Origin of the sequence: Microbacterium murale (genome assembly GCF_030815955.1) — a bacterium.
Classification (GTDB): domain Bacteria; phylum Actinomycetota; class Actinomycetes; order Actinomycetales; family Microbacteriaceae; genus Microbacterium; species Microbacterium murale_A.
The window spans coordinates 3,228,735-4,111,363 of the sequence record NZ_JAUSXK010000001.1 but is presented as its reverse complement, the minus strand read 5'-3'; the positions used below and the strand labels follow the sequence as shown (position 1 = coordinate 4,111,363).

The 882,629-nt window shown below is 65.9% G+C and carries 850 protein-coding genes, 17 tRNA genes, 2 other RNA genes and 8 pseudogenes (1 of these 877 only partly in view); 414 read left to right on the top strand and 463 right to left on the bottom strand.

The features are described from left to right. The 7 genes from QFZ46_RS19980 to QFZ46_RS19950 form a co-directional block, all read left to right on the top strand. Nucleotides 1-851: dipeptidase (locus tag QFZ46_RS19980; protein ID WP_307364425.1), on the top strand; the 851-nt coding region annotated here is incomplete at its 5' end. Continuing rightward, nucleotides 851-2,470 (top strand): ABC transporter substrate-binding protein, encoded by a 1,620-nt coding sequence (locus QFZ46_RS19975; RefSeq protein WP_307364423.1) that lies wholly within the window; start codon nucleotides 851-853, stop codon nucleotides 2,468-2,470. The genes QFZ46_RS19980 and QFZ46_RS19975, both read left to right, overlap by 1 nt. A gap of 29 nt (nucleotides 2,471-2,499) precedes the next feature. Beyond that, entirely contained in the window at nucleotides 2,500-3,462 is a 963-nt protein-coding gene (locus QFZ46_RS19970) for an ABC transporter permease (RefSeq protein ID WP_307364420.1), read from the top strand. Then, nucleotides 3,459-4,355 (top strand): ABC transporter permease, encoded by an 897-nt coding sequence (locus QFZ46_RS19965; protein ID WP_307364418.1) that lies wholly within the window; start codon nucleotides 3,459-3,461, stop codon nucleotides 4,353-4,355. Before QFZ46_RS19970 ends, QFZ46_RS19965 begins: the two co-directional genes overlap by 4 nt. Before the next feature lie 12 nt (nucleotides 4,356-4,367). Then, the gene (locus tag QFZ46_RS19960; RefSeq protein WP_307364416.1) at nucleotides 4,368-5,549 is read left to right on the top strand and encodes a M24 family metallopeptidase; all 1,182 of its coding nucleotides are present in this window, start codon (nucleotides 4,368-4,370) and stop codon (nucleotides 5,547-5,549) included. 34 nt (nucleotides 5,550-5,583) lie between these two features. Then, the gene (locus tag QFZ46_RS19955; protein ID WP_307364414.1) at nucleotides 5,584-6,489 is read left to right on the top strand and encodes an alpha/beta fold hydrolase; all 906 of its coding nucleotides are present in this window, start codon (nucleotides 5,584-5,586) and stop codon (nucleotides 6,487-6,489) included. Next, a complete protein-coding gene (locus QFZ46_RS19950; RefSeq protein ID WP_307364412.1) occupies nucleotides 6,486-7,532 on the top strand; it encodes an Lrp/AsnC family transcriptional regulator in 1,047 nt (348 codons plus the stop codon). Before QFZ46_RS19955 ends, QFZ46_RS19950 begins: the two co-directional genes overlap by 4 nt. 47 nt (nucleotides 7,533-7,579) lie before the next feature. On the opposite strand, the gene QFZ46_RS19945 is transcribed toward QFZ46_RS19950, so the two are convergent. Next, nucleotides 7,580-7,652 (bottom strand) — tRNA-Ala (locus tag QFZ46_RS19945). A 141-nt stretch (nucleotides 7,653-7,793) separates the two neighbouring features. On the opposite strand from QFZ46_RS19945, the gene QFZ46_RS19940 reads away from it, so the two are divergent. From QFZ46_RS19940 to QFZ46_RS19925, 4 genes are read left to right on the top strand one after another with little or no spacing between them, the layout of a single operon-like run. Further along, on the top strand, nucleotides 7,794-8,867 hold the full coding sequence (locus QFZ46_RS19940; protein ID WP_307364410.1) for an NAD(P)-binding domain-containing protein: 1,074 nt from the start codon (nucleotides 7,794-7,796) through the stop codon (nucleotides 8,865-8,867). 45 nt (nucleotides 8,868-8,912) lie between these two features. After that, on the top strand, nucleotides 8,913-9,704 hold the full coding sequence (locus QFZ46_RS19935; RefSeq protein ID WP_307364408.1) for a hypothetical protein: 792 nt from the start codon (nucleotides 8,913-8,915) through the stop codon (nucleotides 9,702-9,704). Further along, nucleotides 9,701-10,234 (top strand): hypothetical protein, encoded by a 534-nt coding sequence (locus QFZ46_RS19930; RefSeq protein WP_307364406.1) that lies wholly within the window; start codon nucleotides 9,701-9,703, stop codon nucleotides 10,232-10,234. The genes QFZ46_RS19935 and QFZ46_RS19930 overlap by 4 nt, the downstream gene beginning before the upstream one ends. Nucleotides 10,235-10,259: 25 nt before the next feature. Continuing rightward, nucleotides 10,260-10,916, top strand: coding sequence for an SDR family oxidoreductase (locus QFZ46_RS19925; RefSeq protein WP_307364404.1), 657 nt, complete (start codon nucleotides 10,260-10,262; stop codon nucleotides 10,914-10,916). A 33-nt stretch (nucleotides 10,917-10,949) separates the two neighbouring features. On the opposite strand, the gene QFZ46_RS19920 is transcribed toward QFZ46_RS19925, so the two are convergent. Next, nucleotides 10,950-11,498, bottom strand: coding sequence for a DUF805 domain-containing protein (locus tag QFZ46_RS19920; RefSeq protein ID WP_307364402.1), 549 nt, complete (start codon nucleotides 11,496-11,498; stop codon nucleotides 10,950-10,952). A 63-nt stretch (nucleotides 11,499-11,561) separates the two neighbouring features. On the opposite strand from QFZ46_RS19920, the gene QFZ46_RS19915 reads away from it, so the two are divergent. Beyond that, nucleotides 11,562-12,767 (top strand): glycoside hydrolase family 3 N-terminal domain-containing protein, encoded by a 1,206-nt coding sequence (locus QFZ46_RS19915; RefSeq protein WP_307364400.1) that lies wholly within the window; start codon nucleotides 11,562-11,564, stop codon nucleotides 12,765-12,767. Here QFZ46_RS19915 and QFZ46_RS19910 read toward each other — a convergent pair. From QFZ46_RS19910 to QFZ46_RS19900, 3 genes are read right to left on the bottom strand one after another with little or no spacing between them, the layout of a single operon-like run. Further along, a complete protein-coding gene (locus QFZ46_RS19910; protein WP_307364398.1) occupies nucleotides 12,671-13,621 on the bottom strand; it encodes a 3-methyladenine DNA glycosylase in 951 nt (316 codons plus the stop codon). The two genes, QFZ46_RS19915 and QFZ46_RS19910, sit on opposite strands and share 97 nt — an antisense overlap. A 4-nt stretch (nucleotides 13,622-13,625) precedes the next feature. Next, on the bottom strand, nucleotides 13,626-14,654 hold the full coding sequence (locus tag QFZ46_RS19905) for an App1 family protein (RefSeq protein WP_307364396.1): 1,029 nt from the start codon (nucleotides 14,652-14,654) through the stop codon (nucleotides 13,626-13,628). 4 nt (nucleotides 14,655-14,658) lie between these two features. Beyond that, nucleotides 14,659-15,342, bottom strand: coding sequence for a DedA family protein (locus QFZ46_RS19900; protein ID WP_307364394.1), 684 nt, complete (start codon nucleotides 15,340-15,342; stop codon nucleotides 14,659-14,661). A 42-nt stretch (nucleotides 15,343-15,384) separates the two neighbouring features. Here QFZ46_RS19900 and QFZ46_RS19895 point away from each other — a divergent pair, with 42 nt between their 5' ends. The 6 genes from QFZ46_RS19895 to holA all read left to right on the top strand — a co-directional run bounded on the left by QFZ46_RS19895 (nucleotide 15,385) and on the right by holA (nucleotide 23,614). Beyond that, complete coding sequence (locus QFZ46_RS19895) at nucleotides 15,385-15,981, top strand: hypothetical protein (protein WP_307364391.1); 597 nt, start codon at nucleotides 15,385-15,387, stop codon at nucleotides 15,979-15,981. Next, the gene (locus QFZ46_RS19890) at nucleotides 15,893-16,696 is read left to right on the top strand and encodes an anthranilate synthase component I family protein (RefSeq protein WP_307364705.1); all 804 of its coding nucleotides are present in this window, start codon (nucleotides 15,893-15,895) and stop codon (nucleotides 16,694-16,696) included. Before QFZ46_RS19895 ends, QFZ46_RS19890 begins: the two co-directional genes overlap by 89 nt. 71 nt (nucleotides 16,697-16,767) lie before the next feature. Beyond that, nucleotides 16,768-19,347, top strand: a complete 2,580-nt coding sequence (leuS, locus tag QFZ46_RS19885) for a leucine--tRNA ligase (protein WP_307364388.1) — start codon at nucleotides 16,768-16,770, stop codon at nucleotides 19,345-19,347. A gap of 212 nt (nucleotides 19,348-19,559) precedes the next feature. After that, nucleotides 19,560-20,198 (top strand): ComEA family DNA-binding protein, encoded by a 639-nt coding sequence (locus tag QFZ46_RS19880; protein WP_307364386.1) that lies wholly within the window; start codon nucleotides 19,560-19,562, stop codon nucleotides 20,196-20,198. Continuing rightward, nucleotides 20,195-22,567, top strand: coding sequence for a ComEC/Rec2 family competence protein (locus tag QFZ46_RS19875; protein ID WP_307364383.1), 2,373 nt, complete (start codon nucleotides 20,195-20,197; stop codon nucleotides 22,565-22,567). The genes QFZ46_RS19880 and QFZ46_RS19875 overlap by 4 nt, the downstream gene beginning before the upstream one ends. A 9-nt stretch (nucleotides 22,568-22,576) precedes the next feature. Then, the gene (holA, locus tag QFZ46_RS19870) at nucleotides 22,577-23,614 is read left to right on the top strand and encodes a DNA polymerase III subunit delta (RefSeq protein WP_307364381.1); all 1,038 of its coding nucleotides are present in this window, start codon (nucleotides 22,577-22,579) and stop codon (nucleotides 23,612-23,614) included. Between the two features lie 215 nt (nucleotides 23,615-23,829). Here the strand turns inward: holA and rpsT are convergent, their stop codons facing one another. Beyond that, nucleotides 23,830-24,090, bottom strand: a complete 261-nt coding sequence (gene rpsT, locus QFZ46_RS19865; RefSeq protein WP_033107283.1) for a 30S ribosomal protein S20 — start codon at nucleotides 24,088-24,090, stop codon at nucleotides 23,830-23,832. 196 nt (nucleotides 24,091-24,286) lie between these two features. Between rpsT and QFZ46_RS19860 the strand changes: the two genes are divergently transcribed. Together QFZ46_RS19860 and QFZ46_RS19855 are read left to right on the top strand one after the other, a co-directional pair. Beyond that, nucleotides 24,287-25,639, top strand: coding sequence for a GH1 family beta-glucosidase (locus tag QFZ46_RS19860; protein ID WP_307364379.1), 1,353 nt, complete (start codon nucleotides 24,287-24,289; stop codon nucleotides 25,637-25,639). Beyond that, nucleotides 25,636-26,898, top strand: coding sequence for an MFS transporter (locus QFZ46_RS19855; RefSeq protein WP_307364377.1), 1,263 nt, complete (start codon nucleotides 25,636-25,638; stop codon nucleotides 26,896-26,898). The genes QFZ46_RS19860 and QFZ46_RS19855 overlap by 4 nt, the downstream gene beginning before the upstream one ends. Here the strand turns inward: QFZ46_RS19855 and QFZ46_RS19850 are convergent. The 5 genes from QFZ46_RS19850 to QFZ46_RS19830 form a co-directional block, all read right to left on the bottom strand. Then, entirely contained in the window at nucleotides 26,837-27,571 is a 735-nt protein-coding gene (locus QFZ46_RS19850) for an alpha/beta fold hydrolase (RefSeq protein ID WP_307364375.1), read from the bottom strand. The genes QFZ46_RS19855 and QFZ46_RS19850 overlap by 62 nt on opposite strands. A 69-nt stretch (nucleotides 27,572-27,640) precedes the next feature. Then, a complete protein-coding gene (locus QFZ46_RS19845) occupies nucleotides 27,641-29,347 on the bottom strand; it encodes an ABC transporter family substrate-binding protein (protein WP_307364373.1) in 1,707 nt (568 codons plus the stop codon). Between the two features lie 132 nt (nucleotides 29,348-29,479). Next, nucleotides 29,480-31,408 (bottom strand): ABC transporter ATP-binding protein, encoded by a 1,929-nt coding sequence (locus QFZ46_RS19840; protein ID WP_307364371.1) that lies wholly within the window; start codon nucleotides 31,406-31,408, stop codon nucleotides 29,480-29,482. Further along, on the bottom strand, nucleotides 31,405-32,334 hold the full coding sequence (locus QFZ46_RS19835; protein ID WP_307364369.1) for an ABC transporter permease: 930 nt from the start codon (nucleotides 32,332-32,334) through the stop codon (nucleotides 31,405-31,407). Before QFZ46_RS19835 ends, QFZ46_RS19840 begins: the two co-directional genes overlap by 4 nt. Nucleotides 32,335-32,336: 2 nt before the next feature. Beyond that, the gene (locus QFZ46_RS19830; RefSeq protein ID WP_307364367.1) at nucleotides 32,337-33,320 is read right to left on the bottom strand and encodes an ABC transporter permease; all 984 of its coding nucleotides are present in this window, start codon (nucleotides 33,318-33,320) and stop codon (nucleotides 32,337-32,339) included. 173 nt (nucleotides 33,321-33,493) lie between these two features. Between QFZ46_RS19830 and lepA the strand changes: the two genes are divergently transcribed. From lepA to hemW, 3 genes are all read left to right on the top strand, one after another. Next, nucleotides 33,494-35,344: a translation elongation factor 4 gene (gene lepA / locus QFZ46_RS19825; RefSeq protein WP_307364365.1), complete on the top strand. Its 1,851-nt coding sequence runs from the start codon at nucleotides 33,494-33,496 to the stop codon at nucleotides 35,342-35,344. Nucleotides 35,345-35,405: 61 nt separating this feature from the next. Next, complete coding sequence (locus QFZ46_RS19820) at nucleotides 35,406-36,059, top strand: DUF1990 family protein (RefSeq protein WP_307364363.1); 654 nt, start codon at nucleotides 35,406-35,408, stop codon at nucleotides 36,057-36,059. Nucleotides 36,060-36,072: 13 nt separating this feature from the next. After that, entirely contained in the window at nucleotides 36,073-37,290 is a 1,218-nt protein-coding gene (gene hemW / locus QFZ46_RS19815; protein WP_307364361.1) for a radical SAM family heme chaperone HemW, read from the top strand. Here hemW and QFZ46_RS19810 read toward each other — a convergent pair. Next, nucleotides 37,287-38,708, bottom strand: coding sequence for a carboxylesterase/lipase family protein (locus tag QFZ46_RS19810; RefSeq protein ID WP_307364359.1), 1,422 nt, complete (start codon nucleotides 38,706-38,708; stop codon nucleotides 37,287-37,289). The two genes, hemW and QFZ46_RS19810, sit on opposite strands and share 4 nt — an antisense overlap. A gap of 70 nt (nucleotides 38,709-38,778) precedes the next feature. On the opposite strand from QFZ46_RS19810, the gene hrcA reads away from it, so the two are divergent. From hrcA to QFZ46_RS19765, 9 genes are all read left to right on the top strand, one after another. Then, nucleotides 38,779-39,813 carry a heat-inducible transcriptional repressor HrcA gene (gene hrcA / locus QFZ46_RS19805; protein WP_307364357.1) on the top strand — a complete coding sequence of 345 codons (1,035 nt, stop codon included), beginning with the start codon at nucleotides 38,779-38,781 and terminating at the stop codon, nucleotides 39,811-39,813. Between the two features lie 41 nt (nucleotides 39,814-39,854). Further along, on the top strand, nucleotides 39,855-40,970 hold the full coding sequence (dnaJ, locus tag QFZ46_RS19800; RefSeq protein WP_307364355.1) for a molecular chaperone DnaJ: 1,116 nt from the start codon (nucleotides 39,855-39,857) through the stop codon (nucleotides 40,968-40,970). A 14-nt stretch (nucleotides 40,971-40,984) separates the two neighbouring features. Next, complete coding sequence (locus QFZ46_RS19795; protein WP_307364353.1) at nucleotides 40,985-41,713, top strand: 16S rRNA (uracil(1498)-N(3))-methyltransferase; 729 nt, start codon at nucleotides 40,985-40,987, stop codon at nucleotides 41,711-41,713. An 86-nt stretch (nucleotides 41,714-41,799) separates the two neighbouring features. After that, a complete protein-coding gene (locus tag QFZ46_RS19790; RefSeq protein WP_307364351.1) occupies nucleotides 41,800-42,147 on the top strand; it encodes an HIT domain-containing protein in 348 nt (115 codons plus the stop codon). A gap of 49 nt (nucleotides 42,148-42,196) precedes the next feature. Then, the gene (locus tag QFZ46_RS19785) at nucleotides 42,197-43,225 is read left to right on the top strand and encodes a PhoH family protein (protein ID WP_307364703.1); all 1,029 of its coding nucleotides are present in this window, start codon (nucleotides 42,197-42,199) and stop codon (nucleotides 43,223-43,225) included. Then, nucleotides 43,219-43,680: an rRNA maturation RNase YbeY gene (gene ybeY / locus QFZ46_RS19780; protein ID WP_259062230.1), complete on the top strand. Its 462-nt coding sequence runs from the start codon at nucleotides 43,219-43,221 to the stop codon at nucleotides 43,678-43,680. The genes QFZ46_RS19785 and ybeY overlap by 7 nt, the downstream gene beginning before the upstream one ends. After that, nucleotides 43,677-44,954 carry a hemolysin family protein gene (locus tag QFZ46_RS19775; RefSeq protein WP_307364349.1) on the top strand — a complete coding sequence of 426 codons (1,278 nt, stop codon included), beginning with the start codon at nucleotides 43,677-43,679 and terminating at the stop codon, nucleotides 44,952-44,954. The genes ybeY and QFZ46_RS19775 overlap by 4 nt, the downstream gene beginning before the upstream one ends. Then, nucleotides 44,947-45,843 carry a GTPase Era gene (gene era / locus QFZ46_RS19770; RefSeq protein ID WP_307364346.1) on the top strand — a complete coding sequence of 299 codons (897 nt, stop codon included), beginning with the start codon at nucleotides 44,947-44,949 and terminating at the stop codon, nucleotides 45,841-45,843. The genes QFZ46_RS19775 and era overlap by 8 nt, the downstream gene beginning before the upstream one ends. A gap of 1 nt (nucleotide 45,844) precedes the next feature. Next, complete coding sequence (locus QFZ46_RS19765) at nucleotides 45,845-46,780, top strand: zinc-binding dehydrogenase (protein ID WP_307364344.1); 936 nt, start codon at nucleotides 45,845-45,847, stop codon at nucleotides 46,778-46,780. Nucleotides 46,781-46,810: 30 nt separating this feature from the next. Here the strand turns inward: QFZ46_RS19765 and QFZ46_RS19760 are convergent, their stop codons facing one another. Continuing rightward, on the bottom strand, nucleotides 46,811-47,464 hold the full coding sequence (locus QFZ46_RS19760; protein WP_307364342.1) for a hypothetical protein: 654 nt from the start codon (nucleotides 47,462-47,464) through the stop codon (nucleotides 46,811-46,813). A 225-nt stretch (nucleotides 47,465-47,689) separates the two neighbouring features. Between QFZ46_RS19760 and leuA the strand changes: the two genes are divergently transcribed. Next, nucleotides 47,690-49,444 carry a 2-isopropylmalate synthase gene (gene leuA, locus QFZ46_RS19755; protein ID WP_307364339.1) on the top strand — a complete coding sequence of 585 codons (1,755 nt, stop codon included), beginning with the start codon at nucleotides 47,690-47,692 and terminating at the stop codon, nucleotides 49,442-49,444. Here the strand turns inward: leuA and QFZ46_RS19750 are convergent. Continuing rightward, nucleotides 49,441-50,127 (bottom strand): trimeric intracellular cation channel family protein, encoded by a 687-nt coding sequence (locus QFZ46_RS19750; RefSeq protein ID WP_307364337.1) that lies wholly within the window; start codon nucleotides 50,125-50,127, stop codon nucleotides 49,441-49,443. The genes leuA and QFZ46_RS19750 overlap by 4 nt on opposite strands. Before the next feature lie 36 nt (nucleotides 50,128-50,163). Here QFZ46_RS19750 and recO point away from each other — a divergent pair, with 36 nt between their 5' ends. Both recO and QFZ46_RS19740 read left to right on the top strand, forming a co-directional pair. Beyond that, the gene (recO, locus tag QFZ46_RS19745; RefSeq protein ID WP_307364335.1) at nucleotides 50,164-50,907 is read left to right on the top strand and encodes a DNA repair protein RecO; all 744 of its coding nucleotides are present in this window, start codon (nucleotides 50,164-50,166) and stop codon (nucleotides 50,905-50,907) included. Beyond that, nucleotides 50,904-51,701 (top strand): isoprenyl transferase, encoded by a 798-nt coding sequence (locus QFZ46_RS19740; RefSeq protein ID WP_307364333.1) that lies wholly within the window; start codon nucleotides 50,904-50,906, stop codon nucleotides 51,699-51,701. Before recO ends, QFZ46_RS19740 begins: the two co-directional genes overlap by 4 nt. A 134-nt stretch (nucleotides 51,702-51,835) precedes the next feature. On the opposite strand, the gene QFZ46_RS19735 is transcribed toward QFZ46_RS19740, so the two are convergent. Continuing rightward, a complete protein-coding gene (locus QFZ46_RS19735) occupies nucleotides 51,836-52,402 on the bottom strand; it encodes an AAA family ATPase (protein WP_307364331.1) in 567 nt (188 codons plus the stop codon). Between the two features lie 52 nt (nucleotides 52,403-52,454). On the opposite strand from QFZ46_RS19735, the gene QFZ46_RS19730 reads away from it, so the two are divergent. Further along, the gene (locus QFZ46_RS19730; RefSeq protein ID WP_307364329.1) at nucleotides 52,455-53,156 is read left to right on the top strand and encodes a DsbA family oxidoreductase; all 702 of its coding nucleotides are present in this window, start codon (nucleotides 52,455-52,457) and stop codon (nucleotides 53,154-53,156) included. On the opposite strand, the gene QFZ46_RS19725 is transcribed toward QFZ46_RS19730, so the two are convergent. Further along, nucleotides 53,153-53,647: a glutathione peroxidase gene (locus tag QFZ46_RS19725; RefSeq protein WP_307364327.1), complete on the bottom strand. Its 495-nt coding sequence runs from the start codon at nucleotides 53,645-53,647 to the stop codon at nucleotides 53,153-53,155. The genes QFZ46_RS19730 and QFZ46_RS19725 overlap by 4 nt on opposite strands. Before the next feature lie 61 nt (nucleotides 53,648-53,708). Here QFZ46_RS19725 and dusB point away from each other — a divergent pair, with 61 nt between their 5' ends. The 5 genes from dusB to QFZ46_RS19700 all read left to right on the top strand — a co-directional run bounded on the left by dusB (nucleotide 53,709) and on the right by QFZ46_RS19700 (nucleotide 59,105). Then, the gene (dusB, locus tag QFZ46_RS19720; RefSeq protein ID WP_307364325.1) at nucleotides 53,709-54,863 is read left to right on the top strand and encodes a tRNA dihydrouridine synthase DusB; all 1,155 of its coding nucleotides are present in this window, start codon (nucleotides 53,709-53,711) and stop codon (nucleotides 54,861-54,863) included. Further along, nucleotides 54,856-56,262, top strand: coding sequence for a deoxyguanosinetriphosphate triphosphohydrolase (locus tag QFZ46_RS19715; RefSeq protein WP_307364322.1), 1,407 nt, complete (start codon nucleotides 54,856-54,858; stop codon nucleotides 56,260-56,262). Before dusB ends, QFZ46_RS19715 begins: the two co-directional genes overlap by 8 nt. Further along, the gene (gene dnaG, locus QFZ46_RS19710; RefSeq protein WP_307364320.1) at nucleotides 56,262-58,121 is read left to right on the top strand and encodes a DNA primase; all 1,860 of its coding nucleotides are present in this window, start codon (nucleotides 56,262-56,264) and stop codon (nucleotides 58,119-58,121) included. The genes QFZ46_RS19715 and dnaG overlap by 1 nt, the downstream gene beginning before the upstream one ends. Before the next feature lie 37 nt (nucleotides 58,122-58,158). Then, nucleotides 58,159-58,935 carry an ATP-binding cassette domain-containing protein gene (locus QFZ46_RS19705; protein WP_307364317.1) on the top strand — a complete coding sequence of 259 codons (777 nt, stop codon included), beginning with the start codon at nucleotides 58,159-58,161 and terminating at the stop codon, nucleotides 58,933-58,935. Nucleotides 58,936-59,029: 94 nt separating this feature from the next. After that, nucleotides 59,030-59,105 (top strand) — tRNA-Asn (locus QFZ46_RS19700). A gap of 125 nt (nucleotides 59,106-59,230) precedes the next feature. On the opposite strand, the gene QFZ46_RS19695 is transcribed toward QFZ46_RS19700, so the two are convergent. After that, nucleotides 59,231-59,773 (bottom strand): septum formation family protein, encoded by a 543-nt coding sequence (locus QFZ46_RS19695; protein ID WP_307364314.1) that lies wholly within the window; start codon nucleotides 59,771-59,773, stop codon nucleotides 59,231-59,233. 119 nt (nucleotides 59,774-59,892) lie between these two features. Beyond that, on the bottom strand, nucleotides 59,893-60,459 hold the full coding sequence (def, locus tag QFZ46_RS19690; RefSeq protein ID WP_307364312.1) for a peptide deformylase: 567 nt from the start codon (nucleotides 60,457-60,459) through the stop codon (nucleotides 59,893-59,895). A 61-nt stretch (nucleotides 60,460-60,520) separates the two neighbouring features. Between def and QFZ46_RS19685 the strand changes: the two genes are divergently transcribed. Beyond that, nucleotides 60,521-61,507: a DMT family transporter gene (locus QFZ46_RS19685; protein WP_307364700.1), complete on the top strand. Its 987-nt coding sequence runs from the start codon at nucleotides 60,521-60,523 to the stop codon at nucleotides 61,505-61,507. On the opposite strand, the gene pgl is transcribed toward QFZ46_RS19685, so the two are convergent. From pgl to tkt, 6 genes are read right to left on the bottom strand one after another with little or no spacing between them, the layout of a single operon-like run. Beyond that, nucleotides 61,501-62,280, bottom strand: a complete 780-nt coding sequence (gene pgl / locus QFZ46_RS19680; protein WP_307364310.1) for a 6-phosphogluconolactonase — start codon at nucleotides 62,278-62,280, stop codon at nucleotides 61,501-61,503. The two genes, QFZ46_RS19685 and pgl, sit on opposite strands and share 7 nt — an antisense overlap. A 5-nt stretch (nucleotides 62,281-62,285) precedes the next feature. Further along, nucleotides 62,286-63,221 (bottom strand): glucose-6-phosphate dehydrogenase assembly protein OpcA, encoded by a 936-nt coding sequence (locus QFZ46_RS19675; protein WP_307364308.1) that lies wholly within the window; start codon nucleotides 63,219-63,221, stop codon nucleotides 62,286-62,288. Next, nucleotides 63,218-64,765, bottom strand: coding sequence for a glucose-6-phosphate dehydrogenase (gene zwf / locus QFZ46_RS19670; protein WP_307364306.1), 1,548 nt, complete (start codon nucleotides 64,763-64,765; stop codon nucleotides 63,218-63,220). Before zwf ends, QFZ46_RS19675 begins: the two co-directional genes overlap by 4 nt. A 22-nt stretch (nucleotides 64,766-64,787) precedes the next feature. Next, nucleotides 64,788-66,395 carry a glucose-6-phosphate isomerase gene (locus QFZ46_RS19665; protein WP_307364304.1) on the bottom strand — a complete coding sequence of 536 codons (1,608 nt, stop codon included), beginning with the start codon at nucleotides 66,393-66,395 and terminating at the stop codon, nucleotides 64,788-64,790. Continuing rightward, a complete protein-coding gene (gene tal / locus QFZ46_RS19660) occupies nucleotides 66,392-67,504 on the bottom strand; it encodes a transaldolase (protein ID WP_307364302.1) in 1,113 nt (370 codons plus the stop codon). Before tal ends, QFZ46_RS19665 begins: the two co-directional genes overlap by 4 nt. Further along, nucleotides 67,501-69,603, bottom strand: a complete 2,103-nt coding sequence (gene tkt, locus QFZ46_RS19655) for a transketolase (RefSeq protein WP_373457661.1) — start codon at nucleotides 69,601-69,603, stop codon at nucleotides 67,501-67,503. Before tkt ends, tal begins: the two co-directional genes overlap by 4 nt. Nucleotides 69,604-69,821: 218 nt before the next feature. Between tkt and QFZ46_RS19650 the strand changes: the two genes are divergently transcribed. Beyond that, entirely contained in the window at nucleotides 69,822-70,742 is a 921-nt protein-coding gene (locus QFZ46_RS19650) for a heme o synthase (protein WP_373457686.1), read from the top strand. Nucleotides 70,743-70,754: 12 nt separating this feature from the next. Here QFZ46_RS19650 and QFZ46_RS19645 read toward each other — a convergent pair whose 3' ends face one another. Beyond that, entirely contained in the window at nucleotides 70,755-71,417 is a 663-nt protein-coding gene (locus QFZ46_RS19645; RefSeq protein ID WP_307364298.1) for a response regulator transcription factor, read from the bottom strand. Continuing rightward, a complete protein-coding gene (locus QFZ46_RS19640) occupies nucleotides 71,398-72,678 on the bottom strand; it encodes a sensor histidine kinase (protein ID WP_307364296.1) in 1,281 nt (426 codons plus the stop codon). Before QFZ46_RS19640 ends, QFZ46_RS19645 begins: the two co-directional genes overlap by 20 nt. A gap of 123 nt (nucleotides 72,679-72,801) precedes the next feature. Here QFZ46_RS19640 and QFZ46_RS19635 point away from each other — a divergent pair, with 123 nt between their 5' ends. The 3 genes and pseudogenes from QFZ46_RS19635 to QFZ46_RS20035 form a co-directional block, all read left to right on the top strand. Then, a complete protein-coding gene (locus tag QFZ46_RS19635) occupies nucleotides 72,802-73,554 on the top strand; it encodes an ABC transporter ATP-binding protein (protein ID WP_307364295.1) in 753 nt (250 codons plus the stop codon). Beyond that, nucleotides 73,551-74,879 carry an FtsX-like permease family protein gene (locus tag QFZ46_RS19630; protein WP_307364294.1) on the top strand — a complete coding sequence of 443 codons (1,329 nt, stop codon included), beginning with the start codon at nucleotides 73,551-73,553 and terminating at the stop codon, nucleotides 74,877-74,879. Before QFZ46_RS19635 ends, QFZ46_RS19630 begins: the two co-directional genes overlap by 4 nt. A 7-nt stretch (nucleotides 74,880-74,886) precedes the next feature. Next, nucleotides 74,887-74,985 (top strand): annotated as a pseudogene (locus QFZ46_RS20035) (heme o synthase); the annotation flags it as partial. Here the strand turns inward: QFZ46_RS20035 and QFZ46_RS19625 are convergent. Both QFZ46_RS19625 and QFZ46_RS19620 read right to left on the bottom strand, forming a co-directional pair. Next, nucleotides 74,940-75,389 (bottom strand): hypothetical protein, encoded by a 450-nt coding sequence (locus QFZ46_RS19625; protein WP_307364292.1) that lies wholly within the window; start codon nucleotides 75,387-75,389, stop codon nucleotides 74,940-74,942. The pseudogene QFZ46_RS20035 and the gene QFZ46_RS19625 sit on opposite strands and share 46 nt — an antisense overlap. Before the next feature lie 100 nt (nucleotides 75,390-75,489). Then, nucleotides 75,490-76,593, bottom strand: a complete 1,104-nt coding sequence (locus QFZ46_RS19620; protein WP_307364290.1) for a COX15/CtaA family protein — start codon at nucleotides 76,591-76,593, stop codon at nucleotides 75,490-75,492. A gap of 232 nt (nucleotides 76,594-76,825) precedes the next feature. On the opposite strand from QFZ46_RS19620, the gene sufB reads away from it, so the two are divergent. From sufB to QFZ46_RS19585, 7 genes are read left to right on the top strand one after another with little or no spacing between them, the layout of a single operon-like run. Continuing rightward, nucleotides 76,826-78,244, top strand: a complete 1,419-nt coding sequence (gene sufB / locus QFZ46_RS19615; RefSeq protein ID WP_307364287.1) for a Fe-S cluster assembly protein SufB — start codon at nucleotides 76,826-76,828, stop codon at nucleotides 78,242-78,244. Next, on the top strand, nucleotides 78,245-79,450 hold the full coding sequence (gene sufD / locus QFZ46_RS19610; protein WP_307364285.1) for a Fe-S cluster assembly protein SufD: 1,206 nt from the start codon (nucleotides 78,245-78,247) through the stop codon (nucleotides 79,448-79,450). After that, entirely contained in the window at nucleotides 79,447-79,773 is a 327-nt protein-coding gene (locus QFZ46_RS19605; protein ID WP_307364281.1) for a non-heme iron oxygenase ferredoxin subunit, read from the top strand. The genes sufD and QFZ46_RS19605 overlap by 4 nt, the downstream gene beginning before the upstream one ends. Further along, the gene (gene sufC / locus QFZ46_RS19600; RefSeq protein ID WP_307364278.1) at nucleotides 79,774-80,544 is read left to right on the top strand and encodes a Fe-S cluster assembly ATPase SufC; all 771 of its coding nucleotides are present in this window, start codon (nucleotides 79,774-79,776) and stop codon (nucleotides 80,542-80,544) included. Between the two features lie 9 nt (nucleotides 80,545-80,553). Beyond that, on the top strand, nucleotides 80,554-80,883 hold the full coding sequence (locus QFZ46_RS19595; protein WP_188437294.1) for a metal-sulfur cluster assembly factor: 330 nt from the start codon (nucleotides 80,554-80,556) through the stop codon (nucleotides 80,881-80,883). Nucleotides 80,884-80,890: 7 nt separating this feature from the next. Next, nucleotides 80,891-82,048: a MalY/PatB family protein gene (locus tag QFZ46_RS19590; protein WP_307364276.1), complete on the top strand. Its 1,158-nt coding sequence runs from the start codon at nucleotides 80,891-80,893 to the stop codon at nucleotides 82,046-82,048. Further along, complete coding sequence (locus QFZ46_RS19585) at nucleotides 82,045-83,406, top strand: MFS transporter (protein WP_307364274.1); 1,362 nt, start codon at nucleotides 82,045-82,047, stop codon at nucleotides 83,404-83,406. The genes QFZ46_RS19590 and QFZ46_RS19585 overlap by 4 nt, the downstream gene beginning before the upstream one ends. On the opposite strand, the gene QFZ46_RS19580 is transcribed toward QFZ46_RS19585, so the two are convergent. The 4 genes from QFZ46_RS19580 to QFZ46_RS19565 form a co-directional block, all read right to left on the bottom strand. Continuing rightward, the gene (locus QFZ46_RS19580; RefSeq protein ID WP_307364272.1) at nucleotides 83,328-84,659 is read right to left on the bottom strand and encodes an acyltransferase family protein; all 1,332 of its coding nucleotides are present in this window, start codon (nucleotides 84,657-84,659) and stop codon (nucleotides 83,328-83,330) included. The genes QFZ46_RS19585 and QFZ46_RS19580 overlap by 79 nt on opposite strands. A gap of 98 nt (nucleotides 84,660-84,757) precedes the next feature. After that, nucleotides 84,758-85,426 carry a response regulator gene (locus QFZ46_RS19575; protein WP_307364270.1) on the bottom strand — a complete coding sequence of 223 codons (669 nt, stop codon included), beginning with the start codon at nucleotides 85,424-85,426 and terminating at the stop codon, nucleotides 84,758-84,760. After that, the gene (locus tag QFZ46_RS19570; RefSeq protein ID WP_307364268.1) at nucleotides 85,423-86,679 is read right to left on the bottom strand and encodes a sensor histidine kinase; all 1,257 of its coding nucleotides are present in this window, start codon (nucleotides 86,677-86,679) and stop codon (nucleotides 85,423-85,425) included. Before QFZ46_RS19570 ends, QFZ46_RS19575 begins: the two co-directional genes overlap by 4 nt. Further along, nucleotides 86,676-87,347 carry a DedA family protein gene (locus tag QFZ46_RS19565; protein ID WP_307364266.1) on the bottom strand — a complete coding sequence of 224 codons (672 nt, stop codon included), beginning with the start codon at nucleotides 87,345-87,347 and terminating at the stop codon, nucleotides 86,676-86,678. Before QFZ46_RS19565 ends, QFZ46_RS19570 begins: the two co-directional genes overlap by 4 nt. A 192-nt stretch (nucleotides 87,348-87,539) precedes the next feature. On the opposite strand from QFZ46_RS19565, the gene QFZ46_RS19560 reads away from it, so the two are divergent. Together QFZ46_RS19560 and QFZ46_RS19555 are read left to right on the top strand one after the other, a co-directional pair. Continuing rightward, nucleotides 87,540-89,138: an ABC-F family ATP-binding cassette domain-containing protein gene (locus QFZ46_RS19560; protein ID WP_307364263.1), complete on the top strand. Its 1,599-nt coding sequence runs from the start codon at nucleotides 87,540-87,542 to the stop codon at nucleotides 89,136-89,138. Nucleotides 89,139-89,168: 30 nt separating this feature from the next. After that, complete coding sequence (locus QFZ46_RS19555) at nucleotides 89,169-89,906, top strand: class I SAM-dependent methyltransferase (RefSeq protein ID WP_307364262.1); 738 nt, start codon at nucleotides 89,169-89,171, stop codon at nucleotides 89,904-89,906. A gap of 84 nt (nucleotides 89,907-89,990) precedes the next feature. Here the strand turns inward: QFZ46_RS19555 and QFZ46_RS19550 are convergent, their stop codons facing one another. Then, nucleotides 89,991-90,584, bottom strand: a complete 594-nt coding sequence (locus QFZ46_RS19550; RefSeq protein WP_307364260.1) for a histidine phosphatase family protein — start codon at nucleotides 90,582-90,584, stop codon at nucleotides 89,991-89,993. Nucleotides 90,585-90,636: 52 nt separating this feature from the next. After that, the gene (gene map / locus QFZ46_RS19545; RefSeq protein ID WP_307364257.1) at nucleotides 90,637-91,419 is read right to left on the bottom strand and encodes a type I methionyl aminopeptidase; all 783 of its coding nucleotides are present in this window, start codon (nucleotides 91,417-91,419) and stop codon (nucleotides 90,637-90,639) included. A 98-nt stretch (nucleotides 91,420-91,517) separates the two neighbouring features. Here map and QFZ46_RS19540 point away from each other — a divergent pair, with 98 nt between their 5' ends. The 9 genes from QFZ46_RS19540 to QFZ46_RS19500 all read left to right on the top strand — a co-directional run bounded on the left by QFZ46_RS19540 (nucleotide 91,518) and on the right by QFZ46_RS19500 (nucleotide 98,550). Further along, nucleotides 91,518-92,021, top strand: coding sequence for an MFS transporter permease (locus QFZ46_RS19540; RefSeq protein WP_307364255.1), 504 nt, complete (start codon nucleotides 91,518-91,520; stop codon nucleotides 92,019-92,021). Nucleotides 92,022-92,187: 166 nt separating this feature from the next. Next, on the top strand, nucleotides 92,188-92,532 hold the full coding sequence (gene rplS / locus QFZ46_RS19535; RefSeq protein ID WP_307364253.1) for a 50S ribosomal protein L19: 345 nt from the start codon (nucleotides 92,188-92,190) through the stop codon (nucleotides 92,530-92,532). A gap of 124 nt (nucleotides 92,533-92,656) precedes the next feature. After that, on the top strand, nucleotides 92,657-93,388 hold the full coding sequence (gene lepB / locus QFZ46_RS19530) for a signal peptidase I (RefSeq protein ID WP_307364251.1): 732 nt from the start codon (nucleotides 92,657-92,659) through the stop codon (nucleotides 93,386-93,388). Continuing rightward, a complete protein-coding gene (locus QFZ46_RS19525; RefSeq protein WP_307364249.1) occupies nucleotides 93,385-94,044 on the top strand; it encodes a ribonuclease HII in 660 nt (219 codons plus the stop codon). Before lepB ends, QFZ46_RS19525 begins: the two co-directional genes overlap by 4 nt. Nucleotides 94,045-94,064: 20 nt before the next feature. After that, entirely contained in the window at nucleotides 94,065-94,391 is a 327-nt protein-coding gene (locus QFZ46_RS19520; RefSeq protein ID WP_033107234.1) for a DUF2469 family protein, read from the top strand. 92 nt (nucleotides 94,392-94,483) lie between these two features. Continuing rightward, nucleotides 94,484-94,846, top strand: coding sequence for a YraN family protein (locus QFZ46_RS19515; protein WP_307364246.1), 363 nt, complete (start codon nucleotides 94,484-94,486; stop codon nucleotides 94,844-94,846). After that, on the top strand, nucleotides 94,843-96,372 hold the full coding sequence (locus QFZ46_RS19510) for a YifB family Mg chelatase-like AAA ATPase (protein WP_307364244.1): 1,530 nt from the start codon (nucleotides 94,843-94,845) through the stop codon (nucleotides 96,370-96,372). The genes QFZ46_RS19515 and QFZ46_RS19510 overlap by 4 nt, the downstream gene beginning before the upstream one ends. Continuing rightward, complete coding sequence (gene dprA, locus QFZ46_RS19505; RefSeq protein WP_307364242.1) at nucleotides 96,369-97,550, top strand: DNA-processing protein DprA; 1,182 nt, start codon at nucleotides 96,369-96,371, stop codon at nucleotides 97,548-97,550. Before QFZ46_RS19510 ends, dprA begins: the two co-directional genes overlap by 4 nt. A 97-nt stretch (nucleotides 97,551-97,647) precedes the next feature. Then, nucleotides 97,648-98,550, top strand: a complete 903-nt coding sequence (locus tag QFZ46_RS19500) for a tyrosine recombinase XerC (protein ID WP_307364240.1) — start codon at nucleotides 97,648-97,650, stop codon at nucleotides 98,548-98,550. Here QFZ46_RS19500 and QFZ46_RS19495 read toward each other — a convergent pair. Beyond that, nucleotides 98,513-99,097 (bottom strand): M23 family metallopeptidase, encoded by a 585-nt coding sequence (locus QFZ46_RS19495; RefSeq protein WP_307364238.1) that lies wholly within the window; start codon nucleotides 99,095-99,097, stop codon nucleotides 98,513-98,515. The two genes, QFZ46_RS19500 and QFZ46_RS19495, sit on opposite strands and share 38 nt — an antisense overlap. A 298-nt stretch (nucleotides 99,098-99,395) precedes the next feature. On the opposite strand from QFZ46_RS19495, the gene rpsB reads away from it, so the two are divergent. From rpsB to QFZ46_RS19450, 9 genes are all read left to right on the top strand, one after another. Continuing rightward, nucleotides 99,396-100,352, top strand: a complete 957-nt coding sequence (gene rpsB / locus QFZ46_RS19490) for a 30S ribosomal protein S2 (protein ID WP_307364236.1) — start codon at nucleotides 99,396-99,398, stop codon at nucleotides 100,350-100,352. 41 nt (nucleotides 100,353-100,393) lie between these two features. Next, complete coding sequence (tsf, locus tag QFZ46_RS19485) at nucleotides 100,394-101,221, top strand: translation elongation factor Ts (protein ID WP_307364234.1); 828 nt, start codon at nucleotides 100,394-100,396, stop codon at nucleotides 101,219-101,221. A 94-nt stretch (nucleotides 101,222-101,315) separates the two neighbouring features. Next, complete coding sequence (pyrH, locus tag QFZ46_RS19480; RefSeq protein WP_307364232.1) at nucleotides 101,316-102,032, top strand: UMP kinase; 717 nt, start codon at nucleotides 101,316-101,318, stop codon at nucleotides 102,030-102,032. Nucleotides 102,033-102,117: 85 nt separating this feature from the next. After that, nucleotides 102,118-102,672, top strand: a complete 555-nt coding sequence (gene frr, locus QFZ46_RS19475) for a ribosome recycling factor (RefSeq protein WP_307364229.1) — start codon at nucleotides 102,118-102,120, stop codon at nucleotides 102,670-102,672. A 220-nt stretch (nucleotides 102,673-102,892) separates the two neighbouring features. Then, nucleotides 102,893-103,783, top strand: a complete 891-nt coding sequence (locus tag QFZ46_RS19470; protein WP_307364226.1) for a phosphatidate cytidylyltransferase — start codon at nucleotides 102,893-102,895, stop codon at nucleotides 103,781-103,783. A 20-nt stretch (nucleotides 103,784-103,803) separates the two neighbouring features. After that, entirely contained in the window at nucleotides 103,804-104,370 is a 567-nt protein-coding gene (locus QFZ46_RS19465) for a DivIVA domain-containing protein (protein WP_307364224.1), read from the top strand. 134 nt (nucleotides 104,371-104,504) lie between these two features. Beyond that, the gene (locus QFZ46_RS19460; RefSeq protein ID WP_307364222.1) at nucleotides 104,505-105,122 is read left to right on the top strand and encodes a transglycosylase SLT domain-containing protein; all 618 of its coding nucleotides are present in this window, start codon (nucleotides 104,505-104,507) and stop codon (nucleotides 105,120-105,122) included. 9 nt (nucleotides 105,123-105,131) lie between these two features. After that, nucleotides 105,132-105,419 carry a hypothetical protein gene (locus QFZ46_RS19455; RefSeq protein ID WP_307364220.1) on the top strand — a complete coding sequence of 96 codons (288 nt, stop codon included), beginning with the start codon at nucleotides 105,132-105,134 and terminating at the stop codon, nucleotides 105,417-105,419. Between the two features lie 2 nt (nucleotides 105,420-105,421). Continuing rightward, nucleotides 105,422-106,153 carry an alpha/beta hydrolase gene (locus tag QFZ46_RS19450; protein ID WP_307364697.1) on the top strand — a complete coding sequence of 244 codons (732 nt, stop codon included), beginning with the start codon at nucleotides 105,422-105,424 and terminating at the stop codon, nucleotides 106,151-106,153. On the opposite strand, the gene QFZ46_RS19445 is transcribed toward QFZ46_RS19450, so the two are convergent. Then, nucleotides 106,128-107,183: an AI-2E family transporter gene (locus QFZ46_RS19445; RefSeq protein WP_307364218.1), complete on the bottom strand. Its 1,056-nt coding sequence runs from the start codon at nucleotides 107,181-107,183 to the stop codon at nucleotides 106,128-106,130. The genes QFZ46_RS19450 and QFZ46_RS19445 overlap by 26 nt on opposite strands. A 174-nt stretch (nucleotides 107,184-107,357) precedes the next feature. On the opposite strand from QFZ46_RS19445, the gene QFZ46_RS19440 reads away from it, so the two are divergent. The 3 genes from QFZ46_RS19440 to QFZ46_RS19430 all read left to right on the top strand — a co-directional run bounded on the left by QFZ46_RS19440 (nucleotide 107,358) and on the right by QFZ46_RS19430 (nucleotide 110,195). Then, the gene (locus QFZ46_RS19440; protein WP_307364216.1) at nucleotides 107,358-108,380 is read left to right on the top strand and encodes a hypothetical protein; all 1,023 of its coding nucleotides are present in this window, start codon (nucleotides 107,358-107,360) and stop codon (nucleotides 108,378-108,380) included. An 85-nt stretch (nucleotides 108,381-108,465) separates the two neighbouring features. Beyond that, the gene (locus QFZ46_RS19435) at nucleotides 108,466-109,239 is read left to right on the top strand and encodes a hypothetical protein (RefSeq protein ID WP_307364214.1); all 774 of its coding nucleotides are present in this window, start codon (nucleotides 108,466-108,468) and stop codon (nucleotides 109,237-109,239) included. After that, nucleotides 109,236-110,195, top strand: a complete 960-nt coding sequence (locus tag QFZ46_RS19430; protein WP_307364213.1) for a tetratricopeptide repeat protein — start codon at nucleotides 109,236-109,238, stop codon at nucleotides 110,193-110,195. The genes QFZ46_RS19435 and QFZ46_RS19430 overlap by 4 nt, the downstream gene beginning before the upstream one ends. 4 nt (nucleotides 110,196-110,199) lie before the next feature. On the opposite strand, the gene glgB is transcribed toward QFZ46_RS19430, so the two are convergent. The 3 genes from glgB to glgX all read right to left on the bottom strand — a co-directional run bounded on the left by glgB (nucleotide 110,200) and on the right by glgX (nucleotide 116,621). Then, nucleotides 110,200-112,377, bottom strand: coding sequence for a 1,4-alpha-glucan branching protein GlgB (gene glgB, locus QFZ46_RS19425; RefSeq protein WP_307364211.1), 2,178 nt, complete (start codon nucleotides 112,375-112,377; stop codon nucleotides 110,200-110,202). Then, complete coding sequence (locus QFZ46_RS19420) at nucleotides 112,374-114,383, bottom strand: alpha-1,4-glucan--maltose-1-phosphate maltosyltransferase (RefSeq protein ID WP_373457685.1); 2,010 nt, start codon at nucleotides 114,381-114,383, stop codon at nucleotides 112,374-112,376. The genes glgB and QFZ46_RS19420 overlap by 4 nt, the downstream gene beginning before the upstream one ends. Nucleotides 114,384-114,551: 168 nt before the next feature. Continuing rightward, nucleotides 114,552-116,621 (bottom strand): glycogen debranching protein GlgX, encoded by a 2,070-nt coding sequence (gene glgX / locus QFZ46_RS19415; RefSeq protein WP_307364207.1) that lies wholly within the window; start codon nucleotides 116,619-116,621, stop codon nucleotides 114,552-114,554. A 90-nt stretch (nucleotides 116,622-116,711) separates the two neighbouring features. Here glgX and QFZ46_RS19410 point away from each other — a divergent pair, with 90 nt between their 5' ends. Genes QFZ46_RS19410 through QFZ46_RS19395 form a run of 4 tightly spaced genes read left to right on the top strand, consistent with a single transcriptional unit; the run spans nucleotide 116,712 to nucleotide 121,817 of the window. Further along, entirely contained in the window at nucleotides 116,712-117,887 is a 1,176-nt protein-coding gene (locus tag QFZ46_RS19410; RefSeq protein ID WP_307364205.1) for a cysteine desulfurase family protein, read from the top strand. A 9-nt stretch (nucleotides 117,888-117,896) separates the two neighbouring features. Continuing rightward, nucleotides 117,897-118,994, top strand: a complete 1,098-nt coding sequence (gene mnmA / locus QFZ46_RS19405) for a tRNA 2-thiouridine(34) synthase MnmA (protein ID WP_307364203.1) — start codon at nucleotides 117,897-117,899, stop codon at nucleotides 118,992-118,994. Between the two features lie 43 nt (nucleotides 118,995-119,037). Continuing rightward, nucleotides 119,038-121,353 (top strand): NAD-dependent DNA ligase LigA, encoded by a 2,316-nt coding sequence (gene ligA, locus QFZ46_RS19400; RefSeq protein ID WP_307364201.1) that lies wholly within the window; start codon nucleotides 119,038-119,040, stop codon nucleotides 121,351-121,353. Beyond that, on the top strand, nucleotides 121,350-121,817 hold the full coding sequence (locus QFZ46_RS19395) for a hypothetical protein (RefSeq protein WP_307364199.1): 468 nt from the start codon (nucleotides 121,350-121,352) through the stop codon (nucleotides 121,815-121,817). Before ligA ends, QFZ46_RS19395 begins: the two co-directional genes overlap by 4 nt. Before the next feature lie 55 nt (nucleotides 121,818-121,872). Here the strand turns inward: QFZ46_RS19395 and QFZ46_RS19390 are convergent, their stop codons facing one another. From QFZ46_RS19390 to QFZ46_RS19380, 3 genes are all read right to left on the bottom strand, one after another. Then, nucleotides 121,873-122,148: an acylphosphatase gene (locus QFZ46_RS19390; RefSeq protein WP_307364197.1), complete on the bottom strand. Its 276-nt coding sequence runs from the start codon at nucleotides 122,146-122,148 to the stop codon at nucleotides 121,873-121,875. Nucleotides 122,149-122,238: 90 nt separating this feature from the next. Then, nucleotides 122,239-124,053, bottom strand: coding sequence for a DEAD/DEAH box helicase (locus tag QFZ46_RS19385; protein WP_307364196.1), 1,815 nt, complete (start codon nucleotides 124,051-124,053; stop codon nucleotides 122,239-122,241). 70 nt (nucleotides 124,054-124,123) lie between these two features. Further along, nucleotides 124,124-125,824 carry a long-chain-fatty-acid--CoA ligase gene (locus QFZ46_RS19380; protein WP_307364194.1) on the bottom strand — a complete coding sequence of 567 codons (1,701 nt, stop codon included), beginning with the start codon at nucleotides 125,822-125,824 and terminating at the stop codon, nucleotides 124,124-124,126. Nucleotides 125,825-125,895: 71 nt separating this feature from the next. Between QFZ46_RS19380 and gatC the strand changes: the two genes are divergently transcribed. The 6 genes from gatC (at nucleotide 125,896) to QFZ46_RS19350 (ending at nucleotide 131,565) form a co-directional block, all read left to right on the top strand. Then, the gene (gatC, locus tag QFZ46_RS19375) at nucleotides 125,896-126,195 is read left to right on the top strand and encodes an Asp-tRNA(Asn)/Glu-tRNA(Gln) amidotransferase subunit GatC (protein ID WP_307364192.1); all 300 of its coding nucleotides are present in this window, start codon (nucleotides 125,896-125,898) and stop codon (nucleotides 126,193-126,195) included. Continuing rightward, nucleotides 126,192-127,709 carry an Asp-tRNA(Asn)/Glu-tRNA(Gln) amidotransferase subunit GatA gene (gatA, locus tag QFZ46_RS19370; RefSeq protein WP_307364190.1) on the top strand — a complete coding sequence of 506 codons (1,518 nt, stop codon included), beginning with the start codon at nucleotides 126,192-126,194 and terminating at the stop codon, nucleotides 127,707-127,709. The genes gatC and gatA overlap by 4 nt, the downstream gene beginning before the upstream one ends. Beyond that, nucleotides 127,709-129,241, top strand: a complete 1,533-nt coding sequence (gatB, locus tag QFZ46_RS19365) for an Asp-tRNA(Asn)/Glu-tRNA(Gln) amidotransferase subunit GatB (RefSeq protein ID WP_307364187.1) — start codon at nucleotides 127,709-127,711, stop codon at nucleotides 129,239-129,241. Before gatA ends, gatB begins: the two co-directional genes overlap by 1 nt. A 144-nt stretch (nucleotides 129,242-129,385) precedes the next feature. Continuing rightward, the gene (gene dinB, locus QFZ46_RS19360) at nucleotides 129,386-130,642 is read left to right on the top strand and encodes a DNA polymerase IV (protein WP_307364185.1); all 1,257 of its coding nucleotides are present in this window, start codon (nucleotides 129,386-129,388) and stop codon (nucleotides 130,640-130,642) included. A 37-nt stretch (nucleotides 130,643-130,679) separates the two neighbouring features. After that, a complete protein-coding gene (locus QFZ46_RS19355; protein WP_307364183.1) occupies nucleotides 130,680-131,000 on the top strand; it encodes a hypothetical protein in 321 nt (106 codons plus the stop codon). Then, a complete protein-coding gene (locus QFZ46_RS19350) occupies nucleotides 130,984-131,565 on the top strand; it encodes a hypothetical protein (RefSeq protein WP_307364181.1) in 582 nt (193 codons plus the stop codon). Before QFZ46_RS19355 ends, QFZ46_RS19350 begins: the two co-directional genes overlap by 17 nt. A 16-nt stretch (nucleotides 131,566-131,581) precedes the next feature. On the opposite strand, the gene QFZ46_RS19345 is transcribed toward QFZ46_RS19350, so the two are convergent. Genes QFZ46_RS19345 through QFZ46_RS19320 form a run of 6 tightly spaced genes read right to left on the bottom strand, consistent with a single transcriptional unit; the run spans nucleotide 131,582 to nucleotide 134,243 of the window. Continuing rightward, on the bottom strand, nucleotides 131,582-131,926 hold the full coding sequence (locus QFZ46_RS19345; RefSeq protein ID WP_307364179.1) for a YciI family protein: 345 nt from the start codon (nucleotides 131,924-131,926) through the stop codon (nucleotides 131,582-131,584). 35 nt (nucleotides 131,927-131,961) lie between these two features. Further along, nucleotides 131,962-132,471: a DUF2017 family protein gene (locus QFZ46_RS19340; RefSeq protein WP_307364177.1), complete on the bottom strand. Its 510-nt coding sequence runs from the start codon at nucleotides 132,469-132,471 to the stop codon at nucleotides 131,962-131,964. Further along, nucleotides 132,468-132,764 carry an ATP-dependent Clp protease adapter ClpS gene (gene clpS / locus QFZ46_RS19335; protein ID WP_307364175.1) on the bottom strand — a complete coding sequence of 99 codons (297 nt, stop codon included), beginning with the start codon at nucleotides 132,762-132,764 and terminating at the stop codon, nucleotides 132,468-132,470. Before clpS ends, QFZ46_RS19340 begins: the two co-directional genes overlap by 4 nt. Further along, a complete protein-coding gene (locus QFZ46_RS19330) occupies nucleotides 132,761-133,108 on the bottom strand; it encodes a metallopeptidase family protein (protein WP_373457684.1) in 348 nt (115 codons plus the stop codon). The genes clpS and QFZ46_RS19330 overlap by 4 nt, the downstream gene beginning before the upstream one ends. 28 nt (nucleotides 133,109-133,136) lie before the next feature. Next, nucleotides 133,137-133,766 (bottom strand): LysE family translocator, encoded by a 630-nt coding sequence (locus tag QFZ46_RS19325; RefSeq protein WP_307364171.1) that lies wholly within the window; start codon nucleotides 133,764-133,766, stop codon nucleotides 133,137-133,139. 21 nt (nucleotides 133,767-133,787) lie between these two features. Next, a complete protein-coding gene (locus tag QFZ46_RS19320) occupies nucleotides 133,788-134,243 on the bottom strand; it encodes a DUF2000 family protein (protein WP_307364169.1) in 456 nt (151 codons plus the stop codon). Between the two features lie 48 nt (nucleotides 134,244-134,291). Between QFZ46_RS19320 and QFZ46_RS19315 the strand changes: the two genes are divergently transcribed. After that, on the top strand, nucleotides 134,292-135,074 hold the full coding sequence (locus tag QFZ46_RS19315; protein WP_307364167.1) for a helix-turn-helix transcriptional regulator: 783 nt from the start codon (nucleotides 134,292-134,294) through the stop codon (nucleotides 135,072-135,074). A 69-nt stretch (nucleotides 135,075-135,143) separates the two neighbouring features. Here the strand turns inward: QFZ46_RS19315 and QFZ46_RS19310 are convergent. The 5 genes from QFZ46_RS19310 to QFZ46_RS19290 all read right to left on the bottom strand — a co-directional run bounded on the left by QFZ46_RS19310 (nucleotide 135,144) and on the right by QFZ46_RS19290 (nucleotide 136,785). Then, a tRNA-His gene (locus tag QFZ46_RS19310) sits at nucleotides 135,144-135,219 on the bottom strand. A gap of 36 nt (nucleotides 135,220-135,255) precedes the next feature. Further along, a complete protein-coding gene (gene orn, locus QFZ46_RS19305; protein WP_307364165.1) occupies nucleotides 135,256-135,882 on the bottom strand; it encodes an oligoribonuclease in 627 nt (208 codons plus the stop codon). Between the two features lie 36 nt (nucleotides 135,883-135,918). Continuing rightward, nucleotides 135,919-135,993: transfer RNA gene (locus tag QFZ46_RS19300), tRNA-Arg, on the bottom strand. 309 nt (nucleotides 135,994-136,302) lie between these two features. Next, nucleotides 136,303-136,491, bottom strand: a complete 189-nt coding sequence (locus tag QFZ46_RS19295; RefSeq protein WP_307364162.1) for a hypothetical protein — start codon at nucleotides 136,489-136,491, stop codon at nucleotides 136,303-136,305. A gap of 24 nt (nucleotides 136,492-136,515) precedes the next feature. Further along, nucleotides 136,516-136,785: a hypothetical protein gene (locus QFZ46_RS19290; RefSeq protein WP_307364160.1), complete on the bottom strand. Its 270-nt coding sequence runs from the start codon at nucleotides 136,783-136,785 to the stop codon at nucleotides 136,516-136,518. A 199-nt stretch (nucleotides 136,786-136,984) separates the two neighbouring features. Between QFZ46_RS19290 and QFZ46_RS19285 the strand changes: the two genes are divergently transcribed. The 3 genes from QFZ46_RS19285 (at nucleotide 136,985) to QFZ46_RS19275 (ending at nucleotide 139,070) form a co-directional block, all read left to right on the top strand. Next, nucleotides 136,985-137,152 (top strand): single-stranded DNA-binding protein, encoded by a 168-nt coding sequence (locus QFZ46_RS19285; RefSeq protein WP_307364158.1) that lies wholly within the window; start codon nucleotides 136,985-136,987, stop codon nucleotides 137,150-137,152. 87 nt (nucleotides 137,153-137,239) lie between these two features. Beyond that, nucleotides 137,240-138,166, top strand: a complete 927-nt coding sequence (locus QFZ46_RS19280) for a hypothetical protein (RefSeq protein ID WP_307364156.1) — start codon at nucleotides 137,240-137,242, stop codon at nucleotides 138,164-138,166. Between the two features lie 91 nt (nucleotides 138,167-138,257). Continuing rightward, entirely contained in the window at nucleotides 138,258-139,070 is an 813-nt protein-coding gene (locus QFZ46_RS19275) for a hypothetical protein (RefSeq protein ID WP_307364155.1), read from the top strand. Nucleotides 139,071-139,080: 10 nt separating this feature from the next. Here QFZ46_RS19275 and QFZ46_RS19270 read toward each other — a convergent pair whose 3' ends face one another. The 11 genes from QFZ46_RS19270 to QFZ46_RS19220 all read right to left on the bottom strand — a co-directional run bounded on the left by QFZ46_RS19270 (nucleotide 139,081) and on the right by QFZ46_RS19220 (nucleotide 148,085). Then, nucleotides 139,081-141,258: a phage tail protein gene (locus QFZ46_RS19270; RefSeq protein ID WP_307364153.1), complete on the bottom strand. Its 2,178-nt coding sequence runs from the start codon at nucleotides 141,256-141,258 to the stop codon at nucleotides 139,081-139,083. 65 nt (nucleotides 141,259-141,323) lie between these two features. Continuing rightward, the gene (locus QFZ46_RS19265) at nucleotides 141,324-141,464 is read right to left on the bottom strand and encodes a hypothetical protein (RefSeq protein WP_307364151.1); all 141 of its coding nucleotides are present in this window, start codon (nucleotides 141,462-141,464) and stop codon (nucleotides 141,324-141,326) included. 15 nt (nucleotides 141,465-141,479) lie between these two features. After that, nucleotides 141,480-141,794: a hypothetical protein gene (locus QFZ46_RS19260; protein ID WP_307364149.1), complete on the bottom strand. Its 315-nt coding sequence runs from the start codon at nucleotides 141,792-141,794 to the stop codon at nucleotides 141,480-141,482. Between the two features lie 33 nt (nucleotides 141,795-141,827). Continuing rightward, on the bottom strand, nucleotides 141,828-142,196 hold the full coding sequence (locus QFZ46_RS19255; protein ID WP_307364147.1) for a hypothetical protein: 369 nt from the start codon (nucleotides 142,194-142,196) through the stop codon (nucleotides 141,828-141,830). Next, complete coding sequence (locus tag QFZ46_RS19250) at nucleotides 142,193-142,594, bottom strand: hypothetical protein (RefSeq protein ID WP_307364145.1); 402 nt, start codon at nucleotides 142,592-142,594, stop codon at nucleotides 142,193-142,195. Before QFZ46_RS19250 ends, QFZ46_RS19255 begins: the two co-directional genes overlap by 4 nt. After that, the gene (locus QFZ46_RS19245; RefSeq protein ID WP_307364143.1) at nucleotides 142,591-143,001 is read right to left on the bottom strand and encodes a hypothetical protein; all 411 of its coding nucleotides are present in this window, start codon (nucleotides 142,999-143,001) and stop codon (nucleotides 142,591-142,593) included. Before QFZ46_RS19245 ends, QFZ46_RS19250 begins: the two co-directional genes overlap by 4 nt. 20 nt (nucleotides 143,002-143,021) lie before the next feature. Then, on the bottom strand, nucleotides 143,022-143,393 hold the full coding sequence (locus tag QFZ46_RS19240) for a hypothetical protein (protein WP_307364141.1): 372 nt from the start codon (nucleotides 143,391-143,393) through the stop codon (nucleotides 143,022-143,024). After that, nucleotides 143,390-143,710, bottom strand: a complete 321-nt coding sequence (locus QFZ46_RS19235; RefSeq protein ID WP_307364139.1) for a hypothetical protein — start codon at nucleotides 143,708-143,710, stop codon at nucleotides 143,390-143,392. Before QFZ46_RS19235 ends, QFZ46_RS19240 begins: the two co-directional genes overlap by 4 nt. A 3-nt stretch (nucleotides 143,711-143,713) precedes the next feature. Continuing rightward, on the bottom strand, nucleotides 143,714-145,285 hold the full coding sequence (locus QFZ46_RS19230; protein ID WP_307364137.1) for an HK97 family phage prohead protease: 1,572 nt from the start codon (nucleotides 145,283-145,285) through the stop codon (nucleotides 143,714-143,716). Further along, the gene (locus QFZ46_RS19225) at nucleotides 145,282-146,430 is read right to left on the bottom strand and encodes a phage portal protein (RefSeq protein WP_307364135.1); all 1,149 of its coding nucleotides are present in this window, start codon (nucleotides 146,428-146,430) and stop codon (nucleotides 145,282-145,284) included. Before QFZ46_RS19225 ends, QFZ46_RS19230 begins: the two co-directional genes overlap by 4 nt. 185 nt (nucleotides 146,431-146,615) lie before the next feature. Next, complete coding sequence (locus QFZ46_RS19220) at nucleotides 146,616-148,085, bottom strand: terminase large subunit domain-containing protein (protein WP_307364132.1); 1,470 nt, start codon at nucleotides 148,083-148,085, stop codon at nucleotides 146,616-146,618. 26 nt (nucleotides 148,086-148,111) lie between these two features. On the opposite strand from QFZ46_RS19220, the gene QFZ46_RS19215 reads away from it, so the two are divergent. Next, nucleotides 148,112-148,492 (top strand): hypothetical protein, encoded by a 381-nt coding sequence (locus QFZ46_RS19215; RefSeq protein WP_307364130.1) that lies wholly within the window; start codon nucleotides 148,112-148,114, stop codon nucleotides 148,490-148,492. Between the two features lie 8 nt (nucleotides 148,493-148,500). On the opposite strand, the gene QFZ46_RS19210 is transcribed toward QFZ46_RS19215, so the two are convergent. The 8 genes from QFZ46_RS19210 to QFZ46_RS19175 all read right to left on the bottom strand — a co-directional run bounded on the left by QFZ46_RS19210 (nucleotide 148,501) and on the right by QFZ46_RS19175 (nucleotide 155,040). Beyond that, nucleotides 148,501-148,758, bottom strand: a complete 258-nt coding sequence (locus tag QFZ46_RS19210) for a hypothetical protein (protein WP_307364128.1) — start codon at nucleotides 148,756-148,758, stop codon at nucleotides 148,501-148,503. A gap of 95 nt (nucleotides 148,759-148,853) precedes the next feature. Beyond that, a complete protein-coding gene (locus QFZ46_RS19205; protein ID WP_307364126.1) occupies nucleotides 148,854-149,141 on the bottom strand; it encodes an HNH endonuclease in 288 nt (95 codons plus the stop codon). After that, complete coding sequence (locus QFZ46_RS19200; protein WP_307364124.1) at nucleotides 149,138-149,857, bottom strand: hypothetical protein; 720 nt, start codon at nucleotides 149,855-149,857, stop codon at nucleotides 149,138-149,140. The genes QFZ46_RS19205 and QFZ46_RS19200 overlap by 4 nt, the downstream gene beginning before the upstream one ends. Before the next feature lie 189 nt (nucleotides 149,858-150,046). Further along, entirely contained in the window at nucleotides 150,047-151,894 is a 1,848-nt protein-coding gene (locus tag QFZ46_RS19195) for an AAA family ATPase (protein WP_307364122.1), read from the bottom strand. Next, entirely contained in the window at nucleotides 151,891-152,271 is a 381-nt protein-coding gene (locus QFZ46_RS19190; RefSeq protein WP_307364120.1) for a hypothetical protein, read from the bottom strand. Before QFZ46_RS19190 ends, QFZ46_RS19195 begins: the two co-directional genes overlap by 4 nt. A gap of 252 nt (nucleotides 152,272-152,523) precedes the next feature. After that, on the bottom strand, nucleotides 152,524-152,775 hold the full coding sequence (locus tag QFZ46_RS19185) for a hypothetical protein (protein WP_307364118.1): 252 nt from the start codon (nucleotides 152,773-152,775) through the stop codon (nucleotides 152,524-152,526). A 368-nt stretch (nucleotides 152,776-153,143) separates the two neighbouring features. Then, the gene (locus QFZ46_RS19180) at nucleotides 153,144-153,395 is read right to left on the bottom strand and encodes a hypothetical protein (RefSeq protein ID WP_307364116.1); all 252 of its coding nucleotides are present in this window, start codon (nucleotides 153,393-153,395) and stop codon (nucleotides 153,144-153,146) included. A 94-nt stretch (nucleotides 153,396-153,489) separates the two neighbouring features. After that, the gene (locus tag QFZ46_RS19175; RefSeq protein ID WP_307364114.1) at nucleotides 153,490-155,040 is read right to left on the bottom strand and encodes a recombinase family protein; all 1,551 of its coding nucleotides are present in this window, start codon (nucleotides 155,038-155,040) and stop codon (nucleotides 153,490-153,492) included. 4 nt (nucleotides 155,041-155,044) lie between these two features. Between QFZ46_RS19175 and QFZ46_RS19170 the strand changes: the two genes are divergently transcribed. From QFZ46_RS19170 to QFZ46_RS19155, 4 genes are all read left to right on the top strand, one after another. Continuing rightward, nucleotides 155,045-155,443 carry a single-stranded DNA-binding protein gene (locus QFZ46_RS19170; protein ID WP_307364112.1) on the top strand — a complete coding sequence of 133 codons (399 nt, stop codon included), beginning with the start codon at nucleotides 155,045-155,047 and terminating at the stop codon, nucleotides 155,441-155,443. 153 nt (nucleotides 155,444-155,596) lie between these two features. Next, complete coding sequence (locus QFZ46_RS19165) at nucleotides 155,597-156,028, top strand: DUF6993 domain-containing protein (protein WP_307364110.1); 432 nt, start codon at nucleotides 155,597-155,599, stop codon at nucleotides 156,026-156,028. Nucleotides 156,029-156,086: 58 nt separating this feature from the next. Then, nucleotides 156,087-157,766: an energy-dependent translational throttle protein EttA gene (gene ettA, locus QFZ46_RS19160; RefSeq protein WP_307364108.1), complete on the top strand. Its 1,680-nt coding sequence runs from the start codon at nucleotides 156,087-156,089 to the stop codon at nucleotides 157,764-157,766. Beyond that, a complete protein-coding gene (locus QFZ46_RS19155) occupies nucleotides 157,759-158,253 on the top strand; it encodes an acyl-CoA thioesterase (RefSeq protein ID WP_307364106.1) in 495 nt (164 codons plus the stop codon). The genes ettA and QFZ46_RS19155 overlap by 8 nt, the downstream gene beginning before the upstream one ends. A gap of 28 nt (nucleotides 158,254-158,281) precedes the next feature. Here QFZ46_RS19155 and QFZ46_RS19150 read toward each other — a convergent pair whose 3' ends face one another. Further along, a complete protein-coding gene (locus tag QFZ46_RS19150; protein ID WP_307364104.1) occupies nucleotides 158,282-159,169 on the bottom strand; it encodes an acyl-CoA thioesterase in 888 nt (295 codons plus the stop codon). A 50-nt stretch (nucleotides 159,170-159,219) separates the two neighbouring features. Here QFZ46_RS19150 and QFZ46_RS19145 point away from each other — a divergent pair, with 50 nt between their 5' ends. After that, nucleotides 159,220-159,885, top strand: coding sequence for a hypothetical protein (locus QFZ46_RS19145; RefSeq protein ID WP_307364102.1), 666 nt, complete (start codon nucleotides 159,220-159,222; stop codon nucleotides 159,883-159,885). A 21-nt stretch (nucleotides 159,886-159,906) separates the two neighbouring features. Here QFZ46_RS19145 and QFZ46_RS19140 read toward each other — a convergent pair whose 3' ends face one another. The 4 genes from QFZ46_RS19140 to pepN (QFZ46_RS19125) all read right to left on the bottom strand — a co-directional run bounded on the left by QFZ46_RS19140 (nucleotide 159,907) and on the right by pepN (QFZ46_RS19125) (nucleotide 165,742). After that, nucleotides 159,907-161,565 carry an FAD-binding dehydrogenase gene (locus QFZ46_RS19140; protein WP_307364100.1) on the bottom strand — a complete coding sequence of 553 codons (1,659 nt, stop codon included), beginning with the start codon at nucleotides 161,563-161,565 and terminating at the stop codon, nucleotides 159,907-159,909. Next, nucleotides 161,562-162,014 carry a globin gene (locus tag QFZ46_RS19135; RefSeq protein ID WP_307364098.1) on the bottom strand — a complete coding sequence of 151 codons (453 nt, stop codon included), beginning with the start codon at nucleotides 162,012-162,014 and terminating at the stop codon, nucleotides 161,562-161,564. Before QFZ46_RS19135 ends, QFZ46_RS19140 begins: the two co-directional genes overlap by 4 nt. Further along, nucleotides 162,011-163,093, bottom strand: a complete 1,083-nt coding sequence (locus tag QFZ46_RS19130) for a mechanosensitive ion channel family protein (protein ID WP_307364695.1) — start codon at nucleotides 163,091-163,093, stop codon at nucleotides 162,011-162,013. Before QFZ46_RS19130 ends, QFZ46_RS19135 begins: the two co-directional genes overlap by 4 nt. Nucleotides 163,094-163,174: 81 nt before the next feature. Further along, a complete protein-coding gene (pepN, locus tag QFZ46_RS19125) occupies nucleotides 163,175-165,742 on the bottom strand; it encodes an aminopeptidase N (protein ID WP_307364096.1) in 2,568 nt (855 codons plus the stop codon). Between the two features lie 123 nt (nucleotides 165,743-165,865). Here pepN (QFZ46_RS19125) and QFZ46_RS19120 point away from each other — a divergent pair, with 123 nt between their 5' ends. The 7 genes from QFZ46_RS19120 to QFZ46_RS19090 all read left to right on the top strand — a co-directional run bounded on the left by QFZ46_RS19120 (nucleotide 165,866) and on the right by QFZ46_RS19090 (nucleotide 174,473). Beyond that, nucleotides 165,866-167,047, top strand: a complete 1,182-nt coding sequence (locus QFZ46_RS19120) for a ferrochelatase (protein WP_307364093.1) — start codon at nucleotides 165,866-165,868, stop codon at nucleotides 167,045-167,047. 37 nt (nucleotides 167,048-167,084) lie between these two features. Next, the gene (locus tag QFZ46_RS19115) at nucleotides 167,085-167,570 is read left to right on the top strand and encodes a ribose-5-phosphate isomerase (protein WP_307364091.1); all 486 of its coding nucleotides are present in this window, start codon (nucleotides 167,085-167,087) and stop codon (nucleotides 167,568-167,570) included. A 1-nt stretch (nucleotide 167,571) separates the two neighbouring features. Continuing rightward, entirely contained in the window at nucleotides 167,572-168,588 is a 1,017-nt protein-coding gene (locus tag QFZ46_RS19110; RefSeq protein WP_307364089.1) for an Fpg/Nei family DNA glycosylase, read from the top strand. 59 nt (nucleotides 168,589-168,647) lie between these two features. Then, nucleotides 168,648-170,141, top strand: a complete 1,494-nt coding sequence (locus tag QFZ46_RS19105) for an alanine/glycine:cation symporter family protein (protein WP_307364086.1) — start codon at nucleotides 168,648-168,650, stop codon at nucleotides 170,139-170,141. A 27-nt stretch (nucleotides 170,142-170,168) separates the two neighbouring features. Continuing rightward, nucleotides 170,169-170,813, top strand: a complete 645-nt coding sequence (locus QFZ46_RS19100; RefSeq protein ID WP_307364083.1) for an FMN-binding negative transcriptional regulator — start codon at nucleotides 170,169-170,171, stop codon at nucleotides 170,811-170,813. Continuing rightward, nucleotides 170,810-172,288: an amidohydrolase gene (locus QFZ46_RS19095; protein WP_307364080.1), complete on the top strand. Its 1,479-nt coding sequence runs from the start codon at nucleotides 170,810-170,812 to the stop codon at nucleotides 172,286-172,288. The genes QFZ46_RS19100 and QFZ46_RS19095 overlap by 4 nt, the downstream gene beginning before the upstream one ends. Nucleotides 172,289-172,355: 67 nt before the next feature. Continuing rightward, on the top strand, nucleotides 172,356-174,473 hold the full coding sequence (locus QFZ46_RS19090) for an acyltransferase family protein (RefSeq protein ID WP_307364078.1): 2,118 nt from the start codon (nucleotides 172,356-172,358) through the stop codon (nucleotides 174,471-174,473). Nucleotides 174,474-174,549: 76 nt separating this feature from the next. Here QFZ46_RS19090 and QFZ46_RS19085 read toward each other — a convergent pair whose 3' ends face one another. After that, a complete protein-coding gene (locus QFZ46_RS19085; protein ID WP_307364076.1) occupies nucleotides 174,550-175,035 on the bottom strand; it encodes a Dps family protein in 486 nt (161 codons plus the stop codon). 131 nt (nucleotides 175,036-175,166) lie between these two features. Here QFZ46_RS19085 and QFZ46_RS19080 point away from each other — a divergent pair, with 131 nt between their 5' ends. The 3 genes from QFZ46_RS19080 to QFZ46_RS19070 all read left to right on the top strand — a co-directional run bounded on the left by QFZ46_RS19080 (nucleotide 175,167) and on the right by QFZ46_RS19070 (nucleotide 176,511). Beyond that, nucleotides 175,167-175,703, top strand: coding sequence for a gamma carbonic anhydrase family protein (locus QFZ46_RS19080; RefSeq protein ID WP_307364074.1), 537 nt, complete (start codon nucleotides 175,167-175,169; stop codon nucleotides 175,701-175,703). A 33-nt stretch (nucleotides 175,704-175,736) separates the two neighbouring features. Next, a tRNA-Ile gene (locus QFZ46_RS19075) sits at nucleotides 175,737-175,811 on the top strand. A 241-nt stretch (nucleotides 175,812-176,052) separates the two neighbouring features. Then, complete coding sequence (locus QFZ46_RS19070; protein WP_307364072.1) at nucleotides 176,053-176,511, top strand: hypothetical protein; 459 nt, start codon at nucleotides 176,053-176,055, stop codon at nucleotides 176,509-176,511. A gap of 7 nt (nucleotides 176,512-176,518) precedes the next feature. Here QFZ46_RS19070 and QFZ46_RS19065 read toward each other — a convergent pair whose 3' ends face one another. Then, nucleotides 176,519-177,415: an SDR family oxidoreductase gene (locus QFZ46_RS19065; protein ID WP_307364070.1), complete on the bottom strand. Its 897-nt coding sequence runs from the start codon at nucleotides 177,413-177,415 to the stop codon at nucleotides 176,519-176,521. Between the two features lie 153 nt (nucleotides 177,416-177,568). Here QFZ46_RS19065 and QFZ46_RS19060 point away from each other — a divergent pair, with 153 nt between their 5' ends. Beyond that, nucleotides 177,569-178,192: a cyclodeaminase/cyclohydrolase family protein gene (locus QFZ46_RS19060; protein ID WP_307364068.1), complete on the top strand. Its 624-nt coding sequence runs from the start codon at nucleotides 177,569-177,571 to the stop codon at nucleotides 178,190-178,192. Nucleotides 178,193-178,219: 27 nt separating this feature from the next. Here QFZ46_RS19060 and QFZ46_RS19055 read toward each other — a convergent pair whose 3' ends face one another. Together QFZ46_RS19055 and QFZ46_RS19050 are read right to left on the bottom strand one after the other, a co-directional pair. After that, on the bottom strand, nucleotides 178,220-178,516 hold the full coding sequence (locus QFZ46_RS19055) for a hypothetical protein (protein ID WP_307364066.1): 297 nt from the start codon (nucleotides 178,514-178,516) through the stop codon (nucleotides 178,220-178,222). Beyond that, the gene (locus QFZ46_RS19050) at nucleotides 178,516-180,513 is read right to left on the bottom strand and encodes a DUF262 domain-containing protein (RefSeq protein ID WP_307364065.1); all 1,998 of its coding nucleotides are present in this window, start codon (nucleotides 180,511-180,513) and stop codon (nucleotides 178,516-178,518) included. The genes QFZ46_RS19055 and QFZ46_RS19050 overlap by 1 nt, the downstream gene beginning before the upstream one ends. A gap of 177 nt (nucleotides 180,514-180,690) precedes the next feature. Here QFZ46_RS19050 and QFZ46_RS19045 point away from each other — a divergent pair, with 177 nt between their 5' ends. After that, nucleotides 180,691-181,464 carry a hypothetical protein gene (locus QFZ46_RS19045; RefSeq protein WP_307364062.1) on the top strand — a complete coding sequence of 258 codons (774 nt, stop codon included), beginning with the start codon at nucleotides 180,691-180,693 and terminating at the stop codon, nucleotides 181,462-181,464. Nucleotides 181,465-181,638: 174 nt separating this feature from the next. Next, nucleotides 181,639-182,142 (top strand): DUF3145 domain-containing protein, encoded by a 504-nt coding sequence (locus tag QFZ46_RS19040; RefSeq protein WP_307364059.1) that lies wholly within the window; start codon nucleotides 181,639-181,641, stop codon nucleotides 182,140-182,142. 145 nt (nucleotides 182,143-182,287) lie between these two features. Here QFZ46_RS19040 and QFZ46_RS19035 read toward each other — a convergent pair whose 3' ends face one another. Beyond that, nucleotides 182,288-183,691, bottom strand: a complete 1,404-nt coding sequence (locus QFZ46_RS19035) for an aminotransferase-like domain-containing protein (protein WP_307364057.1) — start codon at nucleotides 183,689-183,691, stop codon at nucleotides 182,288-182,290. A gap of 95 nt (nucleotides 183,692-183,786) precedes the next feature. On the opposite strand from QFZ46_RS19035, the gene yczE (QFZ46_RS19030) reads away from it, so the two are divergent. Further along, a complete protein-coding gene (yczE, locus tag QFZ46_RS19030) occupies nucleotides 183,787-184,452 on the top strand; it encodes a membrane protein YczE (protein WP_307364054.1) in 666 nt (221 codons plus the stop codon). Between the two features lie 45 nt (nucleotides 184,453-184,497). On the opposite strand, the gene QFZ46_RS19025 is transcribed toward yczE (QFZ46_RS19030), so the two are convergent. The 7 genes from QFZ46_RS19025 to aceE all read right to left on the bottom strand — a co-directional run bounded on the left by QFZ46_RS19025 (nucleotide 184,498) and on the right by aceE (nucleotide 192,577). Continuing rightward, nucleotides 184,498-184,959: an ASCH domain-containing protein gene (locus QFZ46_RS19025; RefSeq protein ID WP_307364052.1), complete on the bottom strand. Its 462-nt coding sequence runs from the start codon at nucleotides 184,957-184,959 to the stop codon at nucleotides 184,498-184,500. Further along, nucleotides 184,959-186,194 (bottom strand): beta-ketoacyl-[acyl-carrier-protein] synthase family protein, encoded by a 1,236-nt coding sequence (locus QFZ46_RS19020; RefSeq protein ID WP_307364049.1) that lies wholly within the window; start codon nucleotides 186,192-186,194, stop codon nucleotides 184,959-184,961. Before QFZ46_RS19020 ends, QFZ46_RS19025 begins: the two co-directional genes overlap by 1 nt. Before the next feature lie 99 nt (nucleotides 186,195-186,293). Continuing rightward, on the bottom strand, nucleotides 186,294-186,542 hold the full coding sequence (locus QFZ46_RS19015) for an acyl carrier protein (protein WP_259062007.1): 249 nt from the start codon (nucleotides 186,540-186,542) through the stop codon (nucleotides 186,294-186,296). 68 nt (nucleotides 186,543-186,610) lie between these two features. Then, a complete protein-coding gene (locus tag QFZ46_RS19010) occupies nucleotides 186,611-187,612 on the bottom strand; it encodes a beta-ketoacyl-ACP synthase III (RefSeq protein ID WP_307364046.1) in 1,002 nt (333 codons plus the stop codon). Next, nucleotides 187,609-188,529, bottom strand: coding sequence for an ACP S-malonyltransferase (locus QFZ46_RS19005; RefSeq protein WP_307364044.1), 921 nt, complete (start codon nucleotides 188,527-188,529; stop codon nucleotides 187,609-187,611). The genes QFZ46_RS19010 and QFZ46_RS19005 overlap by 4 nt, the downstream gene beginning before the upstream one ends. Nucleotides 188,530-188,625: 96 nt before the next feature. After that, the gene (locus tag QFZ46_RS19000) at nucleotides 188,626-189,819 is read right to left on the bottom strand and encodes a PucR family transcriptional regulator (RefSeq protein WP_307364691.1); all 1,194 of its coding nucleotides are present in this window, start codon (nucleotides 189,817-189,819) and stop codon (nucleotides 188,626-188,628) included. Between the two features lie 31 nt (nucleotides 189,820-189,850). Then, nucleotides 189,851-192,577, bottom strand: coding sequence for a pyruvate dehydrogenase (acetyl-transferring), homodimeric type (gene aceE, locus QFZ46_RS18995; protein WP_307364042.1), 2,727 nt, complete (start codon nucleotides 192,575-192,577; stop codon nucleotides 189,851-189,853). A gap of 153 nt (nucleotides 192,578-192,730) precedes the next feature. On the opposite strand from aceE, the gene QFZ46_RS18990 reads away from it, so the two are divergent. Continuing rightward, nucleotides 192,731-192,803 (top strand) — tRNA-Val (locus QFZ46_RS18990). Between the two features lie 18 nt (nucleotides 192,804-192,821). On the opposite strand, the gene QFZ46_RS18985 is transcribed toward QFZ46_RS18990, so the two are convergent. The 3 genes from QFZ46_RS18985 to QFZ46_RS18975 all read right to left on the bottom strand — a co-directional run bounded on the left by QFZ46_RS18985 (nucleotide 192,822) and on the right by QFZ46_RS18975 (nucleotide 195,088). Next, on the bottom strand, nucleotides 192,822-193,463 hold the full coding sequence (locus tag QFZ46_RS18985; protein WP_307364040.1) for a LysE family translocator: 642 nt from the start codon (nucleotides 193,461-193,463) through the stop codon (nucleotides 192,822-192,824). A 28-nt stretch (nucleotides 193,464-193,491) separates the two neighbouring features. Beyond that, nucleotides 193,492-194,520 (bottom strand): NADPH:quinone reductase, encoded by a 1,029-nt coding sequence (locus tag QFZ46_RS18980; protein WP_307364038.1) that lies wholly within the window; start codon nucleotides 194,518-194,520, stop codon nucleotides 193,492-193,494. Between the two features lie 67 nt (nucleotides 194,521-194,587). Further along, on the bottom strand, nucleotides 194,588-195,088 hold the full coding sequence (locus QFZ46_RS18975) for a MarR family winged helix-turn-helix transcriptional regulator (protein ID WP_307364036.1): 501 nt from the start codon (nucleotides 195,086-195,088) through the stop codon (nucleotides 194,588-194,590). 80 nt (nucleotides 195,089-195,168) lie between these two features. Here QFZ46_RS18975 and QFZ46_RS18970 point away from each other — a divergent pair, with 80 nt between their 5' ends. Continuing rightward, nucleotides 195,169-195,960 carry an SDR family NAD(P)-dependent oxidoreductase gene (locus QFZ46_RS18970; RefSeq protein WP_307364034.1) on the top strand — a complete coding sequence of 264 codons (792 nt, stop codon included), beginning with the start codon at nucleotides 195,169-195,171 and terminating at the stop codon, nucleotides 195,958-195,960. Nucleotides 195,961-195,986: 26 nt separating this feature from the next. On the opposite strand, the gene QFZ46_RS18965 is transcribed toward QFZ46_RS18970, so the two are convergent. Then, nucleotides 195,987-196,826, bottom strand: a complete 840-nt coding sequence (locus QFZ46_RS18965; RefSeq protein ID WP_307364032.1) for an aldo/keto reductase — start codon at nucleotides 196,824-196,826, stop codon at nucleotides 195,987-195,989. A gap of 50 nt (nucleotides 196,827-196,876) precedes the next feature. Between QFZ46_RS18965 and QFZ46_RS18960 the strand changes: the two genes are divergently transcribed. The 5 genes from QFZ46_RS18960 to QFZ46_RS18940 all read left to right on the top strand — a co-directional run bounded on the left by QFZ46_RS18960 (nucleotide 196,877) and on the right by QFZ46_RS18940 (nucleotide 201,081). Further along, nucleotides 196,877-197,251 (top strand): YchJ family protein, encoded by a 375-nt coding sequence (locus tag QFZ46_RS18960; RefSeq protein ID WP_307364030.1) that lies wholly within the window; start codon nucleotides 196,877-196,879, stop codon nucleotides 197,249-197,251. 120 nt (nucleotides 197,252-197,371) lie between these two features. Further along, nucleotides 197,372-198,103: a zinc ribbon domain-containing protein gene (locus tag QFZ46_RS18955; RefSeq protein WP_307364028.1), complete on the top strand. Its 732-nt coding sequence runs from the start codon at nucleotides 197,372-197,374 to the stop codon at nucleotides 198,101-198,103. After that, the gene (locus tag QFZ46_RS18950; protein ID WP_307364026.1) at nucleotides 198,100-199,794 is read left to right on the top strand and encodes a bifunctional 3'-5' exonuclease/DNA polymerase; all 1,695 of its coding nucleotides are present in this window, start codon (nucleotides 198,100-198,102) and stop codon (nucleotides 199,792-199,794) included. The genes QFZ46_RS18955 and QFZ46_RS18950 overlap by 4 nt, the downstream gene beginning before the upstream one ends. Before the next feature lie 14 nt (nucleotides 199,795-199,808). Further along, an RNA gene (rnpB, locus tag QFZ46_RS18945) (RNase P RNA component class A) lies at nucleotides 199,809-200,176 on the top strand. 371 nt (nucleotides 200,177-200,547) lie between these two features. Further along, complete coding sequence (locus QFZ46_RS18940) at nucleotides 200,548-201,081, top strand: hypothetical protein (RefSeq protein ID WP_307364025.1); 534 nt, start codon at nucleotides 200,548-200,550, stop codon at nucleotides 201,079-201,081. Here QFZ46_RS18940 and QFZ46_RS18935 read toward each other — a convergent pair. Then, entirely contained in the window at nucleotides 201,078-201,467 is a 390-nt protein-coding gene (locus QFZ46_RS18935) for a hypothetical protein (RefSeq protein ID WP_307364023.1), read from the bottom strand. The genes QFZ46_RS18940 and QFZ46_RS18935 overlap by 4 nt on opposite strands. A gap of 257 nt (nucleotides 201,468-201,724) precedes the next feature. Here QFZ46_RS18935 and QFZ46_RS18930 point away from each other — a divergent pair, with 257 nt between their 5' ends. Both QFZ46_RS18930 and QFZ46_RS18925 read left to right on the top strand, forming a co-directional pair. Beyond that, nucleotides 201,725-202,564 carry a GNAT family N-acetyltransferase gene (locus QFZ46_RS18930; protein WP_307364021.1) on the top strand — a complete coding sequence of 280 codons (840 nt, stop codon included), beginning with the start codon at nucleotides 201,725-201,727 and terminating at the stop codon, nucleotides 202,562-202,564. Nucleotides 202,565-202,575: 11 nt separating this feature from the next. Next, nucleotides 202,576-202,767, top strand: coding sequence for a hypothetical protein (locus tag QFZ46_RS18925; RefSeq protein WP_307364019.1), 192 nt, complete (start codon nucleotides 202,576-202,578; stop codon nucleotides 202,765-202,767). Nucleotides 202,768-203,107: 340 nt separating this feature from the next. On the opposite strand, the gene QFZ46_RS18920 is transcribed toward QFZ46_RS18925, so the two are convergent. Together QFZ46_RS18920 and ppgK are read right to left on the bottom strand one after the other, a co-directional pair. Then, entirely contained in the window at nucleotides 203,108-203,590 is a 483-nt protein-coding gene (locus QFZ46_RS18920) for a hypothetical protein (RefSeq protein WP_307364017.1), read from the bottom strand. Between the two features lie 92 nt (nucleotides 203,591-203,682). Beyond that, nucleotides 203,683-204,441 (bottom strand): polyphosphate--glucose phosphotransferase, encoded by a 759-nt coding sequence (gene ppgK, locus QFZ46_RS18915; RefSeq protein ID WP_307364014.1) that lies wholly within the window; start codon nucleotides 204,439-204,441, stop codon nucleotides 203,683-203,685. A 68-nt stretch (nucleotides 204,442-204,509) separates the two neighbouring features. On the opposite strand from ppgK, the gene QFZ46_RS18910 reads away from it, so the two are divergent. Genes QFZ46_RS18910 through QFZ46_RS18895 form a run of 4 tightly spaced genes read left to right on the top strand, consistent with a single transcriptional unit; the run spans nucleotide 204,510 to nucleotide 210,007 of the window. After that, nucleotides 204,510-204,725 carry an SPOR domain-containing protein gene (locus QFZ46_RS18910; protein ID WP_307364012.1) on the top strand — a complete coding sequence of 72 codons (216 nt, stop codon included), beginning with the start codon at nucleotides 204,510-204,512 and terminating at the stop codon, nucleotides 204,723-204,725. Between the two features lie 13 nt (nucleotides 204,726-204,738). Beyond that, a complete protein-coding gene (locus tag QFZ46_RS18905) occupies nucleotides 204,739-206,076 on the top strand; it encodes a glutamine synthetase family protein (RefSeq protein ID WP_307364010.1) in 1,338 nt (445 codons plus the stop codon). A gap of 4 nt (nucleotides 206,077-206,080) precedes the next feature. Beyond that, nucleotides 206,081-209,056 (top strand): bifunctional [glutamine synthetase] adenylyltransferase/[glutamine synthetase]-adenylyl-L-tyrosine phosphorylase, encoded by a 2,976-nt coding sequence (locus tag QFZ46_RS18900; RefSeq protein WP_307364008.1) that lies wholly within the window; start codon nucleotides 206,081-206,083, stop codon nucleotides 209,054-209,056. Between the two features lie 36 nt (nucleotides 209,057-209,092). Next, a complete protein-coding gene (locus tag QFZ46_RS18895) occupies nucleotides 209,093-210,007 on the top strand; it encodes a diacylglycerol/lipid kinase family protein (protein WP_307364006.1) in 915 nt (304 codons plus the stop codon). A gap of 10 nt (nucleotides 210,008-210,017) precedes the next feature. Here QFZ46_RS18895 and QFZ46_RS18890 read toward each other — a convergent pair whose 3' ends face one another. The 3 genes from QFZ46_RS18890 to glnA form a co-directional block, all read right to left on the bottom strand. Beyond that, on the bottom strand, nucleotides 210,018-210,329 hold the full coding sequence (locus QFZ46_RS18890) for a DUF7882 family protein (protein WP_307364005.1): 312 nt from the start codon (nucleotides 210,327-210,329) through the stop codon (nucleotides 210,018-210,020). 39 nt (nucleotides 210,330-210,368) lie between these two features. Continuing rightward, on the bottom strand, nucleotides 210,369-211,250 hold the full coding sequence (locus tag QFZ46_RS18885) for a CPBP family intramembrane glutamic endopeptidase (RefSeq protein ID WP_307364002.1): 882 nt from the start codon (nucleotides 211,248-211,250) through the stop codon (nucleotides 210,369-210,371). 230 nt (nucleotides 211,251-211,480) lie between these two features. After that, on the bottom strand, nucleotides 211,481-212,905 hold the full coding sequence (gene glnA / locus QFZ46_RS18880) for a type I glutamate--ammonia ligase (protein WP_307364000.1): 1,425 nt from the start codon (nucleotides 212,903-212,905) through the stop codon (nucleotides 211,481-211,483). A 121-nt stretch (nucleotides 212,906-213,026) separates the two neighbouring features. On the opposite strand from glnA, the gene QFZ46_RS18875 reads away from it, so the two are divergent. Next, entirely contained in the window at nucleotides 213,027-213,422 is a 396-nt protein-coding gene (locus tag QFZ46_RS18875; protein ID WP_307363998.1) for an RDD family protein, read from the top strand. A gap of 11 nt (nucleotides 213,423-213,433) precedes the next feature. Here the strand turns inward: QFZ46_RS18875 and QFZ46_RS18870 are convergent, their stop codons facing one another. After that, nucleotides 213,434-213,922: an ATP-dependent zinc protease family protein gene (locus tag QFZ46_RS18870; RefSeq protein ID WP_307364689.1), complete on the bottom strand. Its 489-nt coding sequence runs from the start codon at nucleotides 213,920-213,922 to the stop codon at nucleotides 213,434-213,436. A gap of 17 nt (nucleotides 213,923-213,939) precedes the next feature. On the opposite strand from QFZ46_RS18870, the gene QFZ46_RS18865 reads away from it, so the two are divergent. After that, entirely contained in the window at nucleotides 213,940-215,124 is a 1,185-nt protein-coding gene (locus QFZ46_RS18865; protein WP_307363996.1) for a RimK family alpha-L-glutamate ligase, read from the top strand. Nucleotides 215,125-215,154: 30 nt separating this feature from the next. Here the strand turns inward: QFZ46_RS18865 and QFZ46_RS18860 are convergent, their stop codons facing one another. Beyond that, entirely contained in the window at nucleotides 215,155-215,865 is a 711-nt protein-coding gene (locus QFZ46_RS18860; protein WP_307363994.1) for a DUF4191 family protein, read from the bottom strand. 146 nt (nucleotides 215,866-216,011) lie between these two features. Here QFZ46_RS18860 and QFZ46_RS18855 point away from each other — a divergent pair, with 146 nt between their 5' ends. Then, the gene (locus QFZ46_RS18855) at nucleotides 216,012-217,562 is read left to right on the top strand and encodes a hypothetical protein (RefSeq protein WP_307363992.1); all 1,551 of its coding nucleotides are present in this window, start codon (nucleotides 216,012-216,014) and stop codon (nucleotides 217,560-217,562) included. A 13-nt stretch (nucleotides 217,563-217,575) separates the two neighbouring features. Here the strand turns inward: QFZ46_RS18855 and sucB are convergent, their stop codons facing one another. The 3 genes from sucB to QFZ46_RS18840 all read right to left on the bottom strand — a co-directional run bounded on the left by sucB (nucleotide 217,576) and on the right by QFZ46_RS18840 (nucleotide 222,271). Then, the gene (gene sucB / locus QFZ46_RS18850) at nucleotides 217,576-219,357 is read right to left on the bottom strand and encodes a 2-oxoglutarate dehydrogenase, E2 component, dihydrolipoamide succinyltransferase (protein ID WP_307363990.1); all 1,782 of its coding nucleotides are present in this window, start codon (nucleotides 219,355-219,357) and stop codon (nucleotides 217,576-217,578) included. 65 nt (nucleotides 219,358-219,422) lie between these two features. Continuing rightward, nucleotides 219,423-220,796: a dihydrolipoyl dehydrogenase gene (lpdA, locus tag QFZ46_RS18845; protein ID WP_307363987.1), complete on the bottom strand. Its 1,374-nt coding sequence runs from the start codon at nucleotides 220,794-220,796 to the stop codon at nucleotides 219,423-219,425. Continuing rightward, nucleotides 220,796-222,271, bottom strand: coding sequence for a leucyl aminopeptidase (locus QFZ46_RS18840; protein ID WP_307363985.1), 1,476 nt, complete (start codon nucleotides 222,269-222,271; stop codon nucleotides 220,796-220,798). Before QFZ46_RS18840 ends, lpdA begins: the two co-directional genes overlap by 1 nt. A 102-nt stretch (nucleotides 222,272-222,373) precedes the next feature. Between QFZ46_RS18840 and QFZ46_RS18835 the strand changes: the two genes are divergently transcribed. The 4 genes from QFZ46_RS18835 to murJ all read left to right on the top strand — a co-directional run bounded on the left by QFZ46_RS18835 (nucleotide 222,374) and on the right by murJ (nucleotide 227,111). Continuing rightward, nucleotides 222,374-223,318, top strand: a complete 945-nt coding sequence (locus QFZ46_RS18835; protein WP_307363983.1) for a proteasome assembly chaperone family protein — start codon at nucleotides 222,374-222,376, stop codon at nucleotides 223,316-223,318. A gap of 195 nt (nucleotides 223,319-223,513) precedes the next feature. After that, a complete protein-coding gene (locus QFZ46_RS18830) occupies nucleotides 223,514-224,758 on the top strand; it encodes an RNA polymerase sigma factor (protein ID WP_307363981.1) in 1,245 nt (414 codons plus the stop codon). After that, the gene (locus QFZ46_RS18825) at nucleotides 224,755-225,465 is read left to right on the top strand and encodes a coenzyme F420-0:L-glutamate ligase (RefSeq protein WP_307363978.1); all 711 of its coding nucleotides are present in this window, start codon (nucleotides 224,755-224,757) and stop codon (nucleotides 225,463-225,465) included. Before QFZ46_RS18830 ends, QFZ46_RS18825 begins: the two co-directional genes overlap by 4 nt. 56 nt (nucleotides 225,466-225,521) lie before the next feature. Beyond that, on the top strand, nucleotides 225,522-227,111 hold the full coding sequence (gene murJ / locus QFZ46_RS18820) for a murein biosynthesis integral membrane protein MurJ (protein ID WP_307363976.1): 1,590 nt from the start codon (nucleotides 225,522-225,524) through the stop codon (nucleotides 227,109-227,111). A gap of 22 nt (nucleotides 227,112-227,133) precedes the next feature. Here murJ and QFZ46_RS18815 read toward each other — a convergent pair whose 3' ends face one another. Beyond that, the gene (locus QFZ46_RS18815; protein ID WP_307363974.1) at nucleotides 227,134-228,168 is read right to left on the bottom strand and encodes a sugar-transfer associated ATP-grasp domain-containing protein; all 1,035 of its coding nucleotides are present in this window, start codon (nucleotides 228,166-228,168) and stop codon (nucleotides 227,134-227,136) included. A 95-nt stretch (nucleotides 228,169-228,263) separates the two neighbouring features. Between QFZ46_RS18815 and QFZ46_RS18810 the strand changes: the two genes are divergently transcribed. The 3 genes from QFZ46_RS18810 to QFZ46_RS18800 are packed head-to-tail and all read left to right on the top strand — an operon-like array spanning nucleotide 228,264 to nucleotide 231,024. After that, entirely contained in the window at nucleotides 228,264-229,295 is a 1,032-nt protein-coding gene (locus QFZ46_RS18810) for a sugar-transfer associated ATP-grasp domain-containing protein (RefSeq protein ID WP_307363972.1), read from the top strand. Then, on the top strand, nucleotides 229,292-229,984 hold the full coding sequence (locus QFZ46_RS18805) for an alanine racemase C-terminal domain-containing protein (protein WP_307363970.1): 693 nt from the start codon (nucleotides 229,292-229,294) through the stop codon (nucleotides 229,982-229,984). Before QFZ46_RS18810 ends, QFZ46_RS18805 begins: the two co-directional genes overlap by 4 nt. Then, nucleotides 229,984-231,024, top strand: coding sequence for an alanine racemase (locus tag QFZ46_RS18800; RefSeq protein WP_307363968.1), 1,041 nt, complete (start codon nucleotides 229,984-229,986; stop codon nucleotides 231,022-231,024). Before QFZ46_RS18805 ends, QFZ46_RS18800 begins: the two co-directional genes overlap by 1 nt. A gap of 25 nt (nucleotides 231,025-231,049) precedes the next feature. Here the strand turns inward: QFZ46_RS18800 and QFZ46_RS18795 are convergent, their stop codons facing one another. Next, entirely contained in the window at nucleotides 231,050-231,268 is a 219-nt protein-coding gene (locus tag QFZ46_RS18795; protein WP_307363966.1) for a DUF7455 domain-containing protein, read from the bottom strand. Nucleotides 231,269-231,451: 183 nt separating this feature from the next. Between QFZ46_RS18795 and QFZ46_RS18790 the strand changes: the two genes are divergently transcribed. Next, the gene (locus QFZ46_RS18790) at nucleotides 231,452-233,530 is read left to right on the top strand and encodes a DNA gyrase/topoisomerase IV subunit B (RefSeq protein ID WP_373457660.1); all 2,079 of its coding nucleotides are present in this window, start codon (nucleotides 231,452-231,454) and stop codon (nucleotides 233,528-233,530) included. Continuing rightward, nucleotides 233,527-234,492 carry an arginase family protein gene (locus QFZ46_RS18785; protein ID WP_307363964.1) on the top strand — a complete coding sequence of 322 codons (966 nt, stop codon included), beginning with the start codon at nucleotides 233,527-233,529 and terminating at the stop codon, nucleotides 234,490-234,492. The genes QFZ46_RS18790 and QFZ46_RS18785 overlap by 4 nt, the downstream gene beginning before the upstream one ends. Before the next feature lie 30 nt (nucleotides 234,493-234,522). Here the strand turns inward: QFZ46_RS18785 and QFZ46_RS18780 are convergent, their stop codons facing one another. After that, nucleotides 234,523-236,967 (bottom strand): DNA gyrase/topoisomerase IV subunit A, encoded by a 2,445-nt coding sequence (locus QFZ46_RS18780; RefSeq protein WP_307363961.1) that lies wholly within the window; start codon nucleotides 236,965-236,967, stop codon nucleotides 234,523-234,525. Nucleotides 236,968-237,062: 95 nt separating this feature from the next. Between QFZ46_RS18780 and QFZ46_RS18775 the strand changes: the two genes are divergently transcribed. After that, on the top strand, nucleotides 237,063-238,139 hold the full coding sequence (locus QFZ46_RS18775; protein WP_307363960.1) for an alkaline phosphatase family protein: 1,077 nt from the start codon (nucleotides 237,063-237,065) through the stop codon (nucleotides 238,137-238,139). A 24-nt stretch (nucleotides 238,140-238,163) separates the two neighbouring features. Here the strand turns inward: QFZ46_RS18775 and sepH are convergent, their stop codons facing one another. Further along, complete coding sequence (sepH, locus tag QFZ46_RS18770; protein ID WP_307363958.1) at nucleotides 238,164-239,222, bottom strand: septation protein SepH; 1,059 nt, start codon at nucleotides 239,220-239,222, stop codon at nucleotides 238,164-238,166. A gap of 198 nt (nucleotides 239,223-239,420) precedes the next feature. Here sepH and QFZ46_RS18765 point away from each other — a divergent pair, with 198 nt between their 5' ends. After that, nucleotides 239,421-239,714 carry a DUF4193 domain-containing protein gene (locus QFZ46_RS18765; RefSeq protein ID WP_033107339.1) on the top strand — a complete coding sequence of 98 codons (294 nt, stop codon included), beginning with the start codon at nucleotides 239,421-239,423 and terminating at the stop codon, nucleotides 239,712-239,714. Between the two features lie 118 nt (nucleotides 239,715-239,832). Here the strand turns inward: QFZ46_RS18765 and QFZ46_RS18760 are convergent, their stop codons facing one another. Further along, nucleotides 239,833-240,315 carry a DUF3093 family protein gene (locus tag QFZ46_RS18760; protein ID WP_307363957.1) on the bottom strand — a complete coding sequence of 161 codons (483 nt, stop codon included), beginning with the start codon at nucleotides 240,313-240,315 and terminating at the stop codon, nucleotides 239,833-239,835. 12 nt (nucleotides 240,316-240,327) lie between these two features. On the opposite strand from QFZ46_RS18760, the gene dut reads away from it, so the two are divergent. From dut to dxs, 5 genes are all read left to right on the top strand, one after another. Further along, nucleotides 240,328-240,801 (top strand): dUTP diphosphatase, encoded by a 474-nt coding sequence (gene dut, locus QFZ46_RS18755; protein WP_307363955.1) that lies wholly within the window; start codon nucleotides 240,328-240,330, stop codon nucleotides 240,799-240,801. Next, a complete protein-coding gene (locus QFZ46_RS18750) occupies nucleotides 240,798-241,388 on the top strand; it encodes a DUF3710 domain-containing protein (protein WP_307363953.1) in 591 nt (196 codons plus the stop codon). The genes dut and QFZ46_RS18750 overlap by 4 nt, the downstream gene beginning before the upstream one ends. Further along, nucleotides 241,385-242,125 carry a DUF3159 domain-containing protein gene (locus tag QFZ46_RS18745; RefSeq protein WP_307363951.1) on the top strand — a complete coding sequence of 247 codons (741 nt, stop codon included), beginning with the start codon at nucleotides 241,385-241,387 and terminating at the stop codon, nucleotides 242,123-242,125. Before QFZ46_RS18750 ends, QFZ46_RS18745 begins: the two co-directional genes overlap by 4 nt. A gap of 152 nt (nucleotides 242,126-242,277) precedes the next feature. Beyond that, on the top strand, nucleotides 242,278-245,109 hold the full coding sequence (locus tag QFZ46_RS18740; protein ID WP_307363948.1) for an aconitate hydratase: 2,832 nt from the start codon (nucleotides 242,278-242,280) through the stop codon (nucleotides 245,107-245,109). A gap of 169 nt (nucleotides 245,110-245,278) precedes the next feature. Continuing rightward, the gene (gene dxs, locus QFZ46_RS18735; protein WP_307363946.1) at nucleotides 245,279-247,219 is read left to right on the top strand and encodes a 1-deoxy-D-xylulose-5-phosphate synthase; all 1,941 of its coding nucleotides are present in this window, start codon (nucleotides 245,279-245,281) and stop codon (nucleotides 247,217-247,219) included. Nucleotides 247,220-247,234: 15 nt separating this feature from the next. On the opposite strand, the gene QFZ46_RS18730 is transcribed toward dxs, so the two are convergent. From QFZ46_RS18730 to QFZ46_RS18700, 7 genes are all read right to left on the bottom strand, one after another. Then, nucleotides 247,235-247,543, bottom strand: coding sequence for a hypothetical protein (locus QFZ46_RS18730; RefSeq protein WP_307363944.1), 309 nt, complete (start codon nucleotides 247,541-247,543; stop codon nucleotides 247,235-247,237). Nucleotides 247,544-247,561: 18 nt separating this feature from the next. Then, on the bottom strand, nucleotides 247,562-247,735 hold the full coding sequence (locus QFZ46_RS18725; RefSeq protein ID WP_307363942.1) for a hypothetical protein: 174 nt from the start codon (nucleotides 247,733-247,735) through the stop codon (nucleotides 247,562-247,564). Nucleotides 247,736-247,871: 136 nt separating this feature from the next. Then, entirely contained in the window at nucleotides 247,872-248,567 is a 696-nt protein-coding gene (locus QFZ46_RS18720; RefSeq protein ID WP_307363940.1) for a hypothetical protein, read from the bottom strand. Nucleotides 248,568-248,719: 152 nt separating this feature from the next. After that, the gene (locus tag QFZ46_RS18715; protein WP_307363938.1) at nucleotides 248,720-250,867 is read right to left on the bottom strand and encodes a 3-hydroxyacyl-CoA dehydrogenase NAD-binding domain-containing protein; all 2,148 of its coding nucleotides are present in this window, start codon (nucleotides 250,865-250,867) and stop codon (nucleotides 248,720-248,722) included. An 8-nt stretch (nucleotides 250,868-250,875) separates the two neighbouring features. Then, a complete protein-coding gene (locus QFZ46_RS18710) occupies nucleotides 250,876-252,081 on the bottom strand; it encodes a thiolase family protein (RefSeq protein WP_307363936.1) in 1,206 nt (401 codons plus the stop codon). A 73-nt stretch (nucleotides 252,082-252,154) separates the two neighbouring features. Beyond that, nucleotides 252,155-253,348 (bottom strand): ribonuclease D, encoded by a 1,194-nt coding sequence (locus tag QFZ46_RS18705; protein ID WP_307363934.1) that lies wholly within the window; start codon nucleotides 253,346-253,348, stop codon nucleotides 252,155-252,157. Further along, nucleotides 253,341-253,922 (bottom strand): DUF3000 domain-containing protein, encoded by a 582-nt coding sequence (locus QFZ46_RS18700; RefSeq protein WP_307363933.1) that lies wholly within the window; start codon nucleotides 253,920-253,922, stop codon nucleotides 253,341-253,343. The genes QFZ46_RS18705 and QFZ46_RS18700 overlap by 8 nt, the downstream gene beginning before the upstream one ends. A gap of 25 nt (nucleotides 253,923-253,947) precedes the next feature. On the opposite strand from QFZ46_RS18700, the gene QFZ46_RS18695 reads away from it, so the two are divergent. Further along, nucleotides 253,948-255,105, top strand: coding sequence for an alpha/beta hydrolase family protein (locus QFZ46_RS18695; protein WP_307363930.1), 1,158 nt, complete (start codon nucleotides 253,948-253,950; stop codon nucleotides 255,103-255,105). Here QFZ46_RS18695 and QFZ46_RS18690 read toward each other — a convergent pair. Both QFZ46_RS18690 and QFZ46_RS18685 read right to left on the bottom strand, forming a co-directional pair. Further along, a complete protein-coding gene (locus QFZ46_RS18690; RefSeq protein ID WP_307363928.1) occupies nucleotides 255,089-255,520 on the bottom strand; it encodes a SufE family protein in 432 nt (143 codons plus the stop codon). The genes QFZ46_RS18695 and QFZ46_RS18690 overlap by 17 nt on opposite strands. Nucleotides 255,521-255,539: 19 nt before the next feature. Beyond that, nucleotides 255,540-256,436, bottom strand: a complete 897-nt coding sequence (locus QFZ46_RS18685; RefSeq protein ID WP_307363926.1) for a sulfurtransferase — start codon at nucleotides 256,434-256,436, stop codon at nucleotides 255,540-255,542. A gap of 129 nt (nucleotides 256,437-256,565) precedes the next feature. Here QFZ46_RS18685 and zapE point away from each other — a divergent pair, with 129 nt between their 5' ends. From zapE to QFZ46_RS18670, 3 genes are all read left to right on the top strand, one after another. Continuing rightward, on the top strand, nucleotides 256,566-257,612 hold the full coding sequence (zapE, locus tag QFZ46_RS18680) for a cell division protein ZapE (protein ID WP_307363923.1): 1,047 nt from the start codon (nucleotides 256,566-256,568) through the stop codon (nucleotides 257,610-257,612). Between the two features lie 116 nt (nucleotides 257,613-257,728). Further along, entirely contained in the window at nucleotides 257,729-258,967 is a 1,239-nt protein-coding gene (locus QFZ46_RS18675; protein WP_307363921.1) for an ammonium transporter, read from the top strand. Between the two features lie 43 nt (nucleotides 258,968-259,010). Further along, the gene (locus QFZ46_RS18670; RefSeq protein WP_307363919.1) at nucleotides 259,011-259,568 is read left to right on the top strand and encodes a type II toxin-antitoxin system PemK/MazF family toxin; all 558 of its coding nucleotides are present in this window, start codon (nucleotides 259,011-259,013) and stop codon (nucleotides 259,566-259,568) included. A gap of 15 nt (nucleotides 259,569-259,583) precedes the next feature. On the opposite strand, the gene QFZ46_RS18665 is transcribed toward QFZ46_RS18670, so the two are convergent. Further along, nucleotides 259,584-260,009: a GIY-YIG nuclease family protein gene (locus QFZ46_RS18665; RefSeq protein ID WP_307363917.1), complete on the bottom strand. Its 426-nt coding sequence runs from the start codon at nucleotides 260,007-260,009 to the stop codon at nucleotides 259,584-259,586. Between the two features lie 94 nt (nucleotides 260,010-260,103). Here QFZ46_RS18665 and QFZ46_RS18660 point away from each other — a divergent pair, with 94 nt between their 5' ends. Further along, complete coding sequence (locus QFZ46_RS18660; protein WP_307363915.1) at nucleotides 260,104-260,913, top strand: MerR family transcriptional regulator; 810 nt, start codon at nucleotides 260,104-260,106, stop codon at nucleotides 260,911-260,913. On the opposite strand, the gene QFZ46_RS18655 is transcribed toward QFZ46_RS18660, so the two are convergent. Then, nucleotides 260,894-262,000, bottom strand: a complete 1,107-nt coding sequence (locus QFZ46_RS18655) for a DUF1611 domain-containing protein (protein WP_307363913.1) — start codon at nucleotides 261,998-262,000, stop codon at nucleotides 260,894-260,896. The genes QFZ46_RS18660 and QFZ46_RS18655 overlap by 20 nt on opposite strands. 323 nt (nucleotides 262,001-262,323) lie before the next feature. Here QFZ46_RS18655 and QFZ46_RS18650 point away from each other — a divergent pair, with 323 nt between their 5' ends. Next, entirely contained in the window at nucleotides 262,324-262,515 is a 192-nt protein-coding gene (locus QFZ46_RS18650) for a multidrug transporter (protein ID WP_307364683.1), read from the top strand. 92 nt (nucleotides 262,516-262,607) lie between these two features. Next, a complete protein-coding gene (locus QFZ46_RS18645) occupies nucleotides 262,608-262,988 on the top strand; it encodes an SPW repeat domain-containing protein (protein ID WP_307363911.1) in 381 nt (126 codons plus the stop codon). Between the two features lie 42 nt (nucleotides 262,989-263,030). Here the strand turns inward: QFZ46_RS18645 and QFZ46_RS18640 are convergent, their stop codons facing one another. Together QFZ46_RS18640 and QFZ46_RS18635 are read right to left on the bottom strand one after the other, a co-directional pair. After that, nucleotides 263,031-263,690, bottom strand: coding sequence for an SAM-dependent methyltransferase (locus QFZ46_RS18640; RefSeq protein ID WP_307363909.1), 660 nt, complete (start codon nucleotides 263,688-263,690; stop codon nucleotides 263,031-263,033). Continuing rightward, entirely contained in the window at nucleotides 263,687-264,688 is a 1,002-nt protein-coding gene (locus tag QFZ46_RS18635; RefSeq protein ID WP_307363908.1) for an NAD(P)/FAD-dependent oxidoreductase, read from the bottom strand. Before QFZ46_RS18635 ends, QFZ46_RS18640 begins: the two co-directional genes overlap by 4 nt. 67 nt (nucleotides 264,689-264,755) lie before the next feature. Between QFZ46_RS18635 and QFZ46_RS18630 the strand changes: the two genes are divergently transcribed. Further along, nucleotides 264,756-265,349 carry a helix-turn-helix domain-containing protein gene (locus tag QFZ46_RS18630; RefSeq protein ID WP_307363905.1) on the top strand — a complete coding sequence of 198 codons (594 nt, stop codon included), beginning with the start codon at nucleotides 264,756-264,758 and terminating at the stop codon, nucleotides 265,347-265,349. Between the two features lie 24 nt (nucleotides 265,350-265,373). Here the strand turns inward: QFZ46_RS18630 and QFZ46_RS18625 are convergent, their stop codons facing one another. Both QFZ46_RS18625 and QFZ46_RS18620 read right to left on the bottom strand, forming a co-directional pair. After that, nucleotides 265,374-265,931, bottom strand: a complete 558-nt coding sequence (locus tag QFZ46_RS18625; RefSeq protein WP_307363903.1) for a dihydrofolate reductase family protein — start codon at nucleotides 265,929-265,931, stop codon at nucleotides 265,374-265,376. A 24-nt stretch (nucleotides 265,932-265,955) separates the two neighbouring features. Beyond that, nucleotides 265,956-266,031: transfer RNA gene (locus QFZ46_RS18620), tRNA-Val, on the bottom strand. Nucleotides 266,032-266,180: 149 nt separating this feature from the next. On the opposite strand from QFZ46_RS18620, the gene QFZ46_RS18615 reads away from it, so the two are divergent. The 3 genes from QFZ46_RS18615 (at nucleotide 266,181) to QFZ46_RS18605 (ending at nucleotide 266,477) form a co-directional block, all read left to right on the top strand. Then, a tRNA-Gly gene (locus QFZ46_RS18615) sits at nucleotides 266,181-266,252 on the top strand. A 54-nt stretch (nucleotides 266,253-266,306) separates the two neighbouring features. Next, nucleotides 266,307-266,377: transfer RNA gene (locus QFZ46_RS18610), tRNA-Cys, on the top strand. Nucleotides 266,378-266,405: 28 nt separating this feature from the next. Continuing rightward, nucleotides 266,406-266,477: transfer RNA gene (locus tag QFZ46_RS18605), tRNA-Val, on the top strand. Between the two features lie 77 nt (nucleotides 266,478-266,554). On the opposite strand, the gene QFZ46_RS18600 is transcribed toward QFZ46_RS18605, so the two are convergent. Next, nucleotides 266,555-266,794, bottom strand: a complete 240-nt coding sequence (locus QFZ46_RS18600) for a hypothetical protein (protein ID WP_307363901.1) — start codon at nucleotides 266,792-266,794, stop codon at nucleotides 266,555-266,557. A gap of 21 nt (nucleotides 266,795-266,815) precedes the next feature. Between QFZ46_RS18600 and QFZ46_RS18595 the strand changes: the two genes are divergently transcribed. Next, the gene (locus QFZ46_RS18595; protein ID WP_307363899.1) at nucleotides 266,816-267,016 is read left to right on the top strand and encodes a hypothetical protein; all 201 of its coding nucleotides are present in this window, start codon (nucleotides 266,816-266,818) and stop codon (nucleotides 267,014-267,016) included. A 113-nt stretch (nucleotides 267,017-267,129) separates the two neighbouring features. Beyond that, nucleotides 267,130-267,465, top strand: a complete 336-nt coding sequence (locus tag QFZ46_RS18590) for a hypothetical protein (RefSeq protein ID WP_307363897.1) — start codon at nucleotides 267,130-267,132, stop codon at nucleotides 267,463-267,465. A gap of 17 nt (nucleotides 267,466-267,482) precedes the next feature. Here QFZ46_RS18590 and QFZ46_RS18585 read toward each other — a convergent pair whose 3' ends face one another. Next, the gene (locus QFZ46_RS18585; protein ID WP_307363895.1) at nucleotides 267,483-267,692 is read right to left on the bottom strand and encodes a hypothetical protein; all 210 of its coding nucleotides are present in this window, start codon (nucleotides 267,690-267,692) and stop codon (nucleotides 267,483-267,485) included. 47 nt (nucleotides 267,693-267,739) lie between these two features. Between QFZ46_RS18585 and QFZ46_RS18580 the strand changes: the two genes are divergently transcribed. After that, on the top strand, nucleotides 267,740-268,177 hold the full coding sequence (locus QFZ46_RS18580; RefSeq protein ID WP_307363893.1) for a hypothetical protein: 438 nt from the start codon (nucleotides 267,740-267,742) through the stop codon (nucleotides 268,175-268,177). A 380-nt stretch (nucleotides 268,178-268,557) separates the two neighbouring features. Here the strand turns inward: QFZ46_RS18580 and QFZ46_RS18575 are convergent, their stop codons facing one another. Genes QFZ46_RS18575 through QFZ46_RS18565 form a run of 3 tightly spaced genes read right to left on the bottom strand, consistent with a single transcriptional unit; the run spans nucleotide 268,558 to nucleotide 270,096 of the window. Then, on the bottom strand, nucleotides 268,558-268,716 hold the full coding sequence (locus tag QFZ46_RS18575) for a hypothetical protein (RefSeq protein ID WP_307363891.1): 159 nt from the start codon (nucleotides 268,714-268,716) through the stop codon (nucleotides 268,558-268,560). Between the two features lie 51 nt (nucleotides 268,717-268,767). Then, nucleotides 268,768-269,088, bottom strand: coding sequence for a hypothetical protein (locus QFZ46_RS18570; protein ID WP_307363889.1), 321 nt, complete (start codon nucleotides 269,086-269,088; stop codon nucleotides 268,768-268,770). A 54-nt stretch (nucleotides 269,089-269,142) separates the two neighbouring features. Further along, nucleotides 269,143-270,096, bottom strand: a complete 954-nt coding sequence (locus QFZ46_RS18565; protein WP_307363887.1) for an alpha/beta hydrolase — start codon at nucleotides 270,094-270,096, stop codon at nucleotides 269,143-269,145. Nucleotides 270,097-270,260: 164 nt separating this feature from the next. Here QFZ46_RS18565 and QFZ46_RS18560 point away from each other — a divergent pair, with 164 nt between their 5' ends. The 4 genes from QFZ46_RS18560 (at nucleotide 270,261) to QFZ46_RS18545 (ending at nucleotide 274,864) form a co-directional block, all read left to right on the top strand. After that, the gene (locus tag QFZ46_RS18560) at nucleotides 270,261-271,418 is read left to right on the top strand and encodes a sensor histidine kinase (protein WP_307363885.1); all 1,158 of its coding nucleotides are present in this window, start codon (nucleotides 270,261-270,263) and stop codon (nucleotides 271,416-271,418) included. Then, nucleotides 271,415-272,083, top strand: a complete 669-nt coding sequence (locus QFZ46_RS18555) for a response regulator (RefSeq protein ID WP_307363883.1) — start codon at nucleotides 271,415-271,417, stop codon at nucleotides 272,081-272,083. Before QFZ46_RS18560 ends, QFZ46_RS18555 begins: the two co-directional genes overlap by 4 nt. 262 nt (nucleotides 272,084-272,345) lie before the next feature. Continuing rightward, nucleotides 272,346-274,274: a threonine--tRNA ligase gene (thrS, locus tag QFZ46_RS18550; protein ID WP_307364681.1), complete on the top strand. Its 1,929-nt coding sequence runs from the start codon at nucleotides 272,346-272,348 to the stop codon at nucleotides 274,272-274,274. An 89-nt stretch (nucleotides 274,275-274,363) separates the two neighbouring features. Continuing rightward, on the top strand, nucleotides 274,364-274,864 hold the full coding sequence (locus QFZ46_RS18545; RefSeq protein ID WP_307364679.1) for an HIT family protein: 501 nt from the start codon (nucleotides 274,364-274,366) through the stop codon (nucleotides 274,862-274,864). A 12-nt stretch (nucleotides 274,865-274,876) separates the two neighbouring features. On the opposite strand, the gene pdxY is transcribed toward QFZ46_RS18545, so the two are convergent. Both pdxY and QFZ46_RS18535 read right to left on the bottom strand, forming a co-directional pair. Further along, entirely contained in the window at nucleotides 274,877-275,728 is an 852-nt protein-coding gene (gene pdxY, locus QFZ46_RS18540; protein ID WP_307363881.1) for a pyridoxal kinase PdxY, read from the bottom strand. Nucleotides 275,729-275,767: 39 nt separating this feature from the next. Further along, the gene (locus tag QFZ46_RS18535; RefSeq protein WP_307363879.1) at nucleotides 275,768-277,075 is read right to left on the bottom strand and encodes an aminotransferase class I/II-fold pyridoxal phosphate-dependent enzyme; all 1,308 of its coding nucleotides are present in this window, start codon (nucleotides 277,073-277,075) and stop codon (nucleotides 275,768-275,770) included. Between the two features lie 96 nt (nucleotides 277,076-277,171). Between QFZ46_RS18535 and pdxS the strand changes: the two genes are divergently transcribed. Together pdxS and pdxT are read left to right on the top strand one after the other, a co-directional pair. Beyond that, complete coding sequence (gene pdxS, locus QFZ46_RS18530) at nucleotides 277,172-278,071, top strand: pyridoxal 5'-phosphate synthase lyase subunit PdxS (RefSeq protein ID WP_307363877.1); 900 nt, start codon at nucleotides 277,172-277,174, stop codon at nucleotides 278,069-278,071. Then, nucleotides 278,061-278,657 carry a pyridoxal 5'-phosphate synthase glutaminase subunit PdxT gene (gene pdxT / locus QFZ46_RS18525; protein ID WP_307363875.1) on the top strand — a complete coding sequence of 199 codons (597 nt, stop codon included), beginning with the start codon at nucleotides 278,061-278,063 and terminating at the stop codon, nucleotides 278,655-278,657. The genes pdxS and pdxT overlap by 11 nt, the downstream gene beginning before the upstream one ends. Here pdxT and QFZ46_RS18520 read toward each other — a convergent pair. Then, nucleotides 278,654-279,577 (bottom strand): phosphotransferase, encoded by a 924-nt coding sequence (locus QFZ46_RS18520; protein ID WP_307363873.1) that lies wholly within the window; start codon nucleotides 279,575-279,577, stop codon nucleotides 278,654-278,656. The genes pdxT and QFZ46_RS18520 overlap by 4 nt on opposite strands. A 135-nt stretch (nucleotides 279,578-279,712) precedes the next feature. On the opposite strand from QFZ46_RS18520, the gene QFZ46_RS18515 reads away from it, so the two are divergent. The 8 genes from QFZ46_RS18515 (at nucleotide 279,713) to QFZ46_RS18480 (ending at nucleotide 288,337) form a co-directional block, all read left to right on the top strand. Beyond that, the gene (locus tag QFZ46_RS18515) at nucleotides 279,713-280,471 is read left to right on the top strand and encodes a YebC/PmpR family DNA-binding transcriptional regulator (protein ID WP_307363871.1); all 759 of its coding nucleotides are present in this window, start codon (nucleotides 279,713-279,715) and stop codon (nucleotides 280,469-280,471) included. A gap of 46 nt (nucleotides 280,472-280,517) precedes the next feature. After that, entirely contained in the window at nucleotides 280,518-281,102 is a 585-nt protein-coding gene (gene ruvC, locus QFZ46_RS18510) for a crossover junction endodeoxyribonuclease RuvC (RefSeq protein ID WP_307363869.1), read from the top strand. A 9-nt stretch (nucleotides 281,103-281,111) separates the two neighbouring features. Then, complete coding sequence (ruvA, locus tag QFZ46_RS18505; protein WP_307363867.1) at nucleotides 281,112-281,735, top strand: Holliday junction branch migration protein RuvA; 624 nt, start codon at nucleotides 281,112-281,114, stop codon at nucleotides 281,733-281,735. A gap of 43 nt (nucleotides 281,736-281,778) precedes the next feature. Beyond that, entirely contained in the window at nucleotides 281,779-282,768 is a 990-nt protein-coding gene (gene ruvB / locus QFZ46_RS18500; protein ID WP_307364677.1) for a Holliday junction branch migration DNA helicase RuvB, read from the top strand. A gap of 71 nt (nucleotides 282,769-282,839) precedes the next feature. Continuing rightward, nucleotides 282,840-283,262 carry a preprotein translocase subunit YajC gene (locus QFZ46_RS18495; protein ID WP_307363865.1) on the top strand — a complete coding sequence of 141 codons (423 nt, stop codon included), beginning with the start codon at nucleotides 282,840-282,842 and terminating at the stop codon, nucleotides 283,260-283,262. 43 nt (nucleotides 283,263-283,305) lie between these two features. Further along, a complete protein-coding gene (secD, locus tag QFZ46_RS18490) occupies nucleotides 283,306-285,033 on the top strand; it encodes a protein translocase subunit SecD (RefSeq protein WP_307363862.1) in 1,728 nt (575 codons plus the stop codon). Further along, complete coding sequence (secF, locus tag QFZ46_RS18485) at nucleotides 285,033-286,022, top strand: protein translocase subunit SecF (protein WP_307363860.1); 990 nt, start codon at nucleotides 285,033-285,035, stop codon at nucleotides 286,020-286,022. Before secD ends, secF begins: the two co-directional genes overlap by 1 nt. Before the next feature lie 65 nt (nucleotides 286,023-286,087). Next, a complete protein-coding gene (locus QFZ46_RS18480) occupies nucleotides 286,088-288,337 on the top strand; it encodes a RelA/SpoT family protein (protein WP_307363858.1) in 2,250 nt (749 codons plus the stop codon). Here the strand turns inward: QFZ46_RS18480 and QFZ46_RS18475 are convergent. Both QFZ46_RS18475 and QFZ46_RS18470 read right to left on the bottom strand, forming a co-directional pair. After that, nucleotides 288,307-288,900, bottom strand: a complete 594-nt coding sequence (locus QFZ46_RS18475; RefSeq protein WP_307363856.1) for a type IV toxin-antitoxin system AbiEi family antitoxin — start codon at nucleotides 288,898-288,900, stop codon at nucleotides 288,307-288,309. The genes QFZ46_RS18480 and QFZ46_RS18475 overlap by 31 nt on opposite strands. Before the next feature lie 54 nt (nucleotides 288,901-288,954). Further along, complete coding sequence (locus QFZ46_RS18470) at nucleotides 288,955-290,319, bottom strand: DUF349 domain-containing protein (protein WP_307363854.1); 1,365 nt, start codon at nucleotides 290,317-290,319, stop codon at nucleotides 288,955-288,957. A gap of 231 nt (nucleotides 290,320-290,550) precedes the next feature. On the opposite strand from QFZ46_RS18470, the gene nirB reads away from it, so the two are divergent. Genes nirB through QFZ46_RS18445 form a run of 5 tightly spaced genes read left to right on the top strand, consistent with a single transcriptional unit; the run spans nucleotide 290,551 to nucleotide 296,600 of the window. Then, nucleotides 290,551-293,106 carry a nitrite reductase large subunit NirB gene (nirB, locus tag QFZ46_RS18465; RefSeq protein WP_307364675.1) on the top strand — a complete coding sequence of 852 codons (2,556 nt, stop codon included), beginning with the start codon at nucleotides 290,551-290,553 and terminating at the stop codon, nucleotides 293,104-293,106. Continuing rightward, the gene (gene nirD / locus QFZ46_RS18460) at nucleotides 293,103-293,525 is read left to right on the top strand and encodes a nitrite reductase small subunit NirD (RefSeq protein ID WP_307363852.1); all 423 of its coding nucleotides are present in this window, start codon (nucleotides 293,103-293,105) and stop codon (nucleotides 293,523-293,525) included. Before nirB ends, nirD begins: the two co-directional genes overlap by 4 nt. Continuing rightward, nucleotides 293,522-294,793, top strand: a complete 1,272-nt coding sequence (gene cobA / locus QFZ46_RS18455) for a uroporphyrinogen-III C-methyltransferase (RefSeq protein WP_307363850.1) — start codon at nucleotides 293,522-293,524, stop codon at nucleotides 294,791-294,793. The genes nirD and cobA overlap by 4 nt, the downstream gene beginning before the upstream one ends. Next, on the top strand, nucleotides 294,790-295,923 hold the full coding sequence (locus QFZ46_RS18450) for a uroporphyrinogen-III synthase (protein ID WP_307363848.1): 1,134 nt from the start codon (nucleotides 294,790-294,792) through the stop codon (nucleotides 295,921-295,923). The genes cobA and QFZ46_RS18450 overlap by 4 nt, the downstream gene beginning before the upstream one ends. Continuing rightward, a complete protein-coding gene (locus tag QFZ46_RS18445) occupies nucleotides 295,920-296,600 on the top strand; it encodes a sirohydrochlorin chelatase (RefSeq protein ID WP_307363846.1) in 681 nt (226 codons plus the stop codon). The genes QFZ46_RS18450 and QFZ46_RS18445 overlap by 4 nt, the downstream gene beginning before the upstream one ends. A gap of 111 nt (nucleotides 296,601-296,711) precedes the next feature. Here the strand turns inward: QFZ46_RS18445 and QFZ46_RS18440 are convergent, their stop codons facing one another. Together QFZ46_RS18440 and QFZ46_RS18435 are read right to left on the bottom strand one after the other, a co-directional pair. After that, nucleotides 296,712-297,680, bottom strand: coding sequence for a formate/nitrite transporter family protein (locus QFZ46_RS18440; RefSeq protein ID WP_307363844.1), 969 nt, complete (start codon nucleotides 297,678-297,680; stop codon nucleotides 296,712-296,714). A 146-nt stretch (nucleotides 297,681-297,826) separates the two neighbouring features. After that, nucleotides 297,827-298,114 (bottom strand): hypothetical protein, encoded by a 288-nt coding sequence (locus QFZ46_RS18435; protein ID WP_307363842.1) that lies wholly within the window; start codon nucleotides 298,112-298,114, stop codon nucleotides 297,827-297,829. Between the two features lie 95 nt (nucleotides 298,115-298,209). Here QFZ46_RS18435 and QFZ46_RS18430 point away from each other — a divergent pair. The 46 genes and pseudogenes from QFZ46_RS18430 (at nucleotide 298,210) to pyk (ending at nucleotide 352,140) form a co-directional block, all read left to right on the top strand. Beyond that, nucleotides 298,210-299,549 (top strand): annotated as a pseudogene (locus QFZ46_RS18430) (replication-associated recombination protein A). A gap of 169 nt (nucleotides 299,550-299,718) precedes the next feature. Continuing rightward, the gene (gene rpsD / locus QFZ46_RS18425; protein WP_307363840.1) at nucleotides 299,719-300,348 is read left to right on the top strand and encodes a 30S ribosomal protein S4; all 630 of its coding nucleotides are present in this window, start codon (nucleotides 299,719-299,721) and stop codon (nucleotides 300,346-300,348) included. A gap of 108 nt (nucleotides 300,349-300,456) precedes the next feature. After that, entirely contained in the window at nucleotides 300,457-300,645 is a 189-nt protein-coding gene (locus tag QFZ46_RS18420; protein ID WP_307363838.1) for a hypothetical protein, read from the top strand. A gap of 67 nt (nucleotides 300,646-300,712) precedes the next feature. Beyond that, on the top strand, nucleotides 300,713-303,373 hold the full coding sequence (alaS, locus tag QFZ46_RS18415; protein ID WP_307363836.1) for an alanine--tRNA ligase: 2,661 nt from the start codon (nucleotides 300,713-300,715) through the stop codon (nucleotides 303,371-303,373). Further along, on the top strand, nucleotides 303,370-303,843 hold the full coding sequence (gene ruvX / locus QFZ46_RS18410; protein ID WP_307363834.1) for a Holliday junction resolvase RuvX: 474 nt from the start codon (nucleotides 303,370-303,372) through the stop codon (nucleotides 303,841-303,843). Before alaS ends, ruvX begins: the two co-directional genes overlap by 4 nt. Before the next feature lie 2 nt (nucleotides 303,844-303,845). Further along, a complete protein-coding gene (gene mltG / locus QFZ46_RS18405; protein ID WP_307364672.1) occupies nucleotides 303,846-305,237 on the top strand; it encodes an endolytic transglycosylase MltG in 1,392 nt (463 codons plus the stop codon). 4 nt (nucleotides 305,238-305,241) lie between these two features. Further along, the gene (locus QFZ46_RS18400; RefSeq protein ID WP_307363832.1) at nucleotides 305,242-306,066 is read left to right on the top strand and encodes a shikimate dehydrogenase family protein; all 825 of its coding nucleotides are present in this window, start codon (nucleotides 305,242-305,244) and stop codon (nucleotides 306,064-306,066) included. A 57-nt stretch (nucleotides 306,067-306,123) separates the two neighbouring features. Then, nucleotides 306,124-307,353 carry a chorismate synthase gene (gene aroC, locus QFZ46_RS18395; protein ID WP_307363830.1) on the top strand — a complete coding sequence of 410 codons (1,230 nt, stop codon included), beginning with the start codon at nucleotides 306,124-306,126 and terminating at the stop codon, nucleotides 307,351-307,353. Next, nucleotides 307,340-307,858: a shikimate kinase gene (locus QFZ46_RS18390; RefSeq protein WP_307363828.1), complete on the top strand. Its 519-nt coding sequence runs from the start codon at nucleotides 307,340-307,342 to the stop codon at nucleotides 307,856-307,858. The genes aroC and QFZ46_RS18390 overlap by 14 nt, the downstream gene beginning before the upstream one ends. Continuing rightward, complete coding sequence (aroB, locus tag QFZ46_RS18385; RefSeq protein ID WP_307363826.1) at nucleotides 307,855-308,943, top strand: 3-dehydroquinate synthase; 1,089 nt, start codon at nucleotides 307,855-307,857, stop codon at nucleotides 308,941-308,943. Before QFZ46_RS18390 ends, aroB begins: the two co-directional genes overlap by 4 nt. After that, complete coding sequence (locus QFZ46_RS18380; RefSeq protein WP_307363824.1) at nucleotides 308,940-309,482, top strand: GNAT family N-acetyltransferase; 543 nt, start codon at nucleotides 308,940-308,942, stop codon at nucleotides 309,480-309,482. Before aroB ends, QFZ46_RS18380 begins: the two co-directional genes overlap by 4 nt. After that, entirely contained in the window at nucleotides 309,479-309,931 is a 453-nt protein-coding gene (gene aroQ / locus QFZ46_RS18375; protein ID WP_307363822.1) for a type II 3-dehydroquinate dehydratase, read from the top strand. Before QFZ46_RS18380 ends, aroQ begins: the two co-directional genes overlap by 4 nt. A 75-nt stretch (nucleotides 309,932-310,006) precedes the next feature. Continuing rightward, nucleotides 310,007-310,567, top strand: coding sequence for an elongation factor P (gene efp / locus QFZ46_RS18370; protein WP_307363819.1), 561 nt, complete (start codon nucleotides 310,007-310,009; stop codon nucleotides 310,565-310,567). A gap of 3 nt (nucleotides 310,568-310,570) precedes the next feature. After that, complete coding sequence (gene nusB / locus QFZ46_RS18365; protein WP_307363816.1) at nucleotides 310,571-310,981, top strand: transcription antitermination factor NusB; 411 nt, start codon at nucleotides 310,571-310,573, stop codon at nucleotides 310,979-310,981. A gap of 74 nt (nucleotides 310,982-311,055) precedes the next feature. Next, the gene (locus tag QFZ46_RS18360) at nucleotides 311,056-314,310 is read left to right on the top strand and encodes a DEAD/DEAH box helicase (RefSeq protein ID WP_307363814.1); all 3,255 of its coding nucleotides are present in this window, start codon (nucleotides 311,056-311,058) and stop codon (nucleotides 314,308-314,310) included. 122 nt (nucleotides 314,311-314,432) lie between these two features. Then, nucleotides 314,433-315,884: an MFS transporter gene (locus QFZ46_RS18355; protein WP_373457659.1), complete on the top strand. Its 1,452-nt coding sequence runs from the start codon at nucleotides 314,433-314,435 to the stop codon at nucleotides 315,882-315,884. Nucleotides 315,885-315,886: 2 nt separating this feature from the next. Then, nucleotides 315,887-317,509, top strand: a complete 1,623-nt coding sequence (locus QFZ46_RS18350) for an FAD-dependent oxidoreductase (RefSeq protein ID WP_307363811.1) — start codon at nucleotides 315,887-315,889, stop codon at nucleotides 317,507-317,509. Then, a complete protein-coding gene (locus QFZ46_RS18345) occupies nucleotides 317,506-319,608 on the top strand; it encodes a molybdopterin oxidoreductase family protein (protein ID WP_307363809.1) in 2,103 nt (700 codons plus the stop codon). The genes QFZ46_RS18350 and QFZ46_RS18345 overlap by 4 nt, the downstream gene beginning before the upstream one ends. Nucleotides 319,609-319,701: 93 nt before the next feature. Beyond that, complete coding sequence (locus QFZ46_RS18340; RefSeq protein ID WP_307363807.1) at nucleotides 319,702-321,279, top strand: Rieske 2Fe-2S domain-containing protein; 1,578 nt, start codon at nucleotides 319,702-319,704, stop codon at nucleotides 321,277-321,279. Between the two features lie 84 nt (nucleotides 321,280-321,363). Further along, nucleotides 321,364-321,894 (top strand): bifunctional pyr operon transcriptional regulator/uracil phosphoribosyltransferase PyrR, encoded by a 531-nt coding sequence (pyrR, locus tag QFZ46_RS18335; RefSeq protein WP_307363804.1) that lies wholly within the window; start codon nucleotides 321,364-321,366, stop codon nucleotides 321,892-321,894. Further along, nucleotides 321,891-322,856 carry an aspartate carbamoyltransferase catalytic subunit gene (locus QFZ46_RS18330; RefSeq protein ID WP_307363802.1) on the top strand — a complete coding sequence of 322 codons (966 nt, stop codon included), beginning with the start codon at nucleotides 321,891-321,893 and terminating at the stop codon, nucleotides 322,854-322,856. Before pyrR ends, QFZ46_RS18330 begins: the two co-directional genes overlap by 4 nt. Beyond that, a complete protein-coding gene (locus QFZ46_RS18325) occupies nucleotides 322,853-324,157 on the top strand; it encodes a dihydroorotase (RefSeq protein WP_373457658.1) in 1,305 nt (434 codons plus the stop codon). The genes QFZ46_RS18330 and QFZ46_RS18325 overlap by 4 nt, the downstream gene beginning before the upstream one ends. Continuing rightward, nucleotides 324,154-324,663 (top strand): PH-like domain-containing protein, encoded by a 510-nt coding sequence (locus QFZ46_RS18320; RefSeq protein ID WP_307363798.1) that lies wholly within the window; start codon nucleotides 324,154-324,156, stop codon nucleotides 324,661-324,663. The genes QFZ46_RS18325 and QFZ46_RS18320 overlap by 4 nt, the downstream gene beginning before the upstream one ends. Beyond that, complete coding sequence (gene carA, locus QFZ46_RS18315) at nucleotides 324,660-325,802, top strand: glutamine-hydrolyzing carbamoyl-phosphate synthase small subunit (RefSeq protein WP_307363796.1); 1,143 nt, start codon at nucleotides 324,660-324,662, stop codon at nucleotides 325,800-325,802. Before QFZ46_RS18320 ends, carA begins: the two co-directional genes overlap by 4 nt. Then, a pseudogene (gene carB / locus QFZ46_RS18310) lies at nucleotides 325,802-329,090 on the top strand (carbamoyl-phosphate synthase large subunit). Before carA ends, carB begins: the two are co-directional and overlap by 1 nt. After that, nucleotides 329,087-329,932 (top strand): orotidine-5'-phosphate decarboxylase, encoded by an 846-nt coding sequence (pyrF, locus tag QFZ46_RS18305; RefSeq protein ID WP_307363794.1) that lies wholly within the window; start codon nucleotides 329,087-329,089, stop codon nucleotides 329,930-329,932. The pseudogene carB and the gene pyrF overlap by 4 nt, the downstream one beginning before the upstream one ends. After that, nucleotides 329,925-330,830, top strand: a complete 906-nt coding sequence (gene gmk, locus QFZ46_RS18300) for a guanylate kinase (protein WP_307363792.1) — start codon at nucleotides 329,925-329,927, stop codon at nucleotides 330,828-330,830. The genes pyrF and gmk overlap by 8 nt, the downstream gene beginning before the upstream one ends. A gap of 65 nt (nucleotides 330,831-330,895) precedes the next feature. Next, nucleotides 330,896-331,153: a DNA-directed RNA polymerase subunit omega gene (rpoZ, locus tag QFZ46_RS18295; protein WP_033107065.1), complete on the top strand. Its 258-nt coding sequence runs from the start codon at nucleotides 330,896-330,898 to the stop codon at nucleotides 331,151-331,153. Nucleotides 331,154-331,167: 14 nt separating this feature from the next. Beyond that, complete coding sequence (metK, locus tag QFZ46_RS18290) at nucleotides 331,168-332,364, top strand: methionine adenosyltransferase (protein WP_307363786.1); 1,197 nt, start codon at nucleotides 331,168-331,170, stop codon at nucleotides 332,362-332,364. 43 nt (nucleotides 332,365-332,407) lie between these two features. After that, a complete protein-coding gene (locus QFZ46_RS18285) occupies nucleotides 332,408-334,348 on the top strand; it encodes a primosomal protein N' (RefSeq protein ID WP_307363784.1) in 1,941 nt (646 codons plus the stop codon). A 23-nt stretch (nucleotides 334,349-334,371) separates the two neighbouring features. Further along, entirely contained in the window at nucleotides 334,372-335,292 is a 921-nt protein-coding gene (locus QFZ46_RS18280) for a methionyl-tRNA formyltransferase (RefSeq protein ID WP_307363781.1), read from the top strand. Nucleotides 335,293-335,408: 116 nt separating this feature from the next. After that, on the top strand, nucleotides 335,409-336,794 hold the full coding sequence (locus QFZ46_RS18275; protein ID WP_307363779.1) for an RsmB/NOP family class I SAM-dependent RNA methyltransferase: 1,386 nt from the start codon (nucleotides 335,409-335,411) through the stop codon (nucleotides 336,792-336,794). A gap of 4 nt (nucleotides 336,795-336,798) precedes the next feature. Continuing rightward, nucleotides 336,799-337,479: a ribulose-phosphate 3-epimerase gene (rpe, locus tag QFZ46_RS18270; RefSeq protein WP_307363777.1), complete on the top strand. Its 681-nt coding sequence runs from the start codon at nucleotides 336,799-336,801 to the stop codon at nucleotides 337,477-337,479. Next, nucleotides 337,476-337,739: a phosphoribosyl-ATP diphosphatase gene (locus QFZ46_RS18265; protein ID WP_307363775.1), complete on the top strand. Its 264-nt coding sequence runs from the start codon at nucleotides 337,476-337,478 to the stop codon at nucleotides 337,737-337,739. Before rpe ends, QFZ46_RS18265 begins: the two co-directional genes overlap by 4 nt. Before the next feature lie 37 nt (nucleotides 337,740-337,776). Beyond that, nucleotides 337,777-338,616 carry an ATP phosphoribosyltransferase gene (gene hisG, locus QFZ46_RS18260; protein ID WP_307363773.1) on the top strand — a complete coding sequence of 280 codons (840 nt, stop codon included), beginning with the start codon at nucleotides 337,777-337,779 and terminating at the stop codon, nucleotides 338,614-338,616. A gap of 13 nt (nucleotides 338,617-338,629) precedes the next feature. After that, nucleotides 338,630-339,391 carry an imidazole glycerol phosphate synthase subunit HisF gene (gene hisF / locus QFZ46_RS18255; protein ID WP_307363771.1) on the top strand — a complete coding sequence of 254 codons (762 nt, stop codon included), beginning with the start codon at nucleotides 338,630-338,632 and terminating at the stop codon, nucleotides 339,389-339,391. Then, on the top strand, nucleotides 339,388-339,762 hold the full coding sequence (gene hisI, locus QFZ46_RS18250; RefSeq protein ID WP_307363769.1) for a phosphoribosyl-AMP cyclohydrolase: 375 nt from the start codon (nucleotides 339,388-339,390) through the stop codon (nucleotides 339,760-339,762). The genes hisF and hisI overlap by 4 nt, the downstream gene beginning before the upstream one ends. Next, nucleotides 339,759-340,349 (top strand): Trp biosynthesis-associated membrane protein, encoded by a 591-nt coding sequence (locus QFZ46_RS18245; protein WP_307363767.1) that lies wholly within the window; start codon nucleotides 339,759-339,761, stop codon nucleotides 340,347-340,349. The genes hisI and QFZ46_RS18245 overlap by 4 nt, the downstream gene beginning before the upstream one ends. Nucleotides 340,350-340,396: 47 nt before the next feature. After that, nucleotides 340,397-340,642 (top strand): HGxxPAAW family protein, encoded by a 246-nt coding sequence (locus QFZ46_RS18240; RefSeq protein WP_307363765.1) that lies wholly within the window; start codon nucleotides 340,397-340,399, stop codon nucleotides 340,640-340,642. A 2-nt stretch (nucleotides 340,643-340,644) separates the two neighbouring features. Beyond that, nucleotides 340,645-341,421, top strand: a complete 777-nt coding sequence (trpC, locus tag QFZ46_RS18235; RefSeq protein ID WP_307364669.1) for an indole-3-glycerol phosphate synthase TrpC — start codon at nucleotides 340,645-340,647, stop codon at nucleotides 341,419-341,421. Further along, nucleotides 341,418-342,686 (top strand): tryptophan synthase subunit beta, encoded by a 1,269-nt coding sequence (gene trpB, locus QFZ46_RS18230; protein ID WP_307363763.1) that lies wholly within the window; start codon nucleotides 341,418-341,420, stop codon nucleotides 342,684-342,686. Before trpC ends, trpB begins: the two co-directional genes overlap by 4 nt. Continuing rightward, on the top strand, nucleotides 342,683-343,486 hold the full coding sequence (gene trpA / locus QFZ46_RS18225; RefSeq protein WP_307363761.1) for a tryptophan synthase subunit alpha: 804 nt from the start codon (nucleotides 342,683-342,685) through the stop codon (nucleotides 343,484-343,486). Before trpB ends, trpA begins: the two co-directional genes overlap by 4 nt. A 10-nt stretch (nucleotides 343,487-343,496) precedes the next feature. Beyond that, complete coding sequence (gene lgt, locus QFZ46_RS18220; RefSeq protein WP_307363759.1) at nucleotides 343,497-344,519, top strand: prolipoprotein diacylglyceryl transferase; 1,023 nt, start codon at nucleotides 343,497-343,499, stop codon at nucleotides 344,517-344,519. Nucleotides 344,520-344,608: 89 nt separating this feature from the next. After that, on the top strand, nucleotides 344,609-349,174 hold the full coding sequence (gltB, locus tag QFZ46_RS18215) for a glutamate synthase large subunit (protein WP_307363758.1): 4,566 nt from the start codon (nucleotides 344,609-344,611) through the stop codon (nucleotides 349,172-349,174). Continuing rightward, nucleotides 349,167-350,633: a glutamate synthase subunit beta gene (locus QFZ46_RS18210; protein ID WP_307363755.1), complete on the top strand. Its 1,467-nt coding sequence runs from the start codon at nucleotides 349,167-349,169 to the stop codon at nucleotides 350,631-350,633. The genes gltB and QFZ46_RS18210 overlap by 8 nt, the downstream gene beginning before the upstream one ends. 58 nt (nucleotides 350,634-350,691) lie before the next feature. Continuing rightward, nucleotides 350,692-352,140: a pyruvate kinase gene (gene pyk / locus QFZ46_RS18205; protein WP_307363753.1), complete on the top strand. Its 1,449-nt coding sequence runs from the start codon at nucleotides 350,692-350,694 to the stop codon at nucleotides 352,138-352,140. A gap of 61 nt (nucleotides 352,141-352,201) precedes the next feature. On the opposite strand, the gene QFZ46_RS18200 is transcribed toward pyk, so the two are convergent. Further along, a tRNA-Leu gene (locus QFZ46_RS18200) sits at nucleotides 352,202-352,284 on the bottom strand. Between the two features lie 103 nt (nucleotides 352,285-352,387). Between QFZ46_RS18200 and QFZ46_RS18195 the strand changes: the two genes are divergently transcribed. Beyond that, the gene (locus QFZ46_RS18195) at nucleotides 352,388-353,014 is read left to right on the top strand and encodes an ANTAR domain-containing response regulator (protein WP_033107049.1); all 627 of its coding nucleotides are present in this window, start codon (nucleotides 352,388-352,390) and stop codon (nucleotides 353,012-353,014) included. Next, nucleotides 353,011-353,553, top strand: coding sequence for a GNAT family N-acetyltransferase (locus QFZ46_RS18190; protein ID WP_307363751.1), 543 nt, complete (start codon nucleotides 353,011-353,013; stop codon nucleotides 353,551-353,553). The genes QFZ46_RS18195 and QFZ46_RS18190 overlap by 4 nt, the downstream gene beginning before the upstream one ends. Nucleotides 353,554-353,561: 8 nt before the next feature. Here QFZ46_RS18190 and QFZ46_RS18185 read toward each other — a convergent pair whose 3' ends face one another. After that, nucleotides 353,562-353,948: a hotdog fold thioesterase gene (locus tag QFZ46_RS18185; protein ID WP_307364666.1), complete on the bottom strand. Its 387-nt coding sequence runs from the start codon at nucleotides 353,946-353,948 to the stop codon at nucleotides 353,562-353,564. A gap of 84 nt (nucleotides 353,949-354,032) precedes the next feature. On the opposite strand from QFZ46_RS18185, the gene polA reads away from it, so the two are divergent. From polA to QFZ46_RS18145, 8 genes are all read left to right on the top strand, one after another. Beyond that, entirely contained in the window at nucleotides 354,033-356,666 is a 2,634-nt protein-coding gene (polA, locus tag QFZ46_RS18180) for a DNA polymerase I (RefSeq protein WP_307363749.1), read from the top strand. A gap of 49 nt (nucleotides 356,667-356,715) precedes the next feature. Continuing rightward, nucleotides 356,716-358,392, top strand: a complete 1,677-nt coding sequence (locus QFZ46_RS18175; protein WP_307363747.1) for a DUF885 domain-containing protein — start codon at nucleotides 356,716-356,718, stop codon at nucleotides 358,390-358,392. 6 nt (nucleotides 358,393-358,398) lie between these two features. Continuing rightward, nucleotides 358,399-359,424 carry an LLM class flavin-dependent oxidoreductase gene (locus tag QFZ46_RS18170; protein ID WP_307363745.1) on the top strand — a complete coding sequence of 342 codons (1,026 nt, stop codon included), beginning with the start codon at nucleotides 358,399-358,401 and terminating at the stop codon, nucleotides 359,422-359,424. After that, on the top strand, nucleotides 359,421-360,773 hold the full coding sequence (locus QFZ46_RS18165) for an MFS transporter (protein WP_307363744.1): 1,353 nt from the start codon (nucleotides 359,421-359,423) through the stop codon (nucleotides 360,771-360,773). The genes QFZ46_RS18170 and QFZ46_RS18165 overlap by 4 nt, the downstream gene beginning before the upstream one ends. Nucleotides 360,774-360,808: 35 nt before the next feature. Then, nucleotides 360,809-361,564, top strand: a complete 756-nt coding sequence (locus tag QFZ46_RS18160; RefSeq protein WP_307363742.1) for an SGNH/GDSL hydrolase family protein — start codon at nucleotides 360,809-360,811, stop codon at nucleotides 361,562-361,564. Then, nucleotides 361,561-362,190 (top strand): membrane protein YczE, encoded by a 630-nt coding sequence (gene yczE, locus QFZ46_RS18155; protein ID WP_307363740.1) that lies wholly within the window; start codon nucleotides 361,561-361,563, stop codon nucleotides 362,188-362,190. Before QFZ46_RS18160 ends, yczE (QFZ46_RS18155) begins: the two co-directional genes overlap by 4 nt. After that, complete coding sequence (locus QFZ46_RS18150; RefSeq protein ID WP_307363738.1) at nucleotides 362,187-362,930, top strand: formylglycine-generating enzyme family protein; 744 nt, start codon at nucleotides 362,187-362,189, stop codon at nucleotides 362,928-362,930. The genes yczE (QFZ46_RS18155) and QFZ46_RS18150 overlap by 4 nt, the downstream gene beginning before the upstream one ends. A 151-nt stretch (nucleotides 362,931-363,081) precedes the next feature. Next, nucleotides 363,082-363,345 (top strand): DUF6458 family protein, encoded by a 264-nt coding sequence (locus tag QFZ46_RS18145; RefSeq protein ID WP_307363735.1) that lies wholly within the window; start codon nucleotides 363,082-363,084, stop codon nucleotides 363,343-363,345. Between the two features lie 28 nt (nucleotides 363,346-363,373). On the opposite strand, the gene QFZ46_RS18140 is transcribed toward QFZ46_RS18145, so the two are convergent. The 3 genes from QFZ46_RS18140 to QFZ46_RS18130 all read right to left on the bottom strand — a co-directional run bounded on the left by QFZ46_RS18140 (nucleotide 363,374) and on the right by QFZ46_RS18130 (nucleotide 365,719). Continuing rightward, nucleotides 363,374-363,793 carry a GNAT family N-acetyltransferase gene (locus tag QFZ46_RS18140; protein WP_307363733.1) on the bottom strand — a complete coding sequence of 140 codons (420 nt, stop codon included), beginning with the start codon at nucleotides 363,791-363,793 and terminating at the stop codon, nucleotides 363,374-363,376. Continuing rightward, on the bottom strand, nucleotides 363,790-365,040 hold the full coding sequence (locus QFZ46_RS18135; protein WP_373457683.1) for an MFS transporter: 1,251 nt from the start codon (nucleotides 365,038-365,040) through the stop codon (nucleotides 363,790-363,792). The genes QFZ46_RS18140 and QFZ46_RS18135 overlap by 4 nt, the downstream gene beginning before the upstream one ends. Before the next feature lie 91 nt (nucleotides 365,041-365,131). After that, nucleotides 365,132-365,719, bottom strand: a complete 588-nt coding sequence (locus QFZ46_RS18130; protein ID WP_307363729.1) for a GNAT family N-acetyltransferase — start codon at nucleotides 365,717-365,719, stop codon at nucleotides 365,132-365,134. Nucleotides 365,720-365,782: 63 nt separating this feature from the next. Between QFZ46_RS18130 and QFZ46_RS18125 the strand changes: the two genes are divergently transcribed. Both QFZ46_RS18125 and QFZ46_RS18120 read left to right on the top strand, forming a co-directional pair. After that, on the top strand, nucleotides 365,783-366,103 hold the full coding sequence (locus QFZ46_RS18125; RefSeq protein WP_307363727.1) for a hypothetical protein: 321 nt from the start codon (nucleotides 365,783-365,785) through the stop codon (nucleotides 366,101-366,103). A gap of 52 nt (nucleotides 366,104-366,155) precedes the next feature. Further along, nucleotides 366,156-366,653, top strand: coding sequence for a GNAT family N-acetyltransferase (locus tag QFZ46_RS18120; protein ID WP_307363725.1), 498 nt, complete (start codon nucleotides 366,156-366,158; stop codon nucleotides 366,651-366,653). Here the strand turns inward: QFZ46_RS18120 and QFZ46_RS18115 are convergent. After that, nucleotides 366,616-367,548 carry an aminoglycoside phosphotransferase family protein gene (locus QFZ46_RS18115; RefSeq protein WP_307363723.1) on the bottom strand — a complete coding sequence of 311 codons (933 nt, stop codon included), beginning with the start codon at nucleotides 367,546-367,548 and terminating at the stop codon, nucleotides 366,616-366,618. The two genes, QFZ46_RS18120 and QFZ46_RS18115, sit on opposite strands and share 38 nt — an antisense overlap. Next, complete coding sequence (locus QFZ46_RS18110; RefSeq protein WP_307363721.1) at nucleotides 367,545-368,177, bottom strand: TetR/AcrR family transcriptional regulator; 633 nt, start codon at nucleotides 368,175-368,177, stop codon at nucleotides 367,545-367,547. Before QFZ46_RS18110 ends, QFZ46_RS18115 begins: the two co-directional genes overlap by 4 nt. A 121-nt stretch (nucleotides 368,178-368,298) precedes the next feature. Here QFZ46_RS18110 and QFZ46_RS18105 point away from each other — a divergent pair, with 121 nt between their 5' ends. The 3 genes from QFZ46_RS18105 (at nucleotide 368,299) to QFZ46_RS18095 (ending at nucleotide 370,268) form a co-directional block, all read left to right on the top strand. Beyond that, nucleotides 368,299-368,841, top strand: coding sequence for a dihydrofolate reductase family protein (locus QFZ46_RS18105; protein WP_307363719.1), 543 nt, complete (start codon nucleotides 368,299-368,301; stop codon nucleotides 368,839-368,841). Between the two features lie 84 nt (nucleotides 368,842-368,925). Beyond that, a complete protein-coding gene (locus QFZ46_RS18100; RefSeq protein WP_307363717.1) occupies nucleotides 368,926-369,462 on the top strand; it encodes a VOC family protein in 537 nt (178 codons plus the stop codon). Between the two features lie 5 nt (nucleotides 369,463-369,467). Then, complete coding sequence (locus QFZ46_RS18095) at nucleotides 369,468-370,268, top strand: MerR family transcriptional regulator (RefSeq protein WP_307363716.1); 801 nt, start codon at nucleotides 369,468-369,470, stop codon at nucleotides 370,266-370,268. A 48-nt stretch (nucleotides 370,269-370,316) separates the two neighbouring features. Here QFZ46_RS18095 and QFZ46_RS18090 read toward each other — a convergent pair whose 3' ends face one another. Beyond that, nucleotides 370,317-370,601: a DUF1905 domain-containing protein gene (locus QFZ46_RS18090; RefSeq protein WP_307363714.1), complete on the bottom strand. Its 285-nt coding sequence runs from the start codon at nucleotides 370,599-370,601 to the stop codon at nucleotides 370,317-370,319. A 27-nt stretch (nucleotides 370,602-370,628) separates the two neighbouring features. Next, nucleotides 370,629-371,009 carry a DUF1761 family protein gene (locus tag QFZ46_RS18085; RefSeq protein ID WP_307363712.1) on the bottom strand — a complete coding sequence of 127 codons (381 nt, stop codon included), beginning with the start codon at nucleotides 371,007-371,009 and terminating at the stop codon, nucleotides 370,629-370,631. A gap of 78 nt (nucleotides 371,010-371,087) precedes the next feature. Here QFZ46_RS18085 and QFZ46_RS18080 point away from each other — a divergent pair, with 78 nt between their 5' ends. Beyond that, entirely contained in the window at nucleotides 371,088-371,711 is a 624-nt protein-coding gene (locus tag QFZ46_RS18080; RefSeq protein WP_307363710.1) for a TetR/AcrR family transcriptional regulator, read from the top strand. A gap of 129 nt (nucleotides 371,712-371,840) precedes the next feature. Here the strand turns inward: QFZ46_RS18080 and QFZ46_RS18075 are convergent, their stop codons facing one another. From QFZ46_RS18075 to QFZ46_RS18055, 5 genes are all read right to left on the bottom strand, one after another. Beyond that, nucleotides 371,841-372,134, bottom strand: a complete 294-nt coding sequence (locus tag QFZ46_RS18075; RefSeq protein WP_307363708.1) for a transcriptional regulator — start codon at nucleotides 372,132-372,134, stop codon at nucleotides 371,841-371,843. After that, on the bottom strand, nucleotides 372,131-372,577 hold the full coding sequence (locus QFZ46_RS18070) for a hypothetical protein (RefSeq protein ID WP_307363706.1): 447 nt from the start codon (nucleotides 372,575-372,577) through the stop codon (nucleotides 372,131-372,133). The genes QFZ46_RS18075 and QFZ46_RS18070 overlap by 4 nt, the downstream gene beginning before the upstream one ends. Before the next feature lie 99 nt (nucleotides 372,578-372,676). Continuing rightward, entirely contained in the window at nucleotides 372,677-375,034 is a 2,358-nt protein-coding gene (locus QFZ46_RS18065; RefSeq protein ID WP_307363704.1) for an excinuclease ABC subunit UvrA, read from the bottom strand. A 42-nt stretch (nucleotides 375,035-375,076) separates the two neighbouring features. After that, nucleotides 375,077-375,487 (bottom strand): VOC family protein, encoded by a 411-nt coding sequence (locus QFZ46_RS18060; protein WP_307363702.1) that lies wholly within the window; start codon nucleotides 375,485-375,487, stop codon nucleotides 375,077-375,079. A gap of 5 nt (nucleotides 375,488-375,492) precedes the next feature. Then, nucleotides 375,493-375,891 carry a helix-turn-helix transcriptional regulator gene (locus QFZ46_RS18055; protein ID WP_307364664.1) on the bottom strand — a complete coding sequence of 133 codons (399 nt, stop codon included), beginning with the start codon at nucleotides 375,889-375,891 and terminating at the stop codon, nucleotides 375,493-375,495. 131 nt (nucleotides 375,892-376,022) lie between these two features. On the opposite strand from QFZ46_RS18055, the gene QFZ46_RS18050 reads away from it, so the two are divergent. Next, nucleotides 376,023-376,625, top strand: a complete 603-nt coding sequence (locus QFZ46_RS18050) for an HdeD family acid-resistance protein (protein ID WP_307363701.1) — start codon at nucleotides 376,023-376,025, stop codon at nucleotides 376,623-376,625. A gap of 67 nt (nucleotides 376,626-376,692) precedes the next feature. Here QFZ46_RS18050 and QFZ46_RS18045 read toward each other — a convergent pair. Beyond that, a pseudogene (locus tag QFZ46_RS18045) lies at nucleotides 376,693-377,458 on the bottom strand (SDR family oxidoreductase). Between the two features lie 121 nt (nucleotides 377,459-377,579). Here QFZ46_RS18045 and QFZ46_RS18040 point away from each other — a divergent pair. The 4 genes from QFZ46_RS18040 to QFZ46_RS18025 all read left to right on the top strand — a co-directional run bounded on the left by QFZ46_RS18040 (nucleotide 377,580) and on the right by QFZ46_RS18025 (nucleotide 380,282). Next, complete coding sequence (locus QFZ46_RS18040; protein WP_307363699.1) at nucleotides 377,580-378,053, top strand: NfeD family protein; 474 nt, start codon at nucleotides 377,580-377,582, stop codon at nucleotides 378,051-378,053. 8 nt (nucleotides 378,054-378,061) lie between these two features. Further along, nucleotides 378,062-378,994 (top strand): SPFH domain-containing protein, encoded by a 933-nt coding sequence (locus tag QFZ46_RS18035; protein ID WP_188436643.1) that lies wholly within the window; start codon nucleotides 378,062-378,064, stop codon nucleotides 378,992-378,994. Beyond that, nucleotides 378,991-379,785, top strand: coding sequence for a glycerophosphodiester phosphodiesterase family protein (locus tag QFZ46_RS18030; protein WP_307363696.1), 795 nt, complete (start codon nucleotides 378,991-378,993; stop codon nucleotides 379,783-379,785). Before QFZ46_RS18035 ends, QFZ46_RS18030 begins: the two co-directional genes overlap by 4 nt. A 113-nt stretch (nucleotides 379,786-379,898) precedes the next feature. Next, entirely contained in the window at nucleotides 379,899-380,282 is a 384-nt protein-coding gene (locus QFZ46_RS18025) for an RNA polymerase-binding protein RbpA (protein ID WP_307363694.1), read from the top strand. Here the strand turns inward: QFZ46_RS18025 and lnt are convergent. From lnt to QFZ46_RS17980, 9 genes are all read right to left on the bottom strand, one after another. Then, nucleotides 380,279-381,847, bottom strand: coding sequence for an apolipoprotein N-acyltransferase (lnt, locus tag QFZ46_RS18020; RefSeq protein ID WP_307363692.1), 1,569 nt, complete (start codon nucleotides 381,845-381,847; stop codon nucleotides 380,279-380,281). The genes QFZ46_RS18025 and lnt overlap by 4 nt on opposite strands. A gap of 11 nt (nucleotides 381,848-381,858) precedes the next feature. After that, the gene (locus QFZ46_RS18015) at nucleotides 381,859-384,333 is read right to left on the bottom strand and encodes a DEAD/DEAH box helicase (RefSeq protein ID WP_307363690.1); all 2,475 of its coding nucleotides are present in this window, start codon (nucleotides 384,331-384,333) and stop codon (nucleotides 381,859-381,861) included. Beyond that, nucleotides 384,330-385,091 (bottom strand): twin-arginine translocase subunit TatC, encoded by a 762-nt coding sequence (gene tatC, locus QFZ46_RS18010; protein WP_307364662.1) that lies wholly within the window; start codon nucleotides 385,089-385,091, stop codon nucleotides 384,330-384,332. The genes QFZ46_RS18015 and tatC overlap by 4 nt, the downstream gene beginning before the upstream one ends. A 62-nt stretch (nucleotides 385,092-385,153) precedes the next feature. Beyond that, nucleotides 385,154-385,414: a Sec-independent protein translocase subunit TatA gene (gene tatA / locus QFZ46_RS18005; protein WP_307363688.1), complete on the bottom strand. Its 261-nt coding sequence runs from the start codon at nucleotides 385,412-385,414 to the stop codon at nucleotides 385,154-385,156. 49 nt (nucleotides 385,415-385,463) lie between these two features. Then, entirely contained in the window at nucleotides 385,464-386,435 is a 972-nt protein-coding gene (locus QFZ46_RS18000) for a helix-turn-helix transcriptional regulator (protein WP_307363685.1), read from the bottom strand. Beyond that, a complete protein-coding gene (locus tag QFZ46_RS17995) occupies nucleotides 386,435-387,454 on the bottom strand; it encodes a helix-turn-helix transcriptional regulator (RefSeq protein WP_307363683.1) in 1,020 nt (339 codons plus the stop codon). The genes QFZ46_RS18000 and QFZ46_RS17995 overlap by 1 nt, the downstream gene beginning before the upstream one ends. Next, nucleotides 387,454-388,428, bottom strand: a complete 975-nt coding sequence (locus QFZ46_RS17990; protein WP_307363680.1) for an FKBP-type peptidyl-prolyl cis-trans isomerase — start codon at nucleotides 388,426-388,428, stop codon at nucleotides 387,454-387,456. The genes QFZ46_RS17995 and QFZ46_RS17990 overlap by 1 nt, the downstream gene beginning before the upstream one ends. A gap of 10 nt (nucleotides 388,429-388,438) precedes the next feature. Continuing rightward, nucleotides 388,439-389,455, bottom strand: a complete 1,017-nt coding sequence (locus QFZ46_RS17985) for a tRNA (adenine-N1)-methyltransferase (protein WP_307363678.1) — start codon at nucleotides 389,453-389,455, stop codon at nucleotides 388,439-388,441. Further along, entirely contained in the window at nucleotides 389,452-390,141 is a 690-nt protein-coding gene (locus QFZ46_RS17980; protein WP_307363676.1) for an HAD family hydrolase, read from the bottom strand. Before QFZ46_RS17980 ends, QFZ46_RS17985 begins: the two co-directional genes overlap by 4 nt. Nucleotides 390,142-390,231: 90 nt before the next feature. On the opposite strand from QFZ46_RS17980, the gene QFZ46_RS17975 reads away from it, so the two are divergent. Then, nucleotides 390,232-391,086 carry a PAC2 family protein gene (locus tag QFZ46_RS17975; protein WP_307363674.1) on the top strand — a complete coding sequence of 285 codons (855 nt, stop codon included), beginning with the start codon at nucleotides 390,232-390,234 and terminating at the stop codon, nucleotides 391,084-391,086. Between the two features lie 27 nt (nucleotides 391,087-391,113). On the opposite strand, the gene QFZ46_RS17970 is transcribed toward QFZ46_RS17975, so the two are convergent. Then, the gene (locus QFZ46_RS17970) at nucleotides 391,114-391,941 is read right to left on the bottom strand and encodes an undecaprenyl-diphosphate phosphatase (RefSeq protein ID WP_307363672.1); all 828 of its coding nucleotides are present in this window, start codon (nucleotides 391,939-391,941) and stop codon (nucleotides 391,114-391,116) included. 28 nt (nucleotides 391,942-391,969) lie between these two features. Continuing rightward, nucleotides 391,970-393,265, bottom strand: a complete 1,296-nt coding sequence (locus tag QFZ46_RS17965; protein ID WP_307363670.1) for a M20/M25/M40 family metallo-hydrolase — start codon at nucleotides 393,263-393,265, stop codon at nucleotides 391,970-391,972. A 118-nt stretch (nucleotides 393,266-393,383) separates the two neighbouring features. Between QFZ46_RS17965 and QFZ46_RS17960 the strand changes: the two genes are divergently transcribed. Beyond that, nucleotides 393,384-393,466 (top strand) — tRNA-Leu (locus QFZ46_RS17960). Nucleotides 393,467-393,539: 73 nt separating this feature from the next. Here the strand turns inward: QFZ46_RS17960 and QFZ46_RS17955 are convergent. From QFZ46_RS17955 to QFZ46_RS17945, 3 genes are all read right to left on the bottom strand, one after another. Continuing rightward, the gene (locus QFZ46_RS17955) at nucleotides 393,540-394,841 is read right to left on the bottom strand and encodes an MFS transporter (RefSeq protein ID WP_307363668.1); all 1,302 of its coding nucleotides are present in this window, start codon (nucleotides 394,839-394,841) and stop codon (nucleotides 393,540-393,542) included. Between the two features lie 30 nt (nucleotides 394,842-394,871). Next, entirely contained in the window at nucleotides 394,872-395,972 is a 1,101-nt protein-coding gene (locus QFZ46_RS17950; protein WP_307363666.1) for a VIT1/CCC1 transporter family protein, read from the bottom strand. Nucleotides 395,973-396,120: 148 nt separating this feature from the next. Further along, the gene (locus QFZ46_RS17945) at nucleotides 396,121-397,863 is read right to left on the bottom strand and encodes a DEAD/DEAH box helicase (protein ID WP_307363664.1); all 1,743 of its coding nucleotides are present in this window, start codon (nucleotides 397,861-397,863) and stop codon (nucleotides 396,121-396,123) included. Between the two features lie 136 nt (nucleotides 397,864-397,999). On the opposite strand from QFZ46_RS17945, the gene QFZ46_RS17940 reads away from it, so the two are divergent. Further along, nucleotides 398,000-398,842 (top strand): SGNH/GDSL hydrolase family protein, encoded by an 843-nt coding sequence (locus QFZ46_RS17940; protein ID WP_307363662.1) that lies wholly within the window; start codon nucleotides 398,000-398,002, stop codon nucleotides 398,840-398,842. Here QFZ46_RS17940 and QFZ46_RS17935 read toward each other — a convergent pair. Then, a complete protein-coding gene (locus QFZ46_RS17935) occupies nucleotides 398,775-399,644 on the bottom strand; it encodes a TrmH family RNA methyltransferase (protein ID WP_307363660.1) in 870 nt (289 codons plus the stop codon). The genes QFZ46_RS17940 and QFZ46_RS17935 overlap by 68 nt on opposite strands. Before the next feature lie 84 nt (nucleotides 399,645-399,728). Here QFZ46_RS17935 and QFZ46_RS17930 point away from each other — a divergent pair, with 84 nt between their 5' ends. Then, nucleotides 399,729-400,568 (top strand): Sir2 family NAD-dependent protein deacetylase, encoded by an 840-nt coding sequence (locus QFZ46_RS17930; protein ID WP_307363658.1) that lies wholly within the window; start codon nucleotides 399,729-399,731, stop codon nucleotides 400,566-400,568. Next, the gene (locus QFZ46_RS17925) at nucleotides 400,565-401,149 is read left to right on the top strand and encodes a histidine phosphatase family protein (protein ID WP_307363656.1); all 585 of its coding nucleotides are present in this window, start codon (nucleotides 400,565-400,567) and stop codon (nucleotides 401,147-401,149) included. Before QFZ46_RS17930 ends, QFZ46_RS17925 begins: the two co-directional genes overlap by 4 nt. 40 nt (nucleotides 401,150-401,189) lie before the next feature. On the opposite strand, the gene QFZ46_RS17920 is transcribed toward QFZ46_RS17925, so the two are convergent. The 5 genes from QFZ46_RS17920 to QFZ46_RS17900 are packed head-to-tail and all read right to left on the bottom strand — an operon-like array spanning nucleotide 401,190 to nucleotide 407,158. After that, complete coding sequence (locus QFZ46_RS17920; protein ID WP_307363654.1) at nucleotides 401,190-401,999, bottom strand: HpcH/HpaI aldolase/citrate lyase family protein; 810 nt, start codon at nucleotides 401,997-401,999, stop codon at nucleotides 401,190-401,192. After that, nucleotides 401,989-402,474, bottom strand: coding sequence for a MaoC family dehydratase (locus QFZ46_RS17915; RefSeq protein WP_307363652.1), 486 nt, complete (start codon nucleotides 402,472-402,474; stop codon nucleotides 401,989-401,991). The genes QFZ46_RS17920 and QFZ46_RS17915 overlap by 11 nt, the downstream gene beginning before the upstream one ends. 9 nt (nucleotides 402,475-402,483) lie before the next feature. Next, nucleotides 402,484-403,635, bottom strand: a complete 1,152-nt coding sequence (locus QFZ46_RS17910; protein WP_307363650.1) for an acyl-CoA dehydrogenase family protein — start codon at nucleotides 403,633-403,635, stop codon at nucleotides 402,484-402,486. Next, the gene (locus tag QFZ46_RS17905; protein WP_373457657.1) at nucleotides 403,632-405,599 is read right to left on the bottom strand and encodes an acetyl/propionyl/methylcrotonyl-CoA carboxylase subunit alpha; all 1,968 of its coding nucleotides are present in this window, start codon (nucleotides 405,597-405,599) and stop codon (nucleotides 403,632-403,634) included. The genes QFZ46_RS17910 and QFZ46_RS17905 overlap by 4 nt, the downstream gene beginning before the upstream one ends. 5 nt (nucleotides 405,600-405,604) lie before the next feature. Then, nucleotides 405,605-407,158, bottom strand: coding sequence for a carboxyl transferase domain-containing protein (locus tag QFZ46_RS17900; protein WP_307363646.1), 1,554 nt, complete (start codon nucleotides 407,156-407,158; stop codon nucleotides 405,605-405,607). 94 nt (nucleotides 407,159-407,252) lie between these two features. Between QFZ46_RS17900 and QFZ46_RS17895 the strand changes: the two genes are divergently transcribed. Beyond that, on the top strand, nucleotides 407,253-407,840 hold the full coding sequence (locus tag QFZ46_RS17895; RefSeq protein ID WP_307363644.1) for a TetR/AcrR family transcriptional regulator: 588 nt from the start codon (nucleotides 407,253-407,255) through the stop codon (nucleotides 407,838-407,840). A 61-nt stretch (nucleotides 407,841-407,901) separates the two neighbouring features. Here the strand turns inward: QFZ46_RS17895 and QFZ46_RS17890 are convergent, their stop codons facing one another. Genes QFZ46_RS17890 through pdhA form a run of 3 tightly spaced genes read right to left on the bottom strand, consistent with a single transcriptional unit; the run spans nucleotide 407,902 to nucleotide 411,393 of the window. Beyond that, entirely contained in the window at nucleotides 407,902-409,272 is a 1,371-nt protein-coding gene (locus tag QFZ46_RS17890) for a dihydrolipoamide acetyltransferase family protein (RefSeq protein WP_307363643.1), read from the bottom strand. Then, nucleotides 409,269-410,279, bottom strand: coding sequence for an alpha-ketoacid dehydrogenase subunit beta (locus tag QFZ46_RS17885; protein ID WP_307363641.1), 1,011 nt, complete (start codon nucleotides 410,277-410,279; stop codon nucleotides 409,269-409,271). Before QFZ46_RS17885 ends, QFZ46_RS17890 begins: the two co-directional genes overlap by 4 nt. Before the next feature lies 1 nt (nucleotide 410,280). Further along, nucleotides 410,281-411,393, bottom strand: a complete 1,113-nt coding sequence (pdhA, locus tag QFZ46_RS17880; protein WP_373457682.1) for a pyruvate dehydrogenase (acetyl-transferring) E1 component subunit alpha — start codon at nucleotides 411,391-411,393, stop codon at nucleotides 410,281-410,283. A gap of 168 nt (nucleotides 411,394-411,561) precedes the next feature. Here pdhA and QFZ46_RS17875 point away from each other — a divergent pair, with 168 nt between their 5' ends. Continuing rightward, nucleotides 411,562-412,035 (top strand): Lrp/AsnC family transcriptional regulator, encoded by a 474-nt coding sequence (locus tag QFZ46_RS17875; RefSeq protein ID WP_307363637.1) that lies wholly within the window; start codon nucleotides 411,562-411,564, stop codon nucleotides 412,033-412,035. Here QFZ46_RS17875 and QFZ46_RS17870 read toward each other — a convergent pair. Next, nucleotides 412,007-412,942, bottom strand: coding sequence for an alpha/beta fold hydrolase (locus QFZ46_RS17870; protein ID WP_307363635.1), 936 nt, complete (start codon nucleotides 412,940-412,942; stop codon nucleotides 412,007-412,009). The two genes, QFZ46_RS17875 and QFZ46_RS17870, sit on opposite strands and share 29 nt — an antisense overlap. Before the next feature lie 60 nt (nucleotides 412,943-413,002). Between QFZ46_RS17870 and QFZ46_RS17865 the strand changes: the two genes are divergently transcribed. Together QFZ46_RS17865 and QFZ46_RS17860 are read left to right on the top strand one after the other, a co-directional pair. Beyond that, nucleotides 413,003-413,728 carry a 3'-5' exonuclease gene (locus QFZ46_RS17865; protein ID WP_307363633.1) on the top strand — a complete coding sequence of 242 codons (726 nt, stop codon included), beginning with the start codon at nucleotides 413,003-413,005 and terminating at the stop codon, nucleotides 413,726-413,728. Nucleotides 413,729-413,770: 42 nt separating this feature from the next. Beyond that, complete coding sequence (locus tag QFZ46_RS17860) at nucleotides 413,771-414,061, top strand: hypothetical protein (RefSeq protein WP_307363631.1); 291 nt, start codon at nucleotides 413,771-413,773, stop codon at nucleotides 414,059-414,061. A gap of 87 nt (nucleotides 414,062-414,148) precedes the next feature. On the opposite strand, the gene QFZ46_RS17855 is transcribed toward QFZ46_RS17860, so the two are convergent. From QFZ46_RS17855 to glgA, 3 genes are all read right to left on the bottom strand, one after another. Then, nucleotides 414,149-414,403, bottom strand: coding sequence for a type B 50S ribosomal protein L31 (locus QFZ46_RS17855; protein ID WP_307363629.1), 255 nt, complete (start codon nucleotides 414,401-414,403; stop codon nucleotides 414,149-414,151). A gap of 85 nt (nucleotides 414,404-414,488) precedes the next feature. Beyond that, nucleotides 414,489-415,274, bottom strand: coding sequence for an ABC transporter ATP-binding protein (locus QFZ46_RS17850; RefSeq protein ID WP_307363627.1), 786 nt, complete (start codon nucleotides 415,272-415,274; stop codon nucleotides 414,489-414,491). Between the two features lie 17 nt (nucleotides 415,275-415,291). Continuing rightward, nucleotides 415,292-416,476 carry a glycogen synthase gene (gene glgA / locus QFZ46_RS17845; protein ID WP_307363625.1) on the bottom strand — a complete coding sequence of 395 codons (1,185 nt, stop codon included), beginning with the start codon at nucleotides 416,474-416,476 and terminating at the stop codon, nucleotides 415,292-415,294. 46 nt (nucleotides 416,477-416,522) lie between these two features. On the opposite strand from glgA, the gene glgC reads away from it, so the two are divergent. From glgC to QFZ46_RS17830, 3 genes are read left to right on the top strand one after another with little or no spacing between them, the layout of a single operon-like run. Continuing rightward, nucleotides 416,523-417,767 (top strand): glucose-1-phosphate adenylyltransferase, encoded by a 1,245-nt coding sequence (glgC, locus tag QFZ46_RS17840; protein ID WP_307363623.1) that lies wholly within the window; start codon nucleotides 416,523-416,525, stop codon nucleotides 417,765-417,767. A gap of 22 nt (nucleotides 417,768-417,789) precedes the next feature. Further along, nucleotides 417,790-418,425 (top strand): phosphoserine phosphatase SerB, encoded by a 636-nt coding sequence (gene serB / locus QFZ46_RS17835; protein WP_307363621.1) that lies wholly within the window; start codon nucleotides 417,790-417,792, stop codon nucleotides 418,423-418,425. Between the two features lie 49 nt (nucleotides 418,426-418,474). Then, nucleotides 418,475-419,167, top strand: a complete 693-nt coding sequence (locus QFZ46_RS17830) for an alpha/beta fold hydrolase (RefSeq protein ID WP_307363619.1) — start codon at nucleotides 418,475-418,477, stop codon at nucleotides 419,165-419,167. 9 nt (nucleotides 419,168-419,176) lie between these two features. Here QFZ46_RS17830 and QFZ46_RS17825 read toward each other — a convergent pair whose 3' ends face one another. Then, nucleotides 419,177-419,887 carry a beta-ketoacyl-ACP reductase gene (locus QFZ46_RS17825; protein ID WP_307363617.1) on the bottom strand — a complete coding sequence of 237 codons (711 nt, stop codon included), beginning with the start codon at nucleotides 419,885-419,887 and terminating at the stop codon, nucleotides 419,177-419,179. Nucleotides 419,888-420,018: 131 nt separating this feature from the next. Here QFZ46_RS17825 and QFZ46_RS17820 point away from each other — a divergent pair, with 131 nt between their 5' ends. The 4 genes from QFZ46_RS17820 (at nucleotide 420,019) to QFZ46_RS17805 (ending at nucleotide 422,192) form a co-directional block, all read left to right on the top strand. Next, nucleotides 420,019-420,672 (top strand): DUF4190 domain-containing protein, encoded by a 654-nt coding sequence (locus QFZ46_RS17820; protein ID WP_307363615.1) that lies wholly within the window; start codon nucleotides 420,019-420,021, stop codon nucleotides 420,670-420,672. A gap of 76 nt (nucleotides 420,673-420,748) precedes the next feature. Then, nucleotides 420,749-421,177 (top strand): DUF3099 domain-containing protein, encoded by a 429-nt coding sequence (locus QFZ46_RS17815; protein ID WP_307363613.1) that lies wholly within the window; start codon nucleotides 420,749-420,751, stop codon nucleotides 421,175-421,177. Further along, nucleotides 421,174-421,371: a hypothetical protein gene (locus tag QFZ46_RS17810; RefSeq protein WP_307363611.1), complete on the top strand. Its 198-nt coding sequence runs from the start codon at nucleotides 421,174-421,176 to the stop codon at nucleotides 421,369-421,371. The genes QFZ46_RS17815 and QFZ46_RS17810 overlap by 4 nt, the downstream gene beginning before the upstream one ends. Beyond that, entirely contained in the window at nucleotides 421,368-422,192 is an 825-nt protein-coding gene (locus tag QFZ46_RS17805) for an SURF1 family cytochrome oxidase biogenesis protein (protein ID WP_307363609.1), read from the top strand. Before QFZ46_RS17810 ends, QFZ46_RS17805 begins: the two co-directional genes overlap by 4 nt. Before the next feature lie 15 nt (nucleotides 422,193-422,207). Here QFZ46_RS17805 and trmD read toward each other — a convergent pair whose 3' ends face one another. The 4 genes from trmD to rpsP are packed head-to-tail and all read right to left on the bottom strand — an operon-like array spanning nucleotide 422,208 to nucleotide 424,216. Continuing rightward, entirely contained in the window at nucleotides 422,208-422,894 is a 687-nt protein-coding gene (gene trmD, locus QFZ46_RS17800) for a tRNA (guanosine(37)-N1)-methyltransferase TrmD (RefSeq protein ID WP_307363607.1), read from the bottom strand. Nucleotides 422,895-422,914: 20 nt separating this feature from the next. Next, on the bottom strand, nucleotides 422,915-423,565 hold the full coding sequence (gene rimM / locus QFZ46_RS17795) for a ribosome maturation factor RimM (protein ID WP_307363605.1): 651 nt from the start codon (nucleotides 423,563-423,565) through the stop codon (nucleotides 422,915-422,917). Beyond that, nucleotides 423,549-423,779, bottom strand: a complete 231-nt coding sequence (locus QFZ46_RS17790; protein WP_033106992.1) for an RNA-binding protein — start codon at nucleotides 423,777-423,779, stop codon at nucleotides 423,549-423,551. The genes rimM and QFZ46_RS17790 overlap by 17 nt, the downstream gene beginning before the upstream one ends. A gap of 5 nt (nucleotides 423,780-423,784) precedes the next feature. Then, nucleotides 423,785-424,216, bottom strand: coding sequence for a 30S ribosomal protein S16 (gene rpsP / locus QFZ46_RS17785; RefSeq protein WP_307363603.1), 432 nt, complete (start codon nucleotides 424,214-424,216; stop codon nucleotides 423,785-423,787). A 202-nt stretch (nucleotides 424,217-424,418) separates the two neighbouring features. Between rpsP and QFZ46_RS17780 the strand changes: the two genes are divergently transcribed. Then, complete coding sequence (locus QFZ46_RS17780) at nucleotides 424,419-425,570, top strand: glutamate--cysteine ligase (protein WP_373457656.1); 1,152 nt, start codon at nucleotides 424,419-424,421, stop codon at nucleotides 425,568-425,570. A 2-nt stretch (nucleotides 425,571-425,572) separates the two neighbouring features. Here the strand turns inward: QFZ46_RS17780 and glpK are convergent, their stop codons facing one another. Together glpK and QFZ46_RS17770 are read right to left on the bottom strand one after the other, a co-directional pair. After that, entirely contained in the window at nucleotides 425,573-427,072 is a 1,500-nt protein-coding gene (gene glpK / locus QFZ46_RS17775) for a glycerol kinase GlpK (RefSeq protein ID WP_307363599.1), read from the bottom strand. 106 nt (nucleotides 427,073-427,178) lie between these two features. Then, nucleotides 427,179-428,144, bottom strand: coding sequence for a sugar-binding transcriptional regulator (locus QFZ46_RS17770; RefSeq protein ID WP_307363597.1), 966 nt, complete (start codon nucleotides 428,142-428,144; stop codon nucleotides 427,179-427,181). Between the two features lie 88 nt (nucleotides 428,145-428,232). Here QFZ46_RS17770 and QFZ46_RS17765 point away from each other — a divergent pair, with 88 nt between their 5' ends. After that, nucleotides 428,233-429,951, top strand: coding sequence for a glycerol-3-phosphate dehydrogenase/oxidase (locus QFZ46_RS17765; RefSeq protein ID WP_307363596.1), 1,719 nt, complete (start codon nucleotides 428,233-428,235; stop codon nucleotides 429,949-429,951). 56 nt (nucleotides 429,952-430,007) lie between these two features. On the opposite strand, the gene ffh is transcribed toward QFZ46_RS17765, so the two are convergent. The 4 genes from ffh to QFZ46_RS17745 form a co-directional block, all read right to left on the bottom strand. Continuing rightward, the gene (ffh, locus tag QFZ46_RS17760; RefSeq protein WP_307363593.1) at nucleotides 430,008-431,558 is read right to left on the bottom strand and encodes a signal recognition particle protein; all 1,551 of its coding nucleotides are present in this window, start codon (nucleotides 431,556-431,558) and stop codon (nucleotides 430,008-430,010) included. 13 nt (nucleotides 431,559-431,571) lie between these two features. Beyond that, nucleotides 431,572-432,075: an RNA polymerase sigma factor gene (locus QFZ46_RS17755; protein ID WP_307363591.1), complete on the bottom strand. Its 504-nt coding sequence runs from the start codon at nucleotides 432,073-432,075 to the stop codon at nucleotides 431,572-431,574. Further along, entirely contained in the window at nucleotides 432,072-432,671 is a 600-nt protein-coding gene (locus tag QFZ46_RS17750; RefSeq protein ID WP_307363589.1) for a hypothetical protein, read from the bottom strand. The genes QFZ46_RS17755 and QFZ46_RS17750 overlap by 4 nt, the downstream gene beginning before the upstream one ends. A 65-nt stretch (nucleotides 432,672-432,736) precedes the next feature. Then, a complete protein-coding gene (locus tag QFZ46_RS17745; protein WP_307363587.1) occupies nucleotides 432,737-433,324 on the bottom strand; it encodes a TetR/AcrR family transcriptional regulator in 588 nt (195 codons plus the stop codon). A gap of 79 nt (nucleotides 433,325-433,403) precedes the next feature. Between QFZ46_RS17745 and lipB the strand changes: the two genes are divergently transcribed. Both lipB and lipA read left to right on the top strand, forming a co-directional pair. Beyond that, entirely contained in the window at nucleotides 433,404-434,042 is a 639-nt protein-coding gene (gene lipB / locus QFZ46_RS17740) for a lipoyl(octanoyl) transferase LipB (protein WP_307363584.1), read from the top strand. Further along, entirely contained in the window at nucleotides 434,039-435,031 is a 993-nt protein-coding gene (gene lipA / locus QFZ46_RS17735) for a lipoyl synthase (RefSeq protein ID WP_307363582.1), read from the top strand. Before lipB ends, lipA begins: the two co-directional genes overlap by 4 nt. A 24-nt stretch (nucleotides 435,032-435,055) precedes the next feature. On the opposite strand, the gene QFZ46_RS17730 is transcribed toward lipA, so the two are convergent. Together QFZ46_RS17730 and ftsY are read right to left on the bottom strand one after the other, a co-directional pair. Further along, nucleotides 435,056-435,556 carry a DUF2004 domain-containing protein gene (locus QFZ46_RS17730; RefSeq protein WP_307363580.1) on the bottom strand — a complete coding sequence of 167 codons (501 nt, stop codon included), beginning with the start codon at nucleotides 435,554-435,556 and terminating at the stop codon, nucleotides 435,056-435,058. A 21-nt stretch (nucleotides 435,557-435,577) separates the two neighbouring features. Beyond that, entirely contained in the window at nucleotides 435,578-436,453 is an 876-nt protein-coding gene (gene ftsY, locus QFZ46_RS17725) for a signal recognition particle-docking protein FtsY (protein ID WP_307363578.1), read from the bottom strand. A gap of 33 nt (nucleotides 436,454-436,486) precedes the next feature. On the opposite strand from ftsY, the gene QFZ46_RS17720 reads away from it, so the two are divergent. Then, nucleotides 436,487-437,185 (top strand): hypothetical protein, encoded by a 699-nt coding sequence (locus QFZ46_RS17720; RefSeq protein ID WP_307363576.1) that lies wholly within the window; start codon nucleotides 436,487-436,489, stop codon nucleotides 437,183-437,185. A 99-nt stretch (nucleotides 437,186-437,284) separates the two neighbouring features. On the opposite strand, the gene smc is transcribed toward QFZ46_RS17720, so the two are convergent. Further along, entirely contained in the window at nucleotides 437,285-440,836 is a 3,552-nt protein-coding gene (gene smc, locus QFZ46_RS17715; RefSeq protein ID WP_307363574.1) for a chromosome segregation protein SMC, read from the bottom strand. Nucleotides 440,837-441,363: 527 nt separating this feature from the next. Here smc and QFZ46_RS17710 point away from each other — a divergent pair. From QFZ46_RS17710 to QFZ46_RS17690, 5 genes are all read left to right on the top strand, one after another. Continuing rightward, nucleotides 441,364-441,648, top strand: a complete 285-nt coding sequence (locus QFZ46_RS17710; RefSeq protein WP_307363572.1) for a hypothetical protein — start codon at nucleotides 441,364-441,366, stop codon at nucleotides 441,646-441,648. Between the two features lie 25 nt (nucleotides 441,649-441,673). After that, a complete protein-coding gene (locus tag QFZ46_RS17705) occupies nucleotides 441,674-442,762 on the top strand; it encodes a GNAT family N-acetyltransferase (protein WP_307363570.1) in 1,089 nt (362 codons plus the stop codon). Then, nucleotides 442,759-443,835: a GNAT family N-acetyltransferase gene (locus QFZ46_RS17700; protein ID WP_307363568.1), complete on the top strand. Its 1,077-nt coding sequence runs from the start codon at nucleotides 442,759-442,761 to the stop codon at nucleotides 443,833-443,835. The genes QFZ46_RS17705 and QFZ46_RS17700 overlap by 4 nt, the downstream gene beginning before the upstream one ends. Nucleotides 443,836-443,945: 110 nt before the next feature. Beyond that, nucleotides 443,946-444,641 (top strand): ABC transporter ATP-binding protein, encoded by a 696-nt coding sequence (locus tag QFZ46_RS17695; protein WP_307363566.1) that lies wholly within the window; start codon nucleotides 443,946-443,948, stop codon nucleotides 444,639-444,641. Continuing rightward, a complete protein-coding gene (locus QFZ46_RS17690; RefSeq protein ID WP_307363564.1) occupies nucleotides 444,638-445,957 on the top strand; it encodes a permease in 1,320 nt (439 codons plus the stop codon). The genes QFZ46_RS17695 and QFZ46_RS17690 overlap by 4 nt, the downstream gene beginning before the upstream one ends. A gap of 57 nt (nucleotides 445,958-446,014) precedes the next feature. Here the strand turns inward: QFZ46_RS17690 and QFZ46_RS17685 are convergent, their stop codons facing one another. The 4 genes from QFZ46_RS17685 to QFZ46_RS17675 are packed head-to-tail and all read right to left on the bottom strand — an operon-like array spanning nucleotide 446,015 to nucleotide 448,701. Then, nucleotides 446,015-446,632, bottom strand: coding sequence for an HAD family hydrolase (locus QFZ46_RS17685; RefSeq protein ID WP_307363562.1), 618 nt, complete (start codon nucleotides 446,630-446,632; stop codon nucleotides 446,015-446,017). 9 nt (nucleotides 446,633-446,641) lie between these two features. Then, nucleotides 446,642-446,710 (bottom strand): zinc finger domain-containing protein, encoded by a 69-nt coding sequence (locus tag QFZ46_RS20030; protein ID WP_373457681.1) that lies wholly within the window; start codon nucleotides 446,708-446,710, stop codon nucleotides 446,642-446,644. Between the two features lie 42 nt (nucleotides 446,711-446,752). After that, a complete protein-coding gene (locus tag QFZ46_RS17680) occupies nucleotides 446,753-447,481 on the bottom strand; it encodes a response regulator (protein WP_307363560.1) in 729 nt (242 codons plus the stop codon). Then, nucleotides 447,478-448,701, bottom strand: coding sequence for a sensor histidine kinase (locus QFZ46_RS17675; protein WP_307363558.1), 1,224 nt, complete (start codon nucleotides 448,699-448,701; stop codon nucleotides 447,478-447,480). Before QFZ46_RS17675 ends, QFZ46_RS17680 begins: the two co-directional genes overlap by 4 nt. A gap of 199 nt (nucleotides 448,702-448,900) precedes the next feature. On the opposite strand from QFZ46_RS17675, the gene QFZ46_RS17670 reads away from it, so the two are divergent. From QFZ46_RS17670 to QFZ46_RS17650, 5 genes are read left to right on the top strand one after another with little or no spacing between them, the layout of a single operon-like run. Beyond that, nucleotides 448,901-449,632 carry an ABC transporter ATP-binding protein gene (locus tag QFZ46_RS17670; RefSeq protein WP_307363556.1) on the top strand — a complete coding sequence of 244 codons (732 nt, stop codon included), beginning with the start codon at nucleotides 448,901-448,903 and terminating at the stop codon, nucleotides 449,630-449,632. Further along, the gene (locus QFZ46_RS17665; RefSeq protein WP_307363554.1) at nucleotides 449,629-450,972 is read left to right on the top strand and encodes an FtsX-like permease family protein; all 1,344 of its coding nucleotides are present in this window, start codon (nucleotides 449,629-449,631) and stop codon (nucleotides 450,970-450,972) included. The genes QFZ46_RS17670 and QFZ46_RS17665 overlap by 4 nt, the downstream gene beginning before the upstream one ends. A gap of 1 nt (nucleotide 450,973) precedes the next feature. Next, nucleotides 450,974-451,885, top strand: a complete 912-nt coding sequence (locus QFZ46_RS17660) for a hypothetical protein (RefSeq protein ID WP_307363552.1) — start codon at nucleotides 450,974-450,976, stop codon at nucleotides 451,883-451,885. 8 nt (nucleotides 451,886-451,893) lie between these two features. Then, complete coding sequence (locus tag QFZ46_RS17655; protein ID WP_307363550.1) at nucleotides 451,894-453,108, top strand: glycosyltransferase; 1,215 nt, start codon at nucleotides 451,894-451,896, stop codon at nucleotides 453,106-453,108. Next, nucleotides 453,098-453,973 carry an alpha/beta fold hydrolase gene (locus QFZ46_RS17650; RefSeq protein WP_307363548.1) on the top strand — a complete coding sequence of 292 codons (876 nt, stop codon included), beginning with the start codon at nucleotides 453,098-453,100 and terminating at the stop codon, nucleotides 453,971-453,973. Before QFZ46_RS17655 ends, QFZ46_RS17650 begins: the two co-directional genes overlap by 11 nt. A gap of 184 nt (nucleotides 453,974-454,157) precedes the next feature. On the opposite strand, the gene mutM is transcribed toward QFZ46_RS17650, so the two are convergent. From mutM to QFZ46_RS17620, 6 genes are all read right to left on the bottom strand, one after another. Next, nucleotides 454,158-455,021, bottom strand: coding sequence for a bifunctional DNA-formamidopyrimidine glycosylase/DNA-(apurinic or apyrimidinic site) lyase (gene mutM / locus QFZ46_RS17645; RefSeq protein WP_307363547.1), 864 nt, complete (start codon nucleotides 455,019-455,021; stop codon nucleotides 454,158-454,160). Then, nucleotides 455,014-455,706 (bottom strand): ribonuclease III, encoded by a 693-nt coding sequence (gene rnc / locus QFZ46_RS17640; RefSeq protein WP_307363545.1) that lies wholly within the window; start codon nucleotides 455,704-455,706, stop codon nucleotides 455,014-455,016. The genes mutM and rnc overlap by 8 nt, the downstream gene beginning before the upstream one ends. A 17-nt stretch (nucleotides 455,707-455,723) precedes the next feature. After that, a complete protein-coding gene (rpmF, locus tag QFZ46_RS17635) occupies nucleotides 455,724-455,933 on the bottom strand; it encodes a 50S ribosomal protein L32 (protein WP_033104540.1) in 210 nt (69 codons plus the stop codon). A gap of 2 nt (nucleotides 455,934-455,935) precedes the next feature. Then, complete coding sequence (locus QFZ46_RS17630; protein WP_307363542.1) at nucleotides 455,936-456,433, bottom strand: YceD family protein; 498 nt, start codon at nucleotides 456,431-456,433, stop codon at nucleotides 455,936-455,938. A gap of 107 nt (nucleotides 456,434-456,540) precedes the next feature. Beyond that, nucleotides 456,541-457,038 carry a pantetheine-phosphate adenylyltransferase gene (gene coaD / locus QFZ46_RS17625; protein ID WP_307363540.1) on the bottom strand — a complete coding sequence of 166 codons (498 nt, stop codon included), beginning with the start codon at nucleotides 457,036-457,038 and terminating at the stop codon, nucleotides 456,541-456,543. Between the two features lie 27 nt (nucleotides 457,039-457,065). Then, entirely contained in the window at nucleotides 457,066-459,246 is a 2,181-nt protein-coding gene (locus QFZ46_RS17620; protein ID WP_307363538.1) for an ATP-dependent DNA helicase RecG, read from the bottom strand. A gap of 44 nt (nucleotides 459,247-459,290) precedes the next feature. Between QFZ46_RS17620 and rsmD the strand changes: the two genes are divergently transcribed. Next, nucleotides 459,291-459,869, top strand: coding sequence for a 16S rRNA (guanine(966)-N(2))-methyltransferase RsmD (rsmD, locus tag QFZ46_RS17615; RefSeq protein WP_307363536.1), 579 nt, complete (start codon nucleotides 459,291-459,293; stop codon nucleotides 459,867-459,869). On the opposite strand, the gene thiL is transcribed toward rsmD, so the two are convergent. Then, a complete protein-coding gene (thiL, locus tag QFZ46_RS17610; protein ID WP_307363534.1) occupies nucleotides 459,839-460,834 on the bottom strand; it encodes a thiamine-phosphate kinase in 996 nt (331 codons plus the stop codon). The genes rsmD and thiL overlap by 31 nt on opposite strands. A gap of 23 nt (nucleotides 460,835-460,857) precedes the next feature. Here thiL and QFZ46_RS17605 point away from each other — a divergent pair, with 23 nt between their 5' ends. After that, the gene (locus QFZ46_RS17605; protein ID WP_307363533.1) at nucleotides 460,858-461,370 is read left to right on the top strand and encodes a DUF3515 family protein; all 513 of its coding nucleotides are present in this window, start codon (nucleotides 460,858-460,860) and stop codon (nucleotides 461,368-461,370) included. Between the two features lie 24 nt (nucleotides 461,371-461,394). Here the strand turns inward: QFZ46_RS17605 and QFZ46_RS17600 are convergent, their stop codons facing one another. From QFZ46_RS17600 to QFZ46_RS17570, 7 genes are all read right to left on the bottom strand, one after another. Then, entirely contained in the window at nucleotides 461,395-462,483 is a 1,089-nt protein-coding gene (locus QFZ46_RS17600) for a D-alanine--D-alanine ligase family protein (protein ID WP_307363531.1), read from the bottom strand. Next, entirely contained in the window at nucleotides 462,389-463,522 is a 1,134-nt protein-coding gene (locus QFZ46_RS17595) for an NAD(P)H-dependent glycerol-3-phosphate dehydrogenase (protein WP_307363528.1), read from the bottom strand. The genes QFZ46_RS17600 and QFZ46_RS17595 overlap by 95 nt, the downstream gene beginning before the upstream one ends. Further along, nucleotides 463,512-464,267: a lysophospholipid acyltransferase family protein gene (locus QFZ46_RS17590; protein WP_307363526.1), complete on the bottom strand. Its 756-nt coding sequence runs from the start codon at nucleotides 464,265-464,267 to the stop codon at nucleotides 463,512-463,514. Before QFZ46_RS17590 ends, QFZ46_RS17595 begins: the two co-directional genes overlap by 11 nt. Nucleotides 464,268-464,272: 5 nt before the next feature. Continuing rightward, nucleotides 464,273-465,640 (bottom strand): UDP-N-acetylglucosamine 1-carboxyvinyltransferase, encoded by a 1,368-nt coding sequence (murA, locus tag QFZ46_RS17585; RefSeq protein ID WP_307363524.1) that lies wholly within the window; start codon nucleotides 465,638-465,640, stop codon nucleotides 464,273-464,275. Nucleotides 465,641-465,719: 79 nt separating this feature from the next. Further along, complete coding sequence (gene leuD, locus QFZ46_RS17580; protein WP_307363522.1) at nucleotides 465,720-466,316, bottom strand: 3-isopropylmalate dehydratase small subunit; 597 nt, start codon at nucleotides 466,314-466,316, stop codon at nucleotides 465,720-465,722. Between the two features lie 2 nt (nucleotides 466,317-466,318). After that, the gene (gene leuC / locus QFZ46_RS17575) at nucleotides 466,319-467,776 is read right to left on the bottom strand and encodes a 3-isopropylmalate dehydratase large subunit (protein WP_307363520.1); all 1,458 of its coding nucleotides are present in this window, start codon (nucleotides 467,774-467,776) and stop codon (nucleotides 466,319-466,321) included. A 175-nt stretch (nucleotides 467,777-467,951) separates the two neighbouring features. After that, nucleotides 467,952-468,941 carry a TerC/Alx family metal homeostasis membrane protein gene (locus QFZ46_RS17570; protein ID WP_307363518.1) on the bottom strand — a complete coding sequence of 330 codons (990 nt, stop codon included), beginning with the start codon at nucleotides 468,939-468,941 and terminating at the stop codon, nucleotides 467,952-467,954. 184 nt (nucleotides 468,942-469,125) lie between these two features. On the opposite strand from QFZ46_RS17570, the gene QFZ46_RS17565 reads away from it, so the two are divergent. From QFZ46_RS17565 to QFZ46_RS17540, 6 genes are all read left to right on the top strand, one after another. Next, on the top strand, nucleotides 469,126-469,773 hold the full coding sequence (locus tag QFZ46_RS17565) for a TIGR00645 family protein (RefSeq protein WP_307363516.1): 648 nt from the start codon (nucleotides 469,126-469,128) through the stop codon (nucleotides 469,771-469,773). 189 nt (nucleotides 469,774-469,962) lie between these two features. After that, the gene (locus QFZ46_RS17560) at nucleotides 469,963-472,104 is read left to right on the top strand and encodes a catalase (protein WP_307363514.1); all 2,142 of its coding nucleotides are present in this window, start codon (nucleotides 469,963-469,965) and stop codon (nucleotides 472,102-472,104) included. 109 nt (nucleotides 472,105-472,213) lie between these two features. Continuing rightward, on the top strand, nucleotides 472,214-472,792 hold the full coding sequence (locus tag QFZ46_RS17555) for an RNA polymerase sigma factor (RefSeq protein ID WP_307363512.1): 579 nt from the start codon (nucleotides 472,214-472,216) through the stop codon (nucleotides 472,790-472,792). Continuing rightward, nucleotides 472,789-473,859, top strand: coding sequence for a DUF4349 domain-containing protein (locus QFZ46_RS17550; RefSeq protein ID WP_307363510.1), 1,071 nt, complete (start codon nucleotides 472,789-472,791; stop codon nucleotides 473,857-473,859). The genes QFZ46_RS17555 and QFZ46_RS17550 overlap by 4 nt, the downstream gene beginning before the upstream one ends. A gap of 59 nt (nucleotides 473,860-473,918) precedes the next feature. Beyond that, a complete protein-coding gene (locus QFZ46_RS17545) occupies nucleotides 473,919-474,473 on the top strand; it encodes a winged helix-turn-helix domain-containing protein (protein ID WP_307363508.1) in 555 nt (184 codons plus the stop codon). 2 nt (nucleotides 474,474-474,475) lie between these two features. Continuing rightward, nucleotides 474,476-475,720: an MFS transporter gene (locus tag QFZ46_RS17540; protein ID WP_307363506.1), complete on the top strand. Its 1,245-nt coding sequence runs from the start codon at nucleotides 474,476-474,478 to the stop codon at nucleotides 475,718-475,720. Between the two features lie 22 nt (nucleotides 475,721-475,742). Here QFZ46_RS17540 and QFZ46_RS17535 read toward each other — a convergent pair whose 3' ends face one another. The 4 genes from QFZ46_RS17535 to QFZ46_RS17520 are packed head-to-tail and all read right to left on the bottom strand — an operon-like array spanning nucleotide 475,743 to nucleotide 479,683. Next, nucleotides 475,743-476,948, bottom strand: coding sequence for a cytochrome P450 (locus tag QFZ46_RS17535; RefSeq protein ID WP_307363505.1), 1,206 nt, complete (start codon nucleotides 476,946-476,948; stop codon nucleotides 475,743-475,745). Next, a complete protein-coding gene (locus tag QFZ46_RS17530) occupies nucleotides 476,945-478,165 on the bottom strand; it encodes an NAD(P)/FAD-dependent oxidoreductase (protein WP_307363502.1) in 1,221 nt (406 codons plus the stop codon). The genes QFZ46_RS17535 and QFZ46_RS17530 overlap by 4 nt, the downstream gene beginning before the upstream one ends. Then, nucleotides 478,162-478,356 carry a ferredoxin gene (locus tag QFZ46_RS17525; protein ID WP_307363500.1) on the bottom strand — a complete coding sequence of 65 codons (195 nt, stop codon included), beginning with the start codon at nucleotides 478,354-478,356 and terminating at the stop codon, nucleotides 478,162-478,164. The genes QFZ46_RS17530 and QFZ46_RS17525 overlap by 4 nt, the downstream gene beginning before the upstream one ends. A gap of 13 nt (nucleotides 478,357-478,369) precedes the next feature. After that, a complete protein-coding gene (locus QFZ46_RS17520) occupies nucleotides 478,370-479,683 on the bottom strand; it encodes an ABC transporter substrate-binding protein (RefSeq protein WP_307363498.1) in 1,314 nt (437 codons plus the stop codon). Between the two features lie 89 nt (nucleotides 479,684-479,772). Between QFZ46_RS17520 and QFZ46_RS17515 the strand changes: the two genes are divergently transcribed. Next, complete coding sequence (locus tag QFZ46_RS17515; protein ID WP_307363496.1) at nucleotides 479,773-480,693, top strand: AraC family transcriptional regulator; 921 nt, start codon at nucleotides 479,773-479,775, stop codon at nucleotides 480,691-480,693. Here QFZ46_RS17515 and QFZ46_RS17510 read toward each other — a convergent pair. Further along, entirely contained in the window at nucleotides 480,690-481,292 is a 603-nt protein-coding gene (locus tag QFZ46_RS17510; protein ID WP_307363494.1) for a TetR/AcrR family transcriptional regulator, read from the bottom strand. The genes QFZ46_RS17515 and QFZ46_RS17510 overlap by 4 nt on opposite strands. A gap of 115 nt (nucleotides 481,293-481,407) precedes the next feature. On the opposite strand from QFZ46_RS17510, the gene QFZ46_RS17505 reads away from it, so the two are divergent. After that, a complete protein-coding gene (locus QFZ46_RS17505; RefSeq protein WP_307363492.1) occupies nucleotides 481,408-482,427 on the top strand; it encodes an aldo/keto reductase in 1,020 nt (339 codons plus the stop codon). A gap of 69 nt (nucleotides 482,428-482,496) precedes the next feature. Here QFZ46_RS17505 and QFZ46_RS17500 read toward each other — a convergent pair. After that, nucleotides 482,497-482,569 (bottom strand) — tRNA-Glu (locus tag QFZ46_RS17500). A gap of 152 nt (nucleotides 482,570-482,721) precedes the next feature. On the opposite strand from QFZ46_RS17500, the gene QFZ46_RS17495 reads away from it, so the two are divergent. Both QFZ46_RS17495 and QFZ46_RS17490 read left to right on the top strand, forming a co-directional pair. Beyond that, a complete protein-coding gene (locus tag QFZ46_RS17495) occupies nucleotides 482,722-483,360 on the top strand; it encodes an MBL fold metallo-hydrolase (RefSeq protein WP_307363490.1) in 639 nt (212 codons plus the stop codon). Nucleotides 483,361-483,362: 2 nt separating this feature from the next. Further along, on the top strand, nucleotides 483,363-484,271 hold the full coding sequence (locus tag QFZ46_RS17490; RefSeq protein WP_307363489.1) for an aminoglycoside phosphotransferase family protein: 909 nt from the start codon (nucleotides 483,363-483,365) through the stop codon (nucleotides 484,269-484,271). Here QFZ46_RS17490 and pepN (QFZ46_RS17485) read toward each other — a convergent pair. Further along, nucleotides 484,249-486,726, bottom strand: coding sequence for an aminopeptidase N (gene pepN, locus QFZ46_RS17485; RefSeq protein ID WP_307363487.1), 2,478 nt, complete (start codon nucleotides 486,724-486,726; stop codon nucleotides 484,249-484,251). The two genes, QFZ46_RS17490 and pepN (QFZ46_RS17485), sit on opposite strands and share 23 nt — an antisense overlap. A gap of 294 nt (nucleotides 486,727-487,020) precedes the next feature. On the opposite strand from pepN (QFZ46_RS17485), the gene QFZ46_RS17480 reads away from it, so the two are divergent. Together QFZ46_RS17480 and QFZ46_RS17475 are read left to right on the top strand one after the other, a co-directional pair. Next, complete coding sequence (locus QFZ46_RS17480; RefSeq protein WP_033104556.1) at nucleotides 487,021-487,224, top strand: cold-shock protein; 204 nt, start codon at nucleotides 487,021-487,023, stop codon at nucleotides 487,222-487,224. Nucleotides 487,225-487,631: 407 nt separating this feature from the next. Next, nucleotides 487,632-488,456, top strand: a complete 825-nt coding sequence (locus QFZ46_RS17475) for a M23 family metallopeptidase (RefSeq protein WP_307363484.1) — start codon at nucleotides 487,632-487,634, stop codon at nucleotides 488,454-488,456. Nucleotides 488,457-488,483: 27 nt separating this feature from the next. Here the strand turns inward: QFZ46_RS17475 and QFZ46_RS17470 are convergent, their stop codons facing one another. The 10 genes and pseudogenes from QFZ46_RS17470 to QFZ46_RS17425 all read right to left on the bottom strand — a co-directional run bounded on the left by QFZ46_RS17470 (nucleotide 488,484) and on the right by QFZ46_RS17425 (nucleotide 499,209). Further along, complete coding sequence (locus tag QFZ46_RS17470) at nucleotides 488,484-489,464, bottom strand: DNA topoisomerase IB (RefSeq protein WP_307363482.1); 981 nt, start codon at nucleotides 489,462-489,464, stop codon at nucleotides 488,484-488,486. Nucleotides 489,465-489,555: 91 nt separating this feature from the next. Continuing rightward, a tRNA-Gln gene (locus tag QFZ46_RS17465) sits at nucleotides 489,556-489,630 on the bottom strand. 118 nt (nucleotides 489,631-489,748) lie between these two features. Further along, nucleotides 489,749-491,255 (bottom strand): annotated as a pseudogene (gltX, locus tag QFZ46_RS17460) (glutamate--tRNA ligase). 43 nt (nucleotides 491,256-491,298) lie between these two features. Beyond that, nucleotides 491,299-492,069 (bottom strand): class I SAM-dependent methyltransferase, encoded by a 771-nt coding sequence (locus QFZ46_RS17455; protein WP_307363478.1) that lies wholly within the window; start codon nucleotides 492,067-492,069, stop codon nucleotides 491,299-491,301. Further along, nucleotides 492,066-493,322: an MFS transporter gene (locus tag QFZ46_RS17450; RefSeq protein WP_307363476.1), complete on the bottom strand. Its 1,257-nt coding sequence runs from the start codon at nucleotides 493,320-493,322 to the stop codon at nucleotides 492,066-492,068. The genes QFZ46_RS17455 and QFZ46_RS17450 overlap by 4 nt, the downstream gene beginning before the upstream one ends. Next, complete coding sequence (locus tag QFZ46_RS17445; protein ID WP_307363474.1) at nucleotides 493,319-494,095, bottom strand: fumarylacetoacetate hydrolase family protein; 777 nt, start codon at nucleotides 494,093-494,095, stop codon at nucleotides 493,319-493,321. The genes QFZ46_RS17450 and QFZ46_RS17445 overlap by 4 nt, the downstream gene beginning before the upstream one ends. A gap of 140 nt (nucleotides 494,096-494,235) precedes the next feature. Beyond that, entirely contained in the window at nucleotides 494,236-495,216 is a 981-nt protein-coding gene (locus QFZ46_RS17440) for a hypothetical protein (RefSeq protein WP_307363472.1), read from the bottom strand. A 202-nt stretch (nucleotides 495,217-495,418) separates the two neighbouring features. Next, a complete protein-coding gene (locus QFZ46_RS17435; RefSeq protein ID WP_307363470.1) occupies nucleotides 495,419-496,513 on the bottom strand; it encodes a branched-chain amino acid aminotransferase in 1,095 nt (364 codons plus the stop codon). 45 nt (nucleotides 496,514-496,558) lie between these two features. After that, nucleotides 496,559-497,608: a 3-isopropylmalate dehydrogenase gene (locus QFZ46_RS17430; RefSeq protein ID WP_307363468.1), complete on the bottom strand. Its 1,050-nt coding sequence runs from the start codon at nucleotides 497,606-497,608 to the stop codon at nucleotides 496,559-496,561. 68 nt (nucleotides 497,609-497,676) lie between these two features. Then, entirely contained in the window at nucleotides 497,677-499,209 is a 1,533-nt protein-coding gene (locus QFZ46_RS17425) for an MFS transporter (RefSeq protein WP_307363467.1), read from the bottom strand. A gap of 48 nt (nucleotides 499,210-499,257) precedes the next feature. Here QFZ46_RS17425 and QFZ46_RS17420 point away from each other — a divergent pair, with 48 nt between their 5' ends. Next, on the top strand, nucleotides 499,258-499,800 hold the full coding sequence (locus QFZ46_RS17420) for a TetR/AcrR family transcriptional regulator (protein WP_307363465.1): 543 nt from the start codon (nucleotides 499,258-499,260) through the stop codon (nucleotides 499,798-499,800). Nucleotides 499,801-499,878: 78 nt separating this feature from the next. Here QFZ46_RS17420 and serA read toward each other — a convergent pair whose 3' ends face one another. The 3 genes from serA to QFZ46_RS17405 form a co-directional block, all read right to left on the bottom strand. Beyond that, on the bottom strand, nucleotides 499,879-501,483 hold the full coding sequence (gene serA / locus QFZ46_RS17415; protein ID WP_307363463.1) for a phosphoglycerate dehydrogenase: 1,605 nt from the start codon (nucleotides 501,481-501,483) through the stop codon (nucleotides 499,879-499,881). A gap of 140 nt (nucleotides 501,484-501,623) precedes the next feature. Continuing rightward, entirely contained in the window at nucleotides 501,624-501,959 is a 336-nt protein-coding gene (locus QFZ46_RS17410) for a hypothetical protein (RefSeq protein WP_307363461.1), read from the bottom strand. Beyond that, a complete protein-coding gene (locus QFZ46_RS17405) occupies nucleotides 501,956-502,438 on the bottom strand; it encodes a hypothetical protein (RefSeq protein ID WP_307363459.1) in 483 nt (160 codons plus the stop codon). Before QFZ46_RS17405 ends, QFZ46_RS17410 begins: the two co-directional genes overlap by 4 nt. A gap of 70 nt (nucleotides 502,439-502,508) precedes the next feature. Between QFZ46_RS17405 and QFZ46_RS17400 the strand changes: the two genes are divergently transcribed. Beyond that, nucleotides 502,509-503,453, top strand: coding sequence for a hypothetical protein (locus QFZ46_RS17400; protein ID WP_307363457.1), 945 nt, complete (start codon nucleotides 502,509-502,511; stop codon nucleotides 503,451-503,453). Between the two features lie 2 nt (nucleotides 503,454-503,455). On the opposite strand, the gene QFZ46_RS17395 is transcribed toward QFZ46_RS17400, so the two are convergent. Beyond that, complete coding sequence (locus QFZ46_RS17395; RefSeq protein WP_307363454.1) at nucleotides 503,456-504,109, bottom strand: GntR family transcriptional regulator; 654 nt, start codon at nucleotides 504,107-504,109, stop codon at nucleotides 503,456-503,458. A gap of 63 nt (nucleotides 504,110-504,172) precedes the next feature. Here QFZ46_RS17395 and QFZ46_RS17390 point away from each other — a divergent pair, with 63 nt between their 5' ends. Beyond that, nucleotides 504,173-507,022 (top strand): FAD-binding and (Fe-S)-binding domain-containing protein, encoded by a 2,850-nt coding sequence (locus tag QFZ46_RS17390; protein WP_307363452.1) that lies wholly within the window; start codon nucleotides 504,173-504,175, stop codon nucleotides 507,020-507,022. Here QFZ46_RS17390 and QFZ46_RS17385 read toward each other — a convergent pair. The 7 genes from QFZ46_RS17385 to QFZ46_RS17355 are packed head-to-tail and all read right to left on the bottom strand — an operon-like array spanning nucleotide 507,009 to nucleotide 514,767. Further along, nucleotides 507,009-507,728, bottom strand: a complete 720-nt coding sequence (locus tag QFZ46_RS17385; RefSeq protein WP_307363450.1) for a copper homeostasis protein CutC — start codon at nucleotides 507,726-507,728, stop codon at nucleotides 507,009-507,011. The two genes, QFZ46_RS17390 and QFZ46_RS17385, sit on opposite strands and share 14 nt — an antisense overlap. After that, nucleotides 507,725-509,077 carry an alpha-L-fucosidase gene (locus tag QFZ46_RS17380; protein WP_307363449.1) on the bottom strand — a complete coding sequence of 451 codons (1,353 nt, stop codon included), beginning with the start codon at nucleotides 509,075-509,077 and terminating at the stop codon, nucleotides 507,725-507,727. The genes QFZ46_RS17385 and QFZ46_RS17380 overlap by 4 nt, the downstream gene beginning before the upstream one ends. 5 nt (nucleotides 509,078-509,082) lie before the next feature. After that, entirely contained in the window at nucleotides 509,083-510,612 is a 1,530-nt protein-coding gene (locus QFZ46_RS17375) for a M81 family metallopeptidase (RefSeq protein WP_307364660.1), read from the bottom strand. Between the two features lie 29 nt (nucleotides 510,613-510,641). Then, on the bottom strand, nucleotides 510,642-511,619 hold the full coding sequence (locus QFZ46_RS17370) for an ROK family protein (protein ID WP_307363448.1): 978 nt from the start codon (nucleotides 511,617-511,619) through the stop codon (nucleotides 510,642-510,644). A 31-nt stretch (nucleotides 511,620-511,650) separates the two neighbouring features. Further along, the gene (locus tag QFZ46_RS17365) at nucleotides 511,651-512,565 is read right to left on the bottom strand and encodes a carbohydrate ABC transporter permease (RefSeq protein ID WP_307363447.1); all 915 of its coding nucleotides are present in this window, start codon (nucleotides 512,563-512,565) and stop codon (nucleotides 511,651-511,653) included. After that, nucleotides 512,555-513,460 (bottom strand): carbohydrate ABC transporter permease, encoded by a 906-nt coding sequence (locus QFZ46_RS17360; protein ID WP_307363446.1) that lies wholly within the window; start codon nucleotides 513,458-513,460, stop codon nucleotides 512,555-512,557. The genes QFZ46_RS17365 and QFZ46_RS17360 overlap by 11 nt, the downstream gene beginning before the upstream one ends. 47 nt (nucleotides 513,461-513,507) lie before the next feature. After that, nucleotides 513,508-514,767, bottom strand: coding sequence for an ABC transporter substrate-binding protein (locus QFZ46_RS17355; RefSeq protein ID WP_307363445.1), 1,260 nt, complete (start codon nucleotides 514,765-514,767; stop codon nucleotides 513,508-513,510). A 195-nt stretch (nucleotides 514,768-514,962) separates the two neighbouring features. Between QFZ46_RS17355 and QFZ46_RS17350 the strand changes: the two genes are divergently transcribed. Further along, complete coding sequence (locus QFZ46_RS17350) at nucleotides 514,963-516,126, top strand: ROK family transcriptional regulator (RefSeq protein ID WP_307363444.1); 1,164 nt, start codon at nucleotides 514,963-514,965, stop codon at nucleotides 516,124-516,126. Between the two features lie 18 nt (nucleotides 516,127-516,144). Here QFZ46_RS17350 and QFZ46_RS17345 read toward each other — a convergent pair whose 3' ends face one another. The 8 genes from QFZ46_RS17345 to QFZ46_RS17310 form a co-directional block, all read right to left on the bottom strand. Beyond that, entirely contained in the window at nucleotides 516,145-517,413 is a 1,269-nt protein-coding gene (locus QFZ46_RS17345) for an alpha-L-fucosidase (protein WP_373457655.1), read from the bottom strand. A 116-nt stretch (nucleotides 517,414-517,529) separates the two neighbouring features. Next, on the bottom strand, nucleotides 517,530-518,558 hold the full coding sequence (gene ilvC, locus QFZ46_RS17340) for a ketol-acid reductoisomerase (RefSeq protein ID WP_307363442.1): 1,029 nt from the start codon (nucleotides 518,556-518,558) through the stop codon (nucleotides 517,530-517,532). Nucleotides 518,559-518,602: 44 nt separating this feature from the next. Next, entirely contained in the window at nucleotides 518,603-519,112 is a 510-nt protein-coding gene (gene ilvN, locus QFZ46_RS17335) for an acetolactate synthase small subunit (RefSeq protein WP_307363441.1), read from the bottom strand. Between the two features lie 3 nt (nucleotides 519,113-519,115). Continuing rightward, a complete protein-coding gene (locus QFZ46_RS17330; protein ID WP_307363440.1) occupies nucleotides 519,116-520,918 on the bottom strand; it encodes an acetolactate synthase large subunit in 1,803 nt (600 codons plus the stop codon). Between the two features lie 48 nt (nucleotides 520,919-520,966). Beyond that, nucleotides 520,967-522,688, bottom strand: coding sequence for a dihydroxy-acid dehydratase (gene ilvD / locus QFZ46_RS17325; RefSeq protein ID WP_307363439.1), 1,722 nt, complete (start codon nucleotides 522,686-522,688; stop codon nucleotides 520,967-520,969). Between the two features lie 9 nt (nucleotides 522,689-522,697). Further along, on the bottom strand, nucleotides 522,698-523,495 hold the full coding sequence (gene otsB, locus QFZ46_RS17320; RefSeq protein ID WP_307363438.1) for a trehalose-phosphatase: 798 nt from the start codon (nucleotides 523,493-523,495) through the stop codon (nucleotides 522,698-522,700). A gap of 39 nt (nucleotides 523,496-523,534) precedes the next feature. Continuing rightward, a complete protein-coding gene (locus QFZ46_RS17315) occupies nucleotides 523,535-524,947 on the bottom strand; it encodes an alpha,alpha-trehalose-phosphate synthase (UDP-forming) (RefSeq protein ID WP_307363437.1) in 1,413 nt (470 codons plus the stop codon). 36 nt (nucleotides 524,948-524,983) lie between these two features. After that, complete coding sequence (locus QFZ46_RS17310; protein ID WP_307363436.1) at nucleotides 524,984-526,219, bottom strand: MFS transporter; 1,236 nt, start codon at nucleotides 526,217-526,219, stop codon at nucleotides 524,984-524,986. A gap of 133 nt (nucleotides 526,220-526,352) precedes the next feature. Between QFZ46_RS17310 and QFZ46_RS17305 the strand changes: the two genes are divergently transcribed. Next, nucleotides 526,353-526,634: a hypothetical protein gene (locus tag QFZ46_RS17305; RefSeq protein ID WP_307363435.1), complete on the top strand. Its 282-nt coding sequence runs from the start codon at nucleotides 526,353-526,355 to the stop codon at nucleotides 526,632-526,634. A gap of 26 nt (nucleotides 526,635-526,660) precedes the next feature. Here QFZ46_RS17305 and QFZ46_RS17300 read toward each other — a convergent pair whose 3' ends face one another. From QFZ46_RS17300 to QFZ46_RS17290, 3 genes are read right to left on the bottom strand one after another with little or no spacing between them, the layout of a single operon-like run. Further along, a complete protein-coding gene (locus QFZ46_RS17300) occupies nucleotides 526,661-527,839 on the bottom strand; it encodes an acetyl-CoA C-acetyltransferase (protein WP_307363434.1) in 1,179 nt (392 codons plus the stop codon). Then, the gene (locus QFZ46_RS17295) at nucleotides 527,836-528,489 is read right to left on the bottom strand and encodes a 3-oxoacid CoA-transferase subunit B (protein ID WP_307363433.1); all 654 of its coding nucleotides are present in this window, start codon (nucleotides 528,487-528,489) and stop codon (nucleotides 527,836-527,838) included. Before QFZ46_RS17295 ends, QFZ46_RS17300 begins: the two co-directional genes overlap by 4 nt. A 1-nt stretch (nucleotide 528,490) precedes the next feature. Then, entirely contained in the window at nucleotides 528,491-529,309 is an 819-nt protein-coding gene (locus QFZ46_RS17290) for a CoA transferase subunit A (protein WP_307363432.1), read from the bottom strand. Between the two features lie 104 nt (nucleotides 529,310-529,413). Between QFZ46_RS17290 and QFZ46_RS17285 the strand changes: the two genes are divergently transcribed. The 4 genes from QFZ46_RS17285 to QFZ46_RS17270 are packed head-to-tail and all read left to right on the top strand — an operon-like array spanning nucleotide 529,414 to nucleotide 532,466. After that, the gene (locus tag QFZ46_RS17285; protein WP_307363431.1) at nucleotides 529,414-530,199 is read left to right on the top strand and encodes an IclR family transcriptional regulator; all 786 of its coding nucleotides are present in this window, start codon (nucleotides 529,414-529,416) and stop codon (nucleotides 530,197-530,199) included. A 53-nt stretch (nucleotides 530,200-530,252) separates the two neighbouring features. Beyond that, entirely contained in the window at nucleotides 530,253-530,696 is a 444-nt protein-coding gene (locus QFZ46_RS17280; protein ID WP_307363430.1) for a MarR family winged helix-turn-helix transcriptional regulator, read from the top strand. Then, on the top strand, nucleotides 530,693-531,925 hold the full coding sequence (locus QFZ46_RS17275; RefSeq protein WP_307363429.1) for an MFS transporter: 1,233 nt from the start codon (nucleotides 530,693-530,695) through the stop codon (nucleotides 531,923-531,925). The genes QFZ46_RS17280 and QFZ46_RS17275 overlap by 4 nt, the downstream gene beginning before the upstream one ends. A gap of 37 nt (nucleotides 531,926-531,962) precedes the next feature. Continuing rightward, nucleotides 531,963-532,466, top strand: coding sequence for a YbaK/EbsC family protein (locus QFZ46_RS17270; protein WP_307363428.1), 504 nt, complete (start codon nucleotides 531,963-531,965; stop codon nucleotides 532,464-532,466). Here the strand turns inward: QFZ46_RS17270 and QFZ46_RS17265 are convergent. Continuing rightward, nucleotides 532,453-532,854 (bottom strand): hypothetical protein, encoded by a 402-nt coding sequence (locus tag QFZ46_RS17265; protein WP_307363427.1) that lies wholly within the window; start codon nucleotides 532,852-532,854, stop codon nucleotides 532,453-532,455. The genes QFZ46_RS17270 and QFZ46_RS17265 overlap by 14 nt on opposite strands. A gap of 135 nt (nucleotides 532,855-532,989) precedes the next feature. Continuing rightward, a tRNA-Lys gene (locus QFZ46_RS17260) sits at nucleotides 532,990-533,062 on the bottom strand. Nucleotides 533,063-533,165: 103 nt separating this feature from the next. Between QFZ46_RS17260 and QFZ46_RS17255 the strand changes: the two genes are divergently transcribed. Together QFZ46_RS17255 and QFZ46_RS17250 are read left to right on the top strand one after the other, a co-directional pair. Next, a complete protein-coding gene (locus QFZ46_RS17255) occupies nucleotides 533,166-533,975 on the top strand; it encodes an inositol monophosphatase family protein (RefSeq protein ID WP_307363426.1) in 810 nt (269 codons plus the stop codon). 13 nt (nucleotides 533,976-533,988) lie between these two features. Next, entirely contained in the window at nucleotides 533,989-534,561 is a 573-nt protein-coding gene (locus QFZ46_RS17250) for a hypothetical protein (RefSeq protein ID WP_307363425.1), read from the top strand. Nucleotides 534,562-534,598: 37 nt separating this feature from the next. On the opposite strand, the gene arr is transcribed toward QFZ46_RS17250, so the two are convergent. Next, nucleotides 534,599-535,009, bottom strand: a complete 411-nt coding sequence (gene arr / locus QFZ46_RS17245; protein ID WP_307363424.1) for an NAD(+)--rifampin ADP-ribosyltransferase — start codon at nucleotides 535,007-535,009, stop codon at nucleotides 534,599-534,601. 94 nt (nucleotides 535,010-535,103) lie between these two features. Beyond that, nucleotides 535,104-535,471: a transfer-messenger RNA gene (gene ssrA, locus QFZ46_RS17240) on the bottom strand. Nucleotides 535,472-535,622: 151 nt separating this feature from the next. Between ssrA and QFZ46_RS17235 the strand changes: the two genes are divergently transcribed. After that, nucleotides 535,623-536,282 carry an SIMPL domain-containing protein gene (locus tag QFZ46_RS17235; RefSeq protein ID WP_307363423.1) on the top strand — a complete coding sequence of 220 codons (660 nt, stop codon included), beginning with the start codon at nucleotides 535,623-535,625 and terminating at the stop codon, nucleotides 536,280-536,282. Nucleotides 536,283-536,320: 38 nt separating this feature from the next. Here QFZ46_RS17235 and hflX read toward each other — a convergent pair whose 3' ends face one another. Next, nucleotides 536,321-537,826 (bottom strand): GTPase HflX, encoded by a 1,506-nt coding sequence (gene hflX / locus QFZ46_RS17230; protein WP_307363422.1) that lies wholly within the window; start codon nucleotides 537,824-537,826, stop codon nucleotides 536,321-536,323. 59 nt (nucleotides 537,827-537,885) lie between these two features. Here hflX and QFZ46_RS17225 point away from each other — a divergent pair, with 59 nt between their 5' ends. After that, nucleotides 537,886-538,527, top strand: coding sequence for a class I SAM-dependent methyltransferase (locus QFZ46_RS17225; RefSeq protein WP_307363421.1), 642 nt, complete (start codon nucleotides 537,886-537,888; stop codon nucleotides 538,525-538,527). Between the two features lie 30 nt (nucleotides 538,528-538,557). On the opposite strand, the pseudogene QFZ46_RS17220 reads toward QFZ46_RS17225, so the two are convergent. The 15 genes and pseudogenes from QFZ46_RS17220 to dapA all read right to left on the bottom strand — a co-directional run bounded on the left by QFZ46_RS17220 (nucleotide 538,558) and on the right by dapA (nucleotide 553,850). Then, nucleotides 538,558-539,941 (bottom strand): annotated as a pseudogene (locus tag QFZ46_RS17220) (LLM class flavin-dependent oxidoreductase). Between the two features lie 80 nt (nucleotides 539,942-540,021). Further along, complete coding sequence (gene dapF / locus QFZ46_RS17215) at nucleotides 540,022-540,894, bottom strand: diaminopimelate epimerase (RefSeq protein ID WP_307363420.1); 873 nt, start codon at nucleotides 540,892-540,894, stop codon at nucleotides 540,022-540,024. A gap of 30 nt (nucleotides 540,895-540,924) precedes the next feature. Next, on the bottom strand, nucleotides 540,925-541,383 hold the full coding sequence (locus tag QFZ46_RS17210; protein WP_307363419.1) for a GNAT family acetyltransferase: 459 nt from the start codon (nucleotides 541,381-541,383) through the stop codon (nucleotides 540,925-540,927). Between the two features lie 27 nt (nucleotides 541,384-541,410). Further along, nucleotides 541,411-541,935, bottom strand: coding sequence for a dihydrofolate reductase family protein (locus tag QFZ46_RS17205; RefSeq protein ID WP_307363418.1), 525 nt, complete (start codon nucleotides 541,933-541,935; stop codon nucleotides 541,411-541,413). Between the two features lie 32 nt (nucleotides 541,936-541,967). Continuing rightward, nucleotides 541,968-542,879 carry a tRNA (adenosine(37)-N6)-dimethylallyltransferase MiaA gene (gene miaA, locus QFZ46_RS17200; RefSeq protein ID WP_307363417.1) on the bottom strand — a complete coding sequence of 304 codons (912 nt, stop codon included), beginning with the start codon at nucleotides 542,877-542,879 and terminating at the stop codon, nucleotides 541,968-541,970. Continuing rightward, entirely contained in the window at nucleotides 542,872-544,425 is a 1,554-nt protein-coding gene (gene miaB / locus QFZ46_RS17195; protein WP_307363416.1) for a tRNA (N6-isopentenyl adenosine(37)-C2)-methylthiotransferase MiaB, read from the bottom strand. Before miaB ends, miaA begins: the two co-directional genes overlap by 8 nt. A gap of 32 nt (nucleotides 544,426-544,457) precedes the next feature. After that, entirely contained in the window at nucleotides 544,458-545,231 is a 774-nt protein-coding gene (locus QFZ46_RS17190; RefSeq protein WP_307363415.1) for a regulatory protein RecX, read from the bottom strand. Next, entirely contained in the window at nucleotides 545,231-546,286 is a 1,056-nt protein-coding gene (gene recA, locus QFZ46_RS17185) for a recombinase RecA (protein WP_307363414.1), read from the bottom strand. Before recA ends, QFZ46_RS17190 begins: the two co-directional genes overlap by 1 nt. 271 nt (nucleotides 546,287-546,557) lie before the next feature. Further along, nucleotides 546,558-546,782, bottom strand: coding sequence for a DUF3046 domain-containing protein (locus tag QFZ46_RS17180; RefSeq protein WP_307363413.1), 225 nt, complete (start codon nucleotides 546,780-546,782; stop codon nucleotides 546,558-546,560). Between the two features lie 24 nt (nucleotides 546,783-546,806). Next, nucleotides 546,807-547,115 (bottom strand): helix-turn-helix domain-containing protein, encoded by a 309-nt coding sequence (locus QFZ46_RS17175; protein ID WP_033104592.1) that lies wholly within the window; start codon nucleotides 547,113-547,115, stop codon nucleotides 546,807-546,809. Nucleotides 547,116-547,271: 156 nt separating this feature from the next. Further along, nucleotides 547,272-547,754, bottom strand: coding sequence for a CinA family protein (locus QFZ46_RS17170; protein WP_307363412.1), 483 nt, complete (start codon nucleotides 547,752-547,754; stop codon nucleotides 547,272-547,274). Further along, nucleotides 547,751-548,329, bottom strand: a complete 579-nt coding sequence (pgsA, locus tag QFZ46_RS17165; protein WP_307363411.1) for a CDP-diacylglycerol--glycerol-3-phosphate 3-phosphatidyltransferase — start codon at nucleotides 548,327-548,329, stop codon at nucleotides 547,751-547,753. Before pgsA ends, QFZ46_RS17170 begins: the two co-directional genes overlap by 4 nt. Further along, the gene (locus QFZ46_RS17160; protein WP_307363410.1) at nucleotides 548,329-551,064 is read right to left on the bottom strand and encodes an FtsK/SpoIIIE family DNA translocase; all 2,736 of its coding nucleotides are present in this window, start codon (nucleotides 551,062-551,064) and stop codon (nucleotides 548,329-548,331) included. Before QFZ46_RS17160 ends, pgsA begins: the two co-directional genes overlap by 1 nt. A gap of 63 nt (nucleotides 551,065-551,127) precedes the next feature. Further along, on the bottom strand, nucleotides 551,128-552,804 hold the full coding sequence (locus QFZ46_RS17155) for a ribonuclease J (RefSeq protein ID WP_307363409.1): 1,677 nt from the start codon (nucleotides 552,802-552,804) through the stop codon (nucleotides 551,128-551,130). 68 nt (nucleotides 552,805-552,872) lie between these two features. After that, entirely contained in the window at nucleotides 552,873-553,850 is a 978-nt protein-coding gene (gene dapA / locus QFZ46_RS17150) for a 4-hydroxy-tetrahydrodipicolinate synthase (RefSeq protein WP_188436794.1), read from the bottom strand. 55 nt (nucleotides 553,851-553,905) lie between these two features. On the opposite strand from dapA, the gene QFZ46_RS17145 reads away from it, so the two are divergent. Next, complete coding sequence (locus QFZ46_RS17145) at nucleotides 553,906-554,439, top strand: NUDIX domain-containing protein (protein ID WP_307363408.1); 534 nt, start codon at nucleotides 553,906-553,908, stop codon at nucleotides 554,437-554,439. Nucleotides 554,440-554,446: 7 nt separating this feature from the next. On the opposite strand, the gene QFZ46_RS17140 is transcribed toward QFZ46_RS17145, so the two are convergent. The 3 genes from QFZ46_RS17140 to QFZ46_RS17130 are packed head-to-tail and all read right to left on the bottom strand — an operon-like array spanning nucleotide 554,447 to nucleotide 556,511. Beyond that, nucleotides 554,447-555,208 (bottom strand): SDR family NAD(P)-dependent oxidoreductase, encoded by a 762-nt coding sequence (locus QFZ46_RS17140; RefSeq protein ID WP_307363407.1) that lies wholly within the window; start codon nucleotides 555,206-555,208, stop codon nucleotides 554,447-554,449. Then, on the bottom strand, nucleotides 555,208-555,684 hold the full coding sequence (locus QFZ46_RS17135) for a dihydrofolate reductase (protein WP_307364658.1): 477 nt from the start codon (nucleotides 555,682-555,684) through the stop codon (nucleotides 555,208-555,210). Before QFZ46_RS17135 ends, QFZ46_RS17140 begins: the two co-directional genes overlap by 1 nt. A 17-nt stretch (nucleotides 555,685-555,701) precedes the next feature. Further along, nucleotides 555,702-556,511: a thymidylate synthase gene (locus QFZ46_RS17130; protein ID WP_307363406.1), complete on the bottom strand. Its 810-nt coding sequence runs from the start codon at nucleotides 556,509-556,511 to the stop codon at nucleotides 555,702-555,704. Nucleotides 556,512-556,624: 113 nt separating this feature from the next. Between QFZ46_RS17130 and QFZ46_RS17125 the strand changes: the two genes are divergently transcribed. The 3 genes from QFZ46_RS17125 (at nucleotide 556,625) to QFZ46_RS17115 (ending at nucleotide 558,128) form a co-directional block, all read left to right on the top strand. Next, nucleotides 556,625-557,065 (top strand): TlpA family protein disulfide reductase, encoded by a 441-nt coding sequence (locus QFZ46_RS17125; protein WP_307363405.1) that lies wholly within the window; start codon nucleotides 556,625-556,627, stop codon nucleotides 557,063-557,065. Next, nucleotides 557,062-557,631, top strand: a complete 570-nt coding sequence (locus tag QFZ46_RS17120) for a DUF4395 domain-containing protein (RefSeq protein ID WP_307363404.1) — start codon at nucleotides 557,062-557,064, stop codon at nucleotides 557,629-557,631. The genes QFZ46_RS17125 and QFZ46_RS17120 overlap by 4 nt, the downstream gene beginning before the upstream one ends. Nucleotides 557,632-557,702: 71 nt before the next feature. Continuing rightward, entirely contained in the window at nucleotides 557,703-558,128 is a 426-nt protein-coding gene (locus tag QFZ46_RS17115) for an OsmC family peroxiredoxin (RefSeq protein WP_307363403.1), read from the top strand. A 22-nt stretch (nucleotides 558,129-558,150) separates the two neighbouring features. On the opposite strand, the gene QFZ46_RS17110 is transcribed toward QFZ46_RS17115, so the two are convergent. After that, complete coding sequence (locus QFZ46_RS17110) at nucleotides 558,151-558,591, bottom strand: hypothetical protein (RefSeq protein WP_307363402.1); 441 nt, start codon at nucleotides 558,589-558,591, stop codon at nucleotides 558,151-558,153. Then, a complete protein-coding gene (gene dapB, locus QFZ46_RS17105; protein WP_307363401.1) occupies nucleotides 558,591-559,337 on the bottom strand; it encodes a 4-hydroxy-tetrahydrodipicolinate reductase in 747 nt (248 codons plus the stop codon). The genes QFZ46_RS17110 and dapB overlap by 1 nt, the downstream gene beginning before the upstream one ends. A gap of 70 nt (nucleotides 559,338-559,407) precedes the next feature. Between dapB and QFZ46_RS17100 the strand changes: the two genes are divergently transcribed. Next, nucleotides 559,408-559,872, top strand: a complete 465-nt coding sequence (locus tag QFZ46_RS17100; RefSeq protein ID WP_307363400.1) for a GNAT family N-acetyltransferase — start codon at nucleotides 559,408-559,410, stop codon at nucleotides 559,870-559,872. A gap of 13 nt (nucleotides 559,873-559,885) precedes the next feature. Here the strand turns inward: QFZ46_RS17100 and QFZ46_RS17095 are convergent, their stop codons facing one another. The 5 genes and pseudogenes from QFZ46_RS17095 to QFZ46_RS17080 form a co-directional block, all read right to left on the bottom strand. Continuing rightward, nucleotides 559,886-560,488, bottom strand: a complete 603-nt coding sequence (locus tag QFZ46_RS17095; protein ID WP_307363399.1) for a histidine phosphatase family protein — start codon at nucleotides 560,486-560,488, stop codon at nucleotides 559,886-559,888. Nucleotides 560,489-560,578: 90 nt separating this feature from the next. Beyond that, a complete protein-coding gene (locus QFZ46_RS20025; protein ID WP_373457654.1) occupies nucleotides 560,579-560,842 on the bottom strand; it encodes an aldo/keto reductase in 264 nt (87 codons plus the stop codon). Nucleotides 560,843-560,924: 82 nt separating this feature from the next. Then, nucleotides 560,925-561,452, bottom strand: a pseudogene (locus QFZ46_RS20020) (aldo/keto reductase); the annotation flags it as partial. A gap of 370 nt (nucleotides 561,453-561,822) precedes the next feature. Continuing rightward, nucleotides 561,823-564,117 carry a polyribonucleotide nucleotidyltransferase gene (locus QFZ46_RS17085; protein ID WP_307363397.1) on the bottom strand — a complete coding sequence of 765 codons (2,295 nt, stop codon included), beginning with the start codon at nucleotides 564,115-564,117 and terminating at the stop codon, nucleotides 561,823-561,825. Between the two features lie 147 nt (nucleotides 564,118-564,264). After that, nucleotides 564,265-566,190, bottom strand: coding sequence for a GDSL-type esterase/lipase family protein (locus tag QFZ46_RS17080; protein WP_307363396.1), 1,926 nt, complete (start codon nucleotides 566,188-566,190; stop codon nucleotides 564,265-564,267). Between the two features lie 154 nt (nucleotides 566,191-566,344). On the opposite strand from QFZ46_RS17080, the gene QFZ46_RS17075 reads away from it, so the two are divergent. Further along, entirely contained in the window at nucleotides 566,345-566,965 is a 621-nt protein-coding gene (locus tag QFZ46_RS17075) for a DedA family protein (protein ID WP_307363395.1), read from the top strand. Nucleotides 566,966-566,974: 9 nt separating this feature from the next. Next, nucleotides 566,975-567,154: a DUF5302 domain-containing protein gene (locus tag QFZ46_RS17070; RefSeq protein ID WP_188436807.1), complete on the top strand. Its 180-nt coding sequence runs from the start codon at nucleotides 566,975-566,977 to the stop codon at nucleotides 567,152-567,154. A 65-nt stretch (nucleotides 567,155-567,219) separates the two neighbouring features. On the opposite strand, the gene QFZ46_RS17065 is transcribed toward QFZ46_RS17070, so the two are convergent. Beyond that, nucleotides 567,220-568,656, bottom strand: a complete 1,437-nt coding sequence (locus QFZ46_RS17065) for a cation:dicarboxylate symporter family transporter (protein WP_307363394.1) — start codon at nucleotides 568,654-568,656, stop codon at nucleotides 567,220-567,222. A gap of 153 nt (nucleotides 568,657-568,809) precedes the next feature. Here QFZ46_RS17065 and QFZ46_RS17060 point away from each other — a divergent pair, with 153 nt between their 5' ends. Together QFZ46_RS17060 and QFZ46_RS17055 are read left to right on the top strand one after the other, a co-directional pair. Continuing rightward, nucleotides 568,810-570,108 (top strand): sensor histidine kinase, encoded by a 1,299-nt coding sequence (locus QFZ46_RS17060; RefSeq protein WP_307363393.1) that lies wholly within the window; start codon nucleotides 568,810-568,812, stop codon nucleotides 570,106-570,108. Continuing rightward, nucleotides 570,105-570,785 carry a response regulator gene (locus QFZ46_RS17055; protein ID WP_307363392.1) on the top strand — a complete coding sequence of 227 codons (681 nt, stop codon included), beginning with the start codon at nucleotides 570,105-570,107 and terminating at the stop codon, nucleotides 570,783-570,785. Before QFZ46_RS17060 ends, QFZ46_RS17055 begins: the two co-directional genes overlap by 4 nt. 7 nt (nucleotides 570,786-570,792) lie before the next feature. On the opposite strand, the gene QFZ46_RS17050 is transcribed toward QFZ46_RS17055, so the two are convergent. Both QFZ46_RS17050 and QFZ46_RS17045 read right to left on the bottom strand, forming a co-directional pair. Continuing rightward, nucleotides 570,793-571,437, bottom strand: a complete 645-nt coding sequence (locus tag QFZ46_RS17050) for an FMN reductase (protein ID WP_307363391.1) — start codon at nucleotides 571,435-571,437, stop codon at nucleotides 570,793-570,795. A 2-nt stretch (nucleotides 571,438-571,439) separates the two neighbouring features. Beyond that, nucleotides 571,440-572,666, bottom strand: a complete 1,227-nt coding sequence (locus tag QFZ46_RS17045) for an LLM class flavin-dependent oxidoreductase (protein ID WP_307363390.1) — start codon at nucleotides 572,664-572,666, stop codon at nucleotides 571,440-571,442. Between the two features lie 129 nt (nucleotides 572,667-572,795). Here QFZ46_RS17045 and QFZ46_RS17040 point away from each other — a divergent pair, with 129 nt between their 5' ends. Continuing rightward, complete coding sequence (locus QFZ46_RS17040; RefSeq protein ID WP_307363389.1) at nucleotides 572,796-573,932, top strand: acyltransferase family protein; 1,137 nt, start codon at nucleotides 572,796-572,798, stop codon at nucleotides 573,930-573,932. Between the two features lie 11 nt (nucleotides 573,933-573,943). On the opposite strand, the gene efeB is transcribed toward QFZ46_RS17040, so the two are convergent. Genes efeB through efeU form a run of 3 tightly spaced genes read right to left on the bottom strand, consistent with a single transcriptional unit; the run spans nucleotide 573,944 to nucleotide 577,464 of the window. Continuing rightward, nucleotides 573,944-575,251, bottom strand: a complete 1,308-nt coding sequence (gene efeB, locus QFZ46_RS17035; protein ID WP_307363388.1) for an iron uptake transporter deferrochelatase/peroxidase subunit — start codon at nucleotides 575,249-575,251, stop codon at nucleotides 573,944-573,946. 21 nt (nucleotides 575,252-575,272) lie between these two features. After that, nucleotides 575,273-576,505, bottom strand: coding sequence for an iron uptake system protein EfeO (efeO, locus tag QFZ46_RS17030; RefSeq protein WP_307363387.1), 1,233 nt, complete (start codon nucleotides 576,503-576,505; stop codon nucleotides 575,273-575,275). Beyond that, a complete protein-coding gene (efeU, locus tag QFZ46_RS17025; RefSeq protein ID WP_307363386.1) occupies nucleotides 576,502-577,464 on the bottom strand; it encodes an iron uptake transporter permease EfeU in 963 nt (320 codons plus the stop codon). Before efeU ends, efeO begins: the two co-directional genes overlap by 4 nt. A 185-nt stretch (nucleotides 577,465-577,649) precedes the next feature. On the opposite strand from efeU, the gene QFZ46_RS17020 reads away from it, so the two are divergent. Next, entirely contained in the window at nucleotides 577,650-578,654 is a 1,005-nt protein-coding gene (locus QFZ46_RS17020) for an isopenicillin N synthase family dioxygenase (RefSeq protein ID WP_307363385.1), read from the top strand. Nucleotides 578,655-578,773: 119 nt separating this feature from the next. Here QFZ46_RS17020 and rpsO read toward each other — a convergent pair whose 3' ends face one another. Beyond that, a complete protein-coding gene (rpsO, locus tag QFZ46_RS17015) occupies nucleotides 578,774-579,043 on the bottom strand; it encodes a 30S ribosomal protein S15 (protein ID WP_033104617.1) in 270 nt (89 codons plus the stop codon). A gap of 164 nt (nucleotides 579,044-579,207) precedes the next feature. On the opposite strand from rpsO, the gene QFZ46_RS17010 reads away from it, so the two are divergent. After that, nucleotides 579,208-580,491 carry an MFS transporter gene (locus QFZ46_RS17010; RefSeq protein ID WP_307363384.1) on the top strand — a complete coding sequence of 428 codons (1,284 nt, stop codon included), beginning with the start codon at nucleotides 579,208-579,210 and terminating at the stop codon, nucleotides 580,489-580,491. 27 nt (nucleotides 580,492-580,518) lie between these two features. Here the strand turns inward: QFZ46_RS17010 and QFZ46_RS17005 are convergent, their stop codons facing one another. The 3 genes from QFZ46_RS17005 to QFZ46_RS16995 form a co-directional block, all read right to left on the bottom strand. Then, nucleotides 580,519-581,073: a YceI family protein gene (locus tag QFZ46_RS17005; protein ID WP_307363383.1), complete on the bottom strand. Its 555-nt coding sequence runs from the start codon at nucleotides 581,071-581,073 to the stop codon at nucleotides 580,519-580,521. Between the two features lie 147 nt (nucleotides 581,074-581,220). Continuing rightward, complete coding sequence (locus tag QFZ46_RS17000; protein ID WP_033104619.1) at nucleotides 581,221-581,589, bottom strand: FKBP-type peptidyl-prolyl cis-trans isomerase; 369 nt, start codon at nucleotides 581,587-581,589, stop codon at nucleotides 581,221-581,223. Nucleotides 581,590-581,832: 243 nt separating this feature from the next. After that, nucleotides 581,833-583,113: a PrsW family intramembrane metalloprotease gene (locus QFZ46_RS16995; RefSeq protein ID WP_307363382.1), complete on the bottom strand. Its 1,281-nt coding sequence runs from the start codon at nucleotides 583,111-583,113 to the stop codon at nucleotides 581,833-581,835. Between the two features lie 60 nt (nucleotides 583,114-583,173). Here QFZ46_RS16995 and QFZ46_RS16990 point away from each other — a divergent pair, with 60 nt between their 5' ends. Further along, entirely contained in the window at nucleotides 583,174-584,043 is an 870-nt protein-coding gene (locus tag QFZ46_RS16990; RefSeq protein WP_307363381.1) for a fumarylacetoacetate hydrolase family protein, read from the top strand. 40 nt (nucleotides 584,044-584,083) lie between these two features. On the opposite strand, the gene QFZ46_RS16985 is transcribed toward QFZ46_RS16990, so the two are convergent. The 3 genes from QFZ46_RS16985 to QFZ46_RS16975 form a co-directional block, all read right to left on the bottom strand. After that, a complete protein-coding gene (locus QFZ46_RS16985; RefSeq protein WP_307363380.1) occupies nucleotides 584,084-585,544 on the bottom strand; it encodes an aspartate ammonia-lyase in 1,461 nt (486 codons plus the stop codon). 104 nt (nucleotides 585,545-585,648) lie between these two features. After that, nucleotides 585,649-585,984, bottom strand: coding sequence for a peptidase (locus tag QFZ46_RS16980; RefSeq protein ID WP_307363379.1), 336 nt, complete (start codon nucleotides 585,982-585,984; stop codon nucleotides 585,649-585,651). Further along, nucleotides 585,981-587,270 carry an inorganic phosphate transporter gene (locus QFZ46_RS16975; protein ID WP_307364656.1) on the bottom strand — a complete coding sequence of 430 codons (1,290 nt, stop codon included), beginning with the start codon at nucleotides 587,268-587,270 and terminating at the stop codon, nucleotides 585,981-585,983. The genes QFZ46_RS16980 and QFZ46_RS16975 overlap by 4 nt, the downstream gene beginning before the upstream one ends. A 157-nt stretch (nucleotides 587,271-587,427) precedes the next feature. Between QFZ46_RS16975 and QFZ46_RS16970 the strand changes: the two genes are divergently transcribed. Further along, nucleotides 587,428-589,521 carry a S9 family peptidase gene (locus QFZ46_RS16970; protein WP_307363378.1) on the top strand — a complete coding sequence of 698 codons (2,094 nt, stop codon included), beginning with the start codon at nucleotides 587,428-587,430 and terminating at the stop codon, nucleotides 589,519-589,521. Between the two features lie 57 nt (nucleotides 589,522-589,578). Next, a complete protein-coding gene (locus QFZ46_RS16965; RefSeq protein WP_307363377.1) occupies nucleotides 589,579-590,694 on the top strand; it encodes an acyltransferase family protein in 1,116 nt (371 codons plus the stop codon). Nucleotides 590,695-590,759: 65 nt separating this feature from the next. On the opposite strand, the gene QFZ46_RS16960 is transcribed toward QFZ46_RS16965, so the two are convergent. The 8 genes from QFZ46_RS16960 to truB all read right to left on the bottom strand — a co-directional run bounded on the left by QFZ46_RS16960 (nucleotide 590,760) and on the right by truB (nucleotide 598,982). Further along, nucleotides 590,760-592,253 (bottom strand): glycosyltransferase, encoded by a 1,494-nt coding sequence (locus QFZ46_RS16960; protein WP_307363376.1) that lies wholly within the window; start codon nucleotides 592,251-592,253, stop codon nucleotides 590,760-590,762. A gap of 73 nt (nucleotides 592,254-592,326) precedes the next feature. Beyond that, nucleotides 592,327-593,355: a 6-phosphofructokinase gene (locus QFZ46_RS16955; protein WP_307363375.1), complete on the bottom strand. Its 1,029-nt coding sequence runs from the start codon at nucleotides 593,353-593,355 to the stop codon at nucleotides 592,327-592,329. 216 nt (nucleotides 593,356-593,571) lie between these two features. Next, nucleotides 593,572-595,707: a DEAD/DEAH box helicase gene (locus tag QFZ46_RS16950; protein ID WP_307363374.1), complete on the bottom strand. Its 2,136-nt coding sequence runs from the start codon at nucleotides 595,705-595,707 to the stop codon at nucleotides 593,572-593,574. Between the two features lie 158 nt (nucleotides 595,708-595,865). Further along, entirely contained in the window at nucleotides 595,866-596,237 is a 372-nt protein-coding gene (locus tag QFZ46_RS16945; protein WP_307363373.1) for a hypothetical protein, read from the bottom strand. Between the two features lie 48 nt (nucleotides 596,238-596,285). After that, a complete protein-coding gene (locus QFZ46_RS16940; protein WP_307363372.1) occupies nucleotides 596,286-597,242 on the bottom strand; it encodes a bifunctional riboflavin kinase/FAD synthetase in 957 nt (318 codons plus the stop codon). Continuing rightward, entirely contained in the window at nucleotides 597,239-597,676 is a 438-nt protein-coding gene (locus QFZ46_RS16935) for a hypothetical protein (protein ID WP_307363371.1), read from the bottom strand. The genes QFZ46_RS16940 and QFZ46_RS16935 overlap by 4 nt, the downstream gene beginning before the upstream one ends. Nucleotides 597,677-597,723: 47 nt before the next feature. Beyond that, nucleotides 597,724-598,092 carry a hypothetical protein gene (locus tag QFZ46_RS16930; protein ID WP_307363370.1) on the bottom strand — a complete coding sequence of 123 codons (369 nt, stop codon included), beginning with the start codon at nucleotides 598,090-598,092 and terminating at the stop codon, nucleotides 597,724-597,726. After that, nucleotides 598,089-598,982 carry a tRNA pseudouridine(55) synthase TruB gene (gene truB / locus QFZ46_RS16925; RefSeq protein WP_307363369.1) on the bottom strand — a complete coding sequence of 298 codons (894 nt, stop codon included), beginning with the start codon at nucleotides 598,980-598,982 and terminating at the stop codon, nucleotides 598,089-598,091. The genes QFZ46_RS16930 and truB overlap by 4 nt, the downstream gene beginning before the upstream one ends. A gap of 85 nt (nucleotides 598,983-599,067) precedes the next feature. Between truB and QFZ46_RS16920 the strand changes: the two genes are divergently transcribed. Beyond that, nucleotides 599,068-599,967 (top strand): A/G-specific adenine glycosylase, encoded by a 900-nt coding sequence (locus QFZ46_RS16920; RefSeq protein WP_307363368.1) that lies wholly within the window; start codon nucleotides 599,068-599,070, stop codon nucleotides 599,965-599,967. A gap of 11 nt (nucleotides 599,968-599,978) precedes the next feature. Here the strand turns inward: QFZ46_RS16920 and rbfA are convergent, their stop codons facing one another. From rbfA to QFZ46_RS16895, 5 genes are all read right to left on the bottom strand, one after another. Beyond that, nucleotides 599,979-600,410, bottom strand: a complete 432-nt coding sequence (rbfA, locus tag QFZ46_RS16915) for a 30S ribosome-binding factor RbfA (RefSeq protein ID WP_307363367.1) — start codon at nucleotides 600,408-600,410, stop codon at nucleotides 599,979-599,981. Nucleotides 600,411-600,469: 59 nt separating this feature from the next. Beyond that, nucleotides 600,470-603,214 (bottom strand): translation initiation factor IF-2, encoded by a 2,745-nt coding sequence (infB, locus tag QFZ46_RS16910; RefSeq protein WP_307363366.1) that lies wholly within the window; start codon nucleotides 603,212-603,214, stop codon nucleotides 600,470-600,472. A 59-nt stretch (nucleotides 603,215-603,273) separates the two neighbouring features. Beyond that, nucleotides 603,274-603,546: a YlxR family protein gene (locus QFZ46_RS16905; protein ID WP_307363365.1), complete on the bottom strand. Its 273-nt coding sequence runs from the start codon at nucleotides 603,544-603,546 to the stop codon at nucleotides 603,274-603,276. Between the two features lie 41 nt (nucleotides 603,547-603,587). After that, entirely contained in the window at nucleotides 603,588-604,571 is a 984-nt protein-coding gene (nusA, locus tag QFZ46_RS16900; protein ID WP_307363364.1) for a transcription termination factor NusA, read from the bottom strand. 198 nt (nucleotides 604,572-604,769) lie between these two features. Then, nucleotides 604,770-606,824 (bottom strand): PhoX family protein, encoded by a 2,055-nt coding sequence (locus QFZ46_RS16895; RefSeq protein WP_307363363.1) that lies wholly within the window; start codon nucleotides 606,822-606,824, stop codon nucleotides 604,770-604,772. A 268-nt stretch (nucleotides 606,825-607,092) separates the two neighbouring features. Between QFZ46_RS16895 and QFZ46_RS16890 the strand changes: the two genes are divergently transcribed. Beyond that, the gene (locus QFZ46_RS16890) at nucleotides 607,093-609,636 is read left to right on the top strand and encodes a LamG-like jellyroll fold domain-containing protein (protein ID WP_307363362.1); all 2,544 of its coding nucleotides are present in this window, start codon (nucleotides 607,093-607,095) and stop codon (nucleotides 609,634-609,636) included. A gap of 71 nt (nucleotides 609,637-609,707) precedes the next feature. Here QFZ46_RS16890 and QFZ46_RS16885 read toward each other — a convergent pair whose 3' ends face one another. Genes QFZ46_RS16885 through QFZ46_RS16875 form a run of 3 tightly spaced genes read right to left on the bottom strand, consistent with a single transcriptional unit; the run spans nucleotide 609,708 to nucleotide 613,309 of the window. Continuing rightward, entirely contained in the window at nucleotides 609,708-610,739 is a 1,032-nt protein-coding gene (locus QFZ46_RS16885) for an LOG family protein (RefSeq protein ID WP_307363361.1), read from the bottom strand. A gap of 1 nt (nucleotide 610,740) precedes the next feature. Next, nucleotides 610,741-612,495: a proline--tRNA ligase gene (locus QFZ46_RS16880; protein ID WP_307363360.1), complete on the bottom strand. Its 1,755-nt coding sequence runs from the start codon at nucleotides 612,493-612,495 to the stop codon at nucleotides 610,741-610,743. A gap of 43 nt (nucleotides 612,496-612,538) precedes the next feature. Continuing rightward, nucleotides 612,539-613,309 (bottom strand): isocitrate lyase/PEP mutase family protein, encoded by a 771-nt coding sequence (locus QFZ46_RS16875; protein WP_307363359.1) that lies wholly within the window; start codon nucleotides 613,307-613,309, stop codon nucleotides 612,539-612,541. A 52-nt stretch (nucleotides 613,310-613,361) separates the two neighbouring features. On the opposite strand from QFZ46_RS16875, the gene QFZ46_RS16870 reads away from it, so the two are divergent. The 3 genes from QFZ46_RS16870 (at nucleotide 613,362) to QFZ46_RS16860 (ending at nucleotide 616,228) form a co-directional block, all read left to right on the top strand. Then, the gene (locus tag QFZ46_RS16870) at nucleotides 613,362-614,786 is read left to right on the top strand and encodes an RNB domain-containing ribonuclease (RefSeq protein WP_307363358.1); all 1,425 of its coding nucleotides are present in this window, start codon (nucleotides 613,362-613,364) and stop codon (nucleotides 614,784-614,786) included. A gap of 59 nt (nucleotides 614,787-614,845) precedes the next feature. Next, entirely contained in the window at nucleotides 614,846-615,700 is an 855-nt protein-coding gene (locus tag QFZ46_RS16865; RefSeq protein ID WP_307363357.1) for an aminoglycoside phosphotransferase family protein, read from the top strand. A 69-nt stretch (nucleotides 615,701-615,769) separates the two neighbouring features. Continuing rightward, nucleotides 615,770-616,228 carry a GNAT family N-acetyltransferase gene (locus QFZ46_RS16860; RefSeq protein WP_307363356.1) on the top strand — a complete coding sequence of 153 codons (459 nt, stop codon included), beginning with the start codon at nucleotides 615,770-615,772 and terminating at the stop codon, nucleotides 616,226-616,228. An 11-nt stretch (nucleotides 616,229-616,239) separates the two neighbouring features. Here QFZ46_RS16860 and QFZ46_RS16855 read toward each other — a convergent pair whose 3' ends face one another. The 4 genes from QFZ46_RS16855 to ispG form a co-directional block, all read right to left on the bottom strand. Further along, the gene (locus tag QFZ46_RS16855) at nucleotides 616,240-617,034 is read right to left on the bottom strand and encodes a hypothetical protein (protein ID WP_307363355.1); all 795 of its coding nucleotides are present in this window, start codon (nucleotides 617,032-617,034) and stop codon (nucleotides 616,240-616,242) included. A gap of 71 nt (nucleotides 617,035-617,105) precedes the next feature. Further along, nucleotides 617,106-617,438, bottom strand: a complete 333-nt coding sequence (locus QFZ46_RS16850; RefSeq protein ID WP_307363354.1) for a nuclear transport factor 2 family protein — start codon at nucleotides 617,436-617,438, stop codon at nucleotides 617,106-617,108. A gap of 10 nt (nucleotides 617,439-617,448) precedes the next feature. After that, complete coding sequence (locus tag QFZ46_RS16845; RefSeq protein WP_307363353.1) at nucleotides 617,449-618,057, bottom strand: SIMPL domain-containing protein; 609 nt, start codon at nucleotides 618,055-618,057, stop codon at nucleotides 617,449-617,451. Nucleotides 618,058-618,064: 7 nt separating this feature from the next. After that, nucleotides 618,065-619,216, bottom strand: a complete 1,152-nt coding sequence (ispG, locus tag QFZ46_RS16840; RefSeq protein WP_307363352.1) for a flavodoxin-dependent (E)-4-hydroxy-3-methylbut-2-enyl-diphosphate synthase — start codon at nucleotides 619,214-619,216, stop codon at nucleotides 618,065-618,067. Nucleotides 619,217-619,452: 236 nt separating this feature from the next. Here ispG and QFZ46_RS16835 point away from each other — a divergent pair, with 236 nt between their 5' ends. Further along, the gene (locus tag QFZ46_RS16835; protein ID WP_307363351.1) at nucleotides 619,453-621,378 is read left to right on the top strand and encodes an anthranilate synthase family protein; all 1,926 of its coding nucleotides are present in this window, start codon (nucleotides 619,453-619,455) and stop codon (nucleotides 621,376-621,378) included. 18 nt (nucleotides 621,379-621,396) lie between these two features. On the opposite strand, the gene QFZ46_RS16830 is transcribed toward QFZ46_RS16835, so the two are convergent. Beyond that, a complete protein-coding gene (locus tag QFZ46_RS16830) occupies nucleotides 621,397-623,094 on the bottom strand; it encodes an HNH endonuclease signature motif containing protein (protein WP_307363350.1) in 1,698 nt (565 codons plus the stop codon). Between the two features lie 131 nt (nucleotides 623,095-623,225). Then, complete coding sequence (locus tag QFZ46_RS16825; protein WP_307363349.1) at nucleotides 623,226-624,536, bottom strand: M50 family metallopeptidase; 1,311 nt, start codon at nucleotides 624,534-624,536, stop codon at nucleotides 623,226-623,228. A gap of 51 nt (nucleotides 624,537-624,587) precedes the next feature. Between QFZ46_RS16825 and QFZ46_RS16820 the strand changes: the two genes are divergently transcribed. The 3 genes from QFZ46_RS16820 to QFZ46_RS16810 all read left to right on the top strand — a co-directional run bounded on the left by QFZ46_RS16820 (nucleotide 624,588) and on the right by QFZ46_RS16810 (nucleotide 627,608). After that, nucleotides 624,588-625,157, top strand: a complete 570-nt coding sequence (locus QFZ46_RS16820; protein ID WP_307363348.1) for a hypothetical protein — start codon at nucleotides 624,588-624,590, stop codon at nucleotides 625,155-625,157. Between the two features lie 108 nt (nucleotides 625,158-625,265). Further along, complete coding sequence (locus tag QFZ46_RS16815) at nucleotides 625,266-625,919, top strand: YcnI family copper-binding membrane protein (RefSeq protein WP_307363347.1); 654 nt, start codon at nucleotides 625,266-625,268, stop codon at nucleotides 625,917-625,919. Between the two features lie 72 nt (nucleotides 625,920-625,991). Then, nucleotides 625,992-627,608, top strand: coding sequence for a Mur ligase family protein (locus tag QFZ46_RS16810; protein WP_307363346.1), 1,617 nt, complete (start codon nucleotides 625,992-625,994; stop codon nucleotides 627,606-627,608). Nucleotides 627,609-627,632: 24 nt separating this feature from the next. On the opposite strand, the gene dxr is transcribed toward QFZ46_RS16810, so the two are convergent. Both dxr and QFZ46_RS16800 read right to left on the bottom strand, forming a co-directional pair. Further along, nucleotides 627,633-628,715 carry a 1-deoxy-D-xylulose-5-phosphate reductoisomerase gene (gene dxr / locus QFZ46_RS16805; RefSeq protein WP_307363345.1) on the bottom strand — a complete coding sequence of 361 codons (1,083 nt, stop codon included), beginning with the start codon at nucleotides 628,713-628,715 and terminating at the stop codon, nucleotides 627,633-627,635. 51 nt (nucleotides 628,716-628,766) lie between these two features. After that, on the bottom strand, nucleotides 628,767-629,714 hold the full coding sequence (locus QFZ46_RS16800; protein WP_307363344.1) for an FKBP-type peptidyl-prolyl cis-trans isomerase: 948 nt from the start codon (nucleotides 629,712-629,714) through the stop codon (nucleotides 628,767-628,769). A gap of 145 nt (nucleotides 629,715-629,859) precedes the next feature. Between QFZ46_RS16800 and QFZ46_RS16795 the strand changes: the two genes are divergently transcribed. Further along, complete coding sequence (locus tag QFZ46_RS16795) at nucleotides 629,860-630,663, top strand: lysophospholipid acyltransferase family protein (RefSeq protein ID WP_307363343.1); 804 nt, start codon at nucleotides 629,860-629,862, stop codon at nucleotides 630,661-630,663. Here QFZ46_RS16795 and QFZ46_RS16790 read toward each other — a convergent pair. After that, a complete protein-coding gene (locus QFZ46_RS16790; protein WP_307363342.1) occupies nucleotides 630,632-631,123 on the bottom strand; it encodes an OsmC family protein in 492 nt (163 codons plus the stop codon). The genes QFZ46_RS16795 and QFZ46_RS16790 overlap by 32 nt on opposite strands. A gap of 61 nt (nucleotides 631,124-631,184) precedes the next feature. On the opposite strand from QFZ46_RS16790, the gene QFZ46_RS16785 reads away from it, so the two are divergent. Both QFZ46_RS16785 and ald read left to right on the top strand, forming a co-directional pair. Continuing rightward, nucleotides 631,185-632,180, top strand: a complete 996-nt coding sequence (locus tag QFZ46_RS16785; protein WP_307363341.1) for an asparaginase — start codon at nucleotides 631,185-631,187, stop codon at nucleotides 632,178-632,180. A gap of 53 nt (nucleotides 632,181-632,233) precedes the next feature. Continuing rightward, nucleotides 632,234-633,346: an alanine dehydrogenase gene (gene ald, locus QFZ46_RS16780; RefSeq protein WP_307363340.1), complete on the top strand. Its 1,113-nt coding sequence runs from the start codon at nucleotides 632,234-632,236 to the stop codon at nucleotides 633,344-633,346. A 15-nt stretch (nucleotides 633,347-633,361) separates the two neighbouring features. On the opposite strand, the gene QFZ46_RS16775 is transcribed toward ald, so the two are convergent. The 17 genes from QFZ46_RS16775 to prmC all read right to left on the bottom strand — a co-directional run bounded on the left by QFZ46_RS16775 (nucleotide 633,362) and on the right by prmC (nucleotide 650,188). Then, a complete protein-coding gene (locus tag QFZ46_RS16775) occupies nucleotides 633,362-636,169 on the bottom strand; it encodes an FtsK/SpoIIIE domain-containing protein (protein ID WP_307363339.1) in 2,808 nt (935 codons plus the stop codon). Between the two features lie 57 nt (nucleotides 636,170-636,226). Next, nucleotides 636,227-637,069: a PP2C family protein-serine/threonine phosphatase gene (locus QFZ46_RS16770; protein ID WP_307363338.1), complete on the bottom strand. Its 843-nt coding sequence runs from the start codon at nucleotides 637,067-637,069 to the stop codon at nucleotides 636,227-636,229. Between the two features lie 70 nt (nucleotides 637,070-637,139). Next, nucleotides 637,140-638,123 carry an aldo/keto reductase gene (locus tag QFZ46_RS16765; RefSeq protein ID WP_307363337.1) on the bottom strand — a complete coding sequence of 328 codons (984 nt, stop codon included), beginning with the start codon at nucleotides 638,121-638,123 and terminating at the stop codon, nucleotides 637,140-637,142. A gap of 77 nt (nucleotides 638,124-638,200) precedes the next feature. After that, nucleotides 638,201-639,034 (bottom strand): DUF5684 domain-containing protein, encoded by an 834-nt coding sequence (locus QFZ46_RS16760; RefSeq protein ID WP_307363336.1) that lies wholly within the window; start codon nucleotides 639,032-639,034, stop codon nucleotides 638,201-638,203. Between the two features lie 144 nt (nucleotides 639,035-639,178). Further along, nucleotides 639,179-639,925 carry a YaaA family protein gene (locus tag QFZ46_RS16755; RefSeq protein ID WP_307363335.1) on the bottom strand — a complete coding sequence of 249 codons (747 nt, stop codon included), beginning with the start codon at nucleotides 639,923-639,925 and terminating at the stop codon, nucleotides 639,179-639,181. A 73-nt stretch (nucleotides 639,926-639,998) separates the two neighbouring features. Beyond that, nucleotides 639,999-640,259, bottom strand: a complete 261-nt coding sequence (locus QFZ46_RS16750) for a F0F1 ATP synthase subunit epsilon (protein ID WP_307363334.1) — start codon at nucleotides 640,257-640,259, stop codon at nucleotides 639,999-640,001. A gap of 2 nt (nucleotides 640,260-640,261) precedes the next feature. Next, nucleotides 640,262-641,713 (bottom strand): F0F1 ATP synthase subunit beta, encoded by a 1,452-nt coding sequence (atpD, locus tag QFZ46_RS16745; protein ID WP_307363333.1) that lies wholly within the window; start codon nucleotides 641,711-641,713, stop codon nucleotides 640,262-640,264. Between the two features lie 23 nt (nucleotides 641,714-641,736). Further along, nucleotides 641,737-642,639 (bottom strand): F0F1 ATP synthase subunit gamma, encoded by a 903-nt coding sequence (locus tag QFZ46_RS16740; protein WP_307363332.1) that lies wholly within the window; start codon nucleotides 642,637-642,639, stop codon nucleotides 641,737-641,739. A gap of 19 nt (nucleotides 642,640-642,658) precedes the next feature. Next, nucleotides 642,659-644,299: a F0F1 ATP synthase subunit alpha gene (gene atpA / locus QFZ46_RS16735; protein WP_307363331.1), complete on the bottom strand. Its 1,641-nt coding sequence runs from the start codon at nucleotides 644,297-644,299 to the stop codon at nucleotides 642,659-642,661. 52 nt (nucleotides 644,300-644,351) lie between these two features. After that, complete coding sequence (locus QFZ46_RS16730; RefSeq protein ID WP_307363330.1) at nucleotides 644,352-645,140, bottom strand: F0F1 ATP synthase subunit delta; 789 nt, start codon at nucleotides 645,138-645,140, stop codon at nucleotides 644,352-644,354. Beyond that, nucleotides 645,140-645,691 carry a F0F1 ATP synthase subunit B gene (locus QFZ46_RS16725; protein ID WP_307363329.1) on the bottom strand — a complete coding sequence of 184 codons (552 nt, stop codon included), beginning with the start codon at nucleotides 645,689-645,691 and terminating at the stop codon, nucleotides 645,140-645,142. Before QFZ46_RS16725 ends, QFZ46_RS16730 begins: the two co-directional genes overlap by 1 nt. A 29-nt stretch (nucleotides 645,692-645,720) precedes the next feature. After that, nucleotides 645,721-645,969, bottom strand: a complete 249-nt coding sequence (atpE, locus tag QFZ46_RS16720; RefSeq protein ID WP_033104658.1) for a F0F1 ATP synthase subunit C — start codon at nucleotides 645,967-645,969, stop codon at nucleotides 645,721-645,723. A gap of 39 nt (nucleotides 645,970-646,008) precedes the next feature. Then, nucleotides 646,009-646,809, bottom strand: coding sequence for a F0F1 ATP synthase subunit A (gene atpB, locus QFZ46_RS16715; RefSeq protein WP_307363328.1), 801 nt, complete (start codon nucleotides 646,807-646,809; stop codon nucleotides 646,009-646,011). Between the two features lie 139 nt (nucleotides 646,810-646,948). Beyond that, nucleotides 646,949-647,431, bottom strand: a complete 483-nt coding sequence (locus tag QFZ46_RS16710) for a hypothetical protein (protein WP_307363327.1) — start codon at nucleotides 647,429-647,431, stop codon at nucleotides 646,949-646,951. Then, on the bottom strand, nucleotides 647,428-648,594 hold the full coding sequence (locus tag QFZ46_RS16705) for an MraY family glycosyltransferase (protein ID WP_307363326.1): 1,167 nt from the start codon (nucleotides 648,592-648,594) through the stop codon (nucleotides 647,428-647,430). The genes QFZ46_RS16710 and QFZ46_RS16705 overlap by 4 nt, the downstream gene beginning before the upstream one ends. Continuing rightward, on the bottom strand, nucleotides 648,591-649,280 hold the full coding sequence (locus tag QFZ46_RS16700; protein WP_307363325.1) for an L-threonylcarbamoyladenylate synthase: 690 nt from the start codon (nucleotides 649,278-649,280) through the stop codon (nucleotides 648,591-648,593). Before QFZ46_RS16700 ends, QFZ46_RS16705 begins: the two co-directional genes overlap by 4 nt. Nucleotides 649,281-649,327: 47 nt before the next feature. Next, nucleotides 649,328-650,188 (bottom strand): peptide chain release factor N(5)-glutamine methyltransferase, encoded by an 861-nt coding sequence (prmC, locus tag QFZ46_RS16695; protein ID WP_307363324.1) that lies wholly within the window; start codon nucleotides 650,186-650,188, stop codon nucleotides 649,328-649,330. Nucleotides 650,189-650,296: 108 nt separating this feature from the next. Here prmC and cysK point away from each other — a divergent pair, with 108 nt between their 5' ends. Both cysK and epsC read left to right on the top strand, forming a co-directional pair. Then, the gene (gene cysK, locus QFZ46_RS16690; RefSeq protein WP_307363323.1) at nucleotides 650,297-651,235 is read left to right on the top strand and encodes a cysteine synthase A; all 939 of its coding nucleotides are present in this window, start codon (nucleotides 650,297-650,299) and stop codon (nucleotides 651,233-651,235) included. A 7-nt stretch (nucleotides 651,236-651,242) separates the two neighbouring features. Further along, the gene (gene epsC, locus QFZ46_RS16685; RefSeq protein WP_307363322.1) at nucleotides 651,243-651,815 is read left to right on the top strand and encodes a serine O-acetyltransferase EpsC; all 573 of its coding nucleotides are present in this window, start codon (nucleotides 651,243-651,245) and stop codon (nucleotides 651,813-651,815) included. 25 nt (nucleotides 651,816-651,840) lie between these two features. Here epsC and QFZ46_RS16680 read toward each other — a convergent pair whose 3' ends face one another. From QFZ46_RS16680 to lysA, 6 genes are all read right to left on the bottom strand, one after another. Continuing rightward, nucleotides 651,841-652,242, bottom strand: a complete 402-nt coding sequence (locus tag QFZ46_RS16680; protein ID WP_307363321.1) for a phage holin family protein — start codon at nucleotides 652,240-652,242, stop codon at nucleotides 651,841-651,843. 30 nt (nucleotides 652,243-652,272) lie between these two features. Next, nucleotides 652,273-653,352, bottom strand: coding sequence for a peptide chain release factor 1 (gene prfA, locus QFZ46_RS16675; protein WP_307363320.1), 1,080 nt, complete (start codon nucleotides 653,350-653,352; stop codon nucleotides 652,273-652,275). 24 nt (nucleotides 653,353-653,376) lie between these two features. Continuing rightward, complete coding sequence (gene rho, locus QFZ46_RS16670) at nucleotides 653,377-655,422, bottom strand: transcription termination factor Rho (protein ID WP_307363319.1); 2,046 nt, start codon at nucleotides 655,420-655,422, stop codon at nucleotides 653,377-653,379. 167 nt (nucleotides 655,423-655,589) lie between these two features. After that, entirely contained in the window at nucleotides 655,590-656,540 is a 951-nt protein-coding gene (gene thrB / locus QFZ46_RS16665; protein ID WP_307363318.1) for a homoserine kinase, read from the bottom strand. After that, nucleotides 656,540-657,898 (bottom strand): homoserine dehydrogenase, encoded by a 1,359-nt coding sequence (locus QFZ46_RS16660; protein WP_307363317.1) that lies wholly within the window; start codon nucleotides 657,896-657,898, stop codon nucleotides 656,540-656,542. The genes thrB and QFZ46_RS16660 overlap by 1 nt, the downstream gene beginning before the upstream one ends. Continuing rightward, nucleotides 657,895-659,304: a diaminopimelate decarboxylase gene (gene lysA, locus QFZ46_RS16655; RefSeq protein WP_373457680.1), complete on the bottom strand. Its 1,410-nt coding sequence runs from the start codon at nucleotides 659,302-659,304 to the stop codon at nucleotides 657,895-657,897. Before lysA ends, QFZ46_RS16660 begins: the two co-directional genes overlap by 4 nt. A gap of 138 nt (nucleotides 659,305-659,442) precedes the next feature. On the opposite strand from lysA, the gene QFZ46_RS16650 reads away from it, so the two are divergent. Continuing rightward, a complete protein-coding gene (locus tag QFZ46_RS16650) occupies nucleotides 659,443-660,495 on the top strand; it encodes a YihY/virulence factor BrkB family protein (protein WP_307363315.1) in 1,053 nt (350 codons plus the stop codon). On the opposite strand, the gene QFZ46_RS16645 is transcribed toward QFZ46_RS16650, so the two are convergent. Next, nucleotides 660,492-661,328, bottom strand: coding sequence for an LmeA family phospholipid-binding protein (locus tag QFZ46_RS16645; RefSeq protein ID WP_307363314.1), 837 nt, complete (start codon nucleotides 661,326-661,328; stop codon nucleotides 660,492-660,494). The two genes, QFZ46_RS16650 and QFZ46_RS16645, sit on opposite strands and share 4 nt — an antisense overlap. 31 nt (nucleotides 661,329-661,359) lie before the next feature. After that, nucleotides 661,360-663,024: an arginine--tRNA ligase gene (argS, locus tag QFZ46_RS16640; protein WP_307363313.1), complete on the bottom strand. Its 1,665-nt coding sequence runs from the start codon at nucleotides 663,022-663,024 to the stop codon at nucleotides 661,360-661,362. 69 nt (nucleotides 663,025-663,093) lie between these two features. Here argS and QFZ46_RS16635 point away from each other — a divergent pair, with 69 nt between their 5' ends. Beyond that, the gene (locus QFZ46_RS16635) at nucleotides 663,094-663,894 is read left to right on the top strand and encodes an SGNH/GDSL hydrolase family protein (protein WP_307363312.1); all 801 of its coding nucleotides are present in this window, start codon (nucleotides 663,094-663,096) and stop codon (nucleotides 663,892-663,894) included. Nucleotides 663,895-663,958: 64 nt separating this feature from the next. On the opposite strand, the gene QFZ46_RS16630 is transcribed toward QFZ46_RS16635, so the two are convergent. Then, nucleotides 663,959-664,031, bottom strand: a tRNA-Arg gene (locus QFZ46_RS16630). Between the two features lie 121 nt (nucleotides 664,032-664,152). Here QFZ46_RS16630 and QFZ46_RS16625 point away from each other — a divergent pair. The 7 genes from QFZ46_RS16625 (at nucleotide 664,153) to QFZ46_RS16595 (ending at nucleotide 670,660) form a co-directional block, all read left to right on the top strand. Beyond that, nucleotides 664,153-664,596, top strand: coding sequence for a MarR family winged helix-turn-helix transcriptional regulator (locus QFZ46_RS16625; RefSeq protein WP_307363311.1), 444 nt, complete (start codon nucleotides 664,153-664,155; stop codon nucleotides 664,594-664,596). A 25-nt stretch (nucleotides 664,597-664,621) separates the two neighbouring features. Then, on the top strand, nucleotides 664,622-665,044 hold the full coding sequence (locus QFZ46_RS16620) for an organic hydroperoxide resistance protein (RefSeq protein ID WP_307363310.1): 423 nt from the start codon (nucleotides 664,622-664,624) through the stop codon (nucleotides 665,042-665,044). Next, the gene (locus QFZ46_RS16615; RefSeq protein WP_307363309.1) at nucleotides 665,044-666,021 is read left to right on the top strand and encodes a zinc-binding dehydrogenase; all 978 of its coding nucleotides are present in this window, start codon (nucleotides 665,044-665,046) and stop codon (nucleotides 666,019-666,021) included. Before QFZ46_RS16620 ends, QFZ46_RS16615 begins: the two co-directional genes overlap by 1 nt. 65 nt (nucleotides 666,022-666,086) lie before the next feature. Next, nucleotides 666,087-667,205 (top strand): MerR family transcriptional regulator, encoded by a 1,119-nt coding sequence (locus QFZ46_RS16610; protein ID WP_307363308.1) that lies wholly within the window; start codon nucleotides 666,087-666,089, stop codon nucleotides 667,203-667,205. Beyond that, on the top strand, nucleotides 667,202-668,398 hold the full coding sequence (locus tag QFZ46_RS16605; protein ID WP_307363307.1) for an MFS transporter: 1,197 nt from the start codon (nucleotides 667,202-667,204) through the stop codon (nucleotides 668,396-668,398). Before QFZ46_RS16610 ends, QFZ46_RS16605 begins: the two co-directional genes overlap by 4 nt. Before the next feature lie 102 nt (nucleotides 668,399-668,500). Continuing rightward, nucleotides 668,501-669,925, top strand: coding sequence for a threonine synthase (thrC, locus tag QFZ46_RS16600; protein ID WP_307363306.1), 1,425 nt, complete (start codon nucleotides 668,501-668,503; stop codon nucleotides 669,923-669,925). 114 nt (nucleotides 669,926-670,039) lie between these two features. Then, nucleotides 670,040-670,660: a GyrI-like domain-containing protein gene (locus QFZ46_RS16595; protein WP_307363305.1), complete on the top strand. Its 621-nt coding sequence runs from the start codon at nucleotides 670,040-670,042 to the stop codon at nucleotides 670,658-670,660. A 6-nt stretch (nucleotides 670,661-670,666) separates the two neighbouring features. On the opposite strand, the gene QFZ46_RS16590 is transcribed toward QFZ46_RS16595, so the two are convergent. The 4 genes from QFZ46_RS16590 to QFZ46_RS16575 are packed head-to-tail and all read right to left on the bottom strand — an operon-like array spanning nucleotide 670,667 to nucleotide 673,561. Beyond that, nucleotides 670,667-671,059, bottom strand: coding sequence for a DUF1304 domain-containing protein (locus QFZ46_RS16590; RefSeq protein WP_307363304.1), 393 nt, complete (start codon nucleotides 671,057-671,059; stop codon nucleotides 670,667-670,669). 28 nt (nucleotides 671,060-671,087) lie between these two features. Then, entirely contained in the window at nucleotides 671,088-671,969 is an 882-nt protein-coding gene (locus QFZ46_RS16585; RefSeq protein WP_307363303.1) for a CPBP family intramembrane glutamic endopeptidase, read from the bottom strand. Further along, nucleotides 671,966-672,691 (bottom strand): tRNA (guanosine(46)-N7)-methyltransferase TrmB, encoded by a 726-nt coding sequence (gene trmB / locus QFZ46_RS16580; protein ID WP_307363302.1) that lies wholly within the window; start codon nucleotides 672,689-672,691, stop codon nucleotides 671,966-671,968. The genes QFZ46_RS16585 and trmB overlap by 4 nt, the downstream gene beginning before the upstream one ends. 27 nt (nucleotides 672,692-672,718) lie before the next feature. Next, a complete protein-coding gene (locus tag QFZ46_RS16575; RefSeq protein WP_307363301.1) occupies nucleotides 672,719-673,561 on the bottom strand; it encodes a DUF3097 domain-containing protein in 843 nt (280 codons plus the stop codon). A 136-nt stretch (nucleotides 673,562-673,697) separates the two neighbouring features. Between QFZ46_RS16575 and QFZ46_RS16570 the strand changes: the two genes are divergently transcribed. From QFZ46_RS16570 to QFZ46_RS16555, 4 genes are all read left to right on the top strand, one after another. Further along, entirely contained in the window at nucleotides 673,698-675,731 is a 2,034-nt protein-coding gene (locus QFZ46_RS16570) for a TPM domain-containing protein (RefSeq protein ID WP_307363300.1), read from the top strand. 76 nt (nucleotides 675,732-675,807) lie between these two features. Then, nucleotides 675,808-676,542 carry a PspA/IM30 family protein gene (locus QFZ46_RS16565; RefSeq protein WP_307363299.1) on the top strand — a complete coding sequence of 245 codons (735 nt, stop codon included), beginning with the start codon at nucleotides 675,808-675,810 and terminating at the stop codon, nucleotides 676,540-676,542. 60 nt (nucleotides 676,543-676,602) lie between these two features. Next, nucleotides 676,603-677,400 carry an arginase family protein gene (locus QFZ46_RS16560; protein WP_307363298.1) on the top strand — a complete coding sequence of 266 codons (798 nt, stop codon included), beginning with the start codon at nucleotides 676,603-676,605 and terminating at the stop codon, nucleotides 677,398-677,400. Next, a complete protein-coding gene (locus QFZ46_RS16555; RefSeq protein WP_307363297.1) occupies nucleotides 677,397-677,852 on the top strand; it encodes a Fe-S oxidoreductase in 456 nt (151 codons plus the stop codon). The genes QFZ46_RS16560 and QFZ46_RS16555 overlap by 4 nt, the downstream gene beginning before the upstream one ends. Nucleotides 677,853-677,856: 4 nt before the next feature. On the opposite strand, the gene QFZ46_RS16550 is transcribed toward QFZ46_RS16555, so the two are convergent. Genes QFZ46_RS16550 through QFZ46_RS16540 form a run of 3 tightly spaced genes read right to left on the bottom strand, consistent with a single transcriptional unit; the run spans nucleotide 677,857 to nucleotide 679,557 of the window. After that, nucleotides 677,857-678,327 (bottom strand): SIP domain-containing protein, encoded by a 471-nt coding sequence (locus tag QFZ46_RS16550; protein WP_307363296.1) that lies wholly within the window; start codon nucleotides 678,325-678,327, stop codon nucleotides 677,857-677,859. A 49-nt stretch (nucleotides 678,328-678,376) separates the two neighbouring features. Further along, a complete protein-coding gene (locus tag QFZ46_RS16545; protein ID WP_307363295.1) occupies nucleotides 678,377-679,084 on the bottom strand; it encodes a tyrosine-protein phosphatase in 708 nt (235 codons plus the stop codon). After that, nucleotides 679,081-679,557 carry a carboxymuconolactone decarboxylase family protein gene (locus QFZ46_RS16540; RefSeq protein WP_307363294.1) on the bottom strand — a complete coding sequence of 159 codons (477 nt, stop codon included), beginning with the start codon at nucleotides 679,555-679,557 and terminating at the stop codon, nucleotides 679,081-679,083. Before QFZ46_RS16540 ends, QFZ46_RS16545 begins: the two co-directional genes overlap by 4 nt. Before the next feature lie 160 nt (nucleotides 679,558-679,717). Here QFZ46_RS16540 and QFZ46_RS16535 point away from each other — a divergent pair, with 160 nt between their 5' ends. The 6 genes from QFZ46_RS16535 (at nucleotide 679,718) to QFZ46_RS16510 (ending at nucleotide 685,706) form a co-directional block, all read left to right on the top strand. Then, complete coding sequence (locus QFZ46_RS16535; RefSeq protein WP_307363293.1) at nucleotides 679,718-680,653, top strand: alpha/beta fold hydrolase; 936 nt, start codon at nucleotides 679,718-679,720, stop codon at nucleotides 680,651-680,653. Nucleotides 680,654-680,761: 108 nt separating this feature from the next. Beyond that, nucleotides 680,762-682,279 (top strand): ABC transporter substrate-binding protein, encoded by a 1,518-nt coding sequence (locus QFZ46_RS16530; protein WP_307363292.1) that lies wholly within the window; start codon nucleotides 680,762-680,764, stop codon nucleotides 682,277-682,279. A gap of 7 nt (nucleotides 682,280-682,286) precedes the next feature. Then, the gene (locus QFZ46_RS16525) at nucleotides 682,287-683,237 is read left to right on the top strand and encodes an ABC transporter permease (RefSeq protein ID WP_307363291.1); all 951 of its coding nucleotides are present in this window, start codon (nucleotides 682,287-682,289) and stop codon (nucleotides 683,235-683,237) included. Continuing rightward, a complete protein-coding gene (locus QFZ46_RS16520; RefSeq protein ID WP_307363290.1) occupies nucleotides 683,237-684,103 on the top strand; it encodes an ABC transporter permease in 867 nt (288 codons plus the stop codon). The genes QFZ46_RS16525 and QFZ46_RS16520 overlap by 1 nt, the downstream gene beginning before the upstream one ends. Beyond that, entirely contained in the window at nucleotides 684,100-684,891 is a 792-nt protein-coding gene (locus QFZ46_RS16515; RefSeq protein WP_307363289.1) for an ABC transporter ATP-binding protein, read from the top strand. The genes QFZ46_RS16520 and QFZ46_RS16515 overlap by 4 nt, the downstream gene beginning before the upstream one ends. 53 nt (nucleotides 684,892-684,944) lie before the next feature. Then, on the top strand, nucleotides 684,945-685,706 hold the full coding sequence (locus QFZ46_RS16510) for an ABC transporter ATP-binding protein (RefSeq protein WP_307364654.1): 762 nt from the start codon (nucleotides 684,945-684,947) through the stop codon (nucleotides 685,704-685,706). On the opposite strand, the gene QFZ46_RS16505 is transcribed toward QFZ46_RS16510, so the two are convergent. Genes QFZ46_RS16505 through QFZ46_RS16495 form a run of 3 tightly spaced genes read right to left on the bottom strand, consistent with a single transcriptional unit; the run spans nucleotide 685,660 to nucleotide 687,779 of the window. Continuing rightward, a complete protein-coding gene (locus QFZ46_RS16505; protein ID WP_307363288.1) occupies nucleotides 685,660-686,277 on the bottom strand; it encodes a GNAT family N-acetyltransferase in 618 nt (205 codons plus the stop codon). The genes QFZ46_RS16510 and QFZ46_RS16505 overlap by 47 nt on opposite strands. A 9-nt stretch (nucleotides 686,278-686,286) precedes the next feature. After that, nucleotides 686,287-686,988: a uracil-DNA glycosylase gene (locus tag QFZ46_RS16500; protein WP_307363287.1), complete on the bottom strand. Its 702-nt coding sequence runs from the start codon at nucleotides 686,986-686,988 to the stop codon at nucleotides 686,287-686,289. A 5-nt stretch (nucleotides 686,989-686,993) separates the two neighbouring features. Then, the gene (locus QFZ46_RS16495) at nucleotides 686,994-687,779 is read right to left on the bottom strand and encodes an SDR family oxidoreductase (RefSeq protein ID WP_307363286.1); all 786 of its coding nucleotides are present in this window, start codon (nucleotides 687,777-687,779) and stop codon (nucleotides 686,994-686,996) included. Nucleotides 687,780-687,927: 148 nt separating this feature from the next. Between QFZ46_RS16495 and QFZ46_RS16490 the strand changes: the two genes are divergently transcribed. Continuing rightward, nucleotides 687,928-689,250, top strand: coding sequence for a bifunctional o-acetylhomoserine/o-acetylserine sulfhydrylase (locus tag QFZ46_RS16490; RefSeq protein WP_307363285.1), 1,323 nt, complete (start codon nucleotides 687,928-687,930; stop codon nucleotides 689,248-689,250). Between the two features lie 81 nt (nucleotides 689,251-689,331). Here QFZ46_RS16490 and QFZ46_RS16485 read toward each other — a convergent pair whose 3' ends face one another. Beyond that, nucleotides 689,332-689,904, bottom strand: a complete 573-nt coding sequence (locus QFZ46_RS16485) for an endonuclease domain-containing protein (protein WP_307363284.1) — start codon at nucleotides 689,902-689,904, stop codon at nucleotides 689,332-689,334. Nucleotides 689,905-690,611: 707 nt separating this feature from the next. Here QFZ46_RS16485 and metX point away from each other — a divergent pair. Continuing rightward, nucleotides 690,612-691,820: a homoserine O-acetyltransferase MetX gene (gene metX / locus QFZ46_RS16480; protein WP_307363283.1), complete on the top strand. Its 1,209-nt coding sequence runs from the start codon at nucleotides 690,612-690,614 to the stop codon at nucleotides 691,818-691,820. A gap of 17 nt (nucleotides 691,821-691,837) precedes the next feature. Here the strand turns inward: metX and QFZ46_RS16475 are convergent, their stop codons facing one another. Genes QFZ46_RS16475 through QFZ46_RS16455 form a run of 5 tightly spaced genes read right to left on the bottom strand, consistent with a single transcriptional unit; the run spans nucleotide 691,838 to nucleotide 696,195 of the window. After that, a complete protein-coding gene (locus QFZ46_RS16475; RefSeq protein WP_307363282.1) occupies nucleotides 691,838-692,497 on the bottom strand; it encodes an NUDIX hydrolase in 660 nt (219 codons plus the stop codon). 52 nt (nucleotides 692,498-692,549) lie between these two features. Beyond that, complete coding sequence (locus QFZ46_RS16470; protein WP_307363281.1) at nucleotides 692,550-693,761, bottom strand: MFS transporter; 1,212 nt, start codon at nucleotides 693,759-693,761, stop codon at nucleotides 692,550-692,552. Nucleotides 693,762-693,770: 9 nt separating this feature from the next. After that, a complete protein-coding gene (locus QFZ46_RS16465; protein ID WP_307363280.1) occupies nucleotides 693,771-694,088 on the bottom strand; it encodes a thiamine-binding protein in 318 nt (105 codons plus the stop codon). A 50-nt stretch (nucleotides 694,089-694,138) separates the two neighbouring features. Further along, on the bottom strand, nucleotides 694,139-695,362 hold the full coding sequence (locus QFZ46_RS16460) for a hypothetical protein (RefSeq protein WP_307363279.1): 1,224 nt from the start codon (nucleotides 695,360-695,362) through the stop codon (nucleotides 694,139-694,141). Beyond that, the gene (locus tag QFZ46_RS16455; protein ID WP_307363278.1) at nucleotides 695,359-696,195 is read right to left on the bottom strand and encodes an ADP-dependent NAD(P)H-hydrate dehydratase; all 837 of its coding nucleotides are present in this window, start codon (nucleotides 696,193-696,195) and stop codon (nucleotides 695,359-695,361) included. The genes QFZ46_RS16460 and QFZ46_RS16455 overlap by 4 nt, the downstream gene beginning before the upstream one ends. Before the next feature lie 51 nt (nucleotides 696,196-696,246). On the opposite strand from QFZ46_RS16455, the gene QFZ46_RS16450 reads away from it, so the two are divergent. Continuing rightward, nucleotides 696,247-697,314, top strand: a complete 1,068-nt coding sequence (locus QFZ46_RS16450; RefSeq protein ID WP_307363277.1) for an NADH:flavin oxidoreductase/NADH oxidase — start codon at nucleotides 696,247-696,249, stop codon at nucleotides 697,312-697,314. Nucleotides 697,315-697,331: 17 nt separating this feature from the next. Here QFZ46_RS16450 and QFZ46_RS16445 read toward each other — a convergent pair whose 3' ends face one another. The 3 genes from QFZ46_RS16445 to QFZ46_RS16435 form a co-directional block, all read right to left on the bottom strand. Next, nucleotides 697,332-698,393 carry a hemolysin family protein gene (locus QFZ46_RS16445; RefSeq protein ID WP_307363276.1) on the bottom strand — a complete coding sequence of 354 codons (1,062 nt, stop codon included), beginning with the start codon at nucleotides 698,391-698,393 and terminating at the stop codon, nucleotides 697,332-697,334. Next, nucleotides 698,390-699,709, bottom strand: coding sequence for a hemolysin family protein (locus QFZ46_RS16440; protein ID WP_307363275.1), 1,320 nt, complete (start codon nucleotides 699,707-699,709; stop codon nucleotides 698,390-698,392). The genes QFZ46_RS16445 and QFZ46_RS16440 overlap by 4 nt, the downstream gene beginning before the upstream one ends. Nucleotides 699,710-699,858: 149 nt before the next feature. After that, nucleotides 699,859-701,319 (bottom strand): GuaB1 family IMP dehydrogenase-related protein, encoded by a 1,461-nt coding sequence (locus tag QFZ46_RS16435; protein ID WP_307363274.1) that lies wholly within the window; start codon nucleotides 701,317-701,319, stop codon nucleotides 699,859-699,861. Between the two features lie 155 nt (nucleotides 701,320-701,474). Between QFZ46_RS16435 and QFZ46_RS16430 the strand changes: the two genes are divergently transcribed. Next, nucleotides 701,475-705,170: a multifunctional oxoglutarate decarboxylase/oxoglutarate dehydrogenase thiamine pyrophosphate-binding subunit/dihydrolipoyllysine-residue succinyltransferase subunit gene (locus QFZ46_RS16430; protein ID WP_307363273.1), complete on the top strand. Its 3,696-nt coding sequence runs from the start codon at nucleotides 701,475-701,477 to the stop codon at nucleotides 705,168-705,170. A gap of 18 nt (nucleotides 705,171-705,188) precedes the next feature. Here QFZ46_RS16430 and QFZ46_RS16425 read toward each other — a convergent pair whose 3' ends face one another. From QFZ46_RS16425 to QFZ46_RS16415, 3 genes are read right to left on the bottom strand one after another with little or no spacing between them, the layout of a single operon-like run. Further along, the gene (locus QFZ46_RS16425; RefSeq protein ID WP_307363272.1) at nucleotides 705,189-706,481 is read right to left on the bottom strand and encodes a GNAT family N-acetyltransferase; all 1,293 of its coding nucleotides are present in this window, start codon (nucleotides 706,479-706,481) and stop codon (nucleotides 705,189-705,191) included. A 45-nt stretch (nucleotides 706,482-706,526) separates the two neighbouring features. Then, nucleotides 706,527-706,772 carry a zf-HC2 domain-containing protein gene (locus QFZ46_RS16420; protein ID WP_307363271.1) on the bottom strand — a complete coding sequence of 82 codons (246 nt, stop codon included), beginning with the start codon at nucleotides 706,770-706,772 and terminating at the stop codon, nucleotides 706,527-706,529. After that, nucleotides 706,769-707,431, bottom strand: coding sequence for a sigma-70 family RNA polymerase sigma factor (locus QFZ46_RS16415; RefSeq protein ID WP_373457653.1), 663 nt, complete (start codon nucleotides 707,429-707,431; stop codon nucleotides 706,769-706,771). Before QFZ46_RS16415 ends, QFZ46_RS16420 begins: the two co-directional genes overlap by 4 nt. A gap of 48 nt (nucleotides 707,432-707,479) precedes the next feature. Between QFZ46_RS16415 and aroA the strand changes: the two genes are divergently transcribed. The 3 genes from aroA to bcp are packed head-to-tail and all read left to right on the top strand — an operon-like array spanning nucleotide 707,480 to nucleotide 710,368. After that, nucleotides 707,480-708,805 (top strand): 3-phosphoshikimate 1-carboxyvinyltransferase, encoded by a 1,326-nt coding sequence (gene aroA / locus QFZ46_RS16410; RefSeq protein WP_307363270.1) that lies wholly within the window; start codon nucleotides 707,480-707,482, stop codon nucleotides 708,803-708,805. Beyond that, a complete protein-coding gene (rsgA, locus tag QFZ46_RS16405) occupies nucleotides 708,802-709,881 on the top strand; it encodes a ribosome small subunit-dependent GTPase A (protein WP_307363269.1) in 1,080 nt (359 codons plus the stop codon). The genes aroA and rsgA overlap by 4 nt, the downstream gene beginning before the upstream one ends. A gap of 10 nt (nucleotides 709,882-709,891) precedes the next feature. Then, a complete protein-coding gene (gene bcp, locus QFZ46_RS16400; protein WP_307363268.1) occupies nucleotides 709,892-710,368 on the top strand; it encodes a thioredoxin-dependent thiol peroxidase in 477 nt (158 codons plus the stop codon). Between the two features lie 28 nt (nucleotides 710,369-710,396). Here the strand turns inward: bcp and QFZ46_RS16395 are convergent, their stop codons facing one another. After that, nucleotides 710,397-710,783, bottom strand: a complete 387-nt coding sequence (locus QFZ46_RS16395) for a hypothetical protein (RefSeq protein WP_307363267.1) — start codon at nucleotides 710,781-710,783, stop codon at nucleotides 710,397-710,399. 209 nt (nucleotides 710,784-710,992) lie between these two features. On the opposite strand from QFZ46_RS16395, the gene QFZ46_RS16390 reads away from it, so the two are divergent. Then, nucleotides 710,993-711,241, top strand: a complete 249-nt coding sequence (locus QFZ46_RS16390) for a WhiB family transcriptional regulator (protein WP_033104713.1) — start codon at nucleotides 710,993-710,995, stop codon at nucleotides 711,239-711,241. A gap of 51 nt (nucleotides 711,242-711,292) precedes the next feature. Here the strand turns inward: QFZ46_RS16390 and QFZ46_RS16385 are convergent, their stop codons facing one another. Beyond that, a complete protein-coding gene (locus tag QFZ46_RS16385) occupies nucleotides 711,293-712,777 on the bottom strand; it encodes a sensor histidine kinase (RefSeq protein WP_307363266.1) in 1,485 nt (494 codons plus the stop codon). A 31-nt stretch (nucleotides 712,778-712,808) separates the two neighbouring features. Continuing rightward, nucleotides 712,809-713,195, bottom strand: a complete 387-nt coding sequence (locus tag QFZ46_RS16380) for an Rv3235 family protein (RefSeq protein WP_307363265.1) — start codon at nucleotides 713,193-713,195, stop codon at nucleotides 712,809-712,811. A gap of 124 nt (nucleotides 713,196-713,319) precedes the next feature. Here QFZ46_RS16380 and QFZ46_RS16375 point away from each other — a divergent pair, with 124 nt between their 5' ends. Beyond that, nucleotides 713,320-713,922 carry a hypothetical protein gene (locus tag QFZ46_RS16375; RefSeq protein ID WP_307363264.1) on the top strand — a complete coding sequence of 201 codons (603 nt, stop codon included), beginning with the start codon at nucleotides 713,320-713,322 and terminating at the stop codon, nucleotides 713,920-713,922. Between the two features lie 35 nt (nucleotides 713,923-713,957). Here QFZ46_RS16375 and QFZ46_RS16370 read toward each other — a convergent pair whose 3' ends face one another. Further along, nucleotides 713,958-714,233 carry a helix-turn-helix domain-containing protein gene (locus tag QFZ46_RS16370; RefSeq protein ID WP_307363263.1) on the bottom strand — a complete coding sequence of 92 codons (276 nt, stop codon included), beginning with the start codon at nucleotides 714,231-714,233 and terminating at the stop codon, nucleotides 713,958-713,960. A 99-nt stretch (nucleotides 714,234-714,332) separates the two neighbouring features. Here QFZ46_RS16370 and QFZ46_RS16365 point away from each other — a divergent pair, with 99 nt between their 5' ends. Then, complete coding sequence (locus QFZ46_RS16365; RefSeq protein ID WP_307363262.1) at nucleotides 714,333-714,953, top strand: SAF domain-containing protein; 621 nt, start codon at nucleotides 714,333-714,335, stop codon at nucleotides 714,951-714,953. Beyond that, the gene (locus tag QFZ46_RS16360) at nucleotides 714,950-716,212 is read left to right on the top strand and encodes an AAA family ATPase (RefSeq protein WP_307363261.1); all 1,263 of its coding nucleotides are present in this window, start codon (nucleotides 714,950-714,952) and stop codon (nucleotides 716,210-716,212) included. The genes QFZ46_RS16365 and QFZ46_RS16360 overlap by 4 nt, the downstream gene beginning before the upstream one ends. Here the strand turns inward: QFZ46_RS16360 and QFZ46_RS16355 are convergent. Both QFZ46_RS16355 and secA read right to left on the bottom strand, forming a co-directional pair. Continuing rightward, a complete protein-coding gene (locus tag QFZ46_RS16355) occupies nucleotides 716,127-717,353 on the bottom strand; it encodes a pyridoxal phosphate-dependent aminotransferase (RefSeq protein WP_307363260.1) in 1,227 nt (408 codons plus the stop codon). The genes QFZ46_RS16360 and QFZ46_RS16355 overlap by 86 nt on opposite strands. Nucleotides 717,354-717,418: 65 nt before the next feature. Further along, nucleotides 717,419-720,232: a preprotein translocase subunit SecA gene (secA, locus tag QFZ46_RS16350; protein WP_307363259.1), complete on the bottom strand. Its 2,814-nt coding sequence runs from the start codon at nucleotides 720,230-720,232 to the stop codon at nucleotides 717,419-717,421. Nucleotides 720,233-720,404: 172 nt separating this feature from the next. Between secA and QFZ46_RS16345 the strand changes: the two genes are divergently transcribed. Then, on the top strand, nucleotides 720,405-721,019 hold the full coding sequence (locus QFZ46_RS16345; protein WP_307363258.1) for a PadR family transcriptional regulator: 615 nt from the start codon (nucleotides 720,405-720,407) through the stop codon (nucleotides 721,017-721,019). A gap of 60 nt (nucleotides 721,020-721,079) precedes the next feature. Then, nucleotides 721,080-722,414, top strand: a complete 1,335-nt coding sequence (locus tag QFZ46_RS16340; protein ID WP_307363257.1) for a hypothetical protein — start codon at nucleotides 721,080-721,082, stop codon at nucleotides 722,412-722,414. 48 nt (nucleotides 722,415-722,462) lie between these two features. Here QFZ46_RS16340 and hpf read toward each other — a convergent pair whose 3' ends face one another. The 5 genes from hpf to mtrA form a co-directional block, all read right to left on the bottom strand. Beyond that, on the bottom strand, nucleotides 722,463-723,119 hold the full coding sequence (hpf, locus tag QFZ46_RS16335) for a ribosome hibernation-promoting factor, HPF/YfiA family (protein WP_307363256.1): 657 nt from the start codon (nucleotides 723,117-723,119) through the stop codon (nucleotides 722,463-722,465). Between the two features lie 98 nt (nucleotides 723,120-723,217). Then, complete coding sequence (locus QFZ46_RS16330) at nucleotides 723,218-723,727, bottom strand: ComF family protein (protein WP_307363255.1); 510 nt, start codon at nucleotides 723,725-723,727, stop codon at nucleotides 723,218-723,220. Nucleotides 723,728-723,974: 247 nt separating this feature from the next. After that, nucleotides 723,975-725,687 (bottom strand): LpqB family beta-propeller domain-containing protein, encoded by a 1,713-nt coding sequence (locus tag QFZ46_RS16325; RefSeq protein WP_307363254.1) that lies wholly within the window; start codon nucleotides 725,685-725,687, stop codon nucleotides 723,975-723,977. Next, nucleotides 725,684-727,390 carry an MtrAB system histidine kinase MtrB gene (gene mtrB / locus QFZ46_RS16320; protein WP_307363253.1) on the bottom strand — a complete coding sequence of 569 codons (1,707 nt, stop codon included), beginning with the start codon at nucleotides 727,388-727,390 and terminating at the stop codon, nucleotides 725,684-725,686. Before mtrB ends, QFZ46_RS16325 begins: the two co-directional genes overlap by 4 nt. 9 nt (nucleotides 727,391-727,399) lie before the next feature. Then, complete coding sequence (mtrA, locus tag QFZ46_RS16315; protein ID WP_307363252.1) at nucleotides 727,400-728,080, bottom strand: MtrAB system response regulator MtrA; 681 nt, start codon at nucleotides 728,078-728,080, stop codon at nucleotides 727,400-727,402. 174 nt (nucleotides 728,081-728,254) lie between these two features. Here mtrA and QFZ46_RS16310 point away from each other — a divergent pair, with 174 nt between their 5' ends. The 8 genes from QFZ46_RS16310 to aqpZ all read left to right on the top strand — a co-directional run bounded on the left by QFZ46_RS16310 (nucleotide 728,255) and on the right by aqpZ (nucleotide 736,740). Next, entirely contained in the window at nucleotides 728,255-729,646 is a 1,392-nt protein-coding gene (locus tag QFZ46_RS16310; RefSeq protein WP_307363251.1) for a hypothetical protein, read from the top strand. After that, the gene (locus tag QFZ46_RS16305; RefSeq protein ID WP_307363250.1) at nucleotides 729,643-730,293 is read left to right on the top strand and encodes a DUF4129 domain-containing protein; all 651 of its coding nucleotides are present in this window, start codon (nucleotides 729,643-729,645) and stop codon (nucleotides 730,291-730,293) included. The genes QFZ46_RS16310 and QFZ46_RS16305 overlap by 4 nt, the downstream gene beginning before the upstream one ends. Continuing rightward, complete coding sequence (locus QFZ46_RS16300) at nucleotides 730,290-731,489, top strand: DUF4350 domain-containing protein (protein WP_307363249.1); 1,200 nt, start codon at nucleotides 730,290-730,292, stop codon at nucleotides 731,487-731,489. The genes QFZ46_RS16305 and QFZ46_RS16300 overlap by 4 nt, the downstream gene beginning before the upstream one ends. Nucleotides 731,490-731,548: 59 nt before the next feature. Then, entirely contained in the window at nucleotides 731,549-732,472 is a 924-nt protein-coding gene (locus tag QFZ46_RS16295; RefSeq protein WP_307364650.1) for an AAA family ATPase, read from the top strand. A 1-nt stretch (nucleotide 732,473) separates the two neighbouring features. Then, on the top strand, nucleotides 732,474-733,781 hold the full coding sequence (locus QFZ46_RS16290) for a DUF58 domain-containing protein (RefSeq protein WP_307363248.1): 1,308 nt from the start codon (nucleotides 732,474-732,476) through the stop codon (nucleotides 733,779-733,781). 75 nt (nucleotides 733,782-733,856) lie between these two features. Next, on the top strand, nucleotides 733,857-734,297 hold the full coding sequence (locus QFZ46_RS16285; protein WP_307363247.1) for a Fur family transcriptional regulator: 441 nt from the start codon (nucleotides 733,857-733,859) through the stop codon (nucleotides 734,295-734,297). Then, nucleotides 734,298-735,794, top strand: a complete 1,497-nt coding sequence (locus tag QFZ46_RS16280) for a catalase (protein WP_307363246.1) — start codon at nucleotides 734,298-734,300, stop codon at nucleotides 735,792-735,794. Nucleotides 735,795-735,975: 181 nt separating this feature from the next. Continuing rightward, nucleotides 735,976-736,740 (top strand): aquaporin Z, encoded by a 765-nt coding sequence (gene aqpZ, locus QFZ46_RS16275; RefSeq protein ID WP_307363245.1) that lies wholly within the window; start codon nucleotides 735,976-735,978, stop codon nucleotides 736,738-736,740. A 63-nt stretch (nucleotides 736,741-736,803) separates the two neighbouring features. On the opposite strand, the gene QFZ46_RS16270 is transcribed toward aqpZ, so the two are convergent. Next, nucleotides 736,804-737,796 (bottom strand): stage II sporulation protein M, encoded by a 993-nt coding sequence (locus QFZ46_RS16270; protein ID WP_307364647.1) that lies wholly within the window; start codon nucleotides 737,794-737,796, stop codon nucleotides 736,804-736,806. A 16-nt stretch (nucleotides 737,797-737,812) separates the two neighbouring features. On the opposite strand from QFZ46_RS16270, the gene QFZ46_RS16265 reads away from it, so the two are divergent. Next, entirely contained in the window at nucleotides 737,813-738,622 is an 810-nt protein-coding gene (locus QFZ46_RS16265; RefSeq protein ID WP_307363244.1) for an RDD family protein, read from the top strand. Between the two features lie 2 nt (nucleotides 738,623-738,624). On the opposite strand, the gene QFZ46_RS16260 is transcribed toward QFZ46_RS16265, so the two are convergent. From QFZ46_RS16260 to QFZ46_RS16245, 4 genes are read right to left on the bottom strand one after another with little or no spacing between them, the layout of a single operon-like run. Beyond that, on the bottom strand, nucleotides 738,625-739,839 hold the full coding sequence (locus QFZ46_RS16260; RefSeq protein WP_307363243.1) for an ABC transporter permease: 1,215 nt from the start codon (nucleotides 739,837-739,839) through the stop codon (nucleotides 738,625-738,627). Further along, nucleotides 739,836-740,576, bottom strand: a complete 741-nt coding sequence (locus QFZ46_RS16255; protein WP_307363242.1) for an ABC transporter ATP-binding protein — start codon at nucleotides 740,574-740,576, stop codon at nucleotides 739,836-739,838. Before QFZ46_RS16255 ends, QFZ46_RS16260 begins: the two co-directional genes overlap by 4 nt. Then, nucleotides 740,573-741,532, bottom strand: coding sequence for an efflux RND transporter periplasmic adaptor subunit (locus QFZ46_RS16250; RefSeq protein ID WP_307363241.1), 960 nt, complete (start codon nucleotides 741,530-741,532; stop codon nucleotides 740,573-740,575). The genes QFZ46_RS16255 and QFZ46_RS16250 overlap by 4 nt, the downstream gene beginning before the upstream one ends. A gap of 26 nt (nucleotides 741,533-741,558) precedes the next feature. Then, nucleotides 741,559-741,834, bottom strand: a complete 276-nt coding sequence (locus QFZ46_RS16245; RefSeq protein ID WP_373457652.1) for a DUF3499 family protein — start codon at nucleotides 741,832-741,834, stop codon at nucleotides 741,559-741,561. On the opposite strand from QFZ46_RS16245, the gene QFZ46_RS16240 reads away from it, so the two are divergent. Further along, entirely contained in the window at nucleotides 741,833-742,264 is a 432-nt protein-coding gene (locus QFZ46_RS16240; protein ID WP_307363240.1) for a hypothetical protein, read from the top strand. The two genes, QFZ46_RS16245 and QFZ46_RS16240, sit on opposite strands and share 2 nt — an antisense overlap. Here QFZ46_RS16240 and QFZ46_RS16235 read toward each other — a convergent pair. The 4 genes from QFZ46_RS16235 to manA all read right to left on the bottom strand — a co-directional run bounded on the left by QFZ46_RS16235 (nucleotide 742,255) and on the right by manA (nucleotide 748,531). Continuing rightward, complete coding sequence (locus tag QFZ46_RS16235) at nucleotides 742,255-743,628, bottom strand: DUF5719 family protein (RefSeq protein ID WP_307363239.1); 1,374 nt, start codon at nucleotides 743,626-743,628, stop codon at nucleotides 742,255-742,257. The two genes, QFZ46_RS16240 and QFZ46_RS16235, sit on opposite strands and share 10 nt — an antisense overlap. Next, nucleotides 743,625-746,798 (bottom strand): glycosyltransferase, encoded by a 3,174-nt coding sequence (locus QFZ46_RS16230; RefSeq protein ID WP_307363238.1) that lies wholly within the window; start codon nucleotides 746,796-746,798, stop codon nucleotides 743,625-743,627. Before QFZ46_RS16230 ends, QFZ46_RS16235 begins: the two co-directional genes overlap by 4 nt. Nucleotides 746,799-746,872: 74 nt before the next feature. After that, nucleotides 746,873-747,190 (bottom strand): WhiB family transcriptional regulator, encoded by a 318-nt coding sequence (locus tag QFZ46_RS16225; RefSeq protein WP_307363237.1) that lies wholly within the window; start codon nucleotides 747,188-747,190, stop codon nucleotides 746,873-746,875. 219 nt (nucleotides 747,191-747,409) lie between these two features. Further along, a complete protein-coding gene (manA, locus tag QFZ46_RS16220) occupies nucleotides 747,410-748,531 on the bottom strand; it encodes a mannose-6-phosphate isomerase, class I (protein WP_307363236.1) in 1,122 nt (373 codons plus the stop codon). 67 nt (nucleotides 748,532-748,598) lie between these two features. On the opposite strand from manA, the gene QFZ46_RS16215 reads away from it, so the two are divergent. Further along, nucleotides 748,599-750,020: an O-antigen ligase family protein gene (locus QFZ46_RS16215; RefSeq protein ID WP_307363235.1), complete on the top strand. Its 1,422-nt coding sequence runs from the start codon at nucleotides 748,599-748,601 to the stop codon at nucleotides 750,018-750,020. Further along, on the top strand, nucleotides 750,017-751,318 hold the full coding sequence (locus QFZ46_RS16210; protein WP_307363234.1) for an O-antigen ligase family protein: 1,302 nt from the start codon (nucleotides 750,017-750,019) through the stop codon (nucleotides 751,316-751,318). The genes QFZ46_RS16215 and QFZ46_RS16210 overlap by 4 nt, the downstream gene beginning before the upstream one ends. Before the next feature lie 5 nt (nucleotides 751,319-751,323). Here QFZ46_RS16210 and galE read toward each other — a convergent pair whose 3' ends face one another. Continuing rightward, nucleotides 751,324-752,313: a UDP-glucose 4-epimerase GalE gene (galE, locus tag QFZ46_RS16205; protein WP_307363233.1), complete on the bottom strand. Its 990-nt coding sequence runs from the start codon at nucleotides 752,311-752,313 to the stop codon at nucleotides 751,324-751,326. A gap of 150 nt (nucleotides 752,314-752,463) precedes the next feature. Between galE and QFZ46_RS16200 the strand changes: the two genes are divergently transcribed. The 3 genes from QFZ46_RS16200 to QFZ46_RS16190 are packed head-to-tail and all read left to right on the top strand — an operon-like array spanning nucleotide 752,464 to nucleotide 755,929. After that, complete coding sequence (locus tag QFZ46_RS16200; protein WP_307363232.1) at nucleotides 752,464-754,374, top strand: glycosyltransferase; 1,911 nt, start codon at nucleotides 752,464-752,466, stop codon at nucleotides 754,372-754,374. Further along, nucleotides 754,371-755,333, top strand: a complete 963-nt coding sequence (locus QFZ46_RS16195) for a glycosyltransferase (RefSeq protein WP_307363231.1) — start codon at nucleotides 754,371-754,373, stop codon at nucleotides 755,331-755,333. Before QFZ46_RS16200 ends, QFZ46_RS16195 begins: the two co-directional genes overlap by 4 nt. Then, complete coding sequence (locus QFZ46_RS16190) at nucleotides 755,333-755,929, top strand: hypothetical protein (protein ID WP_307363230.1); 597 nt, start codon at nucleotides 755,333-755,335, stop codon at nucleotides 755,927-755,929. Before QFZ46_RS16195 ends, QFZ46_RS16190 begins: the two co-directional genes overlap by 1 nt. A 46-nt stretch (nucleotides 755,930-755,975) precedes the next feature. Here QFZ46_RS16190 and QFZ46_RS16185 read toward each other — a convergent pair whose 3' ends face one another. The 6 genes from QFZ46_RS16185 to QFZ46_RS16160 form a co-directional block, all read right to left on the bottom strand. After that, nucleotides 755,976-756,716, bottom strand: coding sequence for an ABC transporter ATP-binding protein (locus tag QFZ46_RS16185; RefSeq protein ID WP_307363229.1), 741 nt, complete (start codon nucleotides 756,714-756,716; stop codon nucleotides 755,976-755,978). After that, nucleotides 756,716-757,516 carry an ABC transporter permease gene (locus tag QFZ46_RS16180; protein WP_307363228.1) on the bottom strand — a complete coding sequence of 267 codons (801 nt, stop codon included), beginning with the start codon at nucleotides 757,514-757,516 and terminating at the stop codon, nucleotides 756,716-756,718. The genes QFZ46_RS16185 and QFZ46_RS16180 overlap by 1 nt, the downstream gene beginning before the upstream one ends. Nucleotides 757,517-757,526: 10 nt before the next feature. Further along, on the bottom strand, nucleotides 757,527-758,663 hold the full coding sequence (glf, locus tag QFZ46_RS16175) for a UDP-galactopyranose mutase (RefSeq protein WP_307363227.1): 1,137 nt from the start codon (nucleotides 758,661-758,663) through the stop codon (nucleotides 757,527-757,529). Nucleotides 758,664-758,726: 63 nt separating this feature from the next. Then, nucleotides 758,727-760,172, bottom strand: coding sequence for a hypothetical protein (locus QFZ46_RS16170; RefSeq protein WP_307363226.1), 1,446 nt, complete (start codon nucleotides 760,170-760,172; stop codon nucleotides 758,727-758,729). After that, nucleotides 760,169-760,588 carry a GtrA family protein gene (locus QFZ46_RS16165; RefSeq protein WP_307363225.1) on the bottom strand — a complete coding sequence of 140 codons (420 nt, stop codon included), beginning with the start codon at nucleotides 760,586-760,588 and terminating at the stop codon, nucleotides 760,169-760,171. Before QFZ46_RS16165 ends, QFZ46_RS16170 begins: the two co-directional genes overlap by 4 nt. Then, entirely contained in the window at nucleotides 760,581-761,588 is a 1,008-nt protein-coding gene (locus QFZ46_RS16160; RefSeq protein ID WP_307363224.1) for a glycosyltransferase family 2 protein, read from the bottom strand. The genes QFZ46_RS16165 and QFZ46_RS16160 overlap by 8 nt, the downstream gene beginning before the upstream one ends. Before the next feature lie 122 nt (nucleotides 761,589-761,710). Here QFZ46_RS16160 and QFZ46_RS16155 point away from each other — a divergent pair, with 122 nt between their 5' ends. The 3 genes from QFZ46_RS16155 to QFZ46_RS16145 are packed head-to-tail and all read left to right on the top strand — an operon-like array spanning nucleotide 761,711 to nucleotide 764,824. Further along, nucleotides 761,711-762,595 carry a glycosyltransferase gene (locus QFZ46_RS16155; RefSeq protein ID WP_307363223.1) on the top strand — a complete coding sequence of 295 codons (885 nt, stop codon included), beginning with the start codon at nucleotides 761,711-761,713 and terminating at the stop codon, nucleotides 762,593-762,595. Nucleotides 762,596-762,617: 22 nt separating this feature from the next. Beyond that, on the top strand, nucleotides 762,618-763,754 hold the full coding sequence (locus QFZ46_RS16150) for an NAD-dependent epimerase/dehydratase family protein (protein ID WP_307363222.1): 1,137 nt from the start codon (nucleotides 762,618-762,620) through the stop codon (nucleotides 763,752-763,754). After that, nucleotides 763,751-764,824 (top strand): acyltransferase family protein, encoded by a 1,074-nt coding sequence (locus QFZ46_RS16145; protein WP_307363221.1) that lies wholly within the window; start codon nucleotides 763,751-763,753, stop codon nucleotides 764,822-764,824. Before QFZ46_RS16150 ends, QFZ46_RS16145 begins: the two co-directional genes overlap by 4 nt. A gap of 12 nt (nucleotides 764,825-764,836) precedes the next feature. Here QFZ46_RS16145 and QFZ46_RS16140 read toward each other — a convergent pair whose 3' ends face one another. From QFZ46_RS16140 to QFZ46_RS16130, 3 genes are read right to left on the bottom strand one after another with little or no spacing between them, the layout of a single operon-like run. Beyond that, entirely contained in the window at nucleotides 764,837-765,583 is a 747-nt protein-coding gene (locus QFZ46_RS16140; protein ID WP_307363220.1) for a glycosyltransferase, read from the bottom strand. Further along, complete coding sequence (locus QFZ46_RS16135; protein WP_307363219.1) at nucleotides 765,580-766,815, bottom strand: lipopolysaccharide biosynthesis protein; 1,236 nt, start codon at nucleotides 766,813-766,815, stop codon at nucleotides 765,580-765,582. The genes QFZ46_RS16140 and QFZ46_RS16135 overlap by 4 nt, the downstream gene beginning before the upstream one ends. Next, entirely contained in the window at nucleotides 766,812-767,771 is a 960-nt protein-coding gene (locus QFZ46_RS16130; RefSeq protein WP_307363218.1) for a glycosyltransferase, read from the bottom strand. Before QFZ46_RS16130 ends, QFZ46_RS16135 begins: the two co-directional genes overlap by 4 nt. A gap of 57 nt (nucleotides 767,772-767,828) precedes the next feature. On the opposite strand from QFZ46_RS16130, the gene QFZ46_RS16125 reads away from it, so the two are divergent. After that, nucleotides 767,829-768,836: a glycosyltransferase gene (locus QFZ46_RS16125; RefSeq protein WP_307363217.1), complete on the top strand. Its 1,008-nt coding sequence runs from the start codon at nucleotides 767,829-767,831 to the stop codon at nucleotides 768,834-768,836. Here the strand turns inward: QFZ46_RS16125 and QFZ46_RS16120 are convergent. The 3 genes from QFZ46_RS16120 to QFZ46_RS16110 are packed head-to-tail and all read right to left on the bottom strand — an operon-like array spanning nucleotide 768,827 to nucleotide 771,848. After that, a complete protein-coding gene (locus tag QFZ46_RS16120; RefSeq protein WP_307363216.1) occupies nucleotides 768,827-769,231 on the bottom strand; it encodes a DUF2304 domain-containing protein in 405 nt (134 codons plus the stop codon). The two genes, QFZ46_RS16125 and QFZ46_RS16120, sit on opposite strands and share 10 nt — an antisense overlap. Beyond that, complete coding sequence (locus QFZ46_RS16115; protein ID WP_307363215.1) at nucleotides 769,228-769,968, bottom strand: glycosyltransferase family 2 protein; 741 nt, start codon at nucleotides 769,966-769,968, stop codon at nucleotides 769,228-769,230. The genes QFZ46_RS16120 and QFZ46_RS16115 overlap by 4 nt, the downstream gene beginning before the upstream one ends. A 20-nt stretch (nucleotides 769,969-769,988) precedes the next feature. Beyond that, nucleotides 769,989-771,848, bottom strand: a complete 1,860-nt coding sequence (locus QFZ46_RS16110) for a DUF6541 family protein (RefSeq protein ID WP_307364643.1) — start codon at nucleotides 771,846-771,848, stop codon at nucleotides 769,989-769,991. A gap of 182 nt (nucleotides 771,849-772,030) precedes the next feature. On the opposite strand from QFZ46_RS16110, the gene rfbA reads away from it, so the two are divergent. The 3 genes from rfbA to QFZ46_RS16095 are packed head-to-tail and all read left to right on the top strand — an operon-like array spanning nucleotide 772,031 to nucleotide 775,307. Further along, on the top strand, nucleotides 772,031-772,903 hold the full coding sequence (gene rfbA, locus QFZ46_RS16105) for a glucose-1-phosphate thymidylyltransferase RfbA (RefSeq protein ID WP_307363214.1): 873 nt from the start codon (nucleotides 772,031-772,033) through the stop codon (nucleotides 772,901-772,903). Further along, on the top strand, nucleotides 772,900-773,898 hold the full coding sequence (rfbB, locus tag QFZ46_RS16100) for a dTDP-glucose 4,6-dehydratase (RefSeq protein ID WP_307363213.1): 999 nt from the start codon (nucleotides 772,900-772,902) through the stop codon (nucleotides 773,896-773,898). The genes rfbA and rfbB overlap by 4 nt, the downstream gene beginning before the upstream one ends. Next, nucleotides 773,895-775,307, top strand: coding sequence for a bifunctional dTDP-4-dehydrorhamnose 3,5-epimerase family protein/NAD(P)-dependent oxidoreductase (locus QFZ46_RS16095; protein ID WP_307363212.1), 1,413 nt, complete (start codon nucleotides 773,895-773,897; stop codon nucleotides 775,305-775,307). Before rfbB ends, QFZ46_RS16095 begins: the two co-directional genes overlap by 4 nt. A gap of 65 nt (nucleotides 775,308-775,372) precedes the next feature. Here QFZ46_RS16095 and QFZ46_RS16090 read toward each other — a convergent pair whose 3' ends face one another. Further along, nucleotides 775,373-776,668, bottom strand: coding sequence for a nucleotide sugar dehydrogenase (locus tag QFZ46_RS16090; protein WP_307364641.1), 1,296 nt, complete (start codon nucleotides 776,666-776,668; stop codon nucleotides 775,373-775,375). A gap of 81 nt (nucleotides 776,669-776,749) precedes the next feature. Between QFZ46_RS16090 and QFZ46_RS16085 the strand changes: the two genes are divergently transcribed. Further along, nucleotides 776,750-777,889, top strand: coding sequence for an acyltransferase family protein (locus tag QFZ46_RS16085; RefSeq protein ID WP_307363211.1), 1,140 nt, complete (start codon nucleotides 776,750-776,752; stop codon nucleotides 777,887-777,889). 58 nt (nucleotides 777,890-777,947) lie between these two features. Then, nucleotides 777,948-779,189 (top strand): glycosyltransferase family protein, encoded by a 1,242-nt coding sequence (locus QFZ46_RS16080; protein ID WP_307363210.1) that lies wholly within the window; start codon nucleotides 777,948-777,950, stop codon nucleotides 779,187-779,189. A 44-nt stretch (nucleotides 779,190-779,233) separates the two neighbouring features. Here QFZ46_RS16080 and wecB read toward each other — a convergent pair whose 3' ends face one another. The 12 genes from wecB to QFZ46_RS16020 are packed head-to-tail and all read right to left on the bottom strand — an operon-like array spanning nucleotide 779,234 to nucleotide 792,971. Continuing rightward, complete coding sequence (gene wecB / locus QFZ46_RS16075; RefSeq protein WP_307363209.1) at nucleotides 779,234-780,301, bottom strand: non-hydrolyzing UDP-N-acetylglucosamine 2-epimerase; 1,068 nt, start codon at nucleotides 780,299-780,301, stop codon at nucleotides 779,234-779,236. A 32-nt stretch (nucleotides 780,302-780,333) separates the two neighbouring features. After that, nucleotides 780,334-781,440, bottom strand: coding sequence for a glycosyltransferase family A protein (locus tag QFZ46_RS16070; RefSeq protein ID WP_307363208.1), 1,107 nt, complete (start codon nucleotides 781,438-781,440; stop codon nucleotides 780,334-780,336). After that, a complete protein-coding gene (locus QFZ46_RS16065; protein ID WP_307363207.1) occupies nucleotides 781,385-782,656 on the bottom strand; it encodes a glycosyltransferase in 1,272 nt (423 codons plus the stop codon). Before QFZ46_RS16065 ends, QFZ46_RS16070 begins: the two co-directional genes overlap by 56 nt. Continuing rightward, on the bottom strand, nucleotides 782,653-783,795 hold the full coding sequence (locus QFZ46_RS16060; RefSeq protein WP_307363206.1) for a glycosyltransferase family 1 protein: 1,143 nt from the start codon (nucleotides 783,793-783,795) through the stop codon (nucleotides 782,653-782,655). Before QFZ46_RS16060 ends, QFZ46_RS16065 begins: the two co-directional genes overlap by 4 nt. Then, nucleotides 783,792-784,913, bottom strand: coding sequence for a glycosyltransferase (locus QFZ46_RS16055; protein WP_307363205.1), 1,122 nt, complete (start codon nucleotides 784,911-784,913; stop codon nucleotides 783,792-783,794). Before QFZ46_RS16055 ends, QFZ46_RS16060 begins: the two co-directional genes overlap by 4 nt. Before the next feature lie 3 nt (nucleotides 784,914-784,916). Further along, nucleotides 784,917-786,005 carry a glycosyltransferase gene (locus QFZ46_RS16050; protein ID WP_307363204.1) on the bottom strand — a complete coding sequence of 363 codons (1,089 nt, stop codon included), beginning with the start codon at nucleotides 786,003-786,005 and terminating at the stop codon, nucleotides 784,917-784,919. Continuing rightward, nucleotides 786,002-787,786, bottom strand: coding sequence for an ABC transporter ATP-binding protein (locus QFZ46_RS16045; RefSeq protein ID WP_307363203.1), 1,785 nt, complete (start codon nucleotides 787,784-787,786; stop codon nucleotides 786,002-786,004). Before QFZ46_RS16045 ends, QFZ46_RS16050 begins: the two co-directional genes overlap by 4 nt. After that, nucleotides 787,783-789,033 (bottom strand): glycosyltransferase, encoded by a 1,251-nt coding sequence (locus QFZ46_RS16040; protein WP_307363202.1) that lies wholly within the window; start codon nucleotides 789,031-789,033, stop codon nucleotides 787,783-787,785. Before QFZ46_RS16040 ends, QFZ46_RS16045 begins: the two co-directional genes overlap by 4 nt. A 13-nt stretch (nucleotides 789,034-789,046) precedes the next feature. After that, nucleotides 789,047-790,036 (bottom strand): Gfo/Idh/MocA family protein, encoded by a 990-nt coding sequence (locus QFZ46_RS16035; RefSeq protein WP_307363201.1) that lies wholly within the window; start codon nucleotides 790,034-790,036, stop codon nucleotides 789,047-789,049. Further along, complete coding sequence (locus QFZ46_RS16030) at nucleotides 790,033-791,130, bottom strand: DegT/DnrJ/EryC1/StrS family aminotransferase (RefSeq protein WP_307363200.1); 1,098 nt, start codon at nucleotides 791,128-791,130, stop codon at nucleotides 790,033-790,035. The genes QFZ46_RS16035 and QFZ46_RS16030 overlap by 4 nt, the downstream gene beginning before the upstream one ends. After that, complete coding sequence (locus QFZ46_RS16025) at nucleotides 791,127-791,732, bottom strand: acyltransferase (RefSeq protein WP_307364639.1); 606 nt, start codon at nucleotides 791,730-791,732, stop codon at nucleotides 791,127-791,129. The genes QFZ46_RS16030 and QFZ46_RS16025 overlap by 4 nt, the downstream gene beginning before the upstream one ends. Before the next feature lie 54 nt (nucleotides 791,733-791,786). Further along, nucleotides 791,787-792,971 carry a glycosyltransferase family 4 protein gene (locus QFZ46_RS16020; RefSeq protein ID WP_307363199.1) on the bottom strand — a complete coding sequence of 395 codons (1,185 nt, stop codon included), beginning with the start codon at nucleotides 792,969-792,971 and terminating at the stop codon, nucleotides 791,787-791,789. A gap of 61 nt (nucleotides 792,972-793,032) precedes the next feature. On the opposite strand from QFZ46_RS16020, the gene QFZ46_RS16015 reads away from it, so the two are divergent. Together QFZ46_RS16015 and QFZ46_RS16010 are read left to right on the top strand one after the other, a co-directional pair. After that, complete coding sequence (locus QFZ46_RS16015) at nucleotides 793,033-793,731, top strand: glycosyltransferase family 2 protein (protein ID WP_307363198.1); 699 nt, start codon at nucleotides 793,033-793,035, stop codon at nucleotides 793,729-793,731. 5 nt (nucleotides 793,732-793,736) lie between these two features. Then, nucleotides 793,737-794,093, top strand: coding sequence for a DUF2304 domain-containing protein (locus QFZ46_RS16010; protein WP_307363197.1), 357 nt, complete (start codon nucleotides 793,737-793,739; stop codon nucleotides 794,091-794,093). Here QFZ46_RS16010 and QFZ46_RS16005 read toward each other — a convergent pair whose 3' ends face one another. The 5 genes from QFZ46_RS16005 to QFZ46_RS15985 all read right to left on the bottom strand — a co-directional run bounded on the left by QFZ46_RS16005 (nucleotide 794,094) and on the right by QFZ46_RS15985 (nucleotide 801,363). Next, nucleotides 794,094-796,019 (bottom strand): DUF6541 family protein, encoded by a 1,926-nt coding sequence (locus tag QFZ46_RS16005; protein ID WP_307363196.1) that lies wholly within the window; start codon nucleotides 796,017-796,019, stop codon nucleotides 794,094-794,096. A gap of 4 nt (nucleotides 796,020-796,023) precedes the next feature. Next, nucleotides 796,024-796,761: an ABC transporter ATP-binding protein gene (locus QFZ46_RS16000; RefSeq protein WP_307363195.1), complete on the bottom strand. Its 738-nt coding sequence runs from the start codon at nucleotides 796,759-796,761 to the stop codon at nucleotides 796,024-796,026. Continuing rightward, complete coding sequence (locus tag QFZ46_RS15995) at nucleotides 796,758-797,663, bottom strand: ABC transporter permease (protein WP_307363194.1); 906 nt, start codon at nucleotides 797,661-797,663, stop codon at nucleotides 796,758-796,760. The genes QFZ46_RS16000 and QFZ46_RS15995 overlap by 4 nt, the downstream gene beginning before the upstream one ends. Before the next feature lie 104 nt (nucleotides 797,664-797,767). Then, nucleotides 797,768-800,224 (bottom strand): FG-GAP repeat domain-containing protein, encoded by a 2,457-nt coding sequence (locus QFZ46_RS15990; RefSeq protein ID WP_307363193.1) that lies wholly within the window; start codon nucleotides 800,222-800,224, stop codon nucleotides 797,768-797,770. A gap of 65 nt (nucleotides 800,225-800,289) precedes the next feature. Next, the gene (locus QFZ46_RS15985) at nucleotides 800,290-801,363 is read right to left on the bottom strand and encodes a glycosyltransferase (protein WP_307363192.1); all 1,074 of its coding nucleotides are present in this window, start codon (nucleotides 801,361-801,363) and stop codon (nucleotides 800,290-800,292) included. A gap of 67 nt (nucleotides 801,364-801,430) precedes the next feature. Between QFZ46_RS15985 and QFZ46_RS15980 the strand changes: the two genes are divergently transcribed. Further along, nucleotides 801,431-803,194 carry a DUF4012 domain-containing protein gene (locus QFZ46_RS15980; RefSeq protein WP_307363191.1) on the top strand — a complete coding sequence of 588 codons (1,764 nt, stop codon included), beginning with the start codon at nucleotides 801,431-801,433 and terminating at the stop codon, nucleotides 803,192-803,194. 29 nt (nucleotides 803,195-803,223) lie between these two features. On the opposite strand, the gene QFZ46_RS15975 is transcribed toward QFZ46_RS15980, so the two are convergent. From QFZ46_RS15975 to QFZ46_RS15950, 6 genes and pseudogenes are all read right to left on the bottom strand, one after another. Further along, nucleotides 803,224-804,675, bottom strand: coding sequence for an LCP family protein (locus tag QFZ46_RS15975; protein WP_307363190.1), 1,452 nt, complete (start codon nucleotides 804,673-804,675; stop codon nucleotides 803,224-803,226). Continuing rightward, complete coding sequence (purE, locus tag QFZ46_RS15970) at nucleotides 804,672-805,139, bottom strand: 5-(carboxyamino)imidazole ribonucleotide mutase (protein WP_307364638.1); 468 nt, start codon at nucleotides 805,137-805,139, stop codon at nucleotides 804,672-804,674. The genes QFZ46_RS15975 and purE overlap by 4 nt, the downstream gene beginning before the upstream one ends. 169 nt (nucleotides 805,140-805,308) lie before the next feature. Next, complete coding sequence (locus QFZ46_RS15965; protein WP_373457651.1) at nucleotides 805,309-806,451, bottom strand: 5-(carboxyamino)imidazole ribonucleotide synthase; 1,143 nt, start codon at nucleotides 806,449-806,451, stop codon at nucleotides 805,309-805,311. A gap of 64 nt (nucleotides 806,452-806,515) precedes the next feature. Further along, nucleotides 806,516-807,070: a PH domain-containing protein gene (locus QFZ46_RS15960; protein ID WP_307363189.1), complete on the bottom strand. Its 555-nt coding sequence runs from the start codon at nucleotides 807,068-807,070 to the stop codon at nucleotides 806,516-806,518. Between the two features lie 83 nt (nucleotides 807,071-807,153). Continuing rightward, nucleotides 807,154-807,918, bottom strand: coding sequence for a biotin--[acetyl-CoA-carboxylase] ligase (locus tag QFZ46_RS15955; RefSeq protein ID WP_307363188.1), 765 nt, complete (start codon nucleotides 807,916-807,918; stop codon nucleotides 807,154-807,156). A gap of 32 nt (nucleotides 807,919-807,950) precedes the next feature. Continuing rightward, nucleotides 807,951-809,241 (bottom strand): annotated as a pseudogene (locus QFZ46_RS15950) (CDP-glycerol glycerophosphotransferase family protein). 97 nt (nucleotides 809,242-809,338) lie between these two features. On the opposite strand from QFZ46_RS15950, the gene QFZ46_RS15945 reads away from it, so the two are divergent. Together QFZ46_RS15945 and QFZ46_RS15940 are read left to right on the top strand one after the other, a co-directional pair. Beyond that, nucleotides 809,339-810,364, top strand: a complete 1,026-nt coding sequence (locus QFZ46_RS15945) for a glycosyltransferase family 2 protein (RefSeq protein WP_307364636.1) — start codon at nucleotides 809,339-809,341, stop codon at nucleotides 810,362-810,364. A 59-nt stretch (nucleotides 810,365-810,423) separates the two neighbouring features. Continuing rightward, nucleotides 810,424-810,741 carry a hypothetical protein gene (locus QFZ46_RS15940; RefSeq protein ID WP_307363187.1) on the top strand — a complete coding sequence of 106 codons (318 nt, stop codon included), beginning with the start codon at nucleotides 810,424-810,426 and terminating at the stop codon, nucleotides 810,739-810,741. Nucleotides 810,742-810,754: 13 nt separating this feature from the next. On the opposite strand, the gene QFZ46_RS15935 is transcribed toward QFZ46_RS15940, so the two are convergent. Together QFZ46_RS15935 and QFZ46_RS15930 are read right to left on the bottom strand one after the other, a co-directional pair. Beyond that, nucleotides 810,755-811,885 (bottom strand): polysaccharide deacetylase family protein, encoded by a 1,131-nt coding sequence (locus QFZ46_RS15935; RefSeq protein WP_307363186.1) that lies wholly within the window; start codon nucleotides 811,883-811,885, stop codon nucleotides 810,755-810,757. A 48-nt stretch (nucleotides 811,886-811,933) separates the two neighbouring features. Next, nucleotides 811,934-813,763, bottom strand: coding sequence for an alkaline phosphatase family protein (locus QFZ46_RS15930; RefSeq protein ID WP_307363185.1), 1,830 nt, complete (start codon nucleotides 813,761-813,763; stop codon nucleotides 811,934-811,936). 143 nt (nucleotides 813,764-813,906) lie between these two features. Between QFZ46_RS15930 and QFZ46_RS15925 the strand changes: the two genes are divergently transcribed. Continuing rightward, nucleotides 813,907-815,088 (top strand): PIG-L family deacetylase, encoded by a 1,182-nt coding sequence (locus QFZ46_RS15925; RefSeq protein ID WP_307363184.1) that lies wholly within the window; start codon nucleotides 813,907-813,909, stop codon nucleotides 815,086-815,088. Between the two features lie 15 nt (nucleotides 815,089-815,103). Here QFZ46_RS15925 and QFZ46_RS15920 read toward each other — a convergent pair whose 3' ends face one another. From QFZ46_RS15920 to QFZ46_RS15910, 3 genes are all read right to left on the bottom strand, one after another. After that, the gene (locus QFZ46_RS15920) at nucleotides 815,104-816,540 is read right to left on the bottom strand and encodes a CDP-glycerol glycerophosphotransferase family protein (RefSeq protein WP_307363183.1); all 1,437 of its coding nucleotides are present in this window, start codon (nucleotides 816,538-816,540) and stop codon (nucleotides 815,104-815,106) included. Next, nucleotides 816,537-817,790, bottom strand: coding sequence for a CDP-glycerol glycerophosphotransferase family protein (locus QFZ46_RS15915; protein WP_307363182.1), 1,254 nt, complete (start codon nucleotides 817,788-817,790; stop codon nucleotides 816,537-816,539). The genes QFZ46_RS15920 and QFZ46_RS15915 overlap by 4 nt, the downstream gene beginning before the upstream one ends. A gap of 70 nt (nucleotides 817,791-817,860) precedes the next feature. Then, nucleotides 817,861-819,381, bottom strand: coding sequence for a S1C family serine protease (locus tag QFZ46_RS15910; protein ID WP_307363181.1), 1,521 nt, complete (start codon nucleotides 819,379-819,381; stop codon nucleotides 817,861-817,863). A 93-nt stretch (nucleotides 819,382-819,474) separates the two neighbouring features. On the opposite strand from QFZ46_RS15910, the gene QFZ46_RS15905 reads away from it, so the two are divergent. Beyond that, complete coding sequence (locus QFZ46_RS15905; RefSeq protein WP_307363180.1) at nucleotides 819,475-820,677, top strand: aminotransferase class I/II-fold pyridoxal phosphate-dependent enzyme; 1,203 nt, start codon at nucleotides 819,475-819,477, stop codon at nucleotides 820,675-820,677. Nucleotides 820,678-820,703: 26 nt separating this feature from the next. Here QFZ46_RS15905 and QFZ46_RS15900 read toward each other — a convergent pair whose 3' ends face one another. After that, nucleotides 820,704-821,507 carry a carbon-nitrogen hydrolase family protein gene (locus QFZ46_RS15900; protein WP_307363179.1) on the bottom strand — a complete coding sequence of 268 codons (804 nt, stop codon included), beginning with the start codon at nucleotides 821,505-821,507 and terminating at the stop codon, nucleotides 820,704-820,706. 69 nt (nucleotides 821,508-821,576) lie between these two features. On the opposite strand from QFZ46_RS15900, the gene QFZ46_RS15895 reads away from it, so the two are divergent. Continuing rightward, nucleotides 821,577-821,650 (top strand) — tRNA-Met (locus QFZ46_RS15895). 145 nt (nucleotides 821,651-821,795) lie between these two features. Here the strand turns inward: QFZ46_RS15895 and QFZ46_RS15890 are convergent. Next, on the bottom strand, nucleotides 821,796-824,720 hold the full coding sequence (locus QFZ46_RS15890) for a UPF0182 family membrane protein (RefSeq protein ID WP_307363178.1): 2,925 nt from the start codon (nucleotides 824,718-824,720) through the stop codon (nucleotides 821,796-821,798). A gap of 80 nt (nucleotides 824,721-824,800) precedes the next feature. Continuing rightward, a complete protein-coding gene (locus QFZ46_RS15885) occupies nucleotides 824,801-825,895 on the bottom strand; it encodes a YlbL family protein (protein ID WP_307363177.1) in 1,095 nt (364 codons plus the stop codon). Between the two features lie 117 nt (nucleotides 825,896-826,012). Here QFZ46_RS15885 and QFZ46_RS15880 point away from each other — a divergent pair, with 117 nt between their 5' ends. Then, nucleotides 826,013-827,440 (top strand): zinc-dependent metalloprotease, encoded by a 1,428-nt coding sequence (locus tag QFZ46_RS15880; protein ID WP_307363176.1) that lies wholly within the window; start codon nucleotides 826,013-826,015, stop codon nucleotides 827,438-827,440. An 834-nt stretch (nucleotides 827,441-828,274) separates the two neighbouring features. Here QFZ46_RS15880 and QFZ46_RS15875 read toward each other — a convergent pair. Beyond that, on the bottom strand, nucleotides 828,275-829,996 hold the full coding sequence (locus QFZ46_RS15875) for an ATP-dependent helicase (RefSeq protein WP_307363175.1): 1,722 nt from the start codon (nucleotides 829,994-829,996) through the stop codon (nucleotides 828,275-828,277). After that, a complete protein-coding gene (gene nudC, locus QFZ46_RS15870; RefSeq protein WP_307363174.1) occupies nucleotides 829,993-830,874 on the bottom strand; it encodes an NAD(+) diphosphatase in 882 nt (293 codons plus the stop codon). Before nudC ends, QFZ46_RS15875 begins: the two co-directional genes overlap by 4 nt. A 64-nt stretch (nucleotides 830,875-830,938) precedes the next feature. On the opposite strand from nudC, the gene QFZ46_RS15865 reads away from it, so the two are divergent. Further along, on the top strand, nucleotides 830,939-832,261 hold the full coding sequence (locus QFZ46_RS15865) for a phosphotransferase (protein WP_307363173.1): 1,323 nt from the start codon (nucleotides 830,939-830,941) through the stop codon (nucleotides 832,259-832,261). Here QFZ46_RS15865 and QFZ46_RS15860 read toward each other — a convergent pair. Together QFZ46_RS15860 and QFZ46_RS15855 are read right to left on the bottom strand one after the other, a co-directional pair. After that, on the bottom strand, nucleotides 832,207-835,710 hold the full coding sequence (locus QFZ46_RS15860) for an ATP-dependent DNA helicase (RefSeq protein WP_307363172.1): 3,504 nt from the start codon (nucleotides 835,708-835,710) through the stop codon (nucleotides 832,207-832,209). The two genes, QFZ46_RS15865 and QFZ46_RS15860, sit on opposite strands and share 55 nt — an antisense overlap. After that, a complete protein-coding gene (locus QFZ46_RS15855; RefSeq protein ID WP_307363171.1) occupies nucleotides 835,707-838,997 on the bottom strand; it encodes an ATP-dependent helicase in 3,291 nt (1,096 codons plus the stop codon). The genes QFZ46_RS15860 and QFZ46_RS15855 overlap by 4 nt, the downstream gene beginning before the upstream one ends. Before the next feature lie 161 nt (nucleotides 838,998-839,158). Between QFZ46_RS15855 and QFZ46_RS15850 the strand changes: the two genes are divergently transcribed. Both QFZ46_RS15850 and QFZ46_RS15845 read left to right on the top strand, forming a co-directional pair. After that, the gene (locus QFZ46_RS15850; protein WP_307363170.1) at nucleotides 839,159-839,383 is read left to right on the top strand and encodes a DUF3107 domain-containing protein; all 225 of its coding nucleotides are present in this window, start codon (nucleotides 839,159-839,161) and stop codon (nucleotides 839,381-839,383) included. Between the two features lie 6 nt (nucleotides 839,384-839,389). Next, the gene (locus tag QFZ46_RS15845) at nucleotides 839,390-839,677 is read left to right on the top strand and encodes a hypothetical protein (protein WP_307363169.1); all 288 of its coding nucleotides are present in this window, start codon (nucleotides 839,390-839,392) and stop codon (nucleotides 839,675-839,677) included. A 40-nt stretch (nucleotides 839,678-839,717) separates the two neighbouring features. Here QFZ46_RS15845 and QFZ46_RS15840 read toward each other — a convergent pair whose 3' ends face one another. Next, the gene (locus QFZ46_RS15840; RefSeq protein WP_307363168.1) at nucleotides 839,718-840,428 is read right to left on the bottom strand and encodes a ferritin-like fold-containing protein; all 711 of its coding nucleotides are present in this window, start codon (nucleotides 840,426-840,428) and stop codon (nucleotides 839,718-839,720) included. A 185-nt stretch (nucleotides 840,429-840,613) separates the two neighbouring features. On the opposite strand from QFZ46_RS15840, the gene QFZ46_RS15835 reads away from it, so the two are divergent. After that, on the top strand, nucleotides 840,614-842,128 hold the full coding sequence (locus QFZ46_RS15835) for a DEAD/DEAH box helicase (protein WP_307363167.1): 1,515 nt from the start codon (nucleotides 840,614-840,616) through the stop codon (nucleotides 842,126-842,128). A gap of 63 nt (nucleotides 842,129-842,191) precedes the next feature. Here the strand turns inward: QFZ46_RS15835 and QFZ46_RS15830 are convergent, their stop codons facing one another. Next, complete coding sequence (locus QFZ46_RS15830; RefSeq protein WP_307363166.1) at nucleotides 842,192-843,082, bottom strand: PHP domain-containing protein; 891 nt, start codon at nucleotides 843,080-843,082, stop codon at nucleotides 842,192-842,194. Between the two features lie 112 nt (nucleotides 843,083-843,194). On the opposite strand from QFZ46_RS15830, the gene QFZ46_RS15825 reads away from it, so the two are divergent. Next, a complete protein-coding gene (locus QFZ46_RS15825; RefSeq protein ID WP_307363165.1) occupies nucleotides 843,195-844,211 on the top strand; it encodes an endonuclease/exonuclease/phosphatase family protein in 1,017 nt (338 codons plus the stop codon). A 1-nt stretch (nucleotide 844,212) separates the two neighbouring features. Here QFZ46_RS15825 and QFZ46_RS15820 read toward each other — a convergent pair whose 3' ends face one another. Beyond that, nucleotides 844,213-844,602, bottom strand: coding sequence for a DUF3054 domain-containing protein (locus tag QFZ46_RS15820; protein WP_307363164.1), 390 nt, complete (start codon nucleotides 844,600-844,602; stop codon nucleotides 844,213-844,215). A 36-nt stretch (nucleotides 844,603-844,638) separates the two neighbouring features. Here QFZ46_RS15820 and QFZ46_RS15815 point away from each other — a divergent pair, with 36 nt between their 5' ends. The 3 genes from QFZ46_RS15815 (at nucleotide 844,639) to QFZ46_RS15805 (ending at nucleotide 847,333) form a co-directional block, all read left to right on the top strand. Beyond that, the gene (locus QFZ46_RS15815) at nucleotides 844,639-846,036 is read left to right on the top strand and encodes an aminopeptidase P family protein (protein WP_307363163.1); all 1,398 of its coding nucleotides are present in this window, start codon (nucleotides 844,639-844,641) and stop codon (nucleotides 846,034-846,036) included. After that, entirely contained in the window at nucleotides 846,009-846,641 is a 633-nt protein-coding gene (locus QFZ46_RS15810; protein WP_307363162.1) for a YdcF family protein, read from the top strand. Before QFZ46_RS15815 ends, QFZ46_RS15810 begins: the two co-directional genes overlap by 28 nt. A 98-nt stretch (nucleotides 846,642-846,739) precedes the next feature. Next, nucleotides 846,740-847,333, top strand: a complete 594-nt coding sequence (locus QFZ46_RS15805) for a LysM peptidoglycan-binding domain-containing protein (RefSeq protein WP_307363161.1) — start codon at nucleotides 846,740-846,742, stop codon at nucleotides 847,331-847,333. Between the two features lie 50 nt (nucleotides 847,334-847,383). Here the strand turns inward: QFZ46_RS15805 and QFZ46_RS15800 are convergent, their stop codons facing one another. From QFZ46_RS15800 to QFZ46_RS15785, 4 genes are all read right to left on the bottom strand, one after another. Next, nucleotides 847,384-848,049, bottom strand: coding sequence for an SDR family oxidoreductase (locus tag QFZ46_RS15800; RefSeq protein ID WP_307363160.1), 666 nt, complete (start codon nucleotides 848,047-848,049; stop codon nucleotides 847,384-847,386). A gap of 19 nt (nucleotides 848,050-848,068) precedes the next feature. Beyond that, entirely contained in the window at nucleotides 848,069-848,716 is a 648-nt protein-coding gene (locus QFZ46_RS15795) for an alpha/beta hydrolase family protein (protein ID WP_307363159.1), read from the bottom strand. Beyond that, nucleotides 848,713-849,495, bottom strand: coding sequence for a DUF4870 domain-containing protein (locus QFZ46_RS15790; RefSeq protein ID WP_307363158.1), 783 nt, complete (start codon nucleotides 849,493-849,495; stop codon nucleotides 848,713-848,715). The genes QFZ46_RS15795 and QFZ46_RS15790 overlap by 4 nt, the downstream gene beginning before the upstream one ends. Before the next feature lie 70 nt (nucleotides 849,496-849,565). Then, complete coding sequence (locus QFZ46_RS15785) at nucleotides 849,566-850,336, bottom strand: general stress protein (protein WP_307363157.1); 771 nt, start codon at nucleotides 850,334-850,336, stop codon at nucleotides 849,566-849,568. A 67-nt stretch (nucleotides 850,337-850,403) separates the two neighbouring features. Here QFZ46_RS15785 and QFZ46_RS15780 point away from each other — a divergent pair, with 67 nt between their 5' ends. The 4 genes from QFZ46_RS15780 to QFZ46_RS15765 are packed head-to-tail and all read left to right on the top strand — an operon-like array spanning nucleotide 850,404 to nucleotide 853,918. Next, a complete protein-coding gene (locus QFZ46_RS15780) occupies nucleotides 850,404-851,669 on the top strand; it encodes a magnesium transporter MgtE N-terminal domain-containing protein (protein ID WP_307363156.1) in 1,266 nt (421 codons plus the stop codon). Between the two features lie 2 nt (nucleotides 851,670-851,671). Beyond that, entirely contained in the window at nucleotides 851,672-852,229 is a 558-nt protein-coding gene (locus QFZ46_RS15775) for a DUF1003 domain-containing protein (RefSeq protein WP_307364634.1), read from the top strand. Then, nucleotides 852,226-853,383: an Mrp/NBP35 family ATP-binding protein gene (locus QFZ46_RS15770; protein ID WP_307363155.1), complete on the top strand. Its 1,158-nt coding sequence runs from the start codon at nucleotides 852,226-852,228 to the stop codon at nucleotides 853,381-853,383. The genes QFZ46_RS15775 and QFZ46_RS15770 overlap by 4 nt, the downstream gene beginning before the upstream one ends. Nucleotides 853,384-853,414: 31 nt before the next feature. Further along, nucleotides 853,415-853,918: a YcxB family protein gene (locus QFZ46_RS15765; RefSeq protein WP_307363154.1), complete on the top strand. Its 504-nt coding sequence runs from the start codon at nucleotides 853,415-853,417 to the stop codon at nucleotides 853,916-853,918. 1 nt (nucleotide 853,919) lies between these two features. Here QFZ46_RS15765 and QFZ46_RS15760 read toward each other — a convergent pair whose 3' ends face one another. Next, nucleotides 853,920-854,315, bottom strand: coding sequence for a Sec-independent protein translocase TatB (locus QFZ46_RS15760; protein ID WP_307363153.1), 396 nt, complete (start codon nucleotides 854,313-854,315; stop codon nucleotides 853,920-853,922). A gap of 87 nt (nucleotides 854,316-854,402) precedes the next feature. Between QFZ46_RS15760 and QFZ46_RS15755 the strand changes: the two genes are divergently transcribed. Continuing rightward, nucleotides 854,403-855,038 carry an O-methyltransferase gene (locus QFZ46_RS15755; RefSeq protein ID WP_307363152.1) on the top strand — a complete coding sequence of 212 codons (636 nt, stop codon included), beginning with the start codon at nucleotides 854,403-854,405 and terminating at the stop codon, nucleotides 855,036-855,038. 66 nt (nucleotides 855,039-855,104) lie between these two features. Here QFZ46_RS15755 and QFZ46_RS15750 read toward each other — a convergent pair whose 3' ends face one another. The 3 genes from QFZ46_RS15750 to dapE all read right to left on the bottom strand — a co-directional run bounded on the left by QFZ46_RS15750 (nucleotide 855,105) and on the right by dapE (nucleotide 857,638). After that, a complete protein-coding gene (locus QFZ46_RS15750) occupies nucleotides 855,105-855,272 on the bottom strand; it encodes a DUF3117 domain-containing protein (RefSeq protein ID WP_084595462.1) in 168 nt (55 codons plus the stop codon). A gap of 93 nt (nucleotides 855,273-855,365) precedes the next feature. Further along, complete coding sequence (locus QFZ46_RS15745) at nucleotides 855,366-856,583, bottom strand: hypothetical protein (protein ID WP_307363151.1); 1,218 nt, start codon at nucleotides 856,581-856,583, stop codon at nucleotides 855,366-855,368. Next, nucleotides 856,565-857,638, bottom strand: a complete 1,074-nt coding sequence (gene dapE, locus QFZ46_RS15740) for a succinyl-diaminopimelate desuccinylase (RefSeq protein WP_307363150.1) — start codon at nucleotides 857,636-857,638, stop codon at nucleotides 856,565-856,567. Before dapE ends, QFZ46_RS15745 begins: the two co-directional genes overlap by 19 nt. Nucleotides 857,639-857,696: 58 nt before the next feature. Here dapE and dapD point away from each other — a divergent pair, with 58 nt between their 5' ends. Then, entirely contained in the window at nucleotides 857,697-858,650 is a 954-nt protein-coding gene (gene dapD, locus QFZ46_RS15735; protein ID WP_307363149.1) for a 2,3,4,5-tetrahydropyridine-2,6-dicarboxylate N-succinyltransferase, read from the top strand. 17 nt (nucleotides 858,651-858,667) lie between these two features. Here dapD and QFZ46_RS15730 read toward each other — a convergent pair whose 3' ends face one another. The 5 genes from QFZ46_RS15730 to QFZ46_RS15710 form a co-directional block, all read right to left on the bottom strand. Continuing rightward, on the bottom strand, nucleotides 858,668-859,702 hold the full coding sequence (locus tag QFZ46_RS15730; protein WP_307363148.1) for a CobW family GTP-binding protein: 1,035 nt from the start codon (nucleotides 859,700-859,702) through the stop codon (nucleotides 858,668-858,670). Further along, complete coding sequence (locus tag QFZ46_RS15725) at nucleotides 859,699-861,153, bottom strand: UbiD family decarboxylase (protein ID WP_307363147.1); 1,455 nt, start codon at nucleotides 861,151-861,153, stop codon at nucleotides 859,699-859,701. The genes QFZ46_RS15730 and QFZ46_RS15725 overlap by 4 nt, the downstream gene beginning before the upstream one ends. After that, nucleotides 861,150-861,755 (bottom strand): UbiX family flavin prenyltransferase, encoded by a 606-nt coding sequence (locus tag QFZ46_RS15720; protein ID WP_307363146.1) that lies wholly within the window; start codon nucleotides 861,753-861,755, stop codon nucleotides 861,150-861,152. Before QFZ46_RS15720 ends, QFZ46_RS15725 begins: the two co-directional genes overlap by 4 nt. A gap of 213 nt (nucleotides 861,756-861,968) precedes the next feature. After that, on the bottom strand, nucleotides 861,969-862,691 hold the full coding sequence (locus QFZ46_RS15715; RefSeq protein ID WP_307363145.1) for a GntR family transcriptional regulator: 723 nt from the start codon (nucleotides 862,689-862,691) through the stop codon (nucleotides 861,969-861,971). Between the two features lie 159 nt (nucleotides 862,692-862,850). Beyond that, nucleotides 862,851-863,867 carry an amidohydrolase family protein gene (locus QFZ46_RS15710; protein ID WP_307363144.1) on the bottom strand — a complete coding sequence of 339 codons (1,017 nt, stop codon included), beginning with the start codon at nucleotides 863,865-863,867 and terminating at the stop codon, nucleotides 862,851-862,853. Between the two features lie 304 nt (nucleotides 863,868-864,171). Here QFZ46_RS15710 and QFZ46_RS15705 point away from each other — a divergent pair, with 304 nt between their 5' ends. From QFZ46_RS15705 to QFZ46_RS15690, 4 genes are all read left to right on the top strand, one after another. Further along, entirely contained in the window at nucleotides 864,172-865,569 is a 1,398-nt protein-coding gene (locus QFZ46_RS15705) for an amidohydrolase family protein (protein ID WP_307364632.1), read from the top strand. Between the two features lie 149 nt (nucleotides 865,570-865,718). Beyond that, nucleotides 865,719-866,951: a nucleobase:cation symporter-2 family protein gene (locus QFZ46_RS15700; protein ID WP_307363143.1), complete on the top strand. Its 1,233-nt coding sequence runs from the start codon at nucleotides 865,719-865,721 to the stop codon at nucleotides 866,949-866,951. After that, nucleotides 866,908-867,090: a hypothetical protein gene (locus QFZ46_RS15695; RefSeq protein ID WP_307363142.1), complete on the top strand. Its 183-nt coding sequence runs from the start codon at nucleotides 866,908-866,910 to the stop codon at nucleotides 867,088-867,090. Before QFZ46_RS15700 ends, QFZ46_RS15695 begins: the two co-directional genes overlap by 44 nt. A 333-nt stretch (nucleotides 867,091-867,423) precedes the next feature. Beyond that, the gene (locus QFZ46_RS15690) at nucleotides 867,424-868,854 is read left to right on the top strand and encodes a DEAD/DEAH box helicase (RefSeq protein ID WP_307363141.1); all 1,431 of its coding nucleotides are present in this window, start codon (nucleotides 867,424-867,426) and stop codon (nucleotides 868,852-868,854) included. Nucleotides 868,855-869,016: 162 nt separating this feature from the next. Here the strand turns inward: QFZ46_RS15690 and QFZ46_RS15685 are convergent, their stop codons facing one another. The 7 genes from QFZ46_RS15685 to QFZ46_RS15655 all read right to left on the bottom strand — a co-directional run bounded on the left by QFZ46_RS15685 (nucleotide 869,017) and on the right by QFZ46_RS15655 (nucleotide 873,862). Beyond that, nucleotides 869,017-869,496: an SRPBCC family protein gene (locus tag QFZ46_RS15685; RefSeq protein WP_307363140.1), complete on the bottom strand. Its 480-nt coding sequence runs from the start codon at nucleotides 869,494-869,496 to the stop codon at nucleotides 869,017-869,019. Nucleotides 869,497-869,503: 7 nt separating this feature from the next. Further along, the gene (locus QFZ46_RS15680) at nucleotides 869,504-870,799 is read right to left on the bottom strand and encodes a citrate synthase (protein WP_307363139.1); all 1,296 of its coding nucleotides are present in this window, start codon (nucleotides 870,797-870,799) and stop codon (nucleotides 869,504-869,506) included. Between the two features lie 167 nt (nucleotides 870,800-870,966). After that, the gene (gene dapC, locus QFZ46_RS15675) at nucleotides 870,967-872,079 is read right to left on the bottom strand and encodes a succinyldiaminopimelate transaminase (RefSeq protein ID WP_307363138.1); all 1,113 of its coding nucleotides are present in this window, start codon (nucleotides 872,077-872,079) and stop codon (nucleotides 870,967-870,969) included. Nucleotides 872,080-872,084: 5 nt separating this feature from the next. Next, entirely contained in the window at nucleotides 872,085-872,405 is a 321-nt protein-coding gene (gene fdxA / locus QFZ46_RS15670; protein WP_307363137.1) for a ferredoxin, read from the bottom strand. 9 nt (nucleotides 872,406-872,414) lie between these two features. After that, entirely contained in the window at nucleotides 872,415-872,798 is a 384-nt protein-coding gene (locus QFZ46_RS15665; RefSeq protein ID WP_307363136.1) for a DUF6113 family protein, read from the bottom strand. 39 nt (nucleotides 872,799-872,837) lie between these two features. Beyond that, nucleotides 872,838-873,152, bottom strand: coding sequence for an AzlD domain-containing protein (locus tag QFZ46_RS15660; protein ID WP_307363135.1), 315 nt, complete (start codon nucleotides 873,150-873,152; stop codon nucleotides 872,838-872,840). Next, the gene (locus QFZ46_RS15655; protein WP_307363134.1) at nucleotides 873,149-873,862 is read right to left on the bottom strand and encodes an AzlC family ABC transporter permease; all 714 of its coding nucleotides are present in this window, start codon (nucleotides 873,860-873,862) and stop codon (nucleotides 873,149-873,151) included. The genes QFZ46_RS15660 and QFZ46_RS15655 overlap by 4 nt, the downstream gene beginning before the upstream one ends. A 96-nt stretch (nucleotides 873,863-873,958) precedes the next feature. On the opposite strand from QFZ46_RS15655, the gene QFZ46_RS15650 reads away from it, so the two are divergent. Further along, nucleotides 873,959-874,507: a helix-turn-helix domain-containing protein gene (locus QFZ46_RS15650; RefSeq protein WP_307363133.1), complete on the top strand. Its 549-nt coding sequence runs from the start codon at nucleotides 873,959-873,961 to the stop codon at nucleotides 874,505-874,507. Between the two features lie 16 nt (nucleotides 874,508-874,523). On the opposite strand, the gene QFZ46_RS15645 is transcribed toward QFZ46_RS15650, so the two are convergent. The 3 genes from QFZ46_RS15645 to typA form a co-directional block, all read right to left on the bottom strand. After that, on the bottom strand, nucleotides 874,524-876,155 hold the full coding sequence (locus tag QFZ46_RS15645; RefSeq protein ID WP_307363132.1) for an MFS transporter: 1,632 nt from the start codon (nucleotides 876,153-876,155) through the stop codon (nucleotides 874,524-874,526). 2 nt (nucleotides 876,156-876,157) lie between these two features. Then, entirely contained in the window at nucleotides 876,158-877,171 is a 1,014-nt protein-coding gene (gene glsA, locus QFZ46_RS15640) for a glutaminase A (RefSeq protein WP_307363131.1), read from the bottom strand. A 155-nt stretch (nucleotides 877,172-877,326) separates the two neighbouring features. Further along, nucleotides 877,327-879,240 (bottom strand): translational GTPase TypA, encoded by a 1,914-nt coding sequence (typA, locus tag QFZ46_RS15635; RefSeq protein WP_307363130.1) that lies wholly within the window; start codon nucleotides 879,238-879,240, stop codon nucleotides 877,327-877,329. Nucleotides 879,241-879,352: 112 nt separating this feature from the next. Here typA and QFZ46_RS15630 point away from each other — a divergent pair, with 112 nt between their 5' ends. Beyond that, nucleotides 879,353-880,144 carry a CPBP family intramembrane glutamic endopeptidase gene (locus QFZ46_RS15630; protein WP_307363129.1) on the top strand — a complete coding sequence of 264 codons (792 nt, stop codon included), beginning with the start codon at nucleotides 879,353-879,355 and terminating at the stop codon, nucleotides 880,142-880,144. A gap of 67 nt (nucleotides 880,145-880,211) precedes the next feature. On the opposite strand, the gene QFZ46_RS15625 is transcribed toward QFZ46_RS15630, so the two are convergent. From QFZ46_RS15625 to QFZ46_RS15615, 3 genes are all read right to left on the bottom strand, one after another. Continuing rightward, on the bottom strand, nucleotides 880,212-880,529 hold the full coding sequence (locus QFZ46_RS15625; protein WP_307363128.1) for a TFIIB-type zinc ribbon-containing protein: 318 nt from the start codon (nucleotides 880,527-880,529) through the stop codon (nucleotides 880,212-880,214). A 68-nt stretch (nucleotides 880,530-880,597) separates the two neighbouring features. Continuing rightward, nucleotides 880,598-881,098, bottom strand: coding sequence for a PH domain-containing protein (locus QFZ46_RS15620; RefSeq protein WP_307363127.1), 501 nt, complete (start codon nucleotides 881,096-881,098; stop codon nucleotides 880,598-880,600). A 65-nt stretch (nucleotides 881,099-881,163) separates the two neighbouring features. Further along, nucleotides 881,164-882,629: the 3' portion of a dipeptide ABC transporter ATP-binding protein gene (locus QFZ46_RS15615; RefSeq protein WP_307363126.1), read on the bottom strand. Its footprint extends 205 nt past the window's final position; only the last 1,466 of its 1,671 coding nucleotides appear in the window; its start codon lies beyond the right edge, outside the window — the gene reads right to left on this strand; its stop codon occupies nucleotides 881,164-881,166.

Here is an 882,629-nt window from a genome sequence, read left to right as displayed (position 1 = left end):
ACCAGGACGTGCTGTTCGACCTCGGCGTGCGCATGGCGGATCTCGCCCACCAGGACTTCGTGATGAAGGCTGAATCGATCAAGGACATCCGCCACGCGGCCGAGACCGGTCGAATGGCGCACATCTTCGCGCTCGAGGCCTCCACGATGATCGAGAACGAGGTCGACAGGCTCGACGTACTCTACGGATTCGGTGTTCGGCAGATGGGCATCGCCTACTCCGAGGCCAACATGCTCGGAGGCGGGCTGAAGGAACGCGGTGACGGCGGGCTGACCTACTTCGGCGAGCGCGCGGTGGAGCGGATGAACAAGCTCGGCATCGCGATCGACATCTCGCACTCCGGCGACCAGACGTGCCTGGACGTGATCCGCCATTCCGTGAAGCCGGTATTCATCACGCACGCCGGTGCGCGAGGACTGTGGCCGACCAACCGCATGAAGACCGACGAGACGATCATCGAATGCGCGAAGCGCGGCGGGGTGATCGGGATCGAGGCGGCGCCGCACACCACCATCTCTCCCCAGCACCCGAAGCACTCGCTCGAGTCGGTGATGGACCACTTCCAGTACTGCGTCGACCTGGTGGGCCTCGAACATGTCAGCTTCGGGCCGGACACTCTGTTCGGTGACCACGTCGGCCTGCACGACGCCTTCTCGTCGAACCTGTCGCTCGGCCAGGCCCATGCCAACGTCGAGTACGAGAAGCAGCCGTACGTGGACGGGATCGAGAACCCGGCCGAGGCCTTCTACAACATCATCGGCTGGCTCGTGAAGCACAACTACTCCGACGATGAGATCCGCGCCGTCGTCGGTGGAAACACCCTGCGCGTACTCGAGGAGGTTTGGGTCTGATGAAGCACAGCAAGTTCCTCGCCATCGGCGCTGCGGCGCTGTTGGCCACCACCCTCGCGGCCTGTGCGCCCAGCGCACCGGAGCCGGGAGAATCAGGGGGCGACGCCAGTCCGAGCGATGAGACGCTCAGTATCGGCACTACGACGGATGTCGTCAACTTCAACCCGGTGCTCGGTAACAGCCGCACCGACTCGTGGGTCACCAACCTGATGTATCCGCATCTGCTGAGCATCAGCGACGACGGGAGCAAAGAAGCGCACGTCGCCACCGACTGGGGCTACGTCGACGATACGACGGGCTTCTACGAGATCCGCGACGATCTGACGTGGAGCGACGGAGAGCCTTTCACCGCAGAGGATGTGGCATGGACTCTGAACGCGGTCAAGCGCGATGAGGCACCCGGAACGTTCTTCGGGCAGCTCGGAAACCTGGAATCGGCGACAGCCGTATCCGACACCAGAGTGGAACTCGCACTGACTCAGCCCGACTCGTCGATCATCGAAGAGATCGGCTTCTGGGGAGTCGTCGTCCCGAAGCATGTGTTCGAGCCGAAGGGCTCGATCGCCGACTTCGCCAACGACGGCTCGGACGGCGGCTGGGTGGGCATGGGGCCGTTCGTGCTCGAAGAGTTCCAGGTCGGCCAGCACTACACGCTCGCCCGCGTCGACGACTATCCGCTCGTCGACGGCGGTGTGCCCGGTCCTGCGGAGGTCGTCTACCGCGTGTACCCCGATGTGAACACGGAGATCCTCGCACTGCAGAGCGGTGAGATCGATGTGATCGCCAATGCCCTTCCGCCGGCCCAGGTCGAGCAGCTGAGCAACACGGACGGGCTGCAGGTGATCGAAGCCGCAGGTCTGGGCTACGCGCACCTCGTGTACAACATGGAAAATCCCGAGCTCGGCAACGTGCTCGTCCGACAAGCCCTCGCTCATGCGACCGACTACGAGGCCATCCGCGACATAGTTCTGCAGGGACAGGCGGTGTCGACCGACTCCAGTGCTCTGATGCCGGTGCTCGCCAAGTATCACGACGATTCCATGACCGAGTACGAGTTCGATCCCGAGAAGTCCCGCTCGCTCATGGAGGAAGCGGGATACACCGCCGACTCGGACGGCCTTTTCCCGGTCTCCTTCCGTCTGATCTATTCCCTGCAGGACAGCGTCACCAGTCAGTGGGCGCAGATGGTGAAGGACAGCGCGGCCGAGGCGGGGATCGTCATCGAGTTGCAGGGCACGGAGCGCAACACCTATCTGTCGATGACTCAGGAAGGCGACTACGACATCTATGCGGGCAACTTCGCGATCATGGATGACCCGGTGACCAACTTCGCTCTGTCGTATCTGCCCGGCGGTGCTATCAACTACACCCATGTCGACGACCCGGATCTGAACGCGCTGATCGAGGAGGGCATGGTGACGTTCGATGAGGACGAGAAGGTCGCCATCATGCAGAAGGCGAACAAGATCGTCCACGAGCAGGTGTACGACAACATCATGTACACGCAGAATCTGTTCTTCGCCGTCAGCGACGAATGGGACGGCTTCATCTCGAAGCCGAGCGAACTGCTCTCGATCGTGAATCCGCTCTCGCTCGCGAGCGCTCACCCCGTCGAATAATCACTGGAATCTCGAGGAAGGTCGCCCGGGTGTCCCGAGCATCGTTCATTCTGCGTCGCGCGGGGAGAGGGCTCCTCACGATCTGGTTCGCCGTGACCGTGACGTTCCTGCTCCTTCGTCTGCTCCCCGGCGACCCGGCGCTGGCGCTGGCCAGCCCGAACATGACCGAAGAAATCCGGGCGACCATCCTCGCGCAGTACGGCCTGGACCAGCCGTTGCTGGTTCAGTACGGCCTCTACATGTGGCAGCTCCTGCAGGGGAACCTTGGCATCTCGTTCACACAGTCCATCCCGGTGACGGACGTCCTCATGCAGCGACTTCCGTGGACGCTGCTTCTGACTCTCACGGCGCTCGTGCTGACGATCGTCATCGGCATCCCGCTCGGTGTCGCCGCAGCATCTCACCGAGGGCGGTTCGTGGACCGTGGAGTACAGATCCTCGGCGTGACGGGGCAGTCGCTCTTCGTTCCCAGTGTGGCGATCCTGCTGCTGTTCGTATTCGGTTTGAACCTTGGCTGGTTTCCGATCGGAGGCGCGTACTCGAACGGGACGTACGGCTTCGAGTGGTACGTGAGCGTCGCACGGCATCTGGTGCTGCCGGCGCTCTCGCTCATGCTGGTTCAGGTGGGCTCCTACGTGCTCACGATGCGCTCCACGCTCATCGAGACCCTGGGGGAGGACTACATCCTCCTCGCCAAAGCGAATGGTCTGCGTGGGCGCCGCATCCTCTGGAAGCATGCCCTGCGCAACGCGCTGCTTCCCACGACGACTCTCATCGGACTCCAACTCGGCTTCCTGGTGGGTGGCGCCGTTCTCACCGAGACGGTGTTCGCCTACCCGGGCATCGGCCGCGGAATCTTCGAAGCGGTGACGCAACTCGACTTCCCTGTTCTGCAGGGCGCATTTCTGATGCTGGCGATCACCGTGGTGGTCGTGAACACGATCACCGACATCGTGTACGGCTACCTCGACCCGAGAGTGAAGACGTCATGACCGCTCCGCTGCCAGCCGATGTCACTCCGACGGCCGAGCCCGTCGCGATAGGAAACGAGCGCGCGAGCGCTCATACGTGGCGCGCGTTCCGTCGCGACCCGCTCGGGATGATCTCGCTCGCTCTCCTCCTATTGCTCGTCGTGGTGGCTCTCGCGGCGCCGCTTATAGCTCCGTACCCCGCCAGTTACGGCCCCGACGTCCTGCGCCCACCGGGTGGACAGCATTGGTTCGGAACCGATGCTCTCGGTCGCGACGTCTTCTCAGAAGTGATCTGGGGCACGCAGCAGAGCGTTCTCGTCGCGGTCGCGGCTTCGGCGATCGCAATCATCTTCGGCACGGTCATCGCGGTCGCAGGTGCCTACTTCCGTCGCCTCGACGGGCTGATCAGCATCATCGTAGACATGACGCTCTCTCTCCCTGTGCTGCCGTTGATGATCCTCGTCGCGGCACTGGTCGGTCCGAGTACGACGACGATCATCCTCGTGGTGGCCGCGTTCTCCTGGCCGGAGGTGACCAGGCTCGTGCGTTCGCAGGCGCTCACCGTGGTCGGCCTGCCGTATGTGGATGCGTCTCGTTTGATGACGACGTCCCCGTGGTGGATCATCACACGGCACTTGCTGCCTGCCGTCACACCGGTCGTGGTCGTCTCCGTCGTCGTGACCGCATCGCGCGCGGTTCTTTCGGCTGCCGGACTCGCCTTTCTCGGTCTCGGTGATCCGACTACCTGGTCGTGGGGACGGATCCTGTTCGAGGCACAGCAGGCGGGGGCGATGGTGAGCGCGTGGTGGCTGACCCTGTTCCCATCGATCGCGATCCTGATCCTGGTGCTCTCAGCCACGCTGCTTTCGATCGCCTACAACGATGCGCGCAATCCGCGTCACCTCACACGCTGAAGAAAGGATGTCATGACCGAAATCGACCAGCGGCTCGGCCCGGAATTCTTCGACCGCGTGCAGCGCCGAGTGCGCGATGGACTGAGGGCCGAGGGTTTCGATGCGTTCCTCTCCGATCATCCCGAGGACATCGCCTATCTCAGCGGATTCTTCCATCACCCCTCGGAACGACCTGTCGCGATCTGGATAGAGTCCGATGGACGTGTCGTTCTTCTGCTGCCCGAGCTGGAACGCGAGTACGCACAAACGCAGTCGGCCCACGCGGAGCTGGTGGCGTTCCAGGAGTACCCGGGGGTCGTTTCGCCGTTCACTGCATTCGCGAGCGCGGTCGGCGGCGGTCGCAGGCGGGTCGGCTTCGCCACGACGATATCGTTCGCGAGACTCGCCGCGGCACGAGAATCCCTGCCAGCTGCCGAGTTCGTCCCCTCTGACCTGCTCACGCGCTCTCGCTTCGTGAAGTTTCCGGAGGAGGTCGCGCTGCATCGGGAGGCGGCGCGGGTCACGGATCGGATGCTGGAAGCCGGAGTCGCACTGGTGAAGGAAGCGATAGCAGGCGGACTGGAGTTGCCGACCGAGGCAGAACTCGAACGCCATGTCACCGCGACAGGAACGAGAACCATGTATACGGAGCATCGCAATGTCGTGGTCGCTTCGCTCCTCGCCGGAGGCTTGGTGTACTCCGGCGCGAACTCCGCCTTTCCGCACGGGCTGCCGTCTGTGAATCGTCTGCGCGCCGGAGACACGTTCATGCTCTCGTTGGGTTGCGCCGTCGGTGGTCGTTTCGTCGAGGGCGAGCGGACGTTCGTGCTCGGAGAGCCCACGCAGGACCAGCGCCGATTCCACGACACGATCCACCGTGCGCAGCGCATCGGCCGCGAGACGATCCGCGCCGGTCTCGAATGCAGGGAGGCGAACCGACTCTGCCTCGATGTCATCCGAGAGGCCGGCCTCGGTGAGTACATCCGTCATCGGCAGGGCCACGGCATCGGACTGGGGATGCATGAGCCTCCGTGGCTGGAAGACGGCGACCCGACGCTGTTGGAGGAGGGGATGATCGTCTCCAACGAGCCAGGGATCTACGTGCCCGGTCACGCCGGCTATCGCATCAGCGACAGCATGCTGGTGACCGCGGAGGGAGCGGAGGCGCTGACGACGTACCCTCGCTCCCTTGACGACTGCACGATCGCGCTCTGAGCGCATCGATACTCATCTGAGAGAAGAGGACGACATGACAACCACCCCGCCGGTTTCCCCCGAATTCGCCGCAGCCACGACCAACCATGAATGGGTCGAGATCAACGGCAATCGACTCGCCGTCGAAGTACTCGGGCCTGAGGGGGTGCCGGTGATCATCACTCACCACGGCGCTCCTGGCCTCGGATCCCGCGCGGAGCCCCGTGCGAGCTTCGGACGGCTGAGCGATGAGTATCGGATCGTCGTGTTCGACGCGCGCGGCAGCGGACAGAGCGAGGGAAACGGCACATTCAGTCACGAGCAATGGGCTGCCGACATCGACGGGCTGCGGGATTGGATCGGTGCAGAGAGCATCGTGATGGCCGGCGGTTCGTATGGCGGTTTCATGGCGATGGAGTACGCGCTGCGTTATCCGGAGCGCGTCGACGCGCTCGTGCTGCGCGACACCGCCCCAGACAACTCGAACGCGCATCTTGCGCGGGAGAACGCACTGGCATCAGACCGGGTGAACATCGACATGGAGAAGTTCGATCGGATAGACGTCGGCAAGGTCCATGACAACGCCGATCTGAAGGATTGCTGGCGTGAGATCCTCCCGCTCTACGACTTCGTCTACGATCCGGAGGCGGTCGAGCGCAAGGTCGAGGCGACGCCGTACCGATACGAGGCGCACAACTACGCGTTCTCCGTGAACCTGCCGAATTACGACCTCAAGCCGCGCCTGCACGAGATCACGGTGCCGACACTCATCACAGTGGGACGGACGGATTGGATCACCCCAGTATCGTGTAGCCAGACCATTGCCGATCTCATCCCGGCTTCCGAACTGGTCGTGTTCGAGAAATCGGGACACTCACCGCAGATCGAGGAGGCAGACGCGTGGACCAGGACGGTGAGGGAGTTCCTGCACCGAGTGCACGCCCCACTGACGCGCCCGTGAGCTCGATCGACCTCGGCCGAGAGATCAGCGATCTCGATCGTCGAATAATGGTCGCGTTGCAGCAGGACGGTCGGGCCAGCTGGACGTCGATCGCCGAGTTCGCCGGTGCATCGGTGTCCACGGTGACGCGTCGTGGCCAGCAGATGCTCGCAGAGGGTATCGTCCGCGTCGGCATCGTGCCGACGTTGGGCAGCGAGGGGCACGTCGAGTCCTTCCTGATCCGGATCAACTGCACCCCTGGGTCGCAGGTGCGTGTCGCGGAGCAGCTCGTCGAGTCGCCGTACGTCCGGTTCGTCACGCTGGTCACCGGCAAGTTCGACATCTTCGCCGAGGTCGTCATACCGGGTGATTCCGCGAACTTCACGCGGATACTCACCGGGTTGCAGGCGATTCCGGGTGTGGAGCGCTGGCGCAGCGATCTGATCATGCACACGTACAAGGTGAGCTTCGACTGGGGGCGCCAGCTGTACGACTCGCATGCGACAGCCGCGAGTGATCCGCAAGGCTACATGCCCCCACCGAACAGCTGCGATCCGACGCATTTCGATGCCACGGACCGAGCGATCGTGGATGAGCTGCGTGATAACGGCCGCGCCTCGTTCCTTTCGTTGGCGTCGAAGCTCGGCGTCAACGAAAGCAGCGTGCGACGGCGTTACGAGAGGATGCGAGCGGCGGGATGCCTGACCACGGTCACGATGATCCCGGCATCCGCATTGGGGATGAGCGCGGAGACGCTGCTGATGGTGCGCGTGGAGCCCTCACGCATCGATTCAGTGGCGCACACATTGTCGCAGCATGTCTCGGTGCGGTTTCTGGCCTCCTCGCTCGAGGAGAACTCGCTCTACTGTGAGATCATCCTGCCGACGACCGAGACGCTGCACGACTTCATGACCGGCACGATCGCGCACCTGAAGGGCGTACGCGGATGGAGCGCATCGATGGAGCTCGTCTTCATGAAGCGCGGCTTCATCGAGACGCCGTGGTGGCGGTCGCAGGTGACGACACCCGACGCGCTCGCCGGATTCGAGGGGTCCGCTTCATAGGAGCGCCGAACGACAAGAGTCCCGCGGAAATCCGCGGGACTCTTCGGTGGACCTGAGGGGACTCGAACCCCTGACCCCCTGCATGCCATGCAGGTGCGCTACCAGCTGCGCCACAGGCCCATCTTCGCGCCCCGGGTGAGCGGGGCAACTCGAAAAGAATACAACACCCGAAGCGGCGACCGCCAATCGAGCCGTGTACCGGGTGTTTCCGCCCGTCGGGCGTCAGGAGTCGGGAACAACAACGTCGATGTATGCGTTGTCATGCACATGCAGATCATGGAGAGCATCGTCATCGGTGCAGGGCAGGCCGGTCTCTCCACCTCGTTTCACCTGAAGCGCCTCGGCATCGATCACCTCGTGCTCGATGCGAACGCTGCGCCGGGCGGCGCATGGCAGCACCGCTGGGATGCGCTGACGATGAACGACGTGCACGGCGTCGCCGAGTTGCCCGGATCCACCGCCCCTGCCCGCGATGCACAGCGCGCGAATGCTGCAGTGCCTGCCTCCTTCGCGGACTACGAGCGCGTGCACGACCTCCCCGTCATCCGACCAGTGCACGTCGACAGCGTCACGGATGACGGCGGGATGCTGGTGATTCACGCCGGCGAGCGCGAGTGGCGAACTCGCACGGTCGTCAACGCGACCGGTACGTGGACGCAGCCTTTCCTGCCGCACTACCCGGGCATGGAGACATTCGTCGGCGAGCAGCTGCACACCGTCGACTATCCGGGTCCAGAGCACTTCCGAGGCAAGCGGGTATTGGTCGTCGGCGGAGGTGCATCCGCCGTGCAGTTCCTCGGCGCTCTCGCGCCGATCACCGAGACGCTCTGGGCCACTCGCCGCGAGCCGGTCTGGCGCGATGACGACTTCACGCCGGAGGCCGGTGCCGCTGCGGTGGCGCTCGTCGAGCAGCGCGTCGCCCAGGGGCTTCCGCCGCAGAGCGTCGTCGGCGTCACCGGGCTTATGCTGCGTCCGCAGGAGCATGCGGCCGAGCGGCTCGGTGCGTACGCCGATCGGCGGACGATGTTCGAGCGGATCGAGCCCGACGGTGTGCGCTGGGCAGACGGTTCGTTCGAACGGGTCGACGCGATCCTGTGGGCGACCGGCTTCCGTCCCGCGATCGCCCACCTCGCGCCTCTGCACCTGCGCAGCGAGGCAGGCGGCATCCAACTCGATCGCAACGGACGCGGCACGACCGCGGTCAGGGATCCTCGTGTCCAGCTCGTCGGCTACGGTCCTTCGGCCAGCACGATCGGTGCGAACCGTGCTGGCCGCACGGCAGCGAAGGGCGTGCAGCGTGCGCTGTCGAGGACGGCATCGCGCGTCATCGTCTGATCGCGATCTGTGATCGGGAGATGACGGGATCGGTAGCCTTGGCGCATGATCCGAATCATCGTCACGGCGATCTGGCTGCTGCTCTCGGCCTGGCTGCTGATCTGGGTGGGCGAGGGACTGTTCGGGGTCGACCAGCGATCCTCGATCCTGCCCTTCCGTGGCGAGGACACCCTCGGCGCGCCCATCTTCATCGGCGTCGCCTGGGGCCTCATCCTGACGTTCGGCGGAACGATGGGGGCTCTCATCCCGCGCAAGAGAATGCGTGGCGAGACGCACCTCGGGGTCGGCCGCATCGTCGAGGTGAGCCGCACCGGCCTCACCGTGAACGACGTACCGCAGTACGATCTGTTCGTGCGCGTGGCGGCCGCAGACGGCACCGAGTTCATCAGCCGGCTGAGGATGCTGCTCGACCCCGTCGAGCAGGGGGCAGTGGAACCGGGGATCCCGCTTCCGATCCGTTACAGCCTCGCAGACCATGATTCGGTCGAGATCGCGGACATGAACGATGCCTCTGTCCGCGAGGCGATGCTCGACTGGCGGATCCAGCGCGGCCTCATCGCCCCTCGACTCGTGCGCGCCCGTCGCAGTGGCCTGCAGGCGCCGGCGTCCGTACTGTCCATCCGCCCCACCGGTGTCCGCCGCGAGGGACAGATCGAACTCGAGCTGCGCCTGCTCGTGGCACCGGAGGGGCAGCAGAGCTGGGAGGCAGACACGACAGTCTTCGTCTATCCCGAAGCGCTGGCCCGTGTGCAGGTCGGCTCGCCGGTGTGGGCGCGCTACCTCCGTGAGGATCCGCACACCGTTGCCATGACGATAGAGCGGGAGGATGCGGCGTGAACATCATGGACACTCTGATCTGGCTGGTCAACTTCCCCGTGAGCCACGCCTACGCGATGGTCTTCATCGCGGGGTTCTCATTGATGGGACTCGCGGGCTTCGCCTTCCGCGGCGTGGGAGGCACGAGTTCACGGCTGACAGCGGTGCGTGAGAGGGAGGGGCTGCCGGAAGCGGGTCGCACGGGTGGCCTGTGCGTGGCCGCGGCGCGTGTGCAGCGGCTCGGCTTCCGCGTGCTCGCCGTCATCATGCTCGCCGGTCTCGTCCTGGGCATCCTCGCCCTGACGGGAGTGCCCGTGTCACGTGGGTACATCCACGATCACGGTGTGCCGACGACCGGAACCGTGGACGGTGACTGGGTGACGTTCTCGACCCCGGGCGGGGAGACGTACACGCTCGAGAGCAACTTCTTCTCTCCTGCGCTTCACCCGGACAGCAGCGCCTGGCTGCCGTCGGACGCCCCAGTGGTCGTGCGATATCTTCCCGCGCATCCGCAGGCCTTCGTCATCGACACCACGCAACTGCCCGAGTGAGAGCGGGGCGCGTTAGCCTGGAGTCATGTCCCGCATCATCGTCTTCGGCGGTCACGGCCGCATCGCGCTCCTGCTCGCACCATTGCTCGTCGCGAACGGCGATGAGGTCACGGCAGTGATCCGAAACCCTGAGCACGTCTCCGATGTCGAGAAGGGTGGCGCCACAGCCCTCGTCGCAGATGTCGAGTCGATGGACACCGCAGCGCTCGCCGACGTCATTCGCGGTCACGATGCGATCGTATGGTCGGCCGGTGCCGGCGGTGGAGACCAGACGCGTACATACGCCGTCGATCGCGACGCGGCGATCCGCACCATGGATGCCGCGCCCTCGGCCGGCGTGAGCCGCTATGTGATGGTGTCGTGGCTGGGTTCGACCGCCGATCATGGCGTTCGGGAGGGAGATTCGTTCTTCGCCTACGCCGACGCGAAATGGGCTGCTGACGAGCACCTGCGCGGCACAGGGCTCGAGGGCACGATTCTGGGCCCTGGCGCGCTCACCGACGACGATTCCACCGGACGCATCGAGCTCGACCCCAAGGGCCGGGGTGCGGTGTCGCGCGCCGACGTCGCGGTCGTGATCGCTGCGGCACTTCACGCGCCGCAGACGATCGGCCGCACGATTCGCTTCGGCAATGGCACGCCGGAGACCTCGGAACCGATCGGGACAGCGCTGACCCGTTGACGTCTGCGCGCGGTGAGCGCGGGCGCGGGTCGACTACGGATGCTTCGACGGCTGCGCGCACAGGATCAGCAGCGCGATGCTGCCGAACGGCGCGAAGCAGATGAAGATCCACGCCCAGTGGAATCCGGCATCCCGCAGGCGCCTCACGGTCACGGCGAGGAGTGGCACTATCGAGGCCATGGCGAATGCCCAGAGTGCGAGCAGGGCGAGCCATCCGATTATCGGGATCCAGATGACGAGAATCGCGGCGAACGCGACGATCAGCGACGCGAGTTCGGCGTACCAGAACTCCGGGCGGCTCGCACGGCCGTCGAACTTCGCATACTTCTGAACGCACACTCGTACAGCGTCGAACATGTTGCGCACCAGCGGGCGGGAATCGACCGGTCCTCGCCACACGCCAGTGGGAACGCGTATGGGCGTCTGCTGAGGATAGAGCAGCATCGGAGCGGCCGCGGGGACCAGAGTGTTCGGCGCTGGCCGGGTGTGGCCGGTCCAGGCGGCACCATCCCAGTAACGGAGGAACTGTGCTCCAGACGGGTCCGGATACCAATTCGCGGGCTGGGCCTGCGGTGTCGTCATGTGAGTCCTTTCCGCACACATTCAAGCATGTCGGGTGTCTGGCCCTGGACGTAGGGTGGGGGTATGCGTCGCCAACTGCCGTTCCGGGTCGCCGGAGCAGTGGCGGGCGCACTCGCCATCTCGATCTCACTCGTCTCGACCGGCGCTGCCACAGCGGTGCCCGGTTCGACTGATTCGCGCCCGGCGGTCGTCGAACCGGCGGATGCCGGTGGACCCCAGGCGCAGGCCGAGCAGCTCGTGGAGGGGATGAGCACCGCGCAGCGGGCCGCAAGCGTCGTCATGGGTCACATCCCGTCCACTGATCCCGCGGCGCTTGCTGCGTACATGTCGAGCACGCCGCTCGGCGGCTTCATCCTCATGGGCGCGAACATCCCCGGGACCGAGGCCGAACTTCAGACGGTGACCGCCTCGCTGACCGTCGATCCCGCACTTCCGCCGCTGGTGGCGATCGACCAGGAAGGCGGGTACGTCTCGCGGCTGCCTTGGGATCAGTTCCCGGCATCACCGGTTCTGAAAGACCGAGCGGCCAAGGAGACAGCGATCGCATTCGCCGCACGGGCATCGCTCGTGGCGCGCATCGGTGCCAATGTGAATTTCGGCATCATCGCCGACACGACAGCAGACACCTCATCGTTCATCTACGGTCGCTCGCTCGGTGCGGATCCGACAGTGGCGGCGGAACGGGTCGCGGCCGCCGTCGCCGCGGAAGAGCCGTTCGTCGCCTCGACCATCAAGCACTTCCCGGGTCACGGAGCCGCTTCGGGCGACTCGCATGCGCTGATCCCGCGCACGGACAAGACACTGGATGAGTGGCGGCAGAGCGACGCGCTTCCGTTCGTCGCGGGCATCGACGCCGGAGCGTCATTGCTGATGTTCGGACACCTCGATTACCCTGCCGTGGATGCGGCGCCCGCATCGCTTTCCGCGCGCTGGCACGAGATCGCGCGCGAGGAACTGGGCTTCGAAGGCGTCATGATCACCGACGACCTGGGAATGCTGCAGTCCACCGGCATCGCCGCGTATTCCGATCCGGTCGCCAACGCCGTGTCGGCGATCGCCGCCGGCAACGACGTGGTGTTGATGATCGCGCACTCGACGCCAGAGACCGCCGGACAGCTCGCGGCGGGCATCGCCGCGGCCGTCGAGACTGGGACGTTGCCCGCCGATCGCCTTCAGGACGCCGCGGAGCGGGTCATGACGCTGCGACTGGAGCGTGCGGCTTCCGACGCCGTCTGGGCATCCTGCGCGGGCTGCGCACCGGTGCCCTGACCCGACCCCAGCCATGCCGTCAGCAGCTGACGGCGCAGTGCATTGCCTCGCTCGGCGAACCCCCGCTGGCGCCGCACGTACTCGGCCTTTCCGTCTGCTGTCTCGATCGGCACGGGGACGACGCCCCAGGCAGAGAGATCGTACGGCGCGGCCTCCATATCGAGCAGACGGATGTCACGCGCGAGCTCGAATGCGTCGAGAAGCAGCTCGCCGGGAATGAGCGGACCGAGCTTCGTCGCCCACTTGTACAGGTCCATTCCGGCGTGCAGGCACCCGGGCTGCTCTCGCAGTGGCTGGTCGGCGCGACTCAGCGGCTGACGGTTACGAGGCACAGCGTCAGGGGTGAAGAAGCGGAACGCATCGAAATGCGTGCAGCGCAGGTCGTGCGCCTCGACGACCGCGTCGGTGCCTCCCTGGCCCAAGCGCAGCGGTGCGGTGTGGCGGTGCTCGGTATCGCGATAGACCATCGCCCACTCGTGCAGGCCGAAGCAGCCGAACTGTCCGGGGCGCGCAGCTGTGCGCCTCAACATGCGCTCGATGAGATCGGCGAGCGCGGTCTTCTCTCGAGCGAAGGAGTCGGCATCCGGAACGGAGGAGTCGGGTGTCGATCCGGGGGAGTACCATCGCCAACCGCTGCGCGTGGCGGCGTCTTCGAGCTGCACACCCGCGCCGGGGTGCCAACGGCGCAGTTGCGACGGCGAGTACGAATAGTACGTGAAGAGGAAATCCCACACCGGATGCTTCTCGCCCCGAGCTGCGCGCTCACGGTGGGCGGCGGTCAGCCCGTCCGCACGCTCCTGGTGTGCGCGTTCGAGATCCGTCCATGTCGCGCGATCAAGCACTGAGGCAGACATCGGTTCAGCGCAGGATGCCCGCGTCGGTGAGCCGCTCGCGGAGCCCAGCACCATCGGATGCCGCAACCCACGGCGCCGTGTCGTCGGAGTGGTCGTCGGATTCGGAGCGCCCGCCGGCGAGGATCGCCTCAGCGGGTGAAAGACGCCGGATCGCCACTCCGGCCACAGAGTCGGGGTGCTCCTGCATGAACTCGGTGTAGATGGATTCATCGTGCTGACCGTCGTCACCGATCAACAGCCACCGTACGTGGGGGAACTCGGCGGCGAGTCGGCGCAGGTTGGAGAGCTTGTGCTCGCGTCCACTGCGGAACCAACGGTCGTGCGTCGGACCCCAGTCGGTGAGGAGCATCGATCCATCGGGGAACAGGTGACGGTTCATGAAGCGGGTGAGCGTGGGGGCGACGTTCCATGCTCCCGTGGAGAGGTAGATCATCGGCGCACCAGGGTGCTGGCGCATCAGCTGTTCGAGCAGCACTGCCATGCCGGGAACGGGGAGGCGCGCGTGCTCGTCGACCACGAAGGAGTTCCATGCGGCGATGAACGGACGTGGGAGGGCGGTGACCATCACGGTGTCATCGATGTCTGAGAGCACGCCGAAGTCGACCTCGTCCCCCACGATGAAGGCTGTCGCCTCGATCGGCTCCTGGCCTTCGACCGACATCGTGAACGTCTGCCATCCCGATGTGAGATCGGCTTCGATGACCGTGTCGATGACGCCGCCTCGATCGGCGATGACGTCATGCGCGCGTCCGGCGATCGTCACCTGCACACTCGCGAAGCTGACGGGGATGCCGACGAAGCTGCGCCATCCGCGCACACTGGCGAATTCGCCGCTCTCCGTACGACGTTGCGGGGGCACGATGAGGACCCTGCCCACGACGCGAACCCAGCCGCTGCCGCCGTATCCGGCGAAGGGCAGCACGGTCGCCGTGCGTCCGCGACGGCGCGCTCGGCTCTCGCGCCAGACGTGCAGGCGGTGCTCCAAACGTGCGAACCAGTGGATCCTGGCGTTATGGGCGCTGTCTTCGGACATCGCTTCAGTCTTTCATGCCTGAGGCGGCGTCCTCATCTGCGTCGTCGACCGCGACGTGCATATGACGGCCCTCCCAACGCGTGAGCAGCTTCTTTCCGATGAAGATCAGCAACATGAACACCACGATGATGCCGACGAACACGTAGCCCGCGAAGTGCACCCGGTCGACGAGATCGCGGAAGCTGCCAGCAGCGAGGGAGGTGACAGTGACGTACGCGGTCGCCCAGATCAGACAGGCAGGCGCGGTCCATGCCAGAAAACGACGGTAGGAGTACGCGCTCATCCCGACGGTCAGCGGCACGAGAGAATGCAGCACCGGCAGGAACCGGGAGAGGAATATCGCGACGCCGCCGCGCCGTCGCAGGTAACGTTCGGCACGCTGCCAGTGCGCCTCGCCGACTCTGCGCCCGATCCAGGAGCGGCGGATGCGAGGGCCGAGCCAGCGCCCGAGCCAGAACCCGATGCTCTCGCCGATGAGCGCGCCGATCACGACCGCGATCACCATCGCGATCGTTTCGGCGATGCCATCGACACCCATGGAGGCGATGATGACGATCGTGTCGCCGGGGACGATGAGTCCGATCAGGATGCTGGTCTCCAGCATGACTGCGAGACCCGCGATGAGCGTGCGGGCGACAGGGTCGACGGCCTGGACGGCGTCGAGGATCCACAGCAGGATGTCGTCCACGCAAACGAGAATACGTGCTCCGGCGCGCCTTACGCTGAGAGGGTGACGCGCCACCCCTCGCTCGAGCCTCGCCGCATCCGCGCATCCGTCGATGTCGTGCCGCTTTTCCGGGTGCTCGCGGCCCGGTTCGAGGACGTGTTCTGGCTGGATGGCGGCGCAGGGGCCGCCGACGGCTGGAGTGTTCTCGGAGTAGGAGAGCGTGACGAGCGAGGACCGGGCGATGTGATGCTCGACGCCGGGGCACCCGCGCCCTCGGATGGGCCGCCTTTCCGTGGCGGCTGGGTCGGCTGGCTGGACTACGAATCCGGTGCGGCCGCCGCCGGTGCTCCGGCTGCCCGCTCAGAGGGCGGGCCGGCCTGGCTGCACGTGTCGCACGCCATCGCAGTCGACCATGCCAGGGGAGAGGTCTGGACGCTCGGTACCGAGGACGTGATCGCGGACTGGCTCCATGCGGCCGCTGTCTCGGCATCCGATCTCTCCGCTGTGCACCCCGAGCCCTCGTCGAGCATCGCGCACGTCCGGCACACCCCCCGGCGAATACGCCGCCCTCATCCAGCGATGCCGAGACGCCATCCGCGCCGGCAGCGCATATCAGCTCTGCCTCACCACCCGCTTCCAGGTCGACGGATCCCACGATGAGGTCGAGACGTATCTGAGACTGCGCTCTGCGACGCCGGCGCACCATGGCGGATTCGTGCGGATCGGCGGCCGGGCATTGCTGAGTGCGAGTCCGGAGACGTTCTTGCACGCGTCCGGTGGACGCATACGCACTCGGCCGATCAAGGGCACGCGACCGCGCGGAGGCGATGCGGCATCCGACGCCGCGCTCGCCGCAGAGCTGCTTGCCAGCGCCAAGGAGCGCGCGGAGAACGTCATGATCGTCGACCTGATGCGCAACGATCTCTCTCGCGTGTGCGTGCCGGGCACGATCAGCGTGGACGGGCTGTGGCAGGTGGAGTCGTATCCGGCTGTGCATCAACTCGTCAGCACCGTGAGCGGGCAGGCGGTGGAAGGACTCACGGTTCGGCGGTTGTGGGATGCTGCGTTCCCCGCCGGCAGCATGACCGGGGCTCCGAAGCTGTCCGCGATGACGTTGCTGCACGAGCTCGAGGACGCCGCACCCCGCGGCGTGTACAGCGGGTGCTTCGGCTATGTCGGAGTGGACGGTGCGATGGATCTCGCGATGGTGATCCGCAGCATTCTGATCGACGGCGACCGCGCGGTGATCGGTGCAGGTGGCGGGATCACGTGGGGGTCTGATGCCGCCGCCGAAGTCGAAGAGGTGGCGACCAAGGCGCGTGCGCCGTTGGCCGCGCTGGGTGCGGAGCTGCCCGAGGCCTGGCGCCGCGGGTGATCCGATATCCTGGAAGTTCCTGACTTCTGCAGTTGAATCTGTGCAGTCCGCTTCCTGAGATTGGCCGTTCGTTGTCTGAAAACCTGTCGTCCCCCGCAGAGACCGTCGAAGAGTCGTCGTCTGTGCACGCCATCCAAGCCAAGTGGCAGAAGTACTGGGCGGACGACGAGACGTTCCTCGCGGGTGGTGCGGAAGACACCCGCCCCCGCAAGTACGTGCTGGCGATGTTCCCGTATCCTTCCGGCGACCTGCACATGGGCCACGCCGAGAACTACCTCTACTCCGACATCGTCGCGCGCTTCTGGCGTCACCGCGGGCACAACGTACTGAACCCGATCGGATGGGACTCGTTCGGCCTGCCGGCCGAGAACGCCGCCATCCGCCGCGGCGCAGACCCACGGGAGTGGACTTACCAGAACATCGCCCAGCAGAAGGAGGGCTTCAAGTCGTACGGTGTCTCGTTCGACTGGACCCGTGAGCTGCACACCTCAGACCCTGAGTACTACCACTGGAACCAGTGGCTGTTCCTGAAGCTTCATGAGCGCGGCCTCGCGTATCGCAAGAAGAGCCCCGTCAACTGGTGCCCCAACGACCAGACCGTGCTCGCGAACGAGCAGGTCGTCGACGGCCGTTGCGAGCGCTGCGGTGCTGAGGTCATCAAGAAGAAGCTGACGCAGTGGTACTTCAAGATCACCGACTACGCCGATCGTCTGCTGGATGACCTGAACCAGCTCGAGGGATCGTGGCCGCACAAGGTGCTGCAGATGCAGCGCAACTGGATCGGCCGCTCGGTCGGTGCGGACGTCGACTTCGTGATCGAGGGTCGCGATGAGCCGGTGACGGTCTTCTCCACGCGCCCCGACACCCTGCACGGTGCGACCTTCTTCGTGGTGGCGCCGGATGCGGAACTCGCCTCGGAGCTGGTGGCGGATGCGCCGGATGAGGTGCGTGAGCGCTTCCAGGAGTACCTGGCGAAGGTGCAGAAGACCACCGACATCGATCGGCAGGCCACTGACCGACCGAAGACCGGTGTGTTCCTGGAGCGTTACGCGATCAACCCTGTCAACGGCGAGAAGCTGCCGATCTGGGCCGCCGACTATGTGCTCGCCGACTACGGTCACGGTGCGGTGATGGCCGTTCCTGCGCACGATCAGCGCGACCTCGACTTCGCGCGGGCCTTCGACCTGCCGGTGAAGGTCGTCGTCGACACGACCGCGCCGATCACCGGTGCCATGCCGGTCATCGAGGTCGATGACGAGGGCGTGCCGATCGACACGCTGCCCAGCCTCGACGACCAGCATCCGTCGGTGACGGGCGTCGCGCTCACCGGCGAAGGCCGGATGATCAACTCGGGGGAGTTGAACGGCCTGTCCAAGCGGAATGCGGTCGCGCGCGCGATCGAGCAGCTGACCGCGAAGGGCACCGGTCGCGCCGCGAAGAACTATCGCCTGCGCGACTGGCTGATCTCCCGTCAGCGCTTCTGGGGCACGCCGATTCCGATGCTGCACGCGGAGGACGGCCGCATCATCCCCGTGCCGGAGGACCAGCTGCCGGTGAAGCTGCCGAGCGTCGAAGGTCTCGACCTGTCCCCGAAGGGAGCATCGCCGCTGGGCGCTGCCGAGTCGTGGGTGCGCACGGTGGATCAGGCGAGCGGTGACCCTGTGCTGCGGGATCCGGACACCATGGACACCTTCGTGGACAGCTCGTGGTACTTCCTGCGGTTCCTCTCGTCGAACAGCGACCAGGTTGCTTTCGATCCGGCTGAAGCGGCCCGCTGGGCCCCCGTCGATTCCTATGTCGGCGGCGTCGAGCACGCGATCCTGCACCTGCTGTATGCGCGCTTCATCACCAAGGTGCTCTTCGACATGGGGCTGATCGACTTCACCGAGCCGTTCAGCAGCCTGATCAACCAGGGCATGGTCATCCTCGACGGCGCGAAGATGTCGAAGAGCAAGGGCAACCTGGTTCTGTTCCAGGAGGAGCTCGACAAGTTCGGTGCTGATGCGCTGCGCGTCGGTCTCGCCTTCGCCGGCCCGGTCGAAGACGACAAGGACTGGGCCGATGTCTCCATGACGGGTGCCCAGAAGTTCCTCGCGCGTGCGCTGCGACTCAGCCACGACGTCTCCAGCCCTGTCGACGTGCTGTTCAAAGGTGGCGACGCCGCGCTGCGGCGTGGCACGCATCGCCTCTTGGCGGATGCGCCGGCGCTCGTCGAGCACACCAAGTTCAACGTGCTCGTCGCACGGCTGATGGAACTCGTGAACCTCACGCGCAAGACGATCGACTCCGGTGCGGGCGCAGCAGACCCGGCCGTGCGTGAAGCCACCGAGACGATCGCAGTGATGCTCGACCTCATCGCCCCGCACACCGCTGAGGAGATGTGGGAGATTCTCGGGCACGAGCCTTCGGTGGCCCTGGTGAGCTGGCGTCAGGCCGACCCGACGCTGCTGGTCGAGGATTCGGTCACGGCCGTCGTGCAGGTCGGCGGCAAGGTGCGTGCGCAGCTCGAGGTCCCCGCCCGCATCGGCGAGGCCGAACTCGAGGCGCTCGCGCGTGCCGATGAACGGGTCATCCGCGCGCTCGGGGACAAGGAGATCGTGCGCGTCGTCGTCCGTGCGCCGAAGATCGTCAGCTTCGCCGTCAAGGGCTGAGGTCTCAGGAACTCGCCGACGTCGGCCGCGGTGAAAGGAGAATTCGGTTGGTTTTGAGCCCTCATGACCGACTGAATTCTCCTTTCACCGCTGCGACAGCGATCCCGCCAGGTCAACGCAGTCTTTCTGCACCGGCACACCCCGAGGCGACCTGTCCACTGACGTCAGGATTCCGGCATCTGCGGGGGCGGCCGCACCCTTAGCGTGGCGGGGTGCCAGCGACTGAGAAGGTGCCCGCGTCTTCGGGTGCGCCTGTGCCCGCGCGGTCGCGACTGCGCCTGAGCATCGGCGCTGCGGTCGTGCTCGGGCTCGTCGTGCTGTCGGCGGCGGTCGGGCTCGGCATCATGCGCGGCCAGGCGCAGCCGGTGCAGACCGTGCCGTTGTCGGAGGCGTCGGACGAGGTCGCCGTCGATGGCGAGTTGTACGTGCATGTGCTCGGACAGGTCGCGCACCCCGGCCTTTACCTGCTCGAGCTCGATGCGCGTGTCGTCGACGCTCTCGCCGCAGCCGGAGGAACGCTTGCCGATGCCGATCTGCAGGCCGTGAACCTCGCGCGCCCGCTCAGTGATGGCGAGCAGCTGATCGTGCCCGTGGCAGGGGCCGCGGGGGCCCCAGGGGCCCCGGGTGCGGAAGGAGGAACGACGCCGCCGGTGGGCGATGGACTGATCGACCTGAACAACGCCGATCAGGCGGCGCTGGAGACGCTTCCGCGCATCGGACCGGCGCTGGCGCAGCGGATCATCGAATGGCGCGACACGAACGGCCGCTTCCAGTCGGTGGACGACCTTCTCGCTGTACCGGGCATCGGGGAGAAGATGCTCGCGGGGCTCGCGGAGCTGGTGCGCGTGTGACGGCCGGCATCCGCGCGCGAGATCTGCGGCTCGTACCGATCGCGATCGGCGTGTGGGCCGCGGCGCTGGTGTGTGCGTTCCTGCCCGGTACCGCCTGGTGGTGCGCGGCGGGCGGCGCGCTTGTCGGCGGTGCGGCGTTCGGGCGGCTCGCGCGTGCGCACAAAGGCGGTGTCGCGCGGGCGGGAGGGGGTCTGCTGGCGGTTGTGGCGCTGGCCGCGACGGCGACCGCGATGACGGCGGGCTTCGCGATGCCGCAGCGGTCGAGTGCTGCAGAGCTGGACGGGCGGGTGATCGACGTCTACGCGGAGATCTCCTCGTCATCCGCGGCAGGGAGCGATGGACGGCTGTGGTTCGACGCGCAGACGAGTCACGCCGGGATCCCGTCAGGACCCGAGCCCTTGACCGTGCCGATCCGGATCGGAGTGGAGCGGGTGCCAGGGCTGGATCTGGGGGCCGCGATCCGCGTCACGGGGCAGGTGAAGGTGACGGATCCGGGAGAGCGCGCAGCGCTCGTGATGTTCGGAACGGAGGTGGAGGTCCTGACGCCGGCGCAGGGGATCTTCGGTGTCGCGGCGCAAGTACGAGAGGACTTCGTGGAGCGCGCCATCCGTCTTCCCGAGCCCGGCGCAGGTCTGCTGCCGGGACTTGCGGTCGGGGACACCCGTGCCGTGACGCAGGAACTCGACGACGCCATGCTCGCGTCCGGGCTCAGCCACCTCACCGCCGTCAGCGGCGCGAACTGTGCGATCGTGGTGGGCGCAGTGTTCTGGCTGGTCTCGCTGTGCGGCGGAGGTCGAACTCTCAGGGTGGTCATCGCGCTCACCGCTCTTGCGGCCTTCGTCGTGCTCGTCACACCGGAGCCGAGCGTGATCAGGGCGGCGGTGATGGCAGCGGTCGCCATGCTGACGGTCCTCTGCGGGCGGCCGAGCGCAGGACTGGGAGTGCTGTGCCTCGCCGTCGCCGCCATTCTCATCGCCGATCCGTGGCTCGCCGCGACGCCGGGATTCGCCCTGTCGGCTGCCGCCACGGCAGCGCTCATCGTGCTCGCACCGCCGCTGGCACGCGGGCTCGCGAGGTGGATGCCGTGGCCGATCGCGCTGGCGATCGCGATCCCGCTCGCGGCCCAACTGGTCTGCGGGCCGATCATCGCAATGTTCTCCGAGCAGCAGTCGATCATCGCGATAGTCGCGAACATGGTCGCCGGTCCTGCGGCTCCCATCGCGACGGTGATCGGTCTGCTCGCGTGCCTGGCGGCATCCGTCCCTCCGCTGGCCGATCTGCTGGCCGTATGCGCCTGGCTGCCTGCGGCGTGGATCTCGACCACTGCGACGGTGTCTGCCGGTCTTCCCAATGCGCAGGTCGCCGTGATACCCGGCATCCCGGCTGCGCTGCTGGTGGCGGTGCTGAGTGCGGCCATCGGTGTGGTTCTCAGTGTGGACGGGATCGCCGCGAGACGCGGCGTGCGCCGAGTGTCGATCGTCGTGCTCGTCGTCGCGGTCGCATTGGCCGGGGCGCGGATGCTGCTGACCGGACCGCTCGTCGGCACGACGGTGCCGGAGGCCTGGGCGATCGCGGCCTGCGACGTCGGCCAGGGGGACGCGCTGGTGGTGCGGTCAGAACAGCAGGTGGCGCTGATCGACACCGGGATGGAGACCGAACCGCTGTCGACGTGTCTGAACGCACTCGGAGTCGGCAGGATCGATCTGCTGGTGCTGACGCACTTCGATGCCGACCACGTGGGCGCGGCGGCGTCCGTCGTGGGCCGCGTCGGCACAGTGCTGCACGGACCGGTGGGAGAGACCGAGGACGCCCACCTGCTGAGCGATCTGGAAGACGGGGGCGCGACGCTCGTCGAAGCATCGACCGGCATGCGCGGCACGCTGGGCGCGGCATCCTGGACTGTGCTGTGGCCGCGAAAGGACTCTGCTGCGTTTCCCGCGGGCAACGACGCCAGTGTCGTGGTCGAATTCGACGGGGGAGAGGTGCCGCGCTCGCTCTTCCTCGGCGACCTCTCTGCCACGCCTCAGCGGATGCTGCGCGATCAACTCCGCGGCACGTACGCGGTGGTGAAGGTCGCGCATCACGGCAGCGCCGATCAGGACACCGGGCTCTACGAGCTCCTGCGGCCCGCTGTCGCGATCTTCAGCGCCGGAGCGGATAACGACTACGGTCATCCCCGCGCCGAGACCCTGGCGCTCCTGGAGGCAGTTGGCGCCGTTGCGCTGCGCACCGACCAGCAGGGCAGGATTCTGGTGGGCGAGGTCGGTGACGAGCTCATGCTGTGGTCCGAGCGCGCAGCGGAGCCCGACGAATCCGGTCAGCCTGCCGCACCCGCCGACGACCCGGTCGATGTCGACGACCCCCGGTAGGCTGGCCTGATGGCAGCTCCTCGTTCCTCAGCCCGTGGTGGTGCGAAGGCGACGAAGATACCGCAGGTATCGTGGCGCGACCCTCGACCTGCACCGCTCGTGCTCGTCTTCGGCCCCGAAGAGGTCTGCGCGGAGCGCGCGATCGCCGGCATCCGCGACTACCTCCGCGCTGAAGATCCAGCACTCGAGATCAGCGACGTGCGCGCAGACGACTACGCTCCCGGGACGCTCCTGTCACTCACTTCGCCCTCGCTGTTCGGCGAGCCGCGATTGGTTCGTGTCTCCGGCGTGGAGAAGTGCTCAGATGCATTCCTGCAGGAGGCGGTGTCGTACCTGGCCAACCCTCAGGAGGGCGCGACCGTGCTGCTGCGCCACACCGGTGCGAGCGTACGCGGCAAGAAACTGCTCGACGCGCTGCGCGCCGGTACCGGCGGCGGTATCGAGATCCCGTGCCTCGCGGTGAAGCGCGACGGAGATCGCGTCGACTTCGCGGCGGGCGAGTTCGCAGCGGCGAAGAAGCGCATCGCTCCGTCAGCGCTCAGGGCGCTGGTGTCGGCGTTCGCAGACGACCTGACCGAACTCGCGGCGGCGTGCCAGCAGCTGATCCGCGACGTCGACGGAGACATCGCCGAGGAGACGGTCACCAAGTACTACGGCGGTCGGGTGGAAGTGTCGGCATTCGTCGTCGCCGACACAGCGATCGCCGGCCGTTACGGGGAGGCTCTCGTGGCGCTGCGGCACGCACTCGACTCCGGTGCTGATCCGGTTCCGATGGTCGCGGCGTTCGCCATGAAGTTGCGGACGATGGCACGCGTCGCCGGCCAGCGCGAACCCAGCAGGAGCCTCGCGCAGCGCCTGGGTATGAAGGACTGGCAGGTCGATCGCGCCAGGCGCGACCTCAGCGGATGGAACGAGCGTTCATTGGGCCTCGCGATCCAGGCGACTGCGCGTGCGGATGCCGAGGTCAAAGGCGCGGCGCGCGATCCGATCTTCGCGCTGGAGCGCATGGTGACGGTCATCGCCACCCGCGCACCGTTCGGGGAGTGACCCGAACCCCGGTCTCCCCGGTCCCGGCAGGGCACGGGTGGCAGGCCCCATGAGATCGGGGCGGCACACTTGCAGGGCGGATGCACGGATGCAGGCCCGATCCTCGGCGTTTCGCCCTGCATTCGTACGATCTCCCTGCAAGTGTGCAGCGCGAGTGCACGGAGAACGAAAGAACCCGCCCCAAAGGGACGGGTTCTTTCGAGAAGTTATTCAGCTCAGAGAGCGGCGACCTGCTTGGCGATCGACGACTTGCGGTTCGCTGCCTGGTTCTCGTGCAGCACACCCTTGCTGACGGCCTTGTCGAGCTTCTTCGACGCGACCTTCAGCGCTGCCTCGGCAGCAGCCTTGTCGCCCTTGGCGATGGCCTCGCGGGTACCGCGGACGAGGGTCTTGAGTTCGCTCTTGACGGCCTTGTTGCGCGCCGTAGCCTTCTCGTTGGTCTTGTTGCGCTTGATCTGCGACTTGATGTTTGCCACGCGTGGAAACTTTCGTTCAGGGATGGATGGGATTTGTCGTAAGCAGAAGAGGGCTGCTGTTCGACGGTCGTGAGGGACGAACTCTCACGCAAGCCAAGAACCCACTCTACCAGGTCTGCCAGATTCCCTCGCGCGCCACTGTCGCAGTGCCCGATGGATGCGGCATGCTGAGCGCTATCGACTGAAGGAGTCATCCATGGCGGATGCAGCTGATCGAATCCTCCCTGTCCCGACCGGAATCCGCTGGTCGGCGGCGACCGCGGCCTTCCAGATCGAGGGCGCGCGGCGCGCGGACGGCCGCGGACGTTCCATCTGGGATGACTTCGTCGACACCACCGGCCTGGTCAGAGACGGTTCGACGGCAGAGCCCGGACCCGACAGCTACCACCGCAGCGGTGAGGACATCGGGCTGCTGCAGAGCCTCGGGGTCGACCGATACCGCTTCTCGATCTCGTGGGTGCGGGTGCAGCCTGACGGCCACGGCGCGGGTGTTCCTGCGGGCGTCGCCTACTACGATCGACTGGTCGACGGACTCCTCGACGCAGGGGTGGAGCCGTTTCCCACCCTGTATCACTGGGATCTGCCGTCTGCCCTCGAGGCCGGAGGGGGCTGGCTCTCGAGAGACACCGTCGACCGATTCGCCGAGTACACCGAGATCATGGCAGATGCCCTCGGAGATCGTGTGAAGAGCTGGTACACGATCAATGAACCGGTCTCGACATCGCTGCAGGGCTATGCCGTGGGCGAGCTCGCGCCGGGGCGGCACCTCCTCTTCGACTCGCTGCCCACCGTGCACCATCAACTGCTCGCTCACGGTCGCGCGGCGGGCATCCTGCGCGAGCGGGGCGCCGCGGAGGTCGGCATCGTGAACAATCACACGTGGGTGCAGCCGGCGACGGACTCCGAGGCGGATCAGACCGCCGCCCACTTGTACGACATGATCCACAACCAGCTGTTCGCCGATCCGGTTCTGACCGGCGCCTACCCTGATCTCACTCCGCTCGGCGTCGAACTGCCTGTGCAGGACGGCGACATGGAGATCATCGGCACGCCATCCGAGTTCTACGGGGTGAACTTCTACAACCCCACGACGATCGCCGCGGCACCGGAGGGCGCACCGGTGCCCTTCGTGCAGGTTCCGACTCCCGGTGTCGCGCACACCGGCTTCGGCGAGCTGTGGGGAATCGCGCCGCGCGCGCTCACCGAGTTCCTGACGGATGCTGCGCGCAGATACGGCGACCGGCTGCCACCCGTCATCATCGGCGAGAACGGAGCCTCGTTCCCGGAGCCGGATGAGGTCGACGGCCCGCTGCATGACCCGCTGCGGATCGACTACCTCGCCTCGCACATCGGTGCCGTTGCGGATGCTGTCGCCCATGGCGTTCGTGTCGACGAGTACACCGTATGGAGCCTGCTCGACAACTTCGAATGGGCGGACGGCTTCAGTCAGCGCTTCGGTCTCGTCCATGTGGATCACGAGACGTCCGCACGCACCCCTAAAGCCTCGTACGAGTGGTACCGCACGTTGATCGCGGAGTCGCGATCATGAAGTCCCTGATGCCGCGCGACGGTCGAGTCGGTGGGGGATGGCTGACGCTGTTCGCGGTGGCTTGGCTTGCGGTCTGGACGGTGCAGCTGACACCTGTGCAACTGCTGCTTCCTCTACAGCTGGACACGCCTGGGGGCGAGCGCGACTGGATCACCGGTGTCGTCTGGTCCGGACTGATCCTCTCGGTCGGCGGCATCGCCGGAGTGATCGCCGGGCCCATCGCCGGCATGCTCTCGGATCGCACTGGCTCGCGCTGGGGAAGACGGCGACCTTGGGCGATCGGCGGCTCTGTGCTGACTGCAGCATCCCTCCTGCTCACGGGATCCGCCACAGAACCACTGGGCGTCGGTGCGGCCTGGGTCGGCGTATCCGTCGGCATCGCTGTGGTCTCGGCTGCGTTCACGGCGATGATCGCCGATCAGGTCTTCGCACAGCGCGGCGCCGCATCGGCGCTGGTGAGTTCTGCACAGGCTGTCGGCATCGTCGTCGGCGTCGGAGCCGTCGTGCTGCTCGGACTCGGAATCGGTGCGAGCTACGTCGTGCTCGCAGGGTTCATCCTCGTGGTGGGGGTGGGCGCCGCGGTGCTGCTGCCGGACCCGCCGGTCGCGTGGACGAAGCCCGTCGCCCGTCGGAGCTGGCGCGATGAGACGAGTGTTCTCCGTGACCGCGACTTCATGTGGGTGCTGGCCAGTCGTCTGACGGTGAACATCGGCAACGCCCTCGGCACGGCGCTGCTGCTGTTCTTCCTGCTCTACGGCGTCGGGTCCCCGGCGGCGACCGCGGAAGACGACCTGCTGGTGCTGATCGTGATCTACACGATCTTCGTGGTGGCTGCTTCCCTCGTCGCCGGCTCCGTGTCCGACCGCACCGGCAGACGCAAGCCGATCGTCATCGTCGCGGCGCTGGTACAGGCATTGTCGGCTGTCATGATCCTCGTCTCACCGACCTTCATCGGCACCGCGATCGCCGCTGCAGTCATGGGTGTCGGATATGGCGCGTTCATGGCCGTCAGCCTCGCCCTCGCCACCGACCTGCTCCCGCGGGTCGAGGATCATGCGCGTGACCTCGGCATCGTCAACGTGTCTGCCAGCCTCGGCCAGCTGCTGGGGCCGCTCATCGGAGCGGGACTGGTGGCCATGGTCGGTGGATTCTGGCTGCTGTTCCTCGCAGCCGGCATCCTGTCGGTGCTCGGCGCCATCATGACGGTTGCGGTACGCCCTTCTCGAGAGTCGCGACTGCCACGTCCAGCAGTGCGTTGAACACGCGCGGACGCATAGCAGTGACGAGGTGCGAGGTGCGCGGCACGACGATGAGCTCGGAGTGCGGCGCGAGCCGCTGGAACAGCCGTTCCTGCGGACGCAGCTGGTCGAACTGCCCGTTGATCCACCACACCGGCATCCGCAATCGGTGCACATCCGCGGCGAGGTCGAGAGTGCTGAGACTCGCGAGTGCGACATCCTGTGCGTCGAAGGCGTAGCCGCCGGCAGCGAAATCAGCACGCGTCTCCTCGGGAAGCGTCGCGGCGAGCACCTGCGTGGTCAGCCAGAGGCCCTTATCAGGAAGCGCGTTGAATCTGCGTGCGAGAAAGCGATATGCAGCGAGCCCGGCGCCCCGGGGGAACGCCGTGCATGACGCGCCGATGAACCCCGCGACCGGGGGAGGATCCTCGGCGCCTGCATAGGCGATCGAGACCAGACCTCCCATGGAATGACCTACGAGCAGCACAGGGCCGCGAGTCGCGGCATCCCTCACTGCGTCGTCGATCGTCGCCATCGCGGCCTCGATAACGAACGCCTCAGCGATGCGGGAGCCGTGACCGGGCAGATTGACCGCGGTGGCTGCGACTCCGCGCTCGGCGAGATGCGCGAGTTGTGCGCGCCACATGGTGGCGGAGGTGCGGATGCCGTGCACGAAGACGACCTGGATGCTCATGGCTCCAGCATAGGAAAAGCGGGGCCGGTGGATGACCCACCGACCCCGCCTGCGTGTGATGCGTGGTGCTTACTTCTCCCAGCCCACGTTCTCCACCGGGGTGACACCGAACCCGTCCAGGCCCACGTAGGGCTCAGGGGTCAGGTTCGCCAGGCCGGTCTTGACAGCGAAGACGGAAGGACCGTTGTAGAGCGGGATGAGGCCCCAGTCCTGGAAGATCTCTGCCTCGAGCTTCAGAGCAGCAGCAGTCTGCTCCTCAGCGGTCGGCAGGGACTCGACCTCGTCATGGATGCGCTGGTCCATCTCGGGCGTCTGCACACCTGAGAGGTTCAGACCCATGTCCGTGCAGTACAGCTGGCAGAACCAGGCGGCACCGAACGGGTCGGAGGAGCTGAACCGGAGCGACGAGACGTCCCAGTTCATCGTGTTGTAGTCGTTCGAGAAGTCGGTCGAAGGACGCACGTCGACCTGCAGGTCGATACCGACCTCCTTCATCTGAGCCTGGAGCGACTTCGCGATCGCTTCCTGCGTCGGGCTGTCACTCCACACGGGGAACACGACCGAGAGCTTCTCGCCGTCCTTCTCGCGGACGCCGTCTTCGCCTTCGGTCCAGCCGGCCTCGTCGAGGAGCTTCTTGGACTCGTCGGGGTTGAACTCCCAGCCGGCCTCTTCGAGGGCGTTGGAGTATCCGGGCTGGAACGGGAACAGCGTGAGAGAGCCCGAGGGCTCCTCCTCGTAACCGAGACCGTTCCAGGCGATCTCCTTCTGCTGGTCGATGTTGATCGCCTTGAAGAACGCCTCGCGGACCTTGACGTCCTGGAACTGCGGCTTCGTGGAATCGACCTGGATCAGCGTGTTCGCGGTCTGGGTGGCACGGTAGATCGTGATGTCTTCCATGTCCTTGACCTGCTCGAGGCGGTCCTTGGAGTTGACCTCGACCGAGTCGATCTCATCGGCCTTGAATGCGTTGATCGATGCTGCCGCGTCCATGCCCTGGAACGAGACGTTGTCGAGCAGCGGCTCGTCGCCCCACCACTCCGGGTTCGGAACGAAGGAGATGAAGTCCGCATTCGCGTCGAACTCGTCGATCGTGTACGGGCCCGCGCCCCATTCGGCGTGCGGGTTGTCGATCATTGCCTCGTTGAAGGTCGTCGGATCAGCCAGCGCGGGGTGGATGATGCCCGTCAGGAACGGCATCTCCGGCCAGGCGAACTCGCCGTCGAAGGTGACGATCGCGGTCTTCGCGGTGTCGCCCTGTTCGACGGACTTGATGGCCTTGTAGCCGTCGGTCGCGTTCGGGTTGAAGCCCTCGTCGGAGGAGCGGTTGGCCTTCCACGTGGCGTCGATGGCGGTCCAGTCCATGTCGGTGCCGTCGTTCCAGTGCGCCTCATCCGTGAAGGTGAAGGTGATCTGGGTGTTGCCGTCGACGGTATCGATCTTCCACTCGTCGAGGTAGGCGTCGTGCTTGTACGGCGTGCCGTCAGCCTCCTGGAGGAGGATCTGCGGGTTGTACCAGGCAGCGACACGGGCGGTGTCCGCCGATGCATCGCCGTTGAACGAGTTCAGCTGCTCCGGGATCTCTTGGATCGGGAAGCGGGCTTCGCCGCCGGTCTGGAGCGCGTCGCGATCCTGCGGGTTGTAGTCGGCCGCCTTGGTCTCTACGGTCTCTCCGCCACCGTCGCCACCGTCATCGCCGGTGCCGGTCGCGCAGCCCGCGAGGGCAAGTGCGAGGACTCCGCTGAACGCGATCGCCCCCATCAGCTTGTGCTGCTTCATGGTTCTCCTTCCGCCTTTCGGCGTGTCATAAAGGGAAGAATAGTTCGGACACCCGCCGAATTCGCGTGGTCGCAGTGAATCGCGCCTAACTGTTATCGGACGGTGACCAGCCGTTACCGGCAGGAAACACGATCAGACTGTCGAGGCCTCGGCCTGCATCGTGTCCGGGTTGAAGGTGAGCCGCTCACGGGTGCGTTCGATATCGGGATCCGGCACCGGGATCGCCGACAGCAGAGCCTTTGTATAGGGATGCTGCGGGTTCTCGAAGATGTCGTCGACGTCGCCGTGCTCGACGAAGTCGCCGAGATACATCACAGCGACCCGATCGGCGATGTGACGCACCACCGAGAGGTCGTGCGCGACGAACAGGTACGAGACGCCCAGTTTGACCTTGAGCTCGTCGAGCAGGTTGATCACGCCCGCTTGGATCGACACATCGAGCGCCGACACAGGTTCGTCGAGGACGATGATCTTTGGGTTGGTCGAGAGCGCACGCGCGATGCCGATGCGCTGACGCTGGCCACCGGAGAACGCGCCGGGGAAGCGGTCGATGTGGGCGGGGTTGAGCCCCACCAGATCCATGAGCTCCTTGACGCGTCGATGCACCTCGTCCTTGGCGGTGCCGATCGCGCGCAGCGGTTCTGCGATGACGTCGGCGACGGTCATACGCGGGTCCAGTGCGCCCATCGGGTCCTGGAAGACGATCTGGATGTCGCGGCGCACCTTGCGCTCGATGGAGTGGCTCGTGATGTCGTTGACGCTCGTGCCGTTGATGATGATGTCGCCGTCGTGCTGCTTGACGAGGTCCATGATCTGCAGCAGCGTCGTCGTCTTGCCGCTGCCGGATTCGCCGACGATGGCCATCGTCTCGCCTTCGCGGACGTCGAAGGTCACGTTCTTGACCGCGTGCACCTCGCCGACCTTGCGCTTGAAGAACGCGCCCTTCATGAGCGGGAACACCTTGTTCATGTTGCGCACGTCGAGCGTGATCGGGCGCTGCTCACGCGGCGTACGGGTCAGGTCGCTCTCCGGAATCTCCGGAACGGGGTAGACCGGGAGCCCGCCGATGAGGCCGTTCTCATCAATCTCGTGGGCGCGGATGCAGGCGGCCTGGTGTGCGACTCCGGTCAGAGACGGCACATCGACGAGATCGGGCTCGCGCTGTCGGCATGCATCCATCACGATCGGGCAGCGATCGGCGAACGGACATGCGTCAGGCAGGTTGATCAGCAGCGGTGGGTTGCCCTTGATCGGGGTCAGCGGCTCTTTCTCCGCCTTGTCGACACGGGGGATCGCGCCCAGCAGGCCGATGGAATACGGCATGCGGGTGTTGTGGAAGAGCTCGCCGACGGCGGCGTGCTCGATCGGCTTGCCGGCGTACATCACCATGACGTCATCGGCAAGACGGGCGACGACACCCATGTCGTGGGTGATCATGATGGTCGCAGCGCCGGTTTCGGCCTGCGCCTTCTCGATGAGATCGAGAATCTGCGCCTGAATCGTCACGTCGAGAGCCGTCGTGGGCTCGTCCGCGATGATCAGTTTCGGGTTGTTCGCCATCGCGATCGCGATGACGACACGCTGACGCATACCACCGGAGAACTCATGCGGGAATCCCTTCATGCGCTTCTCCGGCTGTGTGATGCCGACCACTCGCAGGAGCTCGATCGAACGATCCCACGCTTCCTGCTTCGACATGCTGCGATGCACCGTGAGCGCTTCGATCAGTTGATCGCCGACCGTGAAGACCGGCGTCAGCGAGGTCAGCGGGTCCTGGAAGATCATCGCGATGCCGTTGCCGCGGATGACCGACATCTGCTTGTCGGACTTGCCCAGCAGCTCCTGGCCGTCGTAGATGATCGATCCAGAGACACGGGCGTTCTCGTCGAGCAGGCCCATGATCGCGAGCGATGTGACGGACTTGCCGGAGCCGGATTCACCCACGATGCCGAGGGTCTTGCCTGCTTCGAGGTCGAAGGAGACACCGCGGACGGCGTCGACGCGCCCTGCTTCAGAGGGGAAGCTGACCGTGAGATCACGAACGGAGAGAACAGTGCTCATGCGCGGCCTCCTGCTGCCGAAGTGGGATCGAGGGCGTCACGCAGTCCATCGGCGACGAGCGCCATGGAAACAGTGAGCAGCGTCAGTGCGGCTGCGGGGAAGTAGAACAGCCAGGGGGCGCTGGTGATCGTGTTCGCCCCTGAGCCGATGAGCGAGCCGAGCGAGACGTCCGGGATCTTGACACCGAACCCGATGAACGAAAGTCCCGTCTCGGCCATGACGGCGCCGACGATGCCGAGGGTGAAGTTGATGACGAGCAGCGAACCGATGTTCGGCAGCAGATGGCGGACGACGATCGTCATACCGCGGACGCCCATGTAGCGGGCGGCATGGATGTACTCGCGCTCGCGCAGCGAGAGCGCCGTCGTCCAGATCACGCGGGCCGGGAAGTACCAGCCGACGACGAAGATCATGATGAGCGCGATGACTCGCCAGTCGCCACCGGAACGGTTCGACATGAGCGAGAGGATCAGGAAGCTCGGGATCACCATCATGAAGTGGATGACGGTGAGCGTGATCTTCTCGGTCCAGCCGCCGAAGTACGCGGCAGCCGTACCGACCAGGGCCGAGATGATCGTCGTTCCGACTGACACGGTCACGGCGATCATGAGCGAGCGCTGCAGGCCGATAGCGACCTGAGCGAAGGTGTCGTTACCCGACGCTGTCGTGCCGAACCAATGCTCGGCGGACGGTGGCGTGCCCAGATTCAGGAAGTCGAGCTCGATGTGGTCGTACTTCGCGATGAGGGGCGCGATGATCGCGAACAGCACCAGCAGGATGAAGATCACGATGCCGCCGACGGCGGGCTTGTTGCGCATGAATCGCCGTGTGTACAGCGTCCATTTCGACAGTGCCTTGCCATCGGACTTCACCGGGAGTACCGGGTCTGCGGGTGCCTCGACAGTGGGGTCGATCATTTCACTCATGCTCAGCTCACCCTCACTCGGGGATCGAGAACGACGACCACGATGTCGGAGAGGATGGCTCCGAGTGCGGTCAGGAGACCGGCGAACGCCGCGGTGGCGACGACGCCGTTGATGTCGCTCTTCGTGATGGTCTCGATGAAGTACTTGCCCATGCCGTTCCACGCGAAGATCGTCTCGGTGAGCACCGCGCCGGTGAAGACGGCGGGGATGCTGAATGCGACCTGCGTGGCCACGGGGATGAGGGATGTGCGCAGCGCATGCTTGCGGATCGCCTGCTGCTTGGTCAGCCCCTTGGCCCGCGCGGTGCGCACGTAGTCGGCGTTGATGTTGTCGAGCAGCAGTGAGCGCTGCAGGAAGTGCGTGCCGGCGTAGCCGACGATAACGAGTCCGATGGTCGGCAGGGCGAGATGCTGCAGCGCGTCTATCAGGACGGGGAAGAATCCTTCCACGCCCTTGCTGGAGGAACCGGTCACGTAGAAGACGCGAACGCCGAGCCAGTCGTTCAGCGCGATCGCGAGGAGCACGAGACCGAGGGCCGCCACGATGACGTTGATGTTCATCGTGATGATCGAGGTCGCCTGACCGATGCGGTCCGCGAGCTTGTACTGCCGCGATGCGGTGTAGACGCCGAGCGCGATGCCGAGGACGGTCATGATGATCGTGGCGCCGAGCACGAGCTCCGCGCTGACCCACATCCGGTAGGCGACCTGTTCGTTCACAGAGCCGCCGGTCGGGCTCACTCCCCAGTCCCAGCGCAGGACGATGCCGGTGATCCAGTTCCACCACCGCTCGAGGATCGGCACGGTGTCGCTGAGATTGCGCGGCTCGAGGAGGTTGTTGATCTGCTCTTCACTGAGCGGGGGCCTGCGACCGACGAAGTTGTTCCGCGGGTTGAGGAATCCCCAAGCCAGGAAGTACGTGATGTTGGTCGCGACCACGATCATCAACAGCCAGCCGAGGGTACGGCGGAGGAGATACTTGATCAAGGTTTTGTCTTTCTCTTTTACAGACGCGCTCGGGATCACCGACGCAACGCTGAATCGGGAGGATCGCTCGTGGCACTCAGTCTCACAGATCTGAACCAAGGCAACCTCGGGAGACTATCACTCGTCAAGCCGAATCGGGGATTAGGGCCTCCTGAACGTAGAATCGTCGAGACATGTCCCCACGCGCTCTCACTCCGCTCTCGCCTGCCGCGACGCCGCCTTCGCAGATCCGCAACTTCTGCATCATCGCCCACATCGATCACGGCAAGTCGACCCTTGCCGACCGCATGCTCCAGATCACCGGTGTGGTCTCCGATCGAGACATGCGCGCGCAGTATCTGGACCGCATGGACATCGAGCGCGAGCGTGGGATCACGATCAAGAGCCAGGCGGTGCGGATGCCGTGGCAGGACGAGTCCCAGACGTTCGCGCTGAACATGATCGACACTCCGGGGCACGTCGACTTCACTTACGAGGTGTCTCGCTCGCTGGCCGCGTGCGAGGGCGCCATCCTGCTCGTGGATGCGGCACAGGGAATCGAGGCGCAGACGCTGGCGAACCTGTACTTGGCGCTGGAGAACGACCTGCACATCATCCCGGTGCTGAACAAGATCGATCTGCCTGCTGCTGACCCTGACAAGTTCGCCAAGGAGCTCGCAGACCTCATCGGCGGCCAGCCGGAAGACGTGCTGCGCGTCTCGGGCAAGACCGGCGTGGGTGTCGAAGAGCTGCTCGACCGGATCGTACGAGACATCCCGGCTCCGAAGGGGGACGCGGATGCTCCGGCGAGAGCCATGATCTTCGACTCCGTCTATGACGCGTACCGCGGAGTCGTGACCTACGTGCGCATGATCGACGGCAGCCTGTCTCCCCGTGAGCGCATCCAGATGATGTCGACGCACGCGAACCACGAGCTCTTGGAGATCGGTGTCTCGAGCCCGGAGCCCGTCCCATCCGGCGGCCTGGGCGTCGGTGAGGTGGGCTACCTCATCACCGGCGTGAAGGACGTGCGCCAGTCGAAGGTCGGCGACACCGTCACGACCAGCCGTGGAGGGGCCACGCAGGCGCTGCCCGGTTACACCGACCCGAAGCCGATGGTGTACTCGGGGCTGTACCCGATCGACGGCAGCGACTATTCGGAACTGCGTGAAGCACTCGACAAGCTGAAGCTCTCCGACGCATCCCTCGTGTACGAGCCCGAGACGTCGGTGGCGCTCGGCTTCGGCTTCCGATGCGGGTTCCTCGGACTCCTTCATCTGGAGATCATCACGGAACGGTTGACGCGCGAGTTCGATCTCGACCTCATCACCACCGCGCCCAGTGTGATCTATGAGGTCACGACCGACACCGGCGAGAAGGTCATCGTCACGAACCCGAGTGAGTACCCGGATGGGCGTGTCGCCTCTGTCGCGGAGCCGATGGTGAAAGCCGCGATCCTCTTGCCGAAGGACTACGTCGGCACAGTCATGGAGCTGTGCCAGTCGCGCCGCGGCGCGCTGCTGGGTATGGAGTACTTCTCCGAGGAGCGCGTCGAGCTGCGCTACAACATGCCGCTCGGCGAGATCGTCTTCGACTTCTTCGATCACCTGAAGTCGAAGACCCAGGGGTACGCCAGCCTCGACTACGAGCCCTCCGGCCAGCAGGACGCTGATCTCGTCAAGGTCGATGTGCTGCTGCAAGGTGACAAGGTCGACGCGTTCAGCGCGATCGTGCACCGCGACAAGGCGTACGCCTACGGCACGCTGATGGCCGAGCGGCTGCGCAAGCTCATCCCTCGCCAGAACTTCGAGGTGCCGATCCAGGCTGCGATCGGCGCTCGAATCATCGCCCGTGAGACCATCCGAGCCCTGCGCAAGGATGTGCTCGCAAAGTGCTACGGCGGTGACATCAGCCGCAAGCGCAAGCTCCTCGAGAAGCAGAAAGAGGGCAAGAAGCGCATGAAGATGGTCGGACGCGTCGAGGTGCCTCAGGAGGCGTTCATCGCTGCGCTCTCCGGCGACGTCGACGGGAAAGATAAGAAGTAGCGATTCGTCTCCCGCGGCGCGGGGGGTGTCCGTTCAGGTAACCCGAAGTAGGCTGGAACTCATGCGGCGCGGGACTTTCCGAGACGATACGGTGGACTATGCCGCCGTCGGGGCGACTCATGCCCCTGACCTGATGCAGTACCCGCCGGAGCGCAGCGTTCCGGCCGAGGACTCCTGGCGAATCGGCAGTGGCGAGGAGCGATTCCGCACTGCCGGTGACGCTCTGCTGTCGTGGACCGCACAGAGAGCGGCCGGACTCAGCATCGAAGATGTGCGCCCAGCCGCCGGACCAGCCTATTCCGGCGTCAGCTTCGACGCCGAAGGCAATCCGATCGCGCCGAGCTCGCGTGAGGTCGAGCAGCGCTTCGACGCCGAGGGCGTGCCTTTCGTGGGGCCGGGCATGACCTTGCGCCTGCACGGCCGTGTTGCGGGAATGCGTGCTGATGCCGAGCTCCGCGTCATCTCCGTGACTGAGGAGTCCCGCCGGATCGGCTTCGTGCTCGGTACGGTCGGCGGCTCTGTCGTGAGCGGTGAAGAGCTGTTCGAGATCGAGTGGCGCGAGGACAACGACGAGGTGTGGTTCACGGTGCGGGCGTTCGACGCGCCGAACGCCTTGGCATATCGAATGGTTCGCGGGCTCGTGAAGCGCCGCCGCAAGGAACTCTTCGCGCGCTACCTCCGTGCGATCTCGCCGCTCTACGCGACGCCGCTGTGATGGCGGGGTTCTGATGGCGGGGCCTCTGCCGCTCGGTGACCCGGCGCCTTCGGATGGTCGTCTGCCCGTCGATCTGCCGCTCGACGGGAGCACGCCGTTCTCGGCGTATCTGCACATCCCGTTCTGCCGGGTGCGCTGCGGATACTGCGACTTCAACACGTACACATCCAGTGAACTCCGCGGTGCGAAGCAGGAGGACTACGCCGAGACACTCGCGTCGGAGATCGCACTCGCTCGCGACGTTTTGTCGGATGCCGGCGCGCTGCGCCCGATGGACACGGTGTTCTTCGGCGGAGGAACGCCGACGCTGCTTCCGGCGGGAGACCTGGCCAGGATGCTGGAGCGTGCGATCGACGCGTTCGGCATAGTGGACGGCGCTGAGATCACCGTCGAAGCGAATCCTGACACGGTGACGCCCGCGGTCGCACGGACGCTCGCGGACGCCGGCGTCACGAGGCTGTCCGTCGGGATGCAGTCCGCCGTCCCGCATGTACTCGCGGCTCTCGACCGCACGCATCACCCGGACAACGTGCGCACCGCGGTCGACGCGGCGAAGGACGCCGGGCTCGCCGTCAGCGTCGACTTGATCTACGGTGCACCGGGGGAGTCTCTCACCGACTGGGAGGCGTCGTTGGACGCCGCGCTCGCTCTGGATTCCGACCACGTGTCGGCTTACGCGCTGATCATCGAGGACGGGACGAAGCTCGCACGTCAGATCCGTCGCGGCGAGGTTCCGACCCCCGACGATGATCTGCAGGCCGAGATGTACGAGCTCGCCGACGGGCGCCTCGCCGCTGCAGGGTTCGACTGGTACGAACTGAGCAATTGGGCACGCAGTGATGAACAGCGCTCGCGCCACAACCTCGCCTACTGGCGCGGGAGCGACTGGTGGGGCTTCGGCCCGGGAGCGCACAGTCACGTCGCCGGTCTTCGTTGGTGGAACGTGAAGCACCCTGCCGCGTATGCGCAGCGGCTCGCGGCATCCGAATCACCGGCCGCGGGAACGGAGCGACCAGATGCGAAGGCGCACCTTCTCGAGCGTGTGCTGCTGGAGAGCAGACTGGCAGAAGGACTCGCGATCGCGGATATCCCCGAGCAGAATCGGGATCGGGTGGCCGGCCTCATCGCGGACGGCTTGATCGACGGGGCCACCGCACTGCGCGGACGGGTACGCCTCACGCTGCGCGGACGACTGCTGGCCGATGCCGTCGTGCGAGAGCTGACCGACTAGGGAAGCAGGTCCATCCCCGCAGTACGGCGTTGGGGGACAGTGGTGCTCATGGAGTCGTACACGCGTGTCAGTCGCTTCTCACCGTAAGCGGGCCAGCCGGGGGCGCCGGTCTTGATGAACGCCACCCAGGCGCCGTTCATCTCTGCGGCGAGGCCGGCTGGCGCATCAGAGCCGGCAAGACGGAGCGATTCCGCGTCGTCGAGGAGATCGAAGACGAACCCGAGTTCCAGCGCATGGGCGGCCCTGAGGTCGCGCACCGGGCTCTGCCACGCGAATTCGTACACGAACGTCGATGTGCGTCCAGAGCGTGCCGCAGCGATCCGGCTGGCGGGCGCTCGGAGCATGAAGTCCGTCGCCAGCTGTCCGAAGATCTCACCGGTCGTCGCCTGAGGCCACTCGGATCGGTAGGCCCGCTGAGCGCGACCGGAGATCCTCAGCGCGAGGCGTGCAGCGAACAGTTTGAATCGACCGATGCTTGTGAGCGCCTCCGGCGTGAACCACAGCCGGTACTCGTCGGTGTTCGTGCCGATGAGGATCGGCGTGTCGATCTCGGGCAGAACCTCGTGAGGGGAACGGGGGAGGCTCTCCGCATCGATGGCGAGCTGGAATCCGGGGGCTCCACCGAGAGGCGTCGAGCCCGTGGACTGGGCGCGACGGGCGTCGAGAAGCTGCTCCGGTGTGAGCGACGCGAATGCGTCTCGATCGGCGCGGACGCCGAGGCGTTCGGCGAGCTGCGTGCTCACCCGGCCTGCCTTGTCGGAGGGCTGGGCCACCAGCGGCCCGGACTGGATGATGGCCTGAGCGATGAGTGCACGCGAATCGTCTCTTGCGAGGAGCCCCGAGACGATGGCCCCGCCGGCGGACTCACCCATCACGGTGATGCGATCGGGATCCCCGCCGAAGACGGCGATCTCGCGGTGCACCCATTCGAGTCCGGCAGCGGCGTCGCGCAGCCCCAGATTGCGTGGCGCGCCTTCGAGCACGGAGAAGCCCTCCGAGCCGAGGCGGTAGTTGATCGATGCGAACACGATCCCGGCCCGGGCGAAGTTCGTACCGTCGTACCCGCCGAGGGCTGCTGTGCCCCGCTCCAGAGCTCCGCCGTGGATCCAGAGCACCACCGGAGCATTCGTCGCGTCCGCAGGTGCCCACACGTTCACTGTGAGGATGTCGTCGCCTTCGATCTTCACCGTTGAGAGCAGTTCCCCGATCGCTCCCAGATAGGGAAGCTGAGGCGCCGTCGCACCGAAAACGGTGGCTTCCCGCACCCCTTCCCACGGCGCGACCGGCTGCGGGGAGCGGAACCGGTTCTCGCCGAACGGCGCTGCGGCGTAGGGGACGCCGAGGAAGCGCCGGATGCCGTTCTCCTGGGAACCCTCGAGCGTGCCGGTGGAAACGGTGACCTGCGATGCGACGCTCATGACTCTCATCGTATTGTGCGGGGTAGAATTGGCACTCTGAGTATTCGAGTGCCAGGCGGGAGGGTGTGACATGGTCAGTGAACGCGGTCTGCAGGTTCTCAGAGCCATCGTGCAGGACTACGTCGAGTCGCACGAGCCCGTCGGCAGCAAATCGATCGTCGATCGGCACTCCTTCGGCGTATCGGCGGCGACGATTCGCAACGACATGGCGCAGCTCGAGGATGAGGAGCTGATCACCGCTCCGCATACGTCATCGGGCCGTGTTCCGACGGACAAGGGTTATCGAGTCTTCGTCAACCATCTCGCACAGCTGCGACCGCTTTCTACGGGTCAGCGCAGTGCCATCGAGTCGTTCCTGACGGCTCCGGCCGACCTCGATGATCTGATGGCGCGCACGGTGCGCGTGCTCACGCAGCTCACCGGTCAGGTCGCGCTCGCGCAGTATCCGTCGTTCGCTCGAGCGCACCTGACGCATATCGAAGTGGTCGCACTCGCCCCGAGCCGTCTGCTCGTGGTGCTGGTGACGGACGCCGGTGGTGTGTCGCAGCGCATCGCGGGGCTGCCGATCGATCTTGACGACGAGGACGTCGCGGTGCTGCGCGCCCGCCTGTCGGCGCTGCTCACCGGGCAATCGGTGCGTGAAGCATCCGATCGCGTGCAGCTGCTCGTCGATGCGCAGGATGGCAACCGCACGGATGCGGCCATGCGCGCTCTCGGCGCCATCATCGGTGAGGAACTCGCCGAATTCCGTCAGGAGCGATTGGTGATGGCGGGGGCGGCGACGCTGGCTCGTCGCGAACAGGACTTCCGAGGCAGCATCCATCCACTGCTCGCGGCCATCGAAGAGCAGGTGACACTGCTGCGCCTCATGAGCGAGATGGTCACAGATGAGCATGGGCTGGCGGCGAGCATCGGCACCGAGAACGAGGCGTTCGGTCTACCTGAGGCCTCGATCGTCGCGAGCAACTACGTGACCCAGGGCGGCACCGCGCGCGTCGGAGTCATGGGCCCGACGCGGATGGACTATCCGAGCAATCTTGCGGCGGCGCGGGCTGTGGCTCGTTACCTGTCGCGCATGCTCGATGAAGATGAAACGAGCCGCTGAGGCGGATCGTTCCCACGGCTTGCACATGCAGAAAGGTGATTGTGGCGGACCACTATGAGGTTCTCGGGGTGTCGCGTGACGCGACGACGGACGAGATCAAGAAGGCGTATCGGAAGCTCGCTCGGCAGCTGCACCCGGATGTGAATCCGGGCGATGACGCGGCCGAACGATTCAAGAGCGTGACGCACGCGTACGACGTGCTCAGTGACGACGATTCGCGTCGTCGGTATGACATGGGCGGTGGTGACGGCGCAGGCGGCGGCGACTTCGGTGGGTTCGGGGGCTTCGGCGACATCTTCGAGACCTTCTTCGGGGCGGCGCAGGGCGGCGGTCGTGGCGGCCGTCCGCGCTCACGTCGCGAGCGAGGCCAGGACGCGCTGGTGCGTGTGACGCTCGATCTCGGCGACGTCGTCTTCGGCGCGCACCGTGACATCGAGGTCGACACAGCGGTGCTCTGCGAGACCTGCCAGGGCTCGTGCACACAGGCGGGCACGTCGCCGGTGACCTGCGACATCTGCGGTGGGACCGGACATGTGCAGCGCCAGGTGCGCAGTCTGCTCGGCAACGTCGTCACGTCGCAGCCGTGCGGCAGCTGCGAGGGCTACGGCACCACGATCCCGCACCCGTGCGGCACATGCGGCGGTCAGGGCCGGGTGCGTTCTCGTCGCACCGTCTCGCTCGACATCCCGTCCGGCGTGGAGACGGGCCTGCGCCTGCAGCTGCCCGGCTCCGGCGAGGTCGGCAAGGCGGGCGGCCCGAACGGAGATCTGTACGTCGAGGTGTCCGTGTCTCCGCACGCGTCGTTCAGCCGCGACGGCGACGACCTGCTCGCGACACTCGAAGTCTCGATGTCGGACGCGATTCTCGGCACCGAGACCGCTATCGAAGGTCTCGACGGCACCGTCGATCTGGAGATCCGTCCAGGGGTGCAATCGGGTGATGTCCTCACGATCAAGGGCCGCGGCATCACGCCGCTGCGGGGCACTCAGCGCGGCGACCTCCGGGTGGGTGTGCAGGTGGTGACGCCGACGAAACTCGATTCGGCGCAGCGCGCGTTGATCGAGGACTTCGCGAAGAAGCAGAAGGCTGCGGGACCGCAGCTCGCACAGTTCCAGCAGGGGCTGTTCTCGAAGCTGCGGGACAAGTTCCGCCACTGATCTGGAGGCACTGCATGGCCTTGCACTTCCTTGTGGAGAGCTCCGGCACAGCGGCGATCGGCGATATCGTGTCATTGACCGGTGCCGAGGCGAAGCACGCGGCAGTCGTGCGTCGGCTGCGAGTCGGCGAAACCGTGACGATCGGCGACGGCGCCGGCACGTGGTTGGAAGGCGCGGTGACGGATGTCTCGGCGACCCGCGTCGACGTCCAGGTCACGAGCCGTTTCGATGCCGAGGCGCCGTCCACGCGCCTGGTGCTCGTGCAGGCTCTCGCCAAGGGCGATCGCGACGAGCTCGCGGTGCAGGCCGCATGCGAACTCGGCGTCGACGAGGTGGTGCCATGGCAGGCTTCACGGAGCATCTCTCGCTGGGAGGGTCCGAAGGCGGTCAAGGGTCGTGAGCGGTGGGGCGCGATCGTACGGGAGGCTTCGAAGCAGGCGCATCGTGCGTGGGTGCCCGAGGTATCGACGCCGCTGACGACGGGGCAGCTCATCGCACGAGCAGACGGACAGCGGATGCTGGTGCTCGACCCGACTGCGACCGCACGGCTGTCGGACGTGGAAGCCGACGGACGGGATCTGCTCCTCGTCGTCGGCCCGGAGGGCGGCATCACACCTGAGGAGCTCACGAAGTTCGAGGCGGCGGGCGCCGAACGCGTGCGTCTCGGCGAGACCGTGCTCCGCACATCGACGGCGGGCCCGGCGGCAATCGCCGTACTGTCCGCCGCGCTCGGTCGCTGGTAGTTCTCTCGTCCACGCGCTCGGACACCGCGGCGTCCAGCCCTCAGGTGCTCGCCGTGCGAGCGGCCTCGCCCCGTAGACTGGGAAACATGACGGAACCCTCGATCTTCACCCGAATCCTCAACGGTGACGTTCCCGGTGAGATCATCGCGTCCACGGGAAATCTGTTCGCGATTCGCGACATCGCACCGCAGGCCCCTGTGCATCTGCTCGTGATCCCCAAGACCGAGCAGTACCGCGACGTCACCGAGCTCGCAGCAGGCGATCCGGATCTGCTCGCCGAGCTCATCGCCTTCGCCGCTCAGGTCGCCGCTGATCACTCTGACGGGGACTTCCGTCTTGTGTTCAACACCGGCGCCAACGCCGGACAGACCGTGTTCCACGTCCACGCTCACGTCCTCGCCGGCGGATTGAAAGAAGAGAGCCTCGTTGCCTGACGCCAACTCCGACTCGATCGTCGAGCGCATCTACGTCGACGGAGTCGCAATGGTGCGTCTGCTCGGTCCGCAGGACCGACTTCTGCGGATGCTGGAGAAGGAGCATCCGGACGTGCAGGTGCTCGTCCGCGGCAATGAGATCACGTTGAGCGGCGAGGCAGAGCCCGTCGCCGCGGCGAAGACACTGGTGGAGGAACTGCTCACGATGACCAGAGACGGCTACGACCTCGCCCCGAGCGATGTCGAGAACTCCGCGCGCATCCTCCGTCAGGAGGGAGGCCCGCGACCGAGTGAGGTGCTCGGCGAGGCGATCCTGTCCACACGTGGCCGAGTGATCCGCCCGAAGACGCAGGGCCAGAAGGAGTATGTCGACGCGATCGAGGAGAACACGATCGTGTTCGGCATCGGTCCTGCCGGAACAGGGAAGACCTACCTCGCGATGGCGAAAGCCGTGCAGGCTCTGCAGCGCAAAGAGGTCACTCGCATCATTCTCACGCGTCCCGCCGTCGAGGCAGGGGAGCGACTCGGATTCCTTCCCGGCACGCTGAACGACAAGATCGACCCCTACCTGCGCCCGCTCTACGACGCCCTCAACGAGATGATGGATCCCGACGTCGTCCCGCGCCTGATGGCGACAGGCACGATCGAGGTCGCCCCTCTCGCCTACATGCGCGGCCGCACGCTCAATGACTCTTTCGTCGTGCTGGATGAAGCGCAGAACACGACGCCGGAGCAGATGAAGATGTTCCTCACCCGCCTCGGCTTCGGCACGAGGATGGTCGTCACCGGAGACATCACCCAGGTCGACCTGCCGCAGGGCGCATCGGGGCTCCGTCTCGTCACCCGCGTGCTGGACGACATCGAGGACATCCACTTCTCCAGGCTCACCAGCGCCGACGTCGTTCGTCATTCCCTGGTCGGCAGGATCGTCGACGCGTACAGCGAGTATGACGAGCAGCGCACAGCGCAGCGCGCCGAGCGCGAGCAGGCACACGAGTTCGCCAACCGTGCGGAACGACGTGGAGCGCTGCGGCCCGGCCCGAGGGACCGCTCGCCGAAACGAGGACACTCATCATGATCGAGATCAACAACGAATCGGCCATCGACGTCGACGAGACCGTGCTCCAGCGCCTCACCGACTTCAACCTCGCTCAGCTTCATGTCAGCGCCGATGCCGAGGTCGCGATCGTCCTCGTCGACGAGGGGGCGATGGAGGCTCTCCACGTGCAGTGGATGGATGAGCCGGGCCCGACCGACGTGCTCAGCTTCCCGATGGATGAGCTGCGGCCAGGCACCGAGGAGCGGCCGACTCCGCCCGGACTCCTCGGCGACATCGTGCTGTGCCCGCAGGTCGCCGAGGCGCAGGCCCAGGCCGCCGGCCACACGCTGATGGACGAACTCATCCTCCTCACCACGCACGGACTGCTGCACCTGCTCGGATACGATCATGCCGAACCCGAAGAGGAGCGTGAGATGTTCGGGCTGCAGAAGGAGCTGATCCAAGGGTTCGCGCGCGTCGAACGCGACCGATGACCGAGATCCTCCTGCTTCTCGCCGCCGTGCTGCTGGTGGCGTTCGGTGGTCTGATGGCGGCCATCGATGCCGCGTACGGTGTCATCTCTCGCGGTGATCTCGCAGAGATGGCCGCTGAAGGACGCAGGGCGCAGGCCCTGGAACGCATCGCCGCCGACCTCGACGCGCACGTCAACGCGATCGCCTTCATCCGAGTTCTCGTCGAGGTGACGGCCGCCGTGCTCGTGACCGTCGCATTCACCATCATGTTCGAGAACATCTGGTGGGCGATGCTCGCCGCTGCGATCCTCATGACGGGGATCACCTTCGTCCTCGTGGGCGCGAGCCCGCGGACGTTCGGACGTCAGCGCTCCGAGGGAATGATCCGCGGAACCGCCTCGATCGTCCGGGCACTTCGCCTCATCCTCGGTCCGATCGCGCAGGGCCTCGTCCTGCTCGGCAACAAGGTCACGCCAGGTGCCGGACGCAGCTCGTTCACCTCTGAGGACCAGCTGCTCAGCATGGTCGACGAGGCCGCATCCAACGACCTCATCGAAGAGGACGATCGCGATCTCATCCACTCCGTGTTCGACTTCACCGACCAGTTCGTGCGCGCCGTCATGGTGCCGCGCACCGAGATGGTGACGGTGGACGCCGAAGCCACGAACAGCGAGGCGATGGCGCTGTTCCTTCAGCGGGGTGTCTCACGGATGCCGGTGGTCGACGATGATGCGGATGATGTCGTCGGCGTGCTCTATCTCAAGGATCTGGTGCAGTTCGCATATCGCGATGACAGCGCCTGGCGCACCGCATCCATCCGCCCGATCGCGAGGCCGGCGACGTTCGTTCCGGAATCGATGCGTGCGGAGACGCTGCTGCAGCAGATGAAGCGCGACGCTGTGCACGTGTGTCTCGTGATCGACGAGCACGGCGGTATCTCGGGACTCGTCACGCTCGAAGACCTGATCGAAGAGCTCGTCGGAGAGATCTCCGACGAGTACGACCACGCTGCTGCCGAAGTGGTGGAACTGGGTGACGGCCGTTACCGCGTCAGCGCGCGACTGTCGCTGGACGATGTCGGCGATCTGTTCGGTATCGAGCTCGAAGACGAGGACGTCGATTCGATCGGCGGACTGCTCGGCAAGGCCGTGGACCAGGTCCCGCAGCCGGGCGTGACCGCGACGATCGACGGGCTCGTTCTGACCGGCGGCGCGTCGCGCGGTCGAGGCCGAGGAATCGCCACGGTGTTCGTGGAACGCGCCGCAGGCGCCACAGAGGAGACAGACGATGACTGACACAACCCGCAGCGGATTCGCGACCTTCGTCGGGCGTCCCAACGTCGGAAAATCCACGCTGACCAACGCGCTGGTCGGTGAGAAGATCGCCATCACCAGCGAGAAGCCGCAGACGACGAGGCGCGCCATCCGCGGCATCCTGAACCGCCCGGCCGGTCAACTCGTGATCGTCGACACCCCCGGCATCCACAAGCCGCGCACACTGCTCGGTGAGCGCCTGAACGACCTCGTGGAGCAGGTTCTCGGAGATGTCGACGTGATCGGATTCTGCGTCCCTGCGACCGAGAAGGTCGGTCCGGGGGACAGGCGCATCGCCGCATCCCTTGACGGCTACGCCCGAGCGAAGAAGGTCGCGATCGTCACCAAGACCGACATCGCCGATCGTGACCAGATCACCGAGCGGCTCATCGAAGTCGATGCGCTGAGGGAGGACTGGGCTGCCGTGATCCCGCTGTCAGCCCTCACCCGCGAGCAGCTCGACGTGCTCACCGATGAGATGCTCGCGATGATGCCGGAGGGGCCGGCGCTGTACCCGGAGGGGATCACGACCGATGAATCGCAGGAGGATCGGATCGCCGAGATGATCCGCGAGGCGGCGCTGGAGGGTGTGCGCGACGAACTGCCGCACTCCATCGCAGTGGTCATCGATGACATCGCGCCGCGCGAGAACAGCGATCTCACCGACGTGCACGCGCAGATCGTCGTCGAGCGCGACAGCCAGAAGGCCATCATCATCGGTCATAAGGGCAAGCGGCTGGCGGATGTCGGAAAGCGCGCCCGCGTCGGCATCGAAGAGCTGCTCGGCACGCGTGTCTTCCTCGGCCTGCACGTCAAGGTGGCCAAGGAATGGCAGCGCGACCCGAAGCAGCTGGGGCGCCTGGGGTTCTGACGTGGCGAAGCGCTGGGTCGCGGCCTCATGGGGGTCGTTCGAGGGCTGGCAGTTCGTCGAGTACGAGGCTCCGGCCCCGCTGAGCGGCGAGATCACGGTGCGCGTGCGCGCGGCGGGAATGAACCCGGCCGACCGGAAGCATGTGGCTGCGCCCCGCGCGGGTGCCGAGCTCCCGGTGCCGATCGGCTACGAGATCTCAGGCGAGATCACCGCGATCGGGCCAGACACAGCGATCGGCTCCGGTGCGGCGAGGATCGGTGACGAGGTCATCGCTTTCCGTGTCCGAGGGGGCTATGCGACCGAGCTCACCATCCCCGCCGAGAAGGCCTTCGCCAAACCGGCCCTGCTCACGCATGCTGCCGCCGCGAATCTCCTGCTGGCCGGTACGACGGCCGCTGAGATGCTCGTGGTGACGCGGGCGCAGGCAGGGGAGACGATCCTGCTGCACGGTGCCTCCGGTGCCGTCGGAGTCAGTGTGCTGCAGCAGGCGGCGCGCCGAGGCATCCGCGTAATCGGCACTGCGCGCGCGGCCCGCTTCGACGAGGTGCGCCGATTCGGCGGCATCCCGATCGCTTATGGCGAGGGGCTCCTCGACCGCGCGCGCGATGCTGCCGGCGTCGAGATCGCGGCTGCGCTGGATGCCGTCGGCACTGACGAGGCGGTCGATGTGTCGCTGGAACTCGTCGCAGACAGGGATCGCATCGTCACGATCGCGGCGGCCGGCCGCGCCCGTGCTGAAGGCTTCCGCTGGATCGTCGGTTCTGCGCCGGAAAGTGCACGCTTCCGCGACAGCATCCGGGGCGAGCTCGTGAACCTCGCGGCGCGCGGAATGCTGGAGGTGCCGGTCGCCCGCACTTATCCGCTCGCGGAAGCAGTCGAGGCGACCCGTCATCTTGCCGAGGAGCACCCTGGCGGCAAGCTCGCCCTCATCCCGTGACCCGACGGCGCTCCCTCCGGGCGCGGGCGCCTACTCGATCGCGACGGTCCAGAGTGCAGAGCGGATGACCACGACGCCTCGGCCGAAGTCTTCGTCAGCAGCTTCTTGGAGCGTGCCGTCATCCCAGACGACGTCGACCACGAGGTAGCCGTCCTCGACGCCGCTGGTGAGATGCGTGTCCGGTTCCAGGAGCGTGGTGATCGTCTCCTGGATCGTGGCGAGTTCCTTCTCGCTCGCGGCTCCTGGCTCACCGTTGATCGGTTCAGGGCGAGCGACCGTGTCGAACAGCGCGAGGGGGACGGGGGTGTGCGTGGGAGTGAAGCTGGTGCCGTCGTACGTTCCAGACATCCCGTAGGCACCCCAGCGCGTGGTGCCGGACTCATCGTCGGGTTCGAGGCCGGCCCACGACCAGCCCTCAAGAGGGACGCCGACGCATTGCGGCGGATATGACTCCATGACGGCGCCGAGGCAGAGCTGTGCGTCCCCGTCCACGTCGATGACGGTGCCGGTCGCGATCACCTCGGCTGCGGGAGGGCTCGGCTCCTGAGAACCCAGGCTGTACCCGGCATCCGCATTGCTGGGCGCGGGGGATCCGACTCCGGCCGAACAGCCTGCGAGAAGGAGAGCGGAGAGGCTGAGCGCAATGGTGCGTACCGTGAGGGTACGAGCGGATGCTGTGTCCATACTTTCCAGTGTCGCGAGCGACGTGATCGTCTCAGTCTCTGTCGGATGAGTGAGTCGATGCCTACCAGGATTTGGTGAGGCGCGCGCGCTCGGGTGTACGCTGATGCCATGCCTTTCGGCGGTCTGCTTCTTCTTAGCTGCCGCGACGAGTCCTGACAGCTAGGGCCTTCCTCGTCGCGGCGCTTGTGTTGGCCCGATCATTCTGACGAAGAGAAGAAGCCCATCATGCAGAACTCCCAGCGCCCGTCCGCGATGCCGATCCACAAGTACCGGCCGTTCCACGAGCTGATCACCGTCGACCTTCCCGATCGCACCTGGCCGTCCAAGCGGATCACCGAGGCACCCCGCTGGTGCGCCGTCGATCTGCGCGACGGCAATCAGGCGCTCATCGATCCGATGTCGCCCGAGCGCAAACGCGTCATGTTCCAGTTGCTCGTCGACATGGGCTACAAGGAGATCGAGGTCGGATTCCCTTCTGCCAGCCAGACCGACTTCGACTTCGTGCGCCAGCTCATCGAAGAGAACCTCATCCCGGATGACGTCACGATCCAGGTGCTGACGCAGGCGCGCGAGCACCTCATCGAGCGCACCTACGAGTCGATCGCCGGAGCCAAACAGGCCATCGTGCACCTGTACAACTCGACCAGCGTGCTGCAGCGCGATGTCGTGTTCCGCACCGACAAGCAGGGCATCATCGACATCGCCCTCGAGGGTGCTCGTCTGTGCCGCGAGTACGAGAAGCGCATTCCCGAGACGCAGGTGTTCTACGAGTACTCGCCGGAGAGCTACACCGGCACCGAACTCGAGTTCGCCCTCGACATCTGCAACCAGGTCATCGAGGTGTTCGAGCCGACCCCTGATCGCAAGGTCATCATCAATCTGCCGGCCACGGTCGAGATGGCATCCCCGAACGTCTACGCCGACTCGATCGAGTGGATGAGTCGCCGCCTGGCCCACCGTGAGAACATCATCCTGTCGCTGCACCCGCACAACGACCGGGGCACAGCGATCGCGGCGGCGGAGCTCGGCTACATGGCCGGCGCCGACCGCATCGAGGGATGCCTCTTCGGCAACGGCGAGCGCACAGGCAACGTCGACATCGTCGCCCTGGGCATCAACCTGTTCACGCAGGGCATCGACCCGCAGATCGACTTCAGCGACATCGACCAGGTCAAGCGCACGGTCGAGTACTGCAACCAGCTGCCGGTACCTGAGCGCAGTCCCTGGGCGGGCGACCTCGTGTTCACGGCCTTCAGCGGGTCGCACCAGGATGCGATCAAGAAGGGCTTCGAGGCCATGGCCGCAAAGGCCGCCGAGAAGGGCGTCACAGTCGACGAGATCGAGTGGGCGGTTCCGTACCTGCCCATCGACCCGAAGGACCTCGGACGCTCGTACGAGGCCGTCATCCGCGTGAACTCGCAGTCCGGCAAGGGCGGTGTCGCCTACTTGCTGAAGACCGATCACGCGATCGACCTGCCGCGCAAGTTGCAGATCGAGTTCTCCGGAGTCGTGCAGTCGAAGACGGATGCCGAAGGCGGCGAGGTCACCAGCGCACAGATCTGGTCCATCTTCAACGACGAGTACCTGCCATCCGATGACGCCGAGGCGAAGTGGGGGCGCTTCGAGCTGCTCGCGACGCAGACGCGCAGCGACATGTCCGGCGAGGTGGTGCTCGATGTCACTCTCCGCGACGAGGAGCAGCAGTACGCCGTCTCCGGTCAGGGCAACGGCCCGGTCGCCGCGTTCGTCGAGGTGCTGCGCGCGCAGGGCTTCGACATCACGGTGTACGACTACGTCGAACATGCTCTCAGCTCTGGTGGGGACGCGCAGGCCGCGGCGTACGTCGAACTGCAGGTCGGCGACCAGCGCCTGTGGGGCGTCGGCATCGACGGTGACATCTCCACGGCCTCGCTCAAGGCGATCGTTTCCGGAGTGAACCGCTCGATCCGCACCCGTCAGCCGGAACTCGCCACCGCCTAGGGCTTCACGATCGGGATGGCGCCGGTCTCTGCCGCCACCTTGCGGCGGTAGAGGCGGCGCTGCTCCGGCAGGGAGACGTCGAAGATCACGGCGAGCACACGGATCACGGCCGTCACGACGAGGCCGATAACGCCGGCGATCGTGATGCTGACGCCGAACGCGTGCACCGTGACGATCACACTGCAGCCCAGGAGAGCGGCGACGGCATAGAGCGATCCCACGTGCATGATCGCGACGGGCAGCCCCATGATGACGTCGCGCAGGATGCTGCCACCGACGGCGGCGCACGCGCCGATGAAGACCGCAGGCACGGCCGGAACACCCAGACCGAGTGCCTTGCTGGTGCCAAAAGCACCGAACATTCCGATCACGACGGCATCGAGACCGACGATGACGGCGTTCGCCCGGTTCAGGAGACCGGCAAGCAGCATCCCGAGGATGGCGGCACCACCGGCGGCGATCAGATACCAGTTGTTCTGCAACGTCGCCGGTGGCTGTCCCAGCAGCAGGTCTCGGATGAGACCCCCGCCCATCCCGATGAGGATGCCGATGATCGCCACGCCCAGCAGATCGAGTCGACGTTGGCCCTGGAAGCCGGAGGCGAACATCGCCCCCTGGATGCCGCCGAGGCCGACGCCGAGAAGGTCCGCCCAGAGCGGAATGGTGAAGAGCGGTTCGGTCACACGACCATTGTGTCGTGGACGGAGGATAATCGGACAGTGCCCACCTATCGAGATGAAGCGGTGATCCTGCGCACTCACAAGCTCGGTGAGGCGGATCGCATCGTCACCATGCTCTCGCGCCGCAACGGCAAGATCCGCGCGGTGGCCAAGGGCGTGCGCCGCACCTCGTCGAAATTCGGCTCGCGGCTCGAGCCCTTCATGGTCGCGGATCTGCAGCTGTATCAGGGGCGATCACTCGACATCGTGCAGCAGGCGGAGTCGTTGGGTGCGTACGGCGCCGACATCGCCGCCCACTACGACCGCTTCACCTCGGCCAATGCCATGGTCGAGACCGCCGACCGCCTGAGCGACGCCGAGGCGACGCCTGAGCAGTACCTGCTGCTGGTCGGGGGGCTTCGCGCGCTTTCACGTGGCGAGCACGCACCGCGCAGCATCCTGGACTCCTATCTGCTGCGTGTGATGGCGCTGTCAGGCTGGGCGCCCTCGCTCAGCGACTGCGCCCGGTGCGCCGCGCCGGGTCCGCACACGCACTTCATCGGTCAGCTCGGCGGCCTCGTCTGCGTGAACTGCGCTCCTGCCGGCAGCCCGCGGATCTCGCCGTCGACGCTGCAGCTGCTGCGGTCGCTCATGCAGGGGGATTGGGATGCTGTCGATGCGGCGCCGCGTTCCGACACCGCTGCGGCTTCCGGGCTCGTGTCGGCCTATGCGCAGTTTCATCTGGAACGCGGCATCCGCTCGCTCGCCCACGTCTCTGACTCGTCTGGAGAGGGAACCCGTTGACCCCGAAGCCCTACACGCACAAGGATGCCGTCGCGTATCGCCCGCTCGATTGGACCGGCGTGCATCCGCCGGCGTTCGGGAAGGTTCCCGAGCACGTGGCGATCGTGATGGACGGCAACGGGCGCTGGGCCAACAAGCGCGGTCTCACCCGCATCGAAGGTCATAAGGCGGGCGAGGAGGTGCTGCTCGACGTCGTCGCGGGCGCCATACAAGCAGGCGTGAAGCATCTGTCGGTGTACGCGTTCTCGACCGAGAACTGGGCCCGCTCGCCCGACGAGGTGCGCTTTCTGATGGGATACAACCGCGACGTGCTGCACCGTCGGCGCGAGCAGCTCAACGAGTGGGGCGTGCGGATCCGCTGGGCCGGGCGCAAGCCGCGCCTGTGGGGATCGGTCATCAAGGAGCTGCAGCGCGCCGAGGAGCTGACCAAGGACAACGATGTCCTGACGCTGACGATGTGCGTGAACTACGGCGGACGCGTCGAGCTGGTCGATGCCATGCGCTCTCTCGCCGGTGAGGTGGCGGCCGGGCGGCTTAAGCCCAAGGCGATCACCGAGAAGATGATCGGCCGTCAGCTCTACGTGCCGGAGATGCCGGACGTCGACCTGTTCCTGCGCAGTTCGGGGGAGCAGCGCACCTCGAACTTCCTCCTCTGGCAGTCGGCCTACGCCGAGATGGTGTTCCTCGACACTCTGTGGCCGGACTTCTCACGCCAGGAGCTGTGGCGTGCGATCGAGATCTACGTGTCGCGCGACCGGCGTTTCGGCGGCGCGGTGGACGCTCCAACGTCCTGACCCCGGGATACTTGGCTGGTCGAATCACGCGTGCAGGGCGACACGCCGTGGCTTGTCCAGCCATCCGTGCAGATCGTCATGCATCCGTACCGGGAACGTCGCAGCGGCAGTGCGGGGCGGGTGGTTCGGTGCGCTCAGCGATCGGCCATCCGGTCAAGCCATCGTTCGGTCTCACGGGGATGCGTGAGCCGAACGATCGTGAGGTGGGGATACTCGGTCTCGATCAGCGGCATCCGCTCGTCCCACTTGTGGCGCGTGCTCGTCTGCCAGCGCAGGATGTCGTTCTCGCCGCTCCACGCCCCTCGCGTCCACGCCGCGGGTTCGACGTTCCCGTTCCATAGCGGCGTGCGCAGGATGCGGCGCTGCAACGTTCTTCGGATCAAGCGCCAGCGCACCACGCGATACGGGTAGTCGAGCCAGATCGCGACCTGCGCGCGCGACGTCATGATCTCATCGGTGCCCTTGCTGGTGTACTGCCACTCGGTGATCCAGCGGTCGGTCGCGGCGAATGCGCGCACATCGTCGAGGAACTCGGGTCGGGGCGTCCAGTTCGGGCCGTGGAAGAGCCCGTCGATCTCGATGTGCTCCAGCAGCCAGAGGTTCGCGAGGCGGCGCGCGAGTGTGGTCTTCCCTGAACCGGTGACCCCGGCGACCAGCACGCGCTCCGGTTGAAAGGGGAGCGGATCGCCGGCGGAGAGCATCCGAAGATGCTATCAACGGAATACGTCGCGGCGCGGCGGCGTTTGCAACGGTGTGAGTGAACCCATCTCGATTGACATCTGGTCCGACATCGCCTGCCCCTGGTGCTACATCGGCAAGCGCAACCTCGAAACAGGTCTCGCGGCCGTCGCCGCCGATGACGATGCTCCGAAGGTCGAAGTGACCTTCCACTCGTTCGAGCTGTCGCCCGACACACCGGTCGACTTCGACGGTGACGAGATCGACTTCCTCGCAGGACACAAGGGAATGCCGCGCGAGCAGGTGGAGGGGATGCTGGCGAACGTCACCGGTATCGCCAAGAACGCCGGCCTCGAATACCGCTTCGACCTGCTGAAGCACACCAACACGGTCAAGGCTCACGAGCTGCTGCACCACGCCAAGGCGAACGATCTGCAGCACGCGATGGAAGAGCGGCTGATGTCGGCGTACTTCACCGAAGGCAAGCATGTCGGCCGTATCGACGATCTGGTCGAGCTCGCGGTCGAGGTCGGCCTGGATGCCGATGAGGCCCGTGCCGCGCTCGAGAGCGACCGTCACCTTCCCGCCGTCCGACAGGATCAGGCGCAGGCGCGCGCCTACGGCATCCAGGGCGTGCCGTTCTTCGTCATCGACGGCCAGTACGGCATCAGCGGCGCGCAGCCTCCCGAGACGTTCGAGAACGTTCTTCGCGACCTCTGGGCCAAGCGCGGCGAGACCGACGCCACGCAGAGCGAGTCCGAAGAGGCCGCGGTCTAGCGGACCAGGGCGCCCTCGATCGCTTCGACGATCTCGGGGGCGTCCGGCTTCTGCTTCGGACGGAAGCGCTTGACCGAGCCATCGGGCAGCACGAGGAATTTCTCGAAGTTCCACTCGACACGACCGGCCTTGCCGCCGGCATCCGGGTTCTCCCTGAGCGCCTTGTAGAGCTCAGAGGCCTTCTTGCCGTTGACCTTGACCTTGTCGTTCACGGGGAAGCTCACGCCGTACGTGGTTGAGCAGAACTCCAGAATCTGCTCCAGCGAGCCCGGCTCCTGGCCCATGAACTGATTGCTCGGGAATCCGACGACGCTGAAGCCGCGGTCACCGTAGCTGCGCTGCAGCTGCTCGAGCTGCTCGTACTGAGGGGTGAGGCCGCATTTCGATGCCACATTGACGACGAGAAGCACGTCGGCGCCGAAGTCGTCGAGAGTCTTCTCGGCGCCCCTCGCGTCCGTGAACGGGATCTTGCGTACGTTGGAATCGGTCATATCCACAGCCTATGACGAGGTGCGGCGCCGAGGGTCGCAGGAGTGGGAGAATGGAGGGGATATGACTCTCGCTCCCGCTCCCGCCCGCGCTCTGCGCATCGGCCCGATCGACCTCGACGTGCCGGTCGTGCTCGCACCCATGGCGGGCATCACCAACACCGCGTTCCGCCTCCTGTGCCGTGAGTACGGCGCCGGCCTCTACGTCAGCGAGATGATCACATCCCGCGCATTGGTGGAACGCAACGACACGACCATGCGGCTCATCCGCCACCACGAGAGCGAGACGCCGCGATCGATTCAGCTCTATGGCGTCGATCCCAAGACCATCGCCGAGGCCGTGCGGATCATCGTGGCCGAGGATCACGCCGACCACGTCGACTTGAACTTCGGATGCCCCGTACCCAAGGTCACCCGTAAGGGCGGGGGAGCAGCGCTGCCGTGGAAGAGCAGCCTCTTCGCGGAGATCGTCGAGCAGGCGGTGAAGGCCGCCGGAGACATCCCACTGACGGTCAAGATGCGCAAGGGCATCGATCCCGACCACCTGACGTTCCTCGACGCCGGCCGTGCCGCGGAGGATGCCGGGGCCGCCGCGGTGGCGCTGCACGCCCGCACCGCGAGCGAGTTCTACTCCGGCCACGCCGACTGGAACGCGATCGGCGAACTGAAGCAGGCCGTCACCAGCATCCCCGTGCTCGGCAACGGCGACATCTGGTCGGCCGACGACGCCGTGCGGATGATGGCGGAGACCGACTGCGACGGTGTCGTGGTCGGTCGCGGATGCCTCGGCCGTCCGTGGCTGTTCGGCGATCTCGCCGCAGCTTTCGGTGCCGAGTCGCGCCCTGTGGATGCGACCCTCGGCTTCGTCGCCGATGCGTTCCGCAGGCACGCGCAGTTGCTCGTCGAGTTCCTCGAGGATGAGGATCACGGATGCCGCGACATCCGCAAGCACGTCGCCTGGTACTTCAAGGGCTATCCGGTCGGCAGCGACGTGCGAACGGGACTGGCCACCGCCCAGAGTCTTGCTCACATCGACGACCTGCTCGGTCAGCTCGATCGTGACGCACCGTACCCCGGCGCGGATGCCGAGGGACAGCGCGGCCGTGCCGGTCGCCCCAAGCGTCCAGCGCTGCCGGACAAATGGCTGGAATCGCGCGATGTCGCCGCGGACGCCGGGGAGATGCTGCGCGGAGCAGAGATCGAGAACAGTGGTGGTTGAGCCTTCCACGGGCTCGGGCGCTGCACGGGCCGATGGCTACCAACCGCGAGACACCGAGCGCTTCGTCGCAGAGCAGCACCGATCCGAACGCGATGATTTCGCGCGCGACCGTGCACGGGTACTGCACTCCGCGGGCCTGCGTCGCCTCGCGGCGAAGACTCAGGTGCTGAGCCCCGCGAGCACCGCCGACTTCGCCCGCAATCGCCTCACGCATTCACTCGAGGTGGCGCAGGTCGGCCGTGAACTCGCGGTCGCACTCGGTGTCTCGGCCGACGTCGTCGACACCGCCTGCCTCAGCCACGATCTGGGGCACCCCCCATTCGGGCACAACGGCGAACGCGCTCTGAACGAGTGGGCAGAGCCCATCGGCGGATTCGAGGGCAACGCGCAGTCGCTGCGCATCCTCACGCGCCTCGAGGCGAAGGTCCTCGATGACGATGGGCGCTCCGTAGGACTGAACCTCACGCGGGCGAGCCTCGACGCCACCTGCAAGTATCCGTGGACCGTGGACAGTCCGCTGCCTGATCCTGGCGGGCGTCTGAAGTTCGGCGTGTACCCGGAGGACGAGGGCGTGTTCCGCTGGATGCGCGAGGGCGCACCGGGGCGTCTGCGGTGCATCGAGGCGGAGATCATGGACCTTTCCGACGACATCGCCTATTCCGTGCACGACTTCGAGGACGCAATCGTCAACGGATACCTCGATGTGGCAGCACTCTCCGACCCGAAGGAGCACGATGCGCTCGTCGGGCGCGTGCAGCAGTGGGTCGGCTACGACTTCACCCGCGAGGAACTCGCCGACGCGTTGTACCGGCTGACGAGCCAGCCGGTGTGGCTGAAATCGTTCGATCGCTCGCGGCGCGACCTTGCCGGTCTGAAGAACCTCACTAGTGACCTGATCGGCCGTTTCGCGCGTGCCGCCGTCGCCGCGACACGCGAGACGTATCGCGGGCCTGTTCTCGCCCGCTACAGCGCCCACGTCGTCGTGCCGCGGGTCGTGGAGGCGGAGATCGCCGTACTCAAGGGGATCATGGGCCAGGCGATCGTGACGATCGAGGCGCGAAAGGGCGTATACAAAGAGCAACGACGAGTCCTCAAGCGACTCGCCGACGCGCTCTGGTCGACGGATGCTCTGTGGACGGCGGGAGCCGACGTGCTCGAGCCCGCGTTCGCCGCGGACTTCCATGACGCAGGGACGGATGCGGAGCGCGCGCGGGTGGTCGTCGACCAGATCGCGAGCCTCACGGACCAGACCGCCCTGGATTGGCACAGCAGGCTCGTCGGGGACGTCGACCCTGCTGAGGTCGGGATCTGGTCCCCACGCCACGTACGGCCCCGCCCTCGGGCTCAGGACCCTCGTTCCCAGGACACCGAGCGGGTCGTCGCCGAAAGGGCGAACTGATGCCGAGGATCCGCCAGGCAGACGTCGACGAGGTCAAGTCGCGTACCAACATCGGCGACATCGTCGGCGAGCGCGTCGCGCTGAAGTCCGCCGGCGTCGGCTCCCTCAAGGGCCTGTGTCCTTTCCACGACGAGAAGAGCCCCAGTTTCCACGTGCGCCCGCAGGTGGGCTACTACCACTGCTTCGGCTGCGGAGAGTCCGGCGATGTCTACTCGTTCCTGCGGGAGATGGACCACGTCAGCTTCACCGAGGCGGTGGAGCGCCTCGCCGGTCGCATCGGGTACACCCTGCACTACGAGGATGGCGGGGCCGCACCGGAGAACAGCGGTCGAAGCCGGCTCTATGCGGCGAACACTGCGGCGGCGGAGTTCTTCCGCGGTCAGCTGCTCTCCGCAGAAGCCGAGACCGGGCGGAAGTTCCTCGGTGAACGCGGCTTCGACGCCGGCGCCGCAGCCCACTTCGGGGTCGGCTACGCCCCGCGCGGATGGGAAGGGATGATGAAGGCCCTCACCGCGCAGGGATTCACGCGTGACGAACTGCTCGCGGCCGGACTCGTCTCGCAGGGGCAGCGCGGGGTCTATGACCGGTTCCGTGGACGCCTCGTATGGCCTATCCGTGATGTGACCGGCCAGACGATCGGTTTCGGCGCGCGCAAGCTCTACGACGATGACCAGGGTCCGAAGTACCTGAACACTCCGGAGACCATCATCTACAAGAAGGCTCAGGTGCTCTACGGGCTCGACCTGGCCAAGCGCGATATCTCTCGCGGTGATCCGCGCCGCGTCGTGGTCGTCGAGGGGTACACCGACGTCATGGCGTGCCATCTTGCGGGACTGACGACAGCCGTCGCGACCTGTGGCACAGCGTTCGGCGCCGAGCACATCAAGGTGCTGCGCCGCGTGATGGGCGACGACAACGCCTCAGGCGAAGTGGTCTTCACCTTCGACGGCGACGAGGCGGGCCAGAAGGCGGCGCTGCGGGCTTTCACGGAAGACGACCGCTTCAACGCGCAGACCTTCGTCGCCGTGGCGCCGAACGGGCTCGACCCATGCGATCTGCGGCTGCAGCGCGGTGACGCCGCGGTGCGAGGGCTGATGGATGCCAAGGTGCCGATGTTCGAGTTCGCGATCGACCGCAGACTCGGGGGCTTCGACCTCGCGACCGTCGAGGGGCAGGTCGGCGCTCTGCGCGCTGCGGCCCCGATCGTGGCCGAGATCCGTGATCGTCTGCTCCGCCCGGGCTACGAGCGGGTGCTCGCACGACGCCTGGGCATGGACCCCACGGAAGTGCGCGCAGAGGTCGAGCGCGCCGCACGGGGGGCGAGTCAAGCGCCGGCACGACGCGATCCGATGGAGACTGCGCCGGATAGTTCCGGTCCGGCGACGGTCGCACCTGTGACGCTGGCGAGCCTGCCGCGCACGGCGGACGTCGCGCTGGAGCGCGGCGCTCTGATGGGTGCGCTGCAGTACGGCCATCAGGTCGATCAGGACACGCTGGCACGTGCGTTCGAAGCGTCATTCCGCAACCCGGCGCTGGAGGCGATCCGGGAGGTCATCATGGCTGTCCAGGACCGTACGCGTGTCGGGTGGGCGATGGATGCGGTGAACGCCGTACGCGAACCGTATCGTTCACTCGCGGGGGAGTTGCTGATGTCTCCGTTCCCCGCGCGCGACGAGCAGGGAGCCGTCGCGTCGACGGCAGACCTCTGCAGTCGCTTGATCGTGCGTGATCTCGACCGCGAGAAGAACGAATTGCTCAGGGCGCTTCAGCGAGTCGCTGCCGACTCCGACGGAGGACGCGCATTGGGCGTTCGCCTGCGTGACCTCAGCATCGAGCGTCAGCGCTTCACCGAGTCGTAACGGCTCGGCGCACAGGATCCGGGGGAGGATGGAGCCTATGTCCCGCAGGCAACACTCCTCGAACGCGATCGACTGCTCCGACCTGGTCATCGATCGGATCGGCCACGGCGCTCCGACCAGAGCCGTCGATGGAGTGACCTTCGGCCTGCCCCCCAGCGAGCTGATCTGCGTCGCCGGTCCCACCGGATCGGGCAAGTCCACGCTGGTCGCAGCGCTTGCGGGTTCCACCGACCCATCGGTGCGCATCGTGGGCGGCAGTGCCGAGGTCTGCGGTGTGAACGTGCGAAAGCCTGGCCGTCGACACCGCGAACTGACCTACCTCACCGGTTTCATCCCGCAGGGTGCCGGTGCGGATCTTCCGCCGACGCTCACGGTGAGCGAAGTGATTGCCGAGCCCATTCTCATCCGAGAGAAGCGCGTCAACAGCAAGGCGCTCTCGATCCGTATCGCGACGCTGCTCGATGAGCTGCACCTGCCGCTCGGGACGGCGGCGAAGTTTCCGTACGAGCTCAGCGCGGGGATGCGTCAGCGGGTCGCGATAGCTCGAGCCTTCGTTCTGGAGCCCCGAGTGCTCATCGCTGATGAACCGCTTGCCAACCTTGATCTGGAGGTACGGCCGGTCGTGTTCGATGCGATCACCAGGCGCCGGAAGGAGCAGGGGATGGGGGCGCTGCTCGTCACCAACGACGCCGCCTTCATCCGCGAGCTCAATGCCGAGACGTTGATGCTGCGTGCCGGTCATGTGGTCGCCCGCGGGGTGGGCAAGGATCTGCTCTGGGTTCCCAACGCCGAGGCGGATTCACTCGGTCGTTGAGCGGTTGTCGACACGCCCGAGAGGGGCACTCAGTGTCACGAGCACCCCTGGGTGTTTGCTAAGATTGTGGAGTTGCCTCGGCGACGACGCCTGATCCCCAATAGCTCAATTGGCAGAGCAGCCGACTGTTAATCGGCAGGTTATTGGTTCGAGTCCAATTTGGGGAGCCAGACCAGAAGGCCCCGTCTTGAACGGGGCCTTCTGCATTCGGTGCTTGTGAAGTCCTCGGTTGTGACTGCATGCAGAAGAGGCCCCGCCCTCTCGGGCAGAGCCTCTCGTGCATATCAGCTGCTGGTCAGCGGGCGGCGCCGGCGAGCGAGCCGGTGACCTCGAGCGAAACCTCGGGGTCCGCCGGGTCGGGCTCGTAGATGACGCACTGCACGAGACGGTCGTCCGCCTGCGTCCAGGTCTGCTCGGTGGGGGTGAGCCACCAGAAGTCGAGTGCGGAGTCGTAGTAGTCGATACCGACGAACTCGCTGAACGCGGGGACGCACTGCGCCTCGACCTCAGCGGTGATCTCCTCATCGGTCGGAAGGTCGCCTTCCGCAAGCTCGAACTCGAAGAAGACCTCGTCCGCGTGCGGCTCGGAGCAGGGAACGACGTCGGCGTCCGTGATCTCGCCTGTGGTGTCGCTCGCCGGCATGCAGTCGCCGACCTTGAGCGAGAAGATGTCGATGGTGTCGCTTTCGGTGACCTCACCGGTCTCCTCATCGCGCTGAGCGTCGTTGCCGCCGCCCACGATGAGGTTGTTGAGCGCGCTGCAGCCGCTGAGCGCGACACTCAGTGCGACGGCTGTTCCGGCCAGCGCCAATGCGCGTCGGTTGCGCAATTTCATCATGTGATTCCCCTCCGAGGACTTGTCTGCGGCGGGCACCGATGTTCCCGCCCCCAACCGAAAGGTACTCATAGTGAACCTGAGACGCAACTTTGAATCGGTTATGCAGGAGCTGTACGGGCTCAGGCTTCGAGATCGTCGATTCCCGGCATCCAACTCACGCCTGGTTTGCCCCAGCCTCGCTTGCGGGCGATCTTCTGAACAGTCTTCCAGTCGGAGTCGGAGATTCTGTCGACGTAGAGGATGCCGTCCAGGTGATCGAATTCGTGCTGCATGATGCGGGCGCGCCATCCGTCCACCTCGATCCGCACGGCCGTGCCATCCAGGTCGACCGCGGTGACGAGCACCCGGTCAGCACGTCGCAGCGGGAATCGCTCGCCCGGAAACGACAGGCAGCCTTCGGATTCCTCGTCCGGGTCAGGGGAGCCCGGCTCCGGAGGAGACATCCACAGCACAGGGTTGATGAGCACGCCACGCCATGGCTGATCGTCGTCATCGACGTACGAATACGTGTAGATGCGGAGTGGTACGCCGACCTGAGGGGCCGCGAGACCGACGCCGGGGGCGGCATCCATCGTCTCGAACATGTCGGCGACCAACGTGCGGATCTCGTCGGTGATCTCACCCACGGGCGATGCGGGGGAATGCAGAACAGTGTCGCCCATGATGCGAATCGGTAGAACAGCCACGCCACAACCCTACTGCGAGCCGTGCGCCCGGTAGTGTTTCAGTGTGAGTGCGGGCGCGTGGATGACATCGGCGGAAGTCGGCGACCAGCTTGTCGGTGCCTTCCAGAACCCAGGGCTGCTTCTCGGCATCCCTCTCGCATTGGCCGGTGCGGTGTTCATGTCGCTCGGAGCGCAGTATCAGCACCGCGGCGTCGAGAAGGTCGAGCGCCTCAGCGGAGCTGACGGTGCGAACGGACTGAGCGTCGAGCAGCTCAAGAGACTGCTCACCCGCCCGTCATGGATTCTCGGCACGCTCATGCTCGGGCTCGCCATCGTGTGTCAGCTCGCCGCGCTGTCCGTCGCTCCGCTGATCGTGGTGCAGCCGCTCGGGGCCATCGCGCTCGTGATCACCACGTTGCTCAATGCGCGGGTATCCGGCCACGCGCCCACCAGAAGATCGCTCATCGCCATCGGGGCGTGCGTCGGCGGCATCTTCATCTTCGTGTTCTTCGCGGCGATCTTCGCCGTCGAGCAGGACATCACCGATCGTGAGCTTTTCGTGATCCTCGCGATTCTGCTCGTCGTGATCATCGTGCTCGGTGGATTCTGGCTGGTCCTGCGCCACAGGATGCGGGCGCTGTTCTACGTGGTCGGAGCCGGCATCCTCTACGGGTTCGTTGCGACGTTGGCCAAAGCCGTCATCAAGAGGGTGCAGGCGGGGGAGTTCGACTGGGTGACGCTGGTGTGCGTGATCGCCCTCGTCGCCGCGTCAGCAGTGGGAGCCTACTTCGTGCAGACCGCCTACAGCTCTGGCCCACCCGACCTGGTGATCGCCGGCCTGACAGTCGTCGATCCGATGATCGCGGTGCTGATCGGAATGCTCGTGCTCGGCGAAGCCGCCGCTGCGCCGCCGTGGGTGCTGGTGTGCTTCGGCATCGCGGGCGCGATCGCCGTCTGGGGCGTGGTCGGACTCGCGAGATATCACCCGCAGGTGCTCAGCGAGAGCCAGGAACTCGGCATCGTCCGGGGGAGCGACGACTCAGGCTCAGAACCAGAGAAAGATCAGTAGGCCTGATCGATGAGGTCCTCTGAGACCTCTGACGCCGCCGCCTGATCCACGAAGAAGATCGTGCGCTTGCGCCCCTTGGCGCCCGCTGCGGGCACATTGGTGTAGCTGGCACCAGCCAGCGCGAGACCGAGCGCTGAGGCCTTGTCAGCGCCGGTGAGGACCAGCCAGACGCGTTTGGAAGAGTTGATCACCGGTCGCGTCAGCGTGACGCGCTCAGGCGGCGGCTTCGGGGAGTCGCGAACGGGCAGTACTGCAGCATCCGTCTCGGTGACCTCGGAGCGATCGGGGAACAGCGACGCGATGTGTCCGTCGGGACCGACGCCGAGGAAGCAGACCGCGAACGACGGCCAGGCGTGCTCCTCATCGCTGAACTTCGCGAGTTCCGCGGCGTACGCCTCGGCGGCTTCGTCGAGCGTGAGACCGCTGTCGGAGGCAGCGATCTCATGGATGTTCTCCGAGGGCACCTGGATGTGATCCAGCAGCGCTTGGCGCGACTGCAGGGCATTGCGGTCCTGATCGTCACGGGCCACGAAGCGCTCATCGCCCCACCAGAAGTGCACAAGGGACCAATCGATCCGGCTAACCTTCGAATGCGCGGCGACCGCACGGAGAACCGCGCTGCCCATCGATCCTCCGGTGAGGGCGACATGCGCGATCCGGCCGCTCTTCGTGCGCGCCTTCACGCGCATGAGGAACCGGTCCGCGACCCGCTCGGAAACCTCTGCGGGCGACGTCTCGACGACGACCAGCTTCTCGGCGGATGATGCCTGCATGTCGCTCACTCTCCGGTCTCGGGCGGACCCAGCTTCTCCCAGCCCTCGGTGATGACTCGACCGTACAGGACATCGGGATCCAGGCGGCGCAACTCCTCTGCCAGGCACTCCCGAAGCGTGCGACGAGGCAGATGCAGGTCGTGGTGCGGCTGGCCGGGCTGTGTGAGCACGGCGTCGCCGGGGACGGGGCGCTCCAGCAGGATGTCGCCGCTCGCACGACTGAGACGGACCGACTTGATGCCGTGGTCCCATTCTTCGCGCTTCTCGTACGCCCATCGGACCGGAACGTCGAGGGCGAGCTGCAGCCAGGCCGCGAGCAGCGCAGTGGATGGCGAGGAAGCCGCACCGCGAACCTCGGCGGCCGTCACATCTTCGAACGGCGGCTGGTCGAGCACTGCCGCGAGCTGTTCGCGCCAGTGGGTGAGACGGGTCCATGCAAGGTCGGTGTCGCCGGGAGCATGGGAGCGCCCGAGGGACTCGATCTGCGCACGGACGTCCTTGGCGGTGGCGGCGTCGGTGATGCGGCGTTGGGCGATGCGCCCGAGCGGGGTGGCAGAAGGCTCCTCCGGAGCGTCATCCGGCCACCACGCGACCACGGGAGCGTCTGGCAGCAGAAGGCCGGTGAGGAGGCTCTCCTCGTTGCTGGCAGCGTCTCCCTGCGCGCGGAGCACGACGACCTCGCTCGCTCCGGCGTCACCGCCGACGCGGATCTGCGCGTCAAGACGTGCGTCGCCGTCGCGTTCTGTGAGAACGATCACGCGCATCGGATGCTCACGCGAGGCGTCGTTCGCCGCCTCGATGGCTTCCTCCACCACGCTCTCTCGCGCGGAGATGACCAGCGTCAACACACGGCCGAGTGCGACCGCGCCGCCCTCTTCGCGCATCTTGACGAGATGCTTGGCGACCTGGCTCACGGTCGTGTCGGGAAGTTCGATGATCACGGTCGTCTCCAGACTCGTCCGTCGCGGGCAAGGAGGGCATCAGCGGATGCCGGACCCCAGGAGCCGGGGGCGTACTGCTCCACCGGCGTCTTCTGCGATGCCCAGTACTCCTCGATGGGGTCGAGGATCTTCCAGGACAGCTCGACTTCTTCATGGCGCGGGAACAGGGGCGGGTCTCCGAGGAGCACGTCCAGGATGAGCCGCTCGTATGCTTCAGGGCTGGCCTCGGTGAAGGCGTGACCGTATCCGAAGTCCATCGTCACGTCGCGGACGTTGCTGCCCGCGCCGGGAATCTTGGATCCGAACCGGATCGTGACGCCTTCGTCGGGCTGCACGCGGATGACGAGAGCGTTCTGACCGAGCTCAGCCGTGTTCGTCCGCCCGAAGAGATGCTGCGGTGCGCGCTTGAAGACCACGGCGATCTCCGTGACACGCCGACCGAGCCGTTTGCCGGTGCGCAGGTAGAACGGAACATCCGCCCAACGCCGCGTATTGATGTCGAGCTTGATCGCGGCATACGTCTCCGTGGTCGACTCCGGATTCATCCCGTCTTCGTCGAGGAAGCCGGTGACCTGTTCGCCGCCCTGCCAACCGCCGGCGTACTGGCCGCGTGCGGTGGCGAGGGAGAGGTCGTCGGGAAGAGTGACCGCTGCGAGCACCTTCTCCTTCTCTGCGCGCAGGTGCTCAGCGCTCAGGCTGATCGGCTCCTCCATCGCAGTGAGTGCGAGAAGCTGCAGCAGGTGATTCTGGATGACGTCACGCGCAGCGCCGACGCCGTCGTAATACCCGGCGCGACCACCCACTCCGATGTCTTCCGCCATCGTGATCTGCACATGGTCGACGTAGTTGCGGTTCCAGATCGGCTCGTACAGCTCGTTCGCGAAACGGAGCGCGAGGATGTTCTGCACCGTCTCCTTGCCGAGGTAGTGGTCGATGCGGAAGATCGCATCGGCGGGGAACGCGACCTCGAGTGCCTCGTTCAGGTCGCGAGCCGAATCGAGGTCGTGGCCGAACGGCTTCTCGATCACCACGCGGCGCCAACGCTCGTCTCCGTGGTCGTCGCCGACGAGTCCGGAGTCCTTCAGCTGCTTCGTGACGATGGGGAAGGACTTCGGAGGAATCGACAGGTAGTACGCGTGATTTCCCATCGTGCCGCGTTCGATGTCGAGCTTCTCGACGGTATCGCGCAGTTTCACGAAGGACTCAGGATTGTCGAATTCGCCCGAGACGAACCGGATGCCCTGCAACAACTGTTGCCAGGTCTCCTCGCGGAACTCGGTGCGCGCGTGCTGCTTCACCGCGTCGTAGACCACTTGGGCGAAGTCCTGGTCTTCCCAGTCGCGGCGGGCGAAGCCGACGAGGGCGAACCCGGGCGGCAGCAGTCCGCGGTTCGCCAGGTCGTACACCGCTGGCATGAGCTTCTTGCGCGACAGGTCACCGGTCACACCGAAGATCACCAGCGCGCTGGGACCTGCGATGCGATTGAGGCGACGGTCGTCTGGGTCGCGCAGCGGATTGTGGCCGCGTGATACGGGAACGGACATCGGCGGGGGATTCTCCTACGGACTACTTCTGGGCGGCTTCGAACAGGGCGAGGACGTCAGCCGAGTCTTCTGTGATCGTCAGTGAGACGACAGGGCGACCATGCTCGGCGAGCACGCCGGCATCGCCGGCAGCCTGCGCCTGGATGAGCTGACCGAATGTGAACGGACGCTCGGGGATCTCCAGATCGACGTCGGTGCGTTCCAGGATCTGCAGGAACACGCCCTGGGCCGGACCACCCTTGTGGTACTGACCGGTCGAATGCAGGAACCGCGGTCCCCAGCCGAACGTGGTCGGACGACCGGAATCGGCCGCGACCAGTTCGCGCAGGCCCTGCAGCTGCGGCAGCTCGAGACGGTTGACGTAGGCCTGGATCGACACGTACCCGTCTTCCGGCAGCTGTGCCCAGAGTGCGTCCAGCACAGCCTCGATGTTGCCGGAGGCGGCAAGAGCCGGATCCGACACGCGGACCTCGATACCGCTCTCGACGAACGCGGGGGCCGTCGGCTCCGGACGCGCATCCAGCAGCCCGCGGGTCGCGACCTTGGCCGACTCGACGTCCGGCTGGTTGAACGGATCGATTCCGAGCAGGTAGCCGGCGATCGCGGTGGCGTACTCCCAGACGATCAGGTTCGCACCGAGCGATCCGCTCACGAGGATCTCGCCCTGATGACGCTCACGCAGGTGGAACTCGTTCGCATCGTCGACGAGCCGCACGATCTGCAGGTCGGCGGGGACATCATCCAGCTCCGGCGAAACGGGGAGCAGGACGACGGGCAGGATGCCGGTGCCGTCCTTGCCGGTGGACTCGGCGATGAGCTGCTCGATCCAATCCGGCAGTCCGTTGATATGCGTGCCGTCGGTGATCAGACCCAGCTTGTCGCGACGTGGATTCGTGCCGGCGATGGCTGCGCCGAGGCGCAGCGCCGGATTGTCGGCTGCGTCGACGGCGACCTGCAGCAGCGTGGCCTCAGCCTCGTCGAGCAGCTCGGAGATGTCGGCGCCGGCGAGGCCGGACGGGACAAGGCCGAAAGCGGTGAGGGCGGAGTAGCGACCGCCGACGTTCGGGTCGGCGTTGAACACGCGATAGCCCGCTTCGCGCGCAGAGGCGTCCAGAGGCGAGCCCGGGTCGGTGACGACGACGATGCGTTCAACGGGATCGATGCCCAGGTCGCGGAACGCCGCTTCGAAAGTGCGGCGCTGAGAATCGGTCTCGACGGTGGAGCCCGACTTCGATGAGACGACCAGGACGGTCTGCTCGAGGCCCTCGTCCAATGCGGCGAGCACCTGTCCTGGCGCCGTCGAATCGAGGATCGTGAGTGCCACACCGGCGGTCTGCGTGATGACCTCGGGCGCGAGCGATGATCCGCCCATGCCGGCGAGGACCACGCGGTTCACACCTTTGGCGTGCAGCTCATCGCGGAGCGCGACGATCTCCGGAACCAGGGGACGTGACACCGAGACGGCCTCGACCCATCCGAGACGCTTGGCCGCCTCTTCTTCGGCAGCTTCGCCCCACAGGGTCGAGTCGAACCCGGTGATGCGGGAGGCGATCAAATCGCCGACCAGCCGGGGAACGACCTCGTCGATCGCGGACTTCGCCGCGCCCGAGGCGTGGATCGAGAACGTCATCGCTGAGCCTCGAGCCCCTCGGCCACCTGGGTGAGCAGGTCATGCCAGGAGTCGATGAACTTCGCGACGCCCTCATCTTCGAGCACCTGAGTGACATCGGCGAAGTCGACGCCGACCTTCTCGAGTCCGGCGAAGACCTCACGGGCCTCGTCGTAGCCACCGGTGATCGTGTCGCCGGTGATGACGCCATGATCGAAGGTGGCCTGGAGGGTCTTCTCCGGCATCGTGTTGACGACGCCCTGCGCGACGAGCTCGGTCACGTACAGGGTGTCGGGCAGCGCCGGGTCCTTGACACCGGTTGAGGCCCACAGCGGACGCTGCGGGTTGGCGCCCAGAGCGATGAGATCCTGCGCACGCTTCTCGGCGAACTTCTTCTCGAACAGTTCGTACGCGAGGCGTGCGTTGGCCAGACCGGCTTTGCTCTTGAGCGCGAGTGCCTCATCTGTGCCGATGGCTTCGAGGCGCTTGTCGGTCTCGCTGTCGACGCGCGACACGAAGAAGGACGCCACGGAATGGATGCTCGCCAGATCGAAGTCGCCGCTGTGTGCGCGCTCGAGCCCGGTGAGGTAAGCATCGATGACGTCTGCGTAGCGCTCGAGGCTGAAGATCAGAGTGACGTTGACGCTGATCCCGTTCGCGATCGCTTCAGTGATCGCGGGAAGACCGGCCTTGGTCGCCGGGATCTTCACGAGCAGGTTCGGGCGGTCGATCTTCGCCCACAGCTGCTTGGCCTGAGCGACGGTTCCCTCGGTGTCGTGCGCGAGGTCGGGGGAGACCTCGATCGAGACACGGCCGTCGACGTGTCCGGACTGCTCCCAGACGGGACGGAACACGTCGAGTGCGGCGCCGACGTCCTGAGTGGTGGCCGCGAAGACGGCCTCCTCGGCGGTCGCACCGGAAGCGGCCAGTTCGGTGACCTGCGCGTCGTACGACGTGTCGTCGGGGTTGGTGATCGCCCCGGCGAAGATGGTCGGGTTCGTGGTGACGCCCACGACGTTGCGGGACTCGATCAGCTCGGCGAGGTTGCCGGAATTGATGCGGGTGCGGGAGAGGTCATCCAGCCAGATGCTGACGCCTGCGGCTGCGAGGTCTGCGGTGGGGGTGCTCATGCGTTCTCCTTGACAGTTGCGCGTGCCGCCTCGACGACGGCCTCGGTGGTGATGCCGAATTCCTGGAACAGCGTCTTGTAGTCGGCGGATGCGCCGAAGTGATCGATAGCGACGGAGCGGCCGTTGTCGCCGACGATGCCGCGCCAGGTGAGGTCAGAACCTGCCTCCACGGAGACACGTGCGGCAACCGCTGCCGGCAGGACCGACTCGCGGTATGCGGCATCCTGTTCGTCGAACCACTCCAGCGACGGAGCGGACACGACACGGGCGTTGATGCCGTCGGCTGCCAGTGTCTCGCGAGCGGCGACCGCGAGCTGGACTTCGGAGCCGGTGGCGATGAGGATGACGTCCGGCGTGCCGTTCGGCGCCTCGGCGAGCACGTAGGCGCCCTTGGTCGCGTTGTCGGCTGACGCGAAGGTGTCGCCGGATGCCGCGCCTGCTCCGCGTGCGAACACCGGGATGTTCTGGCGCGTCAGCGCGATACCAGCGGGGCCCGCGTGGCGGCGAAGAAGCTCGAGCCAGACGACCGAGGTCTCGTTCGCGTCTGCCGGCCGCACCACGGTGAAGTTCGGGATGGCGCGCAGTGTCGCGAGCTGCTCGATTGGCTGGTGGGTCGGACCGTCTTCGCCGAGCGCGACGGAGTCGTGCGTCCAGACGAAGATGCTGGGGATGTTCATCAGCGCGGCGAGGCGGACCGACGGACGCATGTAGTCGCTGAAGATGAGGAAGGTTCCGCCGAAGGCGCGCGTCGGGCCGTGCAGCACGATGCCGTTGATGATCGCGCCCATGGCGTGCTCGCGGATGCCGAAGTGCAGCACTCGCCCGTAGGGCGAGCCGGACCATTCATGGGTGGACCACTCGGACGGGATGAACGATTTCGCGCCCTTGATGGTGGTGAGGTTCGATTCCGCGAGATCGGCGGAACCGCCCCACAGCTCCGGCAGCTCGGCAGCGAGGGCGTTGATGACCTGGCCGGAGGCTGCGCGCGTGGAGACTTCCTTGCCTGCTTCGAAGACAGGCAGGGCGGAGGCGATATCGGCGGGAAGGTCTTTCGCCTCGAGCCGGTCGAGCAACGTCTTGCGCTCGGGGTTCGCGTCGGCCCAGGCGTCGAACGACTTCTGCCAGGCGGCGCGGACCTCGGCGGCGCGGTCGGCGAGAGCGCGGGTGTGCGCGATCACGTCGTCTGCGACGACGAAGGTCTCCTCCGGGTCGAACCCGAGGACCTTCTTGGTCGCGGCGAGCTCGTCGGCGCCGAGCGCTGAACCATGGATCTTGCCGCTGTTCTGCTTGCCGGGCGACGGCCAGCCGATGATCGTCTTCAGGATGATGAGCGACGGCTTGTCGGTCTCGCCCTTCGCCGCCTCGACGGCCGCGAACAGCTCGGCGACGTCTTCGACGTACTCGCCGCTCTTCTTCCAGTCGATCGTCTGCACATGCCAGCCGTAGGCCTCGTAGCGTGCGGCGACGTCTTCGGTGAAGGCGACATTCGTGTCGTCCTCGATCGAGATCTGGTTGGAGTCGTAGAAGGTGATGAGGTTGCCGAGCTGCTGGTGACCGGCGAGCGAGCCCGCCTCGCTGGTGATGCCCTCCTGCAGGTCGCCGTCGCCGGCGATCACGTACACGAAGTGATCGAACGGGCTCGTACCCGCAGCGGCCTCAGGGTCGAACAGTCCACGCTCGTAGCGGGATGCATAGGCGAACCCGACGGCGGATGCGAGGCCCTGGCCGAGAGGACCGGTCGTGATCTCCACGCCCTTGGTGTGCCCGTACTCGGGGTGACCAGGCGTCTTCGATCCCCACGTGCGCAGCGACTTGAGGTCATCGAGTTCGAGTCCGAAGCCGCCCAGGTAGAGCTGGACGTACTGCGTCAGCGAGGAGTGGCCCGCGGAGAGGATGAAGCGGTCGCGGCCCAGCCAATCGGTGTCGGTCGGGTCGTGGCGCAGAACGCGCTGGTAGAGGAGGTAGGCGAGAGGCGCGAGGCTCATCGCCGTGCCAGGGTGACCGTTGCCGACCTTCTCGACGGCATCCGCCGCCAGAATCCGTGCGGTGTCCACCGCGCGCCGGTCAATCTCTTCCCACTGCAATTCCGACAAGGTCATGCCCTTTCCAACGGTTACGAGGGCGCCCGAATTCCCTGCGCCTCCGCATCGTCACGGACAGGAGCACAGCGCCGGGCGCGCGAGTGATTTCAGCATAGCGGGCTTGGTTCATTCACATTACGTCGCGTGATATGTGAGGAAACGGACGCCGTGACGTCATCCGCGCGAATACCCGTGGCCTAGAATGAGAGGGTTGGCGGAGTGTGCGCTGGGAGGCGATCGATATCTCGACTATGTCCGAGGCGACGGCGGTGAAACGGCCGATCGGCCAGACGATCAAGGCGTATGTCTCGCTGACGAAGCCCCGTGTTCTCGAGCTTCTGCTCGTCTCCACCGTGCCGGTCATGTTCCTCGCCGAGGGCGGGATGCCGAACCTCTGGCTCGTACTGGCGACCGTGTTCGGCGGCTCGATGAGCGCCGGATCTGCGGCATCGTTCAACATGTATCTCGACCGGGACATGGATGCGCAGATGCATCGCACCGAGAAGCGTCCGCTCGTGACGGGTGAGATATCGCCGCGAGCAGCGCTGATCTTCTCCTGGACCCTCGCGATCGCATCCACTGTCTGGTTGCTCGCCACGACGAACTGGCTGACGGCGACGCTGTCAGTCGCCGCGATCTTCTTCTACGTCGTCATCTACACGATGATCCTCAAGCGTCGTACCGAGCAGAACATCATCTGGGGCGGGATCGCAGGCTGCTTCCCGGTGGTGATCGGCTGGTCGGCCGTCACCGGTGACGTCGCATGGCCCGCCATCGTGCTGTTCGCGCTGGTGTTCCTGTGGACGCCTGCGCACTACTGGCCGCTGTCGATGAAGTACCGGGATGATTACGAAGGCGCCGACGTTCCGATGCTCGGCGTCACGCGCAACGCGTCACAGGTCGGGCTCCAGGTCATTCTGTACGCCTGGGCCACCCTCGCGTGCTCGCTGCTGCTGATTCCGGTCGCCGACATGGGCCTCGTGTACTCCGTGTCCGCCGTGGTGTTCGGTGGCTGGTTCGTCTACGAGTCGCACCGGCTGTATTCGCAGGCGGTGCGTGGAACGAACCCGCGTCCGATGCGGGTGTTCCACGCCTCCATCACCTACTTGACGTTGATATTCGTCGCCGTGGCTGTCGACCCGCTGCTGCCGTTCTGAGGTCAGTGCATATCAGCGCGGTTCGGCCTGAAGGTAGACCAGCACGGCTCTGACCCGCCTGTTCTCATCGACGGGACTCAGGCCGAGCTTGAGGAAGATGTTGCCGATGTGCTTGCTGATGGCGGCATCGGTCAGCACCAGCGCGGCAGCGATCTCCGTGTTGGAGCGGCCGTCGGCCATGAGAGCGAGAACTTCTCGCTCTCGTCCCGTGAGCGTCGAGAGCGGTCCTTGCGGCCGTACACGCAGGAGATGCTGCACGACGTCAGAGTCGATGACGGTGCCACCGGATGCGACGACGTCCAGCGCTTGCGCGAAGTCGCGCACCCGATTGATCCGGTCCTTCAAGAGATAGCCGATCGCACCCTGCGGGAGAGTGAGAAGCTCGCGGGCATAGGTGTCGGCGATGTACTGCGACAGGACCATCACGGGCTGGGCAGGCGACAGCTCCCGAATTCGCAGAGCGGTCCTCAGACCGTCGTCGCTGTTGTCCGGCGGCATCCGCACGTCGGTGAGGACGAGGTCTGGGTGCATGCTCTCCCCGTGCAGGCGGATGAACTCCTGCAACAGCTGCGGCGCGGTGGTCGCCGCCGCGATGACCTGGTGACCGAGTCGTTCCAGGAGCGCGACGAGTGCCTCGCGAAGCAGCGTGGAATCCTCAGCGAGCAGTATGCGCATCGTGTCGACCTTCCCCCTTCAGAGGCACGGACATGTGCAGCTGGGTGGGCCCACCGGCGGGACTGACGAGGTCGAAGCTGCCCCCGAGCGTCTCGACGCGCTCGCGCAGTCCGCGAAGACCCGTCCCGGCCTCTTCGCGGGCACCGCCGTGCCCGTTGTCGGTGACGGTGACATCGACCGTGCTCGAGGCGACCTGTGCCCGCACGTGAACGCGGGACGCGGCCGTGTGCTTGGCCGCATTGGTGATCGCCTCGGTGACGAGGTAGTACGCGGCGGTTTCTATCGCGGGAGCAACTCGCGAGAGAGAGGTGATGTCGAGCTCGAGCGGAACGGGGGTACGATCGGCCAACTCGTCCAAAGCCGCGCGGAGCCCGTGGTCGGTGAGTACGGCGGGATGGATGCCGCGAACGGTTCGCCGCAGTGTTGCCATCGCGTGTTCTGCCTGATCCTGCGCAGCCTCGAGGGCGTGGCGGGCGGCTGTGGTTTCGGCGTTGCGGTCGGCGAGTTCATCCAACTCCAAGCTCACCATCCCGAGCCGCGCGGCGAGCGTGACCAGCTCTTGTTGCACGCCATCGTGAAGGTCTCGTTCGATGCGGCGGCGTTCGTCCTCGAAGGCCTGCACGAGGGCGGCGCGCGAACGGGTGAGCCGCTCGACGTTCCGACTGAGCTCCTCTTCGCGCGGCCCGCAGAGTGCGCGCAGCATCAAGGCGTGCCCGGTGGCGAGCAGCGCATTCAGATACCCGAACAGCGGGAGCAACACGATTCCGACCGGAATCACCGACCACCAGGTGCTCTGATCGACCACGAGGTGGACGTCGCCGAAGAGATTCACATCGGCGCGACGCTGGGAGCCGATGAAGCCGAGCGAGAGGAGCAAGAACAGGCTGAGGGCTTCGAAGAGCAGCAGAACGAAGGAGAGCAGGCCCAGCACCACGTCGCTGAGCAGCGCTCCGGTCTCTCGCCATGTGGCGGCCTCGGTGAGGCGAACGCCCAGCCAGTTGTGCCGTTCCTCCCGGATCACACGGACATGTCCCGATCGCTGCGGCGGAAAGCCGAGCAGACGCGTGCGCCGGCGCTCCACAGCCCCGATGAGGATGCCCCACAAGGGGACGAAGAGGAGGGTGAGCACGGCCAGAGGAAGCATGACGAGGCCGATCACCGCGCTGAGCAGGAGATACAGCAGCGCCAGCCATGGCCAGCGACTGGTGAGGAACCGCCACGGTGAGCGTGCCAGCGCTTGGCCCGCGTTACTCGGATCCATGACACCACCCTACGGATCAGATGTTCCATCCGGCGCCGCGGTGGCGAAGAGTAGAGCCAGCTCTACCCTCGTTCTCGACCCTGCCGGATCGTGCATCCGCAGGTTTCGGACTGAGATGAGATCATGATCGAACCAGTCGCCCTTGAACCGCTCATCAGCGCCGTCGACGTCCGAAAAACTTTCCCTGGTGGGCGCGGACAGCCTCCCGTGCCGGTTCTCGGAGGCATTTCGCTCGACGTGCATGCCGGGGAGATGGTGAGCGTCGTCGGTCCCAGCGGGTCGGGGAAGTCCACCCTGCTCTACTGCTTGTCGGGGCTGGAGCCGTTCGAGTCCGGTTCTGTCTCCTTGGCAGGACAGGACCTGGGCTCGCTGCGTCGGGGCGCCCTCGCCGCGCTTCGCCGAGACCGCATCGGCTTCGTCTTCCAGTCCTTCAACCTGATACCTTCCCTGAGCGCGCGGGAGAACGTCGCGCTCCCGGCCAGGCTCGCCCGCCGAGGGGCCTCGCGGCACGATATCGACGCAGCCCTGGCGGCTGTCGGGCTATCCGATCGAGCACATCACAAGCCCGGAAAACTCTCAGGCGGCCAGCAGCAGCGCGTCGCGATCGCGCGAGTGCTCGCGACGCGCCCCGACATCGTCTTCGCAGACGAACCCACCGGGTCGCTGGACACGGCCAGTGGATCCGAGGTGTTGAGCCTTCTCCGGGAGGCGGCCAACGGGGGACAGGCGGTGATCGTGGTGACTCACGACCTGGAGGCAGCTGCTCTTGCCGACCGGGTGCTCGTGCTGCGCGATGGCGTGATCCACAACGAACTGCGTCGACCGACACCGGATCAACTGCTCGAGGAGATCACTCGCGCGAGGCTGAGCGCGTGATCCGCCTCGTCTTCGGGGACCTGCTCGCGCAGTCGAGGGTGTGGACGGGGATGACCGCCGTCGTGGTCGCCACCGGGTTCGTGGCCGCCATCGCCGCCGGTCTCATCGAGACGGGAGCGGTCCACGGCGGAAAGGTGCAGGAGGGATTGTCCAGCACGAGCGGGGCGGTCATCATCTTCACCACAGCGACCGCGCTCATCGTGCTGAGCGGTGCGGCGAACCTCACCGTGTCCTTGCAGCAGCGTGGGTACGCCCTCTGGCAGGTCGTCGGCATCCGACCCGCTCTTGTCGGCCTCGTCGTCTACGTTCAGCTCGGCATCGTCGCTCTGGTCGGTGCGGGAGCCGGTCTTCTCATCGCGCTGCCTGCTTTCCCGGTGCTTTTCGGGTACGTGTTCCGCACCTGGGATGGGATGCAGGGAATCAGCCTGCATCTGGGTGGGATGAGCGCGATCTGGGTGCTGCTGTCCGTTCTCGGCGTGGTGCTGCTCGGTGGGCTGCGCGGAGCGCGGCGCGCGAGCAGAGTTCCACCCGTCGAGGTGCTCAGAGAACCGGAGATGCCTCGTGCGCGGGTCGAGTGGTTCCGCTACCTGCTGCTTGCAGCGGCGCTGTTCGGTCTGCTGTCTGTGATCATGAATCTCCGCCGGGATGCCTCCCTCGCCGCGACCTCGGGTACAGGACTGTTCCTCACTCCGTTGATCGCTGTCGTCTTCGCGGCCGCAGGGCCGTTGCTGTATCCGGTCGTTCTTCGGGCTTGGACGGCATTGGTACCGCGCAATGTCTCGGCGTCGTGGTTCTTCGCCAGGCACTCCGCCAGATTCCGGCTGAGTCGGAGCAGTGCTGCGATCGGGCCGCTCATGGTCGCAATCGCGCTCACTGGAGGGCTTTATACGCTGGCGCGGAGCATCGATGCCGCACAGCATCGCAGCAGCGGCACTCTCGCTCCCGAGGGCGTCGTGATCCTCCTCGGTGGCCCGCTGCTGCTGGCCGCGGTCGCCGCCGCGGCAACAGTCTTCATGTCCGGACAGGCCCGCGAGCGCGAGTTCGCGCTGCTCCAGGCTGCGGGCGCCACGCGAGCGATGATCCTGCTCGCTTCCCTGTGGGAGGCTCTCATCTACGCGTTCACGGCGGCCATGCTCGGCGGCCTCGCCACGGTGATCGGCGGAGTGATCATCGCTGATGTTCTCGGACTCGACGCGCCCGTCATCACGATGGAGAGCAGCCTGGTCGTGGCAGTCGGCGGCTTCGCGGCTCTCCTGATCGCGACCATCGCTCCGACGTGCGCGGCACTGCGGCACGACATTCCGCGAACTCTTGCCGTGGAGTAGTGCGCAGGCGGTGCGTGGAACGAACCCGCGTCCGATGCGGGTGTTCCACGCCTCCATCATCTACCTGACGTTGATGTTCGTCGCCGTGGCTGTCGAATCGCTGCTGTTCTGATCTTCATCGTCCGCTGACTCGTCTGCGGCCGTCTCGGTTGCGGGTGTCTCGGTCACTGAGCCGGTGGAATCCTCGACAGCTCCGGTCCGGCCTTCTGCGTCCGCTGTCCAGTCGATCGGCTCGACGGCGACGGGCGCCGCGGTGGGGACGAGAGACTTGGCTGCGGCCAGTGCGAGCGTGAGCAGAACCCCGACGACGCCGGCGCCGAGAAGAACGGCCCCCACGACGATCATGGGCTGGCCGACGTAGACCTCGACTCCGGTCGCTGTCCCGTCGAGCAGCTTTGCCGTCATGATCCCCGCATTGTCCGAGATGAGCCAGGCACCCACAGCGGCGGATGCGAGGGACAGGACGAGCAGGAGCCAGTACGAGATGCTGCGTGTGAGTGATTTCTTCATGTCCACGAGCCTCACGGACTCGTTGATGCGCGCGCTGTGCAGCGCTTATGCGCGGCCTGTGCGGACCCCGATCCGACCGCGCGTGGCGTCGTGTCCGCGGTCACTCGACAGGACGCTTCAGGCGCAGCACCACCACGGTGTACGCGGCAGCGGAGAGCGAGGCGAGCACCATGTGGATGCCGACCAGCAGCTCTGGCAGCCCCTCGCGGGCCTGCCAGATGCCGACCCCGACCTGCACGAGGATCGCGAGTGCGAGGACCAGCAGCCAACGGCGCGGTTCGAGGCGCAGCACCCATGCCGATATCGTCAACGCGGCCACGAGCGCAGCGAGGATGTACCCCGGCCACGAGTGCACGTGCGCGAGGATCGTGGCGTCGAAGCCGTCGCGAATGACATTCGCGTCCCCGGAGTGCGGTCCCGAGCCGGTTGTCAGCACACCGAAGAAAATGGTCACGGCCAGTGCGAGACCGGTCACGTGCGACCCGATCGCGAACCATTTCGGAACGACACGCTCGCGTGGCGCACCTGATTCGTGAAGTCGGACGAGGTAGGCGGCGGTGACGCAGACGAGCAGCAGCGAGGACGTGTAGTGGAAGCCGACGATGAAGGGATTCAGATCACTCAGAACCGCAAGGCCGCCGACCACTGCCTGCGCCATGACGCCGGCGAGCACGATCCACGCCAGTGCGGAGAGATCCCGCCGCTGCGTCGTCAGCCGAAGCGAATCCACGGCGGCGACGACCACGGCGATCAACAGCGCACCTGAGGCGAAGCCGAACGCGGGCAGCCCGAAGGGGGCGGTCACGAGATAGGCGATGACCGCGGCGACGACACCGCCCACGGCGAACCACACCGCCCGCATGACGAGGCGACGACCGCCGATTGCGTGCAGCGTCAGCAAGAGCACGGCGAGTGCGAGAAGTCCGACGACCCCGGTCATCGTGCGGTTGCCGAACTCGATGAGTCCGTGGATGCCCTGGACCTCGTAGATGGGCACCAGGGATTCCGGTGTGCACAGCGGCCATTCCGAACAGCCGAGTCCGGAACCGGTCAGGCGCACGGCTCCGCCGGTGCCGATGATGATGACCTCTGCGATGAACGACAGCCAGGCCAGCACTCGCAGCGGTCGACCGAATGCGGCGGGCCGGGGACCCCGGTGACCGTCGTGGGAAGCGGCGTCTGCGAGGGCGGTGGTCTCGGGCATATGTCCTCCGGCCCGCGCCCGAGCGTACGGGCGCGGCCCGTTTATCAGGGGGAACCTGTAGAATCGGATTGTTGCGATGCCTGCGAAAAGCGCGAGGTGCATCACCAACAGTTTAGGCGCGAAGAATGCGTCCGTGATGAGGCCCACCAGCGGCACCCATACCCGCGAACTCTTACGGGGCCATGAGGTGTCGGGGCGGATGACACCGTTGAGGCCTGACAAGGAGAGTGTGATGTCGGATGTGCTGATCGACCGCCCAGAACTCGATGGTCTGGGGGTGTATGAATTCGGCTGGCACGATGAAGACGCCGCCGGCGCGATCGCGAAACGCGGCCTGTCCGAGGACGTCGTTCGCGGCATCTCCGGGCTCAAGAACGAACCCGAGTGGATGCTGAAGACCCGCCTGAAGGGTTTGTCGCTGTTCGGGCGCAAACCGATGCCGACCTGGGGTGCAGACCTCAGTGACATCGACTTCGACAACATCAAGTACTTCGTGCGCTCCACGGAGAAGCAGGCGCAGTCGTGGGAAGACCTTCCGGTCGAGATCCGCGAGACGTACGAGCGTCTCGGCATCCCGGAGGCTGAGCGCCAGCGCCTCGTCGCCGGAGTCGCCGCGCAGTACGAGTCCGAGGTGGTGTACCACCAGATCCGCGAGGACCTGGAAGCACAGGGCGTCATCTTCATGGACACCGACACCGCGCTTCGCGAGCACCCGGAGTTCTTCGAAGAGTACTTCGGAACCGTCATCCCGGCCGGCGACAACAAGTTCGCCGCTCTCAACACCGCGGTCTGGTCCGGCGGTTCCTTCGTGTACGTCCCCAAGGGCGTGCACGTCGAGATCCCGCTGCAGGCGTACTTCCGCATCAACACCGAGAACATGGGTCAGTTCGAGCGCACGCTGATCATCGCCGACGAAGACAGCTACATCCACTACATCGAGGGCTGCACGGCTCCGATCTACAAGTCGGACTCGCTGCACTCGGCGGTCGTGGAGATCATCGTGAAGAAGAACGCCCGCGTTCGCTACACGACGATCCAGAACTGGTCGAACAACGTCTACAACCTCGTCACCAAGCGCGCGGTCGCCCATGAGGGCGCCACGATGGAGTGGGTCGACGGCAACATCGGCTCCAAGGTGACGATGAAGTACCCGTCGATCTACCTGATGGGCGAGCACGCCAAGGGCGAGACGCTGTCCGTCGCATTCGCCGGGCCCGGCCAGCACCAGGACGCCGGTGCGAAGATGATCCACATGGCGCCGTACACGCAGTCATCGATCGTCTCCAAGTCGATCGCCCGCGGTGGGGGCCGTGCCGGCTATCGAGGCGAGGTCCGCGTCGATGCCAATGCGCATCACTCCGCGAACACTGTGCGCTGCGACGCTCTTCTCGTCGACACCAAATCGCGCTCCGACACGTACCCCGCGATCGACATCCGTGTGGATGACGTTCAGCTCGGGCACGAGGCCACTGTGTCGAAGGTCAGCGAAGAGCAGCTCTTCTACCTGCAGTCCCGAGGGATGCCGGAAGACGAAGCGATGGCGATGATCGTGCGCGGCTTCATCGAGCCGATCGCACGTGAACTGCCGATGGAGTACGCCATGGAACTGAACAAGCTCATCGAAATGGGCATGGAAGGATCGGTCGGCTAAATGGCGGCCTCGACGACAGCGCCCAGCGAGGCGCAGCCTACGAACGCGCACATCGACCCTGCCGCCCGAGTGGCGGATGCTGGATTCGTCCCTGTGCAGACCCGATCCGCACGCCCGCGCTCTTTCGAGCCCGGCGATTTCGGCACACCGACCGGCCGCGAGGTGAACTGGAAGCACACGCCCGTCGATCGCATCGCCGGACTGCTCACCGTCGCTTCGGAGAACGACGGTGTGGACTACGAGATCACGGCGGGGGAGCAGTACATCGCAGCGCCCCTCGCTGCGGGAACAGCTCCGCGTGGAGAGCACTTCCTCTCCGAGGACGTCGTGTCGGCCATCGCATGGCAGGGCACGAGCGAGGCTCTTCACGTGCGAATCCCGCGCGATGAGGAGGTCGCAGAGCCGATCCTCGTCACGATCACCGGGCAGGGCGCGGAGAAGCGCGCCGACGCCCACATCGTGATCGAGGCACTGGAGCACAGCTCGGCGACGGTGATCCTCCGCCACCGCGGTGCGGTCCAGTACGCGCAGAACGTCGAGATCATCGCTCGTGCCGGATCGCGGCTGACGGTCGTGTCTGTGCAGCGATGGGACGACGACGCCGTGCACGCCGCGTCGCACCAGGCACGCGTCGACAACGATGCGGTGCTCAAGCACTTCGTGATCAGCTTCGGCGGCGGACTCGTCCGCGTGAACCCGAACGTCGAACTCGCGGGCAACGGCTCAGAGGGGTACCTCTACGGTCTCTCGTACGCTGACGCCGGGCAGCACCTGGAGAGCCAGGTCTACCTGCACCACAAGGGCGCACACACGAAGGGCGACGTGCTCTACAAGGGCGCGCTGCAGGGCGAGAACGCCCACAGCGTGTGGATCGGCGACGTGCTGATCGGCGCGAACGCCACCGGCACCGACTCATACGAGGCGAACCGCAACCTGGTTCTCACCGAGGGTGCTCGGGCCGACTCGATCCCGAACCTGGAGATCGAGACGGGTGACATCCTCGGCGCCGGACACGCCAGCGCGACGGGTCGTTTCGACGACGAGCAGCTGTTCTATCTGCAGGCACGAGGGATTACAGAGGAAGAGGCGCGCCGCCTGGTCGTGCTCGGCTTCCTCACCGACGTCGTGCAGCGACTCGGCATCCCTGCCCTCGAAGAGGAACTCCTCGCTGCGATCGAGGTCGAACTCGCGGCGGTGAGCGCATGAGCGCGCAGCGCGCCTGCGGTCTGAGCGAACTCGAGCAGGACACCCCGCTGCGGGTGGAGCTCGACGGCGTCCCGATGGCCGTCGTACTCGATTCCGCTGGTGAGGTGCACGCCATCGGCGACACCTGCACGCACGGCGAGATCTCGCTCTCCGAAGGCTTCGTCGAGGGCGACACGCTGGAATGCTGGGCCCACGGCTCGGCGTTCTCGCTGCGCACCGGCATCCCCCAGAATCTCCCCGCATATGAGCCCGTACCGGTCTACGTCGTCGATATCGACGGCGACGACGTGCTCATCGATCCGACCGTAACTAAGGAAGTCTGAATGTCTGTTCTCGAGATCCGCGACCTGCACGTCACGGTCGACACCGAGGCCGGGACGACCCCGATCCTCAATGGCATCACCCTCACCATGAACGCTGGTGAGACCCACGCCATCATGGGCCCCAACGGCTCAGGAAAGTCCACACTGGCGTACACGATCGCCGGCCACCCCAAGTACACCGTCACGAGCGGATCGATCACATTCGACGGGGCGGACGTCCTCGCGATGACCGTCGACGAGCGCGCCCGCGCCGGCCTCTTCCTCGCGATGCAGTACCCGGTGGAGATCCCCGGTGTCACAGTGACCAACTTCCTGCGCACCGCGAAGACCGCGCTCGACGGCGAGGCCCCGCCGATCCGGTCGTGGACCAAGGACGTCAAGGGCGCCATGTCGAACCTGCGGATGGACCCGAAGTTCGCGCAGCGCAATGTCAACGAGGGCTTCTCCGGTGGTGAGAAGAAGCGTCACGAGATTCTCCAGCTCGAGGTGCTCAAGCCGAAGTTCGCGATCCTCGACGAGACCGACTCCGGTCTTGACGTCGACGCGTTGAAGATCGTGTCCGAGGGTGTCAACCGCGCCAAGGAGGCCACCGGTCTCGGCGTGCTGCTGATCACGCACTACACGCGCATCCTCCGCTACATCCGCCCCGACTTCGTGCACGTCATCGTCGCGGGCAAGATCCTCGAAGAGGGTGGACCAGAACTCGCCGACCGGCTCGAGGACGAGGGATACGACAGATTCCTTAACCCCGCAGCCCCGATCGAGGCGTAGGCTGATCGCATGACCGCGACTCTAGCCCCGGAGAAGTTCGACGAGGTCACCGAGGCTCTCAAGGACGTGATGGATCCCGAGCTCGGGATCAACGTCGTCGACCTCGGACTCATCTACGACCTCGCCTGGGACGACGAGAACGACGCTCTCGTGATCCACATGACGCTCACCAGCGCCGGCTGCCCGCTCACCGACGTGCTCGAGGAGCAGACGGCTCAGGCGCTGGATGCTGTGGTCGACCGCTTCCGGATCAACTGGGTGTGGATGCCGCCGTGGGGTCCCGAGAAGATCACTGATGACGGGCGCGACATGATGCGCGCGCTCGGCTTCGCCATCTAGCACCACGGTGAGTACGCCGGTTCACGCGCTTCCGCTGGCGGCGCTCCGTGAGCGCACCAGCGAGAAGTGGCGCGAGTACCCAGCCGATGTGCTGCCGCTGTTCGTCGCGGAGACGGATTTCCCGTTGGCGCCTGCCATCACACGGGCGCTGGAGCGTGCGGTGGCGACGGGCGACACGGGTTACGTCGCTTCTCGGACGCCTCTCCCCGGCGCGTATGCGGGGTTCGCGCGGCGTCGGTTCGATTGGACACCCGATCCGGCGCGCATGCGCTCCACCGCCGATGTCAGCATGGGCATCGTGGAGATCCTCCGCCGAGTGACCGCGCCCGGCGACGGCGTGATCGTGATGCCGCCGGTCTACCCGCCGTTCTACGACCTCGTCGAGGAAGCCGGCGCGGTCATCGAGCGCGTTCCGCTGCGTGACACCGGAACAGCGTGGGAGATCGACCTCGACGGCGTCGACGCCGCGCTCGAGGACGGTGCTCGCGCCGTGCTGCTCTGCAGCCCGCATAATCCGACCGGCACCGTGCACTCTGCGGCCTCGCTCGCCGCACTCGCGGAACTCGCTGCCGCTCATGGCGCCGCGGTCGTCTCGGACGAGATCCACGCGCCTCTCGCGCAGCCTGGTACAGGATTCACGCCTTTCCTCGCGATCTCGGATGCTGCACGCGAGGTCGGCTACGCCGTCGTCAGTGCGAGCAAAGCGTTCAACCTCGCCGGGCTGAAGTGCGCGTTGATGGTCACGGCATCCGACGGCCCGACGGGCGTGGTGCGATCTCTGCCGGTCGAAGTCGAGTGGCGAACAGGACAGTTCGGGCTTCTCGCCGCCGTGGCGGCATTCGGCGAGGAGAGCGACGAATGGCTCGACGGGCTGCTCACGACACTCGATGAGAACAGGCGTCTTCTCACCGATCTGCTCGCCGAGAACCTTCCCGGCGCGCACTACCGGATCCCGGACGCCGGATACCTCGCGTGGATCGACATGACGGACCTCGGGTGGGGTGAGAATCCCGCCAAGCGGATTCTTCGTGAAGCCAGAGTCGCGCTGCACTACGGGCCGGCTTTCGGTGCTGAAGGCGCCGGTCACGTACGTCTCAACTTCGGCACCAGCCCCGAAGTGCTCACAGACGCCGTCATGCGCATCGCTGCGCTGCGCGGCGCATGACCGACGTCAGTGCGGTCTCGATCTGGGATCGGGAGCGCATCTGGGTGACAGTGGGTGCCACCGCGCTGATCTTCCTCGGCGCGATCGAAGCGCTGGCCGTGACCACCGTCATGCCTGTGGTGAGCGAGGCGCTCGACGGGCAGGCGCTCTTCGCAGTGGCCTTCGCGGGAACACTCGCGACAAGCGTGATCGGCATGGTCGCCTGCGGTGCATGGTCGGATGCCCGAGGGCCGCGCGGCGCCCTGTACGCCGCCGTGTCGCTCTTCGTCGTCGGGCTCGTCATCTCCGGATTCGCGTTCACGATGGAACAGTTCCTGATCGGCCGACTCGTGCAGGGACTGGGCGCCGGCGGTCAGACGGTCGCGCTGTACGTGGTCGTCGCGCGCCTGTATCCAGCGCACCTCCACGGCCGGATCTTCGCAGCATTCGCTGCCGCATGGGTGGTGCCGTCGATGATCGGGCCGTTCCTCGCTGGCGCGGTCGCCGAGTTCCTGGACTGGCGTTGGGCCTTCCTCGGCGTCGCGGTCCTCACGCTGATCGCCTTCGTCCTGATCGCTGTGCGGCTGCACGGTGTCGATCTGGGTGATGGGGATGCCTCGAGCGGCGGGGGAGCGCCGGTGAGACTGCTGCTCGCCTTCATCGTCGCCCTGGCTGCTGTGAGCGTCGGTCTGTCCGCAGACCTGTCGCCGAATGCGGGTTGGCCCGTCGCAGCGTCAGCGGTGCTCGTCATCGGATTCGCGGTGGTGAAGCTGCTTCCCAGAGGCACACTGCGTTCCGCACGCGGGCTGCCGAGCGTCGTGCTCGTGCGCGGAATCATCGCCGGAGCGTTCTTCGCCGCCGAGGCGTACATCCCGTATCTGCTGATGGAGCAGTTCGGGTTCTCACCGACGTGGGCGGGTGTCGCGCTGATGCTGGCGGCGTTCGCCTGGGCGGGTGGATCCGCACTTCAAGGGAGATACGGCGAATTGCTCGGCAATCGGCGGATCGCGGTGATCAGCATCGCCTTGATCCTCGTCGCACTTCTCGCCGTGCTGGTGACGGCTCTCACGAACGCATCGCCGATCGTGATCGTCGTGGGGTGGGGACTCGCCGGAGGCGGTATGGGCCTGATCTACCCGCGTCTCACCGTGCTCACGCTGGCGTACTCGGTGCCGGGGACTGAGGGCTTCAATTCCTCAGCCCTCTCCATCTCGGATGCCACCGGTTCGGCTGTCGCGGTCGCGCTGGCCGGACTCGCTGTGGCGACTCTGGGAGGCGGCGTGCACGCGTTCCCTGTGGTCTACGTGTTCTGCATCGCTCTGGCACTCGTCGCGTCGCTCCCCGGCCTGCGGCTCGGCCACGCTGCTGAAAGGCCGTGACGAGGCCGCGAGAGCCGCAGTGAGGTGATGAGCAGAGCCACCGCGATCATGGCGGTCATCGGCGTTGTGCCGACGACGAGCAGCCCCACGATCGCCAACGTGCCGATCGCGCTTGCCGCGAACAGACGTTTTGCGGAGCGAGTGGGCGTGGGGATGCGCCGTGCCTCGATCCCGGCGAGCAGGAGGGCGAGGCCCGCCGTCAGCGCCACGACTGTCACGAGCCACAGCGGTCTCGTCATCCACCACTCGAAGCTGCTGGGCGTTGGCAGAGCCATGCCCGTCGTCAACGAGAACACGGCAGAGGCGCCCGCCATTGCGAGGAGCACCGGCATGTGCCAGAGGTAGATCGTCATCGCGCGAGGAGTGACGAAGGTACGGAACCTGGTTGGCAGGGGGCGCGTGCTCCACGCCGCCAAGCGGTCGCGCATCAGCGAGAGCACCATCGTGTGCGCAACGCCCACGAGCAGCAGCGACGTGGTGGGCGGATTGATGTTCGCGATCAGGTCAGGGGAGTACACGCCGGTGACGAACGTGGCCACCAGCGCAGCGACCGCTGCGACGCCGATCACGGTCCGGGTGCGACGGGTGAGGGAATCGATCCGTCCGTCCGCGAAGAAGAAGCCCAGTTGCTGCAGCGCGAGCCAGACGAATGCGAGATTCACGAATCCGACACCGTCGATGCCGGTCGCGTCACGCACGGCGTCGACAGCAACGGCCGCCGCGACCAGCAGGCCGATTGTGATCCACGGTGCGCGTCGATGGGCCGCGGCGAACAACGGCAGCAGAACCTGGCACAGCAGGAAGACGCCGAGGAACCAGAGAGGCTGTCCGTAGCGGTAGCCCGCGGTGGCAACCAGATCAGCGGGAACCCCGTTGGCGAGCAGCACCGTCAAGGCGACGCCGACGACACCGATCGTGACGACGGCCGGCAGGACCAGGCGGTGGATGCGTGCCGCCACGAACTCTCTCGCTGTCCCGCCCCGCTGCTGTGCACGCAGGAGTGACGTGTAGCCGGCGAACCCGCCGATCACGAAGAACAGGGGCATCACCTGCAGCACCCAGCTGAGCGGTGTGATCCACCATGACCCGTCGCTCGCATTGGCGAACAGGGGACCGGTGTCGGTCACCGTGACTCCCACCATCAGCGAGTGCAGCACCACGACGCCGAGCACGCACAGCGCTCGTACGAAGTCGATGCCGGTGTCGCGCGCCGCAGTGGCGGTGATGGTGGATCGCAGTTCCGCGATGGCCATGAGTTCCTCCTCGGTGGGTGTTCGAGGAGGTTATGCAGCGGGTGGGGCGGGCCACATCACCCCGCGGGGTCGTCGTGGCCCCTACCGGGGTAGGGGCGTCAGGCCGGCTCGGCGAGTCCCGTGTCGTAGGCGAAGATCACGGCCTGCACGCGGTCTCTCGCGCCGATCTTCGCGAGCACTTTGCCGACGTGCGTCTTCACGGTCTGCTCGGCGATGAACAGGGACGCGGCGATCTCATTGTTCGAGCGACCCTGTCCGATGAGGACGAGAACTTCTCGTTCGCGATCGGTGAGTTCAGCGAGCAGGTTTCCGGATGCCGTCGTACGCGGCTTCTGCGCCGCGAACTGCGCGATCATCCGTCGGGTCACGCTCGGTGACAGCAGCGCGTCGCCGGCGGCGATGACGCGGACGGCGTGCACGAGCTCTTCCGGCAGGGCGTCCTTCAAGAGGAAGCCGCTGGCCCCGGCCTGCAGAGCGTCGTACACGTAGTCGTCGATGTCGAACGTCGTGAGCATCAGGATTCGGGGAACCTTGGCGGCCGGATACGCAGGCCCGAGGATCCGCCTGGTCGCTTCGATGCCGTCGAGTTCCGGCATCCGCACGTCCATCAAGATGACGTCGGGGGCGAGCCTGGCAGCGAGCGTCACGGCCTCGGCGCCGTCCGCAGCTTGGCCCGTCACCGTGATGCCGTCGTGAGCGTCGAGCAGCGCCGCGAAGCCGGCGCGAACCATCGCCTGGTCATCGGCGATGAGTACTTCGATCGTCACACGCTCTCCTGCTTCGACGTCCAAGGAAGCTCGGCAGCGACCGTCCAGCCCCCGTCCGCATCCGGATCGGCCTCCAGAGTACCGTCGACGAGTGCGACACGTTCCCGCATGCCGCGTAGTCCGTGCCCCGTGGACTGAACTGCGCTCGGGACCTCCCGAGTCGCCGCGGTGTTGTGCACTCTGAGGTGCACCGCTCTCTCGTCGGTGCGGACGCGAACCGAGATGCGAGAGCCGGGGGCGTGTCTCACGGCATTGCTCAGCGCTTCCTGAACGATGCGGAACGCGGCGATCTGCACGCCTGCCGGCATTTCGGAGACGTCTGCCGTGACCAGCTCCAGCCCGACGTCCACTCCGGCCCGTCGAATGCTGTCGACGAGCGCCGGAATGTCCTCGATGCCCTGCTGGGGGGCGAGTTCCACGGTCTGGTCCTCTGTGCGCAGCACACCGAGCAGCCGCCGCATCTCGGTGAGGGATGTTCGGGCGGTGGCCGCCAGATCATCGAACTCGGAGGCCACGTCGGCGGCGAGATTCGGCAACCGGTAGCGCGCGGTGGAGGCCTGCACCTGGATGACGGACATGCTGTGCGCGACCACATCGTGGAGCTCCCTGGCGATTCGGGTGCGTTCCTCAACGAGTTCCCGCCGGGCCTGTTCCTCGGCGGTGTGCGCGCGTTGGCGAGTGAGCTCGTCGCCCAGTCGCAGTCGACCGGCGAGCAGCACAGCGATCAGATAGAGTCCGCCGACGACCGACGTGGTGACGATCAGCGAGTTCGCACTCGGCACGGTCGGCAGCATCATGGACGCGATGAGTCCTGAGGCCGTGCCGGATGCGAACATGATCAGTCCGCGTCGCCAGCCGTGCTGGAAGGTGATGGCGGCGACAGTGACGGCGAAGGCGATGAGCATCGGCACCGACCACGGCCATGGCGCCTGAAGAGTCGCATCCCGGCTGATGGTGAGGGGGATGAGCAGCGATGCGACGGCGAACATGATGATCGCCAGGATCGGGTATCGGACGCTGACGAGGGGCGCGGCGATCGCGGCGGCGGCGAGCAGCATCGTCACCGGAACGGAGCTTGCGTAGATCGTCGCGTGCACAGGGACGATGACCGAGTAGAGCGTGACCGCGATGACCGCGAGTATCACGATCATGATGGTGCGGCGATCGCGTGGCAGCGGATGGCGGCGAGGCGCGTTCTCGCGACTGGCGCGCTTCTCGCGCTTGTCGCGCCGGGCGTCCTTCATGGGAGTCATCCTGCCACCCCGGCCGGATCGGCGGCGCGCACGTCACCTTCGGAGTGAAGCCCTGATTCCTGCGCACCACCGGTGCGCCGCCGGCGGATGGCAGTTGCCACACGATCGATCACGAAGCCCAGCACCAGCGCGAAGGCGACCCCGAAGACCGCGCTGAGAAGCGGCTGATCCTCGAGCCAGTGGCCGGCGAGCAGTCCGATACCGGCGCTGTAGGCAGCCCACGTCACGCCGCCGAGAATGCTGAGCGGCAGAAAACGGCGCCATGAGTATCCGAGGGCTCCCGCAGACATGTTCACCGCGACGCGCCCGACCGGGATGTAGCGGGCTCCGAGGATGAGCGGCGCACCGCTGCGTGAAAGTGTGCGCTGTGCGCGATCGAATGCTGCAGCCACCTTCGGACGACGCATCCACGCGAATCGGGTAGTGCCGACAGAACGACCGATCGCGTAGGCGATGTTGTCGCCGATCATCGCTCCGAGTGCCGCGACGGCGATCAGCAACGGCACGTTCGTCTCGCCGGTGGATGCCGCGACCGCGGCCGCAGCGACGAGCACGGTCTCACTCGGAATGGGAGGGAAGAAGCCATCGATCACGGCTGTCGCGAACATCACGAGGTAGAGCCATGGTGAGGCTGCGGCTTGGAGGATGAGGTCGTTGATGATGTCCACTCGTAGAACGTACGTATCGGCCGGGTTGGCACACATCACCCTCAGGTATCGACCTCGTCATACTGCAGGGGTGTCTTGTACACGCTCCTGTGGGCGTCCTGACAGGCGGCCCGACCTATACTGAGAGGCTGGCCCCGTGTCTCCGCATGCTGCGGGCCGCCCCATCCCACCCTGACGAAATGGACTATCGCTGTGCTTGCCGTGCACGACCTCGAGATTCGCGTTGGCGCCCGCCTCCTCATGGACGGCGTGTCGTTCCGCGTCTCCGACGGCGACAAGATCGGGCTGGTCGGACGCAACGGCGCCGGCAAGACCACACTCACGAAGGTGCTCGCAGGTGATCTGCTGCCCTCGGACGGCAAAGTGACGAAGTCGGGCGAGCTCGGCTACCTTCCTCAGGACCCCCGCACCGGTGACCCTGAGATGCTCGCGCGCACCCGCATTCTCGATGCCCGTGGCCTCGGCACGATACAGCTGGGTATGACCAAGGCCGCCGAGGACATGGCTTCTGACGACCCGAAGGTCGCCGACAAGGCCATGCGCCGATTCGGCAACCTCACCGAGCAGTTCGAGGGACTCGGCGGCTACGCGGCCGAAGCGGAGGCAGCATCCATCGCCAACAACCTCTCGCTGCCCGACCGCATCCTCGATCAGCCGCTCTCGACCCTCTCCGGCGGTCAGCGCCGACGCATCGAGCTCGCGCGCATCCTGTTCTCCGACGCCGAGACGATGATCCTCGATGAGCCGACGAACCACCTCGACGCCGACAGCGTCGTGTGGCTGCGTGAGTTCCTCAAGAACTACAAGGGCGGGCTGATCGTGATCAGTCACGACGTCGAACTCGTCGGCGAGACGGTGAACCGCGTCTTCTACCTCGACGCGAACCGTCAGAACATCGACATCTACAACATGAACTGGAAGAACTACCTTCGTCAGCGGGTCGCCGACGAGGAGCGCCGCAAGAAGGAGCGCGCGAACGTCGAGAAGAAGGCGACGACGCTGCAGCAGCAGGCCGCTCGCTTCGGGGCAAAGGCGTCGAAGGCCGCCGCCGCGCACCAGATGGTGGCGCGTGCAGAGAAGATGCTCGCCGGTCTGGATGACGTGCGCGAAGTCGACCGCGTGGCCAAGCTGCGTTTCCCGAAGCCCGCTCCGTGCGGTAAGACGCCGATGATGGCGACGGGCCTGTCGAAGTCTTACGGTTCGCTGGAGATCTTCACGGACGTCGACCTCGCGATCGACCGCGGTTCGAAGGTCGTCGTGCTCGGACTCAACGGTGCGGGAAAGACCACACTGCTCCGTATGCTCGCGGGCGTCGACGAACCCGACACCGGCGAACTGCAGCCCGGCTTCGGTGTGAAGATCGGCTATTACGCGCAGGAGCACGAGAACCTCGACGTGGAGCGGTCGGTCCTCCAGAACATGGTTTCGGCTGCACCGCACATCACCGAGATGGAGGCGCGCCGCGTGCTGGGTTCGTTCCTGTTCACGGGTGACGACGTGCTGAAGCCCGCCGGGGTCCTCTCCGGTGGTGAGAAGACTCGACTCTCGCTGGCGACCCTGGTCGTGTCATCCGCGAATCTGCTGCTGCTCGACGAGCCCACGAACAACCTCGACCCTGCGTCGCGCGAGGAGATCCTCGACGCCCTGGCGCATTACGAGGGTGCCGTGGTGCTCGTCTCGCACGACCCGGGGGCCGTGCAGTCGCTGAACCCCGAGCGCGTGCTGATCCTGCCCGATGGCGTCGAAGACATCTGGAGCCAGGAGTACCAGGACCTCATCGAGCTCGCGTAGCGCGTGGCGCGCTGCTGTTAGCGTCGTAGCATGCAGAAGCAGCAGCTGGCGAAGTCGTTCGAGAACATCGGAGAGGACTACGACCGGTTCCGACCGGGGTTCCCGGATGCTGCCGCACTCGAGATCCTTCCGATCAAGGTGAGTGCGGTGCTCGACCTCGGCGCCGGCACCGGCAAGTTCACCGCGCTGCTGCCGGCTCGTGCCGACAGGGTGATCGCTGTCGAGCCGTCCGAGTCGATGCTCGAGGTGCTGCGCGCGAAGCTTCCCGACGTCGAGGCGATCGGCGCGGGTGCCGAGAGCATTCCGCTGCCGGACTCGTCAGTGGACGCCGTCACCGTCGCGCAGGCGTTCCACTGGTTCGATCGGGATCCGGCGTGCGCCGAGATCGCTCGTGTGCTCGTACATGGAGGCACGCTGGGCCTGCTCTGGAACCACTCGGACCCCGACTGCACGTGGGACCGCGCCTGCCACCGCGTCGCGCATCCGGCGGTGGCGGAGAAGGACGCCACCACGGAATCCGCGGCGGAGGAACTTCCCGGCTTCACCTTCGACCACCGCGCCGAAATCGCATGGTCGGAGCGGATCACCCGCAGTGAATACGTCGCCCGCTGGCTCACCGTGAGCAGCTTCCTCGTCGCGGACGACGAGACGCGCGCGCAGATGGTCGCGCAGGTCGAGGAGATCCTGGATGCCGATCCCGAGACTGCCGGTCAGACGCAGTTCGAGCTTCCGATGCTGACCGAGGTCTTCGTCTACACGGCAACCTGACCCACGAGACCGAGTTCCCAGCATGAGGGCGAGGTGCACGGGCGCGGTCTCGTGCCGCAGAGTCGGTTTACCCGGCGGCGGTGCTCACAGCATCCGCTCCTCGCGGCCGGATACCTCGAACACCGCGCCGAGCGGATGCCGTAAGGCGAGGGCCTGCGCGGCATCCAGTCCGCGCAGTTCGGCGCGCAGCATCCGGCCGATCATCTCGTGCGTCACCAGGAGTGGCAGGCCGTCAGCCGCCCAGCCGCAGGACGACAGCGCCGCTCGTGCCCTGCCCCGCGCCTCGGCATAGCTCTCGCCACCGGGGAACGCCCAGCCGTAGCGATTCTCCGCGCGGGCCTCACGAGCTCCGGGGAACGCGTCCTCGATCTCGACGCGCGTCATCCCCGCCATTCGACCCAGATGCAGCTCGCTCAGCTCCGGCACTTCGACGAGGTCGGCTCCGAGCCGCTCGGCGATGATGACCGCTGTGCGAAGCGCCCGGCCCAGGGGACTGGAGCAGACGGTGCGCACGCCGAACGGCACGAGACGTTCGGCTGTCGCGGACGCCTGGGCGATGCCCTCAGAGGTGAGAGCCGAATCGAGCTGACCGTGCAGGCGTCCTTCGCGGTTCCACTCGGTCTGACCGTGACGCACCAGCAGTACGCGCTGCGGCACATGACGGTCCTCGGGGATCATGTCATCACAATGGCATAACCGCGCCGGCGTCACCCAGCGGAAGCTGCGATCGTCAGTTCACCCCGAGGAACGAACGTTCGGTGAGGATGATCGGACCATCCTCGGTGACGGCGATCGTGTGCTCGGAGTGGGCTCCGCGCGAGCCGTCGACGCTGCGCAGCGTCCAGCCGTCCGGGTCGGTGACGAGCTCGTCGGTGGTGGCGAGAAGCCACGGCTCGATGGCGAAGACCAGGCCGGCGCGCAGGGGGAAGCCGCGTCCAGCGCGCCCGTCGTTCGGGATGTGCGGGTCGCCGTGCATGATGCGACCCACTCCGTGTCCGCCGAAGTCGGTGTTGATCGAGTAGCCCTCGCCGTGCGAGACCGCGGCGATCGCCGCCGAGATGTCGCCGATGCGGTTGCCGACCGTGGCCACCTCGATTGCGGCGTCCAACGCGCGCTCCGTGGTCTCGATCAGGCGGAGGTCCTCGTCACGGGGCGTGCCGACCACGAATGACACGGCGGAGTCGGCGACCCAGCCGTCAACGGAGACAGCGAAGTCCAACGTGACCAGGTCTCCGTCGCGCAGCGTGTAGTCATGGGGGAGTCCGTGCAGCACCGCGTCGTTGATCGATGTGCAGATGACTTTGCCGAACGGACTGGCACCGAACGAGGGGTGGTAGTCGATGTAGCAGGATTCTGCGCCCTGCTTGCGGATCATGTCATGCGCGCGTCGATCGATCGAGAGGAGGTTGGTTCCGATCTTGGTCTCATCGCGCAGGGTCGCCAGTGTCTCGGCCACGAAACGTCCGGCCGCTCGCATCTCGTCGATCTCGGCAGGGGTGCGCAATTCGATCATGGTGTTCCTCTCGTCTTGTCCATTCTCCCCGATGCGGGAGGTCCAAGCTCACAGCGAACACACGCCGGGAGCGCACGAGGGCATCGTACGATCTGAGCATGTGGTTGCGACGCGCGTTCTACCGATGGCTCATGCCCGCGGCTTTCGTGCTGCCGCTCTGGCTGCTGGTCGGCTGGGGCATCTTCAATGCCGGAGGGTGGGCCTTCCTCTGGGTGCTCTTCATCGCGATCCCCTCCGTGTTCATCGGTCAACTCGTGCTCACGCTGCTGGTGCGCGCACGGGCGTCGGTGCGCGAGACGCGCATGGTGTCCTGGTGGGATGTACTGGGATTCACCGTGTGGCACGCGCTGACGATCGCCGTCGGATGCTACCCGCAGGCGTGGTTCCCGCTTCTGCTGACCGGCGCGATCGTCGTGGCGCTTGCGATGTTCTGGCTGACGCTGGCACAACTGTGGAACGAGGCGCGCAGCACTGGCGTCGGCATCCGTCTCACCCCTCCGGCGGCCCAGACGCCGACGGAGGCCGAGATGGGACGCCCGCGTCGGGCACCTGCTGACGGTGAAGTATTCGTGATCCGAGAGAAGCCCGCCTCCGAGCGCTGATCCGTGTTTTGGTGCCGCGCTGGATCCATGGCAGAATAGATCTTTGTGCCGTTACCGGCTCTGCCCCAGGGGAGCCCGCGGTCGCATCACGCGCCGTCAAGCACACATTCACGTAATCCTTCCATCCCATGCATCCGACCTGAGGCGAGTGCAGAGAGAGACGATCATGCAGATCCTGGACGCCGTCGACGCGGCTTCGCTCCGTTCCGACATTCCTGTCTTCAACCCCGGTGACACCGTCAAGGTGCACGTGAACATCACCGAGGGCACCCGCTCCCGTGTCCAGGTCTTCCAGGGCATCGTCATCGGCCGCCAGGGCGACGGCGTGCGCGAGACCTTCACGGTCCGCAAGATCAGCTTCCAGGTGGGCGTCGAGCGCACCTTCCCCGTGCACAGCCCGGTGATCGACCACATCGAGGTCGTCACTCGCGGTGACGTGCGTCGCGCGAAGCTCTACTACCTCCGCGAACTCCGCGGCAAGAAGGCCAAGATCAAGGAGAAGCGCGGCTGATCGCTGCTTCTTCGTGAAAGCACCCCGGGACACAGCGTCCCGGGGTGCTTTCGTTCACCCCGGAGTGTGCGAACCTAGATGTTGCCGTCAGAGCGCGGTGCGAAGACCCTCCTGAAGGAATGCGATGACGACTGAATCCGCCCCCGACGTCTACCAGAAGCGGCGCCGCGGATTCCTGATCTTCGTCCGAGACGTGCTGGTGATCATCGTGATCGCGGCGCTTGTCTCGTTCCTCGTGAAGACCTTCGTGGTGCGTTCCTTCTACATCCCCTCCGCGTCGATGGAACGGACGCTCCTCGTCAACGACCGGATTCTGGTCGACGAGCTGACGCCGAACTGGACCGGTTACGCACGAGGTGACGTCGTCGTCTTCCGGGACCCGGGTGGGTGGCTGCCTGCGCACGCTCAGGAGCCCGCAGGCCCGCCACTCGTCGAAGCGGTCGACTCCCTGCTCACGCTGATCGGACTTTCGGCATCCGACAGTGAAGATCATCTCGTCAAACGTCTGATCGGGCTGCCCGGTGATCACGTCGTCTGCTGCAACGCACTAGGGCAGATCGAGATCAACGGCGCACCCATCGACGAGTTGTCGTACCTGAACCTGCCCGACGGCGACACCGCGGCCTCGAACGAACCGTTCGACGTCACGGTTCCGGCGGACTCGCTCTGGCTCATGGGTGACAACCGTGACCGTTCGCAGGATGCGCGTGCGCACCAGGACCTTCCCAGCGGAGGTTTCGTGCCGCTGGACAACGTCGTGGGAAAGACATTCCTGACGACATGGCCGTTCGACCGGATCGGCACAGTCGACGGTCATCACGACATCTTCAACGGCGTTCCGGATCCGCAGGAATGACTGTCGTCGCTCCCACGCTCGCTCTCGAGCGCAAACTCCTCGCCGAGTACGACCTGATCATCTCTCTCGACGAGGTGGGTCGCGGTGCGCTTGCAGGTCCGGTCGCTGTGGGAGCGTCAGTCATGGATGCCGCTGGCTCACGCCGTCGTGTGCCGGAGGGGCTGCGTGATTCCAAGCTCGTGACGGAGAGACGCCGACCGGACGTAGCAGCGCGCGCGGCGGCGTGGGTACAGGCATCAGGAGTCGGCTGGGCGACCGCTGCCGAGATCGACGAAGGAGGGATCATGCGCGCGTTGGGGCTCGCGGCATCCCGCGCGATAGACGCCGTCGTGGCGCTGGGCGCGTCACTCGATGGAGCACTGGTGATCCTGGACGGCAACCATGACTATGTCTCGCGCGTACACCCCGCCAGCTTGCAGGTGCGCTCCGTGATCAAGGGCGACCGCGACTGCGCGTCGGTGTCGGCGGCGTCCGTCATCGCAAAGGTCGCGCGTGACACGCACATGGCAGAGCTTCATGCCGACCACCCGGCATACCAATGGGACCGCAACAAGGGCTATGCGAGTCCGGAGCATCGTGCTGCGATCAGGGATACCGGGCTTTCGCCGTTGCATCGGGCATCGTGGGCGATCGCCGATGCCCCCACTCTCTTCTGAACTCGTAGGATGGACTCATCATGGACGAAGAGGCATTCGACGATTACGACCGCGAACTAGAGCTTGCGCTGTTCCGCGAGTATCGGGACGTCGTCGGCCAGTTCCAATACGTCGTCGAAACCGAGCGCAGGTTCTACCTCGCGAATGAGGTGAATGTCGTCCGTCGTGACACCGAGCACGACTTCTACTTCGAGATCTCGATGACCGACGTCTGGGTCTGGGACATCTACCGCGCTGACCGATTCGTCAAGGCAGTGCGGGTGTTGACGTTCAAGGACGTCAACGTGGAAGAGCTGCAGCGGCGCGAGTTCGAGTTGCCTGAGGAACTCTCGCTCGACGGCAAGTGACTGTTCCGGCACCGATCTTCTTTTCGGGGCAGGATCCCCGGGTCGTGTGAATCACGCCGGTACGGGGGATGCGCCTCGCGCATGCTGTCTCCATGGCAGCGAAAGACGACCTCGGACGTGCAGGTGAAGACCGCGCCGCACAGCACCTGACCACGCACGGATATCGCATCCTCGACCGCAACTGGCGCTGCGCGCAGGGCGAGATCGACATCGTCGCCGAGCACGACGGTGTCCTCGGCATCGTCGAGGTCAAGACCCGGCGCACCATCGGCTTCGGCCACCCTTTCGAGGCGATCGACGAGCGCAAGAGGCAACGACTCTGGCGGCTCGGGTACGCATGGGCAGAAGAGCACCGCGATCTCGCAGGGCATCGGATGCTGCGCCTCGAGGTCATCGGAATCGTCGGCGCTGATCCTGCGACGGGCACGCTCGAGCATCTGGTGGATCTGCGATGAAGACGGCGCGCACGTGGGCAGTCGCCCTCACAGGGGTCGACGGCCACCTCGTCGAGATCGAAGCGGACGTCTCGAACCAGACGCCGGGCTTCAAGATCGTCGGCCTCCCGGACAAGGCTCTCGGAGAAGCTGCGCAGCGCGTGCACAACGCTGTGACGAACGCCGAGCTCGAGCTCACCCGCCGCAGGCTGACGGTCAACCTCTCACCCGCGAGCCTGCCCAAGCACGGCAGCGGGTTCGATCTGGGCATAGCGATCTCGGCCGTCGCCACAGGGGGAGTGCTCGACGCCGCGTCCATCGCTCGTACCGTGCACATCGGTGAGCTCGGGCTCGACGGGCGCGTGCGCCCGGTGCCCGGCGTTCTTCCATCGGTCTTCGCGGCAGCGCGCGCGGGATTCGATCGGGTCGTCGTGCCCCACGCGAACGCGGCAGAGGCCAGGCTCGTGCCGGGGATGCAGGTGCGCGCCGCAACCACCCTGGCCGAGGTGGCGATGTGGCACGGAGCCGACATCGCAGTGGCCGACGTGGAGCCTGTGACTGCTGCCGTCGCACCGCGTTCCGTACCGGAAGTGCTCGATCTCGCCGATGTCGTCGGCCAGGAGGAGGCTGTCGAGGCTCTCATAGTCGCGGCGGCCGGTGGACACCACCTGCTGATGAGCGGTCCTCCGGGTGCGGGCAAGACGATGCTGGCTCGCAGACTTCCGGGGATACTTCCTCCGCTGACCGAAGACGCAGCGCTCGAGGTCGCCTCGATCCGATCGCTCTCCGGCGCCGCCGTCGATGTCCTCGATGACATGCCGCCGTGGGAAGCGCCTCATCACAGCGCTTCGGTGGCGGCGCTCGTCGGCGGCGGATCGCGAGGCGTGCGGCCGGGAGCGATCGTGCGTGCGCACCGCGGAATACTGTTCCTGGACGAGGCAGCAGAGTTCTCGCGGGTCGCTCTGGACGCGCTTCGTCAACCACTGGAGTCGGGGAGCATCGACATCGATCGTGCCGGCTTCCGGGCACGCTTTCCCGCGCGATTCCAGCTCGCCCTCGCGACCAACCCCTGTCCGTGCGGCAACTACGGTGTGCGCGGCGCGGAATGCATCTGCCCTCCGATCGCGATCCGTCGCTACTCCGCGCGTCTGTCGGGGCCGCTGCGTGATCGTATCGACATCGATCTTCAGGTTGCGCGAGTCGCCGCATCGCGTGCGACGGCACCAGAGCGTTCAGGAACGACGACGGCTCAGGCGCAGGGGCGAGTGCAGACGGCGAGAGAGCGCGCTGAGCGGCGATGGACGAACACTCCCTGGACGGTGAACGCCGAGGTCGCGGGCTCCTATCTGCGGCAGGGGGATCTCCGACTCTCGACGGACGTGCGAGCGCCTCTCGATCGTGCGCTCGAACGCGGACTGCTCACGCTGCGCGGGTACGACCGTGTGCTGCGACTCGCATGGACCATGGCCGACCTCGCTGAGGTGGAGAGACCGGGACGAGACGAACTCGGGCGTGCGCTCTTTCTGAAGAAAGGACTGATCGCATGATGGATGCTCTGCTCCGGGACGCAGAGGTGCGCGCCGCGGCGCGTTTCGCGCGCCCCGATGATGATCCGGCTCAGACGTTGGCGCGAGTCGCCTGGAGTGTGATCGCCGAGCCCGGCGATGGGGTCGCAGGAGCGCTGATCGCACAGCTCGGCGCTGTCGAGGCGCTGCGCGTCGCCTTGGACGACTCCCGATTCGCGCTGTCGGACCGTGTCATCGGTGAAGCCCAGCGGCGGTGGCGGCCGAGGGCTCGACTTCGCGCGGTCGAGGAATCACTGCGGGGTGCGAAAGAGATGGGGGCGCAGCTGGTACTGCCGGGGGACCCGGCGTGGCCGGAATCGCTCGACGACCTCGACGAGCATGCGCCTGTGCTGCTGTGGGTTCGAGGTGACGTCGGCCGGCTGATCATGACCGAGCGGGTGTCGATAGTGGGAGCCCGAGCCGCGAGCGCATATGGCGAATCAGTCGCCTCTGAGTTCGCCGGTGATCTGGCCGCATCAGGCGCACTCATCGTCTCCGGCGGCGCCTACGGGATCGACGGCGCGGCGCATCGCGCCGCGCTCGGCGTCGGTGGCGGAACCGTGGCGTTCCTGGCAGGAGGCGTCGACCGTGCATATCCGGCTGGTCATCAACAGCTGTTCGAACGCATTCAGGCGTCCGGAGCCATGGTGAGCGAGCTCCCATGCGGTGCTGCTCCGACAAAGTGGAGATTCCTGGCACGTAACCGACTCATCGCGGCGCTCGGGATGGCGACCGTCGTGGTCGAGGCGGGATGGCGCAGCGGGTCGCTGAACACTGCAGGCCACGCGGCCTCGCTCGGCCGTCCGCTGGGTGCGGTGCCTGGACCTGTGACGTCCGCCGCGTCCGCCGGGTGTCATCGGCTGCTCCGCGAGTACGACGCACGCTGCGTCACGAGCACCGCGGAGGTGCGTGAGCTCCTCGGTTGGGATGCGAGGCTCGGCGGCGAGGGCGCAGGCGATGGCACGGGCGGCGCAGGGCGGATAGACCCCGATCAGATTCGCCTCCTCGACGCCATGAGTACGCGTACCGCGCGTTCATGCACCGAACTCGCTCGAATCGCCGGGCTGTCTGACGAACGAGTTCGTGCGTTGCTGGGGCTGCTTTCGCTGGACGGGCGAGTGGGCGACGACGGTGCGGGGTGGCGTCTGCGCCCCGGCTGACCCTTCAGCGCCATCCTCGAACCCGCGCTCAAGCCTCGTAGGCGGTGGTCCGGCGAGGCACGCCAACCTTCCGAGTACGGCGAGGCATGCTGAATGCATGGACCTGATCGCTGCCGCAGATGCGTTCAGCACGCACCTCACTCAGGTTCGCAGGCTCTCGCCGGCGACCGTACGCGCGTATCGCTCGGATCTGCGGGATCTCTCCGATGCTGTCGGCGCGGCATCGCTCGCCGACGTCGATCTCGAGACGCTGCGGGACTGGCTCTGGCGCGCCACCCAACGAGGTGACGCCCGTTCCACATTGGCCAGGCGGGCCGCCGCCGCGCGCTCCTTCTTCGCATGGGCGAAGGACGAGGAGCTGATCAGCATCGATCCGAGTCTGCGCCTGATCGCGCCCAAGCGCGGACGTACGCTCCCTGCCGTTGCGTCGCAGGATGGGATGCAACGGCTTCTCGACGCGCACCGAGAAGCCGCAACCGATGGTGACCCGATCCGTCTTCGCGATCACGCGATCCTTGAGCTGCTCTACGGCTCCGGAATGCGGGTCTCGGAGCTCTGCGGCATCGATGTCGACGACCTCGACCTTGATCGCGCCATCGTGCGGGTGCTGGGCAAAGGGGCGAAGGAACGGGTCGTGCCGTACGGCATCCCTGCGCGTGACGCTGTCGGCGCATACCTGACGCGCGGTCGCACCGTTTTGTCGACCCGAGCCGAGCGAGCGGCGCCCGCCGTGTTCCTCGGTGCGCGCGGTGGACGCCTCGGACCGCGAGCCGTGTACTCGCTCGTCGCGCACGCGCTCGGCCCGATCATCGGCGCCGACGCCGTCGGGCCGCACGCGCTTCGCCATTCCGCCGCGACGCACCTTCTGGACGGCGGAGCCGACCTCAGAGCGGTGCAGGAGATCCTCGGGCACGCGAGTCTGGGGACCACGCAGATCTACACCCACGTCTCATCTGAACGACTCACAGCGACCTACCGACTCGCCCACCCTCGTGCGTGAAGACGCTCGACCGGTCATGGCTGGAGATCGCGCTGCTTGCCGCGCAACAGGGGAGAAGGATCGCCCGTGGCACGTCGCCGAACATCAGCATCGGATTGACGTAGACGTCGTTGTACCGCACGCCCAGGTGCAGCTGATCGTCCGGTGAGTGACCTCCGTTCGCGACAGTTCCGATCTCTTCGCCTCTGGTGACCGGCGCGCCGGGCGTCAGCGTCGAATCCACAGGTTCCAACGTCGTCACGATCCCGTCGCCGTGGTCGATCGTGAGCAATGGCCGGTCCACCACCACTCCGCGAAAGGCGACGATCCCGTCTGCCGGGGCGTGCACGACGGCGCCGACAGGGGCGGACATATCGAGGCCACGGTGTCCCGGACCGTAGTCGTGCGCCGGAGCGCGGAACGGGGAGGTGACTTCGCGCGGGCCGTCGACGGGCCATACCCAAGCCGGGTCCGGTGTCGGCGGCGCTGGCGCGGTGCCGGGGAACAGGGCGAGCAGCAGGAGGAGAATGATGGGTCTCCGCGCTGGGATGCTGCTCCTGACTCGCATCGGACCATCCTCGGCCGATCGGCTCGCTCCCGCGGGGGAGAACCCGCATAAGGGGGAGAACCCGGGCGGGAACCAGGCTGTGCAGGAGCAGTCGGCTTCCTCCGATCCTGTACACTTGAGGTCGCACCTCGATTTCGGGGTGACTACGCGTGCCCAAAGCGACTCCGGTCGTGGCATCCACTCCCTCAGGTCCTGCTCGAAAGAGCGGGTGGGCGTGTGCCGGGCACCAGGCTTGCTGATCACCCGATCGGCGACACAACCTCAACGGCGCTGCACGCGCCAGAACCAGGAGACGACCATGGCTGTGGTCACCATCCGCCAGCTGCTCGACAGCGGCGTGCACTTCGGACACCAGACCCGTCGGTGGAACCCGAAGGTCAAGCGCTTCATCCTCACCGAGCGCAGCGGCATCCACATCATCGACCTCCAGCAGTCGCTGGGCTACATCGACAGCGCCTACGACTTCGTCAAGGAGACGGTCGCCCATGGCGGCACCATCCTCTTCGTCGGCACCAAGAAGCAGGCTCAGGAGATCCTGGCCGAGCAGGCCACGCGCGTCGGCCAGCCCTTCGTGAACCAGCGCTGGCTCGGTGGACTCCTCACCAACTTCCAGACGATCTCCAAGCGTCTCGCACGCATGAAGGAGCTCGAGGAACTCGACTACGAGGTCCCGGCCAACAGCGGCTTCACCAAGAAGGAGCTCCTGCTCAAGAAGCGCGAACTCGACAAGCTGCACAAGTCGCTCGGCGGTATCCGCAACCTGACCAAGACGCCTTCCGCTCTGTGGGTCGTCGACGCCAAGCGCGAGCACCTCGCCATCGACGAGGCCAAGAAGCTCGGCATCCCCGTGATCGGCATCCTCGACACGAACGCCGACCCGGATGACTTCCAGTACCCGATCCCCGGCAACGACGACGCGATCCGCTCCGTCTCGCTGCTGACACGCATCATCGCCGACGCAGCGGCCGAGGGCCTGCAGCAGAAGCACAACCCCGAGTCGGGCGATGCGGAACCGCTGGCCGAGTGGGAGAAGGAACTTCTCGAGACGCCTGCTGAGGGTGCCGAGGCTCCTGCTGCTGAGGCGACCGAGGCTGCTGCTGAAGAGGCCTCTGCTGCTGAGGCGACCGAGGCTGCTGCTGAAGAGGCTCCCGCCGCTGAGGCGACCGAGGCTGCTGCTGAAGAGGCTCCCGCTGCTGAGGCGACCGAGGCACCTGCTGAAGAGGCTCCGGCCGCTGACGCCGACGCTGCCAAGTAATTCCGCGTACACACACATCACGAAGCAAGGAGCCACCACACATGGCCAACTTCACCATCGCTGACATCAAGGCGCTGCGCGATCAGCTCGGCACCGGAATGGTCGACACCAAGAAGGCACTCGAAGAGGCCGAGGGCGACCGCGAGAAGGCTGTCGAGATCCTTCGACTCAAGGGTGCGAAGGGCAACGCGAAGCGCGCTGACCGTTCCACCAGCGAAGGCCTTGTCGTCGCTCGTGAGCAGGACGGCAGCGTCACGCTGATCGAACTCGCATGCGAGACCGACTTCGTCGCGAAGAACGAGCGCTTCATCGCGCTGGCCGACAAGGTCGCCGATGCCGTGGCCGCCGCCAAGGCGAACACGGTCGAGGACGCACTCGCTGCGCCCGCCGGCAGCCAGAGCGTCGGTGAGCTGATCTCGGAAGAGGCAGCCATCATCGGTGAGAAGGTCGAGCTGCGCCAGGTGCGCACGATCTCCGGCGATTCCGTCGAGGTCTACCTGCACCGCACCAGCAAAGATCTGCCGCCGCAGATCGGTGTCGTCGTCGCCTACAGCGGTGACGACGCGGTGACTGCGCGCAGCATCGCTCAGCACATCTCGTTCGCCAACCCGTCGTACCTCGACCGGGACACGGTTCCGGCCGAGGCCGTCGAGAAGGAGCGGGAGATCGTCACCGAGATCTCGCGCAACGAGGGCAAGCCCGAGGCTGCTCTGCCGAAGATCGTCGAAGGCCGGGTGTCTGCGTTCATCAAGCAGGTCGCACTGCTCGAGCAGGACTACGCCAAGGACAACAAGCTCTCTGTCGCCCAGGTGGCGAAGGACGCCGGTATCACCGTGACGGACTTCGCGCGCTTCAAGGTCGGCGCGTAGCAGTTGTGAAGGGGTTCGGATCCATTGCGATCCGAACCCCTTTTCCATGCCCAGAAGGCACTATCTTGAATCGGGACGAGAGGACCACCCACCCATGACTGAACGCACAGGACGCCGACGCGTCCTACTCAAGCTCTCCGGCGAAGCCTTCGGAGCAGGACAGCTGGGTGTGAACCCGGACGTCGTCGGTCAGATCGCGCGTGATATCGCCGCAGCGGTCGATCAGGTCGAGATCGCGATCGTGGTCGGCGGCGGCAACTTCTTCCGTGGTGCAGAACTGAGCCAGCGTGGGATGGACCGCGGCCGCGCCGACTACATGGGCATGCTCGGCACGGTCATGAACGCCTTGGCCCTCCAGGACTTCCTCGAGCAGGCCGGGGCGGCCACGCGCGTTCAGTCGGCGATCTCGATGACCCAGGTCGCGGAACCGTACATCCCGCGTCGCGCGGAGCGGCACCTGGAGAAGGGCCGCGTCGTGATCTTCGGCGCCGGTGCGGGTCTGCCGTATTTCTCGACTGACACCGTCGCAGCGCAGCGGGCATTGGAGATCGGAGCAGACGAGGTGCTCGTGGCCAAGAATGGTGTGGATGCCATCTACACGGCCGACCCGAACAAGGACACCACCGCCACTCGCATCGAGCAGGTCACCTACCGTGACGCGCTTCAGCGCGGCCTCAAGGTCGTCGACTCGACGGCGTTCAGCCTCTGCATGGACAACAACATGGACATGCGCGTGTTCGGCATGGAGCCCGAGGGCAACGTGACCCGTGCGCTCCTCGGCGAGCCGATCGGCACACGCGTCTCCGCCTGAGGCGTGCCACGACGGGCGAAACCTCTCGCCCGGATAGAATTGCTGGAACACCCATTGCTGGAACACCCCGACGATAGGAGTCACCGTGATCGCGGATGTCCTCGCTGAAACCACCTCCCGCATGACACGTGCGGTCGAAGCCGCCAAAGAGGACTTCGCCACGGTCCGCACCGGGCGCGCGAACCCGCAGATGTTCCAGAAGGTGATGGTGGACTACTACGGTTCGCCTACGCCGCTGGCGCAGCTCGCGTCCCTCGCGAACCCCGAAGCGCGTTCGCTCCTGATCACGCCGTACGACAAGTCCGCGCTCAAGGCCATCGAACAGGCGATCCGAGACATGCCGAACCTCGGCGCCAACCCCACGAACGACGGCAATGTCGTGCGTGTGACGATGCCCGAGCTGACCGCGGAACGTCGCAAGGAGTACGTCAAGATCGTGCGTTCGAAGGGTGAGGACGCGAAGGTTCACGTGCGCGGCATCCGTCGCAAGTCGAAGGACGAACTCGATGCGCTCAAGAGCGACGTCGGCGAAGACGAGATCGCGCGCGGTGAGAAAGAACTCGACGCTCTCACGCGTCAGCACGTCGATCTCATCGATGACGCCCTCAAGCGCAAAGAGACAGAGCTGCTCGAGGTATAACCGAGGATGAGCGACGCAGTCGGTCCCGCAGACGAGCAACGCCCGCTGACGCGGCGCGAGGCCCGCGACGGAACGACCCCGGAAGCCGAACTCCCCCTCGTCGACGAGAGGGCGATTCCGCCGCGGCCACCGCTGCCGCGCAGCTCACCGCACCCGACCGATCCCTCCGCTGTCGTGCGTGAACAGCTGCGCCAGGCCAGGGGGAGAGTTCGAGACGCACGTGACACAGGCCCGTGAGCACCTCGATCAGGCGAACGAGCGGATCAAAGCCAGAACCGGCCGCGACCTGATTCTCGCGATCCTGGTCGGTCTGGGGTTCGGCGCGATCCTGCTCGCCTCGTTGATCTTCATCAAGGAGCTGTTCGTACCGATCGCCCTCGCGATCGCGGTACTGGGAATCTTCGAGCTGGCACGCGCGCTGGGAGCTGCCGGCCGTCGGGTCGACATCGTCCCGCAGATCATCGCCGGCGTCGCTCTTGTACTGGCGGGCTATTTCGCGCCCCCGTGGCTCATCTGGGTCGCGTTGCTCTTCGCCGTCGTATTCGTGATCGTCTGGCGCCTCGTCGCTCAGATGGTCTCGAAGGACGGCCGCACGTACGGGGATGTTCTCGCGGACGCCATGGTGGGCGGTTTCGTCCAGGTCTACGTACCGTTCCTCACCGGTGTCGCGCTTCTGCTGCTGGCACAGGAGGGCGGGCAGTGGTGGGTGCTCGCGTTCATCGCGATCGCCGTCGCCTCCGACACCGGTGCCTACGCTGCGGGACTTGCCTTCGGCAAGCATCCGATGGCCCCTCGCATCAGCCCCAAGAAGACGTGGGAGGGGTTTGCCGGCGCTGTCGTCGCGGCGATCGCGGCCGGCGTGCTCCTCGCTCTCTTCCTGCTGAACCTGCCCTGGTGGGCCGGTGTCGTCTTCGGCGTCGCGATCCTGCTCACCGCGACCCTCGGCGACCTCGGCGAGTCGATGATCAAGCGCGACATCGGCATCAAGGACATGAGCTCCTGGCTGCCTGGCCACGGCGGACTCCTCGATCGGCTGGACAGCATCCTGCCTTCTACGATTCCGGCGCTGAGTCTGTACTTCCTGCTTTCGCCCTGGGTGACGCTCCCATGACTTCGGATACGGTGAAAGATGTGACTGAGATCGACGACGAAGAGACGACACCCGCGTTCCGAACGGTGGGCGCTCGTGAGCGCGGCTATCACCGCACCGCGGTTGACACGTTCCTGGCCGCGGCACGCGACAGCTTCGAGGACGACTCGGATGACCTGTCGGCTGCCGACGTGCGCGTCGCATCGTTCCCGCTGGTGAAGGGCGGCTACGACATCGGCGAGGTCGACGCCGCGCTCGGACGCGTCGAGGATGCACTCGCGGCTCGTCAGCGTGAGCGGACGGTTCGCGCCGAGGGCGCGGAGGCGTGGGTCGTCCATGCGCGCTCCGAGGCACAGATCGTGCTGGACCACCTGGCTCGCAGCCGCCGGCAGAAGTTCGCACGTACAGGGTTCCTGACCTTCGGCTATCGCATCGATGAAGTCGATCATGTCGCGGCGCGGATCGTGCGATATCTGCGCGACGGGGATGAGCTCTCGGTCGAGCAGTTGCGATCAGCCGCATTCAGAATGCAGCGCGGCGGATACCGGGAAGAGCAGGTCGACGCGCTGTTGGATGCGACGATCGATGTGATCCTCGCCGTTCGCTGAGCTCTTCACCGGGCATTCGGATGGAGGTCTCAGGCGTGGCTGGATACACTGGAGCTATTGTGACTTCCGGTACCGAGATAGATCCCGCCGGCGCCAGTAGTGCGCCGCAGAGATCTGCACCCCCGAAATCACCCGTGCGCGCCTCCCGTCGGTGGTCGCGGCGCCGCGGCGTCGTCGGCGGTTTCGCCGCGTTCGGAGTCGTCGCCTTCGCGGCCGCGATCGTCGCGCCGACGGGCATGGCGCTCGCAGATCCACCGGTCGCGGACGTGGAGACGCCGTTCTCGCTGGCCGCGCAGGACACACAGGATCTGACCGTCACCGCAGAGGGCGCGACGATCACACCGACCACGCGCGGTGTCTACGACGTCTACGTGACGCCGAAGCCCACGCCCACTCCTACCCCGGAGCCGGAGCCGGCATCCGCAGAGTCCTCCGATTCCTCCGGCGGCGCCGGCCCGTTGTTCTACACGGGTGGCGGTGCGCCGGCCGAGTGGATGGCCGCGGCGGGCATCGCCGCCAGCGACTGGGGCTACGTCGACTACGTCGTCTCGAAAGAGAGCGGCTGGAACCCCAACGCGACGAATTCGTCCTCAGGTGCTTGCGGCCTCGTGCAGGCGCTCCCATGCAGCAAGGTGCCAGGCAACGGCTACGACCCGGTCGACAACCTGCGCTGGGCGAACGGCTATGCCACTGGGCGCTACGGCAGCTGGGCCGGTGCGTACGAGTTCTGGATCAACAACAACTGGTGGTAATGCTTCGACATGCCACGTTCCCACAGGCGGCGCCAAGAGCGCCCAGACGCTGACGACTCCTTCGACCGGCTCCTCGCGGGCTGGAAGCGCAGCGAATCCCGCCAAGGACGCGAATGGAGCGTGCAGCCGATTTCGGCGATGCAGGCGCAGAAGGACTACATCTGCCCCGGATGCGGCGGAGTGATCGCAGCCGGTATCGCTCACCAGGTCGTATGGCGCGCAGACGGCGTGCTCGGAGATGCTGCCGACCTCGCGGCACGCCGGCACTGGCACACACACTGCTGGAGGATGGCGTGAGCATGGATATCCGCGGGCCGCTCGAACTGCCGGCGGTGAGGGAGAACATCGAACTGTTCACCGCCGACGGACTCACACTCGTCGGCGAGCTGGCTCTGCCGGAGGACGCGCAGCCCGTTGCGACATTGGTGACGCTGCATCCGCTGCCGACCGCTGGCGGCTTCATGGATTCGCACATCCTGCGCAAGGCCGCCGCACGCCTTCCCGCGCTGGCGGACCTTGCCGTGCTCCGGTTCAACACTCGTGGGACGAGTTCACCGCGCGGTACGAGTCAAGGGACTTTCGATGGCGGCGAGGCTGAGCAGTTCGACGTGGCTGCGGCGATGGAGTTCGTCCGTGAGAGGTCGCTGCCGCATCCGTGGCTTCTGGCCTGGTCCTTCGGGACGGAACTCGCATTGAAGTACGGCAGAGAGCACGACGTGGAGGGCATCATCCTGCTTTCGCCGCCGCTGCACAGGGCCACGGCAGAAGAAGTAGCGGCATGGGCCGGTGATTCGCGTCGGGTGATCGCCCTCATTCCCGAGTTCGACGACTACCTGCGACCTGCGGAGGCGCGGGAACGCTTCGCATCGATCCCCGACATCACGTTGATCGATGTAGAGGGTGGCAAGCACCTGTGGGTCGGCGAGACGCAGACGCGGCGGGTGCTCACCGAGATCGTCGCTGTGGTGAACCCCGACGCTCTTCCGCTGTCGAATGAATGGCCGGTCAGCGCTCGTTCATCCGAGGGATGAGCACCTGGCGATAGATGATCAGGATGCTCGCCGCGACCGGGATCGCGATGAGGGCGCCGAGCAGTCCGAGCAGTGATCCGCCGGCGAGTGCCGCGACGACGACCACGGCGCCTGGCACGGAGACCGCCCGGCTCATGATGCGTGGCGAGACGATGTACGCCTCGATCTGCATGTAGATCAGGTAGTAGATCCCGGCCGCGATCGCCGTCGCCGGGGAGCCGAGCCCAGGGATGAGGCACGCGAGCACGATGATCGTCGAGCCGGTGAGCGTTCCCACCAGCGGGATCAGCGAGAAGAAGAACGCGACGACCGCGAGCACGACCGCGAACGGCGCCTGGATGATGTTCAGGAAGATGGCGCTGAGGATGCCGTTGATGACGCCGAGCGTGATCTGCCCCATGACGTAATAACCCACCGAGTCGGTTATCTGCTCGGCGAGGTCGACGAAGCGCGGGCGCTTGGATGCCGGCACCAGCTGATAGACCGACCGCTTCAGCGATGGCGTCGAGGACGTCAAGTAGATGGTGAGGATCAGGACGATGAATGCACCGAACAGCCCGGTGACGATCGCAGTTCCTACCGTGACGACGCTTTCTGTGATCGTCGTCCAGTTGTCGTTGAGCCACTCCGTGGCGTTCGTGAACAGATCATCGACGAAGCCTGGCTGCAGACCGGGGAACGTCGCGCTGATCCAATCCTTGACATCATCGAGCCGGGTGCTCTGCAGGAAGGTCGTGATCTGGCGGACCAGTTGACTGATCTGGTCGATCAGGACCGGCAGCACGATCAGGATGATGCCGGTGAACGCGCCGAACACTCCCAGGATCGTGATCAGCACGGCCAGCCAACGCGGGAGTCGTCGACGCTCGAGGAATGAGATGACGGGATCGAGCCCCAGACTGATGAACAGGGCGGTGCCGACGTAGAGGAGCACTGTTGAGAGCGACTGCACGCTGCCGATGAGCAGGATGCCCAGTCCCACGCCGAGGGTTGCGACCAGGGCGGTGCGGAACGGGTTGTGAAGCTTCATGCGCTCTCCTCAAGACTGTTCTCAGGGTAGTCGTCCAGCGCCAACAGGAATTGACGACGTGCCGATCTGGGGCCGGTTGCCGTCCCTCGTAGTCAACACTCAGCCAGTTTCGATAGTCTGAAACGTCGAGCGGAGATCTGGGCGTGGCGCCCGGATCACGTAAGGAGACTTTTCGTGCGTTTCGTGTGGGCCGTCGTGGCCTTTGTCCTGGCCACGCTTCTCATCGGAGCAGGCATCGCTCAGCGAACCATCTTCCTGGGGCCATCGGCCCAGCAGACGGAGCTGAGCGTGGAGGAATCCGCTCCCTACATGCTTGTCGACGGCGCAGTGCTTCGCGAGAATCCGGGACAGCAGACTCTTCTCATCCGCGGTGAGGGAGACATCTTCGCCGCCTACGGCCGCACGGCCGACCTGGAGGCGTGGCTCTCCGATTCCACCTACAACTCCGTGGCACTCGACTCCGATGGTGCGAGCGTGAGCACTCTCATCGAGCCTGAGGACACCGCGGACGATGCAGATGAGAGCGCAGACGGAGACGCGGAGCAGCCGGAGGGACGCAATCCCGTAGGTTCCGATCTCTGGCTCGACTCCTTCAGCGAACCGGACCAGCTCATCACCGACATGCAGCTGCCGGAAGGAATGAGCGTTCTGATCGCGAAAGACGGTACGCAGAACGCCCCGGAGGATGTCGTCATCTCATGGCCGCTGGATCGCTCCACGCCATGGGTCGGCCCGCTCATCGCCGCCGGCGGCGCCGTCCTGCTGTTCGGTCTCGTCATGTACGTACTGGCGATCCGCCACCAGCGCAGGGGACGAGGTCCGCGCCGAAAAGGCCCCGGTCCGATGCCCGCCACGGAGCCCATCGACCTTTCGGTGGAACCCGCACCCGTCCGAGAGGCGCTGGAAGCCCCTGGCGATGCGGAACCGGCGAACGAGGGTGCGCCGGAAGAGAAGAAGGCGCCGAAGACCGAGCGTCGCGCGCGGCCCATGCGCCGCCGGCTGCTCGTTCTCCCCGCTTTCGGCGTCGCAGCGATGCTGTTCGCAGGGTGCTCCAGTGATTCGTGGCCGCAGTTCGAAGGGGCGTCGCCGACCCCGTCGCCCACGCAGACCGTGATCACCCCTGAGAACCAGAAGCCGCCGGCAGTCACCGAGGCGCAGGCGTCCCGCATCCTGAAAGACATCGCGGGAAACCCTTGAAGACGCAGACACGGCGCTCGACATCGAACTCGCCGGAACTCGCCTGGACGGTGCCGCGCTGGCTGCGAGGACCACCGACTACACGTTGCGCGCGACCCTCACCGACCGCGCTCTGCCTGCTGCGATCCCGACCGATGTCATCGAGGTCCTGCTGCCGCAGGCGACGGATGACTGGCCGCGCACCGTGCTGGTGCTCAGCAAGAGCAAGAGCGACGACACGGTGCCGCCCGTCATCCTGACGATGACGCAGGCCGACCCCTGGTCGAACTACAAGGTCAGCAACATCGCGGAGATGCAGGCCTCTGCGGAGGTCCCCGAACTCGCACCCGCGTGGCTGGGAACCAGCCTCATCACAGAGAATGCGTCCGCCTTCCTCGCACTCGCGCCCGACGAACTTGCGACAGCCTTCGCCGACGTGGTCGACTCCGGGGAGAGCAGCGAGTACCGCTCGCTCTTCGACCCGGTGAGCATCACGCTGGCGGACTCCATCGCGGCGAGCCGTGCGGCGGTCACGCAGTCGCTCGTCGACAACGGTGCTGCCGAGACCTCGAGCACGGCGTTCGACATCGTTCCGAGTACAGCGGAACCGGTCGCCCTGGCGACGCTCGACAGCGGCGCGATCGTGGCCGTGTCGATGGTCGACAGCGAGACGATCGCGCCGACCACGCCCGATGCGGTGATCAAGTTCGGCGAGAACCCCGAGGCGAAGACGCTCACCGGAGTCGAGGAGGCCGCGAAGGGCGTCGTCACCACGTATGGACTCCAGCTCTTCTTCTCGGTGCCCGCACAGGGCTCCACTGAACAGATCCGTCTCCTCGCCGTGCACCAAGACATCCTCAACGTGGAAGTGATCCAATGACCGACATCTCTGCAGCGGCCCTTCGCGGTGCCGTCGATCTTTCGAGCCTGCGCAACCGCCCGACGGCCCCCGCTGATGCCGCTCCGGCACCGGTGGGTGGCGACGGCACAGTCCCAGGCGGATTCATCCTCGACGTGACGGACGCCACTTTCGGCCAGATCATGGAGCTTTCGCGCACCGTGCCGATCGTCGTCGACCTGTGGGCCGAATGGTGTGGACCGTGCAAGCAGCTCAGCCCGATCCTGGAGAAGGTCGTCACGGAGCTCGCGGGGCGGGTCGTGCTCGCCAAGGTCGACGTCGATGCGAACCCGCAGCTCGCACAGAGCTTCCGTGCGCAGTCCATCCCGATGGTCGTCGCCCTGATCGCCGGGCAGCCGGTGCCGATGTTCACCGGAGCGGTGCCGGAAGAGCAGGTGCGTCAGGTGTTCGACCAGCTGCTGCAGGTGGCCGCGCAGAACGGCGTCACCGGCTCGGTGGCGGCAGGCGCTGCAGATTCCGATGCGTCCGGCGACAGCGAAGCCGAAGAACCCCAGGAGGCGCCACTGCCGCCGTTGCACGCCGAGGCGTTCGCGGCGATCGAGGCTGGTGACTTCGCGACGGCGATCACGGCTTACGAGAAGGCGCTCGCGGAGAACCCGCGTGACGAGGATGCACGTGCAGGGCTCGGCCAGGTGCGGTTGCTCGACCGCGTGCAGGGACTCGACCTTCAGGAGGCGCGAGCGGCGGCGGCCGATGCTCCATCAGACGTGAGCGCCCAGTTCGCCGTCGCCGACCTCGACATCTCCGGCGGGCACGTCGACGACGCGTTCGGGCGTCTGCTCGACCTTTTCGCGGCGTTGCCTTCCGACGAGCGCACGCCGGTGCGCGAGCGGCTCGTGGAGCTGTTCGGACTCATCGGCGCAGGCGATCCTCGGGTGATCGCGGCACGCAACCGCCTGTCGTCGCTGCTGTTCTAAGCGCTCAGCCGCGGTACCGGAGCCAGATCGTCGACAGCGCCGGCAGGGTGATCTTCGTCTTCGGCGTGCCATGTTCGCCCTCGACGTGGGCCGCTACCCGTCCGTAGTTCCCGATTCCGGAGCCGCCGAACTCCAACGCATCCGTGTTGAGGATCTCATCCCATACGCCCTCCACCGGCAGATCCAGGGGGAGTGCGGCGCGTTCCACGCCGGCGAAATTACTGATCACGATGACGCGACCGCCGTGATTGTCTCGGCGTTCGAAGGCGATCACGTTCGGATCCCATGACGGCGCGCCAAGGCGGCGGAAACGGCTACTGTCACCATCTCTTTCCCAGAGCGGCGCGCTCGCGCGATACGCACCGTTCATCTCGCCGACGAAGTGCTGCAGCTGTGCGTGCGACGGCTGATCGAGCAGCCACCAGTCCAGCGCTCTTGATTCGGACCACTCGGCCAGCTGGCCGAACTCCTGACCCATGAACAGCAGGTTCTTTCCGGGGTGCCCCCACATGTACGCGAGGTAGGCCCGCACGTTCGCGAGCTTGTGAGCGTGATCGCCCGGCATCTTCGACAGCAAGCTGCCCTTGCCGTGCACGACCTCGTCGTGGCTGATGGGCAGCAGGTAGTTCTCGCCGAAGGCGTAGACGAACGAGAACGTCATCTCGCCCTCGTGGTGAGCGCGGTACATCGGGTCGCGCGAGATGTACTGCAGCGAATCGTTCATCCAGCCCATGTTCCACTTGAAACCGAAGCCGAGCCCGGCGTGGTCGGTGGGTCCGGTGACGCCCGGGAAGCTCGTGGACTCCTCTGCGATCATCACGATTCCGGGATGAGACCGATAGGCGGTCGCGTTGACTTCCTGCAGGAACCGGATCGCCTCGAGGTTCTCTCGCCCGCCATGGACGTTCGGCTCCCACTCGCCGTCTCCGCGCGAGTAGTCGAGATACAGCATCGAGGCGACTGCATCGACGCGGAGGCCGTCGATGTGGAACTGGTCGAACCAGTAGAGGGCGTTCGCGACGAGGAAGCCGCGCACTTCCGGGCGGCCGTAGTCGAAGATCAGTGTGCCCCAGTCCTGATGCTCTCCACGTCGGGGATCGGGATGCTCGTACAGCGGCAGTCCGTCGAATCGGGCCAGTGCGAAATCGTCCTTCGGGAAGTGACCGGGTACCCAATCGAGGATGACGCCGATACCTGCCTGGTGCAGCCGGTCGATGAGGAAGCGCAGATCGTCCGGTGTTCCGTACCGTGCGGTCGGCGCGTAGTACCCGCTGACCTGGTAGCCCCAGGAACCGCCGAAAGGATGCTCGGCGAGCGGCATGAACTCCACGTGCGTGAAGCCGGTGTCGAGGATGTGCGAGATGAGCGGCTCGGCGATTTCGCGATATCCCAGTCCGTCGCGCCATGAGCCGAGATGCACTTCGTAGATCGACATCGGCTGCGCTACAGCGTGTGTTGCCGCTCGCCTCGTCATCCATGCGCCGTCGCTCCACGAATACGCCGAGAACGGGACGGCCGATGCGGTCTCCGGCGGGCGCTGTGTGCGCTGCGCCATCGGATCGGCCTTGAGGATCCAGCGGCCGTCGCGCGTGAGGATCTGGTACTTGTACAGCGACCCGGGGGTGAGGTCGGGGATGAACAGCTCCCAGATCCCGCTCACACCCATCGAGCGCATACTGTGGGCCTCGCCGCTCCAGTCGTTGTGCTCGCCCACGACGCGCACGGCCTGGGCATTCGGCGCCCACACTGCGAACGACACACCGATCTCGCCATCGAAGAGGTGGACGTTCGCGCCCAGCACTTCCCACAGCCGCTCATGGCGTCCTTCTGCGATCAGATGGAGATCGAGGTCGCCGATGCTCGGAAGATGGCGGTACGGGTCACCGGCGAGCTGCTCTTCTCCATCGGCGTACACCGAGGCGACGCGGTACGCCACCGGCGAGCCATCGTGCTGACCCTCCCAAATGCCGTGTGCCGCATGTATCAGCGGGAGTCGGGTCCCGTCCGAGAAAACCGCCGACACGCGGTCCGCCAACGGTCGTCGCACGCGAATCGTGGTGTGTGTGCGCCCGGCGGCATCCGTCGTCGGATGAGCGCCGAGCACATCGTGCGGGGCGTGGTAGGCCCCGGCTGCGACGGTTTCCCAGTCGGGGGATGTGATGACATCCTCGATCTCGTTCATGATCGTCCCTTCACCTTGAGAATGTGCACCGGTTCGGCGAACGCGTCGAGCCGGACGAAGTTGTGATCGGACCACGTCCACACGGCGCCCGTGACCAGATCCTCGACTTCGTACGGGTCACCCGGCTCCACGCCCCACACGCGGGTATCGAGGTGCACGGTGCTCTCGCGCACGGAATGCGGATCGACGTTGATGACGACGATGACGGTGTCTGAAGCGCCGTCGACGGTGAAGGCGCCGTCAACGTGCTTCGAATAGACGAGGATGCTGTCGTCGTCGCTCCAATGCACGGCGATGTTGCGCAGTTGCCGCAGGGCAGGATGTGCCGCACGGATCTCGTTCAGTCGCCGGAGATACGGCGCGAGAGAGTCTCCGTTCTCTTCGGCAGCCGCGAAATCACGCAGCTTGTACTCGTACTTCTCGTTGTCGATGTTCTCTTCGGAACCGGGGCGCGCCACGTTCTCGTACAACTCGTAACCGGTGTAGACGCCATAGGTCGGCGCCGCTGTGGCCGCGATCGACGCACGGATCCGGTACGCCGCGCGGCCGCCGAACTGCAGGTACTCGGTGAGGATGTCCGGGGTGTTGACGAACAGATTCGGTCGCAGGAAGTCAGCGGTCTCGTTCGCAAGAGAGACGAGGAACTCCTCGAGCTCGCGCTTGGTGTTGCGCCACGTGAAGTATGTGTAACTCTGCTGGAATCCGACCGCGGCGAGACCCCGCAGCGGAGCCGGGCGGGTGAATGCCTCGGCGAGGAACACGACATCGGGGTGCGCGGCGGTCACGCGGGCGATCAGCCATTCCCAGAACCAGAGCGGCTTGGTGTGCGGATTGTCCACGCGGAAGATCAGCACGCCTTGCGACACCCAGTGCTCGACCACACGCAGGATTTCAGCCGAGAGACCGTCAGGATCGCCGTCGAAGTTCAGGGGATAGATGTCCTGGTACTTCTTCGGGGGATTCTCCGCGTATGCGATCGTGCCGTCGGGGAGCGTCGTGAACCACTCCGGGTGGGAGGTGACCCAGGGATGGTCAGGTGACGCCTGCAGAGCGAGATCGAGCGCGACCTCGACGCCCAGCTTGCGGGCCTCGCGGACGAAGTAGCGGAAGTCGGCCATCGTACCGAGATCGGGGTGCACTGCGTCGTGGCCGCCTTCTGCAGCGCCGATCGCCCAGGGGGAGCCCGGATCGCTCGGCGCGGCATCCAGCGTGTTGTTCGGACCCTTGCGGTGCGTTCTGCCGATCGGATGGATGGGGGGCAGATAGAGCACGTCGAAGCCCATCGCGGCGACGGCGGGGAGACGCTTGACCGCAGTGCGGAAGGTGCCGCTCTTGACCGTGCCGTCCGCATTGCGCTTGGCACCCTCCGATCGGGGGAAGAACTCGTACCATGCGCCGACACCCGCAACCGTCCGCTCGACGACGAGGGTCTGCTCGGGCGTGGCTGACATGAACGATGTGAGCGGTCTGGCCTCGAACAGTGCTGCGAGGACGGGATCTGTGGCGATCGACAGGACGGCGGCGTCATCCGATCCGCTGAGCGTCGCGGCGGCCGCCTTGAGCCGCGTGCGTTCGCCCGCCGACCGGAACTTCTCCGCTGCCGCACGGGTGAACACCTGCCGGCCGAGAGCAGCCATCACTTCGACGTCGACGCCCGCTGAGATCTTGACCGCGGCGGCATGGGCCCAGGTGGCGTAGTCATCCGCGAACGCCTCGAAGCGGTACTGCCAGGTGCCTTGCGCGTCGAGAGCGATGTCGGCCTGCCACGAGTCAGAGCCATCCTGGACAGCTGCCAGCCGGTGAAGGCTCTCCTCACCGTTCGGTGCGGTGAGGCGCACATGGACTCCGATGCGATCGTGTCCCTCTCGGAACGCGACGACACGGAATGGCACGATCTCGCCGACGAATGCCTTCGCAGGGAATCCGCCGGGTGCGGTGGGTGCCGGGGCGGTGAGCGGGATGCGTCCCGTCCTGGTCTGCGTGCGACCGGTCGCAGAGGCGTTCATCCCGGCGCGTGCCGACTCCGCTCCTTCATCGGCGGCGCACGGCCGCAGGGGTATCTGTGCGGGGCTTCGAAGCTCCGCGGGACGATTGCCAGAACGTGCAGCCACACCCTGAATGTACCGCGCTCCGCCGGGACTGAACACCCGTCTCCGCGCCGTGTTGGTCCTGCGTCACTCGACGCGGAAGAGCCGCATGGATGTGCCGGGCGTCGCCACGACGTCGCCGGGCGAGAACGACTCGGACTTGACGTCCGGATGCTCGTCGGCGCTTGACCAGAGCGACACGAATCGGGTCGCGTCTTCGATCGTGGGCAGGGTGATGTCGGTGGGCGTCTCCGTGCCATGCACCACCAGCAGGATCCGGTTCGCCTGCTCTTCGACCGGCGTGGATGCCGCGGCGTACTGCAGGGTGCGATTGCCGGGATCCGTCCACTGCGGCTGTTCCATCGTCTCGCCGTCCTGGTTGTACCAGTCCATGACCGAGGCGTTGGGGGTGTGCTCACCGAGACGCGCATAACGGCTCGGCCGGAGCGCGGGGTTCTCGCGGCGGAGCCTGGTCAGCGCGGCGACGTGCGCGCGCAGGTCGTTCTGCCAATCCTCGTGCTCCCAGCTGAGCCAGGTGAGGTCGGAATCGTGCGCATAGGCGTTGTTGTTCCCGCGCTGCGTGCGGCCGGTCTCGTCGCCTGCGGTGAGCATGGGGATGCCCGCCGACAGAAGCAATGTGCCGAGCAGGTTTCGCATGGCCTTGCGCCGTGCGGCCTTGATCACGGGATCGGAGGTCGGACCCTCGACGCCATGATTGAACGCGCGGTTCATGTCTGCGCCGTCTCGGTTGTCCTCGCCGTTGGCCTCGTTGTGCTTGACGTCATACGAGACGAGATCGCGCAGGGTGAAGCCGTCGTGGGCCGTGATGAAGTTCACGCTGGCGAGGGGACCCCGATCTTCGCTGAAGGTGTTCGAGGAGCCGGCGAGGCGAGTCGCGAAGCCGCCGATGCCGACGGGGGCGGAGGCGCGGCGCGCATAGTCGATGTCGCTGAGCCAGAAGTTCCGCACGCGGTCGCGGTAGCGATCGTTCCATTCGTGCCAGCCATCCGGGAAGTTCCCGGTCTGCCAGCCGCCGAGCCCGACGTCCCACGGCTCCGCGATGAGCTTGACGCCGTCGAGAGCCGGGTCATCGCGAATGGCCATGAGCAGCGGATGCTCGCGCGAGTACTCGTGTGCGGAATCCCTTCCCAGAGCCGCAGCGAGGTCGAACCGGAAGCCATCGATCTGCATCTCCTCGGCCCAGTACCGGAGTGAGTCCAGGACGAGCCGTGCCCCGGCATCCGTCGCCGTGTTCAGCGTGTTGCCCACCCCTGTGGTGTCGATGTAAGCACCGTCCGGATGCTGGCGGTAGTAGTTCGCGTTGTCGATCCCGCGCAGGCTGGACCTCGGTCCGCCGATGCCCTCTTCCGAAGTGTGGTTGTAGACGACATCGAGGATGACCTCGAGGCCCGCCTCGTGCAGCAGCTTCACCATCCCCTTGAACTCGGCGAGCACAGCTTCCGGTCCCTGCTTGCGGGCCTCTTCCGTGGCGTAGGCATTGTGCGGGGTGAAGAAGTTGAGCGTGTTGTAGCCCCAGTAGTTGGTGAGTCCCCGCTCGAGCAGCCGCGGCTCCGGGACGAACGCGTGCACGGGGAGGAGTTCGATGGCGGTCACGCCGAGCGAGTGGAAGTACGCGATCATCGCCGGATGTGCGAGACCCGCGTAAGTGCCGTGCAGTGCCGGAGGCACGTCGGGCTGCCGTTTGGTCATGCCCTTGAGATGCGCCTCGTAGATCACTGTGCGGTCGAGGGGGATACGGGGTTTTCTCGAATCGGCCCAGTCGAAGCCGTCGACGATGACGACGGAGCGCCATTCCTCATAGCCGTCGCCTTGGGCCAGACCCTTGGCGTACGGATCGAGCAGCAGGGTCTCAGGGTTGAACGTGTTCCCCGGCCCGTGCGGCCCGCCGACACGGATGGCGTAGCGCGTTCCGGGCAGCAGCAGATCGGTGGTGACTTCCCAGACGTCAGCCGGGCCGCGCACCAGGTCCATCTCATCGGTGACCCAGTCGAGGTCGGTCTCGTCGAATGTGACGAGTTCGATCGAGGTGGCGTTCTGAGACCAGACACGCAGCGTCGCGACGCCGTCGTGCAGACGCACGCCGAGATTGTCGAGCGCGGCGCCGCCGGGCGCAGTGAAGTCTTGGGACTCGGGCATGAGTACACATTAGGCGGGATGTGTTGCAGTCTCATGACAGCGCGTACTCGGTTTCACCTGCCGTGTCCGGAGAGATGGGAGAATCGAGGGATGCGTTTTTATCTCGACCACGCGGCGACCACGCCACTGCGCCCTGAGGCGCGGGACGCGTGGCTGGCGGCGACCGAAGTCATCGGCAACGCGTCGTCGACGCACGGCGCGGGCCAGGATGCTCGTCGGCTGCTCGAGGAATCACGCGAGCGGATCGCCGCGGTTCTCGGGTGCGATCCGATCGAGGTGGTGCTGACATCCGGCGGCACCGAGTCGATAAATACGGCGTTGCGTGGTCTCTGGGCCGCTCGCATCACGGATGTTGACGCCATCGTGCTGCCGGACGGCGAACACCACGCGAGCATGGACACTGTCACCGCTCTTGCAGCTGAAGGCGCAGTGGTGCGACGGGTGGCGCTGTCCGAGACCGGTCGTATCGAGGTCGAGGCGTTCGCTGACGCGCTGAGCGGGGCGGCGCTGGCGACAGCGCTCGTCGCGAACAACGAGGTGGGCACGATCAACGATGCCGCTGCTCTCGCCGATGCTGCGGCGGCGGCCCGGATTCCGCTGCACCTGGACGCGGTGAGCGCTCTCGGACATGTTCCGCTGTCGTTCCGCGGTCTGCGAGCGGATGCCGCGCCAGGAGTGGGCCTCGTCGCGATGAGCGTCGCCGGGCACAAGGTCGGTGCCCCGGTGGGAGTGGGTGCTCTCATCGTCGCGCGCACCGCCAGACTCACAGGGCTGCTGCACGGTGGCGCGCAGCAGCGCGGCCTTCGTGCGGGAACACAGGATGTGGCTGGTGCGGCCGCATTCGCCGTCGCACTGGAGCTCGCTGAGGCGGAACGCGCGACAGAGGTCGAGCGGCTCTCTGCGCTGCGAGATCGTCTGATCTCCGGCATCCGCTCCGCCGTCCCATCGTCCACGCTGCTGGGTGACCCGTACGACCGGCTCCCGAACAACGTTCACGTGCTGTTCCCCGGCGCAGTGGGGGAGAGCCTGCTGTTCCTGCTCGATGTCGCTGGAGTCGCGGCGTCCACCGGCTCCGCCTGCCAGGCCGGCGTCGCCGAACCGTCGCACGTCGTCATGGCCATGGGACGCAGCGAGCAGGATGCCCGCAGCGTATTGCGATTCACTCTCGGCCGCACATCAGACGACGCCGATGTCGACGCAGTGCTCGCGACGATCTCTGATGCGTATGACAGGGCATCCGGGTCCGCATCAGGTTCACGCTCGTAGACTGGACCAATGCGAATTCTTGCGGCGATGAGCGGCGGCGTGGACTCGGCCGTAGCGGCCGCACGTGCCGTGGAGGCAGGCCACGACGTCACCGGGGTGCATCTCGCCCTCTCCAGAGCAGGTGGCACGTTGCGCACCGGCAGCCGCGGCTGCTGCACGATCGAAGATGCGATGGACGCGCGTCGGGCCTCCGACAAGCTCGGAATCCCTTTCTACGTCTGGGACTTCTCCGAACGCTTCCGCGACGACGTGATCGATGACTTCATCTCGGAGTACCAGGCAGGCCGCACGCCGAACCCGTGCATGCGCTGCAACGAGAAGATCAAGTTCGCGGCGCTGCTGGAGCGCGCGATCGAACTGGGCTTCGATGCCGTGTGCACTGGACATTACGCGACGCTCGTCGATGGCGAGGGCGGTCTCGAGCTGCACCGCGCCTCCGACAATGCGAAGGATCAGTCGTACGTGCTCGGCGTGCTCACTGCTGAGCAGCTCGCGCACACCTATTTCCCCCTCGGGCTGACGCCGTCGAAGGCGCTCGTACGCGCTGAGGCCGCCGAGCGCGGGCTCAGCGTCGCACAGAAGCCGGACAGCCATGACATCTGCTTCATCCCCGATGGCGACACGCGTGGCTGGCTGGCGGAGAAGGTCGGTGCGGAGCAGGGCGAGATCCTCGACCGCGATGGTACCGTCATCGGTTCGCACGAGGGAGCGCACGCCTTCACCGTCGGACAGCGCAAGGGATTGAAGCTCGGAATCCCCGCGGCCGACGGCAAACCGCGGTTCGTGCTCGAGGTGCGCCCGGTCTCGAACACGGTCGTGGTCGGCCCGAAGGAGGCTCTGGCGATCGGCGAGATCTCGGGGGAGCGCTACTCCTGGGCGGGTGCCGCACCGACGTCGTCGGAGTTCGACTGCCATGTGCAGATCCGCGCACACTCCGAGCCCGTGCCCGCACGGGCTACGGTGTCCGCCGTCGGCGTGGATGTCGTGCCCGAGGTGCCTCTCGACGGTGTCGCTCCGGGGCAGACCGCAGTGCTGTACATCGGCACACGGGTGCTGGGGCAGTTCACGATCGATAAGACGGTCTCGGCGGTTCCGGTCGAGGCGTGAGGCTGGCCCCTCTGATGTCGGTCCTCGCTCATAGAATGAGTGAGTGCCGGAGAACATCTCGCTGGAAGACGCCCGCGTCGAAGCCGAAGAGCTGACCACTCGCATCCTCGAGGCGAAGGACGCGTACTACGGGCGCGATACCTCCGTCGTCGATGACGCGACCTACGACGGCTGGATGCACCGGCTCGAAGAACTCGAGCGTCTGCATCCCGAGCTGCAGGGGCAGGATTCTCCGACGCAGATGGTCGGTGCGGCCGAGGCCACGGGACTGGCCACGATCGAGCATGCCGAACGCATGCTGAGTCTCGACAACGTCTTCTCGATCGATGAACTGCGAGAGTGGGCGGCGAAGACGCAGGCGTCCGCCGGGCGTGAGGTCGCCTGGCTCACCGAACTGAAGATCGACGGGCTCGCGATCAACCTGCGCTACGAGAACGGCCTCCTGACCTCGGCCGCGACGCGCGGCGACGGGCGCGTGGGAGAGATCGTCACCGAGAACGCCCTGCGCCTGGCGGACATCCCAGAGCGACTGAGCGGAGAAGGCCACCCGCCGATCGTCGAGGTGCGGGGTGAGGTCTTCATCCCGGTCGCAGCCTTCGAACGGCTCAACGCCGCACAGGCCTCGTTCCGCGATCGCGCGTACGCCGACACGCTCGCACGTTGGGAGGCCCGAGGCGGTACGAAGAAGCCCTTCGAAGAGGACAAGGCGCGCGCGGCTGCCGCCAGGCGCTTCCCCTCGTTCGCGAATCCGCGCAATGCCGCGAGCGGTGGGCTGCGACAGCAGATCGACAAGAAGGACGGACTCGAGCTCGAAGCAGGTCTCCTGCGGGTGAACTCGCTATCCCTGTATGTGCACGGCATCGGCGCGTGGCCGAGTCCGCCAGTCGCGGCGCAGAGTGAGATCTACGATCTGCTCGCCTCGTGGGGGCTGCCGATGAGCCCGCATTCCAAGGTGTGCACCGGCATCGACGAGGTCGTCGCCTTCGTGGAGCACTTCGGTGAGCACCGGCACGACATCGAGCACGAGCTAGACGGCATCGTCGTCAAGGTCGACGAGCTGGCGCTGCACGATGAATTGGGCATGACCAGCCGCGCACCGCGCTGGGCCATCGCCTACAAGTACCCGCCGGAGGAGGTGCAGACGAAGCTTCTCGACATCGTGGTGTCGGTCGGTCGCACCGGGCGGGCGACGCCATTCGCTGTGATGGCACCAGCGCATGTTGCAGGGTCTGTCGTTCGACAGGCGACGCTGCACAACAAGGACGTCGTGAAGGCCAAGGGCGTGCTCATCGGTGACACCGTGGTGCTGCGCAAGGCCGGCGATGTCATCCCCGAGGTGCTGGGCCCCGTGGTCGAGAAGCGCGACGGCACCGAGCGCGAGTTCGTGATGCCGGCAGCATGCCCCGAGTGCGGGACAGCGCTGCGCCCGATGAAGGAAGGCGACATCGACCTACGATGCCCGAACGCGCGTTCCTGCCCCGCGCAGGTTCGCGGACGCGTCGAGCACATCGGGTCGAGGGGTGCGCTCGACATCGAGGCACTGGGAGAGGTGACGGCCGCGGCGCTGACGCAGGCGGAGGCACCGGCTGCCGCACCGCTGGACACCGAGGCCGGGCTGTTCTCTCTCGTGCTGGAGGATCTGGTGCCGATCTCGGTCGTGGTCCGGGATGCCGAGACCGGATTGCCGAAGGAAGACGAAGACGGACTCGTCAAGACACGATCGCCGTTCCGCCGTAACCCGACGGCGGCCGAGAAGAAGTCCGGCGTCGAAGGGCCGCAGCCATCGTCGCAGGCGAAGACACTGCTGGCCGAACTCGAGAAGGCGAAGTCCAAAGAGCTCTGGCGACTGCTGGTGTCGCTGAACATCCGGCACGTCGGGCCTGTCGCTGCTCGCGCGCTCGCGCAGTGGTTCGGTTCTCTCGACGCGATCCGCTCTGCCACACGTGAAGAGCTGGCCGCAGTCGAAGGAGTCGGAGGGATCATCGCCGATTCGCTGCTCGACTGGTTCGAGGTCGACTGGCATGTCGACATCGTCGAGCAGTGGCGAGCCTCCGGCGTGCGGTGGGCGACGCCTGGCCACCCCGGTCCCGGTGCAGCGGTGGTCGAAGACGGTGTTCTCGACGGACTCACCATCGTCGCAACAGGTTCGCTCGATGGATACACGCGTGACGGTGCACAGGAGGCGATCATCCAGGCCGGCGGCAAGGCGGCGTCCAGCGTGTCCAAGAAGACCGACTTCGTGGCCGCAGGCCCCGGTGCGGGGTCCAAGCTTGGCAAGGCTGAGGAACTCGGCATCCGCATTCTGGATGCTGCGCAGTTCCACATTCTCGTCACCGAGGGCCCTGACGCGCTTTCATGAAGCGCTACGGACCGCTGCTTGCAGTGCCGGATTCTCTCGCGATCGGCGATCCGGGTCGGCATCATCTACGGCTGACACCGGATGCGGTGATCATCCGTGAGGGTGTCGAGAACCGCGGCATCCTCTCGTGGGAGAGTCTGGAACGCATCACACTGGATGTGCCGACGACCCGATTCCGGTTGCCCGGACTGTTGGGAACGATCGTGCTCGGAGCCTTGTCCGCCGCCCTGATGTCAGATCTGGGCATCGATCCGGAAGACGGCACGATGGAGATCAGGGCCGGAGGCGAACCCATCCGCTCGCCGCTGAGTCGGCATCATGTCGGCGGCTACTGGGCACCCACCGTTCTGGGTGCTCACCGATTGCTGCATTACCTCATTGCTAGCCCCGAGCATCGGACACTTCTCGCGCACCCCGAATCGCTGATCGACGTCGCGGCGAAGCTGGCGCGCGAAGCGAACTGAAGAACAGGTCCTGCCGCACAAGAGGCACTGCACGACTCGATAGGTCGCACCCGTTTCAGGCAGTGGCGCGGATCTCGAATCCGGGCGACGCGGATGCGGGCACGTCAGTGACCCTGACGTCATCTATCCGCGCGCCGGATGGTCCCTGCGCCATCGAATCGAGGACGGCTTGGACGTCGGCACCTGCGCCGTGCAACTCGGCCTCCACGGTCCCATCCCGGCGGTTGCGCACCCAGCCATCGACACCGCGTGCCGACGCTTCCTCGCGCACGAACCACCGGTACCCGACGCCTTGTACGCGCCCGCTAGTGATCACCCGCACCGACCTCATGCCTCAAGGATGCCAGCGTGAAACAGGACCTGCTGCACGAACAGGCCTTGGCACGGCCCGTTTCGTGCAGCAGGTCCTGTTTCGACGCGCTCAGTCCTTGTGACGGGGCTTGCGGTACGGCTTGTCGTCGCGTGCAGGACGGTCGCCGTAGGAAGGACGCTCGCGACGCTCGTAGCCGCCACGCGCTCCGCCGTCGCTGCCGCCGCCGCGACGCCCGGGGGCTCCACGGTCGGCCTTGATCTCGATCAGGCGTCCGGAGATGCGGGTGTCCTTGAGCTTGTCGAGCACCGACGGGCTCAGGTTCGCGGGCAGCTCCACGATCGAGAAGTCCGGGTTGATCTTGATCCCGCCGAAGTCATCGCGCCCGAGGCCGCCCTCGTTGGCCAGCGCGCCGACGATCTGACGCGGTTCGACGCGGTGGCGGCGGCCGACCTCGATGCGGTACGGCGCGTAGTCGCTGCGACTGCGACGCTCAGTGCGGGGGCCCGTTCCGCGCTCCGGACGATCCCCGGAGTCACGACGCGGACGATTGTCGGCCTCGACCGACCTGGCCAGCGGATCATTCGCGGGGTCGAGCAGCAGGGGAGTCTTGCCCTGTGCGACGACCGCGAGCGCCGCCGCGACGTCGCCCTCGGGCACATCGTGATTGCGCACGTAGTGGGCGACGATGTCGCGGAACGCTTCGATGCGGCTGGTCTCTGCGAGCGCGGCGGTGATGCCGTCGTCGAAGCGTGCCAGACGAGTCGTGTTGACGTCATCTGTGCTCGGCAGCGTCATCTGAGTCGGAGCCTGACGGGTTGCCTTCTCGATGCTCTTGAGCAGGTACCGCTCGCGCGGAGTGATGAAGCTGATCGCGTCTCCGGTGCGCCCGGCACGGCCGGTGCGGCCGATGCGGTGCGTGTACGACTCGGTGTCGGTCGGGATGTCGTAGTTGATGACGTGGCTGATGCGTTCCACGTCCAGACCACGGGCGGCGACATCGGTGGCGACGAGGATGTCGAGCTTGCCGTCCTTGAGCTGGTTCACGCTGCGTTCGCGTTGAACCTGTGCGACGTCGCCGTTGATGGCGGCGGCGGAGTAGCCGCGTGCACGCAGCTTCTCAGCCAGCGTCTCGGTCTCGTTCTTCGTGCGGACGAAGACGATCATGCCGTCGAAGTTCTCGACCTCGAGGATTCGGGTGAGGGCGTCGACCTTCTGCTGATACGAGACGACGAGGTAGCGCTGCGTGATGTTCGTGCTCGACGCGGTCTTCGACTTGACCGTGATCTCTTCGGCGTCATGCAGGTACTTCTGCGCGAGGCGTCGGATCTGCGGCGGCATCGTCGCGGAGAACAGGGCGACCTGCTTCTCGGCCGGAGTCTGCGCCAGGATCTGCTCGACGTCCTCGGCGAAGCCCATCTTCAGCATCTCGTCTGCCTCGTCGAGTACGAGGTACTTCAATGCGGAGAGGTCGAGGGTGCCCTTGGCGAGGTGGTCCATGATGCGACCAGGAGTGCCGACGATGACATGAACGCCGCGGCGCAATGCAGAAAGCTGCACGCCGTATCCCTGTCCGCCGTAGACGGGCAGGACGTGCACGCCCTTCATCTTCGCGGCGTACGATTCGAACGCCTCGCAGACCTGGAGCGCGAGCTCACGGGTCGGCGCCAGCACGAGGGCCTGCGGTGTCTTCTGGGAGACGTCGAGTCGCTCGAGCACCGGCAGTGCGAACGCGGCGGTCTTGCCGGTTCCGGTCTGGGCCATGCCCACGACGTCGCGGCCGCCGAGCAGCGTCGGGATCGTCGCCGCCTGGATGGGCGATGGGGTCTCGTAGCCGAGGCCGCGGATCGCCGCGAGGACTGGTCCGGTGATGCCGAGTTCCTCGAATCCGGGGGTCGCGGGGGATTCGTCGGTGGGCTCGTTCAAATCTGCATCTTCAGGGGTCACTACCTAAAGGTAGCGCGTCGAGCCGCTTCTCACCTGTGAAGACGCGGCGTCAGCCGCCGCTCGTCAACGACTCGAGCTTCTCCTTCACCTGACGACGCAGCACCTTGCCGATCAAGGACTTCGGCAATTCGTCCACGACGAAGATCCTGCGCGGCACTTTGTACGGAGTGAGGATGCTGCGGGCGAACTGCCTGATGGCCTCCTCGTCGAGCTCGGCGCCGGCATCCAGGATGATAGCGGCGACGACCTCTTCGCCGGAGTGGTCGCTGTGCAGCCCGACCACTGCGGCATCCGCCACGGACGGATACTGACGCAGCGCGTTCTCGACCTCGGTCGGTGCGACATTGAAGCCGCCAGTGACGATGAGCTCCTTGATGCGATCGACGATCCGCACGAATCCGAACTCATCGATCGTCACGATGTCGCCGGTGCGGTACCAGCCGTCGACGAACGACTCCTCAGTGGCCTCCGGCTTGCCGTAATACCCGGCGAACACCTGCGGGCCGCGGACCACGAGCTCGCCGGGCGTACCGGGCTCGACGTCCTGCGTCGGATTCTCGGGATCGACGACGCGGCATTCGGTACCGGGCAGCGGCAGACCGACGGTGCCGGGCACGCGGTTCTGCGCCACAGGGTTCGCCATCAGCACGGGGGAGCACTCGCTGAGTCCGTAGCCCTCGACGAGGTATCCTCCTGTGGCCGCCTCGAACGGCACGACCAGTTCATGCGGCAGCGCCATGGCACCCGAGATCGCGACCTCTGTACCGGCGAGTGAGGTGCCTCTGGCTTCGGCTGCCTTCAGCAGGCGCTCGGCGATCGGAGGCACCAGGGGCAGGAAGGTCGCCGGGTGCTTCTTCACGACATCGAGCACCAGATCGGGATCGAACTTCGGGAAGAGCACGAGACGGGCGCCCATCGACATCGCGAACGTCAGGCAGAGCGTGAGCCCGTAGGCGTGGAACATCGGCAGCACGGCGTAGACGACGCAACCCTGTCCGCGCTGGATCGACGGCACCCATGCCTTCGACTGTGCGGCGTTCGAGAGCAGGTTGCGGTGCGTCAGTGCTGCGCCCTTGGGGGTTCCTGTCGTGCCGGATGTGTACTGGATGATTGCGAGATCGTCGGTCACAGGTCGAGGATGCGACGCCGGCAGCGGCGTCGTGCCGACGATCTGCTTCCACGAGATCGCACCGCGCACCTTCTCGGTGAGGGCCGCGCGCGACTCGCGCGCCTTTGCGATCGGCAGCGTCAGCGCGATCCGGGTCAGGAACGGCATCGCCGTGGTGACGTCGACCGAGATCAGTGACGTCACGGCGAGGTCTGCGGGGAACTCCTGCACTGTTTTCACGACCTTGCTCCACACGATCGCGTGCTTCGCTCCGTGATCTTCGAACTGCTTGCGCAGTTCGCGTGGTGTGTACAGCGGGTTGTGCTCCACGACAACTGCGCCGAGGCGCAGAACGGCATAAAAGGCGATGATGTGCTGCGGACAGTTCGGCAGCACGATCGCGACAGGATCACCGGCTCGGACACCCAGATCGCGCAGTCCGGCGGCCGCGCGGTCGATGGCGCGCTGCATCTCGGCGTAAGTGGTCTCCTGACCGAAGAACTGCAGGGCGACAGCATCCGGATAATCCCGCGCGGATGCCGCGACGATGTCGATCAGCGAGCCGTCGACAGGGGCGAGATCTTCCGGAACACCCTCGGCGTAGCTGGCGACCCAGGGGCGAGGGGGATCGAACGTCGTCATGGCGACAGCCTATTGCGACATCCGACCGGCTGGCGCGCGGGGGCGTCGATGGCGCGAACTAGACTGGGGCGGTGTCTGAAATCACCCCTGAACTCGTGCGCCATCTCGGCGTGCTCGCACGCATCCAGCTGAATGACGACGAGGTGACGCGGCTCACGGGCCAGCTCGACGCCATCGTCGACAACATCGCGAAGGTGTCGGAGGTCGCGACGCCGGATGTGGCGGCCACCAGCCACCCCATCCCGCTCGCGAATGTGTTCCGGCCCGACGTGGTCGGAGAGACGCTCACGCACGAGCAGGTGCTGCAGAACGCACCGGATGCTGCGGACGGCCGTTTCCGCGTGACCGCGATCCTGGGAGAAGAGCAGTGAGCGACATCATCCGCTGGACCGCCGCGGAGCTCGCGGACAAGCTCGCCGCGGGTGAGGTCTCCAGCCGCGAAGCCACCCAGGCCCACCTCGACAGGATCGCCGCTGTCGACGGTGATGTGCATGCGTTCCTGCATGTGAACGACGGCGCTCTCGCCGCGGCCGACGCGGTCGACGCCCAGCGCGCCGCGGGGGAGAAGCTCGGACCGCTCGCCGGCGTTCCGCTCGCGATCAAGGACGTCCTCGTCACGACCGACCAGCCGACCACGAGTGGATCGAAGATCCTCGAGGGCTACATGTCGCCGTACGACGCGACGGTCGTCGCACGGGCGCGCGCAGCCGGCCTCGTGCCGCTCGGCAAGACCAACATGGACGAGTTCGCGATGGGGTCTTCCACCGAGCACTCCGCGTACGGCCCCACCCGGAACCCGTGGGATCTCGACCGGATCCCCGGCGGTTCCGGCGGTGGTTCGGCCGCTGCCGTCGCGGCCTTCGAAGCGCCGCTCGCCCTCGGCTCGGATACCGGCGGATCGATCCGTCAGCCGGCGCACGTCACCGGCACCGTCGGCATCAAGCCGACCTACGGCGGAGTCAGCCGTTACGGCGCCATCGCCCTGGCCTCGAGTCTCGACCAGGTCGGCCCTGTGACCCGCACGGTCCTCGACTCCGGTCTGCTGCACGACATCATCGGTGGCCACGACCCGAAGGACTCCACCTCGCTCACCGACGCGTGGCCGTCGTTCGCGGATGCCGCTCGTGAGGGCGCACGCGGAGACGTGCTCAAGGGCCTGAAGGTCGGCGTCATCAAGGAGCTCCCCGATTCCGGCTTCCAGCCCGGGGTCGCGGCATCCTTCCGCGCATCGCTCGACCTGCTCGAAGCGAACGGTGCAGAGATCGTCGAGATCTCCACCCCGCACTTCGAGTACGGCGTCGCCGCGTACTACCTGATCCTGCCCGCCGAGGCATCCAGCAACCTGGCGAAGTTCGACTCGGTGCGCTTCGGCCTTCGGGTAACCCCTGATGGCAACCCGACCGTGGAGGACGTCATGTCCGCCACACGCGAGGCGGGCTTCGGCGACGAGGTCAAGCGCCGCATCATCCTGGGCACGTACGCGCTGTCCGCCGGATATTACGACGCCTACTACGGCAGTGCCCAGAAGGTGCGCACGCTGATCCAGCGCGATTTCGACAACGCATTCGCAGAAGTCGACGTCATCGCAACGCCGTCTGCACCCACCACGGCGTTCAAGATCGGCGAGAAGATCGACGACCCGTTGCAGATGTATCTGAACGATGTCACGACGATCCCGGCGAACCTCGCCGGCGTACCAGGCATCTCGATCCCGTCCGGTCTCGCCGAGGAGGACGGCATGCCCGTCGGCATCCAGTTCCTCGCGCCTGCGCATGAGGACGCCCGGCTGTATCGCGTCGGTGCCGCTCTGGAGACCGCGCTCGTCGACTCGTGGGGTGCTCCGTTGCTCACCCGCGCACCCCAGCTCGCAGGAGGGACCCGCTGATGGCTGCCGCAGCAAAGCTGATGGACTTCGACAAGGCCCTCGAACTGTTCGAGCCGGTGCTCGGATTCGAGGTGCATGTCGAGCTCAACACCAACACGAAGATGTTCTCGGACGCACCGAACCCGGCGAACGAGAAGTATCACGCCGCTGAGCCGAACACGCTCATCGCCCCGGTCGACATGGGGCTTCCCGGAGCCATGCCGGTCGTGAACGAGACGGCGATCCGCTCGTCGATCAGCCTCGGTCTGGCGTTGGGCTGCTCCATCGCGGAATCCAGCCGTTTCGCCCGGAAGAACTACTTCTACCCGGATCTCGGCAAGAACTACCAGATCTCGCAGTACGACGAGCCGATCGCGTACCGGGGATCCGTTGTCGTGGAGCTCGATGACGGCACACTCGTCACAGTGCCGATCGAGCGCGCGCACATGGAGGAGGACGCCGGAAAGCTCACCCACATGGGCGGGGCGACCGGCCGCATCCAGGGTGCGGAGTACTCGCTGGTCGATTACAACCGCGCCGGTGTTCCGCTGGTGGAGATCGTCACCGACATCATCTACGGCACTGAGCACCGCGCTCCGGAGGTCGCGAAGGCTTATGTCTCCACGATCCGCGACATCGTGCGCAGTCTCGGCATCTCGGAAGCGCGGCTGGAGCGCGGCAACCTGCGCTGCGACGCGAACGTCTCACTGCGTCGCCGGGTCGCCGAGGGCGAGGAGCCGGCACCGCTAGGCACGCGTACCGAGACGAAGAACGTCAACTCGATGCGCTCCGTCGAGCGCGCTGTGCGCCACGAGATCCAGCGTCAGGCGCAGATCCTCGCCGACGGCGGAACGATCATCCAGGAGACCCGCCACTGGCATGAGGACACCGGCACGACGTCACCGGGCCGGCCGAAGTCGGACGCCGACGACTACCGGTACTTCCCAGAGCCCGATCTGCTTCCTGTGCAGCCGACCGCAGAGCTGATCGAGGAACTGCGCGCCGAACTGCCGGAGCAGCCTGTCGCGCGCCGCCGCCGACTGAAGGCGGAGTGGAGCTTCACCGACCTGGAGTTCCAGGACGTGCGCAACGGCAACCTGATCGACGAGGTCGAGGCGACCATCGCCGCAGGTGCCACCCCCGCCGCCGCGCGCAAGTGGTGGACCGGTGAGATTTCCCGTCTCGCGAACTCCCAGGACAAGGATGCCTCCGGCCTCATCTCGCCGGAGAACGTCGCCGCCCTGCAGAAGCTCATCGACGAGGGGACTCTCACCGACAAGCTCGCTCGCCAGGTGCTCGAAGGAGTCATCGCGGGCGAGGGCACTCCGCAGGAGGTCGTCGACGGCCGCGGCCTGGCTGTCGTGTCGGATGACGGGGCACTCATCGCCGCGATCGATGATGCTCTCGCAGCTCAGCCCGATGTCATGGCGAAGATCAAGGACGGCAAGGTGCAGGCGGCCGGTGCGGTCATCGGCGCCGTCATGAAGGCGATGAAGGGCCAGGCGGACGCCGCCCGTGTGCGCGAGCTGATCCTGGAGCGCGCAGCGCAGTAGTACCTCATCGAGCCTCGGCCCCCGCCGACACTTCGGGGGCCGAGAACACGAATGTCGGACCGATCAGTGCGATCGGTCCGACATCTGTGTTTCGGGCCCCCAGACTGTCGGGCCAATGTCGGATGCTTGCGCGAGAATGGGACCATGGGGCGCGGTGACGGACGAGGCAGGACCGTCTCTCCCGACGGCGCAGACGACGCCGGCACTCGCATCCTGCATGTCGATATGGACGCGTTCTACGCGGCCGTCGAGGTGATGGACGACCCCTCACTGCGCGGCCTGCCGCTGATCATCGGCGCCCCGGACGGGCGCTCGGTGGTTTCCAGTGCCTCGTACGAGGCGCGCAGGTACGGTGTACGCGCAGCCATGCCGGTCGGTCAGGCCATGCGGCTGTGTCCGAGCGCGAAGATCGTGATGCCGCATTTCGATCGTTATCAGGCGGTGTCTCGCCAGGTGATGACCGTTTTCGAATCGATCACCCCGCTCGTTGAGCCGCTGTCCGTCGATGAAGCTTTTCTCGATGTGCAGGGGGTCCGGCGACTGTGGGGGAGCCCTGGGCAGATCGCGCGGCTGGTGCGGGAGCGGGTGCAGGCGGAAGTCGGCATCTCATGCAGCGTCGGGGTCGCCGCGACCAAGCACGTCGCGAAGATGGCGTCAACCATCTCGAAACCGGACGGGATGCTGATCGTCGCGGCCGCAGACACGCTCGATTTCCTGGCGCCACGATCCGTGCGCGCGATGTGGGGCGTGGGACCGAAGGCGTCTGACGCGCTGGAAGCGCGTGGCATCCGCACCATCGGTGATATCCGTGATTCGCCGCAGGACATGCTCGATCGCGCTGTCGGGCCGGCATTGGGGGCGCGCATCGCCCAACTCGCGCGCGGTGAAGACGCGAGGGCCGTGGAGACGGAGCGCGTCGAGAAGAGCGTGGGGCACGAGGAGACGTTCGACGTCGACGTCACTGACCGGGAGTTCCTCCGTGCGGAACTGCTGCGACTAGCCGACCGCGTCGCCGTGCGGCTGAGGAAGGCGGCGTGGGAGTGCGCGACCGTCGCGATCAAGATCCGCTTCGATGACTTCACCACGCTGAGCCGTTCTCAGACGCTCGCCGAGCCGACGTCGGTCGGTCAGAGGATCGGCGAGGCGGCGCAGACGCTGTACGAGTCGATCGACCGCCGCGATCCGGTGCGGCTGGTGGGTGTGCGTGCCGAGAAGCTGCGACCGGCGGGCGGGGCGGCTTTCGCCCTCTGGGACGACGACGAGCACTGGCGCAAGGTCGAGGGTGCTCTCGACGATGCCCGTGCGAGATTCGGCAGTGCCACGATCACCCGTGCCCGCCATGTGGGTCGCGGCGACGGGCGCGGGGCCGTCAGGCATCCGAAGGACCACGGCCTCGATTGATCTCCCGAGCACGCCGTCCGTGGACTAGCGTGGAGTCATGCCGAACATCGCACTGGACCTCGGAAATCAAGTCGCATCATTCGGCGTGAAGAGCGCCTACGGCGAGCCACAGGACGTTGACGGGGTCAGCATCACGCCGGTCGCCCTGACATGGGCGGGCTTCGGCGGCGGGTCCGACCAGGATGGCAACGGCGGAGGCGGAGGCGGAGGCGTCTCCATTCCGGTCGGGGTATACGTCCGCCGTGAAGAAGGACTGCGGTTCGAGCCGAACCTGGTCGCATTGCTGGCGGTGGCGATCCCGTTCGTCTGGGTTGCCGGCCGTGCGCTTTCGCGCGTGATCCGTGCCCTCAAGAAATGACGATCCGGTCGCGCTAGCTCTCCAGCGCGCGGCCGTCAGCATCATCGACGCGATCATCGACGTCGCAGCATCCAACCCCGTCGTCCTGATCGACGGGCGGGCCGGGGCGGGAAAGACGACGCTGTCTCGAATGGTGGCCGCGAACTGGCCGCTCGCAGGTCGGCCGCAGCTCATCGCGCTGGACTCGCTCTACCCGGGCTGGGACGGCCTCGATGCGGGCGTCGAACGTGCACTCCACGACATCCTGCGTCCTCATGCGCGCGGTCTGCTCAGCACTTGGCGCCGTTGGGATTGGGAGTTGGAGACCGACGCCGAGGCGCATGCGGTGACGCCCGCGCTCGGCGTGATCCTCGAAGGCTGCGGTGCGGTGAACCCCGCGACGGCACGTCTCGCCGACGTCAGCGTCTGGGTGGAGTCCCCGGATGCTGCGCGCAAACGCCGCGCCCTCGACCGCGACGGCGACGGATTCCGTCCGCACTGGGATCGTTGGGCTGCACAAGAAGATCGGCATCTGGAACGAGACGATCCCCGCGCGCTTGCGACGTTGCGAGTGACGATCCCTTAGACGGCCGTCGCCCGGGTCATTCGACGACCCCGCCGCTGTGAACGAGCCGAACCTCTACGCCGCCATCACCGCGGATCGCGGGATTGGTCCTGGCGATGGCCAGGGCGTCGTCCCAGTTATCGGCCTCCAGGATGTACACGCCGGCCACCACCTGCGCGGCATCGATGAACGGGCCGTCTGTCACACCCTGCGCGCGAATCGAACGAGCGAGGCCACGAGGCGTGAATGCCCACGCGGCTGTCATAGCGCCGGATGATGCAAGCTCGTCGCCGTGCCCATTCGGCTCTGCCAGATCCTCCTCGGTCGCATCAAGGGTATGCGCGGAGTCGTCGGCGTAGATCAGCACTGCGTACTGCGGCATTTCTCCCCGTTCGTGGTGACGCGTTCGCGTGATTCTCAGGTGGGCAGTTCGTCGTGGGCGTCAGCAAGGGCGATGAGACCGTCGAGGCGGAATCCCAGCCAGTCGTAGACGCCGAACCGGGGATCCTCCACGTCGTGGTCGTCATCGTCCGCAGTGATGTCGAGGCGGGTCGCGATCACGAGGCGCAGCGCCGTGAGCGTGCGCAGCCACGCATCGATATCGGATGCGGGGATCACGACGTCACGCGGGGCGAGCGCATCCTCCTCGGCGAGATCTTCGGCGGCAGTGGCGAGGAACGGTGTCAGGCCGCTCCGCACGACCGCGGCATCGGAGGTCCGCCGGTCGAGAAGATCATCGTGAGTGGCCGCCGCGAATTCCGTGGAAGCGTCGGCATCGTCCGGATACGCATCCGGAGTGAGCCGGGCGAGCCCAGGATCGGGTTCCTCGTCGATCGAGGCGAGCACGTCGGTGAACTCCTCGACGAGTCCGGCGAGATGGATGCCCTCCACGACAGCGAGACGGAGGCGGATGAAGTCTTCGGTCACTGCGGTGCCTTCCGAACCGTCGCCCACAATCCGTAGTCATGCATCGCCTGGGCGTGCACTTCCATCGTCTCCCTGGGGCCGGTGGCAACGACGGCGTGCCCGTCGTTGTGCACGGCGAGCATCAGCGTCGTCGCATGTTCCGCCGAGTACCCGAAGTAGGTGCGGAAGACGCGTGAGACGTAACTCATCAGATTCACCGGGTCATTCCAGACGACGACCTGCCATGGCTCGAGAGGAGCGGCTCGAAGATCCGTGACCTCATCGAGGGCTGGGGTCGAGATCGGAGTGCTCATGCCCATCCCATCTCGTGCAACTGCCTGTCGTCGATTCCGTAGAAGTGTGCGATCTCGTGCACGAGGGTCGTGTGCACTTCTTCGCGAAGCTCGTCCTCATCATCGCATTCAGCGAGATGCGGTTCGCGGAACAGGATGATGCGATCGGGCAATTCGCCCATGCCGTACTGGCCGCGCTCGGTCAGCGCGAGTCCGTCGTACATCCCGAGCAGATCGAGGGTCCCGTCCTCTGGGCGGTCTTCGACGACGAAGACGACATTCTCCAGCCCGTTCACCATGTCATCGGGCAGCCGATCGAGCTCGTCGACGACGAGCTGCTCGAAGGCCGCGGTATCCATCTCCATCATCAACCAGCCTATTGCCCGGCCGGCATCAATGGACGAACAGCAGCAGCACGGCGACGGCGAGGAACAGCACGCCGAACACCGTGTTCAGAGCCCGCTGACCGCGCGCCGTGCGAGTGAGCCGCTGGAACGGTCGTGCGGCGGTCGCGAAGAATCCCCACATCACAACGACATCGACGACGATGACAGTGGCGATAAGGATCAGATACTGCGGCATCGCCGGCTCATCGAGCCGAATGAACTGCGGGATGAACGCGAGGAAGAAGACGATCGCCTTCGGATTGAGCAGATTCACCCAGAACCCGCGCCGCATCATGGACCAGTGGCTCTCCGGTGATCTAGGACCGTCCGCTGCCGGGTCGCTCGAGTCTCGGACGCGAGCGAAGATCAACCGCAGTCCGAGGTACGCGAGGTACCCGGCGCCTGCGTAGCGGATGATGTCGAACAGCAGGGGAGAGCTGGAGACGATGAGGCCGACGCCTGCTGCGACGATCACGACGTGCACGATCAGGGCGAGCTGCTGGCCGATCACCCCCCACACTGATCGCCGCCAGCCCTCGGCCAGCGCGTTGGACATCGTGTTGATCGCGCCGGCTCCCGGAGTGAAGCTGATGACGACGGATGCCGTGAGCAGCGAGAGCCAGACCGTCACAGACACCAGGCAATCCTAGGCGCGGAATCACGCGTGCATGCGCGCGCCTTTGAGGATGCGGTCGACGACGTTCTTCGGACCACGCACGGCAATTCCCACCAGGTCGAGGTCGGCTGCGGCCACAGCGGCCACCGCAGCTCTGTTCGCTTCGTCGTGGGTGGTGGTGAAGAGTTCGCTGGTGTACACCGCGAGGGCGACGTCTTCCCTGGCTGCGGCCTTCTCCCGTGCCCTGGCGAGCAGCGCAGCATCCGCGGTCATCACGAGGACGGGCTGACGGAGCATCGGCAGGTATGCGGTGCCGTCGTGGTCGCGGTACGCCTCGCCGACGAGTCCGGCGCCACTGGTGGCGATGCCGCTCACGAGAAATGCGGTGACGTTGAGCTCCTGCCATGCTGCGAGATCATCCCGCAGCACGACGGCCACCTTGGTGTCGAATCGGAACGGCGATGAGTCTGCGGTGAGAGCGGGAGCGATCGAAGTCATTCTTCGATTCTGCGCCGGTGCCGGATACGGGTCTTGTACGTTTCTTGCATGGCAGATTCGATCCGTGCATGGCATCCTTCGGTGCCGGGGCTGCGGGAAGTGCTGCACGCGTCGTTCGACGATCATGCTTATCCGATGCATGCGCACGACGACTGGGCGGTGCTGCTGATAGACAGCGGCGCCGTCGCCTACGAACTCGACCGTGGCCGGCATCATGCGCTTCCGGATGCCGTGACGATTCTGCCACCTGGGGTTCCGCACGATGGGCGATCAGCGACGAAGGGTGCGGGTTTCCGCAAACGCGTGCTGTACTTCGAATCCGCCTGGCTTCCGGAATCGGCGCCTTCCGCCGCGGCTGTGCGGCCGACCCTCGACGGCGCCGATGTGCTCGAGGCTGTGCGCGCCATCCACGACGCGTTGACGGAGCCCGCGGAACTCTTGGAAGCCGAGCATGCGGCTCTCGTGCTGCAGGACCGGGTGCTCGAGCGTTTGCACGCGCCTGCGGACGCACCCGCTGACGCACCGCTCGCGCGGCGGCTGCGTGATCTCCTCGAGGGGCGGGTGCAGGAGGCATTCACGATCGCCGACGCCGCTGCACAGCTCGGTGCTCATCCGAGCCACATGACACGTGCGTTCACTCATGCGTACGGGATGCCACCCCATCGCTACCTGATCAGTCGACGCGTCGATCACGCACGCAGGCTGCTGGTGGACGGATGGCGGGTTGCGGATGCCGCCGCATCCGCGGGGTTTCACGACCAGGCGCACCTCACGAGGCACTTCCGGAGGATCTTGGGGACCACTCCCGCGCGGTTCAAGGCAGGGTCATAGCGAAAGGCCCGAGTCGATGACTCGGGCCTTTCGCTTCGGGTTTCGCGCCCTTAGGCGCTTCTACCTGGTTGGGGTGGCTAACGGGGCTTGAACCCGCGACCCCCGCGACCACAACGCGGTGCTCTACCAACTGAGCTATAGCCACCATGTGCCGGCCGAAGCAGGCAACCAGACGATTCTATTACACGTCTGAGGTGAACGACGACACGGTGCGCTCCGAGATCGCGCGTGCCTCGTCGCTCGACGGTCCGGGCTCTGAAACGAAGACCGCCTCGCGGTAATACCGCATCTCGCGGATCGACTCGAGGATGTCTGCCAGGGCGCGATGTCCGCCATCCTTGGCAGGAGCCTGGAAGAACACGCGCGGGTACCAGCGTCGCGACAGCTCTTTGACGCTGGAGACGTCGACGTTGCGATAGTGCAGCCACTGATCGATCTGCGGCATGTACTTCGCCAGGAACATGCGATCCGTGCCGATCGTGTTGCCGGCCAGCGGTGCCTTGCGCTCGAGGGGTACGAATCGCTTGATGTACTCGAGCGTCTGCGCCTCGGCTTCAGCCAGGGAGACGCCGTCGGGGATCTCGTTGATCAGCCCCGACGTCTCGTGCATCTTCGTGACGAAATCGTTCATGTTGGCGAGTGCCGAGTCATTCGGCTTGATGACGACCTGGAAGCCAGGATCGAGAGGACGCAGCTCGAAGTCGGTGATGACGACCGCGATCTCGACGAGTTCGTCCACCGAAAGATCGAGTCCCGTCATCTCGCAGTCGATCCAGACGAGTCGATCATTTTCGGACGCAGATACCATGCGCTCAGTCTACTGAGGGCATGGACATCACTTTTCTGGTCCCCCAGGCACGATTCGAACGTGCGACCGGCGACTTAGAAGATCGATGCTCTTCCGCTGAGCTACTGGGGGTCGACATCTAGATTAGCGACACTTTGGCCCGCAGCGTGCGCGCTTGACGCTGTCGGCGGCTTCTGCCGGGCGCGCCACTCGCGCGCATATATGCGCTGCGTCGTTGCCGGCAAGGCTCGCAAGGGCATCCCCTGCGTCCCTTCGCGCCACCTCCATGCGGAGTGAGCGCTCGACGGGCTGGCGCCTCTGGGACGACCGGTATCGGGATGCCCATCTTCATCAGGTGCTTTCGATGGCCGGCTCGCTCAGCAGCGCGCCGACGGTGACAGTTCGCACATACGACCTCGCATTTGGAGATCTCGCTCTCGATCAGCGGCCAGGAGGCGTCGAAGCGTTGACAGCGCGCGATATCTCGAACCTCTTGTCTTCGCCAGGCAGATGGCCGAAATCGAGCACCACGGGATCCGATTCGCCGCAGTCCGCACACGCGTGTGCGCCAAGATAGTCCATCATTCGCACGAAGTTGAGATAACGGTGACGCGCCTGCATCGCTTTCAACCGCTCACCTTTGCTGGGCACACCTCACCCGTAGCGCAGAGCCTGCACCGCGTCATCCGGTCGCCAGAATTCGCCGACGATGCGGAAGGCGCCGGTCGCGAGATGAAGACGCTCGGCGCGATAGCGCAGTCCGAGCGGATCGGCGACGATGCGTAGGTGGCCGAGGATGCGGCCGGTGGCGTCTTGAACACGCCACAGCTGCTCCGATGCTCTGATGAGCTGCTCGCGTTTCGAGATGAGCTGCGGCGTCGCGTATCGCACCTCTGGCAGGTGCAGGATTTCTGTGTCGGACATCTGATTCTCCTTCCGATTCGAACATATGACCGACCACCGACATTGCGATGACGCGAGTGCCGGCCTCCTTTCCTCCACTGACCAGCCTTTCGTCCTTTTCTCCACCGAACGTGGGTTCTGCACCGCGGGCGGTGTGCGCCGCGGGGCACTCTTGGGCGATCCGGGCGCGTCCCGGGCATCGACAGAAGAGGAGATTGACATGAACGACAACGTGACGATCCTGGGGCGCGTCGGCGCTGATCCGAAACGCAGCGAGACGACGAGCGGGGTGACGGTCGTGAACTTCCGCGTGGCCAGCCCGCAACGCCGATTCGATGCGAAGTCTCAGACGTGGATCGAGACCGGGGCGAATACGCAAATTAGGTAGTGCGGATGCGCGGCTCAAAATTGGCCGGCTCTTTCCTCATGGTGGCGATTCAAAGGGAACGGCGGCGGACACGCTAGCCTCTGAAACGTGAAGATCGCGCAGCAGCATGTCACCCTCGTACACCGCTATCCCGTCTGGGCAGGAGATAACGCGGACATGACGAGAATTCTGACCGTACTGGAGCGCGAATCGGAGGCTCTGCTGCCAGTTCATATCGAAGCGAAGACCGCCCGTAGCCGTCGGGAGCTCGAACGAGTCGATTCGATGATCGACAGGCTTATGACTGATATTGACGGCAGAGGGGACTTTGCTCGGCCATCTGAAGGTGCCCGGCTAGAGCGATATCAAGCCGCGAGGGAGGATGCTGTTCGCCGAATCGATGAGGAGAAGTCTGAGGCGGCAGGTGCCGCGTTACTTTCCCTGGCAATTCAAGATCGAGGCGGGCGAAGGGTCTTCAATGGTGATGCGGAGTCCTGCGTCACATACCTGGTCGGCCGTGAGTACGACTCGATTTCGGTGGAGGCGCCTGCGTTCGATGTTCCGGAACATCAGGTGTCGCTGACGGCAGACAAGGAACGAGGGATGCACCTTCGAGTGTTCTCAACAGATGACAGGTGGGCCACCGCTACGATGACGTACCTGCAGAAGGAAGCAGGAGGCGGGTCTCCGTGGTGGGGTTTTATGAGATCCACGCCTTTTCTCCTCGCGTCTTACGTCATTGCGCTGGCGTTCATCTTGTACAACATTGGCGATTTCATCGCAAAGGTAACGACAGATACCGGCACATTCCCGCAGGCGGTGGGCACGTACGTCTGGATGCTTTGGTCCGTGCTCGTCCTAGCGGGTTCGCTTCTTGGCGTTCGGCTCACCCAGGCATGGATTCGTGCATTCGAGGTGGTTCCGGATGGCAGCCGCCCCCGAGGGCGCATGGTCGTCGCGTGGTTTGCAGGGGCAGCAGCGGCCATCGCCTTGAGCGTAGTGGCTAACGTGGTCACGGACGCATTGCGGGGCTAACCCGTACAAGCGCTCAACCATTGCCGCGCCACGCGCTGAAATGACACGGCCTACCCGAGGTCGAAGGCACCAGCACCCATAGGATGACCGCATGGAGAACCACGCATCTAACCCCGCGGGGCGCCTATGGCTGTACTTCAGCGAAATGTCGCTGAAGCAGCAGAATCAGCCGGTGTCGAACTACGCGGCGGCCTATTTCGGGTCGAAGGGCCGAGACGCCAAGTACATGCTGGCCATGGGGCGGTTGATGCAGCTTCCCGATGAAGTCGCGGCAATGGTCGCGCGTCTAGAGCAACCACCGATTCCTGTGTCTAAGTTGATTCGCCCGCTGGACGCCGTGAGAGGAGTTTTTGACGGTGATCCGCTCGCGACGAACCCCGTCAGCTGGATGCGCAGCGTAATCGACGGCGGCGTGCTCAGCGACCTTGAAACCACGAGTCACATTCTCAGCAGCTACGCCACCAACGTGAGCGACATTCGGGAGGACACGCTTAGCCAGATCAAAGCGCTTGCCGAGGAAGTTATCGAAATGGCGCTGAACGATGATGCGCTAGATCCAGAAGCACGCGCCGCGATCATCCGTCATGCCCATCGAATCATCGTGGCCGTCGACTTGTATAAAGTCTCAGGCCCAGAGGGTTTGGTCGACGAACTCGATCGCTTCTATAGCGAAGTTCGGCGAGTGCGCCCTACGCCGAGCTTGCCACTGAGGGCGAAGCTCGGAAAGTTGTTAGGCGTGATTGTCATTGCGACGGAGCTTTTCAGCGCTCCCGTGTCCGTGGCGAACGCCATCGACTACTACGGCGAAACCTTCGAGTTGAGTCAGTTGGTCGAGGCTCCCGGTGAGTCAGCCGACGTAGTTATCGCCGAGGTGGTCATAGACGACCAGGTTGACCAACTTTGACACAGCGTGACTAGCCATTGCCGCGCCTCGCGTTGAAGACGTTGTGAGCGCCCATCGAGCCTGCAAGCGTCGCGCCCGGGAGCACGACAGTGAGGCCGTCTGCGATAAGCCGCGCAAGCAGCTGCGCACTACTGGCTGAGAGATCCACGAGCGCCGGGCGTGCGTCGTTCTGCGGCTGTGCCATGGGCACGCTGGCGACGGTCTGCGCGGTGAGCGCGCCAGACGGCGAGATCGTGAGCGGCTCGGCGCTGAAGTCTGAGGCCATGCCTGCGAGGCCGTCGAGCGAGCGGGCGAATAGGCCGCTGTTGGCGTCGAGGCCGCCAGCGAGACCCTGCACGAGGTTCTTGCCGTAGCCGGCGAAGAGCCGTGATGGGGAGTGGATACCGAGGAAATCCAGGAATCCACCGATCGCGCCCTTCGCGATGTCGAGCAGCGCGGAGCCTACCGAGCCCGCGGCCTGCCAGAGGCCAGAGACGAGACCGCCGATCAGGTCAACGCCAGCCTGAAGGATCGTCGGCACCATGCCGATGATGGCGCCGATGATCTTCGGCAGCAGCGCGATGAGTGCGGGGATCAACTCGGGCAGGATCTTCGGGATCGCGGTTACGAGCGAAGTGAAGAGTTTGACCGCCGAGCTAAGGATCGTGGGGATCATGCCGAGGATCGTGGAGATCAGCGTCGGCACGAGATTGATGAGCGCTTCGATGAGCATCGGCAGTATCACCGGGATCGCCTCAACGAGCGAAGTGAAGAGCGCGATAGCACCGTCGAGGATCGCGGGGATGAGGCCGATGATCGTTTCGATCAGGATCGGCAAGATACGCACGATGGCGGAGACGACGCCGGGAAGGATCACAGGGATCGCTTCTACGAGCGATGTGAAGAGCACGATGGCCGCGTCGAGGATCTGCGGGATCATGCTCAAGATCGAGTTGATGAGGCCGGGGAGGATCGCGACGAGCGAGGTGATCACCTGCGGGAGTACCTGCGCGATCGCACCGATCAGGCCAGAGAGCATGGTGACTGCGGCGGCGAGGATTGCGGGCGCGTTGGCGGCGAAGAAAGTGACCAGCTGCAGCAGCATCGCCGAGAGGCCTGTGACAACCTGCGGGATGATCAAGATGAGCGCGTCGAGGATGCCGGGGAATGCCAGCATGGCGGCGTTGAGGATGCCTTCGCGGGCGCCGGTAATCGCGCCGAAGATCGTGGCGAGGCCGCCGTCTGCGAGCCAGGCTACGGCGCTCTGGATGCCGCTTGCCATGCCGTCGACCAGGCCGCCGAGGATGTCGGAGAAGTTGAGAGACTCAGTGCCGTTGATGATGCCGAAGACGAAATCAGCGAAGCTGTTCGATGCGTCGGTCAGCCAGCCGGTGAGTGCTTGGAATGCGGCGGATTCTTGGATCCGGTTAATCAGGGCGCCCATGGCGGCGGTGACGGCGGTCACTGCGGGCAAGAGCGAAGTGCCGAGGGTGGCGTACAGGTTCTCGGTGCCTGCGGAGAGGCGTTGCTGTGCGCCTGCGAGCGTGGTGGACTCGCGCGAGAATGCACCCTGGGCGTCGGCGGTTTGCTCATAGAGCAGCGCGAGCGTGGCGGTGAGCTTCGCGTTCTTCTCGGCTTCGCCGGTAAGGCCGTTAAGACCCATCTCGGCGAGCTTCGCTTTCACCGCGGCTTCGTTGATCGAGACGCCGTAGCGCTCGATCGGATCGCGCTCGCCTCGGAGAAGGCCAGAGAGCGCCGAGACGGCATCGGAGGTTGAGCCGCCGAACTGCGCGGCGAGATCCGAGCCGAGGCCGATCAGGTCGTTGGTCTGCCCGCCGAGCGCGTCGGCGCTCACTCCCATGTTGCGAAGCTGCGAGCCGAGCACGGTGGCAAGGCCCGCGTACTCGCTCTTGGCCAGGCCGACACTTGAAGCCGCGCCAGTCGCCCACGTTTCCATCTGGGCGGTGTTCTCTTTGAAGACACTCGACATCGCGCCCATGGATTGCTCGAGGTTGGATGCGCTCGAGACGGCCTTGATGCCGATGCCGGTAGCGGCTGCGCCCACGGCGGCGAGTGCGCCGAGGGCAACCTTCGCGCCAGCGCTGGCGGCCTTGCCGAGGCCGCCGAGCATGCCGGAAGCTTCGTTCAGTCCGCTCGCGAGTTTCTTCGTGTCGGCGAGAACACTGATGACGATGCTTTGACCGGCCATGCGGTGGGCCTTTCAGGGGTGAGAGCCTGCCACGGCGCAGAGAGAGGGGCGCCGTGGCAGGCGGCTTAGGTGGAGCGCTTCGCCTGGCGGCGCTGCGCTGTGAGGATGGCCTCGCGCTCGGCGAGAGTCATCGACATGTAGTCGGCGGGCGTCCAGTGGAAGGCCACGACGAAAGAGGCCATATCTTCGAGGCGCTCTGCCGTCACGTCGTCCATCGGGGGTTACGCGGCGTCGGCGATGACTTCGAGGTCGATAACCTCGGCCTCTTCGTCTTCGCCGTCTGAGATGTTGAGATCGCCGAGTGCCGACGTAATCTCGCCAATCTCCTTGAGCGTGAGATCCTGCGCCTGATTCCAGGTGTAGGTGCGGTCGTCGCGCAAGCGGAAGACGAACGCGATCGCGGCGAGCGCGAGAGCCTTCGGGCGATCGTCGTCACTGAGGGCGGTGAGACCCTGCTTGGAGAGCTCTTCGATCTTGGCGATCTCGCGCATCGTGAGCGTCTGGAAGTCGTACTTGTTAGCGGTGGCCTTGGCCATGATGTGTCTCTCTTTCAGAGGGGTGTTGGGGTGCTACAGGTCGTTGGCTTTGAGGATCTGGGAGACGCCCTGATCGAGCGATCGGAAGATGTCGCTGCGCTTGCGCTGTAGGGCGTCGGACAGGAAAGGCTGAGGGCGGATGCCGTGGCCTGGCCAGCCGTAGTGAATGACGCCCGCGTAAGGCGCTCTCGCGCCGCCAGCGCGTACTACGGCCTTGGTCTTGCCTCGGCCAGCGCGGAGCGTGCCAGCGAGCGTGCCGGAGTCGCGGGGCGGCATCGTCGCGTTGACGACGAGCATCCCGATCGCAAACATGACGTCTTTCATGTCCTGCGCATCTACGCCTGCGCGGTCGAGTGCGCGCACGGCCTCGCGGAGACCTTCTACGCGGATGCGATCGCTCATTCGATCACCTCCGTCGGCTCATCGGGCACTTCCCACGCGAACTCAAAGACGAAGAATCGGGCGCTGGCCGAGCCGCCGAGTGCGGGCTTCGGACCGATGACCACTTCGCCGGTGTAGTGCGGGGCGTACGCGGTCGCCATGGCGTTACCGAGAGGCCGGATCGTAAACGCCACGGTCTCGCCCGAGTGCTCGCGTGCGTAGCGGTAGAGGCTGCCGGCGTCGAGCGACTGATAGGCCGACCCCTCGAGCGTCCACTCCGATTCAGGAAATGGGCTGAGGTAGGTCATGTCGTCGCCAGGGGTCGGCGCGAGCCGGTAATCGAGCAGCTCGATTGCACGCTCAAGGCGGTCGAGGGTTATCGACGGGCGAGAGCGTGAACCGAGCCGCTGGAAGGTCATGGCGTGCCGGTCACCTTCGTCGGCTCGCCGTCGCACTCCCACTCGAATTCGAACTCATAGCCGGAAGAGTTGACCTCTCCACCGAGTGAAGGCTTGCGGCCGACGTAGACGAAGCCGACGAAATGCGGCTGAGTTAGGCTCGGCTCTTCGTTGCCGTGCACGGCGTAGGTGTACGCGACGCGCTGGCCAGCGTTCTCCCAGACGTAAGACCAGAAAGAGGTCTCGTCGGTCGACTGCACTGCGGTGCCGGAGAGTAGCCACTTGGCTACGCCATCGGCGATGTCTCCGAAGGTGGGATCGTCGGGGTCTTCAGACTGAAGAGTGAGACCCTTGATGTCTTGCCAGACCTCAACGCCAGGTGCGCCGAGAGTCAGACTGAGGCGCTTGCCCTTGATGCGTGTTGACATGCGGTATTTTCCAATCGTGGTTAGGGGGTGATGGTGTTCGAGATGCTGATGATCGCGACGGCGAACTTGCTGCCGCCTGCGGGCTCCCACTGGTCGGCGCTCACTTCGTAAACGAGCCAGTCGGAGCCATCGAGGATCGCGAGCACTTCAGAGATGCGCTCATCCATCGCGTCGGCTAGCGCCGTGTTACTGATGGCGGTGCCGATGACGAGCCAGATATCAAAGCGAGCTACGCGGTCGCCGGTGTAGTCGTCGCGCGTGGCGAGGTAGGGCGTACCGGGCGTAACCATGGCCAAGGGAGGCTTAGGGTCGCTCGGTACGTGCGCAGCGGTGCGGATGCCGCCAGCGGTGAGCAGCGCGGCGACGGCCTTGCGCTCGGCCGCGAGGCTCATGCGATGCCTCGGCCGACGTAAGGGGCGAGTAGCGGATACGCGGCAACCATTGGGTCGCGCGCAACTCGGAGCGCCTGCCCGCCGTCGGTACTCATGAACTGCGAAATACCGTTCTTCGTATCGCGGCGGTGGAAGAGTTCGGCGCCCACTTCGAGGGTTGCCCGCTCGGTAATGATCGTGGGCACTGTGGCCGCGCCGATGTGCTGGGAGATCAGCGCGGCGGCCTGCTCCCAGCACGCGCCCGCGAACGTCTCTTCGGAGGACGTCGGATCGAGACCCTCGGTAGAGATGTAGGCGAGCAGATCGGCGGCGGTCATGGCTTACGCGGCCGCCAGCTTGACGGGGACGACGCCCGAGGGGATCTCGGCGGCGACTGCGCCGTAACGGTAGACAGCGAAGCTCTTGGAGAGATTCACGAGCGACTCATCACTAAGCGAGACCAGCGGCGAGTCATAAGCGCGGATCGCGCGCTCATTGACAAACACTGCCGAATCGCCAGTCTGCCCAGAGTCGAGCCGTACCGGGATACCGGCGAAGTCGCCAGCGAGGCCAGGCAGGTCGAGCGTGCCAGAGTTGTTCTTCTCACCTACGCGGAAGACGCGCTCACCGGCAACGGTGAGACTGCGGAGCTTCTTGAAGACTGTGCCGGAAACGATGAGCGCTTCGGGGGAGAGGTTCTCAAGCTCGAACTTGAGAGCGGCATCGATGAGGGCGTCTTCCCAATTGCCAGCGGTACCAGCGGCCAGGGTTGCGCCGAGGCCGACGACGCCTGCATCTGCGGCGATCGCGCGGCGAGCCGTCACGAGCGTGTTGAATGCTGCGCGGAGTACTGCCTTCTTGCGAGCGCCTGCGGCGGTAGCGAGAGCCTCAAGCGAGGTTGTGAGCATGTTCACATCGGTTGCGCGCTCGATCTCCTGGCGGGTGAGCTGCGTACCGCCTGCGTAGGTCTTGATCGGCGCAGTGCGGCGCGTGATCGAGACTTTGCCAAAGGTGATGTCATCGCCTTCGGCGGCCTGCTCAGTCACGTCGATCGTGTTCGAGCCAACCTCGGCGAATTCGATGTTGTTGCCCTTGGCGGGTGCGGTGCCGGTGCTGAAGACATCGGCGAGCACTCCCGAGGATGCGTCGAAGATGCGGACCAGGTTGACGATGCCTTCGGGCTTCGCGATCGCGTCGGCGGTCGTGCCGCCGGTGTAGGCGCGCTCTGCGTAGAGGGCTTCGTACGCGCGGATGGTGGACTCATCGCCGGAAACGATGGCCTTAAGGATCTCGCCAGCGCTGCGCGTGTCGGCGCTCGGGGCGTCGTCGGTACGAACTGCGAGGGTGGAGATCTTGCGGTCGATCTCATCGACTGCCGCGCGGAGTTCGGTAACCTCGGCGGCGGTGTTGTCTTCAGGCATAACTGCCCTTTCTCTGGATGGGGTTGGGTTGTCCGCCGAGCGAACGTCGGTTACTGCGGCATCGACGCCGTAGGCGCCGAAGGGAACAAGGGAGGTCTCGCGTACCTCGATGCGCGTACGGGTAATGTCGCCGGTCTCGTCGTCCTCGCGATGCTCGATCGGAACGAAGCCGATCGAAAGCTCATCGACCACGCCATCGCGAAGCAGCGTGTACGCCTCGTCGCCGGTCGGCGTCTGTGAGATCCGCGCCTCAACGCGCCAGCCATCGTCGGAGTCTTCCCACTTAGTGACTAGGCCGATGGGATCTCGGTGGCGGGAGTAGAGCAGCACCTTGCCGGATGCGGGGATCGTGACGGCGCCGCGCTCGATGCGCTCGGTGTAGAGACCCGCAATGTCGGCAGGCGTATCCCACGGCACAGCGATGCCGCTGAAGGTGCGTGTCTCGGGGCCAGCCTCGCGGACTTGGAAGCTGCGGTATTCGAGGTCGCTCATGCGGCCGCCTTCTCGGTCGGGCGTGCGGGCGGCACGCGAGTATCAATGTCCGAGACCTCAGGGAGGTTCTCGATCGCGCGTACTTCGCTCGGAAGCAGCCAGCCAGCGCGTAGAGCGGACTCATGCGCGGCGTAGCGGCCAGTGGTGTCGAGGCGGAGCAGCGCTTCGGGGTTGAAACGGGCGCGCTGGCCTCGGGGGAGAAGATCGGAGAAGGCCTCTTCGATCTCAGCGATATCGTCGGCCAGGCCGAACTTGACGAAGCCGAGCCACTCTTGGCTGATGTTCGCGTAGGTCAGCGCCGAGCCATCGATACCAGAGAGCATTAGCGAGGCAGGCACGCCGAAGAGTCGAGCGATTGCGATGACACTGAAGCGCTGCGACTCGAGGAACTGCGCGTCAGCGGGGGTCAGGTAGGTTGCGGCGTAGGTGAGTCCGCTGCCGAGCACTGCCACGCCACGTTTGCCGCCGTGGGATTCCTGCCACGCGGCTTTGGTCGCCTTCGCCTCTTCGTCGGTGAGAGGCATCGAAGCGGAGAGCACGCCTGTGGGAACGTCGCTCGCGGTACTCACCTTCGAGGCGTAGTCGCGAAGGTCGATAGCGCCGCGAAGCTCGGCGCGAGCGGCTTGGATTGGACCGAGGCCATAGGGCGTGCCAGGCACGCGGAGCTTAGAGAGATGCTTGATCTCGGAAGTCTTGAGATCAGCGCCGCGATGGCTGAAGCCGACGACGCGGCCAGCAGCGTTAGTGCGAATCGTCACGTCGTGAGGATTGAGCACTTCGAGGCTCGACACTTCGAGGCGGTCATTGCGGGTGATGCGCCAGTAGGCGTTACCGGCGAGTGAGAGGCTCACGGCGGTTTGTTCGATGAAGGCCCGGTATGACGTATCGACATCGGGGCGAGTGAGTAGCGAAGGAGTCGTAATGGTCTTGCCTGCGCGCTCAACGTCGATGGAGAGTTGGCAGAGGCCAGCGACGCGGATGGAGACCGCGCGATAGACCGCGCCGAGCGTGAGCGCTTCGTTGGGCGAGACTTCGGCGGCGGATTCGGAGCGTGACGGGATCGTGATCGGATCGCTAACCGGCGCGTCGTCGCGCTTGAAAAGTCGAGCCATCGCTCGGGCCAGGGGTGTCTGTGGTGCTCGCATCGCGGCGGAGTCTAGGTATGACTTGTGCACCGGGGTCGAGGTTCACTAGAAGACTTTGCGATGATCGAGGCGTGGATGATCTCGATACGCCGAACTGCCCTCGGTGCCTGAGGCGGATGGAGCCGCGCGCGGCTTGGTGGTTCTGCGAGGCGTGCGGGGTCTTCGTGGGCCTCGATGGCGTCCAGCTAGAAGACCTGCACGCCAGCGGGGGCGGGAGCGACATCGAGAGCGAGCACGCCTAGCGCGGTGGCCTTGACGGCATCGACCTCGGTTGACGAGTCGGCGCGCGAGATTACGAAAGAGTCGCCAGCATTCTTACGCGTGGCGCGCTGCATCTGCATCGCGCGTAGGTCATCCCTGCCGTGCGCAAGCTGGCCAGTGATGACGAGCCGGTAAAGCATGGCGCTTGCGCTGATCGCGTCCGAGTAAGTGCCGATCATGACAGGCAAGCCGCGCTTAGTGAGATCCTTGCCGAGCGCGCGTAGAAACGTGCCATCGATCGCGAACGTCGCCGGTCGATATTTCTGGAGCTGCAGCGCGATACGGAAGAGCCGGTCAAGTGAAGGCGCACGCAGTGAGGCGACAAGTTCAGAGTGGATGGTGCCATCGTCGGCGCTGGCGGTGGCCACGATGGAAACGAAATCGAGGCCGGGGGCGGCGTCGAAGCTGAAGACGATTCGCGCATCGCGGGGGAATGTCGCGCCAGGCTTGCGCGCTGCGCCGAGCCATAGCGCGGGTTCGATGTACGGCGAGCGCGTCGAGGTCAAGAATCGGTTGAGGTGATAGCGCACGGCATCCTGGGGCGGCTTCGTGCGCACGAGCGTGATGAGCGCTTCGAGGTCTGTGCGCCCGCTGGCCACGGCGGGGTTGGCCATCGCGAGCCATCGGCCCAGTGTCTCGTCATCGTCGGGCACGCGACCCTCTGGCGACTCCCAGCACGCGAAGAATACGCGCGCCGCGCCGTTGTCTTCGATGGCCTGATCGCCGAGCTTATAGAGGTCGATGAGCAATTCTGAGTCAGAATCGCCAGCGGTCGAGATACCGACCACGATGCAATCAGGGCGGCCACCTGTACCGGAGAGAAGGTCTCCCCAAAGCGCGCGGCGGAGAAGGTGCAACTCATCGACTAGACCGAGATCGATGGGCAGACCTTGGAGCGCGGCGCTCTTGGCGGCCTTGATGTCGTATCGGCCGCCTTCGGCAGTCTGCAGGCCGCGCGTCTCGGTCGTGCGCCTGAAGCGCTTAGAGAGTGCGGGGTTGCCGTTGACTGCCCGCATGGCGCGGCGATAGACCAGACCTGCCTGATCGGCATTCGAGGCGATGCCGATAACTAGAGTCGTCGGCTTCGAGATGAGTCGCCAGAGGCCAAGCGCTGCGGCGATCTCGGTTTTCCCGTTCTGCCGGCCAAGCGAGATGACTGCTTGCTGCCAGCGCAGTTGGCCTGCGCGCGGATGGCCAGAGGGGAAGACTTCAAGCACCGCGCGAATGAGTTGGATCTGCCACTCTTCGAGCGCGTAGCCGAACGCGGCATCCCACACGATCGCGAAGGTCGCGGCGTGCCGGTCGAAGGCGCTTTCGAAGTCGGGGGAGAGCGGCGGTGTGTAGCGCGGCGGCGGCCACGCCTTGATATCGGCGTAGGGCGGTGAGGGCGTCATGAGTCCATGCCGCTAATGTCTGAAATATGAAGCGCACATACCCGGTGGCCAGTGTTGGTGTCCTGTCGATGCTGTTGCTGACAGCGTGCGGGCCTTCGGCTGAAAAGGTAGAGGCGCTCGAGCAGGACAATGAGCGGGCGTGCGCTCAGGCCATGAGTGCATTCAATGACTCGCAAGACCTGATCAACTCGGACGGCACCGCCGACGATCATGAGCCGCTCGCATCGCAGATGGCGGATGCGGGGGCGTTGGCCAACGGTGACACACAGGAAGTTATCGCCGATACGGCGGATCGGTACGACACATGGATTGCGAGAGGGGCCGAGTCTCAGGGCTCGACATTCTTGCCCTTCGACTTGGCGATGTGGAACCTTGAAGCGAACTGCACCGATGATGAGAGCGAATAGCGGAATCGTCACGTCGCGCCAGCGTCTCTGAGCGCCTTTTCGAGTGGATCCTCGGCGGCGTTGGCCGTCGGCGCGAGCTTGGCGAGGCTACGGAACGTCAGACCGAACTGCGCGACCAGTGCGGGGGTGAGGTCGCCAGCGTCGAGGGTCTCGGCCAGTACGTGGAGCGTGACGAGCGCAGGGGCGTGAGGATCTCCCAGCCACGGCGCGGACGATTCGAAGCGCTCTACGGCGCTTGCAAAGCGGTCTGCGGTGCTATCGGTCATGATGTGTGACCTCTCCGGATATTTCAGGGTTGTTTGTGAAGAAAGAAGAGGAGGCGGGGCCTCCTAGGGGTCGCTCTCTAAAAAAGAGAGAGGGCTCATGAGCCGCGCGCCAGCCAATCGGTGTTGATCCAGTCGATCCGAGGGGGTGCGCTCTTGTCGCCCTTAAGGCCGTTGCATCTCATGCACATCGCGACTGCGTTTGAGTGCTCATCGCGTCCGTCTTTGGCCTTGGGCACGATGTGATCCACGGTCGGTTGATGCTCGCGCTGCGCGTGACCTTCGATCAGCTCATTGCCGCATGCTTGGCATGTCCATCCATCGCGGTTGAGGATCTCGACACGGAACCGTCGCCACGCTGCGCCTTTGGATGAATGCGTGCTCACGCGGCTCTCTTCTCGGCTCGCAGAGCTGCCTGGTAGTGCCGACCACATAGGCCTCTGGCATGGTGGGGTGCGCTGCAATCAGGGAGGGTGCATTCCGACGGGAATTCGCCACGTCGCCAGCCTGTGCCGCGAGGCTCAAGGCCGAGGCGAAGCGAGGCGGAGAGCACCCCTTCTCGGCTGCGGCCGATCTGATCGGCGATCTCGGCGGCGGGTACGCCTTCTGCCCAACGCTGGCGGATCGCGTCGAGTTGCTCAGCCGTGTACTTCGTCTTTCTTGGCGGGAGTTGAAGCCTCATGCGGATGCTGACCACACTGCTTACTGCCAGACCTAACCGTTCGGCGATCTCGGCGGCGGGTACGCCTTCGCCCCATAGCCGCGCCAACTCTCGATGGCGCTCGGCGGAACCTGTGCTCGATGCGCGGCGAGGTGGCAAGCCATCTGCCCTGGCAACCGTGCTTACGTGGGAGTGCTTCAGTCCGAGCCTGTCGGCGATCGCCTGCACTGTCTCGCCTTCGTGCCATAGCCTCGTAAGTTCCGCGCGCACGGGGTTGGAGATCTGCACTCGGTCGCGCCGCTGTAGTCCGAGCCGAGCGACGTGATAGAACGCGCCCATACGACTAATACCGAGCGCGTTGCCGATCTCAACGGCGGGCGCGCCTTCGTGCCACATGCGCACGATGAGCGCGTCACGTTCGGAGTTTGTTGCCTTCGCCATAGCGGCGGAGTCTAGGTGTCAGAGGTGCTAGGGGGTCGAGGTCGCACTTCTCACGCCTCTTAGACTTCACTCTCTTGGACGCCGACGCCTCCCTAAAGGTCGGCGACGGTTGTCCAAGTCGACTTGGACAAGACAGAATCCCCCGGAAAATCAAGGATTCCGGGGGATTCGTCTTGGACATCGGGTTACTCAATCGTGTCCAAGTGCCTGCCAGCGCCTGGCCGAGGTCGATCCAGTGACGACTACCCGGCCAGCTTCGGCAAGGTCGCCGAGCTTGCGTTTGATTCTCTTTGCTGTGGCGGGATCGTTCTCGCCGCGGGCGATCAGGAACTCTGAGATAGCGTGCTCGCCGGGGTTGGCCAGTACCTGTTCGATCGCCTGCGCGTCGGGGTCCGCTGCGCCCTGGCGTTCGACTACGGCAGAGAGGCCAGCGTCGAGCAGATGGAAACCGGGGAGAACCTCGGCCACGCCGTTCTTTTGCTTGCCGTCGTGCTCGAGCTTGGTGGAGAGCTTGAAGGTGTCGCCCTCGGATGCCCTGGCAACGATCACGGCATCTGCGTTTGAGCGGATGGCCGAGGCGCCGCGCACCTTGCCGCGCTCGCCCTTATTGGTGTGGTGGACGATGAGCACCGAGCACCCTGGCCGCGCCTGGCGGATCGCGCGGGCCTGGCGCATGATGGCGGCTAACTGCGCGTTGTCGTTCTCGTTCTCGACCTCGGCGAGCTGCGAGAGCGTGTCGAGGATGACGAGATCGTAAGCGCGCTCGGTGACGGCCTGCCGCATGTACTCGACCGATGCGGGATCGGAGAGGGTGAAGCCTTCGCGGACGTACTGCAAGCGCTCATCGGGCACGCGGAGCGAGTTGTACTCTTCCCACGCGGTGAGGCGATCATCGAAGAACTCGACACCTTCGCCGGCGACGTAGAGCACTCTGCCGCGCTTCACCTTGCGGCCGAACCAATTCTCGCCAGTGGCGAGGCGGCATGCCCAGTCGATGGCCAGGAATGACTTACCGAGACCACCTTCGCCAGCGAGCACGACTATGCCCGATTCCTGCACGAGTCCTTCGATGAGCCAGTCAGGGCGGGGGAGCGCCTTGAGGTCGGCGCGTGTGAGGATCTTGAAGGGCGCGGGTGCGGCGGTCGTGATCGACTCCGCCGAGATCGCGGCATCGAAACCGAAGGCGCGGAGTGTCTCGGCGCTCACTTCGATATTGGGGATCGCGGCGAATGCGGCCGGGTAGCCAATCTCGGCCAAGGCGTGATCGAACGCGCGCGCGGCATCCCTGCGGTGCGCGTCGTCTGCCCACTGGCCAGCCGCGTACCGCTCGACAAAGCGCTCGCGAGCCTGCGCCCCGCCATGACTCCAGCGAGCGGCCTGCACGAGCGGCAGGGCTAGCGGGACGAGATTCTCATTGCTCCACTCGGGCGCGCCGTGCGCGGGGAGAGCAGCAAGAGCGTCGGCCAGCTTGGCGTCAGGCTCGCCTACGTGCTCGGTGATCCACTCGGCCACGCGAGCCGGGGTCGGCGCGGCGTTCTCGCGAGCGGGGCGCAGTGTCCACTGTGGAGCGGGGGCGAAGAGGTCGCGCGAGGCTGGCACGTCGCCAGTCCATACGATGTAGCCGCCTGCGCCCTTGAGGTCGACGCCAGCGAGCGACGAGCCGCCTGCGGCACCTTCGGGCGCGGCATAGACCAGATGCGAGCCCTTGCCCGAGAGCGAGGCGTGCTGCCAGGTCTCGGGAAGATCGACCGCCGCCGCATCGAGACTGGCGAATCCATCCGCGCCGCCTTCGTGTCGGTCGATGTCCACGACGAGCAGACCGCTCGCGCCGCATGCGACGCCGACGAGCGAGCCGGGGTGGTCTGTCCAGAGATCCACGATGCGCTGAGGGTCGGTTGTCGCGTCATAGACACCGAGGCGACCGGCGGGGCGCTTAGAGCCGTCGTCGCGTATGGGGAGTACGGCAAGGCCGAGGCGGCTAGCGAGCGCGAGAGGCTTACTTACGGGGTCGGGGGTGATGCCCTCGGCAACAGTCACGCTGCGCTCACCTCGCGAATGCCACGCCGGGTGTGTTCGCCGTTGCGCTCTGCGAGTTCTTCCGAGGCGCTGGCGATGATCTCTAGTTGACCGTCCGCCCGGATCTCGCGGGCTTTCTCGGCGATGCTCGCGTCGGTTTCGCGGTCGATCTCGTGATCGATGGCCGAGGTAACCGCGATGTACTCGATCCTGTCGATCGATGAGAGCGGAAAAGTCGAAGTCGTGGTGAAGCGCTTATTGACGGGGTTCGAGTAGGAGAGCGTCACGCCGAGAGCGTTGGTTTGCTCGATCCTGCCCGTCGTTGCCGTCCAGCCTGCGCCCTTGGCGGGGTAGAGCTTTACGTTCGGCCCGTATGGGGCATAGGGGTCATTGGTCATGCGTACCGTCCTTCGAGGTGTGGCGACTCTCTAGCCGCGCCTTGGCGTTTACTGCCCTGATGCGGCGGAGTCTAGGAGTCGGACGCCGGAAGGGGTCGAGCTAGGTAGAAACCCGCCCACCTGGCCCAGAGAGGAAAGCCAGATGAGCGGGTTATGGAGCGGAGCGTCTAGGAGTTTAGGTGCTGATATCGCGTCGGGGTCGAGGTTCGGCTTCACCCACCAGGGCGTTCGCGGGTGTTACGGGGCGATGGTTCAACCATCCATGAGTGCGAGGACGTTTGCTTTGGTCGTCCGGGCGGCGAACTCGCTCGGGTTCGCAGTGGGGGATGGCTGGGTAGCCGTGAGATCGAGCACCGCCTGAATATCTTCGTCTGTCATGAGCCTCTTGCGCTCGGATATCTTGCGGTGCGGCCAACGTCCCGCGTAGACACCATCTCGGAGCGTGCGGTACGGCACGCGGAGGATCTCAGCAGCTTCCTCCAGCGTGTGAACTGCCTCGGTCATGGTTCATGTCTCCGATCAGACTGCAGATGAACTCATGCTCGGAATCACTCGTTCCGCAGTCCAGCGCGACAGTACTAACTGGGCGTTGAGCATCTCGGGATGCGCCGCGCCGATGCCATGCGCATCGGCCTCAACGAGTGCCCTTTTGAGATATATATGTGTCCACCTGTCGTCGGGGTGCCGCGTTAGGTCCGCCGTCATGCTCTCGATGTTGGAGAGGTAGCTCATTGCCTGCCGCGCGGCGCACGACTCGATGAGATCTACCTTCGCGGCTCGCTGGGTGCGGTTGAGTGCAGTGCGACCGCCATGCGCGCGGCACCCGCCGCTCCAGCCATCGAGTGCGCGCCATAGGTCGAAGCTGTGACCCATCATCGCGAGGCGCCGATCTCATCGAGCTTGCGCTCCACCTGCTCGAGCGTCAGACGCCCGACACTTGCGCCTTGGTCGGCCATGCTGCGCGCCGGTCGTGAGAGTCTGAACGGGCCGCTGACTGCATCGGCGTTCTTGACTGTCCGATCTTCGCCGAGCATGAAGCCGAGCGTCTTCGCGCGCTCGGTTGCGTTGAGCACACGCGATGCGAGTGCGTTGAATGCGTCGGTCTTCTCCTTCTCGCGCTTCATGTTTTCTAGCATGAGTACGTTCTGGTTGGGGAGCGGGGGAGTTACTGCTCGCCTCTCGTCGGGGGCCATCTGATTCAACGTTCTCTCTTCTCTCTTAGAATGCGTCGTCGGGGTTGAGGTTGGATAGGTCAAAGGGTCTCGGCTCGGCAGCGCTCACGTGAAGGCGCACGCCGTCATAGATGAAGCGTCCAGGGTCGCTATCGTCGGCAGCGACCGTGCGGATATCGCGGAAGAGGCCGCGCAAGAGGCGGCGACGCGCGGGGATCTCAAGACTCTGCCAGTACTCACCCCATGCGCCGCCGAAGGCCTTCTCGGGACTGATCTCGATTAGCGAGGCACCCTCACCCCATCCGGTGACAAACTGCCGCGCAACGGCAACCGCGCCCGCCGAGTCACTATGAGCCAGTAGTGCATCCAGACGACTCTGCGCGTCGGCGATCGCGCCTTTCAGCGTGACTGATTCGCGCCCGAGATAATCGAGATCCCCGATGCCGCCGATGAATGCGGCGGTCACACGCTCGAGCTTCGCTTTGTCGTCGGCGATCTTTACTTGGAGCGTGGCAACCTCGGGTGTGACGCTCTCGATCTCTTTGGGCTGTTGAAAGGTAAGGGCCCAGAGTGCGGCCGCGCCGAGTTGGGCTTCGGCGATCGTAAGCGCGATCACGGGGTGAGGGCCGGGGCGATAGCTCGCGTCGGCGCATCGGATGGAGCGATAGCCGCGCGAGTAGCCAGCGCTCATGCTGCCGCCACAGGTGCCGCACTTGACCAGCTGTTGCGCGGTCGACGTGAGAGGTTCGGGTCCGCGCTTGGGCTTGCGTGCCGGGTTCGCGAAAATCGCCAGCAGCGCGGCGTGGTCGTGATCCGTGAGGATCGGTTCAGCAACGCGGCCATAGTCGACGCCTTTGACGACCATGCGCCCAATCTGGCGAGGGTTGCTCAAGATGTGGCGCACGGCCTGCGGCCGCCACTGGTGCGATGCTGTGCCGCCGTTGCGGCTCGGGCGTCCAGCGCGCGGGGGAGCGATGCCAGCGGCCGTCCACGCCTTCGCGACTGAGCTGACCGAGGCGCCAGCCAGGATCGCGGCGGCGGCGGACCGGATAGCCTCGGCTTCGGCGGGGCGGTGCTCGCGGCGGCTGGGTTCCCAGCCGAACGGCCGAGGGCCACCGAGGTCTTTGCCCTTCGCTAGCGCGGCGGTCTTGGCCATGCGCACGCGCTCGCCTGTCCGCTCGGCCTCGGCCGCATCCCAAGCCGCGACCGTGCGAGCCGTGGCGCGCCCGTCTGCGGTGTTGAGGTCGTAGCGCGGTGAGACTCGATAGATGAACTCGATCTTGTGCGTCTGGGCGAGCGTGATGAGCGTTTCCCACTCGGCAGGCCGACGCGTAAGACGACTCATCGAATAGGCGAGGATCACTTCGAACTCGCCACGCGCGGCGGCAGCGATGAGCGCGGCGAAGTCGGGGCGTGCCTTCTTCGACAGCGACGACGCACCGGTGTCGTTGTCCTGATACGTTGCGACAACCTCGAGGCCGTGGTCTTGTGCCAGTGCGCGCGCCGACGCAACCTGATTGCTTACGCCTACTTCGGCGCCTTCAGTATCTTGCGAGATGCGAGCGTAGATCGCGGCTCTGCGTGGATTCCTAGTCACATGGATGAATGTACGCTACGCCGGCACCAATTGGTACAACGTCTCCGCCTTCCGCCAGCTCGCCGATCACGCCAAGTCGTCGCTGCACCAGGGAGATGCCGTGATCGTGACCGGCAAACTGAAGCTGCGCGAGTGGGAGAACGCGGAGCGCAAGGGCATGAGCGCCGATATCGAGGCGGAGGCGATCGGGCATGACCTGCGTTGGGGTGCAAGCGCTTTCGTGAAGGCGAGTCGTCCGTCGTCCGGGCAGGATTCGGCACCCGTCGGCGTCGACCATGCAACGGGGGAGGTGCTCGATGCGGAGTCGGACCCTGCGATGGATGACAGCGCCGAGGACGAGGGCGTCGGGTCCCTTGAACCGGCGATGGCGCTCGGAGGCACCCCGTGGTCGACCGGGGACTGAAGCGCCGACGCGGCGGCTGCTGTGCCTGAGCATCCGCGGGCGCAGCGCCCCGGCGGGGAGCGAGAGCGGGCGCGCCCATAGAATCGGAGCGTGCCTCGTCGTAGACTCCCCGCCGTCCGCTTGCGTCTCCCGGCGGCCTCGGCGATTGTTCTCGTGGGCTTAGCCCTGGCGGCGTGTGCGCCGGATCCAGCAGTATCGCCGTCGGCGAATCCGGAGCCGCCGTCGACCGCGTCTCCAGCGCAGGAGGTCCCGCGCTATCAGCCAGACGGCTCAGCCGATGAGAACCTGCCGATCTTCTCAGCGGTCACCGGACAGGTATGGGCATCGGACCAGCGCGGCTCCGGTCGTGCCTATGTCGACGCTCTGGTCGCGGCCGGATTCGATCGAACCGCGATGCAGGTGACGCAGGACTTGACCACCGTGGGCAACCCGGTCGAGAGCCTGCAGTTCTCGGTACGGTGGGGTGAGGAAGACTGCCTCATCGGGCAGGTCGGTCCGTCCACGGGCGAGCCGGTCACAGCGGTCGTCGATCAACTCGCCGAAGGCCGCTGCCTCGTCGGCAACACGCGCCCGATCGACTGGTGATCCATAGCCGGTAGGCTGGAGTGTCGATCTTCGACGCCTACAAAAGGAGCGGTTCTCAGTGGCTGAGTACATCTACTCGATGGTTCGTGCGCGCAAGGCGGTGGGCGACAAGCTCATCCTCGATGACGTGACGATGTCATTCCTCCCCGGGGCGAAGATCGGCATGGTGGGCCCGAACGGCGCCGGTAAGTCGACGATCCTCAAGATCATGGCGGGTCTCGACATCCCGTCGAACGGCGAGGCGAAACTGTCTCCCGGGTATACGGTCGGCATCCTCATGCAGGAGCCGGAGCTCGACGAGACGAAGACCGTGCTGGAGAACATCCAGGATGGCGTGGCCATCAAGCCGAAGCTCGACCGCTTCAACGAGATCTCGGCGCAGATGGCCGATCCTGACGCGGATTTCGACACGCTGCTCGCTGAGATGGGTGTGCTTCAGGAAGAGATCGACGCGGCTGATGGCTGGGACCTCGACTCCCAGCTCGAGCAGGCGATGGATGCGCTGCGCACCCCTCCGGGCGACGCCGAGATCGCTCCTCTCTCCGGTGGTGAGAAGCGCCGCGTGGCACTCGCCAAGCTGCTCCTGCAGAAGCCGGACCTGCTGCTCCTCGACGAGCCCACCAACCACCTCGACGCCGAGAGCGTGCTCTGGCTCGAGCAGCATCTGCAGGCGTACAAGGGCGCAGTCATCGCCATCACCCACGACCGGTACTTCCTCGACAACGTCGCGGAATGGATCGCCGAAGTCGACCGTGGCCGCCTGATCGGATACGAGGGCAACTACTCCACATACCTGGAGAAGAAGGGCGAGCGTCTGGCCATCCAGGGCAAGAAGGACGCCAAGCTCGCCAAGCGGCTGAAGGACGAGCTCGAATGGGTGCGTTCGAGTGCCAAGGGGCGCCAGACCAAGTCGAAGGCGCGCCTGGCCCGCTATGAGGAGATGGCCACCGAGGCGGAGCGCACCAGGAAACTCGATTTCGAAGAGATCCAGATTCCTGCGGGTCCGCGTCTCGGCAGCATCGTCATCGAGGCGAAGAAGCTGAAGAAGGGGTTCGGAGACCGTACGCTCATCGACGGACTCAGCTTCAGTCTTCCGCCCAACGGCATCGTCGGCATCATCGGCGCGAACGGTGTCGGAAAGACGACATTGTTCAAGACGATCGTCGGCCTCGAGCCGCTCGACGGTGGCGATCTCAAGATCGGCGAGACCGTCAAGATCAGCTACGTCGACCAGTCTCGCTCCAACATCGATCCGAACAAGAACCTCTGGGAGGTCGTGTCCGACGGGCTCGACTTCATCACGGTGGGCAAGACCGAGATCCCGTCGCGCGCCTACGTGTCGAAGTTCGGTTTCAAGGGGCCGGACCAGCAGAAGAAGGCGGGCATCCTCTCCGGTGGCGAGCGAAACCGCCTGAACCTCGCTCTGACTCTCAAGGAGGGCGGTAACCTGCTCCTTCTCGACGAGCCGACCAACGATCTGGATATCGAAACCCTGGGCTCGCTCGAGAACGCACTTCTCGAGTTCCCCGGTTGCGCTGTGGTCATCACCCACGATCGGTGGTTCCTCGACCGAATCGCCACGCACATCCTCGCCTACGAGGGCACGGACGAGAACCCGGCGCAGTGGCACTGGTTCGAGGGCAACTTCGAGGCTTACGAGCAGAACAAGATCGAGCGACTCGGCCCGGACGCGGCCAACCCGCACCGCTCCACCCACCGCAAGCTGACGCGTGACTGACGTCCCCATCGGCGCGACGTCGCGGCTGCATGTCCCCATCCACCTGCGGTGGGGGGATCTCGACGCGTTCAATCACGTCAACAACACCTCGATGCTCAAGCTTCTCGAGGAGGCGCGCGTCCGTGCCTTCTGGAAGGCGGAGGAGGGGGAGACAGCCCCGCCGACGGCCGTACTGAACTCCGGCATCGAGGCGGGGACTCTGACGCTCATCGCACGGCAGGAGATCGAGTACCTCGCACCCGTGCCCTATCAGCGGCGGCCGCTCGAAGTGCAGATGTGGTTCGGCAAGCTCGGCGGGTCGAGCCTCGAGGTCTGCTACGAGGTGTTCAACGACCCGGAGAACGAGACGCGCGTGCTGTACGCGCGCTCGACCGCCGTCATCGTGCTCGTGGATGCCGAGACCGGGCGCCCCACACGCATCACACCCGAGATGCGCGATGCTTGGTCGCCGTACATCGGCGAGCCGATCACGTACGCGCACCGCTGAGTCGCGCAGGTGCCCTCGGGGGCGGGGATCAGCCCGCCTCGGGCACCCGGATCATGATCTCCTGCGTCACGCTCGCGGCCAGCACGCCATCCTGCGTGTAGATGCGGCCGGTGGCGAGTCCGCGGCCGCCACGGGCATTCGGGGATTCCTGCACGTACAGCAGCCAGTCGTCCACACGCGCCGGGCGGTGCCACCACATCGCGTGATCGAGGCTGGCGACCTTCAACCCCGGTGTCGCCCACGGCACTCCGTGGGCGCGCAGGATCGACTCCTGGATGCTCATGTCGCTGAGATAGGCGAGGGCGGCCCGGTGCAACCGAGGATCCTCCGGCATCGGCGCGCGCATCCGCATCCAGACCGCTTGCTGAGGCTTGCGTTCGCCGTCTGCCACGACGTACAACGGCGATTCGACGTGACGCATATCGACCGGGCGATCGGTCAGCATCCGCAGCGCCTGTGGGTGGACCCCCGCCACACGAAGTTCATCTGACGGGATGTCATCCGGGGCCGGAATACCCTCCGGCATCGGTCGCGCGTGTTCGACACCTGGCGCCTCGTCCTGGAACGACGCGATCATCGAGAAGATCGGAACCCCGTTCTGGTAGGCCTGCGATCGTCGGGTGGAGAAGGATCGGCCATCATGGATGCGATCCACCGCGATGGTGAGTCCGCGAGATGAGTCGCCGGGACGCAGGAAGTACCCGTGCATCGAGTGCACCGCACGATCCTCCGACATCGTCCGCTCAGCGGCGATGAGTGTCTGGCCGAGCACCTGGCCGCCGTAGATGCGCCCGGTCGGCATGCTGTGCGATCGCCCGGTGAAGATGTCTTCCGCGGTGCGTGCCTGCGTCTCGTCGAGGTCCAGCACCTCCAGCAGGTGGTCGACGGATGCCTGAGCCTGTGCATCTGCGCTCATGGCGCTCCTCCCCGCGACCATGGGGTCGCCTCGTTGGTAGTTTAGAACGCGTGCCCCCTCGCCTCGTCCTCGCCGATTCCGACACCGCCCGAGATGTCCTCACGTTCCTCGGTCGCGCGATGCTGGTCTCGGACGACGGCATCCGCTTGCAGGGGAAGCATGGCGTCCTCGCGTTGACCGCGTCTGCGCTCGCGCCACAGGGACTGTTCGACCAGACGCCTACGATCCTCGCCATGAGGATCGTGCACGCAGACCCCGAACTGGAATGCGACATCGTCGTCGACGAGCTCGCCCAGGATCAGGACGAGCGGATGCTGACCCTGCCCGAGACCGGCCGCTCACCCGCCTGGGCGGGTGTGGCGCCGCCGCGCGGTGGATGGGAACCCGCTGGCGAACTCGGATCCGCGACGATCGCGCAACGCGCGCAGTGGGGTATATCCGCGGTGGCGCGCGGAGCGACCCCCGGTGCGGGCGAAGAAGCGGTGCGAGCTCTCAGAGCGGCGATCTGGGGTGAGCCAGACGAGGATCTAGGGGGTCTCGCGCGCGGCGTCGCCTTCACCGCACACGCGTTCGGTTTCATCTCCGGTGAGGAGCGCGTGCCGGTGACCACGTCGGGTCGTTGGACTCGGCTCGCGTTCCGCCGTGGCCACGTGCTTGCGCGCGGCCCGATGGCAACAGGGCTGACGGCAGTGCGCAGCACCGGAACCCAGAAGTAATCCCGAGCCGGTAGTCCCGAGTCAGCGCGCAGCCGCGCGACCCGCCTGCCGCCCGGAGAAGAGGCAGCCACCGAGGAATGTTCCCTCCAGTGCGCGGTATCCGTGCATGCCGCCGCCGCCGAAACCACTGGCCTCACCGGCCGCGTAGAGACCGGGAATGACTGATCCGTCTGCACCGAGTGCGCGTCCGTCGAGATCTGTCTCGATGCCGCCGAGCGACTTGCGCGTGAGCACGTGCAGCTTCACCGCGATCATCGGGCCGGCGGACGGGTCCTGCAGCCGGTGCGGATTGGCGGTGCGGATGAGCTTGTCGCCACGGTAGCTGCGCATGGACCGCAGCATCCCGATCTGCGCGTCCTTCGAGAAGTCGTTGTCGATCTCCCGGTCGCGAGCGATGACCTCTCGACGTACGCGCTCCAGATCGAGCAGGTCGCCGTCCTCGGCCTTGCTCATCTGCTCGAGAAGGGAGTCGAGATCGTTCTCGACGATGAAATCTTCGCCCTCGTCCAGGAACGCCTGCACGGGCCCGGTCGGACCTTTCGCGAGCCGCGACTTCAACAGCAGAGCGACATCCTTGCCCGTGAGGTCGGGGTTCTGCTCGCTGCCGGACAGAGCGAACTCCTTCTCGACGATCTGGCGTGACGTGACGAACCAGGAATGGTCGTGTCCTGTGGTGCGCAGGTGCGCGAGTGTGCCGAGAGTGTCGAACCCCGGAAACAGCGGAACAGGGAGGCGCGCGCCGGTGGCGTCGAACCAGAGCGACGAGGGACCGGGAAGGATCCGGATGCCGTGCGCGGGCCACACCGGATCCCAGTTCTTGATTCCCTCGACGTAGTGCCACATTCGATCGCCATTGATCAGATGCGCCCCTGCGGCCTCCGAGACCGCATGCATCGAGCCGTCCACGTACGCGGGCACCCCGGAGAGCATGTGCGACGGGGGAGTGCCGAGGCGGTCCGGCCACGCTGCACGCACCAGATCGTGGTTGCCTCCGATACCGCCGGAGGAGACGACCGTGGCACCAGCGGTGACCTCGAAGTCGCCCACGACCTCGCGAGATGACACCGCCCCTCGCGCAGCGACGTCATCCGCCAGCAGCTCGCCCCTCGCCCCGACCACAGCACCGCCGGTAACGATCAGCTCTGTGACGCGATGACGGGGGAGGATCGTGAGGGTGCCCGCCTCTTCTGCGCGATGCGCAGCATCCGCGAACGGAGCGACGATTCCGGGACCGGTGCCCCAGGTGATATGGAATCTGGGCACCGAGTTGCCGGGGCCGATCGCGCCGTATCCGCCGCGCTCCGCCCAACCCACCACAGGGAAGAACCCGACGCCGCGTTCACGCAGCCAGGCGCGTTTCTCGCCGGCCGCGAACTGCAGGTACGCATCGGCCCAGGCGCGAGGCCAGCGGTCCTCATCCCGGTCGAATCCGGCATTGCCGAACCAGTCCTGGGTCGCGAGTTCCAACGAGTCCTTGATGCCGAGGCGTCGCTGCTCGGGGGAGTCGATCAGGAACAGCCCGCCGAACGACCACCATGCCTGTCCGCCGAGATTCGAGCGGGGTTCTTGATCGATGAGGATCACCCGCTTGCCGGCGGCCGTGGCCTCGGTGGCTGCGACAAGGCCCGCCAACCCCCATCCGATGACCAGAACATCTGCGGAAAGGGGCGTGGTGGTCATGGGGTCTCCGTTGAATCCTGACTGCTGCTGCGGGTCTCGAGCGTCGATCGCCCTGCGGGTGCGGGGCCAATACCCGACGGCTCCATTGTGTTCACCATGGCATACGCGGCGCGCTCCAGGTAGTCCCACAACGTGGAATCGTGCAGCGGGGACAGCTGCACTTCATCGAGTGATGTGCGCATGCAGCGCAGCCAGCGGTCGCGCGCGTCGGGGTCGACGTGGAACGGCATATGGCGCATCCGCAGGCGAGGGTGTCCGCGGGTCTCGCTGTAGGTGGAGGGACCGCCCCAGTACTGGGCGAGGAAGAGCGTGAACCGCTCTGCCGCAGGGCCGAGGTCCTCTTCCGGATACATCCGGCGGAGCACCGGGTCGAGTGCGACCTCACGATAGAAGGTGCCGACGATCTTCTCGAACGTGGCGTAGCCGCCGACCTCATCGTAGAACGTCATGCTTCATCCTCGGGGGTAGGCCGTGTGTCCTTCGACGCTGGCCGGGTGTCCTTCTTGCGCCAGATGCCGCGCGAGACGGGCGGCACTCCGGTGACGGCGTTCGGTTTGGTGGTGGGCGGGTTCGCGCCGCGCACACGCCGTGCGCCCTCCGGGCCGGTCGGGACGACGGATTCCAGACTCGGGACCGTGAGCCCCAGCTCCTCGATCGCGCGCTTGAGCCGCATGCGCAGCTCACGTGCGACGTCATCCTTCGCATTCGCGCGGGTCTTCAGCACGACACGGATGACGAGGGCCTCGCCTGATATCGATTCAAGGCCCCACACCTCCGGTCGCTCGATGATGCGTGTGCGCCACTTCGGATCCTTCGAGAGCCCCAGCGCCGCTTCGAGGAGCGCGGCCTCGACCTCCGGAACGTCGGCATCCACGGGCACGCCGAGGTCGATGATCGCGCGCGCCCATCCCTGCGACATGTTTCCGATGCGCAGCATCTCGCCGTTGCGTACGTACCAGAGCGTGCCGTTGACGTCGCGCACCTGCGTGACGCGCACGCTGACATGCTCGACGACGCCGCTGGCGAGCCCGGTGTCCACGACATCGCCGATGCCGATCTGATCCTCGGCCACGATGAAGAGGCCGTTCAGAACGTCCTTGACGATGTTCTGGGCGCCGAAGCCGAGCCCGGCGCCCAGCGCCGCGGTGAGCAGCGTGAGCGACGCGATCAAGTCGGGAGCGATCACCGCCATGACCATCAACAGCCCGACGACCACGACAGCCACATTGATGATGTTCTGCAGGATGCTGCCGAGAGTGCGGGTGCGCTGGATCAGACGCATGTCCGCGAGCGGTGATCGCTCCAGCGCCTGGGTGTCTTCGACATTGGCCTTCGATTTCGCACCGTCGACGATGCGGTGCACGACCCTGCGGACGACGAATCGGAGCGCGAGCCCGATCAGGAAAGCGACCACGACGATGATCGCAATGGCGATCGCCCTGCCGCCGATGTCCTTGAGGATCGTGAGGAACGATGTCGACACCTCGTTCGCCGAATCCGGCGTCGGGGTCGTATCAAAGGGAAGCATCAGCACCCTCCGATCCTAGCGATCGGGCCTCTGCGGCAGCTGGATGGCAGCGTCGCAGAGGCCCGGTCGGAGCGGGGTGCGTCAGTTGTGACTTTCGTCCACTTCGGCATCGCGGGACTGCGCTGCGAGCGCGCGCTCCACGTCGGCGAGGCCTTCGCTGACGAGGCGTCGCAGGGCTGGCGCTGCCTCGCCGTTCGCCGAGAGCCAGGCGCGCGTGGCGTCACGCAGCGCAGCGTTCGCGAGCGACGTCGGGTAGAGCCCGACGATGAGGTAGCTGGCGATCTGATACGTGCGCGACTCCCAGACCGGCACCAGCATGTCGAAGTAGTCCGCCACGAACTCGCCGAGCACTCCCGTGCTGTTGGGATGTCCGAAGCCGAGGGCCGCGGAACGCACGATCGTGTTGGGCAGGGTGGCGTCGTCGATCAGCGAGGCCCAGGCCGCGCGCTTGTCCGCCTGCGTCGGCAGCGCCGCACGAGCCTGAGCGGCGAACTCCGCGCCCTTGGACGTGTTGTCCGCCGCGAGGGCGGCGTCGATGGAGGCGACGTCCGTCGCTCCGATCGAGGCCAGGCCGACGAGAAGCTGCCATGAGAGGTCGGTGTCGATCTCGAGGCCGGGAAGAGTCTCTTCGCCCGAGCGCAGGCGCCCGACGATGCCTGCATGCTCGGTGTTCACGAGTGTGTTCGCAAAGGCGGTGACGAACTGCAGCTGGCTGTCGCTTCCGGCTTCGGCTCCATGTGCGAGATCCCACAGGCCGTCGGCGATCTTCAGACGCGCGGCATCCCGCTCGGAGGGTGCAACGTACAGGGTTGCAGCGGTGCGCAGCTGCGCGAGCGTGGTGCGAACCGTGGTCGACTCGGATTCCTTGCCGATGTTGCGCAGCACGAGCTCGATGTAGTCGGATGCTGCGCTCTCTGCATCGCGGGTCTGATCCCAGGCCGCACCCCAGACGAGAGAGCGGGCGAGCGGGTCGGCGATCGCGCCGAGATGATCGATCGCGGTGGACAGCGACCGCTCGTCGAGGCGGATCTTCGCATAGGCGAGGTCGTTGTCGTTGAGCAGTACGAGGTCGGGGCGCTTGCGGCCCTGCAGCTCTGGGACCTCGGTGCGGTCGCCGTCGACGTCGACCTCCGCGTAGTGCGTGCGGGTGAGGGCTCCGTCGAGGAGGTCGTAGAAACCGATGCCGAGGCGGTGCGGGCGGATCGTGGGGTAGTCAGCGGGTGCCGTCTGAGTGACCGCGAATCGAGTGATGACTCCGTCGGAATCCTCAGCGATGACAGGGGAGAGCGTGTTGACCCCTGCGGTCTCGAGCCACTTCTTGGACCACGTGCTGAGGTCACGGCCGCTGGTGGCTTCGAGCTCTGTCAGCAGGTCGGTCACCTCGGTGTTGCCCCACGCGTGCTTCTGGAAGTACTGTCCGACGCCGGCGAAGAACGCCTCGATGCCGACCCAGGCCGCGAGCTGCTTGAGCACCGATCCGCCCTTGGCGTACGTGATGCCGTCGAAGTTGACCTGGACGTCCTCGAGGTCGTTGATCTCGGCGACGATCGGGTGCGTGGAGGGCAGCTGGTCCTGACGATAGGCCCAGGTCTTCTCCATGGCATTGAACGTCGTCCACGCCTCGGTCCACTCGGTGGCCTCTGCGGTGGCGATGGTAGACGCCCATTCGGCGAACGACTCATTCAGCCACAGGTCGTTCCACCACTTCATGGTGACGAGGTCACCGAACCACATGTGCGCGAGCTCGTGCAGGATCGTGACGACGCGGCGCTCCTTGACGGCATCCGTCACCTTGCTGCGGAATACGTACGTCTCGGTGAAAGTGACCGCGCCCGCGTTCTCCATGGCTCCGGCGTTGAACTCAGGGACGAACAGCTGGTCGTACTTCGCGAACGGGTACGGGACACCGAACTTCTCCTCGTAGTACGCGAAACCCTCGCGCGTCTTGTCGAAGATGTAGTCGGCGTCGAGGTGCTGCCACAGGCTCTTGCGACCGTAGACGCCGAGCGGGATGACGTTGCCGGACGCGCTCGTCAGCTCGGAGAATGTGGACTCGTACGGCCCGGCGATGAGAGCGGTGATGTAGGAGGAGATGCGCGGAGTGGGTTCGAATCCCCACGTGGCGGTCTCGTTCTCGTCGTGCTTGATCGGCTCCGGAGTCGGGGAGTTGGAGATGACCTTCCAGGCCTCGGGTGCCGTGATCGTGAACTGGAACGTCGCCTTCAGGTCAGGCTGCTCGAACACTGCGAAGACGCGGCGCGAATCGGGCACCTCGAACTGCGAGTAGAGGTACACCTCGCCGTCCACCGGATCGACGAAACGATGCAGCCCTTCGCCGGTGTTGGTGTACAGGCAGTCGGCGTCGACGACGAGGACGTTCTCCTCCTGGAGGCCCGACAGCGCGATGCGGGAGTCGTCGAAGACCTCGTCCGGATCGAGCTGTTCGCCGTTGAGGGAGATCTCGCGCACGTCGCGCGCGATCAGGTCGATGAAGGTGAAGCTTCCCGGTGTCGCCCGGAAGTGCACGACGCTGCGCGATCCGAAGACCTCTGCGCCCTTCGTCAGATCGAGCGAGATTCCGTACGACTGGGTGTCGATGAGAGCACGACGCTCCTGAGCTTCGATTCGGGTGAGGTTCTCTCCAGGCACAGCTGATTCTCCCAGGGGTTCGGGTCGGCGCCGAGATCCGACGCGGCTGGCGCCGACGGCAACCATGACAGCCTACGCCAGGACCCGGGCGTTGTCGGTGCGCAGTGGTGGAAAGATGGAAGAGTGACTGCACCCGATCCGAACCTCGTACCCTTCGCATCATCCGCCGCCGCGGGCGGCCCCGAGTTCGTCGAGACGCCGGTGGCGTACGACGCTCTGGTGCTCGCCAGTTTCGGCGGGCCGGAAGGTCAGGACGAAGTGATTCCGTTCCTGCGCAACGTGACGAGGGGCCGAGGAATCCCGGACGAGCGGCTGGAAGAGGTGGCGCATCACTACCGCCATTTCGGCGGCGTCAGCCCGATCAACGCTCAGAATCGCGCGCTCAAGGCCGCTCTCGAAGCAGAGATCGCAGGCCGAGGCCTCGATCTGCCGGTGTATTGGGGCAACCGGAACTCGGAACCGTATCTCGACGAGGCCTTCACAGCCGCCGCCGACGACGGACACGCGACGCTGCTGGTGCTCGCGACCAGTGCCTACAGCTCGTATTCCAGTGATCGGCAGTACCGCGAGGACATCGCACGCGCCATCACCGATGCGGGCCTCGAAGAGCGCGTGACCGCGGACAAGGTGCGCCTCTACTTCGACCATCCCGGCTTCGTTCAGCCGTTCCAGGAGGGTGTGGATGCCGCAGTCGTGGCGTTCCTGGAGCAGGGGATCCCGGCATCCGACATCCATGTGCTCTTCTCCACCCACTCCATCCCCACCGCCGACGCCGAGCGCTCAGGACCACGGACTGTCGAGTGGGGTGAGGGCGGCGCGTATGTCGCACAGCACCGGGCCGTCGCCGCGCACATCATCGAGAACCTCGCCGCCGTCACGGGTGGCCGGACGGTGCCGTGGCAGCTGGTGTTCCAGTCGCGTTCGGGTCCTCCGACGCAGCCATGGCTCGAGCCCGACATCAACGATGTGATCGCCGAGCTGCCTGCATCCGGGGCGAAGGCCGTCGTGATCGTGCCACTTGGATTCGTCAGCGACCATATGGAGGTCATGTGGGATCTGGACACCGAGGCGATGGAGTCCGCTGTCCAGGCAGGTCTTCTCGCGACTCGCACCCAGACGCCCGGCGTCCATCCGGCGTTCGTCGCCGGCCTGGTAGACCTCGTGATCGAGCGGCTGGAGGGCACGCCGGCGGCCGACCGCCCGCACCTGACCGACCTCGGCCCCTGGTACGACGTGTCGCGCGCCGGTGATTGCGAAAACGTGCGGCTGGGCTTCAAGCCCGCTGCCGCCGGTCTGGTGCCCTGACGCGGGCGGGCACACCGACGCTTCTAGGATGGTGAGCATGCGCATCCATATCGCCACAGACCACGCGGGACTGGAATTCTCCACGAAGCTGCAGGAGCACCTGCGCGCCGCGAGGCACGACGTCATCGACCACGGTCCGCTCGAGTACGACGCCGTCGACGATTACCCGGCCTTCTGCATCCGTGCAGCGCAGGGCGTCGTCGCCGATCAGACGGCGGGCGTCGATGCCCTGGGCGTCGTGTTCGGCGGCTCGGGCAACGGCGAACAGATTGCGGCGAACAAGGTTCAGGGCGTCCGCGCGGCACTGGTGTGGAACCTCTCGACAGCTGAGCTGGCTCGTGAGCACAACGATGCGAACGTGATCTCGATCGGTGCACGCCAGCACACGTTCGAAGAGGTCACCTCGTTCATCGACCGCTTCATCTCCACTCCGTTCTCAGACGAAGAGCGCCACGTGCGTCGCATCGGCCAGATCGCGGATTTCGAACGCGACGGCTCGCTCCTTCCCGATCCGCGGGCCTGAGATGCCCGAGGGTCACTCCGTCCACCGGATCGCTCGGCAGTTCGAGCGCAACTTCATCGGCAAGCGGCTGCAGGCATCCAGCCCTCAGGGGCGGTTCGCCGAGGGGGCGGCGATGCTCGACGGTCGTGAGGCGGTGAGCGTCAAGGCCGTCGGCAAGCAGATGTTCCTCGAGACCGAGGGCGACCTCTGGCTGCGGGTGCATCTCGGCCTCTACGGCGCATGGGACTTCGCCGGCGAGATCCTGATCGATCCGACCATCGCCTCGGCCAACGGGCGGATGGGTCAGACGAATCAGCGCGGCACGGATCTGGATGCGTCGGACCTGAGCGCTGTCCCGATCCTGGACGATGCCGGCGAGAACTCGCTGGCCTCGATCGGTGCGCCCAGGCGAGCACGCGTGCACGTGCGCATGTCTGAGCAGACCAAGGGTCTCGCCGATGAGAGCGCGGAATGGCCACCCCCGATCGTCGGTCAGGTGCGATTGCGCCTGATGACCGACATCACCGCGGCGGACCTGCGCGGACCGACGGCCTGTGTACTCCAGACTCCTGACGAGATGCTCCAGACCGTCGCCAAGCTCGGCCCGGATCCGCTCGTCGGCGACCCGACCGCGAACGAGGAGCGCTTCGTCCTGGCCGTGCGCAAGAAGTCGACGCCGATCGCGCTGCTGCTGATGGATCAGTCCGTGGTCAGCGGGATCGGCAACGTGTATCGCGCAGAGATGCTCTACCGGGCCCGCCTGAACCCGCACACGCCCGGCAGGGACGTGCCAGAGGAGATCGTGCGACAGCTCTGGCACGACTGGGTGCGCCTGTTGGCCATCGGGGTCGAAACCGGTCAGATGATGACCATGGATGACCTGTCGCCGACCGACTACCGTGCAGCGATGGCGAGCCGGGACGATCGGCACTGGGTGTACCACCGGGCCGGCCTCCCGTGCCGCGTCTGCGGCACCGAGATCGCGCTCGAGGAGATCGGCGCGCGCAAGCTCTACTGGTGCCCGAGGTGCCAGGCCTGACTAGTGTGGTCCTTCAACTGCAGAACTTTCAGTTGCAGGACGCATAGACGGGAGCATTGATGGACCTCGCAGGCTTGCAGAGCGCGCTTGAGACATTCAGCGGTTGGATCTGGGGGCCGTGGTTCCTCATACCGCTCCTTCTCGGTACCGGTTTGTATCTCACGATCCGTCTCGGCGGATTGCAGTTCCTCCGCCTTGGTCCTGCCCTAAGGCTGGGTCTTTTCACCCGGAAGGACCCTGGGTCCTCCGGTGACATCTCGCAGTTCCAGGCATTGACGACGGCGCTGGCCGCGACAGTCGGGACGGGCAACATCGTCGGCGTTGCGACGGCGATCGGCATCGGCGGCCCTGGTGCGCTGTTCTGGATGTGGGTGACGGGCCTGCTCGGCATGGCGTCGAAATACTCCGAGGCGTTCCTCGGCGTGCGTTTCCGAACGACGGACTCGGCCGGCGAGAAGAATGGCGGTCCGCAGCAGTATCTCGAGCGCGGCATCAAGGGACCGATCGGGAAGGTTCTCGGCCTGTCGTTCTCGATCTTCGCGGTGATCGCCTGCTTCGGGATCGGCAACATGACTCAGGGCAACTCGATCGCGCAGAATCTCGACTCGAGCTTCAGCGTGCCGACATGGGTGACCGGGCTCGTGCTGACGGCGTTCGCCCTGGTCGTCCTCGTGGGCGGCATCAAGTCGATCGGCCGCGTGACAGCAGGACTCGTGCCGATCATGATCGTGTTCTACGTGCTCGGCGCGATCTACATCCTGATCGCCAACGTCGGTGCCCTCCCGGCGGCATTCGCACAGATCTTCACTGAGGCGTTCACGGGAACCAGCGCGGTGGGCGGCTTCGCCGGTTCCGCGATCATCATCGCCGTGCAGTTCGGCGTGGCCCGCGGCATCTTCTCCAACGAGTCCGGCATGGGCTCGGCAGCCATCGCAGCTGCGGCGGCGCAGACCAGCCATCCCGTGCGCCAGGGTCTGGTGTCCATGACGCAGACGTTCATCGACACGATCATCGTGGTCTCGTGCACCGGGCTCGTCATCATCGCCACGGGGACCTGGAGCAAGATCGATCCGGAGACGGGTGAGCAGATCAGTCCAGCGCTCATGACTGGAGAGGCGTTCTCACACGGGCTCCCGGGGGACTGGGGGCACATCATCGTGACTCTGGGGTTGGTGATGTTCGCGGGCTCCACGATCCTCGGCTGGTCGTACTACGGCGAGCGCAACGTGGAGCGACTGTTCGGGCGGCGCGCGGTGATGCCGTTCCGGATCATCTTCTCGCTCGTGGTGTTCATCGGATGCACGGTGCAGCTCGGTGTGGTGTGGGCCTTCTCCGATGCGATGAACGGCTTGATGGCGTTCCCGAACCTGATCGGTCTCCTGGTGCTCTCCGGCCTGGTGGCGCGTGAGACGAAGAAGTACCTGACGCACGATCCGAAGCTGCGAGCAAGCCGTGAGGAGATCGAGGTGTTCATGGCCGGGGACCCAGGGTGGGAGGCATGGAAGGCTGAGGAGGCGACGGCTGTCGCGCCGCAGGCTCTGCGCAAGACGTGAGCCTGTCGACGGCCATAGGCTGAGAGCATGCGTCAGAATCCCAGCTTCACTCTTGCCGATGTCACGGAGATGCGGCGTGTGATCGAGCAGAATCCATGGGCGACGATCGTCAGCGCATCGGAAGACGGCCAGGTCGCGTCGCACTACGTGATGATGCTCGAAGAGGGACGCGACGACCTCACGATCGTGGGGCACGTCGGTCGCCCTGACGATCGGATCCACGGCATGGGCGGGCGTGAGCTGCTGGTCGTGTTCCAAGGGCCGCACGGCTACGTATCGCCCGGTTGGTACGGCGCCGGCACCCAGGCAGTGCCGACCTGGAACTACATCGCCGTGCATCTCTCCGGTGTGCCGGAGATACTCAGCGATGAAGAGAATCTGCGCGTCCTGGATCGGCTCGTGGAGCGTTTCGAAGGGCGGTTGCCGGATCCGCGGCTCATGTGGGAACGGCCGAACGACGAGGCTTTTGTGCACCGTCTGGCGTCTGGGACGGTCGGATTCCGCCTGACGCCGACTCGAGTGGTGGCCAAGCGCAAGCTCAGCCAGAACAAAGACGCTGAAACGGTCGAGCGTGTGATCGCCGAGCTGCAGAGCGACGGCGTCTACTCGAACGTGGCGCTGGCAGGGGAGATGCGCAGAGCGCAGGATGCCCGACCCGGTCGCACGGCATGACTTTCGTCGGCGATCAGGTCGCCGTGGTCCGCGGTGCGCGGATCGCCGGGCCAGGACGCGAGTTCCTCAGCGACGATGAGCCCGTCGACATCCATGTGGTGGATGGGCGCATCAGCGACATCGCCCCCGTCGGCGCGCTGCCCGCGCCCGGTGAAGTTCTCGACGCCGGCGGCACGTGGATCGTTCCCGGATTGTGGGACAACCATGTCCACACCGTGCAGTGGGCTCTGGCCTCGGAACGCGAACAGCTCGGTGATGCGGTCACTGCCGTCGATGCTGCTTCACGGATGTCCGGCATCGCGCCGCTGGCCGACGGTCGCCGTGTGGGTACGGGATTCCGTGACGCACTCTGGGTCGATTCCCCCTCGCTCGAGGTGCTCGACGCCGCGACCGGAGCGGTGCCGACGTACTTGATAAACGCCGATGTCCACAGTGTCTGGTTGAACTCCGCCGCGCTTGCGCGAGAGGGATACTCCGCTGTGGACGGGATGCTGCGCGAAGAGGATGCGTTCGAGATCTCGAAGCGCGTGAACGCCGTCGAACCGGAGCATGGTGACCGTGCGGTGCGGGCCGCTGGAGAAGCTGCCGCAGCGCGCGGAGTGACCGGGATCGTGGACTTCGACATGGCGTGGAACGCGGATGCCTGGAGTCGTCGTGTGAGCGGTGGATTCCATACGCAACGTGTGGAGTTCGCGGTGTATCCGGCGGATCTGGCGCGAGCCGTCGCCATCGGACTCCGAACGGGCGATTCGCTGGCCGGTACCGACGGGCTTGTGCACGTCGGACCGCTCAAGATCATCACTGACGGATCGCTCGGCACCCGCACCGCGGCGTGCTCGCATTCCTATCCCGGCGATGATGCGGACTTCGGCGTGCTGAACATCTCGCCGGGTGCGCTGATCGACCTTCTGACCGAGGCGGCCGGCTCAGGGCTCGGCGTCGCCGTTCACGCGATCGGCGATCGAGCCGTGTCATCCGCGCTCGATGCCGTCGCGGCGACCGGAGCATCGGGGACGATCGAGCACGCGCAGCTCGTGCGGCACGCCGACCTCGCACGCCTCGCGCGTCTCGGCCTCGTGGCGAGCGTGCAGCCCCAGCACGCGCTCGACGATCGTGACCTGGTCGATGGGTACTGGGCGGCGCAGACGGCCGTCGGCTATCCGATGGCTTCGCTGCTCCGCGCCGGTGCGACGCTGCGGCTGGGCTCAGACGCGCCGGTGGCGCCGTTGGACCCATGGCGGGCGATCGGCGCGGCGGTGGGACGGACGGACGACGAGCGGCAGCCGTGGCACCCGGACGAACGACTGAGCCTCGACGAGGCGCTGAGCGCGAGCGTCCGCAACGCGATTCGTCCTGGTGAACTCGCAGACATGGTGCTGTGCGGCACGAACCCGCACGTTGTCGATGGACGGGCGCTGCGGACGATGCCTGTGCTGGCGACGCTGCTCGGCGGACGCGTCACGCACCTCGGATGACCGACGCGGGTTCGGTCGGGCTCGGCGTTGCGCGTGAGCGCGGTACGCGCACGCTACCGTTGTAGCCGTGAACTCCACAGCGCAGACTCCGCCAGCCACCCGGTCCCAGCTTCGCCGTGACCGCTCACCGGAGCATGCGGCATCATCCCGGTTCATCCCTCACGTTCAGGGGCTCAGGGCGATCGCCGTCCTCTTCGTCGTGCTGTACCACTTCTGGCCTGCGCGCCTGAGCGGCGGCTACGTCGGCGTCGACATCTTCTTCGTCATCTCCGGGTTCCTGATCACCTCGCACCTGGCTCGCGAGCTCACCTCGACCGGAACGGTCAAACTCGGGCAGTTCTGGGCGCGGCGCGCGCGTCGTCTGCTGCCGGCCTCACTCCTCGTTCTGCTGTTCTGCGCGATCGTCGCGGCGATCCCATTCCTCACGCCGACCTCTGCCCTTCCGGCAGAGGTCAAGGAGATCATCGCCTCCACGTTCTACGTGGAGAACTGGTACCTCGTGTTCAACTCGGCCGACTACCTGGCCCACGCCGGAGATCCGACGACCGTCCAGCACTACTGGTCACTCTCACTCGAGGAGCAGTTCTACGTACTCTGGCCGCTGATCATGCTGCTGGCAGCATGGATTGCGGTCAAGTGGTTCCGCGGCGCCCGGCTGCGCGCCGCGGCAGTCGCGATCGGAATCGTCTCCGTCGCGTCGTTCGTCTTCTGCGTGGTGTACACCATCTCGGATCCTGCGCCGGCGTACTTCATCACCATGGGGCGGATGTGGCAGTTCGGAGTGGGAGCGATCATCGCCCTCGTGCCGGTGCTGCGAGTGCGCAACGCCGTCGTGAGCTTCGTGCTGGGATGGGCGGGAATCATCGCCCTGCTGTACACCGCATTCCGCTTCGACGGCCAGACGCCGTTTCCTGGTTACATGGCATTGGTTCCGACGTTGGGCGCTGCGGCGATCATCGCTGCGTCGAACACGGATCGCTGGTGGTACCCGACACGCCTGCTCTCGGTGCCGCCGATGCGCTTCACCGGCGACATCTCCTACAGCCTGTACCTCTGGCACTGGCCGCTGATCATCATCGCGCCCTCGGTGCCGTTCTGGGGACTCACGATCTACCACCGCGTCGCGCTGCTGGTCATCTGCTTCGTGCTCGCGTGGCTCACCAAGCGCTTCGTCGAGGACCCTGCGCGGTCATGGAAGCCCCTCACGTCGCGGCCGCCGAAAGTGACGCTGTGGTCGGCGCTTGCGGCCATGATCCTGGTCGGCGCGGTTGCGGCCGGTGGCTGGGCGGTCAATGCTCCGGCGTATCAGCAGGGCGTGCAGGCGATCGAGGATGTGCGTGAGAATCCGCCTGAGTGCTTCGGCGCAGCATCTATCCTGGACGAATCGTGCGCGGGCACCGACCTCGACACGATCCTTCCGGCTCCTGGCTTCGCCGGAGTCGACCGACCTACCGACGAGCAGTGCTTCATCCAGCTCAACGACTCGCGGCCGGTGTCCTGCGAGTTCGGATCCGACGACCCGGACGCACCTCAGGTGGCGTTGGTCGGCGACAGCCACGCGTACCAGCTGCTTCCGACGTTCGAGAGCATCGCCGACAGGGAGGGCTGGCACCTCACGACGTTCTTCAAGGGTGCGTGCCCGTGGAATGCGACGCCCTTGGCCACCGGCGGCTCATTCGGCGCTGCATGTTCCGACTGGCGCACAGGAGTCGACGCGCAGCTCGCCGACCGTGAGTTCGATGTCGTGTTCACCTCTGCGATCTCGAATACGCCCTACTCTTCTGCCGGGTTCGACTCCTCTCACGACGCTGCGGTGGCCGGTTACCAGAAGGCATGGTCGACCATGACCGAGCGTGGCATCCCTGTGGTGACCGTCGTCGACAACCCGGTCTTCGAGACCGACCCGAACAAGTGCCTCCGCACCCGTGATCAGGCGGAATGCTCCGGCGCGCGTGCAGACGTCCTCCTCGAGGACGATCCGCTGCGGGACGCGGCCGAGGGTGCACAGGATGTGACGCTGCTCGACTTCACCGATGTGTTCTGCGACGAGGACACCTGCAAGACGGTGATCGGCGGGGCCAACGTGTACCGCGATCAGGACCACCTGACGGTGACGTTCGTCGACACGTTGGCACCGCAGTACACAAAGGCGTTGAAAGACGCGATGGCGGCAGCCGCCGGCTGATCCTCCGCGTTCTCACGAAGACACGCAGAAGGGCACCGGACGGATCCGGTGCCCTTCTGCATGTGTGAGGTGCTTGTTACTCCGCGACGTGCGCGACGAGGAACCAACGGTCCTTCTCGAGGCCGCGCATGATCTCGATCGCGACGTCCTGGCTCGTGAGGTCGATCTCGTCGAGGCCGTCGATCGCGGCCTTCGTGTCGACGAGGATCGCATCGATGTCGGCGACGATGTTGCGGATCAGCTCGGTCGACTGCGTGAATCCTGCCGGTACGGACGATGCTGCGACCTTGTCGGCGACGGTGCTGAGGCGTGCGTCGATCGGAAGGCCGAGAGCGACAATGCGCTCTGCAGCGGTGTCGGCGAAGTCGCCTGCATGGGCGACGACGGTATCGAGCAGTTCGTGCACTCCGATGAAGTTGGCGCCACGCACGTGCCAGTGGGCCTGCTTGCCGTTGACTGTCAGAGCCTGAAGCCCGAGAACAACGGGGGAGAGGAACTGTGCCGCGGCAGCAGCGACCGTCGGGTCGCTGGCGGTGGTGGAGATGGTCTGTGCCTTGCTCATTATTCTTCCTCCAGAAACGGCGATTTCGAACCTGATGCAGACAACGCTACTCACCCTGAAACATTCCGCAAGCAAGCTGAGGCTCGGCTCACTTCCGCGGAATCACGCGGAAGTGAGGATAGTCTCGCCTCATGAGCATCTCGTCGTCAGCATCCGTCCTCGCCCTCCAGAGCAAGATTCCACACATCGCCGATGACTCCTTCGTCGCTGACGGTGCGCGACTCATCGGAGCGGTCGTGCTCGAAGCCGGTGCGAGCGTCTGGTACAACGCGGTGCTGCGTGCGGATTCGGCCGAGATCACGGTGGGCGTCGGCAGCAACGTGCAGGACAACGTGTCCGTGCACGTCGACAGCGGCCATCCCGTCGTGATCGGCGAGAACGTGTCGATCGGTCACAATGCCGTCGTGCACGGCTGCACCATCGGAGATGGTTCATTGATCGGGATGGGTGCTGTGATCCTCAGCGGCGCCGTGATCGGCAGAGGCTGCCTTGTCGCCGGTGGTGCCGTCATCCTCGGGGGCACCGAGATTCCGGATGGATCGCTGGTCGCCGGCGTACCGGCGAAGGTGCGACGCGAGCTCAGCGATGAAGAGCGTGCAGGACTCATCGCGAACGCCCAGATCTATCACTCGCACCTGGAGACGCACCGGAGCGCCACGGCGCTCTGACGCCGACGAGCACCGCTAGGCTATTAACCCTGCGGGGCGGTGGCCAAGTTGGTTAAGGCAGCGGGCTCATAACCCGACGATTCGTGGGTTCAAGTCCCACCCGCCCTACTCTCATCCCTGAATGGCTCATGCCCGATCAGGAATCTATTCGTGCTTTCGCCGGCCGGAAGCTGAGACTGGCCGCTGCGGTCGTCGCGCAGTTTTCAGGGGAGCCTCCACCCGACTCTCAATACCAACGAGATTCCTGAGCGTACAGGGCGCGCATTCTGCCGCGCTCTCATCGATGAAGTGCTCGATAAAGCGCATTGAGACCTTCAGCGAGGATTTCATATAATTGCGGTGACGTCTGATGGGTGTCGCACTCATCGAGCATCTGAAGTTCTTCGCTCGCCTTCGTCCTGCTCGACCGTGTGTGACTTCGCCGCCGGCCGATAATGCAACATTGCAATACGCAGTAATCACGGCCGGCGCCTCCGACCCCGTCAGACCCACACTGGTACTGACTGATTGGAGTGTTGATATGTCCCCGATGCCCGATCCCCGGTTCGAGTTGAAGAAGATCACCGACACGGAGTGGCTCGTCCTCGACCATCGGTACGTCGCAAGCGATGCGCGCCGGACTGTCGCCTGCATCTACCAGCTGGAGCAGACCGACGTGGAGGTGGTCTGGCTCCGCGACCTTCCTCTGGCGGAACGCTACACGGGCGCATTCGATGTTCTTGAAGATGTAGAACGGTTCTACACACGGCATCGGTGGCAGCGGCCTGTACTGATCCCGCACATGCCGCCGATGGCCGCAACGGCCTGACCCCCCGCTATGGCGTGGGCGATCCGCCGTTGGCGTTGAGCGTCTCACCTGCGACGAAACTGGACTCCGCAGACGCAAGGAAGACGTACACCGGTGCGAGTTCGGCGGGCTGGCCCATACGCCCGAGTGGAGTCTGTTCACCGAACTCGGCGATCTTCGCCTGTGGTTGTCCGTCCGTCACTTGGAGCGGGGTCCAGACCGGACCGGGGGCAACGGCGTTGACGCGAATGCCCTTCGGTGCCACCTGCTGAGCGAGCGCCTTCGTGAAGGTGTTGATCGCGGCCTTCGTCGTGGCGTAGTCGACCAGGATCTCCGATGGCGTGTATGCCTGGTGCGATGTCGTGTTGATGATGGTCGATCCCGGCTTCAGGTGCGGCAGCGCGGCCTTGGTGATCCAGAACATCGCGTAGACGTTCGTCTTGAAAGTGTCATCGAACTGCTCGTCACTCAACGTCGTGAGATCTTCGTTGAAGATCTGCTTCCCACCGTTGTTCACCAGGATGTCGATGCCGCCGAGTGCTTCGACGGCTTTATCGACGAGATCACGGCAATAGGCGTCATCACGCAAGTCACCCGGTACGGTGATGGCCTTTTGGTCGGCATCCTCAATCAATCCTGCGATGCGCTTGGCGTCCTTCTCTTCGCTCGGCAGGTATGAGAGCACGACGTCGGCGCCCTCTCGAGCGAAAGCGATCGCCGTGGCGGCTCCGATCCCCGAGTCAGCTCCGGTGATCAGCGCCTTACGTCCCTTCAGGCGTTCGGTGCCTCGGTAGGTCTCCTCTCCGAGGTCCGCTTTGGGCGTGAGTTCCGCATCGAGGCCTGGCTCGGATTGATGCTGTTTCTGGGGCTGCTTATCGCTGTACAGCTTGGTCGGGTCGGCAAACGTGTACTGATCTTGCGACATGAGGCTCCTTCGTCTGAATCGGACTCTTCTTCTGACCATATGGTCATGGCCTGCCTTGCTCCGAGGGGGTTGCGTTCGAGGCGACTCTGGTCCAAGACCAGACCCGATACCGGCCGCGGCGCAGAGACGGCATCGGCCGGTAGGGTGACGCCCATGAGTGAGAACATCCCCGTGTCCGCAACCACACCGCTGTCTGTTTGGTTGACGGAGCTGGCTCAGCCAACCGGCGCGCCGGGCGGCGGGGCCGCGTCCGGAGTGATGTTTGCGACGTCTGCAGCCTTGTTGCGCATGGTCGCCGAATACACACCCGACGATTCACGGTCATCTGAGTGCGCCAAGCGCCTCGTCAGCCGACGCCAGGAGGCGCTGGAAGCTGCCGAATCCGATGGAGTCAGATCAGTCGATTTCGGCGCGGCCCTCGGCCTGCCCGCCGACGCTCCGGAACGGGACGCGCGAGTGCGCCATGCAGCACTTGCGGCTGCGCGTGCCTCTTTACAGATCGGTGAAGTCGGTCGCGGTCTGCTCACTGAGCTGCGATTGATCGCGGAGATCGGGAAGCCGCAGCTGGCGGCGGACGTCGCGGTCGCGGCGGTGGCGCTGGCCGCAGGCATAGGCGGCGCCTCCATCAACCTGCGCGCGAACCTGCAGACGGCGCGCAAACACGGTGCGTCTCAGACTGGGCTGACAGGACTTCAAGCCGAGGTGCGGCGCCTGGTAGTGGATCGGGATGCCGCTACGAAGATCTCCGTCGACGCTTCGGCGAACTTCGACGAGTGACGACGCGACGCGCTCACTCGGCCGACGTCACAGCGGGCGCGCGGTGATCGACTCTGCGCCGAGATCCTTCCGGGCGGTGCGAAGGCACTTCGTGCAGAGCAGCTCCACGGTGCGGGGGTGGTTCTCTCCGCAGGTGCAGTCGATCGTCACACGCCATTTGGCGCGGCGACCGCACGGTGCATAGGCCTCTTCGTCACCGTGGTCGCACTCGCACTCCAACGGAACATCCGCGTCCCATCCGAGCGAGATGTCCTCGAAGGCCTGATCGATCGGATCGGCGTCCGTCGGCGCAGCCGGTGCGTCTGTATGAGTCTTGTGTCGCATCACATCACGTTCCCGATGTAGGAGTATTTCACGAACACTTCGGCGGCGATTCCTGATTCTTCCAGTACGCCCTGGAGAGCGCTCATCATATAGTTCGAGTCCCAGCCCATGTAGAGGAAGTGCTCGTCGTCCAGCGCATCCCAGTGGCCCTTCCAGGCCATCTCGTCATAGATCGGGCCACCGTGATTCGTGCTGTACGCGAGCGCTGACGGGCGAGCATCGGTCCATGCGCGGCGGAACACACGATTGAAGAGCGCGCGGACATCCTTGACCTCCCAATGCTCGCCGCGGTACTCGACGTAGTCGAACTCGCGATCCCAGCCTGCCGGCCACCCACGTCGGCGCACGGCATCGAGCACGGGGGTGAGCGCGTCGTCGTCTATCTCAGGAAGTTCGGGGCGGGCCCAGATGCGAACCAGCTCAGCGGTCAGACGCACCGTGCGCCGCGAGATCGTGGATGTGCCCCAGGACGGCGTCGCCACGAGTGCGCGGGTCTCCGCGACGGCGCTGCGGGCGTAGGCATCCGTCCGCTTGTCATCGTATGACGCGCCGAAGACCCGTTCCGTGAGTGACTGCTCCAGCAACGTCAGGTTGCCGAGCGTCGGCGCGAGAGCCCTGTGGCTGTTGCGCTCGTCCTCCGAGTAATCGATCCATGGCCGCGTGCCGTCGCCGGACCAGGCGTCGCTGGGAACCAGCGGCACGATGTGCTCGACATCGAAGTCCGAGGTGTCCTCGATCTGTTCGATGCGTCCGAGCACGTACGCCGCGTGGGGGAGCTCCGCGTACTTCAGCACAGCGCTGACACGTTCGTCCGACGGAGTGATGCGCGCGAAGGCCCTCATCAGCGCGCCGCGACCCTCTGCGCGTGCACGGCACAGCCGGGCGATCAGGCGCTCTGCGGGCAGGCCGACGAGCGCGCGACGCAGATAGAGGGCCTGAATCCATTCGAGCGTCTCGATCAGTTCATCGCGCGGGATGAGTCCACGCGCATGATCGCTGTACGCGCTCATCGCCAGCGGATAGGCCGCCCGCCCGAACGTGTTGACGTACTCGAGCTGTCGGCGGATCTCTGCATCCTTCTCGGATGACGGATCGAGCAGGGTGCCGTAGATCTCGGCGTAGTGGCGCCAGACGTCCGCGTCCGCTTGAAGGCGTTCCACGTCGACGCGGGGGAACGAATGCCGGAACGCGCTGTACACGCCGTGCTCGCCGTTCGCGGCGATCTCCCGACCCGTCGTCATCACCAGGTAGTGACGCCAGAATGCGCCGATGGTCTCGCCGGTGTGACGTTCGATCGGCAGCCAGTAGCGCTCTTCGACGTCGAGCTGCTCTGCGTGAGTGAGCCCCATCAGGATGTAGTTGTGGATGAGCTCGTGATCGCGCAGCGGCTCGCCGGTGGAGTTCAGGCTCTCGAAGATCTGCTGAGCGTTCGCTGCGGGACCGAGAGTGATCGACACGTGCTCGATCCGCCGCAGACCGCGCCAGATCAGCGGCGCCTCATCGGCGTGGACCTGGCTGCGGAAGAACGCGTAGTTGTCGTCGAAGCGCGATTCACGGTCGACATCGTCGCGCCTGTCGAGCACGACTGATTCGTAGAGCTCCGCCCACGCGTCATGGGGACGCAGCTTGGTGCGCGACGAATCGTCCGCGCGCACCAGCACGCGCTCGAGCTCTGCCGCCATGTTCGGATCGGTCTCTCGAACCGCGTGGTGCAGAGCGGCGACGAGAAGCATGAGCGTCGTGATGCGCTGCTGGCCGTCGATGAGGATGAGGTCGATCTCGGATGCATCCTGTGCGGAGAGGATGGAGCCGATGAAGTGCCGATGGGTCGCGCCTTCGCGGGCGACGGCACGTATGTCGGAGAGCAGGCGTTCGCATCCGCCGATGTCCCAGCGGTACTGACGCTGGTAGACCGGGACGACGATCGTCGTATCCGGAGCAGAGAGCCACTCGATCGTGTTGACGGCGGTCGCTTCGACATTGGTGGCGGTTGCCATGTTCTTCGCTCTTGCTCCTCACGACGGCGGAATCCTGCGCTCCGCCGTCAAAGAGTCTAGTCGCCGTCGAAACGCCACCGGCGGGCCACGCTGGCGCTTCTGAACACGATGTTAGGCTTGCCTTATCAGGGCCTGTTAAAACGTGCTGGCCCCCGATGAAAGGACATGACCTAGATCATGGGATACATCAAATCCGCGGCTCTCGAGGAAAAGGGCTTCGTCGTCCTCGACAGTTACAACCAGGACCTCGACCCCAAAGAGTGGCTGGACATCGAGTACAACGACTGGAAGTCGTCGGGTGACACCCGCTTCGCTCCGCTCGCCAGCGCCTTCGGTGACATCGAGTGCAACGGCTTCTGGAACCACAAGCCGCCGCGTACCGACAAGGACGGCGTGTGGATCGACTCTCAGGTCGCCAAGGCGCCGAACCTCACCCGTCGCGCGCAGGAGCCCGGCGCCAACGTCGGCCGCTGCCGTGTGATCGAGCTGCAGCCCACGCCCTACGGCGACTGCCTCTACAACCTCCATCAGGACGACAACAACCGCCTGAACCCCGACGGAACCGGCTGGGTCGTCCGCGGGTTCTTCAACCTCACCGATGACAAGGACAGCTTCTTCGTCCTGCGTGAGAACCGCACCGACCCGGCGGGCGAGGTGCGAATCGCGCTTCCCGCCGGCGCCCAGCTCATCATCGACACGCAGCGTCTGTGGCACGCCGCGACGCACGTCGGCTCCGAGCCCCGTTACAACCTCATCACGTCGTGGACGTCGGGCCCCGAGCTCGACGCCTACATCGAGAAGTACAACGGCACAGACCAGGTCGAGAACTTCGAAGTTCCTCAGGATGTTCTCGAGGCCGGCTATGCGGAGCAGGCGCGCAAGGATGCTGCGCGCGCGGCCTACTATGCAGCCAAGGGGCAGCAGGTCAAGCAGGCGATGAGCGAGGCGTAAGCCACCCGTTCGAAGCTCCCGAAAGCCCCGGCCTGCAGGCCGGGGCTTTCCTCGTAATCACACACTTGTGATTTCCGTCAGTCTGGGCGATAATCAGCGTACAACCGCATATTCTCGCCACACTTCGTTGGCTCAGGTCGTTGGGGAAGACGCACCTGAAGAAACGGAGAGATCATGGCGACGGCTTACGCACGCGGAGTGGTGTACATCCACTCTGCACCTCGCGCGCTTTGCCCGCACCTTGAATGGGCGGTCGGACGCGCTATCGGTCGCGCAGTGAACTTCGAGTGGGCTGAACAGCCGGTGCTCGAAGGCTCTCGTCGTGCCGAGTTCTACTGGGACGGTCCAGTGGGCACCGGTGCAGCTCTTGCCACCGCGATCCGCGGCTGGGAGCACCTGCGCTTCGAGGTGACGGAGGACCCGACTCCGCGCAGCGACGGTGGACGTTGGCTGCATACTCCCGACCTCGGCATCCACTACGCGCAGACCGACGCGGCCGGAAACATCGTCATCGGGGAGGATCGCATCCGCTACGCGATGGAGATCGCGGCCGGAAGCGCGGTCGAACTGCAGCGCGAGCTCGACGTCGCCCTCGGCTCCGCCTGGGATGAGGAGCTCGAGACGTTCCGGCACGCGAGCGACGACGCCACCGTCGTGTGGCTTCACAAGGTCGGCTGACCTTCCGAAACCTGGAGCGCGGGAGGCCGAGTACCGGATGCCGGTGATTCATCCCGGACGCTGAGAAACGTATCCTCGCTCCAATTGACGAGACCCTCCTCTGAGTGCAGAGGAGGGTCTCGTCGTGTGCGACCTGTCTTCGAAGTCAGATGACAGCGGCGTCCGCCACATCGTCCGCGCGGCTGATGGCACCGTCGCGCACGTCATTCCAGGCGAGGCGGAGACGCTCCATCGCCTGGGCTGTGCGTTCGGGCGGGTGAGTGATGGGGATGCGCAGATATCGCTCGAGCACGCCTCCCGTTGAGAAGCGCGGACCAGGCGGGGCGATGAGCTGATGGTCTCGGGCAGCGAGGGAGAGACGCGTCGAGATCGGGGCCCCGAGGTCTATCCAGGCCGACAGGCCGCCGGGTGAATGCGGCATCAGCAGATCCCCGATCCCCTCGAGCCCGGCAGCGACGGCCGCACGTCCGGCGAGCAGCCGGGAACGTACGTGCGCGGTGAGCGACGGCATCTCATCGAGCAGCTCGACAGCGATGCACTGCTCGAGCAGGGCCGTCCCGAGTTCGAACGACGGACGCGTGGCGAGCAACCGCGAGATGAGTGATCGTTCGGCCCTGATCCATCCGAGACGCAGGCCGCCCCACGCGATCTTGGACATCGATCCGATCGTCATGACGTCGGGGCCGAACGCCGACATGGGGAGCGGCGACCATCCGCGATCGATGTCGAGTTCGGTCGTGGTCTCATCGACGATCAGTTGCGTGGCGGAGTTGCGGGCTGCGCTGACGACACGGGCGCGATCCGCATCCGACATCGTCGCACCGGTGGGGTTGTGAAAATCGGGGATCAGATACGCGAGGTGAGGACGGCCGTGCAGCAGCAGGTCGGTCAGGTGGCTGACATCCCACCCATCGACGCCGACGGGCGTCGGCACCAGTCGGTAGCCGTTGCGGCGCAGCGCATCGAGAGCGTGCGGGAAGGTCGGCTGCTCCACGACCGCGCGTTCCCCGCGCCGCCCGATCGTTGCGAGGACGAGGTTCAATGCGCTCATCGCTCCCGAAGTGATGATGATCTCGTCCGCCGATGTTTCGACACCGCGCCGAGTGAAGTGCTGGGCGACGGCATCCCGAAGCCCGGGGAGACCGCGCAGCGAGTAGCCGCTTGTGCTGCGCAGCGCTGCGAGTCGGGGGAGCGACCGGACCGTTGCGTCGTAGAGGCCCGGTGTGGAGTCCATCGACGCGATCGAGAAGTCGATGGCATTGTGGTCCTGCTCGGCCCGTGGGCCTGCGCCGGCGTGGGGGAGCGCGACGCGAGTGCTCCCGCCGTGAAGGCGAGTGACCAATCCGTCGCCTTCGAGCAGGCTGTACGTGCGGGTCATGGTGGATCGGGAACGGCGCAGCTCCAGCGCAAGGGCGCGCTCGCTCGGCAGGCGCTCACCTACGGTCAACCTGCCGTCGAGGATCAGTGCGCGGATCTGCCCTGCAAGCGCAGCCGCGGTGGATCCTGCCGCATTCTGCGCACCGAGCTGTTCCACCAGGCGAGAGGTCATGATTCCAGCATGCCGCAAAGTGGCGTCACTTATGCAGGCCACTTTTCGAGTAGTGGACTCGAGATCCCCCGTCCGATGACGTCCACGATAGAGGCATGCTGCTCCGCTCCGTCTTTCTTCCGTTCACAGCCTCGAGTCGGCGCGACCTCGTCGAGCGCCTCGTGCAGTTGCTAATCGGCCTCTTCCTCTACGGAGTGGCGCTCGGGCTGATGGTGCGCGGCGGCATCGGCGTCTCGCCATGGGATGTACTCGCACTGGGCGTCTCAGGGCGGTCCGGACTCGGATACGGGACGGTGACCAATCTCGTCGCCGTGGTCGTGCTGCTGCTGTGGATCCCGCTGCGTCAACGCGTCGGCGTCGGCACGTTGCTGAATGCGCTTCTGGTGGGCCCTAGCGCCGATGCGGCGCTCGCGATCATCCCCGCGCCGAACTCGGTGTGGGCCGGAGCGACAATGTTCGTGCTCGGTCTCGTACTGCTCTCATTCGCCACAGGTCTTTACATCGCGGCGAGTTTCGGCCCCGGTCCGCGCGATGGTCTGATGACCGGTCTCGTGCGCATCACCGGCTGGAAGGTATGGATCGTGCGCACCCTCATCGAGGGCAGCGTGCTCATCATCGGCTTCCTGCTGGGAGGACCGCTCGGAGCGGGCACGGTACTTTTCGCGTTGGGTGTCGGGCCGCTCGTCGGCTGGTTCCTACCGCGCATCAGCCGTCGACGCGAGGAGCGCTCACGTCGCCTCGCCGCGGTCGCTGCCGACTGATCGACGCGCTGCGGATCACGGCCGAGCCGGTGCGCCGCCGCCGGGTCACCTCGGGTGGATGAGGCGGAACTGTTCGCAGACGACGGGCATATCGATTGCATAGCCGCGAGGGTTCTCCGAGTGTCTCCGCCAGTACTGCTCGTGGACCTCACGCCAATGCGCGAGCGTCCGATCGCCCTCGCCCTCCGCGTGCGCATGCGCTGCGGTGACCTGATCGAACGGCACGATGCGCACATCGGTCGTTTCGATGACCGCCCGTGGTTCACCGGCCCCGTCGAGGATCACGCTCAGCTCACCGACTTCGGGGATCGCGTCCCCACTGGCTTCGTAATCCCACAGCGAGGAGGCGGTGCCTGTCTTGGTTCCGGCGAGTACGAGCGCCAACAGATCATCGGCGTGGGCGGGGGTCGCCCCGAACGCCCACGCGAGCGGAATCGATGTCGGCAGGTCGCGATGAACCGCTCGCACCTCCGTCCAGAATGCGGACAGGGTGCCGGAACCGCTCATCAGTCGTCGTAGGAGGCGAAAGCGGCGACCGCGTTGTGTCCGCCGAAGCCGAACGAGTTGCTGATCGCCAGCTGCGGTCCGTCGCCCAGCGACTGTGCGTCTCCGGACACGTGCAGGGGGATCTCCGGGTCCTGCGTGGTGAGGTTGATCGTCGGGGGAGCGACGCGGTTCTGGATCGCGAGGATCGTGAAGATCGCCTCGAGCGCGCCGGTGCCACCGAGCAGGTGGCCGGTGGATGCCTTGGTCGCCGACACCGGGATGTCATGCACGCGGTCACCGATGACGCTCTTCAGCGCGGCGTACTCATTTGGGTCGCCGACCGGGGTCGACGTCGCGTGTGCGTTGATATGGGTGATTTCGTCCGGTGTGCGTCCGGCTGCTTCCAGCGCGAGCTTCACGGCACGTGCGGCGCCTTCTGGTGCGTTGGCGGTGATGTGGAAGGCGTCTGCGGTGACGCCACCGCCGACGAGTTCGGCGTAGATCTTCGCGCCGCGGGCCTTGGCGTGCTCCTCGGTCTCGAGGATGAGCACTGCCGCGCCTTCGCCCATCACGAAGCCGTCACGGTCCTCCGAGTACGGGCGGGAAGCGGTGGCGGGATCATCGTTGCGACGCGACAGCGCCTGCATCGACGTGAACGACGCGATCGTGATCGGGTGGATTGCCGATTCGGTTCCGCCGGCGATCACGACATCGGCGAGCCCCGACTGCAGGTGTTCGTATGCGTTCACGAGCGATTCAGTGCTCGATGCGCAGGCGGAGGCGACGGTGCGGGCGAAGGCGCGCGCGGTGAAGTGGAGGGACAGGTTGCCGGCGGCCGAGTTCGGCATGAGCATCGGCACCGTCATCGGCATGACACGGCGCGGGCCCTTCTCGCGAAGCGTGTCCCAGGCATCCAACAGTGTCCACACGCCGCCGATGCCGGTGGCGAAGTCGACGCCGAGGCGTTCTGGATCGACATCGGGAGAGCCGGCGTCCTCCCACGCCTCCATGGCCGCGATCAGCGCGAACTGCGAGGAAGGATCGAGGCGCTTGGCAACTGGTCGTGCGAGAACTTCTTCGGGACGGACGATCGCCTCTGCGGCGAAGGTGACCGGCAGCTCGAGCTCTGCGACCCACTCATGTTCGAGAGTGCGGCCTCCGGACATGCCGGCCAGCAGGTTGGTCCAGTTCTCGGGAGCTGTGCCGCCGATGGCGGAAGTGGCGCCGATACCGGTGACGACGATGCGCTTGGTCATTGGGTGTGGTTCCTGTCGAAAGGGACGAGAGCGGTCTCGGGAGGGGGAAGGCAGAGGATGCCACGCCCCGCTGAACGCGAGGGTGGCATCCGTCAGGTCTTACGCCTGGCCGGCGACGATGAAGTTGACGGCGTCGCCGACGGTCTTGAGGTTCTTGACCTCGTCGTCGGGGATGGTGACGCCGAACTTCTCCTCGGCGTTGACGACGATCGTCATCATCGAGATCGAGTCGATGTCGAGGTCGTCCGTGAAGGACTTCTCGAGCGCGACCTCGGAGCCGTCGATGCCGGTCTCGTCGGTGATCAGCTCGGAGAGGCCGGCGAGGACCTCATCGTTGGTGAAAGCCATGTGGTTTTCCTCTTTCTTGCGGGTTGTATTCGGAACCGATGAACAGTTTAGGCAATCGGCGGACGTGATCAGGGGAGGACGACGACCTGCGCGGCGAACACCAGGCCGGCGCCGAAGCCGATCTGCAGTGCGAGTCCGCCGGACAGCTCGGGATGCTCGGCCATCAGACGATGGCTCGCGAGCGGGATCGATGCCGCCGAAGTGTTGCCCGTGGTCTCGATGTCACGCGCGATGACCGTCGTCTCCGGCAGCTTCAGCTGCTTCGCGAATTCGTCGATGATGCGCATGTTGGCCTGATGCGGGATGAAGGCGGCGAGGTCCGCTGCTTCGACTCCTGCGACTTCGAGGGCCTCGCGCGCGACCTTGGCCATCTCCCAGACGGCCCAGCGGAACACCGTCGGCCCTTCCTGGCGGAGTGTCGGCCACGGCACTTCGCCGTCGCGGAACTGGGTGAGTGTGCCGTTCATGCCGACGGCATCCGCTTTCGAACCATCTGATCCCCAGACGGCGGGTGCGATACCAGGCGTCTCGCTCGGACCGATCAGTGCCGCGCCTGCGCCGTCGCCGAGGAGGAACGAGATGCTTCGGTCGGCCGGGTCGACGACATCGGAGAGCTTCTCGGTGCCGATCACGAGGGCGTAGCGCGCGGCACCGGCGCGGATGAGCGCGTCGGCCTGAGCGATCGCATAGGCGTAGCCCGCGCATGCGGCATTGATGTCGTACGCTGCGGCAGGGTTCGAGCCGACGCGGTCGGCGACGATGGCGGACACTGATGGCGACTGCTTGGGGTTGCTGATGGTCGCCACGATCACGAGGTCTACGTCGGATGCCGCGACACCTGACTTCTCGATGGCTTCGGCCCCAGCGATAGCGGCGAGGTCGATCGCGTCGGTCTCCTTGACCGCGCGTGCACGTGTGATGATGCCGGTGCGCTGGCGGATCCACTCGTCGCTGGAATCGATCGGCCCGATGAGGTCGTCGTTCGGCACGGCATTCTCGCCGCGCGCAGCGCCGAACGAAAGAATTCGAGTGAACTGCGGGCCGGTCGCCTGCTTCAGCGTTGCGGTCATGCTGCTGCTCCGTTCAGCAGCTGAACCGCTGCGTCGAGATCTTCTGGTGTCTTGACGGCCACTGCGGGCGTGCCGCGGAGGCCGCGCTTGGCGAGACCGGTGAGGGCGCCGGCGGGGGCGAGCTCGATGAGTCCGGTGATGCCGAGGTCGGAGAAGGAGCTCATGCAGAGATCCCAGCGAACGGGGGAGGAGACCTGGTTGACGATCAGGTCGAGTGCCGCTGAGCCGGACGTGACGATCGAGCCGTCCTTGTTGGTCCAGAGCATGATCTGCGGGTCGCTGGGCACGAGCTCGTCGACGGCGACGCGGAGCGCCTCGACGGCCGGTGCCATGTACGAGGTGTGGAAGGCGCCGGCGACCTGCAGTGGAATCACTCGAGTTCCCTTCACGGGCGCCTCGGCGAGTGCTGCCAGGGCGGGAAGAGCGCCTGCGACGACGATCTGGCCGCCGCCGTTGTAGTTGGCCGGTGACAACTCGATCTCGGCGAGGCGATCGAGCACTGACTGCTCGTCACCCCCGATCACGGCGCTCATGCCCGTCGGGGTCTGTGCCGCGGCATCCGCCATCGCACGTCCACGAACGCCGACAAGACGCATCGCCTGCTCTGCGGAGATGACGCCGGCGCCGACCAGCGCAGCGAGCTCTCCGACCGAGTGCCCTGCCGTGCCGTCAGGGCCACGTCCGGCGCGCGCTGTCAGCGCAGCGGAGGCGATCAGCGAGGCGGCGACGATGAGCGGCTGCGCGATGCGCGTGTCACGGATCGTATCTGCGTCGGACTTCGTACCGTGGAGGAGGAGATCGACTTCGGCGGCCTCGGAGTATGCTGCGAGGCTGTCGGCGACTCCGTCCAGTTCGAGCCAGGGGGAGAGGAAGCCGGGGGTCTGTGAGCCCTGTCCAGGGCAGGCGACGACAATCACCTACTCAGTCTGCCAACCTTCGCGCCAGAACGGTGGATGAACCCTCACAAGATTCCGAGATTCCCTTGTGTGTGGCGTACAGCGTGCGTCGTCGGCTCAGCGCGTGCGGCGATTGGTGGGACGGCGACGCACCGGATCCGTGGCGCCGATGGAACCGATGATCAGTGCCGTCTGCAGGATAAGGGCTTCACGTGGCCCCGTCGCATCCCACCCGATGACCTCGCTCACCCGCTTGAGGCGGTAGCGGACTGTATTCGGGTGCACGAACAGCTCTCGTGCGGTCGCCTCGAGTGAGCGGCCGTTGTCGAGATAGCTCCACAGGGTCGTGACCAGGTCTGTGGAGTGCGCCTGCAACGGGCGGTAGATGCGTTCGATGAGCGTCTGCTTCGCCAGCGGGTCACCGGCGAGTGCGCGCTCGGGCAGCAGATCGTCGGCTTCTACGGGACGCGGAGCGGTGCGCCATGCGCGGGCGACGGCGAATCCGGCGAGAGCTGCGCGTGCGCTCTGCCCGGCATCTACAAGCGCAGCCACCGGCGGGCCGAGCACGACGTAGCCGGGGCCGAAGGACGGCTCCAGACGTGCGGCGATGTCCTCGAACGCCAGGTCATCATCTGCGTCTTCACGACCGGCGACCTGGGCGCGGCCGAGCACGAGGACGAGCCTTGAGCCCTGCACTCCGATGAGCACATCGACCGAGAGCTTGCGTGCTGTGCGACGTACATGGTCCACGTCGAACTGCGGGGGAGTCGTACCCACCAGGACGCATACCTCGCCGTGGCCGTGCCAGCCCAGTGCGGCGATTCGGCTCGGCAGCTCCTCATCGGCCTCACCGGTGAGGATGGAGTCGACCACCAGCGCTTCGAGCCGTGCATCCCACAGACCACGCGCCTCGGCGGCCCGCGCGTATACATCTGCAGCGGCGAAGGCGACCTCGCGCGAGAACAGCAGGATGGCCTCACGCAGATCTTCGCCCTTGCCTGCGACCCGTTCCTCCGTGACCTCGACGGTCACGCGGATGAGCTGCAGGGTCTGGGTCAGACTGACACTTCGCAGAAGCTCCCTGGGCGCAGCCGCGAAGACGTCCGCCGCGATCCACGGAGTGGAGGTCGGATCGTCGAACCACTGGATGAACGAGCTGATGCCCGCCTGCGCCACCAGCCCGACCGCAGAGCGGCGGGCCGGTGGCATGTCGGCATACCAGGGCAGCGTGTCGTCAAGACGCTGAATCGTCGCCGTGGCGAGGTCACCGGAGATCCGGCGCAGCCAGGCGAGCGTCGTTGCCTTGTCCATCGATGCCACAGGCGATCCGGTCACACCGGGCTCAGCTCTCGCCGCCGGCGTTTCCGCTCGTGCCGGCGTTGACGTTGTGCAGGTCGTACTTCGAGATCGCCTGTGCGATCACGGAGCGCTCGACCTGCCCCTTGTCCGCGAGACCCTGGAGCGCGCGGACCACCATGGAGGGGCCGTCGATCTTGAAGAAGCGACGTGCCGCTGCACGGGTGTCCGCGAAGCCGAAGCCGTCGGCGCCGAGTGTGTAGTAGTCGCCCGGAACCCACTGGCGGATCTGGTCCTGCACCGCGTGCATGAAGTCGCTGGTCGCGACGAACGGACCTTCGGCGCCCTGCAGCTTCTGCGTGATGTACGCAACCCGCGGCTCTTCCTCGGGGTGGAGGAAGTTGTGCTCGTCGGCGGCGAGACCGTCGCGGCGCAGCTCTGTCCAGCTGGTGACGGACCACACATCGGCGGCGACGCCCCAGTCGTTGGCCAGCAGCTCCTGCGCCTCGAGCGCCCATGGCACACCGACGCCGGAGGCCAGCAGCTGGACGCGGGGTCCGTCGCCCTGGCCCTCGGAGATGCGGTGCAGACCCTTGAGGATGCCCTCGACGTCGACGTTCTCCGGCTCGGCGGGCTGCTTGAACGGCTCGTTGTAGACCGTGAGGTAGTACATGACATCAGGGTCGGGATGGGTTCCGCCGTACATGCGCTCGATGCCCGCCTGCACGATGTGCGCGACCTCGTACCCGTAGGCCGGGTCATAGGTCACCGTCGCCGGGTTGGTCGATGCGAGCAGCGGCGAGTGGCCGTCAGCGTGCTGCGTGCCCTCTCCGGTGAGCGTCGTGCGGCCGGCGGTCGCGCCGATCACGAACCCGCGGGCCATCTGGTCAGCGGCGGCCCAGAATGCGTCGCCGGTGCGCTGGTAGCCGAACATCGAGTAGAAGATGTAGATCGGGATCAGCGGTTCGCCATGCGTAGAGTACGACGTGCCGGTGGCGGTGAACGCCGCGGTGGCGCCGGCCTCGTTGATGCCGACGTGCATGATCTGGCCCTGCGGGCTCTCCTTGTAGGCAAGGAGCAGCTCGCGGTCGACCGCAGTGTAGTTCTGGCCGTTGGGGTTGTAGATCTTCGCTGTCGGGAAGTACGCGTCCATTCCGAACGTGCGCGCCTCATCGGGGATGATCGGTACGACTCGCTCGCCGAAGCCCTTGACCTTCATGAGGTCCTTGAGCATGCGGACGAAGGCCATCGTCGTGGCGACCTCCTGGTTGCCCGAGCCCTTCTTCGGGAACGCGTAGTCCTTGTCCTCGGGGAGCGTGAGACCCACGTGGGTGGTGCGACGCTCCGGCAGGAAGCCGCCGAGGTCACGGCGGCGGTCCAGCATGTACTGGATCGTCTCGTCCTGGGCGCCGGGGTGGAAGTACGGCGGCTGGTACGGGTTCTCCTCGAGCTGAGCATCCGTGATCGGGATCTGCATGGTGTCGCGGAAGAGCTTGAGGTCTTCCAGCGTCATCTTCTTCATCTGGTGCGTCGCGTTGCGCCCCTCGAAGTGCGGGCCGAGGCCGTAGCCCTTCACCGTCTTGGCGAGGATGACGGTCGGCTGGCCCTTGTGCTCCGTCGCAGCCTTGTACGCCGCGTACACCTTGCGGTAGTCGTGGCCACCGCGGCGGAGCTTCCAGATCTGGTCGTCGGTGTAGTCCTTGACCAGGGCGGCGGTGCGCTCGTCGCGACCGAAGAAGTTCTCGCGCACGAAGGCGCCGCTCTCGGCCTTGTACGTCTGGTAGTCACCATCGGGGGTGACATTCATGAGGTTGAGCAGCGCGCCTTCGGTGTCGCGGGCGAGAAGGTCGTCCCATTCGCGGCCCCAGACGACCTTGATGACGTTCCAGCCGGCGCCGCGGAAGTAGGACTCCAGCTCCTGGATGATCTTTCCGTTGCCGCGCACCGGTCCGTCGAGACGCTGCAGGTTGCAGTTGATCACGAAGGTCAGGTTGTCGAGGCCTTCGTTGGCCGCGACCTGGAGCTGACCGCGCGATTCGACCTCGTCCATCTCGCCGTCGCCCAGGAACGCCCACACGTGGGAGTCTGCGACGCTCTTGATACCGCGATTCTCGAGATACTTGTTCGCCATCGCCTGGTAGACCGCATTGATCGGGCCGAGGCCCATCGAGACGGTCGGGAACTGCCAGAACTCACGCATCATGCGCGGGTGCGGGTACGACGGGATGCCGTTGGGCGCGCCGGACTTCTCCTGGCGGAATGCATCGAGCTGCGCCTCGGTCAGGCGTCCTTCGAGGAAGGCGCGGGCGTACATGCCGGGTGAGGCGTGGCCCTGGTAGAAGATCTGGTCTCCGCCGGACGAGTCGTCCTGCCCGCGGAAGAAGTGGTTGTGGCCGACCTCATACAGCGAGGCTGCGGACGCGTACGTGGAGATGTGACCACCCACGCCGATGCCCGGACGCTGCGCGCGGTGCACTGTGATCGCGGCGTTCCAGCGGATCCAGTGGCGGTAACGGCGCTCAAGCTCCTCGTCGCCGGGGAAGTCCGGCTCGTTCTCGGAGGCGATCGTGTTGATGTAGTCCGTCGTCGGAACCATCGGCACGTTGAGGTGCAGCTCCTTCGAACGCTTGAGCATGCTGAGCATGATCTCGCGGCCGCGGCCGTGACCCTTGGCATCGACCAGCCCGTCAAGTGACTGCTGCCACTCGCCGGTCTCCTCCGGATCGCTGTCGAGGGGGCCCTGGGAGTACGGATCCTGGTCGTGAACGGTCACAAGGAGCCTTTCGTCAAGCTGGCAGGTCTTGCCAAGGAAACGGGAAGCGACGCGGGGAGCCTTGTCGGCTCGGCACAACGCGCGCCGCATTTAGCCTAGCCCTCTTCACAGACTGCGTCGCGCATCCGTGACATGGATAGACTGAACGCACCAGGGCCTTTAGCTCAGCTGGTAGAGCGCCACGTTTACACCGTGGATGTCGTCGGTTCGATCCCGGCAGGGCCCACAGCACGAACGCCAGTGATCATGCTTTGTTCCCTGTGAGGGCCAGCGTTCCACCGAGTCCGATCATCATGCCGCCACCGGCCGCACGTATCGCCGACAGTCGTTTGGGCGACGTTGAAAACCACTGGCGCGCCGTCCCGGCCGCGATCGCCCAGACGGAGTCGCACAGGAGTGCGACGATCGTGAACACGAGTCCCAACAACATCATCTGCAGCGCCACGTTCCCCGCGCTGTAGTTCACGAACTGAGGCAGTACGGCGACGAAGAACACGATCGTCTTCGGGTTCGTTGCACCGACGATCACTCCCTGTCGAAACGTCACCCATCCGGAGACTCCCGGCCGACCCGCGCGGCCACCCGCCTCGAGCCCCTCGCGTCTGTGGCGAATCGCCTGGATGCCGAGATAGACCAGGTACGAAGCGCCGACGATCTTGATGACGGTGAACACGACAATCGATTCCGCGACGATCGTCCCGATGCCGAGCGAGACGGCGATCACCAGCGGGAGGGCGCCGACTTCGTTGCCCAGAACGCTGAGGATGCCGCCGCGCCGGCCCAGTGCGAGCGACCGGCCGATCACGAACAGGACGCTGGGTCCAGGGATCGCGATCAAGATGAAGGACGCGAATGTGAACGCGAGCAGGGCTTCCCAGGAGAGCATGCCCTCATCGTACGACTCGCGCGGGATCTCAGTCCCCGTCGTCCACGACGCGGATGAGAACCTTTCCGATCGTGCCCTGTTGCACCGCGTCGTGCGCGGCGGCCGTCTCCTCTAGGGGAAACCACGTGAGGGGAAGCCCGTCCGCCTTTCCGACCGGAAGCGCGTCATCCTCCAGCGCAGCCGTGATGTCCGCGACCGCTGTGGCGAGAGCATCCTCGCCGACCGTGTACAACAGCAGTCCCTGCCAGCGCGCGTTCTTCGCGAATGTGGGGATGATCGGGACGGCGAATGTGTCGCCCTTGTCGTTCGCGTAGAACGCGATGGAGCCGTGATTGGCCACCACTGCGACATCCAGTGCGGCGTTCATCGCGGGCGAGACCTCGACGATGTGGTCGACTCCCGACGGGGCGACTTCGAGGATTCGTTCGGCCAGCCGATCATCGGGATAGCGGAACACGTGGTGCGCTCCTGCTGCGCGGGCGAGGTTCTCCTTCTCGTCGCTGCTGACCGTCGCGAGAACTCTGGCGCCGGCCCAGACCGCGAGTTGGATCGCCGCGTGACCCACCGCGCCGGCTCCGCCCTGAACGAGGACGGTCCGATCGGAGAGAGCGCCAGGAGCGAGCCGCGACGGACCGTGCTCGTGCACTGTCAGCGCGCGATGTGCAGTCATCGCGGGTACGCCAAGGCTTGCAGCCACATCGAAACCGACCCCTTCCGGAAGTCTCACGGCGCGCAGGGCCGGAATGATCGTCACATCCTGAGCGGTTCCGGTAGGGCGCTGGTGAGCCGCGAGGTACACCCACACACGATCTCCCACGCGGAGGTCAGCGACCCCGTCACCGACGGCATCCACGACACCAGCGCCGTCCTGGTTCGGGACGACCTGATCGAAGGGCATCGGTGCCTCAGACGAGGCACGAGCCTTCCAATCGGTGGGATTCACTCCCGATGCGTGGATGCGGACGCGCACCTCACCGGGACCAGGCTGCCCCGCTTCACGCTCGATCAACGTGAGCGTGTCTGAGCCGCCCTTGTCTGTGTACACGATTGCTCTCATGCCGGATGCAAGGCGCAGTCGCCTGCGGGTATTCCTCGTCCGGGCATCGATGTGACGGGGTGAGTCTTCAGCGACTCGCTGCTGTGCCGGGTCGCCAGCCCTCTTCTTCCCGGACGGCACCGAGGATTCGCCGACTGATCTCCTTCAACTGCTTCATCTGCGACGTCGTCAGCGGATCGATCACCAGTCGTCTGACGGTGCTCACATGGCCGGGGCTTGCCTGGTCGACCTTCGCCAGCCCGGCATCCGTGATGATCGCGAGCGTGAAACGACCGTCGGCGGGATCGGGAGTCCGGTGCATCCATCCGCGTTTCTCCAGGCGCGCGGCCGCGCGGGACAGCCGGGACAGTGAACTGTTCGCGTAGCCGGCGAGCACGCTCATCCGGAGCGTTCTCTCCGGTGCGCTGGCGAGGGCGTAGAGGATTCCGTACTCGAAATGTGTCACCTGCGAGTCGCTGAGCAGCTGTGCGTCGAGTGCGGCGGGCAGCCACTCCAGGAGCGTTGCCAGAGAGGCCCACGTCTCCAGCTCACCGCTGTCGAGAACCGCAGGATCAGAAGGATCGGACATGAGATCAGAGTACGCGATTGACTTGCCCGGTCAAGTCAAATGATGCAAAATGACTTGACTGAGCAAGTAAAAGGAGTGAAATGGAATTGAAACTGGACGGCAGAAGAGCGTTCGTGAGCGGGTCGACGCAGGGGATCGGATACGCGATCGCGAGGGGACTCCTCTCTGAAGGAGCATCCGTCGTCATCAACGGGCGGAGCCATGGCAGGGTCGACCACGCTGTACGCGAATTGAAGGCGGGAGATCTCGACGCGCCTGTCTCGGGAATCGTCGCCGACTTCGAAGACCCACAACAGGTCGCGCAGCTGATCGAAGAGCTCGGAGACGTCGACATCCTGGTCAACAACGTCGGACTCTTCGAACTCGCACCGTTCGGCGACATCGGCGACGACGACTGGCAGCGGTACTTCGACATCAACGTCATGAGCGGTGTGCGACTGTCACGCGCGGCAATGCCGAGCATGCTCGAAAAGGGATGGGGGCGCATCATCTTCATCGGCAGCGAATCCGGCGTGAACATCCCTGCAGACATGGTGCACTACGGCGTGACGAAAGCGGCGATGCTCGCACTCAGCAACGGCCTCGCCAAGCTCACTCGGGGCACCGAAGTGACGGTGAACACGATCGTCGGCGGTCCGACGTACTCGGATGGCGTCGCTGAAACCGTACGCACGATCTCGCGGGCCCAAGACACGTCGACGGACGCGCTAAAAGCAGCCATCATCGCTGCAAACACCACATCTCTGCTGGAGCGGTTCATCGACCCCGAAGAGGTCGCCAACTTGGCGCTGTACCTGGCGAGCCCACTCTCGTCGGCGACCAACGGGGCGGCGATGCGTGCTGATGGGGGCGTGCTGACGACGATGATCTGATCTTGGGTGGACCGGCGGGTTGCGGGTCAGGACTCCTCGTGCGTCCTCGGGTCGGCATCGAAGAGACGGCCGTCGGCCCGGCCCAGCGCAGTGATCGCCGCGACCTCGTCGTCCCCGAGAACGACGGATGCTGCGGCGAGGTTGGCGCGCTGGTGCTCCAGGGAGGACGCCTTCGGGATGGCGACGCTCTCCCGTGCGACATGCCAGGCGAGAACGGCCTGCGCGGGCGAGATCTCGTGAGCCGCCGCGACCTCGACGATCACCGGCTCCTCCAGCAGCGCTTTCGCCCGCCCGATGGGGCTCCATGCTTCCGTGATGATGCCGTGCTCGCGGTGGTAGGCGAGCTGCTCCTCTTGCGGGAAGTACGGGTGCAACTCGATCTGGTTCACCACAGGGCGCACGCCGGTCTCATGTTCGAGGCGTTCGAGGTGCTCAGGGAGAAAGTTCGACACGCCGATCTGACGCACCACGCCGCGCTGCTGTGCGTCGACGAGCGCAGTCCACGCCTGGACGTACTCGTCCTGAATCGGGTTCGGCCAGTGGATGAGGTGCAGGTCGGTGGCATCGAGTCCCAGTCGGAACCTGCTCTCCTCGATGCTCGTACGCGCCTTCTCGATCGGGTGGTGTCGACCGGGTAGCTTCGTGGTGACGATGACCTCGCTGCGATCCGTCGCGGCATCCGCCACTCCGCGTCCCACAGTGCCCTCGTTCTCGTAGTTGAACGCCGAGTCGATCAGACGATAGCCGGAGTCGATGCCGGCTGCGATCGCTGCCGCTCCTTCCGCGCCGTTGAGGCGATAGGTTCCCAATCCGATCGCGGGAAGAGTGAAGCCGTTGTGAGCGGTGCGAGTGGGCAGAGCAGTCATCGTGGTCTCCTTCGTGGTCTCGAATTCAGCGTACGCGGCACAATGGACTCATGCGCTGTCCCTGTCTATCCGGCGACACATACGAGTCGTGCTGCGGTCCTCTGCTGACGGGAGCGGCGGCGGCGCCGACTGCCGAGCGGCTCATGCGATCGCGGTTCACCGCTTTCGCGGTCGGAGATGCCGCGTATCTTCTGCGGTCATGGCATCCGTCGACCAGACCGAACGACGTCGATCTCGACCCCGATGTCCGCTGGACGCGACTCGACATCCTCGGTACCGAGGCGGGCGGACCGTTCGACACCACCGGTTTCGTGACATTCGAGGCGTTCTACCGCGAGAACCGCGTACAGACATCTCTGAAGGAACGAAGTCGTTTCGTCCGCGAAGACAAGGTCTGGACCTATCTCGATGGCGTGCCCGGCTGATCGATCCGCTCGTCGGTCGTCCAAGACCGCGAGTGATCGGCGCTGTGCGCCTGCAACCCTTGCTCGCTCGGCACGGGACACTCGTGTCGCGGCCTCGCTCGCTGCGGGTAGGTTGGAGATGTGAATGCCAGCCCCGAGCAACAGCGCCTCCTTCTCGACGTCGCCGAACTGGATCGCCGCATCCAGCAGGCCGAGCGTGCGCGCACCACGCCGGTGCAGGGTCCGCGCATCAATGAGCTCTCCAAAGAGCGACAGGAGCAGCTGCGCGAATTGACCACTCTGACCGGTGCCCGCGACGATGCCCGCACGGAACTCGCACGTCTGGAATCAGACGTGAAGCTCGTCGAGCAGCGGCGAACGCGCGACACGGAACGGCTGGCCGCCAGCACCAACTCGAAGGATGCCCAGGCCTTCGAGCACGAGCTCGCCAGTCTTGCCAGGCGGGTCAGCGACTTGGAAGACATGGAACTCGAGGTCATGTCGCGAGTGGAAGAGGCCGAGGCCGCAGTCGCAGCGCAACAGGCTCTCATCGATGTGACCACCGCCGAGGGCACCGAACTCACCACGCAGGCGAAGGCCGCTGTGGCGGCGGCCACGACCGAGGGCGAGCACCTGACCCGCGATCGGGCCGCGATCTCCGCGGGCATTCCGGCCGAACTGCTCGCCGATTATGAGCGCCGCGCGTCACGCGGAATCGGCGTCGGTCTGCTGCGCGGCGGCACCTGCGAGGGTTGCCGCATGATGCTTTCCGGAACCCACCTCAACGAGGTCCGCCGGGCCGCGCCAGACGCTGTGCTGACCTGCCCTGAGTGCGGCGCCATCCTGGTGCGCACCGACGAATCCGGCCTGTGAAGCCCGCGTCCGCTTCGGACGCGAGAATCCTGCTGGCCTCCGCCGGTAGCGGTGACTTCTTCGCCGTCGAGATCGACGCCGATGGCGAAGAACAGAGCCGAGTCGCACTGGCCGGCGCCGAGGTCACCGATTGGGTGCGCGATGTCGAGCAGAAGAGATCACCGCGTTGGGTCATCCGCAGCGCGAGAGAGGTCTATCCGCGGCTGCTGTCTGCTGGGGTGCTGCTGACCAGAGCGCATGATCTTCTGCTGTGCCATGCGATCCTCCGCGACACGGATCGTGTCGCTCGCCCGCTCGCACCATCGGCGGACTGGCTTCCGCGAGAGCCGGATGCCGGAGCGCCCGCGTTGTTCGACCTGCTCGAGCGACCCACGGGTGACTCGGCCGAAGACCTCCTCGAGCAGTATCAGGAGCAGTGCCGCGTCATCGCCTCCGACAAGACCGGGCGACTGTCGTTGCTGTGCGCGGCAGAATCCGCCGGAGGATTGATCGCCGAGGAGATGCGTGCGGCCGGCGTGCCTTGGAACGCGGTTGCGCACGACAGCATCCTCGTCGACATCCTCGGTCCGCGACCGGCGGGAGGTGGCCTGCCCGCGCGCATGACTGAGCTCGGCGAGAAAGTGCGTTTCCATCTGGGGGATGAACAGCTTCACCTCGACAGTCACGTGAAGCTGCTGCGCGCGCTGCACCGCGTCGGGGTGAACGTCGAATCGACGAGTCAGTGGGAGTTGAGCGAGGTCGCTCATCCGGTGATCGAGCCGCTGCTCGCCTACAAGAAGCTCTCGCGCCTGCTCAGTGCGAATGGCTGGGCGTGGCTGGCGGACTGGGTTCACGACGGCCGCTTCCGCCCCGTGTACATTCCGGGAGGCGTCGTCACGGGCCGCTGGGCATCCTCAGGCGGGGGAGCGCTGCAGATCCCACGGATCCTCCGCCCCGCGGTGCAGGCCGACCCAGGGTGGATGCTCATCGTCGCGGACGTCGCTCAGCTCGAGCCACGCATGCTGGCGGCGATGGCCGGAGACAAGGCGATGGCAGAGGCGGCGCGTGGCCGCGACCTCTACGCCGGTGTCGTCGCATCCGGGGCCGTCTCCACCCGTGAGGAGGCGAAGTACGCCGTGCTCGGCGCGATGTACGGAGCCACGACAGGTGACAGCGGGCGCCTGGTTCCACGGCTCCGTAAGGTGTATCCGCGGGCAATGCGCCTCGTCGACGAGGCTGCGCGCACCGGGGAGGATGGCGGGGTCGTATCGACGAACCTCGGCCGTTCGTCACCTCGCCCCGATACCGCGTGGCAGGCGCATCAGAGCGATGCGAGCGGCGCCGACGCTGATCCGATCGAGGTGAAGCGCGCCCGGCAGAGCGCGCGGGAGCGCGGCCGCTTCACCCGCAACTTCGTGGTGCAGGGGACTGCTGCCGAGTGGGCGCTCATCTGGCTCGCAGAGATCCGTCATCGATTGCGGAACCTTCCGGAGGCGGCGATGCCGGCCACGCCATCCGGTCCTTTCGCCCGCAATGCGCATCTTGCGTTCTTCCTCCACGACGAAGTGATCCTGCACGTCCCGGCCGAGTCGGCGGATGCGGCAGCGGACGCGGTTCGGGAAGCCGCTGCCGTCGCGACCCGACGACTGTTCGGCGCCTTTCCGATCGATGTGCCTCTTGATCTGCGAATCGTGCAGACCGCGGAGAAGTAGACTGAGGGGGCGAATGGGTCGGCTGGACGGCCGCGTTGCGGGAGACCGCACCGAGGAACGTCCGGGCTCCACAGGGCAGGATGGTGGGTAACACCCACCCGGAGCAATCCGCGAGAAAGTGCCACAGAGAGTAGACCGCCGGGGCATGCCCCGGTAAGGGTGAAAGGGTGGTGTAAGAGACCACCGGGGGTCATGGTGACATGACCCGCCAGGTAAACCTCGTCCGGAGCAAGGTCAGACAGAGGATGTTGACGCGGCTCGCCGAGTCCTCGGGTAGACCGCTGGAGCGGCACGGCAACGTGTCGCCGAGAGAGATGGCCGTCGAAGGGATCCCTTGAGAGAGGCCCCGGAACAGAACCCGGCGTACAGGCCGGCCCATTCGCATTAACCCATCTGATCGGGGATTCCTTGGTTAGATGGGTTTCTTAGTCCGCAGAGAGTCCGCAGAATCGCGCGAAACGCCCAGAACCGAGTCCACGGCATCCCTCGTGCGGTCATCAGAGTCTGCCCAGCGCAGGCCAAAGCGCAGCATGCAGCGTTCCTCGCCGACGCGAACGCCCGAATGTCTGCGGGACTCGTCTCGATCGCCCGCTAACAGACTGGTGCGGCCGTGAACCACGGTTGGCACCACACCAGCGCTGAGGGGACCGGTTACTCGCTCCGCGAGGCTCTCAGCGCAGAGGGGTCCCAGAGTCACACACTGGGACCCCTCATCTTGTCCCAGAGCCGCATCCTGCCGATACGATCGCACTCGTGACCGAAGCGTTAACCATCGCCAGCCTCATCATCGCCGCCAGCACGGTCGTCGTGTCGGTCGTGATCGCTCGCTGGGGATGGACGCGCGACCAGCGGCACCGAGATCTGGCATCGAGAGCAGAGTGCGCAAAGGCGCTCACCCGGCTTATCCAGGCTCGAACCGCACCCTTGACCGATCCAACATGGACCTCGGTCACGGCGACGGCCGCGAACCTGCACCACATCGAAGCGCTTGCGGCTATGGCCGGCATGTCCGCCCAACGCCGGGACGATCGCGTCGTGCGTTTCTTCGCAGACCAGTCCTTCGCTCTGCAGGAGGAGTCGGTCCAATACGTGGTTTCGGGCGACATGCAGCGGGACCGCGTCGAGAACAAGATCGGCCCGCGCCTTGGAGGCCTTCTCTCTGCGGCAGCACAACTGCAGGACGACGTCATCGTGTGGCAAGATCTCGGGACGACTGAGCACACCCAGTCGTTTTGGTCGCACTACGCATCACAGCTGCTGCGACTCACGCCCCGTCCCACCAGTTAGCGCATCAGCGTGACGGGGATTCCGGTCTGGATGTCCGCACCGTTGACGTGGCTGAAGGCCTGGATCGTCCCGACATCCTCGAGGCCGATGCTCGCATCAGGGTAGAAGACCACGATCCGCTCATCGGTGTGCGTGATGCTGGCGCTGGTGTAGTTCGCCTGAGTAGCGCTCGACCATTCGAACACGTGCGCCGTTGCCTGCTCGTGGAACCGGACGCCGTATCGCTTGCCACCGTTGCCATCGACGCCGTAGTAGTCGATCCCATATCCGAAGTACTCGATCTCGCCGGGGATGACTTCGCCGAGCCCCCAAGTGACCGTGATCGACCCGCCTTCCACTTCGATGAGTGCGGACGTGACGTATCGAGGCAGCGGCTGGTTGCTCATGCGCTGACAATAGCGCGCACGTGCGACCGTCCGGAGCACGCTCGCACACAAAGAGGCACGCAGAGGCGAACCTCGCACCGTTCAGCCCGATTCGAGCCTGATCCCAGATCGTCAGAAAATCCAGACATGCCCGACCACTGCCCACCTCCCGCGCGGTCCTGGCGCTTCTCTCCGTGTGTAAATACACGATGTGGGGGAATTGGATCAGCACAGATCATGGCTCTTCCGAGCCGCCGATACCGCGCTACTGTCTTGGCATGCAGACTGGCGACTCGACCATAATCCGACGCCCCGCCGAGAAAGATTCCACTGTGGTCGTTCGCATTCAGCGCGCCGAGTTCCCTTGGGCGCTGCCGCGGAGGCCCGTCGACGCCACCCGGACGCTGTTTCGCGCGATGGAGCAGGCACAGGGCAACGCTCGCGCTCCGTTCTTTGTCGCTGAAAGCGATGGCAAGGTAGTCGGATATGCCTGCGCGCAGCCATACGCGCCGTTCGTCGATGGTGACGATCTAATGAGCCCTGACAGCCCGGTCGCCGTCATACCGCAGGTGGCGGTCATTCCGACGGCTCGAGGGTTGGGGATCGCCACCTCGCTGCTAGACCATCTACACGAAGCGCTGGGACCAGCAGATTTCTCGATCGCGCTCGCACACATTCGACCCGAGCTGCGGCGCTGGTACGAGCGCATGGGGTGGACAGTGCTCCCCGAACATTTCGGCGTCGCGTGGATCGAGCCGCCGTCTGTCCTGAATCGCCGCATACTGCCTGCTGAAGCGCCGGACAATGCGGTTGCGACTCATACTCCACTGATGCATCAGCCCCCGATGCAAATCCACGGCAACACCACGATCGCTTTCCGCTTTCCCGATGCGAGCATGCGCATCATCGCAGCATCGTTCTATGAGGCCACAGACGACGCGATTGCGAATGGGAGACGAGCAGCGCAGTCCCTGATCAAAGCCCTCAACGATGACAGCGGCGCGCGTGCGAAGATCCCCTCGCACTCCGCCATGATGCTCCAGGTATCAGCCCTCGAGCCTGAAGCAGCGGCAGCCTGGATCGAGGAAAACTGGCCGCCGAAATCCCCGCCCGTCTAGGATCGGCAATCGTGAGCGGACCTTCAAAACCCGGCATCGAGCACCGCTATCTTTCGCCAGAACAAGTCTGCGACTTGGTCCCGGGGTTGACCATTGCGAATCTGCAAGAGCTGCGGAAGAAGGGCAGTGGCCCGCGATACCGCAAGCCGACAGGCGAGTTCGGGAAGGTCATCATCTACGCGGAGGCGGACGTCCGCGCGTGAGTGGAGAGCTCCATCGTCACGACGAAGGATCAGCCCTAAATCACTCCCATGCGTGACGGTTTCAGTCCGCAAAAAGTCCGCGAAAGTCCCGATTGTTCTCAATCGGCTACATTCATCGTCAACTTCTAAACTTGTGCCTGAACAGGGTAAACAATCAAGTACCACTTTCGCCGTTTAGGGACGATGAGGGCACGCTCAGAACCCGGCGTACAGGCCGACCCATTCGTTTAATCAGACTTGACCAGGTCTTCTCTTAGACCGCCCATGCAGAGTGCGGGTCAAGGGCTTCCCCAGTCCGGTCGTCAAGTGGGCCCACAGTCCAGGTAAGGGCCAGCCCCTTTCAGCGCACGATCATGTAGGCGCCATCGGACGGATCGACGATGACGGGGAACGACCGTCCCAATCGCTCGATGGCACTGTCACTCCCTCGGTGCGTCGCCTCGAACGCAGGAACGCCAGGTCCGCTGATGCGCAGGGTGACTTCGACACCCGTCTCTTCTCCGAGACTCACAGATCTCGGATCCTGCACCTCGGCCGTCGCGGGACGACCGTGCATCTCGAGGCGGCGCACACGTCGCTGCATGCGGGCGGTGGAGACGATCGTTGCCAGTCCGAGCCCGCCCACGACGATGATGATCGCCACCCCGCCGATCAGCGTGGGCAACTCGAACGCCCCGACGACTGCGAGGGTGATCATCAACGCGGGGCCGATGAGCAGTTCGATCACACCGCCGACGTAACTCGCGAACCGCGCCACAGGGCCTTTGACGCGTACCTGGGCGAAGTTGCCGTCTTGCGCCAGCCAAAGCTCGTCGGGCTTCATGAGAAGACTATAGTCCCCAGCCCATACCACCACGGCGAAGGGCTCGGAGACCGTAGTGGTCGCCGAGCCCTTCGCTTGTCAGAGGGTCGTGATCAGTCGGCTGCGAGAGACGCGGCGCCGATGATTCCGGACGAGTTGCGGTGGATTGCCGGAATGATCGGCGTGTTCAGCTCGAGCAGCGGGATGAACTTCTCAGGGTGCTTGGAGACACCGCCGCCGACGACGAAGAGGTCGGGGCTGAACAGGAACTCGACGTGCGAGAAGAACACCTGGAGGCGAGCCGACCACTCCTCCCAGGAGAGCTTCTCGCGCTCCATCGCGGAGTACGCCGTCCACTTCTCGATGGAGGCGTCCCCGACCGTCGTGCCGTTGTACAGAAGGTGCCCCAGCTCCGTGTTCGGCAGCAGCACGCCATCGTACAGGAACGCCGAGCCGATGCCCGTGCCGAGGGTAGCCAGGATCGTCAGGCCGGAGACGTCACGCGCGGCACCGTGTCGCACCTCGGCGACGCCGGCGGCATCCGCATCGTTCACGAACGTGATGTGACGACCCAGACCGTCCTCGAAGAACTTCTCGGCCTCGAAGCCGATCCACTTGTCGGACACGTTCGCAGCAGAAAGCGTCTTGCCGTTCTTCACGATCGCGGGGAAGGCCACGCCGAGGGGGAGATCAGAGTCCCGGACTTCGAGCGTGTCGAGCACCTCGTTGACAGCCTTGAGGACGTCTTCAGGCGACGCCCCCTTGGGGGTGTCCACCCGGACGCGATCCGAATCGAGCGCACCCTTCTTGAGGTTGACAATGCCTGCTTTGATGCCTGTGCCGCCGATGTCGACGCCGATCGCTTGTGCCATGCGTAATAGCCTAGCGAGCGCCCGCGACGACAGTAGGATCGTGACAGAAGCTTACGAAGGGAGCTGCCATGTCTGACGGCGAGAACAAGTACTGGTACAACACCACCACCAACCAGGTGGAGTTCGGCTACGCGTCGCCTGCTGTCGACAGGGTCGGCCCCTTCGACACCGAGGAAGCAGCCTCGAACGCCCTCAACACTCTTCGCGAGCGCTCAGAGGCGTGGGCCGCCGAGGAGGCCGTCGACGAAGACTGGCGCAAGTCGACCGACGCCGACGGGAAGTAGAAGACACATGGGAATGGACAAGCAGCGAGACTTCGTGCTGCGCACGATCGAAGAACGCGGCGTCAAGTTCGTACGGCTCTGGTTCACCGACGTGATCGGCACTCTGAAGTCCGTCGCGATCGCCCCGGCAGAGGTCGAGGGCGCATTCGCGGAGGGCATCGGATTCGACGGCTCGGCAATCGAGGGGCTGACGCGTACCTACGAGTCGGATCTGCTCGCGCAGCCCGACCCGACGACGTTCCAGACGCTGCCGTGGCGGGGCGAGATCGACCCGACCGCCCGCATGTTCTGCGACCTCACGACTCCGGACGGGCAGCCCGCCGTCGCCGACCCGCGCCACGTGCTCAAGCGCACGCTCGCGAAGGCCGCCGATGCCGGCTTCACCTTCTACACGCACCCCGAGATCGAGTTCTACCTGCTCAAGTCGTCCTTGATCGGGCCGGAGGGCCCCGTCCCGGTGGACTCCGCAGGTTACTTCGACAATGTGCCGGGCGGGACGGCGCACGATTTCCGCCGACGTTCGGTGCGGATGCTGGAAGACCTGGGCATCTCGGTCGAGTACAGCCATCATGAGGGCGGTCCCGGCCAGAACGAGATCGATCTGCGGTACGCGGACGCGCTCACCATGGCCGACAACATCATGACGTTCCGCACCGTGGTCAAAGAGGTCGCGATCGAGCAGGGCGTCTATGCGACGTTCATGCCGAAGCCGATGAGCGACCAGCCGGGAAGCGGCATGCACACGCACATGTCGCTGTTCGAAGGCGACCAGAACGCCTTCTGGGAGGAGGGCGCCCAGTACCAGCTCTCCAAGACGGGGCGGCACTTCATCGCCGGTCTGCTCAAGCATGCCAACGAGATCGCCGCCGTCACGAACCAGTTCGTGAACTCGTACAAGCGGCTGTGGGGCGGCGACGAGGCGCCCAGCTTCGTCACCTGGGGCCACACCAACCGCTCCGCTCTCATCCGCGTGCCGATGTACAAGCCGCACAAGAGCCAGTCCTCGCGCGTCGAGTATCGCGGCCTCGACTCGGCCGCCAACCCCTACCTCGCCTATGCCCTTCTGCTCGCAGCCGGACTCAAGGGAATCGAGGAGGAGTACGAGCTGCCGCCCGAGGCCGAGAACAACGTCTGGTCTTTGAGCGATGCGGAGCGCCGTGCGCTCGGCTACTCCTCACTGCCCGCCAGCCTCGATCACGCGCTGGAGTACATGGAGTCATCTGAGCTCGTCGCCGAGACGCTCGGCGAGCAGGTGTTCAACTACGTGCTGCTCAACAAGCGCAAGGAGTGGGAGGCCTACCGCGGTCAGGTGACCCCGTTCGAGCTGAAGAGCAACCTCGAGCTTCTCTGACCCGATGGCCCGATCGGATCCGACGTTCTCGCTGTCTTCGCTGGCTCGAGTCGGTTTCACCGACCTGAGCGCGGCGGCTGAGGCGCTCGAAGAGCTCTCGACGCTGGTGGGGATCGATCGCGCGACGATCGTCGACGGTGCCGTCTCGGCGGATCCTGACGGTGCCGCCGAGGGGATGCTCCGAGTGGCGCGGCGTGACCCGGTCGCGCTGGCGAGAGTGCTGCGCGATGAGACTGCGCGCGGCATCTGTTGGCGGGTTTTCGGTGCGTCGACCGGCCTGGCCGATTTCTTCCTACGGCATCCCGATCAGCTCTCGGTGCTCGGTGAGGTCGGGCCGCTGGTGCCGAGCGCGACGACGCTGAGCGAGCGCCTGCTCGATGCTGTCGGCGCGAAGGATGGGTTCGCCGACACCGCCGACGATTCCGCATTGGTCTCGCTGCGGGTCGCCTATCGTCGCTCGCTCGCAGAGATCGCCGCCGTCGATCTCTCTGCCCCTGAACCCGCCTTGCGGATCGCTGCGGTATCGGCTGCCCTCGCAGACGTTGCCGGCGCAGCCCTGGAGGCATCCCTCGCTGTGGCGCGCACTCGAGTCGCACGCACCCGCCCACGCGACGAGGTCGCTCTCACGAAACTGGCGATCATCGGGATGGGCAAGGCCGGTGCCCGCGAGCTCAATTACGTGAGCGACGTCGACGTGATCTTCGTGGGTGGCACCGCCGACGAGGAGCGGCTCGAGGAGGGCCGCTCCATCGACATCGCGACCAAGCTCGCCATCGAGACGATGCGCGGGCTGGAAGGCATCGAGGTCGAGCCGCCGCTGTGGGAGGTCGACGCGAATCTTCGTCCCGAGGGCAAGCAAGGCGCGCTGGTGCGCTCTCTCGGCTCTCATCTGGCCTATTACGACAGGTGGGCGAAGAGTTGGGAGTTCCAGGCGCTCCTCAAGGCGCGTCCGCTCGCAGGGGACCCGGCGCTCGGTGCGGCGTACATCGAGGCGGTGCAGCCGAAGATCTGGTCGAGCGCCGCACGCGAGAACTTCGTGGACAGCGTGCAGCGGATGCGCGAACGCGTCACGGAGCATATCGGGCCCGAAGACGCCACCCATCAGATCAAGCTCGGCGTCGGTGGATTGCGAGATATCGAGTTCACCGTGCAGCTGCTGCAGCTCGTGCACGGCCTCACCGATCCGAGCCTTCGTACGAGAGGAACTCTGGAGAGCCTGGATGCTCTCGTCGCAGGCGGCTACATCGGGCGCGAAGACGCCGGGACGTTCGCCTCCGACTACCGCACGCTACGACTGTTGGAGCACCGACAGCAGCTGCGCGAGCTATCGCGCACGCATCTCATGCCCCGGACACCCGACGGACTGCGGATTCTGGCCAGAGCCACCGGACTAGCCGACACCGGCGAAGGCATCTGGGCGCTCTGGGAGAGCATCCGCCGCGAGGTGCGCGACATCCATACCCGACTGTTCTATCGTCCGCTGCTGAGCGCCGTCGCCGCGCTGCCGGAGGAGGAGCGCACGCTGTCCACGGCGCAGGCACATGACCGTCTCGCAGCCATCGGCTTCCGAGATGCGGCCGGCGCACTGCGGCACATCGGCGCACTCACCTCTGGGATCAGCCGCAAGGTCACCATCCAGCGCCACCTCATGCCGATCATGGTGCGCTGGTTCGCCGACGGCAGCGACCCTGACTACGCACTGCTCGCCTTCCGAAGGATCAGTGAACGATTGGGGGATACCTCGTGGTTCCTCCGGATGCTGCGCGATTCATCCGGTGCAGCAGAGAGCCTCACGCGCCTGCTCTCGGCGTCGCGCTACATCGGCGAGCTCATGGAGTGGATTCCGGAGTCGGTGGCGTGGCTGGACAGCCTCGACCGGCTTCGCCCACGGGCCGCGTCGCAGCTGTATGAGGAAGCACGGGCGATCCAGACCCGGCACAAGTCCGTCGCGCCTGCACTGAAGGCCGTTCGTGCGCTGCGGCGGCGGGAGTTGCTCCGCACGGCGATGGGCGCTGTGCTCGATGTGCTGAGCATCGAAGAGATCGCAACGGCGCTCTCCGCGATCACCGACGCGACCATCCAGGCCGGGCTGCGCGCAGTGCGGCGAGAGGTGGTGCCGCCGGAGGACGACGCCCTCGAGTTCGCGGTGATCGGCATGGGGCGGTTCGGTGGTGCCGAACTCGGTTTCGGCTCGGACGCCGACATCCTGTACGTATACGACGCCAACGGGATCGATCCGCAGCGTGCGCAGACGCTCTCGACGCAGCTGGTCGCCGGCCTTCGCGAGCATCTGACCGATCATCGCGTGCCCCTCGACCTTGACGCGGATCTGCGCCCTGAGGGCCGCCAGGGACCAGTGGTGCGATCCATCGCCGCCTACACGGAGTACTACCGGCGATGGTCGGTGTCGTGGGAGGCGCAGGCACTGCTGCGAGCCCGCGGTGTCGCCGGCAGTTCGCGGCTGCTTGCGAAGTTCATGGAGCTTGCCGACAGCATCCGGTACCCGGAGCAGGTCGACGAGCAGGGGCTGCGCGAGATCAAGCGCATCAAGGCCAGGGTGGAGGGCGAGCGGCTTCCACAGGGGGCGGATCCGCACCGCCACCTCAAGTTGGGCCCTGGTTCGCTCAGCGACGTCGAGTGGCTGATCCAGCTGATCCAGTTGCAGCACGCCCATGCGGTGCCGTCGCTGCGGACCACATCGACGCTTGCCGCATTGCAGGCGGCGGTGGATGCTGAACTCATGTCCGCCGACGACGCGGACAAGCTGAGAGAGGCCTGGCTGCTGGCCAGCAGGCTGCGTTCGGCGATCACGCTGCGCACAGGGCACACGGCGGACATACTTCCGGCGGATCGGCGTGAGCTCGACGCGCTGGGCCACTTGCTCGGATACCCCGACGGCTCGGCCAGCGCCGTCGAAGAGGACTACCTCGGCGTAACCCGGCGTGCACGACGGACGTTCGAGCACCTCTTCTACGGCTGAGTTGCGCGATCGCCGTCGCTGGCTCAGGCTGAGCACATGACAGCGACGAAGATCGGCATCATCTGGAACCCGTCGAAGATCGACGAGGACGTATTGCGCTCGGCGGTCGCCGAGACGCTGGACGGGGATGTGCAGTGGTGGGAGACGAGCGAGGACGATCCGGGGCTCGGCATGGCGAAGGATGCCCTCGCGGCCGGATGCGGGACCGTGATCGCTGTCGGAGGAGACGGCACGGTGCGTGCGGTGGCCGAGGCGCTGGCCGGGACCGACGTCGCGCTCGGGATCGTGCCTCAGGGCACAGGCAATCTGCTCGCCCGCAACCTCGAGGTGCCATTGGACGACATCCCCGCTGCGCTGAGGCGGATCGGCACCAGTGAGACTCGGACGATCGACCTCGGTTGGGTGAGCATGAACGGTGAGGAGCGGGCCTTCACGGTCATGGTCGGGTTCGGCATCGACGCGCAGATGCTGGTGGAGACGGACGATGATCTGAAGGATCGCGCCGGCTGGCTCGCCTATGTCGAGGCGATGGGCCGTGCCATGGCCGGCACGGAGATGACCGGCATCAGGCTTGCTCTGGACGGGGGAGACCCGCAGGAGGTGCGTGGTCACACTCTGCTGATCGGAAACTGCGGCATGGTGCAGGGCGGTGTACGGCTGCTGCCGGACGCGAAACTCGACGACGGACTGCTCGACCTGCTACTGGTGAGCGCCGACGGCGCGCTGCAGTGGCTCGACACCGTACGCTCCGTGGTCTGGGACAACGGCATCCGTCGCCTGCTGACACGTGACGAGACGGCGGTGAGCACCGAATCCACCCGTCACCTGACCGCTGAGCGCATCAGCGTGGAGCTGGAGCAGCCGCTGGCTTTCGAAGTCGACGGCGAGGAACTCGGCGAGGTGTCATCGTTCGAGGTCCGTGTGCAGGCCGGCGCTCTGCTGGTGCGCTGAGCGACGGCGGTCACTGAATCTCGACGCGGGTGAGACTCTCGAGCAGCAGCTCACCGGTGGCGTTGGTCGCGTGCATCATCTCCTCCAACCGTTTCGCGTTGATCGGAGGGACCTCTGCATCGTCGAACATGAACACGAGCGGGACCGCGGGGTGGATCCAGGCGCTCATCCGCCCGTTGGAGCCGCCGTCGACAGGCAGCCAGGTCATCATGAAGCTCTCCTGGCGACGGAGCTTCGTCGCCACGACGACCTTCAGATGCGCGAGTGTCTCGTCTTCGATGCCTATCGCCTCAGCGGTGTGGTCGTACTTGAGTCTGCCCATACTGCACCTTAACCCGACACGGTGCGCGCGCTCGAACGGTCAGACCAAGGGGATGGCGCTCGAGCCATAACCCAGGCGGCCGCGAGTGACGACGATGAGCACGAGAGCCGTGACCGTGAAGCCGATCGTCACGGGCAGCAATCCGTACTCGTTCAGTATCGGAGCGGGGAAGAGCGGTGCGGCGATCTTGTTGGCGAATGTGTTGAACGATGCGTGCATCAGCATCGTGATGAGCAGACTGCCTCGCGCGTGGTTGAACACCCAGGTCATGATGATCGTGAGGGCCGTGATCATGACGATGAACATGACCATGTTGGGAATGGTGGGTGGTGTCCACACGCCGCTCCAGAAGAGCGGAAAGTGCCACAGGGCCCAGAGCACGCCCAATATCAGGCTTCCCCGCAGAGGACCCGTTCCGCTCTGCAGGCGGGGCAGGGCGAAGCCGCGCCAGCCGGGTTCTTCACCGAGCGGTCCGCCGAGGAAGAACGTCGCGAGGAACGCCAGAGGATAGGCGGCCAGCAGCGGAGCGACCACGGGGTCGAAAGAGGCGGCCGCCCCCGGCACGACGATCGCGCCCAACAGCACGATGATCGGAATACCGATGAGGATGAAGAGATACCACTGGAGCCCCACGCGCCACTGGACGTACCGTCGCAGCAGGCGCACCACGCCGACCTTGCCCTCGGTCAGACCGGTGACGATGAAGGCCGCCGCTGTCGGGGCGAACGTGGCGACCGGGATCGCGATCGCGAAGGCCAGCAGCGGAAGCTTGGGCAGGATGCCGTTCGCCGAGAGCGCGAGTGGCACCTCGATGAGCCACGCCAGCACGAACGCGATCACGAAGAAGGAGATCAACGGATGTCGGGTCAGTGGACCGGAGCGGGAGCGCGACAGTCGGTTCGTTCCTTCGACACTGGCCATGATGGCTCCGCCCTGGTGAGACCACCTCACTGTTCGAAGCTTGGCCCCCTGCCACGGTGTATGTCAACGCCCGATACCGGGGGCTGAATTCACTCGTCGTTGACGGTCGGCGTAGAAACGGCGATTCCTTCCTCCGACCGAGAGAAGAGTCTGGGTCGGAGGAAGGAATCGCCGGCATGGGTAGTGACGGCTACAGGTCCGGTCTGGCCGGAAAACTCGAGCCCGGGGTTTTACACCCCGTAGTACAGCTCGAACTCGAACGGGTGCGGACGCTGCGCCATCGGCAGGATCTCGTTCTCGATCTTGTAGGAGATCCAGGTCTCGATGAGCTCAGGCGTGAAGACGCCGCCCTCGAGCAGGAACTGGTGATCGTCGCGGAGAGCGTCGAGCGAGTCCAGGAGGGAGTTCGGCACCTGCGGGATGTTCTTGGCCTCCTCGGGCGGGAGCTCGTAGAGGTCCTTGTCGACCGGCTCGTGCGGCTCGATGCGGTTCTTGATACCGTCGAGGCCCGCCATCAGCTGGGCAGCGAACGCAAGGTACGGGTTGCCCGAAGCATCCGGAGCGCGGAACTCGATGCGCTTCGCCTTCGGGTTGGATCCGGTGATCGGGATACGGATCGCGGCGGATCGGTTACCGGCCGAGTAGACCAGGTTGACGGGAGCCTCGAAGCCCTTGACAAGGCGGTGGTAGCTGTTCAGGGTCGGGTTCGTGAAGGCGAGAATGGCGGGTGCGTGCGCCAGGATGCCGCCGATGTACCAACGGGCGATGTCGCTGAGCTGGCCGTAGCCTGCCTCGTCGTAGAACAGCGGCTTGCCGTCGCTCCACAGGGACTGGTGCGTGTGCATGCCGGAGCCGTTGTCGCCGTAGAGCGGCTTCGGCATGAAGGTCGCCGACTTGCCCCACTGCTCTGCGGTGTTCTTGACGATGTACTTGAACTTGAGGATGTCGTCGGCCGCGTGCACCATCGTGTCGAAGCGGTAGTTGATCTCCTGTTGGCCACCGGTGCCGACCTCGTGGTGCGAGCGCTCCAGGATGAAACCAGCCTCGATGAGCTTGAGGGTGATGTCGTCGCGAAGGTCTGCCGTCTTGTCGACCGGGCTGACCGGGAAGTAACCGCCCTTGTAAGGGGTCTTGTTTCCGAGGTTGCCGCCCTCTTCGTCGCGGCCGGTGTTCCAAGCGCCTTCCTCGGAATCGACGCTGTAGAAGCTCGAGTTCGAGGTGACCGAGTAACGAACGTCGTCGAAGATGTAGAACTCGGCCTCGGGGGCGAAGAACGCGGTGTCGGCGATGCCGGTCGAAGCGAGGTACTTCTCTGCCTTCTTGGCGACCTGACGCGGGTCCTTCGAGTAGATCTCGCCGGTGCGCGGGTTGTAGATGTCGAAGAGCATGACGAGAGTGCTCGCCTCGCGGAACGGGTCCACGTATGCGGTCGTGACATCCGGGATGAGCTGCATGTCGGACTCGTGGATGCTGGCGAAGCCGCGGATGGATGAGCCGTCGAACAGCTGGCCATCGGTGAAGAACGCCTCATCGACGGTCGACGCGGGGATGTTGAAGTGCTGCTGGACACCGGGCAGATCAGTGAAACGGATGTCAAGGAACTTGACGTCGTTCTCCTTGATATAGCTCAGAACCTCGGACGAATCGGTGAACATTTATCACTCCAGATGATGCGGATCGGGGCCTTGAAGGCTGCAAGCAGGTTATGGCCGAGGGGTTACTCCGCCGTGTCTTCTATGTTTCCGACATGTTACAGACCGCCGATAGACTGGGGATGTGACGGATGCTGTGAACACGTACCCCGGTGAACGTCTCGGACTTCCCGCCGCCGGCCCGCGCAGTATCGCCAGGGCCGGCCGTCGTATCGGCGCCCTCGCGATCGACTGGGCCGCCGCGGTGGTCATCTCCATCGCGTTCTTCCAATACGACTCGATCGCCACGCTGGTGATCTTCGCCGTCGCGCAGATCGTCTTCATCCCGACGATCGGCGGCAGCCCAGGACACCGGATCCTCGGGATGCGCGTCGTGATGCTGCGCGGTGGCTGGGTCGGACTCTGGCGCCCGATCGTACGCACGCTGCTGCTGGTGGTCGTCATCCCCGCCGTCATCTGGGATCCGGATCAGCGCGGCCTGCACGACAAGGCCGTCGGCACGGTCTTGATCCGGGCCTGACCTCCCGGACTTCAGCTCCGGCCGCGATTGCGACGTCGGGTCTCCTTCGGCGCACGACCGCCGAGGAACGAACGTGCAGGATCGACGATGAAGCCCCGGCGAAGCGCTTCGCGTCCGATCAGCATCCGAAACCCCATCTCGTCACGATTGCTGAGCGTGACCTCCGACACGACGAGCTGATCGACGATGCGGATCGCGAGCATCACCACGAGCCGTTGCTGTGCATGGCCGGAAGAGCTGCGGACAGCGCGCCTGTCATGGACGGGGCATTCGACGATCGTGGCATCCGCGTTGGTGTGCTGCCACGGATTCACGCGGAACCGCACCCAGGCTTCGCCCTCGCGCTCGAACTCTTCGACGTCGAATGCATGCAACGACGACGTGCGCGCGCCGGTGTCGACCTTGGCCTTGATCCAGTCCACTCCGGCGTCCGGCAGGCTCACCCATTCACGCCACCCCGTAAGAGTGTTTGAATGAGATGTCTTGGTCACTCGATACATCTTGGCAGGAAACATACGTGAAGCTCGCAGTTCTCTCCCGCGCTCCGCAGGCGTACTCGACGCAGCGCCTCCGCGCGGCCGCTCTCCAGCGCGGACACAACGTCAAGGTGCTGAACACGCTGAAGTTCGCGATCGATCTGACTGCGGATGAACCCGACCTGCACTACCGGGGTCGCCCGTTGAGCGACTACGACGCGATCCTGCCCCGAATCGGCAGTTCGATCACCTACTTCGGCACTGCTGTGGTGCGTCAGTTCGAGCAGATGGACGTCTACACGCCCAACACGGCGAATGGCATCTCCAGCGCCCGTGACAAGCTCCGCGCCAACCAGATCCTCTCGCGCCACAACATCGCCATGCCTGCGACTGCGTTCGTTCGCAACCGTGCCGATGTGCGGCCGGCCATCGAGCGGGTCGGCGGCGCCCCTGTGGTCATCAAGCTGCTGGAAGGGACTCAGGGCATCGGCGTCATCCTCGCGCCGCAGGTCAAGGTCGCGGAGGCGATCATCGAGACGCTGCACTCCACGAAGCAGAACGTGCTGATTCAGAAGTTCATCGCGGAGAGCAGGGGTCGCGACATCCGGGCGCTGGTCGTGGGGGACCGCGTCGTCGCGGCCATGCGTCGCGTCGCCGCGGGCGACGAGTTCCGCTCCAATGTGCACCGTGGGGGCAGCGTCGAGCGGGTTCAGCTCGACCCCGCGTACGAGCAGGTCGCGGTGCGATCCGCGCAGATCATGGGCCTGCGGGTCGCCGGTGTCGACATGCTGGAAGGCGACGATGGGCCCCTGGTGATGGAGGTCAACTCCTCACCCGGGCTTCAGGGCATCGAGCAGGCGACGAATCTCGACGTCGCGGGTGCCATCATCGACCACATCGCCGCACAGGTCGCATTCCCCGAGATCGATGTCCGACAGCGTCTGACGGTGTCAACCGGTTATGGCGTGGCGGAGCTGCTCGTGCACAACGCCGCCGAGCTCGTCGGCAGGACGTTGGGTGAATCGGGCCTGTGGGAACGCGACATCACGGTGCTGACGCTGCACCGCGGCGTCAGCGTCATCCCCAACCCGCGCAAGCATGTCGTGCTCGAGGCGGACGATCGGCTGCTCTGCTTCGGCAAGCTCGAGGAGATGCGTGGAATGATCCCCGAGCGCCGCCGTCGCAGGGCGAAGGTGCGGCGCCTGCCGAAGGAGCCGTTGAGCTGAGGCTCGCGCTGTGAGCGTCAGCGTTGCGGATCAGCGCGGACGCTGAGCGCGGACCTTCGTCGGGTCGACACCCTTCGGGATCGGCAGTGATGAGACCGACTGCGAGACGGAGTCGATGCGGCGGATCACGGCGGCCATCGTCGTCTTGTCGATCGCCTTCGGAAGCTTCTTGATGGTCTTCGAGAGATCGGCGATCGCGACCTCGTCGTCACCGTGGCCCACGTAGAAGACGTGCACCGGAACGCCGTTCGCGACTCGCTGCGCCTTGCTGCGCTCCTCGTTCACGAGCCGTGTGAGGCGTCCGCGGGCGCCTTCGCCGACGACGACGATGCCGCCACGCCCGATTGCGCGGTAGACGGCTTCCTGAGTCTTGGGGTTGATGCCGACGGGAGTGTCGGAGGACTGCCAGTTGCGTCCGAGGCTCGTGCTCAGCACGTGTCCGGAGGCTCCGGGCATACCGTCGATCTTGGCGTACATCGCGTTGGTCGACAGTCGAGTCATCAGGAACAGGGCGCCGAGGACACCGAGCATGAGGCCCGTGATGGCCCAGAGGACGAGCGTCCACACCTGGAACGGCGGGATGAGGTAGCCGACGACGAGGCCGAGCAGAACACCGCCGACGAGGATCGCGCCCTGGGCCCAGGGGAGCCAGCCGTACACCTCACGAGTGAACCGGAACAGGGACTTGATCTGGGAGAAGAACCCCGGACGCTTCTCGGGTTCTGGAGCACGCTTAGCCATGGGTACAAGACTACCGAGTCCGCACGCCACGCACGTGCGCGTTCGCGGGCGGCGCACTCGTTCTGCACATCTCCAGGAGGTGTGGATCTGTCCACATTCGGCCGCTGTCGGTGTCGATCACGCGCGGGCTGCGCTGTGATGGGGCGATGAACGAAACGGATGCTGTAGTCGACCGTGCGTCCCTCGTACCAGGCGTGCACCGCTTGATCCGCGCGATCGAGGGGAACGAGGGGCCGTTCACCGGGACGCTTGTCGCGTTCGATGATGCCGTCGCAGTCTGCGTCGATGTCGAGCGGCTGAGCGAGTGGGCGGGCTGGGCTTTCTCGGATGCCGAGCACGTGTGCGGTGTTCTGGACATCAGGCGTCGTGCCGACGGGCACGATGCGCTGCTGCCGTGGTGCACACAGCGCGTCGAGGCGTTCCTAGGGCGCCGGGGCGCATCCCAGTCGCCCCCAACGCCGGGGGAGCTCGGCACCCTTGTCGCAAGTCTGCTGCGCGGCGTGCGCGAACTGGGTGCGGATGCTGACGCGCTGGGCGATTGGTGGCTGACTGCCGACGGGCGTCCGTTGTTCGTGCACGGTGAGGGTGGGAGCGCCCGGGCGCGTACGGCTGCCATCATCGAGCGGATGGTGCGCCAGGAGGCAGACCGAAGCACTGTTCGGATTCTCGAGGAAGTGGTCTCCGCGCTGCGCGGGCCGCGCCATCCTGCTGACGACGATCGGCGCTGGGAGGAGCAGCTGTTCGCGCGGGCCGCACCGCGCGCCCTGCAGCTCGATGTGTTCGCACCGGAGAGAGTGAGCGACATCGCCCCGCGACTCGTCGCAGCAGATAAGGCCTCTCGCGATGCCGCCAGCGGGCGGCGACGGCGAGGGCCGGGCGAGAACCGGATCGACGGGGTGACACGAGATGATTCCCGGCGTCGCGAGCGGCGCAGCACGCGCAGCCGGCGATCGAGAGACGAACAGGCCCAGCGAGTGGATCGATCGAGCCGGCGACGGATGTCCGAGGACCAGACGAGACGAGACCGCCCCGCGACTGGCGCTGCAGCACTGCTGCGCTTCCTGGCAGGTGGCGCGCGAGGAGGCCTGGAGCGTCTGCGCGACCGGCTCGTCGTGCGTCCGGTGCTCCAACGCGACGTCGGGAGGGCTGAGAAGTTCAAGCCGTCCCGCCGCCGAGCATTTCTGGTGGCCGGGGCGCTCGGGGCGGCTGTGCTGATCGTCGGACTGCTGTGGCCAGCCGACGGCGGTGATGCACCTGCCGAAGCGTCCTCGCAGAAGGGGCCATCCACGGCAGACTCGAACGGAGGCTCACCACACGAACAGGTGCCTGATGTACCAGCGTCGCCGACGTCCTCTCCGGCACCGTCAGAACCCTCTCCCGACGTGGGCACGGCGCTGGATGCGGTTCCCGCGCTGCTCGATGCGATCCATGCGTGCGTCACGGCCGCCGCAGAATCCTGCGGCGATGCGATCGCAGAGGGCGCCCGTACGCCGACCGAGGGGCTGGCGATCCTCGGCGCTTCCGGGAGCACGTCCACGTTGGTGGACGACTACGGAGATGTCGCCGTGATCCGGCTGACGCCGATTGCTACCGGAGGTACTGAACTTCAGGGCACCGAGCAGATGATGGTCCTGGAGCGCGGAAACGACATCTGGCTGGTGCGCGACGTGTATGACGTCGCGCACCAGCCAGATTAGGTGCGTGCGGTGCTCAGACGCCGAGGTTGCCGGCGAAGTTCGCAGCTTCGAGGCGAGCCTTGATGGCTCCGAGGAATCGCGCGGCGTCGGCACCATCGATGATGCGGTGGTCGTACGACAGCGCCAGGTAGACATACGAGCGCACGGCGATCGCATCGACGCCGTCGACCTTCACGAGGCCCGGACGCTTGACGACGATGCCAGTACCGAGAATCGCGGACTGCGGCAGGAACACGACGGGGGTGTCGAAGAGCGCACCACGCGAACCGGTGTTGGTCAGCGTGAATGTGCCGCCTGCCAGCTCGTCGGGCTTCAGCTTGTTGTCACGCGTGCGCGCTGCCAGATCGGCGATCTCATGCGCGATCTGAGCGATGTTCTTCGACGCAGCGTCACGCAGCACCGGAGTGAGCAGACCACGCTCGGTGTCTACCGCGATCGAGACGTTCTCGGTGGCCGGGTAGACGATGTTCTCGCCGTCGACCGTGGAGTTGACGATCGGGAACGCTTGCAGCGCTTCTGCTGTCGCGAGTGCGAAGAACGGCAGGAAGGAGAGCTTGTCGCCCGTCTTCTGCAGGAACTCCGTCTTCGTGGCATCGCGGTACGCGGCGAGAGCGGTGACATCGACCTCGACCACAGTCGTCAGCTGCGCGGTCTGCTGCATCGACTCGACGGCGCGCTTGGCGAGAACCTTGCGCAGACGCGACATCGGCTGGGTCGTGCCGCGCAGTGGCGAGACCTCGAGCGGCGCGGGAGCAGCGGCCGATGCGGCAGCGGTCGGCGCGGCCGTCTTCGATTCGGCGGCCTTGAGAACGTCTTCCTTGCGGATGCGTCCGCCGACGCCGGAACCCTTGACAGCTGCCAGGTCGACTCCCTGCTGGGACGCGAGACGGCGCACGAGCGGGGTGACGTAGACGTTGTCGCCGTCGGTTGCGGCCGGGGCCGCCTCAGCGGGGGCGGGAGCCGCAGGTGCAGCAGTGGGGGCGGGAGCAGCGACCGGCGCCGCGGCTGCTGCAGGAGCAGGCTCTGCGGCCGGAGCAGGTTCTGCAGCAGGGGCGGGCGCAGCGGCCGGTGCCGCTGCAGCGGGTGCCGACGCAGCCTCTGTCGCGGGAGCTGCCGCAGCAGGGCTTGCAGCGGGCGCACCGGAGCCGACACGTGCGAGCACACTGCCGACCGCGATCGTCTCGTCTTCTGCAGCGAGGATCTCCTGCAGCACACCGGCGACAGGGGACGGGATCTCGGTGTCGACCTTGTCGGTCGAGATCTCCAGCAGCGGCTCGTCAACGGCGATCTCATCGCCGACCTGCTTGAGCCAGCGTGTGACGGTTCCCTCGGTGACGCTTTCGCCGAGCTCAGGGAGCACGACGTCGGTGGCATCGCCGGATGCAGCAGCGGGCGCAGCCTCAGGGGCAGGCGCGGCCTCTGCAACGGGAGCGGCCTCGGCAGGCGCGGCTTCAGCGGCCGGTGCGGCCTCGGCCGCGGGCGCAGCCTCGGCGGCGGGAGCAGCCTCTGCTTCAGGCGCTGCGGCTGCCGGATCATCCGCAGCGGGTGCGGCAGTGCTGCCATCGCCGATCCTGGCGAGCAGAGCACCGACCTCGACGGTCTCGTCCTCGGCGACCAGGATCTCCTCGATCACGCCGGCGACCGGCGAGGGGATCTCGGTGTCGACTTTGTCGGTCGAGATCTCAAGCAGGCCCTCATCCGCCTGCACGGTGTCTCCCACCTGCTTCAGCCAGCGGGTGACCGTACCCTCTGTGACGCTCTCACCGAGAGCGGGGAGGACCACGGATGTGCTCATGACGGAGTCTCCTTCAAGAATGTTTGTGACATGTTCAGCTTAGTGACCCTGACACCGGTTGGTGTTCAGAGGGCGTGCAGTGGTTTTCCGGCGAGCGCGAGGAAGGCCTCGCCCAGCGCCTCGCTCTGCGTCGGGTGCGCGTGGATGAGGGGGGCGATGTCTTCTGGGTGGGCTTCCCAAGCTACGGCGAGCTGACCTTCTGTGATGAGCTCACCGACTCGATCGCCGAGAAGGTGAACTCCCACCACGGGGCCGTCCTTCAGGCGTACGACCTTGACGAGCCCTGCTGTGCCGATGATCTCACTCTTGCCGTTGCCGGCGAGGTTGTACTCATACGATACGACGGCATCCGCGCCGTGCTCGGTGATCGCAGCCTGCTCCGTGACACCCACGGAGGCCACTTCGGGGTTGCAATAGGTGATCTTGGGGATCTGCGACTCGGGGATCGGCACTGGGCTGAGGCCCGCGATCCGCTCTGCGACAGCGATGCCCTGCAGGAAACCTCGGTGCGCCAGTTGCAGGCCAGGAACGATGTCACCGACAGCCCAGAGGCCGGGCACGCCGGTGCGGAGTTCTTCATCGACCGAGACGAATCCGCGATCCAGCGTGATCCCGGCTTCCTCGAACCCGAGATCTGCGGTGACCGGCCCTCGTCCGACAGCGACCAGCAGGTAGTCGCCTGTGAAGGTCTTGCCGTCCTCCAGCGTCACAGTCACGCTCGACTCATCCTGCGTCGCCGTCTGGAAGCGGGTACCGAGGGAATAGGCGATGCCACGGCGTCGGAAGGCGCGTTCGAGCCCCTTGCTGAGTGCGATGTCCTCGTTGGGAACCAGGTGCTCCAGCGCCTCGATGATCGTCACTTCGGCGCCGAATGAGCGCCAGACGCTCGCGAATTCGACTCCGATGACGCCACCGCCGAGTACCAGCACACGCTCCGGAACGACGTCGAGCGCGAGAGCCTGTTCGCTGGTGATGATGCGTCCGCTGATCTCGAGCCCCGGGAGCGACCGGCTGTATGAGCCGGTGGCGAGCACGACATCTGCGCCGACATATGTGTCGTCCCCGACGCTCACGCTGCGATCGGCGTTCAGCCGTCCGAACCCTGCGACTGTGGTGATGCCCCTCGCTTTGATCAGGCCTTCCAGGCCCTTGAACTTCTTGGCGACGATGTTCTCGCGATACGTGCGCACGCCGGCCGCGTCGATGCCCTCGAACGTCGCGGATACACCGACGGATGCCGCATCGCGTACGTGCTCCGCGACCTCGGCGGCGTGCAGCAGCGCCTTGGTGGGGATGCAGCCGCGATGCAGACAGGTTCCGCCGACCTTGTCCTTCTCGATGAGTGCGACGGACTTGCCGAGCTCGGCAGCTCGAAGCGCCGCGGCGTAGCCGCCGCTACCGCCGCCGAGTATGACGATGTCGAACGTATGCGTGGTCATCATGCCTCCTGAGCCCGAGCCTCGGCGAATGCGACGAGGGAGCGAACCGTCGCCGCAGTGGGCCCCTTGTCCGTGAATCCGTATGGTGAACTGCCGTGCTCGGCCGAGCCGGCGACATCCAGGTGCACCCAGGGGATGCGAGGGGCATCGTCCTCGTCGCTCGTTCTGCCGACGAAGCGCTGCAGGAAGAGCCCTGCGAACATCGTGCCACCGGCGCGGTCGCCCATGTTGGCGTTGACCATGTCGGCGATGGGGGAGTCGAGCGAGTCCTGCATGTACTCCGGCAGCGGCAGGGGCCAGGCGAGCTCGCCGACCTGCTCTGACGCCGTCAGATACTCGGCTATAGCGTCGTCATCGCCCATCACGCCGGTGTGGCGGTGTCCGAGTGCCACGAGCACCGCACCGGTGAGAGTCGCGACGTCGAAGATCACATCGGGGTGTTCGCGGCTCGCTGCGACGAGACCGTCCGCGAGGACGAGACGCCCTTCGGCATCCGTGTTCAGTACCTCGACCGTCGTGCCGTCCAGCATCCGCAGCACATCGCCGGGGCGCGTCGCCTTTCCGGAGGGCATGTTGTCGGTGATGCACATCCAGGCCGTCACGCGTACGGGCAGCTTCAGGGATGCGATGGCGCGCAGCGTGGCGAGCACCGTCGCTGACCCCGCCATGTCGAACTTCATCCCGACCATGCTCGCCGCCGGCTTGAGCGAAAGGCCACCGGTGTCGAAAGTGATGCCCTTGCCGACGAGCGCGATGTGTGTCGTGGCGTCGGCAGGCGCGTAGTCGAGGCGAACGACTCGCGGCGGGCGATCCGAACCCTGAGCGACGCCGAGCACGCCGCCGAAGCCCTGCTCCGCGAGCGCGGCCTCGTCGAGCACTTCGACCGTGACGTCGAGATCGGCGACCGCGTCCACGGCGCTCTGCGCGAGTTCCGCTGGACTCTGCCACTCTGCAGGTACGGAGACGAGGTCCTTCACGAGGGCGAATGCATCGCCGAGGATCCGGGCACGTGAGATGTCCTCGTCCGAGAGCGAGTCGCTGTGCACGGTCACGGCGTTCGCACGCGACTTGCCAGGCTTCGCGCGGTACCCCTCGAAGCGGTAGCCGCCGAACACCGCGCCCTCAGCTGCCGCTGACGCGAACTGATCGAGGTCGCCGGCGAGTCCGAGCGCCACGTGATCGAACCCGGTCATGGTGCGCAGCGCCACGCCGGCTGCGTCGCGAACCGCCGCCTCATCCGGCGTGCTGCCTGCACCGACCACTGCCAGTGGCAACGACGTGAGGGAGGGCAGGTGAATGCGGGCGAAGGCGGCGACTGAACCGGTGAATCCGATGGCCGTGAGCACCTCGGCGAGTCCGGGATAGTCCGCCAGAGCCTCGGGGAACGCCGCGGTGTCCGGAACGACGAGCACTGCTGCGTCGGCAGCGCTCCCGGGGAATCGGTCAACGGTGTGCGAGAGCGCAGGAAGCGTCATGCTTCCATCCTAGGCTCGACATGAGCGGCGCTCCTCAGATCTGTTCGCTGTGAGCATGACGCGGCCGCCCCTGTCAGCATCCGGTGCTCGTAGCATGGAAGCATGCCCGTCTCCGGAGAGCTGTACGAACGCGTCGCCAACGCCCCCGCCGTCCCCCAGGGGCTGCCTCTTGTGATCCTGCTCACCGGATTCACGGATGCCGGGAACGCTGTGTCCGGACTCATCGATCACTTGCGTGACGTGTCGGACCCGCAGCCGGTCATCGTCTTCGACAACGATCTGCTCCTTGACTACCGGGCGCGTCGTCCGATCGTCGTGTTCGAGCAGGACCACCTCACCGAGTTCCGTCCGTCGCGCCTCGAGCTCTCGCTCGCGCATGACACCCTCGGGCAGCAGTTCCTTCTACTGGCCGGCTACGAGCCCGACTTCGCCTGGAATGCGTTCAGTGAGAAGATCCTCGCGCTTGCTGAGGAGTTCGGCGTCTCCGGCGTCACCTGGGTGCACTCGATCGCGATGCCGGTACCGCACACGCGTCCGATCAGCACGACGGTCAGCGGGAATCGTAAGGAGATCACGGCGAGCCTCTCGGTGTGGCGCCCGCGCACCCAAGTGCCTGCGACAGCAGGGCACCTGCTCGAGTATCGTTTCGCCGAGCACGGCGACCGGATCGTGGGATTCGTGCTGCTCGTGCCGCACTATCTCGCCGAGACCGAGTATCCGGACGCGGTCATCGCCGCCGCAGACCGCGTGATGGGATCGACCGGTATCGTGCTCGCGCTCGACGATCTGCGCGAGAGCCGTGAGGAGTACCTCACGAAGGTCAACGGTCAGGTCGCAGGCAACGACGAGCTTCGTCAGATGGTGCAGACCCTTGAGCACCGCTACGACGCATATATGGCCGGCCGAGATCCCGAGGACATGGATCGCTACGACGAGGGCGGCTTCGACGAGCGCGATCTGCCCAGCGCGGACGAGCTCGCGGCGGAGCTCGAACGCTATCTGGCGACCCGTCCGCCGGGCGACGAGGACAAGCGTCCACGACCCTGAGCGGACGACGGCTGAGGGGACGATGTGAGGCTGGGCATGTCAGAGACACGTGATGCGCTCGCATCCGCAATCTTGTGCGATACTGGTAATCCGACCCGTTGTCAATCGTTCGCCGCAAGGCTATCGACTTGACAAGGGTCTTACTAGTGTCCGAAATGTCCCGGGGCGGGCGCGCTGCCCCGTGAAAGGCGAAACGTGACTCCTGCCGCGACCAAGAACTCCCGGACGACGAAGACGAAGACCGCAGCCGAGGCTGCTGAGACCGAAGCCGTCGAGCCGGAAACGACCGCTGCCGCAAAGAAGCCGGCAGCCAAGAAGGCTCCCGCAGCCAAGAAGGCACCGGTACGGCGCAAGAAGGCCGACGATGTCGTAGAGGAAGACGCTCCCGACGGGGAGGCCGTCGCCGACGACGCCGAAGACGAGGACAAGAAGCCCGCATTCACTGAGCCGCTTCCTACCGGCGCCATCGTCCTCACGTCCAAGGACGAGGACGACGTCCCGGTCTACTCGACGCAGATCACCGGTGCCACCGCCGATCCCGTCAAGGACTACCTGAAGCAGATCGGTAAGGTCGCGCTGCTGAACGCGGCCGAAGAGGTCGAGCTCGCGATGCGTATCGAAGCCGGCCTGTTCGCCGAGGAGAAGCTGTCGAACATGACGGCGGCCGAGAAGACCGGTCAGCTCGGACTCGACCTGCAGTGGGTCGCTCGAGACGGCCACCGTGCGAAGAGCCACCTGCTCGGCGCCAACCTCCGCCTGGTCGTCTCACTCGCCAAGCGCTACACGGGTCGTGGCATGCAGTTCCTGGATCTGATCCAGGAGGGCAACCTCGGTCTCATCCGCGCGGTCGAGAAGTTCGACTACACCAAGGGCTTCAAGTTCTCCACGTACGCCACCTGGTGGATTCGTCAGGCGATCACTCGCGCCATGGCCGACCAGGCCCGCACGATCCGTATCCCGGTGCACATGGTCGAGGTCATCAACAAGCTCGCCCGCGTGCAGCGCCAGATGCTTCAGGATCTCGGTCGCGAGCCCACTCCGGAAGAGCTCAGCCGCGAACTCGACATGACCCCCGAAAAGGTCGTCGAGGTGCAGAAGTACGGCCGCGAGCCCATCTCGCTGCACACTCCTCTCGGCGAGGACGGCGACAGCGAGTTCGGGGACCTCATCGAGGACACCGAGGCGGTCGTCCCCGCCGACGCGGTGGGCTTCACCATGCTGCAGCGTCAGCTCGAGCAACTGCTCGACTCACTCTCCGAGCGCGAGGCGGGCGTGATCCGCATGCGCTTCGGTCTCGGTGACGGTCAGCCCAAGACTCTCGATCAGATCGGCGACACGTTCGGCGTCACGCGCGAGCGCATCCGTCAGATCGAGTCGAAGACGATGGCCAAGCTGCGCCACCCGAGCCGCTCGCAGTCGCTGCGGGATTACCTCGAATGACCCAGGAGAACGAGGGCAAGGCGAACGAGGGCAAGACGCTCGAGACGAACGTCGACGGCAAGAAGTACGCTCGCATCCCGCTGCGCACGCGAGTCGTCATGCCCGAGGACGACATCGACCAGATCGTCACCGAGTACGCGAAGGACGCCGTGCAGCCGGGGGACCTGCTGTTCGTGACCGAGAAGATCGTCGCGATCACTCAGGGTCGCTCCTACCGCCTCGATGAGATCCAGCCGCGCCGGCTGGCGCTGTTCCTGTCGAAGTACGTCACGCGCACGCCGTACGGCATCGGCCTCGGCATGCCCGAGACGATGGAGATGGCGCTTCGGGAGTGCGGTACGCCGCGCATCCTGCTGGCGGCCGCTGTCGCAGCGGTGACGAAGGCATTCGGTCGCAAGGGCGACTTCTACCGCATCGCCGGTGACAAGGCTCGGGCGATCGACGGTCCGACGAAGCACACCATCCCGCCGTACAACGAGGCGGTCGTGCTCGGCCCGAAGAACCCGCGCCAGGTCGCGACGCATCTCAAGGCGCTCGTCGGCGGCAAGGCCGATGTCGCGGTGGTCGATATCAATGATCTCGGTGGGAACATCCTGGGTTCCACTCTCGACAAGGCCGGCGAGCAGCGTCTCGTGCGTATCCTGAAGGACAACCCGCTCGGACAGGGACGCGAGTCCACGCCGATGGGCATCATCCGCACCGTCTGAGATCGCCCCGTCTGACGTTGATCGCTGACGACGGGCGCTGAGGGGAAACACCACGCATGGGACTCGGTCGCGCCAGCGCCATGATCGCGGCGGGCACGCTCGCCTCGCGGCTGACGGGACTGCTGCGCACAGTCGTGCTCGTCATCGCGATCAACTCGGTCGGTCGCGCACCTGACGCGTTCGCCGTCGCCAATGCACTGCCCAACAGCATCTATCAGGTGATTTCAGCCGGAGTGCTCACCGGCGTGATCGTGCCGCAGGTGGTGCGTGCTGCCACGCAGAAGGACAGCGGGCACGCGTTCCTCGCAAAGCTGTTGACGCTCGGTGCGCTGATCATGGGTTCGGTCACTGTCGTGGCGACGCTGTGTGCGCCGTTGCTGATCGACCTGTACTCGAACTTCGACTCGCCGCAGCAGCACGCTCTGGCGATACAGTTCGCGTACTGGTGCATTCCGCAGCTGTTCTTCTACGGCATGTTCGCTCTGCTCGGCGAGATCCTCAACGCCAGAAAGATGTTCGCCCCCTACGCCTGGGCGCCGATCATCAACAACTTCGTCTCCATCGCGGGGTTCGTGGTGTTCATCGTGCTGTTCGGACAGAATCGCAACACCATCGAAGGGTGGGACAGCTCGATGGTGCTGGTACTCGCCGGCACTGCGACGCTCGGTGTGATCGCGCAGACAGTCGTTCTGACGTTGTTCTGGCGGCGTGCGGGCATCCCGTTGCGGCTCGACTTCCGTTGGCGGGGCATGGGGCTGGGGCACATGGGCAAGCTCGCGACGTGGACGTTGCTCACGACTTTGATCGGCCAAGCGGTCGGCATCGTGCAGTCGCTCACGATCACGACGGCGTCCGGCGAGCACGCCTCCACAGCGGCTTCGCAATACGCCTGGCTGGTCTACATGCTGCCGTACTCGATGATCATTCTCGCGATCGGAACGCCCTACTTCACTCGAATCAGCGAGCATTCCGCGGCTGAGCGACACAGTGAACTGCGAGCAGACGTCGGGCAATCGATCAGAGTCCTCGGACTCTTCACCGTCATCGCGGCTGCGGCAGTCATCGCGGCAGCAGTTCCGGCCTCTCGCGTCTTCAGCAATACCCCGGAAGACGCGAGCGCGATGGCGCCAGTACTCATCGCCTACCTGGTGAGTCTCGTCCCCATGGGGGTGCTGTTCGTCATACAGCGCACTTTCTACGCCTACGGCGATGCACGCACTCCGTTCATCTTCACGATCGTGCAAGGTTCTCTGGTCCTCGTGTTGACGCTCGTCGTCGCAGCGAGCGTTCCGGCAGAGCACTTAGCTGCCGCTGTCGCGCTCGCGCAGTCTCTTTCCGGGATCGTGCAGACGGTGATCGCAACGATTCTGCTGCGCCGCAAGATCGGGCCACTGGGGCTCGGTGCGACATGGTGGGCATTGTGCCGCTTCGTCCTCATGGCCATCCCTGCCGGATTGGCGGGCTGGGGAGTGTTCCTCGCCTCCGGCGGCGCAGACGGCTGGATGCTCCAGGGGATGATCTGGGGAGCGCTCGGTTCTGCGCTCATCGGTGCGACGAGTGTGCTGGTCTACATCGGACTGCTTGCCGTGTTCCGGGCGCCGGAACTCACGGTCGCCATCGACACGGTGCGTCGCCGTCGCGGCTGACACAGCGCGAGGCTGGGCGGTCTCAGCGCTTGTTGTCGACCACGTCCGCGCCGATCGCGTCGCGGTACCGGTACAGCAGCCCGGTACGGATGCCGGACGCCGAGGGCTTCATCTGGAAGACACTCGAGTTGTGGTTCGCCTCGATGAGAGCGGGACCATCCGGTGTGATCGCGATGTCCCAACCGACGTAGGGCACAGTCGGAAGCCGCTTCGCAGCGTCGGCGATCATTTCGACCACCTGCGGGTAGAACGGCACCTGCAAGCCCTTGATGGTCGTGCCGGTGGCCGGATGCTGGTGGTAGATGTTCGACTGCTTGTCGACACCGGGGTAGAGGGCGACTCCGTTGTCGTCGAGCATGGTGAACATGCCTCCCGAGGCGAAGTTGTCGATCACGGCACCGTTGCCGATGCGCAGCACGGAGGCGATCACGTGCAACTCGTCTTGCGGGTCACGGTAGGTGATCATCCGCACGGTGTTCACGCTGTCGGGGTACAGCGCGTTCAGATCTTCGTGCTGGGCCAGCACCTCTTCGAGCAGCGTCTGGTCGCGCTCGATCAGCAGCGCACGCCACGCCGCGACGTCCGCGGTCTCGGCGGTGTCGTAGATTCCGATGCCCGCTCCGCCCTCACCGGCGGCAGGCTTGGCGATCACTCGGGGGTGCCGGTCGATGAAGGCGCGCAGCTCTTCGTCGGATGCGGCAGCGGCATCGATCCACTCGCGGCCGGTCAGGTCGGCGAAATCGCTGAGGAATCGCATCTTGTCGCCGAGGATCACCTTGGAATCCGGCCCGTTGAGGGTGCGGTTCAGCCGGAAGGCCTTGGGGTGCGTCATCCAGGTCGCCCGCTCGCGTGCGTTCAGGATGCGGATGTCCCACACGACGTAGTCGCGGAAGCCCATCTCGTAGCGCACGGAGCACCACAGCATGTCGCCGATGATGATCGGGAGAGGTGCCTTGGACACCTTCTTCACCTGATGCGCCAGTTCGATCAGCTGCGTCGGATTGAGCCGCCGAGCCCGGTCGAAAAGATACCGGACACGCAACCGCTTCTGATCCACCGACCCAGGCTAACACGCGGCTGTCAACGGACCGGAGCAGGCGGAGCGAGTAGCATGAGACGTTCTGACATGCCCCTGCCGAAAGGTCTTTCCTCTTGTCTCGAGACGTCGCACTCACTGCGCGCCTGAAGTACCTTCTGCGGCGCCTGACCTCGTTCGATCCACGTCGGGTGTGGGGGTTCGCGAGCCAGATCTCCAAGGAGCAGGGCAAGTGGGCGCCGAAGGTCTTCGTCGACATGCTCGTATGGGCGGCGCTGCACGACACGGCATACATCGACTACTACGAGGCCGATTTCGCGCTGCTGACGAAGAGCGAGCGCAAGACGTTCATGACCTCGCTGATCCAGCATCATCTGGCGCAGGCGCTCAACGACCGCACCGACGTGCTGCAGTTCGAGAACAAGATCACTTTCAACCGCCGCTTCGCCGAGTACCTCGGACGTGACTGGCTCGACCTCGACGAGGTGGATGCCGATGCCCTGCGCGCCTTCGCCGAGAAGAACCCCGTCTTCATCGCGAAGACTCCTGTCGGACGCGAGGGCAAAGGTGTCTTCCGGTATGAGGCCACCGATGTGACCGATTGGAACGCGTTCCGCGATGAGCTCCGGGATAAGGGCCAGCGGCTCATCGAACAGCGCATCGTGCAGCATCCGTATCTCGCCGAGTACTGCGAGGGCACGGTGAACACGACGCGGGTCGCTACCTTCTTCGATGGCTCGAAGGTGCACGTGCTGATGGCTGCGCAGAAGTTCGGCCGCGGCGCGGTGAGCGACCAGTTCACCTGGGGCGGCTTCTTCACGATGATCGACGAGAACGGCAAGTCCTTCGGGCCGGGCCACACCGGCAAGCACAAGTCGCGCTACGAGACGCACCCGGACTCCGGCAAGTCGATCGTCGACTTCGAGGTCCCCATGTGGGACCGCGTCGTCGACCTCGTCACCCGTGCAGCCCAGGAAGTGCCCACGGTGCCGTACATCGGATGGGACGTCGCTGTCGGCCCTGACGGCCCGATGCTCATCGAGGGCAACTGGACGCCAGGGCTCTACGAGACCCGTGTCAGCGCCACCGGCATCCGCACGGGCAGCCGCGCACGGCACCGTCCGGTGATCGAGGCCAGCAGGCGGTGACGCCGACAGAGAGCCTTCCTCGCGCACTCGTCTCGGCGGGAGCGCTGCGCGCCGGCGCGCTTGAGGCTGCGGCGCTGGGTGGTGAGATCGCCGACCTGCGCGGCGATGCTCTCGGCCACGGCGTTCGTGAAGTCGCCGCTCTGGTGAAGGACGCCGGCATCCATGCCGTCCTGGTCGAAGACGCAGAGACTGCCGAGCGCCTGCGCGACGAAGGTGTCCGCGCCGTCACAGACGGTGGTGCGGACATCGACACCGCCACGCTCTACGGACTTCCCGGCGCTCGAACCGCTCCGGCGATGCGACTCGTCGGTCGGGTGCTCTCGACTAAACCGTTGCATGCCGGAGAAGCCGTCTCCTACGGCTACCTCCATCGCGCCACCGCAGACACCACCGTGGCACTGGTCACCGGTGGCTATGCGCAGGGCATCGTCCGCGCGCTCGGCAACGCCGCGACTGTCGAGATCGACGGCGTGATGCGGCCGATCGTCGGGCGAGTGGCGATGGACGTGTGCGTGATCGACCTCGAGGACTCCGCGGCGGACGTGACCGAAGGCGCGGAAGTCCTCTACTTCGGCGGCACCGGCGCCGGGCAGAACGCACTCGCGAATTGGGCGGAGATCACCGGGTTCGAAATCGTGGAGCTCATCACCGTCGCAGGCTCGAAGGCGGTGCGCATATGGACGCCCTGATGGCTCCCACGCTCGAGATCTCGCGGTCGCGCTTCGTGCGCAATCTGGCCGCCGTTCATGAGCGAATCGCCCCCGCGCAGCTCATGCTCGCGATGAAGGACGATGCATACGGACACGGTGTGGAATGGGCGGTCGCTGCTGCCGTCTCTGCAGAACGCCCCGTCGAGCTGTTCGGCGGCTATGACGTGCACACGTCATTGCGCATCCGTGCGCAGGCCGAGCACGCCAGGGTGTTCGGCTGGGCGACCTCGAGTGACGAAGAGATCGAACTGGCACTGAGCGCGCGCATCGAACTGGGGATCGGCGAAGCCGGCTACCTGCGTCGCGTGATCGAGATGTCGGAGACGCTCGGGCTCAGGGCGCGAGTGCATTTGAAGATCGACACCGGACTGCACCGCAACGGCATCCGTCCGGAGGACTGGCCTGCTGTCGTCGCCGATGCGATGACAGCGCAACGCGCCGGACTGATCGAAGTGGTCGGTGTGTGGAGCCACCTCGCCGAGGCCAGTGACGCGGAAGACGATGAGTCGGCTCGCGAGTTCCGCGATGCGGTCGACGTGCTGCGCGCGTCCGGCGGGACGCCGGACGCTCTGCACCTGACGGCTTCGGCAGCGTCCTGGTGGCGCCCTGAACTACGCGGCACAGTCTGTCGGATCGGAGCTTTCTGCTACGGCATCCGCTCGGCTGAAGGGCCTGATATTCCGGGCGTCGCACCCATCGCCTCGCTGCGCGCGAAGGTCATCGAGGAGCGCGGCGACGATGTCGTGATCGGGGTCGGAGCGTTCCACGGGCTTCCGTCGGTCCTCGCGGGTGCGGCCATCGGCTCGCCTGGTGGACCACGCGAGATCGTGCGGATCGACGCGACCAGCACGGTGGTTCGTGGCTGGTCTGGTGCGCGCGCCGGCGACACGACGACCGTGTTCGGTCCGGGTGCTCAGGGCGAATCGGATGCGACGACGCTCGCCGAGCGCATCGGCACCGTCGGCGAAGAGATCATCACCCGCCTCACCTCAGGGGTGCGGCGGGTGATCAACGACTGAAGAGTTCGTCAGATGGCGGGCTGTATCAGACAGCGTCGGCGAGACGCGAGGTCTCATCGTGCCAGGAGGTGGCGATGCTGCGAAGCTTCTCTTCGTACTTGCGACCGTGGTGGGCGCAGAAGAGCAGTTCAGAGCCGTTGACCTCGGCGGCGATGTAGGCCTGTGCGCCACATGAGTCGCAACGGTCCATCGCGGTCAGACGGTACTCGACAGTGGAGGGCTCACGTTCGGTTGTAGCGTTCATCTCGGTGCCTCCTCGGGTATCGGCATCTCCAGTGGGAATGTTCTCAATACAACCACGGCTGACTGATAGTCATGCCCGCTGGGCGGCGTGTTTCGCTCAGCGCGTACGCCGAAGCAGTCCGACTGGGGCACGAGGGGAGTGTCTGCGACGGTTCGCCGGTCGCCGCGAATAGAATTGAGGATTGTGACCGCTGAGTATTCCGCCCATCATCTTCAGGTGCTTGAAGGCCTCGAAGCGGTCCGCAAGCGCCCAGGCATGTACATCGGATCCAACGGATCCCCCGGCCTCATGCATTGCCTGTGGGAGATCATCGACAACTCTGTCGATGAAGCCGTCGGAGGCAACGGCACGCGTATCGATGTCATCCTGCACGCGGACGGCAGCGTCGAAGTGCATGACAAGGGCCGCGGTATCCCGGTGGATATCGAACCGCGCACGGGACTGACCGGCGTCGAGGTCGTCTACACCAAGCTCCACGCCGGCGGAAAGTTCGGCGGCGGCTCGTATGCGGCATCCGGTGGTCTGCACGGCGTCGGTGCCTCGGTCGTGAACGCTCTCTCGGAGCGCCTCGACGTGGAGGTCGATCGCGGCGGGAAGACCTATGCGATGTCGTTCCACCGCGGCGAGCCCGGCAACTTCAAGGATTCGGGCGAGAAGCGTCCGGATGCGCCGTTCGCGCCATTCGAGAAGAGCAGCGAACTGAGGATCGCGGGCAAAGCACCCCGCGGTGTCACCGGTACGAGGGTGCGGTACTGGGCGGATCGCCAGATCTTCACGAAGGATGCCGCCTTCCAGCTCGCCGAACTCGAGAACCGCGCACGTCAGACGGCGTTCCTTGTTCCAGGGCTCGAGATCGTCGTGCGTGATGAACGCGGCGAAGAGAGCGTCGAGACGTCGTATCGCTATGACGGAGGGATCTCGGAGTTCGTCGACTATCTGGCCGTCGACGCGCCCATCACCGACACGTGGCGCATCCAGGGCATGGGAACCTTCAAGGAGACCGTTCCGGTGCTCCAGGCGAACGGGCATATGACTTCGCAGGAGGTCGAGCGCGAATGCCGCGTCGACATAGCGATGCGCTGGGGAACCGGCTATGAGACGGTATCCCGCTCATTCGTCAACATCATCGCCACGCCGAAGGGCGGTACACACCAGCAGGGGTTCGAGCAGGAGCTGCTGAAGGTGCTGCGCTCTCAGGTCGAGCAGAACGCGCGCCGACTCAAAGTCGGAAACGACAAGGTCGAGAAGGACGATGTGCTGGCCGGCCTCACCGCGGTGCTGACAGTCGAGGTTCCTGAGCCGCAGTTCGAGGGCCAGACGAAGGAAGTTCTCGGCACTCCTGCCGTGCGCCAGGTCGTCGCTCAGGTGCTCCGAAAAGAGCTCGGGGCACGGTTCACCTCCACCAAGCGAGACGACAAGAACCAGGCGAGCCAGCTGCTGGACAAGGTCGTCTCCGAGATGAAGGCGCGCATCTCCGCACGCGCGCACAAAGAGACGCAGCGTCGCAAGAACGCGTTGGAATCCTCCTCGCTTCCGGCGAAGCTCGTCGACTGCCGCTCGAATGACGTCGCACGCAGCGAGCTGTTCATCGTCGAGGGCGACTCCGCACTCGGCACGGCTCGACGAGCGCGCGACAGCGAAGTGCAGGCGCTGCTGCCGATCCGTGGCAAGATTCTCAACGTCCAGCGGGCCTCCATCGGCGACATGCTGTCGAACACCGAGTGCGCCTCGATCATCCAGGTGATCGGTGCTGGATCGGGCCGCACGTTCGATATCGACGCGGCCCGCTACGGCAAGATCATCCTGATGAGCGACGCCGACGTCGACGGCGCGCACATCCGCACACTGCTGCTCACGCTCTTCTTCCGCTACATGCGCCCGTTGATCGAAGAGGGGCGTGTGTTCGCCGCTGTGCCCCCGCTGCACCGCGTCATCGTGATGAATCCCGGCTCGAAGCCGAACGAGACCATCTACACGTACACCGAGCAGGAGCTGCACACACTGCTGGCGAAGCTGCGCAAGGCGAACAAGCGGTGGCACGAGCCGATCCAGCGATACAAGGGCCTCGGCGAGATGGATGCCGATCAGCTGGCGAACACGACGATGGATCGTGGCGGTCGCCTGCTTCGTCGCGTGCGCATGGAGGATGCCGAGGCCGCCGGCCGCGTGTTCGAACTGCTCATGGGCAACGAAGTCGCCCCTCGGCGCGAGTTCATCATCGATTCGTCCGATCAGCTCTCGCGGGAGTCGATCGACGCGTGACGACGAGTCGGCGGGAGAGTGACGGCGATACGGGGGACAACGCCCCTGTGATCGCGCTGATCTCCGCCCCGTCGAATCTCGGTCTGCGGCCCCCGCAGCCGGGTGCGGTCCCCGGCACGGCCAAGGCGCCCGAGGCGTTGCGCGAGGCGGGCCTGCACGAGACGCTGCTCGGCCGCGGAGCTGTCGATTGGGGTGTGGTGCTGCCGGGCCGTTATGTGGACGACGGCGCGAGTCGTGCCCCTGGCACCGTACGCAATCAGGGTGCGATCGTCTACCACGCGAGGCTCCTGGCGCACCGCATCGTCGAAGCCTGCAGCGCGGGATACGCCCCTCTCGTGCTCGGCGGCGACTGCAGCCTGCTCGTCGCTGCCGGAATGGCGTCCAAGGTGTCGGGCGGTGGAGGGCTCGTGCACGTCGACGGGCACACCGACTTCCGGCATCCGGGAAACAGCGACATGTATGGGAGCCTCGCCGGTGAGGACCTCGCGGCTGCTCTCGGGCTTCACCTCCCCGAGATCGCCGACGTCGACGGTCTCGGACCCTACTTCGAGGCGAACGCCACTGCGCACGTCGGATGCCGGCGTGAAGATGAAGACGTCGCCGAACTGTCGGCTCTGATCGCGATGACGATTCCGGCGGACCGTGTGATCCTGCACGGCGGTGTGCGCGCCGCCGCACAGATCCTCGCCGTGCCCGACCTGGAACGAGGCTTCTGGCTTCAGGTCGATGTGGATGTGCTCGATCCTGAGCACATGCCCGCTGTCGACAGCCCTGATCCGGGCGGTCTGGCACCGGACGAGCTCATCGCCCTGCTCAGGGGCCTCGCTCCGCGGGCGTGGGGCGCCTCTGTCACCGTCTTCGATCCGGATCTGGATCCGGACGGGGCCTACGCCGAGACCGTTGCGAGGATCATCGAAGAAGGTCTCGGAGAACTCGGAACGGACGCCGCCGAGAGCGACTGAAAGTACTCGTCGGCGACGTTCCAGTTCGAGTCAGATGACAGGGCGGCCGATCGATCCGATCACACCGTCGATCAGCTGACCGGAAGCATCGCGCTTGGCCGGGGTCTCTGGCAGCTTGCGCACGGCGCCGTCAGTACCGACCGCATAGGCAGGCGCTGCGCCCACCCATGCCACGGTGAGACGATCTTCGCCCCTGAGGAACGAATGTGCGCGAACCCCGCCGGTGCCTCGTCCCTTGGCCGGGAACTCCGTGAAGACGGAGATCTTGGCGCGTCCGGCATCCGTTCCGGGGATCACGCCTTCGGCGCCGGAGACGGTGGCGACAGTCACGTCTTCCGTCGCAGGCGTGGCGCCGAAGAAGAGAACCGCTGCGCCCGAGCTGAGCTTGATACCCGCCATTCCTCCGGCTGCTGCGCCCTGCGGACGAACCGCGGAAGCGGCGAAGTGAAGCAGCTGAGCATCCGTGGTGACGAAGACCATCTCGGCATCGTCCGCGGCGACGGCTGCGCCGACGACTGCGTCGCCGGGCTTCAGGGAGATGACCTCGATCTCGGGGCGCACGGGCAGTGTGGACGGCACGATACGTTTGACCGTTCCTTGTGCGGTACCCAACGCGACGGGCACCTCCGAGGAGAGGTCCACCAGCGCGAGCACCTTCTCCGAGCGAGCGGTGATGCCCAGGTAATCGCGCAGCGGTGTGCCGGCGGCCAGCTGCACCGACGTGCCGGGGACGGAGGGCAGATCGACGGGGGAGAAGCGCAGCAGCCGTCCGGTGGTCGTGATGGCGCCGGCCTCTCCACGCACGGTGGTGGTCATCGTCGAGAGGATGGCATCGTGCTTGCTGCGTCGCGCCGGACGGCTCAGCTCCTGCCCTTCGGCCAGGTCCACACGTACCGCGCGACCGGTCGTCGACAGGGCGAGGACGGTCGGCGCGTCGGCGATCTGCAGGTCGGCCTCACCGGGCTTCGCGCGGCGGGGTGCAACGGGCTTGCCGTTCATCAGCAGCGTGCGTCGCGGCGTGCCGTACGCCTCGGCCGCGGCATCCAGTTCTTTCGCGACCTGTGCACGCAGCAGCATGTCGCTGCCGAGCAGTTCTCGGAGCTGGGCGATCTCCGCCAGCAGCGCGTCCCGCTCGGTCTCCAGTTCGACACGGGAGAACTTCGTCAGTCTGCGCAGGCGAAGCTCGAGGATGTACTCGGCCTGTGCCTCAGAGAGATCGAACACCGCGCGCAGTCGTGAGCGCGCTTGCTCGGAGTCATCCGAGGAGCGGATGACCTGTATGACCTCGTCGATGTCGAGGATCGCGACGAGCAGACCCTCGACGAGGTGCAGACGCTCTTCCCTGCGGGCCAGTCGGTACCGGCTGCGTCGCGTGATGACCTCGAGCCGGTGGCCAACGTAGACGCTGAGCATCTCCTTGAGGCCGAGGGTGCGCGGCTGTCCCTCGACGAGCGCGACGTTGTTGATGTTGAAGGAGTCTTCCAGCGGCGTCAACCGGTAGAGCTGCTCGAGCACGGCGTTCGGGTCGAACCCGGTCTTGATGCCGATCGCGACGCGTAGACCGTGCTGACGATCGGTGAGGTCGTTGACGTCGCTGATGCCCTGCAGCTTTTTCGCCTGCACGGCATCGCGGATCTTCTCGATCAGGCGCTCAGGCCCCACCATGTACGGCAGTTCGGTGACGATGATGCCGGTACGGCGGGGGCCGATGGATTCGACCGAGACCTTGCCGCGCACCTTGAACGCGCCGCGGCCGTTGGAATAGGCGTCCTTGATGCCGTCCAGCCCCATGATGATGCCGCCGGAGGGGAAATCCGGCCCCGGGACGAACTCCATCAGCTCATCGAGCGTGGCATCCGGATTCTCCAGCAGGTGAATCGCCGCCGCCACGACTTCGATGAGGTTGTGCGGTGCCATGTTCGTGGCCATGCCGACCGCGATGCCGCTCGCGCCGTTGACCAGCAGATTGGGGAACGCTGCAGGCAGCACCGAAGGCTGCTGGAACTGACCGTCGTAGTTCGGGACGAAATCGACGACGTCTTCGTCGAGATTCTCGGTGAGGGCGAGTGACGCCGGCGCGAGGCGGGCCTCTGTATACCGCGATGCGGCAGGGCCGTCGTCGAGCGAGCCGAAGTTTCCGTGACCGTCGACGAGTGGGACGCGAAGTGCGAAGTCCTGCGAGAGACGCACGAGTGCGTCGTAGATGGCGGAGTCGCCGTGAGGATGCAGCTTTCCCATCACTTCGCCGACGACGCGAGCGCTCTTGACATGGCCGCGTTCGGGGCGCAGCCCCATCTCTGCCATCTGGTACAGGATGCGACGCTGCACGGGCTTGAGGCCGTCGCGAGCATCCGGGAGCGCGCGGGAATAGATCACCGAGTAGGCGTACTCGAGGAATGATCCCTGCATCTCGGTGGACAGATCGATGTCCTGGATGCGCTCCTCGACGGGCTCGGCGGATTCAGTGCGGGGCATGGACTTCCTGGGGACGTTGCTGGGCCTGTGAAAGACTGGCTCGGATGTCTCTGATTCTACCGTCAGCGCCCCCCTCGGCTCGGAGCCTGACCGGGGTGGCGAACGACTTGCTCGCGGCGCTCAATGGTGCGGACGGGCCGCTCAGACCTGCCCGCTCCGTCGTCCTCGTCATCGTCGACGGACTCGGTGCGATACAGCTGCGCGGACACGCGGGACATGCCCGCCACCTCACGGCCGGCCTGGGCAAGAAGGACGTCGCCTATTCCGTGTTCCCGACGACCACAGCGGCCGCGCTCACAAGCACTCTGACGGGTCTTGCGCCCGGCGAACACGGACTGGTCGGTTACCAGGTGCTCGACCGATCACGCGACAGGCTGGTGAACCAGCTCTCCGGCTGGGAGTGCGACGGGATCGATCCGCTCATCTGGCAGCCGACGCCGACAGTTTTCGAGAGGGCCGCCGCGGTCGGACACGGGTCTTATGCGGTCGGCGTCGCCGCCTATGCGACCAGCGGTTTCACGAAGGCGACCCTGCGCGGTGCCGAATTCATAGCGGCGAAGACACCCGCTGAGCGTGTGGCCGTCGCCTACCAGCGTGCCGCTGATAGTCCTGGCTCACTCGTCTACTGCTACCTCCCCGAGGTCGACAAGGCAGGGCATAAGCACGGCGTCGCCTCGACGGAATGGATCGCAGCGCTCGAAGAGATCGATGCCGCACTCTCCATCAACCCTCCGCGCCAGGTCGGCGTGCTCGTCACGGCGGATCACGGCATGATCGACGTGCCCGCGCATCGGCATGTCGTGCTCGACGAGGGTGACCCTCGCTTCGAGGGGGTGCGCCATTTCGGGGGAGAGCCCCGCATGCTGCACGTGTATCTCGAAGCAGACGCCGACGCGCAGGGCATCGTGGCGACATGGCGCATCGCGAGCGAGGGTGACGCCGACGTTCTCAGCCGCTCGGAGGCCGTGAGCGCAGGCCTGTTCGGTGCGGAGGTGACGCCCGACGCGTTGTCCCGCATCGGTGATCTGCTGGTCATCGCGCGGGGCAACAGAGCGTTCTATGACGGAACGGCCGATGATCAGCGCGCGCGCGGCATGATCGGCCAGCACGGCGCACTCACGCCGGAGGAGCGTCAGGTCCCGTACATCCGGCGAGGGGCCTTCGCGGTCTGATCGACCGCGGTATCGCGTGCCGGATCAGTCGTCCGTGCGAGCGCCGAACACGATCTCGTCCCACGATGGCATGGCATTGCGGCGGCGACGACGACCGGAGTTCTCGGGGGTCGAATCCTCTGGTGCCGGGTCAGGCGTTCGTGCCGGCCTCTGCTCCACGTACTCCGGATCTAGAGACTCGAACAGTGCTATCGGGCCGGAATCCTCCGCACGCTCCGAGCGCTGCGACGATTCGTCATCGAGCAGGGGTGCGCTCTCGCGCTGGCCACGGCGTCGGCGCAGAGCCTCGAGCAGATCCGCTGTCTCAGCGTTGGTCACCGACTCGTCCGGCGCGCGCTTGATCGCTGCGGCCTGTGCCGCGGCATTGGAGCGTTCCGGAGGCTGAGGGTCTTCGATGTCGGCATCAGGAGCGGGCAGGAGTCGCGGCCCGAACGCACCCGAGTCGAAGCGGCTGTCGTCCTTGTACGGAGACTCCGCGCGGTCGCTGTCGACAGCTCGGAGGCGGGGGATGAGTCCCTCGGGAAGAGATCCCTGACGTGACAGCTGGGTCGCATCGGCGTTCAGCGGCGAAAGCGCGCTTCGTCGCGGGTCGAAGCTCCATCGTGCGTCGTGCGAGACATCGTTCGCGTCGAACTCCAGCTTGATGATCCAGCCGGAGTCGTCCTTCCAGCTCGCCCAGCGCTCAGCAGACGCCTGAAGGTCTGCGAGCTTGGCGTGGATCGCGACGCCGAAGGTGGGCTGTGCATCGGGCTCGACCTCGCTGCCGATGAGCACCGGGACGGCGAGTGCTTGGCCGATGATGTGCTCACGTTCCGCGAGCACCGGTCCCTCGAAACGAGAGACGTCGTCGAGGCTGATGCCGAGAAGTTCTGCGACCTCGGCTGCGGAGAGCCCGGCGCGCACGTGAGCCTGGATCTCGCGAGGGCTCGCGTTGATCTTCGGTGCGTCGTCCGTGTCGCGACGGCGCGCGCGGCGGATCTCACGCTGCAGAACGTCGTCGATGGCGAGCGCGAATCTCTCGCCGGAACCGGTGGCGAGGATCAGCAGGTCGTCTTCGGTGCCGACGATAGTGACGTTTTCCATGCGAATGCCCCTCTGATGGGTGTCCGATCATGGTGTCACGGAGAGGCCGTGAGAGCCGGGAATACGCTGGGCGTGCCGTGAGTTTGATCTGTCGCGCGTGGCGGCATTTGCTAAATGTCTCCACGTCGTGCAAACTATGCCCGCCGCGTACCCGACGGCGCACCGCCCACTAGCACCATGAAAGTGGAGATCTACCGCATGGCAACCGACTACGACGCCCCCCGAAAGAGCGAAGACGACTCCGAGTCGATCGAAGCCCTCAAGGAGCGTGTCCCGGACAAACTGTCCGGCACGACCGGCGACGAGGACTCCGACAACCCGTCGAGTTTCGACCTCCCGGGTGCCGACCTCTCCGACCTTGAGCTCGATGTCGTCGTGCTGCCCGCGCAGCAGGACGAGTTCACCTGCATGAGCTGTTTCCTCGTGAAGCATCGCTCGCAGCTCGATCACGAAGGCGCAGAAGGCCCGATTTGCAAGGAGTGCGCTGCCTGATCGCAGACGCACCGCGTTCACGCGCCCCAGCCGCATGGCTTGGGGCGCGTTGTCGTTCACGCGCCTGCCAGGCAGGTCGGCGCGCTACCGCACCATTCTGAACCGGGGTGCTCCGGGGTCAGGCGTGCGTGGATGCTGCGACCTGCGCGTCACGGATCGCAGCGAGCAGCCGGTCCGGAGTGCGCGTCGAGATGGTCCAGCTCGTCGCGGGATCATTCGGGTCGATGTTCTGGACGACCACCACCCCGTCGATCCCGCCGCGGATCAGATGCCAGCCGCGTGCGGGCAGCGCGGTGCCTCGCGCCTGGCGTGCGTCTTCGCCGACCAGTGCCACGCCGGTGCCGAGCCAGCGAGCGTCGATGTGCGCCGTCCCTGCGCGAAGTACGGTGCCGGTCACACGCACCGCGGGTGACGCCGCGATCAGAGTGCCGATCAGCAGCACCGCGGCCGCGGCGCCGAGCAGCAGTGCGGGCAGTGAGCCCAGCGGAGTGAACGAGAGTGTCACCATGGGGCCGGCGACGGCGGCTGTGACCAGAAGCCACAGGCTCGGCGAGAGACGTTCGCGATAGCGAACGAGCGTGTCAGGAGTGGCGTTCTGCATTAGCCTCGTGGGGTGAGCGATTCCGTTGATCTCCCCATTATCGCGTCTGTGCCGCCGCACTACGCCCATCCGGGTGACGCCGGCGCCGATCTGGTGGCCGCCGAGCCTGTGCGCCTCGAGCCCGGAGAGCGTGCCCTCGTTCCCACCGGAGTCCGCATCGCGCTACCGGACGGATACGCCGCGTTCGTCGTACCTCGTAGCGGCCTCGCGGCCAAGCACGGGATCACGATCGTGAACGCACCGGGCACGGTGGACGCGGGATATCGCGGTGAGATCAAAGTGAGCCTGCTCAACACGGACAGCTCGAGCGCGTACGATGTGGCGGTCGGGGACCGGATCGCCCAACTGATCATCATGCCGGTGACACGTGCGAACTTCATCCCGGTCGACGAGCTTCCGGAAAGCGTGCGCGGTGCGGACGGGTTCGGATCCACTGGATATCAGGCGCCGGCGCAGGGCGCCGAACAGGCAGGAAACAGCAGATGACTGAAGAGATCACCCAGCCGCCTTCGAAGTCGGCACCAGCGAACCGCTCGACCGAGGGCCCGTTCGATGAAACCGAAGCGAACCCGATCCGCCCGTACATCGACCTCGGTGGAATCAAGATCCTTCCGCGTGAGGGACTGAATCTCCGACTCGAAGTCGAGGAGCAGACCAAGCGCATCGTCGCGGTCGGACTCGACTATGCCGACTCATCGCTCCAGGTGCAGCCGTTCGCGGCTCCCCGAACGCTCGGCCTCTGGCACGAGACCCGCGCGCAACTGATCGACCAGGTGCGCCAGCAGGGCGGACGTGTGGAGGAGCGGGAAGGACCGCTTGGCAAGGAATTGCTCGCCGAAGTGCCCAGCCCGGCATCGGAGGGTTCCGAACTGCGGCTGGCGCGCTTCGTCGGCGTCGATGGCCCGCGATGGTTTCTCCGCGGCGTGATCGGTGGAGCTGCAGCTTCCGACCCGGACGCCGCTGACAAGATCGAGGACCTGTTCCGCTCGATCGTCGTGGTCCGTGGTGGGGCTCCGATGCCACCGCGTGATCTGATCCCGCTGAAGATGCCGGCCACGCCGGGCTCCGCGTGAGCAGCGACGACCGCGACGACGAGGAGCCGCACGAGCAGCGCACCTCTGAGCTGCTCGGCGCAGCACTCGGCGGAGCTGCGCGTAGGGTAGGCCTTGATCCCGCAGAGAACGCCAGCACGCAGAAGGTCGTGTGGTCGGCCATGGGTGGCTGGCGAGGAGTCTTCGAATCGGTTCTGCCCAGCCTCGCGTTCGTCATCCTGTTCACCGTCAAGCCTGAGCCGCTCATCCTCTCGCTCGGCGTCTCCGTCGGTCTCGCCGCCGTGTTCACCGTCGTGCGTCTGGCGCAGAAGTCGCCGCCCTCGGCTGCGCTGGGCGGGTTGATCGCCGCCGGTGCGGCTGCTGCGCTCGCGCTGTGGACCGGCCGTGGTGCCGACAACTTCGTCCCCGGGCTCATCACGAACGCCGTATACGGAACCGCCTTCCTCGTCTCCGCACTGATCGGATGGTCGCTGATCGGTATCGCCGCAGGATTCCTGATGGGGGAGGCCACCGCCTGGCGCGCGGATAAGCGCAAGCGCCGCGCGTTCCGCCTTCTCGGAATCGCCTGGGCCGCGCTCTTCTTCGCGCGGCTCGCAGTGCAACTGCCGCTCTACCTGACCGATCAGGTGACAGCGCTCGGCACGCTCAAGCTGATCATGGGACTGCCGCTGTTCGCACCGCTCATCGCGGTCACCTGGCTCGTCGTCCGGGCTCTCTATCCGCGCGAGTCGCCGCAGACCACAGCATCCCGTTCGTGATAGATTTATCTTGACATCAAGATAAATTGTGGTCTTTCGCTGGCAGGCTTTCACAGCGCACACTGTTAGGTGTGCCTTGCTAGCCGACAGCGCCGCACGCGAGCAAGATGGAGTCGCCTGTCGCTTCCATCAGACAAGAAGGAGACGGATTCGTGTCCACGGTGAACAGCTTCGGTGCCAAGAGCACCCTGACGGTCGGCAGTACCGACTATGAGATCTTCCGCGTTGACACGGTTCCGGGCTTTGAGAAGCTCCCGTTCAGCCTGAAGGTACTCCTCGAGAACCTGCTTCGCACTGAAGACGGTGCGAACGTGACGAAGTCGCAGATCGAGGCGCTCGGGTCATGGGATGCTGCGGCGGAGCCCAGCACCGAGATCCAGTTCTCGCCGGCGCGTGTGGTGATGCAGGACTTCACCGGCGTGCCCTGCATCGTCGATCTCGCCACCATGCGCGAGGCCGTGACCGCCCTCGGCGGCGACCCGAACAAGATCAACCCGCTCTCGCCGGCTGAGATGGTCATCGACCACTCCGTCATCGCCGACCTGTTCGGCACCGACAATGCTCTCGAGCGCAACGTCGAGATCGAGTACGAGCGCAACGGCGAGCGCTATCAGTTCCTGCGCTGGGGCCAGACGGCGTTCAACGACTTCAAGGTCGTTCCCCCCGGCACCGGCATCGTGCACCAGGTGAACATCGAGCACCTTGCCAAGGTCATCTATGACCGCGTCAACGGCGGTGTGCTCCAGGCCTACCCCGACACCTGCGTCGGCACCGATTCTCACACCACCATGGTCAACGGCCTCGGTGTGCTGGGCTGGGGCGTCGGCGGCATCGAGGCTGAGGCCGCGATGCTTGGACAGCCCGTGTCGATGCTGATCCCGCGGGTTGTGGGCTTCAAGCTCACCGGCCAGATCCCAGCGGCAGTGACGGCGACGGACGTCGTGCTCACGATCACCGACATGCTGCGCAAGCATGGTGTGGTCGGCAAGTTCGTCGAGTTCTACGGCGAGGGCGTGGCATCCGTTCCGCTCGCGAACCGTGCCACCATCGGAAACATGAGCCCCGAGTTCGGCTCGACCGCCGCGATCTTCCCGATCGACGCCGTCACCACCGAGTATCTGCGTCTCACGGGCCGTGACGAGCAGGCCGTGGCCCTCGTCGAGGAGTACGCGAAGCAGCAGCGCCTCTGGCACGATCCGGCCGTCGAGCCGGTCTTCAGCGAGTACATGGAGCTCGATCTGGGCACTGTGGTGCCGTCGATCGCCGGTCCGAAGCGTCCGCAGGACCGCATTCTGCTGTCGGAGTCGAAGTCGCAGTTCGAGAAGGACATCCTCAACTACGCGGATGCCAGCACCTCCGATTCGATCGTGGATCTCGAGTCCAAGCACTCGTTCCCGGCATCCGACCCGGGCGCGGCTCCCGGTGATGAGCACACGGACACCCGTCCTGTGCACATCTCCAGCGGTGTCAGCGGCTCTTCCAAGCCGGTGCCCGTCACCACGCCTTCCGGCGAGAAGTACATTCTCGACCACGGCGCCGTGACGCTGGCTGCGATCACCTCGTGCACCAACACGTCGAACCCGTCGGTCATGATCGCCGCAGGCCTGCTCGCACGCAAGGCGCGCGAGCGCGGGCTGAAGCAGAAGCCCTGGGTCAAGACCACGCTGGGCCCCGGGTCGAAGGTCGTCACCGACTACTACGAGAAGTCCGGCCTCGACAAAGATCTCGAGGGGCTGGGGTTCTACACGGTCGGCTACGGCTGCACGATCTGCATCGGAAACTCCGGTCCGCTGATCGAAGAGGTCTCCGCGGCCATCAACGACCACGATCTCGCGGTCACGGCGGTACTGTCGGGCAACCGCAACTTCGAGGGTCGCATCAGCCCTGACGTCAAGATGAACTATCTCGCCTCGCCGCCCCTTGTGGTCGCGTACGCTCTCGCCGGTTCGATGCACTTTGACTTCGAGACCGATGCTCTCGGCAAGGACGAGCAGGGCGACGACGTCTTCCTGAAGGACATCTGGCCCGCGCCGGACGAAGTGCAGGAGATCATCGACTCATCGATCTCGCGCGAGCAGTTCATCAAGCAGTACGCCACCGTCTTCGACGGTGATGAGCGCTGGACGAGCCTGCCCACGCCTACCGGCCCGATCTTCGAGTGGGACGAGAAGTCGACCTACGTGCGTCGCCCTCCGTACTTCGAGGGCATGACGATGGAGCTGACCCCGGTGAGCGACATCACCGGCGCGCGCGTGCTGGCCACCCTTGGCGACTCGGTCACGACCGACCACATCAGCCCGGCAGGCAACATCAAGGCCGCCACGCCGGCAGCGAAGTACCTCGAAGAGCACGGCGTTCGTCAGAAGGACTTCAACTCCTTCGGATCGCGTCGTGGAAACCACGAGGTCATGATTCGCGGAACCTTCGCGAACATCCGTCTGAAGAACCAGCTGGTCCGCGCTGTCAACGACGGTGCCGAAGTCGAGGGCGGATACACGCGCGACTTCACGCAGGCAGAGGCCCCGCAGTCGTTCATCTACGACGCCAGTCAGAACTACCAGGAGGCCGGCACTCCGCTGGTCATCTTCGGTGGCAAGGAGTACGGTTCCGGGTCCTCGCGTGACTGGGCGGCCAAGGGCACCAGCCTGCTGGGCGTCAAGGCGGTCATCACCGAGAGCTTCGAGCGCATCCACCGCTCGAACCTGATCGGCATGGGCGTCGTCCCGCTCCAGTTCCCTGCCGGCGAGAGCTGGGAGACGCTGGGTCTTGACGGCACTGAGGTCGTGTCGATCTCGGGTCTCAAGGAACTCAACAACGGCACCACACCGAAGACGGTTCACGTCACGGCCACACCGAGCGAGCACTCGCCAGAGGGCAAGCAGGCCGTGGAGTTCGACGCGGTCGTCCGCATCGACACCCCCGGTGAGGCGGACTACTACCGCAACGGCGGCATCCTGCAGTACGTTCTGCGTTCGCTGGTCTGATCAACGCTGTGAGAGGGCCCGGGCGCTGTGCCGCCCGGGCCCTCTTGCATACCCGGACACGTGGCGCCGCGCAACCGGGTTAACCGTAAGTTCTCGGACTGCGAGGATAGAATCTACGGGCGGGACTGAGTGGGTGACCACCCGGTTCCCGGAACCAGGAGGAGGGCGGATGCCGATTCTGCAGCGCATCACCGGACCACGAGATCTCGATGAGCTCACCCCTGACGAACTCGTCGAGCTCGCCGCGGAGACCAGAGAGTTCCTCGTCCAGAATGTGTCTCGCACCGGCGGACATCTCGGTCCCAACCTCGGCGTCGTGGAACTCACCATTGCTCTGCACCGCGTCTTCGAATCTCCGGATGACCCGATCATCTTCGACACAGGCCACCAGTCCTACGTGCACAAGCTGCTCACCGGCAGGCAGGACTTCTCCGCTCTGCGCGTACGCGGTGGGCTCGCAGGCTACCCGCAGCGCAGTGAGAGCCCGCATGACGTCGTCGAGTCCTCCCATGCGTCGAGCTCGCTGAGCTGGGCCGACGGCGTCTCGCGCGCGCTGACAGCCACGGGCCGCTCAGATCGGCATGTGGTGGCGGTGGTCGGCGACGGCGCACTCACGGGGGGAATGACCTGGGAGGCCCTGAACAACATCACTGACGACAACGACCGTAATCTGGTCATCGTCGTGAACGACAACGGCCGCTCCTATGCTCCGACCATCGGCGGGATGTCACGTTATCTCAACCGTGTGCGCACGGCCGGGGCGTACAAGGATCTGCACCGCAAGTCCGACCGCCTCTTCCGAGTGTTTGGACCAGTGGGCCGCGCGATGTTCCGCGGTATCCGCGGAGGAACGCACGGCTTCCTCTCCCGGTTCACGAATAATGAGGCGCTGTATTCCAACCTCGACATCAAGTACCTCGGGCCGGTCGACGGACATGACATCCCGGCGCTGATCGAGACGCTGGAACTCGCCAAGTCGTATGGCGCTCCGGTGCTCGTGCACGCGATCACCGAGAAGGGCCGCGGTTACCAGCCGGCTCGCGATGACGAAGCCGACCAGTTCCATGCCGTGAACCGCATAGATCCCGCGACGGGCGAACCGTTGTCGAGCAGCGGGCAGAGCTGGACAGACGTGTTCTCCGATTCGCTGGTCCGCGTGGGGGAGCGCGATCCGAAGGTCATCGCGATGACAGCGGCGATGCTTCGACCGACCGGCCTCGCTCCGTTCGCCGAGCGTTTCCCGGATCGCGTGTATGACGTCGGCATTGCGGAGCAGCACGCTGTGGCATCGGCTGCCGGGCTTGCATTCGGCGGCTTGCATCCTGTGGTCGCTCTCTACGCCACGTTCATGGGCCGAGCGTTCGACCAGGTGCTGATGGATGTCGCGCTGCACAGGGCCGGCGTCACCTTCGTACTCGACCGCGCAGGAGTCACCGGGCCTGACGGCCCGAGCCACCACGGCATGTGGGATCTCGCGATGCTGCAGATCGTGCCGCACATCCGCATCGCCGCGCCACGCGACGGCGCGCGGCTGAAGGAAGCGCTCGACGAAGCAGTCGCCGTGGATGACGCACCTACGGTGATCCGATTCCCGAAGGGCGAAGTGGCGCCGGACATCCCTTCCGTTGAACGGCTGGGTGACGGCGTTGACGTGCTTTCGCGCGGCGAGAGCGAGGACGTGCTGATCGTGGCCATAGGTCCGTTCGCCGCGATGGCGATGGACGTCGCGGCGCGACTGCGGGCCCAGGGCATCGGCGCGACGGTCATCGACCCTCGTTGGGCGATTCCGGTGCAGCGGTCGGTCATCGACCTGGCGCGGTCGCATCGTCTCGTGATCACGCTGGAGGACGGCATCCGTGTCGGCGGCATCGGCACCCGCGTGCGCCAGGTGCTCCGCGAAGCAGGAATCGACACCGCCGTGGACGAGCTCGGGCTTCCCGACGAGTTCATCGACCACGCTTCTCGTGATCAGATCCTCGCGGATGCCGGCCTCACTGCACCGAAGATCGCACAGGACATCGTGTCGCAGGTGCTCGGAACCCGCATCCCAGTTGCTCGCAATGCTGGAGAGACCGGCGCCATCGATCTGCCGCTGCACGACCGGCGCTGAGCCCACGAGTCCCGCCTACTCGTGTGCGGTGATGGTTCCTGCGCGCGCACGCCAGGCATCATCACGCAAGGCGCGCCGTGATGTCAGCCACCACCCGGCTGGGGCCGCGGGAACCGCGGCCAGCACGACGGCGACGGAGATCGCGGAGCCGAGGTCGCCGAGCCCTTCCAGGAGCGGAGCGGTGATGAAGGCGCCAAGTGCTGCCGCGGCGATGCTGAGCAGGCTATAACTCAGCAGGTGCAGCGCCGGACCGGTCGTGCGCCGTAGAGCGTGCCCGATCGGCAAGGCGATCAGCGTTCCCAGCACCATCGCGAACAAAGACACCGGTCCGCCGATGAGCGCTCATCCGATCAGCGCCGCCAGCAGGGTGAACCACAAGCTCGAAAGCAGCCCCGACCCGGGACGTAGTGCGAAACTCACGCTGAGCACGATCATCACGCCGACGGCCATCAGAGAGATGAAGGTCAGCCAGGCAGACCATGCGCCGCGGGTGAGTTCATCGCGAGTGAACGCCATCGGTTCGTCGTCTGTTCGTGGCGACGGAAGTGGACGATCCTCGCTCATGATCGCATGCCCGCGTAGATCTCCGGTGGGAGGCGCATCTTGGAATGATAGCAACGCGGCATCTCAGAAGCGCCGCGGTGACGACGCCTCAGTTGAGGGCGTGCAGTGCGGCGACAGCCGCAGGACCGCGGTCCGTTTCGCGCAGCGCCTGGGAGAGCAGATAACCGTCGGTGAGCGCATCACCGGTGATCATGACGGAGAGGATCTCTATTCCGCCCGCTGACAGCGCTCGCTCCGCGCAATGGGCGAGAACCGTGACGTTGATGTCTTCGTTGCGGGGGAGCACCGGGCCATCCGTGGCGTGGATGACGTCGCGCAGAGCGGCGCCGACGATGTTCGCCGCGCGCTCCTTGACGTTGACGACGTCGAGCTCGAACACCCTCAGGTCGCGACCTGAGGGAACGGGGCGCCACTCGAACGACGCGTGGATGAGATGCTGATGTCCCGTCGCGCCTGTGAGATGACGAGCGGGCAGATCCGTCGAGCGCACACGGACATCGATGAGCTTGTACCAATAGAACAGTGGGAACGCACCGTGTGAGCCGGAATGGAGGACTACGACCTCGCCCGCAGTGCCCTTGCCGGTGCGGACACTGCGTGAGGTGGCCTTGCGGACGATGGGTTTGCCGTTGCGGGTCCGAATGGCTGCCCATCCCTCGTCGACGGTCACGATGAAGAGCTTCAGAAGCGCGGGGACTACCAGCAGAGTCGTGAGGACGGCAGTGCCTGACTTCACGAGTGTGCTCATCGTGCCGGTGCCCAGTGCGCTGAATATCGCATCCACACTCACACTCTGCCTGTTCACCCGCGCAAAGCGCCGCGAGTTCATGGCTCCGCACGAGTTGTTCACCCGGATTTCGTGAGCGGTTGGCCGGGTGGACGCAGAGAAGGGGCCGCGTCCGAGGACACGACCCCTTCAGAGGGAGCTGCGCAGCGTCAGCTGTGCGCGATTCCGCGGATCGGCGGCGTGTGGAATGTCCCATCGAAGACACGTTCGGAGGCACCCTCTCGATCCAGGTAGACCGAGGCCCCACCGTCGATGAAGGGCCAGCCGGCGCCGAGGATCAGGCAGAGATCGATGTCTTCGACCTCCGGCACCACATCCTCGTCGAGCATGAGCCTGATCTCCTGAGTGAGACCGTCCTGCACGCGCCGCAGGATGGTCTCAGAAGAGGCGGGAGCAGTGCCGACGTGGCCCTTGAGCGCCTTCTCGGCGGCCTTCGTCCAGCCGGTCACTCGGCCGCCCTTGTCTTTCTCGACGACCTGGTCGAGCTCAGCGAGCGCGTGGAAGTTCTCGTTCGCGTAGAAGCGATCCGGGAAGTGCCGCACCATCGTGTCCTGCACGTGAGCCGCGACCTTCCAGCCGACCAGGTCGATGAGCTGGAAGGGTCCCATCGGCAGGCCGAGCGGGCCGAACGCCTTCTCGACCTCGGCGACCGGCGTGCCTTCGTAGACCGCGCGAGCCGCCTCACCCATGACCTTCGCCAGCAGGCGGTTCACCACGAAGCCGGGCGCGTCGGCCGTGAGAACGGCGTTCTTCCCGAGCCCCTTCGCGACGACGAACGCCGTCGAGAGCGTCTGCTCGTTCGTGCCCGGCGTCTTCACGATCTCGATGAGTGGCATGACTGCGACCGGATTGAAGAAGTGGAAGCCGACGAGACGCTCGGGGTGAGTGAGCTTCGCGCCGATCTCCTCGACAGAGAGCGACGAGGTGTTGGTTGCCAGGATCGCGTCGTCGGCGATGAACTTCTCGATCTCGCCGAACACCTGCTGCTTGACTCCGACCTCTTCGAAGACTGCCTCGATGACGAAGTCGCAGTCGGCGTAGTCGCTTTTGTCGACGGTGCCGTGGATGAGTCCGCGCAACTGGTTGGCGCCGTCGGCGTCCAGCCGCCCCTTCGCCTCGAGCTTGCCGATCTCATCGTTGATGTAAGCCACGCCCTTGTCGACGCGGGCCCGGTCGATATCGGTGATGAGCACCGGCACGCGCAGTTTGCGCACGAACAGCAGCGCGAATTGGCTGGCCATGAGACCTGCGCCGATGATCCCGACCTTGGTCACCTTCTTCGCGAGCGCCTTGTCCGGCGCGCCGACCGGACGCTTGGCCCGCTTCTGCACCAGGTCGAACGCGTACATCGATGCGGCGAACTGATCGCCGGTGACGAGCTCGCTGAGCGCCTCGTCCTCGCGGGCGAAGCCTTCTGCCTTGGTGCCGCTCTTCGCCTTGTCCAGCAGGTCGAGCGCCGCGTAGGGCGACTTCGGTACGGTGCCGATCTTCGACTCGAGCATGCCGCGGGCCATCTTGATCGCAATGGGCCACTTCGTCAGGCGCTCCAGTTTGCCCGGCTCGTTCTTGCGCTCCACCTTCTTGCCGCCGAGTACTGCATCCGCCCAAGCCAGTGAGTTCTCGAGGTAGTTCGCCGCGGGGAAGATCGCATCGAAGATGCCGAGCTCGAACGCCTGCTGCGGCTTGAGCATGCGGTTCTGCTTCAGCGGGTTCGAGATCACGACCTCGAGTGCGTTCTCGATACCGATGAGGTTCGGAAGCAGGTAGGCGCCACCCCATCCGGGGATGATGCCGAGGAAGACCTCTGGCAGCGCGACGGCGGCTGCAGAGGCATCGACCGTGCGGTAGGTCGAGTTCAATGCGATCTCGAGGCCACCGCCCAGAGCCAGGCCGTTCACGAAGGCGAACGACGGCACTCCGAGGTCGCTGAGCGAGCCGATGACCTTGTGGCCGAGCTGCGCGATGAGACGAGCCTGTTCCTTCGACTGCACCTTCGAGATGTCGGAGAGGTCTGCGCCGGCGGCGAGGATGTACTGCTTGCCGGTGATGCCGACTGCATGGACCTCGCCGGATGCCGCGCGGGCCTTGACGCTCGCGAGCGTCTCGCCGAGTTCGGTGAGAGTCACCGGGCCCAGGGTGTTCGGGCGATTGTGGTCGCGCCCGTTGTCTAGCGTGATAAGCGCCATCACCTTGCCGGATGGCAACCGGACCTCGCGCAGCACGGAGTGGGTGACGACCTCATCTTCCCCGGCGAGTGCCACGACGGGGGAGAAGTCGATCTTTTCGTAGTCAGTCACGTCGCCGCTCACTTCCGCTTCTTGCCGTCGTAGAAAGGGTTCTCCCAGATGACAGAGCCACCCTGGCCGAGACCCACGCACATCGCGGTGAGCCCGTAGCGCACGTCAGGACGCTCAGCGAACTGCGCCGCGAGCTGGATCATCAGTCGCACACCGGATGCTGCGAGTGGGTGCCCGATCGCGATCGCGCCGCCCCATTGGTTGACACGCGGGTCGTCATCAGCGATGCCGAAGTGGTCGAGCAGGGAGATCACCTGGATGGCGAAGGCCTCGTTCAACTCGAACAGGCCGATGTCGGAGATCGTCAGGCCGGCCTTCTTGAGCGCCTTCTCTGTCGATGGGATCGGACCGATGCCCATGATCTCAGGCTGCACGCCGGCGAAGGCGAACGATACCATCTTCATCTTCGGCTTCAGGCCGAGTTCCTTCACCGCGCCGCCACCGGCGAGCAGCGACATGGTCGCGCCGTCGGTCAGAGGAGACGAGGTTCCTGCGGTCACGCGACCGTGCGGACGGAACGGCGTCTTGAGCGAGGCAAGGTCTTCCATCGTCGTCTGAGGACGGCGACCCTCGTCTTCCGTAGCGAGGCCCCAGGCGCCGTCGGCGCCCTTCGTGGCGACCGGCACCAGATCAGGCTGGATCTTGCCGGCATCGTAAGCGGCCTGCACCTTGTGCTGGCTCAGCATTCCGTAGCGATCGGAGCGCTCCTTGGTGAGATGCGGGAAGCGGTCGAAGATGCGCTCGGCCGTGACGCCCATGTTGAGTGCCCCTGGGTCGACCATCTTCTCAGCGACGAAGCGCGGGTTCGGGTCGGCGTTGGCGCCGATCGGGTGGTGCCCCATGTGCTCGACACCACCCGCGAGGGCGAAATCGTACATTCCGATGCCGATCGATGCGGCCATCGTGGTGACGCTCGTCATGGCGCCTGCGCACATGCGCTCGACTGCGAGACCTGGAACGGTGTTGGGCAGGCCCGCTAGGATCGCGACCGAACGGCCGAGCGTCAGGCCCTGATCGCCCGTCTGCGATGTCGCTGCGATCGCAACGTCATCGATTCGGTCCGCGGGAACGCCTGAGTTGCGCTCCATCAGGCCGATCGTCGCCTTCACGGCGAGATCGTCGGCGCGGGTGTTCCAGTACATGCCTTTTTCGCCGGCGCGCCCGAAGGGTGTGCGTACGCCATCAACGAAGTAGACGTCCGATATCTCGGCCACTCTGCCTCCAAGGTTAGGGAATGACCTCAGACTACGAGTCGCCGCAGAAGCAGGGGAATCGGTTGGATCGAACCTACGACTCCGGCGCGGCGGGCTGATCGACCGATTGACCGGCTTCTACAAAGGCATCCACGATCTTCTGTGCAGTCTGATCAATCTGCCACGGCCTGGCGCCGAGATCGGCGAGGGCAGAGGCGACGGCATCCGTGGTCAATTCGGGCGGAACCCATGCCACGCGACGAAGGGTCTCAGGCTTCAGCAGGTTCTCGGTGGGCATGCCCAGTTCTTCGGCCTGAGCTTCCACCAAGGACCGGGCGAGCTTGAGCCGCGCATCCGCTTCCGGGTTCCGATCGCTCCAGGCTCGAGCGGGAGGAAGGGCGTCACTGTGCCCCCGCTCGCGAGGAACGGCAGGAGCCTCGCGCCCGCGGACGATCGCATCCCACCAGCGGTCGAGCTGCGACCTGCTCGCGCGGCCGTTGAACGCCTGCACTCCGGCGAGTGCCTGCTTGCTCTGAGGATTGGCGAGCACGGCTGCGACCAATGATCGGTCAGGTACCAGACGCCCGGGGGAAGTGTCCTGCTGCTGGGCGAACTCTTCTCGTGCTTCCCACAATGATCGCGCGATGGCGAGACCCCGCGCGCCCTTGACCTGATGCAGACCGCTCAATCGGCGCCAAGGGTCTTCTCGTGGTGGCCGGGGCGGCTGAGAAAGCGTCGCTGCGAACTCCTGTGCGGCGAATTCGGATTTGCCCTGCTCTTCGAGTTCGGCAGCGATGGCGTCACGCACATCGACCAGGTGAAGCACATCGAGTGCTGCGTAGTCCAGCCACGAATCCGGTAGGGGACGCGTCGACCAGTCGGCCGCAGAGTGCTCCTTCTTCAGTGTGATGCCGAGGGTGTCTTCGACCACGGCCGCGAGGCCGACACGCTCGTGGCCGAGCAGCCGGGCGGCGAGCTCGGTGTCGAAGATCGTCGCAGGCTCCAGCCCGAGTTCACGAAGCGACGGGAGATCCTGACTGGCAGCGTGAAAGACCCATTCGACGTCGCCGATCGCTGCCTGCAGAGGTGAGAAGTCGCCGATCGCCGGCGGGTCGAAGAGGAAGACGCCGGCGTCGCGCCGGAACACCTGCACGAGGTACGCACGCTGCGAGTAACGAAAGCCGGAGGCTCGCTCGACGTCGACGGCGACAGGTCCGGTGCCGGCGGCGAGCAGACGACAGGCTGCCTGGAACTCGATCGGATCGTCTATGACGGTGAACTCAGTCACGCCCTGCCTTTCGTGCGCCGAGTACGGCGATGTTCTCTGAGCCGGGCGGGAGACCGGCGAGCATACCGACGAGTTCGGCCCATGCTTCCACGTGCGGACGGAACGGCTCTTCCGGCGTCCAAGACGATCGTAGTTCGATCTGCGCGCCATCGCCTTCGCTGGTCAGCGCCCCGAAACCCTTTGAGAGCGTCTTCGTCGAGGTTCCGGACGCCGAGTGGTAGACCGCGTCTCGTGATTCCAGCGCGTCGACCAGCCACGACCAGGTCACATCGGCGAGAAGGGGATCGGTGCCGATCTCGGGTTCGAGGGGCGCCTGCGCGAACGTCACGATTCGCCAGGCACCGCCCCACGCCGCAGGAGCGTCAGGATCGTGCAGCAGCACGAAGCGGCCGGTTCCGTAGACGGAGTCGCCGTGGTCGTCCGGACGGACATCGGCGGCGAGTGCGATCGAGAACGGGGCGAGCCCCTGCGGAGAGGGGATCTCGCGGATCACGATGTCGTCTCGGAACACCGTGTCGCGCAGCTCGGCTGCGGCACGTTCGAAATGCGCTCCGGCATCGGGATGTGCGCTCACGCTGACAGGCTAGAGTCAGGAAGCGATGAAGAGTCTCAGGCACGCCGTTGCACTGCTGGTCCCTGCGCTGATCGCGATGCTGGGCACCGCGGCGGCGTTTCTCGTGTTCGCGATAGCCCGCAGGGTGGTCACGCCCTCCGTCCGGGCGGCCGACACCGATATCCTCGCGGTCGACACCGGTGCACAGACCATCGAACTCTCGCGCACTCGCGATACGGAGCTGCCCGGCCGCTACGGCCTGTTCACAACCGGCACCCACGGGTACGTGAAACTCGGTGCCGTGCTGAGCGCGGATGCGAAGCGCGTGAGGCGGAAGCTGCTCACCCAGATCGAATCTGGTGCCAGGATCGATCGCGCAGCAGGTTTCAGCGGCTGGTACTACTCGACGCCGAGCGAACTGCATCTGCCGTGGGAGAGCGTGCTGATCGGTTCGCCAGCCGGACCCTGCCCTGCCTGGCTGTTCCCCGCCGAATCCTCGACGTGGGTCATTCAGATCCATGGTCGGGGAGTGACCCGTGCAGAATGCCTTCGGGCAGTGCCGGTGTTCCACTCACTGGGCATGCCGAACCTTGTCGTCTCGTACCGGAACGATGGGGAAGCACCACGCAGCAAGGGTGGCTCCTATGCGCTCGGCGCGTCGGAGTGGCGCGACGTGGATGCTGCGATCTCATACGCGCTGCGTCATGGGGCGACGCAGGTGCTTCTGATGGGATGGTCTATGGGCGGTGCGATAGCGCTGCAGACTGCCGTCTCGTCGGCGCACAGGGAAACGATCGCCGGACTAGTGCTCGACTCGCCCGTGGTCGATTGGCGGACTGTTCTGCGTTTCCAGGCGCGCGAAGAGGGCATCCGCGATCCGTTCCCGGCGCTGGCCATGAATGCGTTGTCGTCACCGTTGACCGCGCGGCTGTCCGGTTCGGAGTTCGTGATTCCATTCGACAAGCTCGACATGGTGGCGCGAGCAGACGAACTCACGGTGCCGATCCTCGTGCTGCACAGCGAGGACGATGGTTTCGTGCCGGCCGACGCGTCCCATGCCCTCGCCGAGGCGCGCCCCGACCTCGTCACGATGCCGAGATTCACCGGCGCACGGCACACGAAGATCTGGAATTACGACCAGATCGGATGGACTGCGGCGATCACCGATTGGATGGGCGCGAACGGCTTCAGCGCTTCTGCCTGACCTGCTTCTTCGCCCGCATCAGCATCCCCGTCATCCCGCCGATCCGCAACGGCGAAACTGCGCGAGTGAGACCGATGCTCTGCGGAAAGTCGTCGGGGATGGCGAGCACCTCGTCGGCCGTCAGCCCGCTGATGCCCTGCACCAGGATGCTGGCGAAACCGCGCGTGGTCGGAGCTTCCGGCGGCGCCGTCGCGTGCATCGTGACGATGTCGTCCGCGACTTCCACGTAGATGTAGACGGGAGACTGGCACTCTGCCACCCGCTCGTACATCTCGGGATGGTTCGCGACTTCTTCCGATACTGCGGGGAGCTCGTTGGAGAACTCCAGCAGCAGCTGGAGTCGCTCATCCTCCGGAAGCTCGAGGAAGTCGTCGCGGATCTCCGCGAGGGAATCAGGAACGTGCGTGGTGCTCATCCCTGTCATTGTCACATGCTCAGAGAGCACCGGGCTCTGCACCGGTGACGATCGGCACGCGCACGGCGCTGCCCCATTCCGTCCAGGACCCGTCGTAGTTGCGGACGTTCTCGAACCCCAGCAGGTGCTTCAGCACGAACCAGGTGTGGCTCGAGCGCTCACCGATGCGGCAGTACGCCACGACGTCGTCGCCATCCTTGAGTCCTGCACCGTCGCGGTAGATCGAGTCGAGTTCTGCCCGACTGCGGAAGCCGCCATCCTCAGCGACAGCCTTGGCCCACGGCACGCTCTGCGCGGTGGGGATGTGACCCGCGCGCAATGTGCCCTCTTCGGGATACGCGGGAGCGGTGGTGCGCTCTCCGCTGTACTCCTCCGGAGACCGGACGTCGATCAGGGGGCCCTTGCCGATGAACGCGACGACGTCGTCCTTGTACGCCCTCAGCAGGGAATCATCGCGCTCGACGACCGGGTACTCGGTTGGCGTGACTGCGGTGGTCTCCGTGGTGATCTCCCGACCCTCGGTGATCCAGCGATCGCGGCCGCCGTCGAGGAGGCGCACATCCTCATGCCCGAAGAGGGAGAAGACCCAGAGCGCGTATGCCGCCCACCAGTTGTTCTTGTCGCCGTAGATGACGACGGTGTCGTCGCGCGAGATGCCCTTGCGGCTGAGCAGTGCGGCGAAGCCCTCGCCATCGACGTAGTCGCGCACGACGGGGTCGTTGAGCTCGGTGTGCCAGTCGACCTTCACCGCGCCGGGGATGTGTCCGGTCTCGTAGAGGAGCACGTCTTCGTCGGACTCGACGACGACCAGCCCGGGCTCGCCGAGATGCGCCGCGAGCCATTCGGTGGTGACGAGTCGTCCTGGCTCGGCGTATTCGGCGAACTTCTCAGATGAAGAATCGAACTCGATGGTCACGTTGCGCTCCTCGGTGGGGTGCGAGCGAAGGCTCGGGCTGTGACGGCGTAGTGTGGAGCCGTCCCTTCGACGATAGAGCCGTTCGGTGCGCCGGGCACCCGTTCTGTAAGACTTCGACACAGGAAACGAATGACAGACACCGACAGCGCGAACGCTGCGCATCTCACCGAGCGCCTGCCCGTGGTCACCGGGCCCGAGATGCTCGCGAGCCTGGTTCCGCCGCCGCAGTTCGATGACGCCACGTTCGAGACCTATCGCTCGGATGCCGCGTACCCGTCGCAGGCGGAGTCGAAAGCGCTGCTGGAGAAGTTCGCCGGTCGCGGTGCGCCCGCCAGGCGCGGAGGATTCTTCAGCCGTGCGAAGAAGGAGCCGGCGCTGAAGCCCGGCGTTTATCTCGACGGCGGCTTCGGAGTCGGAAAGACCCACCTTCTCGCATCGATCTACCACGCGATGCCCGCGCGTCGTAAGTACTTCGGCTCATTCATCGAATACACGGCTCTCGTCGGTGCGCTCGGCTATCGCAACACCGTCGATCTGCTGCGCGGTGCGGATCTGATCTGCATCGACGAGTTCGAGCTCGACGACCCGGGCGACACCATGGTGATGACACGCCTGCTCGGAGAACTCGTGAGCACAGGCACCCGCCTTGCCGCGACGTCGAACACGCCGCCGAATGCGCTCGGAGAAGGCCGGTTCGCGGCTCAGGACTTCCTGCGCGAGATCCACGCGATGTCGGACAGCTTCGAGACCATCCGCATCGACGGTGTCGATTTTCGTCAGCGTGCGCTCGACGGTCACGCCGTCGCACTTGACGAGGTGGAGTACGCACGGAGGATCGCGGACGCGGCGGGCACGGCATCTGACGACGCGTTCGGTGATGTCATCCGTCACCTGGCGAAAGTGCATCCCTCGCGTTACATCCGGCTGATCGACGGGCTGTCGCTCGTCGGCCTTCGAGACGTGCAGATTCTGACCGATCAGTCCGAGGCACTGCGATTCGTCGCGTTCGTCGACCGGGTCTATGACGCGCAGCTTCCGATCGTCGCGACCGGCGTGAGCCTGGACCAGGTCTTCGCCGACGAGATGCTCGGCGGTGGATACCGCAAGAAGTACCTTCGCGCCATCTCCAGGCTGAATGCGCTCACACATTCTGCGGAGCAACCCAGCGTCGCGTAACGCGATGGTTACACACGGCATCCGGGTGTAACCGTACGGAAACACTCACAGCGCTTCCCGGAAATCGGGCCTCGCCACACTGAAGCTCTCAATTACTTCGGATGTGAGGTTTTCCTATGGATTCTCCCGGCAACATCTCGTGGGCTATCACCGCCACGGCGCTCGTGCTGTTGATGACGCCTGGCGTGGCTTTCTTCTACGGCGGACTCGTCAAGGCGAAGAGCGTCGTCAGCATGATGATGATGAGCTTCGGCTCCATCGGTCTCGTCGCGGTGCTCTGGATCCTGTTCGGCTTCTCGATGAGCGCGGTGGAGAGTCCGACCCAGTTCGCCGGCAATCCGTTCGCGGACTTCGGCCTGAGCAGCCTCGCTGCAGGCGAAGGCTCGAACGTCGCTCTTCTCGGTGTCGCTTACGGCGCGACCTTCGCGATCATCACCGTCGCGCTGATCTCGGGAGCCATCGCGGATCGCGCCAAGTTCGGCAGCTGGCTGATCTTCGCAGGTATCTTCGCGACGGTCGGCTACTTCCCGATCGCCGCCTGGGTCTGGGGCGGGGGCTGGATCATGAATCTCGGCACCACGCTGTTCGGTGAGGACAGTGGCATCGCGGTGATCGACTACGCCGGTGGAACGGCCGTTCACATCAACGCAGGTGCGGCTGCGCTGGCGCTCGCGCTCGTGCTCGGCAAGCGCATCGGGTTCCAGAAGGGCATCCTCAAGCCGCACAACGTGCCGCTGACGCTTCTGGGTGCTGCGCTGCTGTGGTTCGGCTGGTTCGGCTTCAACGCCGGCGCCGAATGGTTGTCGGAAGACATGGGAGGTGTTGGTCTGATCGGACTGAACACCCTCGGCGCGACGGCCGCCGCGATCCTCGGCTGGATCCTCATCGAGCGCATCAAGGACGGCAAAGCCACCTCGGTCGGTGCAGCCTCTGGCGCCGTCGCCGGTCTCGTCGCCATCACTCCGGCCTGCGCGAACCTGACTCCCGGTTGGTCGCTGCTCCTCGGCGCAGTCGCCGGAATCGTATGCGCCCTCGCCGTCGAGCTGAAGTTCCGCCTCGGTTTCGACGATTCACTCGACGTCGTCGGCATCCACCTCGTCGGTGGTCTGCTCGGCACGATCTACCTCGGCTTCTTCGCCTCGGAGACCGGGCTGTTCGTCGGTGGCGACGCCCGCCAGCTCGCCGTTCAGGTGATCGCAGCCCTCGGAGTACTGATCTACGCCTTCGTCGTCGCCTTCATCATCGGCTTCGCGATTCAGAAGACGATCGGATTCCGCATCACGAACGAGGACGAGATCGCCGGTGTCGACTCCGTGGTCCACGGCGAGGAGGGTTACGCGCTGGTCGACGCCTGATCCTGAGCCGCTTCGGTGGCCGGGCCGCCGATAGGGTGACGGGGTGACTTCTTCGAAGAACATCCTGGCTCAGCTCGCAGACATCATTCTGAAGGCGCTGACATCTCGAACGTCCCGTTCTCCTGAGAAGGAGGCGGGACGTTCGACTGCGTCCAGCGTCGAGTCGGAGCGTTCCGATGCCGGCCGGGCGCAGGGCAGTGATACGCGGCGCATCGATCCTGAGCGCATCGAGGGTCTTCGAATCGGCTACACCCCGTCGAAGGACGGTGCTCCGGATTCCGGGGAGATTATCTGGACGTGGGTCCCTTATGAGGAGAACGACGGCCGTGGCAAAGACCGTCCGGTGCTCGTGATCGGTCGGGAATCCGCCGACCGCGTGTATGCGGTGCGGATGACCAGCAAGGCACACGATCGTGATCGGGATTACCTGTCGATCGGCAGCGGCGCGTGGGATTCGCAGGGCCGCGAATCGTGGGTGGATATCGAGCAGCTGTACAGCGTGCACGAGGATGGTATGCGGCGTGAGGCCGCCGTGCTGGGCCGCCCGCTCTACGATCGCGTCGCCGCGGCGTTGACCGCCCGCTACGGATGGGCCCGTTGACCGCGTCGCGGTACGTCAGGACTGCAGCGCCTCGCTGAGCCAGCGTGCGTAGAGCTGCCAGGGATCGCCGACGGCTCGTAATCTCGCGATGTGAGCACTGAGTTCGTCGGTGAGCGTGAACCACTCACCGCCTTCACGGGCGTCCGCGAATTCGCGATGGCGCTGGTGTTCTGTGGCCCTGCCGCCGCGCTCGAAGGCGAGAAGCTCTTCATGACGGATGCTGGCCAACCGCTGACGCGGACGCATGCTCGTGCCGATCTTCACCCTGCGATCGAACCGCAGGTAGTAGACGACGTCGATACGGGGGAGCGGCAGCTCCGCATCCGGCACGTCGCCGTAACGCCAGCCGCATGCGGCGCAGTGCCACGAGCCGTGCCGCCGCTCCCCGTCGACGCCGCCGCACAGCGTGCACGGGCCGGGGAGCGCAGCGTTCTTGACCATCAGGTGGAGCGTACTCGGGGGCAGCGACGTCGGAGAAGGCGATTCCGAGAGCGATACTTGACTCTCACACTGTGGGAGGCGGGAGAACTGAGACATGTTGTCCATCGGAGCATTCGGGCAGATCGGCCAGGTGACTCACCGGATGCTGCGGCATTGGGACACCGCAGGTCTGCTCGTGCCGGCTCATGTGGATGAGTTCAGCGGCTATCGATCCTATGATCCCTCGCAACTCGAGCGTCTGCATCGGATCGTCGCGTTGCGTCAGCTCGGTTTCGGGCTTGACGACATCTCGTCGATTCTCGACCAGGGGGTCGATGCGGATCGCATCGAGGCCCTGCTGCGCATTCGTCGCGCGGAGGTCGAGCAGGAGCACCGGATCGCCGCCGCCAGACTCGTCGACGTGGAACGGCGGCTCCAACTCATCGAGAAAGAGAAGCACATGTCCCAGATCGAGATCATCGAGAAGCCCCTGCCTGCTGTCCGTCTCGCCGCACGCCGCGCGGTCGTCGCCGATCAACCAGAGGTCGCAGGTGTCGTCGGTCCTGCCTTCGACGCCGTCGCGGAGATCATGGGCGATGAGTGCGGGTCTCTGGCGACACCGATCGCGCAGTACGACACGACTGAAGACGGGCTTCAGATCGTCGCCGGGTACGCCTACAACGGACCTGCACAGGACGGCTTGGAGATCGTCGAGCTGCCCGCCGCCGAGACCGCAGTCTGCGGCATCCATCTCGGTCCGATGGATCACATCGCCGAGAGCTGGCAGGCGATCCACGCCGCGATCTTCGCTCGAGGCCTGGTCCACGCGGGTCCCTGCCGCGAACTGTATGTCCGCGCGATCTCGGAGGACCAGGCGGATTGGGTGACCGAACTGCAGCAACCGGTCAGGCGGGGCTCTGCGTGAGCGCCTTCGAGAGTTCGGGGAATGCCTGCAGCACCATGTCGACCAGATTGCTCAACGGGCGCGTCAGTGGGTCGGTTGCCGGGACTCCGAGATCGAGCTCGATCTCATCGATGGCAGCAGTGATCTGGGCATCCGTGAGGTGCTCGTGGTTGACCGTCACGCCGATCACCCTGGTATCGGCGAACGCCTCGATGAGTGCGACCTCGCTGGCGACGTCGGGCATCGGCATCATCGGGAAGTCGCCGAGCACGCGCCTGCCTGGTGCATGCTGCACGATCACGCCCGCCGGCCGGCTGCCCCGCAGGATGTGCGCAGAGGTGAGGTACGCGGGATGGCTGAGAGCGCCCTGGCCCTCAACGATGATGATGTCGGGGTTCTCGCCCTCGAAGGCCGCGACGACCTGGTTCTCCACTTCGCCGGAGCAGAACTGCGGAACGAGAGCGTCGAGTGCGACGCCGTAGCGTCCGCCCTGGATGATCGTGGTCTGTCCTGTACCGACCATGACAGCGTGGATGCCGCGGTCGTTGAGCGCCTGCACGAGCAATGTGGCCGTGGTGCGCTTTCCGATGGCGCCGTCGGTGCCGAGTACGGCAATGCGCGGGCAGGTGACGTCGAAGATGCGCCCGGAGAACAGGTGAAGATCCTTCTTGTCTTTCGGGCGACGCACGTCGGTGATGGTGACGCCCGAAAGCAGCGCGGCTGCGACGAACTCCGCGTCGTCGTTCAGGAACTCGTGCAGACCGTTGATGATGTGCATGCCGTGGGCGATGCCGTCCAGCAGTACCACACGCTGCGCGTCGGAGAGAAGGCCGTCGGCTGGTGCGACACCGCAGATGAGGTAGTCGGGAACCTTGCCTGCATGGGCGATCGCCTCTGCGAGGCTCGACAGGATCGGGATGCCGTTCGCGGTGCCGTCGAGAAAGTCACCGGCGTCCGCGCCGGCATGGCGGCTGTCGATGACGCTGAGGATCTCGTACTTCTCGGAGTGGCGGACCAGGCCGTTCGCCGTTTTGCCGTCCTGTTCGCCGAACTGGGCCTCGCAATAGACGATCGCTGTCGAACCGACCGGAAGCATCGGAATCGGCACCGATGAGTCGTTCGACTTCGAATCAGCGGAATGGGTATACGGGTACACGGAAATCGGGTCTCCTCGAGATGATCCAGAGGAGGCGACGGAGAACGAAATGGCCCGTAACGGCCCGTTGGTCGACAAGAAGTCTTCCCTGACGCCGACAAGATGCCGACTTCGCTCACCGTAGCAGTGAAACCTGCGGGTCAGGCGTGAATTGAATCCGGGGCGGTCGTTCGCCTAGTCGTGCCGACGACCAACATCAACCCCCTGACCTCCGGGGGTGGTCCGCGGATACCTTGAGTCTTCCGAGGAAAGGACACGAGGTGTCGCACGAAGAGATGACCCCAGATCAGAAGCGCCACGATCAGCTCACGACGGCGCCGAACGCCACTGAGGCGGACGCGGCGCCGCGTGTGGATGTGACCGAACACGATGGAGTGACACGGGTGGACGTCGCCGAGAATGCTGCCGTGCGGCCCGGGCCGGGCCCGGGGATGCCGGAAGCGGACGGAGAAACCGAATCCGACTGAACCGCATTCGGCTGGACATCCCATCCGATTTCCCCGCCGTGACGAACCTCCCATGACAGCCGCGATATCGCGGCCATACTCAAGGAGGAATCATGCGCTTCATCCCCACCAAGGTTCACGGCGTCCTCGACTATCTCGTCGGCATCGCGCTCATCGCGGCGCCGTGGTTGTTCGGGTTCGCGGGAGTCGGAGGACCTGCCGTCGTCATCCCGATCGTGCTCGGCGTCGGCCTGATCGTTTACAGCCTCTTCACGAAGTACGAATGGGGACCGTTCGGGTTCATTCCGATGCCTGTTCACCTCGTGTTCGACATCGTGGCGAGCTTGTTCCTCGCGCTGTCGCCATGGATCTTCGGCTTCGCAGGCGAGGCGCTCAACGTGTGGCTCCCGCACGTCGTAGTGGGCGTCACGGTGATCATCGTCGTGCTGTTCTCCAAGCCACAGCCCGGACCCAGTGCGACCCGAAACCGCTGACCCGAGTTCCGAGGTGCGGGGGGAGCTGCGCGTGCGCCGTGTCTATTCGTCACGGCGCACGCGCAGCACCGTGTCGACGAGAACGACGTCCTGCTCGTCACGCCACTTCGCGGTTCGTTCGATCAGCGCGTTCGTCTCGACCGCCCATCCGCTGGGCAAGTGGAGTGATGCCAGAACGTCGTCGGGCGACGGGAACGACGGGAAGTCGGTGCCGTGTGCATGCTCAGACATGGGCGGGAACCCGCCGTGTCCGACGATGAGCAGGCTGCCGCCCGGCGCGACCGCGGAGACCGCACGCCGGAGGACTGCCTCCCGTGGGAACTCGACGGGGGAATGCAGGAACGCAGACATGACGAGGTCGTACTGCGCGGACGGACGCCAGGTCGCGAGATCGGTCTGAACCCACTCGATCCGGTCGGAGAGTCCCTCCTTCGTGGCCTCCGCTGCGCCGACCGCCAGGGCGACGGATGAGATGTCCAGTGCGGTGACGTTCCAGCCTTGGGCGGCGAGCCAGAGTGCATCTGCGCCTTCTCCTGATCCGAGTTCGAGCGCGGAGCCCGGCGGCAGCCCTTTCAACTGCTGTTCCACCGTTGAATTGACGTCTCCGCTCCAGATTCGACCGTGTTCGGTGCGTCTGCTCACGTATCGCTCGTCCCAGAACTGCATCGCATCCGTAGCGGCGCCACCCGGCTCTCCGGTCATCGCGCTTCTGCTTTCTGCTGGGCGTTCACCGCTGCAGCGGCGACCGCCACCTCTTCGGCGACGAACTCTCCGTTCAACGCAAGAGCGGCTGTTGCGCCCGATCCCATCGCGATCGGCACCAGCGCGGCCGGATTCGCAGTGTTGCCCACTGCCCAGACGCCGGGGATGCTCGTCCGCCCGAACTCGTCGACAGCGGGCCATTCGCCGAACGGAGTTTCCTTGCGTGCGGCACCGAGTTGCTGCAGCGGTTCGTCAAGGGGGACGAGTCGTGGTTCCGCGAAGAGGGCATCGATCTGCGTGACCGTGCCGTCGGAGAGGGCGAGTCCTGTCAGCCGATCTCCATCGGACACGACGCGCGTCACGATCTGGTCTTCTAGACGGATGCCGCGTTCCTCCAGAATGCGTCGTTCGATCTCGGGGATGGGCTCCGCGAGTGCGGTGAACACCGTGATGTCGGCGGAGTACGAGCGCAGCATGTGCGCTTTGTGGATGCCTGCCACAGAGCCCAGCAGTAAGCCGATCCGGCGTCCAGCGGCCTCGTAGCCGTCGCAGTACGGGCAGGCCACGACGCCGCGGCCCCACTGCTCTGCGAGTCCATCGATCTCGGGGAGCGCATCGCGGGTGCCTGTTGCGAAGATCACGCGACGGGCGGTGACTCGGGCGCCGGCTTCAGTGGTGAGCTCGAATCCGTCAGCGATCATGCGGGCGTCGGTGACGCGCGCGTTCTGGATGACTCCATCCGCGGCCAACACCTCGCGACGGCCGTCGGCCACGAGGTCGAGAGGGGAGTAGCCATCCCTGCTCAGTACGCCGTGCATGTGCGGCGCGAACCGGTTGCGGGGCGCTTGCGCGTCGAGCACGAGGACTCGTCGTCGGGCCCGCGACAGGATGAGCGCGGCGCTCAGGCCTGCGGCTCCGCCGCCGATGATCACGACATCCCAGGTCGCTGCCTCGGGGTCGGATGTGGATACTGTTGTTGATCGGTCGTCGCGTGTCATGATCTCAGCCTGCGCCGGTGATACCGTTGTGGCAAATATCCATGCCGAAATAGCAAGGAGGATGCTGATGCCCGACGATTCGGTGGCGCTCATCGGTCCGCGACTCAAGAGCTGGCGAGAGAAGCGCAGCATGACGCTTGTCGACCTCTCCGAGGCGACCGGGATCTCATCGAGCACGTTGTCGCGCCTTGAGGCCGGCAAACGCGCCCCGAATCTGGAGCTCGTCGTGCCGATCGCGAGGGCTCTGAGGCTGGAGCTCGACGACATCGTCCCTCGCAAAGCGCCGGATCCGCGTGTGGCGCGCACCAAGAAGCGCATGGGAGACACCTGGTATGAATCGCTCTCACCGGAATCGAGTCCGGTGCAGACGTACAAGGTGACGTTTCCGGCGAATCCGGCCGGCGTCTCCGCGGTGCCGGAGCCGAAGGTGCACGACGGGCAGGAGTGGCTCTACGTCCTCTCGGGACGCCTGCGTCTGGTGATCGGGGAGCAGGACGTGATCCTCGGCCCGGGCGAGGCCGCGGAGTTCGACACGCGCATCCCGCACTGGTTGTCGGGCGTCGGCAACCAGCAGACGGAGCTGCTGTCGATCTTCAGCAAAGACGGCAAACGCATCCATCTGCGTGCGCGGCCGGCCGCGCCGTCCGTTCCACCTCAGTGAACGAGATGCAGGGAACGCTGTGTGTCAGTCCGCGCGCCGGTAGTGCATGGCCACCACGCCGTCGCGGAGCGGCGTCGCCGAGACCAACTCAAGCCGCCGCGTGTTGGGCAGCCCGCTCCGGTAGAGGGTTGGACCGTGGCCGGCGATCATGGGGTGGACGAGGAACTTGTACTCGTCGATCAGCTCCAGCCGGTCAAGCTCCGCTGCGAGTGCAGCGCTGCCGAGCAGCACGCCCGCCGGAGTCATGTCCTTGAGCTTCTGGACGCCGGCTCGCAGGTCGTCGGTGATGTGGTGGCTGTTGGTCCACGGGAAGTCATTTCGCGTGGACGACACCACATATTTCGGCTTGACGTCCAGCTTGACCGCCCATTCGCGTAAGGCCGGCGGTGCATCCGCGTCACCGCGAGCGACTGCGGGCCAGGCGCTCTCCATCATCTCGTAGGTGACGCGGCCCCACAGCATCGCTCCTGCCTCGTCCATGAGACGGGTGAAGTAGGCGTGGGTCTCGTCGTCGGCGATTCCCTCTTGATGGTCGACGCACCCGTCGAGGGTGACGTTGATGCTGAAGGTCAGGATTCCCATGCGGGGATTCTAGATCTGAGAATGTGGTGGGCGATACCGGACTCGAACCGATGACCTCTTCCGTGTGAAGGAAGCGCGCTACCAACTGCGCCAATCGCCCATGACCCAGGGGGTCGAAAAACGATATTACCTGAACGTCAGACGCGCTCACGACCAAACCGCAAGACACGCGCGAGATCGTGTTTCGGTTTTGCGGGATCGAAATGATCGGCTAATGTTTTACAAGTGCCCGGTCAGCCGGAACACAACGCGGATGTAGCGCAGTGGTAGCGCATCACCTTGCCAAGGTGAGGGTCGCGAGTTCGAATCTCGTCATCCGCTCGAGTGCAGGAGTCTCTTTCTGAGGGGCTCACGGCACGTGGGGTCAATCCACACGGTGGCGTGGCCGAGCGGCTAGGCACCGGCCTGCAAAGCCGTTTACACGGGTTCGAATCCCGTCGCCACCTCGTCGCTTCAACTTAATAGCCTGAATAGGCGCGATTGGCGCAGCGGTAGCGCGCTTCCCTGACACGGAAGAGGTCACTGGTTCGATCCCAGTATCGCGCACAGATAAACCCCCGGTTTTCCGGGGGTTTTCTCGTTGGTGGGGGACTCCGTGCAATATGCGTGCAATACCGGATTTCTCAGCGCGCGAATCCCTCGGTCGAGTGTCGCCCAGCGGCGCGCCGTTCCTGCCCGAGCTTTACCCAGTCGGGTGCGCCGGGGATCTCAAGCAGCGCGCGTGCCAAGGTAAGCGTGTTCTCGTCCTCATAGACGCCTGCCCACGATCCCGCTTCCATCGCGACGATGTCAGCCCTGCCGCCGGCCACGCGCTGTAGATCCTCGAGCACCGGTCCGGGCCAGGACTCCACGGCGGCTGACATGTCTATCGCTATGCTTCGGAAATGGCACTCATCCCGCAGCAGAAGGTCATCTCCGTTACGGCACTGGGCGGCGGTGAGGCTCAGGCGATTCAGTCGCTCGAAGAGGCGTTGAGAGACTGGCCACCCGTGCGGATTGTGTCGATCGCGGTCCGTGGCGTGGCCAACCCCCTAGGTCGGGGCGAAATGGGAACATCGATCACCGCTGTTGTAGAGACGGTGTGAGCGGCGAGTCGGGGTCTCGGCCATACGGCGAGCGGCCCGCAGCGGGTCCGATCGGCGCTCCAGCATCCTCGAGTCCCGTCCCGACGAATGGTGACAAGCCCCGAAAAAGCGGAGTGGCGAAGAACATCTTCTTTGGCATCGCGGTCGTTCTGGCGGCCGGGTTCCTCTGGGCCTCATTCTCGGGCGCTCTGGCTCCGAGTGGGACTGGCAAGTACGCCGTCGAGCAGGAGTGCATACAGATCGTCGCTGACTGGGCAGGCGTGGATACGGATCAACTGACAAGCGCATCAGTGGGAACAAGCAAAGTCGCGCTGGACTACCGCGGGGAGTATCCGGGGGGCGAGTGGGCCTGTGGGGGCGAGATCAACGTGGCGAAGCCTTACCAGGTAATGGTGTATCCGGGCGGGGCTGATTCAAGCGGGATTCCAGAGCAGATCTACTCCCGCTAAGTGCGCGGTTTCGACGCTCAGTAGCCGACGAGATCTTCGATTTCGCCAAGCTCAAGGCCGAAGTCGAGCCGTACCGAGACGATGTGCGAAATGGACGAGTTCGACACCTGCGGTTCCCTCGTAACCTCGATGCCTTGAAGTCGACCTTTGCCGAAGTCCAGCCCGTACTTCTCCTTCAGGAGAGTGATGATCTTCTCGTCGCTGATTGGAACTTCGATGCTGGCCATGTTGGGAGCGTACTGTCAGTGTCGCACCGGGCGATAGGTTCATGGGCATGACCGCAGATCAGATATCACTTGCCATCCAGACTGCAGCAATCGTCGTTGCTGTCGCGGCTTCGATTGTCGCTCTCGCTACCTCGGCGGCAGACCGACGCAACACTCGGGAGATCGCCCGCCGGGAGCAGGCGGCATCTTTGAAGCGTGAGCATCTGATGTTTCAACTCGATGTTTTGGCCCGACTCACCGAGAATTTGAACCGGGGCGGATCGACAGACCGCGACGAATCCGCGCGCATGGGTACTGAAGCGCTAACTCTCGTGGGCCTTCTCGATGCCGAGTTGGTGCCGAACCTGTGGTCACAGAAGCTTGACTCGGAATCCGCGCTACGTCGACTTCTTGACGATCCCGAGATGCCAGAGTGGAAGAAGTGGGCGATTGAATCGCAACTTGGGACTCTCACGTTGCTGGCGGAGATCCGGCGAGCGAGCTAGACCCCGTGCGCCACGGTGTCGACAAGTTCACGGCGTTTGGTGACGGCATCTCGGATGCATCGGGCGCTGTGTTCGCGCCACGTGTTTCGTTCTTCGATCGTGTGCGCGAGCTCGGCTGTGACTTATCGGTGGGCGCGGGTTGTCGCGGTGGTGATGACGTAAGGGTCGATGCTGTCGCAGACGACAACCACACGGCCACCAGCGATCCCGAATCGCACTGGTGGGATGCCGATCTGATGGGCGGTCGGTATCCACGTCAGCGGGACTGGGGCCTGTAGTCGGGAACGATACGACTGAGACGGTGCGTTGCTCTCGGTTGATGCCCTGCACGAGCTGTGGGGCATCCCAGTTGATCGTGGGTAGGGCGATGTCAATGCTGGCTATGATCGATACGGCGGGGTCGAGCTCTGGGCCGAACGCGCAGGCTCGAGACGGTAGACGGCGGCGATGCCGGCCACGTAGTGATCATCGAGCATGTCGCGCAGTAGTGGGCCGTTGAACATGCGGACGGGCTTGGGTGGGGTCAGGTTTACGGTCATGGTCTTTATCCTTAGAACGGGGCGCGTGCGCCGGTGGGGGTGCCATTGACGTCAGGTAGGCGGGTCTCGTCGGCGTCGGGTAGCGCGATGGCTTCCCATCTCGGTGAGGCCGTCGGCGGTACTGATGGGTTTCTCGGCCCATGGTGCGAGCGTGGGGCGGGTCTCGATCAGGTGCAGTCGTTCGCGCTGACTCATGGGCGCGTACGGCGAATCGATGATGTCGTCACGGTCGACGGTCTCTGGCTCTGCGACGTCGGCGGGGTCGCGCTGCGGGGCCGGGGCGATGACCGGCAGGAGATCCGCGCGGGTCGTACCGTTCACGCCGAAGCGCATCGCATCCCAGAGAGATGGCTTCTTGGAGCGGTCGACCATGCGTCAGGTGTGCCCGGGGCCTAAGCTCCGGGCCTCACCCGAGTTAGTAGGTTCTCACTCCGGCTGCGAGACGTGTTCGTCCTCCCAGGCTCTGAACTCATCGGCGATCTCGGCGGCGTGGGTGTGGTGGAGGTAATGCTCGCCGTCCATCGGCACGACCGTGCCGTCGTTCGCATTCAGTGCTTGCCGCTCGTGCAGCGGGAGCCAGTCAGGGTTCTTCACATTGTCAGCCACGACGAAGAGGAGCAACGGCAGGTCCGACGGGAAGCGCGTGTTGAGAGCGCGTTCGAAGTTCGAACTGATGTGAGCCATCTCGTCGAGATAGGTGGGGCTGAGCGAGTTCCGATTGGCGATCATGCCGATCTGCTCACGAGCACGCTCGGTGTACGCGGGGCCACTGTAGCCCTCGTCGCCGGCGATTGCTGCAGCGAGGCGGAGCAACCCGAGGTTCTTCGCTGCCGCGAGCAGACCGGTGGGGAATTGCATGTCCATGTTCGGCTGCCCGGGGACGCTCGAATCGATGCCGACGAAGGCCGTCACCTCCTCTGGATAGCGTGCAGCGAACTCGATTCCGTAGATGCCCGCAATGGAGTGTCCCATCAGCACGTAGTTGTCGACGTCCAACGCCTCGAGCGCTGCGTGAATCTCGGTGACGATGTTCTGCGTCGTGCGCTCCCGATCGGTGCCGTCGCTCAGACCGTAGCCGAAGGGTTCGACCACGATCACACGATGGTCTCGGGAAAGGTCAGCGACAAGCGGTTCGAAATCGAGCACCGGAGACGCTGTGCCGAAACCAGGTAGAAGAACGACGTCTTCCGGCCCGTTCCCGGCGACGAGGACGTTCATGTCGCGCCCGTCGACGGACACGCTCTGGCCATAGGGCTCAATCTCACTGCTTTCGATCTCGGTTGCCACTGCGTGCACAACAGTCGTGGTCGTCAGACCGACCGCGAGCATTGCTCCGATGGCCGTCACAACCACCAGCGCTCTCTTCGCGAGCTTCTTCATATCTGCCTCTCCCGGGGTACGCGACGTGCCCTCTTCTCCAGCGTCCAGGGCAGAGGAGACCAGCACATCACCCCGACGTGGGCATCTCAGTACTGCGTTCGCAGTACGCGCATGTGGTCCTCGTGGTGGATTCGGCCCCAAAGGGAGCGGGGGATACTGGGGGAGTGCCGACACTTCGCCCACCCGGGATCGCGACACCACTGGGGGATGTGATCGCCGTCGCCGTTGTCGTGCTGTTCGGCGTCGTGCCCTTCCCCGACGAGACCTCCCGGGCGCACGGACCGCTTCTCGCCGTCGCGCTGCTGCCTGCCGCAGCGATGCCGTTCCGTCGACGTTGGCCGATTGCTGCACTCGGGGTCAGCGTCGTGTGCGACGTCGTCATGGCCTTCGCAGGCGTGCTCGCTCCGAGCACGCTCATCGCCGTCGCGATCACGACGTTCTCGGTGACCTCGCGGAGCCGGCGCTGGATCGGGATTCTCAGTGTCGCTGTCGCGACGCTGGTCGTGTTCTTCGTGAACTCGGTGCCGCTGGGAGGTGACCTGTTCGACTCTCTTGCCATGCAGTTCGTCACGTTGATCGTTCTGGCCGGTGCGCTGGGCGATGCCGCTCGATCGCGACGCGAGTACCTCACGGCGATGATGGAACGCGCGGAGCGGGCAGAACGCGGACAGGAGGACGAGGCCCGCCGACGCGTCGCTGAAGAGCGCGTTCGCATCGCCCGCGACCTGCACGATGTCGTCGCACACCAGATCTCGGTCATCAGCCTCAGCGCAGGCGTCGCGTCCTCATCGCTGGAGAGTCGACCCGAACGAGCTCGAGAAGCCCTTTCGAACATCCGCAGCGCCTCGCGCACCGTCCTCACAGACATCGGTGGACTGATGACGCTCCTTCGCGCCGACGACCCGGAAGATCCTCACGGCCTTCATCCGCAGGCGGGCTTGGACAGCGTCGGTGATCTCATCACCCGCTTCGCCGACGTCGGTCTGCGCGTCGAACTGGAGCCGGCCCAGGTCATGCCGGTGCTCTCGCCAGCTGTGAATCACGTCGCCTACCTGGCGCTGCAGGAAGGACTCACCAACGCACACAAACATGGCGCTGAGGGCCGCGCTGCCGTCCGTCTGCGCAGTGGTGACGGCGAAGTCGTGCTGATCATCGCCAATCCGCTCGGCGACGGACCTCCCTCCACGACGGCGAGCGGGCATGGACTACGCGGTCTGCGGGAACGAGTCGCCGCAGTGAGGGGCCGTGTCGAAACCGCGCACGACGCTGAAGAGTTCCGGCTCGAGATCTCGTTGCCGGCCGAGGAGACGACGGCGCGATGATCACCGTCCTCGTCGTAGATGATCAGCCTCTCGTGCGGCACGCGATCCGCGACATCCTGACCGACAGCGGCGATATCCAGCTCGTAGGCGAAGCCTCGAACGGCCGCGAGGCGGTGTCCGCCGCGATCACGTTCGCCCCAGACGTCGTGCTCATGGACATCCGGATGCCGGAACTCGACGGGATTGCCGCCACGGAAAAGATCTGTGCCCCTTCAACCGGCAACGAGACGCGTGTGCTCATCCTGACGACTTTCGAAGAGGACGAGTACGTCGTGGCTGCCCTGCGGGCAGGTGCAAGCGGGTTCATCGGGAAAGGGGCGGAGCCCGACGAGATCGTGCGCGCGGTACGGACGATCCACTCGGGTGAGTCGCTGCTGTCCTCCGCCGCGACGAAGGCTCTCATCGAGCGCTCTGTGCTGCAAAGCGCGCAAAGGACAGCTGCGTGGGATGACGACAGGCTCGCACGTCTCACGATGCGAGAGCGGGAAGTGCTCATCCTGGTCGCAGCAGGGCGAACGAATCAGGAGATATCCGCAGAACTGGTGATCTCCCCGCACACGGCCAAGACCCACGTCAACCGGATCATGTCGAAGGTGGACGCTCGCGACCGCGCACAGCTTGTGATCCTCGCCTACGAGTCGGGTCTCATCAGCGCCGGTGCGTGAACGTCACTTCAATCACGTGCGATACTGGAAGAGTTCACGCGTCGTCCCTTCTAGACGAACGTGATCGCCGCTCCCGTGGACTTCCACTCCACGGGAGCACTTTTCGTTAACGGGGTCGCACCCGAGTGGCGTCCGCTCGGAGCGCGCAGACGATGCCGGGAGGCGAGTAGCCTAGAGGCGACCCAAATGGAGTGATTCAGTGCCTGAAAACGCCCAGCCGACAGACGGCTTCGCCTTGTTCTCTGACCGATCCGTCGTCGCGATGCGCGTCAACGGCGACCTGAAGGATCTTGCGACCACCGTGACGAAGACCGACGAGGTCGAACCCGTCACGATCGACAGCGAAGACGGGCTCGCGATTCTGCGTCACTCGACGGCGCATGTTCTCGCGCAGGCGGTTCAGCGCATCAACCCCCAGGCGAACCTCGGTATCGGCCCTCCGATCACCGACGGCTTCTACTACGACTTCGGCGTCGAGACGCCTTTCACTCCGGAGGACATCAAGGCGATCTCGAAGGAGATGCAGCGCATCGTCCGCGAGGGGCAGCGCTTCGTGCGCCGCGTCGTGACCGACGACGAGGCTCGCGCCGAGCTCGCGAACGAGCCGTTCAAGCTCGAGCTGATCGGGCTCAAAGGCGGCAGCAAGGAAGCTGCCGAAGGCGCATCCGTCGAGGTGGGCGCCGGCGAGCTGACGATCTACGACAACACCACGAAGGACGGCGAGGTCGTCTGGAAGGATCTCTGCCGCGGACCGCACCTGCCCAGCACCCGCATGATCGGCAACGGCTGGGACCTCACCCGCATCGCCGCCGCCTACTGGCGCGGCAGCGAGAAGAATCCGCAGCTGCAGCGCATCTACGGCACGGCGTGGCCGACCAAGGAAGAGCTTCGCGCCTACCAGCACCGCCTCGAAGAGGCAGCCAAGCGCGACCACCGTCGCCTCGGCAAGGAACTCGACCTGTTCTCGTTCCCCGAGGAGATCGGCTCTGGGCTTTCGGTGTGGCACCCGCGCGGCGGCATGATCCGCGGCGAGATGGAGCAGCACGCCCGCAAACGCCACATCGAGGGCGGCTACACCTACGTGTACACGCCGCACATCTCCAAGGAAGACCTCTTCCTCACCTCGAACCACCTCGTCACCTACAAGGAGGGCATGTTCCCTCCGATCGTGATGGACGAGGAGCGCGACGAGAACGGCGAGATCACCAAGCAGGGCCAGGACTACTACCTGAAGCCCATGAACTGCCCGATGCACATCCTGATCTACAAGGAGCGTGCACGCAGTTACCGGGACCTGCCCCTGCGCTTCGCGGAGAACGGAACGGTGTATCGCAACGAGCTCTCCGGCGCTCTGCACGGCCTCACCCGCGTGCGCGGGTTCACCCAGGACGACTCGCACCTCTTCGTCACGCCCGATCAGCTGGAGGACGAGGTCGCGAAGGTCCTCGAGTTCATCCTCTCGATGCTCCGCGACTTCGGGCTCACCGAATTCGAGCTCGAGCTGTCGATGAAGGACGACGAGAAGTCCAAGTGGATCGGCTCGGACGAGTTCTGGGAATCCTCGACCGACGCGCTGCGGCGGGTCGCCGTGGCATCCGGTCTCAAGCTCACCGAGGTTCCCGGTGAGGCTGCCTTCTACGGCCCGAAGATCGACCTGAAGACGCGGGATGCGATCGGCCGCACCTGGCAGCTCTCGACGGTGCAGGTCGACCCGAACCTGCCAGAGCGCTTCGATCTCGAGTTCATGGACAAAGACGGGCAGAAGAAGCGCCCGATCATGATCCACCGTGCGCTGTTCGGCTCGATCGAGCGCTTCTTCGCGATCCTGCTCGAGCACTACGCCGGCGACTTCCCGGTGTGGCTCTCGCCGGTGCAAGTCGTCGGGATCCCCGTCGCAGATGACTTCGCGGATTACCTCGGCGAAGTGATCACGACGCTGCGTGACGGCGGCGTACGCGCCGAACTCGACGTGTCGGACGACCGGATGCAGAAGAAGATCCGCACGCACACCACGGGCAAGGTGCCGCTGATCCTCATCGCGGGGGAGAAGGACCGGGACGCCGGCACCGTCTCATTCCGCTTCCGTGACGGTACGCAGGAGAACGGTGTGCCGATTGCGGATGCCGTCGCCCGCATCCGCACGGCCATCGACACCCATGCGCTCGTGCACACGGTGGAGGACTTGGCGTGACCTCGACGCCGGACCCATCGCTCACTGACGCCGCGTCGGGGACCGAGGCGTCCGGCGTAAGCGCGGAGGATGCCGGACACCTCGCCGGGATCCCCGATGAGTTCCAGCGGCTGTGGACCCCGCACCGGATGGCGTACATCCAGGCGGGGCCGCAGCCGCTGCGCGATGAATGCCCGTTCTGCGAGGCGCCGAAGCACCCGGATGCCGAGCGGCTGATCGTCGCCCGCGGCAAGACCGCCTACGTGCTGCTGAACCTGTTCCCGTACAACTCCGGACACCTGCTCGTGTGCCCGTACCGTCACATCGCGACGTACGACCAGGCGACGGCGGAAGAGGTCGCAGAGATCGGCGCACTGACGCAGACCGGCATGCGCGTGCTGCGAGACGTGTCGAACTGCGATGGCTTCAACCTCGGCATGAATCAGGGCGCGGTCGCAGGGGCCGGGGTCGACGGGCACCTCCACCAGCACATTGTCCCGCGCTGGGGATCAGACGCGAACTTCTTCCCGATCATCGCGAAGACCAAGGCGCTGCCGCAGCTGCTCGGGCAGGTTCGGGAGGCAGTGGCGCACGCCTGGCCACAGGGCTGACCGGCGGCGGGTTCAGCGCACCTGACGGGCGGCGAACTGCAGCTTCGGGTGCGCGTACGATTCCTGCGCCTCGATGAGCAGCAGCTCGCGCGCACCGGCGTCGAGAGTCAACTGCAGCAGGTCGAACACGCTCGAAGCCGTGCGCTCGAGCGCTATCTGAGCGCTGCCGGTTTCGACGTAGTGCGCGGTGAACAGCGCCGCGGTGACATCGCCCGAGCCGTTGGCCTTCATCGGCAAGTACGGGGTCTGCACGATCCACGCTCCGGCGTCATCGGCCGCGAGCATCTCGATCGTGCCCTCCTCGCGGTCCGGACGCTCGACGCTCGTGACGAGCACAGTCGATGGCCCCATCGCGCGGGCGGCGTCGACCGACGCGAGCGTCGATTCCAGCGTGTCGGGCTCGGTACCGGTGAGGAAACCGAGCTCGAACTGGTTCGGCGTGATGATGTCGGCGACCGGAACCACACGCTCACGCAGCAGTTCGGGGATCGCCGGTGCGACGAAGCATCCGGATTTCGCATTGCCCATCACCGGATCGCACGCATACAGCGCCTTCGGATTGGCAGCCTTGACGCGGGCGACCGCATCGATGATGACATCGCCGATGCCCTCGCCGCCCTGATATCCGGACAGGATCGCGTCGATCTGGGGGAAGGCGCCCCGCTCCTCGATTCCTGTGATCACGTCGGCCACATCGCTCGGGTCGATCAGAGGTCCGCGCCAGGCGCCGTAGCCGGTGTGATTCGAGAAGTTGACCGTGTTCACCGGAAGCACGTCGACGCCGATGCGCTGCAGGGGGAACACTGCGGCCGAGTTGCCGACGTGGCCGTAAGCGACGGCGGACTGGATCGAGAGGATCTTCATCCTTCGATCTTCTCACTGCCGAAGACCACGCTGCGCATCTCAGCGCACCGCGCCGGCGATGTCTGCCACGAGCTGCTCCGCCTCGGCCTGCGTCAGATCGTGCACGGTGAGCCGCAGATGTCGCGACGGCGAGTCAGTGTCTGTGAGCGAGAAGCCGTCGCCGGTGCGCACCAGCCAACCGCGGCGCATCAGCCGCTCCGACACCGTCCGCGCCGGAATCGGAAGCTCGACCCAGAGGTTCATGCCGTCCACATAGCGCGTCTCGATTCCGTGCGCGCGCAGCTGTTCCGCGAACGCCTCGTTGCGCTCGGCGTAGTGGGCGCCGGCGGCGCGGATCGCCGCGCGCACACCGCCGTCATCGAGCAGTCCCAACGTGAGACGCTGCAACAGGTGGCTGACCCAGGTAGTGCCGGGGCTCAGTCTCATAGCGAGCCGCTCGGCCGTCTCCGGGTCGGTCGCAGCGACGGCGAGGCACATGTCGGGGCCGAGGAACTTCGATACCGACCGCAGTAGCGCGAAGCGCTTGTGATCGGGGCCGATCAGGCTCTCGTACCCGCGCGAAGACAGCATCGAGAAGTGATCGTCCTCGATGATCAGGACGTACGGATGCGCAGTCAGCAACGCGCGCAGCGCGACAGCACGTGCGGGCGAGAGGCTGACCCCGGTCGGATTCTGCGCGCGCGGCGTGCAGATGATCGCTCTCACACCGGCATCCAGAGCCGCACGCAGGCCCTCGACAGTCATGCCTTCGTCGTCGACCGGCACCGGCACTGCCCGGTAGCCTCCGAGGCGGACGGTGTGGATGCTGGCGAGGAAGCACGGATCCTCGAGTGCCACGGCGTCGTCGCGCATCAGCGCCTGTGCGAGCAGGCGCTCGACAGCATCCACCGCTCCGCTGGTGACGGTGATGCGGAAGTCGGCCGCCTGCAGATCGGGGGAGATCCACTCCCGCGCCCAGGCTTCGAGGCCAGTGTCGATCACGGGCTCGCCGTAGAGCACCGGACGACCGGTGACGGTCGACAGCACCGGCGAAGGATCGGGGATGAGACGCGGGTCCGGGTTGCCGGTGCCGACGTCGCGCAGCACGGTGTCGGCGGCGTAGCCCTCCTGCGCGACCGCATCGTGCTCTACGAGCATGGTGCCTGCACGCCCACGGCTGACGACGAGGCCGGCGTGGGCGAGCTGCCGATAGGCGGCGACAGTGGTGTTGCGGTTCACGCCGAGGCGGGCCGCGAGCTCACGAACCGGGGGGAGCGTCGCGCCGGGGCGCAGGATGCCGCGGTCACGCAACTCGCGCACGCTCGTGGCGATGTCGGCCGCCGTGGTCCCTGTGATCTGGTCGTTCATGTCACCCCTCGACATGTGAGTCTACGGGGCGCGCCGACAGTGATATCTTTTGGCATAGATCAAAGTGCACGTTTGAATACCCGGAAGGAACAGCTCATGGCTGCAGACCAGAATCCCACCACCGGATCGTCGCGCGTCAAGCGCGGTCTTGCCGAGATGCTCAAGGGCGGCGTCATCATGGACGTCGTCACGGCAGAGCAGGCCAAGATCGCCGAAGATGCCGGCGCCGTCGCAGTCATGGCGCTCGAGCGCGTTCCTGCCGACATCCGTGCACAGGGCGGCGTCTCGCGTATGAGCGACCCCGACATGATCGACAGCATCATCGACACGGTTTCGATCCCGGTCATGGCGAAGGCGCGCATCGGCCATTTCGTCGAGGCCCAGGTGCTGCAGGAGCTCGGCGTCGACTACATCGATGAGTCGGAGGTGCTCTCGCCCGCCGACTACGTGAACCACATCGACAAGTTCGGATTCAAGGTTCCGTTCGTCTGCGGCGCCACCAACCTCGGCGAGGCCCTTCGGCGCATCAACGAGGGGGCGGCGATGATCCGCTCCAAGGGGGAGGCCGGCACCGGCGACATCTCGGAGGCGATGAAGCACATCCGCAAGATCCGCGGCGAGATCGCCGCGCTCACCGCGCTGCCCAAGGACGAACTGTTCGTCGCCGCGAAGGAGCTGCAGGCACCGTACGAGTTGGTCGCCGAGATCGCCGAGACCGGAAAGCTCCCAGTCGTGCTGTTCGTCGCAGGGGGCGTCGCCACCCCGGCGGACGCCGCGATGATGATGCAGCTCGGCGCGGACGGCGTGTTCGTCGGTTCAGGCATCTTCAAGTCGGGCAATCCTGCTGAACGCGCCGCGGCGATCGTGAAGGCCACGACGTTCTATGACGACGCCAAGGTCGTGGCCGAGGTATCGCGCGGACTGGGAGAGGCCATGGTGGGCATCAACGTCTCCGACCTGCCTGCACCGCACCGCCTCTCCGAGCGTGGCTGGTAGCACCACCGTCGGGGTCCTGGCGCTGCAGGGCGACGTCCGCGAGCACGAGCGGGTTCTGCAGGATCTCGGGGCGGATGTCATCCGTGTGCGCCGTCCCGAGGAACTCGCCCAGGTCGCCGGCCTCGTGATACCCGGCGGGGAGTCGAGCGTGATCGACAAGCTGTCGCGCTTGTTCGGTCTGCAGCATCCGATCCGCGACGCGATCCTGGACGGGATGCCGGTGCTCGGCACGTGCGCCGGGCTGATCATGCTGGCCGACACGGTGGTGGATGCGATCGACGGCCAGCAGTCGTTCGGCGGGCTCGACGTCGTGGTGCGCCGCAACGCCTTCGGGCGTCAGGTCGAGTCGTTCGAAGCCGATCTGATCGTCTCGGGGATGGATGACGGCCCCGTCCACGCGGCCTTCATCCGAGGGCCTGTGATCGACTACGTCGGGCCGAATGCTGATGCGTTGGCGTCGCTCGACGACGGACGTATCGTCGCGGTGGCACAAGGGAACCTGATCGGTTTGAGCTTCCACCCGGAGATCACGGGGGAAACCCGCTTCCACGAGCGACTGCTCGCACTGGTCGCGGCCGAACACTAGAGCAGCGCGGTCGACCATCGCAGTGCGGGGATGGCCTGAGCTCGCTGGAACGAGCGCAGACCTGGCAGCTCCGCGATGGCAGCCTGAGCCTGGCCGAACCAGAGGAACGACGCGAATCCGGATATGACCGGGAGAAGCTCGGCGGGCGACGGAGCACCGTACGACCGGAAGATCTTCCAGGCGTCCTCGCAACGGGGGCCGCCGACCGCTTCGATACTGGGCAACAGCAGCGGAAGGTCGAGCCAGGCGGCGCCGCGGCGCGCATGCGGCCAGTCGAGAAATCGGACACGTCCGTGCGAGATGAGCACATTGTCCGCGCGCAGATCGCCGTGTGCGAGAGTGACGCCGCGCACGGCATCGGCGAATTCGCCATCCAGCGCGATGAGGTCGGGCAGCCGACCCCGCAGCGAAGTGGGCAAAGAGCCCCACAACGAGTCCTCGTCCGCGATGCGCTGCCACCGCGTGAAGCCCGGCATCATCGCGTCTTCTGCGGCAACGACGGATGGTGGCGCCGTCGTCTCGGCCAACTGTGCGATGCCCTCGGCTATGGCGTGGAGCTCCTGCGTGTGCCATGGAGCGCCGGGCTGGCTGCCGTCGATCGACTCGAGGACGATGGCGGTGCCCGAGTCGTCGTCGATCGGGTCCACGAGCGACGGTGCCAGTGATGACATCGTCGCACGAAGCACTGCGATCTCGCGGCGAAGGACCGTGCGTGAGTCGGCGTGCGAATCGGATGCGATCGCCTTCACGAATGCGTCTCCCGCTGTAGTGCGGACCACGGCGGCGTACCCGGCGCTGAAACCGCCGTGCGCGGGGGAGTCCGAGACGAAGTCACCGCCGATCGATGTGAGGATCGGCGTACGCAGCTCCACAGGCAACGACGCCCATGACGGCCGCAGCCGGTCAGCACCCATGCGCATGGTCGGTTCCTCTCATCGTTCGTGCACAGGCGTCGAAAGTAGCATCCGACCGTTCGCCGCGGGCGGTGGACGCTTTTCGTTAGACTGGACGACGCCCTGCGACGTCAGCAGGGCGGATACGACGAGCGGAGACATATGTCCGGGCATTCCAAGTGGGCGACGACCAAGCACAAGAAGGCGGTCATCGACTCCAGGCGCGCGAAGTCGTGGGCCAAGCTCATCAAGAACATCGAAGTCGCCGCGAAGCTCGGCGGTGCCGACATGGCGGGCAACCCGACACTGTTCGACGCTGTGTTCAAGGCGAAGAAGATGTCTGTGCCCAAGGACAACATCGACCGTGCGGTCAAGCGCGGCGCCGGCATCGGCGGCGAGAGCGTCGAGTACACCTCGATCATGTACGAGGGCTACGGCGCCAACGGCGTCGCCCTCATGATCGAGTGCCTCACGGACAACAAGAACCGTGCGGCCGCTGAGGTGCGCACGACCCTCAGCCGCAACGGCGGCACGCTCGCCGACCCCGGCAGCGTCGCGTACAACTTCACCCGCAAGGGCGTCATCGTCGTCGGCTCCGAGGGCACGACCGAAGACGACGTCATGATGGCTGCGCTCGAGGCCGGTGCCGAGGAGATCGAACCGCACGCCGAGGGCTTCGAAGTCATCACCGATGCGTCCGACCTGGTGACGGTGCGCACCGCGCTCCAGGATGCCGGCATCGACTACGAGTCGGCCGACGTCGAGTTCGTGCCGAACCTCAAGGTCGAGATCGACGCCGACACCGCCCGCAAGATCTTCCGTCTCATCGATGCACTCGAAGACAGCGAAGACGTGCAGAACGTCTACAGCAACTTCGACCTGAGCGCAGAGGTGCAGGCCGAGCTCGAGAACGACGAGTAAGGCGCGCCCTCGAGGCCGTCGCTCTCCTGGCGCATAACCTGGGGGAGTGGCGGCTTCTTCTCTGCGCGTACTCGGCATCGACCCCGGTCTCACCCGGTGCGGCGTCGGCATCGTCGACGTCGATCGCTCCCGCCGCGGAACTCTCGTGCACGTCGGTGTGATCCGCACTCCACCGGACATGCCGATCGGCGATCGACTCGCCGCAGTCGCGGCCGGCATACGAACCGTTCTCGAGCAGCACCGACCGGATGCCGTCGCCGTTGAGCGCGTCTTCGCACAGCACAACAGCCACACCGTGATGGGCACGGCTCAGGCGAGCGGAGTGGCACTGCTGCTCGCCGCCGAGGCCGGCCTGCCTGCCGCTACCCATACGCCGAGCGAGGTGAAAGCCGCGGTCACCGGCTATGGATCCGCCGACAAGAAGCAGGTGCAGGCGATGATCGCCCGCATCCTTCGCCTCGACGCGCCGCCGCAGCCCGCTGACGCAGCCGATGCTCTCGCGATCGCTCTGTGCCACGCGTGGCGCAGAGACGGCGCGGCGCCCGGCGCATCTGAAACGCTGACCCCGGCGCAGCGCGCGTGGGCGGATGCCGAGCGTGTCGCTCGAACATACATACGATCGGGCTCGTAGGCTGGGAAGATGATCTCCTCGCTGCACGGGACCGTGCTCTCCACAGGTGCAGACCATGTCGTGATCGAGGTCGGCGGGGTGGGCTTCTTCGTCTTCGTCCCCGGTGATGTCGCGCACACGAGCCGTATCGGTGAGCAGCTGCGACTGCACACGAGTCTTATCGTGCGTGAAGATGCCCTGACGCTCTTCGGCTTCACCGAATCCGTCGAGTTGGAGGTCTTCGGGCACTTGCTCAGCGTCACCGGTGTCGGGCCGAAGTCGGCGCTCGGTGTCCTCGGTCATCTCACGGTCGACCAGATCGCCGCAGCCGTCGCCGATGACGACGACGCGCCGTTCCGGCGGGTGTCGGGTATCGGACCGAAGACCGCGAAGTTGATCGTCGTGCAGCTCGCAGGCAAGCTCAAGGCGCCCTCGCCGCGCGCGGCCGATGCGCGCACGGCTACCGCGACGGATGTCGTCACGCAGCTGACTGCAGCGCTGGTCGGTCTCGGGTGGTCCGAGAAGGTCGCGAACGAGGCCGCAACGGAGACTGCGGATGCGGCGAGCGACGCCGACAGACAATCCGTGTCGGCGCTGCTGCGTCAGGCTCTCGCCGCGCTCGGCCCCGCCAAGGCGGGAACGCCACGTGGTTGACGACGGCGAGTTCGACGGCAGGAGCGCCGAGCCGATCGATGAAATGGAACTCGCGATCGAAGGCGCGCTGCGTCCCGGCAGCCTCGGCGAATTCGTAGGACAACCCAAGGTGCGCGGTCAGCTGCAGCTCCTGCTCGATGCCGCACGGATCCAGAACCGCTCGCCTGACCACATCCTCCTCGCCGGCCCCCCTGGCCTCGGCAAGACCACCCTGGCGATGATCGTCGCCCATGAGAGCGAGCGCCCGTTGCGCCTCTCCAGTGGCCCGGCGATCCAGCACGCCGGCGATCTCGCCGCGCTGCTGTCGAGCCTGGTGCCGGGCGAGGTCCTGTTCATCGACGAGATCCACCGCATGGCCCGCTCCGCGGAAGAGATGCTCTATCTCGCGATGGAGGACTTCCGCATCGACATCATGGTCGGAAAGGGCGCTGGGGCCACCAGCATCCCTCTTGATCTGGCGCCCTTCACGCTTGTCGGCGCCACCACACGCTCCGGGTTGCTTCCCAATCCGCTGCGTGACCGCTTCGGCTTCACCGGGCACCTCGAGTTCTATGACGACAGCGACCTCGAGAAGGTCATCCTGCGCTCATCCAACGTGCTGGGAGTATCCATGCCGGGTGATGCGCGTGCGGAGATCGCCCGCAGGTCCCGGGGGACACCCCGAATCGCCAACCGATTGCTGCGCCGGGTGCGCGACTACGCCCTGGTGCACGGCGAGCACGGGTCGGCCTCGATCGCCGAGGTCCGGGCTGCGCTCGAGTTGTACGACGTCGACCCGATCGGCCTGGACCGCCTCGACCGCGCCGTACTCGACACGCTTGTCCGCCGGTTCCGCGGAGGCCCCGTCGGCCTGAGCACTCTGGCAGTCGCCGTGGGCGAAGAAGCCGAGACGGTCGAGAGCGTCGTCGAACCCTTCCTCGTGCGTATCGGCTTTCTCGGACGCACGCCGCGAGGTCGTGTCGCGATGCCGGAGGCCTACGAGCACCTCGGACTCCAGCATCCGGAGACTGCCGCATTGTTCGATGACCTATAATCGCTGAAGGCTTCCCCCGACCCCCTCTGCGCGTCCATCGATGGCGCGCGCACTTTGAAAGGCTTCGCCTGATGGAAATCGTCCTCTTCGGACTCCTCGCAGTCCTCCTCGTCTTCATGTTCATCAACACGCGCAAGCGCCAGAAGCAGATGAAGGCCGAGCAGGAGGAGAAGGCCACCAAGACGGTCCCCGGCGTCAAGGTTCTGATGCAGGGCGGGATCTACGGCACGATCGTCGCGTACGACGCAGAAGACCTCGACTCGCCCGCACTCGTCGAGATCGCACCTGGCACCATCATCGAGGTGCACAGCCAGGCGATTCTCCGAATCGTCGAGCCCAAGGATGCGGTCACAGAGGCCGATGACGCCGAGTCCGACCTCGCCGACGAGATCGTCGACGAGCCGCAGACGCCGCTCGACCCTCCCGCCGATCCCTCGCTCGAGACTCCAGAGGAGACCCGCGCCCGTCTGGATCGCGACTCCGACGGCAAGTAGTCCTTCGCCTCGACCGCCCGGCATCGTAGAAAGCTGAACGTACGTGGCATCTTCTTCTCCAGTCCGTCACGCCTGGAAGGTTCTTCTCAGCCTTCTGATCGTGACGGCCGCGCTGTTCGGCGTGAACACGGTCGGCGTCATGCTCGGGAAGAGCTCCTGGATGCCTGAGCTCGCACTCGACCTCCAGGGCGGCACGCAGATCGTGCTCGGCGCCGTCACGGAGGACGGTGCCGACCCGACGCAGGAGCAGCTCGATCAAGCCGCCGCGATCATCCGGCAGCGTGTCGACGCCGCCGGCGTCGCCGAAGCCGATGTCACGACCGAGGGCGGTCGCAACATCGTCGTCCAGATCCCCGGTACGGCGGATGAGGAGACTCGCGCGCGGATTCAGGCGAGCGCTCAGCTCGAGTTCCGTCCGGTGCTGTACGCCGGTGATCCTGCAACGGAGTTCGTCGGCGAAGACGGCAACGCCACGCCGTATCCGACTCCGGACCCCAGCGCCAACGACGTCCCGACGGCAGAGCCGACGGATGGCAGCGACATGGCGTGGATCACGGAGAAGCTGCAGTCGGAGTTCCTCGCATTCGATTGCGCGGACCCTGAGAACACCGCGGCAGATGCCCCCGAGGACGAACCGCTGATCACCTGCGATGAGACCGGGACGGCGAAGTACATCCTCGGGCCGATGGAGCTCTCCGGAGACGCCATCGATGATGCGACCAGCGGTCGCGACCCGCAGACCGGTGCGTGGACCGTCAACCTCGTGCTCGATGGCAACGGTACCGAGGTCTTCGGCAACATCAGCCAGCGGCTCTACCAGAACAAGCTCGATGGCCTCAGCCCTCGTGATCAGTTCGCCTTCGTGCTCGACGGCAAGGTGATCTCGGCCCCGCAGATGAATGCCGCCATCCTGAACGGCAAGCCCAGCATTTCGGGCTCCTTCACGCAGGAGACATCAGAGACTCTTGCAGATCAGCTCAAATACGGCGCACTGCCGCTGAGCTTCACGACCGAGAGCTCCGACACCGTCTCGGCGACACTCGGTACCCAGCAACTCCAGGTCGGTCTCATCGCCGGTCTCATCGGCCTCGCGCTCGTCGCCGTGTACTCGCTGCTGAGCTACCGTGCGCTCGGCTCGGTGATCATCGCTTCGATCGCCGTGATGGGGGTGCTTACCTACATCATCGTCTGCATCCTTGCGTGGCGACTCGGGTTCCGGCTGTCGCTCGCCGGCGTCGCAGGACTCATCGTGTCGATCGGCTTCACAGCTGACTCGTTCATCGTGTACTTCGAGCGAATCCGAGACGAGCTGCGTGATGGGAAGTCGATCACCGGTGCGGTGGAAGACGGATGGGGCCGAGCCAAGCGCACGATCTACATCTCGAAGTCGATCAACATCCTCGCGGCTGTCGTGCTCTACATCCTCGCCGATTCCACGGTGAAGGGCTTCGCCTTCACTCTTGGTCTCACGACGCTGATCGACGTGTTCATCTTCGTCATCTTCACGCATCCCGTGATGCAACTGCTGGCACGAACCCGGTTCTTCGGGGGCGGGCACAAGCTCTCCGGCCTCGACCCCGAGGCCCTCGGCGCGGTCTACCGCACGCGTACCCAGTACCGTCAGGTGACGCCGGGGACCGCAGGACGTGCCGCGAAGAACACTCGCTCGCGCGCTGAAGCAGAACGCCGACAGACCATCGCCGAGCGCAAACGCGCTGAGGCGCTGGCAGGCGACAGATCGACCGATGCCGGAAGCGAGGGAGAGCGCTGATGGCCTCCATGAATGAGTTCGGCAACAACCTCTACAGCGGGAAGACCTCGTTCCCGTTCGTCGGCAGGCGTCGCCTGTGGTTCGTGATCGCGATCGCGCTGGTCGTGGCATCCGCTCTCGTGCCGCTCCTGCGCCCGGTGCAGTTCTCGATCGAGTTCACCGGTGGGTCGCAGTTCACGGTGCTCGCACCGGACAGCACCGATCAGTCGACCGCCTCTGAAGCGGTGCAGTCCGTCGTTCCTGAGGCTGCGGCCAAGGTCGCGATCGTCAACGGCACCGACGTGCGCGTGCAGACCTCCCAGATGAGTCCGGAAGAGACTCAGAGCGTCGCCGGTGCATTGGCAGAGGCGTACGAGGTTCCGGCCGATGAGGTCACCTCATCGTTCATCGGCCCGGTCTGGGGCGAGAGCGTCACGAGGCAGTCGCTCTGGGGCCTCGCGATCTTCCTGGCGTTGACCTTCCTGATCCTCGCGATCTACTTCCGCACCTGGAAGATGTCAGCGGCGGCCATCATCGGCCTCCTCGACGTGCTGGTGATCACAGTCGGCGTGTACGCGCTGGCCGGCTTCGAGATCTCGCCGGCGGCGGTGATCGGTTTCCTCACGATTCTCGCCTATTCGTTGTACGACACGACGGTGGTGTTCGACAAGATCAGGGAGAACACGACGGAGGACGGCGAGAACTCGTCGCGAACCTTCGGAGAGTCCGTCAACCTCGCGGTCAACCAGACGCTGATCCGATCGATCAACACCTCGATCGTCGCAGCGCTCCCTGTCGGGGCGATCCTGTTCATCGGCTCATTCTGGCTCGGCGCCGAGACCCTCACAGACATCTCGCTGTCGATCTTCGTCGGCATCCTCGTGGCCACTTACTCCACGCTGTTCGTCGCCGCTCCGCTCTACTCCCTGTTCCGCGAGAAGGAGCCGCAGCTCGTCGCTCAGGACAACCGTGTGCGCGAGCTGCGCGAACGTGCAAGGGCTGACGTATAGGGCCGACGTGCACGAGCCCGTGCCTCTTGTGCACGCGTAGGATGTTCTGACCCGGAGGTGCAGTGATGGCGGAGGCGAACACGTCGACGCAGGGATCCAGTCTGAGAAGGCTGGTGCCCCGCATCTTCTCGCGCGCGCCCCGCATCAACGACCTCGACAACCTGGTCCGCACGGTGCGGGTGAACCACCCCAAGGGCGACCTCGCGATCATCGAACGCGCGTACCGGGTCGCTCATGAGAAGCACGAGGGACAGAAGCGTCAGAGCGGCGAGCCGTACATCACCCATCCGCTAGCCGTCGCTCAGATCCTCGCCGAGATGGGCCTCGGTCCACGTGCCATCGCGGCCGCGCTGCTGCACGACACCGTCGAGGACACGGGCTACGCACTCTCCGAACTGACCGAGGCCTTCGGCGACGAGGTCGCCATGCTCGTCGACGGCGTCACCAAGCTCGACAAGGTCAAGTACGGCGAGAGCGCGCAGTCCGAGACCGTCCGCAAGATGATCGTCGCGATGTCGAAGGACATCCGCGTGCTGTTGATCAAGCTCGCCGACCGCCTGCACAACGCACGCACCTGGGGATTCGTGCCGCCGGAGAAGGCGGAGAAGAAGGCCAGGGAGACGTTGGAGATCTACGCTCCGCTGGCGAACCGTCTCGGCATCCAGGCGATCAAGTCCGAGCTCGAGGATCTCTCGTTCGCGGTGCTCCATCCCAAGATCTACGCCGAGATCAACTCTCTGATCGCGCAGCGCACTCCGCAGCGCGAGAAGTATCTGGGTCAGGTCATCGAGTCCATCAATGAGGACCTCCATGATCTGAGGATCCGTGGCAAGGTCGGAGGTCGGCCCAAGCAGCTGTACTCGGTGTACCAGAAGATGGTGATCCGGGGCCGTGAGTTCGACGACATCTACGACCTCATCGGCATCCGAGTCCTGGTGAACTCCGTACGGGACTGCTACGCCGTGCTCGGCGCGATCCACGCGCGCTGGACGCCGCTTCCCGGCCGGTTCAAGGACTACATCGCCACGCCGAAGTTCAACCTGTACCAGTCGTTGCACACCACGGTCATCGGGCCGAGCGGACGCACCGTGGAGATACAGATCCGCACTCACGAGATGCATCAGCAGGCCGAGTTCGGCGTGGCCGCGCACTGGATGTACAAGGAGCGGATGAACGGCGGCAAGCCGCTCGCCGGTCCGACGGACACCGACATGACCTGGCTCGCCCACATCTCGGACTGGCAGGCGGAGACCGCCGACCCCAGCGAGTTCCTCGATTCGCTCCGCTTCGAGATCGGGGCGAAAGAGGTCTACGTCTTCACGCCGAAGGGGCGGGTCATCGGGCTTCCCGCCGGCGCCACGCCGGTCGACTTCGCCTATGCCGTGCACACCGAGATCGGTCACCGCACCATGGGGGCGAAGGTCAACGGGCGCCTCGTGCCCCTTGAAACGGCCGTCAAGAGCGGCGACGTCGTCGAGGTGTTCACCTCGAAGAACCCGGATGCCGGTCCCAGCCAGGACTGGCTCAGCTTCGTCAAGAGCACCCGGGCGCGGAACAAGATCCGTGGATGGTTCACGAAGGAGCGGCGTGAGGAAGCCATCGAGCAGGGGAAGGAATCCATCGCTCGCGCGATGCGCCGGCAGAACCTGCCGCTGCAGAAGCTGATGAGCCAGGATTCCTTCGCCGAGGTGGCGCAGCAGCTGCATTACGAAGACGTCTCCGCGCTCTACGCCGCTGTCGGCGAGGGCCACGTCTCCACGCAGTCCGTGCTGGAGAAGGTCACCGCTCTCATCGCGGCGAACGACACCACGACCGGCGCGATCGAGATCCCTGGCAGGCCGCGTAGCCGGGAACCGCGCACGGGTGACTCCGGCATCCTCGTTCGCGGAGCCGACGACATTCTCGTCAAGCTCGCGAAGTGCTGCACCCCGGTGCCCGGCGACCCGATCGTCGGCTTCGTCACCCGCGGCAGCGGCGTGTCAGTGCATCGGGCGGATTGTGTCAACGTCAAGGCCCTCAGCGCCGAGGAGCAGCGTTTCGTCGAGGTCGAATGGGCCCCGACCACGAAGAGCGTGTTCCGCGTGCAGATACAGGTCGAGGCGCTCGACCGCGCGGGTCTGCTCTCCGATGTCACACGTGTGCTCAGCGAGCACCACGTGAACATCCTCTCCGCGACGGTGAACACGAATGATGAGCGGCTGGCGATCAGCAGGTTCGTGTTCGAGATGGGCGACTCGGTGCATCTCGATCGCGTGCTCAACGCCGTCCGCCGCATCGATGCTGTCTACGACGTGTACCGAGTGACCTCATCCTGAGCGCCTTCCTCCTGTTCGCGCCCGGCTATGAGCTCGGCGAGGGCCGCCAGCGCGGCGCGTTTTCCTGGCAACCGTGACCGCGCGACGAGCAGGCTCTGCACCCGCGGCACCAGCGACGGGCATGCCGTCGCCATCGACCGCATCCACGCCGCGCACTCGTCATACCGACCAGAAGTGAGGACGAGGTCGGTGAGGGTGCGCAACGGCGTCGTCACCGGCACTGCTCCGACGAGCAGCAGATCGCTGGGCGGGACCCGCCCCTCATGCATGATCAGGTTCTGCCGAGGGTGGACACGAGGGCGGTGATCGACAGCGCGCTGGATGTGGTGGCGCAGTGGTGGTGCATCGCCGATTCCGTGGACCCAGGCGGCAGTGGGGCCGCTCGCGGCGAAGCCGGGGGACAGGATCGGTATGAGAGCCGCTGCTCTGGCACCGGCATCCTCCGGCAGATCGACGGGCATGTAGCCTTCACCGACCTCGACGAGAAGCCCGTCCAGACGCGCCGCGATCAGCTCCTGTTGAGACAGCAACGCCCCGGGGCGGTAGAACAGTGAGGGATCCACACGTTCAGTGTGGCTCGCTGCTCTCCTCTCCGGGGCGGGCTGTGGATAAGGTGTTCAGCCGTCCAGGGCGTTCAGCCAGGCGCGACGAGCCTCCAGAGCATCGGCTGCTTCCTTCGCCGCCTTCTTGTCGCCGGCCTTCTCGGCCGCGGCCTTCTCACCCTCGAGCTTCTCGATCGCATCGAGCAGCTGCTGGCTCATGTCGTTCGCGCGTGCCTTGGTTTCAGGGTTGTTGCGCTTCCAGTCGACCTCTTCACGCGACTTGAGCGACTGCTCGATCGTGCGCAGCTTGTCGTCAAGCGCACGCTCGCGGTCACGCGGGAAGATGCGGCCCACGTCGTCCCACTGGCGCTGGATGCGGGTGAGAAGCGCGCGTGCCTGCTTGATGTTGGGCTCGTCGGCGACGGCCTTGGCCTCTTCGAGCAGCGCCTCACGGGCCTCGATCTTGGGGGCCGACTCCGCCTCTTCCGCGGCGGACTGCTCGGCGCGCGCCGCGTACAGCGCATCGCCCGCGGCCTTGAACCGCGCCCAGAGTGCATCGTCCGCCTTGCGCCCTGCACGACCTGATGCCTTCCAGTCATCGAGCAGTGCGCGATACGCGGGGATGCCGTCGACGCCCTTGGGCGCGAGCGCCTCAGCCCGCTCGATCAGCTGCGCCTTGCGGTCGCGTGCGGCCTTGTGGGTCTCGTCGAGATCGGAGTAGAAAGCGCGACGGCTCTTGTCGACGATGGAGCGGGCATCGCGGAATCGCTTCCAGAGCTGCTGCGAGATGCCCTTGGGCAGGCGCGGACCGCTCTGCTGCTGTGCCTGCCATGCATCGAAGAGGGTCGTGACCTCCTCGGTGACCTGCTTCCACTGCACCTTGGAGAGGTCCCTTGCGGCGACCTCCTCGATGCTCTCGACGAGAACCGTCCGCTCTGCGATCGCAGCGTCCACCAGTGCCTTGGCCTGCTGCGCTTCGGCTGCGCTGGCCTCTGCGAGAGTGGTGGTGAGCGCGTCGAGTCGTGCACGCAGCGATGCGAGATCGCCGACGGCCGCGGCGTTCGTGACCTCGTCGACGAGATGCTTCGCCTGCGCGGTCAGATCGCCGGCAGAAGCGCCGCCGGCCTGATGACGCTGCTCGAGCGTGTGCACCTTGAACGCGAGGTCGTCGAACTTGCGCACGTAGTACGCGAGAGCCTCATCGGATGTGCCGTCAGGGTACTGGCCGACGACACGCCATTCTTCGCCCTCCCGCACCTCGACGGTGCCGTCTTCGGTGACGCGGCCCCAATCAGCGGAATCGGCCGCGGCGACAGGCGACACCGGTGCGGCAGCGGCCGCAGGGGCCGGAGTGCGCGGCGGCATCGGGATGCGCGGAGGTGCCGGAACAGGCGGTGCGGGGACAGGGGGAGTCGGCTTCGAAGGCTCGGTGGCAGACACGATGTGCTCCTTGCGCGGTCAGCCCGCGGGAGGGGGAAAGGACGTTGATCAGCCTAGTACGAGGCGGCACCGCGCGAGATGCCTCGGATCTCACAACGCCGTTACCGTTTTGTGAGCAGAACGTTCGACGCGCGTAACGGGAGCCGCTCGGTCCGCGAAACACCGCGCTCATAGTGTCTGGGGCATCCCCGACGTGCTGGAGGCGCTGTGAACGAGAACACCGAACCGGTGATGCGAGTCGTCGTCGTGGGGGCCGGCATGGTCGCGCACCGCTTCGTCGAGAGCGTGCTGAGCCAGTCTGAAGGGGCGATGCTCATCACCGTGATCGGAGACGAGGACCGGCATCCGTACGACCGCGTCGGACTCACCGGGTACTTCTCCGGATCGACGCCGGGGGAGCTGACCCTCGACCCTGAGGTCTTCGAAGACGAGCGCGTCACGCTGCTCCCCGGCGATCGGGTCGTGCGCATCGATCGGCGCGCACAGACGGTGGTCACGCGATCGAGACACGAGATCGGTTACGACGCGCTGGTTCTCGCCACTGGTTCGTACGCCGCGCGTGTCGCGGTGGACGGTGCGGATCTACCCGGATGCTTCGTCTACCGGACTCTCGACGACGTTCAGGAGCTGCGCCGATTCGTGCAGCACCGCAGCGGTGAGCTCGGCAGACCGCTGCGCGGTGCCGTCATCGGCGGAGGGCTGCTCGGGCTCGAGGCCGCCGGCGCGCTGCAGGGGCTGGACGTCGACTGCACGGTGGTGCAGTCATCCGACCGTCTGATGTCCGCACAGCTGGATCTTGCCGGAGGCGGGATGCTGCGGCGGTTGATCGAGGCGAGGGGGATCGCGGTTCGCACTGAGTCGCGCACGACCCGTCTCGACCCCGACGAGTCCGGTGCCGTCACCGCGCTGGAGTTCCAGGACGGGAGCTTCCATCGCGCCGACGTGGTCATCTTCACGGTCGGAGTGCGCCCACGCGACGAACTCGCCCGGAACGCGCAGCTCGAAGTGCACCCCCGCGGCGGCGTCCTGATCGATGACCGCTGCCGCACGAGCGACCCGGCGATCCTCGCGATCGGCGAGGTCGCGAACTTCGACGGCCGCAGCGTCGGACTGGTGGCCCCGGGCTACGCGATGGCGGAGGTCGCTGCGACTCGACTGCTCGGCGGAGACGCGACCTTCCCCGGCTACGACGAATCCGCCAAGCTCAAGCTCTCCGGAGTCGACGTCGCGAGCTTCGGGGATGCATTCGCGCAGACGCCGAACGCTCTTGATGTCGTATACGCCGACCCCGTCGCCGGCGTGTACAAGAAGCTCGTGCTCTCGGACGATGCCCAGACCCTGCTGGGTGGCATCCTCGTCGGTGACGCGGCCGCATACGGATCACTGCGCCCGCTGGTCGGTGCCCGTCTCGGTGCGGATCCTGTCGCCTACCTCATGCCGGAGGGCGGCGTGGAGGCACCGGGGGGTGCGCTGCCGGATGAGGCTGTGGTGTGCTCCTGCTCGAACGTCACGGCCGGACGGATCCGTCAGGCCGTGCACGAAGAGGGCTGCATGGATGCCGGTGCCGTCAAGGCCTGCACGAAGGCAGGGGCGACCTGCGGATCGTGTGTTCTCATGGTCAAGAAGGTCGTGGGGCAGGAGCTCACGAAGCTCGGCCAGACCGTGTCGAACGCGCTCTGCGAGCACTTCGACATGTCACGCAGGCAGCTCTTCGATGCGGTGCGAGTGTCGGAGCTCAGCACCTTCAGCGCAGTGATCGAGAGGTTCGGGCGCGGCCGGGGTTGCGACATCTGCAAGCCGGCTCTCGCCAGCATCCTCTCGGTCCTGGTGGGCGCGCACGTGCTCGACGGTGAGAACGCGACCCTGCAGGACACCAACGATCACGTGATGGCCAACATGCAGAAGGACGGCACCTATTCGGTCGTTCCGCGGATGCCGGGCGGCGAGGTGACACCCGCGGGTCTCGTCGTGATCGGGCAGGTCGCCGAGGACTTCGGCCTTTATACGAAGCTCACCGGCGGACAGCGCATCGATATGTTCGGCGCGCGCCTGGAGCAGCTGCCGCTGATCTGGCAGCGCCTGGTGGATGCCGGTTTCGAATCAGGACAGGCCTATGGCAAGTCGCTTCGGACGGTGAAGTCGTGCGTGGGCTCGACCTGGTGCCGGTACGGGGTGCTGGACTCGGTGGGCATGGCGGTGCGACTGGAGCTGCGCTACCGAGGGCTCAGGGCTCCGCACAAGCTCAAGATCGGTGTCTCAGGGTGTGCGCGCGAATGCGCGGAGGCACGCGGGAAGGACGTCGGCGTCATCGCCACCGAGACCGGCTGGAACATGTACGTCGGGGGCAACGGCGGCTTCACACCGCGCCACGCCGAACTGCTCGCCTCGGATCTGTCCGACGATGAGCTCATCCAGGCCATCGACCGGTTCTTCATGTACTACATCCGCACTGCCGACCGGCTGCAGCGCACCGCTCCCTGGTGCGAAGAGCTCGAAGGCGGGCTCTTAGGTCTCAAGGAGGTCATCTTCGACGACTCCCTCGGCATCTGCGCCGACCTCGACTCGGCAATGGCCAGGCATGTCGACAACTACGAGGACGAATGGGCGGCGACCCTGCGCGACCCGCAGAAGCTGAAGCGCTTCGAGTCGTTCGTGAACGCGGCGGAGACACCTGACCCCTCACTCGCGTATGTCGCGACCCGTGGCCAGCTCCGGCCTGCCACGGCAGAAGAGCGCGAGGCGGGTGGCGTGATGATCGCCGGAACCACATTGGAGGTGCGTCGATGACGCTTCTGACAGATCGCGCGCGCGCAGGCAGCGCAGTGCGCGTGTGCAGCATCCAGGATCTCGAGGTGGAGCGCGGCCGTGCGGCGCTTCTCGGCACCGACCAGGTCGCGCTCTTCCTGCTGCGTGACGGCAGCGTGCACGCGGTGTCGAACCTCGACCCGTACAGTCGGGCGAATGTGATCTCGCGCGGCATCGTCGGCACCAGGGGCGACGCCCCGACGATCGCATCGCCGATGCACAAGCAGGTGTTCGATCTGCGTACGGGCGAGTGCCTCGAGACCCAGGGGAAGCCGGCTCTGCATCTCGAGGTGTGGCAGGTGCGGACCGTCGGCGATGATCTCTACCTGCTGAGGGATGCCGCGCCACCCTCTGATGGCACGGCCTCTGATGGCACTCCGACGGAAGGTGCTCGGACATGACCACGATGCTCGGACTCGCTCTGACGGGTCGTCGCGTACTGCTCGTCGGTGGCGGCGCTGTCGCGGCCCGCCGTCTTGAGCGGTTCCTGGCCGATGGTGCGCTGGTGCGGATCGTCGCGCCGGAGCTCGCGCCGCAGACGCACGCGCTGATCGTCGCCCACGGCGACGCGGCCGGCCAAGAGTCCGATTCGGTGCACGATGTCGAGTGGGTCCGGCGTCGTTTCGCCCCCGAAGACATCGACGACGTGTGGCTCGTGCACTGCGCCACCGGCGATCTCGGGGTCGATCGTGAGATCGCCGCGCTCTGCGATCAGCAACGGGTGTTCTGCATCAACGCCTCCGACGGCGCCCACGGCAGCGCCCGGATGACGGCTCAGACGACATCCGGTGATGTCGTCGTCGGCGTGTCCAGCGAAGTGGGAGTCGACCCGCGTCGTGCAGCCGGCGTCCGCGACGCCATCGCCGCGATGCTGGAGTCCGGTCGGCTTCCGCTCCGACGACGCCGCGCAGCTCATGCCGGGCGCGTCGACCTCATCGGCGGGGGCCCTGGTCCTGTCGATCTCATGACAGTGCGTGCACGACGTCTGCTCGCCGAAGCCGACGTCGTCATCGCCGATCGTCTGGGACCGACGAACGGAGTGATCGCAGAACTGGACTCCGACGTGCTCGTGATCGACGTGGGCAAGCGTCCGCATGATCACCCGGTGCCGCAGGACGAGATCAACGCACTGCTGGTCGAGCACGCGTCGGCAGGCAAGCGCGTCGTCCGGCTCAAGGGCGGAGACCCGTTCGTGTACGGCCGCGGCGGTGAGGAAGTCATCGCCTGTCAGCTGGCCGGCATCCCTGTCGAGGTGACTCCCGGCGTCTCCAGCGCGATCTCGGTTCCTCAGGCTGCAGGCATCCCTGTCACGCATCGGGGCACGGCATCCGCTCTTCATATCGTGAACGGACAGGGCGATGTCTCCGCCACGACCCTTCAGTCGCTCGCCGACCCCCTGGTGACGACGGCGATGCTGATGGGTGTCGCGGCTCTGCCGAAGGTGGTGCGCGCAGCGCTGGGGCACGGGATCAGCGATGATCTACCGGTCGCGATCGTCGAGAACGGTCATACCCCGCGACAGCGCACGACCCGCAGTACGCTGGGTGAGGTCGTCGCGCATGCGGCCGCCGTCGGCGTGCAGAACCCCGCAGTGATCGTGTTCGGCGAAGTCGCCCGGGCTGGTCTGCTCATGCCGGAGTCCGTTCGACCACGGGAGTCCCATAGGTGAGTTCCCGGAGCATTCTGGAAGCCGCCCTCGCCGGCTGCTCGATCGTCGTCGCCGCCGATCGCCGCGCCGGCGATCTGGCGAGCGCGCTCGAGCGACGAGGGGCTCAGGTCTGCCGTGCACCGGCGCTGAGCATCGTTCCCAACGCCGATGACGAAGAACTCATCCGTCGCACCCGCGAGCTCGTCGAGCGCCCGCCGGACATCGTGGTCGTGACGACGGGTGTCGGCTTCCGCGGATGGATGGACGCCGCTCACGAGCACGATCTCGCCGAGGCGTTGACGGTTGCGCTGAGCGGTTCGCAGTTCGTCGCCAGGGGTCCCAAAGCACATGGTGCCATCCAGCAGGCCGGATTCGTCGCGGACTGGGTCGCGGAGTCCGAGACTGCGGCCGAGGTGGGGGAGTATCTCCTGTCGTCGTCGTTGGCGGGCAAGCGCGTGGCCGTGCAGCACCATGGTGCCGGCTCGGACGGACTTGATGCCCTGCTGTCGGGCGCGGGCGCGGATGTCGTGAGCCTCACGGTGTATCGCTGGGGGCCGCCGGCCGACCCGCAGCTCGTGGAGCGATCGGTTGCCCATGCGGCGAGCGGCGAGGTCGATGCCGTCCTCTTCACGTCAGCGCCGGGAGCTGCGGAGTGGCTCCGGTCGGCGACGCGGCTCGATGCCCTGGACGACATCCGCGACCGCGCCGCATCCGGCCGGTTGCTGCTTGCGGCTGTCGGACCCATCACCGCTGCGCCGCTGCGGGAGCACGGGCTCCATGCGACGATCGCCGATCGAGGTCGGCTCGGCTCGCTCGCGAGGTGCGTGATCGGCTACTTCGGCACGGGGGGAGCCGCGCCCTCGTTGACCACTGCTGCAGGAATCGTGTCGATGCGCAGCGGCGGTGTCGTCATCGACGGCGAGTTCATCGCGCTCTCACGTGCGGGCGCGAGTCTGCTGGGCGCACTGTTCGACGGAGGCGGCCGTGTGCTGTCCAGAGAGGAGATCGCCGTGGCACTGCCTCGCACCGGTCAGAATGCGCACGCCGTCGAGATGGCCGTCGCACGCGTGCGCGAGGCTCTCGGCACGATCGATATCGTCAGGACCGTGGTGAAGAGGGGATACCGACTCGCGGTGGAGGACGCAGCGTGACCACACTCATCGCCTGTTCGCACGGAACGAACGATCGTGCTGGACAGGAAGCCGTTCGCAGACTGATCGATGATGTCCGTGAGCTGCTGCCGGAGGTCAGGGTCGTCGCCGCCGTCGTGGACGTCGAGCAGCCGCAGATCGATGAGGTCATCGCTCAAGAGGCACCAGGGGACGACGTGGTCGTCGTACCGTTGCTGCTCTCGGTCGGCTACCACACCGCTGTCGACATCTCGCGGGCCGTGGAGTCGCACGCGAATGCGCGCCAGGCGGAGCCGCTGGGCACGCACCCTCTCATCGCGGACGTCCTCGTCGATCGTCTTTCCGACGCGATGCCCGATGGCTGGATGCCAGGAGACCATGTCGTGCTCGCGGCTGCGGGCTCGAGCAACCCCGCAGCGCTGGTCGATGTGGAGGCCGTCGCCACCAGGCTGCGCTCGATGGTTCCTGCTCCGGTGACCGTCGGCTATGCATCGGCATCAGTTCCCCGTATCAGGGACGCTGTCGCTCATGCCCGAAGCAACGGCGCAGTGCGCGTCATCGCGGCGAGTCATGTGCTGGCACCAGGCTTCTTCGCCGGTCTCGTCGGCGGGGCAGGGGCCGACATCGTCAGTCTGCCGCTCGCTCCGGACACGCGCATCGCCCGCGTGGTCGTCGATCGGTACCACGCCGCCCGCTGATCATCGACGACACAGCAGAACACCCCGGTGAGCTTCGGTCTCACCGGGGTGTTCTGGGTCGAGCAGGGTGCGGGTGTGGTTGCGCAAGCGCGTCCTGTGCCGCGTGGAGCGTCAGACGATGCCGACCGGTTCCCGCTCTGATGAGGAGCCGGCGGCGGCCCGCTCGGACGAGGAACCGGCGGCGAACACCGGCTGCACGATCGGCCTCGCAGCCGGGTGCGCTGTGGCAGAGGGTGTCGTCCCAACCGCTCGTCTCGCGACAGGCTTGGACTCTCGACTGCGACGGGTCGCGGTGCGCCCGTAGGTGATGAACAGCGGGAGTCCGACGAAGAGCAGACCGCCGACGAGGTTTCCGAACACGGTCGGGATCTCGTTCCAGATCAGGTAATCCATGATCGTGAAGTCTGCGCCGAGGAGCAGACCGGAGGGGAACAGGAACATGTTCACGATCGAGTGTTCGAAGCCCATGTAGAAGAACAGCATGATGGGCAGCCACATGGCGACGATCTTCGCGACGACGTTGTCGGAGACCATCGAGAGCACCACACCGGTGGAGACCATCCAGTTGCAGAGGACCCCGCGGATGAACAGCGTCAGCATGCCGGCGGCACCATGATCGGCGTAGCCGACCGTGCGTCCGTGACCGATCTCACTGATCGCCTGCCCCACGGCGCTCGGTTCTGCGGAGAAGCCGTATGTGAAGTAGATCGCCATCAGGATCGCGACCATGAACGCGCCGCCGAAGTTGCCGACGAACACCAGGCCCCAATTGCGGAACATCGCGCCGACCGTCGCTCCTGGGCGCTTGTCGAGAACTGCCAATGGCGTGAGAGTGAACACACCGGTCAGCAGGTCGAAGCCGAACAGGTAGAGGATGACGAAGCCGACGGGGAACAGCACGGCCCCGAGCAGAGGCTGCCCCGTGTTCGTGGAGACGGTGACGGCGAAGGCGGCCGCCATCGTGAGCAGCGCTGCACCCATGAATGCGCGGATGAGTGTGTCGCGTGCGGACAGCTGCATCTTGTAGGCGCCTGCGTCGACCATTCTGGTGACGAGCTCGGCGGGCTTGACGTAGGACACGGGCAACCTCCACGGACGTACCGGATGAGCACAGTTGCTGAGCTCGGACCCAGCGTGGCTCACCGGCATTTCCGGAAGAGACCTCGATCGTTACGACTCTGAAGCGAACCGCTCACATTCGGCGGTGCGCGTGCGTGAGATGCGGACTATTCGACGGCGGCGTCGTCAGAGAACAAACCGGAGAACGGGTTCTCCACCGGCCCGGGCGTCGACGTCTCGGTCGGCTCAGGCTCGGGGGCGACGACGGCGGCGTGCACCGACTGGCTGGCGATCGCGCCAACGACGAGGAGTCCGCCCACGACGCCGGCGATCAGGTTGTCGCGCGTGCGCCGACGGTTCTGCCGCTCATGCCAAGTCGCGCGGGCCGTGTAAAGCCGGGCGCGCTCTGTCTCGGTGCGCGAGCGCTGTGCGTTCTTCGGTCCGCGACCGGCCATGTTGGTCCTCCTCCGACGCCTCGCCTGGGCGCCGAGAGCGAGCCTATCGTGGAGTGCTTTGTCGAAGTGTCTGTGCATCGCATTAGCCTGGACGGATGACATCCGCACCTCTGCTCTCGGGACAGACACCCCTTGCGGTGCGGATGCGACCCGTTTCGCTCGCCGAGGTGGCCGGGCAGCAGCACCTGCTGCGTGCTGGATCGCCGATCGTCGCGCTGGCCGACCCTGAGGCGACGTCGCCCGGCGCAGTGTGTCGATCATCTTGTGGGGACCGCCCGGCACGGGGAAGACCACGCTCGCGCAGGCGATCGCGCGCTCTTCCGGCCGTCGATTCGTGGAGCTCTCCGCGGTCACCGCGGGGGTGAAGGATGTGCGTGAGGTGATGCAGGAGGCGATCACTCAGCGCGATCTGTACGGTCAGACGACGATTCTGTTCCTGGATGAGATCCACCGTTTCACGAAGGCGCAGCAGGACGCATTGCTTCCCGGTGTCGAGAACGGCTGGGTCATCCTGATCGCCGCGACCACGGAGAACCCCTCGTTCTCGGTCATCTCACCGTTGCTGTCTCGATCGCTGCTCCTCACGCTGCAGTTGCTCACCGATGACGACATCGCGTTGCTGATCGACCGGGCGATCTCGGATGCGCGCGGGTTGAACGACGCCGTCGCGATCGACGATGAGGCGCGCGCCTCACTCGTGCGCCTCGCATCCGGCGACGCGAGACGCGCTCTCACGGGGCTCGAAGCCGCGGCAGCGGTCGCGATGTCCGGAACATCGGACGGCGAAGGGGCAGACGTCAGCACGATCACCGCGGACGACGTGGCTCAGGCCGTCGACCGCGCGCTCCTGCGCTACGACCGACAGGGCGACGAGCACTACGACGTCATCAGCGCATTCATCAAGTCGATTCGCGGGTCGGATGTGGATGCATCGTTGCACTACCTGGCCCGCATGATCGAAGCCGGGGAGGACCCGCGCTTCATCGCGCGGCGCCTGGTGATCTCAGCATCCGAGGACATCGGCCTGGCAGACCCGCAGGGTCTTGTCATCGCTACCGCCGCCGCAGACGCGGTCGCGTTCATCGGCATGCCAGAGGGACGCATCCCTCTCGCCGAGGCGACGGTGTATCTCGCGACCACTGCGAAATCGAATGCGGCCTACAAGGGCATCGATGCGGCTATCGCCGATGTGCGCGCCGGCAGTTTCGGTCGCGTTCCACTGCATCTGCGCGACGCCCACTACGCCGGAGCCAAGCGTCTGGGTCACGGCAAGGGCTACATCTATTCGCACGACAGCGAGCACGGCATCGCGCCGCAGCAGTATCTGCCTGACGAACTCGTCGGACGTCGCTACTACGAGCCCAAACAACTCGGCGCGGAGCGCGATATCTCGGCCAGGCTTGAGCGGATCCGCCGTATCCTCGGCGACCGCTGAGGGGCGCAGCCCGATCTGTTAGACTTGAGCGGCTCGAAACACAGTTTTCGGGCATCCCCTCGTTCACACCCCACCTTCTCGGCGCCCCGGCGTGCGCCCGAAGGCAGAGCGGCGGAGATACGTCCGTGAGGCGTGAAAGACACGTCCACGTCATCGGAAGGAAAACTTCGTGGTCACGAAGTCCCAGGACCGCCGCAAGGTCCGCCTGTCCCGCGCCCTCGGCGTGGCACTCACCCCGAAGGCCGCCCGCTACCTCGAGAAGCGTCCCTACGCTCCCGGCGAGCACGGCCGCACCAAGCGCAAGACCGACAGCGACTACGCCGTCCGTCTGCGCGAGAAGCAGCGTCTGCGCGAGCAGTACGGCATCCGCGAGAAGCAGATGCGCAACACGTTCAACGAGGCCCGCCGCCGCGACGGCCTGACCGGTGAGAACCTGGTCGAGCTGCTCGAGATGCGTCTCGACGCACTCGTCGTGCGTGCAGGCTTCGCCCGCACCACCGCGCAGGCTCGCCAGCTCGTCGTGCACCGCCACATCCTCGTCGATGGTGGTCTCGTCGATCGCCCGTCGTTCCGCGTGAAGCCGGGTCAGCTCATCCACGTCAAGCCCAAGAGCGAGGGCACCGAGCCCTTCCAGGTGGCAGCAGCCGGCGGTCACGCCGAAGTGCTTCCCCCGGTTCCGGGCTACCTCGAGGTCGAGCTCGACAAGCTCCAGGCACGCCTGGTCCGTCGTCCGAAGCGCGCCGAGGTCCCCGTGACCTGTGAAGTGCAGCTCGTCGTCGAGTACTACGCGGCTCGCTGATCCAGCGAAAGATATCTGCAAGAGGCGTCGGGTTCATCCCGACGCCTCTTGTCGTTTCCGCATACGATGGAGAGACCGCGCCTCGCGGCCCAAGGCAAGGATGACGACATGAAGACGTTCCTGTGGTTCCTGATCGGTGTGATCGGCGGGTTCGTCGCCGCCCATTTCATGAACAAGGATCCCCGCGGTCACGACATCCTCGCCGAGGTCGACGCCAGGATCAACGGATTCACCGCGGTGCTCGGCGACGCCTACCGAGCTCAGGAAGCCCGCCTGGTCGAACCAGGCGAGCACTGACCACCAGCGCACGGCATCGCGGTCGTCGCGGTGCTCATCCTCCTCACTCAAGGACAGCCGTACCCCTATGAAAACTGCGGACATCGCGCAGCGTTACCTCAACTACTTCGAGAAGAACGACCACACGATCGTGCCCTCGGCATCGCTCGTGAGCGACGACCCGACGGTGATGTTCACCATCGCCGGGATGGTGCCGTTCATCCCGTACCTGACCGGCGTCGTTCCTGCGCCGTACTCGCGTGCGGCTGACGTTCAGAAGTGCATTCGCACCAACGACATCGAAGAAGTGGGCAAGACGGTTCGTCACGGCACGTTCTTCCAGATGCTCGGCAACTGGTCGTTCGGCGACTACTTCAAGGAGGGGGCGATCACGTACGCGTGGGAGCTCCTGACGACGAGCGAGGCCGACGGAGGACTGGGGTTCGAGGAGAAGGACTTCTGGGTCACGGTCTACGAGACCGATGACGAGGCCGCTGACATCTGGCGCCGCGTGATCGGCCTGCCGGAGGAGCGCATTCAGCGACTCGGACGGGCCGACAATTACTGGCACACCGGTCAGCCCGGCCCTGGCGGCCCTGATTCGGAGATCTTCTTCGACCGCGGTGCGGAGTTCGGCCGAGACGGCGGCCCGGCGGCGGACGACAACCGGTACATGGAGCTGTGGAACCTCGTGTTCATGCAGGAGCTGCTCAGTGATGTGCGCTCCCAGGTCGACTTCGACATCGCCGGCCCTCTGCCGCGGAAGAACATCGATACGGGTATGGGCCTGGAGCGCGTCGCCTTCCTCAAGCAGGGTGTGGCGAACATGTACGAGACGGACCAGGTGCGCCCGGTGCTGGACCGCGCTGTGGAGCTGTCCGGCAAGCGTTACGGCGCCGTGCACGAGGACGACGTCCGCTTCCGCGTGATCGCCGATCATGTCCGGTCCTCGCTCATGCTGCTCTCCGACGGCGTGAAGCCGTCGAACGAGGGCCGCGGGTATGTGCTCCGTCGGCTCATGCGCCGCACCGTCCGCGCCATGCGGCTGCTCGGTGTGGATGCACCGGTGTTCCCCGAGCTGTTCGCGGCCTCTCGCGATGCCATGAAGACGGCCTATCCGGTTCTCGAGACGGATTGGGACCGGTTGTCCCTCTCAGCGATCGCCGAGGAGGAGACCTTCCTGCGCACGCTCGCTCAGGGATCGACGATCCTCGACCTCGCACTCGCTGACACGAAGAAGGCCGGCAAGCAGACTCTCGCGGGACCCGAGGCGTTCCTACTGCACGACACGTATGGCTTCCCGATCGACCTCACACTCGAGATCGCCGAAGAAACAGGGCTCAACGTCGATCGCGCGGCTTTCGACAGCCTCATGCAGGAGCAGCGGACGCGTGCGAAAGCCGATGCGAAGAGCCGGAAGCGTCAACTCGCCGATGTCTCGGTGTATCGCGAATTCCGAGCCCTCGGCGAGACCGGCTTCGCGGGCTACACCGATCTTGACATCGAGTCCCGCGTCCTCGGCATCCTCGTCGATGGTCAGCCTGTGGCATCCGCGGGCGAGGGCCAGGTCGCCGAGGTCATCCTCGCCGAGACGACCCTGTACGCGGAGTCCGGTGGTCAGGTCGCTGACAAGGGCACGATCGTGGGCGCCGGATTCGAACTCGACGTGCTCGATGTGCAGAAGCCGGTAGCCGGCCTCATCAGTCACACGGTGCAGGTCGCCAGCGGCAGCGTCGCTCTCGACGATCGCGCGACGACGCTCGTCGATGCCGCGAACCGCCGTGCCGCACGTCAGGCGCATTCCGCCACGCATCTGGTCCACGCCGCCCTTCGGGACACGCTCGGTCCGACCGCGACGCAATCGGGGTCGCTCAACCGTGCGGGCTACATGCGCTTCGACTTCTCGTGGTCGCAGGCGCTGTCGGCTGACGCGCGCACCGAGATCGAGGAGATCACCAATCGGGCCGTGCAGGAGGCTCTCGAGGTGACGACGCGCATCGTGTCGCTCGATGAGGCCAAGGAAGCCGGCGCGATGGCATTGTTCGGCGAGAAGTACGGCAACGTCGTGCGGATGGTCGACATCGGCGGTCCGTGGTCGCGGGAACTCTGTGCGGGAACGCACGTGAGCACCAGCGCCGAGGTCGGACTGGTCAGCGTCGTCGGTGAATCATCCGTCGGCGCCTCCAACCGCCGCATCGAAGCGCTGGTCGGTCAGGATGCGTTCCGCGAGCTGGCGGCCGAGCGTGCAATCGTCTCGCAGCTCACGACCGCGCTGAAGACGCCCCGCGAGCAGTTGCCGGAGCGGATCGCTGAGATCGCGGCGAACCTCAAGACCGCCGAGAAGCGGATCGCGCAGTTCGAGGCGAAGCAGCGCGAGGGCCAGGTGCCCTCGATCGCCGAGTCCGCCGAGCGCGTCGGTGCGTACCGGGTCGCCGCGGTGTCCCTCGGCGACGTCGCTTCTGCGGATGATGTACGAGGACTGGCGCTCAGCGTGCGTGAGCGGCTCGGCTCCGATGCCGCGGTCGTCGCTCTCGGTGGCATCGCCGCCGGTCGGCCGATCGTCGTCGTCACCACGAACGATGCGGCACGCGCGGCGGGTGCGAAGGCCGGTGCCCTCGCGAAGCGAGCGGCCGGGGTACTCGGCGGCGGTGGCGGCGGGCGCGACGACGTCGCTCAGGGCGGTGGCACGGATGCCTCGGCACTGGGCGCAGCGCTCGAGGCCGTGACGCAGGAGCTGCGCGGCGCGTGAGCGGATTCCGCCGCGGTGTGCGGCTCGGCATCGATGTCGGTAAGGCGAGAGTGGGCGTCGCCCGCTGCGACCCCGACGGCATGCTCGCCGTGCCGGTGGAGACGGTGCCGCGCTCGGACACGTCGCTGACCCGTATCGCTGAGATCGCGGCGGAGTACGATCCGCTGGAATTCATCGTGGGGCTCCCGGTCAACATGCGAGGGGAAGACACCCCTTCCACGGCCGACGCTCGAGACTTCGCGGCCGCTCTGCAACGACTCACAGCCGTGCCCGTGCGCTTGATGGATGAGCGACTCAGCACCGTCACAGCGCATGCGGCGCTGCGATCTTCTGGCAGAACTCAGCGAAACTCTCGTAGCATTGTCGATCAGGTCGCGGCAGTGGTGCTTCTGCAGCACGCGATCGACACGGAGAAGAGTACCGGCAACCCGGCCGGGTCCGTGGTTCCAAAGGACGAGGAGCCCACTTGAGCATGCCCGAACGTGAGAGTCCAGAGCGCGGCTCGAACTCGCTCTCCGACGACCTGTTCTCCAAGCTCCCTGCCCCGTCGCATCAGGTGCCGAGCGTGGAGTCGACACCACCGGCTCCTGGCTCCCGTCGAGCGCTGCGTGAAGCCAGTCGGTCTGAAGCAGCACCCTCCGACGTGGCCGCCGAGCCCGCAGACGCCTCGACGAATGACGCGCCTGTCGACGTGCCCGCAGAAGCAGCCCCCGCTTCTGCGGGCACGTCGTCGCCGGCATCTCTCGACGATCTGTTCGCAGCAGAACACGACGACACGCACGGTGCGCCGCGCAAGAAGAAGCGACGTACCGGCTGTCTCGTCGCCCTCATCATCGTTCTCGCTCTGATCGGCGGGGCTGTGGCCGGTGGTGCGTGGGCGATGAACACGTATGGCGACAAGATCAACGAGATCATGGGATGGGGAGAGCCTGACGACTGGGAGCCCGGAATCGCGTCCGGCGAGGCGCTCGTCACCATCCACGAGGGCGATACCGGTTCACCGGTCTCCACCGCGCTGTACGAGGCGGGCGTGACCAGGACGGAAGATGTCTTCTACGACTACCTCGTCAAGGAGAACATCGCGGTCACCTTTTATCCCGGCGTGTACAAGCTGCAGAACAAGATGACCGCTGAAGCTGCCCTGGCCGCGCTGAACGATGACGCGAACAAATTGGAGAACTCCGTCGGGATATCCGAAGGCGGGACCCTCGAATCATCGCTCCCCGTGATCACGGAGAGCATCGGCATTCCGCTGGAGGATCTGCAGGCGGCTGTCGCCGATCCCAGCGCGTACGGGGTAGCGGCCGAAAGCCTCGAAGGATGGCTGTTCCCGGCGGTGTACACCTTCGATCCCGAAGCGACCGCAACTCAGGTCATCCAGCGGATGGTCGACCGCACCCGTGAATCCTTGACCGCAGCGGGAGTGCCGGCCGGCGACGAGCAGAGGATCCTGACGATCGCGTCGATCATCCAGCGAGAGGGACGCACCGACGACTTCGCGAAGGTGTCGCGCGTCATTCAGAACCGTCTGGATGACGGGATGATGCTGCAGATGGATTCGACCGCGCAGTACGGCTACGGCGAGCTTCATGCCGGTGTGGTGAGCACCTCCACTGAGGCTCAGAACGACGACAACCCGTGGAACACCTACGTCCACACCGGACTGCCCGTAGGGCCGATCGCGAACCCGAACGACGCCGCGATCGAGGCCGCGATGCACCCTGTCGACGGACCGTGGTTCTACTTCGTCACCGTCAATCTTCAGACCGGTGAGACGGTCTTCTCCACGACCTACGAAGAGCACCAGGCTGCGATCAAGACCTGGCAAGAGTGGTGCCGCGCGAATCCCGACCAGGGATGCTGACGGAATGAGCGTCAGTCGTCTCGCGGTGTGGGGCGATCCGATCGCTCACAGCAAGTCGCCGGCCCTGCACTCTGCCGCGATTCGCGTTCTCGGACTGGATTGGGAGTACGGGCGTCGACAGGTGGATGCCGGCGGCTTCAATGCTGCTTTCCACGATCTGGACGATTCATGGCGCGGACTCTCCCTCACGATGCCGCTGAAGGAGCAGGCATTCCGTGCAGCCGTCCGACGCGACCGTCATGCTGAGCTGACCGGTGCGGTGAACACACTGCTCCTCGGCGAGACGCCGCTCGGTTTCAACACCGATGTCGGCGGCATCGTCGACGCATTCGCCGAACACGGCGTCCGCAGCGCCGAGCGTGCGCGGATCCTCGGAGCCGGTGCGACCGCGTCGTCGGCTCTGGTCGCCGTCGCGGAGATGGGTGCACAGCGGATCGACGTCCGCGCGCGGCGCCCGGAGCGCGCCGAAGCGCTGCGCGTGCTGGGGGAGCAGCTCGGCGTGGAAGTCACCGTGGACGGATTCGCTGCAGGCGCCGCGCCGGTGGACGTCACGGTCGCCACGCTTCCCGGCGGTGCCGTGCTCGAGGACTCCGCCGCTTTCGCGGCAGCCGGTGGCAGCCTGTTGGACGTCGCGTACGCCCCGTGGCCATCCGCGCTGGCAGCAGCGTGGCCGGGCGACGAGGTCACCCCAGGACATTCGATGCTGCTGCACCAGGCACTGCGGCAGGTGCGCGTGTTCGTTCACGGGAGCCCGCTTCATGAACTCGGCGACGAGGCGACGGTTCTCGCCGCCATGCGCACGGCTCTGGAGGTTCCGTCGCTGTCTTGATCCGCCGTCCATGACACGCGGCGAAAACAAGGTCGGCGCTCATGGGAGACTGGAGCAATGCTCCGCGTGCTCACGGCCGGCGAATCGCACGGCCCCGAACTCATTGCCGTCATGGAAGGGCTGCCGTCCGGCGTCCCGATCTCGTCAGAGGCGATCCAGAAGGATCTCGCCCGCCGCAAGCTCGGCTATGGTCGCGGATCGCGCATGAAGTTCGAGCAGGACGAGCTCACGATCTCCGGTGGCGTGCGCCATGGGAAGTCCCTCGGCAGCCCGGTCGCGTTGCGCATCGGCAACACCGAATGGCCGAAGTGGGTCGAGGTCATGAATCCCGAGCCGGTGGAGATCACCGACAGATCACGCGGCCGTTCGGCGCCGTTGACCCGTCCTCGTCCTGGGCACGCCGACCTCGTCGGCATGCAGAAGTACGATTTCGACGAGGCGCGACCGATCCTCGAGCGGGCAAGCGCTCGCGAGACGGCGGCACGCGTCGCGCTCGGTGCGGTCGCACGCTCGTTCCTGGGTGAGCTCGGCATCCGTCTCGTCAGCCACACGCTCTCCATCGGCCCGGTACGAGTGCCCGACGGTGCGGCGCTGCCGACGCCTGACGATGTCGACGCGCTCGATGCCGATCCGCTGCGGTGCTTCGACGCCGGCACGTCTGCCGCGATGGTCACCGAAGTCGACGAGGCGCGCAAGGATGGCGACACACTCGGCGGCATCGTCGAGGTGCTCGCTTACGGGCTTCCACCAGGACTCGGCTCGCACGTGCACTGGGACCGCCGCCTGGACGCGCGCCTCGCTCAGGCGCTCATGAGCATCCAGGCGATCAAGGGCGTCGAGGTGGGTGACGGCTTCGAGACGACACGACGTCGAGGTTCTGCCGCACACGATGAGCTCTTCTCCGCCGACGCGGGCATCACCCGCGGCTCCGACCGCGCCGGCGGCACGGAGGGCGGCATGTCCACCGGTACTGTGCTCCGCGTACGCGCAGGGATGAAGCCGATCGCGACCGTGCCGCACTCGCTGCGCACGATCGACGTCGCTACCGGCGACGCCGCGACCGCCCACCACCAGCGCTCCGATGTGTGTGCAGTTCCGGCGGCGGGCGTGGTCGCCGAGGCCATGGTCGCCGTCGAGCTCGCGAATGCCGTGCTGGAGAAGTTCGGCGGTGACAGCGTCCGTGAGACGGCCCGCAACCTGCAGGGCTATCTCGACGCGATCCCGGCCGAGCTGCGCACCGCGCCCGCCTCGGAGGCAGCGCTGATCGCCCACGATGAGCACGCCTGAGCAGCTGACCGTCGTGCTCGTCGGTCCGATGGGCGCGGGCAAGACCAGCGTCGGTCGGCAGGTGGCCAAGCGTCTCGGTGTCGGATTCATCGACACGGACAAGCGGATCGCTGCCGAGCACGGCCCGATTCCGGACCTTTTCGAGAAATACGGTGAGTCGCACTTCCGTGCGCTCGAGCAGTCTGCGGTCGAGGCGGCACTCAGACAAGGGGGAGTGATCTCGCTCGGGGGCGGTGCGGTCAGCTCGTCGGCGACACGCGAGCTGCTGCGCCAGCATCCGGTCGTCTTCCTCGCCGTGACGCAGGATGCTGTCGCCGATCGGATTCGCACCGGCGGTCGTCCGCTCCTGGCCGGAGACGACGACCCGCTGGAGCGCTGGAACCAGATCTACGAGCAGCGCCGCGCCTGGTACGAAGAGGTAGCGGATGCGATATTCGATACGTCACGCCGGCCGATGCAACGCATCGCCGATGAGATCGCAGCATGGAGGAGAGAACAGGCATGAGCACGACCACGATCAGCGTGACAGGGCAGGCGTCGTACGACATCACGGTCGGACGCGGCATCCTCGACCAGGTGTCGGCCGCACTCGATCCCGCGGTGCGGAAGATCCTGGTGGTGCACCCGCCCACTCTCGCCGCACGCGCTGCCGAACTGCGCGACCGCCTGCTCGCCGACGCTGCTGAGGGACCCCGCGAGGTGCTGCTCGCCGAGGTGCCCGACGCCGAGCAGGGAAAACGCATCGAGGTCGCGGCCTTCTGCTGGCAGATCATGGGGCAGTCCGACTTCACGCGCACCGATGCCGTCGTGGGATACGGCGGCGGCGCTGTGACCGACCTCGCCGGCTTCGTCGCGGCGACCTGGTTGCGCGGTGTGCAGGTCGTGCAGGTGCCGACCACCGTGCTCGGCCTCGTCGATGCTTCGGTCGGAGGCAAGACGGGTGTGAACACTGCGGAGGGCAAGAACCTCGTCGGTGCATTCTGGGCGCCCCGCGCCGTGATCGGCGACCTCGACGAGCTGGCCAGCCTCAGCACGCATGAGGCCACTGCAGGCTTCGCCGAGGTCGTGAAGGCCGGTTTCATCTGGGCACCCGAGATCCTCGACATCATCGAGGCAGATCCTGCACGTGCCGTCGATACGACGACCGATGAGTTCCGCCGCACGATCGAACTCGCGATCGATATGAAGGCGCGAGTCGTGTCCGAGGACTTCCGCGAAGCCGGCCAGCGCGAGATCCTCAACTACGGTCACACGCTCGGGCACGCCATCGAGCATGCCGAGCGCTATCGGTGGCGTCACGGCGCGGCGATCTCTGTCGGGATGCTGTTCGCCGCCGAGATCTCGCGACTCGCAGGGCGTCTGTCCGATGAGTCCGCCGACCGCCATCGCACTGTGCTCGAGTCTCTCGGTCTGCCGACCAGCTACCGGGCCGGCGCGTGGCCGCAACTGCTCGCCACCATGCAGCGCGACAAGAAGAGCCGGGGCGGGATGCTGCGCTTCATCGTGCTGGACGACATCGCCAAGCCGACCGTTCTGCAGGCTCCGGACGAATCGCTGCTGTTCGCCGCCTATCAGGAGGTCGGCGCATGATCTTCACCGTGCGGCGTGTTCGTGCGGACGAATGGGAGCAGGTTCGTGACCTGCGACTCGATGCGGTCCGGGACCAGGCGGCAGCGATCGCGTTCTTGCACTCCTACGAAGAGGAATCGGCGCACGACGACGAGTTCTGGCAGCAGCGCACCGAAGGCGCAGCCTCCGGCGATGCCGTCGCACAGTTCATCGCGGAAGCCGACGGCGAATGGAACGGCACTCTTTCGGTGCTGCGACGTGTCGCTGGTTCGACCGACCACCACGGGCGCACCGTCACCGCGCCTCGCGGCGACGTCGTCGGCGTCTATGTCCGCCCTGAGCACCGCGGAGTCGGAATGATCGACGCGCTGTTCGACACGGCAGCGCAGTGGGCCGACTCGTTGGGCGACTCCCGGCTCACGCTCGATGTCCATGCGGACAATGCCCGTGCACAGGCCGCGTATCGGCGTATCGGATTCGTCGACACCGGCGTGCGGTTCACCGCATCGATCGGCCCGGAGCTCGAGATGACGCGTCCGATCGGCGGGGGAGCACGATGAACGCCGAGACCCCCCGCCGACGCATCCTGCTCGTCAACGGACCGAACCTCAATCTCCTCGGCACCCGCCAGCCGGAGATCTACGGCAAGGCGACGCTCTCCGATGTCGAGAGGATCACGACGGAGGCCGCTGCGGCGGCCGGCTACGAGGTGCGCAGCGTCCAGAGCAATCACGAAGGCGCCCTGATCGATGCGATCCACGCCGCCCGTGCGGACTGCTCCGGCATCGTGATCAATCCGGGTGGACTCACTCACACCTCCGTCGCACTGCGTGACGCGCTCACCGGAGTGTCCATCCCGTTCGCCGAGGTGCACATCTCAGACGTGCATGCGCGAGAGGAGTTCCGACACTTCTCGTACCTCGAAGACGTCGCGGCAGTGCGTGTGATCGGCGAGGGCGTGGACGGGTACGCGAATGCCGTTCGTCAGCTCACCGCTCTCATCCCGTAGAATCGACTGTCGGCCGCTCCCATCGAACCCGAAACGGCGAGCCGGCCCCATCAACGGAAACGGAACTCTCAGCGCATGGCATCCACTGCAGACATCAAGAACGGCGTCGTCCTCAGCATCGACGGACAGCTCTGGAACGTCATCGAGTTCCAGCACGTCAAGCCCGGCAAGGGCGGCGCATTCGTTCGCACCAAGCTGAAGAACGTCGTCTCAGGCAAGACCGTGGACCGCACCTACAACGCCGGAGCGAAGATCGAGATCGAGAACGTCGATCGCCGCGACTTCACGTACCTCTACGCGGATGGCGATGGATTCGTGTTCATGGACACGACCGACTACGACCAGATCACTGTGGGAGGTGCCACCGTCGGCGATGCTAAGAACTTCCTGCTCGAGAACCAGCAGGTGACGATCGCGCTGAACAACGGCAACCCGCTGTACATCGACCTCCCCGCATCCGTCACCCTCGAAGTGACCTACACCGAGCCCGGCCTGCAGGGCGACCGCTCATCGGCCGGCACCAAGCCCGCGACCGTCGAGACCGGGTACGAGATGCAGGTACCGCTGTTCATCGAGGCCGGCACGAAGATCAAGGTCGACACCCGCACAGGTGACTACCTCGGTCGCGAGAAGTAAGGCGTGGGCTCCCGGACGAAGGCGCGCAAGCGCGCACTCGACATCCTCTTCTCCTCGGATGTCCGCGGGGACGATCTTTCCGTCACCCTCGCCGCAGAAGCAAGGCGCGCCGCCAGCGAACCCGCTCGTGAGGCCTCCTGGCTCTACGCTCGCGAGATCGTCGACGGGATCGTCGATCACCGCGATGAGATCGACGAGCACATCGTGACGCACAGTCGCGATTGGAAGCTCGATCGGATGCCGGCCGTGGACCGTGCTCTGCTGCGGATCGGAGTGTGGGAGATCCTGCACAACGACGAGGTGCCGACCGCGGTCGCCATCGACGAGGCCGTCGAACTCGCCAAGGAGTTCTCGACAGACGATTCCGGCGCATTCGTGCACGGCGTGCTCGCCAGGGTGGCCCGCGCCAGCTGACGTGCGGGCACGCTGCACTGGTTGCGCACCGAGTGCGCTGATCAAGTGTCTGTGCTCGCTGAGAGGATGTCGGCATGCCAGCGCCGTACATCGATCCCGCTGACATACGTGCTCTCACCGACGAAGGCGGGTACCAGCGGGGCGTGTCGTATCAGCGATCCGGCATGGTCACACGCACATCGTGGGACGACGCCGAGCACATGCTCACCTCGGTGGTCGCCGGCTCCGGCGACCACTCCTACCGCTGCACCGTTCGATTCTCCGCCGCGGGCATCACCGCCACCGTCGCGTCGACATCCTGCAGCTGTCCGGTTCCACAGGTGTGCAAGCACGTCGTCGCGACCCTCCTGGTCAACAATGACGATGCAGTTCTGACGAAGGCTGTCGTGCCCGCCCGCCCGTCACCACCGGCGTGGCGGACCCTCGTGCCGTCCACGGCCGCGGATGCCCCCACTGCGATCGCGCTGGGTGTCGAGCTGCGGCAGCGGGCTGACAGCGGAGTGCACCACTGGTCACCGCGACCGGTGCGCCCCGTCACGCCGCGCGACCTCGCCAAGGGAACGGGCGAACTGATTCTGGGCATCCGCCCGCTGATGCGCAGCGTCGCAACAGGTGCGTGGATCCAGGGCGATGTGTCCTGGGACTCGGTGCGCCGTTCGGCAGGTCTGTTCGGTCGTGAGCGCGTGCGCTGGTTCGCCGATCTGCTGAGTCTGTCGCGCGACTCTCTGCTCTCCGGCACCGCAGGGGACTGGCTCTCGATGGATCTGATCGAGTCCTCGCTGCTGTGGGGGCATCTGCGTCACGGCGCGGCTCTCGGCATCCCGCTGATCTCGACTCAGAAGAGCACTGTCGTCGCGCTCGGCGACACGGCGTCGGTGTCCGCCGAGTTCGCCAGGGCCGACGACGGCGGGCTCGACATCACCGCCGAGATCATCGTCGACGGGCGCGTGGTCCCGACAACCGGCGTGCGCCCCATCGGGCACTCGGGGGTCTATGTCGCCGAATCGCTCGGCAGCCGCATCGCACTGACACTGGCCGAAGCCGAACTCAGCGACTCCGTGTACGCGCTTCTCAAGGCGCAGGGGCCTATCGTCGTCTCCAAGACGGACGAGGCGGCGTTCCTGCGAGAGGTATATCCAGCACTCGCGAGACGCGCGCCGATCCGCACGGTCGGCGCGGTGAAGCTGCCAGTGGTCCCCTTGCCGCAGCCGACGCTGGTCGTCACGTTCCGCACCGGCGACACGATCGATTACGCCTTCGAATGGACATACAAGGGCTACGGACGGTTCCCGCTCTCCTCGACATCGGATGCCGTGCGCGACGACGCTGCCGAATTGGAGCGTCAGGGCACCATCGAACAGCTCTGGCAGCAGCTCTCCGACTCCGTCTTCGCGGCAACAGGCACCCTTCATGACGTCGATGCTGCGGAGTTCGTCGCCCACGTCGTGCCGGCATTCCAGGAGCAGGGAGTGAGCGTCGTCGAGAACGGCACTCGCAAGGACTATCAGGAGTTGACCGGCACCCCGGAGATCACCGTGTCGACGGTGGAGAGCACCGACGCGGACTGGTTCGACCTCGGAGTCCTCGTGAAGATCGACGGGCGGTCGATCCCGTTCACGCCGCTGTTCAAGGCGATGTCGAAAGGACGACGCAAGCTCCTGCTGGTCGACGGCAGCTATCTGTCGCTGAACCACCCGGCGCTCGATCGCCTCCGCGAGCTCATCGACGAGGCCTCCGAGCTGCAGGAGTGGGAGACCGGACCGCGCATCAGTCGCTATCAGACTGATCTCTGGGAAGAGTTCGAGGACCTCGCAGACGAAGCGCTGCCTGCTGTGAGCTGGCGCGCGACGGCCGAGGGGCTGCGCCAGGCGACAGGTGTTCCTACGACGCCGGTTCCCCGCGGACTCGACGGCGAACTGCGCCCGTATCAGAAGGCAGGGTTCGACTGGCTGGCCTTCCTCTGGGCCCACCGTCTGGGCGGCATCCTCGCCGACGACATGGGGCTCGGAAAGACCATCCAGCTGCTGTCGCTCGTGCTGCACGCCAAAGAAGCGGGGGAGGAGCGGCCATTCCTCGTCGTCGCACCGACCTCGGTGCTCGGTTCCTGGCAGAGCGAAGCCGCCCGCTTCGCGCCGAACCTGCGCGTGCGCGTGATCGACAGCAGCAGTGTCAAGCGCGATGCGATGAAGGATGCCGCGCAGAACGCGGACATCGTCATCACTTCGTATACGCTGGTGCGCCTCGACGAGAAGGAGTTCGCCGAGACCCGGTGGGCCGGACTCATCCTCGACGAAGCGCAGTTCGTGAAGAATCCCAAGACGAAGCAGCACCGCGCCGTCGCCGCGCTCAACGCCGACGTCGTATACGCCGTGAGCGGCACGCCGATGGAGAACAGCCTCACCGACCTGTGGGCGCTGTTGAAGCTCGCGGCCCCCGGCCTGTTCGCGTCCGCCAGGAAATTCGGCGAGGACTACGTGCAGCCGATCGAGAAGGGCAAGGTTCCGGAGAACGAAGAGGGCGGCGAGTACCGGCAGCGAAGGCTGCAGCGGCTGCGCCGCCGCATCCGTCCGCTCATGCTGCGTCGCACGAAGCAACTCGTCGCCGCCGACCTGCCGGAGAAGCAGGAACAGCACCTGCACGTCGAACTCAGCCCCGCGCATCGTGTGCTGTACGACACCGTGCTGCAGCGTGAACGGCAGAAGGTCCTTGGACTGCTGGAAGACCTCGATCGCAACCGCTTCATCGTGTTCCGTTCGCTCACGATGCTGCGACTGCTGAGTCTGTCGCCAGGGCTCGTCGACCCGGCCGACGCGAAGATCGGTTCGCGCAAGCTGGATGCTCTGCTCGAACACGTGCAGGAACTGCAGGCGGAGGGCCACCGTGCGCTGGTCTTCAGCCAGTTCACGTCGTATCTGCAGGAGGCGGCGGCCCGGCTCGATAAGGCCGGCATCGACTATGCGTACCTCGACGGCTCGACTAGGCACCGACCACAGGTGATCGACGGGTTCAGGGCCGGCGAGCAGCCCGTGTTCCTGATCAGTCTGAAGGCAGGCGGATTCGGTCTGACTCTCACCGAGGCCGACTACGTGTTCCTGCTGGATCCGTGGTGGAATCCGGCGGCTGAGGCTCAGGCCGTCGACCGGACGCACCGCATCGGACAGCAGAACCCCGTCATGGTGTACCGGATGATCTCGTCCGGCACGATCGAGGAGAAGGTGCTCGCTCTGCAGGAGCGCAAGGCGCGCCTGTTCACCGCAGTGATGGATGACGAGGAGATGTTCGCCCAGTCGCTCACGGCCGACGACATCCGGGGCCTGTTCGAGTCCTGACACCCCATGCGGCCGTCTGTTACACGAATGTCACGAGCCCCTCACCGGTCCCGACTGCGCGGGTGATGCAGAAGTGATCCGTCGGAAACGAATCCCGCGCTCACCCGAAACACCGCGCTCATATGGTCGATGCCGTACCGTCCGGAAGTTTCGGACCCGCGCGTCTCAGGGAGCCAGCCGTGGTCATTTCGTCCGTATCACCAGCACAGGACCAGCACGCACGTTCGATTGCACTCACCCGTCGACCGGGGCGGTGGATCGACGGCTTCGACCCCGAGAACACCGAATTCTGGAAGGGCGAGGGACGCCCGATCGCACGGCGCAACCTCGGCTGGTCGATCTACGCGGAATTCCTCGGTTTCATCGTCTGGCAGCTGTGGAGCGTCGTGGTCGTGCTGCTTCCCGCGGCAGGCTTCACCTTCACCAGCGCTGAGACGTTCTGGCTGTTGTCCGTGCCGAGCCTCGTCGGAGCGACGCTGCGCTTCCCCTACACGTTCATGGTGCCGCGCTTCGGCGGACGCAACTGGACGATCGTCTCCGCTCTGCTGCTGCTGATCCCGGCGTCGCTGCTCGCGATCTCGGTGGGCAACCCGGACACGCCGTTCTGGATGATGCTGATCATCGCCGGCCTCGCAGGTTTCGGCGGCGGCAACTTCGCCAGCTCCATGGCGAACATCACGTACTTCTTCCCTCAGCGGGAGAAGGGGTGGGCACTCGGACTCAACGCAGCGGGTGGGAACCTGGGGACCTCGGTCGCGCAGTTCTTCGTACCGATCGTGGTCTCGATCGTCGCCGGCATCGGTCTCGGTCTGCCGATCGCCGGTTGGATGTGGGTGCCCTTCATCCTGCTGGCCGCCTGGGGCGCCTGGCGGTACATGGACAACCTGTCCTCGGCGAAGGCCGATTTCGCAGGATCCGCAGCAGCGTTGCGGGAACCTCACCTGTGGCTGCTCGCACTGCTGTATGTGGGCACCTTCGGATCGTTCATCGGATTCTCGAGTGTGTTCCCCAAGCTGATCGTGGATGAGTTCCCCGAGTTCGGCTCCCTGCACGTCGGCACCGCCGTGGTGTCCCTGGCATTCCTCGGCGCCCTCGTCGGTTCCCTGTTCCGACCGTTGGGCGGGCGTCTGGCCGACCGCTTCGGTGGCGCACGGGTGACGATCGCAGCCTTCGCGGTCATGGCGGTCGGCGCCTTCAGCATCCTCGGGGTGCTCGCGCTCGGCCAGTTCTGGCTGTTCCTCGCCTGCTTCCTGCTGCTCTTCGCCGCAACGGGAGTCGGGAACGGCTCCACGTACCGGATGATCCCCATCGTGTTCTCCGCGAGGGCCGTCGCGCGTCGGGAGGGCGACGGCGCCATGGTGGCGCGTCGTGCCGCAGCCGCGCTCGGGCTCATCTCCGGGCTCGGAGCTTACGGCGGATTCGTGGTTCCACAGGTGCTGAACGCGTCACAGCTCGCATCCGGCGGCTACCAGGCGGCGTTCATCGGCTTCGGTGTCGCGTACCTCGTCCTCCTCGTGATCACGGTGCTCGCGTATGCCGTGCCCCGCGCTTCTCTCGACGGACGGCGGATCTGAAGGTGTCCGACCGCGAATCGCGACTTCGGGTCGTGATCGTCGGGTTCGGCCCGGTCGGCGCCCGGCTGTGCGAAGAGCTGCTTCCTGCGATGAAGAAAGGCCTCATCGATCTCACTGTCATCGGCGCGGAGAAGGAGGCCCCGTACAACAGGGTTCGAGTGGCGGAGATGACGGTCGGTCGAACGGATGCCGCGAGCATCACCCTGCACGACCCGCAGGCGAGCATGAACGCCGGCGTGCACGTGCATCTGGATACCAGGGTCACCGATATCGATCGGCTGAGCAGGCAGGTGGAGCTGTCGACCGGAGAGAGCGTGTCGTACGACCGGCTCGTGCTCGCGACCGGTGCTCGTGCGAACGTGCCCACGCTCACCGGCATCGATCGGCCGGCCTTCGATCTGTCGTCGTTGTCCAGAGCGGGATCCGGTGCGATCGGTGCCGACCCGGCGCTGCCGGCCGGCGTCACAGTGCTGCGTGATCTTGCCGACGCGGAGCGCGTACGTGCGGCCGTAGACGAGCGGTCGCGGATCATCGTGCTCGGGGCCGGGGTCCTCGGCCTCGAGTTCGCGCTGCTCGCTGCGAAGGCCGGCGCTGAGGTCGGCGTCGTGCACCACGGCCCCACGCCCATGCCGCGCAGCCTCGATCGAGGATCCGGCACTGTGCTCTCGCGCGCGCTGCGCGCGAGCGGTGTGGCGGTGTACGCGCATAGCAGGGCCGAGGCGGTCGCATTCCACACGGACGGCGACGGCGTGCGCACATTCGACGCGCTGGTCACGGCTGACGGCAACTACGTTCGAGGAGACCTGCTGGTGCTGTCGTGCGGCGTCGGTGCGCGAGCGGAACTGGCGACGCTGGCGGGGCTGCGCACCGCTGCCGGGATCGTCGTGGACGAGAATTTCCGTTCGTGGACCGACGAGCACATCTACGCGATCGGCGACTGCGCCCACGTGGTGGAGCGAACGGATGACACGGCCGCGCTGACGCGCCTGCCTGGTGCGCCATCAGGGCTCATCGGTCCAGGATGGCGACAAGCCGACTGGCTGGGCCATCGGCTCACAGCGGACGCCGCAGGCGAGGCGATCCCCATGGCGGCACCAGTCGAGAGAGACACCGTCGTCATGCTGAAGGCCGACGAGATCGATGTGGTGGCGGTGGGCGATGTCGATGTGGACGTCTGGGATTCCCCACCGCCCGGCGAGCCGATGCCGCACCGGCACGTCGCCGAGTGGGCCGATCCGCAGCACGGCCGCTACCTCAAAGTGGTGACCAGAGACGGGATCCTCGAAGCCTTCGCCTGCGTCGGGATGCCGCGCACCGGCGCCGAGCTCACGCTCCTGTACGACCGTCGCGGCGAGCTGCCTGCCGATCGTTCTCTGCTGCTGCGATTGGACGGCGCGGATGACGGTGCGATCGCGAGTGCCGACGCCTTCGCCCCGACGGCGACGGTGTGCTGGTGCAACGGCGTCACCGTGCAGCGCATCGAGGAATCGGTCGCCGCCGGCAGCGATACCGTGGCGTGCCTGGGCCGTGACACGCGCGCCGGCACCGGCTGCGGGGGATGCAAGCCTCGTCTTGCCGAACTCATCGACAGGTTCGCGTCGGCCGCGCAGGCAGCGCCGGCATGAACGTCGAGACCCACACCCATTGCCCATACTGCGCGCTGCAATGCGCGATGACTCTCACGCCGAGAGCCGCGGATGCTGCGCTCGACGAACCGACGCTGACAGTCACAGGCCGCTCCTTCCCGACCAACCGCGGCGGCCTGTGCAAGAAGGGCTGGACCTCTTCGACCCTGTTGGATTCCGATGAGCGCATACGCACACCTCTCGTCCGAGACGCTCGCGGCGAACTCGTGGCGACGGAGTGGTCCACCGCGCTCGACCTCCTCGCGCAGCGCATTCGAGACCTTCAGATCGAGTCCGGCCACGACAGCATCGGCGTCTTCGGGGGCGGCGGCCTCACGAACGAGAAGGCCTATCAGCTGGGAAAGTTCGCGCGCATCGCGCTCGGCACATCGCGCATCGACTACAACGGTCGCTTCTGCATGTCGTCCGCAGCAGCGGCGGCGAACCGCGCGTTCGGTATCGACCGGGGTCTGCCGTTCCCGCTGACCGATCTGGATGCAGCGAAGACCGTCCTGATGCTGGGCTCGAACGTCGCAGAGACCATGCCTCCGTTTCTGTCGCACCTCGCCGGTGTCCGAGAGGCTGGCGGCCTCATCGTCGTCGATCCGCGCCGCAGCGCGACGGCACGGCTGACCGAAGACGGGCAGGGGCTGCACGTGGCACCTGCGCCGGGGACCGACCTTGAGCTGCTGCTCGGTCTCACGCACATCGTGATCTCGGAGCGGATGTACGACGCGAAGGGGGTAGAGGAGCACACCATCGGATTCGATGACCTGCGCCGCAGCGTGGCTGCATGGTGGCCGGCCCGTGTGCAGCAGGTGACGGGCGTACCCGTGCACGCGTTGCGCGATGTGGCGCGGCGTCTCTCGTCAGGGGCGGAGACGTTCATCCTCACCGGCCGCGGCGTCGAACAGCACGCCAACGGCACCGACACTGCGACAGCGGCCATCAACCTCGCTCTCATCCTCGGACTGCCCACCCGGCCCGGCAGCGGCTACGGAACGCTCACCGGGCAGGGAAACGGTCAGGGCGGTCGTGAGCACGGCCAGAAGAGCGACCAACTACCCGGCTACCGCAAGATCACCGACCCTGCTGCACGCGCTCACGTCGCCGATGTGTGGGGCGTGAACGCCGACGACATCCCCGGTCCCGGTCTGCCTGCCGTTCAGCTGCTCGCCTCCATCGACGAGCCGGACGGGATCCGAGCCCTGCTGGTGCACGGTTCGAACCCGGTCATCTCGGCGCCGGATGCGGGTGCAGTGCGAAGACGGCTCGGCCGGTTGCAACTTCTCGTCGTCTGCGACTTCTTCCTCTCCGAGACCGCGGCGATGGCCGACATCGTGCTTCCGGTGACGCAGTGGGCTGAGGAGGAGGGCACCATGACGAACCTGGAAGGGCGAGTGCTCCGGCGCAGGCGCGCGACGGCGCCGCCTGACGGAGTACGCAGTGAACTGTGGATCTTCTCCGAGCTGGCTCGTCGGCTGAACGCGCCTGGTCGTTTCGACGTCGATCCCGCACTCGTGTTCGACGAACTGGCGCGAGCCTCTGCGGGCGGCATCGCGGACTATTCCGGGCTCAGTCATGCTCTGCTGGACGACGGTCGGGAGGCCTACTGGCCGTACCCGAGCGGAAGCATCGGCACACCGCGTCCGCTGCTCGACGGGTACCGGCATCCCGATGGCCGAGCCCGCATCGTGGCGGTATCGGTCACTGCGCGACCAGAGAACGTCGCGACCGGCGACGAACTGACACTCGTCACCGGTCGGTTGCTGGAGCACTATCAGTCCGGTGCGCAGACTCGACGGGTGCCGGAACTGATGGCCGCGCGGAGTGTGATGGAAGCGACGATGCATCCATCGACGGCTGCCGACCGAGGGCTCCGCGATGGTGACCCTGCCGTGCTCGAGAACAGCCGCGGCACCGTCATGGCGACGGTCGCGACCAGCACGACCATCCGGCCGGATACCGTGTTCCTGCCCTTTCACTTTCCCGGCGAACACAGTGCGAACCTGCTGACGATCGATGCCACCGACCCTGTGTCGGCGATGCCGGAGTTCAAGACCGCGATCGTGCGCGTGCGTGCCGCTGCGGCTCGCTGACGCCATCGGTGCGATCGTTTCGCCCGGCCCGGCCTCGGCGTGCGCTCAGAGGGCCCCGGGTAGAATCGTGAGGTCAATCTCAGAAGGAGCGCAATGCGGATCACGGGGCTCGGTCACGCCGGCATGTTCATCGAAACGGTCGGCGGAAACATCATCTGCGACCCGGTGCTCGGTCCGTCGTTCTATGGTTCCTGGTTCCCGTTCCCCGACAACCGGGGTCTCGACTGGGAGAAGTATGGGCGGGAAGCGGATTTCCTGTACATCTCGCACCGCCACCGCGATCACTTCGATCCGACACTGCTGCAGCGCTACATCCGCAAGGACATCGAGGTGCTGCTGCCGGACTATCCGATCGACGACCTCGAGAAGGACATCCGCGCGCTCGGCTATGACAACATCACCTACGCACCGGCAGGTGAAGTGATTCAGCGCGGTGAGCTGAAGATCATGATCACCCCGCTGCGCGCTCCCAGTGACGGCCCGATCGGCGACTCATCGCTCAGCGTCGACGATGGCACGGCATCCGTGCTCAACCAGAACGACTCGCATCCGCTCGACCTCGAGAGGCTCTTGAGCTTCGGCAAGCCGGATGCGTACTTCACGCAGACGTCCGGCGCGATCTGGTGGCCGATGGTCTACGACCTGCCGCAGGATGCGAAGCAGAACTTCGCCCGTCTGAAGCGCGACGCGCAGAACAAGCGCGCGATGTTCTACATCGAGAAGGTCGACGCTCCGCATGTGTTCCCGATGGCAGGGCCGCCGATGTTCCTGCGCGACGACCTGTTCAAGTACAACGGCTTCGGTCTCGACGACGACTCGATCTTCACGGATCAGAAGCAGTTCCTCGCGCACCTCGAGGAAAAGGCGCCGCAGTACGACGGGCAGCTGTTCGTGCCCGGCACCGTGGTCGAGCTGGATCACACCGACATGGCGATCACGCAGACGCTGTACACGGATGCCGAGATCGCCCACATCTTCGACGAGAAGTGGGAGTACCTCGAGTCGCAGCGCGCCAGTCGCCAGCAGGAGATCCGTGACGAGGAGGCGTCGCGCGCAGAGACCATCCCGCCCGCGGAGATGCTCGAGACACTGAAGGCGTGGTGGGAGCCGCTGCTGAAGAAGTCGCGCACCATCCGCCTCGGCGTCGGCGGTTGCGTGCGGTTCCGCATCGGCGATCTCGACATGGTGGTCGACTTCCCGCGGGCCAAGGTCCGGGAGTACGCGGGGGAGGAGTGCATCTACTGGTACACGATCCCCGCTGATCTGGTCTCCACCAACATCCGCGATCACGAGATCGACTGGTCGAACTCGATCTTCCTCTCGATGCAGTTCCACGTCGGACGCAGCGGCAAGTTCAACGAGTTCCTCACGACGTTCCTCAAGTGCCTCTCGGTCGATCGGATCGAGTACGTGGAGAACTGGTACTCCGAGCAGACCGACCAGACCGAGGACGCCGAGATCGGCGACTGGGTCGTGCAGCGACGCTGCCCGCACCTGCGCGCCGACCTCACAAAGACGGGCAAGGTCGACGAGGACGGCGTGCTGACCTGCAGCATGCACGACTGGAAGTGGGATCTTAAGACCGGGCGCTGCCTGAGCACCACGGGGCATCCGATCCGGGCGAAGAAGGTCGACGACGTCACGGACGACGCCCTGCGCCTGGGAGTCTGAGCGCGGGTGGATCGTGCGCTCCGCTAAGCTGGACCAGCAAGCAACCTTTAACACCGTCCAGAGAGGCGGAGAAGGGAGCGGTGAATGAGCGCACGTACTGTGCTGCATGAAGCCGATATCTCGCGGGCTCTGACCCGTATCGCGCACGAGATCCTCGAATCCAACCGGGGAGCTGAGAACCTCGTCCTGCTGGGCATTCCGACCCGCGGAGTCACTCTCGCCCACCGCCTCGGCACGCTGATCAGCAGCATCGCCCAGACGTCGGTGGCGACCGGTTCTCTGGACGTCACGCTTTTCCGCGACGACCTCGCCAAGCACCCGACCAGGTCTCCGCAGCCCACCGACATCCCCGCCGGAGGGATCGACGGCAAGACGGTCGTGCTCGTCGATGATGTGCTGTTCTCAGGGCGCAGCATCCGCGCCGCTCTCGACGCGATCCAGTCGATCGGGCGACCGTCGACCGTGCGACTGGCGATCCTCGTGGACCGCGGACACCGTGAGCTCCCGATCCGCCCCGACTTCGTCGGCAAGAACATCCCGTCGTCCCGCCAGGAGCGCGTCAACGTGCGCCTGTTCGAGAACGACGGCGCCGAGGCGGTGACGATCGGAGAATGAGACACCTCCTCGACACCCGAACCCTCGATCGAACGAGCGCTCTGCGCATCCTCGACGTCGCTGAGGACATGGCCGACACGCAGTCGCGCGAGAACAAGAAGCTCCCGACCCTGCGCGGCAAGACCGTGGTGAACCTGTTCTTCGAAGATTCCACGCGCACGCGCATCTCCTTCGAGGCCGCCGCCAAGCGCCTCTCGGCCGATGTCATCAACTTCGCCGCGAAGGGATCCAGCGTCTCGAAGGGCGAGAGCCTCAAGGACACCGCGCAGACCCTGCAGGCGATGGGAGCGGATGCCGTCGTCATCCGCCATCACGCCTCCGGAGCGCCGCGCACACTCGCGACGAGCGGCTGGATCACCGCCGGCGTGGTCAACGCAGGTGATGGCACGCACGAGCACCCGACCCAGGCGCTGCTCGACGCCTTCACGATTCGAAAGCGTCGGTTCGGCGCCGGGAGCCGAGGCCGCGACCTCTCCGGCGTCCGCGTCGTGATCGTGGGCGATGTGCTGCACTCGCGGGTCGCACGATCGAACGTCTGGCTGCTCACGACCCTCGGCGCAGAGGTCACGCTGGTCTCGCCGCCGACGCTGGTTCCGCAGAACGTCTCGCAGTGGCCGGTGCGAGTGCTCTACGACCTCGACGAGGCACTCGCCCACGGTCCGGATGCCGTGATGATGCTGCGTATCCAGCTCGAACGGATGAACGCGGCGTATTTCCCGAGTGAGCGGGAGTATTCCCGGCGCTGGGGGTTGGACGCGGTGCGTGCTGCGACGCTTCCGAGCGATAGCATTGTGATGCACCCCGGACCCATGAATCGCGGCCTGGAGATCTCCGCCGAAGCCGCGGACTCGCCGCGCTCGACAGTGCTGGAACAGGTCACCAACGGCGTGTCTGTGCGGATGGCCGTGCTTTACCTGCTGCTGGCGGGAGAACGAGAAGACGAACGAGGAGAAGGCAGTTGATGGATACCCTCGTGATCACCGGGGCACAGCTCCTGGGAACGAAGGCCGCCGACATCGTGGTGGAGAACGGCATCATCGCCGAGATCGGCACCGGCCTCAGCCGTGCCGGCGCCCGTGTCGTCGACGCCGACGGGCTCGTCGCACTTCCCGGCCTCGTCGACCTGCACACGCATCTTCGTGAGCCCGGCTATGAGGCGTCCGAGACGATCCTCACCGGCACGAGGGCCGCCGCGGCCGGTGGCTTCACTGCCGTCTTCGCGATGCCCAACACCTCGCCGGTGGCCGATTCCGCAGGCGTCGTCGAACAGGAGCTCGCCCTCGGCGAGGCTGCCGGGTACGCAACGGTCCAGCCGATCGGCGCCGTGACGGTCGGTCAGAAGGGCGAACGGCTCGCAGAGCTCGGAGCCATGGCGACCTCACGGGCCAAGGTCCGCGTGTTCAGCGACGACGGCTTCTGCGTCTTCGATCCGCTGATCATGCGGCGTGCACTCGAGTACGTGAAGTCTTTCGGTGGCGTCATCGCGCAGCACGCTCAGGATCCGCGCCTCACAGAGGGAGCGCAGATGAACGAGGGGGCGGTGTCGGCGGAGCTCGGCCTCGCCGGTTGGCCGGCCGTCGCCGAAGAGTCGATCATCGCCCGGGATGTGCTCCTCGCCGAGCACGTCGGCTCGCGCCTGCACGTCTGCCACCTGTCCACCGCAGGTTCTGTCGACATCATCCGCTGGGCCAAGAAGCGCGGCATCAACGTCACCGCCGAGGTCACCCCGCACCATCTGCTGCTCACCGATGACCTCGTGCGCGGCTATGACGCGCGATACAAGGTGAATCCGCCTCTTCGTCGCGAAGAAGACGTGCTGGCTGTGCGTGAGGGCCTCGCCGACGGCACGATCGACATCGTCGCCACCGACCACGCCCCGCACCCTAGCGAGAACAAGGCCTGCGAGTGGCAGGCCGCTGCCAACGGCATGGTCGGGCTCGAGAGCGCCCTGCGCGTCGTGCATCAGTCGATGGTGCAGACCGGCCTCATCGGATGGGCCGACGTCGCCCGCGTCATGAGTGCGACACCCGCACGCATCGGCCTGCTCGAGGGCCACGGCACCCCGCTGGAGGCCGGTCAGCCCGCGCAGATCACCCTGTACGACGCTTCCCGCGAGGGTGCTTTCACTGCGGCCGATCTGCACGGTCGTAGCCAGAACTCGCCGTATCTCGGCCGCGATCTCCCCGGTCGCGTCGAATGGACTGTTCACCATGGTCTGGTCACGGTCGAATCCGGCGCTGTCGTCGAAGAGCTCACCGCATGAGCATGCGAGACATCGCGGTCGCCATCACCATCCTGGTGGCGATCCTGATCCTGCTGTCTATGTACCTGGCCTGGCGACGACGGCTGCGTCGAGACGGCGTGCACGTCGCCCCGATGGGTGTACCGGAGCACGCGGAGGTCCTCACCAGGCACGAGGTGCTCTACGTCTCGACGACACGGCACGACCAGCCGCTCGAACGGTTGGCGATCACACCGCTCGCGTACCGGGCCCGCGGTGAGATCGCGGTGACCGACCGCGGGGCTGCGCTCTGCCTCGACGGCGTGCCCACGGTGTTCCTCGCCTCCGCGAAGCTGGTGCAGGTCGACCGCGCCACGGTCACGATCGACCGTGTCGTGGAGCCGAACGGCCTCGTCCGACTCGCATGGAACGTCGCCGACGACATGATCGTCGACTCGTATCTGCGCGTCACCAGCGGCGAACCCCAGAACCTCATCTCAGAACTCCAGCGGCTCATCCCCGCGAAAGACACAGGAGCCGAATCATGACCCTGCCAGATCCCGCCGTTCTCGTCCTCGAGGACGGTACCCGCCACATCGGCCGTGCATACGGCGCTCAGGGGACCACGCTAGGCGAGGTCGTCTTCTCGACCGGCATGAGCGGATACCAGGAGACGCTGACCGATCCGTCCTACGCCGGACAGATCGTGCTGCAGACCGCTCCCCACATCGGCAACACCGGAATGAACGACGAAGACCACGAGTCGCGTCGCATCTGGGTCGCGGGCTACATCGTTCGCGATCCCTCCCGTGTGGTGTCGAACTGGCGCGCGAACGCGTCGCTCGACGAGATCCTGGTCCGTGACGGCATCGTCGGAATCAGCGGCATCGACACGCGGTCGATCACACGCCACATCCGCTCCGCCGGTTCCATGCGCGGCGGCATCTTCTCGGGTGCGGACGCCACGATTGATGCTGATGAGCAGCTGCGACGCGTGCAGCAGGCGCCCGAGATGAGCGGACAGAATCTGTCGGCTCAGGTCTCGGTCGATGTCGCGACGGTCACGATGCCGGTGGGGGAGCGCGTCGGCAATCTCGCCGTGCTCGACCTCGGCGTCAAGCAGGCCACGATCGACAACCTCGCCGCGCGCGGCTTCGAAGTGCATGTGCTGCCGCAGTCGTCGACCATCGACGACATTCGCGCCGTCGATCCGGTTGCGGTGTTCTACTCCAACGGCCCGGGAGACCCCGCGGCGTCGGGCGACCATGTCGCGCTCCTGCGCAGTGTGCTCGACGATGGGCTGCCGTTCTTCGGCATCTGCTTCGGCAACCAGCTGCTCGGGCGGGCACTGGGACTCGGCACGTACAAGCTCCCGTTCGGTCACCGCGGCATCAACCAGCCCGTTCTCGACAAGTCGACCGGCAAGGTCGAGATCACGGCGCACAACCACGGCTTTGCGGTGGACGCGCCGCTGGAGGGCTCCTTCGACAGCCCGAACGGCTACGGCAAGGTCGAGGTCAGCCACATCGGTCTCAACGACAACGTCGTGGAGGGGCTTCGCGCCCTCGACATCCCCGCCTTCTCGGTGCAGTACCACCCCGAGGCCGCCGCCGGCCCGCACGACGCCAACTACCTCTTCGACCGCTTCCGCGACCTGGTCGTCGCGACTGTGAAGGATTCCAAGTAATGCCAAAGCGCGACGACATCAATTCCGTCCTCGTCATCGGATCCGGCCCGATCGTGATCGGCCAGGCCTGCGAGTTCGACTACTCCGGCACCCAGGCCTGCCGCGTGCTGCGCGAGGAGGGCGTCCGCGTCATCCTCGTCAACTCGAACCCGGCCACGATCATGACGGATCCCGACTTCGCAGACGCGACGTACATCGAGCCGATCACCTGGCAGGTCATCGAGACCATCATCGCCAAGGAGAAGCCCGACGCGATCCTTCCGACGCTCGGCGGCCAGACGGCGCTGAACGCCGCGATCGAACTGCACAATCACGGCATCCTGGAGAAGTACGACGTCGAACTGATCGGCGCCAGCTTCGAGGCGATCAACAAGGGTGAGGATCGTCAGATCTTCAAGCAGCTGGTGCTCGACTCCGGCGCAGACGTCGCGGCGAGCCGCATCGCTCATAGCATGGACGAGGTGCTCGCCGCAGCCGACGAGCTGGGCTACCCGCTCGTCGTGCGCCCCAGCTTCACCATGGGCGGTCTCGGATCGGGATTCGCATACGACGAGAAGGACCTCCGCCGCATGGCCGGTGCCGGCCTTCACGACTCGCCGACGAACGAAGTCCTCCTGGAGGAGTCGATCCTCGGCTGGAAGGAGTACGAGCTCGAGCTCATGCGCGACACCGCCGACAACACGGTCGTCGTCTGCTCCATCGAGAACGTCGACCCGGTGGGCGTGCACACGGGGGACTCGATCACAGTCGCCCCGGCGCTGACACTGACCGACCGCGAATACCAGAAGCTGCGTGACATCGGCATCGACATCATCCGCGCCGTCGGCGTCGATACCGGCGGCTGCAACATCCAGTTCGCCATCGATCCCAGCAACGGCCGCATCATCGTGATCGAGATGAACCCGCGCGTCTCGCGCTCGAGCGCACTTGCTTCCAAGGCCACCGGCTTCCCGATCGCGAAGCTCGCCGCGAAGCTCGCGCTCGGTTACCGTCTCGACGAGATCCCGAACGACATCACGGGTGTGACGCCCGCGAGCTTCGAGCCGACGCTCGACTACGTGGTCGTCAAAGTCCCTCGCTTCGCGTTCGAGAAGTTCCCCGCAGCTGACCCAACGCTGACCACCACCATGAAGTCGGTGGGCGAGGCCATGGCGATCGGCCGAAACTACGCCACAGCGCTGCAGAAGGCGCTCCGCTCGCTCGAGAAGCGAGGCTCCAGCTTCCACTGGGGCGACGAGTCGCGCACGGTGGATGAGCTGCTGGAGATCTCGAAGACTCCGACCGATGGCCGCATCGTCGTGCTGCAGCAGGCGCTGCGCAAGGGCGCGACGATCGAGCAGGCGTTCGACGCCACAGCCATCGACCCCTGGTTCCTCGATCAGATCGTGCTCATCAACGAGGTCGCTGAGACCGTCCGCACCGCCGGTCAGTTCGACACCGAGATCATCCGCTACGCGAAGGAGCACGGCTTCTCCGACGTACAGCTCGCGGAGCTCCGCGGCATCAGCGAGGCAGAGGTGCGCAGCATCCGCCACGGTCTCGGCATCCGTCCGGTCTACAAGACGGTCGACACGTGCGCGGGGGAGTTCCCCGCTCTCACGCCGTACCACTATTCGAGCTACGACTTCGAGACCGAGGTCGCGCCATCCGAGCGCACCAAGGTCGTCATCATCGGCTCGGGACCGAACCGCATCGGTCAGGGCGTGGAGTTCGACTACTCGTGCGTGCACGCCTCCTTCGCACTCTCGGATGCCGGCTACGAGACAGTGATGGTCAACTGCAACCCCGAGACGGTCTCGACCGACTACGACACCTCGGATCGGCTGTACTTCGAGCCGCTCACGCTGGAGGACGTTCTCGAGGTGCTCGACGCCGAAGCCGCCAGCGGCACCATTCTCGGCGTGGTGTGCCAGCTCGGCGGCCAGACCCCCCTCGGGCTCGCCAAGGGCATCGAGGCAGCCGGTTACACGGTGCTCGGCACGAGCCCCGAGGCGATCGACATCGCCGAGGAGCGCGAGCTGTTCTCCCAGCTGCTGAACTCCGCCGGACTCATTGCTCCGCGTCATGGCACGGCGATCGACGTGGAGGGCGCCGTCGTCATCGCGGAGGACATCGGCTACCCGGTGCTGGTGCGCCCGAGCTTCGTGCTCGGCGGGCGCGGCATGGAGATCGTGTACGACACGGCGAGCCTGCGCGACTACTTCGTACGCACGGCCGGCGAGGTCATCGTCGGACCCGGAACGCCGCTGCTGGTCGACCGCTTCCTCGACGACGCGATCGAGCTCGACGTCGACGCGCTCTATGACGGGAACGAGCTGTACATCGGCGGCGTCATGGAGCACCTGGAAGAGGCCGGCATCCACTCCGGCGATTCCAGCTGCACGCTGCCGCCGATCTCGCTGGGACGCAGCGACATCGACCGGGTGCGCATCGCGACTCTCGCGATCGCTGAGGGCGTCGGCGTACGAGGACTGCTGAACGTGCAGTTCGCGATCAGCGCCGGTGTGCTGTACGTGATCGAGGCGAACCCTCGGGCCAGCCGCACCGTGCCGTTCGTGTCGAAGGGCACTCGGCATCCCGTTGGCGAAGGCCGCGAGCCGCATCATGGTCGGAGCCACCATCGACGAGCTGAAGGCAGAGGGCCTGCTGCCGAAGTCGGACGGCTCACGGGTGCCCCTCGGCGCTCCTGTGGCCGTCAAGGAGGCCGTGCTGCCGTTCAAGCGGTTCCGTACCAGGGACGGCAAGATCGTCGACTCGGTGCTCGGCCCTGAGATGCGCTCGACCGGTGAGGTCATGGGCATCGACAAGGACTTCCCGACGGCGTTCGCGAAGAGCCAGGCTGCTGCCTACGGCGGCATGCCGACTTCCGGCACGGTCTTCATCTCGGTCGCCGACGCCGACAAGCGCGCCGTCATCCTTCCCGCGCACCGCCTGCAGCAGTTGGGCTTCAACCTGGTCGCGACCGAGGGCACCGCGGAGATCCTGTCGCGCAACGGCATCGCTGTCACCGTGGTGGCGAAGTACAGCGAGACGCAGGAGGACGGCGCTCAGAACATCGTCGACTTGATCAACGATGGGCAGATCGACATCATCGTGAACACGCCTTCGGGTGGCGCTGCGCGCGCGGACGGCTACGAGATCCGTGCTGCCGCGGTTGCCGCTGACAAGGCGCTGTTCACTACGATGGCTGTTCTCGGCGCCGCTGTCAGTGGAATGGATGCCGCCGACGAGGGCTTCGATGTGAGAAGCCTTCAGGAGTATGCGCTCGACCGAGAGGCAGCCCTGTGAGCGAACGTTTCGGGGAGCGGGTGAGGGCGGCGCTCAGCGCCTTCGGCCCGCTCTGCGTCGGCATCGACCCGCACCAGGCGCTCCTGGCCGCATGGGGGCTGCCCGAATCCGCCGCCGGTGTCCGCGAGTTCGGCTTGCGGGCAGTGAATGCCGCTGCGGGACGAGTAGGGATCGTCAAGCCGCAGGTGTCATTCTTCGAGCGCTTCGGCTCCGAGGGATTCGCCGCCCTTGAAGAGGTCCTCGCCGCCGCACGTGCCGCCGACCTCCTCGTGATCGCCGACGCGAAGCGCGGCGACATCGATACGACCATGGACGCGTACGCAGCGGCGTGGCTCTCCGAGGGCTCGCCGCTCGAAGCCGATGCGCTCACGGTGAACCCGTTCCTCGGCGTCGGTTCCTTGGAGACCACGTTCGCACTGGCCGAAGCAGGCGACAAGGGCGTGTTCGTGCTCGCCGCCACCAGCAACCCGGAGGCAGGATCCGTTCAGCGGGCCCGCGCGACGGATGCGCAGACTCTTTCGGCCGCGATCATCGACCAGGTCAGCGCTCGCAACGCCGGCTCCACCCCGGATGGAGAGTGGGCGAGCGTCGGTTTCGTGATCGGTGCGACGGTGGACTGGAGGGATGCCGGCATCGCAGAGTTCGCACCCGCCGCTCCGATCCTCGGCCCCGGATTCGGCGCGCAGGGTGCGGGTCCGGCAGATCTTCTCGCCCGTTTCGGCGCGCACGCGTCGATGGTCGTGGCCGCAGAGAGCCGCAGCATCCTCTCGGCCGGACCCGACGGGCTCGCCGACGCCATCGACGCTCGCGCGGCGGAGTACCGGGAGGCGCTGAATGTCTGATCGCAGCGTTCCCGAAGTCGACCGTGCGGCCGCCGCACGGCGGGCCGTCGAACGACGACGTGCGAGGGCTTCGCTCAAGCGCGACCTGACGATGCGCGTCGTCGCTCCGCAGGCCGTCGCCGCGCAGGCATTCGATGACGCGGACTCCGTCGCCGGTTCCATGCGCATCACCGACTTCCTGCTGGCACTTCCCGCAATCGGCGTCGGCAAGCGCGACCGCATCCTCGTCGACCTCGACATCTCTCCGGTGAAGCGTCTGGGCGGACTCGGCGTGCGCCAGCGCGTCACCCTGCGGCGCTGGCTCGATGAGCGCTTCCCGGTGCAGGGCCCGCGTTCGGGGCGGAGCCGGCTGCTGGTGCTCGCAGGCCCGACGGCCGTCGGCAAGGGGACGGTCGCGGCTCATATCCGCGAGAACCACCCGGAGATCCATCTCTCGGTGTCCGCGACCACCAGGCCGCCGCGCCGGGGTGAGATCGACGGCGTGCACTACTTCTTCGTCGACGACGCGGAGTTCGATCGGATGATCGCCGAGGACGCACTGCTGGAGCATGCCGTCGTGCACAACCGCTCCCGCTACGGCACGCCGCGCGCGCCCATCGACGCCGCTCTCGCGGAAGGCAAGACCGTTCTGCTCGAGATCGACCTTCAGGGCGCCCGCCAGGTCCGAGCCGCTGAACCTTCTGCGACGCTGATCTTCCTCCTGCCTCCTTCGTGGGACGAACTCGTCCATCGATTGGTCGGCCGCGGCACCGAGGACGAAGAGGAACGCACTCGCAGATTGCGCACCGCGAAGGTCGAATTGGCCGCCCAGAGCGAGTTCGATTATCGCATTGTGAACGAGGACGTCGCCACAGCTGCTCGCGAGGTCGTAGAATTGTCTGAGGCGACTGCGCGCTGAGAGTATTCGCGCGCCTGCCGATTCGACTTCGCGACGAACCCGTCGCCTGATCTGGAGGTCCCACCATGGCCGGACACCACACCAAGGGCATCATCGACCCGCCGATCGACAACCTGCTCGACCGCGTCGAGTCGAAGTACGAGCTCGTCATCTACGCGTCCAAGCGTGCACGTCAGATCAACGACTACTACGCCGACCTCCACGAGGGAAACCTGTTCGACAACGTCGGGCCGCTGGTGGACTCGTCCGTCGAGGACAAGCCGCTCACCATCGCGCTCCACGAGATCAACGAGGACAAGCTGCGCCTTCGCCACGCTGAGTGAAGGCAGCTTCCTCGATGAGCGCACTGCGCCTTTTCACGTCTGAGTCCGTCACCGAGGGGCACCCCGACAAGATCTGCGATCAGATCTCGGACAGCATCCTCGACGGTCTGATCGCCCAGGACACCGGTTCGCGCGTCGCTGTCGAGACGCTCGTCACCACCGGCCTCGTGCATGTAGCAGGCGAGATCCGCACCGAGGCGTACGTCGACATCCCCACGATCGTCCGTCAGGTGGTCAACGGGATCGGCTACACCTCGAGCGAGACGGGTTTCGACGGCGACTCGTGCGGCGTCAGCGTCTCGGTGGGGGAGCAGTCCAGCGATATCGCGCACGGCGTCGATCAGGCGCAGGAGCAGCGCGACGGCAGTTCCGTCGACGCGCTCGACAGCCTCGGAGCCGGCGACCAGGGCATCATGTTCGGGTTCGCGACGATCGAGACGCCGGAACTCATGCCGATGGCCGGTCATACGGCGCATCGCATCGCGGAGCGTCTCACCGAGGTGCGCCGATCGGGCGAGCTCGCCTTCCTCCGTCCCGACGGCAAGACGCAGGTCACGCTCGGCTATGAGGGCTTCACTCCCAAGACCATCGATGCGGTCGTGCTCTCGACGCAGCATCACCCTGAGATCTCGCAGGACGAGCTCAAGGAGCAGGTGCGCAGGCTCGTCATCGACCCCGTGCTCGAGGGAACCGGGCTCGAGATGCCGGCCGATGAACGCTATTTCATCAACCCGGCCGGCCCGTTCGTGACCGGCGGGCCGAAAGGCGATGCCGGTCTCACCGGTCGCAAGATCATCATCGACACGTACGGAGGCGCGGCGCGCCACGGCGGTGGTGCCTTCAGCGGCAAGGACCCGTCCAAGGTCGACCGCTCCGGAGCCTACGCGATGCGCTGGGTCGCGAAGAACGCCGTCGCCGCAGGGCTCGCAGAACGCCTGGAAGTGCAGGTCGCGTACGCGATCGGCGTCGCGCGCCCCGTGGGCCTCTATGTCGAGACGTTCGGCACGGGCAAGGTCTCCGACGAGGTGATCACGGCTGCGATCCGTCAGGTGTTCGATCTTCGCCCTCAGGCGATCATCGAGCAGCTCGATCTCCTGCGTCCGATCTATCGTCAGACCGCCGCATACGGCCACTTCGGCCGCGAGCTGCCGGACTTCACCTGGGAGCGCACGGACCGCGCCGACGAGCTCCGCCGCGCTGCCGGACTCTGATGCACGGCCGCGGGGCGCGGATGCCCGCGTGCGGAGCCACCCGTTGAGCCGGCGCATCGCGCGGGTACTCCTGGATTCCCCGCTTCCCCAGCTGGATCGCCTGTTCGACTACGCGCTGCCACAGGAACTCGGCGACGTGCCGGTCGGCGTGCGGGTGCGTGTGCCGCTGCGCACCGCCGGACGGATGATCGACGCCTACGTCGTCGAGGTCGCTGAGGAGAACGACTCGGAGCGCCCGCTCTCGACGGTCGATGCAGTCGTCTCATCGGCCGCTGTGCTGCCTGAACGCCTCTACCGACTTGCCCGCAGAACGGCTGATCGTGCGGCGGGATCTGCGAGCGACATCCTCCGACTCGTCATCCCGAAACGCCAGGTGCGCGTCGAGAAGGCGTGGAAGGGCGATGCCGAGGTTCCGCTTCCGTCACCGGAGTCGATCGAGCGCGCTGATGCCGTGATCGCGGAGTACACCGACCTCGCCGTCCTGCTCTCGAATGGGGAGCGCGGGGCAGTGGAGGCGATCCCAGGTCTGCGTGACGGCGTGCTGCGCTGGACAGAGCTTCTCGGCGCGGCCGCGACGCGGATGCTGGCATCCGGCGATTCGACGATCCTCGTCGTGCCCGACCACCGCGACCTCGACAGGCTGCTCGCCACGCTCGAGACGCTGCTTCCTGCCGAGGCCATCGTGCGGTACGACTCCAGGCAGACGAATCCGGACCGTTACCGCGGATTCCTGAGGACACTCGAAGACGCCCCATGCGTCGTGGTCGGGAATCGCTCGGCCGTCTACGCGCCGGTGCAGGCGGGGCTGGTCGCGATCTGGGACGACGGCGACTCCCTGCTCGGCGAGCAGCTCGCGCCATACGTGCATGCGCGCGACGCCGCGCTTCTGAGGCAGGAGCAGGAAGGTTCTGCTCTGCTCCTGGCAGGTCACACCCGCACGACCGACGTGGAACGACTGGTCGTGCGAGGGTGGCTGAAAGACGTCCGTGCGACGCGTCGGGTGCTGCCCAAGGTCGTGTTGAGCACGCCGCAGGAGATGGAGCAGCCGACTCAGCGCGTCCATTCCAGCGCGTTCAGCGCGGCACGCAGGGCCACCGAGGAGGGTCCTGTGCTTGTGCAGGTCTCGCGCCCTGGATTCTCGCCGACGCTGGTCTGCGCGGAATGCCGTGCACCAGCGCGCTGTCTGCCGTGCGGCGGTCCACTCGGCGCGAGGCACCGCGGTGCTGTCCCGGTGTGCGGCTGGTGCGGACGCTCGGCCCGCGCGTGGGCGTGCCCCTCATGCTCCTCCACGAAGCTCCGGCTGGCGTCATCCGGAAGCGAACGCACCGCAGACGAGCTCGGCCGCGCATTCCCTGGCGTTCGCGTGATCATCGCCGACGGCGCGCACCCGGTGGAGCGGGTGTCAGACAAGCCTGCTCTGGTCGTCGCGACCAGAGGCGCCGAGCCGGTCGCCGACGGCGGCTATCGTGCCATCGTGCTGCTGGACGGCTCCCGAATGCTGCAGGCACCCGATCTGCGTGTCGGCGAGTCATGCCTGAGGTGGTGGTCGAATGCTGCCGCCCTCGCGGCTCCCGGTGCTCCGATCCACCTCGTCGGAGTCGACGGTCCGGTCGGTCGTGCCCTCGCCACCTGGAATCAGGCGGGATACGCACGCTCCGAGCTCGATGAACGCGCTCCGCTGCACATGCCGCCCGCCACTCGCGTCGCGCTCGTCGAGGGCGTGCCCGCTTCCGTCGAACGTGCCCTCGCCGACCTTCGGGAACTGCCGCTTCCGGCCGATGCGATCCTCGGCCCTGTGCCCATAGAGACCGACGAGGGGCGTGTGCGCGCGCTCGTGCGCTTCGAGTACGCCGCCGGCACCACGGTCGCCACGACGCTTCGAGCTGCAGTGGTGGCGGAGGCGGTGAAACGTCGCCGCGGCCGAGGTCAGAGCAACCGCAGCCCCCTGTCCCTTCGGCTCGATATCCTCGATCCTGAGCTGTAACCCATCCCTTCCGGAGAACCTTCATGCGACTCGTCTTCGCCGGCACACCTGCTGCGGCCATACCCACCCTGCGCACGCTCGCGCTCTCGCACGAGATTGCAGCGGTCGTCACGCGCCCTGATGCACCGCTGGGGCGCAAGCGCGTGCTGACGCCGTCGCCGGTGGCGCAGGCCGCCGCAGAGCTCGGGCTGCCGATCATCAAGGCGGCCCGGCTGGACGATGAGGCGACCGGCCGCATCGCGGCGCTCAGACCTGAGCTCGGGGTGATCGTGGCCTACGGCGGACTCGTCCGCGAGCCGCTTCTCTCGACGCCGGAGCACGGCTGGATCAATCTGCACTTCTCGCTGCTCCCGCAGTGGCGCGGTGCAGCGCCGGTGCAGCGTGCCCTCATCGCGGGGGATGCCGAACTCGGGGTGAGCGTCTTCCAGCTCGTCGCCGCAATGGATGCCGGGGATGTATTCGCTTCGCGGGTCGTGCCGCTGGCTGCGGACGCCACGGCTGACCTCGCCCTGGAGGTGCTCGCACAAGACGGCGCAGCTCTCACCGCTGACGTGGTCGCAGAGATCGCCGCAGGCACTGCCGTCGCCGTGCCGCAGGAAGGTGACGTGTCGCTCGCTCCGAAGCTCGCGATCGAGGACGGACTGCTGGACTGGACGCTGCCGCTCGAGGCGGTCTTCGCGCGGTTCCGGGGAGCGACCCCGGAGCCGGGAGCGCATACGACCGTCGGCGAACTGCGGGTGAAGGTGCTCGACGCCGTTCCCGCCGCCGCAGCCGAGCCGCTGGCCCCGGGTGAGATCGCCTCGACCCCGCGCGCCCTGCTGATCGGCACCGCCACGACACCGCTCGAAGTGCGACGCGTGCAACCCGCGGGCAAGGCGCCGATGAGCGCGACGGACTGGTGGCGCGGCTTCCGAGGCGACGACACGATCCGAGCGGGCGCATGACCGGCGAGAACAGGCGCGGCGGCCGCCACGAGGGTGACAAGAGCCGCGGCCCCGCGCGCGGAGGGCGCACTCAACGGTCTTCGCCGTCCGACCGTGCGACCCGGCAGACGAGAGGCGTGCAGCCGGCCCGTCGCGTCGCGTACGACGTCCTGCGAGCAGTGAGCGGATCCGACGCGTACGCGAACCTGCTGCTGCCGTCCGCGATCGCAGAGGCGGCGCTGAACCCGCAGGATGCCGCTCTTGCCACGGAGCTGGCATACGGGACGCTTCGCCGTCGCGGCACCTACGACGCCATCATCGCGTCAGCAGCCGGTCGTCCGATCGACGACATCGACGAGGCGGTGCTGGATGCGCTGCGCCTGGCGACGCATCAACTGCTCGCCACGCGTGTCGCGTCGCACGCGGCCGTCAACGAGTCGGTGAACCTCGTCGCCGCGGAGCTCGGAAGAGGCCCATCCGGTTTCACGAATGCCGTGCTCCGACGCATCTCGCGCGACACCCCGGGGGAATGGCAGGAGCGCATCGAGCGCGAAGCCCGCTCGGATGATGAACGCCTCGGACTGCGCACAGCGCATCCGGTCTGGATCATCCGCGCGCTGCGCCGCGCCCTTGCGTCCGAGAACCGCGAAGACGAGCTGGAGGCGCTCCTCGAGGCAGACAATGTCTCGCCCGAGGTGACGCTGGTCGCGCTGCCAGGTCTGGCCGAGCGCGGTCTTCCCGCCAGACCCTATGCGACCACCGCTTTCGGCTCCCCGGGCGGTGATCCGCACACGATCATCGCGGCATCGGGTGGCACGGTCCGCGTGCAGGACGAGGGCTCGCAGCTGGTCGCACTCGCACTCGCCGGCGCCGCCCCGATCAGAGCGGGGGAGCAGTGGCTCGATCTCTGCGCCGGTCCCGGCGGCAAGACGGCGCTGCTCGCCGCGATCGCCCGGCAGCACGACGTGACCCTGGAGGCGAACGAGGTCGTGCCGACGCGTGCGCGCCTGGTGCGGAATGCGCTGAAGTCGGTGCCGGTGGACGTCACGGTGCACGAGGAGGACGGGCGAGGGCTCACCGCTGCCAACCCAGGGCGCTACGACCGCATCCTCGTCGATGCACCGTGCACCGGTCTCGGAGCCCTGCGCAGACGGCCGGAGGCGCGCTGGCGCAAGACCCCGGCCGACGTCGCTGAACTGGTCCCGTTGCAGGAGCAGCTGCTCGCCGGTGCGCTCGATGCACTCGCACCGGGAGGCATCGTCGCCTACGTCACCTGCTCGCCGCATCTGGCCGAGACGTCCGGCGTGGTGAGCGAGGTGCTGTGCGCGCGCGAGGACGTGGTCGAACTCGATGCCGGGGCCGTGCTCTCCCATGTGGCGCAGAGCCCGATCGATCTCGCCTCGGACGGGAGCGGCCGCGTGCAGTTGTGGCCGCATCGCCACGGCACCGACGCCATGTTCCTCGCGCTGCTTCAGCGCACAGACACCTCCAGAACCATCAACGACACAGAGACAGGAGAATGACCGGATGAGTCTTCCTGCAGCTCCCCGAATCAACCCCAGCGTCCTCGCGGCCGACTTCGTCAACATGCAGGCGGGCCTCGCTCGCATCGCCGCAGCGGATTTCGCGCACGTCGACATCATGGACAACCACTTCGTGCCGAACCTCACCTTCGGGCCGCAGATGGTCGAGCGCATCCAGGCGACGAGTCCGATCCCGCTCGACGTGCACCTGATGATCACCGACCCCGATCGCTGGGCACCCGAGTACGCCGAGATCGGCGCCGCGAGCGTCACGTTCCATCTCGAGGCGGCGGCCGAGCCCGTTGCCCTCGCACGCCGGCTGCGATCGATCGGCGCACGTGCCGGTGTCGCGCTCAAGCCCGGCACAGGCGGCGAGAGCCTCTATGAACTGTTCGACGAATTCGATCAGATCCTCGTGATGACCGTCGAGCCCGGCTTCGGCGGGCAGAGCTTCATGGCCGAGACCATGCCGAAGCTCCGTGCGCTCGCGGACGAGGCCGCGCGCCGCGGATCCGACGTCTGGTTCCAGGTCGACGGCGGGATCACCGATGACACGATCGCCCAGGCCGCGGAAGCAGGCGCTGACACGTTCGTGGCCGGATCCGCCGTATACGGCGCGGCAGACATCGAGGCGGCGATCACCGGGCTTCGAGAGCGCGCGCGAGCCGCTAGCCTTGAAGCGTGAAGACTTTCGACGAGCTGTTCGCTGAGCTCAGCGTCAAGGCCGAGACCCGCCCTGCCGGATCCGGCACCGTCGCTGAACTCGACGGCGGTGTGCACACGATCGGCAAGAAGATCGTGGAGGAGGCCGCAGAAGTCTGGATGGCCTCCGAATACGAGTCAGACGTCGCAGCGGCTGAGGAGATCTCCCAGCTGCTGTATCACGTGCAGGTGATGATGATCGCGAAGGGGCTCAGCCTCGAGGACGTGTACCGACATCTCTGATGCGCACCGTCCCCTTCCTCTGATCTGAAAGCTCCCCATGCTGCGCATTGCTGTTCCGAACAAGGGCTCGCTCTCCGAGACCGCCGCCGAGATGCTCGCCGAAGCCGGTTACGCCGGCCGTCGAGACTCCAAGACCCTGCACGTGATCGACGCCCAGAACGACGTCGAGTTCTTCTTCCTCCGACCTCGCGACATCGCCACCTACGTGGCATCCGGCGCCCTCGACGTGGGCATCACCGGCCGTGATCTGCTGCGCGATGCCCCTGAGCAGGCCAGGGAGGTGCAGGCGCTCGGGTTCGCCCGATCTACATTCCGCTTCGCGGCTCCCGCCGGCCGTTACAGCACGATCCAGGACCTCGCAGGCGTGCGAGTCGCGTCGGCGTATCCGCAACTCGTCGACGCGTTCCTGCGCGAGCACGGCGTCGAGGCGACGCTGGTGCCGCTGGACGGCGCGGTGGAATCCGCTGTGCAGCTGGGCGTCGCCGATGCCATCGCTGACGTCGTCGAGACCGGCACCACCCTGCGTCAGGCAGGGCTCGAGATCTTCGGCCCGGTCATCATCGAGTCCGAGGCCGTGCTCATCAGCCGTCCTGGCGACGCCGATGGCACCGAGCGCCTGCTGCGCCGCCTCCGCGGGGTCATCGTGGCACGCCGTTACGTGCTGCTCGACTACGACCTTCCCGTCGAACTGATCGAGAAGGCGACGGCGATCGCGTCCGGTCGCGAATCGCCGACCATCTCGCCGTTGCAGGACCCGAAGTGGGTCGCCGTCCGGGTCATGCTGCCGCGCACGGGCATCAACCAGGTGATGGACGACCTCTATGCGATCGGTGCACGCGCGCTGCTCGTCACGGCCATCCACGCCGCGAGATTGTGATCGGGGGACTCAGATGACTCTCACGAGTCGCGTCATCCCGTGCCTCGATGTCGCCGCCGGTCGCGTCGTCAAGGGCGTGAACTTCGAGAATCTCCGCGATATGGGCGACCCGGTCGAACTGGCCGCGCACTACGCCGCTCAAGGTGCGGATGAGATCACCTTCCTGGACGTCACGGCGACAGTCGATGCGCGCGCCACCACCTACGAGGTCGTGCAGCGCACGGCGGAGCAGGTGTTCGTGCCGCTGACGGTCGGCGGGGGAGTGCGAAGCGTCGAGGATGTCGCACGCCTGCAGGGCGTAGGGGCGGACAAAGTGGGTGTGAACTCCGCCGCGATCGCCAGGCCCGAGCTGATCGGTGAGATCGCGGATCGTTTCGGCGCCCAGGTGCTGGTGCTCTCGCTCGACGTCAAGCGCGCGCCCACGACGGCATCCGGATTCGTCGTCACCACGCACGGTGGGCGTACCCAGACGTCACTGGATGCTCTGGAATGGGCACGTGAAGCCATCGAACGCGGAGCCGGTGAGCTTCTCGTCAACTCCATCGATGCCGACGGCACGCACGACGGGTTCGATCTGGAACTCGTCCGCCTGATGCGCGAGGTCTCCTCCGTGCCGGTGATCGCCTCCGGCGGAGCCGGAGCGGTGACCGATTTCGCACCTGCGATCCAGGCGGGTGCGGATGCCGTTCTCGCCGCCAGCGTCTTCCACTCGGGAGCGCTCACCGTCGGAGAAGTCAAAGACGCGATGCGTGCAGAAGGGGTTCTGGTGCGATGACGGATCTGGAGACGCGAATCGCGCAAGTTGCGTGGAATTCTGACGGGCTGACCCCCGCCATCGTGCAGCAGTGGGACACCCGCGAGGTGCTGATGCTCGCCTGGCTGGATGCCGAGGCGCTTCGCCGCACGCTCACAACGGGTCGCACAACCTACTGGTCGCGCTCACGTCAGGAGTACTGGCGCAAGGGCGACACATCGGGCAACATCCAGCGCATCCACGAGGCGCGCCTGGACTGCGACGGCGACGCGATACTGCTGCTCGTCGATCAGACCGGCCCCGCTTGCCACACCGGCACACGCACCTGCTTCGATGCTGCCGATCTGGAAGCCGTGGACGGCCTGGCCGTGCCGGAGTCAGACGCCGAATGAAGTTCCTCCGCCGCGGACGCAGCACCGCCGTCGTCGCGTTCCTCCTCGCGGGAGCCGTCGGCATCATCTCGTCCACGCAGACCTGGCTGAGCGTGGTGCGTGCGGATGCGGGGGAACCGATCCTCGTGCCCGGAGCGGATGCGCTCGCACTGCTCGCCCCTCTGAGCCTCGCCATGCTGGCTCTCGGAGCCGCTCTCGCCCTCGTCGGCCGCACGCTTCGCTACGTGTTCGCGACACTGGCGCTGCTGGCGGGCGTCGTGCTGACCTGGTGGACTGCTGAGATCGTGTTCACCGCGCCGGTCTCGGCGGTCGCTGCGACGGTGACCGAGACCACAGGGCTTGCCGGCGGTACCGCCGTGACCGACGTGATCGCCTCCGTCACCCCCACGTTCTGGCCGGTACTGGCGCTGATCGGTTGGGTGCTGCTCATCGTGGCAGCCGTGTTCACGATCCTGACGGCCAATCATTGGAAGAGCAGTGGCCGGCGTTACCGGACCGACGTGGCCGAACACGACGAGGCAGAAGGCCCGGTCGATGCGATCGATTCCTGGGATGACCTGTCGCGTGGCACGGATCCGACCCGGTGACCCCGGTAGACTGACTCTGCATTCCCACGACCGCTTCGGAGGAGACCATGACCAACCCGATCGCTGACCCCGGCCACGGACACTCGCCTGCTGCCTGGACCGCTGTGGTGGTCATGTTGTTCGGCTTCACGCTGGGCACCGTGGCTTTCTGCCTCGCGGAGTTCAGCCCGATCTGGACCCCCATCCTGTGGGTCTCGGTCGGCATCATCGTCGTAGGTCTGCTCCTCGGCTGGATCCTCACCAAGGCCGGTTACGGCGTGAAGGGCCCTAAGTACGCACCGAAGGGCCACTAATGGTGCTCGCCGACCTGACGGCCGGCGCAGTCGCAGACGCCGAACGCCGTGCCCAGTCGCGACCGCTCGCTGAGGTCGAGAAGGCCGCTCTTGCGCGCCCTGCAGCCAAGGACGCGCGTGCCGCGCTCGCTCCCGCTGCGCGCGTGAAGATCATCGCCGAAGTCAAGCGAGCGAGTCCGTCGCGTGGCGCCCTCGCCGACATCCCCGATCCGGCGCATCAGGCGGCACTCTACGAGACCGGCGGTGCGTCGGCGATCAGCGTGCTCACCGAGGAGCGGCGATTCGGCGGAAGCCTCGCCGATCTAGAGGCCGTCACCGCCCGCGTCACGCTTCCGGTACTGCGCAAGGACTTCATAGCGACGCCCTACCAGGTGCTCGAGGCGCGCGCCGCCGGAGCCGATCTCGCCCTTCTGATCGTCGCCGGCCTCGAACCGAAGGTTCTGCACGACCTGTTCGCACTCATCAACGAACTCGGAATGACTCCGCTCGTCGAGACCCACTCGGCAGACGAGCTGGAGGCGGCGATCGATCTCGGGGCACCTCTGATCGGCGTGAACGCACGCGATCTGAAGACCCTCGAACTCGACCGCGATCTCTTCAGCCGTCTGGTCGATCGCATCCCGGCCGATGCCGTGAAGATCGCCGAATCCGCTGTGCTCACCCCGGCCGACGTCGAGCACTACCGCTCGGCGGGCGCCGACGTCGTGCTGATCGGCGAAGCGCTCGTCACCGGCGACCCAGTCGCAACACTGAAGAGCTTTCTGGAGGTGGGCGAGTGAGCCTGCGCGAGCAGCCGGGGCCGTTCTTCGGCGAATTCGGTGGGCGTTACATGCCGGAATCGCTGATCGCCGCGATCGATGAGCTCACGGTGGCGTACGAGCAGGCGATCGCCGACCCGGAGTTCCGCGCGGAACTCGCGGGACTGCTCAGCTCCTACGCCGGTCGGCCTTCCGCGCTCACCGAGGTGCAGCGGTTCGCCGAGCACGCCGGGGGAGCGCGAGTCTTCCTCAAGCGCGAAGACCTCAACCACACCGGCAGCCACAAGATCAACAATGTTCTCGGCCAGGCCCTGCTCACCAAGCGACTGGGCAAGACGAGGGTCATCGCGGAGACCGGAGCCGGTCAGCACGGCGTCGCGACCGCGACCGCCGCCGCATTGTTCGGCCTGGACTGCACCATCTACATGGGCGAGGTCGACACCGAACGTCAGGCGCTGAATGTCGCCCGTATGCGGCTTCTCGGCGCCGAGGTCGTTCCGGTCACCACGGGGTCGCGCACTCTGAAGGACGCGATCAACGATGCGTACCGCGACTGGGTCGCCACGGTCGAGACCACCAACTACATCTTCGGTACAGCCGCCGGCCCTCATCCGTTCCCGGCGATGGTGCGCGACTTCCAGAAGATCATCGGCGAAGAAGCGCGTCAGCAGTTGCTCGATGAGACGGGCCGGCTTCCCGATGCGGTCATCGCATGCGTCGGCGGAGGCTCCAACGCGATCGGCATGTTCGATGCGTTCCTCGATGACGCAGATGTGAAGCTGTACGGTGTGGAGGCCGCCGGCGACGGCGTTGACACCGAGAAGCACGCGGCGTCGATCGCGCGCGGTCGACCGGGCGTTCTGCACGGTGCGAAGACCTATGTCCTGCAGGACGAAGACGGCCAGACCGTCGAATCGCATTCGATCTCGGCCGGACTCGACTATCCGGGTGTCGGACCGGAGCACTCCTGGCTCGCCGACATCGGCCGCGCGCACTACATCCCTGCGACGGACGACGAAGCGATGCAGGCGCTGCGCCTGCTGAGCCGCACCGAGGGCATCATTCCCGCGATCGAGTCGGCGCACGCCCTCGCCGGCGCTCTGCGCATCGGCCGGGAACTCGGCCCTGATGCCATCCTCGCGGTGTGCCTCTCCGGTCGCGGTGACAAGGACATGGACACCGCCGCACGGTATTTCGACCTCTACGATCGCGAGGCGGCCGAGCGGGACGCCGCGGACAAGGATGCTGTGACACAGGCTGCAGCGGATGCGGGGACAGCACGATGAGCCGCGTCGAAGCCGCCATCCAGAAGGCGCACGACGCCGGACGCGGCGCATTCATCGGCTATCTGCCGGTGGGTTTCCCCGATCTTCAGACCAGCATCCGAGCAGCGATCACGCTCGCCGAGAACGGTGTGGACGTCATCGAGCTCGGCCCGCCGTACAGCGACCCGGTGATGGACGGTCTGGTCATCCAGGAAGCCACCCAGGCCGCCCTCGCCGCCGGATTCCGCATGCGGGACCTCTTCACGGCGGTACGGGAGATCTCGGCGGCCACCGACGTCCCCGTCGTCGTCATGACGTACTGGAACCCCGTGATGCAGTACGGCGTCGACCGCTACGCCGACGACCTGCTCGCCGCGGGCGGTGCGGGTCTCATCACACCCGACATCACGCCCGATGCCGCCGAGGAATGGATCGCCGCCAGCAAGCGCACAGGTCTCGATCGCATCTTCCTCGCCGCCCCCACCTCGACGGATGAACGCCTCGATCTGGTCGTCAAGTCGTCAACCGGTTTCATCTACACGGTCTCCACGATGGGCATCACGGGCGAGCGGGCCGAGCTCGACAAGGCTGCGCGCATTCTCGTCTCACGCCTTCGCGATCACGGCGCGCTCCGCGCCTGCGTAGGAATCGGCATATCCACCGCCGATCAGATCGCCGGCATCATCGAGTACGCCGACGGCGCCATCGTCGGCACCGCACTCGTGCGCGCTCTCCGCGATGGGGGCCTCGACGCCCTCGCCGCCGTCACAAAATCCCTCGCTGCTGGCACGCCGTCCGCAGTCCCCTCACACGAGAACTAGAATCGCACTCATGTCCCTCGCGCTTCACACCGCCTTCAGCGGCGTGCTCACCAGCATCCCGAGCCCTCCGGTCAGCTACATCGATCTCGGGCCGCTGCGGATCCACTTCTACGCGCTCTGCATCATCGCCGGCATCATCGCCGCGACGCTGCTGACGAACCACCGTCTCACCAAGCGCGGGGCTGAGCCATGGGTCGTGATCGACATCGCGATCCTCGCCGTGCCGCTCGCGATCATCGGTGCACGCATCTTCCACGTGCTCACGCACCCGAACTTCTACTTCGGCGAGGGCAAGAACACCTGGAACCCCTTCGAACCAGGCTCCGTGTGGGCGATCTGGGAGGGCGGCATCGCGATCTTCGGAGCGCTCCTCGGCGGCGCCGTCGGGGCGTACCTCGGCTGCAGATGGACCGGCATCCGCTTCTGGACCTTCGCAGACGCCCTCGCACCAGGACTTCTGCTGGCTCAGGCGATGGGCCGCTTCGGCAACTGGTTCAACCACGAACTCTTCGGTCTGCCGACCGATCTGCCGTGGGGGCTGGAGATCGAGCCGGACAACGTCGCGTTCCCTCCAGGACTCGCTGAGGGGACGCTCTTCCACCCGACGTTCCTCTACGAGGTCATCTGGAACGGTCTCGGCGTGCTCTTCCTGCTGTGGATCGGCCGTCGTCTGCAGCTGCAGTGGGGCAAGCTCTTCGCCGTGTACCTCATCTGGTACAGCGCCGGTCGCGTGCTCTGGGAGTCGATCCGGATCGACCCGAGCGAGATCATCCTCGGGCTGCGCAGCAACGTCTGGGCATCGATCCTCGGTGTCGTGGTCGGCATCGTGATCCTGTTCGTCCAGACGCGCAGGCACACGGGCACCGAAGCAGGGCCCTACGCACCTGGGCGCGCCCGGAAGGACGTCGATGCTGATGTAGTATCGCAGGACAGTATCGATGACTTCGTCGACGTGAGCGAGCCTCCGGTTGAAGTCACCGCCGGAGCCACAGCCACAAGCACTGCTCCCGCGAGCGAGGACAGCTCCCGATAAGCATCCTCGTCGAGTGAGGAAACCACTGCATTGAACGAGCGGGCCGACGTCGTCCCCGGTGTCACTTGATTACCTGAGGACGGTAACCGATGTACTTCCAGCCTCCGTACGGCGCCTCCGGGGCTTACCCCCCGAAGCAGGGCATGTACAACCCGGCATTCGAGAAGGATGCCTGCGGCCTGGCGATGGTCGCGACCCTGCGGGGCACAGCCGGACACGACATCATCCAGCTGGCGCTCGAAGCCCTGCGAAACCTTGAGCACCGCGGTGCGATCGGCTCGGATGCCGGCACCGGAGACGGCGCGGGCATCCTCACCCAGATGCCAGACGAGTTCCTGCGTGAAGTCACCGCATTCGAACTGCCCGATGCCGGCTACTACGCCGCCGGGCTCGCATTCCTCCCGCTGCAGGCCACTGAGCGCCGCACGCAGAAGGCCGGCGTCGAGAAGATCGCCCGCGAAGAGGGCCTCAGGGTACTCGGCTGGCGGGTCGTGCCCACAGCCAACGAGAATCTCGGCAAGCTGGCCGACGAGGCGCGTCCCGCGTTCGAGCAGCTCTTCGTCGCGTCCGCCCCCGACCAGGAGGCCCTTTCCGGTATCGCGCTGGATCGGGTGGCGTACCGGCTTCGCAAGCGCGCAGGTCACGAGATCGGCGCGTACTTCGTCTCCCTGTCCAGCCGCACACTCGGTTACAAGGGCATGGTCACGACCCTGCAGCTCGAGCCGTTCTACCCCGACCTGCAGGACGAGCGATTCACATCCGAGCTCGCCGTCGTCCACTCCCGGTACTCGACCAATACGTTCCCGTCCTGGCCGCTCGCTCAGCCGTTGCGGATGCTGGCCCACAACGGCGAGATCAACACCGTCGGCGGAAACCGCAACTGGATGCGTGCGCGGCAGTCGCAGCTCGAATCGGAGCTGCTCGGCGACGTACGTCCGCTGCTTCCGATCTGCACACCGGGTGCGAGCGACTCCGCCTCATTCGACGAGGTGCTCGAGCTGCTCACGCTGACCGGCCGCAGCCTGCCGCACGCCATCATGATGATGGTGCCGGAGGCGTACGAGAAGCAGACCGACATCGCGCCTGACCTGCGTGCGTTCTACGAGTACCACTCGAACCAGATGGAGCCGTGGGATGGCCCCGCCGCACTCATCTTCACCGACGGCACACTCGTCGGTGCGACGTTGGACCGCAACGGACTGCGTCCAGGGCGCTGGACCGAGACCACCGACGGACTGGTCGTCATCGGCTCCGAGACCGGCGTGCTCGAGTTCGCCCCCGAGCGCATCAAGCGCCGCGGCCGCCTCCAGCCAGGCAAGATGTTCCTCGTCGACACATCGGCAGGTCGCATCGTCGAGGATGATGAGATCAAGCGCGATCTCGCCGCCCTGCACCCGTGGCAGCAGTGGCTGGACGACGGCGCCGTCCGCCTGGCCGAGCTGCCTGAGCGTGAGCACATCGTGCACCCGCCGGCATCCATCACGCGCCGCCAGCGCACCTTCGGGTACACCGAGGAGGAAGTGCGCATCCTGCTGACCCCTATGGGGCAGAACGGCGTCGAGCCACTCGGCGCGATGGGATCCGACACTCCGATCGCGGTGCTCAGCGAGCGCCCGCGTCTGCTCTTCGACTACTTCACGCAGCAGTTCGCCCAGGTGACGAACCCGCCGCTGGATTCGATCCGCGAGGAAGTCGTCACCAGCCTGAAGTCCGGCCTGGGGCCGGAGGGCAACCTGCTCAGCTGGGGACCTGATCACACGCGCACGGTGACGCTCGATTTCCCGGTGATCGACAACGACGAACTCGCAAAGATCCGTCACATCGACAAGGCGCTCGAAGGGCGCTCGTCCGTGACCATCCGCGGCCTGTACCACTTCGATGCCGGCGCGCACACGATGCAGGAGCGCCTCGAGGAGATGTGCGCCGAGGTCGATGAGGCCATCACAGCCGGCGCGGAGTTCATCATCCTGTCGGATCGCGATTCCAACAAGGATCTCGTCCCGATCCCTTCACTGCTCATGGTGTCGGCGATCCATCACCACCTGATCCGGCGCGAGAACCGCATGAAGGTTGGTCTGATCGTCGAAGCCGGCGACGTCCGTGAGGTTCATCACGTCGCGACGCTGATCGGTTACGGCGCCTCCGCAGTGAACCCGTACCTCGCGATGGAGACCGTCGAGCACCTCGTGCGCACGGGCTTCATCACCGGCATCACGCCGGAGAAGGCGGTCAAGAACCTGATCTACGCGCTCGGCAAGGGCGTGCTCAAGATCATGTCGAAGATGGGCATCTCGACCGTCTCGTCATATGCGGGCGCGCAGGTGTTCGAGGCTGTCGGTCTCAGCCAGAAGCTGATCGACGCGTACTTCACTGGCACAGAGACCAAACTCGGCGGCATCGACATCGAGGACGTCTTCGCCGAGAATCAGGCGCGGCACGACTACGCCTACCCCGAGGACGCCGCGGCTCGCGCCCACGAGCGCCTCTGGACGGGTGGCGAGTACCAGTGGCGGCGCGACGGTTCCCCGCACCTCTTCAACCCGGAGACCGTGTTCCGCCTGCAGCATTCGACGCGCAATCGTCGCTACGACATCTTCCGCGAGTACACGAAGCTCGTCGATGATCAGGCCGCCGAGTTGAAGACGCTGCGCGGCCTCTTCACGCTGCGTGCGGGGCGCAAACCCGTCCCGCTCGACGAGGTCGAGCCGGTGAGTGCGATCGTGAAGCGCTTCTCGACCGGGGCCATGAGCTACGGCTCCATCTCCCGTGAAGCGCACGAGACGCTGGCGATCGCGATGAACAGCATCGGTGCCAAATCGAACACGGGTGAGGGCGGCGAAGACGTGGATCGCCTGCTCGATCCTGAGCGCCGCAGTGCGATCAAGCAGGTCGCCTCCGGCCGTTTCGGTGTGACGAGCCTCTACCTCACCGAGTCGGACGACATCCAGATCAAGCTCGCGCAAGGTGCGAAGCCGGGGGAGGGCGGCCAGCTGCCGCCGACCAAGGTCTATCCGTGGGTTGCGCGCACTCGCCACGCGACGGCCGGGGTCGGGCTGATTTCCCCGCCGCCCCATCACGACATCTACTCGATCGAAGACCTCAAGCAGCTCATCTTCGATCTCAAGCGCGCGAACCCTTCCGCCCGCATCCACACGAAGCTCGTCAGCCAATCCGGCATCGGCGCGGTCTCCGCAGGTGTCGCCAAGGCGCTCAGCGACGTCATCCTGGTCTCAGGCCACGATGGCGGAACCGGCGCCAGCCCGCTGAACTCGCTCAAGCACGCCGGCACCCCCTGGGAGCTCGGCCTTGCCGAGACGCAGCAGACGCTCATGCTCAACGGCATGCGCGATCGGGTCGTGGTGCAGGTCGACGGGCAGCTCAAGACCGGTCGTGACGTGATCATCGGCGCCCTGCTCGGCGCCGAGGAGTTCGGCTTCGCGACGGCCCCGCTGGTCGTCAGCGGGTGCATCATGATGCGCGTCTGCCATCTGGACACCTGTCCGGTCGGCGTCGCGACGCAGAACCCCGCACTGCGTGAGCGTTTCACCGGCAAGCCGGAGTTCGTCGTCAACTTCATGGAGTTCATCGCCGAGGAAGTGCGTGAGATTCTCGCAGAACTCGGCTTCCGCACGCTGGACGAGGTCATCGGCCGGGCCGACCTGATCGAGGCGAATGCCGCCATCGAGCATTGGAAGACCGACGGACTCGACCTCTCGCCCGTGCTGGAGGGGCCCGTCTTCCCGGCATCCGAGCCGCGCCGCAGCGGTCGTGAGCAGCAGCACGAACTCGACAAGCACTTCGACGTGCCGCTGATCGAGATGGCTCAGAACACGCTCAACGACATGGCACCCACCATCGTGGAACTGCCCATCCGCAACACAGAGCGGGCCGTCGGCACGATGCTCGGTCACGAGGTCACCGCGCGCTTCGGCGAGGCCGGTCTGGCGCGCGAGACGATCGACGTCACCCTGCATGGCACGGCGGGCCAGTCACTCGGGGCATTCCTGCCGTCCGGAATCGTGTTGCGCCTCGAGGGCGACGCGAACGACTACGTGGGCAAGGGCCTTTCCGGTGGCGACATCACCATCCGTCCCGCGCGTGGCTCGACCATCGCTCCGCACGAGAACGTCATCGCCGGAAACGTGATCGGCTACGGCGCGACATCCGGCACCATGTTCATCTCCGGCGTCGTCGGCGAGCGGTTCCTGGTGCGCAACTCCGGTGCGACCGCAGTCGTGGAGGGGGTGGGTGACCACGCTCTCGAGTACATGACGGGTGGACTCGCGGTGATCCTCGGTTCGACCGGCCGCAATCTCGGCGCCGGCATGTCCGGTGGTGTCGCCTATGTGCACGCGCTCTCCACTGAGAAGGTCAACCTGCAATCGCGCGAGAGCGGCGAACTGCGGTTGGAGAAGCTGGATCGTGCCGATCTCGAGGTGCTGCGCAGCCTGCTCGTCGAGCATGTGGAGCGCACGGCGTCTCCGCTTGCGAGCGGGATGCTGGAAGACTTCGACACCGTCGCATCCGAGTTCGTGAAAGTACTGCCGCGCGACTTCGCCGCGGTGCAGACAATGCGTCAGGAGGCAGAGGCAGACGGGCTCGACCCGGATGGCGACGTCGTCTGGAGCCGGATCCTGGAGGTGACCGGTGGCTGACCCCAAGGGCTTCATGAAAGTGACGGAGCGGGAGCTGCCTGCTCGCCGTCCCGTTCCCGTGCGCATCATGGACTGGAAAGAGGTCTATGAGCCGGGAGACAAGGCGGTGCTGCGCCGCCAGGCCGGACGCTGCATGGATTGCGGTGTGCCGTTCTGCCATCAGGGCTGCCCGCTCGGCAACCTCATCCCGGAGTGGAACGATCTGACGTGGCGTGGTGAGGATCGCTCGGCGATCGAGCGCCTGCACGCCACGAACAACTTCCCGGAGTTCACCGGACGGCTGTGCCCCGCCCCCTGCGAGAGCTCGTGCGTACTGGGGATCAACCAGCCCGCAGTGACGATCAAGCAGGTCGAGGTCTCGATCATCGACGAGGCCTTCTCCAACGGCTGGGTCGAACCGCAGCCTCCTGAGCGCCTCACCGGCAAGACGGTGGCCGTCGTCGGCTCCGGTCCGGCCGGACTCGCCGCCGCGCAGCAGCTCACGCGCGCCGGACACACCGTCGCCGTGTTCGAGCGCGACGACCGGATCGGCGGACTGCTGCGTTACGGCATCCCAGACTTCAAGATGGAGAAGAGCCACGTCGAGTCTCGTCTTCGCCAGATGCAGGAGGAGGGCACACGCTTCCGCGCCGGCGTCGAGATCGGCAAGGACATCAGCTGGGCCGATCTCAGAGCGCGCTATGACGCGGTGGTGATCGCCACCGGCTCGACCGTGCCGCGTGACCTGACGATCCCCGGACGCGACCTGGACGGCGTGCACTTCGCCATGGAGTACCTCGTCGAGTCGAACCACGCGGTCGCCGGCGACGTCGTGCACAACCAGATCAGCGCAGCGGGCAAGCATGTCATCGTCATCGGTGGCGGCGACACCGGCGCGGACTGCATCGGCACGGCGCACCGTCAGGGCGCACTGAGCGTGACGAATCTCGCGATCGGTGTGCAGCCCGGCACCGATCGACCGGAGCATCAGCCCTGGCCGATGATGCCCACGGTCTTCGAGGTCTCTTCCGCGCACGAGGAGGGCGGTGAGCGCCACTTCCTTGCGTCGACCGTGGAGTTCCTCTCGAACGACGCCGGTGAGGTGCGCGCCCTGCGTGTGGCCGAGACCGAGTACGTGGACGGACGTCGTGTTCCCAAGAGCGGCACCGAGCGGGAGATCCCGGCTGACCTCGTGCTGATCGCGATGGGCTTCACCGGTCCCGAGCAGGATGGCTTCACCGAGGACATGCGTCCGCAGGCCACCGACCGTGGTGCGTTCCAGCGCGATGACTCGTACGAGACCACCGTCCCCGGCGTCTTCGTCGCCGGCGATGCCGGCCGCGGGCAGTCGCTCATCGTGTGGGCGATCGCAGAGGGCCGCGCAGCGGCCGCGGGTGTGGATCGGTTCCTGATGGGAGAGACAGTGCTCCCCGCACCGGTACGCCCCACGGATGTCGCGATCGGCCTCCAGCCCGCGTAGTCTGGCTGAGGCACCGTCGCCAGTTCTGTTCCCCCCCACTCTCACCCTGGAGATTCTGTTGAGACGCGCGAAAATCGTCGCCACGCTGGGCCCGGCCACCTCGAGTTACGAGAACGTCCGAGCCATCATCGAAGCGGGGGTCGACGTCGCCCGGCTGAACCTCAGCCACGGTGACTATTCCGTCCATGATGCAAACTACGCCAACGTCCGCCGCGCTGCGGATGACGCAGGTAAGGCCGTCGCCATCCTCGTCGACCTGCAGGGCCCGAAGATCCGTCTCGGCAAGTTCGAGGCGGGCCCTTACGAGCTCGCTGCCGGCGATATCTTCAAGATCACCACTGAAGACATCATCGGCAACCGGGAGATCTGCGGCACGACCTTCAAGGGTCTGCCGCAGGACGTCAAGCCCGGCGACTTCCTCCTCATCGATGACGGCAAGGTCCGCGTCGAGGTCGTGGAGACAGACGGGACGGTCGTCACCACCCGTGTGATCGTCGCCGGCGCGGTGTCGAACAACAAGGGCATCAACCTTCCCGGTGTCGCCGTGAACGTCCCCGCGCTCAGCGAGAAGGACGAAGCAGACCTCCGATGGGGCCTGCAGATCGGCGCCGACCTCATCGCGTTGTCGTTCGTGCGCGATGCATCCGACGTCGAGCGCGTGCATGAGATCATGGCCGAAGAGAGCGTCAAGGTCCCTGTCATCGCGAAGATCGAGAAGCCGCAGGCCGTCGACAATCTCGAGGAGATCGTCGACGCATTCGACGGCATCATGGTCGCCCGTGGTGACCTGGGTGTGGAGCTCCCGCTCGAAGCAGTGCCGATCGTGCAGAAGCGCGCGGTCGAGCTCGCCCGTCGCAACGCCAAGCCGGTCATCGTCGCGACGCAGATGCTCGAGTCCATGATCTCCAGCCCCGTGCCGACGCGTGCCGAGACCTCTGACGTCGCGAACGCCGTCCTCGACGGCGCCGACGCCGTGATGCTGTCGGGGGAGACGAGCGTGGGGGAGTACCCCATCGTGGTCGTCGAGACCATGGCGCGCATCGTCGAGTCGACCGAGGAGCACGGACTGGAGCGCATCGCGCCGCTCACGGCCAAGCCGCGCACGCAGGGTGGCGCCATCACCCTCGCCGCTCTCGAGGTCGCAGACTTCGTCGAGGCGAAGTTCCTGTGCGTGTTCACCCAGTCCGGTGACTCCGCTCGTCGCCTCTCACGCCTGCGCTCGCGCATTCCGATGATCGCGTTCACGCCGGAACCCAGCATCCGTCGTCGCATGGCACTGACCTGGGGCATCCGCTCCAAGCTGGTCGAGAACGTGCAGCACACCGACCTGATGTTCCTGCAGGTCGACGAGTACCTGCTGAAGAACGAGCTCGCGAAGGAAGGGGACAAGGTCGTCGTGATCTCCGGTTCCCCTCCCGGGATCGTCGGCTCCACGAACGACATCCGCGTCCACAAGGTCGGGGATGCCGTGAACGGTGCGGCGCCTATCTACAAAGCCGTCGTCTGAGACGTGGCACGAGAAAGGGGCGAGGTGAGAACCTCGCCCCTTTTCGGCGTATCCGCTGCTGTGCCGGCGGCGGGACTCGAACCCGCACGTCCTTTCGAACAAAGCATTTTGAGTGCTCCGCGTCTACCATTCCGCCACGCCGGCTCGCGTGTTGCGTCTACGACTTTAGCGCAGGAATACGGCTCGCTTGTCCCACCCGGCGGGTTCCTGGGACTGTTGCTCGGATCCACTCCACTACAATGGATACGTGACTGAGCAAGAACAGGCAGAACCGGCTGAGCAGCCCACGGCATCCGCCCCGCGACGTGTCGTCGTCGCCGAGGACGAATCGCTGATCCGCCTCGACATCGTCGAGATCCTCCGCGACAACGGCTTCGACGTCGTCGGAGAGGCCGGTGACGGCGAGACTGCTGTCGCCTTGGCGACCGAGCTGCGTCCCGACCTCGTGATCATGGACGTCAAGATGCCTCAGCTCGATGGCATCAGCGCCGCAGAGAAGCTGCACAAGGGCAACATCGCTCCTGTCGTGCTCCTCACCGCCTTCAGCCAGAAGGAACTCGTCGAGCGCGCGAGCGAGGCCGGCGCCCTGGCGTACGTGGTCAAGCCGTTCACTCCGAACGACCTTCTCCCTGCTATCGAGATCGCTCTCGCCCGCCACGAGCAGATCATCACGCTCGAGGCCGAGGTCGCCGACATGGTCGAGCGCTTCGAGACCCGCAAGCTCGTCGACCGCGCCAAGGGCCTGCTCAACGAGAAGATGGGCCTCAGCGAGCCCGAGGCGTTCCGCTGGATCCAGAAGGCGTCCATGGACCGCCGTCTGACGATGCAGGACGTCGCCAAGGCGATCATCGAGCAGCTGGCACCCAAGAAGTGACTTTCGACCTCGGCGACGGCATCCGCCTTCGCCTGGTCGATCACGGCGATGCTGCGTCGTACGCCGCTGCGTACGACGCCAACCGCGCACATCTCGCCCGCTGGGATCCGATTCGCGACGAGAGCTTCTACACCGTCGAGTGGCACAACGGACTCGTGACGCAGTTCCTGCGCGATCACGCAGACGGCCGCGCGGCGCGGTTCGTACTCGCTCATGAAGACGGTCGTATCGTGGGCGTCGCCAATATCAACAACATCGTCAGGGGCGCGTTCCACAGCGCCGATCTCGGCTATTGGGTCGACGCGTCGCTGGCAGGTCGTGGCGTGATGAGCCGCGTCGTGGCGATTCTGATCGAGTACGCCCGCGCCGAGCTCGGACTGCACCGCCTTCAGGCGAGCACACTGCTCGACAACAACGCATCGCAGCGCGTGCTGCTGCGCAACGGCTTCGAACAGTTCGGAATGGCACCGAAATACCTGCGGATCGCGGGGGAGTGGCAGGACCACCTGCTCTTCCAGCGGATCCTCTCGGACCGCTGAGACCGGGCTCAGTTCTCCGGCAGGTCCTTGATCATGTTCGTGATGCGGATCGTCGAGCAACGACGGCCCTGTTCATCCGACACGGCGATCTCGTGGACGGTCACGCTGCGGCCGAGATGGATCGGCGTGCACACGCCGGTCACGACGCCCGAGGTGGCGGATCGCGTGTGCGTGGCGTTGATGTCGACGCCGACGGCCAACCGACCGGGCCCGGCATGCAGGTTGGCGGCCATCGAACCGAGCGACTCTCCGAGCACGACGTAGGCGCCGCCGTGCAGGAGACCGACCGGCTGGGTGTTCCCCTCCACCGGCATCGTCGCGACACTGCGTTCGACGGTGAATTCGGTGAACTCGATGCCCATCCGCTCCGCCAGCGTGCCCATTCCGCGTTCCATGATCCACCGCAGTCCGGGTGTCAGGGTGGTGTCGCTCACGTGTCCTCCTCAGCGCGTGTCCGTCGTCCTCGTTAGGCTGACAGGGTGACGGACTCCGCAAAGCCTACCCTCATGGTCGTCGACGGCCACTCGCTCGCCTATCGTGCCTTCTTCGCCCTGCCGGTCGAGAACTTCACGACGAAGGACAACCAGCACACGAACGCCATCTACGGGTTCCTGTCGATGCTCGTGAACCTGATCAAAGCAGAGCAGCCGACGCACATGGCGATCGCATTCGACACGTCGCGGCACTCGTTCCGCACCGACCAATACCCCGAGTACAAGGCCACCAGATCCGAGTCCCCGCAGGAGTTCCGAGGGCAGGTCCCGCTGCTGCAAGACGTCCTCGCGGCCATGTCGATACCCGTCCTCACCAAGGAGGGCATCGAGGCGGATGACATTCTCGCGACGCTCTCCGTGCAGGGGGCCGAGCAGGGCTACGACGTGCTTCTCGTCTCGGGCGACCGCGACACGATCCAGCTCGTCAACGACAAGGTCACGCTGCTCTACCCGTCCGTCCAGGGCGTCTCGCAGCTCAAGCGCTATGACCCCGCGACGGTGCACGAGCGATACGGTGTGCGCCCCGAGCAGTACCCCGACATCGCTGCTCTCGTCGGAGAGACGAGCGACAATCTGCCGGGTGTCCCGAAAGTGGGCGAGAAGACGGCTGTCAAGTGGCTCACGCAGTTCGGCAGCCTGGACGAGCTGCTGGAACGCGCAGAGGAGATCAAGGGCGTCGTCGGCGGCAACCTGAGAGAGCACGTGGAAGATGTCCGACGCAATCGCCGGCTCAATCGTCTGCTCACCGACGTCGAGCTCCCGGTGGCACCGGCCGACCTCGCCACAGCGCCGATCGACGCGCAGGCCGTGCGCGACATCTTCGCTCGCCTGGAGTTCCGCACTCTGCTGCCGCGCGTGTTCGATGCGGTCGGCGCCAGCGATGAATCCGTGCACGATGAGCCGGCGGTCGCCATGCCCGCGCCGATCGAGTCATCCGTCTCCGAGCTCGCGCAATGGCTCACAGATCAGAGCGAAGAGCTGGCTGTGACTCTCGTGACGGGTGGTGGCGAGATATCGCGCATCGGCGTCGCGAGCATGACAGAACTTCGCGAAACCGATTGGAGCGAAGCCACGGCCGACGCACTCCGTTCCTGGCTCGAATCAGACTCGGCCAAGGTGCTCAACGACGCGAAGCCGCAGGTGAAGGCTCTGCTGCGCGCCGGCATCCGCCTCGGTGGTCTGGAGTACGACACGCTCCTCGCCGGTTGGCTGCTGCGTCCGAGCTTCCCGGACAAGACGCTCGCGCACCTTGTCGATCGTTACCTCGACGAGAGACTCCCCGTGGCCGATCCGACTCAGCTCGTACCGGAGACCGACGGTGCGACGCCCTCACAGGAGGCCTGGTTCACGCTGCGCGCCGCGGCAGCGCTGCGCGATGATGTGCCCGAGTCGGTCGCGACTGTGCTCACAGACATCGAGTTGCCCACGCTGCTCGCGCTTGCCGACATGGAGATCGCGGGCGTGGCTGTGTCGCACGACGTGCTCTCCACGTTCTCCGGCGAGCTCGCCGCTCGAACCGACGGCCTCGCCACCGACGCGTTCGCGCTCGTCGGACGCGAGTTCAACCTCGGCTCGCCGAAACAGCTCCAGGAAGTGCTCTTCGAAGACCTGCAGCTGCCGAAGACCCGCAAGACCAAGACCGGGTACTCGACCGATGCCGCCGTGCTCGCAGACCTGCAGGAGAGCAATCCGCATCCGTTCCTCGATCTGCTGCTGCAGCATCGCGAGGCGACCAAGCTTCGGCAGATCATCGAGTCGTTGGACACGGCGATCCGTGATGATCACCGCATCCACACGACCTACGTGCAGACCGGCAGTCAGACCGGCCGCCTTTCCAGTACAGACCCGAATCTGCAGAACATCCCGGTGCGCACCGAAGAATCCCGCCGCATCCGCAGCGCGTTCGAAGTGGGCGAAGGGTACGAGACGTTGTTGACCGCCGACTACTCGCAGATCGAGATGCGCATCATGGCGCACCTCTCCGGCGACGAAGGCCTGATCGAGGCGTTCAACAGCGGGGAAGATCTTCACCGCTTCGTCGGAGCGCGCGTCTTCGGCGTCGAGCCGTCCGAAGTCACTTCGGCCATGCGCACGAAGGTCAAGGCGATGTCGTACGGCCTTGTGTACGGTCTGTCCGCATTCGGCCTGTCCAAGCAGCTGCGGATCGAGCAGTCCGAAGCCAAGAAGCTGATGCTGGAGTACTTCGCGCGGTTCGGCGCTGTGCGCGACTATCTTCGTGCGTCCGTGGTGAAGGCGAAAGAGGTCGGTTACACCGAGACGATCTTCGGCCGCAGACGTCCGTTCCCCGACCTCACGAGCCCCAACCGCGTGCTGCGTGAGAACGCGGAGCGGGCAGCGCTCAACGCTCCGATCCAGGGCAGTGCAGCCGACATCATGAAGATCGCCGTGTACGAGATCCATGCCGATCTGCGCGCGGAAGGCTTGCGCTCTCGCGTGCTGCTGCAGATTCATGACGAACTCGTGGTCGAGGTCGCTCCAGGGGAGTGGGACGTCACAGAGAAGATCGTTCGCACTCGAATGGCTGATGCCGCAGATCTGTCCGTGCCGCTCGACGTCCAGGTGGGGCGCGGGCACGACTGGAACGAAGCCGCGCACTGAGTGCGTCTGCGGAGACCCTACGGTCGGCCGCGGCGCTACGCTGAAGGACATGACGACTACCCCTCGCACGCCCTCAGCGATCGACAAGGTCGCTGAGGAATGGGTCGACACCCTCGTGGACCTCGAGCCCACCCTCGGCACCTATATCGGACGCAATGACGCCAACGACCGCTACGGCGATCTCAGCCCGGACGGTCACGAACAGCACGCCGCCGAAGTGCGTAAGACTCTCCGTGCGTTGGAGGATCTGACGCCTGCCGATGCCGTCGATGAGGTCACCAAGGCTGATCTCAGCAATGAGCTGACGCTCGACCTCGAATTCCACGACGCCCAGTGGCACCTGCGCGACCTGAATGTGATCGCCTCAGCCGCGCAGGACATCCGTCAGGTGTACGACCTCATGCCGACGTCCACGGCCGACGACTGGTCGGTCATCGTGAAGCGTCTGTCCGCAGTGCCGCAGGCGCTTCGCGGTTACACGGCGACGCTGCGAGAGGGCATCGCCAGGGGAGTCGTGCCCGCACGGCGCCAGGTCGTCGAGGTCGCCGACCAGATCGTCCGGTACACGGCAGACGACGGCTTCTTCGCCGCGTTCGTCGCGGATGCGACGCCGGACGAGGGCGAGCTGCCTGCGTCCCTGGCACGCGAACTCGCCGACAGCGCGTCGGCGGCACGCGTGGCCTACGACGAGTTGAAGAGCTTCCTCACGGGAACGCTCGCACCGGCCACGAGCGAGGTGGATGCTGTCGGCCGTGAACTCTACGCACTCAACTCCCGCCGCTTCCTCGGTGCCGAGATCGACCTCGACGAGACCTATGAGTGGGGCCGGGAAGAACTCGCCCGCATGGTCGAAGAGCAGACGGCGATCGCGAACGAGATCCTTCCGGGTTCCACCGTCGAAGAGGCAGTGGCGCATCTGGAGTCAGATCAGTCGCGCAAGCTGCATGGCACTGAGGCTCTGCAGCGTTGGATGCAGGAGACCAGCGACCGTGCGGTCGCCGAGCTCGGTGCCACTCATTTCGACATCCCGGAGCAGATCCGCACGCTCGAGTGCCTGATCGCGCCGACGCAAGAGGGCGGCATCTACTACACCGGTCCCACCGACGACTTCTCACGCCCAGGACGCATGTGGTGGTCCGTGCCGGAAGGCGTCACCGAGTTCGACACCTGGCGCGAGCTCACGACGGTCTACCACGAGGGCATTCCCGGTCACCATCTTCAGATCGGTCAAGCGGTGTACAACCGTGCCGAGCTGAACTCCTGGCGCCGACTTCTGGCCGGTACTTCCGGGCATGCGGAGGGCTGGGCGCTCTACGCCGAACGTCTCATGCAGCAACTCGGCTACCTGGACGATCCGGCCGACAGGCTGGGCATGCTCGACGGGCAGCGTATGCGCGCGGCGCGGGTCGTGCTCGACATCGGCGTGCATCTCGGCAAGCCGCGCCTCGACGGCACGGGAACCTGGGATGCCGACTACGCGCTCGATTTCATGCGTCAGAACGTGAACATGTCAGACGAGTTCGTACAGTTCGAGGTCAATCGCTATCTCGGTTGGCCTGGACAGGCACCGTCCTACAAGGTGGGCCAGCGCATCTGGGAACAGGTTCGAGACGCGTACCAGGTTCAGCAGGGTGATGCGTTCGACATCAAGCAGTTCCACAAGCGCGCCTTGGATCTCGGCGGCGTGGGACTCGACACCCTCCGCACCGCACTCGTGAACAGGTAGACGCGCATGCGAATCGAGTTCGGCCTCGACACGTTCGGCGACATCACGCGCGATGCCGAAGGGAATCTGCTCACCGCCGCACAGACCATCCGGAACGTCGTCGAACAGGCCGTACTCGCCGACAGTGTCGGTGTGGACTTCTTCGGCGTGGGGGAGCACCACCGGGAGGAGTTCGCCGTCTCCGCGCCGGAGATGGTGCTCGCCGCCATAGCCTCTCGTACCGAACGGATCAGATTGGGCACAGCAGTCACAGTGCTCTCATCGGACGACCCGGTGCGCGTCTATGAGCGGTTCGCGACGCTGGATGCTCTGTCCGGCGGTCGCGCGGAAGTCGTCCTCGGCCGCGGTTCCTTCACCGAGTCGTTCCCGCTCTTCGGATACGAACTACGCGACTACGAGGCGCTGTTCGAGGAGAAGCTCGAGCTGTTCGTCGAACTGACGAAGGAGAACCCGGTCACCTGGTCGGGAACCATGCGTCCGGCTCTCGTCGATGCCGACGTGTTCCCGAAGACCGAGAAGGGGCTGCGCACCTGGGTAGGCGTCGGAGGAAGTCCCGAATCGGTCGTTCGCGTCGCCCGGCACGGCGTGGGTCTGATGCTCGCCATCATCGGCGGTCCAGCGGCGCGCTTCGCCCCCTTCGTCGAGCTGTATCACCGCTCGATCGCCGCTTTCGGCACACCGGAGCATCCGATCGCCGTTCATTCGCCTGGGCACATCGCCGACACAGACGAAGACGCCTGGGATGGCGCGTACTCCGGGTTCGAGGCCATGAACAACACGATCGGTAAGGAGCGCGGCTGGCCGGAGTACAGCCGCGCACGGTTCCAGAACGACGTGGGCCCGGCCGGTGCGATCTATTCGGGTTCTCCCGAACGCGTCGCGCAGAAGATCGCGGACACGGTGCGCACGTTGGGAGTGGGAAGATTCGATCTCAAATACGCCACTGGCACGCTCGGACATGAGCAGATGATGCGCAGCATCGAGCTGTACGGCACCGAGGTGATCCCGCGTGTGCGAGAGCTGCTGAAATGAGCAATCCCGGCATCCCGAGCCGTGCGGCGTTGGCCGAGCGGCTCGATGTGCTCCCCTTCACCCGCCGGCATCTGAAAGTGCTCTCCGGCTCCGGAATCGGCTGGGCGCTGGACGCGATGGACGTCGGCCTCATATCCTTCGTCATCGCCGCCCTCGCGCAGCAGTGGGACCTGTCGAAGACGGAGACCGGGTGGATCGCCTCGGTCGGGTTCATCGGCATGGCGATCGGTGCCACGTTGGGCGGCCTGCTGGCCGACCGCTTCGGAAGACGGCAGGTGTTCGCGGTCACTCTGCTGATCTACGGGGTCGCCACCGGGGCGAGTGCCCTCGTAGGCGGGCTGGCAATGCTGCTCGTGCTGCGATTCTTCGTCGGGCTCGGTCTCGGTGCGGAGCTTCCGGTCGCATCGACCTATGTCAGCGAGTTCGCGCCGCGGCGCATCCGTGGCAGGCTCATCGTCATCCTGGAGGCGTTCTGGGCAGTCGGGTGGACCGCTGCCGCGCTCATCGGCTACTTCGTCATTCCTGCTTCCGAGTCGGGCTGGCGGTGGGCGTTCGCCCTCGGCGCGGTACCGGCCGTATATGCACTCGTCGTGCGCTGGGGCCTCCCGGAGTCGCCTCGTTGGCTCGCGTCCAGGGGAAAGATCGCTCAGGCTGAGCGGATCGTCGCGACATTCGAAGCGGATGCGGGGATCACCAGCGGCCCGCTGATGCAAAAGGCACCCGTCTCGCGCGTCCTCGCGGACGATGCCGCCACGCGACTCGGCACTCTCTGGTATCCCGAGTTCCGGGTGCGGACGCTGTGCATCTGGCTGATCTGGTTCTGCGTCAACTTCGCGTACTACGGCGCTTTCATCTGGATCCCCAGCATCCTTGTCGATGCCGGGTACGACCTCGTTCGCTCCTTCGGATTCACACTGCTCATCACCCTCGCGCAGCTGCCGGGATATGCCGTCGCCGCGTGGCTCATCGAGGTGTGGGGACGCCGCACCACTCTGTCGGTGTTCCTGGCCGGGTCGGCCGTGTCCGCCGTGCTGTTCGGCACGGCGACGGGCGTCGGTTCGATCATCGCGACGGGGATGGCGTTGTCATTCTTCAACCTCGGCGCGTGGGGTGCGCTGTACGCGGTGACCCCGGAGATCTACCCGACCTCATTGCGCGGTACCGGATCCGGGTGGGCCGCCGGGGTCGGCAGGGTGGCGTCGATCATCGCTCCGCTGATCGTTCCCGTACTGCTGGGAGTCGGGGGAGCGCCATTGCTGTTCGCCATATTCGCCGGCTTCTTCATCGTTGCGGCGATCGTGACGTGGGGGCTGGTCGACCGACGAGGTCAGGCGTTGGACGACCGCTGAGCCATGCTGGCGGCAGGCGGGCATAGGCTGGTTCGGTGAGTGATGTGAGGTTCGTGGCGATCGGCGATTCGTTCACCGAGGGCGTCGGCGATGAATTGCCGGACGGTCGTGTGCGCGGGTGGGCGGACATCGCCGCGCAGGGGTGGGCGGATGCTGTCGGCCATACGATCCAGTACGCGAACCTCGCGATCCGCGGCAAGCTCGCCTGGCCGATCATCGAACAGCAGCTCGAACCGGCATTGGCGCTGAATCCCACACATCTGTCGTTCAACGGGGGTGGCAACGACATGCTGCGCCCTCGGACCGACCTCGAGCACATCGCTGACACGTTCTCCCGCGTACTGCGACGATGCGATGAGCAGGGTGTCACCGTCATTCTGCTTTCCGGTGCGAATCCGGCGGGTCAGCTGCCGATGGGGTCGTTGATCCAGCGCCGTGGAGATGAGCTGTCGGCGGCAGTGCTGAAGCGGGTCGCGAATCGTCCTGACGTCATCCGTGCGCTGAACTGGCCCGATCGAGAACTCGCGAGAAGTCCCTACTGGTCTGAAGACCGTCTGCACATGAACGCAGCCGGTCACCATCGTGTGGCGGCCAGGGTTCTCGCCGCGCTCGGTTACGAGCCACCGGCGGAATGGTGGGCGCCGAGCGAACTGAGCACGGCCGGGGCGGCCGGCTTCGCCTACTATCGGCAGCATGTGGGCCCCTGGGTTAAACGGCGGCTGACGCGCACCTCTTCAGGTGACGGTCGGGTTGCCAAGTACGCCTCGTGGGTCGAACGAGATCCGCGTTGAGTGCACTGCACGGGCGTAGGCTGCCACGTCGCACTGCGCAGCTGCTGCTCGGCTTGTTCCTTTACGGCATCGGCATCGCTTTCATGGTGCGCGGTCAGATCGGCGCCGCGCCATGGGATGTGCTGTCACAGGGCATCACCCGGCACGTGCCCTTGTCTTTCGGGGTCGTCACGATCCTGATCAGCCTCGTCGTACTGCTGCTGTGGATTCCACTGCGGCAGAAGCCCGGGATCGGCACCGTACTCAACGCCGTGCTCGTGGGACCGGCCGCTGACGTCGGACTCGCGTTGATCCCGGCGGATCAGCCGCTATGGCTGCGCATCTGCTTCTTCGTGATCGGGCTGCTCGTCCTCTCCGCCGCAACCGGACTCTATATCGGCGCACAGTTCGGCCCAGGCCCGAGGGACGGCTTGATGACCGGCCTGCACAAGCGGACCGGGTGGCGGATCTGGATCGTGCGGACCGGCATCGAGGTGGTCATCGTGGCGGTCGGCTGGGCCCTCGGAGGCAACGTGGGAATCGGCACGGTCGCGTTCGCGCTGCTGGTGGGTCCGCTCTGTCAGTACTTCATGCGCGTGTTCGCGGTGCCGATCGGGCGGCAGCCGCAGAAGGGCGTTGCGAGGTGAGCGACATCGAGATGGCCCGGCTGCCTGCCGGCGAGGTCATGCTGCACGATGCTCGGCGTGAGCGTCACCGAATGGTTGCCCTCGAGCCTTTCGAGATCGGTGTGTTCGCCGTCACCGAGGAGCAGATGGCCGAGGTCCTCGGAATCGCATCCCGGCATCCACGTCGACCGGCGGCGGACCTGAGCTGGTTGCGTGCCGTGCGATTCTGCAACGCGGCATCCGAATGGGAGGGCCTCGACCGTGCCTACACGTTCGACGGTGAGGACGTCACGTGGCACGTCGACAGCGACGGGTACAGGTTGCCGACCGAAGCCGAGTGGGAGTACGCGTGCCGTGCAGGATCAACGGGTCCGCATTACGGTCCGCTCGCCGACGTGGCGTGGACTTCCGCAGACGGCGTCACTGCGCCCCAGAATGTCGGCGGCAAGCTCCCCAACCTCAACGGTCTGTTCGACACGCTCGGGAACGTGTGGGAATGGTGCTGGGATCTGCTCGATCCTGCCCGCTATGACGCCTACCGCGTGTTCCGCGGGGGAGGATATGCGGACGACGCGTGGAGCGTGCGCGCTTCGGTGCGTCGAGGCGGAGCGCCGCGCATGCACCATGAGGATGTCGGAATGCGACTCGCCCGCGGCGGCTTCGACGGTGTGGATGCCGCACAGGGATGGTCGGCGGCGGTCGACAGAGAGCGCGCCGTCTCGGATGACGCGGCGCCGATCGGATGGACTCCGCGTCGATAGGTCAGGCGTGAGCGGAAACCGCCGCCTCGACATCCGTGGCCGTGTCAACCCCCTCCGCCATCGCTGCTGCCTCTGTCATGCTCGAACCACCGAACGAGTACTTCGCTCGTCATCGGGGTGTCGATGGTCGGCACCTGGAAGGAATGCGCACATGAGTATCGGCACTGGAGTCGTCCTCTTCGTGATCGGCGCGATTCTCACATTCGCGGTGAACGTCGAAGTGGAGTGGGTGAATCTCGATCTGGTCGGCTACATCCTGATGGGCGCCGGCGTTGTCGTGTTCCTGCTCGGATTGGTGCTGCTGGCCCGGCGCCGCCGTGCGGACACCGTGACGCGCACGACGGTCGACCCGACTGCGGGGGAGCGGACCACCCGCCAGGCGACTACGTCAAACGACCCGGCTTCGGAGCTCTGAGCGATCCAGCGATCGGACGAGTCCGCTGTCAGGACATCGCCCGGATCATGTAGCGGTTCGGGTCATCAGGAGCGGCGAAGCCGTACTGCGCGTACAGGCCGTGAGCGTCGGCCGTGGCGAGCAGTATACGGCGAAGCCCTAGTGGCTCGAGATCTGCGATGATTCCCTGGACGAGGAGCTTCCCGATGCCCTTGCCGCGCACTCCTGACGCGACGAATACGTCGCACAGCCACGCGAACGTCGCGCCGTCGGTGACGACACGTGCATAGGCCACCTGTTCGCCCGTGTGCTCGTCCCACACGCCGTAGTTGCGCGAAGCGTCGATGGCGGCATCCTGCACCGCGCGGCTGCGGCCCTTCGCCCAGTACGATTCTTCACTGATCCACTGATGAACGCGCGCTCGGTCGATGCGTTCGTCGGTGTGTGCGAACGAGAACTGTTCGGTCATCTTCTCGACTTTCGTTCCGGGTCCAGCCCTATACGGATTCGGGTGCGCTTGCGTTCGATGAGAATGAACACGGCACCGATCACCCAGATCGGCACCTGTGCGAGGAATGCGAGACGGAATGCATCCAGCGAGTACGTGTCAGGAGTGCCGGCGCCCTGCAGATCGAGCGCCAGGCCGATGAGGAAGATCGCGATGAGCGCTGAGATGAATCCGCCACCATTGGTCAGTCCCGTCGCCGTACTGAGCCGGTGTGCTGGATTGTGAGTTCTGGCATGGTCGAACGCGATCATCGACGCTGGGCCGCCGGTGGCGAGTGCGATCGCCAGGACATAGAGCAGCCAGAGAGGCGCCGGCCCAGGCAGGAGGAGGACGACGAGCCAGGCGACCATCTGAATCACGACCGCCGGGAGGACAAGAGCGATGGATCGCTGATTCGGCATGCGACCGGAGAGGTTTCCGATGATGGGGCCGAGAACCATGCCGGCAACGACATATGTCGAGATGATGGTGGCCGCTTGCGCTGTCGTGACGCCCTCGCCGGCGGTGAGGAAGGGCATTCCCCAGAGCAGTACGAATGCGGTTCCCGCGAACGGCGTGGTGAAGTGCGACCAGAACGCCAATCTCGTCCCAGGGTGCGCCCAGGCCGCTCGGATGCCGACACCGGTGTCGATCGCCGATGTCACGACTCGGATGACGCCGGTGTCCGTGTTCACGGTGACGTCTTCGTCGAGCTCTGGTGGTCGATTGCGGATGACCACCCACACGAGAACAGCGAACAGGATGCCGAGACCGGCGATGCTGCCGAAGGTGATGGTCCATGTGGTGGAGTGCAGCAGCGCGGCGAGCGGTATCAGCGCGACCAGCTGGCCTGCCTGTCCGATGACGCCTGTGAGCTGCACCATGACCGGCCCTCGCTGAGCCGGGAACCAGATGGCGATGAGGCGCAGTACAGCGGGGAACACGGCGGCGTCGCCGGCGCCGAGGAGGATGCGAGCGATGATCGCGATTCCGATGCTGGGGGAGACCGCGATGGTGAGTTGTCCGAGAGCCATCAGGATCATGCCGATCGTGATGATGGGCCTGGCACCGTACTTGTCCAGGAGCACGCCGATCGGAATCTGCATTCCGCCGTAGACCGCGAGCTGCACCACGGCGAACAGCGAGAGCGTCGAAGCATCCGCGTGGAATCTCTCCGCTGCGTCCACTCCGACGGCGCCGAGCGACGTGCGGTTGGTGATCGCCAGCATGTAAGCCGCGACGCCGACGGACCAGATCAGCCAGGCTCTCCACCCGATCGTCGAGACTGGGGAGGCCGGGGTCGTGCTCACGCTTTTCAGCCTACTCGCGGGGTGGTACGCCGACGTGCACGCCGAGGACGCACAACGCAGGGGAGTTGCCGATGCGCACGTCGCAGGCGAACTCTTCCCACCCTCGGGCCCTGTAGAACTGGCGCGCAGATGCGGCTTCCGCGTAACAGCTCAGCACGGCTGTGGGGTAGGGCAGTTCTTGAAGCACCTCATCCATCAGAGCGGCTGCGACGCCGAAACGCCGGTAGGCGGGAGCGATGGCCAGCTCTTCGACTGCGAAGCATGTGTCACGCAACCACTCAATGCGAGCGGCCTCCGGGATCTCCTCGACAATGCGATCACGCCACCAGTCGCCCTCAGCGACTCCGCTTCCGAGGATGAGGCCGACCACGTGAGGACCGTGCCAGGCAAGCAGCAGTCGGAAGTCAGGTTTCGCGGTCGCGCGGCGCCGCACGCGTTCCACCAATGACACGCGGCTCGCTTCGGGATCGTCGCCGTACGGCGGCTCCGCGAACACCGCAGCGTACAGATCCGCCGCCCGCGCAAGATGCTCCTCATCACCCTTCCACGTCGAGATCCGAATCGAGGCGGCACGGGATCGCGAGTCGAGTTCAGACATCCTCAGATCATGCCGGAACCCGCGACGAGAGACGGACAGGCTGGCCGCGTGATGAAATGGAGCATGGCCGACTCTCCTTCCATCGCGATCATCATCGAGGGCAGTCCGCACCTGCCTCCGCCGCTGCTCAAGGAGCTCTACGGCATCACCGGGCGTTCCTCGGTCGAACTGAGTTCTGCGATCATCGCTGGCAGGAACGTATACGCGGCGGCGTTGTTCGGTAACGACCACGTCGAGGTCGCGCCGCGACTGGAGAAGACCGCAGTCTTCTGCGAGCGGAACCACCTGCGCTTCCGGGTGGAGGAGACGTATGAGAACGAGATCTCGCGGATAGACGTGGCAACAATGCGCGGCATCCTCGAGTCCGCTGGTGAGCCCTTCTGATCTCGAACGAGGGTGGCGAACAAATGTCGGGGACTCATGCCATCGTGATCGCATGAGCGAAATCCAGCTGCGCCGATGGTCCGAGAACGATGCCGAGTTGCTTCGTCGCGGGAACACTCCCGAGATGACCGTGCACATCGGCGGGCCGGAGACAGAGGCGCAAGTAGCCGCGCGTCACGAGCGATACCTGCGCTTCTGGGAGACGAACGAAGCTCGGTGCTTCGCCGTCGTCGATGGCTCAGAGCAGCTGGGAGCGATCTGCTCGTGGAAGACGACCTGGCGAGAACAAGAAGTGCTCGAAGCAGGTTGGTTCATCGTCCCTGAAGCGCAGGGAAGAGGAGCGGGGTCCGCAGCCCTGAGTCTTCTCATCGACGATGCTCGAGCGCACGCCGACGGTCAACGGCTGCTCACTGCTTTCCCTGACGAGAACAATGGGCCGTCGAATGCGTTGTGCCGCAAGGCCGGCTTCACGCTCGCCGGGCAGCGTGCCGGTGTGTTCCGCGGGGCCGATCTCATGATGAATGAGTGGGTCTTCGATCTTCAGAGCTGAGCTCGGGATCAGACAAGATGCGAGCAAGCGTGCTGCGCCCGAGCGCACTCATGTCAGGGTTCGAGTCGCGGTAGTACCAGACGAGCCCCATCGCTTGCTGGAAGGCCCACGCGGCACCGCGCCACCATTCGGTCGTGCCGACACCCAGGCCTTCGCGAAGCACACTGCGCCCGTCACGGTCCAGCATGTGCCACCCGGCCACTAGGTCAAGCGCAGGGTCGGCGGGCGAGAACCCGCCGCCGTCGAGGACGCCTGACAGCCGCTCTCCGGCCACGAGCAGGTTTCCGGGAATCAGGTCACCGTGCGTCATTCTGTCCGGCCCCGAATCGGGCAGAAGGCGAAATCGTTCCCACATGGCACGAAGTTCATCTACTGGGAGCAGTCCTGTGCTTTCTTGAAAGCATGTCTCCATCCAGCCGTCGGAGTCACGCAAATCGCCTCCTCGACCGGTGCCGGCGAAGTGGCGCCCGCTGGTGTCGGCCTCACGGAGTGCACGTATGAGCACGACCAGATCTTTCGCGAAGTGCGAGGAGTGCGCGAGGCCATCGGGCGTGGCGACGCTGCCGGGTAGCCAGGACTGAACCGACCACGGCATCGGATACCCGTGCCCTGGCCGGCCGTGGGCGACATGCACCGGTGTGGGCACCGGACACGCCGCGGCGAGTTCGTCCATCGCCTCGGCTTCCTTGACGAGTGCCTCTGAGAGTACTTCCGGCTCTCCGGGGTTCAGGGGGAAGCGGACAGCGAAGTTCTCGCCGATTCTGTAGATCGCGTTGACGGTGCCGGCTCCTGCGACATGACGTACGGACTCGCTGCGCCACTGGGGGAACTGTTCGGCGATCAGCTCACGAACGATCTGTTCATCGACGTGGAGCTGGTCGGGGTGCATCTTCATGCTGCGACTCCAGTGGCGTACCGAGCAAGAATGGTCTGAGCGGCCTCGTCGACTGTGTGATGCGTCTCCTCGTCGGTAAGCGACCAGTTGCCGTGGACAAGACGCGGCCAGAACACGACGGTCGCGATCATGCCGAGGAACTGCGCCGAAGCGACATCAAGATCGCCTACGTTCGCGGTTCCCTGCGCATTCGCTGCCGTGAAGAACTCTCTGAGTGCCTTGAGCACCGGCAACGTGCCGAAATTGAATGTCTGCTCGCGCAGCTCTGGGAATCTCGCGGATTCGGTGATCACAGCCCGGATCAGGTCCGTCATGCGGGGCCTGGTCAATAACTCGGCGTAAGCCATGCCGAGGCTGACCAGACCTGCATGCAGATCCCCGGAGGGCAGCTCCACCGGCTCAGAGTCGGGCGCGTCACCCGCCGCGAGAACCATCGCCTCGAAGAGTTCCGCCTTCGTCGGGAACTGTTTGAACAGCGTCGCCTTCGAAACGCCGGCTCCGTCGGCGACTCGGGCCAAGGAGGTCCGGTCGTAGCCGAGTGCGAGAAACAACTCGGTAGCGGCCTCAAGGATCGCGGCGCGGTTGTCAGCAGCGACCTGGCGATGGTACGCAGAAATTTCGCGGGGCATGTTCCGACTATACGCGAGAGGCGAGTCGGTTGACTCGTGACTAATCCGTCGCTACGTTGGTGGTGAGTCAGGTAACTCACCACCAACGAGGTGGATGCAGCGCCTCATCAAGGAGGAAGCGATGTCGAAGGTAATCATCCACGCAACCGTGACACTGGATGGATTCATGGCGGACGTGGACGGGGGAGTGGACTGGATGAACGGGTTCCCGTCGGCTCCCGGTGATCAAGACGTTGTCGAACGGATTATCCATGAGCTCGGCGCCGTCGTCGGAGGTGCGAACAAGAAGCAGTCCATAGAAGATGGAGAAGTCCCATATGGGGCAATGATCAAGGTGCCGGTGTACCTGATGACCCATAGCCCTCATGAGCCGATCGAGAAAGATGGCGTCACGTACACCTTCGTCGTGGACGAGATCACGAAGGCGATCGAAGCCGCCAAGCAGTCGGCGGGGGACAAGTGGGTCAGTGTGCTCGGGGGGAGCATCTCGAGACAGTGCCTCGAGCTCGGGCTTGTCGACGAGATCCATCTGCATGTCGTGCCGATACTCCTCGGAGAAGGCATCTCCCTCTTCAGCGGATTGAGCAAGCGCGTCACGCTTGAGCGTCTCGAGACATCCGCGTTCGCGAGTGAGACACATCTCCGGTACGGAGTCCTCGCGTGACAGGTACCGCTCGGGGGACAAGGCAGACGTGAACTACGGCGTCAGTTTGACCCTCACGCAACGTGAGGCTCCAGGGTGTCTCACATGACTGATTACTTCAATGCATTCGAGATGAGCCCCGTTCCCGACGGTCCGGACGCTGTCGCGCCGGGTCCGTTCCTCGGCATCTACGCGATGCCGATGTTCGTGAAGATCCCCACGCGGGACCTGCGCGCGTCGACGGATTTCTGGGTCCGTGGACTGGGCTTCATCGACTTGTTCAGCGTTCCAGGGCAGATCGTGCATCTGCGACGGTGGGCGTTCCAGGACGTTCTTCTCGTTCCCGCGGACGACGATGCGGAACCGGCAGCGGCATCGGCATCGACGGTTCAGGTGTTCGTATCCTGCGTCCTCGGCCAACTCGAATCCGTAGCCGACGCGTGTCGGGTTCTGTCACCGGATTCGGTGACAGGACCCTATGACACAGCCTGGAGAACGCGCGACATCTCTGTCATCACTCCCGAAGGCGCGCACGTCACGTTCACGGCGGCGACGCCGTTCATTCCTGACAGCGATGTGGGGCGCGATTTCGCATCCGTCGGGATCTTCGCGCCGGAAGACTCCGAAAGAGGAGCACAATGACAGGGATGGTTGACGAGATCGATGAGGACGCGACGATTGGCGTTGCCGCGGATCTCCTCGGGTTGACGGTGCGCACTCTCCACCACTGGGATGAGATCGGTCTCGCCTCGCCATCCCGACGCACCCCCGCCGGCTACCGCCTATACACCTGGGATGACCTCGAGCGCCTGAGCCGCGTTGTGGCTTACCGCGAGGCCGGTCTCAGGCTCGACGCGATCCGTGACGTCCTCGATGATGCGACTGCTGAGATCGGAAGCACGCTGCGGGCGCAGCGGTCGCAGCTTGCCGAACGGATTCACGATCTGCAGCAGCTCGACGAACGGCTGGAGCGCATGACCGATGCGCACGAGCGCGGCATCCTGATGAGCGACGACCAGCAGCGGGAGATCTTCGGCGAAGATTGGGACCCTGAGCAATCCCGTGGGGCGCGCTTCGCCTGGGGTGCCTCAAGGCAATGGGCGCAGTTCGCGGAGCGCTCAGCCTCGCGATCGCCAGCACAGTGGCGAGAACTCTCTCAAGCCATGTCCGCTCTCCAGCGCGACCTCGCCGATGCGGCGAACCGAGGGGTCGAGCCCGGGAGCGAGGAGGCGGATGGGCTCGTCGAGAGCCACCGGGAGCTGTTCTCGAACTTCTTCCCACTGACACGACAGATGCAGGTGTGCCTGGGCCGGATGTTCGAGAGCGACCCAGGATTCTCGTCGTACTACAACGGGATCGGAGACGGCCTCGCCACCTGGTTCCGCAAGAGCATCGACGAATCCGCACGCCACCAGGGCATCGACCCCGACGCCGCGACCTGGGAGTAGTAGCTCCGCGGATCAGCTCGCAGTGCGTAAGACGACGTACAGGTCGAGTCAGTTCAGGCGTTCAGACAGATGAATAGTGACGTCGTCACCGTCGGCTTTGCCGATCTTCCTGCGGATGACCGACGCGATCGGCAGTTTGTGGGTTCCGTCTCCGAGAGCCATGAACGCGCCCCGGAAAGGTTCACCATCCACGGTTCCGGCCACCTTCACCAACCCGCGTGTGCCGAAGATCGACGCCGAGTCCGGAAGCTGCACGCAGGTCCAGGTGTCCCCGTCGCGCACCTTTCCGAGCGTTGCGCTGAATGTGATGTCGAGCGGTGTGTTTGTAGACATGTCGATCTCCAGATATCGGTGAAAAGGTCAGACACAAGCCCCGACGATCGCTCCGATGATCGCGAGCTTGATGATCCAGTCGAGGAAATGGATGCCCGCGGCCGTCACCGCCGTGTTCTCGTGAACGACGCCGCCGAGGAGCAGGGTGAACGGCAGTACAGAGAGCGCCACTCCGAGTAGTAGTCCGGCGACGGCGCCAGTCCACGCTGCCGCGGCCATCAGCCCCGCAATGAGGCACGAGACCATAAGGCTCCGCAGGACGACCGACCCCATTTGCTGGACGACTGTGAGCCCGGGTCGCGGAGTGCTGGTGCGGGCGATCAGCGCGGAGATCGCGGGTACGGCGTACAGACCGGCGCTCGCGATGAAAGAAGCGACTGTTGCGAGCAGGATTCCGAGCATGACCATGAGGTCTCCTTTAGTACTTGTTGGTACTCAACCTAGATCGGTACTACAGTACTGTCAAGTACTAAATTTGGGAGCAGAATGAGCGCAGCGAAAGCCCCGGGTCGACCAGCGGGTCGCACGGGGGAGGATCTCCTGTCGGTCGCTCGGGAAGTCTTTCTTGAGCGCGGCTACAACGGGACGTCCATGGATGAAGTGGCGCGACGGGCGAGGATCTCGAAGGCTTCTCTCTATCGGGAACACACGTCGAAGACTGCGCTGTACTCTGCCGTGGTGCGCCAGTGGGCGACCATGGGGGGAGAGGCGATGCGGCCGGCGCTGGACCGGTTGCGCAACGCGGGTGACATCCGCCAGGGGCTCATCGACCTTGCGGTATCCATGCGGAGCGGCATCCTGAGCCCGCCAGTGCTGGAGATGCGCAGGCTGGTCATAGCCGAAGCTGTTGCCCAGCCGGAAGTCGCGCGAATGTACCTCGCGGAGAGCTGGGCCAGGAATATTCAGAACCTCGCCGAGACGCTGGAGGAACTGGCGCAGCAGCGCCGTACAAAGCTCGAGGATTCGAACGCCGCGGCGTCGGAGTTCACCTGGCTGGTTGTCGGAGCGCCGTTGAATGCACGGTTGCTGTCCGGCGAAGATGATTTACGCGGGGTGGATCGGGCCGTGGACCTCTTTCTCTCCGCATACCGCGACCTGGAGCGCGCCTAGGTCATCGTGGGAGCGAGGTCGGTTCCGAAACCTTAATCTGACATAATGTGCATTATCGGCTTACTCAGCGTCTCTCGGAAGCGGGGCCGGAACAAGCCGGAAACGCTCCCGAAGGGCTTTGCGCGACGCTCACGTGCGAATAGCGCCAGCAGCTAATCGCTGCAGCGCAACCATGTGCGCACGGAAGGCTCGCCGCCCTTGCGCTGTGAGCGCCAACCATGTTCGCTGGCGGGCGCTGACTGTCCGTTTGGTGATCGTGAGATATCCCGCGTCCTCGAGAGCCTTCGCATGCTTGGAAAGCACAGAGTCTGAAACGCCGAGCCTGGCTTTGGCGAACGCGAACTCGACATCGTCGACCTGCGCGAGGATGCCGCAGAGCTGAAGCCGCGCCGGCGGATGGATCACCGGATCAAGGTCGTTCATCCGGCTTCCGCCGTCTTTAACCCCCGTCGCCAGACGACCATCCATACGAACCCCGCCGCAGTGATCACGAGAGCAGCGATCGCGCCCATCAACACGCTTACCCATACCGAATCGAGGATGAACGAGGCGAACGCGAGCCCGACGTAGGCGACAGCCATCAGTGCCACCACCCAGCGCGTGCGCGCTGGCGCGTAACCGGACACCCACCAGCCGTGCGACCGGCGCCACCATCCGATGAACAGCGGCACACTGGCAAGGAAGACCAACGGCAAGATCCAGCTCCACGGTGACGACAGCCCTTGCGCCGTCACGATGGCGCCTGCTCCCACGCCTAGCGCAAGGTGATACACACCCTCCCGCGCCGTCACGGTTGCATAGCCTGCCGTTGCGGCGTCAAGATTGGCAAGATCTCGGGCTGCATCGCGACCTTCATCGTTTTCCATATTGGAAACCTAGCATCAGTTTTCCACATTGGAAAGTCATGCGTCAGGAGCTACGGTCGATCGTTGTCGCGTTATCGAGCGCCCCGAACTGTTCTCAGTTCACACTCCGACGTACTGAGCGAGGTGCTCCCCCGTCACCGTCGACTTTGTTGCGACGAGGTCGGCAGGCACGCCTTCGAACACCACGCGCCCGCCATCGTGACCGGCCCCGGGGCCGATGTCCACGATCCAATCGGCGTGGGCCATCACGGCCTGGTGATGCTCGATCACGATGACCGTCTTGCCGGCATCCACCAGTCGATCCAGCAGCCCGAGGATCTTGTCGACATCGGCCAGGTGCAGACCCGTCGTGGGCTCGTCGAGCACATAGACATCGCCCTTCTCCCCCATCTGGATCGCCAGCTTCACGCGTTGACGTTCGCCGCCAGACAACGTCGACAGCGGCTGGCCCAGCGACAGATAACCGAGACCGACATCCTCGAGCCGTCCTAGGATCGCCACCACGGCCGGAATCTTCGACTCACCGTCCGCGAAGAACTGCCGCGCCTCGGAGACCGGCAGATCCAGTACCTCGGTGATGTCCTTGCCCGCGAGCTTGTACTCCAGTACTCCAGCCTGGAAACGCTTGCCGCCGCAGTCCTCACACGGCGTCTCGATCGTGTCCATGAAACCCAGCTGCGTGACGATCACGCCGGAGCCCTTGCACGAGGGACATGCGCCCTCTGAGTTAGCGCTGAACAGGGCCGGCTTCACACCGTTCGCCTTCGCGAATGCCTTGCGGATCGGCTCGAGCATGCCGGTGTAAGTCGCCGGATTACTGCGTCGCGAGCCCTTGATCGCGCCCTGATCGATCACCACCACGCCTTCACGGCCCGAGACCGAACCGTGGATCAGCGAGCTCTTGCCTGAACCCGCCACCCCAGTGATCACCGTCAGCACACCGGTCGGTATGTCGACATCGACGTCCTGCAGGTTGTTCTCGTGCGCACCGCGCACCTCGATCGCGCCCTTCTTCGCGCGCACTGTCGGCTTCAACGACGCCCGATCATCCAGATGCGTCCCGGTGAGCGTGCCGCTCGCACGCAGGCCGTCGAGGGTGCCCTCGAAGCAGATCTCGCCTCCGGCCGAACCGGCTCCCGGTCCCAGATCGATGACCCGGTCGGCGATCGCGATGGTCTCGGGCTTGTGCTCGACGACGAGCACGGTGTTGCCCTTGTCCCGCAACTGCAGCAGCAGCGAGTTCATACGCTGGATGTCGTGCGGGTGGAGCCCGATCGTCGGTTCGTCGAACACGTAGGTGACGTCGGTCAGCGAAGAACCGAGATGACGGAGCATCTTGATCCGCTGCGCCTCTCCCCCGGACAGCGTGCCGGAAGGCCGATCAAGACTCAGATATCCGAGTCCGAGCGTGACGAACGCCTTCAGATTCGCGCTGAGCGCCGTCAGCAACGGTCCCGCCTCCGGCAGATCGAGCTCGTGCACCCACGTGGCCAGGTCGGTCACCTGCATCCGGCACGCGTCCGCGATGCTGACGCCATCGATCTTCGACGACCGAGCGCCTTCCGTGAGACGAGTGCCGTCGCATTCCGGACACGTCGCGAAAGTCGCGACTCGCTCGACGAACGCACGGATGTGCGGCTGCAATGCGTCGAGATCCTTCGAGAGCATCGCCTTGGTGATCTTCGGGATGAGGCCCTCATAGGTCATGTTGATGCCGGATATCTTGACCTTCGTCACCTCGCCGTAGAGGAACAGGTGTCGCTGCTTCTCGGAGAACTGCTCGATCGGCTTGTCAGCCGGGTAGAAACCCGACTGCGAGAATCCCTTCACCATCCAGCCATCAGCGGTGTAGCCCGGCACCATGATCGCGCCTTCGTCGAGCGATTTCGACTCGTCGACGATCTGTGCGAGGTCCAGGTCGGAGACCGCTCCCCTGCCCTCGCACCTCGGGCACATGCCACCGAGATAGATGGCATCCTTCACGATCTTCTTCTCGCCGCCGGGCCCCGTCATCACACCACTGGCCTTCTGAGTGGGAATGTTGAACGAGAACGCCGTCGGCCCGCCGATATACGGCTGGCCCAGCCTGCTGAACAGGATGCGCAGCATCGCGTTCGCGTCCGTCACAGTGCCCACGGTCGACCGCGGGTTCGCACCGAGCCGTTCCTGATCCACGATGATCGATGTCGTGAGCCCTTCGAGCACATCGACATCCGGCCGCGGGACCGACGGCATGAACCCCTGCACGAACGCGCTGTACGTCTCATCGATCATGCGCCTCGACTCGGCGGCGATCGTGTCGAACACCAGCGAACTCTTGCCTGAGCCGGACACCCCGGTGAACACCGTGAGGCGACGTTTCGGGATATCGACGCTGATGTCTTTCAGGTTGTTCTCGCGCGCGCCCTGCACGCGGATCAGGTCATGCGAGTCGGCGGTGTGGGAAGCGTCGGCCATCGTCTTCTTTCTGAGGGGGTCAGGTCTGCCGTGCAGGCGTCGTCAGGCGGCTTGATTGATACGGAGCAGGTTACCTGCGGGGTCGCGCACCGCGCAGTCGCGTTCACCGTACGGCTGGTCCATCGGCTCCTGCACGACATCCGCGCCGCGAGCTACGAGCTGGTCGAAGAGGGCGTCGAGATCGTCGCTCGCCAAGGTGACGGCGCCATAGCTGCCCTTCGCGATGAGCTCCAGAATGGTGCGCCGCTCGTCGTCGGTGATTCCGGGGTCGGTTGCCGGCGGATGCAGCACGATCGATGTCTGCGGCTGGCCGACCGGGCCGACGGTGAGCCAGCGCATTCCGTCGTATCCGACGTCTTTGCGCAATTCGAATCCGAGGGCGTCGCGGTAGAAACCGAGTGCGGCCTCCGCGTCGGTGTGCGGAAGGAATGCATAGTGAATGGTGATGTTCATGATGCCTAGATTAGGTTCGCAGCGGTGCGGGGCGCTTCTTGATTCCTGATCGGTCTCGTGACGTGCTTGATCTGGAAGTTCGGGATGCCGGAGACATCGGCCGCTCGCTCGCGATACACACTCGGCGGGACGCCGACGAGCTCGGTGAAACGCGTGCTGAATGTACCGAGCGACGACGAACCGACCTCGAAGCACACTTCTGTGACGCTGAGATCCCCCCGGCGTAAGAGCGCCATGGCCCTTTCCACCCGTCGCGTCATCAGATACGAATAGGGCGACTCGCCGTACGCGGCCTTGAACTGCCTGCTGAGATGGCCGGCAGACATGTGCACACCGCGCGCGAGAGCTTCGACATCGAGAGGCTGCGCGTACTCTCGGTCGATGCGGTCGCGAACATGACGCATGATCACCAACTCACGCAGGCGCTCATGTTCGACAGTCTGTGACAACACGTTTTGATACTCCCACGGACCGGCGACATTCCGAACGCGGTGCGCGCTACGCTGGGCGCATCCTTCACAGAAAGGCTGTACTCATGTCTGATCCGCTGACCGAAACGAAGTCTCTGTTCAAGTCGATCCGCATCACGCTCGCAATCTCCGGCGCGATCGCACTGATCGCTGGAATCCTCCTGCTCGTCTGGCCGATGAAGACCGCCGTCCTCGTGACCGGGATCATCGCCGCCTACCTGGTCGTCGCCGGAATCGTCTACGTCGGTCTGGGGATCTTCTCCGGTAAAAAGGGCGGTTGGGCGCGAGTCGGTCACATCGTGCTCGGCGTGCTCTACATCGCCGCGGGGATCATCGCATTCATGAACCTCTCCGCCGTCACAGTGACCCTGGCCTTCATCACGGTCATCTTCATAGGTGTCAGCTGGATCGTCGACGGTGTCGTCTCGCTCACGCTGCTCAACAAGGACGGCTCGAAAGCGTGGACGATCATCTACGCGATCCTCAGCATCGTCGCCGGCATCATCGTGATCTTCTCCCCGCTACTCGCCGCCGTGGCACTGTGGTGGATTCTCGGGATCACGCTGGTCGTCCTCGGGATCATCCAGATCGTGCGTGCCATCACGCTCGGTCGTGATGAGAAGGCAGCCGAGGCGGTCTTCAATGAGACGGCCGCTCCCACGGCATAGACCATCTACACGTCTACGGCCGCCGTCCTGCATACGCAGAACGGCGGCCGTTTCGTCGTTGTGGAGGTTACTCGCCGGTGAAGTCGCTCGTGTCGCCGACCAGCCGCGTGTTGTCCACCGGCACGGGGTCCACGGCGGCAAGCGCGACCTCGGCGGCGAACTCCGAGACGTTGTAGAGCTTTCCCGCTGATCCTCGGCGCTCGGCGATCGCTCCCGGGTTCGCACGCTCGAGCAGTGTCGCGCGTGATGGTGCCTTCGATCATGTCGCCCGAGACGACCGTGAAGCCGATCCCCTTCTCCTCGAGCGTAGGGATCAGCTCCCGCAGAGCATCCTCGCCTGCGCGCTTCGAGCGCGCGACGGGCTCGTACTCGGGCATGGTCGGAGTGCTGCGGATGAAGTGCGCCTGATGACTGGTCACGAATACGACCCGCGAACCCTCTCCGAGCAGCGGCAATGCTGCGTTCAGCACACTCAGCTGCGCGTCGCGATTGAGTGTGAGCGCGTAGTCCTCGGCCATCCCGGACTCCATGCCGCCGGAAGCGTTCAGGACGAGCACATCGAGACTCCCGTACTCGTTGCGCACCTTCTCGAACATGTCGGCGACGGATGCCGGATCCGTGAGGTCCGCACCGACGACGAGAGCACGGCCACCGAGCTCGCGCAACTGCACCGCGAGCTTCTCGGCGCGCGGCGCCTTGTTGCGGAAGTTGATCACGACATCCGCGCCGGCTTCGGCGAAATAGCGGACGGTGTCGGCACCGATACCCCGCGACGAGCCGGTGACGAGTGCGACCTTTCCGGCGAGAGAACCTGCGGGCAGAACGTCGGACACGGTGACTCCTAGTGATACGGGGAATGCCGCGAACGGCGCGACTCCCTCACCTTATCAATGCCTTTTCCGTGCCCGATTCGTGTCCCGGCACCGTGGTAGGTTGACGGCAAAGGGAGGGCCTATGGACGACGTATCCGTCTTCATCGAACTGGTCACTGAATGGGCATGGATCGGCTGGCTCGTGCTGATCGCGGTGTTCCTCGTGATCGAGATGCTGACCCTCGACTTCACGTTCCTCATGCTCGCGCTGGGCAGCGCTGTCGGGCTCCTCACCGGCGTGTTCGGCCTGCCGGTGTGGGCGCAGCTCATCGTCGCCGCAGCAGCCGCTGCACTGTTCATCCTCGTCATCCGTCCGCCATTGCTCAGGCGTCTGCACCGCAGCGAGGATCCGACGAAATCGAACGTCGAAGCCCTCATCGGGCTGCGTGCGACCGCACTGGCAGATATCACGCGGGTCTCCGGACAGATCAAGGTGAGCAACGGCGACACCTGGACCGCCCGGAGCGAAACCGCCGTCCCCATTCCCCAGGGAGCTTCCGTCGCGATTTCTGCGATCAACGGTGCGACCGCCATCGTCCGTCCCGTCAACGACTAGGAGAAACCGTGAACGACTCCTCGTTCATCCCGACCGCGATCGGCTGGATCCTCGCAATAGCCGTCATCATCTTTGTGGTGGTCACAGTCGCGCGCTCGATCCGGATCATCCCCCAGGCCACGGCCGGTGTGGTGGAACGACTCGGCCGCTACCACAAGACGCTCATGCCCGGCCTGAACATCCTGGTGCCGTTCATAGACCGGCTTCGTCCGCTCATCGACATGCGCGAGCAGGTCGTGTCGTTTCCGCCGCAGCCGGTGATCACCGAGGACAACCTTGTCGTCTCGATCGACACGGTCGTGTATTTCCAGGTCACAGATGCCCGCGCTGCGACGTACGAGATCGCGAACTACCTCGGCGCCGTCGAGCAGCTCACGACCACCACGCTGCGCAACGTCGTCGGTGGGCTCAACCTCGAGGAAGCCCTCACCAGCCGCGACAACATCAACGGTCAGCTGCGCGTCGTGCTCGACGAAGCCACCGGTAAATGGGGCATCCGCGTCGGACGCGTCGAGCTGAAGGCCATCGACCCGCCCCTGTCGATCCAGGACTCGATGGAGAAGCAGATGCGCGCCGAGCGTGATCGTCGCGCCGCGATCCTGACCGCCGAGGGCACCAAGCAGTCTGCGATCCTCGAGGCGGAGGGTGCTCGTCAGGCGGAGATCCTTCGCGCCGAGGGCGACAAGCAGGCCGCTGTCCTTCGTGCACAGGGTGAGGCCGAGGCGATCCAGAACGTCTTCGCGTCGATCCACCAGGGTGCGCCGGACGACAAGCTGCTCGCGTACCAGTACCTTCAGATGCTTCCGAAGATCGCAGACAGCGAGTCCAGCAAACTCTGGATCATCCCGAGCGAGCTCACCGAAGCTCTCAAAGGCATCGGAAGCGCGTTCACTCCGCGCCCCGGCACCGGCCAGCCTCCCGCGGGCACTCCCGGCGCGTGACGCACCCGTACTTCCTCAAGTCACGGCATCCCCGAGTCCTCGCCCACCGCGGTCTTCCGACCGCGCCGGGCGGGGGCTCGCTGTCCGATGCTGGGCGACCGGGCGACGTGTGGGAGAACACCGCCGCCGCTTTCGCCGCAGCTCATGCTGCAGGGGCGGAGTACATCGAGACGGATTGCCGGGTCACGGCGGACGGGGACGTCGTGCTCTTCCACGACGAGACCCTGACACGCCTGTTGTCCGATGACCGCGCCGTCGATGAAGTGGGCACGCGCGAGCTTGCAGAGCTCCTCGCCCCGCATGGCGGGCTGCTCACGGTCGGTGAGATGCTCGATATGTTCCCGGAGACGCGCTTCAACATCGACGTGAAGGCGGATGCCGCGACCGCTCCCCTGGGCTCGATCATCGCCCCGCACGCCCATCGAGTACTCCTGACGAGCTTCTCCGATGCCCGTCGCCGACGCACGGTCAGCGCCGTGCTGTCCGCAGGAGCCGAGATCCGTCCCGCGACTTCGGCGGGCAGAGGCAGCATGGCGCGAATGCGGATCCTCAGCGCTCTGCGGCTCCCCTGCGCACACGTGCTGCGAGGGATCGATGCACTCCAGATACCGGAGCGGTACGGCCCGTTTCCCGTGCTCACGCGTTCGCTTCTGCGCGCGGCGCACCGCAACGGCGTCGAGGTGCACGTCTGGACAGTGAACGATCCCGACGAGATGCGTCGCCTCATCGGCCAGGGCGTCGACGGAGTCGTCACGGACCGCGCCGACATCGCCCTGAACACGCTGTCCTGACCCGTTTGCACGACGGGCTGGGATTCGGCTGTGAATAGCGCCGAGATTCCGCCTGCGTTGAGCGGGCGCACAGGCTGGAGCGCTATACCTGACAGCGACGAGAGGACCACAAAATGGCAGATCGCAGCCTGCGCGGCATCCGACTCGGCGCCCAGAGCCTACAGAGCGAAGAGGGCGTCGTTTTCATGGAACGCCGCGAGACCACCTACAAGTGCGACACGTGCGAGCACGTGACCACACTGATGTTCTCGGCCGACGCCGAGCCGCCCCAGAAGTGGGAGTGCCGCGCATGCGGTGCTGAAGCCGTACTCCGGGTCGATGGCAAGACCATCACCCCGGATGCCACCGATGAGAAAGTTGCACGCACCCACTGGGACATGCTGCTTGAGCGCCGTTCCCGCGCCGAGTTGGAAGAGCTCCTCGAAGAGCGCCTTGCCTTCATCCGCGCCCGCCGCGGTGCCGGTGAAGACCCCACCCGAGAGAAGATCGGCGCCTAGAGCCGACGACCGGCGCGCCACCACCCGAACAGGAGCGCGCCAAGTCCGCCCCACAACAGCAGCTGCTGCACCCAGGGGCCCAGGACGACACCAGCCGTGAGGCCGGTGCGCAACTCGACATCCTCGAGCAGCGCACCGGCCTCATCTGCGTCCAAGGACGCGATCGTCGTGCCATCAGGTCGGATCATCTGGCTCGTGCCCACCGTGGAGACGTTGACGACGCTTCGCCCCGTCTCGATGGCGCGCATGCGCGCGAACGCGAGTTGCTGCAGGTTCTCGTCTGTGCCGCGGAAGTCCGCGTTGTTGGTCTGGAACACGAGCACCTGAGCACCGCCATGCATGCCTTCGGCGATGACATCGTCGTAGATCACGTCGAAGCAGATCGCGAGTCCCACCGGGATGCCATCGACCTCGACGAGCGGCGCATTGGTGCCGTGCGAGTACTCGCGTCCGATCAGCCCGATGAGGTCGGGGACGATCGCGTTGTAGAAGTCCCGGTCGGGGACGTACTCACCGAACGGCACCGGATATCGCTTGTCATGCGTCTGCTCGGCGGTGCCGTCCTGGGTCCAGAGCATCGACGTGTTGAAGTACTCGTCTCCGCGCTGCGTCGCCGCGTCGGCGAGCAGCGGCGCGCCGACGCGTGTGGTGATCATCGTCATCCGACGTGCCATCGAGGCGTCCTGGAACGGGTCGTAGTCGAGGCCGCCCTCAGGCCACACCAGCAGGTCCATTTCTTCATCGAACAGCGGCTCCGTGGCATCCGTCTGCGCCTGGATCACCGAGTACGGCTCTCGCTCGTCGAAGTAACCGGTGGGACCGTTGCCCTGCACCGCACCGATCCGCATAGTGCCGGCGGGAGTCGTCGGGAAGGCGGGCACGACCAGCAGCACCAGGACCACTCCCGCGGGAACGACCAAGGCGACCGGACGGCGCCATAGCCGCATGCGTACCGACTCGACCAGCATCGCCACCGCGAACACGATCAGAAAGCTCAGTCCGCTGACCCCCACCCATGACGCCAGCGTGCCCAATGGACTCTGCGACTGCGTCATGCCCAGGCGAGCCCAGGGAAAGCCCGTGTACGGCCAGGAACCGAGGAGGAGTTCTCTACCCACCCACAGTGCTGCGACGACCGCAGGAAGGCCCACAAGGCGTCCCACGACCCCAGGGAAGGCGCGGGGAAGCCAACGGTACGCCAGGGCGATGGGGATCACCGCCACGGCAGTCAGGGCCGCTTCGAGCAGGGCGAGCGCCGCCCAGGGAATGACACCGAGATACCGCGAAGTCCACGAGACCAGGAGGAAGAAGAACACCGCGCCGTACACCAATCCGACCAGCAGCGCTCCGCCTGCTCTGCGGCCGATCAGGGTGAGGATCAGCAGGGCGACGGCGACGAATGCCAGCGGCCAGATGCCGGCGCCTGGGTACGCCAGATTCATGAAGAACCCCGCGATCGCGGCGACGACCACTGCAAGCCACAACGGCAGGATCGGAGGTTGCAGTGGAGAACGCTGCGGAACAAGACGGGGCCGACGTGCGCGGTCGGCAGTGAGCGATGGCATCCGCTTCATTCTCACATCGACGAATATGAGACGATGCCGCGCCGGACGCCGTCCAGCGCCTGGCGTGCCGTGCGGGCGACTTCCATGTCCTCTGCGACGATCGACAGCTGATCGAGCAGATCGATCGTCTGCTTCGCCCAGCGGACGAAATCGCCCGCCGCCATGTCGGCATCGACGAGCACACGATCGAGCAGGGCGCCGCGCGCCCAGGAGTGCATCGCGCCCGCGAGTCCGGCCGCGAGCGGCTCAGAGCCGGGCAGATGATGATCCTGCTCGAGGTCGTCGAGTTCAGACCACAGCGCCGTGGTCTTCTCATACGCTCCGCGGAACGCACCGCGCGGCAATCCGGGCTCGCCGGAGTTCGCCTCGTCTCGACGAGGCTCGTACACCAGGCAGCACGCCATCGCCGCGAGCGACGGTGCATCCAAGCCCTTCCAGAGTCCCTGACGCAACGACTCGGCGACCAGCAGATCCCGCTCGCCGTATATGCGCCGCATGGTTCGTCCGGCGTCGGTGAGAGCCGTGCCGTCGCCCGTGCCGGTGACATAGTCCAGCGCGGCGAGTACCTCGACCACGCGGTCGAAGACGCGTGCAACGGTGCCGGTGCGGGTCTCGATCTGCGCACGGGTGCGGTCGGTCTGGCGCTTCAGCTTCCAGTAGCGCTCAGCCCAACGCGCGTGCATCTCGCGTTCCGGGCAGTTGTGGCAACCGTGACGCTGCATCTTGGTGCGCAGCGACTGGATGCGCTTCATACGCTTGTCTCGTGCTGCGCGTGGCGCGTGCGCGTCCTGTCGGTTCTTCTTCTCCAGGTCACTGAGTTCGCGGCGGATTCCGGCGTACTCGAGAAAGTCACCGTGCTCGCACTGCATCGCAGACACGTAGCCGGCGAGGGACTCCTCCGCTTCCCGCACCTGGCGGGCGAGCCCCACGACTGCACGGTCGGCCTGGAACTGAGCGAACGACGACTCGAGGATCTGGCGTGCACGGGGCCGCCCGAACATGTCGATCAGGTTGACCGCCATGTTGTACGTGGGCCGGAAGCTGGAGTTCAGCGGGTATGTGCGCCGCGAAGCGAGAGCGGCGACGGCCTGGGGATCCATTCCCTCGGTCCACTGCACGACGGCGTGCCCCTCGACGTCGATCCCCCGACGACCCGCACGCCCCGTGAGCTGAGTGTACTCCCCCGAGGTGATGGCGACGCGCGCTTCACCGTTGAACTTCTCCATCTTCTCCAGCACCACGGTGCGGGCCGGCATGTTGATGCCGAGCGCGAGCGTCTCGGTGGCGAAGACGACCTTGACGAGTTTTCGGCGATAGAGCTCTTCCACAACCTCTTTGAAGGCCGGGAGGAGGCCTGCGTGATGCGAGGCGATTCCCCGCTCGAGGTTCTCGACCCATTCGAAGTAGCCGAGCACCCCCAGGTCCTCATCCTGCAGAGATCGCGTGCGCTCCTCGACGAGTTCCCGGATCTCGGTGCGCTCTTCCGCCGTCGTCAGCCGCAGGCCGGAACGACGAACCTGCTGGACAGCGGCGTCACAGCCGACCCTGCTGAATATGAAGAAGATCGCCGGGAGCAGATTGGTGCGCTCCAGCAGCCGGATGACTTCCGGCCGGTCCATTCGTTCGATGCGCTGCGTGTTCGCTGCGCGCACCGGACGGCGTCCGCCCCGCTGCGGGCGGGGGCTCTGACGGCCTGCGTGCTTGCCGCTGATGTACGACTGCGCCCGTTTGTTGCTGTCGTAGCGCGAGCCGGTGAACGATCGGATGCGCATCAGTTCCTGGTTGACCGTCGCCGTGGCGACCCCGGCCCGATCGTCGAACAACGGCAGCAGGTCATCGCGCACCAGCACGTGCTGCTCGAGGGGCACCGGGCGGATCTCCGACACGATGACCTCGGTGTCTCCGCGCACAGTGTCGAGCCAGTCTCCGAACTCCTCGGCATTGGACACCGTTGCGCTGAGCGAGACCAGACGCACCTGCGACGGCAGGTGGATGATGACCTCTTCCCAGACGGCGCCGCGGAAGCGGTCAGCCAGGTAATGCACCTCGTCCATGATGACGTAGCGCAGATCTGCCAGAGCTGCCGAATCCGCGTAGATCATGTTCCGCAGCACCTCGGTCGTCATCACGACGATGCGCGCGTTGCCGTTGATGTTCGTGTCGCCCGTGAGCAGACCGACCTGGTCCGCCCCGTACACCTCGACGAGCTCGCGGAATTTCTGGTTCGACAGCGCTTTCATCGGTGTCGTGTAGAACGCCTTGTCGTTCGGTGTCTGCATCGCGAGATGGATCGCGAACTCGCCGACGATGGTCTTGCCCGCACCGGTCGGAGCTGCCACCAGCACGCTATGACCCCGTTCGAGCGCGTGACAGCCTTCGATCTGGAACGGATCCAGGTCGAAGTCCTGTCGTCCGGCGAATGCCGCAGTCTCGGGATGGGATGCCGCATCGCGGGCGGCGGCGTATCGCTCGGCAGGCGAGGTCATACCTCGACGTCCGGGAGCAGGCCCTCAGCCTTTGCGCGCTTGCTCTTGCGACGGTCGAACAGAACGGACAGACCTGCAGCGGCGAAGAACAGCACCACGAGGATTCCGGCGAGCATCAGCATGCTGACGACATCGGCAGCAGGCGTCGCGAGAGCGGCGAACACGGTGGCGATGAGGATCGCGACACGCCACCCCTTCAGGATCGCTCGTCCCGACATGACGCCGGCGACGTTCAGCGCGACCAGGAACACCGGCAGCACGAAAGAGACACCGACGACGAGCATGAGCTTCAGACTGAAGTCGTAGAACTGCTTCGCCTCGAAGAGGTTGTTCGCACCTTCGGGCGTGAACGTGGCCATGAGCTCGATCACGTGCGGCACGACGAGTGCGCCGACGTAGCAACCGACGAAGAAGAGCGGAACGGCGGATGCGACGAAACCGACCGTGTACTTGATCTCCTTGCGGGTGAGGCCGGGCATGATGAACGCCCAGATCTGCCACAGCCACACGGGCGCCGCGAGGAAGATACCGAGAGAGAACGCGATTCGCATCCTGAGATCGAATGGCGAGGTCACGGACGAGAACGTCAGGCCGACGAGGTCGTCGCCGCGGGCCTCTGCGATCTTCTGCACCGGCTCAGTGATGAAGGCGATCACAGGGTCAGAGAGGAAGAACCCCAGGATCATGGCGACGACGAGTGCCGCCGCGGAGATCATCAGCCGTCGGCGCAACTCCACGAGGTGGCCGCCGAGCGACATGCGGCGTTCATTGCGTGGTTTGTCACTCGCGGCCGACTGCTTGTCGATCGCGGTCACAGTCGTCAGGTAGTGGTGCCGCTGTCAGACCTGGGTGCAGAAGCGCCCTTGTCTGGTGCCGCAGACGAGTTCGCGACGTCGACCGAAGCCTGGTCGGACTTTCCGTCGGTTTTACCGTCGTCGTCCTTCATCGCCTTCATCTCGCCCTTGAAGAGCCGCGCGGACTGTCCCATGCTCTTTGCCAGCGCTGGGAGCTTCGCAGCTCCGAACAGCAACAGGATGACGAGCACGAGTACGAGCAGATGCCAACCGGTCAATCCAGCCATGGTTCCCTCCAGGGATCGAGTCTTTGTGCAGTCTACCTGCGGATGAGCGTTAAGGGTGACGGTAAAGCGCGAGTCCGTCCCCTGCCCACTCCCGTGTCGCCGCGCGAGCGACTTCGGGGTGGCGCACTTCGAGACTTCCGCCGAAGCGACCGGCGACGCGTTTGATACCTCGCGGGTCAGAAATCGGTATGCGCACCGTGACGAACCCGTCACGGAGTTCTGCGTTGCCTGCTCGTACGTAGTCGCCCAGCAATGGAACCAGGCGCTCTGGCAGCCGCACGGTGACCTCGTCGTCGTCTCCGACCGTGCCGAATGCGTCCGGCACCAGGTCGTCGGCGTGTGTGATCGGGATGTCGGTGAGCTCGGGCTCGCTGACACGATCGAGGTGGAACGTGCGCATCGCCTCGCGAAGATGGCACCAGCCCTGCAGATACCACTGTCCGCCGGTGATCAGGACCTGCACCGGGTCGACCGTGCGGGTCGTGGCGGCGGCATCCGGCGCCTGATAGCGAAACGAAACGGCGACTCCGCGGCTCAGCGCACTTGCGACGACATCGCGCACCGCGTCGACCGCGATCGGCGCGATGACGACATCAGCCGGTGCATTGGCCGCCGCCCTGGAGAGCTTGGCGAGCAGCCCGGCGACCAGGCCCGAATTCGACACCGCAGGCACAGCCGCGACCACCTGCAGGCCGGCAAGGAGCGCAGCGGCCTCTCGTGCGGTGAATCGCGGCACTCGGCGAAGCCCGACGTCGTTGGTGATCTCGATGATGTCCTCTTCATCGAGGAGATCCCAGTTGATGTCGAACATCTCGTGCGGCTGCTGCCAGTATCCGCCGTCACCGGGCAACCCGATGACCGTGAGCTTCTCCACCATTCCGCGCATCTCGGCGATCGTGACGCCGAACTCGCCGGCGGCCTCCTCGAGCGAGACCTGCCCGCGCTCGAGGAGATACGGCACCAGTGTGAGATATGCCCGAACACGATCTGACGCGAGGACCGGTTTCGACTTCTCCGCCATCAGTGCTCCCCTCCGTCGCTTCGATCAGAGTCGGAACGGGCCGGCTCGGCATGGGCTGCGACCGTTGCTTCGAGTCGAGCGATCACGGCGTCCTTCAACGCGGCCGGCTCCACGACGCGGACCTCGGGACCGTAGGAGGCGAGCTCGTCGGCGAAGATGTGCACGTCGACGAACGGAACGCTGAATCCCTGCACCTGCGGGGTCGAACGGCGGCCGAGTCGTAGCGCCGCCTCAGTGCCCGGAGTGATCTCGAGCAACGCGGAGTTGCGAGCGGCGACTGCCTCGAGCCCGGCGAGTGCGCGATCGCCCGCTCCTTCGCGCAGCCCGGCATCGAAGGTCTGCTTGGTCACGACGACGTCGCCGACGATGCGGCTGAGCAGGAAGGTGCGCTCGTCATCCGCATCGAGGTCGATCCCGTAGACATGCCAGCGCGCCCCGTAATCCAACAGCGCGAGGGGCTCGACTCGCCGACGGCGCGGCGACTCCTCCCCCGGCTTCAGATAATCGAATGCGACGATGCGGCAGTCCTCGATCGCGCTCTGCAACGGCGCGAAACTGCTCTCGCGTACAGTGATGCGCGGCGCGAAGCCGATGATCGGCTCGTCGCCGTCGATGCCAAGGGCGCGGATCTTGCGCACCCCGGCCTGTGCGTCTGCGGATGATGACTCCGCGCTCCAGACGCTGCCCGCCAGTGTCAGGACTGCGAGCTCAGCCGCGCTGAATTCGATGTCCTCCGGCAGGTCGTACTCGGCTTTCGGGATTCGATATCTGGCTTCTCGGAGGTCGTTCGCGTCTCCTGGGTCGCCGATCGTCTCGATCGGGACGCCGAGTGTGCGCAGGTCGTCCTTGTCCCGCTCGAACATCTTCTCGAGTGCGTCCGCGCGCGTCCCCGCATCGGCGCGTTGCCGATATCCGGAGATGTTATCGAGGATCTGCTGTTTCGTGAGCCCGATCTCCGTGGCCATCAACGCCACGACGAGATTCGTCTGACGTTCTTCGGGCGGGATCCGGGCAGCCATCACTGTGCGGGAGCCGCAGGCGGATCGATGCCGAGGATGTCGACGACGAAGACAAGGGTGGAATTCGCGGGGACAGCACCGCTGCCCGCTTCTCCGTATCCGAGCTCCGGCGGAACCACGATGAGCACCTGCGAACCGACGGTCTGGCCCGTCAGGCCCTGTGTCATGCCGGGAATCAGCGCGGTGAGATCGAACGCCGCGGCGCCGCGGTCCCAGGACGAGTCGAAGACGGTCTTGTCCGCCCAGGTCACACCCGTGTAATTGACGAGCACGGTGTCGTCATCCGCGACCTTCTCGCCATCGCCCTTGATGAGGGTCTGCACGACGAGATCCTTCGGAGCAGCGCTGTCGGGGACGATGATGCCAGGGCGGCCATCCGCCGCGCGGACCACGGTCGGCATGCCGGCAGCGTCGTTGTACTGCGGGGCGCCGTCAGCCTTCGACGGGAAGACCTTGACCACATCGAACACGGCGACGACGGGCTCGTCTTCCTCGAGTTCGAAGCTCGCCAGGTTCTGTGCGCCGAAGTCTTCGGCAGAGATCACCGAAAGCACCCGGCTTCCTTCCGTGGCGCATTCCAGCGCCTCGCCGAACGCGGGCACCCGCTGCGACCAGTAGTCGATGCTGACGAGCTGCGCCTTCTCCTCATCGAACGCGGTGCCGGCGACAGGTTCACCGGTCTTTCCCGAGTAGAGGGCGAATTCGAGCACGGTGCTCTGCGTGGGGCTCGTGAGCGCCGGCCCCGTGCCGACGACGACGTCGCTGAAGGAACTCTTCTCGGCTCCGACCGGCGTGAACAGCTCGACATCCGGCTTGTTGCCGACCTCGCCGGTGATCGTCGCGATGTCATCGATCTCGCTGGTGGCCGCTGCACGATCGCACGCGGCGCCGCCGAATGCGGGTGCCGCAGTGCACCCCGTCAGGGCGACGAGGGCGAGACTGAGTGTGGCCAGAGCGGCAGACGTTTTACGCACGCGTTCCAGTCTATTGCGAACGGTGCTCGGAATCGCGCGAAGCGGCAGCTCGACGCGATCCATCCGCAGCTTTGGTGGCCTCTCTGACACGTTTACGCAGGTTCTTGTCTGTGATCTCACGATCACCTACCGCCCCTGGCGTCCACAGCTCGACATCGTCGTCGCCGTAGCTGGACTTCGACGCGCGACGCTTGACCTCAGGCGCGATCGTTCCCGGGGCCAGCCGGCGGGCGGTGAGGAGGAACCCGGTGTGGGCGACCATGCGGTGATCAGGGCGCACGGCGAGGCCTTCGACGTGCCAGCCGCGAACCATCGTCTCGGACGCGTCGGGGTCGGTGAACAGGCCGGTGCCGCGGATGAACTCGGCGACTCTCGACAGCTGCGTGGCCGTCGCGACATAGCAGAGCACGACACCACCGGGTGTCAGGGCGTCGGCTACGACGTCCATGACCTCCCACGGCGCCAGCATGTCGAGGACGACACGATCGACGGTCCCGGCCGGGACCTCTGCCGGCAGCGCTTCGAGCAGGTCTCCCACAACGACACGCCAGGTATCCGGAGATTCTCCGAAGAACGTCTCGACATTGGCCCTCGCGACTTCCGCGAAGTCGTCGCGTCGCTCGAACGACACGAGGGTCCCGGTCGTCCCGACGGCGCGCAGCAGCGATAGCGAGAGCGCGCCGGAACCGACGCCGGCTTCGACCACCGTCGCGCCAGGGAAGATGTCTGCCTGCATCACGATCTGGGCAGCGTCCTTCGGATACACGATCGCCGCACCACGTGGCATCGACATCGCGAAATCGCGCAGCAGGGGGCGAAGCGCCAAGTACTCATGACCGGAACTGTTGACGACGACCGAGCCGTCGGGCAGGCCGATCAGATCACGGTGTCTGAGCACGCCATGGTGCGTGTGCAGCTCACCGTCTGCACTGAGCGTGACCGTGTGCAGTCGGTTCTTGGGACCGGTGAGCTGTACGCGGTCGCCGTCACGGAACGGGCCGCTCTGACGCGCGGATGCGACACTCATCGCAGCGCTCCTTCCGTCTGCTCGGACTTCGCAGAGGCGTACAGATCGATGATGTCCTGAGCGGTGCGGTTCTCGAGGGTGGGCCAGAGCGCGTGCGCCCCCACCCCATCGAGAGACACCATGTGCGGAACGCCGAGCGTCACAGCACCGGATGCCACGCCGGCGCGCACGCCTGTGTGGGAGTCTTCGATCACGACGGCGTCGAGGATGTCGATGTCGAGCAGCCCGGCCGCGTTCAGATACGGTTCCGGATGCGGCTTCGGCAGTTCGACGTCATCGCCGGCGACGATGTGCTCGAACGCGTCGAATTCGATGAGCTCGACGACGCTGAGAGCCATGCGTCGCAGCGACATCGTCACCAGCGCGGTGCGGATGCCGTTGGCCTGAAGATCCCTCAGCAGCGCTTTCGCTCCGGGACGGAACGACACACCCTGCGTGGCCAGTGAGGTGCGCACATCGTCCGTGAGCCTGTCGACGATCGCATCCGGTTCCATGTCGACGCCCGCGGCCCTCAGCAGCATCGCGCTGTCGAGAAGACCGTTCCCGACGAGCTGCAGTGCCTGCTCGTGCGTCCACGTTCCCCCGAAGGACTGCACCAGCGCCGTCTCCGCCGCCATCCAGTACGGTTCGGTGTCGACCAGTGTTCCATCCATGTCCCAGAGGACCGCGCGGGGCTTTTGACTCACCGCTCCATGCTAGCCCGGCCGATGTCCCGCACCCGTCGAGCGCGGACTAGCCTGGAGGGATACCTGCGTTCGGGATGGGAGGAGAACTCGATGGATGCACTGGGAAACCGCATAGTCGTCGTCGCGTTCGATGGCTGGAACGACGCCGGCGAGGCGGCGAGCGGCGCGATCGAGATGCTGCGCGAGAGTACCGAGTACGAACTCGTGCACACCGTCGACCCCGAGCTGTACTTCGACTACCAGTACACCCGCCCGTCGAGCAAGATGGACGCGACCGGGCACCGCGACCTGCGCTGGCCGGAAGCGGCACTGTGGCGTCCGACCGCTGCATCGGTCGACGGGTCCCCGGAGTTCTGGCTGCTCACCGGCGTGGAACCCGCCCGCACGTGGCAGGCGTTCGCCAACGAGTTCATCGACATCGCTCTGCGCGACGATGTCACCGGGTTCATCACTCTCGGCGCGATGCTCTCCGATGTGCCGCACACCCGACCGATCTCGATCTTCGCGTCGAGTGCCAACGAGCAGGTCCGTGAATCCCTGGGCCTCGAGCGCTCGCTGTACGAGGGCCCCGTCGGCATCCTCAGCGTGATCGAGCACTTCGCCGAGCGCGCAGGCATCCCCACCGCCAATCTCTGGGCGAGCGTGCCGCATTACGTGGCATCCGCCGCACCGTCCCCCAAGGCGACTCTCGCTCTGCTTGATCGTCTGGAGGAGCTGACCGGCATCGACATGCCGCGTGAACGACTCCGGACGGATGCCGCCACCTGGGAGGCATCGATCGACGCAGCGGCTGCGGATGACGAAGAGATGACCGAGTACATCCACCAGCTCGAACGGACCCGAGACACCTGGGACTCCCCCGAGGCTTCAGGCGACGCGATCGCGCAGGCGTTCGAGCGTTACCTTCGTCGCCGAGGCGACGGCCCCGGCGACCATAAGCGCTGAGGCCGCGACCGTCGCCGTGCCGTGGGATCAGCCCGCGATCACTCCGGTGCCCAGCAGGATCAGCAGCGTCGCCCCGAGCAGGATGCGGTAGATCACGAACGGCAGGAAGCTGTGCTTCGAGATCCAGTTCATGAAGAATGCGATCACGCCGAGCGCCACCACGAACGCGATTCCGGTCGCCGCCAGGGTCTCCCCCATCGAGAAGTACTGGTCCGGCGCGTCCCAGCTCTTGAACAACTGGAAGAAGCCGCTGCCGAACACCGCCGGGATGGCAAGAAGGAACGCATAGCGCGCCGCTGCTGCCCGCTCATAACCGAGGAACAGTCCCATCGTGATGGTGCCGCCGGAACGCGACACTCCGGGGATCAGCGCCAGCGCCTGCGCGAACCCGTAGAGGATGCCGTGCGGATAGGTGATCTGGTCGAGCTTGCGACGCTTCGCGCCGACGTAGTCGGCGACCCCGAGCAGGATTCCGAAGAGGATCAGCATGATCGCCACGACCCACATCGACCGCAGCACCGTCTCGATCTGGTCTTGGAACAGCAGCCCGAGAATGACGATCGGGATGCTGCCGATGATGATCAGCCACCCCATCTTGGCGTCGGGATCATTGCGCGGCAGCTTCCCGATCAGCGAGCGGAACCAGTGGCCGATGATGCGCACGATGTCGCGCCAGAAGAAGACCACGACGGCCGCTTCCGTGCCGATCTGCGTTATCGCGGTGAATGCGGCGCCGGGATCCTCACCCGAGCCGGTGAACGTCCCGACGATGCGCAGGTGCGCGCTGGAGGAGATCGGGAGAAACTCAGTGAGTCCCTGGATGACGCCGAGGAACAGCGCTTCGAGCAAGTGCATGGAGGGCCTTCTGGTTCAGAGGAGCGCGTCAGTACGTGCGCAGGAGATCGGCCAGAACCTGCTGACCGAAGACAAGCGATTCTATGGGGACACGCTCGTCGACACCGTGGAACATCCCGGTGAAGTCGAGATCCGCCGGCAGGCGAAGCGGTGCGAAGCCGTAACCGGCGATGCCGAGCGTGAAGAGCGCTTTGTTGTCGGTTCCGGCCCCGAGCAGATACGGGATCACCGGCACTCCGGGGTCGTGTCGACCGAGACTGCGCACCATGGCCTCGACCAGCGGGCCCTCGAACGGCGTCTCCATGCCGATGTCGCGTACGACCGTCTCGATGATGATCTCTTCCCCGACGAGCTGCTGCAGCTCGGCGAGAACGTCATCCTCCGTCCCAGGCAGCACACGCACGTCGATCAGCGCCTCTGCGCGCTCCGGGATCACGTTGTGCTTGTAGCCGGCGGTGAGCGCCGTGGGATTGGTCGTCGTGCGGAAAGTCGAGCGCAGGAACGCCTCAGCAGGACCGGATGCTGCAGCGAGAGCATCCGGGTCGTCGACGGGCCGTCCGGTGAGATCGCTGAGCCCCTCCAGAAGCGCCTCGGTCGTCGGCGTCAGCCGGATCGGCCAGCGGGTTCGACCGATCGCCGCAACGGCCTCGGCGAGCTTCACGACAGCATTGTCGTCGTGAAGGCGGCTGCCGTGCCCCGCCCGCCCCTTGGCGACGAGCCGGATCCAGATCAGGGCCTTCTCCCCCACCTGCAGCAGATACGCACGGCGGTCGTCGACGGTGATGGAATAGCCGCCCACCTCGCTGATCGCCTCGGTCGCACCGGCGAACCACTGGGGCCGCTCCTTCACGACGAGCGCCGAACCTTCGACACCGCCGTTCTCCTCATCCGCGAAGAACACGAGCACGAGATCGCGCTCGGGCTGCTCCCCCGCGCGCAGGATATCGGCGACGGAGGTGAGGATCATCGCGTCCATGTTCTTCATGTCGACCGCGCCGCGGCCCCACAGCATCCCGTCCCGCACTTCACCGGCGAACGGATCGACACTCCAGTCCTCGGCCATCGCCGGGACGACATCGAGGTGACCGTGCACGACGAGTGCCGGCTTGCTCGAATCGCGCCCCCGCACACGCGCCATCACGTTCGTGCGGCGCGGAATGGGCTCGTAGTACTCAGGGGTGAGCCCGAGGCTCTCCAGGAAGGCTCCGACGTACTCCGCGGCCTCACGCTCTCCCCTTGCGTTGCCGCCGCCGAAATTCGAGGTGTCGATCCGGATCAGGTCGCGGGCGACTCGTACGACCTCGGGCAGTTCGGCGTCAGACATGCCCTCAGGCTATCGAACCGACCCGGACTCCCGGCACGCCCGGGAGGCTCCCCGGTTCGAAGGCACCGGCGTCATCTGGTAATGTTTCTCTTCGGTCGGCAACGACTTTTCATCACCTGCGCGGGTGGCGGAATGGTAGACGCGCTACGTTGAGGTCGTAGTGCCCGTAAGGGCGTGGGGGTTCAAGTCCCCCTCCGCGCACAGAGCAGCTCCGGAAGATTCCTGGTTCGACCAGGTTCTTCCGGAGCCTTTTGTTTACCCCTCTGACTCGTGATCAGGACTCGAGGCCTTCGAGGTCATCGTGACGCGCACTTCTCAGCGAAGAGAATCCGACCACGGACGCGGCAGCGGTGAAAATGATCGCAGCGACGCCGAGAGTCAGCGGATATCCGAAGAAGGTCGCGAGCGAGCCGGCGAGCAGTGCGCCGAAGAAGAAGATCACCCTGTTCATGGTGCGGATGGTCGAATTCATCCTCCCTTGTATCGCATCAGGAGCCACGGCCTGCCGATACCCGATGTCGTTCGCGTCCTCGATGCCCATCGCGAGACCGTAGACGAACTGCGCCGCGGAGATCAGGGGCAGCAGCAGAGCGAGATCGCTCGAGGCTGATATCGGAGCGACCGCCATCGCCGCCCAGGGAACGATGACGAGCATGCGGCCCAGCAGAATCGCCCGCCCCGCGCCCAGCCGCCTGCCGAGAGCCGGGGCGAGCAGCGCTCCGAGAAAGCCCCCGAACCCGCCGAAGGCCAGAGCGAGGCCGAAAGCCCATGGCTCGAGATTCAGCTCCCGCAAGACGAAGACGGCGAACACCGTCGCCACGATGCTGTTCCCGAGGAACCATATGTGCACCGAGAGCGCGAGTGGCCGGAGTGTCCGGTGCCGATAGGTGAAGCGCATCCCCTCGACGATGTCGTGGCCGATGTGGCGTCCGTGCGCACGAGGCGACGGTACGGCTTCGTCGACTTCGATCCGCGACTGGAGCACTGCCGACACGGCGTTGATCGCAGCATCGAATGCGAACAGGATCGGCGCACCGACGAGATTGAGCAGCGCGCCGCCGAGCGCAGGGCCGGCGGTGCCGGCTACGGTCTCGCTCTGGCCGAGCCTCGCATTGGCCATCACGAGTGAGCTGCGGGGGACGATATGCGGAAGGAGCGGCTGAGCGGCGGAATCTGCGAAGAGGGTCAGGATGCCGAGCAGCAGGATCACGGCGGCAAGCGACCAGAAGTCGAGCGCATCGAGCAGCAGGAGTATCGGGACGATGCCGAGAACGACCGCGCGGCCGATACTCGTGACCATCAGCGTTCGCTGGCGCTTCCACCGATCCATCAGGGCCCCGACGATCAGACCGAGGAAGAGGTAAGGCACGACGCTCAGAGCGCTGAGTACACCGATCTCGAACGGTGAGGCCGTGATAACCGTGACGATGAGGATCTGGAACGCCACGCCTGCGATCGAACCGCCGAACGCGCGGATGGTCGTCGCACTCCAGAACAGTGCGAAGGCGCGGACACGAAGCACTTCGCGCGGACGATCGCCGTCGCCGGAACCGGGTCGAGCAGCCACGTCGCGCACTCGCCCAGTGTATGGGTGGCGGTGCGTCGATCAGACCGCGCCGACTCCGAACACAAGACCGAGCAAGTAGGTGATCGCAGCGGCACCGAATCCGATCGCCAACTGCCGCAACGCCCTGCGAAGCGGCGGCCCCCCGGACAGGACACCCACCATCGCCCCGGTGGCGAGCAGCGAGAGGCCGACGAGGAGCAGAGCCACGACGACAGCCGTGAGCCCCTGAAGCCCGAAGATCCACGGGAGCACCGGGATGATCGCGCCGGACGCGAAGAGAAGGAAGCTCGAGATCGCTGCAGTCCAGTCGCTGCCCACGATGTCGTGGTCGCCGCCTGCGGCACCTGTGCGCACCGGAGCCGTGGCCGCGCGTCGTACGCCCTCCTGCGCGGCCGTGATGATGCGGCGCGACCTCGCGAGGGCCTCGCCCTCATCGATACCTCGTGCCCGGTACACCAGCGCCAGTTCATTCACGTCGATGTCGAGGTCTCCGGCCGAGTGCGCAGCATCGTCGTTCGCCTCGGTCGATGCAAGCAGTTCGCGCTGCGACCGCACGGAGACGAACTCCCCCGCACCCATCGACAATGCACCGGCGAGAAGACCGGCGATACCGCTGAACAGGACGAAGCTCGAGCTCACGCCCGTCGCGCCGATGCCCAATACAAGTGCGAGGTTGCTGACGAGGCCGTCGTTCGCGCCGAACACGGCGGCACGGAAAGAGCCCGACAGACGCCGTCGGCCACGCGCCGCAAGTCCGCGCACGACCTCATGATGAACCTTCTCATCGGCGCGCATTGCAGGTGTCGCATACTGCTCGGTGTCGTAGGGCGAACGTGCCTCCGCGCTCTGGGCGAGCACGAGCACGAATATGGATCCGAAGCGCCCCGCCATCCACGCAAGCATTCGCGAACGGATGCCCGCCTTGGGGAGCCTGACAGGCTCGCCCCCGAGAAGATCCAACCAGTGCTGCTCGTGACGACGTTCGGCGTCAGCGAGACTCCGCAGGATCTCCCGCTCCTCCCCCGTCTTCCGGGCAGCGAGCTTCTGATATACCGTCCCCTCTGCCCGCTCTTCGACGAGGTATCGTGCCCAGCGGCGACGATCGGCAGCGGTCGGCTCGGCGGCAGCAGGCGCTGTCATGAATCCTCCAATGGGTGAACGGGCTGCAACAACGGTATCCAGCCGTTGGAGCTTGATTCCCCGGAAAGCGGGGATTGCCAGCATTTCGGGCTTCCGAAGGAGTCCCAGTCCGCTGGGCCGAACCTTCGGCGGAATCGGCGAGCAGAAACTATTTCCGCACCCGCTTGCGCAGCACCTCGATGCGGGCCTGCAACTGCGTCACGGTCGCCTGGGCGACTGCCGGTCCTCCGCAGATTCGGCGCAGCTCAGCGTGCACGGCGCCATGTGGCTCGCCGGCCTGTCGGGCATAGAGTCCGACCAGGCTGTTCAGCAGTTGCCGCTGTTCGCGCATCGTGCGGTGCAATGGAGCCGGGAGCGTCGTGACGGCTTCGGGCCCCGCTTCCGCCTCGCGTACCTCGCGCAGCTTCGACTGACGTGTCTGACGCTGCATGAGCAGCTCGTGCACGTGCTCAGGTTCGAGGAGTCCGGGGATGCCGATGAACTCTTCTTCCTCCGGCGTGCCTGGCTCGGCCAGTTGACCGAACTCCTGCCCCTCGAAGACGACCCGGTCGAAGTGCGCGAGCGACGAGATCGCCTGGTAACTGAACTCCTGCGTCAAGGCGTCGGATGTCTCTTCTTCACGGTTCGCGCTCTCCAGCAGCGAGTCGTCGAGCCCGTCGTCATCCTTGGTCTGGCGATCCAAAGCGTGGTCGCGCTGCTTCTCCAGGTCGTTCGCGAGGCCCATGAGCACCGGCACGTTCGGCAGGAAGACACTCGCGGCCTCACCACGGCGCCTGGCACGCACGAAGCGTCCGATGGCCTGTGCGAAGAACAACGGTGTCGATGACGACGTCGCATAGACGCCCACCGCGAGCCGCGGGACATCCACGCCTTCCGACACCATGCGCACTGCCACCATCCAGCGGCTGGTATCGGCGCTGAACTTCTCGATGCGCTCCGACGAGGCGGCCTCGTCGGAGAGCACGATCGTCGGGCGCTGACCCGTGAGGCTGTGCAGGATCTTCGCGTAGGCACGGGCGACTGTCTGGTCGGTCGCGATCACAAGGCCACCGGCATCAGGGACGTGATGGCGGATCTCTGTGAGTCGTCGATCCGCAGCCGACAGCACTGCCGGCATCCACTCGCCCTCTGGGTCGAGCGCTGTCCGCCACGCCTGCGAGTTGACGTCCTTGGTGTTGTCCTGCCCGAGATGAGCCTCGAGCTCGTCGCCGGCACTCGTGCGCCAGCGCATCTTTCCCGAGTACATGTGGAACAGCACCGGACGCACGACGCCGTCCGCGAGGGCGCGACCGTACCCGTAGGCGTAGTCGGTGGACGACACCCGTCCGCCGGATTCGTCGGGCGCGTAAGTGACGAAGGGAATCGGCGCGGTGTCGCTGCGGAACGGCGTGCCGGAAAGGGAGAGCCGCCGCTTGGCCGGGCCGTAGGCGTCACGGATCGCGTCACCCCAACTGAGCGCGTCACCGCCGTGATGCACCTCGTCGAGGATGACGAGCGTCTTCGCGTCTTCGGTCAAGTGGCGGTGCACCGATGACTTCGCGGCGACCTGTGCGTACGTGACGACGACGCCGTGATACTGGCGCGACGGCGCCCAATGGCTGTTGCGGAAGCGCGGGTCGAGACGGATGTGCACTCGGGCCGCGGCATCTGCCCACTGCGTCTTGAGATGCTCGGTCGGCGCGACCACGATGATGCGGTTGACCTCACCCATGCGGAGCAGTTCCACAGCAAGGGTCAGCGCGAAAGTCGTCTTGCCGGCGCCCGGTGTCGCCGCGACGAGGAAGTCGCGCTGGTCGCGCTGGAAATAGATGTCCAGTGCCTCGCGCTGCCATGCGCGGAGCTTGTCCGCCGTTCCCCACGGGGCGCGCTGAGGAAAGGACGGAGAGAGCATCGAATCAAGGGTAATCGGTGCCGGGGACACTTCGGTGCGGCATCGACGCTCGACCTGTCCTCCTGCCGTGCCGCCCGAGTAGGCTCGATCTCTGCGCGGCCATAGTTCCGGCCGCACGCGCAGCGAAGGAGTACTCATGGTCGACGAGGAATCGTTCAGAACGCCGTATGTCGCTAACGAGACCGTGCACCCCTGGCGGCGATTCGTCGCCGTCGGTGATTCGTTCACGGAAGGCATCGGAGATCCGGATCCGGCCGTCCCTGACGGACACCGCGGATGGGCCGACCGTGTCGCGGAGGTGCTCGGCCGTCAGGTCGACGGCTTCTCCTACGCGAACCTCGCCGTGCGCGGCAAGCTCATCGCGCAGATCGTCGCCGACCAGATCGAGCCGGCCGTCGCGCTTCGCCCCGATCTCATCTCCATCTGCGCCGGCGGAAACGACGTCATCCGCCCCGGTACGGATCCGGACGCGATCGCGGAGCAGCTCGAGGGCGCCGTCGCCCGACTCTCATCGACCGGGGCCGCGATCGTCCTCTTCACCGGGATCGACACGGGGTTCACCCCCGTCTTCCGGCCCTTCCGCGGCAAAGTCGCGATCTACAACGAGAACGTCCGTGCGATCGCCGAGCGGCACGACTGCATCGTCGCGGATCAATGGGCGCTCAAGGCCGTGCAGGACACCCGTTTCTTCGACGACGATCGACTGCATTTCAACGCACTCGGACACCACGAGGTGGCCCGCATGGTGCTGCGCGCCCTCAACGTTCCGAACGACCTGCAGGCGATGCAGCCGGAACCCCGGCCCGCCCGCACCTGGCGTGAGGCGCGTTCTGAAGACCTCGGCTGGGCGCGGGAGCATCTCGTGCCGTGGGTGCTGCGGCGGCTGAGGCACCAGTCGTCCGGTGACCTCATCACCGCGAAGCGCCCGGAACCGGGACCGATCGTCTACTCCGAGGACGAGAGGCGGGACGCGGAGTAGTCAGTCCGCGAGCGCCCACAGCGCCCACTGCCGCAGCAGAGGCGACGTTCAGCGAGTCCACTCCGCCACGCATCGGGATCGTGACGACCGTGTCGGCAGACTCCAGCGCGACACGCGAAAGGCCGTCGCCCTCAGTGCCCAGTACGAGTGCCACCCTGTCCGGGCGCTCGGCGGTGTACTGCGACAGCGGCACCGCGTCGTCGGTCAACGCGAGCGCAGCCACCTCGAACCCGGCCGCATGAAGGTCAGCGACAGCATCCGGCCACTCGCCGACTCGAGTCCACGGCACTTGGAAAACGGTGCCCATGCTCACCTTGACGCTGCGGCGATAGAGCGGGTCTGCGCAGCGCGAGGAGACGAGCACCGCATCCGCGCCGAGACCGGCGGCCGCGCGGAACGCCGCGCCGACATTGGTGTGCTCGATCAAGTCCTCCAGCACCAGAACGAGCCGCGCATCACGGAGAACCTCTGACACGGTCGGCAGCGCAGGCCTGTGCATCGACGCCAGCGCGCCACGGTGCACGGCGTAGCCTGTGAGCTGTTCGGCGACGTCGTCGGGGACGACATAGACCGGCACATCATCCTCGCCGACCATCTCTTCGACCTGCTCGACCCATCTGCGCTGCGTGAGCACCGAGCGCGGCAGGTGTCCGGCATCGATCGCACGTCGGATGACTTTCACGGATTCGGCGATGTACAGCCCCTCCCGTGGTTCCTTCACACGGCGAAGGGCGGTGTCGGTGAGGTTTCGATAGTCGGCAAGGCGCGGATCCTCGCTGTCGGCGATGTACTCGAGTGGCATGTCGACCACTCTGCCATCGCTCGTGTCTGCGGCCGGAGGGCCGTGAACGTGCGGGCACGCCGTAGACTCGCTCGGGGAGGTTTCGTGAGCGCGACGATCAGTGCCGAGCTGTCAGCCGGCATCGAGAAGTCCGTCGACCTGCTTCGGGGGCGCAGGATCGCCATCCTCACGGGTGCAGGAATCTCGACGGACTCCGGGATACCGGCGTATCGCGGCGAGGGCGCGCGGACGAGGGCAGACCCGATGACCGGTCAGCGATACCTCGCAGACGAGACCGCGCGACGGCGGTACTGGATCGGCGGTCATCTCGGATGGCGGGCGTTCGCTGACGCGGATCCGAATCCCGGCCATATCGCGCTCGCCGAGATGGAGCGCGACGGGATCGCCTCCGGCGTCATCACGCAGAACGTCGACGGACTTCATCTGCGCGCCGGCAGCAGTCGCGTGATCGAGGTGCACGGCACGATGCGTCGTGTCGTGTGTCTGCAGTGCGGACAGGTCTTCGATCGCCGCGACATCGCGACGCAGATCGAAGCACTCAACCCGTGGATCACCGTGCCGGAGAACATCGTCCTGAATCCGGACGGCGACGTGGCTCCAGAGAACACCGAAGGCTTCATCGTGCCGACGTGCACGGTGTGCGGCGGCATGTTGAAGCCGGATGTGGTCTTCTTCGGCGAGTACGTGCCCGCAGATCGCTTCCGCGCCGCTGAGTCGCTGTTGCGGGCGAGCGACGCCCTGATCGTCGCCGGCTCCTCGCTCGTCGTGAACTCGGGCGTGCGGCTCATCGAACGGGTCCGACGCCGCGGCATCCCCCTGATCATCGTCAACCGCGAACCGACACGCGCCGACGCCTGGGCGCACGTGACGCTCTCGGGCGGAACCAGCGACATCCTTCCCGCATTCCAGGAGCTTCTCACGTGACCTTCATCACCCTCGTCCGCCACGGTCAGACAGACTGGAACCTGGACCGCCGCATCCAGGGTTCGACCGACATCCCCCTGAACGAGACCGGCCGTGGCCACGCGCGGAACGCTGCGGCGCTCCTCACCGAAGGCACTCATCACGCGATCTACGCGAGCCCGCTCGTGCGCGCGCACGAGACCGCGCAGATCATCGCCGAAGCGATCGGCCTCGGCGAGCCCGAACTCGTCTCCGACCTCCGCGAGCGTGAGTTCGGTGAGGCGGAGGGGATGCTCGTCGCGGACTACATCGACCGCTACGGAGATTGGCACGCCGACGTCCCGCAGGCCGAGAGCTTCGATCAAGTGGGACAGCGCGCGCTCGCCGCTCTCGACCTGATCGCCCGCGCATCCCGCCGCCGTTCAGCGCCGGTCGCCGAGTCGGTCATCGTCGTCGCCCACGGAGGTGTCATCCGCGCGCTGCTGGATCACGCGTCCGGCGGCACGATGCCCCCGGTCGGCGTACCGCTCGCGAACGGATCCGTGCACCGGTTCGAGGCCGCGCCCGGAGTTCTTCGACTGCTCGAGACAGCGACCGCCTGACCGCACCTCGCGCGCCCTGAACATCGCGGAACGTGAGATCTCAGCGGCCGGAGCGCGCGATCACCGACCGCGCGTGCCGCAGCACCGGCTCGTCGACCATCTGTCCTCGGAACCGGAACACGCCTCGCTCGTCTTCTGCCGCCGCCAGCACAGCCTCCGCCCAGGACGCCGTCGCAGCATCCGGAAGATACGCCTCACGGATGACCGGGACCTGGCTCGGATGGATGCACGCCGTCGCGGCGAAGCCGGACGCCGCCGCATCCGCCGCTTCCCGCGCCAGGCCATCCGCGTCGTCCAGGTCGATGTGAACAGCGTCGATCGCCGCCTTACCGTGCGCTCCGGCCTCCACCAGCACGCGGGAACGGGCGTAGCGCGCGACGTCGCGGTATCGGCCAGTCGAATCCCGACTCGAAGTGCCGCCGAGGGATGCCACCAGATCCTCCGCGCCCCACATGAGCGCGACGACCCGCTCGTGCGCGGCGAGGCTGTCGGCCGCTGCCACACCGCGCGCGGTCTCGCACAGTGCTATCAGCGAGAACCGCTCGTCGAAGGCATCAAGTGCCGCCGCGTCCTCCGCTTTCGCGAGCATCACCGTGCGGAAGTCCGTGTCCGCAAGCGCCGCGAGGTCACCTGCGAAGTCACCTGTGTCAGTCGCATTGACCCGCACGATCACACGCTCGTGCCCTATGCGCGCAGCCATCAGGTTCGCGCGCGCCGCCGGCTTGTCGGCCGGCGCCACGGCATCCTCGAGATCGAGGATCACCGCATCGGCGCGCTCCAGCGCCTTCTCGAATCTCTCGGGCCGATCCGCAGGGCAGAAAAGCAGCGCAGGACCAAGGTCAAACGGCATCCGGCACCTCCGCAGGCAGACAATGCACCAACGCAGTCCGCGTGGCCTTCGCGACGACGACGTCGTCCTGATTGCGTCCCGTGTGCGCGATCGTGCAGATGCCCTGCCCGAGACGCGATGAGGAGAGTCTCTTCTCGGTCACGACGCTCTCGGTGTACAGAGTGTCGCCGGTGAACAACGGATGCGGGAATGTGATCTCGCCGAGGCCGAGCTGAGCCACGAGCGTGCCCTGCGTGAGCTGGGCGACGGAGGCCCCGACCATTGTCGACAGCGTCCACATCGAGTTCATCAGACGCTGTCCGAACTCCTGCTCCGCGGCGAACGCGGCGTCCAGATGCAACGCCTGCGTGTTCATGGTCAGCGTCGTGAAGAGCACGTTGTCGGCCTCGGTCGCCGTGCGCCCAGGTCGATGCAGGTAGCGTGCCCCGACCTCGAACTCCTCGAAGTACAGTCCCCGCTGGACGATGTCTGTCATGTCCACACGCTACCGGGCGAGCCCGAGCCCTCGCGCGATGACCAGCAGTTGGACCTCTGTGGTGCCCTCGCCGATCTCGAGGATCTTCGAGTCCCGATAGTGGCGCGCCACGGGGAACTCGTTCATGAAGCCGTTGCCGCCGAAGATCTGTGTCGCGTCCCTGGCATTGTCCATCGCCGCGTCTCCCGCGACGATCTTCGCGATCGCCGATGCTTCTGCGAACGGCTTGCCGGCGTCTCGGAGTCGTGCGGCGTGGTGCCAGGCGAGACGGGCCGTATGCACACGCACGCGCATGCGCGCCAACGTGAACTGCGCGTTCTGCCTCGTGCTCAGGGCGCTGCCGAACACGGTGCGGCTCTTCGCGTACTCGACGGCCGCTTCCAAGCAGCCCTCCGCGGCACCGGTCGACAGTGCCGCGATCGCGATGCGACCTTCGTCGAGGATGTTGAGGAAGTTGCCGAACCCGCGGCCCTCTTCGCCGAGCAGGTTCTCCGCGGGCACCCTGACGCCGTCGAAGGTGAGCGGGTGGGTGTCGGACGCGCGCCACCCGACCTTGTCATATGGCGCTTCCACAGTGAATCCGGGCGTGCCGTTCGGCACGATGATGGTCGAGATCTCCTTGCGACCTTCTCGGATGCCGGTGACCGCCGTGACGGTGACGAAACGGGTGATGGGCGTGCCGGAGTTGGTGATGAACTGCTTCGTGCCGTCGATCACCCATTCCGCGCCCTCACGCCGCGCTGTGGTGCGCGTCGCGCCGGCATCGCTGCCCGCTTCCGGCTCGGTGAGACCGAAGCCGGCGAGAGCACGACCGGCGAGAAGGTCTGGCAGGTATTCGGCCTTCTGCGCGTCGTTTCCGAAACGGAAGATCGGCATCGCCCCGAGGCTCACACCGGCCTCGAGCGTGATCGCGATCGACTGATCCACGCGTGCGAGAGCCTCGATCGCGAGGCCCAGCGCCATGTAGTCGCCGCCTTGGCCGCCCAGCTCTTCCGGGAAGGGAAGGCCGAACAGCCCCAGCTCCCCCATCTGACCGACGACGTCCATGGACAGGGTGTGTGTGCGGTCCGCCTCATACGACTGCGGCGCGACGACGGTCTCGGCGAACTCGCGCACCATGGCGGCGAGCTCGGCCTCCTCGGCGGTGAGATCCTCGGTCATGCTGTTCCTCCTTCTGGGATGTCTTCCGGCGCGATCGTCTCGGCAGGTGTCACCGCAACGGGGGTCACCGTCGCGACAGCCTGGTCACGCTTCGCCTGGTCTCCTACGGTGACGAGCAGATGCACCGTGCCGTCGTGCGGGGCGAGTACTGGATGCTCCATCTTCATCGCCTCGATCGACACGAGCGGCTGCCCCGCCGTCACGGCGGCGCCCTCCTCCACGTGCACGGCGACGATGCTTCCCGGCATCGGGGCGCGGGCCTCCGGGGCAGTCTCGGCGCTGACCGGACGCTGCGCGGCGAGTCGTCGCAGCATCCGTTGACGGCGGTCCACTGGGCGCAGGCGCATCGAGCGGCCGTCTTCGCTCACCCAGATCGCGCCATCTGCATCGGTGGCTGCGATGACTCCTCCCACTGCATCCGAGGAGCTCTCGACGATCTCTTCCGCGTCCGTGAGAAAGGCGACCGCCCGTGCATCGGTGTCGGTGAGAGCACCCCACACGCCTCCGCTTCGTCGAAACAGGACGTCCTGCGTGAGACGGGGCTCAGCACGTCCTGTCCCACGCAGCAGCTCCTGTTTCGCTGCAGCGATCATCGCGGCGGATGGTTCCGCGGATCGCACGGGCAGCAGTGTTTCGATCAGGCCGGTGTCGAGGTCGCCGCTGACGACCCGCTCGTTCGCGAGCAGCTGCCGAAGGAAGGCGATGTTCGTGTCCGCCCCGAGCACGATGGTCTGAGCCAGAGCCTGATCGAGACGGGCCAGTGCGGTCGCGCGGTCGGGACCGTAGGCGATGACCTTCGCGATCATCGGGTCGTAGAACCCCGTGACTTCGCTGCCCGTCTCGATCGCTGCATCCACTCGCACGCCGCGCGGGACTGCGAAGCGCAGGATGCGTCCGGTCGAAGGCAGGAAGTCGCGCTCCGGCGACTCCGCGTAGATGCGGGCCTCCACGGCGTGCCCGCTCAGCGCAGGTGGTGCCGGCAGCGCCCCACCGGCCGCGACGCCGAGCTGCAGGGCCACGAGGTCGAGGCCCGTCACCGCTTCGGTCACCGGATGCTCGACCTGCAGCCGCGTGTTCATCTCGATGAAGAAGAAATCATCGGGAGCATCGGCGTCGACGAGGAATTCGACAGTGCCGGCCCCGACGTAGGCCACGCTCTCAGCGGCGCGCACGGCCGCCTCGAGCAGTCGCTCCGTGAGGCCGACCGTGAGCCCGGCAGACGGCGCCTCCTCGACGACCTTCTGGTGCCGACGCTGCAGCGTGCACTCGCGCTCGCCGAGCGCGATCACTGTGCCGTGGCTGTCTCCGAACACCTGCACCTCGATGTGGCGCGGGCGGCGGATGAGCCGCTCCAGAACGAGCGCGTCGTCTCCGAACGCCGCTCTGGCGATGCGTCGGGCAGAGGCCAGCGCTGTACCGAGTCCATCGGCATCCGAGACGATCTCCATCCCTTTGCCCCCGCCGCCTGCACTGGGCTTGACCAGGAGCGGGTAGCCGATCTCGTCTGCTCGCCCCGCGATCTCTGCATCCGACAGTCCCTCCGCCGTGAAGCCAGGCACGACGGGTACTCCGCGCGCGGCGACGTGCTCGCGCGCCTTCGCCTTGTCTCCCATGATCTCGAGGGCGAGGGTCGAAGGCCCGATGAAGACGATCCCCGCACGCGCGCAGGCTTGAGCAAGCGCGACGCTCTCCGAGAGGAACCCGTAGCCCGGGTGGATCGCATCAGCGCCGCTGTGCTGCGCGGCTCTGATCACGGCGTCCACGTCGAGATAGGACTCCGCTGCGGGGGCACGCCCGATCAGGACGGCGTCATCGGCTTCACGTACATGAGGTGCAGCGACATCCGCGTCGCTGTAGACCGCGACGCTGCGGATGCCCTGATCCCGCAGCGTGCGGATGATGCGGCGGGCGATCTCGCCGCGATTGGCCACCAGGACAGTATCGATGGTCGGGGAATCGTTCACTCTCATCACATCCTGAAGACGCCGAAGCGCGGCTCTGGCAGCGGGCTGCGGGCGACGACGTCGAGGGCGAGACCCAACAGGTCGCGGGTCTGCTCGGGATCGATGATGCCGTCATCCCAGAGCCGTGCGGTCGCGTAATACGGCTCGCCCTGCGTTTCGTACTGCGCTCTGATCGGCTCCTCGAATGCGGTGCGCTCTTCGGCGCTCCAACTCGCCCCACGGGCGGTCATCTGCTCTTCCTTCACGGTGGCCAGCACGGAGGCGGCCTGATTGCCGCCCATCACCGAGATGCGGCTGGCCGGCCACGTCCACAGGAATCGAGGCGAATACGCGCGTCCGCACATCGAGTAGTTGCCTGCGCCGAAGGACCCGCCGATGATGACGGTGAGCTTCGGCACGCGCGTCGTGGCGACCGCTGTGACCATCTTCGCGCCGTCCTTGGCGATGCCCCCCGCTTCGGCGTCTGAACCGACCATGAAGCCGGTGATGTTCTGAAGGAACAGCAACGGAATGCCCCGCTGATCGCACAGTTCGATGAAGTGCGCGCCCTTGAGCGCAGACTCGCTGAACAGCACGCCGTTGTTCGCGACGACGCCGATGGGATGTCCATGCAGCCTGGCGAAGCCGGTCACCAGTGTCGTGCCGTACTCGGACTTGAACTCACGGAACGTGTCGGCGTCGATGAGTCGGTGGATCACCTCGCGCACGTCATAGGCGGCATTCACGTCCACGGGGACGACATCGTAGAGACTGGACAGTTCAGCGGGCGGGCGGGACCCGGTGATCTCCCAGGCGGGCGCGGATGGAGCGTGAAGCGTCGCCACGATGTCGCGGAGTATCTCCAAGGCGTGCTCGTCGTCTTCGGCCAGATGATCGACGACACCGGAGCGCCTCGCATGCAACTCTCCCCCGCCGAGTTCCTCCGCGCTGACGATCTCGCCGATCGCCGCCTTCACGAGCGGAGGACCGCCGAGGAAGATCGTGCCCTGATTCCGCACGATCACCGTCTCGTCGCTCATCGCCGGAACGTACGCACCGCCGGCTGTGCACGATCCGAGCACCGCCGCGAGCTGTGGAATGCGCTCGGCGCTCATCCGCGCCTGGTTGAAGAAGATGCGACCGAAGTGCTCGCGATCGGGGAACACCTCGTCCTGCTTCGGAAGGAACGCGCCGCCGGAATCGACGAGGTAAAGGCAGGGAAGACGATTCTCCAACGCGATCTCCTGCGCCCGAAGATGCTTCTTCACCGTGAGGGGAAGGTAGCTCCCGCCCTTCACCGTGGCATCGTTGCAGACGACCATCACGTGCCGACCGTGCACGAGCCCGATGCCGGCGATCACTCCCGCTCCCGGCACCTCTCCCCCGTACATCCCGTCCGCTGCGAGGGGTGACACTTCGAGAAACGGGCTGCCCTCATCGAGCAGTCGCGCGATCCTCTCCCGTGGCAGCAACTTGCCACGAGACACGTGGCGACCACGAGAGGCGTCGGATCCGCCTCGTGCCGCGGCCGCACGGCGCTCACGCAGCTCGCTGGCCAACATCTCCTGGGTGACAGGCATCGCGCCGTCCTCCTCGACTTGCGGTGGCAATGAACATGGCTTTTCGGTTAGTGTGCACTAACCATTCGTTTTAGGTTAGCGAGCATTAACTGAGATGACAACCCCTCCGACCGCGCGCGATCGCGCCAAGGCAGAACGCGCGGATTCCCTGTTGCACGAGGCCGCGCGCCTGTTCGCAGAGCGCGGCTATTCCGGTGTGAGCCTGGAGGACATCGGATCCGCCGTCGGTGTCTCCGGTCCGGCCGTATACCGCCACTTTGCCGGCAAGCAGGCATTGCTGGGTGCAGTTCTCATCAAGGTCAGCGAAGACCTCGTCAGCGGAGGCAGCCGCGTCGCCGCGACCGCGCCGGATGACGAAGGGCGGATGCTGGCGCTCATCGACTTCCACGTCGACTTCGCACTCACCCATGCCGACGTCATCCGGGTACAGGATCGGGATCTGGCGCATCTGAGCGACGAGGATCGCGCCGAGGTCCGACGTCTGCAGCGCGCCTACATCGAGCTGTGGATCTCGACTCTCGCGCCGCTGCACGATGCGCCGGCCGATGAGCTGCGGCTGCGTGTCCAGGCCTGCTTCGGCCTAATCAATTCCACTCCGCACAGCACGCGCAGCGCGACGCGATCGAAGAAGTCGACCGCGACGATCCTCACTGCGATGGCCCACGCGGCCTTGATCTCCTGAGAGCCGGGCCTCGACCGGCTCAGCGAACGCAATGCTTGCCGCTGAGCCCGTCGATGAGCCGTCACCGCAGCAGCATCGCGCGCCCGGGCTCCTCGAGGATGTCGGCGACGTCCTTCACGAATCGCGCGCCTTCTGCGCCGTCGACGACCCTGTGATCGAACGACAGGCTCAGCGTCATCACTTGACGCAGCGCGATCTCGCCCCTGTGCTCCCAGGGCATCCGCCGCACGGCACCGACCGCGAGGATCCCGGATTGGCCGGGCGGCAGGATGGGCGTGCCCGCATCGATGCCGAAGACGCCGATGTTGGTGATCGAGAACGTGCCACCCGCAAGCTCTGCAGGCGAGGTCTTCCCCGACCGGGCGGTCTCAGTGAGTGCGCGCAGGGCGTCGGCGAGCTGCGGCAGCGTCATCTGGTCGGCGTCGCGTATGTTCGGCACGATCAGTCCGCGCTCGGTGGCGGCGGCGATGCCGAGATCCACGTAGTGAGGCTGCACGATCTCACCTGCCGCGTCATCCCAGCGAGAGTTGAGTCCCGGCGTGCGGCTGAGTGCGAGGCACACGGCTTTCGCCACGATCACCAGCGGTCCGATCCGATGTTCGGACAGTGCACGATCACCGCGCAGGCTCTCGATCAGCTCCATGGTCGCCGTGACGTCGACGGTGTGGAACGTGGTCACGTGCGGTGCTGTGAAAGCGCTCTGCACCATCGCCGCAGCCGTGTGCTTTCGCACCCCTCGGATCGGGATCCGAGTCTCCCTCTCACTGACGGAGGATACTGCGGGGCGTCCGGCGGAGACGTCGGAGACACGGGCCTCGGCAGCAACCGCGTTCCCTCCCACTCGCTCAAGATACGCATCGATGTCGTCACGCCTGATCACACGGTCTCCGACCTCGGCGGCGACGAGCACGATGTCGACGCCTGATCGCTTCGCGTATGCACGGACCGGTGGCGTCGAACGAGGCCGTTCGCCCACGCGAACGGTGGCGGGAGTCTCGGGCAGCACATCGTGGGGCGCGGCCTCCAGCACCGCCGTATCGGCTGCAGCGGCGGCACGACCGGCCTTGCGTACGCGCCGAGTCGGGCGACCGTCCTTCGCCGGCGCCGCTCCGTATCCCACGAGGTTGGGTGGCGTCTTCTCCTCAGCGGCGGCGGAGGCCGCAGCCCGAGCCGGCGCAGCAGAGGTCTCGGTGCCGACCACATCGAAGGCGATCAGTGGCGCCCCCACGGCGACCGTCTCGCCGGCGTCCGCGTGCAGCGTCGTCACGACTCCGTCATATGGAGAGGGCAACTCGACGACGGCTTTGGCCGTCTCCACCTCGGCCAGCGTCTGGTTCAAGGTCACGGTATCACCGGGTGCGACGAGCCATTGCACGACTTCTGCTTCGGCGAGTCCTTCGCCGAGATCCGGCAGGCGGAACTCTTCGATCACGACTCCGCTCCCGTCAGGCTGTTCGGCCGATCGAGCACGCGGTCGACCGCGTCGAGTATCCGGTCCAGGTCCGGAAGGTGGAACTTCTCGAGCTTCGCAGGAGGGTATGGGATGTCGTGTCCGGTGACGCGCAGAGGCGGCGACTCCAGATACTCGAAGCAGCGTTCTGTGATGCTCGCGATGACCTCTGCGGCCACGCCGGCCTCACGGGACGCCTCGTGCGCGACGACGACCCGCCCCGTGCGACGCACCGAGGCGGCGACGGTGTCGTAGTCCACCGGAGAGATCGAACGCAGGTCGATGACCTCCAGCGACAATCCGTCGTCCTCGGCCGCAGATGCCGCATCCAGAGCGGTCGACACCATCGCGCCGTACGTGATGATGGTGGCGTCCGAGCCCTCGCGGAGGACGCGCGCGACGCCCATCGGCGGCGCATCCGCCAGTGATGCGCTCAGATCGACCTCACCCTTGTGGTGATAGAGACGCTTCGGCTCGAAGAAGATGACCGGATCGTCGGAGGCGATGGCCTGCTGAAGGCAGCGATAAGCGTCCTGAGGATTCGAGACGGTGATGACGCGCAGCCCGGCCGTATGCACGAAATATGCCTCGGGGGACTCGGAGTGGTGCTCGGCCGCACCGATGCCGCCGGCCCACGGGATGCGGATCGTGATCGGCATCTTCACGCGTCCCTGAGTGCGGAAGTGCAGTTTGGCGACCTGCGAGACGATCTGGTCGAACGCCGGGTAGACGAAGCCGTCGAACTGGATCTCGACTACTGGGCGATATCCGCGGTAGGCGAGCCCGACGGCTGTGCCGACGATGCCCGACTCTGCGAGCGGCGTGTCGATGACACGCGCGGCACCGAACTCACCAAGAAGACCGTCGGTGATGCGGAACACTCCGCCGAGCTTGCCGATGTCCTCGCCCATCAGCACGACTTTCTCGTCGTCGCTCATCGCCTTGCGCAGTCCGGCGTTCAGGGCCTTGCCCAGAGTGATCTCCGTCATCTCAGGCCTCCTCGAGAGAAGAGACGTACGCGGCGTATTCGTCGCGCTGGCGGTCGATTCCGCAATGCGGTTCCGCGTACACGTTGTCGAAGACGGCGAGCGGATCGCGCGTGACCATGCCGAGGCAGGCGGCACGCATCTCGCGTGCCATGGTGTCGGCATCCGCCTGCGCGGCGGCCACGTGCGCGTCAGACAGCTCGCCCGAAGCGCGGAGGTGCGCCTCGAGTCGAGCGATCGGATCACGTGTGCGCCACGCCTCGAGTTCAGCGGGATCACGATAGCGGGTGGGGTCGTCAGACGTGGTGTGCGGCCCCATGCGATATGTGACGGCCTCGATGAACGCGGGGCCCTTTCCCGCGCGTGCGTGAGCGAGGGCCCAGCGCATCGCGGCCATGCAGGCGAGCACATCGTTGCCGTCCACACGCAGGCTGGGGATGCCGAATCCCGGGGCTCGACCTGCGATCGGGTATTGCGACTGCACTGCGACGGGCTCGGAGATGGCCCAGTGGTTGTTCTGACACACGAACACGACGGGCGCCTGGTACGAGGCTGCGAAGACCATCGCCTCGTTCACATCGCCCTGGCTGGTCGCACCGTCACCGAAGTAGGTGACGGCGACTTCGGGTGCCTTCTCATGCTTGATGCCCATGGCGTAGCCGACTGCGTGCAGCGTCTGTGCACCGATGATGATCTGCAGAGGGGCGACGCGCATCTCCGCGGGGTCGAACGGCGCGCCCTCCTCACCGCGCCACACACGCACGAAGTCACCGGGCTGCGCGCCACGCGCGTAGATGACGCCGGTCTCGCGGTAACTCGGAAACACGAAGTCGATGGGGTCGAGCGCGCGCGCGGTGCCGATCTGCGCCGCTTCCTGACCCTGACAGGGTGCCCACAGACCCAGCTGCCCCTGGCGCTGCAGAGCGACGCCCTCGGCGTCGATACGGCGGAGGATGATCATGTCGCGCAGCAACGCACGCAGTTGTTCAGCGTCGACATCAGCGACGAACGGGTCGAGATCCGGATTCTTCTGCCGGGTGCCGTCTGGCGCGAGAATACGTTCGGAGAGCTCGAGATCCTGAGTGGAATCTGCGATCGGGGTGGTCTGCGGTGACATCATCGTCCTCCTGTCGTGTGTCTCCCTTGTGAGGAGCTGCACGCGTGTACCGACAACATAATCGGATGCTTCGAGGGTACGTCCACTGATCAGCACGCTCAAGCATTCAGAGTCCGCTTGAGCATGTTGCCCAATACTGGCGTCGTCACCCTGCTATGGTTTGGCACTATGCCCGCTCTCGATCGCATCGATCTCGATCTGCTCGCCGCCCTCGCTGAAGATCCCCGCACGACGATCGTCGCGCTCGCCGAGACGCTCGGCCTGTCGCGCAACACGATCCAGGCGCGAATGGCGCGGCTCGAACAGACCGGAGTCTTCCTGTCCTACGAGCGCTCGTTCTCCCCCGAGGTTCTCGGCTTCCCTCTGCAGGCGTTCGTCAGCATCGGCCTCCGGCAGACGGAGCTCCCCCGCATCACAGCCGAGCTCGCCCGCATCCCCGAGGTGCTGCAGGTGCACGGCCTGAGCGGCTCCATCGACCTGCTCGCGCGCGTGGCGTGCCGGGATGCTCGTCATCTGTTCGACACGGATGCCAGGATCCTGTCGATCGAAGGCGTCGATCGGACGGAGACGTCACTCGCGATGGGGGAAGTGATCCCCTACCGGGTCGCGGGACTCATCGGCCTCGCGCGACGGGAACCTTGAGGAATCGACGAATCGCCCCTGCGGCTTCTGACGGGGTCTCGTAGTGGATGAGGTGGCCCACATCGGCGATCTCAACGAGATCGGCCTCCGGGAAGAGCGTCGCCAGGTGGCGCTCCGCTTCGATCGGAGTGATGTCGTCCTTCTGCGCGGCGACGAGCAGCGTGGGTACGTGGATCTGCGGAGCGTAGGCGCGGACGTCATGCGAGACGCTCGCGACGAAGGCGTCGCGCAATACATCGCGATCGGCGAAGTCGGAGAAGTAGGTGTCGTGCTGATCGTGGATGAAACGGCGAAGCGCCGGATCCTTCGTCTTCGCCATCGTGATGCTCATGATCCGGACGATGAGTCTGTTGCGCAGCAGCGCTGTGCCGATCCGCGAGGGAAGTGCTGCCCCGAGATCGTAGTACCAGACGGCGAGTCGCGTCATCAGCCCCTTCGGCCCTTCGAGCGCCGGTGCTCCGATCGGGTTGATCAGGATGAGTCGGGGGGTCTCCAACCCGCCGGCGACCGCAGCGGACGTCACTATCGAGCCGAACGAATGTCCCAGGATGACCGCGCCGGGCGCGACCGCGGCCGTGAACTCCGTCAGCCAGTCGGCGTACGCCGCAAGATCGTGCGTGCGACCGGGAAGTGGCGGTGTCTCACCGAAACCCGGGAGATCGGGAGCGATCACGCGTAGCTCGGGGAGGTAGGCGAGCACGGGCTCCAGCCCGTGATGCTCGCCACGGAATCCATGGACGGCGATCACCGTCGGGGGTTCGCCGTCTGTCCGCTTGGTGGCTTCCGTCTCCGAGTCCGAGCCGGGCCCGTACACCCAGTACGCAGTCGTCGCGCCACCCACCTCGACCTCGTGACGCTCGACCGGCAGACGGTTCAGCCGATCGGCGTACGGCGAAGAAACGGGCATGAGCCCAGTCTACGGGCGAGCCTCCATTGCATTGTCTGTGGGCATCCCTACCGTGGGGTCATGGCAATCGATCTCGAACTCCCCGGCTGGCTCAGCCGCATCGGCGTCTTCGATCTGGAGACCACCGGTATCGACGTCACTTCCGACCGGATCGTCACTGCGCACGTAGGCGTGCTCGATGCGAAAGGGCGCGAGATCGCCGCACGCTCATGGTTCGCCGACCCCGGCATCCCGATTCCGGACGGCGCGGCGGCCGTGCACGGCATCAGCACCGAGCAGGCACGGCGTGAAGGCCGAGTCGCACGCGACGTCGTCGCAGAGATCACTGAGTCTCTGCGAGCGCTCTTCGCTCAGGGGATGCCCGTGGTCGCCTACAACGCGTCCTATGATTTCTCACTCCTCACGCACGAATGCCTCCGGCACGGCATCCGGCCACTCGAATCGCCTGGCCCCATCATCGACCCGCACGTGATCGACAAGGCCGTCGATCGCTATCGCAAGGGAAAGCGAACCCTGGAGGTCGTCGCAGAGCACTACGCAGTTCAGCTTGACGGCGCGCACGAGGCATCTGCAGATGCCATCGCCGCCGGCCGCGTCGCCCAGGCGATCGCTCGGAGTTTCCCCCTCGCCACCTCGGCCCAGGAGCTGCACACGCAGCAGATCGGCTGGGCGCGCACTCAGGCCGAAAGCCTGACGGAGTACTTCATCCGGATCGGCCGGCTCGACGCCGAAGACTTCCTCGACGGCACCTGGCCGGTACGGCAACCGGACTCGGCATCCGCCTGAAGGAAGGATGCCAGAAAGGTTCATGCTGTTTAGAGTGAATTCATGAACGACATCATGGGATGGTTGACGATCGCAGTCGTCTTCGGCACCATACCTCTGCTGTTCTTCATCGGAGTACGCCACGTCTTCTCACGCAAGAGCGTAGAAGAGAAGTACAGCGGGATGGCGAGCGGTGGCCTGGTGGGGGTGTTCGATGCTGTCTGGTCACCCACGGCGCACGAGGCGTCGGATGAGCGCGGTCGTCAACAGCGCGCGTCCGTCCCCGCTCCGACGCCGGACAAAGGTCCCGGCCGCATGGACGATGAAGGCCGCATCGTCATCGAGGTCGATTGATCGGCGAGACTGCTGGCCAACGGCGAATGTCGCCGGGGGTACGAAAAAGGCCCCGCCGAAGCGGAGCCTCTCTCGTTGGGGCAGAAATTACTTGCTGCCGCCGAAACCCTTGAAGCGCTGGTTGAACTTCTCGACACGACCGGCCGAGTCCATGATGCGCTGCTTGCCCGTGTAGAACGGGTGCGAGGCCGAGGAGATCTCGACGTCGATGACGGGGTAGACGACACCGTCCAGCTCGACGGTCTTCTCGCTGGTCACAGTCGAACGGGTGAGGAACGTCTCGCCCGAGCCGAGGTCGCGGAACACGACGGCCTGGTAGTCGGGGTGAATGTCAGTCTTCATTGCTGATTCCTTGGCTTGCGGATACGGATAGAAAGAGAGTCAGAGGGTGCATATGCACCAAGGGTCGAGTCTAGCAGATTCGCGGTCACGACGTGGCGCGCGCCGCGTACCTGCCGTCCTCCGCGCTGAGCGTGATCGGCATGCCGAACGCCTCGGTGAGAGCATCCGCCGTCAGGTTCTCTGCGATGGGACCGGCCGAGACGATACGACCGTCGCGGATCAGCAGCACGTGAGTGAAGCCCACCGGGATCTCTTCGACGTGGTGGGTGACCATGACCATCGCAGGAGTCGTCGGCGACGATGCATAGCCGCTGAGCAGCGCCAGCAGTTCCTCGCGTGCACCGAGATCGAGCGAAGCCGTCGGCTCGTCGAGCAACAGCAGCTCCGGGTCCGTCATGACGGCACGCGCGATCTGGACACGTTTCTGCTCGCCGTCACTGAGCGTGCCGAAGGTCCGGTCGGCGAGATGTTCGAGTTTCCACTCCCCCAGCACACGCAGGGCGCGGCGCTCGTCGATGTTCTCGTACTGCTCGTTCCAGCGGCCGGTCACGGAATAGGCAGCGGTCAGAACGGCATTGAGCACGCTCTCGTCACGTGGGATGCGCTTCGCCATCGACGACGAAGCGAACCCGATCCGCGGACGCACCTCGAAGACGTCGGTGCGGCCGAGCGTCTCTCCGAGGATCGTCACGGTGCCGCCGGTCGGGTGCATCAGCGTGTCGGCGAGCTGAAGCAGGGTCGTCTTGCCCGCACCGTTGGGACCGAGCACCACCCATCGCTGGTCGTCTGCGACCTGCCAGGTCACATGATCGACGATGTTGCGCCCGTCACGGCGCACGACGACATCGGTGAAATCAAGAGCGCTCGGCATGTTTCAAGCCTATCGGCTCAACCCGTCAGCTCCGCGTAGAGCGCCCGCGTGGTGTCGGCAATCGAAGCCCAGCTGAACTCGCGCGCGGCGCGCTCACGACCGGCCTCGCCGTATGCTTCCGCCCGCACCGGATCCATCGCGACCTCTGCCAGGGTGCGGGCGAGATCGTCGACGTACTGATCAGGGTCCACCGGCGCCCCCGTCCCGTCCGTCGCCTGCTCGATCGGCACGAGGCGACCGGTGACGCCGTCATCGACGACCTCCGGAATTCCTCCCGTCGCTGTTCCGACGACGGCGGTACCGCACGCCATGGCCTCGAGATTGACGATGCCGAGCGGTTCATAGATCGATGGGCACACGAAGGTCGTGGCTGCGGTGAGAATCGCCGAGAGTTCAGTGCGGGGCAGCATTCGTTCGACCCAGATGACGCCGTGCCGCGTCTGCTGCAGCATGCGCACGCCCTCCTGGACCTCGGCCATGATCTCAGGAGTGTCCGGCGCCCCTGCGCACAGCACCAGCTGCACCTCTGCAGGCAGCTTCGCGGCGGCGCGCAGCAGATACGGCAGCCCCTTCTGCCGCGTGATGCGACCGACGAAGACCACGGACGGTCGAGTCGGATCCATGCCGATGCTCGCGAGGAACGCGGCGTCCTGCACCGGTCGCCATTGGTCGATGTCGATCCCGTTGTGGATGACCCTGACGCGAGCCGGGTCGACACCGGGGTAACTGCGAAGGATGTCGGCGCGCATTCCGCCGGACACGGCCACGATCGCCGCGGCGTTCTGATACGCGAGCTTCTCGATCCCGCTGGACACCTCGTACCCGCCACCGAGCTGCTCGGCCTTCCACGGCCGCAGGGGCTCCAGACTGTGAGCCGTGAGCACGTGCGGGATGCCGTGCAGCTGCGACGCGATATGCCCTGCGAAGTTCGCGTACCAAGTGTGGCTGTGCACCAGGTCTGCTCCTGCGATGTCGCCCACCATCGCCAGATCCGTGCCGAGTGTCTGCACCGCTGCGTTCGCGCCGGCGAGTTCCGCTGGCACCCGGTACGCCCGCGTGCCCTCTTCATCACGCTCTGCACCGAACGCGCGCACCTGCACGTCGATCGACCGACGCAGCGCGGATACGAGTTCTGCAACATGCACTCCCGCCCCGCCATAGATCTCCGGCGGGTATTCCTTCGTGATCATGTCGACGCGCATGTCTGAACGCTAGTACAGCGACGCGTTCGGGACCTATGGTGGAGCCATGGCGGTCCCAAAGAAGGTTTTCGGCATCATCCTCGCCGGCGGCGAGGGCAAACGACTCATGCCCTTGACAGCTGATCGGGCGAAACCGGCCGTGCCCTTCGGCGGCCAGTATCGACTGATCGATTTCGCGATCTCGAACCTCATCAACTCCGGGCTCCGCCAGGTCGTGGTGCTGACGCAGTACAAGTCGCACAGCCTCGATCGGCACATATCGCAGACCTGGCGGATGTCGGCACTGCTCGACTCCTACGTCACGTCGGTGCCTGCGCAGCAGCGGCTCGGAAAGCGCTGGTTCTCCGGGTCAGCGGACGCGATCCTGCAGAGCCTCAACCTCATCAACGACGAGAAACCCGACATCGTGGTGGTGATCGGCGCCGACCACGTGTACCGGATGGACTTCCGCCAGATGGTCAAGGCGCACATCGCCTCCGGGGCGAAGGCGACCGTCGCTGGCATCCGCCAGCCGCTCGCGATGGCGAACCAGTTCGGTGTGATCGATGCGGATCCGGATGGCTCCGGCCGCATCCGTGCTTTCCTCGAGAAGCCGACAGACATCGAGGGCCTCGCCGATTCGCCGCACGAGGTGCTCGCTTCGATGGGCAACTACATCTTCGACACAGATGCCCTCGTCGAGGCTGTCGAGTCCGACGGTGAGCTGCCCACCTCGGCGCATGACATGGGCGGCGACATCATCCCCTACTTCGTCGAACGAGGCGAAGCCGGCTTCTACGACATGAAGCAGAACGACGTACCAGGCTCGTCGCCGCGTGACCGCGCCTACTGGCGGGACGTCGGCACGATCGACTCGTTCTTCGACGCCCACATGGACCTGATCTCCACACTGCCGGTGTTCAACCTCTACAACACGCTGTGGCCCATCCGGACGCAGAGTGTGAACGCGCCTCCCGCGAAATTCGTCCGCGATGCCGTCGGCCGGATCGGCAACGCGATCGACTCGATCGTCTCGCTGGGTTCCGTGCTCTCCGGCACGCACCTGGAGCGCAGTGTCGTCGGCCCTGGCACTCTCGCCGGCGGCGGCTCGACGATCACCGATTCCGTGCTGTTCGACCACGTACAGGTCGGACAGGGCGCTCGGATCCACCGCGCCGTGCTCGACAAGAACGTCGTGCTGCTCGACGGCGCGACCGTCGGCGTGGATCGCGAACGAGATCTCGAGCGAGGCTTCACCGTGACCGAGTCGGGCATCACCGTGGTCGGCAAGGGCGTGCAGATCGAACGCTGAACGGCGCGCTACGCTCGATCGCGTGACCTCTGCGCGCTTCCTCGTCGTTCTCGATGCCGATTCCACTCTCATCCGCAATGAGGTGATCGAACTCCTCGCAGATGAAGCAGGACGCCGCGAAGAAGTGCGGAGCGCCACCGAAGCCGCCATGCGCGGCGAGGTCGACTTCGCGACGAGCCTGCGCTCTCGGGCGGCGGCGCTCAAGGGCGTGCCCACCGCTGCGTTCGCTCGTGTGCAGGCCCGCATCGAGCCCACACCGGGTGTACGCGAGCTGACTGCAGCAGTGCACGAGCGAGGCGGCGTGGTCGGTGTCGTCTCCGGCGGATTCCACGAGATCCTCGATCACATCGCACCCGCCTTGGGCGTCGACAGGTGGCGTGCCAACCGTCTCGCCGTCGCCGACGGCCTCCTCACGGGGTATGTCGACGGCGAGATCGTGGATGCTGCGGGCAAAGCTCATGCGCTCGCCGAATGGGCCGATGATCTCGGAGTGCCATTGCACGCGACGATCGCGATCGGTGACGGAGCGAACGATCTGCAGATGATGGCCGTCGCCGGCCTCGGGCTCGCTTTCAACGCCAAGCCTGCGGTGCGGGAATCCGCGAGCCTCGTCGTCGGACCTCAGGATCTCAGCGCCGTCATCCCGCTGCTGCCCTGATCCCAGGCTGACCGACACGGATGTCGGATGCCCCGCGTAGCGTTGGCCCATGGACATCCTTCTCATACCGGGTCTCTGGCTCGATGATGCGTCATGGACCGACATCTCCCCCGCACTCGAGGCTGCGGGCCACCGACCGGTGCCCATGACGATGCCGGGTGTAGGTCAGCCGGCTGAGTTGTCCGCCGGCATCGGCATCGCCGATTGGGTCCGTGCGGTCGTCGCGCAGATCGACGCGACTAAGGGTCCTGTCGTGCTCGTCGGGCACAGCGGCGGAGGGAACGTCGTGTGGGGCGCTGCAGATGCCCGCCCCGATCGAGTGAGCCGCGTCGTCTTCGTGGACACCGTGCCGCCGCCGCCCGGCTCCGAGATCTCCGAGTTTCCCGTGGTCGAGGGTGTCATCCCCTTCCCCGGTTGGGAGTACTTCCCTGATGAAGACGTCTACGACATCGACGCCGCGACGCGTGCGCGCACTCTGCCGCAGACGAGGTCGGTTCCCGCGAGGGTACCGACCGATCCGATCCTGCTGACGGGTGAACGGCACCGGGTGCCGGTCACATTGCTGATGGGATCGCTCAGCCAGGACGAACTCGAGGCGCAGATCGATCGATGGGGACCGTACGGCGATGAGTACCACTCCATCGACGACGCGACGGTGTTGAAGATCGGTTCCGGCCACTGGCCGCAGTTCACACAGCCCGCACGCCTTGCCGAGCTGATCAGCTCGGCGTTGACGCAGTGACCGCGTGCGTCAGTGGCCCATCCCCAACCCGCCGTCGACGGGGATGACAGCGCCGGAGATGTAGGCCGCGTCGTCTCCGGCGAGCCAGGTCACGACGCCGGCCACTTCGTCAGGCGTGGCGAATCGTCCTGCGGGGATATTCGTCTTGTACTGCTTCTGAGTCTCCTCGGAGAGTTCTGCCGTCATGTCTGTCTCGATGAATCCCGGCGCGACGACGTTCGCAGTGATGCCGCGCGCACCGAGTTCGCGGGTCAGCGAACGGGCGAAGCCGACCAGGCCGCTCTTCGACGCGGAGTAGTTGACCTGTCCGGCCGATCCGTACAGACCGACGACGCTGGAGATCAGGATGACGCGCCCGAAACGAGCCCGCAGCATGCCTTTCGACGCACGCTTGACGACCCGGAAAGCTCCACCGAGGTTCGTCGCGACGACGCTGTCGAAGTCGTCTTCGCTCATGCGCATGAGAAGCGTGTCCTTCGTGATTCCCGCGTTCGCCACCACGATTTCCACCGGACCGAGCTTCTCCTCGACCTCGGTGAAGGCGGCGTCGATGGACGCGGCATCCGTCACATCTGCACGTACCGTGAGCGCGCCTTCCGGGCCTTCGCCGCTACGCGCGGTGACCGCGACACGATAGCCCTCGCGTACGAAGCGTTCGGCGATCGAACGACCGATGCCGCGGTTGCCTCCGGTGACAAGGACGACACGTTCTGAACTCATGATCTCTCACTCCCACTGGCGCCCGGTCGGGGCCCGAGCCATCCTATCGGGGCCGCGCCTCATGATGCGGAGCGGTCCGATTGACACCGCGACGACCGGCTGGGACTCTGGGGACGACGAAAGGCTGCACGATGAGCGACGAAAGCACCACCCCCGCAGCAGGACCGGCTGTCCCGCCCGGGTCCGCCCTCGGCGGCCAGCACCCGTACCCCGGTGCCTCCGCGCAGAGTACGCCCGTGTATCCGGCAGCGCCAGCTCAACCCCAGCCACCGTATCCGGCGGCGCCAGCTCAACCCCAGCCACCGTATCCGACGGCGCAGCCTCAACAGCAGGTGCAGCCCGCTGCACCCGGCTACAGTTCGCAGCCGCAGTCGTATCCGAACGCTTCCCCGCAGAACGGTCCTTCGCAGCCCTATCCGAACAGTCAGCCGTACACGAACAGCCAGCCGTACGCGGTCGGTCAGCCATATGCCGCCGCCCGACCCTACGCCGCACCTCTGCCCACCAGCGGGCTCGCCGTCGCGTCGCTCGTCACCGGCATCGCCGGTATCGTTCTGAGCTTCGCTGTCTTCCCGCTGCTGGCGTCGTTGGCGGCGATCATCACCGGTCACATGGCGTTGAAGCAGACGCGCCAGGGTTCCGCCATCGGTGGTCGCGGAATGGCGATCGCCGGTCTCGTGCTGGGCTACGTCGGGGTCGCGATCCTCGCGCTCATCGTCGTCGTGTCGATCTTCTCGTTCCTCTTCATCGGCTCCATCGGATTCCTCCCGCTGCTCATCTCTTGACGCACGGACGGACCAGCGGACGGCCGACGCGGCGCGGCACTCCGAGACGCCCCACGCGGCGTAGGCTTGAATCACCGTGAACCGCTCCCGTCATGCCCCCGCCGTGACCTCCCTGCCGCAGGCCCCGCAGGATGAGGCGACGGGTCGTGTGCGCCGTTATGTGCTCACGATGGTTATCCGCATGGTCTGTTTCGGGCTCACGCTCTTCGTGACCCCGTACGGCTGGTACACCTGGGTGTTCGCGATCGCGACAGCCGTGCTGCCTTACATCGCAGTGGTGTTCGCCAACGCGATAAACCCGACTACGACGTCCGGCGCCGAGTCGCCCACCCAGCAGCTCCCGGCGTCGGTCTCGCCCGTCGCCCCCGCTGCTGACTCATCCACTCCGAGCACCATCACGATCCAGGAGACCCGCAGCGATGCCGACGCCCTCCAGAACCGTGCGAAGCACCCGGGCGATGGTCAGGGCGACGCACGTGAAGGCAAAGGGGACGGCGCGGCGTGACCGACGGTTTCGAATGCGCGCGCGCCGGGTGCCGCAACGCGGCGACTCAGCAGGTCGTGTGGCGCAATCCTCGTATCCATGCCGCCGATCGCGAGAAGATCTGGTTGGCGTGTGACGAGCATGTCGATTTCCTGCACGACTATCTCGCCGCTCGCGACTTCCCGGTGTCCATTCGTGAAGGGTTGCCCGCATGAGCAATCGTGTCGTGCGCTGGGGCGTGTACGTCCTCATCGCGATCGGATTCGCCGTGGCCTGCGCGTTCCTCTCGAACTGGCAGTTCGACCGCAACGAGAGCCGCGCTGAACAACTCGCACTCGTCGAGCGCAACTACGACGCCAAGCCGATTTCCCTCGCCGAGGCGATCCCCGACGATGGCTCTCTCGACCCCGAAGACGAGTGGCATCCCGTGCTGCTGCGGGGCGAGTACCTCGTCGACGAGCAGGTCCTCGTACGCAACCGCCCCCACGGCGGGACGAGTGCCTTCGAAGTGCTCGTGCCCTTCCGAGACGAGGATGGGCGGATCTTCATCGTCGACCGCGGGTGGGTGCCGCCCGGCGAGGAAGCGAATCCCGATGTCGTGCCGGCTGCGCCGGGTGGCACGGCCGAGGTGATCGTGCGGCTGCGACCGGGCGAGCCATTGCCGACGTCCGGGCGCAGCGCGCCAGAAGGGCAGGTGCCGACCATCCACCTGCCGAGCATCGCTGCGACGACCGGTGGCGATGTCATCACGAGCGCGTACGGCCTGCTGGTCAGTGAGGACCCCGCACCCGAAACGGCGCTCGGCACCTTCGACTCCCCCACCGAGGACCCTGGTCCGCACCTGTCCTATGCGATCCAGTGGATCCTGTTCGCTCTGATGGGATTCATCTTCATCGGATACATGATCCGCACCGAGATCCAGAAGCATCGCGAAGAGGTCGAAGGACGACCGGCACCGATGAAGAAGCAACGTCGACGCGATCACGATGCCGACGCCGAAGACGAGCTGCTCGACGACATCGACGCCCGCGTCTGACTCAGGCGGCGCGCGTCAGTCGTTCAACAGGTCAGGGCGACGACTCGCTGTCCGAGCGAGCTGCTGCTCGCGACGCCACGCGGCGATCGCGCCGTGGTTTCCGCTGAGCAGGACATCCGGCACGACGCGGTCGCGCCACGTCGATGGCTTCGTGTACGACGGATACTCCAGCAATCCGTCCTCATGCGACTCCTCGACGAGGCTGTCGGGATTGCCGACGACGCCGGGAATGAGACGTCCGACCGCCTCGATCATCGCCATCGCGGCGACCTCACCACCATTGAGCACATAATCGCCGAGGCTGACGAGGCGCACCTCACCCAGAGACGCCGCGTACTCGAAGACGCGCTCATCGATGCCCTCGTACCGTCCGCAGCCGATGATCAGGTGCTCGCGTCCGGAGAATTCGCGCGCAGTGGTCTGGTGGAAGACCTCGCCCGCCGGCGAGGGGAAGACGATGGTCGGGCGCTCAGATGCGGCAGCGAGGTCGTCGAGAGCGAGCGCCCACGGCTCAGGCTTCATGACCATGCCTGCTCCCCCGCCGTACGGGGTGTCATCGACCGTACGATGACGATCGCTGGTCCAATCGCGCAGATCGTGGATGCGGAGGTCGAGGATGCCGCTCTCGCGCGCCTTGCCGAGCAACGACAGCGTCAGCCCGTCGAAGTACGACGGGAAGATGGAGACGACGTCTATGCGCATGCGTTGATCGTAACGATCGATCAATCGACCGGAGCGTCGCCCTCGGAGTCGGTCAGTGTCGGCTCCCCGGCTTCCCGAACATCGGCCGCAGCATCCGAAAGCTCTTCGAACAGTCCGGCTGGCGGCGTGATGATGACGCGTCCTGCGGCGACGTCGACAGCGGGAACGATGGCCTTCACGAACGGGACCATGACGTCGCCGTCCTGGCCCGCACCCGTGGGACGGACGATCAGGAGATCTTGCGCAGGCATGTGCTCGACTCGAGTCACCTTGCCGATGACAGTCTCATCGCGAACCACATCGAGTCCGACGAGCTGGTGGTCGTACCACGCGTCGTCCTCTGCCTCGTCAGCATCCTGATCGATCCACAGGATGGCCCGCACGAGGCCTTCCGCGCCCTCTCGGTCCTCGATGTCCTCGAAGAACACGACAGGGTTGCCGTTCATGACCCGATACTCGCGGACTTTGACGCTCTTGCCATGCCACGGAGATGCCTCAGGCACCTGCAACGTGAATTCCGCGCCCGTGACGAAACGGCGCTCGGGGTTATCGGTGTAAAGCTCCAGCTTGAGCGCGCCCTTGAGCCCGTGGGCCTTGACGAGGCGTCCGACGCGCAACTGGTTCTTGCCCTGGTTCCGGTCTTTTGGCACCACGTCAGTCGTCCGCGACATCGACGCGAACGCGACGCCCGTCCGCCAGAGCGGTGATGAGCGTGCGCAGTGCCTTTGCGGTGCGGCCGCCGCGCCCGATCACGCGCCCCCGGTCGTCGGGGTGCACACGCACCTCGAGCAGGTCGCCTCGCGGCGACGTGGAGGCGTTGATCTGAACATCCTCGGGGTGATCGACGATCCCCTTGACGATGTGTTCGAGCGCGGCGGCGAGCACGGCGATTATTCGGCGTCGGCGGCGGGAGCCTCAGCGGCCTCCGCGTCGGCAGCGGCGGGAGCCTCCTCAGCGGGAGCCTCCTTCTTCTCCGCCTTCGGCTTCACGACAGACTTCTTGGAAGCGTCGATCTCGAAAGGCACCTTGGGAGCCTTGACCTGAACGGTCGAGACTGCGTCCTTGTCGCCCTTGAACTTGCCCCAGTCGCCCGTGAGCTTGAGGATGGCAGCGACCTGCTCTGACGGCTGTGCGCCGACGGAGAGCCAGTACTGTGCACGGTCCGAGTCGACCTCGATGAACGAGGGCTGCTCGGTGGGGTGGTACTTGCCGATCTCCTCGATCACTCGACCATCGCGCTTGGTGCGCGAGTCGGCGACGACGATGCGGTAGTAAGGCGCGCGGATCTTGCCCATGCGCTTGAGACGAATCTTGACAGCCACGATTCTCCTGAATTGTGTGGAAGGAAACGAACCGGTCGCCTGGAGAGTGGGGTGCACACCCGGCGGAAGCTCAAATGAGTGGACTCGTTCTGGATAGAGGGTCGAGAACGTCGTCCGACCTTCTATTCTGCCAGATTCGGCGACGAGTAGCGAAACGAGGCGACACGCGGTCATCCGTGCCGCGGGCGGTGCGTGTCAGACTGTGCACGTGACGCAAGAATTCACTGATTCCTCGCGATCCACGGTCGGACTCGAATGGGAGATCATGCTCGCCGATCCGGAGACCGGAGACCTCGTCGGACGCGCGCCGGAACTGCTGGCCGCACTGGAGGACGAGAGCGCCGCTGAGCGTCACACCGTGACAGGCGAACTCCTCACCAACACGATCGAGGTCACCAGCGGGATCGGCGAATCGGTGGCTCATGCCATCGGCGACATCGGCAACGCGATCACAGCGGTGCGCGCGGCGACTGATCCCGCCGGCATCGAGCTGCTCTCCGCGGGCAGTCATCCGTTCGCGCAGTGGTTCGACCAGCAGGTCACTGACAAGACCCGCTACCACCACCTCATCGAGCGCACACAGTGGTGGGGCCGAAACATGATGATCTGGGGCATCCACGTGCACGTCGGCGTCGAGGATCGCGACAAGGTCTTCCCCATCATCAACACGCTGACCGCTTACCTGCCGCACCTGCAATCGCTCGCGGCCTCGAGCCCGTTCTGGGCGGGCGAGCGAACCGGATACGCCTCGAACCGGGCCCTGGTGTTCCAGCAGCTCCCGACCGCCGGACTCCCCTGGGCACTGCACTCATGGGCCGAGTTCGAAGGCTACCTCGACGACATGGGCCGCACTGGCGTGATGGCCGACGCCACCGAAGTGCGCTGGGACATCCGCCCGGCCCCGCGGTGGGGAACGATCGAGGTGCGGGCATGCGATGGGCTGTCAACACTCGCAGAGCTCGCATCCGTCGCCGCCCTCGTCCAAGTGCTCGTCGAGCATCTTTCACGCATGCTGGATGCCGGCGAGACACTGCCGACGATGCCCTCCTGGTTCCACCGCGAGAACAAATGGAGGGCGGCGCGCTACGGGCTGGATGCCCGTGTGATCGTGGACGCCGCCGGGACGCAGCGGCAGGTTCGCGAGCACCTCGCTGAGACGGTGTCCGAGCTCGCACCGATCGCGGTGGACCTGGGCTGCGCAGCCGAGTTCGCCGGAGTCAGCGCGATCCTCGAAGGCGGCGCGAGTTACGAACGCCAGCTCTCAGTCGCGGATTCGACCGACGCGGACCTCGGCGCGGTCGTGCAGCACCTGATCCGCGAGTTCCGCTCCGGCCCTGGAGCACCCGTGATCTGAGGTCAGTCCTCGTCGACCCAGTCGAACGTGCGCGTGACGGCCTTGCGCCAACGGGCGAGCCGCCGCTCGCGCTCGGTCTCGTCGATCTGCGGCTTCCAGCGCTCGTCCTCGTGCCACATCCCGCGAAGCTCGTCGAGGTCGGCCCAGACGCCGACCGCGAGCCCCGCCGCATATGCCGCACCGAGAGCGGTCGTCTCGATGATGGCCGGACGGATGACCGGGACGCCCAGCACATCTGCCTGGAACTGCATCAATGCCGAATTGCCGACCATTCCGCCGTCGACCCGGAGTTCCTCCAGTGGCACGTTCGTGTCGGCAGCAACGGCATCCAGCACCTCACGCGTCTGGAACGCGACAGCTTCAAGAGCCGCACGGGCGATGTGTCCCTTGTTCGCGAATCGGGTCAGGCCGAGGATCGCGCCACGTGCGTCGGGTCGCCAGTATGGGGCGAACAGCCCGGAGAATGCCGGGACGATGTACACGCCGCCGTTGTCCTCCACAGTGAGCGCGAGTTCTTCCACCTCCGGCGCGTCCTTGATGATGCCGAGGTTGTCGCGCAGCCACTGCACAAGCGATCCGGTGACCGCGATCGATCCCTCCAGAGCGTATTTCGGTGCGTCCTCGCCCAGACGATATGCGACGGTGGTGATCAGACCGTTGTCGCTGTTCACGATCTCGTCGCCGGTGTTCACGATCAGGAAGTTGCCCGTGCCATAGGTGTTCTTGGACTCGCCACGCTCGAACGCGACCTGGCCGAATGTGGCAGCCTGCTGATCGCCGAGGATTCCCGCGATCGGAACGCCGTCAAGCGAAGTGCCGACCGCGTGGCCGTACACCTCCGACGAGGAGAGGATCGCAGGCAGCATCGCACGCGGGACGCTGAATGCCTTCAGCAGGTCTTCGTCCCAGTCGAGCGTGCGCAGGTCCATCAGCAGCGTGCGGCTGGCGTTGGTGACGTCCGTGGCGTGCACGCCGCCGTCGGGTCCTCCCGTGAGGTTCCAGAGCACCCACGTGTCTGGTGTGCCGAACAGCAGCTCACCGTTCTCCGCGCGTTCACGGGCGCCGTCGACGTTGTCGAGGATCCACGCGATCTTGGATGCCGAGAAGTATGTGGCGAGCGGCAACCCGGTGATCTCGGCGAATCGGCGGATGCCGCCGTCCGCTGCCAGCGCGTCGATGAGCGACTGCGTTCGCGTGTCCTGCCAGACGATCGCGTTGTAGACCGGCTCTCCGGTCGCACGATCCCACACCACGACCGTCTCACGCTGGTTGGTGATGCCGATCGCCGCGACATCGGATGCTGCGATGCCGGCATTGTGCACCGCGGAATCGATCACCGCCTGCGTGTTCGTCCAGATCTCCGTCGCGTCGTGCTCGACCCAACCCGCCTGCGGGAAGATCTGCTCATGCTCACGCTGGCCGGTGGCGACAATCGCCCCGTCGTCGTCGAACACGATCGCTCGTGTGCTCGTGGTGCCCTGGTCTATGGCGACGATGTGCATAGGTGTTCTCTCCAGCCGATGACGGCGTTGTCTGCTCTGGGATCCACCCTAGAAGAGGTTGGATGGGTGGCTCACGCGACCTGCACGAACGTGCACCAGACTGGTGTCACAAGTCGACGAGCTGCTCGGCGAGGTGCTCGTCCAGAACGAGGTCGGTGATCAGACGCGTGGCGATCGCACCTCGTAGGCTCGGCAGCTTCTGAACGCCGGCGACGACGCAGATGCGCCTGGATGCCCTGGACAGAACTGAGAATGCGGGCCCGGTCGCCCTGTTGTTCAATTCGATGTCCTTCCAGCTGCCGTCCGACCGGTAGAACACCGTGGCGATGTCGCCGACGACCTTCTCCTCCCTCAGACTCCGGAAGTCATCCCGGTCGAGATAGCCGCCGATGTAGACGCGGCTCGGCACCTCCGCGAATGGTGACCCGAGTCCGAACAGGATGACATCAGCGCGAGCCTGCAGATCGAGCACCCGCCGCGTGCTGCGCTCGCGCCACATCGCCTCCTTCGTGCGCGGGTCATCGAAGAATGCAGGGACGGGGAATTGCTGGATGCCGGCGCCGAACGCCTGTCCGAAACGGTGCAGGATCTCGCTGGCGTAGTCGACGCCGCTCGTGAAGGTGTTGCCCGCGCCATTGAGCTGCACCACAGCGGAGTTGTGCGTCTCCTTCTTCGGCAGATGTCTGCTGATGGCGTCAAGGGTGGAACCCCACGCGATGCCGAGCGTCATGTTCGAGTCGAAGTAGAGCGGCAGGAGACGCGCGGCGCTCATCGCCACCCGCTCGAACCGCTCGACGTCCGAGAGGTTCTTCGGCGTCGGGACGACGTGCGCGGCGATGCCGTATCGCGCGCGGATGGCCTCCTCCAGGCGCAGCTCCTGCCCTTGGGGCTGGTGGATCTGAATCTCCACCAGCCCGGTGGCTCGGGCATGGCTGAGCAGACGGGAGACGGACGAACGTGAGGTCGCGAGCTCCCGGGCGATCGCATCCATCGTCATGTCCTGCAAGTAGTACATCTGCGCCGCGCGCAAGGCGGTCCCCGCCCGGGGATCACTGAGGGATTGGTTGCTCATCGACACTCCTTGCACGTTCGTGCATCTCGCTTGCGCGGTTGTGCTGCGCGAATCAGGATATACCGTGTAGCCCCAGCAAGGAGAGACGATGAGCACTGCCAGCACTGCACCGACCGAACGACCGAGTGTGCGCGCCGCACGCGAACGCGGCCGCACCAGCGTCGTGATCATCGGTGCGGGGATCAACGGCATCTCGACATTCCGCGACCTCGCCATGCAGGGCGTCGATGTGCTCCTCGTCGAACGAGGGGACTTCGCCTCCGGCGCGACCGCCGCGTCCAGTCACATGATCCATGGCGGTATCCGTTACCTCGAGAACGGCGAGTTCCGCCTCGTGAAGGAATCGGTGCAGGAGCGCAACAGTCTCCTCAAGATCGCACCGCACTACGTCAAGCCGCTCGAGACCACCATCCCGATCTACTCGACGTTCTCCGGCGTCTTAGCCGCTCCGCTGCGCTTCCTCACGCACAAGCAGGGCAAACCCCAGGAACGCGGGGCGTTTCTCATCAAGATCGGACTGACGCTCTACGACACGTTCTCCCGCGACGGCGGAAGCGTTCCCCGTCACCGATTCCTCGGCCGGAAGAAGTCTCTTGCACAGCTTCCGAAGCTCGACCAGAAGATCAAGTACACCGCGACCTACTACGACGCCTCGGTCCACGATCCCGAGCGCCTCGCGCTCGACGTGCTTCGCGACGGCGAAGCCAGCCACCCAGGTGCGCAGGCGATCAACTATGTCGAGGCCGTAGGGCTCGACGACGAAGGCGTTCAGCTCCGCGACCGCGAGACCGGTTCCGAGTTCCATATCACCGCCGATGTCATCGTGAACGCCTCCGGGCCGTGGACCGACCTCACGAATGATGCCCTCGGCACGCAGACAGCATTCATGGGAGGCACCAAGGGTTCGCACATCGTGCTCGACAACCAGGAGCTTCTCGACGCCACGGCTGGACGAGAGATCTTCTTCGAGCACTCCGATGGACGGATCGTGCTCATCTACCCGCTCAAGGACCGCGTACTCGTCGGCACGACCGACCTCGATGCCGACCCGCGAGAGCCGGCTCGTTGCACCGAGGAAGAGGTCGACTACTTCTTCGACCTGATCGGTCATGTGTTCCCGACGATCCCGGTCGACCGGACTCAGATCGTCTACCGATACTCCGGCATCCGCCCGTTGCCGCACCACGACGACACCGCCCCCGGTTTCGTGTCGCGCGACTACCGGATCGAGCGCCGCAAGGAGGCGGAGCGCCCACCCGTGTACAGCCTCGTCGGCGGCAAATGGACGACGTTCCGGGCTCTCGGCGCGAACCTCGCCGATCACGTGCTCGACGAGCTGGGGCGACAGCGCGTGGCCAGCACGGTCGGTGTCCGGATCGGCGGCGGGAACGGTTACCCGCGCACGCCGCGGCGCCGGATCGAGTGGCTTCGCCAGAACGTCGGCGACACCGATCGCGGCCGCACGCTCTTCGTCCGCTACGGCACGCGGGCCGCAGATGTCGCGGGCTTCATCGCCGAAGGGGATGACGAGCAGGTCGTCGGTGATTCACTGTCGACCCGCGAGCTCGCCTGGATGGTCGAGCACGAGCAGGTCCGCCACCTCGCCGATGTGGTCTTCCGTCGCACGAGCCTCGCCTTCACCGGAGATGCCGATGCGGACGCCATCCGAGCGATCGCCGAGGCTCTCGCTCCGCAGATGGGTTGGGATGACGCGCGGATCGAGTCCGAGATCGAGGACACATCGACGCAGCTGCGCGAGGCGCACGGCGTCGACCTCGCGGCTGCCGTAACCCCTGCGGGTCGTTGAGCGAGCGCCGGCGAGACGATCGGGCTGAGCGAGCCCAGCGAGTCGAAGCCTGAGCCTCAGTTCTTTCCGAACAGCTTCTGGATCTCTGCCAGGTCTGCTTCGGTCGGCGCCTTCTGACCGCCCAGGCCGAACCCGGAGCCCGTCGACGGACCGGTCGGCAGACCGGCGTTCTCGGCCGCCCGCTTGGCCGGGTTCCCTGAACGCGAAGCGCCCTTGGCCTTGCCCTTCTTACCGCGCTTCGACGAGGCACCAGGGCGCCCCATCCCGGGCATGGCCCCCATGCCCGGGATATTCGGGGTGCCGCCGCGAGCGACGGTCTTCATCATCTTCGCCGCTTGCTCAAAACGCTGCACCAGCTGATTCACGTCGGTCACGGTCATTCCCGAGCCCTTGGCGATGCGCACGCGGCGCGATCCGTTGAGCACCTTGGGGTTCTGTCGCTCCCCCGGGGTCATCGAGCGGATGATCGCCTCTGTGCGGTCGATCTCCTTCTCGTCGAAGTCTTCGAGCTGCTGCTTCATCTGGCCCATACCCGGAAGCATCCCGAGCATCTTCTTCATCGAGCCCATCTTCTTCATCTGCTGAAGCTGGTCGAGGAAGTCCTCCAAGGTGAAGGCCTCGTTGGCGAGCTTCTCGGCGACCTTCTGCGCCTCGTCCTCATCGAACGCCTGCTGCGCCTGCTCGATGAGGGTGAGGATGTCACCGAGATCGAGGATGCGACTCGCCATACGGTCGGGGTGGAACTGCTCGAGATCGTCGAGGCCCTCGCCCGTGGAGGCGAAGATGATCGGACGACCGGTGATGGACGCCACCGACAGTGCCGCACCACCGCGGGCGTCACCGTCGAGCTTGGAGAGGACGACACCGGTGAAGTCGACGCCCTCCTGGAAAGCCTTCGCAGTGTTGACGGCATCCTGACCGATCATCGCGTCGATGACGAACAGGACCTCATCGGGGTTGACGGCCTTGCGGATGTCGGCTGCCTGCTTCATGAGATCGGCATCGACGCCCAACCGACCGGCGGTGTCGATGATGACCACGTCGTGCTGCTGGCGACGCGCATGCTCGACACCGTCGCGGGAGACCTTGACGGGATCTCCGACGCCGTTGCCCGGCTCAGGCGCAAAGATCGTGGCGCCGGCCTGCTCTGCGACGACCTGCAGCTGGTTCACCGCGTTCGGGCGTTGCAGGTCAGCGGCGACGAGAAGCGGGGTATGGCCATCCTTCTCCAGCAGCTTCGCCAACTTGCCCGCGAACGTCGTCTTACCGGAGCCCTGGAGGCCGGCGAGCATGATGACGGTCGGCGGCGTCTTCGCGAACTCCAGTCGGCGCTGTTCGCCGCCGAGGATCTGCACGAGCTCCTCGTTGACGATCTGCACAACCTGCTGAGCGGGGTTCAAGGCCTTGCTGACCTCGTCGCCGAGCGCGCGTTCACGCACCTTCGCCGTGAACTCCTTGACTACGATGAGCGCGACATCGGCATCCAGAAGGGCTCGGCGTATCTCGCGTACCGTGCCGTCGACGTCGGCCGCGGTGAGCTTTCCCTTCGTGCGAAGGTTGCGGAAGGTCTCGGTGAGCCGATCGGAGAGCGTGCCAAAGGTAGCCATGGTGCTATCGATTCTACGCGAGCGGCGCCTCGATGCTCAGCGCGGCGCGGAGGTGCTCCTTGGCGCGCTGGTAGCGGCCTCGCGCAGTGGAGGCCGGGATGCCGAGAAGCTCGGCTGCATCCGTGAGACTGAATCGATCCCAGTGAACCAGGCGGATGAGTTCGGCGAGATCGGGATCGAGTCTCGCAATGGCGTCGCGCACGTCCATTCCGGCATCGGCCGACGGCGTCGCATCATCTCGGACCTGCGAGCGGATGCGATCAACGAGCGCCCATCGTCGGCGTTCGCCGCGGGCGTGGTTCTGCAGAGTGCCGCGGGCGATCCCGAACAGCCACATTCGTGCGCGCTCCGGTTCGCCGGGCAGCTCGCGCACCCGCCGCCAGGCAACGACCATCGTGTCCCCAAGAAGGTCAGGGGCGTCATCGGAGCCGACACGACGAGCGAGGTAGGCGAGCAGATCGGATGCAGATGCTTCGAACGCCACGATCAGGGCGGTGTCGGCGAGAGGTCGCTTCACTTCATCAACTCCGGGCAACGTCCCTGTGCACCGTACCCGACGCCCTCGGCGGCATAGCCGAGGCGTTCGACCTCGGTCATCGCTTGCTCGGAGATGGATCTGTCGATCGCGTATGCATAGGCCATATCGAGTTCGTCGCCCGAAAGCTCTCCGTCGATCTGACCGGCGGCCTCCAGCACATCGTGACGCTCCTGGATGTACTCGTCGACCTGCGATTCGGCGACGGCGACGACATCCGTGCGGTCGAACCACGCCTTCAGGTCGCTCTCGATCTGATCCCGCAGAACCCGGTCACTGCGCTCGGTGATCTGCACGTCTCCGAAGACGGATTCGCACATCGCACCGCTCGGAACCTGGTACGTGTACGTACCGAGTGGATTGTTCAAGGACGCCCAGTAGTCCGTGGCCGTCGCAACGCCCGCACCACCGGTCAAAGTGAGGGCGAGTACACCAGCGATGGTCGCGACACGTCCCGGTCGGCGCCCGACCCGTGCCGCCTTTCGGGCATCCGCGAGCATCGCCCGCACGTCTCGCGACGCGACGGTTCGGGTAGCGGGTGCCGAAGCATCCAGCAAGTCTTCAAGATCGGTGGTCATGAGTTCCTCCTCGGGGTGGTTCACTCATGACATGTCCGGCAGCCCGGACTTCGTCCGCGCGATTCTCAGTCCCGCCACGGGAGATCGTGAATGCCCGCCAGAGCCTCCTGGAACAGTGCCTCGGGCGAACCATGTCCGGCGCCTCTCTCGGCCCACACGCGCAGGGAGGACAGCAGCGCAGCCGAGTGGGCGGCACCGAGGATGTCGGCACGGATCGCGCCGATTCCGCTGCGTCGCGCGGAATCCGCGATTCCCGCAGCCAGCCGGGCATGACGCAGGCCGGTGTCGCGAACCAACTCCGCCTCGAGTCCCATGGCCTTCGCGTTACGCAGTGCGAGCGCCAGCGGGTCGGGTGCGAAATCGCGTACGACGCTCAGCAGGATGCCGCGCACAGCAGGGGCATCAGCATCCGTCCCGAGCTCGCCCATCGCGTCGATTGCGCCGTCGATCCTGGCGTCCAGCCCGGACCAGAGCACGTCGCTCTTCGAAGAGAAGTAGTTGAAGAAGCTGGAGCGGCTCACCCCGGCACGCTGAGTGATATCGGCCACTGATGTCGCGTCATAGCCCTGTTCGAGGAACAACTCGCACGCCGCCTCGGCGAGGACCTCGCGCGACGACGCGCGCGGACGTCCTGGGCGCGGCTCGGTCGTCATCCACCTACCGTACCGCGCGTGCATCAACGAGCAGGAAGAGTATTGTTAGACGGCATCCAACAATAGATGAAAGGCGAACATGCTCGACATCCTCACTGCCGGTCTCGCACCGGCCTACGTCCCCTATCTCGACGGGTGGGAGCTGCAGCGCAGCATCCATCGTGAGGTGGTCGACGGTACGCGCCCCGACACGCTGATCCTGCTCGAGCACGAGGCCGTGTACACCGCCGGGAAGCGCACCGAACCGCAGGAACGTCCCCAGGACGGCACTCCCGTCGTCGACGTCGACCGCGGCGGAAAGATCACGTGGCACGGACCGGGTCAGCTCGTCGGTTACCCGATCGTGCGACTCCCCGAACCCATGGATGTCGTCGCACACGTGCGTCGTCTGGAGCGTCTTCTCATCGACATCCTCGGTCCGCTCGGCGTCGACGGATACCAGGTCGACGGCCGCAGCGGTGTGTGGGTGCGCCGCCCGCTCTCCGAGGACAAGGTGGCGGCGATCGGCGTGCGCGTGCAGCAAGGCGTGACGATGCATGGCTTCGCGATCAACTGCGACAACTCTCTCGCCGGGTTCCGCGGGATCATCCCGTGCGGCATCACTGACGCGGGCGTCACTACCGTCAGCGAGGTCACCGGCGCGGACGTCTCACCCGCCGACATCGTCGACGCGGTCGCGGAAGCGTTCACGGTCGAATACGAAGGAGTTCTCGCATGACCGCTGCTGCCCCAGAAGGACGCAGACTCCTCCGCCTGGAGATCCGCAACGCGGAGACTCCGATCGAGCGCAAGCCGGAGTGGATCAAGACCAAGGCGAAGATGGGGCCGGAGTACACGGCGCTGCATTCGCTCGTCAAGGCCGAAGGCCTGCACACCGTCTGCCAGGAGGCCGGTTGCCCGAACATCTTCGAGTGCTGGGAGGACCGAGAGGCGACATTCCTCATCGGCGGCTCTCAATGCACGAGGCGATGCGACTTCTGCCAGATCGACACGGGCAAACCCGCCGACTACGACACGGACGAACCGCGCCGCGTGGCTGAGAGCGTCACGCGCATGGGACTGCGCTACGCCACGGTCACGAGCGTCGCCAGGGATGACCGCCCTGACACCGGTGCCTGGCTCAACGCCGAGACGGTTCGCCGGATCCATGCGGAGAATCCGAACACCGGCGTGGAGCTCCTCGCGAACGACCACAACGGCGACCCCGCATTCCTCAACCAGATCTTCGATGCGCGCCCCGAAGTCTTCGCGCACAACGTCGAGACGGTACCTCGCATCTTCAAACGCATCCGGCCCGCGTTCCGCTATGAACGCTCTCTCGGCGTGCTCACCCAGGCCAGGGATGCCGGTCTCATCACGAAGTCGAACCTGATCCTCGGGATGGGTGAGGAACCGTCCGAGGTGCTCGAGGCCCTGCAGGACCTTCACGACGCAGGCTGCGACATCATCACGATCACGCAATACCTGCGTCCAACGCCGCGGCATCTGCCGGTCGCACGCTGGGTGAAGCCCGCTGAGTTCGTGGAGTTCAAGGAAGAGGCGGAGAGGATCGGTTTCCTCGGCGTTCTTGCCGGTCCACTCGTGCGGTCCTCGTACCGCGCAGGGCGGCTCTGGGCGCAGTCGATGATGTCGAAGGGCCGCGAGATCCCCGCGCACCTGTCGCATATCGCCGACAGCGCAGATCTCGGCTTCGCGCAGGCCGTCTGACGCGCGGTCCGTGATGAGGGGTGGCTAGTCGCCACTCATCACGGACTGCACCGAACCGTCCGATGAGAGGTTCACCAGCAGCACGTCGTCGGTGTTGTCCGGGTCGAGAGCGTATTCGAGCACGGCGAACGGCTCTGATCCGCCGTGCTCGTCGGCAAGGATCGTCATGCTCATGAGGCGCATCGAGCGGATGATGTCGACCGCGGGATCCGCGCTGACGTCGACGAGAACCTCTTCGAGTTCGTCACCGTACGCCTCCTGCTGCTGCAGGATGTACTCGGTCACCTCGCTCGCGCGATCATCGACCTCGGCGAGCATCCCGCGTCGCGCCGCGCCATCGACCTCTTCCAGCCCGGAGATGAGGGCAGCGGCGATGTCGAGCGCATCGACCGAGACGTCATCCTGATCAGGCGCGGTGAGATCGACGGTCACCGCCTGGTCGCCCAGCTCCACCGTCTCGGACCAGAAGATCGATCCGTCCGGCCCTGAGGACAGGAGCCCGAAGTAGTCGTGTTCGATCGCCATAACGCTATGAAACCAGTCCCATCACTGCCCGACAAGGGATGCCACGAAGACGTGCGGCGTGAACCCGGTGAGGTCGTCGATTCCCTCACCTTGACCGAGGAGTTTGACGGGGATGCCGGTGCGCTCCTGCACTGCGAGGACGAAGCCGCCCTTCGCTGAGCCGTCGAGTTTCGTGAGCACGAGGCCGGTGACCCCAGCGTGCTCGAGGAAGGCTTCAGCCTGCATCACGCCGTTCTGTCCTGTGGTCGCATCGAGCACCAGCAGCACTTCACTGATCGGGGCCTGCTTCTCGATCACACGCCGGATCTTCGACAGCTCGTCCATGAGCCCGCCCTTGGTGTGCAGGCGGCCTGCAGTGTCGATGATCGCGATCTCGATGCCTTCGCGCTGCGCGTACTCGATGGTCTGGTACGCCACGGATGCCGGATCCTGACCCTCCTGCTGCGGGCGGACGATCGCCGCTCCCCCACGCTGCGCCCAGGTCGCGAGCTGATCGACGGCAGCCGCGCGGAACGTGTCGGCGGCACCGACGACCACGCTGCGCTGGTAACCGCGGAGGAACTTCGTGAACTTGCCAATGGTGGTCGTCTTACCGACACCGTTGACGCCGACGACGAGCACGACGGCAGGACGTTCAGTGAGCTTGAGGGTCGTGTCGAACTTCGCGAAGTGCTCCTCGAGCGTCTCGCGCAGCATGCGCTGCAGATCCTGCGGATCAGTCGTCCGGTAGCGATCGACCTTCTCCCGCAACTCTTCGACGATCCGCTCCGAGATGTCGGGGCCGAAGTCAGCTGTGATCAGCGCAGTCTCGAGGTCTTCCCACGTCGTCTCATCGATCGTGGGCTTGACGAACATGCCGCGCAGCGCGCGACCGAGGGACCAGGACTTCTCCGCCATGCGTCCAGCCTACGGTGCCGGTAGCATCGCGGGATGCAGCCGCTCCCAGCCCCACGTCGAGTGTTCGTCCACGGTGCGGGCAGACGTGGCCAGGATGCCTGGCCGCATTCGGATGCTGTGGACGGAGACTTCGTGAGCTTCGAGTCGGGCTCGCGCATCCAGGATCAGGTGGAGGTGCTGATCGACGCGTACTCGGGTGGTCGCATCCTTCTCCACGCCCACTCGCTCGGTGCTGTTCCGGCCGTGCTGGCGGCTGCATCCGGCCGCCTCGACGTCGACGGGCTGATCCTCGTGGAACCAGCGCTGTACGACATAGCGCGGGGCGAGGTGGCGATCGAACGGCACATCGCAATCGTGACCGAGGCCCGTGCTCGGGCAGAGATCGACGACCTGCAGGGGTTCTGGGCGATCTTCCGGCCGCTCATGTTCGGCGGCGCGTTCGATGCGGGCCGGTGGGACGCGGAGCGCGCGGCTGCTCGTCGGTGGGCCGAAAGCAATGTGCCGTGGGGGCATGGTGTGCGCGGCGGTGTGATCAGCGGCATCCCGACTCTCGTCGCCACGGGCGGGTGGAACGAGGAGTACGAGACGATCGCCCGTGTTCTCAGCGAGCACGGCGGCCGTCACGTCGTGCTGGATGGCGCGAACCACCGCCCGCAGGATCTGCCGGGCTTCGCATCCACCGTCGAGGAGTTCGAGCGCAGCCTCGAGGCTCTCTCGTCTCGCGTGAAGTGAGCACAGCTTCGGATCAGTGTGCATACACGCCGCCGACCGGCGGATGGCCGCGGCGAGTCGCGCCTCGGATCCGAAGCTGTGCGCGGTCGGCGGCCGGATTCAGCTCGCTGCCGCGGCCCGGTCGCCCACGCGCTGGCCGACCACCGCAGAGACACCGTCCTGGCGCATCGACACTCCGTACAGCGCATCGGCGATCTCCATGGTGCGCTTCTGGTGGGTGATGACCAGCAACTGTGAGCTCTCGCGCAACTGTTCGAACACTGTCAGCAGTCGGCCGAGGTTCGCGTCATCGAGTGCCGCCTCCACCTCGTCGAGGATGTAGAACGGACTGGGCCTGGCCTTGAAGATCGCTACCAGGAGTGCGACGGCGGCGAGCGACCGCTCTCCACCGGACAGCAGTGAGAGCCGCTCGATCTTCTTGCCGACGGGCCGCACCGACACCTCTATGCCCGTCGTGAGCATGTTCTCCGGGTCGGTGAGCGAGATACTTCCGGATCCGCCGGGGAACAGCAGAGGGAACACCTCGCCGAACGCGCGCTGCGTGTCCTCGAACGCACTGGCGAAGATCGTCTGCATCCGCTCGTCGAGATCAGCGATGATCGTGAGCAGGTCCTGTCGCGTCTGGGTGAGGTCGGCGAGTTGCTCGGTGAGGAAGGCATGCCGCTGCTCGAGAGCGGCGAACTCTTCCAGAGCGAGCGGGTTGACACGGCCCAGCTGCGCGAGCTTTCGCTCGGACTCGGCGAGGCGGCGCTCCTGCATACGGCGGTCGTAAGGGATGGCAGTCGGATCGATGTCGTCGATCGCTTCGGGATCGGCCGGCGCCAGCGGATCGCGCGGCACCGGCTGGTCAGGACCATATTCCGCAACAAGAATATCTTCATCGAGCGCCAGTTCGGATGCTACACGCTCCAGCAGGCTCGTCAGATGCAACTTCTTCTCGTGGATCTGCAGCTCGAGCCCGTGCACGCTCTCCGTGAGCCCGGCCAGCCGCTCGCGCAGTGAGCTCTCCTGCACGCGGAGCGCCGTGAGTTCCTCGTTCTGGGCCGAACGCGCGTTCTCCGCTTCAGAGAGACTGACCCGTGCTTCCGTGACCGAGCGGTCGAGGGAGTCGAGGATGCGTGGCAGCTCTGCGGCGACAGCGGCCGCCGCCTCACGCTGCGCACGTCGGATCACGGCACGACGAGCCGCTTCGGCCGCGGCATCCCGCTCCTGCTCGCGCTGACGCTCCAAACTCGCGACGCGGGCCTGTGCCGCACGCACGCGCTCTCGCAGCGTCTCGATCTCCAAGCGGGCACGCACCTCGCCTTCGCGGGCGGACTCGAGCGTCTCGAGCAGACCATCACGCGCCGACGCGTCGAGCACCGGTCGGGGTGTCGCCTGAGCCTCCTCCAGTGCCGCAGTGGCCGCGATCGATGCGGTCTCGGCGTCGACGACAGCGGTCTGCGCCTGTGCGACACCCGCTTCAAGCCGCTCGCACTCGGCAACGGCAGATTCGTGTCGCACAGTGACGCGGTTCAGCTGCTCGGCATGCGTCGCCAGCGCAGCATCATGCTCCCGCAGCGCGCGAAGTGATTCCTTCGCCTGGCGGCGGGTGACTTCCACGCGTTCAGCCGCGTCCTCACGCGCCTCACGCAGTGAATCCACGATCACGCGGACCTCGTCGAGGCGTTCCCTGGCTGCATCGCGCTCAGCTGTGAGCTCGAGCCTGGACCGTTCGCCGCCGGAACCCGTACGCAGCGTCTGGGCGGTGACCACGTCACCGCCGGTAGTCACGATCGTGACGGCGGTGTCCTCGAGTGCATCCAGAGCAGCGCGTGCGCGACGAGCAGCCGAAAGGTCGTCGGCGACGAGCACGTACGAGAGCACGCCGAGCACACCGTCCGGTGCAGTGACGACGTCGGTCGCCCGCGTCACGCCTTCGATCGAGGGAAGATCCGGAGTCGATCGCAGCGTGTCGGCAAGCACGAAATCGATGATCCCGCGCTGCTGTTGCGCAGAGTCCTCAGCAAGCGCGAAAGCGGCAGCCGCATCGTCGACGAGTACGCCTTCTGCGAGTGGTCCCAGCGCCGCGGCGATCGCTGCTTCGTAGCCGGCCGTGACCTGCACGGCATCGCCGACGAGACCCCTGACACCCGCGGCACCGGACTTGACGACCTCGGCAGCTCCGCCGGACAGCGACAGCGCGCTGCTCAGCGCCGATGCCTTCGCCGTCAACGACTCCGACTCACGCTCTGCGGTGTGCAGCCGCTCCCGCAGCGCCTCGAGCTCGGTCTCGGCAGTCGTCGCCTCGCGCTGAGCGGTCTCATATGCTGCGGCATGTTCGGCGGCGGTGCCTTCCGGCGCCTCGGCGTCGTCGATCTGCTCCAACGCATCTGCAGCCTCGCGTCTGCGTTCGTTGGCCGCCTCCAGCGCGGTCTCCTGACGCAGCACCGCACCGCGCACCGCAGCGAGAGCGGATGCGGCGGCTTCGGCAGTGCCGCGCAGCGCCGTCAACCGCATGTCGTGCTGCGAGACGAGCGCGCTCTGCTCGGCGATGTCGACGTCGAGCGTGTCGAGCTCGGCCCGCGCATCCACAACCTCGCGGCTGGCTGACACCGCGGCATCCTGCGCGTCACCGAGTCCGGCGGAGATCTGCGTGATCTCGTCCTTCGCCTCGTCGATCGTCGCCTGCGTCACGGTCACCGAGGTGACGGCCGCATCGTCCTCCTCGGAACCGAGCAGGGCCAGCCGCTGGTTCGCGAGCGTGTAGAGCGAGCGCATGCGCTCCTGGGCCTGTTCGAGCCCGAACGTCACTCGGCGCGCCTCGTCGACGCCCGCCGAGTTCTGATCGGCTTCGAGCTTCGCGATGCCGGCCCGAACGGTAGCAGCCTGATCCGTCAACACGAGGCGCTCGGTGTGACGTTCCTGCTCGGTGCGCGTATGGTCAGCGAGGGCCGTACGCAGCGCGACGACGTCATCCGCGAAGATGCGCGCTTTGGCATCGCGCACGACGGCGGCGATCGTCTGCGCCTCGCGGGCGATCTCGGCCTGCCGCCCCAGTGGCTTCAGCTGGCGCCGGATCTCACCGGCGAGGTCGCTGAGTCGCGTGAGATTGGCCTCCATCGCGTCAAGCTTTCGGAGCGTCTTCTCCTTGCGGCGACGATGCTTGAGAATACCGGCGGCCTCTTCGATGAAGCCACGGCGGTCTTCGGGTGAGGCCTGCAGAACGGTGTCGAGACGCCCCTGACCGACGATCACATGCATCTCACGGCCGAGGCCGGAGTCGCTGAGCAGCTCCTGCACATCCAGCAGGCGACAGCTGGAGCCGTTGATCGCATACTCGCTGGAGCCGTTGCGGAAAAGTGTGCGGCTGATCGTCACCTCGGCGAACTCGATCGGCAGCGCGCCGTCGCTGTTGTCGATCGTCAGCTGCACCTCGGCGCGACCGAGCGGGCCGCGCGTCGAGGTACCGGCGAAGATGACGTCCTCCATCTTCCCGCCGCGGAGCGTCTTCGCCCCCTGCTCCCCCATCACCCAGGCGAGACCGTCGACGACGTTCGACTTACCGGAGCCGTTCGGACCGACGATGCAGGTGACCCCGGGTTCGAAGACGAAGCTCGTCGGTTGCGCGAACGACTTGAAGCCCTTGAGGGTCAGGCTCTTCAGATGCATGCGGGCACCGCTCGTCCGGGGAGAATCACGCCTCCACGCTACCGAAATGACGGCAGAACTCCGGCATCCCGCGCGGCGCACCAGCCGATCGAAGTGCGCGGCGACACGCCGAGGGAACCACCGATGCTTGACGTTCACACCATTTCCCCAGTAACTTGTCAAACCGGAACGCACACGAAAGGAGGACGCCCATGATCACCACGCATAACAACGCAGCCGGCTACACGCTCGGCGCGACGCGTATCGCGGATCAGCTGTCCTCTTCGTTCGGCAGCTTCCGCACTGCGCTGTCGTAGAACCGCAGCCCGAGATCCGTCGCCCTGAGGGGCGCAGCCCCGAGTGGGCGCTCTCCGCCGGTTCCCTCCGCTGACACGTCGGTTCCTCACCGCCGTCACGCTTCGGCCGAAGTCTTCGGCTCTAGCCCCTCCCTGGCGACGTCTCTCATCCGAGACGATTCGCCTCGCGCGCCACCGACGCATCGGCGTCGGTGCACCCCCGCAGGAAATCAACAAGAAACGAGCACTCTCGTGAGTAACGACACGCTGCTTCGCAGCACCGCCCATCCCCCATGTCCCGAGGACCAGGAGATCCTCGAAGTCACCGTTCCGACCGATCGGAAAGAGCTCGCTCTCACGGATCGGATATCCGTTCGCCTCGGCCTCTGGCTGCTGATGAGAGCCCAGCGTCCGCGCAAGGCTCCCGCACGCACGATGACGCACGAAGAAGTGATGCGGATGTTCGAGACCACGCACATCAGTGAGCGTGAATCTCTGGCGATCCTCGCCTATCAGGTGCAGCACCACCTGCGCTGATCCACTGCTGACCTGGAGAACCGACATGAACATCCGACTGACCGATACCGCGACGTTGCGTCCGCTCGTGCTTCCCGCACGGGCGGATGCAGCGCCATCGAGTGTCTTCGACGAGTACGTCAATGTACGAAATCGCTCGATCAAAGATGTCACCGGGCGAGACGACGACGAGATGACAGCCCGCGAGCTGCTCCCGGTCCTGCGCTCCAGCGCAGACATGACCAAGCACCAGTGGTACATCACGCTCGATGATGAGATGGTCGGCGTCGCACCGCTGAACATCATGGCCGACGACGGCGGAAGGACCGCGATCCTGATCATCAGCCTGCTGCGGTCCGCCTGGGGGCAAGGACTCGGTGCCGCTGCGCTGCCGCATCTCGAATCGGCTGCACATTCCGCAGGAGTGCGGCGACTGCTGGCATGGGTCGAGCACCCTGCCTCGGACGATGCCCCGCTCACCTCCCCGACCGGCTTCGGCGAGATCCCCACTGATCACGCCGCGCGCTTTCTGCTCCGACACGGATACACCTTGGAACAGGTGGAGCGGGTCAGCACCCTCACCTGGTCCGATCCGCTCGTACAGCGCATTCGCAACCTCCGCGCGAGCGCCGCCGACAAGGCGACCGGATATCGCGTCATCCAATGGACGCTCCCGACACCGAGCGAGCACGTCGCCGGCTACGCCTGGATGAAACAGCACATGTCGACCGACGTACCGGACGCCGATCTCGGGATGCCTGCGGAGAAATGGGACGCGGAGCGCATCGCGCGCCACGATGATCGATATGCCCAACGTGGCAACACGGTGCTGGTGACAGCCGCGCAGCACATCGCCACGGGCGAACTGTGCGCGTACAACGAGCTGTCGATCGGCGGGGACCCGACCACCGTGTCCCACCAGGAAGACACCCTGGTGCTGTCGTCTCACCGCGGTAACCGCCTCGGGATGCTGGTGAAGACGGCAGGACTGCTCACCTGGCGCGAGCAGCACCCCGACTCGCCGACCGTGATCACGTACAACGCGGAAGAGAACCGTCCCATGCTGGACATCAACGAGGCGATCGGGTTCGCCCCGATCGCCTACGAAGGCGCCTGGAAGAAGGAACTGGAATGAGCGAGATCATCATCAACGACCTTGTGGTCCCAGAACGCCTGGACTCTGCGGAGGCGGCGGAGTTCCATGCAATGGTGGCGATCGGCAACCGGCAGGCCGAACTGGATGCCGGCATCGACGACCTCGCGGAGACGGCTGAGGAGCTGCTCCCCTCATGGCGCGATCAGACCGATCGGAGCCAGCGTGGATTCATCGCCCGCAGAGACGGAGTCATCGTCGGCGCTGCATATCTGTCCACCGCCAACGATGAGCGCGCCACATCGGGAGATATGGGCGTCATGGTCACGCCTCCGCACTGGGGCACCGGGGTCGAGCAGGCGCTCCTGGATCGGGTCGAGCGGACCGCGCGCGAACTCGGGCGCACGAGCGTGCAGTCCTGGACGCTGCATCCGGCTGCCTCGAGTGAGCGGATGCTGACACCCACCACCGCTTGGGGGCGCGTCGCGACAACCGGGCTCAGCGAGCTCCTGCTCACCAACGGCTATGTTCTCGAGCAGGTCGAGCGAAACAGCGTTCTGCCGCTGGACGGACCCCTGACGCTGGCCGAGGAGAGTCTGAGCGCGTCCGTTGCATTCGCTGGAGACGACTATCGCATCGTGTCGTGGACCCTGCCGACCCCTGCGCATCTTCGCGAAGGATACGCCGACGTCATCTCGAGAATGGCGACGGACGTGCCAAGCGGCGATCTCGAGATCGACGAGGAGGTCTGGGACGCCGCTCGCGTCGTCCGCCATGATCAGAACATCATCGCCGGAGGACAGCTCCTCTCGGTCGCAGCGGTAGAGCATGTTCCCACCGGAAAGCTGGTGGCGTTCAACGAACTGGTGATCGGAGCGGACCACTCCGGCGTCACCCATCAGTTCGGCACACTCGTCGTCGAGGAGCACCGCGGAAAGCGGTTGGGCACGATCGTGAAATGCGCGAATCTGCTCCGCTGGCGCGAGATCGCGCCGGACTCGCCGAAGATCTCGACCTTCAACGCCGAGGAGAATCGCGCGATGCTGGACATCAACGAGGCGATCGGGTTCGTGCCGGCCTCGTATGCTGGCGGCTGGCAGAAGAAGCTCGGCTGAACGACGGAGCGGTCGGTCGGTCGAAGATCATCCTCAAGGTGTATCTCCGGCCGATCGGGTTCGTTCTGCAGACCGACGACACGACGGGAGTCGACGGCGAGGCTGAGGGTATGAACACTCCTGTCCTCCACGCGCAGTCACTGACCAAGACGTTCGGCACCACCACAGCCCTCGCGGGCGTCGATCTGATCGTCGGACGGGGTGAATCCGTCGCCATCATGGGTGCATCGGGTTCAGGCAAGACGACGCTCCTGCATGTGCTGGCCGGCATCATCGCGCCCGACACAGGCAGCGTGATCTATTCATCCGCGACCGCGGCTCCGATCGACGTCACGTCGAAGAACGAGCGCGAGAGATCACGGTTGCGGCGTGAGTCGTTCGGTTTCGTGTTCCAGCAAGGACTGCTGATCCCGGAGCTCACCGCGATCGAGAACATCGCGCTCGCGCTCATGATCAACGGCACCCCGCGCCGCGCCGCCCTGGAGCACGCGGCCGGATGGATGGCATCTCTCGGTCTCACAGGCATGGAGGAGCGCCGCATCGGTGAGCTCTCCGGCGGCCAGGCACAACGCGTCGCCATTGCTCGGGCCCAGGTCACCGGTGCCGAGCTCGTGTTCGCCGACGAACCGACGGGCGCGCTCGATTCCCAGACATCCGGAGAGGTCATGGACGCACTGCTGTGGTCGACCACGGGGCAGGGGCGCACGCTGCTGGTGGTCACCCACGACAGCGAGGTCGCTGCGCGATGCTCTCGTACCGTGCAGGTGCGCGACGGCCACGTCGTCAGCACTGAGGTCTCCGCATGAACGCCCGTGTACTCGCCCTGCTGCTGCGCCCGGCTCCCGGTCAGAGCGGCGTCCTGGCGTTGCCTGCGATCGCATTCGCCCTGGTGACGGCGCTCGTGCTCACCGTGGTGGGTGGAGCGCAGGACTTCTGGAGCTGGACGGATGCCGAGGCAGGACTGTATCAGGCTCTTGCTGCCATTGCGCTCGTGCTTCTGGTCGTGCCCCTGGCGAATCTCGGTGGTGCGGCCGCACGCCTCTCAGCCCGCAGGCGCGACGAACGGCTGTCGACGCTGCGCCTGCTGGGCGTATCGCCTGCCGGTGTGACGGCGGCGACGGTGATCGAGTCGACGGCTGTGGCCGTGGTCGGGTCTCTCGTCGGAGTACTCGGGTATCTCGCGATGGTTCCGCTGATCGGCCTCATCCCGTTCCGGGGCGCACCCCTGGGCGCTGAGGCGATCATGCTCGTCCCTCTCAGTATCCTGTCGGTCGTCGCAGGCGTCGTGCTGCTCGCCGGTGTGAGCGCCGTCGTCGGTCTCCGTCAGGTCGTTATCTCGCCGTTGGGCGTGCGGATGCGTGCAACCGTGCCGCGAGTGCACTGGATCCGTGCTGTGCTGGCGGCGGTGTTCATCGTCGGCGCATTCGGATTCGTGCAGGTCTTCCCCGGCACGACAGGACTTGTCATCACCATCGTCGTTCTCGCCGGCATGTTCGCCGCCGCCCTCGCAGTCCTGAACCTCATCGGACCATGGGCCCTGAAGGTGCATGCGAAGCGCGGACTTCGGCGTGCCGAGCAGCCCGCACGGCTGCTCGCTGCGCGTCTCGTGCTCGATTCACCGAAGGCCGCGTGGCGACAGGTCAGCGGAATCGCCATGGCGAGCTTCATGGCCGTGTTCGCCGGCACCGGCGTCGCACTGATCGATACCATGAGCGGTCCCGAAGCAGCCGCCAACGCGATGCTCGCCGCTGACATCCGCACCGGGCTGATAATCACCCTCGTCGCATCTTTCCTGATGGTCGCCGTCTCCGTCGGCGTGAATCAGGCTTCGGGCATCCTCGATCAGCGCGATCTGCACCGCAGCCTTCATTTCCTCGGCGTTCCGTTCGAGACCGTCGACGGCGCACGCACCCGCGCGGTCATGGCTCCGCTGCTGTTCACCGCGATCGGATCCGCTCTGTGCGCGGCAGTGCTGGTTTTCCCGCTCGTGGGCATCGCGGTGATCATCGCTCCGCTGTCGCTGCTGACGATCGTCGGGGTGGTCGCATTCGGCATCGCGCTCGTCTGGCTGGGCGTCCGGGTGACTCGCCCACTGCTGGGCAAGGCATTTCAGCCCGCCTGAGGCGCTGGGAACGATCGTCACCAGCCACATTGCTCGCCCCTGTGAGCGTGCATGAGATCACTCGTCGGCGAGGAACTCTTCGATCGCATCGATCGTCGTCGCGTTGTCGTGGTGCATGATGGCCCGAATGCCGACGGCGTGCGCCGCCTGCACATTCTGCAGGTTGTCATCGATGAACAGCACGCGGTCGGCCGTCGTACCCATCCGGTCGAGCGCCAGCTCGAAGGCGCGGGCTTCGGGCTTGAGCACGCCCTGCTCGTGGCTGTAGCAGATGGGGGCGAAGATCTGAGACAAGCCGAAGCGTCGTTCCTCCTCTTCCCGTGCCCCGTCGCCTGAGTTCGAGAGGATCGCCAGCCCGGAGCGTCCACGCAAAGATCGGGCATGATCGAGCAGCTCTGAGTTCTCAGCACCGCAGTAGGCGTCCCACAACTCCGTCTGCATCGACTCGACGTCAGCATCGGAGAGGCCCAGCGCATCGGCGACGCCCCGCCAATGCTGATCGACCACGCCGGAGTTCACGGTGGTGTCCGGCAGATCGGCTGCCGCCAGCTTCGCGTCATACTCCTCGGGCAGTAGTCCGAAACGGGTCGACCAACGGGTCCGCAACTCGGCCGGCCAGGAATGATCGTCGACGATCTCGATGACGCCGCCGATGTCGTAGAGGATCCACTTCATCAGGGAAGGTTATCGCGCGATGCGCTGACACCTCGGACAGAAGTGGCTAGAACGGTTCATGAAGGCTTCGCGGTGGATCGGACTGCGCTCGTGCGCGTGCGCGTGGCCAGGATGAGCGTCTCATGCGCGCGAGTCCGCGCCAGCCTCAGGATCGCTGTGCTGGCCTACGAGTCCGAGCTCGTGGCCGAGGAGAACCGCGTGTACGCGGTCGCGCAGTCCGAGTTTCGCGAAGATCGAGTTGATGTGGGACTTGACGGTCGACGATGCGAGTACGAGTTCGGTGCTGATCTCGGAGTTGGTGAGGCCACGGATGATGGCAGTGAAGATATCTCGCTCGCGCGGGCTGAGCACGTCGAGCCTGCCGCTCCGCTCGCCCATCGCGCCATGATTCTGCTTCAGCGGCGACGCGGGTCGGAGGTAGTGCTCGATGAGCTTCGCGGTAAGGCGCGGGGAGACGACCGCTGATCCGGATGCGACTGTCTTGACCGCGTCGATGAGCGACGCAGGTTTCGTGCTCTTCAGCAGGAAGGCGCTTGCTCCCGCTTTGAGGCTGCCGAAGGCATATTCGTCGAGATCGAAGGTGGTGAGTACGATGACGCGCGTCGCGGGGTGGGTCTCGGCGATGATCCGAGTGGCTTCGAGGCCGTTCATCACGGGCATCCGGATGTCCATGAGAACGATGCCAGGAAGGGTGTCGGAAACGATACTGATGGCTTCGACACCGTTTCCGGCTTCGCCTACGACCTCGATCTCGTCGTCGGAGTCGAGGATCAATGCGTTACCGGCCCGTTCGAGGGGCTGGTCATCGACGACGGCCACGCGGATCCGCGTGGGAGGCTGGCCAGTCACGCTGCTCTCCCGTTCACGGGAATAGTCACGCGGGTGCGCCACCCGTGGCCTGGGGCGTCGTCACGGGTGGGAATGGGGCCGGCGGAGACTTCGCCGCCGAAGGTGGCCGCGCGTTCACGCATCGCTCTCAGCCCGACACCGGCCCCGACGCTCGGTCCCGGTTTCGGGCCGCGGCCGTTGTCGGTCACTGCGACCGTGATCTGCCGCGCGTCGTGCGTGATCTCAACCTCGATATGGGTGGCCCCGTATGCGTGGCGGAGGGCGTTGGTGAGCGTTTCCTGGACAATCCGATAGACGGTGGTCTGGAGCACCGGATCCTCGGACTTCCCGAGCGGGGCAGCGTCACGGTCAACTGTGAGAGTGACCGGGAGTCCCGCTGTCCTGAAGACCTCGACTAATTCGTCAAGGGACGGGAGGTTGTGGCCCGATGACTCTAGGTTCCGGTCCAGGTCCGTGTCGTGTTCGCGGAGGACGCGGAGGATGCGCTGCATCTCTTCGAGCGTATGCGCGCCGACGTTGCCGAGCTGGTCGAGCGCGTTCCGCGCGCGCTCGGGGTGCTTCTCCCAGCCGGCCGAAGCGCCGCCGGCGAGGGCGATCATGACGGTGACGGAGTGCGCAACGACATCGTGCATCTCCGCAGTGATGCGTGCCCTTTCTGCGGCTGCAGCGCGATCCTCGCGAAGCGTGACGAGTTCCTCGATCGCTGCGCGGCGGGAGCGGCTCGCGCGCACGGCGATACCGAGGGCGATCGCGATAAGGGACCCCGGCTGGAAGAGCAGGCTCGGGAAGTTCTCTCGGAGTCCGAAGAGGATTGCGACGCCTGCTGTCGCCAGGACCGCGCCCTCGCTGAGGAGGTAGCCGATGAGCGCCGTGCGGAGGCGGGAGTGATTCGCGAGGGCGAAGAGGGCGAAGAAGCTCTCGAAGAATGCGGTCGTCATGCCGTTCGCGGAGATCGGGTTGAGCGTCGCGAGCGAGACGACGACGAGGAGCACGGCGAGCGGATGGGAGCGTCGCCACCAGAACGCGATCGCGACTCCGGCGGCGCACAGGTAACCGAGCCATGCGCGTTCCGGCGCCGCGAGAATCAGCGCCGCGAGAGTCGGGACCGTGCACGCGAGGATCACGAGCACGTCGCCGATGCGCGGGCGTTCGGTGAACCAGCGCACGACGCGCGGCCGTTGGAGCACGGGCTCGCTGAGCTTACGAGTGACGTCCGTCATCTTCCCCCTCTCCTCTCCAGGGTCGCGCATCTCGACGTTATGCGCGCGCGGGGCCGCGGGACCACCACCCACGGGTGGATATTGAGCGGTCGAGGAGGTCCGGGAGTTCGACCCGTGGTTGGTATCGGCGGATCGGCACTGATTTCTAGCGTGGACAGTGCCGTTGAATGACCACCCAGACCGTTGGAGAGAACCTCAGATGAGCACTGTCACCCGTCTCGATCCCGCCGATGCGAAGAACTCATCGAGGTGGCTGCTCCGTGCTCAGGGTGTGGGAAAGTCGTTCGGGCAGACCCAGGCGCTCATCGATGCCGACCTTCTCATCGCTCCGGGCGAATCGGTTGCGATCATGGGTCCGAGCGGTTCGGGAAAGTCCACGCTGCTGCATGTGCTCGCCAGCATCCTCCCTGCGGACAGCGGCACGGTGATCGTGCGCCGTCCCGACGGCAGCGGCTACGATGACCTGGCCGCGCTGTCAGAGGATGCACGCTCGTCGTTCCGGCTACGGCGATTCGGATTCGTGTTCCAGCAAGGGATGCTGCTGACTGAGCTCACCGCCACAGAGAACGTCGCCCTGCCGCTACTGCTCGCGGGTATCTCCCGGACCGAAGCGGGCGGGCGCGCCGATGCGGAGCTGCGCAGGCTGGGTCTCGCGGGACTTGGGGATCGACGCATCGGACAGCTCTCGGGCGGGCAGGCCCAGCGCGTCGCGATCGCCCGCGCCCTCGTCACGGGCCCGAGCCTGATCTTCGCCGACGAGCCGACGGGCGCTCTCGATTCCCATACCGCTGATGAAGTGCTCGACGCCCTACTCGAAACCGGGTGCAGCGTCGACCGCGCACTGATGATCGTCACGCACGATACGCACGTCGCCTCGCGCTGCGACCGGATCATCCGGCTGCGCGATGGCCGGATCGAGGCGGACGCATGAACCCGTATGCCGTGCTTCTCCTGAGTCGTCCGCGCCGGGCGTCCGCGACCATCACCGGATTGCAGATCGCCGCATCCGGCGTCACGACCCTGCTGACCTTCGCCGTCGCGATGCTCGCCGTCGCGTTCTGGAACGCGCCCACCGATGAGATCGGCTACCAGGTGCTCGCGTTCGGGCTGGTCGGCCTGCTGCTCGTCCCGTTGATCACGCTCGGCACCGCGACGGCGAGGCTCGCCGCCCGCAGCCGCGACGACCGCCTGGCCACCCTAAGACTGCTCGGCCTCACCTCAGGTCGGGTACGTCGAATCGCCGTCGCCGAGGTCACGGTCATCGCCGCCATCGGCGTCCTCATCGGTACCGCCTTCTCCGCCGCGCTGCCATTCACACTGTCTCTGCTCACCGTGCACGGCCAGCAACTGCAGGCATCGGAGTTGTGGCTGCCCTGGTGGCTGACCGCGACGATCCCGCCCGTTCTCGTGATCATCGCCGCGCTCAGCGCGCTCCTGGGTCTGCGCCGCGTCGTGCTCGCCCCGCTCGGGGTGCGCACCCGGCAGGACGCGCCGCGGATGAGCTGGTTCCGCGTCGTGATCGGACTCGTCGTGATCGGTGCGGCGGTGCTCGTCACGCAGCTGATGTCGCCGGGGTGGGGCGTGATCGTCCTCCTCGGCGCGCTCACAGCTGTCGTGCTCGCCGTGATGGCGGTACTGGGTGTCGTCGGTCCCTTCGCCGTTGCGTTCGTTTCGCGGCGAGCGGCTGCACGCACCTCCGACCCGGCGAGGCTAGTGGCCGCCCGCGGGATCCAGGACGACCCGCGAGCGGCCTGGCGCAGCGTGTCGTCTCTGGCGCTCGCGACGTTCATCCTGATCCCTGCCGGCTCACTGCTCGGCTACCTCGACACGATCAGCCGGAGCGCGAGCCGCGAGATCATGACGGCAGACCAACTCGTGCTGTTCGCCGACGCCCGCACCATGCTGGTTGCACTCGCCGCCATCTCGTTCCTTGTAGTCGCCTGCCAGACCGCGATCACCCAGACCGCCGCGATCCTGGAGAACCGCGACCTGCACGTCGCACTCGACCGGACCGGCATGCCGCGTGCGGGCCTCAACCGAACGCGTCTGCTGCGGGTCACCGGCCCGGCGAACATCGCCGTCATCGGTGCCGCCGCCGCATCGACCGCCGTCACTTTTCCCATCATCGCCACCGCGGCGGTCGTCGCCCCACTGTTCACCGTGGCCATCATCATCGTGCTCCTGCTCGGCCTGCTCCTGGTCCGGGCCGGCGTCACCCTGACCGGACCAGTGCTGAAGCGTGTGCTCGAGGCACCCGCACGGGGCGAATGACATGACCGCCTCGTTCTTCGTCGGGCTCGCCGTCGCCTTCGGCGGTGCCCTGCTGCTCGCGGCCGGTTCCGAACTGCAGTCGCGTGCGGTCTACCGGGCCGGTGGTCGGTGGCGCTCCTTCCTCGTCTCGCCGCGTTGGCTGCTCGGCCTGCTCCTGCTGGGCATCGCGGTGTCGACGAACTTCATCGCGCTCGCCCTCACGCCCGTCAGCGCCGTACAGTCGATGAGCGTGGTCGCCCTGGCGGCCTCAGCCGCCTTCGGCAGCCTCACGGGCCGCGTTTCCATGACGCGGACTGGGGTCGTGTCCGTGCTGTCGTGCATCGTCGGCATCCTCGGCTTCATCGCGATCCTCGCCACCCACCCCGCCGAAGACACTCCCGCGCTCGGCCTGCACACCCAGTTCCTGGTCACGACGGCCATCCTCGCCACGCTCACCGTGCTCGGGCTGGTGGCCATCGCCTCTGGCCGGAACACGTCACGTTCCGGTGTGCGCCTGTTCGGTCTGGTGGTCGGCGCGATGGTGTTCGGCAGCATCACCGCCGTCTTCAAGATCCTCGTCACAGGCGTCCTCGAAGACGGGGTGACCACCGTGCTGACCGACCCGAACACGTGGCTCGGACTCGGGATCGTCGCAGCCGGCGGCATCATGGCGAACATCCTGCTACAGCGGTCACACCGCTTCTTCCCGGTACCGGTCGTCGTCGCCGCCCTCACGATCGTCGACCCGCTCACCGCAGCCGTCGTCGGGATCACCGTCCTCGGCGAGGCATCCCTCACCCTCTTGCCCGCCGCCGGGCTCGTCGTCTGCGGTGTATTCGCCTGCCTCGGCGTGGCGGGAGTCAGCCGCCTCCACCGCGCAGCAACCACGGATCCGCCATCCGCGGTCCGAGCCGATGAACTTTCGCACAGTTAGGAACCGTCATGCACATCGCCTTCTTCAGTGACCAGCACCCCGCGACACTCGGGGGGCTGCAGGTGTCGCTCGGCTTGCAACGCCAACACCTCGAACACCGCGGACACACCGTCACAGTGTGCGCACCGAAATCCAAACGCACGCCCTCTCCGCGGTACGCGCGGCCCGACGACGTCTCCGTGGGATCGATCCAAGTCGGAGAACACTCGTTCAGCCTCGCCGGTCTCCGGTTCGACGATGCAATCGACCTCGCCTTCGCGCGGAAGCCGTCCGTCGATTGCGTGCACGTCCAGGGCGACGTGTGGGGTGCGTGGAACGGCTACCGGTTCGCAGCCCGCCACGACCTGCCCCTCGTGCACACCATGCACACGAACATCGAAGCCGGACTCCCCGCCATTCTCCCCTTTCCGCGCACCGTGTTCCGGCTGCTGTACGCGGCGCAGCAGCGCTTCCTCGGCGCGCCGACGGTGCGCAGCATCGCCGACTACACCCGAGCGTTCGCCGACCGAGCCGACCTGATCATCGCCCCCAGCACCCACTTCGCCGAACGCCTGCACAGTTACGGCATCGACGAGGAGATCCACGTACTTCCCACAGGAGTCGACGACGCACTACTCAGCATCGTACGTAACACGCCACGCTCTCCCAGAAGCCGACCCGTGCTCCTTTGGCCCGGCCGCGTCAGCCAGGAGAAACGCATTGTCGACTTCTTCGAAGCTTTCGCCCGCGCCGAAGTCAACGCCGACATCCACATCTACGGCGCGGGCAACGACCTCGCCCACGCCCGCAGGAAGACCGTCGAACTCGGCATCGGCTCCGACGTCACCTTCTTCGGAGCCGTGCCGCACCAGAACGTGCTGTGGGCCATGCGCGACGCCGACGCCGTCGTACAGAGCTCGATCAACTACGAGACCCAAGGCCTCACCGTCTACGAAGCCGTCTCCGTCGGCACCCCCGTCATCCTGCGTGATCGGAAAATCGCGCTCGACCTGCCCGCACAGCTTCGCCACACCGCAGCGGACGGGTCAATCGACGCGTTCGCCGCAGCCATCCGCACCTTCGTGCACGACGACCCACGAGCACGACCCAGGTTCGCGCCCTCGGACGAATTCGCGCAGAGCCACCTCACCCTCAAGGCAGAAGCGCTCTACCTCCAGGCACAAGTCATCCATGAACGGCGTCATGCGATCGGCCTGACAAGAGGTGCCCAGTATGCGGCCTGAGCACACCGACGCGCTGCGGATCACTGCTACAGGCTCCCGGACGACAGTGTTCGCCTACGGTGACCCGACCAAGCCGGCAATCCTCGCGGTGCACGGCTTCCGCGGCACCCACTACGGACTGGAACCCGTCGCTCATGCCCTCACACACCTCGGCTATCAGGTGCTAGTGCCCGATCTTCCTGGTGCGGGAGAATCCAGCCCGCTGCTGAGCAGGCATGACACCGTCGGGTACGGCACCTGGCTACGAGATCTCGCGGCCCAACTGCCACAAGTCAGGCTCCTGCTCGGGCACTCGTTCGGCAGCGTGATCGTCGCTTCCGCCATCGCCCAAGGCGCTCAGCACGACGGTGCCGTGCTCGTCAACCCGATCCTGCGGTCCCCGCTCGCGGGACCGCGACGGCTCGCGACCGCAGCAACGCGGGCCTACTTCGCTCTCGCCAGGCGATTACCACGACCCCTCGCGCACCAACTCCTCGCGAGCAAGCTCATCGCCTGCATCGGAGGCACGCTCATGACCAGCACCACCGATCCAACACTCCGGAGGTGGATCCGCGACGAGCACCTACGCCAAGCCGGAGCCTTCGCCTCCCGCGATGTCGTGCTCGAGAGCTTCGCCGCCTCAACCGCAACAACCATCACCGACTTCGCACACCACTTCACAGCACCCACACTGCTCATCGGCGGCGACCGCGACCCGCTCAGCCCCTCGTGGGCGTGCACGGCCGAGGCGACCGGCATCGGATCCGGCACCTTCCACATTCTCGCCGACCGAGGACATCTGCTGCCATACGAGGAAGTTGCGGAGGTGTCGCGCCTCGTCGCCGAGTGGGATGAGAGAAGCGCAGACCGTGATTTCGTGGCCTGAAGCCGTGCCGGGCAGAGCCGTGAAAGGACCTGCGCGAGCGCGCACATATATAGGCCTCACGCTCAATGTCAGATACGTGAACGTCAATGGGAAGAGCAGTTGACCAGGTCCGGCTCCCGCGATCCAACAGCCGAGTCCGTGCGTCCTCAGATCACCAGGGGCATCGAACTCAGTCGACGTCGACCTAGCGTTTTCGCTGGCAGACCAGGCAAAAATGGCTCGAACGGTTCATGAACCGTTCGCGTGCGATAGGGCTGCCGCAGCGCGCGCACGGACGGCCCTCAAGCCCATAGACACGAAGTTGCCGGGAAAAATACCCGGCCTGTCCGTTGACATTCACGTACTGCGCATCGAAGCTCGTGCCACCTTCGGCCAGCGCCTTCTCCAACACCAGACGCACCTCGGAGAGAAGACGTCGCACCGCCTGCGCCGACAGGGCGCGGCCCAGGGACTCCGGATGGATGCGAGCAGCCCACAGCGACTCGTCCGCGTAGATGTTGCCGACGCCGCTGATCAGCGTCTGATCGAGCAGGATGCGCTTGATGGCGCTCGCGCGACGACGCACCGCGGCGATGAATGTCACGTCGTCGAAGGCGGGATCCAGCGGATCTCTTGCAATGTGCTCCACCTGCGAAGGCACCAGGTCGGCTCCGTCTGCGACGAGCGCGTCGACAGCGAGCGATCCGAACGTGCGCTGATCGGCGAAGACGATCGCGAGCTCACCGTGGCGAGGATGCTGGATGCCGAGACGGATGCGCTCGTGACGTTCCGATGGTGCATCGGGATTCCGAAGCAGCAGCTGACCGCTCATGCCGAGATGAGCCGTCAATGCGGCCGCTCCGCCGGAGAGCGGCAGCCACAGGAACTTTCCCCGACGTGACGCACCAGCGACGAGTGCGCCTTCGAGTCTCGCCACGAAGTCGGCGGCGCCCGCCGGGTGCCGTGTGAGTGCGCGCTCGTCGAGCACCGACGCGCTGATGATCGTCGCGCCGATCACGGCAGGTGCGAGGCCGGCACGCACGACCTCGACTTCGGGAAGCTCAGGCACTCTCGCTGAGGAGGCGCCATGCACTGAGAGCGGCAGCCATCTCGGCCGTCTTCTTGCTCGTGCCGTCGCCGGTCATGCTCACATCGCCGACCTCCACCGTGGCGGTGAAGCGACGATCGTGATCGGGCCCGCTCGAGGTCACGGAGTAACTCGGTGGCGTTGAGCCCAGGCGCGCTGCGAGTTCTTGGAGACTCGTCTTGGGATCCATCGCCGCACCGTAGCGCTCGGGGTCCGCCAGCAGCGGCTTCGTCAGCCGCAGCACCAATTCGGTCGCTGCCTCAGGGCCGGCGGAGAGATACGTCGCGCCGAACACGGCTTCCATGGTGTCGGCGAGGATCGAGTCCTTGTCGCGCCCACCGGTCTGCTCTTCGCCACGCCCGAGCAGGAGGTGCTCCCCCAGGCCGATGCCACGGGCGACCTCCGCGAGGGCGACAGTGGAGACCACACTCGCCCTTCGCTTGGCGAGCTGCCCTTCATCGAGCCCGGGATGCGTCGTGAACAGCATGACCGTCACGGCCTGTCCGAGCACCGAATCGCCGAGGAATTCGAGCCTCTCGTTGTGCGGGATCGCCCCGTGCTCGTACGCGTACGAACGATGAGTCAACGCCAACGCAAGCAGCTCAGGGTCGATATCGACCCTGAGCTTCTCGGCGAGAGGTGCCGTCCCCCCTGGGACCCCTGTCACGATCGTGAGACCGTGGTTCAGACGTCAGCGACCTTGCGGCCCTTGTACTCCATGAACAGCTCGGTACCCTGCGAGTCGGTGACGACCTTTGCCTGGTGCGGGCGGCTGTAGACGGTCTTGCCGTTCTCAACGGTCTTGACGAGCGCGATGGGCGCTGCCTTCCACTGCGCGCGGCGCGAGCGGGTGTTGGAACGGGATACCTTGCGCTTCGGGGGGTTACCAGCCATGGCTAACTCTCTTCTGTGTTCTCGGGACCGCGACGGTCTGCCGCGTTCCCCTGGTCTGTGATCTGTTGGAGCGCACTCCACCGAGGATCGATGGGAGCGTCCGGCTCCACTCCGGTGCTTTCGGCCAGCCGCTCACCCGTATTCGGGTCGAGCCCCGGGCAATCCGGCTGACACACCGGCTGAAATGGAAGTGACAATACGGCCGCTTCCCTGACAAGAGTTTCAAGATCCACGTGGTCGTCTTGAACCTCGAAGTCAGTTTCTTCATCACCAGGATACGCGAAAAGCTCCTGGAACTCGACTTCGACAGGCTCGGCGATGTCTTTCAGGCATCTTCCGCAGACACCCTTGTACTCAGCATCTACGGTTCCCGAGGCGAGAATGCCTTCGTGAACCGACTCGAGACGCACATCGACGTCGATCTCCGAGCCTGCTTCGTACGAGACGATGCCCTCACCCCACTGCTCTTTCAGGGTGACGGAGAACTGGTGCTCCCGCATCTCGCCGGGGTGTCGGACGATGTCGCGTACGGGCACCACGAATGGGCCGTTGAGTCGGGTCTTCACGCTTTCATGCTACCCGCGGATGCTGGGAATGGGGCCGCACGTCAGAGGCCGCGTGCTCCGGTATCGAGGAATGCGGCGACCGCGCGCGGTACGAACGGCGTGATGTCGCCGCCCAGACCGGCCACCTGACGCACGAGCGAACTCGACACCATCGCGTGCGAGGGATCCGGCAGCAGGAACACCGTCTCGATGTCGGCGAGGTGGCGGTTCACGATCGCCATAGGCGACTCGTAGGCGACATCGATCTGGGAGCGGATGCCCTTCACGAGTACGCCGGCACCCACATCGCGCGCGTAGTCGACCAGAAGCCCCATGCTCCACGATCCGATGATGATGTTGTCGCCCATGCCGTCTTCCGCGATGGACTGTTCCAGCAACGACAGCCGCTGAGCGATCGGGAGCATCGCCTCTTTGCCAGGATTGTGCACCACGAGCACATGCAGCTCGTCGTACAGCTTCGCCGCTCGACGGATCACATCGAGATGACCCAGAGTGGGCGGGTCGAATGAACCAGGGACAACGGCGATCCGGCTGCTCATGGCACCAGCCTATGGCACACCAGGATCTCAGTTCTTCGCGAGTGCGGCTCGGTCTTCCTCTGTGACGCGGCGGGCGATGACCTCGCGGAGACCTGTGTGCGACGCCAGCTGCGGATCAACGTCGAGGATGTCCTCCGCCAGCTCTCTCGCGCGCGCGATCAGTTTCGAGTCCTTCACGACGCGCAGCAGTTTCAGCGACGACCGCACGCCGGACTGCGTCGACCCGAGCACATCGCCCTCGCCCCGCAGCTCCAGATCGACCTCCGCCAACGCGAAGCCGTCGAGGGTCGCAGCCACCGCCTCGACGCGATCGCGTGCCAATGACCCTTCTTCTGCCTCGGTGACCAGCAAACACAGCCCTGGCACATCGCCACGGCCGACGCGTCCGCGCAACTGGTGCAGCTGCGAGACTCCGAATCGGTCGGCATCGAGCACGATCATCGTGGAGGCGTTCGGAACATCGACACCGACCTCGATCACCGTCGTCGCGATCAACAGATCGATCTCCCCACGCGCGAAGGCCTGCATCACGGCGTCCTTCGTCTCCGACGGCATCTTCCCGTGGAGCACGGCGCGCCGGAGCTTGCCGACGGTCGGATGCGTCTCCAGCGCAGCGTCCAGCTGCACGACGCCCCAGCGCGGGCCGGACGAGCCTTCCTCCGTGGGCACCAGCGCTGCCTGATCCTCCTCACCCGCCGACTTCTTCGTCGTGTCGATGGCCGCGCACACCGCGAACACCTGTCGCTTCTGCGCGATCTCCTCCGCCGCTCTGTCCCACACGCGACGGAACCAATCGGGATGCTCCGCCAGCGGCGCGACGAACGATTCGATGCCAGCCCGCCCGGCCGGCATCGTGCGGATGACCGAAGTGTCCAGGTCGCCGAACACCGTCATCGCGACAGTGCGGGGAATCGGAGTCGCCGTGAGCACGAGAGCGTGCGGGCTGGAGCCCTTCGCGCGCAGCGCCTCTCGCTGCTCGACGCCGAAGCGGTGCTGCTCATCCACGACGACGAGGCCGAGGTCGGCGAATGTCGTCTTCTCCCCCAGCAGAGCGTGCGTGCCCACGACGATGAGCGCTTGGCCGGCAGCGACCCTCAGCGCGGCCTTGCGGCGCGCAGGAGCAGACATCTGGCCGGTGAGCAGGGTCGGCATGAGCAGCGGTGCAAGATCGGGCCCGAGCATCTTCGTGATGGACCGCAGATGCTGGGATGCGAGTACCTCTGTGGGAGCGATCAGTGCAGCCTGCCCGCCGGACTCGGCGACTTGCAGCATGGCGCGCAGAGCGACGAGGGTCTTTCCGGATCCGACCTCACCCTGCACCAGTCGGTTCATCGGCCACGCGCCGGTGAGGTCGTCCGCGATCTGATCTCCGACCGTCCGCTGGTCAGCGGTGAGGGTGTACGGCAGCAATGCGTCGAAGCGCTCGAGCAGTCCGCCCGGCTTCGCCTGGCGCGGCGTGGCGTTCAGTGACCGCACCGCTGCGCGCTGCTGCAGCAGCGCGGTCTGCAGCACAAGGGCCTCGTGCATGCGAAGGGTGCGAACGGCGGGATCGACGTCGTTACGTGCTTGCGGGCGGTGCAACTGCACCAGCGCTGTGCGGGCATCCAGCAGCCCCTCGCGCTTCCGGATCTCGTCCGGAAGCGGATCGGGCACATCGCCGACGTCGGGAAGGACCTTCTCGATCAACTCGCGGAACTGCTGACTCGAGACCGCCGAGGTCGCCGGGTAGATCGGGATCGGCCTGTGCGCGCGATCATCCGCCCTGGCCTGTGCGCTCTCCTCGTCGTCGAAGAGTTCGACCTGCGGGTGAGCGAACTGGGTGGTCTCGTTGTACATGCCGACCTTGCCGGAGAACACTCCACGCCGGCCAGGACGCATCTCATTCGCACGCCACTGCGCCTGCTGGATGTTCTTCGCGAAGAACGTCAGCGAGACCCGACCGTGCTCATCCCCGATGATGACGTCGGTCATGGCGCCGTTGCGATTGCGCATCGCGCGCGCAGACGAGGAGAGCACTTCGGCGACGATCGTCACCGTCTCCCCCACAGGCAGGTCTCGGATCGGAGTGAGCTCCGCAGGATCCGCATAACGGCGGGGATAGTGGCCCAGCATCTCTCCGACCGTCGTCATGCCGAATGCCCGCTCGACCTTCTTGGCCGACGCCGGACCGATCGCCTCGGCGAGACTCGTGTCGAGGGAGAAGGCCATGCCTGAAGTCTAGAGAACGCCGCGGACAGCCATAGGCTGTTCGGGTGACGAGGATCATCGCCGGACGAGCCCGCGGGCTCCGCCTCGACGTACCGGGCAGCGGCACGCGGCCGACCAGCGACCGGGTACGCGAATCGCTCTTCGGTGCCCTGGAGTCGCTCGATGTCATCGCAGGAGCCCGTGTGCTGGATCTGTACGCAGGGTCAGGAGCGCTGGGCCTCGAAGCCCTGAGCCGGGGCGCAGCGAGCGTCGACCTCGTCGAGCGTTCGCGTTCCGCCGCCGCCGTGGTGCGTCGGAACATCGCCACGGTCGCCCGCCCCTTGGGCAACGCCACCGCGCGCGTGCATGAGAGTGCGGTCAGCGCGTTCCTCAAACGCGCGGCAGGTCCGTACGACCTTGTCTTCACCGATCCGCCTTATGACCTGGACGACCAGACCATGGATGCCGATCTGATCGCGCTGGCTCCGCTGCTGTCCGACGACGCAGTGGTCGTGATCGAACGTGCGCGCCGATCCACGCCCCCCGATGCCACGGCAGCCGGACTCGAGGTGTTCCGCGAGAAGTCCTACGGCGACACGGCGATCTGGTGGGCTCAGCCGGCTGTCGAATCCCAATCGCGGTAGGGATCCCAGCCGTCGGAGGAAACAGGCAGACCGTCGCACAGCACTCCGTCTGCGCCGCGCTCGCGTACTGCCCCGATGATGCGGAAGCCAGGTGGGAGTACATCTGAGGGGAACGTGGCGAGCAGGGCGTGATCCTCACCGCCGGCGAGGGCGCGTTCCGGGTGCTCACCGAGAGCGGCGCGCGACAGGTCCAGCGTGACGTCGGATGCTGCTGCGAGACGTCCGGCATCCAACGCGAGACCGTCGGAGATGTCCATCATCGCCGTCGCTGCAGCCACGGATGCCATCACGCCGAGTCCGATCGGCGGCGCTGGGCGCAGCTGCGCTGACAGCGCCGCGCGCTCACCGCTCTCGAGCAGATCCGAGTCGATCGGGACCGGGACACCACCATCACGGAACCGTCCGAACAGCACGGCGAGGCCGTGGGCAGCGTGTCCGAGTTCGCCGGCGACGGCCACGACATCACCAGGGCGTGCACCTGCCCTCGTGACGGGCTCTCTGCCTTCAAGATCGCCCAGCGCCGTGACGGCGATGGTGAGCACGTCGGATACTGTCAGATCTCCCCCGACCACCGCGCACCCGGGGGCCAGCGCCTCACAGGCCTCACGGAACCCGTCGGCGAGCTGCTCCACGAACGACAGCCGGAGATCGCGCGGCACGGCCAGTGCGACCAGAAGCGCCGTGGGTCGCGCGCCCATCGCTGCGACATCCGCCAGATTCACGGCGGCCGACTTCCATCCGAGGTCGTAGCCGGTCGACCAGGCAAGCCGGAAGTCCGGCCCGTGAACCAACGTGTCCGTCGTAGCGACGACAGAGCCCGACGGCGTGGCTATCACGGCGGCGTCATCCCCCGGGCCGAGGATCGCATGCGACGCGGGGGCGGTACGACTGAGGATGGCACGCAGGATCGTGCCTTCTGACACGTCTCCCAGGCGCGGGTCATCGTCTGCTGAACGGGAGGGCATGGTGTCAAAGGTAGCCTGGAATCATGACCCGCCGTCTTGCCGCAGCCGCCCTCCTCCTGCTCGGAACGGCCCTGCTGGGCGGCTGCTCCACCACGGTGCACCTCGAGCCGGCAGACGACGCGAACAACCCGCTGTGCGCCGAAGTCTCAGTCGGCCTGCAGAACGTCGCGAGCATCGCCGACAAGGATCGTCGGTGGACCGACGCGCAGGCGACCGGCGCATGGGGTGACCCCGGGGAGCCCTCGGCGATCATTCTTCGCTGCGGCGTCGCCGTACCGGCTCCCACGAGCGAGCTGCAGTGCGTCACGCTCGAGGGCGTCGATTGGCTCGTGGACGCGTCTGACACTCCGTTCCTTCGACTGACGACCTACGGTCGTGATCCGGCCGTCCAGCTCTACATCGACACGGGTGCGGTCAGTTCGAATGATGTGATCAGCACCCGCACACTTGTCGGGGCCGTCACCGCGATTCCCTCCGATGGCAAGTGCACGGCGCCGGATGAGCTCGATGAGGACGCGCAGGAGCTGCTGGGCTGAATGCCCAGCAGCTCAAGACAGGCGTCAGCGTTGCAGGCCGACCTCTACGAGCTCGGTGATGAGGTCGCGGTAGCTCAGACCCGAGGCGACCCAGCACTTCGGGAACATGGAGATCGGCGTGAAGCCCGGCATCGTGTTGAGCTCGTTGACGACGAGGTCGCCGTCACGGGTGACGAAGAAGTCCACCCGTGCCAGCCCTCGGCCGTCGACAGCCTCGAACGCGCGTACAGCGGCATCGCGCAGCCGCTCGATGAGCGCGTCATCGACATCCGCCGGGCACACGATTTCCACGCCGTCGCCGCCGAGGTACTTGCCCTCGAAATCGTAGAAGCTGCGAGACGTGAGGACGACTTCGCCGGGAAGCGACGCCCGTGCTGCCTCGCCGGCACGACCGGCGAGCACGCCGACCTCGATCTCACGACCGTCGACCTTCGATTCGACGAGCACCTTCTCGTCTTCAGCGAAGGCGATGCGCATCGCCTCATCCAGGCCATCGCCGTCGACGACACACGACACGCCGACGCTCGATCCTGCGCTCGCCGGCTTGACGAACACCACGGATCCCAGAGCCGCGATGTCCGCACGGAACCGAGCCGCGTCGGCCTCCCACTGCGCACGACGGATCGTGATGCCAGGTGACACGGCGATACCGGCCGCGGAGAGCGCGAGCTTCGTGTAGTGCTTGTCGAGGCAGATCGCCGAGTCGAGGATGCCGCATCCCGCGTACGGCACGTCGAGCACGTCGAAGAAGCCCTGGATGGCGCCGTCTTCGCCGTGCAGCCCGTGCAGGAGCGGAAGCACGACATCGATCGCGCCGAGACCTGTCACGGATCCATCGGTCTGGGTCACCCGCAGAGTCCGATCGCCACCGGGCTCGGGCCACAGCACGCGGGTGCCGTTGTCCACGACAGTGGGGAGGTTCTCGGCATCCAGAGCGAACTTGTCCGGACGATCCTCTTCGAGGACGAACGCACCCTCACGTGTGATCCCGATCGGGATCACGTCGTAGCGGTCGCGGTCAATCGCGTGCAGCACCCCGCCCGCCGTCGCGGAGCTGATGGAATGCTCGCTGGAACGCCCTCCGAAGAGCACCACCACCGTCTGCTTGTCCATGATTGGTTCTCTCCTCCTGGGGAGTGTCGTCGTCGGTTGTCAGGTGCGGTGCGATGTCACGGGGATTCATCGTCCCGTCCAGCACCATCTTCACCTGCTCGACGATGGGCATGTGCACATCGGACTCTCGGGCCAGTTGCAGGATCGGCGCCACGGACGCCAGCCCCTCTGCGGTCTGGTTCATCTGCTTCACGACATCCTGATAGCTGTATCCCTGGCCGAGCAGTCGACCCGCCGTGTTATTCCGACTGAGCGGCGACTGGCAGGTGGCGATCAGGTCGCCGAGGCCAGCAAGGCCCTGCAGGGTCTCGGACTGTGCGCCGTTCGCCACTGCGAAGTCCGTCATCTCGACAAGACCGCGCGTGATGATCGAGGCCTTCGTGTTCTCGCCATAGCCGACGCCGTCGACGATGCCGATCGCGACGGCGATGAGGTTCTTCAGCACGCCGCCGAACTCGGTGCCGATCACGTCGGTGTTCACGAACGTGCGGAAGTAGGTGTTGCGGGCCGCCCGGGCGACCGTCTCGGCCGTCTCCTGGTTGAGAGAAGCGATCACCGCCGCCGTCGGCTGCTCTCGCGCGATCTCGAGCGCGAGGTTCGGCCCGGATGCCACCGCGATCCGCATCGGGTCGCAACGAAGCTCCTGCTCGATCACCTGGCTCATGCGCAGGCCGCTGGATCGTTCGACGCCCTTCATCAGACTGATGATGGGCACCTCACGGTCGGAGAGCAGCGGACGAACCGCCTTGAGGTTCTCACGCAGCGACTGGCTCGGAACCGACAGATAGACCTGATCCGCACCGTCGAGCGCTGTGGACAGCTCGTGCGTGGCCGTGATCGTACGCGGCAGATTGATGCCGGGAAGGTACTTCGAGTTGCGTTTGCCCTCTGCGATCTCGAGTGCCTGTTCCGGCCTGCGAGCCCACATGGTCACGTGGGCACCACCGTCGGCGAGGATCTTCCCGAAGGTCGTTCCCCAGCTCCCGGCTCCGATGACGGTGACGCGGGGTCCGACCGGCGCTGAGTTTTTACGAGTCAAGGCGTCCGGTCTCCTTCTGGCCGTGCTCGGCCGGATTCCAGCGCGTCGCAGGTGCCTTCTCCCCGCGCAGCTCTTCGAGCAAAGCGGTGATCGCGTTCATCAGCCGATTGGTGGCCTCGTTCAGCGCCGCCTGCTCCCCCGCACGGCCGCTCAGATCAGAGATGTCGACAGGGTCGCCGAAGAGCACCTGAACACGCTTGCGCGGTGGCCAGAGGCTCAGCCCCTTCTCGTACCTGCCCATGATGTGCTGAGTGCCCCACTGCGCCACCGGGATGAGCGGGATGCCGCCGGCCAGGGCGAGCCGCACTGCACCGGACTTCCCGCGCATCGGCCACAGGTCGGGATCCCGGGTGAGCGTGCCTTCCGGGTAGACGATCACGCCGCGCTCGTTCGCCACAAGAGCTCGCGATTGCTCGATGGTCTGCTTCGCCGCCGCCGCAGAGGTCGCCCTTGCAACCGGCACCATCCCCATCTTGCGCATCAGCCAGCCGAAGACCGGCACGCGGAACAGGCTCTCCTTCGCCATGAAACGCGGCGCACGCCCGAGCCGCCACACGGCCGCTGCGACGATGAGCGGGTCGAACTCCGAGTAATGGTTCGGCGCGAGCACGAACGCGCCCTTGGCCGGCAGCTTCTCCTTGTTCCGGATCTCGATCTTCGCCAGATAGCCGACCGCCGGCACGACGATCGCCGCGAGCGGCCAGAACGGACTCGGGCGGGACTTCTCGGGTGACCGGGAGCCCATCGCTGTCACCGGACGACGTCGAAGTCGGCGCCGAGGGCGTCGAGCTTCGCGAGGAACTTCTCGTAACCGCGGCTGAGGATGTCAACGCCGGACACCTGCGATTCGCCCTCCGCCGTGAGCGCGGCGATGACGTGGCTGTAGCCGCCACGCAGGTCCGGTACGACGATGTCAGCGGCGTGCAGTGGCGTCGGGCCGGTGATGACCGCTGCCTGCTCCAGTTCGCGGCGCGGCACACGGCGCGGGCCGTCCTGAAGTCCGTGCGGGTGCACCACGATGTCGGCGCCCATCTTCACGAGTGCATCGGTGAAGCCCATCCGGTTCTCGTACACCGTCTCGTGCACGACCGAGCGTCCCTTCGCCTGCGTGAGAGCGACGACGAGCGGCTGCTGCCAGTCAGTCATGAATCCGGGGTGCACGTCGGTCTCCACGACCACGGGCTGCAGCTCACCACCGCGACGGAAGAGGATGCCGTCCTCCTTCACGTCGAACCAGCCGCCTGCCTTGCGGAAGACGTTGAGGAAGGTCAGCATCTCCTGCTGCTTGGCGCCGCCGACGAAGATCTCGCCGTCGGTCGCGAGCGCAGCAGAAGCCCAGGACGCCGCCTCGTTGCGATCGAAGATCGAACGGTGATCGTAGCCGCGCAGCGTCTCCACGCCCTCGATGAGGATCACGCGGTTGGGCTCGTACGAGATGATCGCGCCCATCTTCTGCAGCACCGCGATGAGATCCATGATCTCGGGCTCGATGGCCGCGTTGCGCAGCTCGGTGGTGCCCTCGGCACGCACGGCGGTCAGCAGCACCTGCTCGGTGGCGCCCACGCTCGGGTACGGAAGGTGGATGTTCGCGCCGTGCAGGCGTCCGCCCTGCGTCGACAGCCTGATGCCACTGGGAAGCTTCTCCACGATGGCGCCGAACTTGCGAAGTGCATCGAGGTGGAAGTCGATCGGTCGGTCGCCGATGCGGCAGCCGCCGAGGTCCGGGATGAATGCCTGACCCAGGCGGTGCAGCAGCGGGCCGCAGAACAGGATCGGGATGCGCGACGCACCAGCGTGCGCGTCGATCTCCTCCATGTGCGCTGATTCCACATCGCTGGGGTCGAGGACCAGCGAGCCGACCTCATCGCCTTCGCTGACACGAACGCCGTGCACTTCGAGCAGTGAGCGCACGACGGCGACATCGCTGATGCCGGGCACGTCTCGCAGGATGCTGGTGTCCTCGCCGAGGAGAGAAGCGACCATCGCCTTCGTGGCGAGGTTCTTCGCACCCTTCACATCGACGCGGCCGCGCAGCGGCCGTCCACCTCGGATTGCCAGCACATCTCCGGTCAAAGCAGGAACTCCCTCTGGAAGCTCAGCGCGCACGGTTGTCGTCATTCGAGGAGCCTCACTTCATGGTCATGGACGCGGCATCTGCCGCTGGAGCGGATGCTCCAGGCTCACGATGTGCTCGGTGTCAGCGGACAGGGAGCGTACGTGGCCGCCACGACTCGCGGCGGGCCTCGAACTGCGCGATCTTGTCTTCGTTGCGCAGCGTGAGCCCGATGTCATCGAGCCCTTCAAGGAGCCGCCATCTAGTGTAATCGTCGATCTCGATGGCGGCTCGGAGATCGCCGATAGCGGCGGTGCGCGCCTCGAGGTCGACTGTGATCTCCGCCCCTGGATTCGCGTCGATCTCCGCCCAGATTCCGTCGAGATCGGCTTCGGAGATGGTCGCGGCGAGCAGGCCCTGCTTGCCCGAGTTGCCGCGGAAGATGTCACCGAATCGCGTGCTCAGGACGACCTTGAAGCCGAAATCGCGCAACGCCCAGACCGCGTGCTCCCGACTGGACCCGGTACCGAAATCCGGTCCGGCGACGAGCACGGATGCGCCGTGGAAAGCAGGCTGGTTCAGCACGAACTCCGGGTCCTGCCGCCACGCGTGGAACAGCGCGTCCTCGAAGCCGGTCTTCGTGACCCGCTTCAGGAAGACCGCGGGGATGATCTGATCCGTGTCGACGTTCGAGCGCTTCATCGGGGCGGCGATGCCGGTGTGAGTGGTGAACTTCTCCATGATCAGGCTCCTACCAGTTCGCGGGCGGATTCCAGGTCGCTCGGGCTCGACAGCGTGCCGCGCACGGCGGTCGCCGCCGCGACCAGCGGCGAGACGAGGTGGGTTCGACCGCCCTTGCCCTGGCGCCCTTCGAAGTTGCGGTTCGACGTGGATGCGCAGCGCTCCCCCGGTGCCAACTGATCCGGATTCATACCCAGGCACATCGAGCAGCCGGCGAAGCGCCACTCCGCGCCGAAGTCCTTGACGATCTGGTCGATGCCCTCGGCCTCTGCCTCGAGCCGCACCCGAGCAGACCCCGGGACAACCATGACACGCACGCCTTCGGCCTTCTTGCGCCCCTTGATGACCGATGCGAACGCGCGCAGGTCCTCGATGCGGCTGTTCGTGCACGATCCCATGAAAACGGCATCCACCGGCACCTCCTTGAGAGGCGTTCCCGGTGCGAGATCCATGTACTGCAGCGCACGCTCTGCGGCGACGCGCTCGTTCGGGTCCGCGATGTCGGCCGGATCCGGCACCGAAGAGGAGAGCGAGGTGCCCTGTCCCGGGTTGGTGCCCCACGTCACGAACGGTTCGAGCTCATTCGCATCGATCAGGACCTCGGCGTCGAACGTCGCGCCCTCGTCGGTGGGCAGTGTGCGCCAGTAGGCGACGGCATCCTCCCAGTCCTGTCCCTCTGGTGCATGCGCACGCCCCTTGAGGTAGGCGAAGGTCGTGTCGTCGGGCGCGACCATCCCCGCGCGGGCGCCCGCCTCGATCGACATGTTGCAGATCGTCATGCGCCCCTCCATCGAGAGGGCACGGATGGCGCTGCCGCGGAACTCGAGCACATAGCCCTGTCCGCCGCCGGTGCCGATCTTCGCGATCACGGCGAGGATGATGTCCTTCGCGCTCACGCCGGGCTTGAGCTCGCCCTCGACGGTGATCGCCATGGTCTTGAACGGCTTGAGCGGCAGCGTCTGGGTCGCCATGACGTGCTCGACCTCGCTGGTGCCGATGCCGAATGCCATCGCTCCGAACGCGCCGTGCGTCGAGGTGTGCGAGTCACCGCACACGACGGTGATGCCGGGCATGGTGAGACCCAGTTGGGGCCCGACGACGTGCACGATGCCCTGTTCCGCGTCACCCAGGGAGTGGATGCGCACACCGAACTCCTCGGCATTGCGCCGCAGCGTCTCGATCTGGGTACGGCTGGTGAGGTCGGCGATCGGCTTGTCGATCTCGAGCGTCGGCGTGTTGTGGTCTTCGGTGGCGATCGTCAGATCGACTCTGCGCAGCGGTCGTCCTTCGGTGCGAAGTCCGTCGAACGCCTGCGGGCTCGTCACCTCGTGCACCAGGTGCAGATCGATGTAGATCAGGTCGGGTTCGCCGTTCTCGCCCTTCACGACGAGATGGTCATCCCAGACCTTCTCGGCGAGTGTGCGAGGAGTCGAAGAGGCGGTGGGGGCAGCTGAGATCATGTTGTACTCTCCAGAAGTCGGTGGTCGGCCACACTGGACTCCGCGACGAGGAAGGCCTAGTTCGAGCTCTCGTCGCGGCCACTAAGGAGAAGGAACACCCGCCGCATGCCGGTCAGTTTACACCGCAGCGACGGGTGGTCCGCGCGTCGACGTCACGAAGCGACGCCGACGATCCTCACTCGCTCAGAGCCGCCCGCTTCTCCCGCGACGACGAGATGAGGCTGGCGATGGTCGCGACGGCCATGGACGCGAAGATCACACCGAGCGACACCCAGTTGTTGATGTCCGGCGCCCACTCGATCGGGTGTCCGCCGTTGATGAACGGCAGTTCGTTCTCGTGCATGGCGTGCAGGATGAGCTTCACTCCGATGAAGCCGAGGATGAACGCGACGCCGTAGTGCAGGTACTTGAGCTTCTCGAGCAGGTCGCCGAGCAGGAAGTAGAGCTGACGTAGTCCCATCAGGGCGAACAGGTTCGCGGTGAAGACGATGAACGGATCCTGGGTGACGCCGAAGATGGCAGGGATCGAGTCGACCGCGAACATCAGGTCCGTCACGCCGAGCGAGACGAACACGATGAGCATCGGCGTCCAGATCTTCTTGCCGTTGACGACGGTGCGGATCTTCGATCCGTCGTAATCGTCGCTGATGTCGATGCCACGACGGAGCATCCGGATGATGAAGTTCTCGGTCTGCTCGTCCTCTTCGTGCTTGTCTGGCATCGCCTGACGGATCGCGGTGAAGACGAGGAACGCACCGAACAGGTAGAAGATCGGACTCAGATGCTCGACTGCGGCTCCGACGATGAGGATGAAGACCGCGCGGAGGATCAGCGCGATGATGATGCCCACCATCAGCGCTTCCTGCTGATAGCGGCGCGGCACCGAGAACTGAGTCATGATCAACACGAACACGAACAGGTTGTCGATGGAGAGGCTGTACTCCATCGCCCAGCCGGTGAGGAAGTCCAGCGAGGTCTTCGCGTCGCCGATGAAGAACAGCACCACAGCGAAGATCAAGGCGAGCGTCACATAGAACGCGACCCAGAGGCTGGATTCCTTCGTGGATGGGATGTGCGGGCGCTTCAGGATGAGAAGCAGGTCAGCGATGAGGATGACGGTCAGGACCACCAGCGAGGTGATCTCGAACCACACGGGGATGTTCAACGGTGCACAGCACCTTTCGAGAGAGGTCGGGAATAGGCCGAAAGTCTCTCCCCCGCACTGACGTGCGTCACGCGCCCGGAGCAGCATTCTTGATGCTCGTGATGACGATCGCGTGAAATTCGGGATACTCCCTCTCGCGAACTCAATGTTAGCGGAGCTTTTGAGACGTGGTGAAATAGTCGACGTGACTCCGCCTTCTCAGCCAGAACTGACCACGCCCGGCACTGCACCGCTCGAGACCGCCCCCCGTAATCCGTGGGCGCGTTCGATCGGCTCACTGATCTTCGTCAGCCGCTGGCTGCAGGCGCCGCTGTACATCGGGCTCATCGTCGCGCAGCTCGTGTACGTCATCGTCTTCATGGTGGAGCTGTATCACCTCATCGTCGATGACGTGATCGGCGGAATCACCCATATCAACGAGGCGACGATCATGCTCAGCGTGCTGGGGCTGATCGATGTCGTCATGATCGCCAACCTGCTGATCATGGTGATCATTGGCGGCTACGAGACCTTCGTCTCCCGCATCAACACCGACGGTCACCCGGATCAACCGGAGTGGCTCTCGCACGTCAACGCGAACGTGCTCAAGGTCAAACTCGCGATGGCGATCATCGGCATCTCCTCGATCCACCTGCTCAAGACGTTCATCGCCGTCGGGAACATGGACGAGGACGGTGTCCGGTCGGACGCGGTGGGCGCCAGCTACACCCCGACCGGAGTGTTCTGGCAGGTGGTGATCCACATGGTGTTCATCGTCTCCGCGCTGGCGCTGGCGTGGATCGACCGGATGTCGCAGCAGACACTCGCCGCGGCGCACGCGGAGAAGAGCTGATCGGGGCGACGACTGCGCCGAAGCCCCACCGCGGCTCGTAGCGCACCGCTCCCGCGTGCTCCCCTGCTCGTCGAGCGACACCTGAGCTCGTGCCGAGACCTCGATCCGCGCATGTGTCAATCCCCTCCTCTGCGGCAACGATCTCCACGCACGCTGGCGTCATCATCCCGATGACGAAGGAGAAGACGAATGTCCACGCACGATGAGCACGAGATCCCCCTCCCCGGCAGCCCTGCATCGCACGCACCACGGCAGGACGAACCGCGCGACGGCCAGGTGCTCCCGCCGAAGCCCGATCAAACCGGACCGGAGGTGCGTACGCCGACGGGTGCACCCAGTGCCGACCCTCAGGAGGCCGTCGCCCAGCAGGGCGACCGACTCACGACGGCGCAGGGTACGCGGTTGCGCGAGACCGACCATTCGCTCACCGCGGGCCCGCGGGGCCCGGTCCTCCTCCAGGATCACCACCTCCGCGAGAAGATCACGCACTTCGACCACGAGCGGATCCCGGAACGCGCCGTCCACGCGCGCGGCGCTGCCGCCCACGGCCGCTTCGAGTCGAACGGCCGAGGATCGTCGATCAGCCGAGCTGGTTTCCTGCGCCCCGGTGTCGTGACGCCGGTGTTCGTGCGCTTCTCGACCGTACTCGGCTCGCGCGGCTCGGCCGACACCGTACGCGACACCCGTGGCTTCGCGACGAAGTTCTACACCGAGGAAGGCGTCTACGATCTCGTCGGAAACAACATCCCGGTCTTCTTCATCCAGGACGCGATCAAGTTCCCGGACGTGATCCATGCCGGGAAGCCCCATCCCGATCGCGAGATCCCCCAGGCGCAATCCGCGCACGACACGTTCTGGGACTTCGTCTCGCTGCACACGGAGGCGCAGCACCACACGATCTGGAACATGTCCGATCGTGGGATTCCTCGCTCCTACCGCATGATGCAGGGATTCGGAATCCACACCTTCCGGATGATCGACGATGCGGATGGAACGGTGCTCGTGAAGTTCCACTGGCGTCCGCGACTGGGCACCCACGGCCTCACCTGGGAGGAGGCGCAGCTGCTCGCGGGCAAGGACCCGGACTTCCACCGCCGCGATCTCGCCGACGCCATCGAGTCCGGTGCGTTCCCGCAGTGGGACCTCGCCGTGCAGGTCTTCCCAGACGACGAGGATCAGATGTTCGAGGGGATCGACCTGCTCGATCCCACCAAGATCGTCCCCGAGGAACTCGCCCCGCTGCAGGTGCTCGGCACGATGACGCTCGACCGCAACCCGATGAACTACTTCGCGGAGACCGAGCAGGTGGCGTTTCACCCCGGACACCTCGTTCCCGGCGTCGATGTGACGAACGACCCCCTTCTGCAAGGTCGGTTGTTCTCGTACATCGACACGCAGATCACGCGTCTGGGCGGGCCGAACTTCGCCCAGCTGCCGATCAATCGACCGCACGCTGCCGTGAATGACATGCTGCGCGACGGCGTGCATCAATCGGCCGTGCACGGGGGCGTCGCGCCGTATCACCCGAACTCGTTGGATGGCGGATGTCCATTCCTCGCGGGTGCCGGCGAGGACGCATTCATCGATATTCCCGTTCCCGTCGGTGAGAGCCGCGTTCAGCGCGCAGCGCCCGCCAGCTTCGACGACCACTTCTCGCAGGTGAGGCTGTTCTTCCGCAGCCTCACCGGCGTCGAGCAGCAGCACATCATCGATGCCTACGCGTTCGAGCTCGGCAAATGCTACGAGCAGGCGATCAAAGAACGTCAGCTGCAGCATCTTGCAGACATCGACGAGACCCTGTGCGCCGGTGTGGCTGCACGCCTCGGACTGCCGGCGCCCGCCGCGTCGATCGAGCTCCCCGATGTCGAACCGAGTCCCGCGCTACGGATGGTGGGCGGAGAATGGCCCATCGATGGCCGTGTGGTCGGAATCGTCGCGAGTCCCGACTCAGACGAAGCGGACCTCGTCGCAGTCCGGACGAGGCTGCATGACGCCGGCGTACTGCCTTTCGTGATCGCTCCGACGGGCGGCATGATCGGGGGCGTTCCGGTCCAGCGCAGCTTCGACACGGCGACGAGTGTCGAGCTCGACGGCGTCATCGTTCTCGCAGCGACGGACGACCGACGTGCGCTCGCCCTGCTCGACGAGGCATTCCGGCACGGCAAGGGAATAGGGGTCGAGGACGACGCTGTGAGCATCTTCGGCTCCGTCTCCTTCGGTGCAGAGGACGAAGGTGTATCGACGGGCAGCGCGCCTGTCCTTGCGGATGCCCTGCTCGGGTTGCTCCCTGGCCACCGCGTGTGGGAAAGAATGGCGAGCCTGCCCGCGTGAACGCTCACCGACCGGTCAGTTGAGGAACTCGGACGCGAGAGCGAATGACATCTGAGACGATGGGACATCTCCTGACACTTCTCTGGTGAGAGACACCGAACGGAGCAGGATGTCCGAGCTAGTCGAAGACCACGCGCAATCCGAGGACCAGGCCTGGGTGGCGCGCGCCGCATCAGGTGACGAGAGCGCGTTCCGCGCGCTCTATCGTGCACACGTTCGCCCGGTCTACTGGATCGCCCATGGCATCCTCCGATCTGCGGTCGATGCGGAGGACGTGACCCAGGAGACGTTCGTCGTCGCCTGGCGAAAGCTCCCTGGTCTGCAGCTCGTCGGCTCGTCGATCGTGCCATGGCTGGCGACGATCTGCCGTTTCCAAGCGGCGAATCGTCTTCGCCAGCGACGGCGTGATCAGGCGCACACGACGGATGCCGCGGACGAGAGCCTCGCCGACACGGTGAGCGTCGAGGAGCAGATCATCTCCACCGCGCTCGCGGAGCGGATCGCCGCCGAGATCGGCACGCTGAGCGTGCTCGATCAGGAGGTCTTCCGGCTGTGCGCGACAGAAGGCTATGCGTATCAGGCCGCGGCGGATGAGCTCGGGATCAGCCATGGTGTCGTTCGGAACCGTCTCTCAAGGGTGCGCACGCAGTTGCGGAGCGCTGTCGAGGAAGAAGCGAGAGACGCATGAACGATCAGACCCCCACGGGCTCATCCGAGGAGCTGCCCGAACTCCCTGAGCTGTCTCAGGCGACCATCGACCGCATCGAGCACGACGTGTTCGCGGATATCGCGCGCGAACGGTCTCCCGAGCACGTTCCGGTACGCAAGAAGAGCAGGCGTCGCGGATGGCTGACGGGCGTAGGGATCGCCGCCGCATTCGTCGCCGGAGTCCTCATCACACCGCCGCTGCTCAACACTGTCGGAGTGTCGACCGCGGAGGGCGGCGGAAGCGTCGTCGGCCTGGCAGACCGCTCGGGCAGCGACATGGCTGTACCGGAGAGCGCTGACGCATCTTCATCGATGATCGCGGGCGCGGAGGCCGACAGCGCAGATCGCGAGATCATCGCGACCGCACAGGCCACAGTGCGAGTGGACGATGTCGAGGCGGCCGTCGATGCGATCGCCGAGCTCGCGGAGTCGCACGGCGGATTCGTCGAGAGCACAGACGTCTCCGCCGAGCCGATGACCACGGATATGAGCCTCCCGGAGCAGCCGGCCGGTGGCTACGGCTGGATCAGCATCCGGGTGCCGTCCGCCGACCTCACCGGCGTCATCGACGAGCTCGCCGACACCGGAGCGGTGGTGTCGTCGTCGCTGTCCAAGCAGGACGTCACTTCGACCGCGATCGATCTGCGGGCCCGGGTGGAGGCGACCAGCGCCTCAGTCGCACGCCTCACCGAGCTGATGTCGCAGTCCGGCAGCGTCTCCGAGCTGATCGAAGCCGAGATCGCACTGACGGATCGGCAGGCACAGCTCGAATCGTATGAGCAGCAGCTCGCCGCGCTCGAAGACCAGGTCGCGATGTCTTCGCTGCAGGTGCAGCTCATCCCGGAGGCAGCAGCGACGACACCGGAGCCCGATGGATTCGGCGCAGGGCTTCTCGCCGGATGGAACGGGCTGATCGTGTCGCTGAACGCGCTCGTGATCACGGTCGGCTTCCTGCTCCCCTGGCTCGTCATCGCCGGCGCGGTCTTCGTCGTGATCTGGTTGGTCCGGCGCCGCCGTCGCGACCGCGCTCCTCGCCAGAATCCCTGATTTTCCGCGGTATACAAGAAGTCTTGTGAAGATCGGCGACCACTCGTAGCGTTGACGGCATGGAAGAGATCCAGGCCATCACCGCCGTGCACCACCCGGTGCGCCGGCGAATCGTCGACTACCTCGGTCTTTACGGCGCGAGCCAGGTCACCACCCTGGCTCGCGCACTCGAGCAGCAGGTCGGCAGCATCAGCCATCATCTGCGGATGCTCGAGCGTGCCGGCATCGTGGAGCGCGCGGACGCACCGGACGACGACAAGCGGACGAGCTGGTGGAAACCCGCGCGGCGCAGTTTGACGTGGTCGACCGACGATTTCGAGGACTCGCCGTCGAACGCTCTTCTGGCGCGCGAGGCCGAGCGAACGAACATCTCCACGCAGCTGCAGCGGCTGAAAGCGTGGCACGTCGGCAAGCCGCAGCGCGCAGAGGCCGAGTGGTCACGCGCCGCGTTCAGCACGGACACGTTCACCTGGGCGAGCGCGGAAGAGCTCGCCCAGCTCTCGAACGCCCTGCGCGAGACGATCGACGCCTGGCGCACCGGGATCGATCTGGACGACGGTGTCGAGCGTCGCCCGGTGTTCGTGTTCGCGCACGGATTCCCGACGACGCCATGAGCATGGCAGAACCCACGCTACTGAGGGAGCCGCCCCGCTTCTCGCGGGACATCTCGGTCCACGCGTGGATCGTCGTCAAGGCGCTGTCGGATGCTGGTGACGCGATCTGGACGATCGCGCTCGCGTGGACCGCAGTGCAGATCACATCTCCGGCGATCGCGGGAGTGATCGTCGCCGCGGGAACGATACCCCGCGCAGCGATACTGCTCTTCGGCGGAGTGCTCGCCGATCGCGCCAATGCCCGCCACGTCATGATCGTGTTCAACGCACTGCGAGTTGCGGTGCTGGTGTTCGTCGCGCTGTGGGTTCTGGCGACCCCTCCCTCTGTGCTGGTTCTGCTGCTCGCCGCCATCGCATTCGGCGTCTGCGATGCGTTCTACGAGCCATCGGCAGCGACGATCGGCCGACAGCTGGTGCACACGTCGGATCTGCCTGCGTACAGCGCCGTGATGCAGACCGCGACACGACTCGGCACCATGGGTGGTTCGGCGATCGGCGGATTCCTCGTCGCCTACACCGGGCTCGGCGGAAGCGCGTCACTCAATGCGCTCACGTTCACCCTGGTGATCGCTTTCATAGCGATCTTCCTGCGACCACGCTTCGCTCTGGCCCGAGCGGCACGCGAGTCTGCGCTGCGCGGCATCCAGCACGGATTCGCTCACCTGCGGGATGCCCCGACCACGCGCACGCTCGTCATCGCTCTGTCCGGGCTGAATCTCGCGGTCGGGCCGGCGACGGGGATCGGCATCGCGCTGCGTGCACACGACGAAGGGTGGGGCGCGCAGGCGGTGGGACTCTTCGAGGCGCTGATCGGCCTCGGCGCAGCGCTCGGTGCGATCTCGGTCGCCCGATGGCGCCCGAGACACGAGGCTCGTGGTGGCTTCTGGGCGCTCGTCGTGCAGGGCGCCGGGATCATCTTGATCGGTGTGGGGCCGGCGTGGTCAGCCGCGATCGGATGCTTCGTCATAGGTCTGACCGCCGGCTTCGCCTCCGTTTTGCTCGGCGCCACGTTCGCCGCGACCATCGATACGGCGTACCTGGGACGGATGAGCTCGATCACACGACTGGGCGACGATGTCCTGATGCCGTTGGCGATGGCGGCCTTCGGTGCACTGGCATCCGTCACTGCGACGTGGGTGCCCTTCACCGTGTTCGGAGGCGCACTCATGCTCATGATGTGGTTCCCGCTGCGCAACGGGCAACTCCGGCAGATGGCGCTGCGCGATCACGTCAGTTCTCAGGGGTGATAGCGACCCATCGGCTCGATCATCACCACGCGACGATGACTGACCCCGCCTCGTAGGTGGCGACGTCGTGCGCGAACGGCATCGGTGTCATCTGCTCTGCGTGCACGAGCCTCAGCTCGGGCAGCGCTTCGATGAGCTGCGTCACCGCCTCACGGATCTCGATTCGGGCAAGCTGCTGACCCACGCATCCGTGCGGCCCGTGGCCGAAACCGAGATGCCCGAATGCATCCCTTCGGATATCGAACGACTCGGGCTCCGCGAAGTGACGTTCATCGCGGTTGGCGGCGACGGGCGAGACCGAGACAGTCTGACCTTTGTGGAATGCGACCCCGTCGATCTCGATCTCCTCCGTGGCCGTACGTGGGAACAGAGTGATGAACATCGCACCGACGCGCATGAACTCCTCGATCGCCGTCGAGATGAGCAGCGGCTCTTCGCGGAGCGCATCCAGCTGATCGGGGTTCGTCAGCAGCGCGACCATGCTCGTCGAGATGATGTAGGCGACAGAGTCGCGCCCCGAGCTCATCAGCACGAACAGAGCACCCTCGACTTCCGTCGCCGACAGCTCAGAGCGAAGAAGGTCGCTCACGACGTCCTCGCCCGGATCAGCCTTCCTCGCGGCGATGACCTCACGGAGATAATCGAACTTCTGCTGGGTGGTCGAACTGGACACGAAGTGATCCCAGAAGCCCTCGACGAGATGCTCGGGAACACCGAGCACATCGCAGTGCACGAGCGTCGCGATCGGTATGGAGAAGTGCTCGGTGAGATCTGCCGGCGCTCCAGATTTTTGGAGCGCATCCAGCTGGGCACGGACGATCTCACCCACTTTCTCCTGCTTCGCACGGGCCGCACGCACGGAGAACCGACTGGTCACCGCTCTGCGGATGCGACCGTGCTGGGGCGCATCCAGACCGAGCAACCCGGCAGCGGCCAGCGCTTCGACGGCTCTGTCGTCGATCTCGTCGGCGTGCGCTTCTCCGCTGCGATGCGGAAAGCGCTGTGGCAATTGACTGAAACGCGGATCAGCGAGCACATCGCGCGCGAGGTCATGGCGAGTGACGATAAGCCCGTCATGCCCATCGGCGTATCGCAGCGGAGTCGCCGCACCTTCGTCTCGCCATTGCGCGAGCGTGGGTGACGGGTGCAGGGGTGTCCCGTCCGTGGGGAGCGTCCGAATCTCGTGGAAGGGGCAGGTCGCCGGAGGGAGCGAGTGCGAGGTTGTCATGGGTATTCCGTTCCTCTCCCGGCGGAGATCAGATGTCTCTCGCCGGATGAGGCGAGCAGGTCGGCGCGCGCGAGCCGGAACTCACGCGGCATGTTCCAGCCGATCAGCCCCTCGACAGCACCGCGGTACGTCGCGGCGAGCACGAAGCGATCTCGTTGAGGATCACCATGGAGCGTCGAGATCGTCGCGTCATGCGATACGCGCCCGCACGAGAGGATCCGGGTGCCGAAGAGCTCGGACCAGAAGAACGGGATGATCGGCGCCGAAGGAATGCCGTGCACAAGAGAACGCGCCACGGCCTGCGCCTGTTCGATGGCGTTCTGCTGATGCTCGACTCGCTGGTGAGTGCCAGATGATGCATCGAACCATGCGGCCACATCGCCGACGGCGAACACATGCGGGGCTGCTCGTCCGTGCGCGTCGCAGACGACACCGTCTGCGATTTCGAGCCCACTGCCACGCAGCCAGTCGACGGCCGGCCTGCATCCGACGGCCGCGACGACGAGATCTGCCTCGATGAGCGATCCGTCGGCGAGGCGTACTCCCCCGCCCTGCGCCCTCGCCCGCGCAGCGGAGACTGCAGACCCCAGCCGCAGTTCCACACCGTTCTCCGCGAGCAGAGACACGATGCGCGGCGACAGCGCAGTACCGAGACCACCGAAGCTCAGAGTCGGCGCTCGGCCGATCATCACCGTGTCGACCCCCGCGCCGCGCGCTACCGATGCGATCTCGCAGCCCAGCACGCCGGCTCCGACGATCGCGATGCGATCTGCTGAGGACATCGCGCCACGAAGTGCGATCGCGTCATCCAAGGTGCGCAGAGCGTGCACTGGATCAGACGCGGACACAGATTCCGTCTCCAGCCCACGAGCGACTGCCCCGGTCGCGATGATGAGATCCTCGTACCCGAGCACACGCTCGCCCACTTCGATCGTCCGTCCCGCGATGTCGAGTCGCCTGGCTCCTCGCCCGAGCATGAGTGCGATGTCGAGGTCGGCGAGCTGAGACGGTTCGCGGATAGCGGCCTGGGTCGGCCCCCATACTCCCTTCAGTACCTGCTTCGACAGCGACGGCCGCAGGTACGGCGCATGCATCTCTTCCCCGATCACCGCGATCGACCCCGAGAAGCCTTCGTCGCGAAGCGATTCGGCTGCCGTCAGCCCTGCGAGAGAGGCACCGACGATGATCACCTGGAAGTGCTGGATATGCGCTGTCATCGTGGATTCACCGTGATCGCGCGGGCAGGGCACAACGATGCTGCGCGCTGAGCGCTGGGCAGGTCCGCATCGCCAGGATGCTCCTCCAACAGGATCACGATGCCGTCGTCATCCTGATCGAAGAGCCCCCCGGCGACGAGTGCGCACTGGCCTGCCCCGACGCACGCATCGGTATTGACTGTGATCCTCATGAGCTTCAACGGGCTACCAGCCCTCGAGGCCCAACTGCTGCGCCTGCTTCTTCACGTCCTCGTCGTAGAGGGCCGCTGCGTCCTCTGCTGACCGAATCCCCGAGCCGACCTCGATCGTGATGTTCGGCAGGGACGGTCCCTTGACCGGTGAGAGGAACTCGAGTGCAGGAGCCGTCGCCTCCGCTTCGAAGTAGGCGTTCAGATCCTGAATCGCTGCGGGAGCATCTGCGGGGAGTTCGCAGGTGGAGATGACGTACGGGCCGCTCGGCACCCCCGTGGCCTGAAGGATCTCGCAGGCTTCCTGACTCGAGGCGATGAACTCGACGAGTTTCTTGGCCGCCTCCAATTGCGCTCCCTCCGTCGATCTGGGGATGTACAGCGCGTTCGGCTGCCAGACCGTGGCCTGGGTGTCGGTGGCGTCGTCAGCCGGCAGTGCGAAGAACCCCACGTCGTCGAGGCTGTCCGGGTGGTTCTGCGAGATGGCCGAGACGGCGCTCGTGAGGATCGGATAGTGCGCGCCGCTGCCCTCGGCGAGCATTGCGATCGCCTCATCGTTCAAGAGCGACGCGAAGTCCTCGTTGAACAGTCCGGCCTCGAACGCCTCCTGCTGATGCAGGAAGCCGGAGAACGCGGGCTGGTCCGAATATTTGGCCTCGTTGTCGGTGTATTTCGTCGCCCATTCCGGATCCTGATGCAGTACGTTCGCGAAGTCCGCGAGGACGAACAGCTGAGCAGTCCAGTCGTCACCGTACGCCTGGAGGATCGGCGCGACATCCGGCGCTGATCTCTTGATCTCCTCACCGTTCGCCAGGAACTCGGCCCACGACGTGGGCACTTCCAATCCGAGCGAGGCGTAGACCTTCTTGTTGTAGAGCACTCCACCTGCGAGCGAGGAGCCGTTCGGTGCGCCGTAGATCCCGTCATCCGTGCTCACAGTGCTCAGGAAGTCGTCATTCACCTTCTCGACCCAGGATTCGCCGGAAAGGTCGACGAGTTGATCATCCGGATTGAGCGCCTGCAGAAGCGAGCCGGTGTTGTAGAAGAACACATCAGACATCTCGCCCGTCGACAGCTTCGTCTTGGTGAGGTTGTCGCCCTCGGTTCCCGCAGGTTGTGTGTCCAGTTCGACGGCGATGTCGGGATTCGCCTTCTCGAATGCCTCGATCATGGCGGTCGCGGTCTCTGTCGTCAGCTTGTCCGTCTGGACCAGATAGCTGATGGTCGTCTTGCCGTCGGTCGCGGTGCCGGCGCTGCACCCCGCTGCGGCCGCCACTACAGCGGCTCCCGACAGCGCGGCCAGGCTGGCGCGCGTTCTCAGTGTGAACATGCTTTACCTCTCTGTGAAACAGTTCGCTCGGTTGCGTCAACTCAATATTCGACAGGTATTCAGCCTCGTTCTAGGGCAAAATTGTGTACATGTGTGCTGATCTTGTCTCTCCGCAAGAACGGATACGCGGGCGCCACGAGACACTCTCCCGTTACGGAATCGCTGCTGAACCATTTCCCGGATACGTGAATCCGGTGCTCGATCACCACGAGCTCGACGTCGTTCTCCTCACGTTCGTGCTCGCCGGCGAAGGACACCACGTGATGGATGGAATCGACCACCTGATCACCGGTCCGTCGTTCGCGATCACCCGCACCGGCGAGAAGCACGGGCTCATCACGGGCGATCGCCCTCTCGACGTGGTCAACGTGTATCTGGATGTCGACGATCATCCGCTGCCATCGCTGCGGCCGCCTCTCGATCTCGCGCTCGCCACCTTGATTCCGCTCGGGGCGTCGACGGCATCACGTATTCGGCTGCCACAGGTGTCGCTCGACGATGTCGATGACACCAGGGCGCTTCTCCGGATGATCGTCGCCGAGACGAACCGTCCTCACGATGGGACAGGCGAGGCCATGGACGCACTCAAGAAGCTCATACTCGTCACCTGTGCCCGACTGATCGCCGATCGTGGTTTCATCCCTGACACCGCGTCACTGGGTCGAGCGCATTCTGCGATCGAGACGGTGCGGGTCTACCTCGATCGCAACTACGTCGACACGCACACGCTCGAGTCCCTCGCGTCGATGGCGCACCTGGAGCGGACGTACTTCTCGCGGATGTTCGCGCGCTACACCGGGTCGACCGTCACCGACTATGTCGCGCAGTTGCGCGTGCAGTACGCGATGACCCAGCTTCGCGGCGGCGACCGCCCGATCTCGGACATCGCGGTGTCGAGCGGCTTTCGCGACCTCTCCCACTTCGGCCGCGTGTTCCGAAAACACTCCGGAACCACTCCCCGGGAGTATCGGCGCCGGCACTCGCTCTCGACCGTACGGCCGGTGGTTTAGTTCCGTGATTCCCCGGGTGCGCACAGGAACAACCCGTCGAGCAGCACGTCGGTCATGCGTGTCGTCTGCTCGCCGGTGTCGACCGAGCGATCCTGCGCGAGTCTGCTCAGGGCATGGATGAGCTCCTCCGCGCGGACATCGTCGCGGATGCTGCTGTCTCGCGCGCCGGCATCCAGGATGCTCTGAACCTTCGGCGCGAGCGTCCCGACGAAGTACTTGGGAAGCGATTGATATGCCGGGTCACCCGAGTGCAGCGCGCTCGCGAAGCCGCGCTTGGTGGCGACGAAGCCGGCGAATCGCGCGGTCCACCGGCGCAACGCCTCCGGTGGCGGGTACTCCCCTGCGAGACGACCGGCTTCGGCCGCCGTCGCATCGACCTCTCGACGGAAGACCGCGATGATCAGGTCCGAACGAAGTGGATAGTTGCGGTAGATCGTGCCGACTCCGACACCCGCGCGAGCAGCGATGTCGCGCATCGGCGCATCGACTCCGGACTCGGCGAATGCCGCTTTGGCTGCTTCGAGCACTGACTCCGTATTGCGTACCGCATCCGCGCGCTTGCGCCGAGGGGCGGAATCCTGCGCCGGGGTGCTCATCATCTTCATCCTCGCGTGACAAACGGAACGTTGTTCCGTATAGTTGCGGACGAGTGTTCCGCTTATTCAAGCTTACCGCGCGCGGCGCTCGGCTCCCACTGATCCTTGAAGGAGAATCATGCACTACCGACCACTCGGCCGTACCGGCATCCAGGTCTCACCTCTCGCCCTCGGGGCGATGATGTTCAGTTCATTCGGAAACGCCGACCAGAAGGAAGTGGACCAGATGGTGGCCCGCGCCCTGGACGCCGGCATCAATTTCATCGACACCGCCGATGCCTACGGAGAATCCGAGGACATGCTGGGCAAGGCGTTGCTCGGACGCCGAGACGACGTCGTGCTCGCTTCGAAGTTCGCTCGCCCCATCGGTGACGACCCGAATCACCAGGGTGCCTCACGTCGCTGGATCATCACCGCGGTCGAGAACTCGCTTCGTCGATTGAACACCGACCACCTCGATCTCTACCAGATGCATCGTCCAGATCCGCAGACGGATATAGAGGAGACCCTGTCAGCTCTCACCGATCTGGTGCGCAGCGGAAAGGTCCGCGCGATCGGCTCCTCTGACATGCCCGCCTCCGACATGGTCGAGGCCCAATGGGTCGCAGAGCGACGGGGCCTCGAGCGATTTCGGACTGAGCAGCCGCACTACTCGTTGCTGGACCGCTCGATCGAGCGAGAGGTGCTGCCCGTCGCACAGCGCTTTGGCATGGGCACGGTCATCTGGAGTCCGCTGGCCAGCGGAATGCTCACAGGGCGCGTCCGTCGCGGACAGGACACAGACCTGCGCCGCACTCGTCTGTTCGCCGCGCTTCGCGACGAACGCCGCATCGAGGCCGTCGAGCAGCTCATCCCGCTTGCGGCGGAAGCGGGCCTGCCGCTCACGCATCTGGCACTCGCCTTCGTGATCGCGCACCCCGGCGTGACGGCGGCCCTCATCGGGCCGCGGACCATGGAGCAGCTCGACGACCTCCTTGCCTCCACCGACGTACGACTCTCGGACGAGCTGCTCGACCGGATAGATGAGATCGTTCCGCCGGGCACGGGCGTCGGCAGGATGGACCAGGAGTACAACACTCCGCCCATCGAGTCCGCAGCGCTGCGGCGCAGGCCCGTCGGGGAGAGATCGGCGGCGTAGGCGAATCCGTCCGCAATCCATATGAAATGCAGAGAACCCCCGGAATTCCGGGGGTTCTCTGGTGTCGTGTGACCCCAGCGGGATTCGAACCCGCGTTACCGCCGTGAGAGGGCAGCGTACTAGGCCGCTATACGATGGGGCCGTCTTGCGGAGCTTTCCAGCCCCGCGACAACCGTTCAAGTATGCCATGGGTTTTCACGCTCCGCAAAATCGGCCCGAGCACGAGAAGATCCCGGGCGCGTCATCCTTGGAGCGGCGTTTGCCGCACGGACGAAGAAGGAGTTGACTCTCCTCATGCGCGTCACGAAGTTCGAACATGCCTCCCTCCGCGTCGACCTGGGCGGCGACACTCTGATCATCGATCCGGGGTCGTTCACAAGCCCGCTCGACGATCTGTCCGGCCTGGTCGGCGTCGTGATCACGCACGAGCACCCGGATCACTGGACGGCCGATCACCTTGATCGCATTCTTCGTGATGCGCCCGGCATCCCGATCTTCGCGCCTGCAGGCGTCGCCACCGCCGCCGCGGACTATGACATCACGGTGGTCGAGCCGGGCGACACCGTGAGCGCCGGCCCGTTCACGGTGCGCTTCTTCGGCGGCGATCACGAGATCATCCACTCGTCGCTGCCGAGGGTGCAGAATCTCGGAGTACTCATCAATGACGAGCTCTACTACCCCGGCGATTCGTACGCCGTCCCGGAGGGAGTCGAGGTCGGCACCCTCGCGGCACCTCTCGGCGCCCCCTGGCTGAAGATCGGAGAGGCGATGGACTTCGTGTTGGCCGTTGCTCCGCGACGCGCCTTCGGCGTGCACGACATGACGCTGTCAGTCATCGGCCGCGATATGCACCGCGCGCGCCTGAAGTGGGCGACCGAGCAGCATGGCGGCGAGTTCTTCGAGCTGGACCCCGGCGCCTCCCTCGACCTCTGATCGTGGCTCTATCCCCCGCGGCGGAACGACGCCTCGATGAGGCGGAGGTACGGATGCTGCTCGTGCAGGGCGCGCCGCATCTGGCACGTCGGACGTTGCAGCTCGTCGACGAAGGATGGGACAACGCCACCTGGCGACTCGGTGACGATCTCGCGGTGCGGATTCCACGTCGTGGCCTCGCCGCACCGTTGATCGAACACGAGCAGCAGGCGCTCCCCATCATCGGTCCGATGCTTGACGCCGTCGGCGTTCGCACCCCGATCCCCGTGGTCGACGGCAGAGCGACATCCGAATTCCCATGGCCATGGTCGATCGTGCCGTGGATCCCCGGCACGCATGCCCTTGAGAGGCCCCGCGCACGCAACGCCGCCTGGGCCCCCGAGCTCGCGAACGCGCTACGCGCGCTCCACCGGACCGCGCCTGCGGATGCGCCGCACAATCCGGTCCGAGGAATCCCCCTCGCCCAGCGCGACGAACGACTGCGCGAACTGCTTGCTCTCGTCCCCAATGCTCTCCGGTTGAGCATCGACAGCGCGTGGTCCGCCGGCCTTGCGGCTCCCGTCAGCACCGAACGGGTGTGGATCCACGGCGACTTGCACCCCGGCAACATCGTGATCGCCGGGGATCGGCTCTCGGCTCTCATCGACTTCGGGGATGTCACTGCCGGCGACCCCTCTTACGATCTCGCGATCGCTTGGATGGCGTTCGATGCGAAGGGGCGAGCAGCGTTCCGCCACGCGACAGCAGGTCGCTACGACGACGCGACGTGGGTGCGAGCGCGCGCATGGGCTGCGTCGGTCGCCGCGATCCTTCTCGTCCAGAGCGACGATCGCGACGGCTACCGGGCGCTCGGCCGGAGCACGGCCGCGGAGCTTCTCGCCAGGGACGTCACTGCGCCGCGCGCACCCTGATTCCTCGTGCGAGGTGGTCACGCTGTTCGATCACCAGGCGACGCAGAGCCGCCGGTGCGATCTGGTTCTCCGCGAGCCATGCGTCGACAGCATCCGTCGTGTCCGTCCCAGGGAACAAGCCGATCACGAGACGCCTGGCAAGTTCGATGCTGCGCACGCTCCACACCTCGGCAATGCGTTCGAAGTACTCGTCATCGAATCGAGCGATGAGATCTCGGCGGGCGCCGGCACGCACCCCGGCGATGATCGCGTCGAGGTGATCGTTGCTCAGGCTCTCATCGTTCCAGGCACGATCCCACGCCGCCGCCCGGACGTCGGCAGCAGGGCGTGAGGCCAGTGCACGTAGGGCCGCCGTGCGTCCATCGGCCGTGTCGTCGTGTCTCAATTCGTCTGCGATGTCGTCTTCGGACGAATTCCCCGTCGTCGCCAATGCGGTGATCAGCGACCAACGCAGTTCGGGATCGATCGGAAGGCCGGCCGGGCCGTTCCCTCCCAGGATCGCTCGTACCCGATCGGCACTGGCGTCGCTCACAGCGGATGCCGCGGCGAATGCACGTGCCCAGGCCAGTTGGGCATCGCTGCCCGGCAGCGCGGCATCCAGGGCGGCCTCTGCAGCCGCAAGCCATGCTGTGCGCTCCGCCTCGCGCCGTGCCACGGGAACGAAGTGCCCGATCGTGTAGGCGGTGTTCGCGAGCACGCCCGAAAGGAGTCCGATGTTCTCCTCCGCGGGTGCGTGGTGCCGCACGATGTCCAGGTAGGTCGCCGCAGGCATCTCACCGTCTCGGGTTGCATTCCACAGCGACGACCAGACCAGCGCGCGCGGCAGCGGCGCGAGCGTGGAGAGCGCCGTGGCGGCAGCGGCAACCGACGCCTCGTCGAGCCGGGCCTTGACATAACTCATGTCGTCGTCGTTCAGCACGATGAGGTCAGCAGCGGGCAACGAAACGGGGGTCCGCTCTGCCATGATGTCGAGTTCGATCTGCTCGCGCAGTACGAGCCGCCCCTCGATCAGGTCATACAGACCAACGCGCAGCCGATGCGGTCGTGGATCGCTCTGCATCAGGACCCGCTCGCCGGCGGCATCCGTCTCCAGCCAGAGCGTCGTGACACCGCTGGTCTCGAGCCACGACTTCGACCATGCCCGCACGTCGCGGCCGGAGACGTCCTCGAGCTGAACGAGCAGGTCGTCGAGGGTCGTGTTGCCGTACGCATGGGCGGCGAAGTAGCGCCGCGCACCTTCGAAGAACGGCTCCTCGCCGACGAACGCGACGAGTTGCTTCAACACCGACGCACCCTTGGCATAAGTGATGCCATCGAAATTGAGCTTCGCCGCCTCGAGATCGGGGATGTCGGCGACGATGGGGTGCGTCGTCGGAAGTTGATCCTGCTGGTACGCCCAGGCCTTGCGGTTCGCGGCGAAGCGCACCCATGCGTCGGTGAATCTGGTCGCCGCCGCCGATGCGTGCGAACCCATGTAGTCGGCGAACGATTCTTTCAGCCATAGGTCGTCCCACCAGCGCATGGTGACGAGGTCGCCGAACCACATGTGCGCCATCTCATGCAGGATCGTGTTCGCGCGCCCCCCGCGCTGGGCGTCCGTGGCTGCACCGCGCGGGATGTAGGCCTCGGTGAATGTGACGAGCCCGGGGTTCTCCATCGCGCCGAGGTTGTACTCCGGCACGAAGATCTGGTCGTACTTGCCCCAGGGATATGCGAACGCGAAGGCATCGGTGAAGAAGTCCAGGCCCTGACGGGTGACCTCGATGATCTCGTCCGCTTCGAGGTGTCGCGCCAGCGACGCACGGCAGAACACTCCGAGCGCGACCTCCTGCTCACCACGGGTCCAGGTGCTGTCGACGCGATGATAGGGGCCTGCGGCCACAGCAGTGATGTAGCTCGACAGCGGCAATGTCGGCGCGAACTCGACGGTCTGCCCGCTGTTCGTGACCCGGGTGGTCACGACGCTCTGATTCGACAGCACCTGCCAGTCGTGCGGCGCATGGACGATGAACGTGTACGCCGCCTTCATGTCCGGCTGCTCGAAGCACGCCATCACGCGCCGCGAGTCGGCGGGCTCGTACTGCGTGTAGAGGTAGGTCTCGCCATCGACGGGGTCGACGAAACGGTGCAGCCCTTCTCCGGACCTGCTGTAGCGGCCCGTCGCCTCGACGACGACGGTGTTGGATGCCACGAGCCCAGTGACTGCGATGCGCGCGCCGTCGTAGTCGACGGGGACATCGACCCCGTTCACGGTGACCCGGTTCACCGACTCGCCGATGAAGTCGATCCATGAGTCGGTCGCTGATGCCTCGAACTTCAGCGTGGTCGTCGTGCCGAACCCGCGCTGCTGCGGATTCGTTGCGTCTCGCAGGTCGAGCTCGACTCGGATCTGGTGCACATTGAACGTCGCCGATCGAGCGGCGGTCTCGCGTCTGGTCAGGTTCGCAGAACTCATGTCGTCCATCGTTTCACGGGAAGACTCCACCACTGTCAACAAGATGGCCCGGGAATGAGCTAAGCTAGAGCGACACATTCACGTTGACTTCCGGAATCTCCGGCTGTTCATCGGCCCGACTGCCTCACATGCATGGTGGCCACTCGATCATCGTCCTTCACCTACCTCACGCTCCCAGCCAAGAGACGCAGCGAATCTCCGCCGTCACACTGAGAGCCCCACAAACTGCCGAGCCGAACATCGTCGAGGCATTACGGGTCGAAGCTCGGCCCACGAACACAAAGGAAACACAGCATGGCCACTGGCACTGTCAAATGGTTCAACTCCGACAAGGGCTACGGCTTCATTGCTCCCGATGACGGATCCGCCGATGTCTTCGCGCACTTCAGCGCGATCCAGGGCAGCGGACACCGCAACCTCGAGGAAGCACAGAAGGTCGAGTTCGACACGGAGCAGGGCCCCAAGGGTCCCCAGGCGACGAACATCACCGCGCTCTGAACTAGAACACGCGAAGGCCCGATTCCCGCATTACGCGAGGATCGGGCCTTTTGCCGTCGTCCGCGCCCCCGTCCGGGCGCGGCACCCGATTTGACGACGCGACCACTTGCCGCGTAAATTACAGAACGGTAACGGTCCCACCCGAAGGGACCGACAGGAGCAGAGCGAGCCGTTCTGCATCGGAAGGATCCGTCACGACTTCAGTGCGACCCGAGCGCGCGCCCGACTCCGCCTCGGCACCCTCAGACACCCTCAACGCATCTCGACCGCAAACGCGACGCGAACTGCGCCGGTCTGCGACCCCGCCCGTCGCACCGCGTGAGTCGACTGCCTCGCCGCGCGAACCGGCCGAGCCTCTTCGCGATTCGACTGTTCCGTCGCGCGATTCGACAAGGCCGCGCGATTCGATGGAGCCGCCGCGCGATTCGACAAAGCCGCGCGAATCGACAAAGCCGCGTCGCCGTGCGACCCCGGCCGCGACGACGCCCCGCCGCCCGATCCAGCCCACGCATCGCCCGTGGGCGAAGACGAAAGCGCTGGGAGCCGCTCTGGCCGTCGGCGCGATGATCACGGGTGTGGCGCTTCCCTCACTCGGCCCTAGCGCCGACTCCGTCGCCGCCACCACCGCCGCCAGCACCTCGGCAGCGCTTGAGGAAGCCGCACAGTCATACAGCTCCACCGACGAGATCCGTGCTGAGATCGCCCCGCGCGGCAACTTCTCCGCAACGACACCGACTGAGATCGACGAGACGCGTTCCCGGACCGTTGCCGCTGCGCTGGCCGCCGGAATGCCGCTCGGCAGCGCCGTCGAGATCCCCATCGCCCACCAGGTCGTGATGCCGATGGCCGCCGGCGCATATTCGTTCACTGATGGTTTCGGCGCTTCACGACCAGGACGATCCCACCTCGGACAGGACTTCGCCGCGCCCGTCGGCTCACCGATCAACGCGGCGATGGACGGCTGCGTCTCGCGTTCCACCGAGAGCTTCGAGGGATACGGCGTGACGATCCAGATCGAGAGCGTCATCGACGGTGAGGCCGTCAGCACCGCGTACTCGCACATGAACTACGGCACGCGGGCAGTGGAGGTCGGCGACTGCGTCACGGCGGGCCAATACATCGGCGACGTCGGCTCGACGGGGTACGTGTTCGGTTCCTGCCTGCACTTCGAGGTGCACATCGACAGTGTCCCCGTGGACCCCATGTCATGGCTCACCGAGCACGTCGGCTGACACAGCCGATCTGACTCGCGATGGTGATCATCGCGAACGCAGCACCTTGAGTACGCACTGCTCCTCGACTGTGAGGTACTTCCGCGGTCGCATCCCCGCCATCGCTCGTCGCACGTCCGGGATGGTCACGCCATCCTCGAACGCGCTGAACACGCGCGGATCGATGTAGGAGTCCTTGGTGATCGCCGGGGTATTGCCCAGGCGGTCTGCGACCTGCGCGACGATGTCCCGAATCACCGCAGCGTCCTCGTCCGCGGCGCCGGGCTCGCTCTCGACGGCGAGCAACGCGGAGGTCGCGAGCAATGTGCCGCCCCACGTGCGGAAGTCCTTCGCGGAGAACTCTTTGCCCATGTGCTTCTTCACGTACGCATTCACGCGCGTGCTGTCGATGTCGCGGATGATGCCGTCTTCGTCGAAGAAGCGGAAGATCTCGTATCCGGGCATCTCGTTCAGCTGACGGATGATGCGGACGATCTGCGGATCACGAACCGTCTTGACGTGTCGCTTCCCGCTCTTGCCGACGAAGTCGAAGGTGACCTTGGTGGAGGAGACATCGGCGTGCTTGCGGCGCAGCGTGGTGACCCCGTAGTGACTGTGCTTCCGGGCGTACTCCGCATTGCCGACACGGAAGAACTCCTGGTCGATGAGCTTTACGATGCACGCGATGACCTTGTCTTCGCTGAGACGGCGTCTGCGCAGATCGTGATCGACCTGCTTGCGCAGACGCGGCAGACGCTCGGCGAACCGCAGAATGCGGGCATACTTCTTCCTCTCCTGCCGGCGTCGATACGCGGGACTGTAGATCGCCTGGCGTCGACCTGCGTCATCGACTCCCCGAGCCAATACCTTGGCGGACGAAGAGCGCGCGATCTCCACGTCAGTCCATGCCGGAGGGATGGCGAGTGCGTCTATTCTTGCGATCTCACGGGCGCTGGTGATGCGCCGGCCCGCGCTGCGGTAGACGATGCCGCCGCCATCCTGCTCACGCGTGATCGACAGTCGTGACATGGGATCCTCCCGTCGATGAACGCCGCTTCGGATACTCTCGCGTCGACGTCGGTAAACCAAGAAAACCCCCGCAGGAGCGGGGGTTTTTCTGTGGCTGGGGTACCTGGACTCGAACCAAGAACAACGGTACCAGAAACCGCCGTGTTGCCAATTACACCATACCCCAAGGGCGAAACCAGAGCCTCGCACCGAGAGACAACTCTACCCGATATTCACGGAGCGGCCAAAACGCCTGTCCCCGCTCGGCGCGTCTTCGCCGCCGGCCTTGGTTCCGTGCGGCGGCGCTAGCCGCGAAGAACCTCTACCAGTGCAGCGAGGCGCTGCAGCGTGGCATCCTTGCCGATCAACTCCATCGACTCGAACAGCGGCGGCGAGATGCGTCGCCCCGTGATCGCGACGCGTGGGGGGGCCGTACGCCACACGTGGCTTCAGCTCCAGACCTTCGACGAGGGCACTTGCGAGAGCATCCTGGATGGTCTCCGGCGTGAACTCGGAAACAGGCTCAAGAGCTGAGATGCATGCCTCGAGCACCTCCGCTGCGTTCGCGGGGAGGCCTTTCAGCGCATCCGCATCGTATGAGATCTCATCCGTGAACAGGAAGCCCAGCATGCCCGGCACATCGCCCAGCAGCTGTACGCGTTCCTGCACGAGCGGTGCCGCGCGGAAGGCGAGAACGAGCTGCTCGTGAGTCGGCTCATCGAACAGTCCGGCAGCAGCCAGATACGGGATCGTGCGTTCGGCGAAGTCCTTCACCTCCAGCATCCGGATATGGTCGCCGTTGATCGACTCGGCCTTCTTCTGGTCGAAGCGTGCCGGGTTCGGATTCACGTTCTCGATGTCGAACGCGGCGATGAACTCGGCCAGCGAGAAGATGTCGCGGTCTGGACCGATCGACCATCCGAGGAGTGCCAGGTAGTTGAGCAATCCCTCGGGGATGAAGCCGCGTTCGCGGTGCAGGAACAGGTCGGCCTGCGGGTCGCGCTTGGAGAGCTTCTTGTTGCCGGTCTCCCCCAGCACCAGCGGCATGTGCGCGAAGCGCGGGACGAAGGTCGTGACGCCCGCATCGATCAGCGCTGCATACAGCGCGAGCTGGCGCGCCGTAGACGGCATCAGATCCTCGCCGCGCAGCACGTGGGTGATGCCCATGAGGGCATCGTCGACGGGGTTCACGAATGTGTACAGCGGGACCCCGTTCGGACGTACGACGACGAAGTCAGGGAAGGATCCTGCCGGGAACGTCACCTCGCCACGAATCAGGTCGACATACGTCAGATCCTCATCAGGCACTCGCAGGCGCAGAGCGGGCTGGCGACCCTCCTCGCGGAAGGCGGCCTTCTGCTCATCGCTCAGGTCGCGGTCGAAGTTGTCGTAGCCGAGTTGCTTCGCGCGTCCGTTCGCCTCGTTGCGCGCGTCAATCTCCTCGGCGTTCGAGAAGCTCTCGTACAGGGCGCCCGAGGCGAGGAGCTTGTCGATCACTCCACGGTAGATCTCGTGCCGCTGCGACTGGCGGTACGGCTCATGCGGCCCACCGACCTGCACGCCCTCATCCCAGTCGATCTTCAGCCACGTGAGCGCGTCGACGAGCTGCTGGAAGCTCTCCTCGCTGTCGCGGGCGGCATCGGTGTCTTCGATACGGAAGATGAGCTTGCCGCCGTTGTGGCGCGCGTACGCCCAGTTGTAGAGAGCCGTGCGCACCATCCCCACGTGCGGCAGGCCTGTCGGCGAGGGGCAGAAGCGGACGCGGACGTCGGCACCTGAAGCGGTCGTGGTGAGGGGGTGAGGGGTAGCCATAGCCCCTCAATCCTACGCGTGCAGCCGACGCGCGCCCGCCTGCTCAGCGAGCGGTGCCGACTGCCACTGCCGCCCGGTGATCGAGCGCCACTCTGCCGTCGAGAGAGTGCTCTTCGCACAGCCGGTCGAACGCACGCGCATACCTCGCGCGCTCACTCGCATCGAGTGACAGATACAACGCACCCGCCGAAGCCACCCCGCCCTCAGCGGATCGCCAGAGCTCGTCGGCGGTGGCCCACCAGGTCCAGCCGAGTTCGGAGACATCGACCGCGTGCCACCCGCCTTCTGACAGCATCCGCCCGAAACCAGCCGAGGTGCGCTCGAAGTCCTTATCCGGCGGCAGTCCGGTGCCGGCCGGCGCGGCGAGTCCAGCACGCTCCGCGACGCCCTGCCAGAACCAGGAAGGCGAGACGACCCATATCGTCGCGATCATCACGCCGCTCGGCTGCACTACGCGAGTGATCTCGCGTGCCGCAGCTCGCGGATCCGGCACATGGTTGAGGACGAAGTTCGCAGTCACAGCGTCGAATTGAGCCCCGGCGAACGGCAGCACAGGCAGCGCTCCGTCGATGACTGCCAGCAGCGGATGCTCTCGTGCGGCCACGGCACGCATCGTCGGCTCCGGTTCGCAACCGGTCACAGACCACCCGACATCCGCCAGCTGCGCGGCAAGCGCGCCGGTGCCAGATCCGACATCCAGCAGCCGACGACCATGAGCAGGTCCGAGTCGGCGGACGAGATCGTCATGCGTTCCGGCACAGAGCGACGCGTACGACGCGGCATACGCCTCGCCGACACCTTCCCACGATTTCACGTCCGAGTCCGCCCGAGGGGCGAGAGCACCACGATGACGACGACGAGGACGGATGCCGCGATCCCCAGCCCCGAGTACTGGAAGTTCGAGAGCACGACGCCCGCCAGCACGGCACCGGCCGCAGCGGACAGGCTCATCAGCGAGTCGCTGCGTCCCTGGCGTCGCGTTCGCAATTCCGGCGCACTCGCCTCGGTGAGCAGGGCGGCACCTGCGACAGTGGCGGCGCTCCAGCCGAGGCCGAGCAGGATCAACGCGACCATCACGCCCCATGCCTGGTCGTTCACGAAGACGGCGAAGGCGAGAGCTCCGGCGAAAAGCACCTGGCCGAGCAGCACGACGCGCAGTCGTCCCCACCTGTCGGCGAGGATGCCGAATATCGGCGACAGACCGTACATCCCCGCGACATGCAGAGCGATCGTGAAGCCGACGAGAAGCGAGACGTCGGCGCTCGACGCGTGCCCCGCGTGCATCCCGTGCGCCATGTGCGACAGATGCACGGGCGTCATCGCCATCACCGACGCCATGACGACATGCGAACCCGCGATCGCGAAGATCGCGTAGCGGGCGACCGTCGGGCGATCCGGCACGACCAACGGCGCGGACAGCGACGCCGCGGCATCCTTCGCGAGCCGCTGCGCGGTGAGCAGCGGATCCGGACGCAACGCGACGACGTAGAGGATGAACGCCGCCGTCTGCGCGATCAATGAGAACAGGTAAGAACCGGTCTGCGCCGGCATGCCGATCGCCTGACCGACGATCTCCCCCGGCCCCAGCAGCAACGGACCCGCGACGCCGCCGATCGTCGTCGCCCAGACCACCACCGAAAGGTCGCGGCCTCGGTGCTTCGGCGCAGCGAGGTCGGTCGCAGCGAACCGGGACTGCAGATTGCCCGCATTGCCCGCGCCGATCATAAGGATCCCGACCAGCAGCAGGGGGAAGACGCGCAGGGCGGCAGCCAGGATGACGACACCGATACCGACGAGCGCGAACAGGTTGCCGAGGGTCAACGCGCGTCGGCGTCCGACTCGGCTCGCGAGCCGCGCGAGCGGAATGGCGCACAGTGCTGCGCCGAGCGTCACCGACGCGGTGGCCAACCCCGACAGTGCATCATCGCCCGACAGATCAGCCGCCAACAGGGCGCCGAGCGACACAGTGGCGCCGAAGGCGATACCGCCGAGTACCTGGCCGAGCGACAGCACGAGAACCGTGCGCCGCTGCACGGCCGCCTGATCGACGCCCGTGAGAGTCGTCATGCCACAGGGAGTGCGTCGCGCACGGAGTTGCGCAGAATGCCCAGCCCTGTGACCTCGACCTCGACCGTGTCACCTGCGGCGAAGGGTCCCACACCGGCGGGAGTTCCGGTGAGGATGACATCGCCGGGCAGCAACGTGAAGACGGCGGATGCGTACTCGATGATCGCCGGGACCGAGTGGATCATGTCGCTCAGCGGTGCATGCTGGCGCACCTCACCGTTCACACGGGTTTCGATCGTGGCATCCTTCGCGTCGAAATCGGTCTCGATGACCGGCCCCAGCGGACAGAACGTGTCGAAGCCCTTGCCGCGCGTCCACTGGCCGTCCCTCTTCTGAAGGTCGCGCGCTGTGACGTCGTTGCCGACCGTGTATCCGAACACGTAGTCGAGAGCATTCTCGGCCTTGACGTTCTTCGCGATGCGGCCGATGACCACGGCGAGCTCGCCCTCATGCTCTGTGCGCTCGGAGATCGCCGGACGCACGATCGTGTCGCCGGGGCCGATCACCGAGGTGTTCGGCTTCAGGAACAGCAGCGGCTCTTCCGGCGCCACTCCCCCCATCTCGGCGGCGTGATCGTGATAGTTCTTGCCCACGCAGACCACCTTCGACCGCGGGATCACCGGCGCGAGCAACGCGGCATCCGAGAGTGGCACCCGCTCACCGGTCGTGTCGTAACCCGCGAACATCGGGTCACCGGCGAGGACGACGAGCTCCTGCTCGTCGACGATGCCGTAGCGGATGGCGTCATTGTGGCTGAACCGAGCGATCTTCACCGCTCCAGCCTAGCGACCCCGTCGCTCACGCTCACTGCTCGCGACTGAATGCGCCGAGACCCCGGCTTCGTGTCGAGACCCCTGGCTGTTCGCGTCGGGGCCCTGGGGTCTCGGCAACAAGACGGGGTCTCGGCGAAGAATCATCCGGGTGGGTGGATGCCGAATGCGGTCAGCCGTGCGCCGAGTGCGTCGGCACTCCTGATGTGAATGCCGCCCCAGCGACGAACTCCCCACCCCGTGACGCCGCGCACATCGTCCTCGCGACGCTTCTCCGCCAGTACGGCATCGGCCGGCGTCGGCGTCGCGCGCAGCTCCGGTTCAAGATACTTGCCCTCGCCGTCGAACTCCCCGAACATCCGCGACCGGGGGAATCCGAAATCCATGAAGTAGTTGTCGCCCTCCGCCCCGACCACGTGCACCTGCAGGTCGATGTCGCTGAACCCCAGCCGCGACAATTGCAGCCGGCTCACGCTCTCGCCGGGAAGCTGCGCTCGACCGTCTGCGAAGCCCACCGCCCAGCGCACCTTGCGAACGCTGCGCAGGCCAGGAGCCGCCAATCGCAGCACGTCGTCCCGCCACTGCTCCGCAACCACGGCATCCTGAGCCTGACCGGACACAGCGATCATTCTGAGCGCCGCGTCCGCTGCGGAGATCGCCGCTTCCGGGGACACGGTCCGGACCATGTCGAAGACCGTTCTCGCCAGCGACGTGCAGCGCAGACCGTGCCGCTCCACGATGTCGTTCTCGGCGACGTCGATGTCATGGCGCGCGATGCCGGCGACCGTGCGCGTATGACGGGTCCCCTGGATGAGGGCGTGAACGACCCCGTCGGGCACGCGGTACAGCGGCAGGCCCCAGAGCACGCCCGCAGACATCTGCATGAACGCCGGAGACTCTCCCGGACTGGATCGGGCGTGGGAGATGACCCGCAGCAGATGCCGCCCCTCCGCCCACAGTTCACGCCACGAGTCGCCGTCGACGTAGAACCCTCGGTGCACGCGGATGAGGGTTTCCGAGGCGACGAGGGCGCGCAGCTGCCTGTCGGTGATCCCCGTGGCGACGAGGGAGTCGCGCGACCTGAGCATCGCGTCGGCCTGTTCGAAGTTGATCCGTCTCGGCATCCAGCGATCATGCCCGCTGCCGCCGTCCTGTGCCTTCGATCCTCAGCTCACGTGCGCCCCGCGTGCTTGTGCAGGACGAGTCGCAGCCCTCCGACCGACGCTGAAACCCCCGATTACTGCCGAGACCCCGCCGTGTTCGCGTGAATGCGGCGGGGTCTCGGTACGAAACTGGGGTCTCGGCGGAATCGGGCAGGAACGGTGTTCAGGCGTCGAGACGCAGGAGCCAGTCGTGCTTGTCCTCGCGACGTCCGTACTGGATGTCGGTGAGCTCCTCGCGCAGCGACAGTGCCAGGTCGCCCGTGGGCTGAACGTCTTCGAAGTTCGCCGTGACCAGCGCACCGATGGGTGTCACGACCGCGGCCGTGCCGCAGGCGAACACCTCGACGATGTCTCCCGAGGCGACGCCGTCACGCCACTCCTGCAGCGACACGGCACGACGCTCGACCGTGTGACCGCGATCCTCGGCGAGCTGCAGCAGCGAGTTGCGGGTGATGCCCTCGAGGATGCTGTCCGACTCCGGAGTGACGATGCGTCCGTCCTTGAAGACGAACACGACGTTCATTCCGCCGAGCTCTTCGACATTGCCGTCCTGGTCGAGGAACACGACCTGGTCGCAGCCCTTCTCGTAGGCCTCGGCCTGCGGCAGCAGGCTGGACGCGTAGTTGCCTCCGGTCTTCGCGGCTCCGGTACCACCGCGGCCCGCGCGCGCATGCGTCTCGGAGAGCCAGATGCGCACTGGCTTCACGCCGCCCTTGAAGTACGACCCCGCGGGGCTCGCGATCACGTAGTACGCGACCTTCTGGGCCGGACGCACGCCGAGGAACGCCTCTTTCGCGAACATGAACGGGCGCAGGTAGAGGCTCTGGTCCTCACCAGACGGAACCCATGCTCCGTCGACTGCGATGAGCTCACGAAGCGACTGGATGAAGTAGTCGGCGGGAAGTTCAGGCAGTGCCATTCGCCGCGCGCTGCGCTGCAGACGCGCCGCATTCTGGTCCGGCCGGAAAGTGTGGATCGAGCCGTCGGCGTGGCGGTAGGCCTTGATGCCCTCGAAGATCTCCTGGCCGTAGTGCAGCACGGCGGCCGCCGGGTCGAGAGAGATCGGGCCGTACGGCTGCACGCGCGGTCGGTGCCATCCACCGCGAGCAGACCAGCAGATGTCGACCATGTGGTCGGTGAACACCGTGCCGAAGCCGGGGTTCGCGAGGGCCTCGTCGCGCTGTGCTGCAGAGCGCGCAGCGAGGTTCTTGGTCACGGAGAACTCGAGAGGAGCGAGTTCGGTCTCGGTCGTTGTCATGTCACATCCTGCGTTCGATGCGGGCGGCGCTCGCGTGGTCCCAGACTACGCCTGGAGCCGCGCGATGATGGCGTCGCCCGTCTGGCTGGTGGTTCGAGAACCGTCACGTTCGGCGATGTCCGCTTCTACCGCGCGGGTGACGCGGAGGGATTCCTCGCGGAGCCCGAGGTGATCGAGCAGGAGGGCGACGGACAGAATCGCCGCCGTGGGGTCGGCTTTCTGCTGGCCTGCGATGTCGGGCGCTGAACCATGAACAGGCTCGAACATCGAGGGGAACGTGCCGTCGGGGTTGATGTTGCCCGAAGCGGCGAGGCCGATGCCACCGGTGACGGCGCCTGCCAGATCCGTGAGGATGTCGCCGAAGAGGTTGTCGGTGACGATCACGTCGAAGCGCGAAGGGTTCGTGACCAGGAAGATCGTTGCCGCATCGACGTGGAGATAGTCTACGGCCACGTCCGGGTGCTCCTGCGCCACCTCGTTGACGATGCGCTGCCACATGCCGCCGGAATGCACCAGCACGTTGGTCTTGTGCACCAGGGTCAGCTTCTGCCGGCGACGCTCGGCGAGGTCGAACGCGTAGCGCACGACCCGCTCGACGCCGAACGCGGTGTTCACGCTCGTCTCGTTGGCGATCTCGTGAGGCGTACCGGTGCGGATGGCGCCGCCGTTGCCGACGTACGGCCCCTCCGTGCCCTCACGGACGACGACGAAGTCGATCTCGCCGGGTTCGGCGAGCGGGCCGGGTGCGCCTGCGTAGAGCTTGGACGGCCGCAGGTTCACGTAGTGATCGAGAGTGAAGCGCAGCTTCAGCAGCAGTCCCCGCTCGATGTTCGCATCCTTCAGACGCGGTTCGCCTGGTGTGCCACCCACCGCGCCGAGGATGATCGCATCGTTCGCGCTGATCGCTGCGAGATCGTCGTCGGTCAGGGTGTCGCCGGTTTCGAGATATCGTGCAGCTCCCAGGGCGAAGTGCGTCTTCTCGAAGGTGACGTCACTGTCGGCGGTGACCGCCTCGAGCATCTTCTCCGCCTCCGCGACGACCTCGGGACCGATGCCGTCACCGGGGATGACGGCCAGCTTCACGACACGCGACATTGACACTCCTTGCACCGGGATCGCCCGTGGCGCGACTTCGCCAGGGCGCGTGTCCTCCAGCGTACTGGTCAGCGTGAGCGGCTCGTGCGCAGTGTGACGGCCGCGATCGTCCCAGCCCCCACGACGAGGACGGCGCCGATGAGGGATGTCACCAGCACACCGGAATCGAAGGCGGATGCCGCGGCCTCCCACAGTGCCGATCCCAGCGGATCCGGCAGATCCTGGGCCGCCGTGTACGCTCCGGCGAGGGTCTCACGCGCGGCCTCGGCGACACCGGACGGAACACCCTCCGGAACTACGAGAGCCGAGCGGTAGAACGCAGTGATGATGCCGCCGAGCACCGCGGTGCCCAGCACAGCGCCCAGTTCGTACGCGGTCTCGGAGACGGCGCTCGCGGCGCCCGCCTTCGCCGCGGGTGCGCTGGAGAGGATCAGCTCGTTCGAGATGGTCTCGGCGGCGCCGATGCCGATCCCGAGCACGACGAAGGCGAGGATCAGCGGGAGCGCGCCGTGCCCCGCAGTCGTGAATGCGACGAGCAGGTATCCGACGACCGAGAAGGCGAGGGCCGAAGGAACCAGGATGTGCGGCGGAACCCGGCGCGAGACCGGGACGACGCTCAGTCCCGCGACGATCACAGCGAGCATTCCCGGTACAAGGGCGATACCGGCCATCATCGGTGACAGACCCAGAATCAACTGCAGATGCTGCGGCACGAAGTACAGGAACCCGACGAGCGCGACCACGCTGAGCAGGTTCACCAGGATCGCGCCGGAGAACGACCCTCGACGGAACAGCGCCATGTCGAGCATCGGCGTCTTCGCGCGCAATTGACGGCGCACGAACAGCCAGCCCATTGCGACGCCCAGCAGCGCCCAGAGCACGGCGGCCACCGTGATGCCGTCGACGGCCACGGCCTTGATGGCGTAGACCACGGGGATCATCGTCGCCATCGACAGCGCGATGCTGATCGGATCGATCCTGCCCGGGGCGGGATCGCGGCTCTCCGGAACCAGCAGCGGTGCCCCGACCAGCAGTGGGATCAGCACCGGCACGGCGATGAGGAACACAGAACCCCATGCGAAGTGCTCGAGCAGGAACCCGCCGACTATCGGGCCGAGCGCCGAACCGGCGGAGAAGGCCGACGCCCAGACGGCGATCGCCATCCGCCGCTGGTCACGGTTCTGGAAGATCGACCGCAGCAACGACAGGGTCGAGGGCATCAGCATCGCGCCGAAGAACCCGAGCAGTGCACGTGCGGCGATCAGAAGAGCTGCAGTGGGCGCGAACGCGGCGAGCACGGAGACCGCGGCGAACCCGGTGGATCCGATCAGCAGCATCCGCCGTCGGCCGAACCTGTCGCCCAGAGTCCCCATGGTGACGAGGAGGCCGGCCAGCACGAGCGGGTACGCGTCGATGATCCACAGCTGCTCGGCACCGGACGGCGCCAGCGCGATCGCGATCTCGGGGAGCGCGAAGCTCAGCACAGTGTTATCGACCGACACCAGCAGCACGGGGAGCATGAGCACGACGAGCGCCAACCACGCCCGCGCTCCCGCCCGTGGTGCGTTGATCCCGCTCGTCTCGACCCCGATCTGGGCCATCGCATTCCTCTTTCGATAGTAAACCGACCAGATGGTATAGTAACAGATATGTCCAGACCTCCCCTCGCTCGCGAACGCGTGCTCGACGCCTTCGAGGAGATCCTCATCTCCGCTGGTGAGCGCACCGCGACCCTGGATGCCACAGCGAAGGCGGCCGACGTGTCGAAGGGCGGCCTGCTCTACCATTTCGCTTCGAAGGACGACCTCGCGGCCGGGATGATCAGGCGACTGAAGGTCCTCGTCGAAGAGGACCTCGCAGATATGAGCCGCGCACCGGACGGACCAGTGGCGTATTACGTGCGCACCTCCGTCATGGAGAACGCACCGCTCGACCGCGCACTCATCGCGGTCTCACGACTCGCGCAGGGCGGCTCGAGCGCAGCCGGCGACGCGCTGCGCGAGACACGCAGCAGCTGGGCTGACGCGATCCGGCCGCGGGTTCGCGATCAGGCATCGCTGGATCTCGTGCTGCTCGTCGGCGACGGGTTGTATTTCAACAACTCGCTGGATGTGAACGGGCCCGATCGACTCGTCCCACGGGGTCACGAGCTGCGCGCACTCGTCGAGCTCGTAGTTCGAGCGACTTCCTAGTCGCCGGGATCTAGGCGCTCATCGAGAGACGCAAGACTGGAGAAGGAGCCTGATCATCCAGGCACCCGCCTCAGCCGATCAGACCTCGGTGATCTCGATCGAGCGGATCACCTTGGCATCGATGGCTTCGCCGACCTCCGCCAGGAGCTCCTCCGGCACGCGGGAGTCGACCGTGAGCACCGTGAGCGCCTGGCCACCGGCTTCGCGCCGCGCGACCTGCATGCCGGCGATGTTGATGCCCGCCGCACCGAACTTCTGGCCGTAGATCGCGACGATGCCGGGGCGGTCGGTGTACTGCATCACGATGTGATGGGTCTCGATCGGAACTTCGATGTCGTGCCCGTTGATCCCGACTATCTTCTGCACCATGCGAGTGCCTGCGAGCGTGCCCGCGACCGTGAGCACAGTGCCGTCGGCGAGGGCGCCGCGAAGAGTCGTCAGGTTGCGATACTCGGGGCTCTCCTTCTCGACGATCAGGCGCGCGTCGATGCCGCGCTGCTCGGCGAAAAGCGGTGCGTTCACGTACGAGACGTTCTCGCTGACCACGTTGGAGAGCACTCCCTTGAGCGCCGCCAGCCGGTACACGCTGACGTCGTACTCGGCGAGTTCTCCTCGGACCTCGATGTCGAGGCTCGTGAGCGCCGAAGTCGTCAGCCCACTGAAGATCTGACCCAGCTTCTCGACCAGCGCGATGCCGGGGCGGACGAACGGATCGATCACACCGCCGGCGACGTTCACCGCATCCGGAACCAGATCGCCCTCGAGCGCGAGCTTGACCGAGCGAGCGACCGACACGCCTGCCTTCTCCTGGGCTTCCTCGGTCGAGGCCCCCAGATGCGGGGTGACGACGACGTTGGGCAGCTCGAGCAGCTCGCGCGCCGAACCGCCCTCGACCGGCGGCTCGGAGGTGAAGACGTCGAGACCGGCTCCGGCGATCTCGCCGGCTACCAGCGCCTCGCGCAGCGCGGATTCGTCGATCAGGCCGCCGCGCGCGACGTTGACGACGTACGCCGACTTCTTCATGGCCTTGAACTGATCGGCGCCGATCATGCCCGTCGTCTCCGGCGTCTTGGGCATGTGGATGGTGAGGAAGTCCACCTCGGCGACGAGCTCATCGAGAGTACGCAGTTCGACGCCGAGCTGCTGTGCGCGTGCACTGGTGATGTAGGGATCGAAAGCGACGATCTTCATGCCGAAGCCCTGCATACGGGCGGCCACCAGCGCGCCGATTCGGCCGAGTCCGACGATGCCGAGCGTCTTCTCGAACAGCTCGGTGCCGGTGTAGGCGCTGCGCTTCCACTGGCCGGCAGCCAGCGAGGCGTGCGCCGCCGGCACGTGGCGAGCGAGGCTGAGGATGTGACCGCAAGTGAGCTCGGCGGCCGAGATGATGTTCGAGGTCGGTGCGTTCACGACCATCACACCGGCCTTGGTGGATGCCTGGATGTCGACGTTGTCGAGGCCGACGCCGGCGCGCGCGATGACCTTCAGCTTCGGTGCGTGGCTCAAAGCCTCTGCGTCGATCTTCGTTGCCGAGCGGACGAGCACTGCGTCTGCCTCTGCGAGCGAGGAGAAGAGTGCCTCGCGGTCCGTACCGTCCACCTGACGGACGTCGAAGTCGGGCCCGAGGGCCTCGATCGTGGCGGGCGAGAGAACTTCGGCAATGAGCACGACGGGCTTCGGCACAGCGGATCCTTCGGGGTGAGCGTGGCAACGCGCGGATGGGATCGATGCGCCGCACACCGTCGGGGCGCGATCGTCTCCACCCTACCGGAGCGGGCATACCGCTCCGTGCCGTGTGACGTCGGGACGCGACGCCACCCTCGTCAACGGGAGAGGAACGATGTGGTCAGCATGCTGAGCGCCGCGACGTTCATCCAGAACACCGCGACGAGCGCCAGGCCGGCGACAATCGCGATCGTCAGTTCGCCTGCGCTGCGGCGCCGACCAAGGGCATATGCGACGACGAAGACGAGGATCGGGAACAGCACGGAGAAGATCAGCACGAACCACCCGTACGCGTTGATCCCCGCGGGTGCGACGGTGATCAAGTACGAGACGGCATTCCAGACTGCGTATGCGTAGAACAATCCGGCAAGACCGACGATGACGCTCTTCCAGATACCGAGCGACTGCTTTGCAGGAACGACTTCCTCGGTCATGCTCCCACCGCCCCGGTCATCACGAACGGCCACGGCACGAGCAGCAGCACACCACCGAGAAATCCGACCACGCGCACCCAGGATGCCGATCGCCTGGTCAACACCCACACCGCGCCGAACCACAGCGCCGGCGCGAGCACGGCCGCCCACAGCGCGACCTGATACATGACGTCGGGGATGAGGAACATGGCGCTGCTCTGCAGGGTCAGCCCGCCGATGATCCACCCGACCGTGTAGAGCAGATAGATGCCACCGACGATCCCGACGAGCAGAAGCATCGGCGTGCTGAGCGGCGCCCGCTCGGCAGGATCACTGACCGTACCGTCCTCTTGGATACGGCCGACTGTCTCGCTGCGCTTGCCGACGGCATTCCACCCCCGCGGCAGCGACGGCTTCTGCTCCGCCTCTGGTGCAGGTTTCTGTGTCGGCCGATCGTCATCGCCCTCCCAGGTGAGGGCGTCGTCAGCATCCGATGTCATGTCCCCAGCGTAGCGAGGCCCCGCCCCGCCCGATATGCTCAGGGCGTTCACAGACAGAGGGGAACTCACCGTGGCTGAGCGCAACGAGAAGGCCGTCGCATCACCGACGACGGACGCCGACGACACAGCCGCACCGGGTTGGAAGCCGACGGCCGGTTCGAAGAAGAAGGCGACGACGCTCCGGTGGATCGCTGCCGTGCTCTGGTTCGTGGCCATCGCCGCGGAGGCTGTCGCGATCTTCTGGCTTCTTCGCCAGCGCGAGTTCGTCGGCGAAGACGGCGGGCTCGTCCGCAACCCCGACACCGGCCTTCTGGAGGAGCAGAACGTCACAGCGCAGTTCCCCCAATGGGCGTTCATCACGCTCATCGTGACGCTGGTCGTCATCGCGGCGCTGGCGATCACCGGCTCCTTCCTGTGGAAGAAGGCGAATCGCCTCGACCCGGCGAAGAAGTCGGACACCGTGCGCTTCTTCGTGCAGAATCAGCTCGGCGCCATCATCGCCGTCGTCGCGTTCCTGCCCCTGATCATCCTCATCTTCCTTAACAAGGACATGGACAAGGGCCAGAAGACCACGGCCGGGATCATCGGCGTCGTCCTGGCAGTCGTCGCCGTCGCACTCGGTATCGACTACAACCCGCCGTCGGTCGAGCAGTACACCGCGGACCAGTCGACGGTCATCCAGCTTCTCGGCCAGGACGAGGTGGTGTGGGTCGACGGAGGAGCCGTCTACCACGTGTGCGACGAGGTGCCCGACATCCAGACCGGCAGCGAGAAGCGCACCGGCACGACGGCCGAGGCAGTCGAGGCAGGCAAGACCCGTCTCACCCTCAAGTTCGCCTCGGAGTTGAACACCTGCGGTCTGGCCGTGCCGGAGAACGCCGATGAGATCGCCGACGCTCTGCGCGCGATCCAGGGCGGCGCCACCGACACGCTTCTGCCCGCACCGGTGTGGGCAGACCCGGCCGATGCTCCGATCCAGGTGGAGGATGCCGCCACGGAGTCCGACTCCGAATAGCCCTACTCCCCCAGCGCCTCCACAAGACGGTCTTCGGCCGAGCGGAGGTGAGCGGCAAGCAGCGCGGCCGCACGATCGCCGTCGCCGGCTGCGACCGCATCCAGGATCTCGCCGTGCTGCGCCGCGATGAGCGCGGCGTCGAGAAGCCGCCTGCCCTGCACCTGGGCCATGCACAGGCGCACTTCGTCGAGCACGCTGCGGTACATGCGCGACGTGCGCTCGCTGCCGATGCCGTCGATCAGCGCGGTGTGGAATCGGAGGTCGGGGTCGACGGTTTCAGTGCTCGGCCCCGCCGGCATCCGCAGCAGCTGAGAATTGGCGTCTGCTGCTGCGGCGGGCACTGTCCTCGTCGCCGCCAGTTCTCGCAGCGCCGCACTCTCCAGCCTGGTGCGGGTGCGGTAGACGTCATGGACCATCACCGGTTCGATCGCGACGACACGGGCGCTGCGGTGCGCGGTCCGTACGAGCAGACCGGAGGCGACGAGCTGTTCGATCGCCGCTTTCGCGCTCGGCCTGGCCACGCCGAACGACTCCGAGACCTTCGCCTCGGTGAGCGGCGCATCCGCCGGAATCTCGCCAGTGAGAATACCGGCGCGCAATTGACGTGTGACGGCATCCACGATCCCGACGACACCGAGTGAGCGATCTGGGGTCATGGCGTCCAGCCTAAACGAGACTAGACTTCTCAGTATTCTTGTCTGACAATTCGAGGGAGCTCCGTGTCCACGACACTCGCGGATCCGCTGGACACCACGCTGCTGGGCACTCAGACCGTGCTCACTTCACGATCGATCGATCGCTTCGCGCGCGCACACGACGCATCGCACTATCTGCTCATCCCGGATGCCGTGCTGACGCCTGCGGACGCCGCCGGCGTCGCCGACGCGTTCGCCGCTGTACGCGCAGCCGGACGCACACTCACCTTCCGGTCCGGCGGCACGAGCCTTTCGGGGCAGGCTGTCTCAGGCGACATCCTCGTCGACACCCGCAGCAACTTCCGAGACATCCGCCTCGAGGACGACGGCCGGATCGCGCGCGTCGGCCCTGGTGCGACCGTGCGCCAGGTCAACACCAGACTCGCCAGGCACCGCCGCAAGCTCGGCCCCGACCCCGCAAGCGAGATCGCCTGCACGATCGGAGGCGTGATCGCGAACAACTCCAGCGGCATGGCGTGCGGGGTGACGGAGAACTCGTATCAGACCATCGAATCCCTGCTGCTCGTGCTGCCGAGCGGCACGATCCTCGACACCGGCGCACCGGACGCACTCGACCGGCTGCGTGCCGCGGAACCGGAGATCGCCGACGGACTGATCGCCCTCCGCGAGCGCATGCTCGGCTCCGCAGCCGATGTCGCGTTCGTCAGGCAGCAGTTCTCGATGAAGAACACCATGGGGTACGGGCTCAACGCACTCCTCGATTTCGACGATCCAGTACGGATCCTCGAACATCTCGTGATCGGCTCAGAGGGCACGCTGGCCTTCGTCGCCGAGGCCCGGTTCAGGACGATCGAGATCCGCCCTCAGGTCGCGACCGGGTTGCTTGTGTTCGAGACGCTCGCCGACGCCATGGCCGCTCTGCCGGCTCTCGCCGAGCCGCATTTCGCCGGGCAGGGCCTCGCGACCATCGAACTGATGGATGCCGCCTCCCTCCGCGTCGCGCAGGGACTCAGCGATGTTCCCGCAGCGATCGCAGGGATCGATGTGCACGACCATGCCGCCCTGCTCGTGGAAGTGCATGCATCAAGCGTCGACGACCTCGCCGAGGCGAGCGACGCGGCACTGCAGGAGTTCGCCGCGCTCCCCCTGGCCGTCCTGCCGACGCTCACGACGGATGCTGCCGAGCGGGCGTCTCTCTGGACGGTGCGCAAGGGCCTCTACACGGCCGTGGCCGGCGCGCGTCCCTCCGGGACCACAGCACTGCTGGAGGACATCGTCGTTCCCGTCGATCGACTGCTCACGACGTGCGAGCAGCTGATCGTGTTGTTCACGAAGCACGAGTACGAAGGCTCGGTGATCTTCGGCCATGCCAAGGACGGCAATGTCCACTTCCTGCTCAACGAGCGTTTCGACGATGCCGCGAGCGTCGCCCGATACCAGCGCTTCACAGCTGACCTCGTCGACCTCGTGCTGGGCCAGGGCGGATCGCTGAAAGCCGAGCACGGCACCGGGCGCATCATGGCGCCGTTCGTGCGTCGTCAGTACGGCGACTTCCTCACGGACATCATGTGGGACATCAAGCGTCTGATCGATCCGGACGGCATTCTGAATCCCGGCGTCGTGCTCTCCGACGATGCCGAATCGTATCTGCACGATCTCAAGCGCGTACCGACCGTCGAGAGCGAGGTCGACCGCTGCGTCGAATGCGGATACTGCGAGCCGTCGTGCCCGAGCAAGAGCATCACCCTGACTCCGCGACAGCGCATCGTGCTGCGGCGCGATATGGCCTGGGCCGAGGAGCAGGGCGACGTGGAGCTGCTGAAAGAACTGCGCTCCGACTACGACTACGAGGGCGTGCAGACCTGCGCCGTCGACGGCATGTGCGGTGTCGCCTGCCCCGTCGACATCAACACCGGCGATCTGGTGCGACGGCTGCGTGCCGAAGAGGCTTCGAAGATCGAGGACGGTGTCTGGGATGTCGCGGCGAAGGGATGGGGAGCTGTGACCAGGATCGGCGCAGTGGCGCTGACCGTCGCCGATGCCCTGCCTGCACCACTGGTGAAGGGCGTCACGCAGCTCGGCCGCGCCGTGCTCGGCGCTGAGACGATGCCGCTCTACGACGCGGGTCTCCCCCGTGGTGGTTCGGCGCCGCCGAGGCCGAATGCTCCTGCCGATGCGCAGGCCGTGTTCTTCGGCGCGTGCATCGGCACGATATTCGGCCCGGAGGAAGATGGCAGCGGCTCACGCGACGCCCTCAGCGCTCTGCTCGAGCGTGCCGGCATCCCCGTGGTGATTCCCGATGATGCCGGCGGGCTGTGCTGCGGAACGCCGTGGAAGTCGAAGGGGCATCTGTCTGGTTATGACCGGATGACGAGTCGTGTGCTCGCCTCGCTCTGGGAGGCCAGTCGCCACGGCGAACTGCCCGTCGTGTGCGATGCGGCATCCTGCACCGAGGGCCTGCACGTCATGCTGGCGAAATCGCTGGCCGAATACCCGGAATACGCCGGTCTGCGCATCGAAGACGCCACGACTTATGTCGCCCGCGAGGTGCTCCCCAAGCTCGCAGTCGCGCAGAAGCTGGAGTCGATCGCCGTGCATCCGACGTGCTCGACGACTGCGCTCGGTGCGACGGGCGCGCTCACCGCCCTCGCCGGCGCTGTCGCCCACGAGGTCTACATTCCGGATGGCTGGGGTTGCTGCGCATTCGCCGGCGACCGCGGGATGCTGCACCCCGAACTCACCGAGAGCGCGACGGCCGTCGAGTCCGCCGAGGTGTCAGTAGCGGATGCGGAACGCGACGGCTTCGATGCGTTCGTCTCGGCGAACCGCACGTGCGAGATCGGGATGACCCGTGCCACCGGCAAGCCGTACCGCCACGTGATCGAAGTGCTGGAAGAGCTCACACGCCCCTGACAGCACGCACTGCGGCGGCGACGATCGCGGGTTCGGTGACGTCGAACCCCATGACACCGCCGCCTGGTCCGCTCGGCGCTTCGTCGGCCGAGCGGACCCTCGCGGACAGATGCACGGCGTCGATGCCGGCACTGACAAGGTCAGGGATGTCTTCCACGCGCACCCCGCCGCCTGACATGATCTGCAATCGCCCTGCGGCCTGACGTGCAAGCGCGGCGAGCACTTCGATGCCGTCGATGCTGCGCGCGGCCCCTCCTGAGGTGAGCACGCGATCCGTACCGAGTTCGGCAAGTTCGTCGATGACCGACGCGGGATCGGCCAGCGCGTCGATCGCGCGGTGGAACACGAACTCCGCGTCGCCGGCCGCTTCCTTCCACCGGCGCATCGCATCGCGATCGATCCCGCCGTCCGGGCGGAGCGCCCCGACGACCACTCCGCCTGCACCACGACGCACGCAATCGCGGAGGTCAGCGGCGACGAGAGCGATCTCCTCCGCGTCGTACACGAATCCACCCGGACGAGGGCGCACCAGTACGGCGACACGCCCGCCGCCCGCCGCCTCGCATACGGCGTCGATCGTGCCGGCGGACGGGGTCAATCCGCCGGTCTCGGCCAGCGCCTGACACAGCTCAACGCGATCGGCACCGTGTTCGAAGGCCGTGCGTGCGCCGGCAGCATCCTGAACGGCGATCTCGACGGCGATCATCGGACCGGGACCGTGAACACCGCCACAGGCTGTCCGCGAAGCGCTTCGGGAATCACCACGATCGCGGTGCTGTCCTGACGAGCGGTCATCTCGACCGCAGAACCATCAGCCCAGCGCGCGCCGTGAGAGCTGGCCAGTTCAGCAGGCAGTTCCAGCTCGCCGATGCTCGGATCGAGCGCGTGCACATGCACACCCGCATCCGACTGCGTGTAGCGACGGGGAGCACCGACCTCCTCTCCGAATCGGATCCACGGACGGGTGCCGTAGACGGCTTCGCCATTGACGCTCAGCCACGCGCCGAGTTCGCGCATCGTGGCACGCTGCAGTTCAGGGATCGAGCCGTCGGCCGCGGGGCCGACGTTGATCAGCAGGTTTCCATTCTTCGAGACGACATCGACCAGCATCCGGATGAGATCGGGGCCGGAAAGGGTGTGGCTGTCATCCTCGGCCTGATTGAACCCGAACGAGTAGCCCAGTCCCCTGGTCGACTCCCACGGCTCAGGCAGGATCTCATCCACGTTCGTGTACTCACGGGTGAGATAGCCGTGATACGGCACACCCCAGCGGTCGTTGACGACGCCGTCGGGGTGCCCGTCGAAGTATCGCGACAACAGCGCTGCGACAGCGTGATCCTCCTGCCCCTTGCCGCCGTCCGGCCACTCGATGTCGTTCCAGAGCACGTCGGGCGAGAAGCGCTGGATGAGCTCCTCCAGCTGCGCCGCCGAGTACCGGGCGAACGCGTCGTCGTTGCGCCGGAATCGGAACAGGTCCGTGTCGGACTCGATCGCAGGGAAGTCGCTGACGTGCCAGTCCAGCGCACCGGAGTAGTACACGCCGAATCGGGCGCCGGCGCGTCTGGTGGCGTCGTGGAACTCCGAGATGAGGTCGCGTCGAGGGCCGCGCCTCACCGCATTGAACGCTGTGGTCCGGGTGTCCCAGAGGCAGAACCCCTCGTGGTGCTTGGTCGTGGGGATGATGTACCTCGCCCCCGCTCCGACCAACTCACCGACGAACGCGTCGGCATCGAAGGCCGACGCGTCCCAGAGATCGGCAAGATCCTCGTACGAGCGGCCGGGGCCGTAGAGCTCCTGGTGACGATTCCACGTCGGACTGCCGGCGATCCGTACGGTGTTGCCATACCACTCCGCGTACTGGTGCCACGCGTAGGAGTCCTCGGTGGGGACACCGCCCTCGGGGTGGGCCACGGCCCAGGCGGGCACGGAGTAGAGACCCCAGTGCACGAAGAAGCCGAGCTTCGCATCTCGGAACCACTCGGGCACGGCGTTGGTCGGGTACGTCGGCGCTGCGGAGCCGAAGTCGGGTCCGGTGCGCTTCTCGAAGTTCAGCATGTGTCTCAGTCCTCTCCACGACGGCCGACGACCGCAGTGAGTGCCGGGGCTCCGGCGGTGTCGAACGGGTATACGCCGGCGGCGAGATGGTGGTGCCCGAGACGCAGCAGGTCCTGGTCGACACCGCCGGGCGTGAGCGCCAGCGTCCAATCCGCCGCGAGGTCGTAGAGCTCCGGCTCGAGGTAGCCGATCTTGACTACCACGATGTCGGCGTGCTCGGGATCGAGCCCGAGCATTCGGAAGTCGTCGAGGTGGTGGAAGGGCTTGCGTCGTTCCGTGATGATCGCGTGAAGACCACCGACGGCGATGACGACCTGTGTGCCGGCATCGGGATCTCCCGGCGTGATCGAGAACACCTCCCCGGTGATCTGCACGGGTCCGCGCGGGCCGTCGTCCACGCGAGCGCCCGCGGTGAGCGTGATCGATGCACCGACACCGGCCTCGACAGCAACCGCGACGGCCCCACGATCGAAGATGGACGCGACGAGCGTCGTGCGCGTGCCATCGGTGAGGTCGCTCCGCTCGAGCAGTTCTCCGAGCGTCCAGGTCACATCACCCGCTCCACCGGCTGTCGGGTTGTCGCCGGAGTCCGAGATCACATACGGACGCGCAGCGTCGACAGCGAGAGCCTTGGCCAGCGCGCCGTCCAGCGTCGCGGTCTCGGCGACGAACACGAAGTCCTCTCGCGCATCCCAGAACATCCGCGCCACACGCTCGGATTCACGGGTGATGACCTCCCGATCATCGCCGGTGACGACGACGTATGCCTGGCATCGCGGCTCATCCGCCCAGGCATAGCCGATCCACACCGACGCATCCACGACGCCGTCCAGCTTCTCGATCTCGGGCAGCTGCGCGTAGATGCCGCGCGCCGGCTCCAGCCGCGTACTGGTCTTCTCACCGGGCAGGAGCACTGGAACCGGCACCCACGCCTTCAGCGGGCGACGATGCAGCGGATCGCCACCGTGCACGCCTCGCAGGCGCTCCAGCAGATTGTGGACGGCACGCTCCTTGGTGTTGAGCCAGTCCTCGTGCGGTGCCATCCGATAGCAGGTGAGCAGATCGACGTGATCGCGCAGCGTCTCCGAGACGTTGCCATGCAGGTCCATCGAAGTCGAGATCAGGGTGTCAGGCCCCAGCGCCTCTCGGACCGCCCGCGAGAGGTCGCCTTCGGCGTCCACCATTCCGAACACGCTCATAGCGCCGTGGATGTCGAAGAAGAAGCCGTCGAACGGTCCCTGTTCGCGGATGCCGTCGATGATGGCATCCTTCATCCGCCGGTATGTGGCGGGGTCGACCGCGCCACCGGGCAACGAGCGACCGTGCACGAGCGGCACCCAATCCGCAGCGTCGGCGAGCTCGCGCCCCGCGTCGAGGAACGGATAGTAGGCACGCAGATCGGCGCCGGTGCGGATGGTGAACGCCTCGTCCCCCGAGACATGCGGGGAGAAGGTGCTGGATTCGATCGAGATGCCGCCGATGCCGATCCGCGGCCTGGAGAGCCCTCCAGGGGCGAGCGGTGCCAGAGGTCCCATCCAGATCTCGCTGGCTTCTGGTAGTGCATTCACAGGGTCGCTCCTTCGAGTTCGCTGGGGTCATGTGCACCGGCTCCGAGACCGGAGAATGCGCGACGGGCGGCAGCGGCAGCGCCCAGCGCCACGGCGTCCGATCCCCGCGTCGCGGGCATGATCTCGAGTCGCACGCCGGACACCGGAGAATCCGTGACGAGCGCCGCCTCGATCGCAGGCAGCAGCAGATCCCAGGCGTTCACCACGCCGCCGCCGATGACGGCGCGGTCGAGATCCAGGATGCCAGCAGCGCTCGCACAGGCGAGAGCGACGGCGCGTCCGGCAGCGGCGAACACATCCGCGGCGACCGCATCACCGGCTCTGGCACGATCGGCGACCTCCCGTGCGGTGAGTCCGGTCTCGCCGGAACGCTCCGCGTACCGCAGCCCTATCGACGTGCCTGATGCGAGCGTCTCGAGGTGGCCGATCTGCCCGCACGTGCAGCGGATGTCGCTGTACCCCGGAGTGTGCCCGATCTCACCCGCCGCACCGTGCGGGCCGTGCCGAAGCTGGCCGTCGAGCACGACGGCTCCGCCGACGCCGGTGCCGAGCATCACGCCGAGGACGTCATCGCCGGAGTCGTCGTGATCGAGTTCGCCGAGCAGGAAGGCGTTGACGTCGTTCTCGACGCGTACCGGAGCGCCCAGCCTGGCCGAGAGCTCGTCTCCGAGCGGAAACCCCGCCCAATCGGCGAAGGTCTCGGACGCGGCGCGGATGATCCCGGTCTCGTGGTCGACGACTCCTGCCGCACCGACGCCGACTGCTGACAGTGTGCGCCCGGCATCCGCCGCCAGCTCGCGTGCGAGCGCCGCCGCAGCGTCAGCCATGGCGCGGCCGCCCTCCCGAGCCGGCGCATCGACGACGCCTCTGGCGAGGATCTCGCCCTGCCCGTCGACCAGAAGCGCTGCGATCTTCGTGCCTCCGATGTCGATGCCGACGACGGCAGCTGGCATGTGATGAGCGATTTCGGGCATGGTTCTCCCCTGTACCTGGGCCATGACCTTCTCAGCGCCCCCCGAGGCCGGCCATGGCGATGCCCTTGACCAAGTGCTTCTGCAGCACGATCACGAGGACCGTGGTCGGGATCATCGAGATGATCGCGGCCGCCATCTGCAGGTCCCAGCGCGTTCCGGTGAGACCGGCGAAACTTGCGAGGCCCACCGGCAGTGTGCCGAGCGCGTCATAGTCGACAGTCACGATGAGAGGCCACAGGTAGCTGTTCCAGAAGGACAGGAATGTGAAGACGGTGAGCACGGCGACCGCGGACTTCGACAGCGGAAGGATGATCTTGAGGAAGGTGCGGATCGGGCCGGCGCCGTCGATTCGGGCCGCCTCCTCCAACTCGTACGGGATGCCGCGGAAGAACTGACGCATCAGGAACGTGCCGAACGCTCCGAACGCGAACGGCAGCACCAGTGCCTGATAGGTGTCCACCCAGTCGAACCACTGCATGACCTGGAACATCGGGATGACCAGGACCTCGGCGGGGACCATCAGCGTGGCGAGGAAGAGCACGAAGACAGTGTCGCGTCCCTTCCACCGCAGGCGTCCGAACGCATAGCCGGCGGTCGTCGAGACGATGATCGTGACGAGCGTGCCGAGGATCGCGACGATGAACGAGTTCGCGATGTACGTGGCGAATGGGCCGTACGTGAAGACGTCGACGAAGTTGCTCCACTTGATCTCCGAGCCGATCAGCGTCGGAGGCATGGAGAACATCTCGGAGTTCGGTTTGAGAGCCGAGAAGAACGCGTAGATGAGGGGCGCCATGAAGATGAGCGCGACGATGTAGATGCAGATGTGCGCGATGACCAGACGCACCTTCGCACCGGTCGTCGTCTCGACTCCGCGCGTGCGCGGCGCGCCGGCGACGGGGGTGCCCTTCGTGTCGAGAGGGCGGATCAGCGTCTCAGTGCTCATAGTGCACCCACTTCTTCTGTGCGGCGAACTGGAGGCCGGTGATCGCGATGATGATCGCGAACAGGACCCATGCGGCGGCGGCGGCGAGACCGAGATCGCCGAAGGTGAACCCCTGCTCCCAGATGTACATCACGAGCGGCTTCGTCGCGTTGCCCGGCCCTCCGCCGGTCAGCATCTGGGGTTGCACGAAGACCTGCAGGGACGTGATCATCGTCATGATCGTGGCGAAGAAGATCGCCGGCGAGATCATCGGGATGATGACGCTCCAGACACGGCGGAAGCCGTGGGCTCCGTCGATGCTGGCGGCCTCGAGCACGCTGTCCGGCAGTTGCTCGAGGGCTGCCGAGAAGATCAGCATGTTGTAGCCGAGGCCCTGCCACACGCTCATCGCGACGACCATGATCATCGCCCACGAGGGATCGGCGAGGAAGTTCGGCAGCGTGATCCCGAACCAGCTGGTCGAGAGACCGTTAACGAGTCCCTGCGGCTGCAGGATCATCTTCCAGACCAGCACGTTGGCGACCATCGGGGTCACGACGGGGATGAAGAACAGCACGCGCAGCGCACCGCGGCCCCGGATGCGAGGGCCGAGTCCGATCGCGAGGGCGAGCGAGAGCACGATGCTCAGCGGGACGTACAGCAGGGTGTACACCGCGGAGTTGCGCAACGCCGGCCAGAAGTCGGGGCTGTCGGTGAACAGCTTGACGTAGTTGTCCACTCCGTTGAATGTGCGGTCGCCGAATGCCGGCCAGTTGAAGACGCTCATCACGATCGAGAGTCCCACCGGGACGATCGTGAACAGGGCGAGTCCCACCAGGGCCGGGGTTGCGAACCCCAGCGCCTGGCGAGACTCCACCTTCGCGAGCGAACTCCGACGTCGTGTCGTGCTCGTCATCGTTCTTCTTTCATGCTCACTGCGTGGTCAGAGTCCGATGAACGGACTCACTTGCCGAACTGGGACTGCGCGTCGCCCAGGAGCTGCTCCATCTCGAGGTCGCCGTTGTAGACGCTGACGAGGTTCGGCTGGATGTAACTGTCGAGCTTCGCCCAGTTGTCGGTCATGTACAGCGGCACGGTGTTCGAGAACGCGTCCTCGAAGACGGCCTGCACCTGATCGCGATACTGCTCATCGATCGACTCGAAGTACAGCGGCTGCGAGGAGATGCGCGCCGGGTACGACCGGCCGGACGATGCGATGTAGTCCTGCGCATCGGTGCCGAGCAATGAGCCCATGACCTTCAGCGCGGCCTCCGGGTTCTCGCAGTCCTTCGAGATTCCGAATCCCGAACCGAGCACCGGGCTGCTGCTGCCGTTCGCGCCTGCGGGCAGCGGCACCATACCGGCGGTGAAGCCGGCGTCGTTGTTCAGATAGGTGACCGCGTTCCAGGTGCCGTCGACCGCCATCGCCGCGTTTCCGCCGGAGTACTGGCCCTCGCCCCATCCGGTGTCGGACGCCGATGCGACAGGAGCCGCGACCTTCTGGTCGTTGACGAGGCCGGCGTACCAGTCCGCCGCCTCGACGAAGTCGGACGAGTCGATCTCGAGCTCGCCCTTCTCAGTGGCCGGCTGCGCACCGGAATAGGTCATCGGCATCGACATCCACTGGTAACCGCCCATCCCCATGGCGAACCCGTACTTGCCGTCGACGGTCGCGTCGGCAGCGATCTTCTCGAAGTCCTCGACGGTCCAGCCGATCTCAGGAGTCGCGGCACCGGCGGCGTCCAACATGTCCTGGTTGTAGAAGACGAGCATCGCGGAGACGTCGAACGGCATGCCGTAGAGCTTGCCGCCGAAGCTGAGGATGCCGTCCGAGCCGGCGGTGAAGTCGGCCTTGTCGAGTCCCGCTGTCTCCAAGTCCTCGTCGGAGAGCTCGCGGAATCCTGCGGTGTAGCCGCCGAGCTGCGCGCCGCTCATCCCGGTCACGCAGGCCATGTTGCCTGAAGCCATGTTCGTGGTGAGCTTCGTGAAGAAGTCGCTCCACGGTGCCGTCTGCAGCTTGATCTCGACGTCGGGGTTCTGCTCCTGGGCGAAAGCGATCTGCGCCTCGAGCGCCTCGGTGTCCGATTCGCTGCCGGACCACATGTCGACGACGATCGCGTCACCTTCTCCACCGCCTGCTCCACCATCGGTGCCGGCACATCCCGTCATCGCAACGGCGAAACCCGCGACCGCAGCCACGGCGCCAACGCGCATCTTCTTCATTGAATGTCTCCTTGGGACTCAGATAGGTTCTTTCGATCATCGAAGCAACCTAGTAGGATTTCGTATAAAGTCACCGTGTCACGATCCAGCGTCCGCCGCAAGCTGGACATCGGATGTTTATGGATCGGTGATACTTCGTAACATGGGTGAAACTTCACTCGGAATTCAATGCGCGCCCCGACGACCGGAGACCCCGTGACGCAGCACCAGCCCCGCACACCCGACGATGCTCACACCCGACAGATCCTCGACCTCGTCACGCGCGGGCACGCGCAGTCCCGCAGCGAACTGGCATCCCAGTTGGGCATCGCCGCGTCGACGGTCGGCCTGCGCGTGCAGTCGCTCCTCGACTCAGGGCTGCTGCAGGAAGACGGCGTCGGCACATCGCGCGGCGGTCGGCGACCGCGTGTTCTGCGACCGGCATCGGATGGCGGTTCGGTATTGACGGTCGACCTCGGCGGTCGTCACGCGCGCATCGGCAAGCACGATCTCAGCGGCGCTCTGCTCGAAGTGCGCAGCGCCGAGGTCGATCTGTCAGCCGGCCCCGTTCCGACGCTCGCGGCCATCTCCACCGTGTTCGATGACCTCACCCGCGACGACGCCGCACCCATCCGCGCCATCGGCGTCAGCCTTCCCGGTCCGGTGAACGTCGAGACCGGAGCGGTCGATCAACCGTCGAGGATGCCTGGCTGGCCCGGATTCCGCGTCGGGGACCACCTCCGATCCCGCTTCGACGTCGCCACCATCACGGTCGACAATGATGCGAATCTCGCCGCGCTCGGCGAACATCGCGCACAGTTCGGCCTGTCGAAGCACAGCATCACTGTGAAGGCCGGCACCGCTATCGGCAGCGGCATCATCGTCGACGGCCATGTCCATCGTGGCGCGTCATCCGCAGCCGGAGACATCACCCACACCCGGATCGACGGCAGCGGCGACATCCCGTGCTCGTGCGGGAACACCGGGTGCCTCGAGACCGTCGCGAGCGGCGCCAGTCTCGTGCGGCAGATGCACGAGCTCGGCCGAGGGGACGTGCAGGTCGTCGGCGACGTGCTGGCACTCGCCCGCGACGCCGACCCTGCCGCGACGACGCTGGTGCGAACCGCAGGTACTCACCTCGGTCAAGCACTGTCCGGAGTGGTGAACTTCTTCAATCCGCACGCCGTGTTCCTGACCGGCAGCATGAGTGCGTCAGAGCCGTTTCTGGCTGCCGTGCGCAGTCGGGTGTATGAGGCGTGCCACCCCCTGGCGACGCAGAACCTTCGGATCGAAGCGGCGATGACGGGTGCCGACGCGATCCTGCACGGTGCCGCCCGCCAGGCGCTGGAAGGGCTTGAGCTGCCGGGGCCCGCGTCCTGAGACATCACGCCTCAGCAGTCAGGCCTTGACGAGCGTGAGCTCCACGACCGGGATGAGCACATCGGGGCGCCGCACAGGGAGATGCACGGTAAGCGTGCCCTCGGCCTCCCCCGCGGGTGTCATCAGGTCCGCCTGCTGGTGGGGGTCGGTGACGGATGTCTTGAGCCACGAGCCGTCGTTGAGAAGTCGCGCATATGCGACTCTGCCCGCGAGCTGAGGCAGATGCACGAAGCCCATCGGCCAGGAGAACAGGTGCAGGTAGAGACGATCGCCCCGCATCGTGTACACGCCTTCGCGTGGCGGAGCGAACGGCGCGTGCCCCGCACCGACGATCGCTCCGCGGTGCAGCCGCATCCAGCCCCCGAGCTCTTCGAGCACCTGCGCGTCACGCGGTGCGATGGCACCGCGCCCGTCTGGGCCGACGTTGAGCAGCATGTTGCCATCCATCGACACCGAGTCGGCGAGCATCTGCGCCAGCAGCGTCGCCGACTTCTGATCGGTGTTGTCACGGTGATAGCCCCATGAGCCGTTGAGCGTCTGGCACGCCTCCCAGGTGAGCGGCACACCGTCTTTGACGATCGGGGCCGTCGGCTGGTACTGCTCCGGTGTGACGAAGTCGGCGGGGATGCCGAGGCGATCGTTGACCAGCATGTCCGGCTGCAGCTCGCGGCACAGGGCCAGCAGTGCCTGCGCATCCCAGGCCTCGGGGCCTTTACCGTCCCACCCGTCTTTCGACTCCGGATAGGTGAAATCGAAGAACAGGTAGTCGATCTCGCCGTAACCGGTCAGGAGCTCACGGACCTGTCCGTGCAGGTGGGCGCGATAGCGCGCCATGTCCCGCCCGACATTGAGCTCGTGGGCATTCTCGTCATCGCGGCGGGGGTGGTTCCAGTCCACCGTGAAATCAGGATGATGCCAGTCGATCACGGAATGATAGAGCCCTACCTTGAGGCCTTCTTCACGCAGAGCATCGACATACTCGCGCACGAGGTCGCGCCCGGATGCGGTGACCGACGTGAAGTCGGTGAGCTCCGAGTCCCACAGGGCGAATCCGTCGTGATGTTTCGTCGTGAGGACGATGTATCCCATCCCGGTGTCCTTCGCGCGACGTGCGAGCGCCTTGGCATCGAAGCGATCAGGTTCGAAGTGATCGAAATAAGGGCGGTACTCCTCGTCGGTGAGCCGCTCGTAGTTCTGCACCCACTCGTGCCGAGCCGCCGCGCTGTACAGACCGAAGTGCACGAACATCCCGAACCGTGCCTCGTCGAACCACTGCTGCTTCATCATCGCCTCTCGTTGGATCGCCTCCATCCTGGCACAGACATCCGATGTCTCGCAGCTATGTCGGCCGTTAACCCAGAACGGGCACCCCGTGAGGGATGCCCGTTCTTTGAGACGAATGGTCAGCGCGCAGCGCTGCCGTCGACGTAGTCCTCGTCCTGCTGCTTCCATGCGAAGAGCGAACGCAGCTCCTTGCCGGTGACCTCGATCGGGTGCTGTTCTTCCTTCGCGCGCAGTGCGAGGAATTCTTCGGCGCCGTTGTCCTGGTCATCGATGAAGCGCTTCGCGAATGCACCGGACTGGATGTCGGCGAGCACACCCTGCATGCTCTCCTTGACGCGCTCATCGATCACGCGCGGGCCCGAGACGTAGTCGCCGAACTCGGCGGTGTCGGAGATCGACCAGCGCTGCTTGGCGATGCCGCCCTCCCACATCAGGTCGACGATGAGCTTGAGCTCGTGCAGCACCTCGAAGTAGGCGATCTGCGGCTGGTAGCCCGCTTCGGTGAGGGTCTCGAAGCCGGCCTGCACGAGGTGGCTGACGCCACCGCAGAGGACGGCCTGCTCGCCGAAGAGGTCGGTCTCGGTCTCTTCCGTGAAGGTCGTCTTGATGACGCCGGCGCGGGTGCCGCCGATCGCCTTGGCGTAAGAGAGCGCGAGCGCCCAGGCCTGGCCGGATGCGTCCTTCTCGACCGCGATGATGTCCGGGATGCCTCGGCCGGCGACGAACTCGCGACGAACGGTGTGTCCCGGCGCCTTCGGCGCGACGAGGATGACATCGACGCCCTCTGGGGCGTCGATGTACCCGAAACGGATGTTGAAGCCGTGCGCGAACGCGAGGGTCTTGCCCTCGGTGAGGTTCGGAGCGATCGACTCGGAGTAGATCGTGCGCTGGTGCTGGTCCGGCGCGAGGATCATGATGAGGTCGGCCCAGGTGGTGGCATCCGCGACGGACTTGACAGGGAAGCCCGCCTCCTCCGCCTTCGCTGCGGACTTCGAGCCGTCCTTCAGCGCGATAGCGACCTCGACACCCGAGTCGCGCAGGTTCTGCGCGTGGGCGTGGCCCTGCGAGCCGTAGCCGACGATCGCGACCTTCTTGGCCTGGATGAGGGACAGATCGGCGTCGGCGTCGTAGAAGATCTCAGTACTCACGTTGGTGTTTCTCTTTCCTTCTGGAGGTTCTATGGTCTGGGTGGTCAGCCGCGCAGGACGCGTTCGGTGATGCTCTTGCCGCCTCGGCCGATCGCGAGAAGGCCGGACTGCGAGAGTTCCTTGATGCCGAAGGGCTCCAAGGCCCGCAGAATCGCCTCGATCTTGCCCTTGTCGCCGGTGACCTCGATCACCAGCGCATCGGATGCGTAATCGACGACCGACGCGCGGAACAGGTTCACGATCTCGATCACGTTCGAGCGCGTGGCGTTGTCTGTGCGCACTTTGACCAGCACATGGTGGCGCTGCACAGAGGTCGCGAAATCGAGTTCCACGATCTTGATGACGTTGATCAGCTTGTTCAGCTGCTTGGTCACCTGCTCAAGGGGCAACTGGTCGACGTCGACGACGACCGTGATCCGGGATACGCCCGGTACCTCGGTGACGCCGACGGCGAGGGATTCGATGTTGAAGCCTCGACGGGCGAAGAGCCCGGCGACGCGGGTCAACAGACCGGGTGTGTCCTCGACGAGGAGACTCAGCACGTGGGTCGACATCGCTCAGACCTCCTCATCGAACGTGGGCGCATGATCGCGCGCGTACTGGACGTAACTGTTGCTGACGCCCTGCGGCACCATCGGCCACACCATGGCGTCCGCCGAGACGACGAAGTCGATCACGACCGGTCGGTCGTTGGTCTCCAACGCCAGTTTGATCGCGGCATCCACGTCCTCTTCCTTCTCCACCCGGATCGCGAGGCAGCCGTAGGCCTCGGCGAGCTTGACGAAGTCGGGGATGCGGACGGTGCCGTGCCCGGTGTTCAGGTCGGTGTTCGAGTGACGTCCGTCGTAGAACAGGGTCTGCCACTGGCGCACCATGCCCAGAGAGGAGTTGTTGATGATCGCGACCTTGATCGGGATGTTGTTGATCGCGCAGGTGGCGAGCTCCTGATTGGTCATCTGGAAACATCCGTCGCCGTCGATCGACCATACGACCCGGTCGGGTTCTGCGACTTTGGCGCCCATCGCAGCAGGAACCGAGTAGCCCATGGTGCCGGCGCCACCGGAGTTCAACCATGCGTTGGGTCGCTCGTACTTGATGAACTGCGCGGCCCACATCTGGTGCTGCCCGACGCCGGCGACGTAGATTCCCTCCGGGCCGGTGAGCTCACCGATCCGCTGGATCACGTGCTGCGGGGCGAGCAGGCCGTCTTCTGTCGGCGAGTAACCGAGCGGGAACTCCTCAAGCAGCCCGTCGAGATACGACCACCACTCGGCGATGTCAGGCTTCGTACTGCCGACGACTCCGCGGAAGGCGGCATCCAGATCGATCAGCACGTCGCGCACGTCACCGACGATCGGCACATCGGCGTTGCGGATCTTCGAGATCTCCGCTGGGTCGATGTCGACATGCACGACCTTCGCGTTGGGGGCGAAGTCTGCTGCCTTCCCCGTGACCCGGTCATCGAATCGTGCACCGAGCGCCACGATGAGATCGGACTCCTGCAGGGCGAGCACGGCCGGAACCGTGCCGTGCATACCCGGCATGCCGAGGTGCTGCCGATGCGAGTCGGGGAACACCCCACGTGCCATCAACGTCGTCACCACCGGTGCGTTGGTCGACTCGGCGAGGGCCAGAAGCTCTGCAGCGGCACGACCGCGGACCACGCCACCGCCGACGTACAGCACCGGCTTCTTCGCGTCTGCGAGCAAGGCGGCAGCGGCTTGGATCTGCTTGCCGTGCGCCTTGGTCACCGGACGATAACCGGGCAGGTCGACCTTGGGCGGCCAGACGAACGGTGCCGACTTCTGCTGCGCGTCCTTGGTGATGTCAACGAGCACGGGACCGGGACGGCCCGTCGAGGCGATCTCGAATGCCGCGGCGAGGGCACCCGGGATCTCCGAGGGCTCCTTCACGAGGAACGAGTGCTTCGTGACCGGCATGGTGATGCCGACGATGTCGGCCTCCTGGAACGCATCCGTTCCCATCAGATGGCTGAATACCTGCCCGGTGATGGCGACGAGCGGCACCGAATCCATATAGGCATCGGCGATCGCCGTCACGAGGTTGGTCGCGCCGGGGCCCGAAGTCGCGATCGCGACGCCGGTGCGGCCGCTCGCAGCCGCGTACCCCTCCGCCGCGTGACCGGCACCCTGTTCGTGTCGGACGAGGATGTGCCGGACGGTGTCGTCGTCGAGCAGCGGGTCGTACACGGGCATGATCGTCCCGCCGGGGATGCCGAACACATCGGTCACACCGAGAAGTCCGAGGGCACGGACCACGGCCTCTGCACCCGTGATCTCGGGCGCAGTGGATTTGGGGGACGGCGGCCGTGGAACGGCCGAAACAGAATCAGCAGTCATGTCTTTCCTTGATGATCTGAGAAGACGTCGGCGAGAGGCCGACGTGGATCAACCGGTCGTCGCGCCTTCCGCAGCGGAACGCACGAGTCGCGAGTATTTGGCAAGAACGCCACGGGTATAGCGCGGGGGAAGCGGCTCCCAGCCAGAGCGGCGGGAGGCGAGCTCTGCCTCATCGACGAGTAAGTCAAGAGTGCGAGCTGCGATATCGACCCGTATCAGATCACCATCGCGCACGAAGGCGATAGGACCTGCGTCCACCGCTTCGGGTGCTATGTGGCCGATGCACAGGCCGGTTGTGCCGCCTGAGAATCGTCCGTCAGTCAACAGTAGTACATCTTTGCCGAGGCCGGCGCCCTTGATGGCACCGGTGATCGCGAGCATCTCGCGCATACCGGGTCCGCCCTTCGGGCCCTCGTAACGGATCACGATCACATCACCCGCGTTGATCTTGCCGTCGGCGAGTGCGTCCATCGCTGCGCGCTCGCGCTCGAACACTCGGGCGGGCCCCTCGAACACATCGGCGTCGAACCCGGCCGACTTCACGACGGCGCCCTCGGGTGCGAGCGAACCGTGCAGGATCGTGATGCCGCCTGAGGCATGGATCGGGTTGTCGAAGGTATGGATGACCTCGCCGTCGAGCGGCTGCGGATCGAGCTCTGCGAGGTTCTCGGCGAGCGTCTTGCCCGTGACGGTGAGCGCGTCGCCGTGCAGCAGGCCCTCGTCGAGCATGGCCTTCATGATGACGGGGATGCCGCCCTGACGGTCGACGTCGTTCATGACGTACTTGCCGAACGGCTTCATGTCGGCGATGTGCGGCGTCTTGTCACCGATGCGGTTGAAGTCGTGCAGGTTCAGCTCGACCTGCGCCTCACGGGCGATCGCGAGCAGGTGCAGCACGACATTGGTGGAGCCGCCGAGTGCCATTGCAAGGGCGATGGCGTTCTCGAAGGCCTCGGGCGTCAGGATGTCCTTGGTCGTGATGCCTTGGCGGAGCAGGTTCACGACGGCCTCACCGGAGCGGTGTGCGAAGTAGTCGCGGCGACGGTCTGCCGACGGCGGGGCTGCCGAACCGGGCAGGCTCAGCCCGAGGGCCTCACCGACCGATGCCATCGTGTTGGCGGTGTACATGCCGCCGCACGCGCCCTCGCCCGGTGCGAATGCGCATTCGATTCGCTTGAGATCCTCTGCACTCATCCGACCGGCGCGGTGGGCCCCTACGCCTTCGAACGAGTCGATGATCGTGATGTCCTTCTCGGTGCCGTCCGAGAGCTTCACCCAGCCCGGCGCGATCGAGCCCGCATACAGGAACACGCTGGAGAGGCCGAGGCGTGCGCTGGCCATGAGCATGCCGGGGATCGACTTGTCGCAGCCTGCCAGCAGCACAGTGCCGTCGAGGCGCTCGGCCATGATGACGGTCTCGACCGAGTCTGCGATGACCTCGCGCGACACGAGGGAGAAGTGCATGCCCTCGTGCCCCATCGAGATCCCGTCCGACACCGAGATCGTGCCGAACTGCAGCGGGTAGCCGCCACCGGAGTGCACGCCTTCCTTCGCCGACTGCGCCAGGCGGTCAAGGCTCAGGTTGCATGGCGTGATCTCGTTCCAGCTCGATGCGATGCCGATCTGGGGCTTATCCCAGTCCGCGTCACCCATGCCGACGGCACGGAGCATTCCTCGCGAGGTCGTGGCCTCGATGCCGTCGGTGACGACGCGGCTGCGGGGCTTGATGTCAATGGGCGCGTTCGAAGAAGAAGGATCTTGCGGGGACATGACGGCAGTCTATTCCCGTCCGGCAGCGCGCTCGGCCACGAGTGCCTCCAGAAGCGCGGCCATCTGTTGTGGGTTCTCCACACGCAGGTCGGCGGCGCTCTCCCCCGGACCGACGCGCACGCCGAGATCTCCGGGCTGCAGCGCGCGCATGGCGTCCTCATCGGTGACATCGTCGCCGGCGAACAGGATGCCGGTGGCATCGAAGTGCTCGCGCAGGGCGCTCATGGCAGCATCTTTGCCCTCGGCTCGCGAGGAGAACTCCAGCACGCGGTGCCCCGCCCGGCGACGCCAGTGCGGGAAGCGCTCGGCGACCAGCGCATCGATCTCAGCGAAGGCAGCGGCCTCGACCTCCGGCGTCGCCTGCCGGGTGTGGATACCCATCCCGAAGGTCTTGGGCTCGAGCCGGACGTTCTCGTAGCGATCCACGATCGGCTGCGCGGCAGCCCAGAGCGCCTCTCGCGCGCCTTCTTCGGTCTCGACCCCGGGCGCGTCCGCGTCCCCGACCCCGGGGAACCAGTACTGCGCACCGTGAGATCCGGCGAGAGCGACGAGCGAGTCTGCCGTGTGCTCTGTGATCTCCTGCAAGTCGTGCATGCTGCGACCGGACACGTAGGCGATGAACGTGTCGGGAAGCGCGGCGAGACGGTCGAGCTGCGTCTTCACCTCCGGCAGGGCCCGCGCGGCCATCGGCTCCGCGATGAGGGGTGAAGCGGTGCCGTCGAAATCCAATGCGACGACCAGACGCTCAGTAGCGGCGATGGCCTTCAATGCGTCGTCAGCGGATCCAGGATTCCAGGTGCGGGTCACAGCGTGCCTCCTCGTCGGGATCGGGTCCCGACCAGCTTCTCACGGTCGCGAGGAACGGGCGGCGGACAGCGCCTCCAGGAACGAGGTCGACCATGCGAGGACGTCATGCTCGAGAACGCGGCGGCGCAGCGAACGCATCCGCTTGCCCTGCTCCCCTGGCGTCATCTCGACCGCCGTCATGATCGCGTCCTTCAGATCCTCGATGTCGTGCGGGTTGACCCGAACGGCCTGCCGCAGTTCATCCGCAGCACCGGTGAATTCGCTCAGCACGAGCACACCACGATTGTCCGTGCGCGACGCGACATACTCCTTGGCGACGAGATTCATACCGTCGCGGAGGGCGGTGACCAGCATCACATCGGCCGCGAGATAGAGGGCGACCATCTCTTCGCGGGGATAGCCCTGGTGCAGGTAGCGGATCGCCGTGTGCTCCATGGTGTCGGTATCGCCGTTGATCCGGCTGACGGCGAGTTCGATCTCGTCACGCAGGTTGATGTACGCATCCACGCGCTCGCGGCTCGGACTCGCCACCTGGATGAGGGTGACCTCCTCGACGTTCAACCGCCCCGCAGCGAGAAGCTCGCCGTAGGCCTTGATCCGATGCCGGATGCCCTTGGTGTAGTCGAGGCGGTCGACACCGAGCAGAATGCGCTTCGGATTTCCCAGGCTCTCGCGGATCTCGAGCGCGCGCGCCTGGACCTCTGGCCTGGCAGCGAGCTCGAGATACGGCGCAGTATCGATCGAGATCGGGAACGCCTTCGAGATGACAGTGCGGTCGCCATTCTCACCAGGCACCGCGACCGTCGTGGATTTCACCTCGTACTTCAGTCGCCGACGCACCGCAGCCAGGAAGTACGTCGCGTCCTGAACGCGCTGGAATCCGACCACATCGGCGCCGAGCAGCCCCCGCAGTACCTGGTCACGCCATGGGAGCTGGGCATACAGGCCATGCATGGGGAACGGGATGTGATGGAAGTAGCCGATCGTGACGTCGGGGCGGAGCGCGCGCACCATCTCAGGCACGAGCTGCAGCTGGTAGTCGTGCACCCACACCGTGCCGTCCTCCGCGACCGCCGCAGCCGCAGCCTCGGCGAACCGCCGGTTGACGGAGACGTATGCGTCCCACCACTCGCGATGGAACTGCGGCGGTGCGATGACATCGTGATAAAGCGGCCAGATCGTGTCGTTGGCGAAGCCTTCGTAGTACTCGGCGACCTCCTGAGCACTCAACTTGATCGGGATCAGCCGGATATCGTTCGCGGTGAACGGTTCGAGTTCGAGATCCGCTTGCCCCGCCCATCCCACCCATGCTCCGTCGACCTGCTTCATGACGGGCTCGAGCGCCGCCACGAGACCACCGGGTGACGTTCGCCACGTCTCCTCACCGTCGGCGCTCACCACACGGTCGACAGGAAGGCGGTTCGCGACGACGACGAAATCTGCGGTGGTCATGGGGACTCCTCACGTCGGCGGTCAGTTTCCCCCAGGCTATCGACTGCGAGGCCGCCCATGGCTGAGGAACCAGTTCAGGATGCCCGTGGCGAAGGTGATCGCCGCGGCGATCACCGGCAGCATCAGCGCCCCTGACGTGCCGATCGACTCGGCGACCTCGCCCGTCACAGCAGCGCCGAGCGACTGTCCGAGGATCACGCCGGAACCCAGCATCGTCATGACCGTGGCGGATCGGCCGCGCGGGCTGCGCGCCGCACCGAAACTGTACTGGGTCACGAGCGTCGGGCCGATGCCGACGCCCATGATCGCCAACGCCGCCGTCATGCCGATCGTCGTGTCGACGAAGCCGAGCAGCAACGAGCCGAGCAGGAGTGTTCCGGAGAACACCAGCCAGCGCGCACGCAAGGAGAACCGGGGTGGCAACCAGGCCACGCCGAGCGCGAGAATCGCCGATCCCACGCCCATGACGCCGTAGAGCAATCCCGCCTGTTCCGGTGCTCCGCGGTCGGCCATGAACGAGGTCAATGAGGTGAGCATCGTGCCGAAGAAGATCCCGACGCCGAGGATGCCGATGACGACGACGAGCAGATCCGCTCGGAATAGTTCGGCCGCTCTCGACGTCGCGCGCCCATCCGCATCACGGTCACGGGAGATGTGGCTGCCGCTGGGGTGGAGTGCGAATGCACCGACGAAGAGCACCGTGAGCGCTGCGGCGATGACGAGTGGCGCCCATGGCGCGATCAGGGAAGCAAGCACCCCGACGAGGAACGGGCCGAACACGAACACGGTCTCATCCGCGGCGGACTCGTAGGCCATGGTTCCCGAGAGCGTGCGGGCGCGAACGGATTCCGGCATCCGCTCATCGATGATCGCGACCAGACGGGATCGCGACATCGGGGCGACCTGCGGTGCGGTGGCGCCGATGCCGAATGCCGCCAGCAGCACGAACGGATCAGCGGCGACCCCGTAGACGACGACGGTGAAGACGACGAGCGTCGTCGCGTTGGCGATCGCGAGGGTCAACAGCACGACGCGCTGCCCGAAGCGGTCGGCCGCCGCGCCGAGCAGTGGCCCGAAGCACGCCGTGCCGAGTCCGACCGCTGCGGATGTGAGCCCACCGAGCGACAGCGATCCTCGTGCTGAGACCGCGACGGTGAGGACGCCGACGACCATCATCGCGAAGGGCAATCGTGCGATGAACGCGACGATGAAGTACGCCAGACCGGCTTCGCGGAGCAGGTTCGTCCGGCTGACGATGTGTGTCTTGGTCATGACTCTCACGCGCCAGAGGACGCGGGGATCCGGTGCCGCCGCTGTCCGTCGGAGTGCCGGCGGCCGGTAGATACACAGCTTCTGGCGCCGAAGCGCCTACTCCATTCTACGCTTCTGCGGGTAGGTTGAAGGTATGCGCTACGTCTTCAGCACTGGACTATTCGGAGCGATCTCCACCGGCATTTCTTTGATCCGCGGCACGCGTGAGACGCCGATCACCTGGCGTGCGGTGCTCGCGTGGCTGAGCTGGGGCATCAGCCTCGCCCTTGCGATCGGTGCCGCGATCGATATGCACCGCGACGAACGCGGTATCGAGGTCGCGACTGACTCACCGCTGGCCAAAGTGCAGTCGAAGCGGATGAAGAAGGAATCCAAGCAGCTCGAGAAGCAGCTGAAGGCCGCTCAGAAGCGCTGACCCTCCACGTTCCGGAACACGCGTGATCAGCGTGTGAGGATCAGTGCCTCGCCCTGGCCGCCGCCGCCGCACAGACCGACAGCAGCAGTGCCGGTGCCACGGCGTGCGAGTTCGTGGGCCATATGCACGACGAGCCGGTTGCCGGACGCCCCGATCGGATGCCCGATGGCGATACCGCCGCCGTGGATGTTCACGACCTCGTCGGATATCCCCAGCTCGGTCGTGGAGCGCGCGACCACGGCGCCGAATGCCTCGTTGATCTCCACGAGATCGAGATCGGCCGCGGTGAGGCCCTGCTTCTCGAGTGCGCGCTCGATCGCACGAGCCGGCTGCGCCTGCAGCGAGTTGTCCGGCCCAGCTGTCTGACCGCTTGCGCCAACGGTCACCAGCACCGGCCACCCCTGCGCCTCGGCGTTCTCACGTGTGGTCACGACGACGGCCGAAGCGCCATCGGAGATCTGCGAGGAGTTGCCGGCGGTGATCGAGCCTCCCTCGGCGAACGCCGCCCGCAGCTTTCCGAGCGTCTCGACGGTGGTGTCCGGCCGGATGCCCTCGTCCTTCGTCACGAGGATCGGATCGCCCTTGCGCTGCGGAACCTCGACGTGCACGATCTCTGCGTCGAACACCCCAGCGTCGGTTGCCGCGGCCGCACGCTGATGCGAGGCAGCAGCGACGGCGTCCTGCGCCTCGCGCGTGAGCTCATAGCGCTCGTTGTGACGCTCGGTCGACGCGCCCATGCTCTCCTTGTCGTAGGCGTCGGTCAGCCCGTCGAAGGCCATGTGGTCGAGCACCTCGACGCTGCCGTACGTCCAGCCGTCGCGTGAGCCCATGAGCATGTGCGGCGCGCGCGTCATCGACTCCATGCCCGCAGCCACGACGGTCGTGGCATCGCCGGTGCGGATCATGCGCGCGGCGTCGATGATGGCCGTCAGTCCAGACAGGCAGACCTTGTTGACCGAGTGCGCAGGAACGTCCCACCCGATGCCGGCGCCGATGGCGGCCTGGCGCGCGGCATTCTGACCGGAGCCGGCGGCGAGCACCTGTCCGACGATCACGGCGTCGATCGCCGATGGGTCTATCGCGGCCTGAGCCAGTGCGCCCTTGATCGCGAACGCTCCGAGCTGCGGCGCAGTGAACGATGCCAGCTGCCCCTTGAGCCGCCCCTGCGGGGTACGGGCCGCTGCGACGATGACGATGTCGGTCATGAGTGCTCCTTGAGGTCGTCCGAGATGATCAATGGGGGCTCGGTGGCATCGACGACCTCCTGCACGCTCACCCCGGGCGCCGTCTCGACCAGGACGAGCCCGGCGTCCGTGACGTCGATCACTGCGAGGTCGGTGATGATCCGATGCGCCACTCCCCTGCCGGTCAACGGCAGCGAGCACTCGTTGACGATCTTCGCCGAGCCGTCCTTCGCGACATGCTCCATCAGGATGATGAGGCGACCCGCGCCGTGGACGAGATCCATCGCACCGCCGGGGCCCTTGACCATCTTCCCGGGGATCATCCAGTTCGCGAGATCGCCCGTGGCGGAGACCTGCATGGCTCCGAGGATCGCGGCATCGATCTTTCCGGCTCGGATCATGCCGAAACTCGTCGCGGAGTCGAAGAATGCCGTTCCAGGCAACGTCGTGACTGTTTCCTTGCCGGCGTTGATCAGGTCGGGATCGACGTTCTCCTCGGTCGGATAGGGACCGACGCCGAGGATGCCGTTCTCGGACTGCAGTACGACGGTGACGCCGTCCGGCACGTAGTTGGGAACGAGGGTGGGCAGGCCGATGCCGAGGTTCACGTACGAGCCGTCTGTGAGTTCGGCGGCGGCTCGCGCGGCCATCTGCTCGCGGGTGAGTGCCATGTCAGGATCCTTCCTGTCCGCTGCCGGTCGTCGCGACACTGCTCGTGGAAGCACTGCTCGCGGTGACGGTGCGGCGCTCGATGCGCTTCTCGATGCCGGTTCCCACTTCAACGACGCGGTGCACGAACACGCCGGGGAGGTGCACACGATCGGGGTCGATCTCACCAGGTTCGACCAACTGCTCGACCTGGGCGATGCACACCCGACCCGCCATGGCTGCGAGAGGGTTGAAGTTTCGTGCGACCTTGTTGAAGACCAGGTTGCCATGCCGATCGCCGGCGATCGCATGCACGAGGGCGAAGTCGGTCGTGATGGCTTCTTCGAGGACGAACTCCTTGGGAGTGCCGTTCACCTCGAACACGCGCACATCTTTCGCAGGAGACGCCACAGCGATGGAACCGTCCGCGTTGTATCGTCGCGGCAGTCCGCCCTCGGCGACTTGGGTGCCCACGCCCGTCTGGGTGAAGAACGCCGCGACGCCAGACCCGCCGGCGCGCAGTTTCTCGGCGAGTGTGCCCTGCGGTGTGAGTTCGAGTTCGAGCTCACCGGAGAGGAACTGGCGCTCGAACTCCTTGTTCTCGCCGACGTAGGACGACGTCATCTTGCGGATGCGCTGCGCGTTCAACAGCACTCCGAGACCCCAATCGTCGACGCCGCAGTTGTTGCTGACGATACTGAGGTCGGTCGTGCCCTGCGCTAGCAGCGCCTCGATGAGGGCGATCGGGTTGCCGGAGAGGCCGAACCCTCCGACCGCAAGAGATGCACCGTCCTGGATGTCTGCGACGGCTTCCACCGCTGATGCCCATTGCTTGTCGATCACGCAGCACTCCTTCGTGTGAGGTCTTCTTCCAGCATCCGCCTGTCCCGAGCGGAATCGAAGCGGGATCTTGCGATGTGGGCGTTTGTCTCGATAGCGTCCACATTATGAACACCTCTCGCACAGTCCCCGGAGCGCAGGCCGTCGCGCGCGCTGCGAGCCTGCTGCGGCTCGTGACGGCGAGCGGCGAACACGGCGCGAACCTGAACGAACTCGCGCAGTCCGCCGATCTGTCACGATCCACCGCTCATCGTCTTCTCAGCGCGCTGCGCGCGGAGGGGCTGGTCGATCGCGATGATGAGACGGCGAAGTGGATGCCGGGACCAGAGCTCTTCCTCATGGGATCTGTGGCTGCGGCCCGATACGACATCACCGCGCTTGCGCGCGACATCGTGCGCTCGCTCGCTGTGAAGACCGAGGAGAGCGCGTTCCTGTCGGTGCGCCGCGCAGATGAGACCGTATGCCTGCTGCGAGAAGAGGGCTCGTTTCCGATCCGTTCCTTCGTGCTCAGCGAAGGAGTGCGATTCCCACTCGGCGTCGCGAGCGCTGGGCTCGCGATCCTGTCCTTTCTGCCTGACCACGATGTGGATGCTTACTTGGATCGGCATCCGGAGCTCGGCGAGCGCTGGGGTCGAACGCACGCGGTGAAGCCGCTGCGTTCCAGACTCGCCGACACCAAGGAGCGCGGCTACGCGATCAACCCGGGGCTCATAGTCGAAGGCAGCTGGGGAATGGGGGCCGCCGTCTTCGATCGCGCCGGACGCCCGGAGTGGGCACTGAGCCTCACGGGCGTGGAGTTCCGATTCGGCCCCGACCGCATCGCGCACCTCGGGCGCATCCTGCTGGCGCACGCTCACCAGCTCTCGTCGCGTATCGCAAGCGCCCGGCGCTGAGGACTTCCGCGCCCGGCGACGCCTTGCATACCAACTGGTATATACTTGTTGGTATGAATCGCGATGAGATCATTCCCTCGATCGTGCTCTCCGCACACGCGCTTGCCCGCATCGCGGCACAGCAGGCACAGAACGAGGCACCCTCAGCCCAATGGCGAGTACTCAGCCTCCTCGAACGCGAAAGCGGTCTGCGTGTCGGCGCTCTCGCCGCGGCCGCGCGCACGACGCAGCCCGGGATGACCCGCCTGCTCGGTGATCTCGATCGAGCTGGACTCGTGACGCGCTCCCCCGACGCAGATGACTCTCGAGCGACGGTCGTGCACATCACGGACGACGGACTCGCCTCCCTCCGGACGTGGCGCGAAGAGTTCCGCGTCACGCTCGCGCCTCACTTCGACGATCTGGATGTCGTCGATTGGGCGACACTCACCCGCGCGGCCGAGATCCTCGCCGCCCACAGCAACGAACATCTGCCATCGACAGGAGCCACCGAGTGAACGGCACCACCCCGACCGCATCCATCTGGAAGCAGCCCGCCCAGGTCTGGGCCGTGGCATTCGCCAGTGTCGTCGCCTTCATGGGCATCGGACTCGTCGACCCGATCCTGCCCGCGATCGCCGACTCGCTGCAGGCGAGCCCGACCCAGACCGAACTCCTCTTCACGAGCTACCTGCTGGTGACCGGCATCGGGATGCTGTTCACCAGCTGGATCTCGAGCCGCATCGGCGCGAAGGCGACGCTGATGATCGGACTCGCACTCATCGTCGCCTTCGCGCTGGCATGCGCGTTGAGCGGCAGCGTGGATGCGATCATCGGCTTCCGCGCCGGGTGGGGGCTGGGCAACGCCCTGTTCATCTCCACCGCACTTGCGACCATCGTGGGATCGGCCACCGGTGGAAGCGGTGCGGCCATCGTGCTGTACGAAGCCGCCCTCGGCCTGGGCATCGCGATCGGTCCGCTCCTCGGCGGACTGCTGGGCGAAGTCAGTTGGCGCGGCCCGTTCTTCGGCGTCGTCACGCTCATGGCCATCGCTTTCATCGCGATCCTCACGCTGTTGCGAGGACCAAAGGAGAAGCGCGCGCCCGTGCCGTTCTCCGCACCGTTCAAAGCACTGAGGCGACCGGCTCTGGCGATCCTCGCCATCACCGCGCTGTTCTACAACATCGGCTTCTTCGTGCTGCTGGCGTTCTCTCCGTTTCCGCTCGGATTCGGCGCGATGGGGATCGGCTTCACGTTCTTCGGCTGGGGCGTCGCGCTGGCGATCACAAGCGTCTGGGTCGCCCCGTGGATGATGCGGCGGATGCGCCGCACGACGGTCATCATGACGGTGCTGCCGCTGCTCGCACTCGACCTGATCATCGCGGGTTTCGTGGCCGAGATCGCCCCCGCACTCGTCACCTGCATCATCGTCGGCGGACTGCTGCTCGGTGTCATGAACACCGTGCTCACCGAAGCCGTGATGGAGGCCACCGACCTGCCGCGCTCGGTCGCCTCTTCGGCATACTCTGCCGTGCGCTTCATCGGCGGCGCGATCGCCCCGCCTGTCGCCGCGCTGCTGTGGCACGCGTTCAACTCGACCGTGCCCTACCTGTTCGCCGCGGCATCCGTACTGGTGGCGACCCTGACCATCTTCCTCGGTCGCAAGATTCTCGCCCACATCGACGATGAGCCGTCGGATGCTGTGATCGAGGATGCTGAGGCGATCACGGTCGGCGACGCCGGCTGATCCGCATCCTGCGCGGCGAATTCGGTACCGTTGGCCCATGCCTGAGACGTCCCTTCCCGCGCGCAGCATCATCGTCACGCAGCATCTCGAGGCCGCAGGGGTGAATGCGGCTATTCGTGTGCTCCCGGATTCCGCACGCACAGCCGCTGCTGCCGCCGCCGCGATCGGTTGCGATGTCGCCGCCATCGCCAACAGCTTGGTGCTCGTCGCAGATGGTGCTCCCGTCCTCGTAATGACGAGTGGTGGGCACCGCGTCGACTTCGAAGTGCTGCGCGAGAGAATCGGCGCCGAGGAAGTGGCGATGGCACCGGCATCCGTCGTTCGAGCGGCCACCGGTCAGGCGATCGGCGGCGTAGCGCCCGTCGGCCACCCTGCGCCGCTTCGGACCTTCATCGATAAGACGCTGGCAGCCCACGAAGAGATCTGGGCTGCGGCCGGTCCACCCGCACACGGTCATGCCGCTCACGTTCGAGATCCTACGCGCGGTCACCGGAGGCGAAGTCATCGCCGTCGCGCGGTGAGCGCATTCATTCGACCGTGACCTCGATCTTTGCCGATCCTTGGTCGTCGGGATCGTCGGGAACCGTGCCTCGGAACCGGTACTCGAATTCGATCACCGTCGTGCCGTTCCCGACGGCGGAGAAACTGTAGCTGAACGAACTCGGGCCACCGACGCTGCCCTCGTCGTCCAGATAGTCGAACTCGCCTTCCCCCGGGCCCAGCACTGCAGGATCGGGGTCTGTGATGATGACCCATTCGTCGCCCACCGAAGTGTTGATCGTGCCGAAATCGACGATCAGCGTCTCACCGGAGGAGATCGTCACCTGCTCTGCCGTATGGTCGACGGTCGTCGAAGCTGCGCAGCCAGTCAGGCCGAGCGCTGTCATCCCGATCGCGAATGACACCGCCGGCGTATGAAGTCGTCTCATGCTTGCCCCCTCGCCGCACAGCCTAGCGATTGGGAATTTCGGGGCCAGGGAAGCACACACGATACGAAGTCTCCCTACTACCTCTGAAAAGCAGAAAAGCCTCGAAGACTGGCGAGAGTCTACGAGGCTGATCCGTGCACCCCCAGGGACTTGAACCCTGAACCCATTGATTAAGAGTCAATTGCTCTGCCGATTGAGCTAGAGGTGCGTGGCCCGGTTTCCCCGGCCGAGGAATTACATTACCAGTTGTGGGGCGTCATGTGAAATCGAGCACGGACTCGTCGACAGCGGCTGACGACTATCCTGAAGGGGTGACCGACTCCCCCGCAGCCACAGATTTCACGAGCGACCTCGAGCTCGCGCTCCGGCTGGCAGACGACGCCGATGCACAGTCTCTTCCGCGCTTCGATGCGAGCGATCTGAAGGTCTCGACGAAGGCGGATCGCACCCATGTGACGGACGCGGATCTCGCGACGGAGCGCGCGATCCGTGCGCTTCTTGCCGCAGAACGGCCTGACGACGGAATCCTCGGCGAGGAGTTCGGCACCGAAGGAGACACCCACCGTCAGTGGATCATCGACCCCATCGACGGTACGGCGAATTTCATGCGTGGGGTTCCACTCTGGGGCACGATGATCTCACTGGCGGTCGACGGGGTGCCGCAGGTGGGCGTCGTCAGCATGCCTGCACTGGGCCGGCGCTGGTGGGCGTCGACCGGCGGCGGCGCTTGGACGGCGACGGATGCCGCTCCACGGCGCCTCGAGACGTCGGCTGTGTCGTCGCTGGACGACGCGGCCGTGAGCTTCCAGAGCATCACCCAGTGGGCGGACGCCGGGCATCTACCCGCGCTGCTGCGCGTTGCCGATCGGGTCTGGCGAGACCGTGCCTACGGCGACGTGTACTCCTACATGCTGCTTGCAGAAGGGCGACTGGAGATGGTCGCGGAGTTCGACGTGAAGGAGTACGACATCGCTGCAGCAGTGCCGATCGTGCGCGAGGCGGGCGGGACTTTCACTTCATTCGACGGCGTCGAGACGATCTCCGATCGGTCGGTGCTCGCCAGTAACGGACTTCTGCACGGTGCCTTCATCGAACTCACCCACACGATCCCGACGTCCTGATCCGAAAGCAAAGATGACCCGCCGCATTCCCCTGGCCACGCTCGCCGCCGTGACGATCGCGCTGACCCTGTCTGCGTGCACCGCTGCACCGGAGCCCACACCTACTCCGACTCCGCCCCCGACGGAGACCGCGACCCCGGCTCCTGAGCCATCGGTCTCGGAGACGCCGGAGCCCGAAGAGACGCCTCAGGCGGCTCCCACCTGCGAGACGATCATCGCGCCCAGCACAGTAACGGCGCTGAGCGACCACGGCTGGACTCATCGTGAGCATCAGTTCAGACTCGGAGAGGATGTGGTCGAAGGCGGTATCCAGTGCGTCTGGGGCGACTACACGGTGGCGTCCGACCATGTACAGGTCTTCGGATGGGCGCCGATGGATCAGGCGGCATCGAACACCGCACAGCAGAAGCTCCTCTCCGCGGGCTGGCAGCGCGCGGATTCGGATGGGCACGTGTACATCACCGAGAACCCTGACACCGCCTTCGCTGTCGACGAAGAAGGCTTCGGCATGACCTACGAGTTCGGTGACGGCTGGGTGACGGTCGCCGATACGCGAAGGGGCCTTGTGCTGGTCGAGTTCGAATGATCTGACGCGACGCCCCGCGAACGCGTCAGCACATGCTTCAGTTGATGATCTCGCCTCGTTCGTCGGCGCGAATCGCAGCGAGCCTGTCTCGCCAGTTCTGCAGAGCGTCCGGCGTCAGCCGCGTCCAATCCGTGACCTCGCCGACGACCTTGAGCGGAGCAGCGCTGCGGTACGAACGGGTGGGGTTGCCTGGGAACTTCTTGTCCGTGACGTTCGGGTCGTTCTCGAACGCGCCCGTCGGCTCCACGACATAGACGCGTGGATCGCCATCACCGGCAGCGAGCTCTGCGGCGAGGCCGGCGCCATCGGGCAGTGCGGTGAAGTAGATGTGGTTCATCACGATCTCTGGCCGATAGTTCGATCGGAAACCCGCCGTCAGGAGATCACCTACACGAACGTCGGCCTTCGTACCGTGATAGAACGGTCCGTCATCCAGCGCTTCGCTCACGAGCACAGCATACGCAGAGCCCCGTCAGCATGAAACAGAGAAGCCCCGCGATTCCGAGTGAACGGGATCGCGGGGCTTCTCAGTGACAGCGGCACGGTGGAGCTGGGGGGAATCGAACCCCCGTCCAACGCTGAGTATCCACGGCTTCTCCGGGCGCAGTCTGTGCAGACGTTCTACTCGGCTCCGACCTTTGTCACAGACACCTGAGTCGACAAGCCCAGCCTGGGAAGAGTCCCGTGTGACGTCCAGACGCCATCACACAGCAAGATTCCTAGATGACGCCAGGATCCGTATCGGAATCACATACGGCCTGACGGACTCGAGCTCGCTTATGCAGCGAGGGCGAAGTCGTTGCGCTTTGTTTCGGCAACTATATTTTTGCAGGGAGCGTTCACGAGATAACCCTGCATCCTCGGCCCGCTTCACGTGAATTCACAAGCACTGTCGAAACCGATCAGCCCCGTGTGTCTTCTTTCGAAGGAACCACTGTCACTCTGTGGATTTATCAGCTCGGATGTCGAAACACCCGAGCATCACAGAATACAACGGATCCGGTCCCCGCGCTATTCCGGCGCCGGCCTGGCGACGGCGGCGCTGGCGTAGAGTCGCTCACATGAGCGATGTCACCATCACCGTCCGCGGCGAAAACGAGTCACGTGTCACTCCGGAGCGCGCCACGATCCGCGTCACCGTGCGCACCGAAGGACCGGAGCGCACTTCGGTCGTCGACCAGGTCATGCGTCTCTCCGAGCCACTTCGCGCCAGCATCACTCAGCGCAAGGATGCCGGCACCGTGGCCGAGTGGAGCAGTAAACGCATCGCCGTGAGCGCCGACCGCCCCTGGAGCAACGAGGGCAAGCGTCTGGCCCTCGTCTACCGCTCGAGCATCGACTTCAGCGCCACGTTCACGGATCCATCCGAGCTCTCCATCTGGGTGTCGGACATCTCCGCCTGGGACGGCGTCGAGGTCGGCTGGGTGAATTGGCACCTCACCCCGGAGACCCGTGCTCGCGTCGAACGCGACGTCGCCTCCTCAGCTGTGAGCGTCGCCGTCGCGCGCGCGGAGGCATACGCTGCCGCGCTGGGCCTCACCGACGTCACACCCCTCGAGATCGCCGATGTCGGTCTCATCTCTCAGGGCCAAACGCCGGCAGCCCCGCACATGTTGAAGTCACGAGACGCAATCTTCGCCGAGTCCGCACCGGCGATGGAGTACGAACCCGATGAGATCGTCGTGTCGGCGACGGTCGAGGCGCGCTTCAACGCGCACTGAGTCGTCGACTGCCAGCCGCAGGACGGCGAGGCGAAGCCTCAGACCGCGAACGGCGCCAGTTCTGCCGCCAGCCGCTCCGACACGTGGGCACGGACATCCGTCCCCTTCTCGCCGTGTTCTGCCGACAACAGCATCCCCGTCTCGTGGATCGCCGCGACGAGGTCACCACGGTCATAGGGCACGAGTGCATGCACCTCGACAGCGGGCTTCGGCAGCGCCTCGTCGATCGCGGCGCGCAATTCTTCGATGCCTTCACCGGACCGTGACGATACGAAGTGCGCACGCGGCTCGAGGCCCTGCAGTACGAGTCGATCGTCGTCAGCGATGAGATCGGCCTTGTTGAACACGACGATCTCGGGAAGGTCGCGCGCACCGACGTCGCCGATCACATCGCGAACGGTCTGCAGCTGTCCTGCGGGATCGGGGTGCGATCCGTCCACGACGTGCAGGACGATGTCGGATTCGCCGACCTCTTCCAGGGTCGAGCGGAACGCCTCTACGAGCTGATGCGGCAGGTTGCGTACGAAGCCGACGGTGTCTGTGAACGTGTACACGCGGCCATCAGACGTCTCGGTGCGGCGCACCGTGGCATCCAGAGTCGCGAACAGCGCATTCTCGACCAGCACCCCTGCGCTGGTCAGTGCGTTGAGGAGACTCGACTTGCCGGCGTTCGTGTACCCGGTGATCGCCACCGATGGAATCGTGTTGCGCTTGCGCTCGGCACGCTTGGCTTCGCGAGCCGGACCGAATTCACGGATCTGCCGACGCAGCAGTGCCATCTTGGTGCGGATGCGACGTCGATCCAACTCGATCTTCGTCTCACCAGGTCCACGCGAGCCCATACCGGCACCGCCTGCACCGACCTGGCCACCGGCCTGACGGCTCATCGAATCACCCCAGCCTCGCAGACGCGGGAGCAGGTATTCCATCTGCGCAAGCTCGACCTGTGCCTTGCCCTCACGGCTCTTGGCGTGCTGGCTGAAGATGTCGAGGATCACCGTGGTGCGGTCGATCACCTTGACCTTCACGACATCTTCCAGAGCGCGCCGCTGGCTGGGGGCGAGCTCGGTGTCTGCGATCACGGTGTCTGCGCCGGTCGCGGCGACGAGGTCCTTCAGCTCCTGCGCCTTGCCTCGACCGATATAGGTCGCCGGGTCGGGGTGCGGACGACGCTGCATGACGCCATCGAGCACGACAGCGCCCGCGGTCTCGGCCAGCGCCGCGAGTTCGCGGAGCGAGTTCTCGGCTTCGGTCTGCGCACCCTGCGGGTACACACCGACGAGCACGACATTCTCAAGCCGCAACTGCCGATACTCGACCTCTGTGACATCTTCGAGTTCAGTCGACAGACCGGCCACGCGACGCAGCGCATGGCGGTCCTCCAGATCCCACTGATCGCCGTCGCGATCGGAATACGCGGCGGTCGTGGAGTCCTGCAGCGCCTGGGCTGCACCGAACACACGGGCCCTGGTGCGCGTCTCTGCGCTCGCCAGCACGCGATCCAGCGTGTCGTCCGTGTGTGTCTCGTCTGTGGCTTTCGTCATCCTCTGCCTTCTGTGTTCGACGCCTTAACCTTAACCCGGCTCTCCGGTACGCTCACCGTATGGGGTCTGATCATTACTTCACTGCGGCCCCGGCAAGTGCGGAGAACCTGCGAACCATTCGTGTGACGCTCGCAGGTCGTGAACTCGAATTGACCACCGCTGGTGGCGTTTTCAGTCCTGACCGCCTGGATGCCGGCACCGCAGTTCTCTTCGCCAACATGCCTCCGCTGCCACCGAGCGGGAATTTCCTCGACCTCGGAAGCGGCTGGGGCCCGATCAGCATCACCATGGCGCTCACTTCCCCGCATGCCACCGTGTGGGCGGTCGATGTCAACGAACGCGCATTGGACCTCGTGCGCCGAAACGCCCGTGCCCTCGGCCTCACTAATGTCAACGCCGTTCTGCCCGACGATGTTCCCGACGACGTCTCATTCCGCACGATCCGCTCCAACCCGCCGATCCGTGTGGGCAAGAACGTGCTGCACGACATGCTGGAACGATGGATTCCCCGCCTCGACGAGCGCAGCGATGCCTGGCTCGTCGTGCAGCGCAACCTTGGTGCCGATTCGCTTCAGCGGTGGATCGGAGCGACCTTCCAGCCCGGCTACAGCGTCTTCCGAACCGCGACGGGCAAGGGATACCGCGTACTCAAGGTGCGCAAGCACGGCAGCCCGCCGACGGAACCGATCTCACTGGCGTGACTTCACGCCGCCGAACAGGATCGCCCGCACTCACACCTTGACGTTGCGGCGCAGACGATAGGTCGCGCCCTTGTGCTCGTCGGGAAGCCGGTCGCCGCGGCCATGCAGCTTGTGACGCAGAGTGCCGGGCGCGTACTCGCTCTGATAGACACCACGTCGCTGCAGTTCGGGGACGATGAACTCGACGATGTCTTCGAAGGTACCTGGCGTGATGGCATACGCGAGGTTGAAACCGTCCACATCGGTGTCCTCGACCCATTCCTGGAGAAAATCGGCGACCTCGGCGGCCGAGCCGACCACCCGCGGTCCCAGCCCGCCGATGTTGCCCAGTTTCGCGATATCGCGGACCTTCCACTCCTTGCCGTCGTCACCTGCCTGCTGGAAGTTCGCCACGGTCGACTGGATCGCGTTGCTCTTGACATTGCCGATCGGCTCGTCCAGATCGTATTGCGACAGGTCGATGCCCATCCATCCCGACATGAACACGAGCGCGCCCTCATCGCTGGCGTACTGCAGATAGTCCTCGTGCTTGGCGTTCGCCTTCTCACTCGTCTCATCGGTGATGATGGTCAGGAGCGTGTAGATCTTTGCGGAGTAGCGGTCGCGCCCCGCCTTCTCCAGTGCATCGCGGATACGTGAAACGACTCCCTTGAGCACCGTCTTCGTGGGCGCCGCGACGAAGATCGCCTCGGCGTTGCCCGCAGCGAACTCTATGCCGCGGGAGGATGCTCCTGCCTGATAGATGACAGGCGTGCGCTGCGGCGACGGTTCCGAGATGTGGATGCCCGGCACCGTGAAGTGTTCGCCCCGATGACCGATCTCGTGGACCTTGGACGGGTTCGGTGAAGACTCCGGATTCACGGTCGCGGACCACCGCGTCGTCCTCCCATGAGCCCTCCCACAGCTTGTAGGTGACTTCGAGGTACTCGTCGGCGACGTCGTAGCGCTGATCGTGCTCGAGCTGGTCGTCGTGCCCCATGTTGCGGGCCGCAGATGGCAGGTATCCCGTGACGACGTTCCAGCCCACCCGCCCACCTGTGAGGTGGTCAAGGGTCGACATTCGCCGCGCGAACGGGTACGGATGCTCGTAGGCTGTGCCGGCGGTCACACCGAAGCCGAGATGCTCGGTGACAGCGGCCATCGCGCTGACGAGCAGAATGGGGTCGTTGACCGGCACCTGCGCTCCGTGACGGATGGCAGCCTCATTCGAGTCGCCGTAGACGTCATAGGTGCCGAGCACGTCGGCGATGAACAGTCCGTCGAAATGCCCGCGCTCGAGGAGTCTCGCCAGATCCGTCCAGTAACCGATCTCGGTGTACCGTGCGGACTGGTCGAGCGGATGCCGCCACATTCCCGACGACTGGTGCGCCACGCAGTTCATGTCGAACGCATTGAAGCGGATCTGCTTGCTCATACGAACCATCGTGAGCCACGGCGCACGCCGATCGCATCACAGCTGTCATGCGACGACTCAATCGTCGCCGTTCGCGCTGGTCAGACGAGATCTACTGTGCCGCTGTAGACGAGCTGCGCCGGCCCCGACAGGGCGACGTGCTCTCCGTCCTCAGCGGGGAACATCCGCACCCCGAGCGTGCCGCCCGGAACTTCGACACTCCAGTTGTCCGGGGCGCGATCGCCTGCCCAGTACCGCACCGCAAGAGCAGCAGCGGCGACACCGGTGCCACAGCTGAGGGTCTCCCCCACCCCGCGTTCGAACACGCGCATCTTGACGTGGCCGATGCCATCGCGCACGAGCGGCTCCCCCGGCACGACGAACTCCACGTTCGCTCCAGAAGGCAGCTGCGGCTCGAGTTCGGGGATGTACTCGAGTTCGAGGCCTGCGAGTTCCTCGTCCGAGGCCAGAGCGACGACGACATGCGGGTTGCCCACATCGATGCCGAGCCCTGGGCGTGCGACGTCGAGGCCGCGCGCTTTCGCGAGCGGGTCATCTCCGGACAACCGCCAGCGCCCGAGATCGACCTGATACCCGGTGCCGCTGCTCGTCACGTCCCGCACGCCGGCACGCGTACCGATCGGGAGGGTCGTGCCGGGCTCGATGACCGCCAGACCGGCCCCCACCAGGTAGTGCGCGAAGACACGGATGCCGTTGCCGCACATCTCGGCGACCGAACCGTCCGCATTGCGATAGTCCATGAACCACTCGGCGGCGGGTTCCTCAGCGAGCGATTGCGCGCCCTCCGGGAGCGCAGCGGAGCGCACGACACGAAGGATTCCATCTGCACCTATGCCGAAATGCCGGTCGCAGAGCACGGCGACCTGGGCGGCGGTGAGGTCCAGCTCACCATCGGGGTCAGCGATGATGACGAAGTCGTTGCCGGTGCCGTGACCCTTGGTGAATGCGACCATGTGAACAGTCTAGAGACGATCCGCGACCTTCTAGCGCACGTCAGAAATGAGGCGCTTACCGGTGTTCGCCACGTCGAATCGCTCGTAACCGAGCTGATCGTAGAAGTCGAGCACGGCTTCATTGCCGCGTCTCACCATCAATTGCACCTTCGGGCAGCCCATCTCCGTGAGACGGCGTTCCGCTTCGCTGACAAGAGCGCGCCCGATACCCGCGCCGCGCAGGTCGGGCGACGTTGCGAGATAGTACAGCCATCCCCGATGTCCGTCGTAGCCTGCCATGACCGTGCCGACGAGCCTGTTCATGTCGTCGGCGGAAGGCATCTCGGCGACGAGGAAGAGCTCCGGCTGCACGCGCAGCTTGCGCTCTATGTCCTCGTGCGGATCGTTCCATGGGCGAGTGAGCCCGGCCTCGTGCCACAACGAGACGACGGCATCCGCGTCGTGCCGCTCGAATGCTCGAACCGTCCAGGTCGTCCCGCTCGTCCTCATTCGTCCGAGGCTAGCGAAATCGATCGGTCACTCGCGAATCACGCGGTACCGGCCGCACATGAAGTTGCGGTTTCGCGCCACCTCGAGCAGTTCGAGTTCGAGTCCGCGTGGCAGCAACGGCGCGCCAGCGCCGAGCGTGACCGGAGCGTACTGCACCCACACCTCATCGAGGAGTCCCGCCTCTGCGAACTGCCCGGCAAGATCGCCACCACCCACGACCCAGAGGTCTTCGCCGCCCGCAGCAGCGGTCATGGCGGAGTGCACGTCGGCAATCGGATCGGCGGTCAACGTCACATGCGCGCCGGAGGGAATCGGAAGCTCCCGGTGAGTGAACACCCAGGTCGGCTTCGTGTAGCCCCACTCGTCTTCGTTACGCCGGAGCCATTCATAGGTGGAAGCGCCCATTGCCAGGGCGCCGATCCCCTCGATGAACCCTGGGTACGCCATCGGTCCTTCGAGATCGATGTCCTGTTTCAGGAGCCAGTCGAGCGAGTGCTCTGTCGTCGCGATGAACCCGTCGAGACTCGATGCCGTGTAGTAGTGCGTTGCCATTTCAGAATGTTCCCACGGGCTGCGGACATTCTTCAGAGCAACGTCTGAGGATCCGTTTCCGGACTGAGCCATTCGACCTCTGGATAGCGTTTGAACCACGACACCTGACGGCGCGCATAGCGTCGCGTGAGAGCTTGGGTCTGGGCGATCGCCTCGGCTTCGCTGAGGGTTCCCGTGAGCTGCCCGAGCGCCTGCGCGTACCCGATCGCACGCCGGGCAGTCACTCCCTCTTCAAGTCCGAGATCGCGCAGTGCACGGACCTCATCCAGAATCCCCTGCGCCCACATGCGCTCTACGCGGCGATCGAGTCGCTCGACGAGTTCACTGCGTTCGACCTGCAACCCCAGGATGCGTGTGAACGGATGCCACGACCTCGGTTTTTCAGGCAGGGCGGCGCCGTGCGTCTGTGCCCCCTGATGCAGCACCTCGAGAGCGCGCACGACGCGGCGGCCGTTCTTCGGATCGATACGCGCTGCGGTGGCGGGATCCTCTTCCTGAAGGCGGGTGAACAACACTGCCGGGCCTCGAGCTTCCAACTCGTCTTCCAACCGCCGCCGAACGGCTTCGTCGCGCGGAGGGAACTGGAAGTCGAAGATCACGCTGGAGACATAGAGCCCCGAACCACCGACCAGGATCGCGTCTGCGCCCCGATGATGGATGTCGGATATCGCGGCCCGTGCGAGTGGCTGGTACCAGGCGACCGCAGCCTCGTCACGAACGTCGCGCACGTCGAACAGGTGGTGAGGGATACCGCGTCGCTCGGCGACCGGAAGCTTGGCCGTGCCGATATCCATGCCACGGTACAGCTGCATGGCATCGGCGTTCACGATCTCCGCCTGGTTGCCGAAGCGCCTCAAGGCTTGGGCGAGGTCAAGCCCAAGATCGCTCTTGCCCGTTCCCGTCGCACCGACGACGGCCCAGAGGCGGGGCTCTGGACTAGACACCGACGCGAAGCGTGGGAAGACCGAGCGACACTGCGCGCGGTGCGCCGGCAGCGTCGCCGCTCGGCGCGGGAACGCCGCACGAATCGGCCTGAGCACGATCCCACGCGTCACCACCACGGGTGCGGCGGATGCGCAACGGCGAACCGCTCTCATCGTCGGCGAGAAGATGGAATGGCGCCCCGTGCGTGATCTTCACCGTCACGACGTCGCCGGGACGTGGGATCTCCGACCCCTCTGTGACCTCGAAGTGCACGAGGCGGTTGTCTTCTGCACGCCCGGTGAGACGATGCGTCTCCGCGTCCTTCTTGCCTTCCCCCACCGAGACGAGCACATCGACCTCGCGGCCGACCTGCTTCTGATTCTCTTCCAGTGAGATGCGTTCTTGCAGAGCGAGCAAGCGGTTGTAGCGCTCCTGCACCACTTCCTTGGGAACCTGATCTTCCATCGTCGCGGCGGGGGTGCCCTCACGAATGGAGTACTGGAACGTGAATGCGTTCGCGAACCGCGCCTGCTCGACGACACGCATCGTGTCTTCGAAGTCCTCGTCGGTCTCGCCGGGGAACCCGACGATGATGTCGGTCGAGATCGCCGCGTACGGCATGCGATCACGAACACGGTCGAGGATGCCGAGGAACTTCGAACTGCGGTATGAACGGCGCATCGCCTTGAGCACGCGATCGCTGCCTGACTGCAGCGGCATGTGCAGCTGGGGCATGACCGCCGGCGTCTCTGCCATCGCGTCGATGACGTCGTCGGTGAAGGCGGCGGGATGCGGGCTCGTGAATCGGATGCGTTCGAGACCGTCGATCTCGCCCGCGGCACGCAGTAGCTTGCCGAAGGCCTGACGGTCGCCGAACTCGACGCCGTAGGAGTTCACATTCTGACCGAGCAGTGTGACCTCGATCGCTCCGTCTTCCACGAGCAACCGGATCTCGTTCAGGATGTCGCCGGGGCGGCGGTCTTTCTCTTTGCCCCGCAGACTCGGCACGATGCAGAACGTGCAGGTGTTGTTGCATCCGACCGAGATCGACACCCACCCGCTGTGCGCGGAATCCCGCTTGGTCGGCAGCGTCGAGGGGAACACCTCAAGGGATTCGAGGATCTCGAGCTCAGCGTCGCCATTGTGACGCGCACGTTCGAGAAGCCCTGGGAGCGAACCCATGTTGTGGGTCCCGAACACCACATCGACCCACGGCGCCTTGTCGAGCACCGCGTCTTTGTCCATCTGGGCGAGGCACCCACCGACCGCGATCTGCATGCCGTCTTTGCGGCGCTTGACGGATGCGAGATGTCCCAGGGTGCCGTAGAGCTTGCCTGCAGCGTTGTCACGAACCGCACACGTGTTGATGATGACGACGTCAGCCTCTTCGGCGGCGTCGGCGCGGACGTATCCTGCACTCTCCAGCGATCCGGACAGACGTTCGGAGTCGTGCACGTTCATCTGACACCCGAAGGTGCGCACCTCGTATGTCCGCTGACGTCCGTCGGCGTCGACGGCCGCCGACGAGGCTTGAATGATCGTCGGTTCGCTGCTCAGGATAGTCATGGTGAACCCATTCTACGAGCGATCCGGACGAGTCACTCCGAGTCGACGAACCGCACCCCACTGGTCGGCTTTCCCAGTGATGCCTCAGTCAGTGCCGTTCTGGCCGCGCTCATGGCGACTGAGCCTCCATAACCACGGCGTGCGAGCTGACCCATGAGCCTGCGCAGCGCGGTGTCGAAGTCGAGCCGTGTCATCGAACGCGCCTTGGTTCTGGCGAACTCCAACGCGCGTTCAGCGTCGTCGTCCGGCAGATCGCCGAGAGCTGCGTCGATGACATCGCGCGGAATGCCACGCTGGCTCAAGGCGCGGGACAGCGCCACCCGGCCCTGCCCTTTTCGCTCGATACCCGAGATCACCAGTTGCTCAGCGAGGATGGCATCGTCGAGATAACCACGCCTGCAGAAGTCGTCGATCACATCATCGATCTGCGAGCGTTCCAGATCGTGGCCGCGCAGCACCTGCCGCGCCTCTGAGATCGACAGTGAACGCGCCCGGAGCTTTCGGACAAGCGATTCTTCGCCGACCTCACGGATCTGCTCCGCGTCACGCTCGGCTTCTTGCTCACCCGGCTGTTCCGCGCCAGAGGGTATCGCGCGCAATAGAGACGGCGCATTCTCGTAGCCGGGTGCCTCTTCCGCGGACTCAGACTCCAACGGTTCGATCGATGGGAGCGTCGCAGGCGCTGCCTCGGTGCGTCTCGGAGCCGTCTCGGAGTGCGTTGGCAACTCCGACGCCGGTGCGACCTTGCCGCCAAAGAGGGGAATCACGGGGGCGAGGCGGGCCCCGCCCCCGTCATCGACAGTCATCAGGCCGGACGACGCTGTGCGAGTTCGTCCGCAGTCTCAGGAGCCGCGTCGGCTACGGCACCACCGATGCCGAGCTTCTGCTTGATCTTCGTCTCGATCTCCAGGGCGACGTCGGCGTTCTTGATGAGGAACGAACGTGCGTTCTCCTTGCCCTGCCCGAGCTGATCGCCGTCGTACGTGTACCACGAGCCCGACTTCTTCACGAGGCCGTGCTCGACACCGAAATCGATGAGGCTGCCCTCACGCGAGATGCCCGTTCCGTACAGGATGTCGAACTCCGCCTGCTTGAAGGGAGGTGCCATCTTGTTCTTCACGACCTTGACCCGGGTGCGGTTACCCACTGCCTCAGTGCCGTCCTTCATCGTCTCGATGCGACGGATGTCGAGGCGAACCGAGGCGTAGAACTTCAGCGCCTTTCCACCGGCGGTCGTCTCCGGCGAGCCGAAGAACACGCCGATCTTCTCACGCAGCTGGTTGATGAAGATCATCGTGGTGTTGGTCTGGTTCAGACCACCGGTCAGCTTGCGAAGCGCCTGCGACATGAGACGCGCCTGCAGACCCACGTGCGAGTCTCCCATTTCGCCCTCGATCTCGGCTCGGGGCACCAGAGCCGCGACCGAGTCGATGACGATGAGGTCGATGGCACCGGAGCGCACGAGCATGTCGGCGATCTCGAGTGCCTGCTCACCCGTGTCGGGCTGAGAGACCAGAAGTGCGTCGATGTCGACACCGAGCTTCTTGGCGTACTCGGGGTCGAGCGCGTGCTCGGCGTCGACGAAAGCAGCGATGCCTCCGGCTTTCTGGGCGTTCGCGATCGCGTGCAGCGTCAGCGTCGTCTTACCCGAAGATTCCGGACCATAGATCTCCACGATGCGTCCACGCGGCAGTCCGCCGACGCCAAGAGCGACATCGAGGGCGATGGAGCCGGTGGGAATGACGGCGACCGGCGCACGCTCATCACTGCCCAGCCGCATGACTGAGCCCTTTCCGAACTGACGATCGATCTGGGCGAGAGCCGACTCGAGGGACTTCTCGCGGTCTGCGGCTGATGGCATGACGTGCTCCTATTGTTCGCGTGGTGCCGCCTGTAGGCTGTCGCGGCCGCCCCGGATGGGGCGAACTCTCCGACAAGGCGTATGGCTTTTCGGCCTGTCTTCACCGTACGAGCGACCTCCGACATTGCATCGGCTGCCCCGCGAACTGGGGATGACATCACCTCGAAACCACTTGTGCAGAACGTTACGCCCACTTCGAACACATATTCGACGACACGCCGATAGGGCGAGAGACGAAAGCGATCAGAGGAACGACAACAGAAGCGCTGTGTCAGCGCCTGCGCGGCTCCAGACGGCCGACGCCATAGCGTCGCTCCGCGGGTACATCGGTCTCAGCGCACAGCGCCAACCAGATGTCGCGTGGCGCAACACCAGCATCGAGAGCCTCGGACGCAGTCCGATTACCGAGCGCGTCGAGCACGAGATCCGTCGTCAGAGTTGATGCACGCGCGCCGAACTCGAGATCGACCGCGCGAAGGAATTCGCTTCGTCGCATTGATAAAGTCTGCCTCGCTGCAGATCAGTGCAGCGAGAGCTCGGGCTCGATCGACGCGACGAGATCGTCAGGCACCACATCGGGGAACACTTGAATACCCTCGAGCACGGAGATGCGGTCGCCTACCTCGCGCATGATGATCGAGATGGGCACGTCCAGCGCTTCGGCAACCGACGCGAGGATCTCGCTGGATGCTTCCTTCTGTCCACGCTCGACTTCGCTGAGATATCCGAGCGCCACAGAGGCTTTGCCCGCGACCTGCCGGAGGGTACGCCCCTTCTGCAGACGGAAGTCCCTCAGCACATCGCCGATTTCCTGTCGTACAAGAATCATCGGAACCTCCTCTCCATTCCCCTCATCGGAGTCGCCCCCGAACGGATCGCCAGTCTAACCCGACTTGCTGATGAAAAAACTACTGTTTCACGCTGTGCTTTCGGTGTGAGCACATCTTTCTTCGGCACGTTTATGTAAACGATATGGAGGCGCGGGTTATTCCCGCATCTCCGCCAGCAGCGCCTCGATCGCCGCGTCGACGGTCTGCGCTCTGATCGATGCGCGATCACCCTCGAACAGGAACGCGATCGCACGATCTCCCGACGGAGTCGCGATCCCGATATGCACGGTTCCCACGACCTGACCGTCAGGGGAATCGGGTCCGGCGATGCCCGTGGTCGAGAGACCGACGTCGGCGGGTCGCCCGTCGACCGCGACCGCCGTACGCACGCCTGTCGCCATCTGCGCCGCGACCATCGGGTGCACGGGTCCGTACTCGTTCAGGAGCGCAGTATCCACTCCGAGCATCGAGCCTTTGACAGGGGTGGCGTAGGCCACCACTCCGCCGAGCAGCGTCGCCGATGCTCCGGGCACCGAGACGATCTCCGATGTGAGCCCCCCACCGGTGAGCGATTCCGCAATGCCCAGAGTCCATCCTCGCCGGGTCAGCGCGGCCACCAGCTCCGCTGCTCTGCTCACGCTCTGTCCGCACGTGCTCCGCGCACCTGCGAGAGCACATAGTCGACTCCGCTGATGACGGTGAGCGCGAGCGTCACGTACATCAGGACGATGCCGACCCCGACCCACCAGTCCATGCCGATCAGCTGATGCAGCGGCAGCAGGCACCAGCCGAGCGCGACGCCCTGCACTGCCGTCTTGACCTTTCCGAGCCATGCGGCGGCGACGATGTGACTGCTGGCGACGATGAAGCGGTGAATCGTGATGCCCCACTCGCGGATCAGGATCACGATCACGATCCACCACGGCCATTCGGCGAGGATGGCGAGTCCGATGAAACCGGCACCGGTGAGAAGCTTGTCCGCGATCGGATCCCAGAGCTTGCCGAAATCGCTGACGATGTCGTACCGGCGCGCGAGATATCCGTCCACCCAGTCCGTGGAGATGGCCACGATGAACAGGGCGCCCGCGACCCACCTGATCACGAGGTCATCGAATCCGTATGTGCCGCCCAGCAGCAACAGGACGAAGAAGACGACGGCGAGCGGGATCCTGGCGACCGTGATCGCGTTCGGCAGCTGCCGAGGAATTGCCATCAGTCGCGACCCGTCAAGCCCCAGGCGTCTTCGTCGCCCTCGTCCTCATCGACCACTGGGAGTCCACGGAACTGGTCCTCTATGGGATCGTGAGCCGGACCCGGCTGCATCGCGGGTGCCGAGGGCGCCGGTGCAGCGCCTGGAGGGTCATCCCCACGCAGTTTCGCCATGACGTCAGGCAGCTGCTCAGCGGTCACGAGCACATCACGAGCCTTCGATCCCTCCGACGGCCCGACGATCTCACGCGACTCGAGCAGGTCCATGAGGCGTCCCGCCTTGGCGAAGCCGACGCGCAGCTTGCGCTGCAGCATGGAGGTCGATCCGAATTGGGACGAGACGACGAGCTCGGCGGCTGCGAGCAGCACTTCGAGGTCGTCGCCGATGTCTTCGTCGACTTCCTTCTTCCTCGTCGGCTCCAGCGCTTCCTGCACATCGGACCGGTACTCGGGTCGAGCCTGCGCGGTGACGTGCTTCACGACCGCGTCGATCTCGCTCTCCTCGACCCATGCGCCCTGCAGCCGGAACGGCTTGGACGAGCCCATCGGTGAGAAGAGGGCATCGCCCTGGCCGATCAGCTTGTCTGCACCGGGGCTGTCGAGGATCACGCGGCTGTCGGTGACACTGGTCACCGCGAATGCGAGGCGTGAGGGTACGTTGGCCTTGATCAGACCGGTGACGACGTCGACGCTCGGGCGCTGCGTCGCCAGCACGAGGTGGATGCCGGAGGCGCGGGCGAGCTGCGTGATGCGAACGATCGAGTCCTCGACGTCACGAGGTGCGACCATCATGAGGTCGGCGAGCTCGTCGACGACGACCAGCAGATACGGGTACGGCTTGAGCACACGTTCGCTGCCGAGGGGAACCTCGACCTCACCGGCGCGCACTGCCTTGTTGAAGTCATCGATGTGACGGAAGCCGAACGACGCAAGATCGTCGTACCGCATGTCCATCTCCTTCACCACCCACTGGAGGGCCTCCGCTGCCTTCTTCGGGTTGGTGATGATGGGCGTGATCAGGTGCGGCACTCCGGCATAGCTCGTGAGTTCGACGCGCTTCGGGTCGATCAGCACCATGCGCACGTCTGACGGACGCGCCCGCATCAGCAGACTCGTGATCATGGAGTTCACGAAGCTCGACTTACCGGAGCCGGTGGAGCCGGCGACCAGCAGATGGGGCATCTTCGCGAGGTTCGCCACGACGAAGTTGCCGCCGACATCCTTGCCGACGCCGACCGTCAGCGGGTGAGTGCTCTTGTGGGCTGCCGCTGAGCGGATGACGTCACCGAGCGCGACCGTCTCGCGGTCGGTGTTCGGGATCTCGATACCGATCGCGCTCTTGCCGGGAATCGGCGAGAGGATGCGCACGTCATTCGACGCCACGGCGTACGCGATGTTGTTGCTCAACTGAGTGATCTTCTCGACCTTGACGCCGTGTCCGACCTCGACCTCGTACTGCGTCACCGTCGGTCCGCGCGAGAATCCGGTCACCTTGGCATCGATCTTGAACTGCGAGAGCACGCTTGTGATCTGCTCGACGATCTTGTCGTTCGCCTCTGAGCGGGCCACTGAAGGCGGCCCTGCGCTGAGCACTCCTGGCGAGGGCAGAGAGTACGGCGTGCTTGGCGCCTGCAGTCCGCGATCCCCCGGGCCGTCGGTTCCGAAGCCGGAGAGCCCGGGAAGCTCGGGCTGCTCCCCCGTGTCGCCGGAATCGTCGAGGAGGGCCGTCCCGCCTTGCGCGCCGAGCTTCTCCATCACGTTCTGCACGTCGGTGAGTATCTCGGTGGCAGCATCCGTGGGGTCTGCGACGATGACCGCCTGATCGTACGCGGTGTTGTCGACCGGTCCGTCGTTGGGGGACAGCAGTTCAGTGAGGTCCTGCGAGCCGATCCCCTCGTCGGGGTCCTCTTCGCGACCGGTCTTGTTGCGGCGCCACCAGGGAAGGACGTTCGGGTCGTCGTCCTCGTCGAACGAGCCCTCTGCCTTGTCAGCAGCGCTCTTCTCGTCGGCGGCTGGCTTCTCGACCCGCTCAGCGCCGAACATCCAGGCGTACAGATCTCCCAGCCTGGCCCCGATGCGATTCGGCGGCGTCTTGGTGATGATCAGGATGCTGAGAGCAGCCAGCACTCCGAGCACGACGTACGCGACGACGGTCGTCAGGTAGGCCAACGGCTCGCCCAGCATCCAGCCGAACAACCCGCCCGCGGCGCTGAGCGCGGGCATTCCGGACTTCGGCTCCGGCTGCCCGCCGGCCAGGTGGCAGATGCCGGCGATGGAGAGCACGAACAGACCGAAGCCGATCCCGATCCTTCCGTTGTCGTGCACCGACGACGGATGGCGGAACAACCAGGCGGCGAGGATCAGCAGCAGCACCGGCATCAGGAACGCGGTGCGGCCGATCATCAGGCCCACCGAGTACGCGCTGATGTTCTGAGCGACCTCGTTGCCGATGAAGAACCACTCGTTGACCGCGCCGAGGCATGCCAACAGCACCAGGAACAATGGGAACCCGTCGCGACGCTGGTCTTTCTCGAGAGCCTCCGGCCCGAAGGCACGGAAGAGCCCCCCGACGCCGTGCGCCAGGCCGAGCCAGGCGCGCACGGCCACGGGAGGCTTGTCGACCTCGTCGATGTACTTCTTCGGCGTAGCCGGCAGCTTCTTGGTGGGGGCCGTCTGCGCCCTCGAGCGCGCGGGAGCCTTCTCAGACGCGCGCGAGGTCTTGGTGGTGCTCCTGGCCATGTTGAAAGCCTACGGCGAGGCGCCGACAAGCCGCGTAATGACGCGGCTTTCCCCCCGAATGGCCTACGCCTCGATGACGAGCGGGACGATCATCGGACGACGGCGCAGCTTCTGGTTCACCCAGCGACCGATAGTGCGGCGAACCACCTGAGACAACGCGTGGGTGTCGCGGACTCCGTTGCCTGAGGCCTCCTTCAGTGCCGCCACGATCTTCGGGACCACATCATCGAACACCGAGTCGTCCTCGGCGATGCCTCTGGCATGGATCTCCGGCCCCGTGATGATGCGGCCGGTCGCGGCATCCACCACGATGATGATCGAGACGAAGCCCTCCTCACCGAGAATCCGGCGATCCTTGAGATCGGCATCGGTGATCTCTCCGACCGTGGAGCCGTCCACGTAAACGAACCCGATGTCGAGCTGGCCCGCGATGTGCACCCGGCCGTCCTTGAGGTCGATGATCGTGCCGTTCGACGCGAGGATCGTGTTCGCCTCCGGGATGCCGGTGGCCTGCGCGAGTTTGGCGTTCGCCATGAGGTGGCGATACTCGCCGTGCACCGGCAGCACGTTCTTCGGCCGCAGGATGTTGTAGCAGTAGATCAGCTCGCCTGCAGCCGCGTGTCCTGAGACGTGCACCTTCGCGTTGGCCTTGTGCACGACGTTGGCTCCGAGCTTGGTCAGCCCGTCGATCACGCGGTACACCGCATTCTCGTTGCCGGGGATCAGGCTGGACGCGAGAATCACCGTGTCGCCCTCGCCCACCTCGATCGCGTGGTCGAGATTGGCCATGCGGCTGAGCACCGCCATCGGCTCGCCCTGCGAGCCGGTGGACATGTAGACGATCTTCTCGTCGGGGAGATCTCTGGCCTTCTTGTAGTCGATCAGCACGTTCTCCGGCACCTTGAGGTAGCCGAGGTCGGCGGCGATCGTCATGTTGCGCACCATGCTGCGGCCGAGCAGGGCGACGCGTCGTCCGTTCGCGTGAGCGGCGTCCAGCACCTGCTGGACGCGATGCACGTGGCTGGAGAAGCTGGCGACGATGACCCGGCGCGGAGCCTTCGCGATCACCTGGTCGAGCACGGGGCCGATCGAGCGCTCCGTGGGCGTGAAACCGGGAACGTCGGCGTTGGTCGAGTCGACGAGGAACAGATCAACGCCCTCTTCGCCGAGGCGCGAGAACGCGCGCAGGTCGGTGATGCGGCCGTCGAGCGGCAGCTGGTCCATCTTGAAGTCGCCGGTCGCGAGCGCCATTCCGGCGGGCGTGCGGATGGCGACCGCCAGCGCGTCGGGGATGGAGTGGTTGACCGCGATGAACTCGAGATCGAAGGGACCGACCTTCTCCTGCTGGCCCTCCTTCACCGTGAGGGTGTACGGCTTGATCCGGTGCTCCTTGAGCTTCGCTTCCACGAGCGCGAGGGTCAGGCCGGAACCGATCAGCGGGATGTCGCCCTTCAGGCGCAACAGATAGGGCACAGCACCGATGTGGTCCTCGTGGCCGTGTGTCAGCATCACTCCGACGATGTCGTCGAGGCGATCCTTGATGGGCTCGAAGTCGGGCAGGATCAGATCGACGCCTGGCTGGTGCTCTTCCGGGAACAGCACGCCGCAGTCGACGATCAGGATCTTGCCGTCGTACTCGAAGGTCGTCATGTTGCGACCGATCTCGCCGAGGCCACCCAGAGGGATGACACGGAGAGCGCCTTCGGCGAGCGGTGCGGGGGCGGAGATGGGAATGGACATTGATGTCTCCTCAGTCGGACACACGTCGTGCCCGTTCGTGCTTATGGGCGCGCGACGCGCCCGTCGTCTCAGCGCGTCGTGCCATGCACCTTCGGCAACGCGCCGCCGGCGGCCGCGTTGCGGTCGGGGCGGAAGTTCGAGAAATCGGCGCCGGGAACATCGGTCACGAGGGCGAGCTCGTCTTCGATGAGCGCGGCTTCCCACTCCTCCGGCCCCACGAGGGGCAGGCGGACGCGGGGACTGGAGATGCGGCCGAGGCCGTGCAGGATGTACTTCGCGGACACAGTGCCAGGGACATGCGTCATAGTGGCGCGCACGAGAGGCTCGAGTCGCTTGTGCTCTGCGGTCGCGGCCGCGAGATCTCCGCGGTTCACTGCATCCACGATCGTGCGGTACGGCGTCGCCGTGATGTTCGCGGTCACACCGATCAGGCCGGTCGCACCGATCGCGAGGTGCGGCAGGGCGTTCGCGTCGTCGCCGGAGAAGTACATCAGATCGGTCTGGTTCAGCACACGGCTGACCTCGCTGAAGTCGCCCTTGGCGTCCTTGACCGCGAGGATGTTGGGGTGCTTCGCGAGACGCAGGATCGTCTCGTACTTGATCGGCACACCCGTGCGGCCGGGGATGTCGTACAGGATCACCGGCAGGTCTGTGGCGTCCGCGACGAGGCGGAAGTGCGTCAGGATACCGGCCTGCGTGGGCTTGTTGTAGTACGGCGTGACGATCATGATGCCGTCGGCGCCGGCCTTCTCGCTGGCTTTGTAGAGCTCGATCGCGTGCGCGGTCTCGTTCGAGCCGCCCCCGGTGATGATCTTCGCGCGACCGGCGGCGACGGACTTGCCGACCTCGACGAGCTTGAGCTTCTCCGGGTCGGTGAGCGTCGAGGTCTCGCCGGTCGTTCCCGTCACGACGATGCCGTCTGCACCAGCGGTGATGACGTCATCCATGTGCTTCTCGACGGCGGGCCAGTCGACTTCGCCGTCGGCCGTCATCGGAGTGACGAGCGCGACGAGAACCTGTCCGAAAGGATTGCCCGAGTGCGTCATGGTTCCAGCGTATCGGTTCATGCTCGAACTCATCACGCCGGATAGGCTCCAGGGCATGACGTGGCGGACCAACGACTCCCGGATCATGTATGAGAATGCCTGGATCTCGGTGCGTGAGGATGCTGTCACCGGGCCAGCGGGTGACGGGATATACGGGGTGGTGACGCTGCATCATCCAGCCGTCTTCATCGTCGCGCTCGACGATCAGGAGCGGGTGTGCCTCGTCACCCTCGATCGCTACACGGTCGGGCGCTCGGTCGAGGTGCCGGCCGGTGGAAGCGACGGCGAGGACGCGCTGATCGCGGCACAGCGCGAACTGCTCGAGGAGACGGGACTGCGCGCGGATGAATGGATCGCGATCGGCACCATGAACGCACTGAACGGCGTGACAGTGGCACCAGAGCACGTCTTCCTCGCTCGCGGACTGCACGCAGCCGACGGCGGAGCACTCGAGGAGGAGGGCATCGAAGACGTCGCGTGGGTGCACTTCGACGAAGTGCTGAGCATGATCGCGGACGGGCGGATCTCCGATGGCGAAACCGTGGCAGCGCTGGCCTACGCCGGCATCCACCTCGGGCGGTTCCGCTGACCTCGTCTCAGACTCGCCCACGCCTCGCAGCGCGGGCTGTCAGCGACGAGGGCAGGATCTTCGTGAGCGCGACGACGAGCTTGTAGCGCAGCGAAGGGACAGACACCGCCTTGCCGCGAGCCGCGTCGCGCAGGCCGTCGCGCACCACATCCTTCGCGTCCAACCAACCGATCGCCGGTATGCCCTCGTGGCCCGGCTCCAGCCCCATGCGCTCGTGGAAACTCGTGTGGGTGAAGCCGGGACAGACCGCCGTCACGGTCACTCCGTCGCGCGCATACTCGGCGTTCGCCCACCGGCTGAAGCCGATCAGCCACTGCTTGCATGCGGAGTAGGTCGAACGCGAGATGAATCCTGCCACCGAGGCGACGTTGACGATGCGTCCTCCGCGTCCCCGCATCGTGCCGAGGGCCGCGTGCATCAGTCGCATCGGCGCCTCGACGTGGATGCGCAGATGCCGCACCTCGTCATCGATGTCGTTGTCGGCGAAGTGCAGCGGCAGTCCGAAGCCGGCGTTGTTGACGAGCAGGTCGATCGGATGCTGCGGCTCAGCGATCCGTTCGATGACACGGGCTACGTCATCCTCGTTCACCAGATCGGCCGGCAGGACCTCGACGACGACCCCGTGGTCGGTTCGCAGCGCAGCGGCGAGCCTCTCGAGCGCTTCCGCCGAGCGTGCGACCAGCACGAGATCGGCGCCGCGCGCCGCGAGCTGGTGGGCGAACTCCGCACCGAGACCCGCGCTGGCGCCGGTGATCAGCGCAGTGGGCATCAGCGCTCGTATCCGAGGAAGCGGAATCGGATGCCGGTGCGCGAGGTCTGCCACTCCCCCTCGTCGACGAGTCGCCAGCCCTCCTTGGAGGGCGCAAAGGCATCGCCCTCGACCTCGAGATCGAGTTCGGTGACCTCCAGGCGATCGGCATCTTGAATCACTTGGGCGAAGATCTCCGCGCCGCCGATGATCCAGATCTTCTGGAGTCCGCGGACCGCGTCGGCAAGGTCTGCGGCGCGACGGGCGCCGTCGGCTGCCCAATCCTGCTGGCGCGTGATGACGATGTTCTCTCGATCCGGCAGCGGACGGAAGCGCTCAGGCAGCGAATCCCACGTCTTGCGGCCCATCACGACCGGCGCGGTGAGAGTGGTCTCTTTGAAGTGCGCGAGATCCTCCGGCACATGCCAAGGCATGCCCCCCGACGCGCCGATCACACCACCGGCAGCCTCGGCCCAGATCAATCCGACCCACGGCAGTTCGAGCGGCACTGCGTTCACACCGCCACCGCCGCGCGAATCGGAGAGTGGTGCTGATAGTCCTCGACCACGAAGTCGGAGTACTCGTAGTCGAGGATCGACTCCGGCTTCCGCGCGAAGCGGAGGGTCGGGTACGGGTAGGCGTCGCGCGTCAACTGCTCGCGCACCTGCTCGAGGTGGTTGTCGTAGACGTGGCAGTCGCCGCCGGTCCAGACGAAGTCGCCGGGTTCCAGTCCGACCTGTTGCGCGATCATCATGGTCAGCAACGCGTAGCTGGCGATGTTGAACGGCACGCCGAGGAACATGTCGGCGCTGCGCTGATACAGCTGGCACGACAGCTTGCCGTCGGCGACATAGAACTGGAACAGCGCGTGGCAGGGAGCCAGAGCCATGTCGGGGATGTCGGCGGGGTTCCAGGCCGAGACGATCAGTCGCCGAGAGTCGGGGGTGACGCGGATCTGGTCGATCACCTGCGCCAACTGGTCGATGTGTCCGCCGTCCGGCGTCGGCCAGGAGCGCCACTGCACCCCGTAGACCGGACCGAGATCACCGTCGGCGTCCGCCCACTCATCCCAGATGGAGACGCCGTTGTCCTGCAGCCACTTCACGTTGGAGTCACCGCGGAGGAACCAGAGCAGCTCATACGCGATCGACTTGAAGTGCACGCGCTTCGTCGTGATCAGCGGGAACCCCTTCGACAGGTCGAAGCGGATCTGCCGGCCGAAGACGCTCGTCGTGCCCGTGCCGGTGCGATCGTCTTTATGGGTACCGGAGTCCAGCACATCACGGAGCAGGTCTTCGTACGGCGTGGGGACGGCTGCGCTCATGCCTGCCACGATACCCGGCTCTCAGACATCGCAGGCGGATGACGGCACGAGGGTCGCACGTCATCCTCTGTCATATCCGCAGCGAACGCCGCTGCGCGACGTATTCTCGGGGAATGTCCGTCTCCATCGCATTCGTGATCACCGGCGCCATCGTGGCACTCGCGATCGTGTGCGGAATCTTCGTGCGCGCACAGGACGGCCGACGGCGCTCAGGCGGACACCTTCAGGTTCGATCGGAGGACCTCGCCGGATCGACGTTCGACGAGACCGCCACGCTGGTGCAGTTCAGCACCGAGCTGTGCGCGCGATGCCCGCAGGTGCGACGTCTGCTCGGCCAGATCGCCGACGCGCACTCCGGCGTCAGTCACGTCGAGATCGATCTGACGAATCGCAATGACCTCGCCACTCGTTATCACGTGCTGCAGACGCCGACGACCTTTCTCGTCGACGCGTCGGGGGCGGTGCTGTCGCGTTGGGGCGGGGTGCCGCATCGCAGCGCGATCGAAGATGCACTCGCATCCGTACTCACACTTCACCGTCAGGAGCAGAAATGAGCGAGCCCGCCGGCATCGACCCGCGAGGACCGCGCTTCGCCGCGACCATCACGACCGTACTGCTGCTCGTCGCACTGCTGCTGAGCCTGGTCGGGATCTCCACCGCGCAAGCGGGCGCCACGTGGTTCGCATACCAACCCCTCGCCGACGCAGTCCTCGTGTCCGATGCCGGCTGGGCACTCCCCGCAGCCACTCTGACGCAACGCGCGCTCGACCCCGGCTTCCTGCTCCTCGTCATCATCGCGCTGCTGTTCCTGTGGGGCGTGTCGTCGCCGCGCACGGCGCCGTGGGGTGTGCTCTTCCGCCGCATCATCCGTCCGCGTCTCGCTCCCCCGGCGGCGCTTGAGGATCCGCGACCGCCGCGCTTCGCGCAGGGCGTCGGTCTTTTCGTGGTCACGATCGGTCTCGTGCTGCACCTGCTGGGCGTACCGTGGGCGCTTCCCGTCGCGGCCGGAGCCGCCTTCATCGCTGCATTCCTCAACGCGGCGTTCAACTTCTGCCTCGGTTGCCAGATCTACCTGCTTCTGCAGCGTGCCGGCGTCGTCGGCAGGACTGCCCACGCCTGAGCCGGCGGTTCCCCGCCGGCCTCCAGGTCGATAGGCTGGCCGCACACTCTGTCACGACCCTTGGAGGAACCATGCCCGTCACAAGCGAAGCGACCGCCACCTGGAACGGTTCCCTCATGGAAGGCTCCGGCAACGTCGCCTTCTCCTCGTCGAACCTCGGCACGTTCCCGATCAACTGGAAGGCGCGCAGCGAGGGCTCCGACACCACCACGACACCTGAGGAACTCATCGCCGCCGCGCACTCCTCGTGCTTCAGCATGGCGCTCTCGAACGCGCTGGCCGACAACGGCACTCCGCCCGAGCGCGTCAACACCACGGCATCGGTGACCTTCAAACCTGGCGTCGGCATCACAGGCAGCCACTTGAATGTGAACGCGACAGTTCCCGGCCTCACGCAGGAGCTGTTCCAGGAGATCGCCGAGGGGGCGAAGACCGGTTGCCCGGTGTCTCAGGCGCTGGCAGGCATCGAGATCACGCTTGAGGCGACGCTCGCCTGATCGGTATGCGCCGGCGAAGGAATCAGTCCTTCTGCCTCGCCAGCCGGATCGCCGCCCGGATGCTCGCCCGAGCATCTTTGCGGTGGCCCGCAGCATCCTGAACCACACCGAGTCGATAACGTGCCCGCCAGTCGTCGGGGGCCGCGTCGGTGTCGGACGTGTACCGCTGGATGAGCGGTTCCGCGTCCTTCTTCGCGATGCGGCCGCTGGGCGTCAGTTCCGTCTCGGCTTCCGGCATGCCGCCTTCGGCGTCGAGTTTCGTGCCGAGCTTCTCTGCGTGAACGCCGAATTGGATCTCACGTACCAGCGCCCAGACGCCGATGAGCGGCAGCACGATCAGGGCGATGCCCATGGCGATGCCGACCGGGTCGCCGCTCCCGATGAACAGAATCGCCTTCTGCCCCATGAGCACGAAATAAAGGACCAGCGCCGCCGCGATGACGGCGACGCCGATGCGCGTCATCACGAGCGGGTCCGGATCCCGATGTCGATCATGTTCTCGAGCCCGACGAAGACGCCTAGGGCGTCAAGCGCGAACGGCACGGCAAGCCGGATGCCGGGGGCGTATGCGTCGGCGGAGTCCACCGTGTCGTGAGTGAGGGTGAGAGACTCACCTGGTCCGGAGAGGATGACGTCCTGCCGAGCGATCACGCCGGGCCTGCGCAGCGAGTGGATCGGCACGCTTGCGACCTGCTGCCCTCTCGCACGCTGATCTGCGTGGGGGGCGTTGACGGGCCCCTGTTCCGCACGTGCAGCGGCGATGAGTTCGGCGGTGCGCACCGCAGTACCGCTCGGCGAGTCGGTCTTGGTGTCGCGATGCGCCTCGATGATCTCCACCGACGAGAAGAAGGGCGCAGCCGCGGCCGCCAGGGCCGAGCCCAGGACAGAGCCGAGCGAGAAGTTCGGGATGAATACGGCACCGGTCCCTGCCGCCTCGACGAGCGGGCGCACGAGAGCGATGCGCTCAGCCGACCACCCCGACGTGCCGACCAGAATATTGATCCCCCGCCCGACGGCTGCACGTACGACGTCGACGCTCACCTGGGGCGTCGAGGCATCCACCACCAGGTCTGCACCATCAAGCTCAGACAGATCACTCGAGGACGTGAGAACACGAACGACTTCGAACCCCTCGAGCTCGTCGATCACCTGCCCGATGATCGTCCCGAGCTTTCCCGTTCCGCCGACGAGTGCCACCTTCTTGGTCATGCATCCAGTCTATTCAGCGGCTGGTCGCCCTGTGACCGGTGGGCCCGGCGCGGCGAGTAGCGTTGAGAGCATGCTCGAGTTGCGCCCATCGTCCCCTGCGACCTCTGAATCCCACGCGATCCTCGCCGAGTACTTCGCACTGCGCGCCGAAGAGTTCCCCGGGGGCGCATACACCACCATGTTCCCTGATCCCACGGCGTTCGAAAGCCCGGCCGGCGTGTTCCTGCTCGCCGGCCCGGAGGGCGCACCGATCGGCTGCGGCGGCATTCGGCGTCTCGAAGACAGCGACGCCGGCATCCGTTACGAGGTCAAGCACCTGTTCCTCAAGCCCGTGACCCGCGGTCAAGGCTGGGGACGCGCGATCCTCGAAGAGCTTGAGCGCCGGGCCCGCGACTGGGATGCGGCCGAGCTCGTACTCGACACCCACCACACGCTCGAGGCCGCAGGCGCGCTCTACACACGCAGCGGCTTCGAGCAGATCGAGGCCTACAACGACAACAGGAACGCGACGCGCTGGTACCGCAAGATGCTCTGAGACGCGGCGCCGCTCACACCGGCATGGCGTCGGGCAGGCCGGTTCGCAGCTCGACCGGGAGATGCGCGAGATCGTTGTGGGTGAGCATCGTCCATGGACGCCCCTGCTTCTGGGCGATGATGCTGAGCCCGCCATTCGCCTGATTCATGGTCATCCACCGCCACGCGGGGGCACCGAGCACTTCGCGGATGAACCACGAGATGACGAAGTTGTGTGTGATGAGCACCTCATGCACGTCACCCTGTTTGCGGACGAGGAACTCGTTCACGGCATCCGCCATCTGCGCGCTGCCCGCCTCGATCTCGGCATCCGTCACGGAACCGAAGAACGGCTCGTAGGCCGCAGGCGTCTCCTCTGTCATGCCTGTCGGCACGCAGTCGAAGAGCAATGCAGAGGGCTTCGGTGTCACTGCGGGCAACCGCTCAGCGATCGTGCGAGCCGTCTCGGTCGCGCGGATCAGCGGAGAGTGCCAGACAGCGTCCAACGGAAGCCCTGACAGCCTGTCGGCGATCAATTCCGCCTGACGCACGCCCCGCGGCGAGAGGGGGCCGTCATCGAGTCCGTGTTCCGCGTCCTGCTGTTCACCGTGTCTGACCAGGTAGAGGTAATGCGTCACAACCCACTCGCTTCATCGTCGTCGGCTTTCGCCCAGGCGTCCTTCCACCCTATGTCACCCCTGTGACAAGCGGTTACGAACCGACGTGAATCAGTTTCCGGCTCGGGTGAGTTCAGCGACCTGCGTGCGCGAAAGTGAGATCCCGGCACCCTGCATGAGTTCCTCGACGTGGTGCGTCGCGAACGTGTTGACGATGGGCGCGGCGATCGTGCGCTGAGCGAGCAGCCAGGCGATGGACACAGCCGCAACGGGTGCGGCGATCTCGGTCGCCACCTGGTCGAGCGCGCGAAGGATGCGGATGCCTCGGCGATTCAGATGTCCGCGCAGTTGCTCTCCACGCACGCCCTGAGACATCAGCGCCTTGCTGCGGTGCCGGCCGCGAGAGAAAGCCGTGTTCAAGCGCGTGGGAAGGCGTGACGGCGAGGCTCTGTGCGCCGGCGACCAGACGCAGGTCACCCTCGAAGGTCTGCCGTCGGATCAGGTTGTAGGGCTCATCGAGCACCTCGAAGCGCGGATAGCCCGCGGCCGCGAGGATGCGTGCCTCGACCAGACGCTCAGGAGTGAACCCGAAGGCGCCGATGGCTCGGATCTTGCCCGCGTCACGCAGCCATTCGACCGTGGCCAGGGTGTCTTCCAGATTGGTCGACTGATCGAGCGTCGCATCGAGATACAGGACGTCGATACGCTCCACCCCGAGCCGGTTGAGGGAACCCTCGACAGCGCGCACCAGGTTCACCGATCCGAGACCCGGATTGTCGGCGTGCGAACCGATGCGCACGCTCAGCAGCGTGCGGTCCCTGTGGCCGCGCGAGCGCAGCCACTGCCCGATGATGTGCTCGCTCCGGCCGCCGGAGAAGCCATCCGCGGTGTGGATCGCGTTGCCGCCGAACTCGATATAGCGGTCAAGGATCGCGTGGCTGGTCTCGAGGTCGACGTTCCAGCCGAACTCCGCTGCCCCCAGCATGAGCGGGAACGTCTCCAGCCCCGTCTCGCCGAGCGTGACACGGATGGTCTCGCCCACTCCTGGTCCGACGACGGGGATCGGTGCGGACGGATGCACAAGAGACCGCTCCTGCGGGCTCGCCTGCTGTTCGACAGCGCCTGCGTTGAACGGTCGCATCCTTCATCCACCCCCGCACATGTCCTCTGACAACGACTTGCGTGATCCGTGTGCACCCCCCGGTGCGTATTTCGAGAGTAAGCGACGACGGAGACAACTCTGACCATTGCCGGTAACACCCGGCAAACTTTGCATAACGTTTCGGTCACATCAGATACGAAGAAGGCCTGGATTCCGCCCCAGAGGAGCAGAATCCAGGCCTGCCTGGTCTGGCTTACGCCTCGGCGGTCTCCGCCTCTGGCGCGGCCTCAGCCACAGGAGCAGCCTCGGCAGCAGAAGCGTCATCGAGGACGGGCTCGAGCGACAGCTTGCCGCGGTCGTCGATCTTCGTGATCTTCACGAGGATCTTCTGGCCGACGGAGAGCACGTCATCGACGTTCTCCACACGCTTACCACCGGCGAGCTTGCGCACCTCGGTGACGTGCAGCAGTCCGTCCTTGCCGGGCAGGAGCGAGATGAACGCGCCGAACGACGCGATCTTCACGACCGTGCCGAGGAACTGCTCGCCGACCTCAGGGTTGGTGGGGTTGGCGATCGCGTTCACCTGCGCACGAGCGGCCTCGGCCGAAGGACCGTCGGTAGCACCGATGTAGACGGTGCCGTCCTCCTCGATGGAGATCTGAGCGCCCGTCTCGTCCTGGATCGCGTTGATCGTCTTGCCCTTCGGGCCGATCAGCTCGCCGATCTTGTCGACCGGGATCTGCACGCTGATGACGCGGGGCGCCGTCGGCGCCATCTCGTCAGGCGCATCGATCGCTGCGTTCAGCACACCGAGGATCGTCAGGCGCGCATCGCGAGCCTGGGTCAGCGCGCCCGTGAGAACGTCGGACGGGAGTCCGTCGAGCTTCGTGTCGAGCTGGATCGCCGTGATGAACTCGCTGGTACCCGCGACCTTGAAGTCCATGTCGCCGAGTGCGTCTTCCGCACCGAGGATGTCGGTCAGCGCCGCGTAACGCGTCTGGCCGTCGACCTCGTCGGAGACGAGTCCCATGGCGATGCCGGCGACGGCTGCGCGCAACGGCACACCCGCGTTCAGCAGCGACAGGGTCGAAGCGCAGACGGAGCCCATCGACGTCGAACCGTTGGAGCCGAGAGCCTCGGACACCTGGCGGATCGCGTAGGGGAACTCTTCGCGGCTGGGCAGCACAGGCGCGAGCGCGCGCTCGGCAAGGAAGCCGTGCCCGATCTCACGACGCTTCGGCGAACCTACGCGTCCGGTCTCACCGGTCGAGTAGGGCGGGAAGTTGTAGTGGTGCATGTAGCGCTTGCTCGTCGTCGGGGACAGCGAGTCGATCTGCTGCTCCATCTTGAGCATGTTCAACGTGGTGACACCCATGATCTGGGTCTCGCCGCGCTGGAAGATCGCCGAACCGTGAACGCGCGGGATGACCTGCACCTCGGCGTCCAGCGGGCGGATGTCAGCCAGGCCACGACCGTCCATGCGGACGCCCTCGGACAGCACGCGACCGCGGACGATCTTCTTCGTCAGCGACTTGTAGGCGCCCGAGACCTCGCCGGCGGCGGAAGCGGGAAGCGTTCCAGCCTCCACGGCCGCTGCGACCTCGGCCTTGACGCGGTCCTTGACCTCGTCATCGGCGGTCTGTCGCTCGATCTTGTCAGCGATCAGGTACACCTTCTCGAGATCAGCCGTCGCGGATGCGGCGATGAAGTCGTAGGTTCCCTGCTCGTACGCCGGGAAGACGGGGTACACGCCAGGAGCCTTCGAGGAGTGCGAGGCCATCTCGGCCTGCGCCTCGACGAGCTGCTTCAGGAACGGCTTGGCAGCCTCGAGGCCGCCTGCGACGACCTCTTCGTTCGGCTTGACAGCGCCGCCCTTGATGAGGTTCCAGCTGTTCTCGGTTGCCTCAGCCTCGACCATCATGATCGCGACGTCTTCGGAGCCGTCGGACTTCTTGACGACGCGACCGGCGACGATCAGGTCGAACACGGCTTCTTCGACCTGGGCCTGGTTCGGGAACGCGACCCACTGGTCGGCGTTCTCGCCCTGGCCGGGGATGAGCGCGAGGCGCACACCGGCGATAGGACCGGAGAACGGCAGACCCGAGATCTGGGTCGACGCGGACGCCGCGTTGATCGCCAGAGCGTCGTAGTACTCGCCCGGAGCGATCGACAGAACGGTGATGACGACCTGGACCTCGTTGCGGAGGCCGTCGACGAACGACGGACGCAGCGGGCGGTCGATCAGACGGCAGACCAGGATGGCCTCTGTCGAGGGACGACCCTCGCGACGGAAGAACGAGCCGGGGATCTTGCCTGCTGCGTATGAACGCTCTTCGACGTCGACGGTCAGCGGGAAGAAGTCGAATCCTTCACGCGGGTGCTTGCCCGCGCTGGTGGCGGAGAGAATCATGGTCTCTCCGTCGAGGTAGGCCGCAACCGAACCCTGCGCCTGCTGAGCGAGGCGGCCGGTTTCGAAGCGGATGGTGCGGGTGCCGAAGCGGCCGTTGTCAAGAACGGCCTCGGCGGCAGTGATTTCAGGACCTTCCAAGAGGTCTCTCCTTCTTTGTTTAGACTCGTCCGTCCGTGTGACGGGCGAGATCATACGTCAGCGCGCACAATACGGCGCGCGAACTGCACACAGCAGTCCTTTGCCAGCCTACCAGCGCATGCGGATTCCACGGATGACCTGGGCGCATCAGCCGACTTCGACGCTCCGCATGGCCGACGAACGGCCGATATAGACGTAGTCGTCGTGCTTGGCGACCCGACCATCGCCCGCCACGCGGCCCCGAAGTCTGCGCCACACCCATGGCAGAGCATGCTGCTGCCACCATGCGGCACGGGTCGTGGCATCCACATCGTGCAGCACCTGATCCAGAGCACCGAGTGTCTCCGCGTGCGGTACGCCGAGCATCTCACCCGCCCGATAAGCCAGGAAACGGTGCCCCCGGCTGCTGAGGTGCACGAGGTCCTCTCCCCAGTTCGGCCTGGACGACAGCACCGGGTGCAGATCGGTGTCGAGCAGCATCGCCCCTGTGCGCTCTGCTATCGCAGCCAGTCGGCTGGAGAAGTCCGCGAATCGGGCCGTGAACAGTCGTGCCGCCCGACGATCCGGCAGGAACGGTGTGACGAGGAGCACGTCCGCCCCGTCCTCACGCAGGGTGCGCACGACCTGCTCGACCTGTGCGGCGAGCGAGGCGACATCGACGTGAGACTTCACGAGGTCGTTCGCGCCGATCAGGATCGACACGAGATCCGGCCGCAACTCTCGAGCCCTGGTGAGCTGTTCCCCGCACACGTCACGGACTCTTCTGGACCGGACGGCGAGGTTGGCATAATGGAGGCCGCCACGCGCGGCCAGCAGCAGCGCGAGACGATCGGCCCAGCCGCGAAGCGCGCCATCTGGTGCCGGATCGCACAGTCCTTCGGTCAACGAGTCGCCCAGCGCGACATAGCGCTGCCAGCGTCGCCCTGACACCGGAATCGCAGGTTCAGGTCGGCGGATGCGAGCGCTCCGCAACTGCTGGTCGACATCGTGCAGCTCGCGCGCCTCCTCGAAGTGCCCGACCAGCTGATCGCACACTGCCTGCCAGCTGCGACCCTCGACCGCGGCACGACCGGCGACCCCGAAGGCACGACGTTTGCGACCGTCACCGACCAGGTCCGCCACGCGCATACGAAGGTCAGCCAGGTCGCCTGGCCGGTACAGCCATCCATCGATGCCCATCCGAACCAGATCGAGCGGTCCCCCGCGTCCCGTCGCGACGATCGGCACTCCGCTCGCGTGTGCCTCCTGCAGCGTCTGCCCGAAGGTCTCGCTCTCGCCCGGGTGCACGAAGATGTCGAACGATGCCATGGCCGTCGCGAGCGCGTCGCCGTCGAGGTGTCCGAGGAACGACGCATCCGGCAACATCATCTGAAGTCGGGCTTTCGACGGCCCGTCACCCACGATCACGAGGCGCACGCCTGGCACCTGCTGCAGCACGGCGAGATCCTCCACCTGCTTCTCGGCGGCGAGCCTGCCGACGTAGCCGACGATGACCTCTTCGCCCGTGCGCCGCTGCCATTGCTCGTCACGACGCGAAGGGTGGAAGCGCTCGGCATCCACCCCGCGTCCCCAGCGACGGATGCGGTCGACGCCGAGCTCGGTCAGCTGACGTTCCGACTCGCTCGAAGGCGCGAGAGTGAGGTTCGCGCGGCGGTGCAGTCGGACGATGTGATTCCGAGCGAACGTCGTGGTAGCAGCGAGCCGATAGCGCTCGGTGTAGGCCGCGATGTCGGTCTGATACGCGGCGACAGAGGGGACCCCTGTGCCCGATGCCGCCAGTACCCCGCGCCATCCCAACGCGAACGGCGAAGCCAGATGCACCACGTCCGGTCGGAAGTGCGACAAGGATGCTGCGACGCGGTGGGTGGTGGCGGCGCCGACCCTGACGTTCCGGTAGCCGGGCAACGCCAGACTTGCGACGGGCTCGATCCGTGCGCCATGAACCTGGGAGGGGATGCCGACGGCATCCGGGGCGATCACATGAGCCTCATGGCCCGTGCGCTCGAGGTGGCGCAGGATCTGCAGTACAGATCCTGTCACGCCGTTCATGTGCGGCAGGAATGACTCGGTCACGATTGCGACTCTCACGATCTCAGGATGGCTCCGAGAAACGTGCCCATCTGACACCGGCGAGCGCTGCAGCCGAGTGTTCACCTGTTGCACGGCTGTCCTTCACCGGCTGTCCCCGATTCGGTTCCCGTTCACCTTCGCCCGTCAGAGTGGCAACGTGATTCCGGACGTTCTGACGGATGCGGTGACCGGGCCATGGGCCCTCGCCGTGATGGCTCTGCTCGTCTTCGGCGACGCGTTCTTCGTGATCATTCCCGGCGAGATCGCCGTGACTGCGCTGGGTGCCCTGTCGACGTCGACAGGCGCTCCGCCGCTGTGGGCGGTGATCCTGATCGCTGCCGCTGCTGCGGCCTGTGGCGATCTGCTCTGTTATGCGATCGGGCGCTGGGTGGGCGTCGATCGATGGCGCTGGATGCGCTCGGAACGTCTGCAACGGGCACAGCGTTGGGCACGAGCGCGGTTGGATGCGGGAACGGCCGTAGTGCTGTTCACCGCACGATTCATTCCCTTCGCACGGCTCGCGATCAACCTCGTCGCCGGCGCGACCCGCATTCCGATCGCGCGTTACCTGGGGCTGGTCGCGCTCGCAGCCACCGGCTGGGCGACGTACCAAGCGGCAGTCGGCGCCCTGTTCGCAGCGATCCTTCCCGGCGCCCCCATCGTGTCCGTTCTCGTGTCGGTGGTCGCTGCGGTCGGGCTCGGCGCTCTGATCGATCTGCTGATCCGCAGGCGCACCCGTCGACGAAATCCTGTCGCAGCGCGGGTGCCGTCCGACTAGGCTGGCACCATGAGCACCGAAGAAGGCGCAGCCTCCTCGTCTGAGGAGATGAAGCGCAAGTTCAAGGAAGCGCTCGAGAAGAAGAACGCACATCACCGCGACGGTGAATCGCATCTGGACGGCGACTCCGCCGTCCATGCGGCGAATGCGCCGCAGACGCGACGTGAGTTCCGACGCAAGAGCGGATGACCGCCAAGAGGGCCACCCGATCAGGGTGGCCCTCTTCCTCTTCCGCCTTTGCTGAGAAGTCGGCCTCAGCGCTGAGCCCGTGCCCGGGCGCGCGCCTGCTTCGCTCCCAGCTCTGCGACGGCTGCTTCTTCCAAGCCTTGGGTGTCGACAGCATCCGTCGCGGTGGACATCCCATCATGAGCCGCACCGTCGAGCATGGACTCGTCGAAGGGCTGCGCACCGCTGAGGACGCGCCGCGCCCGAGCGGGATCGAACTGTTTGGTCCAGGTGCCGATGAGCAGGGTCGCGACAGCGTTCCCGGTGAAGTTCGTGAGCGCACGTCCCTCCGACATGAAGCGGTCGATTCCCACGATCACGCCGACCCCGTCGACGAGGTCAGGGCGATACGCCTGCAGGCCTCCGGCCAGTGTGGCGAGCCCCGCACCGGTGACACCGGCCGCTCCCTTGCTCGCGATGATCATGAACACGAGCAGCCCGATCTGCTCGCCTATCGCCATCGGCTGGCCCATGCCCGCCGCGATGAACAGCGAGGCCATCGTGAGATAGATCGCCGTCCCGTCGAGATTGAACGAGTATCCCGTGGGAACCGTGATTCCGACGACCGGCTTGGACACACCGATGTGCTCCATCTTCGCGATGAGTCGGGGAAGTGCCGACTCGGAGGACGACGTGCCGACGATGAGCAGGTACTCACGCGCGAGGTATTTGATGAGCTGGAAGATGTTCAGGCGCGTGACGAAGTACAGCAGCGTGCCGAGCACTCCGATGATGAACACGATGCACGTGATGTAGAACGCGACCATCAGCAGCCCCAGCCCCCAGATCGCGGAGATGCCCGTCTTTCCGACGACTGCGGCGATCGCACCGAACGCGCCGATCGGCGCGAGCCAGAGGATCATGCCGAGGATGCGGAACACCAGGACCTGCAGGTGCTTCACGAAGCCCATGATCGGCGCACCCTTCTCGCCGAGCCCCTGCACGGTGAATCCGACCAGCAGGGCGATGAAGAGCACCTGCAGCACGCTCTCGCCGGTGAAGGCCGAGAAGAACGTGGTGGGGATGATCCCGAGGATGAAGTCCTGAGTCGTCTTCGCCTCTGTGGTCGTCGCGTCGTACGAGGCGCCGGCCATGTCGAGACCCGTTCCGGGGTGGATGATGTTTCCGACGACCAGGCCGAGGGCCAGGGCGAATGTCGACATCAGCATGAAGTACAGCAGCGCGAGGCCGCCGATCTTCCCGACCGTCGCCGCCTTCGCGATCGATCCGACACCCACCACGATCGTGCAGAAGATGATGGGGGCGATCATCATCTTGATCAGCGAGACGAAGCCCTTGCCGAGCGGCTCAAGACTCTGTGCGAATTCCGGCAGGAGCAATCCGACCGCGGCTCCCAGCACGACGGCGATGAGGACCGACACATACAGCCAGGTGTGCTTGTCCCAGGAGCGTTTGCTCTTTCGCCAGTTGTAGCCGGGAAGTGAGAAACTCGTTGTGATGGCCATGTCGTACCTCCGTGATCATGAACTGCGTCGTCGCATGACGTCCGGCGATTCGCCGGGTGAACGGGTTTCACCCTCTCGGGGTTCTCGGATGTCCACCATTTGTGGTCGTATTGGTCGTGCCCGGCCCGATCGGGGATGACGAGGGAGATCGCGATGACGCGTTCGGAGCGCAGCCGCAGCGCGGCGTCTCACGTCTTCGTCGTGCTTCTCATCGCGGCGATCCTGGCGGGAGTCCTCGCGGCGATCGTCCTGGCTCTCCAGACGCAACGCGCATCTCGGGTCGACGCCGAGCAGCTCACGAGCGCGCTGGCGCAGTCGATCGCCGATTCTCCGAGTGTCATCGAGGCACTCGACAGCGAAGACGCCGAGAGCGCATCCGCCGCACTTCAGCCCTACGCAACCGCCGTCGTCGATCATTCCGCTCTGGACTTCATCACGGTGATGACAGCGACCGGCTCCCGTGTGACCCATCCCGACCCCACTCAGCTCGGCGCCCAGTACCGCGGCACGATCCCTGCCACGCAGACCACACTCACCGAAGAGTTCACCGGCACCCTCGGCGCCTCGGTCCGAACGATCACCCCGGTTCTCAATTCGGCCGGTGAGGGCGTCGGCTGGGTGGCAGCCGGCGTGACCGTCGAGTCCATCGCCGAGTCCTTCTTGGGCAGACTTCCCTCTGCCTTCGGAATCTCGGCGCTGATCGTCGCCGCGGGTTCTCTCGGCGCCTTCCTCGCTCGCCGCTACACCCGCCGCATCGCGGGAGATCTGCCGGCGGGACAGGTACGGGACGCGGTGGCGTCATACGAGTCGGTGCGCACGCTCGGCGAAGCGCTGCGCGCACAGACGCACGAGCACGGCAATCGGATGCATACCGCGATCGCGCTGCTGGAGCTCGGCCGCACCAGTGAAGCGATCGACATCCTGGCGGAGACATCGCAGCAGAGTCAGTCGCTCGTGGATCAGGTCACCGCTCGACGTGACGGTGACCCGACGGTCGGCGCTCTGCTGCTGGGCAAGGCGTCGCAGGCGAAAGAGCGCGGTGTCGACTGGACAGCGGTTATCGCCCCGGACGCTCCGCGCTCCGCGCTCGCGCCGATGGACAGCATCGCCGTGCTCGGGAACCTCATCGACAATGCTCTGGATGCCGCCGCCGCAGCTGCTGAGCGCTGGATACGTGTCGAGGTCCGACCAGCGCGGGAGGGCTGGGTGGTCCTGGAGGTCTCGGACAGCGGTGCAGGAATCCCTGTCGCAGCGCGCGAACAGATCTTCCAGCACGGATTCTCGACCAAGCCCGCCGGAACCGATGGCAGGGGCGTAGGGCTCGCTCTCGTGCGGTCGATCGTCAACGATGTCGGAGGGACTGTGGAGATCGAAGACGGACCGACGAAATTCCGCGTGACGCTGCCCGGCGCATCCGAGTCCGGTGCATCCGGAAAGGGACCACTCTCATGATCCATACTCTGCTCGTCGACGACGATGCGCTGACCCTGGAATTGCATCGCGACTATATCGAGCGGTTGGACGGCTACACCGTCGTCGGCGAGTGCAGCGGCGCCCGTGCCGCACTGCACGCACTGATCGAGAGCCCTCCGCAGGGTGGGATCGATCTGGTGCTGCTCGACATGACGATGCCGGACGGCACGGGGCTCGACTTACTGCGACATCTGCGAGCACGGTCGATCAGCGTCGACGTCATCGCCATCACCGCTGTCCGCGACGCCGAGACTGTGCGTCAGATGGCTGCGCTCGGCGTGGTGCAGTACCTGGTCAAGCCCTTCACCTTCTCCACATTCCGGGAGCGACTGGATCAGCACCGCGCGTACAGCGCGCAGGCCGTCGCCGCGGCCGGTCAGGCGAGCCAGGCCGAGATCGATGCGCTCCTGGGCGCTTCGCGTCCGACCGGGAGCATCAAGGTGCCGAAGGGGCTCTCCGCGTCCTCGCTCGCCCGAGTGACATCGGCCGCCCGCACCGCGGGCGTCCTGTCGGCGAGCGAGGCCGCAGAACAGCTCGGAATGTCACGAGTGGCCGCGCGTCGTTACCTCGAGCACCTCGCAGACGAGGGAAGGCTCGAGCGCGCCGCCCGGTACCGCGGCCGAGGCCGCCCTGAGACCGAGTACCGGTGGCGATGAGCGACCGCTACTCCCCCGCGAGGCCGCCGAGCAGGTGGCCGAAGGAACGTCCCTCGCCCAGGTAGTTCGCCGGGTCGAACGGGTCGCTCGACGTCGCGGCATCTTTTCGGGCGACGGCATCGGCCAGTTCGCGTGCCCCCTTCTCGACGCGCTTCGCCAGCGGGGCGACATCGTCGCCGGCGCCGCCCCAATCACTGGATGCCGCGAACACACCGGTGGAGACAGCCTCTGCGTGCAGGTATGCGAACAGCGGACGGATCGCGTAGTCGATCGCCAGAGAATGCCGTGGCGTACCGGCGTTCGCGCCGATCAGCACCGGTTTGCCGGTGAGCGCATCCGGGTCGAGCACGTCGATGAACGACTTGAACAGCCCGGAGTAGCTGGTGGAGAAGATCGGCGTCACGACGATCAGTGCATCCGCGGAGTACACCGAGTTGAGCGCAGTCTCGAGCTCTGCCGGTGCGAAGCCCGTCAGCAGGTTGTTCGTGATGTCGTGTGCGAGGTCGCGCAGTTCGATCATGTCGACGGTGGCCTCGATCCCGCGCTCCGCGAGCTGCTTGACTGTCTCGGCTGCCATCCGGTCGGCCAGCATGCGGGTCGAGGACGGGTTGGAGAGGCCGGCGGAGACCACTGCGATGCGACGTGTGCTCATGCTCATGCCTCCTTCCGGCTGAGGCCGAATGCGGCGCCGGCGGGCGCCACTGCGTCCTGATAGGGACTGCCCCCGGTCAGGTTGTCGCCCCGGTTCGCGCCAGGGCGCGCTTCGCGGGCGGGTCCGTCACCGTACACGGCCTTGACGCGCGCGGCGTGGGTCGGAGCATCCGGAACATTCGCCGGACGGTTCTTCGCGAGCTCGCGGCGCAACTCGGGCACGACCTCGCCGCCGAGGATGTCGAGCTGCTCGAGCACGACCTTCAACGGAAGACCCGCGTGATCGATCAGGAACAGCTGGCGCTGGTAATCGCCGAACGTGTCGCGCATCGCGGCATAGCGGTCGATGACCTGCTGCGGCGAACCGACCGTCAATGGCGTCATCTCGGTGAAGTCCTCCATGCTCGGACCATGACCGTACACCGGCGCATTGTCGAAATACGGACGGAACTCGTTCACCGCATCCTGCGACTTGGCGCGCATGAACACCTGGCCGCCGAGACCGACGATCGCCTGCTCCGGCGTGCCGTGGCCGTAGTGCGCGTAGCGCTGGCGGTAGAGCTCGATCAGGCGCTGGTAGTGCTCCTTCGGCCAGAAGATGTTGTTCGCGAAGAACCCGTCGCCGTAGTACGCGGCCTGTTCGGCGATCTCCGGCGTGCGGATGGAGCCGTGCCAGACGAACGGGGCGACGCCGTCCAGCGGACGAGGCGTGGATGTGAAACCCTGCAACGGCGTGCGGAACTTGCCCTCCCAGTCGACGACGTCTTCATCCCACAACTTGCGCAGCAGCGCATAGTTCTCGATCGCGAGCGGGAGCCCCTGGCGGATGTCCTTGCCGAACCACGGGTAGACCGGGCCTGTGTTGCCGCGCCCGAGCATGAGGTCGGTACGACCGTCCGAGATGTGCTGCAGCATCGCGAAGTCCTCGGCGATCTTCACCGGGTCGTTCGTGGTGATCAGCGTCGTGGAGGTCGAGAGGATGATCCGCTCGGTCTGTGCGGCGATCGCCGCGAGTGTCGTTGAGGGAGACGACGACCAGAACGGCGGGTTGTGGTGCTCGCCGACGGCGAAGACGTCGAGACCGACTTCTTCGGCATGCTTCGCGATCGTGATCGCATCCTTGATCTTCTGACCTTCGCTGGGCGTCTCGCCCGTCACAGGATTCTGGGTGACGTCGCTGACGGTGAAGAGTCCGAACTGGATGCCTGAGGTTTCGGCCTGCTCGCTCATGATGTGCTCCGGGTTCTCGAGGCGGATGCTGTGCGCATGTCGCTTCTATTCAAATGCATGTATATGGGACAACGCAACCCTCGCCACATTATTCCCGTCGCGCTCAAGTGCGGCAGGTAGCCTCGAGGAATGAGCAGTGCCGCACAGACGCCGACCGGACCGGTCACCGGTCGTATCCCGCGGCCCCGCAGACGCGTACCCTTCTGGGACAATGCCCGCTACGCCTGCATCGTGCTCGTCGTGCTGGGGCACGCCATCCAACGCCTCACGTACGACTCCAGTATCGCGATGGCTCTGTACCTGGCTCTGTACGCGTTCCACATGCCCGCGTTCGCGATCATCGCCGGCTACTTCTCGAAATCCGCACCGCCCACCCGGAAGCAGATGGCGCGCGTCATCACCGACATCCTGGTGCCGTACGTGATCTTCGAGCTGCTCTGGACCCTGACGAAATGGCTGGTGGAAGGACAGGCAGAGCCGAACCTCACCAAACCGTCGTGGACGCTGTGGTTCCTGCTCGCGCTCGGCATCTTCAGACTCGTGCTGCCGTACCTCGCGCTGTTGCGGTGGCCGCTGGTGTGGAGCGTGCTGATCTCGGTCGGCGCGGGCTATCTCTCGAATGTCGACAGCACATTCTCACTCTCGCGCACACTGGGGTTCCTGCCCTTCTTCGTGCTGGGATGGTGGCTGCGGGAGCACGACGTCGTCGATCGCTTCCGGCTGATCGACTTCCGCCCGTGGTGGCTGCGTGCGATCGCGGTGGTCGTATTCGCCGTGGATGTCTTCGTCGCATGGAACTGGGTGGCGCTATGGGAGAGCATCAACCTCGACAAGTGGTTCTTCTACGACGACACGTACGTGGATCTCGGCGGAGAAGATTGGTGGTCCGGCGGCATACGTCTGCTCCTCATCGCGATCGGTCTGATCCTGAGTGCGGCATTCTTCGTGCTGATCCCGCGGCGGCTGCAATGGTGGACGAGATTCGGCCAGTACACGATGTACGTGTACCTGCTGCACTCATTCGTGCTCTATCCATTCCGTGAATCGGGCATCCTCCGCGATGCGGAGCCGACGTGGATCTGGCTGCCTGCCGTGATCATCGTGTCTGTCGCGATCGCGCTGGTGCTGGCGACCAGACCGGTGCGCTGGGTGTTCCGTCCGCTGGTCGAGCCTCGAGCGCACTGGCTCTTCTCGGATCAACGGTTGTCCGCCGACACCTCGCGTCGTGACGACCCGACCGGATCGCGCAGGCCACGCGAAGGCTGACCCGGATCGGATCAGGCGAACAGCTCGGCTCCGGCATACGACCCCGCGGCCGCCCCCGCCGGGATCGCCCACACGCCCGATCCCACATGGCGGATGTACTCGTTCATGAGATCAGTCGACAGCTTTCGCTGCAGCGAGATGTACCGCGCGGGATCTCGCTGATACGAGAGGAAGAAGAGCCCCGCATCCAGGCGTCCGAGGCTGTTGTTCCCGTCGACATAGTTGTACCCGCGGCGCAGGATGCGCACGCCATCGTTCTGGCCAGGGTGCGCAAGGCGCACATGACTGTCCTGGTGGATCGCATCCGAGGCGAAGTCCGGCTCATGGAACTCGTCGCCGCCCGACAACGGAGCACCCTCCCCCTTGTCCCGACCGATGATCCGATTCTGCTCCTCGAGTCGCACCCGATCCCAGGTCTCCACGATCATCGCGATCTTGCGTGCAACGAGGTAGGAACCACCGCGCAGCCACGCCGGCTCATCCGATGCCGCGACCCAGACGTGATCGTCGAGCGCCCCCGAGTCGCTGGCGAGGATGTTCGCTGTGCCGTCTTTGTAGCCGAACAGATTGCGCGGTGTCGCCTGATCAGCGGTGGTGCGTGACGTGCGACCGAAGCCCAACTGCGACCAGCGCAGCCTCGCCCGACCGAAAGCTATCCGGCTGAGGTTGCGGATCGCGTGCACCGCCACCTGCGGATCATCCGCGCAGGCCTGGATGCAGAGATCGCCGTCCGACAGATCGGGGTTGAGATCATCGCCGAGGAACGACGGCAGCCGCTCCAGCCCGACGGGTCGTCGAGACGCGATGCCGAAACGGTCGCCGTCTTCATTCTCGAAGAGGGTCGGCCCGAACCCGATCGTGATGGTGAGTCCGCTCGCACTCAATCCCTGAGCCTCACCGGTGTCATCCGGCGGAGTCCGGGCGTCCCCGCCCACTGCCCCGGTCGCACTGACTTCGAGCCCCTGCGTCAGGCGGGATGCTGCGTAGGACCAGTCCTGCAGCAGTGTGATGAGATCATCGCGATCCGTGCGCGGCATCATGTCGAAGGATGCGAAGTGCAGGTGGTCCTGCACTGGCGTGGTGATGCCGGCCTGATGGGGGCCGAAGAAGGCGAAAGGTTCGCCGCTCTCGCCCCGCTCCCGTTCGCGGCCGATGGCGATACCACCGGCGAGGCCCGTCCCCACGCCGATGGCCAGCCCGGCGGCACCGCCTCCGAGAGCGAGGCCGAGCAGTCCTCGCCGGCTGAGACCGGTCGGAACGGATGCGGGTACCTCGATCGACGGCGCCGGCGAGGCGTCTGCTTCGGTGTGATCTGTCATGTCAGGGTCGGGCGGCACGCATCAGGAGAGCACTGTGCCGGTCAGCTGCGACAGCGGCTCAGCGAGCGCATTGAGCAGATCGGTGAGCTCTCGTTTGTCGTCATCGGTGAGCGCGGTGTACCCGATGAATCCGGACTCCAGCGAGCCGCGTTCGGCGAGAGCCTCTTCCAGAGCTGCATATCCCGCATCGATGTCCTCGACCAGCGCAGCACCGTCGTCACCCTGGGCATCTGCGAAGTCACGGACGAGCGAGAACGCCATCTTCGATCCCTCGACGTTGGCCGCGAAATCCCAGAGATCGGTACCTGACCACCAGTCCTCTTCGCCGCTGATCTTTCCCGTGGCGACCTCGTCCAGCAGAGCGATCGCACCGTTGGAGATACCGCCGATGCCCTGTTCATTCAACGCGTCGACGAAGACGTCCGAATGCACGTATTCGTAGAGCTCCTGCACATCCGCGACGAGCTGGTCGCCGAACTCACCCCGCTGCTCGACGGTAGAAGGCGCCCAATCCTGCCATGCGGGGGTTTCGGCGTCGGCGTTCAAAGCGTCCTCAGCGGGAATCCAGAGGTCCTTCTCGATGCGATGGAACCCTGTCCAATCCAGTCCCTCGGCGACAGCATCCACCTCGCGGTAATCGATACGTGGATCGAGGTCGCCGAGAGACTCTGCGACCGGCTCGATGCGTTCGTAATACGCGCGCACCTGCGGGAACATCTCACGAGCGGTGCCATCGTCACCGGACTCGTACGCCGCGACGAATTCATCGAGGGCGGGAACCAGCTGCCCGACCTGGTCCTTCACGAACGCCGCATAGAGGTCGACTGCCTGCTGCTTCTGGTCAGCGTCCTCGCCGTCGATCGCCACCGTGTCACCGGAGACGGTGAACGCGGCCCTGCCGACACCGTCGCCGATCATTCCCGGCTTGCAGACGGTGAAGTACTCACCCGGCTGTGCGACGACTGTCAACGTACGCGAGGCCGACGGCGCGATGTTCTCGACCTCGCCCACGATCCGCAGTCCGTCGGACGCCAGAAGGTAGAACTCGCTCACCTGGCTGGACTCGTTCTTCACCTCGAAGGTCAGCGTTCCGCTCCTCGCCGTCGAATCCGACACAGCGCAGTCAGCATCCGTGGATGACACTGCCAGCGCCGCGGCATCCGCCACGTCGGCCTTCGCGACGCAGCCGGAGAGGACGAGCGCCACGGCTCCGGTGGCGGCCAGGGCTCCGAGCAGTCGAGTGGGCGTGGTCATTTTGCTCCTTGGGTTTCGATGACCCTCGGCGGATCAGAGAGGTCGGTGCGCGTCGAGGTGCTCCTCGAGGCTGTGGAAGAAGGTGAGCGCGTCGACAGGATTCCGCGCACGAAGAATGAGCCGACGACGAGGATGTAAAGACCCCATGCCAGTACTTGAAGCCAGGTCATGACGGGCATCAATCCCACTGTCGCCTGAAGGATCGCGGCGAGAGCGCTGCCTGGCGCGAGGACAGTGCTGACGTCGAAGGCCCAGCCGAATGGGAAGGCGCCCCATCCGATCGCAACGGCGCCGGTGATCGGGTCCAACGGCGCGCCGGCGGAGAACGGTCCTGGCAGCACCCCGGCCTCCTGCAGATCCATCACCGCGTATGCGAGAACGCCGGCTGCGACGATCACGAGAAAGCCACCGGTCCAGGCGAAGAAGCGCCGGAGATCCAGCTTCACCGCGCCGCGCGCGAGCATTGTTCCGATCAGGACGGCACAGGCGAGCCCCAGCAGCGCCCCGCTCAACGCTGCCGGCGCATCGCCGAAGGACTGAACCATCGACCACAGCAACAGCGTGGTCTCGATGCCCTCCCGCGCGACGGAGATGAATCCGATTGCGACGAGCGCCCAGAGCCCGCCGTGCGCCAACGCGAGGTCGACACCGCCTTCGAGCGTCTTCTTCATGGTGCGGCCGGCCTTCTGCATCCAGAAGATCATCCAGGTGACCATGCCGACGGCGAGCAGGGAGAGCGTGCCGCCGATGATCTCCTGCGCCTCGAACGTCAGCGAGTATGCACCGAAGGTGAGCACAGCGCCGATGCCGAGAGCCAGCGCGATCGCGAGCCCGATTCCGATCCACATCCGCGGCAGCACGTCACGGCGACCGAGCCGGCCGAGATAGGCGACGAGGATACCGACGACGAGCGCGGCTTCCAGCCCTTCACGAAGGCCGATGAGGAAAGTGGCGAGCACGGATGGTGAACTTTCTGCAGCCGGTAGATTAGGTAAGGCACGCCTTACAGGATGACATTAGCACCTTCGGACGTCTCATCGATCAGCCGTTGCGGATCAGCGCTCGAGACACCTCTGCGCGCGGTCCGCGGTAACGAGACGCAACACTCATCGCGTGACGGGAGAAATCGTCTTAGCCTCAGGACATGGCTGATCTGAACCTTCCCATCCTCGACCTCTCCCAGCTCGACGCCGGTCCGGAGTCCGCCGCGCAGTTCCGCGACGATCTGCGTGCTGCGACGCACGACGTCGGATTCTTCTACCTCACCGGCACCGGGGTCACGGCCGATCTCTCTGCTCGCCTGCATCAGGCTGCGCTCGACTTCTTCGCACTCCCCGACGCCGACAAGCTCTCGATCGAGAACGTGAAGAGCCCGCACTTCCGCGGTTACACCCGGATCGGCGGCGAGCGGACGCAGGGCAAGGTCGACTGGCGCGAGCAGATCGACATCGGACCGGAACGGGATGCAGTGGCCGGTGGCCCCGCCTTCAACCGCCTGATCGGACCGAACCTCTGGCCAGCCGCTCAGCCCGAGTTGCGCGAAGTCGTCGCCGAATGGCACGCGCACCTCAGTGGGGTCGCACGCAAGCTCCTGCGGGCCTGGGCCCTCTCCCTGGGTGCAGACGAGTCGCACTTCGAGTCGAACTTCGGCGACCCGTCGACCCTGATCAAGATCGTCCGCTACCCGGGCACGAATGAGCCGGAACCGCAGCAGGGAGTCGGCGCGCACAAGGATTCCGGCGTGCTGACGCTGCTCTGGGTCGAGCCAGGGAAGGGCGGCCTGCAGGTCGAGCGAGACGGTACCTGGGTCGACGCTCCCCCGGTGGCCGACGCATTCGTCGTCAACATCGGCGAGATGCTCGAATACGCGACCGGCGGATATCTCAAGGCCACCAATCACCGTGTGATCTCGCCGAAGGCTCCAGGTGAGCGCATCTCGGTGCCGTTCTTCTTCAACCCGGCGCTCGACGCCAAGTTGCCGATCATCGATCTGCCGGCCGAGCTCGCCGCCGAGGCGCGTGGCGTGACAGATGACCCGACGAACCCCATCCACAGCCTGTACGGCGAGAACGCATTGAAGTCGCGGCTGCGCGCGCATCCCGATGTCGCCGCCATTCACCACACCGATCTGGTCGCCGCCTCAGCCTGAGTCCGCCGCGGCAGCCCGTGCCATCGGGAAGCGAACGTCGGACGCACCGAGGAACGACGAAGGCCGCCCCACACCTGGGACGGCCTTCGGAAGAAGTGCGATATTACGCTGGGTGCGACTTAGCGGCGCAGTCCAAGCTTCTCGATCAGCGTGCGGTAACGCGCGATGTCGATGTCCTGGAGGTAGCCGAGCAGACGACGGCGCTGACCCACCATGAGGAACAAGCCACGACGCGAGTGGTGGTCGTGCTTGTGATCCTTGAGGTGTTCGGTGAGGTCCTTGATGCGCTGCGTCAGCATCGCGACCTGCACCTCGGGGGATCCGGTGTCACCGGGGTGCGTCGCGTACTCTTCCATGATCGCCTTCTTGGCGTCAGACTCGAGTGGCATAGATGGGATCCCCTTTCAGTTCGTTGCGCGGCGCCCAACACCTGATGCGTGAGCTCTCTTTATCCGCGGCCGATCAAACGGCAACCTGTAGAGTCTACCAGCGTTCGCCCGGGCCCGAGACCTGCGTGCGCCGGGGCACCTGACGAACCCGATAGCCTCATCGAGTGAGCGGCAATTTCATCGACCTGCGTCCGTTTCGCGCGAGTCGGGCGTTCACGCGAATGTGGATCGGTTCGACGCTGGCCGGTCTCGGTGGCCAGCTCACCATCGTCACCGTGATGCTGCACGTGTTCGAACTCACCGCGAGCACGTTCGCCGTCTCCATGGTCGCCGTGGCCGGCCTCATCCCGATGATCCTCGCAGGCCTGTATGGCGGGATGCTCGCCGACGCGTTCGATCGACGCAAGGTCGCCCTCATCGCTGCGATCATCACGTTCGTCTCGACTCTGCTGCTCGCGGTGCTCACCTGGGGCCAGCTCGAGACGATCTGGTGGCTGTACGCGTTGAGCATGATCAACTCCGCTGCGAACTCGGTAGGCATGGCCACGCGCACGGCGATCGTTCCGCGTCTCATCCCCCGCGACCTCCTCGCCGCGGCATCCGCGCTGAACGGCATCACGATCGGCGTGATGGTGATGGTCGGCCCAGCCCTCGCCGGCATCCTCGTGGCAGTCACCGGCTACGGCTGGACGTACACCATCGACGTCATGCTCATGCTCGCGATGTTCCTCGGGCTGTGGTCGCTTCCCGCCCTCCGCCCCGAGGGGAACATCGTGCGCCCGGGATTGGAGTCCCTGGTCGACGGCTGGCGTTTCCTCAAGCGCGCGGCCAATATCCGGATGCAGTACCTGGTCGACATCGTCGCGATGACGTTCGGGCAACCACTGGCACTGTTTCCCGCGCTGGGCACCGTGCTCCTCGGCGGCGGCGCGGTGACGACGGGCGCACTGACCGCAGCGGTGGCCGCCGGCACGTTCCTCTCCAGTCTGTTCTCCGGCCGCGTCGTCCGCTACCGCTGGCACGGCCGCGGAATCGAACGCGCCGTCCAGGCGTACGGGGCGGCGATAGCACTGTTCGGTGCAGTGCTCCTGCTCGGTGTCTGGATGCCCGGGGCGAGCGAGACCCACGCGAACATCGGCCTCATCGTCGCCGCCTGCGTGGCGTTGGCGCTCTCCGGCGCCGCAGACAACATCAGCTCGATCTACCGCAACACCATGATGCAGGCGTCGGTGCCGGATGCCATCCGCGGCCGGCTGCAGGGCATCTTCATCATCGTCGTCGCCGGTGGACCGCGTCTCGGTGCCCTTTACGCCGGCGCGCTCGCGACATTCACCGCGCTCTGGTTCCCGCCATTGCTCGGTGGACTGCTCGTGATCGCGCTCGTCGGGGTGCTGGTCCGCTTCACCCCGAGATTCCGCATGTATGACGCAGAGAACCCCGAGCCCTGAACGGGCCCGGGGTTCTCCTGACGCAGATCAGTCCTGCTGCAGCGCGCCCTGAAGGTCGAGGTTGATCGTGATGTCCTTGCCGACGAGCACTCCGCCGGTCTCCAATGCCGCGTTCCAAGTGAGACCGAAGTCCTCACGGTTGACGATCGTCGTCGCAGATGCGCCGGCCTTGTAGTTGCCGTACGGGTCGGTGCCGAAGCCGCCGAAGTCGAACTTGAAGCTCACCGGCTTGGTCACGCCGCGGATGGTCAAGTCACCGTCGATGAAGAACTCGTCGGCCTCCGCACGCGCAGCGGTGGAGACGAACTCCATGGTCGGGAAGTTCTCCGTGTCGAAGAAGTCGGCCGAACGGAGGTGGCCGTCGCGACCCTCGTCGTTGGTGTCGATGGACGTGACATCGACGCTCGCCTCGACCCTCGCCTCGAGGGGGTTCTCGGGGGCGACCAGCGTGGCGCTCTTCATGCCGAATGTGCCGCGCACCTTCGAGATCATCATGTGGCGGACGCTGAACGTGACCTCACTGTGTGCGGGGTCCAGGATCCAGGTGCCTGCGCGGTAGCCGGGAATGTCGATAGTGGTCATGTGGGTTCTCTCCTCAAGGATTGGGCCGTCTCATGGCGTTCACGTGGTTCCAACTCATATGCGCGTGAATGTATTCCGGGATTCTCGAACAATACGAAGAGCCCCCGTCCCGATGTGGGACGAGGGCTCTGTGCGCTACGACCGCGGTCAGCCTACGGCGACCAGATCGATGATGAAGATGAGGGTCTTCCCCGACAGGAAATGACCGGATCCGGCGGGACCATATGCGAGGTGAGGGGGGACGATCAGCTCGCGACGCCCGCCGATCTTCATGCCGGGGATGCCGTCCTGCCAGCCCTGGATGAGTCCGCGCAGCGGGAACTGGATCGTCTCGCCGCGACCCCAGGAGGAGTCGAACTCTTCGCCGGAGTCGTACTCGACGCCCGCGTAGTGGACGGTCACGGTGTCGCCGGGCTTGGCCGCGGCACCGTCACCTTCGATGATGTCTCTGGTGACGAGCTCTGCAGGAGCGGGAGCGGTGGGGGCGTCGAACTCGGGCTTTGTGCGATCAGTCATGACTCCATACAACCGGAGGCTCAGGACCGGGTCAATGCGAGGGCACCTGCCCACAGCGAACACTTATCGTGCTCGGCGCTCGGCACCCACGCGAAGGGTATTGACATCACGCAGACCCGGGTGCACCCTAATTACAGATCAACTCAGCGCCCGGTAGACATGCAGGCATCGCCGCAGCACCGGGCGCTGAGTCTTGGTCCGGAACGCGGCCGCGAAGCCGGATCCGTCGAAACCTCCCGGTTCTCAGTACGCCAGAAGGGCCGCACGCGTCGCGCGCGTGCGAGTCAGCAGAGCCCGCTCGTCGTCGGCTGCGAGAGGGTCACGACCGGCGATCGCGCGCTGGCGTACGGCGGCGAGAGCAGCGGCATCCTTGATGAAGGTCTTCATCAGCGGCCTGCGATCACCCCGCAGGCTCGCCGCCCACCTGAGTCCGACCTTGCGTCCGGCGGGAGTCGCCAGCATCGTGATCTCCTCCGGGGTGAACCATCCGGCGGCCGCGTAGTCACCCAGTCGTTCTCTGGTGATGCGGGCCTCTTCTTTGCGTAACGCGACTATGGCGAGGATGAACCCGATGAACAATGGCACCTGGAGGGTGATGTAGAGCGCGAAGAAGTCGGCGAACATCGCCGAACCGTTCCAGAATCCGTGCAGGATCATGGCGCCGAGCAGACCCAGCAGCCCAGCACCCAGAACCGCTCCCTTCGAGGAGGTTCGGCGTGCCGCAAGCCCCATGGCGAAGCCGGTGAGCGCGGTGAACATGGCATGCGCGAACGGCGAGAGCAGCCCGCGCATCACGAAGGTGGCGGTGAGCTGTTCGCCACCGCCCTCGATCAGACTGATCGCGAAGTACTGGATGTTCTCGGTGAAGGCGAATCCACCGCCGATCAGGGCTCCGTAGACGATGCCGTCGATCGGCCCGTCGAAGGCGCGTCTGCCGATCAGGAAGATGATGAAGATACCCAGGCCCTTGGCGAGCTCCTCGATGATCGGCGCCTGGATCACTGCGCTGAACACCTCGGAACGCAGGCCGACCATGAGCGTGATGCCGATGTCGACGAGCAGCGTCAATCCGACCGCTGCGACCCCGCCCCAGGCGATCGCGAAGACGATGAGCAGTTTCGGCTCCGGCTCCCAGCGATCGATGATGTAGACGCCGAGGAACACGATCGCGAGCGGGATGAGCGCGAGGACGAGCCCCATGCCTGATGCCACCGCTCCCAGCGCCCATACGAAGTAGCCGATCAGTGCGACCAGTGCGAAGCCCAGGACTCCGAACAGCCAGATCGACACGGTCCTGCCCTTCTTCGACGGCACGGGAAGCATCGGCAGCGCACCGGCCGGGGCTGGCGCTGCGGGTGCGGGTGGCGAGTACGGCGTCGGCTGCGCCAGCGCCGAGGCGTACACCGGCTGCTGGCTGAACTGCGGCGGCGTGTAAGGCGACTGCGCGTACTGCTGCTGCGAGTACTGGGGCTGCTGAGCGGGGGGCGGCGTGTACTGCGGCTCTGACGGTCCTCCGAATGACATAGCCAAAGCCTAGAGGTACCCTCACATCGCTCCCAACGCGTGGGCGGTAGCGTAGAGGACATGCGTTTCGCCCATCTACGTCGGCCGGACTCCTCCGCCCCCCACCTCGCGGTGATCCAGGATGCCGAGGCCGTTCTGGTCTCCGATCTGATCGACCCGGCCCCGCTCACCCTTCAGCAGCTCATCGACGGTGGTGACGAAGCCCTCGATGCACTGCGTTCCGCACTCGACGAGCGCGCTGCACCGCGGCATCCCCTCACAGAGTTCGATTTCGCATCCGCGGTGCTGAACCCTCCCGTGATCCTCGCGATCGGGCTGAACTATGCCGCCCACTCCAGCGAACTCGGCTTGAAGACCGACACCGCACCGACCGTCTTCACGCTATGGCCGAATTCGCTCACTGCGCACGAGGCGACGACGGAGTGGCCGCGCACTCTGAGCGAGTCTGTCGACTACGAAGCCGAACTCGGCGTGCTGATCGGTCGACCGGCGAAGAACGTGACCGAGGCGGACGCGCTCGACCATGTCTGGGGATACACGGTCGTCAACGACATCACCGCCCGCGACATCCAGTTCTCAGAGGCGCAGTGGTCCCGCTGCAAATCATTCGACGGGTTCACTCCGACCGGCCCGTACGCCGTCACGGCGGATGAGATCACCGATCCCCAGGACCTGCACATCTGGACCGTCGTGGACGGCCACATCGTGCAGGACGCCACGACAGGCCAGATGGTCAGGTCCGTCGCGACGCTCATAGCTCATCTGTCGCAGTCGAGCACCCTGCAGCCTGGCACGCTGATCTCCACCGGCAGCCCCGGTGGTGCAGGATACTCGCGCGAACCGCAGATCTTCCTGCGCGACCGCTCGACCGTCACCGTCGGCATCGACGGCATCGGCGAACTCACCACGCACTGCCGCATCCACGACTGAGTCCCTGGCCCCGACGGACCGGGACTCAGTCGTCGGGGAGTCAGATCTCGATCAGGCCCTCCGGCGGAATGACACGGATCGCGGCGGTGACCGCCTCCAGTCCGGACAGTCGTGCCGGAGAGAGCTGCTTCATGACCTCTTCGCGTGACATCAGGCCCGCCTCGACCACGAGGTCCGCCACGTTGCGATTGGTCAGCAGCGCAGTCTTCGCGAGAGCGGCCGCAGCGGCGTAGCCGATGAAGGGTGTGAGCGCCGTGATGACGCCGACCGAGGCGCCGACCATCGCTCCGAGGCGATCGGTGTTCGCCGTGATGCCGTCGACGCAGTTCACGCGCAGGGTCCACATCGCCTGACGCATCCAGGTGATCGACTGGAAGATCGAGTGCGCGATGACCGGCTCGAAGGCGTTGAGCTGCAGCTGACCTGCCTCCACGGCCATCGTGACGGTCATATCAGCGCCGACCACCGCGAATGCCACCTGGTTCACGACCTCGGGGATCACCGGGTTGACCTTGCCGGGCATGATGCTGGATCCTGCCTGCTTGGCTGGAAGGTTGATCTCACCGAGACCGGCCTGAGGGCCGGACGAGAGCAGTCGCAGATCGTTGCAGATCTTCGAGAGCTTGATGGCATTGCGCTTGAGCGACGACGAGAACGACATGAAAGCGCCGGTGTCGCTGGTGGATTCGACCAGGTCGGTCGCCGTCTCGAGGTCGAGTGCGGTGATCTCGCGCAGATGCTTCAGCACTGCCGGCGCGTAGTCGGCGTGGGTGGTGATGCCGGTGCCGATGGCGGTGGCGCCCATGTTGATCTCGAACATCAGCGAGGCGTTCTCGGTCAGGCGGCTGTGATCTTCGCCGAGAGTCGTCGCGAAGCCGTGGAACTCCTGCCCGAGCGTCATCGGCACGGCATCCTGGAGCTGGGTACGTCCGACCTTCAGGATGTCGTGGAAGTCGACGGCCTTGCCCAGGAAGGATCTGCGGAGGAGATCGAGCTCCTCCAGCAGGGCGCGCAACGTCAGCGACAATCCGATCTTGACGGCCGTCGGGTACACGTCATTGGTGGACTGGCTGCGGTTGGTGTGGTCGATCGGAGACAGGAACGCGTAGTCGCCCTTATCGTGCCCTGCAGCCTCCAGAGCGATGTTGGTGATGACCTCGTTCGCATTCATGTTCGTCGAGGTGCCCGCCCCGCCCTGAATGACTCCCACCGTGAACTGATCGTGGAACTCGCCATCGATCACCCGCTGCGCGGCCGCGTCGATGAGGTCGGCCCTCATCGCGTCGAGCGCTCCGATCTCCTTGTTCGCGCGAGCACTCGCCTGCTTGACCATCGCGAGAGCACGGATGAGATCCGGATACACCGAGATCGGCCGCTTCGTGATCGGGAAATTCGCATCGGCGCGGGCAGTGTGGATGCCCCAGTACGCGTCGACGGGGATCTCCATGCTCCCGAGCGAATCGGTCTCGGTGCGGGTAAGAGAGGGCGCGGCAGAAGCCATGTCACATCCTTGTGGGTCGTGGCGGATCGGGAAACGGGGGATGCGTCCAGTCTATGCCGCCGACGTCCCGGGCCGGGGTCTCCGGACACCGCTCGGTCGATACGTCAGTGCCCGACGACGATCACCAGGATCCCGCCGATCACGGCGACGGCGCAGACAGCGAAGCAGCCATAGGCACCGACCAGGGAGATGCGCTTCTGCGCGTCGGTGAGGGGATTCTTCTTCGCCGCTTTGGCGGCCTGCTTCGCGGCGCGCCGCGCTTCCTTCTCGGTGATCACAGTGATCGCATCCGTGAATTCCGCCGGGCTCACCACGGGTGCGTGCCCCGACCGAACGAGCAACCGCAATCCGAGTGCGTAGAAGGTGACGATGGCGGTCGCGCCGATGAGAGCGGCCGCGAAGACCTGTATGAATGCGAACCAGTCGATCGTGACGCTCATTCCCCAGCCCCCTTCTTCGCAGCTTTGGTCGTCGCCTTGGCATCGGCTTTCGCCTTCGCGCGCGCTTTGGCCTCGGCCAACGCCTGTTCGATCCGCTGCTGACGTCTCGTGGGAGGCGGCATGTCGGGGAGTTCGACGACGTGTCCGGACTCGGCGACATCACTCATGGCGTTCTCCGCCGTCACCGCATTGCGGCGCGAACGCAGGAACAGCCCGATGATGATCACGAGAGCGAGAACCGCATCGATGGCCACGCCCCAGGTGCCCAGCCAGACGACGAGCAGCGCGGCCACCGCGCCGACCGCGGCGGCCGCCGGCAGCGTCAACAGCCAGCCGATGCCGATCCGTCCGGCGGTCCGCCAGCGTACTGTCGAGCCGCGACGACCGAGGCCGGATCCGATCACCGATCCGGATGCGACCTGCGTTGTCGAGAGCGCGAACCCGAGCGCGCTGGATGCGAGGATCGTCGCTGCTGTGGAGCTCTCCGCCGCGAATCCCTGAGCAGGCTTCACATCTGTGAGCCCCTTGCCGAGCGTCCGGATGATGCGCCAGCCGCCGAGATAGGTGCCGAGCGCGATCGTGAAAGCGCAGGCGAAGATGACCCAGAAGTACGGGTCCGACTGTTCGGAGCTCTGCCAGCCGACGGTGATGAGTGCGAGCGTGATGACGCCCATCGTCTTCTGCGCGTCATTCGTTCCGTGGGCGAGCGCGACGAGCGATGACGTGAATATCTGCCCCCAGCGGAAGCCGTCACGACCGTCGGGCTTGTTGTCGTAACGGCGCGTGATCGAATAGGCGATCTTCGTGGCGATGAAGGCGATGATGCCTGCTGTGATCGGCGCGATGAGAGCCGGAAGGACGATCTTCGAGAGCACCATTCCGAAGTCGATGCCACCGAGACCGACACCGACGAGGGTCGCGCCGATGAGTCCGCCGAACAGCGCGTGCGAGGAACTCGACGGCAGTCCGAGAAGCCAGGTGAGCATGTTCCATGTGATGGCGCCGATGAGACCGGCGAAGATCACGGACAGGAACAGTTCTGCGCCCGAGTCTCTGATCGCGTCTTCATTGATGATGCCGTGCGACACCGTCTTGGAGACTTCGGTGGACAGGAACGCTCCGACGAGATTGAGTCCGGCGGCCAGCAGCACGGCGGTCTTCGGCTTCAGAGCACCCGTGGCGATGGGCGTAGCCATCGCATTCGCGGTGTCGTGGAAGCCGTTGGTGAAGTCGAAGAAGAGCGCCAGCACGATGACCAGCACGACGATGAGGGCTGCGGTTTCCACCATTCGCTTTCGGGTTGGTGTGAAGGAAGAGCGATGCCGACGTGATCGACGTGGTGAACGAAGAGTTCACCGTGGGTTTTACTTCCGTTAACCGGCCCCGATAAATCCTCGCACCCTGCTCGGCTCCGGTCAACTCGACCTGGACTAGCGTGGAACGGTGACCAACGCCCCCATCGCAGCCCGCCGCTCCCACATCCGCGAACATCACGGTGACACCTTCGAGGACCCGTACGAGTGGTTGCGGGAGAAGGACTCCCCCGAAGTCATCGCGCATCTCGAAGCAGAGAACGCGTACACCGACGGCGAGACCGCGCATCTCGAAGAGCTCCGCGAGACGCTGTTCCAGGAGATCAAGGGTCGCGTGCAGGAGACCGATCTTTCCGTGCCGACCCGCAAGGGCGACTGGTGGTACTACAGCCGCAGTGAAGAAGGCTCCCAATACGGCATCCAATGCCGTGCCGCGGCCGAACCCGGCGACTGGACTCCCCCGATGCTCGAGCCGAGTGTGCCCGTCCCTGGCGAGCAGATCCTTCTGGACGGGAACGTCGAGGCCGAAGGCCACGAGTTCTTCTCGCTCGGATCCTTCGACACGTCGGACGACGCGACCAGAATGCTCTGGGCGCCGGACTACGAGGGCGATGAGCTGTACACGATCAAGGTTCGCGACCTCGTCACGGGCGAGACGCTCGCCGATGAGATCCCCAAGACCGGTGGCGGGTTCTTCACTCCGGACGGCACAGGCATCATCTACACGACCCGTGACGATGCCTGGCGACCCGATACTCTGTGGCTGCATCGCCTCGGTACAGCAGTCGAAGACGACGTGAAGCTGTTCCATGAGGACGATGAGAGATTCTGGTTGGGCGCCGGAATCACGCGCAGCCGGAGATATCTCGTGATCGGAGTCGGCTCCAGCATCACGAGCGAGGAGTACCTCGTCGACCTCGAGGGCGATATCACCGCAGAGCCGAGGCTCGTGTGGCCGCGCGCAGAAGGCGTCGAATACTCGCTGGAGCACGCGATCATCGATGGAGAGGATCGTCTGCTCATCCTCCACAACGAGCGCGCTCTCGACTTCGAACTCGTCTCGGTCTCAGCCGACGCCCCCCAAGGCGCGCGACGCGTCGTCATGGCGCATGAGGCGGGACGTCGCATCCTCGGCGTCGACTGCTTCCGCGACTTCGCAGTCGTCGGTTATCGGAGCGAAGGACTGGAGCGGATCGGCATGCTGGACTATGCCGACGACCGCATCGAGGAGCTCGTCTTCGATGAGGCGTTGTTCTCCGCCTGGCCGTCCGGCAATCCCGAATGGCACTCTCCGTTCCTGCGGCTGGGCTACACGTCGTTCGTCACCCCGAGTACGGTGTACGACCTCGATCTGAAGACGCGGGAGCTGATTCTGCGCAAACGCCAGCCGGTGCTCGGGGGCTATTCCGCGGATGAGTATGGCCAGGAGCGTGCCTGGGCGACGGCGAAGGACGGCACGCGGGTGCCGATCTCGCTCGTCTGGAAGAAGTCGTTCGGCGCGCCAGGAGATGAGATCCGTCCCGTGCATCTGTACGGATACGGCTCTTATGAGCACTCGATCGACCCCGGGTTCTCGGTCGCGCGCTTGTCCGAGCTCGATCGTGGCGTGGTCTTCGCGGTAGCCCACGTGCGCGGCGGTGGCGAGCTGGGGCGCAACTGGTACGAGGATGGCAAGCTGCTGAACAAGCGCAACACCTTCACCGACTTCGTGGCATGCGCCGAACACCTCGTGCGCAGCGGCGTGACGATGCCCCAGCAGATGGTCGCCGAAGGCGGCAGCGCCGGCGGTCTTCTGATGGGTGCGGTCGCGAACCTGGCTCCGACGAGCTTCGCGGGCATCCTCGCATCGGTCCCGTTCGTCGATGCCCTCACCAGCATCCTCGATCCGTCCCTCCCTCTCACCGTGATCGAGTGGGACGAGTGGGGCGACCCGCTGCACAATGCCGACGTCTACGCCTACATGAAGTCGTACACGCCGTATGAGAACGTGCAGGACGACGTCGCCTATCCGCGCATCCTCGCGATGACCTCGCTCAATGACACCCGGGTCCTCTACGTGGAGCCCGCGAAGTGGGTCGCGCGCCTTCGTGAGGCCGGCGCGGACGACGTGCTGCTGAAGTGCGAGATGGCTGCCGGGCACGGTGGCGTGAGCGGCCGGTACAACGCCTGGAAGGAACGCGCGTTCGAACTCGCCTGGATGCTCGACACCCTCGGGCTCGAGTAGAAGGAGCTCGCCGGCTGATCAGCCGCTTCGCAGATCGGGCGTCTAACATGGCGCGGGATGTCCGACACCTCATCCAGGATCACAGGTCTGGACGGGCTGAGAGGCTTCGCCTCGCTTGCCGTCGTCCTGTATCACCTCTCCCTCATCGCCAGACCCGGGCTGAGTGAGGCGACGTGGGCCTGGCTGACGCAGAGCCCGCTCAAGCTGCTGTTTCCCGGCACCGAATCGGTGCTCGTCTTCTTCGCGCTGTCCGGTTTGGTCGTCGCCCTGCCCGCTCTGCGCCCCGACTTCGAATGGACCCGGTACTACCCTTCGCGGCTGATGCGGCTGTACCTGCCAGTGTTCGGCGCGTTGATCTTCGCGAGCATCCTGATCATCGCCATTCCGCGGGACGCCTTATCCATGCCCAGCGAAACTTGGCTGCGCGATGCTCAGGCGACGTCGGTGACGCCGATCTCGTTTCTCGCGGAGGCGTCCCTCCTGCCGTCGTCGTTCGACATCGACAACGTACTGTGGTCGTTGCGCTGGGAGCTCTTCTTCTCGCTGCTGCTCCCCCTGTTCGTATGGCTGGCCATCCGCTTCCGGCGCGCGAGCCCCTACCTCGCGGTCATCGCCGCTTCGGCCACTGTGGCCGGTCGGATTTTCGAGATCGATGCGCTCGTGTACTTCCCGGTGTTCCTCCTCGGAACGATCATCGCGATCAACCTCGACGGCATCCGTGCATTCGGGCAGCGCGTGCGCACCCGGATGCTGTGGCCGGCCGTGGCGGTGCTCTCGGCGACCCTGCTCATCGCCAGCTGGCTGGCACGCCCCTTCGTCGACAGCAGTTCAGAACTGGCGGCCGATGCGCTCTGGGGACTCGCCGGTGTGGGGGCGACGCTCATCGTTCTGCTCGTGATCGTGTGGCCGGTCCTGCGCCGCGCGTGCGAACGCCCGACAGCTCTCTGGCTGGGCAAGCTGTCATTCAGCCTGTACCTCGTGCACGCCCCCGTCCTCGGCACGCTGGGCTATCTGCTGGGGCAGGAGCGTTGGTGGCTGGTGTGTCTGATCGGCCTGCCGGTGTCACTCGGGGCCTCGATGCTCTTCTACCGGTGGATCGAGCGCCCCTCGCACCTTGCGGCACGCAGGGTCGGCGGCTATGTCACACAGCGTCTGCAGGCACGCTCCGCCTGATCCGCTCCGCCCGATCAGCTCCGCCCACTCCGCCTGAGGTTGGTCGGTCGACCCGCTCGTGCTGATCAGCGTCCGGTCGCCCACTGGATCCGCCGACGCACGACCCCTGCACGCCGGCGCAGCCGCACCGGTAGAGGCTGGTCCTTCGCTGATGCGATCCTCTTCGCGTCGAACGCGGAGCGCAGCTCGCGGGCCCATTGGCGGGTCACTGCCACATCGGAGAACTCGGCGGCCCTAGCCATCGCGCGTTTCCTCATCATCTCGACCCTGGCTGCCGGCATGGACCGCAGCTCCACGATTCGCTGAGCCATCATCCGGATGTCTCCCTCGGCGACGAGGAAGCCGTCGAGCCCGTCATGGATCATGTCCGCCGGGCCGTACCGGATGTCATAGGCGATCGGGATGCAGCCCGCCGCCATGCTCTCGATGAGCACGAGCGGCAAGCCCTCTGATGTAGACGTCAAGAGGCTGAAGCCCGCGCTCTGGAACGCCGTGCGTGCGTCTGGATCGAAGCCACGGAGTCGAACGTGCTCTTCGACCGCGAGAGACCTGGCACGTCTCCGGATCTCGCTCTCACGCGGACCCTCACCGAACAGGTCGAGGCTGATCCTCTGGTCGACCGCCCTTGCCTGGGCGATGGCGTCCACTACGTGCTTCAGCCGTTTACGCGCCTCGAGGGAGGCGACGACTACGCCGAGGTCATCCGTGCGCGGACGCCTGGAGGGCGGCAGGAACTCCGCCTCGTTCGGGATCGCGCGGATCCTGGCAGTGACGCCCACCGAAGCGAGATCATCGATGAGATCGGCCCTCTGCCTCGCCGTGAGCACCACGATGTCATCGAAGTCGCCGGCGCGACGCAGCACGGTCGCGCGTGATGCTCGCAGGGTTCCTGCGCGTCCGCGCAGCCGGTGCGAGGCATGCACGATGTGGACCGTCGTCACATTCTCTCGTCGGTAGCCTGCGACGGAACGAGCAGCGGTCTTCGAATCCACCAGCAGGAAGCTCGTCTTGCCCGACGTCAGGCGATCGAACCACCATCGGTAGAGGCTCCAGCTCGATTTCCACGCGCGGATGGGTGTGCCGTCCTCCGCGTACAGCACGATGCGGTGAGACGGAGAATCTGCGCGCTCGGTGGCAAGGATGCTGCCGTCGCGACGGAAACGATCCACTGCGATCGGGCCGCCATCCGCTCTGGAGCGCTGTCTCGACAGGACGACACCGTCCCATTCGGAGACGATGTCATCGTCGCGGGGAGTGAGCGGCTCGACAGGATCGGGAGCCGAGCCTTTCGGTCGAGACGGGCGGCGGCGCAGATCATCCCAGAGATTCCGAAGCCTGAGACCGTCGATGAGCTCACCCGACGCGCGTAGACGCGAGGCGAGTTCCGGGTAATCCGGTCGGTCATCGAGCGTGAGGATGTCGACGTCGACGCCGCCGATGCGCTTGAACGATCTCGACCGCCGCAGCATGGCATTCGTCATCCCGCCATAGCGGTCGCCGATCCCCCAGGTCAGGGCGAAATGTCTGCCATGTGGAAGACGTGAATCTGCGCGCATCATCGAATCGACGATAGGCCGTCAGTTGTCGCACCGCCTGTGGGTCGGCTGTGCACGCGCTGGACGGCGGCGACTGTCAGCCGAAGAGCGCGGCGGCCTCGTCATAGCGATAGCGCGGAACGGTGTTGAGTTCGCCGAGCGCCTCTTCGAACGGCACACGAACGATGTCGGTGCCCTTCATGGCCACCATCTGCCCCCAGGCCCCTTCGACGATGGCGTCTGCGGCATGCAGGCCGAGGCGAGTGGCGAGCACGCGATCGAAGCCGGACGGCGAACCGCCTCGCTGGATGTGTCCGAGAATCGTCGCTCGTGTCTCGATACCCGTGATCCGCTCGATCGCGGGTGCGAGCTGATCGCCGATGCCCCCCAGCCGAGGACGGTTGAACGCATCCATTCCCTTGTCGCTGAACGCCTCCTCCATGCCTTCGAGCTTGAACCCCTCCGAGACCACGACGAGGGGTGCGCGGCCGCGGTCGTGGGCACTGGTGACCAGTTCGGCGATCTCATCGATCGACATCGGTACCTCAGGGATGCAGATGACGTGGGCGCCGGCAGCCATGCCGGCGTGCAGCGCGATCCAGCCGACATGGCGCCCCATGACCTCGGCGACCATGCACCGCTGGTGCGAGTCGCCGGTGGTGCGCAGGCGGTCCATCGCGTCAGTTGCGATGTTCACGGCGGTGTCGAACCCGAAGGAGTAGTCGGTGGCGCGCAGGTCGTTGTCGATGGTCTTGGGCACACCCAGGACATTCAGGCCGTCTTTTGCGAGCCGATCGGCGGCCGCCAGCGTTCCCTCGCCGCCGATCGCGACGATGCCGTCGATCTTGTGGCCGTAGAGGGTCTTCGCGATGTTGTCGGCGCCGCCGCGTTCGCCCTCATACGGGTTGGTGCGGCTGGTTCCCAGAATCGTCCCGCCGACCTTCGAGAGCCCCTTGACCTCGTGACGAGTGAGCGGCATGAAATCGCCTTCGACGACCCCCCGCCATCCATCGCGGATACCGACGAATTCGAGGTCGTACGAGGTCGTGCCCTTCAGCACGATGCCGCGGATGACCGCGTTGAGGCCGGGGCAGTCGCCGCCGCTGGTGAGGATGCCGATCTTCATGCTGGTGCCTTCAGACGTTTCGGGAGGGGGACGGGCGACGCTGCCTGCTCTCGACCCTAGTGGGCATCACGAGTGGATGCCATTCGGCGGACGCGAAAATCAACGATCTTGCGCACCCGTATCCACCGATTCGGCGTTCTTCCGCGATCGTCGTGAATTCACCCTGGAATCGTCGTCAAGAAACGCGATTCTTGACGACGATTCCAGCGATGACAGTCAGTCGCTGAGCGCCTGCCTCAGCAGGTGCATGAGTGCCGACATCTGCACGGACTCGCTCGCCGACGCCTCCACGACCTCGCCGTCCAGCGCACGAGCCGCGAGGCCCTGCTTCTGGTCGATGAGCTCGGCGATCTTCGTGTCGATGGTGTGAGCGGCGATGATCCGCCACGCCGTGACCGGCTCGTCCTGACCGATGCGGTGCACACGGTCGATGGCCTGCGTCTGCTCGGCCGCGGTCCAGCTCAACTCCGCCAGTACGACGTTGGACGCCGCCTGCAGATTCAGACCGACGCCGGCAGCCGTGAGCGAACATACAGCGATGCCCACGCTCTCGTCGCCGTTGAAGTCGTCGATCGCCTGTTGGCGCGCGGGAGTCGTCTGGTCGCCGCGTATCGAGACGTAGCGGATGCCGGATGCTCTGAAGTGCGCCTCAGCCTGATCCATGACGTCGATGTGCTTGGCGAAGAAGACGACCTTGCCGACCGAGCGCTGCAGCTGCGCCGCATAATCGGCGGCGAGCTGTGCCTTCGCCTGACCGATCTTGCGCACCATCGTGAAGACATTGTCCCCACCCGTGCCGGCGGCCTTCGACTCCTCCAGCTCGTTATGGGCGACCAGGCGCACGATGTCCTCGTCGATCTCGCCGGGCTCGAGACCGCGATCGCCGCGTGCCTGGACGATACGCCGGTACTTGGCGGCGAGCCGCTCCCCCAGCTCACGCTCGGCCTGGCGGATGCCACGACCGAACTCGTCATCCAACTGCACGGGAAGGTCGGCGACGAGCTTGTCCGGAAGGTCAGCTGCGACGTCCTTCTTCTTACGGCGGACGATGCCCATCGAGATCACGGCGTCGCGCGCTTCGGCGTAGAACGACTTGTCCGCGGGGGTGAGCCCGGTGTCGTCCAGCTTCCGCATCAACTCGGCACCGGGCTTGTCGCCAGTGGTCCAGCCGAGGAAACGCCAGATCGCGTCGAAGTCCTCGACATCGTTGATCAGCGGCGTACCGGTGAGCGCCATCAGGAGCGGGTCGCGGGTGCGTTCACGGATGCGCGATGCGAGGGCGAGAACGTTCTGCGAACGCTGCGAGGAGAGATTCTTGATGAAGTGCGCCTCATCGACGACCATGCCCTTGAGACCGATAGAGCCGAGCCATGACAGGTGCCGGTCGAGGATCTCGTAGTTCACGATGAAGACGTCGGCGAACGCATCGATGTCAGTGCCGTCACCCTGGATGACGGTCGCTCGTCGCTGTGGTGTCCACCGCTCGACCTCGCGGGCCCAGTTCATCTTCACGACGTTCGGGACGACGACGAGAAGCGGGTAGGCGTCGGCGATGGACGCTGCGAGAACGGATTGCGCGGTCTTGCCGAGGCCGGGCTCGTCGGCGAGCAGGAAGCTGCGATGTCCGTCGCGCACTGCTTCGAGGAACCGCGACTGGTGCACCATGACCTCGAGGCCCTTGGGCGAGATGTGGTCGTACTCCGGTGTCGGCGGGAGATCCATGCTCGCGGAGGATCCGCCTGCGCCGGTCTCGAACGCCTTGTAGAGAGGGCCCATCAGTTCCCAGTCATCCAGCCTGCGCCGGGGCGCGGTCGGCTGTCGAGGCGTGAGGTCCGGCGCGAGGAACGGATTGGCGAGCTGCCTGGACTCCACTGAAGGTGGTGTCACCTGACGTTCGGCAAGCGCGGCCGGAACGACCGGCGCCTGAATCGGGGCGATATCCGTGATGATGAGCTCTTCCGGAGCGAGCTCGGCGCCGGATTCGAGCAGCCAGTCACGACGCATGCGCTTCGCCACCGGACTGGTGGCGGAGTCGGCCTCCAACAGCTGGATGAGAGAGGTGTCGCGCGCGGCGGTCTTGGCCAGGATGGTGGCCACGCCGTCGAGCCGCTTTAGCAGTTCTGCTCGCACCGAATCGCTGAACGCGGTGTCCGTCTTCACCCTGGCGCGCTCCTCGCGCACCAGGAAGGCGATCACCTGGAACTTCACCCGGTTGGTGGGTCCGAGCTTGCCACGCTGAGCCTTTGCCTCGATCTCTCGCACCTTGCGCGCGAGGATCGGGATCAGCGGGGCCTCGTCGTCACGACGAGACGTCTTCTTGCGCCGCGTGGCGGCGGTTGCCGTAGTCGGCATGCTCCTCCTGAGCGTGAGTACCGAATCACCGTCAAGGGCGATTCGTGACGTACGAGTCGTCCGCGTGTGGCGCCAGCCAGGACCGTGCGAACGTTGTTCGGTCATCGTCGTGGCACCGATATGGCGCTCCGCTGAAGAAGACCTGCTGACAGTTTACGTCATTGCGGGGCGTTCTCCACTTGCACTCGCGGGCCTTTCGACGTCCGGCGCATTATCAGCACTGCGGATGAGACCACGACGACGAATACGACCGACAATGCGGTGAACGCGAACCAATTGGAGTCGAGGGCCAGCACCATTCCGGCCGAGACGACCGTGACGCCGGCGGCGACGAGCTTGCCACCGAACTTCAGGCCGTGCGCTGGACCGAATGCCGATGCCACTCCGGCACGGGCCAGCAGCATGTCGGCAAACGCGTCGAGCGCGGCCAGCAGCGCTGCCGCGTAGGCCATGGCGCAACCCAGGGCACCCCAAAGGTTCGGCGCCTTAGGCGTTTCCGTGACCGCGAGCATGATCTCCCAAGGACTCACGGCGCAAGCGTAGCGCCGACGGCGTCGGAACGGAATGCTCTACGTGGGCTACGCGCGCACTTCGCCTGTCAGAAGTGCACGTGCTGCCACCACGTCTGCTGACATCTGCGCCATGAGCGCCTCGATACCCTCGAACGCGACCATACCGCGCAGACGCTCGGCGAACTCGACCGTGACATCGTGACCGTACAGGTCGAGCGAGTCCTCGTCGAGCACGTGAGCCTCGACCTGACGCACGAGGACATCGTCGAACGTCGGGTTCGTTCCGACGGAGATAGCCGCCGGGTATCGCACGCCCGTGTCGTGATCGACGAGCCAGCCCGCGTACACGCCGTCCGCAGGAACGAGCGCGTCGACGCTCGCCGACAGGTTCGCCGTCGGAAATCCCAGCTCCCGACCGCGTTTGAGTCCGTGCACGACCTCGCCACGCACGTCGACCGGACGTCCGAGGACGGCTTCGGCCGTCTTCACGTCGCCTTCTGCGAGCAGTTCGCGGATCCAACTGGATGAGACGCGGCGCTCGGAACCCTCGACATACACGTCCTCGACCACATCGACGGTGAAACCGTAGCGCGGGCCGAGCTCACGCAGCAGGTCCGGCGTGCCGGCCCCCTTGTGCCCGAACCGGAAGTCACGCCCGACCAGCACCGTCGACACATGCAGTGCGTCGACCAGGATCTTCTCGACGAACTCGACCGGCGTGCGCGAGGCGAGTTCGCGATCGAACGTCAGCAGCAAGGTCGCGTCGAGCCCCAGCTCGCCGAGCAGATCGAGCTTGCGATCCACCGAGACCACGTTCTCGGGGCAGATCTCCGGGCGCAGCAGCGCGAGCGGGTTGCGGTCGAAGGTCACCGCCACTGCGCGTGCGTCGGATGCCTCAGCATCCGCTTTGAGGCGTTCGATGACCGCACGATGTCCGGCGTGCACGCCGTCGAACTTGCCGATCGCCACAGCCGATGAGCCGAAATCCGCCGGCACCTCGCTCGGGTCGCGGAAGACGATCACGCCGGGACCTCCGCGGCGTGGCGCGCCTCGACCGGTCGGTGCGTGCGCAGCCACCAGATGCCGAAGATCGGGAGCACCAGCGGAATGAACAGATAGCCGCGACCGAACACCGACCATACCGAATCGTGCTGGAAGAGCTCAGGAACGGCGAGACTCAGGACTCCGACCACGATGACGCCGATCAGTTCGAAGACGATCGCGACCCAGGCGACCGTGTACCAGCCTCTTCGTCCGGCGAGCACCAATGCCAACGTCGCGAGGATGTACACGCCGGCGGCGATGGCTGAGAGCGTGTAGGCGAGCGGCGCCTCGTCGAACTTTCGGACGATCTGCACGAAACTGCGGCCCGTGGCAGCCAAGGCCATCACGGCATAGATGATGACGAGGACGCGGCCGATGCCGGCCATCCGAGTACGGGGGGCGGTGATGCTCATAGCATCCTCCATTCTAAGCGCGCGAGCCATGCTCGATCGCCGCACGCTCAGCCGACCTGAACGGTCCAGATCACCTGCATCCGCCAGAGCATGATCGCGACCGCGAGTGCGACGACGCCGAGGATGACGGTACTCCACCGGCTGCGTTCCAGGAGAGCCCAGATCACGCCGCCGATCGGCAGCAGCGCGGCAGAGATGAGATAGACCCAGAACTCCAGCGGATCGCCCGAGGGCGGGTTGCCGGCGAAAGGCGCGATGATCGCCATGATGACCTGCACGATGAGCAGCAGTTCGACGAGCGCGAGCGCACCGACCGAGAAGTCACTCGGACGCCGGCCCGCCAGCCCTGCAACCCCGCAGAACACGCCGGCGGCGATGGCGACGACGATCTGGAGAGTCGTGAACCAGAGGATCATCGGGCAGCCTCCGGCATGTTCATGGCGCTCTTGAGATCGCTTCCGCGCTTCTCGACGATCCCGACCAGTGCACCGTCGGGGTCGATCGCCGCGGCGAGAGCGCCGTCGAGTCGTGAAGCCTGGTTCGTGAGGCGCTTGCCGTGCCGCAGGTCGCGTGCCTCGTCCTCTGTGACATCGAGCGGCTGCAAGATCTCGGACGCCGCGATCGCCGGCGTCAGTGTCTTCGCATCCGCGAGGGCGTCGAGCTCGACTCCATCCGCGACGTCGAACGGGCCGATCCTCGTGCGCCGGAGGGCGGTGAGGTGTCCGCCTACCCCCAGGGCATCTCCCAGGTCGCGGGCGAGTGCACGGATATAAGTACCGGACGAGCAGTCCACAACGACATCGAGATCGAGGACGCCATCTCCACGGCGCTCTTCGACGACGTCGAACCGGGACACCGTGACCGCTCTCGCCTTGAGCTCCACCTGCTCGCCTGCCCGCACGAGGTCGTATGCGCGACGTCCGTCGACCTTGATCGCGGAGACGGCGCTGGGTACCTGGGATATCTCCCCGGTGAGCGCCACGATCCCTGTCTCGATCTGCTCGCTCGTCACTGCATCCACGACGGCGGCATCCGCAGCGCGGACGACCTCGCCCTCTGCATCGTCCGTGCCCGTCGACTGTCCGAGCCGGATAGTCGCCAAGTAGGTCTTGTCGGCGCCGACCACATACGTGAGCAGCCGCGTCGCGCCCTCGATGCCGATCACCAGCAGACCTGTCGCCATCGGGTCGAGCGTGCCGGCGTGTCCGACCTTGCGCGTTCCGAACGCCTTCCGTGTTCGGGCGACCACATCGTGGCTGGTCAGCCCGCCGGGCTTGTCAACGAGGAGGATGCCGGGTGCGACCATCTCCCCAGCCTATCGATGGCGACGCGCATGCTCGTCCGCCGACTACCGGGCCTCCTGGCTGTGAGACTGCGCATAGGCTGTCGGGGTGCCTGTGATCTCGACCCCCTCACCGGACCTGTCTTCGATACTCGCGGACTGGTACCACTCGGAGGCGAGAGATCTGCCGTGGCGACGAAAAGCGTTCCATGCGCGGTTCGGTGCGTGGGGCACGCTCGTCAGCGAGTTCATGCTGCAGCAGACGCCGGTGACCCGTGTGATACCGCGCCTCGAGGCCTGGCTGGAGCGCTGGCCGACGCCTACGGCCATGTCGAGCGCCACGCCGGCTGAGGTCGTGCAGCAGTGGGCGAATCTCGGTTACCCCCGGCGTGCGCTCTGGCTGCACCGCGCGGCGATCGAGATCACCGCGCGACACGGCGGCGACGTTCCGCGGAATGTCGAGGCCCTGCTCGCGCTGTCTGGCATCGGCGACTACACCGCACGAGCTGTGGCGGCATTCGCCTTCGGTGACCGGCATCCCGTCGTCGACACCAACACTCGCAGAGTGATGGCGCGCGCGCTCGAAGGCCGGTCTCAACCAGGTCCTGCCTCGCGGCGAGATCTGGTGACGATGAAAGCGTTGCTTCCTGATGCGGATGACGAGTCCGCCGTCTTCAACGCAGCCATGATGGAGCTCGGAGCCACGGTGTGCACGTCGCGAGCGCCCAAATGCGAACGGTGCCCCATCGCGGCGCAGTGCGCATGGCTGTCATCCGGTCGCCCGGACACTGGCGATGATCGCCGCAAGCAAGCGCGATATGAGGGCTCCGACCGCCAGGCTCGCGGCGCGGTGTTGAAGGCTCTGCGCGAATCGGATGCGGGTGCGGTACCGCTCGACGCGGTGATTCACGACTGGACGGATCTCGCGCAGCGAGACCGTGCGATCGATTCCCTCATCGCGGACGGGCTCGCCGAGGCGTCCGAGCAGATGCTTCGGCTGCCCCGCTGAGCAGCAGTGGACTACTGCTGATCGTCCTCATCGGCGCGCACGTAGGGATCGGCCTCGCCGGCGTGCGTGGCGGAAGAGGCGAGTTTGGCCACTTCGGCGTCTCGCTCCTGTGCCTGCCGGAGCAGCGCTGTGATGTTGTCGGCATTCTCCGGAAGCGCGTCCGGGATGAACTCCAGCGTCGGCACCAGACGGGTGCTGAGCTGCTTGCCGACCTCGCTGCGCAGCATGCCGGTCGCCGATGCGAGCGCGGCAGCGCTCGACACCCGCTCTTCGTCTGTGCCCAGCACCGTGTAGAAGGCGGACGCGTGCTGCAGGTCGCCGGAGACGCGGACATCGGTGATGGTGACGAATCCGAGGCGCGGGTCACGCAGCCCCTTCTCGAGACGCTCAGCCAGGATGACGCGAATACGGTCCGCCAGGCGTGCCTGTCGTTCTCCAGCCATTGTTCTTCTCCCCTGTGACGAATGAGGGGCGCCCGCAGGCGCCCCTCATTGTGATCAAATCAGCCGCGAGGCTTCTCGACGAGCTCGGTGGTCTCGATCTCGTCGCCGATCTGGATGTCGTTGAACTTGCCGAGCCCGATACCGGCCTCGTAGTCCGTGCGGACCTCGGTGACGTCATCCTTGAAGCGGCGCAGCGACTCGATGGCGAGGCCATCGGCGAGCACGACGCCGTCGCGGATGATACGAGCCTTGGCATTGCGTGTGATCGTTCCCGATCGCACGATGACACCGGCGATGTTGCCGAACTTCGAGGAGCGGAACACCTCGCGGATCTCGGCGACACCGGACTGGATCTCTTCGAACTCCGGCTTGAGCATGCCCTTGAGGGAGCTCTCGATCTCGTCGATCGCGGAGTAGATGACCGAGTAGAACCGGACATCCACGCCCTCACGAGCCGCGGCCTCACGGGCCTTGGGGTCGGGGCGGACGTTGAAACCCACGATGATCGCGTTGTCGATCGTCGCCAGGTTCACATCCGACTCGGTGACAGCGCCCACACCGCGGTGGATGATGCGCAGCTGCACCGTGTCGTCGACCTCGATCTTGAGCAGCGACTCCTCCAGTGCCTCGACGGCACCGGAGACGTCACCCTTGATGATGAGGTTGAGCGTCTCGACCTTGCCCTCTTCGAGCGCACGGGTGAAGTCCTCGAGCGAGATGCGCTTGCGGGCCTTGGCCAGCAGTGCGTTGCGCTCGACAGCCTCACGCTTCTCAGCGATCTGACGTGCCATGCGGTCTTCTTCGGTGACGATGAAGACGTCGCCGGCGCGCGGGACCGAGTTGAGTCCCTGCACCTGCACCGGACGTGACGGTGCTGCCTCTTCGACGGCGTCGCCGTTCTCGTCGAGCATCGCGCGGACACGGCCGTAAGCGGTGCCTGCGACGATCGAATCGCCGACACGCAGCGTTCCGGACTGGATCAGCACTGTCGCGATCGAACCACGGCCCTTGTCGAGCTTCGCCTCGATGGCGACGCCGCGTGCGGACTTGTTCGGGTTCGCCGTGAGGTCGAGGCCTGCGTCAGCGGCGAGCAGCACGGCGTCCAGGAGTTCCTGGATGCCGGTGCCGGCACGTGCCGAGACATCGACGAACATGACGTCTCCGCCGTACTCCTCGGCGACAAGGCCGTACTCGGTCAGCTGCTGACGAACCTTCGCCGGGTTGGCATCCGGCTTGTCGACCTTGTTCACCGCGACCACGATCGGCACGTTCGCCGCCTGGGCGTGGTTGAGCGCCTCGACCGTCTGCGGCATGATGCCGTCGTCGGCCGCGACCACCAGGATCGCGAGGTCGGTGACCTGCGCACCACGGGCACGCATGGCGGTGAACGCCTCGTGACCAGGTGTGTCGATGAAGGTAATGGCGCGCTCGTGGCCCTCGTGCTCGGTCCAGACCTGGTATGCACCGATGTGCTGGGTGATGCCTCCGGCCTCACCCTCGATGACGTTGGTCTGGCGGATCGCGTCGAGGAGACGGGTCTTACCGTGGTCGACGTGACCCATGACGGTGACGACCGGCGGACGGATCTCGAGGTCGTCCTCGCTCTCCTCCTCCAGCTCCTTGGCGAGATCGAGACCGAAGCCCTCGAGGAGCTCTTTGTCCTCATCCTCGGGCGAGACCATCTGGATCTTGTAGCCGAGCTCCTCACCGAGGACCTCGAAGGTCGCCTCGTCCAGCGACTCGGTGGCCGTGGCCATCTCGCCGAGGTTGAAGAGGATGGTGACAAGGGTTCCCGGCTGAACGGTGTAGCCGGTCAGCGTCTCGATCTTGTCAGCGAAGTCGGCGATCGATGCGCCGCGGCGCATGCGGATGATCTCTCCGTTGCCGCGGGTGACGTTGACGCCACCGACGACCGGAGCCGACCGCATTTCGAATTCCTGCCGCTTCGCCCTACGGGACTTGCGCTGCTTGGACTTGCCGCCTCCCTTTCCGAAGGCACCTGCGGTTCCACCGCCGGGTCCACGACCACGGCCACCGCCGCCGCCTGGACGGCCGGCGAAGCCGCCACCCGGACGTGCGCCGGGACCGCCGCCCGGTGCACCACCGGCACCGCCGGGACGACCTGGGCCGCCCGAGCGCTGCTGGAACGGTGCGCCACCAGGACGACCGGGGCCGCCGGTGCGCGGGGCACCGGGACGGGGAGATCCCGGACGCGGAGCGCCAGGGCGCGGCGCTCCGGGGCGCGGAGCCTGCGGACGCGGGATGTTTCCCGGAGTCGGGCGCTGGCCCATGCCCTGAGCGGACGCGAAGGGGTTGTTGCCAGGACGGGGGCCGGCAGGACGCTGGCCCATGCCCTGAGCGGAAGAGAAGGGGTTGTTGCCGGGGCGCGGAGCGCCGGGCTTCGGTGCGCCCGAGTCAGCTGCGGGTGCAGCGAGCTGGTCGCCTTCAGGCGCGGTCGGCGTTTCCGGTGCTGCAGGAGCTTCTGCAACCGGGGCCTCTTCGACCTTCGGCTCGGGTGCCGGCTTCGGGCCGGGCTTCGGCCCTGGTGTCGGAGCCTTCGGCCCTGGCTTGGCAGGGCCGGACTTGGCAGCAGCGGGCTTCGCCGCCGCCGGCTTCTCGTCTGCCTTGGGTTTGGCAGCACTGTCGGCCTCGATGGCCGCACGGAGCTTGCGAGCAACTGGGGGCTCGATGGTCGACGAAGGGCTCTTGACGAACTCGCCGAGCTCCTTCAGCTTTGCGAGTGCGAACTTACTGTCGACGCCGAGCTCAGCGGCAATCTCGTGTACGCGTGGTTTGGCAGCCACAATTCTCCTGTCTGGGTCGGTCTACCCAGGCAGGGCAGACCACTAGTTGCGGACGGGTCTCATTTCGAGCCGTTCACTTTGTTTCCATAGCCATTCAGCCGTTTCTCGATGGTCTGCGTGTCCAACGGATCGGACACACGGAGGGCTCGTGCGAAAGCGCGGCGCCGCAGAGCGGCTTCCATGCATTCCTGCGTCGGATGCAGCCAGGCGCCCCTCCCGGTCATCACGGCACGCTCATCGATGATGAGGACGTCGTCATGAGCCACCACTCTGAGAAGAGCGGATCGGGAAGCACGCATGCGACAACCGACGCATGTTCGTACAGCATCCATCTTACACCGCGCCGCTGGGTGGCAACTCCGCGACCTGCCGGTCAGTCGAGGATGCTGTCGGGCTGGATGTCGATCTTCGCGCCGGTCAGCTTGGCCGCGAGTCGGGCGTTCTGGCCCTCTTTACCGATCGCGAGCGACAGCTGGTAGTCAGGCACAAGAGCGCGCACGGCCTTGGTGTTGGCATCGAGCACGAAGGAACTCGTGACCTTGGCCGGCGAGAGAGCGTGGGCGACGAAGGTTGCGAGATCGACGTCGTGGTCGACGATGTCGATCTTCTCCCCCGCCAATTCTTCCGTCACGGCGCGCACTCGACGACCGAGTTCGCCGATGCAGGCGCCCTTGGCGTTGATCGACGGGTCGTTGGCCTTGACGGCGATCTTGGTGCGGTGTCCGGCTTCACGGGCGAGCGAGATGATCTCGACGAGTCCGGCCGCGATCTCGGGAACCTCCAGAGCGAACAACTTGCGCACGAGACCGGGGTGCGTGCGGGAGACCGTGATCTGGGGGCCTTTGAGTCCCTTCGAGACCGCGGTCACGTACACGCGCAGACGGGAGCCATGGGCGTAATCCTCACCCGGCACCTGCTCCTCAGGCGGAAGGATCGCCTCTACGCTGCCGAGATCGACGTGGATCATGCGCGGGTTCGGCCCCTGCTGGATGACGCCGGCGACGATGTCGCCTTCTTTGCCCTTGAACTCGCCGAGGACGGCTTCGTCGGCGATGTCGCGCAGGCGCTGGCTGATGACCTGCTTGGCCGCGAACGCGCCGATGCGGCCGAAGTCGTCGGGGGTGGCATCCTCTTCGCCGATGATGGCGCCGTCTTCGTCTTTGACCGGCTGAAGCACGGCGACGTGACCGGTCTTGCGGTCCAGTTCGACGCGAACACCCTCAGGGATGTTGCCCTCTTCCGAGACGTGCTTGCCGTATGCCGTCAGAACGGCCTGCTCGATGATCGCGACGAGTTCGTCGAAGGGAATCGCCTTCTCCTTCTCGATCCCGCGCAGCAGCCCCAGTTCGATGTCCATTACGGCCTCCCTATTCAGCTCTCGTCGCGCAGGTTCACACGCGCGACATCCGTACAACGATACCCCGTGTGCGCAGGTCAGTGCCACGACAACAGGCGCGTCGGCACAGCGCGGGGCCATAGCGGAGAGGAGGTCCAGAGCAGTCCGCACGCGAGAGGCGGTCGCCGCGAGTCACGAGCGACCGCCTCTCGCCTCATCTCATGCGCGGTAGGACTGCACGACGGCCGGTCGCGGTGCGTTCGGCACGTCACCGGGTGCGCTCGACCCGTAGTCGGGGAAGAGGGAGTTCGGAGTCTCGAACGTGCCGTCTTCACCGGGGTGCTGCACGGCGACGAAGACCAGTCCCTCCTTGTCGTGGATGACCGGACCGCAGGTCTCGGCATCCCGCGGCACTGCGAGGAACTGCTGAACGTTGCCGCGCTCTGTCCCGGTGAGCGGCACTTTGAACAGACCATCAGCCCGCCCGATCGTGCTCGGGGCACCGTCGGTCGAGATCCACAGATTGCCCTCCGAGTCGAAAGCGACGTTGTCGGGGCAGGAGATGGGCGAGACGAGCTCCTTCGGGAAACCGGCGAAGTACGCGCCCTCGAAGGTGGCCGGGTCACCGCACAGGAGCAGGATGCTCCAGCCGAACGTCGTGCCGGCCTGTCCGGCCGTCTCGGTGAGCTCGATCACGTGACCGTAGCGGTTTCCGGTGACGGGGTTCGCTTCGTCGAGTTCGCTGCGGCGCGAGTTGTTCGTGAGTGCGACATAGACCTTGCCGGTGAGCGGGTTCGGCTCGACATCCTCGGGCCGATCCATCTTGGTGGCGCCCACCGCGTCTGCGGCAAGACGGGTGTAAACCAGCACCTGCTCGGTGCTGAATCCCGGCACGACGCTCTTGCCGCCCTGTGTCAGGGGCACCCAGGCGCCGGTGCCGTCGAAGGCACCGTCGGAGGGAAGCGCGCCGCTGCCGGTGATCTCGGCGAGCGGCGAGTTACCGCTGAAGGTTGCGACGTACAGGTCACCCTCGCTCAGCAGGTTCAGATTCTTCTTGCGAGACCCGGACATGCGGTTCTTCGAGACGAACTTGTAGAGGTAGTCACCGCGCTCGTCGTCGCCCATGTACGCGACCACGCGGCCATCCTCCGCCACGTGCACGTTCGCACCCTCGTGCTTGAGTCGGCCCATGGCGGTGTGCTTGCGCGGGGTGGAGGTCGGGTCTTGCGGATCGATCTCGACGATGTAGCCGAAGCGGTTCGGTTCGTTGACGTAGCCGGGGTGGTGCGCGTCGAACCGCGGGTCATACGTCTCCCAGCCCGTCGATGTGGACGTCGTGCTCGAACTCGAATAGCGCTTCTGCTCTGCCGTGTCCGCGGCCCAGGCGAAGTATCCGTTGAAGTTCTCCTCGCCAGAGAGGACCGTGCCCCACGGTGTCGTACCGCCGGCGCAGTTGCCGAGTGTGCCGAGAACCCAGCGCCCCTCAGGGTCCGCCGCGGTCTTGACGAGGTCGGAGCCGGCAGCAGGACCGGTGAGCTCGAACACTGTCTCGACCGTTATCCGACGGTTGCGGCGGCCGTCCACCACGTACGCCCATGGTTCGCCGACCTTGCGGCGCGCGATGTCGACGACCGACATTCCCTGAGCGGCCTTGTAGATCTCGCCGCGGCGCTGCAGCTCTGCGACGTCGGCCGTGGCCGGGAACATGAGGTTCGGGTTGACGTATTCATGGTTGTTCACCAATACGCCTGTCTTGCCGCTCGGGTCCGGGATGATGTCGAGGTAGTCGCAGTTGTACCCGAACTGTCCCTCCTGTGCCTCAGCCGTCTGCCCGAGGATGTCGAAGGCGGGAGTCCGGGAGAACAGCGGGTCGCCCCAGCGGATCAACGGCCGCCAGGTGTATCCCTCGGGCACTGTGAAGGCGTCGACCTCTGCAGGCACCGAGGCGATCGGGCCGAAGGAGAGCCCGGCGGTGCCCGGCTTGCCGCTGGACACGCCGAGACCCCCGACCCCGCCAGCTCCCGGGGTCGATACAGGTGCGGTGCGGTCGACACCGACCGCGATCGCCACCGCAGCCGCAGCGCCGAGGCCGAACAGCGCTCGTCGAGAGAACACCGCCGAGGCGATGGAGCGGAAGTCCTGGTTCGCCGAGGTGTTGCATTCCGGTCCGAGACACGCATTCGCGCACTTCAGTTCACAGGTGACAGCGGAACGCTTGCCGCGCACATGGTCGGCCATCGGAAGCGGCCGGCGGATGTTGTCTGCAATGGTCATCGAATCCTCCTCGTCGGGTGATCCGGTCAGCATCCTCGCGTCAGGTGACCGATGAGTGAACGGCCGCTGAACCGTTCCGAGTACGCATCGGCGCAGCGCAGTTCCCCTCCGCACCGACTTCGTCGCCATCGAGCCACTCCGTGTCGACGCAATGGCAACCAGTCGGCAACCCCGGCGCACGAGGGTGACCAGGTCACCCAGGCGATCCCGGCTCAGTAACAACGGCTGGTCGCCGTCTCCCACTCCTCCCACTCGAAGGATCCACCCCTTGCGATCAGCACGATCACTTCCCATCCGCCGCACCCGGCTCGCGGCTCGATGTACAGCCGGCGCTCTCACCGTTGGCGTCGCCGCGAGCCTGCTCCTGGCTGCGGCGCCGCCGGCCTCAGCGCAATCCACGACCGACGACGGCGCTGACCTGGCGTCACGTTTCACCTTCGCCGTCCTGCCGGACACCCAGTTCTATTCGCGGTACTCCGCCGAGCAATTCCAGCCCCGGTACGGCACGGATCCGTTCGCCACCCAGACTCAATGGATCGCGGACAACGCAGAAACGCTGCACATCCCTTTCACTGCTCACGTCGGTGACGTCGTCGACCGCGCCAATGTCGCGGCCGAGTGGCAAGCCGCAGACGACGCCATCAGCATTCTGGAGGAGGCCGGTCAGTCGTACTCGATACTCACCGGCAACCATGATGTGCTCGACAGCAGTGACACCCTGGTCGACACGGACTACGATCTGACGGCCGAGCCGTTCCTGAAATGGTTCGGGACCGATCGTGCTGCGAGCGATCCCTCCTATCAGGGCAGTGATCCGACCGGATTCAGTCGGTACCACATCTTCGAAGCCGAGGGTCAGCAGTTCATGGTGCTGACACTCCCCTGGCGGGTCTCGGATGCCACCCTCGCCTGGGCGGACTCCGTGATGGCAGAGCATCCGACATTGCCGGTGATCCTCACCAGCCACGAGGTGCTCAACATCGAGGCCGACGGCGAGACTCCGCGCGAGACCGACTACGGACTGATGCTCTGGGACAAGCTCATCGCGGGCAACGACCAGATCTTCCTCACGTTCAACGGTCACTTCCACGGCGCGTCGCGCCTGACGAAGATCAACGACTTCGGCCACGAGGTGCACGAAGTGCTGATCGACTATCAGATGGCGTACGAGGGCGGAAACGGCTACCTCGGCCTGTTCGAGTTCGATCTGACGAACGGACGGATCACCGCCCAGACGGCTTCGCCCTGGGTGGTGTCGAAGCCACAGGAGACCCTCACCAGCTACGACCAGCCGTTCCTCGAGGGCGCACAGCAGCAGTACGGCATCGACATAGACTTCGCGGCGCGCTTCGCCGGATTCGACCCGACATTCGGCGAGGGCTCCACGCCCGATGAGCCTTCGCTGACGCAGCGCGCCAGAGACATCCTCCTGGACGGGTTCGACGGTCCTGATCCGATCGACACCGAGCTTCCCGGTGATGAGCGCGACTTCGTCGAAGCAGAAGGCACGGTCGCTCACTGGCGATTCAACGGCCTCGACGGCGTGGTAGACGCCGACACGGTCATCGAGGACGTCGCCGGCGACAACGACCTGCGGCGAGTGGACCCAGCCTCGACCAACGCGGTCGGAGCCGAGTGGGGTGACGTCACGGTCGAGAGCACCGACGTGCACGGCTTCTCGTCCGATGGTGCGGCTGTGTGCTTCGCCGACTCCTCCGCGACCCGTTACAGCTACCTGACGACCGCTGCCGATGCCGCGATCAACGATGTCGACCTCTCGGAGGGCTACACGATCGAGACATTCGTGAAACTGGATGCCGACTGGACCGCAGCGCAGAACGGCTGGTCCAAGGCTCTGGTGCGCACTGGCAACCGCTCCTGGACCGAGATGCCGCCCAGCCAGTGGGACTACACCGCGTCGCCGACGGCACTGGGCATCTCGAACCTGCGCGAGTTCCAGTACTCCAGCCTCTCCGCGGAAGCCTCCAAGGGCGACCGCGTCAACTGGTCGGGCGAGATCATGACCGGGAGCTGGTCTCACGTCGCGATCGTGAACGACCCTGACACGCGGACCACGACGATGTACGTCGACGGCGCCCCCGTTCTCCGCAACGCCGTCGACACCGTCGGCATGACATGGAATGACGGCATGCCGTGGATCCTCGGGGCGGACTGGGTCGATGACGCCGCGCGCAACGGTTGGCACGGATGCATCGGCGAGACGCGCATCATCGACCGCGCCACGACACCGGCTGATTGGCTGACGCAGCGCGCTGATCTGAGCGGACTGCAGGTCTCCTCCGCACCCACCGGAATGCTGCCCGCCGGTACAGAGACCGTGACGTTCAGCGGCATGGGTCTGCCGGGTGCCGACGTTCTCGTCACCACGTCGGATCCGGCAGCGGGCGATGCCGTGGCCGCTGCCGCGTCGACGCCATCCGCCGCTTCCTCGGCGGCTGCGATCGTGGACGCTGATGGTCGCTGGACGCTCGCTCTGACCGGACTCTCCGCCGGGTCGTACGACGCGCAGGTCGTCCAATCCTTGGGTGCACGTACGTCGGATCCGGTGGCGGCGCAGTTCTCGATCGCCGCGGCCTCCGAACCGACGCCGTCGCCCACCCCGACCGCACCAGGAGAAGGCGGTGGATCGGGTTCGGAACCCGGAGGCGGCACCGGCGGCACGGCTGAAGGCGCGCTGCCTGCCACCGGACTCGATCAGAGCCTTCTGATGTCGTTGCTCGCGTTGGGCGGTGCATTGCTGGCGGTCGGCGCGACGGTCGCTTTCCGTGCACGTCGTCGTACACGCGACTGACCGACTGAAGACGCACACGATCACGATCGCCTGCTCCCCATTCGGCGGGGCAGGCGATCGTCGTACCGGCTTCAGCCCGCGGAATCGAGCGCGTTGATCGCGTCGATGAGGCGGTAGAGCCCGCCGACCTCGCGCTGGCGCAGATGCAGCGACAATCGCGGCAGATCCACGCGGTCGCGGTCGGCGACTTCGATCGGGAGTGCGGTGCTCAGTGCGATCCGGCCCTCCACCAGGAGTGAAGCGAACTCGGTGTTCAGCATCTCGATCTCGGCATCCGTCGGCGCGTTCTTCAGCCGAAGCACAAGCAGATCATCGATCCAGCGCAACGAGTCGTAGTTGCGCCAGAATCCGGTGATCTCGGCGACGGCTTCTTCCGCCGAGTCCGTCACCAGCACGCGGTCGAAATCGTCAGCCGAGATGACTCCGGCCGGAATCAGGCTCTCGACGATGAACCGTTCGAGCCCCTTCCAGAAGGTGCCCCCTGGTTGGTCGAGCAGCACGATCGGCATGGGCTCCGCCTTGCCGGTCTGCTGCAGCGTCAACAGCTCGAACATCTCGTCCAAGGTGCCGAAGCCCCCGGGCAGACAGATGAATCCGGTCGACTCCTTGACGAGCATGAGCTTCCGTGTGAAGAAGTACTTCATCTCCACGCGGTGCGTGTCGTCGGCGACGACGGCATCCGGCTTCTCCTCGAACGGAAGACGGATCGAGACGCCGAGCGCCATCTTCTCGCCCGCGCCTTCGGCCGCCGCCTGCATGATGCCGGGACCGGCACCGGTCACGACCATCCACCCGCGTTCTGCGAGCACGGATGCCACCGAGCGCGCCTGCACGTAGAGCGGGTCATCCTGCCGCGTTCGTGCCGAGCCGAACACGGTGACCTTCGGCACACCCGCATACGGCTGGAAGAGACGGAACGCGTCGCGCATCTCTACAAGGGCCGCCGATGCGATCTTCAGATCGAGCCGCTCCGTGTCTTCCTGACCGAGAAGAATACTCGTGCTGAGCATTCTGCGGATCAGCGCCCGGTTGGTCGTGATCCCCGCGTCAGCCATGATCTCATCGACCGCGGCGGTCAGTTCGTCGGGCTGCACGTCGTTCATGTCAGCGACTCAGCCGCTCGATCGCTTCGTCCAACGAGAGCTCGTCGCGCTCCCCCGTGCGGCGGTCCCAGAGTTCCACCTGGCCCTCGGCGGCACCACGTCCGATGACGAGCACACGCGGGACGCCGACGAGCTCGGCATCGCCGAACTTCACACCGGGCGACACCTTCGGACGATCGTCGTAGAGCACGTCGAGACCGGCAGCCTCCAGCGTGGCTGAGGCCTTCTCTGCGACCTCGTACGCGATCTGGTCGCGACCGGCCGCCACGACGTGCACGTCGAACGGCGCGACCGATGCGGGCCAGATGAGGCCCTTGTCGTCGTTGTGGAGTTCGGCGATGATCGCGAGGATGCGGGTGATGCCGATGCCGTAGGAGCCCATCGTCACGGTGACGAGCTTGCCGTTCTCGTTGAGAACCTTGAGCCCCAGGGCCTCGGCGTACTTGCGGCCGAGCTGGAAGACGTGGCCGATCTCCATGCCGCGTGCGAGTGACACGGGACCTGAGCCGTCGGGTGCAGGGTCGCCGTCGCGGACGTTGGCGATCTCGACGATTCCGTCGGCTTCGAAGTCGCGACCCGCGACAACCGAGTACGCGTGCTTCTGGTCGATGTTGGCCCCAGTGATCCAGCGGGTGCCCTCGGAGACGCGAGGGTCGACGAGGTAGCGGATATCGGTGGCGGATTCTTCGCCCAGTACGGCGCCGGTCGGCGACCACGGGCCGATGTAGCCCTTCACGAGGAGCGGGTTGTTCTCGAAGTCGTCTTCTGTCGCGGTGGAGACCTCGGCAGGGGCGAAGGCGACCTCAGCGCGCTTCTCATCGATCTCGCGGTCGCCGGGGAGCCCGACGATGACGAGCTCGCGCGTGCCATCGAGGTGAGTCAGGGCGAGCACGACGTTCTTGAGAGTGTCGGCCGCCGTGTACTCGCCGTCGAGCACCGCATTCGAGTGCGCGACGAGCGTCTCGATCGTGGGCGTGTTCGGGGAGTCGAAGATCGTCGCGGCGGGAGCGTCATCGAACGGGACGGCGTCAGGAACTGCGGTGGTGAATGCCTCGACGTTGGCGGCGTAGCCGCCTTCGCTGCGCACGAACGTGTCTTCACCGACGGGAGTCGGGTGCAGGAACTCCTCGCTGCGCGATCCGCCCATGGCGCCGGCATCCGCCTGCACGATGACGTACTCGAGGCCGAGACGCTGGAAGATGCGCTCGTAGGCATCGCGCTGTGCCATGTAGCTGACGTCGAGTCCCTCGTCCGAGGCGTCGAACGAATAGGCGTCCTTCATGGTGAACTCGCGGCCGCGCAGCAGCCCGGCCCGAGGGCGGGCCTCATCGCGGTACTTGTCCTGGATCTGATAGAGCGTGAGCGGCAGATCCTTGTACGACGAGTACAGGTCCTTCACGAGCAACGTGAACGCCTCTTCGTGCGTGGGGGCGAGCAGGTAATCGGCTTCCTTGCGATCCTGCAATCGGAACAGCAGGTCGCCGTACTCATCCCAGCGTCCGGTGGCCTGGTAGGGCTCGCGCGGCATGAGGGCGGGAAAATGCACCTCCTGCGCACCGGCGTTCGCCATCTCCTCACGGACGATGGTCTCGATCTTCGCCTTGACCTTCAGGCCCAGTGGGAGCCACGCGAAGATGCCTGCCGCCTGGCGACGGATGTAGCCGGCGCGGAGCAGCAGTTTGTGACCGATGACCTCCGCTTCGGCGGGGTCTTCACGGAGCGTGCGGAGGAAGAATTTCGAGAGACGAGTGACCACGCGTCAAGTCTAGTGACCGTGGTCACCCGTTCTCCGACGCGCGTCAGTTCAGCGCACGGGTGCTGGCGGGGATGACGCCGTCTGCGTACAGACTCACTGCGACGTCCTGCACCGCGGTGAGCGCGACACGCTGGATCATCGGACCGTAGGAGATGCGTGCCACTCCCAGTGCTTCGTACTCGGCGGCGGTCAGGGCGCCGGGGAGACCGATGACGCTGATCTTGCGCTCGCCGATCCCTTCGACGAGCTGGCGAGTGACATCGGCGTCGAGGATGCCGGGGATGAACACGCTGGTCGCGCCCACGTCGAGGAACGCGCGGCCGCGCTCGATGGCATCCGCGATGCTCGCCTCGACGGGACGATCGCCACCGCGCACGAAGGCGTCGGTGCGGGCGTTGAGCGCGAACGGCACACCCTCCGCCTCACCGGCCTTCACGATCGCCTCCATGACTGCGACGGATTCCGCAAGAGGCTTCAGGCGGTCTTCGACGTTCGCGCCGACGATGCCGGCGGCGATCGCAAGGCGAGTGGTCTCCCCCGCGTCGTCATAGCCGTCATCGAGATCAGCGGAGACGGGCAACTCCGTGGATGCCGCGATCCGACCGACCATGTCGATCATGAGGTCGCGCGGGATCTGGCCGTCGGCGTATCCGAAGGTCGCGGCGATGGAGTGGCCGGCGGTGGCGAGGGCAGTGGTCTGCGAAACATCGGCGATCGCTTTCGCCGAGATCACATCCCACACGTTGACGACGCGGAGGATCTCCGGTGCGTGGTAAAGGGCGATGAGGCTCTGAGCCTTCTCTGCAGCGGTCATGTCTCCACGCTAATGCCGTGGATGCAACCTCGGGTCGGCTTAGGGTGAAGTCATGCCTCAGCGTCGATCACACATCGCCCCGTCCGCCGTCGAGAGCGAACTCGCCGACGCGCTCGCCGCGCTCCGCGAGGACCTGGACACACCCACCGAGTTCTCACCGGAGGCCATGGTCGAAGCCGAGGCCGCCACCGCGCCGGAGCCCGATCTGAATCTGCGCGACGTGCCGTTCGTCACACTCGACCCGCTGGGCGCCAAAGATCTTGATCAGGCGATGCATCTCGCTCGCCGCGGTTCAGGTTTCGAGGTGCGTTATGCGATCGCGGACGTTCCCGCGTTCGTCACGCCGGGCGGGGCGGTGGATGCCGCAGCCCGTGAGCGCGGTCAGACGCTGTATGCGGCGGACGGTTCGATCCCGTTGCACCCGAGGGTTCTCAGCGAGGATCGGGCCTCCCTGCTGCCGGAGCAGGACCGGCCCGCCCTCGTGTGGACGTTCGATCTGGATGGCACCGGGGTCGTGTCGGAGTTCCGGTTGGAGCGCGCACTCATCCGATCGCGCGCACAGCTCGACTACGTGAGTGCGCAGCACGCGCTCGACCGCGGCGAGGAGTCGCCTCTGGCGCTGCTTCCCGTGATCGGCGGACTGCGGCAGGAACTCGAGGCGCAACGCGGAGGCGCCAGCCTGAACCTTCCCGACTCAGAGGTAGTGCAACGTGAAGACGGCACGTACGACATCGACCGCCAGCATCCGCTGCCGCTTGAGGCGTGGAACGCACAGTTGTCGCTCATGACGGGCATGGCCGCGGCATCGCTGATGATCGACGCCAAGGTGGGAGTGCTGCGCACGATGCCAGAGCCGGATGCGAAGGCATTCGACGCGTTCCGTCGACAGACCAAGGCATTGGGGCGACCATGGAAGGACGGCGAGTACGGGGAGTATCTCCGCTCGCTGGATCGCGACGATCCACTCACGCAGCCGGTCCTTGAGGCCGCGGCGTCGCTGTTCCGTGGAGCGGGTTACGTGACGTTCGACGGGTCGGTTCCCGCCGACATCGAGCAGGCGGCCATCGCGGCACCGTATGCCCACGCCACTGCTCCCCTTCGCAGGCTGGTCGATCGTTGGGCACTGGCGATCTGTCTCGCGGTGTCCCGAGATGAGGAGATTCCCGATTGGGCACGCGAGTCGCTCACCGAGCTTCCCGCCCTCATGCAGCAATCAGGCCAGCGAGCCTCTCGGCTCAATGCCGACACCGTCAACCGCGTCGAAGCGGCCCTGCTCACGCCGCTGGTCGGTTCCCTCATCGAGGCGACCGTCATCGAGGTGAGAGAAGATCGCGCGACGATCCAGATCGCGGACCCTGCAGTGACGGCATCCGCTCCCCTGCCTGCGAGCGCGAAACCGGGCGACACGGTGTCGGTTCGTCTTGTGCGCGCGGACATCGGCAAGGGCGAGGTGGAGTTCGCCGAAGCCCGGCAGTAGGACGATGAGGAGCATGCGACAGATCCCACGCCTTGACGCCGCCGGAATTCGATCCTGACATGAGCGGCTGGCATCTCGATCGCCTCAACCCCGCCCAGGTGGCGTGGGTTGAGGCGAGGCTTCGTGAACCCCGATTGGTGAGCGACATGTCCTGGAATCTCATCGAATCGATCGTGCTCCGATTGCGCACGTCAAGCGGAGACGAGGTGGTGGTCAAGGCCGGAGATTCCACCAACCATCACATCGACCGCGAGATCGCTGCGCACCCGACGTACACGCAGCCGCTGACCTCGACGGGCCATGCGGCGAGGATGCTCGACGCCTTCCCCGAGCAGCGCGTGATGCTGCTGGACTATCTGCCGGGCCACCTCCTCGAGGGGACTGACGCAGAGCTCCAGCCTGATGCATACGCTCAGGCTGGTTCGCTGCTGCGCAGGCTGCACACGCAGACGAGCCGCGAAGACGACGAGTACGAGGAGAGGACGACGGCTCGGGCGCTGTCCTGGTTCGACCGACCGCACCGACTCGACGCGGATGCCGAGCGGGAGGCACGCCGCATCCTGGAAGCGGATTCGGCACCGATGGTGTCGGTCGTGCCGACTCACGGTGATTGGCAGCCACGGAACTGGCTGATCGATGAGGGCACCGTGCGCGTGATCGATTTCGGTCGCTTCGCGTTCCGTCCCGCGGCGACGGATCTCGTCCGACTGGCGGCGAAGCAGTGGCGCGGACGGCCAGACCTCGAACACGCGTTCCTCGACGGATATGGTGAGGACCCCCGCGACCAGGAGCGCTGGCGTCTCCACGAGCTGCGCGAGGCGATCGGCACCGCCTGCTGGGCCTACCAGGTCGGCGACGAGGCGTTCGAGGCGGAGGGGCATCGCATGCTGGCAGACGCGCTGGCGGCGTTCTGAGCTGGGTCGACCGTGTCATCGCGGACGTGACGCAACGTCCTCGAAACACGGTACTGAGACGATGAATCCATGTGGCACATCCGTCCTGACGATCTCACCGGTGAAGCGATCCGTGCGCTCGTGGCGGAACATCTGTCACACATGCACAGTCTGTCTCCGGCGGAGAGCGTCCACGCACTCGACCTCACGGCGATGCGGAAGCCCGGCCTGACGATGTTCACGGCCTGGAACGGCACGGTTCTCGGCGGTATGGCCGCACTGCAGCGGCTGGACACGCGTCACGGCGAGCTCAAGTCGATGCGCACCACCGCAGCGGCGCGCGGACGCGGCGCCGGGCGCGCGCTACTCCAGCACGTCGTGAACCACGCACGCACCGAGGGACTCGCCTCGCTATCGCTCGAGACCGGAACCGAGAACGAGTTCGCCCCCGCACGCGCGCTCTACGTCAGCGAAGGCTTCGTCGAGTGCGGACCTTTCGCTGACTATGCCGAGGATCCGCTGTCGGTCTTCATGACTCGCGCGCTGTGACACTGTTCGCGTCACGCCGCAGCGGGGATCACCTTCGTCGTCATGACCAGCAGTTGCGGATCGGACAGATCGAGTGCCACCTGGACGCGCGAGAACGCCGACAGAGCGTCGACGTGCGTGCCACCGCACAGGATCACGGCCTCGCCTTCGGGCAGTTCGCACCGCCAGCGGCGACGATCGATGATGCTGGGCCCATCAGTCTCGACCCGACTGGCGGCGCCTGACGCAACCCACTCCGCAAGTTTCTCGTTGATGGCATCCTCGCGCTCTGAAAGAGTCGCGGCGAACGTCTCGGTGTCGAATCCGGCCTTGCGGAGGCTCTTACCCAGTCGGTACTCGTCGACGCTGCCGTCTTCATGAATGCGGCTGGACTGATTCGCTCGGGCCTCGAAGTCAGGTGAACCCAGTGCATCCGTCCCGGGATCCTTGCGCCAGAGGTCTGCGACGGAGAGATCCAGCGCCAGCGACGCGAGGTGGCACGCCGTGTGTCCTCGGCTCAGCCCGACCCGACGCACAGCATCCACGTCGAGGCGCACACCGGAACCATCGACCAACCACGCGGGCGCTTCGCCGTCCAGGCGGTGGCCGACGAGCCAGGTCCAGCCCTCGGCGCCGCGCTTGACGGGGATGTCGGCGCCGACGGCGAACTCACCCGCATCGCTGACAGCTGCCATCACTGCCTCGGCGACAGCGACGCGCTCACCGTCAGAGCTCAACACACCGGCATCCCCCGGCTGATCCGGCCACGTGTGATCCACCGGATGGAATGGTGTCTCATCAACGACGACCACGGTGCCAGCGGGCATCCGCTCTACGTGCAAGACCACGCCTTCGCCGCTCACGGCACCGGACGCGAACGTGACGTTCGTCGCCTGCATCAGTGAGCCGGCGGAATCGTGAAGCTCGCCAGTTTGTCTCCGTCGACGACGAAGATGCCGTCGGACTCCCCGTTGAACACGCGGCTGGACCAACCGAATCGAATGCGAGTGGTGTCACCCGACGTGTCCGCGGACAGAACTGTCATCTTCGCGCCGGCCCCGATCGCGTCGCTCTCCGCCCAGCCGCGCACGCCCTCCGGCCCGGCCTTTACCGTTCCCCAGTCGCTCACGAAACCTTCGGGTGTGAACGCAGCGACGAACGCTTCGGTGTCGGCGTTGTTGATCGATTCGACGAGCGCCTGCACCGGCGCGGGAAGGGTGATCTCAGTCATCATGTCCTTGTCAGTTGGTCTCGTATTCGCCCGTGATGCCCACGCGCACGGTGATCTCCGGGATCGTGAGCTCTTCTTTCTGACCGCCGGCTGCACCACGCGCCCCTGGGGGTGTATAACCGCCCGTCTCCGTCACCCGCACGACCTCGGCGACCGTCGTCCCGAGCGCCGACGCGAAATCGTCCGCTTTGGCGCTCGCATCCCGCACTGCGGCAGCGCGCAGCTCCTTGGTGACGCGGAGCTTCGTCGCCTCAGTCAACGCCCACGAAGCCGAGACCGTGGCGCCGAGCGTGCTCAACTCCGCGACCGCATCAGCGACGCGTGCGAGCTGAGCGAGCTTGATCCGTACGGTGCCGCTCGTGACATGATCCTGGTGCTTCCTGCCGTCCTTGTCGGTCCATGTGCGCACGTTCGTGGCAAGAGGATCGACGGAATGCCACGTCGCCGCGCCGGAGTCGCGCAGCTGCGTTGCTTCCAGCGCTATCCGCGCGTGCACGGCGGTGCCCTCAGCAATCGACTCGGAACGATCACGATGTGCGACCGCGACGTGAGCCGTCAGCGTCGCCCGTTCCGCGGCGAGGTGCCTCTCACCGAGACCATCGACCGTGATCACCGTCATGATCGGATCATGCCGTGACGACCTGCGCGGTGCCGGGCTTGGCGTCCGGGCCCATCTCGGCGGCGATGCGATTCGCTTCCTCGATCAGCGTCGCGACGATGTCGGCCTCGGGCACGGTCTTGATGACCTCGCCCTTGACGAAGATCTGACCCTTGCCGTTGCCGGAGGCCACGCCGAGGTCGGCTTCGCGTGCCTCGCCGGGGCCGTTCACGACGCACCCCATCACCGCGACGCGCAACGGCACCGTCATGTCCTTCAGGCCCTCAGTGACGTTGTCGGCAAGCGTGTAGACATCGACCTGCGCACGTCCGCACGACGGGCACGAGACGATCTCGAGCTTGCGCTCTCGTAGATTCAGCGACTGCAGGATCTGGTGGCCGACCTTGACCTCTTCCGCGGGCGGGGCGGACAGCGAGACGCGGATGGTGTCGCCGATACCTTCCGACAGCAGGATTCCGAACGCGGTCGCCGACTTGATCGTGCCCTGGAACGCGGGGCCGGCTTCGGTCACGCCGAGGTGCAGGGGCCAATCGCCCCGCTCAGCCAGTAGGCGGTAGGCCTTCACCATGACGACCGGATCATTGTGCTTGACCGAGATCTTGAAGTCGTGGAAGTCGTGCTCCTCGAACAGCGATGCCTCCCATACGGCGCTCTCCACGAGCGCCTCTGCCGTGGCCTTGCCGTGCTTCTGCAGGATGCGCTTGTCGAGCGAGCCGGCATTCACGCCGATGCGGAGCGAGACGCCCGCAGCCTTCGCGGCTTCGGCGATCTTGCCGACGTTCCCGTCGAACTCGCGGATGTTCCCTGGGTTCACGCGCACGGCTCCGCAGCCCGCGTCGATCGCGGTGTAGATGTAACGCGGCTGGAAATGGATGTCGGCGATCACCGGGATCTGGCTCTTCATCGCGATGATCTTCAGTGCATCCGCGTCGTCCTGATGCGGCACCGCGACGCGCACGATCTCGCAGCCGGAGGCGGTGAGCTCGGCGATCTGCTGAAGCGTGGCATTGATGTCGGTCGTCTTCGTCGTCGTCATCGACTGGACGCTCACGGGCGCATCGCCACCGACGAGCACCTTTCCGACACTGATCTGTCGGGACTTGCGACGAGGACTCAGGACTTCGGGGACGCGCGGCATCCCAAGATTCACTGCAGGCACGTACCCAGGTTACGCCGCCGCGGTGGCCGGAGGCTGGAACCCGGCTCCATGCACACCGGTTTCGGATGCTGACGGGTCTGAGCCGGTCGTCGCATTGTGATAGTTTCGGCCCATGCTCGCGAACTTCACCTGGTGGCCCGCCTCCTAGGCGGTGTGTTCGCGTTCCCACGAATCCAGACCGCCTCCGGGGCGGTCTTTTCGTTGAGCCGAGCCGGAGCCCTGCACAGGAGATCTCGATGACCGATACCGCAGCCCTGCTCGCCGCACTCGTGCGGGACCCGGAGGCGTCTTTCGTGCTGATCGCCCGCGACGGCGCCCAGAGCGTAGAGCTGCTCACCGGAGACGTCGAAGACGTCGATCTGCTCGCCGACATCCCGCTCACGGTCGACGGTGCTGCTCGCGAGGTCTTCGCGATGGTGCCTTACCGCCAGGTGCGCGAGCGCGGTTTCGAGGCGCAGGATGACGGCACACCGCTGCGGTGTCTGCTCGTCGACGAGCATGAGCACCTTCCGCTCCGCGAGGTCGTGGAAGCACTGCCTCAGGATTCTGTGCCGCTGAAAGATGCCGGCTTCGACATCAGTGATGAGGACTACGCCCAGGTCGTGACCCGTGTGATCGCCGATGAGATCGGGCGTGGCGAAGGCGCGAACTTCGTCATCCGCCGCGACTACACCGCCACCGTCGGCCTCGGAACCGACGATCTCGGCGCCGACGACCGGGTGCGCGCCGAACGAACGGCGGCTCTCACGTGGTTCCGAGCTCTGCTGACGCATGAACGGGGTGCCTATTGGACCTTCGCTGTCATCACGCCGGGGCACATCGCGGTCGGCGCAAGTCCAGAAGCGCATGTCGTCGCACGTGACGGCATCGTCACCATGAACCCCATCTCCGGCACGTTCCGCCACCCCGCGGGTGGCGCGACGAAGGAGACGCTCGTCGAGTTCCTCTCATCCACCAAGGAGACCGAAGAGCTCTTCATGGTCGTGGACGAAGAACTGAAGATGATGAGCGCTGTGTGCTCGGACGGCGGCCGGATCACCGGCCCGCACCTGAAGCAGATGTCACGTCTCACCCACACCGAGTACATGCTGCGCGGGCGCAGCCGGCTCGACCCGCGCGACATCCTCCGCGAGACCATGTTCGCCCCGACGGTGACCGGTTCTCCCATGCAGAACGCCTGTGCCGTCATCCGACGCCATGAGATGAAGCCGCGCGGCTACTACTCCGGTGTCGCAGCGCTCTTCACACCGAACGGCGACGGCGGCCACGACGTGGATGCACCCATCCTGATCCGCACCGTGTATCTGGAGAACGGTCAGCTCCGTGTGCCTGTAGGGGCGACGCTCGTGCGCCACTCCGACCCGTACGGAGAGGTGAGCGAAACCCATGGAAAAGCCGCCGGTGTGCTCGGCGCCATCGGTGCGATCCCTCGCGACGTCGTCGCCGAGACCAAGATCGACCCGGATGCTCCCGCCGCCGAGACTTCGCTCGCAGATGACCCGGAGGTCGCTGAGCTGCTCGCCTCACGCAACTCACGGCTGGCCGAGTTCTGGCTGAACCCGCAGGAGGACGGCACTGCCGGGCCGTTCGCCGGGCGCCGTGCGCTCGTGGTCGATGCCGAAGACCGCTTCACGACGATGCTGGCCCACCAGCTGCGCCACCTCGGCCTCGACGCCAGGATCGTGCCGTGGAGCGACGTCACGGATGCGGATGTCGACGGTGCTGAGCTGCTGGTCGCCGGACCCGGCCCCGGGGATCCTCGTGATGCGAGCATCACGCGCGTCGCGCGCATGCGCGAGGTCGTCGCCCGTCGCCTGGATGCCGGCGCGCCTCTGCTCGCAGTGTGCCTCAGCCACCAGATCCTGGCCGACCGGTTCGGCATCGAACTCGCACCGCTCACGGCACCGCACCAGGGCTTGCAGAAGATCGTGCCGATGTTCGGCGAGGATGCCTCGATCGGGTTCTACAACACGTTCACGGCCCGGGTCTCCCCCGGCACGACCGTTGCGGGTGCCGCCGAAGTGTCTGCCGACGCCACAACCGGCGACGTCTACGCCCTACGTGGACCCTCGTTCGCGTCGGTGCAGGGGCACCTCGAATCGATCCTGTCTCGCGACGGCATCCGCACGCTTGAGCGCCTGATCAGCGACGCACTCGCCTGATGATCGGCTAGCGGTCAGTCACCAGGTGTTCCATGCGGGTTCTCGTTCTGGTGCGGGTTCTAGTTCTCGTGCGGGTTCTCGTGCGCGTTCGGTGTTGAGGGCGTTGTCGACCGCGGTGTAGTCGAGGTGGGGTGATCGCCATTTGGCGTAGGGGTCCCACCAGCCGGGTCCTCGGATTTCGGGGAGTCCGTGGTGGATGCGGATTCTCCAGGTGCCGTCGTCGAGGGTGCGGTGGTGGTGCCAGCACAGGGGCACACCGTTGCTGGTGTGGGTGGGTCCGTCTTGGGCGTGTTCTTGGACGTGGTGGATCTCGCACCATTCGGCGGGGATGTGGCAGCCGGGGATGAGGCATTCGCGGTCGCGGAGCACGATCGCCCGTCGTTGGGTCGCGTTGAACAGGCGTGCGCTGGTGCTGATTCCGACGATCGCACCCTTGTCATCGAACAGGACACGTTGGACGCCGCCCGCACACCCGGCGTGGTCGGCGGCGCCGAGCGGGACGTCGTATCCGGCGCCTTCGACTTTGGCGCGTCCGGTGCGGTGGGCGAAGTCTTCTGCGGTGACGGAGACGACCAGCGTCGGTGCAGCCCCACCCAACATGGGCATGCCTCCGGATGCGGCAGCGACCATCAGTACGGTCGCGAACGCGTCGTGACGCTTCTGGGCGTGCGTGCGCAGGTCCGCCCCGCCTGCGGGCGGAGAGGCCGCCTTGTGGGGCTCGAGCCCGTCCGCACGATCCGAATGTTCCCCGGCCCCGTACTCGGTGCTGCTGGAGGCGTACTTCGCCGCGAACCCCGCATCACCGGTGCCGTCACGGTCGTCGTCGCCGGTGCCGTCATCGCGTTCGCTGGTGCCGTCGTCACGGCGCTCACCGTCGCCATCATCGTCCGAGGGCCGGAATCGCACCGTACTGCCGGAGCCCTCGTCGCCCGCTTTCGGATTCAGGAGGCTATCGATGAGTTTCTGCAACTGTGCCGCGACCTCCGGCAGCAACTCTCCCCGCACCGGCACGGACCCGTCGCGGAGCTTCCCGATCGTGAAATGCCGGCGCCGCTTGCCCGCCCGATCCGATGGCTCGGCGCCATCCGGATCCAACCGGGCCACGATATGCGCGACCAGGGCGGCGAGCTCATCCGTCGTCGGCAACGGCCCACGCTCACCGTCTCCCGGATCCGTGCCGTCCACCGGCAGCCCGGACGCGAAGCGTGCCAGCACCGCATCCGACGCCAGCCGATCCGCCACCCCGATCCGGGCCGCTTTCAGCAACGGGACCGTGCACGCCAAAAACCCACCCACAGACAGATATCCGTCCGCCAGTGCCGCCGCCAGCTCGGGGAACTTCCCTGGCAACAACGCACCCGAGGTGATGTCCTGCTCCCGACGCACCGCCCCGGCCGCGGCCACATACCGGCGTGCGGCAGGACCATCCACGAGCAGCGTGCGTCGCAGCACTTCTGCCGCATCACGGCATCCCGCCCTGGTCGAGAAACGTGCATCACGCTCCACCTGATCCCGCTCCACGACCTGGTCTGTCACCGCGACGATCGCACCATCCAGGCGTCGCTGCACACGCCCCAACACCTGCATCACATCCAACAGTTCGGTGTCGTTCGCGAAGCGTACCCCGCCATCTGCACCGCCACCCGCACAGGAAGAACCCACCGCATCGGCCAACAACCGATCGATGCTCTCCAACTCCTCCACAACTGATGCCATACCCCCATTCAACCCAGGGCCACCGACATTCAAACCCCAGATCAGACCACATTCACCACCCGTGGATAACCACCCAAGAACGCGCACTTGTGGAGGAAGAGTGGCGGCGCGTACCGAGCAACGTGGAGCGCCTAGCCGAGCAGGTCGACCGGGTTCACGAGATCCGCGATCATCAGCAGCGCGCCCATTCCGATCAGCAGCACCGCCACGATCACCGTCAGCGGCACCAGCCGCGTCGCGTCCACCGGTGCGGGCGGCGGACGACGGAACAACTTTGCCCAGGCGCGCCGGATGCCGTCCCACAGAGCGACGACCACGTGCCCGCCGTCCAGGGGCAGCAGCGGGATCAGGTTGAAGACGAACAGGGCGATGTTGAGTGATCCGAGCAGGTTGAGCAGCACGACGAACCGGTTCAGCACCGGAGCGTCCGTCGCGGCGACCTCGCCCGCGAGACGGCCGACCCCGACCACGCTCAACGGCCCGCTCGGGTCGCGGTCGGCGCCCGTGAACAGCGACACCCCGACGCCCCACAGCTTGACCGGCAGCGTCGCGATCAGGCCCACCACGCGCCCGACGTTCTCGCCCGCGAGCTCGGCCCCGGTACCGATCGGCTGCGGCACGTAACCCATCTGCGAGAGCATGCCCACGTAGCCCACCTCAGCGACGACCTGCGTGCCGTCGTCGTCGAGCAATGGCTGCCCCGAGGCATCCGTGAGTTCACGTTCCGCGGCAATGGGTGTGATCGTCAGATCCACGTTCTCGCCGTCGCGCAGCACGACCATATCGAGCTGCTGCCCAGGAGCAGCCTGCACGATCTCCGTCGCTTCGGCGAACGTCGAAACCGGAGTTCCGTCCACCGAGACCAGTACATCCCCAGGCAGCACCCCCGCCTCAGCCGCCGGCGTCGCAGGATCGCCCGGCTCGCACTCGGTCTGCGACGTGCCTGCGGGGAGCACGCACTCGTTGACGCCTGCGATGGTCGTCGTGCCCTGCTGGAGACCGATTCCGGATGCCAGCACGGTGAAGATGATGATGGCAAGGATCAGGTTCATGATCGGGCCGCCGAGCATCACGACGATGCGCTTCCATACCGGCAGCTTGTAGAAGACGCGCTCTTCAGCGCCCTCCGCGATGGTCTCGTCGTTCGCCGATCTCGCATCCTGCACGAGGGTGCGGAAAAGACCGCGCACCGGCTTGCCCTCGGATGCTGGATACATACCCGACATCGAGATGAATCCGCCGAGGGGAAGAACCTTGAATCCGTACTCGGTCTCGCCGATCTTCTTCGACCAGAGACGTGGACCGAAGCCGATCATGTACTGCCCCACGCGCACGCCGAACAGCTTCGCCGGCACGAGATGGCCCACCTCGTGCAGACCGATCGATAGACCGAGCCCGACCAGCATGAACAGGATGCCGGCGACGTACAACAGGATTTCCACGTCCCAACGCTACTGCGCGCGAACTAGGAATCCGCCGCATAGGCTGGAACCGTGACCTCTCGGCAGCTGCGACTCCTCCGCGGAGCAGCTGCATCGTCGATCGCGACGATCATCGCCGCCGTCTCGCACACGATCGGCGGTGGTGCGCCTCCGCATCCATTGCTGGTCATCGCGCTCAGTGTCTTCCTCTCCCCGCTCGCAGCACTGCTGGTCGGGCGCACACCAGGAATGGCACGTTTGAGCGCTGCCGTGGTGGTCTCGCAGACCGTCTTCCATGTGCTCTTCGTCGTGCTCGGTGCGACCGCGGCACCCACTGTCAGTGCGGGCCATCATCACGTGATGACGCTGGATCCACTGACCTCGACCGTCACACCGGATGCCGGGATGCTCGGCGCGCACGTCGTGGCCGCCGCCCTCACTATCGCGTTGCTCTGGCGCGGCGAGCAGTTGATGCGCATCATCGCGCGATGGGTGCATGCTCTGCTGCGGACGCGGATGCCACGACTGCACGCCGACTGGCCCGTGCCGGCATCCTTCGCGATCACCGCGCGCAACGCGATCACCAGCCTGCTCACCGGAGACATATCCCGGCGCGGGCCTCCGGTCTTCTCCCGCGGCTGACCAGTCGCACATGTTCACTGCCGTGACACGGCATCCTTCGCGGTTCAGCGCGCCATCCGCGCGCCCGCACGCAGAATCTGCTCTGCACCCGAACACAGGAGAACTCTCATGTCTCGAATCACCCGTCGCGGCGCGCTCGTCGCCGCCCTCGCTGCAGGCATCGTCCTGGCCGCGCCCGCCGCTGCCCAGGCACACGTCGGTGTCAGCCCCGATGCCCTCGAACCCGGCGGCTCCACCGTGCTGACCTTCGCATTCACTCATGGTTGTGAGGAGTCCCCCACGACCGCATTGCGGATCACGATGCCGGAAGGCCTGGCATCCGTCGCCCCCACAGTCGACAGCAACTGGGACATCGCCGTCGAGCGCGCGGACAACGGTCTCGTCTCCGCCGTGACGTACACGGCCGTCGCCCCGATCCCCAGCGGCCTGCAGGGAACCGCGAGCATGGCGGTGCAGCTCGGCGAGGATGCGCCGGAATCGCTGGCGTTCCCCGTGGAGCAGCAGTGCGAGAGCGGCGTGAATGAGTGGGTGGAGCTCGCAGAGGAAGGCTCCGACCCGCACGACCTCGACTCGCCTGCACCGGTCGTGACCGTGGCCGCCGACGGCGACAGCGCGACGGATTCCGCTCACGCGGCACATTCGGACGCACAGCAGGAGACGTCGGAAGCGTCCCCCGCGAGCGTCATCCTCGGCGGTGCAGGCCTGCTGGCAGGCATCGCCGCGCTCGTCGTCGCCGTACTCGCCTACCGCCGCTCGGCCTGACCCTTGTGAGCGGCCGCCCGTGGTGTGCCTGAGCGCGCTCCGGGCGGCCTCTCGTGAGATCATTGTGATGCCATGTCGACCACACAGCCCAGCCTTCCTCCCGTGCTCCGTCCAGAAGCTCCGCCACAGCGGAATCTGACGGATCTCGCCGCCCGATTCGCCACCGCCACCCGCGGTGAGATCAGCAATGTCACCCTGACCGGAATCACTCTCGCGACCGCTGATCTGCGTGCCGGAGAGGCTTTCGTCGCCATCCAGGGGGTCAATCAGCACGGTGCGATGTTCGCCGCCGCTGCCGCCGAGAAGGGCGCCGTCGCCGTCATCACCGATGAGGCCGGCGCAGACATCGCAGGCAACATCGGCCTGCCCATAGTGATCGTGGATGACCCCCGTGGCGTCCTCGGCGCGCTCAGCGCCTGGGTGTACGGCACCGGTGCCGAGGACGATCTGCCGCTGCTCTTCGCCACGACGGGAACGAACGGCAAGACGAGCGTGTCGCATCTGCTGGAGGGGATCCTCGACCAGCTCGGCGTCATAACCGGGCTGTCGTCGACTGCCGAACGGCACATCGCCGGTGAGGTCATCATCTCCCGCCTGACGACACCGGAAGCATCCGAGATGCATGCACTCCTCGCGCTCATGCGCGAGCGAGACGTCGAGGCCGTGGCCGTTGAGGTGAGCGCCCAGGCGCTGTCGCGCAAGCGCGTCGACGGGCTCGTGTTCGACGTCGCCGGCTTCACGAACCTCAGCCACGACCACCTGGACGACTATGCGGACATGGAGGAGTACTTCGCCGCGAAGCTCCCTCTGTTCAAGCCGGACCGAGCCAGGCGCGCAGTGATCTGCCTCGACTCCGCCTCCGGCGTGGATGTCGTCGCCGCCGCCGAGATCCCGGTCGTCACCGTCGGCACCCCCGCGATCGCCGCGGACGCATCCGTTGCGGCAGGCGCCGACTGGGTGGTGACGATCGACGAAGAACGCCAGCGCGGCACACGCTTCACGATGTCCGGCCCCGAGGGACGCACCCTCACCACGGTCGTGCCCGTGATCGGTCCGCACATGGCGGCGAACGCCGCGCTCGCTATCGTCATGCTGCTCGAAGGCGGGTACGAATGGGAGCGCATCACCGCCGCTCTCGAGCGTGACGGACGCATCGATGCGTACCTGCCAGGACGCACCGAACTCGTGTCCGGCGAGAGAGGCCCAGCCGTCTTCGTCGACTTCGGCCACTCACCGGACGCCTTCGAGAAGACCCTGGCAGCAATCCGCCGTGTCACACCGGGACGCACGCTGATGCTCTTCGGCGCCGACGGCGACCGTGATGCCACCAAGCGTCACGACATGGGACGCACGGCCGTAGAGGGCAGCGACATCCTCGTCATCACCGACCACCACCCTCGGTTCGAGGATCCGGAATCGATCCGCGCGACGCTCATCGAGGGCGCGCGGATGGCGCGACCGGATGCCGAGATCCACGAGTACTCCCCACCGGAGAAGGCGATCATCGCTGCGGTCGGCCTCGTCGGTGACGGCGACGCGATCCTGTGGGCCGGTCCCGGCCACCAGGACTACCGGGACATCCGTGGCGTTCGCACGCCGTACTCCGCGCGCGAGCTCGCCCGCAGGGCGCTGCGCGATGCCGGCTGGCCGGTGCCGGAGCCGCACTGGCCGGTGCCGTACCCCGACTGAGCCGCGCTGAGAAGGGCGTCGCGCTCAGGATGCAGCGATCAGACGATCCGCTGTCGCGCGTGCCCAGGTCTCGGCTTCTGAGAGCGACTCGATCGTGAGCTGGTCGGGCGCCTCATGAGCGTCCACGACGCGGGCGATGGTGTCGACGATTCCCAGGAACGACAACCGTCCTTCATGGAACGCATCCACGGCTTGCTCGTTCGCGGCGTTGAAGACCGCGGGAAACGTGCGTCCGGCGCGCCCCACGCTCTTCGCGAGCCCGACGGACGGGAATGCCGAGTCATCGAGTGGCTCGAAGTCCCAGCTGGTCGCCTGAGTCCAGTCGAGTGGACGCCCGACGCCTCCGATCCGGTGCGGCCAGTCGAGGGCCAGCGATATCGGCAATTTCATGTCGGGCGGTGACGCCTGAGCAATCGTGGAGCCGTCGATGAACTCGACCATCGAGTGGACGATCGACTGCGGATGCACGACCACCTGGATGTCCTCGTAGTCGACATCGAAGAGCAGGTGCGCCTCAATGACCTCGAGGCCCTTGTTCACCAGCGTGGCGGAGTTGGTCGTGACGACGCGCCCCATCGCCCAGGTCGGGTGCGCGAGGGCCTCAGCCGGTGTGACGGCCACCATCTGATCGCGTGTGCGCCCGCGGAAGGGACCGCCGGATGCCGTGACCACGAGCCGCCTGATCTCATCGTGCGTCCCGGATCGCAATGCCTGCGCGAGCGCGGAGTGCTCGGAGTCGACGGGTACGATCTGTCCCTCTGCCGCCAAGGACTTCACCAGTTCTCCGCCGACGATCAACGACTCCTTGTTGGCGAGAGCCAGCGTGCGCCCGGCCTTGAGCGCCGCGAGCGTGGATCCCAGCCCGATCGATCCGGTGATCGCGTTGAGCACGACATCCGCATCGACGTCGCGGACCAGCTGCTCGGCCTGCTCAGCGCCGAGAGCAGTGTCTTCGACCTGGAACTGCTCTGCCTGCTGGCCGAGCAACTCGGCGTCGCTGCCTGCAGCGAGCCCGACCAGCTCGAAACGACGAGGATTGGCGCGGATCACATCCAATGCCTGCGTGCCGATTGAGCCGGTGGAGCCGAGGACGATGATGCGACGCATACCGTCAGCCTATTGCGCGGCAGCGATCTACGCGGTGAGGTAGGAGATCGGTCAGGCGGCTGCCGGGTGCATCGTGGCGAGGATGTCGATCACGAAGACCAGCGTCTGCCCCTTGAGATCTTCATCGTTGATCTCGCCCTCGCCGTATCCGGCCGCCGGCGGGATGACGACCAGCACCTGCGAGCCGACCTTCTGCCCTGCGAGCGCCTGTACGAACCCGGGGACGTAGCCGTTGCCTTCGCTGGTGATCGGCGCACCGTTGGCCCACGAGGAATCGAACGTCTCCCCGTTCTCCCAGCCCACACCGTGGTACTGGAGAAGCGTGGTGTCGCCGTCGCCCACCGCGATGCCGTCGCCCTGCTTCAGCACCGAGATCTGGACCTCAGTGGGTGCTGCAGAATCCGGAATCTCGACGGTCGGTGCCCCGTCGTCGTCGAGTGTGACGGCCGGCATTCCATCGACGGGAGCCTGCTCCTCGCCCCACGCAGCGGTGGGAACGATGTCGAGCACATCGAGGATGTAGTACTGCGCTGCCGCGTCCTCTGTCGTCGGGAACACGATGGAGAGTCGCGAGCCTACGCTCGCACAGCCGATGAGCTGGCCGAGCGGTGCATCTGCCGTCAGCGCGGCCGGAAGAAGCTCGCCATCCGTGTAGCCGGCGTCGCCGAGGCGTTCACCCGTGTCTCCGTCGAAGGCGCTCAGCGCGTAGCGCACGTAGTCACCGTCAGCGATCGTGTCGCCGTCGCCCTCACTGATCACGGTGCGCTCGGCTGCGTCGACCTGAGCGCCGAGCTCGAACGTCGCCTCAGATGCTGTCCCGAAATCACCCTCGACGGTCACACCGTCAGAGGCGTCACCCGATTCGACCGCTGCCGAGCAGAGGTCGGCAGCCGGGGTTTCGGCGTCATCCCCTGTCGTGCCCTCTGTGCCAGCGCATCCGGCGAGCAACATGGTCGCGACGGCGATGGTGGACAGAGCGATGAGCGAGCGATTGCGCACAGTGAAACCTCATGATCGTGGGGAGGGACACTCCATACTGTCGTATTCGCCTTTGCCCTCGCTGAGAGCAGTCGCACCCGATGCCCCGCAGCGCCGTGCAGGTCGCATTCCACGGATGGCATGGATCGCGGAGTAGCCTGATCTGATGACCTCTGAGCAGTCTGCCGTTCCCGAGCCGACCGTGGAATCGGATCAGGAGCAGACGACAGAGGAAGCCGTTGCACCTCGTCGCGCCGGAGCCACGTATGCGCTCGGGCGAGCCGTGATCGGTTCCTTGGCGCGACTCATCTACCGGCCGCACGTCGAGGGTCGCGACCGCGTCCCGCTCCAAGGCCCGGTGATCTTCGCCAGCAATCATCTGTCGTTCATCGACTCGATCGCGATTCCGGTCGCCGCGCCCCGTCCCGTGCATTTCCTCGCCAAGTCGACGTACTTCGAGGGCACCGGGTTCAAGGGTGGGGTCATGCGGACCTTCTTCCAGTCCATCGGCGCGATTCCGGTGCGCCGCGGGGCCGGTCAGGCTGCTCTTGACGCTCTTGATCAGCAGCGCCAGCTGCTCGATGAGGGATTGGCCGTCGCGCTCTACCCCGAAGGCACCCGTTCCACGGACGGACGCCTGTACAAGGGCCGCACAGGTGCAGCCTTCCTCGCCCTGCAGACCGGGGCCCCCGTGGTGCCGGTCGGACTCATCGGCACGGACAAGGCCATGCCCAAAGGCGCGAAGATGCCGTCGCTGAAGGAGCGCATCACCGTGCGTTTCGGTGATCCCATCGACGTGACAGTGCATGGTGCCGCTACCAGCGGCAAGGCGAGGCGGCTCGCGACCGACCAGATAATGACGGCGATCCACGCGTTGAGCGGTCAGGAACTGGCAGGCGTCTACAACGAGCCGCCCGCTCAGGGACCGATCGAGAAGATCAAGCAGGCTCTTCCGCACGAGCGGCGCTGACGCTCGCTTCATGGCGGACCGGGAAGTTCACCGAGTTCGCGATGAAGCACATCCGGTGCGCGTCATCGTGCGCGCTTTCGGCCGCAGCGATCATCGAGGCATCCGCCACGACCACTTCCGGCCGCAGCAGCACGTCGGTGAAAGCACCGCCGCCTCTGCCGTCTTCGCGCATGACGCCGCTCGCGCGATCGCGGTACGACACGACGACGACGCCTGCGCCGACGCACGCATGCAGATACGACAGCAGATGGCACTCGGACAGAGCGGCGATCAGCATGTCTTCGGGATTCCAGCGTGCAGCGTCACCTCGGAACGGCTTGTCAGCCGAGGCGAGCATCTCGGGCTTGCCCTGGATCTCGATCGTGACATCCCTGGAGTAATCCCGATACCCGCTCGTCCCGGTGCCCCGGTTACCGTGCCAGGTGGCGGTGAGAGCGTAGTGATGTTCGCTGAGGCTCATGAGGTCAGTCTGACACGGTGCGGCTCGGTGCCGGTGGAGACCTCGGCGATAGGCTGGTCTGGTGCTGGAGACTTTCACTATCGCGGATGCTGTCGAACTCGCCGTTGTCGAACGCAGTGGATTCGTCGAATCCCGTCACGCCGGAGCAGCGATCGTGCTCTCGCCGGACGGAGATGTCGTCAGACGGCTGGGGAACCCGGACGCCCTGATCCTTCCCCGCTCGAGCCTGAAACCGCTTCAAGCCGTCGCCTGCGTCACTGCGGGAGCGGATCTGGCGGGCGAGCAGCTCGCCATCTCGACGGCAAGTCACGTGGGGACGGACCGCCACGCCGACCTCGTCCGCGAGATACTGACGGCGGGTGGCCTCACAGAAGACCACCTCGGTTGCCCTGCGGCGTGGCCTCGAGATACTGCCGCCCGTGACCACCTCGTTCGGGAGCACGGACAGCAGGCGCGCATCCGGATGGACTGCTCGGGAAAGCACGCCGCGATGCTGCGCGCGTGCGTCGCGACCGGCTGGCCGACCGACGGATACCTCCACCCGACCCATCCGCTGCAACTGCATATCCGTGAAGTGGTCGAGCGACTCACAGGCGAGAAGATCGCACACACATCCGTGGACGGATGCGGTGCTCCGATTCACGCGATCACCCTCGCCGGGCTCGGCCGCGCCATCCATCGCATCGGCTCCGCCTCCGAGCGCTCCCCCTTCGCACTGCACCGCGTCGCCGGCACTCTGGTGCGCGCAGTCAAGGAGAACCCGTGGACGATCGAGGGGCCAGGCCGGCCGGACACGATCGCGATCGAGACGCTCGGAGTGTTCGCGAAGAGCGGCGCTGAGGGGATCATGGTGATGGTCGCCCCGGACGGAACCACCGTCGCGCTCAAGATGCTCGATGGCAGCGCACGAGCCCTCACGATCGTGGCGGCGACACTGCTCGCCCATGCAGGCGCTCTGAGCGAAGCCGATCTGGCGACGCTCGCCAACGCACTTCCCCTCGCCGTCCTCGGCGGAGGGAGCGACGTCGGGATGATCCGTCCCGGCGCCGCCATCTGATGCCCTGACCAGGGGCAGTATGCCCTCAGCGTTGAGGGAGGAGAGGAGCCACGATGAGGATCAGCGTCCCCACCGAGGTCAAGAACAATGAGTACCGCGTCGCTCTGACGCCAGCGGGAGTGCACGATCTGGTGCACGCCGGGCACGAGGTGTTCGTGCAGTCCGGGGCCGGCGTGGGTTCGTCGATGCCGGATGCCGAGTATGTCGAGGCGGGTGCCACGTTGCTGGACGATGCGGCGGAGGTGTGGTCCAGCGCCGAGCTGCTGCTCAAGGTCAAGGAGCCTGTCGCCAGCGAATACGACTTCTTCCGCGACGACCTCACCCTGTTCACGTACCTGCATCTGGCGGCCGATCGGCCGCTGACCGAAAGGCTTCTCGCAGACGGCGTCACGGCTATCGCCTACGAGACCGTGCAGCTGCCCGGCGGGGGCCTCCCCCTTCTCGCACCCATGAGCGAGGTGGCCGGACGACTGGCCCCCCTCGTCGGCGCGAACACGCTGATGCGCTCGAACGGCGGGCTGGGACTGCTCATGTCGGGTGTGCCAGGAACGAGGCCAGCGACAGTGACCGTCATAGGCGGCGGCGTCGCCGGCGCGAACGCGGCGGTCATCGCGAGCGGGATGGGCGCGGACGTCACTGTCTTCGACACCAACATCCCCCGCCTGCGGATGCTGGACGATCATTTCGGCGGGCGGGTGAAGACGGCGGCCTCCAATCCGCTGGATCTACGCCGCGCCGTGATCAGCTCTGATCTGGTCATCGGCTCCGTGCTGATTCCTGGAGCACGCGCGCCGAAGCTCGTCACCAACGAGATGGTGGCGGAGATGCGACCAGGCAGTGTGCTCGTCGACATCGCCGTCGACCAGGGCGGCTGCTTCGAGGACACGCATCCGACCACGCACGACGATCCGACGTTCCCCGTGCACGACACCGTCTTCTACTGCGTTGCGAACATGCCCGGAGCGGTGCCGAACACGTCGACGTCCGCGCTCACGAACGCGACACTGCCATATGTGCGTCAGATCGCCGGCCGAGGGTGGAGGGACGCGCTGAACGCCGATGCGGCACTGGCCAGCGGTCTCAACATTGCGAAGGGGGCAGTGATCAACGACGGTGTCGCGGTGGCGCACGGCTTGCAGGCCAGCGCGATCGCATCCGTGATGTGAAACCGCGGTGCGCGCTCAGCGTCCCGATGCATCGAGCTCCGGGATGATCACCCGCCTTGGGGCGAGACCGTCGCGGATGGTCCATGCCCGCCCCACGTGCGGTTCCGCATAGGGCGGCAACTCACGATACCCCGCGAAAGAACGCAACTCGCCAGCGCACTCGGCGAGGAAAAGCATCTCTCCTTCGAGTCGAATCCGCTGCCATAGCGGCCATTGTCGCTGCCAGCTCTCCGCGTCGCCGACCAGGATCGTCGGCGACGTGTCGAAGGCAGGTGTACCCCCCGATGCGCTGGTGAGGGGCGCCGACGTCGCCGCACCCTGCACGGAGGTGACCGGCGAAACGACATGGTCCGGATAGGCGCCTTGCAGCCGTTCCACGACACGTCGAACCCCGAGGGCGATCACGCCGACGACCGGTGCGGCTGGCGTCCAACGTTCCACGGGTCCAGGCGTGGTCTCCGCATGAGCAGATGCATCCGTCCAGGCGACCTGCACTTCGTGCTCGCCGACTCTGCCGCGGCCCGCCGGACGATCGCCGCGGTAGCCGACGGCGTCCCCGCCCGCTGCGAGATGCTCCATCCTGCTGCCCATTCGCAGCAGCATCCGCGACGGCAGCGCCTCGATCACGCGGGATGTCTGGCCTGATGCTCGACCGGTCGTGATGACCACCGTGCATCCACGTGCCGCGGCTGAGCGCACCAGCTTCTCCATGCGCTCGAGGAACACCTGCCCGTATTCGACGGGGAACGACGCGACGATCTGGTCGAGGTCGTCGCACAGCACGAGCTGCGGTGGGACGGCGTCGCCTTCGAGAAGATCCGCCAACGCATCCCACGCATGCTCCGGATCGGGCGCCAGCAACAACGAACGCTCGCACTGCTCCGCCAAGACCCGCAGCAGCGACGTTCTCCCCGAAGCGCTGCCTCCGATCACGGCGAGTCCGCGGTCGACGCCTGGTCGCAGCAGCAAGGGCGTCTGACGCTGTCGTTCGGGTTCGTCCGTGAGTCCGATCAGCAACCCCACCCCGGACGCATGCCGAGCAGTCAGGTCACCGAGCTCGAGCCTCAGCGGCAACGGAGGAAGCCAGGGGCTCACTGGAGCCTCGGCGTCCGGCCAGCGTGCACCGATCCCCCGGAGGTCCCCCGCGCTCGTGAGCGCGACACGTACCGCCGCGGCCGCCACATCCTGTGGCCGCCGGATGAAGGCGAGACCGCGCGAGGCGGCGCCGCCCGGCAGGCCGGCTGCGTCATCCGATCCGATGACGAGTCGGCTGTCCGCAGCCTCCGTCACGCGCAGGCTCACCCGCAGGGGACAGTTCGCGGCGAGCCCGTCGCGGATGACGCCGGCTGCACGTTGAGTACCGAGGATGAGGTGCATGCCGAGCGCCCGGCCACGAGCAGCGACGTCAGTGAACACAGCACCGAGGTCAGGATGTTCCTGCAGCAGAGCAGCGAATTCATCGACGACGATCACGAGGCGCCCCAGTCGCCCACCCGCCTCCGCGATGTTCCTCGCCCCGACCTCTGCCAGCACCGCCTCACGGCGACGAAGCTCTGCCGTCAGGCTCTCGACACCTCGACGTGCGTCTTCCGCATCCAGGTCGGTCATCACAGCCGCGACATGTGGAAGCTCCCGCAGCGGATCGAACGCCGTTCCGCCCTTGAAGTCCGCCAGCACGAACGTCACCTCGTCCGGCCGGTGCGAGCGTGCCATCGAGGCGACCCAGGTCACGAGCAGTTCGCTCTTCCCTGCGCCGGTCATCCCGGTCACTATCGCGTGCGGACCGTCCTCGACGAGGTCGAGTACAACGTCCGCGCTCTCGGTGCGCCCGATCACCGCGGGGAGTCCGGTGTCCCCTGCTTCCATTGCCAGCACAAGCTCCCCGAGAGCGACGGTGTCGGGCAACTGCGCCGCATGTCTTTCCCGCTCGACGCTGTCGTCTGCGATCGCCATGGCCTGAGCGCGCGAGAGGCATTCCAGCGTGACCTCCTCGTCACCGGCCGGCGTCCGCACGCGCGCGCTGTTCGGACCAGTGCAATCGATGAGCGTCGTCACGCCCTCCGGAACTTCGTCGTCCGACCCGCAGACTCGCAGCTGAGCCGCTGAATCCGCGCATTCTTCGTCGCCCACCACGACTGCGAGACGCCACGCGCCGCGACGAGTCCTGCCTGCGTGCGGAAATCCGTCCAGCCCCAGTGTCTCCAGTCCCCCGCCGACCAGCGCGAGCTGCCCTGGCGTGTGACGCAGGCACAGCTGAACCACGAGCGCCCTGGCAGCAGCGGCGACGATGGGCGCAGGCCCCCGTAGGCAGATGCCACGCCCCATGGCGACGGTGATGGGAACGTCTTTCACGTGCGCCGCGCGCTTTCGGAATCCGCGCGCGCGTTCGCCGTCGTCTCCGGTCACTCGAAGCGCGCTTCGTCTGGAGCCGGAGCCGATGACGACCGTCGTCGCCTCATCGATCGCCTGAAGATCCCTGAGCGGAGCGTCTTGGAGGCATGCGGCAGCATCGGGGTGAGTTCGCCGCAGCTCGCGGCGTTCACTGTCGTGGCGCCGGAGCAGGTCCTGCTCGGCACGGCGCCAAGCGACTGTCTCGTCATCCACGGCCGTTCGACGTTCCCGACGACGGATGCGCACGCCGTCCAGCAGCGACGCACCGATCATCAGCGGACCGAGAGCCGCGAAGCACAGCGAGAATATCGATCCGGTCACCAGCCACAGGACGACTCCGGCCGCGATCGGCACGACGGCGGCGAGCACCGGGACCGACTGACGACGCGGCTCCGCGGCAGCAGCGGGAAGAGCGAGAGGTTCGAGGTCCATGACCTCATTGCACGGCATCTGCAGACAGCGGATGCCGTTGTCCACACCCCTGTCGGGCTATTCGGCGGTCTGCTCCGGTGTGGAGGAAGACTCAGTCGTTGTGGCCTCGTCGTCCGAAGGCAGAGTCTGGCCCGCACGTTCCACCTGCACGATGACGACGGTGACGTTGTCGCGCCCACCGTTCTCCAGCGCAGCCGCCAGCATCGCGTCCGCTGCCACTGCAGGATCGGCCTGTTCCCGCAGGAAGTGCTGGATGCCGTAGTCGGTGAGCTCCTTGGTCAACCCATCAGAGCAGATCACAAACCTGTCGCCGTCGAGCACCTCGATCCCGAGATAGTCCGGCGGGGTGAGCTCACTCGCACCGACTGCACGCGTGATCACGTTGCTGTACGGATGGCTCTCCGCCTCCTCCGGGCTGAGCCGCCCCGAACTGATCAGCTCCTGAACGACGGAGTGATCCGTGGTGACCTGGACAAGTCGTTCGTCACGCAGCAGGTACACCCGGGAATCGCCGATGTTCAGGGAGATCCACCGGGGTTCGTCCTCCGTCATATCGAAGAACACACCCGTGAGCGTCGTTCCGGTGCCCTCGTCGGTGGTCTCGGGGTGCGAAGCGATGTCGCTCACTGCCTGGGTGAGAGCATTCTCAATGGCCGCGGTGCCCACGTCGCCGGAGTCGACGACTTCCTGCAGGCGAGCGATCGTGCTCTGACTCGCGATCTCGCCGCCCGCATGACCACCCATGCCGTCTGCGACCACGAACAGCGGGTACTGCGCCAGAAACGCATCCTGATTGTTGTCGCGGCGAAGCCCCGTATCCGTCACTCCGGCCCAGGTCAGAACGATCTCGCCACCGTCCGGGGCCGAGACGCGATGGGTCTGCGTGGACGTCTCAGACAAAGGGTTCCTCCGGGTTGGATGCGGCGATACGCGCGGCCGCAAGATTCTCACACATCGTAGTGGAACTGCGTCACGCCTGCGCGCCTGGGTCGGCGGGCAGCGGGAAGAACTCGTCGATGGCGGCGAGGTCATCCCTAGTCGGCGTCCAGGCGGTCGCGGCCTTCGCGTTGGATTCGATCTGGGCGGCCGACGTCGCCCCGGCAATGACGCTGGAAACCGTCGGCTGCGCGAGGAGCCATCCGAACGTCGCCTCGAGCATCGTGATCCCTCGATCGGCGCAGAAAGCCGCATACTCGTCCAAAGCGTCCCATGGCGCGTTCTCCCACAGGTGCCGCTTGTTGGACATGATGCGACTCCCCTCTGGTCCTCCAGCGCGTGAGAACTTCCCAGTGAGCAGGCCGTTCTGCAGCGGGAAATAGGGGAAGAATCCGAGCCCATAGCGTTCGACCGCCGGAAGCAGCTCGCGTTCCGCCGCCCTGGCCAGCAGCGAGTAGTGGTTCTGCGCCGATACGAATCGTCCGGTCGAGCGAAGCCGCGAAGTGAGCTCCGCCTCGGCGACCTGCCAACCGGGGAAGTTGGAGTGACCGTAATAGCGGATCTTGCCTTCGCGGACGAGTTCATCAAGAGCATCCGTCGTCTCGGCGATCGGAGTCTCCGGGTCTGGGAGGTGCAGCTGGTACAGATCGATCCAATCGGTCCGCAGACGACGAAGAGATTCTTCGACCGCGCGGCGGATGTACCTGCGCGAGCCCCGCCCCGCCGGGAAGTCGTACCCCATATCGCGCTCCTGACCGAACTTCGTGGCCAGCACGATGCGATCACGCCGCCCCTGCAATGCCTCGCCCATCAGCGACTCGCTGAGCCCAGGATCCTTGCCGTACATATCGGCCGTGTCGAAGAAGGTGACGCCATTCGCGATGGCTGCGTCGATGACCGCTCGGGTACCGTCGAGCGTCTCGGTCGCCGTGCCCGCGCGGCCGAAGTTGTTGCATCCGAGACCGGTCGACGAAACGAGAAGACCGGATGCTCCGACCCGACGCTGCGACATGACCATGTGTCCACGCTATCGGAATCTCGTCCGACTACGACGAAGGACCCCCGATCGAGATCGAGGGTCCTTCATTCAACGCATCAGGCCGGTGGCTGCGTCGGGGGCACCGGCGGACCCGCGGGCGGTGCCGGCGGAGCCGCAGGCGGCGTCGTCGGGGCTGCGGGCGGCGTGCTCGGCGCAGCAGGCGGCGTGGACGGCGCAGCAGGCGGCGGCGTCACCGGAGATGCCGGAGCGGCAGGAGGCGTGGCAGGCGGCTGGTAGCCGGGAGCCGCGGGCTGCTGGTAGCCGGGAGCAGCCGGCGGCTGGTAGCCGGGTGCAGGCTGCTGGTAGCCCTGCGGCGGCGCGTACCCCTGTGGCGCTGCACCGTATCCGGGCGTGGCGCCGGGTGCGGCCTGTGCCGAAGGCTGGGCGGGGATGCCGTCCCATGTGGTGCGGTCGCCGAAGAAGGCGTTGCCAGCCCACGGGGCGGGCGGGATCTGGGGGTTCCAGCGCGACTTGTCGAAGGCCATGATGCCGAGCCAGACGAGGGACAGGAAGATGTAGAGGACGACCCATGCGCCCTCCTTCTGCAGCTTCTGACCGACACGGTATGCCGCGAGGACCATGATCACGGCGACCGCCAGGATCACGAGCTGTCCGAGGAAAGGAATCCAGCCGAGCAGGAGCGAAGCGCCGATGCCGTACAGCACCAACCAAGGGCTCAGATCGCCCAGCTTCACGAAGATCATGTTGTTGTACACGGGCACCCACGCGCGCCACTTGCCCTGCACGCCGGCCTTTTCGAACAGCTTCATGTAGAAGAGCGAGCCCAGGACGTAGAAGACAATGGCGAACACGAAATAGAGGCCGATGAATGCGGCCCAGATGCCGGCATAGGCGCCAACGTCGGAGTAGTCAGAATAGGCGGAATACATGAGACTCACATTCCTTTTGACAGAGGAAGCGGACCTCGCCCCCCGAGTACGAAGCCTTCGCTTCGCGCATTGGCCATGGTAGCGGGGTCATCCGCCCACTGGCAACGACACGCGCACCGATATCGTCATGTGCCTGCTCGGTTCTCAGGCCCCTGTCACGAGTTCGAGGACGCCGGCCTGTTCGCCCCGTCGCATCGTAATCGATCGAGCGGATGCCCAATCCCGCAGCGTCGAAAGAGAACGCACGCTGGCGCGTTCCAGGGCCAGCGCTCGCACGAGTTCGCCCTTGGCCTTCTTGTTGAAGTGGTTGAGCGCACGTCCCTCGTCCGTGACCACACGCACATAGGCGGACGTCACGGAAGCAGGCACCGGGCCGAGGGCGACGTATGCCTCGCTGCGAAGATCCAGCACGAACGACGGAGCGGCCTGCGCTATCGCTTCTGACGTCGCCTTCGCCCAGTGCCGACGCAACGGCGCAATGCCGGGAAGAGATGCACCCGCCGCGAGCCGATACATCGGAATCGCGTCCAGCGCAGCGAGCGGGCCGAACGGTGCCGAGTGAATCCACACGTGCCTGTTGAGCCATCGTCTGGACGCGGCGTCGAGTGACGCGGCATCAAGTGCGTCGTACAGCACGCCCGTATACCGGTCGGCAGCGGCCATCGTCGGGGCGGAGCGCAACGACGCATTGTGGTCGATGTCCCCGAGCTGGCGCTCGCTGAGTTTCAGCACGCGCCTGGCAGCGGCGGGATCCGCCGCGAGGGTCACGAGAGCCGTCACGACGGCATCCCTCTCAGCGGAAAGCGACGGCAGCGCAAGACTCTCGGCGTCGAACGGCGTTCCGGAGCCGCCTGGGCGTTTCGTCTCGGACGGAGGGAGAAGGATCTTCATAGGCTCCACAGACAAGAACGCGCCCGCCGGCCAACTCGAAGCTGACGGGCGGACGCGTCCGTGATGAGTACGTTCAGGCGATGAGCGCCGCGTTACCCGCGACGATCGTCAGCTGGCTGCCTTCCATCGAGAGGAAGCCGTCCTGGGCGTTCGCGAGCACCTTGCTGCCATCGGCCTGCGTGATGCGGACCTGCCCCTCGGCGAGAATCGCCAGGATGGGCTCGTGACCGCTCATGATGCCGATCTCGCCCTCGACGGTCTTGGCGACGACGAGCGTGGCCTCCCCCGTCCAGACCTCCGCATCCGCGGAGACAAGACTCACCTTCAATGCCATGATCAGCCGTTGTCCTTCTGGATCTGCGCCCACTTCTCTTCAACGTCGCCGATACCACCGACGTTGAAGAAGGCCTGCTCGGCCACGTGGTCGAAGTCACCCTTGGCGATCGCATCGAAGGACTCGATCGTGTCCTTCAGCGGAACCGTCGACCCCTCGACGTTCGTGAACTTCTTCGCCATGTAGGTGTTCTGCGAGAGGAACTGCTGGATGCGACGTGCACGCGACACGACGATCTTGTCTTCCTCGGAGAGCTCATCGACACCGAGGATCGCGATGATCTCCTGCAGTTCCTTGTTCTTCTGGAGGATCTGCTTGACCGTTGTGGCGACGCGGTAGTGGTCCTCACCCAGGTAACGGGGGTCCATGATGCGCGATGTCGAGGTCAGCGGGTCGATCGCCGGGTACAGACCCTTCGACGCGATCTCACGGCTGAGCTCGGTCGTCGCATCGAGGTGTGCGAAGGTCGTGGCCGGGGCCGGGTCGGTGTAGTCGTCGGCAGGCACGTAGATCGCCTGCAGCGAAGTGATCGAGTGACCACGCGTCGAGGTGATGCGCTCCTGAAGGAGACCCATCTCGTCGGCGAGGTTCGGCTGGTAACCCACCGCGGAGGGCATGCGGCCCAGCAGCGTGGAGACCTCGGAACCGGCCTGCGTGAAGCGGAAGATGTTGTCGATGAAGAGCAGCACGTCCTGCTTCTGCACGTCGCGGAAGTACTCCGCCATCGTCAGAGCCGAGAGGGCGACGCGCAGACGCGTTCCCGGCGGCTCGTCCATCTGGCCGAAGACGAGGGCGGTCTTGTCGAAGACACCGGCCTCTTCCATCTCGTGGATCAGGTCGTTGCCCTCACGGGTACGCTCACCGACACCGGCGAACACCGACACACCACCGTGGTTCTGGGCGACGCGCTGGATCATCTCCTGGATGAGGACAGTCTTGCCGACACCTGCACCACCGAAGAGTCCGATCTTTCCACCCAGCACGTAAGGGGTGAGGAGGTCGATCGACTTGATGCCGGTCTCGAACATCTGCGTCTTCGACTCGAGCTGGTCGAAGGGCGGGGCCTGGCGGTGGATCGGCCAGCGCTCGGTGATCTCGATCTGCTCACCGGGCTCGGCGTTGAGCACCTCGCCGATGACGTTGAAGACCTTGCCCTTGGTGACGTCGCCGACGGGAACCGAGATCGGCTCGCCGGTGTCGCGCACTTCCTGGCCGCGGACGATGCCGTCCGTCGGCTTCAGTGCAATTGCGCGGATCAGATCGTCGCCGAGGTGCTGTGCGACCTCGAGCGTGATCTCGGTCGAGTCCTCGCCGATGACGATGGTGGTCTTCAGCGCGTTGTAGATGTCCGGAATCGAGTCGTGCGGGAACTCGATGTCGACGACCGGGCCCGTGACGCGTGCGACGCGCCCGACGACCGCGGTCCCAGCCTCAGCTGTGGCGGTGGGGGTCATATCTTCGTCTCTTTCTTGATGGTCTATTTGCTCGAAGAGAGGGCGTCGGCACCGCCGACGATCTCAGCGATCTGCTGCGTGATCTCCGCCTGACGCGCATTGTTGCGCAGACGGGTGTAGTCAGTGATGAGCTTGTCTGCGTTGTCGCTGGCCGACTTCATCGCCTTCTGCGTCGCGGCCTGCTTCGCAGCCGAAGACTGCAGAAGGGCGTTGAAGATCCGGCTCTGCAGGTACACCGGCAGAATCGCGTCGAGCACGGTCTCGGCATCCGGTTCGAACTCGTAGAGCGGGTACACCGTTCCGCCGGGCTCGGGTGCGGCTTCGTTCTCCACGATCTCCAGCGGAAGCAGACGGACCGTCTCCGGAGTCTGCGTCATCATGCTGACGAAGCGGTTGTAGACGAGGTGCAGTTCATCCACGCCGCCGTCGGCACCGCCACGGTTGAAGGCTTCGAGCAGAGTGGCCGAGATCTCCTCCGCCGTCTTGAACTTAGGAGTGTCGGTGTCGCCCGTCCACTCTGCGGCCGACTGGATGCCACGGAACTGGAAGTACCCCACCGCCTTGCGACCGACGAGGTAGTACACCGGCTCGCTGCCCTGGGAACGGACGAGCTCGCCCACCTCCATCGCCTCGCGAAGGATCTGCGAGTTGAAGGCACCGGCAAGGCCGCGGTCAGACGAGAAGACCACGACGGCGGACCGGCGGATCGTCTCTGGTTCACGCGTGAGCGGGTGGTCGACATTGGAATACGTCGCGACGGCGGAAACGGCCTGTGTCACGGCCCGCGCGAAGGGCGACGACGCGCGCACGCGCGCCATCGCCTTCTGAATGCGCGAAGCCGCGATGAGTTCCATCGCCTTCGTGATCTTCTTGGTCGTCTGAGCAGAAGCGATCTTCTGCTTGTAGACCTTGAGTTGAGCGCCCATGTTTCAGTACCTCACGCGATTACGCGCGACGACCCTTGACGATCTTCTCCTGGTTGACGTCGTCCAGATCCTGGGCGACGTGCTCCTCATGGCCCACGGCGCCGATGGACTGGCCCTTGCCACCCTGGAACTCAAGGATGAAAGCGTCGACCTGCTTCTCGAGCTCCGCGACGGTGTCGTCGGTGAGAACGTTCGTCTCGCGCAGGGTGTCGAGCACCTTGGTGTTGCGACGCAGGTGGTCGAGAAGCTCACGCTCGAAGCGCAGCACGTCAGAGACCTCGATCGTGTCGAGCTTTCCGTTGGTACCGGCCCAGATCGAGACGACCTGATCCTCGACGGGGTAAGGCGAATACTGCGGCTGCTTGAGCAGTTCGGTCAGACGCGCACCGCGGTCGAGCTGACGACGCGATGTCGCGTCGAGGTCGCTCGCGAACATCGCGAAGGCCTCGAGCGAGCGGTACTGCGCAAGCTCCAGCTTCAGCGTTCCGGAGACCTTCTTGATCGACTTGACCTGAGCGTCACCACCGACTCGCGAGACGGAGATACCCACGTCGACCGCCGGACGCTGGTTGGCGTTGAAGAGGTCGGACTGCAGGAAGATCTGGCCATCGGTGATCGAGATCACGTTGGTCGGGATGTACGCCGAGACATCGTTCGCCTTGGTCTCGATGATCGGGAGACCCGTCATCGAACCAGCACCGAGTTCGTCGGACAGCTTCGCGCAACGCTCCAGCAGACGGGAGTGCAGGTAGAAGACGTCACCCGGGTATGCCTCACGTCCCGGCGGACGGCGCAGGAGAAGTGAAACGGCGCGGTAGGCCTCGGCCTGCTTCGACAGGTCATCGAAGATGATCAGGACGTGCTTGCCGCCGTACATCCAGTGCTGTCCGATAGCGGAGCCCGTGTAGGGCGCGATGTACTTGAAACCAGCCGCGTCAGAAGCGGGAGCGGCGACGATCGTCGTGTACTCCATCGCTCCGGCATCCTCGAGCGCACCCTTGACGGATGCGATCGTCGAGCCCTTCTGGCCGATGGCGACGTAGATGCAGCGAACCTGCTTGTCAGTGTCGCCCGACTCCCAGTTGTCCTTCTGGTTGATGATCGTGTCGATCGCGATCGCCGTCTTGCCGGTCTGGCGGTCACCGATGATCAGCTGACGCTGACCACGGCCGACGGGGATCATCGCGTCGATCGCCTTGATGCCGGTCTGCATCGGCTCGTGCACACTCTTGCGCTGCATGACGCCCGGCGCCTGCAGCTCGAGCTCGCGGCGTGCCTCCGAAGCGATCTCGCCGAGACCGTCGATTGGGTTCCCGAGCGCGTCGACCACGCGGCCGAGGTAGCCGTCACCGACCGGAACCGAGAGGACCTCGCCGGTACGGCGGACCTCCTGGCCGGCCTGAATACCGGAGAAGTCGCCGAGGACGACCGTGCCGATCTCGTGCTCGTCCAGGTTCAGCGCGAGGCCCTGCGTGCCGTTGGCGAACGTCAGGAGCTCGTTCGCCATGACGCCGGGCAGGCCCTCGATGTGGGCGATGCCGTCGGCGGCGTCGATGACCGTGCCGACCTCGGTCGCTGCGGCGCCGGTGGGCTCGTACGCAGCGGCGAAGTCCTTCAGCGCGTCACGGATGACGTCGGGGCTGATCGATAGTTCTGCCATTGTCTTCCCTTTGTATTGAGAGAGTCTGCGCGGTTCCCCGCGCGAAGTCGTATTAGCCCGCGAGCTTCTGTCGAAGATCGGCGAGCCGCGCGGAGATGCTGCCGTCGATCACGTCATCGGCGACCTGCACACGCAGTCCACCGACGACACTGGGGTCGATCACTTCATTGATGGAGACCTGTCCGTCGTAACGCGCAGCGAGCGAAGCGCCGAGGCGGGTGCGCTGCGCTGCGGACAACGGTGCCGCCGTGTGCACGGTGGCGACGATGCGGCCGCCCTGTGCCGAGACGATCTTCATCGCTCGGCTCAGCAGCTGACGCACACGCCGCTTGCGCGGCTGACGAACGAGCGACGAGACGATCAGCGTGGTCGGCGCGCTCGCGGTGCTGCCGATGAGCTTCTCTACGAGGCTGCCCTTCGCGGAGTCATCGCCCAACCGGCTTCCGAGTGCCAGCTCGAGTTCCGGATTGGCCGCGATGACACGCAGGAACGAGAACAGCTCACCTTCGATGTCCGCCTTCGGCTCAGCGATGGCAGCCGCCCGGATCGCGAGTTCCTCGATCCCTGCGATGAGGCCGGCCTCGTCGGACCATCTCTCACCGACCGCTACCGAGAGCACCTGACGCGTGGTGTTCGACACTCCGCCGAACACCTTCGCGACGACCTGCTCACGCAGACCCGCCGGAGCGGCGGGGTCAGCCAGCGCGCCGCTCAGCTGACCGGATTCGCCCATCAGACGCGCCACGGTAAAGAGTTCACCGGCCGTGTCGAGGGTGACGTCCTTCGCCTCAGCGAGGGCCGCCGTCGAAGCCGCGAGTGCCTGAGTGGTCGCGCTGCCCATTACTTGGCCGCCTTTTCTGACGCCTCGAGGTCTGCGAGGAAGCGGTCGACGACTGCGGTCGCACGAGCGTCATCCGACAGCGTCTCGCCGACCACGCCGCCAGCGAGGTCGATCGCGAGCGTTCCGACCTCAGAGCGGAGCGCGACGAGCGTCGTCTGACGCTCTGCCTCGATCTGCGCCTGAGCTGCGGCGGTGACGCGTGCGGCCTCTACGGTCGCGGTCTCCTTCGCTTCGGCGACGATCTTCTTGCTGTCCTCACGGGCAGCCTCACGGATCTCACCGGCCTCTGTGCGAGCCTCGGCGAGCTGGCGGGTGTACTCCTCCAGAGCCGCCTCCGCCTGCTTCTGCGCTTCGTCGGCCTTGGCGATGTTGCCCTCGATGGCAGCGGAGCGCTCGTCGAGCATCTTCGCCACATTCGGGAGAGCGACCTTCCAGGCCACGATCAGGATGATGACGAAGCAGACCGCTGACCAGACGATGTCGTACATCGCCGGCAGAAGCGGGTTGTGCTCCGCCTCCTCGGCTGCGAGCGTGACAAGAGCGTTCAGCATCCTGTCTCCTTACGTGTGGGTGATACGGATCAGTAGCCGAAGAGGAACGCCACGCCGATACCGACGAACGCAAGCGCCTCGGTGAAGGCGATACCGATCCACATGGTGCCCTGAAGCTTGCCGGACAGCTCAGGCTGGCGAGCGATGCCCTCGATCGTCTTGCCGACGACGATGCCCACACCGATGGCCGGGCCGATGGCTGCCAGGCCGTAGCCGACGTTGGCGATCGAGCCGGTGATGTCGATGTTGATGGCTGCAAGAACCGAGTTGGGATCCACAGGTGTTTCCTTTCATTGAGGGGTGCTGGCGCGCCCCGATTAGTGTTCGTCCGCGACTGCGAGCTGGATGTAGACCGCGGTGAGGATGGTGAAGACGTACGCCTGGAGGAAGGCCACCAGGATCTCGAAGGCTGTGAACGCGAAGCCGAAGGCGAGTGTGCCCGCTCCGAGAATCGTCCAGAAGCCGCCCATCGAGAAGATGAAGAACTGGGTCGCTGCGAAGAACAGCACCAGCATGAGGTGCCCGACCATCATGTTCATCAGAAGTCGCAGCGTGAGCGTGACCGGCCGGACGATGAAGGTCGAGATGAACTCCAGCGGCGCGACGATGATGTACAGAGCCGGCGGAACCCCGGGCGGGAAGAGCGAGTTGCGGATGAAGCCCCACGGACTCTTGCGGATTCCGGCGTAGATGAACGTGACATACGTGATGACCGCGAGCATCAGCGGCACGGCGATGATGCTCGTTCCCGCGATGTTCAGGAACGGTATGACGCCCGTGATGTTGAAGAACAGCACCATGAAGAAGATCGTCGTAAGAAGCGGCAGGAAGCGATCGCCGTCCTTCTTGCCCATCATGTCGTGTGCGACGTTCACGCGGACGATGTCGAAGAGCATCTCGATGACGCCCTGACCGCGGCCGGGAACTAGCTTGAGCTTGCGCGTGCCGAGCCAGAGGATGAGGACGACGGCGATGGTCGCGAGAAACTGCACAAGGTGGATGCGGTGCACCGAGAGCGGGCCGATGGTGAAGAGGATCTCCGGGAAGAACTCTGCGATCGACGGTGGGTGGAATTCATCCGTTGCGAATCGGACGAGGAGGCTCGCGGCGTGAGTCAACGTTGCTCCAGCTTCGGGGCATCGACCAGGATCGACGCGACGATTTGGGTGGGGAGTTCTAGCTGAGTCGGAGCATCTCGCACGACGCGAAAGCTCGCCCAGCGAACCCGGTTTTCAGACTATCAAGATTTTCCCAGGGTCACGAATCCTCGCGATCCTCCGGGTTGGTTTCCGGCAGCGACACGTCCGAGGCGTACGGCATGCGCATCCTCGTGAACACGACGGCATCGATCACGAGGCTCACCACGATCCCGGCGACGAGTGAAAGGAAGATGACCAGCGGGACGACCCAGTCCTGCCCGCGCAGGATCACGATCGCGACGACGAATACGACGAGCTTGAGCAGCCAGCTGCCCATCACGATCCCGAAGAAGACCGTCGCGAACATCTCCCTGCCGTACCAGCGGTTCGCGATCAGGACGCTCAGCGGCGTGAGGGCGAGGAAAACGATGGCGAGTGCGACGCCCGCCAGCCCGCTCCACAGACCGTCACTGCCTGCGACGAGGAAACCGATGCCCCCGCCGAGGACGACGAGCACGATGGACGCGACTCCGGTCCAGATCAGCACCTGCCGCAGCATCGAGGTGATCGCGGGTGTCTGGCGTTCTGGTGTGTCGCTCATCGGGTCTCCGGAGAAGGTGTCGGCTCGGTGGGCGCTCGCTGAGCGCGCGGGGTGGGCAGCAGAGTGACGACGAGGCAGGCTGCGACACCGACAACGCCGAACGCGACTCCTGGAAGGTACTGGCCGGGCCAGTCCTCCCGCGAGCCGATGTACATGAGGAGAACAGCCAGTGAGATCACGGCCGTCCATGCATAGAAGATGAGCACGGCGTCGCGGTCCCGATGTCCCAGATCGAGCATCCGATGGTGCAGATGCTTCCGATCGGGCGAGAACGGCGACTTGCCCGCCCTCATACGACGGAACACGGCGAGCCCGAAGTCGAGCAGCGGCAGCATGACGACCACGAGCGGGAGCAGGATCGGGATGAATGCGCCGAGCAGCTGCGAGCGACCGAATTCCTCGGGGTCCATCGCGCTGGACGACATCTGACCCGTGAGCGCGATCGCCGACGTCGCCATCAGCAGACCCAGGACCAGAGCACCGGAATCGCCCATGAACAACTTCGCCGGGCTCCAGTTGAGCGGCAGGAATCCGATGCAGGCTCCGATGACGACGGCGGCGAGGAAAGATGCCAGGTTGAAGTAGCTGCTCGTGCCGGTGTCGCGAGTGAGGATGTACGAGTAGGCGAAGAACACGCCGTTTGCGATGAGGCACACGCCTGCGACGAGTCCGTCGAGTCCATCGATGAAGTTGACGGCGTTCATCACGACGACGATCGCGAACATCGTCACGGCTATGCTCAGCCAGCTGGAGACGATGACCATCTCACCGAGCGGGAGCGACAGGATCTGCAGGCCGCCGAAAACCGTGATGATGCCGGCCGCCAGGAACTGCACACCGAGTTTGATGAACCAGTCGAGGTCCCACAGGTCATCCATCACTCCGATGATGGCTATCAGGAGTGCGGCACCCAGCACCGCCCACATCGTCTGCGGCGGCACCCACATGATGCTGAAGAAGGGATTGGCCGCCGAGACGCCGATGGCGGCGGCGATGCCGAGGAATATCGCGACTCCCCCGAGTCTCGGCGTCGGTGTCGTGTGCACGTCGCGCTCTCGGATGCCGGGGTACAGCTTGAAGCGCAGACTGAGCTGCCAGACCACCCACGACATCACGAGTGTGATGGTCGCCGTGAGGATGATCGTGAAGAGATACTGCTTCACGCCGCGCCGTCCGGCGCATCGAGCAGTTCGCCGACGACGCCCCGCAACTGCTTCATCGTCACCGCACCCTCGCGCAGAAGACGGATCCGTGGCTCGCCCGAGTCGATGCCGCGGCGAACCAGCGACGTGGCATCGATGATCGTGGACGCGACGCCCGTCTCACTCATACCGCCGTCGAGATAGACCGACACGCTGTCTCCCAGCATCCGCTCGGCGTCCTTCGCAGAGATGGCGGCCGCTTTGCCGGTGAGATTGGCGCTCGACACGGCGAGAGGGCCCGTCTCCTCGAGAAGCTCGAGCGCGACTCGCTGATCCGGCATCCGCACAGCGACGGTGCCGAGAGTGTCGCCGAGGTCCCAGGCGAGCGATGGCTGGGCGGGCAGGACGATGGTCAGTCCCCCGGGCCAGAACTCGTCGACGAGCTTCTGCACGGGCTCAGGGATCTCCTCCACGAGCGCTGCGAGTGCTGCTTGGCCTGCGACGAGCACGGGCGGCGGCTGGTCCCGGCCGCGCCCCTTCGCGTCGAGCAGCCGCTGCACGGCGGCGGGGGTGAACGCGTCAGCGGCGACGCCGTAGACAGTGTCCGTGGGCATGACGATGAGCTCGCCCCGGGCGATCGCCTGACGGGCGTGGCGCATTCCGGCGAGCAGCTGTGCCTCATCGCGGCAATCGAAGACAGAGGACATGACCTCACCATTCTAGGTGTACGCGCACGCCTCGGCCTGCGGGCCGGTCAAGGGCGCAGCGCCGTGGTCGCCCGGTCGCGACGCGTCAGGTCGGGATGGGTCCTCGGTGCCCGCCAGCCGTCGTCGTCGAGAAGGGTGCGAATGGCATCTCCCTGCAGCTCACCGTGCTCGATGACGAGCAGTCCCCCTGGACGAAGGAGCTCCAGTGCTCTGCGGCTCAGCGCGCGTACGATGTCGAGCCCATCGGGGCCGCCGTACAGCGCCATCGCGGGGTCGAACAGTCGCACCTCCGGATCCCTGGGGATCGCGTCATCCGGCACGTACGGCGGATTCGAGATCACCACGGACACCGTGCCGTCGAGCTCTGCGAGGGAATCAGCGAGATCTCCCTGCACGAGGGTGAGGTTCTCGGCGCCCGCGGTGTTGCGGGCGGCCCACGCATGCGCGTCCGGCGAGAGTTCGACCGCGAAGACGCTGGCATGCGGAACTTCGGTGGCCATCGCCAGTGCGATCGCACCGCTGCCAGTGCACAGATCCACCCCGATCGGCTCCGGGTCCGGAGCGTTCGACAGCGCGTCGATCGCGAACTGGGCGACCGTCTCGGTCTCGGGTCGCGGGACGAAGACTCCGGGGCCGACCGCGAGCTCGAGGTGCCGGAACGGTGCGAACCCCGTCAGGTGCTGCAAGGGCTCACGCGCCGCCCGACGAGCGACGAGCGCGTCGAGTGCGGCGAGGTCCTGCTCTGCGACGGTGTCGCCTCGAACGATCGCGGCCTGGACCTCTCCACGGCGCAGCCCGAGCACGTGAGCCGCCAGCAGTTCTGCATCAACCAGCGGATCGGGAACACCGGCAGCGGCGAGACGCTCGGCTGCGGTGCGGACGGTTGCGGCGAGGGTCACTTCGGGCATCCTCTCAGCGTACGGCGTGAGCCCTGCTCACCCGCGACACAATGTGTCGACGTTGCATCGACTCGAATAGGCTTGCGGTGCACCGTTCCACGAACGAAAGGCCAGAACATGTCCGGCATCCATTCCGACATCACGACCGCTTTCGGCAACACGCCGCTGGTCCGCCTCAACCGCGTCACCGAGGGCGTCGGGGCCACCGTTCTGGCAAAGCTCGAGTATTACAACCCGGCATCCAGTGTGAAGGACCGCATCGGCATCGCGATGATCAACGCCGCCGAAGCGTCCGGCGAGCTGAAGCCCGGGGGCACGATCGTGGAGTCGACCAGCGGCAATACCGGCATCGCCCTTGCGATGGTGGGTGCCGCACGCGGCTACAAGGTCATCCTGACGATGCCCGCATCGATGTCGAAGGAACGCCGGGTGCTGCTCAAGGCGTTCGGCGCCGAGATCGTGCTCACCGACCCGACCAAGGGCATGAGCGGTGCGATCGAGGAGACCAAGAAGATCGTCGCCGACACACCGGGCGCCGTCTGGATCAAGCAGTTCGAGAATCCGGCGAACCCGCAGATCCACCGCGAGACCACGGCACAGGAAATCCTCCGCGACACCGACGGCGACATCGACATCTTCATCGCGGGTGTCGGCACCGGCGGCACCGTGACCGGGACCGGACAGGCGCTCAAGGCCGCCAAGCCCGGCGTGCAGGTCATCGCCGTCGAGCCGAAGGACTCCCCCGTGCTCTCCGAGGGCCACCCCGGGCCGCACAAGATCCAGGGCATCGGTCCGAACTTCGTCCCCGACGTGCTCGATCGCGACGTGCTCGACGAGGTCATCACGGTCGAGTTCGACGAGTCGCTGCGGCTGGCACGCGAACTCGCCGCCAAGGAGGGTCTGCTGGTCGGCATGTCCTCCGGGGCTGCCCTCTCGGCCGCACTGCAGGTCGCTGCACGTCCCGAGAATGCCGGTAAGACGATCGTCGTGATCATGCCGGACACGGGCGAGCGCTACATCTCGACGGCGCTGTTCGAGGATCTGCGCGAGAGCTGATGCGTACATGGGCATGATCGGGCGAATGCGCGAGGACGTCGTCGCCGCACGTCTTCGCGACCCTGCCGCGCGGAGCGGTATCGAATTGGTGCTGCTGTACCCCGGGCTGCACGCCATCTGGTGGCACCGGGTGTGGCACGGACTCTGGCGACGGGATGTTCGCCTCCTCGCGCGTGCCGGCTCGCAGATCTCACGTTGGCTCACCGGGATCGAGATCCATCCCGGGGCGAAGATCGGACGACGGTTCTTCATCGACCATGGCATGGGCGTCGTGATCGGCGAGACATCGGAACTCGGTGATGATGTGATGCTCTATCACGGGGTCACGCTCGGCGGACGCACGCGCGACGCGACCGGCAAGCGGCACCCCACACTCGCCAACGGTGTGGTCGTAGGTGCAGGCGCGAAGATCCTCGGGCCGATCACCGTCGGCGCCAACACCGTCGTCGGAGCCAACGCCGTCGTCACGAAAGACGCACCGTGCGACAGCATCCTCGTCGGCGTCCCCGCCAAGGCACGACGGCGAAGCGATCACGACGACTTCTCAGACCTGCGCGTCGTATCCGACTACTCGATCTGAATCGGCCTGCGTCGCGCGAGACCGATCAGCGCTCCCTGCGCTCCTGGACTCTGCGCTTGAGGAAGATCAGCGGCAGAAGCACACTGCCGAGCGCCGAGATCAGCCAGACGATCACCGAACCGAGCAGCCAGCCGGTCAAGTCGGTGATACGCAGACCGCCGACCGGCAGCAGCACGACGACGATCAGTGCCACCAGCGTCGAAAAGATACCGATACCACCCAACAGGACGGGCGCGTAGCGGTCGGCGAGCTTGGCGATCCAGGGGCTCAGGATGTTCTGCAGAATCGCGAAGATGACGATGCAGATGACGAAGCCCCACCACTTGTCCCACTGGATCTGAAAACCAGGAAGGACGGCATCTGCCACGATGAGTCCGAGCCCCGCCGAGACGAGGTAGATGAGCGTGCGGAACAGGAGCGTGATCACGCCCACGAGCCTAGCGCTCGGTGCTCGCGATCAGGAGTCCTGGCCGACCGCGGCGAGCCGCGCTTCTTCGTCAGCTGCGATCGCGCTATCGATGATCGGATCGAGCGCGCCGTCCATCACCTGATCGAGGTTGTATGCCTTGAATCCGGTGCGGTGGTCCGCGATGCGGTTCTCGGGGAAGTTGTAGGTGCGGATGCGTTCGGAGCGATCCATGCCGCGGATCTGCGACTTGCGGGCGTCTGATGCCGCGGCGTCCAGCTCTTCCTGACGCTTGGCGAGGATACGCGCACGCAGCACTCGCATGCCGGCTTCGCGGTTCTGCAGCTGCGACTTCTCGTTCTGCATCGAGACGACGATGCCGGTCGGAAGGTGCGTGATGCGAACAGCGGAGTCGGTCGTGTTGACCGACTGACCGCCTGGCCCGGACGATCGGTACACATCGATCTTGAGATCGTTCTGGCTGATCTCGACCTCGTCGGGTTCGTCGACCTCGGGGAACACCAGCACACCGGTGGTGGAGGTGTGGATTCGTCCCTGCGACTCGGTGGCGGGGACCCGCTGCACGCGGTGCACGCCGCCCTCGTACTTCAGGTGGGCCCAGACGCCCTGCGCGGGGTCGGCAGAGGCTCCTTTGATCGCGATCTGGACGTCTTTATAGCCACCGAGGTCTGACTCGTTGCGATCGAGCAGCTCTGTCTTCCAGCCCTTGTGCGCGGCGTACTGCGTGTACATGCGCAACAGGTCGGCTGCGAACAGCGCCGATTCGGCGCCGCCCTCCCCCGCCTTGATCTCCATGATCACGTCGCGGGCATCATCCGGATCGCGCGGGATGAGGAGCCGACGAAGCTTCTCCTGGGCCTGGGCCAGTCCCTCTTCCAGGCTCGGCACCTCTTCAGCGAACGCGTCGTCTTCCTTGGCCAGCTCGCGCGCGGCCGCCAGATCGTCGGTGGCCTCGACCCATAGGTCGTACGCCGCAACGATCCGGCTGAGCTCGGCGTAGCGACGATTGACGCGCTTCGCGCGTGCGGCGTCGGCGTGCACCGCCGGGTCGGAGAGTTCCTCCTGCACCCGGCGGTGTTCGTCGATGAGGGCCTGGACCGATTCGAACACGCCTATGCTCCGATCAGCGTCGGATCAGCGGATGTTGTTCTCGTGGCTGTGGCTGGAGCCGCCCGCGGCGGGTGCCGGCATCGACTTCTGCATCTGCACGAGGAACTCCACGTTCGAGTTCGTCTCCTTCAGCTTGCCGAGGACGACCTCGAGCGCCTGCTGCTGGTCGAGGCCGGCGAGGGCACGACGCAGCTTCCAGGTGATCTTGACCTCGTCGGCCGAAAGGAGCATCTCCTCACGGCGCGTGCTGGATGCGTTCACGTCGACCGCAGGGAAGATCCGCTTGTCAGCCAGCTGGCGCGACAGGCGCAGCTCGCTGTTGCCGGTGCCCTTGAACTCCTCGAAGATGACCTCGTCCATCTTGGATCCGGTCTCGACGAGTGCGGTGGCGAGGATCGTGAGCGATCCGCCGTTCTCGATGTTGCGCGCGGCGCCGAAGAAGCGCTTGGGCGGGTACAGCGCCGAAGCGTCGACACCGCCGGTGAGCACCCGACCGGATGCCGGGGCGGAGATGTTGTAGGCGCGTCCGAGGCGCGTGATCGAGTCGAGCAGCACGACCACGTCGCGTCCCAGCTCGACAAGACGCTTGGCACGCTCGATGGCGAGCTCCGCGACGGTCGTGTGGTCTTCGGCCGGGCGGTCGAAGGTCGAAGCGATGACCTCGCCCTTCACCGTGCGCTCCATGTCGGTGACCTCTTCGGGGCGCTCGTCGACCAGGACGACCATGAGGTGGACCTCGGGGTTGTTCTGGGCGATCGCGTTGGCGATCTGCTGCAGCACGATCGTCTTGCCCGCCTTGGGGGGAGCGACGATCAGGCCGCGCTGGCCCTTGCCGATCGGCGCGACCAGGTCGATGATGCGCTGCGTCAGCTTCTCGGGAGCGGTCTCCAGGCGCAGGCGCTCCTGCGGGTAGAGGGGGGTGAGCTTGCCGAACTCGACGCGCGTTGCGGCGTCTTCGACCGACAGTCCGTTGACCGAGTCGACCTTCACCAGGGCGTTGTACTTCTGACGTCCCTGCTGCTCGTTCTCGCGAGGCTGCTTGATGGCGCCGACGATCGCATCGCCCTTGCGCAGGTTGTACTTCTTCACCTGGCCGAGCGAGACGTACACGTCGCTCGCGCCGGCGAGGTAGCCGGTGGTGCGCACGAAGGCGTAGTTGTCGAGCACGTCGAGGATGCCGGCGATCGGGATCAGGACGTCGTCCTCGCCGATCTCGGTCTCGAACTCGTCGGACGTCGTCCCGCCGCGGCGCTTGTTGCGCTGGCGACCGCGACCGTTGCCGTTCTCGTCGTCCGAGGTGCTGTTCTGCTGCTGCGGAGTATCCTGGCTGCCGTTACGACCACGGCTGCGGCTGCGGTTGCGGTTGCGGCCGCGACCGGAGCCCTCTTCGCCGTCGCTCGAGTCAGCGCCGTTGTTGTCGCCGGATTCGGGCTTCGCAGCCGGCTGCCTGTTCTGGGACTGCTTGTTGTTGTCGGACTGCTTGTTGTCGGCAGACTGCTTGTTGTCGTTGCGGGCCGCGGACTTGTCGTCCTGTACGTCCTCGACGGGCTTGTCCGTCGAGGAGCTGTCGGCCGAGGCCTCTGCTGCTGTCGCTGCGGCAGGCTCAGCTTTCTTGGCACCGCGGCGGCCACGTCCGGTGGTCTTCGGTGCCGGCTCGGACGATGCATCACCGGATGCCGCAGCATCTGCAGCGGAGTCGGCCTGCGGTGCTTCGGAAGCCGGAGCTGTCGCGGCCGGAGCCGCGTCGGCAGGCGCGTCTGCAGCCTGGACGGTGTCGGCATCCGCCTTCTTCGCGCGGCTGCGTCGCGGGGCCTTCGCCTTGGGCGCAGCAGCCTCGGCAGCTTCAGCGGCAGGAGCAGCTTCAGCGGCAGGTGTGGCCGCGGCCGCCTCTGCCTGTTCTGCCTTGGCTGCGGCAGTCGCCGTGGTCGCCCGGCGCGGTGCGCGCTTGCGGGCCGGCGCCTTCTCGGGCGCGGTGGTCTCAGCCGCTGCGGGTGCAGCGTCTGCTACGGCAGCGGGCGCCTCTGTGACGGTCGATGCCTGGTCGTTCTGGGTCTCGGAGAAATTCTCCACGAGTACTCCCTCATATGTCGTGGGAAATGAGCATGTCTCGCGCACAACGGGTGCTGCGCGCGATCGCACGGGCAGATGCTCGGCACCTGCCGGCCAGGACCAGGAAAGAGGTTCTGGCGGTTGCGTGCGGATCTCGCAGAATTGCGATGGGGGCCAGATTCACGAAATTACGTGGAGCCCTCCGCTCGATCCCTTACTGTACCACCACGTACGTCGACGGCGAGCATGAGCGCCTCCCACGGGGTGTCGGTGACGGATGCGGCGAGCTCAGCGGCCTCGAGTCGGCTGCCCGGTCCGTCAGCGAGGACCAGCACGCTCGGCCCCGCACCTGAGACGACAGCGGCGAAACCTGCCCTGCGGAGGGTCTGGACCAGCATGTGCGTCTCCGGCATGGCTTCTGCCCGGTAGTCCTGGTGCAGCCGATCCGCGGTCGCATCCAGAAGAAGCTCGGGACTCTGGGTGAGAGCTGCAATGAGCAGTGCCGAGCGGGACACGTTGAACACGGCATCCTCTCGGGACACGTGCGGCGGCTGGAGCGAACGGGCGAGCACCGTCGACATCGTGCGCTCGGGGACGAGCACGAGAGGGGCGACGCCACGGTGGACGAGCAGCTTCTTGTGCTGCGGACCGCGCTCCCCTGTCCACGCGATCGTGAGACCGCCGAAGAGTGCAGGTGCGACGTTGTCCGGGTGTCCCTCGAGCTCGGTGGCGAGGCGCAGCAGGTCAGCGTCGGTGAAGTCCGCCTCGCCGTCCAGCAGGCCCTTGGCGGCGAGGACGCCTGCCGTCACGGCGGCTCCCGAGGAGCCGAGGCCACGGCCATGGGGCACACCGTTGTGCGCGGTGATGCGCAGCCCTGGCATCGTGCGGCCCGCATCCTTGTAGACGTGCTCGATGGAGCGGACGACGAGGTTCGACTCGTCGCGCGAGATCTCAGCCGCGCCCGAGCCGGTCACATCGATCTCAAGCCGATCGTCGGAGAGCACGGACACCGTCAGCTCGTCATAGACGCTCAGCGCCAGACCGAGGGTGTCGAATCCGGGGCCGAGGTTCGCACTCGTCGCCGGGACCCGAACCGTGACGGTGCGCCCTTCGACGGGTTCAGAGACCGCAGCGACCATCACTCGCCTTCCACACGCAGCACCGAGACGACACGTTCCACGACGTTGCTCGCTGCGAGCCGCTCGACCGTGTCGCTGAGCGCCTGCTCGGTCGCTCTGTGCGTGCCGATGATGAGGCGCGCCGTCGCGTCTCCCTCAGTCTCGCCGTCGACGGTCTGCACGACAGTCGCGACCGAAACGCTACCATCACTCAGGATGCCGGCGACTGCGGCGAGGACGCCGGGCTGATCATCGACTTCCAGCGTGATCTGATAGCGCGTCACGACATTGCCGATCGGAACGGTCGGGAGATTGGCCCTTGTCGACTCCCCCACGCCCACGCCGCCCGCGATGTGGCGCCGCGCGGCGGACACGACGTCGCCCAGCACCGCAGATGCGGTCTGCACGCCACCAGCACCGGCGCCGTAGAACATCAGCGACCCCGCAGCCTCAGCCTCGACGAACACCGCGTTGTTCGCTCCGTGCACCGACGCGAGCGGATGCGTGCGAGCGACCAGCGCCGGGTAGACGCGCACAGAGATCGATTCCGCACCATCGACGTCGAGCCGTTCGCACACCGCGAGCAGCTTTATGACGAACCCGGCGGCGCGAGCCTCCTCGATCATCGACGGCGTGATCTGTGTGATGCCCTCACGATGCACGGCATCCAACGGGACTGCCGTGTGGAAGGCGAGGGATGCCAGGATCGCGGCTTTCTGAGCGGCGTCGTAGCCCTCGACATCCGCAGTGGGATCTGCCTCTGCATATCCCAGGCGCTGCGCGTCGGCGAGCACCTCACCGAAATCGGCGCCTTCGCTGTCCATGCGGTCGAGGATGTAGTTCGTGGTGCCGTTGACGATGCCCATCAGACGCACGACGCGGTCGCCTGCGAGCGAGTCGCGCAGCGGCCGGATGATCGGGATGGCTCCGGCGGCCGCTGCCTCGTAGTAGACCGAGGCTCCGACCTGATCGGCAGCTTCGAACAGCTCAGGACCGTGGGTCGCGAGCAGCGCCTTGTTGGCGGTGACGACGTCGGCGCCGGAGTTCAGCGCGAGCAGGAGATTGCCGCGGGCGGGCTCGATCCCTCCCATCAGCTCGATCACGATGTCACTGCCGACGATCAGGCTCTCCGCATCGGTTGTGAGCAGCTCCTTCGGGAGATCCACGTCGCGTTTCGCGTCGATGTCGCGAACGGCGATACCGGCGAGCTCGAGCGAGGCACCGGCACGATCGCCGAGTTCATCCGCGTGCTGCAGCAGAATGCGCGCCACCTGCGACCCCACGGCTCCTGCTCCGAGCAGCGCCACCCTCAGTCGTCGGTACTGTGCTGCATTGCTCCCCGGGAGTGGGGTCGCATTGCTCGCGTGGAGGTGGGTCATCGTGCTCCTTCATTCGTGCTGATCCCAGCATCCCGTGCCAGCAGATCATCGATGCTCTCTCCGCGCACGATCACGCGGGAGCGGCCACCTGAGACCGCGACGATCGGAGGGCGAGGGACATGGTTGTAGTTGCTCGACAGCGAGGCGCAGTACGCGCCGGTGGCGGGGACGGCGAGCAGGTCTCCTGGCGACACATCACCAGGGAGGTATTCGTGATCGACCACGATGTCGCCCGACTCGCAGTGCTTGCCGACGACGCGGGCCAGGGCGGGCGCGCCCGTTCCCGCACGCGACGCGAGCCGCGCGGAGAATTGCGCGCCGTAGAGAGCCGTGCGGGCATTGTCGCTCATGCCGCCGTCGACGCTGACGTACAGGCGGCTCGCGCCGGAATCGACCCGGACCTCTTTGGTCGTGCCGACCTCGTAGAGCGTCACGCCGGCGGTGCCGACGATCGCGCGCCCCGGCTCGAACGCGAGTACCGGCAACGTGATTCCCCGCGACGTGCAGCCTTCGGCGACCGCTGTGACGATCTCGGCGGCGAGCTGCTCGATCGGAGTCGGGTCGTCGACGCTGGTGTAAGCGATTCCGAAGCCTCCGCCGAGGTTCAGCAGTGGGATGTCACCGCCTGCGAGCAGCTTCTGATGCAGCTCGAGCACACGCGACGCGGACTCTCGGAATCCGGCCACGCCGAAGATCTGCGAGCCGATGTGGCAATGCAGACCGAGGAACTCCAGCCCCGGCACCTCGCGGATGCGCGCGACAGCCGTCTCGGCATCCGCGAAGGTCATGCCGAACTTCTGATCCTCATGGGCGGTCGCAAGGAAGTCATGTGTCTCGGCGTGCACTCCGCTGTTGACGCGGACGAGCACTCGCTGAACAGCGCCGGTGCGCGCGGTGACCGCGGCGATGCGCTCGATCTCGATCGAACTGTCGACGATGATCGTGCCGACACCGACCTGCACCGCCCGCTCGATCTCGCTGACCGACTTGTTGTTGCCATGGAATCCGATGTTCGCGGGATCGACGCCTGCCGCCAGGGCGACTTCGAGTTCGCCGCGGGTGCAGACGTCGACGTTGAGGCCCTCTTCGGTCACCCAGCGCGCGATCGCCGTCGACAGGAAGGCTTTGCCCGCGTAGTAGACGCGTGCCGTGGTCCCGTGCGCGGCAGCGGCCGCGGTGAATGAATCGTGGAATGCGCGAGCTCGAGCGCGCACCTCTGCCTCATCGAGGACGAGCAGTGGTGTGCCGTGAGTGCGCGCCAACTCGGTCGCGGAGACGTCACCGATCGTGAGGACGTCCTCGCTGTCGCGATGGGCGGATGCCGGCCAGACCGCCGGTGTCAGCGCATTCGGGTCTTCGGGCACGACAAGCCAGTCCGGGGCGAGCGAGACAACAGGAGAATGCACCACACACCAATCGTCGGGAGGGATCCTCGGGCAGGATCACGCCATACGAGGTTGCCCCGATTCTAAGGCACCTAGGAGACGCCGCCGGCATACGCAAGCCCCTCGCCGGCGGAGATCTCGATTCATTACGGTGAGGGGATGGACAGCGCGCGCACGACCGACTCGGGGCAGAGGAAGAAACCGGGCGGGATCGCCGGACTCATCAGGTCGGTGATGGCCTGGGCGCTGGCGCGCAAGCTCGTGCGTGCAGTGCTCCTGTACTCGGAGCGACGCGGGCCCATCCTCGCCGACAGCGTGACGTACCGTGCCCTGTTCAGCGTGTTCGCCGGTCTGCTGCTCGGGTTCTCGATCGCCGCGATCTGGCTCACCGGCAACGAGCAGGCCTGGGCCGCCATCATCGCCGCGGTCGACTCCGCGGTGCCGGGCCTCGTGGGTGAAGGCGGAGTCGTCGAAGATCCGTCGTCCATCGATGCGATGGAAGGGCTCTCGATCACGGGAATCATCTCGCTGATCGCGTTGATCGGCGCCGCGCTCGGGGCGATAGGGTCGCTGCGCACCGCGGTGCGCAGCATCGCCGGATCAGTGCTGGATGACGTGCTCTGGGTCTGGGTCATCGTGCGCAACCTCGCCCTCGCGGTCGGCATCGCGGTGTCTTTCCTCGCCGCCGCGGCTGTCACGTTCGTCGCCCGCATCGGGATCGGCCTCGTGACCGATCTGCTCGGTCTGCCCGAGGAATCCGTGGCCGCGGTGTGGGGCATCCGGATCGTCTCACTCCTGGTCGTGTTCGCGTTGGACGCCCTTCTGATCTTCGGTGTGTTCCGACTGCTCTCAGGGCAGCGTGTCTCTGGTCGTGCGATCTGGCCGGGTGCACTGCTGGGCGGTGTCGGGCTTCTCGTGCTGCAGGAGCTGTCGAGCCTGTTCGTGGGCGGCGCCACATCCAACCCGCTGCTGGCCTCGTTCGCCTCGCTGCTGGCACTGCTGATCTGGCTCAACCTCAGCGCGCAGGTCATGCTCATAGCCTGCGCTTACATCGTGACGGGTGCCGAGGAGGAGAGCGATCGCGTGTCGGCCACGGAAGGAGCGCGCACCTTCGCCCAGCGACGCGTGCAGCGAGCCCAGCAGGATGTGAAGGCAGCGACCGGCGCCCTACGGGCGGCGGAGAAAGCGGAAGCGGCCGAGCGGAATGTCTAGGGGCATACGCCGTTCTCCTGCAGAGTCTCGTCGGTGACGATCCCTCCGTCGACCTGGACGTCGACGACAACCACATCGTCCTCGACTGCGAGTCCGGTCATGGTGAGCCCCGCCGGGAGCTGATCGGCGATGCAGATGCGCTGCGTCTCGGTCAGCTGATCGGCGATCGAGCCGAAGCGATCGGCGATCTGCTGCGCGTTCAACGTGGCCCCTGCCACCTGCAGCGACACCGGAGTGAGCAGCAGTTCTCCCGCGTCCGCGCCGGGGGTGAGCGTCAGGGCGATCGGCAATGAGAAGCCGAACACGGGCAGGCTGCCGGAGACCGTCACATCGGGTTCTGCGAATGCGATGGAGTCGATGGGCAGATCGGAAGCTGCGACGAGCGCCGTGAACTGCTCGGCATCGATCCGCACGGTGCCACGCGCGTCGGTGAGGTCTCCCCCACGCAGTGGCACTCCGGTGGCCGTGACGTCGGCCGCCCCTGTGATGCCGCCGATCGTGACGGAATCGGTCGACAGGTGCAGTCGGTCGAGCCGACCGCCGATCAACTGCGGCAGCAGCACGCCCGACGCATCGACCTCGAGCGGCTGATCTGCGGGCAGCTCGAGCTGCTCGATGACGATGCCGCGCACGATACCGGGGAGGACTGCGCGCGCGACGAACTCGGCTGCGACGACCAGTGCCGCGAGAACGAGCACGACGATGAGCAGTACCCACGGCCAGCGTGGGCGGCGACGCTTCGGCGTCTCGACGCCCGCATCCTTCGGGAGGACGAGCGTCGGATGCTCCGTCGAGTGGTCCGGATAGGGCCGCGTGGGATTCTCGTCGCTCATGGCACCATCCTGCCCGCTCCGGAGGCGTGCGTCACATGCGTTCCGGGGCGGATACGCCGAGGAGGTCGAGCCCGTTGCGCAGCACCTGACCCGTGGCGTCGTTCAGCCACAGGCGCGTGCGGTGCACGCTCTCGATCGGATCGTCGCTCAGCGGGGTGACACGGCAGCTGTCGTACCAACGGTGGTAGAGCCCGGCGAGCTCCTCGAGGTAGCGGGCCACACGGTGCGGCTCACGCACCTCGGCGGCGAATGCCACGATGCGCGGGAACTCCTGCAGTGCCCCCAGGAGCGCGGACTCCGTCTCGTGCGTCAATGTCTCCGGTGCGAATTCGGAGCGGTCGACGCCGGAATCGGCGGCGTTGCGACCGACATTGTGTGTGCGGGCGTGCGCATACTGCACATAGAAGACCGGATTGTCGTTGGTGCGCTTCTGCAGCAGCTCTGGATCGAGATCGAGCGGCGAGTCTGCGGGCGAACGCTCCAGCGAATACCGCAATGCGTCGGTGCCGAGCCAGTCCAGCAGGTCATCCATCTCGATGATGTTGCCGGCACGCTTCGAGAGCCGGGCGCCGTTGATCGACACCATCTGGCCGATCAGCACCTCGACGTTCTTCTCCGGATCCTGGCCTGCGGCACCGGCGATCGCCTTGAGACGGTGCACGTAGCCGTGGTGGTCGGCACCCAGAAGATAGATCTTGTTCTCGAACCCGCGGTCGCCCTTGCTCAGGTAGTACGCGGCGTCGGCGGCGAAGTAGGTGTACTCGCCGTTCGAGCGACGGATGACGCGGTCCTTGTCGTCGCCGAAGTCGGTGGTGCGCACCCAGACGGCGCCCTCCTCATCGAATACGTGTCCCTGTTCGCGAAGGCGATCCACTGCCTGGTCGATGAGGCTGACACCAGCTGCATCCTTCGCATGCAGCGTGCGCTCCGAGAACCAGACGTCGAATGGCACGTTGAAGCGGTCCAGAGAATGCTTGATCTCGGCGAGCTGGAACTCGTATGCGAGGTCCTCGGCGATCTTGAGCTGCTCCGCATCGGGCAGTTCGAGCAGGTCGGGACGCGCCTCGACCACCCGCTCGGCGAGCGTCACGATGTACTGGCCCGGGTATCCGCCCTCGGGGGTCGGTTCGCCCTTCGCCGCCGCGATGATCGAGCTCGCGAAGCGCTGCATCTGGGCGCCGGCGTCATTGATGTAGTACTCGCGGATCGCGTTCGCGCCGCTTGCGAGCAGCAGACGCACGATCGAGTCACCGAGGGCGGCCCAACGAGTGTGGGCGATGTGGAGCGGACCTGTCGGGTTCGCCGACACGAACTCGACGTTGACGCTGACGCCCTGCTGCGAGTCGTTGGTGCCGTACGCGGTTCCGGCGTCGACTATCGCCTTGGCTAGTACACCGGCGGCGGCGGCATCCAGACGGAAGTTGATGAATCCAGGACCTGCGACTTCGGCGCTCTTCACGCCGTCGACCGCGACGATCTCGTCGGCTATCCGCTGAGCGAACTCGCGCGGATTCGTGCCGAGCTTCTTCGCGAGCCGCATCGCGATGTTCGACGCCCAGTCCCCGTGGTCGCGGTTGCGCGGACGCTCCAGCACGATGTCGGTCGCGACGAGGCCCAGCGTCTCGTCAGGTCGCAGGGACGCGGCGATCGGTGTCACGACGGCGAGGAGGGCTTCGGCAAGGGTGTCTGGGTTCATAGCCCGTCAAGTCTAAGGCGCGTGACACCCCGAATTTGCGTTCGGGGCATCGTCGCTTACCCTCATGCCATGGCTTTGGGGAGGACGCGGCGCGGAGCACGCGCGACGGCGATCTTCGTCGTGCTCGTGGCAGCCACCACAGCCGTCGTTCTCGGCGTCTGGCGCCCGTGGATTCCCGCGCCGATCGAGTCGCCCGTTCTCGCGTCTGAAGAGGTCATCGCGGTGGCGCCTGCGCCGCTAGTCCTGCCTGAGCATCCGCGTGTCCTCGTCTTCGGGGATTCGTGGACCTACGGCTCGGCTGCGAGCGATCCGACGCTCGGGTACGCATATCTGCTCGCGGATCTGCTCGACGGCGAGACCACGGTGAACGGCGTGCGTGGAAGCGGGTACCTGAAGCCAGGACTCGACGGGCCGACGTTCGGTGAGCGGATCGCCGCTCTGGACCCGGCGCTCGATCCCGACCTCGTGATCATCCAGGGGTCCATCAACGATCGGGCCTCGGGCGTCGCCGGGTATCGGGAGGCCGTGACGGCGTCGTGGGATGCGCTGGCGGCGACGTATCCGGAGGCCACGATCGTGGTGCTGGGTCCTGCCCCGCATGAGCTGCCCGTCGGCGACGCGACGGCGCGCATCGATCAGGATCTCGCAGCACTGGCCGGCGGGAGGGGATGGTGGTACATCTCCCCCGTGCAGGAGGAGTGGATCACCGAGCAGAACTACCTGGCCGTGATCGACGTCGATCTCGGCAACAGGCATCCTTCCACGGACGGCCACCGATACCTCGCCGAGAAGGTCACCGCGGCGCTCGCCGAACGCGCGACCGCTCCGGTCACCGAGGCCGGCGGCGCGGAGATCTCACCCGAGCGCTGAAGACCACGCGAAACCGAAATGCGAGAAGGCCCGTCCATCAGGACGGGCCTTCTCGCATTGGTCGTGCCCCCGACAGGAGTCGAACCTGCGACCTACGGTACCGGAAACCGGCGCTCTATCCACTGAGCTACGGAGGCGTACCGAACGACGATATCACTGCTAGGGATCGCTCAGAGACGCCGCACCCGCTCGAATTGATACGCCACAGGCGAGCAGACACTCAGCGCGCACACAACTCAGTTGTGCACAATTGAATTCATGAGCGTGACCGACGAGATGCTGTGCTTCTCCCTGTACTCCGCCACGCGCGCGACGACGCAGGCGTACCGCACTCTGCTCGCCCCCTGGAGACTGACCTATCCGCAGTACCTCGTACTGGCCGTGCTCTGGCACGACGGCGAGCAGACCATCCGCTCGCTCGGAGAGGCGATGCAACTCGACTCCGGCACGCTGTCCCCCCTCGTGCGCCGGCTCGAGCAGTCCGGGCTCGTCGTGAAGGAGCGCAACGCCGACGACGAGCGCGTCGTCACCGTCAGTCTCACGCCAGAAGGGCTCGCGCTCCGTGCCGAGCTCTTGCCTGTTCACGCCGAGATCGCGGAGCTCGCCGGCATCCACGACGATGCTCAGCGCCGGCGCCTCATCGACGAACTTCACGCGCTGACCGCCCTGCTGCAGGGCGTGAGCGCACGGAACGACCACTGACCACCTCCTGAAAGGAAGCACATTAATGGAAGCCCTGTACACCGCCGAGGCTCTCGCCACCGGCGCCGGACGAAACGGCCGCGTCACCACGAGCGAGGGACGACTCGACCTCGATATGGCAATCCCGAAGGAGATGGGCGGATCCGGCAACGGTGCGAACCCCGAGCAGCTCTTCGCCGCCGGCTATGCCGCATGCTTCCACTCGGCTCTGCAGAGCGTCGCGCGTGCGCAGAAAGTGAAGATCGCCGACTCATCGGTCGGCGCCCGCGTCAAGATCGGCTCGAACGGCGAGGGCGGATTCGGCCTCGCCGTCCAGCTCGAGGTCGTCATCCCTGATCTCCCGCACGAGCAGGCACAGGCCCTCGCAGACGCCGCGCACCACGTGTGCCCGTACTCGAACGCGACGCGCGGCAACATCGACGTCGACATCACGGTCGTGAACGACTGATGCGCGCACTCATCCACCGCACCTTCGGTCCCGCCGAGGATGTCCTCGCCCTGGAGGAGCGCCCGCTCCCCGAGCCGGGCGCCGGCGAGGTACGGCTGCGCATCGTGCTCTCCCCCATCCACAACCACGACATCTGGACGATCCGCGGCACCTACGGTTTCAAGCCCGACCTGCCCGCGGCATCCGGAACCGAGGCGCTCGGCGTCGTCGACTCCCTCGGCGAAGGTGTAGAGGGCCTCGCCGTGGGTCAGCGGGTGACGACCGGTGGCACCTTCGGCGTCTGGTCCGAGTACGTCGTCACGCAGGCCGCCGGCCTCATCCCGGTTCCGGCAGCACTGCCCGATGAAGCAGCAGCGCAGTTGATCTCGATGCCGTTCAGCGCGATCAGCCTGCTGCAGTTCCTCGAAGTCGCCGAGGGCGACTGGATCGTCCAGAACGCCGCGAACGGCGCAGTCGGACGCATGCTCGCGCAGCTGGCCACGGCGCGCGGCATCAACGTGCTCGGTCTCGTCCGCCGGACGGCAGGCGTAGAGGAGCTCAGGGCCCAGGGCATCGAGAACGTCGTAGCCACCGATCAGGACGACTGGCGCGAGCAGGCCGCGACGCTCACCGGCGGTGCACCGATCGCGGTGGGTGTCGATTCGGTCGGCGGCGCGTCATCCGGCGAGGTGCTATCCCTCCTTGCCGAGAACGGAACTCTCGTCGCCTTCGGCGCGATGAACTCGCCGATCATGGAGCTCGCGTCGGGGGACGTCATCTTCAAGCAGGCGACCGTGAAGGGCTTCTGGGGCAGCAAGGTCAGCCAGGTGATGGATGCCGAGACCCGCGCCGCGCTGTTCGGCGAACTCATCCAGCGCGTCGGAGACGGAACGCTCACGCTCCCGGTGGCAGGCGTGTTCGACGCTGCAGATGCGAAGGACGCCGTGCGTGCGAGCGGCACCCCTGGCCGTGTCGGAAAGGTACTGCTGCGATTCTGAGTACGACCGAGCCCTGTCCCCGTCGCTCTTGACCTTCAGCCGGGGTGAACGTTGATCATGGGTCTATGTCACAGCCACATGAGTCCGGTGCTCTTCGTTCGCAGGCAGGCGAATCATCTCAGTTGCAGACGATCAACGCCTTCGCCCGAGCGGTCGGGCTGAGCGCGAGCGCGCTGCGCCAGTACGGAGAGAGTGGCCTCCTGGCCCCTGCCGACGTCGAGGAGCGAACCGGATACCGCTACTACTCGCTGGATCAACAGCAACGGGCGATCTGGATCCGGAGGCTGAGAGATGCCGGGCTTCGCCTGGATCGGATCAGATCGGTGTTCGAGGACGGCACCATCGCGGCGGAAGCGATATTGAACGAGTGGCGTGCCGACACACGAGAGCGCTCCGAGGCGATCGCCGCGTTGGTGGACGACCTGATCCTCACTCTGCGCGCACAGGAGGAGAGGAATCCGGCGAGACGCACCTCGGCCCGTTTCGATGCCGCGGTTCTCGCGTCTGCCATTCGGCAGGTCGCGTCTGCGAGCGCGGATGCCGATGGAGACGGCGATCACGACGGAGTGCTTATCGAGGCCGGATCCTCATCCGTGGCGATCGTCGCCACAGATCGCTTCGTGCTGCTGTCTCGAACTGCCCTTCCAGCGGCCGTCGACGGACCACCGGTGAGAGTGCGGCTTGCCCCGGCTCCAGTGCTCGAATGGCTTCGATTCCGCCGGACGGTGGATCTCGTCGTCGATGCCCCGGCCGGGCGCGACCACGACTCGGCGAGCGCTGCGGTCCGGTTCCGCGACGAGCACGATGACGAGCTCCCGCTGCCTAGCCGGCCGGACCTCTTCCCCAGCGTGCATCGGCTCCTCGAAGCGGATGCGTTCGCACCCACAAAGGTTCTCGTCCTCTTGGACGAGGTGCAGCGCATCGCCTCGCCGGAAGAACACGACACTGTGCTCCTCACGGTCGACGGGGGCGATGCACAGCTGAGATCACCCGGGCGGACGGTCTCAGGAACCGGATTCGGCGCGTCGACCACTGTGACGCTGTCGCGGCCCGCTCTGCGCCGCATCGCCGACGCCGCCGTCGGGCGCGAGCTCACGTGCGACATCCACGGCTCCGACCGCGCGCTGGTGTGGCGCAGTCCCGGTCAGCCCGACTTCGTCGCGCTCATGATGCCAGTGGCATGACCTCGATCAAAGCGTCGCGAGGATTCAACGCCTGGGTCGCCGCGACGGTCGGTTCGGAACTGGGCTCAGGTGTTCTCGCCTTCGCCCTGACCTGGACGGCATCCGGTCACGGCCCGCATGTCGCATCCGCTGTGCTCACACTGACAGTCGCACCGGCCGTGCTCCTCGGGCTTCTCGGTGGCGCCGTCGCCGACAGGTTCGGCCCTCACCGCGTCATGATCATCTGCACGCTCGCAATGATCCTTGTCAGTGCCGGCCTCGGAGTCGTGGTCCTCGTCCGTGAACCGACGTCGGCTCTTCTTCTGATCACGGCGGTGCTCATCGGCACCATCGCCGCGTTCCAGCGACCGGCATCGAGCGTGTTCCCTCGTCTTTTCGTCGCCGATGCTGATCTGGGCACGGCGATGGCGCGCGTCGGGATGGCGAGTCAGTTCGCGAGGACCATCGCTCCACCTGCCGGTGGATTGCTCGTCGGCCTCATCGCACTCAGCGGGGTCGCATTCGTGGATGTCGTCGGCGGAGTCGTGATGCTGGTCGCACTACTGCTGATCACGCCGCCGAAGGAGCACACTCCGGCCCGCGAGGCCGTGACCTTCCGCGGCATCGTGGCGGGCGTCACCACGGCTCGCGGCACAGACGGCGTGCCCGCACTGCTGGCCTGCGTCGCGATCGTCGCGGGCGCCGTCATCCCCGCCGTCCTGCTCGGGATCCCCCTCGCCGCCAGAGAGCGCGGGTGGTCGGCGTCGGAGGCCGGGATGATCGAGGCCGGCTGGATCGCCGGCGGTCTCGCCTGCGGTGCGTGGTTCGCGTGGCAAGGGACAGCAGCGAAGGCGTGGCGCCCCATGGCCCTCGGTCCGCTGATCGTCGCTGCGGGTCTCGGACTGCTCGCCATCGCGACGGACTGGATCGTCGCTCTGGCCGGCACGACCCTGATCGGCGTCGGAGTGGTCGTGTTCACCGCCCATGTCTTCCCGACATACGTTCTGCTCGCGCCGCCGCCGATGGTCTCCAGGTTTCAGGGGCTGCTGATGCTCGTGCAGCAGACACCGCAGCTCATCGTGAATCCCCTGATCGGATTCTTCGTCGCGGCCGTCGGAACCGGTCCTGTGCTCGCTGTATCCGGGTTGCTGGCGACGCTCGCGACACTCACCGTCGTCACCGACAGGACGTTGCGGACCTTCACGACGAGGTGATGACGCGGGGAAGCATGCTCCGACGTAACGACGTGCGACTCACGCTCTACGATGGAACCGACGATCCCGACACCCACCCACAGCACAATCGAGGTTCGAGACTTGCAGTACATCTCCACACGCGGCGGCACGCTTGGACAGTTCAGTGATGTCCTCCTGGAAGGACTCGCACCCAACGGCGGCCTCGCGGTTCCAGAGACGCTGCCTCGCCTCAGCGCCGGTGACCTCGAGCAACTGCGTCCACTGAGCTACCCCGAACTCGCGACGGAGATCATCGGCCTGTTCGCCACCGACATCCCGCGCGAAGACCTCGCTCGCCTCACTACGGCGGCTTACGGCGGCGGAAAGTTCTCGGCCGAGGAGATCGTCCCGATCAGCGAGATCGGCGAGGGCATGACGCTGGTGGGCCTGTCCGAGGGGCCCACGCTGGCTTTCAAGGACATGGCCATGCAGTTCCTCGGCGAGGCACTGGAGTACGTGCTCGAGAAGCACGACCGCGTGCTGAACGTGCTCGGCGCGACCTCGGGCGACACGGGGTCGGCTGCGGAGCACGCCTTGCGCGGTCGTGACCGGGTCTCGATCTTCATGCTCTCCCCGCAGGGCCGCATGAGCGCCTTCCAGCGTGCGCAGATGTACTCGCTGCAGGACGAGAACGTGCACAACATCGCCGTCGAGGGCGTCTTCGACGACTGCCAGAACCTCGTCAAGCGCCTCGCGACCGACCTCGATTTCAAGCGCGCGCACAGCCTCGGCGCCGTCAACTCGATCAACTTCGGTCGCATCTCGGCGCAGATCGCCTACTACGTGTGGGCATGGCTGCGCGTCACCGACGCCGTGGCCGAGAACGAGCGCGCCGACTTCGAGGTCTCGTTCGCCGTGCCCTCGGGCAACTTCGGCAACATCCTCTCCGGTCACTACGCGAGGAGCATGGGCGTCCCCATCCGCAAGCTCGTGCTCGCCTCGAACGAGAACAACGTGCTCGACGAGTTCTTCCGCACCGGTCATTACCGTCCGCGCAGCGCCGAGAACACGCTCGCGACCTCGAGCCCGTCCATGGACGTCTCGCGTGCATCGAACCTCGAGCGCTTCGTCTTCGACCTACTGGGTCGCGACCCCGAGCGGACTGCTGCCGCCTGGCACGAATTGGAAGAGCGCGACGAGATCGACCTCTCCGGCGAGCTCGACCGCTTCGAGTCCGAGTTCGGAATCGTCAGCGGCACCAGTACGCACGAGGACCGGCTCACGACGATCCGGGAATTCTCCGAGAACAGCGGAGTCGTCCTCGATCCCCACACCGCCGACGGCGCCAAGGTCGCGCGCCCGCACATCGAACCCGGCATACCGATGCTCGTGCTCGAGACGGCCAAGCCCGCCAAATTCGCGGATCTCATCATCGAGGCGATCGGCACGACGGTCGAGCCGGATGCCGAGACGCAATCGATGCTCGATGCCGCGCAGCGCGTGACGCGAATGCCGCACGACGAGCAGCAGCTCCGGGCGTACATCAGCGAACGCGCCCTGGGCTGAGCTTCAGCATCCGAATCTTGAAAGCAGGAATTCGAGGTTTCTGAGCACCCAGAACCCCCGAACTCTCTCTTTCACTCGGTCGGGTCAGCGCTGAGAGCGCCCTATCCTCGGAATATGAGCGACAAGGTCGATTTCAAGAGGACGATCGACGCGTACCGTGCTCGCAAGGGCCGCTTCGACGTCATCGACGTACCTGAGCTGAGCTACCTCATGATCGACGGTCATGGCGACCCGAACAGCGCACCGGAGTTCACCACCGCTGTCGAAGCGCTGTATCCGCTCGCCTATGGCTTGAAGTTCGCCAGTAAACGCACTCTGGAACGCGACTACACGGTCATGCCGCTCGAGGGGCTGTGGTGGGCAGATGACCACTCCGCATTCACGGCCTCCCGCGACAAGTCGAAGTGGGATTGGACGCTGATGATCATGCAGCCCGAGTGGATCGACCACGAGATGTTCGCGGATGCCGTCGCCACCGCATCCGCGAAGAATCCTGATGCCCGTGTACACGACGTGCGCTTCGGCTCGTACGCCGAAGGCCGGTGCGTGCAGACACTCCACGTCGGAGCATTCGACGACGAGGCGCCGGTGCTCACCGAAATGCACGACGTGTTCATCCCGCGGAACGGTCTGCGGATGACCGGGAAGCACCACGAGATCTACTTGAGCGACCCCCGTAAGGGCGACTCGGCCAACCGCCGCACGATCCTCCGTCAACCGGTGGCCGCAGTCTGAACCCGATCAGCTCGTCGCGACCGCCACGGCGGTGACGATGATCGCGAGCAGCGGCAATCCACCCTGCATCGCAGCGGACTTCGCCATCTTCGGGTTCGAAAGAACCAGGACGAGTGCGGCCGCGAGCATCATCCCCGTGCCCGCGAAGACCAGAGTGAGGCCGACTGTCGTCAGCCCCGAGAGCAGCAGCGCGATGCCGAGCAGCGTCGTGAGGGCGAGGAACAGGTTGTAGAAGCCCTGGTTGAATGCCAGCGGCTTCGTGGTCTCCGCATCCGCCTCGCTGGCCACGCCGAAGATCTTGCGTGTCTCGGGCTCCGTCCATCTCAGGGACTCGAGAGCGAAGATGAATACATGGAAGGCGGCGGCAGCCGCCGCGAGGACCAGTCCGAAGATGAGCATGAACTGATTCTCCCCCACTCCGTCGCCGTCAGAGCAGGAAGATCGGCAGCAGCCGCGGATTGTGCGCGTGCACGAGAACCGCGAACACCACGGCGTCGAACAGCAGATGCACTGTGACCACATATCCGAGCGAATGCGTCCGGAGGAATATGTACCCCTGCAGCAGCGCGAACGGAATCGTCAGCAGCGGGCCCCACTCCCGATAGCCGAGCTCCCACAGGAACGAGACGAAGACGATCATCTGCAGAACATTTGCGAGCGCATCCGGGAAATGCCGTCGCAGCAGCGCGAAGACCGTGCAGATGAAGAACAGCTCGTCCCAGATACCCACCGCCCCGACACCGACGAAGAGCCGGGCGATCAGTTCTGGCGAGTCCACGACCGGCCAGTTCAGATATACACCGCTGGTGATGAAGTAGAACGGGAGTATCAGCCAACCGAGCACCAGCACAGCGATCAACCAGCCCCACTGCAGCCGCCCCCAACGTCGGCCGGTGCGCCAGGGGAAGCTGATCGCGCGGTCGCGATAGACGAATCGTGAGATCACGTACGGCACGGCCACTGCTCCGCCGAGGGCGAGCGTGAACCTCAGCATGGCCATGTTGTCGAGTTCGGCGGCGAGCGGGATCACGCTGACGATGAGCAGGCCGAGCGCGATCAGCGAGAGATCACGCGTGAGAGAGGGCGCGGATGCTGAGAGATCGCGCGCTGTCTCAAAATCTGCGCCGACGCGGACGACCGGCCGTCGCACAGGCCAGCGCCGCTCGATCAGCCACGCCGCCGCGATGCCGGCCGCGAGCAGCAGCGACCCCAACCAGGCCCACTGCACGACGAAGAATGCCGGAGCCGCCAGGCATACGAGCAGTGCCGGGGCGAGCCCCGGAACCCAGCTGACCGCGGGTCGTGTCATGCCCGAGACTTACGCCGGTACACGAGGTCTCGGATGTCGCGTCCCTTGGCGATTCCCTTGCGCTCGAACGCTGTCATGATGCGGCCCTCGAATCGCTCGGCCCATTCCCCGTCGAACGCACGCTCGAAATTCGGCTCGGCATCCAGTACCTCACGCATCTGCAGCGCGTAATCCTCCCAGTCGGTCGCCAGCCGCAGCAGACCGCCGTCCTCAAGCGCGCGGGCAGCGGTGTCGCCGAATCCAGCACGCACGAGCCGCCGCTTGGTATGGCGCGTCTTATGCCAGGGATCGGGGAAGAAGATCCATACCTCTGCTGCCGCCCCCTCCGGCAGGTAGGACGCGAGAACCTCGGGAGCATTCGCCTCGATGAGTCGAAGATTCCGCACGCCGGCCTTGTCAGCGTCGAGCATCGTGCGCGCAAGCCCGGCACGGAAGACCTCGATCGCGAGGAAATCGTCGCCCGGCCGAGAAGTGGCCGCCGAAATGATCGCGTGGCCCTGACCAGACCCGATCTCGACGAACAGGGGCGCATCGCGGCCGTACTCGGCCGCGGGGTTCAGCCTCGCATCCGCGTGCACGCTCGTGGAGGCGAGGCCACGAGGAACGTTCAGCAGATACTGCGGAGCGAGATCACCGAACGCACGGTCCTGCGCCTCCGACATCCGTCCGCTCCGGCGTACGAACGAGACCGGCTCTTCACGGAAGACGGGCGTTTTGGGCATACCTCGATCTTAACCGGCGCCGCTCCCTCAGCCTGTCGAAGGCTCCGTCACGAAATCGATCAGCTCTTCGACCCGGCCGAGCAGCGCCGGCTCGAGATCGCGGTACGTGTGCACCTTGCTCAGGATGTGCTGCCAGGCGCGTCCGGTGTCGCCCTGCGTCTCGTGGGGCCACCCGAACGCACGGCAGATCCCGGTCTTCCAGTCGGTTCCACGTGGGATCTCCGGCCACCGAGCAATACCAAGGGTCTTCGGCGTGACGCACTGCCAGACGTCGATGAAGGGATGCCCGACGATCTTCAGATGCCGTCCGTGCGGGCCTCGCAGAATGCCATCCGCGATCCGCGACTCCTTTGAACCGGGCACGAGATGATCCACGAGCACGCCATAGCGTCGCGCGGCGCTCGGTGGCTCATTCGCCAGCAGTTCTTCGAGCTTGTCCACACCCTCGAGGAACTCGACGGCGACGCCCTCCACCCGCAGGTCAGCGCCCCACACTTTCTCGACGAGCTCGGCGTCGTGCTTGCCCTCGACAAGGATGCGGCTGGGCAGAGCGACGCGGGCCCGCTGATCGGCGACGGCGAACGACCCGGACGCTGTGCGCCTCACCGCCTGTTTCGACGGCGCAGGCGGCGTCAGGCGCACCGGCTGTCCGTCGATCAGGAATCCGCCGCCGAGAGGGAACAGGCGCTTGCGACCGACGCGATCCTCCAGCTCGACATTCCCTGACTGCACTCGTGTCACCGCACCGCAGAACCCGTCATCCGCGACCTCGACCACCAGGTCGTGCTCTGCGGCGACGTTCGGGATCTGCTTGGCTCCGCGGTTTCGCCATCCGCTCGCGAGCACATCCGAACCGTACCTGTCGTCCATGCCTTCCAGGGTATGTGCCCGCTCGGCGCTTCCCGGCGGCGACACAGATTCTTTCCCTAGAGTCGCTATCGTCGGTCGTCGGTAGTGAATAGACTCGATGCGCACGGGGGCTCTGAGCCACCTCGGAGGGAGCACAATGCGGACTCGTATGACGGTCGTGCTGGGGTTGATCGTGGCGATGTTCGCTTCGGGCTGGGGCGCATCCGCCGCGGTCGCGACGCCACCCGTGACGCTGAGTCCGGACTTCGTGACCGACGAGGCCGGAGTGCTCAGTTCCGGCGAACTCGATGCCGCCAACGCACGCCTCGGCGACCTGGCCGCGGCTGACGGCGGCGACCTGTACGTCGTGTTCGTCGACGCGTTCACCGATCCCGACGACAGCGTCACGTGGACAGATCAGGTGGCCGCCGACAACGGACTCGGTCCGGATCAGTACCTGATCGCCGTGGCCGTCGACGCCGGGCAGTACGCGATCTCCGCGGATGCCGGCGGTCCGTTGAGCGACAGCGAGATCGACGCGGTCGTGCAGGCGATGGAGAACGGCCTGCGCGCGGGCGACTGGGACGGCGCCGTCATCGCGGCAGCGGACGCCTTCCCCGGCCAGCCCGGTCAATCCGGCGACGCCGGCGGTTTCCTCGGCATCCTCATCGCGCTCGTGGTCGTCGCGATCGTTGTCATCGTGATCGTGCTGATCCTGCGCTCGCGCAAGAAGAAGAGGGATGCCGCACGTCCGACCGTCCCAGATCCGAACGACCCCTACGCCGCCGTGAGCGATGAAGACCTCGCGACGCAGGCCAGCGGCGCCCTCGTGCACGCCGACGACGCGATCACGTCGAGCCGCCAGGAGGTCGGCTTCGCGGTCGCACAGTACGGAGAGGACTCGACAGCCGCATTCACGCAGGTCGTCGAAGCCGCACACGCGAAGGTCGCAGAGGCCTTCGCCCTCAAACAGCAGATCGACGACGAGGTGCCCGATACCGCAGAGCAACGCCGCGCCTGGCACATCCAGATCCTCCAGCTGTGCGATGCGGCAGACGATCTGCTCGATGAGAACGTCGAAGCCTTCGAAGAGCTACGAAAGCTCGAGGCCGAAGCGCCTCAGGCTCTCGAACGGCTCACTGCGCGTCGCGCAGCCGCTCAGCAGGCGCTCGCCACTGCGCCGGGCGCTCTCGCGGCGCTGTCGCAGAACTACGATGCGGCGGCCCTCTCGACCGTCGCGGAGAACCCCGAGCAGGCGCAGCAACGGCTGTCCCTCGCCGATTCTGAGATGGCCGAGGCGACTCAGCTGATCGCGGCCGAAAAGAACGGCGAGGCCGCCTTCGCCATCCGCACCGCAGAAGCCGCAGTGCAGCAGAGCGAGGAGCTCGTCGCCGCTGTCACGAATCTCGGCGCGAACCTGTCGACGGTGGAAGAACAGGCACGCGCGCTCATCGCCGATCTCGAGGCCGACCTCGCCGCCGCAGCGGCCATGCCCGACTCGCAGGCGCAGCTCGCACCGTTCATCGCACGCACCAGGGCGAACATCGACAGCGCACAAGCGAGTCTGCAGGCTGGTCAGCGCAATCCGCAGCAGGTTCTCGAGGCTCTCGACTCGGCGAACACGCAGATCGACGCGGCACTCGGACAGGCACGTGAGGCATCCGCCCTGTCGCAGCGCGCGCAGCACATGCTGCAGCAGAGACTGGCTCAGGCGCAGGCGCAGATCTCCGCAGCCACGGACTTCATCACGACCCGCCGCGGTGCGATCGGTGCGACGGCTCGCACCCGGCTCGCGGAGGCGAATGCCGCGTACTCCGAGGCCGTGGCCATACAGGCGACGGATCCGGGGCAGGCGACCGAACGTGCGACCCGCGCTGCCAGCCTCGCCGGCGAAGCCCTCTCGTACGCCCAGAGCGAGGTCTCCTCGTTCAACAACGGTGGCTGGGGCGGCGGCGGATGGAGCGGCGGCGCCAGCAGCGGCTGGGGAGGTAGTGGCGGCAGCGGTCTGGGTGGCGACATCCTCGGCGGCATCCTCGGCGGCCTGATCAGCAGCGGCGGCTCGAGCCGCGGCAGCGGCGGATGGAGCGGCGGCAGCAGCTGGCGCTCCAGCGGCAGCAGTCGCAGCAGCCGCCCCTCGAGCTTCGGCGGCGGTTCCCGCAGCGGCGGACGCTCCAGAGGGGGGCGCTTCTAACATCGCTCCCCTGTTCTCACGACTCTCACGACGTAACCGACCTCAAAAGACTCCGTCTCAACCGAAAGGAAACACCATGACCAAGCAGTCCATCTTCGGTCGCATCTCCACCCTGGTGAAGGCCAACATCAACGCGATGATCGATTCTGCGGAAGACCCGCAGAAGATGATCGACCAGCTCGTGCGCGACTACACCAACAACGTCGCCGATGCCGAAGCGGCGATCGCCGAGACGATCGGAAACCTGCGTCTCCTTGAGCGCGACCACGAGGAAGACGTCCAGGCAGCGAAGGACTGGGGCAACAAGGCCCTCGCCGCGAGCCGCAAGGCCGACGAACTCCGCAAGAGCGGCGATGCGTCCGACGCGGACAAGTTCGACAGCCTCGCGAAGATCGCCCTGCAGCGTCAGATCGGCGCCGAGCGCGAAGCGACCGGCGCCGAGCCGACCATCGCGTCGCAGACGGAGATCGTCGACAAGCTCAAGAGCGGCCTGAACGGCATGAAGGACAAGCTGGGCGAGCTCAAGAACAAGCGCAGCGAGCTGCTCGCCCGCGCCAAGGTCGCCGAGGCGCAGACCAAGGTGCAGGATGCTGTCTCGTCGATCAATGTGCTCGACCCGACCAGCGAACTCGGTCGTTTCGAGGACAAGGTCCGCCGCCAGGAGGCACTTGCCCAGGGCAAGGTCGAACTCGCAGCGTCGAGCCTGGATGCACAGTTCGAGAGCCTCGACGACCTCGGTGAGCTCACCGAGGTCGAGGCGCGTCTCGCCGAGCTGAAGTCCGGCGCACCTCAGTCACAGATCGAGTCCTGAGGCTCCTGATGCCCCGGGCCGATGCGCCCGGGGCATCCCCATTCTTGTCTGGAGGTCCCCGTGGCCAGATTTCTCGTGGCGCCGCAGTGGCAGGGCTCGCCCGCCCCTCGCGCGATGCTGCTCGTCGACGGTGCGACCGCCATCGCCGGCGACCTTCCACGCAAAGCGACGACGGTGCTCGACGTCCCCCTCGAAGCCGGTGACTCGCTGGGCACCCGTGTGCACCGCTTGAGCTCCCTGCAGCGCGTCCGTGACCTGATCGCGCAGGAGATCACAGCCGGCACGGTTCTCATCGGCGGCGACTGCAGCGTGACTGTCGCGGCCCTCGAAGCGATCGACCGTGAGGACCTCGCCGTCGTGTGGTGCGATGCGCACCCTGATCTGCACACGCCCGAAACCTCGCCCTCAGGGGCTTTCTCAGGGATGGCGCTGCGCGCGGTGCTGGGCGAAGGAGAATCTGAGCTCGCGCTGTCCCCCGGCATTCCCCGCGATCGCATCGTGACAGTCGGCGCTCGCATCGTCGACGACGAAGAGGAGGGGCCCCTCGCCGGTCTCGCGCAACTCTCCGTCGACGATCTCGACGACGTGGATGCCCTGGCAGAAGCCGTCGCAGCAACCGGGGCCGGCCGCGTCTGGGTGCACATCGACGTGGACGTGCTCGACCCGGCCGAACTCGCCGGGGTCTCGTCGGCCGCCCCGTTCGGCGCCAGCACGAGCGCGCTCAGCGCCGCGATTCGCGCGCTTCGCGCGCGGGTTCCTCTCGCAGGCGCGACGATCGCCGGTTTCGCACCGCGCTCCGCCGATCACGCTGTGGATGATCTCGGAGCGATCCTCCGTCTTGTGGGTGCCGTCGCGTGAATGAGGACTGGAGCGCCACCGCCGACGCCGTTCTCGCGCGTGGTCGTCGATTCGACCGTCGCATTCCGGCATTCCTGCTGCGCTCACCCATCAGCCGCCTCGGCTATGCCTGGGGAACGGCAGTCGGATGGACCTGGGGATCGATATGGAGCACAGGACCGGTCGAACGGCGCGGGGGGCTCTGGGTCTTCCAGGGCATGCCGAAATGGACGTTCAATCGCGGCGGAGTGTGCGTCGGCGGCTGCTTCCTGACCGGTGACGCACGGCCGAGCGATGCCGTGCTACGACACGAAGCCGTGCACAAGGCGCAATGGCTGCGCTACGGCTTCCTCATGCCGGTGCTGTACCTGTTCGCAGGCAGAGATCCGCTGCGCAATCGCTTCGAGATCGAAGCCGGACTGGAAGACGGTAACTACGTCCGGAGAGCGCGGAACCGCTCAGAGCCGAGCTGACGGCTCAGCGGTCGAGCGGAAGCAGCCCGAAGCGCTCCGGCGCATGAATCGTGGACGCGGGAATGTCGAGTTCATTCGTGAGGTGCTCGACGATGTCGGCAGTGCCCAGGTAGCCACCGAGCAGGGTCACGTGCGTCGGGTTCTCGCCGTCGCACAGCATCTCATCCGCCCACGCGCAAGTGGCGCGCGCGACGGCCTCACCGGTGGCGCAGGATCGACCGCTGCCCGGTGCACCCGAGCGTGAGGAGCGCGTGAGCCAGGTCACCGTCATGCGAGCGGGCGCCTCGACGATGCCGACGTCGCTCGCATCCGGCACCTCGATGAAGATGCGACCCGACGCACACAGCGGAAGCGTCACGAGGAACGCTTCGAGCTCTGCCAACGAGTTCTCGTCAGCCGTCACCAGATAGTGCGCGCTCAGGCGCTCTGCGCGGCGGCGAGCCCGCCCAGTGCGGACGTCGATGGAGGTGGTCATGATTCCTCCATGGTATCACCGAAGAAGGGTTGCCTTACCTATACAAGGCTCATGCATCGATGAGAGCCCGTCGCAACGAGGCGAGTTCGTCACCCGTCATCCCGTTCGCCTCGAGATACGCCGCTGCCGATCCCCATCGCGCATCCACCTCTTCGAGAAGCCGTCGCATCACGTCTGCCGGCGACAGCGTGGCCAGGGCGACGGCGTGCTGCGCTTCCGGATGCTGCACCTCCAGGAACGCCACGATCTGGCGGTTGCGCTCTCGCGGCAGCATGGACGCCGTGAGCGCATAGTCGCTGATTATCGACTCGCGATCCGCCCCCACCGCGGCGAGGGCGAGCGCGACGGTCACTCCGGTACGATCCTTGCCGACAGTGCAGTGCACGAGCGTCGGCTCGCCTCGCGCGATGATGCGGATCGCATCGGCCAGCCGTTCACCGCTCTCCTCGAGCAGTTGAAGGTACATCTCATCAAGACTCATGTCGTCTTCGAAGAACGATGCGACGGAGCCGAGGAACAGCGGGAGATGCGTCGTCGCGATCGTCTTCGCCGGAGAAGGGGCGCTTGCGACCTCCTGTCCGTCGCGAAGATCGACGATATGTGACACGCGTCGCTCGAGCTCCGCAAGGCCCTCGGGCGTGGCCGACACCAGGTTGCCGGACCTGAACAGCCGCCCTTCACGAATCCGACCGCCCTCAGCCGGCATGCCTCCGACGTCGCGGACGTTGAAGACGCCGTCGATGAGGACGACGGTCACGCGGGCGCCTGCGCCACACGGGGCGGGACCGGATAGCGGCCGGCCACGACGATCCTATTGAAGGCGTTGATCGACACGCACGCCCAGCTCAAGGCGGCGTACTCCTTTTCCGTGAACACGCTTCCGACTCGGTCGTACACGTCGTCAGGGATGCCGCCCTCGTGGATCAAGGTGAACGCCTCAGCGAGCTCCAGCGCCGCCCGCTCACGGTCGGAGAAGACTCCGCTCTCGCGCCAGACGGGAATCTGCAGGAGCGTATCCGAGTCGACGCCGGCGGATGCGGCTCGATCGAAGTGGATCCGCGTGCAGTACGCGCAGCCGTTGAGCTGCGAGCAGTGGATCATCACGATCTCTTTGAGGCGGTCGTCGATGCCGTTCGCCGCACAGATCTCGCCCACCGTGCGAGAGAATGCATCCAACGCCTGATACGCGGCCGGCTCAGTCTTCGACAAGTGCACGCGTGTCTCGCTCATACTCCAATGATATGACGAGGTGCGACACATCGTCGCCGACGCGAAGAAGCATAATGCATAGTCAGAAGGCGCTCTATTACGCTTTATTGTCCCTTTTCTGTCCCGAGCTCTTGTCGTTCTGATCCCGTATTTCACACAAGACAGGTCTGGGGGCCAGAATATGGTCGTGGCGACAGAGACCAATGAGTTCAGTTATCTCCCGCATCAGGCGCAGGCGCTGAACGTTCCCTTGCCGGTTGTCGAGCGTGTGACGGTTCCACTCGCCGACGGACGAGAGCTCAGTGCGCTGCGCTTCGGCGACGACGCTCCCGTGGTCACCCTTCTGCATGGTGCAGGACTCAACGCGCATACGTGGGACACGACGGCACTGCTGCTGCAGAGGCCGGCTCTGGTGGTCGACCTCGCTGGACACGGTGACTCCAGCTGGCGAGAAGACCTCGACTACTCCCCCCGCACTCTCGCCGCGGATGTCATCGTCGCGCTCGAGAAATGGGCGGACGAGCCGCAGGTCCTCGTGGGGCAATCGCTCGGCGGGCTGACAGCCGCTGCCATAGCCTCAGCGCGTCCCGATCTCGTCCGTGAGCTCATCACCGTCGACATCACCCCTGGAATCGATACCTCCGGCGGGCCGGCCGCTCTGCGTGAGTTCTACGACGGGCCGACGCACTTCGCCTCTCGCGATGAGCTCGTGGAGCGTGCGATGTCCTTCGGCCTCGGCGGCTCGCGCGCGGACACCGAACGCGGCGTCTTCTTCAACTCTCGCGTCCGCGCCGACGGCCGCGTCGAGTGGAAGCATCACTTCGCTCACCTCGCCGCCCAGGCGATGGCTCCGGCCTCCGCCGATGCCCCCGCGCCCACGGGCGCGGCTGCGCCGATCCTTGACGCAACCGGGTGGGATGATCTGGCAGAGACGACAGCCCCGATCACGCTCGTACGCGCGACATCGGGCTTTGTCAGCGAGACCGACGGAGACGAACTGCGCCGGCGTGTACCCACCGCCCGTGTGATCGCGCTGGAGGCCACGCACAACGTTCAGGAGACGGCCCCTGCCGAACTCGCCGAGCTGATCCGTGCTGCGGCGGACTCGCCTGCCTGAGGAATGTGACGCCGCATTCCGCTGTTCTGACCACACTGACCGCCCATCCATAGGCTCTACCCGAACTGGCACACAGCACTTGCCGCCCCGAGAGGATCCCGCACCTTCATGTTCCGAAGAAACAGACGCCTCGCCGTCATATCGGCGCTCGCCGCAACTGCCGTCATCCTGAGCGCCTGCGCAGGCTCCCCTGAGCCCGTCGTCGAGACCTCGAAGGGCGAGCCCGACCTGAACGCCACGCTCTCGGTGGGGCTCGTGCTCGAGCCGAGCAACCTCGACATCCGCCACACCAGCGGTGCCGCGATCGAGCAGATCCTCATCGACAACGTCTATGAAGGCCTCGTCACGCGCTCGCAGGACAACACGATCGAACCGCGCCTCGCCTCTGACTACGAGGTCTCAGACGACGGACTGACGTACACGTTCACGCTGAACCCGGATCTGACCTTCCACAGCGGCACGGCTCTCACATCGGCCGATGTCGCCGCCTCCTATGAGGCGGTGCGCACTGACGCGACGCTGCAGGGCAACGCCGAGTTCGCGAGTGTCGCCTCCATTGCCGCTCCGGATGCGGCCACGGTCGTGATCACTCTCACCGAGCCGAATCAGAACTTCCTGTTCACCCTCACTGGTCCCGCCGGCCTCGTCTTCCAGACCGGTGACACGACCGATCTGCAGACGGCTGAGAACGGCACCGGCCCGTTCACGCTGGAGAACTGGAGCAAGGGCAGCACCATCACCTTCGCCCGTTACGACGATTACTGGGGCGAGCCGGCGAAGGTCGCCGAAGTCGTCTTCGAGTACATCCCCGACTTCACTGCCGGGGTGAACGCGGCCCTCGACGGGAGCCTCGACGTGCTGACCGCGGTCGACCCGAACCTCGCCCCACAGCTGGAGGATTCGGGCGACTTCGTGCTCACCACCGGCCGCACTACGGACAAGGCCACGCTCGCGTTCAACAACGCGAAAGCTCCTCTCGATGACGCGCGGGTGCGCGAGGCGTTGCGGCTCGCGATCGACCACGAAGGACTCATCGAAGCGGTCGGCGCCGGCGAGACGCTGTACGGTCCCATCCCAGAGCTCGACCCCGGCTATGAAGACCTGGCGGACGTCGCGCCGTACGACCCTGAGCGTGCCAAGGAGCTGCTCGCAGAGGCGGGTCAGAAGGATCTCGAGCTCACCCTCACGATCCCCTCGTTCTACGGAACGACCGTGCCGCAGGTGCTGGTCTCGGACTTCGCCAAGGTGGGCGTCACACTCGAGGTCGACGCGGTGGAGTTCCCGACCTGGCTCGAGGACGTCTACACGAACAAGGACTACGAGCTGAGTTTCGTCCTGCACGTCGAGCCTCGCGACTTCGGCAACTTCGCCAACCCGGACTACTACTTCAGCTACGACAACCCGGAGGTGCAGTCGCTCTACGCCGAGGCACTCGCCGAGACCGACGAGGAAGCATCCGCCGAGCTCCTCGCCAAGGCAGCACGTCTCGTCTCGGAGGATCACGCCGCCGATTGGCTCTACAACGGCGCCACCATCACCGCGGTCAGCCCGCTGGTCGCCGGCTTCCCCGAGGATTCGATCAACTCGCGCATCAACCTCGCCGGCGTCACCAAGACGGCTGAGTAGCCAAGGCGTGATCCGCTACACACTCACACGAGGAGTCCTGCTGATCGCAGGACTCCTCGTGTCGAGCGTGCTCATCTTCCTCACGCTCCGGGTCTTCCCGGGCGATGTCGCCCAGCTCATCGCCGGCACCCAGGCATCACCTGCCACGGTGGAGGCCCTGCGCGAAGCGCTCGGGTTCAACCGTCCGCTGGTCGTGCAGTACGGCGAGTGGATCGGAGGAGTGCTCAGCGGCGACCTCGGCACCTCTCAGCTCAGCGGCGCATCCGTCGGCGCGGAACTCGCCGAGAAGGCACAGGTGACCGTGCCGCTCGGCCTCATGGCTCTGGTGATCGCCATGCTGATCGCCGTACCGCTCGGGATCCTCTCCGCCCTGTGGCGCGGCCGTGCCTCCGGCACGGCACTCAGCGTCACTGCGCAGGCGCTGGCCGCCGTGCCCGTGATCTGGGCGGGCATGATGCTGATCGTCGTGTTCGCAGTGTGGCTGGGCTGGCTTCCCGCCCAAGGCTTCCCCCGTGGCGGCTGGGACCACCCCTGGCAGGCGTTTCGCGCACTCATTCTTCCGGCACTCACGATCGGCATCGTCGAAGGGGCCATGCTGCTGCGATTCGTTCGCAGCGCCACCCTGCAGGCACGAGGGCAGGACTTCGTCCGCACCGCGGCTGCAAAGGGACTCAGCCGCAACAGGGCGCTCGTGCAGCACGGCATCCCTGCGGTCGGCCTGTCGATCGTGACGGTGCTGGGCCTTCAGGTGGCCGGGATCATCGTCGGCTCGGTCGTGATCGAGCAGCTTTTCACCCTTCCCGGGATCGGGCGAATGCTCGTCGCCGACGTCGGCACCCGCGATCTGATCAAGGTGCAGAGCGAACTGCTCGTGCTCACCGGTCTCGTGCTGGTAGTCGGTTTCGTCGTAGATCTCATCCATCACTTCGTCGACCCGCGTCAGAGAGAGGCAGCCTGATGCCGAATTGGCTGCGAGTCCTCTGGGGCGGTGCCACGGGACGCTTCGGCCTGATCACCGTGCTCGTCATCGCTCTCGTCGCGCTGATCTCGGTCTTCTGGACGCCCTTCAACCCGTTCGACGCCAACGTTCGCGACCGCTGGGCAGCGCCCGGCTGGCCTCACCTGCTCGGCACCGACAACACGGGACGCGACATCCTCAGCCTCGTCATGGCGGGAACCCGCACGACCGTGTTCGTCAGCGTAGGCGCCGGGATCGTCGCGACGGTCGTCGGGATCGCGCTCGCCGCGCTGGGCGCGCTCACCGCCAGATGGATACGCGAGACTGTCGCGGTGCTGGTCGACATCCTGATCGCCTTCCCCGTACTGATCATCGCCATGATGATCTCCTCCGTCTGGGGAGGGTCGCTGTGGGTCGTGATCTGGGCGGTCGGGATCGGCTTCGGCGTGAACATCGCCCGCGTGACGCGACCGGAGCTGCGGCGTGTGCAGCAGAGCGACTTCGTGCTCGCGGGCCGGGCAGCGGGCCTGACCCCCGCCCAGAACCTGCTGCGGCATCTGCTGCCGAACGTCGCGCCCGTGTTCATCGTGCAGTTGTCCTGGTCGATGGCTGTCGCGGTTCTGGCTGAAGCGGGCCTGTCGTACCTGGGATTCGGCGCGTCGGTCGTCGAGCCGTCCTGGGGAATCCTGCTGTCCGATCTGCAGCGGTACATCAGCATCCACCCGCTCTCGGTGATCTGGCCGGGTCTGGCCATCACGATCACAGTGCTCGCCCTCAACCTCCTGGGTGACGCGTTGCGCGAGGCAACCGACCCGACACTCCGGCACCGCAGCGCCGAGACCCACACGCCGGCGGTGGTCGCATGAGTCTTGCCGTGCACGACCTCGTCGTCGAGATCGACGGACGCCGTGTCATCGATGGCATCTCCTTCGAGGTTCCGGACGGTGCCAGGCTGGGGCTGATCGGCGAATCAGGATCGGGCAAGTCCCTCACCGCGCTCGCCATCCTCGGGCTCCTTCCCGACGGTGCGACGGCGCGCGGCAGCATCCGATGGGATGACACCGAGTTGCTCGGCATGCCGGATCGCGAACTCGCGCACTTCCGCGGCGACGACATCGGCATCGTCTTCCAGGAGCCGCGGACCGCACTCAACCCGATCCGCACCGTCGGCCGCCAGATCGCCGAATCGGTGCGGATCCACACCGGAGCCGGAAAGCGCGAGGCTCGCGAGCGAGCCATCGCGGAAGCGGCGCGGGTGCAGCTTCCCGATCCCGAGTCGATCGTGCAGAAGTATCCGCACCAGCTCTCCGGCGGTCAGCGTCAGCGCGTCGCGATCGCGATGGCGCTCGCGTGCCGACCGCGACTGCTCATCGCAGATGAACCGACCACCGCGCTCGATGTGACGATCCAAGCCGAGATCCTGCGGCTGCTGCTGTCACTCGTGTCCGACCAGGGTATGTCGCTGATGTTCATCACCCACGACCTCGCCGTCCTTGCGCAGGTCGCGACACACGGAGTGGTGCTCGAGCAAGGACGCATCATCGAAGCCGCGCCCGTCTCGACGTTGCTCACCGCCCCGTCCTCGCCGATCACACAGGGGCTGCTGCGCGACGCCACGGCGACGCTCTGGCGTCCGGACGGCGGGCCGCAGTGAGCCTGATCTCCGCACGCGGTCTCGCACGCGATTTTCCAGTGCCCAAGCGCTCGATGTTCGAGCGTGCGGGTACCCAGACCGCGTTGCACCCGACCGATCTCGACATCGAGGCCGGCGAGGCGATCGGCATCATCGGCGAGTCCGGGTCAGGAAAGTCCACACTGGTACGGCTGCTGCTGGGGCTCGATCGGCCGACGGCCGGGACAGTCTCGATCGACGGCAAGCCCGTGGACGCCACAGGCTCAGCGCACTCGCTGCACTGGCTCCGCCGGCAGACGGGTCTCGTGTTCCAGGACCCGTACGCATCGCTCGACCCTCGGATGAGTGCAGGTCAGATCATCGCCGAACCCCTGTGGGCGCTGGGCATCGAGGGGGATCGTCGAGCCAGGGTGCGCGAAGTGCTCGCGCAGGTCGGCCTGGAACCAGAGATGGCCGACCGCTATCCGCACGAGTTCTCCGGTGGGCAGCGCCAGCGCATCGCGCTGGCACGGGCCATCGCGCATCGGCCGCGCATCCTCGTCGGGGACGAGCCTCTTTCAGCGCTCGACGTCACGGTCCGTGCACAGATCCTGGAACTGCTGGACGAACTGCTGCAAACGGAGGATCTCACGCTCATCATGGTCTCGCACGACATCGGCGTGGTTCAGAACCTGTGCGACACGGTCGCGGTGATGAAGGACGGTCGTATCGTCGAGCACGGCTCGACTCAGGATGTCCTGCTGCATCCGCAGCAGGAGTACACCAAGCGACTGCTGGCAGCGATTCCCGTCATCCCCGGCGGGGGTGGAACAGCCGGCGGCGCGGCTTCGGCGTAAGCGATTTCTGCAGATAGACCGTTCCCAGTGAGCGGCCGAATTTGAAGCCGACCCTCCCCATTCGTCCGACCTCGACGAAGCCGAACTTCGAGTGCAGTCTGATCGAAGGTTCGGCGCCGCTGTCGCTGATCACCGCAACGATCTCTCGCAGCCCGATCTCCTCGCATGCCAAGATGAGCGCCTGGAGGAGTGCGGAGCCGAGGCCCTTACCCCCTGCGCCAGGGCCGAGATAGATGGAGTCTTCCACGGTGTAGCGATAAGCGGACTTGCTCGCCCACGGCTGCACGAGGGCGTACCCGATCACCTGGTTCGACGGTGTGACCGCGACGAGGAACGGGAGTGCGAGTTTCGTGAGCATCGTGAACTTCTCGCGCCAGTACCGATGCGTGCTGCGCTTCTCGTCGAAGGTCACGACGGAGTTCGCCACGTAATGGTTGTAGATCTCACGGACATCAGGAAGATCGCGGAGCGTGGCAGGTCGGATGGTGAACGAGAACGTGCCGGGGTCGGGCTCAGGCTCGCGCAGATGACGCGGCAGCCGTCGACGTCGGTCGCCGGGTTCGAACTGCATGCGCTCAGCTTATAGTTCGCCGTCGACTCGCCAGTCCACCGCGCTCGCATCCTGCTGCTCGAGCAACGCGTTCGCGCGCGAGAACGGTCGCGAGCCGAAGAATCCGCGCCGTGCCGACAACGGTGAGGGGTGAGCGGAGGCGATCACGGGCGTGTCACCGAGTAGCGGCTGCAGGTTCGCAGCATCCCTCCCCCATAGGATCGCCACCATCGGCTGTGCACGCGCGACCAGGCTCCGGATCGCGAGCTCGGTGACCTTCTCCCACCCCCAGCCCCGATGCGACGCGGGGGCACCAGGGGCGACGGTCAGCACCCTGTTCAGCAGCAGCACGCCCTGGTCGCTCCACGCTGTCAGATCACCGTGCGGTGCGGGAGGGATGCCGAGGTCGCTCTCGCGCTCCCGGTAGATGTTCGACAGGCTTCTCGGCAGCGGACGCACGTTCCGGTCGACGGCGAACGACAAACCGATCGGATGCCCCGGTGTCGGGTACGGGTCCTGACCGGTGATCAGCACCCGCACGTCTGCGAGCGGACGCTGGAACGCCCGCAGAACGTGATCCCCGTCGGGGAGATAGCCACGGCCCTCCGCCTGCTCGATCCGCAGGCGCTCGCCGATGCCGCTGATGACATCGGCGACAGGTGCCAGAGCATCCGCCCAGCTGTGATCGATGAGACCCTCATCCGCCAGCTGCGAAAGCGAACGGCCCGGCATCGGCCTCAGCCCTCTCCGCCGCGTACGCGCAACGGTCCTCTCGCCAGCAGATGCTGCGCCGACTGAGCGACCGGACGCATCGTGACCAGATCGAGGTTCACATGTCCAGGCGCATCCAGCGCATATCCGATCACGTCGGCGACGTCGTGTGCGGTGAGCGGCTTCTCCACCCCGGCATAGACGGCTTCAGCGGCGAGGCTGTCGCCGCCGAGACGATTGAGCGTGAACTCCTCGGTGTGCACCATGCCCGGCGCGACCTCGACGACACGGATCGGCTCGCCGTTCAGCTCTTGACGCAGCACCTTGACGAGCATCGACTCGGCGGCCTTCGCCGCGTTGTAGCCGCTGCCGCCCGGATACGCGATCTGCGCTGCCGTCGACGTGACGAACACCATGTCGGAGTGTCCATCGGATTCGGCCGCACGACGAAGCTGCGGCAGGATCCCGGCGACCAGGCGCTGGGTGGCCAGCACGTTGACGTCGTACATCCACTGCCAGTCATCGACGCGCGCGTCTTCCACCCGCTCCGTGCCGCGTGCGCCTCCTGCGACCTGCACGAGGGCGTGCACCGGACCCGATTCCTCGAGCTCGGCGAGCAGCGCAGCCACGGCATCCTCGTCCGTCAGGTCACAGGCGATGGCGGATGCGCCGGTCTCATCCACGAGGGTCTGCAGCCGGTCCGCGCGTCTCGCGACGCCGACGACGTCCCACCCCCGAGCGCGGAGGTCGCGCACCGTCGCCTCCCCGATCCCTGAACTCGCACCTGTCACCACTGCACGCCGTGTCACCATGCCTCCACCGTACGACGTTTCGTCGCGGATTCGTCGCGCGGGGATGTTACGTCACATTTCCCGTGCGTTGTTGACATCGGGGCCGTTGCATACGCTCTGATCAACGGCATCCGCCGCACCCGACCTCAATCCGTTCCAGGGGGAACATATGTCCGCACCTGAGACCTGGCGTTTCGAGACCAAGCAGATTCACTCGGGCGCTGCTCCCGACCCCGTCACCAAGGCCCGCGCCACGCCGATCTACCAGACGACGTCGTATGTCTTCGACAGCGCCGACCACGCCGCGAATCTGTTCGCGCTGGCGGAGTTCGGCAACATCTACACCCGCATCCAGAACCCGACGCAGGATGTGCTCGAGCAGCGGCTCGCCGCCCTGGAAGGGGGCACCGGCGCCCTCGTCCTCGCCAGCGGCCAGGCGGCGTCCACCTTCGCCGTGCTGAACATCGCGCAGGCCGGAGATCACTTCGTCGCGTCCAGCTCGATCTACGGCGGCACCTACAACCTCTTCAAGTACACCCTCGCCAAGCTCGGCATCGACGTCACCTTCGTCGAGAATCAGGACGACGCAGAGGAATGGCGCCGAGCCGTCCGCCCGAACACGAAGCTGCTGTTCGCCGAGACGATCGGCAACCCGCGCATCAACGTGCTCGACATCCGCACCGTCGCAGACGTCGCACACGAGAACGGCGTGCCGCTGATCGTCGACAACACGATCGCCACCCCGTACCTGCTGCGTCCGTTCGAGCACGGCGCCGACATCGTCGTGCACTCGGTCACCAAGTTCCTCGGCGGCCACGGCACCACCATCGGTGGCGCGATCATCGACGGCGGAACCTTCGAATGGTCGAAGAACGTCGACAAGTTCCCCGGGCTCACCGAGCCGGATGCCTCGTACCACGGTGCCAGCTACACCACTGCGGTGGGCGACCCGCTCGCGTACATCATCAAGGCTCGCGTGCAGCTGCTGCGCGACCTCGGCTCGGCGATCGCGCCGCAGAGCGCCTGGAACCTCATCCAGGGCATCGAAACCCTCTCGCTGCGCATCGAGCGTCACGTGCAGAACGCGCAGGAGGTCGCCGAGTGGCTCGACGGTCGCGATGACATCGCTTCGGTCAACTACTCGGGTCTGCCCACCTCGCCCTGGTACGCCAAGGCCAACGAGTACCTGCCCAAGGGCGTCGGCGCCGTGCTGTCGTTCGAGCTGAAGGGCGGCGTGCAGGCCGGTCGCGAGTTCGTGAACAGCCTCTCGCTGTTCAGCCACCTCGCCAACATCGGCGACGTGCGCTCGCTCGTCATCCACCCGGCGTCCACTACGCACTCGCAGCTGACACCAGAGCAGCAGCTCACATCCGGCGTCACGCCGGGTCTGGTGCGTCTGTCCGTGGGCCTCGAGAACATCGACGACCTCAAGGCCGACCTCGAGCAGGCCCTCGACGCGGCCCGCCGTGTCTCGGAGGCCGCTCGCGCCTGATCCGCCAGCTCGCGCCCGGTTCCCGGCGTTCAAGGAGGAAAGTGCTGGTCATTTGCAACTTTGACCGGCACTTTCCTCCTTTTATGCGTGTGTGCGGGTAGCAACAGCGCGTCTCAGGGCATCCAGCAGCGATGCGCCGTCGTCCTTGAGATCGTCCGCAGTGAGTCTGATGACGATCCAGCCGAGTGCTTCCAGCTCACGCTGGCGCTGGATGTCGCGACGCCACTGAACCTTATCCGTGCGATGACCGTCGCCCTCGTACTCGATCGCGATCTTCAGCCGGGGATAGGCCAGATCCACCCGAGCAACCAAGCGGTCATCATCGTGCACCTCGAACTGCACCGCCGGGTCCGGGAAGCCTGCTGAGACGATCAGGAGTCTCGTGCCGGTCTCCTTCGGAGATTCCACTCGTTCTCGAGCGAGCGGCAATGCCTCGCGCACAGTCGCGCAGCCAGGGAACCGTCCCCACTGGGCAAGACGATCCTCGATTTCCTGGAGGGTGGTCATCGGACGCCGCGGTCCCAGGTTCGGATAATCAGATGCTGTCGTGATGAGCGCGTCGATCACTGTCACGGCTTGCACGACCGTCAGCTCATGAGCACAGGTGAAGAACGCGGCGACCGGGTCGACCACCGGAACACCCTTCAACGTCATGGTCTCTGCACGATCCTCGGCGAGACGCCGCCCTTTCACGCCCGATGTCTTTGGCGGTGCCTTGTCCGGCGGAACAATCACCTCCAAGGGCTCTTCCCCCGTCCACAACATCGGAAGAGGAAGGCCCCACAGCCGCATCCCGGTGCGTCCGCCGTAGCGGTGATCGTGCTTCATCCGTTTGTGACAGCACGAGACGAATTCTGCGAAAGTCTCCGGCGCCTTCGTCGCTCGTACGCCAGGGAAGGGCCGGTCGAGATCCGGGGCATCCCTTCGAGAGCGTCCCAATCCTGAGGCCGCAGCGTCGCGGACGGCGAAGCGCTCTCCCAAGCGTCGTGGCAGTTGGTTTCGTCGGCCCATCATCACATCCTGGGCCGGGGCCACGCTACGCGAAGCCCACGGACACGCGAGCTGTGGACAGCTCGTGCCGTCATCGGCCCTGTGCAGGGAAGGTCAGCACTCACGCGCCCCGATCAGCACGGTTCAGCCTCTGCTCAAAGGAGAAGATTGCCGATCTCACCGCTTCGAAACAAGCACTTTTCCCCTTCCACCGCTCGGAGACGCGGTAACCGCTGCCCGAGACGCGGTGTCGCCGCCGGTGACGAGGTGAACCGTGCCGGAGGGAGGCACATGGGCGCCAGTGGAGGTGGAAGCGAACGCGACGGCGTAACGTTCGCCTGCGGACGGCCGGGGCACGCGAGAATGGACACATGGACTGGCAGAGCACCTCCGAGGACACCGTGCCATCGGCGCGCGTGAGCGACGCGGATGCTCGACTGCTGCGCGCACGTCCACCTGTCACCGGAGCATGGCGCGACGGTGACCCGGCCGGGCATCGCAAGTTCGCGGCCTCAGGCCCGTTCCGTACCGAAAGCGGTGTGGAGCTTCCCAGCATCCGCATCGCGTACGAGACCTGGGGCGAGCTCAACGCGGCGCGAGACAACGCGATCCTCGTGCTGCACGCCCTCACAGGCGACAGCCACTTGCGTGGAGACGCGGGCGCAGGACATCCGACCGCCGGCTGGTGGGAGGAGATCGTCGGCCCTGGCGCCGCGATCGACACCGACCGCTGGTTCGTGATCGCCCCGAACATGTTCGGCGGCTGCCAGGGCTCCACCGGTCCTGCCAGCGTCGCCCCCGACGGGTACGAGTGGGCATCGCGCTTCCCCTACGTCACCGTGCGCGATCAGGTCGCAGCCCAGGTGCGCCTCGCGGATGCGCTCGGCGTCGATCGTTGGGCAGGTGTGGTCGGCGGGTCGATGGGTGGGATGCACGCGTTGGAGTGGGCGGTCACGCACCCCGAGCGCGTCGAACGTCTCGCCGTGCTCTCCTCTCCCCCGGTCAACACCGCCGATCAGATCGCACTGAACTCGGTGCAGCTCGAAGCGATCCGCATGGACCCTCGATTCCAGGGCGGCGAGTACTACGATCTCAGCGACGGCGAGGGACCGCACCGTGGTCTCGCCCTCGCTCGTCGGATGGCGCTGCTCAATTACCGCAGTCCCATCGAGCTGAACCAGCGCTTCCAGCGTTCCTGGCAGTCGGATGTCTCGCCTCTCGGCCATGGCGGACGGTTCGCCGTCGAGTCCTACCTCGACTTCCACGGCAACAAGTTCACGCGCCGTTTCGACGCGAACAGCTACCTCACGCTCGTGGAGGCGATGAACTCCCACGACGTCGGCCGCGCTCGCGGTGGAGTCGAAGAGGCCCTTCGCACGGTCACGGCGAAGACCCTCGTGCTCGGGATCGACACCGATCGGCTGTTCCCCGTCGACGGGCAGCACCGCATCGCGCGCAGCATCCCGAACACGCTCGACGGAAACGAGGCGGTCGTTCTGACCAGCGACTTCGGGCACGACGGCTTCCTGATCGAGACCGCAGCCGTGGGTGCGCACCTGAACCGCCTGCTCGAGGCCTGATCCCGCCGCGACATCGATCAGTCGCGCAGATAGTTCCACGGGAGCGCAGCCGTCTCCAGCCTGTGCCGTCCTCCGCCACCTTCTGGATGCTCGGCGTCCCCGCCCCAGACGAAGATCCCGCCCTCCACGATGTGTGTCGCGTAGAGCTCGGGAACGGATGCCGCGGCAAGTGCGCCGGCGACGCTCGCAGTCTTTGCGAGTGCCTGCAGCGTCACCCACGTCGGTGGGAACAGCCGCAGTTCCCCGGCTTCGTGGAGGCTGAGCGCGTCGGCCGGCGTCAGCCACCGTGCCTCGACCACCTCGTCCGGTGCGAGCACAAGATCGCCATCTGGAGCTGCCGCGAGGAAGAACCAGGTGCGCACGCGCTTGGGGGCTTCGACAGGCGGCACCCAGCAGGACAGCGTGACGAGATCTGCGGGGCGCACCCCCACCTCTTCTTCGCACTCGCGGATCGCGGCGCGGGCCGCGATCGGCTCCTCGTCCGCGTCTACGCGCTCTCCTGCGGTCTCGACGTCTGCACTCTCGACGTCAGCGTTCTCCACGACCCCGCCGGGAAAGACCCACCCGCCGGCGAACGATCCACGATCAGGACGACGAATCAGCAACGTCTCGAGGCCGTCGCCCATGCGGTTGCGCAGCAGCACCACAGTGCCGCCGACCGACATCGCCCTGTCCATCACCACACCATACGCGGGAGGCTCAGTGCTACCGGATCACACCACTACCGGATCACACCACGACGGCGATGCGCTCGACGCGGAGGGCGACGACGGTGATCGCAAGCCCGACCACCGCCAGCGCCGCACCGACCCATGCGGGTGCGGTGAAACCCCAGCCGACCGCGATCACGACCCCGCCGAGGAAGGCACCGAGACTGTTGCCGATGTTGAGCGCCGAGTGGTTCATCGCCGCAGCGATGGATTGGTTGTCGCCGGCGACGTCCATTAGCCGCGTCTGGATCGCCGGGCTCAGCACCGACGAGACGAGTCCGACCCCGAACGCGAGCACTGCCAGCAGGATGATCTGGAAGGACAGCAGCGCAAGCATCCCGAGCACGACGGCAAGGGTCGACATTCCGAGCAGCAGCGTCAGACGCAGGTCGCGGTCGGCCAGGTAACCGCCGAGCAGGTTGCCCACCGTCATGCCGAGGCCGACGATGACCAGCACGATGGGCACTGCCCATGCCGGTGAACCGGCTACCTCGGTGACGAGCGGGGCGATGTAACTGTAGACCGCGAAGAATCCGCCGAACCCGATCGCCCCGATGCCCAGTGTGAGCCAGACCTGTCCGACACGGAACACGCCGAGTTCTGAACGCAGCGTGCGGCCGGCGTCGCCCGGATGCTTCGGGACGAATCTGGCGATGCAGACAGTGGCCAGGGCGAACACCACCGTGACGACCAGGAACGCACTTCGCCAACCCCACTGCTGGCCGAGGAACGTGCCGAGAGGTACGCCCACGACGTTCGCGATCGTGAGGCCGGTGAGGATGAAGGCGACGCCCTTGGCGCGCTTGCCCGGCCCGAGCACGTCGGCCGCGACGAGCGCGCCGATGCCGAAGTACGCCCCGTGCGGGAGCCCGGCCAGTAGACGCGAGGCACCAACGAGTCCGAAGCTCGGCAGGACGACGGTGAGCGCATTGAACACCGTCAGCGCCAGCGCGAGACCGATCATGACGCGATGACGGGGGAACCGCGCGACCAGCCCGGCGATGGTCGGCGCACCGATGACGACGCCGAGCGCGTAGAGCGAGATGAGCACACCGGACTGCGCGATGGCGTCTTCGTGGCTGGTCTGCCAGAGATCGGGCAGCAGGTCCTGTGCGATCTGCGGCAACAGGCCCATCATGACGAACTCGGTCATGCCGATGCCGAATGAGCCGATGGCGAGGGAGAGGAGCGCCCACTTCGCCGCACCCCTCGAATTCTTCGAGGGATTCACCTGTCCATGCTACTGGTCAGCGGACTCCTCGATCGCCGCCTCGAGCCGGTCGATCTTCGCGTCGAGCTCTCCGCTGTACCCGGGTCGGATGTCGGCCTTCAGCACCAGCGAGACGCGGGAGCCGAACGGCATCACGGCCTCGGTCGCTCGCTTGACGACATCCATGACGGTGTCCCAGTCCGGCCCCTCGATCTCGGTGAACATGCTGGTGGTGCGGTGCGGAAGTCCGGACTCGCGGACCACCTTGACAGCTGCGGCGACCGCGTCGTGCACGGATCCGTCGGTGTTTCCGGAGCCGCCGGGAGCGACGGAGAAGGCGATGAGCATGAGAGTTCCTCTCGTTGAGTGGTCCGGGCGGTTCAGGTCAGTCGTGTTGTTCAGGTTCGATGAGAGGCGCGTGTCGCCGGCACCCGCACCATGGCACGCACGCCGATGACGAGCAGCGCGATAAGCAGCAGATTGCGAGCGGACAGCAGCATCACGGGCATAAGCTCTGCGCGCAGCAGCGCGTCGTAGGTCAATGGGTAGATCAGGCACGTCAGCGCGCAGAGCACAAGAGCGATGCCGGTCGGCACTCCGGACCGTGTGCGGTCGAAGATGATCCACAGGATCACAGGGGCGATCAGCCAGGTCTGGAACTGCGGCGAACCGACCTTGTTCGTCACGATGAGTGTGACGACGAGCGCGAGCGCCAGCGGCGGGAAGAGCCGCGGAAAGGATGCGCCGCGCGCCGCTTTGACGATCCCGGTCGCCAGCACCGCCGCGACCGCGAGCACCATGATCGGTGTCAGAAGCGCAGCCAGCACATCCACGCCGGGTGCGTCGATCTGGAAAGTGAGGATCTCGAAGCTGTAGTCGATGGATGCCGCGCCCGAATGCGCCAGCCAGAGGAACGGCGTCGCAGCGACTGCTTCGACCTGCACTCCCCTCCCCGTCTGCTCCGTGAGGAACCCGAAGAGATGGCGGTCGGCACCGATGAGAAACAGCACGACCACGATGGCAGCGCACGCGCCGGCAGCCGCGATCAGCACCCTGACGCGGCTCTTCGCCGCAACGACCGCAGCGAGTACGAGTGCTCCCGGCCAGATCTTGATCCAGGCCGCGACCGTGAGCAACGCAGTCGCGACGACAGGGCGCTTGATCAGCCAGAGCCCACCGATCACGCCAAGCGGGACCGTGACGGCGTCGATGCGATAGACAGCGATCGGTCCGAGCAGCAGCAGCGCCCCGACCCAGAACCACCCGGCCGATCGCCGCGAGGCTGTGCCGCGTCGTCCGACGAGCACGCCGAAGGCGACAGCATCCACGGCCGTCACCAGCACCGCCCATCCGATCAGATATGCACCCGATACGCCGACGAACCCGACCAAGGGCCAGGCCAGCAGCTTCGCGAGAAGCATGGGCAGCAGCGCCAGCTGCGGGTAGACCCAGGACTCTGTGATCCCGACTATGGACCCGCCGCTCACGACGGCGGCAGACCAGGGTTCGTACACGAGCACGACGTCGCCCATCGGCTGACTCGGATATATCCACCCTTGCCAGGCGACCAGCACGTGCGCCGCGAGGAAAGCGGTCCACAGTACCGCCGTACGAGGTGTCACGAGAGCAGGTCTTCGACGGCCGCAGGCAACGCCGCGGCGACATCGAGCGCGACGATCGGGCGGCCGGAGGCGCCGGCACCCGACCTGGAGGCGAGCGTCGCGGCATGTCCGTGCAGCCATGCGCCGGCCGCAGCGACTTCGGCCGCCGGCGTGTCCGGGTTCGCCGCGAGGAGAGCGCCGAGCACACCGGCGAGAACGTCGCCCGCACCGGCCGTCGCCAGCCAACCCGGGGCGGACGAGACCGAGATCACGGTGGCCTCCGGCGCGGCGACCAGTGTCCTCGCGCCCTTCAAGAGCACCGTGCATCCCAGCGCGTGCGCGGTCTCGGCGACGTCGACGACGTGATCACCCGCGCCGTCTGCAGGCAGTCTCAGCAGCTCACGCAGCCGCGCGAACTCGCCCGCATGCGGAGTGGCCACAAGCGGCGCCGCAGCATCCGGTGCGAGATACAGTGCCCCGGCGTCGACGACGACCGGCACGGAACCGGCGAGGATCCCGCGAAGTGCGGCAGTCTCCTCAGGAGCGCGCGCCGCAGAATCCGTGCCCGAGCCGATCACCCAGGCGCCCACACGCGTGCGTCCGATGTCCGGTGCGGCGACGGTCTCCGGGCGGCGGGCGATGACGGCATCCGCTGCGCGTCCCTCGCCGACGAAGCGAACGTACCCCGCACCGGCGCGCCAGGCTGCTTCGACGCCGAGCACCGCTGCACCGGGATACGCGTTGGAACCGGTGCGCAGGGCGACGACACCACGCGAGTACTTGTCGTCGTCGGGGCCCGGAACGCGCAACAGGCGCGCGGTGTCGGCGCGGGACCATTCGCGGACGTCGACCATGCGTCCACGCTAGCGCGCCGAGCGGCTGTCCCGCGGGACTACGGTCGTAGGGTGAGTCTTCTCTTCTCCCCGCTCGGCATCAGATCCGTCACCTTCCCGAATCGCCTCTGGGTCTCGCCGATGTGCATGTACTCGGCTGTGGACGGGGTCGTGCAGGAATGGCACCACACGCATCTGACGCAGTTCGCTTCCGGCGGTGCCGGACTCGTCGTCGCCGAAGCGACCGGGGTCGTCCCCGAGGGGCGCATCTCACCGCGTGATGCCGGCATCTGGAACGATGAGCAGCGCGTTGCGTGGACGCCGATCGTGCAGGCGATCCACGACCGATGCGCGCTCGCCGGCATCCAGCTCGCACACGCAGGTCGCAAAGCCTCGACCTGGTGGCCGTGGGCAGAACGGCGCGGCTCCGTCGCGGCCGAGGATGGCGGCTGGACGACGACGGCACCGTCGGCGATCGCATTCGAGGGCTTCGACGAGCCCGTCGCGTTGGACGCTTCCGGGATCGACAGTGTCGTCGAGGGGTTCCGCGCCGCGGCGCACCGCGCCCTGGACGCCGGATTCGACGTGCTCGAAGTGCACGGCGCCCACGGATATCTGCTGCACCAGTTCCTCTCACCGCTGTCGAACGTGCGCACCGACGAATACGGCGGATCCCTCGAGAATCGTGCACGACTGCTGCTGCGCATCGTCGATGCCGTACGTGAGGTCGCAGGTGACGGGGTGCCGCTGTTCGTGCGCATCTCTGCCACGGATCACGCCGACGGCGGGTTCACCTCCGATGAGGCGTCGCTCGTCGGTCAATGGGCCGTCGAACGCGGCGCCGACCTCATCGATGTCTCCAGTGGCGGGCTCGTCGCGCATCAGCGGATCGACGTTCATCCGGGCTACCAGGTGCCCCTGGCCGCGACCGTCCGCCGGGGCGGCCGGGTCCCGGTCACGGCCGTCGGGCTCATCACCGCCGCAGAGCAGGCGGAACAGGTGCTCGCTGACGGGGCGGCCGATGCGATCTTCGCCGGGCGGGAGTGGCTGCGCGATCCGCATTTCGGTCTGCGTGCCGCGCATGAGCTCGATGACACGGTCGCGTGGCCGCCGCAGTACTTGCGCGCCCGCTGGCGCTGAACCGCGACGGCCCGCTGCTACCTGCCGTGCACCCGTCGGGTGGCGTCCTGCACCTCGCCGACGAGCTCCTCCAAGATGTCCTCGAGGAACAGCACTGCGGTGGTGTCGCCGTCGGCGTTGCGCACCTTGGCGAGATGGCGACCGGCGCGACGCATGACCGCGAGGGCGTCCTCGAGGTCGGTGTCCTCCTGCACAGGAACCATGTGGTGGATGCGCTTCGAGGGGATCGGCTTGGCTGTCGTCGTCGCGGCATCCGCGCCCTCCGAGGCCCGGAGGATGTCTTTCAGATGCACGTAGCCGAGCGGCGCGCGTTCCTGATCCACGATCACGTATCGGGAGAAGCCGTAGCGCGCGACCGCCCGTTCGATGTCGTCCGGTGTGGACGTCTCCGGCAGCGTCACCAGGTCGCTCAGCGCCACGGCGACATCGCGTGCCTTCTTGTCGGTGAACTCGACTGCCTTCGACACCGTGCCCGACGCGTCTGACAGCACTCCTTCACGACGCGACTGATTGACGATCGTGGCGACCTCGTCGATCGTGAAGGTCGATGCCGCCTCGTTCTTGGGCTCGACGCGGAACAGTCGGAGCACGCCGTTGGCTGCGGCATTGAGTACCCAGATGACGGGGTGGAAGACCTTCGAGATCCACACCAACGGCGGCGCGAGAATCAGCACAGCGCGATCCGGAACCGAGAAGGCGAGGTTCTTCGGAACCATCTCGCCGAACACCACGTGCAGGTACGACACCAGCAGCAGGGCGATGACGAATCCGGTGACGTCGACCACAGCGTCCGCCCACCCGAGTGCGTGCATCGGGATGCCGAGAAGGTGGTGGATCGCGGGTTCTGAGACGTTCAGGATCAGCAGCGAGCAGATCGTGATCCCGAGTTGCGAGGTCGCGAGCATCAGCGTCGCGTGCTCCATCGCGAACAGCGCGGTCTTCGCCGATCGGGAGCCCTGCTCCGCGCGCGGCTCGATCTGCGAGCGTCGGGCCGAGATCACCGCGAACTCAGCGCCGACGAAGAAGGCGTTCGCGATGAGCAGGATCACGAGCCAGACGATTCCCATCCAGTCGTTCATCGCTTCACCTCCGCGCTCGCAGCGTCCACCGGTACTGGCGTGTACCGGATGCGATCGACACGGCGGCCATCCATGCGGACGACCTGCAGTACGCCGGAGTCGAGAGTGACTTCGTCACCGTTCGTCGGCACGCGCTCGAGCACGCTCATGATGTAACCGCCCACCGTGTCGTACACGTCGCCCTCCGGCACGAGGACACCGGTGCGGCTGCGGAGTTCATCCGGACGCAGCTCGCCAGGGAAGGTGATGGAGTCGCGGCCGCGCACGACGCCGGCGCGACTGCGGTCGTGCTCATCCGACACTTCGCCGACGATCTCCTCGACGAGGTCTTCGAGCGTGACGATGCCGGCGGTGCCGCCGTACTCGTCGACGACGATCGCGAGCTGGTAGCCCTTGGCCCGAAGCTCCGAGATCAGCACATCGAGGTGCACCGTCTCGGGCACTCGCAGCGGCTCTGTCGCCAGCGCGCCGACCGGAACCTCGGCTCGTCGCTCGCGGGGCACGGAGACGGCGGCCTTCAGATGCACCACTCCGGTGATGTCATCGAGGTCGTCGTCGTAGACCGGGAAGCGGCTGTGCCCGGTGCGGCGCGCGAGCTGAATGACGTCTTCGGCGGAGTCGCCGGCAGAGATGGCGTGCATGCTGGGGCGCGGCGTCATGACGTCGTCGGCCGAGAGCCTGGCGAACGTGAGGCTGCGGTCGAGCAGCGTGGCCGTATCTGCTTCGAGAACACCAGCGCTGGCAGAGCGACGCACGAGTGAGGAGAGCTCTTCGGCCGTGCGTGCACCGGAGAGTTCTTCCTTGGGCTCGATTCCCACCGAGCGCAGGATGCCGTTGGCGCTGCCGTTGAGCACCACGATGGCGGGTTTGAAGACGGTGGTGAACGCCACCTGGAACGGGATGACGAGCTTGGCTGTCGCCCGCGGCAGCGCCAAGGCGAAGTTCTTCGGCACGAGTTCGCCGAGGATCATCGACAGCACAGTCGCGATGAACATGGCGACGACGGTCGCGATCGGCCGCACCGCACCTTCCGCGATGCCCCATCCCGTGAGCACGGGGCTCAACAGGTTCGAGATCGCCGGCTCCATCGTGTAACCGGTCAGGAGCGTGGTCAGCGTGATGCCGAGCTGCGCCGAGGACAGATGGGTGGAGGTGTGCTTGAGTGCGCTGATCGTGAGCGACAGCCGCGACTCTCCGCGCTCCTGTCGCGCCTCGAGTTCAGCGCGGTCCAGATTGACGAGTGCGAACTCGCTGGCGACGAACAGGCCCGTTCCCACCGTGAGCAGGAGCCCCACGCCCAACATGACGTAATCCATCAGTCGTTCCCCTCCTCCTCAAGGAGCCGGGGCGGGCAGTGGGGCGATGTACTACAACTGGGAGGGTCGTCCATGGTGCATCGATTCTACAGAGTGAAAGCTGCGCTCTCGCCTTTTCACAGCATCCGCGTGCGCGGCGGGTGCAGGCCCTACCAGCTGACGGGCAATGCCTTGCCCTCTTCATATCCGGCGGCGGACTGCCGACCGACCAGAGCACGGTCGTGGAACTCCGGTACTGAAGCCGCGCCCGCATAGGTGAACGACGAGCGCACACCGGAGGTGATCATGTCGAGCAGGTCCTCCACGCCCGGTCGCAGCGGATCGAGATAGATCCTCGACGACGAGATGCCCTCGGCGAAGAGCTCCTTGCGTGCCCGCTCGTACGCATCCAGTCGCCCGAAGCGCGCCTGCACTGCCTTCGTCGACGCCATGCCCCAGGACTCCTTGTAGAGGCGGCCATCCGCATCCGTCTGCAGCTGGCCGGGGGCTTCGATCGTGCCGGCGAACCAGGAGCCGATCATGACGGATGCCGCACCGGCGGCGAGAGCGAGCGCGACGTCCCGCGGGTAGCGCACTCCCCCATCCGCCCACACGTGCGCACCCAGTTCGTGGGCGGCCTGCGCCGTCTCCAGTACGGCGGAGAACTGCGGGCGCCCGACAGCCGTCATCATTCGCGTGGTGCACATGGCGCCAGGTCCGACACCGACCTTGAGGATCGAGGCGCCGGCATCCACCAGGTCGTTCGCGCCGTCAGCCGTGACGATGTTGCCTGCGACGAGCGGGATGCCGAGGTTCAGCGCCGCGACTTTCGAGAGCGCGCGCAGCATGCCCTCCTGGTGGCCGTGCGCGGTGTCGATGACGAGCACGTCGACGCCGGCGGCGGCTAGTGCCTTGGCTTTGGCCGCGACGTCACCGTTGATGCCGACAGCGGCGCCGACCGCCAGACGTCCATCCGCGTCCACCGCGGGCGTGTAAAGGGTCGAGCGCAGCGCGCTGCGTGCGCTCAGCGTTCCGATCAGATGGCCGTGACGCAGAACCGTGACGAGCTCGGCACCCGTCTCGGTGATGACGTCGAACGCCGCACGCGGAGTCGTGACGTCCTCCGCGTCCAGCGCGGGAGTGCCGGCGTGCACCAGATCACCCAGCTGCGCATCCGGCAACGCGGTGGCGAGTCTGGTGGCAGGCAGGATGCCCTGGACAGCGGATGCCTCGACCACCGTCCCTGCGATGCCTTCGGCGACCACGATGCCGTGACCGGCAGTAGCGGGCAAGAGGCAGAGCGCCTCGGCGACGGAGGCCGACGGCGGAAGCACCAGCGGCGTGTCCCATTCCACCGGTTGCCGCTTCACCTCACGGATCGCGGCATCCAGATCCTGCAGCGGCATGTCCTGCGGAAGGACTCCCAATCCGCCGCGCCGAGCGAGCACTGCGGCGAGCCGGGGGCCCGTGACCGAGTTCATGTTCGAGGCGACGAGCGGGATGGTCGCGGGGGTGCCGTCTCCAGGCGAGAGATCGACCTCGAGCCGACTGGTGATGTCAGAACGCCGCGGCACCAGGAAGACGTCCGAATAGGTGAGATCTACGGCAGGTTGCGCGCTGACGAACTTCATACCCCCACGGTAGCTTCATCCCTTCAGATCGGGCAGGCGTGCTCGCGTATCCGTGCGCGAGAACACGTTAGGCTAGATGGCAGAGCGCGCTGACCCGGGGGCCTCCCATTCCGCGCGTGGACAGAAGCTTCAGCGATGAAAGAGGGCGATAGCGCGTGGCGAACCAGGTGGCCGGCGTCGGAGGTTCGGACGACGGGGATTTCGGAGCCAACTCGTGGCTCGTCGACGAACTCTACGAACAGTTCAAGATCGATCGCAACTCCGTCGACAAGGAGTGGTGGCCGATCCTGGAGAACTACAAGGCGGATGCCTCGTCCGCACCCGCCGCGTCCGCACCGGCACCGACTTCCGCCGCTGCATCCGCAGCCGCGGCAGAGCATCCGGTGACGGCCCCGATCCCGGTGATCGGTTCGCAGCCCGTCGCTCGAACCACTGCGAAGCCCGCAGCGCCTGCGCCGATTCCCGCTCAGGCGCCGAAGCCGGAGGCGAAGGCGGCCGAGGAGTCCGCCGATGAGGACAAGGTCACTCCCCTTCGCGGCATGACCAAGACCCTCGCCGCGAACATGGACCAGTCGCTGACCGTCCCCACGGCGACCAGCGTCCGGACCATTCCGGCGAAGCTGATGATCGACAACCGCATCGTCATCAACAACCACATGTCGCGTTCGCGCGGCGGCAAGATCAGCTTCACGCACCTCATCGGCTGGGCTCTGATCCAGTCGTTGAAGGAGTTCCCGAGCCAGAACGTGTTCTACGCCGAGATCGACGGCAAGCCTTCCGTCGTCGCGCCGGCCCACGTCAACCTCGGTATCGCGATCGACCTGCCCAAGCCCGACGGCACCCGGGCCCTCATGGTGCCGAGCATCAAGCGCGCCGACACGCTGACCTTCACCGAGTACCTCGCCGCGTACGAGGATCTCGTCACCCGCGCACGGGCCAACAAGCTCACCGCGGGCGACTTCGCCGGCACCACGGTCTCTCTCACCAACCCCGGCGGCATCGGCACAGTGCACTCCGTACCGCGCCTCATGAAGGGCCAGGGCTGCATCATCGGCGCCGGTGCCCTCGAGTATCCGGCGGAGTTCCAGGGCGCGAGCGCGAAGACGCTCGCCGAACTCGGCATCGGCAAGACGATCACCCTCACCAGTACTTACGACCACCGTGTGATCCAGGGCGCGGGTTCCGGCGAGTTCCTCAAGAAGACGCACGAACTGCTTCTCGGCGAGCGTGGCTTCTACGACGACATCTTCGCGGCTCTCCGCATCCCGTACGCGCCGATCCGTTGGAACGCCGACATCGCGGTCGACCTGGCAGAGCGGGTCGACAAGCAGTCCCGTGTGCAGGAACTGATCAATTCCTACCGCGTCCGCGGGCATCTGATGGCCGACATCGATCCGCTCCAGTACGTGCAGCGCTCGCACCCCGATCTGGAGATCGAGAGCCACGGCCTCACTTTCTGGGACCTCGATCGAGAGTTCGTCACCGGCGGTTTCGGCGGCAAGCGCCTGATGAAGCTGCGCGACATCCTCGGGGTGCTCCGCGACTCGTACTGCCGCACGCTCGGCATCGAGTACATGCACATCCAGGACCCGGAGCAGCGACGCTGGTTCCAGGAGCAGGTCGAGGTCAAATATCAGAAGCCCGGTCACGACGAGCAGCTGCGTGTTCTGCGCAAGCTCAACGAAGCCGAAGCGTTCGAGACGTTCCTGCAGACCAAGTTCGTCGGCCAGAAGCGCTTCTCGCTCGAGGGCGGAGAATCACTGATACCGCTGCTCGACGAGATCCTGCAGGGTGCCGCAGCAAGCGGCCTCGAGGGTGCCGCGATCGGAATGGCCCACCGCGGGCGGCTGAATGTGCTGACCAACATCGCCGGCAAGACGTACGGTCAGGTGTTCCGCGAGTTCGAGGGGCTTCAGGCCACAGGGAACAAGCGCGGTTCCGGCGACGTGAAGTACCACCTTGGCACCAAGGGCACGTTCATCGCCGACGACAAGTCGGAGCTGCCGGTCTATCTCGCAGCCAACCCGTCGCATCTCGAGACCGTCGATGGCGTGCTCGAGGGAATCGTGCGCGCCAAGCAGGACCGCAAGCCGATCGGCACGTTCTCGTGGCTGCCGATCCTCGTGCACGGCGATGCGGCCTTCGCCGGCCAGGGAGTCGTCGTCGAGACGCTGCAGATGGCACAACTGCGCGGCTACCGCACGGGTGGCACGATCCACGTCGTCGTCAACAACCAGGTCGGGTTCACCACTACCCCGACAGATGCACGCACCTCGGTGTATGCCACGGACGTCGCCAAGACCACTCAGGCACCGATCTTCCACGTCAACGGCGATGACCCCGAGTCGGTCATCCACGTGGCGCAGCTCGCCTTCGAGTATCGCGAGCGCTTCCACCGCGACGTCGTCATCGATCTCGTCTGCTACCGCCGTCGCGGGCACAATGAGGGCGACGACCCGTCGATGACGCAGCCGCTCATGACCGACCTGATCCAGGAGAAGCGATCGGTGCGCAAGCTGTACACCGAGGCTCTGGTCGGCCGCGGTGATATCACCGAGGAAGAGTACGACCAGGCAAAAGACGACTTCCAAGGCCGACTCGAGGTCGCTTTCGCAGAGACCCACGCGGCGGAGACCGGCGCCACGCCGATCGCTCCGGACCTCGTCCCCGTCGATGAAGTCAGCGGTGAGCCGGACGTCACCGGTGTCTCCGCAGAGGTCGTCGGCCTCATCGGCGAGGCGTTCGCGAACAAGCCCGATGGTTTCACGGTCCATCCCAAGATCCAGCAACTGCTGGACAAGCGGGTCGAGATGACCCGCAGCGGCAACATCGATTGGGGCTTCGGCGAGCTGCTCGCGTTCGGGTCGCTGCTCGTCGAAGGCACGCCGGTGCGCCTCGCCGGCCAGGACTCACGGCGCGGCACGTTCGTGCAGCGTCACGCCGTCATGCACGACCGCTCCAACGGGCAGGAGTGGCTGCCGCTGGCCAACCTCTCGGAGAACCAGGGACGCTTCTTCGTCTACGACTCGCTCCTGAGCGAGTACGCCGCGATGGCGTACGAGTACGGCTACTCGGTCGAGGCGCCGGAAGCGCTGGTCCTGTGGGAGGCGCAGTTCGGTGACTTCGCGAACACGGCGCAGGCGGTCATCGACGAGTACATCTCTTCGGCCGATCAGAAGTGGGGTCAGCAGTCCGGCGTCACCCTGCTTCTCCCGCACGGTTACGAGGGACAGGGGCCGGACCACTCCTCCGCACGCATCGAGCGCTTCCTCCAGCTGTGCGCGCAGGACAACATGACCGTCGCACGCCCGTCCACGCCCGCTTCGTACTTCCACCTGCTGCGCCGCCAGGCGTACGCCCGTCCGCGGCGACCTCTGATCGTGTTCACGCCGAAGGCGATGCTGCGTCTTCGAGGTGCGACGAGCAACGTCGAAGACTTCACCCAGGGCCGCTTCGAACCGGTGATCGATGACCACCGCGACCTGAACCGCGAGAGCGTCAAGCGCGTTCTCGTGCACTCCGGCAAGGTGCACTGGGATCTGCGCAACGAGCTCGACAAGAACCCGAACCCTGAGATCGCGCTGGTACGACTGGAGCAGTTGTACCCGACGCCGATCGATGCGCTCAAGGCGATCACCGACTCGTACCCGAACGCCGAATTGGTGTGGGTCCAGGAGGAGCCGGAGAACCAGGGTGCGTGGCCGTTCCTCGCGCTCGCGTTCACGGATGTGCCGGGCGACCGTCAGTTCCGCACGGTCGCGCGTGCCGCCTCCGCGTCGCCCGCATCAGGGTCTTCGAAGGTGCACGCCGCAGAGCAGGCCGATCTGCTCAAGCGCGCTCTCAGCGTCTGATCCGAATCGCTCCGCTGCTCAGTACCAGATGCCGAGCAGCGGAGCCTCTGCGGCGCGGAACGCATCATCGATCGATGCGGCGACCTGTGCGGTGGCATCCAGAAGTCCGGCAGCGCGCAGCTGCACGGCGCTCACTCCCCCGACGTAGAGCGCTGACAGCGCTGCGACGTCCAGAACGACATCCACTGCGGCATCCGCTTCAGGCACGACCCTGGCGATCGAATCGTCGACAGTGAGACGCCACGAGCCTTCAGCGAAGCCCAGCGAGTCGACCACGCGGAGCACCACGTCGATCGGCGCACGGTACGTGCGCGCCGAGAGCGCAGCGGGAACATCGAGGATGCGCAGCCATCCGTGATCGTGCACCACGACCTCGACGCCTCGTCGGTCGGAGACCAGCCATGGCAGCGGATCATCGATGGGACGCAGGTCGACGCTGATCCTGTCGACCAGATCATGCTGCAGAGCGAAGCCCCAGAGGGCGGTGAGCGCGTCAGAAGTGACGGCGGAGATGTGGAAGATCGTCATCTCGAAGCGGAAGGTATCAGGAATCTCGGCGAGCTTGTAAGCCATCACGCCGCGCACGGCACCGTGCTCGTCCAGGTAGCGGACGCCTCGAACGGATGCTGCAGACGGGTGATCCGGCGTGAGTCCGGCCACGCGATCCCAACGCAGCTTCCAGCCAGCGATCTGACCCGACCGCTGGGTGCGCGCCACATCGTGCAGCGTCGACAGATGATCCCTCAGCGTCTCCTTGTCGATGTACTCCACCCGGCCCGCCGGCGCGGTTGCGGCCCATCCGGCGCGACGCGTGTCGACGGTGATTCGTGCAGCGGGGATCGCCGAGGCGAATCCGTAGCGGCCGTAGATCGTCGCCTCGGAGACGGTGAGACCCGCGATGGGCACACCGGCGGATGCGGCGGCCCGGAGTTCTCCTTCGAGCAGTGCCCGCGCGATCCCCCGCCGACGATGGGTGCCGGAGACCGTCACCGAACTGATCGCCCACATGTCCACTTCGCCGCCCGGCACCGTGAGCGGCGTGACCCAGGAATTGACCGTCGCGACGGGCAGCGCGCCCTCATCGGCACCGACCTCGAACACACCGATGTTACGACGGGCTTCGAGCGCTGCCGTCGTCGCGGTGATCACTTCGGCGCTGGGCTCGGAATCGAGGAATCCACGCGCATCTGCACGGAAGAACGCTTCGGCATCTGCCGGCAAGGACATGTCGATGTTTCGATACGTCAGCTGCTGCCCGGCCAGGCGCTCGAGGGAGGTGGGGTCGACAGGAATACTACGCGCGTCGGTCATCTCTCCACCCTAAAGGCAGGCGCCGACGCGACGTCAGTGCCGGCGTCAGTGAACGGCGGCCTGAGCGTGGCGCAGTTTCGTGAGCACCAGGTCGCGGAGCTCTTCCGGCGCCGTCTCTTTGCACGCTCGCGCCACGACCTCGGTCAAGGTGCTGGCGACGAGTGCCTCGCCCTGGCAGGAGGGGCAGTTCTCGATGTGCTCTCGGATCTCGCTGTGCTCCGTCTTGCACACCTCATTGCGGAGGTATTCCTCCAGATCCTGACGGGCTTTGTCGCAACCGCAGTCGCTCATTTCTTGCTCCTCGTGCTGGCCGTGGCGATCCCTCGCTCAGCGGCATAATCGGACAGCAACTCGCGCAGCATTCGCCTGCCACGATGCAGGCGGCTCATCACGGTGCCGATGGGGGTCTTCATGATGTCGGCGATCTCCTGGTACGCGAAGCCCTCCACGTCAGCCAGGTACACCGCCAGTCGGAAGTCCTCGGGGACCTCCTGCAGCGCATCCTTCACAACAGACGCCGGCATTCTATCGATCGCTTCAGCCTCGGCAGAGCGGCTGTGCGTCGCGGTCGTAGATTCCGCTCCGCCCATCTGCCAGTCCTCAAGCTCGTCGATCGTGCCCTGGAACGGTTCGCGCTGCTTCTTGCGGTAGATGTTGATGTAGGTGTTCGTGAGGATGCGGTAGAGCCACGCCTTCAGGTTGGTGCCCTGAGTGAACGATGCCCATGACGCGAATGCCTTCACGAACGTCTCCTGCACCAGATCAGCAGCGTCGGCGGGGTTGCGTGTCATACGCATCGCCGCCGCATACAGCTGATCCATGAACGGGATCGCCTGTTCCTCGAATTCGCGCCGAGCGTCGCCGGCCGTTTCAGCGGGTGCCATGTCATCCATCACGGGCCAGTCTAGGCCGGTGATGTCTGTGATCCCGCTTTCCAGCGTTGCGAGCATTCGGTCTCCTTCTCGGCGTGTGCCCCGCCGTTCACTAAGGTGGAACCGATGAGTGACACTCGGTATTCCACTTCCCCCGCCCGGGGCGCATACAGCGCGCCCGTAGCCGCCGGCGCTGTGCACTCGACCTTGACCATTCCTGGGTCGAAGTCGCTCACCAACCGCGAGCTGATCATCGCCGCGATCGCAGATGGGCCCGGCCGTCTGATCGCACCACTGCGTTCAGACGACTCCCTGCGCATGATCGACGCACTTCGCACACTCGGCGTCGGCATCGAAGAGATCGACGGCGAAGGCGAGTTCGGCCCCGACCTGCTCGTGACACCAGGCCACCTGCGGGTCGGTGGCACAGTCGATTGCGGTCAGGCCGGCACTGTCATGCGATTCATCGCCCCGATCGCCGGTCTCGCGGCCGAGGATGTTCACCTCACAGCGCATGAGACCGCGTTGCATCGACCGATGGGCGCGATGATCACAGCGCTCCGCGATCTCGGCGTCGACATCGATGACGAGGGCACCTGGTCACTGCCGTTCACGATCCGCGGTCACGGTCGCATCCGTGGCGGCCGGATCGAGATCGACGCATCCGCATCGAGCCAGTTCGTCTCCGGTCTGCTGCTGGCCGCTCCTCGTTTCGATGTCGGCCTGCATCTGGTGCACACCGGAGATCACCTGCCGAGCCTGCCGCACATCGACATGACCATCGAATCGCTGAGCCGCCGCGGCATCCGCATCGAGCGTCCAGCGGTCGGCGAATGGCTCGTGGAGGCCGGTGTTCCGCGGGCGAAAGAGATCGCGATCGAGCCCGACCTCTCCAATGCAGCCCCGTTCCTCGCCGCGGCGATGGTGAGCGGCGGCGAGGTCTCGATCACAGGGTGGCCGCTGCACTCCACGCAGCCCGGTGCGCTGCTGCCGGACATCCTTCAGGCCATGGGTGCGCACGTCGGGCGCCACAGCGGCACGATGACCGTACGCGCCGGCGACAGCATCCGCGGCCTCGACCTTGATCTATCCGCAGCCAGCGAGCTCTCTCCGACGATCGTCGGACTCGCCGCCTTCGCTGACGGCCCGACGACGATCCGCGGAATCGGACATATCCGCATGCACGAGACCGACCGCATCGCGGCGCTCATCGGCAATCTCACCGCTCTCGGCGGCGAGGTCGAGGAGCTCGCGGACGGTCTCAGGATCATCCCTCGCCCGCTGCACGGCGGGGTCTGGTCCGCGCACCACGATCACCGCATCGCGACCACAGGCGCCCTCGTCGGCCTGCGCGTGCCAGATGTGGAGATCGACGACATCGGCACGACGGCCAAGACGCTGCCGGAATTCACGCAGCTCTGGGAACGGATGCTGGGAGGCACCTCCGCGTGAGCTGGCTCGACCCTGAAGATGACCTCGACGGTGACTTCGAGGACTTCGACGAGAGCAGCATCCGCGTGCGCCCGAACCCGAAGGCGAACCGGCCCCGCACCAAGCGCCGACCGGCGCACGACGATGCGCAGATCGGACGAGTGCTCGGCGTCGACCGCGGACGCTACAACGTGATGATCGACGAGGGCACAGACGACGAGAGGACGATCACCACCACACGCGCCAGGGAGCTCAGGCGGGCTCCCATCGTCACCGGCGATCAGGCGCGCGTGGTGGGCGACACATCCGGCGACGAAGGCACCCTGGCGCGCATCGTCGGAATCGTCGAGCGCTCGTCGTTGCTGCGCCGCAGCGCGGACGACACCGATCAGGTGGAGCGGGTGATCGTGGCGAACGCCGACCAGATGCTCATCGTCGTCGCCGCAGCCGATCCGGAGCCGCGCGCCCGCCTTGTCGATCGATACCTGGTGGCAGCGCTGGATGCCGGTGTACGTCCGCTCCTCGTCGTCACCAAGACCGACCTCGCCGACCCGACCCAGTTCCTCTCCTATTTCGACGGCCTCGATCTGCGCGTATTCACCAGTGCGCAGGAGGAGATGCCCATAGACGAGATCGGTGCGGCGCTGCTCGGGCACTCGACGGTCTTCGTCGGCCACTCCGGCGTCGGCAAGTCGACCCTTGTGAACGCGCTCGTACCGTCCGCTGAGCGCGCGACAGGACACGTGAACCAGGTCACGGGGCGCGGACGCCACACCTCGTCATCGACGGTCTCGCTGCGCTATGTGAGCCCGGCGGGTACCGGTTGGGTGATCGACACACCTGGTGTGCGCTCGTTCGGCCTCGGACACGTCAACCCGGCCAACATCCTCGCCTCCTTCACCGAGCTGGCCGAGATCGCCGAGAACTGCCCTCGCGGATGCACGCACCTGACCGATGCGCCGGATTGCGCGCTGATCGAGGCCGCAGAACGCGGTGAACTGAGCGCGGCTGGTCTGTCACGCCTGGACTCACTGCAGCGCCTTCTGCAGACATTTGCGGACAAGGCGGATGCGAATCCCGGATCGCCTGGTCGATAGGCTGGAGTGCGTGACGAACCTGCGCCTGGAACCCGGTACCCCTGCTCCCGATTTCTCCCTGCTCGACCAGGACGGGGCACATGTCGCGCTGTCCGACCTTCGCGGGCAGAAGACCATCCTCTACTTCTACCCGGCGGCCATGACTCCCGGATGCACGACGCAGGCCTGCGACTTCCGAGACAGCATCGCCTCGCTGCAGGGCGCCGGGTACCGTGTGGTCGGCATCTCGCGCGATGAGCCGTCGAAGCTGGCCCAGTTCCGCGAGCGCGACGGCCTCGCCTTCACACTGCTGAGCGACCCCGACCACTCCGTGCATGCCGCCTATGGCGTCTGGGGCGAGAAGATGAACTACGGCAAGATCGTAGAGGGAGTGATCCGGTCGACCTTCGTGCTCGATGAGAACGGCACGATCACTCAGGCTCTGTACAACGTCAAGGCCACCGGACACGTTGCTCGCCTGCGCAAGCTGCTCGGCATCGACGCCTGACACTCCGCCGCTACCGGCACGCTCGGCATCATTCCGATGAGGGCGTGATGCTCTCTCGGCGCGCGCTCGCGATGAGCAGGAAGAATCCGATGAGCGCAGGCGCACCGACCCCGAGCACGAAAGTCCACAGCACCGGCTGGACGGTCAACGAGGCCAGCGCGAGCGCCACCGCGAGCACCTGGAGCACCACACCGCCGGAGCGGGCCCATGTGCGTCCCCGTCGTGTGCCGGCAGCGAATGCGAACAGCGCGACGGCGCCGATGAGCGTGAGCACGATCAGTGCGATCGCAGTGGGAAGCGACGCAGCGTCTCCGGCGCTGAGGCCGAAGAGTTCGACCACTGCGACGACGGTGAGCGCTGCTCCCTCGAGCGCGAGCACGGCCGCGGCGGCTGCGGCCAGACGGGGTGAACGCAAGGTGTCTCCTGAGAAATCAGATCTGTAGGCACAAAATCCTTGATTTCGGGCCCGTGCTGTAACACAATGTTAACAGTCATGTGCTCCCACAGCGGCGTGGGGCGAGCAACCGCTCGCATCACTAACGGTCGACGACACCCCGATTTCGCCGCCCATCACCGAGCCATCGCCCTGCGAATGCTCACGAGAATCCACACCGAGGAGCCCCCATGGACTGGCGCGACAAAGCCGCCTGCCTGACTGTCGACCCTGAGCTGTTCTTCCCCGTGGGGAACACCGGGCCAGCCGTCGATCAGATCGAGAAGGCGAAAACCGTCTGCGCCACCTGCACGGTGACCGAGGTGTGCCTGCAATACGCGCTGGAGACGAGCCAGGACTCCGGTGTATGGGGTGGCCTCTCCGAGGACGAGCGACGCGCACTCAAGCGCCGCGCTGCGCGCGCCCGCCGCGCCTCCTGACCTTCCGTCTGAGAACGGCCGGGCTGCTCTTGCAGCCCGGCCGTTCTCATGTCATTTCTTCAGCCAGCGCATCGGGATGTCGATCAGCACGTCTGTGCCTTCGCCCTCGCTGCCGCGCCACTCGATGCTGCCCCCCAGCTCACCCTGGATGAGGGTGCGGATGATCTGCGTGCCGAGCCCCTGACCGATCCTCCCCTCAGGGAGGCCGTGGCCCGTGTCGTGGACCGAGACGTGCAGCTTCTCGTCCGTGCGCACCGCGTCGATCGTCACAGTGCCTTCCTTGCCCGCCAACCCGTGCTCGACGGCATTCGTGACGACCTCGGTGAGCGCCAACGCGAGCGGCGTCGCGTACTCGCTCGGCAGCACGCCGAAATGACCGGTCGACATCGTGCGCGCGCGTGTGTTGGGCGCGGCGGCGACTTCAGCTACGAGCTTGAGCACGCGGTGGAAGACCTCATCGAAATCGACCGTCTGCGTCAGCCCCTGCGCCAATGTGTCGTGCACGACGGCGATCGCGTCCACGCGTCGCATGGCCTGCGACAGAGCGTCCCGTGCCTCGTCAGAATGGGTGCGGCGCGCCTGGATGCGCAGCAGGGAGGCCACCGTCTGCAGGTTGTTCTTGACCCGGTGGTGGATCTCACGGATCGTGGCGTCCTTGGTGATGAGCTCCTGCTCCTGGTGGCGCAGCTCGCTCACATCGCGGCACAGAATGATCGCACCGATCCGTGTGCCGTGGTCCTTCAACGGAATCGCGCGGAGCGACACCGTCACGCCCCGTGCTTCGATGTCGGTGCGCCACGGCGCCCGCCCGGTGACGACGACGGGGAGCGATTCGTCGACCTGTCTGGTCGAAGGCAGGATGCGCGTGGTCACCTCGGCGAGCGACTCGCCCTCGAGCTCGTCATCGAAGCCCATCCGGTTGAAGGCTGAGAGAGCGTTGGGGCTGGCGAAGGTGGTGATTCCGTCGACGTCGATGCGGATCAGTCCGTCAGATGCGCGCGGAGCACCTCTACGAGGTGATGTGGGAGCGGCCGGATCGGGGAACTCGCTCGACGCGATCATCCTGAACAGATCGTTCGCGCACTCATCGAAGGTGATCTGCTGACGTGACGGCGTGCGCGTTTCGCCGAGATTGCTGTGCCTGGTGAGCACTCCGATCACAGGCGGCGGATTGCCGTCCTTGCCTCGTTCACGCACAATCGGTACGGCGCGCAGCCTCGTCGGCGTCTCCTCGAACCAGTCCGGCGACGAGGAGTCGACGATCTTCCCGGAGTCGAACGCACCGCGCACCTGGGTGTGCCACTGCTGCCTGACGCCCTCTCCCACGATGTCGCGATAGAACAGCGTCGCAGCCCCGCTCGGGCGCGCGTGCGCCACTGCGACGAACGACCCGTCGTTCGTCGCGACCCAGATGACGATGTCTGCCGACGACAGATCGGCGAGCAGCTGCCCGTCACTCGCGAGGCGATGGAGCCATTCGACATCATTATCGGTCAGGCAGCCCTGGGCATGGACGAGATCACTGAGGGTGGACACCCCACAAGCCTAATGGCGCGCGTCCTGCCCCTCAGAGCACCGCGAAGGAGGTGGCTCGCCAACGGCGATCGAGACCTTCAAGCCGGATGGCTACCGCTCTCGTTCGCCCCGGCCCCGCGACGATGACGACGGCCTCCACGACCCCGTCGGCCGGCAGCGTCTCTCGGATGGAGAGGACCTCGAACACCGGTCTCGCCGGAGGCACCCCTCGTGCACTACGCGCTCGAGCAGACAGGTTCGCTCTCGCTCCCAGCTTGCGAAACGCGTCTTCGCTGAACCAGCGTGCGAGTTGATCGAGCTCCCGCACGCCTGCGAACACCTCGAGCACTCCCTGAGTGAGGCTCCGCAGCAGCTGCGTGGGATTCGGCAGGTCTGCTGCCGGAGTCGGCTGCGGGGCGAAGTACTCGTGAAGCGTCATCGTTTTCACCTTCAGTTTCGATGCGTGCCAGTAGACCATGACCCGCAGCGCTTGCGCCAGAGCCGCGATGCAAGTTGTGGATAACTCATGCGTCCTCTGGACGCTCTCCCCTACGCTCGATCGCGTGCAATGGGATCGTCTGTTCGAAGACCTCGAAGGTCAGCTCGCCGCGGAATGGGAGGCTGAACGCGCCGTGCTCGATGCAGAGACGGAGCGGCTGCGCATCGCGAAGCTCAGCATGCGAACCCGGCTGCGCCGGCTCGAGCTCGAAGCCGCGTTGGTCGGTCTGCGGTTGGCGGATGGCGAGCGTCGATCTGTCCGCATACGAGCGGTCGGGACGGATTGGATCGCAGCACAGTCCGCCGATGGCGGCGGCGGCAACAGCAGCGCACTGATCGTACCGCTCGCTGCGGTGACCAGTTTCGAGACGGCGCATGGCGCGCTGCTGGCGACGCTGGAAGATGCGCCGCTTCCGGCCGACGAGGTTCGCGAGCGGATGACGCTCGGATTCCTGATGCGCGACCTCGCCCGCCGCCGCACGCCGCTGCACGTCTCGTTGCGCGATGGCGAGACGCTGCACGGCACCGTGGACCGCGCAGGCGTCGATCATCTTGATCTCGCCGTGCACGACACCGGGCATGCGCGACGCGCCGACGCCGTCAGGGCCTTCCGGATCGTGCCGTTCGACGCGATCGTGTCGGCGCGCGTGGATGGCACGGTCGTATAGGCCCTCGCGCCGATTCCTGGCGGCGGCACGAGCACCTAGTGCGTCGGGCGCTGCGTGCCCCATACTTCGGGGAAGCTCGCGGCGTCGGCCTGACGCCACAGTGCCATGCGCCTGGCCTCCTCGGTCTGCTCGGCGAGGTACTCGGCGATGCTGTCCTCCGCCACCCGCCACCGTGCCGGCGCGCCGAGCTGCGCCCCACGCAGCCTGCCGCTCACAACGAGTGCGATGACCTCGTCGACCTCGAGCGCAAGCAGCTCGGCGACCTGCGCGGGCGCGAGGAAGCGAGGAGCTGATGCGGGCGAATCGGCCATGCCTCCATTGTCCCCCGCTCAGGACGCATGCATGCCCGAGCAGCCTCACGTTGTGGATAACTTTCGACTCCGAGACGGCGATTCTGTGACGATGTGTGCATGACGACCCAACCACGCGCACGGCGTGCCTTCTGGGGTGACATCCGGTTCCTCATCGGCATCGCCCTGGTGATCCTCTCCATCGCCGGTGTCTGGCTGATCGTGTCATCAGCACGTCAGACGACACCGGTGCTGCAAGCGGATCGAACCATAGCGCAGGGCGAAGCACTGATCTCCGACGACTTCCGTGTCGTCGAGGTCAGTCTCGGCAGCGTCATCGACGGCTACCTTGCGCCCCAGGATCTCGAGCCGGGCATGGTCGCCTCACGAACGCTCGCCGACGGAGAACTGCTGCCGGTCACCGCCGCGGCCGATGCGCAGTCGAGTCGCACCACCAGCATCGTGATCGAAAGCAGCGTCGGCATCCCCGCGAGCGTTGCCGTCGGCACTCCCGTCGAACTCTGGTTCGCGCCACCGCTGCCGGAGGCGGACGAGTTCGACGCACCGCGCATTCTCGTAGCCGACGTGGTCGTCGCCTCGATCCCCGAGACCGACGGCATGCTCGCACAGCGAAGCGCGATGATCGAGATCGTGATCGATCGCTCGGATGTCGCCGACGTTCTCGCGGCGATCACCGGGGGTGCGGCACTTTCAGTGGTACCGCTCGGGCACGGCTCATGACATCGGTCGTGGTCGCTCTGGCCGAGCCCCGGGCCTCCGCTCTCGGCGCAGATCTCGAACGTGACGGAGTCCATGTCGTCGGCATCGTCGGACCCGCGAATCTGACGGCCGAGCTTCTCAGCGAGGCGGATACCGTGATCCTGCCCGCCACACGGGCAGCGCTGACAAACGAGTTGGTGCAGGCCTGCGACCGCTCTGGCGTCCGTATCATCACACTCGGAGCAGGCGACTCCCGCCTCCTCGGTCGATACGGTCTGCCGGAAGCACTCCCTGAGGATGCCGACGCCTGGCAGATCGCAGACGCGCTCTCCGACGAAACGCCGGCCACTGTGCCGCCGGCCCGACCATCGCGCCGCCGTGTGATCGCAGTGTGGGGGCCACATGGCGCACCCGGACGCTCGACTGTTGCGATTCAGCTGGCCGTGGAGGTGACCCGATCAGGCCAGACCTGCGCGCTCGTCGATGCGGACACGGTCGCACCCTCGCTGGCGCTGCTGCTCGGGCTCGGCGATGACTCACCTGGGATCGCGGCAGCATGCCGACGTGCAGAACTCGGTGGACTCGATGCCGCAGAACTGGGCCGCCTCGCCACACGGGTCGAGACGAGCGGAGGGAGCCTCGAAGTGCTCGGTGGACTCAATCGCCCCTCCCGCTGGCCGGAGCTGGCTGCGGGACGGCTGAGCGCGACGCTGCAGGTCTGCCGTGAGTGGACCGACGTCACCATCGTCGACGTGGCAGCGGCGTTCGACGCCGACGAAGAGATCACCGACGACCTCGCCGGTCCCCGTCGAAACGCCGCAACGACGACAGCGCTCCGCGAAGCAGATGTCGTCGTGGCGGTCACCGCCGCCGATCCGCTGTCGGTGTCGCGATTTCTTCGGGATCATGCCGAGCTGCGCAGGCTCATAGGTCCCACAGCCCGCATCTCAGTCGTCGCGAATCAGGTACGACCGGGCCCGCTCGGAATCGATGCGCGCGGGCAGATCCGGGGCGCGCTGGAGCGGTTCGCCGGCATCACCGACGTCTCGTTCCTTCCGCTCGATCAGCGCGCAGCGGACGCGGCTCTGCTGCATGCGCGGCCGATGGCCGACGTCACTCCGCGCTCCGCCCTGGTCGCAGCGGTGCGACGTCTCGCCGAGGCTCTGGAGTCGGAGAGGTCAGCCGGACCGAGCGTCACTGCCGATAGTCGGCGAGGAAGTTCCCGAGTCGCTCGATGGCTTCGCCCAGCACACGAGGCTCGGGCAGCGTCACCACTCTGAAGTGATCCGGAGTGGGCCAATTGAACCCGGTGCCCTGCACGAGAAGAATGTGCTCGGAGACGAGCAGGTCGTATACGAACTTCCCGTCGTCGTGAATCTCGTGCACGTTCGGATCCAGTCGGGGGAAGGCATAGAGCGCGCCGAGCGGTTTCACGCATGAGACGCCGGGAATCGACTCCAGCCCTTCCCACGCGACATCGCGCTGTTCGTGCAGACGGCCCGTCGGCGCGATCAGTCCGGCGATGGACTGCACGCCGCTCAGCGCGGCCTGCACCGCATGCTGGGCAGGCACATTCGGGCAGAGGCGGGTCGACGCGAGCAGCGTGATGCCCTCGAGGAACCCCTTCGCGTGATCCTGCGGACCGGTGATGACCAGCCAGCCGGATCGGAAGCCCGCCACCCGGTACGTCTTGGACAGACCGTTGAAGGTCAGACACAGCAGGTCAGGGGCGAGTGTGGCTGTGGGGATGTGCACGGCGTCGTCGAACAGGATCCGGTCGTAGATCTCATCCGAGAGGATCAGCAGCTCGTGCTCACGAGCGATCTGAACGATGCCCTCCAGCACCGCGCGGGAGTAGACCGCACCGGTGGGATTGTTCGGATTGATGATCACGATCGCCTTCGTGGCGGGCGTGACCTTGGAGCGGATGTCTTCCAGATCGGGTTCCCAGCCACTGAGCTCGTCGCACAGGTAGTGCACCGGAGTTCCACCTGCGAGGCTCGTCATAGCCGTCCACAGAGGGTAGTCCGGCGCGGGGATCAGCACCTCATCACCCTGGTCCAGGAGCGCCTGCATCGTCATGGTGATGAGCTCGGAGACGCCGTTGCCGAGGTACACGTCGTCTGGACCGAACGACGGGAAGCCCTCGATCTGCTCATACCTGCTCACCACGGCGCGGCGCGCGGAGACGATGCCGCGGCTGTCGCTGTAGCCGTGCGCGGTCGGCAGGGCGGCGAGCATGTCGTGAACGATCTGATGCGGCGCCTCGAACCCGAAGATCGCCGGGTTCCCCGTGTTGAGCTTGAGGACGTTGTGGCCCTCGGCCTCCAGCCGCGCCGCCTCGACGAGTGCTTTGCCGCGAATCTCGTACAGGACGTTCTTGAGCTTCGACGACTGGTCGAAGTGGCGTGAAGGGGTCATTGAGAAAGCCTACCGGCTCGCGCCGACTGTTCAGCGCCGCCCAGGACGCTGAACTCGGCCGCCGATCACTTCTTCTTCTTGCCCTGCGCGCGACGCTGTTCGCGGTTGCCTGGCGCGGATGCCGGAGCATCCGTCCGCTGGCCGAACGCACCGCGCGCGCCCTGCTCGGGTGCCGCCGGCGTCTCGCCTTCGGATGCTGCGGCCGCAGCCGCTGCCTGCTGAAGACGATCCGTGGCCGACTGCTGCACCTGACCGCGATCGTTGCGGACCTCGACCTCACCGGCATCGTTGGGCGCGGAGTACTCCAGGCGCTGCTCTCCACCGTCGGTGGCGAGCCCCTTGGCTTCGACCTCGGTGGTCTCGGAGTCACCGGCCCGGCGCACCTCGACCTCGAGGTTGTAGAGGTACCCGACCGACTCTTCCTTGATCTGGCCCATCATCGACTGGAACATCGCGAAGCCCTCACGCTGATACTCGATCAGCGGATCGCGCTGCGCCATCGCCCTGAGGCCGATGCCGTCCTTCAGGTAGTCCATCTCGTACAGGTGGTCGCGCCAGCGACGGTCGAGAACCTGCAACACCACACGGCGCTCCAGTTCACGAGTGGCCGCCTCGCCGAGCGTCGCCTCGCGCGTCTCGTACGCGATCTTCGCGTCGGAGAGCAATTCGCGGGTGAGTCCGTCGGCGTCGATGCCGCCCTTGCGGCCGCTCGCCTCCGCGACGACCTCGTCGATCGTCACGCTGACGGGGTAGAGAGTCTTCAGCTCGGTCCAGAGCGCGTCGAAGTCCCAGCTCTCGTTGTGCCCCGAACCGGTGTGATCCGCGACGACTCCGCTGATGGCATCCTCGATGAAGTGCTGCACACGGCCGGCGATGTCATCACCCTGCAGGATGTGCCGACGGTCGGCGTAGATCGCCTCGCGCTGCCGGTTGAGGACGTCGTCGTACTTCAGGACGTTCTTTCGCATCTCGGCATTGCGCGACTCGACCTGAGACTGCGCGCTGCGGATGGCACGGGAGACGAGGCCCGATTCGATCGGAACGTCGTCAGGGAAGTTCGTGCGCGCAAGGATCGCCTCTGCCGCGCCCGACTGGAACAGGCGCATGAGGTCGTCGGTGAGGCTGAGGTAGAAGCGGCTCTCACCCGGGTCGCCTTGACGGCCGGAGCGTCCGCGCAGCTGGTTGTCGATGCGACGAGATTCGTGGCGCTCGGTGCCGAGCACGTAGAGGCCGCCGGCCTCGGTGACCTTCGAGCTCTCCTCGGCCACGACCGCCTTCATGGCCTCATAGGCCTCGTCCCACGCCGCTTCGTACTCCTCGGGCGTCTCGGCGGGGTCGAGCCCCTTGCCCTTGAGTTCCTGCACGGCGAGGAACTCGGCGTTTCCGCCGAGCATGATGTCAGTACCGCGTCCCGCCATGTTCGTGGCGACCGTGACGGCGCCGAGACGGCCGGCGCGCGCCACGATCTCAGCTTCACGCGCGTGGTTCTTCGCGTTCAGGACCTCGTGCTTGATGCCCTTCTTCGCGAGCAGTCGCGAGAGATACTCGCTCTTCTCGACGCTGACCGTACCGACCAGTACCGGCTGTCCGGTCTCGTGACGTTCGACGATGTCTTCCACGACCTGCGCGAACTTCGCCGTCTCGTTCTTGTAGACGAGATCGGCATTGTCCTTGCGGATCATCGGCCTGTTCGTCGGAATCTGCACGACACCGAGCTTGTACGTCGACATGAACTCCGCGGCCTCGGTCTCGGCCGTACCCGTCATGCCTGCGAGCTTGTCGTAGAGGCGGAAGTAGTTCTGGAGCGTCACGGTCGCGAGAGTCTGGTTCTCGGCCTTGACCGGAACGCCCTCCTTGGCCTCGATCGCCTGGTGGATGCCCTCGTTGTAGCGACGACCGACCAGGATACGACCGGTGTGCTCGTCGACGATCATGACCTCGTCGTTCATGACGACGTAGTCGGTGTTCTTCTTGAACAGCGCGAGCGCCTTGATCGAGTTGTTCAGGAACGAGATCAGCGGAGTGTTCGCGGACTCGTAGAGGTTCTCGATGCCGAGATAGTCTTCGACCTTCTCGATGCCGGGCTCGAGAACACCGATGGTGCGCTTCTTCTCGTCGACCTCGTAGTCCTCGCCCGGTTCGAGTGTGCGAGCGATCTTCGCGAACTCGGTGAACCAGCGGTTCGCCTCGCCGGATGACGGGCCCGAGATGATGAGCGGCGTACGCGCTTCGTCGATGAGGATCGAGTCGACCTCGTCGACGATCGCGTAGAAGTGCTCGCGCTGCACGAGATCTTCCTTGCGCCACGCCATGTTGTCGCGCAGATAGTCGAAGCCGAACTCGTTGTTCGTGCCGTAGGTGATGTCTGCGGCATACTGCTCGCGGCGGACGGCAGGCGTCTGCCCTGACACGATGATGCCGGTCTTCATGCCGAGGGCGCGGAACACGCGTCCCATGAGCTCAGCCTGATACGAGGCGAGGAAGTCGTTGACCGTGATGATGTGCACGCCCCGGCCGGCGATCGCATTGAGGTAGGCGGGGAACGTCGCGACGAGGGTCTTGCCCTCACCGGTCTTCATCTCCGCGATGTTGCCGAGGTGCAGGGCTGCGCCACCCATCAACTGCACATCGTAGGCGCGCATTCCCAGCGTGCGCTTGGCCGCTTCGCGGACGGCGGCGAATGCCTCGGGCATCAGCTGATCGAGCGTCTCGCCCTTCTCGAACCGCTCCCGCAGCTCGGTGGTCTCGTTCGAGAGCTCCTCGTCCGTGAGCTTCTCGAAGTCCTCCTCCAGCGCGCCGACGGCCTTCACTACCTGGTTCAGGCGGCGAAGGACGCGGCCCTCGCCTGCACGCAGCAGCTTCTCAAGAGGATTCGCCACTTAAGTCATCTCCCTGTTGTGGGTCAGAACCCCGGCCACCCAGATCGGGCTTCGGTACCGGGCATACCTCGCTATGCTACCGGCCGGTGACCTTTGCATCGTCTGGATATCAGATCCACTCTCACATTGCCGAGTATGCATATGCTGAGAAACCACTTCAGGAAGGGTCGCCATGTCGGTACGTCTGAGCCTGCTCGCCATTCTCGATCAGGGCCCCTGCTACGGCTATCAGCTGCGCAGCGAATTCGATCGCCGCACCGGCTCGACCTGGCCGCTGAACGTCGGCCAGATCTACAACACGCTCGAACGCCTCGAACGCGACGGCCTGGTCGAACGCGGCGACGCCGACGAGAAAGGTCACGTGTACTGGCAGATCACGGATGCGGGATCCGCTGAGGTCGCGTCGTGGCTCTCCTCCCCCGTCATGCGCAGTGGTGCCACACGAGACGAGCTCGCGATCAAACTGGCGGTGGCTGCGACACTGCCCGGCGTGGATGTCGCCGCGGTGATCCAGGCGCAGCGCACGGCCTCCATTCAGCGGATGCAGTCTCTCCGGCGCACGCAGTACTCAGGGGTCGACCCCGACGGACCCCAGGAGCTCGCCTGGTCCCTCGTCGTGGACTCGATGATCTTCGCGGCCGAAGCCGAGGTGCGATGGCTGGATCACACCGAAGAGCGACTGTCGCTGCATCCTCACCATGCGATGGGACTCGGGCTCGCGACCGAACGTCCGAAGCGCGGCCGCCCGACGCTGGTGAAGGATGAGGCGGAGCCCGCGATGACGTGAGCACTGTGGTGTCGGCCGACGCACAGCCCGCTCATGGCGTACGGAAAGTAGGATCGATCCATGGCCGGATTCTGGGGTAAGCGCAAGCGCGAAGAAGAAGCTGCGCAAGCAGCGCAGGACGCCGATCTCGCTCGCAAGGCGGAGCAGGCCCTGGTCGCGGCAGATGAGCGCATTCGTACTGCGGGCGACGAACTCGACTTCGCCGAGGCCGAGTTGGGTCTCTCGCTCACGAAGGATCTGAAGGCTGCGCTGGAGGCTGTGCGCACGCACCTGCGCGAAGCGTTCCAGCTGCACCAGCTCAACCACGACGAGATCCCCGACACCGACGAGGAACTCCGTACGCGCAACGCCCGCATCGTGCAGCTGTGCGACTGGGCCGAAGACCTGCTGGACGAGAAGACGGCGGCATTGGCCGAGTCCATCGCCAAGGTTCGCCGTGCACCACAGGTGCGCGAGAAGGTGATCTCGGACGCAGAGACTCTGACGGCGCGCCTGCCGCAGGCCCGCAGCATCATCGAGCGCCTCGCCACCCGTTACGCCGAGAGCGCCGTCCATCAGATCCGTAACAGCGCTGACGAGGCGGAGCAGCTCATCGCCTTCGCCACGCACGGTGCCGATGTCGCCGAGCGACGTCGCGCCGCCAGGCAGAACGAAGAGGCGAATCTCGCGCTGGAGACCGCGACTGAGGCGATCCGACGCGTCGGCGCTCTGCTGGACGCTGTCGAAGACTTCGAGATCGAAGCGCTGCGCGCAGAGTCCACGCTCGCCGAAGTGGTCGCCGATTCCCGTGGCGACATCATCGCGGCGCGCACCGCACCGAAGGTGCACGCTGTGACCGAGGCCACCACGAACTTGGAGAATGCGCTGGAGGCACTGGCGCCTGCCGGGTCCCGCAACGATCCGTTCGCAGAGCTGACCCAGCTGCGCACAGCCAACACCGCTCTCGACGAGGCGATCGCCCAGGCGCAGTACCGCGTTCAGAATCCGCTGCCCAGCGTCGCTCAAGTGCAGCATTCGCTCGATGACGCCGACCGTCAGCTCGGCGTGGCACGGGGGCTCATCTCCGGACATCGCGGGTGGATCGGGGCCGATGCACGCACCCGCTTCGCCGAGGCGGAGCGGCTGCGCATCGACATCCCCGAGCTCATCGCCGCAGAAGAGACGCGTGAGCAGGCACTCGCCGCGGCACGTCGCGTCGCTCAACTCGCGGCCGAAGCGCTGCAGCTCGCCCAACGCGACATCGACTCCGCGCGGCCGCAGCAGCAGGGCTGGGCCGATGACGGCTGGGGCGGTCAGGGCTGGGGCGGCGGACGCCGTGGCGGCGGTGGCGATGTGATGGGCGGCATCATGGGCGGCCTCGTCATCGGCAGCATCCTGGACGGCATCTTCGACTGAGAACAGACATGGGAATGGCCCGGCATCCACGATGCCGGGCCATTCTTCTCAGGACGCGAGAGCCTCTGCGGGCGGCGCCTGGGCCGTGAGCGAGATCACACCATAGTCCCACCCCTTGCGCCGGTACACGACGCTCGGGTGGTCGGTGCGGACATCGACGAACAGGAAGAAGTCGTGTCCGACCAGTTCCATCCGGTCGACTGCCTCTTCAACCGTCATCCACTCCGCGTCGAAGTTCTTGGTGCGGATGACGACGGGCGAATACTCCGCCTCCTCGTCATTCTGCACTGGCACGGCACCCGTCGCGACGGCGTGCAGGACATCAGCGGACGCAGGTTCGACGTCGATGCCCTCGAGCGAGCCGCTGACTTTCTCAAAATGCGCCCCGCGTGGATGCTGGCGCCCATCAACGCGCTTCTCCTTCGCGCGGCGCAGTTGTTCAGCGAGCTTGTCGATTGCCAGATCGAGCGCGACGAACTTGTCGCCGTCTTCCGCCTCCGCCCGTACGACGGGCCCCTTGCCGACGAGCGTGAGCTCCACGGTCTCGTCGGGAACACGTCCGCCACGATAGGCACGATGCGTGACTTTCACATCCAGTCGCTGCGCCTTCGCGGCAAACGGCTGGACGCGGGCGATCTTCTCCTCGACAACGGTGCGGAAGCGATCGGTGATACCCACCCCGACGCCAACGATGCTTGTTTCCATTGCTGCCTCCTTGTCCCGGTCCTCCCGGCCAAGGGCGGACCGTGGTCGCCTTGTGACCCCCTACCGTAGTCTCCGTTCGGATGGATGTCACCATTCAGTCACGATGCGTTTCCGGGGAATCGGCTGTGCCGTGGCGTTGCGGCGAGCGCGACCGCGCCGCGCACGCGGAATCCTGCAGCTGTCAGGGCGCGTGCGGCTTCGTCGAGAGTGGCGCCGGTGGTCACGACATCGTCGATCAGCAGCGCCTCGTGCGCATCCCGGGCGTGTCGTGCACGGATGCTGCCGGACACGTTGCGCGCGCGCTCGTCGATGCCGAGCCCGCGCTGATCGACTGTGGCACGAGCGTTCGACAGCACTCCGCTCATCTGGAGCCCGGCGCGGCGGATCAGCAGCTCCGGTACCCGATAGCCGCGACGACGGAAGGCCGCCCTCCCCGTCGGTATCGGCACGAGCAGCGGTGCCCGCATATCCCCCGCGACAGCATGGGATACCGCCACGGACAGAGCCAGGCCGAGCGGACGGGCCAGCCTGGTCTCCCCTTCCTCCTTCAGACGACGGATGCATCGTGCCGCGACCCCGTCGTACGCGAGGGCCGCGACGACCGACAAACCTCCCGGTGACTCCCGGCGCACAGGTCGGGCGACCAATGCTCGCTGGCATTCGTCGCACAGCAGGGTGCCGAGCGCATCGCAACCTGCGCAGCATCCGGACATCACTAACGCGGCAAGCTCATCGAAGAGCGAGGACCATCTTTGTACCCACGGCATGCAACCGACTCTGCGCGGTCTGACGCCCCCGTGGCAGCACGGAGCCACGGGTCGTGGAGAATGCGGTCAGGCGCGCGACCGTGCAGGGCTACTGCCCGGCATGCGTGCCGAGCACCAGCACGTCTGTGAGCCCCATCTGCCACGTGGTGCCGCGCTGTGCGAACAGCACGCCATCTGCATCGAGGATGCGCACCGCGGACGAGGTGCTACCGCCTGAGATCGAGATCGATGTCCCGGGGGCAGCAGCGAACAGCCCGGTGCCACCGACGTCCTGGGTCAGCACCACGCGGCTTCCGTCCGAGTCCACCAGCACGCTGAGGTCGTCCTCGGCTACCCAGCTCATCCCGAGGGCCTGGCCGTCGAGTTGAGCGACCATGTGCACAGGTCCGAGTTCGATCGGCACATGATCCTCATCCCTGACGATGGCTGCGACCACGAGCCAGCGTTGCATGCCGATCGTCGCCACGGCTGCAACGCGCACGCCGTCCGGCCCCACACGCAGCTGAGAGATGGACGAGGCGTCCGGGAAGGCGTTCGCGATGTTGAGCGGAGTCACGTCCGGCTGCCAAGCGGTGAGCGCTCGCGGATTCGCCGACGGCACCGTCCATGTGTAGCCGTAGGGGTCCATCGTCGGCTCGAGGAGGCCTGCTCTGGAGTCCAGCTGGTCCACGCGCCCATCCGCCACGGTGTAGACGCCGCCGTCGTCCAGCTGCACGGCGGCCCGAGTGTCATCGGCAGCGACGTCGACCGACACCACGGAGGCTGCGAGTTCGACGAGCTCCTCGGAGATACCGGCATATGGAGCGATCTCGTCACCCAGATAGAGCCCGAACTCGGAATCGGTCAGCACGACCGTGCCGGTCTCCGCACGCGGAGATTCGATAGTCGCTCTGCCGGCATTCAGGTCCCGACCGTTGACCATCAACCGCACCTCGGTGACGCCCGCGGGTCGCAGTGTCTCCTCCAGTTGCGTGCGCATGCGCGAGAGTGCAGTGGCATCCAGAGTCAGTGCCGTCGTCGTCAGTTCGACTGTGGCGACCTTGTCCGTGTCGACCGGAACAGAATCACGAGCGAGCGACACATCACTGGGGAACGCGCTGCGCACCGCCGGCGCCAACCACGCACTGGGAGTCCCGGAGAGCAGGGCCTGCGTCAGTGTCGTGGCGATCTGCCCCCTCCTCGGATACCACCTGACATCCGGCAGCAGGTGCGTCCAGCTCTGGTCGTAGAAGTGCAGCGCATAGCTGCGATACACCTGGGGGAACGCCTCTGCGTCGAGGATGACGCCATCCGAGGCGACCGTGATCCGCCATTCGCCGTCTGCGTTCTTGGCGACTTCGAACGACACGACGGATGTGTCGCCTGAAAGCTCCGTGTAGGCGCCGAACTCATCGACACGAGCGGTCTGATCCAGCAGTACGCGCACGTCGCCCTCTGACGCCGCATCCCCTCCGTCGGTGACGTCGGCGGTGAACTCCCTGGCAGCCGCGCCGGAGTCGATCGTGACGCCGGCGCTGGGTCGCCATGTCTCAGCGAGATCCGGACTCAGGAACTCGCGGGCGGTCTTCCATCCGTCCGCCGGTGTGAGTGCGGCGTCCAGGAATCCCTCCACGATCTCCTCGGGACTAGCACCCTCCAGCGGACCGGCAGCGATCTGACTGATATCCGGCGGCAGATCGACGTCGTCCAGGGCGAGACCCGACTTCACCTCTCCCGTCGTCGGCAGCCCGGAGCACGCCGTGAGCAGCACCGAGAAGGCGGCGATCATGCCGATGACGGTCCTTCGACGCCTGCGAGTCATGAGCGGTCCTCCTCTCCAGTGGGGAAGGAGTCGCTGAAGTAGAGCTCGCGAAGTTCGGTGAGCTGGATCGGCTCAGTGGCGGCGGTGACGTCAGGCACCACATCCTCCGGTTCGAGCGACACCGGCGACGGGCCGCCCAGATCCCCCGGCTGGCGCGGCAGGGTGAGCACGAAGTTCGTGCCGACGGCGAGCTCGGACCAGACCGCGAGCGTGCCCCCGTGCAGCCGCGCATCCCCCAGTGCGATCGACAGGCCGAGCCCGGTGCCGCCGATCGTGCGCTGTCGGGACGGATCCGCCCGCCAGAACCGGTCGAACACGCGCTCGGCATCGTCTGGATCCATGCCGAGACCGAAGTCGCGCACTCCCACTGCCACGGCGTGCTGATTGCTGTCGACGGTGACGACGATCGGTCGGCCCTCGCCGTGCTCGATCGCGTTTCCGATGAGGTTGCGCAGCACCCGACGTACTCGACGGGGGTCGATGTCCACAGGCGTGTATCCGCCCGGTGCGACGAGGCGCAGTTCTGACCCCCGCCCCTCCGCGAGCGGCAGCATCTGCTCGATGACGTCCTCTGCGAGCGTGGCAAGACTCGTCGCCTCCAGCTCCAGCTGCACGGAGCCGGCGTCGTAGCGGCTGATCTCCAGAAGATCCGCGAGCAGTGTCTCGAAGCGCTGCACCTGGGTGTGCAGCAGTTCGGCTGTGCGGTTCATGGTCGGATCGAATTGATCGCGCTGGTCATTGAGCATGTCGGCTGCGAGCCTGATCGTCGTGAGGGGCGTGCGCAACTCGTGCGACACGTCGGAGACGAAGCGCTGCTGCACGAGCGACAGCTCGCCGAGCTCCTTGATCTGGGACTCGATGCTGTCCGCCATGGCGTTGAACGAGCGCGCGAGCGTCGCCAGTTCGTCTTCGCCGTGCACGGGCAGTCGCACCTCCAGATCGCCCGACGCGAGTCGCGCACTGGTCTCGGCCGCCTCGACGATGGGCTTGGACACCGTGCGCAGCACGATCCAGGAGATGCCTGCGATGATCGCGATGAGGATGAGACCGGCTGCCCACAGCGTGCTCTGAACGAACTGCAGCGTCTGCTGCGAGTCCGCGAGGTCGTAGGCGATGTACACCTCGAATGTTCCGGCCTCCGGCACGATCAGCTGCTGCCCGACGACGATCCCCGGGGCGGTCGATCCGTCGGGCATGGGCAGTTCGACTGACTGCCAGGCCTGGCGATTCGGCAGCGAGACCACGCGTTCGCGCAGGCCGGAGCTCAGCAGATCCGCGCTCAGTCCGCCGATCGTGAACCCGCGCACTCCGGTTCCGACCGGCGGTACGTCGATCGGGAAGACTGCGATCAGTGACGACGACGACACCCGCGGGATGGATTCCTGCACGTCCTGCCACAGCGCACGCAGAGCGGACCGGTCGTCCGCGACCTCTGCGGAGTCCAGCGTGCGCTGCGCGGCACCCACCGCGCTCCTGGCATCGCTGAGAACCTCATCGCGACGGGATTCGAAGAGATTGTTCTGGATGACGAGCGCCATGGTGAGGCTCGTCACGAAGATCGAGAACGAGGTCAGCAGCAGGGTGATGGAGATGATGCGGAACCGCAGCGAGCGACGCCAGAGGTTTGCGATCGTCTCCGGCCAACCCCGCCAGTCACGCCACAGCGCGACGGTGGTGGTGGGTGTCGCGCTCGTCGCGGCCAACGCGGGCTCCTAGCCGATGCTCCCGGCCCGGTAGCCGACGCCACGGACCGTCATCACGATCTTCGGCAGATCGGGGTCGAGTTCGACCTTCGCCCTCAGCCGTTGCACGTGCACATTCACCAGGCGGGTGTCCGCCTTGTAGTGATAGCCCCAGACCTGCTCGAGCAGCATCTCTCGGGAGAAGACCTGCTGCGGCTTCGATGCCAGGGCGACGAGCAGCTGGAACTCGAGCGGCGTCAGCGGGATGGGCGTCGTGCCTCGTCGCACCTCGTGCGCGTCGACATCGACGACGAGGTCGCCGATGCGCAGCACTTCGCTGGTCGCCGTGGTGACCGGCCGCAGTCGAGTGCGGATGCGGGCGACGAGCTCCTTCGGGTTGAAGGGCTTGACCATATAGTCGTCTGCGCCGACTTCGAGTCCGCGCACGACGTCTGCCGTGTCGCTGCGCGCAGTGAGCATGATGATCGGGATGCCGGATTCTGCGCGGATCTGCGTGCAGATCTCGATCCCGTCCATTCCGGGCAGCATGAGGTCGAGCAGCACGAGGTCGGGACGCTGAGTGCGCCACTCCTCAACGGCCTTCGCGCCGTCAGCGCAGAACACCGGCTCGAAGCCCTCGGTGCGCAACACGATGCCGATCATCTCGGCGAGTGCGGTGTCATCGTCGACCACGAGGATCCGTGAGGTCATCTGATCCCAGCCTCATCTTTCTACGCATGTGCGCGGCGGCCGCGGGTCGCGGTCGAGCGCAGCACTTCTCAGCGTACTTCATGACAACGTTTCGATCACGGTAGCGCCCCCGAGCGTCCATCGGCGAGAGGCCCGGGTATGACACGATGGTTCCGCACCGTCGGAGGGAGCGCTGTGAGCGCACAGGGTTGGACAAACGCACAGGGTTGGACGCCTGCTCTCAAGCGCGGGCTCATCCCGCTGCATCCGCTGACGTTCGGCGCACTGCTCGGAAAGCCCTTCGCCACTCTCCGCCACAACCCGAAGGTCCTGTTCGGCTTCGCGATCGTCGTCCAGCTCGTCGTGGCCGTCGTGACCGCGCTGGTGGTCGTCGCCGTGGTGTTCGCGACGTTCCTGCGAATGGAGACGCTCTCCCCCAGCTCGCCCGATTTCTTCCCGGTGATGTGGGGCGCCATCGCCATCAACGCGCTGGTCGTGCTCGCGATGAGCTTCGTGAGCCTGGCGTTCACTGCCATCATGCAGGGCGTCGTGGCCGCCGACGTCGGTCATGCAGCCCTGGGTGAGAAGCCCGCGCTCGGCAAGCTCTGGCGACTGATGCGTCCGGCGTTCTGGCGACTTCTGGGCTGGAGCGTGTTGCAAGCCCTTGCCGCGCTCGTGCTCATGGCCGTGATCGGCGGCATCGTCGCCCTCGGCGTCATGGCGGGCGTCGGCGGCTCTGCAGAGGGCGTCGGTCTCACCGTCGTGATCGGCGTCCTGCTCGTGCTCGCGATGATCCCGCTCTGGGTGTGGCTGAGCACCAAGCTGCTGTTGGTGCCTTCGATCCTCGTACTGGAGCGTGCAGGCATCCGCGCAGCGCTCGTGCGCTCGTGGCGGCTGACCCGCGGACGATTCTGGACGGCGTTCGGAGTCGTCTTCCTCGTCAACCTGATCATGGGCACCGCGGTCAGCGTCGTGAGCATGCCGCTGTCGCTGCTGGGCTCGCTGTTCGGAACCGTGATCGCCCCGACCGGCCCGAACGACACGTCGGGCATCGCGCTCTACCTCATCACCGCACTCGCTCCGCAGCTGCTGATCTACGTGCTGCAGGCGATCACCGTCGTCGTGCAGTGCGCCGCGGGCGTCTTCATCTATCTGGATTGCCGGATGCGCTACGAAGGGCTCGATCACAGCCTCATCAGCTATCTGGAGCGTCGCGACCTCGGTGCGAGCGAAGAGGAGCTCGGCGATCCTTTCGCCGTCGACCCCGCGCGAGCAGTGAACAGCACCCCACCGCCGAAGCCGATGCCCTCGTATGCGACGGCACCGGTCGGGTGGGGTCAGTATCCGGCGCAGCCGCCCTATCCAGGACAGCAGCCGTACCCTGCGGCTCCGCAGGCGTATCCGGCGCAGCCGCCCTATCCCGCACAGCAGCAGGCTCACCCACCACAGGCACCGTACCTCGCGCCGCAGCCACCTGCACCGCAACCGCCCGCACCGCAGCGGCCGCAGCAGCCACCGGCGTCCGCTCAGCCGACCCCGCCGGAGAGCGAGAGCCCGTGGGCCCCACCAGGATCAGGCAGTGCATGATCCATCTCGTCATCGATCCCTACGCACCTGATGGCGACGAAGCACGGCGTTGGGCGGAGCAGGAACTCCAGGATCCGCGCTACGCCGACGCCAAGCCGACCTGGTTCGACTACCTGGCCGAAGACGTCGCGGAGTTCATTGCCAGCCTGTTCTCGCCCGACACCGGTCAGCAAGCGGGGAACGTGGCGCTCATCATCGTCACGGTGGTGATCGTCGCCGCACTCATCACTGTGCTGATCCTCTGGGGCCGGCCGCGCGTGTCGCGGCGGGTCAAGCGGCGCGACAACGACCTTCTCGGGGCGCGCGATGACCGCACGGCAGCGCAGCTTAGGGCGGATGCCGCGCGCAGCGCTCGTGACGGCGACTGGGACGCCGCGACGGTGCTGCGCTTCCGCGCGCTCGCGCGCGGACTGCTCGAGCGCGACATCATCGCCCCTGCTCCTGGAGCGACCGCGCAGGCGATCGCCCGCGAAGCCGCCATCGCGTTCAAAGCGCAGAGAGCCGAACTGACCGCGGCTGCCGGAGCCTTCGACGACGTGCGCTATCTTCGCCATCCCGCAACGGAGCAGAGCTATCGCGCGCTCGCCGAGGTCGACGATCGACTGGCCGCACTTCACCCTCCCGTGCTCGAGGCGGTACCGGCGTGACGGTCACTACGGCAGAGGCGGATGCCGCGGCGCCCGGCACGGCTGTGCGCCAGAAGGGACGGGTGCGGTCTGCGCTCGGTTGGCTGGCGATCGCCGCTCTCGTGATCATCTTCGCCCTCTTCATCGGAAGCATCAGCGTGAGCGCGCCCGGCTCGCGCGGCGCGCTCGATCCTGAGAGCGCAGACGAGTCGGGCGCGCTGGCACTCGCAGATCTGCTCCGCGATCAGGGCATCGACATCACGATCACGCGGACGCGCGCCGAAGCCGTCGCCGCGATCGACGCGGAGAGCACGCTCGTGATGGCTGACCCCTTCGCGTTGTCCGATCAGGCGGTCGAGGACCTCGTCGCACCCGCCGAGCGCACCGTCTTCCTCTCCAGTGCGAGCCGCCTGCTTCGGATTCTCGAACTGGGTGAGAACGCCGCCGCCTCATCCGACACCGGTCTGAGCGCGCAGTGCGACCTGCCCGAGTTCGCGAATGTCGGCACGGTGCGGCCCGACCGCTTCTTTACCCCCGCCGCAGGTGTCACCGGCTGCTACGCGGATGCCGATGGCGCCGCTGCCCTGCTTGTCGACGACAGTTCCAGCCGTCGCGTCGCGCTCATCGAGGGCAGCACGCTGTTCAGCAACGAGCACCTCGCCGAGAACGGAAACGCCGCTCTCGGACTCGCTCTGCTCGGTCAGGGCGAAGACGTCGTCTGGTACGTCCCTTCATTCGACGACAGCGACATCGAGCCTCAGACCGCCGACAGTCTCGCCGCCCTCACACCACCGTGGGTGACTCCGGCGATCCTCCTCCTCCTGCTCGCCGGCATCGTCGCCGGCATCTCCCGCGGCCAGCGGTTCGGCCCGCTGATCGCGGAGACGCTGCCGGTGACCGTCAGGGCCTCGGAGACCATGCACGGTCGTGCTCGTCTCTCAGCGAAGGCCGCCGATGCCGCTCACGCCGCAGAAGCCCTGCGAGACGGTTCATTGCGCCGTCTCGCCGCGCGACTCGGCCTCACGGCACGGTCGACGCCGAGCGAGATCGCGGATGCCGCCAGCGACCGGCTCCGCGTTCCGCGCGGCGCGCTCCACCAGCTGCTCGCGGGCCCCCTGCCGACAAGCGACCCCGAACTGATCGACGCCGCACGGCGGCTCGCCGAACTCGAAACAGCGGTCGAGACCGCTGTGCACGTGGAAAGGAACACACCGTGACCGACTCCTCCCCATCCCCCGCGGCATCCACACCTGACGACGCGCAACTGCGCCAGGCGATGCACCGCGTACGTGCCGAGGTCGACAAGGCCGTCATCGGCCAGGCGGGCACCGTCACCGGACTGCTGGTATGCCTGCTGTCCCGCGGACATGTACTGCTGGAGGGCGTGCCGGGCGTCGCCAAGACGCTGGTCGTGCGCTCGTTCGCTCGGGCACTCGGCCTCGACACGAAACGTGTGCAGTTCACTCCCGACCTGATGCCCGGCGACGTGACCGGTTCGCTCGTCTACGACGCCCGCACCGGCGAGTTCGAGTTCCGTCAGGGCCCCGTGTTCACGAACATCCTGCTGGCCGACGAGATCAACCGCACGCCGCCGAAGACGCAGGCAGCACTGCTCGAGGCGATGGAGGAGCGTCAGATCTCCGCGGACGGGACCAGCCGCGATCTGCCAGACCCGTTCCTGGTCGCCGCGACCCAGAACCCCATCGAGCACGAGGGCACCTATTCCCTGCCGGAGGCGCAGCTCGATCGATTCCTGATGAAGCTCGTGGTCGGCATGCCGGAACGCGACGCCGAGGTCACCGTGCTGCGGCTGCACGCCGGCGGATTCTCCCCTCGCGCGCTCACCGGCGTCGAGGCGACTGTCACGGCTGACGAGATCCGCGCTGCGCAGGATGCCGCGGCCAGGGTCGAGGTGACCGACGAGGTGCTCGGTTACGTCGTGGATCTTGCCCGCGCCACCAGGCTGTCCCCGTCGGTGCAGCTGGGCGCGAGCCCGCGCGCCTCGACGGGCCTGCTCGCCGCCGCGAAGGCATGGGCATGGTTGAACGCATCGAGCGCCGTGACCCCCGACCACGTGCAGACGATGCTCGTACCGGTGTGGCGCCACCGACTGCAGCTGCGGCCTGACGCCGAGATGGAAGGCGTGTCGGCCGATGCCGTGCTCGCCAGCGTGATCCAGCAGACACGGGTGCCGATCTAAGGTGTTCATCTCCGGCCGACTCGCCGTGGCTCTCGGGCTCGGCGTCATCCCCCTCGTCGCATTCACCGCGGCGGGGCTGCCGGTGTGGGCAGTGCTCGGCGGCTGGCTGCTGCTCTGCGGCATTCTGCTCGCGGTCGACATTACGATGGCGGCGAGCGCCCGCACCGTCACCGTGACCAGGCAGTTGCCGTCCCGCGCGCGGATGGGCGAACCGGTGTCGACGAGCATCGCCATCCACAACCACGGGGCGCGAGCCATGAGCGCGCTGCTCCGCGATGCATGGCAGCCGACGGCCGGGGCGAGCCCTGCACGCATGCGAGCGACTATTCCGGCAGGTGAGCGACGTCGGGTCGAGGTCCCTCTGCTCCCCCGCCGACGAGGCGAACTGGTGAGCGAGTTCGTGTTCATCCGCTCACGCGGACCGCTCGGACTCGGCGGCCGCCAGGCGAGGCACGATGTGCGCGGCGCGATACGGGTGCTTCCGGCGTTCGCGTCCCGCAAGCACCTGCCGTCGCGCCTCGCGCGCCTGCGCGAACTGGACGGCAACACCAGCATCCAGGTGCGAGGACAGGGCACGGAGTTCGACTCACTGCGCGAGTACGTGCGCGGCGACGACGTGCGCTCGATCGACTGGCGGGCGACGGCCAGGGCGGGCACGACCATGCTGCGCACGTGGCGACCCGAGCGCGACCGCCATGTGGTGATCCTGATAGACACCGGGCGCACGGCCGCAGCCCGCGTGGGCGACGGCACACGGTTGGATGCGGCATTGGAGGCGTCGCTCCTGCTCGCGGCGCTCGCGACCAGGGCAGGCGATCACGTGCACCTGCTGCTCTACGACCGCGTCGTGCGCGCCCGCGTGACCGGCATCGACGGCGCAGGGCTTCTTCCGGCGATGACCGACGCCATGGCACCGGTGCACGCGCGCCTCGTCGACACCGACTGGTCAGGCGCATTCGCAGCGATCCGCACCCTCACCACGCGCCCGTCGCTCGTGGTCGTTCTCACCGCGCAGGACGCCGCGGAGTCCGCTCGTGGATTCCTCGGCGCCTTTCCCACCCCCTCCCGAGCGACGACCGTGCTGGTCGGTTCCGTCACGGACGACGCCGTCGGAGACCTGGCGAAGCGGCGAGGCTCTCGCGAGGAGATCTATCTCGCCGCAGCCGCCGAGCGCACGCTGCGCGATGCCGAGAACGTGGCGGACGCTGTCCGGCGTGCAGGCGGCGAGGCGATCACCGCCGACCCGGACGCCCTGCCGCCGAAGATCGCCGACCGTTATCTGGACCTGAAGGCCGCCGGCCGCCTGTGAGCGCACGTTCGTCGACTGCATATTCCTGAATCATTTCTTTTTGCGAATCATTCAGGAAACTGCGAGACTGGAGTCATGACCACCTCGACCGCAGCCCTCGCTGCACCTGAGCGCCTGCGGGGCGCCGGGCTGCGCGTCACGGTGCAGCGCGTCGCGGTACTCGACGCGCTGAGCGCTCACCCGCACGCGTCGGCCGAGACTGTGCACTCGCACCTGCGTGATGACCTCAGCGGCGTCGCGCTGCCCACCGTCCACGGCATCCTGAACGATCTCACCGGTGCAGGCATCGTCCGTCGCGTGAGCCTTCCCGACGCCGGAAGCGCCCTCTACGAGGTGCAGCACACCTTCGACAACCATCACCATCTTCAGTGCGTGGACTGCGGGCGCGTCGAAGACGTCGCCTGCGCTGTCGGCGAAGCGCCGTGTCTGCATCCGTCCCACGACCACGGGATGCGAATCCTCGAAGCCTCTGTGACCTACCGAGCCATCTGCTCTGATTGCGAAAGGAAGAAGTGAATGACTGACAAGACTTTCACCACAACCCAGACCGGAACGCCCGTCGCCAGCGATGCCCATTCGCTGACGAACGGTGCTGACGGGACCACCGCACTGCACGACCGCTACCTCGTAGAGAAGCTCGCGTCGTTCAACCGCGAGCGCGTGCCGGAGCGCAACCCGCATGCCAAGGGCGGCGGCGCGTTCGGCGAGCTCGTCATCACCGAGGATGTCTCGCAGTACACCCGCGCAGCCGTCTTCCAGAAGGGCGCGAAGAGCGAGACGCTGATCCGCTTCTCGTCGGTCGCCGGCGAGCAGGGCTCCCCTGACACCTGGCGCGACGTCCGGGGCTTCTCGTTGCGGTTCTACACGACCGAGGGCAACCTCGACATCGTCGGCAACAACACCCCGACGTTCTTCCTGCGCGACGGCATCAAGTTCCCCGACTTCATCCACTCGCAGAAGCGCCTCACCGGTTCCGGTCTGCGAGACGCAGACATGCAGTGGGACTTCTGGACGCTCTCCCCCGAGTCCGCGCACCAGGTCACCTACCTCATGGGAGATCGTGGCCTGCCGCGCTCGTGGCGCCACATGAACGGCTACGGCTCGCACACCTACCAGTGGATCAACGCAGCGGGCGAGCGCTTCTGGGTGCAGTACCACTTCATGTCGAAGCAGGGCGTCGAGCCGATGTTCGCCGATGAGGCCGAGCGTCTCGCCGGTCAGGATGCCGACCACTACCGTCGCGACCTGTACGAGGCCATCGAGCGCGGGGAGTTCCCCGAGTGGGACGTCTACGTGCAGGTCATGCCGTACGAAGAGGCGAAGGGCTACCGCTTCAACCCGTTCGACCTCACCAAGACCTGGTCGAAGAAGGACTACCCGCGCATCAAGGTGGGCACCTTCACGTTGAACCGCAACCCGCAGAACTTCTTCGCCGAGATCGAGCAGGCCGCCTTCTCACCGGGCAACCAGGTGCCGGGCACCGGCATTTCGCCGGACAAGATGCTGATGGCTCGCGTCTTCTCGTACCCCGATGCGCAGCGCTACCGCATCGGCACCAACTACAACCAGCTGCCGGTCAACCAGCCGCATGCCGCCCAGGTGAGCAACTACATGCACGAGGGCAACATGCAGTACCACTTCAACACCGCGGAGCACCGCGTCTACACGCCTAACTCGTACGGTGTCGCAGGCGGCCCCGAAGCAGACCCCGCACGCGGTGTCGAGGCCAGCTGGGAAGACGACGGCACGCTCCTTCGCAGCGCGGCGACCCTGCACTCCGAGGATGACGATTTCGGCCAGGCCCGCACGTTGATCAACGACGTGTTCTCCGACGAGGAGCGTGCGCGCTTCATCGAGACCCTGGTCGGCCAGTACAACGGTCTGAGCGTCCCCGCCATCCAGGAGCGCTTCTTCTGGTACTGGGGCCAGGTCGACCAGGCACTCGCCGACAGGGTCCGCGAGCTTGCAGGTCTGCCGATCGGTGAGGCCGAGCCCGTCGGCGTCGGCCAGTAACACCTCGTGATCGAAAGGGTCGGATGCTTCGGCATCCGGCCCTTTCGACGTCCATGCGCATGTGGCCGCTGTGAGAACGCTGAGTGCGCGTCGGCGCGCCTCCCTCGCCACAATCCGCGGACCGTGGATGATATGGCGTGAATTCGGTCGTATCTGACTCGAACTGATGAGAGGGAATCCCATGAGTGAATCACTCGCCGAAGCAGCACCTCCGACCCCGTCGGTCGGCTCCAAACTCACCGCCGAAGCGCTCGGCACCTTCCTGCTGGTGTTCGGCGGCGTCGGCACCGCGCTGTTCGCCTCCAACCATTTCACCGACCCTGGATCGGGATCCGCCGTGTACGTGGCCGTCGCTTTCGCATTCGGTCTCACGGTCGTCGTCGGCGTCTACGCCTTCGGCCCGATCTCCGGCGGGCATTTCAACCCCGCAGTCAGCCTCGGCCTCGCGGCGGCCGGCCGTCTTCCTTGGCGCGAGGTTCCCGGCTACATCATCGCCCAGGTCGTCGGCGGACTCATTGCGAGCACCGCGCTCGTATTGATCGGGCTGTTCGGCCCTGAGGGATGGCTCACGACGGCTCAGGATGCCGGCTTCGCCAGCAACGGCTGGGACGAGTTCTCCCCTGGCGGATTCGGCATGTGGGCGGCGATCATCATCGAGGTGATCCTGACCGCGATCTTCCTGTTCGTGATCCTCGGCACGACGCACAAGCTGCGCCCCACCCCGTTCGCAGGCCTCGCGATCGGCTTCACACTGGCGCTGATCCACCTCATCAGCATCCCCGTCGACAACACCTCGGTGAACCCCGCCCGCTCGATCGCCGCGGCGGTCTACGGCGGCGTCGGCCCGCTGTCGCAGCTGTGGGTGTTCCTGGTGTTCCCGATCGTAGGCGCGCTGATCGCCGGATTCACGTACAAGACACTGCTCGACGGCACGAAGAAGTCCTGACCTCCGCATCCGCAACGACGCACGAAGAAGATCCCGCCTCCGGTTCATCCGGGGCGGGATCTTTCATCCGGCGACGAGTTGAGGCGTCCCCGCCTCGTACTCCAGCAGGTCACCGCGTTCGCCTCGACGATAGGCGCGTCCGCCGACGAGCAGCATGTAGACGAGGAACACGGCGAGAGCGGCGGCGCCGATGCCGATCTTGATCGGCCACGGCAGCGACCAACCGGTGACGAAACCCTCCACGAGACCGGAGAGGAACAGCGCGAACACCAGCCCGATCGCCACGGTCGCCAGGGCGCGGCCCTCCTGCGCGAGCGCGGTCGCGCGGCTGCGCCGTCCCGGTGCCACCCAGGCCCAGAACAGGTGCAGGCCGCCGGCGGCAGCGACGAAGATGCTCGTCATCTCCAGCATCCCGTGCGGAAGGATGTAGAGCACCATCACGTCGAGCCGGTCGTGTGCGGCCATGACCGCCGCAGACACGCCGAGGCCGAAGGCGTTCTGGGCGATGACGTAGACGGGCCAGATCCCGGTGACGCCGAAGAGCACGCACTGCACCGCGATCCATGCGTTGTTCGTCCACACCATGCCGGCGAACACGGCGGCGGGGTTCTCGGTGTAGTACTCGGTGAAGCTCTCCTCTGCGTACTGCTCGAGGAAGTCTGCGGGCCCGAGCGTTGCGACGAGCGCGGGATCGCTGGAGATCCAGGCGGCGACGCCGGCAGTTATCGCGATGAATACCAGCGCGATCACCAGGGTCGTCCATCGCAGCCGGTACAAGGCTGCCGGCAGTTGATCCGAGAAGAATCGCGCGATCTGCGTGAGGATGCTGTCGGAGGTGCCCGTCAGACGCAGCCGCGCCTTCGCCACTATCGATGACACATAGGCGCCCTGGGGCGACTCCCCCACCGAGGTCTTCAGCTCGGCGAGGTCAGCAGATGCCGCGCGGTATCGCACGATGAGTTCGTCGACGCCGGCGCCGTCGAGCCTCTGGCGGCTGAGTTCGTCCAGCCGTTCCCACTCGGCACGGCGGGCATCGCTGAGAGCATCGGCATCCACCTGATTTACTGTACTCATGTCCACGCCGATCGACACCGCCGACGAAGTGCTCTCCGGCGAAGCCGTCGCCATCGATGTGCAGCCGCTCAGCTTCTTCATGCGTGCGCTCGGCGCCCTGATCGACATGATCGTCAGCTGGACGCTCTTCGTGCTCTTCCTGTGGTTGCGCATGTGGCTTCTGGGCAACGGGATCATCGACGGCTCCATCGACGGCATCATGAATGTGACGGCGATGGTCGCGTGCTTCGTAGCGGTGCCGATCGTGATCGAACTCGCCACGCGAGGGCGCAGCCTCGGGCGCCTCGCCGTCGGCGGACGGATCGTGCGACTGGACGGCGGGGCCGCAGGGTTCCGGCATGCCTTCATCCGTGCGCTCATCGGCGTGCTGGAGATCTACATGACCTTCGGCGCCATCGCGATCCTCGCCGGCGCATTCACTGCCCGTTCGCAGCGTCTGGGCGACATGGTGGCGGGAACATACAGTCAGCGCGTGCGCACGCCGAAGCTGGTCCCGCTCACGCCGGTGATGCCGCAGGCGCTGACCGGATGGGCGCAGATCGCGGATGTCGCGAGGATGCCGGATCGCCTTGCCCGACGCATCTCGCAGTTCCTGCAGCATGCGGAGCGGATGTCACCACCAGCCCGGGCACGTATCGCCCAGGAGCTCGTCCTCGAGACGACCCGCTTCGTCTCGCCGCAGCCGGTCGCGCATCCGGAGCAGCTCCTGATCGCGATCACGGTGCTGCGCCGAGAGCGCGAGCGCCGCGCGTTGGCGATCGCTGATGCCAGGGCTGAGAAGCTCACCGGTCGGCACGTCGGGGTCTGACGTCAGAATCGGATCGCGTCGATCACCTTCACTCGCAGCGCGACCAGTGCCGGGATGAATCCGGCGACGGCGCCGACGACGACGGACGCGATGAGCCCGGTGAGCGCAGCCCGCATCGGGAACGGCGGAACGTCCTGCATCCCGGAGAACATCGCCGGGATCACCCAGTCGGAGCGCAGCACGGCGACGACGATCGCGATGCCGATGACGCCGGCCACCGTGGTCGCGACCAGACTCTCCAGCAGCACGGACACGAAGACCCGTCCCGCGGTCGCCCCGAAGGCACGGCGCACGCCGATCTCCCGCACGCGTTGACGCATCGCGACGAGCTGGATGTTGATCAGACTCAGCGCCCCGAGCGCGAGGATGAGCATCGCTATGCCGCCGGTGATCAGTTCGAATGTCTGCATGGAATCCGCCATGCCCGGTGACGCCGCCCAGTCGGACCTGCTCACTGTCACGGCTTGCCCCTCGGGAAGCCCCGCACGCAGATCCATCGCGAGAACGGGCCCGATCTCGGCGGCCTGATCGGCGCCGAGCCAGATCTCGTACTGCGGCCAGGCCCCCTCCGGCAGAACGTCGACCCTGGAACGGTACGAATCGTAGAGCACGTCGACCCGCAGTTCCTCGTCGCCGAAGCCCTGTCGAGGCACGACGCCGATGACCTGGTACGTTCCGCCGGCGTCACCGGAGATCGCGAGTGTCGGATGCTGGTTCAGCGGAGCACGTCCGATGCGATCCCACAGTGCCTCTGTGATGACCACAGGGGGCGCGAGGACTTCGGCGTCACCGTCCCGGAACCAGCGTCCTTCCAGAAGCTGCTCCCGATGGATCTGCGAGTACGCCGGGTCGAGCAACCGACCGTTGACGTCGACAACACCGTCCGACAGCTGAACGGGGAACATCACGCCCTGCGCGACCCGTGCGGTGTGGCTGAATCCGAACCTCTCCGAAACTCGCTCGAATCGTTCGCCGAAGGCGTCGAAGTCGACCGGATCACCGTTCTCCGTGGCGATGCCGACGACGATCGTCGCGCTCCTGCCGCCCCAGCGGTCCGACTGCTCCGTCTGATACTGCTGCTGGTACTCCGAGAACGCGATGACAGCGGTGAGCGCCGCGACCGAGACCGCGATGCCGATCAGGCTGAGCAGCACGCGCAGCTTGTGCACGCGGATCTCGGCCCACGCGTCGGCGAGCGCCCCCAGGAATCCGCTCATGCGACGGTCTCCGGGACCGATTCGGACAACGTGGACGCCTCGAATGCACGGCTGAGGTCGGCCGGCGACAGCTGACCGGCATCCAGTCGGTAATGCCGACGGGCGCGCGCGGCGACATGCAGGTCATGGGTGATCGTCACCAGCGCCGAATCCGTCTCGGTCGCCACTTCGTCCAAAAGCGCCATGACCGATGCTCCGGTGTCGATGTCGAGCGCACCGGTCGGTTCATCGGCGAGGATGAGCACCGGCCGACGCACCAGAGCCCTCGCGATCGCGACGCGCTGCTGCTCGCCTCCCGAGAGACGATCGGCGACCTGGTCGATGCGGTGGCCGAGTCCGACGCGCTCGAGCATGTCTGCAGCGACGGCGCGACGTTGCCAGAACAGCCGCCCCCTGGCGTGTCCCAGCGGCATCATCACGTTCTCCAGGGCGGTGCGCCCCGGAAGGAGGTTGAACTGCTGGAAAACGAATCCCACGTTGTCGCCCCGCAGCCGGTCGAGCTTTCCGCTGCGCATCCTGCGAACCGGCCGACCTTCGAATGCGACCGAACCAGTGGTCGGTGCGTCCAGCATGCCGAGGATGTTCAGCAGCGTTGATTTGCCGGAGCCGGAGCGCCCCACGATCGACACATGGTCGCCGGCACTGACCTCCAAAGTGATGCCGCGGAGGATCTCCAGACGCGAGTCATCAGCCAGAAGCACGCTCTTGGTGACTTCTTCGAGTGCGACCAGAGTCACCAGCTGGTTCCGCTCTCGCACTCTTCGACGCCAGGCTGGATCTCGTAGCAGAACTCCTCTACCGGGGCCATGAAGCCCGGCACGAACTGGCGGATCATGTCGCCTTCTGCGAGCCCGTCGACGACTTCGACCATGTCACCATCGTTCACGCCGAGAGAGACGGCGCGCTCCTCCGGCTCGCTGCCGTCTCCTGCGTCCACCCAGACGTTGCCGCTGCCAGAACCGCCCTGGACAGCTGTGACCGGGATGACGAGCGCGTCGTCGACCTGCCCGAGAGCGAGGTCCATCTGTGCAGGAAGCCCGGCGAACACGACCTGCTCGCCGGGGATGGAGCAGCGGACGCTCGCCGTGCCCTCGGTACTGACCTGCACGCGCACGCCGGTGCACGCGAATGGCGCCGGTCCGCCGGTGATCGTGACGTTCGCCTCCGATGGTGCGCCGACGAGCCGGTACAGCTGCACCGGCTCGACCGTTGCGAGCAGGTGGTACCGGGCCGGAGTGAGCGTGGCGATCTCGGCTCCCACGGCGACGGGTTGACCTTTGACGAGCGCGAGCTCGGAGATGTCGCCCGCCTCTGGCGCGACGATGTCGATGTTCTTCTCCGGGTCGTCCTGTCTGACAGTGAACAGCACCTGTCCTGCGGTGACCGCAGCACCGTCGGCGACATGCACGGCCGTCACTGTGCCGTTCACCTCGCCGCGCAGCGGGAAGGACTCGTCCCTGGCGATGTTCCCGCTCAGAGTGAGAGCGTTGACCACCGACCCGCGCTCGACGGGGATCACCGGATCGGTGAGCGTCGCGTCGGGACTGACGATCGCATCGGCAGTATCAGGGAAGAACGCCAACTTGACGAGCGCCGCCGCGCACAATCCGAAGACGATCACCAGCAGCAGCGGGAAGATCCAACGACGCCAGACGATCACGAAGCCCTTTCCGGTCGCGCCGCCGTGGCGCATCCGGAATCAGCATAGCCAGCCGAGAATCAGGCGCGCATCGCCTCGTGCCGGACGACGATCCAGCCCGTGGGCACCGAGACGCGCTCCGCATGCTGAGCGCAGAGATCATGCGCGTTGGGGTGATCGGTGCCGCCGAGCGGGCCCAGCGCAGCCATCTGGTCCCCGTAGTCGTAAGTGAGCGTCGCCACGGCCTCGCGAGCGCAGGTGACCTTCGAGCAGAGTCTTCCGTCCATCTGTGCCAGCGTATGGCGCTCGGCGGGCACAGGCCGGTTGCCGCGCGGAACACCATAGACTTTCGTCATGCCCCGTCGTCCGTCCGATCGCAGCACTGCAGCACCCCGTCGTGGTGCACGGCACGGCCGTCACGGGCGCCTCGGGCGCAGTGAGGTGGTGCGGCCGCCGCTCCCGCCCCTGGAAGGGCGCGTCGATCGCTTCGATGTCACGATCGGCGCCGCCGTGGAGTTCCTACGCGGTACATGGCCAGAACTGCAGGAGGTGCGCTTCGAGATCGGAGCGCTGCCGCTGAGTCCCGACACGACCGGCATCCCGCGTTGGCAGATCGATCGTGAGGGTCGCCGGATCGTGCTGTTCCGCGTCCCGATCGAACGGCTGCTCCCCCCGGGACACGATGACGCGATGCATCGCCGTATCGCGATCGAGAGCGCCGTCTTCCGCGCCGCCGCCGAGTACGTCGGCAAGGACCCCTGGGAGTTCGGCGCGGATCAGGGGTAGACGGTGACGGCGTCCTGCGCCGCCGCCGCCGGCCAGATCGGCCAGCCGGCCATCGCGTTCGTGCCCGCCAGGACGATCGCAGCGTGCAGCGGCGTGTCCGTCGACAGTGAATAGGTCGCGTCTTCGGACACCTTGACCGCAAGGGATCCGCCGGCGGGAACGACGAGCTCCTCGGCCGTTCCGCCTGCGGTGGGCGTGAGAGTGACGGCTGCCTCGGACTCGGCGGAGTTGACCAGATGGATACGCGGGTTCGGGCCGTCCGGCACGGCAACGGCCACTTCCCCTGACAGCTCGGGCGCTGGTGTCATCCACGCGAAATCAGCACCGATGCCGATGCCCGTGATCTGCCGGACCGCACCGACGACCGGTGCCTCGGCCGCGACCTCCACGCTGTACACGCCGGTCGGCAGGCCGTCCAGGTTCACCTCCACGGGGATCGCCGCTTCGAGCGGGACCGACATCGTCTGCACCTCTTCGCCGTTGGAGCGAATCGTGATGGTCGCCTGTCCCGCCTGATCGGTCGCCATCAGTCGCAGCACGGTGACAGCGGAGTCGGGGCTGGTGGTGAGCACCTGAACGCCGGCGAAAGTGAGGTCAGTCCGCGGAGCCCCGGCCGTGTCCTGCAGGTCGATCCCGGACGGGTCAAGGGTGCGGATCAGCGAGGACTGCAGCACAGCGCGCAGTGGGGCGCCTGCGGCGGTCACGCGCACGACGGGCTGCTGCAGACCGGCGGCGACGGATGACAGCGGAACAGCGAGCTGAGTACCCGCAGGCACGAGTGTCGTCGTCGAGGACTGCTCCGTTCCGAACACCGTGATCGTCGCTGTCGCCGTGACATCGCCGGGATTGGACAGGATGACGAGATCGCTGGTGCCGGTCTCGACCGTTCCGCCGATCAGCCACGACTCCGTGCTCGGCTCGCGGCAGGCACTGGCGGCCAGGCCGGAGAGGTCCTCCGCAGCGAGCGAGATCGATTCGGCGGCGGCGATGGGAGCCGCAGAACCCACGAGTTGGAGTGGGCCGGTCGCCGGACCGCTGAAATCAGCGGTGAACAGGTCCGACGCGGTGAGTTCGGACTCCGCGCTCGCTCCGCTGCGCTCGGCAGTGAGCGCAGACTCACCGGCAGACGACATCTGCCCGGCGTTCTGCGTGTTCCGGCCGATTGCTCGGAAGTCACCGGTGCAAACGAGGGTCGTGTCGCCGGCCGTCGGCGTCACAGAGACCTGGGCCGGTTCGTTCACGATTCCGGGCCACGGCAGCGCAACGGCAGCCGTCACTCCCACCACGCAACCGACCGCGATCACCGCTCCGACCAGCAGCCTGGCGCTGGTCGCGACGACGCGGATCGCTCGATTCGGAGTCATCGCTCCCCCTCCTGGTCGGCAGGCTGCACATGATCAGAACCGTCTGGCGTGTCCTCTCCGGACTGCCGAGCCCCGGATCCCGGCTCCTGCGATGCCTCGCCGTGTGCACCCTCTTCCGAGACGTCGGACACTTCCGAACCGTCGGACTCGTCGAGCCCTCCGTTCTCGGCGTACTCAGCGTCCTCAGCCTTCCCGGGGTCCTCAACGGACTCAGGGTCCTCCCCGGGGTCAGCGTCCTCGGAAGGCTCAGCGTCCTCGCCGGGCTCAGCGTTCCCGGAAGGCTCAGCGTCCTCGGCCGGCGGCTGCGACGCACCAGGCTGCTCATCTTCGATCTGACCGTCCACGCGCTTCGGGAGCACCATCGGCTCCTCGGCCGAGCGCCCGACGATGCGGGACTGCGCGCGGGCGGCGCGTCGGGATGCTCGAGTGGGGATGGAGAGCAGGAGCGCTGCGAACAGGACGATCAGCTGCAGCGCGGTGGCCGCCGTGGCAGTACCGTCTTGGACGTTGCTGAGCGTCGCCCGCTCGGAGGGTGTGGCCTCCAGACGCCACAGCACTCCCTTGTCGGTCTCGCCGACCTTCACGAATCCGGCACGCTGGTCGAGAGCGGTGATCGCCGCCACTCTGAACGCCCGCGCAGCATCCGACTCGTCCGTGGCGACCTGATCGAGCAGCACGAAATGAATGCCGTGCGCGGCGAGTTCGCCCGGGGCATCGAAGGTTCGTGTCGAAAGCAGATCCACCGAGAGCGCGCTGATGTCGGTTCCCTGCGGCTCAGTCGCCGTATTGAGCAGCGTCGTCTGCGCTCCGAGCGTCTCGCTCGCACCCCACACCACGTCTGCAGCCAGGCCACCGTCGTTCTGCGGCGTGAGCACGAGCGTCGCGATCTCGCGGTCGCCCTTCGCCTCGGCGGCGACGAATGCAGGAAGCGTGCTCTCGGGCCCGTCAGTGAGAACGGTGCGGTCGGTGTGCAGGGCCGTGAGCGCCGGTACGGCGCACACCGCGAGGGCGAGACCGGCAACTGTGACGGCGGCCACCCGAAGCCGTGGAAGGGTCACCGCGGTGTCGAGAGTGACGAGCGCCGCACCGACGACACCGACCCAGGCGAGGCTCAGGCCGCTTCCCGGCCAGATCTCCACCGGCACTCCGTGCGCGAAGCTGACAACGACGCCGACGGCCACGAATGCCGTCGCCAGGCCTGTCATGGCGACTCCGAGCAGGGTGATGCCCGCACCCCATCGCGGAGCGACAGCTGCGGCGAGGGCCAGCAGCGCGAGAGGTGCGATGAGCAGCGGCGCCCATGCGGCGATCGCCGGATCGATCACATCAGCCCAGCCGGCGAGGTCCGACGTGGGGAAGCCTGTCGCCAGCAGCATCCGTCCGGCGCTGTCGGCGGCGACCTGCGGACCCGCCCACGCCGAACCAGGGTCGGCGAAGATCGCCCAGAGGTTGCCGTTGCGGATCTGCCAGATCACGAGAGGTGCGAACAGGACCGCGGTGGGCGCAAGAACCCAGAGCAGACGGACGGCACCGTGGAACCATCCGCGGGTCAACACGATCACGAGCGCCGCGGCCCAGAGCAGAGCGAGGCCGGGGGCCAGGGCCGGCGCGCACGCGAGCACTGCGGCGAGCAGGATGGAGGCCGCGCCTGCCGCACCCCACGAACGGTGGGCGACGACGGCAGCGTGGAAGAGCCATGGCAGCAGCAGATGCAGCAGCACAGCCGCCGGGCGCCCTTCGACCAGGGCGGTGAGGAAGGTCGGCGCGAGCGCCCATGCGACGCCGCCGAAGATGCGCAGCCCTCCGCGATCGGTGATGCGCGTCGCCGCGAACCAGCCACCGAGAACTGCGAGCGGCAACGCGAGCAACCAGAGCAGCACCATGGCGAACGAGGGTGCGCCGGCCCACAGCGTGCCGAGCACCGCGACCACTCCCGAGAAGGGGTCCGCCGGGCCGACGACCCCCACACCGAGACCGCGCTGCCCCCACGCTGCGTCTTCCCAGAGCGCAGCGACCGTGTTGCGCAGGGGCAGCAGCGCCCCTCCGCCGATCGCCGGCCACGCCAGAAGCGTGAAGAAGGATGCGACACCGACGACCAGCGCGCCGAGCACAGCCCACGCACCGCCCCCGGAGAAGAAGTTCAGCTCGCTGAGGGCGCCGCCCTCGCTGCCGTGTCCATCGTCGAGACGCCGATGCAGTTGCGAGCGGGTGATGCGCAATGGAGCGATGCTCGACCAGCTCGACGTACGCGAGGAGCGGATGCTCTGCCGCGAACGCGCCACGGCCCCGATGCGGACCATCGCCATGATCGCTGCGCCCCATTCGGGGAACACGGCGGCCGGGCGTTTACCGATCAGATGCACGATGGTGCGCCACAGCGCAAGCGGCAGCAGCGACAGCCAGTGCAGGGGCACAGCCGCCGCCGGCGCGTACGAGAGGCGGCGATGCAATTGCGCGAGTCGCGTGGCGTACGCGCGTTGAGCTGCGTTTCGCGGGAGGGCGGCAGGGCCGTCCGGATGCACTGACACGCGCGCGCTCGGCGCCAGCACCACCCGGGTGCCGGTGAGTCGGGCGCGCACGCCGAGGTCGAGCCCCTCGTCTGCACCGGAGAGCGCAGTGTCAGGTCTCAGCCGATCGCGCATCTCGCCGCGGATCAGGATGCCACGGATGTCGGCACCGAGGGCATCGTCGCCCCTGTCGTGCTGACCCTGGTCGAGTTCGCCGGCCGCGAGCTCGACCGAGCGCCCGAGCGTGGTCATGGTGACGCCGAGCGAGACGAGTTCACGTTCGTTGTCTGCGTTGACGAGTTTGGGAGCCGCGATGGCAGCGGACGGCGAGCGCTCCAGTGCACCGGCGAGCTGCGCGAGCGCCTGCGGATGCGGAGCAGTGTCGTGGGCGAGCAGCCATACGGCAGCGCCTTCGGCCACTCGCGGTCGCGCAAGATCCACGGCCTCCGCGTACGAGGTGCCGCCGCGGGCTTCGATGATGCCCTCCACGACACCTGCGACGACGTCGCTGGAGCGAGCGTCTGAGCCGTCGCCGCATACGACCAGGGTGACGGCGTCGGCGCGGCGGGTCTGGAGGGTCAGAGCGTCAAGTGTTCGCAGCAGCTGCGCACGCGCGGATGAACCGGGGCGCGCGACGATGATGGCATGAACTGGGGTAGGCATGGCCTGGTCAGCCTATGCGCTGAGCTCCCGGGCCACCGTCATCGCGCCCGGCGAGCCTGCCAAGCTGTGAACGATCAGCCGGCGGCGCGCTTGAGCTTACGGCGCTCGCGCTCGCTCAGACCGCCCCAGATGCCGAAGCGTTCGTCGTTGTTCAGCGCATACTCGAGGCATTCGCCTCGTACGTCGCAAGATGAGCAGATCCGCTTCGCGTCACGGGTGGAACCACCCTTCTCCGGGAAGAACGCCTCAGGATCGGTCTGGGAGCACAGCGCGTCTGTCTGCCATGACAAGGTGCTGTCTTCATCAGGCTCGATGCGCCTGACCCCGGGAACCCCGAGATTGACCGGATCAACAAACCAGTTCTCGGGAACGTCGGAACGGTAACCCGTCATGTCGCTCTCCTTGCCCTTCAGAATTGCCCCCCACCGGGCCTTGCTGAACTAATTACACCCGTGTCATTCGCTGCGGTCAAGTCGCGGATACTAAAGCCTCAATCGACGATTGAAGGTTCACGGCGTGTCGACGGCGTGTCGTGTCAGGTGGGACTCAGCGCGGCGGGCACTCGGGCGTGTCGGCATCGGCGTTCGGTGACCGTCCGACCGGGCCACCCGTCAGCTGCCCGGCTGCGCGATGAACGCCTCGCCTGCGCCACTCAGCGTCAACGACCCCTCGTCCTTCGTGGCGAAGACCGCTGATCCGACGGAAACGGCGAGTGCGACCTCGTCCGCACCTGCGACGGCCACCTCTCCCCCGGTCGAGAGCACGATCGCCGGCCCGGCGATGTCCAGTGTCTGCGGCGCACCGGCGAGAACGACACGTCGCAGCGCGAAGTCGGGAACGTCGACCGGATACTCGGTCACTGCCCCGGTTGCGGGGAGTAGCACCGGCACCTTCTCGGGCGTCGTGTCGAGTACCGAGAGCAGCTCGGGCACGTCGATGTGCTTGGGGGTCAGTCCCCCGCGCAGCACGTTGTCGCTCGCCGCCATGATCTCGACGCCCAGACCGGAGACGTAGGCGTGCAGGAGTCCGGCACGCAGGAAGATCGCTTCGCCTCGGTTCAGCACGACGTAGTTCATCAGCAGTGCGACCACGACCCCTGGGTCGCCGGGATATCGTCCGGCGATCGCCCGCACGGCGTCGAGCTCGGCCGCGAATTCCTCCGACGACGCCTCCGCGAGCGCCGCGATGATCTCATCCACCTCTCGCTGCGCGTCGCCGGAGAGGATCCAGCCCACGGCGTCCCTCAGCGCGTCCTCCTCACGGCCGCCCTCGAGACGCTCGCGGAGCGCCCGCACGCCGGACGACTCGCCCAGCGCCGTCAGCAGGCGGAGCGTGTCGGCGACGGGTCGCAGGCCGCCGAGGGCCTCGAAGCGTTCGCTGAGGGCGACGATCAGCTCGGGCTTATGGTTCGCGTCCCGGTAGTTGCGAGCGGGGTCGTCCGCGGCGAGCGCCTGCTCTCTGCCCCATCCTTCTCGTGCCTGCGCGATCGTCGGGTGCACCTGGATCGAGAGCGGAGAGGCTGCGGCGAGCAGCTTCAGCAGATAAGGAAGAGTGCCGCCCGTCACCGCGTCGAGGGTGGAGCCGTCGGCGGTTTCCGCAGGATCGCCGGGGTGGTCGCCGAACCAGACCTCCGCCTCCGGCTCGCCGGTGGATTCGCGGCCCTCCAGCTCGGCGAGGAGGGATGTCGACCCCCAGGCATAGTCACGGGGCGCGTTCGACAGACTCAGCAGCATGGCCCCAGCGTATCGATCCGGCCGTGGCACAGCGATCTGACGGTGCCGGCGCGGTAGCCTGAAGCCGATGGCGCAGTACACGAAGCATCCAGTGACAGCCCCGCCCACCGCGCCGGAGCGCGAGTCGACGGGGCATCTGCTGTTGCGCGGTTATGTCATCCTCGTTTTCGTCGTGGCCTTCGCCCACACCGCTCTGTACAACCTCGTCGGCCAGATCGGCGCGGGCGTCGTGATGATACTGCTCACGCTGGCGGCTCTCGCGATCGCGATTCCGATGATCGCGCGCGGCGAACCGCATCCGTTCCCGTGGCGGCGCCTGCCCTGGTCCGCGCTCGGATATGTGGGGCTCGCACTGGTGTCTGTGGCGTGGTCCCAGTGGCGGCTGCCGACCATCATTACCTGGTTGCTCCTCGCCGCCGTCACCGTGAACGCCTTGCTGATCGCGCACGCGTTCAGCTGGCAGGAGATCGTGCGCGCGCTCGCGTCGGCGTTCAAATGGATCCTCGGCCTGTCCCTTGCGCTCGAGCTCTGGGTTTCCGCTGTGGTGCACGGCCCGCTGCTGCCGAATTTTCTGACTCTCCCCGACGGCGAAGTCGACCCGCACTGGTACTGGGTACGGGACAACCTCTTCGACGGAGGCCGCATCCAGGGGATCGTCGGCAATTCGAATGTGCTCGCGATCATCAGCCTGTTCGCGATCGTGACGTTCGGGGTGCGCTTCGCGTTGCGCGCGCGCTGGCGCACGACGCTCGTGATGTGGATGACCCTGGCCGCGTTCATGATGTTCCGGGCATCCTCGGCGACCACGTACGTCTGCGCACTGGCCGCCGCCGTGGTGCTCATGGTGGCTCTGCTGATCCGGCGTGCGCGCACGCCAGGGGCACGCGCCCGGATCTATGCGATCTGCGGCGGGGCGGTCGTCATCGTCGTCGCAGCCGTGATCGTCTTCCACCGGCCGCTCTTCGAAGCGCTCGGACGCAGCGCCGATCTGACCGGTCGCACCGACGTCATCTGGACGAAGGTGCTCGATCGGGCCGCCACCCACCCGGTCTTCGGCAATGGATTCTCCAGCCCTTGGATTCCCACCGACCCGGCGTTCGACGGCTGGATCACAGACCACGGCATCACGGTGTTCCACGCCCACAACATGTGGCTCGATGTCCTGATGCAGCTCGGCGCGGTCGGCGTTCTGCTGATGGCCGCCGCATACTTCGGCCTGCTGTGGCGCGCATGGTTCTTCGCCGCGGATCGCCCGCGCTGGAATCTCCGCGCCGACCGTCCCTATTCCCCGCTGACGTTGCTGCCGCTGCTCTTCACCGTCATCCTGCTCGTCCAGGGCCTCGCCGAGTCCACCCCGATCATGCTCTGGGGATGGTTGATGCTGGTGCTCTTCTCATTCAAGATCAAATCGGTGCCTTTGGTGGGCGTCGGCCTGAACGAGCAGTCCCGCGTCACGGAGCGTGGCAGCAGGGTCCGGCGCATCCCGTGACCTCGACCCAGGATCGATTGGGCCGACTGCTCGGCTCCGTCGAGATGGCGCGTGCATACACTCTGGCCGCGCTCACGGCCACGTTCGGATCTTTCATGATCGAGCGGATGACATCGGAGACCACGTACGCCACGATCATCGTGCTGCTGTGCGTACTGGGCGTCGCGATCCTGTTCGTGCGGCGCGAAGAGCTCTCGTTGCTGCGGATCGCGCCCTCATCGCTGTTCGCGTTCCTCGCTCTCGCGCTCGCGAGTGTGATCTGGACGACGGATCGCGCCGACACTCTCGTCGGGTGGTTGTGGACGTTCGGCTTCGCGATAATCGCGATCACGATCGGTCATATCCGTGACACCTTGCAGACGGTTCGCGCGATCGGCGACACCCTGCGGGCGCTGCTGCTCGTCTCGCTCGGGGTCGAGATCCTCTCCGGCATCCTCATCGACGTGCCGATCGCTTTCCTTCAGATCGAGGGGAACCTGGCGATCGGCGGGCCGATCCAGGGCGTCTTCGGCACGCGCAACATGCTCGGCTTCGTTGCGGTGATCGCCCTGATCACGTTCTTCATAGAGTGGCGCACCCAGTCGGTCATCGCTCCGATCGCGATTCCATCCATCGCACTCGCCGGCTTCCTCGCGCTGCTGTCCGCATCACCGACCGTGTTGGTGCTGGCCGTCGCCGTCGGGGTGGTGACCGCAGCGCTCACGATCGTGCGCCACACGCCGACAGCGCATCGCAACCTCGTGCAATGGACGCTGGGCGCACTCGCCGTCGCGTCGCTCGTGGTCGCGTTCGTGTTCCGGCATCCGATCATCGCCTGGATGGGCGCGGGCTCCGATTTCTCGATCCGCGCAGATCTGTGGAACCAGATCCTCGACTTCGTGGCGATCAGGCCTCTCCAGGGTTGGGGATGGTTCGGCCCATGGCAACGTGGCGAGTACCCGTTCACCTACATCAACTACCTGCTCGACAACCAGCACCAGACCGCTTTGAACGCCTTCTTCGATGTGCTGCTGCAACTCGGCATCGCCGGCCTCCTGCTGTTCCTGATCTTGGGCGGCGTCGCTCTGATCAGGTCGTGGCTGGTGGCCAGCGTGCGGCACTCGGTCGTGTACGCGTGGACGCCGCTCGTGCTCGTGACCCTCGCCGTCGACTCGATGTTCGAGAGCTTCACGCTCGAGGGGGCGGGGTGGTTCATGCTCGTCCTCTGCGCGCTCCGCGCCGGGCAATCCCGGTCATGGCGCGAGAACATAGATGCGGCGAACACGGGAGTCATCCCTACGCTGCGTGCACAGGGGTGAGAGTCTCAGCTCCGTGAGCGAAGCGCTTCCGACCAGGCCAGAGCGTCGCGCACGCCGTCGTCGACCGAGCGCTCGGCTCTCCAGCCGAGGATGGAAGCGGCACGATCGACGATCGCGTAGGCGCCGGCCTGGTCACCGGCTCGACGGTCCGTCTCCACGATCGGCAGCGCCTGCTTGGTGACGCGCTCGAATGCTGCGACGAGCTCGCGAACGGTGACGCCGTCACCCGTGCCGATGTTGATGACCTGGTACGGCGCGGATGCCGGTGCGACCTCGTCGAAGCGCTGCACGGCGGCCACATGGGCGAGCGCCAGGTCCCACACGTGGATGTAGTCCCGGAGCCCGGAGCCGTCGCGCGTCGGCCAATCGGTCCCCGTGATCGTGAACGGCTCACCCGCCGCGCGCGCCTGCATGATCTTGCCCAGCGCATGCGACGGTGTGGGATTCTGCAGGCCGGAGCGCAGACGCGGGTCCGCGCCGATCGGGTTGAAGTACCGCAGCACGATGGCCCGCAGGTCGCCGGCCTTCGCTGCGTCGGCGAGGATGCTCTCGACCATCGCCTTGGTCATGGCGTAAGGGCTTGACGGCGCGAGAGGCGCGGTCTCGTCGACGCCCTCGCCGCCCTCGCCGAAGTAGACAGCTGCGGACGAGCTGAAAACGATGCGCGTCATACCGCGCTCACGGAGGTGACGGAACAGGACGATGCTCTTGCCGACGTTCGTGTCGTAGTACCCGAGCGGATCGGCGACCGAGTCCGGCACGACGATCCGCGCGGCGCAGTGCACGACGACATCGATGTCGGGGTGGTCGGCGACGATCCGGTCGATGAGCTCAGGATCGGCGATATCACCCACGTAAAGGTTGCGACCTTCGCCGAACTCCTTGCGCCCGGTGGAAAGGTCGTCGAGGATCACTGTCTCGATGCCCGCCTCGAGGCATGCCGTCGCCACGGTCGAACCGATGTATCCGGCACCGCCGGTGATCAGAGCCTTCATCGTGCCCCATCGTACCCGTGGCATCCACCGGTGATCGCGTACCGCTGCGCGCTCTCCAGCGATCCACAACACGTGAAGGTAGGCTGATCTGTGCCCGCTATTCAGGTCTGTGCCCACGCGGCCGGGCGGAACAACTTCGGAGATCCACACGTGGCCCACGTCCTGCAGAACGTCGTCTTCCCCCTCGACCGCGACCCCGACCTCCTCCCGCTGTACGCCGATCCCGAGACGTGGTCCGTGATCGATGAGGAGCCCGTCCGCGTGTCGAATCGCGCACATCTGGGCAACATCCTGAGCCGTCACAGCGCACGCATCGTCGCCGGTCGACGAGTCTCGCTCGGCACTTATTTCAATGCGTTCCCGGCGTCGTACTGGCAGCACTGGACGAGCGTGCGTCAAGTGCGGCTGACCGTGCGCACCAAAGGTCCCGCCACCATCCTGGTCTACCGCTCGAACGGTTCTGGGGTGCGCCAGCGCGTGGACACCCGGGAGGTCACCGGCGACGCCGAGACGTCCTTCGACCTTGCCCTGACGCAGTACAGCGACGGCGGATGGATCTGGTTCGACATCGTCGCCGACGAGAAGGCCGCCATTCTGCAAGGGGCGGAGTGGACGACCGAGCAGGAGCCGCCGCGAACAGGCAAGGCCTCACTCGGCATCACGACCTACAACAAGCCCGATTACTGCGTCGAGACCCTCCAGGCCCTGGCGGCGTCGCCCGACGCGCTCGAGTTCGTCGACCGGATCTTCCTCGTCGATCAGGGCACGCAGCTCGTCGCGGAGCAGGAGGGCTACGCCGACGTCGCCGCCGCCCTCGGCGAGACGCTGCAAGTGATCCGGCAGCCGAATCTCGGCGGCTCAGGCGGCTTCGCCCGTGCCATGCACGAGACGCTGCAGCGACCCGAGAGCGACTTCGTGCAGCTGCTCGACGATGACGTGCGGCTCGAGCCCGAGTCCGTGCGCCGCTCGATCGTGTTCGGCCAGTTCGCGACCAACCCCGTGCTCGTCGGCGGTCACATGTTCGATCTGCTCGATCGCCCGAAGCTCCACGGCTGGGCAGAAGTGCTCGACAAGGTTCCTTTCATGTGGCGCAATCTCTACCAGGAGAAGATGCCGCACGACTTCGGTGCATCGAACCTGCGCCAGTCGAAGCTGCTGCACATGCGCATGGACGCCGACTACAACGGCTGGTGGATGTGCCTCATCCCTCTGGACGCCATCCGCAAGGTGGGTCTCTCCCTGCCGGCATTCATCAAATGGGACGATGCCGAGTTCTGCCTGCGTGCCGGGGAGGCAGGCTTCCCCACGGTCTCGATGCCCGGCGTCGCGCTCTGGCACGTCTCGTGGGTCAACAAGGACGATTCGATCGATTGGCAGGCGTACTTCCATGCCCGCAACCGCATCGTCGCAGGTCTGCTGCACTCCGAAGTCCCCCGTGGCGGCCGTCTGCTGACGCACAGCCGTCGCGTCGACCTCAAGCATCTGATGATGATGCAGTACTACCCCGTCGCCCTGCGCGCGCAGGCGCTGCGCGACATCCTGTCAGGGCCGGCGCATATGCGCGAGAACCTGTCGACGGCGATGCCAGGAGCACGCGCGCTCGCCGCCGATTTCCCGGAGACGGTCGTGCACCGTGATCCTTCAACGGTGCTGCACTCCCGCCACGGACGCCGGGTGTACAAGCAGCAGAAGCAGCACCAATTCGACAGCCCGACCGGGATTCAGCTTCGATGGTTCACCTTGACCACCCTCTTCGCGCACTGGGTGCACAGCCCGAATCCGGCGAACGTCGCGCAGCCGGAGGTCGAGTTCGGCAAAGAGGACGCGCACTGGTGGCGCCTTCCGGTGTTCGACAGCGCGCTGGTGAGCGCCGCTGACGGGTCGGGGAAGAACATCTACACACGCGACCGCAAGAAGTACCGGCGGATGCTGCGCGATACGGTGCGCCTGCATGCCGAACTACGGCGTCGTTGGCCCGAACTGCAGAAGCAGTATCGGGAGGCTCTCCCTGAGCTCGTCTCCCCCGAGTCCTGGCAGCAGATCTTCGAGGAGAAGGCATGACCGCGGCGCCCGCTGCATTCGATCCGGCGACGGCGACGATCGTGATCGTCACGTACAACCGATCGCATCTGCTCACACGGCTGCTCGACAGCATCACCGTGATGGATCCGAAGCCCGGACACGTCGTGATCATCGACAACGCCTCCGTCGACGACACGACAGATGTCGTCGATTCGTTCCGTGAACGCGTCGGCACGGAGATCGTGTACCGCAAGCTCGAGACCAACACCGGCGGGTCGGGCGGTTTCAGCGAGGGCATGCGCACGGCCTACGACTTGGGCTCCGAGTGGATCTGGATGATGGATGACGACGTCGAGGTGATTCCGGACGGCCTTGAACGCATGGGCGCGTGGACACCCCGCTTCAAGAGCATCCAGGGACGTCGATACGACTACGACGGCAGCGAGTTCTACTGGCAGTACCGGATCGCCGAACGAATGGGCATTCCGATCCCCTTCGCTCCTGCGGGCTTCGACGCGTCGAACTTCAAGGAGATGAACAGCGGATGCTTCGAGGGCATGTTCATCCACCGCTCGATCGTCACTCAGATCGGTCTCCCCGACCATCGCTTCTTCATCTACTGGGATGACCAGATGTACGGCTGGCTGGCTTCACGGCTCACCACGGCTGTGATCGTGAACGAATTCGTGCTGCGCCGCACCCGCGAGATCAAGCAGTGGGACATGGGCGTGCGCCACATGAACGCGTCGAGCAACGCATACCGGTACTACATCATGCGCAACCGCGCGTTCATCAAGAAGTACTATCGCGAACACGGCGTCTACAACCCCGTGCTGTTCGGACTGGGCACCACGGCGACGTTCTTCAAGGAACTCATCCGGCTGCTCTTCGTCGAGCGCACTGTTCGAGGCACGAGCAATCTGTTCCGTGGCATCCGAGACGGTGGCAAGATCGGACGCGACCGCACCTGGAAGCCCATGCCGGCGTTGGAGAACTGATGAGCGACGAGCAGCAGCCCCGAGCCGAGTGGATCTTCCCCGAGGAGAAGAAGAGCAACAAGGGTCGCGTCTGGTTGATCGTCGGATTGTCCGTGCTGGCAGTGGCCGTCGTCGGCGCGCTGCTGTTCTTCTTCCTTCCCCGGGGAAGCGACCCTGCACCGACGCCGAGCCCGACCGCGACAAAGACGGCGACGCCTACCCCGAGCCCGACGCCGACGCCGACTGTGATGCCGACACCCGAGCCGACAGCGCCCCCGGAGACCACGCCGCCGCCGGTTCCGGACCCCGACCTCGCGACTTTCGCCGCTCAGGTGCAGCCGCGTCTCGACGATGCCGTGACCGGGCTCTCGATCGCGGCCGGGTCGAGTGGTGAAGAGGCCGCTCAGGTCGTCGATTCGCTTCAGCAGGATGCCGGTCGCCTGTCGGATGCTGCGGCTCCGAGCTCGATCTCATCGACGTGGTACGAGTCCGTCGGACAATACAGTGCACGGCTCGGTGAGCTCCGCGGCGCGATAGAGAGCGGCTCCGACACGCAGGGCGCCATGGACGCGGCCGCCGCCGCACTGCAGGAGCTCCGTACCCTCGTCGGCCTCTGAATCGAACGCCAAGAGTGAAGCCGGCCGGTCACGGCCGCGGACCAGCTCAGGCGGCCGACGCCGAGTCTTCGTTGTAGCGGTCGAGCACCTCGTTGATGCCGGCATCCAGCACGAGTGCGCCCTTGTTGAGATACAGCCCGCGCGTGCAGAAGCGACGCAGGTCGCGTTCGTTGTGGCTGACGAAGAACAGCGTGCGTCCATCCGCGAGCAACTCGTCGATGCGCTTGTAGCACTTGTCGCGAAAAGCCTTGTCGCCGACCGCGAGGACTTCGTCGACCAGCAGGATCGGCTCATCGAGCTGCGATACGACCGAGAACGCGAGACGCACCTTCATGCCGTTCGACAGATGCTTGTACGGCGCATCCTGGAAGTCTTCGAGCTCCGCGAACTGGATGATGTCGTCGTAGCGCCGACTGACCTCCGCCTTGGACATCCCATGCAGCCCAGCGGTGAGCCGCACGTTCTCGCGCACCGTGAGATCGCCGACGAAACCACCGGTGATCTCGATGAGCGGTGCGACGCCGCCATTCACCGCGACCGCCCCCTCATCAGGGAGGAGCACGCCGGCGACCAGACGCAGCAGCGTGGACTTTCCCTGCCCGTTGCGTCCGACGACGCCGATCGACTCGCCCGGTTGCACTGTGAAAGAGACATCCCGCAGAGCCCAGAACTCCCCCGGCCGGTTGCGACGCGATGATCCGGCGAACAGATCCTTGAAGCTCCGGCGTCCCCGACGATTGCGGCGGAACCGAACACCCAGGCCATCGACCTCGATCGCAGCGACCATCACAGCTCCTTCAACACGGAACGTTCGAGGGAACGGAACACCCAGAGCCCCAGGACGAAGATGCAGATCGTCATGACGACGCTGATCAGGATGGTCATCGTGTGCCACTGGTCAGGGAAGAATCCGACCCGATAGAGCGTGAAGATGCCGGAAAGCGGATTGAACGCGCTGATCGTGTCGAAGGGGGCGGGAAGGTCGTTGACACTGTAGATCACCGGGGACGCGTAGAACAGAGCGCGAAGAATCAATGCCGTGGTGCGTTCCAGATCGGCGTAGAGCACGCACAGAGGAGCAACGAGCAGCCCCAGCCCGACGAGCAGCATCATCTGAAGGACGATGGCGACGGGGAACCACAGCAGCGACCAGCCGACGGTGATCTTGTCCGCGTTGAAGATGATGAACATCGCGAGCACAGGGATGGAGAAGAGGAACTCGAGTCCCTTGCTCAGCACGATGCGGTTGACCCAGATCGAACGCGGGATCGACGTCGAACGCACCAGTCTGGCGTCTCTGCGGAACGCGCGCGTGAAATCTGAGACCGAGGTGTTGAACCATACCCACGGCAGCAGAGCGAGGATGAGGAACACGATGTACGGCTGTTCGCCGATCTTGTCCCGGTGGAACACCTGGGTGAAGACGAACCAGTAGATCCCGCTCATGATCAGCGGGTCGAGCACAGACCACAGGTAGCCGAGCCAACTGGTGGCGTAGCGGACCTTCAGGTCGCGGGCGGACAGCAGCCACAGCGAATGCAGGTATCGCCGGGGCGTACCCGGCGCCCCGACAGCAGCGTGACTCACAGTTCCGAGCTTAGGCGAGTGTGTTGTTCCACATGGTCAGCGCCGAGCCGATGGCCATGTGCATGTCAAGGTACTGGTAGGTGCCGAGTCGCCCGCCGAAGTGGACGTCCTTCTCACCCTTCTGCAACTCGCGGTACGCGAGCAGGCCCTCACGGTCTGCAGGCGTGTTGACCGGGTAGTACGGCTCATCGGCCTTCTCCGCGAAACGGGAGAACTCGCGCATGATGACCGTCTTGTCATCCGGATAGATGTCCTTGCGCTCCGGGTGGAAGTGCTTGAACTCGTGGATGCGGGTGAACGGAACGTCCATGTCCGGATAGTTCATGACGGGCGTGCCCTGGAAGTCGCCGATGTTCAGCACCTCGCGCTCGAAGTCGAGCGTGCGCCAGCTGAGCTCGCCCTCGGCGTTGTCGAAGTAACGGTCGACGGGGCCGGTGTAGACGATCGGCACCTGTCCGACGAGCGCGTTGCGGTTCAGGGGCTGCGACTCGTCGAAGAAATCGACGTCGAGTTTGACCTCGATGTTCGGGTGATCAGCCATGCGCTCGAGCCAGGCGGTGTACCCGTCGGTGGGCAGGCCCTCCCAGGTGTCGCTGAAGTAGCGGTTGTCGTAGTTGTAGCGCACAGGGAGGCGGCTGACGATGTCACCGGAGAGCTTGTGCGGATCGGTCTGCCACTGCTTGGCGGTGTAGTCGCGGAAGAAGGCCTCGAACAGCGGTCGCCCGACGAGAGCGATGCCCTTCTCCTCGAAGTTCTGCGCCGACTTGACGTCGTACTCGCCGGCCTGCTCCTTGATGAGTGCGCGAGCCTCGTCAGGAGAGTACGCGGCCTGGAAGAACTGGTTGATGGTGCCCAGGTTCACTGGCATCGGGTACACGACGCTCTTGTGGTTCGTGTAGACGCGGTGCACGTAGTTCGTGAACGTGGTGAAGCGATTGACGTACTCCCACACTGTCGCGTTCGAGGTGTGGAAGAGGTGTGCTCCGTAACGGTGCACCTCGATCCCCGTTTCCGGGTCCGCCTCGCTGTAGGCGTTGCCGCCGATGTGCGGGCGGCGTTCGATGACTGTGACCTTGCGGCCGGCATCCGCGGCGCGCTCAGCGATGGTGAGGCCGAAGAAACCCGAGCCTACGACGAGAAGATCCATGGGATCCATCGTATCGGCGTCTCGCTGATGGATTGATCAGCACCACGAGCGCGGCCGACACGATCACCGCTCGAGCGCGAACAACTCGAAACGGTCGGTCACCCGCACTGAGGTGTATTCGCTGTCCAGCAGGCCCTGCAGCGCAGGGTCTCCGGCACCGGTCGCGGGGATGAGAACCCATTCCGGTCGCGACTGCTCGATATGCGCGACCGTGTCCGTGACGACCCGCGAATCGATGGTCCCCCACCACGGTTGGGTGATGAAGTACTTGTACGTCGGCAGGGTGTCGGTCATCAGGTAGTACGTCGCGGGGAGCGACCAGGGGAAGACCTCAGCACGTCGACTCTCGGGTACGTCGGACAGCACGTCATCGAGTTGCCCCTGATAGGAAGCCTCGACGTCGCGCACAGCGCCGTAGTACCTGATCGCGCTCGGCACCTGGTGCATGATCGTCGCCGACGAAGCGGCGATCATGATGACGGCGATGATGTTCCTCGATCGTGGACCCAGTGCGTGCATCAGCATGACGCCCCCCAGGACGACCAATGGGATGATCAGCGTCAGGTAATGCGCGTACGACGTCGTGGGCGACAGCACCGCGTAGACCGAAGTGACTCCCAGCATCACGCCCAGAACCCAAATCGACCTCCGCGCACCGAATCGCAGCAGTTGCCCGATGACTCCCGCACCCGCCATCGCGACCGTGAGCACGACCGTGAGCACGTAAGCGAGTGCCTTGGAGCGCGAGGAAGCATCGTCGAGGTAGCGCAGGTTGAACCAGAACGTCGCGTTGAGCATGTCGTCCAGGGTTCCCCGTAGAGCGAACCAGCCGACGATCGCTCCGGTCATCAGGATGAAGCCGACCACGGCGATGGCGAAGCGCTTGACGACCGGAGCGCGTCGCAGGATCAGTTGGATGAGAAGGCCGGCGAAAATGCCCGCGATGGGCATGGCGTTGTTCGCCCGAATGAAGAAGGTGAACGCGAAGGCGCAGCCCATCCCTGCGAGCAGGATCATCTCGCGTGCACTGCCCGGCTTCTCGTCGTCGGCGAGCACGCGGACTGCACCATAGAGGACGAAGATGATGAACGGGAGCGAGAACTCCTCCGAGAGGTTGCCGCCTTCGAAGGTGTACGAAAGCACCGCGAGCACGAGTGCCAGGATCCCGGCCGTGCCGAGAACAGACGTGAATCGCCGCGCGATCGACATGATGAGGGCGAGAGACACGGTCAGTGACACGACCTGCAGAGCGAAGATGCCGAGCCGCCCCTCGTGAACCACCTGACCCAGCCATTCGACGAAGAACAAGGTGGGACCCTTGTGATCCCATACGTCGACGTAGAGCTCCTGTCCGCGGTGCATCGCGCTGCCGATCACGCGGAAGATCGCGGAATCACCGCCATAGACGGTGTTGAAGAAGCTCGTCGTCGGTGACATGAACACGAGGAAGACCAGCGCGATCAGTCCCGCGATCGTCCAGCGCAGGAACACGCCCGCCGACCGAGTCACTCGCGGACTCCTCGAGGCTCTGCTGCCGACGGGAACACGAACCATGCGTACAGGAAGTAGTTCCAGATCATCGACACGATCGTCGCGCACCCCTTACCGACGAGAAGGACCAGTGGCTCGGCCATGAGACCGCCCAGGAGCATCGAGACGACTCCGATGATCGCAGGCTGCACGAGCCACAAAGCAGCAAGGGTCACCGCGGCGAACTTCATAATCTGAACTCTCTTGTCTCCCCCTGCCCGGAAGGTGATCGAGCGGTTCGCGAAGAAGCTGAAGACGAGCGCGACGCTGGTCGAGATCATGTTGGCGACGAAGATCCCCACCCCGAGCCGAGTCAGCAGGAACAGGATCGCGAAATCGATCGACGTGTTGAGCAGGCCGACGAGGATGAAACGCGCACTCCTGCTTTCAACCATCGAGATCGGTGCCGCCGGGGACTTCGGATCCACGCTGGTTAATGATCCCCGGGGTGCCCAGCCGAACCTCGCTGGTGAGGTAGACCGGACGCGCCTTCGTCTCGCTGAAGATCCGCGCGATGTACTCGCCGATGACGCCCAACGACATCAGCTGAACGCCGCCGAGAAACAGGATCACCGCCATGAGCGACGGGTAACCCGCAACCGACTCCCCACCCGGAATGAGCGCTCTCACGACGATGACGACAAGGTAGACGAATGCCGCCAGGGACACGATCACGCCGATGATCGAAGACAACCGCAGGGGAAGCGTGGTGAATGACGTGATGCCGTCGACTGCGAGGTTGCTGAGCTTCCAGTAGTTGAACTTCGTGCCTCCTGCCGCGCGTCGATCACGGTCGAACGGAACAGCGATCTTGCGGAAACCCACCAGAGAGAAGAGCGCCTTCATGTTTCGCTCGGATTCGCGATACAGCCGTAGTGCCATCACGCACTCCCGATCGAGGAGACGGAAGTCCCCCGTGTCGGCCTGGATGCTCACCCGGCTCACAGACTGCAGTACCCGGTAGTACCAGCGCGACGTCGATCGCTTGAGCCAGCTCTCGCCAGCACGGGAACTGCGTTGCGCGTAGACGTCCTGCCAGCCCTCTTCCCAGAGAGCGAGCATTCGCGGAATCAGCGAAGGCGGGTCCTGCAGATCCGCGTCGATCACGATCGTTGCGTCTGCCTCGGTGACATCCAGCCCGGCGAGCATCGCTCGTTCCTTGCCGAAGTTCCGGCTGAGCACCACCAAGGAGATACGGGAGTCTCGTCGGGCGAGCTCGCGAACGAAGTCTGCCGAGCCGTCGGTGCTGCCGTCATCCACGAACAGATACCCGAAGCGATATTCAGGTAGTTCCGCGAGAACCTTCTCCACCGTCTCGAAGAAGAGAGGCAGCACTGCGGCCTCATTGAACATCGGAACGAGGATCGAGATCGACTTCAACGGGTGGCTCTTCACGCAACGCCTTTCGCTGGGCGCACGACGGTGAGGCCGACGAAGCCCGAGCACACGACGAGAGGATCCATGGGAACCATCGTATCGGCGGTCGCGCAGCACGAAGTATCTAGACTGGAACCGCCATGACCCTGCAGATCTTCGTGCCCTTCTGGGGCGACCCCGACCTCCTGTTCGCCGCGATCGACTCCGTGCGCGCTCAACGCAGCCCGGACTGGGAGCTGACGATCATCGACGACTGCTACCCCGATGCCTCGGTCGGCGAGCGTCTGCGGGCCGAGCCGGACCCGCGCATCACCTACCTGCGCAACGAGACCAACCTCGGCATAACGGAGAACTACCGCGAGGCGATCCGTCGCGCGTCGGGTTCGTACATCACGATCCTCGGGTGCGATGATCTGCTGCATCCCAACTATGTCGACGTGATCTCGGACGTGATCGAGCGGCATCCGGATGTCGACGTGATCCAGCCTGGTGCGGAGGTCATCGATGAGCACGGCAAGGTGATCCGCCCGCTCGCGGACCGTGTCAAGCGAGGAGTGCTGACGCCGCGTGGCGGCGAAACCGTACTGACCGGCGAGCAGATGGCGACCAGCCTGCTGCGTGGCGACTGGCTGTACTGGCCGTCCCTCACGTTCCGTACCGAGACGCTGCAGCGCATCGACTTCCGTGAGGGTCTGCCGATCATCCAGGACCTCGCGCTGCTGATCGACATCGCGTTCGACGGCGGATCGCTGGTCTACACACCGACGTTGGCGTTCTCATATCGGCGGCACGGCTCGAGTGCCTCGCAGAAGACGCTGATGGATGGCCGACGCTTCCGCGATGAGCGGGAGTACTACCGCACCGCTCGCGAACTCGCCACGGACAGAGGCTGGCGTCGTACCGCCCGAGTGGCGCGTGTGCGGCTGATGGGCCGCCTGCACGCCGTGACCGAGCTGCCCGGCGTTCTGCGGCACGGCGACAGGGCTGGGCTAAAGTCGACTCTGGCTCATATCTTCGCCGTCTGACGCATCCGAGAGGCTCTCCCCCATGACCGAACAGGTACTCATCACCGGCGGCGCGGGCTTCATCGGCTCGCATCTGGCGCGACGCTTCGCGCGCGACGGGCACCGCGTGACGGTCCTGGACACGCTGGCGCCGCAGGTGCACGGTGACGATCCCGCCACCACCTCTCCCCTGCTCCGCGACGTCAGCGAAGTCGCGACCGTGATAGAAGGCAGCGTCACCTCGACCGACGACCTGCGAGGCGCGCTGAAGGATGCCACGATCGTCATCCATCTCGCCGCCGAGACCGGCACGGGCCAGTCGATGTACGAGATCGACCGCTACACGACGACGAATGTCGGGGGCACCTCCAAGCTGCTCGACCTCCTCGCCAACGAGGAGCATTCGGTCCGCCGAATCGTGATCGCATCGTCCCGATCGATATACGGTGAAGGCGCCTACCGCACCGAAGACGGCAAAGTGGTGTACCCGGGCCACCGGGCGGACGCCGACATGGCCTCGGGTGATTTCGATGTTCACGAGCCGGGCGAAGGGACGCTGACGCTGATTCCGACCGACGAGTCGGCACTGTTGCATCCGTCGTCCGTATACGGCATCACCAAGCAGATGCAGGAGTCGCTGATCATGACCGTCGCTCCGACGATCGGGATCGAGTCGACTTCGGTGCGCTACCAGAACGTGTACGGGCCGGGACAATCTCTGAAGAACCCGTACACCGGCATCCTCTCGATCTTCTCGACCCTGATCCGGCAGGGTAAGGAGATCAACATCTTCGAGGATGGCGAAGAGAGTCGTGATTTCGTCTACATCGACGACGTCGTGGAGGCCACTTATCTCGCTGCCACCCACCCGGATGCCGTCGGCGAGGTGTTCAACGTCGGCTCCGGTGTCGGTACCACCGTCAACGAGGTCGTCGACGCGCTGTTCGCCGGGCTCGGACGCGAGGTGCCGACGCGGATCTCCGGCAATTATCGACTCGGCGACATCCGTCACAACATCGCCGACACCACTCGGATGACGCGATTGCTCGGTTTCACGCCCGCAGTGTCCTTCCGCGACGGCGTCGCCGCCTTCGCGCAATGGGTGCTGACCGAACCCGTCGAGCAGGACTCGTACCAGCGTTCGCTCGACGAGATGGCCAAGCGGAACCTGCTCAAGTGACATCCTCGCTGCACGAGTCACGAGAATTCCCGTACCGCACGAACAGCCTCAACCTCTTCCGGTTGTTCTTCGCGGCGCTCGTGCTTGTCGCGCACGCGTTCCATACCGCCGGCTACGACTGGTCGCCCGGCTTCAACGGCGAGAACCTCGGTGGTTGGGCGGTCATCGGGTTCTTCGTGATCAGCGGCTTCCTGATCACGCGCTCGCGCCTGCGCACCGATGCGGGAACATTCCTCGTGCACCGCATCGCGCGCATCATGCCGGCCTTCGTGATCTGCCTGCTGCTCACAGCTCTGGTCTTCGCCCCGATCGCACTGCTCGCCACCCAGGGCTCGCTCGCGGGTTATGCGAGCACTGCCCCCACACCCCTCGAGTACATCTGGGGCAACCTCTTCCTGCACGTGGATCACTACGGCGTCGGTGCATCGCTCAGCACCGTGCCGTATCCGAACACGTGGAACGGCTCGCTGTGGACGCTGTACTTCGAGTTCGTCTGCTACCTGATCGTATGGGTGCTCGGCGCCCTGGCGATCTTCCGCCGCTCGGTGCTGCTGACGGCGGCGATCTGGGCCGCGTCCGTCGTCGTGCGCATCCTCACCGCCACCGGAACCACGGGAGGCCTCGACGGCGATTTCGAGTTGCTGGCGCGGTTGCTGCCGTACTTCCTCGGCGGATCGCTGATCTATCTCATCGTGCAGCGGTGGGGGTATGTGCCGCTGCTCGGCATCGTCTCGCTGCCCGTGGCGGCCGTGCTGATGGTGTTCGTCCCCATCGCCGGCGGGCCACTCGCGGCGCCGTTCCTCTGCTATGCGCTGCTGTATCTGTCGACGGTCGTGCGCCAGCCGGCGTGGGTCGCTCGCAACGACATCTCCTACGGCTTCTACATCTACGCGTGGCCGATGCAGCAGCTCGTGCTGATCTTCGGCGGCGCGCAGTTCGGGATCGTCGTGTACATCCTGATCACGGCCGTCGTGACGACGCTGTTCGCGATGGCGAGTTGGTTCTTCGTCGAGCGCCCTGTGATGCGGCTCGCTCGACGCACCCCAGTCGTGCTCGTAGCACAGAACTGATTCGGTCCAGCGTCAGGGGCGCCGCACGCGCCGACGTGCCTCACGCCACAGTCGCAGCAGCAGCATGCGCGAGCAGAGCGCCTGACGGATACCGCGAGGTCTCTCGGTGGAGGCGTTGTCGTCGTGCAGCCGGCGGCGGAGGGTCGGCTGTTCAAGATGCGCGAGCTCGCCTGCCGTGTTCGCCAGCGTCGCGATCCACAGGTCGTGCGACTCGGTGAGGTATCCGGGGAATGGCATCGCGCTGGCAAGGAACTCTCGCCGGATCGCCATCGTGCAGCCGAAGTACGGCGCATCTCCGATCAGGATCCGCCACTGGTTGCGCCATCGCTTCGAGCCGTCGGCTTCGCGCAGCAGCCAGTCGCGACCTGTCAGTGGGGAGCGCAATGGCGCGTCGTCACCCAGCAGCACGAGATTGGATGCCGCAACGGCGTGATCGGCAGTCGCCTCGATCAGCCGCTCCCGCCTGCCGGCGATCCAGACGTCGTCCTGATCCGACAGCATCAGGACGTCTCCGGTGGCGAGTGAGAGAGCCTGCTCGAACGTGCGCACGTAGCCGCGGTTGTCCGCGCGCGCATGAATCGAGACACGAGGATCAGCGACGGCCTCGAGCAGCGCGACGGTGCCATCGGACGATGCATCATCGACGATGATCACCTCATCCTGCGGTTCGAGCTCGGCGAGGATCGAGTCGAGCTGGGCGGCGAGGTAAGCCGCGCCGTTGTAGGTCGCCATGCATACGCTGACCCGCACGTCGTTCATGCCTTCACCTCTGTGTGGTCCGCTCGCAGCGCCGTTCGCAGTACCGACAGCAGATAGACGGCGACGCACAGCTCGGAGATCGCGACGGCCCAGGCCACCGCAGGCACTGAGCCGAGCACCGCGAACAGGATAATCAGCGGGGCTCCGACGACGGCGCCGATCATGGTCGACACGGCGAGAGCGCGCACGCGGCCCAGGCTCACCAGGCACGCGTAGCCGACCACGGCAGCGATGGCGATACCGACGAAGGCGACGCCGAGCGGCAGCGATACAGAAAGCGGCACCGGGTTCTTTCCGACGGAGAGCAGCGTCGACACCCAAGGACTCAGGAACGCGATACAGGCGCCCCCGATGATGCCGATGCCGATGGCCGACAGCGTCGCGATGCGCATCCGCCGGGGCCGGCCGCCGTCGTCTACAGGCACCCAGCTCTGGAAGAACTGCTGGATGGGCAGCAGCGCGATCGATGCGTATTTGAACAGTTGGTTGGCCATGGCATACATCGGCTGGAGCGCCGGCAGGAACGTCTGCACGGCGATCATCGGCAGTGTGACGTAGAGACTGCTCACCAGCGTTGCGGAGACGGCATGCCGCTGGGTCGCCAGCAGGGTCTTCAGCGGCGTGCGGTCTTCGAAGTCATCATCCTGCGGCGAGCTTCGCACGACGAGCGCGGAGATGCTCACCGCCGCCAGGTAGCCGAGGCCCTGGAGGACCAGGTAAACCCAGAGTTCGCGAGTGAGCCAGACACCGACCAGCCCGAGCACACCGCCGATGACCGTGGGCACCGTGTCGAATAGCAGAAGCCGCTTCGGGCGCCCCTCGCCCGTGAAGTACCAGTTCGCACCCAGATACGGCAACAGATAGACCGCAGCGCCAAGGATTGAGATGAGGATTTCGCCGCGGGTGAGAGCGATCAGTAGCAGCGCAAGGGGCGGGAAGACGCTCGCATAGAGCGCGGCACGCGCCTGCAAAGACCGGCGGTAGAAGGCAGAGCGGCGATCTTCCTGGATACCGGCGACGGTGGCAGCTCCCACGGCTCCCCAGCCGAAGGCGACGAGGATGCCGCCGAACTGGGCGATGGTCTGGATGAGCGCCAGCGTGCCCCAGGTGTCGCGACCAAGGGTGAGGATCAGCAGCGGGATCGCGACGATACCGAGCAGCGTCACGATGATCACCGAAATGGTGAAGCCACTCAGACGACCCGCCACGCTGCGGATACCGGCGGAGCTCATTCCTGCTCCATCTCAAACACCGGGGCGTTCCAGTGGATTGACGCGGCCGTCGGCGCAAGGCCAGCGGGCATCCGCCCCATCCGACCCCGAAGAGCTGCCGAGATAGCCGCCCGGTACACCCGCCAGAGCGCACGGCGTGGGCGCGCCACCCACAGGGCGTTCACGAAGTGGATGACGTCGAGGAGCGTGTCGCGGGTGATCTGCTTCGGCGCCGAACGCAGATACTCGCGGTTGAGGACGATTCGGTTGCGCACACGGTAGAAGTATCGGAAGGGCGTGCTCAGAGTGATCTCCGGGGGGATGCCGGGGAGGCGCACCGGGCGCCCGAAGAGCTCGCGCAGGTACTGCGTGCCGAGCGCGTGCCCCAGTCGAATGCCGCTGGCTGCGAGTACGGCGTAGCCGGCCCGGCGCAGCCGCAGTTCGAATTCGGTGTCGACCAGGTCGATGAAGAAGTCGGCGCGCAACTCACCGACAGCGTCGATCACGGCAACCGGGACCAGCATTCCGGACTGGATCACGTTGGCGGCCGGGCTGTAGATCGCTGCGGCTTCTCCGCGCGCCTGACGCACCGCGGCGAAGTGTTCCGGCACGACGACGCCGACGCGTACGCCGTCCGCCTCCGCCGCTCTGACCGCCGCACGCAGCGTATCGACGAATCCGTCCGGGACGACGGAGTCCTGATCGAACGTGATGATCTGTGCGGCTCCGTGCTCTCTGGCGGCGCGGATGCCGCGGTTCAGTGCCGCGGCGATGCCGACGTTGTCGGCCTCTCGAACGACATTCGCGCCGAGTTCGGCGAGCTGTGCCAGTACCTCGTCGGCATCCGGTCCGGAGCCGTCATCGACCACGATGACGCCGTCGACCTGTCCGACGACCGATGCCACTGCATGCTGGGCGGATGCTCCAGGGCGGAAGGTGGAGAGGACCGCCCAGACGGGCTCGAGATTCGGTTTCATCGCGCACCTAGACTAGCCTCATTCGCTGATGCGAACCTCAGATCAGGAAGGCGCCCGATGACGCCCGCACGCTCACACGGCGCCATCGTGATGGCCGCGTACTCCCCCGACGCCGAACTGTTCGGGATCCAGTTGCGCTCACTGGCGCAGCAGACCGTACGGGACTGGGAGTGCATCATCTCGGTCGATGGCGAGCGTGCTCCCGTCGAGGCGTTGGTCGCCGAGTTCGTCGGAGACGACGACCGTTTCCGCGTGATCGGCGACGGATCACGCCGCGGCTTCTATCTGAACTTCGAGCACGGACTTGCAGCCGTGCCCGCGGATGCCGTCTGGATCGCGCTCGCGGATCAGGATGACCGTTGGAATGATGACAAGCTCGCACGTCTGCTCCCTCACCTCGACGAGGTCTCACTCGTCTCAGGGCAGGCACGACTCGTGCAGCATCCTTCCGGCGAGGTGACCGGCGTCACCGATCGCCAGGACCGCGGACCGATGCACACGCTGCTGTCGAACCAGATCACCGGATCGCTGTGCGTGTTCGATCGCGAGATCTTGAGCATCGCATTGCCGTTCCCCCGCCTCTCGACTCGGGTCGCGACGCATGACCACTGGCTCGGCGTCGTCGCAGGAGCGCTGCGCGGCACGAGGATCGTGGATGATGTCGTGCAGGACTATGTGCAGCACGACGCCAACGTCTTCGGAGACCCGAGCAGACTCGAGTCCGCGGGTATCGCCGCTTCGGTGCGCAATGTGCTCGGACAGGCCGAGCGCTTCGAAGGCTCCCGGTCACCCAAGGCTCTTGCGCGCATGACGTTCTGGACCTACGTCGGCTGGCGGCAGGTCATGCTCGACACGCTGCAGGCGAGACTCGGAACTCCTGATCCGGACCTTGACGCACTGTTCGGCAGGAGTCGTCGCTTCTCGAGGTTGAACAGCCTTCTGCGAGCGGCCAGGACCGACGGATCGATACCGCCACGGTTCGCGCTCGAGTACCGTGCAAGCTGGCTGGCCGGGGCGCTCAGCGGTGGTCGCCGCGCAGCAGCGCGCCTGGCTGATCAGTCCTGAGACGGATCATCCTCAGGGCGCTCACCGGCAGCCTCACGCCTCTCCAGATGTGCCAGTCGCTCATCGAGCCGCTCGAGCTCGGAACGGTGCAGAGCGGATTCTTCGGCAAGGCGACGGATCTCGTCCTCAGCGCTGCTGAGCTCCCAGGACAGGTGGAGAGTGACCCCCATCAGCAGCAGTATCGCCGCAGCGAACAAGAGGTTCGACGGCAACTGCACACCGAGCGCCATGGTGAGCGCTTGCCAGAGACCGGGGAAGATGCCGACGACGAGCACCAACAGGGCGATGACGAGCCAGAGCGCCGCGTACTTCTCACGCAGTCGCCTGGTGAGCAGCATCCAGAGCACGAAGCCGATGATGGCGACAGCGAGAACGATCCCGGCGATGGCGATCATGCGACCCTCTCCTCAGGCTGTATCCGCCGGCGAGGATTGCGCATCACTGCGAGGAGCAGGGCGAACGCCGACCGCAGGAGGTAGACGGCTGCGCCGATCGGATGCTGACTCGGTGTACCGTGCGAGCGCGGGCGCATCGCGACAGGCACCTGGGCGACCGTGAGCCCTGAATGGACAGCGGCCACCAGAGAATCCAGCGTGTCGCCGAGGTACTCGGCCGGGTAGTAGCTCACGTACTGATCGATCGCTCGTCGATTCGCGGCGCGGAAGCCGCTGGTGACATCGGTGAGCCGCGTCTTGGCGATCTTCGATACGACCTTCGCGAGCACCACCATGGCCCAGCGGCGAGGTCCGCGCACCTCATAGTCACCCACCTCAGCGAATCGCGCGCCGATGGAGATGTCGGCATGTTCGAGTCCCGCCAGCACCTTCGCGATGTCGGCGGGATCGTGCTGCCCGTCGGCATCGACCTGGATGGCGCGCCGGTATCCCTGCCGAGCGGCATATGTGAAACCCGTGCGCATCGCACCACCCACCCCCAGATTGAAGGGCAGGCGCAGCACGGTCGCACCGGCGTGAGCCGCGACATCCGCCGTCTCATCCGTCGATCCGTCATCGACGACGACGACGTCATAGCCGGCGGACGCCGCGCGGATCTCACGGACCGTCACGCCGACGCTTCGCGCCTCGTTCCAGGCCGGTACGACGACGAGCACGCGATCGGCCGCAGCTGTCATGCGCTCACTTCCCATTCCGCTCACCCGCGCCCACATGCGGTCACCAGATACAGTCTGGCATCGCCCTCGCTGTCGATCAGGCGCACGGCGGGTGAGTCCTGCAGGTTCTCAATACCCGGGAGGGGATTCAGATCGTCGCCATGCACCTCCTGCGTGCCGAAATCGAGCACGTAGTCGACGTCGAGCGCGTCGATCGCCTCGCAGACCTCCGGCATGGTCAACGCATCCGAGAGATGCTCGTTCACGAGCTCGAGGTCGTCGGAGATATCCATGAGCGCGTGCGGCATGAGCACGTGGCGATCGGCGATCGCATAGGCCAGACCCGCGCCGGTGAAAGCGCTTCCGGCGATCACGGCGTCTGCCGGGACTTCCTCGTCCAACCGCTCGAGCAATGCGAACTCATCCGCAGTGAGCAGATAGGTGCCCGTCTGGTAGCCGTAGACGTCGCTGGCCCAGCCCTGCGCCCGAGGAGTGGCCTGCATGTGGAAAGCGAGGAAGACGACCATGGCCGAGACGATCGCGGCGCTGAGCCGCACCGCTCCGCTTACCCCACGGCGGCGGAGCAGACGAGCCGCGGCGTCCGCCGTCCGTGCGATTCCGAGTGCTGCGAGCGGAACCAGGGCCAGCGCGAGAAGTGCTGCCAGCCTGGGCCAGTTGTTGTACCAGCTGCCCGTGAGTGCGTCGCGGAGCGTCCCCCAAGGCAATGCGATCGCCGTGATGAACAGCACCGCGCCGACCAGCCAGAACGACGCGGCGACGATCAGCTCGGCTTCGCGCTCGCGCACGACCCAGTACAGTCCGACCAGGACGGCGATGCCGACCAGCCAGGCCCCCGCTGGATAGAACAGCGTCACCGACAGCACCCGCCACGCTGCGTCACCGAGTCCGGTCTCGGTCGGCCACTGCCGAGTAGCGAGCGGAGGACGCAGTGCGCGCAGCAGCAGGACACCGACGATGCCGTAGCCGACCGCGCCGACCGCGATCCACACGCGATGCGAAGCCCGCGCGGAGGTCCTCCAGAGTCGCACGCCGAACACGATGACCATGGGCACCGTCAATGCGAGCCAGCCGACGAAGCCGCCGGGGTGGGCCAGAGCGAGTCCTGGCAACGAGCCGACCACCACGAGCGCCCACCAACCGGGAGCGAGTCGCCCGGCCGATCGTCCGATGCCGAGCAGGCCTGCCGTCGCGGCGAGGGCCACGGGCAGCAGCGCGAGAGCGAGCTGGTACGGGTACAGGACGCCGAAGTCCATCGGCAGCAGCGGGAATGCGGGGACGGCTGCCGCAACGATGCCGGTTCCGACCATGACCGACGGGGAGGAGCCGAGCAGCACCCTGCTCAGCACGAGGATGCCCAGAGGCCAGGTCACCGCGGCGGTGGTGAGAGACATGGCGTTGATCGCCAGCGGAATGCCGGACCCGGACACCTGCACGACGAGTGCGACAGTCGCGTGCCATGCCGAGGGGTAGAAAGGCAGTCCCCCGCTCGGGCTCGTCATCTGACCGATCTCGAGCGGCGAGGCGATACCGGTGTCGACGATGTAGCGGATGGCGTTGAGATGGAAGATGTTGTCGAATGACTGCGAGATCGCATCAGGGCTCTGAAGCACTCGCACCACCAGCAGGGCGATCGCGAGCGCGGTGACTGCGAACACTCCGACCGTCCACCACCGCCAGCGCGCCGGGAACCGCACGGTGCTGTGCGTGCGGGTCACCCGTCTGACGATCACGATGCCTGCGGCGATCACGAGCGCTGTGGCGAGGGCCGGCAGAATCGACCAGCCCACGCCGATCCAACCGGCGATCGTGGAGCCGACCCCGATGACGGTGGTGGCGAACACCGGCGCAGTAGCGGCGGCCCAGAGACCGCGCATGCCCACAAGCAGGGCGAGGGGACCAGCCGAGCGCGGCGTAGATGCCAAGAAGGACGAGCGCAGGCCAGATCAAATCAAGAAACTCCACGCGGTGCGCACCCTTCAGGCTGTGATCAGACACTCAGAATAGTCGGTGCGCCTCGGTGAACCCCGCGCGTACGCTGCGAGTCGTGTGGCACGATGGACTCGTGAAGGGCATTATTCTCGCGGGCGGCTCGGGCACTCGGCTGCATCCGATTACTCTCGGTGTTTCGAAGCAGCTGATCCCGGTGTACGACAAGCCGATGGTCTATTACCCGTTGTCGACGTTGATGCTCGCCGGCATCCGGGACATTCTGGTGATCACGACACCGCACGACGCGGAGCACTTCGAGCGTCTGCTCGGTGACGGGTCGCAGTTCGGGATCAGCCTGACGTTCGCGCAGCAGCCGTCTCCGGATGGGCTCGCGCAAGCGTTCACGATCGGCGCGGACTTCATCGGCGACGACAGCGTGGCCCTCGTCCTGGGCGACAATCTGCTGTACGGGCCTGGCCTGGGAAGCAAGTTGCAACGGTTCTCGGACATCGACGGCGGTGCCGTTTTCGCGTACTGGGTCGCGGAGCCTGAGGCGTATGGCGTGGTCGAGTTCGACGGCGAGGGCAAGGCGATCTCGCTGGAGGAGAAGCCAGCGTCGCCGAAGAGCAACTATGCGGTGCCCGGACTCTACTTCTATGACAATGACGTGGTCGAGATCGCCCGCAACCTCGCACCGAGCGCACGCGGAGAGTACGAGATCACCGACATCAACCGCGCGTATCTCGAGCGCGACAAGCTGCAGGTGGAGGTGCTGCCGCGCGGGACCGCGTGGCTGGACACCGGCACGTTCGATCAGATGACGGATGCGGCGGATTACGTCCGCACGATGGAGCGTCGCACGGCGTTGAAGATCGGCGTGCCGGAGGAGATCGCCTGGCGTCAGGGATATCTCACCGACGACGAGCTGCGCGCACGCGCGGAGAAGCTCGTGAAGTCCGGCTACGGAAGTTACCTGCTCGACATGCTCAAGAGAGGACACGCATGAGCCGTCTGCTCGTGACCGGAGGAGCCGGGTTCATCGGGTCGAACTTCGTCCACCACGTGGTCGAGAACACCGATGATCATGTGACCGTTCTCGACGCGCTGACGTATGCCGGCAACCGGGAATCTCTGGCGGGGCTGCCTGAGGACCGGGTCGCCTTCGTGCACGGCGACATCACCGATGCGCCGCTCGTGGACGAGTTGTTCGCGAACGCGGATGCTGTGGTGCACTACGCGGCCGAGTCGCACAACGACAACTCGCTGCATGACCCGCGCCCGTTCCTGGACACGAACATCATCGGGACGTACACCCTGCTCGAGGCCGCGCGTCGCCATGACACCCGTCTCCACCACATCTCCACCGACGAGGTGTACGGCGATCTGGAGCTCGATGATCCCGACCGGTTCACCGAATCCACCCCGTACAACCCGTCGTCGCCGTACTCCTCGACCAAGGCCGGCAGCGACCTGCTCGTGCGTGCGTGGGTGCGCTCGTTCGGCCTGCGGGCCACGATCTCGAACTGCTCGAACAATTACGGTCCGTACCAGCACGTGGAGAAGTTCATCCCCCGCCAGATCACCAACGTGATCCGCGGCATCCGGCCCAAGCTCTACGGTGCTGGCGAGAACGTGCGCGACTGGATCCATGCCGACGACCACTCCTCCGCCGTGCTCACCATCCTCGACAAGGGCGTCAACGGCGAGACGTACCTGATCGGCGCCGACGGAGAGAAGAACAACAAGGACGTCGTCGAGCTGATCCTCACGCTGATGGGACAGCCCGCAGACGCGTACGAGCACGTCACCGACCGCGCCGGACACGACCTGCGTTACGCGATCGACTCGACGAAGTTGCGCACCGAGCTCGGTTGGAGCCCTTCGTACGGCGACTTCGAGTCCGGCCTCTCGGCCACGATCGACTGGTACAGGGCGAACGAGGGCTGGTGGGCGCCCAGCAAGGACGCCACCGAGGCCTTCTATGCAGGAAAAGGGCAATGAGCGACATCTTCGGCAAACAGCTGCAGCCCATCGAAACGCCTATCCCCGGACTCCTCGTGTTCGAGCTGCCGGTGCACGGCGACTCACGCGGATGGTTCAAGGAGAACTGGCAGCGCGAGAAGATGACCGCACTGGGCCTCGAGGACTTCGGCCCCGTGCAGAACAACATCTCCTTCAATGACGCGGTCGGCACCACTCGCGGCATCCACGCAGAGCCGTGGGACAAGTGGGTCTCTGTCGCGACGGGACGCATCTTCGGCGCCTGGGTGGACCTGCGCGAGGGGCCCAGCTTCGGCGCGGTCTTCACCATCGAGATCGACCCGTCGCGGGCGATCTTCGTTCCCCGCGGCGTGGGAAACTCGTATCAGACGCTCGCGCCGGACACGGCGTACGCCTACCTCGTGAACGACCACTGGTCCCCCGCGGCGGAGTACGCCTTCCTGAATCTCGCCGATGAGAGCGCCGCCATCGAGTGGCCCATTCCGCTCAGCGAGGTCGAGATCTCGGAGAAGGACAAGGCGCATCCACGACTCGCCGACGTCACGCCGATCGCACCGCGAAAGACGTTGGTACTCGGCGCCGCCGGACAGCTCGGGCTCGCACTGCGCGCTCGTCTCGGCGATGCCGACCACATCGAGTACGTCACTCGTGCCGAGCTGGACGTCACAGCGCCAGGCATCGCAGATGCACGCCGCTGGCGCGATTACGGCACGATCATCAACGCCGCCGCCTACACGGCGGTCGACACCGCCGAAACCCCAGAGGGGCGTGCATCCGCGTGGCAGGCGAATGCCACAGCGGTGGCCGCCCTCGCTCGGATCGCGAATGACAACGGCATCACGCTCGTGCATGTCTCGAGTGACTACGTCTTCGATGGCACCGGCGACGGTGCGTACGCCGAGGATGCCGCCTTCGCACCGCTCGGCGTGTACGGCCAGTCCAAAGCCGCAGGCGACCTCGCCGCCCAGACCGCGCCGCGGCACTACATCGTGCGCACCTCCTGGGTGATCGGTGAAGGCAAGAACTTCGTCCGCACGATGGCTTCGCTCGCCGAGCGCGGCATCGATCCGAGCGTGGTGAGCGACCAGATCGGCCGGCTGACGTTCACGACCGACATCGCGGATGCCATCGCGCATCTGCTCGTTGTCGGTGCGGCGTACGGCACCTACAACGTCACCAGTGCCGGTGCGGAACTCTCGTGGGCAGACATCGCCCGCGAGGTCTACCGTCTCACCGGCAATGATCCCGCACGCGTCAGCGATGTGACGACGGCAGAGTACTTCGCGAACGCGACCACGCCCGTCTCCCCCCGTCCGCTGAACAGCGTGCTGGATCTGACGAAGATCAGCGCGACCGGATTCGCCCCACGCGACGGTGGTGAAGCCCTCGCTGCGTACCTCCGCAGCTGAGGCCTTTTGCACGAATGAAGCCCTGCCGCGCTATGCGCGGCAGGGCTTCATTGTTGTTGATCGAGTCAGGCGGCGGTTCCGACGACGATGCGGGGTGTGCCGACCCAGCGGGCGGGATCGGTGGCGTTGCGGCCGTCGACGAGGAGCCTCACGCCGGGGAGGCGGTCGGGTCCGAGGTCCCGGTATTCGGCGTGGTCGGTCTGCAGGACAGCCACGTCGACATCACCACCGAGCGCATAGGGTTCGAAGCCGAGCGCGCGCAGCTCGTCGTCGGTATAGATCGGGTCGTGCACGACAACATCCGCGCCCCGCTGCGTGAGTGCCTGCACGGTCGGGAAGACACCCGAGAACGCGGTCTCCTTCACACCACCCCGATACGCCGCCCCCAACACAACCGCCTTCAGCCCCGTAAGGTCCCCGAGGATGCCCTCGGCCTGTGCGACCAGGCGCTCCGGCATCGACGCGTTCAGCTGCCGTGCGACCCGCACGATATCCGCATCAGGGTCCGTGGACAGATACAACCGTGGATACACCGGGATGCAATGCCCACCCACCGCGATACCCGGACGGTGGATGTGACTGTATGGCTGCGAGTTGCACGCCTCGATCACCTTGTACACATCGATCCCGTTCGCGGCCGCGAACAACCCGAACTGATTCGCCAAACCGATGTTCACATCCCGGTACGTCGTCTCGGCAAGCTTCGCCATCTCCGACGCCTCCGTCGTGCCCAGATCCCACACCCCATTCGGACGCGGAAGATCCGGACGCTCATCGAACTGCAGCACCGCCTCATAGAACTCCCGCGCCAACCGGTTGCCCTCATCAGAGAGCGCACCGATCAACTTGGGATACTTCCGCAGATCCGCGAACACACGACCAGTCAGCACCCGCTCCGGCGAATACGCCAAATGGAAGTCCTTACCCTCCACGAGACCGGAGCCCTCCTCCAGCATCGGTTTCCACCGATTACGGGTAGTCCCCACCGGCAAAGTCGTCTCATACGACACGAGCGTCCCCGGCGTCAGATGCTCCGCAAGCGACCTCGTCGCCGCATCCATGTACCTGAAATCCGGCTCCCACGTCTCATCATCCACAAACACCGGCGCAACCAACACCACCGCATCAGCCCCCGGAATTGCCTCGGCATAATCAGAGGTCGCACGCAAGCGACCCGCAGGAATCAGCTCGGCGAGACGTTCTTGCAGCTCCGCCTCACCCGGGAAAGGCTCAACGCCCGAATTGATCGTGTCAACAGCCTTCTGATTGACATCGACACCGATCACATCATGACCGGAAGAAGCGAACTGGACAGCAAGAGGAAGCCCGATCTTTCCCAGGGCGACAACAGCAATACGCATGGGTTCTAGTTTACGGCGGCTCACACGAGCCGTCTCACGAAGGCGGCCGCTGCGGACCGGGGCACTTACACTGGGTCTTCGATGATGAGTTCACTCCCCACGACCAAGGCCACGCGCCTCGACTCCCTCACCGGCCTGCGGTGGTGGGCGGCATTCGCCGTATTCTTCTATCACGTCCGTAATTTCATCCCCGTGCCCGGTTGGTTCGGAGAACTCGCACAGTACGGGTATCTGGGCGTCACGTTCTTCTTCGTACTGTCCGGGTTCGTGCTCACGTGGTCGTGGCGTCCGTCCGTGGGAATCGGCACATTCTATTGGCGTCGGATCGCGCGCATATTCCCGCTCCATCTGGTCACGCTCGCACTCGCGATCCCCGTCTTCTACAGCCTCGCGCCTGATCCGGCCGACACCTGGGTCAAGCCGTTCGACGTGGGTGTCCTGATCCTCAGCCTGTTGCTTCTCCAAGGCTGGTCTCGAGATCCCGCCGTGCTCTTCGCCGGGAACCCGGCCGCCTGGACCTTGACTGCGGAGCTGTTCTTCTACGCGCTCCACCCGTTCATCATGAAAGTGCTTCGCCTGTTCAGCGGTCGCCATGCACTGTGGACGGCGATCGGCATCCTGCTCGTCAGCGTCGGCGCCCGCGTCCTGATCACGCTTCAGCCCGGAGGAATGCTCGCCGGGCTTCCCTGGCCGGTTCTCAGACTGAACGAGTTCGTCATCGGGATGTGCCTGGCCTGGGCGTTTCGTGCCGGCTGGCGCCCTCGTATCCCACTGTGGGTTCCGATCCTTCTCCTGGGCGGCTACCTGGTCGGACTGGGCTTCTTCGACCGCTTCGCCCTCACTCAGCCCCTCCACGTCCTGTTCACCGTGTTCATCAGTGAGATAGTGACGGCTCTGTTCGCCCTCCTCATCTGCGCTTTCGCGGCGAACGATCTCGCAGGTCGCAGCCGCCTATCCCGCGTGCGACCCCTGATCGCCCTTGGCGAGTGGTCCTACGCGTTCTATCTCATCCATGCCACCTTCATCTACGGTGCACTGGAGCTCGTCGGGTTCCAGAATCCCGACCCCATCGGTGCCCTCTGGGTCGTCGTTCTTCTTGCCGTCAGCATCGCCGCGTCCTGGATTCTGCACATCGCAGTCGAGCGGCCAGCGGAACGCGGACTGCGCGCGTGGCAGAACCGGATCGTCGACACCCGCGCGCAGCGTGCAGTCCGTCGGTAGCAGGAACCCCGATCTTGGACGGCACGGCCGAGCGCACGCATGCGGCAGAATCGCTTACATGGGTTCTGTGATCGCACGCGCGCTGCGCTGGATGATCCGACATCGGAACCGGATTCCGCTTCTGGGCGGCTTCATCGCCTCCGCGGAGAACGATCCCCGCGGTCTGGCGTCGCGCATCGTGTATCACTCGCTCGGCGCAGATCGGTCTCGTCCTTCGACGACGTCGACGCCCACCGGGACGATTCGTGTGATCGTCGGACCGACGAATTATGCGGGGCAAGGAAACCTCTGGGCGCTCGCAATGGCGGAGCACGTCCCAGATCTTGGCGCGCGTTCCCTCAGCGTGGCGACGCCGGGAGCCATCGCGTTCGAGGCGGACACGACCGTCGCCCTCCCCGTGTACCGGCATTCCCACCGCTGGCAGGACGCAGAGTACGCCGCGGTCGTCGACGGCTTCACCCACGTCCTCATGGAGTCCATGCGTCCACTGTTCGGGTTGCGGTTCGACGACGTCACTGCAGAGATCGCCGCATTGCGGGAGCATGGGCTCTCCGTCGCGCTCATCGCGCACGGCACCGATGTCAGATCGCCGACTCGACACGCGTCAGCGCATCGCTGGTCGCCGTTCGCCGGTTCCTCGTCCAGCAGGACTCTGGAAGCGACCGCCGAGCTCAACCGCCACATCGCCGAGACGCTTGGGCTGCCGCTTTTCGTGAGCACGTTGGACCTGCTGGACGATCTGCCCGACGCCGCCTGGTGCCCTGTGGTGATCGATCCCCACCGTTGGAGGTCGTCGTCCCCGCCGCTGTCGGACAATGCGGTTCCGGTTGTCGTCCACACGGCGAGTTCAGCGCACGTGAAGGGAAGTGCACTCATCGAGCCGGCACTCCGGCGACTTCACGCCGACGGCCGGATCGTGTACCGACCACTCACTGGAGTGCCCTCTGAGCGCATGCCTGACGAACTCCGTCGAGCGGACATCGTGCTGGACCAGTTCCGCCTCGGAAGCTACGGCGTCGCGGCGTGCGAGGCGATGGCCGCGGGCCGTATCGTGATCGGCCATGTCTCGCACACGGTACGCGAGCGGGTCACGGAGGAGACGTCGTTGGAGCTGCCCATGATCGAATCCTCACCGGATGAGATCGCCGAGGTGCTCCTGCGGGTCCTGGACGATCCGGACGGTGCACGAAAGACCGCCGATCGTGGCGTGCAGTTCGTGGATCAAGTGCACTCCGGGGCCGCCAGCGCCACTGCGCTGCTCGATGGATGGCTGGCGCACTCGAAGCCTGCTGGTGGCTGACGACTCCGGGTGGAGCATGGCGTAGCCCGGCGTGATGATTGCCGTCAGGACCGACGGTTCAGGAGCACGTCCAGCACGCGTTCCGCTGCGCGACCCGTTCCGTAGGGGGCATCATCGGTGTCGGACGGCCGTGGGCGGCTCACCCCGGCGAGAATCTCCTCAGCACTGTTGGCCAAGATGTTCCATCCGAGAGAAACCGTCTCAACCCATTCGGTCTCTGTCCGCACCGTCGTGCATGGCACCCGGAGCAGGAACGCCTCTTTCTGCAGTCCGCCGGAATCCGTGACGACTCCCGCGCTGGACAGCACGGCCGCGATCAGTTCGGGATAGGCGAGCGGCGTATGGGCGATGAGCGCGCCGCGAGTGAGCTGGATGCCGTGGGCGCTCGCCTTCGCGACGACACGTGGATGCGCGAGAAGGATCACTGGTTTGTCAAGCGCCGCGAGCGCGTCGACGACCTCGGCCAGTCGAGCGGGATCATCGGTGTTCTCCGCACGATGAATCGTAGCGACGTAGTAGCCATCCGCCGACAGCCCCAGCTCCGACAGCAGCGCGGACGGCGTCTGCGCGACACGGTCACGCACTTCGAAGAGCACGTCGGTCATGACGTCCCCGACCAGGACGGTGCGCTCAGCCAGTCCCTCGTGAGCGAGATGTTCCACGGCGACGTCGGTCGGTGCAAGCAGGAGATCGGCCGCATGGTCGGTCATCACTCGATTGTGTTCCTCGGGCATTCTGCGGTTGAAGCTCCGCAGCCCCGCCTCCAGATGGGCTACCGGGATGTGCATCTTCACCGCGCTCAGCGCGGCGGCCACCGTCGAGTTCGTGTCGCCGTACACCAGAACCCAATCAGGGCGGTGCTCGTCGAAGACACCGTCCAGGGCAGCGAGCATCGCGCCGGTCTGAACGCCGTGAGAACCGCTGCCGACCCCGAGATGCACATCCGGCGCGGCTATGCCGAGGTCATCGAAGAAGACATCCGAGAGCATCGGATCATAATGCTGACCGGTGTGCACGATGACGTGCTCGACGCCGGCAGCAGTCGCGGCCTTATGGATGGGGGCAAGCTTGACGAACTGCGGGCGTGCGCCCACGACACTGACGATCTTCACGAGAACTCAGTCTAGACACGAGCGGGACACGATCAGCCCCGGCCGGCCAGCAACGTGGCCACGGCGAAGCGGATCGGTGCCTCCCTCGCGAGAAGCGTCCACGGTCTGCGAGTCAGGAGCGCCCCGAGGGTGACGAAGCGACGCCGACGTGCAGAAGCGGCATCCACCGTTTCGTCGGGCGTGGAACGATCCTGCAGAGCTTCGATGAGCCGCCCGTCGGCCACCGAGAGCACGTCGAGTGCGGCCGGCGCGTAGTCGCGAAGCTGTTGCGCTGCGGAGGCAACAGCCCGTCGATCATCGTCACTCCACGACCCGCCCCGATAGTGCGCCGCACCGAACACGGAGATCCGCCACAGCTTGACCGCAAGCGCGACCTTCACCTTCGGTCCCATCCGGCGGATGTCCTCCTGAGCGAGGAGATGCTCGAGTGCCGCGAACTCGTCTCGAAGCGGACGACGTGTGAAGGTCACCCGCATGGCGTCGTCGTGGACGAGGTATTCGGCCCCGGTGCGCACCCGCGCCTTGACAGCGTCTGAGAACCACATTCGCGTGGAATACGCGAGGTCCTCCCCCGTGAGCATTCCCGGTGTGAAACGGAGGCCGGCGAACCGTTCTCGAGAGACGAGCCCCAGCGGCGCTGTCCGGTAGGCGAGCCGATCGCGGACCCCGTCCAGCGACGTCGTCCGCCAGAACCGCGTCGGCGGCGTCGCAACGCGGTGTGCGCCTGCGTATCGCACGACCGGGATCACGACATCCGCCTGATGTCGGACTGCTGTGGCGTACCACCGGTCGATCGCGCCAGAAGTCAGCTCATCATCCGAACCCATGATGGAGACGAATCGGGCTTCCGCGAGGTCCAACCCATGGTTGAACGGGCCCGCCGGACTCCGCACCCCGTCCTGCAGATCAATCAGATGCACCCTGACGTCGTCGGCCAGAGCGCCCAGCCGCTCGGCGATCCCTTCGACCGGCGTGTTATGGCACACGATCAGGACGCGAGCGACTGCCTGCGAGGTGAGCACTGAAGCAACCGCACGATCCACTCTTCGCTCAGGATCATGTGCGGCGATCACCACATCGACGTCAGCGTCCACGATCACCGCTCCGCTGCGTCGAGGGAAGTCCAGTGGGCGGTCCATCGTCAAGCAGTGACCGGATCAGCTGCGCCGCCGACTCGCCAGTGCGGTGGGCGTCGTAGTCGGTGCTCCACAGCCTTCGCGGGTCGAACTGTTCGACGCCTTCGATCACATCGCGCATCCGCTCAGCGAACTCCGCCGGCGTCGCATCCGCCGGCACCAACTCCCCCGTTCCGAGCTCGGGTCCGATGATCTCGGGAGTGCCGCCGACGGCAGTCGCCACCACTGGGATGCTGTGGGCGATCGCTTCCATGATGCTCACCGGGACCCCCTCGCTGATGCTCGCGTTCACGAACAGATCGACTCTCGCTGAACGGTAGAAGTCGAGGACTTCGTCGTTCGACACCGATCCGCGCAGTTCGACGGAGAGCCCAGAAACGCCTTCGACCACCGCTGTCAGCTCCGCCATACGCGGGCCATCGCCGAAGTGCACCCAACGCAATGGAACACTGCTGTCAAGGGCTGCGAGCTCCTGCACCGCAGCCAGGATCAGTTCCACTCGCTTGACGTCGCTGATCGCAGAGCACGAGACTATTGTCCGCTCGGGCTGAGGTGCCGGCCTCTCCGACTCAGCGGGACCGTACACGCCCAACCGGCTGACGATCGTCTTCGAGGCCGCACCGAGGCGGCGATACCGCTCGGCGAGATATCGAGCGCCGTCCGTCGAGATCGCAAGGATCCGGTCGACCCGCGCGAACAGGAATGGTCTCAGCGGAAGGTACCCGGAGGGAGATCGCTCCTCGTAGAGGTCGTATCCATGAACGCGGACCACCCGCGCACGGACGTCTTCCGTCCACGGGAGCACGAGTCCTCCACCCATGCCCCAGAAGCCGTACGCGACGGTCTCAGCGTCGGCGGCGATCGCGGCGCGAACCGCGGGCCGATACGCTCGGCCGAGGCCCAGAACCGCGGCGCGCGCGAAGTCTCCGAGATGTCGCCCTCGTCCGTTCCGCAGCTCCATCCAGAGCGCCCGTGCTACGGCCACGAGCGCCCTCGGCCGCAGAAGCCAGCGGAATTCGCCGGGAGCACGTCCATAGAGGTTCCCGCCGAACGTCGCATTGGCCGGCAGCTGACGAAAAGGCCCTGTATCCGAACTGCTCGCAGAGAACACGACGATCGTGTCGAAAGCCGCGGCGAGAGCGTCGATCTCCTTCTCCACGAACACCGCATCTCCCCGATCGTGCGGATAGTCGTTGGTGAAAAGGATCAGCCTGGTCATCCCGGGCCTCGCATGAGCTGGGATACCGACGCCGCCCAGATCTCGACCTGTTCCTGGCTGGAGAGCTCCGAGGCTGCAGCGTCGGCCGCTGCCTTCCACTCCGACACATCGGCGATGCTCAGCCCATCCAGGACTCGCGTGAGATCCTCGGTGGAGAATCCGTCTGCGACCGCGCCGAACGCGTGGGCTTCGAGTGTCCGCGCCATCTCCGGTGACGGACCGATGACAACACCCAAACGCGCCTGCACGTAGTCGAAGAACTTGTTCGGAAGCGCCCATCGGTTGTTGAAGTTCGTTGGCGGGAGAAGATGCAGTCCGACGTCGTACCCGTTCAGCGTTACCGACAGATCTTCGTACGGGACCGGATCATGCAACGTCACGCGCGCGCTCGCTGCTGCTCTAGCCCGGATCTCCCCGAGGAACCCGGGATCATTCGGTGTGAGATAGAGCGCGAGGCTCACGTCGGAGGACGTCTGTTCGACAGCATCCACAAGAGCCACGATGTTGCGATCCCGGAGTGCTGCCCCGGAGTGAACGAGACGGAGCGGTTCCTCAACGGCGGTCGGCTCCAGGTCGGCATACGGGGCTGCGTTGGTGACGACCTGTGCCACGATGCCGAAGCGCGCAGCGTACTCATCAGCGATGCCCTGGCCGACAGTGCTGACGGAATCCGCCCGCGCGACGAATCCACGACAGAGCCATCGGACGAACGGCGCCACGAAAAAGCGCCAACGAAGCATGTCTTCCTTCTGGCGAGGGGCGTACTCGTGAAGGTCCGCGTGCACGCCGTGCATCGAATCGATCGACAGAGCCAGCCCGACGGCATCGACATCATTGGCGAGGATCAGATCCCAGGCACCACCGCGCACCAGTTCTTGTGCTGCCATGATCGCGGGATTGTGCCAGTAGGCCCAGCGGAACGCGCGAACCATGACCGCCAGACGAGGGTAGCGCCAGATCGCGTGCCGATCTTCTATCGCGAAGTGTTTCGCAACGCCGCGCGGTGCGGGGCCGTACCCGAGCGTATCGATCTCGTAGTCCTGCCCCAGTCGCGTGATCTGCTTGAGCACACGCGCATCAGAAGCGATCGTGGAGAAGGAGATTATGAGAATCCGCTTGCGCGGGGTGGCTTCGGTCATCCCAGCAGCCGCTCCACCGCGCCGACCCACACGTCGACCTGCCGCTCACCAGCGAGCTCTTCCGCGTGCAGATCGCTCTGCTGCTTCCAACGGGTCACCTTTTCAGGGGTGAGAGCTGCCATCGACCGATGGACGCTGTCTTCCGTGAAATCATCCGAGACCGCTCCGATGTCAAGCTCGCGCACATAGCGCTCCATCTCGACGGAGGGCCCGATGAGAATGCCGAGCCGGGCCTGCACGTAGTCGAACAGCTTGTTGGGCAATGCGAGCTGATTGTTGAAGTTCACCGGCGGGAGGACATGCACACCCACGTCGTAGGCGTTCAATGTGGTCGCCAGCTGCGCGTACGGCACCGGATCATGCACGACGACATTCGAGGACGCCGAGGCGATCTCCTTCAGCTCGTCGAGATAACCGGGGTCGTTCGCGGTGAGGTAGAAATCGAGAGTTACATCGTCGGGCAATCTCGCGGCCGCCTGCGCGATGACGTGGAGCTGGCGGTTGCGCAAGCATGCACCGCTGTGGACGAGGCGGATGGGAACTCCCACCGGGCGCGGATGGGAATCCTGATACGGAGCAGCATTCGTGACCAGCTCCGCCCGGAATCCGAAGTTCTTCTCGTACTCGTCCACGATTCCGCGACTGACCGTCGTCCATGCGGAAGCGCGTGTCACGTAGCGTCCGACGACCCAGTTGAACCAGGGGGTGATCCTCCGCGCCCAGGCTTCATTGTCATCATGCAGCCGGGGGCTGTATTCATGGAGATCAGCAAGAACACCCCGCCGCGGACGCAGTTTCACAGCGACGGGAACGGCCTCCACGTCGTTCGCTATCGCTATGTCAAAACGACGACCACGCAACGCCTGACGGCTCCACTCCACCGCGGACAGTCGCCAATAGGCCTTTCGGTAACGCTTCAGCGTTATCAGCTTTCCGTCCAGATCGTTGTAGCGCTTATCCATCGGGATCTCGACGTGCTCGACGACGCCGTCGGGAGCCGGACCATAACCGCAGGTGGTGACGTCGAAGTCCTGTGTGAACCGTCGCACCTGTTTGAGCACCCGTGCGTCCGCCGCAATCGGAGAGAAGGAAAGGATGAGCATCGAGCGCTTGGCCATTTGTTACTTCTTCCGTTCTCTGGCGAACCAATACAGTGCATACCGTCTCAACATCGATTCGCGATGGAACATGTAGAGCGGATTCCGCGTGGCCCAGCGCTCCCAGCGTGTCGCTGTCGCCGATCGTTGGACTTCAGCCGTCACCTTGCTGATCGTCGGCTCGTGAAGGAGTGCGTCCAGCACCCTCCGGTTCTGAAGGTTGAACGGCTCCAACACGCGTGGCGCGAGAGCAAGAAGCCGGCGAAGCGCCGCCGCGAGCTCAATCACCTCATCGTCATCTCGCCAAGCGTTCTGCGCCGACAGCGTGTGAGCAGCACCGAGCACACTGATCCGGACGAGTTTTATGGCCAGAGCCCGACGGTGCGCGGCGGTAAGCACCTGCGGAAGCCCGTCGTCCAGCAGTCGGGTGATCGGCTCGAAACGCTCGTCCAGCGAGAGGGGCGCGTAGGTGGTGCGCTCCTTGGCGTCGGTGCCGATCACGTAACACGGTGCATTCCGGGCGAAGTCCACGCGGTCAGCGAGCGACCAGAGCCGAATGCCGAACTCGAAGTCCTCGCCCACCCGCACCCCCTCTGCCATGGTCAGGCCGAGATCGCGCATCGTCTGCGTGCGCACGATACCGAGGGGCGCCGTCCGGTAGAAGAGCCGATCTCTCGACGCATCGAGGCGTCTCTCTCGAAACAGTCCCACCAGCGGGTTCGGCATCCGAGATTCGCCCTGAAGGCGAATGGGGGCGATCACAGCATCGGCCCCGGACTCATCAGCCTGGGCCAACCATGCCTCCATGGCTCCTGGCTCGAGATAGTCATCCGACCCCATCACGGCGCAGTACTCGGCCCGCACCGCTCGAAGCCCGTGGTTGAACGGGCCCGCAGGGCTGCGCACGCCGTCACTGAACGGGACGACCTGCCAGTCGCCCTCGACATCGGTCAACTGCGCCTCGAGCGCACCTGGGGCGGTACCGTGCGCGACGATCACGGCGCGCACCCGGTCGCGGACGCGCACATCCTGGAACAGAGACGAGACAGCCCGCGCCAACGGACGCGACGGATCGTGACATGCGATGATCACTTCGATCGAAGCGGCGCTCATGCCAACCCGGCCAGCTCGGCCTGCTCGGCGAAGTTCGGCACTGTCGAGACCAACTCGTCGAACGTGCCGCGCGCCGCGATCGTTCCATCCTGCATGAAACACACCACATCGCTGTGCCGGATCGTGGACAGGCGGTGCGCCACGGAAACGATCGTCACTTCGCCCTGAAGCTCGCGGATCGCCTGGGTGACGAGTGACTCCGTCTTGGTGTCCAGAGCGCTGGTCGCTTCATCGAGAACGAGGATCAACGGATCGCTGTAGAGCGCCCGCGCAATGCCCAATCGTTGCCGCTGCCCACCCGAGAGGGAGAGGCCCCTTTCTCCGATGCGGCTGCGGATCTCTCCGTCGCGCGACTCGACGATGTCCCAGATCTGCGCCCGTCGCAGAGCCTGCTCGACCTTGGCGAAATCGATGTCCTCGTCGTCCCAGGACAGCGCCACGTTCTGTGCGATCGTTCCGTCGAAGAGCGACACGTCCTGGGGCACGTAGCCGACACGCGTTCTCCAGGCCGCCAAGACGTCTTGCAGGGGCTTCCCGTCCAACTCGAGAGTGCCCTGTTGAGGCACCAGCAGTCCGAGCAGGATGTCCACGAGCGTGGACTTTCCCGCTCCCGACGAGCCCACCAACGCAAGAGAGCTGCCGATGGGAATGTCCAGGTCGATGCCGTGCACCGCGGGGGTGTCTTCACGGTCCGGGTATCCGAACGCGACGTCGCGAAGGCGGAGCATCCTGGGAACACCCTCGATGGGGTCCCGTCCGAGTTGTTCTGCCTGCGCCACGTAGTTCTCGGACGATTTGATGTCGAAGATGACAGCCTGCACATGCGGGACGTTGGCGGTCGTCGTGGTGATGATCGATTGGAACCCTGTCAGCGACGGAATCAGGCGGAACCCGGCAACGGCGAAGAGCGCGACCGATGCGAGGGCCTGCTCCATGCCGCCGATCGCATAGCCGACGCCTCCCACGATGACGAAACCTCCGACCAGCGCCGTGTTGAGGACGAAGCCGGGAAGCGAGCCGAGGAAGTTCAGGTTCGCACGGGCGCGAGTGCTGAACGCCCGGTTGTACTGAACGACATCCGCTACTTCCCCTGCCTTGTTCCGGAGCGTGATCTCCTTGAGCGCCTGCACCATCTCGGTCATGAGGGCCGCGACTTTGAAGGAGTAATCACGGGATACTCTGCCTGCCTGGACCGACCGGCTCGAGACGACCCAGTAGAGCAGCGCCATGATCCCCCCGAGATAAACGACCGTGATCAAGGCGGTGACCGGCTGCGCCACGACGATGACCGCCAGGATGAGGAGGAAGCTCACGGCCAGAGCCGGCAGCTGCACGATGGGCAGAAGGAATCCGCTGGTCGCGTTCGCGATCCCGACGTCGGCGATGCGCACGATCTGCGCCGTATTCCTCTTCAGCCTGAACGTCCATGGGGCCTTGATGTACGAGTCGAAGAGCAGTCGTCCGATCTCCAACTCGAAGGATGCGAAACGCCGGGTGGCGAACCACTGCTGCCCCATCGACAGGACGGACTTCACGAGAATCAGCAGAGCGACCGACCCGATCAGCCAGATGTACGAATCTTCGCCGATTCGCCCGATGACCGGAAGGTTCATCTCCACTCCCGCGATCATCGGAGCGAGAGTTATCGCGAGCAACATGATCGCGCCGACGTCGAGGACCGCGAGGATGCAGGAAATCGCAACGTAGCGGCGCAAGTAGGCCCGTGCGTCTGCCGGGAGCCATTGCATCAGCTCGCGGAATGTGCGGAGCACGAGCTTCATCCGTTTTCACCTTCCATAGGCCCCAGCGGGCATTCGTCCATTGTCCCATGCCCGTGCTGGGAGCCGCTGTCGTGGGGCACGCCGAGGAAGCTGCCGAGAACCTGAGCGGAGAACCGACCGTCGTGCACGGCGCGAGCGTACTCCCGCCCCCGATCCGCGACGTCACTGAATTGAGCCGGGTCTGCGACGATGGTCCGCAAAGTCGACTCGAGTGTGTCCGCGGTCGACTGAACGATCGGCAGCTGTCGCCCTGTGACGGCCTCGACGACCGCGCGGGTCTGCGGCGACACATGCCCGATGACCAGTCGCCCGGCGGAAAGTGCTTCGGAACTCGCGACGCCGAAACTCCCCAATGCGAACTGATCGAGGACGATGTCGGCAGAGGAGAAGAAGTCCCGCATGCTCGTCGACGGCAGCCCCTCTGCCTCTCGATACTCGAGCAGACCTTCATCATGGAGCTTCCGCAGCAGCGGTCGGACGAGACCGGTGCCCTTCATCGGCCCGTCACTGGGAGCGTGGGCGACAACAGGGCGTTGTCCGCGAAACGGCGGCGCGATTCCCGCGTGTGACCATTCATCGCAGTCGACGACGACCGGCAGCCACGTCGCTTCGGGAGCATCGATGAGCAGATCCGGCGTGGATACGAACTGCGGAATCCGCAGCGCGTTCGCCAGCTCCCTGTTGCGCGAGACTCGATCTGCAATCTCCTCCACTCGAAGAGAGTCAATGACCCTGAACGGTGAGAAGGCCTCTCTCGCCGCGTGCGAGTGGGGGCCCCGGATGTCACTGCCATGCCAGAGGAGGGCGACCTTGATCCCGCGCTTCATCAGTCGACGCACCTGAGCATCGACAGCCGTGCCGTCATCGCCGAAAAGGGGACGGCCCGATTCCAGAATCACATGCGTGAACCTGCCGACAGCCCGCCATTGCGCGCGCTGCCACGGTAGGTGTGCGGCATCGGCAGAGGCGACCACGTGATCAGCCGGGAACTGCCACCGGTCGCCTGCCGACCGGATCATCAGACTCGTCGCCGATTCACCCAGGGCGGACGTGATGGCACGACTCCACGCGTACGCCTGGCCCGCCGAATTCTCGGGACCGATCAATACACGTACGTCGCCGTGGCCGATAGGGGTCGCCCCACCGGCGCGCACGGCACGGCGCCGCCACGGCAGGATCGCGTCGAACGGGAAGCCAGGGAGCGCTCGCTCGATCGAATGCGCGACACTACTGTAGCGACGTGACACGATCTGCCTCAGATCACAGCAGGGAGACCGCTGTGCCGTTCGCTGCGGACTCCAACGCCGCTTCGATCACGGCAAGAGTGCGCAGGCCCTGCTGCATCGTGACGACATCCGATTCGAGTCCTAGCACCGCGTCGCGGAACGCCTCGTGCTCAACGCGCAACGGCTCGCGCTTGGCGAAGGCGTAGCGGGTGACATCGCCCTCGGACACACCGCGGAAGGACGAGACCGATTCCCACTCCAGTGGGATGGTGCCGTTGGCGAAGAAGGTCAGGTCCCCCGTAGAGGTGTCGGCGATGAATGCGCCCCGCTCTCCGGTGACGACGGTAAGGCGTTCTTTCATCGGGCTGAGCCAGTTCACGATGTTGTTCACAATCACACCGGACGCAGTGCGCCCGGTGATCGTGATCATGTCCTCGTGCTCACGCCCACTCTTGAAGGCCGTCTGCGCGAAGACCCGCTCGTAGTCGCTCTGCACGACCCATGCAGTGAGATCGACGTCATGTGATGCGAGGTCCTTCGCCACTCCGACGTCGGCGATGCGAGAGGGGAAAGGGCCCTGCCGACGCGTGACCACCTGGTACACGGCACCCAGTTCATCGGCCTCGATCCGGCGTCGCAGCTCTTGCAGCGCGGGGTTGAACCGCTCGATGTGCCCGACCGCGCCGACAAGTCCGGCCTCCGCGAACGCATCGACCATGCGCCGCCCGGCATCCAGGGTGTTGGCGATGGGCTTCTCCACGAGCGTGTGCACACCGGCGGCAGCCAGCTTGAGTGCTGCATCCTCGTGGAATCGGGTCGGGACCGCGACAACCGCCATGTCGATCCCGGCGCCGATCAAAGCCTCGATGTCGGGGAGGATCTCAAGGTCGCCCGCGACTCCGTGCGGATCTCCGCCGGGGTCTGCGATGGCGACAAGCTCAATGCCTTCCACCTCACGCATCACGCGTGCGTGGTGACGTCCCATCATCCCCACGCCGAGGAGACCAGCGCGCAAGCCCATCACGACCCCGCTTTCGCGAGCGCGTTCACAGCGGTGGCGATGCGCTCGAGATCTGCCTGCGTGAGTGATGGATGCACCGGCAATGACACGACCTCGCTCGCAGCGCGCTCCGTCTCGGGCAGATCGAGGCCAGGCGCGAAAGAAGCGAGCGACGGCAGTCGGTGATTCGGGATCGGGTAGTAGACGCCCGCGCCGACCCCGTACTCGCTCTTGAGCGCAGCCACGAAGCCGTCTCGATCCTCGAGCACGCGGACGGTGTACTGATGATAGACATGTTCGGCGCCGTCGGCGACCGGGGGGATGGAGACGCCCCGGAGGTTCGCGTCGAGGAAAGCCGCGTTCGCCTGGCGCGTCCTGGTCCATTCGCCGACCTTGGTGAGCTGCACGCGGCCGATGGCGGCGTGAATGTCGGTCATGCGCGCATTGAACCCGATGATCTCGTTCTCGTACTGGCGTTCCATACCCTGATTGCGCAGCAGTTTGATACGGCGGGCGATCTCGCCGGTGGCGGTGGAAACCATTCCACCCTCGCCACTGGTCATGTTCTTGGTCGGATAGAGACTGAACATCGCGAAGTCACCGAAAGTTCCGACTGGGCGCCCGTCAAGTGCCGCACCGTGCGCCTGCGCCGCGTCTTCGTAGAGCGCGACGCCGCGGGTGGCTGCGAGGGCCTCCAGTTCGCGCATCCGTGCCGGGTGCCCGTAGAGGTGCACAGGAAGAATGCCCTTGGTCTTCGGTGTGATCGCGGCGGCGACCGCCTCGGGGTCGATGCTGAAGGTCTCAGGCTCGATGTCGACGAAGACGGGAGTCGCACCGGTGAGTGCGACCGAGTTCCCTGTCGCCGCGAAGGTGAATGACGGGACGATGACCTCGTCGCCCGCTCCGACCCCGGCGGCGAGCAGTCCCAGATGCAGTCCCGCTGTTCCGGAGTTCACCGCGACCGCAGGGCGGCCCTGGACGAAATGAGCGGAGAACTCCTGCTCGAAAGCGGCCACCTCCGGCCCCTGCGCCACCATGCCGCTGCGCAGCACCCGGTCGACTGCCTCGCGCTCCTCGTCTCCGATAATGGGCTTCGCCGGGGGGATGAAGTCGCTCACGCGGTCTCCTTGCTCAATGTTCCGTCGATCTCCGAATAGTGCGCACCGGTGCTCGGGCACACCCATGTTCCCTCTGCCTCGCCGCGCACCAGTGGGACGCCAGACTCGCCGACCCAGCCGATGCGGCGCGCGGGGACGCCGGCGACCAGCGCGTACGCCGGGACATCCTTGACGACGACGGCCCCCGCGGCGACGGTGGCCCAGGTCCCGATCGTCACGGGGGCGACGCAGGTGGCACGGGCACCGATCGATGCACCGGTCTCGATCGTGACTCCGACCGGTTCCCAGTCGTGCGCGCTCTTGAGGGATCCGTCAGGTGTGATCGCTCGTGGGTACGTGTCGTTCGTCAGCACAACCGCCGGGCCGATGAAGACTCCATCGCCGAGATGCGCCGGCTCGTATACGAGCGCGTAGTTCTGCACCTTGCAGTTATCGCCCATGATGACGCCGGAGCCGATGTACGCCCCTCGCCCCACGATGCAGTTCTCACCGAGCTGCGCGTTCTCCCGAACCTGGGCGAGGTGCCAGATGGAAGAACCGGAGCCGATCACGGCGTCAGGAGAGACATCGGCGGACGCCACGATCCGAACATCGGTAGACATGGTCACTGAACGCTCCTTGAATGCCAGGCGAAACCGTACATCAGATCAACTTTACTAGGCGGAGGTCCCAGGACCCTGAACCAGGGTTCTCACGGCATCCGCGGCGCGTGCCCCCGCTGCCTCCAGAGAGGCGTTCCGACGAACCCATTCAGCACGCTGCCGCCGCAAACTCTCGGTTGCTCCTGATTCATATTCGGACAGCAGTCGTGCCATACCGTCCCTCACCTCGCTCGTCGCGAAGTCGGCCGTCTCCCCCAGCCCGCCCTCACGTACTACGGCTCCCCCGGTCGATGCTCCGGCGAACAGCACCGGTGTACCGCACGCAGCCGCAGCGTAGGTCTTCGTCGGTCGCGCGAAGTCATACCCGATTCCGGGGACGATGCTCACCAGCGCGCCGATCGCTCCACGGATCCAGCGCGCTGACTCTTCGGGTGGCACCACGCCGCCGAAGTGCACGCGCCCAGGAACCAGTTCCTGAGCCAGCGATCGAAGTTCGGCCTCAGCAGCACCCTGCCCGAAGAACCGCAGTTCGACTTCGGTATCTGCGAGGTCCGCGAGCGCACGGACGAAGATGCTGGGCTCCTGCCACTCCGACATCGTTCCGGTATAGACGAAGTACCGGCGAGCGACAGGAATCGGGAGCACGTCCGGGTGGAACACCCGCGTATCGATCCCGTTGCCGACGACGGTGACGTCTTCAGGCGCAGCGCCGAGGTCCTTGAGACGCTCGGCCACCTCGGGCGACACGGCCAGAACGCGGTCAGCTCCCCGAACGACGCAGGATTCCATCCATTTGATGATCGCCACGACTGCGGTGGGCGCGCCCATCGACTTCACGGCATCCGTCCAGATGTCGCCAGGGTAATAGACCAGTCGCCGTCGTCTGACGAATGCTGCGAGCAGCGCGACGAGCCCTGTGGTCGGAGGGGCCTCCGCGACGATCACGTCACCTCGAGTGACAAGAAGGCGGAAGAACAGCGGAATGTCGAAGGACAGGTATTGCACATAGCCGCGGATCGCTCCGGACCTGTCTCGCAGAACCGGAGCACGCCGGACGACGATCTTCGTCTGGTCCTGTTTCTCGCCGGCATCGCCGCCGGCAGGCGTGCGCGAGGTGAGCACGGTGACCGCCGCGTCTGTAGCGAGTGCTTCCGCAATCAACTGCATACGGAAGCTCGCTGCTGCGACTTCTGGAGGGTAAACCCGTGTGGCGATGATCGCTGCACGATCCCTGCTCATCGCTGCCCATCCTGTCAATGCTCGTCACGGCGCCCGGAAGGACACCTGACACAATGGAAGCATGCCATCCATCGTCCCTGCGCCAACATCCCCGGATCAGCGTGCCTGGGTCGTCATTCCGCTCTACAACGAAGCCTCGGTCATCGGGGACGTCGTCCGCAGCCTGCTCCCCCACTTCCAGAACGTCGTCTGCGTGGATGACGGATCAACCGACGGCTCGGCCGCGGCAGCCCGCGAAGCGGGCGCTCTACTCGTCCAGCACCCGGTGAATCTCGGTCAAGGCGCGGCGCTTCAGACCGGCATCTCCTATGCGTTGGCTCACCGGAGCTGTGACTTCATCGTCACCTTCGATGCAGATGGGCAGCACCGCATCGAGGATGCGCTGGAAATGCTCGCGCTCGCACGTTCGGAGCAACTGGCCATCGTTTTCGGATCACGATTCCTCGATGACCGGACGAATCCAGGACTCGCCAAGAAGGTCATCCTCAAGACCGCGGTGTGGGTGACGAACATGACGACGAGCCTGAAGCTCACAGATGCGCACAACGGACTGCGAGTCATCCGACGCGACGCCGCCGCACGAATCGAGTTGAAGCAGGATCGTATGGCGCACGCGACTGAAATCGTGCTCCAGCTCAGCAGGACGAAGCTTCCGTGGAAAGAGCACCCCGTGGAGCTCATCTACACCGACTACTCGAAAGCAAAGGGCCAGAGCGTTCTCAACTCCGTCAATATCCTCGTAGATCTGGTCGTGAGGTAGCACCGATGTGGATCCAACTGCTTCTCATCGCAGCGATCATCGTCCTCGCTGTCTTCACGATGCGACGGACCGGCGCCGACAGCCACCTCGCGATTCGCCGCCTGCTGATGGGGCTCTTCGTCATCGGCGCCGTCCTGTCGGTGCTCTTCCCGCAGTGGCTGTCCTGGTTGGCACGGATCATCGGCGTCGGTCGAGGCACAGACCTGCTGCTCTACGCCCTGGTGATCGTGTTTCTCGCGTTCGTGTACACCCAGTACCGGCGCAACATCAACCTTCAACGGCAGCTCACGCTGCTCGCCAGAAAGATCGCTCTCATCGAGGCATCGAGTACCGAGGGACGTCCGGCCGACGGCGACGATTGATCACGCGACGCAGGCGGTGATCCTCCAGAGCGTGGAATCGTCCTCCTGGGCGATGAGTTCGAAGCCGTCCTGGCCTTCGAAATCAGTCATGGCAGGTAGTACGTACCGCCCAGGCGTCGCCTCCCCCGGGCCGAAATCGAGGACGTAGGTGGGAGACCCAAGAGTCTCCAGGGCCTCGCACACCTCAGGGTTGGCGGACGCATCGCGCAGACCGTTCGCGACGATGCTCCATGCCGCGGATGTCGGCGGGGCCCAGCTTCGCGGGTAGACGTCGACTCCGCTGAGCGCGTACCCGAATCCGGCACCCGTCGATGGGTTCGCTATGACCCGCTCCCCCTCTCCGACATGCAGAGGGAGCGACTCGAGCAGCTCTCGCTCATCAACGCTGAGGTAGCTGTCGTCTGTGAGGAGGTATCTGGATTCAGGATGGGCTTCCTCCCCGGCGAACGCCGGTACGCCGGTGGGCCGGATGATCAACACGATCAGCGTGAACACGGCGACTCCGGCCAGCCCGACCACACTGCCCAATCCAGGAATCGGATGTCCCCCACGCGACACAGCACGGCCGAGCCGGACCAGAGCATCTGCGCCCATGGCCGCGAGGGGGATCACGAGCAGTGGCGCGAGGGCTGCCAAACGATGAGGATCCGCGTACCAGGGACCGAGCAGCCAAGTGCGGACGAGGGACGAGTCAAACGCCGCAGAGGCGATGTAGAGAACCGAGACCGCGATCCACGCGATCGCGATCCACCAGTGGTCGCGTCGGCGGAAAGCAGCCACGAGGCCGATCAGCATCAGGACACTCACGCCCACCGCTGCCGGAATCACCATCTGGCTGTTGATGATCACGTCCAGGACCGCGCCGAAGCGGTCTCGAAAACTCGGCCAGTGCGATCCCGATGTGCTCCTGGCGAAGAACCACCACAGACCTCCCAGCGCCAGCCATGCGCATGCAGCCAAACCGATACGCAGCGTGATCGATCTGATCCCATCCTGTTGGACGACCCAGCAGGTGAACCACACCGAGCAGACCAGTCCCCATGCCAGAGCGGACGAAGGTTGTGAAAGAAGCAGGGCGACGAACGAAAGTGCGATGAGCACGCCCACGAGCATCGTAGAGCGAATCGGGCGAGCTGCCGCCCGCCAACTCGGCGCTTGAACGACGATCGCGATCGCCGCAGGCAGCAGCGCGATCGACAATGCGTTCGGGTACAGAACACCCCATTGGAACATCATGAGCGGGAACACCTGAAGCGATCCAGACAACACGGCCGCGTAGGCAGCCACTGAGACGCTTCCCGTGGCGGCCCGGGCCAGCCACGCGATCCCCAGCGGCCAGATCACCGCACCGATCACCAGCGTGATGGCATTCACTGCCACGGCGAGGTCTACGCCGGTGATCACGACGAGCATCGACACCAACCCGTGCCACGCGGACGGGTAGAAGCCGGATGAACCAGTGAACGCGCTGACCTGCAGCGACGAGGCGGATCCTGTTTCCAGAATGAAACGCAACGCATTGAAGTGGAACACCGCGTCGTTCGTCTGCGAGATGCCCTCCGGATCGCCGATGTAGGCGATGAGGCTCCACCCGCCGAGCAGTACTCCGACGAGAATCGCCACCGGAAGGAACCAGCGTCGCGGCGCTGTCTCCTTCTGAAGAGGCATGGGCCCGACAGCGCGCCGGAGCAACCACGCGATGAGCGTGACGACCAGGATCACCCCGACGAACGGCAGAGTCGTCCATGGGACGCCGATCCAGCCGAGCAGGATCGCGGAACCGGCGGCGAGGGCCGTCCCGACCACGGGGGCGAGCGCGAACAGAGCGAGTCCTCGGACTCCGATCACCATCAGCGGCAGAATCCCCGGAAGAAATGCGATCAGCGCGCCGACCAGCGCAACCGAGACCGTCTGGAACCAGAGCATCGGGCTATCTGTCCACTAGTGCGATGGCGCCTTCAGCATCTCCGTCGTAGACGACCTCGCCCTTGTTGATCACGATCCCACGGCTGCAGAGCTCTCGGACCATCTCCATGTCGTGGCTGACCACGACCAGCGTCTTGCCCTGTGCGATGAGCTCTTCGAACTTCAGGCGGCACTTCTCGCGGAACGGCGCGTCACCCACGGAGAGAATCTCATCGACGAGCAGCACATCGAGCTCGACGTGGATAGCGACGGAGAACGCCAGGCGCATGAACATGCCGGACGAGTAGTGCTTCACCTCCTGGTCGATGAACTCCTCGATCTCACTGAACGCGACGATCTCGTCGTAGCGCGCCTCGATCTCATGGCGTTTCATACCCAGGATCGCGGCGTTCAGGAAGACGTTCTCGCGACCGGAGAGCTCGGGGTGAAATCCTGCACCCACCTCGATCAGGCCAGCCACACGCCCACGAGTGAGCACCTCTCCGGCATCTGGCTCCATGACGCCGGAGATGAGCTTGAGGAGCGTCGATTTACCCGATCCGTTGAGACCGAGAATCGCGACGGACTCACCCTCGCCGATGATCAGGTCGATGCCCTTGAGCGCTTCGAAAGTGCTGGTCGTCTTCTGCCGGCGTATCCACGACACGACCGTGTCCTTCAGCGAGAACGCATGATTGAGGGTGAAGGTCTTGCGCACCGCGCTGATGATGATGCTGGGCTTGATCGCCGTCTGATCGCTCATAGGTCTTGTGCGAACCTTCCTTCGAGGCGGCGGAACACGAGCTGCCCGATGAGCAGGGTGCCGATGGCGATGAGCAACGTCCACAGCGTGTTCCACGCGAGCCCGGGCGGGATCGCGAACGCTTCGGCGGTGACCGGACGCCAGAACGCGTAGTGGAAGAGCTCCACGCCTTGCGTGATCGGGTTCAGCATGTACACCTCGAGGATCCACTGCGGCCACCCCAAGGTGTCCACGACCGCATCCTGCACCTGCGTCCACGCGTACAGCACCGGCGACGCCCACGTCGCGAGGAGGAGCATGAGTTCGACGATGTTCTCCGCGTCGCGGAAACGGACATTGATCGCGCCGAAGAGCAGCCCGAGCCCCAATGCGAAGACCATCACGATGATCATGGCGGCGAAGACTGCCAGTACCGACACGATCGAGATGTTGACAGCCCATCCCATGATCAGGCAGACGAGCAGGAGGAGCCCGACCTGAGGGAGGAAATGCACGAAGGCGACGATCACCGCGGAGACGGCGAACAGCTGGCGAGGGAGGAATACCTTTCGCACGAGCGCCGCATTGCCGACGATCGACGTCGTCGCGTTCTTGTAAGCCTCGGAGAACAGATTGATGATGACGATTCCGGAGAACAGATACACGGCGTAGTTGGGGATGCCGCGGTCCAGCTTCATGAACAGTCCGAGCACGACCCAGAACACGAGGAACTGCGCGGCCGGTCGAACATAGGACCACGTCCAGCCGAGCACTGAGTTCCGATAGCGTGTCGTCACCCCGGTGCGAACCAGAAGGTTCAGCAGATAGCGCCAACGCACCACGTCGATCAGCCCTCGGCTTGTGCCCGGGGTGTTGAACCTGGAACGTGGGACGGCAGCGAAAGGATCTCGGGTATCAGTCACAGGTCCACTCACTTAACAGCGACGACACTCGCCGTTGCGAACATCATTATTCCATGACGTCACTGGATACCTCCAGAACGCCCCGGCCCCGCGCGTGTTCGAGATCAACCCACGTACGCCATCGACTGCCATCCGTTCCCGATCTGCGTGCGGTCTCCGAAGCGCGACTGACCGTTGCCCGGATAAAGGAACATGGCGCCATCCTTGGCCACGCCGATCAGGTCGTTGGTTCCGTCCCCGTTGAAGTCGCCTGGGCTGAAGATCGACTTCATGACGCCCCAGCCGTTCCCGATCTGCTGGGGCGTCAGGAAGACTCCTCTGCCGTTCGTGGGATAGAGACGGAGCGTACCGTCCGGCAGACGAGCCATGAGATCGACGTACCCGTCGCCGTCGAAGTCGCCTGCGTTGATGATCGTGTCGACGATTCCCCAACCGTTCCCCACTTGAGCGCCGGAACCGCCGGACCAGCCTCCGCTGCCGTTGCCGCGATACAGGATCATCCGTCCATCCGCGGTGACCGCGAGGACGTCCGTAAGGCGGTCTCCGTCGAAATCGATTCCGCCGATGACCCGTGCGAATCCTCCCCAGCCGTTTCCGATCTGCACAGGCCCCGCGAACGCGCCTCCGCTCCTCCCGGCGTAGAGCTGGAACTTCCCTGCCGAGTCGAGTCGCCCGATGTCCCGATGACCGTCGCCCGTGAAGTCACCCATCGAGATCACGTCGTCGGTCGCTGCCCAACCGGAAGCGAAATCGGTCACCTTCGACCAGCCTCCCTTGCCATTGCCCCCGTAGATGCGCACATTGCCTGAGCCCGTGAGAGCAACGACATCATTGCCGGCGACCCCATCGATGTTTCCGAATCCGGCGGCCAGCGGTCGCGGCTTCGATACCTCGGCCCCGGACGGCCCCTTGACGGCCAGTGCCGTCCACCCGTTTCCGACGGAACCCTTCGCTGTGAGGAACCCGCCGCCACGGCCCGCGAACAACATCAGGTTCCCGTCGGCGCCGTGCGCGAGGAGGTCCGCATTGCCGTCGCCGGTGAAATCGCCCGGGCTGAAGATGCTCTTCATGGGCGACCAGCCATTGCCGATCTGCACGCGGGCTCCCCAGCCGCCGGTGCCGCTACCGGGATAGAGATACAGATTTCCGGCCGTGTCTCGGGCAACGAGATCACTCTTGCCATCGCCGTCCATATCGATGCCGCCGATGAGGTGATTCATACCCGACCACCCGACACCGACCCGAACAGCCGGTCGGAATCCACCGCGATTGTCAGCAGATCGAAGATAGAGGTTTCCGCCCGCGTCGGTCGTGAACACGTCTGCGAGTCCGTCGCCGTCAAAATCTCCCGCGGGGACCACCGCCGTCACGTTGGCCCAGTCCCCTGGTGCCGGGGTCGCGGCGGACAACGTCTTCGAACCGTCCCCGCGGAGCAGTGAAACACGTCGATCAGCGCCCATGGCTATGAAATCTCGGTGCCCGTCCCCATCGAGGTCTCCTACGCCGAAGAACGCGGTGAGTGCCCCCAGCCCCTTCGCGAGCTGCACACGGTCACCCCAGAGCGACTGGCCGAAGGGATATCCCCAGACCGTTCCTGAAGCATCTGCCCCCACGACGTAGGCCGAGGTGTCGGATGAGGTGAGCACCGGGCGCGGAGCCGGTGGTGGCGGAGTCGTCTGGGTCGACCCGAACCAGTCGGTGAAGTAGTTGTAGAAGTTGCGGTTTCCGTAACTGGAGCAGGAGTTGTTCGCCTCGCCGTAGCCGGCCGCCAGCGCCGCCGCGTTGGGCTGATAGGGCGTGTAGTAATACATCGCCGAGGTCGCCTTGTTCGCGATGTACACCGGAGATGACCCGCACGACTCATTCGGGTGATAGCGCAGGTTCCAGGTGTTGCCGGGGGCATACCACTGGAACCACTTGCCCTCCATGTAGATCTGCATCTGTCGAGCGGCACCGAAGATCTGGTGGAAGAATCCCACGAAGTTCGGATCGCACGGTGCGGTGTCAGGGCACCCTTGACCGAGGGCCATGTCGTAGCGCCACGAACTCGGCCATGTGTGCGTGATGAGTCCCTGCTCCTTCTGGAGCATCACGATCAGAACCTGAGGATTGATGTTGCACGCCTGCGCGACTCGGTAGATGATGCGGGCGGCCGTCTCGTTCGCTGCGCCCGTGTAGCCGCTGCAGTAGGCGTCAGCAGGCCGATTCACCGAGCTGATTCTGAAGTCCTTCAGGCAGGTGTAGCCCGACTGGCACTGCGAGACCTTGCCGTTGAAGAACGACTGGATCTGCGCCTCGGTCATCGTGCTCTTGTTCGTGAACACTGCATCGCTGATCAGGCTGCCGGGATTGAATCCGGCCAAGGAAGCCTTCGCGATCCCCGTCTGCGCGGCATCGCCCGAAGTGCGCGCCAGATTTGCGGACGTGCTCAGCGAAGCGGATGCTGTGGCCAGAGTCACCGGCGCGACGGTACCGAGCACAACAGCAGTGACGGCAACGAGGACGGTGAGGAATCGGGCGATCCGGAGCACGTTTCGAGAGCGGGGGGCACGTCGAGACATGTGACCAGTGTGGCGGAGGTTAGGTCCAGATCCCTGCTGTGACACAGCTTGCGTACCAAGCGGTCTCAGAGATCCGCGTGCAGCGCCCAGACCCGCTCGGCCGAACTCGCCCATGAGAACGCCCGAGCCCTGTCCCCCGCGAGAACCCGCAGACGTGCGGAACCGGCACCGACGGCATCCGCCAGCGCATCAGAAAGCTCTGCCGGCGAGACCAGCGCACCGCCCTCGGCGATGACGTCCCTGTGGACGCCGCTGTCGATCGAGACGACGGGCACGCTCAACGACATCGCCTCCATCGCCCGCCACGGCCAGGCAGACAGTGCACTGGTCGCGACGAGCGCCTCTGCTCCGGCCGACAGAGCAGCACGATCGTCGGGGGCGAGCTTGCCTCGAATGTGCGCCCTGCGTTCGGGCAGTCCGACAGCGGAGGCGATCTCCGCAAGCCGTGGCTCAGTGCCATCTGCAGCATCGACGACCACCGCGTCGACGTCGGCGGCAGCTGCAGCCCGGAAACCCAGCTCGAGGCTCTCCGCCGAGCCGGTGAGCACGATGTAGCGATCCGGCAGGGAGAGCGCGGCGCGACGCTCGGAGGCATCGGCCGGGACCACGAAACCTTCGGGCGACGCCCCCGCGATCACCCGCACCCGATCTCCGAGTTTCGCGAACGAGCCGATCTTCTCCGCCATCGAATGCGAGGGAACGACCACGACATCTGCATGTCTGGCTGCGCGGCGCAGCATCCCGCGCTGCCAGGCGACGGCGCCTTTCGACAGCAGTTCCGGCGCCTCCCACGCGTGCAGATCCCATACGGTGACTGCGACCTGGTCGTCATCGTGCACGCGATCGTGCTTGACGAGAGGGGCCATCAACGTCGGTGCGTGGATGAGACCGCGGCCCACGCCCGGAACGATCCCCAACTGCCATGAGCCTGCGAGCTCACGACGCGCCAGCGGAAGCACGCGCGTTCCTGAGAGTCCGACCAGGTCGGCCACTCCCCCCGCCGGCACGATGGCTTCAACCGTGCATCCCGACGGCGTCGTGGCGATCAGGCCTCTGGCCAGATCCAGCGACGCTGCGGCCTGATCCGGGTCGATGACCTGAGTGATCTGGTCGAGAACGACACGTAACTGGGCACCCATAACCACAGAGTATCCGTGGCTCCCAGGAAAACCCGCGAGGGACGCCGGTACATGCTTGAATGCAGGGGTGAGCGACGGCCGGCTTCCCGTACAGCGCCGATGGATCCGATGGATCATCGGCGCCGTCGTGACATTGCTCGTGCTCGCCATCGGCTGGGTGGTCATTCGCGGTGCCAGCGTCGTCAGCGAATTGCAGAGCGTCGCAAGCTCGGCCTCGCAGATGCGCACATCCATCGCGAAGGGCGATCTCGCGCGCGCCGAGCTCGTCGCGCCTCGCGTCGCCCAGCACGCCGCCGCCGCGCGCGACCTCACCTCCGATCCCGTCTGGCGCGGTTTCGAAGCCGTTCCGTGGCTGGGTGCCAACTTCACCGCTATGCGCGAGGTCGCCGAGGTCGCCGACAGCGTCGCCAAGGACGCCGTGACCGGCGTGCTCGAAACCGCCGAAGTCTTCGACCTCGCGACCTTGGGGATCAATGGATCGACGATCAAGCTCGCGCCTCTCGGCGGGGTGGCAGCGACGCTCGCCACCACCACGACAACGCTCAGCACCGCCGCGATGCAGGCGCAGCAGATCGATGCCGAGTCCGCACTCCCCCCTGTGGCGGATGCTGTTCGCGATATGCGCGACGTCGTGACAGACGCCGCCACTGTCATCGGTGCGCTTCACGGCGCCGCGGTGCTGCTGCCTCCCATGCTCGGCGCCGATGGGCCTCGCACCTATCTCGTCGCGGTGCAGAACAACGCCCAGCTGCGCTCGAGCGGTGGCGTCATCGATTCCCTGTTCCTCCTGAATGCGGAAGGTGGAACGATCAGCATCGTCCAGCAGCCGTCGATCCGCGACTTCCCCGCTGCGGCCGAACCGCTGCCGCTGAGCGACTCCACGATCGCGCTGTTCGCAGACGCCCCCGGACGGTTCCTGCACGACGTCACGAGCATCCCCGACTTCTCCGAAGCAGGCCCGACACTGGCCCTGCGTGCGGAGCAGGTGCTCGGGCAGAGCGTCGACGGCGTCATCGCGGTCGACGCCGTCGTCGTGCAGCATCTGACCGAGGCGACCGGTGATGTGTCGTTCGGACCATTCACTGCGGATGCCGACAGCATCCTGTCGATTCTCCACTCCGAGATCTACGCGAGCACTCCAGACCCGAACCAACAGGACGACCTCTTCGCCCTGGCCGCCGACGCGGTGTTCAGGGCCGCGCTCCATGACTCCGAGCCGCAGAAGCTCATCGGGGCGCTCGCAGCCTCCGCCGCAGAAGATCGCATCCGCATCTGGAGCGCCCATCCCGAAGAAGAGGCGTTGCTCGCCTCTTCCGCCCTTGGCGGCGTAATTCCTGTCGATGGCGAAGGCGGCCCATACGTCGGCGTGCTCTTCAACGACGCGACCGGCGGCAGGATGAACTTCTACACCGCGAGCTCGATCAGCACCGCCGTGGGCGTGTGCGCAGGAGCGCCGACGACTCAGGTTCGGGTCACCTGGACGAACAACGCTCCGCAGGGTGCTGCGGAGTCGCTGCCCGCATCGGTAACGGGCGACGGCCAGCAGGAGACGGAGCCGGGCGCAGTACGCACGCTCATCGCCGTCTACGGCCCAGAAGACGCCACGCTGCGCTCGATTGCCCGCGACGGCGAGGAAGTGGAGAGCACGCAGACCACGGAACTCGGCGCACGCAGCGTCGTCCAGCAGGACGTGCTGCTGGCAGCGGGCGAGTCAACGACGATCACCGTCTCCTTCACCGGTACGGGTGCAGGAGATCGCCTCACCAGCGTGCAGCACACACCCATGCTCGATGCGAAGACGACCGGTGCGGAGCTCGACTGCTCAGAGTGACCACTGGCTGATCGCGCCGGTGGAGCAGGTCACGGCGTCGGCGTCGGGGTCTCCGTCGGCGGGTGCAGCGTCTGCTGCGCCAGATCTCGAACGAAGGCGTAATCGGGCTCGAACTCGTCGACACCGTTCGCCGGCACCAGCTCGATCGGCGTGACCGGCAGTTCCTTCGCCTTGAGCATCAGATCCAGGAACTCCGACAGCTTGTCCCTGGGCAGATCGGTGTCGACCAGCACTGTGCCCGCCGAGGCGATGTCATTGAACCGCGTCAGCACGTTGTCGGGCGTGAACTGGTCGAGGATCGCGATCTGCAGCTCACGCTGGCGCTGCATGCGATCCCAGTCGCTCGTCGTGTACCGCGAGCGGGCGTACCACTGCGCAGTGTCGCCGTTCATGTGCTGCTGCCCCGGCTCGATCCAGCCGATAGCCCACTCGTTGACGTCTGTACCGGTCCAGCCCTCCGGCGGGCCGCCCTTGGGGAGCCGCTCGGTGACGTTGATGTCCACTCCGCCGAGGGCGTCGATCATGGCGGCGAAGCCGTTCATGTCTATGAAGATGTAATACGGGATCTCGATGCCGAGGATCCCTTCCGCAGCGTCCTTGGTCGCCTCGATGCCGGGCGCGGAGCCGTGCGCGGCCGCATCCGGATAAAGCTCGGCGCCCTCGTCGTCACGACAGACCTCGGCTGCGTAGCGGATGTGGTTCATCCACCCGTTCCACCCGCACGACGATGACGAGTGCCCTTCGAAGCCGTCCGGGTAGAGCGCCTGCATCGGGCTGCCCTCGCTGAAGGGCGCGTTCGGCAGCTCACGCGGGATGCCGAAGATCGTGGTCGCCCCCGTCGTCGCGTTGACCGACACCACCGAGATGCTGTCGAAGCGCATCGAGTCGCGCCCGTCACCGCTGTCGGCGCCCAGCAGCAGAATGTTGTAGTAGCCGTCGACGGGTTCGACGCTCGGACCGCTCTGCCCGAAGATGTCGTTGATCGCACCGCGGCTCGCACCCGCGACGCTCGCCGCGTAACCGGCACCCCCGCCGAGCAGCCCCACGATGATCAGCGCCACTACCGGAATGGCGAGCCGCGACGCCTGCGGCACCTTGACGAGACGCACCATGCGAAGGGTATCGAAGGTCAGCACGATCCACAGCAGCGCGTAGGCGACGAACAGCACCTGCAGCACGGTCAGCACGAACCAGTTCGTCGCCACGGAGACCAGCACCGAGCGCCAGAACAGCGCCGAGACGAACGCGAGCACCACGAGGAACCAGCTCAGCAGCGTCGCGACCAGGCCGATACGACCGAGCCGACGGTTGCCGCCGGCGAGAATCTGCGCGGAACCGGGCACCAGCACGTTCATCACGACGAGCCACCAACCGCGACGGCCCATGAACGCCGGGTCGGCGGCATCGGGATTGCGCAGCGGACGGGTCTCGATCAGCCGGCGCCCGCTCAATCTCGCCGCACTCGGAGCGGCGATCGTCACAGGGAGTCCTTCAACCGTTCGTTCTTCTCCGCGACTTGGGATTCAAGCGTCCTGGCATACTCCTCGATTCGATCGGCGATCATGCCATCCGATGCGCCGAGAATGCGCGCCGCGAGGATGCCGGCGTTGCGAGCCCCGCCGATCGAAACGGTGGCGACCGGGATGCCGGCAGGCATCTGCACGATCGAGAGCAGCGAGTCCATCCCATCGAGAAATGCGAGCGGCACCGGCACGCCGACGACGGGAAGCGGTGTCATCGACGCGAGCATGCCGGGCAGATGCGCTGCTCCGCCGGCTCCGGCGATGATGACGCGGATGCCTCTGCTGCGCGCGTCACGCGCGTACTGCATGAGCTTGTCCGGCGTGCGGTGCGCCGAGACGACCTCGACCTCGTGCGGGATGCCGAACTCGGTGAGGGCCTGAGAGGCGTCGCTCATCACGCGCCAGTCGGAGTCGGATCCCATCACGACGCCGACGACGGGCGCGGCAGAAGAGTGCAGTGGCTCAGTCACCTCCCCAGGGTACGTTCCGCTACCAGGAGTTCTGCTGAACGGCGCGCCCTTTGAAACGCTCAGGAAGTGACTCCCCCTGCTGATCTCCGCGCCTGCCGAGGCGCCGCCACAGCGTGCTGTCTCAGGCGAAGTGCGCCGCTGCGGCACGCGCGGTGTAGACCACGTCGTCGAGGTCGTCTCCGGCGACGTTCACATGACCGACCTTGCGCCCTGGTCGCGCAGCCTTGCCGTAGGTGTGGATCTTCGCGGCCGGATGCTCGGTCATCGCCGCATCGAAGCGGTCCTCGAACGTGCCTTCGGCAGGGCCTCCGAGAATGTTCACCATCACCGCCCATGCAGCCCGCGGTGCGGTGTCGCCCAGCGGGAGATCGGCCACCGCGCGCAGGTGCTGCTCGAACTGCCCGGTGACGGCGCCGTCCTGGCCCCAGTGGCCGCTGTTGTGCGGACGCATCGCGAGCTCGTTGACGAGGATGCGCTCATCGTCGGTCTCGAACAGCTCGACCGCCAGCATCCCGGTCACACCGAGTCCGTCCGCGATCTGTCTTCCGATGTCTTCCGCGACGCGCACCAGGCGCTCATTCGCGCCGGGCGCCGGAGCGAAGACCTCGGCGCAGACGCCGTCTCGCTGCACGGTCTCGACGACCGGGTAGGACACCATCTGTCCGTTCGGTCGACGCGCGACCTGCTGGGCGAGTTCGCGCACGAACGACACGAGTTCCTCGACGAGCAGCGCCTCACCGGCGTCGGACGTCGAGCCCGCCGGGAGAGCATCGAACCAGTCGGCTGCCTCCTCAGCTGCGCGCACGACCCGCACGCCCTTGCCGTCATACCCCCCACGCGGAGTCTTCACGACGGCTCTGCCGCCGTGATCGTCGAGGAACACCTGCAGCTCGTCGACGCTCCGCACGGCGGCCCAGTCCGGTTGCGGCACACCGAGTTCGGTCAGACGGGCACGCATCACGAGCTTGTCCTGCGCGAACTGCAGCGCGTCGGGGCCAGGATGCACGGCGACGCCCTCAGCCACGAGTGCACGGAGAACCTCCTGCGGCACATGCTCATGATCGAACGTCACGACGTCGACGTCTTTCGCGAATGCGCGCACCGTATCGAGATCGCGGTAATCCCCCACCGCCGTGGCCGCCAGCTGCGCCGACATGCCCTCTTCCTCTGCGAGCACCCGAAGGTCGAGGCCCAGCTCGACCGCCGGGGCGATCATCATCCGGGCAAGCTGTCCGCCGCCGATCACGCCCACACGCAACGCCATTGAGATCTCCGTTCGTTCCGTCCATTCTCGCGCATGGCGCGGGACGTTTCGACGCCTGCGGAACTCAGCGCTCGGAGTCGGGATCCGACATCGACTGCGCGTCGCGATGAGCGAGGATCTGGTTCACTTCGATCTGATCGGCCAGAGCCTCATGAACGAGTGTGACGTTGGGCACATTCACGAGCCGCAGGGGCGTGTCGACGCCGTTGGAGAGAGTGATGGTTCCCGCTCCCCACATGCGCTGCACGATGCCTCGGCGCACGCCGATCGTGTAGCCGCGCACATGTGACATCTCGCGGCTCTTGCGCGCACCGAGACCCTCACGCACCACCACACGTCGCGTCGTGACGGCGTAGCTCCGGGATGCCCAGATCACGAAAGGGATTAAGACGCCGAACAGCACCAATGCCGCCGCGGCGGCGAGGAGCATCCAATTCTCGAAGCCGGCCGGCAGATTTCCATAGAAGAAGGCGGTGGCGCCCGACACCGCGATGAGCAGCAGCGCCGACCAGAACAACCCACGGGCGTGCCCGCGGAAACGCGCGATCAGCAGCTCTTCGGCTGGTGCGCCTGGCGGCGGCATCACCGGCCGGCCTCCGAGTGTCACGGGCTGGGTCACCCCTCCATTGTGCCTGGCGCCGAGGACATCGTCCGCCAAGGGGCGGCGTGTCCTCATGCGCACGCCTCAGACCGCTGGGCCGCTCACCTGAGCCGGGCGTGCACCACGTCGCCTGCCGAGATCAGGTGCTCCGTTCCGCTGCTCTGGACGCAGAGCCGCCCGTCGGGTTCGAGTCGCACCGCAGTGCCCTGCAGGATCGTACCGTCCGGCAGCGAGACCTCGACGTCGCGACCGAGACTGGCGCACCGCGCCGATACCGCGGCGTGGACGCCGCTGCGCACAGCATCCCCCCACGTCGAGAGCGACGAGGTGAGACCGTCCAGTCGTCGGACATAGGAAGCGACGAGCAGGTCTGGATCGGCGGTCTCACCGAGCACCGCGAACGATGTGGCCGTGGGAACGGGGAGCTGGTGCTCCACCATCGCGGTGTTGACGCCGGCCCCCACGATGATGGCGGTGCCGGTCGATTCGGCGAGGATGCCGCAGATCTTGAGCCCGTCGACGAGCACGTCGTTCGGCCATTTCACACCGACCTCGCGGCCCGGGAGCTGCTCGGCGACGGCCTGGGCCATCGCCACGCCGGCGATGAGCGGGATCCAACCCATCGCCACCGGCGAGGAGGGCAGCTCACGCAGCAGCACGGAGATCGCCAGCGCAGAACCGGCCGGCGTCGTCCAGGAGCGATCCAGCCGCCCGCGACCGGCGGTCTGATTGTCCGTGAGCAGCACCGACAGGTGCGGCCACGCCTCGGCATCCGCGGAGAGGGCACGCATCGCCGCGTTCGTCGACGCCGACTCGTCGATCGCCTCGAAACGAGATGCGATGGACTCGGCCTGTGGGAAGTGCATGCCGGACAGTCTACGGAGCGGCGCGCCGGCCTTCAGCCGTGGAGTTCGTCGTCCTTGTCCTCTTCGTCGTCGTCGTCTTCATCTGCTTTGATCGTGCCCATCTCCCGGATGCGCCACTCGTCCCACGCGCCCATGAGCTGCGCTATCGCTGCGTGGAACTTGGCGGTGGCGACGCCCGGCGTCGTATCCCCGAAGTAGCGCTGCACCCACATATGAAGCTTCTTGATGGCGTCCGCATCATCACGGACCCGTTCGACCTCCCGTGCGACGTCGGCCGCGGCGTCCGCTGTGAGCCACTCGCAGTCGGAGAGATATCCACCGGTGTCGACCGACGCGCGCTCGTCGACCGGGCGGGTGATCAGGAGCGGCTTGCCCGCTGCGAGACGGTCGTAGACCATCGCCGAGATGTCGACGATCGCGACATCAGCGGCAGCGAGCTGCCAGCCCGAGCTCCGGACCGTCATCGTAGATGTGGTGTGCACCGGGATCCGCGCTGTTCGCGGCCGCGATCGCCGCGATGATGCGTCGATGTGCGGCGCCGTACTCGTCATCCACCACGCCGCTGCGCGGGTGCGGGCGATAGACCACGCGGTGGGTTGCGGTGGCCAGCAGCGCGTTCACGAGGGTTTCGCCATGAGTGGCGATCGAACCGTAATGCGCGCTGGGGCGATCGCCCTCCCACGTCGGCGCGTACAGCACGACAGTGCGTTCATCCGGCGTGTACGGCAATGCGCCGGAGAAATGATCCGCCTGAGGGCGGCCGATCTCGATCGTGCGCGCGTCGACATCGAAGTCCCACAGCGTGCGAGAGAGCCGATCGCGCGCGGCCTGACCGGCCACCAGGGCATAGTCGTACGCCTTGTACTGGTTGGTCGTCATGTACATCTTGTCGGACTCGCCGTGGTTGATGAACACATGCCAGCGGCGACCGTAGCGGAACATCTGGAAGTTGCGCGTGTTCTGGTTGACATACAGGACGATGCGGATGTCCTGATCGCGGATGAACTGCTCGAGGTCGCGCACGGTCGGCACGAAGGCGACAGGAGGCGCATCCTCGGCGATGAGCTTCTCCGCACCGACCGCGTTGCGCGCGAGCACGACGACCGGCCAGAGCTTGTCGAGCTCGGCGAGCGGGCGATACCACTGGCGCATCTGGTACATGTTCACCGCACCGTCGGCGAAGTACACGGCGATCTTGTAGTGCCCCTCCGGATGCGGAGGAATCGTCTCGAGGGTGCGTCTGACGCGCTGCACCGCCGAGCGCGAGCGCATCGCCTTGCGCAGCAGGCGGTACGCCTTCTTGACATCTTTTACAGCACCCACATGTCAAGAGTACGCAGGGGCCACCGCCCCTCCGTGACATGATCGGGGGGTGGTAGAGAACGATTCGGCAACGGCTTCAGACGGAATCTCGTTCGTCATGCCTGTGCTGAACGAACGCGCGTACCTCGAACACGCCGTCGCATCGGTGCTGGAGCAGCCGTTGGACGGCCCCGCCGAGCTCATCCTCGCCCTCGGTCCTTCGACCGACGGGACGACGGAACTGGCTCAGAGCCTCGCTGCGAACGACGACCGGATCCGTGTGGTCGACAACCCCGATGCGCATATCCCCGTAGGCCTCAATGCCGCCATCCGCGCCAGCCGTTACGCGACGATCGTGAGGGTCGACGCGCACTCCGAGCTCTCCCCCGGGTATGCCCGAAGGGCGCTCGCGACGCTGCGGCGCACCGGTGCCGCCAATGTCGGCGGCGTGATGCGCGCCGACGGGCGCACGCCCTTCCAGAAGTCGGTCGCCCGCGCGTACAACTCCCCCATCGGTCTCGGCGGCGGCGCCTACCACGGCACTGCTCACGAGGGCGAGGCCGAATCCGCATATCTGGGTGTGATGCGTCGCGCTGTACTCGATGAGGTCGGACTCTTCGATGAGTCGATCCGTCGCGGTGAGGATTGGGAGCTGAACCTGCGCATCAGGCAGGCCGGGCACAAGGTGTGGCTCGATCCTCAGTTGTCCGTCACCTACTGGCCGCGCGAGAGCTGGTGGCGCCTGGCGCGTCAGTTCCGCGCGACGGGAGCCTGGCGCGGCGAACTCGTGCGGAGATTCGGTCGCAGCAACGGTCTACGGTTCTTCGCGCCGCCGGCGCTGGTGCTGAACGTCGCACTCGCGCTGATCGTGGCGATCCTGCAATTGACCGGCGTACTCGCCGGCGTCGCCTCGGTGGTGGCATCCGTCGTGTATCTGCCGCTCGTCGCCTACGTTCTGCTCGTGATCACGATGGCACTGCGCCCGGGCGGTGACCGGACCGCGCGCGAGCGCATCTGGACTCTCGCCGTGCTGCCGACCATGCATCTGGCATGGGGAGCCGGGTTCCTCGTGGGCGTGATGCGCGGCGCCCGCGGCACGGTCGACGCCTCGCGCCTCGGCACGCAGAACACGCCACTGCCATAGCCTTCGCAAGTCAGGCCGTCGAGGCACAGGGAGTCACCGCACCCGGGTATGCTCCACGCATGACGACTGACTCAGCTCCGCGCCCGTCCCGTCGTGGTCTCGCGATCGCGTCCATCGTGATCGGAGCCGTGGCCGCTCTGATGATCGCCGGCTTCTGGCTGAGCGGCGGCGGCTCGGACGGACAGGGACTCACGAACGCCGTCGTCCTCGCGGTCCTGTCGTTCTACGCTTCCGTCGTCGTCGGCGCCATCGCCGTGCTGCTCGGCATCGTCGCAGTCGTCATCGCACGGCCGAGGCTCCTCGGCATCATCGCGATAGTCCTCGGGCTCATCCCCATCATCGTCGTCGCCTCCTCGTTCACCGCGCAGGCAGGTTGAGCGAACAGCGCGTTCAGCCGATCTCGTTGATCAGCGCGTCCAGTCCCATGCCGTAGTTGATCCGCACCACGGGCAGGGCGAGCTTGTCGGTGCCGATGTGAACGTACCCCGGCTCGATCGTCCTCCCCATCTCGTATCCGGCCATCGCCACTCCCTGTTTGGTCGTGTCGTTGTAATGGCCGAACGGGTAGGCGACGACCTCGCGAACGCCGAGGATGTCCGCCGAGGCATTCAGATCGGCGGCGATCTCCTCCGCCGAAAGGTTGACCATCTGTCCCTGCCCGTTCGCACCGGCCTGGTGCATGGCGTTCGTGTGCGAACGACGAAGCACGAAGGGCGAAGGCGCCGGGTCCTGACGGTCGGCGGTGATCATGAACGACGTCGCGAGCACCTGATACTTGTCCACCACAGGGGCTGCGAGGTCGAACCAGGTCTGATCGGCGTCATCGTCTGTGATGATCACGGAGTGGTTGGGCAGATAGAGCCTGCCGTCGATGAAGGCACTCAGCTCGTCCCACGTCGGCAGGTAGAAGCCAGTGGTGGCGATGTGATTCATATGCGCATCGAAATCTCCGATGTACGCGTAGTTACCGCGAAGCCAGCCGTCCTCGCCCTCGGGCCGCGAGGTGAACTGGTGGTACATGAGGATCGGGATCTGCGCGTCGACGGCGACGTTGTCCTCGGGACTCATCCACGCCCCGTGCAGGACCATGCGCTGATCCGTGCACGCCACCAGGTCTGCCCCGTTCACGCGCGCCTCGATCTGATGCGCGCTCGCCCCCTCGGGCGAGGTGTACCAACCGGCGAACACCAGTCCTTCCTGCGCCGGAATCGGCAGTGCGGCGTACAGTGCGTTCTGCGTCTGAAGCATCGGCTCTTGAGCGACGCCTTCCCCTTCGAAACTCACCGCGCAGGCAAGCGGATCATCGGCGTCGGCGAGAAGCTGCTCTTCGGGGGTCAGTGGCGTCGGCTCCGGCGTCGGTGCGTTCGTCTGTGCTGTCGTGTCCGGCGAATCCGCTGAGACGGCTGCGGTGTTCAGCGACGAGATCAACGCGACAGCGCCGACGCCGAGCACCAGCACGACCACGGCCAGGAGCGCGACGAAGAGGCGTCGGCGTCGGTACATCCGCTTTCTGGATTCCACGTTGGCGCTCCTGCGGGTAGAACCGGAGTGTCTCATATCCTTCATTCCTCACGCATCCTCGGGCGGGCCGAACAAGCCCTTGCCTTTCGAATGCAGCAGGTCGTACGCCTCTCCGAAGGTCTGCGGCTCGTCGCTCTCGGGCAGTCCATGACGCGCCAGCAGCAGCCCCAGCAGCCCGCGAGCGGGCGGCGTGAGCGGCTTGTTCTTGTGCGCATGCGCCGGGTGCAGAGGTGTCTCCTCCGGATTCGTCGGCGTGAAGGACGGGTTCGTCTCCGGCCAATCGGCCGGGTGGCGCGGCTGATCCAGATTGAGGATGTTGAACAGGTCGTTCGCGCCGGCGTCCCGCTTCGTGAGCGGCTTGAGCCCGTGCAGACGGTTCAACGTCGCGATGACAGATCCGTGATGCATCTCGTCGTTGATCACCGTACCGCTGCGCGTGTATGCCGACACGGCTATTGCGGGCACGCGGCATCCGAGCCGATCGAATCCGAATCCCATCTCGCCGGCGCCGGATTCGTCTGGTGGTGTGGCCGCGGGCGGCGGCACGTGGTCGTAGCAGCCGCCGTGCTCGTCGAACGTGATCAGAAGCAGGGTGTTGACGGCATTCGACCCGTCGGGTGTCTTGCTCGTGCGAACAGCCGTGTAGATGTCGTGGATGAGTTCATCACCGGCACGCACGTCGGAGTATGCACTGTTGATGATCTCCGACCCGTCCACGTCGCTCGCGTGGAGGTGTCCGAACGGAGGATGGAAATCGTTGTGGTTGTAGACCATGCGCGGCTCGATGAAGGCATAGGCCGGAAGGTCGCCGTGCTCTGCGTCGGCGTAGAAGTCATCCATCGTCCCGAAGTGCTCCGTGCGCCAGAACTTCTCCAGCACTGGCGCGTGCAGAATGCCCGTGAAAGAGACCATCTGCAGTTCGTCGAAATAGATCTTCCAGCTCAGTCCCTCATCCTCGAGTCTGTTGAAGATCGTCGGCGCCTGCTTCGCGTCCAGCCACTTGTCGTACCCACCGCCATGCTTGTTCGTGACGAACCCGTGCGACGTGGAAGCGTGGAAGAACGAACGGTTGCAGAACGTCTGCGACGGTACAGCGCAGAACCAGTTGTCGAACACGGCGAACTCGCGGGCCAGCATCGACAGGGTGGGCAGCATCTCAGGGGAGAACGAGCCCATGATGTGCCGCGCTTCGTCGATCGTCGGAGGGGTGCCCTTCTTCAGACGTTCGAAGTTGATGATGTAGTCGTTGAGGAACCCGCTCATCGTGGCCTGTTCGCCATGCTGCGGAGTGTTGAACGGTGACTGCATGCTCTCCACGTAGAGCTTGGCGTTCCCCGCCGGCTCTACGGTGTTGAAGATCTGCGTGTTGACGTGCGGGAACTCCTCACCAGGATCCGGATCCGGGTGGGTCATGATCTTGTCAGTGGCTCCCTGATACACGTGCGCGTCGACTCGCGCACCGGCCGCCTCGTTGTAGTACTCGCCGAAGGCCAGCCCGTCGAAGCTCTGACCGTCCGGCAGGTTCTCTTTGGAGTAGAGGTAGCCGAGCAGGTTGTCGAAGGAGCGGTTCTCACCCATGACGACGACCACATGGTCGAAACCGGGTGCGTGGCGTGGCGCGAGCGCACCGTAGTCGTCCTCCGCGGCGAGGAATCCGGAGCGCTCACCTGCGGCGAATCCGATGGCCCCTCCTGCCACGCCACCGAGAAGCGCGCCGGCCGCCGCGGTTCCGCCATAACGGAAGAAGTCACGACGGGAGCGCTTCCGAGACTCGGACTCACCCTCACGCGATGCTGAAGCGTCGGCCTCCTCGGGCGTCGCGATCGGATCCGATCCGCCGCGCTGCCCCGTCTGCTGTTTCGCCATCCGTCTGCGCATACGAGCATCCTATGGTCCGAGGCGTCGTCGTCGCGCTCTCATCCCTCCCCGTGCGCCAGCGCTCGAAAAAACGCATGCTGCCGCTAGCATGTTGAATTAATCGGGCCGTGCATGACCGGCCGGTCTGCGACGGGGGAATCCGAATGGTCTCGATTCGACCAGCTACACGCGCGTGGAAGCGCGGCGCCGCGGCGATCGCCGTCACTGTGATCGTCGGGTCCCTCATCACCGGCTGCATGGGGCAGGATCCGGAGGACGGCCCCTCGCGCGCCGCGGTCGTGCCCGCCCCGCAGTTCCCGGTGAATTCTCTGACCGCGGCACGAAGAACGGAGATCACCGAGCAGCAATGCCCTGCTGCCGTCACGCAGGAGGCACTGCGCGCGCTTCCGGAGGCCGCGGCCAACGCCGTCGATTTCTTCGCTGCGTCCGCACAATGCGTGCTCATCGCTGCGGTTCTGCAGACCCCGGTGCAACCCGAAGCCTTCATCTCACCATTGCAGTACACAGCGCCCTGCGCTTCCCCGGCCATCGTCTCGGTATGGGCACACTATGACGACGATCTGATCTTCGGCAGCCCGACCATCCCGAACGCCATGGCGGCAGGGCAGTGCATCCGCACGCTGTTCATCACCGGATCCGATGCGGGCATGGGCACGGAATACGCGATGGAACGAGAACTCGGGATCCGCGCGGCATACGACGTGATGCGCGGTGTCACCGGCGACTGGGTGGATGCGACTGTGGCGCTGCGCAGCGGCGTGACGATCACCACGACGTCACCGGCGGACAATCCCGGCATCCTGCTGCTGTTCGTCCGTCTGCCGGATGGTGGCCTCGATGCCGGGGGCTTCGGCGCAACAGGCCATCAATCGCTCCCGCAACTCCTGTCGGGTGCCCTTGCGGAGATTACGACGACGGATACCGGTCAGCCGATCACCCTGCCCGCACTGGAGGCCACCATCGCCGAAGTGGTGCAGGCATATGCGCCGCAGTCGGTTCTCGCCCATCTTCCCAAACTCGATCCACGATCGAAGGGCGACCACCCCGATCACTCCGCGACGGGGAATCTCGTGGCGGGGCTCGTCGACAACGGGTTCATCGACGGCACCGTCGTGCAGTACGCGATCGGGTATCCGAGCGCGCAGAACGAGGTGAATCTCGGGGGCGATGAACTCTGGAAGAAACTCGAGGCGTTCGCCGCGTACGCCTCGCACGATTCCGTCCTGCACTGCTCCACCGCGAAGAGCTGTCTCGGGGTGCGCAAGTTCGGCGAGTGGCTCCAACGCCAGTACCTGGTGCCCGACGCGGAGATCCCGACTCCCTGACGCGGGAACCTGGCGCTACGCGTCGACGAACCCCAGATCCAGCAGGCGGGAGACCACTCGCTCAGCAGCGCGGCCGTCGTCTCGAGAGTTGAACTGCTTCCGCCATGCGGCATAGCGCTCGGCGAAGAATCCCGGCAGCGTGTCATCCATCAGTGCATCGGCGAGTTCGTCCTGCGTCGTCACCAGCGGCCCTGGCGCCCGCTCGGCGAGATCGAAGTAGAACCCGCGTAGTTCTCCGCGATAGTGATCCAGGTCGGGCACCATGAAGTACATCGGCTTGCCCGTCACGCTGTAGTCGAACATCACCGAGGAGTAGTCAGTGATGAGCGCATCAGCGGCCGCCAGCAATCGTGCTGTTTCCGGGTACCCGGTGACATCGATCACCCTCGCACCCGACTGATCGCGCCCCGGTCTCAGCGTGCGCGAGTGCCCACGGACCAGCACGACGGCGTCCGTCTGCTCTGCAAGCAGCTGAGGGTCGACGAAATCGACGATCTCGGTGCGGTCATCGCGCCAGGTCGGTGCGTAGAGGAGCACCCGCTCCTCTACGCCGATGCCCAACGCTTTGCGCGTCGTCGACCCGTCATCCGATGTGAGGATGTCGTTGCGCGGATAGCCGTCGGTCCAGATCGGCTTGCCGAAGAACGCGTAGGCCTTCTTCAGAATGCGTTCCGAGTAGGTGTTCTGCGCGAGCAGAACGTCCCAGCGACGCGATTCCTTGACCACCGCCGCCATCCGTCGCGGATCGAACCCAGGGCGATGCAGCGCGAGGCGCTTCAGTGGGGTTCCGTGCCAGGTCTGCAGCACTCTCTGCCCGCTCTTTCGTGCGAAACGCCGGCGCATCCAGTCGTTCACGATGAGCAGTCGGGCAGCGCCACGTGCCCGCCACCACTCCGGACTGCCCTCGATCACGGCGACCGCACCCTCGGGTACGGCGATCGACAGGTCGACCACGCTCCAGTACCTGGTGATGCCCGGCGCGCGCGTCGCGAGTTCACGATCGATCGCGCGCGGATTGCAGCCGATGCTCTGCCCGTAGAAACTCTCGAAGAACACGGCGTTCTCATCGCCGCCGGCCTGGGCGACGTAGCGCTCCTCGAGCGTCGACTGCCCCTCGCTCGTCTCGTAGATGAGCGCAACGGGCGCAGCGATCTCGACGTGTCCGCCGTGCAGTGCGATGCGCATGCTCGCGAGCAGCTCCGGGCCGATCTCGATCTCGTCGAGATCGACACCGTCGATGTTCAGTTCATATGAACCCGAGGGCAGCGGCAGCATCTCGCCCGCCCATCGCACACTGCGAAGCGGAACGACCGCCTTCCAGGTCTTGCCGCCACCGGTGATCTTCCCCGTCACACGCGCCCGAGGACCTTCGAGGGTCGCCGAGGCCGGTTTGGGACCCGTGCCTGCGATGATCAGCGTCTCCGCCTGCTCATCGATCCGGGCAGTCGTCATCGTGCTCCCTTCGGCGCGGGGATCCCTCGCGCGCGGATTGCCTGGTACACGCGCCGGGTGTTGTGTCCGTCGCGGTATGCATGCACCTGTGCGCTGAGCGTACTGGAGCGGGCCGAGCGCGCGGTGAACACGCCGTCGTCCGTGAGCAACGACTCGAGCTGAACGACAAGAGCGGCCCAGCCCTTCGCCACGTCGTCACCTGCGACATCCTCGTATCTTCCGTAGAAGCCGCGAGTGCGCGCGTATTCCTCTGCGTCCGGTGCGAGATACAGCACCGGCATGCCCAGAAGCCCCACGTCGTACGCCAATGATGAGTAGTCGGTGATGAGTGCGTCCATCCCGGGCAGTGCCGGCGTGATGTCGGCGATCAGGTCGGAATTCAGCATCCTCACGCGGCCGCTCGGCAGAGGCGGCTGATACGCACCGGCTCCGAGCGGATGCGACCGCACGAACAGCACCGTGTTCCGGCTCTCGAGAAGAGCGATGATGCGCACCCACTCCGACGCGGACGGCACGGCGACGTCATCGGCGCCATCGCGCCACGTGGGGGCGTAAAGGATGCTGCGTGCACCAGCTGGTAAGGCGCCGGTTGCCTTGGTGAGCAGAGCGGATGCGACCGCCCGCCGCTCTGCATCGTTGCCTGCGGAGAGCACGTCTACACGGGGTTCGCCGGTGACGACCACGCGCGCATCGCCGAGCGCGAATGCGGATTCGAGCCTCCCGCGCGAGCGGTCGGACGCCGCCGGCAGCACGCGGATGCGTTGAGCGGCTCGGCGATACAGCAGACCGATCGCGCGGCGAAGAATCGCCGCTCCCGGGACACTCGGCACCTGCGTGGTCGCAGGCGAATCGAGTCCGATGCGCTTGAGCGGGATGCCGTGCCACAGCTGCACGACGAACCCGCCGGTGACCCCGTAGCGGTTCACATCGCCGAGACCGTGGGTCACGACGAGCGCGCCGGCCCGGGCCGTCGCCCACCAGCCGCGCAGCGAGGACTTCGAGATCGTGCGGATGCCGAGCGCCGCAGCATCCGCTCGCTCACGCGCAGAGGAAGTGAGCCACACGGTGTCGTGCCCTTCGGCCGTTGCGATGCGCCAGAGCGCCAGCGCGCCGTCGCCGATCCCAGCACCGCATCCGAACACCCAACGGTGCGAGCGAGGAACGAACAGGGTGCCTATGCTTCCGACGGCATACAACGGGATGCGAAGGAGCTTGGCCGCATTGCCGGAGCCGAAAGAGAAGGACGCCACCCCGCGAGCCTATCGCGGGGTGGCGTCCTTCACTGAGAATCCGGTGGCTCATGCCGGCGTCGGAGCCAGGTCAGAGGCTGAGCTCCCCCAGTGTCACGTCGATGTCGTACGACTTGCCGTCTCGAACATATGTCAGGCTCGCATCGCTGCCGGCGGCTGCCGCCCGCACCTGTGCGGTGAGGTCGGTGGCGCTCGCGATCGGTGCACCGTTGAACGCCGTGACGACATCGCCCTTTCGCAGACCAGCGGTCTCAGCCGCACCGCCGCTCACGGGAGCATCTGCGATGTACGCACCGGCGACCTCTGATCCTTCGACGGAAGCCGCATCGCTCACCGAAGCGCCGAGCAGACCGTGCGTCGCGGCGCCGTCTTCGATGATCTCCTCGGAGATGCGCTTGGCGACGTTCGACGGAATGGCGAAGCCGACACCGATCGAGCCCGACTCTTCAGCGCTGCCCGCAGTCGCGATGGCGACGTTGATGCCGATGAGCTTGCCCTCGCTGTCGACGAGCGCACCGCCGGAATTGCCGGGGTTGATCGCCGCATCCGTCTGGATCACGGCGATCGAGATCGACTCCGTGGCCGCCTGGGTCTCAGTTCCGGGAAGGTCGAACTGGAACGGACCGCCCTCCTGCTCGGACTCGCCGCCGTCTTCCTTGCTGTCCTGGTCTGCCGAGTCCGGCAGCGCGGAGGACGCGATCTGGATGCTGCGGTTCAGCGCGCTCACGATGCCTGTGGTGACGGAGTTCGAAAGACCGAGCGGTGCGCCGACCGCAACAGCGGTGGAGCCGACGTTGAGGTCGGACGAGTCCGCGAACTCGATCGGGGTCAGGTCTGCCGCACCCTCGAGCTTGATGACCGCGAGATCGTAGATCGGGTCTGTGCCGACGATCGTGGCGTTGTAGATGTGACCGTCGGACGCGGTCACCCTGATCGCCGGATCAGCGGCAGCGCCGCCGAGAGTGACGACGTGCGTGTTCGTGAGCACGTAGCCGTCCTTGCTGAGCACGACACCAGAGCCGCTGCCCGATCCTTCCTGGCCGGCGACCTCGATCGTGACGACCGAGGGCAGCACGGTCGTCGCGATCGCCGTGGTCTCGTTCACCGAGCCAGGATTGTTCACCGTGATCGTGTCAGTACCTGTCGCCGTGGAACCGGCCGGCTGACTCCAGAGGTTGTTGCCGAGGTAGCTGCCGCCGAGACCCGCTGCGCCGCCGACGAGCGATGCCGCGACGATGAGCGCCGCGACCTTGCCTGCGCCGAACGGCTTCTTTTCCTTGGTCTTCGTCTCGATACGCGTGACGGACGCGGTGTGATCGTCACTGGCAGTGCCTGCGCCGAACTCGCCGAAGAGCGGCGTGGTCGGCTGGCTCTGGTCGGCGCTTCGGCCGGGGTGTGTCGGTGCGGGAATGCCGAATGCGGCGCCTTGGGGCGTTGCGCCCTGTGATGCGTCCTGGCTCGATGGCTGCGCCGGGGCCTGATGCGACGCGAACGATGCTGGCATGTCGTGGCCGGCCCCAGTGCCGACCGGCTCCTGCGGCGCAGGCTGCTCGGACGACGCGGACTCGTTGGTGTTCTTGTCTTCGTTCATGGTCTGCTCCTTCAACAAGTTCAGACTGCCGCGTGTAGCTGTGCGTTCGTTATGGTCAGGGTGAGTGTCGGCTATGGCCTTAGCCTGGTTTGCATGAGTGCTATTCCCGGCGCCTGGCGGCGCACTGCAGCAGGGGCAGGCCTGCTTTCTCCTGACGGTGCGGTGGCACCCACCATCTTCGCAGAGATGTCTGCGGCCGCTCTGAGAACAGGGGCGATCAATCTCGGGCAGGGCTTCCCCGATGAGGACGGCCCCGCCGAGGTGCTCGAGGCCGCCCGTGAGGCGATCTCGCACGGTATGAACCAGTACCCACCCGGGCGAGGGTTCGCCGACCTGCTCGAGGCGATCAGCGAACACCAGCGCCGGTTCTACGGGCTGGAGGTCGACCCTCGGACCGAAGTGATCGTGACCGCGGGTGCGACCGAAGCCTTGACGGCGACGCTCCTGGCTTTGATCGACTCGCCGGATGACGAGGTCGTCGTGTTCGAGCCGTATTACGACTCGTACGCGGCGGCGGTGGCTCTCGCCGGAGCGCGACTGCGCACTGTTCCCCTGCGCCTGCCGGATTTCCAACCGGATCTCGAGGTGCTCGCAGCATCCGTCACCGACCGCACGCGGATCATCCTCGTGAACGATCCGCACAACCCGACCGGCGTCGTGTTCTCGCCGGACGTGAAGGCCGAGATCATCCGTCTCGCGGACCGGCACGACGCGGTCATCGTCACCGACGAGGTGTACGAGCACCTCACGTTCACAGCTCCCCATGTGCCGATCGCGACACTGCCCGGCGCAGCAGATCGGACCTTGACGATCTCGTCCGGTGGCAAGACCTTCTCCGCCACCGGGTGGAAGATCGGCTGGATTCACGGCCCCGCCGACCTCATCACCGCGGTGCTGACCGTGAAGCAGTACCTCACGTACGTGAACGGGTCGGCTTTTCAGCCCGCGATAGCCCTGGGCCTCAGATTGCCGGATTCGTTCTTCACGGATGCCGCCGCCGCGCTCGCCCGCAAGCACGAGATCCTCGCTGCCGGGCTGCGTGACGCCGGATTCGAGGTGATCGCGCCACAGGGCGGATATTTCACTGTTGCGGATGCGTCGAACCTCGGTGGAGTGGATGCGGCCGCCTTCTGCCGTGCGCTACCCGAGAGGGCTGGCGTCGTCGCGATCCCGTTGGACGCGTTCGTCAGCGCGGAGCGCCGAGGCGACTACTCCGGCCTCGTGCGCTTCGCAGCATGCAAGCGCGTCGACGTGCTCGAGGAAGCTGCGCGACGGTTGGCGGCCGCGCAGTTCTGAGGAGTCGGCCGGGCGATATCGAGCGCTCAGCGCGGGACGACGCCGTAACGGCGTAGGCGCAGCACCGGATTGATCTCGCGGACCCGGGTGACGGCATCCTTCGTGAGCTGCGCCACGGCGATGCCTTCACCGGTGCCCACCCCCGCGAGCACGACACCCTGCGGATCGACGATCTGCGAGTGCCCGACACCGATCGGCGTCGGATGATCAGCGGAGACCATGTAGACCGTGTTCTCGATCGCCCGCGCGGCGAGCAGCGTCGTCCAGTGCTGCTCCTTGAGCGGTCCGCGCACCCATTCCGCAGGAACGACGATGGCGTCAGCACCTGCATCCACGAGCGTGCGCGCGACCTCGGGAAAACGCAGGTCGTAACAGGTCATCATCGCAATGCGCAGGCCGCCCATCTCGAGCGTCTCCGGAGCTCCGAGCTCCCCCGCCTCGATCCAGTCCGACTCGGTCTGACCGAACGCGTCGTAGAGATGCTGCTTCCGGTATGTCGCACGGACACCTGTGGCGTCCACCGCGACGAGCGTGTTGCGCACCCGCTCCCCTGCCGATTCCACCAGTCCGGCGATGATCGTGACGTCGTGAGCGGATGCTGTGCGCTGCAGCGCCTGCACGAAATCCCCATCGAGCGGTTCGGAGTTCTCGGACAGCGTCGCATCCATCGGGTCGACGAAGTAGCTGGAGTACTCCGGGAACACCACGAGACGTGCTCCCCTCGCTGCGGCATCCGCCGTCAACTGCGCGACACGCGCACGATTGTCGTCACGGGAGGCTGTCGGGCTGAACTGGCAGACGGCGACGGTGAATGCGGCGGTCTCAGACATGTCTCCATCCTCGCGCAGTTTGCCCGTGGTTAACCAGCGCCGAAACCCGTGTTAGGCTAGTAGACGTGCCGCGGGGTGGAGCAGTTCGGTAGCTCGCCGGGCTCATAACCCGGAGGTCGCAGGTTCAAATCCTGTCCCCGCAACGAGAAGCGACACAAGAAAGGCCCCTGATCAGGAGAAATCCGGATCAGGGGCCTTTCGCATTCCCTCTACCCTGCCTCGGCTCTCGCCGCCGGTGGACGCGAAATCGGGCGCCCCGTGAGGGACGCCCGTTTCGTTGTGTGAGGCCTACTCTGCGGCCTCCAGAGCCAGCAGCTCGGTGATCGCGGCGGTGAGGCGCTTGTCGGCCTCGGCGAACGCGGTGAGGTCGCCGGCCTTCAGCGCAGCCTCCCGGTCGGTCAGCGCCTGCTGTGCGGCGGCAAGAGCCGTCTCGCGCGCATCAGTGTCGACCGGCGGTTGGGTCGTGCCCTCGTCAGGATCGGTCGTACCGTCGTCCGGCGGCGTAGTACCGTCACCGGGATCGACAGGCTCCACCTGCTCGTCTCCACCGCTCGCACCGGAGTCTCCACCGAAGATCACGTCGAGCGCGGCGGTGAGGGTGTCTTCGAACGCGATGCTGTCGCCGAATGTGACCAGCACCTTCTGCAGCAGCGGTAGCTGCGTGCCCTCCGACGACTGCACGTACACAGGCTGCACGTAGAGCAGACCGCCACCGACGGGCAGCGTCAGCAGGTTGCCGTACTTGACTTCGGATTTGCCGAGCGTCAGCACGTTGAGCTTGTCGGCGATCGTGGTGTCGGAGTCGAACGTGTTCTGCACCTGCCCTGGACCGGGCACGGTGGTGTCCGCATCGATCTCGAGCATTCGCAGCTGACCGTAGCCGTCCGATTTCTCGCCGGCAGTGGCTCCGGCATCCGAATCGACCGCGAGATAGCCCATCAGCACGTTTCGGCTCGTCGTGCCCTGAGAAGACGCGGGGATGAACGTCGAGAACATCGAGAACCGCGGCGAATCCTGACCCGGCATCTGCATCGACAAGTAGTACGGCGGCTGCAGCTGGTTGTCGTTGCGCGGGTCGTTCGGCGTCTGCCAGCGGTTGTCCTGCTGGGCGAACGACCCAGCGGTGTCGACGTGGTACACGCCGAGGATCTCGCGCTGGACCTTGAACAGGTCGGTCGGATAGCGCACGTGACTCATCAGGTCGGCGGACATCTCGCTGATCGGCTCGACGGTCGCCGGGTACACCTTCTCCCATGCCTTGAGGATCGGGTCTTCGTCATCCCATGCGTAGAGAGTGACCGTGCCGTCGTATGCGTCGACGGTGGCCTTCACCGAGTTGCGGATGTAGTTGATGTCGTCGATCGCGAAGTTCGGCGCTGCCGTGTTCGAATCGGCGATCGCGTCCGAAAGGCTCACACTGGTCGAGTACGGGAAGGTCGAGCTGGTCGTGTACCCATCGACGATCCAGACGACCCTGCCGTCGACGACGCTCGGATACGGGTCGCTGTCGAGCTCGAGATAAGGAGCGACCTTCTGCACACGGGTCACCGGGTCACGGTCGTAGAGGATCTGGGAATCGTCGTTCACGAGGTCGGAGAACAGGATCTCCGCCTCCTGGAACTTCAGCGCGTACAGCAGTTTGTTGAGAGTGCTGCCGACGCTCGGGCCACCGTCGCCCTCGAACGTGTTCTTCGTCTCGTTCGCGCCGTCCTTGCCGCGCGGGTAGTCGATCTCGACCGGGTCGGTCCCCTCCGGCGCCCCCACGATCGAGTACAACGGCGAGTCTTCGCCGAAGTACACGCGCGGCTCGTACTTCTCGCTTTCCGTGAGGAAGCCCGAGGATGGGATGCCGCGTTCGAGGAACACCGGCTCGCCCTCGCTGGTGCGCTGGTTGCCCGCAGCGGCCACGAGGCCGTATCCGTGGGTGTAGACCGCGGTGCGGTTGTTCCAGCTGTTGCTGTCGCCGAGCTTGTCGACGTTGAGCTCGCGCACCGCCACGACGGTGTCCTGCGTCTCGCCGTCGATGTCGTAACGGTCCACGTCCAGGGTCTCCTGGAACTGGTAGTAGTTACGGAACTGCTCGAGCTGCTGCACCGTCGGGCTGATGATGCTGGGATCCAGGATGCGGATGGATGCCGTGGTCTCGGCATCCTCACGGAGCTGTCCTGCCTCGGCGTCTGTGACGGCCTTGAACGGAGTCACTTCGAGATCGGCGATGTCATAGGCGCTCTTGGTGCCGTCGATGTTGCGCTGGTAGTACTCGGCCTGGAAGCTGTTCTGGTTCGGCTTCACCTGGAACGTCTCGACCACCCACGGGTAGCCGATCCCGACGACGAGAGACGCGACGATCAGCAGGCCCGTCGCGACGAGCGGGAAGCGCCAGCGGCCGATGACGGCCGTGACGAAGAACAGGATGGCGACGAGCGCGGCGAGGATCGCGAGGATCGCCATGCCGGGGATCGTGGCGTTGACGCTCGTGTACGCGGCACCGGTGATGCGGTCTTCCTGCGTGACGAGCGTCTTGTAGCGATCCAGCCACAGGCTCGCAGCCTGCACCACGAGATACAGGCCGGCGAGCACGGCCAGCTGTATGCGGGCCGGCTTCGAGATGCGCAGTTCACCCTGACCGATTCGCACCGAACCGTACAGGTACGACACCAGCGCGGTGACGATCAAGGAGAGCAGGATGACGGCCGAGACGAACGCCAGCAGGATCGAGTAGAACGGCATCGCGAACAGGTAGAACCCGGTGTCCATGCCGAACTGCGGGTCGACTTCGCCCGTGGCACCGCCGTTGATCCACAGCCAGACGGTCTCCCAGTTTCCGGCGGCGGCGAAGCCTGCGAACAGACCGAAGAAGATCGGCATGCCCCACATGGCGAGGCGGCGCAGCGGCTCGATGACCTCCTGGTAGCGGTCGAGCTGCGAGCTCAGACGCACGTAGACCGGGCGCAGGCGGTACGCCAGCTGGATCACGATGAACAGCGGCACCGCCATCCCCAGGAACCCCACGACGAACATCACCGCGGTGGCGAGCCACTGCGTGGTGAGAACGTTCGCGAACTGCAACTGGTCGAACCAGAGGAAGTCCGTGTAGAGCGCGGCGAAGACGAAGAAGGCAGCGATGATCGCTGCGATGATCACCAGCGATAACGTGATGATTCGTCGAGAGGTACGGGGCGTGGCCGGATTCGGCGCCGAGGTCGTGGTCACCCGTCCATCCTATGCACGCTGTCGGTGAGCGGGCTGTGCCTGTGGTGACGGTGAGGTCACGGTCCGCTCTCAGCGCAATGTCATTCGGCCGCTGCCGTGCAGGTGGGAAGCGCGTCGACGTCGCCGCCGTTCGCGATGACCTCGAGCGCGTCGATCGATTCCTCGAGTGTCGCCGTGCTGATCACCTGCAGCCCGTCCGGAACGTGACCGACGACCTCATCGCAGTTCGACGCCGGGGCGAGGAAGTAGTCTGCACCCGCATCGACCGCTCCGTACAGCTTCTGCCGGATGCCGCCGATCGGGCCGACTGTGCCCGCGGCGTCGATCGTGCCGGTGCCGGCGATGTCGTTGCCGCCTGTCATCTCGCCCGGCGTGAGTTCGTCGACGATGCCTAGCGCGAACATCATTCCGGCGCTCGGCCCGCCCACGTTGTCGAGCTGGATCGTCACGTCGATCGGGAAGTCGTACTCGGTGGTCAGGGTGATGCCGATGAGCCAGGTGTCGACGTCGCCCTCGGTCTGAAGCTCTGGGGTGAGTTCGACTCCGATCTGCTGGTCGCCGTCACGGAGCACGGTGAGCTCGACGGGGTCGCCCTCGCTCTCCTGTATCGCGGCCCGCAGCTCGGCCGCACTGGTCACCTTCACTCCGTCGATCTCCGTGACGATGTCGTTCTCCTCCAGCACTCCGGCCGCAGGGGAGCCTTCGACGGCCTCGACGACCTTCACTTCTGCGCCGGTGTCGTAGCCCAGCTCGTTCAGCGCCGCCGCAGTCGCCTCGTGCTGCGAATCGACCATCAGTGCCGCGTTGCGCTCGTCGCGATCCTCGCTCGACACTCCCTCGGGGAAGACCGCGTCGATCGGCACGACGGCGCGAGAGGAGTCCATCCAGGCGAGCGCGAGCTCGAACCACGACGGCGTGCGCTCCCGGTTTCCCACGACCTGCACCGTCAGCAGGTTCAGGGTGCCGCTGGTCTCGAATGTCTCGGCACCCTCGATCGCGATGAGCGGCACCTCCTCGCCGTCTTTGCCGGCGGCCGTCCCGAGGGTGTCGTAGACCGGACCGGGACGCTGGATGACGTAGGGCGTGGGGAGGAAGGTGAGCACGACGAGAGCCACGAGTGCGACGATGAGTGCCCATACGCCCAGACCGACTCTGGGTGTGCGCGTGTGTGCCAAGTGGATCCTCCGTCGTTCGCGACCGGCGTACAGCGATCTGCTCGCGTCGGGGTCGCGTGCAGAATCCTGCAACTAGCGTAGATGTCACGGCTAGCGACGTGCTGAGAGGCGACCGACATGGCAGACAACGACCCGACCCCCGAGGACTTCCAAGAGTTCCTGCGGAAGATGATGTCCGGCGCGGGCGGAGGAGACTTCGATCTGAACGCTCTGCAGAACGCCCTCGGCGGCGCGGAGGGCTTCGAGATCGATCCGGCGATGATGGCCGGACTCATGCAACAGCTGCAGGGGGCGTTCGGCGGCGACCCGTGGGAGAACACTCTGCGCCAGGCGCTGCACATCGCCAACCGCGAAGGCCAGGGCATCACCGACGGCTCGCGCCACTCTCTCGTCGATGCCTTCGCGCTTGCGAATCTGTGGCTCGGCGAGGCCACCACCATCTCTGAGCTCGCCGACAGCCCTTTGGCCATGACGCGAGGCGAATGGGTCGAGAAGACCCTGCCGGTGTGGAAGGAGATCGCGGGCCCCGTCTCCACGAGCATCGCGGACGCGCTCACCAGCGCGCTCGACTCGCAGGTGCCCGACGACATGCGCGAGGCCATCCAGGGCGCCGGCCAGCTCATGCGCGGGCTCGGCTCATCGGTGTTCGCCGCCCAGTTCGGCCAGGTGCTCGGCAATCTCTCCCTCGAGGTCGTCTCGGGCGGCGACGTCGGCATCCCGGTGCTCCCCGCGGGCACAGCAGCCCTGATCCCCCAGAACATCACCGCATTCGGTGAAGGTCTCGAGATTCCCGAAGATCAGATCACGCTGTACCTCGCGACCCGCGAACTGGCCTACGCCCGCCTGTACCGGCACGCGAAATGGCTGCACCTTCACGTGATGTCGCAGATCACCGATTTCGCCCGCGGGGTGACCGTCGATGTCGAAGCGCTGGAAGATGTGGCGAGTCGTCTCGATCCGTCGAATCCGGAGGAGCTGCGTGCAGCGATCGAAGGCGGCGCCTTGCTCCCGGCTCAGACCGAAGCGCAGCGCGAGGCCCTCGCCCGCCTGGAGAACATCATCGCCACGATCGACGGCTGGGTGGACGTCGTCACAGCCGAAGCCACGTCGCGCCTGCCCGACAGCGTGCGTCTGGCGGAGGCCGCCCGACGTCGCCGCGCCGTCGGCGGGCCGGCAGAAGACGCGCTCGGTGCGCTCGTGGGCCTCAAGCTGCGTCCGCGCCGGATGCGGGAAGCATCGGCGATGTGGCAGAAGGTGACGGATGCCGTCGGCATCGCCGCCCGCGATTCGCTCTGGGATTACCCCGACCTGCAGCCGACCGCTGCCGACATCGACGACCCGACCGCGCTGATCGAGCGGTTGCAGGCGCGCGCACGAGGCGAGGCGCCTGTTGCGGATGAGTTCGATGAGGCGCTGACGCGTCTGCTGGCCGGCGACGACTTCTCCGACGAAGAGAAGCCGGATGACACCGACGAGGGCGACGACGGCCAGGATGGCGAGGAGCCTGACGACGGGAAGAACCGGGGCGGCGAGACTCCCGTCTGATCATCGATGGGCGGCGCCTCTGGCGGCAGCGCCGACTCGAACTGCACATCGACCGCGAGCAGGGATTTGTCCACTGATACGTCGTCGCCATCCCGCTGAGTGCGACGCGTGGGCAGAATCAGTGCATGTCGCCGATCACACCGCCGACGCTGACGCGTCTCGATCCTGCCTATCCCCTGCTGTGGCGCGACGTCGACACCGTGCAGTTCGGGTTGGAAGGCGCGGTGCGGATCTCGGTTTCCGAGCCGTGGGTGGAACAGTTACTCCAGTCCCTGCGCCTCGGATTCCGCCCCAGCGCCTTCGACGTGATCGCGCACGGGGCCGGCGCTCCGCGTGACGCCGCCCGCGAACTGCTCTCGGCGCTGCAGCCGGTACTGCGCACCGACGCGCCGCCGCTGCCGCACGTGTGGATCGAGAGCCTCAACCTGACCGATTCCCGGATCGCGGCTCGCACCGAGATCGCGCTCGTCGACGAAGGCTTCAGCATGACCGAGCGCGCCACTCCTCATGCCGTGGCGGTCGTACTGGTGGAGGGCGCAGCATCCGCTCGCCAGTTCGCGGCTCACCTGCGCGACGACGTGACGCACCTGCCGATCGCGTTCGAGATGGGCGGTACCACCATCGGTCCGCTCGTCGTCCCCGGCCGCACGCCGTGCCTGACATGCCGCGATGGCCATGAGCGCGACCGCGACCCGGCATGGCCGATGCTGCATGCGCAACTGATCGGCACGGCATCCGGTCGCATCACCGCGGCCCGAACAGCCGAGGCTGCAGCCCTCGCCGCACGGATCCTCTCTGAACCTGGGCGCACGAACGCCCTGAAATCGGTTCGGATCAGCCCCGACGGCCGCCGCGTGTGGCGTTCGGTGAAGTTTCACGCAGAATGCCGGTGCCGCGAGCAGTCGTTCCGATCTCCTGAAGGAACCGGGACGGCTGCCGCTCACCCCGACCAGCGGCATGAGACCACGACAGCGCCAGGGTTCGCGCGGCGCGCGTGATGCCGACGTAGGCGAGACGCCGTTCCTCGTCGATCGCATCGAACCCAGTCGCGTAGGAGATGGGCAGGGCACCTTCCGTCCAGCCCGCGAGATGCACATGCGGCCATTCCAAGCCCTTGGCAGCGTGCAGGGTCGACATCGTCACCGCCTGGATCGTCGGCTCGTGCTGGTCCTTCGCTCTCGCCATCAGCGCCTCGCTGAAGGATCGGAGCGTGGTCTCACTCGGCGCCTCCTCCGCGAGGCGCAGGATGGCACGTCGCGCCTCCCAGCCGTCGCGCTGCGCCCCTCCTGCGGCAGGCGGCTCGTCGCTGAGCCCCAGCTCGCGCAGTACCTTCTGCACGTTCGAGAGGAATCCCCGCTCCGTCGGCGCGACGGAGGCGCCTCGCAGCGCGAGCACCGCCTGGCGCACCTCAGGCATATCGAAGAATCGCTTGCCACCGAGCACCCGCGACGCGATGCCGGCCTCTCCGAGGGCCTGCTGGATCACGCCGGACTGCGAGTGCGCCCGGTACAGCACCGCGATCTCGGACGGGGAAGCGCCGGCGGCGATCCGGGCGGCGATCGACGCGGCGATACCGGCCGCCTCTTCCGTCTCGCTGGCGTACGCAGTGACGGTAGGCGCCTCGGCGGTCAGGGACTCGCGGGCCGCGACGAGCTCGAGCGCACCGGCGCGCCCGTTCATCAGAGCGTTCGCAGCTGCGAGGATCGGCGGCTGCGAGCGGTAATTGGTCTCCAAGCGCACGACAGTGGCGTCTGGGTAACGGCGCCCGAACTCGAGCAGGTACTTCTGGTCGGCACCCGCGAAGGAGTAGATCGTCTGGCTGGCGTCGCCTACGACGCAGATGTCGCGGCGATCGCCCAGCCAGAGCTCCAGCAATCGGTTCTGCAGGGGCGAGACGTCCTGGAACTCGTCGACGGTGAAATGCCGGTATTGCTCGTGCACGGACGCCGAGACGCGCGGCTCCGCCTCCAGCATTCCCGCGCATGCGAGCAGCACGTCTTCGAAGTCGAGCTGCCGACGATCGTCCTTGAGAGCCTCGTAGCCCTGCTGCAACGCGGCGAGCTGCTCCGTGCTCACCCGCCCTACGGACCTTCCGAGCGCTGCATGCTGCTCGATCGAGAGCATCGAGACCTTGCGCCACTCGATCTCACTGGCGATGTCGCGAAGCGTCGCGGTGTCAGGACGCAGGCGCAGCTGCTCGGCGGCCTGGCCGAGCAGCCGCACCTTGTTGTCGATGATGCTCGGCGCAGGAGAGCCGGCGAGAGTCGGCCAGAAGAAGTTCAGCTGCGCGAGGGCGGCCGCGTGGAAGGTGCGGGCGACCACGCCTTCGATGCCGAGGCCGCGGAGGCGTCCGCGAAGCTCGCCCGCGGCCTTCGCCGTGAAGGTGACGGCCATGACGCGGCTCGGCGAGTATGCGCCGGTATCGACGCCGTGCGCGATGCGATGGGTGATGACACGGGTCTTGCCCGTACCGGCACCGGCGAGCACTGCGACGGGTCCGCGCAGCACGGATGCCGCTTCCCGCTGTCGTTCGTCGAGGGCGTCGAGCGCGCTCACGCCCGATCCTCGTACCAGCCCTGGATGAGGGCTCTCGCGATGGATGCCGGCCCGGGCAAGCCGACAGGACCGTCGCCGTTGAGCGCGCTGCCGATCTCGTCGCGTGTGAACCATCGGACGTCGATGATCTCTTCACCGTCGGGACGCGCGCGGCGTTCGTCGGATGCCGTCGCGCGGAAGCCGACCATGAGCGAGCGCGGGTACGGCCATGGCTGCGAGCCGATGTAGCGGACGGAGTCCAGCCGTACGCCGGCCTCCTCCTCGATCTCCCGGTGCACCGTCAGCTCGAGCGATTCGCCCGCTTCGACGAAACCTGCGAAGCAGGAGTACATCCGGCCGTGCCAGTTCGCGTTCGCCCCGAGCAGCAACTTCTCGCCGTCGTCGCTCTCGACGGCGACGATCACCGCGGGGTCGGTGCGAGGGAAGATGTCGTGCTGGCACGCGTGGCATCTCCGCGACCAGCCGCCCTGGCGCAGCTCGGTGTCGGATCCGCACCGCGCGCAGAAGCGCGCATCGCTCAACCAACCGGCCAGCGCGATCGACTCGACGAGGAGTTCGGTGTTCTCCGGATCGAGGAGGCCGCCGGCATCGCGCAGCCCGAGCCAGGCCTCGGCCGGGGCCGCGTCGATGGAATCCTCGGAGACTGCTTCGACGGCGAGAAGGAGCGGACTGCTGTCGCTGTGACGGCCGAGCAGTGCCCACTGCGCCTCTGCCACCTCGTCTGCGGCGACCGTGACGAGCGTGGCATCTTCGATACGCACGCGCCCCTCACGCACGACGATCACCCGGACATCACCCGATGCGCGCAGCGCATCGAGGATCCCCGGCTCGTCGCGCAGGTGCGCGGCACGGTCGAACAAGGCACGGCGGACAGTCATCGACTCCCTCTCTCGCAGGCGTGGCGTAGGCGCAACCGCACCCGGGCGGACCTACTCTGGGGGCATGGCACGGTCTCCCTTTACTCTAGCGGCGGCGGTCACAGCCGCACTGTCCGGGGCGGAGGTCGTCGGCGCACGAACTCTGACGGCTGACGGCGACGGTCGGTTCGATTCTGCGGTCGTGACCCTCGCTGACGGGCGCGAACTCGCGATCCGCGTCGGCGACGACGACGAGACCGCACGAGAACTCGCTGCGGAGTCGCTGGCTCTGCGCGCGCTGACCGCTGGCGCGCGAGCCATGCTCCCCTTCCGCGCGCCGGAATACATCGGAGAGACCCGTCTCGCTGACGGCCGTGCGCTCGTGACGGAGCTGCTGCCCGGTTTCCAGATCGAAGCGGGGCACGTACCAGGTGGTCGCGGCGCAGCCGAGTCGATGGGGGCATCGATCGCAGCGGTGCATGCGCTGCCGGCCTCCGTCGTGCGCGGCGCCGGGCTCCCAGCCCGCAGCGCCGAGGAATCGCGCGAGGAGATCCGCCAGCTCGTCGATCGTGCGGCGGCGACCGGCCGTATTCCCGCTCGGCTCACGGTGCGCTGGCGTGAAGCCGTGGATGACGACGAACTGTGGCGTTTCGAGTCGGCTGTGACGCTCGGCGGCGTGCAGGCCACTTCGTTCCTGTTCGACGACGACCCAGAACGGGGCCCGGCAGTCGTCGGCGTCGTGCACTGGCACGGACTTTCGCTCGGGGATCCTGCCGTGGATCTCGCCTGGCTCTCATCCGCGACGGATGCTGCTGGTGATGTGCACGCGGCCTACGCGGAGGCGTCCGACCGGACACCGGACGGTGCCCTGGCGCTGCGCGCGCGACTGCTGGCGGAACTGGAGTTCGCGCGTTGGCTGGTGCACGGCGATTCACTGCACCGCAAGGACATCATGGACGACGCGGCTGCGCTGCTCGAAGCACTGGCCGAAGGACTGCGCGAGAACGATCTCTCGGTCATCGCTCAGCGCAGCGAGGGCGTCGATTCCGCGCTGGACGCGCTGGGACGAGTTCCCGAGACGGCGGCAACGCGGGTCAACACCGCCATGGAGACCGACGCCTACAACCCGCAGGACCTTCTGCCAGGCGACACCGGGGAGGCGCTCGGAGGCGATCAGACCAGGGGCGGAACGAACGACGAAGATGCGTTCGTGGGCGACTCCACCGAGGACCTCAGCGAGATCACGAAGTCGGACCTGCGTCCGCGGGATGATGCCGCCGACTCCGGATCAGAGGCGCTGTGGACCGACAAGACAGGGACGGACCCGAGTGCGGCCGATCCTGCGGATGAGGCTCAGCGTGCCGCGCGCGCTGCGCTCCAGCGCTGGACGAGTTCCTCCTCCGAGTAGACCCGGTCACCACGGATGACGAGATCGTCCGCGACGTAGTAGAGCGCGACGTCGATCTCCTCCAGAGGTACGCCGAAGCGGCGGTGGTAGGCCAGGCGATACAGCGCGAGCTGCAGCATCCGCTCTTCACGCTCTGCGGCGTTCCGGGGCGCCTTCCCGGTCTTCCAGTCGACGATCTCGATACGTCCGTCACGATCCTCACGGCGGTACACGGCATCCAGCTTGCAGATGACGATGTGGCCTTCGCCCGAGCTGCTCGCGATATCGCCTTCCTCGGTATCAGCACCGAGTTCGTCGGTGTCGGCACCGAGTTCGTCGGCGCTGGCACCGAGGGCGAAGTCGATCTCGATCTCGACGGCGATCGGCTGACGTGCGGCCCATTCGCTCCGCTCGAAGATCTCACGCAGGCGCTCCAGATCGGCCTCGTCAGAGGCAGAGACGCTCCACGGATCCGGCTGTTCCTCGTCCGAGTCCCACAGCGCGCTCTCCGGGCCGGCACCGGCTCCGACGAGGCCCGATCGATGTTCGACCCAGGCGTGGAACAGTGTGCCGAGACGCGTCTGACGGTACGGCCGCTCTGGCATGGGTCTACTGAGCCCTCTCACCGTGGCGTCGAAGTCCGTCACATAGTCCTTGAACTTCGACGCGGGCACGCGAGTGGGCGGGTCGACGCGAATTCCACGCTGACGCTCGGCCCGTTCGGCGAGCAGTCTTTCCAACTGCCTCGTCGGAACGACATCCCCGTCGACATCGCGCACCAGCGCGGCAGCGGACTCGACCACGGCACGTCGACCACCCAGCGGATCCAGCGGCCACACGCTGGTCTTCCCCTCCCCTGCATACGGGTTCTCGTCATCGTCGACCGCGGAGATGGGCTCCAACCCCAGCACCTCGATCGCCTCACGCAGGTACGCGCTGGCTTCGCGAGGATTCTTCTGCCCGGCCCAGTGCGCTCCGGTCAAGAGCAGATCAGTGCGCGCCCGCGTGACCGCGACGTACGCCAGGCGGCGCTCCTCCTGCTGCTGATAGTCACGGTAGGCATCCTTGAACACCGTGAGGGCCCCCGGGGCGGCTTTGCTCCTGCTCGTCAGCGAGGCCACGCCTGCCTTGATCCGCTTCTCCGGATCTGATTCGCCGACCGCCGGCGGTTCCCACTCGAAGCGAGGCAACGCCGCGTTGTCTCCACGCAGTGCGAACGGCAGCACGCCGAACCCGAACCAGCCAGATGTGTCGGTGGGCCGGGAGGGCAGCTCTCCTTCGACGAGACGCACCACGGCGACGGCATCCCACTCGAGGCCCTTGGAACCGTGGATGGTGAGCAGTTGCACGACGCCGGGCTCTGGCGGCTCCGGCCGGGGCATCAGTTCGTCTGTGCTCTCGGCCTTGTCGAGCCAGGCCAGCAGGGATCCGATGGTGCCACGGTCATCGGCAGAGAGGAATGCGCGCACTTCATCGGCGAAAGCGCGAAGTTGAGTCGCGGCCACGCGTGCGGGCCCGCGCGTCTCGTTGGCCGCAAGCTCGATGTCGAGACGGAGCTCCGCCTCGATCAGGCGGATGAGCTCTGGGATCGGCTGACCGGATGCGCGTCGCAAGCGCTCCAGCATCTCCCCCGCCGTGCGTATCCGCGCGCGACCTTCCGCAGTGATGCCCTGGATGAGCCGATAGTCGTCGCGGAGCCCGCGCACGACATCGACGGCGTCCACGATCGACACGGCTTCGTCGGCGCCTCGCGAGGAGCGGATGCGGGCGCGCAGTTCGTCCGGCAGCGGCAGCAGTCCGCTGTCGCGTCTCGACAGCTCGGACGCGAGGTCGTACAGGGCGCCCATATCGGCGAGACCGATGCCGAATCGCGGCCCCACGAGCAGGCGGATGAGTGCGGAGCCCGCGTTCGGATCATGGATGACACGCAGGGCCGATACGACGTCGACGACCTCCGGCGTGGTCAGCAGACCACCGAGGCCGAGAATGCGGTGCGGTATGCCCTTCGCCGCGAGGGCCTCGGCGAACGTCTGCATGTGCCGTTTGGACCGGAACAGGATCGCCCCGGTGTGTGGCGTCCCCCCGGGCGTCGGAACCGCCGCGTGCGCGGCACGGCGCTCGACGAACCACTCCGCGACCTCCGCCGCCTCTTCGTGCACCGTGAGCGGATAGCGGATGCCGACGGCGCCTGTTCCGGCACCGGGGCGCGGCTCCAACGGCGGAACGTCGAGTCCCGGGCGCCTCAGCGGCTCGAGCACACGGTTGGCAATACCCAGAATGGATGTGTCGTTGCGCCAGCTCGTCATGAGACTGAAGTTCTGCGCCGGGGCGTCGTGAGCGAACGTGCGAGAGAACGCGTAAAGGTTGTCTGCGCTGGCGCCACGCCAGCCGTAGATCGACTGATGCGGGTCCCCGACCGCCATGACGGCCGCGTCTCGGAACACCTCGGCGAGGAACTGGGTCTGGATCACCGAGGTGTCCTGATACTCATCCAGCAGGACCACCCGGTGCTGTTCGCGCAGATCGGCCCGCACATCGGGTGACGATTCGACGATGTCATAGGCTCCGCTCACCTGATCGGCGAAGTCGAGCACGCCTCGGCGCTGCTTCTCCGCGATGTACGCACGTACGAGCGCGGCGAGCGTCGGGAACGCGAGCAGATTGCCTGTGACCTTGGCGATGTCGCCGTTGCCGCTGTACGGCTCGAACGCCGTCGCGTATTCGCGGGCGATCCGCTCCGCACTGCTCAGCTCAGCTCGGTGATCGAGCACGTCGCCTGCGAGGCGCTGCACCGCGTCGACGACGGTGCCCACGGCGTACTCGATGCCTTCCAGCTCCGGCAGATCGGCGCGCAGCACGACCTCGCGGGCCAGCATCCAGGATGCCGCCTGGCTGAGCATGGCGGCGTCGGGATCGCGGCCGATCCGTGCCGCATGCTCACGCACGATCGAGTCGGCGAACGCGTTGTACGTCGAGACGCGAGGGCGGATCATCAGATCCTCCGCGCTATGCGGCGATGTCGGCTCCCATCCGGTGTCGAATCGCTCGGCGAGCTTGCCCAGCACGTGGGTGCGCACCAGCGCGCGCTGCGCCCCGGCCGACGCTTCTTCTACACGGCGCAGCAACCCTGAGGCGACGATCTCCGGAAGATGCGGCAGAAGACCACGCCGCCCGTACTCGTCGATCAACGCGAGCCGCGCTGCGATGCGCTCGGCCAGCTCGCCGGCGGCCTTGCGCGTGAACGTCAGCCCGAGGATCTCGTCGCGGCGCACATGCCCGTTCGCCACGAGCCAGACGACGCGGCCCGACATCGTCTCGGTCTTTCCGCTGCCGGCCCCGGCGACGACGAGCGCAGGAGTGGGCGGCGCTTCTATGACGCGCTGCTGCGCAGGAGTGGGCGGGGGCTGACCGAGTGCCGCTGCGACGTCGAGAGCCGAGAGCCGTGGGCCCTGGTCATTCCAAGACGTCATGCACTGACCGCCGGCACGGTATGGATGCGGCACGGATGCACACGCCATTGCACATCGGCGCAGTGCGCTTCGACGTGGGCGGTGAAGCTGTCACCCGACATCCCCCTGGCCGCGGATACGAGCCTGCCCAGGAACCGTGTGCGTGCATCGCCCTGCAGAGTGTGCTGGTGCGCGACTCGGTAGTCGCTTCCGGAAAGCGTGTTGGCGACGAGCAGCAATCTGGCGCCGGCGAGCGCACCGGCATCAGCGCCGTCGATCAATCCCTGTTCCACAGCGATCTGATATGCGGCGAGCTGCGCGTGCTCTTCGACCTTGGCATCCGTCGCCGGCTCGTTCTTGCCGGTCTTCAGGTCGACGACCACGACGCGTTCCCCGTTCAGTCCCTCGGCCATGTCGGCCCAGCCGCGGCCACGAGCGGCCGCATGCTCGCCTGCGCCGGATGGATAGACCTCGACCCGATCGATGAAGCCGTGCACAACGGCCCGATTCGGGCCGTTCACCTCGTCGCCGACGTGCACAGCGGGCGGCACCTCTGCCGCTGTGTCGACGAGGGAGTCATCGGCACCCGGCACTTGTCCGGCAGCCGCGACCTCGACGGCGAAGCGGAACTCCACCTCGCTCGCGAGTACCCGTCCGCGATCACTTGCCGCCTCACCGAGGTACGAATGCAGTCGTTCGATGTAGAGATCGGCGCGGCGTCGCTCCTTTCGCCCGATCCACTCGGTCTCGAAATCGAGCTCCGGCCAATGCTCGGCGACGACGGCGCGCAGCTTCTCAAGATCGCCGTCCGGGACAGTCTCCATCGCCTCGTGGATGATCGTGCCCATTCCGGCGGACGGCGGCAGCACAGTGTCCCCGCCGAGGGCTGAGATCGCCCAGTTGAGTTCGCATTCCTCGAACGACTCCATCTTCGACGGCGAGACCCGCGCGGCCTCGACCGACAGATCGTGCAATGGAGCGGACGTCGACGGCGAGATGATGCCGTACCACTCCTGCGGGTCCGCGCCGGGGACGCTCTCGCGTGCCAACACGGACAGCTGCTCCGCGGCGTCCGCTCGCGCCCCCGGGTCGATCGAACTCGTGAGCGTGCGCCGATGGCGGGCGACGAGACCGCGCAGGGTGAGTGGATGCTCCGCCGCCGGATGCGCGGATGCCGGTGGTGGCTCCGGCAGGAACGCGAAGAACGGGCTCGGGCCTGTGGCGTCGTCATCCACCGCAGTGACGACGATGCGAGAGCGCGCCCGGGACAGCGCCCTCACGAAGAGCCTCAACTCGTCGTGCAGGGCGTCGCGTCGCCGGTCGAGAACGCCGGGCGCCGTCTCGGGCTCGCCCGTGCGGGCTGCGACGACGGCGTCGGCGAGACGCCAGGTCTCCAGCAGTCCTCCGCGCAGCCGCACGTTCGGCCACACTCCGTCTTGCACACCGGCGACGACGACCACGTCGAACTGCGTGCCCAGCGCCGTGGCCGGTGTCAGCAGTGTCACAAGTCCAGGTCGATCAGGCGTGGAGAGCGTGTCTTCCGGTACTTCGCTGTCGAGGATGTCTCGAACGAATGCCTCCGGTCGCTCGTTCGGCGTGCGCTCGACGAAACGCTTCGCCGCATCGAACAGCGCGACTAGCGCATCCAGAGCCCGCGCGGTCTCCCCGCCGCCCGGCTGTTCGGATGCCACGCGCCAGTGATGCTGCAGCTTGCTGCCGTCCAGGGCGCGTGCTCTGTCCCAGACGCGCCAGAGCAGCTCGTGGATCGTCTCCCCCGCCTCGGCCGCCGCGGCAGTCTCGGCGAGCGTCGTGGCGAAACGGGAGGCGACTCTGGCCTCAGGAGCGTCGACGAAGGTGAAGTGCACGGGAAAGGCCATGGCCTGGCGCAGCAACTCGGTGGCAGGAGTCGATCCGCCGTCGCCGAGCTCGACATGTCGCAGGCGCGCGCGCAGACGGCGAAGGCCGACAGCATCCATCCCGCCGAACGGCGAGCGCAGTGCGTCGATGAGCATCTCGGGTTCGCGGTCCTCGACCGGAGTGAGCGCGAGCCGGACGATGCTGACGATGTCGCGTACGACGCCCTCGCTGCCGAGCGGTCGCTGCACCCCGGCTGCCCGCGTCGGCACCTCGCGTGCCGCGAGCTCGGTCTCGAGCGCCGTCACCTGCCTGGTGTCGTGGGCGATCACAGCCATGTCGCTCCAAGGAATGCCGTCGGTGAGATGCCAGTCACGGAGCGTGCCTGCGATGCGGTCGGCTTCTTCGTACGGCGACGGGGCGAGGAACGCCCGCACCGGCGCGGTGAGGGACGCGGGCGATTCGGTGATCTCGGGTGCGGGGCCGGGTGCACGGCGGTGTTCGACACGACCGGCCGCACCGATCGCCTGGGTCACCGTGCGTGTCAGATCGGTGAGAGCGGACTTCTGGCGATGCGGCGTCTCCAGGACGAACACGCGTTCGAGCACCCCGGAGAGCTCATGGAACAGTTGGGGGCTCGCGCCGCGGAACGCACCGGAGGAGATGTCAGGATCACCGAAGGCGAGGACTGCGATGCCTCTCGCACGCAGCGCACGCACGACGGTGATGCCACCGCGCGTGATCTCCTGCGCGTCATCGATCAGCACGACACGCAGCGGTGCGAGCGGGCCGAGTATCGCGGGATCCGCATCGCGAAGGACGGCCGCCGCCTCGCTCAGGAGATCTGCCGCATCTCGGTAAGCGGTGCGCATGCCGGCGAGCACCGCTCGATACTCGTCGATGAAGTCGCCGGCTGCACGCCAGACCGGCCGTTCAGACGCCTGCAGTTCCTGCGGCAGCACTCCCAGTTCGGTGCACTCCGACAGGAAAGCTCGCAGTTCTGATCGGAATCCCTTCGACGCGCGCACGCCGGCGCTCAGAGTCTCGGGCCAGCGCGACGGACGACCCGACGCCTCATCCTCGAGGTCGCCCGAGAGCAGGTCGGCGATGATGCGATCCTGATCGGCCCCGGTGAGAAGCGCCGGCGGCTCGTCGCCCGCGTGGACCATCGCGCCGCGGACGAGCTGGAACGCGAACGAGCCCAACGAACGCGCCAGCGGCCCCGGTGTCGCCTGTCCGATGCGGACGCCGATCCGATCGCGCAGCACGGTCGCCGCCTGACGGTTCGGTGTCAGCACCAGCACCTCTTCGGGGGCGAGCCCGTGCGCGCCGAGGAGCGCGGCCACCCGGTCGATCAGGGTCTGCGTCTTGCCCGTCCCCGGTGCTCCGATGATGACTCCGGATGCCTCGACGGCCGCGCTGACGACAGCGCGCTGCCCGGCATCCTCTGTCATGGCATCCACGCTAGCGGGAGCTCCTGACACTGCAGAACGGCGCCACAGCCGGACCGGGGTCGCGCTTGTGCGCCCAGGGCGAAACCGGCCGGTATGCCCGATCCGGCCCGTCATCGCCGGGGTAGAGTTGGGCGCAGTCCCCGAATCTTCAAGGAGCACGCGTGGAAATCCGCATCGGCATCATCAACACCGGCCGCGAACTGAACTTCGAGACCTCCACCAGCGCGGACGACGTCCGCGCACAGGTGACCGCGGCTCTCGAGCAGAACGCCGCGCAGGTGGGCTTCACCGATGTGAAGGGCAACTCCTACATCGTCCCGACCGCGAACCTCGCATACATCGAGCTGGGTACGGAAGAGTCTCGCCGCGTCGGCTTCGTCGCCTGAGTTCCGATGTACATCGTTCTCGCACTCGTCGCCGCGTGCGCACTGGGAATCGCTGTGCACTACCTGCTGCCGCACCGCGCGCTGCGCGGCGTCGCGGTCATCCCGGCGATCGCTTCGGCGGTCGCGGCCGTCGTCTACACGCTCATGCAGTGGACGGGCATCGGTGAAGACAACGGCTGGCTGTGGCTGGCGAGCATCGGCGGAGGCGTGGTGATCTCAGCCCTCGCCGGCTACGTGATCACATCTTCTCGACACCGCTCGGATGCCGAGAAGAAGGCCGCCCTAGGAATCTGACCGGTGCGATCGCTCCGGCGAAGTTGACCGGTGCGGATGGCTACGCGGCGAGGCCCATCGCATCCATGCGCCGCGCGTGCGCGCCCATGAGCTCGGTGTAGACGGGCTCTACACGGTCCTCCTCCTCGGCGAGGCGCTCCGATCGCAGCGCTTGCCGTGCGACGAGAACGGTGTCGCCGACGAGCCGGCGCGCCCACATCGACAGCAGCGAACGCCACTCGTCGTCGGACTCGATGGTGCGCTTGAGGATCTCGACGATCTCTTCGGTGTCGTCGTCCTCGCGGAGAATGTCGGCGATACGACGTCCGGTCTCCCCATAGCTGGAAGCGAGCGCGAGATAGAAATCATCCAGCATCCCGGCCGTGATGTAGACGGCCAGAAGCGTCTCGCGAGGGCGGGCGCCGATCGTCTTGCGACGGAAGGCGTCGAGGTGCTCGCGGAACGGGAGCATCAGGTCCGTCGAGTCCTCCCCCAGGTCACGGATGACGTCGACGATGCCGCGGTGCTTGCTCAGTGCGGCGCCGGCAGCGCGCGTGATCGCCGCCTTCTCATCGAGCTCAGGAGTCGCCCTGATCAGCCGTGTCAGCGTCTCGAAGTATCCGAGCTGCAGGTATGCGGCCTGGCCGAGGAAGCGGTTCAGCTCTGGCGCGAGTTCGGCGAAGTCGACCCTCATCGCTCCACCGTCGTCTCCGCGAGCGCGGAGCGTCAGCGTGCGTCGAGGGGCATCGCGTTGCCAGAACCACTTCACCACGGATTCAGACTACCCGCGCTGACACCGTGAACACGGGTCTTCTGGCCGTTTCGCCGTGCTCGGGTAGGCTGAAGGAGTCCTGCCGTCGGAGCAGGGCCCCGCGCCTGTGGCACAAGAGACGGCGTGGATCCGTAACGTGGCGCTCTCTTCCATCCCGAAGGTCCGCCGGACAGGCAATAGAACAAGTGACAACTTTCGCTGATCTCGATATCGATCAGGACATAATCGACGCGCTCGCCTCTAAGGGCATCATCGATGCGTTCCCCATCCAGGAGCAGACCATCCCGCTCGGCCTTCCCGGCCAGGACATCATCGGCCAGGCCAAGACCGGTACCGGTAAGACATTCGGCTTCGGCATCCCGGTCGTGCAGCGCCTCGGCAAGGATCCGGAACATGGCGTCAAGGCGCTCATCGTCGTCCCCACCCGCGAGCTCGCAGTGCAGGTGTACGAGGACATCGACCTTCTGACCAGCAATCGCTCCACCAGCGTGGTCGCCATTTACGGCGGCAAGGCGTACGAGGGCCAGATCGACCAGCTCAAGGCGGGGGCGCAGATCGTCGTCGGAACGCCTGGTCGTCTGATCGACCTCGCCGGCCAGCGTCTGCTCGATCTGTCGAACGCGACCGAGGTCGTGCTCGATGAGGCCGACAAGATGCTCGATCTCGGCTTCCTCGCCGACATCGAGAAGATCTTCCAGAAGGTGCCGGCAGTCCGCCACACCCAGCTGTTCTCTGCGACGATGCCCGGCCCGATCGTCGCGCTGGCGCGTCGGTTCATGTCGAACCCGATCCACATCCGCGCCAACGACCCCGATGAGGGCCTGACGCAGGCGAACATCGAACACCTGGTGTACCGGGCGCACTCCCTCGACAAGGACGAGATCATCGCCCGGATCCTGCAGTCCGAGGGTCGTGGCAAGACCGTGGTCTTCACCCGCACGAAGCGAGCGGCCCAGCGGCTCAACGACGAACTCGGCGACCGCGGGTTCAACGTCGGCACGGTGCACGGCGACATGGGTCAGGAGCAGCGCGAGCGCTCGATGGCCGCGTTCAAGGCGGGCAAGCGCGATGTGCTGATCGCCACGGACGTCGCCGCCCGAGGAATCGATGTCAACGACGTCACGCACGTCATCAACCACACGATCCCCGACGACGAGAAGACGTATCTGCACCGCGTCGGTCGCACAGGCCGTGCGGGCAAGACCGGCATCGCCGTGACGTTCGTCGACTGGGAGGACCTGCACAAGTGGGCCCTCATCAACCGCGCCCTCGACTTCGGTAAGCCCGAGCCTGTCGAGACCTACTCGTCGAGCCCGCACCTGTTCGAAGAGCTGAACATCCCCGTGGGCACCAAGGGTCGCCTGACGACGGCTCCGAAGACCCAGTCGGTGAAGACGCAGCGCGCGCCACGTCCGGAGCGTGCCGCGGATGTCGCCGCCGAGCAGGGTTCAGGAGACGGCACCACGCGTCGCCGTCGCCGCCGCCGTGGCGGCTCCGGAGACCAGGTCGGTTCGACGTTCGTCGAGGGCGCGCCTTCCGAAGCTCCCTCGTCGTCGGATGCTGCACCCGCAGTCGAGCGCGACGCAGAAGGCGCCGGCACGCACGACGGCAAGGGCGGCGAGCACCACGACGGCAAGTCCGCTCCTCAGCGTCGACGCCGCCGTCGTCGCTCGGGCGGTGCAGCGCCGGCGGGCGCGTAGGACAGTTCTTTCGAGGGGGCGGATGCTGCGGCATCCGCCCCCTCGCGCGTTCACGGGCGAGACTCAGGCGTACCGCGGATCGGTTCCGGTCGCACGATCGATGATGCGCGCGACCATCGCGTCAGACGTGGTGTTCTCGCCCGGCAGGTTCGGCTTGCCGGCACCGTGGTAGTCGCTGGATCCCGTCACGATGAGGTCGTGTTTCAGGGCCACGTCGCGCAGAATCTTCTTTCCCTGTTCCGTGTTCTCGCGGTGATCGATCTCGAATCCGCCCAGCCCCGCGTCGATGAGACGCTCGATGAACGCGATCGGCATCATCCGGTCGCGGCCTGTTGTGACGGGATGAGCGATCACCGCCACTCCTCCGGCTCGCGTGATGAGGTTCACCGCGCTGAGCGGATCGGGCGCGTAATGCGGTTCGTAGTAGCCCTCCCGCGGATGGAGAATGCCGTCGAAAGCCTCACCGCGGTCGCGGACGATGCCGCGGGCGATGAGGGCATCCGCGATGTGCGGGCGCCCGACCGTGGCATCCCCAGCCGTCTGTGCGACCACGTCATCCCAGACGAGGTCGTAGTCACGGCCGATGTTCCGCACGATCCGCTCGGCGCGACCGATCCGGTCGTTCCGAATCCGATCGGTCTCGGCGCGCAGTGCCTCGTCGTCGGGGGCGAACAGATACCCCAGAACATGCACGCTGCGCCACTCGTACTTCGCCGACAGCTCCATGCCGGGGAGGAAGGTCACGCCGAGGGACGCCGCGGCCTTCGACGCCTCGTCCCATCCTGTGCTGCGGTCGTGGTCGGTGAGGGCGAGCGTTCGGATGCCGTGGGCGTGAGCCTGGCGCACCACTTCGGCCGGGCTCTCGGTGCCATCCGAGTGATTGGAGTGCAGGTGCAGGTCGTTGGGCCCTGAGAACCTGTTCGCACCGGTGCTCGGCACCGCGTCATCCGTCATCCTCCGAGCGTATCGCGGCGCTCCGGGGCAGGTCCGCTGCCGTACAGCCCAGGCGCGGCGCGCGGACCGTCGGGCCAGAGGTTTCACAGTGTTCGCCCGTAGGCTTGGAGGGATGTTTCGACTCCTGGGGATCCTGCTGACGGTACTGTTCGCGATCGCGACGGCGATCATGGTGTGGCCGCAGTTCTTCCACCTGGAGCAGACCTTCCCGTTCGCCCAGGTCGTCGCCGTGCGCGGCGCGGTACTGGCCGGTCTTCTCGCGATCGCAGTGCTCTCGCTGCTGCTGCTGTTCGCACGACCGCTGCGAGGGTTCGCCGCATCCATTCTCATCGTCGCTCTGCTCGGTGGGGCGGCGATCGGTGGGATCGGGGTGATGCGCGGCTTCGGCACGGGTTCGCTCCCGGAGAAGACCGACGAGAGCGTTCGAGTGCTCACCTGGAACACCGCTGGCGAGGCGGTGTCGGCGGAGACCATCGCCGATGCGATCCTGACGCAGGAAGTCGACGTCGTCACGCTCCCCGAGACCGCGGAATCCGTCGGCGAACGCATCGCCGTCATGCTGCGCGAGCAGGGGCATCCGATGTGGGTGCACCATGTGCAGTTCGGTGATGTGCCCAACGGACCGCAGGCGTGGGAGACCACGATCCTCATCTCACCGGACCTGGGCGACTACTCGGTCATCGGATCGTCGGAAGACGGCACGAGCAACACGAGCTCCGTGCCGAGCGCCGTCGTGATGCCGGTGAACGGCTCTGGACCCACGATCGTCGCCGTGCACGCGGTCGCACCGCGCAAAGAAGCGATGTCGCGCTGGCAGTCCGACCTGCGGTGGATCGCCGACCAGTGCCCCGCCGGGGACGTCATCCTCGCCGGCGATTTCAACGCGACGATCGATCACATGGCCGCGCTCGGAGTGAATGGCGGCGATGTGGGCAACTGCCGGGATGCGGCGAGCCGCACCGGTACCGGCTTCACTGGCACGTGGCCGGAATCATTCCCCGAGTTGCTCGGCGCGCCGATCGACCACGTCATGGCCAGCCAGAACTGGCAGCCGACCGGTTCGCTCGTGCTGGATGCGGCCGGCAGCGATCACCGCGCGCTGGTGGTGCAGCTGGAGCCCGCCGGCTGATTCACGATCGGGCGGTATCGCGCACTCGCCGCACCAGCGCCAGAACCGCACGCCAGCCGACCAGGAACAACGCCAACGTCAGGGTCGCAACGATGATGAACGGCACTGCCGTTCCCTGGCCGCTGAGCGAACGCAGCACCAGCCCGACGACGACCGTGATCGCCCAGATCACGACGCCCGGCAGCATCCGATCGGCAGGCGCCCGTCGGATCAGCATCACCGTGTGCGCTGCGAGGACCGCGACGAGGAACGGCCAGATGGTGTTGACGAGTCCGAGGATGTCGCTGAACACCCCCTCGGCGTGCGAAAGGCGTCCGATCACGCAGAACACAGCCACCAGGATCACGTCGATGACGATGGTGAGGGCAACGGGTACGCGAAGCGCGGTCATGTTCCCCAGCCTAGGTCGGAGTGAGAGACTGGATGCATGAACAACGGAGAGAGCGACACGATCGCCGAGGCCCCCGTCACGAACCGCAAGCAGCCCTTCCCCCGCGGTTTCCTGGACACGATCTCGACCGGCTGGGCAGAGCGGCCCGAGTCGATTCCGACTGCCCGCCCCCAGGCGGCATACGCGGCCGCCCGGCGCGCGAAGGTCTCTGAAGCCTTCCCCGGCAAGCGGATCGTCATCGAAGCGGGCTCGCTCAAGCAGCGCAGCAACGACACGGATTACCCGTTCCGCGCGCACTCCGCGTTCGCGCATCTGACCGGGTGGGCCACGGACACCGAGCCGGATTCGATGCTGGTGTTCGAGCCGACGGATGCCGGCCATGACGTCACTCTGTACTTCCGTGAGCGCGCGGATCGCACCACCACCGAGTTCTACGCCGACGCGACCGTCGGCGAGTTCTGGATCGGCCCCCGCCCATCGCTCGCGGGCGTCTCCGCCGATCTGGATGTCGCGACCGATCACCTCGCCGCCTTCGAGGTTGGCGCAGACGATGTCGCACTCGGCGATGCGGATCTCGAACGCGTGGTCTCCGAACTGCGCCTTGTGAAGGACGAGTACGAAATCTCCGAGATGCGTCGTGCAGTGGAGATCACGGCACGCGGATTCGACGACATCATCCACGCGCTGCCGGAGGCTGCCAAGCATGCTCGCGGCGAGCGCGTGGTCGAAGGCGTATTCCACCGTCGCGCGCGCGAGGACGGCAACGGCGAGGGTTACGACACGATCTCGGCATCCGGCCCGCACGCCTGCTATCTGCACTGGACGCGCAACGACGGCGCTGTCGCCCCCGGTGACCTGATCCTCGTCGATGCCGGCGTCGAGGCCGACAGCCTCTACACCGCCGACATCACGCGCACACTGCCGGTGAACGGCAAGTTCTCCGATGTGCAGCGTCGAGTGTACGAGACGGTGCTCGAGGCGGCGGATGCGGCGTTCGCAGTGGCGCGTCCTGGTGCGAAGTTCCGTGACGTGCACGAGGCCGCCATGGCGGTCATCGCCAGGCGCGTGGCCGAGTGGGGTCTGCTCCCGGTGACCGCGGACGAGGCGCTCGATGCGGATGCCGGCGGCCAGCACCGCCGTTACATGGTGCACGGCACCTCGCACCATCTCGGCATCGACGTGCACGACTGCGCACAGGCGCGCCGCGAGATGTACTACGACGGCGTGCTCGAGGCGGGCATGGTCTTCACCATCGAACCCGGGCTGTACTTCCAGATCGATGACCTGACGGTTCCCGCGGAGCTGCGCGGCATCGGAGTGCGCATCGAGGACGACATCCTCATGACCGAGGACGGCGCTGTGAACCTGTCGGCGGACATCCCTCGTGCTGCGGATGACGTCGAGGCGTGGATCGCGCGGGTGCAGCAGCGCTGATGGGCTCCCGCCGGATGCCGGTTCGGCTGCTGCGTCTGAGCGCTGTGTCGTATGCGGCGCTTGCGGTGTGGGCGGAAGTCTCGCATTGGCGATCGAGCAACCGGATGCTGGGCACGCAGGCGAGCGCCGGCACGACCGATGCCGTCGTCGTGCTCGGCTATCGCAACCGCGGCGCGAACGCGAACATGATCAATCGCTACCGAGTGCGTGCCGGCATCCGGTCATTGTCGCTGACGGGTGACAGCACTCTCGTGCTGTGCGGCGGGTCGGTGGCAGGTGACGTTCCGGAGGCCGTGCTGATGGAGCGGTATGCCCATGACGTGCTCGGATACACAGGGCGTATTCTGCTGGATCCCGACAGTCGCTCGACCTGGCAGAACGTCGAGAACGCCATCCCGCTCATCGAGCACGCCGGCGCGATCAAGATCGTCTCCAACTCCCCGCATGCGGAAGTGGCGCGCGAGTACCTGTGGGCCCAGCGCCCCGATCTCGCGCAGCGGCTCGTCCGGGGCGATGAGCATCGCTTCGGTGAGATCGTGCCGATCAAGATCGCCGCGACTTTGCGGGCGGTCTGGTACCGGTGGAGGGGCGAGCGCAGCGCCTGAGAACTCCGAGTTCGATCTAGGCAGCGACACCTCCAGCACTCTACGCTCAAGGGCATGAGCCAGACAGAGACTCACCCCGCACCGGATATGCGCTGCGGATGACCCTGGACACCGGAGCCAAGATCGGTACGGGGATCTCTGTGATCGTCATCGCGGGCCTCATCGCCTTCGCCGTCGCGCCCATGCTGGCAGGCACCTCGACACCTGCCTCGGCACCCACCTCCGCTGCCGTCACGGCGAGCACCGCGGAACCCGAGCCGGCGTCTGCCTCGGCACCGCCCGCCGTGCCGGACACCGCCGATGTCCCGCAGGGATACGTGGACCTCGGTAACGGCACCTTCATCCCCGGCGGCGGGCCGGGCGATTGCACGTCATCGGCGTGGATCGAGATCGCCAGTTACGACGGCAAGGAGATGACGGTCAGCATGCTCGGCGCAGACCTGGTCGACACGGGCCCGCGCGAATTCGCGGTCGGCGAGGTCGCCTTGGACGATGAGGGCCGACCGATGACCTACACCGTCGCTCCGGGCGACGTGCTGACGCGGATCGCCGACCGATTCTGCATCTACAACGGCGGGATGCTCGGCACGATGAACAACTACCTGCCCGGCAACGCGATCCAACCCGGCGACGTACTCGCGCTGCACGCCGACTACGCGACCGACTTCGTCTACCCGTACCCGATGGAGTGAGCTCGCTGAGCTGACGCTTCAGCAGACAGGAACGCGCGGACCCGCCGACCTCAGTAGCGTGCCGAGAACCCACCGTCGGCGTGCAGAAGCTGTCCGGAGACCCAGCGGCCCTCATCCGACAGCAGGAACGACACGAACGCCGCGATGTCGGCGGGCCTGCCGATCCGGCCGAGCGGATGCGCCGGAACGAGTTCTGCCGCAAAACCCTCCCCCATCCATCCGGTGTCGATCGGTCCGGGGTTCAGGACGTTCGCCGAGATTCCGAGCGGTCCGAGCTCGCGCGCTGCGGAGATCACGAGCCGATCCAGAGCCCCCTTGGACGCCCCATAAGGAAGGTTGCCCGTCGTGTGGTCGCTGGTGAGCGCGACCACCGCACCACCACCTGGAGGGACCTGGCGTGCGAAAGCAGCGATGAGCAGTAGGCTCGCACGCGCGTTGACGGCCACGTGTGCGTCGAAGCTCTCTGCGGTCGTGTCGAGGATGCCGGAGTTCACATCGTGCGCATGGCTGAGCACCAGCGCGCTGATCGGTCCACGATCGCGAGTGACTGCGGTGATCAATTCGTCCGGCCCCGCGTGCGTGGAGAGGTCGCAGGGGTAGTCGGCTTCCGAGAGGTCGCTCGTCGCGACCTCCCAGCCATCGGAGACGAGGCGCGGCACGATGCCCGCGGCGATGCTGTTGGCGCGAGCTGCGCCGGTGACGAGAACGAGGGACATCACGCCATGCTACGAGACCTCAGAGCTCGGCGAACTCCGAGACCACCGGCGCCAGCGACGCGCCCACCTCCGCTGGCGGGCGTTTATTGCCCTTCACCTCGAACGAGTGCCCGCCACCGTCGATCCACCGCACATGAGGGTCGACGCACGTCGCGACGACCTGCTCGAACTGCGACAGCGGCTGGATGAAGGGATCGTTCGACCCTTCGACGAACAGCTGCGGCACGGTGATCGCCGGCAGATGCTCGGCGCGGGGCTTCTCGGGCCGTCCCGACGGGTGCAGCGGATAGCCGAGGTAGATGAGTCCATCGACGTGCATGCCCTCGGCGACCGCCATCGATGCCATCCGACCGCCGTACGACTTGCCTGCCGCCCATAAGGGCACGTCCGGAGCGAGCGCGCGTGCGTGCGCGGACGCCGCACGCCACGCCGTGATCGCGTGGGCGGCCGGTCCCGGCATCCGCCTGCCCTGCTCCCGGTACGGGAAGTTGAACCGCAATGTCGAGAAGCCGGCCGCGTTCAGCGCGTCCGTGAATCCGATCAGGAACGGATGATCCATCCCCGCGCCTGCTCCATGAGCCACGACGATCGTTCCGCGCTCAGAAGCCTGTACCCACTGCGCCGAGACGGTCGCAGTGCCGTTCGGCAACTCGACGTCGAACTTCACGACCGGATGTAGGGGATGGCGAACGGCACCTGGAGAACCTTGCCGCCGGACGCTTTCACAGTGCCGACGATGACGAGCACGACGTGCAGGATCGACACCGCGCAGTAGACGGTGAACGGGATGCCGAGGGGGAAGAATCCCGTCATGCCCTCCTCGCCGGCGAACTGCACCAGCACGATCACGTGGATGATGAGCAGCACGATCGACACCGTGAGGTACGTGAGCGCCCAGTTCGCCGCGGAGCGGGCATTCTGCCGTGCGACGTCGCCTTTTCGCGCGACCGAGCCGTACACCGACGCCATCACGACCGCGGACACGATCCCGCTCAGAAACGGTATCCCGATGAAGATCAGGAAGCCGAGCGCCCACGAGAGCGTGCCCGTCGAGGGTTTCGGCTGCGGGTATCCGTAGGCCCCCGGTGCACCATAGGGAGCGCCCTGAGCGTACGGCTGGCCGGTGGGATACGGCTGCGGCACCGCCGGGTACTGCGGCACTGCAGGGTACTGCGGCGCCTGAGCTCCGTAGGGAGACTGAGCCGGAGGCGGCGACACCGGAGCTCCGTAGGGAGGCTGTCCCGGCACACCGTACGCCGGCTGCGGCGGAACACCGTACGCAGGCTGCGCCGGGGCACCGTAGGGCGGCTGCGCGGGTGTAGCGTACGGCGGCTGCGCGGGTGTAGCGTACGGCGGCTGCGCCGGAGCGCCATACTGCGGCTGGCCCTGCGCAGGCGGAATCACTCCGCGCTGCGGGTCGAAGTCGGAGTCATCAGGCGTGCTCATGTGTGTTCCCTCCCGCGGTCCGTCCCGCGACGCCGATCAGGGGCTGTCGCCGGTCGTACCGTGTCGTCCCTCAGGCCTTGTCGTCGTTGTTCCGCTCATCCGCCGGCTCTGCCTCCGGCGCGTCGGTGCCCTTCGGCTCTGCCGCAGATTCCACCGGAGCCGAAGCATCCACCCGTTCTCCGTACCGCGGCGCGGCGTCGGTCGGAGTGGTGACGACGGGTGCGGGATCCGCCGGACGCGGCGGAACCACATGTCCGCCGATGCGCTCGCCCTCGGTCTGGTCGCGTGCAGCGCTCTTGTCATCCGACCCCGGTGTGACGCGCTCACCGTACCGGGGCGGCTCATCGAGATTCGCAGGCGGACGCACAACAGTCGTGCGCTGATCGCCGACGACCTCGCGCGCCTTCGCCAATGACGCCGGCAGCACAGTCACCTCGTAGTGGTCTGCAGCGAGCTGCGTGACGCTCGCGAAATCACGGCGCCGACGAATGATCGCATATGTGATGAGGCTCATGATCATGCCGAGCGCGACGCCGATGAACACGAAGCCGACGAAAAGCTGGATGGGCACGTCGGGGTTGCCGATCACCAGGATCGCCGACAGCAGAAGTCCGATGAGCACGCCGTTCACGGCTCCCGAACGGGCGGCGGCTGCGTAACCGAGCCGGCCGGTGATCCGCTCGATCGTACGCACGCCCTGCCCCACGATCGCGATGTCCCGTGCCGGAACTTCGCCGGAGATCAGCTTCGACACCGTCTTCTGTGCTGCCTCATAGTCGCGGACAGACGCGACGGTCTCTCCCACGGCTGTACCTGCAGCTGGGCGGTTCAACATGCTCATCTGCCCATTGTTCCACGCGGCGCCCTCGCAAGCCCGCGATCCACAGGCCGGAGACTACGCTGGAAGCGTGAGCACACAACGGGTTTTCGTCGCGCGCCTGGCCGGCTGCGCCGTCTTCGACCCCGTGGGCGACCGGCTCGGCAAGGTCCGAGATGTCGTCATCGTCTACCGAAGTACGGGCTCCCCGCGAGTGATCGGGCTCGTCGTAGAGATTCCGGGTCGCCGCCACGTGTTCATGTCCATCGGCCGCGTCACCTCGATCCGGTCAGGGCAGGTCCTCACCACCGGCCTCATCAACGTGCGTCGCTTCCAACCGCGACCAGGTGAGGTGCGGGTGCTGGCCGAGCTTCTCGGTCGCCGTGTCGAACTCACCGACGGCAGCGGAAACGCGGTCATCGAGGACGTCGCCATCGAGCCGAACCGTCTCGGCGAGTGGAGCGTCAGCCAGTTGTTCCTTCGCAAACCGAAGACCAGCGCCTCCCCGTTCGCCAAAGGGCCGACGACCTTCGCCGCCTGGAACGAGGTCGCCGAGAAACGCGCACCAGGCGAGTCTCAGTCCGCCGAGCAGCTCGTCGCGTCGTACTCCGAGCTGCATGCCGCCGACCTCGCGACGACCCTCCTCGACCTGCCGCAGCAGCGCATGATCGAGGTCGCCGGTGAACTCTCGGACGACCGACTCGCGGACGCGCTAGAGGAGATGCCGGAAGACGAACAGGTGCACATCCTCGACGGTCTCGGCGACGAGCGCGCCGCAGACATCCTCGACCAGATGGAGCCCGACGACGCCGCCGACCTGCTCGCGCAGCTGCCGAAGACCCGCCTCGAGCAACTGCTGGGCCTCATGGAACCGGAAGAGGCCGAGGACGTGCGCACGCTGTTGCGTTATGGCCCTGACACCGCCGGTGGCCTGATGACGACCGAGCCCATCATCCTGTCCGCGGATGCCACGGTCGCCGAGGCGCTCGCGCTGATCCGTCGACACGAGCTGCACCCGGCTCTGGCGGCGGCGGTGTTCGTCACCCTCCCCCCGTTCGAGACTCCGACCGGACGCCTGCTGGGCGTCGTGCATTTCCAGCGGATGCTGCGCTATCCGCCTCATGAACGTCTCGGCGCGATCGTCGACGAGACGATGGAGCCGATCTCCGTGACGGCATCCGCCATCGACACGGCTCGGCTGCTGGCCAGTTACGACCTCGTGTCCCTGCCGGTCGTGGACGCCGCGAATCGTCTCGTGGGCGTGGTGAGCATCGATGACGTGCTCGATTACCTGCTGCCGGATGACTGGCGTACGCAGGATGCGGATGCCGACGCCGTGCCAGAGGGAGGTGCGTGATGATGGCCAAGGCCGATCGTTCCGCGCTCGATGCCCCGCTCGGTCGAGGAAGCACGCGCCAGCGCCCCACGTCTCGCGACCGTTTCGGCAGGTTCACCGAGTGGGTCGCTCGCGCCATGGGAACCCCCGCTTTCCTCCTGATCCTCACACTGTTCTGCGTGGCGTGGATCGTCTGGAACACGCTTCTGCCCGAGCAGTTGCGCTTCGATGACGCCGCTCTCGGCTTCACGGCGCTGACCCTGATGCTCTCGCTGCAGGCGTCGTACGCCGCTCCCCTCATCCTGCTCGCGCAGAACCGGCAGGATGACCGTGACAGGGTGCAGATCGAGCAGGACCGTCAGCGCGCCGAGCGCAACCTCGCCGACACCGAGTACCTCGCCCGCGAGATCGTCGCGCTGCGCATGGCGCTGGAGGAGCGCAACAATCAGGCGGTGACGCGCGACGTTCTGCGCCAGGAGCTCAAGTCGATGCTGGCCGATCTCGACGACGAACGCGACGACGACGCCACCGATCCGAGAACCGGTCCCGCCACGACCAGGCCGAACAGCCCGCGCACATGACCCTCGAAGACCGCGTGCGCCAAGCCGTCGGCGCTGTGTCGGATCCCGAGCTGCGCCGTCCGATCGGTGATCTCGACATGCTCCGCGACATCACCGTCGTCGGCGCGCACGCCAACGTCGGGATCGCGCTGACGATCGTCGGATGCCCGGCCTCGGACCGCATCGAGAGCGACGTGCGCCGCGCGGCGGCATCCGTCGCCGGCATCTCCGAGGTCACCGTCGACCTCGGAGTGATGACACCGACCGAGCGCAAGGCGCTCACAGAGAAACTCCGCGACGGCCGGCCGGCGCGACAGATGCCGTTCGGGCCCGGTTCGCTGACGCGCGTCATCCTCGTCTCCAGTGGCAAGGGCGGCGTCGGCAAGTCGACCCTCACTGCCAACCTCGCGGTCGCGCTGGCCGAGCAGGGACTCGCCGTGGGCCTGGTCGACGCCGACGTGCACGGGTTCTCGATCCCCGGCCTGCTCGGAATCCCGGCGGGCACGCAGCCGACGCGCATCGATGATCTGATGCTGCCGCCGGTCGCCCACGGCGTGAAGACCATCTCGATCGGCATGTTCCTTCGAGACGGTGAAGCCGTCGTCGCCTGGCGCGGGCCGATGCTGCATCGCACCGTGCAGCAGTTCCTCACCGATGTGTTCTTCGGCGACCTCGACGTGCTGCTCATCGACATGCCACCGGGCACCGGCGACATCGCGATCTCGATCGGCCAGATCCTCCCCCACGCCGAAGTCCTCGTGGTCACGACGCCTCAGACCGCAGCATCCGATGTCGCGATCCGCAGCGGACTCGTCGCCAGGCAGACCGGCCAGCGAGTGATCGGCGTCGTCGAGAACATGACCGCGTTCACGCTTCCGGACGGCACTGTGGTCGATCTGTTCGGTTCGGGTGGCGGCGCAGAGGTCGCCGCCGCGCTCTCGCAGCCCGCATCCGGTGGGCAGCCGAACTCGGAAGCGGAGCCGGTGACAGAAGTGCCTCTGCTCGCTTCCATCCCGCTCAGCCCCGCGCTGCGCGCAGGCGGTGACATGGGCATCCCCGTCGTCCTCGGCGAGCCGAAGGATGCCGCAGCACAAGCCATCCAGGCGTTGGCCGACACGCTCGCACATCAGGGCCGCGGACTCGCCGGCCGTTCTCTACCGATGTCGCTGTCGTGAGAGAGATGCGTCAACATGAAAGACTTCTGAGGTGACCAGCGATTCCGCTCCCCGCTCGATGCTCGTCGATCCTGAGCTGCTCCGGGGCATGACCGCGGATGCGACCATCTATTCGCTGACCCGCCCCCTCGCCCTGGTCGCTTACACCGCACTGCTCGCAGCCTTCGTGCTCAACGCGATCGTGCTCTCCATCGTCGGCGGAGTGGACGATGAGCAGACGACGACACTGACGTGGACACTCGTGGCGATCGCGGCGTTCGCCGTCGCGTCCATCGTGTTCACACGAGCGCAGGTGCGGCGGGCCATCACCACGGCCATGCCGTCGGGGTCCTCCGTAGGAGTGAGCCTCGGCGAGGAGACGATCAAGCTGTTCGCGAAGAACGGCGTCTCCGACATGGCGTATTCCACGTTCCGCGCCGTCCGTGTGGGGCGGCACGCGGCGATCCTTCAGCTCCGCGGCGCCTCGATCGTCACGGCTGTGCCTCGCGCACTGCTGAGCGATGCCGACATCACCAGGCTCAAGTCGAAGATCTGAGTCAGGTCGCCTCGAGGTCGAATGGCGGTGGAGTGGCGCTGGTGAACTCCGGCCGGACCAGCGGCGAGCGTGGTGGGTCCAGCACCGGCGTCGCAGCGCTGGCAGTCACCGCCGAGGAGGCAGCCGTGGTCGCCGACGGCGCATCGTCCATCAACGCATCGCGGATGATCCTGCGGGGATCGTACTGTCGCGGATCGAGCTTGCGCCAGTCGACGTCGTCGATCTCCGGGCCGATCTCATCACGCATCTTGCTCTTGGTGTCACGGAGGTACTCACCCGCCCGGCGCACGAAGCCGGCGAAAGTCTCTGCCGCCTTCGGGAGGCGCTCTGGACCGATGATGACCGCCGCCAGCACACCGATGAGCAGCAACTTCTCGAAGGTGAGCCCGAAATCCATGTACACAGGCTACCCGCCGCGCCTGCCTCCGTCTTACATCGCTTGCGAATACTCTGAACAGAGCAGCAATTCCACGGGAGCAGGGTCATGAGCGAGAACGACGCGAACGCACGCTATATCCGCGAGGCCATCATCGAGCCCACCGCGATAGCGCGAGCACGATCCCACGCGATCGAGCTCGGCGCGGCGCCCGTCAGCCCTGCGGTCGGTGCGCAGCTGGCCGTGCTCGCCGCGGCATCCAACGCCCGTTCGATCGTCGAGATCGGCACCGGCGCCGGCGTCTCCGGACTCTGGCTGCTGCGCGGTGCACCGCAGGCCGTGCTCACGTCGATCGACAACGAGCCCGAGCACCTCGCCGCCGCACGCCGCAGCTTCAGCGAGGCGAAGGTTCCGCCGACGAAGGCGCGCTTCATCACCGGCCGCGCCTCCGATGTACTGCCGCGTATGAACGAGGCGTCCTACGACATCGTGCTCGTCGATGCCGACCCCGAGAACGTCATCGAGTACGTCGAACACGGGCTGCGGCTCGCCCGTACCGGTGGCATCGTGCTCGTTCCCCGCGTGCTCGCCGGAGGCAAGGCCGCCGACCCAGTGCAGCGCGACGCGGTCACGAGCGCCTATCGCTCTCTCGTGCAGGAGACGCAGGAGTCGCCCGCCGTCCTCGCCGCGATCTCCACGGTCGGCGAGGGACTGCTGCAGCTCGTCAGCATCCACAGGGACTGACACCCGACACACTTCGAAGGGGCGGCGGATCAGAAGATCCGCCGCCCCTTCGAAGTGAATCGTAGGTCAGCTCACAACGCCTGCCAGCACGTCGTGAAGCTCCTTCGCTTCGGCATCGTTCACGGAGACGACCAGACGGCCGCCGCCTTCGAGGGGAACGCGCACGATGATGAGTCGTCCCTCCTTCACGGCCTCCATGGGCCCGTCTCCGGTCCTCGGCTTCATCGCTGCCATCGTGGCTCCTTTTCCTCCGGTGGTATGCATCAAGTTTATCGGTATGCTTCCGCCTCGGTGCGCACGGCGGAAGAATACGTCATGAACGCGGGGTCACGGCACCTGCCAGTAGGCGTTCCCGAGCGCGTACATGTGATAGATCCACGCCCATTGGCCGAGAAGGCAGAACGCCAGCACACCGAGGCGATAGATCCGTGACCGTGGCACGGCGACGGCACCCCACAGCGGCGTGAGCGGCATCAGCAGCCGGAACGTGCTCGACTGCGGGAAGAAGACTGCGAGCAGGTAGAGCAGGTAGCTCGCGCTCCACAGCCGCAGGTCGACACCGATCCTGCGCACCTGCGGTGCGAACGACAGTGCCGCAGCGGCACCTCCCACGAGCAGCAGCAGCACGACCACCCCCCACCAGCCCGGCATTCCCCACTGAGCGAACCAGAACTGCGCGGCCTGCAACCAGCCGTCGAACGGTATGAAGCCGACGGCGTCGATCCCCCAGTTGCGGCGCCAGGAGAGTTCTGTCGCGAGGTAAGCGCCGGGGTCTCCCGTCCCGATGCCTGCGATCACCTGCCACGCGAAGCCCGTCGCCGTCGCCAGCGCACCGAGCGCGACGATGTGCACGACCTCTCGTGCAGGCAGCGGATCCGTGCGCCGACGCGCCCATCGCAGGATGCCGTACAACCCGAGATACAGGGCGAAGGCGAGAACTCCTGGGCGGGTGAACGCCATCAGCACGATGACGAGGTACAACCAGACGAAGCGGCGCCGGGCGACGAGGTCCAAAGCGACCAGCAGCAGCAGCACGAACAGCACTTCGGCGTACCCGACCTGGAACAGCGCCGCGAGCGGCCCCCACGCGAAGAACGTGGCGGCCCACAATGCGGCCGAATCACCGATGCGCCCGCGCAGCAGCCGGTACAGCACCACGCATGCGAAGAATCCCGCGACGAGAGAGATCAGCAGCGCGCCCACACCCCAGGATCCGAACGGGATGCCGATCACCTGCGCTGCGTATGCGTAGAGCGGCATGAACGCCCAGGCGTTCTCGGCCACCTGGCCTGATTCCGTCAACGGCAACGTAGCGGGATACCCCTCCCACGCGACCAGCCAGTACCACTGCGCGTCCCAGCCGAGAATGAAGCTGCCGATGCTCGCATCAGCCCCGAAGCGCGAGCCGGGGCCGGAGAGGTGAGCAGCGAGGGCGAAGAACCCGGTTGTGACCAGCCGTCCGAGGACGTAGATCACCGCGATGCGCGCGGTGACCGGGACGTTCGCCCACCGTCGCGCGGCCGTGATCAGGGTGCGGTGAGCCACGCCCGCAGACCCTGCTCCACCGCGTCGATCTGCGCAAGCGGCACACGCTCTTCGTCATGGTGAGCGAGGTGAGGATCGCCCGGTCCGTAGTTGACCGCGGGGATGCCGAGCGCCGAGAAGCGCGCGACATCCGTCCAGCCGTACTTGGGGCGCGGCTCGGCGCCGACGGCGGCGACGAACTGCTGGGCGATCGGGGCATCCAGACCCGGCCGGGCGCCGTCGGCCGAGTCGGTGATCTCGACCTCGAAACCTTCGAGCACACCGCGCACGTGCGCCTCCGCATCAGCCGCGGTCTTGCTCGGCGCGAAACGGTAGTTGATCTCGACCTCGCAGAGATCAGGGATCACGTTGCCCGCGACGCCGCCGATGATGCGCACCGCGCTGAGGCTCTCGCGGTAGGCAAGGCCTTCCACCTCGACCTCCTTGGCACGGTACTCGGAGAGACGCGAGAGGATGGGCGCTGCACGATGGATCGCGTTCTCGCCGATCCAGGCGCGCGCGCTGTGCGCACGGACGCCGCGAGTGCGCACGATCGCGCGGAGCGTGCCGTTGCATCCGCCCTCGACCTGGCCGTTGGACGGTTCACCGAGAATCGCGAAGTCTGCGGTGAAGAGATCCGGCCGGTCGGCCGCCAGCAGGTTCAGTCCGTTGAGGGATGCGGCGACCTCTTCGTTGTCGTACCACATCCATGTGATGTCGACCACGGGTGCGGTGAGGTCGGCCGCGAGCTTGAGCTGAACCGCGACGCCGCCCTTCATGTCCACCGTGCCGCGTCCCCAGAGGTGCGGCTCGCCGTCGATGTCGACGTCGCGGGTCGGTACGTTGTCGTTGATCGGCACCGTGTCGATGTGGCCGGCGATGACGACCCGCTGACTGCGCCCGAGATTCGTACGTGCGACGATCGTGTTCCCGTGCCGGATCACCTCGAGGTGCGGCTGCTCCTGCACGGCCTCCTCGATTGCATCCGCGAGGGTCGCCTCGTCACCGGAGACGCTGGGGATGTCGCAGATCGCCCTGGTGAGGTCGATGGCGGAAGCAGTCAGATCGAGCAGCATGTTCTCCAGCGTAGCCTTCAGGGCGATGTGCTTTCGGAAGTTCGATAGCGTGGATGCCATGAGCAACGCGCGTACTGCATGGGGTGTCGGACTGTCCACGATCGCGGGAGACGGCACGGTTCTGGATGCATGGTTCCCCGAGGTCATCTCCGGGGAGATCAACGCCGGAGACGCCGCGGCCGCAGTGGCCACCTGGGAGTCGCTGGCAGACGTCGACGACCGGCGAAACGTGCGCACGGAGCTCGTCCAGCTGCAGATCGACCTCGACGAGGCTCCGGCCTCCACAGCGGATGCGTACCTCCGCCTGCACGCCCTGTCGCACCTCGTCGTGCGCCCGAACGACCTGAACCTCGACGGCATCTTCGCGCATCTGCCGAATGTCGCCTGGACGACGGCCGGACCAATGCTCCCCGCCGACGCAGCGCGTCTGCGTCCACTGCTGCAGCGCCACAGCATCCAGGTGCAGGGCATCGACAAGTTCCCGCGTCTCACCGACTACGTGCAGCCCGTCGGCGTCCGCATCGCGGACGCCTCCCGCGTGCGCCTCGGCGCCCACCTCTCCCCCGGGACCACCGTGATGCACGAGGGCTTCGTGAACTTCAATGCCGGCACCCTCGGCGCGTCCATGGTCGAAGGACGCATCTCCCAGGGCGTCGTGGTCGGCGCCGGCAGCGACATCGGCGGTGGCGCCTCGATCATGGGCACGCTGTCGGGCGGCGGCACCGTGCGCGTGTCAATCGGTGAGCGCACGCTGCTGGGTGCGAACGCCGGGCTCGGAATCGCGCTCGGCGACGACTGCATCCTCGAAGCAGGCGTGTACATCACCGCCGGTTCCAAAGTCGTACTCGTCGACGGACCGAACACCGCCGACGGTGGCAAGCGCGTCGTTAAGGCAGCGGAGCTGTCAGGCAAGAACGGACTGCTGTTCTGGCGCAACTCGATCACCGGGGCCATCGAGGCGAAGCAGCGCGCCGGAGTGGGCGTCACGCTGAATGAGGCACTGCACGCCTGATCCGCCGCCTTATCAGCTCACCCGACCAATACCTGCTCCACGACGCATGCCGCAAGCTCCGCGGTGAGCGACTCACGGTCCAGATTCCTGCCGATGAACACGAGCGTCGAGACGGCCGGCTCCGGAAGATCAACAGGAATCACGTCCCACAGCTGATGGATCCCCTGTACGACGTGCGGCAGCTCCGCACCGGCGACGCGGACGATACCCTTCAGTCGGTACAGGTCATCACCGTGCGCGGCGACGTGGGCATCGAGCCAGTCGCGCAGCGCGTCGAGCGAGATCTGGCCTGCCATCTCAACCGACACCGACGACAGCGTCGGCTCGTGCTCGTGCACGTCGTCGTGCAGCCAGTCATTCTCGCCGGGGTTCGCCCCGCTGCGGTTGAAGGCCGAGATGCCGAGGATCTGCGTCAGATCGACCTGTCCATGCTCAGACGTGAGGGTGCCGGCCGACTGGTTGATCCCGCGCAGTCGGTTTTCGATCCGCTCCACGTCGGAGGCACTCACGAGGTCGACCTTGTTGATGACGATCCGGTCGGCAAAAGCGATCTGGTCACTCGCCTGGTTACCGACGCCGTCGACCTGCAGCTCGTCAAGGTGCTGTTCGATGTGCTTCGCGTCGACGAGCGTCACAATCGCGTCGAGCCGGAAGTGCTCGGCGACGTCGTCATCGACGAAGAACGTCTGCGCGACCGGATTCGGGTCGGCCATTCCACTGGTCTCGATGAGGACACGATCGATCTTGTCCTTGCGCTCGACGAGCGTGTTCAGGATGTCGATGAGGTCGGTGCGCGCCGTGCAGCACAGGCAGCAGCCGTTGCTCATCTCGATGATCTTCTCGTCGCCACCGATCACGAGCGCGTTGTCGATCGGGATGTCGCCGAACTCGTTCTCGATCACGGCGATGCGCTCGCCGTGCTCGGCCGTGAGCACGTGATTGACCAGGGTGGTCTTGCCGGATCCGAGGAAACCGGTCAGCACCGTGACCGGGATCTTGGCGGCGTCGGCCGTGGCGCGCGGGACCTTGGGGGTGCTCACATCGATGTTCATCGGGATCCTTCCGTGGAGGTGGAGTCATGGTGCGAGGTCGTGGAGTCGGTCAGGGAATCGAGCAGGATGCGGGCACGGGAGCGGGCCTCGTCGGAGATGACGATGCGCTCCCCGTGGAAGTCGGCGCCCCGGGTTGCATCGAGCGCGAGCCGGGAAGTGGTGCCGTCGCTGCCGGAGGACGGATCCAGCGGCGAACCGGGGAGGCCTCCAACGGTGAACATGTCGCGATGTGGCTGGAAGTGCGTGGCAAGCGCCCACAACACCTCGGAATCGTCGGTGATGTCGATATCCTCGTCGACGGCAATCACCGTCTTGACATACGGATCCCAACCGAGCAGACCCAACATCACCTGCCTGGCGGCACCTGGGCGCTGCTGACGGAGCGACACATAGCAGTGGAAGTGCGTGCCCGACGTCGGATACTGCAGGGCGACGACATCCGGAAAGCGCTCCTTGACCTTTTGCGCCATCTCGGCCTCGCGCGGGATCCGGGCGAGGTTCAGATGCTCAGCGGTGTTGCCACCCTCTACGTCGACGAGGATCGCGTCGCGTCGGCGCAGCACCGTGTCGACACGCAACACATTGTTCGTCGAGCGATTCGAGGAGTAGCCGGAAAACTCCCCAAATGGCCCCTCCTCCGCGTAAGCATCCGCACTGATCGTGCCCTCCAGCACGAACTCTGCCCAGGCAGGCACCTTGATGCCGTGTTTGGGGGTGCGCACGACCTGGAGCGGTTCGCCGAGGAGACCCCCGGCGACTTCTCGCTCATCCTCGTTGTAGCCGATGCGCGACGACGCGGCGAGCATGAACAGAGGATGCCCACCGATCACCATCGCGACTGGCATGGCCTGACCTCGGTCGGAGTAGCGGCGGAGCATTCGCCACAGATCCCCACGGGAATGCAGGCTCGTGGCGAGTTCGTTGCGCGAGTGCACCATAGAGCGGTGATAGCTCATGTTGCCGACGCCGGAGTCGGGGTCTTCGCCGATGATGATCCCGCTGGTGATGTACGGCGCGCGGTCCGAGGCGAAGTGGGTGAGCGCAGGCACCGCGGCCAGATCGACATCGTTGCCAGAGACGATCACGTCGAAGATCGGCCCGTCGTCAAGCAGCTGCATCGGCAGCGGGTTGCTCGCCCGGCGGTGATACTCCTCATGCAGCGCGGTCGGTTCCACGCCGAGCATGCGGGCGATCCGAGTGCGCGAGGCGAAGACGTTGCCGATGACGGGCACGTCCACGCCCGCGACATCGTGGCACCAGAGCATCTCGGCGCGGCGGTCGGCGGCGAGCTCGTAGATGAGACCGGTGACACCTTCGTCGGCGGGTACCTCCGCGGTGATGTCGAGGACGTCTTCAGGATGGGCATCATGATAGGCCGCGAGGAAAGCGTGCGCGTCCTGGTGCGAGGAGAGTACGGGGCTGGATCCCGGGGCCAGTGCGGGGGAGGTCATGCGGTCGCTCCTTGACGGTCGGTAACTGGTGCGCCCTGCCAGCGCGGGAAGAGGTCGTGCTCGATGCCGAACTGATCGAGCACCTTGCCGGTGAGGTGCGCCAGCACGTCGTCGATAGACTGCGGCCGCTGATAGAACGCAGGCATCGGCGGCAGCACGACCGCTCCTGCCTCTGTGACCGCGACCATGTTGCGCAGGTGCACGAGGCTGAGCGGTGTCTCCCTGGCGACGAGCACCAGGCGACGGCGTTCCTTCAGCGTCACGTCAGCGGCGCGGGTGATGAGGTCGCTGGAGAACCCGAGCGCGATGCCGGCGAGCGTCTTCATCGAGCACGGCACGACGACCATGCCGAGCGTGAGAAACGATCCGGAGGCGATGGACGCGGCGATGTCGCTGCGCGAGTGCACGACGTCGGCGAGCGACGCGATGTCGGAGGCCCGCCGGCCGGTCTCGATCTCCAGCGTACGATGCGCAGCTCCGGAGATGATCAGGTGGGTCTGCACGGTTCCGAGATCGCGCAGCGTCTCAAGCAGGTGGATGCCGAGGTGCGGCGCGCTCGCGCCTGTGAGAGCGACGATCAGGCGTCTGGGTGTGCGTTCCACCGGGTGCTCCTCTCGCATCATTGCGGCTTCGAGTCGCGAGTGCGGCTCATTCACTGAATATTGCATGTAATAAACGAAGCGTCAACCCTTATTATTCCGCAGAGAGTGGCAAGTGCCGACGACGAGTCGCCTGATCTGCATGCAACCTTGCGGTCGAAACGACGACGTAGCAAGAGTGGACGTAGCGCGACACTGCAGCCGTAAGCGGCGGCCCTACTGCGTCGGCGTGCGGCGCAACCGGATGCCGAGCTTCACGACGTGGTCGCGTGCGGCCTCCTCGGCGGCTGCCGGATCGCCGGAGAGCATCGCTTCGACAATCCGCCGATGCTCCTCCAGGGCGAGTCGCGCCGGAGCCTCGCCGCCCCATAACGTATGCATCGCCGAGTGAGAACGATCGACGATCGAGTCCAGGATGTCGCTGAGGTGGTGGTTGCCGGCAAGGTCGCGGATCGCGCGGTGGAAACGGGTGTCCAGCTCGATGTGGCGTTGCCCAGCCTCTTCCGACGGCCCACCGTCGGAAGCATCATCATCATCGCGGGCGCCCTCATCAAAGAGGCGCTCGTGCTCAGTGAGAAGGTCCGAAAGAGCATCCAGACCCGGCTGGTCAGCGGCCTCCGTCGCCAGCCGCGCAGCCAGGCCCTCCAGCAGCTCGCGCACAACATACAGGCTGCGCAGGTCCTCGCCGTCGACGCGGCTGACGACGGCACCGCTGTGCAGCACGTGAGTTGCGAGTTGGTCGTGGATGATCCTCTGCACGGCCTCGCGAACGGGACTCCGGCTCACCTCGAGCCGGCGGGCCAGCTCTGGCACGCTGAGCGGCGTGCCAGGAGGCAGATCCCCCGACAGCACGGCAGCACGGATCACCTGATACGTGCGCTCGGCGAGGTGATCGCGCTCCACGAGCGGCCTCAGTGTCGCCAACGCTGCTCTCGACATATGCTGTGCCCTCCCCCCTCTGACGATACCGCCCTCTTCGTCCGAGCCTCCGACTGTTCGCCCGCGTCATCCGCGCGATTGACTCAACCCTCTTCATGCTAAAGCCGCCACGAGGGGGCCACGTCCCGAAGGACGCGACCCCCTCGCCTTCCGGCCGGGCTACGCCAGCGCCCCCGCGCGCGCCTCGATTTCCGCGGGAGACGAATCGTCCGCCCACGAGTCGGGCTCGTAGCCGCGGTAGTGGTCCGCATGACGGTTGTCAGCGGACGCCTGGGGGATCTCGCCGCGCAGGTAAGCCTCAGCCTCAGCGACATCCTTCGGCGGCGGCGTCGGCTGGAGGCCGAGCAACTTCGCCATGTTGTTGCCGAAGTAGCCCTCGAGGTCATCCTCAGAGGTGTTCAGGCCCTGCGGCGGCTTGTGGCCGAGCACCTCGAGCTCACGGGCCCACATTCCGGGCTCGTTCGGCGGCGAGTCCGTACCGAACACGAGCCGGCTCTTGCGCATCTCCTTGGCGAACTCGACGATGCGCGACTGCAGCAGCCAGCCGGACTCGCCGTAGACGTTCGGGGAGTCCTGGATCATCCAGAACGCCTCGAAGCAGTACACGCCGCCGGTTTGCACGCCGAAGTGGCCGATGATGAAGTTCACGTCCGGGAACTCCCGGATGATCGGATAGAACTGCGTCGGGATCGAATACGGCCCGTCGCCAGTGTGAATGAGCACGGTCACGCCGAGTTCGGCGCACTTGCGCATCGCCGGTCGCAGCCAGTCCAGCGCGCGGTCCGGGCGGTACGAGTGCATGTTCGCATGGAGCTTGAGCATCTTGTAACCGTGCTCCTTGACATGGAACTCCAGTTCCGCAGCGCCGTTCTCCGGGCCGAAGCGCGGGTTGTAGATGAACTGACCGACGAAACGGTCCGGGTACTGCTGCGTGAGCTCGGTCACGTAGGACATGTACTCGCGGATGCCCTCGCGACCGGTCTTGTTACCCTCGCGCCAGGCGGTGTTGCCAGGCGGGGGCATGATGCACGAGACGTCGACGCGTCGCGGCTTGCCGTTGACGTAGAACGGGCCGTCCATCATTTCGATGGCGCGCTCGCCCGTGAACGGGGTGCCGGTGTGGCGCCACGCCTCGTCGACCAGGTTGGTCGGGTGGACATGGGTATCGATGATCATTGATCTCTCCTCGATCCGTGGTTGGCATGGTCGTCCCCGGCCGCGCAACACGCACCTTCGGGCCCGAGCATCGATCACGTCGTGTCAGTGACGGACTGCGATGTCCGGTGCTCGGAATCTAACTACAGGAACGATCATCCGTCAAGTATTACATGTAAATACTTGGCGTCACTTGCCTCACTTGTGGCGCTATTGAGAAGGGAGCTGACAAACTGATCCTTGACACACGCGCGTTCGAGTGTAGTTTTGCATGCAATGTGACACCGATGTTGCATGCGACGCGAAGGAGCGATCCGTGACCGAGATGAACCCGTGCGATGTGCTGATACGAGCCAGCTGGTTGGTGACGTCCGGCCAGGACCGCCGCATCATCACCGATGCGGCCGTGGCCATCCGGGGCGACCGTATCGCCGCGGTCGGCACCCGCGATGAACTCTCCAGCTGGCAGTCGGCGAAGGTGATCGATCTGCCAGGGACCGCGCTGATGCCCGGATTCGTCGATGGCCACAACCACCTCTTCCAGGCACTGGCCCGGGGCCTCGGCGAGGGGCAGTCGATCTGGCCGTGGCTGTGCAACTTCATGTGGCCCTACGCGATCGCCATGACGCCGGCGGATGCCCGAGCTGCCGCCCGACTGGGCGCACTAGAGGCCGTGCGCTCCGGCATCACCACCGTCATCGACAATCACTATGCACCCACTGACCTCGACACGACCCTCGCCGTCGCCGCCGCAATCGAAGATGTAGGTCTCCGCGGCGCCGTAGCTCGCGGCGTCCTGGGCAGGCGAAGCAAGATCGGCGTCCGCCGCGGACAGCCCGAACAGCTGTACCGCTATGACACCCAGGACGAGATCGCGATCACTCGGGACGCCGCCGCAGTGCACCCGGCCGGGTCCCGCGTGGAGGTCTGGCCAGGGCCGGTGAACCTCAGCTACCTTGATCAAGACCTGATGGCGGCATCGATAGAGCTCGCCCGCGAGCTCGGCACACGCTGGCACACGCATTGCTCCGAGGGGCCTAAGGACCCGGAGAGTTACCTTGAGGAATACGGCATCCGCCCGGTGCTGTGGCTCGCCAGAGAGGGTTTGCTCGACGAGCGGGCAACCCTGGCGCACGCGATCTGGCTCGACGACGCCGAGCTCGACGCCATCGCCGCATCCGGGGCGTCGGTCGCGCACAATCCGACGTCCAACGCGTACCTCGCATCAGGATCCATCCGGCTTGGGAAAATGCTCGAACGCGGTATCCCGGTCAGCCTCGGTACCGACGGACCCAGCTGCGGACACCGTCAGGATCCTTTCGAGTGCATGAAGCAGGCGATCTTCATCCAGCGCCTGGCCACACTCGATCCAACCACGCTCCGCGCCCACGAGTCGCTCGCGCTCGGCACCCGCGAAGGTGGCAACTACACCGGGTTCGACGTCGGCGAACTAGCCGTGGGGCTCCTCGCCGACATCGTGGCGGTGGACCTCTCCGGGGCGCACCAGCAGCCAGTGCACGACCCGATCTCGACGCTCGTGTATTCGACTCGCGGCTCGGACGTCGTGCTGACCATGGTCGGCGGACGGGTCGTCTTCTCCGATGGCGTGGTGCACACTCTGGATGAGGCCGGGGTGATCGCTGAGGCGAACGAGGCCGCACACCACCTGATCGAGCGCCGCCCGTCGCTCGCCGCCGTACCGGGCTCTGTGCTCACCCCTTGACATCGGTCTCGTGCCGACACAGATCCTTCCAGCTCGCGGTTCCTCCCCCGCACCCGTGGGCATTAACAACTGAAACGCATGACGACCCGATCCAGGGTCACGCTCGCGCTATCCGCGCTCGCTTTCGAATGACTCGATGTGGAGGAACCATGAGGAAGACAAGATCGACAAAGGCAGCATCCGGAAGGCAGGTCGACGAGGTCGACGAATTGCCACCCGTCGCCCGGATGATCCCATTCGCGCTGCAACACGTGCTGATCTGCTACGGCGGCCTGATCACTACCCCACTCGTCGTTGGCCTCGCCCTGGGCCTGACCAACGCCGAGATCGCCGCCCTCGTGGCCGCCAACCTGACCGTAGCCGGGTTCGCGACGATCCTGCAGACCGTAGGCATCTGGAAGGTGGGCGTCCGCTACCCGCTTCTGATGGGCGCCTCGTTCACCTCGATCGGCCCGGCAATCATGATCGGAGAAGCGTACGGCCTGCCCGCGCTGTACGGCGCGACGATGATAGCCGGAGTCGTCACGGTTATCGTGGCGCCGTTCTTCGCGAAGCTGCTGCGCTTCTTCCCGCCGGTCGTCACCGGCACCGTGATCGCGATCATCGGCATCTCGCTGATGCCGAAGTCGGCGGGGCTGATCACAGGGCAAGCGGACGATCCCGATTTCGCCTCTCCGATCGGCTATGTGCTGGCAATCATCGCCATCGCACTGGTGCTCATCATCGACCGGATGGGTCGGGGTTTGTGGAAGCAACTGTCGATCCTTATCGCACTCGTCATCGGCACCGTCATCGCCGCGTTCTTGGGTCGCGTGGATTTCTCCTCCGCCGCCGAGGTGCCTCTGATGCAGGTGCCGCAGCCGCTCATGTTCGGCCCGCCCGAGTTCATCCTCGGCGCGATCATTCCGATCCTCATCGTGCAGTTCGTGTGTCTCGTCGAATCGACCGGAGATGTGCTCGCGATCGGCCAGATCGTGGGTCGCAAGACGGGACCGAAGCAGGTCTCGCGGGCATTGCTTGCGGATGGGTTCGGCACAGCGCTCGGCGCGCTGCTATCGCCGTTCTCGCTGACCGCGTTCGCGAACAACGTCGGACTGGCGCAGGTGACGAGGGTGTACTCACGCTGGGTGGTCGCGCTGGCGGGAGTCTTCCTGATCCTGTTCGGATTCATTGCACCGCTGGGGCAGATCGCTGCGGGCCTCCCCAAGCCTGTGCTCGGCGGCATCACTGTCGTGATGTTCGGTACCATCGCGGCCGTGGGAGTGAGGATGCTGGCAACCGCTGACCTCGGCAGTTACCCGCAACATGTTCATCGTCGGAATCGCATTCGCGTTCGCCATGATCCCGGTTGGCGTCCCGACGTTCTACGACGGCTTCCCTGAGTTCCTGCAGCCAGTGCTGTCGAGCAGCATCGCCGCTGGAGGCATCGCCGCGTTCGTGCTCAACCTGCTTCTCAACGAGCTGGGGTTGAACAAGAAGAAGGAGCCGGCCACAACCGCTGCCACTGCGAGCGCAGAGTGATCGGCTTTTGACGAAGGTGCCCCGCCTGGTGGTGGGGCGCCTTCGTCGTGCTGGCGAGAAGACACGAGCGGACTAACAATCCAACGAAATGCTGGCGCGCGACACGAGAGCCTCGCATGCAGCCTGACGCATGCAACCCCTGGTATGCTTGAACAGTTGTCCAGATCCATCTGAGGCAACTGCGTCGTCGTCACGGGGTCTGTCAAGACCGTAGCGAGCTCAACAGCTCCTCCACCAGTTGGCGTTTCGAACGGCGAACCTCTGCGCACTTCCTGTGCGCGGTCGCCCACCACACGAATCAAGCGCGCTGACGCGTGCTCACGGAGTACTTCTATGCCTACCTTTCTCGAACTCGGCGTGCCTGCGCCCCTCGCCTCTGTCCTTGCTGCCGAAGGCAAGACCGAGGCATTCGCCATTCAGCGCGATACGCTTCCCGACTCACTCGCAGGACGAGACCTGCTCGGTCGTGGCCGCACCGGCAGCGGCAAGACCATCGCCTTCGCCATCCCGCTCGTCGCACGCCTGACGGATTCGGGCCGCAAGAGCCGCCCTGGCCACCCGCGCGGCCTCATCCTCGCACCTACCCGCGAGCTGGCCACGCAGATCGCCGCGGTCGTCGCACCTCTCGCCGCAGCCGTCGGCCTGCGCGTCACCACCGTGTTCGGCGGCGTCAGCCAGCGTCCGCAGGAGCAGGCGCTGCGCAGCGGCGTCGACATCGTCGTCGCGTGCCCTGGCCGGCTCGAAGACCTCATGAAGCAGAAGGTCGTGCACCTCGATTCCGTCGAGGTCGCCGTCCTCGATGAGGCTGACCACATGGCCGACCTCGGGTTCCTCCCCGGCGTCACACGCATTCTCACGGCGACGCCCGCCGGCGGCCAGCGTCTGCTGTTCAGCGCGACGCTCGACCGCGGCATCGATTCGCTCGCCCGTCGCTTCCTCTCGAACCCGATCAGCCACGAGGTCGATGAGGCCAGTGTGCCGGTCGGCGAGATGACGCACCGCGTGCTGGTCACGACCTCCACCGAGCACAAGACCGGCCTCGTCCGCGACCTCGCATCCGGTACCGGCCGCCGTATCCTCTTCACCCGCACCAAGCACCAGGCGAAGAAGCTCGCCAAGCAGCTCACCGCCTCGGGCATCCCCGCTGTCGACCTGCACGGCAACCTCTCGCAGAACGCGCGCGAGCGCAACCTGAGCGCGTTCTCGTCCGATCCCGCTGACGGCGGCGTACGCGTACTCGTCGCCACCGACGTCGCCGCACGCGGCGTGCACGTCGACAACGTCGACCTCGTCGTGCACGTCGACCCGCCCATGGAGCACAAGGCGTACCTGCACCGCTCCGGACGTACCGCGCGCGCAGGCGCCGCGGGCACCGTCGTCACCGTCGTGCTGCCCGAGCAGCGCCGCGATGTGAAGGATCTCCTCCGCAAGGCGCAGATCGCTGCCGCCCTCGAAGATGTCAATGCGAACATCGTGAACGATCTCGTCGGCGAGCGTGCAGCGCACGTGCGTCCGGCACCTGTGCAGCCGCAGCAGCAACAGCAGCCGAGGAAGCCGCGTCAGCCTCAGCAACGCGGCGGTCCTGCGTCCGGCTCGCCTGCCCGTCGTCGTCGCCCTCAGGGCCAGGGACAGTCCGCAGCTCAGGGCTCCGGCGAAGGCGGACGCTCCGGCCAGGGCGAGCGCTCCCGTGGCCTGCAGGTCGGCCAGCGTGTCGACACGCGTGGATCACGTCGTGCACAGGGCGGCGGATTCCAGGGCCGCTGAGCCCCGCACCGACCTCACCGCACACCTAGAAGGCTCCGAACTCCTCCGCAGAGGACTCGGGGCCTTCCGCGCATCCGGATCAGCGCGTCGGGCAACGCCACCGGCACCGCCGAGGGACGCTACTCTGCCCGAGCAGGGCAGCAGCGCCTCACGCGGGCGATGTCATCCTCTTCGTGCTGCGGCCAACACGACCGGGTCGTCGCATCCGCGCGCGAACCCGGAGATGCGGCTGCGGATCTCATGACCGAGCACGAGCACGCCGATCCACTCGGCGATCGGCGCCAGCCATCTCGGCCTGCAGGTGAAGTTGTACTTCCACACGGCGTAGGTCCCGCTGCCGTCTTCTGACGGCGTGTAACGCCAGCCGCCACCCAGCTTCTCGAAGAACCACGGGCCGCTGTCCATCACCATGCCCGCGTTCGTCGGCGGCGCGTAGGAGACGTAGTGGCTGATCATCGAGAAGCCCATTCGCTGGCGCGTGTACGTGCGCACGCCCTTGGCCGGCGCCTCAGCACCGTCCAGAAAATGCTGGTCGCTGATGAAGGGATCCCAGCGTCTGCGGACGGGGCCCGTCAGCTGCGAAACGGCGAAGGCCGTCGCCATGTCGACCGGGACGAAGACTTCAGCAGTGACGACAGGCACGACGCGCTCAGCGCGTCGGGAACTGGCGCTCCGGCGACCCGGTGTACAGCTGCTGCGGGCGGCCGATCTTGGTCTGCGTGTCGAGGCTCAGCTCGCGCCACTGCGCGAGCCAGCCCGGCAGTCGGCCGATCGCGAACAGCACGGTGAACATCCGCGTCGGGAAGCCCATTGCCTTGTAGATCACGCCGGTGTAGAAGTCGACGTTCGGGTAGAGGCGACGTTCCTTGAAGTAGTCGTCCGCAAGCGCGAGCTCTTCCAGTTCCTTGGCGACATCGAGCAGCGGATCCGTGACGCCGAGCTCACGGAGCACCTCATCGGCTGCCTCCTTGACGAGCTTCGCGCGTGGGTCGTAGTTCTTGTAGACCCGGTGTCCGAAGCCCATCAGCTTCACGCCGTCTTCTTTGTTCTTCACGCTTTCGACGAAGCGTGAGACGCTCTGACCCGAATCGCGGATCTGACCGAGCATCGTGAGAACGGCCTCGTTCGCGCCGCCGTGCAGCGGCCCTGAGAGCGCCTGGATACCGGCGGAGATCGACGCGAACTGATTCGCTCCGGTCGAACCGACCAACCGCACGGTCGAGGTGGAGGCGTTCTGCTCGTGGTCTTCGTGCAGGATCAGCAGCAACTCGAGCGCCTTCGACATGACCGGGTTGATCTCATACGGCTCGGAGTTCACGCCGAAGTTCAGCTTGAGGAAGTTGTCGACGAAGCTGAGCGAGTTGTCCGGGTAGAGGAAGGCCTGTCCGACGCTCTTCTTGTGTGCGTATGCCGCGATGACCGGGAGCTTGGCGAGCATGCGGACCATGTTGAGCTCGACGTGCTCGGGGTTGTTCGGGTCGGTCTGGCCCTCGTAGTACGTCGAGAGAGCCGCGACCGCGGAGGAGAGCACCGACATAGGGTGCGCAGTGTGCGGCAGCGCCGAGAAGAAGTGCTTGAGGTCCTCGTGCAGGAGGGTGTGACGACGGATGCGATCGTCGAAGTTCGCCAGCTCGTCGGCCGAGGGAAGCTCTCCGTAGATGAGCAGCCAGGCGACCTCGAGGTAACTGCAGTTCTTCGCGATCTGCTCGATCGGATACCCGCGGTACCGCAGAATGCCCTGATCGCCGTCGATGAAGGTGATGTTCGACTTGGTGGATGCCGTGTTCACGAAGCCGTAGTCGAGGCCCGTGTAGCCGGTCTGCCTGGTCAGCGTCGAGAAGTCGATGCTGTCATTGCCGGCCGTGCCACGAAGTACCGGGAATTCCGCAGTGGTTCCACCGATCGTGAGAGTCGCTTTCGCCTGCTGATCTCCCGCTGCACTCACGCGGTCCTCCTTGTACGTCTTGCTCGACCTGTCGGTCTGATTCGTCGAGGGCGATGCATGGCGCTGAGCGCCTGGTCGGATCTCGACCGAATCGCCTTTACAGCCTAGTCGCCGTATCGGCCTACTGTGACATCCGCCAAGAGATGACGGCCGGTCACCGTGGGAACCTACAGCGCTGCGGCGTGCAACCGTCGCGCCGCAGCGTCGACGCGTTCGAGCGGCGCCGTCAGTGACAGACGCACGTGCTGGCCGGAGTCAGCGCCGTAGAACGGACCTGGCCCAGCCAGGATGCCAAGATCCGCGAGACGCGCCATCGACTCCCAGGCGTCCTTCCCCTCGGTCGACCAGAGGTACAAGCCCGCTTCCGAGCCGTCGATCCGGAACCCTGCCGCCTCCAGCGCCGGTCGAAGCAGATCGCGCCGGGCGCGGTAGAGCTCCTTCTGTGCGGCGACGTGCGCGTCGTCTCCGAGTGCCACCGTCATGGCCTGCTGCACCGGCGCGGGCGGCATCAGACCCAGGTGCTTGCGCGCTGTGAGCAGATCGCCGACGATGCGCGCGCACCCGGCCACGAAGGCGGCACGGTAGCCGGCGAGATTCGACTGCTTGCTGAGCGAATACACGCTGAGCAGGTTCTTGCGCGAACCGTCCGTCACACGGGGATCGAGCACGGACGGCACCGGTTCCTCAGCCCATCGACCGTCCCAGCCGAGCTCGGCGTAGCATTCATCGCTCGCGAGGACGGCGCCCAGTTCACGGGCGCGACGCACAGCGACGGAGAGCTCGTCCACGGTCCAGGTGCGGCCGTCCGGGTTGCCAGGAGTATTGATCCAGATGAGCCGTGCACCCTCGGGCCACTTGGCAGGATCGTCTTCTGCGACGGGCGTCGCACCGGCGACGCGCGCGCCCACCTCGTACGTCGGATAAGCGACGCGCGGGAACACGACGATGTCGCCCTCGCCGAGGCCGAGCAGCGTCGGCAGGAGCGCGACCAGTTCCTTCGATCCGATCGTCGGCAGCACGTTGTCGACCGTCAGATCCGGCACACCGCGACGTCGCGCATACCAGGCGACGATCGCTTCGCGCAGTGCCGGAGTTCCGACGGTCTGCGGGTAGGAGTGCGCATCTGTCGCGTCGGCGAGCGCCTGCCGGATGATGTCAGGCGTCGGATCGACCGGAGACCCGATCGAGAGGTCGACGAGACCTTCGGGATGTCGTGCCGCGCGCTCACGGTAGGGGACGACAGCATCCCACGGATAGTCGGCGAGATCGTGGACACCCACAGCCGTTACTCCCCCTGCGGGGGAAGAGCGGCGATGATCGGGTGATCGTATTTGATGACGCCGACCTTGGCCGCGCCGCCGGGCGAGCCGACCTCATCGAAGAACTCGACGTTCGCCTTGTAGTAGTCCTGCCACTCTTCGGGCAGGTCGTCCTCGTAGTAGATGGCCTCTACCGGGCAGACCGGTTCGCACGCACCGCAGTCGACGCATTCGTCGGGGTGGATGTACAGCGAACGCTCGCCCTCGTAGATACAGTCAACGGGGCACTCGTCGATGCAGGCACGATCCTTGACATCGACGCAGGGAAGAGCGATCACATACGTCACTGCTCCAGTCTACGACCCGTCAGCTGTGGTCTGTCTCGGCAGGCGTTTCAGGTTCGGCCAGGCGATGACCAGCAGCGCGATGCCTGCGACGAGGAAGATCCAGATCTGGCCGATCGGAGTGTTCGGCACGATGATCGAGCCGCCAGGGCCCGGCCCCGAGATGATCATCACCATGCCCAGCATCCCGAGTGCGGTGGCGACCGTCGCGCCACGGTCGTGCGTCAGCGCCCGCACCGCGATGAGCAATGCGGCGCAGGCGATGCCTGCCACGATCAGCCCGAGCGGGAACACACCCCACATGAGGCCGTGGGCAATCGTGCCCGCCGTACCGTAAACCACACCGACGAGAGCGGCTGCAAGCCAGGACAGTCCTCGGGAGATCCAGTTCGGCACTCCCCCACTTTACGCGCTGTGCTCCACGGCCCGGTGCAGTCAGACAGCCCAACCGAACAGGCGCAGGAGCGCCGCGACCGCCGCGGCCGCGATCACGACCACCAGGAACGACTGCCGCAGGTACAGCAGCCCCGCGGCAACCAGCACCGCCGGGATCCGTGCGTCGACCACGACAGCCTGACCGCTTCCGAGCGTCTGGACGGCGACGAGCGCGGCGAGCAGTGCGACCGTCAGCAGGTCCGAGATCCGCGCGGGGCGCGGCGCCTCGAGCAGATGAGCGGGGATCAGGTAGCCGAACGCCTTCAACGCGACGCAGATGCAGGCGGCGAGCAGCACCGCGCTCCACACACTCATGCGTTCGCCTCCGTCGCTGCACCGGTTGATGGGTTCTCGTCGCGGCCGAGCCAGTTGAACCAGCCCACGACGATCGCGACCACAGCGGCCAGCAGCACCGGCAACCCCGGCATGATGACGGGCGTGAGGGATGCTGCGATGACCGCGGCAGCGACGCCGACGGCGATCGCCTGCCGTTGTTTCAGCCTCGGCCAGAGCAGCGCGAGAAAGGCTGCGGCAGCCGCAGCATCCAGACCCCAGGATTTGGGGTCGCCCAGCACATCGCCCAGCATTGCGCCGACCAGGGTCGTGATGTTCCAGCCGATGAAGACGCCGAGCCCGGTGACCCAGAATCCCAGTCGGCTGAGCGCCGGAGAGGGCTGTGAGATCGCGACTGCGGTGGATTCATCGATCGTGATCTGCGCGGCGGCGGTGCGTCGCCAGAAACCGCTGCCGATGATGGGTGACATCCGCATGCCGTAGGCGAGGTTGCGCACGCCCAGCAACGCGGCGGAGGCGATGGCCGAGGGCAGTGCAGTGATCCCGCCGGCACCGAAGACTCCGATGAACGCGAACTGCGATCCGCCAGTGAACATGAGCAGGCTCAGCACGCAGGTCTGCCAGATGTCCAAGCCGGATGCTACGGCGAGCGCGCCGAACGAGACACCGTACGCGCTCGTCGCGATGGCGACGCCGAGCCCCTCGCGCCACACTTCCCGTCGCTGTGACATGACTGCTTCCCGTTCGTTTCAGTGAACACCTGACGACCATTGTGAACGCTCCCCGCCCGGTAGTCAAAGCGAACGAGCGTTTGACATAATGAACACATGGAAGAGTTGGGATCGCGCATCGGACGGGCGCTGCGTCGCGAGAGAGAAGCCGCAGGCATCAGCATCTCCGAGTTGGCGCGGCAGGCCGGCATCTCCAAGGCCACTGTGTCCCAACTGGAGAACGGCACGGGCAACCCCAGCGTTGAAACCCTCTGGGCCCTCGGCGATGCCCTCAGCATCCCGTTCGCCGTCCTGGTGGACCAGCCGTCGAATGCGCCGACGCTGATCCGCGCAGACGAGCTCGATGGTGTGCCTTCGGCCGCCGCACCGTACAGTGCGACGCTGCTCTCGGCGAGCCCGCCCGGCGCTCGACGCGACCTTTACGTGATCCGAGCCGAACCCGGCGAGCCACGACGTTCGATGCCGCATCACAACGGCACGACAGAGCACGTCATCCTCATGACCGGCTCTGCGCGCATCGGGCCGGCAGGATCACCGGTGCAGCTCTCCCCCGGCGACTATCTCTCGTACCCCGGCGACGCACCGCACGTGTTCGAAGCGCTGGAATCCGGCACGAGCGCGGTACTCATCTCCGAACTGCGCTGAGTGCTCGACGCCGCCACTACTCGGCGGCGGCGACCGGAGCGGGATCCGGGATCTCATCCGGCCGGTAACGCGGCAGCCGCGATGCCGGCAGGATCGCGAGCGCACTGACACCTGCGAGGATGAGCAGCCCCAGCCGCAGCGTGCCCAGTCGAGCCTCCTCGTTCAACGTCACCGCCGCCTCTACCTGGTCCGGAGTGGCATCCGTGTCTTCGAGTACAGAGCGCAGCTCGTCGTTGCTGACGAAGTTGATGTTGTCCATGTTCACCTGCGCGACCAGGGACGGCGGAAGTTCAGGGTGTTCCATCACTGCACGACCCACGCCCAGCCCCAACAGCGACACCAGCAGGGCTCCCGCCACGGCGGTCCCGACCGCGCCTGCGAGGTTCTGGGTCGTTCCGCGGAGCGACCCGACGTCGCCGGCGAGCGCTGCCGGAGCGGCCGTGACGAGCACGTTGAAGACAAGGGTGACCAATGCTCCCTGACCGACACCGAAGACGAACAGACCCAGGATCGTCGGGAACGTCTCCCAGTTGTTGTTCACGACGATCGACAACCAGATGAGCGCCACCGTGGTCAGGATGAAGCCGAACACGCCGATGGTCCGCGGCGGATAGCGCTTGTAGAAGCGCACCACCAGGGTCGCCGTGATGAACACCGTGAGGTTGAACGGCATCATCGCCAGCGAAGTGTCGAACGGCGTACGGCCCTGCACGATCTGGATGTACAGCGGAATCGAGAAGTTCACGCACGCCTCGAGGGCGACGACGATGAACATGGCGTAGACCGCTGCACGCTCTCGCGGCGAGTCGACGACGCTCAGGTCGATCAGCGGCACCCTGCCATCGGCCATCCGCCGTCTGGTCCACAGGAAGAAGAACTGTCCGCACACGATGCCCAGCACGATCAGCACGGGCGCCGGAGACAAGCCGAACACGCTGAAGGGCGCAGCCTCCGTCGCGGCTACGGCTCCCCACCCGTTGAGGTTGTTGAAGCCGAGTGTCAGCATCACGATCCCGGCGCCGATCAGCAGTGCGGCGACCAGATCGATCTTGATCGATGCGTTGCCGCGGTCAGAGCGCAACGTGAAGCTCAGCAGGAACACGGCGACGGCGAATGCGAGCACCACGTAGAAGATCGGCCGCCATCCGACGAGCGTTCCGAGCGTGCCGCCGATGAGGAACGCGCTGACTCCGGAGATCGCACGCGCCGAACCGAGCGCACCGATCGCTGTCGCCTGTTGCGCACCGCGGTAGTTCTCGGCGATGAGCGCCACCAGTGAAGGCACGATGATCGCCGCTGCGGCGCCTGCCGTCGCCTGTCCTGCGATCGCCCACTCGACGGTCGGTGCGAAGATCATCAGCAGTGCGGAGCCGGCGAAGAGCACCACGACGACGCGGAAGATCAGGACCCAGCCGATGCGCTGCCCGAGCTTTGCGCCGGTCATCACGAGAGCGGCGACCGAGAGTCCGTAGACGACGATCGTGGAACTCGCGACGGTGGGCGGCACACCGAAGTCCTCCACCATCCCGCCGAGCGAGATCGGGAGCGCTGCGACGTTGAACGACATCAGCACCTGCGCGAGGAATAGGCAGACCATGGGAAGCCACGATGTCTTCTGTGTGGTTCTCTGCGATGCAGCGGTGCTCACGTTCATCCTTCCTCTGCGACGCTGACGCGCGGCGCAGATGCGAACAGGTTGAGTCCGAGCGCCCGCGAGAGGTAGCCGATCGCAAGCTGGGAGCGGACCGAGTTGCCTGCACTGTCGAGCAGCGGCGAGAACGCACCTGCCGCGCCCTTTCCGGGCGACACCGCGACGATCCCGCCGGAGACACCGGACTTGGCCGGGATGCCGATCTCGAAGAGCCACTCGCCAGAGCGCTCGTACAGTCCGGACGCCGCGACGACCGCAAGGGTGTCGCGGCAGACATCGGCTGAGACGACACGCTCCCCCGTGACCGGGTTGACACCGCCATCGGCCAGCGTCGCCCCCATCACAGCGAGGTCATGCGCCGTGACGTTCAGGGCGCACTGGCGCGTGTATATGTCGACGATCGCATCGGAGTCGCCTTCCAGACGGCCATAGCCGCTGAGAAGGCTGCCGAGGCCCTCGTTGCGCTGATTCGTCTCGGACTCCGAGCGGTAGACCTCCTCGTCAAGCGTCAGTTCCCGCCCGGCGAATGCGGACAGCCCCCGGCGAACGCGCTCCCACTTCTCCGCCGACGTGGCACCGGGCATCAGAGCGGTGGTGGCGATCGCTCCGGCGTTGACCATCGGATTCATGGGATGCCCGCCGTTGAGTTCGAGCGCCATCACGGAGTTGAACGGCAGGCCGGTGTTGTTCACCCCGACGATGTCTCGCACGCGTTCATGGCCGTGCTCCTGGATGGCGAGCGCGTAGACGAACATCTTCGAGATCGACTGGATGGAGAACGGATGCGTTGCATCACCGGCATCGTGGACTCCGCCTGCCACATCGACCACGGCAAGTCCGAACAGAGCAGGATCGGCAGCGCCGAGGATCGGGATGTAGCCGGCGACCATGCCCGACTGATCGGCGGCGTGACGACGGTGGGCCTCGTGCACCAGCTCATCGACGCGGTCCCAGCCGGGGAGCGCCCCAGTGGAGACTTCCTGCTCGACCCCGGCAAGATCGGTCGGAATCACCTGGACCTCCTCGCACGTGCTAGTTCTTCGTCATACGGTAGACCCGAATCGCGCTCGCTGTACAGGTGCATGCGCATGTGCGTCGTGCGGCCACACGGGAAAGGGCCCTGCCGTCCCGGTCATCCGGCGGCAGGGCCCTTATCGAGGACTGCTTGTTACGCGTTGGCGTCCTGACGCTTCAGTCGCGAGGCCTCACGGCCGCGGACGGTCGCATCGAGGTTGACCTTGCGGATGCGCACGACCTCAGGAGTGACCTCGACGCATTCGTCATCGCGGGCGAACTCGAGGCTCTCCTCGAGCGTGAGCTGACGCGGCGGGGTCATCGACTCGAACGTGTCGGAGCTCGCTGCACGCATGTTCGTGAGCTTCTTCTCCTTGGTGATGTTCACGTCCATGTCGTCGGCGCGCGAGTTCTCACCGATGACCATGCCCTCGTAGACCTCCTGGGTGGGCTGGACGAAGAACGACATCCGCTCCTGAAGGGCGATCATCGCGAACGGGGTGACGACGCCCTGACGGTCGGCGACGATCGAACCGTTCTGACGCGTGGTGATGTGCCCCGCCCAGGCCTCGTAGCCGTGCGAGATGGCGTTGGCGATGCCGGTGCCGCGCGTCGTGGTGAGGAACTCGGTGCGGAATCCGATCAGGCCGCGGGACGGGACGATGAACTCCATGCGCACCCAGCCGGTGCCGTGGTTGATCATGTTGTCCATGCGCCCCTTGCGAGCTGCCAGCAGCTGCGTGATCGCGCCCAGGTACTCCTCCGGAGCATCGATCGTGAGGTGCTCGAACGGCTCGTGCGTCTTGCCGTCGACCTTCTTCGTGACCACCTGGGGCTTGCCGACGGTGAGCTCGAAGCCCTCGCGGCGCATGTTCTCGACCAGGATGGCAAGGGCCAGCTCGCCGCGGCCCTGAACCTCCCAGGCATCCGGGCGTCCGATGTCGACGACCTTGAGCGAGACGTTGCCGATCAGTTCGCGATCGAGACGGTCCTTCACCATGCGAGCAGTGAGCTTGTGACCCTTGACCTTGCCCATCAGCGGCGACGTGTTCGTGCCGATGGTCATGGAGATCGCCGGGTCATCGACGTGGATCTGCGGGAGCGGACGAACGTCCTCGGGGTCGGCGATCGTCTCGCCGATCGTGATGTCCTCGAAGCCGGCGATGGCGACGATGTCGCCGGGGGCGGCGCTCTCGGCCGGGTACCGCTCAAGGGCGCGGGTCTTCAGCAGCTCGGTGATGCGAGCGTTCTGGTGGGTGCCGTCAGCACGCACCCAGGCGACGGTCTGGCCCTTCTTCAGCGTGCCGTTGAAGACGCGCAGCAGTGCGAGGCGGCCGAGGAAGGGGCTGGAGTCGAGGTTCGTCACCCAGGCCTGCAGCGGTGCTTCGTCGTCGTAGGACGGCGCAGGGATGTGCTCGAGGATCGCACCGAACAGCGGCTCGAGATCGTCGTTGTCCGGAAGCGAGCCGTTGTCGGGGCGGTTGAGCGACGCGGCACCGGCACGACCGGAGGCATAGACGACCGGCACATCGAGCAGTGCGTCGACGTCGAGGTCGGGCACGTCGTCGACCATGTCGGAGGCCAGGCCCAGCAGCAGGTCGTGCGCCTCTTCCTCGACCTCGGCGATGCGCGCGTCAGGGCGATCCGTCTTGTTCACGAGAAGGATGACGGGCAGCTTCGCCTCGAGTGCCTTGCGCAGCACGAAGCGGGTCTGCGGCAGCGGTCCCTCGGAGGCGTCGACGAGCAGCACCACGCCGTCGACCATCGACAGACCTCGCTCGACCTCGCCACCGAAGTCCGCGTGGCCCGGGGTGTCGATCACGTTGATCGTGATGTCCTCGCCCTTGGCGTGCACACCCTTGTAGGTGATCGCGGTGTTCTTCGCGAGGATCGTGATGCCCTTCTCACGCTCGAGATCGTTCGAGTCCATGGCGCGTTCATCCACGTGAGCGTGCTCACCGAAGGAGCCGGTCTGGCGGAGCATGGCATCCACGAGCGTGGTCTTGCCGTGGTCGACGTGCGCGACGATAGCGACATTGCGGAGGTCAGAGCGAAGGGCGTGCGCCATGCAAGATCCTAAGAAGAGGAGGGGAAATGCCGGGATGCCGACGGTCCAGGATATCGCACGCTGGCTGATCGCTCTCTGAGCGCGCATAAGTACGCTCCCGTAGCATCAGGCTGTGCACTCCTCGACGGTCGATTTCAGTCCCGCGCTATCCCGTGCGCGCATCTGGTGGGAGATCGCCATCGTGCTCGCGCTGGGCCTCGGCGAATCCGCCGTCTACTCGGTTGTGCAGCTCGCGTACCGCCTCACCGACTCCACACCGCTCGCCGACCAGACAGCGACCCTGAACCCATCCCGCAGCGATCGCGAGGTCTTCGACCTCATCTACCAGGTGCTCGGGATCGCCTTCTCGATCGTGCCGGTGCTGCTGGTGTGCTTTCTGCTCTGGCAGGCGTCGCGCCCGCACCTGGGCAGACTCGGGCTCGACGGCGCACGCCTGGGTCGCGACACCGGCCACGGCATCCTGCTCGTCGTGGCCATCGGCGTTCCAGGCATTGCGCTCTACCTGGTCGGGCGGATGCTGGGACTCTTCGTAGCCGTGAATCCCGGCAGCCTCGACAACTACTGGTGGACGGTGCCGGTTCTGCTGCTCTCCGCCGCTCGCGCGGCGCTCATGGAAGAGTTCGTGGTGCTGGGCTATCTCTTCGCCCGCCTCAAGCAGCTCGGGTGGGGCATCTGGCCGATCATCATCGCCACCTCAGTGCTGCGCGCGAGCTATCACCTGTATCAGGGGCCAGGCGCGTTCATCGGCAACCTCGCCATGGGACTGCTGTTCGGCTGGCTGTTCGCCCGCACGGGCAGGCTGCTGCCCTTCCTCGTGGCGCACTTCGTGATCGACGCCGCCGCATTCGTCGGCTATCCGTGGGCCGCGGCCACCTTCCCCGCCCTGTTCGGGCTCCCGGGCTGATGCGGTCTCTTGAATCCACGAGACCGCATGCACGCGCGGCGCACAGGGCGGGATGCGAGGGGTGGGGTCAGTCGAAGAGGTCGCTGAGCCAGCTCTCGCGCTTACGTCGCTGGGGGCGCTGACCGCGATCGTCATAACGCTGCTGGTCGTAGCGCGGTTCGTCGTAGCGCGGCTGCTCGTAGCGCGGCTGCTCGAACCCCGGCGGCGCATAGCGCGGGCCATCCGGTTCGCTGCGGGGCGGCTGCGGTGCGGTCACCGAGCGGTCGATGATCTTGTCCAGTTCACCGCGATCGAGCCAGACTCCCCGGCACTGCGGGCAGTAGTCGATCTCGATGCCGCTTCGGTCGCTCATCACCAGGGTCGTGCCATCGGTAGGACATTGCATGTTCCGAGCCAAGCAGCACCGCCTATGAAAACGCTAGGTGCACGGGACGACCGGGCCGCGCGGGCCGATCAGCCGGCGCTGGCGATGAGGATCGAAGCGATCGCCCAGATCACGATCGTCGCCAGGACGATCAGCGCCGGTCCGTCCCACGTCCTTCGGATCGGGCCGGATGCCGCATCGCTCGCCTGCCACTGATCCCGGATGTCGGCGAGAGCGCGCAACCCCGCTGGGGCTTTCGTGTCGTCTTCCGCGCGCATCTTGCTCCGTATCGGCCGTGAATGCGCAGGACCCCCATAACAGGTGACCGTCGTGTCATCATCGAGCGTGAATTCCAGCTGCCAGCGCATGTCGATATCGCGCACGCGGTCCCAGCCGAACGATACGCGACGAAGCATGTTCTGCACGAGGACGCCGTCATCCCGGATGCGCACTGACGAGACGAAGCTGATCTCGTAGACGACCCAGAAGCCCAGAAGCACCCAGGGCGCGAGCAGCAGCGTCTGCGCCCAGCCACCTCTCACGATGGCGTCGCCCAGAAGGAAGAGCGCCAGCAGTACTGCCCCGATCATGATCACCGGGCCTGAGGGCGAACGGAATGTCCGCGCGCCCTCAGGCGAGGAACCTGATTCCACGATCAGTAGCCGCCCAGGGGGATGGACGCACCGGGAATCGCCTCGAGGAGACGTCCTGTGTACTCCTGTTTCGGGTTCGCGAACGTCTCATCGACAGTTCCCTGCTCGACCACTTTCCCTCGCTCCATCACGCAGACGAGGTCGCTGGAGACACGCACCACTGCGAGGTCGTGCGTGATGAAGAGGTACGTCAACCCGAGCTCGGTCTGGAGATCCGCGAGGAGCTTCAAGATCTGCGCCTGCACGAGCACGTCCAGCGCCGAGACCGCCTCGTCGAGCACGACGATGTCCGGTTTGAGGGCAAGCGCCCGTGCGATCGCGACACGCTGACGCTGTCCTCCCGAAAGCTCGCTCGGGTAGCGCGTCGCCAGATCCTGAGGCAGCGAAACCTGGTCGAGCAGCTCTCGCACTCTTTGACGACGTGAAGTCCGATCGCCCACGCCGTGAATCTCGAGCGGCTCCGCGATGGTGTTCTCGAGGTTCCGCAGCGGATCCAGGGATCCGTACGGATCCTGGAACACCGGCTGCATACGACGACGGAGTCCGAAGGACTGTGCCCGGGAGAAGCCCGACACATCCATCCCGTCGATCTCGATCGTCCCCGCGGTGGGATCCTCGAGCTTGAGCACCATCTTCGCCACTGTCGATTTGCCTGACCCGGACTCGCCGACCAGAGCGAGCGTCTTGCCTCGCGGGATCTCGAACGAGACATCGTCGACGGCGCGGAACAGCTCACTGCGGAACCCGCCCTGGCGGATGCGGTAGTCCTTAGTGAGACCGGACACGCGCACCGTCGGCGGTATGCCTGCGAGATCCTCCAGCGTTTCCACCCCGCGGTCCTCTACGACGGCCTGGATTCGCTGCGAAGCCAGGCTCGGCGCCGCGGCGACGAGACGCTTCGTGTACGGATGCTGCGGGTTCTGCAGGATCTCCTTGCTCGGGCCCGACTCGACGATCATGCCGCTCTGCATCACGATCAGGCGCTCGGCGCGTTCCGCCGCCAGCCCCAGGTCGTGGGTGATCAGCAGCACCGAAGTGCCACGATCGCGCGTCAGGCTCGCCATGTGGTCGAGGATGACGCGCTGTACGGTGACGTCGAGCGCGGAGGTCGGCTCATCGGCGATGAGCAGCCGCGGATCCGCCGCCAGTCCGATGCCGATGAGCGCGCGCTGGCGCATCCCACCGGAGAACTGGTGAGGGAATTGACGCAACCGCTTGGCGGCGTCGGCGAGCCCTGCCTGCTGGAGAACCTCGATCGCGCGTGCGCGGACCGCGGCGCGGCCCTGAGCGAGGCCGTTCGCACGAACCGCCTCCTCGACCTGAAAGCCGATGCTCCACACCGGGTTGAGGTTCGACATCGGATCCTGCGGCACGTAGCCGATCTCCCTGCCGCGCAGTCGTTCCATCTCCCGCTCGGAGAGCTTCGTCAACTCCTGCCCGTCCAGGGTGATGCTGCCACCCGTGACGC

Bases quoted from the DNA above. Each gene is read 5' to 3' on its own strand.
- QFZ46_RS19975 (WP_307364423.1), top strand. From the start codon at position 851: ATGAAGCACAGCAAGTTCCTCGCCATCGGCGCTGCGGCGCTGTTGGCC.
- QFZ46_RS19965 (WP_307364418.1), top strand. From the start codon at position 3,459: ATGACCGCTCCGCTGCCAGCCGATGTCACTCCGACGGCCGAGCCCGTC.
- QFZ46_RS19960 (WP_307364416.1), top strand. From the start codon at position 4,368: ATGACCGAAATCGACCAGCGGCTCGGCCCGGAATTCTTCGACCGCGTG.
- QFZ46_RS19955 (WP_307364414.1), top strand. From the start codon at position 5,584: ATGACAACCACCCCGCCGGTTTCCCCCGAATTCGCCGCAGCCACGACC.
- QFZ46_RS19940 (WP_307364410.1), top strand. From the start codon at position 7,794: ATGCACATGCAGATCATGGAGAGCATCGTCATCGGTGCAGGGCAGGCC.
- QFZ46_RS19935 (WP_307364408.1), top strand. From the start codon at position 8,913: ATGATCCGAATCATCGTCACGGCGATCTGGCTGCTGCTCTCGGCCTGG.
- QFZ46_RS19925 (WP_307364404.1), top strand. From the start codon at position 10,260: ATGTCCCGCATCATCGTCTTCGGCGGTCACGGCCGCATCGCGCTCCTG.
- QFZ46_RS19920 (WP_307364402.1), bottom strand. From the start codon at position 11,498: ATGACGACACCGCAGGCCCAGCCCGCGAATTGGTATCCGGACCCGTCT.
- QFZ46_RS19915 (WP_307364400.1), top strand. From the start codon at position 11,562: ATGCGTCGCCAACTGCCGTTCCGGGTCGCCGGAGCAGTGGCGGGCGCA.
- QFZ46_RS19910 (WP_307364398.1), bottom strand. From the start codon at position 13,621: ATGTCTGCCTCAGTGCTTGATCGCGCGACATGGACGGATCTCGAACGC.
- QFZ46_RS19905 (WP_307364396.1), bottom strand. From the start codon at position 14,654: ATGTCCGAAGACAGCGCCCATAACGCCAGGATCCACTGGTTCGCACGT.
- holA (WP_307364381.1), top strand. From the start codon at position 22,577: ATGGCAGCTCCTCGTTCCTCAGCCCGTGGTGGTGCGAAGGCGACGAAG.
- QFZ46_RS19860 (WP_307364379.1), top strand. From the start codon at position 24,287: ATGGCGGATGCAGCTGATCGAATCCTCCCTGTCCCGACCGGAATCCGC.
- QFZ46_RS19855 (WP_307364377.1), top strand. From the start codon at position 25,636: ATGAAGTCCCTGATGCCGCGCGACGGTCGAGTCGGTGGGGGATGGCTG.
- QFZ46_RS19850 (WP_307364375.1), bottom strand. From the start codon at position 27,571: ATGAGCATCCAGGTCGTCTTCGTGCACGGCATCCGCACCTCCGCCACC.
- QFZ46_RS19845 (WP_307364373.1), bottom strand. From the start codon at position 29,347: ATGAAGCAGCACAAGCTGATGGGGGCGATCGCGTTCAGCGGAGTCCTC.
- QFZ46_RS19840 (WP_307364371.1), bottom strand. From the start codon at position 31,408: ATGAGCACTGTTCTCTCCGTTCGTGATCTCACGGTCAGCTTCCCCTCT.
- QFZ46_RS19835 (WP_307364369.1), bottom strand. From the start codon at position 32,334: ATGAGTGAAATGATCGACCCCACTGTCGAGGCACCCGCAGACCCGGTA.
- lepA (WP_307364365.1), top strand. From the start codon at position 33,494: ATGTCCCCACGCGCTCTCACTCCGCTCTCGCCTGCCGCGACGCCGCCT.
- QFZ46_RS19820 (WP_307364363.1), top strand. From the start codon at position 35,406: ATGCGGCGCGGGACTTTCCGAGACGATACGGTGGACTATGCCGCCGTC.
- hemW (WP_307364361.1), top strand. From the start codon at position 36,073: ATGGCGGGGCCTCTGCCGCTCGGTGACCCGGCGCCTTCGGATGGTCGT.
- QFZ46_RS19810 (WP_307364359.1), bottom strand. From the start codon at position 38,708: ATGAGCGTCGCATCGCAGGTCACCGTTTCCACCGGCACGCTCGAGGGT.
- hrcA (WP_307364357.1), top strand. From the start codon at position 38,779: ATGGTCAGTGAACGCGGTCTGCAGGTTCTCAGAGCCATCGTGCAGGAC.
- QFZ46_RS19795 (WP_307364353.1), top strand. From the start codon at position 40,985: ATGGCCTTGCACTTCCTTGTGGAGAGCTCCGGCACAGCGGCGATCGGC.
- QFZ46_RS19790 (WP_307364351.1), top strand. From the start codon at position 41,800: ATGACGGAACCCTCGATCTTCACCCGAATCCTCAACGGTGACGTTCCC.
- QFZ46_RS19785 (WP_307364703.1), top strand. From the start codon at position 42,197: ATGGTGCGTCTGCTCGGTCCGCAGGACCGACTTCTGCGGATGCTGGAG.
- QFZ46_RS19775 (WP_307364349.1), top strand. From the start codon at position 43,677: ATGACCGAGATCCTCCTGCTTCTCGCCGCCGTGCTGCTGGTGGCGTTC.
- era (WP_307364346.1), top strand. From the start codon at position 44,947: ATGACTGACACAACCCGCAGCGGATTCGCGACCTTCGTCGGGCGTCCC.
- QFZ46_RS19760 (WP_307364342.1), bottom strand. From the start codon at position 47,464: ATGGACACAGCATCCGCTCGTACCCTCACGGTACGCACCATTGCGCTC.
- leuA (WP_307364339.1), top strand. From the start codon at position 47,690: ATGCAGAACTCCCAGCGCCCGTCCGCGATGCCGATCCACAAGTACCGG.
- QFZ46_RS19735 (WP_307364331.1), bottom strand. From the start codon at position 52,402: ATGCTCTCCGCCGGCGATCCGCTCCCCTTTCAACCGGAGCGCGTGCTG.
- QFZ46_RS19725 (WP_307364327.1), bottom strand. From the start codon at position 53,647: ATGACCGATTCCAACGTACGCAAGATCCCGTTCACGGACGCGAGGGGC.
- dusB (WP_307364325.1), top strand. From the start codon at position 53,709: ATGACTCTCGCTCCCGCTCCCGCCCGCGCTCTGCGCATCGGCCCGATC.
- dnaG (WP_307364320.1), top strand. From the start codon at position 56,262: ATGCCGAGGATCCGCCAGGCAGACGTCGACGAGGTCAAGTCGCGTACC.
- QFZ46_RS19705 (WP_307364317.1), top strand. From the start codon at position 58,159: ATGTCCCGCAGGCAACACTCCTCGAACGCGATCGACTGCTCCGACCTG.
- QFZ46_RS19695 (WP_307364314.1), bottom strand. From the start codon at position 59,773: ATGATGAAATTGCGCAACCGACGCGCATTGGCGCTGGCCGGAACAGCC.
- QFZ46_RS19685 (WP_307364700.1), top strand. From the start codon at position 60,521: ATGACATCGGCGGAAGTCGGCGACCAGCTTGTCGGTGCCTTCCAGAAC.
- pgl (WP_307364310.1), bottom strand. From the start codon at position 62,280: ATGCAGGCATCATCCGCCGAGAAGCTGGTCGTCGTCGAGACGTCGCCC.
- zwf (WP_307364306.1), bottom strand. From the start codon at position 64,765: ATGTCCGTTCCCGTATCACGCGGCCACAATCCGCTGCGCGACCCAGAC.
- QFZ46_RS19665 (WP_307364304.1), bottom strand. From the start codon at position 66,395: ATGACGTTCTCGATCCACGCCTCGGGCGCGGCGAAGTCCGCGATCGAC.
- tal (WP_307364302.1), bottom strand. From the start codon at position 67,504: ATGAGCACCCCCACCGCAGACCTCGCAGCCGCAGGCGTCAGCATCTGG.
- tkt (WP_373457661.1), bottom strand. From the start codon at position 69,603: ATGACCTTGTCGGAATTGCAGTGGGAAGAGATTGACCGGCGCGCGGTG.
- QFZ46_RS19645 (WP_307364298.1), bottom strand. From the start codon at position 71,417: ATGCGCATACTGCTCGCTGAGGATTCCACGCTGCTTCGCGAGGCACTC.
- QFZ46_RS19640 (WP_307364296.1), bottom strand. From the start codon at position 72,678: ATGGATCCGAGTAACGCGGGCCAAGCGCTGGCACGCTCACCGTGGCGG.
- QFZ46_RS19635 (WP_307364295.1), top strand. From the start codon at position 72,802: ATGATCGAACCAGTCGCCCTTGAACCGCTCATCAGCGCCGTCGACGTC.
- QFZ46_RS19625 (WP_307364292.1), bottom strand. From the start codon at position 75,389: ATGAAGAAATCACTCACACGCAGCATCTCGTACTGGCTCCTGCTCGTC.
- QFZ46_RS19620 (WP_307364290.1), bottom strand. From the start codon at position 76,593: ATGCCCGAGACCACCGCCCTCGCAGACGCCGCTTCCCACGACGGTCAC.
- sufB (WP_307364287.1), top strand. From the start codon at position 76,826: ATGTCGGATGTGCTGATCGACCGCCCAGAACTCGATGGTCTGGGGGTG.
- sufD (WP_307364285.1), top strand. From the start codon at position 78,245: ATGGCGGCCTCGACGACAGCGCCCAGCGAGGCGCAGCCTACGAACGCG.
- QFZ46_RS19605 (WP_307364281.1), top strand. From the start codon at position 79,447: ATGAGCGCGCAGCGCGCCTGCGGTCTGAGCGAACTCGAGCAGGACACC.
- sufC (WP_307364278.1), top strand. From the start codon at position 79,774: ATGTCTGTTCTCGAGATCCGCGACCTGCACGTCACGGTCGACACCGAG.
- QFZ46_RS19595 (WP_188437294.1), top strand. From the start codon at position 80,554: ATGACCGCGACTCTAGCCCCGGAGAAGTTCGACGAGGTCACCGAGGCT.
- QFZ46_RS19585 (WP_307364274.1), top strand. From the start codon at position 82,045: ATGACCGACGTCAGTGCGGTCTCGATCTGGGATCGGGAGCGCATCTGG.
- QFZ46_RS19580 (WP_307364272.1), bottom strand. From the start codon at position 84,659: ATGGCCATCGCGGAACTGCGATCCACCATCACCGCCACTGCGGCGCGC.
- QFZ46_RS19570 (WP_307364268.1), bottom strand. From the start codon at position 86,679: ATGACTCCCATGAAGGACGCCCGGCGCGACAAGCGCGAGAAGCGCGCC.
- QFZ46_RS19555 (WP_307364262.1), top strand. From the start codon at position 89,169: ATGCAGAAGCAGCAGCTGGCGAAGTCGTTCGAGAACATCGGAGAGGAC.
- QFZ46_RS19550 (WP_307364260.1), bottom strand. From the start codon at position 90,584: ATGATCCCCGAGGACCGTCATGTGCCGCAGCGCGTACTGCTGGTGCGT.
- map (WP_307364257.1), bottom strand. From the start codon at position 91,419: ATGATCGAATTGCGCACCCCTGCCGAGATCGACGAGATGCGAGCGGCC.
- QFZ46_RS19540 (WP_307364255.1), top strand. From the start codon at position 91,518: ATGTGGTTGCGACGCGCGTTCTACCGATGGCTCATGCCCGCGGCTTTC.
- rplS (WP_307364253.1), top strand. From the start codon at position 92,188: ATGCAGATCCTGGACGCCGTCGACGCGGCTTCGCTCCGTTCCGACATT.
- lepB (WP_307364251.1), top strand. From the start codon at position 92,657: ATGACGACTGAATCCGCCCCCGACGTCTACCAGAAGCGGCGCCGCGGA.
- QFZ46_RS19525 (WP_307364249.1), top strand. From the start codon at position 93,385: ATGACTGTCGTCGCTCCCACGCTCGCTCTCGAGCGCAAACTCCTCGCC.
- QFZ46_RS19520 (WP_033107234.1), top strand. From the start codon at position 94,065: ATGGACGAAGAGGCATTCGACGATTACGACCGCGAACTAGAGCTTGCG.
- QFZ46_RS19515 (WP_307364246.1), top strand. From the start codon at position 94,484: ATGGCAGCGAAAGACGACCTCGGACGTGCAGGTGAAGACCGCGCCGCA.
- QFZ46_RS19510 (WP_307364244.1), top strand. From the start codon at position 94,843: ATGAAGACGGCGCGCACGTGGGCAGTCGCCCTCACAGGGGTCGACGGC.
- dprA (WP_307364242.1), top strand. From the start codon at position 96,369: ATGATGGATGCTCTGCTCCGGGACGCAGAGGTGCGCGCCGCGGCGCGT.
- QFZ46_RS19500 (WP_307364240.1), top strand. From the start codon at position 97,648: ATGGACCTGATCGCTGCCGCAGATGCGTTCAGCACGCACCTCACTCAG.
- QFZ46_RS19495 (WP_307364238.1), bottom strand. From the start codon at position 99,097: ATGCGAGTCAGGAGCAGCATCCCAGCGCGGAGACCCATCATTCTCCTC.
- rpsB (WP_307364236.1), top strand. From the start codon at position 99,396: ATGGCTGTGGTCACCATCCGCCAGCTGCTCGACAGCGGCGTGCACTTC.
- tsf (WP_307364234.1), top strand. From the start codon at position 100,394: ATGGCCAACTTCACCATCGCTGACATCAAGGCGCTGCGCGATCAGCTC.
- pyrH (WP_307364232.1), top strand. From the start codon at position 101,316: ATGACTGAACGCACAGGACGCCGACGCGTCCTACTCAAGCTCTCCGGC.
- QFZ46_RS19455 (WP_307364220.1), top strand. From the start codon at position 105,132: ATGCCACGTTCCCACAGGCGGCGCCAAGAGCGCCCAGACGCTGACGAC.
- QFZ46_RS19450 (WP_307364697.1), top strand. From the start codon at position 105,422: ATGGATATCCGCGGGCCGCTCGAACTGCCGGCGGTGAGGGAGAACATC.
- QFZ46_RS19445 (WP_307364218.1), bottom strand. From the start codon at position 107,183: ATGAAGCTTCACAACCCGTTCCGCACCGCCCTGGTCGCAACCCTCGGC.
- QFZ46_RS19430 (WP_307364213.1), top strand. From the start codon at position 109,236: ATGACCGACATCTCTGCAGCGGCCCTTCGCGGTGCCGTCGATCTTTCG.
- glgB (WP_307364211.1), bottom strand. From the start codon at position 112,377: ATGAACGAGATCGAGGATGTCATCACATCCCCCGACTGGGAAACCGTC.
- QFZ46_RS19420 (WP_373457685.1), bottom strand. From the start codon at position 114,383: ATGAACGCCTCTGCGACCGGTCGCACGCAGACCAGGACGGGACGCATC.
- glgX (WP_307364207.1), bottom strand. From the start codon at position 116,621: ATGCCCGAGTCCCAAGACTTCACTGCGCCCGGCGGCGCCGCGCTCGAC.
- QFZ46_RS19410 (WP_307364205.1), top strand. From the start codon at position 116,712: ATGCGTTTTTATCTCGACCACGCGGCGACCACGCCACTGCGCCCTGAG.
- mnmA (WP_307364203.1), top strand. From the start codon at position 117,897: ATGCGAATTCTTGCGGCGATGAGCGGCGGCGTGGACTCGGCCGTAGCG.
- QFZ46_RS19395 (WP_307364199.1), top strand. From the start codon at position 121,350: ATGAAGCGCTACGGACCGCTGCTTGCAGTGCCGGATTCTCTCGCGATC.
- QFZ46_RS19390 (WP_307364197.1), bottom strand. From the start codon at position 122,148: ATGAGGTCGGTGCGGGTGATCACTAGCGGGCGCGTACAAGGCGTCGGG.
- QFZ46_RS19380 (WP_307364194.1), bottom strand. From the start codon at position 125,824: ATGACGACGTTCGATCCCCCTCGCCCCTGGGTCGCCAGCTACGCCGAG.
- gatB (WP_307364187.1), top strand. From the start codon at position 127,709: ATGGCTGCCGCAGCAAAGCTGATGGACTTCGACAAGGCCCTCGAACTG.
- dinB (WP_307364185.1), top strand. From the start codon at position 129,386: ATGGGGCGCGGTGACGGACGAGGCAGGACCGTCTCTCCCGACGGCGCA.
- QFZ46_RS19355 (WP_307364183.1), top strand. From the start codon at position 130,680: ATGCCGAACATCGCACTGGACCTCGGAAATCAAGTCGCATCATTCGGC.
- QFZ46_RS19345 (WP_307364179.1), bottom strand. From the start codon at position 131,926: ATGCCGCAGTACGCAGTGCTGATCTACGCCGACGACTCCGCGCATACC.
- clpS (WP_307364175.1), bottom strand. From the start codon at position 132,764: ATGAGCACTCCGATCTCGACCCCAGCCCTCGATGAGGTCACGGATCTT.
- QFZ46_RS19330 (WP_373457684.1), bottom strand. From the start codon at position 133,108: ATGGAGATGGATACCGCGGCCTTCGAGCAGCTCGTCGTCGACGAGCTC.
- QFZ46_RS19320 (WP_307364169.1), bottom strand. From the start codon at position 134,243: ATGACTTCGATCGCTCCCGCTCTCACCGCAGACTCATCGCCGTTCCGA.
- QFZ46_RS19315 (WP_307364167.1), top strand. From the start codon at position 134,292: ATGGCAGATTCGATCCGTGCATGGCATCCTTCGGTGCCGGGGCTGCGG.
- orn (WP_307364165.1), bottom strand. From the start codon at position 135,882: ATGGTATCTGCGTCCGAAAATGATCGACTCGTCTGGATCGACTGCGAG.
- QFZ46_RS19290 (WP_307364160.1), bottom strand. From the start codon at position 136,785: ATGTCCGACACAGAAATCCTGCACCTGCCAGAGGTGCGATACGCGACG.
- QFZ46_RS19285 (WP_307364158.1), top strand. From the start codon at position 136,985: ATGAACGACAACGTGACGATCCTGGGGCGCGTCGGCGCTGATCCGAAA.
- QFZ46_RS19275 (WP_307364155.1), top strand. From the start codon at position 138,258: ATGGAGAACCACGCATCTAACCCCGCGGGGCGCCTATGGCTGTACTTC.
- QFZ46_RS19270 (WP_307364153.1), bottom strand. From the start codon at position 141,258: ATGGCCGGTCAAAGCATCGTCATCAGTGTTCTCGCCGACACGAAGAAA.
- QFZ46_RS19260 (WP_307364149.1), bottom strand. From the start codon at position 141,794: ATGGCCAAGGCCACCGCTAACAAGTACGACTTCCAGACGCTCACGATG.
- QFZ46_RS19255 (WP_307364147.1), bottom strand. From the start codon at position 142,196: ATGAGCGATCGCATCCGCGTAGAAGGTCTCCGCGAGGCCGTGCGCGCA.
- QFZ46_RS19250 (WP_307364145.1), bottom strand. From the start codon at position 142,594: ATGACCTTCCAGCGGCTCGGTTCACGCTCTCGCCCGTCGATAACCCTC.
- QFZ46_RS19245 (WP_307364143.1), bottom strand. From the start codon at position 143,001: ATGTCAACACGCATCAAGGGCAAGCGCCTCAGTCTGACTCTCGGCGCA.
- QFZ46_RS19240 (WP_307364141.1), bottom strand. From the start codon at position 143,393: ATGAGCCTCGCGGCCGAGCGCAAGGCCGTCGCCGCGCTGCTCACCGCT.
- QFZ46_RS19235 (WP_307364139.1), bottom strand. From the start codon at position 143,710: ATGACCGCCGCCGATCTGCTCGCCTACATCTCTACCGAGGGTCTCGAT.
- QFZ46_RS19230 (WP_307364137.1), bottom strand. From the start codon at position 145,285: ATGAGCGACCTCGAATACCGCAGCTTCCAAGTCCGCGAGGCTGGCCCC.
- QFZ46_RS19225 (WP_307364135.1), bottom strand. From the start codon at position 146,430: ATGCGAGCACCACAGACACCCCTGGCCCGAGCGATGGCTCGACTTTTC.
- QFZ46_RS19220 (WP_307364132.1), bottom strand. From the start codon at position 148,085: ATGACGCCCTCACCGCCCTACGCCGATATCAAGGCGTGGCCGCCGCCG.
- QFZ46_RS19215 (WP_307364130.1), top strand. From the start codon at position 148,112: ATGAAGCGCACATACCCGGTGGCCAGTGTTGGTGTCCTGTCGATGCTG.
- QFZ46_RS19210 (WP_307364128.1), bottom strand. From the start codon at position 148,758: ATGACCGATAGCACCGCAGACCGCTTTGCAAGCGCCGTAGAGCGCTTC.
- QFZ46_RS19200 (WP_307364124.1), bottom strand. From the start codon at position 149,857: ATGGCGAAGGCAACAAACTCCGAACGTGACGCGCTCATCGTGCGCATG.
- QFZ46_RS19190 (WP_307364120.1), bottom strand. From the start codon at position 152,271: ATGACCAATGACCCCTATGCCCCATACGGGCCGAACGTAAAGCTCTAC.
- QFZ46_RS19185 (WP_307364118.1), bottom strand. From the start codon at position 152,775: ATGACCGAGGCAGTTCACACGCTGGAGGAAGCTGCTGAGATCCTCCGC.
- QFZ46_RS19180 (WP_307364116.1), bottom strand. From the start codon at position 153,395: ATGAAGCGCGAGAAGGAGAAGACCGACGCATTCAACGCACTCGCATCG.
- QFZ46_RS19170 (WP_307364112.1), top strand. From the start codon at position 155,045: ATGAATGTACGCTACGCCGGCACCAATTGGTACAACGTCTCCGCCTTC.
- QFZ46_RS19150 (WP_307364104.1), bottom strand. From the start codon at position 159,169: ATGAGCGCAGATGCACAGGCTCAGGCATCCGTCGACCACCTGCTGGAG.
- QFZ46_RS19140 (WP_307364100.1), bottom strand. From the start codon at position 161,565: ATGACCACCACGCCCCTTTCCGCAGATGTTCTGGTCATCGGATGGGGG.
- QFZ46_RS19135 (WP_307364098.1), bottom strand. From the start codon at position 162,014: ATGACGTTCTACGATGAGGTCGGCGGCTACGCCACGTTCGAGAAGATC.
- QFZ46_RS19130 (WP_307364695.1), bottom strand. From the start codon at position 163,093: ATGCTTCCCTTTGATACGACCCCGACGCCGGATTCGGCGAACGAGGTG.
- QFZ46_RS19115 (WP_307364091.1), top strand. From the start codon at position 167,085: ATGCGCATCCATATCGCCACAGACCACGCGGGACTGGAATTCTCCACG.
- QFZ46_RS19110 (WP_307364089.1), top strand. From the start codon at position 167,572: ATGCCCGAGGGTCACTCCGTCCACCGGATCGCTCGGCAGTTCGAGCGC.
- QFZ46_RS19105 (WP_307364086.1), top strand. From the start codon at position 168,648: ATGGACCTCGCAGGCTTGCAGAGCGCGCTTGAGACATTCAGCGGTTGG.
- QFZ46_RS19100 (WP_307364083.1), top strand. From the start codon at position 170,169: ATGCGTCAGAATCCCAGCTTCACTCTTGCCGATGTCACGGAGATGCGG.
- QFZ46_RS19095 (WP_307364080.1), top strand. From the start codon at position 170,810: ATGACTTTCGTCGGCGATCAGGTCGCCGTGGTCCGCGGTGCGCGGATC.
- QFZ46_RS19085 (WP_307364076.1), bottom strand. From the start codon at position 175,035: ATGAGCAAGGCACAGACCATCTCCACCACCGCCAGCGACCCGACGGTC.
- QFZ46_RS19080 (WP_307364074.1), top strand. From the start codon at position 175,167: ATGAGCATCTCGTCGTCAGCATCCGTCCTCGCCCTCCAGAGCAAGATT.
- QFZ46_RS19070 (WP_307364072.1), top strand. From the start codon at position 176,053: ATGGGTGTCGCACTCATCGAGCATCTGAAGTTCTTCGCTCGCCTTCGT.
- QFZ46_RS19065 (WP_307364070.1), bottom strand. From the start codon at position 177,415: ATGTCGCAAGATCAGTACACGTTTGCCGACCCGACCAAGCTGTACAGC.
- QFZ46_RS19060 (WP_307364068.1), top strand. From the start codon at position 177,569: ATGAGTGAGAACATCCCCGTGTCCGCAACCACACCGCTGTCTGTTTGG.
- QFZ46_RS19055 (WP_307364066.1), bottom strand. From the start codon at position 178,516: ATGCGACACAAGACTCATACAGACGCACCGGCTGCGCCGACGGACGCC.
- QFZ46_RS19050 (WP_307364065.1), bottom strand. From the start codon at position 180,513: ATGGCAACCGCCACCAATGTCGAAGCGACCGCCGTCAACACGATCGAG.
- QFZ46_RS19045 (WP_307364062.1), top strand. From the start codon at position 180,691: ATGGGATACATCAAATCCGCGGCTCTCGAGGAAAAGGGCTTCGTCGTC.
- QFZ46_RS19040 (WP_307364059.1), top strand. From the start codon at position 181,639: ATGGCGACGGCTTACGCACGCGGAGTGGTGTACATCCACTCTGCACCT.
- QFZ46_RS19035 (WP_307364057.1), bottom strand. From the start codon at position 183,691: ATGACCTCTCGCCTGGTGGAACAGCTCGGTGCGCAGAATGCGGCAGGA.
- yczE (WP_307364054.1), top strand. From the start codon at position 183,787: ATGCTGCTCCGCTCCGTCTTTCTTCCGTTCACAGCCTCGAGTCGGCGC.
- QFZ46_RS19025 (WP_307364052.1), bottom strand. From the start codon at position 184,959: ATGAGCGGTTCCGGCACCCTGTCCGCATTCTGGACGGAGGTGCGAGCG.
- QFZ46_RS19020 (WP_307364049.1), bottom strand. From the start codon at position 186,194: ATGACCAAGCGCATCGTCGTCACCGGTATCGGCGCCACTTCCGCCATC.
- QFZ46_RS19015 (WP_259062007.1), bottom strand. From the start codon at position 186,542: ATGGCTTTCACCAACGATGAGGTCCTCGCCGGCCTCTCCGAGCTGATC.
- QFZ46_RS19010 (WP_307364046.1), bottom strand. From the start codon at position 187,612: ATGACCGCAACGCTGAAGCAGGCGACCGGCCCGCAGTTCACTCGAATT.
- QFZ46_RS19000 (WP_307364691.1), bottom strand. From the start codon at position 189,819: ATGGACAAGGCAACGACGCTCGCCTGGCTGCGCCGGATCTCCGGTGAC.
- QFZ46_RS18985 (WP_307364040.1), bottom strand. From the start codon at position 193,463: ATGCTCTCCTGGGAAGCCCTGCTCGCGTTCACATTCGCGTCCTTCATC.
- QFZ46_RS18980 (WP_307364038.1), bottom strand. From the start codon at position 194,520: ATGAGAGCAATCGTGTACACAGACAAGGGCGGCTCAGACACGCTCACG.
- QFZ46_RS18975 (WP_307364036.1), bottom strand. From the start codon at position 195,088: ATGTCCGATCCTTCTGATCCTGCGGTTCTCGACAGCGGTGAGCTGGAG.
- QFZ46_RS18970 (WP_307364034.1), top strand. From the start codon at position 195,169: ATGGAATTGAAACTGGACGGCAGAAGAGCGTTCGTGAGCGGGTCGACG.
- QFZ46_RS18965 (WP_307364032.1), bottom strand. From the start codon at position 196,826: ATGACTGCTCTGCCCACTCGCACCGCTCACAACGGCTTCACTCTTCCC.
- QFZ46_RS18960 (WP_307364030.1), top strand. From the start codon at position 196,877: ATGCGCTGTCCCTGTCTATCCGGCGACACATACGAGTCGTGCTGCGGT.
- QFZ46_RS18935 (WP_307364023.1), bottom strand. From the start codon at position 201,467: ATGAGCAACCAGCCGCTGCCTCGATACGTCACGTCCGCACTCATCGAA.
- QFZ46_RS18930 (WP_307364021.1), top strand. From the start codon at position 201,725: ATGCAGACTGGCGACTCGACCATAATCCGACGCCCCGCCGAGAAAGAT.
- QFZ46_RS18920 (WP_307364017.1), bottom strand. From the start codon at position 203,590: ATGAAGCCCGACGAGCTTTGGCTGGCGCAAGACGGCAACTTCGCCCAG.
- ppgK (WP_307364014.1), bottom strand. From the start codon at position 204,441: ATGGCACAAGCGATCGGCGTCGACATCGGCGGCACAGGCATCAAAGCA.
- QFZ46_RS18910 (WP_307364012.1), top strand. From the start codon at position 204,510: ATGTCTGACGGCGAGAACAAGTACTGGTACAACACCACCACCAACCAG.
- QFZ46_RS18905 (WP_307364010.1), top strand. From the start codon at position 204,739: ATGGACAAGCAGCGAGACTTCGTGCTGCGCACGATCGAAGAACGCGGC.
- QFZ46_RS18900 (WP_307364008.1), top strand. From the start codon at position 206,081: ATGGCCCGATCGGATCCGACGTTCTCGCTGTCTTCGCTGGCTCGAGTC.
- QFZ46_RS18895 (WP_307364006.1), top strand. From the start codon at position 209,093: ATGACAGCGACGAAGATCGGCATCATCTGGAACCCGTCGAAGATCGAC.
- QFZ46_RS18890 (WP_307364005.1), bottom strand. From the start codon at position 210,329: ATGGGCAGACTCAAGTACGACCACACCGCTGAGGCGATAGGCATCGAA.
- QFZ46_RS18885 (WP_307364002.1), bottom strand. From the start codon at position 211,250: ATGGCCAGTGTCGAAGGAACGAACCGACTGTCGCGCTCCCGCTCCGGT.
- glnA (WP_307364000.1), bottom strand. From the start codon at position 212,905: ATGTTCACCGATTCGTCCGAGGTTCTGAGCTATATCAAGGAGAACGAC.
- QFZ46_RS18870 (WP_307364689.1), bottom strand. From the start codon at position 213,922: ATGTATCGAGTGACCAAGACATCTCATTCAAACACTCTTACGGGGTGG.
- QFZ46_RS18860 (WP_307363994.1), bottom strand. From the start codon at position 215,865: ATGGCTAAGCGTGCTCCAGAACCCGAGAAGCGTCCGGGGTTCTTCTCC.
- QFZ46_RS18855 (WP_307363992.1), top strand. From the start codon at position 216,012: ATGAACGAAACGGATGCTGTAGTCGACCGTGCGTCCCTCGTACCAGGC.
- sucB (WP_307363990.1), bottom strand. From the start codon at position 219,357: ATGAGCACATCCGTGGTCCTCCCCGCTCTCGGTGAGAGCGTCACAGAG.
- lpdA (WP_307363987.1), bottom strand. From the start codon at position 220,796: ATGACCACGCATACGTTCGACATCGTCATACTCGGCGGCGGTAGCGGC.
- QFZ46_RS18840 (WP_307363985.1), bottom strand. From the start codon at position 222,271: ATGACGCTTCCTGCGCTCTCGCACACCGTTGACCGATTCCCCGGGAGC.
- QFZ46_RS18835 (WP_307363983.1), top strand. From the start codon at position 222,374: ATGCCCGTCTCCGGAGAGCTGTACGAACGCGTCGCCAACGCCCCCGCC.
- QFZ46_RS18825 (WP_307363978.1), top strand. From the start codon at position 224,755: ATGACCCAGGAGAACGAGGGCAAGGCGAACGAGGGCAAGACGCTCGAG.
- murJ (WP_307363976.1), top strand. From the start codon at position 225,522: ATGGGACTCGGTCGCGCCAGCGCCATGATCGCGGCGGGCACGCTCGCC.
- QFZ46_RS18800 (WP_307363968.1), top strand. From the start codon at position 229,984: ATGGCTCCCACGCTCGAGATCTCGCGGTCGCGCTTCGTGCGCAATCTG.
- QFZ46_RS18795 (WP_307363966.1), bottom strand. From the start codon at position 231,268: ATGAACGCTACAACCGAACGTGAGCCCTCCACTGTCGAGTACCGTCTG.
- QFZ46_RS18780 (WP_307363961.1), bottom strand. From the start codon at position 236,967: ATGCCCCGCACTGAATCCGCCGAGCCCGTCGAGGAGCGCATCCAGGAC.
- sepH (WP_307363958.1), bottom strand. From the start codon at position 239,222: ATGGAAAACGTCACTATCGTCGGCACCGAAGACGACCTGCTGATCCTC.
- QFZ46_RS18765 (WP_033107339.1), top strand. From the start codon at position 239,421: ATGGCAACCGACTACGACGCCCCCCGAAAGAGCGAAGACGACTCCGAG.
- QFZ46_RS18760 (WP_307363957.1), bottom strand. From the start codon at position 240,315: ATGCAGAACGCCACTCCTGACACGCTCGTTCGCTATCGCGAACGTCTC.
- QFZ46_RS18750 (WP_307363953.1), top strand. From the start codon at position 240,798: ATGACTGAAGAGATCACCCAGCCGCCTTCGAAGTCGGCACCAGCGAAC.
- dxs (WP_307363946.1), top strand. From the start codon at position 245,279: ATGCCGATTCTGCAGCGCATCACCGGACCACGAGATCTCGATGAGCTC.
- QFZ46_RS18725 (WP_307363942.1), bottom strand. From the start codon at position 247,735: ATGGCGTTCACTCGCGATGAACTCACCCGCGGCGCATGGTCTGCCTGG.
- QFZ46_RS18695 (WP_307363930.1), top strand. From the start codon at position 253,948: ATGAAGAGTCTCAGGCACGCCGTTGCACTGCTGGTCCCTGCGCTGATC.
- QFZ46_RS18690 (WP_307363928.1), bottom strand. From the start codon at position 255,520: ATGAGCACCACGCACGTTCCTGATTCCCTCGCGGAGATCCGCGACGAC.
- zapE (WP_307363923.1), top strand. From the start codon at position 256,566: ATGACAGACACCGACAGCGCGAACGCTGCGCATCTCACCGAGCGCCTG.
- QFZ46_RS18675 (WP_307363921.1), top strand. From the start codon at position 257,729: ATGGATTCTCCCGGCAACATCTCGTGGGCTATCACCGCCACGGCGCTC.
- QFZ46_RS18665 (WP_307363917.1), bottom strand. From the start codon at position 260,009: ATGGTCAAGAACGCTGCGCTCCCCGGCCCGTGCACGCTGTGCGGCGGC.
- QFZ46_RS18660 (WP_307363915.1), top strand. From the start codon at position 260,104: ATGTTGTCCATCGGAGCATTCGGGCAGATCGGCCAGGTGACTCACCGG.
- QFZ46_RS18650 (WP_307364683.1), top strand. From the start codon at position 262,324: ATGACCCCAGATCAGAAGCGCCACGATCAGCTCACGACGGCGCCGAAC.
- QFZ46_RS18645 (WP_307363911.1), top strand. From the start codon at position 262,608: ATGCGCTTCATCCCCACCAAGGTTCACGGCGTCCTCGACTATCTCGTC.
- QFZ46_RS18640 (WP_307363909.1), bottom strand. From the start codon at position 263,690: ATGACCGGAGAGCCGGGTGGCGCCGCTACGGATGCGATGCAGTTCTGG.
- QFZ46_RS18635 (WP_307363908.1), bottom strand. From the start codon at position 264,688: ATGACACGCGACGACCGATCAACAACAGTATCCACATCCGACCCCGAG.
- QFZ46_RS18630 (WP_307363905.1), top strand. From the start codon at position 264,756: ATGCCCGACGATTCGGTGGCGCTCATCGGTCCGCGACTCAAGAGCTGG.
- QFZ46_RS18625 (WP_307363903.1), bottom strand. From the start codon at position 265,931: ATGGGAATCCTGACCTTCAGCATCAACGTCACCCTCGACGGGTGCGTC.
- QFZ46_RS18600 (WP_307363901.1), bottom strand. From the start codon at position 266,794: ATGTCAGCCGCCGTGGAGTCCTGGCCCGGACCGGTGCTCGAGGATCTA.
- QFZ46_RS18595 (WP_307363899.1), top strand. From the start codon at position 266,816: ATGGCACTCATCCCGCAGCAGAAGGTCATCTCCGTTACGGCACTGGGC.
- QFZ46_RS18585 (WP_307363895.1), bottom strand. From the start codon at position 267,692: ATGGCCAGCATCGAAGTTCCAATCAGCGACGAGAAGATCATCACTCTC.
- QFZ46_RS18580 (WP_307363893.1), top strand. From the start codon at position 267,740: ATGACCGCAGATCAGATATCACTTGCCATCCAGACTGCAGCAATCGTC.
- QFZ46_RS18575 (WP_307363891.1), bottom strand. From the start codon at position 268,716: ATGACCGTAAACCTGACCCCACCCAAGCCCGTCCGCATGTTCAACGGC.
- QFZ46_RS18570 (WP_307363889.1), bottom strand. From the start codon at position 269,088: ATGGTCGACCGCTCCAAGAAGCCATCTCTCTGGGATGCGATGCGCTTC.
- QFZ46_RS18565 (WP_307363887.1), bottom strand. From the start codon at position 270,096: ATGAAGAAGCTCGCGAAGAGAGCGCTGGTGGTTGTGACGGCCATCGGA.
- QFZ46_RS18555 (WP_307363883.1), top strand. From the start codon at position 271,415: ATGATCACCGTCCTCGTCGTAGATGATCAGCCTCTCGTGCGGCACGCG.
- thrS (WP_307364681.1), top strand. From the start codon at position 272,346: ATGCGCGTCAACGGCGACCTGAAGGATCTTGCGACCACCGTGACGAAG.
- pdxY (WP_307363881.1), bottom strand. From the start codon at position 275,728: ATGAAGATCCTCTCGATCCAGTCCGCCGTCGCTTACGGCCACGTCGGC.
- QFZ46_RS18535 (WP_307363879.1), bottom strand. From the start codon at position 277,075: ATGAACGACCAGATCACAGGGACCACGGCGGCCGACATCGCCACGAGC.
- pdxS (WP_307363877.1), top strand. From the start codon at position 277,172: ATGGCTGCAGACCAGAATCCCACCACCGGATCGTCGCGCGTCAAGCGC.
- QFZ46_RS18520 (WP_307363873.1), bottom strand. From the start codon at position 279,577: ATGCGCATGGGTGCTGACCGGCTGCGGCCGTCATGGGCGTCGTTGCCT.
- QFZ46_RS18515 (WP_307363871.1), top strand. From the start codon at position 279,713: ATGTCCGGGCATTCCAAGTGGGCGACGACCAAGCACAAGAAGGCGGTC.
- ruvA (WP_307363867.1), top strand. From the start codon at position 281,112: ATGATCTCCTCGCTGCACGGGACCGTGCTCTCCACAGGTGCAGACCAT.
- ruvB (WP_307364677.1), top strand. From the start codon at position 281,779: ATGGAACTCGCGATCGAAGGCGCGCTGCGTCCCGGCAGCCTCGGCGAA.
- QFZ46_RS18495 (WP_307363865.1), top strand. From the start codon at position 282,840: ATGGAAATCGTCCTCTTCGGACTCCTCGCAGTCCTCCTCGTCTTCATG.
- secF (WP_307363860.1), top strand. From the start codon at position 285,033: ATGGCCTCCATGAATGAGTTCGGCAACAACCTCTACAGCGGGAAGACC.
- QFZ46_RS18480 (WP_307363858.1), top strand. From the start codon at position 286,088: ATGGCGGAGGCGAACACGTCGACGCAGGGATCCAGTCTGAGAAGGCTG.
- nirB (WP_307364675.1), top strand. From the start codon at position 290,551: ATGCGAGTCGTCGTCGTGGGGGCCGGCATGGTCGCGCACCGCTTCGTC.
- nirD (WP_307363852.1), top strand. From the start codon at position 293,103: ATGACGCTTCTGACAGATCGCGCGCGCGCAGGCAGCGCAGTGCGCGTG.
- cobA (WP_307363850.1), top strand. From the start codon at position 293,522: ATGACCACGATGCTCGGACTCGCTCTGACGGGTCGTCGCGTACTGCTC.
- QFZ46_RS18435 (WP_307363842.1), bottom strand. From the start codon at position 298,114: ATGGCCGGTCGCGGACCGAAGAACGCACAGCGCTCGCGCACCGAGACA.
- QFZ46_RS18420 (WP_307363838.1), top strand. From the start codon at position 300,457: ATGAAGACGTTCCTGTGGTTCCTGATCGGTGTGATCGGCGGGTTCGTC.
- alaS (WP_307363836.1), top strand. From the start codon at position 300,713: ATGAAAACTGCGGACATCGCGCAGCGTTACCTCAACTACTTCGAGAAG.
- mltG (WP_307364672.1), top strand. From the start codon at position 303,846: ATGCCCGAACGTGAGAGTCCAGAGCGCGGCTCGAACTCGCTCTCCGAC.
- QFZ46_RS18400 (WP_307363832.1), top strand. From the start codon at position 305,242: ATGAGCGTCAGTCGTCTCGCGGTGTGGGGCGATCCGATCGCTCACAGC.
- aroC (WP_307363830.1), top strand. From the start codon at position 306,124: ATGCTCCGCGTGCTCACGGCCGGCGAATCGCACGGCCCCGAACTCATT.
- QFZ46_RS18390 (WP_307363828.1), top strand. From the start codon at position 307,340: ATGAGCACGCCTGAGCAGCTGACCGTCGTGCTCGTCGGTCCGATGGGC.
- aroB (WP_307363826.1), top strand. From the start codon at position 307,855: ATGAGCACGACCACGATCAGCGTGACAGGGCAGGCGTCGTACGACATC.
- QFZ46_RS18380 (WP_307363824.1), top strand. From the start codon at position 308,940: ATGATCTTCACCGTGCGGCGTGTTCGTGCGGACGAATGGGAGCAGGTT.
- aroQ (WP_307363822.1), top strand. From the start codon at position 309,479: ATGAACGCCGAGACCCCCCGCCGACGCATCCTGCTCGTCAACGGACCG.
- efp (WP_307363819.1), top strand. From the start codon at position 310,007: ATGGCATCCACTGCAGACATCAAGAACGGCGTCGTCCTCAGCATCGAC.
- QFZ46_RS18360 (WP_307363814.1), top strand. From the start codon at position 311,056: ATGCCAGCGCCGTACATCGATCCCGCTGACATACGTGCTCTCACCGAC.
- QFZ46_RS18355 (WP_373457659.1), top strand. From the start codon at position 314,433: ATGGTCGATGCCGTACCGTCCGGAAGTTTCGGACCCGCGCGTCTCAGG.
- QFZ46_RS18345 (WP_307363809.1), top strand. From the start codon at position 317,506: ATGAACGTCGAGACCCACACCCATTGCCCATACTGCGCGCTGCAATGC.
- QFZ46_RS18340 (WP_307363807.1), top strand. From the start codon at position 319,702: ATGCGGATCACGGGGCTCGGTCACGCCGGCATGTTCATCGAAACGGTC.
- pyrR (WP_307363804.1), top strand. From the start codon at position 321,364: ATGAGCGCACGTACTGTGCTGCATGAAGCCGATATCTCGCGGGCTCTG.
- QFZ46_RS18330 (WP_307363802.1), top strand. From the start codon at position 321,891: ATGAGACACCTCCTCGACACCCGAACCCTCGATCGAACGAGCGCTCTG.
- QFZ46_RS18320 (WP_307363798.1), top strand. From the start codon at position 324,154: ATGAGCATGCGAGACATCGCGGTCGCCATCACCATCCTGGTGGCGATC.
- carA (WP_307363796.1), top strand. From the start codon at position 324,660: ATGACCCTGCCAGATCCCGCCGTTCTCGTCCTCGAGGACGGTACCCGC.
- gmk (WP_307363792.1), top strand. From the start codon at position 329,925: ATGTCTGATCGCAGCGTTCCCGAAGTCGACCGTGCGGCCGCCGCACGG.
- rpoZ (WP_033107065.1), top strand. From the start codon at position 330,896: ATGGCCGGACACCACACCAAGGGCATCATCGACCCGCCGATCGACAAC.
- metK (WP_307363786.1), top strand. From the start codon at position 331,168: ATGAGCGCACTGCGCCTTTTCACGTCTGAGTCCGTCACCGAGGGGCAC.
- QFZ46_RS18280 (WP_307363781.1), top strand. From the start codon at position 334,372: ATGCGACTCGTCTTCGCCGGCACACCTGCTGCGGCCATACCCACCCTG.
- rpe (WP_307363777.1), top strand. From the start codon at position 336,799: ATGAGTCTTCCTGCAGCTCCCCGAATCAACCCCAGCGTCCTCGCGGCC.
- hisG (WP_307363773.1), top strand. From the start codon at position 337,777: ATGCTGCGCATTGCTGTTCCGAACAAGGGCTCGCTCTCCGAGACCGCC.
- hisF (WP_307363771.1), top strand. From the start codon at position 338,630: ATGACTCTCACGAGTCGCGTCATCCCGTGCCTCGATGTCGCCGCCGGT.
- hisI (WP_307363769.1), top strand. From the start codon at position 339,388: ATGACGGATCTGGAGACGCGAATCGCGCAAGTTGCGTGGAATTCTGAC.
- QFZ46_RS18245 (WP_307363767.1), top strand. From the start codon at position 339,759: ATGAAGTTCCTCCGCCGCGGACGCAGCACCGCCGTCGTCGCGTTCCTC.
- QFZ46_RS18240 (WP_307363765.1), top strand. From the start codon at position 340,397: ATGACCAACCCGATCGCTGACCCCGGCCACGGACACTCGCCTGCTGCC.
- trpA (WP_307363761.1), top strand. From the start codon at position 342,683: ATGAGCCGCGTCGAAGCCGCCATCCAGAAGGCGCACGACGCCGGACGC.
- lgt (WP_307363759.1), top strand. From the start codon at position 343,497: ATGTCCCTCGCGCTTCACACCGCCTTCAGCGGCGTGCTCACCAGCATC.
- gltB (WP_307363758.1), top strand. From the start codon at position 344,609: ATGTACTTCCAGCCTCCGTACGGCGCCTCCGGGGCTTACCCCCCGAAG.
- QFZ46_RS18185 (WP_307364666.1), bottom strand. From the start codon at position 353,948: ATGGAACGCGGAATGGGCACGCTGGCGGAGCGGATGGGCATCGAGTTC.
- QFZ46_RS18175 (WP_307363747.1), top strand. From the start codon at position 356,716: ATGACGACTACCCCTCGCACGCCCTCAGCGATCGACAAGGTCGCTGAG.
- QFZ46_RS18170 (WP_307363745.1), top strand. From the start codon at position 358,399: ATGCGAATCGAGTTCGGCCTCGACACGTTCGGCGACATCACGCGCGAT.
- QFZ46_RS18165 (WP_307363744.1), top strand. From the start codon at position 359,421: ATGAGCAATCCCGGCATCCCGAGCCGTGCGGCGTTGGCCGAGCGGCTC.
- QFZ46_RS18145 (WP_307363735.1), top strand. From the start codon at position 363,082: ATGAGTATCGGCACTGGAGTCGTCCTCTTCGTGATCGGCGCGATTCTC.
- QFZ46_RS18140 (WP_307363733.1), bottom strand. From the start codon at position 363,793: ATGACCGAACAGTTCTCGTTCGCACACACCGACGAACGCATCGACCGA.
- QFZ46_RS18135 (WP_373457683.1), bottom strand. From the start codon at position 365,040: ATGCTGGCGATCACCAACCGCACGTCGCTCGGCGCCGTCGGAGTGGAC.
- QFZ46_RS18130 (WP_307363729.1), bottom strand. From the start codon at position 365,719: ATGTCTGAACTCGACTCGCGATCCCGTGCCGCCTCGATTCGGATCTCG.
- QFZ46_RS18125 (WP_307363727.1), top strand. From the start codon at position 365,783: ATGGCCGACTCTCCTTCCATCGCGATCATCATCGAGGGCAGTCCGCAC.
- QFZ46_RS18120 (WP_307363725.1), top strand. From the start codon at position 366,156: ATGAGCGAAATCCAGCTGCGCCGATGGTCCGAGAACGATGCCGAGTTG.
- QFZ46_RS18115 (WP_307363723.1), bottom strand. From the start codon at position 367,548: ATGAAGATGCACCCCGACCAGCTCCACGTCGATGAACAGATCGTTCGT.
- QFZ46_RS18110 (WP_307363721.1), bottom strand. From the start codon at position 368,177: ATGCCCCGCGAAATTTCTGCGTACCATCGCCAGGTCGCTGCTGACAAC.
- QFZ46_RS18105 (WP_307363719.1), top strand. From the start codon at position 368,299: ATGTCGAAGGTAATCATCCACGCAACCGTGACACTGGATGGATTCATG.
- QFZ46_RS18100 (WP_307363717.1), top strand. From the start codon at position 368,926: ATGACTGATTACTTCAATGCATTCGAGATGAGCCCCGTTCCCGACGGT.
- QFZ46_RS18095 (WP_307363716.1), top strand. From the start codon at position 369,468: ATGGTTGACGAGATCGATGAGGACGCGACGATTGGCGTTGCCGCGGAT.
- QFZ46_RS18090 (WP_307363714.1), bottom strand. From the start codon at position 370,601: ATGTCTACAAACACACCGCTCGACATCACATTCAGCGCAACGCTCGGA.
- QFZ46_RS18085 (WP_307363712.1), bottom strand. From the start codon at position 371,009: ATGGTCATGCTCGGAATCCTGCTCGCAACAGTCGCTTCTTTCATCGCG.
- QFZ46_RS18080 (WP_307363710.1), top strand. From the start codon at position 371,088: ATGAGCGCAGCGAAAGCCCCGGGTCGACCAGCGGGTCGCACGGGGGAG.
- QFZ46_RS18075 (WP_307363708.1), bottom strand. From the start codon at position 372,134: ATGAACGACCTTGATCCGGTGATCCATCCGCCGGCGCGGCTTCAGCTC.
- QFZ46_RS18070 (WP_307363706.1), bottom strand. From the start codon at position 372,577: ATGGAAAACGATGAAGGTCGCGATGCAGCCCGAGATCTTGCCAATCTT.
- QFZ46_RS18065 (WP_307363704.1), bottom strand. From the start codon at position 375,034: ATGGCCGACGCTTCCCACACCGCCGACTCGCATGACCTGATCCGCGTG.
- QFZ46_RS18060 (WP_307363702.1), bottom strand. From the start codon at position 375,487: ATGAACATCACCATTCACTATGCATTCCTTCCGCACACCGACGCGGAG.
- QFZ46_RS18055 (WP_307364664.1), bottom strand. From the start codon at position 375,891: ATGCGTCATGTTCGCGACCGCATCGACCGAGAGTACGCGCAGCCTCTC.
- QFZ46_RS18050 (WP_307363701.1), top strand. From the start codon at position 376,023: ATGTCTGATCCGCTGACCGAAACGAAGTCTCTGTTCAAGTCGATCCGC.
- QFZ46_RS18040 (WP_307363699.1), top strand. From the start codon at position 377,580: ATGGACGACGTATCCGTCTTCATCGAACTGGTCACTGAATGGGCATGG.
- QFZ46_RS18025 (WP_307363694.1), top strand. From the start codon at position 379,899: ATGGCAGATCGCAGCCTGCGCGGCATCCGACTCGGCGCCCAGAGCCTA.
- lnt (WP_307363692.1), bottom strand. From the start codon at position 381,847: ATGCCATCGCTCACTGCCGACCGCGCACGTCGGCCCCGTCTTGTTCCG.
- QFZ46_RS18015 (WP_307363690.1), bottom strand. From the start codon at position 384,333: ATGACCTCGCCTGCCGAGCGATACGCCGCCGCCCGCGATGCGGCATCC.
- tatC (WP_307364662.1), bottom strand. From the start codon at position 385,091: ATGTCGCTCGGCGGCCACCTCGTGGAGTTGCGCCGACGGCTGATGATC.
- tatA (WP_307363688.1), bottom strand. From the start codon at position 385,414: ATGGCTGGATTGACCGGTTGGCATCTGCTCGTACTCGTGCTCGTCATC.
- QFZ46_RS18000 (WP_307363685.1), bottom strand. From the start codon at position 386,435: ATGGCGGAGAAGTCGAAACCGGTCCTCGCGTCAGATCGTGTTCGGGCA.
- QFZ46_RS17995 (WP_307363683.1), bottom strand. From the start codon at position 387,454: ATGGCTGCCCGGATCCCGCCCGAAGAACGTCAGACGAATCTCGTCGTG.
- QFZ46_RS17985 (WP_307363678.1), bottom strand. From the start codon at position 389,455: ATGAGTGTCGCATCCGCGCGTCAGAGCGGCCCGTTCCGTGACGGCGAC.
- QFZ46_RS17975 (WP_307363674.1), top strand. From the start codon at position 390,232: ATGGATGCACTGGGAAACCGCATAGTCGTCGTCGCGTTCGATGGCTGG.
- QFZ46_RS17970 (WP_307363672.1), bottom strand. From the start codon at position 391,941: ATGCACTTGCTCGAAGCGCTGTTCCTCGGCGTCATCCAGGGACTCACT.
- QFZ46_RS17965 (WP_307363670.1), bottom strand. From the start codon at position 393,265: ATGTCTGACGCCGAACTGCCCGAGGTCGTACGAGTCGCCCGCGACCTG.
- QFZ46_RS17950 (WP_307363666.1), bottom strand. From the start codon at position 395,972: ATGACAGCGCCTGCTGCCGCCGAGCCGACCGCTGCCGATCGTCGCCGC.
- QFZ46_RS17945 (WP_307363664.1), bottom strand. From the start codon at position 397,863: ATGCTCTCTCCGTCCTTTCCTCAGCGCGCCCCGTGGGGAACGGCGGAC.
- QFZ46_RS17940 (WP_307363662.1), top strand. From the start codon at position 398,000: ATGGTCGACGAGGAATCGTTCAGAACGCCGTATGTCGCTAACGAGACC.
- QFZ46_RS17935 (WP_307363660.1), bottom strand. From the start codon at position 399,644: ATGCCACTCGAGTACATCGCCGACAGCGAGGATCCGCGCCTTGCCGAC.
- QFZ46_RS17920 (WP_307363654.1), bottom strand. From the start codon at position 401,999: ATGCCGTTTGACCTTGGTCCTGCGCTGCTTTTCTGCCCTGCGGATCGG.
- QFZ46_RS17915 (WP_307363652.1), bottom strand. From the start codon at position 402,474: ATGACAGACATCGTCCAGCGGGGACTGTACTTCGAGGAGTTCGAGGTC.
- QFZ46_RS17910 (WP_307363650.1), bottom strand. From the start codon at position 403,635: ATGACCGAGGATCTCACCGCCGAGGAGGCCGAGCTCGCCGCCATGGTG.
- QFZ46_RS17900 (WP_307363646.1), bottom strand. From the start codon at position 407,158: ATGCCTGTCACCCAGGAGATGTTGGCCAGCGAGCTGCGTGAGCGCCGT.
- QFZ46_RS17895 (WP_307363644.1), top strand. From the start codon at position 407,253: ATGACAACCCCTCCGACCGCGCGCGATCGCGCCAAGGCAGAACGCGCG.
- QFZ46_RS17885 (WP_307363641.1), bottom strand. From the start codon at position 410,279: ATGACGGAGATCACTCTGGGCAAGGCCCTGAACGCCGGACTGCGCAAG.
- pdhA (WP_373457682.1), bottom strand. From the start codon at position 411,393: ATGTCACCGCAGACCACCCCGATCGCAGATTCCACTCAGGATCTCGAG.
- QFZ46_RS17875 (WP_307363637.1), top strand. From the start codon at position 411,562: ATGCCCGCTCTCGATCGCATCGATCTCGATCTGCTCGCCGCCCTCGCT.
- QFZ46_RS17870 (WP_307363635.1), bottom strand. From the start codon at position 412,942: ATGCCCGTTTCTTCGCCGTACGCCGATCGGCTGAACCGTCTGCCGGTC.
- QFZ46_RS17865 (WP_307363633.1), top strand. From the start codon at position 413,003: ATGGCAATCGATCTCGAACTCCCCGGCTGGCTCAGCCGCATCGGCGTC.
- QFZ46_RS17860 (WP_307363631.1), top strand. From the start codon at position 413,771: ATGAACGACATCATGGGATGGTTGACGATCGCAGTCGTCTTCGGCACC.
- QFZ46_RS17855 (WP_307363629.1), bottom strand. From the start codon at position 414,403: ATGAAGACTGACATTCACCCCGACTACCAGGCCGTCGTGTTCCGCGAC.
- QFZ46_RS17850 (WP_307363627.1), bottom strand. From the start codon at position 415,274: ATGCCGAGCGCTCTTGATTTCACCGATGTCGTCGTGCGCCGTGACGGG.
- glgA (WP_307363625.1), bottom strand. From the start codon at position 416,476: ATGCGCGTCGACATGATCACGAAGGAATACCCGCCGGAGATCTATGGC.
- glgC (WP_307363623.1), top strand. From the start codon at position 416,523: ATGGCGGTCCCAAAGAAGGTTTTCGGCATCATCCTCGCCGGCGGCGAG.
- QFZ46_RS17830 (WP_307363619.1), top strand. From the start codon at position 418,475: ATGGACATCCTTCTCATACCGGGTCTCTGGCTCGATGATGCGTCATGG.
- QFZ46_RS17825 (WP_307363617.1), bottom strand. From the start codon at position 419,887: ATGAGTTCAGAACGTGTCGTCCTTGTCACCGGAGGCAACCGCGGCATC.
- QFZ46_RS17820 (WP_307363615.1), top strand. From the start codon at position 420,019: ATGAGCGACGAAAGCACCACCCCCGCAGCAGGACCGGCTGTCCCGCCC.
- QFZ46_RS17805 (WP_307363609.1), top strand. From the start codon at position 421,368: ATGAGCAATCGTGTCGTGCGCTGGGGCGTGTACGTCCTCATCGCGATC.
- trmD (WP_307363607.1), bottom strand. From the start codon at position 422,894: ATGCGCATAGACGTCGTCTCCATCTTCCCGTCGTACTTCGACGGGCTG.
- rimM (WP_307363605.1), bottom strand. From the start codon at position 423,565: ATGTCGCGGACGACTGACGTGGTGCCAAAAGACCGGAACCAGGGCAAG.
- glpK (WP_307363599.1), bottom strand. From the start codon at position 427,072: ATGCACATCGTCGCCATAGACCAGGGCACCACGAGCACACGAGCGATC.
- QFZ46_RS17770 (WP_307363597.1), bottom strand. From the start codon at position 428,144: ATGAGCAACCAATCCCTCAGTGATCCCCGGGCGGGGACCGCCTTGCGC.
- QFZ46_RS17765 (WP_307363596.1), top strand. From the start codon at position 428,233: ATGAGCACTGCCAGCACTGCACCGACCGAACGACCGAGTGTGCGCGCC.
- ffh (WP_307363593.1), bottom strand. From the start codon at position 431,558: ATGGCTACCTTTGGCACGCTCTCCGATCGGCTCACCGAGACCTTCCGC.
- QFZ46_RS17750 (WP_307363589.1), bottom strand. From the start codon at position 432,671: ATGACCACCGATCTTGAAGACTTGCTGGATGCTTCGGCACCCGCTACC.
- QFZ46_RS17745 (WP_307363587.1), bottom strand. From the start codon at position 433,324: ATGACGACCGAGCCGCGCCCAGGACGTCCGCGCGCGTCGTCGCGCGAG.
- lipB (WP_307363584.1), top strand. From the start codon at position 433,404: ATGCTCGACATCCTCACTGCCGGTCTCGCACCGGCCTACGTCCCCTAT.
- lipA (WP_307363582.1), top strand. From the start codon at position 434,039: ATGACCGCTGCTGCCCCAGAAGGACGCAGACTCCTCCGCCTGGAGATC.
- QFZ46_RS17730 (WP_307363580.1), bottom strand. From the start codon at position 435,556: ATGGCGATCGAACACGACTACTTCGGGCTCCTGTCCTCAGGGCCGGAC.
- ftsY (WP_307363578.1), bottom strand. From the start codon at position 436,453: ATGGCGGAGAAGTCCTGGTCCCTCGGTCGCGCGCTGCGCGGCATGTTC.
- QFZ46_RS17720 (WP_307363576.1), top strand. From the start codon at position 436,487: ATGCAGCCGCTCCCAGCCCCACGTCGAGTGTTCGTCCACGGTGCGGGC.
- smc (WP_307363574.1), bottom strand. From the start codon at position 440,836: ATGCATCTGAAGAGCCTGACCCTCAAGGGCTTCAAGTCGTTCGCGCAA.
- QFZ46_RS17705 (WP_307363570.1), top strand. From the start codon at position 441,674: ATGAACATCCGACTGACCGATACCGCGACGTTGCGTCCGCTCGTGCTT.
- QFZ46_RS17700 (WP_307363568.1), top strand. From the start codon at position 442,759: ATGAGCGAGATCATCATCAACGACCTTGTGGTCCCAGAACGCCTGGAC.
- QFZ46_RS17695 (WP_307363566.1), top strand. From the start codon at position 443,946: ATGAACACTCCTGTCCTCCACGCGCAGTCACTGACCAAGACGTTCGGC.
- QFZ46_RS17690 (WP_307363564.1), top strand. From the start codon at position 444,638: ATGAACGCCCGTGTACTCGCCCTGCTGCTGCGCCCGGCTCCCGGTCAG.
- QFZ46_RS17685 (WP_307363562.1), bottom strand. From the start codon at position 446,632: ATGAAGTGGATCCTCTACGACATCGGCGGCGTCATCGAGATCGTCGAC.
- QFZ46_RS17675 (WP_307363558.1), bottom strand. From the start codon at position 448,701: ATGACGGACGTCACTCGTAAGCTCAGCGAGCCCGTGCTCCAACGGCCG.
- QFZ46_RS17670 (WP_307363556.1), top strand. From the start codon at position 448,901: ATGAGCACTGTCACCCGTCTCGATCCCGCCGATGCGAAGAACTCATCG.
- QFZ46_RS17665 (WP_307363554.1), top strand. From the start codon at position 449,629: ATGAACCCGTATGCCGTGCTTCTCCTGAGTCGTCCGCGCCGGGCGTCC.
- QFZ46_RS17660 (WP_307363552.1), top strand. From the start codon at position 450,974: ATGACCGCCTCGTTCTTCGTCGGGCTCGCCGTCGCCTTCGGCGGTGCC.
- QFZ46_RS17655 (WP_307363550.1), top strand. From the start codon at position 451,894: ATGCACATCGCCTTCTTCAGTGACCAGCACCCCGCGACACTCGGGGGG.
- QFZ46_RS17650 (WP_307363548.1), top strand. From the start codon at position 453,098: ATGCGGCCTGAGCACACCGACGCGCTGCGGATCACTGCTACAGGCTCC.
- rpmF (WP_033104540.1), bottom strand. From the start codon at position 455,933: ATGGCTGGTAACCCCCCGAAGCGCAAGGTATCCCGTTCCAACACCCGC.
- QFZ46_RS17630 (WP_307363542.1), bottom strand. From the start codon at position 456,433: ATGCGGGAGCACCAGTTCTCCGTCACCCTGAAAGAGCAGTGGGGTGAG.
- coaD (WP_307363540.1), bottom strand. From the start codon at position 457,038: ATGAGCAGCCGGATCGCCGTTGTCCCTGGTTCATTCGACCCGCCCACT.
- QFZ46_RS17620 (WP_307363538.1), bottom strand. From the start codon at position 459,246: ATGGCCTTCTCCCTCGACACGAGTCTCGCCGAGGCGATCGGTCCGGCG.
- thiL (WP_307363534.1), bottom strand. From the start codon at position 460,834: ATGCCCTCCCGTTCAGCAGACGATGACCCGCGCCTGGGAGACGTGTCA.
- QFZ46_RS17605 (WP_307363533.1), top strand. From the start codon at position 460,858: ATGACCCGCCGTCTTGCCGCAGCCGCCCTCCTCCTGCTCGGAACGGCC.
- QFZ46_RS17600 (WP_307363531.1), bottom strand. From the start codon at position 462,483: ATGGACAAGCAGACGGTGGTGGTGCTCTTCGGAGGGCGTTCCAGCGAG.
- QFZ46_RS17590 (WP_307363526.1), bottom strand. From the start codon at position 464,267: ATGGGCTCCCGGTCACCCGAGAAGTCCCGCCCGAGTCCGTTCTGGCCG.
- murA (WP_307363524.1), bottom strand. From the start codon at position 465,640: ATGACGACAACCGTGCGCGCTGAGCTTCCAGAGGGAGTTCCTGCTTTG.
- leuD (WP_307363522.1), bottom strand. From the start codon at position 466,316: ATGGAGAAGTTCACCACTCACACCGGCATCGCCGCCCCGATGAAGCGC.
- leuC (WP_307363520.1), bottom strand. From the start codon at position 467,776: ATGATCTCAGCTGCCCCCACCGCCTCTTCGACTCCTCGCACACTCGCC.
- QFZ46_RS17560 (WP_307363514.1), top strand. From the start codon at position 469,963: ATGTCCACGCACGATGAGCACGAGATCCCCCTCCCCGGCAGCCCTGCA.
- QFZ46_RS17555 (WP_307363512.1), top strand. From the start codon at position 472,214: ATGTCCGAGCTAGTCGAAGACCACGCGCAATCCGAGGACCAGGCCTGG.
- QFZ46_RS17550 (WP_307363510.1), top strand. From the start codon at position 472,789: ATGAACGATCAGACCCCCACGGGCTCATCCGAGGAGCTGCCCGAACTC.
- QFZ46_RS17545 (WP_307363508.1), top strand. From the start codon at position 473,919: ATGGAAGAGATCCAGGCCATCACCGCCGTGCACCACCCGGTGCGCCGG.
- QFZ46_RS17540 (WP_307363506.1), top strand. From the start codon at position 474,476: ATGGCAGAACCCACGCTACTGAGGGAGCCGCCCCGCTTCTCGCGGGAC.
- QFZ46_RS17535 (WP_307363505.1), bottom strand. From the start codon at position 476,948: ATGACAACCTCGCACTCGCTCCCTCCGGCGACCTGCCCCTTCCACGAG.
- QFZ46_RS17530 (WP_307363502.1), bottom strand. From the start codon at position 478,165: ATGACAGCGCATATCCAGCACTTCCAGGTGATCATCGTCGGTGCCTCT.
- QFZ46_RS17525 (WP_307363500.1), bottom strand. From the start codon at position 478,356: ATGAGGATCACAGTCAATACCGATGCGTGCGTCGGGGCAGGCCAGTGC.
- QFZ46_RS17520 (WP_307363498.1), bottom strand. From the start codon at position 479,683: ATGTTCACACTGAGAACGCGCGCCAGCCTGGCCGCGCTGTCGGGAGCC.
- QFZ46_RS17515 (WP_307363496.1), top strand. From the start codon at position 479,773: ATGTGTGCTGATCTTGTCTCTCCGCAAGAACGGATACGCGGGCGCCAC.
- QFZ46_RS17510 (WP_307363494.1), bottom strand. From the start codon at position 481,292: ATGATGAGCACCCCGGCGCAGGATTCCGCCCCTCGGCGCAAGCGCGCG.
- QFZ46_RS17505 (WP_307363492.1), top strand. From the start codon at position 481,408: ATGCACTACCGACCACTCGGCCGTACCGGCATCCAGGTCTCACCTCTC.
- QFZ46_RS17495 (WP_307363490.1), top strand. From the start codon at position 482,722: ATGCGCGTCACGAAGTTCGAACATGCCTCCCTCCGCGTCGACCTGGGC.
- pepN (WP_307363487.1), bottom strand. From the start codon at position 486,726: ATGAGTTCTGCGAACCTGACCAGACGCGAGACCGCCGCTCGATCGGCG.
- QFZ46_RS17480 (WP_033104556.1), top strand. From the start codon at position 487,021: ATGGCCACTGGCACTGTCAAATGGTTCAACTCCGACAAGGGCTACGGC.
- QFZ46_RS17475 (WP_307363484.1), top strand. From the start codon at position 487,632: ATGGAGCCGCCGCGCGATTCGACAAAGCCGCGCGAATCGACAAAGCCG.
- QFZ46_RS17470 (WP_307363482.1), bottom strand. From the start codon at position 489,464: ATGTCACGACTGTCGATCACGCGTGAGCAGGATGGCGGCGGCATCGTC.
- QFZ46_RS17450 (WP_307363476.1), bottom strand. From the start codon at position 493,322: ATGACGACTCTCACGGGCGTCGATCAGGCGGCCGTGCAGCGGCGCACG.
- QFZ46_RS17440 (WP_307363472.1), bottom strand. From the start codon at position 495,216: ATGCCGAGACGGATCAACTTCGAACAGGCCGACGCGATGCTCAGGTCG.
- QFZ46_RS17435 (WP_307363470.1), bottom strand. From the start codon at position 496,513: ATGACAACGACCGAGACCGAACTCGCTCCTCTCGAGTTCTCCGTGACC.
- QFZ46_RS17430 (WP_307363468.1), bottom strand. From the start codon at position 497,608: ATGTCGCGTGTCGTGAAGCTGGCCGTCATCCCCGGTGACGGCATCGGT.
- QFZ46_RS17425 (WP_307363467.1), bottom strand. From the start codon at position 499,209: ATGGCCCAGATCGGGGTCGAGACGAGCGGGATCAACGCACCACGGGCG.
- QFZ46_RS17420 (WP_307363465.1), top strand. From the start codon at position 499,258: ATGTCCAGACCTCCCCTCGCTCGCGAACGCGTGCTCGACGCCTTCGAG.
- QFZ46_RS17410 (WP_307363461.1), bottom strand. From the start codon at position 501,959: ATGACCGAGGAAGTCGTTCCTGCAAAGCAGTCGCTCGGTATCTGGAAG.
- QFZ46_RS17405 (WP_307363459.1), bottom strand. From the start codon at position 502,438: ATGACATCGGATGCTGACGACGCCCTCACCTGGGAGGGCGATGACGAT.
- QFZ46_RS17395 (WP_307363454.1), bottom strand. From the start codon at position 504,109: ATGACCCCAGATCGCTCACTCGGTGTCGTCGGGATCGTGGATGCCGTC.
- QFZ46_RS17385 (WP_307363450.1), bottom strand. From the start codon at position 507,728: ATGATCGCCGTCGAGATCGCCGTTCAGGATGCTGCCGGCGCACGCACG.
- QFZ46_RS17380 (WP_307363449.1), bottom strand. From the start codon at position 509,077: ATGCTGAACTTCGAGAAGCGCACCGGACCCGACTTCGGCTCCGCAGCG.
- QFZ46_RS17375 (WP_307364660.1), bottom strand. From the start codon at position 510,612: ATGGGACCTCTGGCACCGCTCGCCCCTGGAGGGCTCTCCAGGCCGCGG.
- QFZ46_RS17370 (WP_307363448.1), bottom strand. From the start codon at position 511,619: ATGCCCGAAATCGCTCATCACATGCCAGCTGCCGTCGTCGGCATCGAC.
- QFZ46_RS17365 (WP_307363447.1), bottom strand. From the start codon at position 512,565: ATGAGCACTGAGACGCTGATCCGCCCTCTCGACACGAAGGGCACCCCC.
- QFZ46_RS17360 (WP_307363446.1), bottom strand. From the start codon at position 513,460: ATGACGAGCACGACACGACGTCGGAGTTCGCTCGCGAAGGTGGAGTCT.
- QFZ46_RS17355 (WP_307363445.1), bottom strand. From the start codon at position 514,767: ATGAAGAAGATGCGCGTTGGCGCCGTGGCTGCGGTCGCGGGTTTCGCC.
- QFZ46_RS17345 (WP_373457655.1), bottom strand. From the start codon at position 517,413: ATGATGAAGCAGCAGTGGTTCGACGAGGCACGGTTCGGGATGTTCGTG.
- ilvN (WP_307363441.1), bottom strand. From the start codon at position 519,112: ATGTCGACCCACGTGCTGAGTCTCCTCGTCGAGGACACACCCGGTCTG.
- QFZ46_RS17330 (WP_307363440.1), bottom strand. From the start codon at position 520,918: ATGACTGCTGATTCTGTTTCGGCCGTTCCACGGCCGCCGTCCCCCAAA.
- ilvD (WP_307363439.1), bottom strand. From the start codon at position 522,688: ATGTCCCCGCAAGATCCTTCTTCTTCGAACGCGCCCATTGACATCAAG.
- QFZ46_RS17315 (WP_307363437.1), bottom strand. From the start codon at position 524,947: ATGACCACCGCAGATTTCGTCGTCGTCGCGAACCGCCTTCCTGTCGAC.
- QFZ46_RS17310 (WP_307363436.1), bottom strand. From the start codon at position 526,219: ATGACCAAGACACACATCGTCAGCCGGACGAACCTGCTCCGCGAAGCC.
- QFZ46_RS17305 (WP_307363435.1), top strand. From the start codon at position 526,353: ATGCGCTACGTCTTCAGCACTGGACTATTCGGAGCGATCTCCACCGGC.
- QFZ46_RS17300 (WP_307363434.1), bottom strand. From the start codon at position 527,839: ATGACCGACATCGTCATCGTCGCAGCGGCCCGTACCCCGCAGGGGCGG.
- QFZ46_RS17295 (WP_307363433.1), bottom strand. From the start codon at position 528,489: ATGGCACTCACCCGCGAGCAGATGGCCGCGCGAGCCGCCGCCGAACTC.
- QFZ46_RS17285 (WP_307363431.1), top strand. From the start codon at position 529,414: ATGAACACCTCTCGCACAGTCCCCGGAGCGCAGGCCGTCGCGCGCGCT.
- QFZ46_RS17280 (WP_307363430.1), top strand. From the start codon at position 530,253: ATGAATCGCGATGAGATCATTCCCTCGATCGTGCTCTCCGCACACGCG.
- QFZ46_RS17270 (WP_307363428.1), top strand. From the start codon at position 531,963: ATGCCTGAGACGTCCCTTCCCGCGCGCAGCATCATCGTCACGCAGCAT.
- QFZ46_RS17265 (WP_307363427.1), bottom strand. From the start codon at position 532,854: ATGAGACGACTTCATACGCCGGCGGTGTCATTCGCGATCGGGATGACA.
- QFZ46_RS17250 (WP_307363425.1), top strand. From the start codon at position 533,989: ATGACCCGCCGCATTCCCCTGGCCACGCTCGCCGCCGTGACGATCGCG.
- QFZ46_RS17235 (WP_307363423.1), top strand. From the start codon at position 535,623: ATGAGCGATGTCACCATCACCGTCCGCGGCGAAAACGAGTCACGTGTC.
- hflX (WP_307363422.1), bottom strand. From the start codon at position 537,826: ATGACGAAAGCCACAGACGAGACACACACGGACGACACGCTGGATCGC.
- QFZ46_RS17225 (WP_307363421.1), top strand. From the start codon at position 537,886: ATGGGGTCTGATCATTACTTCACTGCGGCCCCGGCAAGTGCGGAGAAC.
- dapF (WP_307363420.1), bottom strand. From the start codon at position 540,894: ATGGTCGCATTCACCAAGGGTCACGGCACCGGCAACGACTTCGTCATC.
- QFZ46_RS17210 (WP_307363419.1), bottom strand. From the start codon at position 541,383: ATGAGGACGAGCGGGACGACCTGGACGGTTCGAGCATTCGAGCGGCAC.
- QFZ46_RS17205 (WP_307363418.1), bottom strand. From the start codon at position 541,935: ATGGCAACGCACTACTACACGGCATCGAGTCTCGACGGGTTCATCGCG.
- miaB (WP_307363416.1), bottom strand. From the start codon at position 544,425: ATGACTATCCTGAGCAGCGAACCGACGATCATTCAAGCCTCGTCGGCG.
- QFZ46_RS17190 (WP_307363415.1), bottom strand. From the start codon at position 545,231: ATGACTGTCGATGACGGGGGCGGGGCCCGCCTCGCCCCCGTGATTCCC.
- recA (WP_307363414.1), bottom strand. From the start codon at position 546,286: ATGCCATCAGCCGCAGACCGCGAGAAGTCCCTCGAGTCGGCTCTCGCC.
- QFZ46_RS17180 (WP_307363413.1), bottom strand. From the start codon at position 546,782: ATGCGACGAAGCGAATTCCTTCGCGCGGTCGATCTCGAGTTCGGCGCG.
- QFZ46_RS17175 (WP_033104592.1), bottom strand. From the start codon at position 547,115: ATGATTCTTGTACGACAGGAAATCGGCGATGTGCTGAGGGACTTCCGT.
- pgsA (WP_307363411.1), bottom strand. From the start codon at position 548,329: ATGGCAATTCCTCGGCAGCTGCCGAACGCGATCACGGTCGCCAGGATC.
- QFZ46_RS17160 (WP_307363410.1), bottom strand. From the start codon at position 551,064: ATGGCCAGGAGCACCACCAAGACCTCGCGCGCGTCTGAGAAGGCTCCC.
- QFZ46_RS17155 (WP_307363409.1), bottom strand. From the start codon at position 552,804: ATGTCCATTCCCATCTCCGCCCCCGCACCGCTCGCCGAAGGCGCTCTC.
- dapA (WP_188436794.1), bottom strand. From the start codon at position 553,850: ATGACGCACTCGGGCAATCCTTTCGGACAGGTTCTCGTCGCGCTCGTC.
- QFZ46_RS17145 (WP_307363408.1), top strand. From the start codon at position 553,906: ATGACGTGGCGGACCAACGACTCCCGGATCATGTATGAGAATGCCTGG.
- QFZ46_RS17140 (WP_307363407.1), bottom strand. From the start codon at position 555,208: ATGCCCACTGCGCTGATCACCGGCGCCAGCGCGGGTCTCGGTGCGGAG.
- QFZ46_RS17130 (WP_307363406.1), bottom strand. From the start codon at position 556,511: ATGAGCGCAGCCGTCCCCACGCCGTACGAAGACCTGCTCCGTGATGTG.
- QFZ46_RS17125 (WP_307363405.1), top strand. From the start codon at position 556,625: ATGTCCGTCTCCATCGCATTCGTGATCACCGGCGCCATCGTGGCACTC.
- QFZ46_RS17120 (WP_307363404.1), top strand. From the start codon at position 557,062: ATGAGCGAGCCCGCCGGCATCGACCCGCGAGGACCGCGCTTCGCCGCG.
- QFZ46_RS17115 (WP_307363403.1), top strand. From the start codon at position 557,703: ATGCCCGTCACAAGCGAAGCGACCGCCACCTGGAACGGTTCCCTCATG.
- QFZ46_RS17110 (WP_307363402.1), bottom strand. From the start codon at position 558,591: ATGACGCGCATCGGCGTCGCCGTCATCGCGGCGGCGCTGGTCCTTTAT.
- dapB (WP_307363401.1), bottom strand. From the start codon at position 559,337: ATGACCAAGAAGGTGGCACTCGTCGGCGGAACGGGAAAGCTCGGGACG.
- QFZ46_RS17100 (WP_307363400.1), top strand. From the start codon at position 559,408: ATGCTCGAGTTGCGCCCATCGTCCCCTGCGACCTCTGAATCCCACGCG.
- QFZ46_RS20025 (WP_373457654.1), bottom strand. From the start codon at position 560,842: ATGTCTCAGGGCGTGCGTGGAGAGCAACTGCGCGGACATCTGAATCGC.
- QFZ46_RS17070 (WP_188436807.1), top strand. From the start codon at position 566,975: ATGAGCACCGAAGAAGGCGCAGCCTCCTCGTCTGAGGAGATGAAGCGC.
- QFZ46_RS17065 (WP_307363394.1), bottom strand. From the start codon at position 568,656: ATGGCCATCACAACGAGTTTCTCACTTCCCGGCTACAACTGGCGAAAG.
- QFZ46_RS17060 (WP_307363393.1), top strand. From the start codon at position 568,810: ATGACGCGTTCGGAGCGCAGCCGCAGCGCGGCGTCTCACGTCTTCGTC.
- QFZ46_RS17055 (WP_307363392.1), top strand. From the start codon at position 570,105: ATGATCCATACTCTGCTCGTCGACGACGATGCGCTGACCCTGGAATTG.
- QFZ46_RS17050 (WP_307363391.1), bottom strand. From the start codon at position 571,437: ATGAGCACACGTCGCATCGCAGTGGTCTCCGCCGGCCTCTCCAACCCG.
- QFZ46_RS17045 (WP_307363390.1), bottom strand. From the start codon at position 572,666: ATGAGCGAGCAGGCCGAAACCTCAGGCATCCAGTTCGGACTCTTCACC.
- QFZ46_RS17040 (WP_307363389.1), top strand. From the start codon at position 572,796: ATGAGCAGTGCCGCACAGACGCCGACCGGACCGGTCACCGGTCGTATC.
- efeB (WP_307363388.1), bottom strand. From the start codon at position 575,251: ATGACAGATCACACCGAAGCAGACGCCTCGCCGGCGCCGTCGATCGAG.
- efeO (WP_307363387.1), bottom strand. From the start codon at position 576,505: ATGACCACGCCCACTCGACTGCTCGGAGCCCTGGCCGCCACCGGAGCC.
- QFZ46_RS17020 (WP_307363385.1), top strand. From the start codon at position 577,650: ATGGCTGATCTGAACCTTCCCATCCTCGACCTCTCCCAGCTCGACGCC.
- rpsO (WP_033104617.1), bottom strand. From the start codon at position 579,043: ATGCCACTCGAGTCTGACGCCAAGAAGGCGATCATGGAAGAGTACGCG.
- QFZ46_RS17005 (WP_307363383.1), bottom strand. From the start codon at position 581,073: ATGACCACTATCGACATTCCCGGCTACCGCGCAGGCACCTGGATCCTG.
- QFZ46_RS17000 (WP_033104619.1), bottom strand. From the start codon at position 581,589: ATGACTGATCGCACAAAGCCCGAGTTCGACGCCCCCACCGCTCCCGCT.
- QFZ46_RS16995 (WP_307363382.1), bottom strand. From the start codon at position 583,113: ATGTCATTCGGAGGACCGTCAGAGCCGCAGTACACGCCGCCCCCCGCT.
- QFZ46_RS16990 (WP_307363381.1), top strand. From the start codon at position 583,174: ATGCGTTTCGCCCATCTACGTCGGCCGGACTCCTCCGCCCCCCACCTC.
- QFZ46_RS16985 (WP_307363380.1), bottom strand. From the start codon at position 585,544: ATGGCTTCTGCCGCGCCCTCTCTTACCCGCACCGAGACCGATTCGCTC.
- QFZ46_RS16980 (WP_307363379.1), bottom strand. From the start codon at position 585,984: ATGAGCGTCACGATCGACTGGTTCGCATTCATACAGGTCTTCGCGGCC.
- QFZ46_RS16965 (WP_307363377.1), top strand. From the start codon at position 589,579: ATGTCCGACACCTCATCCAGGATCACAGGTCTGGACGGGCTGAGAGGC.
- QFZ46_RS16960 (WP_307363376.1), bottom strand. From the start codon at position 592,253: ATGATGCGCGCAGATTCACGTCTTCCACATGGCAGACATTTCGCCCTG.
- QFZ46_RS16955 (WP_307363375.1), bottom strand. From the start codon at position 593,355: ATGAAGATCGGCATCCTCACCAGCGGCGGCGACTGCCCCGGCCTCAAC.
- QFZ46_RS16950 (WP_307363374.1), bottom strand. From the start codon at position 595,707: ATGCCGACTACGGCAACCGCCGCCACGCGGCGCAAGAAGACGTCTCGT.
- QFZ46_RS16935 (WP_307363371.1), bottom strand. From the start codon at position 597,676: ATGAGCATCACCGCCCCCCGTACTCGGATGGCCGGCATCGGCCGCGTC.
- QFZ46_RS16930 (WP_307363370.1), bottom strand. From the start codon at position 598,092: ATGATCCTCTGGTTCACGACTCTCCAGATCGTCGTCGCCATCGCCGCC.
- truB (WP_307363369.1), bottom strand. From the start codon at position 598,982: ATGGTCGCACCCGGCATCCTCCTCGTTGACAAGCCCGGCGGGCTGACC.
- rbfA (WP_307363367.1), bottom strand. From the start codon at position 600,410: ATGGCTGGAGAACGACAGGCACGCCTGGCGGACCGTATTCGCGTCATC.
- QFZ46_RS16905 (WP_307363365.1), bottom strand. From the start codon at position 603,546: ATGGATGCTGTACGAACATGCGTCGGTTGTCGCATGCGTGCTTCCCGA.
- nusA (WP_307363364.1), bottom strand. From the start codon at position 604,571: ATGGACATCGAACTGGGGCTGCTGCGCGGGATCGAGAAGGAGAAGGCG.
- QFZ46_RS16895 (WP_307363363.1), bottom strand. From the start codon at position 606,824: ATGACCATTGCAGACAACATCCGCCGGCCGCTTCCGATGGCCGACCAT.
- QFZ46_RS16885 (WP_307363361.1), bottom strand. From the start codon at position 610,739: ATGAACGACGTGCAGCCCGACGAACTGACCGCCGCGGTCGATGAGATC.
- QFZ46_RS16875 (WP_307363359.1), bottom strand. From the start codon at position 613,309: ATGACCGCTGCAGAGAAGGCTCAGAGCCTCATCGCCCTTTACCACGCA.
- QFZ46_RS16870 (WP_307363358.1), top strand. From the start codon at position 613,362: ATGCCTCAGCGTCGATCACACATCGCCCCGTCCGCCGTCGAGAGCGAA.
- QFZ46_RS16865 (WP_307363357.1), top strand. From the start codon at position 614,846: ATGAGCGGCTGGCATCTCGATCGCCTCAACCCCGCCCAGGTGGCGTGG.
- QFZ46_RS16860 (WP_307363356.1), top strand. From the start codon at position 615,770: ATGTGGCACATCCGTCCTGACGATCTCACCGGTGAAGCGATCCGTGCG.
- QFZ46_RS16855 (WP_307363355.1), bottom strand. From the start codon at position 617,034: ATGCCCGCTGGCACCGTGGTCGTCGTTGATGAGACACCATTCCATCCG.
- QFZ46_RS16850 (WP_307363354.1), bottom strand. From the start codon at position 617,438: ATGACTGAGATCACCCTTCCCGCGCCGGTGCAGGCGCTCGTCGAATCG.
- QFZ46_RS16845 (WP_307363353.1), bottom strand. From the start codon at position 618,057: ATGACGGTGATCACGGTCGATGGTCTCGGTGAGAGGCACCTCGCCGCG.
- QFZ46_RS16835 (WP_307363351.1), top strand. From the start codon at position 619,453: ATGACCGATACCGCAGCCCTGCTCGCCGCACTCGTGCGGGACCCGGAG.
- QFZ46_RS16830 (WP_307363350.1), bottom strand. From the start codon at position 623,094: ATGGCATCAGTTGTGGAGGAGTTGGAGAGCATCGATCGGTTGTTGGCC.
- QFZ46_RS16815 (WP_307363347.1), top strand. From the start codon at position 625,266: ATGTCTCGAATCACCCGTCGCGGCGCGCTCGTCGCCGCCCTCGCTGCA.
- QFZ46_RS16810 (WP_307363346.1), top strand. From the start codon at position 625,992: ATGTCGACCACACAGCCCAGCCTTCCTCCCGTGCTCCGTCCAGAAGCT.
- dxr (WP_307363345.1), bottom strand. From the start codon at position 628,715: ATGCGTCGCATCATCGTCCTCGGCTCCACCGGCTCAATCGGCACGCAG.
- QFZ46_RS16795 (WP_307363343.1), top strand. From the start codon at position 629,860: ATGACCTCTGAGCAGTCTGCCGTTCCCGAGCCGACCGTGGAATCGGAT.
- QFZ46_RS16790 (WP_307363342.1), bottom strand. From the start codon at position 631,123: ATGAGCCTCAGCGAACATCACTACGCTCTCACCGCCACCTGGCACGGT.
- ald (WP_307363340.1), top strand. From the start codon at position 632,234: ATGAGGATCAGCGTCCCCACCGAGGTCAAGAACAATGAGTACCGCGTC.
- QFZ46_RS16775 (WP_307363339.1), bottom strand. From the start codon at position 636,169: ATGGACCTCGAACCTCTCGCTCTTCCCGCTGCTGCCGCGGAGCCGCGT.
- QFZ46_RS16765 (WP_307363337.1), bottom strand. From the start codon at position 638,123: ATGGTCATGTCGCAGCGTCGGGTCGGAGCATCCGGTCTTCTCGTTTCG.
- QFZ46_RS16760 (WP_307363336.1), bottom strand. From the start codon at position 639,034: ATGTATTCCGCCTATTCTGACTACTCCGACGTTGGCGCCTATGCCGGC.
- QFZ46_RS16755 (WP_307363335.1), bottom strand. From the start codon at position 639,925: ATGAAGATCCTTCTCCCTCCGTCCGAGACGAAACGCCCAGGCGGCTCC.
- QFZ46_RS16750 (WP_307363334.1), bottom strand. From the start codon at position 640,259: ATGGCATTGAAGGTGAGTCTTGTCTCCGCGGATGCGGAGGTCTGGACG.
- atpD (WP_307363333.1), bottom strand. From the start codon at position 641,713: ATGACCCCCACCGCCACAGCTGAGGCTGGGACCGCGGTCGTCGGGCGC.
- QFZ46_RS16740 (WP_307363332.1), bottom strand. From the start codon at position 642,639: ATGGGCGCTCAACTCAAGGTCTACAAGCAGAAGATCGCTTCTGCTCAG.
- atpA (WP_307363331.1), bottom strand. From the start codon at position 644,299: ATGGCAGAACTATCGATCAGCCCCGACGTCATCCGTGACGCGCTGAAG.
- QFZ46_RS16730 (WP_307363330.1), bottom strand. From the start codon at position 645,140: ATGGGCAGCGCGACCACTCAGGCACTCGCGGCTTCGACGGCGGCCCTC.
- QFZ46_RS16725 (WP_307363329.1), bottom strand. From the start codon at position 645,691: ATGCTGAACGCTCTTGTCACGCTCGCAGCCGAGGAGGCGGAGCACAAC.
- QFZ46_RS16710 (WP_307363327.1), bottom strand. From the start codon at position 647,431: ATGAGCGACACACCAGAACGCCAGACACCCGCGATCACCTCGATGCTG.
- QFZ46_RS16700 (WP_307363325.1), bottom strand. From the start codon at position 649,280: ATGTCCTCTGTCTTCGATTGCCGCGATGAGGCACAGCTGCTCGCCGGA.
- prmC (WP_307363324.1), bottom strand. From the start codon at position 650,188: ATGCCCGAAGTGACCCTCGCCGCAACCGTCCGCACCGCAGCCGAGCGT.
- cysK (WP_307363323.1), top strand. From the start codon at position 650,297: ATGTCCGGCATCCATTCCGACATCACGACCGCTTTCGGCAACACGCCG.
- epsC (WP_307363322.1), top strand. From the start codon at position 651,243: ATGGGCATGATCGGGCGAATGCGCGAGGACGTCGTCGCCGCACGTCTT.
- thrB (WP_307363318.1), bottom strand. From the start codon at position 656,540: ATGGTCGCTGCGGTCTCTGAACCCGTCGAAGGGCGCACCGTCACGGTT.
- QFZ46_RS16660 (WP_307363317.1), bottom strand. From the start codon at position 657,898: ATGACCCACCTCCACGCGAGCAATGCGACCCCACTCCCGGGGAGCAAT.
- QFZ46_RS16650 (WP_307363315.1), top strand. From the start codon at position 659,443: ATGGACAGCGCGCGCACGACCGACTCGGGGCAGAGGAAGAAACCGGGC.
- QFZ46_RS16645 (WP_307363314.1), bottom strand. From the start codon at position 661,328: ATGAGCGACGAGAATCCCACGCGGCCCTATCCGGACCACTCGACGGAG.
- argS (WP_307363313.1), bottom strand. From the start codon at position 663,024: ATGAACCCAGACACCCTTGCCGAAGCCCTCCTCGCCGTCGTGACACCG.
- QFZ46_RS16635 (WP_307363312.1), top strand. From the start codon at position 663,094: ATGGCTTTGGGGAGGACGCGGCGCGGAGCACGCGCGACGGCGATCTTC.
- QFZ46_RS16625 (WP_307363311.1), top strand. From the start codon at position 664,153: ATGAGCGTGACCGACGAGATGCTGTGCTTCTCCCTGTACTCCGCCACG.
- QFZ46_RS16620 (WP_307363310.1), top strand. From the start codon at position 664,622: ATGGAAGCCCTGTACACCGCCGAGGCTCTCGCCACCGGCGCCGGACGA.
- QFZ46_RS16615 (WP_307363309.1), top strand. From the start codon at position 665,044: ATGCGCGCACTCATCCACCGCACCTTCGGTCCCGCCGAGGATGTCCTC.
- QFZ46_RS16610 (WP_307363308.1), top strand. From the start codon at position 666,087: ATGTCACAGCCACATGAGTCCGGTGCTCTTCGTTCGCAGGCAGGCGAA.
- QFZ46_RS16605 (WP_307363307.1), top strand. From the start codon at position 667,202: ATGACCTCGATCAAAGCGTCGCGAGGATTCAACGCCTGGGTCGCCGCG.
- QFZ46_RS16595 (WP_307363305.1), top strand. From the start codon at position 670,040: ATGAGCGACAAGGTCGATTTCAAGAGGACGATCGACGCGTACCGTGCT.
- QFZ46_RS16590 (WP_307363304.1), bottom strand. From the start codon at position 671,059: ATGCTCATCTTCGGACTGGTCCTCGCGGCGGCTGCCGCCGCCTTCCAT.
- QFZ46_RS16585 (WP_307363303.1), bottom strand. From the start codon at position 671,969: ATGACACGACCCGCGGTCAGCTGGGTTCCGGGGCTCGCCCCGGCACTG.
- trmB (WP_307363302.1), bottom strand. From the start codon at position 672,691: ATGCCCAAAACGCCCGTCTTCCGTGAAGAGCCGGTCTCGTTCGTACGC.
- QFZ46_RS16575 (WP_307363301.1), bottom strand. From the start codon at position 673,561: ATGGACGACAGGTACGGTTCGGATGTGCTCGCGAGCGGATGGCGAAAC.
- QFZ46_RS16570 (WP_307363300.1), top strand. From the start codon at position 673,698: ATGCGGACTCGTATGACGGTCGTGCTGGGGTTGATCGTGGCGATGTTC.
- QFZ46_RS16565 (WP_307363299.1), top strand. From the start codon at position 675,808: ATGACCAAGCAGTCCATCTTCGGTCGCATCTCCACCCTGGTGAAGGCC.
- QFZ46_RS16550 (WP_307363296.1), bottom strand. From the start codon at position 678,327: ATGACCACCTCCATCGACGTCCGCACTGGGCGGGCTCGCCGCCGCGCA.
- QFZ46_RS16540 (WP_307363294.1), bottom strand. From the start codon at position 679,557: ATGAGCGAGACACGCGTGCACTTGTCGAAGACTGAGCCGGCCGCGTAT.
- QFZ46_RS16535 (WP_307363293.1), top strand. From the start codon at position 679,718: ATGGTCGTGGCGACAGAGACCAATGAGTTCAGTTATCTCCCGCATCAG.
- QFZ46_RS16530 (WP_307363292.1), top strand. From the start codon at position 680,762: ATGTTCCGAAGAAACAGACGCCTCGCCGTCATATCGGCGCTCGCCGCA.
- QFZ46_RS16520 (WP_307363290.1), top strand. From the start codon at position 683,237: ATGCCGAATTGGCTGCGAGTCCTCTGGGGCGGTGCCACGGGACGCTTC.
- QFZ46_RS16515 (WP_307363289.1), top strand. From the start codon at position 684,100: ATGAGTCTTGCCGTGCACGACCTCGTCGTCGAGATCGACGGACGCCGT.
- QFZ46_RS16510 (WP_307364654.1), top strand. From the start codon at position 684,945: ATGTTCGAGCGTGCGGGTACCCAGACCGCGTTGCACCCGACCGATCTC.
- QFZ46_RS16505 (WP_307363288.1), bottom strand. From the start codon at position 686,277: ATGCAGTTCGAACCCGGCGACCGACGTCGACGGCTGCCGCGTCATCTG.
- QFZ46_RS16500 (WP_307363287.1), bottom strand. From the start codon at position 686,988: ATGCCGGGCCGTTCGCTTTCGCAGCTGGCGGATGAGGGTCTCATCGAT.
- QFZ46_RS16495 (WP_307363286.1), bottom strand. From the start codon at position 687,779: ATGGTGACACGGCGTGCAGTGGTGACAGGTGCGAGTTCAGGGATCGGG.
- QFZ46_RS16490 (WP_307363285.1), top strand. From the start codon at position 687,928: ATGTCCGCACCTGAGACCTGGCGTTTCGAGACCAAGCAGATTCACTCG.
- QFZ46_RS16485 (WP_307363284.1), bottom strand. From the start codon at position 689,904: ATGACGTTGAAGGGTGTTCCGGTGGTCGACCCGGTCGCCGCGTTCTTC.
- metX (WP_307363283.1), top strand. From the start codon at position 690,612: ATGGACTGGCAGAGCACCTCCGAGGACACCGTGCCATCGGCGCGCGTG.
- QFZ46_RS16475 (WP_307363282.1), bottom strand. From the start codon at position 692,497: ATGGACAGGGCGATGTCGGTCGGCGGCACTGTGGTGCTGCTGCGCAAC.
- QFZ46_RS16465 (WP_307363280.1), bottom strand. From the start codon at position 694,088: ATGCTCATCGCCTTCTCCGTCGCTCCCGGCGGCTCCGGAAACACCGAC.
- QFZ46_RS16455 (WP_307363278.1), bottom strand. From the start codon at position 696,195: ATGGTCGACGTCCGCGAATGGTCCCGCGCCGACACCGCGCGCCTGTTG.
- QFZ46_RS16445 (WP_307363276.1), bottom strand. From the start codon at position 698,393: ATGAACGACTGGATGGGAATCGTCTGGCTCGTGATCCTGCTCATCGCG.
- QFZ46_RS16440 (WP_307363275.1), bottom strand. From the start codon at position 699,709: ATGGATTACGTCATGTTGGGCGTGGGGCTCCTGCTCACGGTGGGAACG.
- QFZ46_RS16435 (WP_307363274.1), bottom strand. From the start codon at position 701,319: ATGAAGTTCGTCAGCGCGCAACCTGCCGTAGATCTCACCTATTCGGAC.
- QFZ46_RS16425 (WP_307363272.1), bottom strand. From the start codon at position 706,481: ATGACCGACGCGCGTAGTATTCCTGTCGACCCCACCTCCCTCGAGCGC.
- QFZ46_RS16420 (WP_307363271.1), bottom strand. From the start codon at position 706,772: ATGAGCGACTGCGGTTGCGACAAAGCCCGTCAGGATCTGGAGGAATAC.
- QFZ46_RS16415 (WP_373457653.1), bottom strand. From the start codon at position 707,431: ATGCTCGCAACGCTGGAAAGCGGGATCACAGACATCACCGGCCTAGAC.
- aroA (WP_307363270.1), top strand. From the start codon at position 707,480: ATGAGTGACACTCGGTATTCCACTTCCCCCGCCCGGGGCGCATACAGC.
- QFZ46_RS16390 (WP_033104713.1), top strand. From the start codon at position 710,993: ATGGACTGGCGCGACAAAGCCGCCTGCCTGACTGTCGACCCTGAGCTG.
- QFZ46_RS16380 (WP_307363265.1), bottom strand. From the start codon at position 713,195: ATGACGCTTCACGAGTACTTCGCCCCGCAGCCGACTCCGGCAGCAGAC.
- QFZ46_RS16370 (WP_307363263.1), bottom strand. From the start codon at position 714,233: ATGGCCGATTCGCCCGCATCAGCTCCTCGCTTCCTCGCGCCCGCGCAG.
- QFZ46_RS16365 (WP_307363262.1), top strand. From the start codon at position 714,333: ATGACGACCCAACCACGCGCACGGCGTGCCTTCTGGGGTGACATCCGG.
- QFZ46_RS16360 (WP_307363261.1), top strand. From the start codon at position 714,950: ATGACATCGGTCGTGGTCGCTCTGGCCGAGCCCCGGGCCTCCGCTCTC.
- QFZ46_RS16355 (WP_307363260.1), bottom strand. From the start codon at position 717,353: ATGACCCCTTCACGCCACTTCGACCAGTCGTCGAAGCTCAAGAACGTC.
- QFZ46_RS16345 (WP_307363258.1), top strand. From the start codon at position 720,405: ATGTCGGTACGTCTGAGCCTGCTCGCCATTCTCGATCAGGGCCCCTGC.
- QFZ46_RS16340 (WP_307363257.1), top strand. From the start codon at position 721,080: ATGGCCGGATTCTGGGGTAAGCGCAAGCGCGAAGAAGAAGCTGCGCAA.
- hpf (WP_307363256.1), bottom strand. From the start codon at position 723,119: ATGGAAACAAGCATCGTTGGCGTCGGGGTGGGTATCACCGATCGCTTC.
- QFZ46_RS16325 (WP_307363254.1), bottom strand. From the start codon at position 725,687: ATGACTCGCAGGCGTCGAAGGACCGTCATCGGCATGATCGCCGCCTTC.
- mtrA (WP_307363252.1), bottom strand. From the start codon at position 728,080: ATGACCTCACGGATCCTCGTGGTCGACGATGACACCGCACTCGCCGAG.
- QFZ46_RS16305 (WP_307363250.1), top strand. From the start codon at position 729,643: ATGATCCATCTCGTCATCGATCCCTACGCACCTGATGGCGACGAAGCA.
- QFZ46_RS16295 (WP_307364650.1), top strand. From the start codon at position 731,549: ATGCACCGCGTACGTGCCGAGGTCGACAAGGCCGTCATCGGCCAGGCG.
- QFZ46_RS16285 (WP_307363247.1), top strand. From the start codon at position 733,857: ATGACCACCTCGACCGCAGCCCTCGCTGCACCTGAGCGCCTGCGGGGC.
- QFZ46_RS16280 (WP_307363246.1), top strand. From the start codon at position 734,298: ATGACTGACAAGACTTTCACCACAACCCAGACCGGAACGCCCGTCGCC.
- aqpZ (WP_307363245.1), top strand. From the start codon at position 735,976: ATGAGTGAATCACTCGCCGAAGCAGCACCTCCGACCCCGTCGGTCGGC.
- QFZ46_RS16265 (WP_307363244.1), top strand. From the start codon at position 737,813: ATGTCCACGCCGATCGACACCGCCGACGAAGTGCTCTCCGGCGAAGCC.
- QFZ46_RS16260 (WP_307363243.1), bottom strand. From the start codon at position 739,839: ATGAGCGGATTCCTGGGGGCGCTCGCCGACGCGTGGGCCGAGATCCGC.
- QFZ46_RS16250 (WP_307363241.1), bottom strand. From the start codon at position 741,532: ATGCGCCACGGCGGCGCGACCGGAAAGGGCTTCGTGATCGTCTGGCGT.
- QFZ46_RS16240 (WP_307363240.1), top strand. From the start codon at position 741,833: ATGCCCCGTCGTCCGTCCGATCGCAGCACTGCAGCACCCCGTCGTGGT.
- QFZ46_RS16245 (WP_373457652.1), bottom strand. From the start codon at position 741,834: ATGACGAAAGTCTATGGTGTTCCGCGCGGCAACCGGCCTGTGCCCGCC.
- QFZ46_RS16235 (WP_307363239.1), bottom strand. From the start codon at position 743,628: ATGACTCCGAATCGAGCGATCCGCGTCGTCGCGACCAGCGCCAGGCTG.
- QFZ46_RS16230 (WP_307363238.1), bottom strand. From the start codon at position 746,798: ATGCCTACCCCAGTTCATGCCATCATCGTCGCGCGCCCCGGTTCATCC.
- QFZ46_RS16225 (WP_307363237.1), bottom strand. From the start codon at position 747,190: ATGACGGGTTACCGTTCCGACGTTCCCGAGAACTGGTTTGTTGATCCG.
- manA (WP_307363236.1), bottom strand. From the start codon at position 748,531: ATGCTGCTGAGTCTGTCGAACGCGCCCCGTGACTATGCCTGGGGGTCG.
- QFZ46_RS16215 (WP_307363235.1), top strand. From the start codon at position 748,599: ATGGCGCAGTACACGAAGCATCCAGTGACAGCCCCGCCCACCGCGCCG.
- galE (WP_307363233.1), bottom strand. From the start codon at position 752,313: ATGAAGGCTCTGATCACCGGCGGTGCCGGATACATCGGTTCGACCGTG.
- QFZ46_RS16195 (WP_307363231.1), top strand. From the start codon at position 754,371: ATGACCGCGGCGCCCGCTGCATTCGATCCGGCGACGGCGACGATCGTG.
- QFZ46_RS16190 (WP_307363230.1), top strand. From the start codon at position 755,333: ATGAGCGACGAGCAGCAGCCCCGAGCCGAGTGGATCTTCCCCGAGGAG.
- QFZ46_RS16185 (WP_307363229.1), bottom strand. From the start codon at position 756,716: ATGGTCGCTGCGATCGAGGTCGATGGCCTGGGTGTTCGGTTCCGCCGC.
- glf (WP_307363227.1), bottom strand. From the start codon at position 758,663: ATGGATCTTCTCGTCGTAGGCTCGGGTTTCTTCGGCCTCACCATCGCT.
- QFZ46_RS16165 (WP_307363225.1), bottom strand. From the start codon at position 760,588: ATGGTTGAAAGCAGGAGTGCGCGTTTCATCCTCGTCGGCCTGCTCAAC.
- QFZ46_RS16155 (WP_307363223.1), top strand. From the start codon at position 761,711: ATGACCCTGCAGATCTTCGTGCCCTTCTGGGGCGACCCCGACCTCCTG.
- QFZ46_RS16150 (WP_307363222.1), top strand. From the start codon at position 762,618: ATGACCGAACAGGTACTCATCACCGGCGGCGCGGGCTTCATCGGCTCG.
- QFZ46_RS16140 (WP_307363220.1), bottom strand. From the start codon at position 765,583: ATGAACGACGTGCGGGTCAGCGTATGCATGGCGACCTACAACGGCGCG.
- QFZ46_RS16135 (WP_307363219.1), bottom strand. From the start codon at position 766,815: ATGAGCTCCGCCGGTATCCGCAGCGTGGCGGGTCGTCTGAGTGGCTTC.
- QFZ46_RS16130 (WP_307363218.1), bottom strand. From the start codon at position 767,771: ATGAAACCGAATCTCGAGCCCGTCTGGGCGGTCCTCTCCACCTTCCGC.
- QFZ46_RS16125 (WP_307363217.1), top strand. From the start codon at position 767,829: ATGACGCCCGCACGCTCACACGGCGCCATCGTGATGGCCGCGTACTCC.
- QFZ46_RS16120 (WP_307363216.1), bottom strand. From the start codon at position 769,231: ATGATCGCCATCGCCGGGATCGTTCTCGCTGTCGCCATCATCGGCTTC.
- QFZ46_RS16115 (WP_307363215.1), bottom strand. From the start codon at position 769,968: ATGACAGCTGCGGCCGATCGCGTGCTCGTCGTCGTACCGGCCTGGAAC.
- rfbB (WP_307363213.1), top strand. From the start codon at position 772,900: ATGAGCCGTCTGCTCGTGACCGGAGGAGCCGGGTTCATCGGGTCGAAC.
- QFZ46_RS16095 (WP_307363212.1), top strand. From the start codon at position 773,895: ATGAGCGACATCTTCGGCAAACAGCTGCAGCCCATCGAAACGCCTATC.
- QFZ46_RS16090 (WP_307364641.1), bottom strand. From the start codon at position 776,668: ATGCGTATTGCTGTTGTCGCCCTGGGAAAGATCGGGCTTCCTCTTGCT.
- QFZ46_RS16085 (WP_307363211.1), top strand. From the start codon at position 776,750: ATGATGAGTTCACTCCCCACGACCAAGGCCACGCGCCTCGACTCCCTC.
- QFZ46_RS16080 (WP_307363210.1), top strand. From the start codon at position 777,948: ATGGGTTCTGTGATCGCACGCGCGCTGCGCTGGATGATCCGACATCGG.
- QFZ46_RS16070 (WP_307363208.1), bottom strand. From the start codon at position 781,440: ATGGACCGCCCACTGGACTTCCCTCGACGCAGCGGAGCGGTGATCGTG.
- QFZ46_RS16065 (WP_307363207.1), bottom strand. From the start codon at position 782,656: ATGACCAGGCTGATCCTTTTCACCAACGACTATCCGCACGATCGGGGA.
- QFZ46_RS16060 (WP_307363206.1), bottom strand. From the start codon at position 783,795: ATGACCGAAGCCACCCCGCGCAAGCGGATTCTCATAATCTCCTTCTCC.
- QFZ46_RS16055 (WP_307363205.1), bottom strand. From the start codon at position 784,913: ATGGCCAAGCGCTCGATGCTCATCCTTTCCTTCTCTCCGATTGCGGCG.
- QFZ46_RS16050 (WP_307363204.1), bottom strand. From the start codon at position 786,005: ATGAGCGCCGCTTCGATCGAAGTGATCATCGCATGTCACGATCCGTCG.
- QFZ46_RS16045 (WP_307363203.1), bottom strand. From the start codon at position 787,786: ATGAAGCTCGTGCTCCGCACATTCCGCGAGCTGATGCAATGGCTCCCG.
- QFZ46_RS16025 (WP_307364639.1), bottom strand. From the start codon at position 791,732: ATGTCTACCGATGTTCGGATCGTGGCGTCCGCCGATGTCTCTCCTGAC.
- QFZ46_RS16020 (WP_307363199.1), bottom strand. From the start codon at position 792,971: ATGAGCAGGGATCGTGCAGCGATCATCGCCACACGGGTTTACCCTCCA.
- QFZ46_RS16015 (WP_307363198.1), top strand. From the start codon at position 793,033: ATGCCATCCATCGTCCCTGCGCCAACATCCCCGGATCAGCGTGCCTGG.
- QFZ46_RS16010 (WP_307363197.1), top strand. From the start codon at position 793,737: ATGTGGATCCAACTGCTTCTCATCGCAGCGATCATCGTCCTCGCTGTC.
- QFZ46_RS16005 (WP_307363196.1), bottom strand. From the start codon at position 796,019: ATGCTCTGGTTCCAGACGGTCTCGGTTGCGCTGGTCGGCGCGCTGATC.
- QFZ46_RS16000 (WP_307363195.1), bottom strand. From the start codon at position 796,761: ATGAGCGATCAGACGGCGATCAAGCCCAGCATCATCATCAGCGCGGTG.
- QFZ46_RS15990 (WP_307363193.1), bottom strand. From the start codon at position 800,224: ATGTCTCGACGTGCCCCCCGCTCTCGAAACGTGCTCCGGATCGCCCGA.
- QFZ46_RS15985 (WP_307363192.1), bottom strand. From the start codon at position 801,363: ATGGGTGCCCAGTTACGTGTCGTTCTCGACCAGATCACTCAGGTCATC.
- purE (WP_307364638.1), bottom strand. From the start codon at position 805,139: ATGGGATCCGACTCCGACTGGCGCGTGATGAGCGACGCCTCTCAGGCC.
- QFZ46_RS15965 (WP_373457651.1), bottom strand. From the start codon at position 806,451: ATGGCGTTGCGTGTGGGCGTGATCGGCGGCGGACAGCTTGCCCGGATG.
- QFZ46_RS15955 (WP_307363188.1), bottom strand. From the start codon at position 807,918: ATGCACTTCCCACAGGCCGAGTCCATCGCATCTCGTTTCGAGGCGATC.
- QFZ46_RS15945 (WP_307364636.1), top strand. From the start codon at position 809,339: ATGCCTGTGCTGAACGAACGCGCGTACCTCGAACACGCCGTCGCATCG.
- QFZ46_RS15940 (WP_307363187.1), top strand. From the start codon at position 810,424: ATGACGACTGACTCAGCTCCGCGCCCGTCCCGTCGTGGTCTCGCGATC.
- QFZ46_RS15930 (WP_307363185.1), bottom strand. From the start codon at position 813,763: ATGCGCAGACGGATGGCGAAACAGCAGACGGGGCAGCGCGGCGGATCG.
- QFZ46_RS15925 (WP_307363184.1), top strand. From the start codon at position 813,907: ATGGTCTCGATTCGACCAGCTACACGCGCGTGGAAGCGCGGCGCCGCG.
- QFZ46_RS15920 (WP_307363183.1), bottom strand. From the start codon at position 816,540: ATGACGACTGCCCGGATCGATGAGCAGGCGGAGACGCTGATCATCGCA.
- QFZ46_RS15910 (WP_307363181.1), bottom strand. From the start codon at position 819,381: ATGAACGAAGACAAGAACACCAACGAGTCCGCGTCGTCCGAGCAGCCT.
- QFZ46_RS15905 (WP_307363180.1), top strand. From the start codon at position 819,475: ATGAGTGCTATTCCCGGCGCCTGGCGGCGCACTGCAGCAGGGGCAGGC.
- QFZ46_RS15900 (WP_307363179.1), bottom strand. From the start codon at position 821,507: ATGTCTGAGACCGCCGCATTCACCGTCGCCGTCTGCCAGTTCAGCCCG.
- QFZ46_RS15880 (WP_307363176.1), top strand. From the start codon at position 826,013: ATGGCAGACAACGACCCGACCCCCGAGGACTTCCAAGAGTTCCTGCGG.
- nudC (WP_307363174.1), bottom strand. From the start codon at position 830,874: ATGACTGTCCGCCGTGCCTTGTTCGACCGTGCCGCGCACCTGCGCGAC.
- QFZ46_RS15865 (WP_307363173.1), top strand. From the start codon at position 830,939: ATGGCACGGTCTCCCTTTACTCTAGCGGCGGCGGTCACAGCCGCACTG.
- QFZ46_RS15860 (WP_307363172.1), bottom strand. From the start codon at position 835,710: ATGACGTCTTGGAATGACCAGGGCCCACGGCTCTCGGCTCTCGACGTC.
- QFZ46_RS15855 (WP_307363171.1), bottom strand. From the start codon at position 838,997: ATGACAGAGGATGCCGGGCAGCGCGCTGTCGTCAGCGCGGCCGTCGAG.
- QFZ46_RS15845 (WP_307363169.1), top strand. From the start codon at position 839,390: ATGTACATCGTTCTCGCACTCGTCGCCGCGTGCGCACTGGGAATCGCT.
- QFZ46_RS15830 (WP_307363166.1), bottom strand. From the start codon at position 843,082: ATGACGGATGACGCGGTGCCGAGCACCGGTGCGAACAGGTTCTCAGGG.
- QFZ46_RS15825 (WP_307363165.1), top strand. From the start codon at position 843,195: ATGTTTCGACTCCTGGGGATCCTGCTGACGGTACTGTTCGCGATCGCG.
- QFZ46_RS15820 (WP_307363164.1), bottom strand. From the start codon at position 844,602: ATGACCGCGCTTCGCGTACCCGTTGCCCTCACCATCGTCATCGACGTG.
- QFZ46_RS15815 (WP_307363163.1), top strand. From the start codon at position 844,639: ATGAACAACGGAGAGAGCGACACGATCGCCGAGGCCCCCGTCACGAAC.
- QFZ46_RS15805 (WP_307363161.1), top strand. From the start codon at position 846,740: ATGACCCTGGACACCGGAGCCAAGATCGGTACGGGGATCTCTGTGATC.
- QFZ46_RS15800 (WP_307363160.1), bottom strand. From the start codon at position 848,049: ATGTCCCTCGTTCTCGTCACCGGCGCAGCTCGCGCCAACAGCATCGCC.
- QFZ46_RS15790 (WP_307363158.1), bottom strand. From the start codon at position 849,495: ATGAGCACGCCTGATGACTCCGACTTCGACCCGCAGCGCGGAGTGATT.
- QFZ46_RS15785 (WP_307363157.1), bottom strand. From the start codon at position 850,336: ATGAGCATGTTGAACCGCCCAGCTGCAGGTACAGCCGTGGGAGAGACC.
- QFZ46_RS15775 (WP_307364634.1), top strand. From the start codon at position 851,672: ATGGCCAAGGCCGATCGTTCCGCGCTCGATGCCCCGCTCGGTCGAGGA.
- QFZ46_RS15770 (WP_307363155.1), top strand. From the start codon at position 852,226: ATGACCCTCGAAGACCGCGTGCGCCAAGCCGTCGGCGCTGTGTCGGAT.
- QFZ46_RS15760 (WP_307363153.1), bottom strand. From the start codon at position 854,315: ATGGATTTCGGGCTCACCTTCGAGAAGTTGCTGCTCATCGGTGTGCTG.
- QFZ46_RS15755 (WP_307363152.1), top strand. From the start codon at position 854,403: ATGAGCGAGAACGACGCGAACGCACGCTATATCCGCGAGGCCATCATC.
- QFZ46_RS15750 (WP_084595462.1), bottom strand. From the start codon at position 855,272: ATGGCAGCGATGAAGCCGAGGACCGGAGACGGGCCCATGGAGGCCGTG.
- dapE (WP_307363150.1), bottom strand. From the start codon at position 857,638: ATGCTGCTCGATCTGACTGCTTCCGCCATCGACCTCACCAGGGCGATC.
- dapD (WP_307363149.1), top strand. From the start codon at position 857,697: ATGAGCAACGCGCGTACTGCATGGGGTGTCGGACTGTCCACGATCGCG.
- QFZ46_RS15730 (WP_307363148.1), bottom strand. From the start codon at position 859,702: ATGAACATCGATGTGAGCACCCCCAAGGTCCCGCGCGCCACGGCCGAC.
- QFZ46_RS15725 (WP_307363147.1), bottom strand. From the start codon at position 861,153: ATGACCTCCCCCGCACTGGCCCCGGGATCCAGCCCCGTACTCTCCTCG.
- QFZ46_RS15715 (WP_307363145.1), bottom strand. From the start codon at position 862,691: ATGTCGAGAGCAGCGTTGGCGACACTGAGGCCGCTCGTGGAGCGCGAT.
- QFZ46_RS15710 (WP_307363144.1), bottom strand. From the start codon at position 863,867: ATGATCATCGATACCCATGTCCACCCGACCAACCTGGTCGACGAGGCG.
- QFZ46_RS15705 (WP_307364632.1), top strand. From the start codon at position 864,172: ATGAACCCGTGCGATGTGCTGATACGAGCCAGCTGGTTGGTGACGTCC.
- QFZ46_RS15700 (WP_307363143.1), top strand. From the start codon at position 865,719: ATGAGGAAGACAAGATCGACAAAGGCAGCATCCGGAAGGCAGGTCGAC.
- QFZ46_RS15695 (WP_307363142.1), top strand. From the start codon at position 866,908: ATGATCCCGGTTGGCGTCCCGACGTTCTACGACGGCTTCCCTGAGTTC.
- QFZ46_RS15690 (WP_307363141.1), top strand. From the start codon at position 867,424: ATGCCTACCTTTCTCGAACTCGGCGTGCCTGCGCCCCTCGCCTCTGTC.
- QFZ46_RS15660 (WP_307363135.1), bottom strand. From the start codon at position 873,152: ATGAGTGTGTGGAGCGCGGTGCTGCTCGCCGCCTGCATCTGCGTCGCG.
- QFZ46_RS15655 (WP_307363134.1), bottom strand. From the start codon at position 873,862: ATGTCACAGCGACGGGAAGTGTGGCGCGAGGGGCTCGGCGTCGCCATC.
- QFZ46_RS15650 (WP_307363133.1), top strand. From the start codon at position 873,959: ATGGAAGAGTTGGGATCGCGCATCGGACGGGCGCTGCGTCGCGAGAGA.
- typA (WP_307363130.1), bottom strand. From the start codon at position 879,240: ATGGCGCACGCCCTTCGCTCTGACCTCCGCAATGTCGCTATCGTCGCG.
- QFZ46_RS15625 (WP_307363128.1), bottom strand. From the start codon at position 880,529: ATGCAATGTCCTACCGATGGCACGACCCTGGTGATGAGCGACCGAAGC.
- QFZ46_RS15620 (WP_307363127.1), bottom strand. From the start codon at position 881,098: ATGATCGGGGCAGTACTGCTGGCGCTCTTCCTTCTGGGCGACGCCATC.